General features: G+C 64.7%; 828 protein-coding genes, 15 tRNA genes, 2 other RNA genes, 9 pseudogenes and 5 riboswitches (1 of these 859 only partly in view). Of the genes and pseudogenes, 548 read left to right on the top strand and 306 right to left on the bottom strand.

The genetic code is table 11. The annotated features are described in order from the left end of the window. Window positions 1–146 precede the first annotated feature (146 nt). The 7 genes from infA (at window position 147) to FBY31_RS07410 (ending at window position 4,264) form a co-directional block, all read left to right on the top strand. On the top strand, window positions 147–368 hold the full coding sequence (gene infA, locus FBY31_RS07440; RefSeq protein ID WP_009358723.1) for a translation initiation factor IF-1: 222 nt from the start codon (window positions 147–149) through the stop codon (window positions 366–368). Window positions 369–438: 70 nt separating this feature from the next. Then, window positions 439–552, top strand: coding sequence for a 50S ribosomal protein L36 (gene rpmJ / locus FBY31_RS07435; protein ID WP_009358722.1), 114 nt, complete (start codon window positions 439–441; stop codon window positions 550–552). A 176-nt stretch (window positions 553–728) separates the two neighbouring features. Next, the gene (gene rpsM / locus FBY31_RS07430) at window positions 729–1,103 is read left to right on the top strand and encodes a 30S ribosomal protein S13 (protein ID WP_028275004.1); all 375 of its coding nucleotides are present in this window, start codon (window positions 729–731) and stop codon (window positions 1,101–1,103) included. A gap of 48 nt (window positions 1,104–1,151) precedes the next feature. Next, complete coding sequence (rpsK, locus tag FBY31_RS07425; protein ID WP_018769149.1) at window positions 1,152–1,553, top strand: 30S ribosomal protein S11; 402 nt, start codon at window positions 1,152–1,154, stop codon at window positions 1,551–1,553. A 129-nt stretch (window positions 1,554–1,682) separates the two neighbouring features. Next, entirely contained in the window at window positions 1,683–2,693 is a 1,011-nt protein-coding gene (locus FBY31_RS07420; RefSeq protein ID WP_013601812.1) for a DNA-directed RNA polymerase subunit alpha, read from the top strand. A gap of 72 nt (window positions 2,694–2,765) precedes the next feature. Beyond that, window positions 2,766–3,338 (top strand): 50S ribosomal protein L17, encoded by a 573-nt coding sequence (gene rplQ, locus FBY31_RS07415; protein WP_142038775.1) that lies wholly within the window; start codon window positions 2,766–2,768, stop codon window positions 3,336–3,338. Between the two features lie 32 nt (window positions 3,339–3,370). Next, on the top strand, window positions 3,371–4,264 hold the full coding sequence (locus tag FBY31_RS07410; RefSeq protein ID WP_200833330.1) for a tRNA pseudouridine synthase A: 894 nt from the start codon (window positions 3,371–3,373) through the stop codon (window positions 4,262–4,264). A 118-nt stretch (window positions 4,265–4,382) separates the two neighbouring features. Here FBY31_RS07410 and FBY31_RS07405 read toward each other — a convergent pair whose 3' ends face one another. Further along, on the bottom strand, window positions 4,383–6,050 hold the full coding sequence (locus FBY31_RS07405) for a sensor histidine kinase (protein ID WP_142038772.1): 1,668 nt from the start codon (window positions 6,048–6,050) through the stop codon (window positions 4,383–4,385). Window positions 6,051–6,294: 244 nt separating this feature from the next. Here FBY31_RS07405 and FBY31_RS07400 point away from each other — a divergent pair, with 244 nt between their 5' ends. Further along, on the top strand, window positions 6,295–7,086 hold the full coding sequence (locus FBY31_RS07400; RefSeq protein WP_142038769.1) for a response regulator transcription factor: 792 nt from the start codon (window positions 6,295–6,297) through the stop codon (window positions 7,084–7,086). A gap of 29 nt (window positions 7,087–7,115) precedes the next feature. Here the strand turns inward: FBY31_RS07400 and FBY31_RS07395 are convergent, their stop codons facing one another. From FBY31_RS07395 to FBY31_RS07305, 19 genes are all read right to left on the bottom strand, one after another. Continuing rightward, on the bottom strand, window positions 7,116–7,580 hold the full coding sequence (locus tag FBY31_RS07395; protein WP_142038766.1) for an Hpt domain-containing protein: 465 nt from the start codon (window positions 7,578–7,580) through the stop codon (window positions 7,116–7,118). Between the two features lie 87 nt (window positions 7,581–7,667). Next, window positions 7,668–8,552 (bottom strand): type II secretion system F family protein, encoded by an 885-nt coding sequence (locus FBY31_RS07390; protein ID WP_142038764.1) that lies wholly within the window; start codon window positions 8,550–8,552, stop codon window positions 7,668–7,670. Between the two features lie 7 nt (window positions 8,553–8,559). After that, entirely contained in the window at window positions 8,560–9,492 is a 933-nt protein-coding gene (locus FBY31_RS07385) for a type II secretion system F family protein (RefSeq protein ID WP_142038761.1), read from the bottom strand. Window positions 9,493–9,498: 6 nt separating this feature from the next. After that, complete coding sequence (locus tag FBY31_RS07380) at window positions 9,499–10,998, bottom strand: CpaF family protein (RefSeq protein ID WP_142038757.1); 1,500 nt, start codon at window positions 10,996–10,998, stop codon at window positions 9,499–9,501. Beyond that, complete coding sequence (locus FBY31_RS07375) at window positions 10,998–12,191, bottom strand: AAA family ATPase (protein WP_142038754.1); 1,194 nt, start codon at window positions 12,189–12,191, stop codon at window positions 10,998–11,000. The genes FBY31_RS07380 and FBY31_RS07375 overlap by 1 nt, the downstream gene beginning before the upstream one ends. Continuing rightward, on the bottom strand, window positions 12,188–12,946 hold the full coding sequence (gene cpaB, locus FBY31_RS07370; RefSeq protein ID WP_200833329.1) for a Flp pilus assembly protein CpaB: 759 nt from the start codon (window positions 12,944–12,946) through the stop codon (window positions 12,188–12,190). Before cpaB (FBY31_RS07370) ends, FBY31_RS07375 begins: the two co-directional genes overlap by 4 nt. A gap of 41 nt (window positions 12,947–12,987) precedes the next feature. Continuing rightward, window positions 12,988–14,028, bottom strand: coding sequence for a pilus assembly protein TadG-related protein (locus tag FBY31_RS07365; protein WP_142038749.1), 1,041 nt, complete (start codon window positions 14,026–14,028; stop codon window positions 12,988–12,990). After that, on the bottom strand, window positions 14,016–14,390 hold the full coding sequence (locus tag FBY31_RS07360; protein WP_142038746.1) for a TadE/TadG family type IV pilus assembly protein: 375 nt from the start codon (window positions 14,388–14,390) through the stop codon (window positions 14,016–14,018). The genes FBY31_RS07365 and FBY31_RS07360 overlap by 13 nt, the downstream gene beginning before the upstream one ends. A 141-nt stretch (window positions 14,391–14,531) precedes the next feature. Further along, window positions 14,532–14,723: a Flp family type IVb pilin gene (locus FBY31_RS07355; protein WP_142038743.1), complete on the bottom strand. Its 192-nt coding sequence runs from the start codon at window positions 14,721–14,723 to the stop codon at window positions 14,532–14,534. Between the two features lie 257 nt (window positions 14,724–14,980). Continuing rightward, window positions 14,981–15,859, bottom strand: coding sequence for a type II secretion system F family protein (locus FBY31_RS07350; protein ID WP_142038740.1), 879 nt, complete (start codon window positions 15,857–15,859; stop codon window positions 14,981–14,983). Window positions 15,860–15,868: 9 nt separating this feature from the next. Further along, complete coding sequence (locus FBY31_RS07345; RefSeq protein WP_142038737.1) at window positions 15,869–16,810, bottom strand: type II secretion system F family protein; 942 nt, start codon at window positions 16,808–16,810, stop codon at window positions 15,869–15,871. Window positions 16,811–16,812: 2 nt separating this feature from the next. Next, window positions 16,813–18,273, bottom strand: coding sequence for a CpaF family protein (locus FBY31_RS07340; RefSeq protein WP_142038733.1), 1,461 nt, complete (start codon window positions 18,271–18,273; stop codon window positions 16,813–16,815). Further along, entirely contained in the window at window positions 18,270–19,469 is a 1,200-nt protein-coding gene (locus tag FBY31_RS07335) for an AAA family ATPase (protein WP_142038730.1), read from the bottom strand. The genes FBY31_RS07340 and FBY31_RS07335 overlap by 4 nt, the downstream gene beginning before the upstream one ends. Continuing rightward, complete coding sequence (gene cpaB, locus FBY31_RS07330; protein ID WP_235012962.1) at window positions 19,469–20,077, bottom strand: Flp pilus assembly protein CpaB; 609 nt, start codon at window positions 20,075–20,077, stop codon at window positions 19,469–19,471. Before cpaB (FBY31_RS07330) ends, FBY31_RS07335 begins: the two co-directional genes overlap by 1 nt. A gap of 166 nt (window positions 20,078–20,243) precedes the next feature. Continuing rightward, the gene (locus tag FBY31_RS07325; RefSeq protein WP_142038725.1) at window positions 20,244–21,299 is read right to left on the bottom strand and encodes a TadE/TadG family type IV pilus assembly protein; all 1,056 of its coding nucleotides are present in this window, start codon (window positions 21,297–21,299) and stop codon (window positions 20,244–20,246) included. Continuing rightward, a complete protein-coding gene (locus FBY31_RS07320; protein ID WP_142038722.1) occupies window positions 21,287–21,694 on the bottom strand; it encodes a TadE/TadG family type IV pilus assembly protein in 408 nt (135 codons plus the stop codon). Before FBY31_RS07320 ends, FBY31_RS07325 begins: the two co-directional genes overlap by 13 nt. An 88-nt stretch (window positions 21,695–21,782) precedes the next feature. After that, the gene (locus tag FBY31_RS07315; protein WP_142038719.1) at window positions 21,783–21,977 is read right to left on the bottom strand and encodes a Flp family type IVb pilin; all 195 of its coding nucleotides are present in this window, start codon (window positions 21,975–21,977) and stop codon (window positions 21,783–21,785) included. Window positions 21,978–22,076: 99 nt separating this feature from the next. After that, window positions 22,077–22,271: a Flp family type IVb pilin gene (locus FBY31_RS07310; protein ID WP_235012961.1), complete on the bottom strand. Its 195-nt coding sequence runs from the start codon at window positions 22,269–22,271 to the stop codon at window positions 22,077–22,079. Window positions 22,272–22,548: 277 nt separating this feature from the next. Further along, on the bottom strand, window positions 22,549–23,232 hold the full coding sequence (locus FBY31_RS07305; RefSeq protein ID WP_235012960.1) for a prepilin peptidase: 684 nt from the start codon (window positions 23,230–23,232) through the stop codon (window positions 22,549–22,551). Between the two features lie 275 nt (window positions 23,233–23,507). On the opposite strand from FBY31_RS07305, the gene rplM reads away from it, so the two are divergent. Next, window positions 23,508–23,951 carry a 50S ribosomal protein L13 gene (rplM, locus tag FBY31_RS07300; protein WP_009358699.1) on the top strand — a complete coding sequence of 148 codons (444 nt, stop codon included), beginning with the start codon at window positions 23,508–23,510 and terminating at the stop codon, window positions 23,949–23,951. 38 nt (window positions 23,952–23,989) lie between these two features. Beyond that, entirely contained in the window at window positions 23,990–24,496 is a 507-nt protein-coding gene (rpsI, locus tag FBY31_RS07295) for a 30S ribosomal protein S9 (RefSeq protein WP_050684362.1), read from the top strand. Between the two features lie 199 nt (window positions 24,497–24,695). Here the strand turns inward: rpsI and FBY31_RS07290 are convergent, their stop codons facing one another. Further along, the gene (locus FBY31_RS07290; protein WP_142038713.1) at window positions 24,696–26,630 is read right to left on the bottom strand and encodes an ArnT family glycosyltransferase; all 1,935 of its coding nucleotides are present in this window, start codon (window positions 26,628–26,630) and stop codon (window positions 24,696–24,698) included. After that, a complete protein-coding gene (locus tag FBY31_RS07285) occupies window positions 26,627–27,865 on the bottom strand; it encodes a bifunctional glycosyltransferase family 2/GtrA family protein (protein WP_142038710.1) in 1,239 nt (412 codons plus the stop codon). Before FBY31_RS07285 ends, FBY31_RS07290 begins: the two co-directional genes overlap by 4 nt. 89 nt (window positions 27,866–27,954) lie before the next feature. On the opposite strand from FBY31_RS07285, the gene FBY31_RS07280 reads away from it, so the two are divergent. Next, complete coding sequence (locus FBY31_RS07280; protein WP_327436917.1) at window positions 27,955–29,895, top strand: DUF6541 family protein; 1,941 nt, start codon at window positions 27,955–27,957, stop codon at window positions 29,893–29,895. A 79-nt stretch (window positions 29,896–29,974) separates the two neighbouring features. Continuing rightward, entirely contained in the window at window positions 29,975–31,336 is a 1,362-nt protein-coding gene (glmM, locus tag FBY31_RS07275) for a phosphoglucosamine mutase (protein WP_142038705.1), read from the top strand. Window positions 31,337–31,402: 66 nt separating this feature from the next. On the opposite strand, the gene mscL is transcribed toward glmM, so the two are convergent. The 5 genes from mscL to coaA all read right to left on the bottom strand — a co-directional run bounded on the left by mscL (window position 31,403) and on the right by coaA (window position 36,639). Then, window positions 31,403–31,816: a large conductance mechanosensitive channel protein MscL gene (gene mscL / locus FBY31_RS07270; RefSeq protein WP_142038701.1), complete on the bottom strand. Its 414-nt coding sequence runs from the start codon at window positions 31,814–31,816 to the stop codon at window positions 31,403–31,405. A gap of 140 nt (window positions 31,817–31,956) precedes the next feature. Then, a complete protein-coding gene (locus tag FBY31_RS07265; RefSeq protein WP_235012959.1) occupies window positions 31,957–33,399 on the bottom strand; it encodes a phenylacetate--CoA ligase family protein in 1,443 nt (480 codons plus the stop codon). 148 nt (window positions 33,400–33,547) lie between these two features. Beyond that, the gene (locus FBY31_RS07260; RefSeq protein ID WP_142038698.1) at window positions 33,548–34,627 is read right to left on the bottom strand and encodes a hypothetical protein; all 1,080 of its coding nucleotides are present in this window, start codon (window positions 34,625–34,627) and stop codon (window positions 33,548–33,550) included. A 135-nt stretch (window positions 34,628–34,762) separates the two neighbouring features. Further along, on the bottom strand, window positions 34,763–35,638 hold the full coding sequence (locus FBY31_RS07255; protein WP_142038695.1) for a M15 family metallopeptidase: 876 nt from the start codon (window positions 35,636–35,638) through the stop codon (window positions 34,763–34,765). A gap of 5 nt (window positions 35,639–35,643) precedes the next feature. Continuing rightward, complete coding sequence (coaA, locus tag FBY31_RS07250) at window positions 35,644–36,639, bottom strand: type I pantothenate kinase (protein ID WP_200833328.1); 996 nt, start codon at window positions 36,637–36,639, stop codon at window positions 35,644–35,646. Between the two features lie 108 nt (window positions 36,640–36,747). Between coaA and glmS the strand changes: the two genes are divergently transcribed. From glmS to FBY31_RS07210, 8 genes are all read left to right on the top strand, one after another. Further along, window positions 36,748–38,634, top strand: coding sequence for a glutamine--fructose-6-phosphate transaminase (isomerizing) (gene glmS / locus FBY31_RS07245; RefSeq protein ID WP_142038689.1), 1,887 nt, complete (start codon window positions 36,748–36,750; stop codon window positions 38,632–38,634). Between the two features lie 139 nt (window positions 38,635–38,773). Further along, the gene (locus FBY31_RS07240) at window positions 38,774–39,121 is read left to right on the top strand and encodes a holo-ACP synthase (protein WP_013601780.1); all 348 of its coding nucleotides are present in this window, start codon (window positions 38,774–38,776) and stop codon (window positions 39,119–39,121) included. Between the two features lie 26 nt (window positions 39,122–39,147). Continuing rightward, window positions 39,148–40,743: an NAD(P)H-hydrate dehydratase gene (locus FBY31_RS07235; RefSeq protein ID WP_142038686.1), complete on the top strand. Its 1,596-nt coding sequence runs from the start codon at window positions 39,148–39,150 to the stop codon at window positions 40,741–40,743. A gap of 67 nt (window positions 40,744–40,810) precedes the next feature. Continuing rightward, window positions 40,811–43,066, top strand: a complete 2,256-nt coding sequence (gene glgX, locus FBY31_RS07230) for a glycogen debranching protein GlgX (protein ID WP_142038683.1) — start codon at window positions 40,811–40,813, stop codon at window positions 43,064–43,066. Next, window positions 43,063–45,390 (top strand): malto-oligosyltrehalose synthase, encoded by a 2,328-nt coding sequence (gene treY / locus FBY31_RS07225; protein WP_142038681.1) that lies wholly within the window; start codon window positions 43,063–43,065, stop codon window positions 45,388–45,390. The genes glgX and treY overlap by 4 nt, the downstream gene beginning before the upstream one ends. Further along, window positions 45,387–47,156 (top strand): malto-oligosyltrehalose trehalohydrolase, encoded by a 1,770-nt coding sequence (gene treZ, locus FBY31_RS07220; protein ID WP_142038678.1) that lies wholly within the window; start codon window positions 45,387–45,389, stop codon window positions 47,154–47,156. The genes treY and treZ overlap by 4 nt, the downstream gene beginning before the upstream one ends. A gap of 105 nt (window positions 47,157–47,261) precedes the next feature. After that, window positions 47,262–48,302: an L-glyceraldehyde 3-phosphate reductase gene (gene mgrA / locus FBY31_RS07215; protein WP_142038675.1), complete on the top strand. Its 1,041-nt coding sequence runs from the start codon at window positions 47,262–47,264 to the stop codon at window positions 48,300–48,302. A 163-nt stretch (window positions 48,303–48,465) separates the two neighbouring features. After that, the gene (locus FBY31_RS07210) at window positions 48,466–49,551 is read left to right on the top strand and encodes an inositol-3-phosphate synthase (protein ID WP_142038672.1); all 1,086 of its coding nucleotides are present in this window, start codon (window positions 48,466–48,468) and stop codon (window positions 49,549–49,551) included. Window positions 49,552–50,037: 486 nt separating this feature from the next. Here FBY31_RS07210 and FBY31_RS07205 read toward each other — a convergent pair whose 3' ends face one another. From FBY31_RS07205 to FBY31_RS07190, 4 genes are all read right to left on the bottom strand, one after another. Continuing rightward, window positions 50,038–50,991, bottom strand: a complete 954-nt coding sequence (locus FBY31_RS07205) for an endonuclease domain-containing protein (RefSeq protein ID WP_142038669.1) — start codon at window positions 50,989–50,991, stop codon at window positions 50,038–50,040. A gap of 216 nt (window positions 50,992–51,207) precedes the next feature. Next, window positions 51,208–52,884: a formate--tetrahydrofolate ligase gene (locus FBY31_RS07200; protein ID WP_142038666.1), complete on the bottom strand. Its 1,677-nt coding sequence runs from the start codon at window positions 52,882–52,884 to the stop codon at window positions 51,208–51,210. Between the two features lie 96 nt (window positions 52,885–52,980). Next, window positions 52,981–54,246 (bottom strand): D-inositol-3-phosphate glycosyltransferase, encoded by a 1,266-nt coding sequence (gene mshA, locus FBY31_RS07195; protein WP_142038662.1) that lies wholly within the window; start codon window positions 54,244–54,246, stop codon window positions 52,981–52,983. Between the two features lie 77 nt (window positions 54,247–54,323). Then, a complete protein-coding gene (locus tag FBY31_RS07190) occupies window positions 54,324–55,748 on the bottom strand; it encodes a family 4 glycosyl hydrolase (protein WP_142038661.1) in 1,425 nt (474 codons plus the stop codon). Between the two features lie 81 nt (window positions 55,749–55,829). Here FBY31_RS07190 and FBY31_RS07185 point away from each other — a divergent pair, with 81 nt between their 5' ends. The 9 genes from FBY31_RS07185 to FBY31_RS07145 all read left to right on the top strand — a co-directional run bounded on the left by FBY31_RS07185 (window position 55,830) and on the right by FBY31_RS07145 (window position 63,209). Further along, window positions 55,830–56,921, top strand: a complete 1,092-nt coding sequence (locus FBY31_RS07185) for a carbohydrate kinase family protein (RefSeq protein WP_142038658.1) — start codon at window positions 55,830–55,832, stop codon at window positions 56,919–56,921. A gap of 16 nt (window positions 56,922–56,937) precedes the next feature. Then, window positions 56,938–58,002, top strand: a complete 1,065-nt coding sequence (locus FBY31_RS07180) for a hypothetical protein (RefSeq protein ID WP_235012958.1) — start codon at window positions 56,938–56,940, stop codon at window positions 58,000–58,002. A gap of 84 nt (window positions 58,003–58,086) precedes the next feature. Further along, complete coding sequence (gene alr, locus FBY31_RS07175; RefSeq protein ID WP_142038651.1) at window positions 58,087–59,304, top strand: alanine racemase; 1,218 nt, start codon at window positions 58,087–58,089, stop codon at window positions 59,302–59,304. Then, window positions 59,301–59,948 carry a tRNA (adenosine(37)-N6)-threonylcarbamoyltransferase complex ATPase subunit type 1 TsaE gene (tsaE, locus tag FBY31_RS07170; protein ID WP_142038648.1) on the top strand — a complete coding sequence of 216 codons (648 nt, stop codon included), beginning with the start codon at window positions 59,301–59,303 and terminating at the stop codon, window positions 59,946–59,948. The genes alr and tsaE overlap by 4 nt, the downstream gene beginning before the upstream one ends. Then, window positions 59,948–60,619, top strand: coding sequence for a tRNA (adenosine(37)-N6)-threonylcarbamoyltransferase complex dimerization subunit type 1 TsaB (tsaB, locus tag FBY31_RS07165; protein ID WP_142038645.1), 672 nt, complete (start codon window positions 59,948–59,950; stop codon window positions 60,617–60,619). Before tsaE ends, tsaB begins: the two co-directional genes overlap by 1 nt. Before the next feature lie 44 nt (window positions 60,620–60,663). Further along, window positions 60,664–61,155, top strand: a complete 492-nt coding sequence (rimI, locus tag FBY31_RS07160) for a ribosomal protein S18-alanine N-acetyltransferase (RefSeq protein WP_142045149.1) — start codon at window positions 60,664–60,666, stop codon at window positions 61,153–61,155. After that, the gene (gene tsaD, locus FBY31_RS07155) at window positions 61,152–62,240 is read left to right on the top strand and encodes a tRNA (adenosine(37)-N6)-threonylcarbamoyltransferase complex transferase subunit TsaD (protein WP_142038643.1); all 1,089 of its coding nucleotides are present in this window, start codon (window positions 61,152–61,154) and stop codon (window positions 62,238–62,240) included. The genes rimI and tsaD overlap by 4 nt, the downstream gene beginning before the upstream one ends. Before the next feature lie 180 nt (window positions 62,241–62,420). After that, a complete protein-coding gene (locus tag FBY31_RS07150) occupies window positions 62,421–62,726 on the top strand; it encodes a cytoplasmic protein (RefSeq protein WP_235012957.1) in 306 nt (101 codons plus the stop codon). Between the two features lie 84 nt (window positions 62,727–62,810). After that, a complete protein-coding gene (locus FBY31_RS07145; protein WP_142038637.1) occupies window positions 62,811–63,209 on the top strand; it encodes an antibiotic biosynthesis monooxygenase family protein in 399 nt (132 codons plus the stop codon). Between the two features lie 33 nt (window positions 63,210–63,242). Here the strand turns inward: FBY31_RS07145 and FBY31_RS07140 are convergent, their stop codons facing one another. Continuing rightward, the gene (locus tag FBY31_RS07140; RefSeq protein WP_142038634.1) at window positions 63,243–64,394 is read right to left on the bottom strand and encodes a glutamate--cysteine ligase; all 1,152 of its coding nucleotides are present in this window, start codon (window positions 64,392–64,394) and stop codon (window positions 63,243–63,245) included. A gap of 385 nt (window positions 64,395–64,779) precedes the next feature. Between FBY31_RS07140 and FBY31_RS07130 the strand changes: the two genes are divergently transcribed. Both FBY31_RS07130 and FBY31_RS07125 read left to right on the top strand, forming a co-directional pair. Then, entirely contained in the window at window positions 64,780–66,225 is a 1,446-nt protein-coding gene (locus FBY31_RS07130; RefSeq protein WP_142038631.1) for a glycoside hydrolase family 3 N-terminal domain-containing protein, read from the top strand. Window positions 66,226–66,313: 88 nt separating this feature from the next. Next, window positions 66,314–67,132, top strand: coding sequence for a shikimate 5-dehydrogenase (locus tag FBY31_RS07125; RefSeq protein ID WP_268815629.1), 819 nt, complete (start codon window positions 66,314–66,316; stop codon window positions 67,130–67,132). Between the two features lie 26 nt (window positions 67,133–67,158). Here FBY31_RS07125 and FBY31_RS07120 read toward each other — a convergent pair whose 3' ends face one another. Then, on the bottom strand, window positions 67,159–68,388 hold the full coding sequence (locus FBY31_RS07120) for a class I SAM-dependent methyltransferase (protein ID WP_142038628.1): 1,230 nt from the start codon (window positions 68,386–68,388) through the stop codon (window positions 67,159–67,161). Window positions 68,389–68,444: 56 nt separating this feature from the next. Between FBY31_RS07120 and FBY31_RS07115 the strand changes: the two genes are divergently transcribed. After that, window positions 68,445–68,822, top strand: a complete 378-nt coding sequence (locus FBY31_RS07115; protein WP_142038625.1) for a hypothetical protein — start codon at window positions 68,445–68,447, stop codon at window positions 68,820–68,822. Here FBY31_RS07115 and FBY31_RS07110 read toward each other — a convergent pair. Beyond that, window positions 68,747–69,676 carry a DMT family transporter gene (locus FBY31_RS07110; protein ID WP_142038622.1) on the bottom strand — a complete coding sequence of 310 codons (930 nt, stop codon included), beginning with the start codon at window positions 69,674–69,676 and terminating at the stop codon, window positions 68,747–68,749. The two genes, FBY31_RS07115 and FBY31_RS07110, sit on opposite strands and share 76 nt — an antisense overlap. 224 nt (window positions 69,677–69,900) lie before the next feature. Here FBY31_RS07110 and groES point away from each other — a divergent pair, with 224 nt between their 5' ends. Continuing rightward, window positions 69,901–70,197, top strand: coding sequence for a co-chaperone GroES (gene groES / locus FBY31_RS07105; protein WP_050054380.1), 297 nt, complete (start codon window positions 69,901–69,903; stop codon window positions 70,195–70,197). Between the two features lie 77 nt (window positions 70,198–70,274). After that, complete coding sequence (groL, locus tag FBY31_RS07100) at window positions 70,275–71,882, top strand: chaperonin GroEL (protein ID WP_142038619.1); 1,608 nt, start codon at window positions 70,275–70,277, stop codon at window positions 71,880–71,882. Window positions 71,883–71,955: 73 nt separating this feature from the next. Here groL and FBY31_RS07095 read toward each other — a convergent pair whose 3' ends face one another. After that, window positions 71,956–72,558 carry a dihydrofolate reductase family protein gene (locus tag FBY31_RS07095; protein WP_142038617.1) on the bottom strand — a complete coding sequence of 201 codons (603 nt, stop codon included), beginning with the start codon at window positions 72,556–72,558 and terminating at the stop codon, window positions 71,956–71,958. Between the two features lie 59 nt (window positions 72,559–72,617). Between FBY31_RS07095 and FBY31_RS07090 the strand changes: the two genes are divergently transcribed. The 6 genes from FBY31_RS07090 (at window position 72,618) to guaB (ending at window position 81,280) form a co-directional block, all read left to right on the top strand. Continuing rightward, window positions 72,618–74,141 carry an ATP-dependent DNA ligase gene (locus tag FBY31_RS07090; RefSeq protein ID WP_142038614.1) on the top strand — a complete coding sequence of 508 codons (1,524 nt, stop codon included), beginning with the start codon at window positions 72,618–72,620 and terminating at the stop codon, window positions 74,139–74,141. A gap of 112 nt (window positions 74,142–74,253) precedes the next feature. Beyond that, on the top strand, window positions 74,254–75,888 hold the full coding sequence (locus tag FBY31_RS07085; protein ID WP_142038611.1) for a helix-turn-helix transcriptional regulator: 1,635 nt from the start codon (window positions 74,254–74,256) through the stop codon (window positions 75,886–75,888). A gap of 95 nt (window positions 75,889–75,983) precedes the next feature. Further along, window positions 75,984–76,331 (top strand): hypothetical protein, encoded by a 348-nt coding sequence (locus FBY31_RS07080; RefSeq protein ID WP_142038608.1) that lies wholly within the window; start codon window positions 75,984–75,986, stop codon window positions 76,329–76,331. Continuing rightward, a complete protein-coding gene (locus FBY31_RS07075) occupies window positions 76,328–77,434 on the top strand; it encodes a flavin-containing monooxygenase (RefSeq protein ID WP_142038605.1) in 1,107 nt (368 codons plus the stop codon). Before FBY31_RS07080 ends, FBY31_RS07075 begins: the two co-directional genes overlap by 4 nt. A gap of 9 nt (window positions 77,435–77,443) precedes the next feature. Further along, window positions 77,444–79,522 carry an acyltransferase family protein gene (locus FBY31_RS07070; protein ID WP_200833327.1) on the top strand — a complete coding sequence of 693 codons (2,079 nt, stop codon included), beginning with the start codon at window positions 77,444–77,446 and terminating at the stop codon, window positions 79,520–79,522. 246 nt (window positions 79,523–79,768) lie between these two features. Next, a complete protein-coding gene (guaB, locus tag FBY31_RS07065; RefSeq protein WP_142038602.1) occupies window positions 79,769–81,280 on the top strand; it encodes an IMP dehydrogenase in 1,512 nt (503 codons plus the stop codon). A gap of 66 nt (window positions 81,281–81,346) precedes the next feature. Here guaB and FBY31_RS07060 read toward each other — a convergent pair whose 3' ends face one another. From FBY31_RS07060 to FBY31_RS07045, 4 genes are all read right to left on the bottom strand, one after another. Then, complete coding sequence (locus FBY31_RS07060) at window positions 81,347–82,282, bottom strand: carbohydrate kinase family protein (RefSeq protein ID WP_142038599.1); 936 nt, start codon at window positions 82,280–82,282, stop codon at window positions 81,347–81,349. Between the two features lie 100 nt (window positions 82,283–82,382). Next, on the bottom strand, window positions 82,383–83,177 hold the full coding sequence (locus FBY31_RS07055) for an ATP-binding cassette domain-containing protein (RefSeq protein ID WP_142038596.1): 795 nt from the start codon (window positions 83,175–83,177) through the stop codon (window positions 82,383–82,385). Then, window positions 83,174–84,217, bottom strand: a complete 1,044-nt coding sequence (locus tag FBY31_RS07050; RefSeq protein WP_142038592.1) for an ABC transporter permease — start codon at window positions 84,215–84,217, stop codon at window positions 83,174–83,176. The genes FBY31_RS07055 and FBY31_RS07050 overlap by 4 nt, the downstream gene beginning before the upstream one ends. 24 nt (window positions 84,218–84,241) lie before the next feature. Beyond that, window positions 84,242–85,360 carry a substrate-binding domain-containing protein gene (locus FBY31_RS07045; protein ID WP_142038589.1) on the bottom strand — a complete coding sequence of 373 codons (1,119 nt, stop codon included), beginning with the start codon at window positions 85,358–85,360 and terminating at the stop codon, window positions 84,242–84,244. A gap of 163 nt (window positions 85,361–85,523) precedes the next feature. Here FBY31_RS07045 and FBY31_RS07040 point away from each other — a divergent pair, with 163 nt between their 5' ends. Beyond that, entirely contained in the window at window positions 85,524–86,522 is a 999-nt protein-coding gene (locus FBY31_RS07040; RefSeq protein ID WP_142038586.1) for a LacI family DNA-binding transcriptional regulator, read from the top strand. A gap of 24 nt (window positions 86,523–86,546) precedes the next feature. After that, on the top strand, window positions 86,547–86,840 hold the full coding sequence (locus FBY31_RS07035) for a putative quinol monooxygenase (RefSeq protein WP_142038584.1): 294 nt from the start codon (window positions 86,547–86,549) through the stop codon (window positions 86,838–86,840). Between the two features lie 67 nt (window positions 86,841–86,907). Here FBY31_RS07035 and FBY31_RS07030 read toward each other — a convergent pair whose 3' ends face one another. Further along, window positions 86,908–89,397 (bottom strand): GH32 C-terminal domain-containing protein, encoded by a 2,490-nt coding sequence (locus tag FBY31_RS07030; protein WP_235012956.1) that lies wholly within the window; start codon window positions 89,395–89,397, stop codon window positions 86,908–86,910. Window positions 89,398–89,914: 517 nt separating this feature from the next. Here FBY31_RS07030 and FBY31_RS07025 point away from each other — a divergent pair. From FBY31_RS07025 to FBY31_RS06985, 8 genes are all read left to right on the top strand, one after another. Beyond that, on the top strand, window positions 89,915–91,825 hold the full coding sequence (locus FBY31_RS07025; protein WP_142038578.1) for an ABC transporter ATP-binding protein: 1,911 nt from the start codon (window positions 89,915–89,917) through the stop codon (window positions 91,823–91,825). Window positions 91,826–92,047: 222 nt separating this feature from the next. Then, complete coding sequence (locus tag FBY31_RS07015) at window positions 92,048–93,184, top strand: GuaB3 family IMP dehydrogenase-related protein (RefSeq protein ID WP_142038574.1); 1,137 nt, start codon at window positions 92,048–92,050, stop codon at window positions 93,182–93,184. A 101-nt stretch (window positions 93,185–93,285) separates the two neighbouring features. Next, a complete protein-coding gene (locus FBY31_RS07010) occupies window positions 93,286–95,025 on the top strand; it encodes a glycerol-3-phosphate dehydrogenase/oxidase (RefSeq protein ID WP_142038571.1) in 1,740 nt (579 codons plus the stop codon). A gap of 39 nt (window positions 95,026–95,064) precedes the next feature. Next, window positions 95,065–95,553: a PTS sugar transporter subunit IIA gene (locus FBY31_RS07005; RefSeq protein WP_142038569.1), complete on the top strand. Its 489-nt coding sequence runs from the start codon at window positions 95,065–95,067 to the stop codon at window positions 95,551–95,553. Window positions 95,554–95,656: 103 nt separating this feature from the next. Beyond that, a complete protein-coding gene (locus FBY31_RS07000) occupies window positions 95,657–96,517 on the top strand; it encodes an SURF1 family protein (RefSeq protein ID WP_142038566.1) in 861 nt (286 codons plus the stop codon). Then, on the top strand, window positions 96,514–97,068 hold the full coding sequence (locus FBY31_RS06995) for a DUF3817 domain-containing protein (protein WP_235012955.1): 555 nt from the start codon (window positions 96,514–96,516) through the stop codon (window positions 97,066–97,068). The genes FBY31_RS07000 and FBY31_RS06995 overlap by 4 nt, the downstream gene beginning before the upstream one ends. Window positions 97,069–97,177: 109 nt before the next feature. Beyond that, entirely contained in the window at window positions 97,178–98,767 is a 1,590-nt protein-coding gene (gene guaA / locus FBY31_RS06990) for a glutamine-hydrolyzing GMP synthase (RefSeq protein ID WP_142038563.1), read from the top strand. Between the two features lie 129 nt (window positions 98,768–98,896). Continuing rightward, window positions 98,897–103,057, top strand: coding sequence for a DUF4011 domain-containing protein (locus tag FBY31_RS06985; RefSeq protein ID WP_142038560.1), 4,161 nt, complete (start codon window positions 98,897–98,899; stop codon window positions 103,055–103,057). Window positions 103,058–103,122: 65 nt separating this feature from the next. On the opposite strand, the gene cpaB (FBY31_RS06980) is transcribed toward FBY31_RS06985, so the two are convergent. The 3 genes from cpaB (FBY31_RS06980) to FBY31_RS06970 form a co-directional block, all read right to left on the bottom strand. After that, window positions 103,123–103,848 (bottom strand): Flp pilus assembly protein CpaB, encoded by a 726-nt coding sequence (gene cpaB / locus FBY31_RS06980; RefSeq protein ID WP_142038557.1) that lies wholly within the window; start codon window positions 103,846–103,848, stop codon window positions 103,123–103,125. A 100-nt stretch (window positions 103,849–103,948) separates the two neighbouring features. Next, window positions 103,949–104,227, bottom strand: coding sequence for an FmdB family zinc ribbon protein (locus tag FBY31_RS06975; protein ID WP_142038555.1), 279 nt, complete (start codon window positions 104,225–104,227; stop codon window positions 103,949–103,951). A gap of 123 nt (window positions 104,228–104,350) precedes the next feature. After that, window positions 104,351–104,968 carry a 5-formyltetrahydrofolate cyclo-ligase gene (locus FBY31_RS06970; protein WP_268815628.1) on the bottom strand — a complete coding sequence of 206 codons (618 nt, stop codon included), beginning with the start codon at window positions 104,966–104,968 and terminating at the stop codon, window positions 104,351–104,353. A 105-nt stretch (window positions 104,969–105,073) separates the two neighbouring features. Between FBY31_RS06970 and galU the strand changes: the two genes are divergently transcribed. The 4 genes from galU (at window position 105,074) to FBY31_RS06950 (ending at window position 107,796) form a co-directional block, all read left to right on the top strand. Next, window positions 105,074–105,979 (top strand): UTP--glucose-1-phosphate uridylyltransferase GalU, encoded by a 906-nt coding sequence (gene galU / locus FBY31_RS06965; RefSeq protein WP_142038552.1) that lies wholly within the window; start codon window positions 105,074–105,076, stop codon window positions 105,977–105,979. 4 nt (window positions 105,980–105,983) lie between these two features. Then, window positions 105,984–106,604 carry a GNAT family N-acetyltransferase gene (locus FBY31_RS06960; RefSeq protein ID WP_142038549.1) on the top strand — a complete coding sequence of 207 codons (621 nt, stop codon included), beginning with the start codon at window positions 105,984–105,986 and terminating at the stop codon, window positions 106,602–106,604. 81 nt (window positions 106,605–106,685) lie between these two features. Next, on the top strand, window positions 106,686–107,603 hold the full coding sequence (locus FBY31_RS06955; RefSeq protein WP_235012954.1) for a hypothetical protein: 918 nt from the start codon (window positions 106,686–106,688) through the stop codon (window positions 107,601–107,603). 120 nt (window positions 107,604–107,723) lie between these two features. Next, window positions 107,724–107,796: transfer RNA gene (locus FBY31_RS06950), tRNA-Ala, on the top strand. 22 nt (window positions 107,797–107,818) lie between these two features. Here FBY31_RS06950 and corA read toward each other — a convergent pair. Both corA and FBY31_RS06940 read right to left on the bottom strand, forming a co-directional pair. After that, window positions 107,819–108,814, bottom strand: a complete 996-nt coding sequence (gene corA / locus FBY31_RS06945; RefSeq protein ID WP_142038546.1) for a magnesium/cobalt transporter CorA — start codon at window positions 108,812–108,814, stop codon at window positions 107,819–107,821. Window positions 108,815–108,824: 10 nt separating this feature from the next. Then, a complete protein-coding gene (locus FBY31_RS06940; RefSeq protein ID WP_235012953.1) occupies window positions 108,825–109,373 on the bottom strand; it encodes an Lrp/AsnC family transcriptional regulator in 549 nt (182 codons plus the stop codon). A 153-nt stretch (window positions 109,374–109,526) separates the two neighbouring features. Here FBY31_RS06940 and FBY31_RS06935 point away from each other — a divergent pair, with 153 nt between their 5' ends. Further along, entirely contained in the window at window positions 109,527–110,789 is a 1,263-nt protein-coding gene (locus FBY31_RS06935) for an MFS transporter (RefSeq protein WP_142038544.1), read from the top strand. 15 nt (window positions 110,790–110,804) lie between these two features. Here FBY31_RS06935 and FBY31_RS06930 read toward each other — a convergent pair whose 3' ends face one another. Continuing rightward, window positions 110,805–111,308, bottom strand: a complete 504-nt coding sequence (locus FBY31_RS06930; protein ID WP_142038541.1) for an Lrp/AsnC family transcriptional regulator — start codon at window positions 111,306–111,308, stop codon at window positions 110,805–110,807. A 52-nt stretch (window positions 111,309–111,360) separates the two neighbouring features. Continuing rightward, window positions 111,361–112,614 (bottom strand): MFS transporter, encoded by a 1,254-nt coding sequence (locus FBY31_RS06925; protein ID WP_142038538.1) that lies wholly within the window; start codon window positions 112,612–112,614, stop codon window positions 111,361–111,363. 111 nt (window positions 112,615–112,725) lie between these two features. Between FBY31_RS06925 and FBY31_RS06920 the strand changes: the two genes are divergently transcribed. Further along, on the top strand, window positions 112,726–113,736 hold the full coding sequence (locus FBY31_RS06920) for a LysR family transcriptional regulator (protein WP_142038535.1): 1,011 nt from the start codon (window positions 112,726–112,728) through the stop codon (window positions 113,734–113,736). 25 nt (window positions 113,737–113,761) lie between these two features. Then, window positions 113,762–114,697, top strand: a complete 936-nt coding sequence (locus tag FBY31_RS06915; protein WP_235013190.1) for an N-acetylglucosamine kinase — start codon at window positions 113,762–113,764, stop codon at window positions 114,695–114,697. A 4-nt stretch (window positions 114,698–114,701) separates the two neighbouring features. Here the strand turns inward: FBY31_RS06915 and FBY31_RS06910 are convergent, their stop codons facing one another. Further along, the gene (locus FBY31_RS06910; RefSeq protein WP_142038533.1) at window positions 114,702–115,715 is read right to left on the bottom strand and encodes a pirin family protein; all 1,014 of its coding nucleotides are present in this window, start codon (window positions 115,713–115,715) and stop codon (window positions 114,702–114,704) included. Between the two features lie 250 nt (window positions 115,716–115,965). On the opposite strand from FBY31_RS06910, the gene FBY31_RS06905 reads away from it, so the two are divergent. From FBY31_RS06905 to FBY31_RS06880, 6 genes are all read left to right on the top strand, one after another. Further along, entirely contained in the window at window positions 115,966–117,063 is a 1,098-nt protein-coding gene (locus tag FBY31_RS06905; protein WP_142038530.1) for an ABC transporter ATP-binding protein, read from the top strand. Then, window positions 117,063–117,791 (top strand): ABC transporter permease, encoded by a 729-nt coding sequence (locus FBY31_RS06900; RefSeq protein ID WP_142038528.1) that lies wholly within the window; start codon window positions 117,063–117,065, stop codon window positions 117,789–117,791. The genes FBY31_RS06905 and FBY31_RS06900 overlap by 1 nt, the downstream gene beginning before the upstream one ends. Continuing rightward, window positions 117,788–118,534, top strand: a complete 747-nt coding sequence (locus FBY31_RS06895) for an ABC transporter permease (protein WP_142038525.1) — start codon at window positions 117,788–117,790, stop codon at window positions 118,532–118,534. Before FBY31_RS06900 ends, FBY31_RS06895 begins: the two co-directional genes overlap by 4 nt. Continuing rightward, window positions 118,531–119,493, top strand: a complete 963-nt coding sequence (locus tag FBY31_RS06890) for an ABC transporter substrate-binding protein (RefSeq protein WP_142038522.1) — start codon at window positions 118,531–118,533, stop codon at window positions 119,491–119,493. Before FBY31_RS06895 ends, FBY31_RS06890 begins: the two co-directional genes overlap by 4 nt. Before the next feature lie 186 nt (window positions 119,494–119,679). Next, complete coding sequence (locus tag FBY31_RS06885) at window positions 119,680–120,900, top strand: pyridoxal phosphate-dependent aminotransferase (RefSeq protein ID WP_142038520.1); 1,221 nt, start codon at window positions 119,680–119,682, stop codon at window positions 120,898–120,900. Window positions 120,901–120,951: 51 nt separating this feature from the next. Next, window positions 120,952–121,806 (top strand): polyphosphate kinase 2 family protein, encoded by an 855-nt coding sequence (locus FBY31_RS06880; RefSeq protein WP_142038518.1) that lies wholly within the window; start codon window positions 120,952–120,954, stop codon window positions 121,804–121,806. Between the two features lie 36 nt (window positions 121,807–121,842). On the opposite strand, the gene FBY31_RS06875 is transcribed toward FBY31_RS06880, so the two are convergent. Further along, window positions 121,843–122,061, bottom strand: coding sequence for an exodeoxyribonuclease VII small subunit (locus FBY31_RS06875; RefSeq protein WP_142038515.1), 219 nt, complete (start codon window positions 122,059–122,061; stop codon window positions 121,843–121,845). Continuing rightward, entirely contained in the window at window positions 122,054–123,412 is a 1,359-nt protein-coding gene (xseA, locus tag FBY31_RS06870; protein WP_142038512.1) for an exodeoxyribonuclease VII large subunit, read from the bottom strand. Before xseA ends, FBY31_RS06875 begins: the two co-directional genes overlap by 8 nt. 162 nt (window positions 123,413–123,574) lie before the next feature. On the opposite strand from xseA, the gene FBY31_RS06865 reads away from it, so the two are divergent. Both FBY31_RS06865 and FBY31_RS06860 read left to right on the top strand, forming a co-directional pair. After that, entirely contained in the window at window positions 123,575–124,426 is an 852-nt protein-coding gene (locus tag FBY31_RS06865) for a hypothetical protein (RefSeq protein WP_142038509.1), read from the top strand. 9 nt (window positions 124,427–124,435) lie between these two features. Continuing rightward, on the top strand, window positions 124,436–125,515 hold the full coding sequence (locus FBY31_RS06860) for a 4-hydroxy-3-methylbut-2-enyl diphosphate reductase (RefSeq protein ID WP_142038506.1): 1,080 nt from the start codon (window positions 124,436–124,438) through the stop codon (window positions 125,513–125,515). An 83-nt stretch (window positions 125,516–125,598) separates the two neighbouring features. On the opposite strand, the gene FBY31_RS06855 is transcribed toward FBY31_RS06860, so the two are convergent. Then, the gene (locus FBY31_RS06855) at window positions 125,599–126,825 is read right to left on the bottom strand and encodes a DNA recombination protein RmuC (protein WP_142038503.1); all 1,227 of its coding nucleotides are present in this window, start codon (window positions 126,823–126,825) and stop codon (window positions 125,599–125,601) included. A 102-nt stretch (window positions 126,826–126,927) separates the two neighbouring features. On the opposite strand from FBY31_RS06855, the gene ychF reads away from it, so the two are divergent. From ychF to FBY31_RS06825, 6 genes are all read left to right on the top strand, one after another. Next, complete coding sequence (gene ychF / locus FBY31_RS06850) at window positions 126,928–128,013, top strand: redox-regulated ATPase YchF (protein WP_142038502.1); 1,086 nt, start codon at window positions 126,928–126,930, stop codon at window positions 128,011–128,013. A gap of 147 nt (window positions 128,014–128,160) precedes the next feature. Next, complete coding sequence (locus FBY31_RS06845) at window positions 128,161–129,924, top strand: ABC transporter family substrate-binding protein (RefSeq protein ID WP_142038499.1); 1,764 nt, start codon at window positions 128,161–128,163, stop codon at window positions 129,922–129,924. Between the two features lie 278 nt (window positions 129,925–130,202). Continuing rightward, complete coding sequence (locus FBY31_RS06840; RefSeq protein ID WP_142038496.1) at window positions 130,203–131,888, top strand: peptide ABC transporter substrate-binding protein; 1,686 nt, start codon at window positions 130,203–130,205, stop codon at window positions 131,886–131,888. Window positions 131,889–132,014: 126 nt separating this feature from the next. After that, complete coding sequence (locus tag FBY31_RS06835) at window positions 132,015–132,944, top strand: ABC transporter permease (protein ID WP_142038494.1); 930 nt, start codon at window positions 132,015–132,017, stop codon at window positions 132,942–132,944. Then, on the top strand, window positions 132,934–133,878 hold the full coding sequence (locus FBY31_RS06830; RefSeq protein ID WP_142038491.1) for an ABC transporter permease: 945 nt from the start codon (window positions 132,934–132,936) through the stop codon (window positions 133,876–133,878). The genes FBY31_RS06835 and FBY31_RS06830 overlap by 11 nt, the downstream gene beginning before the upstream one ends. A gap of 11 nt (window positions 133,879–133,889) precedes the next feature. Beyond that, entirely contained in the window at window positions 133,890–135,596 is a 1,707-nt protein-coding gene (locus FBY31_RS06825) for a dipeptide ABC transporter ATP-binding protein (RefSeq protein WP_142038489.1), read from the top strand. A gap of 86 nt (window positions 135,597–135,682) precedes the next feature. Here FBY31_RS06825 and FBY31_RS06820 read toward each other — a convergent pair whose 3' ends face one another. Then, entirely contained in the window at window positions 135,683–136,549 is an 867-nt protein-coding gene (locus tag FBY31_RS06820) for an SGNH/GDSL hydrolase family protein (protein ID WP_142038485.1), read from the bottom strand. Between the two features lie 272 nt (window positions 136,550–136,821). Here FBY31_RS06820 and typA point away from each other — a divergent pair, with 272 nt between their 5' ends. Together typA and FBY31_RS06810 are read left to right on the top strand one after the other, a co-directional pair. Beyond that, window positions 136,822–138,750, top strand: a complete 1,929-nt coding sequence (typA, locus tag FBY31_RS06815) for a translational GTPase TypA (RefSeq protein WP_091415324.1) — start codon at window positions 136,822–136,824, stop codon at window positions 138,748–138,750. Between the two features lie 217 nt (window positions 138,751–138,967). Beyond that, window positions 138,968–139,777: a type IV toxin-antitoxin system AbiEi family antitoxin domain-containing protein gene (locus tag FBY31_RS06810; RefSeq protein WP_142038482.1), complete on the top strand. Its 810-nt coding sequence runs from the start codon at window positions 138,968–138,970 to the stop codon at window positions 139,775–139,777. A 48-nt stretch (window positions 139,778–139,825) separates the two neighbouring features. On the opposite strand, the gene FBY31_RS06805 is transcribed toward FBY31_RS06810, so the two are convergent. Continuing rightward, window positions 139,826–140,065, bottom strand: a complete 240-nt coding sequence (locus tag FBY31_RS06805; protein ID WP_142038479.1) for a putative acetyltransferase — start codon at window positions 140,063–140,065, stop codon at window positions 139,826–139,828. A 151-nt stretch (window positions 140,066–140,216) separates the two neighbouring features. Here FBY31_RS06805 and fdxA point away from each other — a divergent pair, with 151 nt between their 5' ends. The 3 genes from fdxA to FBY31_RS06790 all read left to right on the top strand — a co-directional run bounded on the left by fdxA (window position 140,217) and on the right by FBY31_RS06790 (window position 143,255). Beyond that, window positions 140,217–140,543 (top strand): ferredoxin, encoded by a 327-nt coding sequence (fdxA, locus tag FBY31_RS06800; RefSeq protein WP_009356972.1) that lies wholly within the window; start codon window positions 140,217–140,219, stop codon window positions 140,541–140,543. Between the two features lie 14 nt (window positions 140,544–140,557). Next, the gene (gene dapC, locus FBY31_RS06795; protein ID WP_142038478.1) at window positions 140,558–141,706 is read left to right on the top strand and encodes a succinyldiaminopimelate transaminase; all 1,149 of its coding nucleotides are present in this window, start codon (window positions 140,558–140,560) and stop codon (window positions 141,704–141,706) included. Window positions 141,707–141,968: 262 nt separating this feature from the next. After that, window positions 141,969–143,255, top strand: coding sequence for a citrate synthase (locus FBY31_RS06790; RefSeq protein WP_142038475.1), 1,287 nt, complete (start codon window positions 141,969–141,971; stop codon window positions 143,253–143,255). A 239-nt stretch (window positions 143,256–143,494) separates the two neighbouring features. Here the strand turns inward: FBY31_RS06790 and galE (FBY31_RS06785) are convergent, their stop codons facing one another. Beyond that, window positions 143,495–144,508: a UDP-glucose 4-epimerase GalE gene (gene galE / locus FBY31_RS06785; RefSeq protein ID WP_142038472.1), complete on the bottom strand. Its 1,014-nt coding sequence runs from the start codon at window positions 144,506–144,508 to the stop codon at window positions 143,495–143,497. 129 nt (window positions 144,509–144,637) lie between these two features. On the opposite strand from galE (FBY31_RS06785), the gene FBY31_RS06780 reads away from it, so the two are divergent. After that, window positions 144,638–145,276 carry a TetR/AcrR family transcriptional regulator gene (locus FBY31_RS06780; protein ID WP_142038470.1) on the top strand — a complete coding sequence of 213 codons (639 nt, stop codon included), beginning with the start codon at window positions 144,638–144,640 and terminating at the stop codon, window positions 145,274–145,276. 67 nt (window positions 145,277–145,343) lie between these two features. After that, the gene (locus FBY31_RS06775) at window positions 145,344–145,955 is read left to right on the top strand and encodes a hypothetical protein (protein ID WP_142038467.1); all 612 of its coding nucleotides are present in this window, start codon (window positions 145,344–145,346) and stop codon (window positions 145,953–145,955) included. Between the two features lie 34 nt (window positions 145,956–145,989). On the opposite strand, the gene FBY31_RS06770 is transcribed toward FBY31_RS06775, so the two are convergent. Both FBY31_RS06770 and dapD read right to left on the bottom strand, forming a co-directional pair. Then, a complete protein-coding gene (locus FBY31_RS06770) occupies window positions 145,990–146,847 on the bottom strand; it encodes a hypothetical protein (RefSeq protein WP_142038464.1) in 858 nt (285 codons plus the stop codon). A 7-nt stretch (window positions 146,848–146,854) separates the two neighbouring features. After that, window positions 146,855–147,883: a 2,3,4,5-tetrahydropyridine-2,6-dicarboxylate N-succinyltransferase gene (gene dapD / locus FBY31_RS06765; protein WP_142038461.1), complete on the bottom strand. Its 1,029-nt coding sequence runs from the start codon at window positions 147,881–147,883 to the stop codon at window positions 146,855–146,857. Window positions 147,884–147,933: 50 nt separating this feature from the next. Here dapD and dapE point away from each other — a divergent pair, with 50 nt between their 5' ends. Further along, complete coding sequence (dapE, locus tag FBY31_RS06760) at window positions 147,934–149,070, top strand: succinyl-diaminopimelate desuccinylase (protein ID WP_142038459.1); 1,137 nt, start codon at window positions 147,934–147,936, stop codon at window positions 149,068–149,070. 221 nt (window positions 149,071–149,291) lie between these two features. Beyond that, window positions 149,292–149,732 carry an SHOCT domain-containing protein gene (locus FBY31_RS06755; RefSeq protein ID WP_235012952.1) on the top strand — a complete coding sequence of 147 codons (441 nt, stop codon included), beginning with the start codon at window positions 149,292–149,294 and terminating at the stop codon, window positions 149,730–149,732. Window positions 149,733–149,850: 118 nt separating this feature from the next. On the opposite strand, the gene FBY31_RS06750 is transcribed toward FBY31_RS06755, so the two are convergent. The 6 genes and pseudogenes from FBY31_RS06750 to FBY31_RS06730 form a co-directional block, all read right to left on the bottom strand. Continuing rightward, window positions 149,851–150,192: a hypothetical protein gene (locus FBY31_RS06750; RefSeq protein WP_142038454.1), complete on the bottom strand. Its 342-nt coding sequence runs from the start codon at window positions 150,190–150,192 to the stop codon at window positions 149,851–149,853. A 678-nt stretch (window positions 150,193–150,870) separates the two neighbouring features. Then, a pseudogene (locus tag FBY31_RS23285) lies at window positions 150,871–151,194 on the bottom strand (transposase); the annotation flags it as partial. A gap of 382 nt (window positions 151,195–151,576) precedes the next feature. Next, window positions 151,577–152,416, bottom strand: a complete 840-nt coding sequence (locus FBY31_RS06745; RefSeq protein ID WP_142038451.1) for an amino acid ABC transporter permease — start codon at window positions 152,414–152,416, stop codon at window positions 151,577–151,579. After that, window positions 152,413–153,063 (bottom strand): amino acid ABC transporter permease, encoded by a 651-nt coding sequence (locus tag FBY31_RS06740; protein ID WP_142038449.1) that lies wholly within the window; start codon window positions 153,061–153,063, stop codon window positions 152,413–152,415. The genes FBY31_RS06745 and FBY31_RS06740 overlap by 4 nt, the downstream gene beginning before the upstream one ends. 85 nt (window positions 153,064–153,148) lie before the next feature. Continuing rightward, a complete protein-coding gene (locus tag FBY31_RS06735; RefSeq protein WP_142038447.1) occupies window positions 153,149–154,036 on the bottom strand; it encodes a glutamate ABC transporter substrate-binding protein in 888 nt (295 codons plus the stop codon). Between the two features lie 70 nt (window positions 154,037–154,106). Then, complete coding sequence (locus tag FBY31_RS06730; RefSeq protein WP_142038445.1) at window positions 154,107–154,862, bottom strand: amino acid ABC transporter ATP-binding protein; 756 nt, start codon at window positions 154,860–154,862, stop codon at window positions 154,107–154,109. 104 nt (window positions 154,863–154,966) lie between these two features. Between FBY31_RS06730 and FBY31_RS06725 the strand changes: the two genes are divergently transcribed. The 4 genes from FBY31_RS06725 (at window position 154,967) to FBY31_RS06710 (ending at window position 157,857) form a co-directional block, all read left to right on the top strand. Then, a complete protein-coding gene (locus FBY31_RS06725) occupies window positions 154,967–155,749 on the top strand; it encodes a TIGR00730 family Rossman fold protein (RefSeq protein WP_142038442.1) in 783 nt (260 codons plus the stop codon). Between the two features lie 31 nt (window positions 155,750–155,780). Continuing rightward, window positions 155,781–156,212, top strand: coding sequence for a DivIVA domain-containing protein (locus tag FBY31_RS06720; protein ID WP_200833325.1), 432 nt, complete (start codon window positions 155,781–155,783; stop codon window positions 156,210–156,212). Then, window positions 156,209–157,456, top strand: a complete 1,248-nt coding sequence (locus FBY31_RS06715) for a hypothetical protein (RefSeq protein WP_200833324.1) — start codon at window positions 156,209–156,211, stop codon at window positions 157,454–157,456. Before FBY31_RS06720 ends, FBY31_RS06715 begins: the two co-directional genes overlap by 4 nt. A gap of 233 nt (window positions 157,457–157,689) precedes the next feature. Next, complete coding sequence (locus tag FBY31_RS06710) at window positions 157,690–157,857, top strand: DUF3117 domain-containing protein (RefSeq protein ID WP_083435355.1); 168 nt, start codon at window positions 157,690–157,692, stop codon at window positions 157,855–157,857. A gap of 46 nt (window positions 157,858–157,903) precedes the next feature. On the opposite strand, the gene FBY31_RS06705 is transcribed toward FBY31_RS06710, so the two are convergent. After that, window positions 157,904–158,536: an O-methyltransferase gene (locus FBY31_RS06705; protein WP_142038436.1), complete on the bottom strand. Its 633-nt coding sequence runs from the start codon at window positions 158,534–158,536 to the stop codon at window positions 157,904–157,906. Window positions 158,537–158,766: 230 nt separating this feature from the next. Here FBY31_RS06705 and sigE point away from each other — a divergent pair, with 230 nt between their 5' ends. From sigE to FBY31_RS06690, 3 genes are all read left to right on the top strand, one after another. Beyond that, the gene (gene sigE / locus FBY31_RS06700; protein ID WP_142038433.1) at window positions 158,767–159,381 is read left to right on the top strand and encodes an RNA polymerase sigma factor SigE; all 615 of its coding nucleotides are present in this window, start codon (window positions 158,767–158,769) and stop codon (window positions 159,379–159,381) included. Between the two features lie 7 nt (window positions 159,382–159,388). Next, on the top strand, window positions 159,389–160,252 hold the full coding sequence (locus FBY31_RS06695; protein ID WP_235012951.1) for an anti-sigma factor: 864 nt from the start codon (window positions 159,389–159,391) through the stop codon (window positions 160,250–160,252). 69 nt (window positions 160,253–160,321) lie between these two features. Further along, on the top strand, window positions 160,322–160,735 hold the full coding sequence (locus FBY31_RS06690) for a Sec-independent protein translocase TatB (RefSeq protein WP_142038431.1): 414 nt from the start codon (window positions 160,322–160,324) through the stop codon (window positions 160,733–160,735). Window positions 160,736–160,766: 31 nt separating this feature from the next. Here FBY31_RS06690 and FBY31_RS06685 read toward each other — a convergent pair whose 3' ends face one another. From FBY31_RS06685 to FBY31_RS06675, 3 genes are read right to left on the bottom strand one after another with little or no spacing between them, the layout of a single operon-like run. After that, window positions 160,767–161,906 carry an Mrp/NBP35 family ATP-binding protein gene (locus FBY31_RS06685; RefSeq protein WP_142038428.1) on the bottom strand — a complete coding sequence of 380 codons (1,140 nt, stop codon included), beginning with the start codon at window positions 161,904–161,906 and terminating at the stop codon, window positions 160,767–160,769. After that, window positions 161,907–162,605 carry a DUF1003 domain-containing protein gene (locus FBY31_RS06680; protein ID WP_142038426.1) on the bottom strand — a complete coding sequence of 233 codons (699 nt, stop codon included), beginning with the start codon at window positions 162,603–162,605 and terminating at the stop codon, window positions 161,907–161,909. It abuts the gene before it with no gap. Further along, complete coding sequence (locus tag FBY31_RS06675; RefSeq protein ID WP_142038423.1) at window positions 162,589–163,872, bottom strand: magnesium transporter MgtE N-terminal domain-containing protein; 1,284 nt, start codon at window positions 163,870–163,872, stop codon at window positions 162,589–162,591. The genes FBY31_RS06680 and FBY31_RS06675 overlap by 17 nt, the downstream gene beginning before the upstream one ends. 77 nt (window positions 163,873–163,949) lie before the next feature. On the opposite strand from FBY31_RS06675, the gene FBY31_RS06670 reads away from it, so the two are divergent. Beyond that, on the top strand, window positions 163,950–164,918 hold the full coding sequence (locus FBY31_RS06670; protein ID WP_142038421.1) for a general stress protein: 969 nt from the start codon (window positions 163,950–163,952) through the stop codon (window positions 164,916–164,918). 70 nt (window positions 164,919–164,988) lie between these two features. On the opposite strand, the gene FBY31_RS06665 is transcribed toward FBY31_RS06670, so the two are convergent. Then, window positions 164,989–166,569 (bottom strand): aminopeptidase P family protein, encoded by a 1,581-nt coding sequence (locus FBY31_RS06665; RefSeq protein WP_142038418.1) that lies wholly within the window; start codon window positions 166,567–166,569, stop codon window positions 164,989–164,991. 80 nt (window positions 166,570–166,649) lie between these two features. On the opposite strand from FBY31_RS06665, the gene FBY31_RS06660 reads away from it, so the two are divergent. Beyond that, a complete protein-coding gene (locus FBY31_RS06660) occupies window positions 166,650–167,498 on the top strand; it encodes a PHP domain-containing protein (RefSeq protein WP_142038415.1) in 849 nt (282 codons plus the stop codon). A gap of 55 nt (window positions 167,499–167,553) precedes the next feature. Here FBY31_RS06660 and FBY31_RS06655 read toward each other — a convergent pair whose 3' ends face one another. From FBY31_RS06655 to thiE, 4 genes are all read right to left on the bottom strand, one after another. Continuing rightward, window positions 167,554–168,426 (bottom strand): DNA-methyltransferase, encoded by an 873-nt coding sequence (locus FBY31_RS06655; RefSeq protein WP_142038412.1) that lies wholly within the window; start codon window positions 168,424–168,426, stop codon window positions 167,554–167,556. An 8-nt stretch (window positions 168,427–168,434) separates the two neighbouring features. Then, window positions 168,435–170,126, bottom strand: a complete 1,692-nt coding sequence (locus FBY31_RS06650; RefSeq protein WP_142038409.1) for a DEAD/DEAH box helicase — start codon at window positions 170,124–170,126, stop codon at window positions 168,435–168,437. A 280-nt stretch (window positions 170,127–170,406) separates the two neighbouring features. After that, window positions 170,407–171,918, bottom strand: coding sequence for an RNB domain-containing ribonuclease (locus FBY31_RS06645; RefSeq protein WP_142038406.1), 1,512 nt, complete (start codon window positions 171,916–171,918; stop codon window positions 170,407–170,409). Between the two features lie 84 nt (window positions 171,919–172,002). After that, complete coding sequence (gene thiE / locus FBY31_RS06640) at window positions 172,003–172,740, bottom strand: thiamine phosphate synthase (protein WP_142038403.1); 738 nt, start codon at window positions 172,738–172,740, stop codon at window positions 172,003–172,005. A 27-nt stretch (window positions 172,741–172,767) separates the two neighbouring features. Beyond that, window positions 172,768–172,886, top strand: a riboswitch (TPP riboswitch). Here thiE and FBY31_RS06635 point away from each other — a divergent pair. The 4 genes from FBY31_RS06635 to FBY31_RS06620 all read left to right on the top strand — a co-directional run bounded on the left by FBY31_RS06635 (window position 172,879) and on the right by FBY31_RS06620 (window position 175,698). Next, complete coding sequence (locus FBY31_RS06635) at window positions 172,879–174,258, top strand: FAD-dependent oxidoreductase (protein WP_142038400.1); 1,380 nt, start codon at window positions 172,879–172,881, stop codon at window positions 174,256–174,258. Its footprint overlaps the riboswitch before it by 8 nt. Next, on the top strand, window positions 174,255–174,491 hold the full coding sequence (gene thiS / locus FBY31_RS06630) for a sulfur carrier protein ThiS (protein ID WP_142038397.1): 237 nt from the start codon (window positions 174,255–174,257) through the stop codon (window positions 174,489–174,491). The genes FBY31_RS06635 and thiS overlap by 4 nt, the downstream gene beginning before the upstream one ends. 3 nt (window positions 174,492–174,494) lie before the next feature. Continuing rightward, complete coding sequence (locus FBY31_RS06625) at window positions 174,495–175,304, top strand: thiazole synthase (RefSeq protein ID WP_142038394.1); 810 nt, start codon at window positions 174,495–174,497, stop codon at window positions 175,302–175,304. A gap of 55 nt (window positions 175,305–175,359) precedes the next feature. After that, window positions 175,360–175,698, top strand: a complete 339-nt coding sequence (locus FBY31_RS06620; protein ID WP_142038392.1) for a 4a-hydroxytetrahydrobiopterin dehydratase — start codon at window positions 175,360–175,362, stop codon at window positions 175,696–175,698. Window positions 175,699–175,759: 61 nt separating this feature from the next. On the opposite strand, the gene FBY31_RS06615 is transcribed toward FBY31_RS06620, so the two are convergent. Genes FBY31_RS06615 through FBY31_RS06605 form a run of 3 tightly spaced genes read right to left on the bottom strand, consistent with a single transcriptional unit; the run spans window position 175,760 to window position 177,045 of the window. Next, on the bottom strand, window positions 175,760–176,062 hold the full coding sequence (locus FBY31_RS06615; protein ID WP_142038389.1) for a hypothetical protein: 303 nt from the start codon (window positions 176,060–176,062) through the stop codon (window positions 175,760–175,762). A 41-nt stretch (window positions 176,063–176,103) separates the two neighbouring features. After that, window positions 176,104–176,328, bottom strand: a complete 225-nt coding sequence (locus tag FBY31_RS06610; RefSeq protein ID WP_142038386.1) for a DUF3107 domain-containing protein — start codon at window positions 176,326–176,328, stop codon at window positions 176,104–176,106. Between the two features lie 51 nt (window positions 176,329–176,379). Further along, complete coding sequence (locus tag FBY31_RS06605; protein WP_142038383.1) at window positions 176,380–177,045, bottom strand: TetR/AcrR family transcriptional regulator; 666 nt, start codon at window positions 177,043–177,045, stop codon at window positions 176,380–176,382. A gap of 84 nt (window positions 177,046–177,129) precedes the next feature. Here FBY31_RS06605 and moeB point away from each other — a divergent pair, with 84 nt between their 5' ends. Then, entirely contained in the window at window positions 177,130–178,329 is a 1,200-nt protein-coding gene (moeB, locus tag FBY31_RS06600; RefSeq protein WP_142038379.1) for a molybdopterin-synthase adenylyltransferase MoeB, read from the top strand. Window positions 178,330–178,536: 207 nt separating this feature from the next. Here the strand turns inward: moeB and FBY31_RS06595 are convergent, their stop codons facing one another. Beyond that, window positions 178,537–179,862 (bottom strand): glutamyl-tRNA reductase, encoded by a 1,326-nt coding sequence (locus tag FBY31_RS06595; RefSeq protein WP_142038377.1) that lies wholly within the window; start codon window positions 179,860–179,862, stop codon window positions 178,537–178,539. 157 nt (window positions 179,863–180,019) lie between these two features. Here FBY31_RS06595 and hemE point away from each other — a divergent pair, with 157 nt between their 5' ends. The 10 genes from hemE to hemL all read left to right on the top strand — a co-directional run bounded on the left by hemE (window position 180,020) and on the right by hemL (window position 191,204). Further along, window positions 180,020–181,114 carry a uroporphyrinogen decarboxylase gene (hemE, locus tag FBY31_RS06590; RefSeq protein ID WP_142038374.1) on the top strand — a complete coding sequence of 365 codons (1,095 nt, stop codon included), beginning with the start codon at window positions 180,020–180,022 and terminating at the stop codon, window positions 181,112–181,114. Window positions 181,115–181,117: 3 nt separating this feature from the next. Beyond that, complete coding sequence (gene hemG, locus FBY31_RS06585; RefSeq protein ID WP_142038371.1) at window positions 181,118–182,539, top strand: protoporphyrinogen oxidase; 1,422 nt, start codon at window positions 181,118–181,120, stop codon at window positions 182,537–182,539. 104 nt (window positions 182,540–182,643) lie between these two features. Beyond that, complete coding sequence (locus FBY31_RS06580; protein ID WP_142038368.1) at window positions 182,644–183,669, top strand: hypothetical protein; 1,026 nt, start codon at window positions 182,644–182,646, stop codon at window positions 183,667–183,669. 113 nt (window positions 183,670–183,782) lie between these two features. Further along, the gene (gene hemQ / locus FBY31_RS06575; RefSeq protein WP_142038366.1) at window positions 183,783–184,484 is read left to right on the top strand and encodes a hydrogen peroxide-dependent heme synthase; all 702 of its coding nucleotides are present in this window, start codon (window positions 183,783–183,785) and stop codon (window positions 184,482–184,484) included. Next, entirely contained in the window at window positions 184,481–185,773 is a 1,293-nt protein-coding gene (locus FBY31_RS06570; RefSeq protein WP_142038363.1) for a ferrochelatase, read from the top strand. The genes hemQ and FBY31_RS06570 overlap by 4 nt, the downstream gene beginning before the upstream one ends. Continuing rightward, window positions 185,770–186,768, top strand: coding sequence for a hydroxymethylbilane synthase (gene hemC / locus FBY31_RS06565; RefSeq protein WP_142038360.1), 999 nt, complete (start codon window positions 185,770–185,772; stop codon window positions 186,766–186,768). The genes FBY31_RS06570 and hemC overlap by 4 nt, the downstream gene beginning before the upstream one ends. Before the next feature lie 60 nt (window positions 186,769–186,828). Then, window positions 186,829–187,704 carry a uroporphyrinogen-III synthase gene (locus FBY31_RS06560; RefSeq protein WP_142038357.1) on the top strand — a complete coding sequence of 292 codons (876 nt, stop codon included), beginning with the start codon at window positions 186,829–186,831 and terminating at the stop codon, window positions 187,702–187,704. A gap of 83 nt (window positions 187,705–187,787) precedes the next feature. After that, entirely contained in the window at window positions 187,788–188,768 is a 981-nt protein-coding gene (gene hemB, locus FBY31_RS06555; RefSeq protein WP_142038355.1) for a porphobilinogen synthase, read from the top strand. Continuing rightward, window positions 188,768–189,859 (top strand): LLM class flavin-dependent oxidoreductase, encoded by a 1,092-nt coding sequence (locus FBY31_RS06550; protein WP_142038352.1) that lies wholly within the window; start codon window positions 188,768–188,770, stop codon window positions 189,857–189,859. The genes hemB and FBY31_RS06550 overlap by 1 nt, the downstream gene beginning before the upstream one ends. A 13-nt stretch (window positions 189,860–189,872) precedes the next feature. Further along, window positions 189,873–191,204, top strand: a complete 1,332-nt coding sequence (gene hemL, locus FBY31_RS06545; protein WP_142038349.1) for a glutamate-1-semialdehyde 2,1-aminomutase — start codon at window positions 189,873–189,875, stop codon at window positions 191,202–191,204. A 100-nt stretch (window positions 191,205–191,304) separates the two neighbouring features. On the opposite strand, the gene FBY31_RS06540 is transcribed toward hemL, so the two are convergent. From FBY31_RS06540 to FBY31_RS06525, 4 genes are all read right to left on the bottom strand, one after another. Continuing rightward, window positions 191,305–192,042 (bottom strand): amino acid ABC transporter ATP-binding protein, encoded by a 738-nt coding sequence (locus tag FBY31_RS06540; protein WP_142038346.1) that lies wholly within the window; start codon window positions 192,040–192,042, stop codon window positions 191,305–191,307. Next, window positions 192,039–192,803, bottom strand: coding sequence for an amino acid ABC transporter permease (locus FBY31_RS06535; RefSeq protein WP_142038344.1), 765 nt, complete (start codon window positions 192,801–192,803; stop codon window positions 192,039–192,041). The genes FBY31_RS06540 and FBY31_RS06535 overlap by 4 nt, the downstream gene beginning before the upstream one ends. A 16-nt stretch (window positions 192,804–192,819) precedes the next feature. Next, window positions 192,820–193,755, bottom strand: a complete 936-nt coding sequence (locus FBY31_RS06530) for a substrate-binding periplasmic protein (protein WP_142038341.1) — start codon at window positions 193,753–193,755, stop codon at window positions 192,820–192,822. 322 nt (window positions 193,756–194,077) lie between these two features. After that, the gene (locus tag FBY31_RS06525) at window positions 194,078–194,788 is read right to left on the bottom strand and encodes a 3'-5' exonuclease (protein ID WP_142038338.1); all 711 of its coding nucleotides are present in this window, start codon (window positions 194,786–194,788) and stop codon (window positions 194,078–194,080) included. Window positions 194,789–194,851: 63 nt separating this feature from the next. Here FBY31_RS06525 and FBY31_RS06520 point away from each other — a divergent pair, with 63 nt between their 5' ends. The 3 genes from FBY31_RS06520 to FBY31_RS06510 all read left to right on the top strand — a co-directional run bounded on the left by FBY31_RS06520 (window position 194,852) and on the right by FBY31_RS06510 (window position 202,178). Further along, a complete protein-coding gene (locus tag FBY31_RS06520) occupies window positions 194,852–195,268 on the top strand; it encodes an MGMT family protein (RefSeq protein ID WP_142038335.1) in 417 nt (138 codons plus the stop codon). A 104-nt stretch (window positions 195,269–195,372) separates the two neighbouring features. Continuing rightward, window positions 195,373–198,621: an ATP-dependent helicase gene (locus FBY31_RS06515; RefSeq protein WP_442858210.1), complete on the top strand. Its 3,249-nt coding sequence runs from the start codon at window positions 195,373–195,375 to the stop codon at window positions 198,619–198,621. Then, complete coding sequence (locus FBY31_RS06510) at window positions 198,618–202,178, top strand: ATP-dependent helicase (protein ID WP_142038328.1); 3,561 nt, start codon at window positions 198,618–198,620, stop codon at window positions 202,176–202,178. Before FBY31_RS06515 ends, FBY31_RS06510 begins: the two co-directional genes overlap by 4 nt. A 25-nt stretch (window positions 202,179–202,203) precedes the next feature. Here FBY31_RS06510 and FBY31_RS06505 read toward each other — a convergent pair whose 3' ends face one another. Further along, window positions 202,204–203,466, bottom strand: coding sequence for a macrolide 2'-phosphotransferase (locus tag FBY31_RS06505; protein WP_142038325.1), 1,263 nt, complete (start codon window positions 203,464–203,466; stop codon window positions 202,204–202,206). 143 nt (window positions 203,467–203,609) lie between these two features. Here FBY31_RS06505 and nudC point away from each other — a divergent pair, with 143 nt between their 5' ends. From nudC to FBY31_RS06480, 5 genes are all read left to right on the top strand, one after another. Then, window positions 203,610–204,632: an NAD(+) diphosphatase gene (gene nudC / locus FBY31_RS06500; protein ID WP_142038322.1), complete on the top strand. Its 1,023-nt coding sequence runs from the start codon at window positions 203,610–203,612 to the stop codon at window positions 204,630–204,632. A gap of 57 nt (window positions 204,633–204,689) precedes the next feature. Beyond that, window positions 204,690–206,822: an ATP-dependent DNA helicase UvrD2 gene (locus FBY31_RS06495; protein ID WP_142038319.1), complete on the top strand. Its 2,133-nt coding sequence runs from the start codon at window positions 204,690–204,692 to the stop codon at window positions 206,820–206,822. Then, window positions 206,819–207,460 carry a M48 family metallopeptidase gene (locus tag FBY31_RS23665; RefSeq protein WP_142038317.1) on the top strand — a complete coding sequence of 214 codons (642 nt, stop codon included), beginning with the start codon at window positions 206,819–206,821 and terminating at the stop codon, window positions 207,458–207,460. The genes FBY31_RS06495 and FBY31_RS23665 overlap by 4 nt, the downstream gene beginning before the upstream one ends. A 464-nt stretch (window positions 207,461–207,924) precedes the next feature. Then, window positions 207,925–209,286 (top strand): hemolysin family protein, encoded by a 1,362-nt coding sequence (locus tag FBY31_RS06485; protein WP_142038314.1) that lies wholly within the window; start codon window positions 207,925–207,927, stop codon window positions 209,284–209,286. Further along, the gene (locus tag FBY31_RS06480; protein ID WP_142038312.1) at window positions 209,279–210,319 is read left to right on the top strand and encodes a hemolysin family protein; all 1,041 of its coding nucleotides are present in this window, start codon (window positions 209,279–209,281) and stop codon (window positions 210,317–210,319) included. The genes FBY31_RS06485 and FBY31_RS06480 overlap by 8 nt, the downstream gene beginning before the upstream one ends. A gap of 73 nt (window positions 210,320–210,392) precedes the next feature. Here the strand turns inward: FBY31_RS06480 and FBY31_RS23270 are convergent. After that, window positions 210,393–210,533 (bottom strand): annotated as a pseudogene (locus FBY31_RS23270) (CsbD family protein); the annotation flags it as partial. A gap of 89 nt (window positions 210,534–210,622) precedes the next feature. Here FBY31_RS23270 and FBY31_RS06470 point away from each other — a divergent pair. From FBY31_RS06470 to FBY31_RS22800, 3 genes are read left to right on the top strand one after another with little or no spacing between them, the layout of a single operon-like run. Next, window positions 210,623–211,909 (top strand): MFS transporter, encoded by a 1,287-nt coding sequence (locus FBY31_RS06470; protein WP_142038308.1) that lies wholly within the window; start codon window positions 210,623–210,625, stop codon window positions 211,907–211,909. Continuing rightward, a complete protein-coding gene (locus FBY31_RS06465; RefSeq protein WP_142038305.1) occupies window positions 211,869–212,246 on the top strand; it encodes an ArsR/SmtB family transcription factor in 378 nt (125 codons plus the stop codon). The genes FBY31_RS06470 and FBY31_RS06465 overlap by 41 nt, the downstream gene beginning before the upstream one ends. Before the next feature lie 56 nt (window positions 212,247–212,302). Beyond that, complete coding sequence (locus FBY31_RS22800) at window positions 212,303–212,524, top strand: hypothetical protein (RefSeq protein ID WP_160142446.1); 222 nt, start codon at window positions 212,303–212,305, stop codon at window positions 212,522–212,524. 22 nt (window positions 212,525–212,546) lie between these two features. Here FBY31_RS22800 and FBY31_RS06455 read toward each other — a convergent pair whose 3' ends face one another. Then, on the bottom strand, window positions 212,547–214,013 hold the full coding sequence (locus FBY31_RS06455; protein WP_142038302.1) for a zinc-dependent metalloprotease: 1,467 nt from the start codon (window positions 214,011–214,013) through the stop codon (window positions 212,547–212,549). A 313-nt stretch (window positions 214,014–214,326) separates the two neighbouring features. Here FBY31_RS06455 and FBY31_RS06450 point away from each other — a divergent pair, with 313 nt between their 5' ends. The 5 genes from FBY31_RS06450 (at window position 214,327) to FBY31_RS06430 (ending at window position 220,290) form a co-directional block, all read left to right on the top strand. Beyond that, the gene (locus FBY31_RS06450) at window positions 214,327–215,355 is read left to right on the top strand and encodes a YlbL family protein (protein WP_142045128.1); all 1,029 of its coding nucleotides are present in this window, start codon (window positions 214,327–214,329) and stop codon (window positions 215,353–215,355) included. A gap of 150 nt (window positions 215,356–215,505) precedes the next feature. Then, a complete protein-coding gene (locus FBY31_RS06445) occupies window positions 215,506–218,484 on the top strand; it encodes a UPF0182 family membrane protein (protein ID WP_142045126.1) in 2,979 nt (992 codons plus the stop codon). A 133-nt stretch (window positions 218,485–218,617) separates the two neighbouring features. After that, a tRNA-Met gene (locus tag FBY31_RS06440) sits at window positions 218,618–218,691 on the top strand. A gap of 453 nt (window positions 218,692–219,144) precedes the next feature. Continuing rightward, a tRNA-Met gene (locus FBY31_RS06435) sits at window positions 219,145–219,218 on the top strand. Between the two features lie 139 nt (window positions 219,219–219,357). Beyond that, on the top strand, window positions 219,358–220,290 hold the full coding sequence (locus tag FBY31_RS06430; RefSeq protein ID WP_142038299.1) for a cytochrome b/b6 domain-containing protein: 933 nt from the start codon (window positions 219,358–219,360) through the stop codon (window positions 220,288–220,290). Window positions 220,291–220,334: 44 nt separating this feature from the next. Here FBY31_RS06430 and FBY31_RS06425 read toward each other — a convergent pair whose 3' ends face one another. The 3 genes from FBY31_RS06425 to FBY31_RS06415 form a co-directional block, all read right to left on the bottom strand. Next, window positions 220,335–221,765, bottom strand: a complete 1,431-nt coding sequence (locus tag FBY31_RS06425; protein WP_142038296.1) for a cryptochrome/photolyase family protein — start codon at window positions 221,763–221,765, stop codon at window positions 220,335–220,337. A gap of 111 nt (window positions 221,766–221,876) precedes the next feature. Further along, window positions 221,877–222,668 carry a PspA/IM30 family protein gene (locus FBY31_RS06420; protein ID WP_142038294.1) on the bottom strand — a complete coding sequence of 264 codons (792 nt, stop codon included), beginning with the start codon at window positions 222,666–222,668 and terminating at the stop codon, window positions 221,877–221,879. A 111-nt stretch (window positions 222,669–222,779) separates the two neighbouring features. Further along, window positions 222,780–224,831, bottom strand: a complete 2,052-nt coding sequence (locus FBY31_RS06415; RefSeq protein WP_142038291.1) for a TPM domain-containing protein — start codon at window positions 224,829–224,831, stop codon at window positions 222,780–222,782. Between the two features lie 285 nt (window positions 224,832–225,116). On the opposite strand from FBY31_RS06415, the gene FBY31_RS06410 reads away from it, so the two are divergent. The 4 genes from FBY31_RS06410 to FBY31_RS06395 all read left to right on the top strand — a co-directional run bounded on the left by FBY31_RS06410 (window position 225,117) and on the right by FBY31_RS06395 (window position 229,565). Further along, window positions 225,117–226,757, top strand: a complete 1,641-nt coding sequence (locus FBY31_RS06410) for a S1C family serine protease (RefSeq protein WP_142038288.1) — start codon at window positions 225,117–225,119, stop codon at window positions 226,755–226,757. A gap of 256 nt (window positions 226,758–227,013) precedes the next feature. Beyond that, a complete protein-coding gene (locus tag FBY31_RS06405; protein WP_142045124.1) occupies window positions 227,014–227,814 on the top strand; it encodes an electron transfer flavoprotein subunit beta/FixA family protein in 801 nt (266 codons plus the stop codon). A 14-nt stretch (window positions 227,815–227,828) separates the two neighbouring features. Then, window positions 227,829–228,782, top strand: coding sequence for an electron transfer flavoprotein subunit alpha/FixB family protein (locus tag FBY31_RS06400; protein WP_142038284.1), 954 nt, complete (start codon window positions 227,829–227,831; stop codon window positions 228,780–228,782). A 3-nt stretch (window positions 228,783–228,785) separates the two neighbouring features. Further along, window positions 228,786–229,565, top strand: coding sequence for a PIG-L deacetylase family protein (locus FBY31_RS06395; protein ID WP_142038280.1), 780 nt, complete (start codon window positions 228,786–228,788; stop codon window positions 229,563–229,565). Between the two features lie 93 nt (window positions 229,566–229,658). Here the strand turns inward: FBY31_RS06395 and FBY31_RS06390 are convergent, their stop codons facing one another. The 4 genes from FBY31_RS06390 to FBY31_RS06375 form a co-directional block, all read right to left on the bottom strand. Beyond that, window positions 229,659–230,549: an anti-sigma factor domain-containing protein gene (locus FBY31_RS06390; protein WP_142038277.1), complete on the bottom strand. Its 891-nt coding sequence runs from the start codon at window positions 230,547–230,549 to the stop codon at window positions 229,659–229,661. Window position 230,550: 1 nt separating this feature from the next. Beyond that, the gene (gene sigK / locus FBY31_RS06385; protein ID WP_142038274.1) at window positions 230,551–231,159 is read right to left on the bottom strand and encodes an ECF RNA polymerase sigma factor SigK; all 609 of its coding nucleotides are present in this window, start codon (window positions 231,157–231,159) and stop codon (window positions 230,551–230,553) included. Window positions 231,160–231,434: 275 nt separating this feature from the next. After that, on the bottom strand, window positions 231,435–231,902 hold the full coding sequence (locus FBY31_RS06380) for a tRNA (cytidine(34)-2'-O)-methyltransferase (protein WP_142038271.1): 468 nt from the start codon (window positions 231,900–231,902) through the stop codon (window positions 231,435–231,437). 21 nt (window positions 231,903–231,923) lie between these two features. Then, window positions 231,924–232,865, bottom strand: a complete 942-nt coding sequence (locus tag FBY31_RS06375; RefSeq protein ID WP_142038268.1) for a J domain-containing protein — start codon at window positions 232,863–232,865, stop codon at window positions 231,924–231,926. Between the two features lie 216 nt (window positions 232,866–233,081). Here FBY31_RS06375 and FBY31_RS06370 point away from each other — a divergent pair, with 216 nt between their 5' ends. After that, entirely contained in the window at window positions 233,082–233,780 is a 699-nt protein-coding gene (locus FBY31_RS06370; protein WP_142038265.1) for a hypothetical protein, read from the top strand. Here the strand turns inward: FBY31_RS06370 and FBY31_RS06365 are convergent. Then, window positions 233,777–234,196, bottom strand: coding sequence for a hypothetical protein (locus tag FBY31_RS06365; RefSeq protein ID WP_142038262.1), 420 nt, complete (start codon window positions 234,194–234,196; stop codon window positions 233,777–233,779). The genes FBY31_RS06370 and FBY31_RS06365 overlap by 4 nt on opposite strands. Before the next feature lie 88 nt (window positions 234,197–234,284). On the opposite strand from FBY31_RS06365, the gene FBY31_RS06360 reads away from it, so the two are divergent. The 9 genes from FBY31_RS06360 (at window position 234,285) to FBY31_RS06320 (ending at window position 244,847) form a co-directional block, all read left to right on the top strand. Further along, on the top strand, window positions 234,285–234,950 hold the full coding sequence (locus tag FBY31_RS06360) for a helix-turn-helix transcriptional regulator (protein ID WP_142038259.1): 666 nt from the start codon (window positions 234,285–234,287) through the stop codon (window positions 234,948–234,950). A gap of 31 nt (window positions 234,951–234,981) precedes the next feature. Beyond that, entirely contained in the window at window positions 234,982–236,211 is a 1,230-nt protein-coding gene (locus FBY31_RS06355) for a cysteine desulfurase family protein (protein WP_142038256.1), read from the top strand. A gap of 137 nt (window positions 236,212–236,348) precedes the next feature. Continuing rightward, window positions 236,349–237,476, top strand: coding sequence for a tRNA 2-thiouridine(34) synthase MnmA (mnmA, locus tag FBY31_RS06350; RefSeq protein WP_142045122.1), 1,128 nt, complete (start codon window positions 236,349–236,351; stop codon window positions 237,474–237,476). A 241-nt stretch (window positions 237,477–237,717) separates the two neighbouring features. Continuing rightward, entirely contained in the window at window positions 237,718–239,355 is a 1,638-nt protein-coding gene (locus tag FBY31_RS06345) for an ABC transporter substrate-binding protein (RefSeq protein WP_142038253.1), read from the top strand. A 95-nt stretch (window positions 239,356–239,450) separates the two neighbouring features. Then, complete coding sequence (locus FBY31_RS06340) at window positions 239,451–240,533, top strand: ABC transporter permease (RefSeq protein WP_142038250.1); 1,083 nt, start codon at window positions 239,451–239,453, stop codon at window positions 240,531–240,533. Further along, a complete protein-coding gene (locus FBY31_RS06335) occupies window positions 240,533–241,528 on the top strand; it encodes an ABC transporter permease (protein ID WP_142038248.1) in 996 nt (331 codons plus the stop codon). Before FBY31_RS06340 ends, FBY31_RS06335 begins: the two co-directional genes overlap by 1 nt. Further along, window positions 241,525–243,240: an ABC transporter ATP-binding protein gene (locus FBY31_RS06330; RefSeq protein ID WP_142038245.1), complete on the top strand. Its 1,716-nt coding sequence runs from the start codon at window positions 241,525–241,527 to the stop codon at window positions 243,238–243,240. Before FBY31_RS06335 ends, FBY31_RS06330 begins: the two co-directional genes overlap by 4 nt. A gap of 135 nt (window positions 243,241–243,375) precedes the next feature. Continuing rightward, on the top strand, window positions 243,376–243,783 hold the full coding sequence (locus tag FBY31_RS06325) for a chorismate mutase (protein WP_142038242.1): 408 nt from the start codon (window positions 243,376–243,378) through the stop codon (window positions 243,781–243,783). After that, the gene (locus FBY31_RS06320; RefSeq protein ID WP_142038239.1) at window positions 243,780–244,847 is read left to right on the top strand and encodes a hypothetical protein; all 1,068 of its coding nucleotides are present in this window, start codon (window positions 243,780–243,782) and stop codon (window positions 244,845–244,847) included. Before FBY31_RS06325 ends, FBY31_RS06320 begins: the two co-directional genes overlap by 4 nt. Window positions 244,848–244,851: 4 nt before the next feature. On the opposite strand, the gene FBY31_RS06315 is transcribed toward FBY31_RS06320, so the two are convergent. The 6 genes from FBY31_RS06315 to FBY31_RS06290 are packed head-to-tail and all read right to left on the bottom strand — an operon-like array spanning window position 244,852 to window position 251,075. Beyond that, a complete protein-coding gene (locus FBY31_RS06315) occupies window positions 244,852–245,565 on the bottom strand; it encodes a DUF4166 domain-containing protein (RefSeq protein ID WP_142038236.1) in 714 nt (237 codons plus the stop codon). A gap of 46 nt (window positions 245,566–245,611) precedes the next feature. After that, entirely contained in the window at window positions 245,612–246,904 is a 1,293-nt protein-coding gene (locus FBY31_RS06310) for a DUF58 domain-containing protein (protein WP_142038234.1), read from the bottom strand. Further along, complete coding sequence (locus tag FBY31_RS06305) at window positions 246,904–247,929, bottom strand: AAA family ATPase (RefSeq protein WP_142038231.1); 1,026 nt, start codon at window positions 247,927–247,929, stop codon at window positions 246,904–246,906. Before FBY31_RS06305 ends, FBY31_RS06310 begins: the two co-directional genes overlap by 1 nt. Continuing rightward, the gene (locus tag FBY31_RS06300) at window positions 247,926–249,125 is read right to left on the bottom strand and encodes a DUF4350 domain-containing protein (RefSeq protein ID WP_235012950.1); all 1,200 of its coding nucleotides are present in this window, start codon (window positions 249,123–249,125) and stop codon (window positions 247,926–247,928) included. Before FBY31_RS06300 ends, FBY31_RS06305 begins: the two co-directional genes overlap by 4 nt. Further along, on the bottom strand, window positions 249,122–249,769 hold the full coding sequence (locus tag FBY31_RS06295) for a DUF4129 domain-containing protein (protein ID WP_142038229.1): 648 nt from the start codon (window positions 249,767–249,769) through the stop codon (window positions 249,122–249,124). The genes FBY31_RS06300 and FBY31_RS06295 overlap by 4 nt, the downstream gene beginning before the upstream one ends. After that, window positions 249,759–251,075: a DUF7847 domain-containing protein gene (locus FBY31_RS06290; protein ID WP_235012949.1), complete on the bottom strand. Its 1,317-nt coding sequence runs from the start codon at window positions 251,073–251,075 to the stop codon at window positions 249,759–249,761. Before FBY31_RS06290 ends, FBY31_RS06295 begins: the two co-directional genes overlap by 11 nt. A 183-nt stretch (window positions 251,076–251,258) precedes the next feature. Here FBY31_RS06290 and mtrA point away from each other — a divergent pair, with 183 nt between their 5' ends. From mtrA to FBY31_RS06245, 9 genes are all read left to right on the top strand, one after another. Further along, on the top strand, window positions 251,259–251,933 hold the full coding sequence (mtrA, locus tag FBY31_RS06285) for an MtrAB system response regulator MtrA (protein WP_142038226.1): 675 nt from the start codon (window positions 251,259–251,261) through the stop codon (window positions 251,931–251,933). A 127-nt stretch (window positions 251,934–252,060) separates the two neighbouring features. Next, window positions 252,061–253,818, top strand: a complete 1,758-nt coding sequence (gene mtrB / locus FBY31_RS06280) for an MtrAB system histidine kinase MtrB (protein WP_235012948.1) — start codon at window positions 252,061–252,063, stop codon at window positions 253,816–253,818. Continuing rightward, on the top strand, window positions 253,815–255,533 hold the full coding sequence (locus FBY31_RS06275; RefSeq protein WP_142038223.1) for an LpqB family beta-propeller domain-containing protein: 1,719 nt from the start codon (window positions 253,815–253,817) through the stop codon (window positions 255,531–255,533). The genes mtrB and FBY31_RS06275 overlap by 4 nt, the downstream gene beginning before the upstream one ends. Before the next feature lie 82 nt (window positions 255,534–255,615). Further along, window positions 255,616–256,533 (top strand): ComF family protein, encoded by a 918-nt coding sequence (locus FBY31_RS06270; protein WP_235012947.1) that lies wholly within the window; start codon window positions 255,616–255,618, stop codon window positions 256,531–256,533. A gap of 144 nt (window positions 256,534–256,677) precedes the next feature. Then, window positions 256,678–257,403, top strand: coding sequence for a ribosome hibernation-promoting factor, HPF/YfiA family (gene hpf, locus FBY31_RS06265; protein WP_142038218.1), 726 nt, complete (start codon window positions 256,678–256,680; stop codon window positions 257,401–257,403). A gap of 32 nt (window positions 257,404–257,435) precedes the next feature. Further along, complete coding sequence (locus tag FBY31_RS06260; RefSeq protein WP_142038215.1) at window positions 257,436–258,647, top strand: winged helix-turn-helix domain-containing protein; 1,212 nt, start codon at window positions 257,436–257,438, stop codon at window positions 258,645–258,647. 99 nt (window positions 258,648–258,746) lie between these two features. Next, window positions 258,747–261,485 carry a preprotein translocase subunit SecA gene (gene secA, locus FBY31_RS06255; protein ID WP_142038213.1) on the top strand — a complete coding sequence of 913 codons (2,739 nt, stop codon included), beginning with the start codon at window positions 258,747–258,749 and terminating at the stop codon, window positions 261,483–261,485. Between the two features lie 429 nt (window positions 261,486–261,914). Further along, window positions 261,915–262,982 (top strand): medium chain dehydrogenase/reductase family protein, encoded by a 1,068-nt coding sequence (locus tag FBY31_RS06250; protein WP_142038210.1) that lies wholly within the window; start codon window positions 261,915–261,917, stop codon window positions 262,980–262,982. Beyond that, window positions 262,982–264,829, top strand: a complete 1,848-nt coding sequence (locus FBY31_RS06245) for a glycoside hydrolase family 15 protein (protein WP_142038208.1) — start codon at window positions 262,982–262,984, stop codon at window positions 264,827–264,829. Before FBY31_RS06250 ends, FBY31_RS06245 begins: the two co-directional genes overlap by 1 nt. Window positions 264,830–265,269: 440 nt before the next feature. On the opposite strand, the gene FBY31_RS22990 is transcribed toward FBY31_RS06245, so the two are convergent. Continuing rightward, window positions 265,270–265,761, bottom strand: a complete 492-nt coding sequence (locus FBY31_RS22990) for an Rv3235 family protein (RefSeq protein ID WP_200833322.1) — start codon at window positions 265,759–265,761, stop codon at window positions 265,270–265,272. A 49-nt stretch (window positions 265,762–265,810) separates the two neighbouring features. Next, window positions 265,811–266,641: a LysM peptidoglycan-binding domain-containing protein gene (locus FBY31_RS06235; RefSeq protein WP_142038205.1), complete on the bottom strand. Its 831-nt coding sequence runs from the start codon at window positions 266,639–266,641 to the stop codon at window positions 265,811–265,813. Window positions 266,642–266,785: 144 nt separating this feature from the next. Between FBY31_RS06235 and FBY31_RS06230 the strand changes: the two genes are divergently transcribed. Continuing rightward, window positions 266,786–267,352: a hypothetical protein gene (locus FBY31_RS06230; protein ID WP_142038202.1), complete on the top strand. Its 567-nt coding sequence runs from the start codon at window positions 266,786–266,788 to the stop codon at window positions 267,350–267,352. Between the two features lie 48 nt (window positions 267,353–267,400). Here the strand turns inward: FBY31_RS06230 and FBY31_RS06225 are convergent, their stop codons facing one another. Then, a complete protein-coding gene (locus FBY31_RS06225; protein ID WP_018768505.1) occupies window positions 267,401–267,616 on the bottom strand; it encodes a helix-turn-helix domain-containing protein in 216 nt (71 codons plus the stop codon). Window positions 267,617–267,773: 157 nt separating this feature from the next. Here FBY31_RS06225 and FBY31_RS06220 point away from each other — a divergent pair, with 157 nt between their 5' ends. Genes FBY31_RS06220 through FBY31_RS06205 form a run of 4 tightly spaced genes read left to right on the top strand, consistent with a single transcriptional unit; the run spans window position 267,774 to window position 276,127 of the window. Then, window positions 267,774–268,418 (top strand): hypothetical protein, encoded by a 645-nt coding sequence (locus FBY31_RS06220; protein ID WP_142038199.1) that lies wholly within the window; start codon window positions 267,774–267,776, stop codon window positions 268,416–268,418. Beyond that, entirely contained in the window at window positions 268,415–269,722 is a 1,308-nt protein-coding gene (locus FBY31_RS06215) for an AAA family ATPase (protein WP_142038197.1), read from the top strand. The genes FBY31_RS06220 and FBY31_RS06215 overlap by 4 nt, the downstream gene beginning before the upstream one ends. Window positions 269,723–269,778: 56 nt before the next feature. Beyond that, on the top strand, window positions 269,779–274,632 hold the full coding sequence (locus FBY31_RS06210) for an NAD-glutamate dehydrogenase (protein WP_142038194.1): 4,854 nt from the start codon (window positions 269,779–269,781) through the stop codon (window positions 274,630–274,632). Between the two features lie 28 nt (window positions 274,633–274,660). Then, entirely contained in the window at window positions 274,661–276,127 is a 1,467-nt protein-coding gene (locus tag FBY31_RS06205; protein WP_142038192.1) for a sensor histidine kinase, read from the top strand. Window positions 276,128–276,221: 94 nt separating this feature from the next. On the opposite strand, the gene FBY31_RS06200 is transcribed toward FBY31_RS06205, so the two are convergent. Further along, complete coding sequence (locus FBY31_RS06200; RefSeq protein WP_015937605.1) at window positions 276,222–276,470, bottom strand: WhiB family transcriptional regulator; 249 nt, start codon at window positions 276,468–276,470, stop codon at window positions 276,222–276,224. A 231-nt stretch (window positions 276,471–276,701) separates the two neighbouring features. On the opposite strand from FBY31_RS06200, the gene FBY31_RS06195 reads away from it, so the two are divergent. After that, complete coding sequence (locus tag FBY31_RS06195) at window positions 276,702–277,175, top strand: hypothetical protein (RefSeq protein WP_442858167.1); 474 nt, start codon at window positions 276,702–276,704, stop codon at window positions 277,173–277,175. Here the strand turns inward: FBY31_RS06195 and FBY31_RS06190 are convergent. Beyond that, window positions 277,159–281,274 (bottom strand): FtsK/SpoIIIE domain-containing protein, encoded by a 4,116-nt coding sequence (locus tag FBY31_RS06190; RefSeq protein ID WP_142038189.1) that lies wholly within the window; start codon window positions 281,272–281,274, stop codon window positions 277,159–277,161. The genes FBY31_RS06195 and FBY31_RS06190 overlap by 17 nt on opposite strands. A 157-nt stretch (window positions 281,275–281,431) precedes the next feature. Here FBY31_RS06190 and FBY31_RS06185 point away from each other — a divergent pair, with 157 nt between their 5' ends. The 6 genes from FBY31_RS06185 (at window position 281,432) to FBY31_RS06160 (ending at window position 287,497) form a co-directional block, all read left to right on the top strand. Further along, window positions 281,432–282,016 (top strand): acyltransferase, encoded by a 585-nt coding sequence (locus FBY31_RS06185; RefSeq protein WP_235012946.1) that lies wholly within the window; start codon window positions 281,432–281,434, stop codon window positions 282,014–282,016. Window positions 282,017–282,140: 124 nt separating this feature from the next. Continuing rightward, window positions 282,141–283,328 (top strand): UDP-galactopyranose mutase, encoded by a 1,188-nt coding sequence (glf, locus tag FBY31_RS06180; protein ID WP_142038184.1) that lies wholly within the window; start codon window positions 282,141–282,143, stop codon window positions 283,326–283,328. Next, window positions 283,325–284,191: an ABC transporter permease gene (locus FBY31_RS06175; RefSeq protein ID WP_142038181.1), complete on the top strand. Its 867-nt coding sequence runs from the start codon at window positions 283,325–283,327 to the stop codon at window positions 284,189–284,191. The genes glf and FBY31_RS06175 overlap by 4 nt, the downstream gene beginning before the upstream one ends. Next, entirely contained in the window at window positions 284,191–284,922 is a 732-nt protein-coding gene (locus FBY31_RS06170; protein WP_142038178.1) for an ABC transporter ATP-binding protein, read from the top strand. The genes FBY31_RS06175 and FBY31_RS06170 overlap by 1 nt, the downstream gene beginning before the upstream one ends. A gap of 41 nt (window positions 284,923–284,963) precedes the next feature. After that, window positions 284,964–286,598, top strand: a complete 1,635-nt coding sequence (locus tag FBY31_RS06165) for a glycosyltransferase (protein ID WP_142038176.1) — start codon at window positions 284,964–284,966, stop codon at window positions 286,596–286,598. Next, on the top strand, window positions 286,595–287,497 hold the full coding sequence (locus FBY31_RS06160; RefSeq protein ID WP_200833321.1) for a glycosyltransferase family 2 protein: 903 nt from the start codon (window positions 286,595–286,597) through the stop codon (window positions 287,495–287,497). Before FBY31_RS06165 ends, FBY31_RS06160 begins: the two co-directional genes overlap by 4 nt. Window positions 287,498–287,930: 433 nt before the next feature. Here the strand turns inward: FBY31_RS06160 and FBY31_RS06155 are convergent, their stop codons facing one another. The 3 genes from FBY31_RS06155 to rfbA all read right to left on the bottom strand — a co-directional run bounded on the left by FBY31_RS06155 (window position 287,931) and on the right by rfbA (window position 292,377). Then, complete coding sequence (locus FBY31_RS06155) at window positions 287,931–289,058, bottom strand: polysaccharide pyruvyl transferase family protein (RefSeq protein ID WP_142038171.1); 1,128 nt, start codon at window positions 289,056–289,058, stop codon at window positions 287,931–287,933. 454 nt (window positions 289,059–289,512) lie between these two features. Continuing rightward, window positions 289,513–291,486 (bottom strand): DUF6541 family protein, encoded by a 1,974-nt coding sequence (locus FBY31_RS06150; protein ID WP_142038168.1) that lies wholly within the window; start codon window positions 291,484–291,486, stop codon window positions 289,513–289,515. Between the two features lie 18 nt (window positions 291,487–291,504). Continuing rightward, a complete protein-coding gene (gene rfbA / locus FBY31_RS06145; RefSeq protein WP_142038165.1) occupies window positions 291,505–292,377 on the bottom strand; it encodes a glucose-1-phosphate thymidylyltransferase RfbA in 873 nt (290 codons plus the stop codon). 103 nt (window positions 292,378–292,480) lie between these two features. Here rfbA and rfbB point away from each other — a divergent pair, with 103 nt between their 5' ends. From rfbB to FBY31_RS06120, 5 genes are all read left to right on the top strand, one after another. Beyond that, complete coding sequence (gene rfbB / locus FBY31_RS06140; RefSeq protein ID WP_142038162.1) at window positions 292,481–293,479, top strand: dTDP-glucose 4,6-dehydratase; 999 nt, start codon at window positions 292,481–292,483, stop codon at window positions 293,477–293,479. A 3-nt stretch (window positions 293,480–293,482) separates the two neighbouring features. After that, window positions 293,483–294,889 (top strand): sugar nucleotide-binding protein, encoded by a 1,407-nt coding sequence (locus FBY31_RS06135; protein ID WP_142038160.1) that lies wholly within the window; start codon window positions 293,483–293,485, stop codon window positions 294,887–294,889. A gap of 118 nt (window positions 294,890–295,007) precedes the next feature. After that, on the top strand, window positions 295,008–295,673 hold the full coding sequence (locus tag FBY31_RS06130) for a glycosyltransferase family 2 protein (protein ID WP_235012945.1): 666 nt from the start codon (window positions 295,008–295,010) through the stop codon (window positions 295,671–295,673). A gap of 32 nt (window positions 295,674–295,705) precedes the next feature. Continuing rightward, window positions 295,706–296,053, top strand: coding sequence for a DUF2304 domain-containing protein (locus FBY31_RS06125; protein ID WP_142038157.1), 348 nt, complete (start codon window positions 295,706–295,708; stop codon window positions 296,051–296,053). 128 nt (window positions 296,054–296,181) lie between these two features. Beyond that, entirely contained in the window at window positions 296,182–297,321 is a 1,140-nt protein-coding gene (locus tag FBY31_RS06120) for an acyltransferase family protein (RefSeq protein ID WP_142038155.1), read from the top strand. A 104-nt stretch (window positions 297,322–297,425) separates the two neighbouring features. Here the strand turns inward: FBY31_RS06120 and FBY31_RS06115 are convergent, their stop codons facing one another. Then, entirely contained in the window at window positions 297,426–298,535 is a 1,110-nt protein-coding gene (locus tag FBY31_RS06115) for an NAD-dependent epimerase/dehydratase family protein (RefSeq protein ID WP_142038152.1), read from the bottom strand. Between the two features lie 61 nt (window positions 298,536–298,596). Next, on the bottom strand, window positions 298,597–299,484 hold the full coding sequence (locus tag FBY31_RS06110; protein ID WP_142038150.1) for a glycosyltransferase: 888 nt from the start codon (window positions 299,482–299,484) through the stop codon (window positions 298,597–298,599). A 69-nt stretch (window positions 299,485–299,553) separates the two neighbouring features. On the opposite strand from FBY31_RS06110, the gene FBY31_RS06105 reads away from it, so the two are divergent. Further along, entirely contained in the window at window positions 299,554–300,930 is a 1,377-nt protein-coding gene (locus tag FBY31_RS06105; RefSeq protein WP_142038147.1) for a hypothetical protein, read from the top strand. A gap of 123 nt (window positions 300,931–301,053) precedes the next feature. Here FBY31_RS06105 and FBY31_RS06100 read toward each other — a convergent pair whose 3' ends face one another. The 4 genes from FBY31_RS06100 to FBY31_RS06085 form a co-directional block, all read right to left on the bottom strand. Further along, window positions 301,054–303,378 (bottom strand): GH25 family lysozyme, encoded by a 2,325-nt coding sequence (locus tag FBY31_RS06100; protein WP_235012944.1) that lies wholly within the window; start codon window positions 303,376–303,378, stop codon window positions 301,054–301,056. A 540-nt stretch (window positions 303,379–303,918) separates the two neighbouring features. After that, window positions 303,919–304,923, bottom strand: a complete 1,005-nt coding sequence (locus FBY31_RS06095) for a GDP-mannose 4,6-dehydratase (protein WP_200833320.1) — start codon at window positions 304,921–304,923, stop codon at window positions 303,919–303,921. A gap of 17 nt (window positions 304,924–304,940) precedes the next feature. Beyond that, the gene (locus FBY31_RS06090) at window positions 304,941–305,924 is read right to left on the bottom strand and encodes a GDP-mannose 4,6-dehydratase (protein WP_142038142.1); all 984 of its coding nucleotides are present in this window, start codon (window positions 305,922–305,924) and stop codon (window positions 304,941–304,943) included. Window positions 305,925–306,009: 85 nt separating this feature from the next. Further along, a complete protein-coding gene (locus FBY31_RS06085) occupies window positions 306,010–307,161 on the bottom strand; it encodes a glycosyltransferase family 4 protein (RefSeq protein WP_142038139.1) in 1,152 nt (383 codons plus the stop codon). A gap of 89 nt (window positions 307,162–307,250) precedes the next feature. Here FBY31_RS06085 and galE (FBY31_RS06080) point away from each other — a divergent pair, with 89 nt between their 5' ends. Then, on the top strand, window positions 307,251–308,273 hold the full coding sequence (galE, locus tag FBY31_RS06080) for a UDP-glucose 4-epimerase GalE (RefSeq protein ID WP_142038137.1): 1,023 nt from the start codon (window positions 307,251–307,253) through the stop codon (window positions 308,271–308,273). On the opposite strand, the gene FBY31_RS06075 is transcribed toward galE (FBY31_RS06080), so the two are convergent. Beyond that, the gene (locus tag FBY31_RS06075; protein ID WP_235012943.1) at window positions 308,264–309,970 is read right to left on the bottom strand and encodes a hypothetical protein; all 1,707 of its coding nucleotides are present in this window, start codon (window positions 309,968–309,970) and stop codon (window positions 308,264–308,266) included. The two genes, galE (FBY31_RS06080) and FBY31_RS06075, sit on opposite strands and share 10 nt — an antisense overlap. A 684-nt stretch (window positions 309,971–310,654) precedes the next feature. Here FBY31_RS06075 and FBY31_RS06070 point away from each other — a divergent pair. The 11 genes from FBY31_RS06070 (at window position 310,655) to FBY31_RS06020 (ending at window position 319,412) form a co-directional block, all read left to right on the top strand. After that, window positions 310,655–311,878 (top strand): CpaF family protein, encoded by a 1,224-nt coding sequence (locus FBY31_RS06070; protein WP_142038131.1) that lies wholly within the window; start codon window positions 310,655–310,657, stop codon window positions 311,876–311,878. Then, window positions 311,878–312,732: a type II secretion system F family protein gene (locus tag FBY31_RS06065; protein ID WP_142045106.1), complete on the top strand. Its 855-nt coding sequence runs from the start codon at window positions 311,878–311,880 to the stop codon at window positions 312,730–312,732. Before FBY31_RS06070 ends, FBY31_RS06065 begins: the two co-directional genes overlap by 1 nt. Then, window positions 312,732–313,607: a type II secretion system F family protein gene (locus FBY31_RS06060; protein ID WP_142038128.1), complete on the top strand. Its 876-nt coding sequence runs from the start codon at window positions 312,732–312,734 to the stop codon at window positions 313,605–313,607. The genes FBY31_RS06065 and FBY31_RS06060 overlap by 1 nt, the downstream gene beginning before the upstream one ends. 16 nt (window positions 313,608–313,623) lie before the next feature. Beyond that, window positions 313,624–315,015, top strand: a complete 1,392-nt coding sequence (locus tag FBY31_RS06055; RefSeq protein ID WP_142038125.1) for a recombinase family protein — start codon at window positions 313,624–313,626, stop codon at window positions 315,013–315,015. A gap of 145 nt (window positions 315,016–315,160) precedes the next feature. Continuing rightward, a complete protein-coding gene (locus FBY31_RS06050; RefSeq protein ID WP_142038123.1) occupies window positions 315,161–315,364 on the top strand; it encodes a hypothetical protein in 204 nt (67 codons plus the stop codon). Between the two features lie 77 nt (window positions 315,365–315,441). After that, window positions 315,442–315,702 (top strand): hypothetical protein, encoded by a 261-nt coding sequence (locus FBY31_RS06045; protein ID WP_142038120.1) that lies wholly within the window; start codon window positions 315,442–315,444, stop codon window positions 315,700–315,702. A 2-nt stretch (window positions 315,703–315,704) separates the two neighbouring features. Beyond that, window positions 315,705–316,475 (top strand): hypothetical protein, encoded by a 771-nt coding sequence (locus FBY31_RS06040; protein WP_142038117.1) that lies wholly within the window; start codon window positions 315,705–315,707, stop codon window positions 316,473–316,475. Continuing rightward, on the top strand, window positions 316,466–316,678 hold the full coding sequence (locus tag FBY31_RS06035) for a hypothetical protein (RefSeq protein ID WP_142038115.1): 213 nt from the start codon (window positions 316,466–316,468) through the stop codon (window positions 316,676–316,678). The genes FBY31_RS06040 and FBY31_RS06035 overlap by 10 nt, the downstream gene beginning before the upstream one ends. Before the next feature lie 17 nt (window positions 316,679–316,695). Continuing rightward, entirely contained in the window at window positions 316,696–316,947 is a 252-nt protein-coding gene (locus tag FBY31_RS06030) for a hypothetical protein (RefSeq protein ID WP_142038112.1), read from the top strand. A gap of 834 nt (window positions 316,948–317,781) precedes the next feature. Further along, window positions 317,782–319,074 (top strand): phage major capsid protein, encoded by a 1,293-nt coding sequence (locus FBY31_RS06025; protein ID WP_160142444.1) that lies wholly within the window; start codon window positions 317,782–317,784, stop codon window positions 319,072–319,074. Beyond that, the gene (locus tag FBY31_RS06020) at window positions 319,074–319,412 is read left to right on the top strand and encodes a hypothetical protein (RefSeq protein WP_142038106.1); all 339 of its coding nucleotides are present in this window, start codon (window positions 319,074–319,076) and stop codon (window positions 319,410–319,412) included. The genes FBY31_RS06025 and FBY31_RS06020 overlap by 1 nt, the downstream gene beginning before the upstream one ends. A 183-nt stretch (window positions 319,413–319,595) precedes the next feature. On the opposite strand, the gene FBY31_RS06015 is transcribed toward FBY31_RS06020, so the two are convergent. After that, window positions 319,596–319,844, bottom strand: coding sequence for a hypothetical protein (locus FBY31_RS06015; RefSeq protein WP_142038104.1), 249 nt, complete (start codon window positions 319,842–319,844; stop codon window positions 319,596–319,598). 145 nt (window positions 319,845–319,989) lie between these two features. On the opposite strand from FBY31_RS06015, the gene FBY31_RS06010 reads away from it, so the two are divergent. Both FBY31_RS06010 and FBY31_RS06005 read left to right on the top strand, forming a co-directional pair. Then, the gene (locus tag FBY31_RS06010; protein WP_142038101.1) at window positions 319,990–321,225 is read left to right on the top strand and encodes a DNA cytosine methyltransferase; all 1,236 of its coding nucleotides are present in this window, start codon (window positions 319,990–319,992) and stop codon (window positions 321,223–321,225) included. Window positions 321,226–321,230: 5 nt separating this feature from the next. Beyond that, window positions 321,231–322,166, top strand: a complete 936-nt coding sequence (locus tag FBY31_RS06005) for a NotI family restriction endonuclease (protein WP_142038099.1) — start codon at window positions 321,231–321,233, stop codon at window positions 322,164–322,166. Window positions 322,167–322,170: 4 nt separating this feature from the next. Here the strand turns inward: FBY31_RS06005 and FBY31_RS22795 are convergent, their stop codons facing one another. Together FBY31_RS22795 and FBY31_RS06000 are read right to left on the bottom strand one after the other, a co-directional pair. After that, window positions 322,171–322,320 (bottom strand): hypothetical protein, encoded by a 150-nt coding sequence (locus FBY31_RS22795; protein WP_160142443.1) that lies wholly within the window; start codon window positions 322,318–322,320, stop codon window positions 322,171–322,173. Between the two features lie 64 nt (window positions 322,321–322,384). Further along, window positions 322,385–322,852 carry a hypothetical protein gene (locus tag FBY31_RS06000; RefSeq protein WP_142038096.1) on the bottom strand — a complete coding sequence of 156 codons (468 nt, stop codon included), beginning with the start codon at window positions 322,850–322,852 and terminating at the stop codon, window positions 322,385–322,387. 272 nt (window positions 322,853–323,124) lie between these two features. Between FBY31_RS06000 and FBY31_RS05995 the strand changes: the two genes are divergently transcribed. The 11 genes from FBY31_RS05995 to FBY31_RS05945 all read left to right on the top strand — a co-directional run bounded on the left by FBY31_RS05995 (window position 323,125) and on the right by FBY31_RS05945 (window position 331,556). Next, window positions 323,125–323,409 carry a hypothetical protein gene (locus FBY31_RS05995; protein WP_235013232.1) on the top strand — a complete coding sequence of 95 codons (285 nt, stop codon included), beginning with the start codon at window positions 323,125–323,127 and terminating at the stop codon, window positions 323,407–323,409. 3 nt (window positions 323,410–323,412) lie between these two features. Continuing rightward, window positions 323,413–323,877, top strand: coding sequence for a TadE family protein (locus FBY31_RS05990; RefSeq protein ID WP_142038093.1), 465 nt, complete (start codon window positions 323,413–323,415; stop codon window positions 323,875–323,877). Beyond that, on the top strand, window positions 323,858–324,370 hold the full coding sequence (locus FBY31_RS05985) for a hypothetical protein (RefSeq protein WP_142038091.1): 513 nt from the start codon (window positions 323,858–323,860) through the stop codon (window positions 324,368–324,370). The genes FBY31_RS05990 and FBY31_RS05985 overlap by 20 nt, the downstream gene beginning before the upstream one ends. Before the next feature lie 32 nt (window positions 324,371–324,402). Beyond that, window positions 324,403–324,813, top strand: a complete 411-nt coding sequence (locus tag FBY31_RS05980) for a pilus assembly protein TadG-related protein (protein ID WP_142045102.1) — start codon at window positions 324,403–324,405, stop codon at window positions 324,811–324,813. A 95-nt stretch (window positions 324,814–324,908) separates the two neighbouring features. Continuing rightward, window positions 324,909–326,024 (top strand): peptide chain release factor 2, encoded by a 1,116-nt coding sequence (gene prfB, locus FBY31_RS05975; RefSeq protein ID WP_142038089.1) that lies wholly within the window; start codon window positions 324,909–324,911, stop codon window positions 326,022–326,024. 182 nt (window positions 326,025–326,206) lie between these two features. Beyond that, window positions 326,207–326,986, top strand: a complete 780-nt coding sequence (ftsE, locus tag FBY31_RS05970) for a cell division ATP-binding protein FtsE (RefSeq protein ID WP_142038087.1) — start codon at window positions 326,207–326,209, stop codon at window positions 326,984–326,986. Next, window positions 326,983–327,897, top strand: coding sequence for a permease-like cell division protein FtsX (gene ftsX / locus FBY31_RS05965; protein WP_142038085.1), 915 nt, complete (start codon window positions 326,983–326,985; stop codon window positions 327,895–327,897). The genes ftsE and ftsX overlap by 4 nt, the downstream gene beginning before the upstream one ends. A gap of 26 nt (window positions 327,898–327,923) precedes the next feature. Beyond that, window positions 327,924–329,351: a M23 family metallopeptidase gene (locus FBY31_RS05960; protein WP_200833319.1), complete on the top strand. Its 1,428-nt coding sequence runs from the start codon at window positions 327,924–327,926 to the stop codon at window positions 329,349–329,351. An 84-nt stretch (window positions 329,352–329,435) separates the two neighbouring features. Beyond that, window positions 329,436–329,909 (top strand): SsrA-binding protein SmpB, encoded by a 474-nt coding sequence (smpB, locus tag FBY31_RS05955; protein ID WP_079597625.1) that lies wholly within the window; start codon window positions 329,436–329,438, stop codon window positions 329,907–329,909. Window positions 329,910–329,982: 73 nt separating this feature from the next. Further along, window positions 329,983–330,351: a transfer-messenger RNA gene (gene ssrA / locus FBY31_RS05950) on the top strand. Window positions 330,352–330,575: 224 nt separating this feature from the next. Next, window positions 330,576–331,556 (top strand): S1C family serine protease, encoded by a 981-nt coding sequence (locus FBY31_RS05945; protein WP_142038083.1) that lies wholly within the window; start codon window positions 330,576–330,578, stop codon window positions 331,554–331,556. Between the two features lie 3 nt (window positions 331,557–331,559). Here FBY31_RS05945 and FBY31_RS22985 read toward each other — a convergent pair whose 3' ends face one another. The 11 genes from FBY31_RS22985 to FBY31_RS05895 all read right to left on the bottom strand — a co-directional run bounded on the left by FBY31_RS22985 (window position 331,560) and on the right by FBY31_RS05895 (window position 340,277). Then, on the bottom strand, window positions 331,560–331,697 hold the full coding sequence (locus FBY31_RS22985; protein WP_200833318.1) for a hypothetical protein: 138 nt from the start codon (window positions 331,695–331,697) through the stop codon (window positions 331,560–331,562). Between the two features lie 81 nt (window positions 331,698–331,778). Then, window positions 331,779–332,147, bottom strand: a complete 369-nt coding sequence (locus FBY31_RS05940; protein ID WP_142038081.1) for a hypothetical protein — start codon at window positions 332,145–332,147, stop codon at window positions 331,779–331,781. Between the two features lie 39 nt (window positions 332,148–332,186). Then, window positions 332,187–332,624: a fluoride efflux transporter FluC gene (locus tag FBY31_RS05935; RefSeq protein ID WP_142038079.1), complete on the bottom strand. Its 438-nt coding sequence runs from the start codon at window positions 332,622–332,624 to the stop codon at window positions 332,187–332,189. Beyond that, complete coding sequence (locus FBY31_RS05930; RefSeq protein WP_142038078.1) at window positions 332,621–333,064, bottom strand: fluoride efflux transporter FluC; 444 nt, start codon at window positions 333,062–333,064, stop codon at window positions 332,621–332,623. The genes FBY31_RS05935 and FBY31_RS05930 overlap by 4 nt, the downstream gene beginning before the upstream one ends. After that, the gene (locus tag FBY31_RS05925; protein ID WP_142038076.1) at window positions 333,065–333,778 is read right to left on the bottom strand and encodes a metal-dependent transcriptional regulator; all 714 of its coding nucleotides are present in this window, start codon (window positions 333,776–333,778) and stop codon (window positions 333,065–333,067) included. It lies immediately after the preceding gene. Between the two features lie 30 nt (window positions 333,779–333,808). Then, window positions 333,809–334,567 (bottom strand): class I SAM-dependent methyltransferase, encoded by a 759-nt coding sequence (locus FBY31_RS05920; RefSeq protein WP_142038074.1) that lies wholly within the window; start codon window positions 334,565–334,567, stop codon window positions 333,809–333,811. 59 nt (window positions 334,568–334,626) lie between these two features. Further along, window positions 334,627–336,060, bottom strand: a complete 1,434-nt coding sequence (locus FBY31_RS05915) for an aminotransferase class V-fold PLP-dependent enzyme (protein ID WP_142038071.1) — start codon at window positions 336,058–336,060, stop codon at window positions 334,627–334,629. A 37-nt stretch (window positions 336,061–336,097) separates the two neighbouring features. After that, a riboswitch (SAM riboswitch) is annotated at window positions 336,098–336,211 on the bottom strand. 158 nt (window positions 336,212–336,369) lie between these two features. Continuing rightward, window positions 336,370–337,182, bottom strand: a complete 813-nt coding sequence (gene hisN / locus FBY31_RS05910; RefSeq protein WP_142038068.1) for a histidinol-phosphatase — start codon at window positions 337,180–337,182, stop codon at window positions 336,370–336,372. A 48-nt stretch (window positions 337,183–337,230) separates the two neighbouring features. After that, window positions 337,231–338,346 (bottom strand): ribosome small subunit-dependent GTPase A, encoded by a 1,116-nt coding sequence (gene rsgA, locus FBY31_RS05905; protein ID WP_142038064.1) that lies wholly within the window; start codon window positions 338,344–338,346, stop codon window positions 337,231–337,233. Further along, window positions 338,330–339,721, bottom strand: coding sequence for a 3-phosphoshikimate 1-carboxyvinyltransferase (gene aroA / locus FBY31_RS05900; RefSeq protein WP_142038062.1), 1,392 nt, complete (start codon window positions 339,719–339,721; stop codon window positions 338,330–338,332). The genes rsgA and aroA overlap by 17 nt, the downstream gene beginning before the upstream one ends. A 7-nt stretch (window positions 339,722–339,728) precedes the next feature. Next, window positions 339,729–340,277, bottom strand: coding sequence for a DoxX family protein (locus tag FBY31_RS05895; protein WP_142038058.1), 549 nt, complete (start codon window positions 340,275–340,277; stop codon window positions 339,729–339,731). Window positions 340,278–340,475: 198 nt separating this feature from the next. Here FBY31_RS05895 and FBY31_RS05890 point away from each other — a divergent pair, with 198 nt between their 5' ends. After that, complete coding sequence (locus FBY31_RS05890) at window positions 340,476–341,360, top strand: sigma-70 family RNA polymerase sigma factor (RefSeq protein WP_442858209.1); 885 nt, start codon at window positions 340,476–340,478, stop codon at window positions 341,358–341,360. Further along, window positions 341,357–341,617 carry a mycothiol system anti-sigma-R factor gene (gene rsrA / locus FBY31_RS05885; protein WP_142038052.1) on the top strand — a complete coding sequence of 87 codons (261 nt, stop codon included), beginning with the start codon at window positions 341,357–341,359 and terminating at the stop codon, window positions 341,615–341,617. Before FBY31_RS05890 ends, rsrA begins: the two co-directional genes overlap by 4 nt. A 156-nt stretch (window positions 341,618–341,773) precedes the next feature. On the opposite strand, the gene FBY31_RS23775 is transcribed toward rsrA, so the two are convergent. The 5 genes from FBY31_RS23775 to FBY31_RS05865 all read right to left on the bottom strand — a co-directional run bounded on the left by FBY31_RS23775 (window position 341,774) and on the right by FBY31_RS05865 (window position 348,113). After that, complete coding sequence (locus FBY31_RS23775; protein ID WP_369299106.1) at window positions 341,774–341,848, bottom strand: 50S ribosomal protein bL37; 75 nt, start codon at window positions 341,846–341,848, stop codon at window positions 341,774–341,776. 157 nt (window positions 341,849–342,005) lie between these two features. Then, window positions 342,006–342,620 (bottom strand): PadR family transcriptional regulator, encoded by a 615-nt coding sequence (locus FBY31_RS05880; protein ID WP_142038049.1) that lies wholly within the window; start codon window positions 342,618–342,620, stop codon window positions 342,006–342,008. Then, a complete protein-coding gene (locus tag FBY31_RS05875; RefSeq protein WP_142038046.1) occupies window positions 342,620–343,471 on the bottom strand; it encodes a DUF4097 family beta strand repeat-containing protein in 852 nt (283 codons plus the stop codon). The genes FBY31_RS05880 and FBY31_RS05875 overlap by 1 nt, the downstream gene beginning before the upstream one ends. Window positions 343,472–343,550: 79 nt before the next feature. Further along, window positions 343,551–344,150 (bottom strand): GDSL-type esterase/lipase family protein, encoded by a 600-nt coding sequence (locus FBY31_RS05870; protein WP_142038043.1) that lies wholly within the window; start codon window positions 344,148–344,150, stop codon window positions 343,551–343,553. A gap of 147 nt (window positions 344,151–344,297) precedes the next feature. Then, window positions 344,298–348,113, bottom strand: coding sequence for a multifunctional oxoglutarate decarboxylase/oxoglutarate dehydrogenase thiamine pyrophosphate-binding subunit/dihydrolipoyllysine-residue succinyltransferase subunit (locus FBY31_RS05865; protein ID WP_142038040.1), 3,816 nt, complete (start codon window positions 348,111–348,113; stop codon window positions 344,298–344,300). A gap of 550 nt (window positions 348,114–348,663) precedes the next feature. On the opposite strand from FBY31_RS05865, the gene FBY31_RS05860 reads away from it, so the two are divergent. From FBY31_RS05860 to FBY31_RS05840, 5 genes are all read left to right on the top strand, one after another. After that, complete coding sequence (locus FBY31_RS05860; protein ID WP_142038037.1) at window positions 348,664–350,046, top strand: hemolysin family protein; 1,383 nt, start codon at window positions 348,664–348,666, stop codon at window positions 350,044–350,046. Continuing rightward, window positions 350,043–351,113 carry a hemolysin family protein gene (locus tag FBY31_RS05855; protein WP_142038034.1) on the top strand — a complete coding sequence of 357 codons (1,071 nt, stop codon included), beginning with the start codon at window positions 350,043–350,045 and terminating at the stop codon, window positions 351,111–351,113. Before FBY31_RS05860 ends, FBY31_RS05855 begins: the two co-directional genes overlap by 4 nt. Before the next feature lie 143 nt (window positions 351,114–351,256). Beyond that, window positions 351,257–352,243 (top strand): metal ABC transporter solute-binding protein, Zn/Mn family, encoded by a 987-nt coding sequence (locus FBY31_RS05850; RefSeq protein WP_142038032.1) that lies wholly within the window; start codon window positions 351,257–351,259, stop codon window positions 352,241–352,243. After that, on the top strand, window positions 352,240–353,055 hold the full coding sequence (locus FBY31_RS05845) for a metal ABC transporter ATP-binding protein (protein ID WP_142038029.1): 816 nt from the start codon (window positions 352,240–352,242) through the stop codon (window positions 353,053–353,055). Before FBY31_RS05850 ends, FBY31_RS05845 begins: the two co-directional genes overlap by 4 nt. Next, window positions 353,055–353,930 carry a metal ABC transporter permease gene (locus tag FBY31_RS05840; protein ID WP_142038027.1) on the top strand — a complete coding sequence of 292 codons (876 nt, stop codon included), beginning with the start codon at window positions 353,055–353,057 and terminating at the stop codon, window positions 353,928–353,930. The genes FBY31_RS05845 and FBY31_RS05840 overlap by 1 nt, the downstream gene beginning before the upstream one ends. 66 nt (window positions 353,931–353,996) lie before the next feature. On the opposite strand, the gene FBY31_RS05835 is transcribed toward FBY31_RS05840, so the two are convergent. Further along, the gene (locus FBY31_RS05835; protein ID WP_142045098.1) at window positions 353,997–354,503 is read right to left on the bottom strand and encodes a Fur family transcriptional regulator; all 507 of its coding nucleotides are present in this window, start codon (window positions 354,501–354,503) and stop codon (window positions 353,997–353,999) included. Window positions 354,504–354,597: 94 nt separating this feature from the next. Here FBY31_RS05835 and FBY31_RS05830 point away from each other — a divergent pair, with 94 nt between their 5' ends. Beyond that, entirely contained in the window at window positions 354,598–355,254 is a 657-nt protein-coding gene (locus FBY31_RS05830) for an MBL fold metallo-hydrolase (protein WP_142038024.1), read from the top strand. Here the strand turns inward: FBY31_RS05830 and FBY31_RS05825 are convergent. After that, window positions 355,251–356,342: a PLP-dependent cysteine synthase family protein gene (locus FBY31_RS05825; RefSeq protein WP_142038019.1), complete on the bottom strand. Its 1,092-nt coding sequence runs from the start codon at window positions 356,340–356,342 to the stop codon at window positions 355,251–355,253. The genes FBY31_RS05830 and FBY31_RS05825 overlap by 4 nt on opposite strands. A gap of 72 nt (window positions 356,343–356,414) precedes the next feature. Here FBY31_RS05825 and FBY31_RS05820 point away from each other — a divergent pair. From FBY31_RS05820 to FBY31_RS05810, 3 genes and pseudogenes are all read left to right on the top strand, one after another. Beyond that, window positions 356,415–357,328 (top strand): annotated as a pseudogene (locus FBY31_RS05820) (sulfurtransferase). Window positions 357,329–357,337: 9 nt separating this feature from the next. After that, complete coding sequence (locus FBY31_RS05815) at window positions 357,338–358,495, top strand: NAD(P)-dependent alcohol dehydrogenase (RefSeq protein WP_142038017.1); 1,158 nt, start codon at window positions 357,338–357,340, stop codon at window positions 358,493–358,495. Further along, window positions 358,492–358,917, top strand: coding sequence for an HIT family protein (locus FBY31_RS05810; RefSeq protein WP_142038014.1), 426 nt, complete (start codon window positions 358,492–358,494; stop codon window positions 358,915–358,917). The genes FBY31_RS05815 and FBY31_RS05810 overlap by 4 nt, the downstream gene beginning before the upstream one ends. A gap of 22 nt (window positions 358,918–358,939) precedes the next feature. Here the strand turns inward: FBY31_RS05810 and hrpA are convergent, their stop codons facing one another. Then, a complete protein-coding gene (gene hrpA / locus FBY31_RS05805) occupies window positions 358,940–362,902 on the bottom strand; it encodes an ATP-dependent RNA helicase HrpA (protein WP_142038012.1) in 3,963 nt (1,320 codons plus the stop codon). A gap of 120 nt (window positions 362,903–363,022) precedes the next feature. Then, window positions 363,023–363,190 carry a hypothetical protein gene (locus tag FBY31_RS22980; protein ID WP_200833317.1) on the bottom strand — a complete coding sequence of 56 codons (168 nt, stop codon included), beginning with the start codon at window positions 363,188–363,190 and terminating at the stop codon, window positions 363,023–363,025. Window positions 363,191–363,271: 81 nt separating this feature from the next. Here FBY31_RS22980 and FBY31_RS05800 point away from each other — a divergent pair, with 81 nt between their 5' ends. After that, on the top strand, window positions 363,272–364,240 hold the full coding sequence (locus FBY31_RS05800) for a GlxA family transcriptional regulator (protein ID WP_142038008.1): 969 nt from the start codon (window positions 363,272–363,274) through the stop codon (window positions 364,238–364,240). Here FBY31_RS05800 and FBY31_RS05795 read toward each other — a convergent pair. The 3 genes from FBY31_RS05795 to FBY31_RS05780 form a co-directional block, all read right to left on the bottom strand. Continuing rightward, window positions 364,237–364,539 (bottom strand): protealysin inhibitor emfourin, encoded by a 303-nt coding sequence (locus tag FBY31_RS05795; RefSeq protein ID WP_142038005.1) that lies wholly within the window; start codon window positions 364,537–364,539, stop codon window positions 364,237–364,239. The genes FBY31_RS05800 and FBY31_RS05795 overlap by 4 nt on opposite strands. Before the next feature lie 58 nt (window positions 364,540–364,597). Next, a complete protein-coding gene (locus FBY31_RS05790) occupies window positions 364,598–365,641 on the bottom strand; it encodes a M4 family metallopeptidase (protein ID WP_142038002.1) in 1,044 nt (347 codons plus the stop codon). 653 nt (window positions 365,642–366,294) lie between these two features. Then, entirely contained in the window at window positions 366,295–366,543 is a 249-nt protein-coding gene (locus FBY31_RS05780) for an ATP-dependent DNA ligase (RefSeq protein WP_268815652.1), read from the bottom strand. 644 nt (window positions 366,544–367,187) lie between these two features. On the opposite strand from FBY31_RS05780, the gene FBY31_RS05775 reads away from it, so the two are divergent. Continuing rightward, window positions 367,188–368,114 (top strand): alpha/beta fold hydrolase, encoded by a 927-nt coding sequence (locus FBY31_RS05775; RefSeq protein WP_235012941.1) that lies wholly within the window; start codon window positions 367,188–367,190, stop codon window positions 368,112–368,114. Window positions 368,115–368,144: 30 nt separating this feature from the next. Continuing rightward, window positions 368,145–368,312, top strand: a complete 168-nt coding sequence (locus tag FBY31_RS22975; RefSeq protein ID WP_200833316.1) for a hypothetical protein — start codon at window positions 368,145–368,147, stop codon at window positions 368,310–368,312. Window positions 368,313–368,331: 19 nt separating this feature from the next. On the opposite strand, the gene FBY31_RS05765 is transcribed toward FBY31_RS22975, so the two are convergent. Continuing rightward, on the bottom strand, window positions 368,332–368,817 hold the full coding sequence (locus FBY31_RS05765) for a GntR family transcriptional regulator (protein WP_235013182.1): 486 nt from the start codon (window positions 368,815–368,817) through the stop codon (window positions 368,332–368,334). Between the two features lie 222 nt (window positions 368,818–369,039). After that, window positions 369,040–369,555: a cupin domain-containing protein gene (locus FBY31_RS05760; protein WP_142037995.1), complete on the bottom strand. Its 516-nt coding sequence runs from the start codon at window positions 369,553–369,555 to the stop codon at window positions 369,040–369,042. Between the two features lie 1,095 nt (window positions 369,556–370,650). On the opposite strand from FBY31_RS05760, the pseudogene FBY31_RS23770 reads away from it, so the two are divergent. Then, window positions 370,651–370,902: pseudogene (locus FBY31_RS23770) on the top strand (tyrosine-type recombinase/integrase); the annotation flags it as partial. A 288-nt stretch (window positions 370,903–371,190) separates the two neighbouring features. On the opposite strand, the gene FBY31_RS05750 reads toward FBY31_RS23770, so the two are convergent. Both FBY31_RS05750 and FBY31_RS05745 read right to left on the bottom strand, forming a co-directional pair. After that, window positions 371,191–372,147: an ATP-dependent DNA ligase gene (locus FBY31_RS05750; protein WP_235012940.1), complete on the bottom strand. Its 957-nt coding sequence runs from the start codon at window positions 372,145–372,147 to the stop codon at window positions 371,191–371,193. Between the two features lie 103 nt (window positions 372,148–372,250). Further along, complete coding sequence (locus tag FBY31_RS05745; RefSeq protein ID WP_442858166.1) at window positions 372,251–373,135, bottom strand: SGNH/GDSL hydrolase family protein; 885 nt, start codon at window positions 373,133–373,135, stop codon at window positions 372,251–372,253. A 294-nt stretch (window positions 373,136–373,429) separates the two neighbouring features. On the opposite strand from FBY31_RS05745, the pseudogene FBY31_RS23765 reads away from it, so the two are divergent. Beyond that, a pseudogene (locus FBY31_RS23765) lies at window positions 373,430–373,740 on the top strand (Hsp20/alpha crystallin family protein); the annotation flags it as partial. Window positions 373,741–374,618: 878 nt separating this feature from the next. Here the strand turns inward: FBY31_RS23765 and FBY31_RS23260 are convergent. The 3 genes from FBY31_RS23260 to FBY31_RS05725 all read right to left on the bottom strand — a co-directional run bounded on the left by FBY31_RS23260 (window position 374,619) and on the right by FBY31_RS05725 (window position 375,971). Continuing rightward, window positions 374,619–374,816 carry an Hsp20/alpha crystallin family protein gene (locus FBY31_RS23260; protein ID WP_235012939.1) on the bottom strand — a complete coding sequence of 66 codons (198 nt, stop codon included), beginning with the start codon at window positions 374,814–374,816 and terminating at the stop codon, window positions 374,619–374,621. Between the two features lie 229 nt (window positions 374,817–375,045). After that, a complete protein-coding gene (locus tag FBY31_RS05730; RefSeq protein ID WP_142037983.1) occupies window positions 375,046–375,315 on the bottom strand; it encodes a hypothetical protein in 270 nt (89 codons plus the stop codon). Window positions 375,316–375,362: 47 nt separating this feature from the next. Continuing rightward, window positions 375,363–375,971: an NADPH-dependent FMN reductase gene (locus FBY31_RS05725; protein WP_142037981.1), complete on the bottom strand. Its 609-nt coding sequence runs from the start codon at window positions 375,969–375,971 to the stop codon at window positions 375,363–375,365. A 183-nt stretch (window positions 375,972–376,154) separates the two neighbouring features. On the opposite strand from FBY31_RS05725, the gene FBY31_RS05720 reads away from it, so the two are divergent. Both FBY31_RS05720 and FBY31_RS05715 read left to right on the top strand, forming a co-directional pair. Next, a complete protein-coding gene (locus tag FBY31_RS05720; RefSeq protein ID WP_142037978.1) occupies window positions 376,155–376,454 on the top strand; it encodes a DUF4193 domain-containing protein in 300 nt (99 codons plus the stop codon). A 91-nt stretch (window positions 376,455–376,545) separates the two neighbouring features. Next, window positions 376,546–376,986: a hypothetical protein gene (locus FBY31_RS05715; protein ID WP_235012938.1), complete on the top strand. Its 441-nt coding sequence runs from the start codon at window positions 376,546–376,548 to the stop codon at window positions 376,984–376,986. A gap of 51 nt (window positions 376,987–377,037) precedes the next feature. On the opposite strand, the gene FBY31_RS05710 is transcribed toward FBY31_RS05715, so the two are convergent. The 4 genes and pseudogenes from FBY31_RS05710 to FBY31_RS05695 form a co-directional block, all read right to left on the bottom strand. Next, a tRNA-Arg gene (locus tag FBY31_RS05710) sits at window positions 377,038–377,110 on the bottom strand. A 127-nt stretch (window positions 377,111–377,237) separates the two neighbouring features. Then, window positions 377,238–378,782, bottom strand: coding sequence for a ferredoxin--NADP reductase (locus tag FBY31_RS05705; protein ID WP_142037975.1), 1,545 nt, complete (start codon window positions 378,780–378,782; stop codon window positions 377,238–377,240). Beyond that, on the bottom strand, window positions 378,779–379,651 hold the full coding sequence (locus FBY31_RS05700) for an FAD:protein FMN transferase (protein WP_142037972.1): 873 nt from the start codon (window positions 379,649–379,651) through the stop codon (window positions 378,779–378,781). The genes FBY31_RS05705 and FBY31_RS05700 overlap by 4 nt, the downstream gene beginning before the upstream one ends. 3 nt (window positions 379,652–379,654) lie before the next feature. Continuing rightward, window positions 379,655–380,127 (bottom strand): annotated as a pseudogene (locus FBY31_RS05695) (FMN-binding protein). A 175-nt stretch (window positions 380,128–380,302) separates the two neighbouring features. On the opposite strand from FBY31_RS05695, the gene argS reads away from it, so the two are divergent. The 26 genes from argS (at window position 380,303) to FBY31_RS05565 (ending at window position 409,502) form a co-directional block, all read left to right on the top strand. Further along, complete coding sequence (argS, locus tag FBY31_RS05690; RefSeq protein WP_142037969.1) at window positions 380,303–381,967, top strand: arginine--tRNA ligase; 1,665 nt, start codon at window positions 380,303–380,305, stop codon at window positions 381,965–381,967. Window positions 381,968–381,972: 5 nt separating this feature from the next. Then, window positions 381,973–383,448, top strand: coding sequence for a diaminopimelate decarboxylase (gene lysA / locus FBY31_RS05685; RefSeq protein WP_142037967.1), 1,476 nt, complete (start codon window positions 381,973–381,975; stop codon window positions 383,446–383,448). Next, window positions 383,449–384,765 carry a homoserine dehydrogenase gene (locus FBY31_RS05680; protein ID WP_142037964.1) on the top strand — a complete coding sequence of 439 codons (1,317 nt, stop codon included), beginning with the start codon at window positions 383,449–383,451 and terminating at the stop codon, window positions 384,763–384,765. After that, window positions 384,766–385,872, top strand: a complete 1,107-nt coding sequence (gene thrC / locus FBY31_RS05675; RefSeq protein WP_142037961.1) for a threonine synthase — start codon at window positions 384,766–384,768, stop codon at window positions 385,870–385,872. A gap of 2 nt (window positions 385,873–385,874) precedes the next feature. Next, window positions 385,875–386,849 (top strand): homoserine kinase, encoded by a 975-nt coding sequence (gene thrB, locus FBY31_RS05670; RefSeq protein ID WP_142037958.1) that lies wholly within the window; start codon window positions 385,875–385,877, stop codon window positions 386,847–386,849. A 298-nt stretch (window positions 386,850–387,147) separates the two neighbouring features. After that, window positions 387,148–389,361, top strand: a complete 2,214-nt coding sequence (gene rho / locus FBY31_RS05665) for a transcription termination factor Rho (protein WP_142037955.1) — start codon at window positions 387,148–387,150, stop codon at window positions 389,359–389,361. 206 nt (window positions 389,362–389,567) lie between these two features. Next, window positions 389,568–390,641, top strand: coding sequence for a peptide chain release factor 1 (gene prfA / locus FBY31_RS05660; protein WP_142037953.1), 1,074 nt, complete (start codon window positions 389,568–389,570; stop codon window positions 390,639–390,641). Between the two features lie 37 nt (window positions 390,642–390,678). Further along, window positions 390,679–391,566 (top strand): peptide chain release factor N(5)-glutamine methyltransferase, encoded by an 888-nt coding sequence (gene prmC, locus FBY31_RS05655; RefSeq protein WP_142037950.1) that lies wholly within the window; start codon window positions 390,679–390,681, stop codon window positions 391,564–391,566. Continuing rightward, the gene (locus FBY31_RS05650; RefSeq protein ID WP_142037947.1) at window positions 391,563–392,324 is read left to right on the top strand and encodes an L-threonylcarbamoyladenylate synthase; all 762 of its coding nucleotides are present in this window, start codon (window positions 391,563–391,565) and stop codon (window positions 392,322–392,324) included. The genes prmC and FBY31_RS05650 overlap by 4 nt, the downstream gene beginning before the upstream one ends. A 3-nt stretch (window positions 392,325–392,327) precedes the next feature. Continuing rightward, entirely contained in the window at window positions 392,328–393,239 is a 912-nt protein-coding gene (locus tag FBY31_RS05645) for a glycosyltransferase (protein WP_142037944.1), read from the top strand. Window positions 393,240–393,245: 6 nt separating this feature from the next. Continuing rightward, window positions 393,246–394,205, top strand: coding sequence for a glycosyltransferase (locus FBY31_RS05640; RefSeq protein ID WP_142037941.1), 960 nt, complete (start codon window positions 393,246–393,248; stop codon window positions 394,203–394,205). A 97-nt stretch (window positions 394,206–394,302) separates the two neighbouring features. Then, a complete protein-coding gene (locus FBY31_RS05635) occupies window positions 394,303–396,171 on the top strand; it encodes a polysaccharide biosynthesis protein (protein WP_142037939.1) in 1,869 nt (622 codons plus the stop codon). Continuing rightward, window positions 396,171–397,193, top strand: coding sequence for an MraY family glycosyltransferase (locus FBY31_RS05630; RefSeq protein WP_235012936.1), 1,023 nt, complete (start codon window positions 396,171–396,173; stop codon window positions 397,191–397,193). Before FBY31_RS05635 ends, FBY31_RS05630 begins: the two co-directional genes overlap by 1 nt. A gap of 95 nt (window positions 397,194–397,288) precedes the next feature. Continuing rightward, on the top strand, window positions 397,289–397,771 hold the full coding sequence (locus FBY31_RS05625; RefSeq protein ID WP_142037933.1) for a hypothetical protein: 483 nt from the start codon (window positions 397,289–397,291) through the stop codon (window positions 397,769–397,771). After that, window positions 397,764–398,102, top strand: coding sequence for an AtpZ/AtpI family protein (locus tag FBY31_RS05620; protein WP_142037929.1), 339 nt, complete (start codon window positions 397,764–397,766; stop codon window positions 398,100–398,102). The genes FBY31_RS05625 and FBY31_RS05620 overlap by 8 nt, the downstream gene beginning before the upstream one ends. Window positions 398,103–398,183: 81 nt before the next feature. After that, complete coding sequence (atpB, locus tag FBY31_RS05615) at window positions 398,184–398,984, top strand: F0F1 ATP synthase subunit A (protein ID WP_142037926.1); 801 nt, start codon at window positions 398,184–398,186, stop codon at window positions 398,982–398,984. Between the two features lie 80 nt (window positions 398,985–399,064). After that, window positions 399,065–399,268: an ATP synthase F0 subunit C gene (atpE, locus tag FBY31_RS05610; RefSeq protein WP_009356484.1), complete on the top strand. Its 204-nt coding sequence runs from the start codon at window positions 399,065–399,067 to the stop codon at window positions 399,266–399,268. Window positions 399,269–399,320: 52 nt separating this feature from the next. Further along, window positions 399,321–399,872: a F0F1 ATP synthase subunit B gene (locus FBY31_RS05605; protein WP_142037923.1), complete on the top strand. Its 552-nt coding sequence runs from the start codon at window positions 399,321–399,323 to the stop codon at window positions 399,870–399,872. After that, on the top strand, window positions 399,872–400,699 hold the full coding sequence (locus FBY31_RS05600) for a F0F1 ATP synthase subunit delta (protein WP_142037920.1): 828 nt from the start codon (window positions 399,872–399,874) through the stop codon (window positions 400,697–400,699). Before FBY31_RS05605 ends, FBY31_RS05600 begins: the two co-directional genes overlap by 1 nt. Window positions 400,700–400,780: 81 nt before the next feature. Further along, window positions 400,781–402,418 (top strand): F0F1 ATP synthase subunit alpha, encoded by a 1,638-nt coding sequence (gene atpA, locus FBY31_RS05595; RefSeq protein WP_142037917.1) that lies wholly within the window; start codon window positions 400,781–400,783, stop codon window positions 402,416–402,418. Window positions 402,419–402,491: 73 nt separating this feature from the next. Next, window positions 402,492–403,382, top strand: coding sequence for a F0F1 ATP synthase subunit gamma (locus FBY31_RS05590; RefSeq protein WP_142037914.1), 891 nt, complete (start codon window positions 402,492–402,494; stop codon window positions 403,380–403,382). A gap of 81 nt (window positions 403,383–403,463) precedes the next feature. After that, window positions 403,464–404,918: a F0F1 ATP synthase subunit beta gene (atpD, locus tag FBY31_RS05585; RefSeq protein ID WP_142037911.1), complete on the top strand. Its 1,455-nt coding sequence runs from the start codon at window positions 403,464–403,466 to the stop codon at window positions 404,916–404,918. Between the two features lies 1 nt (window position 404,919). Beyond that, the gene (locus FBY31_RS05580; protein WP_018760117.1) at window positions 404,920–405,204 is read left to right on the top strand and encodes a F0F1 ATP synthase subunit epsilon; all 285 of its coding nucleotides are present in this window, start codon (window positions 404,920–404,922) and stop codon (window positions 405,202–405,204) included. Window positions 405,205–405,214: 10 nt separating this feature from the next. Beyond that, window positions 405,215–405,646 carry a DUF2550 domain-containing protein gene (locus tag FBY31_RS05575; RefSeq protein ID WP_142037909.1) on the top strand — a complete coding sequence of 144 codons (432 nt, stop codon included), beginning with the start codon at window positions 405,215–405,217 and terminating at the stop codon, window positions 405,644–405,646. Between the two features lie 5 nt (window positions 405,647–405,651). Beyond that, window positions 405,652–406,962, top strand: coding sequence for an alpha/beta hydrolase (locus tag FBY31_RS05570; RefSeq protein ID WP_142037906.1), 1,311 nt, complete (start codon window positions 405,652–405,654; stop codon window positions 406,960–406,962). After that, a complete protein-coding gene (locus FBY31_RS05565; protein ID WP_142037902.1) occupies window positions 406,944–409,502 on the top strand; it encodes a bifunctional lysylphosphatidylglycerol flippase/synthetase MprF in 2,559 nt (852 codons plus the stop codon). Before FBY31_RS05570 ends, FBY31_RS05565 begins: the two co-directional genes overlap by 19 nt. Before the next feature lie 181 nt (window positions 409,503–409,683). Here FBY31_RS05565 and FBY31_RS05560 read toward each other — a convergent pair whose 3' ends face one another. Next, on the bottom strand, window positions 409,684–409,887 hold the full coding sequence (locus tag FBY31_RS05560; RefSeq protein WP_011692441.1) for a cold-shock protein: 204 nt from the start codon (window positions 409,885–409,887) through the stop codon (window positions 409,684–409,686). A 323-nt stretch (window positions 409,888–410,210) separates the two neighbouring features. After that, window positions 410,211–410,906, bottom strand: coding sequence for an endonuclease NucS (gene nucS, locus FBY31_RS05555; RefSeq protein ID WP_142037898.1), 696 nt, complete (start codon window positions 410,904–410,906; stop codon window positions 410,211–410,213). 149 nt (window positions 410,907–411,055) lie between these two features. Between nucS and FBY31_RS05550 the strand changes: the two genes are divergently transcribed. Further along, window positions 411,056–411,412 carry an ATP/GTP-binding protein gene (locus FBY31_RS05550; RefSeq protein WP_142037895.1) on the top strand — a complete coding sequence of 119 codons (357 nt, stop codon included), beginning with the start codon at window positions 411,056–411,058 and terminating at the stop codon, window positions 411,410–411,412. A gap of 44 nt (window positions 411,413–411,456) precedes the next feature. Continuing rightward, window positions 411,457–412,257, top strand: coding sequence for an alpha/beta hydrolase (locus FBY31_RS05545; protein ID WP_142037892.1), 801 nt, complete (start codon window positions 411,457–411,459; stop codon window positions 412,255–412,257). 67 nt (window positions 412,258–412,324) lie between these two features. Here the strand turns inward: FBY31_RS05545 and FBY31_RS05540 are convergent, their stop codons facing one another. Beyond that, window positions 412,325–413,635, bottom strand: a complete 1,311-nt coding sequence (locus FBY31_RS05540) for an AI-2E family transporter (protein WP_200833315.1) — start codon at window positions 413,633–413,635, stop codon at window positions 412,325–412,327. Between the two features lie 191 nt (window positions 413,636–413,826). Between FBY31_RS05540 and FBY31_RS05535 the strand changes: the two genes are divergently transcribed. The 8 genes from FBY31_RS05535 to FBY31_RS05500 all read left to right on the top strand — a co-directional run bounded on the left by FBY31_RS05535 (window position 413,827) and on the right by FBY31_RS05500 (window position 423,107). Next, window positions 413,827–415,527 (top strand): hypothetical protein, encoded by a 1,701-nt coding sequence (locus FBY31_RS05535; RefSeq protein ID WP_200833314.1) that lies wholly within the window; start codon window positions 413,827–413,829, stop codon window positions 415,525–415,527. A 53-nt stretch (window positions 415,528–415,580) separates the two neighbouring features. Next, window positions 415,581–416,564, top strand: a complete 984-nt coding sequence (locus FBY31_RS05530) for a tetratricopeptide repeat protein (RefSeq protein ID WP_142037889.1) — start codon at window positions 415,581–415,583, stop codon at window positions 416,562–416,564. Continuing rightward, the gene (locus tag FBY31_RS05525; protein WP_142037887.1) at window positions 416,564–417,661 is read left to right on the top strand and encodes an NADH:flavin oxidoreductase/NADH oxidase; all 1,098 of its coding nucleotides are present in this window, start codon (window positions 416,564–416,566) and stop codon (window positions 417,659–417,661) included. Before FBY31_RS05530 ends, FBY31_RS05525 begins: the two co-directional genes overlap by 1 nt. Window positions 417,662–417,711: 50 nt before the next feature. Beyond that, on the top strand, window positions 417,712–418,524 hold the full coding sequence (locus FBY31_RS05520) for an ABC transporter ATP-binding protein (RefSeq protein ID WP_142037884.1): 813 nt from the start codon (window positions 417,712–417,714) through the stop codon (window positions 418,522–418,524). Then, window positions 418,506–420,077, top strand: a complete 1,572-nt coding sequence (locus tag FBY31_RS05515; protein WP_142037882.1) for a transporter — start codon at window positions 418,506–418,508, stop codon at window positions 420,075–420,077. The genes FBY31_RS05520 and FBY31_RS05515 overlap by 19 nt, the downstream gene beginning before the upstream one ends. 21 nt (window positions 420,078–420,098) lie before the next feature. After that, window positions 420,099–420,881: a glucosamine-6-phosphate deaminase gene (gene nagB / locus FBY31_RS05510; protein WP_142037879.1), complete on the top strand. Its 783-nt coding sequence runs from the start codon at window positions 420,099–420,101 to the stop codon at window positions 420,879–420,881. A 118-nt stretch (window positions 420,882–420,999) separates the two neighbouring features. Beyond that, window positions 421,000–421,332 carry a DUF3039 domain-containing protein gene (locus FBY31_RS05505; protein WP_373427016.1) on the top strand — a complete coding sequence of 111 codons (333 nt, stop codon included), beginning with the start codon at window positions 421,000–421,002 and terminating at the stop codon, window positions 421,330–421,332. Further along, a complete protein-coding gene (locus tag FBY31_RS05500) occupies window positions 421,332–423,107 on the top strand; it encodes a DEAD/DEAH box helicase (protein ID WP_142037873.1) in 1,776 nt (591 codons plus the stop codon). Before FBY31_RS05505 ends, FBY31_RS05500 begins: the two co-directional genes overlap by 1 nt. Before the next feature lie 50 nt (window positions 423,108–423,157). On the opposite strand, the gene FBY31_RS05495 is transcribed toward FBY31_RS05500, so the two are convergent. Next, window positions 423,158–423,796: an isochorismatase family protein gene (locus tag FBY31_RS05495; RefSeq protein ID WP_142037870.1), complete on the bottom strand. Its 639-nt coding sequence runs from the start codon at window positions 423,794–423,796 to the stop codon at window positions 423,158–423,160. Further along, window positions 423,796–425,124, bottom strand: a complete 1,329-nt coding sequence (locus FBY31_RS05490; protein ID WP_142037867.1) for a nicotinate phosphoribosyltransferase — start codon at window positions 425,122–425,124, stop codon at window positions 423,796–423,798. Before FBY31_RS05490 ends, FBY31_RS05495 begins: the two co-directional genes overlap by 1 nt. 450 nt (window positions 425,125–425,574) lie before the next feature. Here FBY31_RS05490 and clpS point away from each other — a divergent pair, with 450 nt between their 5' ends. The 6 genes from clpS (at window position 425,575) to rdgB (ending at window position 429,892) form a co-directional block, all read left to right on the top strand. Next, the gene (gene clpS / locus FBY31_RS05485; RefSeq protein ID WP_142037864.1) at window positions 425,575–425,958 is read left to right on the top strand and encodes an ATP-dependent Clp protease adapter ClpS; all 384 of its coding nucleotides are present in this window, start codon (window positions 425,575–425,577) and stop codon (window positions 425,956–425,958) included. Beyond that, window positions 425,951–426,517 carry a DUF2017 domain-containing protein gene (locus tag FBY31_RS05480; protein WP_142037861.1) on the top strand — a complete coding sequence of 189 codons (567 nt, stop codon included), beginning with the start codon at window positions 425,951–425,953 and terminating at the stop codon, window positions 426,515–426,517. The genes clpS and FBY31_RS05480 overlap by 8 nt, the downstream gene beginning before the upstream one ends. Window positions 426,518–426,622: 105 nt before the next feature. Next, window positions 426,623–427,636, top strand: coding sequence for a glutamate racemase (murI, locus tag FBY31_RS05475; protein WP_442858165.1), 1,014 nt, complete (start codon window positions 426,623–426,625; stop codon window positions 427,634–427,636). Further along, on the top strand, window positions 427,633–428,430 hold the full coding sequence (locus FBY31_RS05470) for an MBL fold metallo-hydrolase (protein WP_142037858.1): 798 nt from the start codon (window positions 427,633–427,635) through the stop codon (window positions 428,428–428,430). Before murI ends, FBY31_RS05470 begins: the two co-directional genes overlap by 4 nt. 59 nt (window positions 428,431–428,489) lie before the next feature. Then, the gene (rph, locus tag FBY31_RS05465; RefSeq protein ID WP_142037855.1) at window positions 428,490–429,248 is read left to right on the top strand and encodes a ribonuclease PH; all 759 of its coding nucleotides are present in this window, start codon (window positions 428,490–428,492) and stop codon (window positions 429,246–429,248) included. Next, entirely contained in the window at window positions 429,245–429,892 is a 648-nt protein-coding gene (gene rdgB, locus FBY31_RS05460; protein ID WP_142037852.1) for an RdgB/HAM1 family non-canonical purine NTP pyrophosphatase, read from the top strand. The genes rph and rdgB overlap by 4 nt, the downstream gene beginning before the upstream one ends. Window positions 429,893–430,016: 124 nt before the next feature. Here the strand turns inward: rdgB and FBY31_RS05455 are convergent, their stop codons facing one another. After that, window positions 430,017–430,811 carry a VTT domain-containing protein gene (locus FBY31_RS05455; protein ID WP_142045086.1) on the bottom strand — a complete coding sequence of 265 codons (795 nt, stop codon included), beginning with the start codon at window positions 430,809–430,811 and terminating at the stop codon, window positions 430,017–430,019. A gap of 145 nt (window positions 430,812–430,956) precedes the next feature. Between FBY31_RS05455 and FBY31_RS05450 the strand changes: the two genes are divergently transcribed. Then, on the top strand, window positions 430,957–431,967 hold the full coding sequence (locus tag FBY31_RS05450; RefSeq protein ID WP_142037849.1) for an exonuclease domain-containing protein: 1,011 nt from the start codon (window positions 430,957–430,959) through the stop codon (window positions 431,965–431,967). A gap of 16 nt (window positions 431,968–431,983) precedes the next feature. Here FBY31_RS05450 and FBY31_RS05445 read toward each other — a convergent pair whose 3' ends face one another. Then, window positions 431,984–433,066, bottom strand: a complete 1,083-nt coding sequence (locus tag FBY31_RS05445) for an ADP-ribosylglycohydrolase family protein (protein WP_142037846.1) — start codon at window positions 433,064–433,066, stop codon at window positions 431,984–431,986. A gap of 174 nt (window positions 433,067–433,240) precedes the next feature. Here FBY31_RS05445 and FBY31_RS05440 point away from each other — a divergent pair, with 174 nt between their 5' ends. From FBY31_RS05440 to FBY31_RS05425, 4 genes are all read left to right on the top strand, one after another. After that, entirely contained in the window at window positions 433,241–434,134 is an 894-nt protein-coding gene (locus tag FBY31_RS05440) for an aquaporin (RefSeq protein ID WP_142037843.1), read from the top strand. A gap of 67 nt (window positions 434,135–434,201) precedes the next feature. Next, window positions 434,202–435,419, top strand: coding sequence for an exonuclease SbcCD subunit D (locus tag FBY31_RS05435; RefSeq protein ID WP_142037839.1), 1,218 nt, complete (start codon window positions 434,202–434,204; stop codon window positions 435,417–435,419). Then, complete coding sequence (locus FBY31_RS05430) at window positions 435,416–438,520, top strand: AAA family ATPase (RefSeq protein ID WP_142037836.1); 3,105 nt, start codon at window positions 435,416–435,418, stop codon at window positions 438,518–438,520. The genes FBY31_RS05435 and FBY31_RS05430 overlap by 4 nt, the downstream gene beginning before the upstream one ends. Before the next feature lie 144 nt (window positions 438,521–438,664). Further along, the gene (locus FBY31_RS05425; protein ID WP_442858164.1) at window positions 438,665–440,038 is read left to right on the top strand and encodes an MFS transporter; all 1,374 of its coding nucleotides are present in this window, start codon (window positions 438,665–438,667) and stop codon (window positions 440,036–440,038) included. A gap of 19 nt (window positions 440,039–440,057) precedes the next feature. On the opposite strand, the gene FBY31_RS05420 is transcribed toward FBY31_RS05425, so the two are convergent. Further along, the gene (locus tag FBY31_RS05420) at window positions 440,058–440,792 is read right to left on the bottom strand and encodes an IclR family transcriptional regulator (protein ID WP_142037833.1); all 735 of its coding nucleotides are present in this window, start codon (window positions 440,790–440,792) and stop codon (window positions 440,058–440,060) included. Window positions 440,793–441,037: 245 nt separating this feature from the next. Between FBY31_RS05420 and FBY31_RS05415 the strand changes: the two genes are divergently transcribed. After that, window positions 441,038–442,369, top strand: a complete 1,332-nt coding sequence (locus FBY31_RS05415; protein WP_142037830.1) for an MFS transporter — start codon at window positions 441,038–441,040, stop codon at window positions 442,367–442,369. A 266-nt stretch (window positions 442,370–442,635) separates the two neighbouring features. Here FBY31_RS05415 and FBY31_RS05410 read toward each other — a convergent pair whose 3' ends face one another. The 3 genes from FBY31_RS05410 to FBY31_RS05400 all read right to left on the bottom strand — a co-directional run bounded on the left by FBY31_RS05410 (window position 442,636) and on the right by FBY31_RS05400 (window position 445,675). Then, window positions 442,636–443,292 (bottom strand): phosphoribosyltransferase, encoded by a 657-nt coding sequence (locus FBY31_RS05410; RefSeq protein WP_142037826.1) that lies wholly within the window; start codon window positions 443,290–443,292, stop codon window positions 442,636–442,638. Window positions 443,293–443,399: 107 nt separating this feature from the next. Then, the gene (locus FBY31_RS05405) at window positions 443,400–444,227 is read right to left on the bottom strand and encodes an alpha/beta fold hydrolase (RefSeq protein WP_142037824.1); all 828 of its coding nucleotides are present in this window, start codon (window positions 444,225–444,227) and stop codon (window positions 443,400–443,402) included. Window positions 444,228–444,298: 71 nt separating this feature from the next. Beyond that, window positions 444,299–445,675 (bottom strand): amino acid permease, encoded by a 1,377-nt coding sequence (locus FBY31_RS05400; protein WP_142037821.1) that lies wholly within the window; start codon window positions 445,673–445,675, stop codon window positions 444,299–444,301. Window positions 445,676–445,941: 266 nt separating this feature from the next. On the opposite strand from FBY31_RS05400, the gene FBY31_RS05395 reads away from it, so the two are divergent. From FBY31_RS05395 to FBY31_RS05375, 5 genes are read left to right on the top strand one after another with little or no spacing between them, the layout of a single operon-like run. Next, entirely contained in the window at window positions 445,942–446,652 is a 711-nt protein-coding gene (locus tag FBY31_RS05395) for an NUDIX hydrolase (protein ID WP_142037818.1), read from the top strand. Then, a complete protein-coding gene (nadA, locus tag FBY31_RS05390) occupies window positions 446,649–447,953 on the top strand; it encodes a quinolinate synthase NadA (protein ID WP_142037815.1) in 1,305 nt (434 codons plus the stop codon). The genes FBY31_RS05395 and nadA overlap by 4 nt, the downstream gene beginning before the upstream one ends. Before the next feature lie 17 nt (window positions 447,954–447,970). Then, window positions 447,971–449,818, top strand: a complete 1,848-nt coding sequence (locus FBY31_RS05385; protein ID WP_142045082.1) for an L-aspartate oxidase — start codon at window positions 447,971–447,973, stop codon at window positions 449,816–449,818. A 7-nt stretch (window positions 449,819–449,825) separates the two neighbouring features. Beyond that, window positions 449,826–450,740: a carboxylating nicotinate-nucleotide diphosphorylase gene (nadC, locus tag FBY31_RS05380; protein ID WP_142045080.1), complete on the top strand. Its 915-nt coding sequence runs from the start codon at window positions 449,826–449,828 to the stop codon at window positions 450,738–450,740. A 4-nt stretch (window positions 450,741–450,744) separates the two neighbouring features. Then, window positions 450,745–451,899 (top strand): cysteine desulfurase family protein, encoded by a 1,155-nt coding sequence (locus FBY31_RS05375; RefSeq protein ID WP_142037812.1) that lies wholly within the window; start codon window positions 450,745–450,747, stop codon window positions 451,897–451,899. A 39-nt stretch (window positions 451,900–451,938) separates the two neighbouring features. Here FBY31_RS05375 and FBY31_RS05370 read toward each other — a convergent pair whose 3' ends face one another. The 3 genes from FBY31_RS05370 to FBY31_RS05360 are packed head-to-tail and all read right to left on the bottom strand — an operon-like array spanning window position 451,939 to window position 454,213. Further along, complete coding sequence (locus FBY31_RS05370; RefSeq protein WP_142037809.1) at window positions 451,939–452,628, bottom strand: VOC family protein; 690 nt, start codon at window positions 452,626–452,628, stop codon at window positions 451,939–451,941. A gap of 25 nt (window positions 452,629–452,653) precedes the next feature. Continuing rightward, entirely contained in the window at window positions 452,654–453,499 is an 846-nt protein-coding gene (locus tag FBY31_RS05365; protein WP_142037806.1) for a fumarylacetoacetate hydrolase family protein, read from the bottom strand. A gap of 54 nt (window positions 453,500–453,553) precedes the next feature. Further along, window positions 453,554–454,213 carry a DUF1684 domain-containing protein gene (locus FBY31_RS05360; RefSeq protein ID WP_142037803.1) on the bottom strand — a complete coding sequence of 220 codons (660 nt, stop codon included), beginning with the start codon at window positions 454,211–454,213 and terminating at the stop codon, window positions 453,554–453,556. A gap of 143 nt (window positions 454,214–454,356) precedes the next feature. Here FBY31_RS05360 and FBY31_RS05355 point away from each other — a divergent pair, with 143 nt between their 5' ends. Both FBY31_RS05355 and FBY31_RS05350 read left to right on the top strand, forming a co-directional pair. After that, window positions 454,357–455,163, top strand: a complete 807-nt coding sequence (locus FBY31_RS05355; RefSeq protein ID WP_142037800.1) for a hypothetical protein — start codon at window positions 454,357–454,359, stop codon at window positions 455,161–455,163. Between the two features lie 75 nt (window positions 455,164–455,238). Next, the gene (locus FBY31_RS05350) at window positions 455,239–456,045 is read left to right on the top strand and encodes a transglutaminase-like domain-containing protein (protein WP_142037797.1); all 807 of its coding nucleotides are present in this window, start codon (window positions 455,239–455,241) and stop codon (window positions 456,043–456,045) included. Window positions 456,046–456,073: 28 nt separating this feature from the next. Here the strand turns inward: FBY31_RS05350 and FBY31_RS05345 are convergent, their stop codons facing one another. From FBY31_RS05345 to bcp, 8 genes are all read right to left on the bottom strand, one after another. Next, the gene (locus FBY31_RS05345) at window positions 456,074–456,544 is read right to left on the bottom strand and encodes a MarR family winged helix-turn-helix transcriptional regulator (RefSeq protein WP_142037794.1); all 471 of its coding nucleotides are present in this window, start codon (window positions 456,542–456,544) and stop codon (window positions 456,074–456,076) included. Continuing rightward, the gene (locus FBY31_RS05340; protein ID WP_235012935.1) at window positions 456,544–457,698 is read right to left on the bottom strand and encodes an LLM class flavin-dependent oxidoreductase; all 1,155 of its coding nucleotides are present in this window, start codon (window positions 457,696–457,698) and stop codon (window positions 456,544–456,546) included. The genes FBY31_RS05345 and FBY31_RS05340 overlap by 1 nt, the downstream gene beginning before the upstream one ends. Window positions 457,699–457,813: 115 nt before the next feature. Then, window positions 457,814–461,032, bottom strand: coding sequence for an efflux RND transporter permease subunit (locus FBY31_RS05335; RefSeq protein ID WP_142037791.1), 3,219 nt, complete (start codon window positions 461,030–461,032; stop codon window positions 457,814–457,816). Window positions 461,033–461,102: 70 nt separating this feature from the next. Continuing rightward, a complete protein-coding gene (locus tag FBY31_RS05330) occupies window positions 461,103–462,605 on the bottom strand; it encodes a malate:quinone oxidoreductase (RefSeq protein ID WP_142037788.1) in 1,503 nt (500 codons plus the stop codon). Between the two features lie 79 nt (window positions 462,606–462,684). Further along, window positions 462,685–464,355: an ABC transporter substrate-binding protein gene (locus tag FBY31_RS05325; protein ID WP_235012934.1), complete on the bottom strand. Its 1,671-nt coding sequence runs from the start codon at window positions 464,353–464,355 to the stop codon at window positions 462,685–462,687. A 212-nt stretch (window positions 464,356–464,567) separates the two neighbouring features. Beyond that, on the bottom strand, window positions 464,568–465,242 hold the full coding sequence (locus FBY31_RS05320) for a fasciclin domain-containing protein (protein WP_142037783.1): 675 nt from the start codon (window positions 465,240–465,242) through the stop codon (window positions 464,568–464,570). A gap of 274 nt (window positions 465,243–465,516) precedes the next feature. Then, a tRNA-Leu gene (locus FBY31_RS05315) sits at window positions 465,517–465,598 on the bottom strand. 116 nt (window positions 465,599–465,714) lie between these two features. Beyond that, window positions 465,715–466,188, bottom strand: a complete 474-nt coding sequence (gene bcp / locus FBY31_RS05310) for a thioredoxin-dependent thiol peroxidase (protein ID WP_142037780.1) — start codon at window positions 466,186–466,188, stop codon at window positions 465,715–465,717. A gap of 96 nt (window positions 466,189–466,284) precedes the next feature. On the opposite strand from bcp, the gene FBY31_RS05305 reads away from it, so the two are divergent. Further along, entirely contained in the window at window positions 466,285–466,743 is a 459-nt protein-coding gene (locus tag FBY31_RS05305; protein WP_142045078.1) for a MarR family winged helix-turn-helix transcriptional regulator, read from the top strand. A 534-nt stretch (window positions 466,744–467,277) separates the two neighbouring features. Here the strand turns inward: FBY31_RS05305 and FBY31_RS05300 are convergent. The 3 genes from FBY31_RS05300 to FBY31_RS05290 form a co-directional block, all read right to left on the bottom strand. Further along, window positions 467,278–467,353: transfer RNA gene (locus FBY31_RS05300), tRNA-Lys, on the bottom strand. Window positions 467,354–467,468: 115 nt separating this feature from the next. Beyond that, on the bottom strand, window positions 467,469–468,464 hold the full coding sequence (locus FBY31_RS05295; protein WP_142037778.1) for a PQQ-dependent sugar dehydrogenase: 996 nt from the start codon (window positions 468,462–468,464) through the stop codon (window positions 467,469–467,471). A 106-nt stretch (window positions 468,465–468,570) separates the two neighbouring features. Further along, window positions 468,571–469,812, bottom strand: coding sequence for a sunset domain-containing protein (locus FBY31_RS05290; RefSeq protein WP_142037775.1), 1,242 nt, complete (start codon window positions 469,810–469,812; stop codon window positions 468,571–468,573). A gap of 326 nt (window positions 469,813–470,138) precedes the next feature. Between FBY31_RS05290 and ilvD the strand changes: the two genes are divergently transcribed. The 10 genes from ilvD to FBY31_RS05240 all read left to right on the top strand — a co-directional run bounded on the left by ilvD (window position 470,139) and on the right by FBY31_RS05240 (window position 485,323). Next, window positions 470,139–471,860, top strand: coding sequence for a dihydroxy-acid dehydratase (ilvD, locus tag FBY31_RS05285; RefSeq protein WP_142037772.1), 1,722 nt, complete (start codon window positions 470,139–470,141; stop codon window positions 471,858–471,860). A 403-nt stretch (window positions 471,861–472,263) separates the two neighbouring features. Further along, complete coding sequence (locus FBY31_RS05280; RefSeq protein WP_142037768.1) at window positions 472,264–474,171, top strand: acetolactate synthase large subunit; 1,908 nt, start codon at window positions 472,264–472,266, stop codon at window positions 474,169–474,171. A 2-nt stretch (window positions 474,172–474,173) separates the two neighbouring features. Continuing rightward, on the top strand, window positions 474,174–474,686 hold the full coding sequence (gene ilvN, locus FBY31_RS05275) for an acetolactate synthase small subunit (RefSeq protein ID WP_050054685.1): 513 nt from the start codon (window positions 474,174–474,176) through the stop codon (window positions 474,684–474,686). Window positions 474,687–474,777: 91 nt separating this feature from the next. Further along, window positions 474,778–475,803, top strand: a complete 1,026-nt coding sequence (gene ilvC, locus FBY31_RS05270) for a ketol-acid reductoisomerase (protein WP_142037765.1) — start codon at window positions 474,778–474,780, stop codon at window positions 475,801–475,803. A 125-nt stretch (window positions 475,804–475,928) separates the two neighbouring features. Then, window positions 475,929–477,518: a phosphoglycerate dehydrogenase gene (serA, locus tag FBY31_RS05265; protein WP_142037762.1), complete on the top strand. Its 1,590-nt coding sequence runs from the start codon at window positions 475,929–475,931 to the stop codon at window positions 477,516–477,518. Between the two features lie 211 nt (window positions 477,519–477,729). Then, the gene (locus tag FBY31_RS05260; RefSeq protein ID WP_142037759.1) at window positions 477,730–480,528 is read left to right on the top strand and encodes an ABC transporter permease; all 2,799 of its coding nucleotides are present in this window, start codon (window positions 477,730–477,732) and stop codon (window positions 480,526–480,528) included. Next, the gene (locus FBY31_RS05255; RefSeq protein ID WP_142037755.1) at window positions 480,525–481,280 is read left to right on the top strand and encodes an ABC transporter ATP-binding protein; all 756 of its coding nucleotides are present in this window, start codon (window positions 480,525–480,527) and stop codon (window positions 481,278–481,280) included. The genes FBY31_RS05260 and FBY31_RS05255 overlap by 4 nt, the downstream gene beginning before the upstream one ends. 33 nt (window positions 481,281–481,313) lie before the next feature. Beyond that, the gene (gene metG, locus FBY31_RS05250) at window positions 481,314–482,876 is read left to right on the top strand and encodes a methionine--tRNA ligase (protein ID WP_142037752.1); all 1,563 of its coding nucleotides are present in this window, start codon (window positions 481,314–481,316) and stop codon (window positions 482,874–482,876) included. A 179-nt stretch (window positions 482,877–483,055) separates the two neighbouring features. Continuing rightward, complete coding sequence (locus FBY31_RS05245) at window positions 483,056–484,108, top strand: 3-isopropylmalate dehydrogenase (protein WP_142037749.1); 1,053 nt, start codon at window positions 483,056–483,058, stop codon at window positions 484,106–484,108. Between the two features lie 102 nt (window positions 484,109–484,210). Next, entirely contained in the window at window positions 484,211–485,323 is a 1,113-nt protein-coding gene (locus FBY31_RS05240) for a branched-chain amino acid aminotransferase (protein WP_142037746.1), read from the top strand. Window positions 485,324–485,414: 91 nt separating this feature from the next. Here the strand turns inward: FBY31_RS05240 and FBY31_RS05235 are convergent, their stop codons facing one another. Next, a complete protein-coding gene (locus FBY31_RS05235; RefSeq protein ID WP_142037743.1) occupies window positions 485,415–486,023 on the bottom strand; it encodes a hypothetical protein in 609 nt (202 codons plus the stop codon). Between the two features lie 91 nt (window positions 486,024–486,114). Here FBY31_RS05235 and FBY31_RS05230 point away from each other — a divergent pair, with 91 nt between their 5' ends. The 8 genes from FBY31_RS05230 to FBY31_RS05195 all read left to right on the top strand — a co-directional run bounded on the left by FBY31_RS05230 (window position 486,115) and on the right by FBY31_RS05195 (window position 494,365). Beyond that, on the top strand, window positions 486,115–486,915 hold the full coding sequence (locus FBY31_RS05230; protein WP_142037740.1) for an MBL fold metallo-hydrolase: 801 nt from the start codon (window positions 486,115–486,117) through the stop codon (window positions 486,913–486,915). A gap of 42 nt (window positions 486,916–486,957) precedes the next feature. Beyond that, complete coding sequence (locus tag FBY31_RS05225) at window positions 486,958–487,734, top strand: fumarylacetoacetate hydrolase family protein (RefSeq protein WP_142037737.1); 777 nt, start codon at window positions 486,958–486,960, stop codon at window positions 487,732–487,734. A gap of 54 nt (window positions 487,735–487,788) precedes the next feature. Then, window positions 487,789–489,303 (top strand): glutamate--tRNA ligase, encoded by a 1,515-nt coding sequence (gene gltX, locus FBY31_RS05220; protein ID WP_142037734.1) that lies wholly within the window; start codon window positions 487,789–487,791, stop codon window positions 489,301–489,303. Further along, window positions 489,303–490,040: an HAD family hydrolase gene (locus tag FBY31_RS05215; protein ID WP_142037731.1), complete on the top strand. Its 738-nt coding sequence runs from the start codon at window positions 489,303–489,305 to the stop codon at window positions 490,038–490,040. The genes gltX and FBY31_RS05215 overlap by 1 nt, the downstream gene beginning before the upstream one ends. A 109-nt stretch (window positions 490,041–490,149) precedes the next feature. Continuing rightward, window positions 490,150–490,221: transfer RNA gene (locus FBY31_RS05210), tRNA-Gln, on the top strand. Window positions 490,222–490,360: 139 nt separating this feature from the next. Continuing rightward, window positions 490,361–490,436: transfer RNA gene (locus FBY31_RS05205), tRNA-Glu, on the top strand. Window positions 490,437–490,973: 537 nt separating this feature from the next. Continuing rightward, window positions 490,974–492,755, top strand: coding sequence for a dynamin family protein (locus FBY31_RS05200; protein WP_442858163.1), 1,782 nt, complete (start codon window positions 490,974–490,976; stop codon window positions 492,753–492,755). After that, window positions 492,752–494,365 (top strand): GTPase, encoded by a 1,614-nt coding sequence (locus FBY31_RS05195; protein ID WP_142037728.1) that lies wholly within the window; start codon window positions 492,752–492,754, stop codon window positions 494,363–494,365. Before FBY31_RS05200 ends, FBY31_RS05195 begins: the two co-directional genes overlap by 4 nt. Window positions 494,366–494,392: 27 nt before the next feature. Here the strand turns inward: FBY31_RS05195 and FBY31_RS05190 are convergent, their stop codons facing one another. Both FBY31_RS05190 and FBY31_RS05185 read right to left on the bottom strand, forming a co-directional pair. Then, window positions 494,393–494,944, bottom strand: coding sequence for a DUF1697 domain-containing protein (locus FBY31_RS05190; RefSeq protein ID WP_142037726.1), 552 nt, complete (start codon window positions 494,942–494,944; stop codon window positions 494,393–494,395). Window positions 494,945–495,018: 74 nt separating this feature from the next. Then, complete coding sequence (locus FBY31_RS05185; protein WP_066292257.1) at window positions 495,019–495,738, bottom strand: IclR family transcriptional regulator; 720 nt, start codon at window positions 495,736–495,738, stop codon at window positions 495,019–495,021. A 111-nt stretch (window positions 495,739–495,849) separates the two neighbouring features. Between FBY31_RS05185 and leuC the strand changes: the two genes are divergently transcribed. The 6 genes from leuC to FBY31_RS05155 all read left to right on the top strand — a co-directional run bounded on the left by leuC (window position 495,850) and on the right by FBY31_RS05155 (window position 502,382). Then, a complete protein-coding gene (gene leuC / locus FBY31_RS05180; protein ID WP_142037723.1) occupies window positions 495,850–497,316 on the top strand; it encodes a 3-isopropylmalate dehydratase large subunit in 1,467 nt (488 codons plus the stop codon). Between the two features lie 8 nt (window positions 497,317–497,324). After that, window positions 497,325–497,927: a 3-isopropylmalate dehydratase small subunit gene (gene leuD / locus FBY31_RS05175; RefSeq protein WP_142037720.1), complete on the top strand. Its 603-nt coding sequence runs from the start codon at window positions 497,325–497,327 to the stop codon at window positions 497,925–497,927. A gap of 149 nt (window positions 497,928–498,076) precedes the next feature. Continuing rightward, entirely contained in the window at window positions 498,077–499,402 is a 1,326-nt protein-coding gene (gene murA, locus FBY31_RS05170; RefSeq protein WP_142037717.1) for a UDP-N-acetylglucosamine 1-carboxyvinyltransferase, read from the top strand. Between the two features lie 10 nt (window positions 499,403–499,412). Next, window positions 499,413–500,189: a lysophospholipid acyltransferase family protein gene (locus tag FBY31_RS05165; RefSeq protein WP_142037715.1), complete on the top strand. Its 777-nt coding sequence runs from the start codon at window positions 499,413–499,415 to the stop codon at window positions 500,187–500,189. After that, on the top strand, window positions 500,179–501,231 hold the full coding sequence (locus FBY31_RS05160; protein WP_442858162.1) for an NAD(P)H-dependent glycerol-3-phosphate dehydrogenase: 1,053 nt from the start codon (window positions 500,179–500,181) through the stop codon (window positions 501,229–501,231). The genes FBY31_RS05165 and FBY31_RS05160 overlap by 11 nt, the downstream gene beginning before the upstream one ends. Before the next feature lie 2 nt (window positions 501,232–501,233). Continuing rightward, entirely contained in the window at window positions 501,234–502,382 is a 1,149-nt protein-coding gene (locus FBY31_RS05155; RefSeq protein ID WP_142037712.1) for a D-alanine--D-alanine ligase family protein, read from the top strand. Between the two features lie 82 nt (window positions 502,383–502,464). On the opposite strand, the gene FBY31_RS05150 is transcribed toward FBY31_RS05155, so the two are convergent. Next, window positions 502,465–502,968 carry a DUF3515 domain-containing protein gene (locus tag FBY31_RS05150; protein WP_142037709.1) on the bottom strand — a complete coding sequence of 168 codons (504 nt, stop codon included), beginning with the start codon at window positions 502,966–502,968 and terminating at the stop codon, window positions 502,465–502,467. A 92-nt stretch (window positions 502,969–503,060) separates the two neighbouring features. Between FBY31_RS05150 and thiL the strand changes: the two genes are divergently transcribed. The 4 genes from thiL to rsmD are packed head-to-tail and all read left to right on the top strand — an operon-like array spanning window position 503,061 to window position 508,078. Next, window positions 503,061–504,107 carry a thiamine-phosphate kinase gene (gene thiL / locus FBY31_RS05145; protein ID WP_142037706.1) on the top strand — a complete coding sequence of 349 codons (1,047 nt, stop codon included), beginning with the start codon at window positions 503,061–503,063 and terminating at the stop codon, window positions 504,105–504,107. Window positions 504,108–504,129: 22 nt separating this feature from the next. Then, complete coding sequence (locus FBY31_RS05140; RefSeq protein WP_142037703.1) at window positions 504,130–505,116, top strand: DAK2 domain-containing protein; 987 nt, start codon at window positions 504,130–504,132, stop codon at window positions 505,114–505,116. Next, on the top strand, window positions 505,106–507,370 hold the full coding sequence (locus FBY31_RS05135; RefSeq protein WP_142037702.1) for an ATP-dependent DNA helicase RecG: 2,265 nt from the start codon (window positions 505,106–505,108) through the stop codon (window positions 507,368–507,370). The genes FBY31_RS05140 and FBY31_RS05135 overlap by 11 nt, the downstream gene beginning before the upstream one ends. A gap of 45 nt (window positions 507,371–507,415) precedes the next feature. After that, window positions 507,416–508,078, top strand: coding sequence for a 16S rRNA (guanine(966)-N(2))-methyltransferase RsmD (gene rsmD / locus FBY31_RS05130; RefSeq protein ID WP_142037699.1), 663 nt, complete (start codon window positions 507,416–507,418; stop codon window positions 508,076–508,078). Between the two features lie 24 nt (window positions 508,079–508,102). On the opposite strand, the gene FBY31_RS05125 is transcribed toward rsmD, so the two are convergent. Together FBY31_RS05125 and FBY31_RS05120 are read right to left on the bottom strand one after the other, a co-directional pair. Beyond that, window positions 508,103–508,891, bottom strand: coding sequence for a spermidine synthase (locus tag FBY31_RS05125; protein WP_200833313.1), 789 nt, complete (start codon window positions 508,889–508,891; stop codon window positions 508,103–508,105). Next, window positions 508,891–510,120 (bottom strand): aminotransferase class I/II-fold pyridoxal phosphate-dependent enzyme, encoded by a 1,230-nt coding sequence (locus tag FBY31_RS05120; protein ID WP_235012933.1) that lies wholly within the window; start codon window positions 510,118–510,120, stop codon window positions 508,891–508,893. The genes FBY31_RS05125 and FBY31_RS05120 overlap by 1 nt, the downstream gene beginning before the upstream one ends. Before the next feature lie 43 nt (window positions 510,121–510,163). Between FBY31_RS05120 and coaD the strand changes: the two genes are divergently transcribed. The 8 genes from coaD to FBY31_RS05080 all read left to right on the top strand — a co-directional run bounded on the left by coaD (window position 510,164) and on the right by FBY31_RS05080 (window position 516,536). Further along, the gene (gene coaD, locus FBY31_RS05115; protein ID WP_142037694.1) at window positions 510,164–510,664 is read left to right on the top strand and encodes a pantetheine-phosphate adenylyltransferase; all 501 of its coding nucleotides are present in this window, start codon (window positions 510,164–510,166) and stop codon (window positions 510,662–510,664) included. A gap of 123 nt (window positions 510,665–510,787) precedes the next feature. Continuing rightward, window positions 510,788–511,312 carry a YceD family protein gene (locus FBY31_RS05110; protein ID WP_091415893.1) on the top strand — a complete coding sequence of 175 codons (525 nt, stop codon included), beginning with the start codon at window positions 510,788–510,790 and terminating at the stop codon, window positions 511,310–511,312. A 36-nt stretch (window positions 511,313–511,348) separates the two neighbouring features. Continuing rightward, window positions 511,349–511,552: a 50S ribosomal protein L32 gene (gene rpmF, locus FBY31_RS05105; RefSeq protein WP_009356569.1), complete on the top strand. Its 204-nt coding sequence runs from the start codon at window positions 511,349–511,351 to the stop codon at window positions 511,550–511,552. 21 nt (window positions 511,553–511,573) lie between these two features. After that, window positions 511,574–512,317 carry a ribonuclease III gene (gene rnc / locus FBY31_RS05100; protein ID WP_142037691.1) on the top strand — a complete coding sequence of 248 codons (744 nt, stop codon included), beginning with the start codon at window positions 511,574–511,576 and terminating at the stop codon, window positions 512,315–512,317. Window positions 512,318–512,322: 5 nt separating this feature from the next. Next, window positions 512,323–513,294 (top strand): bifunctional DNA-formamidopyrimidine glycosylase/DNA-(apurinic or apyrimidinic site) lyase, encoded by a 972-nt coding sequence (gene mutM / locus FBY31_RS05095; RefSeq protein WP_142037689.1) that lies wholly within the window; start codon window positions 512,323–512,325, stop codon window positions 513,292–513,294. A 171-nt stretch (window positions 513,295–513,465) separates the two neighbouring features. Further along, window positions 513,466–514,176 carry a hypothetical protein gene (locus FBY31_RS05090; protein ID WP_142037686.1) on the top strand — a complete coding sequence of 237 codons (711 nt, stop codon included), beginning with the start codon at window positions 513,466–513,468 and terminating at the stop codon, window positions 514,174–514,176. A gap of 3 nt (window positions 514,177–514,179) precedes the next feature. Next, complete coding sequence (locus FBY31_RS05085) at window positions 514,180–515,499, top strand: MFS transporter (protein WP_142037684.1); 1,320 nt, start codon at window positions 514,180–514,182, stop codon at window positions 515,497–515,499. Further along, entirely contained in the window at window positions 515,496–516,536 is a 1,041-nt protein-coding gene (locus FBY31_RS05080) for a hypothetical protein (protein ID WP_142037681.1), read from the top strand. Before FBY31_RS05085 ends, FBY31_RS05080 begins: the two co-directional genes overlap by 4 nt. Before the next feature lie 445 nt (window positions 516,537–516,981). Here FBY31_RS05080 and FBY31_RS05075 read toward each other — a convergent pair whose 3' ends face one another. Beyond that, window positions 516,982–522,525, bottom strand: a complete 5,544-nt coding sequence (locus FBY31_RS05075; RefSeq protein WP_160142442.1) for a DUF4082 domain-containing protein — start codon at window positions 522,523–522,525, stop codon at window positions 516,982–516,984. Window positions 522,526–522,922: 397 nt separating this feature from the next. Between FBY31_RS05075 and smc the strand changes: the two genes are divergently transcribed. Both smc and ftsY read left to right on the top strand, forming a co-directional pair. Continuing rightward, complete coding sequence (gene smc, locus FBY31_RS05070) at window positions 522,923–526,510, top strand: chromosome segregation protein SMC (protein WP_200833312.1); 3,588 nt, start codon at window positions 522,923–522,925, stop codon at window positions 526,508–526,510. 72 nt (window positions 526,511–526,582) lie between these two features. Beyond that, a complete protein-coding gene (gene ftsY / locus FBY31_RS05065) occupies window positions 526,583–527,791 on the top strand; it encodes a signal recognition particle-docking protein FtsY (RefSeq protein WP_142037678.1) in 1,209 nt (402 codons plus the stop codon). 14 nt (window positions 527,792–527,805) lie between these two features. On the opposite strand, the gene FBY31_RS05060 is transcribed toward ftsY, so the two are convergent. Next, entirely contained in the window at window positions 527,806–529,047 is a 1,242-nt protein-coding gene (locus FBY31_RS05060; RefSeq protein ID WP_142037675.1) for an MFS transporter, read from the bottom strand. Between the two features lie 225 nt (window positions 529,048–529,272). Between FBY31_RS05060 and FBY31_RS05055 the strand changes: the two genes are divergently transcribed. Together FBY31_RS05055 and FBY31_RS05050 are read left to right on the top strand one after the other, a co-directional pair. After that, a complete protein-coding gene (locus FBY31_RS05055; RefSeq protein ID WP_142037672.1) occupies window positions 529,273–530,628 on the top strand; it encodes an ammonium transporter in 1,356 nt (451 codons plus the stop codon). Next, entirely contained in the window at window positions 530,625–530,963 is a 339-nt protein-coding gene (locus tag FBY31_RS05050; RefSeq protein ID WP_015937412.1) for a P-II family nitrogen regulator, read from the top strand. Before FBY31_RS05055 ends, FBY31_RS05050 begins: the two co-directional genes overlap by 4 nt. Before the next feature lie 101 nt (window positions 530,964–531,064). On the opposite strand, the gene FBY31_RS05045 is transcribed toward FBY31_RS05050, so the two are convergent. Next, the gene (locus FBY31_RS05045) at window positions 531,065–532,468 is read right to left on the bottom strand and encodes a glucose-6-phosphate dehydrogenase (protein ID WP_142037670.1); all 1,404 of its coding nucleotides are present in this window, start codon (window positions 532,466–532,468) and stop codon (window positions 531,065–531,067) included. 83 nt (window positions 532,469–532,551) lie between these two features. Between FBY31_RS05045 and ffh the strand changes: the two genes are divergently transcribed. Together ffh and FBY31_RS05035 are read left to right on the top strand one after the other, a co-directional pair. Beyond that, complete coding sequence (ffh, locus tag FBY31_RS05040) at window positions 532,552–534,138, top strand: signal recognition particle protein (protein WP_142037667.1); 1,587 nt, start codon at window positions 532,552–532,554, stop codon at window positions 534,136–534,138. Window positions 534,139–534,236: 98 nt separating this feature from the next. Next, complete coding sequence (locus tag FBY31_RS05035; RefSeq protein ID WP_142037665.1) at window positions 534,237–534,971, top strand: alpha/beta fold hydrolase; 735 nt, start codon at window positions 534,237–534,239, stop codon at window positions 534,969–534,971. Here the strand turns inward: FBY31_RS05035 and thiC are convergent. After that, window positions 534,958–536,802 (bottom strand): phosphomethylpyrimidine synthase ThiC, encoded by a 1,845-nt coding sequence (gene thiC / locus FBY31_RS05030; RefSeq protein ID WP_142037662.1) that lies wholly within the window; start codon window positions 536,800–536,802, stop codon window positions 534,958–534,960. The two genes, FBY31_RS05035 and thiC, sit on opposite strands and share 14 nt — an antisense overlap. Further along, window positions 536,797–536,904: riboswitch (TPP riboswitch) on the bottom strand. (Overlaps the previous gene by 6 nt.) A 78-nt stretch (window positions 536,905–536,982) precedes the next feature. Here thiC and FBY31_RS05025 point away from each other — a divergent pair. The 17 genes from FBY31_RS05025 to FBY31_RS04945 all read left to right on the top strand — a co-directional run bounded on the left by FBY31_RS05025 (window position 536,983) and on the right by FBY31_RS04945 (window position 550,537). Beyond that, the gene (locus FBY31_RS05025; RefSeq protein WP_142037659.1) at window positions 536,983–538,065 is read left to right on the top strand and encodes an amidohydrolase family protein; all 1,083 of its coding nucleotides are present in this window, start codon (window positions 536,983–536,985) and stop codon (window positions 538,063–538,065) included. Window positions 538,066–538,167: 102 nt separating this feature from the next. Next, complete coding sequence (locus FBY31_RS05020) at window positions 538,168–539,043, top strand: VOC family protein (protein WP_142037656.1); 876 nt, start codon at window positions 538,168–538,170, stop codon at window positions 539,041–539,043. 113 nt (window positions 539,044–539,156) lie between these two features. After that, window positions 539,157–539,597 (top strand): hypothetical protein, encoded by a 441-nt coding sequence (locus FBY31_RS05015; RefSeq protein WP_200833438.1) that lies wholly within the window; start codon window positions 539,157–539,159, stop codon window positions 539,595–539,597. Window positions 539,598–539,801: 204 nt separating this feature from the next. Beyond that, complete coding sequence (gene rpsP / locus FBY31_RS05010; RefSeq protein ID WP_142037651.1) at window positions 539,802–540,218, top strand: 30S ribosomal protein S16; 417 nt, start codon at window positions 539,802–539,804, stop codon at window positions 540,216–540,218. A gap of 1 nt (window position 540,219) precedes the next feature. After that, a complete protein-coding gene (locus tag FBY31_RS05005; RefSeq protein ID WP_018759999.1) occupies window positions 540,220–540,462 on the top strand; it encodes an RNA-binding protein in 243 nt (80 codons plus the stop codon). Between the two features lie 109 nt (window positions 540,463–540,571). Continuing rightward, window positions 540,572–541,117 carry a ribosome maturation factor RimM gene (rimM, locus tag FBY31_RS05000; RefSeq protein ID WP_142037648.1) on the top strand — a complete coding sequence of 182 codons (546 nt, stop codon included), beginning with the start codon at window positions 540,572–540,574 and terminating at the stop codon, window positions 541,115–541,117. Continuing rightward, complete coding sequence (trmD, locus tag FBY31_RS04995; protein WP_142037645.1) at window positions 541,118–541,930, top strand: tRNA (guanosine(37)-N1)-methyltransferase TrmD; 813 nt, start codon at window positions 541,118–541,120, stop codon at window positions 541,928–541,930. A gap of 261 nt (window positions 541,931–542,191) precedes the next feature. After that, entirely contained in the window at window positions 542,192–542,551 is a 360-nt protein-coding gene (gene rplS, locus FBY31_RS04990) for a 50S ribosomal protein L19 (protein ID WP_050054723.1), read from the top strand. A gap of 83 nt (window positions 542,552–542,634) precedes the next feature. Continuing rightward, window positions 542,635–543,312, top strand: coding sequence for a signal peptidase I (gene lepB / locus FBY31_RS04985; RefSeq protein ID WP_142037643.1), 678 nt, complete (start codon window positions 542,635–542,637; stop codon window positions 543,310–543,312). Next, entirely contained in the window at window positions 543,313–544,137 is an 825-nt protein-coding gene (lepB, locus tag FBY31_RS04980) for a signal peptidase I (RefSeq protein ID WP_142037640.1), read from the top strand. It abuts the gene before it with no gap. A gap of 2 nt (window positions 544,138–544,139) precedes the next feature. Next, window positions 544,140–545,000 (top strand): ribonuclease HII, encoded by an 861-nt coding sequence (locus FBY31_RS04975; RefSeq protein ID WP_142037637.1) that lies wholly within the window; start codon window positions 544,140–544,142, stop codon window positions 544,998–545,000. A gap of 111 nt (window positions 545,001–545,111) precedes the next feature. Further along, window positions 545,112–545,438: a DUF2469 domain-containing protein gene (locus FBY31_RS04970; RefSeq protein WP_013601392.1), complete on the top strand. Its 327-nt coding sequence runs from the start codon at window positions 545,112–545,114 to the stop codon at window positions 545,436–545,438. A 122-nt stretch (window positions 545,439–545,560) separates the two neighbouring features. After that, on the top strand, window positions 545,561–545,917 hold the full coding sequence (locus FBY31_RS04965) for a YraN family protein (protein WP_142037635.1): 357 nt from the start codon (window positions 545,561–545,563) through the stop codon (window positions 545,915–545,917). Further along, the gene (locus tag FBY31_RS04960; protein WP_142037632.1) at window positions 545,918–547,465 is read left to right on the top strand and encodes a YifB family Mg chelatase-like AAA ATPase; all 1,548 of its coding nucleotides are present in this window, start codon (window positions 545,918–545,920) and stop codon (window positions 547,463–547,465) included. Further along, window positions 547,462–548,658, top strand: a complete 1,197-nt coding sequence (dprA, locus tag FBY31_RS04955; protein WP_142037629.1) for a DNA-processing protein DprA — start codon at window positions 547,462–547,464, stop codon at window positions 548,656–548,658. The genes FBY31_RS04960 and dprA overlap by 4 nt, the downstream gene beginning before the upstream one ends. A 192-nt stretch (window positions 548,659–548,850) precedes the next feature. Then, complete coding sequence (locus FBY31_RS04950) at window positions 548,851–549,777, top strand: tyrosine recombinase XerC (RefSeq protein WP_142037627.1); 927 nt, start codon at window positions 548,851–548,853, stop codon at window positions 549,775–549,777. A gap of 256 nt (window positions 549,778–550,033) precedes the next feature. Next, on the top strand, window positions 550,034–550,537 hold the full coding sequence (locus tag FBY31_RS04945) for a DUF3145 domain-containing protein (RefSeq protein WP_041652118.1): 504 nt from the start codon (window positions 550,034–550,036) through the stop codon (window positions 550,535–550,537). Window positions 550,538–550,693: 156 nt separating this feature from the next. On the opposite strand, the gene FBY31_RS04940 is transcribed toward FBY31_RS04945, so the two are convergent. From FBY31_RS04940 to aceE, 6 genes are all read right to left on the bottom strand, one after another. Further along, window positions 550,694–551,929 (bottom strand): beta-ketoacyl-[acyl-carrier-protein] synthase family protein, encoded by a 1,236-nt coding sequence (locus tag FBY31_RS04940; RefSeq protein WP_142037624.1) that lies wholly within the window; start codon window positions 551,927–551,929, stop codon window positions 550,694–550,696. Between the two features lie 173 nt (window positions 551,930–552,102). Beyond that, complete coding sequence (locus tag FBY31_RS04935; RefSeq protein WP_056335424.1) at window positions 552,103–552,348, bottom strand: acyl carrier protein; 246 nt, start codon at window positions 552,346–552,348, stop codon at window positions 552,103–552,105. Between the two features lie 82 nt (window positions 552,349–552,430). Then, entirely contained in the window at window positions 552,431–553,492 is a 1,062-nt protein-coding gene (locus FBY31_RS04930) for a beta-ketoacyl-ACP synthase III (RefSeq protein WP_142037621.1), read from the bottom strand. Beyond that, a complete protein-coding gene (locus FBY31_RS04925; RefSeq protein WP_142037619.1) occupies window positions 553,489–554,418 on the bottom strand; it encodes an ACP S-malonyltransferase in 930 nt (309 codons plus the stop codon). Before FBY31_RS04925 ends, FBY31_RS04930 begins: the two co-directional genes overlap by 4 nt. A gap of 88 nt (window positions 554,419–554,506) precedes the next feature. Next, window positions 554,507–555,751 (bottom strand): PucR family transcriptional regulator, encoded by a 1,245-nt coding sequence (locus FBY31_RS04920; RefSeq protein ID WP_142037617.1) that lies wholly within the window; start codon window positions 555,749–555,751, stop codon window positions 554,507–554,509. A gap of 157 nt (window positions 555,752–555,908) precedes the next feature. Next, window positions 555,909–558,650 carry a pyruvate dehydrogenase (acetyl-transferring), homodimeric type gene (gene aceE, locus FBY31_RS04915; RefSeq protein ID WP_142037615.1) on the bottom strand — a complete coding sequence of 914 codons (2,742 nt, stop codon included), beginning with the start codon at window positions 558,648–558,650 and terminating at the stop codon, window positions 555,909–555,911. A 424-nt stretch (window positions 558,651–559,074) separates the two neighbouring features. On the opposite strand from aceE, the gene FBY31_RS04910 reads away from it, so the two are divergent. From FBY31_RS04910 to FBY31_RS04880, 7 genes are all read left to right on the top strand, one after another. Then, window positions 559,075–559,494, top strand: coding sequence for a DUF3052 domain-containing protein (locus tag FBY31_RS04910; protein ID WP_142037613.1), 420 nt, complete (start codon window positions 559,075–559,077; stop codon window positions 559,492–559,494). After that, the gene (locus FBY31_RS04905; protein WP_142037610.1) at window positions 559,491–559,985 is read left to right on the top strand and encodes a peroxiredoxin; all 495 of its coding nucleotides are present in this window, start codon (window positions 559,491–559,493) and stop codon (window positions 559,983–559,985) included. The genes FBY31_RS04910 and FBY31_RS04905 overlap by 4 nt, the downstream gene beginning before the upstream one ends. Before the next feature lie 6 nt (window positions 559,986–559,991). After that, window positions 559,992–560,912, top strand: coding sequence for an NAD-dependent protein deacetylase (locus tag FBY31_RS04900; protein WP_142037607.1), 921 nt, complete (start codon window positions 559,992–559,994; stop codon window positions 560,910–560,912). 108 nt (window positions 560,913–561,020) lie between these two features. Further along, a tRNA-Val gene (locus FBY31_RS04895) sits at window positions 561,021–561,096 on the top strand. Window positions 561,097–561,195: 99 nt separating this feature from the next. Next, window positions 561,196–561,486, top strand: coding sequence for a hypothetical protein (locus tag FBY31_RS04890; RefSeq protein WP_200833311.1), 291 nt, complete (start codon window positions 561,196–561,198; stop codon window positions 561,484–561,486). 270 nt (window positions 561,487–561,756) lie between these two features. Then, window positions 561,757–562,554, top strand: a complete 798-nt coding sequence (locus FBY31_RS04885; RefSeq protein WP_142037604.1) for an IclR family transcriptional regulator — start codon at window positions 561,757–561,759, stop codon at window positions 562,552–562,554. 152 nt (window positions 562,555–562,706) lie between these two features. Further along, window positions 562,707–564,053: an MFS transporter gene (locus tag FBY31_RS04880; protein WP_142037601.1), complete on the top strand. Its 1,347-nt coding sequence runs from the start codon at window positions 562,707–562,709 to the stop codon at window positions 564,051–564,053. Between the two features lie 76 nt (window positions 564,054–564,129). Here FBY31_RS04880 and FBY31_RS04875 read toward each other — a convergent pair whose 3' ends face one another. Continuing rightward, window positions 564,130–565,194, bottom strand: a complete 1,065-nt coding sequence (locus FBY31_RS04875) for a D-2-hydroxyacid dehydrogenase (RefSeq protein WP_142037598.1) — start codon at window positions 565,192–565,194, stop codon at window positions 564,130–564,132. Window positions 565,195–565,257: 63 nt separating this feature from the next. Here FBY31_RS04875 and FBY31_RS04870 point away from each other — a divergent pair, with 63 nt between their 5' ends. The 3 genes from FBY31_RS04870 to FBY31_RS04860 are packed head-to-tail and all read left to right on the top strand — an operon-like array spanning window position 565,258 to window position 568,006. Next, entirely contained in the window at window positions 565,258–566,184 is a 927-nt protein-coding gene (locus FBY31_RS04870; protein WP_142037595.1) for an NAD(P)-dependent oxidoreductase, read from the top strand. Beyond that, window positions 566,181–566,951, top strand: a complete 771-nt coding sequence (locus tag FBY31_RS04865) for an SDR family oxidoreductase (protein WP_142037592.1) — start codon at window positions 566,181–566,183, stop codon at window positions 566,949–566,951. The genes FBY31_RS04870 and FBY31_RS04865 overlap by 4 nt, the downstream gene beginning before the upstream one ends. Next, window positions 566,951–568,006 (top strand): L-idonate 5-dehydrogenase, encoded by a 1,056-nt coding sequence (locus FBY31_RS04860; protein WP_200833310.1) that lies wholly within the window; start codon window positions 566,951–566,953, stop codon window positions 568,004–568,006. Before FBY31_RS04865 ends, FBY31_RS04860 begins: the two co-directional genes overlap by 1 nt. 12 nt (window positions 568,007–568,018) lie before the next feature. Here FBY31_RS04860 and FBY31_RS04855 read toward each other — a convergent pair whose 3' ends face one another. Further along, window positions 568,019–568,744 carry a FadR/GntR family transcriptional regulator gene (locus FBY31_RS04855; protein WP_142037590.1) on the bottom strand — a complete coding sequence of 242 codons (726 nt, stop codon included), beginning with the start codon at window positions 568,742–568,744 and terminating at the stop codon, window positions 568,019–568,021. A gap of 200 nt (window positions 568,745–568,944) precedes the next feature. On the opposite strand from FBY31_RS04855, the gene gndA reads away from it, so the two are divergent. Continuing rightward, window positions 568,945–570,381 carry an NADP-dependent phosphogluconate dehydrogenase gene (gndA, locus tag FBY31_RS04850; RefSeq protein WP_142037587.1) on the top strand — a complete coding sequence of 479 codons (1,437 nt, stop codon included), beginning with the start codon at window positions 568,945–568,947 and terminating at the stop codon, window positions 570,379–570,381. 112 nt (window positions 570,382–570,493) lie between these two features. On the opposite strand, the gene epsC is transcribed toward gndA, so the two are convergent. The 3 genes from epsC to msrA form a co-directional block, all read right to left on the bottom strand. Further along, window positions 570,494–571,078 (bottom strand): serine O-acetyltransferase EpsC, encoded by a 585-nt coding sequence (epsC, locus tag FBY31_RS04845; protein ID WP_142037583.1) that lies wholly within the window; start codon window positions 571,076–571,078, stop codon window positions 570,494–570,496. Window positions 571,079–571,118: 40 nt separating this feature from the next. After that, the gene (gene cysK / locus FBY31_RS04840) at window positions 571,119–572,054 is read right to left on the bottom strand and encodes a cysteine synthase A (RefSeq protein ID WP_142037580.1); all 936 of its coding nucleotides are present in this window, start codon (window positions 572,052–572,054) and stop codon (window positions 571,119–571,121) included. 65 nt (window positions 572,055–572,119) lie between these two features. Beyond that, window positions 572,120–572,644: a peptide-methionine (S)-S-oxide reductase MsrA gene (gene msrA, locus FBY31_RS04835; protein ID WP_142037578.1), complete on the bottom strand. Its 525-nt coding sequence runs from the start codon at window positions 572,642–572,644 to the stop codon at window positions 572,120–572,122. 101 nt (window positions 572,645–572,745) lie between these two features. On the opposite strand from msrA, the gene FBY31_RS04830 reads away from it, so the two are divergent. Together FBY31_RS04830 and FBY31_RS04825 are read left to right on the top strand one after the other, a co-directional pair. Next, window positions 572,746–573,684 (top strand): Nif3-like dinuclear metal center hexameric protein, encoded by a 939-nt coding sequence (locus FBY31_RS04830; protein ID WP_200833309.1) that lies wholly within the window; start codon window positions 572,746–572,748, stop codon window positions 573,682–573,684. Window positions 573,685–573,822: 138 nt separating this feature from the next. Next, the gene (locus tag FBY31_RS04825) at window positions 573,823–574,560 is read left to right on the top strand and encodes a zinc ribbon domain-containing protein (protein WP_142037575.1); all 738 of its coding nucleotides are present in this window, start codon (window positions 573,823–573,825) and stop codon (window positions 574,558–574,560) included. A 10-nt stretch (window positions 574,561–574,570) separates the two neighbouring features. Here FBY31_RS04825 and FBY31_RS04820 read toward each other — a convergent pair whose 3' ends face one another. Further along, on the bottom strand, window positions 574,571–575,335 hold the full coding sequence (locus FBY31_RS04820; protein ID WP_142037573.1) for a YaaA family protein: 765 nt from the start codon (window positions 575,333–575,335) through the stop codon (window positions 574,571–574,573). A 56-nt stretch (window positions 575,336–575,391) separates the two neighbouring features. Here FBY31_RS04820 and rnpB point away from each other — a divergent pair. The 5 genes from rnpB (at window position 575,392) to FBY31_RS04795 (ending at window position 579,304) form a co-directional block, all read left to right on the top strand. Further along, an RNA gene (gene rnpB / locus FBY31_RS04815) (RNase P RNA component class A) lies at window positions 575,392–575,783 on the top strand. Between the two features lie 46 nt (window positions 575,784–575,829). Further along, on the top strand, window positions 575,830–576,372 hold the full coding sequence (locus FBY31_RS04810) for a TspO/MBR family protein (protein WP_142037570.1): 543 nt from the start codon (window positions 575,830–575,832) through the stop codon (window positions 576,370–576,372). A gap of 255 nt (window positions 576,373–576,627) precedes the next feature. Then, a complete protein-coding gene (locus tag FBY31_RS04805; RefSeq protein WP_142037568.1) occupies window positions 576,628–578,106 on the top strand; it encodes a glyceraldehyde-3-phosphate dehydrogenase in 1,479 nt (492 codons plus the stop codon). Between the two features lie 78 nt (window positions 578,107–578,184). Next, on the top strand, window positions 578,185–578,394 hold the full coding sequence (locus tag FBY31_RS04800) for a hypothetical protein (protein WP_142037565.1): 210 nt from the start codon (window positions 578,185–578,187) through the stop codon (window positions 578,392–578,394). A gap of 112 nt (window positions 578,395–578,506) precedes the next feature. After that, window positions 578,507–579,304, top strand: a complete 798-nt coding sequence (locus FBY31_RS04795) for an HNH endonuclease family protein (RefSeq protein ID WP_142037562.1) — start codon at window positions 578,507–578,509, stop codon at window positions 579,302–579,304. An 80-nt stretch (window positions 579,305–579,384) separates the two neighbouring features. Here FBY31_RS04795 and def read toward each other — a convergent pair whose 3' ends face one another. The 3 genes from def to orn form a co-directional block, all read right to left on the bottom strand. Next, entirely contained in the window at window positions 579,385–579,957 is a 573-nt protein-coding gene (gene def, locus FBY31_RS04790; protein WP_142037559.1) for a peptide deformylase, read from the bottom strand. Between the two features lie 115 nt (window positions 579,958–580,072). Further along, a tRNA-His gene (locus FBY31_RS04785) sits at window positions 580,073–580,145 on the bottom strand. A 128-nt stretch (window positions 580,146–580,273) separates the two neighbouring features. Beyond that, window positions 580,274–580,903, bottom strand: coding sequence for an oligoribonuclease (orn, locus tag FBY31_RS04780; RefSeq protein ID WP_142037556.1), 630 nt, complete (start codon window positions 580,901–580,903; stop codon window positions 580,274–580,276). A 154-nt stretch (window positions 580,904–581,057) separates the two neighbouring features. Between orn and mptB the strand changes: the two genes are divergently transcribed. Then, window positions 581,058–582,614 (top strand): polyprenol phosphomannose-dependent alpha 1,6 mannosyltransferase MptB, encoded by a 1,557-nt coding sequence (gene mptB, locus FBY31_RS04775; protein WP_200833308.1) that lies wholly within the window; start codon window positions 581,058–581,060, stop codon window positions 582,612–582,614. Between the two features lie 32 nt (window positions 582,615–582,646). On the opposite strand, the gene FBY31_RS04770 is transcribed toward mptB, so the two are convergent. Beyond that, a complete protein-coding gene (locus FBY31_RS04770; RefSeq protein ID WP_442858208.1) occupies window positions 582,647–583,387 on the bottom strand; it encodes an alpha/beta hydrolase in 741 nt (246 codons plus the stop codon). After that, window positions 583,384–584,511, bottom strand: coding sequence for a LacI family DNA-binding transcriptional regulator (locus FBY31_RS04765; RefSeq protein WP_142037551.1), 1,128 nt, complete (start codon window positions 584,509–584,511; stop codon window positions 583,384–583,386). Before FBY31_RS04765 ends, FBY31_RS04770 begins: the two co-directional genes overlap by 4 nt. A gap of 172 nt (window positions 584,512–584,683) precedes the next feature. On the opposite strand from FBY31_RS04765, the gene FBY31_RS04760 reads away from it, so the two are divergent. Genes FBY31_RS04760 through FBY31_RS04750 form a run of 3 tightly spaced genes read left to right on the top strand, consistent with a single transcriptional unit; the run spans window position 584,684 to window position 587,921 of the window. Next, the gene (locus FBY31_RS04760; protein WP_142037548.1) at window positions 584,684–585,853 is read left to right on the top strand and encodes a Gfo/Idh/MocA family protein; all 1,170 of its coding nucleotides are present in this window, start codon (window positions 584,684–584,686) and stop codon (window positions 585,851–585,853) included. Beyond that, the gene (locus FBY31_RS04755) at window positions 585,853–587,067 is read left to right on the top strand and encodes a dihydrodipicolinate synthase family protein (protein WP_142037546.1); all 1,215 of its coding nucleotides are present in this window, start codon (window positions 585,853–585,855) and stop codon (window positions 587,065–587,067) included. Before FBY31_RS04760 ends, FBY31_RS04755 begins: the two co-directional genes overlap by 1 nt. Beyond that, window positions 587,064–587,921: a sugar phosphate isomerase/epimerase family protein gene (locus tag FBY31_RS04750; RefSeq protein WP_142037543.1), complete on the top strand. Its 858-nt coding sequence runs from the start codon at window positions 587,064–587,066 to the stop codon at window positions 587,919–587,921. The genes FBY31_RS04755 and FBY31_RS04750 overlap by 4 nt, the downstream gene beginning before the upstream one ends. A 127-nt stretch (window positions 587,922–588,048) precedes the next feature. Here the strand turns inward: FBY31_RS04750 and xylB are convergent, their stop codons facing one another. Continuing rightward, window positions 588,049–589,467, bottom strand: coding sequence for a xylulokinase (xylB, locus tag FBY31_RS04745; RefSeq protein WP_142037540.1), 1,419 nt, complete (start codon window positions 589,465–589,467; stop codon window positions 588,049–588,051). A 2-nt stretch (window positions 589,468–589,469) separates the two neighbouring features. Next, entirely contained in the window at window positions 589,470–590,657 is a 1,188-nt protein-coding gene (xylA, locus tag FBY31_RS04740; protein WP_142037537.1) for a xylose isomerase, read from the bottom strand. 135 nt (window positions 590,658–590,792) lie between these two features. Here xylA and FBY31_RS04735 point away from each other — a divergent pair, with 135 nt between their 5' ends. After that, the gene (locus FBY31_RS04735) at window positions 590,793–592,016 is read left to right on the top strand and encodes an ROK family protein (protein WP_142037534.1); all 1,224 of its coding nucleotides are present in this window, start codon (window positions 590,793–590,795) and stop codon (window positions 592,014–592,016) included. 128 nt (window positions 592,017–592,144) lie between these two features. On the opposite strand, the gene FBY31_RS04730 is transcribed toward FBY31_RS04735, so the two are convergent. Further along, window positions 592,145–592,217 (bottom strand) — tRNA-Arg (locus FBY31_RS04730). A 215-nt stretch (window positions 592,218–592,432) separates the two neighbouring features. Here FBY31_RS04730 and FBY31_RS04725 point away from each other — a divergent pair. The 3 genes from FBY31_RS04725 (at window position 592,433) to ettA (ending at window position 595,466) form a co-directional block, all read left to right on the top strand. Then, window positions 592,433–592,993, top strand: a complete 561-nt coding sequence (locus FBY31_RS04725) for a single-stranded DNA-binding protein (RefSeq protein WP_142037531.1) — start codon at window positions 592,433–592,435, stop codon at window positions 592,991–592,993. A gap of 141 nt (window positions 592,994–593,134) precedes the next feature. Continuing rightward, complete coding sequence (locus FBY31_RS04720) at window positions 593,135–593,731, top strand: DUF6993 domain-containing protein (RefSeq protein ID WP_142037529.1); 597 nt, start codon at window positions 593,135–593,137, stop codon at window positions 593,729–593,731. Between the two features lie 52 nt (window positions 593,732–593,783). Next, the gene (ettA, locus tag FBY31_RS04715) at window positions 593,784–595,466 is read left to right on the top strand and encodes an energy-dependent translational throttle protein EttA (protein WP_142037526.1); all 1,683 of its coding nucleotides are present in this window, start codon (window positions 593,784–593,786) and stop codon (window positions 595,464–595,466) included. Window positions 595,467–595,563: 97 nt separating this feature from the next. On the opposite strand, the gene FBY31_RS04710 is transcribed toward ettA, so the two are convergent. After that, complete coding sequence (locus FBY31_RS04710) at window positions 595,564–596,544, bottom strand: acyl-CoA thioesterase (protein WP_142037523.1); 981 nt, start codon at window positions 596,542–596,544, stop codon at window positions 595,564–595,566. A 63-nt stretch (window positions 596,545–596,607) separates the two neighbouring features. Here FBY31_RS04710 and FBY31_RS04705 point away from each other — a divergent pair, with 63 nt between their 5' ends. Continuing rightward, complete coding sequence (locus tag FBY31_RS04705) at window positions 596,608–597,267, top strand: hypothetical protein (protein WP_142037520.1); 660 nt, start codon at window positions 596,608–596,610, stop codon at window positions 597,265–597,267. 34 nt (window positions 597,268–597,301) lie between these two features. Here the strand turns inward: FBY31_RS04705 and FBY31_RS04700 are convergent, their stop codons facing one another. Together FBY31_RS04700 and FBY31_RS04695 are read right to left on the bottom strand one after the other, a co-directional pair. Further along, window positions 597,302–597,754, bottom strand: a complete 453-nt coding sequence (locus tag FBY31_RS04700) for a globin (RefSeq protein ID WP_142037518.1) — start codon at window positions 597,752–597,754, stop codon at window positions 597,302–597,304. Between the two features lie 2 nt (window positions 597,755–597,756). Further along, window positions 597,757–598,446, bottom strand: a complete 690-nt coding sequence (locus tag FBY31_RS04695) for a mechanosensitive ion channel family protein (protein ID WP_142037516.1) — start codon at window positions 598,444–598,446, stop codon at window positions 597,757–597,759. Window positions 598,447–598,563: 117 nt separating this feature from the next. Between FBY31_RS04695 and FBY31_RS04690 the strand changes: the two genes are divergently transcribed. Beyond that, window positions 598,564–599,583, top strand: coding sequence for an NAD-dependent epimerase/dehydratase family protein (locus FBY31_RS04690; RefSeq protein WP_142037513.1), 1,020 nt, complete (start codon window positions 598,564–598,566; stop codon window positions 599,581–599,583). On the opposite strand, the gene efeB is transcribed toward FBY31_RS04690, so the two are convergent. From efeB to pepN, 5 genes are all read right to left on the bottom strand, one after another. Next, window positions 599,576–600,928, bottom strand: a complete 1,353-nt coding sequence (gene efeB, locus FBY31_RS04685; protein ID WP_142037511.1) for an iron uptake transporter deferrochelatase/peroxidase subunit — start codon at window positions 600,926–600,928, stop codon at window positions 599,576–599,578. The two genes, FBY31_RS04690 and efeB, sit on opposite strands and share 8 nt — an antisense overlap. Continuing rightward, window positions 600,925–602,151 carry an iron uptake system protein EfeO gene (gene efeO / locus FBY31_RS04680; protein WP_142037508.1) on the bottom strand — a complete coding sequence of 409 codons (1,227 nt, stop codon included), beginning with the start codon at window positions 602,149–602,151 and terminating at the stop codon, window positions 600,925–600,927. The genes efeB and efeO overlap by 4 nt, the downstream gene beginning before the upstream one ends. Before the next feature lie 76 nt (window positions 602,152–602,227). After that, entirely contained in the window at window positions 602,228–603,076 is an 849-nt protein-coding gene (efeU, locus tag FBY31_RS04675) for an iron uptake transporter permease EfeU (RefSeq protein ID WP_142045058.1), read from the bottom strand. A gap of 133 nt (window positions 603,077–603,209) precedes the next feature. Continuing rightward, on the bottom strand, window positions 603,210–603,683 hold the full coding sequence (locus FBY31_RS04670; RefSeq protein WP_142037506.1) for an OsmC family protein: 474 nt from the start codon (window positions 603,681–603,683) through the stop codon (window positions 603,210–603,212). Beyond that, window positions 603,680–606,268, bottom strand: a complete 2,589-nt coding sequence (gene pepN, locus FBY31_RS04665) for an aminopeptidase N (protein WP_200833307.1) — start codon at window positions 606,266–606,268, stop codon at window positions 603,680–603,682. Before pepN ends, FBY31_RS04670 begins: the two co-directional genes overlap by 4 nt. A 158-nt stretch (window positions 606,269–606,426) precedes the next feature. On the opposite strand from pepN, the gene FBY31_RS04660 reads away from it, so the two are divergent. From FBY31_RS04660 to FBY31_RS04650, 3 genes are all read left to right on the top strand, one after another. Beyond that, the gene (locus FBY31_RS04660) at window positions 606,427–607,434 is read left to right on the top strand and encodes a hypothetical protein (protein ID WP_142037504.1); all 1,008 of its coding nucleotides are present in this window, start codon (window positions 606,427–606,429) and stop codon (window positions 607,432–607,434) included. Between the two features lie 134 nt (window positions 607,435–607,568). Continuing rightward, entirely contained in the window at window positions 607,569–608,063 is a 495-nt protein-coding gene (locus tag FBY31_RS04655) for a ribose-5-phosphate isomerase (RefSeq protein ID WP_142037501.1), read from the top strand. Further along, on the top strand, window positions 608,063–609,001 hold the full coding sequence (locus tag FBY31_RS04650) for an Fpg/Nei family DNA glycosylase (RefSeq protein WP_142037498.1): 939 nt from the start codon (window positions 608,063–608,065) through the stop codon (window positions 608,999–609,001). Before FBY31_RS04655 ends, FBY31_RS04650 begins: the two co-directional genes overlap by 1 nt. A gap of 378 nt (window positions 609,002–609,379) precedes the next feature. Here the strand turns inward: FBY31_RS04650 and FBY31_RS04645 are convergent. Continuing rightward, window positions 609,380–609,453 (bottom strand) — tRNA-Gly (locus tag FBY31_RS04645). Between the two features lie 150 nt (window positions 609,454–609,603). Between FBY31_RS04645 and FBY31_RS04640 the strand changes: the two genes are divergently transcribed. The 6 genes from FBY31_RS04640 (at window position 609,604) to FBY31_RS04615 (ending at window position 614,911) form a co-directional block, all read left to right on the top strand. Beyond that, a tRNA-Pro gene (locus FBY31_RS04640) sits at window positions 609,604–609,678 on the top strand. Window positions 609,679–609,759: 81 nt separating this feature from the next. Then, window positions 609,760–611,145, top strand: a complete 1,386-nt coding sequence (gene tig, locus FBY31_RS04635) for a trigger factor (protein WP_142037496.1) — start codon at window positions 609,760–609,762, stop codon at window positions 611,143–611,145. Window positions 611,146–611,427: 282 nt separating this feature from the next. Next, a complete protein-coding gene (locus FBY31_RS04630) occupies window positions 611,428–612,072 on the top strand; it encodes an ATP-dependent Clp protease proteolytic subunit (protein ID WP_142045054.1) in 645 nt (214 codons plus the stop codon). A 36-nt stretch (window positions 612,073–612,108) separates the two neighbouring features. Then, window positions 612,109–612,768, top strand: a complete 660-nt coding sequence (locus FBY31_RS04625; protein ID WP_079596337.1) for an ATP-dependent Clp protease proteolytic subunit — start codon at window positions 612,109–612,111, stop codon at window positions 612,766–612,768. Between the two features lie 175 nt (window positions 612,769–612,943). Continuing rightward, window positions 612,944–614,224 (top strand): ATP-dependent Clp protease ATP-binding subunit ClpX, encoded by a 1,281-nt coding sequence (gene clpX, locus FBY31_RS04620; RefSeq protein WP_142037494.1) that lies wholly within the window; start codon window positions 612,944–612,946, stop codon window positions 614,222–614,224. Between the two features lie 72 nt (window positions 614,225–614,296). Next, window positions 614,297–614,911: a mycothiol-dependent nitroreductase Rv2466c family protein gene (locus FBY31_RS04615; RefSeq protein ID WP_142037491.1), complete on the top strand. Its 615-nt coding sequence runs from the start codon at window positions 614,297–614,299 to the stop codon at window positions 614,909–614,911. Window positions 614,912–615,254: 343 nt separating this feature from the next. Here FBY31_RS04615 and valS read toward each other — a convergent pair whose 3' ends face one another. After that, window positions 615,255–617,876, bottom strand: a complete 2,622-nt coding sequence (valS, locus tag FBY31_RS04610) for a valine--tRNA ligase (protein WP_142037489.1) — start codon at window positions 617,874–617,876, stop codon at window positions 615,255–615,257. Window positions 617,877–617,994: 118 nt separating this feature from the next. Here valS and FBY31_RS04605 point away from each other — a divergent pair, with 118 nt between their 5' ends. Then, the gene (locus FBY31_RS04605; RefSeq protein WP_142037486.1) at window positions 617,995–618,753 is read left to right on the top strand and encodes an SDR family oxidoreductase; all 759 of its coding nucleotides are present in this window, start codon (window positions 617,995–617,997) and stop codon (window positions 618,751–618,753) included. On the opposite strand, the gene FBY31_RS04600 is transcribed toward FBY31_RS04605, so the two are convergent. Next, the gene (locus FBY31_RS04600; protein ID WP_142037483.1) at window positions 618,750–619,784 is read right to left on the bottom strand and encodes an endonuclease/exonuclease/phosphatase family protein; all 1,035 of its coding nucleotides are present in this window, start codon (window positions 619,782–619,784) and stop codon (window positions 618,750–618,752) included. The two genes, FBY31_RS04605 and FBY31_RS04600, sit on opposite strands and share 4 nt — an antisense overlap. Window positions 619,785–620,143: 359 nt before the next feature. On the opposite strand from FBY31_RS04600, the gene ileS reads away from it, so the two are divergent. From ileS to ndk, 4 genes are read left to right on the top strand one after another with little or no spacing between them, the layout of a single operon-like run. After that, a complete protein-coding gene (gene ileS, locus FBY31_RS04595) occupies window positions 620,144–623,479 on the top strand; it encodes an isoleucine--tRNA ligase (RefSeq protein WP_142037480.1) in 3,336 nt (1,111 codons plus the stop codon). 3 nt (window positions 623,480–623,482) lie between these two features. Continuing rightward, window positions 623,483–624,841, top strand: coding sequence for a bifunctional folylpolyglutamate synthase/dihydrofolate synthase (locus FBY31_RS04590; protein ID WP_142037477.1), 1,359 nt, complete (start codon window positions 623,483–623,485; stop codon window positions 624,839–624,841). A gap of 3 nt (window positions 624,842–624,844) precedes the next feature. After that, window positions 624,845–625,312, top strand: a complete 468-nt coding sequence (locus tag FBY31_RS04585) for a DUF4233 domain-containing protein (RefSeq protein WP_142037474.1) — start codon at window positions 624,845–624,847, stop codon at window positions 625,310–625,312. A gap of 53 nt (window positions 625,313–625,365) precedes the next feature. Then, entirely contained in the window at window positions 625,366–625,785 is a 420-nt protein-coding gene (ndk, locus tag FBY31_RS04580) for a nucleoside-diphosphate kinase (RefSeq protein ID WP_142037471.1), read from the top strand. Window positions 625,786–625,862: 77 nt separating this feature from the next. Here ndk and FBY31_RS04575 read toward each other — a convergent pair whose 3' ends face one another. Next, window positions 625,863–626,546, bottom strand: coding sequence for a vitamin K epoxide reductase family protein (locus FBY31_RS04575; protein ID WP_142037469.1), 684 nt, complete (start codon window positions 626,544–626,546; stop codon window positions 625,863–625,865). A 452-nt stretch (window positions 626,547–626,998) separates the two neighbouring features. Between FBY31_RS04575 and FBY31_RS04570 the strand changes: the two genes are divergently transcribed. The 13 genes from FBY31_RS04570 (at window position 626,999) to FBY31_RS04510 (ending at window position 640,643) form a co-directional block, all read left to right on the top strand. Further along, entirely contained in the window at window positions 626,999–630,406 is a 3,408-nt protein-coding gene (locus FBY31_RS04570; RefSeq protein WP_142037467.1) for an Rne/Rng family ribonuclease, read from the top strand. Window positions 630,407–630,584: 178 nt separating this feature from the next. Beyond that, window positions 630,585–630,682: riboswitch (TPP riboswitch) on the top strand. 7 nt (window positions 630,683–630,689) lie between these two features. Beyond that, window positions 630,690–632,222 carry a bifunctional hydroxymethylpyrimidine kinase/phosphomethylpyrimidine kinase gene (locus FBY31_RS04565; protein ID WP_142037464.1) on the top strand — a complete coding sequence of 511 codons (1,533 nt, stop codon included), beginning with the start codon at window positions 630,690–630,692 and terminating at the stop codon, window positions 632,220–632,222. Between the two features lie 263 nt (window positions 632,223–632,485). Next, complete coding sequence (gene rplU, locus FBY31_RS04560; protein WP_142045052.1) at window positions 632,486–632,794, top strand: 50S ribosomal protein L21; 309 nt, start codon at window positions 632,486–632,488, stop codon at window positions 632,792–632,794. A gap of 60 nt (window positions 632,795–632,854) precedes the next feature. Further along, window positions 632,855–633,118 carry a 50S ribosomal protein L27 gene (gene rpmA, locus FBY31_RS04555; RefSeq protein ID WP_009372867.1) on the top strand — a complete coding sequence of 88 codons (264 nt, stop codon included), beginning with the start codon at window positions 632,855–632,857 and terminating at the stop codon, window positions 633,116–633,118. 116 nt (window positions 633,119–633,234) lie between these two features. Next, window positions 633,235–634,824 (top strand): GTPase ObgE, encoded by a 1,590-nt coding sequence (gene obgE, locus FBY31_RS04550; protein ID WP_142037462.1) that lies wholly within the window; start codon window positions 633,235–633,237, stop codon window positions 634,822–634,824. Next, window positions 634,814–635,965, top strand: a complete 1,152-nt coding sequence (proB, locus tag FBY31_RS04545; protein ID WP_142037459.1) for a glutamate 5-kinase — start codon at window positions 634,814–634,816, stop codon at window positions 635,963–635,965. Before obgE ends, proB begins: the two co-directional genes overlap by 11 nt. A gap of 27 nt (window positions 635,966–635,992) precedes the next feature. Further along, window positions 635,993–637,375, top strand: coding sequence for a glutamate-5-semialdehyde dehydrogenase (locus FBY31_RS04540; RefSeq protein ID WP_142037453.1), 1,383 nt, complete (start codon window positions 635,993–635,995; stop codon window positions 637,373–637,375). A gap of 78 nt (window positions 637,376–637,453) precedes the next feature. Then, entirely contained in the window at window positions 637,454–637,687 is a 234-nt protein-coding gene (locus tag FBY31_RS04535) for a hypothetical protein (RefSeq protein WP_142037451.1), read from the top strand. Between the two features lie 13 nt (window positions 637,688–637,700). Next, window positions 637,701–638,357, top strand: a complete 657-nt coding sequence (nadD, locus tag FBY31_RS04530; RefSeq protein WP_268815625.1) for a nicotinate-nucleotide adenylyltransferase — start codon at window positions 637,701–637,703, stop codon at window positions 638,355–638,357. A gap of 7 nt (window positions 638,358–638,364) precedes the next feature. Further along, window positions 638,365–639,735 (top strand): hypothetical protein, encoded by a 1,371-nt coding sequence (locus tag FBY31_RS04525; protein WP_142037445.1) that lies wholly within the window; start codon window positions 638,365–638,367, stop codon window positions 639,733–639,735. Between the two features lie 47 nt (window positions 639,736–639,782). After that, window positions 639,783–640,184, top strand: a complete 402-nt coding sequence (rsfS, locus tag FBY31_RS04520) for a ribosome silencing factor (protein WP_142037441.1) — start codon at window positions 639,783–639,785, stop codon at window positions 640,182–640,184. Window positions 640,185–640,300: 116 nt separating this feature from the next. Beyond that, window positions 640,301–640,373: transfer RNA gene (locus FBY31_RS04515), tRNA-Ala, on the top strand. Window positions 640,374–640,570: 197 nt separating this feature from the next. Further along, window positions 640,571–640,643 (top strand) — tRNA-Ala (locus FBY31_RS04510). A 424-nt stretch (window positions 640,644–641,067) separates the two neighbouring features. Here FBY31_RS04510 and FBY31_RS04505 read toward each other — a convergent pair. The 3 genes from FBY31_RS04505 to FBY31_RS04495 all read right to left on the bottom strand — a co-directional run bounded on the left by FBY31_RS04505 (window position 641,068) and on the right by FBY31_RS04495 (window position 643,569). Then, entirely contained in the window at window positions 641,068–641,649 is a 582-nt protein-coding gene (locus tag FBY31_RS04505; RefSeq protein ID WP_142037439.1) for a dihydrofolate reductase family protein, read from the bottom strand. Window positions 641,650–641,714: 65 nt separating this feature from the next. After that, entirely contained in the window at window positions 641,715–642,026 is a 312-nt protein-coding gene (locus FBY31_RS04500; protein WP_200833306.1) for a helix-turn-helix domain-containing protein, read from the bottom strand. Window positions 642,027–642,222: 196 nt separating this feature from the next. Then, entirely contained in the window at window positions 642,223–643,569 is a 1,347-nt protein-coding gene (locus tag FBY31_RS04495; protein ID WP_142037436.1) for a class I SAM-dependent methyltransferase, read from the bottom strand. A 67-nt stretch (window positions 643,570–643,636) separates the two neighbouring features. Here FBY31_RS04495 and FBY31_RS04490 point away from each other — a divergent pair, with 67 nt between their 5' ends. The 6 genes from FBY31_RS04490 (at window position 643,637) to FBY31_RS04465 (ending at window position 650,554) form a co-directional block, all read left to right on the top strand. Further along, window positions 643,637–644,716 (top strand): FAD-dependent oxidoreductase, encoded by a 1,080-nt coding sequence (locus FBY31_RS04490; RefSeq protein WP_142037434.1) that lies wholly within the window; start codon window positions 643,637–643,639, stop codon window positions 644,714–644,716. A gap of 53 nt (window positions 644,717–644,769) precedes the next feature. Continuing rightward, window positions 644,770–645,921 (top strand): class I SAM-dependent methyltransferase, encoded by a 1,152-nt coding sequence (locus tag FBY31_RS04485; protein WP_235012930.1) that lies wholly within the window; start codon window positions 644,770–644,772, stop codon window positions 645,919–645,921. 206 nt (window positions 645,922–646,127) lie between these two features. Beyond that, a complete protein-coding gene (locus tag FBY31_RS04480) occupies window positions 646,128–647,330 on the top strand; it encodes an ROK family protein (RefSeq protein ID WP_142045048.1) in 1,203 nt (400 codons plus the stop codon). A gap of 108 nt (window positions 647,331–647,438) precedes the next feature. Further along, entirely contained in the window at window positions 647,439–648,791 is a 1,353-nt protein-coding gene (locus FBY31_RS04475) for an extracellular solute-binding protein (protein WP_142037431.1), read from the top strand. A gap of 15 nt (window positions 648,792–648,806) precedes the next feature. After that, entirely contained in the window at window positions 648,807–649,676 is an 870-nt protein-coding gene (locus FBY31_RS04470) for a carbohydrate ABC transporter permease (RefSeq protein ID WP_142037428.1), read from the top strand. Continuing rightward, window positions 649,673–650,554, top strand: a complete 882-nt coding sequence (locus FBY31_RS04465) for a carbohydrate ABC transporter permease (RefSeq protein ID WP_142037426.1) — start codon at window positions 649,673–649,675, stop codon at window positions 650,552–650,554. Before FBY31_RS04470 ends, FBY31_RS04465 begins: the two co-directional genes overlap by 4 nt. A 6-nt stretch (window positions 650,555–650,560) precedes the next feature. Here the strand turns inward: FBY31_RS04465 and FBY31_RS04460 are convergent, their stop codons facing one another. Next, on the bottom strand, window positions 650,561–650,764 hold the full coding sequence (locus tag FBY31_RS04460; RefSeq protein ID WP_104045183.1) for a hypothetical protein: 204 nt from the start codon (window positions 650,762–650,764) through the stop codon (window positions 650,561–650,563). A gap of 140 nt (window positions 650,765–650,904) precedes the next feature. On the opposite strand from FBY31_RS04460, the gene FBY31_RS04455 reads away from it, so the two are divergent. The 8 genes from FBY31_RS04455 (at window position 650,905) to metE (ending at window position 659,770) form a co-directional block, all read left to right on the top strand. Then, a complete protein-coding gene (locus FBY31_RS04455) occupies window positions 650,905–651,912 on the top strand; it encodes an AAA family ATPase (protein WP_142037423.1) in 1,008 nt (335 codons plus the stop codon). Window positions 651,913–651,919: 7 nt separating this feature from the next. After that, window positions 651,920–652,792, top strand: coding sequence for a DUF58 domain-containing protein (locus FBY31_RS04450; RefSeq protein ID WP_142037420.1), 873 nt, complete (start codon window positions 651,920–651,922; stop codon window positions 652,790–652,792). Next, window positions 652,782–653,249: a hypothetical protein gene (locus tag FBY31_RS04445; RefSeq protein WP_142037417.1), complete on the top strand. Its 468-nt coding sequence runs from the start codon at window positions 652,782–652,784 to the stop codon at window positions 653,247–653,249. The genes FBY31_RS04450 and FBY31_RS04445 overlap by 11 nt, the downstream gene beginning before the upstream one ends. After that, a complete protein-coding gene (locus FBY31_RS04440; protein ID WP_142037414.1) occupies window positions 653,240–654,274 on the top strand; it encodes a vWA domain-containing protein in 1,035 nt (344 codons plus the stop codon). The genes FBY31_RS04445 and FBY31_RS04440 overlap by 10 nt, the downstream gene beginning before the upstream one ends. Continuing rightward, window positions 654,271–655,320, top strand: coding sequence for a vWA domain-containing protein (locus FBY31_RS04435; protein ID WP_200833305.1), 1,050 nt, complete (start codon window positions 654,271–654,273; stop codon window positions 655,318–655,320). The genes FBY31_RS04440 and FBY31_RS04435 overlap by 4 nt, the downstream gene beginning before the upstream one ends. Continuing rightward, window positions 655,317–656,036 carry a hypothetical protein gene (locus tag FBY31_RS04430; RefSeq protein WP_142037409.1) on the top strand — a complete coding sequence of 240 codons (720 nt, stop codon included), beginning with the start codon at window positions 655,317–655,319 and terminating at the stop codon, window positions 656,034–656,036. The genes FBY31_RS04435 and FBY31_RS04430 overlap by 4 nt, the downstream gene beginning before the upstream one ends. Before the next feature lie 352 nt (window positions 656,037–656,388). Continuing rightward, window positions 656,389–657,354, top strand: coding sequence for a methylenetetrahydrofolate reductase (locus tag FBY31_RS04425; protein WP_142037406.1), 966 nt, complete (start codon window positions 656,389–656,391; stop codon window positions 657,352–657,354). 85 nt (window positions 657,355–657,439) lie between these two features. Continuing rightward, complete coding sequence (gene metE, locus FBY31_RS04420) at window positions 657,440–659,770, top strand: 5-methyltetrahydropteroyltriglutamate--homocysteine S-methyltransferase (protein ID WP_142037403.1); 2,331 nt, start codon at window positions 657,440–657,442, stop codon at window positions 659,768–659,770. Between the two features lie 112 nt (window positions 659,771–659,882). On the opposite strand, the gene FBY31_RS04415 is transcribed toward metE, so the two are convergent. Then, window positions 659,883–660,389, bottom strand: a complete 507-nt coding sequence (locus tag FBY31_RS04415) for a DUF2004 domain-containing protein (protein WP_142037400.1) — start codon at window positions 660,387–660,389, stop codon at window positions 659,883–659,885. A 45-nt stretch (window positions 660,390–660,434) separates the two neighbouring features. Then, window positions 660,435–661,352, bottom strand: a complete 918-nt coding sequence (locus tag FBY31_RS04410) for a LysR family transcriptional regulator (protein WP_142037398.1) — start codon at window positions 661,350–661,352, stop codon at window positions 660,435–660,437. Window positions 661,353–661,477: 125 nt separating this feature from the next. Between FBY31_RS04410 and FBY31_RS04405 the strand changes: the two genes are divergently transcribed. From FBY31_RS04405 to FBY31_RS04395, 3 genes are read left to right on the top strand one after another with little or no spacing between them, the layout of a single operon-like run. Continuing rightward, window positions 661,478–662,878: an NAD(P)/FAD-dependent oxidoreductase gene (locus FBY31_RS04405; RefSeq protein WP_142037395.1), complete on the top strand. Its 1,401-nt coding sequence runs from the start codon at window positions 661,478–661,480 to the stop codon at window positions 662,876–662,878. After that, window positions 662,875–663,600 carry a DUF1365 domain-containing protein gene (locus tag FBY31_RS04400; protein ID WP_142037393.1) on the top strand — a complete coding sequence of 242 codons (726 nt, stop codon included), beginning with the start codon at window positions 662,875–662,877 and terminating at the stop codon, window positions 663,598–663,600. The genes FBY31_RS04405 and FBY31_RS04400 overlap by 4 nt, the downstream gene beginning before the upstream one ends. Further along, window positions 663,597–664,988, top strand: a complete 1,392-nt coding sequence (locus tag FBY31_RS04395; protein WP_200833304.1) for a class I SAM-dependent methyltransferase — start codon at window positions 663,597–663,599, stop codon at window positions 664,986–664,988. Before FBY31_RS04400 ends, FBY31_RS04395 begins: the two co-directional genes overlap by 4 nt. Before the next feature lie 18 nt (window positions 664,989–665,006). On the opposite strand, the gene FBY31_RS04390 is transcribed toward FBY31_RS04395, so the two are convergent. After that, entirely contained in the window at window positions 665,007–665,561 is a 555-nt protein-coding gene (locus FBY31_RS04390; protein ID WP_142037390.1) for a TspO/MBR family protein, read from the bottom strand. Between the two features lie 63 nt (window positions 665,562–665,624). Then, on the bottom strand, window positions 665,625–666,554 hold the full coding sequence (locus tag FBY31_RS04385; RefSeq protein WP_142037387.1) for an NADP-dependent oxidoreductase: 930 nt from the start codon (window positions 666,552–666,554) through the stop codon (window positions 665,625–665,627). A gap of 384 nt (window positions 666,555–666,938) precedes the next feature. Here FBY31_RS04385 and nrdH point away from each other — a divergent pair, with 384 nt between their 5' ends. From nrdH to FBY31_RS04335, 10 genes are all read left to right on the top strand, one after another. Then, a complete protein-coding gene (gene nrdH, locus FBY31_RS04380) occupies window positions 666,939–667,184 on the top strand; it encodes a glutaredoxin-like protein NrdH (RefSeq protein WP_050054847.1) in 246 nt (81 codons plus the stop codon). Window positions 667,185–667,295: 111 nt separating this feature from the next. Then, window positions 667,296–667,748 carry a class Ib ribonucleoside-diphosphate reductase assembly flavoprotein NrdI gene (nrdI, locus tag FBY31_RS04375; RefSeq protein WP_142045044.1) on the top strand — a complete coding sequence of 151 codons (453 nt, stop codon included), beginning with the start codon at window positions 667,296–667,298 and terminating at the stop codon, window positions 667,746–667,748. A gap of 20 nt (window positions 667,749–667,768) precedes the next feature. Further along, on the top strand, window positions 667,769–669,889 hold the full coding sequence (gene nrdE / locus FBY31_RS04370) for a class 1b ribonucleoside-diphosphate reductase subunit alpha (RefSeq protein ID WP_142037384.1): 2,121 nt from the start codon (window positions 667,769–667,771) through the stop codon (window positions 669,887–669,889). A gap of 99 nt (window positions 669,890–669,988) precedes the next feature. Further along, window positions 669,989–670,963, top strand: coding sequence for a class 1b ribonucleoside-diphosphate reductase subunit beta (gene nrdF / locus FBY31_RS04365; protein ID WP_142037381.1), 975 nt, complete (start codon window positions 669,989–669,991; stop codon window positions 670,961–670,963). Window positions 670,964–671,526: 563 nt separating this feature from the next. After that, on the top strand, window positions 671,527–673,602 hold the full coding sequence (locus tag FBY31_RS04360; RefSeq protein WP_142037378.1) for a hypothetical protein: 2,076 nt from the start codon (window positions 671,527–671,529) through the stop codon (window positions 673,600–673,602). Between the two features lie 884 nt (window positions 673,603–674,486). After that, the gene (locus FBY31_RS04355) at window positions 674,487–675,239 is read left to right on the top strand and encodes a hypothetical protein (RefSeq protein ID WP_142037375.1); all 753 of its coding nucleotides are present in this window, start codon (window positions 674,487–674,489) and stop codon (window positions 675,237–675,239) included. A 939-nt stretch (window positions 675,240–676,178) separates the two neighbouring features. Next, a complete protein-coding gene (locus tag FBY31_RS04350) occupies window positions 676,179–677,570 on the top strand; it encodes a DUF262 domain-containing protein (protein ID WP_142037372.1) in 1,392 nt (463 codons plus the stop codon). Further along, window positions 677,570–679,534, top strand: a complete 1,965-nt coding sequence (locus FBY31_RS04345) for a DUF262 domain-containing protein (RefSeq protein WP_235013174.1) — start codon at window positions 677,570–677,572, stop codon at window positions 679,532–679,534. The genes FBY31_RS04350 and FBY31_RS04345 overlap by 1 nt, the downstream gene beginning before the upstream one ends. Window positions 679,535–679,832: 298 nt before the next feature. Further along, entirely contained in the window at window positions 679,833–680,081 is a 249-nt protein-coding gene (locus tag FBY31_RS04340; RefSeq protein ID WP_142037365.1) for a type II toxin-antitoxin system Phd/YefM family antitoxin, read from the top strand. Further along, window positions 680,078–680,338, top strand: coding sequence for a type II toxin-antitoxin system RelE family toxin (locus tag FBY31_RS04335; protein WP_142037362.1), 261 nt, complete (start codon window positions 680,078–680,080; stop codon window positions 680,336–680,338). Before FBY31_RS04340 ends, FBY31_RS04335 begins: the two co-directional genes overlap by 4 nt. 27 nt (window positions 680,339–680,365) lie before the next feature. Here FBY31_RS04335 and FBY31_RS04330 read toward each other — a convergent pair whose 3' ends face one another. After that, on the bottom strand, window positions 680,366–680,839 hold the full coding sequence (locus tag FBY31_RS04330; protein ID WP_142037360.1) for a hypothetical protein: 474 nt from the start codon (window positions 680,837–680,839) through the stop codon (window positions 680,366–680,368). Window positions 680,840–680,893: 54 nt separating this feature from the next. Continuing rightward, window positions 680,894–681,644 (bottom strand): annotated as a pseudogene (locus FBY31_RS23255) (DUF3387 domain-containing protein); the annotation flags it as partial. A 17-nt stretch (window positions 681,645–681,661) separates the two neighbouring features. Here FBY31_RS23255 and FBY31_RS23250 point away from each other — a divergent pair. Further along, window positions 681,662–681,853, top strand: coding sequence for a hypothetical protein (locus FBY31_RS23250; RefSeq protein ID WP_235012929.1), 192 nt, complete (start codon window positions 681,662–681,664; stop codon window positions 681,851–681,853). On the opposite strand, the gene FBY31_RS23245 is transcribed toward FBY31_RS23250, so the two are convergent. The 4 genes from FBY31_RS23245 to FBY31_RS04310 all read right to left on the bottom strand — a co-directional run bounded on the left by FBY31_RS23245 (window position 681,838) and on the right by FBY31_RS04310 (window position 685,326). Beyond that, window positions 681,838–682,089, bottom strand: coding sequence for a type I restriction endonuclease (locus tag FBY31_RS23245; protein ID WP_235012928.1), 252 nt, complete (start codon window positions 682,087–682,089; stop codon window positions 681,838–681,840). The two genes, FBY31_RS23250 and FBY31_RS23245, sit on opposite strands and share 16 nt — an antisense overlap. A gap of 397 nt (window positions 682,090–682,486) precedes the next feature. Further along, window positions 682,487–683,596: a PDDEXK nuclease domain-containing protein gene (locus FBY31_RS04320; RefSeq protein WP_142037357.1), complete on the bottom strand. Its 1,110-nt coding sequence runs from the start codon at window positions 683,594–683,596 to the stop codon at window positions 682,487–682,489. A gap of 72 nt (window positions 683,597–683,668) precedes the next feature. Further along, entirely contained in the window at window positions 683,669–684,073 is a 405-nt protein-coding gene (locus FBY31_RS23240) for a restriction endonuclease subunit S (RefSeq protein WP_235012926.1), read from the bottom strand. A gap of 761 nt (window positions 684,074–684,834) precedes the next feature. Beyond that, complete coding sequence (locus tag FBY31_RS04310; protein ID WP_142037354.1) at window positions 684,835–685,326, bottom strand: hypothetical protein; 492 nt, start codon at window positions 685,324–685,326, stop codon at window positions 684,835–684,837. A 208-nt stretch (window positions 685,327–685,534) separates the two neighbouring features. On the opposite strand from FBY31_RS04310, the gene FBY31_RS04305 reads away from it, so the two are divergent. After that, on the top strand, window positions 685,535–687,361 hold the full coding sequence (locus FBY31_RS04305; RefSeq protein ID WP_160142441.1) for a BTAD domain-containing putative transcriptional regulator: 1,827 nt from the start codon (window positions 685,535–685,537) through the stop codon (window positions 687,359–687,361). Between the two features lie 13 nt (window positions 687,362–687,374). Here FBY31_RS04305 and FBY31_RS04300 read toward each other — a convergent pair whose 3' ends face one another. The 6 genes from FBY31_RS04300 to FBY31_RS04275 all read right to left on the bottom strand — a co-directional run bounded on the left by FBY31_RS04300 (window position 687,375) and on the right by FBY31_RS04275 (window position 694,593). Next, window positions 687,375–688,334 carry a phosphotransferase gene (locus FBY31_RS04300; RefSeq protein ID WP_160142440.1) on the bottom strand — a complete coding sequence of 320 codons (960 nt, stop codon included), beginning with the start codon at window positions 688,332–688,334 and terminating at the stop codon, window positions 687,375–687,377. A gap of 759 nt (window positions 688,335–689,093) precedes the next feature. Continuing rightward, on the bottom strand, window positions 689,094–691,862 hold the full coding sequence (locus FBY31_RS04295) for a phytase (protein ID WP_142037345.1): 2,769 nt from the start codon (window positions 691,860–691,862) through the stop codon (window positions 689,094–689,096). A 272-nt stretch (window positions 691,863–692,134) separates the two neighbouring features. After that, window positions 692,135–692,902 (bottom strand): SCO1664 family protein, encoded by a 768-nt coding sequence (locus tag FBY31_RS04290; protein ID WP_142037342.1) that lies wholly within the window; start codon window positions 692,900–692,902, stop codon window positions 692,135–692,137. Then, window positions 692,902–693,450: a DUF3090 domain-containing protein gene (locus FBY31_RS04285; RefSeq protein WP_142037339.1), complete on the bottom strand. Its 549-nt coding sequence runs from the start codon at window positions 693,448–693,450 to the stop codon at window positions 692,902–692,904. The genes FBY31_RS04290 and FBY31_RS04285 overlap by 1 nt, the downstream gene beginning before the upstream one ends. A 24-nt stretch (window positions 693,451–693,474) precedes the next feature. Beyond that, window positions 693,475–694,167, bottom strand: coding sequence for an MSMEG_4193 family putative phosphomutase (locus tag FBY31_RS04280; RefSeq protein ID WP_142037336.1), 693 nt, complete (start codon window positions 694,165–694,167; stop codon window positions 693,475–693,477). A gap of 63 nt (window positions 694,168–694,230) precedes the next feature. Then, complete coding sequence (locus FBY31_RS04275; RefSeq protein WP_142037333.1) at window positions 694,231–694,593, bottom strand: UBP-type zinc finger domain-containing protein; 363 nt, start codon at window positions 694,591–694,593, stop codon at window positions 694,231–694,233. A 236-nt stretch (window positions 694,594–694,829) separates the two neighbouring features. Between FBY31_RS04275 and FBY31_RS04270 the strand changes: the two genes are divergently transcribed. The 3 genes from FBY31_RS04270 to FBY31_RS04260 all read left to right on the top strand — a co-directional run bounded on the left by FBY31_RS04270 (window position 694,830) and on the right by FBY31_RS04260 (window position 698,301). After that, window positions 694,830–696,581, top strand: coding sequence for an FAD-dependent oxidoreductase (locus FBY31_RS04270; protein ID WP_142037330.1), 1,752 nt, complete (start codon window positions 694,830–694,832; stop codon window positions 696,579–696,581). Beyond that, complete coding sequence (locus tag FBY31_RS04265; protein WP_142037327.1) at window positions 696,581–697,438, top strand: hypothetical protein; 858 nt, start codon at window positions 696,581–696,583, stop codon at window positions 697,436–697,438. Before FBY31_RS04270 ends, FBY31_RS04265 begins: the two co-directional genes overlap by 1 nt. A gap of 275 nt (window positions 697,439–697,713) precedes the next feature. Further along, the gene (locus FBY31_RS04260) at window positions 697,714–698,301 is read left to right on the top strand and encodes a PKD domain-containing protein (RefSeq protein ID WP_142037324.1); all 588 of its coding nucleotides are present in this window, start codon (window positions 697,714–697,716) and stop codon (window positions 698,299–698,301) included. On the opposite strand, the gene FBY31_RS04255 is transcribed toward FBY31_RS04260, so the two are convergent. Next, a complete protein-coding gene (locus FBY31_RS04255; RefSeq protein ID WP_142037321.1) occupies window positions 698,298–698,492 on the bottom strand; it encodes a hypothetical protein in 195 nt (64 codons plus the stop codon). The two genes, FBY31_RS04260 and FBY31_RS04255, sit on opposite strands and share 4 nt — an antisense overlap. Beyond that, window positions 698,489–699,019, bottom strand: a complete 531-nt coding sequence (locus tag FBY31_RS04250; RefSeq protein WP_142037319.1) for a hypothetical protein — start codon at window positions 699,017–699,019, stop codon at window positions 698,489–698,491. Before FBY31_RS04250 ends, FBY31_RS04255 begins: the two co-directional genes overlap by 4 nt. A 378-nt stretch (window positions 699,020–699,397) precedes the next feature. On the opposite strand from FBY31_RS04250, the gene FBY31_RS23235 reads away from it, so the two are divergent. From FBY31_RS23235 to FBY31_RS04235, 3 genes are all read left to right on the top strand, one after another. Next, on the top strand, window positions 699,398–699,961 hold the full coding sequence (locus FBY31_RS23235) for a TM2 domain-containing protein (RefSeq protein ID WP_142037316.1): 564 nt from the start codon (window positions 699,398–699,400) through the stop codon (window positions 699,959–699,961). A 45-nt stretch (window positions 699,962–700,006) separates the two neighbouring features. Then, window positions 700,007–700,378: a PH domain-containing protein gene (locus FBY31_RS04240; RefSeq protein WP_142037314.1), complete on the top strand. Its 372-nt coding sequence runs from the start codon at window positions 700,007–700,009 to the stop codon at window positions 700,376–700,378. 145 nt (window positions 700,379–700,523) lie between these two features. Next, entirely contained in the window at window positions 700,524–700,703 is a 180-nt protein-coding gene (locus tag FBY31_RS04235; RefSeq protein ID WP_142037311.1) for a hypothetical protein, read from the top strand. On the opposite strand, the gene FBY31_RS04230 is transcribed toward FBY31_RS04235, so the two are convergent. From FBY31_RS04230 to FBY31_RS04190, 9 genes are all read right to left on the bottom strand, one after another. Continuing rightward, window positions 700,700–702,565, bottom strand: a complete 1,866-nt coding sequence (locus FBY31_RS04230; RefSeq protein ID WP_142037308.1) for a vWA domain-containing protein — start codon at window positions 702,563–702,565, stop codon at window positions 700,700–700,702. The two genes, FBY31_RS04235 and FBY31_RS04230, sit on opposite strands and share 4 nt — an antisense overlap. 520 nt (window positions 702,566–703,085) lie before the next feature. Further along, window positions 703,086–704,630 carry a glycoside hydrolase family 32 protein gene (locus FBY31_RS04225; RefSeq protein ID WP_142037305.1) on the bottom strand — a complete coding sequence of 515 codons (1,545 nt, stop codon included), beginning with the start codon at window positions 704,628–704,630 and terminating at the stop codon, window positions 703,086–703,088. 6 nt (window positions 704,631–704,636) lie between these two features. After that, window positions 704,637–705,515 carry a carbohydrate ABC transporter permease gene (locus FBY31_RS04220; protein ID WP_142037303.1) on the bottom strand — a complete coding sequence of 293 codons (879 nt, stop codon included), beginning with the start codon at window positions 705,513–705,515 and terminating at the stop codon, window positions 704,637–704,639. 1 nt (window position 705,516) lies between these two features. After that, window positions 705,517–706,494, bottom strand: a complete 978-nt coding sequence (locus tag FBY31_RS04215; protein WP_142037300.1) for a carbohydrate ABC transporter permease — start codon at window positions 706,492–706,494, stop codon at window positions 705,517–705,519. Window positions 706,495–706,568: 74 nt separating this feature from the next. Continuing rightward, the gene (locus tag FBY31_RS04210; RefSeq protein ID WP_142037297.1) at window positions 706,569–707,861 is read right to left on the bottom strand and encodes an extracellular solute-binding protein; all 1,293 of its coding nucleotides are present in this window, start codon (window positions 707,859–707,861) and stop codon (window positions 706,569–706,571) included. A gap of 151 nt (window positions 707,862–708,012) precedes the next feature. Further along, window positions 708,013–709,035: a LacI family DNA-binding transcriptional regulator gene (locus FBY31_RS04205; RefSeq protein ID WP_142037294.1), complete on the bottom strand. Its 1,023-nt coding sequence runs from the start codon at window positions 709,033–709,035 to the stop codon at window positions 708,013–708,015. 114 nt (window positions 709,036–709,149) lie between these two features. Further along, window positions 709,150–709,680, bottom strand: coding sequence for a DUF2087 domain-containing protein (locus FBY31_RS04200; RefSeq protein WP_142037291.1), 531 nt, complete (start codon window positions 709,678–709,680; stop codon window positions 709,150–709,152). Between the two features lie 10 nt (window positions 709,681–709,690). Next, window positions 709,691–710,572 carry an HNH endonuclease gene (locus FBY31_RS04195; protein WP_142037288.1) on the bottom strand — a complete coding sequence of 294 codons (882 nt, stop codon included), beginning with the start codon at window positions 710,570–710,572 and terminating at the stop codon, window positions 709,691–709,693. A gap of 77 nt (window positions 710,573–710,649) precedes the next feature. Beyond that, complete coding sequence (locus tag FBY31_RS04190) at window positions 710,650–711,510, bottom strand: universal stress protein (protein WP_142037285.1); 861 nt, start codon at window positions 711,508–711,510, stop codon at window positions 710,650–710,652. A gap of 176 nt (window positions 711,511–711,686) precedes the next feature. Here FBY31_RS04190 and FBY31_RS04185 point away from each other — a divergent pair, with 176 nt between their 5' ends. The 5 genes from FBY31_RS04185 to FBY31_RS04165 all read left to right on the top strand — a co-directional run bounded on the left by FBY31_RS04185 (window position 711,687) and on the right by FBY31_RS04165 (window position 715,417). Continuing rightward, the gene (locus FBY31_RS04185; RefSeq protein WP_235012925.1) at window positions 711,687–711,905 is read left to right on the top strand and encodes a hypothetical protein; all 219 of its coding nucleotides are present in this window, start codon (window positions 711,687–711,689) and stop codon (window positions 711,903–711,905) included. A gap of 155 nt (window positions 711,906–712,060) precedes the next feature. Beyond that, on the top strand, window positions 712,061–712,492 hold the full coding sequence (locus tag FBY31_RS04180; RefSeq protein WP_142037282.1) for a hypothetical protein: 432 nt from the start codon (window positions 712,061–712,063) through the stop codon (window positions 712,490–712,492). Between the two features lie 158 nt (window positions 712,493–712,650). Then, the gene (locus FBY31_RS04175) at window positions 712,651–712,836 is read left to right on the top strand and encodes a hypothetical protein (RefSeq protein ID WP_142037279.1); all 186 of its coding nucleotides are present in this window, start codon (window positions 712,651–712,653) and stop codon (window positions 712,834–712,836) included. A gap of 69 nt (window positions 712,837–712,905) precedes the next feature. Beyond that, entirely contained in the window at window positions 712,906–713,904 is a 999-nt protein-coding gene (locus FBY31_RS04170; protein WP_142037276.1) for a ribonuclease Z, read from the top strand. Between the two features lie 37 nt (window positions 713,905–713,941). Further along, window positions 713,942–715,417, top strand: coding sequence for a protein adenylyltransferase SelO (locus FBY31_RS04165; RefSeq protein WP_142037273.1), 1,476 nt, complete (start codon window positions 713,942–713,944; stop codon window positions 715,415–715,417). Between the two features lie 117 nt (window positions 715,418–715,534). Here the strand turns inward: FBY31_RS04165 and FBY31_RS04160 are convergent, their stop codons facing one another. Then, window positions 715,535–716,395: a LysM peptidoglycan-binding domain-containing protein gene (locus FBY31_RS04160; protein ID WP_142037270.1), complete on the bottom strand. Its 861-nt coding sequence runs from the start codon at window positions 716,393–716,395 to the stop codon at window positions 715,535–715,537. Window positions 716,396–716,398: 3 nt separating this feature from the next. Next, window positions 716,399–716,571, bottom strand: a riboswitch (cyclic di-AMP (ydaO/yuaA leader). A 298-nt stretch (window positions 716,572–716,869) separates the two neighbouring features. Between FBY31_RS04160 and FBY31_RS04155 the strand changes: the two genes are divergently transcribed. From FBY31_RS04155 to FBY31_RS04135, 5 genes are all read left to right on the top strand, one after another. Further along, window positions 716,870–717,844 (top strand): dienelactone hydrolase family protein, encoded by a 975-nt coding sequence (locus FBY31_RS04155; protein ID WP_142037267.1) that lies wholly within the window; start codon window positions 716,870–716,872, stop codon window positions 717,842–717,844. 105 nt (window positions 717,845–717,949) lie between these two features. Continuing rightward, complete coding sequence (locus FBY31_RS04150; RefSeq protein ID WP_142037264.1) at window positions 717,950–719,293, top strand: lytic transglycosylase domain-containing protein; 1,344 nt, start codon at window positions 717,950–717,952, stop codon at window positions 719,291–719,293. Window positions 719,294–719,311: 18 nt separating this feature from the next. Then, window positions 719,312–719,671 (top strand): TraR/DksA family transcriptional regulator, encoded by a 360-nt coding sequence (locus FBY31_RS04145; RefSeq protein ID WP_142037261.1) that lies wholly within the window; start codon window positions 719,312–719,314, stop codon window positions 719,669–719,671. Continuing rightward, complete coding sequence (locus FBY31_RS04140; protein ID WP_142037258.1) at window positions 719,668–720,237, top strand: DNA alkylation repair protein; 570 nt, start codon at window positions 719,668–719,670, stop codon at window positions 720,235–720,237. Before FBY31_RS04145 ends, FBY31_RS04140 begins: the two co-directional genes overlap by 4 nt. After that, a complete protein-coding gene (locus FBY31_RS04135) occupies window positions 720,221–720,664 on the top strand; it encodes a DUF1810 domain-containing protein (protein WP_142037255.1) in 444 nt (147 codons plus the stop codon). Before FBY31_RS04140 ends, FBY31_RS04135 begins: the two co-directional genes overlap by 17 nt. 64 nt (window positions 720,665–720,728) lie before the next feature. Here the strand turns inward: FBY31_RS04135 and FBY31_RS04130 are convergent, their stop codons facing one another. Together FBY31_RS04130 and FBY31_RS04125 are read right to left on the bottom strand one after the other, a co-directional pair. Then, window positions 720,729–721,622 carry a glucose 1-dehydrogenase gene (locus FBY31_RS04130; protein ID WP_142037252.1) on the bottom strand — a complete coding sequence of 298 codons (894 nt, stop codon included), beginning with the start codon at window positions 721,620–721,622 and terminating at the stop codon, window positions 720,729–720,731. A 154-nt stretch (window positions 721,623–721,776) separates the two neighbouring features. Further along, the gene (locus FBY31_RS04125) at window positions 721,777–722,286 is read right to left on the bottom strand and encodes a metallophosphoesterase family protein (protein ID WP_200833303.1); all 510 of its coding nucleotides are present in this window, start codon (window positions 722,284–722,286) and stop codon (window positions 721,777–721,779) included. 84 nt (window positions 722,287–722,370) lie between these two features. Between FBY31_RS04125 and FBY31_RS04120 the strand changes: the two genes are divergently transcribed. The 4 genes from FBY31_RS04120 (at window position 722,371) to FBY31_RS04105 (ending at window position 726,028) form a co-directional block, all read left to right on the top strand. Continuing rightward, window positions 722,371–722,562 (top strand): DUF1918 domain-containing protein, encoded by a 192-nt coding sequence (locus FBY31_RS04120; protein ID WP_142037249.1) that lies wholly within the window; start codon window positions 722,371–722,373, stop codon window positions 722,560–722,562. A 305-nt stretch (window positions 722,563–722,867) separates the two neighbouring features. Next, window positions 722,868–723,776, top strand: coding sequence for an ABC transporter ATP-binding protein (locus tag FBY31_RS04115; protein ID WP_200833302.1), 909 nt, complete (start codon window positions 722,868–722,870; stop codon window positions 723,774–723,776). Then, on the top strand, window positions 723,776–725,395 hold the full coding sequence (locus FBY31_RS04110; RefSeq protein ID WP_142037246.1) for an ABC transporter permease: 1,620 nt from the start codon (window positions 723,776–723,778) through the stop codon (window positions 725,393–725,395). The genes FBY31_RS04115 and FBY31_RS04110 overlap by 1 nt, the downstream gene beginning before the upstream one ends. Before the next feature lie 123 nt (window positions 725,396–725,518). Continuing rightward, window positions 725,519–726,028: an NUDIX domain-containing protein gene (locus FBY31_RS04105; protein ID WP_142037243.1), complete on the top strand. Its 510-nt coding sequence runs from the start codon at window positions 725,519–725,521 to the stop codon at window positions 726,026–726,028. A gap of 36 nt (window positions 726,029–726,064) precedes the next feature. On the opposite strand, the gene FBY31_RS04100 is transcribed toward FBY31_RS04105, so the two are convergent. Further along, window positions 726,065–726,742 (bottom strand): endonuclease/exonuclease/phosphatase family protein, encoded by a 678-nt coding sequence (locus FBY31_RS04100; protein ID WP_142037240.1) that lies wholly within the window; start codon window positions 726,740–726,742, stop codon window positions 726,065–726,067. 167 nt (window positions 726,743–726,909) lie between these two features. Here FBY31_RS04100 and FBY31_RS04095 point away from each other — a divergent pair, with 167 nt between their 5' ends. From FBY31_RS04095 to FBY31_RS04085, 3 genes are all read left to right on the top strand, one after another. After that, window positions 726,910–727,713, top strand: coding sequence for a thioesterase family protein (locus tag FBY31_RS04095; RefSeq protein WP_142037237.1), 804 nt, complete (start codon window positions 726,910–726,912; stop codon window positions 727,711–727,713). Between the two features lie 71 nt (window positions 727,714–727,784). Beyond that, on the top strand, window positions 727,785–728,327 hold the full coding sequence (locus FBY31_RS04090) for a PadR family transcriptional regulator (RefSeq protein WP_142037234.1): 543 nt from the start codon (window positions 727,785–727,787) through the stop codon (window positions 728,325–728,327). 5 nt (window positions 728,328–728,332) lie between these two features. After that, window positions 728,333–730,060 (top strand): ABC1 kinase family protein, encoded by a 1,728-nt coding sequence (locus FBY31_RS04085; RefSeq protein ID WP_200833301.1) that lies wholly within the window; start codon window positions 728,333–728,335, stop codon window positions 730,058–730,060. 1 nt (window position 730,061) lies between these two features. Here the strand turns inward: FBY31_RS04085 and FBY31_RS04080 are convergent, their stop codons facing one another. Further along, on the bottom strand, window positions 730,062–730,454 hold the full coding sequence (locus FBY31_RS04080; RefSeq protein ID WP_142037231.1) for a DUF2177 family protein: 393 nt from the start codon (window positions 730,452–730,454) through the stop codon (window positions 730,062–730,064). Window positions 730,455–730,470: 16 nt separating this feature from the next. Here FBY31_RS04080 and FBY31_RS04075 point away from each other — a divergent pair, with 16 nt between their 5' ends. Then, window positions 730,471–731,217 carry a lipoate--protein ligase family protein gene (locus tag FBY31_RS04075; RefSeq protein WP_142045032.1) on the top strand — a complete coding sequence of 249 codons (747 nt, stop codon included), beginning with the start codon at window positions 730,471–730,473 and terminating at the stop codon, window positions 731,215–731,217. Between the two features lie 102 nt (window positions 731,218–731,319). Here the strand turns inward: FBY31_RS04075 and FBY31_RS04070 are convergent, their stop codons facing one another. After that, on the bottom strand, window positions 731,320–731,577 hold the full coding sequence (locus FBY31_RS04070) for a mycoredoxin (protein ID WP_142037228.1): 258 nt from the start codon (window positions 731,575–731,577) through the stop codon (window positions 731,320–731,322). A gap of 118 nt (window positions 731,578–731,695) precedes the next feature. Here FBY31_RS04070 and FBY31_RS04065 point away from each other — a divergent pair, with 118 nt between their 5' ends. Then, window positions 731,696–732,457, top strand: a complete 762-nt coding sequence (locus FBY31_RS04065) for an SOS response-associated peptidase (protein WP_142037225.1) — start codon at window positions 731,696–731,698, stop codon at window positions 732,455–732,457. A gap of 26 nt (window positions 732,458–732,483) precedes the next feature. Here FBY31_RS04065 and FBY31_RS04060 read toward each other — a convergent pair whose 3' ends face one another. After that, entirely contained in the window at window positions 732,484–732,906 is a 423-nt protein-coding gene (locus tag FBY31_RS04060) for a VOC family protein (RefSeq protein WP_142037222.1), read from the bottom strand. 19 nt (window positions 732,907–732,925) lie between these two features. Between FBY31_RS04060 and FBY31_RS04055 the strand changes: the two genes are divergently transcribed. Then, entirely contained in the window at window positions 732,926–733,246 is a 321-nt protein-coding gene (locus FBY31_RS04055; protein WP_142037219.1) for a chorismate mutase, read from the top strand. An 18-nt stretch (window positions 733,247–733,264) separates the two neighbouring features. Here FBY31_RS04055 and FBY31_RS04050 read toward each other — a convergent pair whose 3' ends face one another. After that, a complete protein-coding gene (locus FBY31_RS04050; protein WP_142037216.1) occupies window positions 733,265–733,654 on the bottom strand; it encodes a hypothetical protein in 390 nt (129 codons plus the stop codon). A gap of 143 nt (window positions 733,655–733,797) precedes the next feature. Further along, window positions 733,798–734,685: a hypothetical protein gene (locus tag FBY31_RS04045; RefSeq protein WP_142037213.1), complete on the bottom strand. Its 888-nt coding sequence runs from the start codon at window positions 734,683–734,685 to the stop codon at window positions 733,798–733,800. Between the two features lie 288 nt (window positions 734,686–734,973). On the opposite strand from FBY31_RS04045, the gene FBY31_RS04040 reads away from it, so the two are divergent. The 6 genes from FBY31_RS04040 to pdxS all read left to right on the top strand — a co-directional run bounded on the left by FBY31_RS04040 (window position 734,974) and on the right by pdxS (window position 743,214). Continuing rightward, window positions 734,974–735,312: a DUF6504 family protein gene (locus tag FBY31_RS04040; protein WP_142037211.1), complete on the top strand. Its 339-nt coding sequence runs from the start codon at window positions 734,974–734,976 to the stop codon at window positions 735,310–735,312. Next, window positions 735,309–738,797 (top strand): DNA polymerase III subunit alpha, encoded by a 3,489-nt coding sequence (locus tag FBY31_RS04035; protein ID WP_142037208.1) that lies wholly within the window; start codon window positions 735,309–735,311, stop codon window positions 738,795–738,797. The genes FBY31_RS04040 and FBY31_RS04035 overlap by 4 nt, the downstream gene beginning before the upstream one ends. A 116-nt stretch (window positions 738,798–738,913) precedes the next feature. Beyond that, window positions 738,914–740,923, top strand: a complete 2,010-nt coding sequence (gene thrS, locus FBY31_RS04030) for a threonine--tRNA ligase (RefSeq protein ID WP_142037205.1) — start codon at window positions 738,914–738,916, stop codon at window positions 740,921–740,923. 17 nt (window positions 740,924–740,940) lie between these two features. Next, window positions 740,941–741,528, top strand: coding sequence for an HIT family protein (locus tag FBY31_RS04025; protein WP_142037202.1), 588 nt, complete (start codon window positions 740,941–740,943; stop codon window positions 741,526–741,528). Further along, window positions 741,518–742,141 (top strand): phosphatidylinositol phosphate synthase, encoded by a 624-nt coding sequence (gene pgsA / locus FBY31_RS04020; RefSeq protein WP_142037199.1) that lies wholly within the window; start codon window positions 741,518–741,520, stop codon window positions 742,139–742,141. Before FBY31_RS04025 ends, pgsA begins: the two co-directional genes overlap by 11 nt. A 146-nt stretch (window positions 742,142–742,287) precedes the next feature. Continuing rightward, window positions 742,288–743,214, top strand: coding sequence for a pyridoxal 5'-phosphate synthase lyase subunit PdxS (pdxS, locus tag FBY31_RS04015; protein ID WP_050054898.1), 927 nt, complete (start codon window positions 742,288–742,290; stop codon window positions 743,212–743,214). A 280-nt stretch (window positions 743,215–743,494) separates the two neighbouring features. Here pdxS and FBY31_RS04010 read toward each other — a convergent pair whose 3' ends face one another. Then, on the bottom strand, window positions 743,495–745,507 hold the full coding sequence (locus FBY31_RS04010; RefSeq protein ID WP_142037196.1) for a M3 family metallopeptidase: 2,013 nt from the start codon (window positions 745,505–745,507) through the stop codon (window positions 743,495–743,497). An 84-nt stretch (window positions 745,508–745,591) separates the two neighbouring features. Between FBY31_RS04010 and FBY31_RS04005 the strand changes: the two genes are divergently transcribed. Next, entirely contained in the window at window positions 745,592–746,866 is a 1,275-nt protein-coding gene (locus FBY31_RS04005; protein ID WP_442858161.1) for a CapA family protein, read from the top strand. A 3-nt stretch (window positions 746,867–746,869) separates the two neighbouring features. After that, the gene (locus FBY31_RS04000; RefSeq protein WP_235012924.1) at window positions 746,870–748,240 is read left to right on the top strand and encodes a ferredoxin reductase family protein; all 1,371 of its coding nucleotides are present in this window, start codon (window positions 746,870–746,872) and stop codon (window positions 748,238–748,240) included. Between the two features lie 18 nt (window positions 748,241–748,258). Here the strand turns inward: FBY31_RS04000 and FBY31_RS03995 are convergent, their stop codons facing one another. Together FBY31_RS03995 and FBY31_RS03990 are read right to left on the bottom strand one after the other, a co-directional pair. After that, a complete protein-coding gene (locus FBY31_RS03995; protein ID WP_142037192.1) occupies window positions 748,259–749,020 on the bottom strand; it encodes a type 1 glutamine amidotransferase in 762 nt (253 codons plus the stop codon). Beyond that, on the bottom strand, window positions 749,017–750,309 hold the full coding sequence (locus FBY31_RS03990; RefSeq protein ID WP_142037189.1) for a Mur ligase family protein: 1,293 nt from the start codon (window positions 750,307–750,309) through the stop codon (window positions 749,017–749,019). Before FBY31_RS03990 ends, FBY31_RS03995 begins: the two co-directional genes overlap by 4 nt. 90 nt (window positions 750,310–750,399) lie before the next feature. Here FBY31_RS03990 and pdxT point away from each other — a divergent pair, with 90 nt between their 5' ends. From pdxT to FBY31_RS03945, 9 genes are all read left to right on the top strand, one after another. Beyond that, on the top strand, window positions 750,400–751,110 hold the full coding sequence (pdxT, locus tag FBY31_RS03985) for a pyridoxal 5'-phosphate synthase glutaminase subunit PdxT (RefSeq protein WP_142037185.1): 711 nt from the start codon (window positions 750,400–750,402) through the stop codon (window positions 751,108–751,110). A 3-nt stretch (window positions 751,111–751,113) separates the two neighbouring features. Further along, window positions 751,114–751,869: a YebC/PmpR family DNA-binding transcriptional regulator gene (locus FBY31_RS03980; RefSeq protein WP_142037182.1), complete on the top strand. Its 756-nt coding sequence runs from the start codon at window positions 751,114–751,116 to the stop codon at window positions 751,867–751,869. A 68-nt stretch (window positions 751,870–751,937) separates the two neighbouring features. Continuing rightward, complete coding sequence (ruvC, locus tag FBY31_RS03975; protein ID WP_142037179.1) at window positions 751,938–752,516, top strand: crossover junction endodeoxyribonuclease RuvC; 579 nt, start codon at window positions 751,938–751,940, stop codon at window positions 752,514–752,516. Between the two features lie 99 nt (window positions 752,517–752,615). Continuing rightward, the gene (gene ruvA / locus FBY31_RS03970) at window positions 752,616–753,260 is read left to right on the top strand and encodes a Holliday junction branch migration protein RuvA (protein WP_142037177.1); all 645 of its coding nucleotides are present in this window, start codon (window positions 752,616–752,618) and stop codon (window positions 753,258–753,260) included. Continuing rightward, window positions 753,253–754,341, top strand: coding sequence for a Holliday junction branch migration DNA helicase RuvB (gene ruvB / locus FBY31_RS03965; protein ID WP_142037174.1), 1,089 nt, complete (start codon window positions 753,253–753,255; stop codon window positions 754,339–754,341). The genes ruvA and ruvB overlap by 8 nt, the downstream gene beginning before the upstream one ends. Window positions 754,342–754,550: 209 nt before the next feature. Continuing rightward, window positions 754,551–754,976: a preprotein translocase subunit YajC gene (gene yajC, locus FBY31_RS03960; RefSeq protein ID WP_142037171.1), complete on the top strand. Its 426-nt coding sequence runs from the start codon at window positions 754,551–754,553 to the stop codon at window positions 754,974–754,976. Between the two features lie 102 nt (window positions 754,977–755,078). After that, window positions 755,079–756,839 (top strand): protein translocase subunit SecD, encoded by a 1,761-nt coding sequence (secD, locus tag FBY31_RS03955; protein ID WP_142037168.1) that lies wholly within the window; start codon window positions 755,079–755,081, stop codon window positions 756,837–756,839. Continuing rightward, complete coding sequence (secF, locus tag FBY31_RS03950) at window positions 756,839–757,855, top strand: protein translocase subunit SecF (protein WP_142037165.1); 1,017 nt, start codon at window positions 756,839–756,841, stop codon at window positions 757,853–757,855. Before secD ends, secF begins: the two co-directional genes overlap by 1 nt. 133 nt (window positions 757,856–757,988) lie before the next feature. Then, on the top strand, window positions 757,989–760,376 hold the full coding sequence (locus tag FBY31_RS03945; protein WP_142037162.1) for a RelA/SpoT family protein: 2,388 nt from the start codon (window positions 757,989–757,991) through the stop codon (window positions 760,374–760,376). Here FBY31_RS03945 and FBY31_RS03940 read toward each other — a convergent pair. The 3 genes from FBY31_RS03940 to FBY31_RS03930 form a co-directional block, all read right to left on the bottom strand. Continuing rightward, window positions 760,257–760,994, bottom strand: coding sequence for a type IV toxin-antitoxin system AbiEi family antitoxin (locus FBY31_RS03940; protein ID WP_142037159.1), 738 nt, complete (start codon window positions 760,992–760,994; stop codon window positions 760,257–760,259). The two genes, FBY31_RS03945 and FBY31_RS03940, sit on opposite strands and share 120 nt — an antisense overlap. 93 nt (window positions 760,995–761,087) lie before the next feature. Further along, a complete protein-coding gene (locus FBY31_RS03935) occupies window positions 761,088–762,674 on the bottom strand; it encodes a DUF349 domain-containing protein (protein WP_142037156.1) in 1,587 nt (528 codons plus the stop codon). A gap of 67 nt (window positions 762,675–762,741) precedes the next feature. Continuing rightward, window positions 762,742–763,548: a peptidylprolyl isomerase gene (locus FBY31_RS03930; protein WP_142037154.1), complete on the bottom strand. Its 807-nt coding sequence runs from the start codon at window positions 763,546–763,548 to the stop codon at window positions 762,742–762,744. Between the two features lie 227 nt (window positions 763,549–763,775). Here FBY31_RS03930 and hisS point away from each other — a divergent pair, with 227 nt between their 5' ends. Beyond that, entirely contained in the window at window positions 763,776–765,146 is a 1,371-nt protein-coding gene (gene hisS, locus FBY31_RS03925) for a histidine--tRNA ligase (protein ID WP_142037151.1), read from the top strand. Here hisS and FBY31_RS03920 read toward each other — a convergent pair. Then, window positions 765,143–766,507, bottom strand: coding sequence for an HNH endonuclease (locus FBY31_RS03920; RefSeq protein WP_235013170.1), 1,365 nt, complete (start codon window positions 766,505–766,507; stop codon window positions 765,143–765,145). The two genes, hisS and FBY31_RS03920, sit on opposite strands and share 4 nt — an antisense overlap. A gap of 89 nt (window positions 766,508–766,596) precedes the next feature. Then, window positions 766,597–767,835: an APC family permease gene (locus FBY31_RS03915; RefSeq protein ID WP_142037148.1), complete on the bottom strand. Its 1,239-nt coding sequence runs from the start codon at window positions 767,833–767,835 to the stop codon at window positions 766,597–766,599. A gap of 109 nt (window positions 767,836–767,944) precedes the next feature. On the opposite strand from FBY31_RS03915, the gene aspS reads away from it, so the two are divergent. The 6 genes from aspS to FBY31_RS03890 all read left to right on the top strand — a co-directional run bounded on the left by aspS (window position 767,945) and on the right by FBY31_RS03890 (window position 773,811). Beyond that, the gene (gene aspS / locus FBY31_RS03910; protein ID WP_142037145.1) at window positions 767,945–769,723 is read left to right on the top strand and encodes an aspartate--tRNA ligase; all 1,779 of its coding nucleotides are present in this window, start codon (window positions 767,945–767,947) and stop codon (window positions 769,721–769,723) included. A gap of 120 nt (window positions 769,724–769,843) precedes the next feature. After that, window positions 769,844–770,578: a GNAT family N-acetyltransferase gene (locus FBY31_RS03905; protein ID WP_142045025.1), complete on the top strand. Its 735-nt coding sequence runs from the start codon at window positions 769,844–769,846 to the stop codon at window positions 770,576–770,578. 233 nt (window positions 770,579–770,811) lie between these two features. Then, complete coding sequence (locus FBY31_RS03900; protein WP_142037143.1) at window positions 770,812–771,207, top strand: hypothetical protein; 396 nt, start codon at window positions 770,812–770,814, stop codon at window positions 771,205–771,207. Between the two features lie 17 nt (window positions 771,208–771,224). Next, complete coding sequence (locus tag FBY31_RS03895; protein ID WP_142037140.1) at window positions 771,225–771,887, top strand: hypothetical protein; 663 nt, start codon at window positions 771,225–771,227, stop codon at window positions 771,885–771,887. Between the two features lie 338 nt (window positions 771,888–772,225). Then, window positions 772,226–772,840 carry a hypothetical protein gene (locus FBY31_RS22790; RefSeq protein ID WP_160142439.1) on the top strand — a complete coding sequence of 205 codons (615 nt, stop codon included), beginning with the start codon at window positions 772,226–772,228 and terminating at the stop codon, window positions 772,838–772,840. 44 nt (window positions 772,841–772,884) lie between these two features. Next, window positions 772,885–773,811 carry an alpha/beta fold hydrolase gene (locus FBY31_RS03890; protein WP_160142438.1) on the top strand — a complete coding sequence of 309 codons (927 nt, stop codon included), beginning with the start codon at window positions 772,885–772,887 and terminating at the stop codon, window positions 773,809–773,811. A 163-nt stretch (window positions 773,812–773,974) separates the two neighbouring features. Here FBY31_RS03890 and FBY31_RS03885 read toward each other — a convergent pair whose 3' ends face one another. Beyond that, window positions 773,975–774,646, bottom strand: a complete 672-nt coding sequence (locus tag FBY31_RS03885) for an acVLRF1 family peptidyl-tRNA hydrolase (RefSeq protein ID WP_142037135.1) — start codon at window positions 774,644–774,646, stop codon at window positions 773,975–773,977. 71 nt (window positions 774,647–774,717) lie between these two features. Here FBY31_RS03885 and FBY31_RS03880 point away from each other — a divergent pair, with 71 nt between their 5' ends. From FBY31_RS03880 to FBY31_RS03775, 23 genes are all read left to right on the top strand, one after another. Further along, complete coding sequence (locus tag FBY31_RS03880; protein ID WP_142037133.1) at window positions 774,718–776,139, top strand: replication-associated recombination protein A; 1,422 nt, start codon at window positions 774,718–774,720, stop codon at window positions 776,137–776,139. A 170-nt stretch (window positions 776,140–776,309) separates the two neighbouring features. Beyond that, a complete protein-coding gene (gene rpsD / locus FBY31_RS03875; RefSeq protein WP_142037130.1) occupies window positions 776,310–776,936 on the top strand; it encodes a 30S ribosomal protein S4 in 627 nt (208 codons plus the stop codon). A 146-nt stretch (window positions 776,937–777,082) separates the two neighbouring features. Then, a complete protein-coding gene (locus FBY31_RS03870; protein ID WP_142037127.1) occupies window positions 777,083–777,457 on the top strand; it encodes a DUF948 domain-containing protein in 375 nt (124 codons plus the stop codon). Between the two features lie 17 nt (window positions 777,458–777,474). Then, window positions 777,475–777,717 carry a hypothetical protein gene (locus FBY31_RS03865; RefSeq protein ID WP_235012923.1) on the top strand — a complete coding sequence of 81 codons (243 nt, stop codon included), beginning with the start codon at window positions 777,475–777,477 and terminating at the stop codon, window positions 777,715–777,717. Window positions 777,718–777,849: 132 nt separating this feature from the next. Beyond that, window positions 777,850–780,528: an alanine--tRNA ligase gene (gene alaS / locus FBY31_RS03860; RefSeq protein WP_142037125.1), complete on the top strand. Its 2,679-nt coding sequence runs from the start codon at window positions 777,850–777,852 to the stop codon at window positions 780,526–780,528. Window positions 780,529–780,535: 7 nt separating this feature from the next. After that, window positions 780,536–781,135, top strand: coding sequence for a Holliday junction resolvase RuvX (gene ruvX, locus FBY31_RS03855; RefSeq protein WP_142037122.1), 600 nt, complete (start codon window positions 780,536–780,538; stop codon window positions 781,133–781,135). Further along, window positions 781,132–782,835, top strand: a complete 1,704-nt coding sequence (mltG, locus tag FBY31_RS03850; protein ID WP_142037119.1) for an endolytic transglycosylase MltG — start codon at window positions 781,132–781,134, stop codon at window positions 782,833–782,835. The genes ruvX and mltG overlap by 4 nt, the downstream gene beginning before the upstream one ends. Next, window positions 782,832–783,692: a shikimate dehydrogenase gene (locus FBY31_RS03845; protein ID WP_142037117.1), complete on the top strand. Its 861-nt coding sequence runs from the start codon at window positions 782,832–782,834 to the stop codon at window positions 783,690–783,692. The genes mltG and FBY31_RS03845 overlap by 4 nt, the downstream gene beginning before the upstream one ends. Window positions 783,693–783,718: 26 nt before the next feature. Next, on the top strand, window positions 783,719–784,918 hold the full coding sequence (gene aroC / locus FBY31_RS03840; RefSeq protein WP_142037114.1) for a chorismate synthase: 1,200 nt from the start codon (window positions 783,719–783,721) through the stop codon (window positions 784,916–784,918). Then, window positions 784,919–785,485, top strand: a complete 567-nt coding sequence (locus FBY31_RS03835; RefSeq protein WP_142037111.1) for a shikimate kinase — start codon at window positions 784,919–784,921, stop codon at window positions 785,483–785,485. Further along, on the top strand, window positions 785,482–786,573 hold the full coding sequence (gene aroB / locus FBY31_RS03830) for a 3-dehydroquinate synthase (RefSeq protein ID WP_142037108.1): 1,092 nt from the start codon (window positions 785,482–785,484) through the stop codon (window positions 786,571–786,573). Before FBY31_RS03835 ends, aroB begins: the two co-directional genes overlap by 4 nt. Further along, window positions 786,573–787,091 carry a tetratricopeptide repeat protein gene (locus FBY31_RS03825; protein WP_142037106.1) on the top strand — a complete coding sequence of 173 codons (519 nt, stop codon included), beginning with the start codon at window positions 786,573–786,575 and terminating at the stop codon, window positions 787,089–787,091. Before aroB ends, FBY31_RS03825 begins: the two co-directional genes overlap by 1 nt. 172 nt (window positions 787,092–787,263) lie before the next feature. After that, window positions 787,264–787,827, top strand: coding sequence for an elongation factor P (gene efp, locus FBY31_RS03820; RefSeq protein ID WP_142037103.1), 564 nt, complete (start codon window positions 787,264–787,266; stop codon window positions 787,825–787,827). Next, complete coding sequence (nusB, locus tag FBY31_RS03815) at window positions 787,827–788,237, top strand: transcription antitermination factor NusB (protein ID WP_142037100.1); 411 nt, start codon at window positions 787,827–787,829, stop codon at window positions 788,235–788,237. Before efp ends, nusB begins: the two co-directional genes overlap by 1 nt. A gap of 122 nt (window positions 788,238–788,359) precedes the next feature. Then, a complete protein-coding gene (locus FBY31_RS03810; protein ID WP_142037098.1) occupies window positions 788,360–789,088 on the top strand; it encodes a GntR family transcriptional regulator in 729 nt (242 codons plus the stop codon). A 97-nt stretch (window positions 789,089–789,185) separates the two neighbouring features. Next, window positions 789,186–790,190 carry a sugar phosphate isomerase/epimerase family protein gene (locus FBY31_RS03805; protein WP_142037095.1) on the top strand — a complete coding sequence of 335 codons (1,005 nt, stop codon included), beginning with the start codon at window positions 789,186–789,188 and terminating at the stop codon, window positions 790,188–790,190. Between the two features lie 58 nt (window positions 790,191–790,248). Beyond that, window positions 790,249–792,006, top strand: coding sequence for a dihydroxyacetone kinase subunit DhaL (gene dhaL / locus FBY31_RS03800; RefSeq protein ID WP_142037093.1), 1,758 nt, complete (start codon window positions 790,249–790,251; stop codon window positions 792,004–792,006). After that, on the top strand, window positions 792,003–792,485 hold the full coding sequence (locus tag FBY31_RS03795) for a ribose-5-phosphate isomerase (protein WP_142037090.1): 483 nt from the start codon (window positions 792,003–792,005) through the stop codon (window positions 792,483–792,485). Before dhaL ends, FBY31_RS03795 begins: the two co-directional genes overlap by 4 nt. 2 nt (window positions 792,486–792,487) lie before the next feature. Then, on the top strand, window positions 792,488–793,480 hold the full coding sequence (locus FBY31_RS03790; RefSeq protein WP_142037087.1) for a 3-hydroxyacyl-CoA dehydrogenase family protein: 993 nt from the start codon (window positions 792,488–792,490) through the stop codon (window positions 793,478–793,480). 28 nt (window positions 793,481–793,508) lie between these two features. Then, entirely contained in the window at window positions 793,509–794,276 is a 768-nt protein-coding gene (locus FBY31_RS03785; RefSeq protein WP_142037085.1) for an SDR family NAD(P)-dependent oxidoreductase, read from the top strand. A gap of 12 nt (window positions 794,277–794,288) precedes the next feature. Continuing rightward, on the top strand, window positions 794,289–794,459 hold the full coding sequence (locus FBY31_RS22785) for a hypothetical protein (RefSeq protein WP_160142437.1): 171 nt from the start codon (window positions 794,289–794,291) through the stop codon (window positions 794,457–794,459). A gap of 41 nt (window positions 794,460–794,500) precedes the next feature. Next, a complete protein-coding gene (locus FBY31_RS03780) occupies window positions 794,501–795,853 on the top strand; it encodes an MFS transporter (RefSeq protein ID WP_142037081.1) in 1,353 nt (450 codons plus the stop codon). Window positions 795,854–795,895: 42 nt separating this feature from the next. Then, on the top strand, window positions 795,896–796,702 hold the full coding sequence (locus FBY31_RS03775; protein ID WP_142037079.1) for a triose-phosphate isomerase family protein: 807 nt from the start codon (window positions 795,896–795,898) through the stop codon (window positions 796,700–796,702). Between the two features lie 25 nt (window positions 796,703–796,727). On the opposite strand, the gene FBY31_RS03770 is transcribed toward FBY31_RS03775, so the two are convergent. Beyond that, window positions 796,728–798,008 (bottom strand): PrsW family intramembrane metalloprotease, encoded by a 1,281-nt coding sequence (locus FBY31_RS03770; protein WP_142037075.1) that lies wholly within the window; start codon window positions 798,006–798,008, stop codon window positions 796,728–796,730. A gap of 180 nt (window positions 798,009–798,188) precedes the next feature. Between FBY31_RS03770 and pyrR the strand changes: the two genes are divergently transcribed. The 13 genes from pyrR to FBY31_RS03705 all read left to right on the top strand — a co-directional run bounded on the left by pyrR (window position 798,189) and on the right by FBY31_RS03705 (window position 813,350). Further along, window positions 798,189–798,776: a bifunctional pyr operon transcriptional regulator/uracil phosphoribosyltransferase PyrR gene (pyrR, locus tag FBY31_RS03765; RefSeq protein WP_142037073.1), complete on the top strand. Its 588-nt coding sequence runs from the start codon at window positions 798,189–798,191 to the stop codon at window positions 798,774–798,776. Further along, a complete protein-coding gene (locus tag FBY31_RS03760) occupies window positions 798,773–799,795 on the top strand; it encodes an aspartate carbamoyltransferase catalytic subunit (protein ID WP_142037070.1) in 1,023 nt (340 codons plus the stop codon). The genes pyrR and FBY31_RS03760 overlap by 4 nt, the downstream gene beginning before the upstream one ends. Continuing rightward, window positions 799,795–801,141: a dihydroorotase gene (locus FBY31_RS03755; RefSeq protein WP_142037068.1), complete on the top strand. Its 1,347-nt coding sequence runs from the start codon at window positions 799,795–799,797 to the stop codon at window positions 801,139–801,141. Before FBY31_RS03760 ends, FBY31_RS03755 begins: the two co-directional genes overlap by 1 nt. Next, entirely contained in the window at window positions 801,141–801,662 is a 522-nt protein-coding gene (locus FBY31_RS03750) for a PH-like domain-containing protein (protein WP_142037064.1), read from the top strand. The genes FBY31_RS03755 and FBY31_RS03750 overlap by 1 nt, the downstream gene beginning before the upstream one ends. After that, on the top strand, window positions 801,643–802,959 hold the full coding sequence (carA, locus tag FBY31_RS03745; protein WP_142037061.1) for a glutamine-hydrolyzing carbamoyl-phosphate synthase small subunit: 1,317 nt from the start codon (window positions 801,643–801,645) through the stop codon (window positions 802,957–802,959). Before FBY31_RS03750 ends, carA begins: the two co-directional genes overlap by 20 nt. Then, a complete protein-coding gene (gene carB / locus FBY31_RS03740; protein ID WP_142037059.1) occupies window positions 802,959–806,273 on the top strand; it encodes a carbamoyl-phosphate synthase large subunit in 3,315 nt (1,104 codons plus the stop codon). Before carA ends, carB begins: the two co-directional genes overlap by 1 nt. Beyond that, window positions 806,266–807,138 (top strand): orotidine-5'-phosphate decarboxylase, encoded by an 873-nt coding sequence (gene pyrF / locus FBY31_RS03735; protein ID WP_142037057.1) that lies wholly within the window; start codon window positions 806,266–806,268, stop codon window positions 807,136–807,138. Before carB ends, pyrF begins: the two co-directional genes overlap by 8 nt. Window positions 807,139–807,267: 129 nt before the next feature. Beyond that, window positions 807,268–807,585 carry an integration host factor, actinobacterial type gene (mihF, locus tag FBY31_RS03730; protein ID WP_200833299.1) on the top strand — a complete coding sequence of 106 codons (318 nt, stop codon included), beginning with the start codon at window positions 807,268–807,270 and terminating at the stop codon, window positions 807,583–807,585. Window positions 807,586–807,631: 46 nt separating this feature from the next. Further along, window positions 807,632–808,228: a guanylate kinase gene (gene gmk, locus FBY31_RS03725; protein WP_142037050.1), complete on the top strand. Its 597-nt coding sequence runs from the start codon at window positions 807,632–807,634 to the stop codon at window positions 808,226–808,228. 15 nt (window positions 808,229–808,243) lie between these two features. Then, window positions 808,244–808,504 carry a DNA-directed RNA polymerase subunit omega gene (rpoZ, locus tag FBY31_RS03720; RefSeq protein ID WP_003800778.1) on the top strand — a complete coding sequence of 87 codons (261 nt, stop codon included), beginning with the start codon at window positions 808,244–808,246 and terminating at the stop codon, window positions 808,502–808,504. Between the two features lie 34 nt (window positions 808,505–808,538). Continuing rightward, on the top strand, window positions 808,539–809,780 hold the full coding sequence (coaBC, locus tag FBY31_RS03715) for a bifunctional phosphopantothenoylcysteine decarboxylase/phosphopantothenate--cysteine ligase CoaBC (protein WP_142037048.1): 1,242 nt from the start codon (window positions 808,539–808,541) through the stop codon (window positions 809,778–809,780). A 76-nt stretch (window positions 809,781–809,856) separates the two neighbouring features. Continuing rightward, the gene (metK, locus tag FBY31_RS03710; RefSeq protein ID WP_142037046.1) at window positions 809,857–811,092 is read left to right on the top strand and encodes a methionine adenosyltransferase; all 1,236 of its coding nucleotides are present in this window, start codon (window positions 809,857–809,859) and stop codon (window positions 811,090–811,092) included. A gap of 155 nt (window positions 811,093–811,247) precedes the next feature. Further along, the gene (locus tag FBY31_RS03705; protein ID WP_235012922.1) at window positions 811,248–813,350 is read left to right on the top strand and encodes a primosomal protein N'; all 2,103 of its coding nucleotides are present in this window, start codon (window positions 811,248–811,250) and stop codon (window positions 813,348–813,350) included. A 33-nt stretch (window positions 813,351–813,383) separates the two neighbouring features. Here FBY31_RS03705 and FBY31_RS03700 read toward each other — a convergent pair whose 3' ends face one another. Genes FBY31_RS03700 through FBY31_RS03685 form a run of 4 tightly spaced genes read right to left on the bottom strand, consistent with a single transcriptional unit; the run spans window position 813,384 to window position 817,206 of the window. After that, window positions 813,384–814,460, bottom strand: coding sequence for a glycosyltransferase family 4 protein (locus FBY31_RS03700; protein WP_142037043.1), 1,077 nt, complete (start codon window positions 814,458–814,460; stop codon window positions 813,384–813,386). Further along, a complete protein-coding gene (locus tag FBY31_RS03695; protein WP_142037041.1) occupies window positions 814,457–815,386 on the bottom strand; it encodes an alpha/beta fold hydrolase in 930 nt (309 codons plus the stop codon). The genes FBY31_RS03700 and FBY31_RS03695 overlap by 4 nt, the downstream gene beginning before the upstream one ends. 7 nt (window positions 815,387–815,393) lie before the next feature. Further along, window positions 815,394–816,263: an aldo/keto reductase gene (locus tag FBY31_RS03690; protein WP_142037025.1), complete on the bottom strand. Its 870-nt coding sequence runs from the start codon at window positions 816,261–816,263 to the stop codon at window positions 815,394–815,396. Window positions 816,264–816,273: 10 nt separating this feature from the next. Next, window positions 816,274–817,206, bottom strand: coding sequence for a sugar-binding transcriptional regulator (locus FBY31_RS03685; protein WP_442858207.1), 933 nt, complete (start codon window positions 817,204–817,206; stop codon window positions 816,274–816,276). 166 nt (window positions 817,207–817,372) lie between these two features. Between FBY31_RS03685 and FBY31_RS03680 the strand changes: the two genes are divergently transcribed. The 3 genes from FBY31_RS03680 to glpK all read left to right on the top strand — a co-directional run bounded on the left by FBY31_RS03680 (window position 817,373) and on the right by glpK (window position 821,598). Continuing rightward, window positions 817,373–819,190 carry a glycerol-3-phosphate dehydrogenase/oxidase gene (locus tag FBY31_RS03680; protein WP_142037021.1) on the top strand — a complete coding sequence of 606 codons (1,818 nt, stop codon included), beginning with the start codon at window positions 817,373–817,375 and terminating at the stop codon, window positions 819,188–819,190. Window positions 819,191–819,280: 90 nt separating this feature from the next. Continuing rightward, the gene (locus FBY31_RS03675) at window positions 819,281–820,030 is read left to right on the top strand and encodes an MIP/aquaporin family protein (protein WP_142037017.1); all 750 of its coding nucleotides are present in this window, start codon (window positions 819,281–819,283) and stop codon (window positions 820,028–820,030) included. Between the two features lie 53 nt (window positions 820,031–820,083). Further along, entirely contained in the window at window positions 820,084–821,598 is a 1,515-nt protein-coding gene (glpK, locus tag FBY31_RS03670; RefSeq protein ID WP_142037014.1) for a glycerol kinase GlpK, read from the top strand. Window positions 821,599–821,821: 223 nt separating this feature from the next. Here the strand turns inward: glpK and FBY31_RS03660 are convergent, their stop codons facing one another. Then, on the bottom strand, window positions 821,822–824,122 hold the full coding sequence (locus FBY31_RS03660; RefSeq protein WP_142037008.1) for a PEP/pyruvate-binding domain-containing protein: 2,301 nt from the start codon (window positions 824,120–824,122) through the stop codon (window positions 821,822–821,824). Window positions 824,123–824,413: 291 nt separating this feature from the next. Between FBY31_RS03660 and leuS the strand changes: the two genes are divergently transcribed. The 5 genes and pseudogenes from leuS to FBY31_RS23225 all read left to right on the top strand — a co-directional run. Continuing rightward, a complete protein-coding gene (gene leuS, locus FBY31_RS03655) occupies window positions 824,414–826,939 on the top strand; it encodes a leucine--tRNA ligase (RefSeq protein WP_142037006.1) in 2,526 nt (841 codons plus the stop codon). 54 nt (window positions 826,940–826,993) lie between these two features. Next, a complete protein-coding gene (locus FBY31_RS03650; protein ID WP_142037003.1) occupies window positions 826,994–828,004 on the top strand; it encodes a DegV family protein in 1,011 nt (336 codons plus the stop codon). 69 nt (window positions 828,005–828,073) lie between these two features. Continuing rightward, window positions 828,074–828,994, top strand: coding sequence for a ComEA family DNA-binding protein (locus FBY31_RS03645; protein WP_142037000.1), 921 nt, complete (start codon window positions 828,074–828,076; stop codon window positions 828,992–828,994). Window positions 828,995–829,039: 45 nt separating this feature from the next. Next, window positions 829,040–830,827: pseudogene (locus tag FBY31_RS23660) on the top strand (ComEC/Rec2 family competence protein); the annotation flags it as partial. Window positions 830,828–831,071: 244 nt separating this feature from the next. After that, window positions 831,072–831,242 (top strand): annotated as a pseudogene (locus FBY31_RS23225) (DNA polymerase III subunit delta); the annotation flags it as partial. A 527-nt stretch (window positions 831,243–831,769) separates the two neighbouring features. Here FBY31_RS23225 and FBY31_RS03630 read toward each other — a convergent pair. Continuing rightward, entirely contained in the window at window positions 831,770–832,222 is a 453-nt protein-coding gene (locus FBY31_RS03630) for a hypothetical protein (protein WP_142036997.1), read from the bottom strand. An 871-nt stretch (window positions 832,223–833,093) separates the two neighbouring features. Here FBY31_RS03630 and FBY31_RS03625 point away from each other — a divergent pair. Continuing rightward, entirely contained in the window at window positions 833,094–833,777 is a 684-nt protein-coding gene (locus FBY31_RS03625; RefSeq protein ID WP_142036995.1) for a hypothetical protein, read from the top strand. A 120-nt stretch (window positions 833,778–833,897) separates the two neighbouring features. Here FBY31_RS03625 and FBY31_RS03620 read toward each other — a convergent pair whose 3' ends face one another. Beyond that, window positions 833,898–834,767, bottom strand: coding sequence for a hypothetical protein (locus tag FBY31_RS03620; protein ID WP_142036993.1), 870 nt, complete (start codon window positions 834,765–834,767; stop codon window positions 833,898–833,900). Between the two features lie 284 nt (window positions 834,768–835,051). Here FBY31_RS03620 and FBY31_RS03615 point away from each other — a divergent pair, with 284 nt between their 5' ends. Beyond that, window positions 835,052–835,543, top strand: a complete 492-nt coding sequence (locus FBY31_RS03615) for a DotU family type IV/VI secretion system protein (RefSeq protein ID WP_142036990.1) — start codon at window positions 835,052–835,054, stop codon at window positions 835,541–835,543. A 70-nt stretch (window positions 835,544–835,613) separates the two neighbouring features. Beyond that, window positions 835,614–836,084 carry a RidA family protein gene (locus FBY31_RS03610; RefSeq protein WP_142036987.1) on the top strand — a complete coding sequence of 157 codons (471 nt, stop codon included), beginning with the start codon at window positions 835,614–835,616 and terminating at the stop codon, window positions 836,082–836,084. 453 nt (window positions 836,085–836,537) lie between these two features. Here the strand turns inward: FBY31_RS03610 and FBY31_RS03605 are convergent, their stop codons facing one another. Further along, window positions 836,538–836,870, bottom strand: a complete 333-nt coding sequence (locus FBY31_RS03605; RefSeq protein ID WP_142036983.1) for a hypothetical protein — start codon at window positions 836,868–836,870, stop codon at window positions 836,538–836,540. A gap of 10 nt (window positions 836,871–836,880) precedes the next feature. Here FBY31_RS03605 and FBY31_RS03600 point away from each other — a divergent pair, with 10 nt between their 5' ends. The 6 genes from FBY31_RS03600 (at window position 836,881) to FBY31_RS03575 (ending at window position 843,696) form a co-directional block, all read left to right on the top strand. Next, window positions 836,881–837,240, top strand: coding sequence for a hypothetical protein (locus tag FBY31_RS03600; protein WP_142036980.1), 360 nt, complete (start codon window positions 836,881–836,883; stop codon window positions 837,238–837,240). 462 nt (window positions 837,241–837,702) lie between these two features. Then, complete coding sequence (locus FBY31_RS03595) at window positions 837,703–838,437, top strand: helix-turn-helix transcriptional regulator (RefSeq protein ID WP_142036978.1); 735 nt, start codon at window positions 837,703–837,705, stop codon at window positions 838,435–838,437. A 593-nt stretch (window positions 838,438–839,030) separates the two neighbouring features. Beyond that, window positions 839,031–840,431: a right-handed parallel beta-helix repeat-containing protein gene (locus FBY31_RS03590; protein ID WP_160142436.1), complete on the top strand. Its 1,401-nt coding sequence runs from the start codon at window positions 839,031–839,033 to the stop codon at window positions 840,429–840,431. Between the two features lie 846 nt (window positions 840,432–841,277). Further along, window positions 841,278–841,628, top strand: coding sequence for a hypothetical protein (locus FBY31_RS03585; protein ID WP_142036972.1), 351 nt, complete (start codon window positions 841,278–841,280; stop codon window positions 841,626–841,628). 250 nt (window positions 841,629–841,878) lie between these two features. Beyond that, entirely contained in the window at window positions 841,879–842,895 is a 1,017-nt protein-coding gene (gene holA, locus FBY31_RS03580; RefSeq protein WP_142036969.1) for a DNA polymerase III subunit delta, read from the top strand. 63 nt (window positions 842,896–842,958) lie between these two features. Then, a complete protein-coding gene (locus FBY31_RS03575; protein ID WP_142036966.1) occupies window positions 842,959–843,696 on the top strand; it encodes a VOC family protein in 738 nt (245 codons plus the stop codon). Between the two features lie 95 nt (window positions 843,697–843,791). On the opposite strand, the gene rpsT is transcribed toward FBY31_RS03575, so the two are convergent. Further along, the gene (gene rpsT, locus FBY31_RS03570; protein ID WP_011692086.1) at window positions 843,792–844,052 is read right to left on the bottom strand and encodes a 30S ribosomal protein S20; all 261 of its coding nucleotides are present in this window, start codon (window positions 844,050–844,052) and stop codon (window positions 843,792–843,794) included. Between the two features lie 171 nt (window positions 844,053–844,223). After that, a complete protein-coding gene (locus FBY31_RS03565; protein ID WP_142036964.1) occupies window positions 844,224–844,796 on the bottom strand; it encodes a type II toxin-antitoxin system PemK/MazF family toxin in 573 nt (190 codons plus the stop codon). 172 nt (window positions 844,797–844,968) lie between these two features. Between FBY31_RS03565 and lepA the strand changes: the two genes are divergently transcribed. Both lepA and hemW read left to right on the top strand, forming a co-directional pair. Further along, window positions 844,969–846,822 carry a translation elongation factor 4 gene (gene lepA / locus FBY31_RS03560; protein ID WP_200833298.1) on the top strand — a complete coding sequence of 618 codons (1,854 nt, stop codon included), beginning with the start codon at window positions 844,969–844,971 and terminating at the stop codon, window positions 846,820–846,822. Between the two features lie 36 nt (window positions 846,823–846,858). Further along, entirely contained in the window at window positions 846,859–848,088 is a 1,230-nt protein-coding gene (gene hemW / locus FBY31_RS03555; protein WP_142036961.1) for a radical SAM family heme chaperone HemW, read from the top strand. 249 nt (window positions 848,089–848,337) lie between these two features. Here the strand turns inward: hemW and FBY31_RS03550 are convergent, their stop codons facing one another. Together FBY31_RS03550 and FBY31_RS03545 are read right to left on the bottom strand one after the other, a co-directional pair. Continuing rightward, the gene (locus FBY31_RS03550) at window positions 848,338–848,757 is read right to left on the bottom strand and encodes a DUF4870 domain-containing protein (protein WP_142036958.1); all 420 of its coding nucleotides are present in this window, start codon (window positions 848,755–848,757) and stop codon (window positions 848,338–848,340) included. A 117-nt stretch (window positions 848,758–848,874) separates the two neighbouring features. Further along, window positions 848,875–849,729: a DUF3097 domain-containing protein gene (locus tag FBY31_RS03545; RefSeq protein WP_142036956.1), complete on the bottom strand. Its 855-nt coding sequence runs from the start codon at window positions 849,727–849,729 to the stop codon at window positions 848,875–848,877. Window positions 849,730–849,905: 176 nt separating this feature from the next. Between FBY31_RS03545 and hrcA the strand changes: the two genes are divergently transcribed. The 3 genes from hrcA (at window position 849,906) to FBY31_RS03530 (ending at window position 852,914) form a co-directional block, all read left to right on the top strand. Beyond that, a complete protein-coding gene (gene hrcA, locus FBY31_RS03540) occupies window positions 849,906–850,919 on the top strand; it encodes a heat-inducible transcriptional repressor HrcA (protein WP_142036952.1) in 1,014 nt (337 codons plus the stop codon). Window positions 850,920–851,001: 82 nt separating this feature from the next. After that, complete coding sequence (gene dnaJ, locus FBY31_RS03535) at window positions 851,002–852,129, top strand: molecular chaperone DnaJ (RefSeq protein WP_142036949.1); 1,128 nt, start codon at window positions 851,002–851,004, stop codon at window positions 852,127–852,129. A gap of 2 nt (window positions 852,130–852,131) precedes the next feature. Beyond that, entirely contained in the window at window positions 852,132–852,914 is a 783-nt protein-coding gene (locus tag FBY31_RS03530) for a 16S rRNA (uracil(1498)-N(3))-methyltransferase (RefSeq protein WP_142036946.1), read from the top strand. A 10-nt stretch (window positions 852,915–852,924) separates the two neighbouring features. Here FBY31_RS03530 and FBY31_RS03525 read toward each other — a convergent pair whose 3' ends face one another. After that, window positions 852,925–853,884 (bottom strand): GerMN domain-containing protein, encoded by a 960-nt coding sequence (locus FBY31_RS03525; RefSeq protein WP_235012920.1) that lies wholly within the window; start codon window positions 853,882–853,884, stop codon window positions 852,925–852,927. Between the two features lie 382 nt (window positions 853,885–854,266). Here FBY31_RS03525 and FBY31_RS03520 point away from each other — a divergent pair, with 382 nt between their 5' ends. The 5 genes from FBY31_RS03520 (at window position 854,267) to FBY31_RS03500 (ending at window position 859,760) form a co-directional block, all read left to right on the top strand. Further along, a complete protein-coding gene (locus FBY31_RS03520; RefSeq protein ID WP_142036943.1) occupies window positions 854,267–855,355 on the top strand; it encodes a PhoH family protein in 1,089 nt (362 codons plus the stop codon). Next, on the top strand, window positions 855,352–855,825 hold the full coding sequence (gene ybeY, locus FBY31_RS03515) for an rRNA maturation RNase YbeY (RefSeq protein ID WP_142036939.1): 474 nt from the start codon (window positions 855,352–855,354) through the stop codon (window positions 855,823–855,825). The genes FBY31_RS03520 and ybeY overlap by 4 nt, the downstream gene beginning before the upstream one ends. Continuing rightward, the gene (locus FBY31_RS03510; RefSeq protein ID WP_142036936.1) at window positions 855,822–857,153 is read left to right on the top strand and encodes a hemolysin family protein; all 1,332 of its coding nucleotides are present in this window, start codon (window positions 855,822–855,824) and stop codon (window positions 857,151–857,153) included. Before ybeY ends, FBY31_RS03510 begins: the two co-directional genes overlap by 4 nt. After that, window positions 857,137–858,096 (top strand): GTPase Era, encoded by a 960-nt coding sequence (gene era / locus FBY31_RS03505; protein WP_142036933.1) that lies wholly within the window; start codon window positions 857,137–857,139, stop codon window positions 858,094–858,096. Before FBY31_RS03510 ends, era begins: the two co-directional genes overlap by 17 nt. A gap of 215 nt (window positions 858,097–858,311) precedes the next feature. Next, complete coding sequence (locus FBY31_RS03500; RefSeq protein WP_142045015.1) at window positions 858,312–859,760, top strand: LCP family protein; 1,449 nt, start codon at window positions 858,312–858,314, stop codon at window positions 859,758–859,760. 77 nt (window positions 859,761–859,837) lie between these two features. Here the strand turns inward: FBY31_RS03500 and FBY31_RS03495 are convergent, their stop codons facing one another. Beyond that, a complete protein-coding gene (locus tag FBY31_RS03495) occupies window positions 859,838–861,790 on the bottom strand; it encodes a M13 family metallopeptidase (protein WP_142036931.1) in 1,953 nt (650 codons plus the stop codon). Window positions 861,791–862,041: 251 nt separating this feature from the next. Between FBY31_RS03495 and leuA the strand changes: the two genes are divergently transcribed. The 3 genes from leuA to FBY31_RS03480 all read left to right on the top strand — a co-directional run bounded on the left by leuA (window position 862,042) and on the right by FBY31_RS03480 (window position 865,489). After that, window positions 862,042–863,781, top strand: a complete 1,740-nt coding sequence (gene leuA, locus FBY31_RS03490; RefSeq protein WP_142036928.1) for a 2-isopropylmalate synthase — start codon at window positions 862,042–862,044, stop codon at window positions 863,779–863,781. 113 nt (window positions 863,782–863,894) lie between these two features. Then, window positions 863,895–864,647 (top strand): DNA repair protein RecO, encoded by a 753-nt coding sequence (gene recO, locus FBY31_RS03485; protein WP_142036925.1) that lies wholly within the window; start codon window positions 863,895–863,897, stop codon window positions 864,645–864,647. Between the two features lie 2 nt (window positions 864,648–864,649). Continuing rightward, window positions 864,650–865,489: an isoprenyl transferase gene (locus FBY31_RS03480; protein WP_142036922.1), complete on the top strand. Its 840-nt coding sequence runs from the start codon at window positions 864,650–864,652 to the stop codon at window positions 865,487–865,489. A 46-nt stretch (window positions 865,490–865,535) separates the two neighbouring features. On the opposite strand, the gene FBY31_RS03475 is transcribed toward FBY31_RS03480, so the two are convergent. Continuing rightward, window positions 865,536–866,549 (bottom strand): alpha/beta hydrolase, encoded by a 1,014-nt coding sequence (locus FBY31_RS03475; protein WP_142036920.1) that lies wholly within the window; start codon window positions 866,547–866,549, stop codon window positions 865,536–865,538. Between the two features lie 121 nt (window positions 866,550–866,670). Between FBY31_RS03475 and FBY31_RS03470 the strand changes: the two genes are divergently transcribed. After that, window positions 866,671–867,741, top strand: a complete 1,071-nt coding sequence (locus FBY31_RS03470; protein ID WP_142036917.1) for a quinone-dependent dihydroorotate dehydrogenase — start codon at window positions 866,671–866,673, stop codon at window positions 867,739–867,741. Window positions 867,742–867,847: 106 nt separating this feature from the next. Here FBY31_RS03470 and FBY31_RS03465 read toward each other — a convergent pair whose 3' ends face one another. After that, window positions 867,848–868,450 carry a DUF3043 domain-containing protein gene (locus tag FBY31_RS03465; protein ID WP_142036914.1) on the bottom strand — a complete coding sequence of 201 codons (603 nt, stop codon included), beginning with the start codon at window positions 868,448–868,450 and terminating at the stop codon, window positions 867,848–867,850. 91 nt (window positions 868,451–868,541) lie between these two features. Between FBY31_RS03465 and FBY31_RS03460 the strand changes: the two genes are divergently transcribed. The 5 genes from FBY31_RS03460 (at window position 868,542) to FBY31_RS03440 (ending at window position 873,743) form a co-directional block, all read left to right on the top strand. Further along, a complete protein-coding gene (locus FBY31_RS03460; protein WP_142036911.1) occupies window positions 868,542–869,984 on the top strand; it encodes a dipeptidase in 1,443 nt (480 codons plus the stop codon). A gap of 174 nt (window positions 869,985–870,158) precedes the next feature. Next, on the top strand, window positions 870,159–870,548 hold the full coding sequence (locus FBY31_RS03455) for a HesB/IscA family protein (protein ID WP_142036908.1): 390 nt from the start codon (window positions 870,159–870,161) through the stop codon (window positions 870,546–870,548). 186 nt (window positions 870,549–870,734) lie between these two features. After that, window positions 870,735–871,607, top strand: a complete 873-nt coding sequence (gene ctaC, locus FBY31_RS03450) for an aa3-type cytochrome oxidase subunit II (protein ID WP_142036906.1) — start codon at window positions 870,735–870,737, stop codon at window positions 871,605–871,607. 10 nt (window positions 871,608–871,617) lie between these two features. Continuing rightward, window positions 871,618–873,345, top strand: coding sequence for an aa3-type cytochrome oxidase subunit I (ctaD, locus tag FBY31_RS03445; protein WP_142036902.1), 1,728 nt, complete (start codon window positions 871,618–871,620; stop codon window positions 873,343–873,345). Further along, window positions 873,342–873,743: a cytochrome c oxidase subunit 4 gene (locus tag FBY31_RS03440; RefSeq protein WP_142036899.1), complete on the top strand. Its 402-nt coding sequence runs from the start codon at window positions 873,342–873,344 to the stop codon at window positions 873,741–873,743. The genes ctaD and FBY31_RS03440 overlap by 4 nt, the downstream gene beginning before the upstream one ends. A 128-nt stretch (window positions 873,744–873,871) precedes the next feature. On the opposite strand, the gene FBY31_RS03435 is transcribed toward FBY31_RS03440, so the two are convergent. Next, a complete protein-coding gene (locus FBY31_RS03435; RefSeq protein WP_142036896.1) occupies window positions 873,872–874,165 on the bottom strand; it encodes an HPr family phosphocarrier protein in 294 nt (97 codons plus the stop codon). Window positions 874,166–874,331: 166 nt separating this feature from the next. Here FBY31_RS03435 and FBY31_RS03430 point away from each other — a divergent pair, with 166 nt between their 5' ends. Next, entirely contained in the window at window positions 874,332–875,102 is a 771-nt protein-coding gene (locus FBY31_RS03430) for a GntR family transcriptional regulator (RefSeq protein ID WP_142036893.1), read from the top strand. Window positions 875,103–875,247: 145 nt separating this feature from the next. Here the strand turns inward: FBY31_RS03430 and qcrB are convergent, their stop codons facing one another. The 4 genes from qcrB to ctaE all read right to left on the bottom strand — a co-directional run bounded on the left by qcrB (window position 875,248) and on the right by ctaE (window position 879,584). After that, window positions 875,248–876,918 carry a cytochrome bc1 complex cytochrome b subunit gene (qcrB, locus tag FBY31_RS03425; protein ID WP_142036890.1) on the bottom strand — a complete coding sequence of 557 codons (1,671 nt, stop codon included), beginning with the start codon at window positions 876,916–876,918 and terminating at the stop codon, window positions 875,248–875,250. After that, complete coding sequence (gene qcrA / locus FBY31_RS03420) at window positions 876,896–877,969, bottom strand: cytochrome bc1 complex Rieske iron-sulfur subunit (RefSeq protein ID WP_142036887.1); 1,074 nt, start codon at window positions 877,967–877,969, stop codon at window positions 876,896–876,898. The genes qcrB and qcrA overlap by 23 nt, the downstream gene beginning before the upstream one ends. Window positions 877,970–878,070: 101 nt before the next feature. Then, entirely contained in the window at window positions 878,071–878,859 is a 789-nt protein-coding gene (gene qcrC, locus FBY31_RS03415) for a cytochrome bc1 complex diheme cytochrome c subunit (protein WP_142036884.1), read from the bottom strand. An 86-nt stretch (window positions 878,860–878,945) separates the two neighbouring features. Then, window positions 878,946–879,584, bottom strand: a complete 639-nt coding sequence (gene ctaE, locus FBY31_RS03410) for an aa3-type cytochrome oxidase subunit III (RefSeq protein WP_181762574.1) — start codon at window positions 879,582–879,584, stop codon at window positions 878,946–878,948. A gap of 148 nt (window positions 879,585–879,732) precedes the next feature. Here ctaE and trpD point away from each other — a divergent pair, with 148 nt between their 5' ends. After that, entirely contained in the window at window positions 879,733–880,791 is a 1,059-nt protein-coding gene (gene trpD, locus FBY31_RS03405; protein ID WP_142036881.1) for an anthranilate phosphoribosyltransferase, read from the top strand. A gap of 13 nt (window positions 880,792–880,804) precedes the next feature. Here trpD and FBY31_RS03400 read toward each other — a convergent pair whose 3' ends face one another. Continuing rightward, window positions 880,805–881,083, bottom strand: a complete 279-nt coding sequence (locus FBY31_RS03400) for an Lrp/AsnC family transcriptional regulator (RefSeq protein ID WP_050055227.1) — start codon at window positions 881,081–881,083, stop codon at window positions 880,805–880,807. A 109-nt stretch (window positions 881,084–881,192) separates the two neighbouring features. Further along, the gene (locus FBY31_RS03395; RefSeq protein WP_142036878.1) at window positions 881,193–881,594 is read right to left on the bottom strand and encodes a DUF3054 domain-containing protein; all 402 of its coding nucleotides are present in this window, start codon (window positions 881,592–881,594) and stop codon (window positions 881,193–881,195) included. A 153-nt stretch (window positions 881,595–881,747) separates the two neighbouring features. On the opposite strand from FBY31_RS03395, the gene FBY31_RS03390 reads away from it, so the two are divergent. Then, on the top strand, window positions 881,748–882,218 hold the full coding sequence (locus FBY31_RS03390; protein WP_142036876.1) for a VOC family protein: 471 nt from the start codon (window positions 881,748–881,750) through the stop codon (window positions 882,216–882,218). A gap of 126 nt (window positions 882,219–882,344) precedes the next feature. On the opposite strand, the gene FBY31_RS22780 is transcribed toward FBY31_RS03390, so the two are convergent. From FBY31_RS22780 to FBY31_RS23535, 3 genes are read right to left on the bottom strand one after another with little or no spacing between them, the layout of a single operon-like run. After that, a complete protein-coding gene (locus FBY31_RS22780; RefSeq protein WP_327436935.1) occupies window positions 882,345–882,722 on the bottom strand; it encodes a glycoside hydrolase family 95-like protein in 378 nt (125 codons plus the stop codon). Continuing rightward, window positions 882,647–883,141, bottom strand: a complete 495-nt coding sequence (locus tag FBY31_RS23760) for a glycoside hydrolase N-terminal domain-containing protein (protein ID WP_442858160.1) — start codon at window positions 883,139–883,141, stop codon at window positions 882,647–882,649. Before FBY31_RS23760 ends, FBY31_RS22780 begins: the two co-directional genes overlap by 76 nt. Further along, the gene (locus FBY31_RS23535) at window positions 883,026–883,295 is read right to left on the bottom strand and encodes a glycoside hydrolase N-terminal domain-containing protein (protein ID WP_142036873.1); all 270 of its coding nucleotides are present in this window, start codon (window positions 883,293–883,295) and stop codon (window positions 883,026–883,028) included. Before FBY31_RS23535 ends, FBY31_RS23760 begins: the two co-directional genes overlap by 116 nt. 623 nt (window positions 883,296–883,918) lie before the next feature. Between FBY31_RS23535 and FBY31_RS03375 the strand changes: the two genes are divergently transcribed. Next, on the top strand, window positions 883,919–884,221 hold the full coding sequence (locus tag FBY31_RS03375) for a DUF4193 domain-containing protein (protein WP_142045013.1): 303 nt from the start codon (window positions 883,919–883,921) through the stop codon (window positions 884,219–884,221). Window positions 884,222–884,703: 482 nt separating this feature from the next. Here FBY31_RS03375 and FBY31_RS03370 read toward each other — a convergent pair whose 3' ends face one another. Continuing rightward, a complete protein-coding gene (locus FBY31_RS03370) occupies window positions 884,704–885,960 on the bottom strand; it encodes an ROK family protein (protein ID WP_142036870.1) in 1,257 nt (418 codons plus the stop codon). Window positions 885,961–886,121: 161 nt separating this feature from the next. Here FBY31_RS03370 and pulA point away from each other — a divergent pair, with 161 nt between their 5' ends. The 8 genes from pulA (at window position 886,122) to FBY31_RS03330 (ending at window position 897,006) form a co-directional block, all read left to right on the top strand. Continuing rightward, the gene (gene pulA, locus FBY31_RS03365) at window positions 886,122–889,187 is read left to right on the top strand and encodes a pullulanase-type alpha-1,6-glucosidase (protein WP_142036867.1); all 3,066 of its coding nucleotides are present in this window, start codon (window positions 886,122–886,124) and stop codon (window positions 889,185–889,187) included. A 67-nt stretch (window positions 889,188–889,254) separates the two neighbouring features. Then, window positions 889,255–889,503, top strand: a complete 249-nt coding sequence (locus tag FBY31_RS03360; RefSeq protein WP_142036864.1) for a hypothetical protein — start codon at window positions 889,255–889,257, stop codon at window positions 889,501–889,503. 534 nt (window positions 889,504–890,037) lie between these two features. Further along, window positions 890,038–891,357 (top strand): extracellular solute-binding protein, encoded by a 1,320-nt coding sequence (locus FBY31_RS03355; protein WP_142036862.1) that lies wholly within the window; start codon window positions 890,038–890,040, stop codon window positions 891,355–891,357. Next, complete coding sequence (locus FBY31_RS03350; RefSeq protein WP_200833297.1) at window positions 891,354–892,295, top strand: carbohydrate ABC transporter permease; 942 nt, start codon at window positions 891,354–891,356, stop codon at window positions 892,293–892,295. Before FBY31_RS03355 ends, FBY31_RS03350 begins: the two co-directional genes overlap by 4 nt. Continuing rightward, window positions 892,292–893,188 carry a carbohydrate ABC transporter permease gene (locus FBY31_RS03345; protein WP_142036859.1) on the top strand — a complete coding sequence of 299 codons (897 nt, stop codon included), beginning with the start codon at window positions 892,292–892,294 and terminating at the stop codon, window positions 893,186–893,188. The genes FBY31_RS03350 and FBY31_RS03345 overlap by 4 nt, the downstream gene beginning before the upstream one ends. Before the next feature lie 170 nt (window positions 893,189–893,358). Beyond that, window positions 893,359–894,348 (top strand): ROK family protein, encoded by a 990-nt coding sequence (locus tag FBY31_RS03340; RefSeq protein WP_160142433.1) that lies wholly within the window; start codon window positions 893,359–893,361, stop codon window positions 894,346–894,348. A gap of 225 nt (window positions 894,349–894,573) precedes the next feature. Continuing rightward, entirely contained in the window at window positions 894,574–896,271 is a 1,698-nt protein-coding gene (locus FBY31_RS03335) for a glycoside hydrolase family 13 protein (protein WP_442858206.1), read from the top strand. Window positions 896,272–896,802: 531 nt separating this feature from the next. After that, on the top strand, window positions 896,803–897,006 hold the full coding sequence (locus tag FBY31_RS03330) for a cold-shock protein (RefSeq protein WP_142036849.1): 204 nt from the start codon (window positions 896,803–896,805) through the stop codon (window positions 897,004–897,006). A 954-nt stretch (window positions 897,007–897,960) separates the two neighbouring features. Here FBY31_RS03330 and FBY31_RS03320 read toward each other — a convergent pair. From FBY31_RS03320 to FBY31_RS03285, 8 genes are all read right to left on the bottom strand, one after another. Beyond that, on the bottom strand, window positions 897,961–898,257 hold the full coding sequence (locus FBY31_RS03320; protein WP_142036842.1) for a hypothetical protein: 297 nt from the start codon (window positions 898,255–898,257) through the stop codon (window positions 897,961–897,963). A gap of 95 nt (window positions 898,258–898,352) precedes the next feature. Next, the gene (locus tag FBY31_RS03315) at window positions 898,353–899,702 is read right to left on the bottom strand and encodes a glycoside hydrolase family 32 protein (protein ID WP_160142432.1); all 1,350 of its coding nucleotides are present in this window, start codon (window positions 899,700–899,702) and stop codon (window positions 898,353–898,355) included. Window positions 899,703–899,751: 49 nt separating this feature from the next. Continuing rightward, window positions 899,752–901,116 (bottom strand): glycoside hydrolase family 172 protein, encoded by a 1,365-nt coding sequence (locus FBY31_RS03310; protein ID WP_142036837.1) that lies wholly within the window; start codon window positions 901,114–901,116, stop codon window positions 899,752–899,754. Window positions 901,117–901,146: 30 nt separating this feature from the next. Further along, window positions 901,147–902,052, bottom strand: a complete 906-nt coding sequence (locus tag FBY31_RS03305) for a carbohydrate ABC transporter permease (RefSeq protein ID WP_142036834.1) — start codon at window positions 902,050–902,052, stop codon at window positions 901,147–901,149. Further along, window positions 902,045–903,001 carry a carbohydrate ABC transporter permease gene (locus FBY31_RS03300; RefSeq protein ID WP_142036832.1) on the bottom strand — a complete coding sequence of 319 codons (957 nt, stop codon included), beginning with the start codon at window positions 902,999–903,001 and terminating at the stop codon, window positions 902,045–902,047. Before FBY31_RS03300 ends, FBY31_RS03305 begins: the two co-directional genes overlap by 8 nt. Further along, entirely contained in the window at window positions 902,998–904,302 is a 1,305-nt protein-coding gene (locus FBY31_RS03295; RefSeq protein ID WP_142036829.1) for an ABC transporter substrate-binding protein, read from the bottom strand. The genes FBY31_RS03300 and FBY31_RS03295 overlap by 4 nt, the downstream gene beginning before the upstream one ends. Before the next feature lie 63 nt (window positions 904,303–904,365). Further along, window positions 904,366–905,409, bottom strand: a complete 1,044-nt coding sequence (locus tag FBY31_RS03290) for a LacI family DNA-binding transcriptional regulator (RefSeq protein WP_142036826.1) — start codon at window positions 905,407–905,409, stop codon at window positions 904,366–904,368. 187 nt (window positions 905,410–905,596) lie between these two features. Continuing rightward, complete coding sequence (locus FBY31_RS03285; RefSeq protein ID WP_235012919.1) at window positions 905,597–906,565, bottom strand: LacI family DNA-binding transcriptional regulator; 969 nt, start codon at window positions 906,563–906,565, stop codon at window positions 905,597–905,599. Between FBY31_RS03285 and FBY31_RS22960 the strand changes: the two genes are divergently transcribed. Then, window positions 906,558–906,953: a hypothetical protein gene (locus tag FBY31_RS22960; protein ID WP_200833480.1), complete on the top strand. Its 396-nt coding sequence runs from the start codon at window positions 906,558–906,560 to the stop codon at window positions 906,951–906,953. The genes FBY31_RS03285 and FBY31_RS22960 overlap by 8 nt on opposite strands. Window positions 906,954–907,077: 124 nt before the next feature. Here the strand turns inward: FBY31_RS22960 and FBY31_RS03280 are convergent, their stop codons facing one another. Further along, on the bottom strand, window positions 907,078–907,665 hold the full coding sequence (locus tag FBY31_RS03280; RefSeq protein ID WP_142036821.1) for a hypothetical protein: 588 nt from the start codon (window positions 907,663–907,665) through the stop codon (window positions 907,078–907,080). 514 nt (window positions 907,666–908,179) lie between these two features. Between FBY31_RS03280 and FBY31_RS03270 the strand changes: the two genes are divergently transcribed. Both FBY31_RS03270 and FBY31_RS22955 read left to right on the top strand, forming a co-directional pair. Continuing rightward, window positions 908,180–908,464, top strand: coding sequence for an FAD-dependent monooxygenase (locus FBY31_RS03270; RefSeq protein ID WP_200833296.1), 285 nt, complete (start codon window positions 908,180–908,182; stop codon window positions 908,462–908,464). Between the two features lie 14 nt (window positions 908,465–908,478). Continuing rightward, entirely contained in the window at window positions 908,479–908,676 is a 198-nt protein-coding gene (locus tag FBY31_RS22955) for a hypothetical protein (RefSeq protein WP_200833295.1), read from the top strand. Here FBY31_RS22955 and FBY31_RS03265 read toward each other — a convergent pair. Then, on the bottom strand, window positions 908,667–910,016 hold the full coding sequence (locus FBY31_RS03265; RefSeq protein WP_235012918.1) for a plasmid pRiA4b ORF-3 family protein: 1,350 nt from the start codon (window positions 910,014–910,016) through the stop codon (window positions 908,667–908,669). The genes FBY31_RS22955 and FBY31_RS03265 overlap by 10 nt on opposite strands. A gap of 326 nt (window positions 910,017–910,342) precedes the next feature. Here FBY31_RS03265 and FBY31_RS03260 point away from each other — a divergent pair, with 326 nt between their 5' ends. The 3 genes from FBY31_RS03260 to FBY31_RS03250 are packed head-to-tail and all read left to right on the top strand — an operon-like array spanning window position 910,343 to window position 913,396. Then, on the top strand, window positions 910,343–911,536 hold the full coding sequence (locus FBY31_RS03260; protein ID WP_142036818.1) for a type III polyketide synthase: 1,194 nt from the start codon (window positions 910,343–910,345) through the stop codon (window positions 911,534–911,536). A gap of 17 nt (window positions 911,537–911,553) precedes the next feature. Then, window positions 911,554–912,237, top strand: a complete 684-nt coding sequence (locus FBY31_RS03255) for a methyltransferase domain-containing protein (protein ID WP_142036816.1) — start codon at window positions 911,554–911,556, stop codon at window positions 912,235–912,237. A gap of 1 nt (window position 912,238) precedes the next feature. Then, the gene (locus tag FBY31_RS03250; protein ID WP_142036812.1) at window positions 912,239–913,396 is read left to right on the top strand and encodes an FAD-dependent oxidoreductase; all 1,158 of its coding nucleotides are present in this window, start codon (window positions 912,239–912,241) and stop codon (window positions 913,394–913,396) included. Window positions 913,397–913,439: 43 nt separating this feature from the next. On the opposite strand, the gene FBY31_RS03245 is transcribed toward FBY31_RS03250, so the two are convergent. Continuing rightward, window positions 913,440–913,898, bottom strand: coding sequence for a nuclear transport factor 2 family protein (locus tag FBY31_RS03245; RefSeq protein ID WP_142036810.1), 459 nt, complete (start codon window positions 913,896–913,898; stop codon window positions 913,440–913,442). A gap of 53 nt (window positions 913,899–913,951) precedes the next feature. Here FBY31_RS03245 and FBY31_RS03240 point away from each other — a divergent pair, with 53 nt between their 5' ends. The 5 genes from FBY31_RS03240 to FBY31_RS03220 all read left to right on the top strand — a co-directional run bounded on the left by FBY31_RS03240 (window position 913,952) and on the right by FBY31_RS03220 (window position 917,740). Beyond that, window positions 913,952–914,632 (top strand): peptide deformylase, encoded by a 681-nt coding sequence (locus FBY31_RS03240; RefSeq protein WP_142036807.1) that lies wholly within the window; start codon window positions 913,952–913,954, stop codon window positions 914,630–914,632. 71 nt (window positions 914,633–914,703) lie between these two features. After that, window positions 914,704–915,585 (top strand): putative RNA methyltransferase, encoded by an 882-nt coding sequence (locus tag FBY31_RS03235; protein ID WP_142036804.1) that lies wholly within the window; start codon window positions 914,704–914,706, stop codon window positions 915,583–915,585. 124 nt (window positions 915,586–915,709) lie between these two features. After that, complete coding sequence (locus FBY31_RS03230) at window positions 915,710–916,183, top strand: NfeD family protein (RefSeq protein WP_142036801.1); 474 nt, start codon at window positions 915,710–915,712, stop codon at window positions 916,181–916,183. 23 nt (window positions 916,184–916,206) lie between these two features. After that, complete coding sequence (locus tag FBY31_RS03225; RefSeq protein WP_142036798.1) at window positions 916,207–917,151, top strand: SPFH domain-containing protein; 945 nt, start codon at window positions 916,207–916,209, stop codon at window positions 917,149–917,151. A gap of 241 nt (window positions 917,152–917,392) precedes the next feature. After that, window positions 917,393–917,740 (top strand): RNA polymerase-binding protein RbpA, encoded by a 348-nt coding sequence (locus FBY31_RS03220; RefSeq protein ID WP_013600997.1) that lies wholly within the window; start codon window positions 917,393–917,395, stop codon window positions 917,738–917,740. An 85-nt stretch (window positions 917,741–917,825) separates the two neighbouring features. On the opposite strand, the gene FBY31_RS03215 is transcribed toward FBY31_RS03220, so the two are convergent. The 3 genes from FBY31_RS03215 to FBY31_RS03205 all read right to left on the bottom strand — a co-directional run. Further along, window positions 917,826–918,569, bottom strand: coding sequence for a polyprenol monophosphomannose synthase (locus FBY31_RS03215; RefSeq protein WP_142036796.1), 744 nt, complete (start codon window positions 918,567–918,569; stop codon window positions 917,826–917,828). Window positions 918,570–918,664: 95 nt separating this feature from the next. Then, on the bottom strand, window positions 918,665–920,326 hold the full coding sequence (locus FBY31_RS03210; RefSeq protein ID WP_142036793.1) for an amidohydrolase: 1,662 nt from the start codon (window positions 920,324–920,326) through the stop codon (window positions 918,665–918,667). A 53-nt stretch (window positions 920,327–920,379) separates the two neighbouring features. Beyond that, window positions 920,380–922,746, bottom strand: the 3' portion of a protein-coding gene (locus FBY31_RS03205; RefSeq protein ID WP_142036790.1) for a DEAD/DEAH box helicase. It continues 582 nt past the right edge of the window; the window shows 2,367 of its 2,949 coding nt (coding positions 583–2,949); the start codon falls outside the window, past its right edge — the gene reads right to left on this strand; its stop codon occupies window positions 920,380–920,382.

Raw genomic sequence — 922,746 nt, 5'->3', positions numbered from 1 at the left:
AGCGATACAGAGTAGTGTTGTTTGTTGGTTGTCTGGACTGCCACGCCCTTTTGGGGCCAGGAGCTGACAATCGATCCAACAAAAACGTTCGTGGTCATGCCCGGTGCAATCCGGCGGGACTGCGGCAACAACAGTTAGCGGAGGGTATGGCCAAGAAGGACGGGGTCATTGAGATCGAAGGCGTTGTGACCGAGGCGCTGCCTAACGCGATGTTTCGCGTTGAGCTCACCAACAAGCACATCGTACTGGCACACATCTCTGGAAAGATGCGCCAGCACTACATCAGGATTCTCCCTGAGGACCGCGTAGTGGTGGAGCTGAGCCCGTACGACCTCACCCGTGGTCGTATCGTCTACCGCTACAAGTAAATTGCTGGGCGGCTTCAGTGCAAGCTGAGCGCCGCTCCAGTTGACCAACTGTTACACGCAAAGGAATGCCATGAAGGTCAAGCCGAGCGTCAAGCAGATCTGCGAAAAGTGCAAAGTGATCCGCCGTAATGGCCGGGTCATGGTGATCTGCGAGAACCCGCGCCACAAGCAGCGCCAGGGCTAATTTCCTTCCCTGAAGGAAATCCTGGGTTGCTAACCCACGCAAGTAAATAAAGGCAGCACAAGCTGATCTGGGACGTATGGAGCCCGGACAGCTAACCCCCGGTCGGAGGCTGGGGCCGCACGGAACGTGCGGGTGTACTGCCTACGACCTCCGGTTTATCAAGGAGTACTGCCACTATGGCTCGTCTCGCTGGCGTAGACATTCCCCGCGAAAAGCGGCTGGAAATTGCGCTTACTTACATCTACGGCGTGGGCAAGACCCGTGCACACGAAACCCTGGCCGCCACTGGCATCAGCGCTGACGTTCGCGTCAAGGACCTGACTGATGCCCAGCTGGTTGAGCTGCGTGACTACATCGAAGGCAACTACAAGGTTGAGGGTGACCTTCGCCGCGAAGTAGCAGCCGATATCCGCCGCAAGGTTGAAATCGGCAGCTACGAAGGTATCCGCCATCGCAAGGGCCTGCCAGTACGCGGACAGCGTACGAAGACGAACGCGCGTACCCGCAAGGGCCCGAAGCGCACCGTTGCAGGCAAGAAGAAGGCCCGTTAAATCCCTCGGGATTAACCGGCTCCCCAATAACTTTCTGTAGGAGAAATAATGCCCCCGAAGACTCGTGGCGCGGTTCGCAAGCCGCGTAAGAAGGACAAAAAGAATATCGCGCTGGGCCAGGCGCACATCAAGAGCACGTTCAACAACACCATCGTGTCCATCACGGACCCGAACGGCGCTGTTATCTCTTGGGCTTCCTCAGGTGAGGTCGGCTTCAAGGGCTCGCGTAAGTCCACCCCGTTCGCCGCCCAGATGGCTGCCGAAGCTGCGGCAAAGCGTGCCCAGGAGCACGGCATGCGCAAGGTTGACGTTTTCGTCAAGGGACCGGGCTCAGGACGCGAAACCGCGATCCGTTCGCTGCAGGCCGCCGGCCTCGAGGTTGGCTCCATTCAGGACGTCACCCCCGCTGCCCACAACGGCTGCCGTCCGCCGAAGCGCCGCCGCGTCTAAGGCTTACCCGCCGATGAGCTTGCCCGGACCGTTGATGGTCCGGGCAAGCCCAGCGCGTTAAGTCTTCAGACCGAATTTCCACCACCTGTGTTGCGTCATATAGCGGATGCTCGCCGAAAGGAAACCTAAGTGCTCATTGCACAGCGCCCCACCCTCTCCGAAGAGGTAGTCTCCGAAAACCGTTCGCGTTTCATCATTGAACCGCTGGAACCGGGCTTCGGCTACACCCTCGGAAACTCCCTCCGCCGTACCCTGCTCTCCTCCATCCCCGGTGCTGCTGTAACCAGCATCCGGATCGATGGCGTGCTGCACGAGTTCACCACGGTTCCGGGTGTCAAGGAAGATGTCACTGAGATCATCCTGAACATCAAGAGCCTGTCGGTCTCCTCCGAGCACGATGAGCCGGTTGTTGCTTACCTGCGCAAGCAGGGCCCCGGAGTCGTCACCGCCGCGGACATCGCTCCGCCGGCCGGCGTCGAATTCCACAACCCGGATCTGCACATCGCCACGCTGAACTCGAAGGGCAAGTTCGAACTCGAACTGACCATCGAGCGCGGCCGCGGCTACGTTTCGGCCGCTCAGAACAAGTCCGGCGACGCAGAGATCGGCCGTATCCCGGTCGACTCCATCTACTCGCCGGTGCTGAAGGTTACTTTCCGCGTGGAAGCAACCCGTGTTGAGCAGCGCACCGACTTCGACAAGCTGATTGTCGACGTCGAGACCAAGCAGGCCATCGCCCCGCGCGATGCTGTTGCTTCCGCAGGCACCACCCTGGTGGAGCTCTTCGGTCTGGCACGTGAGCTGAACACCGCAGCTGAAGGTATCGAGATCGGCCCGTCGCCCACCGACGCTGCCCTGGCAGCCGACATGGCACTGCCGATCGAGGATCTGGACCTCACCGTCCGTTCCTACAACTGCCTCAAGCGTGAGGGCATCCACACTGTGGGTGAACTCGTTGCCCGCTCCGAGGCTGACCTGATGGACATCCGCAACTTCGGTGCCAAGTCCATTGACGAGGTCAAGGCAAAGCTGGTTGAACTGGGCCTGTCCCTCAAGGACTCGCCTCCCGGTTTTGACCTCGCAGCACGCGCCGCAGCAATCGAAGAGGACGACGCCGCCTTCGGCGACGACGAACTCTAAACCAGACCTTGGCCGGCGGGCAGGGCACCATGGTGTGCAGGCCCCACGGCTTCCATTTGAGGAGAAACAATTATGCCTACCCCCACTAAGGGTCCGCGCCTCGGAGGCGGCCCGGCTCACGAGCGCCTCATGCTCGCGAACCTGGCAGCATCCCTGTTCGAGCACAAGCGGATCACCACCACGGTGACCAAGGCCAAGCGCCTGAAGCCGTACGCAGAGCGCCTGGTGACCTTCGCCAAGCGCGGCGACCTCGCTTCCCGCCGCCGCGTTCTCGGCCTGATCAGCAACAAGGGCATCGTCCACGAGCTGTTCACCGACATCGCGCAGGCTGTTGAGAACCGCGACGGCGGCTACACCCGCATCACCAAGATCGGCAACCGCAAGGGCGACAACGCTCCCATGGCTGTCATCGAGCTCGTCCTTGAGCCCGTTTCCGCGAAGCAGGCCGTTGTAGCCGAGGCTACTGCTGCCGCCAAGCGCGATGCAGACAAGGCTGCTCCGGCTGCCGAGGAAGCTCCCGAGGCTGTGGTCGTTGAGACCGAAGCTGCTGAGGCTCCCGCTGCCCAAGAAGAGGCTGCAACCGAAGAGGCTCCGGCCGCTGAGGAAGCTGAAGCTCCGGTTGCCGAAGAGAAGGACGCGAAGTAATTCGCTGATTTTCTTCGCATAGACTTGAGTCTATGAACCACCAAAAACCCGCGGCCCCCGTATTGGGGGGCGGCGGGTTTTTGCGTGTCCGGCTGGATTTGTCGTACGACGGCGGCCCCTTCAGCGGGTGGGCATTGCAGCCGGGCAGGCGGACCGTCCAGGGTGCCCTGGAGGAAGCCCTGCACATGCTGCTCCGCCGCCTGGTCCGCGTCACGGTCGCCGGCCGGACCGACGCCGGCGTGCACGCGCGCGGCCAGGTGGTGCACCTGGACCTGACGGAAGCCGAGTGGCACGGACTGCCGCGCGGGCACGAACTGGATCCCGCCGTCGCCATGCAGCGCCGCCTCCGCGGCGCACTCAGCCGGATTCTCGGGGACCTAACCGGCGCAGTCGAGGTGCACCGGATCTCGCTGGCGCCGGAAGGTTTCGATGCCCGGTTCTCGGCGCTCTGGCGGCGCTACAGCTACCGCATTGCGGACGGGCCCGCGCTCTGGGATCCGCTGGGCCGGCACTCCACCCTGTGGCACAAAAATCCGCTGGACGTTTCCCTGCTCAACGAGGGTGCCTCGAAGCTGCTGGGGCTGCAGAACTTCCTGTCCTTCTGCAAGCCGCGGGAAGGTGCCACCACCATCCGGGAGCTGCAGCGCTTCGAGTTCGCGCGCGCGGAAGACGGCGTCATAGTAGCCACCGTGCAGGCTGACGCTTTCTGCCACAACATGGTGCGCGCGCTCATCGGCTCTGCCTTGTACGTGGGGGAGGGCCTAGAGGAGCCGGGCTGGCTGTATGAGCGGCTGCTGGCCCAAAAACGCGACGCCAAGTCAGTGCTGGCGGCCCCGCACCCGCTGGTGCTCGAGGAAGTGGCGTACCCGTCCGACGACGAGCTGCTGGCCCGCGCGGAACTCACCCGGGCGCTGCGGGAGTACTAATCCCCACCCGCACCCTAACCTCGCAGGTCCACACCGGCTCCCTGCCCTCGCAGGCTCGGGCCGGGTCCCTCGCCGGAGCGGCTCCACGGCCAGGGAACCCTGCGGGCGTGGGCCCAGCCTAAAATGCCGGCGGCGGGCCCTGGGCCGGAAGGGTCAGGGTGAAAGTGCTGCCTTGCCCCTCCCCGCTGGCGCACGTGATCTGCCCGCCGTGGCGCTCAACGATCGTCTTGGTGATGGACAGGCCCAGGCCGGCGCCCGCGATGGACGCGTCCCTGACGGACTCGGTCCGGAAGAAGCGCTTGAAGACGCTGTCCCTGTCCTCACTGCTGATGCCCATCCCGGTGTCTCTGACGCTGAGCTGCACCCACTCATTGGTGCTGCGGGCACTGATGCTGACGTTGCCGCCGTCGGGCGAATATTTGATGGCGTTCGATACCAGGTTGTCCAGCGCCTGGCCGATCCGGAGCGGGTCCGCGTAGGCCCAGAGGGGCGAGGGAACGTCCGCTGAAAGGTGGATGTGCGCCAGCTCGGCCTGGGCCTGGGCGGAGCCTATGCTGGTTTCCACCAGGCTCGCCAGGTCCGTCCGCTTGGGGTGGACATTGAGCGCTGCCGATGCCGAAGCCGACAGGTCAGCTACCAGGGCCAGCAAGCGCTCGGCGTTCCGCTCGACCACCAGGAGACGCTGGGCTACCTGCGGCGGTAAGGCGGCAACGTCGTCGAGCACCAGGTCCACGTTGCCGATGATGGAGTTCAGCGGCGTCTTGAACTCGTGGGTCACGTTGGAAACCAGCTCCTGGTTGGCCGCCAGCGCCTCCACCCAGCCCGTAACGTCGCTGTAGACAACGACGGCGCCTGTCAGCTGGCCGTCCTCACTCACCAGTGGGCGGGCGGCTGTGGTGACCGCCCGCTGGTCGGCTCCCTCCCCGGCCCACACCAGATAGTCGGCGAAGGACTCGCCGGCGATGGCCCGGCTGATGGGACGCTTCTCCGGCGGCAGCAGGGTCCGCCTGTCCTGGCCGAAGATCAGCTGGTGGCCCTGCCCGGGAACCGCGTCGTCGGCGTGGGTGGCCTGGCGGAAGTTCCGCTGCCGGCTGTTGGACACGAGGAAGCGGCCGGATCGGTCGACGGCGGCAATCCCGACGTCGGTGGCGTCCAGAACCGTCTCCAGCAGCTTTTCCCGCTCCCTGCTCTCGCGCAGCAGCTCGCGGAGTTCCCTGTCCTTCTCCGCCAGCTCACGCTGCTGCAGCCGGACGTGCACACTCGCGAACCTGATGGCGAGGGACACCGCGAGCGTCATGAGGGGAAAGAGGAACGTAGTGGTGATGTCCGAGGCCGTCAGGTTAGGGAAGCGTCCGGCAAGCGTGGGAACCATGATCACCATGGGGCCGAAGAAACTCAGCACCAGGCTGCTTCGGGTGAGCATTCCGGAAGCGGAAAGCCAGATGACCGGGAATACGGCGAGGACGGCCAGGCCCGGGAGCAGGGGGGCTGCGCCGTTCCGGAGCAGCCCGATGGCGACGAAGTCCAGGATGGGAATCAGCAGGTAGGGGCGGTGTGCAAGCCGCTCCCACGGGACCAACAGGCAACCGAGGAAGAGTGCACCGGAAAGGATAATTCCAGCCAGATACAGGGGGCTGTGCAGCAGGGTGGGCCAGGCAAAGGGCGTGGCAACGGCGAGGGCAGCCACGATAAGGGTCAGGGGCAGCTGGCACAGTGCCACCTGCGAACGCGGCCCAAGCCGCTGAAAGATCCTCGCGGGGCCGCGGGGAAATAGGCGGTCAGCCATGAATCCTGCCCTGGCCATGACCGGCCATTTCCGGCGCAGGTTCGTCCGAATTCCTATAGGGCACCCTGCACACATCCTCTCCGGCCCGTAATCCACATGTTCTGTCATAATAATTGACTTTTCAAATGCAATGTTGAAACAGATGTCATCGGCCCTGCTTCCTTGTAGCGTATAAAGGGTTGGAGCGGGAATGGCATTGGCGCTGGGCCAATGGGGGGCATAACCGACTGGCGCAGGGATATCAATGGACGATCTTGGTGTGGCTGTAGTTATTGAAGACGACGCCGATGTGCGCAACCTCCTTGAAGGAGTGTTGAGCCAGGCGGGCTTTGAGGTGCATACAGCGGTTGACGGGCGTGCCGGCGTGGAAGTGGTCCGCAGCAAGCAGGCCAATGTGGTGACGCTGGACATCGGGCTGCCGGATATCGACGGCCTGGAGGTGCTGCGGCGGATCCGCAACTTCAGTAACGCCTATGTTGTGATGCTCACCGGCCGGACAGAGGAGCCGGACCTGCTGTCCGCCCTTAACGCCGGCGCTGACGACTACATTGCCAAGCCGTTCCGGCCACGGGAGCTGCGGGCCCGCGTGGCGGCGATGATGCGCAGGCCGCGGCATGAGATCACTGGACATCAGCCTGCGCCGGCAGGGTGGGGATCGGCGCCCGCAGCGGCAGCCCGTCCCGACGACTCCGCGGTCCTGCAGCACAACGGCCTGGAACTGAACCACCGCACCCGCACCGTGGAAATCAAAGGGGAACCGCTGGGCCTTACGCGCAGCGAGTTTGACCTGCTCCACGTGCTCCTGCGCGGCGGCGGGGCAGTCTGTACGCGGCAAGACCTGGTGCGGGCGGTTCGCGGCGACTTCTACGACGAGGACACGTACATCAGCGAGGCCGACGAACGGGCTGTTGAGGTCCACATCGGCAACCTGCGGCGCAAGCTGAAGGAGGACACCATCTCGCCCCGCTGGCTGCAGACCGTGCGCGGCGTGGGTTACCGGCTGGCGCCCAGCAGGCAGGACGCCGAGCAGGGCTGACCACAGACTGTCTGGTCGCAGGTACCGGGTCAGCCGTTCTTGAGGATGTACGTGGACTGGAGTTCGGACACCGTCTGGCCGCCGTCCTGGGCAACCCGCTCCATCAGGACCTGGCCCTGGCCAAATTCACCCTGCCGAATCAGCGTCTCCAGCAGCTCTGCCAGTTTCGCCAGCCGTACCCCGCCAACCATGGCTGAACTGATTTTCAGGCTGATAGCCGCATCCAGGGCGGACTCGACGTCCTGGCTGCCCACCGCGGCCGCTAGCCGGGCGCAGCGCTGGTCCCACATCGCCGCATAATCGCGGGCAAACCGCTGGGCGAGGCCGGAGCCCGCCAGCTCGTCTTCCAGCTCCTCGAGCACGGCGGCGTCAACGAGCGGCAAGAGTCCTGCCGCTTCCTGTGAAAGTGCCGAAATGGCAGGTGCTGTGATCCCGGGCCGCGGTGGGTCCGCAGCTGCGCTCCTGTCGCTGGTGCCGGGATCTGGACTTTGCATTCTTCAAGGCTACTTCCTGGAATTCGATGATTGGCCTATTTCGGGTGATCCTGTGTAAACCTTGAGCGATCCTCCGCATTCTCTGTTCTATTGCCCGCTGAAGGTCACCACGGTGTTAATGACCGCCGGTCCCAGAATTGCGATGAACAGGACCGGAAAAATGAAGAACAACAGTGGGAACAGGATCATTACCGGAAGTTTCATGGCCTTTTCTTCAGCGCGCTGGCGGCGCTTCACTCGCATCACTTTCGCCTGGACCCTGAGCACGCGGCTGATCGCGATGCCGTACGTGTCCGCCTGGACTACGGCCTGAACAAAGCTGCGCAGCTCCGGAATATTGGTCCTCTCGGCCAGGGCGAGGTAGGACTCCCGGCGGCTGCGGCCCACCTGCATGTCCTGCAGGGTCCGCACCAGTTCCTCCGCCAGAGGCCCCTTTCCGTTGTCCCCGGCACGCGCCATCGCACCCTCAAAACCCAGGCCAGCCTCGACGGAGATCAGCATCTGGTCCAAGGTGTTGGCTAGTTCCAGCTGGATGACCTTCTGGCGCTCCAGCCCTTTGCTGTAGAGGAGGAGGTCCGGGATGAAGTAGCCCAGGAACAGCAGGAACAGCCCTGCCAGTTTCATCAGGGGAGTGCTGCCCACCGAACTTAGGTAGACGCCAGCGATAACGCCGGCCAGACCAATGGCGAGCTTCGAGCCCAACACCTTGCCCAGTGGCATGGATGTGGGCCTGCCCGCGAGGCCAAGCAGCCGGTCCAGGAACGCGACATAGGCCGGCGGGGTCAGCCGGCGGCCGGTGCCTTCGAGCAAGCCAGATTTGGCGGCGGGCGCGGCAGTGATCTGCGCGGCGCCGCGGGACAGGAGGTCGTTGACCGCCACTCGGCCTTGCTTGTCCACTGTGAGGACGGACCAGGCAAGACCGGCAACAGGGACGCAGACCAGCAGGACGGCGAGGAGGACTATCAGGTTCATGGCGTCCTCAGAACTTCAGGTCGATGATCTTGCGCATCCAGAGGGCGCCGATGGCCATGAGGACGAACGATGCACCGATCATTACCCAGCCCAGGGGGTGGGTGAACATCGAGTTCATGTAGTTCGGGCTCACGGATAGGAGCATGGCCACGATGCCGAACGGCATGGCGATGAGGATGTAGGCAGAGAACTTGCCCTCGGCCGCCAGCGCCTTGATATGTCCCTTGATCTCAGCACGCTCGCGGATGGTTTCGTTCACCTGGTCCAGAACGTCCGCCAGGTTGCCGCCCACTTCGCGGTTGATCTGGATGGCCTGGGAAATCCAGATAAAGTCCTCGTTCTTCATCCGCTCAGCGGTGTCGTTCAGGGCGGCCAGCAGGTCGCGGCCCAGACTGGTCTCAGTGATGACCCGCCGCATCTCCTCCGACGTCGGCTTTTGGGACTCGGCGGCGGCTGCATCGATGGCGCGGAGGATGCTGTGGCCGGCGCGAAGGCCGCCGGAGAGGAGCTGGAGGGTATCGCCGAGTTGGCCGTCGAAGGTAGCGCGGCGTTTTCCCGCCAGGAATCCCAGGACGAGCTTTCCCACGAAGGGTGCGAGCAGGGCCAGCAGGATTCCTACCAGTGGTCCTACAGTGACAACACCCACCAGCATGCCAATGCATGCCCCGATACCCACCAGCAGGAAGAATTCTGCCTGGCTCAGGCGCAGCCCTGCGTTTTCGAGTTCCGCCCGGGAGAAGAGGTTGATGTTCCGCCCGTGCAGGAGCCGTTCGAAGGACCGGACGCCGGAAAGCGCCAGGCGGGAGATCGACGACGGCGGCTCGGGTTCAAAGGGACGGCGGCGATCCAGCGGCACTTCCGGCGCGCCCGGCAAGATCACAGCGACGCCCAGCAGGCAGACGGAGGCGAGCAGGATAGCTGCTCCAATTGCAATGATCATGGGTCACTACCTTCCCGGAGGGGTCGAGCCGGCCGGAGGCTGCGGCCCGGCGAAGACGCTGGGGGAGACGTGGATGCCCAGGTCCTCGAACCGGTCGATGAACCGGGGCCGGATTCCGGTGGCTACGGGTTTGCCCAGGAAGCGCCCTTGGGCGTCCACGCCGGCGGAGTAGTCGAAGACGAACGCGTCCTGGAGGGTCACGATGTCCCCTTCCATGCCTTGGACTTCGGTGACATGCGTGATGCGGCGGGAACCGTCGCGGAGCCTGGAGATCTGGACGATGAGGTTGACGGCGGAGGCGATCTGCTCGCGGATGGCCCGCAGCGGCAGGTCCATGCCGGCCATCAGGACCAGCGTTTCGAGTCGGGCCACGGCGTCGCGGGGCGAGTTGGAGTGCACCGTTGACAGGGAGCCGTCGTGGCCGGTGTTCATGGCCTGGAGCATGTCCAGCGATTCCCCGCCACGGACCTCACCCACCACGATCCGGTCCGGGCGCATACGCAGTGAGTTCCGGAGCAGCTCGCGGATGGTCACTGCGCCCTTGCCTTCAGTGTTCGGCGGCCTGCTTTCGAGGCGGACCACGTGCTGCTGCTGGATCTGGAGTTCCACGGCGTCCTCGATGGTGACGATCCGTTCGTCGGCCGGGAGGAAGGACGACAGCACGTTCAGCAGCGTGGTCTTGCCGGTGCCCGTGCCGCCGGAGACTATGATGTTGAGCTTGGCCTTGACGCAGGCGTTGAGCAGCTCGGCCATCTCGGGCGTCAGCGTTCCGAAATCAATCAGGTTGCGGACCGTCAGGGGGACCTTGCTGAACTTTCGGATAGTCAGAGAGGAGCCGCCGACGGCCAGTGGCGGGATCACCGCGTTGACACGGGAGCCGTCCTCGAGGCGGGCGTCCACCAAAGGGGAGGACTCATCAATGCGGCGGCCCACCTTCGAGACGATGCGTTCGATGACCTTGCGCAGATGCTCTTCCGAGCTGAACCGGGACTCGGTCAGAGTCAGCTTGCCTTTGCGCTCCACATAGATCTGGTCCATCCGGTTGACCATGATTTCCGTGACGGCGGGATCGTCCAGCAGGCGCTGGAGGGGGCCGTAGCCCAGTACGTCATCCGCGACGTCGCGGACCAGGCGGGTGCGTTCCTCTGGGGTGAGGGGTACCTGTTCGGCGTCGATGATCCGGGTCAGTTCCTCCTTGGCGGTGGCCCGGAGCTCCTTCTCGGTGACGGCCGCGTCATTAAAGCGCGTCCCCATCTTCTCGAAAAGGGCGCTGGCCGCCCGGAGCTTCATGGCTGCGAAGACATCCACACTGGGTGCCTTGGGCACAGCGGGCCTCCCGGCGTCGTACGTGGGCGTTAGGGGAGTCTGCTGGGCAGGAAGGTGCCGCGCCTCGCCGTCTGGAGTGGGGGGCACGACGGCGGGGCGCGGCGGTTCGAGCACGGCAACGTTGCTGCCGGGCGGCTGGTTGCGGTCCTGGACAGCGCTGATCCGTTCGGAGAGCTTCATTAGATGACCACCCTTCGGTGAAGTTTGCGCTGGGCCTGGGCACGCCACGCCGGGTTGAACCTTTCCACCAGTTGGCGGAGGCTTTTGACGGCGGGGTCCTTCTTGGATTCCTGGAGGACGGGGATACCGCGGTTGGTGGAGAGTGCCACGGCGCGGGACCGGGGGACGCTGACGTCCACCGGCGCGCCGATGGTGGATTCGACATCGCGGACGTTGAGTCCGGCTTTGGCGTCGGCCATGTTCAGGACAACGTGCCGCGATTCGGGCATGATGTCGAGCTGGCGGAGCACCTCGAGGCCGGAGCGGAGGCCGCGCAGGCTGGGGATATCCATGGCGCTGACCCACACCACGTCGGTGCACTGCTCCATGGCGGCGAGGCCGATTTCGGGCATGCCGGGGGCGGTGTCCAGGACCACGTACTGGAATTCCTGGGAAAGTTGCTCAACCAGGCGGCTGATCTGTTCCGGAGTGATGTGGTCTGCGTCCACCGGGTTGGGCGGCGCGCAGAGGGCGTAGATGCCGGCTGGGTGCACGGTGAGGAACGCCTTCAGGACCAGGGAGTCCTGGCTGGCGGCGGGCGTGACGGCGTCGGTGACTGTGTGCTCCGGGTTGAGGTACAGGCCGGAGGCGACGTCGCCGAACTGCAGGTCAAGGTCGACGATCACCACGCTCATGGGCGCGATCTGGCCCAGTCCGATGGCGATGTTCGTGGCGAGGGTGGTTTTGCCGACGCCGCCCTTGGGCGAGAAGACGCCGATCACCAAGCCCTTGCCGCCGTTTTCGGAGTGTGTTTCCGGGCCGCGGTGCCGGGTGGCGAAGGACTGGCAGGCCCGCTCCAGCAGTACGCGGATTTCCGCTGCGTCCGCCTTCGGGCTGAGGATGTCCCGGATACCCGCCCGCATGAAGTGCAGGAGGAGGGCCGGATCCACGTCGCTGACGAGCACCAGGCTGAGCCCGGGGAGCTGGACGTCGAAGACCTTGGCGAACCTCAGCGCCTCTTCGTGGGGGACATCCGGTCCGATAATGAGGACTTCCGGCTGTTCCTGGTTGAGGAGCGCGAACAGTTCCTGCGGGCCGGCCGGGAGGATGTCCGAGCCGATGGTCTGGACGGATCCGCGAAGGCCGTTAGCGACGGCGGCGCGCAGCTTCTGGTCGAAGTCACCGTTGGGGGAGAGCAGGACGAAGCGGCTCACTTGTACACCACTTCCTTGCGTTCGACCTTCGCGCCGTTGTCCTGGGCGTTGAGGGGTTCCTTGGTGAGCCAGAGGCTGCCGTTGATTGAGGTGAAGATGATCTTGCCGGCGTCCACGTCGTTTACTGCGACGGTCAGCATGAGTGAACCCTCGGGGAGCGTGGTGTCCGCGGCGTTGGCTTCGCCTTCCGCGGGCTTCTCCGCGCTCGCGGGCTGGGGTGCCCTCTGGACGGCGGTGACCAGGACCTTGCGGAGGGTGAGTTGGGTGGTGGCGTCACTGGCCGCGGCCTTGTAGGCGCCGTTCTCGAAGTTGAGCGAAATGCCAACGTGGTCGCCCACGTTGATGCGGCCACCCGCCACGCGTTGTGGCTCCAGCTGGAAGGAAACTTCCTGAAGGCCTGCTGGTACCTCGACAGCGCCCTGGGCTTTGACGTCTGCCGGGGCGACAAGACGTTCGGCCAGGAGCTGTTCGCCGGGCACCAGGTCAACGGCGCTGACGGTTCCGGTTTTCCTGTCCAGGGTGCTGAGGGCGGTGTCTGATTTCCCGGCTGCCGGGATCTTCTCGACAACCAGTGAGGCCGCCATGTCGTTGACCGGTGTGCCGGCCGGGATGGCGGTCTTCACCACCAGGACCTCAACTGGTTCCGTTGTTGCCAGTGCCCGCTGGTCTGCGCCTTGGGCGTAGAAGACGATGAGGAGGGCTCCCACAATCGCCAAGGCGACCGCAGCCGTTCCGGCGAGCAGGCGAGACTTCACTTTGAACTCCTGAATGAGGGCTAAGTACGAGGTACTGGTTTTTAGAGGACCGGGCGGGCGATCGTGGCACCGTAAGCGTCCACCGGGCCAAGCGTGTAGCCGTCGGCGAGGGAAACATACTTGATGAAGCTGCCGATGATGCCGCGGCATTCACCCGTGCATTCCGTCGCTGTGGTGACGCCCGTCGTCGTAGACTTTTCGGCTTGATACTCATACGGTAAGCCTGTGCTGCCGCTGAATTTCCAGCCAGTGACTTCGAAAGCCGCGAAGGAGACCAGGCCGTACATGGCGCCCGAACCCGTTCCGGTGACCTTGTTGAAGACTGGCAGGAGGACAATGATTTTTCGTCCCGCAGTCATTTCGCTGGCCCAGCGGTTTAGCTCGGTTGAGCAGTTGCCCGGGGCGTTGTTGCCGGGGTCGCTGCCCCCTTCGCTCACCGCCAGGTCGATGGTCCCTCCGCACGCGCCGGGGTCCTGGACAAGCCAGCCATAACCACCCTCGACCGCTGCCCCGGACGGGCCGTAGTTGCAGTCGGTGTTGGCATTTTTGCCATGTTCCTGGAGGAGTTGGAGCGAGCCGCCGATGTTGTCCTTGACTTGACAGGCGGAGAATGCGAGTGGAAATGCGGTACGGCCGGCCTTAGGGCTTCCCCAGATGGCAGATGAGCGCGCGCCCACTTCTTTGGTTGGTATACCCAGGACGTCAGCGAAGAAAAGGGAGACTGAGTTCTCGACGCCTCCGGTCTCCTTGGCTGAGGTAGTGACGCTGACCTTCCGGGCGGTTTTGTCCAGCTCGGTGTTATACACCTTGCTCATGCCGTCCAGGGCGTTTTGATTGGCGAGGTTGGCGGCGAGTGCGGACGTCGTCGAGCATTCTGCGTCTGCGGCGTCCCGCGCGCACTTCTGCGCGATCGCGATAGCAGAGGCATCCGCGCCGTTTTGCAGCTGAGCGCGTTCCGAGTAGATCACCCCAACGTCTACGGCGATCGCGACGAAGCCAAGGAGGGTGACCAAAAGGATGGCGACGATGACTGAGATGGCACCATCTTCATTCGTTGCCGAGTCCGTGGTCAGCCGCCGCACAGCATGACCCCCTTGCCTGTCATGGGGAAGGGGCCAGCGATGCCAGTCATGGTGGGCAGGTTGTATTTGATGGTGAGGGTGACCTGGGTCCCCGTGCTGCACACGTTCGTGCTCAAGGTGATGTCGGAGTCTGAAATCGTTGTGCTGACTGATGCCGCAGCGTTCTTGGCTGCTGTCCTTGCAGCGATCGGGTCGTTGGCTATCACCATGACCCGAACTCCTTCTCGGCCCGCATTCGTGAGAGTGATTTGGGAGTTGTAGGCACGGCCAAATTCCATCGTTCCGAGGACCAGCAAGAGGAGCACAGGAAGCAGAATCGCGAACTCAACGGCTGCTGCCCCGCGCTCTGATGATTCCCTCATCCTCCGCTTCTCCTTCATGTCCTGCAGTGAGTTGCCCCGATTCGAAGGCCTGAAACTAAGCTGTGCGGTGCAGCTTTGAAACTGCACCGCACTTTATAGGTACTTACACCGCGAGGCGTTCCGCTCCAGCAGAGACGGTGGTTAGAGTGCAGTGTTGACGGAGGCGACAAAGCCATTGAGCTTACCGCCCAAAGTAGTGACTGCGACGATGATGACGACTGCGATAAGGCCAACCATGATCCCGTATTCAACAGCTGTGGCGCCCTTTTCGGCGGCGAGGCGGTTCTTAAGCGTGAAGCCGAGCGTCTGAAGGGTTGCGATGAGAGAAAGCATTTTGTACTCCTGAGCGAGTTGGATGGCTGGCCCTGCACCAGCGCTAATACGAAGTTAGCAACGACTTTGGCCGTTCGAGCCGATCTTGGAGAACCCTGCGTGAAGGCTTCCCGGAGTGTACTTTTCCCGCGCTTTTGCTTGGTTTTCCCTGCGTTAACACTGGGATTCGGGTATGCGCAGGCACACGAACGGACCCCCTCGGTTCTGGGTGCCGAGGGGGTCCGGGTCTTTGGGGGCACAGTGGCGCCGATGGGTGTTTAGGTAAAGGCCTCAACGATCTTGATGGCTGCCGGCCCGAGGAGAACGATGAACAGCACCGGGAAGATGCACAGCAGGAGCGGGAAGAGTACCTTCACGGGCAACTTCATCGCTTTTTCCTCGGCCCGTTGACGCCGCTTCACCCGGGCCTGTTTGGCTTGGGTCCGAAGAACTTTGGCAATGCCAATGCCGTACTTGTCTGCCTGAACCACTGCCCGGACGAAGCTTCGCAGGTCTTGAACAGACGAACGGTCAGCCAACGCCTGATAGGCCTCTTGTCGGGGGCGCCCTACTTGAATGTCCTGCAGAGTACGCATGAGTTCCTGTGCCAGGGCGCCGCCGCCGTAACCTCCGGCTCTGGCCATCGCAGCTTCAAACCCTAGCCCGGCCTCCACGGAGATGAGCAACTGGTCGAGGGTGTTCGGCAATTCAAGCTCAATTTCCTGCTGGCGTTTGATGCCCTTGTTGTAAATCAACAGGTCGGGGAGGAAGTAGAGGAGAACGGTCAAGAAGAGTCCCAGCGCGATCACTTGTGCTGACGGGGAATTTGCATACATCATCAGTCCCAGAACTGCGCCTGTCAGTGCGAGCAATGGTTTTGCGATGATCAGCCTGTCCAAGGGCAGTGATGCCGGTCGACCTGCGAGTGACAGCCAGCGGTCCAACTTTGCTTCATAACCAGTCGGAGTGAGGCGCCTCGACAGGTCCAGTAGCGCAGGCGGCCGTTGGATCGATAAGCCTCCCTCCTGTGTGAAGCCCTGGGTCAGGTTTGTTTGAACGGCAATTGCCGCTTTGCGGTCCGTCGTGGCCAGGGCCCAGACAAGGTAGGCGAGCGGGAAAACGATTAGTGTAATGAAAAGCCACGCTATAGGTGTCACGGGGTCCCCCTAGAACTTGATCTTCACGACGCGGCTCATCCAAAAGCCGCCTACGGTGAACATGGCCACAGCAGCGACGAGCATCAGCAAGCCGAGCGGTTTCTCCACGAACACATTGAGGTACCCGGGATTGATGAAGGCGAGGATGAAGGCGACGCCTACCGGCATGGCCATCAAGACGTAGGCCGACATCTTTCCTTCCGCGCTGAGGGATCTGATCTGACCCTTGATTTCGCTTCGCTCGCGTATGGTTCCTGCGACCTGCTCAAGTACTTCTGCTAGATCGCCGCCGACTTCGCGATTAATCTGGATTGCCTGGGAGATCCAGCGGAAATCCTCGCTGTCCATGCGTTCGGCGACGTCGTCAAAGGCCACCCGTGCGTCCTTGCCGATCCGAGTTTCGTTTACGATGCGCAGGAGCTCTTCAGAGGTGGGGGCATCTGCCTCCTGTGCGGCAGCTTCAACCGAGCGGAGAACACTATGCCCTACTCTCAGCCCGCCAATAAGCATCTGTATGGTGTCGGTCAGCTGTTCCTCAAACTTGGCACGGCGCTTGTCCCTGAGAATGATGAGGACGACCTTGGCAAGAAAAGGTGTTGCTGCCCCTACCAAAAGGCCTAGGAGCGGATGGGTGAGCAGGGCAGCAAAAGCTGCGACCAGGACGGAAGCTATAGCCACGCCAACAGTGAAATCCGCGGGCGCCAATTTCAGTCCGGCGTTGTAAAGCACTTCCCGGTTATAGGGGCCGCCGGACTCACCGATAACATTCTCGACCGCGTTGACGGCCGTCTGGGAGACCTTAGCGACGGCAGATTTGTCTTGCCGGAGGCCAAGCCGTCTCCGTTCCAAGGGAATGGAACCGAACCGCGGCTTGAAGACAACGAAAACCACCAAAACTATGGCGGACAGGCAGAGCGCCACCGCAAGCACGAACACCGTGGGGGAGTCCATGGCTACCGCCGTCCTGCAGGGACCACTCCGGCCCCGAAGACCGCGGGTGATACGGAAATGCCAAGTTCGGCGAACCGATCCAGAAAGCGGGGACGAATGCCGGTGGCTTCTGGCTTACCGAGGAAACGCCCTTGGGCATCCATGCCTGCTGCGTAATTGAAGAGGAAAGCATCCTGCAGGGTAACGATGTCGCCTTCCATGCCTTGGACTTCCGTCACATGGGTAACGCGCCGGCTTCCGTCGCGGAGGCGAGTCACCTGGATGATGAGGTCCACGGCCGATGAAACTTGTTCCCTAATCGCTCGGAGGGGAAGATCCATGCCGGCCATGAGCACCAGGGTTTCCAGGCGCGCCACTGCGTCTCTCGGTGAATTTGCATGCACAGTGGACAAGGAACCGTCATGTCCGGTATTCATTGCCTGCAGCATGTCAAGGGACTCGCCGCTTCGAACTTCCCCCACAATGATCCGGTCGGGCCTCATTCGGAGGGAGTTGCGGACAAGCTCCCGGATAGACACTGCACCCTTGCCTTCGATGTTCGGCGGCCGGCTTTCCAGGCGGACAACATGCTCTTGTTGAAGCTGCAGTTCGACAGCATCCTCAATGGTGACGATGCGGTCCTCGGGCGGAATGAACGAGGACAGGACATTGAGCAGCGTTGTCTTGCCGGTACCCGTGCCGCCCGAAACAATGATGTTCAAGCGGGCGCGAACGCAAGCGCTAAGCAACTCAGCCATCTCGGGAGTCAGTGAACCCCAATCAATCAGGTTTTGCACAGTCAGGGGCACATGACTAAATTTTCGAATGGTCAGCGATGGCCCGTTTACTGCGAGTGGCGGAATGATGGCATTGACCCTGGAACCATCCTCCAGGCGTGCATCCACCAGCGGCGAGGACTCGTCGATCCGGCGGCCCACCTTGGATACGATACGTTCGATGACTGTCCGTAGGTGGTCGTCGGAGCTGAATCGCGTCCCTGTCAACGTCAAGCGTCCGTTACGTTCGATGTATATCTGATCGAAGCGGTTGACCATGATTTCCGTGACTGATGGGTCCTCCAACAACCGCTGCAGGGGGCCATACCCCATCACCTCATCAGCGATTTCACGAATCAGCCTGCGCCGTTCTTCAGGAGACAGGGGAACCTGTTCCTGGTCAATGACTGTAGACAATTCCTCGACAGCAGAGGCGCGAAGAGCCTCTTCCGAAGAAGTAGTATCGCCGAACCGGGTGCCCATCCGTTCGAAGAGCGCTTGGGCGGCCCTTTGTTTCAGGTTTGCCAAAGCATCCACAGCTGGGGCCGTCCCGGCGGGCGCCGTCGCACCCGACTTCGACAAGAGCGATGGGGGCGACGTCGGTACCGGGACTTGCAAGTCAGGCGCAGGGGCCGGATTGGGGATATTTTGACCTGGTAGTCCGGCCGAAGTGCCGTTGGTCCTGGAAAGCCGGTCTGAGAGTTTCATGAGACAACCACCCGTCGGTGAAGCTTGGTCTGTGTGGACGCTTGCCATTGGGGATCAAAGCGGTCCACGAGCTTCTTCAGCCCTTTGGATGCAGAATCCCTGACGTTGCTTTGGAGGATGGGTACCCCCCGGTTAGTGGAGAAGGGAAGCGTCCTGGACCGTGGAACGACTGTATCCACGGGGACTCCGATTGTTGCTTCAACGTCCTGAACTGAAATTCCGCTCTTGCGATCGGCGAAATTCAAGACAGTATGCCGGCCCTGGGGAAGCAATTGGAGCTCCCGGAGCACTGCGAAGCACTTGTGCAGTCCACGAATACTGGGGACGTCCATGCCACAAACCCAGACGCCGTCCGTTGCCTGTTCCAGAGTCGCGAGAACATGTTCGCCCAGCCCCGGTGCTGTGTCGACGACTACATACTTGAACTCGCTCGCCAGCTGGTTGATGAGCCTGCTGACGTGTTCCCCAGTTATGGAATCAGATTCGGCTGGCGTCTTTGGCCCGCAAAGTGCATAAATGCCTGCGGGATGAACTGTGAGAAAGGCCTTCAGCACCATCGAGTCTTGGGAAGCTGCCCCGTGAACTGCCTCCGTTATCGAGTGCTCCGGCTCAAGCAGGAGCCCGGAGGCAACGTCTCCGAACTGCAGGTCAAGGTCCACTAACACGACGCTCATAGGCGCAACCTTCCCAAGACCGATTGCCAGGTTTGTCGCAACAGTGGTCTTGCCAACACCTCCTTTGGGTGACATGACGGCAATAACCCTTCCCCGATCCTGATGTCCCTCAGCCGCCGGAGCCATCCCCCGGCGGCGACTTGCAGAAGCTAAGCACGCCCGTTCCAGCAGCACTCGCAGCTCGCTTGAGCCAATTTCTGCTGTCACGACGTCCCGAATTCCGGCATGCATCGCACGTAACACCAATTCTGGATTGGGCTCCGAAATCAAGAGGAGGCTGATCTCGGGGTATTGCAGGTCGAAGACTGTAGCCAGCTTGAGAGCATCGTCAGGTGCGACTCCTGGACCAAGAATCAGAACTTCCGGCGGCGCACCGTTGAGCTGTCTGAAAACGTCGTCAGGTCCGCCCGCCAGCACTTCTGGCGACAACGTCTGCAGTTCCCCGTGGAGCGCCCCTGTGATGGCCTGGCGAATCCGCCCTTCGAAATCCCGGACAGCGGTTATGGCCACGAAACGGCTCATCAGTACAGCCCTCCATAGGTAGTTACCGGAGGCGTGGTCTTCACTGTGGAATCCGTCTGCTTGGCCAGCCATAGCTTTCCGAACTCTGCGGTGTAGACGAGTTTCGACGCATCGGCGTCGCTTCTCGCGAAGGTGATGAAAGCGGAGCCGTTAGGCATTTCAACTGCCGGCTCGGATGGACTCGAGCTTGCATTGTTCTTCGAATCGGATGGTGCTTTCTGCACTGCGGTGATGAGAACGTCGTGGAAAAGCAACCCTGTTTGCCCGTCCTCTTTCTCAAACGAAGAGTAAACCGTCACTGTGTCTCCTGCTTCAAGCCGGCCACCCAGGATGCGCTCGGGTGACAGCAGGAGCGTGACTTCCTCAAGGCCGTCCGGGACTGGAACGGTGCCAGGGGCAAGATCGCGGGGATCTACCAGGCGGGCCGCGAGCAGCTGCTCACCCGGTTCGAGGCCGACAGCGGTGACTTTGCCCTCCTGCTGGTCCAGGTTGGTGAGTGCACCCTCGGGAACTGCGGACTTGGGTATGGACTCGATGCGGATCTTGCTGGCCAGGTCAGACGACTTTGTTCCGGCGGGGACCTGTTCAGTGACTACGAGGACGTTCACGGGCTCAAGCCCTGCTTGGGCGCGAGCTGATGCGCCCTGTACGTAAACAAAGAGGAGAACGGCTCCAACTACTGCCAGCAGTAATGCAGCTAAGCCTCCCAGTAGGCGTGATTTCACTTCAATTGCTCCTTCATAGACATGACAAGCGGGACGTAGTCCTGCTTCGTTACTTCGTTAGGAACACCTCGATTGCCCCAAAGTTGGAGCCACCTCCGGTGGAAGTCCCGCCCTCGCCGAGAGAAACAAAGCGGGAAAAGTAGCCTTGGAGTCCCCTGCAATTTCCGCTGCAGTCCGGCGCGAGGTCGTCATCGACTTCGAGTGAGCCACCGAACCTGTACCCCGTAACTTGAAAGGCAGCGAAACCCACCAACGTGTACTGGGTATTTGAACCGCCATCCGTTGCCGAGTCGAAGAGCGGGACCAGGGCTGGTTGCTCCATGATGGTGGCCAGGATGGCATCGCATTCAGCGGCGGTGGGGAAGTGATTTCCAGGTTGGCCAACGACTGTAGAGTCAATATCGATTTCTGCTTCACAACCATCGGTTGTTTCCAACCATCCGAAGCCGCCTGGCTGGTAGCCATTCTGCGCGGAGCAGCCAGGATAATCGGGGGCGTTCTCGTCGTATCGCAGGAGGATGTGGGTAGACATGGGATCTCCCGTGAAATTACCCGTAGCGTCGAGATCTGCAAGTTGGGTCGTTGTGAGGTACTTCCGGAACACACATTCGCTTACCGTCCACGGCAAGGTAGATCCGGAGTTTGGGGGTCCCCATGAGGCCTCCGCAGCAGCTGTGATGCCAGTGGTTTCGATGCCGAGGGCCCTGGCAAAGAAGAGCGAAAATCGGTCGTTGCCGGAACCTGCTTCACGGGCGTTGGTCTCCACGCGGACCGTATTGGCGTTGGGCTGCGTAACGGAGAACACTCCGGTAGAGCTATCGTTGGCATTGGCGTCGGCCAAGCGGTTACGCGTGGCGGTCATCGCCGTGGTGCAGTTCAACCCTTTTGCACAATCGCCAGCAATGGCCAGGGCCGTCGCATCGGCCCCGTTTTGGATCTGAGCTTTCTCCGAATACATCGCTCCGACGTCCACTGCTATGGCTGCGCATCCAAGTACCGCAACCATGAGTACGGCCACGATGATGGCTGCTGCACCTTTTTCTGAGTGCGGCCTTTTGGTTGACGTTCTTGAGTTGAAACGAGCAAGTTTTCCTAACCGCCGCATCTCATAACCCCCACTCCTGTCATAGACAACGGAAAGATGCCGGCTGCGCCGAAGAAGCCAGCATTCAGAAAGCCCGTTAACGAGGGCAACGCCACCCTGGTCTGGACCCGAACATTGGAAGTTGACGTGCAACTGCTTGCGTTGTCGGTGACGGTGACGCTCAGTCCCGAGAGTGATGGCGCTGCTGCGAGGGTGGCTGCCTGGACGTCGAAACCAGGCTCGCCGTGGTGTATGGCAGCGTACCTGGCCCCTTCCCGCGCGGCTTGAGTGAGGGACACCTGGACATTGAGAGCCCTGCCGAACTCTATGATTCCCAGGAGGATCAGCAGCAGCAGCGGGAGGACTATGGCCATCTCGACCGCTACGGCGCCTCTTTCCTTCCGTTTTTTCTTCATGGCCTCTCCCAGAGTGTCCCATCGAAATTTAGTAAGTTTGTTAGCTGTGGCAGCGGCCGCATGAACCACTGCCACAGCTGTAGCAGCCCTAGAGAGAGGCTGAAACTGAAGTGAAAAGGCCCGCGATCTGGGGACCCAGGATGATGACAGCCGCCATAACCAAGACCGCAATAAAGGCGACCATGATGCCGTACTCGACCATGGTCGCGCCCCTCTCATTCGAGGTGACGCGTGCCCGGACGGTGTGGAAAACGGATGTGAGCGTAGCAATTAGAGCGTTCATTTTCGTTCCTTTCGAAAAGCAGAGTCTGGTGCCCTGGAGGAGGGAGTAGGAGGGCGATCAAGTGAGGCTGGTGCTCCCCCTCCTACCCCGGTTAGGAACCTAGAGCGAAGCTGACACCCGGGTGAAGAGGCCGGCAATCTGCGGGCCGAGGATGATGACGGCTGCCATCACGAGTACGGCGATGAACGCGACCATGATGCCGTATTCCACCATCGTGGCGCCCTTCTCTTCGCGGGTGAAGCGATCCTTGACGCCGGCGATGAAAGCAGTCATTGAGACCATGAGAGAAGTCATTGTAATTTCCTTTAATTCGGTGAAATGGATTATTTGATTTCAACGAATTTCCAGCTGCCCCCATAAATCCTTAGCGGCTGGACTTCGCTAAGAAGAGATTGTCATTCGCCCTCAAACGCAACAATGCGTAGTGGTACTCGACTTTTTCGCGGGCGCCAAAAGTACGTACTTGAAAGGTTGGGGAAGTACTCAGAAAGATGGGTGCGTACACCGCCCCACTACTTGGGCGGAGTGCGCAGCCGATCAGGGGCAGGGCTCAAAAGGCCGCAAGAAGACGCTAGAGGAGGAAGAGGGTGGCTGCCGCGGTAGCGCCCAGCATCGAGGGGCCGTGGGCCACCTCCGTCGCTTTATTCCGGCTCTTTCGGCCGAGAATAACGACTGTGGTTAGGCCGTTCAGGACGAACCCGAGGAGTCCCCCGAAGAGCAGTTGGCTCCAACCTAGGTACCCCAGATAAAGGCCGATAGGCGCAGCAAGCTTCACGTCACCCATTCCGAGGCCCCCTGGGGAAATTAGTCCCAAAATAAGGTACGCAAGAAACAAAATCACGGCTCCGAGCACTGCGCGCAGCAGGTTATCCGCCTGCTTATCAAATAGGCCGGGCATCAGAAATAGAACAAGGCCCCCTACGAGGAGGGCTAATACAAGGGGATTGGGCAGCAAATGCAGTGCGATGTCAATCCTGGCCAGTTGTATGCCTAGCACGCCCAGGAATATAAAAGCTGGCAAAGCAAAGCTCGTTCCCAATCGCAGGCCAAAGGCCGCGCAGACAAGGGCGGTAAGTGCCGCCGTCGTGATTCTGATGGGGAGGGCCGGCAGGGCACCCAGTCTGGGAACGCACTTGACGATAAGGACATCGGTGATGGGGCAGAGGATTAATCCCGCGAAGCCGGCGCCAAGGACCAAGAGCCATGCTGTCGAATCGTCACTTCCCATTCCAAGCACCGGGACCCCTGCCTCCATCAGGCCGGCAAGCGCTGAGTCGCCTCCGGCTACCCCATTTTGACCCTGAACACCTTAACGCGCTAATCTTGGTAGTCGTTGTGCGTGTCCTATTCCGATGGTGCGTGCCCGCTTGAGAATCCGGTTGCAGGATGACTACTCAACGTGCACATTCGGAACCTCAGGATGACTGGTTACATGGAGCCCTCACCTCTGTTCCGGTAGCGCGCAGACAGTAGGTGCACGAGCTAGTGACACCTAAACAAGAACGCCAGAACAAGAACGAGGCAAACACCGTGCGTACGTACACCCCGAAGCCCGGCGATATCAACCGCCAGTGGCACGTCATTGACGCCACAGACGTTGTCCTTGGTCGTCTTGCAAGCCAGACCGCAATCCTGCTGCGCGGCAAGCACAAGGCCACCTATGCATCCCACATGGACATGGGCGACTTCGTCATCATCATCAACGCTGAAAAGGTAGCCCTCACCGGCGCCAAGCTGGAGCAGAAGCGCGCATACCGCCACTCCGGCTACCCGGGCGGCCTGACCTCCGTCAACTACGCGGAACTGCTGGAATCCAACCCGGTCCGCGCCGTTGAAAAGGCCATCAAGGGAATGCTCCCCAAGAACTCCCTCGCTGCACAGCAGCTGGGCAAGCTGAAGGTGTACCGCGGTGCTGAGCACCCGCACGCCGCCCAGCAGCCCAAGACTTTCGAAATCACCCAGGTCGCCCAGTAGTCCTGGCCACCAAACAACTTATCTATACAAGGAGAACCGTGGCTCAGAACGAAGAGACCACCGAAGCCGTCGAGGCTGAGGAAACCCTGACCAGCTACACCTCTGAAAGCTCAGCTGCTGACGCCGCTGCGCCGAAGAAGGAGCGCCCGGCGCTGACCGTTGCCGGCGCAGCAGTTGGCCGCCGCAAGGAAGCCGTTGCACGCGTCCGCGTTGTGCCCGGTTCCGGCAAGTGGACCATCAACGGCCGCGCGCTGGACAACTACTTCCCGAACAAGCTGCACCAGCAGGACGTCAACGAGCCCTTCAAGATCCTTGATCTGGAAGGCGCCTACGACGTCATCGCCCGCATCCACGGCGGCGGCATCTCCGGCCAGGCCGGCGCACTACGCCTCGGCATCGCCCGTTCCCTGAACGAGATCGACGTCGAGAACAACCGCGCCACGCTGAAGAAGGCCGGTTACCTGTCTCGCGATGCCCGCGTCATCGAGCGTAAGAAGGCTGGTCTCAAGAAGGCCCGCAAGGCTCAGCAGTACTCCAAGCGCTAAATCCGCTTGCACAAAAGCCCGTCCCGCCATTGGCGGGGCGGGCTTTTTGTCTGTCACCCTGCGGCGGCCTCGGCGAAAGCTGGGGGCCGGAAGGCGCCCATGGAGCGCACCACCGCCGAGGAACGCCTCCAAATCTGTAACACTCCCTCATTGACTACGCGGAGCAGATGGAATCGCAGTGGGTGCGCTTCTGGCGGTTCTATGGTTGGTACGGGAGCAAGTCGTAGTACTGGGCGCTTTCGATCTGCTCCGCGGGAAAATTGGTTCTAACCCATTCGACGATTTTCGCTGACTCGCCACGGCCTTCCAGCGTCAACGGGGGCAGCGCCTGGATCACGAACGATGCCACCTTGCCCTCGTCCACCATTGCCTGGAACTCTTTCAACGTCGGAAAAGGATCTGTGCCGTCAAAACCGCCGATAGGCATCACGGATCGGCCGCTGTCGAGTTGGTAATTTGCTGCAGTCTCAGAACCCACCATCGCGGATGGCCACTCGACCGAAGCTGGAGTAGCACGAAGCCGTGCGGTCACCTCCTCCTCGGGGATGTCGCCGAACATCACCGCTGTGAAGCTTGGTGGCACGTCAGGTCCTACCTGCTTCCGATCAGGGTGGTCTGTCCGTATGCCTAGAATGCTGGGCCCAGCTACAACGCCTGCGCCTGCGTGCGGGCTCAGTACCGTGTTGACCGACCACACTGTCGGGCCTAGCAAGAGCGTCACCGCGAGAATTCCTGTGGAGATAGACCGCAGGATTTGCGTAGGCGGAGGAAGCAGCTGCAGGGCGATCACAATCGACCATAGGCCCAGTGCAACGAGAGGTCCTCCTGGGAAATCGGCAGTTGACCGAACCGCCGTTACGAAGCCTAGGACCATCGTCACGAGCAAAGTGCCGGCAAGTGCCAAACGGACGGGCCTGCGATGACGAAGCCGGTACATGTGAACCAGGGCGATCGCTGCAAGGCAGCACAGCGGCGGGACAAGCGTCAACGAGTAGTAAGGGTGGACGATGCCCGACATGAAAGCAAGCACTGTGGCCGAACAGACAAACCAGACTCCGCAAAGAAAGAGGAGCGCCCGGTACTGTGCAGTGCCGCTGCGATGCTTCAGGTGCCATATGGCAAGGAAGAGCCCTGCGATAGCGAGGGGGAGAAACCACCCGAATTGCCCTGAGAACTGTGGCTGAAGAAAGCGTTGGAATCCTGGATCAAGTTTCTCCACCAGGCTGGCTGCGCTCGGGGACATGGTTCGGCTGGCATCCTCGCCGGTAAGTCGATCCACTCCGTTGTAACCGAGCGTCAGCTCCACCGCGCTGTTGAAGCGGGAGCCTCCGACAAAGGGCCGGTTGGAAGGCGGCGTCATCTGCACCACGAGGAACCACCAACCGCCCGTAACAGCTGCTGCTAAGAGGGCAGCCAGGAGGTGAAGCAGTCGCTTACCGATCGGGGCACTGGCAAACATCAGGTAGGCGGCAGCGATGGCAGGCAGTAGCAGTGCTATTTGGAGCTGCTTCGTTAACAGCGCTGCACCGGTGAGCACGCCTGCCAGGATAAGCCAGCGGAGGCGGCCTCGGTGGATTGACTCCAACGCCGCATACGCAGCGCCTATCATCAGCAAGGTGAGCAGAGCATCCGGATTGTTGTAACGGAACATCACCGTCGCCACCGGGGTTACGGCAAGAGCTGTGGCCGCAAGGAAACCTGCGGCGGCGCCAACATAGGTCCGAACCATCCGGTACAGCAGATGCACGCTGGCTACGCCCATCAGCGCCTGGGGAACCAAGATGCTCCAAGGAGTGAGGCCAAAGGCCCAAACAGAGGCGGACATCACCCAAAGGCTGAGCGGAGGCTTGTCCACGCTAATGGCGTTTCCGGGGTCAGAAGACGAGAAGAAAAATGCCGTCCAATCCTGGGAGCCCGCCATCGCCGCAGCGGAGTAATAGGAATTTGCCCAGCCGTTGCGGTCCAAGCCCCACAGATACAACAGGCTTGTTAGGGCTAGGAGTACAAATAGGGCGAAGCGTTGTGTCCCCTGGCCGGCAAGCAGCCGACGCCGCTCTGCCGGGAGCCGTGACGCGGGTATTAGTTCTGCCGAAGCCTTGGGAATGTTCATCGGACCGTCGGTCGCTGCCTTCAAGCGACCCTAGCCAATTTGACGCTTGAGGATAGCGTTTGTGCAGCGCTCTCCGAATTGCGAACACGGAAGACCCAGATGCGCAGGAGCGCAAATCGCATGAGCGTCGCAAGAATATTGGCCCCGGTTAGTGTCACGAGCTCCATAGTAGATGAAGAGTCCGGAGTAATGGTGTGCAAAACCAAAAGTGAAGATGATGTGATCGACCAAGCCAATGCAAACACAACAAGGCCTTGGAATTGCTGTGTGAAGAGCTTTTCCGGGCCGTTAATACCGAAGGTAAAACGCCGGTTCGCAGCTGTGTTGCCGACAGCCGTCAAGAGTAGGGCAAAGAAGTTGGCTTGCTGAGCCCCGAAAGGCCCTTGAAACAGTAGGAACAGTAAGGCGAAGGCCATCGTTGATATGGCGCCGACTATACCGAACCGAATAACCTGGCCAAAGAAACTGGGCCGAGACTGGGTAACTATTGGCCGCCGCCCTAGCTCGGCGTAAATTGCTTGCACGGGAATCGAGCCCTTAACCAAGGACCCGGCGACACGAACCATTCCGCGGATGTCGTCGATGGCAGTCTGTCGGATATCCACCCTGCTGTCCGGGTCATCCACCCAATCCACGGGAATCTCATGAATTCGCAGGCCTGAGCGTTCTGCGATGATCAGTAGCTCTGTGTCAAAGAACCAGCCATTGTCCTCGACATGGGGAAGGAGCGTTCTGGCAACGTCTGCGCGAATGGCCTTGAACCCGCACTGCGCGTCGGAGAAACGGACCTGCATCGTGCGTTTCAGTAGGAAGTTGTACGAACGCGAAATAAACTCCCGCTTTGTGCCCCGGCTGACGCGGGAATTTTGACCGAGTCTCGTGCCGATGGAGATATCCGAGTGGCCGGACAACAGGGGTGCCACCAGTGGCGGAAGGGCCGCCAAATCAGTCGAGAGGTCTACATCCAAATATGCCAAGACTTCGGCTTTGGACGAGCTCCATGCATCACGAAGTGCATGCCCTCGCCCCTTGATGTCCAAACGCCGGTAGGCAACGTTAGGCATGGTCTCAGCGAGACGAGTGGCAATAAGGCGTGTGTTGTCCGTGCTGGCGTTGTCGGCGATAGTAATCTGCCACGTCGCCGGCATTTCCAGTTTCAAGTAATCGACGAGCTCTACGATGCTCTTTTCGAGTACTGATTCCTCATTGAAAACCGGTACAACAATTTCAAGCGCCAGGCCCCCGCGGCTAAGTTTCATGCTGTGTATGCTATAGACGCGTGCGGGCGACCCGCCAGCGTCGAGCGGGATCTTGGGCAATTACTGATGGAAAACTTGGGGAATCCTTGATGGAGTGGTTTTTTGCATTGCCAAGCCTTGCAGGCGCTGTCGCTGTGCTCATGGCGCCAGGGCTGCTTTTGGGATGGGTACTAGGCCTTCGGCACGTATGGTTAGTTTCGTTTGCACCAGTCCTGACTGCCTCACTTATTGCAGTGTCCACGCTCGCCTGCTGGTGGTTGAAAGTCCCGTGGAATATCGGCGCGTTCAGTGTCGCCTTGGTGTTGATAGCTGGGCTCCTCCTGGTCGTGGTCCGTTTGATGAGCAAGCGATGGCCGGCGTGCTTTGTTTGGAGGCCGGAGGGCCAAACTGCAGGCATCGGATATTGGATTGCTCTCTTGACGGCCGGGCTAATCTTGACATTGCGCTATGCCCAGATTGTCGAGCGCCCGGGGAACATCAATCAGGGCATTGATACGCCGTTCCATGTCAACTTCGTACAGCAAATCCTTGATTCCGGTGATGGCTCGCCTTTTTCCGTCCAAGGTATGACCGGGGAGTCGTCCGGGTTCTATCCTCAGATTTGGCATGCAATGGCAGCGTTGACCGCGCAGGTGACGTGGTTGCCCGTAGTCCCAGCTGCTAACGCCCTCAACTTCGCGATAGTTGCCGTCGCCTGGCCACTTGGCGTGCTTCTTTTTGTCTATGTGGTTGTTGGGCCGAAGCTTGTTGCCCTGCTGGGTGCTGCAGTTGCCAGCGCCGGATTCTTCGCCTTCCCGTTCACCGTGATGCAGAGCCAGAAGAGTGACTTTGGGCCGCTCTTTCCCTACATGCTGGTGGTGACTTTCTTGCCGCCGCTGATTTCGGTGTTGGCCGCGGTGTTGAAATTTGGCCGGGTGGCGCCGATGCCATGGCCGTTGGCCACAGTTACGCTGACGCTCGGGCTTCCCGGGCTTGTTTGCACCCACATGTCAGGCGTGGTGGCTCTCGTCGGACTTTCATCGTTCTTCGCAGCCATGGCTGCCGTACGCTCGTTCAGGGAACTCCGGCGACGACGGTCGGATCCCTTTGGATACCTTCAGTGGACGGCGCTTTGGATTAGCGTGTTCGCGGCTGGTCTCATGATTTGGGGTGTTGTCCGCCCTTGGACCACCACTTGGGATCCGATTGATACTCTGCCAGCCGCAGCAGCGAGTGTGCTTTTGGCGGCACCCACGCACGGCGAGATCGCGTGGGGACTCGCTGCATTGACCCTGGTTGGAACGGGGGTGCTAATTCAAAGCCCGACCGAACGCTGGTTTCTGGCGTCCTATGCGGGCGCAGTGGCACTGTATCTAGTGGCGGCCGTGGTTCCAATCCCAATTGTTCGCGAAATTATTATCGGGGCTTGGTATGGTGACCCGCCCCGGCTTGCTGCGCTTCTGCCGATGTTCTGGGCCATATTTGTGGGGGCAGCCGGAGTATGGATCTTCGAAGGTCTTGCCCGGTACCGCGTCAGATGGCTCCTTCCGGCCGGCATTGGGGCGTTAGCGGCATCTGTGATCATCTGGCCAACGAATTCAGAGACGACGCCTGGGCGGGAGCGAACTTATGCATCAAATGATGCCTCCCCCCTGCTAAGTCCGGACGAAGTCCGACTATTGAGCCGGATTAGTGCTCAGGTGCCGCCGGACGCAGTCATTGCCAATAACCCTTGGGATGGTAGTTCCACGGCCTATGCCATTGCCGATCGCCGCGTACTCTTTGCACACGCTTCCACTGGCTCCAACGCGGATCGGCTCTTGGCGGCGAAGGAGCTGAACCAAGCTAGCCCCGACTCTGACGTCTGCCAGGCTGCAAAAAGGGAGAATATTCAATTCCTCCTCGACTTTGGCGGTCACTATATTGATCCGAAACGTAAGGAAGTCAATGACTTCCCCGGTCTGGACGTTCCAGAACGCTCACCCGCTTTTGTTAAGGTTGACCAAGAAGGTGAAGCGGCATTATACAGGTTTGTCGGATGTGACGGATAGACCCTGTCCCAGAGCCCCCGCAACAACGTACTGGCCAGCAGTTTCAAGCCCGGCCAGACCCATCCCATACACTTGACCGGTGTCTAGATTATTTGGAACCGACGGTGTCCGGGGGCTGGCCAACGGCCTGCTGACAGCAGAGCTGGCCATGCAGTTGGCCCAGGCGGCCGCCGTCGTACTTGGCCATGACCGCAACTCCAACGGGTCCCGGCCGCGCGCCGTAGTGGCCCGGGACCCGCGCGCCAGCGGCGAGTTCATCGCCGCCGCGGTGGAGGCCGGCCTCTCCAGCTCCGGTATCGACGTGTACGACGCCGGCGTCCTCCCGACCCCAGCGGCGGCCTACCTTGTGGCTGACCTGGACGCGGACTTTGGCGTGATGATCTCCGCCTCGCACAACCCCGCGCCGGACAACGGCATCAAGTTCTTCGCCCGCGGCGGCCAGAAACTCCCCGATGAGGTGGAGGACGCCATCGAGGCACAGATGTCCAACGAGGCCGTCCGCCCGGTCGGCGCCGACGTCGGGCGCATCCAGCGCTTCTCCGACGCCGAGGACCGCTACATCGTCCACCTCCTCCAGACGCTGCCGCACACCCTCGAAGGCCTCACTGTCGTCCTCGACTGCGCCCACGGGGCCGCGAGCGGCTGCTCGCCCCAGGTGTTCAAGGATGCTGGCGCCAATGTCATTGTCATTGGTGCTGACCCTGACGGCCACAACATCAATGACGGCGTCGGCTCGACCCACCTGGGGCCCCTCAAGGAAGCGGTGGTCAAATACGGCGCAAATCTTGGAATTGCCCACGACGGCGACGCCGACCGCTGCCTCGCAGTGGACCACGAGGGCAACGAAGTGGACGGCGACCAGATCATGGCCATCCTCGCGGTCGCCCTGAAAGCATCAGGCAAGCTCAGGGACGACGTCCTGGTGGCCACCGTCATGAGCAACCTCGGGCTCAAGATCGCACTCCGCGAAGCCGGTATCAGCATCCGTGAAACCGCTGTGGGGGACCGCTACGTCCTCGAGGAGATGCGCGACGGCGGCTTCAACCTGGGCGGCGAACAGTCCGGCCACGTCATCTTCGCGGACCATGCCACCACCGGCGACGGGGTCCTCACCGGGCTGCAGCTTGCCGCCCAGATTGCCCTGACCGGTAAGACGCTCAAGGAACTCGCCTCCGTGATGACCAAGCTTCCCCAGGTGCTCATCAACGTCAAGGGTGTAGATCGCACCAAGGTGGGCAGCAACGAAGTCCTGGCCCAGGCCGTGGCTGCGGCGGAAGCTGCCTTGGGTGACACTGGCCGCGTCCTGCTCCGCCCGTCCGGCACCGAACCTGTGGTGCGCGTAATGGTGGAAGCCGCCGACGAAGAGACCGCCCAGTCCATTGCGGAACATCTCGCCCAGGTGGTCCGCGCAGAACTGGCACTGGAGCTGGTCAGCGAATAGATCCAGCCACCACCAAAAGCGGCCCGCCTCCATCAGGAGACGGGCCGCTGGTTTAGGTCGAAAGAGTCAGGGCGTGCGGCTCTTCAGCGCGTCGCGGATCTCCGTGAGCAGCGCGATCTGCGGGTCCTCCGCCGACTCCTTCTTCACGTCCTGGTTAATCCCCAGCCGGCGGTTCCGGCGCTCGATCATCAGGTTCATCGGCATCACCACCACGAAGTAGATGGCCGCCGAAATCAACAGGAAATTCACGATCGCGGTCAACAGGACACCGAACTCGATGACGTTGCCGCCGTGCTCGTCGAGTGGAAGCCTCGCGAAGCTGTCGAAGTTGGGGGAGCCCACAATCGCGGCAACGAAGGGCATCAGCACCTTGTTCACCAGCGCGGTGACTACAGCGCCGAAGGCCGTACCGATGACAACGGCCACAGCAAGGTCAACAACATTGCCCTTCATAATGAAGTTCTTGAATCCAGTCAGCATAGGAACCAAACTAGCGCAGATCCCATTACCGGACTTGCTAGGAACTGCTGATCAATGGAGACAACAGCATGAGCCCGGTGCCACAGAAGCGGCCAGCGGGTCGGTAGGCCGTATCGGCATGCCGTGTATCACCCGCCGTCTCAGGTAGCGGCTGCGGGATTCTTTTGCGCTCGGAAGGCCAGGTCCAAGGCCCAGTCTTGGGGAGCTGAGGGACCAAGCTGCCAAACGTACTCGTTTTTGAGCTTCGCGCCGTCAGATTTGAACGGGCCGGTGTGCAGCGGGTAGAACGCAATCGTGGGCAGGCTGGTGTCCGCCGATGTAAGGATTGCGTTGTTGAAATCGCCGTTCATGGCTCTCAGTTGCGCAAGGATGTAGTTTCTGTACGCGACCTGGTCCAAGGTGCGCTCATGGGTAGCTTTTGCGGTGAGCTGCAGCGCGATGTGCAGTTGCCGGTTTCCTTGCTCGTCTTCGAAACTGACGAGGCGGTGGTTTTCGACGGCTGCGAGAAGGCTCCGGTCGCTGCTAAGGACGTCGCGCAGGGCATCCGGTGCTACCACCGCGCCGTTGAAATCGACGGACAGGTCGCTCCTGCCGTAGTGGAAGAGCAGGGGGAGATCGAGGAACTGCTGACGAATCACATGGTCGAGCCCGAATTCCTTGAGTACAGCGTTGAGGTGGCGCACGCGCAGCACGTGCCCGCGGTCATGGATGTTGTACCGGATCCGCGGGTTGACGTTCTCTTTCCGCACGATCGTGACGATCAGTTCGCCATCCGCATTTGTTTCCAGGAGGTAGTCGTAGGGGTTGAACTGGAAGATCATCGGGAGCACGCCGTACTCGTCCTGCTTGGTGAGCCGCGCGGACAGTGCCGGATCCGCGGCGATGGCCTGACGGAGCGCCACTGTGTAGTCAGTCTCTATTGCAATGTTGATTTCCAGGTCGGAGGCCCCGTAGGAGCCGAAAGCGCTGTGGGCGTACTTTGTGATGTGCCCCCGCATGTTCTCGCTGATGCCCTCGCCGCCGAACGCCGCGACGATGTCGTAGTCTTCCCAATCGATGCGTTCATCTTCGAACAAAGCCTTCAGGAAGGGCGGGTAACTGAGGATGATGTAGGTGTAGTCCGTCCCAAATTCGAGCATCGTGGCGATGACCTTGTTACGGTCCGGCCCGATGGATTTGATCATGGTGACATCCGTGAGGGAAGTGCTGACGTTCATCCCCGTCGCCCATGCGCCAAGGGAGAAGCAGTTGAGCACAAACGGTTGCTTCTTGAGCGTCTCAGCAGTCCTCGAAAAACCAACCTGGAGCAACTGCCGGGTGGCGAGGCGTTCCTCCAGGCCTCGCACCCAGCTGGTGGGAACACCTGAGCTTCCGGACGATTCGTCCACTACGACCCCGTGGCGGGGAAGAACGCCGCCCACGCTGCGGGCAGGAATGGCCCAGCGCTTGATATAGCTGTCCTTGTCCATTTCCGGGAGCGCTGCGAACGCCTGCGTCAGCGTATTGCCACTGAGGGAGAGCTTTCCGGGTACCTCATGTTCGGCGAGGAACTCGCGATAGGCAGGCACTCGTTTAGCCGCCATTTCAAAGGTCCGCCACGCCCTCCACCGCCCGGCGGTCCATCGGAAAGGTTCGATCCCAGGCATGAGCAGTATCCGGTGCGTGGAAATCCTTGGGGTGAACAGGCCAACGAACCTGTCCATCAGAAAAACGAATGCGAATACGAACGTTTTATTCACGGAGGGGCTCCTGTAGTGATGTGTCCTCAGGCAATGGACTAAGCAGGGTCGAGGTGGCCGGGCGGCGGTGCGCGGCTGGAGGAGTGGCGCTGTATCCGAACCTGAAGAGCATCCAGGCCATTCTGCCCGCGGTTTCATTGATTCCCGCCGCCCGAACGAATTCGGCGTGAGAGGCCGGGTTGGTGATGACAGTGCCGAAGGGATGAAGACACACGCCTTTTTCAGAGAAGAATAGCCAGACCCGCATGAACGTACGCCCGGCTTCCAAGTAATCCGCCGGTTCGTCGAACGGGCCTTCGAGCCACCCGAGCTGCCGCACCCCGCGCATGGTGCGCAAGTAGATGGCTCTGATTAAGCCGCCGATTACGGGGAAGGACCACAAGCCGCGGTGCCGCATGGCGAAACGAAGCACGGGACCCGGCATGATCATGGTTTCTGCACTCAGACCGTCGGCCAGCGCGGCCGCTTCCTCCTTCGAGAACCGCAGCCAATGCATAATCTCGGCGTAGACGGCATCATTGCGCAAGTCGGAAAACAGGGTCTTCTGATTGATTTGCACAAGTAAAGAAACAATGCGGGCGTCGGTAGTCGAGCGGAATTTGTATCCTTGCGCGGCGGCGATTGCCGACGCCCCCGTGAGAATCTCATTGCCCACAATCCTGCTGTCATAAGGACGGCGGGAAGTCATTCTGGACCGGAAGGCCACGAACCGATGTTGAGCCGCGGACTGCAACTCGTCGTCCTCGGGGACGGGTTCCAATCGCACTGTCCCAATACGATGCAAGCGGTCTGCGGCAGCGAAATCCATTTCCGAATGTTCGAGGAATTCTATTGTCCTGTAGCCGCGGGCTGCCGCGACCACAGATAAGGACTCTAAGAAGACGCCTGCACAGACATGGCCAAAAGGGATACCAAACGATTCGGCAGGCAATCCGAGGTCAAGATCATAATAAACAACTGCCGCCGTGTCACTGATGGCCCTCAGCTTGATCGGCTGGGAGTTATGCGGTGAGGGATACCAGCGAACGTCCTCCACGAGGTCGAGCCAAAGGGCTCCGGCATCCATAACCATGTCGTCAATCTATGAGACGCAGCTATCAATAACCATGTAGGTGGCACAAATCCTTCGCAAGACTTGAGGAAGCAACGGCATACGAGCAGACGGAAATTAAGCGTGTCAGAATTTGCAGTCTAATTCGGCCGCTTGTCACAAATACCCCGGCGCCGCGTCGACCGCGAAGTACTCCTCCAGCGTGAAAATGCCGCGGCTCACCATGTCCGTGGCAGCCTCCACCCCGATGTACCGCAGGTGCCACGGCTCGTAGTAATACCCCGTGATGGGGTGGAACATCCACGGATACCGCACCACAAACCCGAACCGGTGCCCGTTCGCCTTGACCCACACGGCCGCGGGCTGGTCCGCGAAGCACGGCTGGAAGCTGCACGCGCCACCGCCGTCGGCGATATCGAACGCCCAGCCGGTCTGGTGCTCCGAGTAACCGGGCCGCGCGCTGGCCGTATCCGCGTCGGCCTGGCCCCGCGAGGCGACGTACCCGTTGTAGGTGGCCACCTGCGTCCCATAGGAGCGGTACCCGCTCGCCAGGACCATTGCCACCCCTTCCTGCGCCGCGGCCGCGAACATCGCCTCAGCGGCGGCCGCCGTCGTGCTGTTCAGCAGCGCGGACTCCCCGGACGCAGTCGTCGCGATGGCGGGCTGCACCAAATCAGCCGGCACGTAGTCCGCCGGAACCAGCGGCCGGTGCTTGTTGACTACCAGCCACGGGCTCGACGGATCAGTGAGGGAGAGCTGCCGCGGCAGGGCTAAGGAGGGCGACGGCGTGGGGGACGCCTCAGGAGGTGGGGGAGCCGCCGCGGTGCCCTCCGCCGTCGTGGTTGCCGGCGTGACGGAAGGCGACGGTGACGCAGCAGGGGAGGCCGACGACGGCGCCACCGGCTCGGGTGCCGCAGGCGTGCAGGCAGCCAGGACAGTGAGCCCTGCTCCTGCGGCGAGGAAGCGGGCGAAGCTGCGCCGGCTGGTCGCCGTCCCTGCGGCTCCGGCGGCAGGAGCGCAGTGGTAGCACACCTGTGCTAAACCTTCCGGAGCAGCATGCGGCGGATCGAGTGGTCTATCTCTTTGGTGAGCACCAGCTGGGCCCGGCCACGCGTGGGGAGGACGTTCTCCTCCAGGTTGGGCTCGTTGATCCGCTTCCAGATGTCGCGCGCGGTGCTCTCAGCCTCGTCATCGGACAGGCTCGCATACCGGTGGAAGTAGGACTCCGGCTGGGCGAAGGCCGTGCTGCGCAGCTTCCGGAACCTGTCCACGTACCACTCTTCGATGAAGGAGGTCTTGGCGTCCACATAGATGGAGAAGTCGAAGAAATCGCTCAGCGCCAGCCCCTGCTTGCCGTCATGCCGCGGCCGGGCCGGCGCCAGGACGTTCAGCCCTTCCACGATCAGCACGTCCGGCCGGCGGACCACCACTTCCTTGCCCGGAACGATGTCGTAGGTGACGTGCGAGTACCAGGGCGCCCGGACTTCCTCGGCGCCGCTCTTGATTTCGCTCACAAAACGCAGCAGAGCCCGGCGGTCATAGGACTCCGGGAAGCCCTTGCGCTCCAGCAGCTGCCGCCGCTTCAACTCCGCCAGCGGATACAGGAAACCGTCCGTGGTGATGAGTTCCACATTGGGTGTGCCGGGCCAGCGCCGCAGCATTTCGCGGAGCACGCGGGCGATGGTGGACTTGCCCACGGCCACAGATCCCGCCACGCCGATCACAAACGGTGTGCGCTGGGTCTGTTCGCCCAGGAAGGTGGTGGTGGCGGCGTGCAGCTGGCCGGCGGCCTCGACATACAAGTGCAGGAGCCTGGAAAGCGGAAGGTAGACCTCCCGGACTTCCTTGAGGTCCAGGGGGTCGCCAAGGCCGCGGAGACGGAAAATATCCTCCTCGTTAAGAGGCTGTTCCATCTCGTCAGCGAGCCGGGACCAGGTCTGCCGGTCCAGCTCAACGAACGGGGAGACACCTTCGCCGTTCGCCTCATTGCGTTGCACAGTCACGTTAGAGATTCTGCCCCGCGCCCGGCACATAGCGAAATGCGTGTGCGCTGGAGCACACCGGGAGACGCAACAGAAGCGGCCCCGTGCCCCGGCGTCCCGGTTTAGATCTGAAGCACCCCTGCCGATAGTCTTGAGGCTATGTGTGGAATCGTAGGATACGTGGGCCGTTCTGGTAACGGCGGAAGTCACAGTGCGCTGGACGTGGTCCTTGAAGGACTGCGCCGCCTGGAGTACCGGGGCTATGACTCCGCAGGGGTCGCTGTTGTGTCCCAGGGCTTGATTGAATCCCGGAAGAAGTCGGGCAAGCTGAGCAACCTGATTGCCGAGCTGGAAGCCCATCCGCTGCCGGAGGCGGCCACCGGGATCGGCCACACGCGCTGGGCCACCCATGGCGGGCCGACGGACCGGAACGCCCACCCGCACCTGGCCGACGACGGCAGGCTCGCCGTCATCCACAACGGCATCATCGAAAACTTTGCCGAACTCAAGCTTGAACTGCTGGACAAGGGCGTGAAGTTCCTGTCCGAGACGGACACCGAAGTGGCGGCGGCGCTGCTGGCGGACATTTTCCGGAACAAGCTCGGCGGCGATACGTCCAACGGCGGCCTGACCCGCGCCATGGAGCTTGCCTGCCAGCGCCTGGAAGGCGCCTTCACCCTGCTCGCTGTCCACGCGGAACAGCCCGACGTCGTGGTCGCCGCCCGCCGCAACTCACCCCTGGTGGTGGGCCTGGGCGAAGGGGAGAACTTCCTGGGCTCGGACGTGTCCGGGTTCATCGACTACACCCGCCGCGCCGTGGAGCTGGGCCAGGACCAGATCGTCACCATCACCGCGGACACGGTGGAGATCACCGACTTCTACGGCAACCCGGCTGAGGGCAAGGAATACCACGTGGACTGGGACCCGGCCTCGGCGGAGAAGGGCGGGTTCAGCTCGTTCATGGAGAAGGAAATCCATGACCAGCCCGACGCCGTGGCGCAGACCCTGCTGGGCCGTTCCGACGTCAACGGCAAACTGACCCTGGACGAGGTCCGGATCGACCCGCAGCTGCTGAAGCAGGTCAACAAGATCATCGTGCTCGCCTGCGGCACGGCGGCCTACGCCGGCACCGTGGCCAAGTACGCGATCGAGAACTGGTGCCGGATCCCCACCGAGGTGGAGCTCGCGCACGAGTTCCGCTACCGGGACCCGATCCTGGACGCGAACACCCTGGTGGTGTCCATCAGCCAGTCCGGCGAGACCATGGACACCCTGATGGCCGTCCGCTACGCCCGGGAACAGGGCGCGAAAACCATCTCCATCTGCAACACCAACGGCTCCACCATCCCGCGCGAGTCCGACGCCGTGCTCTACACGCACGCCGGACCGGAAATCGCGGTGGCCTCCACCAAGGCGTTCCTGGCCCAGATCACCGCCGCGTACCTGCTGGGCCTGTACCTGGCGCAGCTGCGCGGGAACATCTTCTCCGGCCAGATCAAGGACGTCCTCGCGGACCTGAATAAGATCCCCGCCAAAATCCAGAAGATCCTGGACAACGCAGGTCCCCTCCGCGAGCTCGCCCGCAGCATGGCCAACGAGAAGTCGGTGCTGTTCCTGGGCCGCCACGTCGGCTACCCGGTGGCCCTCGAGGGCGCTTTGAAGCTGAAGGAAATCGCGTACATCCATGCCGAGGGCTTCGCCGCGGGCGAGCTCAAGCACGGCCCCATCGCGCTGATCGATGAAGGCCAGCCGGTGTTCGTGGTGGTCCCGTCCCCCCGCGGCCGCGAATCGCTGCATGCCAAGGTGATCAGCAACATCCAGGAAGTCCGCGCCCGCGGCGCCCGCACCCTGGTCATCGCCGAGGAAGGCGACGAAGCCGTCAAGGCGTACGCCGAGCACGTCTTCTACGTCCCCGAAACGCCGGTCCTGCTCATGCCGCTGCTGACCACTGTCCCGCTGCAGATCTTCGCCGCGGAACTCGCCGCCGCCAAGGGCTACGACGTGGACCAGCCCCGCAACCTCGCCAAGAGCGTCACCGTGGAGTAACTGCTTGTCTTCGGACAGTTGAAACCCCGGGTTTAACTACCCGGGGTTTCCGTTTTTAACGTCTCCTGCGCTGCGCCTAACCTCTCCTGCGCTGCGCGGTGGTCAGGCCAGTAGCGCAGCGTCACCGTAGAGTAGTGCCATGATTGTTGGCATTGGCGTAGACGTTGTAGACATCGAGCGGTTCGGCCGCCAGCTTGAGCGCACCCCCGGCCTCCGGGACCGTTTGTTCGTTCCGGCCGAGCGCGAGCTGAACACCCGCTCCCTTGCTGCACGGTTCGCTGCGAAGGAAGCTGTGGCCAAGGTCCTCGGTGCGCCGGCCGGCATGAACTGGCAGGACTGCTGGATCGGGCTGGACCACAACGGCCCCACCGTCCAGGTCAAGGGCACCGTGCTGGCCGTCGCCGAGGCCAAGGGCGTCAAGCGCTGGCACCTCTCCATCAGCCACGACGGCGGCATCGCCACCGCCACGGTCCTGGCCGAAGGCTGAACCGGCGGGCCTTCGCCACTGACACCGTGATCAACGCCTACACCGGAACCCAGGTTCGGCACGCAGAGGAACCACTCCTCGCTGCCGGACTCGGCGATGTCCTCATGCAGCGCGCCGCACACGGACTGGCCGTCGCGGTCATCCGGGAGCTGAAGGCCCGCAGCCTTCGCATCTACGGCTCTTCCCTGATGGTGCTCACGGGCAAGGGCAACAACGGCGGGGACGGCCTTTATGCCGCCGCCTTCCTTGCCGCCCGGGGCATGCGTACGACGGCGATCCTCACCGCGGACTCCGCCCATCCCCAGGCTTTGGCTGCTTTCGAGCGGGCCGGCGGCCGCGTCCGGCACCTCAGTGACGCGGCACCCGGCGAGCTGGCTGCAGACACGGCGCGCGCCGACGTCGTCATTGATGCCGTGCTGGGAACGGGCGCGAAAGGCGGGCTGCGGGGGAGCGCCGCCAGTCTGGTCACCGGCATTGCGGACGCTTGGACCCGGCAAACGGACGCGGGCATTGTGGTCGCGTGCGACCTGCCCAGCGGCGTGGACGCCGATACCGGCGAGGTGTCCCTGCCAATACTTTCCGCGGACCTGACCGTCACGTTCGGAGCGGCCAAAACCGGGCTGCTGGCCGATCCCGGCGCCGATTATGCCGGCCGGGTGGAAGTGGTGCCCATCGGCATTGAGGAAAACTTCGAAACCCCGGAGCTGCGCCGGCTCGACGACGGTGACATCGCCGCCCTCCTCCCGCACCCTTCGCGGCGGGCACACAAGTATTCGCGGGGAGTCCTTGGTGTGGTGGCGGGCTCCGCCGACTATCCGGGCGCCGCCGTCCTCGCCTGCAGGGGAGCCTTGGCAGCAGGAGTGGGAATGGTCCGCTACTTGGGGCCGCCCGAGGTTGCGCATCTGGTGCGGCAATCCTGCCCGGAGGTCGTCTGCAGTACCGGCACCGTAGCCGAGAACCGGGTGCAGGCCTGGCTGGTGGGTTCGGGAATGGGCCCCGGTGACCACGAGCAGCTGCAGCGCGCCGGCGACGCCGTCGAGTCGGGCCTGCCGGTGGTGGCGGACGCCGGTGCGCTGCCCGCCCTTCCCGATGTCCTGGCCCCGCACGTGATCCTGACCCCGCACGCCGGCGAGCTCGCCGCGCTCCTGAAGAGGCTGGGCGGCGACGAGGACCGGGCGGCCGTGGAAGCGTGCACCCTTGCCGCCGTCCGCCGGGCAGCCGCATTGACTGGCGCCACCGTCCTGCTCAAGGGGGCCACGACGCTGGTGGCCGCGCCCGCCGGGGACGTGTTCGCCCAGGCGGACGGCACCCCATGGCTCGCCACCGCCGGCAGCGGTGATGTCCTGGCCGGCGTCATTGGTGCGCTGCTCGCCCAGGCCGATTCCGACGTCGGACGCTTCCGGAAGTTGGGCATAAAAGTGGAGGGGCGATGGGCGGTGATCGCCGCGCTGGGAGCGGCGCTGCATGGCCGGGCCGGGAGGGCGGCGTCGGACGCCTGCCTCGGCGGGCCGATCGCTGCTGGCGGAATCGCCGATTCCTTACCCCAGGTTTGGGGTAAAGTAAGCACGCTTAGTAACCCTGGGGCCGGGAAACGTAATAGTCACACCCAGCCGTTACGGTAGGCATTAGTTCGCACCGGCAGCAGTGGGTCCCATGGCCTGCTGTTGCCGAATCATAAAGAGGAGCATTATGGAAGTCTGGCCTGGATCGGCTTATCCCCTTGGCGCCACGTTCAACGGAACCGGCACCAACTTTGCCCTGTTCAGCGAACGTGCCGAAAAAGTTGAGCTCTGCCTCTTTGACGACGACGGCAAGGAAACCCGCATTCCGGTGGACGAGGTGGACGGGTACGTGTGGCACTGCTACATTCCGCAGGTCCAGCCCGGCCAGAAGTACGGCTACCGCGTCCACGGCCCCTATGATCCTGCTTCCGGCAACCGCTTCAACCCGAACAAGCTCCTGCTGGACCCCTACGCCAAGGCCGTCCACGGCCAGGTGGACTGGGACCCGTCGCTGTTCACGTACAACCTGGGTGAGCCGGAGTCCATCAACAACCAGGACTCCGCCAGCCACATGATGATGGGCGTGGTCATCAACCCGTTCTTCGACTGGGAAGGCGACCAGAACCTGCGGATTCCCTACCACCAGTCGGTCATCTATGAAGCCCACGTCAAGGGCCTCACCCAGCTGCACCCGGAGATCCCCGAGGAACAGCGCGGCACGTACGCCGGCGTGGCCCACCCGGCCGTCATCTCCCACCTGCAGAAGCTCGGCGTCACCGCCATCGAGCTGATGCCCGTGCACCAGTTCGTCAACGACGGCACCCTGCAGGACAAAGGCCTGAACAACTACTGGGGCTACAACACCATCGGCTTCTTCGCCCCGCAGAACACCTACAGCTCCACCGGCGACACCGGCCAGCAGGTCCAGGACTTCAAAGCCATGGTCCGTTCGCTGCACAAGGCCGGCATCGAGGTCATCCTGGATGTGGTGTACAACCACACCGCCGAAGGCAACCACCTGGGCCCCACCCTGTCCTTCAAGGGCATCGACAACGCCGCCTACTACCGGTTGATGGAGGGCGACGAGAAGCACTACATGGACTACACCGGCACCGGCAACTCCCTGAACGTCCGCCAGCCGCACTCCCTGCAGTTGCTGATGGACTCGCTGCGCTACTGGGTTTCAGAGATGCACGTGGACGGCTTCCGCTTCGACCTCGCCTCCACCCTGGCCCGTGAGTTCTACGATGTGGACAAGCTCTCCACCTTCTTCGAACTCATCCAGCAGGACCCCGTAGTCTCCCAGGTCAAGCTCATCGCGGAGCCCTGGGACGTTGGACCGGGCGGCTACCAGGTGGGCAACTTCCCGCCGCAGTGGACCGAATGGAACGGCAAGTACCGCGACACCGTCCGTGACTTCTGGCGCGGCGAACCTGCCACCCTGGGCGAGTTCGCGTCCCGCATTACCGGTTCCGCGGACCTCTACGAGCACTCCGGCCGCCGCCCCGTGGCCTCCATTAACTTCGTCACCGCGCACGACGGCTTCACCCTGGCGGACCTGGTGTCCTACAACGAGAAGCACAACGACGCGAACGGTGAGAACAACAACGACGGCGAATCCCACAACCGCTCGTGGAACTGCGGCGTGGAAGGCCCCTCAGACGACCCGAAGGTCCTCGGTCTGCGGGCCCGCCAGCAGCGGAACTTCATCGCCTCGCTGCTGCTGTCCCAGGGTGTGCCCATGCTCCTGCACGGCGACGAGCTGGGCCGCACCCAGCAGGGCAACAACAACGGGTACTGCCAGGACTCCGAGCTGACCTGGATCAACTGGGAGTCCATCGACCAGCCGCTGGTCGAGTTCACCTCCGCAGTGAACGCCCTGCGCGCCAAGCACCCGACGTTCCGCCGCAGCCGGTTCTTCGACGGCCGGCCCGTCCTGCGGGGCGAGGGCGAGCGGCTTCCGGACATCGTATGGCTGGACCCTGAGGGCGAAAACATGAAACCGGAGGCCTGGGAGGCCGGGTTCGGCCGGTCGGTGGGCGTGTTCCTGAACGGCGACGGCATCCAGGGTAAGGACAGCCGGGGCCGCAGGATTACCGACGTCAACTTCCTGCTGTACTTCAACGCGCACGACGACACGGTCAAGTTCACTCTGCCGTCAGACGAGTACGCCCCTGCCTGGGACGTCATCATCGACACCGCCGGGCAGAACGCGGACACCGAGCCCGTCAACGCCGGGCAGCCGCTGCCGGTGGAGGCCAAGTCCCTGGTGGTCCTGCGCGCCCACAGCGTTCCGGAAGTTGAGCCGGACCACTCTGTGGCTGCATCCCTTGCGGCGCTGACCCAGACCGCCAGCAGCGAAGCAGAGTCCATCAGTACGCCCCCGGTGGCCGAGCCCGGCAAGACGACGAAGGTGGGCTCGCGGAAGGCGCCGAAGAAATGAGGGTGCCCGCCTCCACCTACCGCCTCCAGATCCGCAGGAGCTTCACCCTGTTTGATGCTGCCGAAACGGTTCCGTACCTGAAATCGCTCGGGGCCGATTGGGTGTACCTCTCGCCCATCCTCACCGCGGAGCAGGGCTCGGACCACGGTTACGACGTGACCGACCCCTCCGCTGTGGACCCGGAGCGGGGCGGCCCCGAAGGGCTGCTGGCCTTGTCCAAGGCCGCCCGCGAACACGGCATGGGTGTCCTGGTGGACATCGTTCCCAACCACGTGGGCGTTGCCACTCCGGCACAGAACCCTTGGTGGTGGTCCCTCCTGAAGGAAGGGCAGGACTCACCGTACGCGGACGCTTTTGACGTCGAGTGGGACCTGGCCGGCGGGAAGATCCGCCTGCCGATGCTGGGTTCGGACGGGGACCTGGACAAGCTGGAGATCAAGGATGGCGAGCTCCGCTACTACGACCACCGCTTCCCGATCGCCGAAGGCACATATTCGAACGGCGATTCCCCGCTGGAGGTCCACGGCCGCCAGCACTACGAGCTGATCGGCTGGCGCCGCGCCGACGCCGAGCTGAACTACCGCCGCTTTTTCGCCGTCACAACGTTGGCGGGGATCCGGGTGGAAAATCCGCGCGTGTTCGAGGAAGCCCATGCCGAGGTGGGCCGCTGGACCCGCGAGGGGCTGGTGGACGGGCTGCGCGTGGACCACCCGGACGGCCTGGCCGATCCTGCAGGCTACCTGCGCTGGCTGAAGGACCTCAGCGGAGGGGCCTACATCCTGGTGGAAAAGATCCTGGAGCCGGGCGAAGTCCTGCCCCAGGACTTCGCCACGGAGGGCACCACCGGGTATGACGCCCTGGCGGACGTGGACCGGATTTTCGTTGATCCCGCCGGCCAGCAGGCGCTCGATGACCTGGACGCCAAGCTGAGGGGCTCCGCGGTTCCCGCTGACTATGCCGAGATGATCCGGGGCACCAAACGCATGATCGCGGACGGCATCCTCCGCTCCGAGATGCTGCGCCTGGCCCGTCTGGTACCGGAGTCCCACGGTTTGTCGGTGGAACAGGCGGCTGACGCCCTGGCGGAAATCATCGCCGCTTTCCCGGTCTACCGGAGCTACCTGCCCACCGGCGCGGAGATCCTTAAGGAAGCCTGCGAGTCCGCCGCGGCCTACCGGCCTGAGCTGGAGGTCGCCGTGGGGACGCTGCTGCCGCTGCTCCTGGACCCGGCCAATCCCATCGCGGTCCGGTTCCAGCAAACCTCGGGAATGGTGATGGCGAAGGGCGTGGAGGACACCGCCTTTTACCGCTACACCCGGCTGGGCACGCTGACGGAGGTGGGAGCTGAACCTACCGAATTTGCCGTTTCTCCTGAAGAGTTCCACCGCCGGATGATCCGGCGGCAGGAACAGCTTCCCCTGTCCATGACCACGTTGTCCACGCACGACACCAAGCGCAGCGAGGACGCCAGGGCCAGGATCTCGGTCATCGCCGAACTGCCTCAAGACTGGACGGCTGCCCTGAACCGGCTCCGCGAGCTGGCGCCGATTCCGGACGGCCCGTACGAAAACCTGCTGTGGCAGGCCATCGTCGGAGCGTGGCCGGCGAGCAGGGAACGGCTGCAGGGCTATGCCGAAAAGGCTGCCCGGGAAGCCGGCAACTCCACCAAGTGGACGGACCCCGACGAGGAGTTCGAGTCCCAGGTCAAGGCCGGCGTTGATGCAGCGTTCGACGACGCCCGCGTCTCCAAGGTGGTGGAGGACTTCGTTTCACGGATCAATTCCTATGCCGTGACCAACTCGGTGTCCGCCAAGCTGGTGCAGCTGACCATGCCCGGCGTCCCGGACGTGTACCAGGGCAGCGAGTTCTGGGAACGGTCCCTGACGGACCCGGACAACCGGCGTCCCGTGGACTTCGCGGCGCGCCAGGAGCAGTTGGCAAAGCTCGACGGCGGGACGTTGCCTGAGGCGGGAACGGAGGCCAGCAAGCTTCTGGTCACCTCCCGCGCACTCCGGCTCCGTCGCGACCGGCCCGAACTGTTCCAGGCCTACACCCCGGTCACCGCGTCCGGCGCTGCTGCAGGGCATCTGATCGCGTTCCACCGCGGCACGGAAGGGACTCCGGGCGCGCTGACGCTGGCCACCCGGCTGCCCGCCGGACTGGCGGCCGGCGGCGGCTGGCGGGACACCGCCGTCGAACTTTCCATGGCCATGCGTGACGAGCTCACCGGCACCGGGTACGGAGCCGGCATCGTTTCGGTGGCGGAGATCCTGGGTACCTACCCGGTGGCCTTGCTGGTACCGGTGGATGGAGAACAGGCATGACCCTCGTCAACAGCGGGCCCGGGCGTTTCGACGTCTGGGCCCCGGACGCGCATTCGGTGATCCTGCAGGCGAACGGACGGCAGTACCCGATGCTGAAGAAGGAAACGGCGCCCGGGCACGAGGGGTGGTGGACGGCTCCGGACGCTCCGGGGGAGGGCGAGGTGGACTACGGCTACCTGCTGGACGGGGACGGCCATCCGCTTCCGGATCCGCGCTCGCGGCGGCTGCCCACTGGCGTCCACGAGTTGTCCAGGACCTTTGACCCGGCCGCCCACAGCTGGCAGGACGCGGGCTGGAAGGGCAAGGACCTGCAGGGCTCGGTCATCTACGAACTGCACGTGGGTACGTTCACTCCCGAGGGGACGCTGGAGGCCGCCGCCGGAAAGCTGGACTACCTGGCGGACCTCGGCATCGACTTCGTGGAACTGCTGCCGGTCAACGGCTTCAACGGCACCCACAACTGGGGCTACGACGGCGTGCAGTGGTACGCGGTCCACGAGGGTTACGGCGGCCCGGCTGCCTACCAGCGGTTTGTGGACGCAGCCCACGCCGCCGGCCTCGGCGTCATCCAGGACGTGGTGTACAACCATCTCGGCCCCAGCGGCAACTACCTGCCGAAGTTCGGCCCGTACCTGAAGCAGGGGGACGCCAACACGTGGGGCGACTCCGTGAACCTGGACGGCCCCGGCTCGGACGTGGTGCGCGAGTACATCCTGGACAACCTCGCGCTGTGGCTCCGGGACTACCACGTGGACGGGCTCCGGCTGGATGCCGTGCACGCCCTGCGCGATGAGCGGGCCGTGCACATCCTGGAGGACTTCGGTGCCCTGGGTGATGCCATTTCGGCCGAAACCGGGCTGCCGAAAATCCTGATCGCCGAGTCGGACCTGAACAACCCGCGCCTGATCTACCCCCGCGACGCCAACGGCTACGGGCTGGACGGGCAGTGGAGTGACGACTTCCACCATGCGGTGCACGTGAATGTCAGCGGCGAGACCACCGGCTATTACGGGGACTTCCAGTCCCTCGCGGTGCTGGCAAAGGTCCTCAGGGACGGCTTCCTGCACGACGGCAGCTACTCCAGCTTCCGCGGCCGGCACCACGGCCGGCCCGTCAATCCTGCTTTGGCCCACCCCGCGGCGCTGGTGGTGTGCAACCAGAACCACGACCAGATCGGCAACCGGGCCACAGGGGACCGGCTCTCGCAGTCGCTGTCCTACGGGCAGCTGGCGGTTGCTGCGGTGATCACGCTGACGTCGCCTTTCACGCCGATGCTGTTTATGGGAGAGGAGTTCGCCGCGAGCACGCCGTGGCAGTTCTTCACCTCACATCCCGAACCGGAGCTGGGCGAGGCCACCGCGGAAGGCCGCATCAAGGAGTTCGAGCGCATGGGGTGGGATCCCGCCGTCGTGCCCGACCCCCAGGATCCGGAGACCTTCCGCCGGTCCAAGCTCAACTGGGACGAGGCAGCCAACGGGGACCACGCCCGGCTGCTGGACCTCTACCGGTCACTGACCGCGCTGCGGCGGGAGCATTCCGAGCTTGCCGGGCCTGGCTTCGGGGAGACGGACGTGGCGTTCGACGACGACGCACGCTGGCTGCGGTTCCGCCGGGGGAGCGTCGAGGTGCTGCTGAACTTCTCCGACGCCAAGCTGCGGCTGGACGACGTTTCCGGGAGGGTCCTGCTGGCCACCGATGAGGGGACCGGCCTTGATGGTAATGCCCTCGCCCTGGCGCCGTGGAGCGCGGCGATCCTCAAGTCCTGATTTACCGGGCTGCAAAAGTTACGCCGCGGGGAGCGATGTCAGCCGGCCGCGTAACTTTTCCGGCCATCATGTGTAGCGCCGGTCACAACTGGCAGGATGGAACGTATGACTTATTCCGCGGCGGAAAACCGCTACGAATCCATGCCCTACCGCCGCCTCGGACGCAGCGGCCTGAAACTCCCGGCGATCTCGCTGGGCCTTTGGCACAATTTCGGCGACGACAAGCGCTTCGACGAACAGCGCGCCATTCTGCGCCGCGCCTTCGACCTGGGCGTGAACCACTTCGACCTAGCCAACAACTACGGGCCCCCGGACGGCTCCGCCGAAACCAACTTCGGCCGCCACTTGCAGGAGGACTTCAAGCCCTACCGCGACGAACTGGTGATCTCCACGAAGGCCGGCTACTACATGTGGCCCGGCCCCTACGGGGAATGGGGCTCCCGCAAGTACCTGATCTCCAGCCTTGACCAGTCGCTGCAGCGGATGGGCCTGGACTACGTGGATATCTTCTACAGCCACAGGCCGGACCCGGAAACTCCGCTGGAAGAGACCATGGGCGCCCTCGATTATGCCGTGCGTTCGGGCAAAGCGCTCTATGCCGGTATCTCCTCCTACACCCCCGAACAGACCCTGGAGGCAGCCCGGATCCTCAAGGAACTCGGCACGCCGTTGCTGATCCACCAGCCCAGTTACTCCATGCTCAACCGCTGGACCGAGAACGGCAGCCCCAACCTGTACGAAGCACTGGACCAGGTGGGGGCGGGCTCCATCGCCTTCTCGCCACTGGCCCAGGGCATGCTCACCAACCGCTACCTGAACGGGATTCCGGCTGACTCCCGGGCCGCGAAGGCCCGGTTCCTGTCCGAGGATGCCATCACGGACGAGAAGCTGGAGCGGATCCGCGGCCTGCACGCCATCGCCGAGGGGCGCGGGCAGACGCTGGCGCAGATGGCCATCGCCTGGGTCCTGCGGGACCAGCCAACGGGATCGCCCGTGACCTCGGCATTGATTGGTGCGTCCAGCGTTTCGCAGTTGGAGGACAGCCTGTCCGCCATCAACAACCTCCAATTCACTGCCGACGAGTTGACTGCCATCGACGAGTTCGCCGTGGAATCGGACATCAACCTCTGGAAACAGCCGGTCTGATTTCCGCCCTGTCATTCCAAAAGGTGGGACGGGGGAACAAGCCCCCGTCCCACTCTGTTGGGTACTATGAAAAGGCGCCGTGCGGCGCCGAGCCTGCCGGCCGTCGTCGTACTTTCTTCGAAGCCGAAACCGGCCGGCTGACGTTTTGTCCTAAAGGAGTTCCGTGTCTTCACATCCGATTCGTGTCGCAATCGTCGGCGTAGGAAACTGCGCCGCTTCGCTGGTCCAGGGCGTCCAGTACTACAAGGATGCCGACCCCAAGGCCACGATTCCGGGCCTGATGCACGTTGAGTTCGGCCAGTATCACGTGGGTGACGTTCAGTTCGTTGCCGCGTTTGATGTGGACGGCAAGAAGGTCGGCGTTGACCTTGCCGACGCCATCCTGGCGAGCGAAAACAACACCATCAAGATCGCTGACGTGCCCCCCACCGGCGTCACCGTCCAGCGCGGCCACACCCTCGACGGCCTCGGCAAGTACTACCTCGAGACCATCGAACAGTCCACCCAAGAGCCGGTGGACGTGGTGCAGGCCCTCAAGGATGCTGCCGTTGACGTCATGGTCTGCTACCTGCCCGTCGGCTCCCAGGAAGCTGCCGAGTTCTACGCCCAGTGCGCCATCGACGCCGGCGTTGCGTTCGTCAACGCCCTGCCCGTGTTCATCGCCGGCACCAAGGAATGGGCGGACAAGTTCACCGCCGCAGGCGTGCCGATCGTGGGCGATGACATCAAGAGCCAGATCGGCGCAACCATCACGCACCGTGTGATGGCCAAGCTCTTCGAAGACCGCGGTGTCACCCTGGACCGCACGTACCAGCTGAATGTCGGCGGCAACATGGACTTCAAGAACATGCTGGAGCGCGACCGCCTGGAGTCCAAGAAGATCTCCAAGACCCAGGCCGTGACCTCCAACGTCGAGGCCGAACTGGCTGCCAAGGACGTCCACATCGGCCCGTCCGACTACGTCCAGTGGCTGGATGACCGCAAGTGGGCCTTTGTGCGCCTTGAGGGCCGTAACTTCGGTGACGCCCCTGTATCGCTCGAATACAAGCTGGAAGTCTGGGACTCACCCAACTCCGCCGGCGTGATCATCGACGCCATCCGCGCCGCCAAGATCGGGCTGGACCGCGGCATCGGCGGCCCGCTGCTGTCCGCGTCGAGCTACTTCATGAAGTCCCCGCCGGAGCAGTTCAATGACGACCTCGCCCGCGAAAAGGTGGAAGCCTTCATCCGCGGCGACCTCGAGCGCTAAGCGACGCCCTCCTGCCGTTCCCGACGCTCCCTCACCCGCCCGGGTGGGGGAGCATCGCGGCTTAACACGCGCCATCACCTTTCGCAGGTTTTCCGGGAACGCCCCATCACCTCCTGCACCTTTTCTGGAGACGCCCCATCACGTCCTGCGTCTTTTCCCGGAACGCCCCATCACGTCCTGCGTCTTTTCCCGGAACGGCCCATCACTTCCCTAGGGCGGGAGTACCCAGAGCCGGTGCATAGCGGCGGATGCTGTGGCTGGGGCGAGCGCAAGCCGTCGCAACAGCAGTTGGCTGTGCATGTGCATACCGACGGCTGCGATAAGGATAAGCTGGTCCGCGCTCTCGGTGCAGTTGTGGCTGCTGGAGATGCACGACGGCGTCGCCCGCCGGTGTGCCCATGTCGCCGCTACCGGCACTTGCCGTGTCCCGCTTAAGCACCACCGGTTGAACTGCCGCCAACAGCGCAAGACGTGGGATGCCATCTATCAAACAAAACCGGCTGCCTGCGGATAATCGGTCCACGCTGTGCGCAGGTAGCGCTTGATCAATTTAATGGCGCGTTCAAAGTCGTTAGCAGCGTCCTCTTTGGTGAAGACCATAACGGTCCAGCCAGCTGATTCGAAGGCCTTGTCCCGCCGTCGGTCGCTAAATTTTTGTGCATCAAGAAGGTGATGCCCGCCGTCGTATTGGATTGCGAGACGACGGTGACGGTAGCCAAGGTCGGCAGTAGGGGAGGCGGGGTCATCCGGCCTAAGCGATATCTGTAGGTCTGGCTCGGGTATGCTTCCGTCTGCCGCCATTGCTAGCCGGAGCATGGATTCGGGTGCCGAATCAGCCCCAACCCTCATCAGCTCGAGTGCCTCACGGGCGCGAACAATGCCTTGAAGGTTCGGGTGTCGCCCAACTAAGGCACGGAGCCCGTCCATTCTGTCGTATGGCTCCGATCTGCCTTCAAACTGTGCTCGAGGGATGCGGATGATCTGATCCCCCAGGCAGACCAAGTCAGTTAGCGACAGCCGGCGCGCCAAGTCGAGCCATGTTCGGGAACGTGTGCTGATCCGGATACCACCAACGCATTCAATCTCGTCCTCCCACGCGATGACGCTGTGTGCGATTACGCCTTTCCGGCGCACTTGGGGCAGCTGCTTGGGCTTGCTCAAATGCAGTTCGGTCGAGTCCGTTAGCCAGGCCGGCAGCAGTTGACAGTGCAGACGCGCTGCGGTGACGTGCGAAATCCAAGCTCCCGGTGACACTTCAGATAGCGCCCGTGCCGCGGCTTCCAGTTCAAAACTCCAGTCCGACGGGCGGTATACCTCCCTGCTGACATGGACTACATCACGTCCGCGGAGTCTGCTGGCCGATACGCCCAAACCCAGCGCCGAGGTGAATGTGAATGGGGCATTAGCCAACGGCTGGGGCAGATCAACGGGGTTGGGCATGTTGGCATTGTGGCCTAAAAGGCCGTACAGCTGCAGAAGTTATCCACAGCCAGGCGAGACCAGTGCGGGAGGTGATGGGGCGTTGGTGGGAAGGGTGCGGGAGGTGATGGGGCGTTGGTGGGAAGGGTGCGGGAGGTGATGGGGCGTTGGTGGGAAGGGTGCGGGAGGTGATGGGGCGTTGGTGGGAAGGGTGCGGGAGGTGATGGGGCGTGGGGGTTAGGTGAGGCCGACAGGGTTGCCGGCGTCGTCCACGTCCATTCGCATGGCGGCCGGGGCGGCGGGCAGGCCGGGCATGGTCATCACCGCTCCGGTCAGCGCCACGATGAACCCTGCACCGGTCTTGGGCAGGAGGTCCCGCACGTGGATGGTGAAACCCTTGGGTGCACCGAGGCGTGAGGCGTCGTCCGTGAACGAGTACTGGGTCTTGGCCATGCAGACCGGCAGCTGGGACCAGCCGTTCCGCTCGATATCGGCCAGCCGCTTCAGGGCCGGCACGGAAAACTCAACCCCGTCGGCACCATAGATTTCCTGCGCGATGGTCCGAATCTTCTCCTCCACTGGCAACTCCAGCGGGTACAGGTGGCGGAAGCTGTTCGGGCCAGCCACAACCCGGGCTACGAGGGCCGCGAGTTCATCACCGCCGTCGCCCCCGCCGCCGCGACCCCACACATCGGCGACGGCGGCCTGGACGCCCTCCGCCGCACACCACGCCAGCAGCCAGTCGAGTTCCTCCTTCGAGTCGGAGGAGAACCTGTTGATGGCCACCACCGGCGTCACGCCAAACTTCTCCACGTTCCGCACGTGCCGGCGCAGGTTTGCCACTCCGGCCTCCAAGGCCACCAGATCAGGAAGAGTGAGCTGGTCCTTCGCCACTCCGCCTTGCATTTTCAGGGCCCGCACGGTGGCCACCACCACCACCGCGGAAGGGGCCAGCCCGCCAAACCGCGCCTTGATGTCCATGAACTTCTCAGCGCCCAGGTCCGCCCCAAAACCGGCTTCCGTCACAACGATGTCCGCCAGCCGCCTGGCCGTCTGCGTGGCAATCAGCGAATTGCAGCCGTGGGCGATATTTGCGAAAGGACCGCCATGGACCAAAGCCGGCGTCCCGGCGATGGTCTGCACCAGGTTGGGTTTGATGGCTTCCTTCAGGAGCAGGGTCAATGCCCCCTGCACCCCGAGGTCGGCCACCGTGACAGGGGAGCGGTCAAACGTGTAGCCGAAGGTGATCCGCCCCAGGCGCCCGCGGAGGTCGGCCAGGTCCGTCGCGAGGCAGAAGACGGCCATGATCTCGGATGCCACCGTGATGTCGAACCCGTCCTCGCGGGGGACTCCCTGCGTCGGCCCGCCCAGGCCGATCACCACCTGACGCAAGGCCCGGTCGTTCATGTCCAGGACCCGTTTGAAGGTCATCCGCCGGGGATCGATGTTCAGCTCGTTGCCCTGGTAGATGTGGTTGTCCACCAAGGCCATCAGCGCATTGTTGGCCGACGTCACGGCATGGAAGTCGCCGGTGAAGTGCAGGTTGATTTCATCCATGGGCAGCACCTGCGAATATCCACCGCCCGTCGCTCCGCCCTTCATCCCGAGGACCGGGCCCAGCGACGGCTCCCGCAGGGCGATCATCACCCGGTGCCCGGCGCGTGCCAAGGAATCGCCGAGCCCCACCGTGGTAGTGGACTTTCCTTCACCAGCCGGGGTGGGGGACATGGCCGAGACCAGCACTACCTTGCCGTGCGGAGCGGGCGCAGTCAGCCTGGCCGGGTCAATCTTCGCCTTATACCGCCCGTACCGCTCCAGGGCATCCGGGTTGATTCCGGCGGCAGCGGCAATCTCGTCGATGGGCCGGATCCGGGCAGCCCTGGCTATCTCAAGATCAGTCGAAAGACCAGACATCTTTGTCCTTTCCTGCGCCGGCCTGCGCCGGACACCTGCCCCTGAGCTGGGACACCTGCCCCTAAGCTAACAGTTGCGCAGGGGCATGGCGCCGACTCAGGACGCTGGCAGGGCGGTGATCAGGCGGGGCCGCACAGAATTGTCGACGGCGGCATGGTAGCTTTCCAGCGTGATCGCAGCCGTGCGCTGCCACCCTGAGTTCTGGGCCCGGATGGCCGCTGCCCTGCCCATGTCTTCGCGGGTCACGGGGTCGTCGTACAAAGCCTCCAGCGCATCCGCCCAGTCGGCGGCGTGGTGCCCGTCCACCAGGAGCCCGGTCCTGCCATGGAAGATGGCCCGGGACAGCCCGCCCACCCGGGTGGCCACCACGGGCGTGCCGCAGGCCTGGGCTTCGAGCGCCACCAGCCCGAAGGACTCGCTGTAGGAGGGCATCACCACCACGTCCGCCGAACGGAACCAGCCGGCAAGCTCAGGTGCCTTCACCGGCGGAAGCTGCGTGACGACGTCGTCCATGCCAGCCTCCGCTACCAGGCGCCGCAGGTTGAATTCCTTGTTCCCGCTCAAGGAGCCCAGGATGGTGAGCCGGAGGTTGATGTCCGGGCGCCGGCTCCGCAGCAGCGCACCTGCCTTCACCAGGACCTGCGGCCCCTTGAGCCGCTGGATCCGGCCGGCGAAAACCAGGTGGAACGTGTCCGGGCTGATGCCCCGTTCAGTCCTTGACCGGGCCCGGAAGGCAGGAGTGAAGATGCTCAGGTCCACTCCGGGCGGCGCAATGTCGATCCGTTCGTACGTGGCCCCGTAATGTGACACCAGCTCGGCGGCTTCGGAACTGGTGTTGGCGATAAGCCGCGCGGCCCCGTCCACGATCCGGTGCTCACCCAGTTCGCGGCGCCGCGGCTCGGGCTGCTCACCGGACTCGAGCAGGAGATTCTTGACCTTGGCCATGGTGTGCATGGTGTGGACCAGCGGCACGCCCCACAGTTCGGAAAGCTCCAGGCCGGCGATCCCGGACACCCAGTAGTGCGAGTGGATGACGTCGTAATGCCCGTGCGGCTGCCGGCCCCGGATCAGCTCCATCTCCTCCACCATGTGGTGCAGGAGGCCGGGGAGTTCTTCCTTGGGGATCTTCCTCGGCGGCCCGGCCAGGACGTTGTGGACGCAGACACCGGGATCCGGGTGTTCGACGGCGGGCTGGTGGGCGGAGGTGGCCCGCGTGAAGATCTCCACTTCCACGCCTGCCTCGGCCAGCGCGGAGGCCAGTTCACGGATGTAGACGTTCATCCCGCCGGCGTCGCCGGAACCCGGCTGCTCCATGGGGGAGGTGTGGAGGGACAGTAACGCCACCCTGCGGACAGGCGCCACGGGACCTCCTTCCGGCCGCCGGCGCAGTTTAGCGCGCCGGATCAGTGCTGGGCATTCGATAAAACACTACTCCTGTGTCAACGTCCACCGCCGCGCCACATCTTCCCCAGGGTAGGAAACGCCTGCTCGTAACCTGCCAACAGGGCCGCGCCGAGTGCTTCGGATGCCACGAGCGGGTGCCGGGCGAAAGCCTGCAGCGCGGCATCCCGGTCATTGTCCGCTACCGCCCGCACCGTCAGCCGTTCCACTTCCTTCACCTGCTGCAGCAGGTGAAGCTGCTCCGCCGGGGGAGCCTGCTGGGGCAGCGGCAGCGCGCCGTCGGCGGTCACCGTGCAGGGAAGTTCGACGACGGCGTCCGGCGGCAGCCCCGGAATGGCCGCTGCAGGGGTGGCTGGCGCAGCAGCGGCTGGCTGGGAACCTGCCGGCGCCCCGGTGCCGCCTGAAGGCACGGTGTTGCGCGTATTAAGGATCAGCTGCGCCTCCCCGGTTCCCGCCAGGGCCCGCATGGCTGCCAGCGCCACCCGCTCGTATCCGCCCCCGGCGAGGTCGTCCTCGTTGCGCCGTTCGTCCTTCCCGCGGGCTTCGGCCAGGTAACCTTCCTCCCGGGAGCGGCGGGCTGCCTCCCACAACCCGAATGCCTCCGCACCCGCGGCAGCAAGCCGCGGATAAAGCTCCTGCTGCTGGCTGTGGATGCTCTCGCCGCGGGTCTGCGCCATGGTCCGCATGGCTTCCCGCGCCTTGTCCTGCTCGTAGTAGTAATACAGGTACTCATTGGGAAGGGCACGCAGCCTGGCAAGGAACGGCTGCGGGAACAACCTGCCCTCTTCAAAGGACTGAAGGGCGTGCGGGTCTGACAGCAGGCCCGGCAGCACGTCAGCCCCTTCGGACTCCAGCCGGTAGAGCCAGCCCAGATGGTTCAGCCCGTAGTAGCCCACGCCGTCGAGCCTTTGCTCGGGCAGGATCACGCCGGCTGCCCGGGCCGCCCGCTGCACCAGGCCGCCCGCGGAGTCGCAGATCCCGATGACGCGCCGGCGGAGCTCGGGCAGGAGCGCCTCGGTGACCATGCCCGCGGGGTTGGTGAAGTTGATGAGCCACGCCTCCGGGCAGTGTTCCTTCATGAGGCGCGCGAGGTCCATCATGTGCGGGATGGTCCGGAGGGCGTAGGAGATGCCGCCGGCCCCGGTGGTTTCCTGACCCAGGACGCCCAGGTCCCGCGCAACCCGTTCATCCGCCACCCGGCCGGCAGTGCCGCCGGGCCGGATGGCGGCAAACACCATCTGCGTATCCGTCAACGCCCTGGGGAGGTCAGTGGCAGGAAGGACCGGCACGCGAACGTCCGGGACAGGCATGCTCCGCAGGACCGCCGTCACCGCATCCAGGCGGGAGGGGTCCACGTCGTGCAGCACCAGTTCGGTGACCACGCCGGAGAAGGGGCCGGAGACGAGCGCCCGGTAGATCAACGGAACCCGGAAACCCCCGCCACCTACGATCAGAAGCCGCATAACCAGCAGTCTAGGCGTGGCTGTCCACAGTACCCATGGCGGCCCCTACCGCCGGTGCACCGCAGGGCGTAGTGTGCGGACATGGACGCGATCCCAGCACGCCCGTTCGATCCCCTGGCCGCAGTCCGGTCGCCCTCGGACGCCGGCTTCGACGTGCTGCTCGCCGGGACCGTGTTCCAGGACATCATCTTCACCGGTCTTCCCCATGGGCCCGAACCGGGCACGGAAATCTGGAGCGACGGCATGGGCAGCTGCCCGGGCGGCGTGGCGAACCAGGCGATCGCCGCGGCGCGGCTGGGCTTGCGCACAGGCCTGGCGGCGGCCTTCGGTGATGATGGCTACGGGGACTTCAACTGGAAAATCCTGGCCAGCCAGGAGCACGTGGACCTGAGCCTGTCGCGGAAGGTGCCGGGCTGGCACTCACCGGTCACCGTCTCGCTGTGCGTGGACAAGGACCGGTCGCTGGTCACCCATGGCCATGCCGCGCCCGTGACGTCCTCGGAGCTCATCGGCGATCCGCCTGCCGCGCTCGCCGGCATCGCCGAAGTGGGGCTGGAAGTGGAGCCGTGGGCCAAGGCGGCGTACCAGTCGGGGGTGAAGCTGTTCGGCGATGTCGGGTGGGATCCCAGCGGCGTGTGGGCGCCGGTCAGGCTGGAGAACCTGCAGTACTTCCACGCCTTCCTGCCCAACCAGCGCGAGGCCATGGCCTTCACGGGCAAGGACGATCCCTGGACTGCCCTGTACGCGCTGGCCGACCGTGTTCCGGTGGCCGTGGTGACGCTCGGGCCGCAGGGTGCCATGGCGGTGGATTCGGAAACGGGGGAGGAGGAGTGGGTGCCGTCCCTGCCCGTCAAGGCGTTTGACCCCACCGGCGCCGGAGACTGTTTCGACGCCGCCTTCATCGTTGGGAGCCTGGCCGGATGGCCGCTGGGGAACAGGCTGCGTTTCGCGAACCTCTGTGCCTCGCTGGCCGTGCAGGAAGTGGGGGGATCCCTTGCCGCCCCTGGCTGGGGCGACATCGCAGACTGGTGGAAACGTGCCAACGCCCGGCCGGAACGGCAGACCAGTCAGTGGTTGCGGCGCTTCGGCTTCCTCGCGGATGTCATCCAGGACGTCCCGCTCGCGGCCCAGCGCAGGGCAGCCGCCACCATCGCGCACCTCTCGGACGCGTGACGCGACGATGATTGACATGGCACGCGGCGACCTCAAGACGGGCCGGTTCCGCGATCTGGTGACGCAGCTGCTGGGTCTATGGCTGCTGCTGGCCGTCTTCCTGGACGGCTGGGCGCACCTGAACCTTCCCGGGCTGGAGACGTTTTTCACGCCGTGGCACGCTGCCCTCTACTCCGGCATGGCCGTGACGGCGCTGTGGACCGCTTGGGTGATCTGGAGGAACCGCGCTCCCGGGCAGCCGCTCTCGGAGGCCATCCCGGCCGGCTACCGGGGGACCATGGTGGGTGTCGCCCTTTTTGCCGTTGCCGGCGGCTTGGACCTGGTATGGCACGAAACCTTGGGGATCGAAATTTCCCTCGATGCCCTGGTCAGTCCGACCCACCTGTTGCTGGGGTTCAGCCTCTTGCTTATCCTGGGCACTGCAGTTCGGAGTGCACGCTCGGCCAGCCGGGCCGGCAGCTTTGAATGGACGACGGGGGAGCTTCTGGCCGTCGTCCTGATGACCGGGCTGGGTGCGTTCTTCCTCATCTACTGCTCCGCCTTCGTCCGGTCCGGGCCGACAGCCCTCTTCATCCCGATGCCGATCGGCAGCCCTGGCCGCTTACAGTCTGAGATGCCGGTGATCGTCACCCTGGCGAGTTACCTGCTGACCACCGCGCTGATCGTCGCTCCCTTCCTCTTTACGCTCTCCGCGGCCGGCCGCCCTGTCCGAGGGATAGTCACAATGCTGGTTGCAACCGTCGCCTGGCTGCCTGCGGTGATGATTGGTTTGCGTCCCACGACCATCGCAGGAGCTGCCGGCGCCACGGTGGCGGCAGTGTTGGCAGATGTCCTGCTTGCCTGGTTGCCGAAAGTCTGGCTGGGCCGGCCGTTGCCGGCAGTCACCGCCGGACTTGCGGCGCTGGTGTGGACCGGCCAGTTGGTGGCCTTCGGGCTGGTGGACGGGATCCGCTGGCCCATCTCGCTCTGGCTGGGGGCGGTGGTACTCAGCGCGGCGGCAGCAGCAGGGCTTGCCCTGCTCAGCACCTGGGGCCCGGCACGTTCCGGATCTGTCCCGCAGATTGGCGCCCCTGTGCGGTAGGCCGTTCCGCGGGTGGCCACTCCGGAGCCCGGCGCGGCCAGCCGTGATTATTTGGCCCGAAGCGCCAGCACTAGAATCACTAAGGTGACTTACCCCGCTACAACCGGTGATTTCGACGCTGCGCTCGCACAGGACCCCCGCGACGAAAGGTCCGCCGTCATCGACCTTGATGCCATCCGGCACAACGTCCGCCGGCTGGCCGCAGCAGCGTCCCCGGCGAAGGTGATGGCCGTGGTGAAGGCTGATGCTTACGGACATGGCGCGGTCCCGGTGGCCCGGGCGGCCCTTGAAGCGGGCGCAGCATGGCTGGGCGTCGCCCACATCTCCGAGGCCTTGGCTCTGCGGGCCGCCGGAATCGACGTGCCGCTGCTCGCCTGGCTGCACACCACGGAAAGCAACTTCGGCGCCGCGGTGGCGGCCGGCGTCGACATAGGATGCTCCGGCTGGGAGCTCGATCGCATTGTCGCGGCGGCCCGGGAACAGGAGCGCCCGGCCCGGATCCACCTGAAGGTTGACACCGGCCTTGGACGCAACGGCGCGACGCTTGATACCTGGGACCACTTGGTGGGCGAAGCGATGGAATACCAGGACCAGGGGCTGCTGCGCGTGGTGGGAATCTTCTCGCACCTCGCAGTCGCCGATGAGCCGGAACGCCCCGAGACCGATCAGCAGCTCGCCGCGTTCCGGGAAGTGCTGGCGGTTGCGGAGGACGCGGGGGTAGACCCCGAAGTCCGGCACCTGGCCAACACCCCGGCCACGCTGTCCCGTCCCGACACGCACTTTGACCTGGTCCGGGTGGGCCTGGGCATTTACGGACTGTCGCCCTTTGCCGGCCAGACCTCGGCCGAGCTGGGACTGCGGCCGGCAATGGAGCTGCGGACTGTGGTGTCCCAGTGCAAGGAGGTGCCGGACGGGCAGGGCGTGTCCTACGGCCTCCGGTACCACACGAGCGGCCCCAGCACCCTGGGCCTGATTCCGGTGGGCTATGCCGACGGGATTCCACGCGTCGCCACCGGCGGCCCGGTCCGGGTAGCCGGCAGGACCTACCCCGTGGTGGGGCGGATCGCGATGGACCAGATGGTAATCGACCTCGGCGATGTTGGCCCAGGAGGTGCAGGGCTGCTGGGCGCCGAAGCACAGCTGTTCGGCGACGGAGCGGACGGCGGCCCCACTGCTGATGACTGGGCACGCTCCGCCGGAACCATCAACTACGAGATTGTGACCCGGATCAGCCCGCGGGTTCCGCGCCGCTTCATCAACGAACAGCCCGCCGCCGGGCATGGTGGGGAGGGGGCCGCATGAGCTCGTCCAACCAGCCCGCGGAGAACAGTCCCGAGGCGCGGCCCAACTGGGAAAAGACGTTAACGGCGACGACGGCGGAACAGACGCATAACCTCGGCGTGCGCCTTGCGGGCGTCCTGGAAGCCGGGGACCTGCTGGTGCTTTCCGGCGAGCTGGGTGCGGGGAAAACGACCTTCACGCAGGGGCTGGGGGAGGGGCTGGGTGTGCGTTCCGGCGTCATTTCCCCTACCTTCGTCCTGGTCCGCATCCACCCCAACCTGCCGGACGGGCCCCGTCCCGGCGGACCGGACCTGGTGCATGTGGACGCGTACCGGCTGGGCTCGGCAGCCGAAATCGACGATATCGACCTTGAGAACACCCTTGATTCGTCCGTGACGGTGGTCGAATGGGGCCACGACCGGGTGGAGCACCTCAGCGAGAGCAGGCTGGAAATTGACCTGCACCGGGCTACTGGACTTCAGGCTATTGGAGTGGGTGCTGTCGGCGCGGATGGCAGTGCGGGTACCGGCAGAATGACAGGCGGCGAAATGCTTGATTTCGAAAATGGGGACACGGATGAGCCCCGGACCATCGTGATGCGCGGCTACGGCCCGCGCTGGCCGGCCGTCCCGGACCCGGTGGCCACCTTCGAAGGGAAACCCTGATGCTTATCCTCGCCATCGACACTTCCGCCGTGGCCAGCGCGGCGCTCGTCTCGGATGACGCACTGGAAGGCGTGGTGGCCAGCTTCTCCACCGAGGACACCCGCAGCCACGCGGAGGTTCTTGCTCCCGGGATTGAGAAAATGCTCCTTGAGGCCGGCGTGGGCGGAGCTGAGATCGATGCCCTGGTGGTCGGCGTCGGCCCGGGCCCGTTTACCGGGCTCCGGTCCGGAATCGCCACCGCGCGAACCCTGTCCTTCGTCTGGGGCAAGCCCCTGTACGGGCTGATGAGCCTGGACGCCGTGGCCCTGGAAGTCGCGGAATCCACCGCCGCCGCCCCGGAATTCCTGGTGGTGACGGACGCGCGGCGCAAAGAGGTCTACTGGGCCCGCTACAGCCTCACGGAAGGACAGCTTCCCGTATTGGAGGACGGCCCGCACGTCAGCTTCGCGGCGGACCTGCCGGATCTTCCCGCCTACGGTGCCGGGTCCGGGCTCTACGCAGACACCCTGAAAGCGGACCCGGAATTCGCCCGCGAACAGCCGGACGCCCTGTACCTGGGCCAGTTCGCGCTGGCCCGGCTCGCCGCAGGCGGTGAACTCCTGGACTCCACGCCTTTGTACCTGCGCGAATCCGACGCCCAGGTCCCCGGACCCAGGAAGAGGGCCCTGTGAGCACCGCCCCGGATATCAGTAACCACGGCGTCGCAGTGCGGGAGATGACCCCCGACGACGTCATCGCGGTCAGCGTCCTGGAGCAGCGGCTTTTCCCGGTGGATGCCTGGCCCCTGCACATGTTCTATGACGAGCTGGCCCAGCCGGAAACCCGCTGGTACCTCGTAGCTGAGGGCAGCGACGGCATTGTGGGCTATGCCGGGCTGATGTGCATCGAACCCATCGCGGACGTGCAGACTATCGCCGTCGTACCTGAATACGAAGGGCGCGGTATTGGCACCGCACTGCTGACCAGCCTGATCGAGGAGGCGCGCCGCAGGTACGCCGCCGATCTCCTCCTGGAGGTCCGGGCCGACAACCCGCGGGCCCAGCAGCTGTACCTGCGCTTCGGATTCGAACAGATCCACGTCCGCCCCCGCTATTACCGCGACGGCGTTGACGCCCTCATCATGCGGCTCCAGCTGACGGGCCCCGCCGGCCCGGAAGCGGAACAGGAAACAGGAAACCACCCATCACCGGAAGCAGGCCAGCCATGAACCGCCCGCAGCCCTTGGTGCTCGGCATCGAATCGTCCTGCGACGAAACCGGCGTGGGCATTGTCCGGGGGACCGCCCTCCTGACCAACACCGTCTCTTCCTCAATGGACGAGCATGTCCGGTTCGGCGGGGTCATCCCCGAAATCGCCTCACGCGCCCACCTCGATGCCTTCGTCCCCACCCTCGAGCAGGCGCTCTCGGACGCCGGTGTAACGCTTGACGAGGTGGATGCCATCGCCGTCACCTCGGGCCCCGGTCTGGCCGGCGCCCTCATGGTTGGTGTCTGTGCTGCCAAGGCACTCGCTGTGGCCACCGGAAAGCCGCTCTACGCCATCAACCATCTCGTCGCGCACGTGGGCGTGGGCCTGCTCGACGGCAAGGAAGGGCAAGCGCCCGAGCTGCCCCAAAACCTCGGCGCCCTGCTGGTCTCCGGCGGGCATACCGAAATCCTGAAGATCAACAGCATCACCGACGACGTGGTCCTCCTCGGCTCCACCATCGACGACGCAGCCGGCGAAGCGTACGACAAGGTGGCCCGCATCCTTGGCCTCGGCTACCCGGGCGGGCCCGCCATCGACAAGATGGCCCGTACCGGCAACCCCAAGTCCATCCGCTTCCCCCGCGGCCTCAGCCAGCCCAAGTACATGGGCACCGCCGATGAACCCGGCCCGCACCGTTACGACTGGTCCTTCAGCGGTCTCAAGACGGCGGTGGCCCGGTGCGTTGAGCAGTTTGAGGCGCGCGGCCAGGAAGTTCCGGTCGCGGACATTGCAGCCGCTTTCCAGGAAGCCGTGGTGGACATCATCTCCTCCAAGGCCGTGCTGGCGTGCCGGGAGCACGGGATCACGAATGTGCTGCTGGGCGGCGGTGTGGCGGCAAACTCGAGGCTCCGCGAGCTGACCGGACAGCGCTGCGCCTCCGCCGGGATCAGGCTGCACGTGCCACCGCTGGACCTTTGCACGGACAACGGCGCCATGGTGGCGGCACTGGGTGCGCAGCTGGTGATGGCCGGGGTGGCACCGAGCGGAACCGGGTTCGCCCCCGACTCGTCCATGCCGGTTACAGCGGTGTCCCTCCCCGCCTGAACCCCGCGCGGGGAGGAGGGGCAGCGGGGTGCCCCTATGTTTTTCGTCAAGCAGGCATTCCGTCCTGCCGGCATACAGCGTGGGTGTGGAACTCAGAAGCCTCTGGTCCTGATGCCTCTGCCGGCGTATATTCCGTCCATGGAAGAGGATCCCGTTGAGACGAACCCAGCGAATTATCGGGTGGCTTTTGAAAACGAACGTGTCCGCGTGCTTGAGTACAGCGACTCACCCGGACATACCACCACAGAGCACAGTCACCCCGACAGCGTGATGATTACGGTCAGTGCTTTCCGTCGCCGTATTTCTTCGAACGGAAAGTCCGTGGATGTGGAGCTGCCCGCCGGAGTCGCCCGGTGGTTGCCGGCCCAGCACCATTCCGGGGAAAACATCGGAGAAACAGACACGCATACGTTCTTTGTGGAGCTCAAGGAATCCCCGCGGGCTGCAGACGATGAAGCGGAGCAACTGGGACCAGTCGAGCCCTAGGAAATGCCCCCCCGCGCGCCCAATCCTCTCCCCCCCTGATTTCGGTCTCTCCGTGATCCCTTTGACGAGTAGAAGGAGCAGCTGATGAGTGCGACAGGCAATGACCTGCCTCTGCAGTCCGATGTACCGACTCTCGGACGCGAGGGTTTCGTCGGAAGGTTCTATACCTCCGGCCGCTGGTCAGTGAAACCGGGTCACGAGGAGGCATTCGCAAGGGCGTTCGCGGAATCGGGCGTAAAGGATGTGGATCCTCCAATTCGTGGGCTTCTTCAGCGTCCACGGCTACTTCGCGATCTCAGGCAGCCCGGGAGCTATCTCAGCTACGCCGTGTGGGAGAGTCGGGAAGCGATCGAGGAGTTCAGGTCCCGGCCGGATTTTCCGGCAATGATCGCGCGGATGAAAGAACATCTGGATGACATGCAAATTTCCACACTGGAACTGGTTCTCGGTGAGGAGCTGACGGACATGGGGCTGGATTCCTGACAACTACCTCATCGTTCGGCTGGAAGGCAACCGTCAGGCGGTGGGGCCGTTCCGCATCTGCTTGACGAGGTCCAGCACCACGGCCTGGAGGTCCCCGCCGTGCTCGGCGGCCACCCGGCGCTGGCGCTGGTATCCCGCACCACGGCGGATGATCTTTTCGACGTCGGCCAGCTCATCCGGGCAACCCAGCTTCGCGGCCACTGGCTCAAGCCGGTTCAGGGTTTCGAGCAGGTGGTCAGTGACCAGCTGCTCCTTGCCCGCCGCGTCCAGGATGATGATGGCATCCAGGCCGTAACGCGCGGCCCGCCACTTGTTCTCCTGTATATGCCAGGGCGGCATGGTGGGGATGGTCCCGCCGTTGTCCAGGGTGGTGGAGAACTCATCCACCAGGCACTGGGTCAGGGCCGCGATGGCGCCCACTTCCTCCAGGGTGGCCAGGCCGTCGCAGATGCGCATCTCGATAGTGCCCAGGTTCGGCACAGGCCGGATGTCCCAGCGGATTTCCGAGAGGGTATCAATCACCCCGGTGGTGAACATGTCCTGCACATAGGACTCGTATTCTTCCCAGGAGCGGAACTGGAAAGGCAGGCCGGCGGTGGGCAGCTGCTGGAACATCAGGGCGCGGTGTGATGCGTAGCCGGTGTCCTCCCCGCCCCAGAACGGGCTGGACGCAGAGAGTGCCTGGAAATGCGGGAAGTAGTTGACCAGCCCGTCCAGCACGGGAAGCGCCTTCTCGCGGCGGTCCAGCCCCACGTGCACGTGGACGCCGTAAATGACCATCTGGCGGCCCCACCACTGGGTGCGGTCGATGAGTTTGGCGTACCGGGCCTTGTCCGTGACGGGCTGCAGCTGGGGCGGGCTGAACGGATGGCTGCCGGCGCAGAAGAGTTCCACGCCCATGGGGTCAGTGATTTCACGGACCGCAGCGAGGGAGCGGCTGAGGTCCTCCTTGGCTTCGCCGGCGGTTTCGCAGATGCCGGTGACCAGCTCAACGGTGTTCAGCAGCAGTTCCTGCTTGATGTGCGGGTGCTCGTCATCCTCGTTCAGCTCAGGGTGCCGGGAGGCCACTCCGCGCAGCACCTGGTTGGCGACGGAGGCGAGTTCACCGGTTTGGCCGTCCACCAGCGCGAGCTCCCATTCCACACCGAGGGTCGATTGCCTCGATGCAGCGAAGTCGATCTTCACGCGTTTCCTCACTGTCCGGTTTGCCGCTGAGCACCCCGCTGACAGGCTGCTGCTGGCAGGCGCACGGATGGTTCAAGTCTAGTGCAGGGGTAGCATCGTATTGATGGCCCCGTTCCAACACCTGCGTGACAGTTTTCACAAATCCTTCCCCGTCCTGGCTGCAGCCTCCGCTGCGGTAGCACTCGCATCCTGCACCACCGCCCCGGCACCTGTCCCCGGACAGGCGCCGGCCACGACCGCCCCACGTTCCGCTTCACCGCGGACGACGCCGGCACCTGGCACTGATTCCCCGTCACCTTCTGCCACGGCGGACCCGGGCTCGCAGGCCTTGGGGTGGGGCCCGCAGCAGCGGGACCAGGACGCCGCTGCCGCGATGGTTGCCGTGATGTCGCCCGAACAGAAGGCCGGCCAGGTCCTCCTTCCCTTCTTTACCGGCACGGACCCCGCCGCCCATGCCGCCGTCGTCGAACGCCTGCACCTGGCCGGGTCCATCATCATGGGCGACAACGTCCCGCTTGACCCGCAGGGGAAGGTGGACCTCGCCGCCATGACCGCGATCAACCAGCGGCTCGCCCAGGCCACCAGGGCGGACGGCAGGCCGTGGCCCGGGATCATCGGCCTCGACCAGGAGGGCGGGATGGTGGCCCGTCTGGGGGCGCCGCTGACGGAATGGCCGGCGCCCATGAGCTACGGCGCTGCGGGCAGCGGCCCACTGGCACGGGAGGCGGGGCAGGGGCTGGCCGGTGAGCTGGTGCCGCTGGGCTTCAACACGGATTTCGCACCGGACGCCGACGTCACCATCGGCCCGAGGGATCCCACCATCGGCGCCCGCTCCATGTCCGGAGACCCGGGTGCAGCCGCAGGTTTGAGTGTGGCCTTCTCCCAGGGCATGCTGGCCGCGGGAGTGCTGCCCACTATCAAGCATTTCCCCGGGCACGGGTCCGTCACGGCTGATTCGCACCTGGATCTTCCCTCGCAGCCGGCCACCGTGGCCGAACTTCAAGCGCGCGACTGGAAGCCCTTCCAGGCCGCGATCGCCGCCGGAGCACCCATGGTGATGACCGGCCACATAGCCGTGCCTGCCCTGGAACCCGGGGTCCCGGCGTCGCTCTCCGCCCCCACTTACGCCGCACTGCGGGGACTCGGCTTCAAGGGCGTGGCAGTGACTGACGCCCTGAACATGGGAGCCGTGAACAAGCAGTACCCGGCAGGGTCCGCCGCCGTGAAGGCGCTGGCCGCGGGCGCCGACCTCCTGCTCATGCCCGCGGATGTCCAGCAGGCCCACGCTGCCATCGTTGGTGCCGTAGCCTCCGGTGCCCTCCCCGCCGCCCGGCTCGATGAAGCCGCCCTGCGGGTGGCAACCATGATGACCTGGCAGGGCCGGGCAGCAGCCGGGACCGGTGCGCCGCCAGGCACAGCGGCCGGGAGCGGGGCTGCGCTCTCCGCCAGGGTCTCGGCCGCGGCGGTAACTGTTCTATCCGGCCCCTGCAGCGGCCCACTCACGCCCGGCAGCGTGCAGGTGGCCGGAGGCAGCCCGGCGGACAGGGAACGGTTCGCCGCTGCTGCCGCCCGTGCCGGGCTCGCCGTCGGTTCCGGACCCGTGGTCAGCCTCTTGGGTTACGGCGGCCGCGCCGCCGCAGGGGACATCGCCGTCGCCCTCGACGCGCCATGGCCCCTGCACGATGCTGCCGCGCCCGTCAAGGTAGCCCTGTACGGCCGCACCCAGGCCGCTTTCGACGCCCTCGCTGCCGTCCTCGCCGGGCACGCGACGGCCCCCGGGAAGCTGCCTGCCGCCGTCGGAAGCTTCCCGGCCGGCACGGGGTGCCCCTAGCCCAACTGACTCCCACTTAACGTTGTCATTCGCGGACTTCAGTGCGTTGTCTGTCAGTCAGTCGGGCGGGAACGCGTTTAATGGTCAAGTGCCCATTCTGAATAAAGACATGACCCTCTGCATCTCGCTCTCGGCCCGGCCCAGCAACAACGGGACCCGGTTCCACAACCACCTGTACGAGCAGCTTGACCTGAACTGGATCTACAAGGCGTTCGCCCCCACCAACCTTGCGCAGGCCATCGCCGGGGTCCGCGGGCTGGGCATCCGCGGATGCGCCATCTCCATGCCGTACAAGGAGGACGTGATCGCCCTCGTGGACGAGATGGACCCCTCGGCCAAGGCCATCGACTCCGTCAACACCATCGTGAACACGGACGGGCATCTCAAGGCCTACAACACCGACTACACCGCAATCGAACAGCTCCTCGCGTCCAACAACGTCCCCACGAGCTATTCCGTGCTGGTCCAGGGGTCCGGCGGCATGGCCAAGGCAACGGTGGCCGCGCTCCGGGACGCCGGGTTCGCCGACGTCACGGTCCTCGCGCGGAACGAAACCGCCGGCCAGGCACTCGCCGAACAGTACGGGTTCCAGTGGCGTCCGGAATTCAACGGCGGAACGGCGGATCTGATTATCAATGTGACACCTATCGGTATGGCCGGCGGAACCGAATCGGACACCCTGGCCTTCCCGCAGGAGACCGTCGACGCAGCCAGGGTGGTCTTCGACGTGGTGGCCCTGCCCGCCGAGACGCCGCTGATCAAGGCAGCACGTGCCGCCGGAAAGCCTGTGATCACCGGAGCGGAAGTGGCCACCATCCAGGCGCTGGAGCAGTTTGTGCTCTACACCGGCGTACGGCCCACCCCTGAACAGGTGCGCGTGGCCGAGGAGTTCATGCGCGCCCAGTAGCGGCAGGTCCCGAGTGCTGCAGTGCCTTAGACCGGCTCCACCACGATGGCCACCCGGTCCTCCCCGATGCGGGTCAGGACCAGGGTGGCCGTTTTGCTGCCGGCCCTTTTCGCAGCTGCCTTTCCGGCGGGGAGCAGCTGCTTGCGCAGTTCCTCGGGCGTGACGGCGGTGCCGCGCTTCTTGATGTCCAGCACGCCGATGCCCTCCGCCTTCACCCAGGCCTTGAGCGCCTTGACGTTGTACGGCATCACTTCCAGGACTTTGTAGGCCCGCGCGAAGGGCGTGTCCACGAGTTGCGGGGCGCAGATGTAGGCAATGTGTTCGTCCACCAGGTGCCCGCCCAGCTGGTGCGCGACGTCGGCCACCAGCCCCGCGCGGATCACTGCACCGTCGGGCTCGTACAGGTAGCCCTCCACCGGACCCAGCGGGGCGGCAGGACCGGCGCCGAAGTCTTCGCCGCTGGTCAGTTCGGCTGCACCGCCGGCTCCCAGGACCAGGGCGGCCCTGCGGATTCCGGGCCTGCGCACGGCGTTGAACCACAGCGCAACTTCGGTCACGTCCCCGGCCACGGAAACCCATTGGGCTTCACAGCCGGCCGGTACGGAATCATGGGGCATGCCCGGCCCCATCTTGACCCCGACGGCGCGGCCGGACGCCGCGAGGGACTCAACAAAGGACAGCGGCGGTGAAAAGGCCTCGGGATCCCAGATGCGTTTGGTGCCGGACGTGGAGGTGACCCGGCGGGCAGGATCCAGCCAGACGCCGTCGATCCCCTCCAGCGGAACTGAGGTGGCGTCCGCATGGACCACCGTGGCGTTGGAGAACGGGATGAGGTTCACCGTGGCGCAGGCCGCCGTCGTCTCATCCATTTCCACGGCGGTGACGTTGATGTCCAGCGACGCCAGCGCCAGCGAGTCGGCGGCCAGGCCGCACCCCAGGTCCGCCACGTGGCGGATTCCTGCTTGGGCGAACCGCTGGGCGTGGCGGGCGGCAACGGTGAACCGGGTTGCCTGTTCCAGTCCGGCCTGGGTGAACAGCATGCTCCGGGCGAACTCGCCGAACTTCGCTTCGGCCTTGGTGCGGAGCCTGGACTGGGTCAGGACGGCGGAGACCAGTTCGGGGGAGTGCCCGGCCTTGCGCAGCGCCGAGTTGAGCTCAAAGGAGGTGTCCTCCCGGTACGGGCCCAGCGACGCCAGCAGGTCCCAGCCTTCGGGAGTGAGCAGTGGCGCGATCTGGTCCTGGGAAGCGTGAGGCATGCGTTCCAGCCTAGTGGAGGAGGTCCCGGGGGGGGGATGCGGATAGTGTTGAAACCATGGAAGAGAGCGCAGGCCCCCGGAAGTACGAAGAACCAGCCAAGGACAGGGGCCCGGCCAGGTTCGCCCGGACTGCACTGATTGCCGGCGCCCTGGTGGCGGTGGTATGCATCGGGCTCCTGGTGGTGATCTTCTTCCTGGATACGTTCAACGCCACCGTCTACTCCGTGGGCGGCAACGACATCTCAGGCGATACCCAGGAAGCGCAGGACATCCGCGGGCTGTACGACGGTGCCCGCGCCGGAAGCATTGCGGTGCTGGTGGCCGCACTGCTGGCCTCGGCAGCGGCAGGGGTGGTCCTTTACCGGGTGCGGAATTCCGCGGCGGGCGGGGGCGACGGCGGGGAGGACGTCGGCTTCGACGACCTCGGACGCTGAGGGCCGCCGGCACTGGTCAGCAGGACTCCCGAAATCACCAGGACGCCGCCTAAGACCTGCGGAAGGGTGATGGGCTGGCCCAGGGCGAGAGTGATGATCGCGGTGAACACGGCAATGAGGTTCAGGTAGTTGCCCGCATTGGCCGCAGTGGTGCGCTTCAGGGCAAGGTTCCAGAGCAGATAGGAACCCAGCGACGGAAACAGGGCAATAAAGGCAAGGGACCAGCCCTCCGACGCCGTGCGGGGCAGGCCGGCCCCGGTAATGAGGGCCAGCGGGCTGAGGACGACGGCGGCCAGCGCCACCTGGACCGCGGTGGACGTGATCGCGGGTACATCAACCGTGCGCCCGATGATGGTGTAGAGGCCCCATACGGTGATGGCCGCGAGGATCAGCAGCTCGCCCCTGTTGATGGAGAAGGTCAGCAGCCGGTGGATGTCGCCGCCTGTGAGGACCAGCAGGACGCCAACCAGGCCCAGTCCGATTCCCGCCCAGCCCAGCGGGCGCGGCCTGTCGTGCAGCAGGACCACGGCCAGCACCACAATCAGTGCAGGGTTGGCTGCCGTCACCAGCGAGGCGTTGAGGGCTGAGGTGTGGCCCAGTGCGCTGTACAGCAACAGTGTGTAGGCGCTCATGCCCAAGGAACTCAGGAGCAGCAGGACCGGCCAGCGGCGCAGGACGCTCCGCCAGTCCGGGCGCTCCACGGTGTGGGCGAGCACCAGCAGCGGCACCGCTGCCAGGGTCCACCGCCAGTAGGTCAGCTGCAGCGGCTGCATGGTTTCCATGGCGGCATGGCCGACGACGAAGTTTCCGGCCCAGAAGAGGGTGGCAAGGATGAGGTAGGCAGCGGCTCGCACCGGTCAAATGTACACATGGACGGTTCGCAGATGACGAAACGCTGGCACTCGCCTTGACCGAGTGCTAACCCTTACATAGAGTCTTCATTAGCACTCTCCCTAGGAGGGTGCTAACACATGAAGAGCTGCCAGCCAGGCTGCTGCCGGCACCGCGACGACGGTTTGCCAGCCACGGCGGGAAGCTTTCCAGTCCACGAATTTGCTGACGAAAAGGAGAGGTCCGAGTGTCGGTCTCTATTAAGCCTCTTGAGGATCGTATTGTTGTCCGCCCGCTCGAAGCCGAGCAGACCACGGCTTCCGGCCTGGTCATCCCGGACTCCGCGCAGGAGAAGCCCCAGGAAGGCGAAGTTGTTGCAGTAGGCCCCGGCCGCTTTGACGACAACGGCAACCGCGTCCCGCTCGACGTTGCCGAGGGCGACGTTGTTATCTACTCCAAGTACGGCGGAACCGAAGTCAAGCACAGCGGCACCGAATACCTCGTGCTGTCCGCCCGCGACGTCCTGGCGATCGTCGTAAAGTAACTCTTCGGATCCCCGTGCCGCTGGTCATGCCTTCTGCTGGTCAGCTGCGCGGGGTTCTGTCTTGAAAGGACTGAACCATGGCAAAGCAGCTTGCGTTTAACGACGCTGCCCGCCGGTCTCTTGAAGCCGGCATCGATAAGCTCGCCAACACCGTCAAGGTGACGCTGGGCCCGCGCGGCCGCAACGTCGTCCTGGACAAGAAGTGGGGTGCGCCCACCATCACGAACGACGGCGTCACCATCGCCCGCGAGGTTGAACTGGACGACCCGTACGAGAACCTTGGCGCCCAGTTGGCCAAGGAAGTTGCCACCAAGACCAACGATGTTGCCGGCGACGGCACCACCACCGCAACGGTCCTGGCCCAGGCCCTGGTCAAGGAAGGCCTGCGCAACGTAGCGGCAGGCGCCGCTCCCGGCGAGATCAAGCGCGGCATCGAGGTTTCCGTTGAAGCCGTCGCCGCCCGCCTGCTGGAGAACGCTCGTCCCGTCGAAGGACAGGTGGCCGCCGTTGCAGCCATCTCCGCCCAGAGCGAAGAGGTGGGCGAGCTCCTGGCTGAGGCCTTCGGCAAGGTCGGCAAGGATGGTGTGATCACCATCGAGGAATCCTCCACCACCCAGACCGAACTGGTCCTCACCGAGGGCATGCAGTTCGACAAGGGCTACCTGTCCCCGTACTTCATCACGGATGCGGACCGCCAGGAAGCCGTCCTCGAAGACGCCCTCATCCTGATCAACCAGGGCAAGATCTCCTCGCTGCAGGAGTTCCTGCCGCTGCTGGAGAAGGCCCTTCAGGCCGGCAAGCCGCTGTTCATCATTGCTGAAGACGTTGACGGCGAGGCACTGTCCACGCTGATCGTCAACCGCATCCGCGGCACCCTGAATGTCGTTGCCGTCAAGGCTCCGGGCTTCGGCGACCGCCGCAAGGCCATGCTGCAGGACATCGCCACCCTCACCGGTGCACAGGTTGTGTCCCCGGAGCTGGGCCTGAGCCTGGACACCGTTGGCCTCGAGGTGCTGGGTACCGCCCGCCGCATCACGGTTACCAAGGACAACACCACCATCGTTGACGGCGCCGGTTCGTCTGAGGACGTGGCAGCCCGCGTGGCGCAGCTGCGCGCAGAGCTGACCCGCACCGACTCCGACTGGGACAAGGAAAAGCTCCAGGAGCGCCTGGCCAAGCTGGCCGGTGGCATCGGCGTCATCAAGGTCGGTGCAGCCACCGAGGTTGAGCTGAAGGAAAAGAAGCACCGCATCGAGGACGCCGTGTCCTCCACCCGCGCTGCCCTCGAAGAAGGCATCGTGGCCGGTGGCGGCTCTGCCCTGATCCACGCCCTCAAGGCACTGGATGAGGACCCTGCCGTCAAGGCGCTCGAAGGCGACGCCGCCGCTGCTGTGGGCATCGTCCGCCGCGCGCTGGTCCAGCCGCTGCGCTGGATCGCCCAGAACGCCGGCTTCGACGGCTACGTCATCACGTCCAAGGTTGCCGACCTCGACACCAACCACGGCTTCAACGCCAAGTCGGGCGAGTACGAGGACCTGATCGCCGCCGGCGTGATCGACCCCGTCAAGGTCACCCGCGCAGCCCTCCGCAACGCAGCGTCCATCGCTGCCCTGGTTCTCACCACCGAGACCCTTGTAGCAGAGAAGCCTGCCGAGGAAGACGAGCACGCAGGCCACAGCCACTAGCCTGCAGTCCCCATAAAAACCGGTCCAGCATCCCGCTGGGCCGGTTTTTTGGTGTCCGGCGAAGGTTCCCGGGCTACGTGGCCGCCATGTCCCGTGTCTCAACATCGCCCGCGCGCTCGTACACCAGCGACACCGACCCCTTGGGAAAGCTGCGCGCGGGCTCGGCGAGGCGGAAGGCGGCGGGGATGGTCCCGGCGTCGAAGAGACGCTTGCCCTGCCCCAAGGTCACCGGATAGAGCCAGAGGTGGAGGCGGTCCAGCACGTTGGCCGCGAGCAGTGAACGGATGAGGACGCCGCTGCCGAACATGTGCACCTCGCCGTACTCTTCGCGGAGCCTTCCCGCAGCCGTGGCATCCGGCAGCACCTTGGTGCCCGCCCAGCCGGGAGCGGCCAGGCTATGGGACACGACGAACTTGGGCACCCGGTTGAGCGTGCCCCCGATCTCGTCGGACTGGTGGGGCCAGTAGGCGGCGAAGATGTCATAGGTTTTCCGGCCCAGAAGCAGGGCGTCAATCTTGGCGATCTCCTCGCCGATGGCCGCGCCGGCCTCGTCATCGGACACCGGCGCCTGCCAGCCGCCGAAGGTGAAGTTGCCCTCAGTGTCCTCTTCCCGGCCGCCGGGCGCCTGATACACGCCGTCCAGGGTAAGGAACAGGTTCGCAACGATGATTCCCACGGGTCCAGTGTGGGGCAGCCCCCGGGCCCTGTCCAGAGTCCTCGTGGCAGACTGATCCCATGCTGCTCGACGAGCTTGTGAAGACCGCGGATGCCGTGACGTCCACCCGCTCCCGGCTTGCGAAGGTGGAGGCACTGGCAGACCTGCTGCGCCGGCTGGAACCCGCCGAGATCGCGACGGCGCTGGGCTTGCTGGTTGCCAAGCCGCGCCAGGGCCGGGTAGGGATAGGCTGGCGCGGCATGTCAGCGGCGATGGGGGAGCCGGCTGTTGAGCCCAGTCTTACTGTGGCCGACCTCGACGCTGCTTTCGACCGGCTGCTCGGGGCTGCCGGCGCCGGATCCACCGCCGAGCGCGCCGCGACCCTCCGGACGCTCACCGCGGCAGCCACGGAACGAGAGCAGGCATTCATCGCCGGCGTGCTGCTTGGAGAATTGCGGACCGGTGCGCTGGAGGGTGTGCTGACGGACGCCGTGGCCCGCGCCGCAGACCGGCCCGTGGACGCCGTACGCCGCGCGGCCATGCTCTCCGGGGATCTGGGCGGAACCGCCCTGCTGGCGCTCACCGGCACGGCGGCCCAGCTGGACGCCGTCGGCCTCGTGGTGGGCCGTCCGGTGCAGCCCATGCTCGCCGCAACCGCAGCCAGCGTGCCCGCGGCGCTGGAGGTCACGGGGGAAGCGTCAGTGGAATACAAGCTCGACGGCGCACGCATCCAGGTGCACCGCGTCGGCGACGATGTCCGCATCTACACGCGCACCCTGGCTGAAGTAACCCATCGGCTGCCGGAGGTGGTGGACGTGGTGCGAGGGCTGCCGGTGCGCGATGTGATCCTCGACGGCGAGACCCTCGCCCTCGATGAGGACGGCGGGCCGCGGCCCTTCCAGGAGACCATGTCCCGCTTCGGCGCTGACGCGGCGCGCACCACCCTGCTGCACCCGTGGTTCTTCGACGTGCTGCACATCGACGGGCGCGACCTGCTGGACGAACCGCTGTCCACGCGCATCAGCGTGCTCGAACGCATCGCCCCCGGGCACCGGATTCCCGGGGAGGTCACGGCCGACGCTGCTGTTGCCGAGCGGGTGTCCCGCGATGCGCTCGCCGCCGGCCACGAGGGTGTGATGGTGAAGGCGGTGGGCTCCGCCTACGCTGCCGGCCGTCGCGGCTCCAACTGGATCAAGGTGAAGCCGGTGCTCACCTACGACCTGGTGGTGCTTGCCTGCGAGTGGGGGTCGGGACGGCGCACCGGGCTGCTCTCCAATCTGCACCTGGGCGCGCTTGATCCCACGGGCGAGTTCGGGAAACCCGGCGGTTACGTGATGGTGGGCAAAACTTTCAAAGGCCTCACGGACGCGCTGCTGCAATGGCAGACCGGGCGGTTCCAGGAGCTGGAGGTGCGGCGCACCGCGGGCACCGTCTGGGTGGAACCCGTCACCGTGGTGGAAATCGCGATTGACGGCGTGCAGCAGTCCCCGCGCTATCCGGGCGGAATCGCACTTCGCTTCGCGCGCGTCAAGCGCTACCGCGACGACAAAACGGCGGCGGAGGCGGACACCATTCAGACGCTGCGCGCGCTGCTGCGTTCGTAACCAGGCGCTTGTCTCACCCGTGCCGCGGGCGTACCGTGGCGCTTAAGTGCCGTTGCGTGCAGGGCGCGGCGACGGGGCCCGGCTGGGCGGGTGGTATCCGAAAGGAGGCCTGGTGTCAGCTGAGACGGGCATCGACCAGGGCAGGTCAGCATTCCGCGAAAACCGCTGGACCGAGGCCTATGAAAACTTCCGCGACGCCGACCAGCGGGGCGGGCTGCCTGCACCTGACCTGGAACGGCTCGCCACCGCCGAGATACTGACCGGCAATACGGCCGCAGGACTGGAAACCCTCACCCGCGCCCACGAAGAGTACCTGGTTGTCGGCGACATCGTTGGTGCCGTCCGCTGCGCCGGCTGGATGGGGATGCACCTGATGCATCTGCGGGAAACGTCCCGGGCCGGCGGCTGGTTCGCCCGCGGGCAAAGGCTCTCGGATGAGCTGGACGCGCCACACTCCGTCCAAGGGCTCCTGCTCGTGCCGGTGGCATTGGGCAAGCTCTACAGTGGCGACCCTGCCGGTGCCCTGCAGACCTTCGCCCAGGTTGCGGACATTGGCCAGAAATTCCAGGACAAAGACGTGTCGGCGCTGGCCCTCATCGGTATGGGCCAGGCGACACTTATGCTGGGGCGCAACGACGAGGGCCTTCGAATGTTCGACGAGGTTATGGTGGCCGTGACAGCGGGAGAACTGTCCGCGGTCCCGGCCGGAATTGCCTACTGTGCAGTCATTGGCAACTGCCACCTGGCCTTCGACCTGGAACGGGCCCTGGAATGGACGGCGGCGCTTGACCGCTGGTGCCGTACCCGCTCGGACATGGTGACGTTCAGCGGCCAGTGCCAGTCGCACCGGGCCGAGCTCTTTCGGCTGCATGGAGCCTGGGCCGAGGCGCTGGAGGCGGCGGCCATAGCTCAAGGCCGTTCCACCCAGGGCGATCCGCAGGCGCTTTACGGGGGCTACTACCAGCAGGGAGAAGTGCAACGGCTCAGGGGCGACCTGGACGCGGCCGCGGCTTCTTACCGGGAAGCGGCCCGAAGCGGCTACGAGCCACAGCCTGGCCTTGCGCTCCTCTCCCTGGCGCGCGGGGACGCGAAGCAGGCGCAGTCCATGATCCGCAGGGCCGCCGGCGTTGCGGACACAGCCACCCGCCGCCATCTGTTGCCTGCCCTGGTGGAGATCGAACTCGCCGCCTCAGATGTGGAAGCGGCACGGCGCGGCGCCGACGAGCTGGCAGCCTTCGCCCGGGAATGCCCCATGCCCATGGTCCGTGCGGTGGCCGGCCAGGCCGAGGGGGCCGTCCGGCTCGCCGAGGGTGATCCGGCGGGCGGCGCACCAGCCATCAGGCAGGCCTGGAAGCTGTGGCGCGAACTCGGTGTGCCGTATGAAGCCGCGCGCTGCCGGGTCTTGATCGGCTGTGCTTGCCGCGCTCTTGGCGACGAACCGTCAGCGCTCATGGACTTCGAGGCCGCACACGCGGAGTTGCTGGAACTGGGTGCAGCGCCCGCGGCAGCCTGGGCGGCGTCGCTCATGCGGGAAGGCGCAGATGGCGCCAGGGGACCGCTGTCCCCGAGGGAAACCGAAGTGCTTCGGCTCGTTGCCACCGGCAAGGGGAACCGCGCCATCGCCGCCGAACTCTATCTCAGTGAGAAGACCGTGGCCCGGCACATCAGCAATATCTTCCTGAAGCTGGGCCTGTCCTCCCGGGCCGCCGCCACCAGGTATGCCTTTGAGCACCGGATCGCGGGATAACGCCGGGACTGCGTAAAAATACCCATCAAGCCCTGAGTACAATTTGCATGATTTGGGCGACGCGGAGCAGCAGGCCCCGGCCATAGCCTCAAAGCATGAACCTTCCAGTCCTTGCCGGCACGCTTTCCACGGTGCTGTTTGCCGCAGGAATGCTGCCCATGCTGGCCAAAGCCGCCCGTACGCGGGACCTTGCCTCCTACAGCCTGGGGAACCTGGTCCTGAGCAATGTGGCCAACGCGGTGCACTCCGTTTATGTGTTCCACCTCCCGGCCGGACCCATCTGGGTCCTCCACCTCGCCTACGTCCTGGCCTCTGCCCTGATGCTTGCCTGGTGGCTGCGCTACAGGGAACCGGAAAGGCGCGTCGGAGCGGCCATGCCAGCGGGACAACAGGAAGGCTCAGCCGCAGGAATCCCTGCCAGTGAAATAGGAGCAAAGCCATGAACAACAGCAACGTGACCGGCATGCTGGACACGATGGTCATTGGAGGGGGACAGGCCGGCCTTGCCATCGGCTACCACCTCAAGGAGCAGGGTCGGAAGTTTGTCATCCTTGACGCGAACCCCCGGGTCGGGGACGCATGGCGGCAGCGGTGGGATTCGCTCCGCGTGTTTACCCCGGCCAAGTACAACGGCCTGCCCGGATTCCCGTTCCCCGCCGATCCGCTGTCCTTCCCCACCAAGGACGAGGTAGCCGATTATCTCGAAGGATATGCCGCCGCCTTGGACCTCCCGGTGTGCACCGGCGTCCGGGTGGAGCGTCTCTGGCAGGACGGGGAGCGCTACATCGCAGCCTCCAACGGCAACCGCTGGGAAGCCCGGAACGTGGTGGTGGCCAACGGAGCAGAGCGCCGGCCCAAAGTCCCGGCCTTCTCCGCCGATGTGTCACCGGCCATAGTCCATTTCCATTCCAGCGCCTACAAAAATCCGGGCCAGCTGCAGGACGGGCCTGTCCTGGTGGTGGGACTGGGGAACTCAGGCGCCGAAATCGCCCGTGAGGTCTGCCGCACCCACCCCACCTTCGTAGCCGCAAGGGCTCCCAGTGAAATCCCCGTGAAGCATGGCCGCACTGCAGCGCGCTTCTTCCTGCCGATCGTGCGGTTCGCCGGCCTGCACGTCCTCAGCCTTGGCACGCCCGTGGGCCGCAAGGCCGCACCGGCTCTCAAAGCTCAGGGTACCCCACTGATCCGGACCAAAGCCAAGGATCTCGCGGCTGCCGGCGTCCATTTCGTGCCGCGGGTTGCCGGTGTCGCCGATGGCCGGCCGGTCCTGGCTGACGGATCGCGGCCGGAGGTAGCAAACATCATCTGGTGTACCGGTTTCCGGGACGACTTCGACTGGATTGATCTTGGGTTGCTGGACGCCGGGGGAGGCCTGCAGCAGCACCGCGGCGTAGTACTGAACTCGCCGGGCCTGTTCTTGCTGGGACAGAATTTTATGTACTCCGTGGCATCGGCAACTTTCCCGGGGATCGTCCGCGACGCGCGGTACCTGGCAGGGAAAATACCCCAATTGGATAGAATCGATGTTTTGTCCATGCGCCAGTGAGGTCTATTTGTGTCGGTAGCGAGAACAGAGGCTGCAGCCAAACCCCTGCCCGGAGCCACAACCAAGGGCCGGAAGCCAACCTTCCGGCCCGAGGTGCAGGGGCTCCGGGCGCTCGCCGTGCTGATGGTGGTGGCCTACCATGTGTGGCTGGGCCGGGTATCCGGCGGAGTGGACATTTTCCTGCTGATCTCTGCCTTCCTGCTCACACTTTCGTTCGTCCGGAAAGCCGAAGCGGGGCGCCCGTTCGGACTCCTGGCGCACTGGCTGCACCTGTTCAAGCGGCTGTTGCCGGCCGCCGTCGTGGTGATCCTGGGCGTCCTTGCCGGAACGTGGCTGATCCTGCCGCAGAGCCGCTGGCCGCAGGTGCTGGACCAGGCCTGGGCGTCGCTGCTGTACAGCCAGAACTGGCTGCTCGCCGACACCGCCGTTGACTACTACGCCCAGGACCACGCCGGCGCCAGCCCCCTCCAGCACTTCTGGTCGCTCTCCATCCAAGGCCAGGTGTTCATCCTCTGGCCGGTGATCTTCGCCAGCGCTGCGGGGCTGCTGGCGCTGTTGCGCCGGGTTCCGGGCGGCGCCCGCGTGACCTACCGTGGACTGCTGGCGGTGGTCTTCGCCGCGGCGTTCGCCTTTTCGCTCGCCTACTCGGTGGAGCAGACGGCCAGCAACCAGGCGTATGCCTACTTCGATACCCGCGCCCGCCTGTGGGAGTTCGCGCTGGGGTCCCTGCTGGCCCTTGCGCTGCCCTACCTCAAACCGGGACGAGGGCTGCGGGTGGTGCTGGGCTGGGCGGGGCTGGCGGCCATGGTCTCCTGCGGACTGCTGCTGACCGTGGACCGTTCCTTCCCCGGATACGTGGCGCTCTGGCCCACGCTGGCCGGTGCGGCCATCATCACCGCCGGGCAAACCGGCAGCCGCTTCGGCGTGGACAGGTTCCTCAGCAGCAAACCGCTGGTGGCGCTGGGGGACAATTCCTACGCCCTGTACCTGTGGCACTGGCCTGTCCTGGTATTGGCGCTCGCCGCCACCGGGGTCGAGGCGCCCAACCTGGTCCAGGGCCTGGCAATCGTTGGAGCGTCCGTGGTCCTGGCCGTCCTCACCACCCGCTTCGTGGAAAAGCCGCTGCGGGACTGGCACTGGCCCAAGCTGCGGGCCCGGCGCACCGCCGTCGTGATTATTGCCTGCGGCGCCCTGCTGGCAGGTCCCGTGGCCGTCTGGCAGACCACGCTTACCGCAGAGGAAAGCGCGACGGCGGCGCAGCCGCGGGAGCTCACGCCCGGGGCGGCGGCGCTCAGTCCGGAGAACGCCGCGGTACCCGCTGCCGATGCCAGGATCATCCCGGGCCCCGCCGCGCTGGACAATGACTGGGCAGGCATCCAGGCTCCGTGCGTCGGCGCCAATGCCACCAGCAATCCCATCCTGGAGGGCTGCCGGCAGGCAGTCCCGGAAGGGGAAGTGACCAAGCGCATTGTGGTCCTGGGTGATTCGCACTCACAGCAGTACCTGGGCGCCCTCGCCCCCATCGCGGCCGCGCGCGGCTGGGAACTGGTGACGCTGCTGATGCCGGCCTGCCGCTTCGGCGCCGAATCGGAAACCCGGAATGCCGAATGCAACGCGTACAACCAGGCCAGCGCCGCCTACGTCCTGGAACACCGGCCGGAGGCGGTGTTCACCGTGGCATCGCTGACGCATGAGGAAGCGCCATTCGAGACCGAGGTGCCGGCGTACCTGGACGGCGTGCGGCCGTTCGCCGACGCGGGCATCGAGATTGTGGGGATCCGGGACAACCCGCGGTTCACCTTCAACATGCCCGAGTGCGTCCAGCGCAACGGCGCGGATGCCCACGAGTGCAGCGTTCCCCTGGCGGAATCCCTGGCGGACCCGTCCCCGCTGGAGGGCTACCGGGGCAAAGTCGAGGGGCTCCACCTGATGGACCTGAGCGACTTCATCTGCGCGCGCGGCATCTGCCCGGGGGTGGTGGGAAATGTGTACGTCTATAAGGACGACAACCATCTCACCCGGACCTACGTTGAGACCATGATCCCCATGTTTGAACAGCGCCTCCTCGCCGCGACAGGCTGGAGCTGACCGCGGGGAGCTGGTCGCGGGGCCCACGCCCGCCGGTGGGTGGGGGCCGTGCGGTTGCTCACATTGGGCGCATGGAATAGGGGGATCGGCGCCGAGGTTCTAATATTTACTCAACACTTTCTGACCTCCGGATTGCCGTATGACGCGGTGGTCTTCACAATCTTCTGCACAGGCCAGTCCCGTAATGACGGGCTGGTCATCGGCTGCAACCCCTACCCGCACGCAACCAAGGTAAGAGGCGCACTCATGACCGAGCCCGAACACAACCCCTTTGGCTTCATCGGCCTGACCTACGACGACGTCCTGCTCCTTCCAGGCCACACCGAGGTCATCCCCTCCGAAGCCGACACGTCCTCCCGGATTTCCAAGCGGATCACCGTGCAGACGCCCCTGCTCTCCGCCGCCATGGACACCGTGACCGAGTCCCGGATGGCCGTCGCCATGGCGCGCCAGGGCGGCCTGGGCGTGGTGCACCGCAACCTGTCCATCGCTGACCAGGCGGACCAGGTGGACCGCGTCAAGCGCAGCGAATCGGGTATGATCACCAACCCGCTGACCATCCGCCCCGAGGCCACACTGCGCGAACTGGACGACCTGTGCGCCCAGTACCGTGTGTCCGGCCTGCCGGTGGTTGACGAGGACAACCGCCTGCTGGGCATCGTCACCAACCGCGACACCCGCTTTGTCCCCGAGTCCGACTTCCCGCTGCGGCTTGTCAGCGACGTGATGACCAAGATGCCGCTGGTCACCGGGCACGTGGGCATCAGCCGTGAAGAGGCCTCGCACAAGCTGGCCACCAACAAGATCGAAAAACTGCCCCTGGTGGATGAGCAGGGCCGGCTGAAGGGCCTGATCACCACCAAGGACTTCACCAAGGCAGAGCAGTACCCGCTGGCCACCAAGGACGACGAGGGCAGGCTCCGCGTGGGCGCAGCCATCGGCTTCTTCGGGGACGGCTGGGAGCGCGCCATGGCACTGGTCGATGCCGGCGTCGACGCCCTGTTCGTGGACACCGCCAACGGCCACTCGCAGGGCGTACTGGACATGATCCGCCGCCTCAAGTCCGATCCCGTGGCGGCGCATGTGGACGTCATCGGCGGCCAGGCCGCCACCCGGGAAGGCGCCCAGGCCCTGATCGACGCCGGTGCCGACGGCATCAAGGTGGGCGTGGGGCCGGGTTCCATTTGCACTACGCGCGTGGTGGCCGGTGTGGGCGTCCCCCAGATCACCGCCATCTACGAATCCGCCAAGGCCGCCATCCCGGCCGGTGTGCCGCTGATCGCCGACGGCGGCCTGCAGTACTCGGGCGACATCGGCAAGGCCCTGGTTGCCGGCGCTGACACCGTGATGCTCGGCTCCCTCCTGGCCGGCTGCGACGAGTCCCCGGGTGAGCTGATCTTCGTCAACGGCAAACAGTTCAAGTCCTACCGCGGCATGGGATCCCTCGGTGCCATGCAGTCCCGCGGCAAGAACACCTCCTACTCCAAGGACCGCTACTTCCAGGCGGACGTCTCCGGCGACGACAAGCTGATCCCCGAAGGCATCGAAGGCCGTGTGGCCTACCGGGGTCCCTTGGCCTCCGTGGCGTACCAGCTCGTGGGCGGCCTGCGCCAGACCATGTTCTACACCGGTGCCCCCACCGTGGCCGAGCTGAAGGCCCGGGGCAAGTTCGTCCGGATCACCCCGGCCGGGCTGAAGGAATCACACCCCCACGACATCCAGATGACCGTCGAGGCGCCGAACTACGGATCACGCTGATCCTGACGGTTTGATGCTGCGGAGGAGGTGGGGAATTTCCCCACCTCCTCCCGCATTTTAAGCCCCCTATACGGCCGCTTGGAGTTCCGGCGAAAGCTCATAGAGGGTCGGGGGATTGGCCCCCGGCCGCCCGACCGTAATCGCGGCGGCCTTCGAGGCTGTCCTGCCCAAGGTTTCGAGGACGGAAGGCGCCAACCCATCGGTGCTCCGGCAGAGGAGCCCATAGATCAGGGCTGCCATGTAGGAATCGCCCGCCCCGATGGTGTCTGCCACTACGGTTCGAACGGAAGGAACCTGCACTCGAGTGGCCGGTGTTGCCAGCAGCGAACCGGCCGGGCCCATGGTGATCACGGCCAGGCCTGCACCGAGTTCCAGGATCCGCGAAGCGGCGTCCTCAAACTGCAGCCGCGGGTAAAGCCACTGGGCGTCCTCGTCGCTCAACTTGATGACGTCCGTCAGGGGAGCCAGGTCTTCGAAAATAGCGAGGGCCTCCGCGTGGCTGCCCAAGAGGGCGGGACGGATATTGGGGTCGTAAGAAACCAGGCATTCGCGGTGCGCCTGATCCAGGAGACCCCTGACGGAACTGGCTCCCGGCGCCAGGAAGCTGGCGATCGAGCCGGTGTGAAGCACCTTGGGGAAGTAGGCGGGGTGTACCGGCGGCAGCTCCCAGGAAACGTCGAATTCGTAGCTGGCGGAGCCATCAGTACCCAACGTGGCAGTGGCGGAAGCCGTCCGGCCTGCTGACTTTGACCCGGGCAGCAGCGCGACTCCGGCGCCGCCGAGGTGACGCTCGATCAGGGCGCCGCGTTCGTCGTCGCCAATTGAGGTCAGGAGACTGGTTCGTACGCCCAACCTTGCCAGGCCGTAGGCCACGTTGGCCGGAGAACCGCCGGGGTGCTCCACCCTGCCTTTGGAGGTGCTGACGACGTCGACAAGGGCTTCGCCAACCACGATGACATCGGGAGTGTCGGCGTTGGCGCCGGGGCCAGTGGCCTGGAGCATGTGAGCAAACTTTCGTGAAGCCGGGCGCGGACCTGCCGCCGGGGCAGGCGAACAGGTCCGCGAACCGGAAGGAGAATGGGGGGTAGCGGTTGAACGATGGTCAGGCTGTGGCCGCGCCGGTCATGATGGCCACCGCGTCCGTCATGCTGTGCGACTTCGGGGTGATGGTGGCAGCGCATTTGCCGAGGCGCTGGATGTGGATCCGGTCAGCGACGTCGAACACGTGCGGCATGTTGTGGCTGATCAGGATGACGGGAAGGCCACGGTCCCGGAGGTCCCGGACCAGCTGGAGGACCTGGTTGGACTCCCGCACGCCGAGCGCCGCCGTCGGCTCATCCAGCACTACCACCTTGGAACCGAACGCTGCTGCCCTGGCCACGGCCACGGCCTGGCGCTGGCCACCGGAAAGGTTCTCGACCGGGACGGTGACGTCCTGGAGCGTCGAAATTCCGAGGCGGGTGAGCTCCTCCTTCGCCTTGCGGCGCATGCCTTTGGTGTCCAGGACCCGGAACACCTTTCCGAGCGGTCCGGGCAGGCGTTCCTCCCGGCCGAGGAAGAGGTTGGACGCAACATCGAGGGCGGGCGACACGGCGAGGTTCTGGTAAACGGTCTCGATTCCATGGGCACGGGCGTCCTGCGGCCGCTTGAAGTGCACCTGTTTCCCGGAGAGGTGAAGCTCGCCGGAATCCGGCACTTCGGCGCCCGTGAGGCACTTGATCAGCGTGGACTTGCCTGCGCCGTTGTCACCGATGATGGCCAGCACTTCACCGGGGTAGAGGTCCAGGCTGACGCCGTCCAGGCCAACAACCTTGCCGAAGGTCTTGACGAGGTTGCGCGCCTTGAGGATCGGCTGCCGGGTTTTGGTGGCGGGGGATTCAAGCCCGGTGGAGGTCATGACTTCACCTTTCGGATCCACTGGTCGATGGAGACAGCGATGATGATGAGGACGCCGACGGCGAGGGTCTGGAACAGCACGTCCAGCCCGGCCAGGGAAAGCCCGTTGCGGAACACGCCCACGATCAGCGCTCCGAGGAGGGAGCCCCAGACTGAGCCGCGGCCGCCAAAGAGGCTGGTTCCGCCGATCACGACGGCGGTAATCGAGTCCAGGTTCAGGTCCACGCCCGCGTTGGGGCTTGCTGCGTTGGTGCGGCCGATCTGGATCCAGGCCCCCATCGCGAGGACGGCGCCCGCTGCAAGGTAAACGCTCATCAGGACGCGGTTCACGGGGATACCGGCCAGACGGGCGGCCTCCTTGTCATCGCCCACTGCGTAAACGTGCCGTCCCCAGGCGGTCTTGCCCAGGATGAAGGCAACGGCCACGTAGAGCAGGAGCATCATCACCACGCCGGTCGAGATGCGCACCGGGCCCACCGGGAAGGTGCTGCCCATCCAGGTGAGCAGGCCCGGCATGCTGGAGCCGCGGACAGTGGAACCGCCCGAGTACAGCAGCGTCAGCGCGATGAAGATGTTCAGGGTTCCCAGGGTCACGATGAACGGCGGGAGCCGGAACCTGGTCACCAGGAAGCCGTTGGCCGCACCCGCTGCCAGCCCGACGACGAGTCCCCCCAGAAGTGCGACCGGGCCGGGAAGGCCGTTGCTGACCGCCAGTTGCGCCACCACCATCGAGGACAGGATCATCACGGCGCCGACGGAGAGATCGATTCCTGCCGTCAGGATGATGAGGGTCTGCGCGATGGCCAGGGTCCCGACGACGGAAACCTGCTGGGTGATCAGGGAAAGGTTCTCGAACCGGAGGAAGCGGTCATTGAGGAGGCCGAACACCACCACTGCGACGAGCAGCACGATCGCCGGGCTCAGTGCCGGGTAGCGGTGCAGGACATTGCGGATCCGGCTCAGCGGGGTTTGGCGGTCAAGGAACTCTTCGGCCAGGTCCGGTCCGGTAACCGGCGGGCCTGCTGTCTGTTGCTTGGTCACGATTGCTCCTGTCACAGTCCGGACTTACTTGCCCCAGCAGATCTGGGTGGCGTCAGCGGTGGTCATGCTCTTGATGCCGTCAGCGGCCTTGTCCGTGACAAGCTCCACCCCGGTGTTGTAGAAGTCCAGCCCGGGGGAGTTCTCCGGCTTCTTGCCGGTCTTGGCGAGTTCCACGATGGCTTTGACGCCCAGTTCGGCCATCTTCACCGGGTACTGCTGGGCTGTGGCGCCGATGACGCCGGACTTGACGTTGTTGACACCGGCACAGCCGCCGTCAATCGAGACGATCAGCACGTCCTTTTCCTTGCCGGCTGACTTCAGTGCTTCATAGGCGCCGGCGGCTGCCGGCTCGTTGATGGTGTAGACAACGTTAATGTTCGGGTTCTTGGACAGCAGGGTCTCCATGCCGGTGCGGCCGCCGTCCTCGTTGCCTCCGGAGGCCTGGCTGCCCACGATCTCGTACTCGCCACCCTTGCCGGCGGTGTACTTGCCTGTTTTGGCTTCGTCACCGTTCTTCTTGGCGTCCGCGGTGTCGATGCCGAGTCCGGAGAGGAAACCCTGGTCGCGGTTGTAGTCCACGGACACGATCTTGTCGTCAAACAGGTCCAGGAGGGCGATGGTGGCCTTCTTGCCGGCAAGCTGCGTGCCAGTCCACTTGCCGATCAGCTCGCCGGCGGCGAAGTTGTCGGTGGCGAAGGTGATGTCGGCCGCGTCGGCCGGGTCCGGCGGAGTGTCCAGGGCGATGACGAACAGGCCGGCGTCCTTGGCCTTCTTCAGGGCATCGACGACGGACGGACCGTTAGGGGTGATGAGGATACCTTTGTCGCCCTTGGAGATTGCGTTTTCGATGGCCTGGATCTGGGTATCCTCATCGCCGTCGGCTTTGCCGGCCGCGAGCTTCAGGTCCACGCCGTCGGCCGCTGCCGCCTTCTTGGCGCCGTCCTGCATGGAAACAAAGAAGGGGTTGGACGTGGTTTTGACGATCAGCGAGACACCGATTTTATCGGCCGAACTGCCCTCGGTGGATCCGCCGGCAGAGGAACTGCCACCGCATGCCGACAAGCTGAGGGCGCCGAGAGTCAGGACGGCCCCCATTGCGAGCAGACGGGTGGCGGTGGTCCGCGGGGTCTTGGAACTCAACATTGAATCTCCTGTGGTAGGGCACTGACCGTGCCTGACAACGATGTCAAACAAGAGGTAATCAGCATCACACTGTAGAGTCAAGTAAGAACGGACCATGAAGAGCGAGGTTGTGACAACGATGTCAGATCGTTATCAAGTAGAGATGAATAAGGACCGGCCTACGATGCGCCACGTGGCAGCCTTGGCGGGAGTCGGCATCAAAACCGTTTCCCGGGTCATAAATGACGAGGCCGGGGTTTCCGAAGCCACCCGCCAGCGGGTCCTGGGAGCTTCCCGACAGTTGAACTACCAGCTGGACATGGCCGCGGGAAGCTTAAGGCGCGCCGGGCGGAAGACCTTGTCCATCGGCCTGCTCCTCCCCAGCGTCGCCAACCCGTTCAGCAGCGAAATCCATCGCGCGTTGGAGGACCCGCTCACCGCGAGGGGCATCGCCGTTTTCGCGGCAAGCATCGATGACGATCCGGAGAGGGAAAAGGCCCTGGTTGCCGCTTTCCTCGGGCGGCGGGTCGATGGCCTGGTGGTCACACCGATCGCACGGAGCCAGGCATACGTCATCCCGGAGCACTCACGCGACTTGCCGCTCGTCTTCATCGACCGTGAGCCGGTGGGGATCGACGCCGACGCCGTAGTGACGGACAACGCAGCCGGCTCCGCGCGTGCCGCAGCCCACCTGCTGAAACACGGACATACCAAGGTGGCCTACCTGGGCGACCGCCCGGATATCCAGACCGCCAGGGAGCGGCGGCGGGGATTCATGGAAGAACTTGCCCGGGCCGGTGTTGCCACGTCAAGTGTCCAGGTCCGCGAGGGCCTCCATGATGAGGAGCTGGCCCGCCGGGCCGCGCATGAGCTCTTTGACTCCGACAACCCGCCCACAGCCATCTTCTCCAGCCAGAACCTGGTGACGTTCGGCGTCATGAGGGCGCTCCGCGAACGCGGAGCCAGCCAGAAGGTGGCGCTGGTGGGCTTCGACGACTTCGCGCTCGCCGACATGATGGAACCCGGAATTACCGTCATCGCGCAGCATCCCGAGCGGATCGGGAAACTCGCCGCCGAGCGGTTGCTCGCCCGCATGGACGGCGACGACCGCGCTCCGCAGACTTACGTCATTCCCTCCGAACTGATCGTGCGTGGCTCGGGCGAGCTGCCGCCGTCGAACTGACCCTCCACCGAAAGAAGGAAATCCATGGCCAAAACCCTGTATGCCGAATTCACCGTTAAGCGCGGAAGCGAAGAGCGCGTCGCGGAGATGATGCGGGAACTGGCGGAGCACGTGCGCCGCGAACCGGGCAACGAACTTTTCCTTCCCTATACCCGGGAGTCCAACCCGCGTGAGTACTTTGTCTTCGAGGTGTACCGGGACGACGACGCCTTCCAGTCGCACATCACCGCTGAGTACGGAGCCACATTTAATGCCGAGCTCGCAGGACACATCGAAGGGGACGGTTCAGTCCTGACCTGGCTGCAACCGGTGGAATAGTCCCGCTGGAGGCTTCGGCAGGCTCGAATACCGGATACCGGTGGCTGAGCCTGCCGAAGCCTGCCTTCTAGCCCCGGGCCTTCCCTCCGGCGTTGAGCGCCTTGAGGGATTCCAGGAACATCGCCTGTTTCATTGGGGTGACAGTGAGTGACTTCAACTGCGCAACGCCGCCCTCGGCGAACAGCGCCACTTCCTTGGCTCCGTCTGGCGGAAAGACCTGGTCGGTGATGGTCCGCAGTCCGCCCTGGGCGAAGACCTCCAGCGAGGACCTGTCCACATAGATCCGGAGGGTTACATTTCCTTGTTCATCCACGTTGACCGGCGCCGAATCGACCGATGTAAACAGCGGGTGGAAGCCGGCGTTGCCTGAATTCCCGCGGTCGATATAGACCTCTTTCGCGGTGGCGTCATAGCCGATGACCGTGGACGATGTTCCGTTCCCGAGCACCGTGATCCCGGACTTCGACGCGCTGCCCGGAGCGAAGGTCACATCGATCCGCTGCACATCTCCCGACGCCGGGGACGGTAGGGCGTGGGTTCCCGGTGCGATGGCCCCGCCTGCGGTATTCCGGTAACTGGGCGCGGAGGCCAGTCCGTCCACCTGCTTCACTGCCTGCTGCCTCAGCCGGGGGCCTTCCGGCGTCTGCGTCAGCCCGATCTCGCGCGGCAGGGACATCGCGCTCCGCCACGGGAAAGTAGGGATGCTGTTGGCGTAGTCCCAGTTGTTCATCCAGCCGAGCATCACACGCTTATCCTCCGGCATGTTGCCGAACGAAACGGAGGCATAGTAGTCGCGGCCATAGTCCAGCCAGTCATAGCTGTTGATGCGCGGTCTGGCCGGCTGAGGGGCGGCCATAAACTCGTCCGCCAGGATGTGTCCCCAGCCGAAGCGGTTGTTGTCCACGATCCTGATCTTTGCCTGGCGGCCACGGAATTCGGCTACGTTCCAGGACGCCCAGTCCAGCACCTCGCTGTTTGCGCCCGTAGCTGTGCGCACAACCTTGCCATCCACCACCAGGTTCACGGTGGTTTCGTCCGAGCGGGGCACAGCGGCTTGATCGGTCAGCATGACGTGGTCAACGGTGAGATGCCCCCAGCCGCCGGTCGCCTGGTCCACAATTCGAAGCCGCGCCCGCTTGCCGGTGAATTCTGAGACGTCCCAGCCTTTCCAGTTGAGCGCTCCGGCGTCGTCCCCGTCGAGGGTGCGCACGACGTTCCCGTCCACCAGCAACTGGGCCTCCAGTACCTGCCCTGGCTCAGCGTCCCGGTGCCCGCCGCCCACCAGCATGCTGACAAAGTTCCGCGAAAGGGTGAATTCGGGGGAGGTCAGGGTGCCTTGCCGGTCGTCGCCCGGCGCGGCGCCGGTTTCGAAGGTGTTGATGCGCTTGGCGCCGATGTAATAGTCGCCTCCGGCGGTGGCAGGCTGGTACGACGGCGAGAGGTCGCCCGTTCCGGTCCAGCCGGCTTCTGCGAGCGTACTGCCGTCCGGGACCTCGAAGCCATTGAACAAGAGGTCTCCCGGCGGGGGCGTATTGTCCAGTTTGTCGGAGACCCGCGGATGCTGGCCTCCGCCCACGAGGAAGTTGATGTAGTCGCTGTCCACTGCGAACTCGGGCGAGGACATGGAACCCAGGGGCCAGTCGCCGTCGTTGAAGGAATTGACCAAGCCTGCGCCCACGAATCCGCTGACAAGGTTTTGGCCCGGCAGGCTTCCTGCTGCCGGAGCGCCGGCGAAGGGTCCGTTCTTCCAGTTGCCGGGTTCATTGCTCACGGTCCAGCCGTTGTACGTGCCGTCATTGAAGCCCGCGACGGGTGTGCCTGCGGGCAATGCGTCGCTGGGTTCCGTGGTCTCCGAGGTGAAGGTGGTGCCGTTGAAGGTGCCCACGAAGTACTGGCCCGCGGAGCCGCCCGCCACGCCGCCGGGATTGATGTTGACCACCATGACCCATTTGACGTTGTTCGGGTCTCCGTCAACGGCCAGCGGGAAGAGGTCGGGGCATTCCCAGAGTCCGCCCGTGGCGTTGGCCGGCCCGAATTCGCTCAGTGCCGTCCAGTCCTTGAGGTTGGTGGACTTGTAGAGCAGTACTTTGTGGTCCAAAGCCTCCACGGCTGCCATCACCCAATAGCCGCCGCCGTCGGGAGTGCTGTACCAAAAGACCTTTGGGTCGCGGAAGTTGGCGGAGTTCCGGTTGAGGACGGGATTGGCACTGTACTTGGTCCAGGTCCGTCCGTCGTCCAGGCTGTAGGCCAGTGACTGGGCCTGCAATCCGTGGTGCGGCGAAGCGTCCTTGTATGCGCTGGTGTAAATCGCAATCAGGGGCGGGTTCTCTGCAGTCCCGAGACCGGATGAGTTGTTCTCGTCCACCACAACGCTGCCCGAGAACACGTCTTCCTGGTCATCCGTGGCGATGGCCAGCGGCTGCTCCTGCCAGTGCACCAGGTCAGTGGAGGTGGCGTGTCCCCAGGACATGTTGCCCCAGGTGTTTCCGGACGGGTTGTGCTGGAAAAAAAGATGGTAGACCCCTTTGTGGTAAACCATTCCGTTGGGATCGTTCATCCAGTTCTTTGCAGGCGAGAAATGGTACGCGGGCCGATACGGCTCCTGGCCCGCGGTGCTGCCTGTGGTTGGGCCGGCGGGAAGATTTCCGTCGGACTTTCCTGCTATCGCCGCTCCGGCGCCGGCCAATGTTCCCGCCAGCATCAAGCCCGCCAGTGTCACGGCCGAAAGGACCTGCAGGTTTTGTCTCTGTTTTGTGTGCATGTTTCTGAAATCGCCCTTCGTCGCGCGTTCGGTTTGACAACGATGTCAATACGAGACGGAGCGTAAGTTAAGTCCAGGAGACAAGTCAACGAACTATCTTTCTGACTGGTCAATAGCCCGGCTGACTTCAACTGCTTCCGTCTGTTGTAGAACGTGTTTGGACACCGTTGTCACCGCTGCTTCACTTCCTCATAGCCATGCACTTCTTTACTGGAGGCATCCCGGCGGGCGGGCTGTTGCGAGTGGCATCACGGGCTACGGCGCTCCGGATCACGGGCTACGGCAAAGCAGCGGCGCGCCCTAGGCTTGAGGCATGCCCCCACCGCGTCACCCCGCTGAATTGAGCCGCAAAACGGACTCCCAGCGCAGGCTTGCCCTTCGCCCGTACGCCCGCGCAGTGGCCCAGGTACTGCGGGTCAGCTTCCGGGCCTCACCGGGCGCGGTGGTCATGAAGGTGCTCAGCTCCCTGATCTCGGCCGTGCTTCCGCTGGTAACCACCTACTTCGCCGCGCTCACCACCACGGCGCTGGCGGCTGCCTATGCCGGTGACGCCGGTGCAGGGCAGCTGGCAATTGTCTACGTCATCATCACCGCCGCGCTTGGCCTGTTCTGGGGTGCCTTCAACAGCGTGGACCGCTATATCCAGCAGCTGATGAGCTTCAAGGTGGGCGCCATCGTGGGCGACCAGATGTACGAGCGGTTCCTCGCCCTCGAGTTCTGGCGCTACGACGATAAAGAAACCGTTGACCTGTACGACCGCGCCAAGAGGTTCTCCGATTCATACGCCCGCGTCCTGGACCGGATCGCTGCCATCTTCACACAGCTCGTCTCCGTGGTCCTCGCCGTCGGTGCACTGCTGCTGGTCAGCTGGTGGATCGCCGTGATTGTCCTGGTGGCCATCGTGCCCAGCGTGTACCTGCAGTTCAGGCTGTCGAGGGAGCAGATCGCGCACTGGAACACACAGGTGGACTCCCGGCGGCAGCGCCGGATGATCGAACAAAACCTGCTCCGGCCACAGCACATTGCCGAGATGCGCCTGTACGGCGTCGTCGGCTACCTGATGGATCTTCGCTCCCGCCTCCGCGACGCTGACGAGCGCCGCCGTCTTGATTTCCAGCGCCGGTACATCCCCAAGCAGCTTGCCGCGGACGCCCTCCAGTACGGCGCGGAGGTTGTCTCGCTGATCTGGGTGGTGGGGCAGATCATCGCCCGCGCACAGCCGGTGGGGCAGTTCCTCTACGTGCAGCAGATTGTCAGCCGGGCGCTGTCCACGGCCAACAACCTGGTCTCCTCCCTCAGCTCCATCGACGAGGACCTGGCAAACCTCAAGGACTATGAGCTGTTTATGGCGCTGCCGGTGCACTCGGAGCATGCCCCGCCACTGCTGGAAGCGCCGAAAACCGTTGAGCTGAACGACATCCGCTTCACCTACACGGGCAGCGACATCGAGGTGATCCGCGGCATCAGTATGACCATCCGCGAAGGCCAACATATTGCCATCGTGGGGGAGAACGGCGCCGGGAAGTCCACGCTGATCCGGATCCTCGCGGGCCTCTACCGTCCGGATTCGGGGCAGGTAATGCTCGACGGCGTGGACCTCGCCGCCGTCGACGTCACGTCCTGGCACCGGCACCTGGCAGTGCTGAGCCAGGAGTTCCTCAAGTACGAGTTCGCCACTGCCGCCGAGAATATCTACTTTGGTGACGTTGACTCACCCCGGGACGATACGCGGATCAGGAGGGCCGCCGGCGATGCCGAGGCTTTGGACTTCATCAACAGACTTCCCAACGGCCTGGACAACCATGTCAGCAACTGGATGGAGGACCCCCGCGGCCGCAAAGGCAGCGGGCTGTCCGGCGGCCAGTGGCAGCGGCTGGCCATGGCTCGCAACTTCTACCGGGATGCTTCCTTTATGGTGATGGACGAACCAACGTCAGCCATCGATGCCCTTGCCGAACACCGCATCTTTACCCGCCTCTTCGCGGACCGGAGCAGCACCATCATCGCCATCAGCCACCGGCTCGCCACCATCGAGAAGGCGGACATCGTGTACATGCTCGAAGACGGGCAGATTGTGGAACAGGGCACGCACAGCGAACTGGTGGCGCTGCGGGGGCGCTACTTCAGGATGTTCGAGTCGCAGCTGGGCGTCCCCACCAGCCCCCTAACCTCGCACGCTCGGCCAGGGAACCCTGCTGGCGTGGGCCCTGCCGAAGGGGTGTAGCTTCCACCACCGTAGTGCGCACCCTGGCAAGGGTGGGCTGTGGCGGGACACTGCTGAAGCCGAAAGTCACCGGCGGCACGACGTCCCTCCTGCCACATTCCTACAACCACCCGCAGGCCGGAGGAGGTGCCTATTCCGGCAATATGACCGTCGAAAACCCACCGTGCGCCCATCACGTCACTCTAGACAAGGACAGCAGCCCGGCTGGGATAATCTAGAGCAGTGACTTACGAGATCGAGATTGGCCGTGGCAAGCGTGGGCGTCGTGCCTACTCCCTGGATGACATTGCAATTATCCCCAACCGTCGTACCCGCGACCCCAAGGACGTCTCCGTCTCGTGGCAGATCGATGCCTACCAGTTCGGCATGCCGGTCATCGCAGCCCCGATGGATTCCGCGATGTCCCCGGCAACAGCCATCGCCCTGGGCAAGCTCGGCGGCCTGGGTGTGCTGGACCTCGAAGGGCTCTGGACCCGGTACGAGGACCCGCAGCCCATCCTCGACGAGATCGGCGCGCTCGAAGACGAGGTCAACAGCCCCGCGGTGACGGGCCGGATGCAGGAGTTGTACAAGGCACCCATCCAGCCCGAACTGATCACGTCCCGCCTGGCTGAGATGCGCGCCGCCGGCGTCACGGTGGCCGGATCCCTCACCCCGCACCGCACCCAGGAGCACTACAAGACTGTCCTGGCTGCCGGCGTCGACATCTTTGTTATCCGCGGCACCACCGTGTCCGCCGAGCACGTGTCCAAGGACCACGAGCCGCTGAACCTCAAGCAGTTCATCTACGAGCTGGATGTTCCCGTTATCGTAGGCGGGGCAGCCGGGTACACCCCCGCCCTGCACCTCATGCGCACTGGCGCGGCCGGCGTCCTGGTGGGCTTCGGCGGCGGCGCCACCACCACTACCCGCCGCGCCCTGGGCATCCACTCGCCGATGGCATCAGCCATCTCCGACGTCGCCGCCGCCCGCCGCGACTACATGGATGAGTCAGGCGGGCGTTACGTCCACGTTATTGCCGACGGCGGCATGGGCAGCTCGGGCGATATCGTCAAGGCCATTGCCATGGGCGCCGACGCCGTCATGCTCGGCCATGCACTGGCGCGCGCTGAAGAGGCGCCCGGCAAGGGCTGGCACTGGGGCCAGGAAGCGCACCACCTCGAACTGCCGCGCGGCGACCGCGTCAACGTCGGTACGGTCGGACCCCTCGAAGAGGTCCTGTTCGGCCCCGGCCACCACACCAACGGAACGTCCAACCTTATCGGTGCGCTCCGCCGCTCCATGGCCACCACCGGCTACTCCGACCTGAAGGAATTCCAGCGCGTCGACGTCGTCGTTTCTCCGTACTCCGGGAACTGACGCGCGGGGCAGCAGGGCCAGCCCTTGCCTGCCCTGCCCAAGCGTGCCGCAACGAAGTAGTGTGGTTCCACGACCGGGACTAGCGGCACTGGAGGCGTTCGATGAAGAGTTTTCCTGATAACGGCGGAGCCTTGGGGCCTGCAGCCAGGAAGGCTGCCATTGAGCGGCTGAGGGCGACGGCGGACCCCGGCCAGGAGCTGGACATCCTCATTGTTGGTGGTGGCATCGTGGGCACTGGAGCTGCCCTGGATGCTGTCACCCGGGGATTGGACGTCGGCATCGTTGAAGCCAATGACTGGGCGGCCGGAACCTCCTCGCGGTCCTCCAAGCTCATCCACGGCGGCCTGCGGTACCTGGAAATGCTCGACTTCGCGCTCGTCAAAGAGGCGCTGCAGGAGCGTGGGTTGCTGCTCTCCGAACTCGCGCCCCACCTGGCCCGGCCAGTGCCCTTCCTGTATCCGCTGACGAAGCCCTTTCTCGAACGGCCCTACGTTGGCGCCGGAATCGCGTTGTACGACGCCATGTCCGTCTCCAGCGGCCACAGCAGGGGAGTGCCGTTCCACAAGCACCTCAGTAAACGGGGAACGCTGCGCGCGGCGCCAAGCCTGAAGGACGACGCCTTCGTGGGGTCCATTCGGTACTACGACGGCCAGGTGGATGATGCGAAATATTGCGCCAACCTCATCCGGACAGCCGCTTACTACGGTGCCCACGCGGTAAACCAGATGGCCGTGGTGGACTTCCTGCGCGAAGGCGAACGGGTAGTGGGCGCCAAGGTGGTCAACCATGAGGACGGGACGCAGTTCAACATCCGGGCCAAGCAGGTCATTAACGCCACCGGCGTCTGGACCGACGAAACCCAGGCCATGGTCACCGAGCGCGGCCAGCTGAAGGTCCGCGCATCCAAGGGGATCCACCTGGTGGTTCCCCGCGACCGTTTCCAGTCCACTGTGGGCCTGATCCTGCGGACTGAGAAGTCGGTGCTCTTTGTCATTCCCTGGGGCCGGCACTGGATCATCGGCACCACAGACACCGACTGGCACCTGGACAAAGCCCATCCCGCGGCGTCCAGCAAGGACATCGACTACATCCTGGAGCACGTCAACAAAGTCCTCAAGCGGCCACTGACCCGCGAAGACGTGGAAGGGGTCTATGCCGGCCTGCGCCCATTGCTTGCGGGGGAAAACGACTCCACGGCCAAGCTGTCACGCGAACATGTGGTGGCGCATCCTGTTCCCGGCCTGGTGGTGGTGGCCGGGGGCAAATGGACCACCTACCGGGTGATGGCCAAGGACGCGGTGGACGAGGCCACCCGGACCATGGACGAACGCGTCCCGCCGAGCTGCACGGAAACCATCCCGCTGCTGGGCGCGAGCGGCTTCAAGGCGGCCTGGAACCGGCGGAACCGCACAGCGGAGGAATCCGGCGTGCACGTGGCCCGGATAGAACATCTGCTCAACCGGTACGGCTCGCTGACCCCCGAAGTCCTGGCCATCATCAAGGAAAACCCGGCCCTCGCCGAACCGATCCCCGGAGCCGATGACTACCTGCAGGCTGAAGCCGTCTACGCCGCCAGCCACGAGGGCGCGCGCCACGTCAACGACGTCCTCACCCGCCGGACCCGGATTTCCATCGAGGCGTGGGACCGCGGTGTGTCAGCGGTTCCCGTAGTCGCTAAACTGATGGGTGACGTCCTTGGCTGGAGCGAGGCCCAACGCGAAAACGAGATCAGGCACTACATCGCACGGGTGGAGGCCGAGCGCCTGAGCCAGCAACAGCCGGACGACGAATCCGCAGACGCCGCCCGCCTGGGCGTGGAAGATATCGTGCCCTTGCGCTGAGGGGCCCGCGGCACCAGCTCCTCACTGAAGGGATACGCCTTGGCGGAACCACTTGACCGGTACGATGCCGACCTCACCACCCCCGACATGGTGATCCTTGAGCTGGAGGCAGCGGACAAGGCAGACGCCGCCACCCAGCTTGCGGAACGGCTTTTCGCCGCCGGCCGGGTCTCGGACCTGCCCGGGTTCCTTGCGCATGTCAACGCCCGGGAGCACCAGCTGGCCACCGGGCTTCCAGGCGGCATCGGCCTGCCCCATGCCCGCAGCGAATACGTGTCCCGCACCTCAATTGCCGTCGGCATTGCCAAGTATGGGCACGCATTGGACTTCGGTGCCGCCGACGGCCCGGCCACGGTGATCCTGCTGATCGCCACCCCTGCCAGCTCCTTCTCGGACCACCTCGAAGTCCTGGCCACCCTGGCACGTTCGCTGTCCAAGGAGTCCTTCCGCGAATCGCTCCGCCGTGCCTACGACGCCGAGGTTATCTCGGAGCTCATCAATTCCAGCCTGGTGTTTTTCGATCACTGACGACTGGCCCCGTGCCTGCTCCCTGCGGTGCGGGCAGGAGCCCATGGCCGTCCCGGCACTGGGCGTTTAGTTGTTCTACAGAGGGACGAAGTACGGTTAAGACGTGTGGAAAACAGCCCTCAAGCCCCGATGGATCGCAGGCTTTGTTTTTGCGATCGTGATCTCCGGGGTCTTCGTGCTGCTCAGCCAATGGCAGTTCGGACGCTCCACCCAGCCGGAAGTGCCGGTCAATCCGGCCACCGAGCAGGTACAGCCCCTCACCGAAACGCTTGAACCGGGGGACTTTTTCCCCGGGACCGACGCCGACCAGATGGTGAGTGCGCAGGGCAGCTACGATCCCGCAAAGCAGGTCCTGGTGCCGGGAAGGCTGCACGACGGCAAGACCGGCTACTGGGTGGTTTCCGCCTTCGCCGTCTCCGGAGCCCCGGCCCTCAGCGGCGTTGCCGCCTCTCCGCAGACGTGGATCCCGGTGGCCCGGGGATGGGTGGCCGATCCCGCTGATGCCGGCACCCCGCCGTCGGGCACTATTGAACTCACAGGGCGGCTCCTTCCGTCCGAGGCACCAGTGGCCGGTACCGCAGCGGCGCCCGGGCAGGCGACGGCGGTGTCGGTGGCGGAGCTCATCAACCACTGGGAAGTCAGCAGCTACCCCGGCTTCGTCGCTGCCACCGCAGAAGTGGCCGGCGGCGCTGACGTCAGCGCCGCGGCGGTGCAGGGAGATATCCTTCCCCTCCAGATCGGCCCGCAGCCGCCCGCCCAGAAAATCAACTGGCTCAACCTCTTCTACTCCCTTGAATGGGTTGTCTTCGCCGGCTTCGCCCTCTTCATCTGGTGGCGTCTGGTCAAGGACGACTACCACCGGGACCTCGAAGAAGCCCTCGACGACGCCGGGGACAGCCATCCACCCGCGGAACCAAACCAGCACCAGCACCCTGAACAGAACCAGCAAAAGGTACAGCCATGATTGATCCCAAACCGGCCAGCCCCGCCTCGGCCGCAGGCAGCAACACAGGCAGAAACGCAGGCAGCAACGCAGGCAGCAACACCAGCGGCAAGGCCGCCGGCAAGAAGCGCCGTTTCGGCGGCACCGAAGCGCAGATCCGGTCCGCCCTGAAGTTCTACAAGGTGATGGCCTACCTGACCGGCACCATGCTGCTGCTCCTCTGCGCCGAACTGATCGTCCGCTACGGGTTCGGGCAGTACCTCTTCGCCGGCGGCACCAACGCTGTCACAGGCCAGCCCTTCGGCTTCGGATTCGCCGGCGCAGAACCCCAGGGCGTGCTGGGCGGCGTCAATCTCTCCGTGGCCGTCCTCATTGTCCATGGCTGGATGTACGTGGTGTACCTGGTCTCCAACTTCCGGCTGTGGTCGCTGATGCGGTGGCCGTTCCTGAAGTTGATCCTGCTGGCACTGGGCGGCGTTATCCCGTTCCTGTCCTTCATTGTGGAGAAGAAGTTCCATGCCGAGGTGGAGGCCGAGCTCGCGGCCCATCCCCAGGCACCCCAGCGGTACTGATAGCCCGCTGCGGCGCTGCCGGTCCGGGCTTTCGCCCGGCGGGGAGTGCTGCGTCACAGCGCGGCTTCTCAAGGTGCGCCGGTGCAACGGCGCCAAGTAGGCTAGTACGGTGACTACTCCCACTGCATCCCAGACTTCCCAGAAGCCGGTGCTGGTTGTTGACTACGGTGCCCAGTACGCGCAGCTGATTGCCCGCCGCGTCCGGGAAGCAAATGTGTATTCGGAAGTGGTTCCGCATACCTACACCACCGAGCAGCTCCTGGCCAAGAACCCTGCCGCCATCATCCTTTCCGGTGGTCCCTCCAGCGTTTACGCTGACGGCGCTCCGAGCGTCGGTGCCGACCTGTTCGAAGCCGGTGTCCCCGTATTTGGCATCTGCTACGGCTTCCAGGCCATGGCCAACGCCCTGGGCGGCAAGGTGGACAAGACCGGGCTGCGGGAGTACGGCTCCACCCAGACCACCATCATCGGTGAAGGCCGCTCGGTCCTGGAGGGCATGCCCCAGCACCAGAACACCTGGATGAGCCACGGCGATTCCGTCCACGAGGCACCGGACGGTTTTGAAGTGCTGGCGACGACCGCGGGTGCTGAAGTGGCTGCCTTCGCCAACGAGGACAAGGGCCTTTTCGGCGTCCAATGGCACCCCGAGGTCAAGCACTCCGCCTACGGCCAGCAGGTCCTGGAAAACTTCCTCTTCAAGGGCGCCCGGCTGGAACCCAACTGGACCACCGGCAACATCCTCGAGGAGCAGGTGGAGCGCATCCGCCGGCAGATCGGCGATGCCAGGGTCATCTGCGGCCTCTCCGGCGGCGTGGACTCCGCCGTGGCCGCTGCCCTGGTCCAGCGTGCAGTGGGCGACCAGCTCACCTGTGTGTTCGTGGACCACGGGCTGCTGCGCGAAGGCGAAGCCGAGCAGGTGGAGCGCGACTTCGTTGCCGCCACCGGCGTCAACCTCTACGTGGCCAACGAGCAGGAACGCTTCCTCTCGGCCCTTGCCGGGGTCAGCGATCCCGAAACCAAGCGCAAGATCATCGGCCGTGAATTCATCCGGGCCTTCGAAGAAGCTGAACGGGCCATCATCGCCGAGGCTGTTGCGCATGGCGAAAAGATCAAGTTCCTGGTCCAGGGCACGCTGTACCCGGACGTCGTCGAATCCGGCGGCGGTGAAGGTGCCGCGAACATCAAGAGCCACCACAACGTGGGCGGGCTTCCCGAGGACCTGCAGTTCGAGCTCGTGGAGCCGCTGCGCGCCCTCTTCAAGGATGAGGTCCGTGCCGTCGGCGCCCAGCTGGGCCTGCCGCAGGAGATAGTTGGCCGCCAGCCCTTCCCTGGTCCCGGCCTGGGTATCCGCATCGTCGGTGAAGTCACCAAGGACCGCCTGGACCTGCTGCGCAAGGCGGACGCCATCGCACGCGCCGAACTGACCGATGCCGGATTGGACAACGAAGTCTGGCAGATGCCCGTGGTCCTGCTCGCCGACGTGCGCAGCGTGGGCGTCATGGGTGACGGCCGCACCTACGGCCACCCCATCGTGCTCCGTCCCGTCTCCTCCGAGGACGCCATGACGGCCGACTGGTCACGGCTGCCGTACGAACTCCTCGCCAGGATCTCGAACCGCATCACCAACGAGGTGGAAGGCGTGAACCGCGTGGTGCTCGATGTCACCAGCAAACCCCCGGGAACCATCGAGTGGGAATAGCAGCATGAGTGGCCGGCCTCCGGTTAAGGGGCCGGCCACTGCTGTTTCATCCGCGAAATCCTCCGCAATTTAGCCTGCCCCAGTGTTGCGGTCTCTCAGTCCGGCGCCGGAGCGGCTACGCTCGAATCTATGCCGGTATGGTCCAGGGCGTTAGGCGCAAGCGCAGAAAAGAAGGCAGTAGTGTCAGTTGGTCAAGGCCACCCGGAAGGCTCCGAGGAGCTCCGTAAATGGCTGTCCGGGCTTAAACCCGTCACCGGGGCGGACACGATGCTGCGCTTCACCAAGACGCCGGAAGGCTCCATCGACCTGACCCACGCCCACCCATCCGGCCTGGCCCAGCTGATGGCCGGGCGCCGGACCCGGCTCTCCACCCTGATCCGGGACCGCCAGCAGTACGTCGTGGCCGCCCGCGCCTCCCGGAACATCCGGTCCAAGATTTTTGAGCTTGCCAACGATCGCGGCATCGACGCCGGATACCTTTCGGCAGGCACGGTGGTATGGACGTCCGCCGTCGGCGGCAAACCGCAGCGCATCTCCGCGCCGGTGATGCTCACGGCGATTTCCCTCACCGTCCGTCCCGGCGAAGACGACTACGAACTGCAGCTGACCGAGCAGGCCCACATCAACCCCGCGCTGGTACGGCACCTGAAGAACATCCACGGCATTGTCTTCGACGTCAACGCCGTGACCCGGCTCGCCTATAGCACCGCCCGGTTCGATCCGCAGCCCGTCCTGGACCGGCTGGCGGCGCTGATCAGGCCCATCCACGGGGCCGAGGCCCAGCACAACCTGCTGGTGTCCACGTTCGCAGACCTCTCCGGAAACCTGGACGACCACTGGATCAACGACTCCAACCCCATCGTGTCCGCCCTTGCCACTGCGGCAGGCGGTGAAGTGGTGGACGTGGAGGAGCCGGACCCCTCGCGGTTCCCGCCGCTGGACAGCAGGCACCCCGGGGACGAGATGCTCCTTCTCGATGCCGACGTCGACCAGCAGTACGTTATCGACGCTGCCCGTGCCGGTGATTCCCTGGTGGTCAGCAGCCCTCCCGGGACGGGTCAGACCCAGACCGCCATCAACACCATCGGCGCCCTGGTGGACGCCGGAAAGACCGTCCTGGTTGTGGGCGACCGCCGCGCCAGCCTGAACGAAGTGTCCAGCCAGCTGGAAACCCTGGGCCTTGAGTCCATCCTGTTCCAGTTGTCCGGGAACGTTACTCCCCAACAGTTGAAGGGGCAGTTGCTCCGGTCCATTGTCCGGAACGAAAAATCCCTCGAACCGCAGCTGGGGAACCTGCACAACACCCTGACGGAGCACCGGCACGCCCTGATGGACCACGTGGCGTCGCTGCACAACGTCCGCCAGCGCTGGGGCTGCTCGCCCTACCAGGCCATGCAGTCACTGGCTGAGCTCACGTCGATCCACCCGGCGCCTGCCACCACAGTCCGGCTGAAGCGAAGCGTCCTGGACAGCATCAGGGACCGCGACGAGCTGGCTGGCCGGCTCCGGCGGGCAGCGGAGCTGGGAAGCTTCAGCAAGGCGTCCACCACCAGCCCCTGGCATGGAGCGCGGCTCCTTACCCGCAAGGAAACAGAAGAGGCGCAGGACCTGGTCCGGTCCGTTGAAAAGAGCCTGCCCGCCCTGCGTGAACGGATGAACGCCGTGGCCGAGCACGCCGAAATCCGCCTGGGTGAGTCCTTTGCCGAATGGGGTGAACAGCTCGAGCTCCTGATGGCTGTGCGGGGAAGCTTGGACAAGTTCACCCCGGATATCTTCGACAGGCCTGTCACCGACCTCATTTCAGCCACCGCGCCGTCAGCCTGGCGCCGGGAGCGCGGCATCGAGTTGACCGCCATGCAGCGGTCGCGGTTGCGCAGGGTGGCCAAGGAGTACGTCCGGCCAGGCGTCCATATTGCCGATCTCCACAGTTCCCTGGTCCTGGTGCAGGAACAGCGCGCGCTGTGGGCAGGCTACGCCACCACCCAGCGCCACCCCGCGGTTCCGTCCGGGCTCGCCGAAATCAGTGCCATGTACCGTGCCCTGGACCATGAGCTGGCCCAGCTGGGTGAAGCGCTCCGGCACACCGGGGCCGGTGGCGAACTGTCTGGCGTCCGGTACGAGGAGCTCATGGAGCGGCTCGAACGGCTGGTGGCGGACACCGATACCCTCAAGACCCTGCCTGAGCGCACCCTCCTGATCGAGAACATGCGCGAGCACGGGCTGGGCGAGCTCCTGGCCGACCTGGCGGAGCGCGAGGTGCCGGCCCATTCGGTGGCGGCAGAACTTGAACTGGCATGGTGGCAGTCGGCCCTCGAAGCCATGATCAGCGGCGACGACTACCTGGCCATGTCTGACGGTGACGCCCTGCGGCAGCTTGAGGCCGAATACCGGCTTGCGGATAACGCCCATATCGCCAGCGGCGCGGCACGCCTTCGCTGGGACCTGGCCGAACGGTGGCGGGCCGCCATCGCCGCCCACCCCCGGCAGGCCGACCTGCTGCGGAGCCTGCTCAAGGACGGCAGGGTGTCGCTCCCGGCGCTCACTGCGCAGGCACCCGACCTGATCGGCACCCTGGTACCCGTCTGGTCCGTCAGCCCCTACCTGATGACCGGCCTCCTGCCCGCGGAACAGCACTTCGACGCCGTGGTGATCCTGGATTCCGAGGCCACCTCGCTCCAGGCCGTGCTTCCGTCCATCGCCCGCGCCCGCCAGGTAATCGCATTTGGTGACGCCATGATCGCCAGCCCGCGGACCTTCACCGTGGGGGTGGAGCGGCTGGCGGCAGGGGAGACGGCCCACCAGCGGGTGGAAAGTGCTTTCAAGGCATTGTCCGCTGTGCTTCCCGTGTGGCGGCTCAACTTCGTCTACCGTGCCGTGGACGAGGACCTGGTCCTGCAGCTCAGCAAAAACTTCTACGACGGCGGCCTCCGCCGGCTGCCCGAGGGCCAGTCCGCTACTGGCCTGGACCGGGCGCTCCTGGTGGAGTACCTGCCGGACGGCACCGGACTTCCCAGTGCGGACCACGAAGGCGTGGAGTCGGTGGTGGCAGAGGTTAACCGCGTGGTGCAGCTGGTCTTCGAACACGCACGGACCCGTCCCCGCACGTCCCTGGCGGTGGTCACCGCCAGCCTCCGCCATGCTGCCCGGATCGGAGAATCAATCCGGCTGCAGCTGCCCAACCACCCGGGCCTGGCAGGATTCTTCGGCGCCGGTCCGGAGTCCTTCCGGGTGGTTGACCTGGAACGCGCCCAGGGCCTGGTGCGCGACCACGTCATCTTCTCTCCGGGCTTCGGCCGCACCCCCCACGGGCGTGCGCTGCACAACTTCGGTCCGCTCTCGGCAGAGGGAGGCAGGGAGAAGTTTGCGTTAGCCATGACCCGGGCACGCCGGTCCATGCACGTGCTCACCTGCTTCCGGCCCGAGGACCTGGACCACACCCGGCTGGCGCACGGCGCGGTGGACCTGTACTCGCTGCTGGACCGCGAGATCTCCGGCAACACGGACCTCGGAACTCCCGCGTCGCGCGCTGCCGCCAGCGAGCAGGCCCTGGGCGCCGACCCTTTGGTGGCTGACCTTGGGGACAGGCTGCGGGCACGCGGCGCCCGGGTATGGCACCAGTACGATGGTGCCATCGACGTTGTGGCCGCTGCCGATCCGCTGGGCACCGTGGGCCAGGAGGACGCAGACCTGCCGTGGCCGGTGGCCATCGAGTCCGACGGCACCGAACAATACCGGACCATGAGCGTGCGTGAACGGAGCCGGCTCCGCCCGCAGCTGCTGGAGCGGCTGGGCTGGCGGTACATGCCGTTGTGGACCATTGAGGTATTCACTGATCCGTCCGCTTGCGCCGACCGGATCGCCGGATACCTGGGCCTTGAGCGGGTTGTGCTGCCGGGCCGGGCGGCCACCTCACCCGGGTTCCTGGACGACGACGTGGATCAGGCTCTCAACGGCATCGACGCCCGAGAGCTGCGGTCCCGGCGTAATAACGGCCCGGACCAGTACGTGCCCGGCGGGGAACAGGGCCACCTGCAGGTAAAGCATCAGGAAAGCAAGGAGGCGGTCCCCGTGGCCACCGAAGACAAAAACAATGACTCCGGGCAGGGACCGTCCGTCCCGGCCCGCCCTGCGCCGGAGGACGGCCAGGACCAGAACCAGGACCAGGCCCAGGCCGACACTGCCGGCGTTCTGCCCACCAGGGCTGCCGAAGATGACCCCCGGCGCTGGGGCGACGTGGAAGACGACCACGATGCCTGGTTGAAGGAACAGAAGCCGCCGCACTGGGGCTGAGAGCCGGGCCGCGGCCCGGCATCCGCCGCAGCATGGTGTATGCACCACTGCTGCAGCACCTCGACTTATGGGCCCACCAGGACAAAGAAGAGTTTTCCCTGCGTTGAGGCGCCGGCCAGCCGCGCCGCCTGCTCCGCACTTGCCGCTACCACGATGAGTCCATCCGTTTCGGCAGTACCCAGCCACTGCCCGCTCTGGCCGCCCTTGCCGGAGGTCCAGAGTACGGGTACGCCTGTTGCCAGGACTTCTGACGGCGCCTGCTGGTCGAAGCCGTTGGCGGCCGTCAGCACCACGTTGACAAGCTGCCCGGGCGAGACGAGCTGGATGGATGACGGGTCCGCCATGCGGAGGGGCACCGCTGCTGAACCCGGAGGTGTGCCGGCCAGCAGCCCGGGACCGAGCAGCTGGGCGTCCGTGAGAAGCTGGCCCTTGCGCAGCGGAGCCGCCAACTGTTTCCCGGCCACTTGACTTTCCTGATCCAGGAAACCCGCAGCCATCATGTCCGGCGGAACCTGCACGCGCGCCAGGTCAGCCGGCCCCATTGCCGAGCCGGCCGGGAGGTCCTTCGCGGCAGCAATCGCGGTGACAGTGTAGGCGGGGGCGGGGGTGAGCTGATGGACGGTGATCGCGGCCGCCAGGCACAGCAGCAGGGCAACGGCCAGCCGGCGGTTCCGGCTCAGCCAGCCGGCAAGACGGGGCCCGGCGGGGCGGCGGCCGAAACCACGCGGGCGCCGGGCACCGCGCGGGTAGCGGGAAGAGCCCCCGCCGGGACGGAGCAGGTTTGCAGGCATGCGGCAACGCTACGGCCGGCGGGAATGCCGGCAACAGGCGCAAGGCGCCCTATGTGGACAAACCGGACGGCCGGCGTCGGGCGGTCCTGCTGAGCTGTTCCTAGCTGGCTGCGGCAGCCGGAGCGGAAGCGGCAGGTGCCGCAGCCGGAGTCGGCGTTGAGGACGCGGCGGGGGTGGTTGCCGAGACGGTGCTCCCCTTGGAGTCCCGGGAATCCGTGCGGTAGAAGCCGGATCCCTTGAAGACGACACCCACGCTGTTGAATTTCTTGCGCAGTGTCCCCTGGCACTCAGGGCACGAGGTCAAAGAGCTGTCCGAAAACGACTGGACGATGTCGAAGGCATGGCCGCAATCTTTGCAGGCGTACGCATACGTTGGCACTGGTGCTCCTCCTCTTGGGCAAAACGAGAGGTCCCGTGCTGCCCGGCCGGAGGGTCCGTCCGTTAGCAGTCGCAGGGCCTGAGTGCTAATTCTATCATCCCCGCAGGATCATCAGAGGAGGACTCAGCCGCCCGCAAGAGCCCGGAATCCTGACGGCGCCAGGATGGCCGGAACGGGACGGTCGAACTCCTCCTCAGGAATCTGCCCCGCGGGGAGCAGTTCCTCGTCGTAGATAACGGCGGCCAGCGGGATATTCTTCCCGGCCGTGGCCAGATGGCCCAGGAACTTGTCGTAGTAACCCCCGCCCTGCCCGATCCTGTTGCCTGTCACATCCACTGCCGTCGCGGGGATAAAGAGGGCGGCAGCGGTTGCTGCCACGTCCGGCCCGTGCCGCTCACCCCTGGGCTCGAGGATCGGAGCGAACCGGCTCTGCTCGAAGCCCGCGTCAGGGTCCCAGAAGACCCAGGCCAGTTCCCGCCCCGGCTCGCAGACGGGGAGCAGGACGCTGTGGCCGTTGTGATGGAGCCTGCTGATGAGCGGAAGCGTCGGAGGTTCCATGCCCACCCCGAAGTAGACGCAGGCTGTGGCCGGAGCGCCACCAGCCAGGGACTCCGCCCAGGCTGCGCCGTGACGTGCCAGGGCAGCGCCTGCCACCTCAAGCTGCTGCGGAGTCATCGCTGCCCGGCGTTGGCGGTGTTCCATACGGATTCTGTTCTTGACAGCCTTGGCGTCCTCCAGCACGTCTATTCCTCCATCACTCGCCAATCGGGCGGCTTTGCTGCTGCCGCGGGTCCGGCAGCCCTTCAATAATTACTGATTGCTTGACGCTGACGTTAGATTAGTCGGGTGACTACCAGTAACCCGAGAGTTCGCAAAGCCGTGATACCAGCAGCCGGACTCGGCACCAGGTTCCTGCCTGCCACCAAGGCCATGCCCAAGGAAATGCTTCCAGTGGTGGACAAGCCCGCCATCCAGTATGTGGTCGAGGAAGCCGTCCATGTGGGCCTCAACGACGTCCTGATGATCACCGGGCGGAACAAGCGGGCCCTGGAAGACCACTTCGACCGCGTTCCGTCGCTGGAGTCCACCCTCGAGGGCAAAGGGGATGCCGAAAAACTGGCGTCCGTCCAGGCGGCCAGCAACCTTGGCGACATCCACTACGTCCGCCAGGGTGACCCGAACGGCCTGGGCCATGCGGTGCTCCGCGCCAAGCAGCACGTCGGCAACGAAGCCTTCGCCGTCCTCCTGGGAGACGACCTCATTGATGCCCGGGACGAGCTGCTCAGCACGATGATCGACGTGCAGGCCAAAACGGGCGGCTCGGTCGTTGCCCTCATTGAGGTGGAGCCGTCGCAGATCAGCGCCTATGGCTCCGCCGACATCGAGGAGATCGACGGTGAGGGCTATGTCCGCATCAACAGGCTGGTCGAAAAGCCGGCCCCTGGGGAAGCGCCGTCCAACCTGGCAATCATTGGCCGGTATGTTCTCCATCCCGCCGTTTTCGATGTCCTGGAACGTACTGGTCCCGGCCGCGGCGGCGAAATCCAGCTCACCGATGCCCTGCAGGAACTCGCGTCCGGAGAGGGCGAGGGGAAGGGCGTTTACGGTGTGGTCTTCCGGGGACGCCGCTACGACACCGGGGACAAACTGAGCTACCTGAAGGCCTGTGTCCAGCTCGCGATTGACAGCGACGATCTTGGTCCCGGCCTCCGGGAGTGGCTGCCGGGCTTCACCGCCGGCCTGTCCAAGTAGTCCCGTGCGCCCCGGCCCTATCTGGCCCGTCACCTTGGAATGCGGCGACCTGGTCCTGAGGCCCATCCGGTACCGGGACAAAAAAGAGTGGACGGAAGTGCGGGCCCGCAACGGCGAATGGCTGGCGCCATGGGAAGCCTCGAACCCGGATCCGGCCGGCGGGCTGCCCGATTACCGCCAAATGGTCCGTTCCCTGAACGCCCAGGCCGCCCAGGCCACCGCACTTCCATTTGTGATTACCAAACGTGTGCCGGAAGTTCGGAATTCCGTGATCGTGGGCCAGCTGACCGTTTCGTCGATCGTCTGGGGTTCGGCCATGATGGCGACGCTGGGATACTGGGTTGACCAGGCGCGGGCGGGGCAGGGGATAGCCCCCACGGCCGTGGCGCTGGTGACGGACCACTGCTTCAGGACCTTGGGCCTGCACCGGATGGAAATCAACATCCGCCCTGAGAACGGGCCCAGCCTTCGGGTGGTGGAGAAGCTGGGATTCCGGGATGAGGGATACCGGCCACGCTACCTGCATATCAACGGCGGATGGGCTGACCACCGCTCGTTTGCACTGACCTCCGAGGAGGTTCCGGAGGGGTTGCTGAACCGATGGCTGGCTTCCCGGACGTCATAAATCCAATGATTTGCCAGGCGCGCCACGACACACCGTGGCTAATGCGGCTGCAGCCGTCGTGTTGCTCATACGGTTTTGAGTGTGGACTTCCCCCTTAGCAGCTCCGTGATCCTTGTGGTTGCCGTCGTGCTCTGGATTGTATGGGTTGCCCCCTACGTCCTCCGGAACCGCCGGCACCAGTTCCAGGCCGCCGGCGACTTCCTGGCAGACACACCTGCCGAGGATGTGCCGGACCCTCGAGCGGGGCTGGTCTTGAAGGTCGTCGCCCAGCAGGAGAAAGCCATGGACACCAGGAAGAGTACCGGATCCGCTGCGCCGTCAGGCAGCACAGCCGCAACGGGCCATTTCAAAATCCGGTACGGCCGCACGGCGCTTGCCCTGGCGGGACTGCTTTCGCTGCTGACCGCGTTCGTCTCTGCCGTGCTGCTGGCTTTCGGGCTGGGAAGTCCCGTGCTTCCGTTGGCCTGCGCCGCCCTGACCGTGGCGTCCGTGGTCCTGCTCCGCAGGCTCGCTGTCCGCGACCGCAAGGCCAAGGTGAACGCTGCATTCCGCTCCGCCATGGCCGCACCGGCAGCGAGGCCCGCAGCCGCCCAGGTTCCGCCGAAGCCCCAGGCTGCGCCCGCCCGTGCCGAAAGCCCCCTTTTTGATGCCGAGGCCGGCCGGCCGAAGATCAGGCCGCTGACGGCAATGGAACTTCGCGAGGCGGCACTCGCCGTTGCGGTGGCAGCCGGCGACACCAGTGCCGTGCAGGCCGCCCCGAGCACCACCTGGGAGCCCGTGGAGGTTCCCAAGCCCGTTTACGTGGAGGCGGCAAAGGCCGAACGTCCGGCGCCCGAGCCCCTTGAGCTGCCCGAGGCGCCCAAGGCCACGGGCAAGCCGTCCCTGAAGCAGGGCGCCGCCGGCGTCCCCGCCGCACCGGCCGCCGAGGCCCAGCAGTTGACCAAGGCGCAGAGCGCGCTCAGCAATCTCGACGACGTCCTGCAGCGCCGCCGCGCGTGACTCTTTGCTAAGGCGGCCGGGCGTTCCGGCCGCCTTTTGCGTGCCAGTTGGCATTGGGCGCGGAAAATTTGTAGCCTAGGGTCACCGGTGCCGCACAGCAACTGCAGGTCGGCTCGTTCCGGGGTTATAGCTCAGTTGGTAGAGCGCTTCGTTCGCATCGAAGAGGTCAGGGGTTCGAATCCCCTTAGCTCCACAGAATTCCTTTCGGTCAGCGCCTACAACCAGCCCTTCTTCTTGAAGATTGCGTACATGGCCGCGGCCGTGGCTGCCATCAAAACGATCGACAGCGGGTAGCCCAGGACCCAGTGAAGTTCCGGCATGTGGTCAAAGTTCATCCCGTAGACGCCGGCCACGAAGGATGGAGCGAAGAAGATGGCAGCCCAGGAGGAGATCTTCTTCACCTGTTCGTTCTGTTCTGCGCTGGCCTCGTTCTGCCGGTTGGCGGTGAGGGTGCCGTCCAGGGTCAGGGCGTTCTGCAGCAGGTCCCGGAAGGAGTCTGCCCGGGAGATGACACGCTCCACGTGGTCCTCCACGTCGCGCAGGCTGTGGCGGAGCTCGGTTTCCACATCGTATTTTTCGAACCCCCGCTTGAGCTGGTGCATCATATCCGGCAACGGGTGGATGGCGCGCTGGAACTGGATCACCTCGCGCGCAAGTTCATAGATACGCCGCGATACCGCGGTGTCCCCGCTGAACAGCTGGTCTTCAATCTCGTCAATGTCGTTCTCAAGCCCCGCCACCACAGGGCCATAGTCATCCACCACCCGGTCCAGCAAGGCATACAGGACGGCCTCGGGCCCGTGCCGCAGCAAATCCGGCCTGCTTTCCAGCCGCTGGCGTACCCGGGCCACACCCGCCGTCTCCGCATGCCGGACCGTGACCACAAAATTCCTGCCCGTGAAGACATGCAGTTCGCCGAACTCCACCGTTTCCGTGACGTCCAGGTACCGGGCAGGCCGAAGCACCGTAAACAGATTGTCCCCGTAACGCTCAAGCTTGGGCCGCTGATGGGCGGAAATGGCGTCCTCCACCGCCAGCGCGTGCAGCCCGAACTCGGTGGCCACCGCCGCCATTTCCGTGGACGTGGGACGGTAGAGGCCGATCCACGCCATTCCGCCGTGCTGCGCCAGCATTTCGAAGGTCTGTTCCAAGCTTTCAGGCTCAGCGTGCCGGACGCCGTTGACGTAAACGGCGTTGTCAATGATCGTCATTCCCGAAATCCTAGCCGTCCGCCTCTTCGCTGCCGGAGTGTGAGGGCTTGGCGCGCACGTGTTGGCCGGCCGTGGACGCCTTGGCCAGGCCGCTGATCAGGGGTTCTGTCCGGTAGGGGATATGCGTGTGCAGCGCCAGGACGGTTTCCGTCCGGATGACGCCCTTGATCCTCAGCACCTGGCGCAGGGCAGCCTGAAGGTTATGGGTATCGGTCGCCACCACCCGGCACCAGACATCGCCCCGCCCTGAAATTTCGTGCACTTCCAGGACCTGCGGAATCAGCCGCAGGGCGGCCACCACCCCGTCCAGCTCGCGGTGGGACACTTCGATGGTTACAAAGGCCACCACGTCGTACCCCACAGCCTCCAGGTCCACCTCCCGTCCGCCGGACCGCAGCACCCCCGCCCGGAGCAGGCGCCGGACCCGCGACTGGGCAGTGTTCCGGGCGACGCCGAGGGAATCGCTGAGCTCCCCGATCTGGATCCTCGGGTCGCGGATGAGTTCCAGCAGGATTTTCAGGTCGGTGGCGTCCAAGCTGTTCAGATGATCACTCTCCATCACTCGCGCATCAATATTTTGATGATCGTGCTCAATTCTGACAGCCATCGCCGTCCAATAGGGCGATCTTGCTCCACCCTAGAGCTATCCACTATCCATCCGCGCCAGGTTCCCACAAGGACCACCTGCCGCGGCAGCAGCAAAGGCGGCCCAATGACGGTCTTCAGCGAGCTCGGCATGCGTCCGGCGTCAGCCACCACGGCAGGGTGGGACGCGTCCACCACGGCACGCCTGGTGTTGGCCGGCGCCGTCATTTTCACGCTCCTGGTTGGCGCCAACCTGGCCACGCCCCTGTATCCCCTGCTGCAGGTGCAGCTGGGGCTGTCCCCGCTTGACGTGACGGCCGCCTTCACCACCTACGTCCTGGCACTGGTGGCCGTACTCATGCTGGCCGGTCATTGGTCGGACCATATCGGACGCAGGGCTGCCCTCATCCTGGCTGTTGTTGCAGGCCTTGCCGGCGGCTGGCTGTTCGCCGAAGCACACACCCTGGCCGCGCTGTGCGCAGCACGTGCGCTCCAGGGAGCTGCGGTTGCCCTTGCCACCGGCGCCAGCGCCGCGGCCCTGCGTGAGCTGCTTCCCGCACGCCCGGAGTGGGCCTCCCGCTTCACCCTGCTGGCGTCAGCCGGGGGAGTGGCCGCGGGCCCCGTCATCGGCGGGTTGCTGTCCCTTCTTCCCGGGGCCACCTCGGCGCCCTACTACGTCCATTCCGCAGTCCTCGCTGCGCTCCTGGTCCCGCTGTACCTGCTTCGGGCCCGCCCCGCCATCCAGCCGCCGGCAGGACCCAGCCCGCTGCAGCTGCTGGCACCGCGCCGTCCTTCCGTCACGCGGGAGGCACGCGGCGCATTCTGGCTCGCCTCCGGCGTCGGCTTCCTCAGTTTTGCGGTCTTCGGTTTCTGCCTCTCACTGGCTCCCAGCTACTTTGCCCGGATCCTTGCGGTCGAAAGCCGCCCCCTGATCGGCCTGCTCGCCTGCCTCACGCTGGCGGCATCGGCGCTGACGCAGCTGTCCACCGTTCGCGGCCGCTTCCTGGTGCCCGCCGGTCTGGCGGTCCTGGGCGTTTCCGTACTGCTGCTCGGCGCTGCAGGGGCCTGGAGCAGTGCGGTACTGCTGGTGGCTGCAAGCCTTGCCGCAGGCGTGGGCCAAGGACTGGCTTTCCGCACCGTTTTCAATGATGTGGCGGGCCGTGTGGAGCCCGCCCGGCAGGCCCAGACCATCAGCTCGCTGTACGTCATCACCTACCTGGGCAGCGCCGTGCCCGTGCTCGGGCTCGGCTGGGCCTCGAGTGTCTTCGGCCTGGAACAATCTGTTGCGGGCTTCGTGGTGCTTTGCGGTGTGGCGGCGTTCATCATGGCGGCCCTCACGCTGCGCCAGGCACTGCCAGGCCATGTGGTGCGGCAGCGGACCCAGGGCTAGCCGGGGCTGGCCGGACTACTCCGGGAGCGGCCCGTGGTTGCCTTGGATGTGTTCAAACACCAGCGTGGTTTCCGTATGGCCTACCACGGGGTCTGTGGCCAGGTTGTCCAGCACCCAGTCGCGCAGGTCCTCAGTGGTGGCGACCGCGATGTGCAGCAGGTAGTCCACCGAGCCTGACGTATGGAATGTGGACAGCACTGCCGGCAGGTGCGGAACGCGGGCTGTAAAACGGTCGATCTGGTCCCGGTCATGCGCCCGGAGCCGCACCGCAACGAGGGCCTGCACCGACCTGCCGATGGAGGAAAGGTTGAGCTTCGCCTCATAACCCTGCACGATGCCCCGCTCCGAGAGGGCCCGGGTCCGCATCAGCGCAGTAGAGGGCGCTATGCCCACCAGTTCCGCGAGCTGCTTGTTGGAGATCCTCGCGTCCGCCACCAAGGCCGCCAGCAGGCGCTCGTCAATGGCATCCAGGGGCTCCAGGTGCACTCCCGGCCTGGTGTTCCTGGCATTCGTGCTCACGGCGGCTCCTCACAATGTTCCTGCGTTTATCCTAGACGCCCCGCGGCGGCATTCAGGCGCCTGCTCCCTTGGGAAGTATTGCTTCCCTCGGATGGACGACGGCGACAGTCACCGCTGTGAGGCAGGCAAGGATCATGACGGCGGCGGCCAGGGCGTTCCAGCCAAAGGACTGAAAGAGCAGGCCTCCGGCCCAACCGATAATGCTTGACCCGAGGTAGTAGGCAAGGTTGTACAGTGAGGCCGCCTGGGCCCGGCCGGTGCTGGCAATGGCACCCGTCCACCCCGCACCGATGCTGTGCGCCGCAAAGAAGCCGCCCGTGAAAACCACCAGCCCCGCCAGGATCAGCGCCAGCGACGCGGTGAACGTGAGGGCGAGGCCCGCCGTCGAGAGGGCAAGCCCGGCAAGCAGTACGTTCCGGCGCCCGAAACGCATGGTCAGTCCTGCTGCCCAGCGGGACGTGAAGGTCCCGGACAGGTAGGCCAGGAACATGAGGCTGACCACCGTGGCGGGCAGCCCGAAGGGTTCACCGGAAAGCCGGAACCCCAGGTAGTTGTACACGGCCACAAAGCCGCCCATCATCAAAAAAGCCTGGACGTACAGCGCGAGCAGGCGGATATTGCGCACATGGCCGCCGAGGGTGCGGGCAGCGCCGCGCAGTCCTGCCTTGGCAGCCGTAAACCCCCGGGCCCGCGGCACAAGCACCAGGAAGGCGACGGCGGCGAGCGTTGCGAGGACGGATACGGCCAGGGCAGCGGCGCGCCATCCCCACAGTTCCCCGGCAGGGCCTGCCACCAGCCGTCCGGCAAGGCCGCCCAGCGTGGTGCCGGCAACGTAGCTTCCCGCAGCGAGTGCGGCGTGCGCCTTGGTCACCTCTTCGTTCAGGTAGGCAATGGCGATGGCCGGAATGCCGCCCAGGGCCATGCCTTCGAGGAGCCGCAGGCCCAGGAGCAAGGGAAAGCTGGTGGACAGGGGAACCAGCAGGCCCAGGACCGTGGCCACCGTGATGCCCCAGGCCATGGCCTTGACCCTGCCGATCCGGTCCGCCAGGAAGGACCAGGGGATAACCGTAACCGCCAGCCCGACAGTGGCCAGCGAGATGGTCAGTGCGGCCTCGGCAGCGGTGACGTTCAGGTCCGCGGCAAGGATCGGCAGGACAGCCTGGGTGGAATACAGCTGGGCAAAGGTTGCTACCCCGGCAAAGGCGAGGCCGAGGATGATCCGGCCGTACGCCCTGGAACCTTTCGCGTGTCCGTGCCAGCCGCCGTCGGAATCCTGGGGACGGGGGTGGGGGACACTGCGCTGCATCCGGCAAGCGTAGCCCCGGCCGGACTGAAGCCTCCAATGCATCTTTTGTGCAAGACTCATAGCAAATACGGAACAATTGGCCCTGCATGGACCGCAACCAGGAGGCCGCTGTTGGAGCCCGACCATAAGCAGCTGGTGCAGCTTCTTCCGCTCCTGCCGCTGCTGTCCGAGCTGGGCAGGACACAGCATGTCACCGAGACGGCCGAACTCCTCGGAGTACCCCAGTCGACGGTGAGCAGGGCGCTGTCGCGGGCCAGCGCCGTCGTCGGAACCGAACTGCTGGTCAGGGAGGGCAGGGGAGTCCGCCTCACTCCCGCTGCCCGCTCCCTGTTGCCCTACATCGAGCGGGCACTGGCGGAGTTCCAAGCTGGCCTGGACCTGGTCCGTAGCGAATCGGACGTGGTTCGCGGCAGGATCCCGGTGTCCTTCCAGCACACCTTCGGTGAGTCAACCCTGCCGCTCCTCATCAGCGCCTTCCGGAGCCGCCACCCCGGCGCCGTCTTCACACTGACCCAGGGAGCACGCGACACCTGCCTGGCCCAGCTCGCCGCCGGTGAATCCGACCTGGCACTGACCGCGCCCGTCGCCCCCGAAGGGCGGAACCTCGCCTCTGCCCTCCTCTACCGCGAGCCCCTGCGCCTGGTGGTCCATCACACCCACGCGCTCGCAGGGCGCAAGCTGGCCTCGGTGGCCGACATCCGTTCCGACCCGTTTGTGGCGCTCGGCCCCGGGTACGGGATGCGCTCACTCACCGATGCACTCTTCCGGGAAGCCGGATACCGGCCCCGGATCGCCTTCGAAAGCCAGGACACGCACACCGTCAGGGGCCTCGTCTCGGCAGGACTCGGAGTCAGTATCCTGCCTCCGGGCGGGGATGCTCCCGGACGGGACGTCAGCGGCGAAACAGGAAACCTGGGCTGGGTGGAGGTGCCCCTTGACTCGGCCCTGGCCTTCCGCGATGTGGGCCTGAGCTGGCGCCAAAGAAATCCCGACCTGGAGCCCCTGGGCGTCCGGCTGTTCCGCGAACTGGTCCTCACCCAAGGGCCGGAACTGCTGGCCGGGCTGGTGCAACGGCGGTCCCGGCTGCCCCGCACAGGCCACGAAAGTCCTCCGCGCTCCTGACCAGTAACCTTGTGACGTGACGAACATCGAAAAGCCCGATGCCCTGCCCGCCGATCCGCTGACCCCGCCACTCAGTGCGCCCCGCGGTGTGGTCATCGGCCTGGATATCGGCGGGACCAAGACGCACGGCATCCGGTTCGAGGACGGCATCCCGGTGGCGGATGAATCGGCGGGCAGTTCGAACGTGCAGAACGTCACCCGCGATGAGGCCGCACGCAACCTCGCCAGCTTGTTTGCGCGGATCGGCGGCGAAGGGGTCTCCCACGTCTACGCCGGGTCCGGCGGCATCGATACGGAAGAGGATGCGGCGGCCCTCGCTGCGCTGATTGAACCGCATGCCCCGGGTGCACAGATCACGGTGGTGCACGATTCGCGACTGCTGCTCGCTGCCGGCCATGCCAGCACGGGTGTGGCGGTGATTGCCGGCACCGGTTCAGCGGCCTGGGGCAGGAATGCCGACGGCGGCGAGGCCAGGGCAGGCGGCTGGGGTTACCTTCTGGGGGACGAAGGCAGCGGCTACTGGCTGGGGCGCGAGGCGGTGCGGCACAGCCTGCGGCGCATGAACCAGGGCCTTCCGGTTGACCAGCTCACTGCCGCCCTGCTGCAGTCCTGCGGGGTGGACCATCCGAACCGGCTGATCGCGCTGTTCCATTCCCCGGACACCGGCCGCCGCTTCTGGGCGCAGCAGGCCCGGCACGTGGTGGAAGCGGCAGCGGCGGGGCATCCGGCAAGCCAGGAATACCTGGAGCGGGCGGGCCAGGACCTGGCTGCGCTGGCCGTGCAGGTGCTGCAGCAGCTGGACATCCCGGGCCCGGTGATCCTGGGCGGCGGGCTGGGCATGAACGTGGCACCGCTGCAGGACGCTTTCCGCCGGTCTTTGGCGGAAGCCGGGGCCGACGTTCGCGTCCTGGACCAGGAACCGGTCTTCGGCGTGCTGGAGCTGCTGGCGGAAAAGGCCTGAAGACCTACACACCACGCTTACGCGGGGTAAGCCGGACGGCGGGCAGCGGCGGAGCGGGAATCCGGCCGGCCTCGGCGCCGGCATCGGGACCGTGCCCCGGGACCAGCCCGTACCGTGCCGCCGCGGCCTTCGCGCTGGACATGGCGGCCTGGGCTTCCCAGTCATCCCGTGCCTGCTCCACTTCCTCGTGCGTCCGGCCCACGAAATTCCACCACATCAGCAGCTCCTCCTGGAGGGGTTCGCCCCCGATCAGCAGGAACCGCGTGCCCGGCAACGCCTCAATCCGCAGTTCCCGGCGGCCGATGCCCAGGTAGCCCAGCGGCCCCGGGGGGATATCCTGCCCGTCCACCGCCAGGCCGCCGTCGAGCACCATGATGCCATGCTCAAAATGCTGATTCAGGGGGACCAGTGCAGCGCCCCCGCACGATATGTCTGCTCCCACAATGGGCGAGTACATCGTGGCCGGGGAGACGACCCCGCCCAGTTCGCCCACCATCACCGTGGCGGTAAAGCCGTCCCCGGCCCGCCGGGGAAGGTTGCGGTGCTGCTCGAACCCCGGCTGCCGGTGCCGTTGCCCATCCGGCAGTGCTACCCACAGTTGGAGCCCGCGCTGCAGCGGCAGGCCGCCGTCGGTCGGAAGCACGGCGAACTCGGAATGGGATACCCCGTGCCCGGCCGTCATGATGTTCAGTTCGCCGGGACGGACCACCACGTCGCTTCCCACGCTGTCCCGGTGGCGGATGGTGCCGGCCAGCGGCCAGGTCACCGTCTGGAGTCCGATATGCGGGTGCGGAAGCACTGACATGGCGGTACGGTCAGGGCCAAAGCTGTCCAGGAAGCACCAGGCCCCGATGGTGGGCAGCCCGCGCTGGGGCAGCGTCCGCCGCACGTTCATGGCCCGCACCCCGCCCAGCGGCACTTGACGTTCCGGCCACAACTGCAGGCAGGGGCCGGAACTCCCTTCCGGGCTTGCCGGCGGACAGACTTCCTGCTGGGGGGAGACTTCCAAGTTGGTCACCTCCCCACTGTAGGCCGGGTGGGCATCCTGCGGTACGCCTGCCGCGCAGCCGCGCCTCTGGGCCGTTTAACGCCGGCCCCATCCACTGGCACGGTAGCCCCGAATGATTACAGTAGGGATTCCTTTGCCGGAAACCGGGCGTGAAGCAGGTGTTGCCTGGACCGGTTTGGGCTACCGTAACTATCAGCGTGCTGTGACAATTTCGCGTTGATTTTTCGAAGCCGTCCAACAGAACAGGTAAGTCCACACCATGGACCAGGCCATGATCGAGTTTCAGAGCGTCACCAAGCAGTACCAGGGCGGGCAGCCGGCCGTGGACCACCTCACGATGTCCATCAGCAAGGGCGCCATCACCGTGTTTGTGGGGCCCTCCGGCTGCGGAAAAACCACCTCGCTGCGCATGATCAACCGGATGGTGGAGCCCACCTCGGGTGTCATCACCGTTGACGGCAAGGACGTCACCTCCGTGCCTGCACCCGAACTGCGCCGCTCCATGGGATACGTGATGCAGTCTTCCGGCCTCCTGCCGCACCGCTCGGTGCTGGACAACATCGCCACAGTGCCCAGGCTCAACGGGGTCCCGAAGTCCGAGGCACGCAAGCGCGCGGCGGAACTGCTCGACGTCGTCGGCCTGGCCAGTGCACTGGGCAAGCGCTACCCCTCGCAGCTCTCAGGCGGCCAGCAGCAGCGCGTGGGCGTGGCACGGGCCCTGGCCGCGGATCCGCGGGTCCTGCTCATGGACGAACCCTTCAGTGCAGTGGACCCGGTAGTCCGCGACGAACTGCAGCAGGAGCTGCTGCGGCTGCAGAAGGACCTGGCCAAGACCATCGTTTTTGTCACCCACGACATCGATGAGGCCACGGTCCTGGGCGACAGGGTGGCCGTCTTTGCTACCGGCGGAAAACTGGCGCAGTACGCCACCGCCGAGGAGATCCTGCGGGCTCCGGCGAATGATTTTGTGGCGTCCTTCGTGGGGCGGGACCGGGGCTTCCGCCACCTGGGATTCACAGCGTCCGACGGCGTCATGGTGCACCAGGCACCGACAATGGTCCGCGGAGCCAATGGTGCGTTTGAACCCGAACCCGGCTCAGGCTGGCAGCTTGTGGTGGATGACGCGGGACGTCCGCTCGGCTGGACCGGGCCGGGAAATGGCACGGGAATCATTCCCGGCGGGTCGCTCTTCCGGCCGGGGGAGAGCCTGCGGCGCGCACTGGACGCGGCCCTGTCCTCACCGTCGGGCCTGGGTGTTGCCGTGGACTCCGAAGGCAAAGTCCTCGGCGTCGTCAGGGGCGGTGAAGTCCTGGCGCTCATCGAAGAGGCGCGCCAGGTCAGGCAGGCTGCGCTCTGATGGACTGGTTCCTGGCCAACAGCGGCATGGTCCTGGAACGGGCCGGCCAGCATCTGGTGCTCGCCCTGGTGCCCATGGTCCTGGGGCTGGGGATCTCCATCCCGCTGGCGCAGCTGGCGCGCCGCCACCCGGTGCTCCGCTCGGTGGTCCTCACGGCCTCCTCGCTGCTCTACACCATTCCCTCGCTGGCACTTTTTATCATCCTGCCCACGATTCTCGGCACGCGGATCCTTGACCCACTCAATGTGGTGGTGGCCCTGACCATCTACGCGGTGGCCCTTCTTGTGCGCGCTGCCCTGGACGCCTTCGACTCGGTGGACAATGACGTCAGCGAGGCCGCCGTAGCCATGGGCTACAAACCCCTGGCCCGGTTCCTGCGCGTGGACCTCCCGCTGTCGCTGCCCGTGATGTTCGCCGGGCTCCGGGTGGTTTCGGTCAGCAACATCTCCCTGGTCAGCGTCGCGGCACTGCTGGGCGTCGGCAACCTGGGCATGCTCTTTACCGACGGGCTGCAGCGGGACTTTGTTACCGAAGTGGTGGTGGGCATCGTGGCCATCCTGGTCCTTGCCCTGCTGATGGACGCCATCCTGGTCATCCTCGAGCGGATCCTCACCCCGTGGGAACGGGCCGGTGAGCGGGGCAGCCTGCCGGGCATCTCCAGGACAGGAGACGCAACTGACGCGGCCCTGCGACTGGCCGAGCCAAAGACCGGAGGCGGAAACGCGTGAGCAACGTCTTCACCGATACTTTCGCCTGGCTGGCCGACCCCTCGAACTGGACCGGCAGCGCCGGCATTCCCGCTCGGCTGGCGGAACACCTCCAGTACACCGGCCTGGTGATGCTGATCGCTTCCGCCATCGCCATCCCCGCCGGCCTGTACGTGGGGCACACGGGCAGGGGCAGGGTGGCCGTGGTTGCCATCGCCGGTGCCCTGCGCGCCCTGCCCACCCTCGGCCTGCTGACGCTGTTTGTCCTGCTGGCCGGAATCGGACTGATGCCGCCCATCTGGGCCCTGGTCATCCTCACCGTGCCGCCCCTCCTGGCAGGCACCTACGCGGGGATCTCGAGCGTGGACCGCAACGTGGTGGATGCCGCCCGCGCCATGGGAATGACCGAACTGCAGGTCCTGTTCCGGGCCGAACTGCCTAACGCACTCACGGTGATGTTCGGCGGTTTCCGCACCGGCGTACTGCAGGTGATTGCCACAGTGTCAGTGGTGGCCTACATCAACCTGGGAGGCCTGGGACGCTACCTGTTCGACGGGCTCGTCCTCAGCGACTTCCCGCAGATGCTGGGAGGGTCGCTGCTCATCGCTGTGCTCGCCATCGCCGTCGACCTTGCCCTGTCCCTTTTCCAGAGGCTGTTCCTGACCCCAGGACCCTCGAAGCAGTCCCGCCGCGGCCAGCAGGCCGCGGTCGATCACACAGGCCCCGTCCTCGCGGAGGCTGTGGCACAAGGAGGTAAATCATGAAAGAAAGCCAACTGGAAGGCCTTGGCCGCCGGACATTCGGCGGCCTGGCCGCTGGACTTGGCCTGGCCGTGGTGCTCTCCGCCTGCGGTGGTTCCTCCGACCCGCTGAGCCAGACCCCGGCCAGCAGCGGTACCGCGTCCGGAGGAGCCACCTCGCTGGTGATTGGTTCAGCCGATTTCCCGGAAAGCCAGATCATCGCCGAACTTTACGCCGGTGTGTTGAGTGCCGCTGGTGTCACTGCAACCACCAAGCCGAACATCGGTTCCCGCGAGGTGTACTTCAAAGCGGTCCAGGACGGATCAGTGGACGTGGTACCGGACTACACCGGCAACCTGCTGCTGCACGTGGACAAGGAAGCAACCGAGATTTCGGCGGACGATATCGCCAAGGCCCTCCCGGACAAGCTGCCGGACGGCCTCGCCGTGCTGGACGCAGCCAAGGCCGAAAACAAGGACGCCATGGTAGTCACCAAGGCGACCGCCGAAAAATACCAGCTGAAGTCCATTGAGGACCTGGCGAAGGTCTGCAGTGAAATCGTGGTGGGCGCACCCGCCACCTTCGGTGAGCGCGCCTACGGCCTGCCCGGGCTGAAAAAGAACTACAACTGCGAGCCGAAGAAGCTCGAGCCCTTCAGCGACGGCGGCGGTCCGGTAACCCTCAAGGCCCTGCTCGAGGACCAGGTGCAGGTGGCGGACATCTACACCACCACGCCGTCCATCGCGGACAACGACCTCGTGGTTCTCGAGGACCCGAAGAACAACTTCATCGCCCAGCAGGTCATCCCGCTGTACAACAAGGCCAAGATGACGGACAAGGCGAAGGAAGCGCTCAACTCGGTGTCCAGGATCCTCACCACAGAGGACCTGATCAACCTCAACCGGGCCGTCAGCGGCAGCCAGAAACAGGGCGCCAAGGAAGCTGCTGCCGCCTGGCTCAAGGACAAGGGCATCGTTAAGTAGGAATTGCCGCTGCTTTGCCATTACGACGGCGGCTGCCGGATTTGGGGTTTCCTCGACTCCCTGTCCGGCAGCCGCCGTCGTGCTTCCATTAGCGGTGGCGCCTCCCGCGATGCCGCCCATTCCTGCACCGGCGTGTGTGGCTGATGTCTCAGCTGAAGTACATCCCCACTGTGGCATATTTGATGGATGGCAGAATTCAAGCAGTCCACGAAGCTTCATAACGTCCTTTATGACATCCGTGGACCGATTCTTCAGGCCGCCCAGCAGATGGAGGCGGAGGGCCACAGAATCCTCAAGCTGAACATCGGCAACCCGGCACCCTTCGGCTTCGAGGCGCCGGACGCCATTCTCGTGGACATGATCCGCCACCTCCCGCATGCCCAGGGCTACAGTGACTCCCGGGGTATCTTCTCTGCGCGCACCGCGGTCTCGCAGTACTACCAGACCCGCGGGATCCAGAATATCCACGTGGACGACATCTACCTGGGCAACGGTGTCAGCGAACTCATCACCATGTCCCTGATGGCGCTGCTCGACGACGGCGACGAAGTCCTTATCCCCACGCCGGACTACCCGTTGTGGACCGCATCCGTGGCGCTCGCCAGCGGCAAGCCGGTGCACTACCTCTGTGACGAGGAATCCGGTTGGCAGCCGGACCTTGAGGACATGGAAGCCAAGATCACCCCGCGCACCAAGGGGATCGTGGTCATCAACCCGAACAACCCCACCGGCGCCGTCTACCCCGAAGGGACCCTGCGAAAGATCGTGGCCCTCGCCGAGAAGCACGGCCTGGTGATCTTCGCCGACGAGATCTACGAAAAGATCCTTTACGAGGACGCCGTCCACGTGAACCTGGCCAAGCTCACCGGCGACCACGTTCTCTGCCTGACCTTCAGCGGTCTGTCCAAGGCTTACCGTGTATGCGGTTACCGTGCCGGCTGGATGGCCATTTCCGGCCCTAAGAAGGATGCGGCGGACTACCTTGAGGGCATCAGCCTCCTGGCAAACATGCGCCTGTGCGCCAACGTTCCCGCCCAGCACGCCATCCAGACGGCGCTCGGCGGCTACCAGAGCATCAACGATCTGATCCTGCCCGGCGGACGCCTGCTGGAACAGCGGAACAAGGCCTACGACATGCTGAACGCCATCCCCGGGGTGAGTACCCAGCAGGCACGGGGAGCGCTCTACCTCTTCCCCCGGCTCGACCCTGAGGTCTATCACATCAGGGACGACGAAAAGTTTGTCCTGGACCTGCTCAGGGAGCAGAAGATCCTGGTCTCACACGGCCGCGCCTTCAACTGGGTGCGCCCGGACCACTTCCGCATGGTCACGCTGCCCAACGTCAAGGACATCGAAGAGGCAGTGGGACGGATGGGGGACTTCCTAAGCAGGTATCAGGGGAACTAGCCTGTGGTCACGGGCGCTTCGGGCCCGTGACACTTCGCGGAAAGGATTCCCATGGCCGGCGTCGTCCAGTTCGAACAGCATCCCGCCGAAACTCTTCGGGCAGGGGAAGGATTTTCGTTGGCGGACGTCGATCCCGACTCCACTCCCGGCTTCACCGGCGGCAAGCAGGACGGCAAGGTGCTCCTGGCGGACCTGGACGACGAGCTGACCGAGCTGCAGGAGAAGCTGTTTGCCGAGTCCCGTTTCGGCGGCCGCAAGCGTGTCCTGCTGATCCTGCAGGCCATGGACACCGCGGGCAAGGGCGGCATCGTCAATCACGTGATGGCGGCGATGGACCCGCAGGGCGTGCAGTTCAAAGCGTTCAAAGCCCCCACGGAGGAGGAGAAGTCCTACGACTTCCTCTGGCGCATCGAGAAGGAAGTTCCGGCAGCCGGCATGGTGGGTGTATTTGACCGTTCCCACTACGAGGACGTCCTGATCCACCGCGTTCACGGCTGGGCCAGCCCGGATGAGATCAAGCGCCGCTACGTGGCCATCAATGAGTTCGAGGCCCGGCTCACGGATTCGGGGACAAAAGTAGTCAAAGTGATGCTCCACATCAGCGGGGAGGAACAGAAGGCCAGGCTGCTGGCCAGGCTGGACAACCCGGCCAAGCACTGGAAGTACAACCGCGGCGACCTCGACGAGCGGGCGTTCTGGCAGGACTACCTGGATGCCTACCAGGCTGCCATCGACGAAACGAACACCCCGGACGCACCTTGGCACGTGGTCCCTGCCAACAAGAAGTGGTACGCCAGGATCGCGGTTCAACAACTCCTGCTGGGAGCGATGTCCGGCCTGAACCTTAGCTGGCCAAAGGCCGAATTCGACGTCGCCACCGAGCGTGAATTGGTCGCCCGGTCCTGATGCTGCCAGGGGTTCGGCTCCTACAGTGCTTAACCCTTATAACGGCTGGTCGCGGGCGGCGGCCAGCCGCTTTCGGGCGCCTTCCAGCCATTCCTCGCACCGTGCGGCCAGCGCCTCGCCCCGTTCCCAGAGAGCAAGGGATTCCTCGAGGCTGGCGCCTCCTGCTTCCAGCCGGCCCACCACCGCAATGAGCTGTTCGCGGGCTTCCTCATAGCTCAGTCCTGCGACGTCGTTCGCTGGCGTTGGCTCAGTCATTGGGTTCTCCGGTTTCCGGTAGGTGCTGTTGAAGTGTTCCCGTGGACCCAGGTGTCCCGGTGGAGGTGGCGCCGAAGCGGCCTTCCGCCACGCGGACGGACAGGGGTGTTCCGGCCGGCGCCTCCGCCGGGCGGCGAACCACGGCGTGCCCCTCATTGCTGCGGCGCGCGGCCTCGGGAGCGGCGAGCTCGACGACGGCGTACCCCCGGTCGAGCGTTTTCTGCGGGGACAGCGCGCGGACCTGGGCTTTGAGGTGCTCCAGCTGGTCCGCGGCGCGGACCACTGTGGAGCTCACCGCTGCGGAGGACCTCCGGAGCAAACGTTCAATCTCCTCGGAGCGGACGGACACCATTCCCTCGGGCGCTGCCAGTACCGGCCGGGAGTGAAGGGACGCCAGACGGTCGGCTTCCCGGTCCACCAAGCGCTCCATGCACCGGCGCAGCTGTGCCCTGGCCTGGCGCACGCCTGCGAGTTCTTCGGAGACTTCCGGCACGATCCGTTTCGCTGCGTCCGTGGGGGTGGAAGCGCGAAGGTCGGCGACCTCATCGAGCAGGGGCCTGTCCGCCTCGTGGCCAATGGCACTGACAACGGGGGTGGCCGCAGCGGCGACGGCGCGGATCAGTTCCTCGCTGTTGAAGGGCAGCAGATCCTCAAGGGCACCTCCGCCACGGGCGATGACAATGACATCCACCTCGGGACGGGCGTCCAGTTCCCGCAGCGCGCGGACCACCTGGGACACCGCGGTATTGCCTTGGACGGCCACTTCCCGGATTTCAAACTCAACCGCCGGCCAGCGAAGGGCAGCGTTGCGGAGGATGTCCTTTTTTGCATCGGAGTCACGCCCGGTAATCAGGCCAATCCGGTGCGGCAGCAGGGGAAGGGGCTTCTTCCGGGAATCCGCGAAGAGCCCCTCGGCGGAGAGGGCCTGGCGCAGCCGCTCGATCCGGGCCAGGAGGTCACCCAGGCCCACCGGCCTGATATCCCTGACCAGCATGTTCAGGCGGCCGGTCTTGATCCAGAATTCTGGTTTCAGCAGGGCGACCACCCGGGACCCGCGTTCCAGCGGCAGGTTCTGGCGCTCCAGCACCTTGGTCCACACCGAGGCAGGAAGGGAAACCTCTGCATCAACATCACGCAAGGTGAGGTACGCATTGCTGCCGCGCCGGTTCAGTTCAATAACCTGCCCCTCGACCCAGGCCGACGGGGTCCGGTCGATGTGGGCCTTCAGTTTCTGTGACAGCAACTGGAGGGGCCAGGGGTTGTCCGGAGTGGTCTCGGCCGCCGTCGCGGGCAGCGTGGTGGGCGCTGCCAGTTGCTCACCAGGGGCCGGGAGCGACGCCTGTTCAGACATGCGGATTCCCTTGCGGGGCTGGAACTGCGGGCATGGGGTCCTTCGTCGGTTGTGCGGCGGTCATTCAACCATATCCATAAGCTCTACCATCAGGGACTGACAGTATCCGGCCAGCATCCCCGCCTAGGATGGGTTGACCGCCATCGACCCGAAGGATCTGCTGTGCGCACTTTTGTTTCCGCCTTCGCCACCCTCCTGGCGATACTGCTTGCCGCCGTGGCTGTTCCTGCCATCTGGCTGGACCGCAATATTGTCCAGGAGCAGGGCTTTGTGGAGCTGGCTTCCCCGCTGGGAACGGACTCCGAGTTCCAGCAGGGCCTCGCCGCGGCGGCGGTGGGAACAATCGATACCAGTGCTGTTCCCGGCTTCCTCGCCGACCTGGTCCGGCCGGCGCTCAAGGAGGCCGCCGCATCAATGACAGGCCTTTCCGGTTACCCGGCGGCCTGGGAGGAAACGCTGCGGCGAAGCCACCGCCTCAGTTTCACCGCACCGGAGGCAGAAGCGGGCGAAACGGCATCCGCCTCATCCCTGACCCTCGACGTCGCTCCGCTGGTTGCACTGGGGGCTGAAGAAATCTCGCGCACCACGCGGCTTCCCCTCGACCCGCCGGACCAGACGCTGATCAATGTGGGACAGCCCGAGCAGAAGGCATGGACTGAACGGCTGACCAGCTACTCACCTGCCGGCTACCTGCTGGCCGGGGGAGCGGCGGTGGCCTTGCTGCTGGCCGTCGTGGCAGCACGCCGCCGCTGGACCGTGCTGGTGGGCGCAGGAGTTGGTGCCCTCGTGCTGGCCGCGGTCTGGACGCTCGGCTCGCAGCTGGCCTCGGCCGCCGTGCTGGCCACGGACAGCGGAAACGAGGTGGCCAACATGTTCAGGAACGAGTTCGTTGCTGCAGGGGCTGCCGACTTCCAGGGCTGGATATTGGCCTCGGCCATCACGGGCGGAGTGCTGCTGCTGATGGGGGCTGTGGCCGGCCTCATACCGCGAAAGCGGGCGCGGGCAACCCGGTAGCATGGAGTCATGACCCCCTCAGCTGTTTCCCTTTCGATGCCCACCATTCCGCGTAGGCGCCGCTCTCCTGAGGAAGTAGCTGCTGCAGCCCCTGTATCCGGAACCAAGAAGGTGCTGCTGGCTGCTCCCCGCGGCTACTGCGCCGGCGTGGACCGGGCCGTCATCGCGGTCGAAAAGGCCCTGGAGCACTATGGCCCTCCGGTGTACGTGCGCAAGCAGATTGTGCACAACGTCCACGTGGTGAGCTCGTTGGAGGAAAAGGGCGCCATCTTCGTCGACGAAACGGACGAAGTGCCCGAAGGCGCCCTGGTGATCTTTTCAGCCCACGGCGTGTCGCCCGCCGTGGTCCAGTCCGCCGAAGACCGTGGCCTGCGCACCATCGATGCCACCTGCCCCCTGGTCACGAAGGTCCATAAAGAAGCCGTCAGGTTCGCCAAGGACGACTTCGACATCCTGCTGATCGGCCACGACGGCCACGAGGAAGTCGAAGGCACCGCAGGCGAGGCTCCGGAACACATCCAGATCATCAACGGCCCGCACGAAGTGGACAAGGTGCAGGTTCGGGACCCGGAGAAGGTTATCTGGCTTTCGCAGACAACCCTCAGTGTTGACGAAACCATGGAGACCGTCCGCCTGCTGAAGGACCGGTTCCCCACACTGCAGGATCCCCCCAGCGACGACATCTGCTATGCCACCACCAACCGCCAGGTGGCCATCAAAAAGATTTCTCCCCAGGCAGATCTGGTGATCGTGGTGGGCTCGGCCAACTCGTCCAACTCAGTGCGGCTGGTGGAGGTGGCCCTCGAATACGGGGCGAAGGCCTCCTACCGCGTCGATTTCGCCAACGAAGTTGATGAATCCTGGTTTGAGGGCGTGGCAACCGTGGGCGTGACCTCCGGGGCATCCGTGCCTGAAGTGCTGGTACAGGACGTGCTGCGGCTGCTGGCCGAATACGGCTACGGCAGCGTGGAGGAAGTGGTCACGGCCGAAGAGGACCTCCTCTTCTCATTGCCCAAGGAGCTCCGGGCAACGCTCAAGCAGGCCGGCGACGTCAGCCGCGCCCTGGGCGGACGCAAGCCCCGCAGCTAAAAGCCGAAGAAAAGCGGGCCTGGCAGCTGTTGCTGCCGGGCCCGCTCCTTTTCGCGCGCTCTTGGGGCTTTGCCAGGCCCTCTTTAAGCCGCCTCGTCCTCACTTTGGAGTTCCGGGGCGGCCACTGCCCGCGGCGTCACTTCCACCACCGGGGGTGTGACCAGGCCGGACTCCTCCAGGCTGTTCAGCTTGCGTGCGGTGGGGAGGACCCGGGCTTCCAGCGTGCCCACCATGGAGTTGTAGCGGTCCACGGAGGTCTTCAGCGATGACCCCAGTTTGCTGACGTTCTCGCCCAGCGTTCCCATCCGGTCGTACAGCTGCCGGGCGAGGTCGAACAGTTCGCGGGCACTGTCCGTCAGGACGTCCTGCCGCCACGTGAAGGCAACGGACTTCAGCACGGCAAGCAGGGTGCTGGGGGAGGCCAGGACCACGTTCCGGGACAGTGCATGGTCCAGGAGTTCGGCGTCGGCGGTCAGCGCTGCTGCAAGGATTGATTCCGCAGGGATGAAACAGATCACCAGCTCCGGCGAGTTGCCCGGGATATCCCAGTACTTCTTATTGCCCAGTGCGTCCACGTGAGCCCGCAGCGCCTTGGCATGCGCGGCCAGAAGGGTTTGCGGAGAACGTTGGCCGGTGCCGGGAACGGGACCGGACAGGCCAGTCCTGGGATCATGCGACCCCAGTTCCTGGGCTTCAAGGTAGGAGGACAGCGGGACCTTTGCGTCAACCACCAACTGCTTCTCGCCGGGGAGCTGTACCACCAGGTCGGGGCGCACGGACGACTCGCTGCCGGTGCTGTGGACCTGCTCGATGAAGTCCACGTGGCGCAGCATTCCGGCTGCTTCCACAACACGACGCAACTGGACCTCGCCCCACTGGCCGCGCGCACTGTTGGACCGCAGCGCGGACTCCAGGGCATGTGTGGACCGGATCAGCTGCTCGTCCGAGAGGCGGGCTTCCTGCAGTTGCTGGGCGAGCTGGCCGTACTGTTCCAGCCGGTCACGTTCCAGCAGTGCCACCTGTTGCTGCACTGCCGTCAGTTTCTCCGCCACCGGCGCAAGGGCACGGAGAACGCTGCCGTCCTGGGACCGCGATTCGCCCAGCTCCCGGTTCTGGGCCGCCAAAAGGCGCCGTTCGGCGTCGGCCGCTGCGAACTGTGCGCTGACCTCTGAAAGCCGCGACGAGACGGCGTCGAAGTCCTCCTCCACAGCCCGGCTGTTTTTCCGCAGCCCAAAATAAGTGGCCGCCGCGCCCGCCAGGGCGCCCAGCAACAGCATGAACAAAGCCAATATCAACGCGAAAGCATCCATGTGCCCACTGTCGCATGGGGCTGTGACATTTTGCCGAAGCGACATTTTCCGGCGGCGCCCGGCGAACCGGCATGATGCCCGCTGCGGGTAGAATCAATGCTCGTGGCTCTTACTATTGGCATCGTCGGACTGCCCAACGTCGGCAAATCAACTCTCTTCAACGCACTGACCCGCAACCAGGTGCTGGCAGCGAACTACCCGTTCGCCACCATTGAGCCCAACGTGGGCGTTGTCAGCCTGCCGGATCCGCGGCTCCAGCAGCTCGGCGAGCTCTTCGGCTCCCAGCGCGTCCTGCCCGCGGCCGTGTCCTTTGTGGACATCGCCGGCATCGTCAAGGGCGCCAGCGAGGGCGAAGGCCTCGGAAACCAGTTCCTGGCCAATATCCGGGAAGCCGAAGCCATCGCGCAGGTGGTTCGGGTCTTCGACGACCCCGACGTAATCCACGTTGACGGCAAGGTGGATCCGCGCTCGGACATGGAGACCATCAACACCGAACTGATCCTCGCGGACCTGCAGACCATCGAAAAAGCCGTCCCGCGCATCGAAAAAGAAGTCAAGATCAAGAAGCGCGAGGCCGCGGAGCTGAACGCCATCCTGGCCGCGCAGAAAGTGCTTGAGCGCGGCGACACCATCTTCTCGTCTATCAAGAGCGACAAGCTCGAGATGGAGCACCTCAAAGAGCTCAGCCTGCTGACGGCCAAGCCTTTCATTTACGTCTTCAATGCCGATGAAGGAATCCTCGGCAGCCCGGAGAAGCAGGAAGAGCTGCGTGCCCTCGTGGCCCCGGCCGACTGCATCTTCCTCGATGCCAAGCTCGAAGCCGACCTCGTGGAACTGGACGAGGAAGAAGCCCGCGAAATGCTGGAAATGAACGGCCAGGAAGAATCCGGGCTGGACCAGCTGGCGAGGGTTGGCTTCCATACACTGGGACTGCAGACCTACCTCACCGCCGGTCCCAAGGAAGCACGCGCCTGGACCATCCACCGCGGCGACACCGCTCCCCAGGCAGCCGGCGTCATCCACAGCGACTTCCAGCGCGGGTTCATCAAGGCGGAAGTGGTGTCTTTCAAGGACCTCATCGAAGCCGGTTCCATGGCCGAGGCCAAGTCGCGGGGCAAGGTCAGGATCGAAGGCAAGGAATACGTTATGGCCGACGGCGATGTGGTGGAATTCCGCTTCAACGTCTGACCGTTTCGTTATGGCAGATTGCGGGTAGATAAGCTACGTTCGCTTCAACTTCTGGTGGGTCGCCGGGGACCTTATCCTGACTACAGGAGCGTGCTCCCGGCCACTTCCGGCTGGGACCGCCCGTGCAGAGCAATACAAGGAGGCGGAATGCCGGTCAGGCGTCTGATGCAGTTCATCACCATGGCGGCAGCTGCTGCCCTGGTGCTTTCGGGCTGCTCAGGCGGTGGCGGCACCGCACCCGTTGTGGTGGGGGAGGCCAAGCGCGGCGGCAGCGTCACGGTTGCCGAAGTTAACGCGTTCTCCTCCTTCAATCCGTACAGCACCGACGGCAACACCGATATCAACTCCAAGATCGGCTCGATCACCCACTCGGGGTTCTACTATCTCGACGATGCGGCCAAAGTGGTGCGGAACGAAAAGTTCGGGCGCTTCGAGAAGGTCTCCGACGATCCCCTGAAGGTGAAGTACACCGTCAGCGAGGGCGTGAAATGGTCCGACGGCGAGGCGATCGACGCCGGTGACCTCCTGTTGAGCTGGGCCGCGGGTTCAGGCTACTTCAACGATGCCGATCCCGCGGCCGGAACGGGAACTACATACTTCTCCACCGCCTCTGACACCAGCGGCCTGGCGGGAACCGTCCTGCCCGAGCTCGGCGAGGACGGACGATCCATCACCCTGGAATACAGCGTGCCGTACGCGGACTGGGAGGTGGCGTTCGACGTCGGCCTGCCGGCCCACGTGGTGGCCGCAAAAAGCGGCCTGAATGATGAGGAAGACCTCGTCGACCTGATCAAGGATTCACCCCGCGGCGACGTCGGGAAGCCCGCGCTCAACACCGCACTGAAGCAGGTCAGTGACTTCTGGAACTCCGGGTTCGACACCAAATCGCTGCCGCAGGACCCCTCGGTCTACCTCTCCAGCGGGCCATATATCGTCAGGGACATCGTCCCCGAGTCGTCCATGAAGCTGGTCCGCAACCGGGACTACACGTGGGGGCAGGAGCCCTGGCTGGATGAGATCAGCGTCCGGTTCACCGGTGCTGTGCCTGCCGCTGTGGATGCCCTGCGGAACGGGCAGGCGGACATTATTTCGCCGCAGCCCTCGGCCGAAACGGACAGCCTCTTCGCCGGACTGGCCGAGCAGGGCAACACCGTGGACCGCTACAGCCAAACCGGTTATGACCACCTGGACCTCAACTTTTCCGGGCCCTTCGCCGATGACGACGTCCGGACGGCATTCCTCAAGGCAGTGCCGCGGCAGGCCATTGTCGACGCCGTCGTGGGCGGTCTGATGCCGGAAGCCAGACCCCTGAACTCGCACGTCTTTCTGCCCGGACAGCCCAAGTACGAGGACGCGGTGAAGAACAACGGCTCCGGGGATTATGCAGAGGTGGACATCGACGGCGCGATTGCGCTCCTCGGCGGCAAAACCCCCACTATCCGCATCCTGTACAACCGCGACAATCCCAACCGGGCCAAGGCTTTTGCCCTGATCCGGGACTCCGCAACGCTGGCCGGCTTCCAGGTGGTCGACGCCGGACAAGGCAATGCCGACTGGGCGAAGGCGCTGGGAAGCGGCGGTCACGACGCGGCGCTGCTCGGCTGGATCGGCACCGGGGTGGGCGTCAGCCGTGTTCCCCAGATCTTCCGCACCGGGGCGGGCAGCAACTTCAACGGATTCTCCGACGGCGACGCGGACAAGGCGATGGAACAACTCGCGGGCACCACTGATCTGGCCAAGCAGGACGAACTGCTGGCCGAAATCGACAAGCAGGTGTGGGAGAACGCGTACGGTCTTCCGCTGTACCAGACCGTCGGCACCACGGCGTACAGTGCGCGTGTTGCCGGCGTGAAACCAAGCCCGGGACCGCTTGGCGTGTGGTGGAACGTCTGGGACTGGCGGCTGGCCTAAGGCCCGGCCAACCGCTCGCGCCTCGCCGCCGGCGGCCTCACACTTTCAATTCGCCCAGAAGCCTACCGGCGAGTAGCATGTGACTTGCACAACTTCCGTTGACCGACTAAGCGTTCAGTTCGCCCCGGTCACGGTTTGGCAACGGCGGACCATTATCTGGACTTCGTGCAGTTAGGCTACTCGTATATGTAGGTTGCGTCACAGTTGATAGCTGAGTCTCTCCTGCGGGGAAGCACAAAGATTCCCCTCGTTTTCTCCCACAACTCATAGGAGGCGGAATGCGTTTTGCGCGCACTTCCAAAGCATTGGGCATCGTGGCCATCGCCGCGCTTGCCTTGACCGGCTGCGGCGCTGGAGGCGGCAGCAATGACGGTGCCAGTCAGTCAGCTGGCGACCCCAATAAGGTCATCACCGCTTACAACAGCGAACCCCAGAATCCACTTCTGCCCGCGAACACCAACGAAACGAATGGTGGCCGCGTTGTCGAGTTGCTTTTCGAAGGTCTTCGCAGTTACGACGCCGATGGCAAGCCGGTGAATGCTCTTGCCGAGTCCATTGAGTCCTCGGACGCCCAGAACTGGACCATCAAGATCAAACAGGGCCAGAAGTTCACGAACGGTGAAGCGATCACCGCCAAGACATTCGTCGATTCCTGGAACTTCGCCGCGAACTCCAAGAACCTGCAGAACAACGGTTTCTTCTTCGAATCCATCGCTGGCTACGAGGACGTCTCGGCAGTAACAACTGAAAAGTCAGCAGATGGCAAGACCACTACTACTCCGGCGCCGACCGCCGAAACCATGTCCGGCCTGGCGGCCACGGATGATTCCACCCTCACCGTAAAACTTGCCCAGCCCGAGGCTGATTGGTCGCTCCGCCTGGGCTACTCGGCCTTCTACCCGCTGCCCTCAGCCGCACTGGCAGATCCTAAAACCTACGGGGAGAACCCGGTAGGTAACGGACCGTACAAGTTCGAGAAGACGGGCGCCTGGGTCCATGACCAGTCCATTTCGCTGGTGAAGAACACCGACTACAACGGTCCCCGCGCCGCTAAGAACGGTGGCGTGACCTTCAAGTTCTACACTGATCCGGGCCCCGCGTACACGGATCTGCAGGCCGACAACCTGGACATCACCGACGTCCTTCCGTCCAACGCAACGAAGACCTACGTCACTGACTTCCCGGACCGCAACGCCAGTAAGCCTGTTGCCACGAACGGTACGCTCAACATCCCGCCGTACAACCCGAACTTCCAGGGCGAAGCCGGCAAGCTCCGCCGCCAGGCCCTGTCTTACGCCATTAACCGTGAAGAAATCACGAAGGTGGTCTTCAGCGGCACCCGTACCCCGGCCAAGGGCTTCGCTCCGCCTGTGATCGAGGGGTTCAAGGAAGACATTCCCGGCAGTGAAGTCCTCAAGTTTGACGCCGCGAAGGCCAAGGACCTGTGGACACAGGCTGAGAAGATCCAGCCGTACGACAACTCCAAGCCACTGCAGATCGCCTCCAATACCGATGGAGGACACAAGGAATGGATTGACGCCGTGGCCAACGGCTTCAAGAACAACCTCGGCATCCAGGCTGAGATCCAGCCCTTCGCCAAGTTCGCTGAAGTCCTGAACCTGCGCAAGTCCCAGTCCCTGCCCGGCCTCACGCGCGCCGGATGGCAGGGCGACTACCCGTCGCTGTACAACTTCCTTGGACCGGTGTGGGCAACAGGTGCCTCCTCCAACTACGAGAAGTACTCGAACCCCGAGTTCGACAAGCTCCTCAAGGAGGGTCTTGCTTCCAAGTCCACCGACGAGGCGAACGACAAGTTCAACCAGGCACAGGAGATCCTGTTCCAGGACCTTCCGGGCTTGCCGCTCTGGGACTATGCGAAGCCCATTGTGTGGAGCAACAACGTGCTGAAGGCCGAGACCGGCTGGAACGGCGCAGTCCTCTACTACAACATCACGGCCAAGTAGTCACTAGATCTAACTTGCCGATCCAGCACAGTGGGGGTCCGGTCACGGCCGGGCCCCCATTGGCTTGCAACGGCAGGAAGGCACCAATGAACCTGCTTCTTCTCTCCACGGAAGGCTGGTGATCCTGTGGTCCGGTTTATCCTGCGCCGTCTGCTCCAGGTAATCCCCGTTTTCCTCGGCACTACCCTCCTGGTCTATTACATGGTGTTCGCGTTGCCGGGCGACCCGATTGCTGCGCTCTTCGGCGACCGCCAGCCTCCGCAGGCCGTTATCGATACCCTGCGCAGCCAGTACCACCTCGACGAACCGTTTTGGGTCCAGTACGGGTTATTCCTTAAAAATCTCTTTACCTTCAATTTGGGAAACGATTTCACTGGTCAGCCCATTGCCGCTACCTTGGCCCGGGTCTTTCCAGTGACCGCTATGCTCGCTGTGGAAGCACTGGTCATTCAGGCCGTTTTCGGCGTGGCCTTCGGCGTTTTTGCCGGCCTCCGCCGCGGCGGTTGGTTCGACTCCACGGTGTTGGTAGCCTCCCTCGTTGTTATTGCTGTTCCGACTTTCGTTCTGGGGTTCGTCTTCCAACTCGTCTTCGGCGTCCAGTTGGGCTGGGCCAAACCGACCGTAGGCGCCAATGCAGACTGGGCCAATCTGTTATTGCCGGCAGTAGTGCTCGGCCTGGTTTCCTTTGCCTACGTGCTCCGCCTGACCCGCACCTCGGTCAGCGAGGGCATGAATGCCGACTTTGTAAGGACAGCCACCGCAAAAGGCCTCTCCCGCCCGCGCGTGGTGATTGCCCACATCCTCCGTAACTCGCTGATCCCGGTGGTGACCTACCTTGGCGCCAACCTCGGGGGCCTGATGGGCGGTGCCATCGTTACCGAAGGCATCTTCAACGTTCCAGGCGTGGGCAACAAGCTCTACCAGGCAGTCCTCCGCAGCGAAGGACCCACCATCGTCTCCATTGTCAGTGTGCTGGTGCTGGTGTTCGTGGTGGCCAACCTGCTTGTTGATCTCCTGTATGCCTGGCTTGACCCGAGGATCCGCTATGACCAGTAATAACAGCCACTTTGTGGCACCCATCGAGGAAACCCCGCTGTTGGCAACGGATGCGGTCAAGACCGACCAGGCGCCTCTCAGCCTGTGGGCAGACGCCTGGCGCAAGCTCCGCCGTCGTCCGCTGTTCATCATCTCGGCCGTGCTCATCCTGATGCTGGTCGTGGTGGCGTTGTTCCCCGGACTGTTCTCGTCGGTTCCGCCGAACGAGGGCTGCCAGCTGGGCAACTCCGAAGGCGCTCCCAGCGTCGGGCACCCCTTCGGCTTCACCTTCCAGGGCTGCGACATCTACTCGCGGGTCATCCACGGTACCCAGGCCTCGCTGTCGGTGGGACTGCTGTCCGTTCTGTGCGTGCTGGTCATCGGGGTGACCCTGGGCGCCCTCGCCGGCTACTACGGCGGTTGGATCGACGCCGTGCTGGCCCGGCTGGGCGACATCTTCTTCGCGCTGCCGCTGCTCCTCGGCGCGCTGGTCATCACCCAGCTGCCTGTGTTCCGTGAAAACAAGAGCGTGTGGACGGTGGTCTTTGTGATCTCGCTCCTGGCCTGGCCGCAAATGGCGCGTATCACCCGCGGCGCCGTGATCGAGGTGCGGAACGCAGACTTCGTGACGGCCGCCCGTGCCCTGGGTGTTTCGAAATTTGGGACGCTGGTGAAGCACGTGCTGCCGAATGCGCTGGCACCCGTGATTGTGCTTGCCACGCTGGAACTCGGTGTCTTCATTGTCGCCGAGGCAACGCTGTCCTTCCTGGGCATCGGGTTGCCGGAAGGTGTCATGTCGTGGGGCCACGACATTGCCGCAGCGCAGACTTCCATCCGCACCAACCCGCAAATAATGCTGTACCCGGCCGCGGCACTGTCCGTCACGGTGCTCAGTTTCATCATGCTGGGCGACGCCGTACGTGACGCCCTTGATCCGAAGAGCCGCCAGCGATGAGAGACAAAGAGATGACAACTCCGGAAATACGCATCACGGAGGCCGGCACCACGAAGGTCCGGCCGCTGCTGGAGATCCGCGACCTCGCCATCACCTTCCAGACCAGCGGCGGGGAAGTCCAGGCGGTCCGTGACGCACACCTGACCATCATGCCCGGCGAAACCGTGGCCATTGTGGGGGAGTCCGGCTCCGGCAAGTCCACCACGGCGCTGGCTGCGATAGGCCTCCTTCCATCCAACGGCCGTGTCTCCGGCGGGCAGATCCTGCTCGACGGCGAAGACATCGCGCATGCGCCCGAAAAGCGCATGATCGAGCTGCGCGGCAACACCATCGGGATGGTTCCGCAGGACCCGATGTCCAACCTGAACCCGGTGTGGAAGATCGGCTACCAGGTCCGGGAAACACTGCGTGCCAACGGCCAGCCCAGCGGTCCGGATGACGTTGCCAAGGTGCTGTCCGAGGCCGGTCTGCCGGACGCCCACCGGCGCGCCAAGCAGTATCCGCACGAGTTCTCCGGCGGTATGCGGCAACGCGCCCTGATCGCCATCGGGCTCTCCTGCCAGCCCCGGCTGCTGATCGCGGACGAGCCCACCTCCGCACTCGATGTCACGGTGCAGCGGCAGATCCTGGACCACCTGGATACCATGACCACCGAACTGGGAACGTCGGTGCTGCTCATCACCCACGACCTGGGACTCGCGGCTGAACGGGCCGACAAGGTAGTGGTGATGTACCAGGGCCGGGTGGTGGAGGCAGGGCCTTCCCTGGAACTGCTGCAAAACCCGCAGCACCCTTACACAAAGAGGCTCGTGGAGTCCGCACCGTCCCTGGCCAGCCGCAGGATCCAGGCCGCCAAGGAACAGGGCGTGGAAGCCGCGGACCTGCTGGCCCCGGCAGCCGAGCCGGCAGCGGCGGACAACGTCCTGCAGGTCCAGGACCTGCGGAAGGTGTACAAGTTCCGCCAGGGCCTGGGGAAGGCGTCGGACTTCGCAGCCGTTGACGGCGTCAGCTTCGACGTCCGGAGGGGAACCACGACGGCGATCGTGGGGGAGTCGGGATCCGGCAAGTCCACCGTGGCCAAGATGGTGCTCCAGCTGGAGAAGCCCACGGACGGCAGGATACTGTTCGACGGCGTCGACACCTCCGTCCTGAAGCCGTCGGATCTGTTCAAGTTCCGGCGCCGTGTGCAGCCCATCTTCCAGGATCCCTACGGTTCGCTGGATCCGATGTACAACATCTTCCGGACCATCGAGGAACCGTTGCGGGTCCACAAGATTGGCAACAAGGAGAGCCGGGAGAAGAAGGTCCGCGAACTGCTGGACCAGGTGGCGCTGCCGCAATCCGCCATGCAGCGGTACCCGAACGAGCTCTCGGGCGGCCAGCGGCAACGCGTCGCTATTGCCCGTGCCCTGGCCCTGGACCCGGAAGTCATCATCTGTGACGAGGCCGTGTCCGCCCTGGACGTGCTGGTGCAGGCGCAGGTGCTGAACCTGCTGGCAGACCTCCAATCCAACCTGGGGCTGACCTACCTCTTTATCACCCATGACCTTGCTGTGGTCCGGCAGATCGCCGACCACGTCTGCGTCATGGAGAAGGGGCGCCTGGTGGAGACCGGAACCACGGACGAGGTCTTCGAATCGCCCCGGCAGGACTACACGAAGGCGCTGCTCAACGCTATCCCGGGTGCCAAGCTGATGCTTCCGCCGGAAGTGGCTTAGCCGCCTTTATCCAATTAAACGGTTGGAGCCGGAGCCTGTTGGCTCCGGCTCCAACCGTATTAACGCTGCTTTAACGCTGCCGGCTGTCAGTCCTGAACGGAATCGGCGCCGCCGCCCGTCGCCAGCGCCGGCGGCTGGTCCGCCGTCGCCTTCCGTTCCAATCCCAGGTCACGGAGCCGGCGTTCGAGCAGGGTCCCCAGGGCGCGTCGGCCGTTGGGATTCATATGCACTGCGTCCGCCAGGTCCTTGGCCAGGCCATATCTGGTGAGCCAGTCACCCACGGAAACGAAGGGCAGGTTGTGGGCTGCTGCCACCGAGCCCAGCAGGGCATCAACCTCCGTGCGGCGGCCGCCCCCGTTGCCTTCGCCCCGGGCCAAAGTTCCAATCATTGCGATCCGTGTTCCCGGATAGCGGGCTTTGAGTTCAGCGATCAGGCTCCCGGCGTTTCCGGCAATCCGGCTGTCCGATGCCCCGCTTGCGGCGTCGTTGCCGCCGCCCTGGATGACGATGAGCGCCGGAGTGCCGGAAGGCAGGAGCCAGTCGCCGCGGCGGAGGGCGTCAATGTAGTTGCCCGTTTTGCCGTTGGCGGCCACGAACCCGGTGCCGCCTTTCCCGCAGTAGTACAACTTGTACCCCGCAGCCTCCAGGCCCTGGCGGGGCCACCCGTCTGACGGTTCTGACTGCGAATCGCCGATCAGGAGGACGGTCTTGCTGATCTCGGGAACCACTGCCTCAAGCCGCCCATTGGCTGGATTGAGGATGCGGGAACCTGCAACGCCAGGATTCACAGCGGCAGCGCCAGGTTGCGCGGCAGCGGCGGCAGCCTGCATTTGGGGAAAGGCGGAGGACTGGCGCAGTATCCCGCAGCCGGAGACAGCAATAAGGCTGGACACCGCGATCACGGCGGCGGCTCCGGATGCGGCAACGCGGGTCCGGGCCAAGGCTTTTCGCATGAGGTGTCTTTCGGGCTTGCATGAAGTGTCAGAGCAATCATGTGGCATGGATGCAGGATTGGCCAGTGATATTACTCACTAATTTTCACCTATGCCGTTGCCGTGCGGCGGCCGGCCAACCCGCTGTCCGCCCTAAAATTTAGGCCTATTAACGCCACTGACGCTAGAATAGAGGAAGCAGCCCTATGCAAAGGGCCTGATCCGTCGTGCGTTCCAGTTGGAAATGTCGCGATACAACAGCTGACTTTCACCACTGAATCGAGCCATTACGCATGTCTGAAACCACCACCAACACCGCGGTAGCCACTGCATCGCGCAGTGACCTGCGCAACGTCGCGATTGTGGCCCACGTTGACCACGGCAAGACCACCCTGGTCGACGCCATGCTCAAGCAGACCAACTCCTTTGCCGAGCACAACCACCTCGAGGACCGCGTGATGGACTCGGGTGACCTTGAGCGCGAAAAGGGCATCACCATCCTGGCCAAGAACACCACGGTGGCCTACAACGGTCCGTCTTCCAACGGCGAGACCATCACCATTAATGTCATCGACACCCCGGGCCACGCCGACTTCGGCGGCGAGGTGGAGCGCGGTCTGTCCATGGTTGACGGCGTCGTACTGCTCGTCGACGCTTCCGAGGGCCCGCTGCCGCAGACCCGCTTTGTGCTCCGCAAGGCCCTTGCCGCGCACCTGCCGGTGATCCTCCTGGTCAACAAGACCGACCGTCCCGACGCCCGCATCGATGAAGTGGTGCACGAGTCCATGGACCTGCTCCTGGGCCTGGCCTCCGACCTCGCGGACGAAGTTCCGGACCTGGACCTGGACAAGGTCCTTGAGGTTCCGGTTGTTTACGCCGCAGCCAAGGTTGGCCGCGCCTCCCTGGAGCAGCCGGCCAACGGCGCCGCGCCGGACAACGAGGACCTTGAGCCACTGTTCAAGACCATCATCGAGCACATCCCGGCTCCTACGTACAACCCCGAGGGCGTCCTGCAGGCCCACGTCACCAACCTGGACGCCTCCCCGTTCCTGGGCCGCCTCGCCCTGCTCCGCATCTACAACGGCACCCTCCGTAAGGGCCAGACCGTTGCATGGGCACGCGCCAACGGTGAGCTGAAGAACGTCAAGATCACCGAACTGCTGGCCACGAAGGCCCTGGACCGCGTCCCGGCCGAATCCGCCGGCCCCGGTGAGATCGTCGCTGTCGCGGGTATTGAGGAAATCACCATCGGTGAGACCCTGACCGATGCCGAGAACCCGCAGCCGCTGCCGCTGATCACCGTGGACGATCCCGCGATCTCCATGACCATCGGTATCAACACCTCGCCGCTGGCCGGCAAGGTCAAGGGTGCCAAGGTCACCGCCCGCCAGGTGAAGGACCGCCTGGACAAGGAACTGATCGGTAACGTCTCCATCAAGGTGCTCCCCACCGAGCGTCCGGACGCCTGGGAAGTCCAGGGCCGTGGCGAGCTCGCCCTGGCCATCCTCGTGGAGCAGATGCGCCGCGAAGGCTTTGAGCTGACCGTGGGCAAGCCGCAGGTTGTCACCAAGACCATCGACGGCAAGATCCACGAGCCGATGGAGCACATGACCATCGACGTCCCCGAGGAATACCTTGGCGCCGTGACCCAGCTGATGGCAGCCCGCAAGGGCCGCATGACCAACATGGCCAACCACGGAACCGGCTGGTGCCGGATGGAATTCATCGTTCCCGCCCGTGGCCTGATCGGCTTCCGCACCAAGTTCCTCACCGACACCCGTGGTGCCGGCATCGCGGCCTCCATCTCCGAGGGCTACGAGCCGTGGGCCGGTCCCATCGAGTACCGCACCAATGGCTCCATGGTTGCTGACCGCGCCGGCGTGGTGACCCCGTTCGCCATGATCAACCTGCAGGAACGCGGTTCCTTCTTCGTCAAGCCCACCTCCGAGGTGTACGAGGGCATGATCGTTGGCGAGAACTCCCGCGCCGACGACATGGACGTCAACATCACGAAGGAAAAGAAGCTCACCAACATGCGTGCCGCTTCCTCGGACACCTTCGAGAACCTGACCCCGCCGCGCGACTTGACCCTTGAAGAGTCGCTTGAGTTCGCCCGCGAAGACGAGTGCGTCGAGGTAACCCCGGAATCCATCCGCATCCGCAAGGTCATCCTGGACACCAACGAGCGTGCAAAAGCCAACCGCGCCCGCGCCAAGGCCTAGCATCACCGTAGTTTGAGAGAATGCCACCGGCACCGCGCCGGTGGCATTCTTCGTTAACCGGCGCTTGCCGCGTAACCGCGCTGTGCAGTGAAACCCGGGTTCGCTGCGCAGAGACTGTCCCTGCGCAACGAAAAGTGCCTTCACAGCGCCCTGCCGTTTTCCACATAGCCGCTTCCGTTGGCTGCGCCGGACGTGGCAGGGCGGGCACCATGCAGTCATGCGAACTGTCACCCAAGCACTGGCCGCAATGGGCGGAGTTGCCAGCACCAACTCTCTGAGGCAGGCCGGTGTTTCCCGCCGGACCCTTGAAGCCGGTGTCCGTGACGGCACCGTGCGCAGGGTGGCGCGTGGCGTGTATGCACTGCCCGACGCCGACCCGCTGCTCATGCACGCCTGCCGCCATTACGCGGTGCCCGGCTGCGTCACGGCCGCCTTGGCAGCGGGGCTGTGGGTAGTCAGGGAGCCCGACAAACCGCATCTTGCCGCACAGCATGGGAGGCCAGTCAGTGGCTGCGTTGTGCATCGAAGCAATGTTCCGTTGACGCATCTGGACATGGTGTGCCAGTCACTCCGTTGCCTGCCGCCGCTCGAGGGCCTGACCATCGCGGAATCTGCAGTCAAGAACGGGCTGGTTCAACTTCCGGCCCTGCGGGAACTATTTCCAGCCGCACGGGAAAAGGCGTTACGTGGACTGGTGGCCAAAATCCGGCCCCAATCCGGATCCATTATCGAAACGATGGCCCGCTACCTGCTGGAGGAGGCCGGGCTGACCGTCGAGCTCCAGGTCAAGATTCCCGGAATGGGCCACCTGGATCTTCTGGTGGACGGCCTGCTGGGCATTGAGGCAGACGGCTATACCCACCACAGCAGCAGGGAGGCGTACCGGGAGGACCGGCGGCGGTGGAACGTTACGGTTATCCGGGGTGTTCCCGTACTTCGTGTGACCTTTGAGATGCTGCTCGGCGAGCCCCAGGAATTCGTGCGGATGGTGCATCAGGCACTTGCCATGTACCGGGCTGCGCCGTGAAGCCCGGGTTCGTTGCGCAGTGGCGGTCCCTGCGCACCGAGAGCTGCCTTAGGCGCGCGGGCCGCGCCGCTCGGGCGCCGGCGGAACCTCCTTGGCTGCCACAACCCGCTCAAGGGGAATCACGACGTCGGCCTGCCGCGTGCGGACGGTGCAGGCACCGGCGTCGCACGCTAGCAAGTGCCCCAGCGCATCAGTGAGGCCGCCCTCGATGCGGTACCGCACCACCACCCGCGTTCCGGGGGCGGCAGTGGAGAGGAACCCGGCGGGGGTGGGGGCAGGTAGACTCACCACTTCATACTATGTGGCTTCACAGAAGGTGCCCGGCTAGGTTCGCGGTAGCGGGCTGGGAGATAATAGGCTCAGATGTCAAGAGTCCGGCCATGGTTGCCGGGCGCAAGAACCGGCGCGACGCCGGAACCAACGTGGAGAGGCCAGGGACGTGACGTACGTAATCGCGCAGCCGTGTGTAGATGTCAAGGACAAGGCATGTATTGAAGAATGCCCGGTCGACTGCATCTATGAAGGTGAGCGTTCGCTGTACATCCATCCGGACGAATGCGTCGACTGCGGAGCCTGCGAGCCGGTATGCCCGGTGGAGGCCATCTACTACGAGGACGACACCCCGGACGAATGGGCCGACTACTACAAGGCCAACGTGGAATTCTTCGACGACCTCGGCTCACCCGGCGGCGCGGCCAAGATCGGCAACACCGGCAAGGACCACCCGATGATCGCTGCACTGCCCCCGCAGAACCAAGACCACTGACGCAGGCAGGAACGGTGACCGCAGCAGTGAATACGTTCGGCCTTGACCTGCCCGACTACCCGTGGGAGGCCATGGCGCCGTATGTCGCGAAGGCCTCGGAGCACCCCGGGGGAGCCGTCAACCTGTCCATTGGTACCCCTGTGGATCCCACGCCCGCCCTGATCCAGGACGCCCTGAAGGCCGCCGCTGACGCCCCCGGATACCCCACGGTCCACGGCACACCCGCGCTGCGTCAGGCCATCGCCACATGGTTCGAACGCCGCCGCGGCGTGGCTGGACTGGATCCGCGCAACATCATGCCAACGGTCGGCTCGAAGGAACTGGTGGCCTGGCTGCCGCTGCTGTTGGGACTGAAGCCAGGGGACGTCGTCGTACGCCCCAAGGTTGCCTACCCGACGTACGATATCGGCGCCACCCTCGCGGGGGTCACCTCGGTGGCAACTGACAACCTGGACGAGCTCGACGAGGCCACCCGCGCCCGTGTCCGGCTGATCTGGGTCAACTCCCCGGGGAATCCCACCGGCAGCGTCCGGGGTGTCGAATCCCTGAAGGCGCTCGTTGAGCAGGCCCGCGAGGTGGGTGCCGTGGTGGCGTCCGACGAATGCTATGCAGAGCTGGGTTGGGGCAACTGGGACGTCCAGCGCGGCGGCCAGGCTGTCCCGAGCATCCTGGACCCCCGGGTGGCCGGCGGATCGCACCACGGCCTGCTCGCTGTGTACTCATTGAGCAAGCAGTCCAACGTGGCAGGGTACCGTGCCGCGTTTGTGGCCGGCGATCCGGACCTGATGCCCAACCTCGTCAACAGCCGCAAGCACGCGGGCATGATCGTTCCCTACCCGGTGCAGGAAGCCATGCGGGTGGCGCTGGGCGACGACGCGCATGTGGAGGCCCAGAAGGACCTGTACCGGGGACGCCGGGAGCGCCTGGTTCCGGCCTTGCTGGACTTCGGTCTGGAAATCAAAGAGTCCGACGCCGGCCTGTACCTTTGGTCGACGGCGGGGGAGAGTACCTGGGACACCGTGGCGCGGCTCGCGGAGCGCGGCATCGTGGTGGGCCCCGGCGTCTTTTACGGCGAGGCCGGTAACGGCTACGTCCGGGTTGCCCTCACGGGAACCGACGAAAGGATCGACGCCGCCGTTGCGCGGCTGGCATCGGCGCCGTAATCACCAGAGCACCACGGCCGGCACGGCGCCGTAACATTCCTGTGACTCCCGCCACATCCGCTCCCTTTTAGGGCATTTTGGAAGGTCTCGGATTAGTGGCACCCGCCAAGGAGCGGGTACTTTTTAAGTGACTATCAATGGTGGCTTTCTACAAGAAGGCAGCCCGGGTGTTGGAACCTGTGTTCTCAGGCTTCGTGCGCGGCTCACCTGATGTTGGATCAAGCTTTCGACAGAGGCCCAGACGCCTCATGAAGGGGACTCCATGACTGAGACCAACAATGCTGCGACCCTGCTCCATGCAGGAGGCGAGCTCAAGCTGCCGCGCATCCAGGTTGTTGAAGGAAACGAAGGCTACGACGTTTCCAAACTGCTGAAGCAGACGGGCGCAGTCACCTTTGACCCCGGCTTCATGAACACAGCAGCCACAACTTCGGCTATCACCTACATCGACGGCGATGCTGGCATCCTGCGCTACCGCGGGTATCCCATCGAACAGCTGGCACAGCACTCCAGCTTCCTTGAGGTGTCCTACCTGCTGATCTACGGCAACCTGCCCTCCCCCACCGAGCTGGACGAATTCGACCAGAAGATCCGCCGGCACACCCTGCTGCACGAGGAGCTCAAGGGCTTCTTCGGCGGCTTCCCGCGGGACGCGCACCCCATGCCCGTCCTGTCCTCGGCCGTCTCGGCACTGTCCACGTTCTACCAGGACTCGCTGGACCCGTTCAACGCCGAGCAGGTGGAAGTTTCCACTATCCGCCTCATGGCCAAGCTCCCGGTCATCGCCGCCTACGCCCACAAGAAGTCCATCGGCCAGCCCATGCTGTACCCGGACAACTCCCACAACCTCGTGGAGAACTTCCTGCGGCTCAGCTTCGGGCTTCCGGCTGAGCAGTACGAGGTTGACCCGGTCGTGGCGAAGGCGCTGGACCTGCTCCTGATCCTGCATGCGGACCACGAGCAGAACTGCTCCACGTCCACCGTGCGCCTGGTGGGCTCCTCCAACGCGAACCTGTTCGCGTCCGTCTCGGCAGGCATCAACGCCCTCTTCGGCCCGGCCCACGGCGGTGCCAACGAGGCCGTGCTGAAGATGCTCCGCCAGATCCAGGCCGACGGCACGAAGCCCGAGGACTACATGGAGAAGGTCAAGAACAAGGAAGACGGCGTCCGTCTCATGGGCTTCGGGCACCGCGTCTACAAGAACTACGATCCGCGCGCCAAGATCGTCAAGGCCACCGCGCACGAGATCCTCACCAAGCTCGGCGGCAACGACGAACTGCTGGACATCGCCATGCGCCTGGAGGAGAAGGCGCTCAACGATGATTACTTCATCCAGCGCAAGCTCTACCCGAACGTCGACTTCTACACCGGCCTCATCTACAAGGCCATGGGCTTCCCCGAGAAGATGTTCACCGTGCTCTTCGCCATCGGCCGCCTCCCCGGCTGGATTGCCCAGTGGCGTGAGATGATCAGCGACCCGAACACCAAGATCGGCCGCCCCCGCCAGCTCTACATCGGCGAACCCGAGCGGGACTACCCGGCCCGCTAATCCCCACCGGCTCCCAAACCTCGCAAGCTCGGTTCGGGTCCCTCGCCGGCGTGGCCCCAGGCTCGGGCTGAACAACGACGACGGCCGCTCACCTCAAGGAGGTGGGCGGCCGTTTCGTTTCCCGGAGATTGAGGCCGACTCTGTCCCGGTGATTGAGCGGGTCGAAATCGGTTTCGACGGGCTCAACCACCGGAGGACGGGCTCAACCACCGGAAGGCGGGCCTAAACCACGGAATGAGTCAGGAGCTGTAACCGTTGGGGTTGTTCTTCTGCCAGCGCCAGTGGTCTTCGCACATCTGGTCCACTGTCTTCGTGGTGGACCAGCTGAGGTCGGCGAGGGCTGAGGTGGCATCGGCCCAGAAGGCGGGCAGGTCGCCGGCGCGGCGGCCGGTGATTTCGTAGGGGATGGGTTTACCGACGGCCTTCTCAAAGGAGCGCAGGACTTCCAGGACCGAGGAGCCGGTGCCGGAGCCGAGGTTCCAGCGGAACACCCCGGTGCGGTCGGCGATGTGGTCCAGCGCGGCCACGTGGCCTTCGGCGAGGTCGGTGACGTGGATGTAGTCGCGCAGGCAGGTCCCGTCCGGGGTGTCGTAGTCGCCGCCGAAGACCATGAGCTTTTCCCGCCGGCCGACGGCGACCTGGGCGATGAAGGGGACGAGGTTGTTCGGGATCCCTTGGGGGTCTTCGCCGATCCGGCCCGAGGGGTGGGCGCCGACCGGATTGAAGTAGCGCAGCAGGGCGATGTGCCAGCGGGTGTCAGCGGCGCCGAGGTCGGAGAGGATGTCCTCGATCTGTTCCTTGGTGCGGCCGTAGGGATTGTTGGCCCCGATCTCCATCTTTTCCACGTAGGGGATGGGGTTGTGTTCGCCGTAGACGGTGGCGGAGGAGCTGAAGACGATGGAGCGGACGTTGTGCCGGTCCATGACGCGGATCAGGTTCAGGGTGCCGACGAGGTTGTTGTAGTAGTACATCAGCGGCTCGCGCACGGATTCGCCCACGGCCTTCAGGCCGGCGAAGTGGATCACGGCGTCGACGTCGTTTTCGGCGAAGACCTTGTCCACGGCGGCCTCGTCCACGAGGTCCACGTGGTGGAACTGTGCTGTTTTGCCGGTGAGTTCGGCCACCCGGCGGAGGGACTCCTCGCTGGAGTTGACCAGGTTGTCGATGACCAGCACGTCATGGCCGGCTTCCTGCAGGGACAAAACAGTGTGGGAACCGATGTACCCGGTACCCCCTGTAACCAGAATTTTCATGCTCCCAACGCTATCCCAACCGGTGCCGGTCCCGCCGATAAGCCCCGGATCCCGGGCAGGATGACGGGCCTTTACGGGCAGAACCGCGGACAGGCCTGCAATTGAGCACAGCTGTGCTAGATAAGAGGAGTGCCTAAATTCGTTCACGCCGGAGCCCGGCGCCGGGAAGTCGTGGAAGCAGTCTGGCGGATTATCGCCGTAGATGGATTGGAAAGGGCGTCCCTTCGGGAAGTGGCAGACGAGGCCGGGCTCGCCGTCGGCTCCGTCAGGCATTATTTCGCGGGCAGCGATGAACTGCTGGCTTTCTCCTTTGCAACGGCGATTGACAGCATCGTGGCCAGGCTGGAGAGCGCCCTGCCTGGAATGCAGGCCCATCCGCCCGCAAGTCCGGATGGACGCGACGCCGTTTTAACACTGCTGGGTGAACTGTTGCCGCTGGACGAACAGCGGGCTGTGGAGGCCTGCGTGTGGATGGCCTTCCGCAATGCCGCCAGGATCAGGCCCTTCCTTGTGGCGGAGGCGGACCGCAGCCACCGTGAGGTGGCAGCCGTTATCGGCCGGGTGATCACAGCGCTGGTACCCGCCGATGTTTCCGAGGAGGCGTTGGTGGTGGAGGCGGAGAGGCTTCTCGCCACCCTGGACGGCCTGTGCATGCATGCCCTGCTTCAGCCCGGCTGGATGACGGCCCGGATGTGCACCGATGTCCTTGAGCGGCACCTGGACGGGTTGGCGGTGAATTTCGTTACCGTCGGCAATGCGGGGGAATAGACTGGTAGCCGGGGGCGCAACACCGGATCACCAGACCCGGTAGGTGCGCGCCAGGGAAGGACCTCGGATGCAGCAAAAGACCGGTTCCGGGTGGCAGATCACCACCGACACGTCCGGACCGATGATGATCGCCCTGTATATGCGCGATGCCGCCGGACTCGACGGCGCGGGCCACCCCGCCCTTTCGCATGCAGCCCCCAAGGTCCATCCTGCCGACCATTCCCACCTCACTGCCGATGTGGGCGGTTTGAGCGTACTCAAGACCGAGTGGGAGGCGTGGTGGGAACAGCTGCTGAAGGCATACCCGCAGACGTCACCGGAACTTTCCCCGCCCGACTTTGAGGCATTCGGTAATTCGCCAGCCCTGCAGCGGGTACTCCAGGCGCACTTCGGCTCGGCTCTCACCTGGGCGCGGGAACGCAGGAGTGAGTACGCCGAGCTCGAAGCTGAACGGGCCGCCACCGGTGCGGACCAGCTGTTGGAGGACATGGTGGATGACCGGCTGATGGAGGTTGGACGCAACGCACGCGACTTCAAGCTGACCATCATCGAACTGCCGTTGAAAGAGCAGCGGGCCTGGTACTTGGAGCCGGACAAGATCATTATGAGCCGTCAGTTGATGAGCCAGCCGGAGCTGTTTCGCAGCTACGTCCAGCCCGTGGTGGAAATCCTCGTCTAGAAGAGAATGAGCAAGGAAAGACGCTAGGGGTGCCTCAGGCCCCTGTGCCTGCCGGTGACACCGTAATCCGTACCTGGCCATCCGGGGCGGCCGATTCCTGCCAGCCGTCCCGCTCGGTGCGGTTCCAGCTCCGCCCGGCGACCTCCACCTGCGTGACATCGAGGGTCTTGGCGTTGGCTACGGCCCATTGCGCCACCGACCAAGCCTGGCTGCCGCCGGCTTCCACCACCAGCGTCTGGTTGTCCACGGCCGAACCCGAGAGTCCGTAGGCCTGGGCAAGCTTGCCGGAAACGGCGGTGGGATCGCCGGCGGCACCTGCCGAGCGGAGGGTGCACTGAATGGCTTCGGGCGTCTGGCCGGACAGCCCGGAGGCAAAAAAGCGTCCCATCTGCTCGTGCTGGGCATAAGCGGCGGGAAACGCCGATCGTTGCACCCGCTGCGCCGCCGCCGTGATCTCAAGCGACTCGTAACCTGGGATCTTCACCAGTGCATCGTAAAAAGCGTTGGTGGCGTAAAAGGGGTCCATGATCTGCTCTGCCGTTCCCCAGCCCTGGGAAGGACGCTGCTGGAACAGCCCCCGCGAATCCGGGCCGGCCTGGTCGCCGTGCTCAATGTTGCGGAGCTTGGACTCCTGCATGGCGGTAGCCAAGGCTATGGTCGCGGCCCGGGGCGGGAGCCCGCGCTGGACCGCCACGGCAGTGATCAGGGAAGCGTAGACAGCCTGGTCGGGAGCCAGTTCGGCCGTCTCACCATTCACGACGGCGGTGCACCGTTCCGAAACAAGGGTCTCGGAACGTTGCACAAAAAACACCGCCGCATAGACGCCGCCGGCCACCAGGGCCAGCGTTAGCAGCAGCACCAGCAGACGGCGAAGGCCGCGTCTTCGTGCCATCGAAGGATCAGTTGGCGTGCAGGGCGTCATTCAGCTCCACGGTCTGGCCGGCGCGGGGGAGTACCTCCACGGCGCCCGTAGTGGAGTTGCGGCGGAACAGCAGGTTGGGGACACCGGAGAGTTCGGCGGCCTTGACGATCCTGGTGGTGTCCTCGCCCACCTCGTCCTTGGGACCGGGTATGCGCACGCGGGTGCCCGCCGTCACGTAGAGGCCGGCTTCGACAACGGAATCGTCGCCGATGCTGATGCCCACACCGGAGTTGGCGCCAAGCAGGACCCGCTCGCCGATGGTGATCTTTTCCTTGCCGCCGCCGGACAGGGTGCCCATAATCGAGGCGCCGCCGCCGACGTCGCTGCCGTCACCGGTCACCACGCCGGCGGAAATCCGGCCCTCAACCATGGAGGTGCCCAGGGTTCCGGCATTGAAGTTGACGAAGCCTTCGTGCATCACAGTGGTGCCTTCGGCGAGGTGCGCTCCCAGGCGGACGCGGTCGGCGTCGGCAATCCTGACGCCGGTGGGCACGACGTAGTCCACCATGCGGGGAAACTTGTCGATGCCGTAAACGGTAACGGCGCCACGGCGCCGCAGCCGGGCGCGGGTCAGTTCGAAGCCTTCCACGGCGGCAGGGCCGAAGTTGGTCCAGACGACGTTGGGCAGCTTGCCGAAGATGCCGTCGAGGTTGATGGTGTTCGGCCGGACCAGGCGGTGCGAGAGCAGGTGCAGGCGCAGGTAGGCGTCAGCGGTGTCGGCCGGGGCCTCATCGAGGTTGATCTGCACAAAGACCACCTTCTGTTCGGTGCCGCGGTCCTCGTCCGTGCCGGCTTCTGCGATGCGGGTGAGTGCCTCGTCCGCGTTCCCCACGGCGTGCAGGTTATCGGCAGCGACGCCCAGCACGGGTGCCGGGAACCAGACATCCAGGACGGTAGCATCGCCGCTGGCAGTGGCGATGGTGGCCACGCCAAAGCCGTAGGCGGAACGTTCTTCAGTGGAGGCAGTCTGGGTTTCGGGCACAGCGGAGGAAGCAGTCTCAGTCATTGCCCCAGTCTATCGACGGGCGGGGACCTGCTCCGAACTAGACTGGCTTCGTGACTGCCGAAACCGCCCCGGAACCTTCCACCCTTCCACTTGACCTCCGCCAGGATGTTGCGCTCCTGACCGCCGCGATCATGGACATCGACAGTGTGTCCGGCAATGAAACGGAACTGGCCGACGCCGTCGAGGCGGGCCTGCGCACCATCCCGGAACTGCGTATCGTGCGGGACGGGGATGCCATCATCGCCCGGACCGAGCTGGGCAATCCGGAACGCGTCATCCTGGCAGGACACCTGGACACCGTTCCGTTGCCCCTTGCTGAGGGGTCCCGGGGCACGGTGCCGTCCAGCTGGGAATCCGGTGTCCCCGGGGAGGGCGTCCTGTACGGCCGCGGCGCCACGGACATGAAGGGCGGCGTGGCCGTCCAGCTCGCGTTGGCTGCCACAATGTTCGACGGCGGTACCGCGCCGAAGCGGGACGTCACCTTTGTTTTTTACGACCACGAGGAAGTGGAAGCCGTGAAGAGCGGCCTGGGCCGGCTGGTCCGCAACCACGGTGATCTGCTGGGCGGGGATTTCGCCATCCTGCTCGAACCCACTGACGGCACTGTGGAAGGCGGGTGCAACGGGACCAGCAGGTTCGAAGCGACAACCGTGGGGGAGGCCGCCCACTCCGCCCGGGCCTGGATGGGCAGCAACGCCATCCACGCGGCGGCGCCGATCCTGGCCCGGCTGGCTGCTTATGAGCCGCTGACGGTCAATGTGGACGGCCTGGATTATCGCGAGAGCCTGAACGCGGTAAGAATCAACGGCGGCACTGCCGGCAATGTCATTCCGGACCGGTGCGTGGTGGAAATCAACTACCGGTTTGCCCCGGACAAGACCCCGGACCAGGCCGAAGCCGTGGTGCGGGAGCTCCTTGAGGGTTTTGACGTCGTCCGCACTGATGCCGCGGCCGGGGCACGGCCCGGGCTCCAGCACCCTGCCGCCGCTTCCTTTCTTGCCGCCGTGGGAGCCGAGCCGAAGCCCAAATACGGCTGGACCGACGTCGCGCGCTTCAGCGAGCTGGGGATCCCTGCGGTGAACTTCGGGCCGGGGGATGCCTTGCTGGCGCATAAAGACAACGAACACGTTCATGCCGACGCCATCCGCAAATGCCTGCAGGCGCTGCAGGCCTGGCTGGGAGGCTGATGGTGCAGGCATGTCCTTAAGAGGCATGGCCCCTCAAGCGGCATTTGGTCCTCTATAGTTGTCAAGCTGGCAAGCGAGCAGGCTTGACGGGTTGAGAGTTCTGTAGGTCCGTCGTGCGAGATCGTGCTTCACGCATCGACGGATTTCTTTTTTGTTCGTCCTTCCGAAGTGCCGCAGAACGTTGCAGTTGTGAACGCATGCCCCTGACCACGGTCCGCAGGATGTTCAAGAAGCGTTCGCAGGGCTATTCTCGGCAGATGAACGAACACTTGGTTTCGGCCGAGGCCGAGGGATACACATTTACGTTCGGCATTAGCCGAACGACGCTTCGGATAGCTGGGCTATGTGCAGCCGTTGCCGGGGCACTCCTTGCTGTCTTGATAAACGCCACGGAGCCGTTTCGCATCCCGTTGGGAATTGCCCTTGGAGTCCTCGCGATCACCCTGCTAATCACCTACGCCGTCACCAGCTCATCACGGGCGCATGAGCTGAATCCGGCGCCGGCTGAACCCACTAGAGAGCGCCGAGTGATCTTCAGCAAGATGGCGGGCAAGAAGTCCCTGGCGGCGGAACTTGCCCTCCTTGCAGAACTCCATAGAAGTGGCGCGCTTTCCGACGAGGAATTTAGCGCCGCCAAACGCCACATCCTTGGCGGCAGATAACCCAGGAGTGCGCGCTCCCGACTGAGGAGTTGCTGGTAGAGCGTTTCCTCAGTGGGACCGGCTTGCAGCCATGGCTTTTCGACGTCCGGGACAACAACCCGCGCCAAGCAAGCTCGAATCAGGGCTGCGGTATCAGGAAGTGCGCGACGACTGTCAGGACCAGGATTACAGGCACGGAGAAGACGACAATTCGGGACATACCGCCCAGCCAGCCGTTTGCCCGGGACCGCCGAAGCAGTACCCCGGCGATGACAGTTGCAAGCAGTGCGACGAGGATGCCTGCGCTGATGAACGATGCACGAACAGGCAACAAATGCGGAGGGCACATTGCCGGAAAACTGGCCGCGCATCCCCAACCAGGCAGGGCGGGCTGCGCTATCCAAAGAACGAGCAAGGCCAGAAGGATGATGCGAGCCGCAACTGCGGGAGAGCGCATGGCGCCGCGTGTCTGGATGGTCATTTTGCCAGACTTTCGATCAGCACTCCCGTTGCACGACGTCAAGAGAAAGGGCAACGAGGTGCAACCCTGAAGCCCTCGCGGGTTAAGCAGAGAAGACGAGCACCAGCGTCACCCTTTTCTCAAGAGGAAAGTGAATGGTCCTCAGATTGAAAGCAGAGGTTTCGCCTGAACCCCTGCCTTTGTGATCCGCGTAGGGGGACAATCACCAAATGGGACGTTCGAGAGCGATCCGGGGGTTAACTGCTGCATGCCTCCTTATCTTCTCCGTCACCGGCTGCGGAAATGCCGGCGAAAGTGGGCAGAGAGAAGATCGGCACGAGCCACCGCTGCAATCTGCAGGGCCTTCCCCCGACGCTAGTGAGGCCGCAAGCATAGCCGACGGAAGCGACTGTCGGGAGACAGCCCAGCTCCCAACCGATTCCCCAGAACCAGTTGCCACTTCCGCTGATTCTGCGACGGCATCAAGCTGCGGCACAAGATCCGTCCCGCTCACCGAAGAACAGATGCGGAACGCCACTCCTGTGCCGATGCCCCTTCAATCGCGCGCCCTCCGAGAAGAGAGGGGTCAACAGATTCTCAGGTCACTACGCCCAAAGAGGGAGAGCAGCGCGAATGGACACCTGAACGAATGCGAAGTGCCTCTCCAGAACCGGTCGAAAATATACCCTTCAACAATTGTCATCCTTGGCCAGCGAGCGGGTTTGACGCGTTGAATGTTCTGTAGAACCGTCGTGCGAGACAGCGCTTCACGCACCGGCGGATTTCCTTTTTTTGTTCGTCCTTCGGATTGGCGCTTCTCGGCGTATTTGATTGTTTCCGGGTCGAAGGCCATTCTGCTCATCGCTACCATGTGCAGGGCTTTGTTCAGGCTTCTGTCACCTCCCGGTTGAGCCTGTGTCTGGCCGTGTTGCCCGATAATGCCGGTATCGGGTTGACGCCCGCCAGTGAGGCAAAGCTGCCTCCGGAACGTAGAGGACCATCGTGAGACCATGCCGTAAGACACCTATGACATATGGATATGAATGCGCGACGACCGGCATGGTGTTTGGCATCTTCCTCTTTTACGGATGTGGTCAGGCCGCGTTCGGCCGGAACCAGTCCGGGAAGAGGTCACCTCGGAACAGCACTGATGAGCCATGTCCACATGGGCGGACAACCTTCTAATCAAGTTACCGGGTGGGCCGGGCAGGACCCCGCCGCCCGCTCCTCGCCAGACAGGTCAAACGGAAGGCACCGGGGCCAGCTCATTAATGAGTCACGACAGGGCGCGGAACGGCCAGGACCTACCCTGCCAGCTAGTCCCAAACCAGCCATGGCAATCCTCACAGCCCTTTAACCTGGATGGCCCGGACCTGCTGGTCCGGGCCATCATGCTGAGGAACGGTCAGGGAACCGGGGCCTCGGCCTTTTCGGGTTCGGCCTTGGCCACACCACCGGCTGCCTTCTTGGACCCTCGGCGCTCGATCCACACCGCGATGCGTGACACAAGGATGTTGATGGCGATGTAGATCGCCGCGGCCACAAAGAAGATGGGGAACAGGAACTGGGTGCCCAGGAAGTCCGCCATCACCTGCACGGCGCGCAGGAGTTCGCCGTACGCCACGATGTAGCCCAGCGAGGTGTCCTTGAGGAGCACCACCATCTGTGCCACGAGTGAGGGCATCATGCGCCGGATTGCCTGGGGCAGTTCGATCAGCATCCGGGACTTGAAGCTGGTCAGGCCAATGGCCAGGCCCGCTTCGCGCTGCCCCTTAGGCAGCGACTGGATGCCGGCGCGGATAATCTCGGCGAACACTGCCGAGTTGTACAGCACCAGGCCGGTCACGACGGCGACGAACGACGAGGTGCCAAAGCCCAGCAGGACGAACAGCATCATCAGGACCACGGGCATGCCGCGGAGGAACTCCAGCACCACCCGCGTGGGAACCCGGATGAACGCGGCATCAGAGATACGAAGGAGGCAGAGCGCCAGTCCCAGCGGGAAAGCGATGACCGCTGCCAGGGCTGCGGCGCTGAGGGTCGCGCCCAGGCCGTTGCCGAGGAGTGCCCACACGTCGCCGCGGGTGAAGATCTGCCACCGGCGGCCCTCGAAAATGCCCTGCTGGGCGAGGGTCATGACGATCCAGGCGAGCAGGCCCAGGATCAGCAGTGAACCGACCACTGAACCGATCAGGGAGATCCGGCGGGCCTTGGGGCCGGGAACGTCGTAGAGTACCGAGCTCATCGGGCAATCGCCACCTTTCGTTCCACCGTGCTGGCCAGGATGCCCAGCGGAACGGTGAGGAGCAGATAGAAGAAAGCAACGCCGAGCAGGACCGGGATGACGGCGTCACCGTTGGCGTTGGCCAGCTGCCGGCCGTAGCCGAACAGTTCGAGGACAAAGAACGCGCCGGCCACGGAGGAGTTCTTCACCAGGGCGATCAGGATGTTGATCAGCGGCGGGATCACCGTCCGCAGGGCCTGCGGGAGGATGATGAGGTTCAGGACCTGCCCGAAGTTCATGCCGATACTGCGGGCGGCTTCAGCCTGGCCCACGGGAACGCTGTTGACACCTGAGCGGACAGCTTCGGCGATGAACGCTGCGGTGTAGCTACTGAGGGCAATGATGGCGGCGATTTCGAACTGCTCGAATTTCACTCCGAGCCGGGGGAGCACAACTGCTGCGAAGAAAAAGGCGATGGTCAGCGGGGTGTTCCGGAGAACTTCCACGTAGACGGTGCTGAATCCGCGCAGTGCTGCCACCGGGGAAACCCTCGCTGCCGCAAGCAGGGTTCCGAGCACCAGCGCGATCACCCCGGAAACGACGGAAAGGAAAAGTGTGCGGAGAAAACCGTTCCAGTAAAGAGGCAGGTTTTCAAGAATGACGTCCATTGGATCCTTTGGCTGTGGGCGTGGACGGGGGTGAAGACCGTGGTTGCCGGGGCCTCAGTGCGGCCCCGGCAACCACTGGCGTTACTTAGTAACGGTCGATCTTGGGCAGCTCAGGGGCAGTCTTGATGACTGCACCTGCGGTTGCTTCCCAGGCCTTCTCGTAGGAGCCGTCCTTCTCGAATGCCTCCAGCTGGTCGTTGATCCAGTTGCGGAACTCGGTGTCGTCCTTCTTCAGGCCGATGCCGTAGGGCTCCTTGGTGAAGGTCTCGTCCGAGGCGAGCTTGAAGGCGTCCGGTTCCTTGTCCACGAAGCCGGCGAGGATCACGTTGTCCGTGGTGATGGCTTCAACCTGCTTGTTGCGCAGCGGCTCAAGGCAGGCGGAGTAGGTCTGGGCCGGGGCCAGTTCGGCTCCGTACTTCTCCACGATCGTGGCCGCAGGGGTTGAACCCGTGACCGAGCAGACCTTCTTGCCCTTAACGTCTTCGGGCTTCTTGATGGTGTCGTTGTCCTTAAGGACCATCAGCGCCTGGCCGGCCTCGTAGTAGGGTCCGGCGAAGCTGACCACCTGCTTGCGCTTGTCATTGATGGTGTAGGTGGCGATGACCAGGTCAACCTTGCCCTGCTCAATGAACGGTTCCCGGTTGGCGGAAACCGTTTCGGACCACTCGATCTTGTCTGCGGGGATGCCCAGCTTGGCGGCGACCAGCTTCCCGATTTCAACGTCGAACCCGACAGGCTTGCCGTCCAGGCCCACCTGGCCGAAGAGCGGCTGGTCATACTTGGTGCCGATCTTGATGGTGCCGGCGGAGGCGAGCTTTTCCATGGTGGTGCCCGCCGCGAACGTGGGCTTCTCAACCGGGCTGGGGTTGCTGGACGATCCGGCGTCGCCACCGCCGCAGGCGCTCAGGGACAAGGCCAGGGCAGCGGTAGCCGCCACGAAGAATGACTTCCGCCGGGTCAAAAATGCCTTCATGACATTCCTTTCATTGGTGGCCGCGGATCACGGCCTGGGTGCGAACTCAGAGTGTTTGTTCGGAGGTGCTTCAGTGGGTGAGGAGCTTGGAGAGGAAATCCTTGGCACGGTCGCTCTTGGGATTGGTAAAGAACTCCTCAGGAGTGGCGTCCTCAACGATCTGGCCGTCGGCCATAAAGACCACGCGGTCTGCGGCCTTGCGGGCGAAGCCCATCTCGTGGGTGACCACGATCATGGTCATGCCCTCTTTGGCGAGCTGGACCATAACGTCCAGGACCTCGTTGATCATTTCGGGGTCCAGCGCCGAGGTGGGTTCGTCGAACAGCATGACCTTGGGCTTCATGGCAAGGGCACGGGCAATGGCAACGCGCTGCTGCTGGCCGCCGGACAACTGTGCCGGCAGCTTCGGGGCCTGGTGTCCGACGCCCACGCGTTCGAGCAGCGCCATGGCGTCCTTGTCCGCTGTTGCCTTCGAAACATTCTTGACCTTGATGGGGCCGAGGGTGACGTTTTCGAGAATGGTTTTGTGTGCGAAGAGATTGAACGACTGGAAGACCATTCCGACGTCGGCACGGAGCTGCGCGAGTTCCTTGCCTTCCTCGGGAAGAACCTTTCCGTCGATGCTGATAGTGCCGCCTTCAATGGTTTCAAGACGGTTGATGGCGCGGCACAGGGTGGACTTACCGGAGCCCGAAGGCCCGATGACCACAACAACCTCGCCCTTGCGGACCTGCAGATTGATGTCCTTCAAAACGTGCAGCTGGCCGTAGTGCTTATTTACGGCGTTCAGGGAGACGAGGGTATCGCCGGGCACATGAGTAGTCATAGGAAGAATCTAGCGAACAACGGCAGGTTATGACGGGAATCACCGCAGGTTCCTGAGGATCGTGATTCAAGAGATACCTCGCGCCGGCGGGTTAGCCTAGGGGAATGAGTATCAGTGCAGATCCGGCCAAAAACATCCAGCCGCGCCGTAAGGGACCCCTTGAGCTTCGCCGCAAACAGGCGGCGGTGGAGATGTCCGATCAGCATCTGCTTGATACCAAAGGGCCCGGCCAGTTTGTGCATACTGATCCGTGGCGGGTCATGAGGATTCAAAGCGAGTTCGTGGAGGGCTTCGGGGCGCTTGCGGACCTGGGGCCCGCCGTGAGCGTCTTCGGTTCTGCCCGGACAAAGCCCGGCAGCCCCTATTACGAGATGGGCGTCGAGGTGGGCCGGAAGCTGGCCGAGGCCGGTGTCGCTGTCATTACCGGGGGCGGACCGGGTTCCATGGAAGCAGCCAACCGCGGCACGGTTGAAGGTAACGGGGTGTCCGTGGGACTGGGCATCGAACTGCCGTTTGAGCAGGGCCTGAACCAGTGGGTGGACCTGGGCATCAACTTCCGGTACTTCTTCGCGCGCAAGACCATGTTCGTTAAGTACGCCCAGGGATTCATCGTCCTGCCGGGCGGCCTGGGCACACTGGACGAACTCTTTGAAGCCATGGTCCTGGTGCAGACCCGCAAGGTGACCTCCTTCCCGATTGTCCTGCTTGGCGTGGACTTCTGGGGTCCGATGATCGAATGGATCAAGGGAACCTTGGTGGCTGAGGGCATGGTGTCGGCGAAGGACCTGGACCTGATCCAGGTGGTGGATAACCCCTCGGAAGCGGTGGACCGCGTGCTCCACGAAGCCATCACCCCTTCCCTGAATGGCGAACAGCGCCCGGAGTAGCCACGGCCGGCAGGTCTGGCACGATGGGGTGGTGAGTTTTTTTCTGGTCTTCCTCGCCGTATTGCTGATCGCCGCCGTCCTGTGGGCAAGCGTCGGGCGGCGCGCTGGCAAGCAGGGCGGCCGCCCGCTGCCGGCCCTGCTGGATGCCGGCCTGGAGGAGCCGCCGGCAAACTTGCCGCCGGTGCTGCTGCCCGCCCGTGCCGCACCCGAGGACGTGGACAGCGTCCGCTTTTCCCTGGGCCTCCGGGGCTACCGGATGGACCAGGTGGACCAGGTACTTGATGAGCTGCGGGATCAGCTTGCCGCCAGCCGGCATGAGGTGGAGACGCTGAAGGCCCGGCTGGTGGCCTTGGAACTTTCGACAGCTGCACTGGAGTCCGAACGGCAGCGGGCATTGCCGGGAGAAACCGAAGTACGTGAGCCCGGCACGGGGGAGCCGGCCACAGGGGAGGGACCGGCTTGAGTACTGCGATCCGGCGTGGGACAGGAGTTGCGGCATCAGTCCGCTCACTGGCGCTCCGTTCCCGCACGACCCTCCGGGGCTGGCCCTGGTGGCTGCAGGTAACCGCCATCTATGTCATGGCGAGGCTCGTCAGCGCCGGCATCTTTATGGCCGCGGCCCTGCATCAGGGTCCCAACCCCTGGTTCCCGGCAAAGCCTGACTACTGGAACTTCATCAACATCTGGGACGCGCGGTGGTACGCCAGGGTGATCGAGGGCGGCTACCCCAGCACGCTTCCCGTGGATGCTGCGGGCAACGTGCAGGAGAATACTTGGGCCTTTTATCCGTTGTTCCCGTCACTGGCAGGCGGGCTGGGCAGGCTCACCGGGTTGACTCCGGCTGCCTCGCTGACCATCATCGCAATGCTGTCCGGCCTTGGCGCCGCCCTCGTGGCTTACGCGCTGTTCCGGCACAAGGCGGCCCATGGGACCGCACTGTGGGGGGTGGCCTTTTTTGCCACGTTCCCTGTGTCCGCGGTGCTCCAGGTGCCCTATGGCGAGCCGCTGTCATTGCTGTTGCTTGCGGCGGCGCTGCTGCTCGTGGTCCGGCGGCAGTACTGGCGGGCCATCCCGGTGGTGGTGCTGCTGTGCCTTTCCCGGCCGGTGGGCGTTCCCTTCGCCGCTATGCTCAGCATCCTGTTGATCTTCCGTCTGGTGCAGCGCCTCCGCCGCAGTGAAGCGGGATTCCATACGACGCCCGGCCTCGTCGCCCTCACCGCCCTGGCGGCAGTAGCTGGCGCCTCGGCACTGGCCTGGCCCGCCGCGGCATGGGCAGTCACGGGCGATATGCAGGCCTATACCAAGACCGAAACCGTGTGGCGGGGCCACGACCTGGTTCCCTTCAAGCCGTGGTTCGATACCGGCGTCGCCCTCTTCGGCCCGGTGCTGGGCATCCTGGCGCCCTTCGTCTTTGTGGCTCTGTTCACTGCGATGCTGTACCTGCCCCCGGTGGTCCGTCTCGGCGTCGAACTCCGCCTGTGGTGCGCCTGCTACATGGGGTACCTGGTCATGTTCCTCCACCCGCAGACCAGTACCTTCCGCATGCTGCTGCCGCTTTTTCCACTGGCGCTGGGGGCCGCGCTGCTGTCCCGGTCCAAGGCTTACCGGGCGACGCTTGTGGTGATGTTCCTGCTGCTGCAGATCGTCTGGATCGTGTGGCTGTGGGCCTGGGCGCAACTGCCGGGCGGGGGAGATTATCCGCCCTAGGATTATGGACTTCCCTGCAGGTCAGAGTGCAAATTGTGCCCTGCCCCAAATGTCCATCGATTAGCTACGCGCGGGTAATTCCGCGATAATGGTAAGTAAGCAAGGACAAAAAGCATTCAGAATATGCGGGGCCCTGGCGGCGTCAATCCACTCCGTCATGGCAGCTTGATCTACATGCGGACACAGCCCGCCCGGGCTGATCAGTCCTGGGACAAAATGGAGGGGAATTCCTCATGGCGGCTATGAAACCACGCACCGGCGACGGCCCAATGGAAGTCACCAAGGAGGGCCGCAGCCTGATCATGCGCGTCCCGCTCGAAGGCGGCGGGCGCCTGGTGGTCGAACTGAATGCTGCCGAAGCGGCCAACCTTCGGGAATGCCTGGTCGGCGTCACCGAATAATCGTGCGGGACAGGGTCCGCAGCCCCGAAAGGCTGCGGAGCCTGTCTTATTTTTTGACCGCTACCAGCAGGCCGTCGCCGGTGGGAAGCATGGCCGAAGCCAGCCTCTCGTCGTCGCGGATGCTCTTTCCCACCTGGCGCAGGACCACCGTGGTGGCTTCCCGGCCGGCAGGGTTGGCTACCTTGTCCTTGTCCAGTGCGTCATTGATGATCAGCAGTCCGGCGGGCTTCAGGAGCCGGATGGCCTGCTCCACGTAGCCGGGAAGTCCGGGCTTGTCGGCGTCAATGAAAACGAGGTCGTAGGCGCCGTCTGTGAGCCGTGGCAGCACGTCGCCCGCCCGGCCGGAGATGGTGCGCGTCCGGTTGGCCGGGCTGCCCGCCTCCGAGAAAGCTTCGCGGGCGGCCTTGAGGTGTTCAACGTCCACGTCGATGGTGGTGAGGACGGCCTGCGGACCGAGGCCCCGGAGCAGGCAGACGCCCGAAACCCCGGCTCCGGTTCCGATTTCGACGGCGGTCTGGGCTTTGGAAGCCGCGGCCAGTACGGTGAGGACGGCGCCCACGCCGGGCCCGATGGGGGTCACGCCGAGTTCGAAGGAGCGCTCCCGGGCCCGAAGCATGACCTCATCCTCAGCGGGCAGATCTTCTGCATAGGACCAGCTGATGGACTTGTCGGCGCTCATGGATATTCGCTTTCTGGGCGGCAAGGGGGAGTATCCTCTACAGCCTACTGTGTCCGGCGCCGGCAACCGGGAAGGCGGGCTGTTGCGCCTACGGCTGAAGTTTTCCGTCGGTCAGGAAATTCCCAGCCAAGTTTGAAATGATTATTATCCGGTCATCCGAAGGGTGGTCGGCGCCGAATTAGAGATGTCAACAGTATCCGGGCGTTAGCATTCCATGAGGGGAGTGGACGATGTCATCATCAGTTGTGGCACCTGTCCCTGCAGCACATAATGCCGAGGCCGAGTGGGTCCGTCCCACTTGGGAAGAAGTGGTGACCAACCACTCCGCCAAGGTTTACCGGCTTGCCTACCGCCTGACGGGAAACAAGTTCGACGCCGAGGACCTCACCCAGGAGGTTTTCGTCCGCGTCTTCCGGTCGCTGGAAAACTTCAAGCCCGGAACGCTGGACGGTTGGCTGCACCGCATCACCACCAACCTTTTCCTGGACCAGGCGCGCCGCAAAACCCGCATCCGCTTCGATGCCCTTGCCGAGGATGCCGAGTCGAGGATCCCCGGCCGCGAACCCGGGCCGGAACAAAGCTTTGAGCTGAACAACCTGGACCTCGACGTCCAGGCGGCGCTTGAGGAACTCCCGCCGGACTTCCGTGCGGCTGTGGTTCTGTGCGACCTTGAAGGCTTGTCCTACGACGAAGTGGCAGAGGCCCTGGGCGTCAAGCTCGGTACGGTCCGCTCGCGGATCCACCGTGGCCGGACCATGCTTCGCGAGAAGCTGGCCCACCGCGACCCGCGTCCGCAACAGTCCAGGCCCAAGCTGTCGCTGCCGCGCATCGCCGGAATCCTCTGAACGGCGCATGAGGCCCCATTTTCCGCTCGGACGCAGGCATCAGCGCACTGCCAGCCACATCCGGTCGTGCCACGACTGCGCCTCAGCCATGCGCCGGGAACGCCAGTACCTGGAGCGGCTGCGCGAGGCCCCCATCCCGCCGGCGAGCGATGACCTGACCGCCCGGCTCCTCGCCAGGACCCAGGAGCTGGCAGCCCGGCCCACGCTTTCGGACCCCCACCGCCAAGCCGCCCGCCCGGCGGTCCGTATCTTGGCGATGTCTGCCGGCGGCACAGTGGCAGCGGCCGGGGTTCTTGCCGCCGGCGCCTTTGCCGTTGCCGGCGACCCTGCCCAGGCAGGTGGTCCGGCAGCGGCCGCCACCCTCGCCCACGTTTCCTCGCAGACGCCAGCCGACGGCAGGGCACTGAGCGCCGAACGTCTGTCTTCCCTGCGCTCCGAGGGCTGGGTATGTCCGGAACTTGAGGGGATGGGATTCCACCTCGAGTCTGCGAGGGCCCTGGTGCTTGACGGTGCGCCGGCCGTTGAGCTGAAGCTCTCCGACGGGACGCACTATGCCACCCTCACGGAACGCCATACTGCCGGGCCGGAAGCGGACCGGGCCGTTGCGGCTGGCGGGGAGTCGCTGCAAGTCCTCGCTTCCTCGCCCTGGTCTGCCGCCTACCGGCTGCCGGGCCGGATTTTCACCTACGAGTCCAACCTGCCGGCGGAACAAGCGGACGACGCCTTGCCCATCCTGCAGCGCCTCAGCGAGCACGCGGCGGAGGGTGTTTCCGCCGAAGTCGTGGACGAGGGGCCGGCGCGGGGCGGGGAGCCGGTGGCGACCAGGCTGCAACGCGGAGTCAACAAGATCGTGGCCCTTTTTATTCAGTAGTGCGGACAGTTTCCGCCGCCCACGGACGGGAATCGTCACCGGCAGCCCGGAGAGGGTAATCTTCCTAAAGTGTTTGGAATCAACGGCCCGGAGTTCTTTCTTCTGCTGATCATTGGCGTCCTCGTGATCGGCCCCCAGCGGCTGCCCGAATACACGCAGAAACTCGCCAACCTGGTCAAGGAAGTCCGCCGGATGGCCTCCGGTGCGCGCGAGCAGATCAAGGAAGAAGTGGGCATCGACATCGACGATGTCGACTGGAAGAAGTATGATCCCCGCCAGTACGATCCCCGGCGCATCATCAAGGAAGCGCTTCTGGACGACGACTCCAAGCCCGTCAGCGCCGGTGCGCCTGCTGCAGTTGCTGCCGTCTCCGGCGCCGCTGCCGTCGCCGGGGCTGACGCTGCGGCTCTACGACGGCCGGAGCGCTTGGTGCAGTCGCTTCCGCCCGGCGAAGCGGCACCCTACGATACGGAAGCTACCTAGCCGACCGGCCAGGGAATGCTGACCGGACAGGTCAGCGGGGCTGAAGCCCCAGCTTCATGCCGGCCAGCCCCCGAGGCTTGGCAGCCAGCCGGCCGGCAATCCCTGAAAGCGCCTCGGCAGCAGGCGTCCCGGCCTGACCCAGCACGATCGGCGTCCCGGTGTCGCCGCCCTCCCGGAGTTTGATATCCAGTGGGATCTGCCCCAGCAGCGGAACATCTTCGCCCACGGTGGCCGTGAGCCTCTCGGCGAGTACAGTCCCGCCGCCGCTTCCGAACAAATCCATCCTGCCGCCGTCGGGCAGCTCCAGGTAGGACATGTTCTCGATCACGCCGGCAACCTTCTGCCCCGTCTGGGTGGCGATGGCGCCGGCCCGCTCGGCGACGTCCGCCGCGGCGGCCTGCGGCGTAGTGACCACCAGGATCTCGGCCTTGGGCAGCAGCTGGGCCACGGAGATGGCAATGTCTCCGGTGCCGGGCGGCAGGTCCAGGAACAGGGCGTCCAGGTCGCCGAAGTACACATCGGTCAGGAACTGCTCCAGGGCGCGGTGCAGCATTGGCCCGCGCCAGGCCACCGGCTGGTTGCCGCTGACGAACATCCCGATGGAGATCACCTTCACGCCGTAGGCAACCGGCGGAAGGATCATGTCGTCCACCCGGGTGGGCGCCTGCGTGATCCCCATCAGCGCCGGAACGGAGAAGCCGTAAACGTCGGCGTCAACGATTCCTACGCGCAGCCCCTGCGCCGCCAGGGCGCAGGCAAGGTTGACGGTCACGGAGGATTTGCCCACGCCGCCCTTGCCGCTGGCCACGGCGTAGACCTTGGTCAGCGAGTCCGGCTGGTTGAACGGGATGCCCCGCTGTCCTCCTGCACCCCGGAGCAGTTCCTTGAGGGCATCACGCTGTTCCTGGGTCATCACCTTGAGATCAACGTCAACGGCGGTCACTCCGGGAACTGCCAGCAGCGCCCTGGTGGCGTCGGCAGTGATGGTGTCCCGCAGCGGGCAACCGGCGATGGTGAGCAGGACCGTAAGGGCCACCCTGCCGCCGTCGGAGAATTCCACTGACTCCACCATGCCCAGTTCGGTGATGGGACGGCGGAGTTCGGGATCGATGACTGTGGCGAGGGCGGCGTCGACCGCCCCGGGCAACGGGCTGGCGGTAGGTGCGCTCAATTAACGTTCCTGGGTTGAATGGCCGGGTTTGACCCGGGGGATCTGTTGGGTGCGGGGGTTCCGCTGCCGTTCGCGCTGTTCCTTGAGTTTTTCCCTGACCTTGTCGCGCGGGGACTCGTGTTGCCCCTGGCCGGTTGAATCATGGGTACGGAGCTCTTCCTGGGCTTCCAGCATGTCCTCCAGGAGCGAGCGCAGTTCGGCGCGGACGTAGTCCCTCGTTGCCACCTCACGGAGGGCGATCCGCAGCGACGCGAGTTCCCGCGTCAGGTACTCCGTATCGGACAGGTTGCGTTCGGCGCGCTGGCGGTCCTGCTGCAGCGACACGCGGTCGCGGTCGTCCTGGCGGTTTTGCGCGAGCAGCAGCAGGGGCGCCGCGTAGGACGCCTGCAGGGACAGCATCAGGGTCAGCAGGGTGAAGCCGAGATCGCGCGAGTCGAACTGCCATTCCAGCGGGGCCCAGGTGTTCCACGCAAGCCAGATGACGACGAACACCGTCATGTAAACCAGGAACTGCGGCGTGCCCATAAACCGGGCAAAGCCCTCAGTGGCATGGCCAAATGCGTCCGGGTCCGGGGAGAACTTGGGCAGGATCCGCTGGCGGCCGCTCAGCGGTGTATCGAGGCTGCCCACGGACGCCGTCTTGGAGGGTGGACGCTGTGCGGGGTTCTTCGGAGCACTGATGTCAGCCAATGCGGCCACCGAGCCTTCTTATCGGGGCTTCGCCATCGTGCGCGCGCCAGTCATCGGGCAACAGATGATCCAGAACGTCATCGACGGTCACCGCCCCCACAAGCCGGCCGGAGTCGTTGACCACCGGAAGGGAGTTCAGGTTGTAGGTAGCCAAGGTCCGTGCCACTTCACTGATATGCGCCTGGTCGGACAGGGGCTCCAGGTTCTTGTCCACGAGGTTGCCGAGCGACTCGAAGGGCGGGAAACGGAGGAGCTGCTGGATGTGGACCACGCCCAGGAACCGGCCGGTGGGCGTCTCCAGCGGCGGCCGGGCGATGAAGATGGAGGAGGCCAGTGCGGGGGAGAGCTCCTCGCGCCGCACGTGGGCGAGGGCCTCGGCAACCGTGGCCTCGGGCGGCAGGATTACCGGCACGGGCGTCATCAGGCCGCCGGCCGTGTCCTCGTCGTACTCCAGGAGGCGCCGGACGTCCTCTGCACCCTCGGGCTCCATCAGCTGGAGCAGCTCTTCGGCCTGGGCGGAGGGGAGTTCGCCCAGGAGGTCAGCGGCGTCGTCGGGGTCCATCTCCTCCAGCACATCGGCGGCGCGCTGGACGTCCAGGGCGGAGAGGATCTCCACCTGGTCATCCTCCGGAAGCTCCTGCAGGACGTCGGCCAGCCGTTCGTCCTGGAGCTCGCTGGCCACCTCGAAACGGCGTTTGTCGCTCATCTCCTGGAGTGCTTCGGCGAAGTCGGCAGGCTTGAGGTCCTCGTGGTTTGCCACGAACTGGGTGGCCGCCTGCGGCTCGGTTCGGGGGCCCTGCTGGGCGTCTGCCCAGTCGATGATGAGGGTTTCATTGCGGCGCAGCCGGCTCAGCGGCGAGAGGGAATGGCCCCGGCGGACAAAAAGCTTGCTGACGAACCAGTCGTGGGAGCGGCTCTGGTCCATGGCGATGTCCTCGATGGTGGCATCGCCGCTGCCGTCCCGGAGCGTGACGCGCCGGTCGAACATCTCCGCCACCACCAGCGTTTCGGCGCCGCGCTGTTCAAAGCGGCGCAGGTTGACCAGGCCGGTGCAGATGATCTGCGTCTGGTCGATGGAGGTAATCCGCGTCATGGGCACAAAGACGCGCTTCTTCCCGGGGACTTCCACCACGATGCCCACCACGTGCGGGGCTCCCTGGGTGCCGCGGGACAGCACAACAACATCGCGCAGCCGGCCCAGCCTGTCGCCCAGCGGGTCGAAGACGTCGAGTCCCAGCAGGCGCGCCACGAAGACGCGGGTAGGTGTTGTACTCACTCCTACAGGCTACCGAGTCTGCTCTCTTTTAGCTGAATTTACAGGCAGCACACATGCCGATGGGCAAGAATGGGACTATGGCAAACATATTTGGTGCTCCCAAGGCTGGCGGCCCCAACGGCATGGACGAAGCAAGGGCCGTTCCAACCGGCGACACCGTCGGCTCCTACACCTCTTACCTGGATGCCCAGAAGGCGGTGGACTACCTCGCCGACCAGCAGTTCCCCGTGCAGATGGTGTCCATCGTGGGCAACGAACTGAAGATGGTGGAGCGGGTAACGGGGCGCCTGAGCTACCCCCGGGTTGCCCTGTCCGGTGCGCTGAGCGGTATGTGGTTCGGCCTGTTCGTTGGCGTGTTGCTCTCCTTCTTCGCGCCGTCGCCGGGGTACTTCTCCATCCTGACGTCAGTGCTGATGGGTGCTGCGTTCTTTATGCTCTTTGGCATCGTCACCTACGCGATGCAGCGGGGAAAGCGCGACTTCACCTCCACCAGCCAGGTGGTGGCCACCAGTTATGACGTGATCGTCTCGCCCGAGGCCGCGCACGAGGCCCGCAGGCTCCTGCAGCAGCTGCCCATGACGCGCTCGGACGCTGCCGCCGGCAACGGCCCGTACCCGCAGCGGGATTACCAGAACCAGCCCTACCAGCAGCCGGGCCAGGGCCCTGCCCGGCCCTCCGGCTGGAACGATCCGTACGGCCAGTCGTCCGCTAACTCCGGGCAGGAAAACCCGGCCTACGGTGCGCCTGCCGAACAACAGCACGACGGTGGGGCGCCGCAGGCTTCCCCCGAGCCGCCGCGGGCGGTGCGTTACCCCGACCTGCCCGACGGGCGGCCCCAGTACGGCATCCGGCTTCCCCAGAACGGTCCTGACGCGAATGGCCAGGCCGCGCCGCAGCAGCCTGCCGCCCAGCATCCTGAAGGCCAGCGCCTCCACGGCCAGCACCTTGCCGGCCCGGCCGACGGCGGGGAGCAGGCCGGGCAGCGGCCTGTCGACGAGCAGCGGCCGGTCGATGAGCAGCGCCCGTCGGGCGATCCGCGGCAGTAGCCGTTCCCCCAGCACAAAAGCGGGGCCACCGGATGGTTTCCGGTGGCCCCGCTTTTGGTTTCTGCAGCTCCTAGTGGGTCCCCTCGGCTTCACGATAGATGCCGGCCATCCAGTTCTCCACGTCGTCAGCCTTGCGCGGAAGGGCGGCGCTCAGGTTGACCGGACCTTGCGTGGTCATCAGGATGTCGTCCTCGATCCGCACTCCGATGCCGCGGTACTCAACAGGGATCGCGAGGTCTTCTTCCTTGAAGTACAGGCCCGGTTCGATGGTGAACACCATTCCCTCGGTGAGGATGCCGTCCAGGTAGAGCTCCCGCTTGGCCTGGGCGCAGTCGTGGACGTCAAGGCCAAGGTGGTGGCTGGTACCGTGCGGCATCCACCGGCGGTGCTGCTGGCCCTCCGGGCTGATGGCCTCCTCCACGCTGACGGGCAGCAGTCCCCATTCGGCGAGCCGCTCCGCCAGGACAGTAGTGGCGGCGGTATGGATGTCACGGAACTTTGTGCCGGGCTGCGCGGCGGCAAACCCGGCGTCTGCGGCGTCCAGGACTGCTTCATAGACCTTGCGCTGGATGTCGCTGAAAACACCGGTGGCAGGCAGGGTGCGCGTGATGTCGGCGGTGTACAGCGAGTCGGCTTCCACGCCGGCGTCCACCAGCAGGAGTTCGCCGGCGTTGATCTTGCCCGTGTTGCGGGTCCAGTGCAGGACGGTGGCGTTGTTACCCGAGGCGGCGATGGTGTCGTAGCCCAGTTCGTTGCCTGCCTCGCGGGCGCGGGCGAAGAATGCGCCTTCCACCACCCGTTCGCCGCGGGCGTGCGTGAGGGCACGCGGGAGGGCCTTCACTACCTCTTCGAAACCTTCCACGGTGGCGGCGACGGCGAGCTCCATCTGCTCGATCTCCCACGGGTCCTTGAGCAGGCGCAGTTCGGAGAGGGCTTCGCTGAGCTTCTCGTCCAGGGCATCGAGGACGCCGAGGTCCAGATTGTCCGGATCCTTGGCGGTGTTGTACCGGGCGGTGTCCACCAGGGCGTCGATGTTCTCGTCCACCTTACGGACCAGGCGGATGGAGATGCCGCCGATCTCGGGTGCGCCAACATCCTTGGTGATGGCCGTTTCGAGCTGGTCGATGTGGGCCGTGGCCAGGCCCAGACGGGCCTCGAAGTGGGCCAGCGTGGGCCGCGCTCCGATCCAGAACTCGCCGGATCTCGAATCGGCATAGAACTGTTCGGTGTCGCGCCCGGCCAGCGGGCGGAAGTACAGCGTGGCACGGTGGTTCCCGCCGTCGTCGCCCTTTCCTTCCTCAACGGGCTCGAGGACCAGGACGGCGTCCGGCTCGTGGTCAAGGCCAAGCCCGGTGAGGTGGGCAAAGCCGGAGTGGGGGCGGAAACGGTAGTCGCAGTCGTTGGACCGGACTTTCAATGGTCCGGCCGGGATGACCAGGCGTTCGCCTTTGAACTGGCCGGAGATGGCCTTACGCCGGGCCGCTGCATGGTCTGCCACCTCGTCACGCGGCGGAAGGTCCTGGCCGGACGGCGCCCAGTTGCTGGCCATGAAGGCTTTGAAGGCGTCGGAACTGGGCCGCTGGGAGCGGTTGTTGACGCGCTCGTCCAAGGGCTGGGAAGCAGAATCGGGGGTGTTGTCGGCATCGTTCACGGCACCATCGTCTCACCAGCATGAAGCCTTGTGCGAATACCTGCATGAACAAGGGAGCCGGGGTCAACTAGGCTGGGCAGGTGAGGATTGACCTGCATGCCCACTCCAATGTTTCCGACGGCACGGAAAAACCTGCCGACGTGATGGCATCCGCTGCCCGTGCCGGGCTGGACGTCGTGGCGCTCACCGACCATGACTCCACTGCGGGCTGGGCGGAGGCCACGGCTGCTGCAGTGGAGCACGGCATTGCCTTGGTGCCCGGCATGGAGGTTTCGTGCCGGACGGAGCAGGGGATCAGCGTCCATCTCCTGAGTTATCTGCATGATCCCGAACATCCCGGGCTGCTGGAGGAAATTACCAAGGCCAAGGATGCCCGGCATACGCGTGCCGAGCGGATGGTCACGCTCTTGGCGGAGGACTATCCGCTGACGTGGGACGACGTCATCCACCATGTGGCGCCAGGTGCCACCCTGGGCCGCCCGCACATCGCCGACGCCCTGGTGGCCGCCGGCGTGGTGGAGGACCGTTCCGAGGCGTTTGCCTCCATCCTCACCTCCCGGTCCCGCTACTTCATCCAGCATTACGCGCCGGACCCGGCCCTCGCCGTCGAACTTGTGGTGGCTGCCGGCGGCGTCCCCGTGTTTGCCCACCCGGTGGCATCCTCACGCGGCCGGATAGTGGGCGAGCGTGTCTACCAGGAGATGATCGACGCCGGGCTGGCCGGCCTGGAGATCAACCACCGCGACAACCCGGAGGAAGGCCGCATATTCCTGCGCCGGCTCGCCGCGAAGCACGACCTGCTGATCACCGGATCCTCGGATTACCACGGGACAGGCAAACCGAACCTGCTCGGCGAAAACCTCACCACGCCTGAGGTCCTGGCCCGGATTGAGGAACTCGGAACCGGGACCCCGGTGGTCCGACCCTGACCCCCGCCCTTCTCAAGTGAGTAGCCTTTGTGCCCTGCAAGGGGCACAAAGGCTCTTAGTTGGGTGGGAAGGACGTGAACTCGGCGTGCGCACCCAGGCGCTTGGCCATGATGTCGATCGCGGGCTGGTTCTGGTCCACGCATACAAACTTCCGCCCGAGCTTCGCGGAGACGGCCCCCAGCGTTCCTGAACCGGCGAAGAAGTCCAGGCACCAGTCACCGGGCCGGCTTGAGGCAGCCACCACCCGGCGGACCAGGCCCTCCGGCTTCTGCGTGGGGTAGCCCGTTTTTTCCTTGCCGGTGGGCGAAACAATGGTATGCCACCAGACGTCCGTGGGCAGCTTGCCCAGTTCGCGTTTAGCGGGGGTGACCAAACCGGGTGCCATGTAGGGTTCCCGGTCCACCTCGGCACTGTCGAAGTGGTATTTTGCCGGGTTTTTGACATACACGAGGATATTGTCGTGCTTGGTGGGCCAGCGGTTCTTGGCCCGGGCGCCGTAGTCGTACGCCCAGATGATCTCGTTCAAAAAGCACTCGCGGCCGAAGATCGCATCCAGCATCACCTTGGCATAGTGCACCTCACGGTAGTCCAGGTGCAGGTACAGCGTCCCGTCCTCGGCCAGCAGGCGCCACGCCTCAACAAGCCGCGGCTCAAGGAACGACCAGTAATCGCTGAATGCATCGTCGTAGCGGTGCAGCGCGCCCTTGATCGTGTCGTAGGAGCGCCCCTTGAACCCGAAGCGGTCGCCGGTACCGTCAGCGTTGGCCACCATGGTGGTCTGCTGGCGCTGCTGGGGCCGGCCGGTATTGAACGGCGGATCCACGTAAATCAGTGTGAAGGCGCCGTCCGGCAGCGAGGGGAGGAACTCCGCGTTGTCCGCGTGAACCACCAGGCTGCTGCCGTCCGGCGCCCAGACGGTGTCAGTCATGAAGAGTATTAGGCCTCGCTGCTGCCAGGCTGTGCGGTATGCTCGCCGGCCACTACCTCACCGTTGCGGCGGCGGGTCCGCGTCCGCGGGCGCCGGGTACGCGAGGGCTGTTCCGTTTCAGTCGTGGCGGGGGTATCGCCGGCGGCGGCTCCGGGGGCGGCAGCGGAATCGGATGAACGACGGCGGCGCTCGCCTGTGCGGTTTGCGGAGTCACCGCTGCGGCCGCCGTCGCGCTTTCCGCCCCGGCTTTCGCGCCCCCGGCCGTCGCGGTCGCGGTCGCGGGAGGGACTCCCGTCGCGGCCGCTGCGGCTGTTCTTTTTGCCGGTTTCACCCAGGTCTTCAAGGACCTCGGCGTCAACCCCGGCGAGGGTGCGCTTGTCGCGCGGCAGCCGGCCCTTGGTGCCTGCGGGAATGTCGAGGTCCTCGTAGAGGTGCGGTGAGGAGGAGTACGTCTCGATGGGCTCCGGCACGCTCAGGCCCAGCGCCTTGTTGATCAGTCCCCAGCGCGGCATGTCGTCCCAGTCCACGAAGGTGACGGCAGTGCCCTTGTTGCCGGCGCGGCCGGTGCGGCCGACGCGGTGCAGGTAGATCTTCTCGTCTTCCACGCACTGGTAGTTGATGACGTGGGTGACATCCTCGACGTCGATGCCGCGGGCGGCGACGTCGGTTGCCACGAGGACGTCCACCTTGTTGTTGCGGAAAGCCCGAAGTGCCTGCTCGCGGGCGCCCTGGCCCAGATCGCCGTGGATGGCGGCGGCGGCGAACCCGCGGTCCACCAGCTCCTCGGCCACCTTGGCGGCGGTGCGCTTGGTTTTGGTGAAGATGATGGTGCGTCCGCGGCCCTTGGCCTGGAGGATGCGGGCCACCACCTCGATCTTGTCCATGCTGTGGGCGCGGTAGATCAGCTGGCGGATGTCGCGCTTCGTCAGGCCTTCATCCTCCGGGTCCGCGGCGCGGATGTGGGTGGGCTGCGTCATGTAGCGGCGGGCCATCGCGATGACCGGACCGGGCATGGTGGCGGAGAACAGCAGGGTCTGGCGCACCGCCGGCGTCGCGGCGATGAGGGTTTCGACGTCCGGCAGGAAGCCGAGGTCCAGCATCTCGTCCGCCTCATCCAGGATGACGATTTTGACGTTCTTCAAGCTCAGGTGCTTCTGCTTGAAGAGGTCGATGAGGCGGCCGGGGGTGCCCACCACAACCTCCACGCCCTTCTTCAGGGCTTCCACCTGGGGCTCATAGGCACGGCCGCCATAAATGGTGGCGATGCGCGCGTTCCGCTTGCGGGAAGCCGTTTGCAGATCATTGGCCACCTGCACCGCGAGTTCGCGGGTGGGAACAATGACCAGGGCCTGCGGCGCGCCGGGGACCGCGAGCTTTTCGTAGCCGGGATCGTCCTGGCCCACCACGCGCTGGAGGGCGGGGATGCCGAAACCGAGGGTCTTGCCGGTACCGGTCTTGGCCTGGCCGATGATGTCGTGGCCGGACAGGGCTACCGGCAGGGTCATGGCCTGGATGGGGAAGGGGTGGGTGATCCCGGCGTCGGCCAGGGATTCCACGATATCGGCGCGCACGTTGTAGTCCGCGAAGGATTTTTCCGCAATCTCGTGGGGCTTCTCGTCCGAGATGATGGTCTCTTCGGGCTCGATGGTTTCGGTGCCGGACTCGTCGGTCAGAAGCTGGTGGGTATGCAATTCACTCACTGGGGAGTTTCCTTATTCATTTGGGCAATGGCGCTGCCTGCTCAACGGGCCTGCCGCAAGGCGGTTCCGGAGCACGCTCGGGCGCGCACGCAATTCCAGTGGAAGCCGATCGCGGGCTATCTAAATGCTGGCACTGGGGACCAGCGGGTAAATCTCAAGATCGCGTAGGGGCGGGCTTGTTGGTTTCAAATCAAGGAAATCAACGACCGGGCATCCATTTCTACTTCTTCAGTCTAGCCGCAGGGAGCCGAAATACCGGCTTCCGGCGCCTTCCGGCCCTTCAGGGGGCAGATGGCACCAGCTCGAAATGGACTTCGCGTGTTGCGATATCCGAAGAGACCAGGCGCACCCGGACCTTGGTTCCGGGCTCCAGCTCACCGGCGCAGCGGGCCGTCACGGCGGGGTCCGGGATCTGGATGATCCCCGAACCGCCGTTCCCGTTGCCGTTCCCGTTCTTGCCGTTCCCGTTCTTCCCGTTGCCGTTCCCGTTTTTGCCGTTTTGCGGCTTCGACCCAGAAATAACGATCGCTTCGAACTCCTGGCCCACGTGGTTGACCAGCAGCGCAGCCTCCACCGTGTCCAGGGCCATCCGCTCCATCCGTGACGCCAACTGGTCCGATCCCGCCATGATCTCCGGCAAAGTTGGCAGGGCTTCCCGTGCCCAGCCCGGCACCTTCCCGCCGTTGCTCAAGGCCTCGCAGATGACCAGGACAAAGCGGTCCACCAGGCGGCGCAACGGCGCAGTGGTATGCGCGTAGGCGGCGCCGATGGCGGACTGGACGCCGTCTTCCGGCACTGATCCGTCAAAGGCCGTGTAGGCGGCGCCGCGGAACAGCATGCCGGCGGAGTGCATGATGGCCAGCTGGCGGGGATCCGTTGGGTCCAGGCTGCGCAGGTATTCCCCGTAACTGACTTCGCCGTCCCAGGGCTTGCCCAGGGCTTCAGTCTGCAGCCGGAAATGGTTCAGGGAGCGCTCATCCGGGGACGGCATGGTGCGCAGGATGCCGACCTTCCCCGTGAGCATGAGCCGGGCGGCCGCCATTCCGGTCATCAACGAGATCTGCGCGTTCCAGTCCTCCACGGGAAGCTGGGGAGCAGCGTCAATCCGGTAGCCGCCGTCCGGCAGCTGGACGATCTCCTGGTCGGGCATGTTCAGGCTGGCGCCGCCGCGGGCCCGCTCCAGCTCCACACGCTTGAGCCCCACCTCTCTAAGGAGCCGCAGCACCGGCGGGGCCGTGCCGTCGTCGAGTTGCGCCTGGGCGCCTTTGTAGCTGAGCTTGGCCCGGCTGCGGATACGCGCCCGCCTGACGGCAGCGGACCTGACCTCGGCGGCGTTGTCGAGGTGGAAATCCCAGACGAACGCAGAGCAGTCCTGGCCAGGAAGGAGGCTGCCGGCCTGTTCGCTGATGATTTCCGGATGCAGCGGGATCCGCCCGTCGGGGGCGTAGAACGTCTGCCCGCGGCGGCGTGTTTCCGCATCCAAAGGCCCGCCGGGGGTCACGAATGCGGGCACGTCCGCGATGGCGTAGAGCACGTGGTACCCGTCGGCGTCGGGCTCTATGAACAGTGCCTGGTCCAGGTCGGTGGAGGACGCGGGATCGATGGTGACGAACTCGACGGCAGTCAGGTCGTAGGCGGGGAGCTGCAGGGATTCCACGGCTGCTTTGGCGTCGGCCACGGCATCATCGGGGTAGGCCGCCGGCAGCTCCAGCTCGGCCCGCAGAGCACCGAGCGCCGCCTCTAGCGCGTTCTTGTGCTCGTGGACGTTGGGAGCCAGCCGATGGTGTGACACGAAAATCAGCCTAGCTCGAATTCCGGCGATAATGCAGGCACCCGGGCGGTGAGCGGCAAAGGGTAATGCGCCGCGTAACGAGGGTCAGGAACCGGGTGCATCCAAGGCGGCAAGGAGCGAAGCGGCGGCGGCTGCGGGGTCCTCGGCTTCGGTGATGGCCCGGACCACCACGATCCGGCGGGCGCCTGCTTCCACTACCTGCTCCACGTTGCCGTGGCCGATGCCGCCGATCGCAAACCAGGGGACACCGCCGTCGGACTGTCCTTCCTGCCCTGAGGCACGCGCAGCCCCGGCGGCGTACTTCACCAGCTCAAGCCCCACGGCGGCCCGCCCCGGTTTGGTGGGCGTTGCCCACACCGGGCCCACGCAGAAGTAGTCCAGCCCCGCCGGCCCGGCGGCCGCCGCGAGGGCCGCGTCCACTTGCCCGGGAGTGTGGCTTGACAGGCCGATGGCCGCGTTGCCGTTGAGCAGGGTCCGCGCGGCGGCCAGGGGGAGGTCCTTCTGGCCGACGTGGAATACCGGGGCCCCGGACAGCACTGCGATGTCGGCCCGGTCGTTGACGGCCCACAGCCGGCCGTGCCGCTCCGCCGTTTCCTTCAGGACGGCCAGCAGTTCCAACTCCTCGGCGGCCTCGATGGTTTTGTCCCGGAGCTGGATGATGTCCACGCCGCCGGCAAACGCCGCATCCACGAACTGTTCGAAATCGCCGCGGTCCTTCCGGGCGTCCGTGCAGAGGTACAGGCGCGCTGTGCTCAGACCGTTGCTGATCTTGGTGGTGCTCAGGACATCGGTGGCGGCGGCTGGAGTGTGGGACACATTCATGGGGGCAAGCCTAGTTCCTCTACACTTGCCTCGTACTGCGGGAGCCCGCGGCAGCTGTCACAAAGCGCCGGGCTGAGAGGGCGTCAGAGCCGACCGCTTGACCTGATCCGGCTAATACCGGCGTAGGGAAGGAGACACATGGGCGCACCATCGAACCCGGGCGCAATGGAACCGCTATCCGCGCCGCCCGTCGGCACCATCCGTGCCGATGTCGCCGTCATCGGCGGCGGAGTGATCGGCCATGGCATTGCCTGGGAGGCGCAACGCTCGGGACGTTCCGTAGTGGTCATCGATGACGCTCCGGGTTCCGGGGCCAGCTGGGCGGCCGCCGGGATGCTGGCCCCGGTCAGCGAGCTGCACTACCAGGAAGAGGACCTCCTCGAGCTGATGCTGGACGCGTCGGCCCGCTGGCCCGCCTTCGTGGCCGGCCTCCGCGAAGCGTCAGGGGCTGATCCGGGATACATCACGACGCCGACCCTTGCCGTGGGTGCCGACGCCGCCGACCGCCGTGCCCTGATGGACCTGCGCGCGGTGCAGCAGGCCAACGGACTCGCCGTGGAACCGCTCACTGTCCGCGAAGCCCGCAAACGGGAGCCCCTGCTTAGCCCGGCCATCGCCTGCGCGCTGGACACCCCGGCTGACCACCAGGTGGACCCGCGGCTGCTGGTGGACTGCCTGCGGCGCGCGCTCGCCGGCCACGGCGTGAACGGAACCAGGGACGAAGCTGCCCGCAGCGGAACCAGACAGGATGGCGCAGCAGCAGCCGGCGCCGTCGACGGTTACTCGGTGCCGGACAAAGCGGCTGCGCTGCTGTGGCAGGACGGCGCCGTTGCCGGCGTGCAGTTGGTCGGCGGGGGAACCGTGCTGGCCGGCGAAACGGTAGTGGCGAACGGGCTGCACGCGGCAGAACTGGGGTCCCTCCCGGCAGGCCTGCATCTTCCGTTGCGGCCCGTCTTCGGGGAGATCCTGCGGCTCGCAGTGCCCCCGCATCTGCGGCCGCTGGTGGTGTCCACCGTCCGGGGCCTGGTGCATGGCGTGCCGGTGTATATCGTTCCCCGCCGGGACGGCACGGTGGTCATCGGGGCAACCCAGCGCGAGGACGCGCCCTCCGCAACCGGTGCAGTTTCCGCCGGCGGCGTCTACCAGCTCCTCCGCGACGCGCAGGTGCTGGTTCCCGCCGTCGCCGAACTTGAACTGCTGGAGTGCACCGTCCGGGCCCGTCCCGGAACGCCGGACAACGCACCGCTGCTGGGCCGGATACCCGTTCGAGGCGGCGCGGGCCAGGCCGGCGGACACGTTCCGGGCCTTATCATCGCCACCGGGTTCTTCCGCCACGGGGTCCTCCTGACCCCGGCCGCAGCCGCCATCTGCAGGGACCTCATGGACGGCCGCGAGGACGCCCGCTGGGCGCCTTTCAGCCCTGCCCGCTTTTCCGGCGCCGCAACTGCCAGTGCCTCAGCTACCCGCGCCGCCAGCGGCGGCCTTAGCCACCAACCGCCCACAAAGGAAACAGTATGAATATCACCTTGAACGGAACCCGGCACCCGGTGCCGGACGGTGCTTCCATCACCCTGCTCGTCAGCCAGGTCACCGGCCGCCCCCTTGGTCCGGACGGCCAGGCCACGGACGGGCAGAAACTCGGCGTGGCCGTGGCACACAACGCCCAGGTAGTGCCGCGCAGCCAGTGGTTCGCCACTGCGCTCGCGGACGGCGACGAGGTTGAACTCGTCACGGCAGTGCAGGGAGGCTGACCCATGAGCGAAACCATCACCACCGCAGCCCCCTCCGTGCTGCAGGATCCGCTGGTCATTCACGGCGTGGAACTGGATTCCCGGCTCATTATGGGCACCGGCGGCGCGCCCAGCCTGGACGGCCTGGGCGCAGCGCTCCTTGCCTCCGGTACCTGCCTGACCACGGTGGCCATGCGCCGCTACTCTCCGGCGGAGACAGGCTCGCTGTTCCAGCTGCTCGTGGACCACGGCATCCGGGTGCTGCCCAACACGGCCGGCTGCTTCACGGCCCGGGACGCCGTGCTGACGGCTGAACTGGCACGTGAGGCGCTGGAAACGGACTGGGTGAAGCTGGAAGTCATCGCCGACGAACAGACCCTCCTGCCGGACGCCGTCGAACTGGTGGACGCCACCGAACAGCTCGTCAACAGGGGCTTCAAGGTGTTCGCGTACACCAACGATGATCCTGTCCTGGCCCTCCGGCTCGAGAACCTCGGGGCCACGGCCGTGATGCCGCTCGGGGCGCCCATCGGCACCGGGCTTGGCATCCTGAACCCGCACAACATCGAGCTGATTGTGTCCCGGGCCTCGGTCCCGGTTGTCCTGGACGCGGGAATCGGAACTGCCTCGGACGCGGCCCTGGCCATGGAATTGGGCTGCGACGCAGTACTGCTGGCAACGGCGGTGACCCGGGCGCAGAATCCTGCGGTGATGGGGGAGGCCTTCAAACACGCGGTGATCGCCGGTAGGCTGGCGAAAGCGGCCGGCAGGATACCGCGCCGCGAACATGCACTGGCGTCGTCGGCCATGGAAGGCCGGGCAGAATTCCTGTAGCCCGTCCGGAGCACCGGCGGCAGTCCAGCCAGCGTACGACCGAAGAGGAGCAGCCATGGCCGCCACAGACGTTCTTTCCCCCGAACGGCTCGAGGACGCCCTGGCCGTCCTGCCGCACTGGCGCCATCACGAGGGCGCCCTCGTGACGGTGTACAAAATGCCGACGTCCGCTGCCGCACTTGAGCTGATTGCCGCCGTCGGGCGCCTCGCCGAGGAACAAAACCACCACCCGGACCTCGACTGGCGGTACAACAGGGTATTCCTCCGCTACACATCGCATGACGCCGGGGGAGAGGTGACCGCCCGCGACGTCGGGGCGGCTGAGGCAGTGAGCGAAGCCGCCGCCGCGGTCCATGCCGTCGCAGAGCCGGCCAAGCACCCCGCCGGTGCTTAAACGCCCGTGGCCACCGCCCTGGGGCAGTGGCCACGGGATGTGCCTGATGGTGTTCTTCCGGCTAGAGCTTCAGCGCCGCCGTGAGCCGTTCCAGATCCCGTTTGGCACGGGTGCGGCCCAGGTAGACGACTGCCGCCACCGCCGCTGCTGATCCGAGCACCATGGGCAGGATCCACGGCATCCAGGTCAGCCCGGGAAGGTACCCGAAACCTGCGGCCATCAGGATGATCCAGCTCAACGCTCCCACAGCCACGGCAACTCCGGCCGGCACGCCAACACCGTATTTGGTGTGGCGTTTGTCGTTGGCCCAGACGATGAAACCTGCGGCGGCGGTCACCAGCACCACGATGGTCAACGAAAGCATGGCCCTCCTCTGAAATGCTCGCCTTAGTGGAAGGTCGGGGGCTAGAACTGGCCGAAACCTACGCGGCGGACTTCTTCGGCACCGATTTCCACGTACGCCAGTGCCTTGCCGGGAACAATGATGAGGCGTCCCTTGTCATCCTTCAGGCGCAGGTCGCCGCCGTTGCTGATGGCTTCCTGGACGACCTTGGCCACTGAGTCTGCGTCATCGTTTGACTCCAGCACAATTTCGCGGGCAACGTTCTGCACGCCGATCTTAATTTCCACAGGGGGCCTCCCAGCCAGTTCACGTTTCTCGGGTTATATCTTATTTGTAGTCTAGGACTCTTTGGGGAAGCGAGAGATTCCGCGCCAAGCTAAACGGTAGATGAGGTCACTCGCCACATCGAGGTCCAGGTTGCCGTCCGTTTCGAGCCAGTATCGGGCGCTGACCTGGGCCATGCCGGCAAGTCCGCGCCCCAGCAGCTCGGCCTCCAGGTGCGGAAGTTTGGTGTCCTCTGCGATGACGCGGGCAATGGCATCGGCAAATGTACGGTTGAAGGTTTCCAGCCGTGAGCTGACATCGGGATCATTGATGAGGTCCGACTCGAAAACCAGCCGGTGGGCCTGGTCATCGCTGGCAATGAACTGGAAATAGGCCCGCATGACGGCCTGCACCCGTTCGTCGTTGTCCGTGGTGGAGTTCAGTGCCCCGAGCATGAGGTCGGTCAGGGATGCCAGATGGCTTTCGAGCAGGGCCAGGTACAGCTCCCGCTTCGAAGGAAAGTGCTGGTACAGGACGGGCTTGCTGACGTGGGCAGTCTCGGCGATCTCATCCATGGCCGCGCCGTGGTAGCCGTTGGCCACAAAAACTTCCTGCGCTGCGGAAAGGAGTTGTGCGCGTCTCTCGTCCCTGGGAAGCCGGGCGGACCGTTGCCCGGCGGGGCGCGAGGCGGCTTGCGGTTCGCCTGCGGACGGGCGGCCGGCCCGTGCTTCATGGACCACAGTTGTCCTTCTTTCCCTTGCAGTTACCCCCACTCTACTTCGGGGTAATATGACCCGGCGGTATCCCGGGGCATACATTGAAGTATGGCTTCGACATCCACCGCAAATGTTTCAACAGTTTCACTGGCTCCGCTGGTTGAACCGGCAGGTGAGCTCACTCCCGCAGAGGTGGAACGCTACTCGCGGCATCTCATCATTCCCGAGATCGGCGCGCTGGGGCAGCGGAGGCTCAAGAACGCGAAGGTGCTGGTCATCGGCGCCGGCGGGCTGGGGTCGCCGGCGCTGCTTTACCTCGCTGCCGCGGGCGTGGGAACGCTGGGCATCATCGACGACGACGCCGTTGACCTGAGCAACCTGCAGCGCCAGGTCATCCACGGCGTGGCGGATGTGGGCCGGCCGAAGATCGAGTCGGCACGGGACGCCATCGCCGCCCTCAACCCCCTGGTGGACGTCCGGCTGCATAACGTCCGGCTCGATGCTGCCAACGCCCTGGAGCTGTTCGCCGGCTACGACCTGATCCTGGACGGCGCGGACAACTTCGCCACCCGCTACCTGGTGAACGACGCCGCAGCCATCCTGGGCAAGCCCTACGTCTGGGGTTCCATCTTCCGGTTCGACGGCCAGGTCAGTGTCTTCTGGGAAAAGCACGGTCCCACCTACCGCGACCTCTACCCTGAGGCGCCGCCCGCCGGCTCGGTGCCCTCATGCGGTGAGGGCGGCGTGTTCGGCATGCTCTGCGCCGCCGTGGGGTCGCTGATGGTGACGGAGGCCGTCAAGCTGATCACCGGCGTCGGGCGCTCACTGCTGGGCCGCGTGGCACTGTTTGACGCCCTGGGCGGAACCTGGCGCGAGATCCGCGTTTCGAAGGACCCCGCGGCGGCGCCCATAAGGGAGCTGACGGACTACGAGGCCTTCTGCGGCATCACCCCGGCGGCACCTTCGGACACCGAACACACCGTCACGGCAACCCAGCTGGCCACCATGCTCGCCTCCCGGAAGGCGGGGCTGAAAGACTTTGAGCTGGTGGATGTCCGGGAATCCGGTGAATACGACATCGTCCGGATCGACGGGGCAAAGCTGATCCCGCAGGGACGGATCCTTGCCGGCGAGGCATGGAATGAACTCCCGCAGGACAGGGACATTGTGTTCCTCTGCAAGGGCGGGACCCGTTCGGCGAACGTGCTGGCCGCGGCGCAGCAGGCAGGCTACCAGCGGGTCAGCCACCTCGACGGCGGGATCCTCGCCTGGGTGCGCGAGGTGGAACCCCACAAGCCCGTCTACTGACCGGTTGGCCCACTGCGACGCTCTCTCACTTGACGCGTGCTTTTGATTGACGCTCTCTCACTTGACGCACATTTTTGAAGGACGCTCTCTCACTTTCCTTAAGCAAGTGAGAGAGCGCCAGTGGAAAAGGCGCATTAGGTGAGAGAGCGTCGCCTAAAAGGGTGCAGTAAGTGAGAGAGCGTTGCCGGGCGGTGGGGCGGTGGGCGGTCAGGCCGTTTCGCGGCGGCTGTCGCTGTGGTCCACAGGGCACTCCGCCTGGGGGACCGCAGGCGCCGCCGGCTGCTCCACGGTGATGCCGTAGAGGGCCTCGAGGGCAGCCACGTACTCGTCCTGCTGGCCGTTCGCCGCCAGTTCGCGGGCACGGACCGTGGGGACGTGCAGCAGTTGCTTGACCATGCGGCGGAGTGCGAACTCGACTTCTTCCGCAGCAGCGGTGCAGCCGTGACGGGCACGGACTTTTTCCATCTCCACGTCCAGCACGTTCATCGTGTGCCGCCGCAGGGCAACAATCGCCGAGTCCACCGACCGGGCCTCCCGCTCCTGTTCGAAAGCCTTGGCAGCGCCGCTGACGATGCCGCTTGCCTGGACCAGGGATTCAGCTTGTTCCTGCGGTGCAGCGAGGCGCACGGACTCCAGGGTCAGCAGCTCTACGCCGTCCAACTCCCCGACGCCGGGGTCAAAATCATGGGTGAGGGCCAGGTCGATGGCGATCAGCGGCTGGGGCGAATCCGCGCGGACCGTCGCCAGTTCGTCGGCCTCAACGCGGGTGTCCGAACCGCTGCAGCCGATCATCACGTCCGCGGCAGCCACCGCCGGGCGGAGCGAGTCCGCGTCCAGGGCGGTGCCGCCGCGGGTGGCCACGAAGCCTTCGGCGCGGCCGGAGGAGGAGAAGACGGAGATATCGGTGCAGCCGCGTTCGCGCAGCAGCGCCATGGTGGCGCCGGCGTAGGCGCCGGTCCCGAAGACCACCACTTTCTTGGTGGACCAGTCAGGATTCTCGGAAAGATCAGTTGCCAGATCGAGGGCGACAGAAACGATGGACAGGCCCCTGGAGCCGAGGGCGGTCTGGGCGCCCACGTCCTTGGCCGTTTTGGATGCGGCCTGGAACAACCGGACGAGTCCCGAGCTGGCGGTGCCCTCGTGCTGCGCTGTGATGAGCGCGCGGCGTACCTGGCCTGCGATTTCGCGTTCGCCGACGACGGCCGAGTCCAGTCCGGCGCTGACGGCGAACAGGTGCTGGGTGACTTCCGGGCCGGTGCGGGTGCTGAAGGAGCGGGAGACGAGGGGCTCACCCAGTCCGCTGGCTTCGCTGATCCGGGCAACCAGGGCGGCCCGGGCAGCCTCGACATCGTCCGGGTGGGAGGCTTCGCCGTAGATTTCGTACCGGTTGCAGGTGGCAAGGACAACCGCACCCGTCACTGCCGGCGACTCCGAGAGGGCGGATGTGGCGATCCCGGAGGCACCGTTGCTCAAATGAGCAACGGTCTCAAGATCGATATCGGCGTGTGACGCCACCAATGAGAAAAGAACCACAACAGGTCAATCATAGCTTTTTCGTTCCTCGGTAGAACAACTGTCCGGCGCGGGAGGTGCCAGTTGGCCCTGTGATTCCTGCCACGGCAGGGGACGGGGCCCTGCCGTGGCAGCCTGCCGTTATCTTTTACTGCTGTTTTTGGGCACAATCGAAGGCATGACTTCCAGCCCTGCCATGTCCGCTGCCGGTGCCCTCGCTGCAGACCATCCCCTGGTGGACGGCCGCACCACAGACTCGCCACTGATTACGGCCTACCGGGGTGGAAAGCCGTCGCGGCGCCCCGTCTGGTTCATGCGGCAGGCCGGGCGCTCGCTTCCCGAGTACCTCAAGGTCCGCGAGGGCATCGCCATGCTGGACTCCTGCCTCCGGCCGGAACTCGCCTCGGAGATCACGCTCCAGCCCGTCCGCCGGCATGACGTGGATGCCGGCATCTTCTTTTCGGACATCGTTATTCCCCTGAAGCTGGCGGGGGTGGGCGTGGACATCGTCCCGGGCGTGGGACCGGTCCTGGACAAGCCCGTGCGGAGGGCGGCCGACGTTGCCGCCCTGCCGCAGCTGACCTGGGAAGCCCTGGAACCCATTCGCGAGGCTGTGCGCCTCACGGTCGCCGAACTCGGCGCAACACCCCTGATCGGCTTCGCCGGCGCCCCCTTCACCCTGGCGGCCTACATGGTGGAAGGCAAGCCGTCCCGCGACCACCTCGGCCCGCGGACCATGATGCATGCCGACCCCGAAACCTGGAGCGCGCTGGCCCGCTGGGCCGCCGATGCGTCCGGGATGTTCCTGCAGGCCCAGCTGGAGGCCGGCGCCTCGGCAGGGCAGCTCTTCGACTCGTGGGCAGGTTCCCTGGGCCTGGCCGACTACACCAGGTATGTGGCGCCGGCATCCGCCCGCGCCCTTGACCACGTGCGGCACCTGGGCGCGCCGCTTATCCACTTCGGCACCGGTACCTCCGAGCTCCTGGTGGCCATGCGTGATGTGGGCGTTGACGTGGTGGGTGTTGACTACCGCCTTCCGCTGGATGAAGCCAACCGCCGGCTGGGCGGCTCCGTTCCGCTCCAGGGCAACATCGACCCCGCCCTGCTGTCGGCCCCGTGGAAGATCCTCGAGGCCCACGTCCGCGAAGTCATCAAAGCCGGCGCAGCGGCACCGGGCCACGTCCTTAACCTCGGGCACGGCGTCCCTCCGGAAACCGACCCTGCCGTCCTGACCCGGGTTGTAGAGCTCATCCACTCCATCGCTCCGGAGTAAAACGTGGACACCAACCCGGCCGGAACAGTATCCGCCCTGGTGCTGGGCGGGGGGATCTCGGGACTCCTGTCCGCCCGGGAACTTGCCGCTGCCGGACACCGGGTCACCGTCCTGGAAGCGGGCACGGAATGGGGCGGCTGCGTAGGCAGCCACGTGGTGGCCGGCCTCACCCTGGACAGCGGTGCCGAATCCTTCGCCACCCGCTCCGACGCCGTCGCCGCCCTTGCCCGCGAACTGGGCCTTTCGGGCAGGATCGTCCAGCCCCGGCCAGGCGGCGCCTGGGTGCAGCTCCCGGAGGGCCCGCGCGAACTTCCCAAAACCGGTGTCCTGGGGATCCCGGCCAACCCCTGGGACCCCGAAGTGCGCCGCTCCCTGGGCCTGCTTGGCTCCCTGCGGGCATCGCTGGACAGGATCCTTCCGGCATCCGTAGGCGCGGCCGCGGACGTTGTCAGCGTAGCCGCGCTGGTCAAGGCCAGGATGGGCGGGCGGGTCCTCGGGCGGCTGGTGGAGCCGGTAGTAGGAGGCGTCCACTCAGCTGACCCCGCGCTTCTCGACGTCGACATGGTGGCGCCGGGACTCCGCGCAGGACTCCGCAAGCACGGCTCACTGGCCGCCGCCGTAGCCGCCCAACGGCGAAACGGCGCCGGACCCGCCAAGGCCGGCTCCGCCGTCGCCGGCCTGGAAGGCGGCATGCACACACTGGTGGGCGCACTGGTCAGCGAGCTTCGCGCCCGGGGCGTCACGCTCCTGTCCGGCACGCCTGCGTCGTCGGTGGCCCGTATCGCCGAGGGATGGCGGGTTGGCGCCGCCGGAGAAACGTACGACGCCGGCCTGCTGGTAGTTGCAGTGGATGGCCCGGCCGCCGTCGGGCTGCTGGAGGCAGCCGTGCCCGCGATCGCGGGCAAGAAGCCGGGCTCCGGGCCGGACGTGCAGCTTGTCACCCTGGTTCTGGACAAGCCCGCCCTGGACAGCCGCCCGCGCGGCACAGGCATCCTCGTGGCGCCGCAAACCCCCGGCATCCGGGCGAAGGCCCTGACCCACGCAACGGGCAAGTGGGACTGGCTCGCGGAAGCCGCAGGTCCAGGACGCCATGTCCTCCGGCTCTCCTACGGACGCGTTGATGGTGCCGGCAGCCAGCCTGCCGGCCCAGATACTGACGACGATCTCCTGGCCGCCTCGCTGATTGATGCCTCTGCACTGCTGGGCGCTGGCATCAGCCGGCAGGACGTTGTGGACTGGGACGTTGTCCGGTGGCCCGGATCCTTGCCGTTTGCCGCGGTCGGGCACCGTGCACGGGTGACCGCAATCCGGGAAGCCTGCAACGCGGCCGGGGGCCTGGCTCTGGTGGGCGGCTGGGTGGCCGGCAACGGGCTCGCCGCAGTGGTATCGGACACAAAGGAGCAGATCCGGAAGCTGGCTGGCTGAACGTCGTTGCTGGTCAACGCGGTGATGCAGCTGAGCCGGCCTTTTCAGGCTGCCACTCCAGACTTCACCGGCTTTCAATTCGCCTCGCAAAATAGTTAGTGTCGATGACTATGCTTCAAAACAAGTCCGAGCTTTCAATGTCCCGGACTGGTATCCATGGGGGAATCCGGCGTGGCGCTGCAGCCGCGGCAATCGGAGCGGTACTGGTTCTATCCACAGGCGTCCCGGCGTCCCAAGCCAAGGAAGGAACGGCAGACCCCGGCGACCCGGCGGCCCCGGCCGTTGACACCGCCTCCCTCCCGGTAGTGGCTCAGCTGGAGCGCCAGTCTGACCAGTCGCGCGAGGATTCGCCCGGCAAGAACACCGGCAAGAACGCCGGCAAGAACACCAACGCCGGCAGAAACGGTCGGGCAGGCGCCAGCCCCGCTCCCACTGCTTCCGCCTCCGTCTCTGCTTCCGTAGTCCCTTCAGCCCTTCTGCCGGCCATTGCCGCCACCCTGTCTCCCGGCTCCACGCCGGCGCCGGCAACCACGGCCACGCCATCACCTGTTCCGACGGCAGGCGCTCCGACTTCCAGCACTCCGACTTCCAGCACTCCGACGGCAACCCGCCCAGCCACGTCCGCTCCTGCGGGCTCCGCCCCGGCACCGTCCGAAACGTCTCCGGTTGCTGCCGGCTCCGCCCCGGCCCGGGCTTCCGCCCCGGCATCATCCGCGGCGGGAATCCCTGCTGCAGGAACTCCGGCCGCCGCTGCCCCCGGCATGCAACCCCCAGGCGTGCAGGAAGCGCCGGCGGGTCCGGCCGGCGCCACAGCCCCGCAATCCGGCCCCGCAGGATCCACGGCCGCGGACGGTCCGGGCATCGCCGCAGGCCAATCCGGAACCGAAACAAGCGCAGCGGCAGCATCCAGTGCGGCAGCAGCGCACGGACAGGCGGCCTCCATGCCGCTTTATTTCATGCCGCAGGCCGACCAGGGGTGGAGCCCTTCCTACAGCCGAGGCGCGCAAGCCAGCAGCGTCAAGCTGAATGCGCAGCCGGAGCCGAAGAGCGCCCTGGTATGGCTGGGCTCGGGGCTGGTGGGAGTAGCAGGGGCTGCGGGACTGGTCTTTTTCCGCTTGCGGAATCCCTAGGACCGGCCTCCGGGCTCCCGCAAAGCGGACGCGCGTGTGACTTTAAGCACTTCTACGCTCTGTAGAACTTGCTGGTTTCGACTTGGCGGGTACGAAGGGGCAAACTTGTAACCATGAGCCACACTTCTGCCGAATCTGTCACTAAAACCGAAGAATCAGCTGAGCAGTTTTTCACGCTTTGGACGGTCTTCAAGCGTTCTGAAACCCTCATCCGCAGCGCTGGTGCCGCCGCTGATTTCGAGGCCCTGCTGGAGCGGCTTGCGCAGGCCGGCGTGACACACCGCGGCAGCTACGACGTTTCAGCCATGCGGGCAGACGCTGACGTGATGGTGTGGCTCCACGGGCCGAAACCTGAAGCCCTGCAGCAGGCAATCCGGGACATCCGCCGCAGCACGCTCTTCGCCGGAACCGAGATTGTCTGGTCGGCCATGGGTGTGCACCGCGAGGCGGAGTTCGCCAAGAACCACACTCCTGCCTACTCCCGGGGCGTGGCACCGGCCGAGTGGCTCTGCGTCTACCCGTTTGTCCGCTCCTACGAGTGGTACATCCTGCCCGAGGCCGAGCGCGGCAAGATGCTCCGCGACCACGGGCTGCTGGGCCGTGACTTCCCGCAGGTCATCTCCAACACCGTTTCCTCCTTCGCCCTGGGGGACTGGGAATGGATCCTGGGCCTGGAGGCACCCGATCTGGTGGACCTGGTGGACCTCATGCGCCACTTGCGCGCCACCGAGGCACGCAACCACGTCCGCGAGGAAATCCCGTTCTACACCGGCCGCCGTATTTCCGCCGCAGAGGTCGCCGAGGTGCTGGCATGAGCCCGTTTGAAGCCCGGGACCCGGCCGACGTGACCGCCGTTAACCCCGTCACCGAGGCGGGGCGGATGGCGCCGAAGAACTACGACGCCGTGCTGCTGGCCTCCTTCGGCGGGCCCGAGGGCCAGGAGGACGTCATCCCGTTCCTCCGCAACGTCACCCGCGGCCGCGGCATCCCGGACGAGCGGCTCGAGGAAGTGTCACACCACTACCGGGCCAACGGCGGCATCAGCCCCATCAACCAGCAGAACCGTGAGCTCAAGGCAGCCCTCGAGGCCGGGTTGTCCGCCCGGGGCATCGACCTTCCCGTGCTGTGGGGCAACCGTAACTGGGCGCCGTACATCCCGCAGACCCTGCAAGACGCTTACGACGCCGGGCACCGCCGCCTCCTGATGGTTACCACCAGTGCCTACTCCTGTTACTCCAGCTGCCGCCAGTACCGCGAGGACATCGGCATGGCCCTGACGGAGACCGGTTTGGACGGCCGGCTTGAGGTGGACAAGGTGCGCCAGTACTTCGACCACCCCGGCTTCGTGGAACCCTTTATCGAAGGCACCGCCGCCGGCCTGGCCACCGTCCGCGAGCAGCTCTCCGCCGCCGGCGCCCCGGACGCGCCGGTCCAGATCCTGTTCGCCACGCACTCGATCCCCACCCGGGACGCCGAAGCGGCAGGCCGCTCAGAGGGCGAACCCCGCGAGTTCGAAGAGGGTTCCGCATACGTGGCCCAGCACCTCGCCACCGCTGCCGCCGTGATGCAGCGCGTCGAGGAGGAATCCGGCCTTACCGCTCCCTGGTCTTTGGTCTACCAGTCCCGCTCCGGTGCCCCGCACGTGCCGTGGCTGGAGCCGGACATCAACGACGCCATCGAGGAACTGGCCGGCCAGGGCGTGAAGGGCATTGTTATTGTGCCGCTCGGGTTCGTCAGCGACCACATGGAAGTGGTCTGGGACCTGGACACTGAAGCCCTGGAAACCTGCGCCAACCTCGGACTTGCCGCCACCCGGGTGCCCACCCCCGGCACGCACCGAAAGTTCGTCAACGGCCTCGTGGACCTGATTTCCGAGCGGACCGTGGCCAACAACATCAGCGACCGTCCCGCCGTGACCGCCCTGGGTCCCTGGTACGACGTTTGCCGGCCGGGGTGCTGCGCGAACTTCCGCGGTGAAAAGCCCACGATTGCCGGGGCGGACACCACGGTGGGCACGGGCCACGATCCCTACCCGGGCGAAGCAGCTGCCGGCCGGTCCGGCGCTGCCGCTTCCAATACTGCCGGGGGAGCGGCGCAGCAGTGACGGTCCGCATCGGAACCCGCGCCAGCAAGCTCGCGCTCACCCAGACACAGCAGACGGCGGACCAGCTCGCCGCCGTCGGAGGCTTCCCCGTGGAGCTCGTGCACATCAGGACCGACGGCGACGTCCTTACCGGTTCCTTGTCGCAGATGGGCGGCACGGGCGTCTTCGTCGCCGCCCTGCGCGATGCGCTGCTGCGCAGCGAGTGTGACGTCGCAGTCCACTCGCTCAAGGACCTGCCCACCGGCGCCGCAGTAGGGCTCAGCCTGGCTGCCACCCCGAGGCGGGTGGACGTCCGCGATGTACTGTGCGCCCGCGACGGGCTGAAGCTCGCCGACCTCCCGTCCGGCGCCACGGTAGGGACCGGTTCCCCACGCCGCGCCGCCCAGCTCCGCACCGCAAGGCCGGACCTGGAGATCGTGGACATCCGCGGGAACGTGGACACCAGGCTGGGCAGGGTACCGGGACTGCCGGGCAACGCCACGCACGAGGTTGTTGCCGGGAAGTCATGCGACCTCGATGCCGTGGTCCTGGCAGCGGCCGGACTGGAACGCATCGGGCGGCTGGACGCCGTCAGCGAGTTCCTCGAAACGGACGTGATGCTTCCCGCCGCCGGCCAGGGCTCGCTCGCCATTGAGTGCCGCACCGCGGATGCTCCGCCGCGGCCGGGCACAACAGAAGGCTCCAGGAAAGTCCTGGCCCAGGCACTCACCGCGCTGGACGATCCGGACACCCGGCTCGCTGTTACCGCCGAGCGGGCCCTGCTGGCCCGCCTCGAGGCCGGCTGCGCCGCGCCGGTGGGCGCGTACGCCTACCGCAAGGGCAGCATGCTCCACCTCGAAGCCGTGGTGTGCGCTGTGGACGGCACCGCTTCGGTCAGGGACAAGCGGGCAACCGACGGCTTGACGGAAGTGGGCGCCACCCTGTTGGGCATCGAACTTGCCGAGGTCCTCCTGGCCGCAGGTGCCGCCGACATCGCAGACCTGCAGGCTTCCTGATCCGGCCATGGGACTGCTTTCCCGCCCTGTCCTGAATCCCCTCCCAGGGGATGGTTGAGCATGCCGGCAAGCGCTGCCGCCAGCGGCAATGAGCGTGGCACCGGGCCATTGGATGGGGTCCGGGTCCTGATTACCCGGAGCCCGGAACGTTCGCTGCCTCTCGTGGGCGCCCTTACGGAAGCGGGGGCGCAGGCCCTGCTCCTGCCGCTGATCGACTTCGAACGCGCCGCCGACGAGCACTCACTGGACGTGGCCTGCGACGCGCTCGGCGCCGGGGCCTACGACTGGCTGGTCATCACCAGCGCCACCACAGTCCATGTGCTCCTCGCCAAGGCAACCGATCGCGGCCTCAACCTGCGGCAGTGGATCCCCGCCCGCACGCGGATCGCGGCTGTCGGGCCAGCCTCCCGGAAGCTCCTGGAAACCGCTAGCCTGCCGGTGGCCGTGACGCCCAAGGCCGAACAGTCAGCCGCGGGCCTCCTTGAGGTGTGGCCCGCCGGCGCCGGGAAAGTCCTGCTGCTGCAGGCAGACATTGCGCCGCCGCGCCTCGCTGAAGGGCTGACGGCGGCAGGTTGCCTCGTCACAGCGGTCACCGCGTACCGGACCGTGGACTACCCGGCGGCACCGGAGCGCAGGCTTGCCATCCCGGCGGCGGACGGGGGACCCGGCCACGCGCCGTCGTACTCCCTGCTGGCGCCGGAAGCAGCCGCCGCGGAAATCGCCGCCGGACTGATCCACGTGGTGGTGGCCGCTTCGCCCAGTGCTGTGAGGCGGATCGATGCGCTCTCGCCGCTGCACGGCTGCCGGCTGGTGGCGATTGGGCGGTCGACGGCGGAACAGGCCGCAGCCCTGGGCCTCGCCGTTGCAGCAATCGCCGCAGAGCCAACGCCCCAAGGGCTGGTAGCCGCCGTCGAAGCGGCCCTCGCCCCAGGGTGACGTGCTGTGGCGCCGCCATCGGATTGCGGGCGGGCGCCAGCGGGTACGAACCCATTCCAGAGACAACGTGAAGGACGTCGAACATGACATTTCCGAGCCAACGCCCCCGCCGCCTGCGCACCACTGCTGCCATGCGACGGCTGACCGCTGAAACCCGGCTGGCACCGGCCGAGCTGATCCTTCCCGCCTTCATCCGGGAAGGTTTGGCTGAGCCCAACCCGATCACATCGATGCCCGGCGTTGTCCAGCACACCCCTGACACTCTGAAACGGGCCGCGGCGGAAGCGGTTGAGCTGGGCCTCGGCGGCATCATGCTGTTCGGCATCCCCCAGGTCCGGGACGCGGAGGGGACGGCCTCCCTTGACCCCGAGGGAGTCCTGAATAAAGCCATCCGGGATGTCCGGGCAGAGGTTGGCGATGACCTGGTCATCATGAGCGACGTGTGCCTGGATGAGTTCACGGACCACGGGCACTGCGGGGTGCTGGACGCCGACGGCTACGTGGACAACGACCGCACTGTGGAGATCTATGCACGGATGGCGGTGGCACAGGCCGACGCCGGTGCCCACATGCTGGGCCCCTCCGGAATGATGGACGGCCAGGTCGCGGCCATTCGGGCAGCCCTGGACCAGGCGGGGCACACCAACACCTCGGTGGTTGCCTACGCCGCGAAGTACGCGTCGGCCTTCTACGGTCCGTTCCGTGAAGCCGTGGACTCGCAGCTCAAGGGCGACCGGCGGACATACCAGATGGACGCCGGCAACCGGACGGAAGCCCTCCGGGAGGTGGAGCTGGACCTTGCCGAGGGAGCGGACGTGGTGATGGTGAAGCCCGCCATGAGCTACCTGGACATCGTCGCGGATGTGGCCGCCATGAGCCCGGTCCCGGTGGCCGCCTATCAGATATCGGGGGAGTACGCGATGATCGAGGCCGCCGCCGCCAATGGCTGGATTGACCGCCGCGCCGCCATCACGGAATCAGTGCTGGGCATCCGCCGTGCCGGGGCGCATATGGTCCTGACCTACTGGGCCGCCGAGCTGGCCCGCTGGCTGAAGGAGTCCTGATGACTGAGGTGCCGCCGAATCCCACTGCGCCGGTGGGGCCGCAACGGATCCTGCTGGGTTTGAACACTTTCGGCGACGTTGGCGAGAACCCGGACGGCAGCCCGCAGCCGCATGCACGGGTGCTGCGCCAGTTGCTGGAGCAGGCGGAACTGGCGGACGCCGTCGGACTTCACGCCTTTGGTGTGGGGGAGCACCACCGCAAGGACTACGCGGTATCTGCGCCGGAGGTTTTCCTGGCCGCGGCCGCGGCCCGCACCACCAGGATCCGCCTTGGGTCCGCCGTCACCGTGCTGAGCTCTGACGATCCCATCCGGGTGTTCCAGCGCTTCTCCACGGTGGACGCCCTCTCCAACGGACGGGCCGAGGTGATGCTGGGGCGCGGCTCCTTCATCGAATCCTTCCCGCTGTTCGGGCTTGACCTTGCCGACTACGAGGTCCTGTTCGAAGAGAAGCTCGAGCTGTTCGACAAGGTGCGGGCACAGAAGCCCGTGCATTGGGAAGGCCGGACCCGGCCCGCCCTCGCCGGCCTGAGCGTGTACCCGCCCCTGGAACGCCACCTGCTGCCCACCTGGATCGGCGTGGGCGGAACCCCTGAATCAGTGCTCCGCTGCGCGCAGTACGGTTATCCGGTTATTTTCGCGATCATCGGCGGGCAGCCCCGCAGCTTCCGCCCGCTGCTGGACCTGTACCGGGAAGCCATGGGCAAGTACGGCCACCCCATGCAGCAGGTGGCCACGCATTCACCGGGCCACGTGGCTGATACCGACGAGCAGGCCCGGGAGGAACTCTTCCCGCACTGGCTGAAGCTGCGGAACAAGCTGGGAGCCGAGCGCGGCTGGGGACCTGCCGGACGGGGCGAATTTGACGCGCTGTGCGCCCCGGAGGGTGCCCTTTATGTCGGCTCGCCGGAAACGGTGGCGCAAAAAATCGTCCAGCTTAAGCAGAACCTCGGCGTGGACCGCTTCGACTTCAAGTACAGCAATGGCCCGCTGCCGCACTCGGCCATGATGCGCTCCATCGAGCTGCTGGGTACTGCGGTGGCGCCCCGGGTGGCGGAACTGCTGGCCGCAAATGACCGGCCGGCCAACTGAGAGAATAGGAACCATGACTTCCAGCAATCCTCGCAATGAGGCACTCTTCGACCGCGCCCGCCAGCTGATGCCGGGCGGGGTCAACTCCCCGGTCCGGGCCTTCGGGTCCGTGGGCGGAACGCCGCGCTTTATGGTTTCCGCCAAGGGCCCGTACCTGACGGACGCCGACGGCAAGGAATACGTGGACCTGGTCTGCTCCTGGGGTCCGGCGTTGCTCGGCCACGCGCACCCCGCTGTGCTGGAGGCCGTTCACGCCGCCGTGGACAGGGGCCTCTCCTTTGGGGCATCCACCCCGGACGAAGCCAACCTGGCGGAAATCGTCAAGGAACGCGTGCCGGCCGTCGAACGCCTCCGCATGGTCTCCACGGGCACCGAAGCCACCATGACCGCTGTCCGGCTGGCCCGCGGTTTCACCGGCCGCAACCTCATCATCAAGTTCGCCGGCTGCTACCACGGGCACTTGGACAGCCTTTTGGCGTCTGCAGGATCGGGCGTGGCGACGCTCGCCCTTCCCGGCTCCGCAGGCGTCACCGAGGCCACCACGGCCGAAACCCTGGTGCTTCCGTACAACGACCTGGCGGCCGTCAAGGAAGCCTTCGCCACCCACGGGCAGAATATCGCGGCGGTCATCACGGAGGCCGCCCCGGCCAACATGGGCGTGGTGACTCCGGAGGAAGGCTTCAACCTGGGCCTGTCCCGGATCACCCGCGAGCACGGCGCGCTGCTCATCGTGGACGAGGTCCTCACCGGCTTCCGCACGGGCTACTCCGGTTACTGGGGCCTCACCGGCGGTGCGCCGGACGCCGCAGAGCCGTGGACACCGGATCTGCTCACCTTCGGCAAGGTCATCGGCGGAGGAATGCCGACGGCGGCCCTCGGCGGACGTGCCGACGTTATGGATTACCTCGCCCCCACCGGTCCCGTGTACCAGGCCGGCACACTGTCCGGGAACCCCGTGGCGATGGCTGCCGGCGTGGCGACCCTGACCCATGCCACCCGGGACGTGTACTCGTTCATCGACGTCCGCTCGCTGGAGCTCTCCTCTGCAGTGTCCACCGCCCTGGACGCGTCCGGCGTGGACCACTCCATCCAGTTCGCCGGGAACCTGTTCTCGGTGGCCTTCGGAACCTCGGCACACGGTGTCCACAACTACGCTGACGCGCAGGGCCAGGAAGCCTTCCGCTACGCACCGTTCTTCCACTCCATGCTGGAATCCGGCGTCTACCTGCCGCCGTCGGTCTTCGAGGCTTGGTTCCTGTCCGCCGCGCACGACGACGCCGCCATGAACCGTATCTTCGACGCCCTTCCGGCGGCAGCCAAGGCGGCAGCAGCCGCTCAAGGCTAGAGACCGCGGCCAGTCCCGCCGTCGGCTGTTCATCTCCGCGACAAAAAGGAAATCCCCGGCTGCGGGCTGCAGCCGGGGATTTCCTTTTGTGTTTAAGGACTTAGAGGACGTCCGAGAGGAAGCCCTTGAGGCGCTCCGTTTCCGGGGCGCTGAAGATCTTCTCGGGCGGTCCCGATTCCACCACCACGCCGGCGTCCATAAACGTCACGGTGTCCGAGACGTTGCGGGAGAAGCCCATTTCGTGGGTCACCACCACCATGGTCATGCCGCCCTTTGCAAGGTCCGTCATCAGCGCCAGGACGCCCTTGACCAGCTCCGGGTCCAAGGCAGACGTGGCCTCGTCAAAGAACATCACTTCGGGCTTCATGGCCAGTGCACGGGCGATGGCAACACGCTGCTGCTGGCCGCCGGAGAGGTTGGCCGGACGGGCGTCCGCCTTGTGCTTCAGGCCCACGAGGTCCAGCTGCTCCAGGGCCTCGGCACGGGCCTGGTCCCTGGGCAGTTTGCGCAGTTTCTGCAGTGCCAGGGACACGTTGTCCACCACCGTTTTGTGCGGGAACAGGTTGAACTGCTGGAACACCATCCCGATGCGCTGCCTGAGCTCGTCCGGGTTGTCCTTCAGGACAGAGCGGCCATCGAGGAGGATGTCGCCCTGGTCCGGCTCGATCAGCCGGTTCATCACCCGAAGGAGCGTTGACTTACCGGAGCCGGACGGGCCGATCACAGAGGCTGTGGTGCCCTTCTCCACGTGCAGGTCTATGCCGCGGAGAACATGGTTGTGGCCGAACGAGAGGTGCAGGTTCTTGCCGGTCAGGGTTCCGGAAGCGAATTCCGTCATGCCTGTGCCCCCTTGCCGATAGGAGCTGCAAGCTCGTCCGGTTCCTTCTTTTCCGGCTTGCCGGTACGCAGCCGGTGGTCGATGAAGTTCACGAAGTGGGTGAGCGGGACGGTCAGGATCAGGTAGAGCACTCCGGCGGCCACCAGTGGTGAGAGGTTTCCCGTATTGGCCATGGCATCGTTGCCGATCCGGAAGATTTCCCGGTCGGAGGCAGCGAGGCCGAGCATAAACACCAGCGAGGAATCCTTTAACAGCGAGATGAACTGGTTCACCAGTGCGGGAAGGACCCGCCGGATGCCCTGCGGCACCACAACGAGGCGCATTGAACTGCCGTAGCTGAATCCCAGCGCCCGCGATGCCTCCAGCTGCCCCTTCTCCACGCTCTGGATGCCGGAGCGGAAGATCTCACCGATGTAGGCAGCCGCAATCAGCGTCAGGGCCAGGATGCCGAGCGGGTACGGGTTCCTGGATCCGGTGATTTCCCGGGCGATGGGGCTGAGCCCGATGCCGATGACCAGGATCACCAGGATGGCCGGGAGGCCGCGGAAAATATCGGTGTAGATGCGCGCCACCCAACGGGCGCCCGCGTTGCGCGAGATCCCCATCATTGCCAGCCCCAGTCCCAGGAGGGAGCCGAGGATGCCCGAGGCAACGGCCAATATCAGGGTGTTGGGCAAGCCCACCATAAGCAGGGCGGGAATGACTTTGGCCATTTCCTCCCAGTTGAAGAAGGTATCAGCCAACTGGTCCAAGAGATCCATGAACGTCCCGGCTCAATCAGCTCTGGGGAACCGTGGCGGCCTTGCTGCCCGGCTTCCAGTCGGTCGGCATCTCGCGGTCCGGGTACCATTCCTTGGTCAGCTTGGTCCAGGTTCCGTCTGCGATCACGGCGTCCAGCCCGGAGTTCAGCGCGTCGATCAGCGGCTGGTTGTCCTTGGCCACGGCGTAGGCGGTGAAGTTCTGCGTGTTGACGACGGATTCGACGATGGCGGTGCCGTCACCTTCCTTGACCTGGCCGGTTGCCTGCTGCGAGGGGGCCACCCAGGCGTCAACCTGGCCGTTGCGCACGTTGGCGTAGACGGTGGCGTAGTCCGGGAAGCGGATGGGCTCAAGCTTGAGGGTGTTGGTGACGTAGTCATCCTGGACTGTGCCCTGGACCACGCCGATGCGGAGATCGCCCTTCAGGTCGTCAAAGCCCTTAATGCCGCTGTCGGTCTTGGCGACAACGGCCATAAAGCCGAAGTCGTAGCCGTTGGTGAATCCGACGTTCTGGCGGCGGGCGTCCGTGGTGGAGATGGAGGAGGACCCGACGTCGAACTGCTTGGTCTGGACCTGGGAGAGCAGCGCGGAGAAGTCCGTGGCAACGAATTCGACCTCAAGGCCGAGCTTGCCGGCGATGGCGCGCAGCAGTTCGTTGTCGTAGCCGGTGAACTTGCCCGAGGGGTCAATGAAGATGTTCGGGGGGGCGTCCGAGAGGGTGCCCACCTCGAGCTTGCCTTCAGTGTTCAGCCCGAGCTTGGTCTTGTCGATCTTGTCGATCGGGGTGACGTCGGCAGTGGTGTACTTGTCCAGCGTCTGCTGGTCGCTGCCGGCCAGGGCGTCGGTGGGCGTTCCACTCGGCTCGGGAGATCCTGAGCCGCACGCTGCAAGGGAAACCGCCAGGGCGATTGCCACGGGAGCGGTAGTCAGCCACTTCATCGCTTTGATTTTCATCAGGTTGTCACTTTCATTGAGTCATAAGTCAACCGGGCCGCAAGGCTGCGCTGGTGGCGCCTGGCACCTGTCCGGTGCTGGTCAAGCAAGGCCGGGGCAGGGGTGACCGCAAAACTTTATTATCTCACTTTGCTGTTTCCAGCCCCCTCGCTGAACAAGAGAACTGCCACTGAGCTGTCTACCCGAACTATGTTCGGCAGTATCGCTTCATCGCTGTTCTCCAGCGCTTCGTGTTGTCGACTCAACGAATGAATCGGCCTAAAACTCAGCTCGCTTACTAAGCGATGTGACTGATATCTCCCGCAGGAACTGAGCGGGCCGGTTAGAAACCCCCGGTACTGGCGTCCTCTGGCGGAAGCACCGGCCAGTCGCCCTCAATAACGGCGGTGGGCTTGGTCTTGCGGAGGTAGCCCTGGAAGTCCGCGGCCTGGCTCACGGCCCAGTCCACCTGCAGCTGGTGGAGTTGGCTGGCCGGCATGCTGAGTTTGGGGAACTTCCCGGCCATGGCGTCCAGGACCCGCAAGGTAGCCAGGGCATCAGCGGCCGACGTGTGGGCATTGTCCAGGACCACACCGTACTCCTCGCACAAGGCCGTGAGGGTCCGCTTGCCCTTGCGGTAGCGGTCCACCTGCTTGTTCATGATGTAGGGGTCCAGGACCGGAAAGCGGGTGAGTTGCGGCACCCCGTAGCGGGCCGATTCGGCTGCGAGCACGGTGAAGTCGTAGCTGGCATTGAAGGCGATGACGGGAGTGCCGTCGTCGAACAGGCCCTGCAGCACGGCCGCAAGCTCTCGTGTCACCTCATGAGCAGGCCTGCCGTCACGCCTGGCCTGCTCAGTGGTGATGCCGTGCACATCACTGGCTTCGATGGGAATTTCAACCCCCGGATCCGCCAGCCACTCATGCTCGGTGATCACTGCACCTTTGTGGTCAACCACCGTGACGGATGCGGTGACGATCCGGGCCGCACGCGAGTTGCGGCCTGTGGTTTCGAGGTCGAAGGCTGCGCGGGGAAGGGTGTTCCAGGTGCTCATGGTTCAACGCTAACGGGGGCCACCGACAATTCCCGGGAGCGCCACTGCGGCTACATTGGATCAATGCGGATTGAGTATGTGGAGGCGGTACTGGCCATCGTGAGGCTGGTTCCGCCAGGGTCCGCAGTCTCGTACGGGGACGTTGCCGAACTCCTGGGATCAGGCGGTCCCAGGCAGGTGGGCTCGGTGATGAGCCACTATGGCAGCGGCGTTCCCTGGTGGCGGATCCTCAAAGCCAGCGGACATGCACCCCAAGGGCATGAACCGGAAACGCTCCGTCACTACCGGCAGGAAGGAACCGCCCTCCTGGGCGCCCATGAGGCCTACCTGCGGACGGGGGAGGGCTCCTGGCGCGTGGACCTTGCGGCCGCGCGGTGGGTGCCGGGTGATGGAGACTTTGAGCACATCGACACGATCGCGGCGGAGCTGGCGCGCGGCCTCCGGCAATTGTCGGTGGCTGATGATGGAATGTCGGCGTGACAGTAACAGTTCCTTTTACAGGTCCACGCGACGAGTACCGCGAGCCGGCAGATGCTGACGCCGAATTTGGCGCCTTGCCCGGAGCAGTGGACGACGACGGCACTTTGCCTCGTGAGGCAGGGCACCAGGGTGCGTCAGGCTTCGCGGGGCTCCGGTTGCTGCCGCCGCGGCACCTCCACGCCGACGCCCCGACACTGACGTCCGATCAGCAGGCAGCGGTCGACGTCGCGCGGGGATTCGGGCCTGTCCTGGTGCCGGGGGCGCCGGGAACGGGCAAAACCACCGTCCTCATCGAAGCTGCAGTCACGCGGGTCTTCCGGGATGGCGTGGATCCCGAAAGGATGCTGATCCTGGCACCCAGCCGGCTCGCAGCCGATGCACTGCGGGACCGGTTCACGGCCCGGCTGGACAGAAGCCTCAGCACCACGCCGGCCCGGACCTGGGCGTCCTACGCCTTTGATGTGATCCGGCGCGCCAAGGCTGAGGGTGTGCTGCCCCTTGCCAGGCCGCCCCGGCTTCTCTCCGGACCGGAGCAGGACCTCATCATCAAGGAACTCCTCGACGGCCACAGCCTGCCGGGACTGGAACTGCCCTGGCCTGACGATCTCGCCGGAGCCCTGGAGACGCGCGGCTTCCGCCACGAGGTGCGCCAACTCTTCGACCGGGTCATCGAATCGGGAATGACCGCCGGGGACCTTGCGGACCTCGGCCGGCAATGCCGCCGGCCGGATTGGACGGCAGCCGCCGCACTGTATGCGGAGTACCGTGACGTCCTGGACCTGCGGATGCCTGAGGCTTTTGACCCTGCCGGCATCATTACCGCCGCCCGCCAGATTTTCCAGGACGCCCCAGGGTTCCTTGCCGCCGAACGCGAGCGCCTGCAACTGATCGTGGTTGACGACGTCCAGGAAGCCAACCCCGCCGTCTTCGAACTCCTGGCGGACATAGCCCGCCGGAAAGACTGCTACGTGGCGTTCTCGCCGGACACGGTAGTCCAGGGGTTTCGGGGGGCGCGGCCGGACCTGGTGGCTGAACTTCCGAGGCTGCTCTCACCGGAGGCGCCTGTCATGGAACGCCCTTTAAGATACGCGCACCGCCACGCGCCGGAGCTCACGGAGGCGTGGTTGGGGGTTGCCGGCCGGATCTCGCAGCGGGCCGGAGGACAGTTGGCCAGGCAGCTCGAGCCGGTGGGGGACCAGCCGCAGGGAGCGGTGGAAGCCCACCTCGTGCCGTCCGCCGTCCACGAACTCCGGTACGTTGCCCAGCGGATCCTTGACCAGCACATCAACCACGGCCGGGACCTGGCCGAGATGGCAGTGATAGTGCGGAACGGGGCACAGGTCAGCGAACTGCAGCGGTATCTGTCCGGGCAGGGGATTCCTGTGCGGGTTCCAGTAGCGGAGTCGGCTGTCCGGGATGAAGTTGCTGTACGCCCCCTGCTGGACGCGTTTGCCGTTGCCCTTGATCCTGCCCTGTTGACCCCCGAGACGGCTGTATCCCTTCTGACCTCGCGGATCGGCGGCGCCACCTCCATCGAGCTGCGCCGGCTGCGGCAGTCGCTGAGGCGCGACGAGTTGCTGGGCGGAGGCGGGCGCGCCAGCGATACCTTGCTCGTCGAAGCCCTCCTGGAGCCGGGGGCGCTGGCCACACTCGGTCTGGAGGGCCGGGCCGCGCGTCGCACGGCAAGGATGATCCAGGCAGGGCGGAAGGCCGCCGTCGAACCTGGCGCCAACGCTGAGTCCGTGCTGTGGGCATTATGGAATTCCACCGGCCTCGCTGCTGCCTGGACAGAGACAGCCCTCGCCGGCGGACCGCACGGAGCCCGGGCCGACCGCGACCTTGATGCCATGATGGCGCTGTTCCACACAGCCGAGCGCTACGTCGACCAGATGCCCGGGGCCGGGCCGGAGCAGTTCCTGGAGTACCTGTTGAACCAGGAGCTCCCCATGGACACGCTGGCCGCCAGGGCCCAGATGGACGACGCCGTCGAACTGATGACTCCCGCCAGCGCAGCCGGCCGGGAATGGCCGGTGGTCCTGGTGGCCGGTCTCCAGGAAGGTGTCTGGCCCAATACCAGGCTCCGCGGTGAACTTCTGGGCAGCACCCTGTATGCCGATGCGGTTGAGCACGGAGTTGACTATGCGCTGCAGCGGGACCCGCTCAGCCGGCTCCGGGACATCCGCTATGACGAACTGCGCAGCTTCTCCACCGCGGTGTCACGGGCCCGCGAACTCCTGGTTTGCACCGCCGTCTCCTCGGAGGACGATCAGCCTTCCTCCTTCCTGGACTATGTGGCACCGCTGGATCCTGGCCAGGAAGGCAGGACTTTTACACCGGTGGAACGTCCCATGACCCTGCGCGCACTCGTGGCCGAACTCCGGCAGTACGCCCAGTTGGACGGAAAGCACGCGGCTGAGGCGGACGAAGCGGTGAAGGTCCTTGCCAGGCTCGCTGCTGCCGAGCCACCCGCGGCCGGGGCACATCCGGACAGCTGGTGGGCGCTTCCGCCGCTGACATCGTCCGCAGCCGTGGTTCCCCCGGGCGGAACGGTCTTTGTGTCGCCGTCGAAGGTGGAGACCGTCCAGAAATCACCGCTTGACTGGTTCGTCCAGGCAGCAGGCGGTGAGGCGGCCACCGATTTCGCCAGGAGCCTGGGCACACTGGTCCACGCGATCGCACAGGAGCTTCCGGATGCATCCGGGGCAGAGTACGTCGCCGAGCTGGTGCGCCGCTGGCCTGCCCTGGGTATGAAGGACAACTGGGAGGGCCGGCTGGACTACCAGCGCGCCGAGGCGATGGTGCGCAAGCTTGCCCAGTACGTGCTGGTCATGCGGAGCGAGGGCAGGAGCCTGCTGGGCGTGGAGCAGGACTTCGACGTCGCCCTCCCGGACGTGGCTGTTGATGATGGCCCTGCCCGCGCCGCCGTCCTTCGTGGCCAGGTGGACCGCTTGGAAATCGACCCCGAGGGCAGGCTCGTCATCGTTGACCTCAAAACAGGTAAGCGCCAGCCAGGTAAAGCGGAACTCTCTGCGCATCCGCAGCTTGGCGCGTACCAGGCCGCAGTCCTCGCAGGCGGCTTCACCACCGGGGAGGACAACACCCCCAATATCCCGGGCGGCGCTGTGCTCGCCCAGCTGGGGACTGGGGCCAAGAGTCCTGGCATCCAGCAGCAGGAACCACTTGATCCGAAGGAGAACTGGGCCATGGACATGGTCACGGAGGCAGCTGCCGTGATGGGCGGCAGCGCATTCGAGGCAAGGCATGACCCCTCCAAGGGGAGCCACGGCGGGCACGGCTGCCGGCTGCCTGAAGTGTGTCCATTGTGCGTGCGGGGAAGGCAGGTCACCGAATGAGTCTCGACCCAGGCGCGGGCGGGCCCGCTGTGCCAGAACCCCGGTTCACACCGGAGGAACTCTCCTGGCTGCTGGGCGAGAAGAACGTCCCCACCCCGGAACAGTCCGCCATCATCAGCTCACCGCTGACGCCCCGGCTGGTCATCGCGGGCGCAGGGTCGGGCAAAACAGCCACCATGGCTGACCGCGTGGCCTGGCTCGTCGCCAACGGCTGGGTCCGCCCGGAAGAAGTCCTGGGTGTGACGTTTACCCGGAAGGCTGCGGGCGAACTGGCGTCGCGGATACGGGCGAAGCTGGCTGCCCTGCAGCGGCTGGCCGGCCAGGACGGCGGTCGCCAGCTGTTCCCGGAGCAGCCGGTTGCCGGCGATTTCCTTGAACCCAAGGTGTCCACCTACCACTCCTTCGCCAGCGGAATAGTCTCCGACTACGGCCTGCGCCTCGGCGTGGAGCGGGATGTGGTCCTGCTGGGCGGCGCGCAGGCCTGGCAGCTGGCCAGCGAAGTGGTGGAAGCCTACGACGGCGAATACGCCCACTTCCGGGCCGCAAAGTCCACCCTGGTCAAGGCCGTTATCCAGTTGGCCGGGGAATGCGCGGAACATCTCCAGGAACCCGAGGACGTGGAAGCCTGGCTGATGGCGCGGCTTTCAGAGTTTGAGTCCCTGCCGTACATGGCGGACAAAAAGAAGAACCCTCCGCAGGCGGCGGCCGAGCTGGCCGGGATGCTGCGCACCCGGGCCAGCGTGGCAGACATGGTGGGCCGTTATGCAGCTGCGAAGCGGTCCCGGGGTGCCTTGGACTTCGGGGACCTGGTGGCGCTTGCTGCCAAGGTGGCGCAGGAAGTTCCCCTCGCCGCGCAGATGGAACGCCAACGCTACAAAGTGGTGCTGCTCGACGAATTCCAGGACACCTCCTACGCCCAGCTGGTGCTGTTCTCGCGGCTCTTTGGCGGCGGGCATGCCGTGACAGCGGTCGGGGACCCGAACCAGTCCATCTACGGGTTCCGGGGGGCGTCGGCCGGGCAGCTCTTCCACTTCGTCCGGGAATTTCCTGTCCGCACGGGTCCGGCAGACTCATCCGGGAACTGGGCTCCGGCACCTACGTCCTTCCTGACGACGGCCTGGCGGAACGGGCGGTCCATCCTGGCGGCGGCAAACGTCATGTCCGAGTCACTGGGGAGGGCAGCCGCCGGACGCGTGCCGGCCGGTGGGGGCGGAACTGCCGGTGGAGGCAGCGCCGCCAGTGGGGGCGGGGCTGCTGCGGCGGACGTGCCGCCATTGCGGCCCAGCCCGCACGCAGTGGACGGCAGTGTGGTTCTGGGGCGCTTCGGCTCTGACGCGGACGAAGCGGCCGCGCTGGCGGACGACGTCCTGAAGTACCGGGTGACCGACTTTGAACTGAAGCCGGACGGCACCCCCGTGCCTCCGGCCCTGGCTGTCCTTTGCCGGCGCCGCGCGCAAATGGAAACTGTCCGGCGCCAGTTCGAGGCGCGCGGTATCCCGTACGAAATCGTGGGGCTCGGCGGCCTCCTGGACACACCGGAGATTGTTGACCTCGTGGCCACCCTGCGTGTCCTTGCAGACCCCGGCCGGTCCGATTCTCTGATGCGGCTCCTGGCCGGTGCCCGCTGGCGCATTGGTCCGGCAGACCTGATGGCCCTGCGCGACTGGTCAAGCCACTTGGCGCGGCGGCGCGGACAAGCCGCGGACCGGCATGGTGACGAGCGGGTTGGCGAAGGGCGGCCGGTAGACGCGCAGCCGGACGAAGGCAATGAAACCGTGCTCGAGGGGGACCTCACGGACAGTGCCAGCCTGGTGGAAGCACTGGACTGGCTGCCCCGGGAGGGCTGGACGTCCGCCAACGGCCGGTCGCTCAGCGAGGCGGCCCGTGGCAGGCTTGCCCGGCTGTCAGCCGAGCTTCGGCAGCTCCGAAGTTACCTCGGTGATGACCTCACCACGCTGCTGGGGGAAGTGGAGCGGGCCATGCTCCTGGATATCGAGGTGGCGGCACGGCCGGGCATCAGCATCCACCAGGCCCGCCGCAACCTGGATGCCTTCCAGGACGCAGCCGCAGGCTTCCTGCGGACGTCCCAGCGTGTGGACATCCTCGCGTTCCTGGCCTGGCTGGAGGCTGCGGCCGCGGAGGAAAACGGGCTGGAAGCGCCCGCTGCAGACGTCAACCGGGAAGCCGTGCAGCTCCTCACAGTCCACGCATCCAAGGGTCTGGAATGGGACGTTATTTTTGTACCCGGGCTGAATGCGGGGGCCTTCCCCAGCGACCGGGACTCCCGCTGGAGCAGCGGGTCGGCGGCCCTGCCCTGGCCGCTCCGCGGTGACCGGGCCGACCTCCCGCAGTGGGACCTGGACCAGCCGGACCAGAAAGGCTGGCTGGACGCAGAGAAGGACTTCAAGGGCGCAGTCCAGGCCCACGGGGAATCGGAGGAACGCCGCCTCGCCTACGTCGCCTACACCCGGGCCAAGCACGTGCTGTGGGCGTCAAGCCCAGCGTGGGTCGGTTCCCGGACGGGACGTGCGGACATGTCGCCATTCCTTGCCGAGCTCGAGCCGCTGGCCAAAGCGGCGGACGGAAAGCCTCAGGCAGCCATAGTCCATCCGGCGTCGCAGGATGAGGCATCCCTTCCGGAGTCGAGCCCGCTTACCCTGGAAACCGAAGTTGCCAACTGGCCCTACGATCCCCTCGAGGGGCCGGTGGATCCGCGGACCGGTGACCGGCTCCGCCTGTCCGCCGGGCGGCGGGAGGCCATGGAGTCCGCCGCGGCCAAGGTGCTTGCCGAGCTGGAAAACCTGGGACAGGAGCCCCTTCCGGCCCTGGCGGGGGCAGGAGCGCCCGGCGGGGACCCGGCTGACGCCAAGCAGCTCAACGGGGTGGCCCGGGGATGGGCACGGGAAGCGGCGCTGCTGCTGCAACGCAGGTCCCGGAGGGCCGCCGGCCGCGATGTGCACCTTCCGGGCCATATCTCCGCGTCCACGCTGGTGGACCTGCGGGAGGACGCCACAGCAGTGCTTGGAAGGCTGCGCAGGCCCGTACCCCGGGAACCGGGCATGTCAGCACGGAAGGGAACCGCGTTCCACGCATGGGTGGAGGAATACTTCGGTGCCGCGGGAATGCTTGACCTCGATGAAGCTCCCGGTTCCGATGACCACATTGATGCCGCCTATGACCTGGACGCCATGGTGGCTACCTTCAAGGCGTCCCCGTGGTCCCACCGGTCGCCGGCATTCGTCGAAGTACCGGTGGAGACCCGCGTGGGGGATGTTGTGGTCCGTGGCCGCATTGACGCCGTCTTCCGCGATGCCGACGGCCGGTGGGACCTGGTGGACTGGAAGACCGGGCGCCGGCCCTCCGCCGCCGCGCTGAAAACGAAAGCCGTGCAGCTTGCCGTGTACCGGCTGGCGTGGGCGCGGCTGAAGGACGTCCCGCTGGAGGAGGTGCGGGCAGCTTTCTTTTACGTCGCGGACAACGAGGTGGTGCGCCCTCACGATCTTGGAACAGCGCAGGAGCTGGAGGGGATTGTGGGTGCTGCCCTTAGTCCTTCGTGACTGCCCTTAGTCCTTCCTGACTGCGCTAGTTCTTCTTGACGTCGATGATGGTGATGGCAGCGGTGGACGTGTCGTCCGGCCCTGCGAAGTCCCTGGCTTCGGTGCCTGGTTTGTCCTGGTCCCGGCCGCTATCCGTTTCAGCCTCGCCGTTTCCGGATGAGTCGCCACTCCCGGGGCCAGCCGCGGGCGCAGCCGGGATGGGGGTTACATGGACCGCCGGCTGGACCGGGGCGGGGACGGGCAGCGGCACGGGCACCGGCACCACCGTGACGGCCGGGACTGAACCCGTTGCGCCGGCGTCGGCCGCGCTGACCACATGCTCCGTGCCGGAAGTAACCGCTGCCGGCTGGGGTTCGACGCTGATCGGCTGCCCGCCGTGCTCTTCAATGTCCCGGGCAAGGGTGGCAAGCATTTCTTCCGCTTCGGAGACCATGCCGCTGTCATCCGAGGCGATTCCCTTCACCAGGTACTGGGCCAGGGCGAACTCGGCGGACAGTGCTGCGCGGCGCAGCAGGTGGTTGTCAGGAGTATCCCTGCGGCCGGCCGTGTAGGCGTCCAGTACCGCGTCCACAAAGTCCTGCTCATTGGAGGCGACGAGCCAGGCGAAATCGTCAGCCGGATCGCCAATCCTCAAGTCGGTCCAGCCCGTCACAGCAGTGACCCGCTGGCCCTCCACCAGGAGGTTGTCCTCGTGCAGGTCGCCGTGCACCACGCTGGGGTTGAAGCGCCACAGCGACACGTCTTCGAGGGCGTGTTCCCAGCGCAGCAGCAGGGCGGGCGGGATTTTTCCGGTGGTGGCCGCCTGATCCAGTTCATTGAGCCGGCGCTGCCGGAACTCGTTGGGTGTGTAACTGGGCAGGTCGGCGTTGCTGACCAGCGAACGGGGAAGGTCATGGATGGCGGCAAGGGCCACACCGATTTCGCGGGCCAGGACATCCGGGCCCGCCGTGAGCTCCTCGACGCTGCGGGTGCTTCCGGCCAGGTGCGAGTAGACAAACGTGCTCAGGGTCCCCAGCCGTACGCTGCCGGCCACGGTGGGCATCAGGAAGGGAAGCTCGGCGCGGATGGCCGGGGCGAAGGCCCGCAGCACGAGAAATTCCGTTTCCAGCCGGGCGCTGGCCTCGGCATGCCGGGGTGATCGGACGCGCCAGCGCTTGCCCTCGGAATCGAGCAGCAGCGCGGAGTCGAAGTCGGCGGGATCATCCGGGGCAGAGCTAACGGCCGTCGGGGTCAGTCCGGGGACTGCTGCGGTTGCAACGGCTGCCAGTTCAATCGGTTTTCTTCTCACTGTTCCACGGTAGATTGCGTGCAGTCCAAGACACCGGTCCAAGGACGGCGAGTCTTCAGATAGAGTTCAAATCAGCGGAGGCCAGGAAACCGGGAGCCCACTCCAAATATCAATTTGTCCGTCCCAGTCAGTACGGTGGACATATGAGCCACGCGGAGTCTGCAACACCCGTCCACCAGGGCAACGCTGCCCGGCTGCCGGCGAACCACCTGATGGACACGGTCCTCCCGGTGCCGCCCGCGCTGGTTGACCGCGGATCCGTGGCCCGGGCAAAGCCGGGAATGGTGGAGGAGCTCCTCGCCGGCATGGACACCATGGCCGTGGTGCTTTCCGGTCGGCAGGCCCTGATCCACGGTGGCGGACTGTACATGCCGAACGCCCGCGAACTCCACGGTGCACTCATCGCCGCACATGCAGTCCCCCAGTTGACGGTTTACCTGGGGTCCGCCCTGCCGGATTCAGACCTTCCTCCTGGAACCGAGTTGCTGCTGTTCGTCCTGCCGGAAGCAGTCGAGCCGGGAACGGCCGGAATTCCCCGGGACGCATTGTGGGCCGGGTTCCGCGATGTCGCTGCCGGGCTCACGCCCACGCATACAGCCCTCTTTGTCGAAGCCAGCGCCATCACCAACTGGCACGCCAGCCATACGCACTGCCCGCGCTGCGGATCGCCCACGGACATTGAAGCCGGGGGCTGGGTGCGGCGCTGCCCGGCGGATTCCTCTGAGCACTACCCGCGCACCGATCCCGCCATCATCGTCACCGTCGTAGGTCCGGACGGCCGCCTGCTCCTAGGCGGCGGCGGGCCGCGTGATGCAAAGAACTACTCCACCCTCGCCGGGTTTGTGGAACCGGGGGAGTCCCTGGAACAGGCCGTGGTCCGGGAAATTTACGAGGAAGTAGGGGTCAGGGTAACTGCCTGCCAGTACCTTGGCTCGCAGTCGTGGCCTTTCCCGGCCTCCCTTATGCTTGGATTTACCGCCGTCACCGAAGACGCCGTGGCAACGCCCGACGGCGTGGAGGTCACCAGGGCGCGCTGGTTCAGCCGGGAGGAACTCCAGGAAGCCGTGCTCACCGGCGAGATCACCATCTCCAGCCGGTTGTCGATCGCCCGTTCCCTGATAGAGCAGTGGTACGGCGGGCGGATTCAGGACGGGCCAGGCGCCTGAAGCTTTACATATCCATCAGACTCCAGCACGCGGTAGTCGAGACGAAAAAGCAGCAAAGTGACTACACAGAATTTTGACGGATCAGCATCCCTGGAGGACCGTATCCTCGGCGGCCTGGACGCCGAGCAGCGCGAGGTGGCCAGCACCCTCAACGGGCCGCTGTGCGTCCTTGCGGGCGCCGGCACCGGCAAGACCCGCGCCATCACCCACCGCATCGCCTACGGCGTTCACTCCGGCGTCTACACTCCACAACGACTGCTGGCCGTAACCTTCACGGCCCGCGCGGCTGCCGAAATGCGCAGCCGGTTGCGGGACCTCGGGGCAGGCAACGTCCAGGCCCGCACCTTCCACGCCGCGGCGCTGCGCCAGCTGCAGTTCTTCTGGCCGCAGGCCGTCGGTGGCACACTGCCCAACCTGCTGGACCACAAAGCGCAGATGATCGCCGAAGCTGCCCGGCGGCTGCGGTTGAGCACGGACAGGGCGTCGATCCGTGACCTCGCCTCCGAAATCGAATGGGCCAAAGTGTCCATGCTGACCCCTGCGAATTACCTCGAGAACGCACAGGACCGGGGAACGCCCGGCGGCTTCGACCTCACGGCCGTCGCGCGGGTTTTCCAGTCCTACGAAGACGTCAAGACGGACCGCAATGTCATCGACTTCGAGGACGTCCTGCTGATCACGGTGGGCATCCTGCAGGAGGACGAGAAGGTGGCCGCCACCGTCCGCGAGCAGTACCGGCACTTTGTGGTGGACGAGTACCAGGACGTCTCCCCGCTGCAGCAGCGGCTCCTTGAACTGTGGCTGGGCGGCCGGGACGAACTGTGCGTGGTGGGGGATGCCAGCCAGACCATCTACTCGTTCACCGGCGCCTCCCCGAAGCACCTGCTGGAATTCAAGGCCCGCTACCCGCAGGCCAACGTGGTGAAGCTGGTCAGGGACTACCGCTCCACGCCCCAGGTGGTGAAGCTCGCGAACGATCTCCTGGCCGGCAGGCGCAGCGGCGGTCCCGCAGCTGATGCCGCCTGGGCAGCGCCGCTGCAACTGGTGGCCCAGCGCCCTGCCGGGCCCGCTCCGCAGTTCACCGAGTGCTCCGACGACGAAGCGGAAGCCGCCACGGTGGCGCAGAAGATCAAGGCATTGCTCGACGCCGGCACCGCGGCCAGCGAGGTGGCGGTCCTCTTCCGTACCAACGGCCAGTCCGAAGCTTACGAACAGGCTCTTGCCTCCGCCGGTATCGGCTACCAGCTCCGCGGGGGAGAGCGCTTCTTTGCCCGCAAGGAGGTCCGCGACGCCATCCTCCAGCTGCGCGCAGCCACCCGGGCCGTCTCCGCGGAATCGCCGGAACCGCTCGGCCAGCTGGTGCGCGATATCGTGGCTTCCCTCGGTTACACCGACGCACCACCCCATAACGGCGGGGCGCTGCGCGAACGCTGGGAATCCCTGGCGGCGCTGGTGGCCCTTGCCGATGAACTCGTCCAGTCGCGCGGCCCGGAGTTTGGCCTCGTTGAATTCGTGAGCGAACTCCAGGAACGCTCGCTGGCCCAGCACGCACCCACCGTGCAGGGAGTCACCTTGGCGTCCCTGCACGCCGCTAAAGGCCTGGAGTGGGATGCGGTCTTCCTGGTGGGGCTCAGCGAAGGGTTGATGCCCATCTCCTTCGCAGACTCGCCAGAAGCCGTGGACGAGGAACGCCGGTTGCTGTACGTAGGCATCACCCGGGCCCGGGAACACCTCTCACTCTCCTGGTCCACGGCCCGGACCCCCGGCGGCCGGGCCAACCGCAAGCCCTCCAGGTTCCTGGACGGGCTGCGGCCGGACTCCGTGGCCGGCTCGAGCATGCGCGGAAAGGGGCCGGCGCCGCGGCGCAAGGCTGCTGCCCCGGCGGTCTGCAGGATCTGCGGGAGCATGCTGGGCACGGGAGCCGAACGCAAGGTGGGGCGGTGCAACGCCTGCCCGCCGAGCTACGAGGAACAGACGTTCGAGGCCCTCAGGACGTGGCGCCGTGAGACCGCCTTGTCCGCCGACGTTCCTGCCTTTGTGGTGTTCACCGATGCCACACTGACAGCGATTGCTGAGGCAAAGCCCTCCTCACTGGAGGAACTTGCGGCACTTGCGGGAGTGGGTCCCTCGAAGCTGGAACGTTACGGGGAAGACGTCCTCCGGGTCCTGCTGGAAAGCACGTCGCTGTGATCACCACGGCCGACGGCGCTCCCGTCGAGGTCCGGCGCTCCGCCCGCCGGACCCGGACCGTTGCCGCTTTTTGGGAGAACGGGACGGCCGTGGTGGCCATCCCGGCGCGGTTCACGGCCGCCCAGGAAAAGGAATGGGTGCAGCGGATGCTGGCCAAGCTGCACAAGCAGGGGGAACGGCGCGCACCTTCCGGCCGGAGGCGACCCGCCTCTGACACGGCCCTGGCCGCCCACGCCGCCCAACTGTCCGAACGGTACCTCGGCGGGCGGTCCGTTCCCGCGTCAGTGCGCTGGGTCAGCAACCAGAATTCGAGGTGGGGTTCGGCCACCCCGGCTGAAGGCACCATCCGTCTTTCGGACAAGCTCCGTCCGATGCCCCAGTGGGTGATCGACTACGTGCTGCTCCACGAGCTGGCCCACCTCCTGGTGGCAGGGCACAACGCTGCCTTCTGGAAGCTGCTCGAGGCCTACCCCGAGACTGCACGGGCCAAGGCCTTCCTCGAAGGTGTGTCCTTCGCCATGGCGCGCGGCCTCAAGGACAACGGAGCGCCGGATGTGCCGGGCGGCGTCAGGCCAGGGCAGGAACCCCGGCCCGACGAAAATTGGCCCGAAGAACTTTGGCCCGCCGACGCCGACTAGAGGGTGTGTCTCCTGCATGAGAGGCTGAATGGCTGCTGCGCGTTTGTAGGCTTGGGAGTCGATGTTCGGGAGACGACTGCCGCCTGAACCCGTGGCGCTTGCCGTGGGCGAGGTGCTCCGGGCCCGGGCCGGAGGCCCAGCAGCTCGCCCTTACCTCGGCTACCGAATAAGCCTATGGCCCCGGTCCAGTCAAGAATCGAAGTCCAGAACAACGGCATGACCAACGCAGCCCCGCCCGCCGGGGCCAGAACACCAAGACGCCGATCGCAGAAGCAGCAGTACACCGCCGCCATCGCAAGAAGGGCGGAGAGCAGCGCGCCGAAGTCCGCTGTGGGCGTACGCGGGTATCGGGTCGGTGTGGTTCGGTAGAATGGGAAGCACTATGGATGACCCTCCTTCACATATGCCCAGGCCCCTCCACCTTCTGACCGGTTCGCCGGCCGCCGCGGGAGAGGGGCGCCCGAATGTATGAATGGATCATGCTCGGCATCGGCCTTGTTCTCACGGTCGGTACCGGTTTCTTTGTTGCCTCCGAGTTCGCGCTGGTCAATCTGGACCGTAACGATCTTGAAGCCCGCCAGGCCGGCGGGGAAAAGCGCCTTACGCCCACGATCAAGGCGCTGAAAATCACCTCGACGCACCTTTCCGGCGCCCAGCTGGGAATTACGCTGACCACGCTGCTTACCGGTTACACGTTCGAGCCGGCGATCAGCTCCCTGCTCAGGGCCCCGCTGCAGGCCGCGGGCCTTCCCGAGTCCCTGGTGCCCGGTGTAGGCGCCGTCGTCGGCATTTTTACCGCGACGGTCTTCTCGATGGTGATCGGTGAGTTGGTGCCCAAGAACTTCGCCATGGCGCTACCGCTGGCGACGGCAAAAATAGTGGTCCCGTTCCAGACGGTCTTCACCACGGTGTTCAAACCCGTGATCCTGCTGTTCAACAACACAGCCAACCGCATCATCCGCTCGTTCGGCATTGAGCCGAAGGAAGAACTTTCCGGTGCCCGCAGTGCAGAGGAGCTCAGCTCGCTGGTGCGCCGGTCCGCCATGGAAGGTGTTCTCGATGCGGACCATGCGGTGCTGCTGCACCGGACCTTGCGTTTCTCGGAGCACTCCGCCGCGGACGTCATGACACCCCGGGTCCGGATGACCGCGGTGAACGCCAAGGACACTGCGGAGAATATCGTCTCCCTTGCCACGACCACCGGATTTTCCCGGTTCCCTGTCATCGGTGAGGACCGCGACGACGTGCTTGGTGTACTGCACGTCAAACAGGCTTTCGCCGTAGCACTGGAAAGCCGGACAACAGTCGCCGCTTCCGAGCTGATGATCGAGCCACTGCGGGTGCCCGAATCCATGGGCGTCGATTCACTGCTGGTCCTACTGCGCAAGCAGGGCCTGCAGGTCGCGATCGTGTCGGACGAGCACGGCGGAACCGCCGGCATCGTGACCCTTGAGGATCTCGTCGAAGAGATCGTCGGCGAGCTGGAGGACGAACATGACCGGGCCCGGACCGGCGTTGTCAGGACCGGACTCTCCATCACCTTTGATGCCTCCCTGCGGCCCGACGAGCTGCTGGACCGGACCGGAATCGCAGTCCCCGACGGCGAGGAATACGACACCCTGGCCGGCTTCGTCAGCGATCAACTCGACCGGATCCCGGAACTTGGCGATGAAGTCATCATCGAGGGTGGCACGCTCCGGGTGGAGCGGGTCCTGGGTACGCACGTGGAGAGGATCCGCTTCACCCCCGATGGTTTACAGGAAGCGCCCAAGAGTGCCCATGACCGCATCATCGATGACCTGACGCGGGAGCTGACCCATGAGTGAATATCTTCCCGGCATCATCTGGCTGGTGGTGCTCCTGGTGGTCAATGCGTTCTTCGTCGGCGCTGAATTCGCTGTCATTTCGGCCCGCCGTTCCCAGATTGAGCCCAAAGCCGAGGCTGGCAGCAAGGCTGCGAAGACCACCTTGTGGGCCATGGAGCATGCCACGCTGATGCTGGCCACCAGCCAGTTGGGTATTACCGTCTGCTCACTGGTGATCCTGAACGTCTCAGAACCAGCCATTCACCACCTGCTGGAAATCCCGCTGGGACTGACGTCCCTCTCGGCCGAGGTCATCGGGATCATCGCTTTCGCCACGGCACTGCTGCTGGTGACGTTCCTGCATGTGGTTCTCGGAGAGATGGTCCCCAAGAACATCTCCTTCTCGGTGCCCACGCGGGCCGCCCTGATCCTGGCCCCGCCGCTGGTGATGGTCGCGCGGATTTTCAAGCCCGTCATCTGGACTTTAAATTCCATTGCGAACTCCGTCCTGCGGCTTTTCCGGGTGGAACCCAAGGACGAGGCCACCAGTGCCTACACTTTGGATGAGGTGGCGAATATTGTGGAGCAGTCCACCCGCGACGGGATGCTCACGGATACCAGCGGAACCCTGACCGCGGCGTTCGAGTTCACCGCCAAGACAGTGGCCGATGTGGAGGTACCGATCTCCCAGATGGTGCTCCTGCCCGAAGCGGCGACTCCGGCTGAGATCCAGCGCGCCGTGGCGGAGCACGGGTACTCGCGTTACATCCTCACAGATGACGACGGCGACCCTACCGGTTATCTGCACCTCAAGGACGTTATGGACCTGACGACCCCGGAGAAGTTCACCCGGCCCGTGCCGGCCAAGCGGATCCGGCGCCTCGCCTCGGCATACAGCGGCGCCGATCTGGAGGACGCGCTGGCAACCATGCGCCGCACTGGTGCGCACGTGGCCAGGGTCTTCGATGCCCAGGGCAACACCACCGGGGTGCTCTTCCTGGAAGACATCATTGAAGAACTTGTCGGCGAAGTGCAGGACGCCACCAGCGCCTGACAGCCAGCAAGCAGGTAGAAGAAGGGCGCCGCTCCATCATGGAGCGGCGCCCTTCCTGGCCGGGCCGGTTCAATCGTTCTGTGAACGCGTCCTTGACCTTTTCTCCGGCCTGCTTCAGGTCGCTGTTGGCCTGGTCGTCCTGGCCCTCGGCCCGCAGGCTCTCATCCCCGCTGGCCTCGCCTGCGGCTTCTTTGCCCTTGCGGCCTCCTAGCCTGGCTCAACCCCCTTTCTGCAACACTTCCTTCAATTCGCCAGTAGAATGAGTGCATAGGCATGCACCTATGCACGTAAAGGGGTTGCTGGATGTTGTCGGTTCTGCAGAATGTCAGCTACCGGAGGCTTTTCGCCGCTCAGATTGTGGCGCTGATCGGCACCGGGCTGCTGACCGTTGCCTTGGGCCTTCTGGCCTATGACCTCGCCGGAAGTAATGCCGGCGCAGTGCTCGGCACCGCGTTGACGATCAAGATGCTGGCCTACGTCGGTCTGGCCCCGGTGATCAATGCCCTGGTGACGCGATGGCCGAAGAAGCGTGTCCTGATCGGCGCGGATCTGATCCGGGCGGCGATGGCCCTGAGTCTGCCGTTCATCACCGAGGTGTGGCAGATCTACGTGGTGATCTTCCTGCTGCAGTCTGCCTCCGCGACCTTCACCCCGGCGTTCCAGTCACTCATCCCGACCATCCTTCGGGAGGAACGGGACTACACCCGGGCGTTATCGCTGTCCCGGCTGGCGTATGACATGGAAGCGCTGGTCAGTCCCGCGGCCGCGGCGCTGCTGCTGACGGTGCTGAGCTACAACAAACTCTTCATCGGGACCGCCGCCGGGTTCCTGTTCTCTGCCCTGATGGTCGCCATCACAGTCCTGCCCCGGGTTCCGGTGCCCGCTGGGCCCCAGACTTCACTGTGGCACCGTACCACCCTCGGTGCCAGGATCTTTTGGCGGAACCGGCGGCTGCGGTCACTGCTGGCCCTGAACCTGGTGGTTGCCGCACCCACGGCGCTGGTGCTGGTCAACACGGTGGTGTACGTCCGGGACGTGCTGCACCGCCCGGACACCGACCTGGCCCTGGCTCTCGCGTGTTTCGGGGTGGGTTCGATGATCGTTGCGCTGTCCGCGCCCGGGGTGCTCGACCGATTGGGGGACCGCGCGGTGATGCTCACGGGCGCGGCACTCATCCCAGTCGTCCTCGCCGGCGCTGCCGCGCTGACCCTGCTCGGGGTTCCCGGAACCGGGTGGTGGCTGCTGCTGGGCTTGTGGTTCCTGCTCGGCGCGGCGAACTCCACGATCCTGACCCCGTCGTCCCGGCTGCTACGCGACGCCTCTACGGAGGAGACCCGCCCTTACGTTTTCACCACCCAGTTTTCGCTTTCCCACGCCTGCTATGTCCTCACCTACCCGCTGGCCGGGTGGCTGGGTGCCGCTGCCGGTTTGGGCTGGGCGGCGCTGGCGCTGACAATTATTGCGATGATAGGCAGTGCAGCAGCATTCCTGTCCTGGCCCCGACACGACCGAGCCGAGGCCATCGAAGAGGCAGGGAAGGAACAGAGCGTTGAGCAGTCAGCCGCACAGCGTACCCCGCGACGCACCTGAGAAACCGTCCCTGGTTCACCCGGTAACGCCAGGGCCGGAGCTTCTGGAATCAGCTGCCGGCACGCTGCGGATGCTCGCCGAACCGACCCGCCTGCACCTGCTGTGGCAGCTCGTGCAGGGCCCGCAGACCGTCACCGAGCTCACGGCAGGTGTTGGAGTGCCGCGGACGGTGGTCAGCCAGCACCTGGCCAAACTCCGTCTCAGCGGATTGGTGGACACGCGCAAAGACGGCCGCCACGTCATCTACTCCCTCCACGACGGGCACCTCGTGCGGCTCATCCGCGAAACCATTAACCACGCCGACCACCGCATCACCGGCGAACCCACCCACGATTAGACCTGCCCTGGGCAACAGGGGCAGCGAACCTGACCGCGGTGACCAGCTATTAAGCCGTGACCCTGATGAACGTGTCCGGCCTCGGGGTGCTCAACGACGTCACCATCACCCAGTCCTCCGCCGTCTGGGAACTCCATGAACTGGTCCCTGATCCTGGCCATTCCCGTCACCACCTCATCGCCGTGCTCGTGGTCAAAGCCGGCTGTTACAACAGAGTTGCCCTCTCGTATGGAGCTGCAGGGGTCCTTCACCGCGTCGTTGTAGGGCTACGCCAATAACGGAGACACACCCGAGGCCGGCTTAGCTTTTCGGCCCGCCGTCCTCGCCATTCTGGTCGTCCTGGCCCTGGTTGGCGCCGCCGTCAGCCTGGCCGCCGCCGGCCGTCCCGTCGTCGGGCTCTTCCGTGCCGGCCGACGGGGACTCGTCAAACCCGCCGCTCAGCAACTTCTGCAGGGCGTCGTCCACTTCGCTGTCACTGGCCTCGGCCAGCTTGCGGCGTCCGCTGAAACCCTTCGGATCGTCCAGGTCCTCCGCGGTGGGCAGGAGGTCGGGGTGCTGCCAGATCGCGTCGCGGCCTTCGATGCCGCGTTCTTCCTTCAAGGTGGCCCAGAGTGTTGCGGCGTCCCGCAGCCGGCGGGGACGAAGTTCCAGCCCCACCAAGGCGGCGAAGGCGTGCTCGGCCGGCCCGCCCGTTGCCCGCCGGCGCCGCACTGTTTCCCGCAGCGCGCCGGCGGAGGGCAGCAGCTTCTCGGTGGCCGCGGCCGTGAGCTCGTCCACCCAGCCCTCCACGAGGGCCAGCGCCGTCTCCAGCTTCTCCAGTGCCTGGTCCTGCGCAGGAGTCCGCTGCGGCATGAATACGCCCTGCGACAAGGCCTCCTGGATGCCCTCGGGATTGCTGGGGTCCAGGTCTCGGGCCAGTTCTTCAATGCGGGACGTGTCGATGTGGATGCCGCGGGCGTAGGCCTCGATGGCGCCCAGCAGGTGGCCGCGCAGCCACGGGACCTGCACGAAGAGCCTTGCGTGGGCAGCTTCCCTGACGGCGAGGAAGAGCCGGATATCGTTTTCAGGCAGGGACAGTCCTTCACCGAAGGCGGCGATGTTCAGGGGCAGCAGTGCCATTTCAAGGTCGGCCAGGGGCACGCCGATGTCGGTGGAGCTGACCACGTCCTGGGAGAGGGCGCCGATGGCCTGTCCGAGCTGCATGCCGAAGATGGCGCCGCCCATGTTCTGGAGCATGGACGAGGCCCCGCCCATCATCGACTTCATTTCTTCCGGCATCTGTTCGGTCATGGCCGAGGAGAGTGCGTTGGCGATGCTGTTCGCCACCGGCTCGGTGAGCCGCTTCCACGTGCCAAGCGTGGCCTCCACCCACTCTGCGCGGGACCACGCCCGGCCGATCAGGCCGGTGGCGGGAAGGTCCGTCACGGGATCGAGCCACAGTTCGGCGAGCCGAAGGGCTTCGTCCACTTCACGGGACTGCTGCGAGGTGACTGACGGATCGGCACTCGCCGCTGCAACCCGCCGCGCATTCTCGTGGGCAAGCTGCCAGTTCACTGGCCCTTCAGACGGTGCGCTCATCATGGCCTGCACCTGGGAGAACATCTGGGCCAGCAGATTCGGGTCGTTGGGAAGGCCGGCTGCCTTGGCCAGTTCGGCGGGGTCGAAATTCTCCATCCCCTTGCCGCCCATCAGGTTTTGCAGCATCTCGGTCAACGGGTCCTTGGGGGTGTCGTCGCCGTTGGACGGATTAAGTGGGTTGGAGGTCATGATCCCGCCGATCGTCGGTGTGACTGGTGCTCAACCTTCACGGTACCCCGGTGCCGGTCGGCTGTCTGCCGCACTGCGTTACCGTTCGCTGTCGGCAAAGAACTGGAGCTGCCGGTCACCGCGTAATGTTGGTGCAGTGACTACAACCCGTGGCGGCCACCCTTCAGAGGACCACGCCGCCGAGCTCCAGTCCGGCCCCTGGCCTGCGGAAACAGAAGAGCCCGAGGCTGGCAGCACGCCAGCCGGCCCACCGTCTTCCCCAGCGGAAGCGGGACCCATCGGACCCGACCGCCGAAAGCCCAAGCTCTCCGCCATGATGGTGGCCGGGGTGGCGGCGCTTGGCCTGGGAATCGCCGTGGGCACCCTGCCGGTGCCCTATGTTGTTGAATCGCCCGGCCCCACCTTCAACACCCTGGGCCAGAGCCAGGGAAGCCCGGTCATCAGCGTCACGGGCCGGGATACTTATCCCGCGGCGGGAAACCTTGACCTGACCACCGTCTATGTAGACGGCGGCCCCAATGGGCCGGTGAGTTTCCTGGGGGCTTTCTCTGCGTGGCTTGACAGTTCCAAAGCGGTGTATCCCGTGGAAATGATCTATCCCAAGGGGACCAGCAAGGAAGAGGCGCAGGAGCAGAGCTCGGTGGCCATGACCACCTCGCAGGAGAATGCGGTGGCGTCCGCCCTCAATGAGCTGGACATTTCCTTCGGGCAACAGCTGCAGGCCGCAGGCCTGTCCGACGGTTCCGCCGCGGCCGGAAAGATTGAACCGGGTGACATCCTCAAGACGGTCAACGGCAAGGAGATCACCTCCCTGGCCGTCATCCAGGAGGAACTGGCGGCAGGCAAGGGTGCGCCCGCCACCGTGGTGGTGGAACGGGCTGGCCGGGAAGTCAGCCAGTCCATTACGCCCAAGGACAACGGCGAAGGGCGTTTCATCCTGGGCGTGATGCTCAAATACCTGTTCACCTTCCCCTTTGACGTGAAGATCTCGCTGGACAAAGTGGGCGGGCCCAGCGCCGGGCTCATGTTCTCGCTCGGCATTATCGACACCGTCACCCCGGGCGACCTGACCGGCGGCAAGCACTTTGCCGGGACGGGAACCATTTCCCCGGACGGCACTGTCGGACCCATCGGCGGCATCGGGCAGAAGATGCAGGGGGCACGGGCCGGGGGAGCCACTGTGTTCCTTGCCCCCGCTGCCAACTGCGGGGAAGTGGTGGGCCATGTCCCGGCTGGCCTGCAGGTGGTCAAGGTTGAGAACCTCGCAGAGGCGAGGGACGCCGTCGAACTTGCCGGTTCCGGCCAGGACACGTCCGGCCTCCCGGCGTGCACAACCAACTAGACTGGGCAGGAACTAAGCTCTACCGCCACTCGTGGCAATTATGACGGCTAAACCAGCGTTTGACCGGTAAGGACGTCGCTCGCACGCACGCTTCGAATCATCTGACCGACCAGCTATGAGGTACCGAGTTTGTCCCGACCCGCCAGCACCATGTCCACAGGTAAACCCCCTTCAAGACGCGGCGCGCTGACGCCCACGCTGATCGTTGTTGCCCTGGTGGTTGTGGGCTTCATCTTCTTCGCAAACGTCTGGACCGATGTCCTCTGGTACCGCCAGCTCGGCTTCATCGAAGTGTTCGTCACCGAGAACCTGGCCAGGATCGGCATCTTCGTGACCGGATTCGCCGTGATGTTCCTGGCGGTCTTCTTCGCCATCCGCATCGCATACCAGTCCCGTCCGGTCTACGCACCGGACTCTGAAATCCGCGACAACCTCAACCGTTACCAGGCACAGCTGGAACCGGTCCGCCGCGTGGTGATGGTGGGCCTGCCTGTCCTTTTCGGACTGTTCGCCGGCAGCGCCGCCGCCAGCCAGTGGCAGAAGGTCCTCCTTTTCTTCAACCAGGAGCCCTTCGGCCAGCAGGACCCACAATTTAACCTGGATATCAGCTTCTACCTGATGACCCTGCCGTTCCTCGGTTTCGTCACCGGGTTCCTGATCAGCGTGGTGGTTATCGCCGGAATTGCCGGAATCCTCACCCACTATCTGTACGGCAGCATCAGGCTGATGGAGCGGGGCGTCTTCACCAGCCGTGCCGCCCAGATCCACATCGCCGTCACGGGCGCTGCCTTCCTGGTGCTCCTGGGCATCAACTTTTGGCTGGACCGTTACTCCGCGGTTCAGAGTAACGGCGGACGCTGGGCCGGCGCGCTCTACACGGACGTCAACGCCGTCATCCCCACCAAGGCCATCCTGGCGGTGGCAGCCGCGCTGGTTGCCATCCTCTTCATCGTGGCAGCGGTCATCGGCCGCTGGCGCCTGCCCGTCATCGGAACCGCGATGCTGGTCATCACGTCCATCCTGGCCGGCGGTGTCTACCCCTGGGTGATCCAGCAGTTCCAGGTCCGCCCGTCAGAAGAGACACTGGAAAAGCAATACATCCAGCGCAATATCGACAACACGCGCAAAGCCTATGGACTCGATGCCATCCAGGTGAGCCGCTATAACGCCACCAACACCGCCAGTACCGGTGCCCTCGCCCCGGATGCCCAGACCACGGCAAACATCCGCCTGCTCGACCCAAACCTGATTTCGGACGCATTCTCCCAGCTGGAACAGTACCGGCCGTACTACCAGTTCCCGGACGCCCTCAACGTGGACCGCTACAAAGTGGACGGCAAGATCCAGGACACAGTGATCGCTGTCCGTGAACTGAACCCCACCAACGTGGCCACCAATCAGCAGGGCTGGCTGAACCAGCACGTGGTGTACACCCACGGTTACGGCGTGGTGGCCGCCAAGGGCAACAAGTTCACCGTGGACGGCAAGCCGGACTTCCTGCAGTCAGGCATTCCGTCAACGGGCGTGCTGGGCGATGATTCGAAGTACCAGCCCCGGATCTACTTCGGCGAGTCCTCGCCCGAATACTCTATTGTGGGCGCACCGGACGGAGCCCCTGCCCGTGAGCAGGACAGGCCGTCCGGCCGAGAAGGGGAGGGGGAGACCCAGTACACCTTCGAAGGCAACGGCGGACCCAACGTTGGAACTTTCTTCAACCGGGTGCTGTACTCCATCAAGTTCCAGTCCTCGGACATGCTGCTCTCTGACGGCGTCAACGCCGAGTCCCAAATCCTGTACGACCGCAATCCGCGTGAGCGCGTGGAGAAAGTTGCCCCCTACCTGACGGTGGATGGCAATGCCTACCCGGCTGTGGTGGACGGGCGCGTGAAGTGGATCGTGGACGGCTACACCACCAGCCAGTACTACCCCTACTCGCAGCAGGAACAGCTTTCCAACGCCACCGAGGACACCCAGACCACCTCGGGACGTGCCGTGGCCCTGCCCAACAGCACGGTCAACTACATCCGGAACTCGGTCAAAGCCACGGTGGATGCGTACGACGGTTCGGTCACCCTCTACGCCTGGGATGACCAGGACCCGCTGCTGAAGTCCTGGCAGAAGGTGTTCCCCTCATCGCTGAAGCCGTTCTCGGAAATGTCCGGCGACGTGATGAGCCACGTCCGCTACCCGGAGGACCTGTTCAAGGTCCAGCGCCAGCTCCTGGGGCAGTACCACGTTACGGACCCCTCCAGCTTCTACAAGACCAATGACGCCTGGAGCGTGCCGGCGGATCCCACCGTGGACACGGATGTCAAGCAGCCGCCGTTCTACATGTCGCTGCAGATGCCGGACCAGGAGGAGCCTGCCTTCCAGCTGACGTCCTCGTACATTCCGCAGATCGTCAACGGAAACGCCCGCAACGTCCTTTATGGGTTCCTGGCTGCCGACTCGGACGCCGGCAACCAGGCTGGCGTGAAAGCCGACAGCTACGGCAAGCTGCGGCTGCTGCAGATCCCGCCGGAGATCCAGGTCCCCGGACCCGGCCAGGCCCAGAACAAGTTCAACTCTGATCCCACTGTGTCCCAGGCCCTCAACCTGCTCCGCCAGGGCGCCTCGGACGTGCTGAACGGCAACCTGCTGACGCTTCCTGTCGGCGGCGGCATCCTCTACGTCCAGCCGGTCTACCTCAAGTCCACCGGCGAGACGTCCTACCCCACGTTGCAGCGCGTCCTGGTGGCCTTCGGCGACAAGGTTGGTTTTGCCCCAACCCTGGACGAGGCCCTGAAGCAGCTCTTCGGAGGAGACTCCGGGGCCGCCGCCGGAGACTCGGACAACAACGGGCAGGCGCCGGCGGGCCCGGCTACACCTGCCACGCCGGCAGGAGCAGATGCGAAGGCTGAGCTGAAGGCGGCGCTGGACGAAGCGAACGCGGCGATGCAGGCCGGGCAGGCAGCACTGGCTGCCGGCGATTTCACGGCCTACGGTGAGGCGCAGAAGCGGATTGCAGCCGCCCTCAAGAAGGCGGTGGATGCAGAGGCGAAGATCCCGGTGATCGCGCCCGAGGCCACCCCGGCTCCGGCGTCGACGGCAACCCCGGAAACCACACCGTCGCCCTCGCCGAGCAGCTGATGCGCACTACATGATCACGACGGCGGCAGCCGGCATCCGTTCGTCCAGAGAGCGGATGCCGGGCCGGCGAGACGGAGATCACGCCCTCCCGATTTTGCCTGCTGTTCACCTCCCGGTAGAGTAGTTCTTGCGACGCGGGGTGGAGCAGTTCGGTAGCTCGCTGGGCTCATAACCCAGAGGTCACAGGTTCAAATCCTGTCCCCGCAACTGGAGAAAGGTCCGGATACTGGAAACAGTGTCCGGACCTTTTGTTTTAAGCTCCCGCCGCCGGTGATGCAATGCGCATGGAGTCGGGCAACGCTCCATCACCTTTCGCCTGGAATCGGGCAACGCTCCATCACCTTTCGCCTGGAATCGGGCAACGCTCCATCACGTTTCGCCTGGAATCGGGCAACGCTCCATCACGTTTCGCATGGAGTCGGGCAACGCTCCATCACTCTTGGGAATCTCCCGGAGGTACTCTCCCGCACGCTTCCGCCGGCCGCACCGCCGTCGAACTCCACCAGGAACTGATGGAGCGATGCCCTAAAACCTGCCGGAGCGATGCCCTAAACCTGCCGAGGTGTGGCGCGTTGCGGGGAAGGCGCCGGAGGTGGCGGGAAGCCCGAAACGGCGGGTGGAAAAACCTGCCGCCGAAATAGGGTAGTGTTGATTCTGCGACGCGGGGTGGAGCAGTTCGGTAGCTCGCTGGGCTCATAACCCAGAGGTCACAGGTTCAAATCCTGTCCCCGCAACTTATGTGAAGACCCCGACCGGCAGACAAGCCGGACGGGGTCTTCTTTTTTCCTTGAATGCCGGCAGTTCCTAGTATTCTCTTTCGCAGAGCCTCACAGATCGTGAGTACCACGTCATTCTCGAGAGGAATGTTGCTCGATGTCCACACCCACGAAGAAGCCTGGCGCCGCCGCGGGCAAGCGGTCCCGTCTCTATTGGGGTGTGCCCGCCGTCCTCGTGGCGCTGGTCCTGGTGGTGCTGATCGCCAAATGGCTGGTGGGGCTGCCCGCCGTCGCTTCCTTCGCAGCGGACTATCCGGGCCACTCTGAGCTTCCGGCTCAGGCACCGGAGGGGTTCCCGGCATGGTTGGCATGGCAGCACTTCCTGAATGCATTCTTCCTGCTGCTCATCATCCGGACCGGCTGGCAGGTGCGTACCACCACGCGTCCCAGCGGCCACTGGACCCGGAACAACAAGGGACTGATCAAAACCAAGAACCCGCCCACCAAGATCAGCCTTGAGCTCTGGTTCCACCTGACGCTGGATGCGCTGTGGATCCTGAACGGCCTGGTGTTCGCCGTCCTGCTGTTCGCCACCGGGCAGTGGATGCGGATCGTCCCCACCAGCTGGGACGTCTTCCCGAACGCCCTCTCGGCAGCCCTCCAGTACGCCTCTCTGGACTGGCCCACGGAGAACGGCTGGATCAACTACAACGCCCTCCAGCTCCTCACGTACTTCATCACGGTCTTCATCGCGGCTCCGCTGGCCTTCATTACCGGCCTGCGCATGTCCTCCGCCTGGCCCAAGAAGGCAGCCGGCCTCAACAAGGCATACCCCATTGAATGGGCCCGCGCCGTCCACTTCCCGGTAATGATCTACTTCGTGGCCTTCATTGTGGTGCACGTCTTCCTGGTCCTTGCCACCGGCGCCCTGCGCAACCTCAACCACATGTACGGCGTACGGGACGACGACGGCTGGTTCGGGTTCTGGGTGTTCCTCGCCTCGGTGGTGGTCATGGCAGCCGGCTGGTTCTTGGCCCGCCCCATCTTCCTGCGGCCGATTGCGTCCCTGATGGGCAAGGTCAGCCGCTAAAGACGGACACCGGCCCGCTTGCCAGCAAAGTGCAGGCGGACGGCTCAGTCCTTGAGCCTGGCATAAGCCTCCAGCGCCCGCTCCCGGGACTCGGGCAGCCCCACCAGCGGAAGCGGGTAGCCGGGCACCTCCCCGGCTTTCCACGGTTCGTGGATAGCCTTCCCGTCAAGGTCTGCGAGTTCCGGAACAAACCGCCGCAGGTATCGGCCCGCTGCATCGAACTTCTTGCTCTGCGTCACCGGGTTGAAGATCCGGTAGTAGGGGGAGGCGTCCGCTCCGGATCCGGCCACCCACTGCCAGTTGGCCGGGTTGCTGGCGGCATCCGCGTCAACGAGGGTGTCCCAGAACCACTTCTCGCCGATGCGCCAGTCCGCCAGGAGATTCTTGACCAGGAAGGACGCGGCCGCCATCCGCACCCGGTTGTGCATCCAGCCCGTCTGCCACAGCTGCCGCATGCCGGCATCGACGAACGGGTACCCGGTGCGGCCCTGCTGCCAGGCCCTCAGCTCGTTCCGGTTGAGCGACTGCCACTCGAACCGGTCAAACTCGGCGCGGTAGTTCCGGGTGGCCAGTTCAGGGTTGGCATACAGCAGGTGCCAGCAGAATTCCCGCCAGCCAAGCTCCGAACGGAAGATCCCGACGTCGGCCGGTACCTGGTGCGGGAAGTACCGCCGGATCTCCCGCCACACCCGGAAGGGACTGATCTCGCCGAAGCGCAAGTGCGGCGACAGCCGGCTGGTTCCCTCGACCCCCGGCACGTTGCGGCCGGTTCCGTAATCCTCGGCCGGCCCGTCCAGGAAGTCATCAAGGCGGTGCCTGGCGCCTTCCTCTCCCGGCTCCCACATTTCGGCCAGGCCGCCGCTCCAGTCGGGGGAGTGCGGGAGAAGATTCCAGCTGTCCAGGGCTTCCCCTGTTGGCAGCCATCCTCTCTGCGCGGTGGCGGGCGGTGGCAGCTGCCGGGGCGGTTCCAGGGGGTCGCGCACATCAGCCTTGGCAAGGCAGGCCCGCCAGAAGGGTGTAAAGACCTTGTAGGGGCCGCCTGCTCCGGTGCGGACCGTCCACGGCTCAAACAGGAGATTTGCCTGGTAGCTCAAAGCCTGGACGTCATTGTTGCCGGCCCACTCCTTGACAGCGGCATCCACCGTCCGCTCCGGCAGCCCGTAACGCCGGTTCCAGAAAAGATGCTTCGCGGCGGTTTCCGTTGCGAGGTCCTTGATGACATCAGCGGCCGGTCCGCGACGAAGGAGCAGGCGGGAGCCGTTCGCTCCCAGGGATTCTCCCAGCGCGGCAAGGGAATGATGCAGCCACCACCGGGTTGCTCCGCCCAGCGGCCGGACGCCTGCAGACTCTTCGTCCAGAACGTACACGACGGTCAGGGGCAGGCCAAGCGCTGCCGCCTCGGACAGCGCAGGGTTGTCGTCCAGGCGAAGGTCATCGCGCAGCCAGACGAGCGACGTTGCGTCGGAGGAAGCCATCCCCCCACGCTACACACCAGCGGCAGCAGAAAGGCCGGGGCGGCGGCCCCGGCCTTTCATGAGCGTCTTTAGTGCTCCGGGTGCTTCGAGTGCGGAAGCCCCCTGTGACTGTCAGAGCTTGTCGAAATCAGCTTCGCTCACGGTGGATTCAGCGTCTGCACTGCGGCCTGCGCCGATGGAAGGCTTTGCGGTCCCGCCTGATTTCAGGGCCGCGAGGCGTGCCTCGATCTCCACCTGCTCGCCGAGATCCTCCAGCTGGTTGAACTGCGCGTCCAGGCTCGACTCGGTAAGTTCCTGCTGCCCGCGGACCTTGGCCTCTTCGCGGCGGATCTTCTCTTCGAAGCGCCCCACCTCGCTGGTGGGGTCCATGATGTCGATGCTCTTGATGGCATCGTGGACCTGGGACTGTGCTGCAGCGGTCTTGGAGCGCGCAACCAGTTCGTTGCGCTTGCTGGTCAGCTGGTTCAGCTTGCCCTTCATTTGTTCCAGGCCGGTCTTCAGCTTGTCCACCACTTCACGCTGGGACGCGATGGCCGGTTCTGCGCCCTTGGCCTCATTCTCCGCAGAAATCTGGCGCTGCAGTGCCACCTTGGCCAGGTTGTCGAACTTCTCGGCGTCCGACACGTGGCCGCTTCCGCGGTATTCGTCGGCCTTCCGGGACGCGGCAAGGGCCTTGTTGCCCCAGTCGCGGGAGTTCTTGACGTCCTCGTTGTAATCGTCCTCGAGCATCCGGAGGTTGCCGATGGTCTGTGCAACGGCGGACTCCGCTTCGGCGATGTTGTTGGTGTAATCCCGGACCATCTGGTCCAGCATCTTCTGTGGATCCTCAGCATTGTCCAGCAGAGTGTTGATGTTCGCCTTTGCCAGCTGTGCGATACGGCCGAAAATGGACTGTTTAACCATGGTGTTACCTTTCGTCCTGCTCTTAGTGAGCATTGAAATCAGTGACAGTGCGTTGTTACATTTTCCGCTCGCCGGTCTGCGCCCTGACGGGCCGCGAGTTGTCTATCGGAACTAGAAATCTCCGCCGCCGCCGGAGTCTCCACCCCAGCCGCCGCCCATGTCTCCGCCGCCGAAGTCGCCGCCACCCCAGCCTCCGCCGTCACTGTGACCGCCGCCCCAGCCGCCGCCACCGCCGCCGTTGAGGATGGAGTTGATCAGGATGCCGCCCAGGATGGCGCCGCCGAGTCCGCCGCCGCCTCCTCCGCCGAACATTCCGCCCCGGCCGTAACCCTGGTTGGCGTAACCGTCGAAGTGGTCAACGTCGGCTTGGGCCAACTGGGCTGCCTGGGCAGCGAGGGCGTGCGCCTGCTGCGCGTAGGTCAGGGCCGTGACGGGGTCCGTGCGCGCGATGGACAGTGCGTAATCCAGGTTCCGCTGCGACTCCGCCAGGCGGGTGCGGGCCTCTGTTCCCACACCGCCGCGGCGTGCGGTGATGTAGTCGGAAGTGGCACTGATTTGGGCCTGGGCCGACATGATGGTCTGCTGCAGCGACGCCTGCGCCCGGCGGGCCTGCTCTTGCTGGTCCCGGATTCCGCTCAGGGCCTGGTCCAGCGACTGGTGGGCCGTTTCCACCCGCTGCAGGGTTGCAATGGGATCGATCTTCCCGCCCTGGATCTCTGACTTGACCTGGGTGAGCGCCGCTTCCACGCCAGCCACGGGGCCGGCGAGCTCGGGATGCGCGCCGGACTGGATCATGGCACGTGCCTGGGCAAGGTCCTGCGAGGTGTCCACCATTGCAGCATCAAGGCCGTTGCGAGCCTCGTCCAGGGCGGACGAAACTTTGGCGATCGCATCCAGGAGGACGTTCGTCTGGTGCAGGCTCTCTTCCGCGGCGCGGACAGCGACCGCGGCCAGGCTGCCTTCGCCCTCACCCAGCTTCTGCTCCGCGGTGGCGGTAGCGTTCTGGACGAAAGCCAGCCGCTCCTTTGCCTGCAGGATGTTGTCAGAGACCTGCGCCAGCGCACTCTCCGCGTACTTCGCCCGCAGCGCGGTGAGCGACTGTTCGGCGCTGACGATCTTGGCGTCTGCTTCATGGGCGCCTGCGTTAACGCGTGCCAGAGCCTGCGGCGCGTTCTTCTCCAGTTCGCGCAGCGAGTCGAAATCTGCCTTCTGCTCCTGGAGGGAGGCCAGTGCGGCATCCGAGCGGCGGATGATCTCGCCCAGCCAGGTGCGCTGCTGCTCCTCGGTATCAGGGATGTGGTCGTCCAGCTGCTGCTGCAGCTTGAACGATTCCGTCATGTGGGCCTTGGCTTCCTTCAGCGCCTTGGTGAAGTTGCCGACGGCGGAATCGCCGTACTGTGCCTGGGCGAACATCAGTTCCTGTTCGCTGGACTTGATGGCATCGTCCGCTTCGATGAGCAGCGAGCCGCTCTTACGCCGGAGCTCCTCCACACTAAGGGACGCCAGCGGATCCACCTGGCCCTGCGGGCCATAGCTTGCGCTGGACGACTGGGCTTCGACAGCCTTCTTCCGCCGGCTGCGGAAGTAGAGGTATGCACCCGCGCCGCCTGCAACGACTACACCGGTTCCGACCAGGACGGCGGCGCCGGCGCTCCCGTCGGAGGGGACGTTGCCGCTGCCACCGCCAGCTGCATCACCGATCGCGCCCGCAGCGTTGATGGCAGCCTGCGCATAGTTGTCATTCGCCAACTGTGGCCCGATGGCTTTGCTCTTGATGTTTTCGATTTGGGCGTTGGTGATCTTGCTGCCGCCCTTATTGAGGATGTATTGCCTGACACTGGGGTCCGTAGCAACCGCAAAGATTAGGGCATTGGGGCCGAGGTTAGCCTTTTGGGCTACAGCGTCGGTCCAGGCTTCACGATCGGCGGGGTTCTCAAATTTCTTGACGAAGACGACGTGCAGCACGGTGGCATGGTCCGTCCCCAGCTTCTTGATGGCTTCCTGCACCTCAGCCTTTTTTGAACCCAGGACACCGGCCGAATCCACGATTTTCGTTGTGGGATCCAGCGTGACCGGCGGCTCGGCCCAGGCCGCACCGGCGGGTACCGCCAGCAGCCCGGTAAGGCCGATCACGGCGAGGATACGTTTGAACTTTGACCGCATGTGCAACCCTTCAGCACGCCTGACACCGATTCGGGACGAACCGGTCGTCTCAGAATGCAGCAGCGCCCCCGCGCATGTGTGTAGCCGCAGGTCGCTGTGGCAATCATCTTGATTCTATGGTGCACCCCACAGCCCGTCCATTGAGCTGAATATGCCACCAGCGAAACGGCGCCACACCAAGGAAAACCACTCCAAAAAGGTAATCAGCAAGCTCTCAGCAAACATCCGAGTTTGATTCAGGGAGGAAGTCCATAGTTAAAGCAGAAGAGGATGAAAGGAAGTCCCATGACTGAGAACCAAACCCCCGGCGCCGCACCCGAGAACCGCGGTCCCGGCCGGGAGGATCCCTGGCAGCAGCAGTCCGCCCAGCCCGGGAACAATCCTGAGGTTCACGATGCGGATGACTCGGGAGCCTCGAACCCGGCGGCAGCCGCGGCCAGTGAAGCACCCGGACCACGTCAATACCCCACTGAACGGCTCGAGCCGGAGAACCCCACGCAGGAACTGCCCGGAGCACGCCCCGCGTACCCACAGCGCCACCCGAATCCCCAGCGCCAGCCGTTCTATGGACAGTCCGCTTCCGGTGAACAGGGCGGCGCCCCGGGAGGCCAGCCCGCGCAGGGCCACTATGGCTACTACGGCCCGGGCCAGCACAACGCCCAGTATGCAGCGGGCGGCGCCCCCGTGGGCCTGGCCCCGAATCCCAAGGACGCTCCGCGCAGGAAGGCATCATTCGGCGTCGGCACCCTGGTGGCCAGCATCCTCGCTGCCGGCCTGGTGGGCGGCGCAGTAGGCACCGTCGGCTCCGGCGAACTGTTCGATAATGCAGGCTCCACCGCCACCACCAGCAGCAACAGCCAGCCCGGTACGGTCATCGTCAATAACAAGGACAACGTCAACGCCATCACCGCCGCTGCCCTGAAAGCCTCGCCCAGCGTGGTGACCATCAGCGCTACGAGCGGCAGCTCCGGTGGCACCGGCTCCGGCATCGTCCTGGACGACCAGGGACACATCCTCACCAACACGCACGTGGTCACGCTGGATGGCCAGACAGCCAACGCCTCCCTCGAAATCCGCACCAGCGACGGAAAGGTGCTCTCCGCGAAGCTGGTGGGCACGGACCCGCTGTCCGATCTTGCAGTGATCAAAGTGGACAACACCTCCGGACTCACGCCTGCCACGCTTGGTGACTCCGGGAAGCTCAACGTAGGGGACACCGCAATTGCCATCGGTTCGCCGCTCGGCCTGACCGGTACCGTCACGGACGGTATCGTCTCCACGCTTAACAGGACCATCAGCGTCGCCTCCGCCGCGGCCCCTGATGAGGGCGATAACGCGGAGGGTGACGACGAGGGCGGATTCCAGTTCGCCCCGCCGGGCGGCGGCCAGAGCCAGCAGACGACCGGCAAGGGCGAAATTGCCATCAACGTGATCCAGACCGACGCCGCCATCAACCCGGGTAACTCCGGTGGCGCCCTGGTGAACAGCAGCGGCGAGATCATCGGCGTCAACGTGGCCATCGCTTCTGCCGGATCAGGCTCATCGTCTTCATCCAGCGGCAACATTGGTGTGGGCTTCAGCATCCCCATCAACCACGCCAAGCGGGTCGCCCAGGAAATCATCAACACCGGTAAGGCTTCACACGCCCAGCTCGGCGTCAGCGTCAAGAAGAAGACCGCCTCCAGTGCCGCCTCCGAATTTTCGGTGGGTGCGGAAGTAGCCACCGTGGAAGCAAACTCGGCGGCTGGGAAGGCAGGGATCAAGGTAGGCGACGTCATTACGAAATTCAACGACCTCGCCATCGGCGAACCGGAGCAGTTGACGGCCGCCGTCCGGGAACAATCCGCCGGTTCCAGCGTCAAGATCACCGTCCTGCGCAACGGCGCCGAACAAACCCTGGACGTCACGCTCGGCACCGCAAGCTAGCAGCCGCACGGCCACGCGGCAGAAACCTTAAGGAAGGTTCGACGGCGGCGCTCCCCACCCAAGGTGGGGGCGCCGCCGCCGTGGTACCTGCCGCCGTCGTAAAAGTGCTGCCACTGGCGTAATGCAAGAGGGCGGAGCCCGGCGTCGATATGGTTAGCTAGGAGCTACCCGTACGCCGGGCATCCCGCGGCCATGACCTCACCCGGCTGGCTGTCCACAAGCATGGAAGGCTGCTGTCGATACAGTGGAGAAGACATTGAAGATCATCGTCCTGGTCAAACATGTACCGGACGCACAGTTCGACCGTCACCTCAACGGGGAGCGCTACACGACCGACCGTGACGAAAGCATCCTGTCCGAGCTGGACGAATACGCCCTGGAGGCCGCACTGCAGCTGGCCGAGGCGCGGGGCGGCAGCAAGGCAGGCAACCAGGTCATCGCCCTGAGCATGGGACCCGCCGGTGCGGTCAACGCCGTGAAGAAGTCCCTGCAGATGGGTGCCACCGAGGGCGTACACCTGACGGATGATGCTTTGGCAGGCTCCGACGCCGCGGCTACATCCCTCGCGCTGGCTGCTGCTGTCCAGCGGCTGGGCCAGGACGGGCCGGTGGACCTGATCATCACCGGCATGGCCTCCACGGACGGCGAAACCTCCCTGGTGCCCGCGCAGCTGGCCGAGCGCCTTGGCCTTCCCCAGGTGACGTTCGCCTCCTCCCTGGACGTGGATGGCGGACGGCTTGTGGCGCGCCGGGATGCGGACACAACCTCGGAAACCGTGGAAGCCACCCTGCCCGCAGTGGTGTCCGTGACCGACCAGATCAATGAGCCCCGGTACCCCAACTTCAAGGGCATCATCGCCGCCAAGCGCAAGAGCATCACCACCTTGTCCCTCGCCGACATCGGACTCGACGCCGCCCAGGTGGGGCACTCCGGTTCCTGGACCACAGTGGCCAGCGCGGAGGAGCGGCCGCCGCGCACCGCCGGCACCATCATCACCGACGAAGGCGACGCCGGCATCAAGCTGGTTGACTTCCTGGCCGCCCAGAAGCTGCTCTAAGAGGGATCACCGACATGGCAAAAGTACTTGTTTTTATTGACAACCCCGGCACCGCGCTCAAGAAGAGCAGCCTCGAACTGCTGACCCTGGCCCGCTCCCTCGGCGAGAGCGTTGTAGCGCTCAACGGGGAACTGCACAGCAGCGTCTCCACCACGCTCGCTGAGTACGGTGTCAGCACGGTTCTCCGCCCCTCGTCGGAGGACCTGGACGACTACCTCGTGGCACCCAAGGCCGCGTACCTCGCGGCTGCCGCGCAAAGCACCGGGGCCACGATCGTCCTGCTGGACAACTCACCGGAGGGCAAAGAAATCGCCGCCCGGCTCGGCATCCGCCTCAGCGCCGGCGTTATCACCGACGTCGTGGGCGTGGATGCGGACGGGACTGCGCACAAGTCCGTCCTTGCCGGTTCCTACAACACAGCCTGCAAGGCCAGCACCCCCGTTTCGGTACTCACGGTCAAGGCCAACAATGTGGTCCCCGAGCCAGCCGCCGCAGCCGGCGCGGCGGAAACCGTGACTGTTGAAGTTCCGGCCGGCAGCACCGCTGCCGCCGCCCGGATCACGGCCCGCGAACAGAAGGTGGCCAGCGGCCGCCCGGACCTCACCGACGCCCGCATCGTGGTGGCCGGCGGCCGCGGCCTGGACGGCGACTTCGGCCCCGTGGAGGAGCTCGCCGACGCGCTCGGAGCAGCCGTGGGAGCATCGCGGGCAGCTACCGACGCCGGCTGGATCAGTCACGACGCCCAGGTGGGCCAGACGGGTAAGACCGTGTCCCCGCAGCTCTATATATCCGCAGGCATCTCCGGTGCCATCCAGCAAAAGGCCGGCATGCAGACCGCGCAGGTCATCGTGGCGGTGAACAAGGACGCCGAATCACCCGTCTTCGAGATTGCGGACTTCGGCATCGTCGGAGACCTCTTCGACGTCCTCCCGCAGGCCACGGCAGAGATCAAGAAGCGCAAAGGCTGATTATTGACTGCTTCAGCCAGCCAGGCACAGAGCCCGTTCAACCCGGCCACGCACCGGATTGGACGGGTGCTCTGTTTTGCGGCCCACCCGGACGACATCGATTTCGGCGCTGCCGGCACCATTGCCGCCTGGACGGCGGCCGGTGTCCAGGTCAGTTACTGCATCATGACCGACGGCGATGCGGGCGGCTTTGATGCCGTCCACCGGGCGAACATCATCACTATGCGCGACGCGGAGCAGCGCCGGGCTGCCGAGCTGGTGGGGGTCTCCGACATCCATTACCTCCATCAGCGTGACGGCTACCTGGAAGCCTCGCATGAGGTGATGCGCGGGGTGGTGAAGCTCATTCGTGAACTGCGTCCCGACGTCGTACTGGCCATGCATCCGGAACGGAACTGGCGGCGGATCCAGAAGAGCCATCCGGACCACCTGGCGGTGGGGGAGGCCGTGACACGGGCCGTCTACCCTGCGGTGGAAAACCCGTTCGCCTACCCGGAACTGGCCGAAGCCGGGCTGGCAGCGTACAAACTTCCCTGGCTCTGGCTTTACGCCGGGCCGGATGAGCGGGAAAACCACTTTGTTGATGTGACCGGGCATGTGGAGGCCAAGTTGAAGGCCATCCACGTCCATGTCAGCCAGCATCCGGACGTGGAGGCCATGGAAGCTGCAGTGCGCCAGGCTATGCACGTCAACGCGGAACGTGCCGGGCTACCGGCGGGACACAGCGCCGAAGCGTTCCATGTAGTGGCCGTCAACGGACCGGGAACTATCGCCGGTTTTTGAGCCGGTTGCCAACTGAGCCGGTTGCCAACAAGGGCCCCGCACCTTCCTTCCGGATGATCGCGGGGCGCCCCTTTGGTCGTTCGCAGTTCGCGTTTAGGCGTTCAGCGGAGCAGCGGCAACGGTGGGCAGCGTGGGTGACGTGGATCCGCCGACGGGCTCTACGGTGATCCCGAGCGCCGCGGCAGAGGCGATGCCCTCTACCACGGCAGGCTTGGACAGGGCTTCGGCGTCCATCAGGCCCTGGGAAACCGGTGCGGACCCGTCTTTCGGGATCAGCCACATCTGGTAGACCTTGCCTTCGGGCGGGGCAGGAACGCCGTTCATCTTCACGACGACGGCGTCCTCTGAGGAGGAAATCAGGACTGTGGCGGTGCCGCCACCGGCCACGTTCACCGAGGCCTGCCGAAGGTCTCCGGCCCGGACCACCTGATTCAGGGGGTCGTTCTGGTCCGCAATGTAGGATCCGACGCCGACGCCGCCCAAGGCGATCGCTGCTGCGGCCGCAATTCCCACGAGCCAGCGTCGGGTTCCGGCCGGACCCCGGCGTTCCTCCCGGCGCTGCCGGGCCTTGTCGAGTTCGTCGCCGGAGCCGTCCGGGCGCAGGCGCTGCTGTGCTGGCGGGGAGGTGGCTGCATCGGCGGAAGGATCCGCGGGGGCAGGCTCCGGCCCGTTACCTTGGGATGGCAACGCGGACGGCAACTGGGCCGTGATCCGGTCGAAAAGACCGGCCGGTGGCTCCTCCTCGACCGTGAATGTCCGGGTGAGCGTTTCCCTGGACTGGCGGACGCGTTCGAAGAACGAAACCCGTTCGGCGGCCGGTGCCGCTGAAATATACTCCTCGATGGCGAGGCGCTCCTGGTCCGTTACCGCGTCAAGGGCATACAGCTCGGCCAGGTCAATGGCGCGGCCGGAAGCGAGGTCTGCGGCGACGGTATCGCCGAATGCACCTGAGCGGCCCGCTCGTCCATTTTCCATTTCTGTCATGTCAACTCACCCCCAAACAGGTCTTCAAGCGGATCAGTCCGTCGCGGATGCGGGACTTTATGGTGGGAACCGCGGCGTTCAGCCGTTCGGCGACTTCCCGGTACGTGAGGCCGCCGTAGTAAGCCAGGCGGACGGATTCCTGTTGCGTCTCGGTCAGCGTTCCCAGGCACCGGACCACGGCCTCGGCTTCGAGCCTGCTGCCCACTTCGTCGGAGACTGCGTCGTGGTCGATGTCCTGGGTGCTGGCGCCGTAACGGGCTTCCCGATCCGTGGCTGACTGCGCAGACCTGACCCTATCCACGGCGCGCCGGTGGGAAATGGTCATCAGCCAGGAGAGCGGGCTGCCTGCGGCGGGATCGAACCGGGCCGCGTTTTGCCAGACCTGCAGGAAGACTTCCTGGGTGGTGTCCTCGCTGAGTTCGGCATCGATCAGGACCCTGCGCGCCATGCCATAAACCCGCCGGGACGTCAGCTGGTAAAACTCTGCAAACGCTGCCCGGTCACCCTGCGAAATCTGCCCAAGGAGGACGGCAAGCCGTCGGCTGAGTTCTGCCGGCGGATCTGTCACCGCGGCCGGAGCCTCGGAATGAGGCGCGTTGGGAGTATCCATCACTACCAAGCATAAGTCTCCAGGAGGTGAATCCTCAGCCGTGCCGCCGGGGGTGCCCCGGCTGGTCCTGGAGCCTGCCCGGAGAAGTGTCACCTGCCGCTCCTTGATCGCTAAGGGAATGTTCTCAGGAGGGATTCGGTACAGCCATCCGTGCGGATGGGGGCAGGGTAGAACAAATGTTTCGCCGGCATGTCGCCGCGCTGGTTCCGGCCTTCCTGCCCAGCCCGGTTGCTGGCCTGCCGCCTCCCGGCCTGCCGCCTCCCGGCTTGGCGGGCCTAGTTCCGGGCGCCGGCGAAACCTTGCTGGCGCCAGGCCTCGTAAACGGCGATGGAGGCGGCGTTGGCCAGGTTGAGCGAGCGCAGCGCCGGCAGCATGGGCAGCCGTACGGTTGCGGTGACGTGGGGATCCGTTTTCAGTTCCGCCGGCAGGCCCACGGATTCCCGCCCGAACATCAGCACGTCGCCGGGCTGGTAGGCAATGTCTGTGTAGCTGGCCGTCCCGTCCGACGTGAAGGCGTAAACACGCTCGGGCTGGAGATGCTGCCAGGCATCTTCGATGTTCCGGTGCACGGTGACGACGGCGAGGTCGTGGTAATCGAGCCCGGCCCGGCGGAGCTTCGCGTCGGAGAAGTCGAACCCAAGGGGCTCCACCAGGTGCAGTTCAGCGCCGGTGATGGCGGCCAGCCGGATGGCGTTGCCGGTATTGCCGGGAATTTCGGGTTCGTGGAAGAGGATGCGGAACACTATCCCATCCTAGTCAACCGTTCAGTGCATGCCGCGCAGCAACCGGGCCAGTACCGGCACGTTGACGGTGTTGGGGGCCGGCCCCGACGCCAGGAACTCCTTGATACCCCGCACCATCCCCGCGGCGTTGACGATCCGGACGGTCTCCAGTCCGCCGGAAGACCGGCGATGGTCGTCGATCACCGGCTCGTGCAGGTTGCCGTGCGGGCTCTGCACCACTGTCCAGCCCGTAACGTTCAATTCGGGGAAGATGTCCTGCATGGCGCGGACGATGTGCGCCAGCTGCGGCGGGGCAATGGAACGGCCTCCGTGGTTCAGGGTCCTGCCGTCCCATGCATAGGCACCCTTCGGCAGCAGCATCGAGCCGATGAGCGCCAGCCGGTATCCGGACAGCACCGCATGGTCAATGTGGCTGTTGTCCGCCGGTGACTGGAGTCCGTTGATCAGGCGCGCCGCCGGAATGGCCGGCAGTACCTGCCGGGTCAGGAGCTGGACTGTGCGCATCTCGCGCTGGATCCTTGCTTCGGCCCCGAAAATGCCGCGTTTCCGCGGCATGCCGTGCACCTGCTGGCTGGCCTGCGCCAACGGAATCAGGGGAACGCCGCCGTCCGCTCCGGAACTGTAAGGCGGAACGTAGACAGGCGGGTCACCGGCAGTGTTCCGGGTGCCGCCGGTCCTGTGCACGGTGGCCGAAGCCCTGCTGCCCGCCGGTGGTGCATCAAAGTGTGGTTCGGCATCGGGCTTGTCGGCGGTGCCTGCGGCGTAGGAGCGGTCGTACGCTTTCCTGCGCTGCGGGTCGATCAGGGTTTCATAGGCGCTGGTCACCCGGCGGAATGCGGCAGGATCCCCACCATGGTCGGGGTGGGCCAGGCGGGCGGCGCGCCGATAGGCCACCTTAATTTCCTTCTGGGTGGCGGTGACTGCCACGCGAAGCACCTGGTAATGGGAGTTGCTCTCGGTCAAGCACTCATCCTTTGTGTTGAAACGGCCGGTCCGCGGAGGGCACCCCTGTCCGGCCAGCTTATCGGCCCTTCATCTGACAACGTCCGTGCCGGCGTTCCGGGTTCCCGGCCGCGGCGGGGATCAGGCGGAGTTTAGACTCATGAAGGATGGCTGCGCGGCAGCGGGCAAAGAATGACAGGCAGGAACGGCAGGTCAAGGAACACAGTGGGGGCGGACATGGAAAGGTCGACGACGGCGGCACCGGCCCGCAGGGCCCGGCTGGGACGGTTGCCGCTGGCGGCAGCGGTTCTCGCCTCAGTGGTGACCGCTGGCTGCAGCGTTGGCGTTCCGGACCCCTCGGCGCCCCAACCTGTGGAAACCCCCTCAGTACTTGCCACCCCCACCATCACGCCGGGTCACGACGCTGAGGCCGTGGCGGCACAGGACCTGCCCTTCGCGTCCGGCGGCACCCTCGCCAGCGGTGTTCCCGTCGGCATCTCGGACGGGCTGAAGGATGCCCCCGGCTGGAAGATGGTCAAGGACAACGTGGCCGGCGAAAGCCAGTACCTCAAGGCCGACGGATGCCTCGTTGCCGCAAAGGTCCGGACCAACCAGGCAGTGCTGGCGCAGGGTGATGACCGCGAGTCGACGGTTGCCCTCTTTCAATACCTGGATTCCACCATTCTGCCTGAGTACCTGAAAGCGGCCACGCTGCGGTGGGGCGGTGACGAGTCCACTGCGGGCCACGCGGTGGAGGTGCTGGTCCTGGAAGAGGCGGCCGCGCCAGGGGGCAGGGCGACTACGGTGCTTGCCCGGCTCTTCGGCACGTCCGGATCATCAATCTACGTTTCTGTTTCGTGCCCGGATGCGTCCGCCCTGGCCGCGGCAAGGGCGGACGCTGTCCGGTTCCTGCCGGTCCTGCCTCCTTCGGCCTAAATCCCCGATGCCCGGGCACCCCGGTAGGCAAGCCTGTTGAGCGCCAGGGCGCCCACCAACAGCCCGAAGTCGCGCAGTGCCACGTCGAAGAAGGCTCCGAGCAACAAGAGGTTGACGATGATTCCGCACAGCCACGCTGCCACCAGGAGCGATCCGAACTTCGGCCGGACCGCCACCGCGATGCCTGCGACGATTTCCACCACGCCCACCACGTACATGAAGGTCTGGGCAGGCAAGGGCACCAGCGCCGTGGCCTGCGGCGCAAGGTAGATGGTCCAGTCCGCCAGGATATTCGTGAACTTGTCGAGCCCGAAGATGATGGGCGCGACTGTGAAGACGGTCCGCAGCAACAGGAAGGCCTGCCTGGCAGGCTCCGTGGTGGTGGTAGTGGCGCGCAGTGCTGATGTGGTTTTCACAACTGACTCCTTCTAAAAGTAGGTTCCTCTATTTTAGAAACGCGGAGGGTCTATAATCAATACATCTTGACTTTGGATTGGTGGAGCAATGGCCAGACTTCCCTGGGCGAACCGCATGGCGGCGCTCGCCTCCCTCGGCGATGAAAAGCGCCGCCAGCTGTTTGAACTCGTGGTCTCTTCGCCCGGCGCGGTGGGCCGTGACGACGTTGCGCAGCGCGCCGGAATTCCCCGCAGTACCGTTTCCTTCCACCTGGACCGCTTGGTGCAGGACGGCCTGCTGGCGGTCGAGTTCCACAAGCCGCCAGGGAAAACGGGCCCCGGTTCGGGGCGTCCAGCCAAGATGTACCGTCCTGTCGCCGGTGAAATCGGGGCCTCTGTGCCAGACCGGAACTACGACCTTGCCGGGGAACTGATGGCCGCCGCCATCGAAAAATCCACAGCCGCGGGGGAACCCATTGACGAAACGCTGCCCGCGGAGTCGTGGCGGTTGGGAAGGGCCATGGCGGAGGGGGCTGCAACCATCGAGGACTTCCTGCTCCAGACGGGGTACCGGCCCGAACCGGACGGCGATGGCGGTTTCCTCCTGCCAAACTGCCCTTTCCACCGCCTTTCGGACAAACATCCGGGGGTGGTGTGCACCATGAACGGGGCGTTCCTGCAGGGGGCGGCAGCCCGCTTGGACGCGTCCGGCGGCAGGGTGGTGCCCGCCGATGTGCCCGGCCATTGCTGCGCAAGGATCACGCCGCCCCACTGAACCAGGACGGCACGGCGGCTAGAATTACAGGGTGCCCGTTTACCTCGATCATGCTGCCACCACACCTCTTTCTCCGGAAGCCCTGGCTGCCTTGACGCGTGAACTTGCCCGCACCGGCAACCCCTCATCCCTGCACGGCTCCGGCCGCCGGGCCCGGCGGGCGGTGGAAGACGCCCGCGAGGCCATTGCTGCAGCGGCCGGTGCGCACCCCTCAGAAGTGATCTTTACGTCCGGCGGCACTGAATCGGACAACCTCGCGGTGAAGGGGCTGTACTGGTCCCGCGTGGGCGAAAAGCCGGCGCGGCGGCGCATCCTGTGTTCCGCCGTCGAACACCATGCAGTGATGGACACGGTGGAGTGGCTGGAGCGGCACGAAGGTGCTGACGTCACCTGGCTTCCGGTGGACCGTGATGGGGTAGTGGATCTGGCAGTCCTGGAAGCTGAACTTGCCCGTGACCCGGGCTCGATCGCGTTGGTCACCGTGATGTGGGCCAACAATGAAGTGGGGACCATTCAACCCATCCACCGCGTGGTGGAACTTTCGCACGCGGCTGGCGTTCCCGTCCACTCGGACGCTGTGCAGGCCTTCGGCTCCGTGCCGGTGGACTTCAAGGCGTCTGGACTGGACGCCATGTCCATCTCCGGGCACAAAATTGGCGGACCCGTGGGAGTGGGTGCCCTGCTGCTGGGGAGGTCAGTCAAACTCACCCCGGTCCAGCATGGCGGCGGGCAGGAGCGCGATGTCCGCTCCGGCACCCTGGACACCGCCTCGATCGCCGCTTTTGCTGCAGCCGCGGAGAGTGCAACTGCCAACCTTGCCACGGAATCTGCCCGGATCTCCGCCCTCCGCGACCGGCTGATCGACGGCGTCCGGGAGCGGGTGCCCGAAGCCGTCCTGCGGGGCGCACCCGGGAACGGCCGGCTCCCCGGCAACGCGCATTTCACCTTCCCCGGCTGCGAGGGGGACTCCCTGCTCTTCCTGCTGGACCTTGCAGGCGTGGAATCGTCCACGGGGTCAGCCTGTACCGCAGGTGTGCCCCGGCCCTCCCACGTGCTGCTTGCCATGGGGCTGGATGAGGAAACAGCGCGTGGCGCCCAGCGCTTCACGCTGGGGCACTCCTCGAGGGATGAGGACGTGGATGCGCTGCTGGCCGCCCTTCCGAGCGCGTATGCCAGGGCCCGTCAGGCTGGAATGGCCGGCCATGAGTCTTCCATCCAGACCGCCGGCACCGTGGCGCGGCAGGGTTTGGGCGGCCGCTGAGACTGTGCTTGCGGCAGGCCGTAGAATAGATAGGCGAAGATCGTTTCCGGGAACGTGAATGGATGCCCGGCAGCACTTTCAGCCAGCACTGGCTGCAATCGCCGGCCGGAGCCGGAACCACCCAACAGAAAGCCACCATGCGAGTTCTAGCAGCCATGAGCGGCGGCGTTGATTCCGCCGTTGCCGCCGCCCGCGCCGTCGAGGCGGGGCACGACGTCGTCGGCGTCCATTTGGCGCTGTCCCGCATGCCCGGCACCCTCCGCACGGGAAGCCGCGGCTGCTGCACCATCGAAGACTCCCGTGACGCCTGGCGCGCCTGCGACGTCCTGGGGATTCCTTACTATGTGTGGGACTTCTCCGAACGCTTCAAGGAAGACGTCGTCCAGGACTTCATCGACGAATACGCCGCCGGCCGCACGCCCAACCCATGCATGCGCTGCAACGAGCGGATCAAGTTCGCCGCATTGCTGGAAAAGGCCATCGCCCTGGGCTTCGATGCCGTCTGCACCGGGCATTATGCCAAGGTCATCGAGGACGCGGACGGCAACCGCGAACTCCACCGGGCCGCCGACTGGGCTAAGGACCAAAGCTACGTCCTGGGCGTCCTGACCCACGAGCAGCTCAAGCACTCCATGTTCCCGCTCGCTGACACGCCCTCCAAGGCAGAAGTTCGTGCCGAAGCTGAGCGGCGCGGCCTGTCCGTGGCCAACAAGCCCGACAGCCACGACATCTGCTTCATCCCGGATGGCGACACCGCAGGCTGGCTCGCGGAGAAAATCGACATGGCCACCGGCGACATCGTGGACGAAACCGGCGCGAAGGTGGGGGAGCACCCGGGCGCCAACGCTTTCACCGTGGGCCAGCGACGCGGGCTGAAGCTCGGCACGCCGGCTGCAGACGGGAAGCCGCGCTTCGTCCTGGAAATCCGGCCCAAGGAGAACAAGGTGGTAGTGGGTCCGGAGGCGCTCCTGGCCATCGACGAAATCCGGGGCATCAAGGTGTCCTGGGCGGGACTGCCCATCGCCGAAGTGGACACCGGCGAGGAGTTCGACTGCTACGCGCAGGTCCGTGCGCACGGCGACCCCGTTCCCGCGACGGCACGGATGGAACGCGGCGAACCGGACAACGGCCAGCTGGTGGTCACGCTGACCAGCCCGCTGCGCGGCGTCGCACCCGGGCAGACCGTTGTCCTCTACCAGGGCAGCAGGGTCCTGGGCCAGGCAACCATCGATGCCGCCCGCTCCCTGCAGCGCGCAGCGCTCTAGCTTTCTGAACGCCGTCCCGGTTTCCGCCGGGACGGCGTTTTTTTGTTGTCCTCCGGCCCCCTCCGGAGCAAAGTACAGGCTGTACTGCCGCAAGATAAATTTTGTGTCTCGACTCACAAAATCGGCCGTCCTGAGGGTGGACTCTCTGATTGAATCGAGGCATCAGCACAAACGGCTCCCGTCCCAGCAAATATCCACCAGCGGCGGGCACGCGCGTACTCATCGAACAGAAAGTTCACAGATGACGAAGAGCAATACAGCTTTGCGGAGCGCAATCGCGCTCGCAGGCGTTTCCGCCCTCGCACTGACGGCCTGCACGGGCCCGTCAGGCGGCGGCAGCAGCACAGAATCGGCGAATGGAAGCAGCAGCGTCATTGCGTACGGCACCACCGACAAGGTCACGGCCCTGGACCCTGCGGGCTCGTACGACAACGGTTCGTTCATGGTGATGAACCAGATCTACTCTTTCCTGATGAATTCCAAGCCTGGTGGCGCGGAACCTGTGCCCGACCTGGCCGAATCGGGCTCCTTTACTAAACCCACGGAGTTCACGGTCAAGATGAAGAGCGACCTCAAATGGGCCAACGGACACGTACTGGACTCCAAAGACGTCAAGTTCTCGTTCGACCGCCAGATCAAGATTGCTGATCCCAACGGCCCCGCATCACTGCTGACCAACATCGAGTCCATCGCCACGCCGGATCCCACCACAGTGGTATTCACGCTCAAGCAGGCCAATGATCAAACGTTCTCGCAGATCCTGCAGAGTCCCGCCGGGCCTATCGTGGACGACGAAGTCTTCCCGGCGGACAAACTCCTCAGTGACGAGGAAATTGTCAAGGCCAAGCCGTTCTACGGCCAGTACGTCATCGACTCCTACAACAAGAACACGCTGGTCAGCCTGACGGCTTGGCCCGATTACAAAGGTGTCCTGGGCAAGCCAGCCAACGGCGGGGCCACCATCAAGTACTACACGGACCAGACCAACATGAAGTTGGAGGTCAAGGGTGGGCAAATCGACGTAGCCAACCGCAGCCTCAGCGCCACAGATATCGATGACCTCAAAAAAGACTCCAACGTCAAGGTCAACATCGGCCCCGGTGGCGAGATGCGCTACATCGTCTTCAACTTCGACACGATGCCGTTCGGCGCGAAGACTCCCGAAGCAGATCCAAAAAAGGCGCTGGCAGTTCGTCAAGCCGTAGCAAACCTGGTGGACCGCCAGGCCATTTCTGACCAGGTATACAAGGGCACCTACCTGCCCATGTGGTCCAACGTTCCCTCCGGCTTCCTTGGTGCCAACGAGTCCTTCAAGCAGGCTTACGGGGACGGTACCGGCAAGCCCAGCCTGGACAAGGCCAAGACCGCCATGTCCGACGCCGGAATCACCAGCCCGGTTAACATCAAGCTGCAATACAACCCGGACCACTACGGCAAGTCCTCAGGTGACGAGTACGCCATGGTCAAGGACCAGTTGGAGAAGAGCGGCCTCTTCACAGTAGATCTGCAGTCCACGGAGTGGGTCACCTACAACGCCGCGTCGAAGAAGGACAGCTACCCCGTCTACCAGCTCGGCTGGTTCCCGGACTTCAGCGACCCGGACAACTACCTGACGCCGTTCTTCCCCAAGGGCGGTTACATCAACAACCACTACTCCAACCCGGACGTTGAAGCATTGATTGGCAAGCAGCTTGTCACCGCGGACAAGTCCGAGCGTGAGAAGACCATCCAGGACATCCAGAACCAGTTGGCCAAGGATATCTCCACCCTGCCGCTGCTTCAGGGCGCGCAGGTTGCCGTTTCAGGGACCAGGGTTAACGGCGTGGATTCCACGTTGGACGCATCCTTCAAGTTCCGGCTAGGCACCGTTTCCAAGTAATCACCCACACACCAGCATAGGAGGCGGGGCCCCAGCGGTCCTGCCTCCTAACTGTTGGCCCCAAACTCGTCGTTTTCATACCAAGCAGGGACAGCATGGCCACAATGATCGATGCGCCGCCGCCAACGGTTGCGCCCGCCAAATCAAAATCCGCGGGAGGTGGCCTTGGGAGATACATCCTGATCCGCTTCCTGCTCATTTTCCCGACGATCTTCATCCTCGTCACCCTGGTTTTCTTTCTCATGCGGATCACCGGTGATCCCATCACTGCAGCCCAGGGCGGACGCCTGCCGCAGGAGCAGATTGACGCGCTGATTCACCAGGCCGGATACGACCGGAACCTATTCATTCAGTACATCGAGTACCTCGGCAACATCGCCACGGGTAACTTTGGCAGGACCATTTCAGACGGGCGGCCCGTCATTGAGATGCTTGCTACTTTTGGCGCAGCCACGCTGGAATTGAGCATCAACGCCTTACTGGTGGCGCTGCTCGTGGGGATTCCACTTGGGATGTTCGCCGCCCACAAACGCGACAAGGTTCCGGACGCCTTCCTGCGCCTGTTCGCCATCCTCTGCTATGCCACCCCCGTCTTTTTTGCAGGTCTGCTGCTGAAGCTGGTTTTTTCTGTGGGCCTGGGCTGGTTCCCGGTTGCAGGCCGCGCTTCCACCACAACGGAACTGGCGATGGGCCGGCTGGCAGCACCCACTGGCATCTACTGGCTGGACGCCCTGCGGAGCAGTGATCTGGCGGCGTTTGGCGACATCGTCCATCACGCAGTCCTGCCCGCCGTCGCACTGGGTTTGCTGACAGCCGGCGTCTTCCTCCGCCTGGTCCGAACGAATGTGATCGGCACGCTGGGCAAGGATTATGTTGAGGCAGGCCGGTCCCGTGGAGTCAGCGAATACCGGCTTGTCACCAAGCACGCCTATAAACCGGCCCTGATCCCCATCATCACAGTCATGGGTTTGCAGATCGCCCTCATGCTCGGCGGTGCAGTGCTGACCGAGACCACTTTTGAGTGGAAAGGCCTCGGGTATCAACTGGCGCAGTACCTAACCGCACGGGACTTCGTGGCCGTCCAAGGCATCGTGATGCTGCTGGCTGTCATCGTGGCCGTCACCAATTTCGTGGTGGACATTGCCGCCGCCCTGATTGATCCGCGGGTGAGGTACTGATGAAGACGGAGGCCCTGCCCCATCCCAAGAAGCCGTTGCTTGACCGCCTTCCGGTCGCATCCCACATCCGCCAAAGTGTCGGCGTGCAGCGCACGATGCTCCTCATCGGCGTCGTGCTTTGCGTCATCTTTGTGGTGGCCGCAGTTTTTGCGCCGCTGCTGGCGCCCTTTGGATACTCCCAGATATCCGATGACGCAGGCTCATTCCCGGCCCAGGCCGAACCCGGTGGCAAGCATCCATGGGGCACAACTGTTGGCGGCTACGACGTCCTGTCCCGCGTTATTTGGGGATCGCAGACGGCCGCGGCGGTGCTTGTGGCTGCCGTGTTGATGTCCATCTTCCTCGGGGTATTTCTCGGACTTGTCAGCGGCTACGTCGGCGGCTGGCTGGACCGGGTTCTGGTGGTGATCGCAGACGCGATTTACGCTTTTCCGACCCTCCTTGTGGCGATCGTTATGTCAATTGCGATAAACAGGGGCCAGTCCGGATTCTGGGGCGGAATCATCGCCTGCGGGTTAGCGATCACGGCAGTGTTTGTCCCACAGTATTTCCGGGTGATTCGTGCTGAAACAATCCGGCTCAAGGCTGAGCCGTTCGTTGAGTCGGCTCAGGTTGTTGGCGCATCGAGTGCAAGGATCATCGGCCGGCATATATTGGCCAATGCCACCAGGACCCTGCCTCTGCTCTTCACGCTCAACGCCTCCGAGGCCATCCTCACCTTGGCAGGCCTGGGCTTCCTGGGCTTTGGCATCGAGCCAAGCTCCGCAGCCGAATGGGGGTTTGATCTGAACAAGGCACTTTCCGATGCATCCTCCGGTATCTGGTGGACTGGCGTGTTCCCCGGCTCAGCCATCGTGCTGACGGTGGTGGGGCTGACCCTGGTGGGCGAGAGCATCAACGACCTGAACGATCCGCGGCTCCGGGGCCGTAAACGCGCCGGCGGCAGCTCCCCGGTGGGTACCGCGGCCATCGCAGAGGAAGTGAGGAACTCATGACCGTCCATATCGATCCATCGGCGGGCCACGAGGCCGGCGCCGGCCATCCGGTCCTCGACATCGACCACCTCAAGGTCACTTTCGCCACCGACGCTGGTGATGTCCATGCCGTGAAGGATGTCAGCCTCGAAGTCAGGAAGGGCGAAGTGCTGGCGATTGTGGGGGAGTCGGGGTCTGGCAAAACGGTCACCGCCAAAACCATCCTGGGCCTGCTTCCCGAGACCGCCACCAGCTCGGGCACCGTGCTGATCAACGGGGCCAACGTGATCAGCGTCAGCGCCTCGCGCCTGCGCCAGATCCGCGGCCGCGACGTTGCCATGGTCTTCCAGGAACCGTCCACAGCACTGAACCCGGTGTTCACGGTGGGCTGGCAAATCGCCGAAGGCATCAGGGCCCACGCGGGCAGCGACGGCGGACGAAGGGTTTCCGCGAAGGAAGCGAAATCCCGCGCCATCGAAGCGCTGCGCAAAGTAGGCATCCCCGATCCCGAGCACCGCGTCAACTACTACCCCCACCAGTTCTCCGGGGGTCAGAAGCAACGGGTGGTCATCGCAGCGGCACTGGCACTGAACCCCGGCCTGATCGTGGCGGACGAACCTACCACGGCCCTGGATGTCACAGTCCAGGCCGAGATCCTCGAGTTGCTCCGGGACCTGCGCGACAAGTACGGCACGTCCATTGTGCTGATCACACACAACATGGGCGTGGTGGCAGACCTCGCCGACCGTGTGCTGGTGATGTACCAGGGCGACGTGGTTGAAGAAGCGCCGGCGCGGACGCTGTTTGCTGAACCCCGGCAGGACTACACACGGAAGCTCCTCGCCGCGGTGCCTCACCTGGGGCACAATTCTGCGTCCGCGGGACTGACCCGCCGGGCCCACCAGGAAGAGGAAGTACTGGTGGAAGCCAAAAACCTGACCATCGAGTACCCCGGCAGGCTGGGAACACCTGCATTCAAGGCCGTGGACGGGGTGAGTTTCACCCTGTCCCGGGGAGAGGTCTTCGGACTGGTGGGGGAATCCGGGTCCGGGAAGACCACCATCGGCCGGGCCATCGCCGGCCTGAACCGGACCACGGGCGGCAGCCTCCGGGTGCTGGGGTACGAAATGCGCAATTTGCGGGAGCGGACCTTCAAGCCGCTCCGGAAGGACATAGGCTTCGTTTTCCAGGACCCCGCCGCGTCCTTCAACCCGCAACTGACCATCGGGGAATGCATCGCCGAACCCATGGTGGTTCACACCAGGCCGAGCCCGGCGCAGGCGCGCAAACGCGTGGGTGAGCTGCTTGAGTCAGTCCAGCTGCCGGCGTCGTATGCGGGACGGTACCCGCACGAACTGTCCGGCGGGCAGCGCCAACGTGCCTCGTTGGCGCGGGCCCTGAGCCTTAATCCGCGGCTGCTGATAGCTGACGAGCCGACGTCGGCACTGGACGTTTCAGTGCAGGCGAAGGTTCTGGAGCTGTTCAGGGACATCCAGCAGGAGTTTGGCTTCGCCTGCCTGTTCATCAGCCACGACCTGGCGGTGGTGGACATCCTGTCCCAGTGGGTGGGCGTGCTGTACAAGGGCAAGCTGGTGGAACAGGGCATCGGCAGCCAGGTCATGGGAAACCCGCAGCACGACTACACGCGGCGGCTCATCGCATCCGTGCCGGTACCCGACCCGCAGGAACAGGCGAGGCGGCGGGAAGAAAACAGGGCACTGCTCGGTATTTGACGGGCCACTGTCCTCAGCCGGATCCGCTGACTCAACGCAGGCAGCGGACGCCGGGGCCAACGCCGGTGCCGGCGCAATGCCGGCACCGGCGCTTAACGGCCGGTTGATTCCTTCGGCTGCCCATAGACTTGAACCATGACGCAGCACAACCTTCACGCTCCTGACTCCGACGACTACGATCCCTCAGCCAGCTCCTTGGCCGGCCAGGTGGACAAGTCGGTGATGGCTGAACTGCTGTCCATCCGTTCCAGCATCGATAACATCGACGCCACGCTGGTCTACCTCCTGGCCGAGCGCTTCAAGGCAACCCAGAAAGTGGGGTTCCTCAAGGCCGCCCACCGCCTCCCGGCCGGCGACCCCGGCCGCGAGGCGGCACAGATTGCCAGGCTCCGGAGGCTCGCGGAAGACGCACACCTGGACCCCGCCTTCGCGGAGAAGTTCCTGAATTTCATCATCGGTGAGGTCATCCGGCATCACGAGGCGATTGCCGAAGACCACGAGGCCGCGGCGGGACAGCACCCCCAGGCATCAGCTCTCGCGTGACGGAGCAACGGCGCGACGCCGGTTCCAGGCCTGCGGAGGTTCCGGCACCGCCGCGGGAGGTAACTGCCACCGGCCTCGGCTCCTGGCCGGGGGAGGACCCTGTGGAAGCGACCAAAATAATCCGGGGTGAGCTGGGAAGCCCGCACCTTCCGTTCCTTGCCGAACTGCCGGACCGTGGCGTTGGTTCAGATGCCCTGGGACGTACAGCCACCTTGCTGGAAGAACTTTCCGTCGACGTCCAGCCTTACGGTTGGCGCCTTGTGGACCGGCCCGGCAAGGACTTCCGCCGCGCTGCCTCCGCCTTAGCCACCGACATCAACATCCTGGCCGATGTAGCCGGGGCCGAGGACAATCCCGCTGCCGGGATCAAAGTGCAGCTGGTGGGGCCGCTCAGCCTGGCGGCCGGCCTTCACCTGCACAACGGTGAGCGCGCCTTGATCGACTATGGTGCCCGGCGGGACCTCGCCGCCTCACTCGCTGCCGGTGTGGGCCGCTACCTCTCCCGGGTCGCGGCAGCCGTTCCCGGTGCCCGGCTCGTGGTCCAGGTTGATGAGCCCGATATTGCGGCGGTACTGGCCGGCACGATTCCCACCTCCAGCGGCTACCGCACTCTTCGGGCGGTCCCGCCCGCTGAGGCGCGGGAATCCTGGCGGGTGGTGGTCGACGCATTACGCGCTGCCGGTGCCGCGGAGATCGTGATCTCCGTTCCCGAGATCGAGGCCCCGTTCGAACAGATCCTGGCCGCCGGAGCGGACGGTATTGCCGTGCCGCTGAGAGGGTTGACCACCCGGCAGTGGGAGCAGTTGGCCGCGGCGGTGGAATCAGAAAAGTGCCTTTGGATCGGGGCCCTGGATGCGGCGGGGGACTCCCTGCCCAGGGTGGCGGACTGCGTGGAAGCGGTATGGCGTCCATGGCGGCAACTGGGCCTTCCCGCGAGCGCGCTCAGCACAGTTCGCGTCACGCCCTCTGTGGGGCTGGCCGGCGGGACCCCCGCTAAGGCCACCGCCGCCCTAGGCCGCCTCACCCAGCTGGCCGACGGACTGAACCAGGTGGCGCAGGGCTAGGGCGTCATACCCGGTTCTCCCAGCGGTCCGGCTGCGCGTACCGCGGCAGGAAGCTCTGCGCGGAGCTTCCACCGGTGTAGCGGCGCAGCCTGTAGTCAAAGCTGCCGGCGTAGACCAGGACCAGGCCGATCTGGGGCTGGATCACCTTGACCTGGATGCGGTGCTTGCCATTGCTTCCTTCGGCCGGGTCCCACCACTGCTCCGCATAGGCCTTCGCATCCAGGATGGCGGGAAGGGGAATGCGGAGGGGGCCAAGAAAAAGCCTCGAGGCTTCGGACACCCCGCGCAGCCGTCCCTCCGCTGTGACGCTCAGGTTCAGGTCCGTGACCAAGCGCCGGTACCGGCCGACATAGTCAACCAGCTGGGGTGCCCCGTTCCGGCGGGTCTCGCTGGTGGTGTCCTGGAAGATCCGCGTTCGTCCGGGAAACCGGATTTCGCGGCGGGCCGTCAGGCTGGAGCGGCCAAAGGGATCCTGATGTGCGTGGTTCTCAATCCGGAATGGGATGTTCTCGCCGTACTCCGGAAAGAACGCTTCCTCACCGGCGGTGAGCCGCAGCAGGGGACGCAGCCAGTCCTGCCGGCAGCCCACCACGTCGAAGGTCCCTTCGCCCACACCGTACTGGCCGGAGCCTGGCGAGAGCGCAAAGTACTCCTGCAGTTCGGGCTGCAACCGGACGTAGTCCGCCCCGAGGGCCTGCTGGTAAATGGGAATGTTCATAGAGGTACCTCCTCGTATTGGGGGCGGACAGCGGTTGGCTGGACTTTCACAATCTACCTGCCGCCTTGAGCCTGATGTACATGTCAGCCAGCCGGGGCGGCAGCTCCTGCGGCTCTGCGTCCACCACCTCCACACCGTGCTGGCGAAGCTCTGCCGTCACTGCTGCCCGCTGCAGGAGCGAGCGTTCGGCAGCGGCGGCCCGGAAGACACCGGAGGCATCGTCACGCTCCTGCAGCATCCGGCCGAGCTGGGGGTCCCGCACCGCTGCCACCACCACAACATGCTGACGGCTCAGTTGCGCTGCGGTGGGAATCAGGCCTTCCTCGGGTGCGCCGCCTTCCAGCGAAGTCAGCAGCACCACCAGGGACCGGTGCGCGGATACGGCGCGTACCTGCGCCGGGATCGCCTGCCAGTCCAGTTCGATGAGTTCGGCTTCCAGCGGTGCCATGGCCTGGACCAGTTGGCCGAGGAGATTCCCTTGACCCGCTGATCCGGCCCTGGCCCGGGTTCGCCGGTCGAAAGCGAGGAAATCGACCCTGTCCCCGCCCCGTTCGGCGAGGACACCCAAAAGTAGGGCGGCTTCCATCCCGGTGTCCAGCCGGGGCTCGTCACCGATCCTTGCCGCGGACGTCCGGGATGTATCGAGGAGCATGACAACCCGGCGGTCGCGTTCAGGCCGCCAGGTGCGGACCACCATCGCAGAGCGTCGGGCTGTTGCACGCCAGTCGATGGACCGGACGTCGTCGCCGCGGACGTAATCACGCAGGGAGTCGAACTCCGTGCCGGCACCCCTGATCTGCACGGCAGCCTTGCCGTCCAGTTCGCGCAGCTTCCGCAGCTTGGATGGCAGGTGCCGCCGGGAGTGGAAGGGAGGCAGGACCCGCAGCAGCCCGGGGCAGTCGATGGTCCGCTGGCGGGCCGCGAGCAGTAGCGGTCCGAAGCTGCGAATGGTGACGTGCGGGGCCTTGAGGTCTCCGCGCCGGACCGGCCGCAGGCGCACCGTGGCCCGCCGGCTTTCGCCGGCCGGAACGTCGAGTTCCTGTACCGGATTCCCTGCTCCGGCAGACGGCTGCCATGCATCCCGGAGGGTTCCGCGCAACCGCCGCCCGCCGTCGTTGGTGATGGTGAGCACGGACTCTGCGGTCCCATGCAAGGTCACATTGCCAGGCGCCCGGCGCACGATCCGGATCCGGCGCGGCGGGCTGGCCAGGACCAGGTCAACGGCTGCCAGAGCCGCCAGGCTGCCGGCCACGAGGAAGACTGTTCCCCAGCCGGGCAGCAGCAGGACCGGCAGCAGGCCCACCAGCACCAGCAGCACGAAACGTCCGGAGATGGCCATCAGCGAGGTACTGGAACGGAAGCCAGGATGCTGCCCAGCACGTCATCCACCCGGACCCCGTCCATCTGTGCTTCCGGCTGAAGCGTCACCCGGTGCCGCAGGCAGGGCAGTGCCAGGACCTTGACGTCGTCAGGGGTGACATAGCTCCTTCCCGACAGCCAGGCCCAGGAGCGGGACGTGTTCAACAGCGCCGTGGCACCTCGGGGCGAAACACCGAGTTGGAACGACGGTGCGGAACGGGTGGCCCGCACCAGGTCCACGATGTAGGCGATGATCTCGGGTTCCACTGCCACGGTGGCCACCGCCTGCCGGGCGCGCTCCAGATCGGCAGCGCCTGCCACGGCACGGACGCCGGCGGCCCCAAGGTCGCGGGGGTCAAAGCCTGCGGCGTGCCGCCGGATGACCTCGATCTCGTCGCGGCGTTCCGGCAGCGGCATGGTGAGCTTCAGCAGGAACCGGTCCAACTGTGCCTCCGGGAGCGGATAGGTTCCCTCGTACTCCACCGGGTTCTGGGTGGCGGCCACGAGAAACGGTGAGGGCAGCGGGCGGGAGGCACCGTCCACCGAGACCTGCCGCTCCTCCATGGCCTCAAGCAGTGATGCCTGCGTCTTGGGCGGCGTGCGGTTGATCTCGTCAGCCAGCAGGAGGTTGGTGAACACGGGCCCCTCGCGGAACGAGAATTCCGAGGTGTGCGAGTCGTAAACCAGGGATCCGGTGACGTCGCCCGGCATCAGGTCGGGAGTGAATTGCACCCTCTTGGTGTCAAGGCTCAGGGCGGCGGACAATGAGCGCACCAGCAGGGTCTTGGCCACACCGGGCACACCTTCCAGCAGTACATGCCCCTGCGACAGCAGGGCGATCAGCAGGCCCGTGACCGTGGCGTCCTGACCCACCACGGCCTTCGCCACCTCATGGCGCACGTCCAGGAGGGCTTGCCGGGCGGAATCATGTCCAGCCGAATCATGTCCAGCCGAATCATGCCCAGTGGAATCAAGGACCCGGGGGCCGCTGCCATGTTCGCTCATCGGCTACTGATCTCTTTCTCTAGGGTGTTCAGTTCCCGCGCCCAGGCCACCAGCCGTGCCTCGGTGCGCGGATGTTCTTCAAGGAGCTGCTTGATGTCGTGGGAAGGCCGGGCCAGGAACCGGGCCGCGGCTTCCGCAGCTTCGTCGGCGGTGGCGGCCGGACCAAGGCGGAGTTTCCTGGCCAGCCGCACCAGTGTCCCGGCGCGCAGGTTGTCCCGTGCCTGTTCGATGGCGTGCGCGTCCTGATACAGCCGCGCCCTTCCCTCCGCCGTTTCCACTGCCTTGACCACCACAGGCAGCGGCTCGAACACCAGCGGTCCATGCCGCCGGCCCCGCCATACGATGGCCGCCAGTGCCACCAGGGCAAGCCACGGCCCAATAAAGCGCGACCAGTCCGGTGCGAGCTCAGTGAGTGTTTGCGGGGAACCCGTGGTGTCCATGTCCTCAACGGACGGGAGGTACCAGACCAGGTCCGGCGAGCTGCCGAGCGTCCGGATCGCGAGTGCCGCGTTGCCCAGTTCGTCGAGCCTTTCGTTGCTGAGCACCGCGGTACTGCCCAGCACGGTGACGCGGCCATCGCCGCTGACGGCCAGCAGCCCGGCGGCCGAGCCGGCGGGCCGGTAACAGGACGTCCCGCCGTCGTACACGAAGCCCGACTCCCCGGTGACCTGGCCGGCCGCCACTGCATCCGGCAGGGAACAACCGGGCTCCAAAACCGGCGAAGATTCGGGCACCACACCTGCCTGCCTGATGCCGCTGTCCAGTGCGGCAAGAGCCTGCAGCCGGGGCGAAACCACCACGACCCGCCGGGCCATGTCTGCCAGCCCGCGCAGGCGGGCATCGTCGAGGAAACCGTTCTCGTCGTAGAGCAGGAGGGTGGGGGAGCCGCCGTCCTCCAAGGCAGCCATGGCTGCCTCATAGCTGGTGACGTCGGTGACCTTAACGCCGTGCCGGCCGAGGATCTCGCTGACCGCCCGTGCCCCCTCCGGCTCCGGGTTATGGACGGACAGGGGAACGCCGTCCCCCTTCGGAGCCAATTGCCCCCAGATGACCAGGCCCAACGCGGCGGCCACCAGTGCCGCCAGGGCAGTCATGCCGCGGTGCCGCCGAAGCCAGCGGAACGGATTCCTTTCTGCCGCAGTGTTGGTGTCTCCACTGTTTTCCCCTACTGCGGCTCCATGAAGCGCATTGGTCATGGCAGCACCGCGCTGTCCTGCACTGTGTCCTGCCGTAAGGGCTTCCCGGCCTCGAGAACGGTGTCGAGCCTCGTCATTGCCTCATAGTCACGGCTGCCGGCGGCCCAGTTTCCGTAGCGGACTGCGTCGAAGGTCCTGGCCGCATCGTGCAGCCGTGCTGCTTCCGCAGGAAAGGGCCGGGACAGGGCCAGGGCGGCTTCGTCGGCGGTCCGGCCCGGCTGGGGTTCCAGCACGATGCGGGCTTCCGCGGAACGGACCAGTGCGCGGAAGCGGTCGACGACGGCGTCCCCCCACTTCCCGGCCACGGCTGAAGCATCTGCGCGCTGCCGGTAGTCCGAGGCAGTGAGTTCACTGTCCGGTTCGAAGACTTCCTTGGCCTGCCGGGCTCCAGGGTTAAGGCGGGGCCGGGCCAGGATCACGGCCACGGCGATGACCAAGGCAATCACCATCCCAATGACCGGGCTTGGCACCGGTGCATCGGCTCCCGGCGGGCCGTCCAAGGACTGCAGCCAGTCCAGGAGACTTCGCCAGAGCGAGTCGAGCCAGCCAGGCCCAGCTTCCCGGTATTCGGATTTGGCCAGTTCCTCTGCGGCCCAGCGGCGGGCTTCCTCCGCCCCGGGCAGCACAGGCGGTTCAGCGGACATCCGGCCAAATCCCGGGCTGGCCGGTTCCGGGGACGCGTCCGGGCCCCGATGCAGCCATGCCGCGGCCCGGGATGCCCTCCGGATCCGCCCCGGTTTCCAGCTGGCGGAGCAGTGCGATGTCCAGGCCGTCCTTGCGCATCCGGAGATCCATGTAGATGAGGGCCATCACGGAGGTCTGGAAGGCGTAACCGACGGCCCCTACGAGGGCACCCACGATGGCAGTGGCCACCCCTACTGCAACCGCCACCATGATGTCCTGCTCACTGCCCGCGTGCGGTGACAGGAAACCGGAAAGGAACGTGGGCAGCAGGCTCACCGGGATCATGACCACCTGCCCGATGATTCCCACCATGATGCCCACCACCAGGGTGATACCGAAGATGCGCCACCAGTTGGCGCGGGTCAGCGACCACGAGCGGCGCAAGGCATCAAACGCCCCCAGCTCTTCGATGACGACGGCGGCGGGCGCCACCATCAGTTTGATATAGATCCAGGTCAGCAAGGCGACAACGGCGGGAATCATGGGGATGAGGATCAGGATGCCCGCACGTTCCATGGTGGAAATCACCGCGACGGCCAGGCCTGCGGGCAGGAGGAACGCGAGCAGGCCGGCCAGCATCATCAACGCCGCCAGGCGGACAAGCGTCCAGGCCCGGGAACGTGCCAGGATCCACATCTGCCGGAATCCCGTGGGACGGTTGAGGATGGAACGTGCCACCGGCACCACCATGGCTCCCTGGAGGACAGCCGAGATAAAGAGGGTCAGGATTCCAACCAGCAGGACGGCGGCCAGGAATCCCAGGCCGAGTGAGGCGAGGTCAGCCGGGCTGGCGCTCTCTGCCCAGGCTTCGATGGAGACCATCGAGGTTGCCGTCACGGCCGTGATCACAGCGCCAAGGATCGCAGCGAGTGACTGCGCGAGGACCGAGGCACCGAGCATCGCTTTGGCGTTCCGCCGGATGGTCTGGAAAGAGCCGTCCAGGATCTCACCGAACATCAGGGGGCGAAGCGGGACGATCCCCGGTTTAGGCGGCGCCACGTAGCGGGGCTGGCCGTAGGGGGAGCCCGGGTATGGACGCTGGGGTAAGTCCCAGTGCTGTTGCCGTTGCTGCTGCCCCCATTCTGGCGGCCCGCCCCAGACAGGTTGCTGGCCCCATTGAGGCTGCTGGCCCGGGTGAGGCTGCTGGCCCGGCTGGGGTTGCTGGCCCCATTGAGGCTGCTGGCCCCATTCGGGCTGCCTGCCTCGCTGAGGCTGCTGCCCGCCCGTACCCTGGGGCCGCTCCGCGCCCGGATCCTGTTCTGACACCTGTGTTCCTTCCCCCTGCACCAGTGCCTCTGCAGCCAGGCCGGGGCCGCGACAGAACGGTGGGCACCGGAACCTCCGGCAATGCTCCCAGCCTATAGTTCGGCGGGCATGGCTACCTAGCGTTCCGCCATGCCGCAACGTCCTGAACAGGACAAAGCCTGCCTGATAAGGGAATATATAACTATGAAGGCACGCATTCTGGTGGTAGACGATGACGAAGCGCTGGCCGAAATGATCGGAATTGTTCTTCGCAATGACGGCTTCGAACCAGTCTTCTGCGGTGATGGCGCCAAGGCGCTCGACGTTTTCCGTTCATCCAGGCCGGACCTTGTCCTGTTGGACCTTATGCTTCCCGGAGTGGATGGCATCGAGGTCTGCCGGCAGATCCGCGCTGAGTCGGACGTGCCCATCGTGATGCTGACGGCCAAGTCGGACACATCCGACGTCGTCCGCGGGCTTGAATCCGGCGCCGACGACTACGTGCCCAAGCCGTTCAAACCCGCCGAACTCGTGGCTCGCGTCCGCGCCCGGCTGCGTCCAGGGGACCAGAAGGCGCCCGAAACCCTTAAGATCGCCGACGTTACCATCGACGTCGCGGGTCACACGGTGAGCCGGGGCAACGAGCGGATTTCCCTGACGCCCCTGGAATTCGATCTCCTGGTGGCCCTTGCCCGTAAACCGTGGCAGGTGTTCACGCGTGAGCTGCTTCTTGAGCAGGTCTGGGGCTACCGCCACGCCGCCGACACGCGGCTCGTCAATGTCCATGTCCAGCGCCTCCGGTCCAAAATCGAGCAGGACCCGGAAGCTCCGGAAGTTGTCCTAACGGTGCGTGGTGTCGGCTACAAAGCAGGGGCCTGACCCCGCAGTTCCCCACGGGGGACCTGGAAACGAGCCCGCCACGGGAAGTCCTGCCGAACCCGCAGGGGCGCCCCGCCGGCCTGAACATCACAATGCTCCGGAACATACCGGTGCCCGCACTGCAGGCTTGCAGCGGCTTTCCTTCCTGGCCAGGATCTGGCAACGCCGTGCCCTGATTGTCAGCCTGCGCGTCGCCCGCCTGGTGTGGACCGGGTTCCGAAAATTCCTCCCGGCTCTCCGCTATATAGGGCGGGCGCTGCAGCAGCGGTGGCGCCGGTCGCTGCAGTTCCGCACGGTCCTTACCACCCTGCTCCTGGCCGTCACCTCCTTTGCCGTGGTGGGCGCCTATCTTTCGAACCAGATCGCCAACAACCTCTTCCAGGAGCGGCTGACCCAGGCGGAGTCCGAGACACGCTACAACGTCAAGCAGGTGCAGGACACCTTCGACGGCGCCCAGGTCACCGACCAGTCCAGCGTCATCACCCTGGTGTACGACACACTTAATGCCGTGGAGGGCCGCGGCTCCGTGATTCAGCGGAGATACGTCTTTGAGGCCATGCCTGAACAGACGAAGCCGCGGAACCGCTGGGTGGAATCACGGGCTTCAGACCAGCTCACTGTCAGCGTTATCCCGCCGGAACTGCGCAAGGCCGTCCAGGAATCCGGGAAGGACCAGTACTGGGCCTCAACCGTCATCCCGGTAGGCACCGAGGACCGTCCGGGTATCGCCGTCGGTAACAAGGTGACGTTCAACGGCACGGTTTACGAGCTGTACCTGATCTACGACCTCAACACCGCGCAGCAGACCCTCAACGAAATTCAAAGCGTCCTGTGGGCCGGCGGCGCGGTGCTGGTGCTGATGATCGGCGCCATCGCCTGGTACGTCACACACAATGTGGTCAGCCCGGTCAGCCACGCCGCGATGGTCTCCGAAAAACTCGCCTCCGGCCAGTTGCAGGAGCGGATGGTGGTCCGGGGTGAGGACGAGGTGGCACGCCTTGGTGCCTCCTTTAACCACATGGCAGCCAGCCTCCAGGAGCAGATCACCCAGCTGGCCACGCTGTCCCAGATGCAGCAGCGCTTCGTGTCCGACGTCTCGCATGAACTGAGGACACCGCTGACCACCGTCCGCATGGCCGCCGAAGTGCTGTACGACGCGCGGGATGATTTTGACCCCATCAACAAGCGTTCTGCAGAACTCCTGTATAACCAGGTGGAGCGGTTCCAGTCCCTTCTTTCGGACCTGCTGGAAATCTCCCGCTTCGACGCCGGCGTTGCCGTGCTCGACGCCGAGCCGGAAGACATTTTGCAGGTGGTGGCCCATGTGATCGAAGGCGCAGCGCCCGTCGCCGCCGAATACGGCTCCGAGATCATACTCCGCGCCCCCGCCGATGCCATCATCGCCGACATGGACGCCCGAAGGATCGACCGCATCCTGCGGAACCTCATACTCAACGCCGTGGAACACGGAGAAGGGAAGCCGGTGACGGTCACAGTGGCAGCCAGCCAGACCGCCGTCGGGATCGCCGTCCGGGACCACGGGATCGGCATGACTCCGGCCGAGGCAGCACGCGTCTTCGACAGATTCTGGCGGGCAGACCCTGCCCGCGCCCGCACCACCGGAGGCAGCGGCCTCGGGCTCTCCATTGCGATGGAGGACACCAAGCTCCACAACGGGTGGCTGCAGGCGTGGGGCAAAAAGGGCAGCGGTGCGAACTTCCGGCTGACGCTGCCCCTGCGCCAGGGGGAAGAGATCGACAAGTCGCCCGTACAGCTGGAACCGGAGGACATCACCATCCCTGGCGAAACAGATAACAGGAACATGCTGGTCCTTGAGGCCGGCACTCCACTTGCTCCGGCCTCAGGCTCGAAGGAGACCCCATGACGGGCCGCACCATGCCCCGGGCCAGGCTGGCGGCTTCATTGCTGGTGGTCCTGCTCGCCCTGCTGACCGGCTGCGCCCGGATTCCCACCGCCGGGCCGGTGGGCAAGAGCAGTGAGAGCAGCGCGGGGAACCTCAGTGCACCGGTATTCCTGCCGGCAGCGCCGCAGCCCGGCGCGTCACCGGAAACGATCATCGACTACTTCTACCGTGCCGGCAGCGGCTATGAGGACGACTACGCTGTCGCGCGCCAGTATTTGACGCAAGCTTCCTCCGTCTCGTGGAAGCCGGACCAGCGTGCCCTCGTTTACCGGGAAGCCAAGGTAGTCGCCGGCGAGGCCGAGAATGTCTACAACTACGAACTCGACGTCGCCTACACCGTCGATGCTGACGGGATAGCAACCCAGTCGCCGGAGGGGACCATCGAAAAAATCCCCGTCACTGTCACCAAAGTGGACGGGGAATGGCGGATTTCTGCCCTCCCGGACGGGACAGCCATCGCCGAAGAAACGTTTAAGGTGATCTACGGCGCGTACCCCATCTACTTCTACGACCCCACGTTTACGTACGCGGTCCCGGACGTGCGCTGGTTTATCAAGAACAAGACCGTAAAGGCGATGACCAGTGCGCTGCTCGCAGGGCCTGCGCCATACCTCCGCGGCGCCGTGGCCAGCGCCTTTCCCTCAGGCATCAAACTGGCCCGGGAATCGGTGCCAGTTGTCTCCGGGGCGGCGCAAGTGGACCTGACCGCCAAGGAACTGACTGAAACTTCCCCCGAAGACCGGCTGCGGATGCAGATGCAGCTGACATTGACCTTCCGCAGCCAGCCGGACGTAGTTAACGTTGAGCTGCGCGCCAACCAGGACCTGGTCCGCGTCGAGGACAACGGCTCGGTCCTGCCGCCGGTAGTGGACAGGAGCGTGCCGTCACACCAGATTGCGGTGAGCGGCAACGAGCTGGTCCGGTATGAGAACAACAGGATTTCGCCGCTGCCGGACATGCAGCCGGTGTCCTCGCTCACACCGCGGTTCCCCGCAGAATCGCCGGTATCGCAGACCGCAGCCTTCCTCAACGACAGCCGGACCACCCTGTACAGCATCAATCCCGGCCAACCTGCAAGGGCGCTGACCACACGAAGCGCCCTGACCCGCCCCTCCTTCGGCCTTAACGGCTGGCTGTGGTCAGCGGGACCGGGAGCCGCGGGGGGAACTGAAGTTGTTGCGTTCCGGCCCGCCGGCGTGGCGGAGGGGGCCACTGTACCCGCGGTCACGCTGACGCCGGCCTGGCTGGCAGGGCGGACGGTCAAGGACTTTCGGATCTCTCGTGAGGGAGTCCGCGCGCTGGTGATTTCCGAACAAAACGGCAAGACCCGTGTGCAGGTAACCGGCATCATCAGGGGCGTCGACGGGACGCCCCGCGAGCTCACACCACCCATTAGCCTGGCCATCGAAAGCGGGCCGGACCAGGGGGTGTGGGTCAGCGATACCACCGTTGCAGTGATGAAGGGGGGCGCGGGTTCGAACGTCACACCGGAGCTGCTCTCGCTTACGTCGGGTCAGCCGCAGCAGCTGGCCCCATGGCCGGGGCTCGTGGCCCTCAGCGCGGGCAACGGCCCGGAGGAAATCTACGCCCAGTCGGCGGAGGGGGTCTTCCAGCGGCTGGGCAACGGCTGGTCGCCGCAGATCAAGGGACCCCTCGACCCGTCGTTCCCCGGCTGAACCTGGACTTCTTTGTCGATCCTGTCCACATAGGCGTTTGATGGTGTGTCCCCAAGGGGCGGCCGGGCAGATGCTTGACCCCGTGAGCAACAGATTTAGGGCGCGGGCGCCAAGGATTGTCCGGGCCGATCCGGACCTCGTCCCGTCGCCGGAGCGGCCTGCCAGGCACCGGTCCGATCACCAGAACGCGTTACTCCGCCTGGCGGACCAGGCCGCGGGCGCAGCCGGGGATCTTCTCGCCCTGGCGGTTCCAGTGGATTGCGTGTGCTGCGGAGCAGAAGACCGGGCGCTATGCATTCCGTGCGGCCGCAACATCCGCCGGCTGACGCACAAGCCCTTCCGGGCCGAGCAAGGAGCTCCTGCCCTGATGGACGTCGGTGGGACGGTGTTGTTGCCGGTGGTGGCTGCCAGCGTCTACAGGGAGGAACTGGCACAGGCCCTCCTTTCTTTCAAACGGCACGGCCAACACCAGCTCGGGAACAGCCTGGGCCGGGCGCTCGCCGCTGCCGTCCGCGCAGCAACGGACGGCACGGAGGGGGTCTGCCTGGTCCCCGTGCCCACCAGCAACGCCGCGTTCCTGAAGCGTGGCTTCAGCCCCGTCCACCTGCTCTTGCGGACGGTGTCACGGCAGCTGCCGGAACTTCCCGTGGCGAACGTGCTGGAAAAGAGCAGAACCGGTGTTCTGCAGCTGCCCGGAGGCCAAAAAGGCTTGGACCGCGGCGGCCGTGCCCGGCGCGTGCGGGGGTCCATGCGTGTCCACCGGCGTGCGCGGAAAGGGCTGGCCGGACGCCGCTGCATCATTGTCGACGACGTCCTCACCACCGGCGCGACACTCTCGGAAGCGGCCCGGGCGCTGCACCTGGCAGGCGCCGTCGTGATCGGCGCGGTGGTCCTCGCCGCGACACGGCCACCGGACTCTGCAGGCTCCGGCCCCGCATCCGCTGAAGCCCGCGGAGAGGGGCATGACTTAGAAAAAAATAAACCAGGAAAGGATGAATAACGGATGGCTATGAACTAACGTCGGTGGTGGGTACCAAGAACAGAATGTACCTGTCGATGGCAGCTCGGAAAGGGGCTTGACTGTCAAACAGATCGGCCCAGCGAAGTGCTGCCGTCGTGTCACCGAAGTCATTTGGAGGGCACCATGGAGTTTATGATCAGCGGACGAAATCTGACAGTTTCAGACCGGTTCCGCGAATATGCCGGGGAGAAGATCTCGAAAATTGAGTCGCTGGGGGACAAGGTCCAGCGAGTCGATGCGAAAGTTTCAAAGGAGACCAACTCACGGCAAACCGGCGACCAGCTGACTGTCGAAGTGACAGTGCTGGGCAGGGGACCGGTGATCCGTGCCGAAGCAAGTGCCGCTGACAAGTTCGCTGCTTTCGACCTCGCATACAATAAGCTGCTCGAGCGCCTCCGCCGCGCCAAGGACCGCAAGAAGGTCCATCACGGACGCCACACACCAAAAGCTGTCCGCGAAGCCACCGCCGCGCTGGAACCAGCCAGCGCCCACGAACCGATTTATGTCGAGGCGAGCCATCGCGACGAAGTTGCCCCGGCCCCCGCAGAGAAGTCTCCCTATGACGTCGATAACGACATTCCGGCCGGCAATTCCCCGGTCCTGATCCGGCGCAAGGTCTTCCCGGCCGCCTCGCTTTCGCTCGACGATGCCGTGGACAACATGGAACTTGTCGGCCACGATTTCTACCTTTTCGTCGATAAGGCCACGAATACACCGTCTGTCGTATACCGGCGCCGCGGTTGGACCTACGGGGTTATCACCCTGGACCACGAATGCGAACCGGGCGAGACCTTGGTTGAAGAAAAAATTCTCGCGTACCGTTCTGACGACGCAGCAGCCAACGCCTAGGGTGGTAAACACCATCCACAGAGAGGACTGACGTGCCGACGCTGAGCCTGGACCAGGCCCGGCGGATCGCTTTGGCAGCACAAGGACTCAACAAAGGACGGCCCACCGGCCCCGTGACATCACGGACGGTGGGCCGGACCTTTGCCCGGCTCCAGCTTGTCCAGATCGATTCCGTCAACGTCCTCGCCCGCAGCCACTTCCTCCCTTTCTTCTCCCGGCTCGGCAACTACGACCGCAGCATCCTCCAGCGGATGTCAGCCAGCCACCCGCGGCGCATGGTGGAGTACTGGGCCCACGAAGCCAGCTACATCCGGCCCCAGCACTTCGCCGATCTCCGCCTGTGGCAGAAACGTTCCTGGGTTGGCGCCCACAGCATGGACCCCGCCCTGCGCGCCACCATCTCCGCCAGGATCATGGAAACGCTCGCGACGGCACGGCCTCTGACCGCCGCCCAGATTGCGGACAGGATCGGCCATGCCGAGGAAAAGCAGAACGCGAACTGGGGCTGGAACTGGAGCGCGGTCAAGCGGGTACTGGAGCACCTCTTCGAGGAGGGCCTTGTTTCGGCGGCTTCCAGGACCGAGCAGTTTGAGCGGCGGTATACGCTCACCACGCGGGTGCTTCCCGATCTGCACGTTGCGGAACCAGGTCAACGCGACCCCGTACCGGCCCTTCACCGGTTGATCGATGCTGCCGCGCAAGCCCACGGCATCGGCACCGTGCGGTGTTTCGCCGACTACTTCCGCACCCCCGTCAAGGCCGCGGCGGCATCAGTGCAGCATCTGGTGGAGTCCGGCAGGCTGGAGCCTGTCACTGTGGTGGGGTGGAACCGTGAACTGTTCCTGCACGCTGAGGCCAGGCTGCCACGGAGTGCGACAGGCCGGGCCCTGCTGAGCCCGTTCGACTCCCTGGTCTTTGAACGGCGCCGGCTTGAGGAACTGTTCGGCTTCCACTACCGGATCGAGATCTACACGCCGGAACACAAAAGGCGGTACGGATACTACGTCCTTCCCTTCCTCCTGCGCGACCGGATCGTGGCGCGGGTGGACCTGAAAGCTGACCGCGGAGGCGGGAAACTGCTTGCCAGGTCCGCCTTTGCCGAGCCTGGCGCCCCGCTGGACACCGCCGTCGAACTCGCCGCGGAGCTTCGGTTGATGGCCGACTGGCTGGGCCTGCCGGGCGTGGAAGTCTGCCCGCGGGGCGATCTCGCCGGGGAGCTCGCCCAGGCTGTGGGCCGCGGATAGGCCGTTCTCCGCTCTGAGGGAAAACAAGTAGCGGTCCGGTGTCTCTCCCGTAGACTAAAAACGCCAGAATTCGGCGGCAAAGACTGGGAGCATCTTCACGTGGCATCACTTATCGAAAAACTTCTCCGCACGGGTGACAAAAAAACCCTCCGGCAACTGCGGAACTATGCCGACTCCATCAATGCCTTGGAAGATTCGTTCAAGACCTTCACCGATGCCGAACTCCGCGAGGAAACGGACCGGCTGCGTGAACGCCACCAGGACGGCGAGAAGCTTGACGACCTGCTTCCGGAGGCCTTTGCCGCAGTCCGGGAAGCATCCTCACGCACCTTGGGCATGCGCCACTTCGATGTCCAGCTGATGGGTGGCGCCGCACTGCACCTGGGCAACATCGCGGAAATGAAGACCGGTGAAGGCAAGACGCTGGTGGCAACTGCTCCTGCCTACCTCAATGCGCTCACCGGCAACGGTGTCCACGTCGTCACGGTGAACGACTACCTGGCTGAATACCAGTCCGACCTCATGGGCCGCGTGTACCGTTTCCTTGGCCTTACCAGCGGCTGCATCCTTTCAAACCAGGATCCCTCCGTCCGGCGCCAGCAGTACGCCGCCGACATCACGTACGGCACCAACAATGAATTCGGTTTCGACTACCTCCGCGACAACATGGCGTGGGACAAAGCCGAACTGGTCCAGCGCGGGCACCACTTCGCCATTGTTGACGAAGTGGACTCCATCCTCATTGACGAGGCACGCACACCGCTGATCATTTCCGGGCCGGCCCAGGGCGACACCAACCGTTGGTACAGCGAATTCGCGAAGGTTGTCCTGCGGCTCCAGGTTGAAAAGGACTACGAGGTCGACGAGAAAAAGCGCACGGTCGGCGTCCTGGAAAGCGGCATCGAAAAGGTTGAGGACTACCTCGGGATCCAGAACCTGTACGAATCCGCCAACACGCCACTGATCGGGTTCCTCAACAACGCCATCAAGGCCAAGGAACTGTTCAAGCGGGACAAGGACTACGTCATCCTCGACGGCGAGGTCCTGATCGTTGACGAGCATACGGGACGTATCCTCGCCGGCCGGCGCTACAACGAGGGCATGCACCAGGCCATCGAGGCCAAAGAAGGCGTTGAGATCAAGGCCGAGAACCAGACCCTGGCCACGGTGACGCTGCAGAATTACTTCCGTATGTACAACAAGCTCTCCGGCATGACCGGTACTGCCGAGACCGAAGCAGCGGAATTTATGGGCACCTACAAGCTCGGAGTGGTGCCCATCCCCACCAACCGGGACATGCAGCGGATCGACCAGGCGGACCTCGTTTTCAAGAACGAGACCGTCAAGTTCGACGCCGTGGTCAAGGACATCGCCGAGCGGCACGAAAAAGGCCAGCCGGTGCTCGTGGGTACCACCAGTGTCGAGAAGAGCGAATACCTGTCCCGGCTCCTTGCCAAGGAAGGAATCCGCCACGAGGTCCTGAACGCGAAGAACCATGCGCGGGAAGCTGCCATCGTGGCCCAGGCAGGCCGCAAGGGCGCAGTCACTGTTGCCACCAACATGGCCGGCCGCGGTACCGATATCATGCTCGGCGGCAACGCCGAATTCACTGCCGTGGCCGAGTTGGCGAAGCGCGGCCTCGACCCGGAAGAGAACTCGGAGGAGTACGAGTCTGCCTGGCCTGGAGCCCTCGAAGCTGCAAAGCAGTCCGTCAAGGACGAACACGAGGAAGTACTGAACTTGGGCGGCCTGTACGTGCTGGGCACCGAACGGCACGAATCCCGCCGCATCGACAACCAGCTCCGCGGCCGTTCCGGCCGCCAGGGCGACCCGGGCGAGTCCAGGTTCTATCTTTCGCTTACCGACGACCTCATGCGCCTCTTCAACTCCGGCGCCGCGGAACGCTTGATGAACAGCTCCGTGCCGGACGATGTCGCACTGGAGTCCAAGCTTGTCTCGCGTGCGATCGCTTCGGCCCAGGGCCAGGTGGAGGGCCGCAACGCCGAGCAGCGTAAGAACGTCCTGAAGTACGACGACGTCCTCAACCGCCAGCGCGAGGCCATCTACAGTGACCGTCGGCGGATCCTCGAGGGCGACGACCTGCACGAAAAGGTGCAGTTCTTCGTGGAGGACAGCATCACCGCGCTCATCGACGCAGCGACGGCGGAAGGCAACGGCGACGACTGGGAGTTGCACCAGCTCTGGACCAACCTTAAAACGCTGTACCCGGTCAGTGTCACCCCGGAGGAGATCATCGAGGAAGCCGGCGGAAAGTCCAGGCTCACCGTGGAGATGCTGAAGGAAGAGTTGCTGTCCGACGCCCGTCTGGTCTACCAGGCCCGGGAAGAGACGATCGGCTCCGAGAGCATGCGCGAGCTGGAGCGCCGGGTAGTCCTGTCAGTCATCGGGCGTAAATGGCAGGAACACCTTTATGAGATGGATTACCTCAAGGAAGGCATCGGCCTGCGTGCCATGGCCCAGCGCGACCCACTCGTTGAGTACCAGCGTGAGGGCTTCGCCATGTTCCAGAGCATGATGGAAGCCATCCGCGAGGAAAGCGTAGGGTTCCTCTTCAACCTTGAAGTGGAAGTCACCCCTGCCCAGGATGTCGTTGTTGCGGACGCCCTGGGCGGGCACACGGAGCACGTTGAGCCCCAGGTGCGGGCTGCCGGCCTGGAAGCGCCGGCGCAGCCGGCCCAGCTGCAGTACACCGCCCCAAGCGAAAGCGGCGGAACGCAGACCAGGGTGGAGACGCGGCAGTCCGGCCGTTCCGGAAACCCGGCCAAGGCAGCAGCTCAAGATGCCGCGAAGCGTCCTGCAAAGAAGAAGAAGCGCTGACCGCACGCTGGGTAAGCTGGCGAAAGGATAAGGAACTGCTCCCCGAAAGTTGGACCGAAAATTCGGTCCTGACTTACGGGGAGCAGTTTCATGTTTAAGTGCTGCCGACGGGAATGCCGTCGGCGTCGGCATTCCATGGCGAGAAGTGGTTGAAGGGGTGAACGGCGTTCCGGATTTCGCTTCGGATCCGCCGGAAGCGAGCGTGAAGACGCAGAACCGGACCGCCATGGGTCGTTCGCGGAGGTAGGTCTGAAGCTGGGCGTGAGCGCCGGGGAGGTCGGCGTGGGCGTGCCGGCTGCGCCCCGCAGGACCGGTAGTGAGATTAGCACCTGAAGATGAGCACTGAGACTTCTCCAGTTCCCCGTCTCCTCCTCTTCACTGGGTAGAAAGACTCTATTTCAGCTAGCCGAGTTGCCTCAGGCTGACCCTATGAAGCGCGTCGTTGTCGAGCAATTCGGTGGCCCGGAGGTCATTAAAGTGGTGGAGGACCAGGAGCCTCAGCCTGCACCCGGCGAGGTCGCTGTCAGGGTGTTGGCCGCCGGTGTGTCTTTCACAGATTCGCTACTACGCGCCGGTACCTACTTCCATGTCCCAAAGCCGCCGTTTACCCCCGGTTATGAACTCGTGGGTGTCGTGGAGGAACTCGGCGCCGGCTGCTCCCGGCTCCATGTGGGGGACCGAGTTGCTGCATTGACAGTCTGGGGCGCCTATGCGGAACGCGTTTGTGTGCCTGAGGCAGAGGCAGTGGAGGTGCCCGAGGACCTCGACCCTGCAGAGGTTGTCTGCCTCGTCCTGCCCTACATGACTGCCTATCAGGCGCTCCACCGGGTGGCGAAAGCGCAGCGGGGTGAGACTGTACTGGTGCATGGAGCGGCCGGCAGAGTGGGTGTCGCCGTCCTTGAACTTGGCGCGGTGGCCGGACTCCAGCTTTACGGCACTGCCTCCGCCAAGGACCGCGCGACAGTCGAGAAGCTCGGCGCGGTAGCCATCGACTACCAGAGCGAGGACTTCCTGGCTCGCGTGCGTGCCCTCCCGGGAAGAGGAGTGGATGTGGTGCTGGACGGGATCGGGGGCCCGCTGTCGGTCCGCTCGTTCCGCGCGCTGCGTCCCGGCGGCAGACTTGTTGTGTTCGGTCATTACCAGACGCTGTCCCATGGGCGCAAGAGCCGGTGGGGGTGGTTCAAGTGGTATGTTGCGACGGCGGCCGTCGCCGTCCGGGGCCTGCTTTCGCCCCGCCGTCACGTCCTCGCCTACCGTGTTCAGAAAGTGCATGAGCCAGCCCCACCGCTGGCCGTGGGAGGAGGACCCCGGGTTCCGGAATGGTACCGGGAAGACTTCCGCGCACTGCTCGACCTGCTTCGCCGCGGGCAAATCCACCCGATTGTGGCCGGGCGCCTGCCGCTTACCGAGGCCCGGCACGCGCACGAGCTCCTTGAGCATTCGGCGGAGCAGGGCAAGCTGGTGCTGGTGCCGGAAGGCGCGCAGGGCACTGCCTGATGACCGACAACGCCGGTGGCGGTCACTCGGGGCGACCGCCCCGAGCCCGGTACCTGCCCATTGCGGAGCACGGCCTCATCGGTGACCTGCACTCCGCGGCTTTAATCGGTACGGACGGGACCGTCGATTGGTACTGCTGTCCCCGGTTTGATTCTCCCAGCGTCTTTGGCGCTATCTTGGACGCCGACAAGGGCGGACTGTTCCGCATCGCCCCTGAGCAAGGCGGCTGGACGTCCAAACAGCTCTACCTGCCGGACACCAACATTCTCATCACGCGCTTCCTGATGCCCGACGGCGTGGGGGAAGTCCAGGACTTCATGCCCCCGCCGCAAGCTGGCCGGGCGGCGCACCGGCATCAGATGATCCGCAGGATAGTCGCCGTGCGCGGGCACGTACGCTTCGTCGTCGAGGTGTCTCCCCGCTTCGACTATGGCCGTGCGGACCACGACGTCACGGTCACTGAGAACGGAGTTGTCTTCAGTTCTCCTGGCTTGTCGCTCGGGCTCTGGGCACCATGCCCGCTCGAGGTTGTCGGGCACCGTGACGTACGCGGCCGGATCGAGCTCCACGCGGGGGAGACGTCCACGTTCGTTCTCGAGCAGGTGGAACAGGGCGAAGGGCCGGCAGTGCATTCCGATGCCTGGGTCGCCGGCGAGTTTGATGCAACTGTGGCCTTCTGGCGGCAGTGGCTGAGCCGCTCAACCTACACTGGGCGGTGGCGGGAGATGGTGAATCGTTCGGCACTCACACTGAAACTGCTGACCTACGCACCGACCGGCGCCATGGTGGCTGCCCCCACCACGAGCCTGCCGGAGGTGGTGGGTGGCTCCCGCAACTGGGACTACCGCTACACCTGGATGCGCGATGCCGCGTTTTCCGTTTACGCGCTGCTCCGAATTGGATTTACGGACGAGGCAGTGGCCTTTATGCAATGGCTGGAAGGGCGCTTCCGGTATACGGAAGAGCGTGAATCAGGGCCTTTGCAGGTCCTGTACGGCATTGACGGGCGGGAGCACCTTGCAGAGGAAGAACTCCCGCACTGGGAGGGATACATGGCATCGGCTCCTGTCAGGATCGGCAACGGAGCGGCAACCCAGCTCCAGCTGGACATTTATGGCGAACTGATGGACTCCGTATACCTCTGCAACAAATACGGGCGGCCCCTTTATCACGACGGCTGGGTGCAACTGACCCGCAATCTCGAGTGGCTGATCGACCACTGGGACCAGCCTGACGAAGGGATCTGGGAGACGCGTGCCGGCCGCCAAAACTACACCTATTCGCGCTTGATGAGCTGGGTGGCCCTCGAACGTGCGATCCGCATCGCCCGCCAGCGCGGCCTGCCCGCGGACATCCAGCGATGGATGGGTGTCCGGGATACCATCTACGGGCAGATCATGGAGCGCGGCTGGAACCCTGCCCGCCGGGCTTTCGCCCAGCATTATGACTCGCAGGTTCTGGACGCGTCCCTGCTGCTCATGCCGCTGTGCAAGTTCCTTGCGCCCACCGACCCCCGCTGGATATCGACCCTCGACGCCATTACTGCGGAGCTCGTATCCGACAGCCTCGTCTACCGCTACAACGCCGAAGCATCTCCGGACGGGCTTGCGGGCAGGGAGGCGACCTTCTCGATGTGCTCCTTCTGGTGGGTGGAGGCGCAGGCACGGGCCGGCCGGCTCGACGAGGCCAGGTTTGCCTTTGAAAAGATGCTCACCTATGCAAACCACGTGGGGTTGTATGCGGAGGAAATCGGGCCGACAGGTGAACAGCTGGGCAACTTTCCCCAGGCCTTCACGCATCTGGCGCTGATAAGCGCCGCCTACAACCTGGACCGGAAACTCGGGTGATTCCCCACCACGGCTGGTGCTCATCAGGATCCCACTTACGTCGCACCGTCCCGGTCAGCAGTGGCCCGGGAGCGGGACAGGGCAAGTGCAGATGCCACCAGCCCACCGGAGGCGTGCCGTTCCACAAGGCTGACTCGAGCAGGTTGGCTATGTCCGGTTTCGCCGCTGCTCCTTCACGCCGGGCAGCGCCTCGCTTGCGCGGCTCCAAGCACTATCTGCGGGTAGGTGGTCCTCGCCCCGAGCTTCTCTGACAAGAGGCGCCGGCGCCACCGGGCAGAGCAGCTCGGCATCGGACAGCCCGGGTCTGTGCCCGGACCGCCCGTCCCGGGACACGCCGACAGCGCACATTAACGAGTCCAACTTTCGGGAACCAGTTCAAATTTCCGGGGCCTGCTCCAGTTTCACTGCGGTTCCGGTACCGCTCCCCGGATGCCGGTCCCTCAGCCAATGACAAGCTCAGTGACGCGCCATACCTGCTTGCTCCGCTCCAGCCGGACGGCCACAGCCCGGGCACGGACGTCGTCCACCACCACTGCGCTGGCCTCGTAAATCCCATCAGCCACCTCGCAAACGCGGACCGAGCGGACAGTGGAATTCCTGTGCAGCCGTGCCAGTGCGGGATTGTTCGTCCGGCCCACTTCCCGTCTAATCAGGCAGGCGCGGTGCTGCAGCGCCGACAGGCACCGCGGGTCGAGCCGGCGGGCCAGCTGGTGGACGGGGCGGATTCCCGCGAGCACCTCCATTGCTGCCTGGACCGTGCCCCGGGTGATGGCACGCACCTCGGACAGCTCATCAACGGGCCGCAATCCTCCAGGAGTTCCGGCTTGTGTTGGTGCTGAATCACCCGCAGGAGCCGGCACGACACGGCGGGGAGGGGGATTCTTCGCCCTGCCAGGTCGCTGGCCGGCCCTGATCGGTGTCACTGCAGTCATTGCTTTCCCCTTAATTAGCGGCCGGGAGACTTGGGAGCCCGGCCAGTAGTTATGCCGCGGACGGCGGCTGAAGAATTTGTCCCGGAAGCAACACATCGGGGTTCTGGCCGATGAGGGCACGGTTTGCCTCGAACCATCGGGGCCACTCCATGGCGATCTCAACATCAGTTGCTCCCGGCCCCTTGGCGGATGCGGCGATGTCCCACAACGTGTCCCCGGCGAGGACCGTCACGGACGCGGCTGCCGTTCCGCCGTCATTGGCGCTGCGCGCCGCAGGAGCCGCCAGAAACCCTGGGCTGACCACCGGGGCGGCCGGCTGCCAGCCCGGCTCGGGCATGGACGGGGGAGCTGCGTTGTCTTTCGGGGCTTCCTTAAGCGGTGGACGAGCCATCGCCGGGTCGGTGGCATATGCATGATCGGCGGGGCTGGGTGAGCCGGTTCCGTTTCCTGGATCCGCGGGGGCAGAGGAAACATGCTCTTGGCTGGGCGCCCACTCCGGTCCCGGACCGGCGGTCTCTGCCTGCGCGGCAGGCCCGGCCACGAGCTGGACTGAAAGGGCAGCAAGAACAAGCCGCTGCATAAATGCCGGCGACAACCTCCGGGTTAGTGCTGCGGCGCGAAGCTTGCCCATCCGGTCCAGAACTGTTGTGGCTCCGGCCAGAAGCAGGGACAGAAACCACCAACCCACCAGGACTGCTCCGCTGATGGCTGCGGCTGCTCCCAGCAGGTCCTCCGCGCGAAGTCCCTGGCGACGGGCCGAGGACTGCTGCCATTGCTCAAGTAACCCGGCACCGAGAACAAAGAGCAGTACACCAAGCAGCAGGATGGCCGCAGCGCTTATGGCATCCGTCCACGTATTTGCTCCAGCTTGCTTTGTCATCACGTTCCCAGTTATTTGATGTGGTTTGGTAGCATTTGATGCAACTGGACTCAGTTTGCACTCCTTTATCTTTCTTTGTCCAGACGTTGGAGAGAAAAAGTCCGGTGCGTTGACCCGGCGGTACTGGGGCCCTACGCTGGCCAAATGCGCTGGGATGCACTCTTCAATGACCTGGAAAGCCAATTCGCTGAGGGGGACCGGCTGGCCCTCAACGCGGAGGTCAATGAGCGGGCAAGGGCGGAGATGGTCGGCCTGGAGCTGGCGGACCGGCTGCGCGGCGTGCTGGGCTGCCGGCTTACCGTCTACCTGATGTCAGCAGAGTCGTTTACAGGCACGCTGATGCATGCCGGCGGAGATGCGCTGGTCCTGCACGAAGAACAGCACCAGATTCTCATTCCTTATGCAGCCGCAGCACGTTACGTGGGACTGGGCAGGCTCTCGGCCACCGAAACATCCCGGGTCCGCAAGCGATTGGGGCTTTCCCATGCTTTGCGCTGCATGGCCAGGGACCGGGCGGAACTGTCAGTCCTGGTCGGGAATGCTTCGGGATCTGTGCGGCTGGCAGGGGTCATTGACCGTGTCGGAAAGGACTATCTTGACCTCGCCGTCCTCAACCCGGGTGAGGTGCGGCGTAACCATCAGGTCAGTCAGGTTGCCACCATTCCCTTTACTGCCCTGGCAGCCATCCGGTCGCTCCGGACAGCCGGGTGAGCTTCAGTATGCTGCCGTCCCGGGCGGGAAATAAGCGCGGGGCAGGAGTCAGACTGACTTGGACCTGGACTCCTGGATCATCCGGCTTGCTTCGGCGTAGCGTTCCTCGATGTACTGCTCAAGCATCTTTTCCTCCACCCGCCACTGGCCCCTTCCGCCAACCTGGATAGCTTTGAGCTCGCCGCTGCGCACCAGGGCGTAAGCAGCCGGGGAATTGATCTGGAGCTGTTCCGCGACATCTGCAAGCGTAAGAAACCTGGGCATACGTCCATTTTGCCACCGCTGGATATGTTTTGCTGGCGTTATCCACAATTTGATCTTGTTTGAATTTATGACTTTTGTTCCTGGGCCCCTGCCGCAACAATGGGGAGTCGGGGCACATCGTGGAGTTCCCGAAGCACATTTGGGGGGAGAAAAGGTAATGGTTCCTGAGTCATCTGTCACGGCGGCCAGGCTGAAACAGCCTTCCTGGAAGGATCCCCGCCTGCTGGTTGGTGTCCTCCTGGTGCTGGCATCTGTGGCGGGCGTCATTTTCCTGGTGGACAGCGCGGACCGGACCACGGAGGTTTACGCCGCCAGGGACGGCATCGCGGTGGGCGAAAAGCTCACGTCCGGCAATGTAATCCGGGCCAAGGTCAGGCTCGGTGAGGTTGAGTCCCAGTACATCACAGCCGAGTCGGGGTTGCCGGAGGGCGTCGTCGCCGTGCAAAGGATCGGCAAGGACCAACTCGTTCCGCGGGCCAGCCTCGGCGCAGTGGACGAACTTGACCGCAAGCCGGTTGCCCTGACGATCGAAGAGACGCTGCCTGCCCAAGCGGTCCCGGGCGCCAGGGTAGACGTTTGGATCGCGCAGCCCGACGCGCGGAATGGATTCAGCGAACCGAAGCTTCTTCTCCCCGGCGCCGAGATAGCGGAGGTCGCCGAAGGTGCCGCTGCCCTCGGATCCTCCCGGACCACCGTCCTGATGGTGCTCGTCGAAGACGCCCAGATGCCCGCCCTGCTGGGTGCACAGGCCAACGAAGCGAAAATTTCCGTGGTTTGGAACCCAGGCGGCGGAACTCGATGAATATTCCCGTCATCACCGTCGGGCAGAGCCGCGAGGACCTGGTCGGCGGGCTGGAGCGCCTGCATGGACCGGTGACAGTAGTGCGGAGATGCGAAGAACTCACCGAACTGCTGGCAGCGTGCCAAAGCGGGCTGGCGCGGGCCGCGGTAGTGGCCGACGGCTCCGAGGATCTCACCGCCTCCCTTGTAGACCGGCTTGGGGCCGTGGGCGTGGCCGTCATCGCACTGACAGACTCGGTAGAGGAAGCTTCCAGACTGCGGGGGATAGGAGTGGCTTCAGCTTTGACCGGGGTGGAATCCGCGGTGCTCTCGGACAGGATCGCCGAGGCGGTGGCCCTCCTCGCCGGGGGCGTTCCCCCGGGAGCACCCCGCAGCTCCCCGGCCGATCCTGGCGCGGCCCTCACCCCCGTTGAAGCGGGCACGGGGAAGGGTCCCGAAGAGCCCGGGCCAGGGCGAATCATCGCTGTCTGGGGGCCGGCAGGATCGCCGGGCCGGACAACCCTTGCGGCCAATATCGCCGGTGAACTGGCCGCTCAAGGAAAAACGGTCCTCCTTGTGGACGCCGACAGTTATGGGGCGAGCATAGCGGCGGTGCTGGGTCTCATGGATGAGTCCGCCGGCCTCGCTCAAGCGTGCAGGCTCGCCGACCAGGGCCTGCTGGATACGGAGGCCTTGAAGAAAGTGGCCACTCCCGTTGCCACTAAACTGGGCTCCTTCCGTGTGCTCACCGGCATCACCCGTGCGGACCGCTGGACCGAACTCCGGGCATCGGCCCTTGCCTTGGTGCTTGAGCGTGCGAGGCAGATTGCCGAGGTTGTTGTGGTGGATACTGGCTTCTGCCTCGAAGCTGACGAGGAACTGAGTTTTGACACGATGGCTCCCCGGCGGAACGCGGCCACCCTGCGTTCCCTTGAGCTCGCCGACACCGTTTACGCCGTTGGCGCCGCGGATCCTGTCGGAGTGCCACGGCTGGTCCGCGGCCTTGCGGAGCTTGACGCTGCGGTGCCGCAGGCCGCGCCCGTCGTCGTGATAAATAAGGTGCGCTCCTCATCCGTGGGCCGGGCTCCTGAGCGGCAACTGCAGGACGCTTGGGCGCGCTATGGTCCTGCATGGGAAATCAAAGCCTTCCTGCCGGACGACGGAGCGGCGGCGGATGCGGCGCTGCTCGGAGGCTCACTGTTGCTGGAGGTCGCACCTGATTCTCGGCTTCGGCGGGCCATCGCCGAACTCGTTTGTGCACCCGCCCAGCAAAAGTCGAAAACCTCTGTATTTTCTTCCACAGCAAGGCGGAAACTAAAAGACTAGGCTCGCCGTAAGAGCTGCGACGATGCAGCGAATACTTGTGATGGAGGCGTTTGTCGATGTCGTCTGGATCCAGCGTGGAGGATCAGCCCCTTGCCATTGAAGGCCTGGAAGGCTTTCTCGGGGACTACTATGAGCACCTGGCCGAAGAGGACGCCCGGGCCTACCCCGCGGATGTGTTGACCGCGCGGGCGGTAGGACACCGGGGCGTTGCTTCCATCCGGAAACCCGGCCACGCGAATATCTCCATCCATGATGAGGAAGACAGCAGCGTGGTCTTCGTTGTCACCGACGACATGCCCTTCCTTGTCGATTCCGTCAACGCAGAACTGGTCCGCCAGCACGCGGCGATCAGGCTGGTGGTCCACCCTCTGTTCGTTGCCGCCCGCAACACGGAAACCGGCGAACTGGCGAAGGTCAACAAGGTCCCCTCCCATATCGGCATCTCCAGCGGTGACACCGCTGCCATGCCCAGCCTGTCGCACCTGATAGCCCAGGGTGAAAACGCGTCGTACATGGAGTCGTGGATCGCCGTCGAGATTAACCGCATCTCGGACAAAGCCAAAGACTCGCTCCTGGAAGGCCTGGGGCGGGTACTCAATGATGTCCGGGCGGCGGTGGAAGACTGGCCGAAGATGCGCCAAAAGGCGCTGGAGATCGCCGAGAACCTGGACAAGGTGGCCAACCCGGTGCAGATCGCCGAACTGCGCCAGGCGCAGGACCTCCTGCACTGGCTTGATGACGGCAATTTCACCTTCCTCGGCTATCGCGAATACGACCTGGTCAACGTGGACGGGGAAGACGTCCTGGAACTGCGTGAAGACAGCGGCCTGGGACTGCTGCGCGCTGCCGCGGACTCCCCGCACATCCAGCACCTGACTGACACCGGCAGGAAGAAAGCACGCGAAAAGCGTGCCCTTGTCATCACGAAAGCCAACTCGCGCTCCACCGTCCACCGGTCCGCGTACCTCGACTACATCGGGGTCAAGAGTTTCGACGCCGCAGGCAACGTCAACGGCGAGCAGCGCTTCATCGGCCTCTTCGCCACCAGCGCGTACACCGGCTCCGTCCGCAACATCCCCATCGTCCGGGAAAAAGTCGACGCCGTCCTGAACATCGCAGGCTTCCCGCCGGACTCGCACTCCGGTAAGGACCTCCTGGGCATCCTGGAAACCTACCCCAGGGATGAACTCTTCCAGATTGAGGTCCCGGATCTCGCCGCCACGGCCCTGGGCATCCAAAAACTGCAGGAACGCCGGCGCACGCGGCTTTTCCTGCGGCCCGACATCTACGGCCGCTTTATGTCCGCCGTTGTCTACCTTCCCAGGGACAGGTACACCACCAACGTCAGGCTCCGCATCGAGCAGGAACTGCGCGAAACCTTCCAGGCCGTGTCCATCGACTATGAGGCGCGGATGACAGAGTCTGCCCTCGCCAGGCTCTTCTTCCGCATCCGCCTGCCCAAGGGTGCCGACGTCAGCCATGTCAACACTGAGGAACTGGAAAAGCGGCTGGTGCTTGCCGCCCGTTCCTGGAGCGAAGGCATCGCCGAGGTCCTGCGCGACGGCCGGGATGTTGCCGAGGCCAAGGAGCTGGCAGCCGTCTGGTCGGAAGCATTCCCGGCGAGCTACCGGGTGGATTACGAGGTGGAGGACGCCCTCGAGGACATCGCCCGCTTCGAAAAATACGGCGCGGCCGCAGAGCGGACGGCAGGTGCAAAGCAGGAACGCCCCGGGGTCCACGTCTACCTCCCGGAAGGGGCGGGGGCGACACTGGAGGAGGATGCCCGGGTCAAGCTCTACATGCTGGAGCCGAAGAGCCTGAGCCAGATCCTTCCCTTCTTCCACAACCTTGGCCTGGAGGTGCTCGACGAGCGCCCGTTCGAGATCGAGACCGCGGACCGCCGGGACTTCTTCCTGTACGACCTCGGCTTGAAATACCCCTCGGGGGTGGATCCGCTGGCCACCAACCAGCTGCTTGCTGATTCCTTCGGTGCGGCGGTGACCGGTGCTGCAGAGTCCGACGCCTTTGACAGGCTGGTCCTCCGGGAGGGACTGCAGTGGCGGCAGATCACGGTGCTGCGCGCCTACGCCCGGTATATGCGCCAGATGGGCAACGCCAACTCCTTCGGGTTTATGGCGGACACGCTGCTCGGGAACCCTGACGTGACCAGGGGCCTCACCGCGCTTTTCGCCGCCCGCTTCGATCCTTCGCTGAGCGAAGACCAGCGGGTTGAGGCCCAGGCTTCCGTACGTGCAGAACTGGCAGAGGCCATTGAACAGGTTGCCACCCTGGACGCCGACCGGGTCCTGCGGACCTTTCTTAATCTGATCGAATCCACGCTCCGGACCAACTTCTACCAGTACAAGCCGCACCTGAGCTTCAAGCTGGATCCTGCACAGATCAAGGGGCTGCCCTTCCCGCGCCCCATGTTCGAGATCTGGGTCTACGCCCCCCGCGTCGAGGGTGTCCACCTCCGGTTCGGCAAGGTGGCCCGCGGCGGCCTGCGCTGGTCCGACCGGCGTGAGGATTTCCGCACCGAAGTCCTTGGCCTGGTGAAAGCTCAGACGGTGAAGAACGCCGTCATCGTGCCCACCGGGGCCAAGGGCGGTTTCTTCGCCAAGCAGCTCCCGGACCCAGCGGTGGACCGGTCCGCCTGGATGGCTGAAGGCATCGAAAGCTATAAGACGTTCATCCGCGGCCTGCTCGACCTCACTGACAACCTGCTCACGGAGGGCGACGGCGAGCGGCTCGTGCCGCCGTCGGACGTTGTAAGGCACGACGACGGCGATTCCTACCTCGTGGTGGCGGCCGACAAGGGAACCGCAACCTTCTCGGACATCGCGAACGGCCTGGCCGCGGAATACGGGTTCTGGCTCGGGGACGCCTTTGCGTCCGGCGGGTCGGTGGGCTACGACCACAAGGCCATGGGCATTACCGCCCGGGGCGCGTGGGAATCAGTGAAGCGCCACTTCAGCGAGCTGGACCTGGACACGCAGACGCAGCCTTTCAGCGTGGTGGGTGTGGGGGACATGTCCGGCGACGTGTTCGGCAACGGAATGCTCCTTTCCCGCCACATCCGGCTGATTGCCGCGTTCGACCACCGCCACATCTTCCTCGACCCCAACCCGGACGAGGAGACCTCATTCGTGGAGCGGCAGCGATTGTTCGAACTGCCCAGGTCTTCGTGGGACGACTACAACAAATCCCTGATCAGCGAAGGCGGCGGTGTGTTCCCCCGCCAGGCGAAGTCGATACCGGTGTCAGCCCAGGTGCGGGTGGCCTTGGGACTTCCCGCGGATACGACGGAACTCAGCCCGCCCGAACTTTTGCGCGCCATCCTGCTGGCGCCTGCCGACCTGCTGTACAACGGCGGCATCGGAACCTATGTCAAGGCGAGCACTGAGACCAACGCCTTGGTGGGGGACAAGGCCAATGATGCGATCCGCGTTGACGGCAAGGACCTGCGCGTCAAGGTGGTCGGCGAAGGCGGAAACCTCGGTATGACGCAGCGGGGCCGCATTGAGGCAGCGCTGCAGGGGGTCATCCTCAACACTGATGCCATCGACAACTCTGCCGGGGTTGACTGCTCGGACCACGAGGTCAACATCAAGATCTTCGTGGACCGGATGGTGGCTGCCGGGAAGCTGTCTGCGGAAGAGCGGGCCGGTTTCCTGGCGTCGATGACAGACGAGGTGGGGCGCCTGGTCCTGGAGGACAACATCGACCAGAACATCCTGCTGCTGAACGACCGTACCCGCGTGGCCGAGTGGAGCCCGAGCTACGAGCGGCTGATGGACTGGCTGGAGAAGAAAGCCGACCTGAACCGGGAGCTTGAGGCGCTGCCCACGACGGCGGAGCTGCAGGAGCGGCTGCAGCAGGGCCAGGGCCTGACCTCGCCGGAGCTGTCCGTGCTGGCCGCCTACGCCAAGATCGAACTGGCCTCGGCGCTTCGGGACAGCGACCTGGCTGAGGATCCCTGGTTCCGGAAGACACTGCGGGCCTACTTCCCGGAGGAACTGCGGGATCGCTTTGACGCGGAGCTGGACACCCATCCGCTGCGCCGCGAAATCATCGCCACGGTGGTGGCCAACGACATGATCAACCTTGGCGGTATCACCTTCGCCTTCCGGACCATGGAAGAAACATCGGCCTCCGAAGTTGCTGTGGCGAAAGCCTTCGTTGCCCTGCGCGAGGTTTACGAGCTCGACGCGATGGTCGAGGAGCTGAACAGCCTGCCGGCGTCGTTCCCCACCGAGCACTGGAGCACCGTCCACCTGGATATCCGCCGGCTGCTTGACCGGGCGGTCCGGTGGTTGCTGGGGCAGGGAAGCGTGTCCCGTCCGATTGCCGGCGTAGTGGAAGAATTCAAGCCCCTTCTGGACCCGATGCGTGCCCGCCTGCTGGACTACCTGCGCGGCGACGACCGGGACCGGGTTGCCGGGTGGCTTGAAAAGGGGCGCGAGTGGGAGCTTCCCGAAGGGCTCGCACTGCGGTGGGCGGAGCTGTTCGAGAGCTTTGTCCTGCTGGACATCGCGAAGATCGCCCGGGTGCGCAAGAACCCCGTGGAGGAGATCGCTGCGGTCTACTACACCGTTTTCAACCGCTTCCACGCGGACTCACTCCTGGAACGGATCAGCAGCCTGCCGCGGCAGGACCGGTGGCAGGCGCTGGCCCGTGCGGCCTTGCGCGATGACCTGTACTCCACAGTTTCGGACATAACGACGGCGGTGCTGGACGCCACCGCTGCTGCCGATTTACCGGAGGCGCGGCTCAAGGACTGGGAAGCGCAGAACGCGGAACAGTTGGGCCGGGCAAAGAGCATGTTCGATGAGGTCAATGCCCTCGAGGCCGATGATATGGCCTCACTATCGGTAGCATTGAGGCTCTTGAGGTCAATCGTCCGACGCTAGCCAGTGCTGCGTCGCAAATGGAGGTGCAGTGGCAATCTTTACGGACCCTATCAGGGAACACGCTGATTTCGGGCCGGGCGATGCTGAATGGCTGCACCTCCTGGTCGGGGACTGGCAGATGGTCGCGGACCTCGCGTTCGCCGACCTGGCGCTCTGGTTCCCCCACCCGGACCACGGGTATGTCGCGCTGGCGCATGTCCGGCCCTCCACCACGCATACGGTGTTTCATGGCGACTTCGTGGGGGATCCCATCCGCTCGGACCTCCAGCCGCTGGTGGACAAGGCCTGGAACAGCCGCTCCATTGAGCGCTCCAGCGAAACCAACTGGAACAGCGACATGGCGCTTCGGGTGGAGGCCGTTCCCATGGTGCGGAACGGGCGCACCCTGGCCATTGTCACCACACACATGGACCTTTCGAGTTCGCGCATGCCTTCCCGGCTTGAGCTGACGTACCGGCAGTGTGCCTACGACCTGCTGCGGATGGGCACCCTTGGCCTCTGGCCGGACTTCGCCTCGCCCACGGGTTCCCGCCGCGGCGCCCCCCGCGTGGGGGACGGGCTCATCAGGCTCGACGCCGAGGGCGTGGTGCAGTACGCGAGCCCCAACGGCGTTTCCGCTTTCCGGCGCCTCGGTGACGGGGAATCGTTGGAGGGGCGCTCGCTGGCCGAGGTCACGGCCAGCCTGCTGAAGGACCGCCGGATGGTGGACGAAACCTTGCCTCTGGTGGTCACCGGCCGGATGCCGTGGCGCAGCGAGATCGAGTCCCGGGGTGTGAGCCTGTCACTCCGGGCCATCCCGCTGCGTGATGAGCAGCAGCGCTTCGGCGCACTGGTCCTCTGCCGCGACGTGTCCGAACTCCGGCGGCGCGAGATGGAGCTCGTGACCAAGGATGCGACCATCCGCGAAATCCACCACCGGGTTAAGAACAACCTGCAGACCGTGGCCGCGCTGTTGCGTATGCAGTCCCGCCGGATGGTGAGCGATGAGGCGAAACAGGGGCTTGAACAGGCGATGCGCAGGGTGGCAACCATCGCACTCGTTCACGAAACCCTGTCCCAGGGCCTGACGCAGAGTGTGGACTTTGATGAGCTGATCGGCCGGCAGTTCCGGCTTTCGGCGGAAGTTGCGTCGCCATCGCAGCAGGTCAGGACCGAGCGTTCGGGCATGTTCGGTGAGCTGCCGAGTGATTTTGCCACCCCGCTGGCGCTGGTGATCAATGAACTCGTTACCAACGCTGTGGAACATGGCCTTGAGGGGCGGGCGGGTACTGTCTGGCTTCTGGCTGACCGCTCCGAAGGGGATGACGGCGAGGAGCTCACCGTGACCATTGCCGACGACGGTGTGGGCCTTCCTGACAAGCCCCACGTTGAGGGCCTTGGGCTGCAGATCGTCCGCACGCTGGTTACGAGTGAGCTGGGCGGGAGCATCCAGTGGCTCCCGCGCGAGGGTGGCGGCACCGCAGTCCAGATCCGGCTGAGCTTGGCGGCCAAGTAGCGGGAACAGCAGAAGGCCCTGGCGGCAACCCTTGCGGGTTGCGGCCAGGGCCTTCTTTAAGTTTCTTCAGCCAGCCGTTCAGTGCCTGGCGGAATCAGGAGGCCCGGCGGGCACGGGCTGCGCGGCGCTTCAGGGCGCGGCGCTCGTCCTCGCTCATGCCGCCCCATACGCCGGCATCCTGGCCCGACTCGAGAGCCCACTGCAGGCATGTGTCCACTACCGGACACCGGCGGCAGACGCTCTTGGCTTCCTCGATCTGCAGGAGTGCCGGGCCTGTGTTTCCAACGGGGAAAAACAGTTCCGGGTCCTTTTCGAGGCACGCTGCGCGGTTACGCCAATCCATGCTGATCAGTTGCTCCATTTCTGGGAAGTGCCCTTTGTGAAATTATTCACTAGTAGCTACAAAGGAAAGGGGCCCGGCAGGGCCCCGTTGGTCATCTGAATCAAGCCTGTCATGTTAACGCTGTGTAAACAAGGGGTAATAAGGCTTGAAATCGCCGGAACGCTGAGCGATGCATCACAGTGGCGGTAGTGGTCCTCACCACTGTTCGACTATGTCCGGTAGGGTGCCAGTGTGTCAAGACCTCCGGAAAACCCCGCAGACCCGCAGATTCCATCAGGGGAGCCCGTGCCGGAGCAGCCGGCCGGCGGGGCCCGTCCGCGCGCTGTGCTCGTGGTGGCGGTGATCGTGGCCGCCGAGGCGACTGCCCTGTTGTCGGCAGCCGCCTGGTACGGCTACCAGCTTGCGACCGGGAGCCCGGTTCTTTCGTTCTGGGGCGCCGTGTTCACGCTGGGACTGCTGCTGGCATGCTCGGCCTGGCTGTGCGCGGTTTCACTTTTTCTCTACCGGGGGTACCGGTGGACCAGGGCCGCCGCCCTGGTGGCGCAGCTGTTCGTCCTCACCATCGGCTTCCCTACACTGAGTGCCGGCCTCCCGCTGGCCGGGCTGGCCATGCTGGTTCCGGCCATCATCGCGATTGTGCTGCTGTTCCAGAACAAACTCATCACTTTCGCTTCCCGTACCGGGGGTTCTACGCCGGCCCTCTGACCGGTTCGTCTCCGTCCTGGACGGGCAAAGCCGCCCAGCCCACCTGCATGCTCGTTGCCGCGCCTTGGGAGATCAGTACCCCTCTACCAGGTGGTGGGTTGGCCTCCACTTCGAACCTGATTCCAAAGAGGTCACCATCGGGCAGTGAGCGCGGTGCCAGCAGCACTCCCGTGCCGGACGCGCGGGACTTCATGACCAGCGGCACGCGCTGCAGGAGCAACGGGCTGTAATTGGCTGTAACCACCACCGCGTAGCCCAACGCGTTCAACTCCGACAGGTGCTGCAGGGCTTCGGCGGGGAGAAGATCGGCATCGTCCACCAGCGCCACCGTCCCTCGGCACATGTCGCCCGCTGCCGCTGCCGCCAGCGACTGCTGCCAGAAGTCGCCGGGAGCGTCTTCGTCCTCGGAACAGAGCCATGGCCCGCCTGCCGGGTTCATTAACGGCAGCGCGCGCAGGAAGTTCGTTTTCCCGGAGGCCGGGCCGCCAAGGACTGTGAGCACGCCTCCGTCCTGAATACCAATAGACGCCGGCTCGAGCTCGTCACCGCCAACGCCAATCAGCAGGTGGCGGCTCTTGCTGCTGCTTGACCGGCTGGTGCCGCCTGCGGTTTTGGCCTCCCTTGGAGAGCCGGGGCGGTATGTTGCAGAGCTGGTTTCGGCAGGACCGAGCTTGGCCGCTGGCACCAGTGCCGGAAGTTGCTCGACGCGGAACGGACGTTTTGCCGGGGCCTTTTCTCCGGCTGGTCCGGGCTTTCGCAAGCTTCGAGGGTCCCGGCTGTACAGCTGGCAAGCAGCGGGGCGGCCGCCGGAGACGGGACCGAAGGCCACGGCGCGTCCCTGGAGTTCGGCCGTTGCCGGCATGCGGGGCCACGCTATCCGGCTGTCCGGATTCGATCCGGCCGGAAAGTAGAGCCGGTTCGGAAGCGAAGCGAACGTCCGGGAACTGACAAGTTCCCTGTCACCCGCAATCATCACCACGATGTCCGCCCGGCTGCCGTCGCGGACAAGATCCTGGAGGAGGTCTTCGGCCCAGGCTAAGGGCCCTGCCCGCAACGCGGATATCCATGATCCCCACCCGGATATGGCGAGTACCAAGGGGGTCTCGCCCGCCCTGCCAGCCTGGCTTAGCCGCCGGGCCATCTCCTGTTTCAGGCGCTGGAGTACGCGGACCGCCCGCCTCGGCTCATCTGGGCCCACATGCGCTCCGATGTGTCCTGAATTGGCCAATTCAACGAAATTGCCGCCTGCGTCCAGTAGGTAGCCGTGTGCCTCCACGGGGCTGAGGACCAGCCGTGCGACGGCGAGTTCAAGGGCCTCCAGGGCGCCGGAGGACGGGCCGCCGACCAGCGCCAGATGACTGTGCCTCGCGGGCTTCCAGACCAGGGGCACGATTTTTTGCTGTTCCGGCAGATCCATCAGGCCGAGTTCGATCAACCATTCGGTGCTTCCGCCGCTGCCTGACGGGACCAGCGACGTCTTGTTGTGGTGGGCTGGCAGGTTTGAAGGCAGGGGAGCCGCCACCGGTCGGCGAGGCGCCTCTCCCTGTTGGCTGCGCCACAGGTCCTGCACCATGGCGATCAAGGGGCGGGCAGCCTGGCAAGGTGTCTGCTGCCCGGCCGTCTGCTGCTCATCACCCTCACTGCCTGCACCCTCGGTTCCATCAAGTGAAAGGCAGTCCACGGCGAGTTGCACCCTAACAGCGTCCGCCTGGCCAGACTCGGCAGGAGCCGTCCCGATCGTGGCGGTCTGGAATTCCTGCGGAGCCTCTTTCCCCCGCGACAGGAAGGCCCGTCCCGGTGTGCCCACGCTGATGCCGGCTGCGTCTTTGGTGTTGATGATGTCGCTGGACTCCATGTCGGATTGCACCCTGAGGGCAATGCTGGAGGTGACATTGGCCCGGATGTCCGCCGTGACGGCTCCCTGCGGCCGCTGGGTGGCCATGACCAGGTGGATCCCCAGTGAACGGCCGATCGCCGCGATCCGCATCAGTTCGCGGAGTGCCTCCGGTGCATCATCAACGAGCATCCTGAATTCATCGATGACGATGACCAGATGGGGGAGCGGGAAGGTGCGGGAAGCCCCCGTGGAGCTGTATGCAGCGAGATCCGGCACCCCGGCGGCCGCCAGTGCTTCCTCGCGCAGCCTGATCTCGGCCCTGAGTGAGGCAAGGGTCCGCTCAAGCTCGTAGGTGGACAGGTCGGTCAGCAGGCCCACGCAATGGACCAGTTCCGTCAGGGGGCCGAGCCCGGACCCGCCCTTGAAATCAATCAAAAGGAAGTTCACCCGGTCGGGTGGATGGGTGAGGGCCAAAGCCAGGGTGAGGGTGCGGAGCAGTTCTGACTTGCCCGAGCCCGTGGTGCCCGCGACCAGCAGATGGGGGCCATCGGCGTTGAGGTCAAGGCTGCGCGGTCCGGTTGCGCTGATGCCCAGTGGAACGTGTAGCGCCGGGGTATTGGCGCTCGCATCCCACCGGGCGGCAATGCTCTCCGGAGAGAGCGGCAGCAGTTCCCGGAGCGAACAGGAGCGCGGGACAGTTTTGCGTCCCTTGTCCGGCGGATCAGGTTGCCCTGCAAGCTTTCGGCAGAAATTAGTGAAGACTGCCTCCGGGGCCAGATCCGGGACGAAGACTACGTCACCTGTCGGGCCTCGAAGGATGGATGTCCGCTCGGAAAGCTGTACCTCCCAGGTGCAGTCATTTCCGCCGCCAGCCGAGGGGAACTGAAGGACCTGCCAACCAAGCCCTGCCGCCGTAAGCGACGTCACGTCGTCGTCCTGTGCATTGGAAGCTCCCAGCACGATGAGGACACCCCGTTGATGGGCGGGTTCGAGCACTTCGGCCAGAATCCGGCGTGCCTCGTTGTGGGAAGCGGTGAGAGTGGTGCCCGGCAGGTACCGTGCGCACAGAGGAAGGCGATCCGCATCGCCCACTATGAGGATGCGGGTGGTGCGGGCCCTGGGGTAGCCGGCGAGCTGCATTACGAGGGAACGGACAAGGCCGTCAGCCACGGCTCCTGGCCCGCGGAACGTTGTCTTGGGAATGCCCGGATCCAAAGCTACGGGCACGGTCCCCGCGGACGGAACGCGGACGGACGAGGGCGTGGGCTCAACTGTCACGTTCGCCGCTTGTGGAGCCTCGCCGAGCCGCAACCAAACCCCGCCCCCTTCAGCGGAAGCGTCGCAGGCAACCGGCGTTTGGCCGCCTTGCTGCTGACGGGCGGCCAGCACGAGCCGTGCCAGCGAGGGCCCTGCCCGCTGTCGACGTTTCCGGTCTTCTGCCACGGCGGCAGCAACAGCGTTGGCAAGGTCACGGCGCTGACGGCGACCGGCAGCCAGGGGCACGAGGACGGATACCGCCGAGGCGGCCGAAAAGGCGAGGAACATCCACATACCCGTGACCACCGCAAGCCCTATCCCGATCAGCAACGGAAGGACCGCCGTCAGGATGAGCATGGCCCGGTTGCCTGTCTCCGTTCGGCCCGCGACGGTGAGAGGCTGCTGCGTCGACATCCCGGCCGGCGCGAGTGTACTTTCCGGCAGGTCCATCAGGACCAGTGACATCATTGTGTTCCCGCAGCGGATGACTGAGTCCGTGGAGATAACGGCATTTCGGACCCTCTCGCCGTCGACATGGATGCCGTTGGCGCTGTCCAGGTCAACGATCATGATGTCCGTTTCCGTGACATCGAGGCGTGCGTGTTCCCTGGAGAGCTCGGGGTCGGGGATCACTATCCGGCTACCACTGCGGCCAATGGTGTACGAACCCCGGCGTAACGGCACCACCGTCCCGGCGCCGACGCCGCTGTGGACCGCCAGGGCCAGGCGGGCATCGTCACTGAGCGCCCGTCGTCGGAGTTTTCTGGCCCCCGGCTGGGAGGCGCCATCCACGAGAACTGCCCCGTTAATTAGTGGCGCCGTACCTACGCTGAGAGATCTCAGATCCTTGCCGCTGGCGGACACGGCTCCGGTCCCGAACTGGCGCGCCAATTCGGTTTGGATGTCAGAGCCAGCGGTGCCTTCCGGAGCCTGGATAGTGAGTTCCAGGGGTGGTTCCTGCAGCCCGGATACCGGGCTGCGGACGAGGGTGCAATGGAATTTCATGGGTACAGATCCTCACGGCCTTTGAAACCCACGCTACTCAGCAGGTCGACCCAGCACCCGGTTGAGTTTCCGTATGTGGACAATCTGCGGCGCAGCTCGGTTAGGATCGCTTGAAACATCGATCGCAGACGCGGTCGCCGGCGATAAAGGAGCCCCTGTGAGCACAGTTGCAGTCACCGCTGATGTGTCTGAGGAATCTGTCGTAGGGGCAGGGACAAAAGTGTGGCATTTGGCACAGGTCCGGGAGTCCGCACGCGTGGGGGAGAACTGCGTCATCGGCCGCGGGGCTTACATAGGGCCCGGCGCCACGCTCGGCGACAACTGCAAGGTCCAAAACTACGCGCTCGTGTACGAGCCCGCGGTGTTGGAAGCGGGCGTATTTATTGGCCCTGCAGTCGTGCTGACCAATGACGTTTTTCCCCGTGCTGTGACTCCCGACGGCGCACTGAAGACAGAGGATGACTGGGACAAAGTCGGTGTAACCGTCCGCGAGGGCGCCGCCATCGGTGCCCGCGCCGTCTGTATCGCCCCGGTGACCATTGGGGCTTGGGCAACGGTCGCAGCAGGTGCTGTTGTCACTAAGGATGTGCCGGCCTTCGCCCTCGTTGCGGGCGTACCCGCCCGGCGTGTTGGTTGGGTTGGGAAGGCGGGCCACCCGCTGCAGCAGGAGGGCGGGGAGTGGGTGTGTCCCCGGACCGGGGTTCGGTACCTTGAGCAGGAGGGGGTCCTGGCCGAGGCGTAGCGTTAGACCTTACTGGTGGGCTGCGGCTGCCGCCTGATTCGACGTGCGCCACGGTGCCTCGGGTAGGCTAGAGCAGCAGACAATGCGCACCATTGCGCTGCCCGCATTCAAACCAGGAGATTTTGTGACCGCTGACCTTGTCATCGTAGGGTCCGGCTTTTTTGGCCTGACAATTGCAGAACAGGCCGCTACTGAGCTCGGCTTGAAGGTCGTTGTCATCGACCGCCGCCACCACGTCGGCGGCAATGCCTACAGCGAAAAGGAAGAGCAGACCGGTATTGAGATCCACCGGTACGGCGCCCACCTTTTCCACACATCCAACGAGCGGGTGTGGGAGTACGTCAACAGGTTCACCACCTTCACCAACTACGTGCACAAGGTTTACGGCGTGCACAAGGGCGAGGTTTATTCCCTGCCGATCAACCTGGCCACCATCAACCAGTTCTTCCGCGCCAACCTCACGCCGGGCCAAGCCAGGGACCTCATCCAGGAGCAGGCGGGCGAGCTCGCAGGAACTGATCCCCAGAACCTCAATGACAAGGGCATCCAGCTGATCGGCCGCCCCCTGTACGAGGCATTCATCAAGCACTACACCGGCAAGCAGTGGCAGACGGACCCCAAGGACTTGCCTGCCGGCATCATCTCGCGGCTTCCCGTGCGCTACAACTATGACAACCGCTATTTCAATGACAAGTACGAAGGCCTGCCCACCAACGGCTACACGGCCTGGATCGAAAAGATGGCCGAGCACCCCAACATCGAGGTGCGGCTGAACACCGACTTCTTCGACGAGTCGCATGAGTACAGCAAGAACAAAGTTGTCGGCAATATCCCGGTGGTCTACACAGGCCCCGTCGACCGCTACTTCGACTACGCCGAAGGGGACCTCTCCTGGCGCACCATTGACTTCGAGGAAGAGGTGCTGGACGTCGGAGACTTCCAGGGCACGTCCGTCGTGAATTACAACGACGACGACATCCCTTACACGCGCGTGATCGAACCACGCCATTTCCACCCAGAGCGTGACTACCAGACCGAGAAGACGGTCATCATGCGCGAGTTCTCGCGCTTTGCCGAGAAGGGCGACGAGCCCTACTACCCGGTCAACACCTCAGCGGACCGGGAACGGCTGCTCAAGTACCGCGATCTCGCTGCCGCCGAAAAAGACGTCCTGTTCGGCGGACGGCTCGGCACCTACAAGTACCTGGACATGCACATGGCCATCGGGGCCGCGCTGAGCATGTTCGACAACAAGATCCGGCCGCACTACGAAAGCGGCGCCCTGATTGAAAGCGGAGGAGTGGACGCTTGAGCGCTGCAACCCTGACGCCTCCTGACAAGGGCGGCGGACTCATTGACGTGCTTCGCCATCGGGAGCTCCTGCGGCTAATTGTGCGAAAAGAACTAAAGGTACGTTACCGTAGCTCCGTACTTGGACTGCTGTGGAGCTATGTCAAACCAGCTGTTCAATTTGTAGTTTTCTATTTTGCCCTGGGGGTTTTCCTCGGACTGAATAAACAACCGAACTTTGTGATCTACATGTTTTCCGGAATAATTCTTGTCAACTTCTTTTCTGAGGCTTTTGGGCAAGCGACGCGATCAATCGTTGCGAACGGAGCGTTGGTCAAGAAGATCTTTCTTCCGCGGGAGCTGTTTCCGGTAGCCTCCGTCTGGGTCGCCATCGTGCATTTCCTTCCCCAGTTGCTGATTCTTTTGACCGCCTGCCTGTTCTTCGGTTGGAGCCCGTCGGTGATACAGCTGATCGGCGCCGTGGGAGCGTTTGTCATCGTGACCATGCTCGGCCTCGGGCTGGGACTCTTCTTTTCTGCTGCCAACGTCATGTTTCGTGATTCCGAGAATATCGTCGATCTCATGCTGATGATGGCGACATGGCTTTCCCCAGTCCTTTACGCCTGGTACCTGGTCCGGGACACCTTGGGTGAGACGTTCTATTTCTTTTACCAGCTTAATCCCATGACTATTGCCGTGGAGCTATTTCATGCGGCCTTTTGGTTCCCCACGGATGCGGTACAGAAGGCCCGTGAGAGCGCTCCGCTGCCCGAGCACCTAATTTCGTTATGGTTGCCGGTCGGCCTACTTATTGCGGCGTTCTTCTTATTCTTGGGACAAACTGTATTCCGTCGCCTTGAGGGCAGATTTGCGCAGGAGCTGTAGTGGAAAATGAAGCAATCGTTGTTGAAAATGTGTCTAAACGATTCAACCTCCGCCATACCCGGTCCCTAAAAGAAACCGTTGTTTGGCTCTTCAAAGGCCGACGTGGGGATTTGTCCTCTACTTTCATGGCTTTGGACGGCGTTGATTTGACGGTTAGCGCCGGAGAGTCTGTAGCATTGCTCGGTTACAACGGATCGGGTAAATCAACCCTGTTGAAGCTGATATCGGGTGTCATGGGTTCGGATAGCGGGCGTGTCCGCACCCGAGGCAAAGTGGCTGGCTTGATCGAGGTCGGTGCGGGCTTCCACCCGGATCTCACTGGGCGCGAAAACGTGTACCTCAACGGCGTAATCCTTGGTATGACCGAACAAGAGACGACGGATCGTTTCGATGAAATCGTCGAGTTTTCTGAAATCGGCAAGTTTATTGATACCGAGGTCAAGTTTTACTCGTCTGGCATGTTCCTGCGCCTGGCGTTTTCTGTTGCCGTGCACACGCGGCCTGATGTATTCCTCATCGACGAAATTCTCTCGGTCGGTGACGAGCCTTTTCAGAAGAAGTGCCTCGCTCGTGTGCAGGAGCTGCGCTCGTCCGGCACCACCCTTGTTGTGGTCAGCCATGATTTGGACATGGTGAGCAAGGTGTGTGACCGGGGCGTGGTGTTGCGTCAAGGCCGTAAGGTAGCGGACGGTCCCATCGCAGATGCCGTCAGCCTGTTGCGTGAGAACTGATGGAATCAATAAAGGTGGAGTCTTTTACACCGGAAGGAAATATGAGTAGAGCCCGACTGCTTTTCGACATTGTCGATGACGGGGAAAGCGGCCTCGGTGGCGGCGCTGGACGCCTGACCGCACGTGAGCTTGGGTTGCTTACCGGTGCCCTGAATTTCCACTCCCTGGTTCATCCCGCTCGCGAATTTAAGGTCGTAGTACTTCGTGCACCGGAGGGTGAGTACCCGAGCCTGACGGATGAGGCCTGCCACCGCTTGGAATGGAAGGCTGACCGGGCTGCGATCTGCTCCCTGGCCGTGCGGAGCACCGTCGAAGCGGATGTCCCTCATGACCGTGGCATCATGCCGCTCGTTATTGACCTCGGCGGTGAGCGCTCAGAGGGTGGCACCAGCTTTTATGATCGCGCCGGGCTCAAAGGCAAAGTCTTCAAGCGCGTAAGGTTTGGCGCCCCGGTAGCCTTCGACGCGTTGCGGCAGGGTCTCACAGACTTTTACGAGGAGCGCATACTGCCAAAGCGTCGTCCACAGCGGATTGCGGCCTCTCAAGTCTCGTCGTCTCCCTCAGGGAACCGGCAGACAGGACGGCCGCCCGCGATTATCTTCGGCTTGCACTGGCTGGAAATGGGTGGGGCCGAGCGCTGGGCGTTGGAGGCTATTGCCTTGGCTAAAGAGGCCGGCTTTCTTCCTATCGTTCTGACTGACCGGGATTCGTGGCATCCGTGGATTGACCGGCCGGAACTAGATGGAGCACTCGTCCTGCCCCTAAGTTTTCCGTTGCCGCAGGGTGAGGATGCAGATCTGCTCCTCAGGCTGCTCTCAGAGTTCTCGGTGCGGGGTATCCATGTACACCACAACAACTGGCTGTACCACCGGCTGCCTTGGTTCAAGGCGTGGGATCCTTCGATTCAAATCGCCGACACTCTCCACATCCTGGAGTGGCGCACCGGCGGGTTTGTGGAAGTGTCAGTCAAGCTCTCCAACACAATCGATATACATCACGTCATCTCTCCCCAGCTCCGGGACTACTTGACGCTGCTTCGGGACATACCGAAGACCAGAGTAGCCTTGGCGCCGCTTTATGGCCTTTCCGATCAGTTGGAGTCGCATAGCGCCGCCTCGGCCAGTGAAAGTAGCCGGCCGTTCACGGTCGCGTTTATCGGAAGGCTTAGCCAGCAGAAGCGCCCCTACCTGTTCCTGCGCTATGCTGCAGCGCTAGTCAAGGCTGTCGGAACAGACGTGAGGTTCATCGTCCACGGCGACGGCGCACTGTTGGAGGAGACGGAAAGCTTGGTTGGCCGCTATGGCTTAACTGGCCGTGTTGAACTTCGCCAGCCACCGCGGGCAGTGGACGACACCCTGGCTGAGGCGGATCTTCTGGTCATTTCCTCCGACAATGAGGGTCTCACCTTGACAACATTCGAAGCCACAGCGATGAACGTCGCTGTTCTATCGTCCGACGTAGGCTCGCAAGCGTCCCTAGTGGCCGGCCAAGCGCTCCTTCCTCGCCAACCATTCGCCTTTATCAAGGAAGCGGTAAAGCTGACCCAGGCGGTGATGTCCTCGGAAGCGCTTCGGAGAGAAATCATCTCCGAGCAGCAGCAAAAGATCAACGCCTTGAAGCAACTCCCGGACGCCCGTGGATGGACCAAGGCGCTCTACGAAGGATGGAAAGCATGACCGATAAAGTCGCGGCCGTCGTTGTAACCTACAACAGGGTCGGCAAGCTTGGCAGGGTGCTGGATTCAATCTTGGCCCAGTCCCGGGGTGTGGACCTGCTGATTGTGGTGGATAACGCCAGCACCGATTCCACGCCGCAACTCTTGGCTGATTACCAGGATGACCCGCGGGTGGAAATCCTGCGTCTTGATACCAACAGCGGAGGAGCTGGTGGATTCGCAGCCGGCATGGAACGTGCCTACGAACGTGGTGCGGACTGGGTCTGGATCATGGATGACGACTGCTATACGGAGAAGACCGCTCTGGAGACGTTGCTGGCAGGGCATGCTGCTGCCGAAGTGGAGCTAGGCCGTCCCGTTCCGTACAGCTGCTCATTGGTCCGCTACACAGACGGGTCCATCTGTGAAATGAACAACCCCGGGACCGCTTGGGACTGGGGGCGCCTGATTGCCAAGGGCCAAAATACCGTGGTCATCACTAACTGTTCGTTCGTGTCCGTCTTGATTCCTCGCCGCTCCATTGCAAAATACGGATTGCCGCTGGTGGAGTACTTTATCTGGTTTGATGACATGGAATACACGCTGCGCATCAGTGCGGAAGGCCCGGGAGTCCAGGTTCTGGACAGTGTGGCAGTTCATGATATGCCAGACAACCGAGGCGTGAATTTTGGTGACGTGAACCCCGACAATGCCTGGAAATTCTTCTACGGCGCCCGCAATGAGTCATCGTATCGTTGGCACCACGACAACAAACTGGACTGGCTTCGTTTTGTCGTTAGTACGTACGTCTGGATGCGCCGTGGCCGGGTGGGGATACGCCTTCAGGTTGGAGTCGCAAAGAAGATTCTCGAAGGCTTAAAGTTCAACCCGTCACCGAAACAGGTACGGAGCGTCGCCTGATCCGGCATTCAAGATCTATGGGGGTCTGGGGCGAAAATTAGTGGGGTCGCGCCAGCTGTACTAATGGAAAGTGACCGGTATCGCGGCTGTTCGGCATATTCTCCATGGTCCCCTTGCTCCCCGCTGTATCCTCTCAGGAGCGATAGCCAGGCAGGATCCAAGTTTTTCCCGTTCTTTGACAGGCCAAGCGGCTGGAGGGTGCGGTTGGGTCATGGGGCGGGCAGGATGACGGGATGCCGCAGCAATTCCGCGCGCTGGCCTGTTTGTGGGTCATAGTCCTGTTCGGAGTTGAATGGCCAGGAACGTTTATTGTCGCCTGCCAGCGGGGCGACTTTCCTCCAATGACTTGAACTCACCTCCCGAACAGCTACTTAAGGGCCCATAGAAGCTGGTTCTGCACATCTGTTGGAGATTCGGCCGGATGATTGTTCAGCTACGGAACTGGGTACAGGGCGAGAGCTTCGCGCCTCTTCTGGTTCGCCAAGCGCAAGGATCGATTCTCGAAACTCGGCGCTTTTGTGGGGAGCGGCAGATCAGCTTGGTCCTCAGCTGATGCATAAACCCATCCGGTTCCAAGATCAAGAAGCGAACGGTGCTTGACGTCGTAATAGTCATCAAGGATGCCGATTGCAACGCCGCTGGCTCCAGCAGCGGCTGCGACGAGGTGCGGGTGAAACCGTGACGTGTACCAATGCTGACCAGGACGGACGGGGAGTCCCAGCCTCCAGATCTGGGTGAACGAGGCGAAGTTCTCCTCCGGAATAAGGCCTTCAAGGGCATCGAACATTATACGGTCTGATCCCGGAATGGCCTCCACGTAGCCCACGGAGAGACCGCTTGCCAAGGAATTTTCGACTACAACTCGCAGTTTGTCTCTGAGACGGGAGAACGTCCGTTCATCGGTCATGTCGCTCTGGATGCACAACATCACATCCTGGGCCCGCGACTGCGGCAAGTGTGCACTCCGGCGCAGCTCACGGAGCAGGCCCAGGAAAGCATCATCCAGTCCCGTTGCAAGGCCCAGGAACTTCGCACTGGCGTCATCGCGGACGCTGACTGCAGAAAAGTCCGCGAAGGAATTCGCTAACTGTTCGGCGTTCCGAGGCAGCGGCCAGAGACCGAGCCCAGAACCTAGGAGCCTGCAGCCGCTCAGTTTGCGGGCGGCTTTCATACCCGCAACGAGTCCAACATGGTCCGGCCAGACACCATTGACATATCCGCCGCCAAGAAGATGCATTGAGTCCGCTTGGCCCAACTCCATCAGCCCGATGTCGTATACATGTGAGCCGCCGCGGGCAACAACATTGCCGACATGCTCCCACACTCCTTGGGCCGACTGATCGGGAGCCTCTGCACACGCACGCCATAACGTATTCGTAGCGCGAAAGCCAGCATGAATTCGGGAAAAAAGGGCGCTTGCTGTAACCGGTTGCGGGCAGTCCAACCAGACGGTTGCGTCAGGCCGGACGCGGGCCAAAAACCTCAGCCATGCAGCCACGATCAGCTCATCGCCATAGTTTGGGTTACCACCAGAGGCAATGAGATACAGGTTCTCAGCCATCGGCCAAGGTTAACATTTCCTGGTCGTTCCGGCCCAGTTGGCGCGGCTCGTAAGCCAAGCTTCGCGTCGGCCACTAAACGTGATCGGTGCTGATTGTGGCAAAATTCGCCTTGCGCCAGGCTCTTCGCGGCGCAAAAGTTTTAAAAGTGGTCGGCGGGGGGCTTTGTCATCGATAGCGATGGGCGGGGTGGGGCTAAGAAACGCGACCGACTGAAATCCTGAGGAATCGGCGTCGGATGATGAATAACTTCGAGTTGATGGCAGTCGCGAAGCCAACTTTTCCGTAGAGTGCGGGTGCACAGCACGGTTTCAACTCCTGCAACCGGGGAACCTTTCGGAGATATCGCGCGTCGCTGGTTAACGTAGTTCGATGCCAGGGTCCGCCGGTCCTCATGGATTCGATCCGGATCTCCGCTCCGGCCTTTGTGTCATTGCTCCAAGTGGCTCTCGCTGCTTAACCGCAGGAGACGACTTTCAGTAGTTTGGCGTCCCCTTGGCTGTCAGCCACCTGCACTGATGGTGAAGGCTTGACATCCACCACGCCCCTAAACTCCTGGGCCCCCTCCGCGTTGGCGAGATAGGTGGATCCAAAGTCGAGGATGAAGTCAACATGTCGTGCTTTGGCGATGGAGCAAACGGTTGAACCTGGAAGGGCCTCACCGAGTTCCTCGTTGATCACTGCCAGTTCGGGGTCGTTGGCGGAAAACATATGGTAGGTGCTGACCTTTCGCCCCGTCAGCGCGTACGCCAAGGAGCCCCCGTTCCAAGGGTTTACAGCGATTGTGGCGTCCCCGGGAACGTTTTCGCCCAGGCGCTTGATCACGGCCAGCTCGTCGGAATCAACAATTGGCGAAGAGGAGTCGAGAACGTACGCCCGTGAAGCCTCCTCCGTAATTCCGCGCATGGTTCCGGTCTGTGTTGCTACCACTGCCGCCAGAATAAAGAGGGCAGCCAGCCCGGCGGCAGGTGCTGCCCGGAACCTGTAGCTCAGCGGCGCGCGCCACTGAGCGGCGACCTTAGCCACCGGGGTCTTTATCAGGTCCCAAAGGAATAAACTGCCAACGGTTGCAAGGACCACGGTAAAGATGGGAAGCAGGGCTGCAAGGCGGTAACTGTCCTGATACCACCCGCCTGTGAGCAGCATCCGCCAGAAGCCCTTGGGAGAGGAGGCCGTTGTTATGTAAAGAATCACTGGCACAAGCCAGCAAAGGACGATCCAGAAATCTTGGGTCTTCCGGAGAACCTGCCGAAGGCCGATGAGGGAGAGGACGGAGAGTGCCCAGGCGACCGGCCGGCCTATAGGGGCATTTAAAATGACTTCGCCCACAGCACCCGTCAAGCTAGTGAACGGCGCCCATCCGTCGTAGTCCACCAAGGGGCGCAACACGCGCCAAACCAGCGCAAACACAAGCAGCCCCACCAGGGTCGCTCCAAGGATGATCAGCCTGTAACGGATCGGCTGGCCGCGCTGAACGAGTAACGCGCGACCCGCGACCCACAGGCCGAGAGGGAGCGAGAACGCTGCAAGGGACAAAAGGCCGTTCGTCTGCGACAGGGCAAGCGCTGGGACAGCCACGATCAGGGCCATCCACAGCATGATCCTGTCTTCAGTGTGGTCGAACCCAACTCGGCATACTCCGATAACCATGGCCAGGGCCGCCGGCAGCAGGGCATAGGACAAGATGTTCGGGTACAGGGGGCCGAAGTCCATGATCGAGATGGGGAATGCGGTGAAGCCGGCGGCAAAAACACCTGTGAGTGCCAGCCCCACGGGTCGTGGGCCGACGATACGGTGCACCAGCAGGATCAGCGTGGCCGGCCAGACAACGGCGCCAATAGTAATGTTGAAGACATTCTCAGCAACAACCACGTCCGTAGCAGAGAGTTGGGCAACCAGGGCCGCGATGGAGTGCCACGCGGAGGGGTAGATCGCGCCGCCTCCCTCTCCTCCAGCCATCCCGCCCAAGGTCAGTGAGGATGCGTTGCCGGTCTCTATGATGTAGCGGATGGCGTTCAGGTGGAACACATTGTCGAAGCGCTGCGCGAAGTTTTCAGGGCTGCCGATAACTTGCTTAAGCCGCCGTGCGATCAGGATTCCGCCGACAGCAATGCCTGTGGCAGCACCGGCCCAGGCCAGGAACGGCGCCGGTTGGGTGACCGGAAACCCGGCCTTGAACACGAACCGCCGAAGTGCCCAAGCTGCTGTGCAGGCGCCTCCGGTCGTCAGCAGCAACGGCGTGAGGCCCCACCCGAGACCTACAGCGCCGGCTGCGATACCGGCCACCCCTATGATGCCGACGCTGAGCAGGGGCGCAAGGCAGAGCAGCGTCAGTCTCCGGGCGCCGATGAAGTAGGCGAGTGCTCCGCCGGGGCCGAATGTGATGAGGAAAGCGACAGCAAATGCGGGCAGGGCGTTCCACCAGGACATGTGGGGATCTACCTGTTCTTAGTTGTTTGCGCTGCGGAGTAGGTCCAGCAGATAGCTGCCGTAGCCGCTCTTGAGCAAGGGCTCCGCGCGCGTTCGCAATTCGTCGTCGCTCAGGAAACCCAGTCGCCAGGCAATTTCTTCAGGGGCGCCTATCTTGAGACCTTGCCGGTGCTCGACAGTTCGAATGAAGTTGGACGCATCGTTGAGTGAATCGAAGGTCCCTGTATCCAGCCAAGCCGTCCCGCGGGGCAAAATTTCAACTTTGAGTTGACCACGCTCAAGATACGTCCGGTTGACGTCTGTTATCTCAAGCTCTCCACGGGGAGAGGGCTCCAGGTTCTTGGCGATCTCAATGACCTCATTGTCATAGAAGTAGAGGCCGGGCACAGCGTAGTGGCTCCGGGGTTTCAGCGGCTTCTCCTCAAGGGAGACCGCAGTACCCTGCTCGTCGAACTCGACGACGCCATAAGCCGTGGGATCTGCTACCCAATAGCCAAATACGGCGCCCCCCTCGATGTCCTTAAACCGCCGCAACTGGGTCCCCATGCCTTGACCATAGAAAATGTTGTCACCCAGTACGAGCGCAACCGGTTCATTCCCTATGTGCTCTTGACCCAGAATGAACGCTTGAGCCAGGCCGTCGGGACTTGGCTGCTGTTTATAGGTGATGTTGACGCCGAACTGCCAGCCATCGCCCAGCAATCGCTCGAACTGTTCAGCGTCATGGGGGGTGGTGATAATGAGGATGTCTCTGATTCCGGCCAGGATCAGTGTCGAGAGCGGGTAGTAAATCATCGGCTTGTCGTAGACGGGTACGAGTTGCTTGCTAGAGCCAAGAGTAATTGGGTGCAGCCGCGAGCCCGTGCCGCCGGCCAGAATGATTCCACGCATAGGCTCTATCATTGCCTGCCCTAACCAGCACCAGCAAACTTGGTAGTTCTGACTGGTTATTCTCTCACCGAGGCGGCTCCCCGCAGCACGTTAGGCTATGTGAATGCAGAAACTCCTTGTCACTGGCGGTGCCGGCTTCATCGGTTCCAATTTTGTTCACTACGTTCTCGAAAACACTGACGATCACGTTACGGTCCTCGACAAGCTAACGTACGCGGGCAATCTGGAGTCGCTGCGGGACCTCCCGGAGGGGCGGTTCACCTTTGTTCAAGGGGACATAGCCGACGCCGGTCTGGTGGACGGACTCGTGGCCGACGTTGACGTCGTGGTGCACTACGCCGCCGAATCGCACAACGACAACTCCCTGCATGACCCACGCCCGTTCCTGGACACCAACATCATCGGCACGTTCACGCTGATCGAGGCCGCTCGGAAGCACAATAAGCGCTTCCACCACATCTCCACGGACGAGGTCTACGGCGACCTGGAGCTGGATGACCCGGAACGGTTCACCGAGCAGACGCCATATAACCCGTCCAGCCCGTACTCCTCGACCAAGGCTGGCTCGGATTTGCTGGTCCGTGCCTGGGTGCGGTCCTTCGGCCTGCAGGCCACCATCAGTAACTGCTCGAACAATTACGGCCCGTACCAGCATGTGGAGAAGTTCATTCCTCGGCAGATCACCAACGTCATTGACGGGATCCGTCCGAAGCTTTACGGCAAGGGTGAAAACGTCCGTGACTGGATCCACGCCAACGATCATTCCTCCGCGGTCCTGACGATCATCGCCAAGGGCAAGATCGGCGAAACCTACCTCATCGGCGCGGACGGCGAAAAGAACAACAAAGACGTCGTCGAGCTGATCCTCAAGCACATGGGCCAGGCCCCGGACGCGTACGACCACGTCGTGGACCGTCCCGGCCACGACCTGCGCTATGCGATCGACTCCACCAAGCTGCGCGATGAGCTGGGCTGGGAACCGCAATTCTCCAACTTCGATGCAGGCATCGAAGACACCATCGCCTGGTACCGGGACAACGAAGACTGGTGGCGGCCGCAAAAGGCGCAGACAGAAGCAAAGTACAAGGAACAGGGCCAGTAGAAGATGTCGATCGAGTTCTCCAAGAAGTTAGTGGCCCACGAAACGCCGATCCCGGGCGTCGTTCTTTACGATCTTCCGGTCCATGGAGATAACCGCGGCTGGTTCAAGGAAAATTGGCAACGCGAGAAAATGATTGCCCTTGGGCTCCCGGATTTCCGCCCGGTGCAGAACAACATCTCCTTTAATGAAAAGACGGGCACCACGCGAGGTATCCATGCGGAGCCTTGGGACAAGTTCATTTCTGTGGCGACCGGGAGAATATTCGGTGCTTGGGTGGACCTTCGCCAAGGTCCTTCCTTCGGTGCGGTCTTCACTGCGGTATTGGATCCCAGCCACGCCATATATATTCCCCGCGGTGTGGGCAACGCGTTCCAGACCCTGGAGGACAACACTGCCTACACATACCTGGTCAACGATCACTGGTCAGCGGACGCCCAGGACCAGTACACATTTTTGAACCTGGCGGATGAAACCGCGGGCATCGGATGGCCCATTCCACTTGAACAGGCAGAACTCTCGGACAAGGACAAGGCCCACCCAAGGTTGGCTAACGTACAGCCCATGCCACCGAAAAAGATCCTGGTCGTGGGTGCCGATGGTCAGCTGGGCAAGGCACTTCGTGAGCTGTACGACGGCGACACTTCCGTCGAATTCGCCGCCCGCAGCGAGTTTGACATCAGCGATGCCGCGGCGTATTCCCAGCGGAACTGGAAGAATTATTGGGCTGTGATCAACGCTGCTGCCTATACAGCCGTTGATGCGGCTGAAACGCCGGAAGGGCGCGCAGATGCGTGGCTTATCAATGTCACTGCGGCGGCGCATCTGGCGCGGGCAGCCGTAGAGCATGATCTCACCGTGGTCCACGTGTCATCTGACTATGTCTTCGACGGGACAAAGGACATCCACGACGAAGCAGAGGCGTTCTCACCCTTGGGCGTCTACGGGCAAACGAAAGCGGCCGGTGATGCCGTTGTCAGCGCAATTCCACGGCATTACATAGTACGAACCAGTTGGGTCATTGGGGAGGGTAACAATTTTGTCCGGACCATGGCCTCTCTTGCCGCGCGCGGAATTAAGCCTTCGGTGGTCAACGACCAAATCGGCCGGCTCAGCTTCACCACGGACATTGCTGATGGGATCGGCCACTTGCTGCGGACAGGCGCGCCGTACGGAACGTACAACCTCACCAATGAGGGAGCCCCGCAGTCCTGGGCCGACATTGCGGCGGATGTCTATGAGCTCGCTGGAGCGCACCGTGAGGACGTCACCGGAGTTTCCACTGAAGAGTATTTTCGCGGAAAGGCTGCAGCACCAAGACCATTGAACAGCGTCTTGGACTTGGCCAAAATCCAAGCGACAGGCTTCAAGCCCGCAAGCTCCATCAGTAGAATGGCTGAATACCTGAGGTAGCGTGCACGCATGGTTTTCGGTACCCGGGCCTTGCGGGGAGCGGAAACCTCTGCCCGGTCTGTGCCGGGAGGGTGCCCCGTGCCCAATCCCTGTCTTGCCATATGCGACAATTGAACCCGTGAGTCGCACCTGGATCGTAATTCCCATGTACAACGAGGCTACTGTCGTAGGCTCGGTCGTCGAGGGGCTGCGGAAGCAGTTTCCCTACGTAGTCTGCGTTGACGACGGCAGCACGGACGGATCGCAGGAGAGGGCCCGGGCCGCGGGTGCAGTAGTGGTTCAGCATCCAATAAACCTCGGGCAGGGTGCTGCCCTGCAGACGGGCATCGAGTTTGCCCTCCAGGATCCGGATCTGGACTGCGTTGTCACTTTCGACGCCGACGGGCAGCACAGGGTCGACGATGCCAAGGCAATGGTTGACCGGGTACGGGCGGGCGAAGCCGACATTATTCTCGGTTCCCGCTTCCTTGACGACCGCACGAAACTTTCACCGGCGAAGCGGCTTGTCCTCAAGACGGCGGCGATCCAATCGAGGTTGGCAACCGGCCTGGACCTGACTGACGCCCATAATGGGCTCCGCGCATTCAACCCCTATGTGGCGTCCAACATCCACCTGACCCAGAACCGAATGGCCCACGCCTCCGAGTTGGTCAATCAGTTGGCAAAACTCCAGCCGAAATACGCGGAGCACCCCGTGGAAATTATCTACACCGACTATTCCAAGGCCAAGGGACAATCGCTGTTGAACTCCGTCAACATCGTGGCCGAGTTGTTCTTTAAGTAGACCCTCTTCACACTCAAGCTCAAGGTGCCAGTTTGTTAATCATTGTTCAACTTGTTCTCGTCGTTGCCGTCATGGTGGTTTCGCTCGCCCTGATGCGTGGTGGATCCAACGCCAGGCATCTCGCCGTTCGACGCATGCTGCTGATGATCTTTGCGGTCGTCGCCGCGCTGTCGGTATTCTTCCCCGAAGCGCTGACCCGGGTGGCGCAATTCCTGGGCATCGGACGTGGCACAGACCTCGTTCTATACGGCGCAGTCGTTTCCCTGTTTGTCTTTATGGCCACGACGTACCAGCGTTTCCGACACGCCGAAAATGCTCTGACCAAGCTTTCGCGTCGCATCGCAATCGATGAGGCGCCAAAGCCGAACGAGCTCGTCTAGTGAGTAGAGCCGGGAGCCGTTCGAACCTGGCCGAGAGGCATGGATCACGCGCCGCCGGTCTGGGAGGCGCCGATCGTCCGGAACCAGCGCTCCGTTTCGGCAGGGTGCTGGACCCGCGCAACAACAGCATGAACATGATCCGTTTGGGTCTTGCCGCGCTGGTGCTCTTTGCCCACAGTTTTTACCTTGCCGGGGCAGGTGAGGGTCCGCACGTTCGTGGCGAAAACCTCGGCGGTTGGGCCGTTGCAGGCTTCTTCGCCCTGAGTGGTTTCCTGATCACCGGGAGCCGATTTACGAACGGCCTGGGAGAGTATCTGGTTCATCGTGTTGCCCGGATCTATCCGGCATTTCTAGCATGCCTGGCAGTGACGATCGCTGTTTTTGCTCCGCTTGGCTTCTTGCACCAGAACGGTACTCTCGCTGGTTACTGGACCACTGAGACCACTCCGCTCCGGTTCGTCTTCTCAAACCTGTTCCTAGAAATGAGGAACTACGATGTTGCCTTCACTCCTGCGACCGTTCCCTTTGCGGGCTCTTGGAACGGGTCGCTGTGGAGCCTTTATTATGAATTCCTCTGTTACCTGATTATTGCGGCTGTTGGGGGAGTGGCGTGGGTCCGGCGTTCACCGCTGCCACTGGTGCTGGCCTTTATTGCAAGCGTCCTTCTCTATGCCAACCTGCCGGTAACCATGCCGCTGCTTCAGGACACCAACTTCTCTTTGCTCGCGAAGCTGCTTCCATTCTTCCTCGGAGGTGCAGTCGTTCAGGCTTTGTCCAAGTGGGTCGGGTTGCACTGGTCCACCGGTGTCGGGTCGATCATCGGGACTGCCGTTTGCATTGCCGCCGTCCCCACCTGGGGTGGCCAGCTTGCCGCACCACTCATCGCTTACGGCCTGCTGTGGGTCTCTTCCGTCCTGCCTTCGCCCCGGTTGATCCGCGTCCATGATGTGTCTTACGGCTTCTACATCTACGCCTGGCCAATGCAACAGCTGTTGGCGCTCTACGGGGTCCATAACCGGGGCATGCTCGTCTACATCCTCACATCAGCGGCTGGCACGCTCGTACTCGCCATCGCGAGCTGGGTCCTGGTTGAACGGCCGGTCATGCGTGCAGTCCGCCGACGAAAGGCTGCACGCGTTTCCATAGCCGCCCCTGGTAAGCAGCCTGCTGTACCGGCGGCCCTCGAAACTGAGGACGCCAGCGGTGAGCAGTCAGACTCCGCAGAGGGGCAGAAGAAAGCAGCGGAGGCGCCGGCGGGCACAGGATAGCTATTCCGTGCCCGGGCTTGGATGAGGTCCTGGGGCGCGAAAAAACAGCGGGAGCGGTGTGCGTCTTTGACGCACACCGCTCCCGCTGCTTTTATAGAGCCTGACTAAAGGGTGGCCTCGGCAGGAAGACGGCTGTCGATCCATTCGGCAAGGCGTGTGATGCCGGCTTCCAGATCGTAGCGGGGCGCCCAGGGGAGCGCAGCTTTTGCCGGTTCCACGTCGGCCCAGGCATGCCGGACATCGCCCTGGCGGAACTGCCCCGTGACATGGGGTTCGGGGGCGCCGTAGTGCCGGCTGATGATTTCAGCCGCTGTGCGGATGGTTTGGAATTCACCGGACCCTATATCAAGGGCTCCATCGTGTGCCTTTTCAGCAACCGCTGCCGCGACAACCGCTGCCGCAACGTCATCGATCAAAACGAAGTCCCGGCGTACTTCACCATCCTCATACAGGGGGATTGATTTGCCCGCCTTTGCCATCCGGCAGAACAAGGACATGATCCCCGTGTACGGGTTAATGAGGGATTGGCCTGGCCCGTAAACATTCTGAAGCCTCAGAACAGCGGCTTCCACCCCGTACGATTTGGCCCAGGATACCAGGATGTTCTCCTGGGCGAGCTTCGTCGACCCGTAGACGCTGACGGGCGCCGGAGCAACAGCACCTGCCGACATGGCGACGGGTTGGGCATCAGGAAAGTCCCACTGGCCCCGCGAAAGTATTTCATTAGAACGCTGGCCGGGGTAGAACAGCTCGCCGCCAGCGTCCGTGCGCCAAGCACCTTCGCCGTACACTGCCCTGCTGCTGGTCAGAACGATGCGTCGCGGCAGCTTTCCGCTGCGGTTGAGGCCGTCCAGAAGTTGGGTGGTGCCGACGACGTTGACCAAAGCGTGGCGCGTTGACTCCTCCAGAGACTGGCCGGTCCCGGTCTCCGCCGCGAGGTGGATGACGACGTCGGGTGCAACAGCAGGGAGTACAGCGTCCCAGGTTTTTGCCTCGGTGATGTCTGCCACGACCAGTTCCACGGCGGGGTCGAGTTCCTCCGGCCGGGTCTGGCCGGCATGGATCTGCGGGTGCAGATTGTCCACGGCGACGACCCGCTCGAAGGCAGCAACCAGTGCAGGCGATATGGCGCACCCTATGAAACCGGCACCTCCTGTAACGAGGACGGTACCTCGCTTGGCTGCGGACGTGTTCGTTGACGTTGACTGGGTCACTGGTTGGGCCTTTCTGGGGCGGACATCTTCAGCGTCCAGTTTCTCACAGGACGGCTGTGCCTCAGGAGCCGACAGCGTGCCTGAGAGTTGCTTTGATTGCCCTCCGGTTTCGGGAGAACAGGGCGGCGGGCATAAGGGTGATGGCGTGAAGTCGGGACGTCCATCGAAGGCGGGCAGCAAAAGCAGCCCTATTCCATCCCTTGGCCCGGCAAAGATCTTCGGCGATCCGGGCGTACTCGCGGTCTCCGGCGAACCGGCTCCCGTCGGTCAGAGTGGCGGCGGAGGCGCTCTCCGAGTGGCGCCTGTAGGAAAATGCCAGCGTCGGAACATGGACGAGTGAAGCGCCCTGGAGCACCATATCCATCACCAACGCGAGATCCTGGACAATGGGGAGCCCATCCCGAAAACTGACCTGGCGAATGGCATCCGTCCGGAACGCGAGGGACGGCCAATACAGCCAGTTGCCTCCAAGCAGGCTTACGGCGAGTGGTTCCCCGGCCAGAACCGTCGCCGAACTGGTCTTGGGTCCTACGAATGTGCGTTTGACCGAATCGGCCAGTGACCTGACCAGACGACCCGTTTCATCAATGACCTGGACACCTGGCTGGATTACAGCAGCATCTGGAAAGTCGCGATGCGCTTTCAGAACGACATCGACGTAGTTGGGCAGCAGGACGTCGTCGCAGCCGAGGATGACCATCAGATCCTGAGTGGCCTGGCTGACGCAGCTCCGGTAGTTCTCGGTGATGCCCTTGTTGCTTTCGTTGCGTTTGTACGTGACGCGTTCATCGTCAATGCCCGCAAAGTACTCTGGGATTGAGGAGTCGGGATAGCAATCGTCGATGACCGTCAGGAGCCAGTCAGGGTTATCCTGAGCAAAGACACTGGCGACAGTTTCTTTGAGCAGGGCCGGATCGCCCCAGTACGGGACAAAGATATCGAGCGGCATTTTCCAACTTTCCAGAATCGTCGTAGCTCATTTGGAGCCCATGAAGGGTTGCCGGGAGCTTGGCTGCGATTGAGCGCCCGCCCGCCTCCAACACTAATATGTTGCCATGACCTCCCCAGTTATTCGGCAATTGAACCCTCTGGCCCCGATGGTCATCGGATGACGCGGGTCGAGGACGGTCCATCGCGCAAGTCGACGATAGCCAGACGCCAAGCAGCGTCAGTGGGCCTTGCTTCGATCGCCTCCGCTGCTGCTGGCTACCTCGTTATCTGGTTCGTGCCCAGGGTTCTGAATAAGGCGGACAACGCAGAATTCTTGGCTTTCTGGTCGGCACTTTTCCTGCTTTTCGGAATCCTGGGCGGACTTCAGACGGAAATCATCCGCCATGTCTCTGCCGGGGGTGTCGAACCTGGCCGCCGGCATGCACCTGCCAAAGACGACAAAACGTTGCCTCTTTTCGTCGTCGTCGCCGGAATTGCAGGATGCGTCGCATTGCTCCTGGTGCTGTCATCGATCCTGTGGGGTCCATCCGTCCTTGGGCCGAACTGGGTTGTGCTTGTGCTTGTCCTTGCCATCGCCTGCATGGCCTTTTCTGTCCATGCTGCCTTGGCAGGTGTGCTCAGTGGGCGTGCCCACTGGGGAAAATTCTCCACGCTCGTGGCATCCGAATCCTGTTTCCGGCTCGTTCTTGTGCTCGCCGTCGGATTGGTTGCCGGATCGACCATTGGATTCGCGGCCGCGGCCGCGGCGGGAGCCTTTGCCTGGGTTCTTGTTTCCGTGTTCAGTCCGCAGTTGCGCGCGGCCTTCAGGCATCCCCTGGACGTACCCGTGCGGGAGTTTGTCCGGAAGGTAGGCCACGCCAGCGTTTCCACGACAGCAAGCGCCACGCTTGTGGTTGGGTTCCCTATCCTCTACAGGATCACGACGCCGGCGGACATCTATCTGGCCTCGGCACCCCTGCTGCTTGCCATTCTTCTCACGCGGGCTCCGCTAATGGTGCCCTTGGGGACGTTTCAGAACGTTGCAATTGCCCACTTTGTCCGGCATAGGAGCCGCGGCCTGGCGGCCCTTCAGCCCATCGCACTCGCTGTTGGCGGCGTTGCCGTTGTCGGGGCCGCAGCGGCGTATTTTCTTGGTCCCTGGTTGATGCTGCTTCTATTTGGTGCCGAGTACCATGTCGCCCCTTGGGTGCTTGCAGGTTTGACCGTTGCCGCGGCGGTACTGGCGTTGCTCACGCTGACCGGCGGTATGTGCGTCGCCCTGAACAGGCACCACGTGTCGTCAACTGGCTGGGTGGTAGCGAGCGCTGTGTCCCTGCTGGTCCTTGTTTTGCCCCTGAATGCGGACGTGCGTGCCGTGGTGTCGCTGCTCGTCGGCCCTCTCATCGGCGTACTGATCCATACGCTCTCGCTGTCCCGGTCGCAAGCGGTAGCGGCTTCTTCCTAGCTGCAGGCTACGAGCGGCGGGCGGGAGCGGCCCGAGGAGTGTTCTTCGCCGCAAAAAGCGGGGCCCACCCGAAGAGGGTGGGCCCCGCAGTTTTCGAGCCAATTTAGGTGCGGCGTTGGCTGCCTAGTAGCGCCTGACCACGTAGCCAGCTGCAGCACTCCACGTGATCGAGCCGCCTTGGAAGTTCTGCCAACATTCGCTGGCACTGCAGGTTTCACTATTTGTGGGGAAGCCAAAGAATCCGTTCTGGGCGCCGTTGGAGCGCCACAGGCCCCCAATGCCGCTGTTGTACACCGCACCAATGCCAACTCCCGAAGCCCAGAATATCTGCCCGCCGGTGAACGACTGCGTGCATGAACTTAAACCGCATGTTTCGCTGTTGGTTGGGAAGCCCAGGCGTCCGGCTTCCGAACCTAGTGACTTCCACAAGGAGCCTATTCCGCCAGAAAACACAGCTGCAGCGCCGGTGGCTCCCGTCCACAAAACGTCGCCTCCCTGGAAGCTTTGCCGGCAGGAGGTCGCCGCACAAGTTTCATTGCTTACCGGAAAGCCGAGGCGGGCCTTTTGAGCGCCCTGAGCCGTCCAGAGAGCGCCAATAGCGCCGTCATAGACCGCCCACTGGCCAGTATTTGGAGTCCAATAAATAGTGCCGCCGCGGAATGTTTGCTGACATGTGCTTCCACTGCAGCTTTCATCGGACGCCGGATAACCGAGGCGTGCTTGCTGGCCGCCCATTTTGGCCCACATAGACCCGATGCCCGTTCCGTTGAGAACTCCAAATGCCGGCGCGCTGGTACCCGGTTCTTTGAGAATCGTGCCGCCGACGAAGTTCTGAAAACATTCAGCTTCCAGGCAGTATTGGGTGCCACCGGTTGGGGCTCCGTAGCGACCAAGCTCTGCTTGAAGTTCCTTCCACTTCTTGGAGATAGCCCCATTTCTGACAATTTGAGCACCCCAATGGGAATCCCAGAAAATTTCCCCGTTGACGAACGTCTGACGGCACGTTGACAACTGACATGCCTCTTGTGCCAGTGGTGCGCCCAAAGGGCCCGCTAGGCCTCCTTGCGCTTGCCACGTGGCTCCAATGCTCGTCCGCCACACAGGGATGGCACCTGTGGCCTGAGACCAAACCATAATGCCACCTTGAAAGCCCTGTGCGCACTGGGAATTAGTACAGTTCTGGTTTTCGATGGGATACCCAAGCCTGCTATTTTCAGCCCCCAAAGCCAGCCAGGCGTTGGCAACGTTCCCTGGAACGATCGCCCAGGGGCCGGATGCCGCGGTCCAAAGAATTCTTCCCCCTTGGAAAGTCTGGCTGCAGGCTGTTGTGGTGCAAGTTTCGTCCCCGAGTGGGAACCCTAGGATGCCCTTAGTTCCACCCATTGCCAGCCATCGGGCGCCGATGCCGCCATTGAACACCGGTATCGAAGGTGTGGAAGTGGACCAGTAGATGCTACCGCCCTGGAAATCCTGCCAGCACATGGTGACAGAACATGCTTCGTCGGAGGTCGGGTATCCCAGGCGACCGTCAACACCTCCCCAATCACGCCAAGTCCCGCCGATGGCACTGAAGTAAACAGCCTTCGCACCAGTCGCGCCGCTCCATATGATTTGGCCGCCGTTGTACTGGCGGTAGCAGCCACCGTTTCGAAGCCCGCAATAGAGGGGAAGCGTTTGTGCGCCGAGCCGACTACTGGTCCCACCCATGGCGTTATATTTGCTCAAGACCGGGTCGAATCCACTGGCAAGGGCTTGTAGTTCCGCGTAACTGCCGCTGAAAACATTAGAGTCGCCAGCGAATGGTCCTAAACTGCTGTATTGCCAAATGTCGTACTTGGTCCATCCTGCGGGCAGGGTACCCGGGTTGACCGTACGATAGGACGCAATGTGTAGTGGCTGATTCCGGAATGCGGGAGTGTTGCCCGTGCACTGCGTCCACCAGTCAGTGGTTGTATAAATTGCGGGGTACCGGCCAGTGAGTGTATATACGTTATTCGAAAAATCTGCGATCCAAAGAATCATATCGCTGGCGGACATGTTGTAGCAGGTATTACCCAGCCATGAATATGGGTTGTACTCGATGTCCAGAAGCGGCGGTAAAGTCCAGCCATCGCCGCTCCACGCACCGCCATTCCTTACGAAGTACGCGGCCTGAGCTGCTCCTGATGACACACTCGGTATGGCGAAGTGGTAAGCACCACGGATCATGCCAACATTTCGCGCTCCGCTATATTGACCGGAGAATTGGGGATTCAGGTATGTTGTGGCTTCTGATGCCTTAACGTAGGCAAAAAGGGCACCCATGTTTCTTTGTTGCTGCCAGTCAACCGAACCTTGATGGCTGCTGACGTCCAGCCCTTGGATCCCGGGCGGCATGTAGGTCGCCTCGGTGGAGAGCCCCTCTGCAGAAACGGATTGCCTGCTTAATTTCTCCAGGCCCTGTCCCATGTGAGCGCCGCCACCGCTCTGGGCCTCCTTGAGTCGGGTCAGGATATCCTCCTGCTGGGGGACCCCGGTGGCAGACGGTGCAGGGCTAACGCTAATTGGTTGGCTAGACGGCACCGAAACCGGGCCCGCCGCTACTGTTTCAACACCAGACGGTGCAATAACCGTCGGATCTCCCGCGGGGTCTGTGGGTGCTGCCGTTGGCGACGCTACTGCTGAGGATATGGTTTCCTGACCACTTTTCCCCTGTTCTTCGGCGCTAGCCAACGTTGCGGGAACGAGGAGGGACCCAACCAGCGATGCAGCGACGACGGCTGCTGCCAGCAGGCGCCGACCGGTAGGAGGGCTGGCACCTTGATGGGTGCGGGGAAATTTGGGGCTCATAACTTACTCCGGCCGGCGATACGCCACGCGTATGACAAATGGAAATGGTTCGTCATTTCCGACGCGGAGACACTAAAGCCGCCCCCCCACAGTCGTAGTGACCCGGCCAATGTAGCACCAATGTTACTAATGTAACTAGAGTGCCTTTTGTTGCAGATGTTAGGAGTGCGAGGAGCAGCCCCTTGCCAGCAGAGCCTGGTCGTTTCTCACCATCGCAGCCACCAGGGACTTAAAGTCCATGGATGGCCGCCATCCGAGCTCGGAGGATATCTTCGTGATGTCGCCCCTCATGTCGGCGGCGTCAGTGGGACGTGCCAAAGATTCGTCGAGCTCCACCACCGCGCGCCAGTTCTCAATGCCAACTGCCGCAAAAGCGGCTTCCACAAAGTCCTGAACCGAATGGGAAATTCCGGTGGCCACCACAAAATCGTCAGGGGCAGCAGCGTTAATGATCCTCTCCATGGCATCTACGAAGTCCGGCGCCCAGCCCCAGTCGCGCACGGCGTTGAGGTTGCCTAATGCGAGCTTGTCCATCTTGCCTGCTGCGATTGCGGCGGCCCCGGCGGTGATCTTGCGGGTCACGAATTTGGCCGGCCGGCGCATTGATTCGTGGTTGTAGAGAATTGCAGACGCGGCAAACAAGCCCCGTCCCCGGTAGACACCGACTGCATGATGGGCCAACGCCTTTGCAGCGCCGTATGGGGATACGGGCCTGATGGGCGTCATCTCGTTCTGGGGCGAAGACTTTGCTTCGCCGAACAGTTCCGCACTGGAAGCTTGAAGGAAACGCACTTCCTTCCCGGTTGCCTGCTGTAACTGCCACGTCGCCTCGAGCATGGAGACTACGGAGGCGCCGGAAACCAGGGCAGTTTCGTAGGGCTGCTGCCATGACTGGTATACCGAGCTGATGCCGCCCAGATTGAATACCAAGTCCGGCTTGATCGATTCCAGGACCGAGCTAAGCTCTTTCGGCTGCGATAGATCGCCGAGGTGATATTCGACTCCCTCCACGGCGGTCTCGCCCTCATTGTTATGGGGAGTAGCAGGCACATGGCGAACAAGGCCATGCACCTCCCAACCCCGAGACAAAAGGGACTCCGCCAGATAAGAACCGTCCTGCCCGGTTACGCCAGTGATGAAGGCGATGCCCGCGGCACCTGTCACAGCCTCACTCTGCGGACTCACCGCATCAGGGCCGACTGCTCGGCAATGTCGTTCTCCACCATCATCCGAACAAGTTCGTTGAAGGAAACCTTCGGCTTCCACCCGAGCTTTTCATGCGCCTTAGCGGCATTGCCGATCAAAAGATCAACTTCGGCAGGACGCATGAAACGCGGGTCTTGCCGAACATACTGGCGCCAATCATCCAGCCCTGCCGCGTCAAATGCCGCCTGGAGGAGTTCTTCAATGGAGTGGGTTTCGCCGGTGGAGATGACGTAATCATCAGCATCCGGCTGCTGGAGCATAAGCCACATTGCTTCCACGTAGTCCCCGGCGAAGCCCCAGTCGCGCTTGGCATCGAGGTTTCCAAGCACGATCTCATCTTGCAGGCCCAGCTTTATGCGTGCAACGGCAAGTGAGACCTTGCGGGTGACGAATTCCGGTCCGCGGCGCGGCGATTCATGGTTGAAGAGGATGCCACTTGAGGCGTGCATGCCGTAAGACTCACGGTAGTTGATCGTCATGTAGTGGCCGAACACCTTGGCGACCCCGTACGGCGACCTTGGCCAGAGAAGGGTCTCCTCTGTTTGGGGCACCTGCTGGACCTTGCCGAACATTTCGGATGAGGACGCCTGGTAAAAACGCACCTTGGAGATGTCGTCACCTGCGTACAGGCGCGTTGCCTCAAGCATGTTGAGGACACCCTTGCCAGTCACGTCGCTGGTCAGGGAGGCGTTCTCCCAGGAGTAGGCAACAAAGGAAATAGCCCCAAGGTTGTACACCTCGTCGGGCTGGGCGATGCCAAGCACGCGCACGAGCGAAGAGACGTCGGTCAAGTCTCCGGTCAGCAGCTTGACGTCAGGGACTGTCTGGCGGACCAAGTCGTGCTTGGGGTTGTTTTGTCCTCGAATGAGTCCAAAGACTTCGTAGCCCTTCGAAACAAGAAGCTCGGCGAGATACAGGCCGTCCTGGCCAGTGATTCCGGTGATTAGCGCACGGGGCATGGGAAAGGTCCTTAGGTATTGTTTGCTGGGCTAAAGCCACTATATAGGGCCGGGGGAATTGACCCGGGGGAAGTCGCCCGCGGGCTCAGGCGGTGGAGCTGTCCCCGGTACGCCGATCGAAGGCATAGCGGTAGGCCTGCTCATGAACATTGGCGCAGTGCTCCCAAGTGAACTTCTGCACCTGTCCCAATCCGAGTATTTGCAGTTCTTCGGTCTTGGCGATGGCGGTCCGAATTGCGGATGCAATGGCTTCAGGATCGTGCGGATCGAAGAGGACGGCTGCGTCGCCGACTATCTCGGGCAAGGAGCCGGCGGTGGAACTGGCGACAGGACATCCAGAGGCCATCGCTTCCAACGGAGGAAGCCCGAAGCCCTCATAGAGACTTGGAAAGACCATGCAGGCGGCGGTCCTATACAGTTCCCTGAGCTCGGCCAAGGGCACGAGGCCTCGAACTTCGACGTTGGCAGGAATGTCTGTCAGGGTATCGAGTGCTCCGCCCGTCAGGACGAGACGCAGCTCGGGGTTGGAATCAGCAAGCAGCTTCATGGCTTCGAAGAGTGTTGCGTGGTTCTTGTGTTTCCAGCCTCTTGCCGGGTACATGATGAAGTTGCCGCGCCGTCCCAAATTCGGTGTGAACTCTTCGGCATTGACCCCAAGGTGTGCCGTAAAGATTTTTTCGGGATCAATTCCCAAGTGATCGACTATGCTCGCCTTGGCAAAGTCACTGATGGTCACAATCGCATCTGCTTCACGGGCCGCTTTCTCGTAAAAAATCTTACGGTAAAACTTGTCCGCCGCACCGAAAAGCTCGGGGAGGTCAAGATGCTGCACGTCGAGCAGGGTCTGGACGAACGGCGTTTTCTTGGCTGGTTTGGGTAGCGGAACCGTGAATGGAACGTGGAAGACGTCCATCGGACGCATCGAGCCAAGAATTGACTTCCGCCTGATCATCCCTTTGGCCAATGTGGCCAATCGCTGAACGGTGGAAGCGCCGCCGTTGAGCCCGGGAATCACGATTTCGTCCGCTCCCTGTGAGAAACCCCGCGCTCCATCGTTGACGTAGCAGGTTGCCTTGACTGTGCTCGAAGCAGCGAATTGGCGCGTCAACTCGCGGGCGTAAGTCTCGCTGCCACCCATCCCGCCCGGGACGAGAGTGAGCATGGAAATGCCCACATTCAGTACCTTGTCGGACGAAGGTTGATGGCGGTGCGAGGCGCCGGATTGAGGGTTTGTCATGCTGAATATCCTATCGTCGGGGATCACCCGCCCCCTTGGACGTGACGGCGCTTGCAGCCAGGTTTGATGGCCGCCCTAGACTGTTGTGTATGAAGATATTGGTCACCGGCGGTGCCGGTTACATTGGATCGCACACGACGCTCTGCCTTCTTGAAGAGGGTCATGACGTCGTAGTCGTGGATAATCTGATGAACTCGAGCCCCGAATCCTTGCGCAGGGTCGAACAGTTGACGGGGAAGCTGGTTGACTTTCGGGAGCTTGACCTGCTGGATGCTGCCGCCGTCGACAATGTCTTCGCGGAGGGCGGCTTCGATGCCGTAATCCACTTTGCAGGCCTTAAGGCCGTAGGGGAATCGGTTGCAAAGCCCTTGATGTACTACAAGAACAATGTCGTGGGAACGCTTAACTTGCTGCAAAGCATGGAAGCATGGGGTGTACGCCGTCTGGTCTTCAGCTCGTCCGCTACCGTCTATGGGGCCTCGGAGGAGGTCCCGCTGATCGAGAAATCGCCGTTGGATGCCACCAATCCCTACGGCCGAACGAAAGAGCAGATCGAGGACATTCTGTCTGATCTGGGGGCTGCAGACTCTGAGTGGAGCATCGCACTGCTTCGCTACTTCAACCCGGTGGGGGCCCACAAGTCCGGTCTGATCGGTGAGGACCCGCAGGGTATCCCCAACAACCTGCTCCCCTTCGTGGCCCAGGTCGCAGTTGGCCGGCGCGACAAGGTGATGGTGTTCGGCAACGACTATCCCACGCCTGACGGTACCGGCGTCCGTGACTACATCCATGTCATGGACCTTGCTGCCGGTCACTTGGCCGCACTTACCTACGTGGCGGCGAAAAATGGTGTGTTCCGCTGGAACCTTGGGACTGGCCGCGGGTCATCAGTGTTGGAGGTCATAGAAGCCTTTGGGACGGCGGCGGGCCGGTCCATTCCCTATGAGTTTGGGGAGCGGAGGCCGGGAGATGCTGCAATCAGCTATGCCGATCCGTCGGCAGCCTTGGCCGATCTTGGCTGGTCGGCCCACCGGGACCTCCAGCAGATGTGCCAAGACCATTGGCGCTGGCAAGAAAACAATCCCGCGGGATACAGGAAAAATCAGTTGTAGCTGACGACGCGAGACAGCAAATTTTCGGACAAGCCGCTTGACTCAAGGAAGTTGCGTAGTTCCTTATCCAGGACGATGGATACGTCCCTGTCTTCCTCGAGGACGTTTTGGACCGCCAGCTTCAAGTTTCCGGTGTAGCCGCTGTACAGCGGCCGCAGCTCAGCGAGAACGCTGTTGGTGTTGTCTTTATGTGTTCCGGTCAGTGACAGAAACCATGTCGCCGTCAGCAGCGGGTCGACTTGATCATGACTGGTGACAAAGACCAGATCACCATGATGGGGGTTGTAAGACTGGGCCGCTTGGAACAGTTCGTCGGCCGACGGACCATTAGTTGATGTTTCGGTTGTAATCGCGGACATGCCCCTTTGATAGGGCGCCACCGGCTCCATGCCAAGCGGTTTGGTGTCAGGGACTGTAAGTCCGAAAACCTGTGTAGAGGCCACGGCTGTCAGGACAGACATAATGACAAGATGCCTCGGGTGGACGTACGGATGAGTCGAAAGCCATCGGTCGATAAGAGCCGTGACAGTCACGCACGCTACGACTGGCAGTAGCAATTCCAAAGCCAGGGCTAGCTTCAAGGAGTAATAGGTTACTTTGCCGAACGTGGCTACCTGGTACACGCCCAAGGGGATGACGACAACGAGCCCAACGAGCGGCACAAGGATCAGCCGCGCCGAAATATGCCGAGTCCCGCGCCCCGTGAAGAACTGTCTGAAGCTGCCATGCGCGAGCAGCAGAGACGAAGTGACCCCCACAAGGAGGGTGGCGATCTCCACCCCATGGGTAGAGCTTTCTATTTTTCCCAGAGCGGCCACAACGTCCTCGGTTCCAATTCGCGAGATTTGTTTTGCCGCCAGAAACAATCCTGTCATTGCAAGGACTACGGTGGCGAGATTAATTGCCCAATTGCCACTTGTAGTATGCCAACGCCTGCCAATCCACGGAACAATCGCTAAAAGGGCGGCAGGGAGGGCGAGAATCAGTAGCAAAGACCATGTCTGAGCTATTCCGATAACAGTGGACGCCGCAGCGGCAAAAATTATGGGCTTCGCAAGTGAATCTGCGAATGCTGAGATCACCATGAGAGCAGCGAGGAGAGCAACTCCCAAAAGGAAATTCTGAAAAGCAAAGAATGTCGCGTGGGAAGCCGTGCCGAAGGACCAAGCAGTGGCAACTAGTACCAGGAAGGGAGCGCTCACCAAGGGGCGTCGCCTGATCCAAGGTACACAAATGAGGCCAGCCGTCACGAGGACTGCTGATGCCACAGCCATTAGCGAACTCAGCCGGCTGTAGGCGATTAGTTCCTGGGACAGGGACCCGGGCTGCGGGCCAACCACAAGTTCAGACAGCGTGGCCACAACTGCGTGGAACCCTTGGGGGTACTCAACAAAGCTCCACACTCGTCCTTCCTCAGGAACGCCGGCCATTGGAATCACCGTCCCGTGGGCGCGAAGCATGTTGTACATATTGAAGTGTGAAGAGTTATCCCAGCTGGTGAGCAGTACACTCAGCGCTTCCTGTCCAGTGAACACGAAGAAATAGGGTGCCAGTGCAGTGGCGCCAATCAAAGCAGCGATTAGAAGGTAGTAGTCGGCCTTACTAAAAGAGGGCAGCAGTGATTTGAGAGCCCTTCCTCGATTGGCTGAGCCAATAACTCGTAGGGTAAGACCAGATCCAAGCATCGCGAGCAGCACGAAACCCCAACTGAAGAGGTCCCGAGGATCCGGTATCCACCAGAGTAAGGGAAAGGCGCCGAACAACGTCGCCCCGGCGATGACTATTCGCCAGGATAATTGCCGTGAGGTTGGGACCGCGAGAACCAAGAGCGCTGTCAACGCCAAAAGCCCCCAACCGCGGAGAACACCCTGATGTCCGAACCATAGGAGCGCTGACATTACAAGCAATCCGCTTATTAGGCCGAGCATTCTGCGCCGGGTTTGTGACGGAACTTCGGGCGCCGACCTCGGCACCCGACACTCCCGATACCGCCGGGCAACATGGGTCTGGGTCACTTAAACTCCGAGGGTTGAAGGCGGCGCGCATTGGCTTCGTTCCTTTGGACTGGCCCCTTGGCCCTTTTTCGACAGAGGCCAACGTCAGGGCACCGCCCTTACTTGGGGGCACCAGCACCACAACCATGATAGCTTCGCCCGCCACTTGCCCCGGAAGGTCCTCCGCCCAGCCCCGGCCGGAACAACGGCGAATTTGAATGGCAGCGAGTAACCGTCTGGCGGGCTTGCACTGCGCCGCGCTTCCTTGTACTCCATCAACAGTTGTCCACAGGAACCGAACAGGTACTTGGCAGCGTGTTGTACGCTCCCTAGGCTTTACCCAGTTGCACTGCCTCCGCCGGGGGCGGCAGTTGTATTGGGGAATAGATGGACGCGCTGGCAATTGTCGAGGACGAAGTCCGCGAGCTGATCCGACGTCGGGGGCTAGATCCGCTGCACCAGGCCGGGGAAGTGCGCCGCCTCGTTGAGGCAGCCGTAACCGATTACGACGAACGTGCCCTGATGGGGCCGCTTCCGCCAATCGGCCCCTTGGATGCCGCACGCAGGTTCCTCTTCGACGCGGTTGCCGGCTTCGGCGTGCTGCAACCGCTGCTGGACGATCCCACCATCGAAGAAGTGTGGATCAACGCGCCCAACGAAATCTACGTCGCAAGGAACGGCGAATCCGAGCTAACCTCCCTCAGCCTGACGGAGCAGCAGGTCCGGGATTTGGTGGAGCGGATGCTCAAGAGCTCAGGCCGCCGGCTGGACATGTCTTCGCCTTTTGTTGATGCTGCCCTGCCTGATGGGTCAAGGCTCCACGTAGTCATCCCGGACGTCACCCGCAGGCACTGGGCAGTCAACATCAGGAAGTTCGTGGTCAAAGCCAGCAGGCTTGAGCACCTGGTTGAGCTCGGCACCCTGACGCCCCAGTCCGCCCGATTCCTTGGCGCGGCCGTTTCGAGCGGGCTCAATATCCTCGTCTCAGGAGCCACCCAGGCTGGCAAAACAACAATGCTGAACTGCCTGGCCGCCAGCATCGGGAGCCGGGAAAGAGTCATCACGGTGGAGGAGATTTTCGAGTTGCAGTTTCCCCTGAGGGACGTCGTGGGCTTGCAGTGCCGCCAACCAAACCTTGAAGGCGAGGGTGAAATCCCACTGCGCCGGCTCGTAAAGGAAGCGCTCCGGATGCGCCCTGACCGATTGGTGGTGGGCGAAGTCCGGGAAGCTGAGAGCCTGGACATGTTAATTGCTTTGAATTCAGGGCTGCCAGGGATGTGTACTGTCCACGCGAACTCTGCCCATGACGCCGTCACGAAGATCTGCACGCTTCCACTGCTGGCAGGCGAGAACATATCCTCGGCTTTTGTTGTGCCCACCGTAGCGTCCTGCATTGACCTGGTGGTGCACTGCGGCCGCAGAGCGGATGGACGACGGGAAGTAACCGAAATCCTGTCCCTGGGCCGTCGTGTGGAAAACGGCATCATCGAATCGTCTCCGGTGTTCACCGTGGTGGAAGGCATGCTGCAACCACGCGCCAACTCCATGCCGGCGCAGGAAAAGTTCTCCCGGGCGGGATATGACGTCGCGGCGCTGCTGGATCCGCGATGATGTCGGCTCTCCTTGGAGTAACGGCTGGCGCCGGCTTCTTCCTGATCTGGTGGTCGTTTTGGGAGTCGCCGAAACGGGCAGTTGCTAAGGAAAAAACCAGTCGTCTCGCCGACCTCCTTGCCGGGGCCGGCGTCGAGAAAGTGTCCGCGGGCGGCCTGCTTGGCACCTGTATTGGCCTCGGGCTTTTCGTCGCCCTGGTGTTCTTCGCGGCCACCCGCTCCTGGCCGATCTCGTGTTGTTTCGGACTCTTCGGTGCCTGGCTGCCGATTACTGTCCTGCGCTGGAAGGCAAAGAGGAGGAGCTCGTTGCTGCGGACTCTCTGGCCGGACGTCGTTGACCACCTGCGTTCCGCGATCCGGGCCGGGTTGCCTCTTCCAGAAGCCCTCATCCAGCTGGGTGACAAGGGACCCGAAGAACTCCGGCACGTATTCCGTGATTTCGGTGCCGACTACCGGGCGGGCGGCCAGTTCGAAGCATCGCTCAACCAGCTCAAACACAGGCTCGCTGACCCGGTTGCAGACCGGATCGTCGAAGCCCTCCGCCTGACCAGGGAAGTGGGCGGCTCGGACCTTGGCAAGCTCCTTGGGACGCTGGCGGAGTTTCTGCGCGAAAATGCGCGTACGCGCAGCGAGCTGGAGGCACGGCAGTCCTGGACAATCAATGCCGCAAGGCTCGCCGTTGCCGCGCCGTGGATCGTCATGATGCTGTTAGCCACGAGACCGGAAGCGGTGCAGGCCTACAACACCCCGGTGGGGGCCGCCGTTCTGCTTGGCGGCCTGGTCGTCTCCCTGGTCTGCTACTCCATCATGCTTCGGATAGGTGCACTCCCACAGGACGAGAGGGTGCTCAGGTGATGGAAATTTCACCATCCGCGGTTTTGTGCGGGGTGCTGATGGGCATCGGACTGTGGCTCATCATTTTTCGTTCGCCCCTTATTCGTGCCGTCACGCTTTCCCAACGCATCGAGCCGCAGCTGAAAGCACAAAACCTCGAATCACGGTTGTTGCGCGCCGGGGAGCAAAATGTCACGCCGTTCGGTCCCTTGGAACGGATTCTTCGCCCCTTTCTACGCGACGGGCTGGCAGCCGTGGGCAGACTGAACCCCGTGTCCAAAGCTACGGCCAGAAGACTGGCGCAGGCGGGCATCAACAAATCCCCGGTCGATTTCAGGGCAGAACAACTCTTATGGGCAGCTGCAGGGTTCGGGGTCGCGATCGCCTTCATTATTCTTGGTGCCGCCTCCGGCAAGTTCAACCCGTTGCTGTCAGCAGCCGCAGTCCTCGGCAGCGCCGTCGGTGGCTTTATGTTCCGCGACTACTGGCTTGGCGTTCAGATCCAGCGCAGGGAATCAAGGATGATGGCAGAGTTCCCCAGCCTGGCCGAACTCATGGCGCTTGCAGTGAGTGCAGGGGAGAGCGCCACCGGCGCCCTGGACCGGGTCTGCCGCAGCGCCAAGGGTGAACTCACGAAGGAGTTCTCGAAGGTCCTTGCAGAAACGAGGGCGGGCAAACCCCTGGTCCAGGCCCTCCAGGAATTCTCTGCGCGGACAGACCTCGCGCCTCTCGTTCGGTTCGTGGACGGCATCGTGGTGGCTGTCGAGCGGGGCACACCTCTTGCTGACGTGCTCCGAGCACAGGCACAGGATGTACGGGATACGGCCAAGCGTGACCTGATGGAGTCAGCGGGAAAGAAAGAAATAGCCATGATGGTACCGCTCGTGCAGTCCTAGTAGTATTCTCAGAAGCATGAGCACCACCGCCGTATATGTGCGGCAGTCTGAGGACAAAACCGGTCACGAGGCCGCCGTGCAGCGCCAGGAGGCGGACTGCCGCCTGATGGCGCAAGCCAAAGGCTGGGACAGCCCGCAGCTCTACGCTGACAACTCCATCAGCGCCACCTCCGGCAAGGCCAGACCAGCCTTCGAAAAGCTCCTGCAAGACGTCGAGCGCGGATCTATCAGCGGCATCGTCGTTTGGCACTTGGACCGACTCACAAGGTCAATGAGGGATCTCTCGAAAATCATCGAAGCCGGACGGAAGTACCGGGTCAACATCGCATGCGTCCACGGTGTGTCCCTCGATCTGGGCGATCCCACTGGGGTGGCAGTGGCTCAGATTCTGACTGCCATTGCAGCTATGGAAACCGCGCACAAAGGCGACCGTCAAAAGGCCGCCAACAAGCAGCGTGCAGCCTCTGGAGAGGCCTTCTGGAGCCGCCGTCCGTTCGGCTACGACCGGACACCAGATGGCCGCGTCTTCACCGTGGAGCTGGAAGCGGAAGCGATCCGACAGGCAGCGAAAGCCATTCTGGACGGCGCAACGCTGAGCAGTGTTGCGAGGCAGTGGAACGCGGACGGGTTCACCACTACCACGAAGGAGCAGGGCAAGTGGGGAGTCACGCAGATCCGACGGGTCCTGATGAACCCTCGTTATGCCGGAAAGCGGATCTACAACGGCGAAGCCCAGGAAGCATCGGGCAAGTGGGAAGCCATTCTGGACGAGGACACGTCCCGGCGTCTTGAGGAAATGCTGACTGACCCTCGCCGTCGCACCGCCCCAGACGATCTGAACTCAAAGTACCTCCTTTCGGGAATCGCCGTTTGCGCAAAGTGCGGCAGCAAGATGTTCGCGGCTCCCGTCCCGTCAAAGGACAAGGGCATCAAGCGGATGGTTTACCGCTGCTTCGGCGGGTACTGTCTGCAGCGCGGTCTGGAGCAGGTGGATGACCTTGTGCAGCGCGTCATTATCGCCCGGCTCTCGCTTCCGGACGCGGCTCAACTTTTCACTGCCGGTGACAACACAACCGACTTGAGACGGAAAGCAACTGATCTGCGGGAACGGCGCGACGCTCTGGCATCCCTCCTGGCTGACGGGCTCTTGTCAGCAGCAGCCGTCCGGGAGGAATCAGGAAAGCTCACCCGAGCCTTGTCCCAGGTAGAAGACTCCATCAGCTCTGCCGAGAGTCTGAACCCGGCCAGTGCGCTCATCGGAGCGGACGATGTAGCAGCGGCTTGGTACGGCCTGCCGCTCGGAGTCCAGCGCCAGATCATCCGGTCGCTTCTGACAGTCACCTTGCTTCCGGCGGGAAAGGGCCGCGGTTTCGACCCGGAGCAAGTCCGCATTGAGTGGCGCATGTGAGTCAACCGGCCACACTGCCGTTCACAAACTGCGTCTGATTTCGGCCCGTTGCTTGGCGCAGTAGAAACCACCAGCTTAGATAGAAGTCATAAGAAGGCCTCCCGACAGCCTTAGGTACGACGTACTGAAGGAGTTTGTCGGGCAGATGTCAAAAGACATTTACAAGGCTCGGGCACAAGTGGCTTGCCGGGTACGCCATGGGCAGCCAACAGAAGAAGCCCGGCGTAATCTCGCCGCCGCCAAGCTGGAGCAGTACATCAGCAAGGTTGTTGCTGAAGCGCCTCCTCTCTCTAGCGATCAACTCGACCGCATTGCTGTGTTGCTTCGCCCAAAGGGCGGCACAGCATGAGCGGCACAGCTGGAAGTAATCGCCGCGTGCTGGCCCGTATCAAATGCCCCAGATGCCAGCGGCCAAACGTCTCTGTCATGCAGAACTACCGGACTTATGAACACCTGGACGCCGATGGTTCCGGTATGCCGTGCCTGGGCGCGCCCGCTGAGTTCGTGTTTACGGAGATGCTGCGGGAAGCGGCGCTGGACGTGCGGCCGGACAACAAGCAAGTGACGTTCGAGCTCACGGCTGACACTGACCCGGAACTGGCCCGGAAACAGCGGCAACGTGAAGCCGAAACCCGCACAATGCTCGCCTATCAGGAACGAGAGAGGCGGGGGGCGAAGCAACCATGAAGATGAGGCTGACTGACAATAACTTTCGCTTCTGGTGGCATCACCAACTGCTGACCTCGGATCTCCCTGATCGTGCAAAGCTCGTTGCCCTTTCTATTTGGGCTGGTATTGATACCGAGACAGGGATTTCCTCAACAGGCGGAGTCGAGTCCTTGATGGAGGACCACCGGATGGGGCGGCGCACTGTCAGCAACTGGCTAGACGTGCTCCGAACGAAGGGCTGGATAGTCATGAAATCCAGAGGTAACAGGCGCTTGGGGAAATGCTCGGAATACGTCCTCGCAGTGCCCAACTATTTGAAAGATCAAGTGCCAGAGAAGTGGCACATGAACGGGCAAGATCATGTGCCACTTTCAAGTGCTTCATGTGCCACTTCAGACATCATCATGTGCAGCGCAGGGCTGCACGCCTATAGATCTTTAAACCACAGCTCTAAAACTACAGAGAGTCATATGCGTGGAGAGTCTGTTGGTCTAGGTAATCAGTTCGCGGTTGAGGCTAAAGACAAACCAACTGCCTTGAACAAGAAGACAAAAGCTGTTTCGACGACACTCCCGGTTGATTTCAAGGTCACCGAAGAGATGAGGGACTGGGCGAGGAACGAGGCACTAGAGGCGCAGGTGGACTTAGAGACGGAAAAGTTCCGGGACTATCACCAAGCCAAGGGATCGAAGTTCGTGGACTGGGAAGCAGCGTGGCGCAACTGGATGCGCAACACGCTGAACTTCACGAAGCCAGCGAAGGCACCGGCAGGAGGTCAGCCGTGGTTCTGAATCCCGCAACCTCCCAGGTATCAGTCGCCGTCATGGGCCTCTCGAAAGACCAGTACATCCAGCTGTGCGACACGTACCGGGACAAAGCCCAGCAAGCGCACGACGAGGCGCGTGCTTGGAAGAACCGGGCATGCCTGGCTGAATCCCAACTGGCAGTGCTCCGCGCCGAGTACGAGCCGGCGAACCGTCAACACCAGAAGTAAGCGAAAGGACAAAAGCAATGGACATCCACGGACGTGACGACGAACGCAGGGCGCTCGCAATGGCACGGGCAATGATCAACAGGCAAGGAGCCGACTACTTCCGGCTCATGCCCAAAGACCCGGAAGCGATGGAGCGTCTCGCCACAGCGGCAGTGTCACTGATAGCGGGGATGGCCCAAGACCCCCGGCTCATGGGAGCTGAGGAAGAGCTGGACATCCGCATGACGGCCACGCTCCAGGTCGAAGCATGGGAGAGCGAACCCCAGTGACAGGCACCGGCACCCCAGACCTCGCCACAGCCTCACAGATGGGCAAACACCCACGGAGGACCTGCAAGACGCCCACAGGGGCAGAGAAGGCTCCAAGCGAAGCCCTTGGTTTTTGACATGTAGAGAGTCAGACCACCCCGCAGTGGATCGGGTTTTTTATATCGGAAATGTAAGCGTCGAGTAGGGCGCAGGGAAGGCGCTGGGATTGGCATGACGGAGCAGGTGGTGAAGCACGGCTACCGGGGTTGGAAGCAGGGTTGCCGGTGCGATGTCTGTGGGCGTGCTCAGGCTGATTCGATGGCCCGGTACCGGGAGGGGAAGCGTCAGCGGGAAGCGCCGTTGCCGGTGGCTGGGGGTGGGGCGTTGGAAGCTCTGACTCGTTGCAGGATTGAGGGTTTGGAGCCGCTGACTGCCTACGAGGACGTTCTGGCTTCGCTGGCGATGATGACGGCCCGTCTGGTTGACCACGTAGGGTCAACGGGGCAGCGCGAGCATCTGCTTCGCCGGTCGACGCGGGACCTCCTTTCGCTCATGCAGGAGCTGAGCGCGGCGCGATAAAGTTGCGGCAAGCGAGTTTCCACGGACCGCAACCGGGCAGGTCGAAAACCACCCGAGCGAAGTAAGTGTGGGAGTGAGCGGCACTAATCCGCGGCAGGGCGACCCCCACCGCATTGTTGGACCATACGGAGAAACCTCCGCCGCTGGCAGCGCGTAACGCACCAGCTTTAGCGCCACTGGGCGCGGCGTCGAGTGTAACCCCCGGGAAAACCACCATTCACTTTCCGCGCCTCTGGTGCGCGGTATCCCAGGAAGGCCATGGACGTGGCAACGAGAATGAAGCAGATGATTTGGGAGCAGCTCGACAAGCAGAGAGCTGAGGCCCGCAAGATCCTGGATCTGGCGGAGAGCGAGAACCGCGAACTCACCGCGGATGAGAGCAAGAGCTTCGACGAAGTGATGGCGAAGGTTGCTTCCGCTGAGGCGCAGCTCCGCCGTTCGGATGAGTTCGACGACCAGGTCAGGATTGCAGACTCCCGGCTCTTCGCTGGGGGAGAGCCGGCAGACAGCCGCACCGGGACGTTCGTCTATGAGGCGACAGGAGAAAGGGCGGCAGTTCGCCGGGACGAAAGCTTCCGGTCCCACCCGCTGGTCTCCGCTCACCGGGAGCCGAACGAGGACCACGCCGTCAACCAGTACGGGGATCTCGGCAACATGATCCGCGCTCTGTCCACCACCGGCGGCTCCGCGGTCGTTCCCACCATCTGGGCGGGACAGCTCATTGACCTGGCCCGGAACAAGTCTGCCGTGATGCAAGCCGGAGCGAGTATCGTTCCCATGGACGCCGGAGTCGTGAAGATCGGGCGGCTGTCCGGCGACCCGTCGGCGGCGTTCCGTGCTGAAGCCTCGGTCATCACGCCGAGCGATCCCACTTTCGACAACGTGACGCTGACCGCGACCACCATGAGCTCGTTGGTTATCGGCTCGCTGGAATGGTTCCAGGACGCGGACAACGCTGACCAGATCGTGAAGGACGCGATCAGCCAGGCAATGGCCCAGCGCCTGGATCTTGCTGCCCTTTACGGCGGCATCACGTCCGGCGCTGGCACTATCAACCTGCCCACCCCGCCGAACCCGCGCGGTGTCCTTGCCGCTCTGAACGCGGTCCTTCCCGCGAGCGTGCTCGGTGGCGTGGCTAACGGCACAGCGCAGACCGCCGGCTCGTATTTCGCTGAGGTGCTGGACACGATCTACCGTGTCCGGTACCTGAACGAGGAGCCCACGGCGCTGATCTGGAACGCGAAGCTGGCCCGGCAGTACGCCGGAGCCAACGATACGACCGGGCAGCCCCTGAGGCTCCCGGCGGACGTTGAAGGCCTTCCCAGGCTCATGACGAACCAGGTGCCGTCCTACACGCAGGGAACCATGACGAACCGCGCGTCGGATCTGTTCGTGGGCGACTGGAATCAGCTGCTCATCGGTCAGCGCCTGCCGATCACCATCCAGGTCCTCACGGAGAAGTACGCGGACACCGGGCAGATCGGCATCGTGGCTCACTGGAGGGGCGACGTACAGCCTGCCCGTCCGGCCGCGTTCGCTGTCTACCGCGGAATTCAAGGGGCGCTGTAATGAGCAAGAGCAGCAAGGAACTTGAAGACCAAGGACTGAACCGGGATGAGGCCGAAGCCGTGGCAGTGCCAGAGATCGGCGTCTCGGGCCTGACAACGGGCGGCGGTGCTGAGCGGATCTCACAGGGGTTCCTGCACACGGTCCACCCGGACACCGGGAATGACGTGGTGTTCGTGCCCGGGGAAGCTCTCCCGGACTGGGCCGTGAAGGTCCAGAACGAGGCCCAGGCCCAGCGCTTGAACTCCACTGCTGGCTCTGCGTCGGACGTAGCCGCTAACGGGAAGCGTGCCGTCAGCGCCACTCTGTCTGAGCAGGAGCCGCCTAAAGACCGGCGTTAACGTCACCGGTGCCGTCCAGGCTTTTCGCGCTTTTCACCAGACGGTTCCGGAACGATGGTGGGATGAGGTTGGTTCGTTGCCTTTCGCCCTTGACCCCGCCAGCGCCGAACGAGAAAGCCCACCCGCACAGCAGCGGGTGGGCTTTCTATTTGCTTATTTTTTGATTCGCTAGTGCCGTCATTACTAGGCTTTTTCGAGCCAGATCTCGCTGTCAGCCTTTACGGTCACCTCATAGTCCCCAATGCGAAGGATGGTGAGGAAGGTTGAACCGTTCTCGTTTACGTGGAGGTTGGTGTACTGGAATCCGCGGAGTTCACCAGCGACCACGTTGGTCCCCGTTTCGGACTCCACCTGAACCCAGCGCCCAAGTTCATCGGGCGTCAGCGATGACACCTTCCAGATGTCAGTCTTTTGGGCATCTAGGTTGAACATTTTCAATGTAGAAGTTCTCCGTTTCTTATTTTTCGGGACAGCCTGAGTAACGTGTTCAACCTAACAACCGGCAGGCATGCGCATTGAATCACACCCTCGGCAAGTCGTTCGGAGATCGTCGTGGGTCATCGCTAGAGTGGTCACCATGCCTCGCACGAACTCTCTTGTCACCACCACTGAGCACTTGACGATGCTCGACCTTTTCGCCGGCGCAGGAGGTCTTTCGGAGGGACTTCGAGAAGCAGGTTTCCGAAGCCTGTACGCAAATGAACTCGTCCCGCAGTATGCCGAGACGTTCCGCCGAAACCATCCAGATACCATCGTGGACAGCAATGACATCAGGGATGTCGACGCCAAGCTCGTTCGAGAACGTCTCGGGATTGCTCGGGGAGAGCTTGACCTGATGGCAGGCGGACCGCCGTGCCAAGGCTTCAGCATCAATGCTCCGAAGCGCAGCACTGATGATCGGAGAAACCACCTTTTTCGGGAGTACCTGCGTTTCGTCGAGGAATTTGAGCCCCGCGCGGTGCTGATCGAGAATGTTCCTGGGCTCGTCTCTTTCGAGAACGGAGCGACACTGGAAGCGATCATTGCTAGCCTCCGGGCCTTGGGTTATTCCGCTGATGTGCAGATTCTGTACGCCCCTCTCTTCGGTGTTCCCCAGACCCGTTGGCGGACCATCATTCTTGGCCTCCGCGACGGCGGTAACCCCCTTGAAGCCTTCCCTGAGCCCATACACACCGCACCTATGCGGGTGAATTTCACGTCCAAGTTTGCTGGCAAAAACATCGTCGCCATGCCTCGCTCACTTGAGCTGCCCTCCCACACAACAGTTCAGCAGGCTCTCGGTGATCTTCCTATTCTCCGGAACGGCGAAGAAGGCCCTGAAGTGAAGGGCTATCGGAGTGCTCCGCAGAATGACTATCAGAGGGTTCTGCGGGCCGGGTCCGAAGGTGTGACTAATCATGAGGCCGCCAGGCTCGGCAAGATCAACGTTGAACGATTGCGCCACATCCCGCCGGGCGGCAACTGGACGGACATCCCGTTTGATCTCCTTCCTGCCGGTATGAAGCAGGCGCGCCGGTCCGACCACACGAAGCGGTATGGTCGCGTTCACCCTGACGGTCTTGCGTCAACCATCCTCACAAAGTGCGACCCACACTGGGGTGCGTACTTCCACTATGACCAGGATCGAGCCTTCACAGTCCGGGAAGCGGCTCGCATCCAGTCGTTCCCCGACACCTACGTTTTCACAGGGTCACGTGTGGACCAGTACGAGCAGGTGGGAAATGCTGTGCCGCCGCTCCTTGCTGCCGCCGTAGGTCGGTCTGTCTCCAAAGTTCTCGGGGTCAGAGTCGATGAGCTGACTAGAGCGGTCTAAGGGGCATGTCGCACTTATTTGAGTTCTTCGGATACCCGGCTACTGATCACTCTCCCGAAGCTCTGCGCTCAGCTGAAACGAAAGACTGCCCCTTTCAAGCGGTGGGCTGCACGAAAAAGCTACTGGACGTGCCTACGGGCGCGTGCAGCCTCAAGCAGCCGTCGTTTTCCCAGCCGGTTATTATCTGTCCAACCAGGCTCTATGCAGACAATCACCAGGTGCTGCAGGACGTGGCAGACCGAGCGTTCTTTCCCGGTCTGCCTCTGATTCATGGCAGGCAGGCTGTGGCAGCAGCCCGGGCAAGCGACAAGAGAGTCGTTGCCGTCCTGGGGAAGGGGTCCGGAGGCGAGATGCGCCTCCCCCAGCGCTCCGGTGGAACGGGCTCCTACTGGGTGGACTGGATTCTGGCTTTGTTGCACCCTGACGGTTCGTTGGACCAGTTTGTGGCCGTGGAAGTGCAGACGGCGGACACGACAGGCAACTACCTGCCTAGCCGTCAAGCGATGCTGCTCCCCGGGCGACCGATCGTCCAAAGCACCGCAGGCGTGAACTGGGAAAACGTATGTAAGCGAATCATCACGCAACTCGTTTACAAGGGCCAGCTACTTCAGCGCGAAGAGACTTGCAAAAACGGTCTTTTCTTCATTTGTCCTGCTCCTGTTTTTGACCGAGTAATGAAAAGGCTCGGTGGAAGAGAAGGCCTGACCTCCGTTCACCTCCAGTCACACGCCATTACATTTATGGCTTACGACTACGTTTCACCGGAACACCGGCAGGACGGGACACCGATCCCACTAACTTTGCAAACCACGCACACTACGTCGGTCGCCAAGCTTCAGGAGCGATTCGGTAACGTCGAGCTGCCCGAACCCAACGTGTACCGCGATGCCATCCAAGCGGCCTTGTCCGGCGAGCCCAATCCGAACCGTGCCAGGCGATAACTATCTAAACCGGCCCCTCGTTCGGCGGATCCGCTGCATTAACCAACTCAGCCAGTTCTTCGCCGGAGAGTTCCCCTCCGAGCAGTTCCTCGACGGCTAGAACGATCTCGTACAACTCATCTCCTGATTTGCTCTTGTCCTTCGGCTTACTCATAGGCCAAGCGTACATACCATACGATGGCTGCGGAGTGAATGGTGCGAGCGTTGCACGCTTTGGTTCACGTCCCGTTTACAGTTGCCGAGCTCAGTGTCCGCGGCTTCGCAGCTAGATGCTTTGCTCGCTTTTCTGCAAGGAGGGTTTGCGACTCGCGGTAGGCATCCCGCAATTCGTTGACTTCCGAATGGGCGACTTCAAAAATGGTCCAATCAGGAACGGTGTCCTGCATCCGGAAACCGCAATTTGCAGCGGCCTCATCCAAGCGCTTGGTCACGGCACGGCACGCCCTCAGCATCTCAAGCTCAGCGACGACGACACCGCGCGTCTGCTCCTCTTTGGGCATCCCCATAATTGCGCAGAAGTTTTTATACACGCCGCGGAGCTCTTCCGAATCTGCATCGATTCGGGCGATCGTATGCGTTGTGGCGGCTAAGTGCATAGCACTCTTGCGGGCGCTTACGGCACTGTAGACCGACACCGCCGCAGCGACAACGGCAACTGCTAGGGACGTAATCAATGCTGGCTCCATACGGGCAAGCATTGCATAAACAACGGCTCCTGCTTGACCTCTAGAAAACACCACCGGAGTCTCCACATCAATGGGTTTCTGCGTCGCGGAAATACTAGGGCTGCACCACGGGGGTCCCGCTTGTCTTCGGTGTGCTGCCCTTGACCGTGGTCTTTGCCGTCTTTCCCGGTATCGCCGCGATCAACCTCGGTTTTTGAGGGCAAAGACCAAGTGGAAACAGAAAAACCAACGGTGGAATCAGAAGCGGGAATAGGACGGAAATGATGGAGAAAATGGGGATTCGCTGCATGGTGCTGTTCCTGTCACTCGTGGCAGCGCTGCTTCCAGGAGTGGGTGTCGGCAACGGCACGGGAGTTCGGGCGGACAGAAGCCAGGACTGGCGCACAATCGGCGGTGGTCTCAGGGGCGGAATGGACAACAATCCCGAGAGGGGCGACGTTCCTGGCTGGGTCATGATCACGCTCATGTCGGCAGTTCTGGTTGCAGCGCTGCTGGCGCTCGCCGGTCCCGCGCTGGAAGCCATGTTCAACCAGGCGATGGACAAGGTCGGAAGCTAAGCGATGACGCCGTCCACCCGCGGAGGGAACACGAACCGCGCTCTGGACAGCGGACAAAATCACCCAGCCCAGGGCGATGAAGCAGGTCAGGAAGCGGAGCACCTTGAAAGGGGCTCGGCCGTGGTGGACTTTGTCCTCGTGGGCAGCCTTCTGACTGTTTTTTTCCTCGCGATCATCCAGCTGGCCCTGGTCCTGCATGTAAGGAATACATTGATCGACGCGGCGGCGTCAGGGGCCCGATACGGAACACTCGCCGACCGTAATGCTGCTGATGCCGAGGATCGTACCCGCAGTTTGATCCAAACCGCCTTAAACGCGGGCTTCGCCGAACAGGTCAGCACCAGCGAGGCCACCTACCAGGGTCTGCGGACGCTGGAGGTAACTGTACGAGCGCCCATGCCTGTGATCGGACTCATCGGTCCCCGCGACATGCTGGAGGTAAAGGGACATGCAGCGTTGCAGCCCTGAGCCAGTGGCGGCTCGTTTTCGCGCCCGGCTCACGGAAACCCTGGGCCGGGAACCAATCTGCCCGCAGCCGGACGGCCACCACCACGAACGGGGGAGTGCCGTGGTTGAGTTCACCTTCCTGGCGCTGCTGCTGATGGTTCCGCTGGTGTACTTCATCATCACAGTGAGCCAGATTCAAGGCGGCTCCTTTGCCGTGGTTGGCGCGGCAGATCAGGCGGCCAAGGTCTACATAGCCCAGTCTGATGCAGCCACGGGGCAGGCTGCCGCTGAACAGGCGGTAGCGATCGCGCTGGCGGACTTCGGACATCCCGCCGAAGAGGCGCGCGTGGTTACAGCATGCAGTCCGGCAGATTGCCAGGCTGCCGGAAGCACCGTCACAGTGACGGTGAGCCTGACGGTGCCCCTTCCGTTCCTGCCTTTCAGCAATGACTTCCGGCTCAGCGCCAGCGAGGTGGAGGCGTCGTCCACTCAGCTCGTGGGCAGGTTCCGGTGAGAACACATCCCAGCGACGAAGACGGCCAGGTAATGGTGATGATCCTGGGCTACGTCGTGCTGGCCTTGCTGGTCACCACGGTCGTCATCGGCATTTCCTCGGTGTACCTCGAACATAAGCGCCTGCTTTCCCTGGCCGACGGTGCCTCCCTCGCTGCCGCTGACAGCTACACCTTGGGCGAAGTGGAAACGCAGGGCGGCAGCCCCTCAGCGGTCCTCAACCCTGCCCGGGTCAGGAACGTGGCAGCGGACTTCGTATCCAGGAGTCCGGCATCACGGCGCTTCGACGGGCTCGCCGTAACAGGGGCCACCGGCACACCTGACGGTTCCACCGCCGTCGTGGTGCTCACGGCTGCCGTGCACCCGCCGGTGGCGAACTTCCTGATGCCCGACGGGATAAGAATCGAGGCGACCTCGACGGCACGCTCCCGGCTCACCCGTTGACGGACCACCCGAGCGACGCCCAGCCAGCGCTCCCGCTCGAGGGGAGAGGCACCAGGGTCGGGCGCAACACCGGGATAGCGTAGGGTTAAACAACCATGGCCAATATTGATTTTTCCGCTGAAATCCGCGCCCTTCGCGCCACCTACGACTCGATCGAAAGAGTCTCCGACGTAGAGGCACTGAAGGAAGACATCGCCGAACTGAGCGAGCGGGCAGGCGAACCGGACCTCTGGGACGACCCCGCAGCGGCTCAAAAAATCACCTCCCGCCTTTCACACCGCCAGTCCGAACTGGAGCGCCTCAACAGGCTCGCCGCCAGGATCGATGACCTCGAAGTCCTGGTGGAGCTCGGACAGGATGAGGACGACGCCGATTCCATGGGGGAGGCGGCCGCCGAACTGGAGTCGGTCAAGAAGGCCCTGAAGGAACTGGAAGTCGTCACCCTGCTGTCCGGCGAGTACGACGAACGCGAGGCCGTGGTCTCCATCCGGGCAGGAGCCGGCGGCGTTGATGCCGCCGACTTCGCCGAGATGCTGCTCCGGATGTACCTCCGCTGGGCTGAGCGCCACGGTTACCCCACCACCGTCATGGATACTTCCTACGCCGAAGAAGCCGGCCTCAAATCGGCAACCTTCGAGGTCAAGGCACCCTACGCGTTTGGAACCCTCAGCGTTGAAGCCGGAACCCACCGGCTCGTCAGGATCAGCCCCTTCGACAACCAGGGCCGGCGCCAGACGTCCTTCGCCGCCGTCGAAGTCATCCCGCTCATTGAGCAGACGGACTCCATCGAAATCCCGGACAACGAAATCCGTGTGGATGTGTTCCGTTCCTCCGGGCCAGGCGGCCAGTCCGTCAACACCACTGACTCCGCTGTCCGCCTGACCCACATTCCCACCGGGACCGTGGTTTCCATGCAGAACGAAAAGTCGCAGTTGCAGAACCGCGCCGCCGCCATGCGCGTGCTGCAGTCCAGGCTCCTGCTCCTCAAGAAAGAGCAGGAGGACGCCGAAAAGAAGGCGTTCGCCGGAGACGTCAAAGCATCCTGGGGCGACCAGATGCGGTCCTACGTCCTCAACCCCTACCAGATGGTCAAGGACCTGCGGACCGAGCATGAGGTCGGCAACACGGCGGCAGTTTTCGACGGCGAAATCGACGACTTCATCGACGCCGGCATCCGGTGGCGCACGGACAACCGCAACGCCGAGAAGTAAGGCCCAGCAGCGCGGCCGGGAGCAGCATCCGGCGACACGCCCCTTGAAACCCGCCTGATTCACAGGATTCCCTGCGTATAGTCGAGGGGCCGGGGCCCTACTTCCCCCAAACGAAACCCGCGCACCGGCTGCAGAACTGGGCTGCATCAGAATCAGCTATGCCCTGCAGGGTACTTAGGGCCATGATCCGATTCGAAAATGTCACCAAGGTCTACGACCAGAAAGCCCGGCCTGCGCTGGACTCCGTCAACCTTGAGATTGACCGCGGCGAATTCGCCTTCCTCGTCGGCGCCTCAGGCTCCGGCAAGTCCACCTTCCTGCGGCTCGTGTTGAAGGAAGACCGCGCAACCTCCGGCGCCGTGTACGTTGCCGGCCAGAACGTTGCCAAGATCTCCAGCTGGCGCGTGCCGCGGCTCCGCCGAGGGATCGGCGTCGTTTTCCAGGACTTCCGGCTCCTGCCGCAGAAAAACGTCTTCGCCAACGTGGCCTTCGCCATGCAGGTCATCGGCAAGAGCCGCAGCGTCATCCGGGACACCGTTCCCGAGGTCCTGAAGACCGTGGGCCTGGAGGGCAAAGAGCACCGCATGCCGCACGAACTCTCCGGCGGTGAGCAGCAGCGCGTGGCCATCGCCCGCGCAGTGGTCAACAGGCCCGGAATCCTCCTCGCCGATGAGCCCACGGGAAACCTGGACCCCACCACCTCTATGGGCATCATGGGGGTCCTGGACAAGATCAACCAGAACGGCACCACCGTGGTGATGGCCACGCACGACGACGACATCGTCAACGAAATGCGCAAGCGCGTGGTGGAGCTCAAGAACGGCGTGGTCATCCGTGACGAAGCCAAGGCACTGTACACCTCGATGATTCCGGTAGTCGGCCAGTCGCGCAGGCTCAAGGATGCCAGTGGCCGGGACACCTCCGGAGACGGACAGCCGGGCGAAGGCGAGGGACAACGATGAGGCTCGCATTCATTCTCAGCGAGATCGGCAGCGGCCTCCGCCGCAACCTCTCCATGGTTGTCTCAGTCATCCTGGTCACCTTCGTCTCGCTCACTTTCGTGGGCGCTGCCGGAATGCTTCAGATGCAGATCAACCAGATGAAGGGCTACTGGTACGACAAAGTCCAGGTGGCCATCTTCCTGTGCAGTGAAGGGTCGACGGCGGCCGGTTGCGCCAGCGGGCCCGTCACCGCCGAGCAGCAGGAAAGCCTTAACTCCCTCCTTGAGTCCCCGGCAGTGGCCCAGTACATCAACGACTTCCAGCACGAGTCCAAAGAAGAGGCCTACAAGCACTTCAAGGACCAGTTCTCGAATTCGCCCATCGTGGACTCCGTGACACCGGACCAGTTGCCGGCATCCTTCCGCATCAACATGAAGGATCCGGAAAAGTACCAGATCATCAGTGAAACCTTCGCCTCGCAGCCTGGCGTGGAGACCGTCATTGACCAGCGCCAGCTCCTCGAACGGCTGTTCTCGGTCATGAACGGGGCCTCGCTGGTCGCGGTGAGTATCGCCGGCGTGATGATCGTTTGCGCCATCCTGCTGATCGCCACCACCATCCGGCTCTCCGCCTTCAGCCGCCGCCGCGAAACCGGAATCATGCGCCTGGTGGGCGCCTCAAAGACAGTGATCCAGCTGCCGTTCATCCTGGAGGGGGTCATCGCGGCAGTCATCGGCGCCGCACTCGCCTCCGCCACGCTGTGGGCCGTTGCGCACTTCTTCCTCGGCGAATACATGTCCCAGCAGTACCCGGACACTGCCTTCATCTCCTCCGGCCAGACGCTGATCCTGGCACCGGCATTGATAATCCTTGGCGGATCCTTGGCGGGAATTTCGTCTCTCTTGACCTTGCGCCGATACCTTCGCGTCTAGATATGCAAACCGAACAAGGAATGCCCATGAACGTAACGGACCAAACGACCCCGCGGCGCCGGCGCACCAGCCGGTGGAAGGCCCCCCAGCGCACCGGTCTCATGAGCGCTGTGCTCGCCGTCGTCCTCGCCGCCGGGCTCGCATCCTCCACTCCGGTAGCGTTCGCCGACGAGCTTGAAGACAAGCAGAAAGCCCTCGAAGCGGAAGCAGCCCGGGTCCAGCAGTCATTGGAATTCGTTGATTCCCGCATCGCCAAAGCTGCCAGCGACCTTGTCATCTACCAAGGCCAGCTGCCCGGCGCCCAGCAGGCGCTCCTGGAGGCCCAGGGCCGCGTTGCCGGGGCCGTCAAGGAAGTGGAGGCCCTCTCCGCCCGCGTGGACATGGCCCAGCAGAACAAGGCCAAAATCACGCAGCAGCTGGAAACGGACAAGCAAAAGATCGCCGACACCAAGAAGCTGATCGGGCAGATTGCCACCCAGGCCTACAAGTCCGGGGGAGTGCCCTCCAACCTGTCCCTGTTCTTCGGCTCGAACAACGGCGGAAGCCTGACCGAAACCATGGACCTGGCGGACCAGGCCATGCGCAGCCAGAACGCCGCCATGGACAAGCTGTCCCAGCAGAACGCCACCAACGTCAACTCCGAGGCACGCCTCCAGGCCGTTGAAGCCGAAATCAAGGACCTGAAGGCCAAGGCCGACGCTGCCCTGGAGCGGGAGAAGGCAGCCCGGGACGAAGCAGCTGCCAGAAAGGAGGAGGTGGACCGGCTGATCGCCGACACCGCCCGTCTTGACGCAGAACTGCAGGCAGCGAAGCCGGGCATCCAGTCCCAGTTGGCAAGCGTCCAGGCCAGCCAGAACGCCGTGGCAGCCGAAATCGAAGAACGCGACCGGAAGCTGCGCGAGGCCTGGGAAGCCGAGCAGCGCCGGCTGGCGGCAGAGGCCGCAGCTGCCGCGGCAGCCGCCGCGGCAGCGAGGAACCAGCCGCCGCCCCCGGTCCAGCCCTTTGTGCCGCCCGTTGGATCGCCGTCGGCCTTTGGACTCCGGCACCCTTTTGATGGCAGCGTTCCCATCACGTCCGGCTTCGGCTGGCGTGCAACGCCGCCCGGAACCATCGACTTCTACGGCCAGGGCGGCTACCTGCACACCGGAATCGACTTCGGTGCAGCCTGCGGCACGCCCGTCTACGCGGCGGCAGCGGGAGAGGTCTTCAGCTCCGGCTGGAACTCGGCCGACGGCGGAGGCTGGCGGGTAAAGATTTCCCACGGTCTGGTGCAGGGCAACACGCTGAATACGATTTACTATCACAACTCAAGCATCGTGGTGTCGAACGGCCAGCGGGTATCGCAGGGACAGCTGATCGCGTACTCCGGCAACACCGGCAATTCCACCGGCTGCCACGCCCACTTCGAAACCTGGTTGAACGGCAACGCCGTGGATCCGATGGGGCTGCTGTAGCGCTTGCAGGCCTGCCGTACACTGGTATGACTCCGCGCCGACTGGCCCGGAGGACATCCGATTCTTGAACTGAGGAGCTGTCCCTTGCCTAAAGAAAGTGGCCGTAAAGTGGTGGCCACCAACCGCAAGGCCCGGCACGACTACCACGTGCTGGACACCTACGAGGCTGGAATCGCGCTGATGGGAACCGAGGTCAAATCCCTGCGCGAAGGCCACGCCTCCATGGTGGACGGATTCTGCACCTTCTACAATGACGAGCTGTGGATGGAAGCCATCCACATCCCTGAGTACAACCAGGGCAGCTGGACCAACCACGCGGCACGGCGCCGCCGGAAGCTGCTGCTGCACCGTGAAGAGCTGAACAAGATTTCCCATAAAGTACGCGAGTCCGGCTACACCATCGTGCCGCTGCAGCTGTACTTCGTGGACGGGCGGGCCAAGGTGGAAATCGGTGTGGCCCGTGGTAAGCGCGAGTACGACAAGCGCCAGACCCTCCGTGAGCAGCAGGACAACCGGGAAGCCCAGCGGGAGATGCGGGAACGTAACCGCCGCCGCTAGGAATGATTTTCCGCCGTGGTGCGTTATGATTAGTAGTCCGGGGGGCCAGCCCTCCGGTTTGATAAAAGAATATGGGGATGATCGGTTTCGACGATGTTAGTCGCGACAGGTGAAGCGGGCCGAGGATGCAGAATTATCTCGTAAACGCTGTCTGCAAAAAAATAATCGCCAATTCAAAACGCGATGACTTTGCTCTTGCTGCCTAAGCAGTAAGACAGTCCGTCAGCCCGAGGTTGCTATTGCCCCGGAACCTGGCGTCATTTAGATAGCCACTGCTGCTTACCCCCGTCATCGGGGTGAGCGGGACTCTTTGATGACTGGGCCCGGATCAGCCAGCTGTTTGCAGCATGGCTGGGGCCGAGAAAATCCGACGCAAACTGCGCCCGGAGAAGCCCTGACAACACGACATCGGACGGGGGTTCAATTCCCCCCATCTCCACATTTTGAGTGTCGCAAGACATGCCAAAAGACCCGGACCCTGTGTCCGGGTCTTTTGGCTTTAACAGCACTGCGGCACGCGTCCACCGGGCCCGCAGCGGTCGTACGCTGTTGTTCACCGAAGGCGTACCCTGTACGGGAGTACCCACCGCCCCGCCGCGGTTACCCCAATAGGATCCGGCGCAGCACTGGACGCTGGAGCCAACAAAGGCAGCCCGGAGGTGTGCCATGGTCCCGGCCCGTGAGCCCAATGAAGAAGAGTACGACGACGTTGCGCTGGATTCGTATTCGAAGACAGTGATGCGCGTGGCTGAGGCAGTCACGCCCCACGTAGCTGCCATTGAGATGACCAGCAACCGGCGGAACGGCCGGTTCCGTGTGGGGGCGGGCTCCGCCGTGCTTTTCACCGAAGACGGCTATCTCCTGACGAATTCGCACGTGGTGGCAGGCACGCACCAGGGCCATGCCGCCTTCGCCGACGGCAGCCGGACCAACCTTGAACTCGTGGGCGTGGACCCGTTGTCCGACCTTGCGGTGGTCCGCGGCAGGGCACCCAAGGTGGCCCCCGCGCAGTTCGGCGACGCCGAGACACTGCGCGTCGGCCAGTTGGTCATCGCCGTCGGGAATCCCCTTGGACTGGCGGGGTCGGTGACTGCAGGCGTCGTCAGCGGCCTGGGCCGGGCCATTCCGGTGTGGTCGGGCGGCAACCGGCGGGTCATCGAGGACGTCATCCAGACGGACGCCGCGCTAAATCCGGGCAGCTCCGGCGGCGCCCTGGCCGATTCCCGTGGGCGGATCGTGGGAATAAACACTGCTGTGGCCGGCGCCGGGCTGGGACTGGCAGTACCCATCAACTCCACCACGCGCCGGATCATCTCGGCGCTGCTGAAGGACGGCCGCGTCAGGAGGGCTTACCTCGGCGTTGTCAGCACACCGATCAGGCTCAGTGCGAGCGCGGTGATCAGGACGGGGCAGCGCGACGCACTCAGGGTGGTGGAAGTGCTGGCCGGATCGCCTGCGGGCCGCGCCGGCCTGCTGGCGGGAGACATCATCCTGACAGCCGGAAGCCGTCCCGTCAGCAATGCTGAAAGCCTGCAGAAGCTGCTGTTCGCCGATGCGATTGGCCAGCCGCTGCGGGTCCGTGTGCTGAGGGACGGCCAGGAAATGGACCTTGTGGCCGTGCCGGAAGAAATGCCCGCAAACGGGTGACCGTTACCGGCGCTTCTTCAGGTGCGCTACCGGATCTTGAGCGCCTTCGACCGGGGTTTTCGCCTTCTTCTCGGCGCGTTTTTCCTTGATGGTTTTGACAGGCTTCTTGTTCAGTTGCTGATGTGGTGACTTGTCCGGCATGGCGTACTCCTTGCGACGTGGGGACAGCGATGTCCCACTTCGTAAATTACGCCTGATCCGCGCCGAATGTAATGCCTTGAATCAGTCCGGGGCTGCGACGTCGGCAATGCCCACAAAGCGGGTGCCGACGCCGTCGAACTCGCTCCTGATGAAGCCGTTCTGCGGTCGCGGAACCTCTTCCGGGGAGTGATGTTCACACACCACGTACGTAAACTCCGGCCACCACTTCTTCGGGCGTGCCGCTTCCTCATAACCACAGACGGCGCACTCCAAATGCACCCAGACCGGGCGCTTGCCGGTCCGGTTGGTGCGGGACTGGACCAGCCACGGCGGTGGGTTGTCCAGGATCTCACCCAGCTCGGCTTCGGTCATCCATTTTGGAAGGCCATGGCGCTGTGCCATTTCCATCGGTACATCCAGGGCAATGGCCACGTCACGTCTGCTAATCATCACCATCCACGATACGGGAGCACGCCAAATCGCCTGCCGCTAACCCTGGGTGGCCAGGGCAAGCCCCGCCGCAGCTGCGCCAAAACCAAGAACCAGGTTGGCAGCCACGTTCAGCGCCGCGGATCCGAACCGTGCTTCAGTGAGCAGGCGCACAGTGGCCGTGGTCCAGGAACTGAAGGTTGTGAGGGCGCCGGCGAGTCCGGTGGCAAGTGCAGCGTGCCACTCCGGGGCCAGCCCGAATTTGAGGGCCATGGCGTGGGCGGCGCCGATAACGAAGCACCCCAGGACGTTCACGGACAGCGTGGCCCAGGGCCAGTGCAGCCGCTCCCTGTGTCCGGTGCCGCGGATTCCGGAGCCACGGGCCTCCAGGCCGCGGGCAGAACGGATCGATGTGTGATGGGCGAACCAGCTGTCCACCGCAAAACGGAGCAGCGCACCGGCAACCCCAAACACGCCCACCAGCGCAGCCGCCGTCATGGACGCCCGCCAAACCGGCTGCCACTGCGCCCGTTCAACCGGTCCGCCACAACCTTCCCGGACCGCCATCCCGTACCGGCCGCGGCCAGCCCCAGCAGCAACGACAACACCAGGTAGGCGATCCACGCAAGGTGTCCACCTGCCCGCGCCAGCTGGTCCACCGCGAACACCACAGCGGAGAATGTCGTGAAGGATCCCAGGAGGCCGGGGCCCAGGCCCGCGCGAAGCCAGAACGCGGTCTGGGGCCGGGCGATCCACACCGTGGTCAGCAATGCCAGGACAAAGCTTCCACCCACGTTGATCCACAGGGTGGCCCACGGCACGGACCCCGGAAAATCCGGAAACGCCAGTCCCAACCCATACCGCAGTTCAGTACCGATCAGGGCCCCAACGGCAACAGCCAACCAGGCACGGGCGGCCGGTATGCCGGCAGGCTTCATTCAGCTGTCCCCGAGCAGGCAGCCCGGGTGGGGATGGTCGCTGTGCACCCACAGGGCGGAGGTGATCTCGTCGGCCAGGTCATAGTCCCTGGTCCTGCCCGAGTTCCGGATCCGCACCACCAGGGCTCCGCCGAACGGTTTGCGGCCCACCACCTCCACTTCGGCGTCGAGGTCGATTTCCTCTGCCGAAAGGTAGCGCAGCAGGTCCGGGTTTTCGTCGCTGATGCGGGTGATCCTGCCGGTGTGCCCCTGGTCCAGCTCACCCATCAGGTGGGCGCGGGGCATCAGGACTGTGCCTTCGGCTGTGGGGATCGGGTCACCGTGGGGATCGCGCTGCGGGTCGCCAAGCTTGGTGGCAACTCGTTCGATGAACGTGTCCGAGACGGCGTGCTCCAGGAGTTCGGCTTCGTCGTGGACCTCGTCCCAGCTGTAGCCCAGCTGCTGGACCAGGTAGGTCTCGATCAGGCGGTGGCGCCGCACCATGGACAGGGCCAGCCGAATGCCCTGGTCCGTCAGGGTGATGGCGCTGTAGGGCTGATGGTCCACCAGGCCCTGGTCCTTGAGCTTCCGGACCATCTCGGACACCGAGGAATTGGCCACCCCGAGGCGCTGGGCCAGCTGGGAGGACGTGATGGGCTTGTCCTGCCATTCGGTGAAGGAGTAGATGACCTTGACGTAGTCCTCGATGGAGGAGGAGGGCGCGCTGGTCTTCACAGCACCAAGCCTACCGGTTAACCGCCCCCGCTATGCTTTGGTGGCCCGCCAGGTAAGCGTGAGATAGGGCAGTTCCAGCTCTTCATCGAGGCTGTGGCCCAGGTGGTCGTGCAGATACCAGTCAAGGTTGGCCAGCACCTTTGCGCGGGTAGTTTCGCCGGCCCGCAGGTAGTAGCTCCGCGACTTCGTCAGTTCCACGAGATCGGTGGTGGTGACGCGGTCCTGCCAACGCGTCACGTGGCCCTCAAGGTCCCTGAACTCCGGCCCAACCTGCGGCCGGGAACCTGGCTTGTAAACGTCTCCGGCATGCATGATCCGGGAAAGCCGGTGAACCCAGGGAACCGAGGTGTCCAGCTGGTTCCAGACCAGGCCCAGCGTTCCGTGCGGACGCAGGACGCGCGCAAGTTCGGTGCTTGCCGCGGGGGCGTCACACCAGTGCCAGGCCTGGGCAACGCTCACGACGTCGAAGGCAGCCGCGGGCAGGCCGGTGTCCTCGGCGGTGGCCTGCACAGCCGTGGCCGCGGGATAGTGCGCGCGTAACTGTTCGAGCATGTCCGCAGAAGGGTCCACCGCGGTGACCGTCAGTCCCATACCAAGCAGGAGTTCGGTGAATTTGCCGGTGCCGGCACCGGCGTCCAGTGCATCGCGGGCCGCGGCGGGGACCAGCCAGCGTGCTGATTCTTCCGGATAGCCCGGGCGGACCCGCTGGTAGTGCCGGCCACCGTCCTGGAAGCTCTGGCCGAGCTCCCGGCGCCGTCCGTGATCAAGTCTGGGGCCACCCCGTACCACTTGTGGCCTCCTTCGCCTGATGCCCTTGGGTATCCTTTGAATCTACCCCAAGCGCCGCTTTAGTCGTCGAGACAGGGAGCGGCCCCGGCAGTTCCCGGAGTGTTGGGTGCCCAGTGCGGGTACGTCCGTGTGTCGTTTGCGGGAACCCAGCGCCCGGCGTCCACCACGTAGTCCCAGCCCAGCCCCTTGCTGCGCAGAGCCGCAATGCCGGCCAGGAGCCGTTCGGCGTCCTCCAGGCGGGAGCCGACGCCAAAGCTGGCACGGAGGGATCCGGAGGGCAGGCCCAGGCGCTTCAGGAGCGGGTGGGCGCAAAAGCGGCCGTCGCGCAGGCCCACGCCGTGCTCGGCGGACAGGTAGGCCGCCACCAGCCCGGCGTCGTAGCCCTCCACGGAGAAGTTGACCACTCCAATGGTGTCCGTATCCGGATTGGTGTCCTTGAAGATCTGGTGGACGGTCACACCGTCGATTTCCTGCAGGCCTTCCACCAGGAAGGAACGGATGGCGGATTCATGGGCGTGCCACTGATCCTGGTCCAGCCCGGCGATCACCTGTGTGGCGCGGGCCAGCGTGGCGGCGCCGAGGACGTTGGGTGAGCCGCCCTCATGGCGGGCCGGGCCGGTGGCCCAGCTGACGCCGTCGAGCCTTGCTTCCTTGACGGCGCCGCCGCCGGCAAGGTGCGGCGTTCCCGCGTCGAGCCAGTCCGTGCGGCCCACCAGCACGCCGGCACCGAAAGGTGCGTACAGCTTGTGGCCGGAGAAGGCGAGGTAGTCGACGTCGTCCGCTGCAATATCCACGCGGCGGTGCGGTGCAAGCTGGGCCGCGTCCACCACGATCCGTGCGCCGTGTTCGTGGGCCAGCGCGGCCAGGGAGCGGATGGGAAGGATCTCGCCGGTGACGTTCGACGCGCCGGTGACGGCGAGCAGGCTCACGCCGCCCTGCTTCAGCTCCGCCCGGATGGCTTCGATGGTGCCGGCGATGGTGTCGGCGGCAACGATGCTGCGGTGCGGGACGCCCTGCCACGGCAGCAGGTTGGCGTGGTGCTCGATGTCGAGGTAGAGGACGTCGCCGTCCGGGCGTCCGTCCGTTGCAGGCAGGCAGCCGGCCAGCAGGTTAAGCGAATCGGTGGTGTTCCGGGTGAAGATCACGGAGTCACCGGCGCGGCCGCCCACGAACTCACGGACAATGTTGCGCGCGTTTTCGTAGACTGAGGTGCTGATCTGGGACGCGTAGCCGGCGCCGCGGTGGACGCTGGCGTAGAACGGAAGGATCTCGTTCAGGTATGCCGAGACCACCGAGAGCGCAGGAGCCGAGGCGCCGTAGTCAAGGTTTGCGTAACGGACGTGGCCGCCGTGGATCAGCGGCGCCTGGATTTCGGCGCCGGTGACGGCAGCGAGCGGACGGCCGGCGGCGGCATGGCGGGCATCAAAAATGGTTCCAGGCGTGGCAGCAACAGAAGCAGCAGTGGCGTTGGGGGAGACGGTGGCAGTTGTCACAGAGACCTCACTTCGAAAAAGGACTCCCTCTGCCGGGAATCCGCGCTTGCCGCATCCGTTCCGGACCGGCCTGGTCGTCACCCGGGGCACCCCACCGCGGTTGGAGGGTTGCCGGCCAGCAAACCGGGGTTTAGCGCTGGCACTCGTGACCTGGTTAAGAGCGTAAGACATGGCGCAGGAAGGTTTGAAGCCGGCATGAATGTTAAGCGCTTTGTTACGCCGCGGCTGAAAAGGGCCTTTTTGCCGAACAAACGACGGCAGGTGCCTCCTTGTGGGGGCACCCGCCGCTGTTTGTTCGGTGGAACTGGTTTAAAGGAGGTCGTCCAGGTCCGGATTCAACCTGCGGAGCACCTCGGAGTGCAGGATGGAGTTGGTGGCCAGCGCATTGCCGCCAAAGGGCCCGTCCTCGCCTTCCAAGGACGTGAAGCGCCCTCCTGCTTCCACCACGATCGGCACCAGGGCAGCCATGTCATAAAGGTTCAGTTCAGGTTCGCAGGCGATGTCCACTGAGCCTTCGGCCACCATGCAGTAGGACCAGAAGTCGCCGTACGCCCGGGTCCGCCACACGTCCTCGGTGAGGCCCAGAAAGTTGTCAAGATTGCCGCGTTCCTTCCAGCCGCCCAGGCTGGAATAGGAAAGGGAGGCGTCGGAGAGCTTGGAGACGTTGGACACCCGCAGCCGCGTGGCCGCGGCGAGGGAACGGCCCATGTAGGCCCCCATGCCCTTGGCCGCCCACCAGCGCTTGCCCAGGGCGGGTGCACTGACCACACCCACCACCGGCTCGCCTTCGTCCACCAGCGCGATCAGGGTGGCCCAGACCGGGACGCCGCGGACAAAGTTCTTGGTGCCGTCGATGGGATCGATAATCCAGCGCCGCGACCCGTGGCCGGTACTGCCGAACTCCTCGCCCAGCACGGCGTCGCGCGGGCGGGAACGGGAAAGCTGGCCGCGAATGGCTTCTTCGGCAGCCTTGTCCGCGTCGGTAACCGGCGTCAGGTCAGGCTTGGTCTCCACCTGGAGGTCCAGGGCCTTGAAGCGGCCCATGGTCTGGTCATCCACCGAGTCGGCCAGGACATGGGCCAGGCGCAGGTCATCGTTGTAGCTTGAAGCGGGTTGGATCATGGTTCCAAACTACCGTCTGCGCGCGGTTCTGCTGGGAGATCGGCGTTGTCAGTTGACGCTGCCAAGCTCCTTGGTCTCCTGGGCCTCCATCCGGGGGTCGGTGCCGAGGAGCCGCCGCAGGGAGGCCAGCCGGGCTTCTCCGGTGGCTCCGGCATGCCCGCCGGACACCCAGGCGTCCAGGCCGCAGTTCACGGCGTTAGTGGTGTGCTTGCAGCCCCGCTCGCAGTCTTCAATGCCGGGGGAGAGGTCCGGGAAGGACCGCAGGATCCGGTCCGGGTCCACGTGGGCCAGGCCGAATGAGCGGATGCCGGGGGTGTCGATGATCCAGCTGCCTGCCGGTGCATCCGCAAGCCTCAGCGCCAGGGCGGACGACGACGTGTGGCGGCCCCGGCCCGTCACCGCGTTAACCCCGCCGGTGGCACGCTCGGCCCCGGTCAGCGCGTTCACCATGGTGGACTTGCCCACGCCCGAGTGCCCCAGCATCACCGTGACTTTTCCGCCCAGGTAGCCCCGAAGTTCCGCCACCGCTTCGCCGTCCAGGCGGGCCGACAGTCCGTCATCCGAGCGGGCGTCGATGCCCGAAGCGCTGGAATCCGCTGTCCGGCTGATGATCACGGGGAAGTCCAGGTGCTTGTAATTGGCCAACAGCTCCGCCGGATCCTTGACATCGGCCTTGGTGACCAGCAGGATGGGCTCGATCCCGGCGTCGTACGCAGCCACCAGGGCGCGGTCGATGAAGCCGGTGCGCGGTTCCGGGTTGGCGGCAGCCACCACAATCACCAGCTGGTCGGCGTTGGCCACCACCGCCCGTTCCACTGGATCGGTATCGTCGGCGCTGCGCCTGAGGAGGGTCTTGCGGTCCTGGATCTTTACCAGCCGGGCCAGGGTGTTCGGGTCCCCGGAAACGTCTCCCACGAGCGACACAAAATCACCGGCCACCACGGGGTTCCGGCGCAGCTCGCGTGCCCGGGCGGCAATGACAACGCGCTCGTTGCCGGAGTCTTCACCCACCACTGCCGTGTACCGGCCGCGGTCAACGGTGACGATCCGGCCGGTGACGGCGTCGTCGTGGCTTGGCCGGTCCTTCGTGCGGGGCCTGGAGCCTTTTTTGCTGGGCCGGATGCGGACATCCGACTCGTCCCAGGAGTCAGTGCTCCGCGCCACCGGTTGAACCTTCCGCCCCAGTACCGGTGGAGCCCGTCTGGGCCAGCATGTCCGCCCACAGCCGGGGAAAGTCCGGCATGGTCTTGGCGGTGGTGGCGATGTCCTCCACCTGGACCCCCTCCACAGCCAGGCCAAGGATGGCTCCGGCGGTGGCCATGCGGTGGTCCGCATAACTGTGCACAACGCCGGCGTGCAGCCTGGCAGGCCGGATCACCAGGCCGTCGCTGGTCTCCTCGGCGTCGCCGCCCAGGCGGTTGATCTCGGTGACAAGGGCTGCCAGCCGGTCCGTCTCGTGCCCGCGCAGGTGCGCGATTCCGGTGAGCCGGGAGGGGCCGGTGGCCAGGGCGCAGAGTGCGGCCACTGTGGGGGCCAGTTCGCTGGTGTCCGCGAAATCCGCGCCCTTGATTTCCGCTCCGCCGGTGACGGTGAGGACGCCGTCGCGCAGGCTGACGTCGGCCCCCATCTCGGCCAGGATGCTGCGCCAGAGATCCCCTACCTGCTGCGTCTGTTCCGGCCAGCCTGGAATCCGGACGGTTCCGCCGGAGGCCAGGGCCGCGGCCAGGAATGGCCCGGCGTTGGAGAGGTCCTGCTCGATCCGCTGATCGAAGGCTCGGATGGGCCCGGGAGCAACCACCCAGTGGTTCGGGACTGAATCGTCAACCACAACGCCGGCGCCCCGCAGGACGGCAACCGTCATATTGATGTGGTCCAGGCTTGGCACCGGTTTGCCGACATGCTCCAGGTGCAGCCCCTCGATAAACCTGGCACCCACCAACAGCAGAGCCGACACAAACTGCGACGAGGCGCTTGCGTCGATGACCAGGTGGCCGCCACGGACTTCGCCTGTGCCTTGCACCACGAACGGCAAGGACGACGGCGTGCTGCCATCTTCAGCGGATACAGCCACACCCAGCGCCTTCAGCGCCTCGATGATCGTCCCCATGGGGCGATTGCGGGCGTGCGGGTCGCCGTCGAACAGGCTGGCACCGTTACGCAGCGCGGCCAGCGGCGGCACGAACCGCATCACCGTGCCGGCGAGGCCGCAGTCGATCCTTGCAGCGGACGGTGCCGCGTCTGCCGGGATCGGGAGGACCTCAAGATCCGGCCCGAAGGCCCCGTTCCCCGGTACCTCGCTGATGGTGGCACCAAGCTGGCGGAGCGCCTCGATCATCAGCGCGGAGTCCCTGGAGTGCAGCGGTGCGCGCAGGCGCGACGGACCGTCGGCGAGTGCGGCGAGCACCAGGTACCGGTTGGTCAACGACTTCGAGCCCGGCACCGTGACCGTGGCATCCACCGGTCGGGAGGCGAAGGGGGCGGGCCAGTGGGGGAGGAATGTTCCGGAGTTGTCCCGGGCGGCAGCGGCTGGTGCGGTCATGTCCTGCTTATGCCCCCGTGGCCTGCTCGACGGCGCGGCGGACGGCCTTGTCGGCGTTGTGCAGCTTCTTGTTGGTGGTCTTCCGGGCGTCGGCGGCCAGGTGCGCGGCCCCCTTCCTCGCGTCGGCCGCCAGGTGTTCGGCGCGCCACGCGAGCCCCGGCCTGCCTGCCGTGTCCACGGAAGCAAGCAATGCGCCGCCGCTCAAGGACAGGTTCTTCAGCAGCTGGTTGCGGCGGTTTCCGCGGCCTTCCTTGCTGCTGATGTCAGCGCTGCGCCACTCGACGAACGTGTTGAGCAGGGAAATCACGGTCAGCACGGCAGCTGAAAGACGGGAGAACTTTCCCAGTCCGAACAGGACACCGGCGCCCACCTGTGTGCCGCCGATAATCCGGGCCAGTGTCTTCTCATCAGTCTGGAACGGCAACGCGGCCGTTGCCTTGCTCAGCAGGGGCGAGAGCTGTTGCGCGGTATCGTCGGCGTTTTTGAGCTTATCCATTCCGGCAAGAACGAAACTGGAAGCCAGCATGGGCCGTGCGAGTGTGCGGACAAAGGACATGGATTTCCTCCTGGGTGGACGAACCGCGTCTGATGCGGCGGAGTCCGTTCTAGTCTTGCACTTTTGGGGAATATTTGCCCGAAGCCGCAGGTTATCGAAACTGGGCCTGAAAAGCCGGCCCACAAGACAAAGCACCGGACAACAGAGCGGAGTTGGCCCTTGAGGCGGGTGTTGGACGGAATCGATGCAGCAGGCCCGGTGGCCATGGAGTCCTTGGGGACCGAACCCCCCGGGTATGGGTCGGCGCGTGCGCAGAGCCTGACAGTAGACTTGAAGGCAATGAGCACCTTGGATCCGGCCGTTTCGGCCATGTATGACGCTTCGCAGAACGAAGCCAAGAGCAGCGCTGATACCCGGCCTGAGCCGCCAGAGCCAACGGACGGCTCCGTGCCAACGGAAGGCTCCGTGCCAACGGAAGGCTCCGTGGAGCCGGCGGAAGCGGCTGAGGAAGCGGTCAACGTTTCCACGGAATCGGACGAGGAGCGCCGGGTCCGGTTTGAACGCGACGCCATGCAGTACGTCGATCAGCTGTACTCGGCGGCCATGCGGATGGCCCGGAACCCGGCGGACGCAGAGGACCTCGTCCAGGAGGCCTACACGAAGGCCTTTTCCGCGTTCCACCAGTACAAGCCGGGAACCAACCTCAAGGCGTGGCTGTACCGGATTCTGACGAACACCTATATAAACCTGTACCGCAAACGGCAGCGCGAACCGCTTCAGTCCAACTCGGACACCATCGAGGACTGGCAGTTGGCGCGTGCTGAGTCACATACCTCCAGCGGGCTGCGTTCCGCTGAGGCAGAGGCCCTGGATCACCTTCCGGATTCGGACGTCAAGCGCGCCCTTCAGGCCATCCCCGAAGAATTCCGTCTTGCGGTGTACTTTGCGGACGTTGAAGGGTTTGCGTACAAGGAAATTTCGGACATCATGAACACCCCCATCGGCACAGTGATGTCCCGGCTTCACCGCGGCCGGAGAATGCTGCGGGACATGCTCGGGGAATACGCCGCCGAGCGCGGATTCAAAACGGCCGCAGAGGCACCGGACGCGGCGGAAAGCAAACAACAGGAGAACAGGAAATGAGCGACTGCCAGGGATTGGGCGACTGCGACGATACCAGGATGCAACGCATCTACGAGTACCTCGACGGCGCGTTGACTCGTGACGACATCACGGAAATCAAGACGCACCTTGATGAGTGCCCGGAATGCACGGAGCAGTATGACCTTGAGTGCGTAATCCGCAACATGGTTAAGCGTTCCTGCACCGAAGCTGCTCCGGAGAACCTGAAGAACGCCATCCTGGACCGGATCCACTCGATCCGTCCAGTGGGCGCATAGGCGGTACCTTACTCACAGTGCACCGTCCCCAGTCCAAGGCAACGGGACACGGGACACGGGACAGCGGGAGCCTGCAGATAGGTCCACATACAAAGGACCCCGGAAGCCGAGTGGCTTCCGGGGTCCTTTGCTGTAACCGCTGTACCTGGCATGTGCCTAGGTGTTGGGGCGCTTCCCGTGGTTCGCGCCGCCACGCTTACGGTCACGACGCTTGCGTGCACGCTTGCTCATAGCTGGCCTCCTTACTGTTGGTACTCAAAAGAGCTGCCCTCAAGTCTCCCACATGATCTGACGCCCCGCGAACCGGCAACCCCTGCATGACCTGCGGTTCAGTGACCATCCGCCCCGGACCCAGTCCCGGACCATGCTCCCAAACCCGGCTCTGCAGCTAGTTCCGGAGCGAGTTGCGGATGGCGATACCGGCCTGCTCCAGCACTGTCCTGACCGTTTCCAGAACCACGGGACTCAGTGGCTGGTTGCCTGCCTGCAGCCGGAGTTCGGCACGGAGGTCATCCCTGAAGGCCTGGAGCATGAGCTCGGCTTCCTTGAGAGCGGCCTTGCCGTCCGCGGCCGGGCTGCCTTTGAGGGCTGTGAAAGCGGCGGACGCTGCGCCGGCCCGGGCAGCCTCTGCAGTGGCCGCAAGGTCGGCCCGAAGTCCCCGCATGTTGCTGCGGATGTCCTCCCGGAGGTTGTCTGCCAGCCGGCGCACGGAGGCGGAAATCTCTTTTTCTACGCCTGCCAGTTCCTCACGGCGCAGGTTGAGTTCTGCCAGGCCGGCAGGTGTGATGCGGTAGTTGGTGCGGCGGCCGGCGGCTTCGGTGGCTACCAGCCCCTCTTCCTCGAGTTTCCCCAGCCGCGGATAGATGGTGCCGGCACTGGGGGAATAGGTGCCACCGAACCGCTCCTTGAGGGCCTTAATGAGTTCGTAGCCGTGCTTGGGACCCGACTCGAGCAGGGCCAGCAGGTAAAGCCGCAGCGCGCCGTGGGCGAAGACAGCGGGCATCAGCGCCGTTCTTCCGCGGATCCTGGAATGGTTCCGTTCGCTTCCCCCGGCCGCGCACTGTGGACGATGGAGGTCTTGCCCGACACAGAGTTGGTCCTCACCAGCATGAGCCTGGCGTCAGGGCCGGCGATCGTCTCCACCTTGCCGCCCGCTACGTGGTACTGCTGGTTGCCGATAACTACGGCCCCGGTGGCGGACTTGGCGACGACATCCACTCCGACGTCATGGGGGATCCGGATAGTGAGGTCCCCTGAGACGGAATTCGCACCGAAATCCTGGGTGAAACCCAACAGGTCGAAATTCATGTCGCCGCTGACCGTGTTGGCGCGGATATGGGTGAAGTGGCCGGAGGCCGTGACCTGGCCGGAGACAGTCTTGGCGGTGAGGACCCCGCTGTGATGCCGGGCGCTGACCTCGCCGCTGACGGTCGTGACGAACAGTTCGCCATCGGTGCCATCAGCCATCACGGAACCGGAAACGGTGTTCAGGCGCGTACGGCCGGCCATCCCTGACACGAGGCCGTCACCGCTGACGGTGCCGGCCTCGACATCAACAGTGGCGGGCAGGGCAATGCTGATGACGGCATAGTTCTCGCTGTGGTGATTGACCGTTCCCATGAGGTTCTTGAACCAGCCCTGGGGCCCGTGAAGCTGGTGGCGGACCTCCAGCCGGCCGTCTTCCAGTGAAACGGCTACGGGATCGCCGTGCACCTCGGAAACCTCGATCCGGGTATAAGGCTGCTCATGGGCTACTACATCGAACCGGCCGCGGACCATGCCCAGTTTCAGTGCCGAGACGGACTCGACGTCCAGGGTCTGGGCGGCGGTGACAGTCCACTTCTGATCAGCCATGGTTCCTCCAAAGACGATATATCGTGTTTGACCAACCTACTCGCGGTATGGACGGACTTCAAGATATATCGCGAAGAACTTACTCCGGAACTGCCACCCGCAGCCACTGGAACCAGCCGCGGTGCAGCACCAGCCAGGCCATCAGGCCGTAACCGGCCTGCCCTGGGGTGCCCCCGTTTGCGGCAAGGTCCTGGCGCCACTGTTCGTGGTTCAGGAGAGGGGAGAAGGTATCCACGTAGAGGTGCTTGCGGCGGGTGGTGACGTCCGCGAAAGCGGTGTTCAACTCGTCCAGCCGCCTGTTCTGGACGGGGTCAAGGGTGGGCGGTGGTCCAACAACAAATACCTCCAGCCGGTTCTGCGAGGCAGAATCGAGAATGTTGGCCAGGTTGAGGCGGCTGCGTGCAGTGGAAAGCCCGAACTCGATATCGCGGCCCGAGAGCCCTATCACCAGGCGGTTCTCGGACTGGTCGCTGAAGCGCCGGCGGGTCTCGTCCAGCCAGCGTGCAGCCAGGCCTTCCGTACCTTCCTGCGGACAGGGGAGCGAATAGCTTTCCAGGACCATGCCGTCCTGCGGAGTGCGGGCCAGTACTCTGCCCAGCCAGCCGAGCGCCCGGGGGTCACCCAGTCCGGCCAGCAGTTCATCTCCTACAGCTGCGATGCGCAGCTTCCTGTCTTCCACACGTTCCTCTTTACTTCGGTGTTGACTGCCCGCCGCAACCCGCGACTTCTTCCTGGCTGCCCGGGCGGACGCTGTCCATCCCATTAAACAGAACTGCCCGGCCGGAGTCTGGTATTTCGACGTCCGGCCGGGCAGCCTTACTGGTTATTACCGTGCAAATGCCTGCTTCAGCAGCGCATCCTGCTCTGCGGCGTGGCGCTTCATGGAACCGGCAGCCGTGGAGGCCGACGCCGCGCGCGACACGAGACGGACCTTCCGGTCAAGCGCATCCGGAAGGTTCAGGCCGATAAACGGCCACGGCCCCTGGTTGGCCGGCTCATCCTGCGCCCAGACAACCTCGGCGTTCCGGTACTTGGCCAGTTCCGCAGCGATCTCCGCGTGGGGCAGGGGGTAAAGCTGCTCCACCCGGACGATTGCCGTCGTCTTGTCGCCGGTCTTCTGCCGCGTGGACAGGAGATCGTAGTAAAGGCGGCCGGAAACCAGCAGGACACGCTCGACGGCGTCTGCGGCCAGCTGCTCATGATCGGCGATCACAGGGCGGAAGCTGCCGGTGGTGAAGTCTTCCACGGACGAGGCAGCAGCCTTGAGGCGCAGCAGCTGCTTGGGCGTGAAGATAATCAGCGGCTTCCGCGGACGGCTGTACGCCTGGCGGCGCAGCAGGTGGAAGTGCGAGGCCGCCGTGGTGGGGTTGGCCACGATCATGTTCTCTTCGGCACACATCTGCAGGAACCGCTCAATCCTTGCGGAGGAGTGGTCCGGGCCCTGGCCCTCGTAGCCGTGCGGCAGCATCAGCACCAGCGAGGAGCGCTGGCCCCACTTCTGCTCGGCGGAGGAGATGAACTCGTCGATGATGGTCTGGGCACCGTTGACGAAGTCGCCGAACTGGGCTTCCCAAAGGACGAGGGCATCCGGGCGTTCCACGGAGTAGCCGTATTCGAAGCCCATGGCTGCGTATTCGGACAGCAGTGAATCGTAGATCCACAGCTTGGCCTGGTCATCGGAGAGGTTGCCCAGCGGCAGCCATTCCTTGCCGTTGGCGCGGTCGTGGAAGACGGCGTGGCGCTGCACGAACGTGCCGCGGCGCGAGTCCTGGCCGGCCAGGCGTACAGGGACGCCTTCCATGATGAGGGAGCCAAAGGCTGCGATCTCGCCAAAGCCCCAGTCGATGCCGCCTTCACGGGACATCTGCTCACGCTTCTCCAGCAGTTGCTTGAGCTTGGCGTGGATGGTGAAGCCCTCGGGCACCTCCAGGTGGGCCTTGCCGATCCGGGCCAGAGTGTCAGCGGAGACGGCCGTGGATACGGGCGCGTTGCTGTTGGAATCGGATTGCTGGGCGATGGGCCGCTCGATGTCCGATACTGCTGCCGAATCCGCGGTGATGATCGGAATCGGGGAGGTCTGGGCTGCATGGGTCTCAGCGAAGACGCGCTCCAGCCGCTCCTGGTAGTCGCGGAGCAGCTGTTCGGCTTCTTCCTCGGTGATGTCACCGCGGCCGATGAGCGACTCGGTGTAGAGCTTGCGCACCGAACGCTTGGCTTCGATCAGGTTGTACATCAGCGGCTGGGTCATCGAAGGGTCGTCGCCCTCGTTGTGCCCGCGGCGGCGGTAGCAGACCATGTCGATGACAACATCCTTGTGGAACCGCTGGCGGAACTCGTAGGCGAGCTGGCCAATGCGGACTACAGCTTCGGGGTCGTCGCCGTTCACGTGGAACACCGGTGCCTGGATCATCTTGGCAACGTCGGTGGAGTACGTGGACGAGCGCGACGAGGAGGGAGCCGTGGTGAAGCCCACCTGGTTGTTGACCACGACGTGGATGGTTCCACCGGTACGGTAGCCGCGCAGCTGGGACAGGTTCAGGGTTTCAGCAACCACACCCTGGCCGGCGAAAGCGGCGTCGCCGTGGACCACGATGGGGAGGACCGGGAAGGACTCGCCCTGGTCCAGGCGGTCCTGCTTGGCGCGGACGATGCCCTCAAGCACCGGGTCCACTGCTTCCAGGTGGGACGGGTTGGCCGCCAGGTAGACCTTGGTCTCCTTGCCGTTGTCCGAGGTGAACGTGCCCTCGGTACCCAAGTGGTACTTGACGTCGCCGGAACCCTGGACCGAGCGGGGATCCTGGGTGCCTTCGAACTCGCGGAACACCTGTGCGTAGGTCTTGCCCGCGATGTTGGTCAGCACGTTCAGGCGGCCGCGGTGCGCCATGCCGATGGCGACTTCGTCCAGGCCGTCATCAGCGGCGTCGGACATGATGGCATCCAGCAGCGGAATCAGGGACTCGCCGCCTTCAAGGGAGAAGCGCTTCTGGCCCACGAACTTGGTCTGCAGGAAGGTTTCGAAGGCCTCGGCGGCGTTCAGCTTGGAGACGATGCGCAGCTGCTCTTCACGGCTGGGCTTCGAGTACGGGTGCTCGAGCTGGTCCTGGAACCACTTGCGCTCGGCAGGCTCCTGGATGTGCATGTACTCGATGCCCGTGGTGCGGCAGTAGGCGTCGCGGAGGACACCCAGGATGTCGCGGAATTTGAGCATCTGCTTGCCGCCGAATCCGCCGGTGGGCCACTCGCGGTCCAGATCCCACAGCGTCAGGCCGTAGGTGAGGACGTCAAGGTCCGGGTGCTTGCGCTGGACGTATTCGAGCGGATCCGTATCCGCCATCAGGTGGCCGCGGACCCGGTAGGAGTGGATCAGCTGCTGGATCCGGGCCACCTTGTTGATCTCGTCGGCAGGGTCAACCTGCTTGTCCGCGCTCCAGCGTACGGGCTCGTACGGAATACGCAGGGACTCGAAGATTTCGTCGTAGAAGTTCTGCGCGCCGAGCAGCAGCTGGTGGACCAGCTTCAGGAACTCGCCGCTGCCGGCACCCTGGATCACGCGGTGATCGTAGGTGGAGGTCAGGGTCAGGACCTTGCTGATGGCGTTCTGGGCGATGATCTTCTCGCTGGCACCCTGGAATTCGGCAGGGTAGTCCAAGGCGCCGACGCCGATGATGGCCGCCTGGCCCTTGGAAAGACGGGGCACTGAGTGCACGGTGCCGATGCCGCCCGGGTTGGTCAGGGACACTGTGGTGCCCTGGTGGTCATCAGCGGTCAGCTTGCCGTTGCGGGCGCGCTTGATGAGGTCCTCGTAGGTGTGCCAGAACTCGGAGAAGTTAAGGGTTTCTGCCTTCTTGATGTTCGGGACCATCAGCAGGCGGGTTCCATCGGGCTTCGGCATGTCGATGGCGATGCCGAAGTTGACGTGTGCCGGCTGGACTGCAACGGGCTTGCCGTCCACTTCGTCGTAGTACACGTTCATGGAAGGGAACTGAGACAGGGCGCGGATGACGGCGTAGCCGATCAGGTGCGTGAAGGAGACCTTGCCGCCGCGGGCGCGGGCGAGGTTGGAGTTGATGACCACGCGGTTGTCGATCAGCAGCTTGGCGGGGATAGCCCGGACGCTGGTGGCGGTGGGCACCTCAAGGCTGGTGACCATGTTGGTGGCAATGGCCTTGGCCGGTCCGCGCAGGACCGACACGACGTCCTCTTCCGGAGCCGTGGGAGCCTTGACGTTCTTGGGCAGCTGTGCCGGGATGGGCTGCGAACCGGTGCCGGGTTCAGTCTTCTTCGCACCGTCGCGGGCCACAGTAGCGGGGGCTTTTTTGACGGGCGCCGGTGCCGGGGCGGCGGCAGGTGCCGCAGAGGCGGGCGGGGCCGACGGCAGGGCAGGGGCTGCAGCCGGCGGCGCTGCCGGTGCCGCAGGAGCCGCGTTCACGACCGGCATTTCCCTGGTTGCGGGGTGGATGGTGGCTTGCGCCGAATTTCCGTTGGAAGAAGAACTGCTGCCCGAGCCGAAGGATTCAAACAGCGGCCACCATTTGGCGTCAACAGTGTTCTTGTCCTTTTGGTACTGCTCGTACAGTTCGTCAACGAGCCACTCGTTTCCGCCAAATTCCTCTGGTAGACGGTGGCTAGGCTGCTCTGGCACTTGAAATACGCCTCTTCCATGAGTTTGATTTCTCTCCGGCCCACGGTGCCTCAGCACTACGTTTCAACCGGTCTCTGCGTCCTCTGAACCCAGACCATTGCCAGTCTAGTGAGCATCTTGTGGTAACTGCCAATAAGGGTGACCCAAATCATGATGAGACGCGAAATAGGCTGAATATGGCGGCCGCGGTAGCTGGCCCCGTGTCGGTTGCAGGTAACGGACCAGCCGGCCGGCCAGGCGTGGCCGGGGCCGTTGGCAGGGTCGCGGCGGCACCGTACTGCTCCTGTAGACTGAAATTCTTATGGACAGTAAATCTAGGTGCCGGCCTGGGGGCTGTCAGCGGGGCGTAAGCAGCGCCGCACAGTCCACCCGAAGAGCCGGCAAACCCCGAACACGCGCCCATCACCATTCGCTGGCAATGCCTGCAGGAGCTGCAAGGGAAACTGCGTCAGCCTCGGCTGACCACCCTCCGCCGGACCGGTATTCCTGGCATCGCCCCTTAGCTGTTTCGCCCTTCTCCTCCGTTGCCGCTGTCCAGGCGGGATGCTGAATGGAATGGCTCCTCCTCGCAGCGGGACTGCTGCTGATCGCCGGCACCGGCTTTTTTGTCGCCGTCGAATTTTCCCTTATTGCACTTGACCAGGCCACGGTCCAAAGAGCCATTGCCGACGGCGACGACCGCGCCATCCCTTTGCTCGCCTGCCTGAAGTCGCTCTCAACGCAGCTATCCAGCTGCCAGTTGGGCATTACGCTCACCACCTTGCTGACCGGTTACGTGATGGAGCCATCGGTGGGCCGGCTCCTGGAAGCCCCGTTGGCCGCCGTCGGACTTCCTGACGTTGTGGTGGCCACCGTCTCCCTGGTCCTGGCCATGGTGCTCGCCACCCTGCTCTCCATGCTCCTGGGCGAACTGGTGCCCAAGAACATGGCTATCGCGCTGTCCTTCCGCATTGGCCGCGCGGTGGCCAGGCCGCAGCTGGTCTTCACCGCCGTGTTCAAGCCCGCCATCGTGGTCCTCAACGGCTTCTCCAATAAGATCCTCAATGTTTTTGGACTGGAAGCGAAGGAAGAAATTTCCGGCGCCCGGACCCCTGCTGAACTCGCATCCCTGGTGCGGCGCTCTGCGGCGATGGGGACGCTGGACGTGGGTACGGCCAACTTCGTGGCCCGCACGCTGAATTTCTCCACCCGTACAGCGGCAGATGTCATGACGCCCCGCATCCGCGTGGAAACGATCGAGGCGGATCAGCCGGTGTCCGACATCCTCGCTGCCGCACGCCGCACCGGCTACTCACGGTTCCCCATTATTGGTGAATCGGCGGACGACATCAGGGGCCTGGTGCACGTCAAAAAAGCAGTAGCCGTGCCCTGGGACCGCCGGCAAAACCTCGAAGCCGGGGCCATCATGACCGAAGTCCTCCGTGTCCCGGAGACCATCCACCTTGATGCCCTGCTGGCAGAGCTGCGCGATGGCAACCTGCAGCTGGCAATTGTGCTGGACGAATATGGGGGAACCGCCGGCATCGCGACCCTTGAAGACCTCGTGGAGGAGATCGTGGGGGAGGTGGCGGACGAGCATGACAAGGTCCGCCCCGGCCTGCTGCAGAGCGCATCCGGCGACTGGTACTTCCCAGGCCTGCTCCGCCCGGATGAACTGTCCGAGCAGATTCCGGGCCTGACGGTCCCGGATGAGGCAGCATACGAAACAGTGGGCGGCTATGTCATGAGCAAGCTCGGCCGGATCGCTGCAGTAGGGGACACGGTGCCCGTGGAAGGCGGAACGCTGAGCGTCACCAGGATGGACGGCCGCCGGATCGACCGGATCTGTTTCCGCCCGGCCAAGCCGGAACCCGAAGCCGGAGACCATGCCGGCAGGACGAACAACGGCAGGACGAACAACGGCTGGACGAACAACGACAGGACCAAACGATGAGCGACTGGGCCGGAATGCTGTGGCTGGTGGTCCTCCTGTTCGGCAACGCGTTTTTTGTTGCCGCCGAGTTCGCCGTGATGTCGGCCCGCCGCAGCCAGATCGAGCCGCTGGCCGAGGCCGGCTCCAAGCGGGCACAGACCACCCTGCGGGCCATGGAGAATGTTTCGCTGATGCTCGCCTGTGCACAGCTGGGCATTACCGTTTGTTCGCTGCTGATCCTGCTAGTGGCAGAGCCGGCCATCCATCACCTGCTGGCTGTGCCGCTGGAGACACTGGGCCTGCCCATGGAGATCGCTGACGTCGCGGCGTTCGCCGTGGCGCTGATGCTGGTGACGTTCCTGCACGTGACCTTCGGTGAAATGGTGCCGAAGAACATCTCGGTGTCCGTGGCGGACAAGGCGGCGCTCTTCCTGGCCCCACCGCTGATGTTCATTGCCCGGCTGGTCAACCCGGTTATTTCCGTCCTTAACTGGTCGGCCAACCACATCCTCAAGCTGCTCCGTATTGAGCCCAAGGATGAGGTGAACTCCTCCTTCACGCTGGAGGAAGTGCAGTCCATCGTGCAGGAGTCCACCAGGCACGGCCTGGTGGATGACGAGGCGGGGCTGATCACCGGTGCTCTGGAATTTTCCGAGTACAGCGCGGCGGACATCATGGTTCCGCTCGAAAAGCTGGTCATGCTGAAGGCGGCCACCACCCCCGTGGAGTTCGAGAAGGCCGTGAGCCGCACCGGATTCTCCCGCTTCCCGATGCTCGACGATGACGACATGCTGTACGGCTACCTCCATGTGAAGGACGTCCTGCCCATCCCGGAGGTGGCCTACGAGCGGCCCATCGCCGAGAGCCGGATCCGGTCCCTGGCCAACCTGGCCCTGGACGACGAGATTGAAAAAGCGATGTCGGTGATGCAGCGTACAGGTTCGCACCTGGCGCGGGTCATCGGGCCCGACGGGAACACCAAGGGCGTCCTCTTCCTCGAAGACGTGATCGAGCAGCTGGTCGGCGAAATCCGGGACGCCACGCAGGCCAGGGGTGTCCGCCGCCTGGGACAGCCTAATGGCGCCTAGCAGCCGAGGGAAGAGTTGCAGCAGGAAGCCTTCCGGCCAGGCAGGCTCCCTGTCTCCCGCGTATACCTAAATAGGAATCATTCCTATTTAGGTATACGCTTAAGTGGTTCCTTCCGATCCCACAACCACTGAACGAGGTTTCCGTGCGCCGATCCGCCGCCCGAACATCCCTTGCCGCCCTTGCCGGTCTTAGCCTGCTGCTCAGCGCCTGCAGCCCTCAGCCCGAATCCTCTGCCGGCAATTCAGCTGATGGGATCAACGTGGTGGCCTCCACCAACGTCTACGGGGATATTGCAAAGACGGTAGGCGGCGACAAAGTCAGCGTGACTGCCATCATCAGCAAGACCAGCCAGGACCCGCACTCCTACGAGGCCACGGCCCAGGACCGGCTTGCTGTGTCCAAGGCGGACCTCGTGGTCGAAAATGGCGGGGGTTACGATGATTTTCTCCACACCCTGGTGGAGGACAGCAGCATTGACGCACACAACCTGCTGAACGCCGTCGAACTTTCCGGCCTGGCGCATCCCGAGGAGGAGGCTTCGGCCGAAGCGGCGCCGGCGGAGTCGGCAACAACGGATGAGCAGGCCCACGATCACGGTGGGTTCAACGAGCACGTCTGGTACAGCCTGGCCGCCATGGGCCGCGTGGCCGATAACCTTGCCGCCAGGCTAGGTGAGCTGGAACCTGGCTCAGCCGCCACTTTCACAGCCAATGCCGGTGCCTTCAAGGCCGAGCTCGACGAACTGGCCGGGAAGCTGGGTGCGCTGAAGAGGGAGGCGGCAGGGGATACGGTAGCCGTCACCGAGCCGGTGCCGCTGTACCTGCTGGCCGATGCGGGGCTGGAGAACGCTACCCCCGAGGACTACACTGCTGCGATTGAGGAAGGATCGGACGTTCCGCCGGCCGTACTCAAGGCCGCAACTGACCTGGTTGACTCAAAGTCCGTCCGGTTCCTTGCCTATAACGCGCAGACCGAAGGGCCGCAGACCGAAGCGCTGAAGAAGGCGGCCGGGACGGCAGGCGTCCCGGTGGTCGATTTCAGTGAAACCCTTCCTGAGGGCAAGACCTACCTGCAGTGGATGACGGACAATGTGAACAACGTCAGCAAAGTTCTGGAGACAAATAGTTGAAACCTGTGGTCAGCCTCGCCGGGGCGTCCCTCGCCTTTGGCCAGCGGACGCTGTGGGAGGATCTGGACCTGGAGATCAGGCCCGGCGAGTTCTTCGCCGTGCTCGGACCCAACGGAAGCGGCAAAACCAGCTTCCTCAAAGTCCTGTTGGGCCTCCAGGACCTGCACCGGGGCAAGGCCACGCTCGGCGGACACCCGGTTGAGCGCGGCAGCAGCCTGATCGGCTACATCCCGCAGCAGAAATCGTTCGCCCGCGACACGCCAATGCGCGCCCGGGACCTGGTGGGCTTGGGGGTCGACGGCCACCGGTGGGGACTTCGCCTGTCGTCGGCGAAGGCCAACCGCAGGATTGACGAGCTGCTTGAGCTGGTGGGAGCGGCAGACTACGCCAAGGTTCCGGTAGGCCAGCTCTCCGGCGGCGAGCAGCAGCGGCTCCGGGTAGCCCAGGCGCTGGCAACAGATCCAAAGGTCCTGCTCTGCGACGAGCCACTGCTTTCCCTGGACCTGCACCACCAGCAGGCTGTCAGCGCGCTCATCAACCAACAATGCCATGAGCGCAACAGCGCAGTGGTTTTTGTCACCCACGAGATCAACCCGGTCATCGACTATGTGGACCGGGTGCTGTACCTGGCCGGCGGGCGCTTCAAGGTGGGAACACCGCAGGAAGTGATGACTACGGAGGTCCTCTCCGACCTGTACGGCAGCCACGTTGAAGTCATCCACGCCAACGGACGCATTGTGGTGGTGGGTCTGCCGGACGCCACCACGCATCATCATGCGGAGGCCCACGCCCTTGCCGCAGAGGTGGCCTGATGGACGCCGACAGCATTATTGGCGCGATCTTCAGTTTCGAGAACTATGGCGAGCTGCTGGTCCTGGTGCAGAACTCCATCTGGGCAGGTGCCGTCCTGGGCCTGCTCGGCGGCCTGGTGGGGACGTTCGTGATGAAGCGTGACCTGGCGTTTGCGGTCCACGGCATTTCGGAACTGTCCTTCGCCGGTGCGGCCTTCGCCCTGCTGATTGGCGCAGACATCGTTTTCGGTTCACTGATCGGCTCAGTGGCTGCTGCGCTGCTGCTGGCCCTGATGGGAGTCAGGGCCAGGGATAAAAACTCGATCATCGGGGTGATCATGCCTTTCGGGCTGGGCCTCGGGATCCTGTTCCTGTCCTTGTATGAAGGCCGTGCCGCCAACAAGTTCGGCCTGCTGACCGGGCAGATCGTTTCGGTGGATACCGTCCAGCTTCAGGCGCTGGCCGGAGCGGCCGTGGTGGTGATGGTGGTCCTGGCGGCCATCTGGCGGCCACTGAACTTCGCCAGCGTGGATCCAGAACTGGCCGAGGCCCGCGGCGTTCCGGTCCGAACGCTGGGCATCGTCTTTATGGTCCTGCTGGGTATCAGTGTGGCCCTGTCCATCCAGGTGGTGGGCGCGCTCCTGGTGCTGGCGCTGCTCATTACACCGGCTGCGGCTGCCCTCCGGGTGACGTCGTCGCCGGTGGCCGTGGTGGTGCTCAGCGTGGCCTTTGCCATCACTGCGACTGTTGGCGGAATCCTGCTCGCGCTGGGCGGACGCATCCCCATCAGCCCCTACGTCACCACGTTGTCGTTCCTAATCTATGTGGTGTGCCGGATTATCGGTTCCGTCCGTGCTTCCCGGGGGATCAACGGGCGGGTGCTGCAGGCTCAGTGACCTGGAGTACCCCGCGAGGGGCGGGCCAGCACTGATGGGGCGGCCTGTGCAGGCGCGGGCTTTTTCCTAGAGGGTGCCGGCGGCCTTGCGTGCCGTGCACTCCGGGCAGAGTCCGAAGATTTCCACCGTGTGCGCCACCTCGGTGTACCCGTGTTCGCTTGCAGTCCGCGCCGCCCACGTTTCGACGGCCGGCGCTTCAACTTCCACCGCTTTGCCGCAGTTCCGGCACAGCAGGTGGTGATGGTGCCCCGTGACGGCACACCGGCGGTAAACCGCCTCGCCGTCGCCGTTGCGCAGCACGTCAACGAGCCCTTCGTCGGCAAGGGACTGGAGGATCCGGTATGTGGTGGCGAGGGAAACCGAGATTCCCTGGTTCTGCAGGATGCGGTAGAGCTCCTGCGTGCTGACGAAGTCATCCAGTTCGTCCAGCGCGGCACTGACTGCCAGCCGCTGTTTCGTGACCCGCTGCTCCTTGACTGCACCTGCGCCGGCTGTACCCGCCGCAGTCCCTGCGGCCCCGGAAGCCGGAGCCGAAGCGGGCTTGGTGGATTCAGCCTTGGTGCCGAACGGCATGGATGGACTCGCTTCCCTAAGGATGGTGGCAAAGATCCAGATTACCAGCCGGAGCTTCGTGGACACTGTCCGGACCGGACCCTAGGCTGGCGCTATGAAGCTGACGAAATACACCCACGCCTGCGTCCGCCTCGAGAAGGACAGCCGGGTCCTGGTGCTGGACCCCGGAACATTCTCTGAATCCGCGGAGGCTTTGACCGGTGCCGACGCCGTGCTGGTCACCCACGAACATGGGGACCATATCGACGTGCCGGCGGTCGTGAATGCACTGAAGGAAAACGGGAACCTGGCGGTCTTCGCCCCGTCGGGCGTCGCAGACAACCTGCGCAAGGAAGCTCCTGATGCCGCGGCCCGGATCAACACGGTGGACCCCGGCTCATCCTTCGATGCGGCTGGCTTCGATGTCCGCAGCTTCGGAGGCCAGCACGCCTTGATCCATCCGCAGATCCCGGTGGTGGCCAATATCGGCTATCTCCTGGACGGGAACGTCTACCACCCCGGTGATTCCTTTGTGATTCCAGACGGCATCAACGTGCAGACGCTGCTGGTTCCCCTTCATGCACCATGGAGCAAGGCCGCAGAGGTGGTGGACTTCGTGATCGGCGTGCGGGCGCCCCGCGCCTTCCAGATTCATGACGGCCTGCTCAATGACAACGGGCTGAAAATCGTCGAAGGGCATGTCAAGCGGCTCGGGGCCAAGTACGGCACCGAGTACCGGCACCTGGCCGCGGGGGAGTCGCTGGAAGTCTAAACCGGCTCCCCGTCCCAGGAACCAGTGTCAAAGAAGTGCCTGATCACTGCTTCATGAGGTGCCGGGTCCAGGCCCTGGGATGCCAGCCAGCGCGGGCTGTAGTAGTTGCCGGCGTAGCGCTCCCCGCCGTCACACATGAGCGAGACGATGCTGCCCCTGCGGCCGTCGGCGATCATCCGGGCGATCAGCTGCCACACTCCCCAGAGGTTGGTCCCCGTTGAGGGGCCGGCGTGCAGTCCGGCGAGCGTGCGGAGGTGGCGCATGGCAGCGACGGATGCGGCGTCCGGAACCTGGATCATGTGGTCGATGACCGACGGCACAAAGCTCGGCTCCATGCGGGGCCTGCCGATGCCCTCGATCCTCGAGGGCAGGCCGGTGGCGGGGCGGGAGGTGCTTCCTCGCCAGCCGGGGAAGAAGGCCGAGTTCTCCGGATCGACCACCAGTAAGCGGGTGGGGTGGCTGTGGTATCGGAGGTACCTGCCGATGGTGGCGCTGGTGCCACCTGTTCCCGCGCCCACCACGATCCAGTCCGGTACGGGATGCTCCTCCAGTTCGAGCTGGCCGAAGATGGACTCCGCGATGTTGTTGTTTCCGCGCCAGTCCGTGGCCCGTTCGGCATAGGTGAATTGGTCCATGTAGTGCCCGCCGCAAGCGGCGGCGACCTCTTCCGCCGTCGCATAGACCTCGGAGGCGTGGTCCACCAGGAGGCAGGAACCGCCGAACTGTTCAATCAGGTCAATCTTTTCCTGGCTGGTGGTGCGCGCCATGACCGCGATGAACGGCAGCCCCAGGAGCCGGGCAAAGTACGCTTCGGACACGGCGGTGCTGCCGCTGGACGCCTCAACGATGGTGGTGTCTTCCCTGATCCAGCCGTTAACCAGCCCGAACAGGAACAGCGAGCGCGCCAGCCGGTGCTTGAGGCTGCCGGTACGGTGCGTCGATTCATCCTTAAGGTAGAGCTGGACGCCCCAGTGTTCGGGCAGGGGTACGAAGTAGAGGTGGGTATCGGCGGAGCGGTTGTTTTCTGCCGTGATTTTCCGGATGGCTTCGTCCGCCCAGGCCCGGCCCGCGCTGCGCTCGATCTTCACCGCACCAGCCTACCTGCGCCTCCCGGGGCTCCCTTAGAGTGGGAGCGTTGGCCGCCTGACGAATGGAGCATTATGAAGCCACTGCTGGATGTTGCCGCGCTGGAGGAGCGCCGTGCCGGTGGCCTGCGGACGGTGCTGCTGGACGTGCGGTGGGCGCTGGGTGATCCGCACGGCCACGACCACTACCTGCAGGGGCATTTGCCCGGCGCGGTGTTTGTTGACCTTGCCACTGAACTTGCGGACCCCGCTGTGCCGGAGCGCGGAAGGCACCCGCTGCCGTCGCCGCTGAAGTTCCAGGACGCCGCCAGGCGCTGGGCATCAACGACGGTGATGTCGTGGTGGCATATGACGACAGTGCGAATATGGCCGCGGCGCGTGCATGGTGGATGCTGCGGAACGCCGGCATGGCCGACGTCTACCTGCTCGACGGCGGCCTTGCGGCTTGGCGCGCGGCAGGCCTGCCGCTCGAACAAGGTGCAGTCCGGCCCGCTCCCGGGGACGTGACACTGGCGGACGGGCAGATGCCGGCCCTGGACGCAGCCGCCGTGACCGCGTGGATGGAGAATGGACCCGTTCAGGCACATCCCCAGCCGGCCAGGGTCCTCCTCGATGCACGGGCCGGGGAGAGATACCGGGGCGAGCTAGAGCCTGTTGATCCGCGGGCAGGCCACATTCCCGGCGCGGTCAGCGCGCCCACCTCCGGGAACGTGGACAGCGATGGACGGTTCCTGCCTGCCGATGAGCTGCGCCGCCGCTTTGAAGCGCTGGGGATTACCGGCGACGTCGAGGTGGGTGTCTATTGCGGGTCCGGCGTCACGGCCGCGCATCAGGTGGCCGCGCTTGAACTGGCTGGATTCCGCGCCGCGCTGTATCCCGGGTCCTTCTCAGAGTGGTCCAGCAACCCGCTGCTGCCGGTGGTGACCGGACCAGGGCCCCTCGGCGGCGATGGGCCGGTTGAGTGGAAACAACACCGGGCGCAGGGGTAGCGTCACACTATGACTCCTGGACGTCCCGTGCCGCCGCCTCTTGCAAAACCTGTCACCCCCGTTAATACCGGATCCCAAGATTCCGACGGCGGTGTCCTGGCCGCCGCGTACGGCGCAACCTCCGCGGTGAGCGGCCTGGTTCCGCTCACCCTTGCGCGGCGGGCGCCCCAGGCCGCCGACGTCGAAATTGCCATTGAGTTTTGCGGGCTGTGCCATTCTGATGTCCATGCCGTGCGCGGTGAGTGGGGCGGCCAGTCCTATCCGCTGGTACCCGGCCACGAGATCGTCGGGACCGTAAGCCGCGTCGGGTCAGCCGTCACAGACTTCGCTCCCGGGCACCGGGTGGGGGTGGGATGCATTGTGGACTCCTGCCGGGAATGCGGAAGCTGCCTGGACGGCCTCGAACAGTACTGCGAAAACGGCATGACCGGAACGTACGGTGCCATAGACCGCCGGAACGGCGATTCGATCACGCAGGGCGGCTACTCCTCCACAGTGACCGTGGACCACCGCTACGTCCTTCGTGTGCCGGACTCCCTGGACCCGGCCGCCGTCGCGCCGCTGCTGTGCGCCGGTGTCACCACCTATTCGCCGCTGCGGCATTTCGACGTCGAAGAAGGCGACGTTGTGGGTGTGGTGGGACTCGGCGGCCTCGGCCATATGGCCGTCAAGCTTGCCAAAGCCATGGGAGCGAAAGTGGTGGTGTTCACCACGTCGGAGTCCAAGGTGCCGGCCGCCCTGGAACTTGGCGCGGATGAGGTTGTCCTCTCCCGGGACGAAGCGGCGATGGACGCGGCAAACCGCACCATCGACCTGATCATCGACACCGTGGCAGCACCCCATGACCTGAACCCGCTGTTCCGCACCCTGCGGGTTGACGGTGCGCTCTTCCAGCTGGGCCTGCCGTCTGAGGCAATGCCGCCCGTGAACCCGCGGGCGCTGATCCGGCGCCGGATCGCCTACGCCGGCTCGCTGATCGGCGGGATTGCGGAGACCCAGGAAATGCTGGACTTCTGCGCGGAGCACGGGGTGGTGGCGGACATCGAAGTGGTCCGCGCGGACCAGCTCAACGAGGCCTACGACCGGATGGTTACAGGCGATGTGAAATACCGGTTTGTGCTGGATACCAGCACCCTGCAGGCACCCGCCGAGGAGGCAGACGCATGAGCACGCTTTTCACCAGGATCCTGAACGGCGAAATCCCCGGCCGGTTTGTGTGGCGGGAAGACGATGTGTCCGCTTTCCTCACCACCGGCCCGCTGGCTGACGGCCACACCCTGGTGGTCCCCACCGAGGAAGTGGACCGGTGGACTGACGCTTCCCCGGAGACCCTGGCGAGGGTCATGGAGGTGGCCAGGCGGATCGGAGCCGTCCAGGTGGATGTCTTTGGGGCAGCGCGCGCCGGGCTGATCGTGGCCGGCTACGAGATCAACCATCTCCACGTGCACGTGTGGCCCTCGCGGAGCATGGCAGAATTCAACTTCGCGACCGCAGACCAGAACCCGGCCCCCGAGGTCCTGGACGCCAATGCCGAAAAACTGAGGCAGGGACTTCGGGATGCGGGGTACGGCCAGTTCGTCCCGGCGTAGGCCGTTCGCCCCGGCCACTCCTCTAGGCCGGGGCGAGCGCCTTGTTGAGCACGGCGCGGATCCGCTTTTCGGACACTGAATAGGCGGTGCCCAGTTCGACGGCGAAAAGGCTCACCCGGAGCTCTTCGATCATCCACCGGACCTGGGCAAGCTCGCCGCCGGCCCGCCGTCCCGGAAGCAGGGCGGACACCGCGTCGTCGTAGTCGTCCTCAAGCCGCTGCACCACCGCCATGCTCAAGGCGTCGCGCTGGACGTTGCCCGGAAGGCGCTCCAGCCGCTTTTCAATGGCGGCGAGGTACCTCGGGAGCTGGCTGAGCTGGGCGTAGCCGGTCCGTGCCACAAAGCCGGGGTACACCAACTGCTCCAGCTGGCTCTTGATGTCATTGAGCGCACTGATCAGAGCCAGGCTGGTGGTGCCCTTGAGCTGCTTTTCGATCCGCCGGGTGCTGGCGAGGATGCGTTCCACCACCGCCGTCACGCTGAATACGGTATCGATCAGCTCGGCCCGGACCACTTCGTAGAGCGCATCGAAGGATTTCCGGTCCCAGGGGAGCTCCGCCGGCGTGAGTTTGTCGATGGCGGCGAGGGCACAGTCGGCGATGAGGGCGGAAACCGAACCATGGGGGTTCTGGCTGAACGTCAGCTTCTCCGTGTTGCTCAGGTGCTCCAGCACGTAGCGGTCAGGAGCCGGAACCCGCAAGGCTAGCAGCCGGATCACGCCGCCGCGCATGGCGGCCTGCTGCTCGTCCGCCGTCTGGAAAACCCGGAGTGCCGCGGATTTCCCCTGGTCCACGAGAGCCGGATAACCCGTGACGGTGTGGCCGTTGACGATGTTGGTGACCTGGCGCTGGAGGGTCCCAAAGCTCCACTCCGTCAGGCCTTCCTGTTCCCGGAACCCGGCAGGGCCGGAGCTTGGCTGCACCTGGGCCGGAGCCTGTGCCCGGGAAGGCCCGCCGTCGGCCGTGCCCCTTGCTTGCGCCGCCTTGCTGCCCGGGGCGGTAGAGGCGGGCGTCGCGCCCAGGGATTCGGCAATGGCCCTCCGGGTGGCAGGGGCGAGCTCCTCCTGGAGGGCGCCGAGGTTTTTGCCTTCGCCGAGGACCTTGCCTTTGCTGTCCACTACCTTGAAAGTCACTCTGAGGTGCGGGGGCACAGCGTCCCAGTTCCACGCGCCGGGCGGGATGATGCTTCCGCGGATGCGGCGGAGGGCAAGTTCGAGGGACGGTTCCAGTTCATCGGAGGCCGGGTCGAAGTCTGACTCCAGCACGGCCACTGCCTGCCGTGCCACATCCGGGGCCGGCACGAAGTTCTTGCGGATCTGCTTGGGCAGGGACTTGATCAGGGCCGTCACCAGTTCCACGCGCTGCCCGGGAATGAGCCAGCGGAAGGCTTTGTCGTCCAGCTGGTTCAGGAAGAGGACGGGCACCTCAGCCGTCACGCCGTCGTTTGGGTTCGGAGGTGAGCCGGGGGCCACCGGATGGAACTCATAGGTCAGCGGAAGCTCAAAGCCCTTGTGGAGCCAGGTCTTCGGGTAGGCGGAGACATCCAGGTTGTCCGCGTCATCGCTGAGGAGGAGGGACTTGTCGTAATCCAGCAGGTCCGGGTTGTCCTGCCGGGCGTCCTTCCACCACTTATCGAAATGCCGCTCGGACACCACATCGGGGCCGATCCGCGCGTCGTAGAACTCGAAGAGCGTCTCGTCGTCCACCAGCAGGTCGCGGCGGCGCATCCTGGCTTCAAGTTCCTCCACCTCCTGCAGGAGGGCGCGGTTGCGGTGGAAAAACTTGTGGTGGGTCTTCCAGTCACCCTCCACCAGGGCATGCCGGATGAAGAGCTCCCTGGCGACGACGGGGTCCACCCTGCCGTAGTTGATCCTCCGCTGGGCGATGATGGGGACGCCGTAAAGGGTGACCTTCTCGTAGGCCATCACTGCACCCTGGCGGGTGGACCAGTGCGGTTCACTGTAGCTGCGCTTCACGAGGTCCGGAGCCACCTGCTCCGCCCAGATCGGATCGAATTTTGCGGCCACCCTCGCCCACAGCCGGCTGGTTTCCACCAGTTCCGCCGCCATCACGAACGTGGGTGACTTCTTGAACAGTGCCGAGCCGGGGAAGATCGCGAAACGCGTTCCCCGGGCCCCGGCATACTCGCGCTTGCGCTCGTCCAGGATGCCGATATGGCTCAGCAGCCCTGACAGCAGGCTGATGTGGACGCCGTCGTGGTTGCCCACGGGATCGGCCAGGCGCTTGTTGTCCAGGCTGATGCCCAGCGGCCGTGCCAGCTGCCGCAGCTGCGCAAACAGGTCCTGCCATTCCCGCACGCGAAGGTAGTTAATGAACTCGGCCCGGCACAGTCGGCGGAAGGCCGACGACGACAGCTCCTGCTGTTTTTCCTGCAGGTAGTTCCAGAGGTTGAGGAAGCCGGTGAAATCCGAGTTCTCGTCCTTGAAACGGTTGTGTTTTTCCGCCGCGAGCTGCTGTTTGTCCGTAGGACGCTCGCGGGGGTCCTGGATGGTGAGGGCCGCCGCCAGGATCATCACCTCCCGCACGCAGCCGCGTTTGCCGGCTTCCACGATCATGCGGCCCAGCCGCGGATCCACCGGCAGCTGGGCCAGCTTTTGCCCGACGGCGGTGAGGCCGCCGCCGCTTTTGGCCCCATCTGTGCCATTCTGCGCCCGGGCCGGCGCCAAGGCGCCGAGCTCGCGCAGCAGCGTGACGCCGTCGTTGATTGCCCTCGTCTCGGGCGGCTCCACGAAGGGGAAGTCCTCCACATCTTTAGGGCCACGAGCCACACCCATGGCGGTCATCTGCAGGATGACCGCGGCGAGGTTGGTGCGCAGGATTTCCGGATCGGTGAACTGGGGCCGCGACTCGAAATCTTCCTCCGAGTACAGCCGGATGGCGATGCCGTCGGAGACACGGCCGCAACGTCCCGACCGCTGGTTTGCTGAAGCCTGCGAGACGCGCTCAATGGGAAGCCGCTGGACCTTGGTGCGGTGCGAGTACCGGGAAATGCGCGCCGTGCCGGTGTCGATCACGTACTTGATGCCCGGCACGGTCAGCGATGTCTCGGCCACGTTGGTGGCGAGCACGATGCGCCGTTTGTTGCCCGGATGGAACACCTTGTGCTGTTCCTGCAGGCTCAGGCGCGCGAACAGGGGAAGCACTTCCGTCCCGGTGAGCCGCCGGTTGGACTGGATGCGTGCCTGCAGTGCGTCGGCCGCGTCGCGGATTTCGCGCTCGCCGGAAAAGAACACCAGGATGTCGCCTGGAGCTTCTGCCGCGAGTTCGTCCACGGCGTCACAGACGGCGTCGAGCGGGTCGCGGTCCTCCTCGAGTTCGTCGTCCGAGGCCTCCTCTTCGTCCTTGCCGGCCGGCGGCTGTGACAAAGGCCGGTACCGGATTTCCACCGGGTATGTCCGCCCGGAGACCTCGATGACGGGGGCGGGCTTTTCCGACGTGCCGAAGTGGTTTGCGAACCGCTCAGGATCGATGGTGGCGGAGGTGATGATCACCTTCAGGTCCGGGCGCTGTGGCAGGATCCGCTTGAGGTACCCGAGGATGAAGTCGATGTTGAGGCTGCGCTCGTGGGCCTCGTCGATGATGATGGCGTTGTACTTGCGGAGCAGCTTGTCGCGCTGGATTTCGGCCAGCAGGATGCCGTCGGTCATCAGCTTCACTTTGGTGGCGCGGCTGACCTCGCCGGTGAAGCGGACCTGGAAGCCGATTTCCTGGCCGATGTCTACGCCCAGTTCCTCCGCAATGCGCTCGGCTACCGTGCGGGCTGCGAGCCGACGCGGCTGGGTGTGGCCGATCAGGCCGTTTTCGCCCAGGCCCAGTTCAAGGCACATCTTGGGGATCTGGGTGGTCTTACCGGAACCGGTCTCGCCGGCGATGATGGTGACCTGGTTCGCGGCGATGGCTGCCATCAGGTCTTCGCGGCGCTCGGAAACCGGCAGCTCGGCAGGATAGGAGATGTGAAGTGTCATGGCTGCTGCAAGTCTACTGCGGGAGCCCGGGCTTCCCGTTTCGACCGCGCGCGGCTGTTCTACCCGCTATGGCGCTGGCGGGGCGCTGATTGGAAAAGCAGTGGTTGGAAAAGCAGGGGGTTAGAAAATGCGGAGCGTGTAGTTGGTGCTGGGAGGGTCCAGGGCGGACCAGGCTTCGTGGAATTCCGCCGGAGGTGTATGTCGCCGCCCGTCGCCCAGGAGCGCTGAAACGGTGGCAGCGAGGATAACGGGCAGGAGGACGATGAGGATGGTTGCGAGGGTTTCCATGCCTCCATGCTTCTCCTGCGAGCGACCAAGAAAAAGTGGCAGAAATGACCAAAAAGCTATAATTCCTGCCACAATGGAAGCGTGCTGAGATCAGTAGCAGTCATCGTGGTTCCCAACTTCTCCATGTTCGAATTCGGTACCGCCTGCGAGGTGTTCGGGATCGACAGGTCCGGCCGGGGCAGCGGCGTCCCCGCCTTTGACTTTCGCGTTTGTACCCCCAACCCCGGCACCGTTCCGCTCAAATCCGGCCTGTCCCTGAAGGTGGAGCTTGGCCTCGAGGCCACCGCCGACGCCGATCTGGTCATCATGGCGCCCTACGGCAGGGACGATGAGCTGCCGGAATCAGTCCTTGATGCGCTGGGCGCGGCCGATGCCAGGGGAGCCTGGGTCATGTCCATCTGCTCCGGAGCGTTCGCGCTTGCCCGGGCCGGCCTCCTGGACGGTCGGCGCTGCACCACCCACTGGCACTATTCGGGCCAGCTGGCTGCGCAGTATCCGCGTGTGCTGGTGGACGAGAACGTCCTCTATGTGCAGGACGGGAACATTATCTCGTCGGCCGGTACGGCCGCCGGCATTGACGCCTGCCTGCATTTGGTGCGCACCGAACTCGGCGCGCACGTGGCCGCCGCGATTGCCCGCGACATGGTGGTTCCTCCGCACCGCGATGGCGGCCAGGCGCAGTTCATCGACCGTCCCATGCCCACGTGCGGCTCAGCACCGATGGAGCAACTGCTTCGGTGGATGGTGGAGCACCTGGACCGTGAGCATACCGTCGGCGAGCTGGCGGCCCGGGTGCACATGTCCGCCAGGACCTTCGCCCGGAAGTTCAGGTCCGAAACCGGCGCAACACCGGCAGCCTGGCTTAACTCACAGCGGGTCCTTCGGGCGCAGGAACTGCTGGAGTCCACGGACCTGAATATCGACGAAATCGCGCGCGAGTCCGGCTTCGGCCATCCGGTGCTGCTGCGGCACCATTTCGCAAAAGTCCTGGATACCAGTCCCCAGTCCTACCGCCGGGCTTTCCGGGGCCAGCTGGCGGAAGTGGTTTAGCCCTTCGCCTCTTCAGCGGCGGCCCTGGTGCTGTCGACCAGTATGCGCCAGGGACCAGTGACCGCCTGCTCGGGAAGGGCGGCCCGGCGCTGGCCGGCGCGGATGGAGTAGATGAACCGGTCCGGCTGGGCTCCTGCGAATTCCGCTGCGGCAGCCCTCGGTGTCCGGGGTACGGCATCCCAGGGGCATGCTTCCACAATCGGCTGCCACTGGTTCCTCGCAGTCTCGGATTCAGCGTTGACAGTCCAAACCCGGGTCATCGCTGCGACGCCGCCGGTGCGCTCCACACTGATCTTCATGGCCTGGTTCCTGGTCGGTTGAGCCTGGTGGCCCGAGGTACGGCGGCCAGGCATCCCGTTAAAGCTTGACCTTCACAGTTTCCCACGCGTTCCGCACGGCGTCATGCTCTTTTGATCCAGAACCGAAAAGCTCGGTGGCAGCAGCTGCCGTGGCGCGCGCGAAGACGGTGAAGGTGGCGCCCATGGGCAATGAACCTCCGGTGAGCGTCTCATACCAGATCCGCCCGGGAGTGTCCCACGCGTTTCCGCCCAGCTGTTCCGCCAGAAGGTAAAAGGCCCGGTTGGGGATGCCTGAATTGATGTGGACGCCGCCGTTGTCAGCGCTTGTCTTGACGTAGGAGTCCATGGAGTCCGGCTGTGGATCCTTGCCCAGCACGTCGTCGTCGTACGCCGTTCCCGGGGCCTTCATGGAGCGCAGCGCCTGCCCCTGCACCTGTGACGTGAAAAGCTCCTCCCCGATCAGCCAGCTGGCTTCGGCAGTGGACTGGTTCTTGACATACTGCTCAACGAGGGCGCCAAACACGTCAGACATGGACTCGTTGAGCGCCCCGGCCTGGTTCCGGTACACCAGCCCGGCTGAATGCTGGGTGACGCCATGGGCCAGCTCGTGGCCGATGACACTGAGGGACCTGGTGAAGCGCTCAAAGACTTCGCCGTCGCCGTCACCAAAGACCATCTGGGTGCCGTCCCAGAAGGCGTTGTCGTACAGCTTGCCGAAGTGCACGGTGGCGTTCAAAGGCAATCCCCGGCCGTCGATGGAGTTCCTGCCGAAGACGTCTGCATAGAGCCGGTGTGTGTGGCCCAGGCCGTCATAGGCCTCGTCGGCCGCAGGATCTCCCGTGGCGGCCTCACCCTCCTTGCGGACAAGTTTGCCGGGAAGGATTTCTGAACCGCCGGCGTCGAAAACGGTGCGGTTTGAGGGTCCCGGTTTTGGCTGCCGCACTCCTGCCGGAATGTCCGGAATGGCCTGCGTGCGCGCTGCATGGACTGAGCGGACGTGCCCCAGCGCTTCCCTGGCAGCCCTCGCTGCCGCAGAAAACTCCGGCGCGTCCTGCCTGGCCAGGCGCCGCAACAGGTAGGGCGGAATGATGGAGCAGTACATGTGAGACCCCTTTGCTTCTGCTGGTGTGAACAGCCTACGAGGGGGCAGTGACATCAGGCAGGGATACGGCCCGCGGCGCGTCGGATGCGTACGTTAGGCCTTATCTGCACTAGGCGGCCGCCACTGGACGTGCATCGGAGGTCGATGTGGAAATGTGCTCAGGGTGAGGGCTCGCTGGAGCTGAGTGATCAGGCCTTTCGGTCCGCAATATGCAGCCTCTCAGGTGGAGCAACCTCGTGTGGGGACATTTCTGGCCTTGCCCTGATGAGGCGTAGCGCGTGACGGAAGGATTGCGCTGACCAAGCGGTGTCGGCGATGACTTCCACTACGACAGGTTCCACAAGTGTCAGGGCGACTGGTTCCTTGCCGCGGGTTGAACCTGTCCAAGGTGGTTCCCTTGACGGTGTCTGGCCATGGGTGAGTGGCGCGGGGTGGTGCCAGCCACTTGGCGAGGTCGCGGGCACTGGAGGTTTTGAGCGGTGCGGAGCGCCCACAATTCGGAGTTCACCGTGCGCTTATTTTTCAGCCATGCCCTGGCTTCCGGTTTATAGGGTTGGTCGCTGCCCTTGATGATCAGTCCCTCCAGCCGGTGAAGGGCAGTTCCTCAAACCAGCGGGCGGCGAGCTTGGGATCAGTGGTGGTGGGGGAGAGCGTTAGCGCGGCGGCATCCAGTTGGCTGCGAGTTCATCGGGGAGTGCCCTTCGGTCACGCAGCGGCAATTGCCGGGCGTCGTGTCCGGCTACGGCCAGTACATCGAAAGCGACATAGTTTGCCGGGGCTTCACTGATCAAGCCCGGCAGGGTCTTGCGGCCGGCACTGAGGCGTTGTTGCAGCGCGGAGAAGTTCAGTGGGCCTTCGGTCCAAATGACGGCTTCCCCATCGATGACGCATCCCGACGGAATCGCGGATGCGATCGCGGCAGCGAGTTCATATGCTCACCCGGTCGCGGTCCCAAAAAATTATGCGTAATTGCTCCGATTGGAGTAGGAGCCTCACAGCCCTATATTTTCTAAGACGTCTGCCAAAGAAGCTCTTCTGGTTCTCGAGCGAGCCTCGAAACTAGCGACATCCACCCCCGCACTATTCGGGGACGGGTCTGCCGACATGGCCGTCTGTCTGGCTCCTGGGCCACCCCAACAACCCGATCAGTGTGCAGGGAAGCGCGTGGATTACCAGCGCATAACACTACCTTTGCTGCTGCGCACGCAAACAAACAGGACTTTCAGCCCTATAGCTGGCCTCGCCGTGCTTGTCATCCTGTAGAGGTGTCGAGACGGGTCCTCAGATTGCGAGGCCGGACCGGCTTTGAACGTAGAAGTCAGAGTGCCACTGCGCTGGCAAGTTATCGACGAAGCAGTCGTTGCTGGCGAAGTGGCTGGATTTGAAAGGGGCGGCATGCCTGTAAACATCCGCGAGCTTCACATCGCCCAGACACTACATGTGGAAGCCGCGCGCCAAAGGGCAATGGCAGTACATCCTTCCAACTTCAAGCGGGCAGGGTCGCCGGAGAATGAACCCGGGATGCAAGCAGAGGTAAATTAGGTCCATGGAAGGCAACGCCGCCGCAATGCCTGAGCTCGACAACGTCACCCACCGGTGGATCGACGTCCGCGGGATAAGGATGCACATCGCCGAGGCCGGGAGCGGTGAACCCTTGATTCTCCTCCACGGCTTCCCCCAACATTGGTGGGAATGGCACGGCGTCATTCCGCTGGTGGCAGGGCACTACCGGGTGATCGCGCCTGACCAGCGGGGCTTCGGCTGGAGTGACGTTCCACGCCGCGGATATACCGCAGGATCCCTGGTAGCGGACATCGTTGAACTTATGGCGAAACTTGGCATCACCCGTGCTCGTTTCCTCACCCACGACTGGGGCTCCATCGTGGGGCAGCTCCTCGCCATGCAGCGGCCCGACCTGGTGGAGGCGCTGATCGTCACGGGCGCGCCCGACGTGCACATCAGGCCCAACGTCAAACTGGTGCCGGTTCTTCCCAAGCTCTGGCACGTCTTTGTGCTCGCCGTTCCGGTCGTCGGCGCCCGGATCCAGCGCAACAAGAAGATGATGCGGCACCTCTTCACGGCCTTCGAACCCGCCGGCGGAGTTTCCGGGAAGGACGTTGAGCTGTACAGCTCCTCCGCGGCCCGGCCTGAAACAGCACGCGCAGGGTCTGCCGTTTACCGCGGCACGATCCTCCCGGCATTCATGAAGATCATCTTCGACGTATACGGCAAACGTGCCTTCACCGTGCCCACCCTTGCCGTCATCGGAGCCAGGGAACCGTCCGCCACCCTGCAGCAGATGGGCCACCGACGCGGCCGGGGCGGCAACATCACCACCGAGATCGTCCCGGACGAGGGGCATTTCATCGTCGACCACCGGCCGGACCTCGTGGCCGGTAAGGCGCTCGAGTTCTTCGCCCACGCGGGCAGCCAAAAACCCGCCGAAGGCCAGCCGCCGGACGCGTTTGCGTGACTTATGACAGCGGTACGAGCAAACTTCTCCGTGACAACCACGACCGTACCCAGCTCGGGATCATCCTCATCGGCATGCCCGGCATCGACCAGCGTCATCGAATCAGCCGCCAGCACCCTCGTCATCGGCAACAACGACAAAGAGCGCCAACAAAACACCGCCACAAAGCTCCGAAGGCCACAACTCCACCCGGCCTAAAACCTGATTCTTAACACTTTTAGTGGCCCCGAGCGGATGTCGGTTTCTGGAGTCGTCTGCACCAATGCCAGAAGTTGGCTGCACTGGATGGGCGGTTCTTAGCGCGCGCCTCGTTAAAATCGGCTAGTTCTGATTCGAGTTGCTGGCTCAGGTTCCGTAGGCGTCGGATGTGTTCTTGGGATACGCGTGCGGGCTGGGTTGTGACTTGTGCGTCCAAGTCGAAGACCGTGTTGGGGCTGTGCCAGACGTTGAACCATTCGAGGCCTAAAGACGTGAGTTCGCAGGCGCTGGCCGTGTGCGGCGGCCTGCTCATCCAGACCACCCGCTGAACATGCCGGCGGAGGACTGGCGTTGCGGCTACTACGCTGCCGCGGCCGCGCTGCCGCCTGATCAGGCCGAGGTCGGCGAGACCGGACAGGGCTTGGCGTACGACGCCGCGGGAAAGGCCGAACTGCCTTTGCAGTTCCTCTTCGGTGGGCAGTGAGGAACCTGGTGAGAGCTGCAGATCTACGATCTGCCGGTGAAGGATGTCCCGAATTTGGCCATGGAGGGGACCGCCTTCTTCCCGGTTCAGTCGGCTGCTGCGTCCCGCCGGCTCCGCCCCTGTTTAGTTGGCGCGCGGCCAGGTGTAGTCGCCGGTGAGGTTGATGTGTTCCCACCCAGGGGTGAGAGGAACCGCAGGAGGTCCGGGTCCGTAGTGCCGCGGTCGGCACCGAGGATGTGCAGGTCAAGGAGTAAGCGGCGGCCCCATGATCTCGATGTTGTGGCGGGCGGCAATGCTGGCCAATACTTCGGCGTCGATGGGTGCGGGGTCCGGCAGTTCCCTCCGTGCTGCGGGCGCTCCCGCCTCGGCGGCGAAGGTTTCGAAGCCGGCGGGCACGGTGATCACCAGGCACCGGAATGACTCGTGCGGGCCCGCCAGAAACGTGTGGGTGGAACCTTGCGGAAGGAACACGAAATCGCCTCTTTGCACGGTGAAGCGCTCACCGTCGCTCTCGAAGAGAGCCGTGCCCGAAAGAATGTAGAAGGATTCATCCTCGACCAGATGCCGGTGCATCGGCGGTGCGTAGCCCGCCGGATGCAGAATCTCCATAACGGTCAGCCGCTGCTTTGTCTCGGGGCCGCCTGTCTTGACTGTGACCAGTGCGTTCGTGAACCACAGGGCAGTCCCCTCGCCGGCTCCGAGCCTGTACGCCCTGCCCTGTAAGCCGGTGGCCGCCGCCGTGTCGTCGGGCTTGTCCATGATGCCCCCTCGCCTGGATGTGCTTGCAATGCTACTCAGGATCCCGGTCCGATCAATGCCGCGAGTTGACCAATAGAGGATGGGCGCCCTCGGCTCGTGCGTCTCTTCTGGGCGGAAGTTATTGATAGCAACCCGAACCAGCAAGACCTCCGTCTCTCACCCGCCGTCGCCGCCCAGCGGCGGGAGCGGCTCACCATGACGCTGGAGGGACAGCCTCGGCGGGAGACCGCTTCTACGTACTTTGTTGTCCGCGCCCTCCACCGCGACGTTGCGGAGTGGTCCCACGAGGAACCTGAGCGGTGGGCCATTTGGGTGGCCCCCACTCCCATGCCCCGGACCGTGGTCCGAACGGTCTCGAAACAAGGCAAACAGGTCCAATTCCGGATGCAGCAGCGGACCCGCTCCCTGACGCCGATCCTTCCTGCCTTCATGCGCTCCGCTACCGCACTACGTGACCGCGGTCATCGCCTGTTGGAGCCAAGCTTAGCCACGGCCCACGGCGAGTCCTTCACGATCGACGGTGTGACTTACCGGCGGCACGACCCGCCGGTTCGGGTCATTGCAAACACCAGGGCACGTGTGTGGGCAGAAGTGGTTGCCGCGGAGAAAGGAGCCGCGTCCCCGGTCGCGGTTGGCAAGCGTGCAGACATCACCAGGGTGGAAGCGGACGGATTCTGGGGCTGGGCAGTCGCGTCGACCTTGAAGGAGGACCGGCATCAGAGTCGAAGAGCTGCAGGAGCTGACCCAGCTGTCCCTGCGTCACTACGTTGCCCCCACGACCAACACCATCGTGCCCCTGCTCCACATTGTTCCCTCGAAGACGGACCAGGAACGACTGATTCCGATGTCGCCGGAACTGGTCAAAATCCTCGTCGAAGTTCAGCGCCGTGCCCGAGGAACCTCACAGACGGTGCCGTTGTCTGTCCGGTACGACCCTTCCGAGAAGACCTTCGGTGAGGCCCTGCCGCATTTGTTCGCGCGATTAGTCAGGCCGACACAGAATTTGCTTTCCCACGCCTACATCCGGTGCATCCTTGACGCTATCGCCTTCAATGCTGGACTTTGTGATGCTGGCGCGCCGGTCATGTTCACCCCCACGACTTCCGTCGACTCTTCGCTACCGAACTGGTTGGTACTGGCCTGCCCCTGCATATCGTTTCCACCCTCCTCGGTCACCTGAACGTGGAATCAACGAGGGGGTACACGGCTGTCTTCCCAGTACACGTCATCCAAGCGCACCACGCCTTCATCGAACGACGCCGACAAACCCGCGCGGAGGACGAATTGCGTTCCGCATCGCAGAGGAGTGGAAGGAGTTTGAACAGCACTTCCTCCCGAGAAAAGTAGCGTTGGGCACCTGCCACCGCCCTTACGCCACCCCCTGCACCCACGAGCACGCCTGCTTGAAATGCCGTTTCCTCCAAATTGACCCCGCCCAGTCCGGACGCCTTGAGGACATGACCGCCAGCGCTGAGGACCGCCTGGACGAAGCCCGGCAGCACCAGTGCTTGGGCGAGGTCAGCGCACTCGAGGAAAGCCTCGTGCACCTTCGCTGCCGCCGAGACGAAATGCCCGCTCCACCTTCCAGGTCCCTTGGTTCCGGGCCTGAAGGGAATGCGAGTTCAATAGTCGTCGTCATCGAAGGCCAAGGTTTGCCGGAACCTCGACGTCGGCAGGGTTGAGCTCCGGACGGACTCTGCGGAACCGTAGCGGATGCCGGAATGATTGACCGGACCATGCAGCGTCGGCAAGGACTTCAACGACGACGGGATCGACGAGCGTCAGCTCGGTAGGGGATGCGTCACGGTTGAACCGGTCCAGTGTGGTCCCTTTCACCATGGCCGGCCAAGGGTGGGGTCCCGCAGCGGGCTGCAGCCAGCGGGCGAGCGTCCTGCTGTCCGCGGCTTTCAGGGGGGAGCTGCGACCAACGATTCGCAGCTCGCCGCCGATCGGCAGGCCCGCCACGATTTCGGTCGGCCGCTCGATGGGGCCGATAACGGCAGCACAGACGACGTCCACTTCCGAGACGTGCTTGGCCTTTAGCCACAGTCGTTTCCCACCCTCATAGGGCTGGCTGCTGCTCTTGGCTACAAGCCCTTCCATCCCTGCCCCGGGGAGTCCCTCAAACCACTGCCGGGCGAGGTCCCGTTCCGCCGTTTGAGGAGACAGAGATAGTGGGGGAACCCAAACCGTGGCCAGCTCTTCGAGCAGGGCCCGGCGGTCCGCCAGCGGCAGGTCCCTCGCGTCCTGCCCGGCCACCCCGAGGACATCGAAGCCGACAAAATTTGCGGGCCGTTCACGGACCATGGTCTGCAGTCCTTCCCTGCCAGCAGACAACCTCCGCTGCAAGGCCTCGAAATTCAACCTGCCCCCTGACCACACCACTGCCTCACCATCGACCACACAGCCAGGCGGAATCATGGCCGCTGCCGCCTCCACCAACTCCGGAAAATACCTGGTCAACTCCTTGCCCTGACGAGACCACAAGCCCACCCCGTTGCGGTCACGGAAAATCAGGATCCGATACCCGTCAAATTTCGGCTCGAAAAGCACCTGGCCCGGCAGTGCGGCAGGCGGGGGTATGCCTTTCACCGCCTTCGCCAACACCACCTCCAGCGGTGGGCAAAGCACCGGAGGTAGTATCTCATCCGACTGCGCCATGCCCTCAGAATAGGCCTGGTCGCAGTCATGGTGATTACCCCTTAGCGATGGACGGGTACGGCCCGGGCAGCTTCCCGCCGGTGAATACCTGGGCAGGCTCCGGCCGTTTCGCCCGGAGTTCCGCCGCTGGGTGCGGTCGGAGTTGCCTGAGTGCCCAAGGAACAAGGTAGTTCCTCGCCCAGAGGAGATCTCCGGCCTTTGCCTTATGCCACCTGCTCGCCGGGAGAGCCTTGGGTTCCAGTGGTTGGAGCGTGTGCTGGACGTTGAGGGTCTCCAACACCATCTTGGCCACGGCGTAATGTCCCAACGGCGAGAGGTGCAGCCGGTCTGGATCCCACATCCGCCGGTCCCTCAGCTGTCTCAAGGACCACAGGTCAGCAACAAACGCGTCGTAGCGGGTAGCGATCGCACGGACGTTTTCGTTGAAGATCGCCACTTTCGCCCGGTTACGGCCCAACACGGGAGTGGACGCCCAGTCAGGTCCGGTGAACAGCACCACGGCCGCGCCCGATTGGCTCAGCACGCCCACCCCGGCCTCAAGTTTGTGCGCGAGCTTGTCTGGATCACTGCCATGGAAAACCATGTCATTTCCTCCGGCCGACAGTGTAATCAGATCCGGGCCCAGGGCCAGGGCGGGGCCGATTTGCTGGCTCAGGATCTGTTCAAGGAGCAGGCCGCGGACGGCAAGGTTTGCATAGGCGAAGTCCCCGTTCCCCACGGCCAGTTCCTCGGCAACGCGGTCGGCCCAGCCGCGCAGCCCGCCGGGGCTCCCTGGCTCGGGATCCCCCACCCCCTCGGTGAACGAATCCCCGAGGGCCACATATCGGCTCCAAGGACGTCGGCGTCCTTCATCACCTATTCCGTCTCCGCCGGGCAGGACGACGGCGGGAACACGACGGCCCGGTATATCGGGCTTCACCGCGCTCACTTTTACAACCCCCTTTTGTGGATAGCTAACGTCTGTATGTGGATAACTTTTTTGGCTGACGTGATGTTCCCGGAATGAGGAACGTCATCCTGAAGCTGAAGAATTGCGGTGCCGCCGCAGTGAAGAATCCGAGCGCCGGTGGGACATGTACTTGGCGCCCCTGCGGTGAGGGCGTGGCGACGGTGAATATGTGAGCGGCTCCCCAACTCCGGCAGGACGTTTTTCTGCAGGAATGTGCGGTGATCTCTCCCGGCGACCCCTTGCGGGCTCTTGGTCCCGGTGCTATTCGTGGTGGCCGTTGACCTGCCTGGAGTGGAGGCCGAGTCGATCGATGTGAACGTTGAGCAGAACGTTCTGACCGTCCGTGCCGAGCGCAAGGACGCTGTTGGTGAAGGTGTTGAGTTGATCGCTTCCGAGCGGCCGCGTGGTGTCTTCAGCCGCCAGCTGATCCTGGACGAAGCGCTCGATACCGAGCATGTGAAAGCCGGCTACGACGGTGGCGTCCTGACCCGTCGCATCCCGGTGGCCGAGAAGGCGCAGCCCGGAAGATCGAAATCACGTCGGGAGCTCACGGGCAGCAGCAGATCAGCGCCTAACCGACCCGGACAGATGCCGAGGCCAAGGCTGCACAGGGCGGCTGATTACATCGCAAGACGCCACGGCGCCTTCAGCGCACAAGCACCATCAAGGCAAGGCATCCGTCCCCGAAAAGCGGTCCCCGCGACCCGGGGACCGCTTTCATGCCGCACCGCGAACCACAACAACACCTCGGGATTTTTTCCTGGACTTGGGCGGCGGTGCCTTCCGGTGCCAACAGAGCTTCCTTGTCCAACAGGCCATCTTGCCCTGAGGTGACGTGAATGGAGGACAATGACAACCCAGTACATGGACGACGGTTTCGCGCCCCATGTTGACCGTGGATTCGACACAGCAAAGGCACGTCTTGAACCGAGCAGACTGGGCACGGATCGGGACGGGGAGACTGGGAAGCACTCCCGAGCCATGGTCGAACACATCCTCGCCCTCGAATCCGAACGCGTTCCGGCCGTGACTGCTGAACTGTTCGCCGAGGCGATTGCCGTGGCGAATGCCGCTCCGGCAGGCCCAGGGAAGAGGACCGGTTACATCGCTGCGCGCCCGGGACTTCTGGGAAATCCTCGAGGATTTGATCGACAGCGTCCAGGGTCGATGTGGGCCCGCCACAACGGCTTCCTTCCAGGCATCCATCGCCATCGCAGCCGTTGTTTGCCTTGCCTGTTACCGCTGTTCGAGGTTGCACTGTCACCTGCCCGCCGGCGACGGACGCTTTAGGCCGTGGGGCCCGCCTGTTGCGGCTGAACCAGCAGCGGTGCCGGCACCGGATCCGGCAGATGTTCCTGCCCTGCTGACGGGTATTTTCCGGGCCGCCGTCCCGGAGTCTTCCGGGAGCGGGATGCGGACTTCGAGGATCCCGTCATCGTAGGTCGCACAGATGTCATTTTCGCTGACGGGCCCCGGCAGGGCTCACGGTGCGCGAGAACGTCCCGTACGGGAACTCGGAGCTGTAGCCCTCCTTGTCCTTGTGTTCGGACTTCTCCTCGTGCCGCACGTGGATCCGCAGGTCGATGCCGACCAGTTCGATGTCGACGTCCTTCTCAGGATCGATACCGGGGACTTCGGCCTTGACCACCATGGATCCGGCCCACGGTATTCCTCAACCCGGAGCCAGGAAGCCACATCCCCTTCCAAGAACCGGCGAACGGGTTCAGTGATGTCAGCGCCACTCAGCGCATAACGTTGGCCATTGGGGCCACCTCCTTCTCTGCTGCCCGGCCCTGCCGCAACCGCCGGCTTAGGCCGGATCACTTTTTGGACACCAATAAAAGTAAGCCCTCGCGATAAGGGCCTCGAAGGGGCCTGCCTTAGTGTTCCGTGGCAGGTCCGCCCGGCCCTGGCGGCCCCTCATGGAACAAGTGCTCGAAAGCCGAGTTATCTGCCGCCAGGGTGAGCAGGTCCAGGAGCTCACCCTCACACAGTCCCGAGGCCTCGCTCACCTCCGCCAAGGACGAGGCTCCGCTGGCGAGCAAAGCCGACGCCGATCCCCGCAATGCCGCATATGCGGCGTCCAGGGTTGCCTCGGCGGTCCCGATCACTGTTGCCAGAGCCCGCAGCTGGTCAAGTTCGGCACTCATCGCTGCTCCCTCCCGCACGCCTTCAGGAAACGTTGCCCATTCTCGATCTACTCGCTGCCCGGGCCGGCGAGAACATAGGAAGGCTTGTCCTCATCCTTGCCCGGGCGCAGGACCCTCAGCGCCCCGGCCAAGGCAATGACCTGATCAAGAAGGGTCTGCAGATTCTTCTCGGCGGCCTCTGAGGGCGTGAACGTCCGGAGGTTTTCAAACTCACTGGCCAGAGACAGGGCGACCTGGGCGCGGACGTCCGCCATTTGCAGCTCCCCGGCAATAGGCGGCAAATGCTCCACCGCCCGGGTACCGCCGGCGCTTCCGTAGCTGACGAACCCGGCGGCCTTGTTGTTCCACTCCTTATAGAGGTAGCCCAGGGCGTTCTTCGGCGCCCCGGGAACGGAATGGTTGTATTCGCCGGTGATGAAGATGTAGCCATCAAAAGCAGCGACTGCGTCCGACCAGGCCTTCGTGTGCCCGCGGCTGTATCTGCCCGTGGAGGGCGGCAGGGGCTCATCCAGCAGCGGCAGATTGAAGTCGGCGACGTCCAGGACCTCGAACGTCGCGTCCTCGCGCTCCGCTGCCCGTGCGTGCACCCAGTCGGCCGCAGCCCTTCCGAGCCGTCCCGGGCGGCTGTTCCCCAACACGATTGCTATGCGAATCATGGCGGAATACCTTTCCGGTGCCTTCTTTGGTCCGCCAAAATAAACAACCCGGAGGACGAAAAACCTTCCAGCCCGCGGCCCGTTTTTTCGGGTTTTCCGGCCGGGGAAGCGGCAGGGAATAAGGCGCCAGCGTGCCGGGTTTAGCAGTGATCCCTGATTGATTGGAAGTGAAGGAGAATCTGAGTGTCCGTTGACTACGATGCTCCACGGGCGACGGCCGAGGACGAGGGCACCGAGTCCCTCGAGGAGCTTAAGACAGAGGCTGCCACCCCTAAGGGGGCTGTCATCGACGTCGATGAGGCCGATCTCGCCGAGGCTTTCGAGCTGCCCGGCGCTGACCTTTCTGGCGAGGAACTGCTCGTCCAGGTCATCCCGGTCCAGTCCGACGAATTCACCTGCATGTCCTGTTTCCTTGTCCACCACCGCAGCCAGCTCGCCAAGGAAAGAGATGGGAAAAAGTACTGCACCGAATGCGAAGACTGAACCATCCCACCCGCTCCAGGGCGGTGGCCGCACCCGGGAACAAGCTCGCCGCCGACGTGGATCTTGACGCCGGCAGCCGCATCACCCCGGGATGACCGTCAGGAACGTGGTGATGCCCGCCGAGGAACGCAGGCGCACCGCCTACCACGAATCCGGGCACGCCCGTCTGGGAATGCTTGAGCCCGGCGCCGACCCTGTCCGGAAAATCTCCATCATCCCCCGCGGCCGTCCCCTGGGCGGCACCCTTTCCACACCCGACACAGACCGGTACGGGTACGACGAAAACTATCTCAAGGGCAGGATCGTCGGTGCACTGGGCGGCATGGCGGCCGAAGACCTCGTCTTCGGAGTCGTCACCACCGGCGCCGAAAGCGACCTGCAGACCAGCACCCACCTTGCCCGGATGATGGTCGGCCGATGGGGCATGTCAAAACGCATCGGGCCGGTCCAAGTCCTCCCCGAAGAAGGGGACCTGGGCGCATACGGGCCAATCTGCAAGACCGGGCTAACCCGGAAGACCCGCAAACTGTGAAAACGTAAAAACCCGCCGTTTCAGTGAACTGAAACGGCGGGTTTTTCTGTGTGCCCTCGATAGGATTCGAACCTACGACCTTCTGCTCCGGAGGCAGACGCTCTATCCCCTGAGCTACGAGGGCAATCCGGGGTTCCTGCCGTTGCTGGCGGGACGTCCTAGAGCTTAGCAGTAAGGTGGCCCGCAAGGGAAAATCGGCCATCCGCCCGCGGGTCCGCCGAGGCCGGCCCGGGCCGGCAGGGACTTGAATATCAGTACCCTGAGAACGAATCCACGTGGATGCGTCGCGTTCCCGCCTCCAGCGCCGCGCGCCGTAAGGAAGCGACGCTCGCCGGTGAACCCGAAATATACACATCGCGGTCAGCGACATCGGGAATCATGGTCTTGAGGGCGCCCCCGTCCAGCCGGGATCCGTCTGCCGGAAATGCGGTGATGTGCGGCGGCGGTTCCGATCCGTCCGCAATCCGGGCCATAACCCGGATGCCGGCGGCCTTCAGTTCGTCCGCGTACGCAACCTCTTCAGCAGTTCTGGCAAGCAGGAGGAGGACAGTGTCGCGGTCCCGCAGGCCGCCGGAAGAGAGATGCGAGAGGAACGGCGTGATGCCGATCCCGGCAGCGATCAGCAGCACAGGCTTCCTGGGATCGCGGGGGAGGACAAAGTCGCCGCCTACCGACGTGGCCGTCACCTCATCGCCCGGTTTCAAGGAAAGCAGGACCTTCTTGGCGGCGGAGACGGGCTCGGCGGTCCGTACACCGAACTTCACCACGCGCTCACCGGGGGAGCCGGTCAAACTGAACACCCGGCGTCGTCCTTTCCCGTCCGCCTTGCTGTGCGGCAAGTCCAGCTCCATGTACTGCCCTGGCAGGAAACGGACAGGGCGGGAGGGCTCGAAGGAGAACTCGGTGGTGGTGGACGTCAGAGCCCTCGACCCGGTGAACCTCAACCTCACGCTGCCCCTCTGGCTCGCCATAAAGGCGAGCAGATTGCCGAACAGCAGCGCGGCCTCGGGTGAATTGGCCAGGAAGCCGAAGTTGTAGGGGACGGCAAAGACCGCGCCCACTACAGCCGCCAACCCCAGCTGCTGCCACCTGCGCGGCGGCAGCGTCAGCGGCTCGGTGAGCATGAACCCCACAAAGAACAGCAGCGGCCGCTGGGCAAGAGCCTGCCACAAGGCCATTCCTGCGGACATACCGGCCTGGAGCAGTTCCTGGCTGATGACGGCTGTGGCCACCACAAGGAAGACGGCGGCCATCAGGAGCTTCCGGGTGCGGTACAGGACCAGGAGGACGCCGGGAACCAGCAGCCACAGCATGGCAGGGGTCGCCGCCCACCAGGTGGCAATGTTGAGTCCCGTGAGCCCGGCCGTGAAGGCGCCTGCAGCCGCTGGATTGAAGATATGGCGGCCGCGCCACGCCAGCGCATATTTCGACGCCGACGCCAGCACGCAGGCCAACGCCACGCCGGCCGTATCCATTGGCGCGAAGGAAGGCCAGAACAGGAAATACAGCAGCAGGCCGGTGATGAGCGAGGACTCCGAATGGGGCCGCACATGGAACAGTGCGGCCAGGGCCCTGTTCGAGGCGTACGTCAGGCCAAGGCACAGGGCCAGGTGCCCGAGCATTTCGGGGATGCCGAAAGTCAGCCAGCCGAGGGCATCGAGCAACAGGCTGTACGGGGCAAGGGCCGCGAGGACCAGGAGGATCAGCCGGTACATGGTGAACCGGCCCAGCGCGGTGTCCACGCGGCCGGCCACTGAGGGGACAGGGCCGGCTTTTAGCGTTTCAACAGGGCTCATGTGAACAGTGTCCCTTCAAAGTCGGCGGAGCGGGCCGCGCTGCCATCGGAAAAAACAGTCAGCCAGGAGAAATCGAATTCCTCCTGCAACTGGTCTCCGGGGACAAAGAAAAGGGCGGTGGCCAGGGCGTCGGCCAGCATCGCGGTGTCCGCCAGGGCCCAGGTGGCGACGGCGGTCCCGACCGGTTGCCCGGTGGTTCCGTCCAGCACGTGGTGCAGTCCGTCACCCCAGGCGCGGCGGTTGGAAGCAGAGGCACACAGGGCCTGCCCGGCCAAGGGCACGATTCCAATGGCCTGGGCCGGATTGTAGGGATGCTCCAAGGCCACCTCGGTGGGCAGCGGACCACACGCAAGCAGGTCGCCACTGGCATCAATGACGAACGCTTCCAGGCCCTGGGCAACCAGTTCCTCCGCGAGCAGGTCAACCAGCAGGCCTTTGCCCGCCGCCCCGATGTCCAGCACCACCGGAGCTGTGGTGGTGATGGTGGTGCCTGCCCACTCCAGGACGGCGTCCCAGGGTGGCGCCGCCAACGGGAAACCGGAGGGCTTAAGGGAGTAGCCGGCGTCATACCCCAGCCGTTCAAGGGAAGCACCGATCAGTGGGGTCATGGCGCCGTCAGTCATGCTGTACAGCGTCCGGTAAAGGACGCCAAGCCGCTCCGCCTCATCCGGAAACTCATAACGCCCCGGCCTGCGGGCGAGGGCGCTGACACGGGAATCGGAACGGAAACGGGACCAGTCTGCGTCGAAATGCTCCACCCGTTCCACCAGGCGCGCCCTGACCGGCCCGCTAAGCGGAACAGGCGTAGAGATCTCCCACTGCGTTCCGATCCCCTCGAACGCAAAGTCCTCCCAGTCCCCGTTTGGCACCGTCTACTGCGCCTCCTGCTTGATCTTTTCCACGGCCTGGTTGAACCCGCCGCTGGTCAGGGAGGAGCCGGCAACTTTGGAGACGTTGAGTCCGTCGATGCTCTTGCCCACAATTCGCGCCGCTATACCGCCGGCAAATTCCCCCTGGAACTTGCGGGTGTTCGGGTTGGAGGGATGCTGGGTGATGTTGACGCCGGTGACCGTGCCTCCGGCAAGGGTAAGCTCCACCCCCACCGTCTCCGTTCCGTTGGGGGAGACGTAGTTTCCGTCAGCACTGTATGTCCCGTCCTTGTACGTGGAACCGCCGGCCAGCGATGACGCCCCTGCTGATGGGGTGGCGGCAGAATTTTCCGCTGCGCTTCCCGCGGGGGCACCGGGTGTGCCTTCGGCGGCGGAGAGCGCGCAGCCGCCACAGTTCCAGCGAGGGACAGGCCGGCGATTCCGGCGAAAACACTCTTGCGGACTGACGGTCTCATCAAGGCTCTCATTTCGGTTAAGTGTCTGGTGGAAGTGCTTACAGTGGTGTCAACGACAAATCCCAGCGTATTGGTTCACCTTGCAACTGGCTTGTGTATTTTTCCCGGAGCGCCTATGGCGCAGGACACCCGTCCCAATTCTTTTGCTGTCACCGGCCCCCGGTAGGCTAGAGGGGTGACTCCCGAAGAACTCTCCCTCGCCATATCCGCCTGCCTGAAAGACGCCGTCGCCGCCGGCGAGATCGCCCTTTCAGCATCAGCAGTGCCTGACGAGGTACGCGTGGAGCGGCCCAAGAACCGCGACCACGGAGACTGGGCCACCAACATTGCCCTGCAGCTTGCCAAGCAGGCAGGCACCAATCCACGCGAGTTCGCCACTGTCCTGAGCGCGCACCTGAAGTCCATCGACGGCGTCTCCGCGGTGGATATCGCCGGGCCCGGTTTCCTGAACATCACCGTGGACGCTGCTACTGCCGGCGCCCTCGCCAAGGTGATTGTCGAGGCAGGAAAGCAGTACGGAACCAACACTGCGCTCGCCGGCCACACCGTGAACATGGAGTTCGTCTCCGCCAATCCCACCGGCCCCCTGCACATCGGGCACACCCGCTGGGCCGCGCTGGGCGATTCGATTGCCCGCGTGCTGCGTGCTTCCGGCGCCGACGTCACGGCGGAGTACTACATTAACGACGCCGGTTCCCAGATGAACACCTTTGCCAACTCCGTGTACTCCCGCCTGCACGGCCTGCCCGTGCCCGACGGCGGCTATCCTGGCCAGTACATCGCGGACCTCGGCCACGAAGTCCTCACCGAGCACCCGGACATCCGCGAACTCACCGAAGTGGCAGCCCTTCCGGTCATCCGCGCCGCTGCTTACAAAGCACAGATGAAGGACATTCAGTCCACGCTGGCGGATTTCGGCGTCGAGTTTGACGTGTTCTTCTCCGAGCAGGAACTGCACGACGCCGGCGCCATCGAAAGTGCCGTGGCGCGCCTTCGCGAACAGGGCCACGTGTTCGACGACGGCGGTGCGGTCTGGCTGCGGACCACGGACTTTGGTGACGACAAGGACCGGGTGATGATCCGCGCCAACGGCGAGCCCACCTACTTCGCCGCGGACGCCGCCTACTACCTCTCCAAGAAGGACCGCGGCTTCACCGAAAAGATCTACCTGCTCGGCGCCGACCATCACGGCTACATCAACCGGCTCAAGGCCATCGCTGCCTGCGCCGGGGACGATCCCGAGGTGAACATCGAGGTACTCATCGGCCAACTGGTGTCCGTGAACGGCGCCAAGCTGTCCAAGCGCGCCGGCAACATCATCGAGCTCAAGGACCTGATCGACTGGCTCGGCAAGGATGCCGTCCGCTACTCCCTGGCGCGGTTCCCCGCAGATTCCCCGCTGACGCTGGACCCGGAGCTGCTGAAGAAGCACAGCAACGAAAACCCGGTGTTCTACGTGCAGTACGCCCATGCCCGCTCCCGTGGTGCAGCCCGCAACGCCGTCGCTGCCGGGGTGGAACGCCGTGTGGACGGCAAAGACAGCTTCGACGCCTCGCTCCTGGAGCATGCCACCGAGAACGAGCTGCTCTCCTACCTGGGCAGCTACCCCTCCATCGTGGCCAAGGCCGCGGAACTGCGTGAACCGCACCGCGTGGCCCGCCACCTCGAAATCATCGCCGGCGCCTACCACCGCTGGTACGACGCCTGCCGCATTGCGCCCATGGGCGATGAAGCAGTGACGGACGTCAACCGCACCCGGCTGTGGCTCAACGACGCCACCAGCCAAGTGCTGGCGAACGGCCTTGACCTGCTTGGCGTTTCAGCACCGGAGCGGATGTGACGGCAATGTCTGTGCAGAACGGAAACACCGCGTCCCCGCTGGCGCCTGAATGGCTTGCGGTACCTGAGGACCTCAACGCACTGCACGAACCTATGTGGGCCAAGAGCGTTGCACGGAACGAGGACGGCGGCCTGGCCGTTGCCGGCGTTTCCGTCGCCGCCCTGAAAGAACAGTTCGGCACACCGCTGTTCGTGATGGATGAGGCGGATTTCCGTGCCCGGGCCCGCGCCTTCAAAGATTCGTTTGACGCTGCCTTCGCGGACATCTGCGGCGGCGTGGACGTTTACTACGCGGGGAAGTCCTTCCTGTGCACCGCAGTGGTGAAGTGGGTCGAGGAGGAAGGGCTCCGCCTGGACACCTCATCCGGCGGCGAACTGGCCGTCGCCGCACGTGCCGGAATCCCGGGGGAGCGGGTTGCACTGCACGGAAACAACAAATCCGACGGCGAGATTAACCGGGCCCTGGACATGAAACTGGGCCGCATTGTGGTGGACAGCCTTGCCGAGCTGGAACGCGTCGGGGCCATCGCCCAAGCGCGCGGTGACCAGGCAAAGGTCATGCTGCGGCTCACCCCCGGCGTCCATGCCCACACCCACGAGTTCATCGCCACCGCCCACGAGGACCAGAAGTTCGGCCTCTCCATGGCCGCGGACACCACCGGGCAGGCCGGCCTCTCGGCTGCGGAGGAGGCCGTCGCCGCTGCTGCAGCGCACCCCGGCATCGACCTGCTGGGACTGCACTGCCACATCGGCTCCCAGATCTTCGAGCCGGACGGCTTCGCGCTGGCCGCGGAGAAGCTGCTTCGCTTCCTTGCTGCCATGCAGGAAAAGTACGCGATTGTGATGCCGGAACTGGATCTGGGCGGCGGCTATGGCATCGCGTACACGCCGGTGGACACCCCGCGCCCCGCTGCGGAGATCGCGGAGGCGATGGCCGCCGTCGTGCGTTCCACCTGCGCGGAACTGGGCATCGATGCGCCCCGCATCTCCATTGAGCCGGGACGCGCCATCGTGGGCAGCACCACCTTCACCCTCTACGAGGTGGGGACGCTGAAGACCGTTCGCGTGGACGCTCCCGCCGCTTCAAATGCCAGTGACGGCGATAACAACGTTACGTACCCGCGCCGGTATGTTTCGGTGGATGGCGGCATGAGCGACAACGCCCGCCCGGTGCTCTACGACGCGGATTACTCAGCGATTCTGGCGTCCCGCACGTCTGCCGCGGCCCCGCAGCTGTCCCGCGTGGTGGGCAAACATTGCGAGAGCGGCGACATAGTTGTTAGAGATGTATATCTGCCCGAGGACGTGGCAGCCGGTGATCTGCTTGCTGTACCGGGAACCGGCGCCTACTGCTGGGCCCTCTCGAGCAACTACAACTATCTGGCCCGGCCGGGCGTTGTCGCGGTGCGCGACGGATCTTCCCGGCTGATTGTCCGCGGGGAAACCGAAGAAGATCTGCTCAACCGCGACATGGGAGTCTGAATGTCTGAATTGCGAACCCTGAAAGTGGCCCTGCTGGGCTGTGGCAACGTTGGGGCCCAGGTTGCGCGGATTCTCATTGAGGACGCCGACGCCCTTGCCGCCCGGACCGGTGCACACCTGCAGCTCAGTGGGATTGCGGTGCGCAACGTCAACGCAGCCCGGGACGTGGAACTGCCCCAGGAACTGTTCACCACTGACGCCGAGACCCTGGTCAAGGACGCAGACCTGGTGATCGAACTGATGGGCGGCATCGAACCTGCCCGGACGCTGATCCTTTCCGCGCTGCGCAACGGCGCCTGCGTGGTCACCGGAAACAAGGCCCTCCTTGCCCAGGATGGTCCCACCCTTTATGAAGAGGCTGACAAGGCCCACGTCCAGCTGTCCTATGAAGCTGCGGTGGCCGGGGCCATCCCCATCCTGCGCCCCATCCGCGACAGCCTGTCCGGCGACCGGATCACCCGCGTGCTGGGCATCGTCAACGGCACCACCAACTACATCCTGGACCAGATGGATTCCACCGGGGCCCAGTTTGCGGATGCCCTGGCCGAAGCCCAGCGCCTCGGTTATGCGGAAGCAGACCCCACCGCCGACATCGAGGGCCACGACGCCGCCGCGAAGGCAGCCATCCTCGCCTCCCTCTCGTTCCACACCCGGTTCGCCCTCGAGAACGTGCACTGCGAAGGCATCACCTCCGTGAGCGCCGCTGACATCGCCGCTGCGAAGGATGCCGGCTTTGTGATCAAGCTGCTGGCCATCGCCGAAAAGCTGGTTGACGCCGAGGGGAACGAGGGCGTGTCCGTGCGCGTGCACCCCACCCTCCTGCCGCGCGAACACCCGCTGGCCGCCGTCCACGGTGCCTTCAACGCCGTGTTCATCGAAGCCGAGAACGCCGGTGAGCTGATGTTCTACGGGCAGGGTGCCGGCGGAACCCCGACGGCGTCTGCCGTGCTGGGCGACCTCGTTTCGGCTGCCCGGCGCCTGGTCCTTGGTGGTCCGGGACGCACGGAGACCACCACAGGGCACGTGCCGGCACTGCCCATCGACGCCGCCATCACCAGCTACTACATCGGCCTCGACGTTGCGGACCAGCCCGGCGTCTTAGCCAGAATCGCCCAACTGTTTGCCGAGCACGGCGTTTCCATCGAAATCATGCGGCAGACCATCCACCGCGACGCCGAGTCCAATGTGGAGTCGGCCGAACTGCGGATCGTCACCCACCGCGCGTCAGAGGCTGCCCTCGCGGCCACCGTCGAGGCCGTGAAGGCCCTGGACGTCATCAATTCAGTTACATCCGTTCTGCGGGTAGAAGGAGTCTAAGTGGCTCACCAATGGCGCGGCGTCATCCGCGAATATGCTGACCGCCTGCCCGTGACGGAATCCACCAGGGTCATCACCCTGGGCGAGGGCGGCACCCCACTCGTGCGCGCGGCGAAGCTGTCGGAGCTTACCGGCTCGGAAGTGTACCTGAAGGTGGAGGGCATGAACCCCACCGGCTCGTTCAAGGACCGCGGCATGACCATGGCCATGACGGCGGCAGTAGCCTCCGGAGCCAAGGCCGTTGTCTGCGCTTCCACCGGCAACACCTCCGCCTCTGCTGCAGCTTACGCAACGGCGGCGGGCCTGAAGTGCGCCGTCCTGGTGCCTGAAGGCAAGATCTCCATGGGCAAGCTCAGCCAGGCCATCGCCCACGGTGCCACTTTGCTGCAGGTGGACGGCAACTTTGACAACTGCCTCGACATCGCCCGGAAACTGGGGGAGTCCTACCCGGTCTTCCTGGTCAACTCGGTGAACCCGGCGCGCATTCAGGGGCAGAAAACCGGCGCGTTCGAGATCGTGGACGCGCTGGGCGACGCCCCGGACATCCACGTCCTGCCCGTCGGCAACGCGGGCAACATCACCGCCTACTGGAAGGGCTACCAGGAGTACTCCGCTCCGTTCGAGTCCGACACCGCAGGCACGCTGCCGGCCGTCTCCACCAAAACCCCTGTTATGTGGGGCTTCCAGGCTGCAGGGGCTGCGCCCTTCGTTGCCGGCCACCCCATCACCGAGCCCGATACCATCGCCACGGCCATCCGGATCGGCAACCCCGCTTCCTGGGACGGCGCCATTGGTGCCCGTGACGAATCCGGCGGACTGATCGACGCCGTCACCGACGAGGAAATCCTCAACGCCCACCGCTGGCTGTCATCGCGTGAAGGCGTCTTTGTGGAGCCGGGTTCCGCGGCCGGCGTGGCGGGACTGCTGAAGAAGCACGCCGCCGGCGAGGTGCCGGCCGGCAAGACCATCGTCATCACGGTCACCGGCCACGGCCTCAAGGATCCCCAGTGGGCGCTGCGCACCGAGGACGGCAGCGACGTCCAGCCGGTCAAGGTCCCCAACGATGTTGTTACCGTTGCTGCCGAATTGGGACTGGAAGAAAAGTAGCCTTGGACACCACCTCGCAGGCCGCCGTGGATCTGCAGCTTATTGAAGCCGGACAGCGCGTCACAGTCCGCGTTCCTGCCACCACCGCCAACCTTGGTCCGGGCTACGACAGCCTGGGCCTTGCCCTGGCGCTGCATGACACGCTGATGGTGGAGAGCCTCGAATCAGAGGAGCTCCTGTTCGACCTCACTGGCGAGGGGGCTGAAACGCTGCCACGCGATGCCAGCCATCTGGTCATCAGGGCGATGGAGGCCGCTTTCGAACGGCTCGGCTTCCGGCACGGCGGCCTCAAGGTGACCGCGGAAAATGTTGTTCCCCACGGCCGCGGCCTGGGCTCCTCGGCGTCGGCCGTGGTGGCCGCCATTTCGGCGGCGAACGCCCTGGTGCCGGAGGCCAGCCGGCGGGGGAAGGATTGGATCCTCCAGCTGACCAGCGAGCTTGAGGGACACCCGGACAATGTGGCACCGGCCATTTTCGGCGGACTGGCGCTGTCGTGGCAGGACAGTGACCAGTACAGCAGCACTAGTGCCACTGTGTCCGGAACTGTTGTTCCTGTCGTCGCGGTTCCGGACTTCGAGCTGTCCACGGAAACCGCCCGGGCGCTTCTTCCGGCATCCGTGGGACACCACGCCGCTGCCATGAACGCCGGGCGCGCCGCCCTGTTGATTCACGCCCTGACCACCAAACCCGAATTCCTGCTCGCCGGTACCGAGGACTACCTCCACCAGAGTTACCGGGCAGAAGCCATGCGCCCCAGCGCTGCGCTGATCTCGGCACTCCGCGCAGCCGGGCATGCAGCAGTCGTTTCCGGTGCCGGGCCCACCGTGCTGGTCCTGGCTGAGGGTCAGGCTGAAGCCGGCGACGTCGTCACTTTCATCGAGGAGTTCGCCGCAGCGAACACGCCGGACACAGGATGGCGCGTACTGAAGCTGGCAGTGGACGTTGAAGGTGCTAAGGTGGAACTGCACCGGCGGTAATTTGACGCCTATCTGATCTGCTTATGCACTTAGTTGCAGCTTGGTCTCCTACTGCTCAATCTATTCCGGTGCCACCTGCTTGGTCTGTCGCAGGAATCTGCAGCCCTTAAACTGCCCCTGAACCGTCAGCCCAGAGTTCCACCTTGGCGGAGCGCAGAGTGAATCAGTATCCGGCCCTGCTGGCCGATATTCAACCGGCAAGGCCGAAAAATCCCGGCTGCAGATCTGAACTGCAGCCCAGATCAAATCATCGCGTCCAGCTCCTCGTCTGGACGCCGTCGAGGGGGAAGGATCCTTCGTGACCGAAACCACTGAGCTGTCGCCAGCTGTGGAACTATCTTCTGTTGCCGAATCGCCGGCAGCACCCGCCAAGAGCAGCGGCCTTGCCGGCCTGAAGCTCGCCCAGCTGCAGGCACTCGCCAGCCAGCTCGGTATCTCCGGTGGTTCCCGGATGCGCAAGGGGGACCTGGTTTCCGCCATCTCCGCCCACCGCGCCGGCACTCCCATGACCAAGGCCCCGGCCAAGACAGCCGCAAAGGCTGTGGACAGGGTGTCCGCACCGGCAGTTGCAGCCCCTGTTGATGCTGCTCCCGCAGTGTCCGCTCCGGCCGCGGCAGAAACCACGGAAGCCCCGGCCGAAGGCACGCGGACCCGCGGCCGCGGCCGCAGCCGCCGTGCCGTAAGTGACGGAGTCGTTGCCCAGGCAGCTGCTGAAACCGCTGCCGAAGCCCCTGCCGCTCCGGTTGAGGCTCCCGCCGCTGGGGAAGCTCCCGAAGCGGCTGAAGGCGCCGCCGAGCGCCGCCAGCCCCGCACCCGCAACCGCCGGCGTGGCGAAGCAGCCGCGGCAACGCCGCAGGCCGCTGAAACCGCTGAGGCACCGGCTGAGCAGGCCGATGCCGAGGAACGCACCGCAGAGCCGCGCAATGGTGAACAGCGCACTGCAGAGCCGCGCACCACTGAACCGCGCACCACTGAACCGCGCACCGCCGAACGCACTGAAGCCGAAGAAACCGGCCAGCGCACCGACCGCCGCGAAGGCGGGCGCGGCCGTGGCCGCGACACCCGTGAAGGCGGCGACAGCAGCCGGGACAACGCCGGCAGCCGCGAGGCGGGCCAGCGTGAAGGTGCCCGCCGCGATGACAACCGCGACAACCGCGACAGCGAAGACGCCGACGGCGGCAGCCGCCGCAACCGCCGCAACCGGCGCGACCGGAATGACCGCAATGACCGCTCGGGCGGCCAGGACCGGGACAGCAGCCCGCGCAACGACCGCTTCCGCGACCGCAACGACCGCCGGCGTGGACGCGCCCAGGGACCCGACGTCGACGACGTCGAGGTCACCGAGGACGACGTCCTGCTGCCCGTTGCAGGCATCCTCGACGTCCTGGAGAACTACGCGTTCATCCGCACCTCCGGCTACCTGCCCGGCCCGAACGACGTCTACGTCTCCCTGGCACAGGTCAAGAAGTACAACCTCCGCAAGGGCGACGCCGTTGTTGGCGCGATCCGCGCACCCCGCGATGGCGAGGACCGCAGCCAGCAGTCGAACCGCCAGAAGTTCAACGCCCTGGTCCGCGTCACCTCGGTCAACGGCAAGACCGCCGAGGAACTCAAGGACCGCGTCGAATTCGCCAAGCTGGTTCCGCTCTACCCGTCAGAGCGCCTGCGCCTCGAGACCGATCCCAAGAAGATCGGCCCCCGCGTCATCGACCTCGTTGCCCCCATCGGCAAGGGCCAGCGCGGCCTGATCGTGTCCCCGCCCAAGGCCGGCAAGACCCTCATCCTGCAGTCCATCGCCAACGCGATCACCACCAACAACCCTGAGGTCCACCTCATGATGGTGCTCGTTGACGAACGTCCCGAAGAAGTCACGGACATGCAGCGCACCGTCAAGGGTGAGGTCATTGCCTCCACCTTCGACCGTCCGGCCGACGACCACACCACTGTGGCCGAGCTCTCGATCGAACGCGCCAAGCGCCTCGTTGAAATGGGCATGGACGTGGTGGTCCTGCTGGATTCCATGACCCGGCTGGGCCGCGCCTACAACCTGGCAGCACCGGCCTCCGGCCGCATCCTGTCCGGTGGTGTGGATTCTGCAGCGCTGTACCCGCCCAAGCGCTTCTTCGGTGCAGCCCGCAACATCGAAAACGGCGGCTCGCTCACCATCCTGGCTACCGCCCTTGTGGAAACCGGCTCCAAGATGGACGAAGTCATCTTCGAAGAGTTCAAGGGCACCGGCAACATGGAGCTCCGCCTGTCCCGCCAGCTGGCAGACAAGCGCATCTTCCCGGCCGTGGACGTCAACGCGTCCGGCACCCGCCGCGAGGAGAACCTGCTCTCGCCCGAGGAAGTCAAGATCATGTGGAAGCTGCGCCGCGTCCTCTCCGGACTCGAAACCCAGCAGAGCCTTGAACTCCTGACCAACAAGATCCGGGAGACCCAGAGCAACGTTGAGTTCCTGATGCAGGTCCAGAAGACGACGCTTGGCGCGAAGTCGGATAACGACAAATAGCTTTATCCGGGGCGGGGCCGTCGCATATTTTTTGCCGGCCCCGCCCCTTCGCGTTGCTGCTGACATACTGCGTACGTCAGCAGCAACGCTCCGACAGGCCCGATGCCACTCCCTGGCCGGCAAAAAATATGCGACGACGGCCGTACGTCACCTGCCGCTGTGGGCGTCACTAGACTGTTTCCCAGCGCGTCGAAAGGTTTTGAAAAATGTTTGAGTCCGTACAGGGCCTGCTTGATGAGCATGATGCTATCCAGGCGCAGCTGGGGGATCCTGCTGTTTATGCTGATCAGCGGCTTGCCCGGAAGCTTGGGCGGCGTTCGGCTCAGCTCAATGGCATTGTGGAGGCTTATCACAAGTGGGAAGGCATCCGTGATGACCTTGCTGCTGCCAGGGAAATGGCGGACGAGGATCCCGAGTTCGCTGCCGAGGTGCCCGAACTGGAAGCTGCCCTGGAAACTGCTGCGGCGAAACTGCGCCGACTGCTCATCCCGCGCGATCCTGACGACGCCCGCAACGTGATCCTCGAGGTCAAGGGCGGCGAAGGCGGCGACGAAGCTGCCCTGTTCGCCGGCGACCTCCTGCGCATGTACACCCGGTACGCGGAATCGCGCGGCTGGAAGACTGAAATCATCTCCGCCACCGAGTCGGACCTTGGCGGCTACAAGGACGTCCAGGTGGCCGTGAAGGGCAGCTCGAATGATCCCGCCGAGGGCGTGTACGCCCGGCTGAAGTTCGAGGGCGGCGTGCACCGGGTGCAGCGGGTTCCCGTGACGGAATCCCAGGGCCGCATCCACACGTCTGCCGCCGGCGTGCTCGTTCTGCCTGAAGTGGACGAGCCTGAAGAGCTTGAGATCAACCAGAACGACCTCAAGATTGACGTTTACCGCTCCTCCGGCCCTGGCGGCCAGTCCGTGAACACCACCGACTCCGCTGTGCGCATCACCCACCTCCCCACGGGCATCGTGGTGGCCATGCAGAACGAAAAATCCCAGCTGCAGAACCGCGAGGCCGGCATGCGCGTGCTCCGCGCACGCATCCTGGCCCACCAGCAGGAGCAGATCGACGCCGAAAACTCGGCCCAGCGGAAGTCGCAAATCCGCACCATGGACCGCTCGGAGCGCATCCGCACCTACAACTACCCCGAAAATCGCATCGCGGACCACCGCACCGGCTACAAGGCGTACAACCTGGACCAGGTCATGAACGGCGACCTGGAACCGGTCATCCAGTCCGCGATCGAGATGGACGAACAGGCGCGCCTGGACGCCATCGGCGACTAGTCCGTCCGGCGGACATTCAGGACACGGAACCCAGGACATGACATTCGGGCCAGGCCAGTCGCTCGCTGATGCCGTCACCGAGGCCACAGCCATCCTGCGGGAGGCCGGTGTGCCGAGCCCGCGCGTGGACGCGGAGCTGCTTGCCGACCACCTGCTGAACGTGGGGCTGGGCCGGCTACGCGCCATGATGCTCGGTGATACGCCTGCACCTGTTGGCTACGAAGCCCTCGTGGCCGAGCGCGCCAGCAGGGTCCCGCTCCAGCACATCACCGGCGTGGCGCATTTCCGCTACCTCGAGCTGGCCGTGGGGCCCGGCGTGTTCATTCCCCGGCCGGAGACCGAATCCGTGGTCCAGCTGGTCATTGACCACGTCAAGGACATGGCCCACCCCCGGATCGTCGACCTGGGAACCGGGTCCGGCGCCATCGCGGGCTCCATCGCCCACGAAGTGCCCGGCGCCGAGGTGCACGCGGTGGAATTCAGCCCCTTCGCCCACGCGTGGGCGTCCAAAAACCTCGCACCCCTGGGCGTGCACCTCGTCCTGGGGGACCTGCGGAACGCACTGCAGGAACTGAACGGAACCTTCGACGTCGTGGTTTCCAACCCGCCGTACATCCCGGCGGAGGCCATCCCCAACGAGCCCGAGGTGGCCCTGCATGACCCGCCGGAAGCGCTGTACGGCGGGGGCGCGGACGGCATGGAACTTCCGACGGCGGCAGCCGCCTCGGCTGCCCGGCTGCTGGTACCCGGCGGCTACTTCGTGATGGAACACGCAGAGGTCCAGGCAGAGTGGATCGCGGCGATGCTGGGCAGGTCAGGATCCTGGACCAGGATCACCACCCACCGGGACCTCAACGGCAAGGAGCGCGCCACCAGCGCCGTGCTCCCGGACCAGACCATACGGAATGAAAGAATGGGCCAGTGACCACAACCTATAACTGCACCAGTGACGACGAGCGTGCCCGGGGCCTGGAGCATGCCCAGCGTGCTGTCAGTGAGAAGAAGTGCGTCGTGCTCCCCACCGACACGGTGTACGGGATCGGCGCCGACGCTTTTTCGCCGCAGGCCGTCACCATGCTGCTGGTATCGAAAGGGCGCAGCCGCACCATGCCTCCGCCCGTGCTGATTCCGCGCATCAACGCCCTCGACGGGCTCGCCACCGAGGTGTCGGCTGACGCCCGCAAGCTTGCCGAGGCATTCTGGCCCGGCGGATTGACGCTGATCCTTCATGCCCAGCCGTCGCTGGACTGGGACCTGGGCGAAACCAAGGGGACGGTGGCGCTGCGCATGCCCGCCGACGAAATCGCCCTCGAGCTGCTGACGCTGACCGGCCCGCTCGCCGTTTCCTCTGCCAACCGCACCGGCCAGGCACCGGGACAAACGGCCGCCGCAGCCCGCGAGCAGCTTGCAGAGTCCGTTGAGGTCTACCTTGAGGGCGGCTTCCGGCCGCGGGAAGGCGAGGCCGCCGTACCCTCCACCATCGTGGACGCCACCGGCCCCCTCCTGCGCGTGGTCCGCAACGGAGCGGTGAGCCTGGAACAGCTCCGGGAACAGGTTCCGGGTGTCCTGGGACTCGGCGAGATTCCCATGGCAGCGGAAGAACCAGCGGAGCCGGAGGCTCCAGCACCTACCGCTGCCGGCAGCAGTGCCGTCAGTACCACCGACAACAACACGGGGAACTGACATATGCAGCCCAAAGTCGCCGTCGCGGCCGTAACCTTTGACCGCCACGAGGAGCTTGCCCTGCTCCTGAAGGGCCTCGCCGCCCAGACCGCGCCGATCCATTCGATCGCCCTGGTGGACTCCGGCACTGAGCCGGCCACCGCCGTCGTCAATGCCGGGGGAGCGCAGAATATTAACTACCTGCGTTCCGAGGCCAATCTCGGCGGCGCGGGCGGCTTTGCGTACGCCATCCTGGCGGCCATGGCCAGCGGCGCCGAGTGGATCTGGATGATGGACGACGACGGCCACCCCGAAGATGCCAGCTGCCTGGCCGAGCTGCTCCGCACCGCCGAGGAGCACCAGCTGGACATCATCAGCCCATTGGTAGCCGCCACGGCAGACCCCAACCGGCTGTCCTTCAATTTCCGCATCAACGGGCTGCTGACCAACGACCGCTCACGGCTGGCGCCGATGGGATACTTGCCGGACATGGTGCACTTCTTCAACGGTGCGCTGATCCGGACCGAGGTTTTCTACCGGATCGGCATTCCGGATGTGAAGTTCTTCATCCGCGGCGACGAAGTCGACTTCCTGTCGCGCGTGAAAAAGGCCGGGCTGAAGTACGGCACCCTCGCCACAGTCGCGGTGCAGCACCCAGCCACCTGGACCGAGATGAAACCGGTGTTCGGCGGGTTCATCACCCCCGTCATCCCCGAGGGTGAGTTCAAGCGCTACTGCTACTTCCGCAACCGGGGCTACCTGACCCGCAAGTACCGGAACCTGCGCTGGTTCAGCGCGGACATCATCGGCTTCCCCTACTACTTCCTGAAGACCGGAGACCTCAAAGGCCTGGCGCACTGGTTCAGAGCCTATTCGACCGGCTTCCGCGGCAAGGGCTTCGGCTCACCTGCAGACCTTATGTCCGCCAACCGCTAGGCCGCCGTGGAGAACCTGTACGCCGTCGTCGTCACTTACAACCGGGCCGACTTCCTGCGCAACCTGCTCGATTCCTTCGGCCGGCTGGACACCGCACCCACGCGGATCCTGGTGCTGGACAACGCCAGCAGCGACCATACGCCGGACGTCGTCGCACAGGCCACCGCGGCCGGGCTGCCCATCCAGTACGAACGGCTGGACCGGAACGTCGGCGGTGCGGGCGGGTTCTCGCGCGGCGTGGAACTGGCGCTGGAATCCGGCGCCGAATGGCTGTGGCTGATGGACGACGACGTCGAAGTGCTTCCCGGCGCGGTGGAAGCCCTGGAGAAGTTCACGCCGGAATACTCCTGCATGATCGGCCGCCGGTACGACGCCAACGGTAAACCGTTTTTCTGGCAGCACCACTTTGTCGAGGCGCTGGGCATTTTCCTGCCCGTCTCCCGCGACGTGTTCCGGCATTCGGACGTCTTCCGGACCAACGTGGGAAACTTCGAAGGCATGCTCATCAACGCCTCCGTGGCCCGGAGCATCGGCCTGCCGGACCCGCGGTTCTTCATCACCTGGGACGACCTCATCTACGGTTGGCTTGCCGCGCAGGAAACGCCCGTGGTGTACGTGAACGCCTTTGTCATTAAGAAGGTCCGCGCCCAGCGGCAAGTGGACCTGGGACTGCGCCACCTCAATGATTCGTCCGACCTGAGCCGACGCTACGTGATGCGCAACCGGGGGCACGTGGCGCATTACCTGCGGGCCCACGGCAAATTCAACCCGGCCGGTTTCGCGGCGGGTACGGCACTGACCTTCCTGAAGGAACTTGTCCGGCTGGTCCTCGTTGAGCGGACCCTCAAAGGGGCCGCTGCGCTCTGGCGCGGATGGCGCGAATCGCGGACTATTCTTGCCGACGTCGGCTGGAAACCCATGCCGCCGCTGCCGGGGTATCCGGGCAGCGGAACCCGAAGCGATTAGTATCGTTCTAAGCCCCGACGCCGTCCGACAGTTGCGGCGGGGTATTTTGAAACAGGCGCCTGGCCGCCGTGGTAGTGGAAGTCGGTTGCATCTTTCGTTGAGTACACAATCAGAAACGCGCGCATCTGCCGCAGTACGGGACGAGAAGCCCGCCCTCTGGATCTGGATCCAGCTCTTCCTCGACTCGATGTCGTGGGTCGTGGCGATCGGCCTGGCGCTGCTGCTGCGCTACGAGATGGGCATCCGGGTTGAACAGCTCGCCGGAGCCAGCCTCATCGCCGCCATCGCCGTGGTGGCACAGATGCTGGCCGGCTACTCCCTTGCCCTGTACCGGGGCCGGTACCCCTTCGGCAGCTTCCAGGAGGCCAGGGCACTCGTTTTCGTCACCGTGATTGTGGCCGCCACCATCACGGTGAGCCTGCTGGTGCTTTACGCGGAGATCAACATCGGCCGCAGTGTGGGCCTGATCGCCTTCCCCTTTGCCTGCCTCTTTATGTGCGCTGCCCGCTACGCCAAACGGCTCTACGTCGAGGGCAAGACCCGGCCCGGGGACGGGGCACAAAACGCCCTGGTCTACGGCGCCGGATTCCTCGGCAACTCCCTGGTGACCCGGATGCTGCAGGACCCGGATTCCCCGTACTTTCCCGTGGGCCTGGTGGATGATGACCCCGCCAAGAAGCACCTGCGGCTCTCCGGCGTCCAGGTCCAGGGCCGCGGCGACGACCTGCCGGCGATTATCCGCCGCACCCGCGCCAAAGTGCTGGTCCTTGCGTTTGCCAACGTGGAGGCCGCCGTGGTCCGCCGCATCTCGGACGCTGTTGCCGGCCTGAACGTGCGAGTACTGGTGCTGCCCCCGTTGCGGGACATGCTGGGCACGGGCGCCCCCGCCGGTTTCTCCGACTTCCGCGACGTCGCGGTGGAGGACCTGATCGGCCGGCGGCCCGTGGACATCGAGGTTGACGAAATTGCCGGGTACATCAAAGGCAAGCGGGTGCTGGTCACCGGAGCCGGCGGTTCCATCGGCTCAGAGCTCTGCCGCCAGATCGTGCAATTCGACCCGGCGGAACTGATCATGCTGGACCACGACGAGACCGGCCTGCAACAGACCCAGATCTCCATCACCGGCCACGGCCTGCTGGCAGGCCGCGACACCGTGCTGGCGAACATCCGCGACGGCCAAGCCCTGCAGGACATCTTCGAGGACCGGCAGCCGGAAGTGGTGTTCCACGCTGCCGCACTTAAACACGCCCCGCTGCTGCAGCAGTATCCGGTGGAAGCCTGGAAAACGAACGTCTGCGGCACCCTGAACGTCCTGCGCGCAGCCCGGCGCGCCGGAGTCTCGCACTTCGTGAATATTTCCACCGACAAGGCGGCCAATCCCACCACCGCCCTCGGCCACTCCAAGCGGGTAGCCGAGAAACTGACCGCCTGGATGGCCGGCCAGACCGGCCGCAAGTACGTCTCCGTCCGGTTCGGCAACGTGATGGGCAGCCGCGGGTCGATGCTGCCGCTCTTCACCGAGCAGATCCGCGTCGGCGGTCCCGTCACGGTCACCGACCCCGACGTTACTCGTTTCTTTATGACCATCCCCGAAGCCTGCCAGCTGGTGATCCAGGCGGGTGCGATCGGTACCGGTGGAGACGTTTTGATCCTGGACATGGGCGAACCGGTGCGGATTCTGGACGTGGCCCAGCGGATGATTGCGATGTCGGGCAAGGACGTGGAAATCATCTACACCGGGCTGAGGCCGGGGGAGAAGCTGCACGAGGAACTGGTGGGCACCGGCGAACTGGACAAGCGCCCGCTGCACCCGAAGATTTCGCACACCAGGGCCATGGAGCAGGACCCGGACAAGCTTGACCTCAACGTCTGGCTGGCCCGCTGCGAAGCGGAACAAGGTGCCAGCATCGCTGCCATTCCCGATGACGAGGCCAACGACACCGGTGACATCCGGGTGGCGTCGTGATGCCGTTGCTCCTGGTGGCCGTCATCACGCTGGCGGCCAGCCTGCTGCTTCCCTTCGCCGTGAAGCCGCTGCTGGTCCGGATGGGCGTGGTTGACGTTCCGTCGGCCCGTTCATCGCACGTCGTAGTCACCATCCGCGGCATGGGTGTGGCCACGGCCCTGGCCACAGCCATTGGATACGCCGCAGCCGTGCTGCTGGGCGTCGTCACGGTGGACCGCTCCGTATCCGCCGTCGTGCTTGCGATTATTGCCGCCTGCGCCGCTGTGGGCTGGATCGAGGACCTGCGCGGCATGTCAATCCGCGGCCGCGCCGCCGCCCAGCTCGGCATCGGTGCGGCCGGCTCCGCGGTGCTCATCGTCCTCACGGGCCAGTCGTTCTGGTGGCTGCCCCTGGCAGCCGTGGCGGTTGCAGCCTACGTGAACATCTCCAACTTCATGGACGGTGTCAACGGCATCTCCGGCCTGCACGGGGTGACAGCCGGGGTGGCCTACGCCGTGGCCGGCATGCTGTCCGAACAGCCGTGGCTGACCGCCGGCGGTACCGTGCTGGCAATGTCCTTCCTCGGTTTCCTCCCCTGGAACCTGGGCCGCGGTTCAGTCTTCCTGGGCGACGTCGGCAGCTACTTGCTGGGTGCGTCGGTAGCCGCCCTCGCCGTGGCTGGCTTCCTCAGCGGCGTCTACGTCGAGTACGTCCTCTCACCGATCCTGGTCTACGCCGCGGACACCGGCTATACGCTGCTCCGCCGGATCAAGGCGGGGGAGCGGTGGTACGCGTCGCACCGGGAACATGTCTACCAACGGCTCACGGACGTGGGCTTCTCACACCTTCAGTCAGCCGCCACCGTCACAGTGTGCACGGCTGCCGTGATCATCCTCGGGTTTGTTGCCGCAACGGCCCAGCTCCCGATTGTTGCGCTGTGCGTCGCCGCAAGCGTGCTGGTGCTCGCTGTGTATCTGGCCAGCCCTGACCTGATCCGCCGCTACCGGCGCCCGTCCAAGGTCACGCGCCTGCCGGTGACCTGAGCGGTGTTCTATCTCGTGTAGAATTTGAGGGCAGCCATAGCTGCCCTCCACACTGCTACTGGCCACCTGCCTTTGGTGCCGACGATTGGGATCGAATGACCTCCAACGCCGAGTCCGGACCTGCGTCCGGCAACGGAAAAGTTGGCGCATCCGGCCCCACGCCGTCCCTTTGGCTGAACCTCCTCAAACGGAGCTCGCTGGCCGCGGCGGCCGGGCTGGTCCTGTGCGCCGTTCCTGCAGCAATCCTCGAAGGTCCGGGCGGCGTCCTGTCCAGTACCGCCGGCGGGTTGCTGGTGATGCTGTTCTTCGGCATCAGCCTCCTGGTGGGGCACTTTGTGGGACGCAACAACCCTTCCGGGGTCATCGGCATGTTCGTGGCCACCTACTTTGTCAAGGTGGTGGGCTTCGCCGCCGTCCTCTTCATGGTCGGTGCTCCGGCGTGGCTGCACGGCCGCTGGTTTGTCGCCGGCGCCGTGACCGCCGTCGTCCTGTGGCAAGCCGCTGAGATCCATGGTTTCAGCAAAGCCCGCCTGCAGATCTACAACGATCCAGAAACCAAGGAATCCCCCGATGCGTGATCCGAAGAAGCCCGGCAAGGCCCCCAGCGGCAGCCAGGCATCCGGCAGCTCTGCGCCGGGTGTATCCGGGGAAAACTCCGACGGCGGATACAACGCCGGAATGGCTGTCTTCAGCTACATCATTGGCGGGATCATCGTCTGGAGTTTGATAGGGTGGGGACTGGATTATATGTGGGGAACGCGCTGGATTGTGCTCGCAGGCGCTCTGCTTGGAGCCGTCGGAGGTTTTTACCTTTCCCACATGCATGGCCTGACCAGTTCTCGCAAAAACGCTGGGGAGCGCCATGCTGCCAGCGGGCCGTCCCAGGACGGCGACACTAATGCCAAATAATTTCACAGGGGGAACAGCAGGCCGTCAGGCTGCCGGTCCCCGCCCAACGCCCAATGATGGACACTGCAGAGAGGAAACGCGTTGATCGCGCTTGCGCTCCCGGCCCAAGATTCAGGAGAGTTTACTCCTCCTGGAATTAACGAAATGCATTTGCCGGCAATCCTGCCGTGGGGTGCCGCAGAAGGATTCTCCAAGCAGATGCTGCTGGTCCTCCTCTCTGTCGTCTTTATCGCCGCCTTCTTCGTGCTCGCCGCACGCAAGCAGCAGCTGGTACCCGGCAAGCTCCAGTTCGCCGGCGAGGCCGCCTACGGCTTCGTCCGCAACGGAATCGCCAAGGACATCATCGGCGGCAGGGACTTCATCAAGTACGTCCCGCTGCTGTTCAGCCTGTTCTTCTTCATCCTGGTGAACAACATCTACGGCGCCATCCCGTTGTTCCAGCTCCCCACGTTCTCGCACGTGGGCGGCGCCTATGTACTGGCTGGCCTTGTCTACTTCACCTGGATCACCATCGGCGTGAAGAAGAACGGACTCCGTTACTTCAAGCTGGCCACCGTGCCCTCGGGCGTTCCCTGGTTCATTCTTCCGATCGTGATCCCGATCGAGATCATCTCCAACTTCCTGGTCCGGCCCGTCACGCACAGCCTCCGTCTGTTCGCGACCATGCTCGCAGGACACCTCATCGTGATGATCGCCGGATCCGGCATCGAATACCTCATCATGCAGGAGAACGTCCTGCTCAAGGGAACCTCCGTCCTGGTTCTCGCCGGCGCCATCGCCATGTACATGCTTGAAGCCCTGATCATGGTTCTGCAGGCCTACGTATTCACGCTGCTGACCGCGATCTACATCGAAGGCGCGCTTCACGCCGACAGCCACTAGGCACCCTTAAGCTTCCCCTCGCGGGGATGATAGCAACCCAAACAACCTGCCACATGGGTGGCATCTTGAAAGGAAGAAAAATGGAAGGCAATCTCAACCTCGTAGGTTACGGTCTGTCCGCAATCGGTGGTGGTATCGGTGTTGGTCTCGTATTCGCTGCCTACATCAACGGCGTCGCCCGCCAGCCGGAAGCACAGCGTGTCCTGCAGCCGATCGCATTCCTCGGCCTTGCGCTGACCGAAGCCCTCGCCATCCTCGGCCTGGTCTTCGCCTTCGTTCTCTAGTCCTTAGAACGAAGCGAACTTACAGAACCGAGTAGAAAAGGACGGGTGAAATATGAATCAGCTGATCATCTCAGCCGCCACTGAGGGCGAAGTCAACCCCCTGGTTCCCAACCTCTGGGAAATGGGCGTTACCCTCGTGGGCTTCGCCATTCTCATGTTCATCGTGGTCAAGTTCGTTGTCCCGATGTTCGAGAAGACCTTCGCCGAGCGTGCCGAGGCTATCGAAGGCGGCATTGCAAAGGCTGAAAAGGCCCAGGCTGAGGCGTCTGCTGCACTCGAAGAGTACAAGCAGCAGCTGACCGACGCCCGCGCCGAAGCCAACCGCATCCGTGAGGAAGCCCGCGCCGAAGGTGCCCAGATCCTCGCGGATCTCAAGGAGAAGGCAGCTGCAGAGTCTGCCCGCATCACGGCCCAGGCCCATGCCCAGATCGAATCCGAGCGCCAGGCGGCTGTTGTGTCCCTGCGTTCGGAGGTAGGCACCCTGGCCACCACCCTTGCCGGCCGAATCGTCGGTGAAACACTGAATGACGACGAACGCGCAGCACGGGTAGTGGACCGCTTCCTGGCAGATCTGGAGACCCAGAGCGCAGGTGCAGCTAAGTAATGGCAGGCGTATCGAGCGAATCGCTGGCAACAGCCCTGGCCTCGCTGGAAGCAAAGCTTCCGACGGCGTCGCTGCAGCTGGCAAAGGAACTCTTCGGAATTCTGGGAATGGTGGACAGCTCGGCTGGCTTGCGCCGCGCCCTGACTGACCCGTCCCGCAACGGTGACGAAAAGTCGGCGCTGGTCAGGCAGCTGGTTGGCGGAAAAGTCTCCGCTGATGCTGCAGACATCGCGGGCGGACTGGCCAGCTCACGCTGGGCAAACGCCCGGGATATCGGCGATGCACTCGAGACTCTTGCCGCAACGGTGGTCATTTCCGTTGCTGAAAACAAGTCGGCCGTTTCTGCCTCCGGAATCTCTGGCCTGGAAGAGCTGGAGAACGATCTGTTCTCCTTCAACCAGGCCGTTGCCTCCCGCCACGAGGTACAACGTGCTCTGTCCGAACCACAGGCCAGCGCTGCAGCCAAGGCCACGCTGGCCGAGAGGCTGGTGCCCGGCGTGAGCGAGGAAGCAAAGGTCCTCATCTCGCAGGCAGTCACCCAGCCCCGCGGCATCAAGCCCACCCGGCTGGTGGAACGGTTCGCCGAGCTGGCGGCCAAGCGGCAGCAGCGCTGGATTGCAACGGTCAGCGTGACCCGTCCTCTGACAGCAACGCAGCTTGCACGCCTCCAGGCGGGCCTGAATGCGCTGTACGGGCGGGAACTGAAGGTCAACGTCAACGTTGACCCGGCACTCATTGGTGGCATCCGCGTCCAGGTCGGTGACGAAGTGCTCGATGCTTCGGTCATCACCCGCCTGGGCGAGCTGCAACGCCAGCTGGCCGGCTAGCCGGACAAGCACAACACAACTGATAGAAACCCCGGTCATCGTGGACAACGATGATCACAAACAGGAGAGCAGGGACTGCAGATGGCCGAATTGACCATCAACGCCGACGACGTCCGTAATGCGCTGAACGAGTTCGCGGCGTCCTACGAACCCGGAAACGCAGAGCGCGTAGAGGTCGGCCGCGTAACCACCGCTGGTGACGGCATCGCCCGTGTTGAGGGCCTTCCCTCGGTCATGGCGAACGAGCTGCTGCGCTTCGAGGACGGTACCCTGGGCCTGGCCCAGAACCTGGACGTCCGCGAAATCGGCGTTATTATCCTCGGCGACTTCACCGGCATCGAAGAAGGCCAGGAAGTCCACCGGACGGGACAGGTTCTGTCCGTTCCCGTCGGTGACGCCTTCCTCGGCCGCGTTGTCGACCCGCTGGGCGTGCCCATCGATGACCTCGGCGAGATCAAGGCCGAGACCACCCGCGCACTGGAGCTGCAGGCTCCCGGCGTGACCCAGCGCAAGTCGGTGCATGAGCCGATGCAGACCGGACTCAAGGCCATCGACGCCATGATTCCGATCGGCCGCGGCCAGCGCCAGCTGATCATTGGTGACCGCCAGACCGGCAAGTCCGCGATCGCGATCGACACCATCATCAACCAGAAGGCCAACTGGGCTTCGGGCGATGTGACCAAGCAGGTCCGCTGCATCTACGTGGCAATCGGCCAGAAGGCGTCAACCATTGCCGCCATCCGCCAGACCCTCGAGGACAACGGCGCGCTGGAGTACACCACCATCGTGGCGTCCCCCGCATCGGACCCCGCAGGCTTCAAGTACCTCGCACCGTACGCCGGTTCGGCCATCGGCCAGCACTGGATGTACGGCGGCAAGCACGTCCTCATCGTGTTTGATGACCTGTCCAAGCAGGCAGAGGCGTACCGTGCAGTGTCGCTGCTGCTCCGCCGCCCGCCGGGACGCGAAGCCTACCCGGGTGACGTCTTCTACCTGCACTCCCGCCTGCTGGAGCGTTGCGCGAAGCTCTCCGACGAGCTGGGCGCAGGTTCCATGACCGGTTTGCCGCTGATCGAAACGAAGGCCAACGACGTTTCGGCCTACATCCCCACCAACGTGATCTCCATCACCGACGGCCAGATCTTCCTCCAGTCGGACCTCTTCAACGCCAACCAGCGTCCCGCTGTTGACGTTGGTGTGTCGGTGTCCCGCGTAGGCGGTGCCGCACAGGTGAAGTCCATGAAGAAGGTTTCCGGCACGTTGAAGCTGGACCTGGCCCAGTACCGCGACATGCAGGCATTCGCCATGTTCGCCTCGGACCTGGACGCCGCTTCACGCCAGCAGCTCACCCGTGGTGCACGCCTGATGGAACTGCTCAAGCAGGGCCAGTACTCGCCGTTCCCGGTGGAGAACCAGGTTGTCTCCATCTGGGCAGGCACCAACGGCTACCTCGATGACGTGCCGGTTGAGGACATCAGCCGCTTCGAGTCGGAGTTCCTGGAGCACCTGTCCCACAAGTCCTCCATCCTCACCACGCTGGCGCAGACCAACGTGCTGGACGATGACACCGTTGCAGCTCTGAAGTCCGCCATCGTGGACTTCAAGAAGGGCTTTTTCGGCGAGGGTGACAACCACCTGGTAGGCGCCGGCCACGAGGAGCATGACGCTATCTCCGAGGGCGACGTAGACCAGGAAAAGATTGTCAAGCAGAAGCGCTAATTCCACTGACCGGGTGTGCCGGGCCGCAAAGGTCCGGCACACCCGGTTTAGGGAATGTTAGGAAAGGATAAGTATGGGAGCCCAGATTCGGGTCTACCGCCAGAAGATCAGCTCGACCACGTCGATGCGCAAGATCTTCAAGGCGATGGAACTGATCGCTACCTCGCGCATCGGCAAGGCCCGTGCGCGCGTAGCAGCTTCACTGCCTTACGCGAACGCGATCACGCGCGCCGTTTCTGCTGTCGCCAGCCAAAGCGAAATCGACCACCCGCTGACCACTGAGCCGGAGCAGATCCGCCGTGCCGCCGTCCTGGTAATCACCTCGGACCGCGGCCTGGCCGGATCCTACTCGGCAAGCGTGCTCAAGCAGGCGGAAGGTCTCAACGAGCTGCTCCACGCTGAAGGCAAGGAAGTCAAGACGTACCTCGTCGGACGCAAGGCGCAGGCCTACTTCGACTTCCGGAACCGCGAATACTCACGGGTCTGGACCGGAGGCACCGACGCACCGGAGTTCGCCACCGCCCGTGAAATCGGCGAGGCGCTGCTCACGGAATTCGCCACCGACTATGAAGAGGGCGGCGTGGACGAGATCCACGTGGTGTACACCCGCTTCAAGTCCATGGTTACCCAGGAGCCCACGGTCATCCGCCTGCTTCCGCTGGAAGTAGTGGAAGAGCAGGCAGCTTCTGAATCGGACCTGTTGCCGCTGTACGAGTTCGAGCCGGAAACCGAGCGTGTTCTTGACGCCCTGCTGCCGCGCTACATCGAGTCACGCATCTTCGCGGCCATGCTGCAGGCAGCAGCTTCCGAGCTTGCTGCACGCCAGCGGGCCATGAAGTCCGCAGGCGACAACGCCACGGACCTCATCAAGAAGTACACGCGTCTGCGCAACACGGCCCGCCAGGCTGAAATTACGCAGGAGCTTTCCGAGATCGTTGCCGGCGCCGACGCCCTCGCGTCCTAGCCTGCAGCACCCGGTTCCGCTGGACCTGCACCACCACAGATAAACTTAAATCCACGCCATCTACTGAGTGAAGTGAGAGAGATGACTGCCACTGCTACCGAACACGTAGCCGCAACGTCCGGTGCCACCGGCCGCATTGCGCGCGTAATCGGCCCGGTTGTCGACGTCGAATTCCCGGCTGACGCAATCCCGTCCATCTACAACGCACTCACCACCGAGATCACTCTCAACGGTGAGACCAAGACCATCACGTTCGAGACCGCCCTTCACTTGGGCGACAACCTCATTCGCGCCATCTCCCTGCAGGCTACCGACGGACTTGTCCGCGGCACCAACGTAGTGGACACCGGTGCGCCGATTTCCGTACCCGTCGGCGACGGCGTCAAGGGCCACATCTTCAACGTCCTGGGCCAGCCCCTGGACGTTGCCGAATCGGAACTGCAGATCAGCGAACGCTGGCCCATCCACCGCAAGGCACCGAACTTCGCTTCCCTCGAAGGCTCCACCGAGATGCTGGAAACCGGCATCAAGGTCATCGACCTCCTCACCCCCTACATCAAGGGTGGAAAGATCGGCCTGTTCGGCGGCGCCGGCGTGGGCAAGACCGTTCTGATCCAGGAAATGATCACCCGTGTTGCCCGCAACTTCGGTGGTACCTCGGTATTCGCCGGTGTGGGTGAGCGTACCCGCGAAGGTAACGACCTCTGGGTCGAAATGGAAGAGGCAGGCGTCCTCAAGGACACCGCCCTTGTGTTCGGCCAGATGGACGAGCCGCCGGGAACGCGTCTGCGCGTGGCCCTGTCCGCGCTGACCATGGCGGAGTACTTCCGCGATGTGCAGAACCAGGACGTGCTGCTCTTCATCGACAACATCTTCCGCTTCACCCAGGCAGGTTCCGAGGTTTCCACCCTCCTCGGCCGCATGCCTTCGGCTGTGGGCTACCAGCCCAACCTGGCTGACGAGATGGGCCTCCTGCAGGAGCGCATTACGTCCACCAAGGGCCACTCCATCACCTCGATGCAGGCCATCTACGTCCCCGCAGATGACTACACCGACCCGGCGCCGGCCACCACCTTCGCACACCTGGATGCGACCACGGAACTTTCCCGTGAAATCGCCTCCCGTGGCCTGTACCCGGCTGTTGACCCGCTGACGTCGACTTCCCGTATCCTGGACCCCCAGTACATCGGCAAGGACCACTACACCACGGCTGTCCGGGTGAAGCAGATCCTGCAGAAGAACAAGGAACTCCAGGACATCATCGCCATCCTTGGTGTTGACGAACTCTCCGAAGAGGACAAGATCGTCGTGTCGCGTGCACGCCGCATCCAGCAGTTCCTCTCGCAGAACACCTACACCGCCAAGCAGTTCACCGGCGTCGAGGGCTCCACGGTTTCCATCAAGGACACCGTGGAAGGCTTCACCGCCATCTGCGACGGCGAGCTGGACCACATCGCGGAGCAGGCGTTCTTCAACGTCGGCGGCCTCGATGACGTTGAGCGCCAGTGGGCCAAGATCCAGGAACAGACCAAGTAATATGGCTGAGCTTGAGGTTGAGATTGTCGCAGCGGACCACTTCGTGTGGTCCGGAGCGGCCAAGATGGTCAAGGCCCGCACCAGCGATGGTGAAATCGGAATCCTGCCCGGCCACTCGCCCCTGCTGGCGATCCTGGCCGAGGGTGAACTGGCTATCCAGCCGGTGTCCGGGGACCGTATTGCGGTAGATGTCGACGGCGGATTCTTCTCCGTGGACAACAACCGCGTGGTTATCGTCGCTGACAACGCCCAACTGGGCGGCTCGGCTACCGCTGGGATCCGCTAGCACCACCTTGATGGACGCACCGAGTCTTCCGTTCATCGCCATGGCAATCACGTTTGGATTGCTGGTATTTGCACTGTGCCTTTCGGGGGTGCGCCGCTTCAACCTGCGGCGCGCCCTCGGCACGGTGGACGCCTCCATTTGCATGGCTGGAAACAGCTGGCAGGTGGGGGTTTGTCGTTATCAGGACAACGACCTCGAGTGGTTCCGCCTGTTCTCGCTGAGTGTCCGGCCGAAGCACAAATTCAAGCGTCACTCACTGGAACTGCTGGGCCGCCGCAAGCCCACGGAGGCCGAGGCAGTGAAGGTCCAGCCCGACGTCGTCATCGTTGAACTCCGGTACGAGGGGCAGAACCTCCGCCTGGCCATGAAGTTCGACGCCTACGCCGGGTTGTCCTCCTGGCTGGAAGCCGGCCCGGTCATCGGCGTGGGCACCTGGCGCTAGCCAAAGTGGACTGGGTTTTTGACATCCGGCTGACCGACGGCCCCGTGTACTGGGCCTCCCTGGCCCTGGGTCTGGCCGGAGCCGCATACCTCCTCATCCCTCCCTCGCGCACCGGCGGGCGGCGCTGGTTCATCCAAGTGATTGCCGCCGCCGCCGCAGCCTTCGCCTTGGTGGCAACGGTCCACTGGGCGCTCATCAATCTCTTCTCTGTCTTCCCGGAAAACATCCCGGACACGGTCCTGCTCTGGATAGTGCCCGCAGTGGCTGCCTTGATCCTCCTGCTGCTCCGGCTGCCCCGAAGCAGTTGGCGCCGCCGCGCCACCGGCCTGGCCGCCGTACTGCTCGTCGCAGCCCTGTCCTCCGTACAGGTCAACGCCTACTTCGGGCTGAACCGTACCGTGAGCGATCTCCTCGGCACGGCCGTGGCCCGGATCCCCACGCTGGAACCGGCCCTGATGCGGCAACAGGGGGCGGCCGACGGCGTCCCGCTCCGGGGGTGGGCACCGCAGGGTGAGCTTCCGGCCGGGGGAGTCCTGCGCAAGGCTGCCATTCCCGGCACCGCCTCCGGTATGACCACCCGCGACGCCTACATCTATCTGCCGCCCGCGTACTTTGCCAAGAACCGACCGGCGCTTCCGGTGCTGGTCCTGGTGGCCGGCCAGCCCGGCGGGCCGCCGGACTGGCTCACCGGAGGCGCGCTGGACGGACATATGGACTCCTTCGCGGCAGCCCACGGTGGCCTGGCCCCGGTGGTGGTGATTCCTGATCCGAACGGCTCACAGTCTGCCAATACCATGTGCATGGACAGCCGGATAGCGCAGGCTGATACGTATCTTTCCCGCGATGTACCCGCCTGGATCAGTTCCACCCTTGCCGTGGACACCAACCACCGCCAGTGGGCCATTGGCGGATTCTCCTTCGGCGGCACCTGCGCACTCCAGATGGGAACCCGTCACCCGGACCTGTTCCCGTCCGTCCTGTCGTTTTCCGGGGAAGCCGAGCCGGCCCTGGCCAAGGAGCGGCAAAAGACCATCGATGCCGCCTTCCCCGGGGAGCCGGAGGAATTCGACCGGCAGACCCCCCTGGCCATCATGAAAGAACGGCGCTTTGAGACCAGCGGCGTGTACCTGACTGCCGGGCAGGACGACCCCGAATTCGTGGCCTACCTCAACACCCTCGCCGCCGCTGCCCGGGGCGCGGGTTTCGACGTCCGCGCCTACGAAGTGGAACACACCGGCCATTCCTGGGACACGTCCTCCAAGCGGATTGCCGATGCCCTGCAGTTCCTCTCCGACAGATGGGGACTCGGCCAGTGACGTCCGGACAGCAGATACGCACCGCATCCCTGGCCTGGACAACAGTGGTTCGGCCGGCTCGGGACCGGATCATCGCAGGGCTGAAGTCGATGCCGTTCTCTGTGGCGGTCCTCGCGGTGTTCCTGGCCGCCGGTGCCGTCACCGGCAGCTACCTTGCGGGGCCCCCGGAACAGTTGCTGGACGGGGCCGGAGTCAGCGGACCGGGCCTGCGTGCCGGCCACTGGTGGTCCCTCTTTACCAGCCTCTTCTTCGCCACCAACCCCCTCGCGTATATCTCCGCATCGCTGATGATCCTCGTGCTGCTGGGCCTGGCAGAGCGGAGGCTCGGGACAGCCGCCGCCGTGGCGCTTTTCCTCGGCGGCCAGTTCGGTGCCGTCACGCTCTTCCTGCTGATCACCCAATTGGCGGGCTATGTCGGCGACGGATGGCTCGACCGGATGGCCGATGACATCCTGATCGGGCCCTACCCGGCAGTGCTGGCGGCCGGCCTTGCCGCAGCCGGCCGACTGCCGGTTCTCTGGCAGCGGAGGCTGCGGACGGGCGTGCTCTCCATTTCGATCCTCCTGGTCCTGTACATCGGGCACGCCGAAACGGTGATCGGCCTGATCGGCGCCGTCCTGGGACTCCTGGCCGGCTGGTGGATCCAGGGAGATCAGGGCCAGCTGCACCGCCACCGTTCCACCGGGCGTGAATCCCGAAACCTCCTCGCCCTCACTGTTGCCGTCTTTGCGGTTGGACCGATCCTCACAGGCATCGCGCGGGCGCCCACCGGGCCGCTGGCGCTCCTGCGGGACGTGGTCCTGAACCCGATGCCCACCCTCAGCCAGCTGGCATTCAACTGCGGAACAACGGTGGAGGCATCCTGCCTGGAAGCCGGACGGGCAGGTTTTGCCGGTCCCTTCGGGCTGGCGCTTGCAGTGGTTCCGGTGGTCCTGTTGCTGATCTGCGCTGACGGAATGCGCCGCGGCCGCCGCCTCGCCTTGAACATCGCCATTGCCATCCAGCTCGCAGTGACCGCCCTGGCCGCCGTCTACCTGGCCCTGTTTGCCCTGGTTCCGTCCCGGCCGCACGGCACCTCCGCGCCGCCCATGGGCTCCGCTTTTGCCCACGTTCTTCCCCTGGTGTGCGTACCCCTGCTGTTGGCAGTGCTCCTGTGGCTTAACCGGCGGCAGTTCCGCGTCCAGACGGTACCAGCCGCCCGCCGGATGCTGGCACTCGTGGTGGGAGGTTCATGGCTGGTCCTGGCCGCTGCCTACGCCATCGCCTGGTTGTCGGCCGGGGGACTGATGCGCGACGGCGGCCTGCTGGGACTTTTTGCCGAGCTGGCCAGGCAATACGTCCCGGTGCCGATCCCGCAGCACTACCACCGGGTTTTTGCCGACCGGAACAGTGTGGAAGCCGTTCTCTTCGCCTACTCCGGCCCCGTGTTCTGGGTGATTGCCCTGGTGGCCGTATGGTGGATGCTCCTCGGCGGACATCACGGCAGCGATTCCGGGCGGCAGGACCGGATCACAGCGCGCAACCTGCTTCATCAGGGCGGCGGGCCGATCTCCTGGATGGCGCTGTGGGAACCCAACAGCTACTGGTTCAGTCCTGACGGACGCGGCGCTGTGGCTTTCCAACGGCATGGCAGCGTGGCACTGACACTGGGCGGGGCCTTCGGTCCGGCAGATGCCCAAGGGCACGTGACGGAGGGCTTCCTCGCCTACTGCAGCAGGCAGGCCCTGATCCCCGCGCTCTACTCCTGCGACGATACGGTCTGGCCGATGCTGCGGGAGCGCGGGTTTTCCCGGGTCCCCGTGGCCCAGGAGACGCGCCTGGCCATCCGCGAACTCGAGTTCAAGGGCAAGGAATGGCAGAATGTCCGCACCGCCCTGAACAGGGCCGGGAAGCTGGGGGTCGAAGCCGTCTGGGGAACCTACGCCTCCCTGCCGGCGGCACTTCGGTCAAAGCTGAGCGAAGTGTCCGAGGAATGGGCTGCCGGAAAAACGGTTCCGGAGATGGGCTTTACACTGGGCGGAATCGACGAGCTCGACGACCCGGAGGTGCTGTGCTGCCTCGCCGTGGATGGCAGCGGCACCGTCCACGGGGTGACCAGCTGGTTGCCGGTGTACGACGGCGGGCGGCTGGTCAGCAGGACGCTGGACGTTATGCGCCGGGGTGCCGACGGTTTTCCCGGCGTGATGGAATTCCTCATCGCCTCCGCGGTACTTGAGCTGCGCGGTTCCGTCGAGGTCATCTCCCTCTCAGGTTCTCCGCTGGCCAGCCTGCCCGGCTCCGGCGACGGTTCCGGCCGCGAGGACCAGGCGGATAACCTGGTCCGGATCCTCGACCTGGTGGGGCACGCCCTGGAACCGGTCTACGGGTTCCGTTCGCTGGCCGCATTCAAGTCACGGTTCAAACCCGAGTACCGTACCCTTTACCTGTATTACCAGGACGCGTTGTACCTGCCGGCCATTGGCCGGGCCTTGACAAGGGCCTACCTGCCCGGGCTTTCCCTCCCGCAGGGCGCCCGACTGGTCCGCAAACTGGTGAACTGAACTGCCTGATTAGCAACAATAAACCGGCTCTTCACGGTCCGTGGGGAAGTGGATTCCCGCCCATATAGCGTTCGCCTGTCCTGCTTGGAAAGGCATTGAATTAAACAACAATGGCCCCCGGCATAATTGCCGGGAACCATTGTTTCGCTGATGGCCGCATTAAGCGGCCACCCGGCGGGGACTAAACCAGCGTAACGCCCGTTGCCTGGGGACCCTTGGCGCCCTGGCCGATCTCGAACTGAACGCGCTGGTTCTCGTCGAGAGTCTTGAAGCCGCCGGTCTGGATCTCGGAGTAGTGAACGAAGACATCACCGTCGGAGTCATCCGGGGTAATGAAGCCGAAGCCCTTTTCAGCGTTGAACCACTTGACGGTTCCCTGTGCCATTTATTTCTCCTCATTGTGGAACTTTTTAAGAACGGCACACCTCGTGCCGGCCTTGGTCACTCCGCGAGAAGAATCCTGGATTGCCGTCCCGAAAAGGGGCCGGCGCTGCAGGAGCTTCGCGCTCGCAACATGTCTTGCGAGCATGAAAACACCTACACAAAGACTGAGATAAGAATTTCATGCCGGTACGCGAAGGTCAACGGTTTGGGCAACTAAACGAATAAATTTTGGGTTAAGAGCCGGTTAAATGTCCTTGTTGGAACGAATTCAGCGCCTCAGGAAGGGCAGCCTGCTGATTACCTGCCCCCTGGTTAAAGGCGGCGTCAGAAAAGCCTCGACTCAATGTCGTCCACACCGCGCATCGCGTCGTAGTCGAGGGTTATGCAGTCAATTCCGCGGTCCCTCGCCAGGACCTTTGCCTGCGGCTTGATCTGCTGGGCAGCGAAGATCCCGCGGACCGGCGCCAGCAGGGGATCGCGGTTCAGCAGTTCAAGGTAGCGTGTGAGCTGCTCCACGCCGTCAATGTCGCCGCGCCGCTTGAGTTCGATGGCCACTGTGGCGCCGTCCGCGTCCCTGGCCAAGATGTCCACCGGCCCGATCGCCGTGAAGTACTCACGGCGGATCAGGGAATAGCCTTCGCCCAGCGTTTCGATCTGCTCCGCCAGGAGCCGCTGCAGGTCCGCCTCCACGCCGTCCTTGATGAGGCCGGGGTCTACGCCCAGGTCATGCGATGACTCACTGAGTTTCTCGTGGAGGTTGATGATGAGGCGGTCATCTGTCTTGGCAGACTGCACGGTCCACTGCTCAACGACTCCCAGTTCAAGGTCCACGTCCTCGGGGGACGAGACGCGCAGGGTGGCCGGCGGGCTCATCCAGTTCAGCGGCTTGTAGGAGCCGCCGTCCGAATGGACCAGGACGGAGCCGTCGGCCTTGACCAGCAGGAGCCTGGTGGCAAGGGGAAGATGGGCTTTGAGCCGGCCAACGTAATCAACGGAGCATCGGGCTATGACAAGTCGCACGCCGTACAGACTACCGTCTAGCGCGGCGGGCGCTTGCCCGGGGGCTTCCTGCGGACGCGAGTGCGGACGGGAGCATGCCACGGCCGCAGGACCTGTCCGGAAGAAGGCAGAGGGAGCTGGCGATGCCCGGGCTGGGGCAGAATGGAAGCATGCCGCGTTCCAACCGACCCCGCCGTCCAGTGTCCGGAAAAGCCGGGGCGGCTTCCGGCCGGGCGGGCGGAAGAAAAGCGAACGGGGACGTTCCCGAACTGGACCTGGAACGGGCCCGGGCCGGCATCGCCCGGCGGGAAAGTGCGCCGGACGGCGAATGGATGGTCCGCACCATGACCGCCAAAAACGCCGAGAAGACCTACATCTGCCCGGAGTGCTCCACTGCCGTGGTGCCCGGGGTCGCGCATCTGGTGGTTTGGAAGGACGACCACCTCTTCGGGGCGGCAGCCGGCCTGGCGGAGCGGCGCCACTGGCACACCAACTGCTGGATGACCCGCAGTTACCGGTACCGTTAGGTCCCGCGGGCGGCAGGACTCCCGCTGTCGCTAAGCTGGCAGGCATGACTTTTGATCCGGCCTCGTACGAATACAGCCACTCCACCGGCCCCACTCCCATCCGTGCCTCCACTGTCCTGCCGGCCACCCGCGCCAACGTGGAGATGACGACGGCAGACGGGCATACCCTGGTGGGCGAACTGGCGCTTCCTGAGTCCGGACCGGTAAACGCCACCCTGATTACCCTGCATCCGCTGCCTACCCATGGCGGTTTTATGGATTCGCATGTTTACCGCAAGGCCTCCTACCGGCTGCCGGCCTTGGCCGGAATCGCGGTGCTCCGGTTCAACACGCGCGGCACGGAATCCCCTCGCGGCACGAGTACCGGAGCTTTTGAGGAGGGCATCGGGGAGCAGCATGACGTGGAGGCGGCCGTCCGCTTCGCCGTCGAACGCGGGTTGCCCAACCGGTGGCTGGTGGGCTGGTCCTTCGGTACCGAGCTTGCCCTGATGTATGGGGCTGTTGAACCCGTGGCGTCTGAGATCGAGGGCGCCATCCTGCTCTCGCCGCCGCTGCACCGGGCCAAGGACTCCCACCTCCAGCAGTGGGCGCAGTCCGGCAAGCCGCTCAAGGTGCTGGTGCCCGAGCACGATGACTACCTTCAGCCTGCGGAAGCAGCGCAGCGCTTCAGTCTGGTGCCGCAAGCCCGCGTGGTGGGAGTCAAGGGTGCCAAGCACCTGTGGGTGGGGGAGAAGTACGCCGGGCGGGTGCTGAACGAGATCGTCCATGAGGTCACGGGCGCGGGCTCCGTGGGAACCAGCCTTCCGCAGGAATGGGACGGGCCGGTGGCCAACGCGCCGGCCTAGTGCTCCAAGAGGTCCAGTGCCATAGCCGGCGCTGCTCTGGGCGCCGCGCTTTGGGAGCTCCAGTACCTCAGTGCTTGTCCTGCCGGACGATGTAGATTTCCTTGATCAGCAGCAAAATGGCGGCCGCGGTGGGAATAGCGATCAGGGCGCCCAGGACACCCAGCAGGCTGCCGCCTGCGATGACGGAGATGACGGCCACCGCTCCCGGTACGGCCACGGCCTTCTGCATGATGCGCGGCGAGATGAAGTACGCCTCGAACTGCAGGTAGGCGAAGTAGCAGATGCCGTAGACCGTGGCGGTCTGCCAGCCCACGGTGAGGGCAATGAGGACCACCACCACGCCGGCGATCATGGCCCCCACCAGCGGGATAAAGGCAAGCAGTGCCACCACAAACGCCAGCAGCAGGGCGAACGGGACCCCCACGACGGACATCACGATAAAGGCGAACGTGGCATTCAGGATGGCAACGCAGGCCTGTCCGATGACGTAGTTGCCCACTGATTTGGTGATTTCCTCGGACAATGCCTCCACCCGATGGCGGCGCGAGCGCGGAGCAAGCCGGTAGCCCCACTTCTTCATCGCCGGCAGCGCTGCCAGGAAGTACAGGCTGAGCACCAGGACAATCAGGGCCCCGAATAATCCGTTGGCTACCGTGGATCCGAATCCCACCACGCCGCCGGCGATTCCGCCCATGGCCTCGGGGTCGTTGACGAACTTGTTGACTTCTTCGGCGATCCGGTCGCGGACTCCGAACTGGTCATCCAGCGTACGGAACAGGTCCGAGTTCATAAAGTCCCGGACCCAGATGGGTGCCTGCTCCACGATCTCGGTGACCTGTTCCACGATGGTGGGGATCAGGGTGGCAAAAAAACCGACGACGGCAGCCACGAGCACGCTGACGGACACCAGGATGCCGGCCGGACGTGGAATCCTGCGGCTTTCCAGCCACCCGACCACCGGTTCAAGGCCCAGGGCAATGAAGAGCGCCGCGACGATCCACAGGAGCAGTTGCGTGGTGTGCGACCCGACCCAATAGACCAGCAGTGCGACCCCTACGCCGACAGTGCCCATAAAGCCCAGGTAGAGCGGATGCTGGGGGGACATGCGGGGGCCGGGGTCACCGAACTGGGGGCGGCTCACGCCGTCGGGATCCTCGGTGGACTCTTCGTGCTGTGAGTACTCCGGCGGCATTTCGAACCGGAGCCTTGGCTGGGCCCCGGGCAGCGGCTGCCGAAGGCGGCGGACTACCAGTCCGAGGGCAGCTGCTGCGGAACCTCTCCGGTGGGCTGCCGCGGCTACCGGCGGAACGGCTGCCGAAGGCTCCGGGCTTCGAGGATTCTCGGGTGCCGCGGAGGACTCGTCCGTCTTGTCAGTCACTGGTTTTGGGGGCCTGTTCCGTGCGTGGCACCGCGTCCGCGGTCCGGTGTGATGATCATCGCAAACACTATCAGCAGCCTTGTCAACACCCGCGGAAGGCTGCTGTCCGGGCGCCGCTGACGGTGCCGTGGCGCCGGCCGATCGGGGGCCGTGATAACAGAACGGTTACTATTGAAGCTAAACCCCCGCTGATGATAGGTGTTCCCTTGCGTTTAAAGACTGCAGCCGCACTTGTGCTGCTCGGCCTCCTGACACTGCTGGCCGGCATCGGCCAGAAAACCATCTGGGCCCCCTCCGAAACGTTCACGGCCTCTGCGCCCGCTGATGGGCAGGCGGCGCCGTTGACCGTCATAGACCAGAACCTGCGCACCCTGCACGGCGGAACCGTCAAGATCGATATCGAGGGTGACGGCAATTTCCTGCTCGCGGCAGGCCGTCCCGACGACGTGGACGCCTGGGTGGGGCAAACGGCGCACAACACCGTCACGGGGGTTTCGGAGGACGGAAAGTCCCTCCAGGTTGAACATGCCGACGGCGAGGCCACTGCGCCGAGCCCGGCCGGCTCCGATCTCTGGGTGTCCGCCGAGAATGCCAGCGGAGAACTGGAATACTCCTGGACGCCGCCGGCTGACGGCGACTGGACGCTCCTGCTGGCTTCGGACGGGACCCAGCCGGCCCCCTCCTCCATCTCCATGACGTTCCCGAACGATACCTCCACGCCCTGGGCCATCCCGCTGATGGTGCTGGGCTCCCTCCTGATCCTGGGCGGCATCGTCCTGGCCCTGCTCTCCGCCCCCAAGCGCAACGGTGAAGGCGATGGCAAGGGCAGCGGTTTTGCCCAGCGTGCCCGCGCCCGGTCCGAGGCCCGCTCGTCTTCGCCCCTGGGCATGGTTGCAGCGGGAGTGGCAACGGTGGTTGTGGCTGCCGGAGCCGGTACTGCGGCACATGCAGCGTCGCCCTCGCCCTCGTCGGATCCGGCGTCGGCGGCGTCAGCCGCCGGGCAGGCCGGCTCGCCGGTGCTGCTGGATGCCCAGTTCCGCCGCATCCTGGAGCAGGTCTCCAGCGTTGCGGACGCCGGTGATGCGGCAAAGGACGCCGCGAAGCTGGCCGAGCGGGTAGGGGGGACCGAGTTGGAAGTCCGGACGCAGAACTACAAGATCCGCTCCCAGGTGGGATCCTACGAGGCACGCATGCCCGTCCGGTCCACCAAGCTCCTCACCACGGTGGTCACGAAGGACCGCGAGTGGCCGCGGTCCGTGCTGGCCGTGACGCAGGGTGACGGCAACGTTGTGCCGCAGCTGCTGACCCTCGTCCAGGCGTCACCGCGCGAGAACTACAAGCTCGTGGAAACGAATCCTCTGCAGCCCGGGACGACCTTCCCCACCATCAACCGTGACGGGACGGAAACCATGGCTGCCGGTGACAAGACCGGGCTGCTCTACAGCGGTGAAGAAGCAATGTCCGGCCTGGCCGACAGGCTCACCAGCGCAGATTCCGCCTTCAAGGACAAGCTCGTGGAGGGTGAGTCCTCGCCGTACATCGCCGACACCCTGTCCTACCAGTCCGAGGTGGTCAAGGCCGGCGAGAACGGAAACTTCGCGTTCACGCACAAGGTGGTTCCGGAAAGCACTGTTGTGTTCCGTACTGCCGACGGCGGAGCCCTGGTCCTGGGCCGGATCAACTTCGGTTTCGAGGGAACTCCCAAGGCTGCCGGTGACAAGTTGACCATCGGCGACGACGCTGCGGCCTTGGCCGGCGGCAAGGAAACCACCACCGGAATGGTCCTCAGTTTCGCCGAATCCATGGCGGTGTACATCCCGCCGGCAGGCTCCACCGACCCCATGAAGCTCGTTGCCGCAACCCGCGGGCTGGTGGGAGCCAGCTTCAAGTAGTCCCCGTCTCTGCAGTATCCCCGGCAGCGGCCGGAGTGGCTAGAGTGGAAAGCATGAGTTCGCCAGCTTCCCGCCCAGTCCCTCCTGCCGCTGCCAGCCTGCTTAACCTGCGCGGCGCCGTCGACCTTTCCTCACTGAAGCAGCGCCCGGCCCCGTCTGGCCCGTCCGCCCCGCCGACCGGATCCGGCGGCGGACAGCCCGGCTCGGCTCCCGGCGCTCCGGAACTGAAGGTCAACGTCACTGAGGCCAATTTCCAGCAACTGGTGGAGCTCTCAGCCCAGGTGCCCGTGGTTTTTGCCCTCTGGGCTTCCTACTCGCCCGAGTCGGCCGGGATGCTGGACGTCCTTGAGCAGGTGGTGGACAGCTACGGCGGGCGGCTGGTCCTCGGTGCTGCCGATATCGAAGCGTTCCCGCAGCTGGCCCAGGCCTTCCAGGTGCAGGCTGTCCCCACCGCCGTTGCCGTGCTGAAGGGGCAGCCGGTCCCGCTGTTCCAGGGCGGTGCGGACGAACAGCAGGTACGCAGCCTCTTTGACGAACTGTTGAAAGTGGCGGCGGCAAATGGTGTGACGGGCAGCCTGGGCGGGGGAGCCGGCGCCGAGGCGGAGCCCCCGCCGCCGCCGCCGTTGCACCAGGCCGCCTTTGACGCCATCGAAGCAGGCGACTACGCGGCCGCGGCGGATGCCTACCGCCAGGCGCTGAACGACATGCCGTCCGACCACGAGGCTAAGGCCGGGCTGGCCCAGGTGGAGCTGATGCTGCGCCTCCAGCCGTTGACGGCCCAGGACAGCGAAGCCCTCCGCGCACGGGCAGCCGATGAACCGGACAACCTGGAGACCCAGCTTGCCGTTGCCGACCTCGACATTGCCGGTGGGCATGTGGAGGATGCGCTGAACCGGCTGGTCAGCTTCATCGGGAGGAACTTCGGACCGGAGCGGGAGACCGCCCGCGTGCGCCTGCTGGAGCTGTTCGAGGTGGTAGGGGCCTCAGACGAGCGCGTGGCCAAGGCACGGCAGGCCCTGGCCCGGGTGTTGTTCTAGTGTCCGCACTGTTTGAGCCGCTCAAGCTCCGTTCGCTGGAGCTCCAGCACCGCGGCTGGGTATCGCCCATGTGCCAGTACAGCTGCGATCCCGACGACGCGCCGGGAGTTCCGCACGACTGGCACCTGATGCACCTGGGCTCCTTCGCCGCCGGCGGCGCGGCGCTGATCCTCACCGAGGCGGCGGCTGTTAACGCCGAAGGCCGGATCAGTCCCCGGGACGCCGGCCTGTACAACGACGCCCAGGCGGAGGCCTGGCAGCGGATCACCTCCTTCGTGCACCGCTACGGGGCGGCGGACGCAAAAATCGGTGCCCAGCTGGCCCATGCCGGCCGGAAGGCCTCCACGTACTGGCCTTTCTCCGGCCAGCAGGGCAGTGTCCCGGAGTCCGGCGGCGGCTGGACCACCGTGGGACCGTCGCCGTCTGCTTTCGACGGCTATGCCTTGCCGTCTGAAATGACGGAGGAACAGATCAGGGGAGTCATCAACGACTTCGCCGCGGCTGCAGTCCGTGCCGTTGAAGCCGGGTTCGACACCTTGGAGATCCACGGGGCGCACGGCTACCTGCTGCACCAGTTCCAGAGCCCGCTGATCAATGCGCGGACTGACACTTGGGGCGGAGACGAAGAAAGCCGGAACAGGCTCATGCTTGCGGTGGTGGATGCGGTGCGGGATGTTATTCCTGATTCGATGCCCCTGCTGCTGAGGATCTCGGCGAGCGACTGGGCCGAAGGCGGAGTGGACCTGGCAGCCTCCGTGCGCCTGGCCCGGCAGGCGGCTGCCCATGGTGTGGACCTCGTCGACGTCTCCAGCGGCGGAGCCGTGGCCCATCAGCAGATCAAGGCCGGTCCCGGCTACCAGACGGGGTTCTCCGCCGCTGTCCGCAGCGAGGCCGGAGTGCCCACGGGTACTGTGGGCCTGCTGACCTCCGCCGGCCAGGCCGAGCACGCGGTCGCCACAGGGCAGGCCGACGGCGTTTTCATCGCCCGGGCTGCCTTGCGGGACCCGCACTGGTGGCTGCGCGCAGCGTTTGAATTGGGCCACGACATCAGGTGGGCGCCGCAGTACGAGCGCGCGGTACCGCGCCGGACTTTCTGATTGCCGTCAGGAGGACCCCGTGGCTGCGGGGTGAGGACTAGTCTGGCTTCATGACTGCCCAGCACCCTGATCCGGTCCAACACCCTGATCCGGTCCAGCCGGCCCGTCCCGTAGCAGCGCTATCCATCCGCGGGCTGGCCAAGCGCTTTGGCCGGAAGATCGCAGTGGACGGCATCAGCCTGGACGTGCCGGCCGGTTCCTTCTTCGGGATCGTGGGCCCGAATGGTGCCGGCAAGACCACCACGTTGTCGATGGCCACCGGGCTCCTGCGCCCTGACTTCGGCACGGCAGTTGTCCACGGGGTTGACGTCTGGTCCCGGCCGCTGGAGGCCAAGCGGTTGATGGGCATCCTGCCCGACGGCGTGCGGCTGTTCGACCGGCTTACTGGCGAGCAACTGGTCACGTACGCCGGACTGCTGCGTGGCATGGACAAGGACGTGGTGGCCAGCCGCGTGGGGGAACTGCTGGCAGCCCTGGACCTGGCCCAGGACGCGGGCACCCTGGTGGTGGACTACTCCGCCGGCATGACCAAAAAGATCGCCCTCGCCTCAGCGCTGATCCATGCGCCGCGGCTGCTGGTGCTGGACGAACCCTTCGAGGCGGTGGACCCGGTTTCTGCCGCCAATATCCGCTCCATCCTGGACGGCTACGTGGCCTCCGGCGGAACGGTGATCGTCTCGAGCCATGTCATGGACCTGGTGCAGCGCATGTGCGACCACGTTGCCGTGGTGGCGGCCGGCCGGCTGCTGGCAGCGGGGACCGTGGACGAGGTGCGCGCCGGAGCCTCCCTCGAGGACCGTTTCGTCCAGCTGGTAGGCGGCCGCAGCCACACGGAAGGGTTGGAATGGTTGCGCATCTTCTAAGGCTCAAACTGACCCTGTTGCGCAACGGCCTCCGCCGCAGCCCCTGGCAGTTGGTGGGCATGGCCTTCGCCGGGCTTTATGCGCTGGGCCTGGTGGCCATGCTGGTGTTGGTGCTGGTCCTGCTGCGCCGGGCAGACCACGAACTGGTCCAAACAGCCGTGGTGCTCGGCGGATCGGCGGCCATCCTGGGCTGGGGAATCATTCCGGTGGTCGCTTCGGCCACGGACATGACCCTCGATCCTGCACGCTTCACCACCTTCGCCATTCCCATGAAGCAAATGCTGGCAGGGCTGGCACTGGGCGGGCTGATCGGCATTCCCGGGCTGGCCACCACCCTGGTGGCACTGGCCACGGTGGTGACGTGGTCACGCGGCGTGCTGCCCTCGCTCGCAGCCCTCGTGGGAGCAGTGCTGGGGGTGTTGACCTGCATCGTGCTGTCGAAGGTGGTCACCACGGCAACTGCGAGGCTCGCCGCATCCCGGCGCTTCAAGGACGTCAGTGGCATCGCGTTTATGGTGCCCTTGGTCCTCCTGGGCCCGATCGTGGCGGGACTGAGCCGCGGAATCTCCGCCTCCGCCGGCTTCCTGCCGGAGTTCGCAGAGACGATGTCCTGGACTCCGCTGGGTGCTCCGTGGTCGATCGCGGGGGATGTCGACGCCGGCCGGCCGGGAGCGGCCGCCCTGAAGCTGCTCATGTCCGTTGCAGTCCTGGCCGGACTGGCCTGGTGCTGGAAACTGCTGCTGGAACGGGCCCTGGTAAACCCGCCCTACTCCGGCGCCAGCAAGCGCAAGGCCGGAAAGCTGGGCCTGTTCGGGCTCCTGCCCGCTGTTCCCGCCGGCGCCGTAATGGCCCGGTCCCTCACGTACTGGATCCGCGATCCCCGCTACTCCGGCTCACTCGTTGTGGTACCGCTGCTCCCCGTGCTGCTGGTGTTCCAAGGCGCCCGGACCGGCGACTTCAGCACCCTTGCCTTCCTGGCGCCCTTGACGGCGTTTATCCTGGCCTGGTCCATCTCCGCCGATGTCTCCTATGACAACACCGCCTTCGCGCTGCACCTGGCCAGCGGCGTCCGGGGCGTGGACGACCGGCTGGGCCGGGCACTCGCCTGCCTGGCCTTCGCCCTTCCGGTGGTCCTGGTGTTCGCCATAGGCTGCGCCGCATTCACCGCGGACTGGGCTTCCTTGCCCGGCCAGTTGGGATTGAGCCTGGGGATCCTCTTTACGGGGCTGGGTTTGTCCTCCGTGGTGTCGGCCCGCTACACAGTGGCCGTTCCGCTGCCTGGGGACAGTCCGTTCAAGAAGCCGCCCGGAAACGTGGGCCAGACCCTTGCGGTGCAGTTCGCCGGGATGGGAATTCTGTTTGTCCTGGTCCTGCCCGAGGCGGCGCTCCTGGTTGCCCAGCTGGCCACCGGAAACAGTCTTTTCGGCTGGCTGAACCTCGGTGCGGGGCTCCTGCTGGGGCTTGCGCTTTTTGTCACCGGTGTGCGGCTGGGCGGGAAATGGCTGGACGCCCGCGGGCCGGAGCTGCTGGCCCAGGTCACCGTCAACCGCTGAAAAGGCCCCGGAAGGAACAAGATGGAAATCGTTATCCTCAACGGCAGCAAACGGATCGGCAAGCTGGCAGCCGACGCCATCGAGGAGCTGCTCCGGCACAAACCGGACGCTGTCCTCGGCCTGGCCACCGGGTCCTCGCCGTTGCCCATCTATGATGAGCTGGCCGCCCGCCATGACCGGGGAGGCCTGGACTTCAGCCGGGCCCACGGCTTTGCCCTGGATGAGTACGTTGGCCTGCCCGCCGGCCACCGGGAGTCCTACCGTGAAGTGATCCGGCGCGAGTTCACCGACCGGGTGAACATCTCCCCGGAGCACGTCCACGGCCCGGACGGGACGGCGGCTGACATCCCCGCCGCCTGCCAGGCGTACGAGGAATCCATCGCTGCAGCGGGCGGCATCGATCTGCAACTCCTGGGCGTGGGCACCGACGGCCACATCGGTTTCAACGAGCCCGGATCCTCCTTCGCCTCCCGCACGCGGATCAAAAGCCTCATCGAACAGACACGCCGGGACAACGCACGGTTCTTCAACAGCCTCGCCGAGGTCCCGCACCACGTCCTCACCCAGGGGCTGGGCACCATCATGGAAGCCAGGCATGTGATCCTGGTGGCAACGGGGGCGCAAAAGGCGCGAGCAGTGCGGGAATTTGTTGAAGGGCCGGTGGCTGCCATCTGCCCGGCATCGGTGCTGCAGTTCCATCCCCACACCACCGTTTTGCTGGACGAAGCTGCCGCCTCGGCGTTGAAGCTGGCGGATTTTTACCGCCACACCTACGACAACAAACCTGCCTGGCAGGGCCTCTGACCGCCGCCACCGCGCCCGGCAACCAAGCGGGAAAGTACGACGGCGGCAGGTTCCGGGCGGCGCGGCAGCAGCCCCCGGCGTCGAACGTCCGGCCGCCGGAACGGCTAAGATGGATCGCATGACTAGCATGACGGACCCTCTCGAAAACGACCCGATGCGCGAGCTTTCCGGGGCTGGAACGTCCACAGCCACCATTGAGCGCGAGGAACTGCGCCAAGAGGTGGAGCCCGGGGACCGGGAGCGCTTTTCGCACTACGTGCGCAAGGAAAAAATCATGGAGTCCGCGCTGACCGGGGAGCCTGTCATCGCCCTGTGCGGCAAAGTCTGGACGCCCGGCCGGGATCCGCAGAAGTTCCCGGTGTGCCCCATGTGCAAAGAGGTCTATGACGGCCTCCGCCCGGGCAACGACGGCGGCAAGGGTCCCGGAGGGGACTCAGGCAACAACAAATAGTGACGGAGACGCTCTTTGGCGGCCCCACCCTGCCTCCGGCTTATCCGGAACGCGCAGCCTGGGGAACCGCCCCGAAACTCCGTGCCTGGCAACAGGAAGCCCTGGACCTCTACCTGAGGACAACTCCGCGGGACTTCCTGGCGGTGGCCACCCCCGGCGCCGGTAAGACCACGTTCGCGCTCCGTGTCGCATCCACGCTGATCGACTCCGGAACGGTGAACCGCGTGACCATCGTGGCGCCCACTGACCACCTGAAGCGCCAGTGGGCGGACGCGGCCGCCAAGGTTGGCATCGCCATCGACCCCAACTTCAAGAACTCCGACGGCCAGCACGGCCGAGGTTTCATCGGCGTCGCCGTCACCTATGCCCAGGTGGCCAGCAAGCCCCTGCTGCACCGGGCTAAGACTGAGGCCGCGCGGACCCTGGTGATCCTGGATGAGATCCACCATGGCGGTGAGGCACTTTCCTGGGGCGACGGCCTGCGCGAGGCGTTTGATCCTGCGGTGCGCCGGCTCTCGCTGACCGGAACGCCGTTCCGCTCAGACACCTCCCCGATTCCCTTCGTTGAGTACGCGGAGGACCGGGACGGCATCCGCCGCTCCAGGGCGGACTACACCTACGGCTACGGCAACGCCCTGCGGGACCACGTGGTCCGGCCGGTGATGTTTATGGCGTACTCCGGCCAGATGCGCTGGCGGACCAGCGCCGGCGAGGAAATGGCGGCGTCGCTCGGCGAGGCCGCGGTGACCAAGGACATCACGTCCCACGCATGGCGCACGGCATTGAACCCGGCAGGTGAATGGATTCCGGCGGTACTGGCCGGGGCTGACAAACGGCTGAGTGAAGTGCGCCGCACCGTCCCCGATGCCGGCGGCCTGGTGATCGCCACGGACCACGAGGACGCCCGCGCCTACGCCGGACAGTTGAAAAGGATCACGGGGGAGTCGCCCACCGTCATCCTGTCCGATGATGCCAAGGCCTCGAGCAAGATTGAGGAATTCACCGCCAGCGAGAAACGGTGGATGGTGGCCGTCCGCATGGTGTCTGAAGGCGTCGACGTTCCGCGCCTTTCTGTGGGGGTTTACGCCACCTCAACCTCAACCCCGCTGTTTTTCGCCCAGGCTGTGGGTCGCTTCGTGCGCGCACGCAAAAGGGGGGAGACGGCGTCGGTCTTCCTGCCCTCGGTTCCCCAGCTCATGGCGCTGGCGAACTCCATGGAGGCCGAACGGGACCACGCCCTGGACCGGCCGGAGAAGGAGGACGGGGACGGGCTGTTCAATCCCGAAGACTCGCTCATGGCCGAGGCCAACCGCGAGGACAAGGCCTCCGACAGCCTGACCAAGGGCAAGTTCGAGGCCCTGGACTCCCAGGCGTCGTTTGACCGTGTCCTGTTCGACGGCGGCGAGTTCGGGACCGGCGGCGAGGTGGGCTCCGAGGACGAACTGGACTTCCTGGGCATTCCCGGGCTGCTGGACGCCGAACAGGTGGGCACACTCCTGCGGCAGCGCCAGCATGAGCAGCTCAACCGCAAGAACCGGAAGGCTCCCGCGGCCGCTCCTGCGCCCGCGGTCCCGGACCACCGGCTGCTGATGGACCTCCGGAACGAACTGGCCAAGAACGTGGCGGCCTGGTCAGCCCGGACCGGCACGCCCCACGGGGTGGTGCATACCAAGCTGCGCACGGTGTGCGGCGGCCCGCCCGTTGCCCAGGCGAACGAGGAACAGCTGCAGTCCCGGCTGCGGAAGCTTCAGGACTGGTTCGTCGGCCGCAAGTAGCTGCCCCTGCAACCGGGGACAAAATGCTGCCCGGGCCCGTACAGGCCCGGTCAGGAAACGTCCACGCCGCCGAGTTCCAGCTCGGCGATTGTTTCCTCCAGGTCATCGGCAATTCCCGCTGTCAGGGAGCGGATGACCGTTACGGAGTAGCCTGCCTGCACGGCATCCAGCGAGGTGGCCTTGACGCAGTAGTCGGTGGCGATGCCTACCACCACCACCTCCTCGACGTCGTTGCTCTGCAGCCAGTCGTCCAAACCGATGGCGTCTTCGTCCGGCGTGAGCCGGTCCGCCTCGCCGGCACCAGGCAGCGCGCCGGGCTGCCGCTCCCCGGTGGGAACGGCGTCCTCAGGTGCCTGCAACCCCTCAAAGCCGGAATAAGCGGCAGCGAACTGCCCTTTCTGGAAATAGGCCTCGATGTACTCGGTGTCCAGGTCCGGGTGAAGCTCGGCTCCGCGGGTCCCGGCCACGCAGTGGGGCGGCCAGCTGTCAACGAAGTCGGGGGTATCGGAGAAGTGGCTGCCGGGATTGATGTGCCAGTCCTGGGTGGCCACGATGTGGTCGAACTCGTTGTGGTGCGCGTCCACGTATTCGCTGATGGCGCCGGCCACTTCCGCGCCGCCGGCGACGGCGAGGGAGCCGCCTTCACAGAAATCGTTCTGGACATCGACGATGATCAGGGCCCGGGACATCAGTTCTCCTCGTAACTGGTGGGAATGGCTGCTTCCCCGCGCTGGAGGCGGTTGACCACGGCGGGCAGTTCAGCCATGGTCTCGGCGTGGCGGCGGCGGGCACGGACCACGCCTTCATGGCCGGTCCAGCCCGGCATCAGTTCGCCGTTCTTCATGAACTGGTGCAGCAGCGGACGGTCGTTGCCGTCATCCTCCGGCCGGCGGCCCACGCCCACCACCTCGGAGGTGGCAATGCCCCGTTCGTCCAGCTTCCGCAGGGCGTACTTGCGGCCGCCCACACTGGCTTTGTTCTTGGCGGCCTTGGCCACGGAGACGAAGTTCCCGTCGTTGTCCGTGCGGCTGACCAGCTTGTAGACCATGCTGGCGGTGGGGGCCCCGGATCCTGTGACCAGCGACGTCCCTACGCCGTAGGAATCCACCGGCGCGGACTGCAGCGCGGCAATCGCAAATTCGTCAAGGTCCGAGGTGACCACGATCTTGGTGTTCTCGTTGCCCAGGTGGTCCAGGAGCTGGCGCACCCACTGGGCCTGCGCCACAAGGTCCCCGGAATCAAGCCGGACAGCGCCCAGGCGTGGGCCCGCCAAGTCCACGGCCGCACGTACGGCCTTTTCGACGTCGTACGTATCCACCAGGAGGGACGTGCCCTCGCCGAGGGACGCGATCTGTGCCTCGAAAGCGTCCCGCTCCGTGTCGTGCAGGAGCGTGAAGGAGTGGGCGGCGGTGCCCACTGTCTTGACCCCGTAGCGGATGCCGGCTTCAAGGTTGGACGTGCTGTCGAACCCGGCAATGATGGCTGCCCTCGCGGACGCGGTTGCCGCCTCCTCGTGAGTGCGCCGGGAACCCATCTCGATGCAGGGGCGGCCGCCGGCGGCGCTGACCATCCGCGAGGCGGCGGACGCGATGGCGCTGTCGTGGTTGAGGACCGAAAGCAGGTAGGTCTCCAGAATGCAGGCTTCGGCGAAGGTGGACTCGAGGATGAGGATGGGGGAGTACGGGAAATAGGCCTCGCCCTCCGGATAGCCCCAGATATCACCGGTAAAACGGTAGGACGCCAAGTACTCCAGCGTCTGCTCGTTCACCACCTTTGTGCGGGCCAGGAAATCCAGTTCCGCCGGCCCGAACCGGAAGTTCGCAATGCCCTCCAGCAGGCGGCCGGTCCCTGCCACAATGCCGTAGCGCCGGCCGTCCGGGAGCCGCCGGGCGAAGGCCTCGAAGACGGACTTGCGGTGCGCGGCGCCCGAATGGAGCGACGCCTGCAGCATGGTCAGCTCATAGTGGTCGGTGTAAAAGGACGTGCGGGGATGGTCCCAGCCGGCTGAGGTGCTCACGAAAGTCACTCTAGTCCCCACCGGCTCCCACGTCTCGCTTCGCTTCGCCGCGGGGCCCTCGCCGGCGTGGCCCCACCCACCGGCTCCCACGTCTCGCTTCGCTTCGCCGCGGGGCCCTCGCCGGCGTGGCCCCACCCACCGGCTCCCACGTCTCGCTTCGCTTCGCCGCGGGGCCCTCGCCGGCGTGGCCCCACCCACCGGCTCCCACGTCTCGCTTCGCTTCGCCGCGGGGCCCTCGCCGGCGTGGCCCCACCCACCGGCTCCCACGTCTCGCTTCGCTTCGCCGCGGGGCCCTCGCCGGCGTGGCCCCACCCACCGGCTCCCACGTCTCGCTTCGCTTCGCCGCGGGGCCCTCGCCGGCGTGGCCCCACCCACCGGCTCCCACGTCTCGCTTCGCTTCGCCGCGGGGCCCTCGCCGGCGTCGGCCCACCATCCCCATAGAATGGACAGATGACCTTAAGCGTTGCGCTCGGCCCTGATACGCAGGAGGGCACCCGGACCGGCACGGCGGAGTCCACCGACTTGCTGGCCGCACCGGACATCCCCTGGAACCTGGTGATCTGGAATGACCCCGTTAATCTCATGAGCTACGTCAGCTACGTGTTCCAAAGCTACTTCGGCTACTCGGAGACCAAAGCGAACAAGCTCATGATGGAGGTCCACAAAAAAGGCCGCTCGATCGTTGCCAACGGCAGCAAGGAACAGGTGGAGCGCCACGCGGTGGCCATGCACGGCTTCGGGCTGTGGGCCACGGTGGAGAAGGCCAGCGGCGGATCGGGCGGCAATTCGGGCAAGTCCGGCGGGTCCGGCCAGGGTAAGGGGAAGCGTGGCTAAGGCGTTCAAGTACGGGCTCAAAGGCATCACCGGCTACCTGGAGCCCGCCGAGCGGGAGCTGCTGCGCAGCCTCATCGACGATGTCATCTCCATGCTTCAGCCGGAGGAGCGAAAAGGCCAGGATCCGCTGGCCGCCATGATCGGCCTCGACATGGACGTTGCCGAGCCCGCGGACAGGGCAATGAAGCGGCTCCTTCCCAACGTCATGAAGAACGACGACGGCGCCTCCCTTGAGTTCCGCCAGCTCACCGAGCGGTCCTTGCGGGAGACGAAGATCGGAGCCCTCCGCGCCGCGGCGCTGGACCTGGACAAGGATGAGATCGTCCTGAGCCCGGAGGGAGCCCGGCACTGGTCGATGGCACTGAACGACGTCCGGCTGGTCCTGGCCGAACGCCTGGACATCCAGGACGAAGAGGACGCCGAGCACGTCCACCTCATGCAGGACTGGTCCCAGGCCGAGGATGTGGAGAGCTACCTGGCCCTGGTCTACAACTTCGCCACCTGGCTGCAGGAATCGCTGGTCCAGGCCATGCTCCAGTCGCTGGACACCCGCCGTTGAGCGGTGGCCGGGGCCTTCCATGTGAGCCGTGTGACAAATTAGACATGAGCCGCAGGCCACAAGATGATGGCTGAGGCTCCGGGGAAGACCTATCCTCGAATAATCATGACAACAGCCTCGAGCATGGACCCGTCAGCTGAAGCAACAGGGTCCGAAGCCAGCGACCTGCCGGCCGCCGCCGTGGAATCCCGGCCCATCGGTGTCTTCGATTCCGGGGTGGGCGGCCTTACGGTGGCGCGCTCCATCATCGACCAGCTCCCCAATGAGTCCATCCTCTATGTAGGGGATACCGCGCACGGGCCGTACGGTCCGCTGCCCATCGCCGAGGTCCGGGCGAACGCCCTGGGCGTAATGGACGAATTGGTGGACTCCGGCGTCAAGTTGCTCACCATAGCCTGCAACTCGGCGTCGGCCGCTGTGCTGCGCGACGCCCGGGAGAGGTATACGGCGAAGTACGGCATCCCGGTCATCGAGGTCATCCAGCCCGCGGTGCGGCGCGCCGTTGCCGCCACCCGCAGCGGAAGGGTGGGCGTGATCGGCACGTCCGCCACCGTGGGCTCGCGGGCCTACGAGGATACCTTTGCCGCCGCCCCGGACCTGGAAATCACCTCGGTGGCCTGCCCGGAATTCGTCAGCTACGTCGAGGCCGGAATCACCACCGGGCCGGCCCTGCTGGCCGTCGCGGAGGAGTACCTCGCCCCGCTCAAGGCCGCCGGCGTGGACACCGTGGTCCTGGGCTGCACCCACTACCCGCTGCTGACCGGCGTCATCTCCTACGTGATGGGAGCGGACGTCACCCTGGTGTCCAGCGCGGAGGAAACCGCCAAGGACGTGTACCGGGCCCTGGCCACCCAGGGCCTGCAGCGCACCGAAACCGCCCCGCCCGAACACCACTTCGTGGCAACCGGGGATGCCGGCCAGTTTGAGGCATTGGCCCGCAGGTTCCTCGGCCCCGAAGTCCTCTCTGTCCGGCACGTGGACCACGTAGCGGCCCAGTATCCCACCGGAAGCCTGGCGCGCATCACCCCGGAAATGATCGCGGCAGCGCAACGCGCCGGCGCCCGCCCGCGGATCTCCAACTTCGTGGGCAGTTCCGTCGCCGGGGGTCCGGGCCAGTGAAGCTCACCATCGTCGGCTGCACCGGGTCCTTTCCCGGGCCGGGTTCCCCGGCGTCCTGCTACCTCCTGACTGCCAACGACGGCGAGCGGACCTGGAAAGTGGTGATGGACCTGGGCAGCGGTGCACTGGGCGCCATCCAGCGGTACACCGACCTTGAGGACATCGACGCGATTTTCCTCACCCACCTGCACCCCGACCACTGCATGGACCTCTGCGGCCTGCACGTGGCCGTCCGGTGGAAGCCGGGCGGCTGGGGCAGGGGACGGATCCCGGTCTGGGGACCGGCCGCCACGGCTGACCGGATGGCCACCGCCTACGGCCTGGAACTGGACCCGGGCATGCGCGAGGAGTTCGACTTCACCAACTGGGCCGAGCGCGAGCCTGTGACTGTTGGTCCCTTCACCGTGACACCGTTTGCGGTAAACCATCCCATCGAGGAGTGCTACGCCCTCCGGGTGGAAGTGGTGGAGCCGGACAAGGGAGGCAACCGGATCGCCAAGACGCTGACGTACTCCGGTGACACGGACTCCTGCGCAGGGCTGGAGGAGGCCGCCAAGGACGCTGACCTGTTCCTCTGTGAAGCGGCGTTTGAAGAAGGCCGGGATGACGGCATCAAGGACGTCCATCTCACCGGCAAGCGGGCCGGCGAAGCCGCTGCGGCTGCCGGTGCCCGCCGGCTCCTGCTCACGCACATTCCAGTGTGGACGTCGCAGACAACCGTGATGGCGGAGGCCCGTCCGGTTTTTCCCGGTGATGTGGCCGTGGCCGTCGCCGGGGTACACTACACCATCTAGCGTCCCTGCGCACCCTTCCCCCGGACACCCGTACCTCCGGCAGTGGATAAGCTAAAGGCATGACTTCTGAAGCAACTGCAGTGCCCATTGTGCGCGCCGACGGCCGCGCCCCGGACCAGCTCCGGCCCATCAGCATCACCCGTGGATGGTCCAACCAGGCCGAGGGATCGGCCCTGATCGAGTTCGGCAACACCCGGGTCCTGTGCACCGCTTCCCTCACCGCGGGTGTGCCGCGCTGGCTCAAGGGGGAGGGCCGCGGCTGGGTCACGGCCGAGTACGCCATGCTGCCCCGTGCCACCAACACCCGGTCCGACCGCGAATCCGTCAAGGGCAAAATCGGCGGCCGCACGCACGAGATTTCCAGGCTTATCGGCCGCTCCCTGCGCTCCATCATCGACACCAAGGCCCTGGGCGAGAACACCATCGTGCTGGACTGCGACGTCCTGCAGGCCGACGGCGGAACCCGGACTGCAGCCATCACGGGCGCCTACGTAGCGCTTGCGGACTCCATCCGGTTCGCCCGCGACAACAAGCTGATCGCGAAGAACGCCCAGCCCCTGATTGACACCATCGCAGCGGTATCCGTTGGGATTATCGACGGCGTACCCATGCTGGACCTGCCCTACGTGGAGGACGTCCGGGCGGAAACCGACATGAACGTGGTGGTCACCGGCGCGGGCAAGTTCGTGGAGGTCCAGGGGACCGCCGAAGGTGCGCCCTTTGACCGCGCGGAACTGGACCAGCTCCTGGACCTGGCCCTGCTCGGCACCACCCAGCTTGCGGCCATCCAGCGCGAAACCCTGGCAGACACCCTGTGAACGCCGCGGCATCCCCGCGGCTGGTTCTTGCGACACACAACAAGGGCAAGCTCCGGGAGCTCCGTGAACTGCTCCGGGGGCAGGTGCCAGGGCTCGACGTCGACACGCAGGTGGTGGACGCTGCTGCGGCAGGTGCCCCCGACGTCGTCGAAACGGGCGTGACGTTCGCCGAGAATTCGTTGCTCAAGGCGCGGGCCGTCGCCGAAGCGACAGGCCTCGTGGCCATCGCCGATGATTCGGGGCTCGCCGTGGATGTGATGGGCGGAGCACCCGGCATTTTCTCGGCCCGGTGGGCCGGGAGCCACGGAAACGACGCCGCGAACCTGCGGCTGCTGCTCGACCAGCTCTCCGATGTCCCGGACGCCCACCGCGGCGCCGCTTTTGTCTGCGCGGCCGCACTGGCGGTCCCTGCGGCAAACGGGGCTTCCGGGCGCACGGTGGTGGAGTACGGGCAGCTGGAGGGCGTCCTCCTGCGTGAACCCCGGGGCGAGGGCGGGTTCGGCTACGACCCCGTGCTGCAGCCTGCGGGGGAGAACCGCAGTTGTGCTGAACTGTCCGCCGGCGAGAAGAACGCGATCAGCCACCGCGGCAAGGCGTTCCGGGCGCTCCTGCCGGCCATCGTCGAGGCCCTGCAGGACCGCTGAGCGGGCACCTGCGGGGGCCTCAACGGAACCTGCGGAAGCCTGCCTACACAGAAGGGTGCGCTCCTGGCCGAAGCCTGGAGCGCACCCTTCTTTTAGCCGCGGTCTTTTAGCAGCAGACCCGCTGCTACTCGGGCCGCGTTCCCTTGACGTGGCGGGGCGTCCGGTGCTCTTCCTCGGGCGCATGCTCCTCGATGAACTCGTCCACCGGATCGGTGCCGTAGGTCTTTGCCTGGCGCTTGGCGGACATGCCGCGGAGGACCTCCACGCCGATGGGCAGAACCGAGACCAGGACGATCGCGATGAAGATGATGTCCAGGTTGTCCCGGACCCAAGGGACCCGGTCGCCCAGCAGGTACCCCAGGAGCGTCACGCCGCCGCCCCAGAGGAAGGCACCGATGACGTTGTAAAGGAAGAACTTCTTTTTGCTCATCTGCGCAACTCCCACAATGACCGGGACAAACGTCCTGATGATCGGGACGAAGCGGGCAAGGATCAGGGCTTTGCCGCCGTGCTTTTCGAAGAAGGCGTGGGCATTCTCAACATTCTCGCGCTTGAAGAGGCGGGAATTGGGCTTGTTGAAGATTGCGGGGCCGGCTTTGGATCCGATGAGGTAACCGGTCTGGTTGCCCACGATGGCCGACACAACAATCAGCAGCGCGAGAAGCCACACGTTGAATTTGATGGTGTCCGTAGCTACCAGCAGGCCCGCGGTGAACAGCATCGAGTCGCCCGGCAGGAAGAAACCCACCAGCAGCCCGGTTTCCGCGAAGACGATGCCGCAAACAAGCAGGACCACCCAGGGTGCCAGGGCAGGATCAGCCAGGAAGACCTGGGGGTTCAGCCAGTCGGGCAGGAAGGAGGCCAACTGTGGCTGCACCGGTCCCGCGCCGCCCAGCATGGACACAGCGAAGTCGTTTATCACAGGAAAGTTCACTCCTCAAGGGTACTGGACGTGCCTCTTCCTCCCGGTGGCGGGGGAGGTCCGGGCCGGGACGGGGTGATATCCGTGACAGGGCCGCGCGGCTGGCATGGGAAGGAGTTGGTCCGGCGGTAAGGTGGGGCCCGTGGGTTTGGACTTTACGGCGATCGACTTCGAAACTGCCAACGGATTTCGGGGCTCACCCTGCTCGGTAGGCCTGACGAAAGTCCGGGGCGGCAAGGTTGTCGAGGAAGCATCATGGCTCATGCGCCCGCCGGCAAGCCACGACCACTTCGATTACCACAACGTCCGGATCCACGGCATCACTGCCGCCGACGTCGCGGGGATGCCCCGGTTTGGGGAGCTCTTCCCCGAGATCGGCGCGTTCATTGGCGGTGACGTCCTTGCGGCGCACAATGCCGCCTTTGATCTCGGCGTGATCCGCTCCGGACTGGAGGTGTCCGGGCTCCCCGGCCCGGCCTACGACTACGTCTGCACCGTGATGCTGTCCCGGCGCTGCTACTCGCTGGTGTCCAATTCCCTCCCCTTTGCCGCCGAAGAGGCCGGGGTTCCCCTGGTCAAGCACCACGACGCCGCCGAAGACGCCCGTGCCTGCGCCGGCATCCTGGTCGACATAGCCGGCCGCAACGGGGCCAACAGCATCGCCGAACTCTACCTGTCACTGGGGCTTGTGATGCCCCGCCAGGAAGCCTTCGACCCCGCACGGGACACGTTGTCGAAAGCCAGCCTCGCTGCCCTCTCCACTGCCGCAGGCAGTCGTGCAGGGCTGGTCCGGCCCTTCCAGGGCGGCTGGCCGGAAGAAGGAGCAAACCCCGAGCCCAATCCTCAGGCAGAGCCCGGCCACCCGCTCTACGGCCAAACAGTGGTTTTCACCGGCCAGCTTTCCATTGGCCGGCCCGAAGCGAAGCAGCGCTCTGCCGAATTCGGTGCCCGGCCGGAGAGCCGGGTCACGGCACGCACCACGGTCCTGGTGGTGGGGGACGGCTTTGTGGCCTCGGACCTCCGTTCCGGCAGGCTCACCGGCAAGGCCCGCCGGGTGCTGGAGCTCCACGGGCGGGGGCAGGCCATCGAGGTTCTTTCCGAGGGTGAGTTCCTGCAGATGGTGGGAAGTTTCGCCGGAGCCGTCAGCGCCTGACCCCAATCCTGTGACGTCAGCCTTCGCCGGTGGTAACCCCCACCAGCAGGTCTGCCATGCCGCGGATAACGTCAGGCCCTTCCAACGCCTCAAGCCATTGGGGAGGCAGGCAGGCTTCGCCGTAGAAGGCGCCGAGGATGTTCCCGGCAATGGAGCCGGTGGAATCACTGTCGCCGCTGTGGTTGACGGCCAGCGCCACAGCATCACGGAAGTGCCGGGCAGGTTCCGCTGTACCAGCATCCGGGAGCGTGGCCAGGACGGCGTAAAGCGCGACGGCGAGGGCTTCCTCAGCGACGCAGCCCTCGCCGAGTGCCTGGACCAGTTCCTCGGGCGTCACGATGCCCTTTCCGGCCAGCCGCAGGGCGGCCTGCAGCCGTTCCGGCAGCTCGGGCGCCACGCCATCGACGCCAGCCGTATGGGCCAGCACTCCGGCTGCCGCGTCGCGAAGCCCCTCGCCGGCCACCAGGCGGTGGATGAGGAGGCTGAACGCTCCCGCACTTTGGCGGGCTGACGGGTGGCCGTGCGTGAGCGAGGCGGCGTCGGCACTTAGCTTGTAGACGGCGTCGGGCGTGATGTGCGGGATGAGCCCGAACGGAGCTGAACGCGTCACCGTTCCGCAGCCCTTCGAATCAGCGTTCACGGGCCGGGATGAGGTGCCCATTTCCCCGGTGGCGAGTCCGGAGATGCAGGCCTTTCCGGGATGCCGCCGCTGGTGGAGCACCTGCTGGGAATCAATCCAGCGGGCCTGGGGGACCGGAGCCGCCGGCGGTGCTGTTTCCCCCTGGGTGGCAAACCAGCGCAGGTACGCGAGCCACAGGCAGGCGTTGACGTCCGCGCCCACGCCCGAGTTCGCCCACTCCAGGGCCTCCACCAGGCCGTCCACGGTGTAGAGCGTCATCTGGGTGTCATCGGAGAATTGGCTGGAACCGGGAAGGGGCTCGAATCCGGTGAGGCCGGCGGTGCCGTAGCGGCTGCGGATCTGCTCAATCGTGTCGAACTCAACCGCGTAGCCCAGGGAATCGCCCAGCGCGCCGCCCAGGAGGCAGCCTCGGATACGGGACTTAAGGGAGGGTGTGGAAGCGTCCGGCTCAATACTCATGGTTGCAAATTTACCGTGGCCGCCAAGGGCTGCCCGACGCCGCCGGGCGACAGCATGAGCATGCCCGGCAATGTTGCTGGCACCGCTGTCCAGCGAACGCACAGCCTGCACTGGAATAATGTCCGCCGGTGCCTGTCCGCACTTCCACGCCCCGCCTACCTCGAAGGTCACCCCATGAGCACCCCGCTCCCGGCCCGTTACGACGCATTTCAGTCATCCGAAACTGAAGCAGCCCAGCCACGGCTTCTGCCACGCCTGGTGGCCGAGGCGTTTGGCAGCTTCTTCCTGGCCCTTGCCGGGCTCGGCGTGCCGCTGTTCAGCATTCCGCAGTCCGGCCCGCTGCCTGCCGCGCTCGCTGCCGGGCTCGCCGTGACCGCGGCCATGCTTGCTTTCGGCCACGTTTCAGGCGGCCATTTCAACCCTGCCATCACGGCCGGGCACCTCGTGGCCGGCCGGATCCGGGCGGGAGCAGCCGCCGCCTATGCCGCAGCCCAGCTGGCCGGGGGACTGGTGGCCGCGCTGGCCCTGTACGGGATCCTGCGTACGCTGCCCGGGATCGCGGACAGCCGGACGGCGTTCGACACCGTCGCCGCAGGTTTCGCCGAACACTCCATCATCCAGGCGCCGCTGGCGGCCGTGCTGCTGCTGGAGATGATCGGCGCCGCGATCATCACCGCAGTCTTCCTGGGGACAGCCAGCCGGGACAGGAACGGCCGCTCCGCTGCGCCAGTTGCTGTTGGCCTGTCCTTCGCCGTGCTCCTGCAGCTGGGCCTGTCCGTGGGCAACCTGCCCTTCAACCCGGCCAGGGCCGTTGCCTCCGCCGTGTTCAGCTCCGGATGGGCTGTTGAGCAGCTCTGGGTTTTTGTCGCGGCTCCCCTGGTGGGCGCCGTTATCGCCGGGCTCGCATTCCGGAGCTTCGGCGCGGGCACCGCCGCGTCCGGGGAAGCCCAGGCAGCCGCCGATGATGAGCTGGGGGCGGCCGAGGCGACCGCGCCAAAACCGGCCGCCAAGGATTCAAATACCGAAGCCAGTGAAGCGCAGGAGTTCTTCGATGGCAGGCGTGGCTGACCCTGGCATGCCGCCGGCCGCTGCGGGGGATGCCGGAACTGTCAGTGGCAGCCGATAGCTTAGAAACATGAGGTTACTTCACACTTCGGACTGGCATTTGGGCCGGTCCTTCCACGGCGTCGGGATGCTGGATGCGCAGCGCGCCTTCGTCGACCAGCTGGTGGACGCAGTAGTCCGGCATGCCGTGGACGTTGTGCTCATTGCGGGCGACGTCTATGACCGCGCCCTCCCGGGCGTGGATGTGGTGCATCTCCTGGACGATGCCCTGGTCCGGCTGACATCGTCAGGAGCACAGGTGGTGTTGACCAGCGGAAACCACGACTCCGCCATCCGCCTGGGCTTCGCCTCGCGGCTGCTGGAGCGCGGCGGGGTGCACCTGCGGACCAGGCTGGACAATCTCGACCAGCCCCTGCTGCTGCCTGCCGGCGGAGCATCTGCGGGGGACGGGTTTGCCGGTTCGCATGGGGGTGCCCTTGCCGGCGGCGAGGCTGTGGTGGCCATTTACGGCATTCCCTGGCTGGAGCCACGGCTTGTGGCCGACCAGTTGGGCGTACAGACTGCCAGCCACTTCGAGGTGACCCGGGCGGCAACAGAGTTGATCCGGCAGGACATCGCACGGCGCTCGGCTTCGGCCACGGTGCATTCGGTGGTGCTGGCGCACACCTTTGCCAGCGGCGGGATCAGCTCGGACAGTGAACGTGACCTCAGTATCGGTGGTGTCGGGGCGGTTCCGCTGGATCTCTTTGACGGCTTTAGCTACACCGCCTTGGGCCACCTGCATGGGCGGCAGTGCCTGTCGCCCCAGGTCCGGTATTCCGGATCGCCGCTGGCATACTCCTTCTCCGAAGCGTCGCACCAGAAAGGGGCATGGCTCATCGACATCGATGCCGGCGGCGTGACAGCAGTGCAGGAAGTCCTGTGGGACGCCCCGCGCACTTTGGCGGTGCTCCGCGGGCCCTTGTCCCAACTGCTCGATTCAGCCGAATATTCGTGGGCCGAAACTGCCTACTGCCAGGTGACCCTGACCGACACCCAGCGTCCCGCCCGGGCGATGGACCAGCTCCGCACACGTTTTCCGGACACCCTGGTCCTCAACTTCGACCCCGAGGGCGGCCCTGCCGGTACCGCTTCCACCTACAGCAGCAGGCTGGCTGAAGCCCCGGATGACCTCGCCGTATGCTGCGGCTTCCTGGAACATGTCCGCAGCCGGGTTCCGGATGACGCCGAAAAGGAGGCGCTCACCGCCGCCCTGGAAATCGTCCGGCTGCAGGAGGCCTCGCTGTGAGGATCCACCGCCTCCGCATTTCCGGGTTCGGTCCCTTTGCCGGCACCGAGGAAATCGACTTCGACACCCTGAGCGCGCATGGCCTGTTCTTGCTGAACGGGCCCACCGGCGCGGGTAAAACCAGCGTGCTCGACGCCATCTGCTTTGCACTGTACGGTTCAGTGCCGGGAGCACGGCAGGACGGAAAGCGGCTCCGCAGCGACCACGCCGAACCCGGCCAGGAACCCGCAGTGAGCTGTGAATTCTCCGCCCAGGGCCGCCGTTTTGAGGTGACCCGGTCGCCCGCCTGGGAAAAGCCCAGCGCCAGGGGCAAAAACGGGTTTACCACCCAACAGGCCAAGACCCTCCTGCGTGAGCGTGTGGACGGGGCATGGGTTGAGAAGTCCGCGCGCAATGACGAGGCCGGCGCAGAGATACTCGCCCTGCTGGGGATGGACCGTGAGCAATTCACCCGGGTAGTGATGCTGCCGCAGGGTGATTTCGCCGCCTTCCTGCGCTCCAAGGCCACGGACCGGCTCGAGCTTCTGCAGAAACTCTTCGGCACCGAGCGGTTTGAAGCCGTGGAGCAGGAACTCTCGCGGCAGGCGCAGGCAGCAAAGGAGGAGGTAGCCGTCCTCAGCGGCCAACTGGAACTCCTGGCGGCGCGGGCGGAGTCAGAAGCAGGAACACTGTTGTTCAGGGAGACTGACCGGCCGGCCAGGGATACGCCAGCGGCCGATAATCCGGGGCCGGACACCATATCGTCCCGGCTCGAGTGGCTGAAGGAAGGTGCTGCCGAACGGAAGCACGAACTCTCGGAGCTGGCGCTGGCTGCGGAGTCGGCAAGCCAGGAACGGATTCGTGCCGTTGAAGTGGAGACTGCTCTCCGGGCCCGGCACCGCAGGCTGGAGGAGGCAACCACCAGGCAGGCCGCCGTGCAGGAAGCGTTGCCGCGGCTGGAGAACCTGGTCCTGCGGCTTGGCCGTCACCGCCAGGCGGAAGTTCTCGCCGGGCAGCTGCGCAGCGTGGACGCGGCGGCTGGCAAAGCGCGGCGGGCGGCTGACGCGATGGAATCAGCATTCACCCTGCTTCGCCTCGCTGCCGACGAAGATCCGGAACTCGGCCAGCTGGAGCTGGACTCCGCGCACCATGCCAGGCTGGACGCCGACGGACCGGCATTGGTCCCCGGCGCCGCGGATGAGTTGAACCGGCTCCGGTCCCTCTTGGCTGTTGTGGAGGCGAGGCTTCCGGACGAAGACCGGCTGAAGGCGTTCCGGTCAAAGCACCAGCAGTTAACGGCAAAACAGCAGGAACTCACAGCATCCAATTCCGCGCTGGACCGCCGCGTGGGGGATCTTCTCGGCGAACGGATGCGCCTCACCTCCGGCCTGGAAGCATTGGAAGGACGGGCCGGGGCAGCTGCCCTGCGCGCGAAGGAAGCAACTGCAGCCGGCGAACTGCTGGACGTGGTCCGGCGCTACGGTGCGGCTGTGGCGGCACGGGATGCCGCGAAGCTGGATCACGGCCATTCGCGCGAGAACCAGTTGGGGACCAAACAGCGCTGGCTCGATCTGCGGGAGCAGCGGCTGGCCAACGCGGCTGCCGAGCTGGCAGCCAAGCTGGTCGAGGGGGAAGAGTGCCCGGTTTGCGGCAGCGCCCGGCATCCCTCGCCGGCGGTAGGTGACGGGGGCGGTCCCGGACTTGAACAGGACGAGGAGGCAGCCCATCAGCTGTATGAGGCCGCCGAGGCTGAATTCGCTCGTGCCAGCCAGAGGCTGGCCGAGGCAAACCAACTGGTGGCGGTCCTGGCCGGCCAAGGTGGCGAGACTGCCATGGAAGAAGCCGTCGCCGGGGCTGAGGAAGCGCGCGGGGCCGCGGCCGACGCCGAACAGGCCGTCAGGGAACTCGCGGCCGCCCGTGCGCGGCTTGAAGCACTCGAAGCCGGCATCGCCATAGCCCAGGCGTCCCGGGCCACCGCTGAGGCCGAGCTCGCCACAGTAGTGTCCTCCCTTGCTGACCTGGCCGAACAGTCGTCGTCGCTTGACCAGGCATTGGCCGGCCTGCGGGCAGGGCACGGCAGCCTCGCCCAACGGTTGCGCGCCCTGGAAAACGCGGCGGCCATGCTGTCCAAAGCGGTCGAAGCCCAGGCTGCGCTTGTCACCGCAGGAGTTCAGGCTGCGGAAGCCCGGGAGCAGCTGGAGCTGGCGTTGCCGGAATCCGGGTTTACCTCTGCTGAGGAAGCCAGGGGACACTTGCTTCCCGGCAATGAAGCTGCTGCCCTCGAAGCGGAAATACGGTCCGTCCAGGACGAGGCTGCCCGGGTTGCCGAACTCTTCGCGTCGAATGAGGTGGTGCTCGCCCTGGAAGAAACGGCCGCAGGAATCAAACCCGACCACCGGCAGCTTCCGGCCCTGCAGGCTGATGCAGCCGCTGCCCTGCAGGAGGCACGCGACGCGGACTTGGCGGTGGGCCTGGCATCGCGCTGCCTTGAGTCGTTGACCACCATCGCTGCGAAGTATTCCGAACTTGCCGGCTCCGCCCGCGGCCCTGCAGAGCATGCCCGCATGCTCTCCGGTTTGGCGGACGCGGCAGCCGGCCGCGGTGACAATACGTATCGGATGAGCCTGAACAGCTACGTGCTCGCGGCGCGGCTGGAGCAGGTGGCCCTGGCCGCCTCGGAACGGCTCGTGGCCATGAGCGACGGCCGGTACCTCCTGCAGCACACCGACGCGAAAGCAGCACGCGGTGCGAAGTCCGGGCTGGGCCTGGAAGTGGTGGATCAATGGACCGGCCACCGCCGGGACACGTCCACGCTCTCCGGCGGCGAATCATTTATGGCGTCCCTGTCCCTGGCACTCGGACTGGCCGACGTGGTCCAGCAGGAGTCCGGCGGCGTGGAAATCGAAACGCTCTTTGTGGATGAGGGGTTCGGCAGTCTTGACGAGCAGTCCCTGGAACAAGTGATGGACGCCCTCGAAGGCCTGCGGGACGGCGGCAGGGTTGTGGGCCTGGTGAGCCACGTACCGGAGATGAAGCAGCGGATCGGTATGCAGCTCCAGGTGCTCAAAGGACGCAACGGCTCCACTCTGCGGATATCCGAGGCCCTGGACACTCCGGTCTGATCCGGCCGACAGGAGTGGATACAGCCATCGGCCAGGAGTGTCGCAGCCACGCACGGATAACGGGAACGGCCGATATACTTGGACGGTTACCGGGTTCGGCGCATCGGGAGGAGGGACGATGCGCATGAATGAACGAGCCCGAAATTGAAATCTTCGACCTCCCTTACTCCTGGCCAGCCTTCGTCGTCGCGGCAGGCCCCCGACCCCGGCGTACCGGATTCTTCCCCCGGCACCGGCCGTTCTTCCACCGGCCGGGAAAGCGTCTCCGGCAGCCGGTTCGCCAGGCTACCGCAACTTGCCGGCCGCAGTTTTATCCCGCTGGGTCTCCTCGCCCGCCTTCCCCTGGCCATGCTCACGGTGGGAACCCTGACCCTGGTTACCTCGAGCAGTGGTTCCTACGCACTCGGCGGTACGGCGGCAGGGGCAGTGGGCATCGGGTCTGCCCTGGGCGCCCCGGTGCTGGGGACCCTGGCGGACAGGCGCGGCCAGCGCCCCGTGCTGCTCGTCGCAGCTGCCCTCAACACAGCCGCGGTGGTGGCGTTAATCCTTGCAGCCGGTGTCCTGGCGACGGCGGGAAGTTTCGCTGCCGGAGTGCTGGCCGCCGCGTTCCTCTCAGGGGCAAGCTCCCCGCAGGTGGGACCGCTGGCGCGGGTGAGGTGGATGGCACTGACGTCGCAGGGGAGCGCACCAGGCAACAGTCGCGACCTGGACACCGCACTGTCGTACGAAAGCACTGCCGATGAAATCACCTTCGTGCTGGGCCCGGCGCTCGTGGGAATCCTGGCCAGCCTCTTGGCACCCTGGCTGCCGCTTGCACTGGCTGCAGCCATGACCATCACGCTGGTGCCGGCCTTCGCAGCGCACCGCACCCACCGGGCGGTCCCGGTGACCCGCCTCCCGGCAGTCCCGGCAGGACAACGCCCGGCTCCGCCGGTGGGACAAACAACAGCCAGGCGCAGGCTGCCCGCGTCCGTTGCCGTTCCGGTGGTGGCAATGGTCTGCATGGGCACGTTCTTCGGCTCCGCACAGGCGGCGTTAAGCTCCTTTTCCGCCCACTATGCCAGTTCCGAAATCGCCGGACTGCTGTATGCCGTGATGGGGCTCAGCTCCGCCGCGGCGGCCCTCTCGGTTGCCTACTGGCCGCAGCGTTTCAGCCTGTCCTGGCGCTGGGTCGCGTCTGCTGTGCTGATGGCAGCGCTGGCCGTGCTCCTGCTGGTGCCTGCGTCATTGGGCTCAATGGTGGTGGTGCTGCTGGTCCTGGGGATCCCGGTGGGACCGGTGATGGTCACCGTCTTTGCCGTAGGCGGGGTGGTGGCCCCGGCGGGACGGCTTGGAACCGTGATGACTGCGCTGGCCAGCGGAATCGTGGCCGGTACAGCAATTGGTTCAGCCGTTGGTGGCCGGCTGGCCCAGGACCACGGCTACGGCGCGGCATTCCTCGTCCCTGCCTGCGCGGCAGCCATACTTGCGCTCCTCGGTGCCGCGGCCGCCGTCGTAGTTCGACGCCGCCGCGCCTGAACCCTGCTGCCCGCCGCGCTCAGGCCAGCTGGCGTTCGATTCTGGCCGCACTTTCCACCAGTGCCTTGCCCACCGCAGAGGGGTCGTGGGCTGACCGGATATAAACGACGGCGAGCGCTGCCGGCCGCCCGCCCGGAACCCGCACCGGTGCCGCCAGCGACGAAACGCCGGCGATAACCTCATCGTGGCTGGCAGAGTATCCAGTACGGCGGGCTTCGGCAGCCTCGGGTCGGTACGGGATGCCTGTCTCAAGGCGGTCCCACTCGGCTTCCGTCAGGGCTGACTGGATGGCAATGCCGGGTGCTCCGGCATTGATGGGGTGGCGGGTGCCGGGATGCTGAGCCACGGTGGCTCCGGAGTGCCGAGGCTCTACGGTGACGAGGGTGATGCAGTCGTGGTGGTCCCACAGCGCCACGAATGCAGTCATATCCAAGGTGTTGGCCAGGTGTGTGAGTTCGGGAAGGGCGGCGCCCTGCAGGTTCCTCGAAACGCCGCGGGCCAGGACGGCCAGGCCGGGACCGGGCTGGACCCGTCCTGCGTCATCACGGACCAGCAGCGAGTGGTCCTCCAGCGTGCGCAGGATCCGGTAGGCAACCGACCGATGGACGCCCATTGCGTCGGCGAGTTCGGCAATGGTCAGGGGGCCTGGCGCTGCAGCAAGGATCTCCAAAGCGCGGATGCCCCGGGACAGCGTCTGGGAGGGCGAAGCCTGCGCGGATGCCCCTCCGGCAGGGGCTGCAGCGGTGGAAGTCATGCTGTCCATCCTAGGTTGCAGCGTCCGGATAGCGAAGCGTCAGTTCATTTATAGAACCAGCCCCAGCGCAGGAGCGCTCCGGACGCGGTAGAACTGCTGTGCCAAAAAAGTCCCGCGGGCAGCAAAGTCCCGCAATGCGTGTCCTGTCTCACATTTTCGTAGTACCCTACTAACTAACTGACCGTTCTGTCGGTAATCCTGAAGGCGTCCCGGCAGCCTTGCTGCCAATAAACAATGGAGTTTCGATGACCACACCTTCCAAAGTGGATACACTCTCCGGTCCCAGCACCCGCCGGGAGGAGCGCAAAGTCCTGGCCGGCACACTGGTCGGCACCACCATCGAGTGGTATGACTTCTTCATCTTTGCCCAGCTGACGGCAACGCTGCTGTCACCCCTGTTCCTGGCACCGCTGAACCAGTCCAACCCTGGCCTGGCGCAGATCCTCTCCTTCGCCCTGATCGGCATCAGCTTCCTGTTCCGGCCGCTGGGTGCCGTGGTGGCAGGCCACCTGGGTGACCGGCTGGGACGCAAGGCGATGCTCGTCTTCACCCTGGTGATGATGGGTGCCGCCACCGCCCTCATCGGCATGCTGCCCACCTACGCCCAGATCGGGGCCTGGGCGCCTGTCCTGCTGATCCTCCTCCGGATCGTCCAGGGCTTCTCCGCTGGCGGCGAGTGGGGCGGCGCGGCACTGATGGCCGTGGAGCACGCGCCCCTGAACAAGCGCGGCCTCTTCGGTGCCTACCCGCAGATCGGCGTGCCGGTGGGCATGATCCTGGCCACCGGCCTGCTTTTCTTCCTCAACACCAGCATGTCCAAGGAAGACTTCGCCGCCTGGGGCTGGCGGGTGCCGTTCCTGCTCTCCATCGTCCTCATCGTGGTGGGCTACCTGATCCGGCGTGCCGTCGCCGAAAGCCCGGTCTTCCAGGAGATGGCCTTGCGGAAGCAGGAAAGCAAGGCGCCCCTGGGTGTACTGGTCCGCAGCCACAAGAAGCCGGTGCTGTACTCCACCATGATTTTCATCGGCAACAATGCCGCCGGGTACCTGCTGATTGCCTTCTTTATCGCCTACGCAACCCGGACGCTGCAGATGCCCACGCCCCAGGTCCTCCTGGCCACCACGCTGGCATCCTTTGGCTGGCTGATCTTCACGCTGGTGGGCGGCTGGCTCTCTGACCGCATTGGCCGGGTCAAGACCTTCCTCACCGGCTACGCGATTGTCTTCGCCTGGATGATTCCCATGTTTGCCCTGATCGATACCAGGAACATTTTGCTCTACGGCCTGGCGCTGTTCGTCCTCACCATCGGCCTTGGGCTCTCCTACGGCCCCATGTCCGCCATGTATGCCGAGATGTTCCCGGCCAATGTCAGGTATTCCGGCATCTCCATCGGCTATGCATTCGGCGCCATCCTGGGCGGGGCCTTCGCCGCCACCATAGCCGAAACGCTGCTGCAGGCCACCAAGTGGACCGGATCCATCGGCATCTACATCATGGTGCTGTGCGTCATCTCGGCCGTCGGTGTGTTGCTGGCCAAGGAAACCAAGGGCCGGCCGCTGGGCGTCAGCCACCACTAATCCCCACCGTCCCCCTAACCTCGCTTCGCTTCGGCCAGGGAACCCTGACGGCGTGGGCCCACCCACCGTCCCCCTAACCTCGCTTCGCTTCGGCCAGGGAACCCTGACGGCGTGGGCCCACCCACCATTCCCCTAACCTCGCTTCGCTTCGGCCAGGGAACCCTGACGGCGTGGGCCCACCCAGTCAAGGAACACCGGCGACGTGGACCCACCCACCATTCCCTCGCTGACGACGGCGGGCCCGGACCTTCTTGGTCCCGCCGTCGTCAAGGGCTGCTCTGCTTCAGGAAGCTGATCGCGTCCTCGTCCGTCAGTTGTTCGAAGTGCCGGTAGAAACTGCCCACTGCACGGAATTTGCCCGGCAGGGCCAGGCACAGCACCGCGTCGCAGACCCGCTCCACGGATGCCTCCGCTTCAATGGAGCCTACGGGAGCGGCGGCCACCACCTTCTCCGCCCCACCCTCGCGGACGGCCTCGACGGCGGCCCTCATGGTGGCGCCGGTGGCCAGGCCGTCGTCGATCAGCAGGACGGTTTTGCCTGAAATTTCCTGGTCTGTCCCGGGGTAGAGGTTCACGCGGCGGAGCAGTTCATCATGTTCGCGCTGCTCCACCTGATGCAGGAGTTCGTCGCGGACGCCATGTTCCCGGACCCGGTCCAGCAGCGGTTTGTTGAGCAGGCGCACGATGCGCCCGCGGGCCCACGCCAACGCTCCATACGCTGTTTCCTCGTGTCCGGGGATGCCGAGTTTGCGTACCAGGACTGCACCGAGCGGAAGGTGCAGGGCTTTGGCTGCTGCCGCCGCCACGGGGATTCCGCCGCGGGCCAGGCCCAGGACAACGGTGCCGGGCCGCTCGCGGAACTGCGTCAGGACTGCAGCCAGCCGCTCGCCGGCCTCCGTGCGGTCTTCGAAACGCATATCCATGTGGCCCTCCCGGCTGTTCCAGCCCTCCCTTTCAGCCTACCGCCGGGGAACGGGCGGCAGGAGGGGGACGGGCAGACGGCCGGGAATTAATTCAACCGGAAGTCACTTCAGACGGCGAGGAAGGAGATGGCAGCCTGCTTGAAGGCGCGGCTGGTCACGGCGTTGGTGTGGTTCCGGCCCGGCAGCGTCAGCTGTTCGGCCATGCCACCGGCGCCCTTGGCCAGTTCGGCCAGTTGCGGCAGGCTGCGGGCGCGCTCGTCCTGGTCGCCGGCCACCAGGAGCATCGGCACGTGCGGGACCGCCTCGGCGGGGTCGTAGGGTTCGGCCTTGATGGCTTCCACCAGCGACAGCAGGGCGAAGATGTTGTTGCTGGGCAGCAGCAGCGCCATTTTGAGCAGCCGGGCCGTTGACTCGTCCGCAATGGGAGTTCCGTCGGCCAGGTAGTCCTGGGCGGCGGCGAGGTCAAAATCCGCCAGCGGGTCCGCCGTGTTCGGCCCGCCCAGGACAATCCGGTGCACCAGCTCGGGCTGGGTGGCGGCGAACTCCCAGGCGAGCCGGGAACCCAGCGAGTAACCCACAATGTCCAGCCCGCTGGCAGGGTCGCCGGCCTGCAGAGGCCGCACGCCGGCGTCGAACGCTACCTGCAGCAGGTCGGCGCGGATCCTGCTGGGGGAGTAGGAATCGCGGTCCTCCGGGGCACCGCTGCCGCCGTGCCCGGGCAGGTCGGCCACGATGACGCGGCGGCCGGCCGCAAGCAGCGCGGCCACCCAGCCGGTGTCCTCCCAGTTGAGTTTGCTGGACGATGAGAAGCCGTGCAGGAGCAGGACGGGCCGGAGGCCGGCGTCGACGGCAGGATCATGCACCGCCACATACAGTTGGGGGTCGGTGCCCTCCACGGTGTGCGAATGCTGCTCGCCGGTGTGCCTGCCGCTCATGGTGTCAGTCCTCATCAACTACGGCGCCCAGGCGGACCCGGCGCGTCGGAACCTCGTGCTTCGGGACTACTCTACCTGTGGCCGGTCCGGGTGCTGAGCCGGCCACCCACTGCGCAGGCCGCTGCGATCCCCGCGATCAGGCCGAAGGTGCTGAACAGCTGGGCGCGGCTGCTCCCGGCACTGAAGCCCACGGCGAAAATCAGGCCCAGCAGGATGAGCCCCACAACCGTCAGGGCCGGAAAGCCCTTCATCCTCAACGGCAGGGGAGTGCCGTCCCGGTCCGCCCGGCGCCGCAGGACCAGCTGGGAGACCAGTGCGCTGCCCCATACCACCAGGCAGGTGGAGCCCACCAGCTGGAACAGGGCGGGAAGGATCCGCTCCGGGAACAGCAGCTCCAGGACTGTGGCGACGAAACCGAAGGCGACGGACACGCCGACCGCCAGCATGGGCACGTTGGCGCGGCTCAAGCGGGTCAGGAAGCGGGGCGCCTCGCCGCGTTCCGCAAGGGAGTAGACCATCCGCGACGCGCCGTAAAGGTTGGCGTTCAGGGCGGAGAGAAGGGCGATGACGGCCACCAGGGTGATCGCCGTCGCGGCACCGGGGATGCGGGCGGCGTCCAGGACGCCGGCGAAGGGTGAGGCCAGGCCTTCCGACGTGGCCGGCAGGACGGCGGCAATCACCAAAACGGATCCGATATAGAAGACCAGGATGCGCCACACCACCGTCCGGACCGCTTTGCCCACGCTGCGTTCCGGGTCTTCGGTTTCTGGCGCCGCCACGGACACAATCTCTGTGCCGCCGAAGGCGAAGATGACCACAAAAAGGGCCGCCGCGATCCCGCCCAATCCCGCAGGGGCGAAGTCGGACGTCAGGTTCGCCAGCCCGGGTGATGCCACCTCCGGCAGCAATCCCAGCAGGAGGGCGGCGCCGATCACCAGGAACAGGACGATGGCCGCGACCTTCAGGATGGCGAACCAGAACTCGAACTCGCCGAAATTCCGGACGCCGGCCAGGTTGATGGCGGTGAACACGACCATAAAGATGAGCGCGAGCGCCCAGACCGGGACCACCGGCCACACGGTGAAGAGGAGCCCGGCCCCGCCCAGTGCCTCGGCGGCAATCACCACCACCAGCTGCAGCCACCAGAGCCAGCCGATGGTGGCGCCGGCCGTCTTGCCCAGGGCCCGTTCCGCGTACACGGAGAAGGCACCGCTGGTCGGGTTCGCGGCAGCCATTTCGCCCAGCGCCCACATCACCAGGATGATCAGGGTGCTGGCCACCAGGTAGGAGATCAGCACCGCAGGACCGGCCGTCTGTAGTCCTGCCCCGGACCCGAGGAAGAGCCCGGCGCCGATCGCGCTGCCCAGGCCCATCATGGTGAGCTGCCGGGGCTTCATGCTGTGGCCCAGGTGGCCTTGTTGACGGGTTTCGGTGGACGTCATTGTCATCTGCTGCTGAACCTTCTTGGGGTTTGAATGGGGGCTCCTCGTGGGACCATTTGAATTTACCGTCTCCCCGCCATGCCGCCTGCATTCCTGGACTGCCGGCACCAGGCTTCCTGCTTCCAAGCAGCAGGCTTCCGATGACCCCGCCCGGCGGGGGCGGAGAAACATTTGGCAATTGAGGGGCACTTGCCCGTAGAATCAGTTATGGTCAAAGTGACCATAACTAGGGAGGCTTCAGCGGGAGCCGAGCAGGCCGGAAGGCGGTGGGAATGTACTCGGCTTCAGCAAACGTCTCAGAGCGCCAGGCCGCACCGCCGTCGCTCGCCATCTCCACCGTCATCTTCGCGCTCCGGCCCAGTGAAAGCTCGGGCCGGCCCACGCTTTGGCTGCCCCTGGTCCGGCGGATCCGGGAACCGTACAAAGGCCTGTGGGCGCTGCCCGGGGGACCGCTGACCCATGCGGAATCCCTGCAGGACGCGGCATCGCGCAACCTGCGCGAGACCACCGGCCTCGCCCCGAGCTACCTGGAGCAGCTGTACGCCTTCGGCGGCCTGCACCGCTCACCTACGCAGCGCGTGGTTTCCATCGTCTATTGGGCCCTGGTGCAGCCAACGGAGGCCGCGCTCGCTGATGAGTCCGAGAACGTCAGGTGGTTCCGGGCGGACCGGCTGGGCGAACTGGCCTTTGATCACAACGCGATTGTGGATTACGCGCTCTGGCGGCTGCGGAACAAGCTGGCCTACGGATCTGTGGCCTATCACCTGCTGGGGGAGTACTTCACCCTGGCCCAGGTCCGGGAAGTCTACGAGGCTGTGCTGGACCGTCAACTGGACCCGGCGAACTTCCGGCGCCAGCTCAAATCCACCCCCGAGATAGAAGAAACCGGCGAATACCTCCAGGGCGGCAAACACCGCCCGCCCCGCCTCTACCGTTTCACCGGCCGGCCCGGCCTTGACCCAGACAACAGGAGCACACTATGAGCAGCGTCAACACAGCAATCCAGCTGATCACGCGCGAACAGGCCGAGAACGGCACGGCGGCGAAGGGCAGCACCTGCAGCCCCGCCCTGGCCAAAGGCCCATGGGACTACGACCTTGCCGAGGCGCTCGCCGGCGTTCCCGCCTACGGCCCCGGTGCCTCCAGCGCGGACGTAGCCCCCGCCGCAACGCCGCGCCAGGGGCAACTGCCGGAGGAGTACAAGCGCGCAAGCGACGCCGAGCTGGGCGAAAGGATCCTCGCCGCCAAGGCTGCGCTGGGCGACCGGGCCGTCATCCTGGGGCACTTTTACCAGCGCGATGAAGTCATCCAGTACGCGGACTTCGTGGGCGACTCCTTCCAGCTGGCCAACGCCGCGCTCACCCGGCCGGATACAGAGGCCATCGTGTTCTGCGGTGTCCACTTCATGGCCGAAACCGCTGACATCCTCTCCGCACCCGAGCAGGCCGTCATCCTGCCCAACCTGGCAGCCGGCTGCTCGATGGCGGACATGGCCGACGCCGACTCCGTGGCGGAGTGCTGGGAGCAGCTTGAGGAAATCTTCGGCACGGAGCCCGACGCCGAGGGGCGGGTTCCGGTCATTCCCGTCACCTATATGAATTCCTCCGCAGCCCTGAAGGCTTTCTGCGGCGAGCACGGCGGCATTGTCTGCACGTCCTCGAATGCGAAGACCGTCCTGGAGTGGGCGTTCGAGCGCGGCCAGCGGGTTCTGTTCTTCCCGGACCAGCACCTGGGGCGCAACACCGCCAAGGCACTGGGCGTGCCCCTGGAGCAGATGCCCATGTGGAATCCCCGCAAGGACCTTGGCGGCAACGACGAGCAGGCACTCCTGGATTCCCGGGTCATCCTGTGGCACGGATTCTGTTCAGTGCACAAGCGCTTTAACGTGGCGCAGATCGAGAAGGCCAGGGCCGACTTCCCCGGCGTCCAGGTGATCGTCCACCCGGAATGCCCCATGGAGGTGGTGGACGCGGCTGACTCGGCCGGCTCCACCGACTTCATCAAGAAGGCCATCGCGGCCGCCACCGGGCCCACCACGTTCGCCATCGGCACCGAGATCAACATGGTGAACCGGCTCGCTGCCGAATACCCGCAGCACACCATCTTCTGCCTGGACCCCGTGATTTGCCCCTGCTCCACCATGTACCGGATCCACCCGGGGTATCTTGCCTGGGTCCTCGAGGAGCTGGTTGCCGGGCGGATCGTCAACCGGATCACCGTGGCGGACTCCGTGCAGGACCACGCCCGCACCGCGCTCGAGCGCATGCTCGCCGCCAGGCCGTAATGAACCGGCACTCGGACATGCCCACCCAGGGGACGGGACCCACGACGCCGGGCAACGGCGGCGACACTGCGCGCCGGCGGCTGATCGTCGTCGGCAGCGGAATTGCCGGACTCTACGCCGCACTGCTGGCGGCGGATGCCGGCGCCGCCGTGGTGCTGTTGAGCAAAGGCCAGCTTCGCGCGAGCAACACCTGGTATGCCCAGGGCGGTATCTCCGCAGTGCTGGACGAGCCCGCTCCCGGGGACACAGTGGCGGCACACATCACCGACACACTCCAGGCCGGCGCGGGGCATTGCAGCGAAGCGGCGGTCCGGCTGATGTGCACCGAGGCCTCCCGGGAGATTGCCGGGCTGGAGCGGTTCGGCGTGCATTTTGATCCCGGGGCCGAGGACGGGCCGGCACTGGGGCTGGAAGCGGCGCATTCCGCCCCCCGCATCCTCCATGCGGGCGGCGACGCTACGGGTGCGAAGACCGCCGGGGCCCTGATCCGTGCGGTGCTTGCCCGGCAAGCGGCCGGTACCCTGACGATTCACACCGGCGCCCACGCCACCGCACTCCTGCAGGAACAAGGGACCGTGAACGGTGTTGAGTTCCTTCAGGACGGCCGCTCAGCCTGCGTTCACGGGGACGCTGTCCTGCTGGCCACTGGCGGAGCAGGCCAGTTGTTCGCCCAGACCACCAACCCCGCGGTGGCCACCGCCGACGGCCTTGCGCTCGCTGTCCGCGCCGGGGCGGCAGCGGCTGACCTGGAATTCTTCCAGTTCCACCCCACCTGCCTCGTTCCCGCCGCCAGCGCCGCGAACGCCGGCACAGCGGGCGGGCTGGACCAGGATCCGCTCCTCATCTCTGAAGCCGTCCGCGGTGAAGGAGCCCTCCTCGTCGATGGCAACGGCAAACGGTTCATGCGGGCCTACCACCCCGACGCGGAACTCGCCCCGCGCGACGTCGTGTCCCGCAGCATCGCCCTGCACCTGGCCAAGCTCGGCGACCCCAACGGCCACGTCTACCTCGACGCGCGGGGGATCGAGCGCAGCCAAGGCCCGGGCTTCCTGGCGAAGCGGTTCCCCACCCTCAGCCGGCGCACCCGCGACGCCGGTATCGACTGGACCCGCGAACTGGTCCCTGTTGCGCCGGCGGCCCACTACTGGATGGGCGGCGTAGCCACCGACCTCCATGGCCGGACCACGGTTCCCGGGCTATACGCCGTCGGCGAAGTTGCCTGCACCGGTGTCCAAGGTGCAAACCGGCTGGCCAGCAACTCCCTCCTCGAAGGACTCGTCTTCGGCCGGCGCGCTGTTGAAGACTTCCTGGCTGGTGACCTTGGTTGGGGGTCGCGTGAAGGCACCCCTCCGCATGCTAGCTCGGCCGCTGGCGGCCTCCCTTTGACGCATGCTTCCGGGGCACCTTCGCGCGACCGTATGCATGTCACCTTCCCTGCTGCTTTTGAAGGCGAGGCGGCCGAATTTACTGCTCCGGCCGGGAGCCTGCTGGCCAACTTCGGTGGGCAAGGGGATGGGGGTGGGGGGCGTGAAACTCCTTTCTCGCGGGAGGCACTGCGCCGGTTGATGACTGCCAAGGCCGGGGTGCTTCGCTCTGGGGAGCTGCTCCGGGAGGCGGCGGGGGCACTTGCTGATTGGGCCGCCGTCGATCGTCCCGACACTGTTGCCGCTGGCACAGACACCCGCCTGCATGAGGACCGGAACCTGTTGTTGGCTGCGCAGCTGCTGGTGGCTGCTGCACAACAGCGCACGGAGTCGCTGGGCGCCCACTACCGCAGCGATGACCCGGCCGATGCTGCCGGTATCGCTGCCGAATTCGAAGAATCTTCCCGAACCCGCCCGAAAGCGAGCCTCGTCCATGACTGAACTGACCATGACCGGCAATCCCGCAACTGAACCGGTTACCGGCGCCCCGCGGCTGGACCTGACGCTGCCCTCGGCTCCCGTGCGGGAAATCCTGGAGCGGGCGTTCGCCGAGGATGCTCCTGCCGGGGACATCACCTCCCAGCTGCTGATTCCCGCCGCCGCCCGCGCCACCGCAGTGCTGAACGCCCGCGTACCCGGGGTCTTCAGCGGCGCCACCGTGTTTCGGGACGCCATGCTGCTGGTGGACCCGGAAACCGACGTGGAGCTGCTGCTCGCCGACGGGGAAAAGTTCGACGCCGGCACGCACCTCGCGCGGGTCAGCGGACGCGCCCGGTCCGTGCTGCTCGCCGAACGGGTGGCCCTGAACCTCGTGCAGCGCATGTCCGCCATCGCCACGAGGACGGCAGAGTTTGTCCAGCTGACGGAGGGTACGTCCGCCCGGATCACGGACACCCGCAAGACGACGCCCGGGCTGCGGATCCTGGAGCGGTTCGCGGTGCGCTGCGGCGGCGGCGCCAACCACCGGTACAGCCTCTCCGACGCCGTACTGGCCAAGGACAACCACCTCGCCGTGATGACGGGAGGGGACCCGGCCAGGCTGACGGACCTGCTGGCGGCAGCCAGGGCACAGCTGGGACACACCACGCACTTCGAGGTGGAGGTGGACCGGATGGACCAGATCGAGCCCGTGCTGGCGGCCGGCGTGGACACCATCATGCTGGACAACTTCACCGTGGAGGAGCTGAGGGCCGGCGTGGCACTGGTTGCTGGCCGCGCCCGGGTTGAAGCCAGCGGGAACGTGAACCTCGGGACCGTGGCAGGGATCGCCGGCACCGGAGTGGACGTCATCTCCATCGGCGCCCTGACGCACACGGTGGCCGCCCTGGACCTCGGGCTGGATGTGGAACTGACGGTCGGGTGAACCCATGATCTTCCTTGACGCCGCCGCCACAACACCCGTCCGCCGTGAAGTGCTGGACGCCATGTGGCCCTACCTCACCGCAGAGTTCGGCAACCCCTCCAGCCACCACACCCTGGGCGAGGCCGCTGCCACCGCGCTCGCGGATGCACGCCGGTCCGTGGCCGCGGTGCTGGGCTGCCGGCCCGGCGAAGTGACCTTCACCGCGGGCGGAACCGAGGCGGACAACCTCGCCGTCAAGGGCATTGCCCTGGCCCGGCAGGCTGTGGACCCCCAGCTGAACCGGGTGGTGATCAGCGCCGTCGAACATCCCGCAGTGGAGGAATCGGCCAGGTACCTGGAGCGCTTCCACGGCTTCGCCGTTGACGTGGTGCCCGTTGACCGGACGGGACGCGTGACGCCGGAGGACTTCCGGGCCCTGCTGACGCCGGAAACTGCGGTGGCCAGTGTCATGTACGCCAACAACGAGGTGGGAACGGTCCAGCCCATTGCTGAACTGGCCGCCCTGGCACACGGACTGGGCATCCCGTTCCACACCGACGCCGTCCAGGCGGCCGGATGGCTGCCGTTGGACACCAAGGCGCTGGGTGTGGACGCGATGAGCATTTCGGGGCACAAGCTGGGGGCGCCCAAGGGGTGCGGTGTGCTGTTCGTCCGCGGCCGCACCAAACTCGAGCCGCTGATCCACGGCGGCGGGCAGGAACGCGGCCGCCGGTCAGGAACAGAGAACGTGGCCGGAGCCGTGGGCCTCGCCACCGCACTGACCCTGGCCCAGGCCCGCCAGGCGGAACAACGACGGCGGGTGGCGGGCCTGCGGGACGCGTTCATTGATGCTGTACTCACCGGTGTTCCGGGCGCGATCCTTACCGGGCATCCCACCGAGCGGCTGCCTTCAGTTGCGTCCTTCTGCTTCCCGGGAACCAGCGGCGAGTCGGTGCTCCTTGAGCTGGAACGCCAGGGTGTCGTCTGCTCCAGTGGTTCAGCCTGCGCGGCGGGCTCAGACGCGCCGTCGCCGGTGCTTACAGCACTGGGCATTGCGCCCGAGGTGGCACAGACGGCCGTCCGGTTCAGCTTTGACGCAGCGGTGACCGACGCGGATCTGGAAGCGGCCGCCGCAGCGGTGGAATCCGCCGTCGGACGCGTTCGGTCGCTGGGCGCCTAAGGCTGCCTCCGAAGAGGGAGCGCCCCCGCTCTGCCGGCTTCAGCGCGGTTCAGCCCCGAAGTGCCATGCATCGAGCACAACTCGGCCGCCCGGCGATTCCACCGTCGCGGTGAGCGGTGCGTTCTGCACTCCGTCGATCGGGCCCGCGTGAACGGCCGGAAGCTTCAGCACGTCGACGGCCCGGCTGGGAACGCCGCGCAGCACCAGGCTCCGCAGCGACACATCGCTGGGGGGCATGTTGGCACACGGATGTTGTCCTTCCCACTCGATCAGGCTGGGCAGGGCGCCTGCGCACTCAGTGCGGCCGTCGTCGCGGATGGTGATTCGCCACTTCAACAGTCCGTGAGGCGTGTCGCGCTGCGCTGCCCGCAACTCGCCGGGGTTGAGGGCAAAGCTGGCAAGGTCCCGGTGCAGCATCTCGATCCTGCACGTGCGCGCCACTGCGTGCACCAGCCGAGGGGATTCGCGGACAGCCGCGCGCACCTCGGGGTGGTCGAGCCCGAACCAGCGCGGCCGCCCCGGCGCCGGCGCGCCGGGATCGATCGCGATGACCTCGAGGTAGCAGTCGGGAAAGCTCTCGCTGCTGATCGCAATCACCCGGTTGTGGGTACCCATCAGCGGGTGCTTGCCACCACCGGAGGGCTCAACGCCGAACGTTGCCGCGCACCAGGCTGCGCCTTGCTCCAGCGAATCGGCGGCGATGACCAGGTGATCGATTCGGGCGTCCACAACTCAACCGTACCGCCCTGGCGGTTTATCCGGCGTGGCCCGACCAAGGGGAAGTCTTCACCGGGTTCACGAGCTCCCCGACGCCCTGCACCCGGCACGCCACGGTGTCACCCGGGCTCAAGGGTGCGCACTCTGCCGGAAAGCCCGTCAGCACCAGATCGCCCGGGTACAGGGTCATAAACGATGTCAGGTAAACGAGGACCTCATCAACCTTCCAGCCAAGGTCAGCGGTGCTGGCGGCCTGCAACGGGGTGCCATTGAGGACCACATCGACGGCGAGGTCGGCTTCGTCCAGGCCGGTGACAATCCACGGTCCCGCGGGCGTGAACGTGTCCTGGCTCTTGGCGCTGATCCAGAGTTCATCGGTCTTCTGCAGATCCCGGCACGTGACGTCGTTCCCAATGGTGAAACCCAGGACCGCGTCGCGGGCATTGGCAGGAGTCAGTCCCCGGACCTTGGTTCCGATTACCACGGCCAGCTCCGCTTCCGGGTCTACCCGCCGCATTCCGGGGGCCAGCTCAATCGCGTCGCCCGGCCCGATGACGCTGGTGGCCGCCTTATGGAACGCCTGGGGCGGCAGGTACCGCCCGGACTGGCCCGTGTTGTGCGCCATTCCCAGGACGTTGGCCGGCACGCTGGGAGCGAGGAAGCTGAAGGAGTCCTCCCGCACGCGGTCCCCGGGCTGCCACCCTTCCCGTGGGTAGCTGGAGGCGTTGGCCGGGGATCCCCAAAAGGGGCTTCCCGTGACCGTCCACGTGCCGCCTTCGGCACCTGCAAAAACTGCCGCGTCGCTGGCCACGAAGAACTGCTCCGCCGGATGGGCAGCGGATACCGGACGGACACGGGCAATGCGGCGGGGGAGTGCAGTCATGAGGGAATCCTACGGGCCGCTAACAGCTTTACGGACCGCTGACGCCGGATGTGGTCAGTAGAGCTCGCCCACCGGAATCTCCACGGCCAGGCGGTTGGACGGTCCCGGAAGGGGGCAGGCCCAGGCGTCGTTGTAGGCGCACGACGGATTGTAGGCAAAGTTGAAGTCCAGGATGAACATGGCGTCCGGGCCGGACCCCTGGACCCCGTGGAACGCGCCCTTGATGGTGTCCAGCAGATAGCGTCCGGCCCCGTAGCTGCCTCCGGGCACGCCAGCCGTGGCATCCCTGAACGGCACAAAAATACCGCCACCGTACCCCTGCAGCCTCCATACCGCGAGCTGTCCCACTTCCGGGAGGTCGAAGGTGCCCAGCCGGATGAAGCGGACTGCGCCGTCGGTGCCCGTCTCCACGCTGATTTCCCGGCCCGCACCCTCCTTGGTCAGCGGAACATGGAACCGGTAGATCGGATCATAGTCAGCCGTTTTGAGCCCGGAAAAGCGCGCCTGGTCTTCAGGGGTCAAAGCGGAGGCCGGATGCGTGGCAAACATCAGGTCGCGTTGGTGGCGCCAATAGGTGTGCGCCTCCGCCGGGCTTTCAGCTGAGATCTTTCGGACGTTGTGGTACAGCGCAAAAGTCCGCAGCCGCCAGTCAGCGATGTCGACGGCGGAGATGTCCGTCCGGCTTTCTTCGGCTGCGCCCCGATGCTCTTCCATAGCCACCAGCCTAGTCGCAAGGCGCAGGGATACCGCTCGACGGCGACACTCCGGTGGGCGCGCCGCTTCCGTTCGGGCCGGGGGCCAGCAGAAACGCCGCCAAGGTCAACGCCCCGCGGGGGCGGCGCGGCTAGGCTGGCTGCATGAAAGCCAAGGCGACAACGACTGTCCTGTCCGGAGCGCTGCTGGTGGTTGGCACCCTTCTTGCAGGGTGCGCGACGGCGGATTCCACTGCGCCAGGGTGGACAGCGCAGCCGGGCCCCGCCGGCACAGGCACCACCGCCCCGGCAGCCGCGGACTCCTCATCGGCAACCGCCTCGGACACTGCCACTCCCGCCGCCACCTCATCCGGCTCGCCGCAGGCAGTGGCAACAGCGTCCGCCTGGAAGACTTTTTCGGATCCAGGCAAGACCGTAAGCTTCGACCTCCCGCAGGACTGGATCGCGCAGTCCGTCGCGCCGGAGGAAGGCACCTTGCCCGGCGCCCTGAAGATTGAAGTGAAGAAGCCCGACGGTACCTTTATGGCAGCGCTGCGGACCGGGCTGCCGCCGTCGTCCGCTGAATGCACGGACGCCGCGAAGCGGCCCTACACAGTCATCAGCAGCGTTCCGGTGGAGCTTTCCGCGGCAGGCGGGGAGGGGACCATACCGCCGAGGGTGGTCTTCCGCGTGATCCAGGGGTACCGCTACTTTGGTTCCTACGGCATCACCAATCTGGTGGGCGGCGCGGATGGACAGGCCTGCGAGCTCCGCAACATTGTTCGTGGTCCGGCAGGAAAGGGTGACTACTCCTTCGGCGACCTGGTGGCCGTCAAAGCCTTTTCCCCCGACGAAAAAGTCGCTCCCGCCCAGGCTTTCGACACCCTTGGCGAGGCCGCCCGGTATACCGGCGAAAGCCCGGAGTTTGCCAACGTCCAGCGGATGCTAATGTCTCTGAAGATCAAAAACTAGTCCCGTTCCCGGCCACCATCATGCGCCGGGCCAGGCGGCGACTTCTCTTCCACCGCCTCCAACCCCGAAAGAGCCATGGAACGCAGTGTTTCCGCCCGACTGGTCTTCAAGACCGCAGCCAATACCAAGGTGGCCATGGCCATCGCAGTAGCGAAGAACAGCGGCTACTCCTCCTTCGCGGAGTCCCTGTCGGTGGTGGCGGGGGGAGAGCAGGTTCCGCTGACTGAGGTAGCCGACAACCACGGCGGCCGGTTCCACTACATGGAGTTCGCCGAGCCGGCGGAGGTGACAGTGGAGTATAGCGCCACAGTGGCCGGGAAAGCCGGGCGGGAGGAGGCGGAGCTCGCCGACCGGATCCGCTACGTCCGGCCCAGCCGCTATGCAGAGTCCGACCGGCTCCTGCCCACTGCTTATGCCGAGTTCGAAGGAGTCCAGGGCGGCGAGCTGCTGCACGCCGTCAGGAACTGGGTGAACGGGGAACTGCGCTACCTCAGCGGATCATCCCGGGGCACCGACGGTGCAGTGGAAACCCTGCTCAGCCGGCGCGGGGTGTGCCGGGATTTCGCGCACCTTGCCATTGCATTGCTCCGCTCCAAGGATATTCCCGCCAGGCTCGCCGCCGTCTACGCCCCCGGCCTTAACCCGATGGATTTCCACGCCGTGGCCGAGGCGTACGTGGAGGGTGCCTGGCACGTCATCGATCCCACGGGTCTGGCGCCGCGGGAATCGATGCTGCGTATTACTGCCGGCCGGGACTCGGCAGACACCGCCTTCCTCTCCACGGTGGGCGGCAGCCTGGTCCTCAACCAGCTTCAGGTCACGGCGGTGGTCAACGGCACCCTGCCGGTGGAGGATCCTGCACGGCTCATGGAGCTGGGCTGATCTCCGCTTGTTAGCGGATCCCGCCCGCTTACCGGGGCTGGCGGGGACCCAGCGAATTCCTCAGCTTTTCCGTGAGCCGTTGGAGTTCTTTTTGCTCTTCCGGTGTCAGGGCCGGCCCCATCAGGGTGGAGATGTCCCGGACATGCTCGCGCCCGATCTCCTTCTGCAGCTCCCGGCCCGCGTCGGTCAGCTGCAGCAGCACGCCCCGGCCGTCCTCCGGAGCCGGCATCCTGGCCACCAGTCCGCGCTTTTCGAGCCGCTCCACCAGCCGGCTGAGGCTGGACTGGCTCAGGAGGACGTTGTCGTTGAGCTCGTTGAGCCGCAGCCACCCGGTGGGACAACGAGAGAGTGTGAACAGGACGTCATACTCGTTCACCGCAAGCTTCCGGAAAGCCGGACCTGCCTGCAGCTTGCGCATCACAGCTACCTGCGCGCGGAACAGCGACTCCCAGGTCTCGGCCGCAAGCCGGACCGGCGATTCGGAATTATTGCCGCCCATCATGCCTCCACAGCGGACTTTTCCGCGTCCTGGCCCTGGGCGTCCTGGGCCCGCCCATCCTGTGCCTGCTCATCCTGGACGGGAAGCGCCGCGGCAACCCGGTTGGCGTGGGTGGGCGGGTCCGGAACATGGGCCGGCTTAAGGGCCGCGTACTCCTTACGCAGTACGGGCAGGACTTCCTCGCCGAACAGGTCCAGCTGTTCCAGTACGGTCTTCAGGGGCAGGCCGGCGTGGTCGATCAGGAACAGTTGCCGCTGGTAGTCGCCGAAGTACTCCCGGAACGTCAAAGTCTTTTCGATAACCTCCTGGGGGCTGCCGACGGTCAGGGGCGTCTGGGAGGTGAAGTCCTCCAGGGACGGACCGTGGCCGTAGACCGGGGCGTTGTCGAAGTAGGGACGGAACTCCTTGACGGCGTCCTGAGAGTTCTTCCGCATGAAGAACTGGCCGCCCAGGCCCACAATCGCCTGGTCTGCCTTGCCGTGGCCGTAGTGCTCGTAGCGCTCACGGTAGAGCCCGATCAGCTGCTGGTAGTGCTCCTTGGGCCAGAAGATGTTGTTGGCAAAGAAGCCGTCGCCGAAGTATGCGGCCACTTCGGCGATCTGCGGCGTCCGGATGGAGCCGTGCCATACAAAGGGGGCAACGCCGTCGAGCGGGCGCGGGGTGGACGTGAAGTTCTGGAGCGGGGTGCGGAACTTGCCGGACCAGTTCACTGTGTCCTCGTCCCACAGCTTGCGCAGCAGGCTGTAGTTCTCGATGGCGAGCTCCACGCCGTCCTGGATGTTCTTGCCGAACCACGGGTAGACGGGCGCGGTATTGCCGCGGCCCAGGACCAGGTCAACCCGGCCGTCGGCAAGGTGCTGGAGCATGGCGAAGTCTTCGGCAATCTTAACCGGATCATTCGTGGTGATCAGCGTAGTGGCCGTGGAAAGGATGATCCGTTCGGTCTGTGCTGCGATGTAGGCGAGGGTGGTGGTGGGGGAGGAGGAGAAGAAGGGCCGGTTGTGGTGCTCGCCGATGGCGTACACGTCCATGCCGATTTCCTCGACCTTCTTCGCGATGGCGACGGAGGCCTTGATCCGTTCGTTCTCGGAGGGGGTCCGGCCCGTGGTGGGGTCCGTGGTGATGTCGCTGACGCTGAAAACACCGATCTGCATGATGTGCCTTTCCGTTGCTTGGGCTTGCTGGCCTTGCTTCCAGTATAGGCCAATTTAGATGCATTTGCATCTATCGCCGGATACAACGCTGCCATGCAGAAAATATTCCGCAGTTTTACTCGGGACTTCCCGGTGCCGCGCGCCGTCCGCTGACCTTGGGCACCATGCCGGTGGTCCAGTCGCGGAACTCCTCGTCGACGTCGGCACCGGGGCCGAATTCCGGGCGCGCCTGCAGTTCCCGGAGCAGGGCCTTCCTCTCGCGGCGCCCCTCGACCAGGCGGTAGAGCACGGGGACCAGGACCAGGGTCAGGGCAGTCGACGAGACAAGGCCGCCGATGACCACCACGGCCAGGGGCTGCGAAATGAAGCCGCCGCCGCCCGTAAGGCCCAGCGCCATCGGGGTCAGGGCGAAGACCGTGGCCAGGGCGGTCATCAGGATGGGGCGGAGCCGCTGTCGCGCTCCGTGGGTGATGGCATCGGCCACGTTCATCCCCGGCCCGCCGTCCCGCGGCTGCCGGTACTGGTTAATGAGGTCGATCAGCACAATGGCATTGGTGACCACGATTCCCACCAGCATCAGCATGCCGATCAGTGACGGCAGGCCCAGGGGGACCCCGGTCAGCAGCAGCAGGGCCACGGCGCCGGTGGCCGCGAACGGCACCGAGACCAGTAGGATCAGGGGCTGGATGAGGGATTTGAACGTGGCCACCATAATCACATAGACAATGGCGATCGCCGCCAGCAGGGCAAGCCCGAGCTGCTGGAACGACTCCTGCTGCTGGGTGGTGGCACCGCCGATTTCGGCGGTGACCCCGGCTGGCAGCTGGACGTCCGCGAGGCGTTTCTGCACTTCCGCGTTGACGGCGCCGAGGTTGGATCCCGACGGCGTCACGGACACACGTGCGGTGCGCTGGCCGTTGCTGGCGGTGATGGACACCGGCACGTCCACCTGTTCCACCGCGGCGATGCTGCCGAGTGTGACAGGACCGCCGGCCGCGGGCAGCGGAATCCCGCGGACTGCGTCGATGCTGGTGAACCTGGTGCCCTTGCCGATCCGGACCGGGAAGTCATTGGTATCGATCCGCACGGTTCCGGCCGGGATGGGGCTGATGGTGGAGGCGAGGACTCCCGCCACCTGTTCCTCGTTGAGCCCTGCAGCGACGGCTTTGGCGCGGTCCACTTTCACCTGCACCACTGGCTGGCTGGCGGCCAGGTTGGTGGCCACTTCGCTGGTGCCGGGGACTCCGGTCATAGCCTCGACCATGGCGTCGCTGGCGGTCCGCAGGTCCGCGCTGGTGGCGGCCTTGATGGTGACGTCCACTGTGGAGGACGTTCCGAAGCCGCCCTGCTGGGTGCCCACGGAAACCTTCCCGGAATCAGGCACCTTTGCCAGTTCGTTCCGCACGGTCTCCTGCAGCTGCTCCTGGTCCGCCTTTTCATCGGTCACCACCGTGAAGGTGGAGTTGGAGGACCCGGTGGAGGTGATCGCGGCAAACCCGGCCTGCGCGTTCCCGGACGTTACCTGGATGTCCCGGACGCCGTCGATCCCGCGCAGGACCTCCTCGAGGCGGATGGCGGCGGCGCTCGTGTCCGCGAGGCTGGTGCCGGCAGGCAGCGCCTGCCGGACGGTCATGCTGTTCTGGCCTGAACTGCCCAGCAGGTTGGTGGCCAGCAGCGGCGCCATGGCCGCCGTCGCGCCCAGGACAAGGGCGGCGGCAACCAGGGTGATCACGGGATGCTTCTGGGTCTTGGTGAGGATGGGCAGGTACCCGCGCTGGAGCCTGCTGCGCTGTTCCGCTTCCTGGGCCTTGGCCCGCGCCTCGGCGGCATCCCGGAAGGCTGCCTCGCTGCCCGGCGTGAGGCCGGGATTGCGCAGGAACCAGAAGGCCAGCACCGGGACGATGGTCAGCGAGACCAGCAGCGACGCCAGCAGCGCCATGGTGACGGTGAGGGCAAACGGCCTGAACAGTTCACCCGCGAGTTCGCCCACGAAGGCAATCGGCAGGAAGACTGCCACGGTGGTCAGCGTGGAAGCGGTGATGGCGCCGGCTACTTCCCGGATGGCGGTCAGGATGGCGGTGACCTTGTCCTCGCCGTAGCTGAGGTGCCGCTTGATGTTTTCGATGACGACGATCGAGTCGTCCACCACCCGGCCGATGGCGATGGTGAGCGCGCCGAGGGTGAGGATGTTCAGCGAGTAGCCCGTGGCTGACAGGCCGATAAAGGTGATCAGGAGCGAGAGCGGGATGGAGACGGCCGTTACCAGCGTGGACCGGGCGGACATCAGGAAAACCAGGATCACCGCCACGGCGAAGCCCAGCCCCAGCAGTCCCTCCGTGGTGAGGTCCTTGATGGATTTTTCGATGAAGGGGGCCTGGTCGAAGACCGGCGTGAACTTGGCATTGGAGCCCAGTTCTGCCTCTAGCTCGGCCAAGGTGTCCCGCACCGCATGCGAGATGCCCACCGTGTCGCCTTCGGGTTTCTTGGTGACGGAGACGGCAAGGGTTTCCGCACCGTTGGTGCGGGTGATGGAGGTCCGTTCGTCATCCTGGACGGAGACGTCGGCCACGGTGCCGATGGTAGCGGCGTTTTTTGCCCCCGCGAGCGGCAGCGCCTTGACGGCATCCAGCGAGTCCACCGGGCTGCCGATCTGCAGGGACAGCGTCTTTCCCTGCTCCTCGAGGGTGCCCGCCGGGAGCAGTGCGCCGTTGTTGCTTAAGGCGTCCCGGATGGAGGTGATGGTGGCACCGGACGCAGCCATGGCATCGGCGCGGGGAAGGATCTCGATGTGCTGGGTGGCCCCGCCGGTCACGTCGGCGCCCCGGACGCCGTCGATCTTCTGCAGCCTGGGCACGCTCAGCCGCTGCAGGTCGGCGTTCAGCTCACTGAGTGACTTGTCCGAGGACACTGCGAGGAAAACGATGGGGAAGTCGCTGATGCTCCCGGCAATGGCCCGCGGCTGGACGTCTTCCGGGAGGGTCCGCTTGGCATTGGAGATGGCCCGGTCAATCTGGTTCCGCGCGCGGTCCAGGTTGGAACCGTACGTGAACACCATAGTGATCTGGGAGACGCCGTTGCGCGACGTGGAGGAGGTGGATTCCAGCCCCTCCACGCCGTTCAGCGCAGTCTCCAGCGGCCCGCTCACCTGCTTGTCCACCACCTCCGGCGAGGCGCCGGGCATGGCGGTCAGCACCGTGATTTGGGGAAACTCGATGGACGGGATGAGCTCCTGCTTCAGCGACGACATGGTGATAACGCCGAAAACGGAAGCGAAGACGGTGATCAGTGCGATCAGTGCCCGGTTTGCCAGTGAAAGTTGTGCCAGCCGGAACATCGCATGGTCTCCTGTGGGGTTGTGACTGACTGTTGCGGAGCAGGGCAGCCGGCTACCGACCCCGGCAGGGTCAGTGGGTGGCGGTAACGTTCTCCAGCTGGAGGGACCTCGCCGTTGCCCTTTCGAGCTCCGCGGCGAGCTCCGGGTTGTCATCAAGCTTGACGCCGTAGCCGGGCATCATGTCCTTGAGCCTGGACTGCCAGCCCTTGAAGTTCTTCGGGAAGGCCTTCCGGAGCAATTCGATCATGATGGGCACTGCAGTGGAGGCTCCCGGGGACGCACCCAGGAGTGCGCCGATGGAACCGTCACGGCCGGCAATGACTTCAGTGCCGAACTGAAGCACGCCGCCCTTCTGCGGGTCTTTCTTGATGATCTGTACACGCTGGCCGGCTGTAATGAGTTCCCAGTCGCCCGCTTTGGCTTCCGGGTAGTACTCGCGCAGCGCTTCCACCTTGTCGCCGTGCTTTTTGGCCACTTCCTTGATCAGGTACGCGGTGAGGTCCATGTTGTCCTTGGCAACGGCCAGCATGGGAATGATGTTGCCAGGCCGGATGGACAGCGGCAGGTCCAGATACGAGCCGTTCTTGAGGAAGTTGGTGGAGAAACCGGCGTACGGGCCGAAAAGCAGTGAACGCTTGCCGTTGACGTACCGGGTGTCCAGGTGGGGCACGGACATGGGCGGCGCACCCACGGACGCCTGGCCGTAAACCTTGGCGCTGTGCTGCGCCGCGAGGGTTTCGTCCGTGCAGCGGAAGAACTGCCCGGAGACGGGGAAGCCGCCGTAGCCCTTGCTTTCCGGAATGCCGGAAGCCTGGAGCAGGTGGAGGGCGCCGCCGCCGGCGCCCACAAAAACGAACTTGGCGTGGATCTTGCCGTGTTCGCCTGACTTGGGGTATTTGAGCGAAAGGTTCCAGCCGCCGTCGGAGGCCCTGGAGATCCCGGTGACATCGTGGCCGTAATTAATTTCGACGCCGTTGTTCCCCAGGTACGTGGCCAACTCACGTGTAAGTGCCCCGAAGTCCACGTCCGTGCCCTCGGCGGCGCGGGTGGCTGCGATCCGCTGCTTCGGATCCCGGCCCTTCACGATCAGGGGAGCCCACTTGCCGATCTGGCCGTGGTCCTCGGAGTACTCCATGCTGCGGAACAGCGGATGCGGCTTGAGGGCCTCATAGCGGGTCTTAAGGAACCTGGTGTTCTCCTCACCGATCACAAAGCTCATGTGCGGCACGGTGTTGATGAAGCGCTTGGGCGACCCGATCAGGTTCTGGTCCACAAGATGGGACCAGAACTGGCGCGAGAGCTGGAACTGCTCGTTGATGACCAAGGCCTTGGTGGGGTCCACCGAACCGTCTTTGGCTGCGGGGGAGTAGTTGAGTTCACAGAGGGCGGCGTGGCCCGTTCCGGCGTTGTTCCATGGATCCGAGCTTTCCAGCCCGGGCTCGTCCAGCCGCTCGAACATGGAGATGGTCCAGTCCGGCTCCAGCTGCTTGATGAATGCCCCCAAGGTGGCGCTCATGATGCCGCCGCCAATCAGGACGACGTCGGCATGTGGGGTCTTGGAAATGAAGGTCACGATCAGTCTCCGATTGCAGCGGCTCTGGCTGTCACAGAATATCCCCGCGCAGCCCTCCTACTGAAATTGGGCTGGCCCGTCAAGGCTTCAGTTGCACTTTGGTGAAAACTTCATTTAAGACAGGCGACGCCGGATAGCTCACCACCCGGTCTGAAAGGGCCAGCGCCGAGATGGGGAAAGCGACGGGGACTGCGGGAACAGTGGCCGCGATCTGGGCATTGATGGTGTGATATTGCTCATCCCGCTCCTGTCCCTCCGGCATCCCGCGTGCCCTGTTGATCTTGGAGAAGACCTGGGCATCCTGGTAGCCGAACTCGCCGTTCTTTTCGCCGAAAAGGGGGCCCACGAAATTGTCGGCGTCGGAGTAGGAACCGTTCCAGCCCAGCAGGTGGAGTGCGTGGTCCCCCGGGGACTGCACCTTTTGCAGATACCCCTCAGACCAGTCCACGGGGACGGGCTTGATGTTGAAGCCCACGGCGGTGAGCTGCCGGCTGACTTCGGCGTAGACCTTCTCAGGAGTGGGCAGATAGGGCCGGGTGACGTTCAGCGGGTAGTAGAACCGCAGCTCTTCGCCGGCATATGCGCCCTCTTTGAGGTATGCCCTGGCCTTGGCCGGATCGTGCCCCAGCGCGGGAGCGTCGTTGTTGAAGCCGCTGATCTTCGGAGGGACGAACTGGGTGGCCACGGCGGTGTTGTCGATGAAGAACTTGCGGATGAGGGTTTCTTTATCGATCGCCAGCTCGATGGCCTGGCGGACTTTCAGGTTCTGCAGGACCGGAATCTCCTGGTTGAGCCCTAAGTACATCACCGAGAACGGATCGCGCTGCACGATCTGCTTGCCGCGCTTCACCAGCTGGTCAAAGTTGCCCACGGTAACGGCGTCATAGCCGTCGATTTTTCCGTCCAGCAGGGCCTGGAGGCGGGCTTGGGGGTGGTTGTACGCCACGAAGTTGATGGTGCTGATCTGGCCGCGGTCTCCCCAGTACGCCCCGTTGCTGGCAAGGGTGATGCTGCCTTCATCCCAAGACCTCAGGGTGAAGGGACCGGTGCCCACCGGACTGGTGCCGAACGCGGACATCGCCTGGCCGCCGCGGCTTTGGTCCAGCACGTCGGCCTTCCCTGCGGCAAGCGCTGCAGGGGAGGCCATGGCGAAGGCGGGCAGGGTCAGCGCCTGCAGGAATGCGGTAAAGCGCTGGGTGAGGTCGATCCGCACGGTGTCGGCCGCCAGGGCGGTGCAGCTTTTGAAGATGGACAGCTCCGGCTGGTCCGAGTGCGCCTTGAACACGCCTTTGAACGAGCTGCCGGGAGCCTGCCGCCGCAGGTCTTCGGGGAATGCGAACCACCGGTTGAAGTTGGTGCACACCGCATCGGCGTTGAACGGGGTGCCGTCGTGGAATGTCACACCGCTGCGCAGCGTGAACGTGTAGGAGCGGCCTTCGTTGGATTCACTCCAATCAGTGGCCAGCAGCGGGGTGGGTTTCCCGGTGGTCTGGTCCACCCCCACCAGTCCCTCGAGGATCTGCCGGGTGATCCGCTGGGACTCCACGTCGCCGGACAGCGCCGGGTCCAGGCCCAGCGGCTGCACTGCCGTGCCGAAGTTGAAGGTTGCGGTGGGCTCCGCCGTCGTGCTGGGGGCAGGGGAAGCAGGCGACGGAGAGGGGGCCGGAACCCCGGTGCATGAGGTGACGCTCAACGCCAGGAAGGCGGCACCGGTCGTGAGGACCGTCCGCCGGGATGGACTGCTGGGCACTCGTTTATCACCTCGGGATCTTGCCGGCGCCGCCGGTTGCGGGCCGCGACCCATTCTAGTTGACCTCCTGGTGCGCTTTCCGTAAGGCCCGCAGGTGCGGCCGGGTACTGGCAGCTGCCGGTTAAACGGCCTGGGGCCCGTCCTTTCCGGAACGGGCCCCGCGCCTTGCCGCCAGGATTACTGTTGCAGCCTGGGTTGACTGTCAGCCTGGATTATTTGGGCATCAGGACTGAATCAATGAGGTAGACCGTTGCGTTTTTGGTCTGGACGCCTCCGCAGATCACGCTGGCGTCGTCCACCGTCAGGGCGTCACCGCTGCCCGTGACCGTGACGGAGCCACCCTGGACCGTGGCGTGGGTGCCCACGATCTTGTCAGGAGCGACCTGTCCGGGAACCACGTGGTAGGTCAGGATCTTGCTCAGGAGGGCATCATCAGTCTTCAGGGTCTCGATGGTGGCTGGATCGATCTTGGCAAAGGCGTCGTCCACCGGCGCGAAGACAGTGAATTCACCGCCGTTAAGGGTGTCCACCAGGTCCACCTTCGGGTTCAGCTTGCCGGAAACGGCAGCCGTGAGGGTGGTCAGAATGGGGTTGTTGGATGCTGCCACGGCTACAGGGTCCAGGGCCATGCCCTCGACGGAACCGGCGCCCGTGGGGACCTGCTCGGCGTAGGCGGCGCAGCCGGGGCCAACCAGGTTCGCAGCCGGATCCATGGTGGCGGCGGAGGAGCTGGTTGACGGGGACGGGGTCATGCTGGAGGCAGAGGGCGCAGCGGCCGGTGCGGAGGAGCTTGACGTGCTGGCCGAGCCGCCGCATGCGGTCAGGCTGAGCAGAGCTGCAGCTGCAACGCCTGCGACGCTGAAAGTGGTGCGCTTGATGGTCTGCATTTCGGTTCTCCTTGGGTTGAACATGTGGCCTGGCCGTGGACGGGATGTCCGCGGCGCTGTTTGTTTCTGGCTGGTGGGCACCTGCCCTTGGCTGGTGTCTCACTGGGGATTCGGCTGCTGCAGAAACATGGATGGGTCAACTTCAAGGCTTTTTTCAGCGCGCTCCGTTTCACGGGATTTTTCGGTGCCGGGGCCGCCTTTATGCGGCAGGGAAACAAAAAGATCCCCCGGCCTGTGAACTGGTCACTGAGGCTGGGGGATCTTTGACGTGCAGTGCGCAAGGGGGGACTTGAACCCCCACGCCCGAAGGCACAGGAACCTAAATCCTGCGTGTCTGCCAATTTCACCACTCGCGCTAGGCTGCCCGCGCCGGGTGTTCAAGCGCCTGAACCAGGGCCGGAAACGTACGACGGCGGATGCCAGTCTTTATTGTAGCGTCGTGCAGGCGTGACCTGCGTCAGCCATGGCCGGGTCAGGCGTCCAGCTTCAGGTCCCGGCGCAGCTTGGCCACATGGCCGGTGGCGCGGACGTTGTACTGGGCCAGTGCCACCTTTCCGTCGGGGTCCACCACAATGGTCGACCGGATCAGGCCCTCGTAGGTCTTGCCGTAGTTCTTCTTTTCTCCCCACGCGCCGTAAGCCTCTGCCACCGTATGGTCCTCGTCCGAGAGCAGCGGAAAAGTGAGGGTCTCTTTTGAAGCGAATGCGGCGAGCTTTTTCACCGGATCGGGGGAGATCCCCAGCACGTCGTAGCCGGCCGATTGCAGGGAGGCCAGGCTGTCCCGGAAGTCGCAGGCTTCCTTGGTGCAGCCGGGGGTTGAAGCGGCGGGGTAGAAGTACACGATGGTATGGCGGCCGGGGCGCGGTGCCAGGCTAACGTCCTTGCCGGAGGAATCCTGCAGGGTGAATTGCGGTGCGTCGTCACCTGTTACGAGTCTGTCAGCCAATGTTTTTCTCCTTGTTGCAGGCGGGACACACCAGCCTAGTAAGCAGCCCGGAGCAGTGCTAATCGGCACTTGGCTATACTTGCTGCTATGCCTGATATGGATCAATGGCCCACGGGGCGCCTCTTGTCCACTGCTGCGCGCCTCGTTGAACACTCCTGGAATGAAAAACTCGGCGCTATCGGCCTCACCCATGCCGGTGTTATTGCCATTGAGGTCCTCAATGTGCAGGGCCCCATGACGCAGGCCCAGCTTGCCCAATTCGTGCGCGTCCAGGCCCAGACCATGGGCAAAACCCTGAGCCGGCTGGAGGCCCACGGCCATATCGCGCGGGTCCGCAGCACCTCTGACCGCCGCAGCCACGTGGTGTCCCTCACCGAACGGGGCAAGGAAGCCGTCGCCGCCGCCGTCGAGATGGAACGTACGGTCCTGGCAGCGGCCACCATCGACCCCGACGTCCTGCGGCAGGAACTTAAGGCAGTTGTCCGGGAGCTTGCAAGCCAGTTCGGATCGTCCACTGCGGGAGAACTTCTCGACAACTCGTCCCTGACCCCATAAGGGGCGGCCGCCCCGCTTCAGCCGGCCTTGCCGGCGCCACGCGTGATCACAGCTTCAGCAGGCTGCGGTCACGCTTTATTTTTTCCTCATCAGTGGCCTGTGCAGGCAAGTGATGATGGCGTGTCCCTGGCTTTCGTACGCCTGCCGACTCTTTACCCGGCCAGCAACGCCCCATCACCTCCTGCAGCTTCCCGCGGGATGCGCCATCACCTTCCGTAGCTTCCCGGGGGACGCTCTATCAATCAATTCCGGTGGGGTTCGACGGCGGTGCTGCCGCGGGCAGTGTGCAGGAGGGTTTCTTTGGGAGACGCCAAAAGTGATGGAGCGTTCCTTCATTTGATGCAAAAGCTGATGGAGCGTTCCGAAATTCGTTGCAGCAGATGATGGCGGGATTCCGGTGGGATCCGTCGACGCATGGTCCTGACAAACCTTGCGTCGAGGCGTTGACCGGTTGCCACCTGAATCAGCCGTGGCTCCGGCAGAACAAAACAGCCCCCGGTTTGCGTTTCCGCAAGCCGGAGGCTGTTTTCCCAGTGGTGCACCCCCCGGGACTTGAACCCGGAACCCATTGATTAAGAGTCAATTGCTCTGCCAATTGAGCTAGAGGTGCATCTTTTGTTTCGATCGTTTGGGGCTTTTTGTTTCCCCGTTGATCTCCGCAACGACATGAAACTCTACACGAACTTTTGGTGCATGTGAAATCGACGGCGGCAGTAGGGCCCCGGTCAGCCCGGAGGGGGCAAAACCAGCACAAAATCGGGGTTTTCATTGTTTGTCAGCAGCCAAAAACCGCCCTCGGGGGTGCGGACCACGTCCCGGATCCGGCCATATTCCCGTGTGAAGTAGGCCACAGGTGTGCCGGCTTCCTCTCCGGCCAGGGGCACTGTCCACATCCGCTGGCCGCGCAGTGCGCCCAGGTACGCCGTTGAGCCTGCGATTTCCAGTCCGCTGGGTGAGGATTCGCTTGTTGCCGGCCAGACGACTTTTGCATCCCGGAACTCGGGGCGGTGGGGCGCGCCGGTGACCGCGGGCCACCCGTAGTTGCCGCCGGGCACGATCAGGTTCAGTTCGTCGTTGACGTCAGGCCCGAACTCGCTGGCCCACAACCGCCCCTCAGTGTCCCAGGCCAATCCTTGGACGTTCCTGTGTCCCAGGCTGTACACAGCGTTGCCGAACGGATTGCCCGGGGCCGGATCGCCGTCGGCTGTCAGCCGAAGAATCTTCCCGCCCAGCGCTTCGGGGTCCTGCGGCTGGTCCCTGCGCTGGGAATCGCCGGTCCCTGCATACAGCAGGCCGTCCGGTCCGAAACGGATCCTGCCGCCATTATGGGTGGAGGCTTTGGGGATCCCGGTGAAGATCACTTCCGGTTCTCCCAGGGAGAGTGTGCCGTCACTGGCCGCCGACAGGCGAAGGCGGGCAATCCTGTTGTCGGACTCGGAGGTGAAGTAGGCATAAAGGTAGCGGTCGGTTGCGAAGCCGGGGGACAGCGCAAGCCCCAGCAGGCCGCCTTCTCCTCCCGGAACCACGCCTGGAACTTCACCCAGTTCCCTGGCTTCGCCGGCACGGACTGCTTTGAGGAGGGCGGTCTCGCGCTCCGAGATCACCGCCGTTCCATCCGGCAGGAACACCGCGGCCCATGGGATTTCCAGCTGAAGATCCAGGCGTTGCGGCGTTCCCGGAGCCGCCGGTGTACTCAGTGAAGGGCTGCTTCCCGTGGGCATTCCGTCGGGGCCGCCTGTGCAGGAAGACAGGAATATGGCGAGACAGGCGGCGGCGGTTGCCCAGGCGGGCGCACCAGGGTGCGCCCGCTTTGCGGAACAAGCGAGGCTAAATCCGCCTGCGTCGCGGCGCCCTGAACCCGGCGGCCTCGGCATGGGCGGGTGATTCGAACCACACGTCGGCCCTGGTCTGGTCATACTCGGGGTGTCCCTCCTCGTAGTACACCATGGCGCCGGCGTCAGCCTTGACGGTGTAATCCGCCGGCCCGCTGCCGTCAGCGGCAGCCGACGCCGAGCCCATCCCGTCTGGCTGTTCCGCCGCCAGGTGGCCTGCTGGTTCCGTTCCTGCCGGTTCTGTGGCTGCAGGTTCCGTTCCTGCCGAAGCCACAGCCCCGGGCTGGTCCTGCTTACGGTCAGCGCCGGTTTCCACCAGCGCGGAGGATTGCGCCCGGTCCTGCGTTTCCGTTGCCCCGGCGTCACTGGGGAGGGCGATGCCTGCGGCGCCGGGAGAAGCCGTTGCGCGGGGCATTTCGCTGCGGCCTGCATCGGCCGCGGACGGCTGCGGGGCGGCGCCTGGTGTGTCTGCGTCCCCCCGCTCTTCCATTGCGGCGCTCTCGGCCCCGGGGAGGGTAGGGGCCTGGGGTGCGGTGTACTCGGTGTGGTGAACCGGCCGCGAGGTACCGGCAGCATCATCCGCGGTCGCGGAAGGCGCTGCGCCGGAGCCACTTTGCGCGGGAGGGAGAGGTGTCGTCGGCGCGGCCCCTTCCTGGCGGGCCGCTGCTTCCCGATGGGCCGCGCTTTGCCGGGGAGCCTCGCCTTCATGGGCGGGGGCTGCGCCTGAAGCCTCCGACCACTGGGTCTCCCATTCAGCCTGATCTTGGATCCGGCGTTCTTCCCGGTTGGCGCCCTGCATGCTGCCGGCGCCCTGCATGCTGCCGGCGCCCTGCATGCTGCCGGCGCCTTGCATGCTGCCGGGGCCTTCCGCGCTGCCGGCGGCGGCTGCGGTATGGACCGAGGACGATCCCGTACCGCTGTGGTGTGCCCCCGCAGCGGGGCCAGCATCGGCCCCGGCCGCTGTCCCGGTCCGCTCCTCTGCGGTGGTGGGCGCTGCCGGTTCTGCCGGGCGGCCGAATCCCGCCGCGCCGGCAATGCCAGTGGTGCCCGCAGCCTCGGCGGAAGCTGCGGCGCTGCCGCCGGAAAGAGCGCCGTCAGCCCGAGTACCTCCATCGGCGCGTGGCCTTTCTGCGTGCCCCGCGGCCGCCCGGGCATCAGAGGACTTTTTGGCGTTCAGCCGCCACCAGACGACACCCGCCAGCACAACGAGCAGAATGATCAAGAAGAAACCTTCCATGGCAATCCCTTCAGTCGGTTCGGTATGCTCCTTTGCCCGACGCTACGTCGGGTCCACATCCCTGTCCAGCACTTTGACCTGCCGGGACTCCCTTTTTCGCGGCCACTGCCTGGCCGGTCCCAGCCGGTGCAGCGAGGGCGGGATGCCCTCGGCCAGGCACACCGCAATGGAAGGTGACCCGAGGCACAACAGGCCAGGGGATGACCCGACGGCGTCTCATCATTCGAGATGCCAGTCCACCATCTGGCCAGAAGAATTCCCCGTTTTGCGCGTAACCTCCGCCAGCCTGTCGCGGCCCCGTTCCGTGGAGCCATAGACTTTCCCCTATGAGTGAGGACACCCTGATCGAAACCGGCAACAAGCCTGACATCAAGCCGCGCAGCCGAGTAGTAACTGACGGCATTCACGCTGCGCCCGCACGGGGCATGTTCCGCGCCGTCGGCATGGGCGATGACGACTTCGCCAAGCCCCAGGTCGGTGTCGCCAGCTCCTGGAACGAAATCACACCGTGCAACCTTTCCTTGAACCGGCTCGCCCAGGGCGCCAAGGAAGGTGTCCACGCCGGTGGCGGGTTCCCCATGCAGTTCGGCACCATCTCGGTTTCGGACGGTATCTCCATGGGCCACGAAGGCATGCACTTCTCCCTGGTTTCCCGCGAAGTCATTGCCGACTCCGTTGAAACCGTGATGCAGGCCGAGCGCATCGACGGTTCGGTCCTGCTGGCCGGCTGCGACAAGTCCCTCCCGGGCATGCTGATGGCCGCAGCCCGCCTGGACTTGTCCAGCGTTTTCCTCTACGCCGGCTCCATCATGCCCGGTTGGGTCAAGCTCGAGGACGGCTCCGAAAAGGAAGTTACTCTCATCGACGCCTTCGAAGCTGTTGGTGCCTGCGCCGCAGGCAAGATGAGCATGGAAGACCTGACCCGCATCGAAAAGGCGATCTGTCCAGGCGAAGGCGCCTGCGGCGGCATGTACACGGCCAATACCATGGCCTGCATTGGCGAGGCCCTCGGCATGTCCCTGCCCGGCTCTGCCGCCCCGCCTTCGGCAGACCGCCGTCGTGATGAATTTGCCCGCAAGTCCGGCGAAGCGGTGGTCAACCTGCTCCGCCAGGGCATCACCGCGCGCGACATCATGACCAAGAAGGCCTTCGAGAACGCCATCGCGGTCACCATGGCCTTCGGCGGCTCCACCAACGCCGTCCTGCACCTGCTGGCCATCGCCCGCGAGGCGGAAGTTGAGCTCACCCTTGACGACTTCAACCGCATCGGCGACAAGATCCCGCACCTGGGTGACCTCAAGCCCTTCGGCCGCTACGTTATGACCGACGTGGACAAGATCGGCGGCGTGCCGGTGATCATGAAGGCACTGCTCGACGCCGGCCTGCTGCACGGCGACTGCCTCACCGTTACGGGCAAGACCGTTGCGGAAAACCTCAAGGCCATCAACCCGCCGGACGTTGACGGCAAGATCCTGCGCGCCCTGGACAACCCGATCCACAAGACCGGCGGCATCACCATCCTGCACGGCACCATGGCCCCTGAGGGCGCAGTGGTGAAGAGCGCAGGCTTTGACGCCGACGTCTTTGAAGGCACAGCCCGCGTCTTCGAACGTGAACAGGGCGCCCTCGACGCGCTGGACAAGGGCCAGATCCACGCCGGCGACGTTGTGGTCATCCGGTACGAAGGCCCCAAGGGCGGGCCGGGCATGCGCGAAATGCTCGCCATTACCGGCGCCATCAAGGGTGCGGGCCTGGGCAAGGACGTCCTCCTCCTCACCGACGGCCGGTTCTCCGGCGGCACAACAGGCCTGTGTATCGGTCACGTTGCGCCGGAAGCGGTCGACGGCGGCCCCATCGCCTTCGTGAAGGACGGCGACCGGATCCGCGTGGACATCGCAGCCCGCAGCTTCGACCTCCTGGTGGACGAAACCGAGCTCGAAGCCCGCAAGGTGGGCTGGGAACCGCTGCCGGCCAGGTACACCAAGGGTGTCCTCGCCAAGTACGCCAAGCTGGTGCACAGCGCCAGCCAAGGCGCCTACACCGGCTGACGTAGGAGCCCAAGGCCACCGGCGGGAATGTTGCCCGCTTGAGGCGGCAGGGCCTAATAAGGAGACTCCGAGGGGCCCCGGACGGGCGGCGTCCGCGCCGCTCGTCTGGGGTAGGAGTCTTCCGCTTGCCGGGATAGGATCAAAAGGTGGACAGCGTCGTCCACATGGTGAGACTGGGGTCACCCTCGTTGACACCCTGTTCACCAGAGGGAAAACTGAACGCATGACTTTCGTTACCAGCTGCGCCGCTGCAGAAGCAGTCGTCGTCCTTACCAAGCGCGTGGCACACTAGCCCCGGTAACGAACCGTCACGCGCGAACCCCTCGAAGAGCCGCCAGGCTGAGGGGTTTTTTTATTTCCCGCAGTTTCCAAGAACCACAGATGATCCACAAGGAAGAGTCCGATGAGCAAAGGATCGCCGATCAGCCCCTCGCTGATGGCTACTAAGTCCGCTGGAGCCCCCAAGGCTCCGGAACGCGCCGACCGTACGGCTGAACCCGCCGTCGTCGTCGCCGACCTTGCTGCTGCCTCTCCTGTCCTCGGGCCGAACAACGTTGTACCCCCAACGGTGATGACCGGCTCGCAAGCTATTGTCCGCTCGCTCGAAGAACTCGGCGTCGACGATATTTTCGGTTTGCCCGGTGGCGCAATCCTGCCCACCTATGACCCCTTGATGGCCTCCAGCATGAATCACGTCCTGGTCCGTCACGAACAGGGAGCCGGCCACGCCGCGCAAGGCTACGCCATGGTGACCGGGCGGGTGGGCGTCTGCATCGCCACCTCAGGCCCCGGCGCCACCAACCTCGTTACGGCCATCATGGATGCCCACATGGACTCCGTGCCGCTGGTGGCCATCACCGGCCAGGTGTCCAGCGGCGTGATCGGCACTGACGCCTTCCAGGAAGCGGACATCGTGGGCATCACCATGCCCATCACCAAGCACTCCTTCCTGGTGACCGACCCCAACGACATCCCGCATGTCATGGCCGAGGCGTTCCACCTGGCCTCCACCGGCCGCCCGGGCCCGGTGCTGGTGGACGTGGCCAAGGACGCCCAGGTGGGCCAGATGACCTTCTCCTGGCCGCCCCGCGTGGACCTGCCCGGCTACCGTCCCGTCACCCGCGGGCACAACAAGCAGGTGCGTGAGGCTGCCAAGCTGATTGCCGCAGCCCGCAAACCCGTGCTCTACGTGGGCGGCGGCGTGGTCAAGGCCCATGCCTCTGCCGAGCTGCTGGCCCTCGCCGAAGCCACGGGCGCCCCGGTCGTCACCACGCTGATGGCAAAGGGCGCGTTCCCGGACTCCCATCCGCAGCATATGGGCATGCCCGGCATGCACGGCACTGTGTCAGCCGTGACCGCGCTGCAGCAGGCCGACCTCCTGATCACCCTGGGAGCCCGCTTCGATGACCGTGTCACCGGCGTACTGAAGACGTTCGCACCCAACGCCAAGGTCATCCACGCGGACATCGACCCCGCGGAGATCTCCAAGAACCGGACCGCCGATGTTCCCATCGTGGGATCCGTCAAGGAAATCATCCCCGAGCTCACTGAGGCCGTCCGTACCCAGTTCGAGGCCTCCGGCACGCCGGACCTCACCACCTGGTGGGCATTCCTTAACAACCTGAAGGAAACCTACCCGCTGGGCTGGACCGAGCCGGACGACGGACTCACCGCCCCGCAGAAAGTCATCGAGCGCATCGGTGCGCTGACGGGTCCGGAAGGCATCTACGTGGCGGGCGTGGGCCAGCACCAGATGTGGGCCGCGCAGTTCATCAAGTACGAGCGTCCGCACGCCTGGCTCAACTCGGGCGGAGCCGGCACCATGGGCTACGCCGTACCGGCTGCCATGGGCGCCAAGGTGGGGGAGCCGGACCGTGTGGTGTGGGCCATCGACGGTGACGGCTGCTTCCAGATGACCAACCAGGAACTGGCTACCTGCGCCATCAACAACATCCCCATCAAGGTTGCCGTCATCAACAACTCCTCGCTGGGAATGGTGCGCCAGTGGCAGACCCTCTTCTACGAGGGCCGCTACTCCAACACCGACCTCAACACCGGCCACGACACCGTCCGCATCCCGGACTTCGTCAAGCTGGGGGAGGCCTACGGCTGCGCCTCGTTCCGCTGCGAACGCGACGAGGACATCGACGCCACCATCCAGAAGGCGCTCGAAATCAATGACCGCCCTGTCGTCATCGACTTCGTGGTGAGCCCCAACTCCATGGTGTGGCCGATGGTGCCCGCCGGCGTAAGCAACGACCAGATCCAGGTTGCCCGCAACATGACCCCGGAATGGGAAGAAGAGGACTGATCATGAGCCGCCACACACTCTCCGTCCTGGTTGAAGACAAGCCGGGCGTCCTGACCCGCGTCGCCAGCCTCTTCGCCCGCCGGGCTTTCAACATCAACTCCCTGGCTGTCGGCCCCACCGAGGTTCCGGGCATCTCCCGGATGACGGTAGTGGTCGACGCCGATGGCGACCTCATCGAGCAGGTCACCAAGCAGCTCAATAAACTGATCAACGTCATCAAAATCGTTGAGCTGACTTCCGAATCTTCCGTACAGCGTGACCACATCCTGGTCAAAGTACGTGCGGATGCCGCAACTCGTCTGCAGGTGACCCAGGCCGCAGACCTGTTCCGTGCCTCAGTGGTCGACGTCTCCACCGACTCCGTCGTCATTGAAGCAACCGGCCACCCCGAAAAGCTCACGGCACTGCTCTCGGTGCTGGAGCCCTTCGGCATCCGCGAAATTGTGCAGTCCGGCACCCTGGCCGTTGGACGGGGATCCCGCTCCATGAGTGACAGGGCGTTGCGCTCCGCGTAGGAATCTGCCCGGGCCCGGCCCGGCAGAGCGCGACGCCCGTAACCGCACCACCACACATCTATCTACAATCCACTCAAGAGGAGTTACGCAAGTGACTGAAATGTTTTACGACGACGACGCTGACCTGTCGATCATCCAGGGCCGCAAGGTTGCCATTGTTGGCTACGGCTCCCAGGGTCACGCCCACGCGCTGAACCTGCGCGATTCCGGCGTCGAGGTTGTTATTGCCCTGAAGGACGGCTCCACGTCCGCCGCCAAGGCCGAGGACGCCGGTTTCACGGTCAAGAACGTCGCCGACGCCGCCGAGTGGGCCGACGTCATCATGATCCTGGCGCCGGACCAGCACCAGCGCTCGATCTACAACGACTCCATCAAGGACAAGCTGAAGCCCGGCAAGGCCCTTGCTTTCGCCCACGGCTTCAACATCCGCTTCGGCTACATCCAGGCACCGGAGGGCGTTGACGTCATCCTGGTCGCCCCGAAGGCACCCGGCCACACCGTGCGCCGCGAGTTCGAGGCCGGCCGCGGCATCCCGGACATCATCGCGGTGGAGCAGGACGCTTCCGGCTCCGCCTGGGAACTGGCCAAGTCCTACGCCAAGGCCATCGGCGGCACCCGCGCCGGCGTCATCAAGACCACCTTCACCGAAGAGACCGAAACCGACCTCTTCGGCGAGCAGGCAGTCCTCTGCGGCGGCGTGTCCCAGCTGGTCCAGTACGGCTTCGAAACCCTGACCGAAGCCGGCTACCAGCCGCAGATCGCCTACTTCGAGGTACTCCACGAGCTCAAGCTCATCGTGGACCTCATGTGGGAAGGCGGCATCGCCAAGCAGCGCTGGAGCGTTTCCGACACCGCTGAGTACGGCGACTACGTTTCCGGCCCCCGCGTCATCACCCCCGCGGTGAAGGAAAACATGCAGGCTGTCCTCGCCGACATCCAGTCCGGCGCCTTCGCCAAGCGCTTCATCGAGGACCAGGACAACGGCGGCGTGGAGTTCAAGGAACTGCGTGCCAAGGCCGAGCAGCACCCCATCGAGGCTGTCGGCCGCGAGCTCCGTTCACTGTTCTCCTGGCAGCAGCAGGACGTGGACTATGTTGAAGGTTCCGCCGCCCGCTAAGGCAGGCGTCAGGCGCCGCCGTAAAGGCAGCAGTGAGGCCGGGTTCACACTTAACAATGTGAGCCCGGCCTTTATGTCGGCCTAGACTTGTTCCATCCCCAGGACTGCAACGCAGAGGATCAGCCGTGTCAAAACCCGTAGTACTGCTCGCCGAAGAACTTTCCCCCGCCACCATTGAGGCCCTCGGCCCGGACTTCGAAATCCGCCAGACCGACGGCGCTGACCGCTCCCAGCTGCTCTCTGCCATCGGCGACGTTGACGCCATCCTGGTCCGTTCTGCTACCCAGGTGGACGCAGAAGCCATCGCCGCGGCGAAGAACCTCAAGGTCATCGCCCGCGCTGGTGTGGGCCTGGACAACGTGGACATCAAGGCCGCCACGCAGGCCGGCGTAATGGTGGTCAACGCCCCCACGTCCAACATCGTTTCCGCTGCCGAGCTCACCGTGGGACACATCCTGAGCCTGGCCCGGCACATCCCGCAGGCCAGCGCCGCGCTCAAGGACGGCGAGTGGAAGCGCTCCAAGTACACGGGCATCGAACTGTTCGAAAAGAAGATCGGCATTATCGGCCTCGGCCGCATCGGCGCCCTCGTGGCAGCCCGCCTGAAGGGCTTCGACACCAAGATCCTTGCCTACGATCCCTACATCACTTCCGCCCGGGCAGCTCAGCTCGGCGTGCAGCTGGTGACCCTGGACGAGCTCCTGGCCCAGTCCGACTTCATCACCATCCACATGCCCAAGACCCCCGAGACCGTGGGCATGCTCGGCGCGGATGCCTTCAAGAAGATGAAGAGCACCGCCTACGTTGTCAACGTTGCCCGTGGCGGCCTCGTGGATGAGGAAGCCCTCTTCGCTGCCCTTCAGGACGGTGAAATCGCCGGCGCCGGCGTGGACGTCTTTTCCAAGGAGCCCAGCACGGACCTGCCGTTCTTCAAGCTGGACAACGTGGTAGTCACGCCCCACCTCGGCGCATCCACCGACGAAGCCCAGGAAAAGGCGGGAGTGTCGGTGGCCAAGTCCGTACGCCTCGCCCTGGCTGGTGAGCTGGTTCCCGACGCCGTCAACGTCGCCGGCGGCGTCATCGCCCCGGACGTCCGCCCGGGCATCCCGCTGATCGAGAAGCTGGGCCGGATCTTCACCGCCCTCACCCACGACTCCCTGACACAGTTCGACGTGGAGGTGGCCGGCGAGATTTCCTCCCTGGACGTCAAGGTCCTGGAGCTGGCGGCACTGAAGGGCATCTTCGCCGACGTAGTGACCGAACAGGTCTCCTACGTCAACGCCCCGGTCATCGCCGAGCAGCGCGGCATCAACGTCCGCCTGATCACCACCCCGGAGACGGAGTCCTACCGCAACGTCCTGACCCTGCGCGGAGCACTCAGCGACGGCAGCCAGATCTCCGTGGCCGGCACCCTGACCGGACCCAAGCAGGTCGAGAAGCTGGTGGGCATTAACGGTTTCGAAGTTGAAATCCCCATCAGCGAGCACCTCGTTGTGGTCGCGTACACCGACCGTCCCGGCGTGATCGGCACCATCGGGCACATCCTGGGCATGAACAACATCAACATCGCCGGCATGCAGGTGGCACGCCACGACCAGGGCGGCCAGGTCCTCGCGCTGCTGACCATCGACAGCTCCGTGCCCCAGCAGGTCCTGGACGCCATCAAGGCCGGCATCGGCGCCGAGATGGTCCGGGAAGTGGACCTGGAGGACTAACCCAGGGGGAAACGCCCTAGCGTCGGCCTCCGCTCGGCGCGTCCGGGCGGGGCCACGTATAATTGGCCGGTCTGCTTACAATGGCTGGGTCCTGGTTCGGGACCATGCCGGCAGGCCGGCCAATACCTTTTGCACATCCGTCCGTAATCGTCCACGTCCGCCGCGCGCGGGCTACGAATGTGCGCACGCAATCCAGGTTTCAGGGAGTTCAATGAACGCCGTCCAGAGGTTCATCAGAAGCAGGGTGCTGCTGTTGACCGCGGCCATCCTGATCGCAGCCATGTGCTTGTCGGTCGTCGTCCAAAGTCAGTCGCAGGCGGCCCTCAGCCGGACCGTGAATGAAAATTCACGGGGCCTTTACGATGTCCTGGTCCAGGCCAAGGCGCCCTCGGGTGCGATGCTGCAGCCCGAGATCGCCAACGGCACCGGAGGCATCAGCTTCGAGCAGTTGGACGCCATCAGGAAGCTGTCCGGCACGTCCGTGGCAGCGCCCATCAGCCTGGTGTCCCGCGTGACGCAGAACCTTGAGGCCCCTCGGCTGGACGCCATGGATTACCTGGGCTACAACGCCGGGCTGGCAGGGACCGCGACGGCGGACCAGGCTGCAGGGGCCACCGCTCCGGCCCAGTGGCCCGCGGCTGAATCCGTGTTGAGCGATCAAGCGAAGAAGTACCGCCTCACGGCCAGCGCCGTGAGTTCCGACGGTGTTTCCGAGCAGGCGCTGTTCAAGTCCACTGCCGAAGGCACCCTGGGCAAAGCCAGGCTCGTCGAGCAGCAGGCCGCCGGGGGAAGCAGCATCCGCATCGCCGCCCCGGAAGGCGAAACGGGCATCAAGTTCCCGGCGCCGGCCGGCGGTTCCGAGCACAACCTCTTCAACGTGTCCGTGTCGCTGCCCCTCGCTCCGGAAGTGACGGAGTCAGTGGTGGCCGTCGATCCTGCCGCAGAACGTGCCTTGCTGGGATCTTCCGGGGACTTCCTTGCCCCGCTGGAAAAGGCTCCGCCTGCCGACGCCCGCAACGCCGGCGCCGTTGGACGGTACCTGGAAGGCCTTTTCACCAACGGCATCGGGCTGGACCAGTTGGCGGAAGGACCTGACTTCCTGGGTGTAAAGCTCAAGTACTGGGCACCGCTGATGACCCAGTACCAGCAGGCCAAGCGCACCGGCCAGCTCACCGCGGACTCCCAGGCCATACCCCTGGTGGTACGTTCCGGGACATCCCTGGACCTGAAGTACAACGTCAAGATCGAGGAAATTGACGACGCCGGCAAGGTGGTCAAGGACGTCGGAACAGTTTCCAGGTCCTTGGGCCAGGACTACCTGCCGTTCGTCTCGAAGGACCCGTTCGTCCTCTCCTGGCCCGGGTCCACGGACCACACGTCCCTCCTCGGCGCGACGGGCAACTTCAACCAGGGGCTCTACACACCCGCGCAGTGGAGCACGGACTTTGCTGCGGCCCCGCAGTACACCGACGGCAAAACGGCGGCCAACGGGGCAGTGGACAAGGCTGCCGTCCCCGGCGAATGGGTCACCGTAAACCGGCTGCCCGAAAAGAGCGCCAACGGCACTCCGGTGGACCAGACCCAGCGCGAACCCGTGGACGAGCGGTCCTACCGTGAAAACCTGGCGACCGGTGAGAAGAAGGTCTCCGCTCCGCTGGCCATGGTGTACGGAACCTTCGACCCCTCCGCGGTGGCGAAGGCGGCCGGTGACGTCAACAGGCTTCCGCTGGGCGGCTACGACCCCACCCCGTTCAGCCTGGTCAAGGACGCCGAGGGCAAGGACGTTCCGGCCGCAGAGCTCAAGCCTTCCCTGAGCGCCACCGGGCTTGCCAGCCAGTCTGCCGGCGCCATCACCGATTACTACGGCCTCGCGGCCGCCCGGGGCTACACGCAAAACGCGGCGGTGATCGATGCCGTCCGTGTCCGCGCCGACGCACCCGGAAGCTGGAAGGAGGCCCAGCCGGAGGTTGAAAAGCTGGCCGCCGAGATCCGGGACATGGGCCTGGAAGCCACCATCGTGGCCGGCTCCGCCCGTGAAGACGCCAGCATCTTCGTTCCCGGCTACTCTAAGGACGACGCCGGCAAGGAGTCGGCCCTGGGGACGGTCCGGCAGTCCTGGGTCCGGCAGAATGCGGCCGATGCGGTGACCGGGTCCCTCTCCGGCACCAACATCACGCTGCTCTTCCTCACGCTGTGCGGGGCCGCGCTCCTGACCGGCGCCTCCACCGTGAGCTACATCCGGAAACGCCGGTCCGAAGCCGGAACCCTCCGCGCGATGGGGTGGACCCAACGCCGGATCCGCAGCTGGGTCCTGGAGGAATTCGGGGTGGGCGCGGTCCTGCTTGCCGTGGCCGGCCTCGTCCTGAGCCTCGTCAGCTGGAGCCTCGCCACCGCCCTGGTGTCCGTTTCCGTCCTGGTGCTGTACGCCGCTGCGGCCTTCTTCGCCGCGCAGCAGTTGCGCCACCGCGATGTCATCGACCAGGAGCCGCAGCACGACGAAAGGCTCATTCCGGTGGACTCGCCGCTGACCTTCGCGAACCGGCAGCTTGGCACCAACAAGTTCAACACGCTGTCCCTTGCTGTTGCTGTTGGCGTCTTCGGCGCAGCCGTGGGCGGGCTTATCGCGCTGCTGATCGACATCCCGCGGGCGGCCGGCGCCAGCGCACTGAGCGGCCTCGCCGCCGCCAGCGTCGCCCTGCCGAGCATCCTCCTGGCGCTCTCCGGCGTGGTGGTGGGACTGGTGCTCACCCTGGTCACCGGGCGGTTTGAACTCAATGCCAAACGCCAGTACCTTGGCATCCTCGAAGCGATGGGCTGGAACCCGGACATGCTCCGCCAGGTCCGGTTGTTCGAGAATGCGCTGGTGGGAACCGTAGCCCTGCCGCTGGGCGTGCTGGGCGCCCTGGGCATCGGCCTGCTGCTGGCCCCCTACGCCGCCCTGTGGGCAGGCGTGGCCGGGCTCGTGGCTGTACTTTGCTGGATACCGATTGCAACGAAAGTAGTCCAATGACAAACCCGACGAATGTCCAGCGGAGCCGCCGGTCCGGCTCCGGCGACGTCCCCCTGCAGACGCGCGCCAACACCATCGTCAAGGCCGCCGACCACGAGACCCCGCTGGAACTGAGCGACATCACCATCCGTTACGGGGGCGGCAAAAGCGGGGCGGAAGCCGTCAGCGTGGTGGAAGGCTTCGACCTGACACTGCACGCGGGCGAGATGCACTGCGTCGCCGGCCGAAGCGGCTCGGGCAAGACCAGCATCCTGACAGTCAGCGCCGGACTGACCCTGCCGACGTCGGGCCGTGTCTTCTGGGAAGGCGACTCCCTGGAAAGCATGGGCGACGACGAAATCGCCGACCGCCGTCGCGCACTCATCGGGTACGTGGACCAGGGCGGTGCGCTGATCGACGGTATGAGCGCCCTGGAGAACGTGCTGTTGCCGGCGGTTCCCGACGGCGAAGTGGACCAGCGCCGGGACATGGCCAAGGACCTGCTGGACCTGGTGGGCCTGGGCCGCCGCATGCGGCACCGCCCCGCCCAGCTGTCGGGCGGCGAACGCCAGCGCGTCGCGATTGCCCGGGCACTGATCCTGGGCACCAGGGTCCTGGTGGTGGACGAACCCACGGCGAGCCTGGACCGCGCTTCCGCCAACCGCATCATCAGCATCCTGAAGGACACCACGTCCGATGGCATCGCAGTGCTGGTTGCCTCGCACGACCACGAACTCGTCCGGCTCAGCGATAGCCTGACTGAACTGATCTAGCCTGTCCCTCCGCACCGAAGGTAACGTCCTCCCGTGACTGCTTCAGAGAAAACGCCGTTCTACATCACCACGGCCATCACCTACCCCAACGGCGTACCCCACATCGGCCACGCCTACGAGTACATTGCCACCGACGCCATGGCGCGCTTCAAGCGGCTGGACGGCTATGACGTGATGTTCCTGACCGGCACGGATGAGCACGGGATGAAGATTGCCCAGACCGCGGAAAAGGAAGGCATCACCCCCAAGGAACTGGTGGACCGGAACGCGGAGGTCTACATGGCCGCCCATTCCGCCCTGGGCATCAGCTATGACCGCTTCATCCGCACCACGGACGAGGACCACTACGCCGCCTCGCAGGCCATCTGGAAGAAGATGGAAGCGAACGGCGATATCTACCTCTCCAAGTACGAGGGCTGGTACTCCGTCCGGGACGAGGCGTTCTACGGCGAGGACGACACCGTGGTCAAGGACGACGGCGTGCGCTACTCCAAGGAGACGGACACTGAGGTGACCTGGACGGCTGAGGAGAGCTACTTCTTCCGCCTCTCGGCCTATCAGGACAAGCTCCTTGCGCTCTACGAGGCGCAGCCTGAGTTCGGTGCCCCGCAATACCGTTTCAATGAAGTCATCAGCTTCGTGAAGCGCGGCCTGGAGGACCTGTCCATCAGCCGCACCACGTTCGACTGGGGCGTCCCGGTCCCGGGCAACGACAAGCACGTGATGTACGTCTGGGTGGACGCCCTGACCAACTACCTCACCGGGGTGGGCTACCCGGACGTCGACTCGGAGAAGTTCCGGAAGTTCTGGCCTGCCGATGTCCACATCATCGGCAAGGACATCTCCCGCTTCCACGCCATCTACTGGCCCGCCTTCCTGATGAGTGCCGGACTGGAGCTGCCCAAGCGGGTCATGATCCACGGATTCCTGCAGAACAACGGCGTGAAGATGTCCAAGTCGCTGGGCAACGTCGTGGCCCCGGCCGACTTCGTGGCACAGTACGGCCTGGACCAGGTGCGGTTCTTCTTCCTTCGGGAGGTGCCGTTCGGTGCTGACGGCAGCTACAACCACGAGGCGATCGTCGGCCGGATGAATGCCGACCTCGCCAACAACTTCGGAAACCTGGCCCAGCGTTCACTGTCCATGGTGGCCAAGAACTGCGAGGGCAGGGTGCCGGTCCCCGGCACGTTCACGGACGGGGACAACGCGATCCTTGCCCAGGCCGGCGGCCTCCTCGAAGCTGCACGGGCAGCCTTTGAAAAGCAGGAATTCAGCCGGGCCCTCGAAGTCATCTGGGGCGTGCTTGGAGACACCAACGCCTACTTTGCCGAGCAAGCCCCCTGGGTGCTGCGGAAGACCGACGTCGCACGCATGAACACTGTGCTGTACGTGACGCTGGAAGTCCTGCGCATCGTGGCCATCCTGGCCCAGCCGGTGATGCCAACGGCAACTGCCGCACTCCTGGACACCCTAGGCCAGCCTGAAGGGGAGTCCCGGCAGTTCTCCGCCATTGGCACGCCCATCGCGGCCGGGACCGAACTGCCGGCACCAACGCCGGTGTTCCCGAAGTACGAGGAACCCGCAGAAGAAGCCTGAACACCCCCAAACGCTCTCTCACTTTCCGCGCCTTTTTAGCAAACGCTCTCTCACCCCTGGCCTCAAGGTGAGAGAGCGTTTGCCGTTTCCCTGCATGAACTGAGAGAGGGTGCCGGAGGCACTGTTCGCATCATGAGACAGCTTGACCAGCATATGGATGACCTCGCTACGCTGAGAGCATGAGCGCATCCTCCATCGATCTTGCAGTTATCCCCGGCGACGGCATTGGCCCTGAGGTCATTGCGGAGGCACTGAAGGTGCTGGAGAAGGCCGTGGCCGCAGAGGGCGTAGAGCTTAAGCAAACGCACTACAAGCTCGGCGCGGAGCACTGGCTGGCCACCGGGGAAACCCTGCCGGACCACGTCCTGGCGGACCTCCGCACCCGGGACGCCATCCTGTTCGGCGCCGTGGGGGCGGCCCCCGGCGACACCCGTATTCCGTCAGGCATCATCGAACGCGAATTGCTGCTCAAGCTCCGCTTCAGCCTGGACCACTACGTCAACCTGCGGCCTTCACGGCTCTACGGAACGGTGGGGAGCCCGCTGGCCAATCCCGGCGTCATCGATTTCATTGTGGTGCGCGAAGGAACCGAAGGCCCCTACGTCGGCAACGGCGGCACCCTTCGCCCGGGCACTCCACACGAGGTGGCCACCGAGGTTTCGCTGAATACCGCCCACGGTGTGGAGCGGGTGGTACGGGATGCCTTCCGCCGCGCCAGCCTCCGTGAGCGCAAGCATGTCACCCTCGTCCACAAGCACAACGTCCTGGTCTTCGCAGGTCACCTGTGGAAGCGTACGGTCGAGGCCGTGGCCCAGGAGTTCCCGGAAGTCACCCACGACTACCTGCACGTGGACGCGGCCACGATCTTTATGGTCACCGACCCGTCCCGCTTCGACGTGATCGTCACAGACAACCTCTTCGGCGACATCCTCACCGACCTCGCCGCAGCCATCACCGGCGGCATCGGCCTGGCAGCTTCAGGGAACATCAACATGGACCGCACCGCGCCGTCCATGTTCGAGCCGGTCCACGGTTCGGCTCCGGACATCGCCGGACAGGGCAAGGCCGACCCCACCGCCGCCATCCTGTCGGCCGCACTCCTGCTGGAGCACCTCGGGTTCATCGCGGCGGCCCGCAGGATTGAAGCAGCAGTCGTTGCCGACGTCGAAAAGCGCGACGGCGGTGCGCGCAGCACCAGCGCGGTGGGCGACGCCATCGCCGCCGGTCTCTAGCCGCGCAGGGGCTGCCGGCAACGGGCGTAAGCTTGTCTCGAATCACCAAATGCCGCCTTGCCGTTCAACGCTGAATCCAAGGCGGCCGATCGTGGAGGAACCATGACTCAGACTGCCCACGGCGTCGAATTTACCCAGCAACTCTCGGCAAACCCGAAGTCTGCTGAAGAGCGTGCAGCCATCCTGGCGAACCCGGGATTCGGCAACTACTTCACCGACCACACCGCCATCGTCGACTACACCGTGGACGCGAACGGCAACGGCGGCTGGCACAATGCCCGGATTGAAGCGTACGGGCCGATCGTCCTCGATCCCTCCGCTGCGGTTTTCCACTACGGCCAGGAGATTTTCGAGGGGCTCAAGGCCTACCGCCACGCTGACGGATCCATCTGGACCTTCCGGCCCGAGGCCAACGCAGCGCGGCTGAACAAGTCCGCCCGCAGGCTTGCCCTGCCCGAGCTGCCGGCCGAGTACTTCCTTGGAGCCATCCGGGAACTGGTGGCAGCCGATAAGGAATGGGTACCCAGCGGCGACGGTGAGGCACTGTACCTGCGGCCGTTCATGATCGCCACCGAAGCCTTCCTGGGTGTCCGCGCAGCCCGGGAGGTCTCCTTCCGGGTGATCGCTTCACCGGCCGGCAACTACTTTGGCGGCGAGCTGAAGCCGGTATCCATCTGGATCTCCCGCGAGTACGCCCGCGCCGGCCGCGGCGGAACCGGCGATGCCAAGTGCGGCGGCAATTACGCTGCCTCCCTTATTGCCCAGCAGGAAGCCGAAGCCAACGGCTGCAAGCAGGTCCTCTTCCTGGACCACTTCAACGACGACGCGGTCGAAGAACTGGGCGGCATGAACGTGTTCTTCGTGATGAAGGACGGCTCACTGGTTACCCCCGCACTGACCGGCACCATCCTGGAGGGCGTTACCCGGATGTCCGTCATCCAGGTGGCCAAGGACATGGGCCGCGAAGTTGCCGAGCGGAAGATCACCCTTGAAGAGTGGCGCGACGGCGTTGCCTCCGGTGACATTGCAGAGGTCTTTGCCTGCGGCACGGCGGCAGTGATCACGCCCATTGGCGTTTTGAAGGACGCCACCGAATTCATCGGCTCCGAGGACGCCAAGGCCGGGGAGACCACCATGGCCATCCGGGAACAGCTGCTCGGCATCCAGACCGGCGCGGTCCCCGACACCCACGGCTGGCTCACCCGCCTGGCCTGACTGCGGCATTCGGCCACCACAACTACGACGGCGCCTGGCAGGTCTTCCTGCCAGGCGCCGTTTTGCCTGGCTTTCGTCGGCCCCGGGGGAGCTACCGCCGGGCAGCCTTCCTGGCCGCATTCTTCTGGGCCTTGCGGGAGACGGGCTTGAGGGCCTTCCTGGCCGCTTCCTCCTCCAGGGCACGCTGGCGCCGGGCATCAAGGAGGTCGTTCCACAGGGTGGTGGCGAAAACTCCGCCGTCCTGGGTGTACAACTCGTAGGGATACGAGGCAAACCCGGCCGGGGGAGCGCCGTCGGGAAGCTGTTCGCCGGAGGTCCGGGCCACGGCATCCGCTACCGCCCACGTTTCGGTCAGGTGGGGCACCAGGTTGGCTTCCACAAACGCGTTCGGGTCGGCGGATACGGCAGCCCTCTCAAGCAGGATCTCGAGCTGCTGCTCCAGGTGTTCGGCGGCTGCCGCTGCAACTGACGTCCCGTCATCGGTGGCCCTGGCCAGCACGGCTTCCTGTTCAGCCACTGCCTCCGCCCAGTCTTCTGTACGGCGGAATGCCTGCCAGGTGGGGAACCAGACCACGGCACCGGTGGCGTGGTTGTGGATGTGCCGGAGGCCAGTGCTCTTCTCAGTTCCTGCATGGTCGTTTCCGGCCGCGGCAGCACCGGCGAGGAGCTCTGACAAGGCGGGAGTTGGTGCGGTGCTCATGATGGCGGTGCTTTCGGTAGGGGGTGGTGATCTCTAAGCCACAACCCGCCCCAGGGTCCCGCTTATTCCGCCGGACTGCAAAGATGGGAACGTGACTTCAGCTTCCGGACCCATCCTCCAGCGCAGTTCAGCCTTGACGGAGTTCATCCTGGCCCCCAACCCCGGGCCGATGAGCCTGGACGGGACCAACTCCTACCTGGTGCGGGTGCCCGGTTCTCCCGGCGCCGTGGTGGTGGACCCGGGGCCTCTGGACGAGGCGCACCTCCAAGCCCTTGCCGACGCGGGGCCCGTGGACCTCATCCTCATCACCCACCGCCACGGCGACCACACTGCAGGTTCGGCCCGGCTGCACCAGCTGACCGGGGCTCCTGTCCGTGCCGCGGATCCTGTCCATTGCCACGGAACCGGCACGGCGCTGCTGGACGGCGAGGTACTGTCCGCCGCCGGGGTCGAGGTGAGGGTTGTGGCTACGCCTGGCCACACCTCCGATTCCGTGTGCTTCCACCTCCCCGCCGACGGCCCTTACGGTTCAATCCTGTCCGGGGATACCATCCTTGGCCGCGGCACCACGATGCTCGACTACCCGGACGGGATCCTCGCTGACTACCTCACCTCGCTGGATAGGCTGGAAGCCCTGGGGCCGGGGACCGTCCTTCCCGCCCACGGCCCGGTGCTGCCGTCCCTTGTGGACATCGCCCGGGCCTACCGCAGCCACCGTCTCGAACGGTTGGCGCAAATCCGCGCTGCCCTGGATGGGCTGGGCCGGGATGCGGCCGTGGGCGACGTGACGGACGCTGTCTATGCCGACGTCGACCCTTCCGTCAGGCGGGCTGCTGAAACTTCTGTTGCCGCGCAACTTGACTATCTGCGCGGCGGCGAAGTGCGGCAGTAGGGCCGCCCGGCGGCTGGTTGGCGAGACGGTAGGGTAGGAGCCATGCGTATTGCCAGGTTTGTCGTCGATTCTGATCCCCTCTACGGCGTTGTCGAAGGTGACACGGGCAGTGAGGTCGTCACTGTTATCCATGGAGACCCCTTCTTCAACGGGGTGGAGCGCACCTCCGTCCGCCACAAGCTGGAAGACGTCCGGCTGCTCGCGCCCATCATTCCCCGCAGCAAGGTGATCGGCGTCGGACGCAACTTCGTGGAGCACGCGCACGAACTCGGCAATGAGGTTCCCGCCCAGCCGCTCCTCTTCCTCAAGCCCAACACCGCCGTCGTGGGCCCGAACGATCCTGTGGTGCTGCCGGAGTTCTCCGAGGAAGTCTCCTTCGAAGCGGAACTGTGCGTGGTGATCGGCCGGATCTGCAAGGATGTGCCCGAGGAACGCGTTGATGACGTTATCTTCGGCTACACCTGCGGCAATGACCTCACCGCACGGGATGTCCAGAAGACGGACCTGCAGTGGACCCGCGCCAAGGGCTTTGACACCTCGGCGCCGCTGGGCCCTTGGATCGAGACCGAGTTGGACACCGAAGACCTGCAGATCCAAGGCAGGCTCAATGGCGAGGTGCGCCAGGACGGGAGCACCAGCCAGATGATCAGGGGCGTTAGGGAACTCGTCTCCGTGGTCTCGCAGGCCTTCACCTTGCTTCCCGGCGATGTGATCATGACCGGGACTCCGGCGGGGGTGGGCCTGGTCAACGCGGGGGACCGTTTCGAGGTCGAAATCGAGGGCATTGGGCGGCTTTCCAACCCGATCGTGCGCCGGTGATTGTTCTGCAGGGCAAAAGACAGGGGCTGGCCAGACGGTAAAGTTGGAGGCACTATGACTACTGCCTCTGCGCCCAACGCTGCCTCCATCCCGTCCGTCACCGCCGACACTCCGGTGCGCGTCCGGTTCTGCCCCTCACCTACGGGGACGCCCCATGTGGGCCTGATCCGTACTGCCTTGTTCAACTGGGCGCACGCCAAGCACACCAAGGGCACCTTCGTGTTCCGCATCGAGGACACGGACGCTGCCCGCGACTCGGAAGAGAGCTACCAGCAGCTGCTGGAGGCGTTGAAATGGCTGGGGATCACCTGGGAAGAGGGCGTGGAGGTCGGCGGACCGCACGAGCCGTACCGGCAGTCACAGCGCCTGGACTTCTACAAGGACGTCGTCGCCAAGCTCCTTGACGGCGGCTACGCCTACGAGTGCTACTCCTCCCCGGAGGAGGTAGAGGCACGCCACCGTGCCGCCGGCCGGGATCCCAAGCTGGGTTATGACAACTTCGATCGCGAGCTTACCGAAGAGCAGCTTGCGGCTTTCAAGGCCGAAGGCCGGCAGCCGGTGCTCCGTGTCCGGATGCCGGACGAGGACGTCACATTCACGGACCTGATCCGCGGTGAGATCACGTTCAAAGCCGGAAGCATCCCGGACTATGTCATTGTCCGTGCCGACGGTTCGCCGCTGTACACGCTGGTGAACCCGGTGGATGACGCACTGATGGGCATCACCCACGTGCTGCGCGGCGAGGACCTGCTGTCCTCCACGCCCCGGCAGGTGGTGTTGATCCGCTATCTCATGGAGATCGGCGTCGCCAATTACCTGCCGCTCTTTGGCCACCTCCCCTATGTGATGGGGGAGGGCAACAAGAAGCTTTCCAAGCGTGACCCGCAATCCAACCTCTTCCTGCTGCGGGACCGCGGCTTCATTCCAGAGGGCTTGCTGAACTACCTCTCCCTGCTGGGTTGGAGCCTTTCGGCCGATGAGGACATCTTCACCGTGGACCAGCTGATTGAAAGCTTCGACGTCCAGGACGTCCTTGCCAACCCGGCCCGGTTCGACATCAAGAAGGCAGAAGCCATCAACGGCACCCACATCCGGATGCTTGACCCCGAAGACTTCAGGGGACGGCTTGTGCCGTACCTGAGGACCGCCGGCCTCGTGGGCGAGCAGCTCACGGCACGGCAGGAGGAAATCCTTGCCGAAGCGGCACCCCTCATCCAGGAGCGCATCGCCTTGCTGGGCGAAGCGCCGGAGATGCTCGGGTTCCTTTTCAAGCCTGATGACGCGATCGATATTGCCGCGGATGCGCGCAAGGGGTTGCCGGAGAACCTGACGGAGGTCCTGGACGCCGCCATCGCTGCGCTCGAACCTGTGGAGGACTGGAGCCCGGACACCATCCAGGCCGCCCTGAAGCAGGCTTTGGTCGAGGACCTGGGCCTCAAGCCCCGCCTTGCTTTCGGGCCGGTGCGCACGGCCGTTTCCGGACGCCGCATCTCGCCTCCGTTGTTCGAGTCCATGGTGATCCTCGGCAAGGAGTCCTCCCTCCGCCGGCTCAAGACTTTCCGCGGCTGATGACAGCTCCCAGCCAGGCAGAGGGCACCGTCCTGGAAACACCCTTCGGCGCAGTCCGCGGGGTGCTGTTCGACATCGACGACACCCTGGTTGACCTGGAGTACTCCATGACCACCGCCCTGCGGGAGGTCAGCGAACACCTCCTGCCCGGCCTCGACCAGGCCGGGTGGGAACGGTTCGGCCGAATCTTCACGCACGAGACCACCCACTACTACGACCGGTACCTGGGCGGAGAGCTCACGTTCAACGAACAGCGCCTGCTCCGCGGCCGCGCCGCGCTGGGACATTTCGGGGTTGAACTGGCTGAAGGAGAGCAATCGCACCAGTGGCTCAACGCGTACATGGAAAAACAGCCCGCCTACGTGAAACCCTTTCCGGACGTGATGCCGTTGCTGGACAGGCTGGACCGGGCAGGCATCCCCTATGGTGCGGTCAGCAACAACGTCCATGATTACCAGCGCGCCAAGCTGGACGGGGCAGGACTTGAACGCGTCCGCCGCCTCGTGGGAACCGACACCCTGGGGGTGGCGAAACCGGATCCGGCCATTTACCTCGAAGGGGTCCGGTTGCTGGGCACGGACCCTGCCGAGACGTTGTATGTCGGCGACAACCGCCTGCTCGATGCCGAGGGCTCGACGGCGGCCGGCCTCGTTGGTGTCTGGCTTAACCGGGCGGGGGAGACCGTGCCGGACTTTGAGGGCAGCATGGTGGCATCCCTGGGTGAACTGGTCAGCTAGGTCACACCGGGCCGATTTGTGCGAGCCGAAAGTCTCGGGTAGAGTAATTTCTCGTGCTGAGGCGCACGGAGCAGGGATGAAGCCCTGAAAACCGGCCCGAAAGTGCCATTGGGATATGGTGTAATTGGCAACACTACGGTTTCTGGTACCGTCATTCTAGGTTCGAGTCCTGGTATCCCAGCTCTGTTGAAAGCCCGCTTGCGGGCAGGGAAACAGACGGTTTCAGCCGGTCCGCCGATTTGAAACCAAAGTGAAGTGTGTGAAAGAATCACTGAGCTTGACCAGCGGAAACGCTGGTACGAAGTACAGAAAAAGTACACGGCCCCATCGTATAGCGGCCTAGTACGCCGCCCTCTCACGGCGGTAACGCGGGTTCGAATCCCGCTGGGGTCACCAACGAAAAGGTCCCGGGCAGACGCCCGGGGCCTTTTCTTTTGCGCTCTCAAATCCCGCTCCGGCGGGGAAGCCGCCATCACCTCCCGCAACAGATCCGGCGACGCTCTATCACCTCCCGCATCAAATCGGGTAACGCTCTATCAGTTCCCGCAACAGATCCGGCGACGCTCTATCACCTCCCGCATCAAATCGGGCGACGCTCTATCACCTCCCGCAACAGATCCGGCGACGCTCCATCACGTCCTGCAACAGATCCGGGAAGGCACAATCAGTCTGGGGAATCTGCCTGAGGAAACCTAGGGCACATTGCCGTGGCAGCACCGCCGTCGAACTTGACCAGCAATTGCCGGAGCGATGCCCTAAAAGCTGCAGGAGGTGATGGGGCGTTGGAGGGAAAGCTGCAGGAGGTGATGGGGCGTTGGATCTGCCGATTGATCCCGGACGCTTCGCCCATGAAACCGTTGGCTGCGAATATTTTGGAACCGCACGGGCGGGCAGGAACGGGACCAAGGCGCCCTGAACTGGCATGATGATCCTGTGACCTCCCGGGACGAGCAGGACTTACCACAGGATGCAGGGCCAGCGCCGCGGGCGATGGCGGCTGTGGCGCTGTTGGAGCAGGTGCGTGGTGATCTGGCCGCTGCGGCGCTGCCGCTGGCCTTGCCCGGGACGGAACAGGCCCGGCGTGATGCTGCCAGCGCCGTGGCCCAGCTCGATGACTACATCCTCCCGCGGTACCGGAGCCTTGACGCCCCGCTGCTGGCCGTCGTCGGAGGCTCCACCGGGGCGGGCAAGTCAACGCTCGTCAACGCCCTGGTGGGCCACCCGGTGACCCGGTCCGGAGCCATCCGCCCCACCACAAGGCAGCCGATCCTCCTGCATCATCCGGCAGAGGCGGCCTGGTTCGAGGGCCAGCGCGTCCTGCCCACCCTCAGCAGGATCCGCGGATACGTCACCAGCAGCCCGGTCCCGGCCGCAAGCGCCGGGCCCATCCCGGACCCCGGCGCAATGTCCTCCCTTGTCCTCGTAGCCGACCCCGCACTGCCCGAGGGAATCGCACTCCTCGATGCCCCCGACGTCGACTCCATCTCCGACGACAACCGGAAGCTTGCGGGCCAGCTCCTCGCCGCTGCCGATCTGTGGATTTTCGTCACCACCGCCAACCGCTATGCCGACGCCGTTCCCTGGAAACTGCTCCTGGACGCGGCCGGCCGGGACATCATGGTGGCCGTGGTGCTGGACCGGGTGCCGGCGGGGGCGGAAGTTGAGGTCAGCGAGGATCTGCGTGGCCTCCTGGACCGCGAAGGCCTGGGTGCTGCCCAGCTGTTCATCATTCCGGAAACGACACTTGACGCTCTGGGCATGCTCCCTGCCGGCACAGTCCTCCCGCTGCGCACCTGGCTTGGAGATCTTGCCGCCGATTCCGCCGGCCGTTCTGAGATCGCCCGCCGCACCCTGAACGGGACCGTCAGGGCCCTGGCCGGCCGCGTTGCCGCAGTGGCCCAGGCGGCGCGGGAACAGCAGCAGGCGGCAGGCAATCTCGAAGCCGCTGCCGTTTCGGCCTACAATGCTGCGGCCAACCGCATCCTTGACGCCACCAGGGACGGCTCGCTCCTGCGTGGCGAGGTGCTGGCCCGCTGGCAGGACTTTGTGGGCACCGGTGAGTTTTTCCGGACCCTGGAACAGAATGTTGGCCGCTTCCGCGACCGGGTGGGCGCCTTCTTCCGCGGTGAACCGCCACCCGCCATCCGGGTGGAAGCAGCCATCGAGACCGGCCTTCAGGCCGTGATCGTGCACGAAGCCGCAAATGCCGCCGAGGACACGGACCAGCGCTGGCGGACCGACCCCGCCGGACGCCATCTGTTGGGTACGGACGACCTTTCCGGGACAACTCCGGGCTTCGAGGACCGGGCGGCCGCCGAAATCAGGGCCTGGCAGGAAGCCTTGATGGAACTGATCCGCACCGAGGGGCAGGGAAAGCGGACCCATGCCCGCTGGCTGTCCTTCGGGATCAACGGGCTGGGCGCGGCCCTGATGATCGTAGTGTTCTCGATGACTGCCGGACTGACCGGTCTCGAAGTCGGGGTGGCGGGTGGAACCGCGGTTGTGGGCCAGCGGCTGCTGGAGGCGGTTTTCGGCGAGGAGGCTGTCCGGCGGATGGCCGAAAAAGCGCGGGAGGACCTGCACATCCGGTGCCAGCGTCTGCTGCAGGACGAACAGCAGAAATTCCTGTCCCGGCTTCCGGTAAGCGATGACGGTACCGCCCAGTCCCTCGCCGCGCACCCGCATGCGCTGGCCCGGCTGGCGGGCACTGCATGAGTCGCCACAGCGACACCCGCGACTCGTCGCGGCTGGACCGCCGGCTCTCCGCCCTCAACGACGCCCGGGAGCTGGGCGAAGGGGTCCTCCCCGATGAGTCGCTCCAGGAAGTGTTCGGCGTGCTGGAGCGTGCCAGCACCCGGCGGTCGCTGTCCGCTGACCATACGGTGGTGGGGTTCTTCGGCGCCACCGGCAGCGGAAAGTCTTCCCTGTTCAACGCCGTGAGCGGAGCGGAAATCGCGACGGCGGCGGCGCGGCGTCCGACCACATCGGAGCCTTTGGCGGGGGTGTGGGGAGCGGAGGGCAGCGAACCGCTGCTGGACTGGCTGGAGGTCCGGAACCGCCACCATGCGGCAGCCGTGGAGGGCTTCGCCGACGAGGACACCGGCTTGATCCTGTTGGACCTGCCGGACTTTGATTCCACCCGGGCAGCGAACCGTGAAGTGGTCCAGCGGATGGTGGGGCTCGTCGACGTCCTGGTGTGGGTCCTTGATCCCCAAAAGTACGCCGACGCGGCTGTCCACAACGACTTCTTGTCCCGCCTGGCCTCGCACGGCGCCGTCACCCTGGTGGTCCTTAACCAGGTGGACCGCCTTCCCGCCCAGGACGTGCAGCCCGTACTGGAGTCGCTGCGGGCCATCCTTGCCCGCGACGGCCTCGCCAAGGTCCAGGTTCTCGCGGCGTCCGCACTCACCGGGACAGGCGTGGACAAGGTCCGGGACAGCATCCGGAGCGTTGCGGGGAAGCGCAAAGCCCAGTCGCAGCGGCTCGCTGCCGACATCACCCGGGCTTCAACCGAATTGGGCGCAGTGTCCGGTGGCGGCGAGGCGGCCGGGGTCCGGTCCGGTACAACGGCGCGCCTTGCCGACGAGTTGGCGGTTGCGGCGAATGTGCCGGCTGTGGTCCGGGCAGTGGGCCAGTCCTACCGGCTTGAATCAGTGAAGCGGACAGGCTGGCCTGTCACGCGGTGGCTTTCCCGGTTCCGGCCCGACCCTTTGCGGCGGCTGAACTTGCGCCGCACCGCACCGTCGGAGTTGAACCGCACCTCGCTGCCGCCGGCCGGAGCCCCGGAACGCGCCCGGACTGATGCAGCGGTGCGGGAATTTGCCGACGCCGCCAGTGCGGGCGCTCCTGGTCCCTGGCGGGCAGCGATCCGGGGTGCCGCCAGGGAGGGCAGGGAGCGACTGCCGGATGCACTTGACCAGGCCGTCGCCGGAACAGACCTTGCCGCCAACCGTAAATCGTGGTGGTGGGGCTTGTTCAACGTGGTGCAATGGCTGGCCCTGCTCACAGTACTGGGAGGCCTGGGCTGGCTCGGTGTGCTCGCTGCGCTGGGCTACTTCCAGCTGCCCGTACCGGAGGTGCCCAGGGTGGAGGGCTGGCCGGTCCCGACACTGATGATCGCCGTCGGGGTGGTGTTGGGAATCTTCCTTGCGATAACCGGACGCTTCATTGCCGCGGCCGCCGCCAACGCCCGGGCAGCGCGTGCGCGGAAACGGCTGAACGCAGCGGTGGCAGCCGTGGCCCAGGAACTCGTAGTGGAACCCGTGGAGGTTGAAGTCAGCCGGCTTGCGGCCTTCAATGCGGCGCTGAAGACGGCGGCCGGGTAGAAGCAAGGGTCGCACCGGACCGGCTAGTCAGCCGCCGGCGGCCTCAAGGTCCGCGGCGGCGTCCCTGACTTTGATGAGGGTGCGCAGGTTTCGTGTGGTGGTGGAGGCCTTGAACCTGTTCTTGGCCGTGATCTTGCTGAACGGGCTGTCCAGCGTTCCGCCGGCAGGTGCCAGCCAGGCCAGCGCCTCCGGGCCCAGCCTCTTTTGCTCCCCGCCCTCCAGCGCGGCTCCGGCTGCTTCGAGTTCGTCCAGCATGCCAACATCTGAGGAGAGCGTGATGTAGGTGTGGGTGCTCTTATCGTCATCCGGGTAGGGGCAGGCAGCCACCAGCTCGGCCACCCGGGCTGCATCCAGGACCACCACCCAGGCATCGTAGCCGAAGGTGTCCCGGAGGCATTTCTCGCACTCCCGCTTCACGGCGGCGGCGTCCAGGTTGCTGGTCAACACCACGTTTCCGCTGGCAAGCAGGGTCCGGGCGTCCGGGAATCCGACTGACTTGAGCGCCTCCCGGAGCTCTGCCATCTTGATGTTGATGCCGCCCACGTTGATGCCGCGGAGAAACACTGAGTAGCTGCCCATGGCGAAAATCCTAGCGCCCGCTGCACCGGCCCAGGGCGTCAGCCGGTGTTCCTGCCGTTAGCAGGTCCCCTGCATCAGTCGTTGTTCTTGCGCAGCGCCTCGGTGAGGATGCGGCCGGCGTTGCAGACCACTTCCGCATGCAACCGCCCCGGCTGCCGGGTAAGCCGTTCAATGGGACCGGAAATTGAAACCGCCGCAATCACGCGGCCGGACGGTCCGCGCACCGGTGCTGACACGGAGGCGACCCCCGGCTCGCGTTCGCCGAGGCTCTGGCCCCAGCCCCGCCGTCGTACTCCTGCCAGGACCGTCGGTGTGAAGCGGGCCGACTGCAGCCCTTCGAGCAGGCGGTCGTGGTCCTCCCAGGCAAGCAGCACCTGGGCGGCTGACCCTGCCTTCATGGACAGCTGCGTGCCTACCGGAATAGTGTCGCGCAGGCCGATAGGGCGCTCGGCGGAGGCTACGCAGACGCGCCAGTCGCCCTGGCGGCGGAAGATCTGTGCGCTCTCGCCGGTGGCATCGCGCAGCTGCATCAGCACCGGTCCCGCGGATGCGATCAAACGGTCCTCGCCTGCAGCCGAGGCGAGTTCAACGAGTCGGCTTCCCAGGACGAAACGGCCCTGGATGTCGCGGCTGACCAGCCGGTGATGCACCAGGGCCAGGGCAAGGCGATGGACCGTGGGCCGGGCCAGTCCGGTTGCCGCCACCAGCTGCGCCAGCGTGGTGGGACCGGCCTCGAGCGCATCAAGCACATGCGCCGCTTTATCAATGACACCGACTCCACTAGAATTGTCCATGTAATGATATTGCCGTCTCAATATCTGAGATGCAAATCTTTCGGCTGGCGCAGTGTGAAGCCGTACTGGTTCAGTGGATCCATCAGTCAACAGCAGTGAAGGGAGATGGCCATGGCAAAGACATTGGCCGAGAAAGTCTGGGACGCGCACGTGGTGCGCAAAGGCGAGGGCGATGGAGCCAACGCCCAGCCCGACCTTCTCTTCATCGACCTCCACCTTGTCCACGAGGTCACGTCCCCGCAGGCGTTCGAAGGCCTGCGCCTGGCCGGCCGCAAGCTGCGCCGCCCGGACCTGACCATCGCCACGGAGGACCACAACACTCCCACGCTGGACATCGACAAGCCTATCGCCGATCTGACCAGCCGCACGCAGATCCAGACGCTGCGCAACAACTGCGCCGAGTTCGGTGTCCGGCTGCATTCCCTCGGGGACGCGGAGCAGGGCATCGTCCACGTGGTGGGCCCGCAGCTGGGCCTGACCCAGCCGGGCATGACAGTGGTGTGCGGCGACTCGCATACCTCCACCCATGGAGCCTTCGGGGCGCTGGCCATGGGCATTGGAACGTCCGAGGTGGAACATGTGATGGCCACCCAGACGCTGTCCCTGAAGCCGTTCAAGACCATGGCCATCAACGTCGAAGGTACGCTCCGTCCGGGCGTCACGGCCAAGGACATCATCCTGGCCGTCATCGCCAGGATCGGCACGGGCGGTGGCCAGGGTTACGTCCTGGAATACCGCGGCTCCGCCATCCGGGCCCTGTCCATGGACGCCCGCATGACCATCTGCAACATGTCGATCGAGGCCGGTGCCCGCGCTGGAATGATAGCGCCGGATGAGACCACCTACGAATACATGTTGGGCCGGCCCCACGCGCCCCAGGGCGCCGACTGGGACGCCGCCGTGGAGTACTGGAACACCCTGCGTACCGACGACGACGCCACCTTTGACGTGCAGGTTGACCTGGATGCCGACACCCTGGAGCCGTTCGTCACCTGGGGCACCAACCCCGGCCAGGGCGTCTCCCTGTCCGAATCCGTGCCCTCTCCGGAGGACTTCGGCGACGAGAACGCCAAGGCTGCCGCCGAGCGCGCCCTGCAGTACATGGGCCTTGAGGCCGGCACGCCGATGAAGGACATCCGCGTGGACACCGTCTTCCTGGGCTCCTGCACCAACTCCAGGATGGAAGACCTCCGTGCCGCTGCGGACATCATCCGCGGCCGCCAAAAGGACCCCAACATCCGGATGCTGGTGGTCCCGGGCTCGGCGCGTGTCCGCCTGGAGGCCGAAGCTGAGGGCCTGGACAAGGTCTTCAAGGACTTCGGGGCGGAATGGCGTTTTGCCGGCTGCTCCATGTGCCTGGGCATGAATCCGGACCAGCTGGAGGTGGGGGAGCGCTGCGCGTCCACCTCGAACCGCAACTTCGAAGGGCGCCAGGGCAAGGGCGGCCGGACCCACCTGGTGTCCCCGGTGGTGGCCGCAGCCACTGCCATCCGCGGCACCCTGAGTTCGCCGTCGGACCTTGATCCCGAGCCGGTGGTTGAGCCTGCCCGAACCCCCATCCGTACCGACGCAGCCTAGGACCCGCCATGGAAAAGTTCACCACCCACACCGGAACCGGCGTCCCGCTGCGCCAGAGCAACGTGGACACGGACCAGATCATCCCCGCCGTCTACCTCAAGCGCATCACCCGCACAGGCTTCGAGGACGCCCTGTTTTCGGCGTGGCGCAAGGACCCCTCCTTCATCCTGAACCAGGAACCGTTCAACACCGGTTCCGTCCTGGTGGCAGGTCCCGACTTCGGCACCGGCTCCTCCCGTGAACACGCAGTGTGGGCGCTGAAGGACTACGGCTTCAAAGCAGTCCTGTCGTCCCGGTTCGCCGACATTTTCCGCGGCAACTCCGGCAAGCAGGGCCTGCTGGCGGCCCAGGTGGCGCAGGACGACATCGAACTGATCTGGAAAGAGCTCGAAAACGCTCCCGGCACCCAGGTCACCGTGGACCTCGTGTCCAAAACGGTGGTGTGCGGCAACATCGTGGCACCCTTCGACATCGACGACTACACCCGCTGGCGCCTGCTCGAAGGCCTGGACGATATCGGGCTCACCCTCCAGCACGAGGCGGACATCACTGCCTTCGAGGCCACGCGCCCTGCCTTCCTGCCGAAAACCCTGCCGGCACGCCTTTCCTGAGCGGGCGGAAGTACCTCTGACTGCGCGACGGCGCTCCGCCACGCCCTGCCGCCGTCGCCCGCGTATTTCGGTTCGGTAACGCGACCTCCTATGCTTGGTTGGAGCCTTTGCAAGTTTTTTGGGGCTAGTTATCGTGAGGAAACCGGTATATGAGTAGTGTTCTGACAATCCGCGGCGGCGTCCCGCTGACAGGCCGCGTCACCGTGCGGGGAGCGAAAAACCTCGTTCCCAAGGCGATGGTGGCAGCGTTGCTGGGCAACGAACCGTCCGTGTTGCGGAACGTGCCGGAGATCAAGGATGTGGAGGTAGTCACCTCCCTCCTGCAGCTCCACGGCGTGACTGTGGTCAAGGATCCCGTCAACGGGGATCTCACTTTGGACCCGAAAGCAGCCAAGACTGCGCCCAGCACCGCGATTGATGCCCACGCCGGCGACTCCCGGATTCCCATCCTGCTCTGCGGCCCCCTGATCCACGCCATCGGCGAAGCATTCATTCCCGACCTCGGCGGCTGCAAGATCGGCGACCGTCCCATCGACTACCACCTTGATGTGCTGCGCCAGTTCGGTGCCGTGGTGGAGAAGCGGCCCGGCGGCATTCACATTTCCGCTCCCAAGGGCCTGCACGGCGCGAAGATTTCCCTGCCCTACCCGTCCGTGGGGGCCACGGAGCAGGTGCTTCTCAGCGCCACCCGCGCCGAGGGCATCACAGAACTCTCCGGAGCCGCCACCGAGCCGGAGATCATCGACCTGATCGCCGTGCTGCAGAAGATGGGCGCCATCATCAGCGTCCAGACGGACCGCACCATCCGCATCGAAGGCGTGCGCGACCTTGGCGGCTACAACCACCGGGCGCTCTCGGACCGGAACGAATCGGCATCGTGGGCATCTGCGGCGCTGGTTACCAAGGGTGACATCTACGTTGAAGGCGCTTCCCAGCGGGACATGATGACGTTCCTGAACACCTACCGCAAGGTGGGCGGCGGCATGGACATCGGCGAGGACGGCATCCGCTTCTACCACCGGGGCGGGAAGCTCAACCCCCTGGTCCTGGAAACGGATGTGCACCCCGGTTTTATGACCGACTGGCAGCAGCCGCTGGTGGTGGCGCTGACCCAGGCCGAAGGTGTCTCAATCGTCCATGAGACGGTGTACGAGAACCGCTTCGGCTTCACCGACGCACTGATCCGCATGGGCGCCAGCATCCAGGTGCACCGTGAATGCCTGGGCAGCGTGCCGTGCCGGTTCGGCCAGCGGAACTTCCTGCATTCCGCAGTGATCTCCGGGCCCACCCAGCTCAAGGGAACGGACATCGACGTGCCGGACCTTCGTGGCGGGTTCAGCCACCTGATCGCGGCCCTCGCTGCGACGGGAACCTCCCGGGTCACGGGAATCGACATCATCAACCGGGGCTACGAGCGCTTCACCGAAAAGCTGGCCGGACTGGGCGCCGACTTCGACATCACCCCCACGAAGTAGCGGTACGGACGTGAAAGAGTCTGCGAAAAGCAGGGCCACCTTCATATTCATCGCCGGCGTTGCCCGCCCGTTGTTGAACCTCATGATGGACAAAAAGTGGGAGGGAACGGAAAAGCTTCCCGCCGGCGGATTTATTGCCGCCCCCAACCACTGCACGGAAATTGATCCGCTCGTGGTGGGCCACATGCTGTACAACCAGAAGCGTATCCCGCACTTCCTGGCGAAGGCCGGCCTGTTCAAGGTGCCCGCCCTGGGTTGGCTGCTGCGCGCCACCAAGCAGGTTCCGGTGGAGCGTTCGACGGCGGGGGCGAACCGCTCGCTGCAGGTCGCGCAGGAGATTGTTGCCGAGGGCGGCGCCATCATCATCTATCCGGAGGGCACGCTGACGCGTGACCCGGACCTGTGGCCCATGAAGGGCCACACCGGCGCGGCGCGCCTGGCCCTTGAGGGCGGCATTCCCGTGGTTCCGATCGCACACTGGGGCGCGCACGAGGTGTTCCCGCGTTACGGCAAGCGGTTCCACATCTTCCCGCGCAAGCAGTCCCGAGTTGTGGTGGGTGATCCCGTGGACCTCAGCGCCTTCTCCGGCCGTCCCCTGGACAAAGCCACGCTGACCGCGGCCACCGATGCCATCATGGACGCCATCACCGGCCTCGTGGCGGAGCTCAGGGGAGAGCAGCCTCCGGCGGTGCGTTGGGATCCGGCCAAGCAGCAGCAGGCAAAGCCGGGGCGCTTCGTGGACCGCGGGCAGCAGCAAGCCGGCGAACGGATGCCCGGTGATTCCTGAGGGGGAACGCGGCGGATCCGCCCGTTCCGTTGCCGTGCTCGGTGCCGGCTCCTGGGGGACCACGTTTGCGAAGATCCTGGCCGATGCCGCCACCGCGGCCGGTGAGCCGCGTGCCATCCGGCTCTGGGGGCGCCGCAGTGAGGTCGTGGAGGAAATCAACACCGTCCATCAAAACAGCCAATACCTGAAGGACATCGCCCTCCCGGAAAGCATTACGGCCTCCACCGAGGTCCGCCATGTGCTGGACGGGGCGGACCTGGTGGTCCTGGCCGTGCCGGCGCAGTCCCTGCGTCCGCAGTTGCGCGGCTGGAAGGACATGATCGCCCCCGGTGCCATGGTGGTCTCACTGATGAAGGGCCTGGAACTGGGCACCGACGCCCGGATGAGCGAGGTCATCAGCGAGGAACTTGGCGTTCCCGCCGAGCGCATCGCCGTCGTTTCCGGTCCCAACCTGGCGATGGAGATCGCCCGCGAGGAGCCCACGGCTTCTGTGGTTGCATGCACTGATTCCGCTGCGGCCGGCTGGATTGCCCGCAGCTGCACTGCACCTTATTTCCGGCCCTACACCACGGCGGACATCGTGGGGGTGGAAATCGGCGGCATTGTGAAGAACGTCATTGCGCTGGCAGTGGGCATCTGTGAGGGCCGGCAAATGGGGGACAACACCAAGGCATCAGTTATCACCCGCGGCCTCGCCGAGACGTCCCGCCTGGCGCTGGCGCTTGGCGGCGAAGCGAAAACCATGGCCGGCCTGGCGGGCCTGGGCGACTTGGTGGCCACCTGCTCTTCGCCCCTTTCAAGGAACCATACCGCCGGCCGGCTGCTGGGCCAGGGCCTGACGCTGGAGGAAGTGGGCCAAAAGATGACCCAAACCGCCGAAGGCATTAAGTCCGGCCAGGCTGTGCACGAACTGGCAGCAAAACGGGGCGTCGAAATGCCCATCACGGCCGCCGTCGTCGCCGTGCTGGCAGGCAAGCTGTCCGTTGACCAACTGGGGCCTGTCCTGCTGGCCCGGGAACTGAAACCTGAAGGCGATTACTGACCATGTCCCACCACGAAGTGACCGCAGCAGAGCCGGCCGGCGGGGCAAAGCCCCGGGTGGCAGTACTTTTCGGCGGACGCTCCAGCGAGCATGCCGTGAGCTGTGTTACCGCTGCCGGCGTCCTTGGTGCCATTAACAAGGACAAGTATGAGGTGATCCCGATCGGGATCGCCAAGACCGGGCAGTGGGTCCTTGCCCCCGCCGACACCGCACAGTGGTCCCTTGCAGCATCCTCGCTTCCCGAGGTGGTCCCGTCGCAGAAAACAGTGACGCTGGCCCAGATCGGCGGCGAACAGCAGCTGATCGTGACTTCCCCGAACGAGGTCCCCCAGGAGCTTGGAGCCGTGGACGTGGTGTTCCCGCTGCTGCACGGCCCTTTCGGTGAGGACGGCACCATCCAGGGGCTCCTGGAACTCTCAGACACCCGGTACGTCGGTGCGGGTGTCCTGGCCTCCGCTGTGGGCATGGACAAGCACTTCATGAAGGTGGTTTTTGAAGCTGCCGGCCTTCAGGTGGGCCCCTACATCGCGGTGACCGACAGGCAGTGGCGCAAAGATGCGGAGTCCGTGCGGAAACAGGTGGACCTGCTCGGCTTCCCCGTCTTCGTCAAGCCTGCGAGGGCGGGATCTTCGATGGGTATTTCGAAGGTGGACTCTATGGATGAGCTGGATGCCGCCATTGAGGAAGCACGGCGGCACGACCTCAAACTCGTCATTGAAGCGGGAATTGTTGGCCGTGAGATTGAATGTGCGGTGCTTGAAGGCAGGGGCACTGATGCTCCCCGGAGCTCCATGCCCGGCGAGATCTCCGTGGCCGGCGGCACCCACGAGTTCTACGACTTCACCGCAAAGTACGTCGAGGACGACGCCGCAGCGCTCAGCTGCCCCGCAGACCTGCCCGAGGAAGCGATCGCCAGGGTGCGTGAACTTTCGGCGGCTGCCTTTGACGCGGTGGGTGCAGAGGGCTTGAGCAGGGTCGATTTCTTCTACACACCCGACGGCCGGCTGATCATCAATGAGATCAACACCATGCCGGGCTTCACCCCCAAGAGCATGTACCCGCAGATGTGGGCCGCCTCCGGCCTGGGCTACGCAGACCTGATCGACGAACTCATCTACCTGGCACTGAATCGGAAGACGGGCCTCCGCTGACCCTTTTTCCGGGAGCCGGTGGTTGAGCTCGCCTGCTCCGGTGGTTGAGCTCGCCTGCTCCGGTGGTTGAGCTCGTCGAAACCTATTGGCTCTCCGGGAGCTTCTGCAGTTCCTCCTGGCCCACGCAGTTCCTGCCGGCCGGGACCTCTGCCGCGGCAACGGCAAGGTCGGCAAGAACCGTGGCGGAGCTGATCTTGTCCGGGTCCATCAAGATCTCCGTGGCGGGCTCCCGGCCATAGGTGGTGAGCGTCCAGACAGGGTCGCCTTCTTTGATGACCCAGTCGATCCCGTTGACGGTAACGCACCGGTCGGTGGTGGGTCCCGGCACGTTCACGCCGCAACGCAGGACCACCAGTGAGGGATCGCCCCAGGCGGCAGTGGCCTGGCTGTTCGTCTTGCGCAGCGCGGAGGCCCCGATGGCTTCGGGGAGCGCGACCATCATGGGAGCACACGCCGGGTTGGCCGCATCCTTGGCAGCCGGCACGTCCACCACCGGCGAACAGGCGGCCAGGGGGAGGGCCGCAAAAGCCCCGATCAGTGCTGTCCTGGCAGCGCGGGCGGTCAGGGAAGCGTGGGGGCGGTGCATACTCCAAGCCTATCGCCGCAGCCGCCCGGGCCAGGACACGATGGCGGATGTGCCGGCAGCCAATGTCCGCCGGTCCGCTGTAGCGTAGTGGCGTGCCAGAGAACCGTTTGACCGTCCACGCGCAGCCCACCGCCGTCGGTGCCCTCTCCGAAGCCGAATTGCTGGCACGGATATTCCCCCGCCTTTCGATGGAAGGATCCCACTCCCAGGCCACGCTGCTGGGGCCGGGGGATGACGCCGCCGTGGTGGCGGCGCCGGACGGGAAGACCGTCATCAGCATCGACACCCAGGTCCAGGACCAGGATTTCCGTCTCGAATGGCCCAATGGCTACCGGACCACCGGGTTCGACGTCGGCTGGAAGGCCGCGGCGCAGAATCTGAGCGATATCAATGCCATGGGGGCCACCGCCACGTCCCTCGTCGTGAGCCTCACCCTTCCGCCCCGGACGCCGGTCAGCTGGGTGGAGGACCTTGCGGATGGGTTGACGGCCGGGATCAGGAACCTTGGAGCCACCAGGTGTTCGGTGGCGGGAGGCGACCTGGGCCGCGGCCGGGAAATTTCGGTCACCGTTGCCGTACTCGGCACCCTGGACGGCGGCCGCGCCGTGCTGCGGTCCGGGGCGGAGCCGGGGGACGTTCTTGCGTTGGCGGGTACAGCCGGACACGCTGCCGCAGGGCTGGCCCTCCTTGAGTCCACCGTCAACGTCAATGCTCTGGGCGAAACCGAGCGCGCCTTCCTGGACCTGCAGTGCAGGCCGCGGCCACCGCTGGATGCAGGACCCGCAGCCAGGGCCGCCGGTGCCACTGCCATGCTGGACATCTCGGACGGACTGCTGCGGGATGCGTTGCGGCTGGCAACAGCGAGCAGTATCGCCCTCGATCTGGATCCGGCGCAACTGCAGGTGCTGGGGGAAGTGTTGCGGCCCGCCTCGGAGTTGCTGGGAACGGATCCCGCGGGATGGGTGCTCAACGGCGGGGAGGACCACGGCCTGATTGCCACATTCCCTGCTGATGTTCAGCTGCCTCCGGGATTTGCTGCGATAGGCTCAGTACAAGCATTGGGAAGCAACGAAAGCCCGAGCGTCAAGATTGCGGGCCGGTCCGCGGATGCCGGGGGATGGGATCACTTTGCACACTAAGGTCGCCGCCAACGCGCAAGCGATGAAGAGGTGGTTGGGCAAGGCTGAGACCGTCATTGGGAACCATAGCGACCGCCTCAACGCCATCAATATCTTCCCGGTAGCAGACGGAGACACAGGTACCAACCTGTACCTGACCGTCCGGGCGGCCGCCCGGTCTGCTGCTGCAGCTCAAGACCAGCCCGCGCAGCTGGATGTCGGCGTCGTCCTGGCCGCCGCCGGCCAGGCTGCAATGGAGGAGGCCCGCGGAAACTCGGGGACTCTTTTCTCGGTGTTCCTGTGTGCTGCGGCTGAACCCCTGGCGGGACACACCCGGCTCACGTCCACCCTGCTCGCCGCAGCGCTCAACCGGGCCCAGATCAGGGCATGGTCAGCCCTCAGCGACCCCGTTCCGGGAACCATGCTTTCGGTCATGGAGGCCGCAGCCCGGGCCGCGGCCGCGGTGGACGCCGGGCAGAACGGTGATGACAGCAACCACGCCCTGGGCCTGGCCCTGGATGCCGCTGTTGAAGGTGCCCTGGCTGCAGTGATCCGCACCGAGGACCAGTTGGACGTCCTGGCCACGGCACGGGTCGTGGACGCCGGCGGAGTTGGAATGCTCCTGATCCTGGATTGCCTCCGTTCCGCCGTCCTGGGTGAGGAACTCCAAAGCGAGCTGCTGGACGGCCTGCACGGCTATGACGTATCCGATCCACACATCCACACGGCCCTGCCGGACGATGACGGCGTCGAAGTCATGTGCACTATCAACCTTTCGCCCCTCCACGCAGCAACCCTCCGCCAGCAGCTCGACGAAATCGGCGAATCTGTCATCATGAGCCAGGTGGGCGGCAACGAAGACGCGGACGGGAACTACCGCTGGCGGGTGCATGTGCACGTTCCGGAGCCGGAACCGGCTGTCAGCATCATCCGGGGCCTGGGGGAGCCATCCCAACTCAGTATCAGCGAGCTCGCGCTGCCGCGCGAACCCCACACCGATGCAGTGAACTCCAGTGGGCATGACCGCTGAACTGGACCTCGCGCTGGAACGGCGGATCGGAAAGCGTTCGGCAGCCGTCATTGAGAAGCATCTTGGCATCACCACAGTGGACGGGCTGCTGAACTACTTCCCGCGCCGCTACATGAACCGCGGCGAGCTGACACCCATCAGCGAGCTCCCCCTCGACGAGGAAGTCACGCTCATCGCCAGGGTGCTGTCCAGCAGCACCCGGAACATGCAGGCGCGGCGCGGGACCATCACCGACGTCATAGTGTCCGACGACGACGGGCGGCAGGGGCTTCGGCTGGTAGGCGGAACGGATTACCGCGGTAAAGCGCCCGGCACCCTCAAGATCAGCTTCTTCAACGGGTACAAGGCAAAAACCGACCTCCTGCAGGGACGCCGGGCCCTGTTCTCCGGAAAAGTGACCAAGTTCAAGGGACAACTCGGACTCACCAACCCGGACTTCCAGCTCCTGGATGACGACCCTTTCAGCGAGGGCAGCCAAGACCCGGAAAAACTCGCCGCCATGCCCATTCCGGTGTATCCGGCCACGTCCAAACTGCCCAGCTGGAAGATCCAGAAGGCCGTCCAAACGCTGCTGCAGACGCTGGACCTGGACGCCTTGCCCGATCCGGTCCCGCCCGCCGTCGTAAGCCGCGAAAAATTCCTGCCGCTGGCCGAGGCCTACCGCCTCATCCACGAGCCCGAATCCGCTGACGACTGGCGGCGGGCGCGGGACCGGCTCCGTTACCACGAAGCCCTGGTGTTGCAGTCCGCCCTCGCCCGCCGCCGGGCGCAGCTGGCCGCGGAGGAAGCCACGGCACGGCGGCAGGTTCCTGACGGACTGCTTGCCGCCTTTGACGCGGATCTCCCCTTCACCCTCACGGCGGGGCAGGCCGCTATCGGAAAGACCCTGGCGGCCGAACTTGCCCGCGACTCGCCCATGAACCGGCTGCTGCAGGGCGAAGTGGGTTCGGGTAAGACCATCGTGGCGCTGCGGGCCATGCTGCAGGTGGTGGACGCCGGGGGACAGGCCGCACTGCTGGCGCCCACCGAAGTCCTCGCCGCCCAGCACTATGAGTCGATCCGCCGTTCCCTGGGACCGCTCTCCAAAGAGGGCCTGCTGGGCGGGCTGGATGCTGCCTCGGTCCAGGTCACGCTGCTCACGGGTTCCATGCCCGCTGCTGCCCGGAAGCAGGCCATGCTCGATGCCGCTTCGGGGACGGCTGGCATCATCATCGGCACCCATGCCCTGCTCAGCGGCAATGTCAGCTTCTACGATCTTGGCCTGATCGTGGTGGACGAGCAGCACCGCTTCGGTGTGGAACAACGGGATGCCCTGCGGGCCAAGGCGCGGAAGCCGCCCCACCTGCTGGTCATGACCGCCACACCCATCCCGCGCACTGTTGCCATGACCGTGTTCGGGGACCTTGAGACATCGGTGCTGGACGAACTGCCCGCAGGCCGGGCCCCTATCAGCACCCACCTGGTGGGCCTCGCCGAAAACCCTGCCTGGGCCGGGCGCATCTGGTCCCGTTCCCGCGAGGAAATCGATAACGGGCACCAGGTGTATGTTGTTTGCCCCAAGATCGGTACCGACGACGACGGCGACTTCAGCCCGGAGGAAGCGGACCTGGCCGAGGGCCCTGAGGGGGAAAACGGGCGGGAACTGGCGTCCGTGACCGCCGTCGTCGAACATCTCCTGGCCGAGCCGGCACTTTCCGGTGTTCCCCTGGCCCCGCTCCACGGGCGGCAGCCGCCCGACGTGAAAGCCGCCACCATGGCCGGCTTCGTGGACAACCAGGTCAGGCTGCTCGTCTCCACTACCGTCATTGAGGTGGGCGTTGACGTCCCCAACGCCACCCTTATGGTCATCCTCGACGCCGACAGGTTCGGCATCTCGCAGCTGCACCAGCTGCGTGGCCGGGTGGGCAGGGGCGGGCTGCCTGGAACCTGCCTGCTGGTCACCGCCCTGGAGCCCGGCCATCCCAGCCGGAAGCGCCTGGAGGCGGTGGCCGCCACCACGGACGGTTTCGAGCTTTCCCAAGAGGACCTCAAACTGCGCCGCGAGGGCGACATCCTGGGTGCCTCCCAGTCCGGCGGCCGTTCCACCCTGAGGCTGCTGCGTGTGCTCGAGCACGAGGCCGTCATCAGCCGGGCCAGGGACGATGCCCAGCAGATCGTGTCACAGGACCCGTCACTGGCTGCACACCAGGAACTGGCCGAAGCAATCGACAAGTACCTCAACCCCGAAAAGGAGGCGTTCCTTGAACGCGGTTAGCATGGTGGGACCCGAAATGCGCGGCGGCGGAAGCACGGCCGTCCGGTGAGCCGGATCATCGCAGGAGCAGCTGGCGGCACACCCCTGCAGGCTGTCCCGGGCTCGCTGACCAGGCCCACCACGGACCGGGTCAAGGAAGCGCTCTTCTCGCGGCTTGATGCCTTTGACGCCATCACCGGTGCCAGGGTGCTGGACCTCTACGCCGGCTCAGGATCCCTCGGGGTGGAGAGCGGCAGCAGGGGAGCCCAAACCGTCGACCTCGTGGAGTCCGAGGCGAAAGCCAGTGCTGTCTGCCAGCGCAACGCGGACCTCATCAACGGGGTCCTGGGCCGCAAAGCCGTGACGGTACACCGGTCCAAGGTGGAACCTTTCCTGGAGCGCGCCGCAGCCGCCGAAGCCTGGGACCTCGTGTTCCTGGACCCGCCCTATCCGCTGGAGGAAGTCGCGTTGTCCGCAGTGCTCGAAAAACTGGCCGCTCACTTGGCGCCGGCGGCAGTAGTGGTGGTGGAGAGGTCCTCCCGGTCACCGGAACCGGCGTGGCCGGGCGGGCTTGCGCGGTTCGCGGAGAAAAAGTACGGCGAAACCCGGCTGTGGTTCGCTGAGCCCTTTGTGCCGGACGCCATTGACGCAGACGCCCTTGAGGCGGAAGGCCTGGATGCGGACGCGAGTGACCCGGATTCCATTGAGGCGGACGGCAGCGGCAGGTAGGAAACCTGCCCGGGCCGGCCGTGCTTACACGCCGAGGGCGTCCAGGTCCACTCCTGCCAAAACCCTGGCCGGATGCGGCCCGCGGGCGGCCAATTCTTCGGTCCAGCCGGCGGGCCAGGGAGTTTGGGTGCCGGCCAGGATGATGTTTCCGGGATAGCGGCCCTCAAACATGCCTGCTTCAGCAAAAGCGGCGACGTCACCCATGGCACGGCGCATTGCAGCCACCTGGCTCCGGACCAGGGTGAGGCCTGGCTCGTCTCCCACGTTGATGATCAGGAGCCCTCGTGGCGCAAGCCGTTCCCGCAGCTCACTGTAGAACTCGGTGCAGGCAAGGTGGGCCGGCGCAACGGGTCCGGAGAAGATGTCCAATATGACCACGTCAAAGCGGAGGCCCGGATCAACGTCGGTCAGCGCATCCCTGGCATCTCCGATGACGGTGTGCAGGTTGGTCCCCTCGGGGAGGGGCAGCTGCCGCAGGACGAAATCGAGCAGTTCACGTTCCAGCTCCACCGCGTACTGGTTCGACCCCGGCCTGGTCGCCTCGATGTAGCGCGCCAGTGTCAGGGCGCCCGCTCCCAGGTGCAGCGCCGTGACGGGGGTTCCTGCCGGGGCCGCAAGGTCCACCAGATGCCCGATCCGCCTCAGGTACTCGTAGAAGATCTCCTCCGGCCGCGCCAGGTTCACGTGGGACTGTTCCGCGCCACCGATGCTGAGCACGTAACTGCCCTCCGTGAAGGTGTCCGGCTCGATGGATGCGTGCTGTCCGCTGGTGCGAAGGAACCGGGCCGCCCCTCCCTCGCTGCCTGCCTGCATCAGACCAGCCCGCCAAGGGTGGCCAGCCGGGCTGCAGCCTCCTCCAGGACCTCTGTCTTTTTGCAGAACGCGAAGCGGAGCAGGCTTCGTGTCCTCTCCGCCCCTTCCGGGTGGCAGAAAACCGGGACTGGAATTGCGGCAACGCCCACCAGGCCCGGAAGCCTGCGGGCCAGGTCCACGGAATCATGGATTCCCAGCGGCGCGGTATCGACGTTGACGAAGTACGTACCCTGCGGGGAGTAGACATCGAATCCCGCGGCCCGCAGCCCTTCGCTCAGGATGTCCCGCTTGCGCTTCAGGGTAGCGGCAACGCCATCGTAGAAGGCGTCCGGCAGGCCGAGTCCGGTGGCAATGGCTGACTGGAACGGAGTGCCCGAACTGTAGGTGAGGAACTGCTTGACCGTGCGCACGGCGGACACAAGCTCCTCCGGGCCTGTCACCCAGCCGATCTTCCAGCCGGTCAGCGAAAACGTCTTGCCGGCAGAGGAGATGGTGATGGTACGCTCGCCGGCTCCGGGCAGGGAGGCCACCGGAACGTGGCGGGCGCCAAAAGTGAGGTGTTCATAAACTTCATCAGTGATGATGAGGCAGCCATGTTTCCTGGCCAGGTCAACGACGCGCTGCAGGACGCTCTGCGGAAATACCGCACCCGTGGGGTTATGCGGGTTGTTCAGCAGCACCGCCCGGGTCCTCTCGCTGAAGGCCGCTTCCAGGGCGGACAGGTCCGGCATGAAATCCGGGGCCAGCAGCGGAGCCGTTACGTGGGTGGCGCCGGAGAGCCCGATTACGGCGCCGTAGGAATCGTAGAACGGCTCGAAGGTCAGGACCTCATCGCCTGGACCAGTAAAGGCCAGCAGGGCGGCGGCGATGCCTTCGGTGGCGCCGGTGGTAATGATGACCTCGGTCTGCGGGTCAGGGGAGAGGCCGTAAAACCTTTCCTGATGGGCAGTGACCGCTTGGCGCAGCTCCAGGATTCCCTTGCCGGGCGCGTACTGGTTCGCGCCGCCGGCGATGGCGGCGCGCGCAGCGTCCCTGATCTCCAGCGGTCCGTCCTCATCCGGAAAACCCTGGCCCAGGTTGATGGCACCGGTCTGCGAGGCGAGGGTAGTCATCTCCTCGAAGATGGTGACGCCCAGCCCGCCATCCGGTCCGAGGAGGTTGGCTCCGAGTGCGGTCCGTTGCCAGGGGGCAGGGGCCATGGGGGCGGAATGTTCCCGTGGAGGATGCATCCAGTCATGGTATCCCGGCCTTTCCATGGGGTAGGTTCGGAGCATGAGACGAGCTGTCTGCCCCGGATCCTTCGACCCCATCCACAACGGCCATCTCGAGGTTATTGCACGGGCGGCCAGCCTGTTTGATGAAGTCATTGTGGCGGTGTCCACCAACCCGGGTAAGAAGTACAGGTTCACGCTGGGAGAGCGCCTGGACATGGCCCGCGAAACGCTGGCGTCGCTTAAGGGCATAGTGGTGGAACCGGTGGGCGACGGGCTCCTCGCGGAGTATTGCCGGCAGCGGGGTGTGTCAGCGATCGTGAAGGGCCTTAGGTCGTCCTCTGACTTCGACTACGAGCTGCCCATGGCCACGATGAACCGCCAGTTGAGCGGTGTGGAAACGGTCTTCCTGCCGGCCGAGGCCCACTACATCCACCTGTCCTCCACCTTGATCAAGGAAGTCGCGGGCCTGGGCGGCAGCGTTTCCGACTACGTCCCGAGGTCGGTGCACCGCAGGATGCTGGCGGGCGGGTCGTCGGCCGATGAGCAGCCAAGAGGGTAGGCTGGTCAGGTACTTCGGCGGTCCCCGCTGGCTGGTTTGAGTCCCCGCGGCTCTTCAGGCTAAGATGGTACGTCGGTCATATGTTCAACAGGAGTTCTCATTAAAAGAGATGCTGGTTCGCCCCTGGCGTTCGACGTCAAGGACCTCGGACGCAGTCCGGGAAGCATGCGGACACTGAAGGAACATGTACCCGCACCGGGTGATCTTGGTGTGGCGCTCATTGGTGTTCAGGAAGGCTCGGATATCGAGCTGGATCTGAGGCTTGAGGCCGTACACGAAGGAATTCTGGTATCTGGAACTGCACTTGCCGAAGTAACGGGTGAATGCGGCCGATGCCTGGATCCCCTTGCGTATGACCTTGAGGTCAATGTGCAAGAACTTTTCTTCTATGAGGGCGTACAGCTTTCGGACGAAGAAGATGATGAAGAGCAACGTCGAGTCGAGCACGATGTAATCGATCTTGAACCGGTGTTGCGGGACGCGGTTGTCACCAATCTGCCGTTCCAGCCGGTGTGCCGGGAAGACTGCCAGGGCCTTTGCTCCGAATGCGGAGTACGCCTGGAAGACGAGCCGGGGCACCACCACGAGGTCTTGGATCCTCGCTGGGCTGCCCTAGCTGATATGGCTAAGCCTGACCGGCAAAATTGATTTGTACGTGTTTGTCTAGAGAGAAATGAGTTAGCCGTGGCTGTTCCCAAGCGGAAAATGTCTCGCTCGAATACCCGCGCCCGCCGCTCGCAGTGGAAGGCGACCGCCCCCCACCTGGTGAAGACCGTGGAGAACGGCCAGGTCACCTACAGCCTGCCGCACCAGGCGAAGGTCGTCACCGACTCGGCCGGCACTGCGCTGTTCCTTGAGTACAAGGGCCGCAAGGTCGCGGACGTCTAATCGGCCCCTCAGGCTGACATGATGTCTTCAACTGAAGAGCTTTTGAAGCGTCTCGGTGTCTCTATTGACGCCGGGACGCTTCGTCTTGCGCTCACACACCGTTCCTACGCCTACGAAAACGGCGGCATCCCCACCAATGAGCGGCTGGAATTCCTGGGTGACTCCATCCTGGGGTTCTCCGTGACGGACGCCCTCTACCGGGACAACCCGAACCTCCCCGAAGGCGATCTTGCCAAGCGCCGCTCGGCCGTGGTCAGCACCCGGGCCCTTGCCGGCATCGGGCGCAGCCTCGGCATTGGCGAATACATCTACCTTGGGCAGGGCGAAAAACTCACCGAGGGTAAGAACAAGGCGTCCATCCTTGCGGACACCATGGAGGCCCTGATCGGTGCCACCTACGTGTCCAACGACATCGAGACGGCCCGCCAGCTCGTGATGCGGCTGATCGGGCCCCTGCTGAAAGACGCCGGTGCCCTGGGTGCCGGGACCGACTGGAAAACCAGCATTCAGGAACTCGCGGCCAGCCGCCAGCTCGGAACCATCCACTATGCGGTGGAAGGCTCCGGCCCCGACCACGCACGGGTTTTTACAGCAGTCCTGCACATCGGCGGCACGGCCTACGGCCAGGGAACCGGCCACTCCAAAAAGGAAGCGGAGCAGGAAGCTGCCGCTGACGCCTGGCGGGCTCTTTCCGGCAGCGCGGCTTCAAAGGCTGCGCCTTCCGCCACCGGAGGTAAATCCGCCGGCAACGTAGCCGCCAAGTAGGGGTTGTGCCCGAACTTCCCGAGGTTGAGGTGGTCCGCCGCGGCCTGGTGAGCTGGGTCCGCGGCCGGACCATCGAGGGTGTGGACGTCCTTGACGAACGCTCAATCCGCCGCCATGCGCTGGGTGCCCGTGATTTCGTCGGCAACCTCGAGGGGGCAACCGTCGCCGACGTCGTGCGGCGGGGCAAGTTCCTCTGGATGCCGCTGCTGGATGCATCCGCCGGCACCCGGGATCCACACCCTTCCGGGAACCATCGTCCCGCCGTGGCACTCATGGCCCACCTCGGGATGAGCGGCCAACTGCTCATGCAGGACGGAAGCGTCCCCGATGAGAAGCACCTCAAAGTACGGTTGCGTTTGAGTTCCAGCGACGGCATGCCCGAGCAATTGCGGTTCGTGGACCAGCGGATCTTCGGCGGGCTGTTCGTCACCTCGCTGGTACCAACAGATGACGGCGGCCCCGGCGGACTCGCTGAATCACCCCTTCCACTCATTGCAGAGGAAGCGGCCCACATCGCCCGGGATCCCTTGGACCCCGCCTTCTCGTTTGATCTTTTCTACCGCCGCCTGCGCAAACGCAAAACGGGGCTAAAACGGGCGTTGCTGGACCAGGGCCTGGTATCCGGCATCGGCAACATCTACGCCGACGAAGCACTGTGGCGTGCCCGCCTCCACTTCGCCCGGCCCACAGACACCCTCCGCCGGGCCGAAGCGGAAAGGGTAGTCGGCAGCGCCCGTGACGTTATGGTCGATGCCCTGGCCGCCGGCGGAACAAGCTTCGACTCCCTCTACGTGAACGTCAACGGCGCCTCCGGGTACTTCGACCGGTCCCTTAACGCCTACGGCCGGGAGGGCCAGCCGTGCCACCGGTGTGCCTCTGCGGGAATCCACGCCCTGATCCGCCGTGACCAGTTCATGAACCGTTCCTCGCACACCTGCCCGGTGTGCCAGCCGCGTCCCCGCAACGGCCGCTGGTAAGGACCCACCGGAAGCCTGCGGAATCCGCTGCCCAGACGGCGGGAAAGGTGTGGAAATCCACCTATCCTGCGTCCACAGGCGATGTCAGACTGTGGCCATGGACGTCCCAGGAACTGGTTTCGCCGATGCCGTGGTGCGGCAAACCGGCCCGCGCGGCAGGCCGGTACAGCCGTGCTGGTAAAACGGCTGGTCCTGGCTGGTGCCGGCGCAGCCATCATCCTCAGCGGTACGGCCATGATTTTTGACAACCTGGCACACGAGCAGCCGGCCACCGGGGCCGGGACTGCTGCTTCTCCCGGCCAAGGTCCCGTGGCGGACGGCCTTGCTCCTGCGGGAACGGGCGGTACCAGTGCACCGCCGCAAGGTGGACCTGGGACCGCAGAATCCGGTGGTAACGCCAGCTTCCCGGAGGCCGACGGTGCCGGCGGATCAGGAGGCCAAGGCCGCCTGGAAGTCCTGCCGCCAGCCAGTGCCTCACCAACCGGCCTCCCAGTGCCCTCACCGGCTGCAGCTTTGGTCAGTGCGCCGCTGCCGGCCCCGGCATCGGCGCAGGGAAAAACAGTAGAGGGTTTCCCGTCGCAGGTTCTTTCGTTTCCTGACGGGACGGTCATCGTCTTCACAGGTGTCAGTTCAAGCGGGGACACGCTCCAAGCCACCGCCGAGGGCATCGTTGAGCTTGCGCCCGAAAAGGTAACGGGGCACTTCCAACAGGTCCTCCAGTCGGCGGGCTTCCGCTCCGAAGAAGCGCCCGCAGCAGTCGGGCAGCAAGGACTTCGACTCACCCGTGGAAACGATTCTGTATCCGTTACTCTTTCCGTGACTGGCACCGGAAGCACGCGCTTCTCGCTGTTGGGCAATTTCCACACCGAACCGGGGCGGTAGTCCATGTACATATCCATGTCGGACCGCCATGGCGGCAAGGAAAAAGCGCTGGAACCAGCCATGGAGGGGGCAGATCTCCCGGCTGCGCGCTTCAGGCTTTCGCCCGTTATCCTCTGGCTGGGCATAGTGAGCATGGCTACGGACATCTCGTCGGAGTCAGTTGCCGCCGTCCTGCCGCTTTACATCACCGGCTTCCTGGGGCTTTCCGTGATCGCCTTCGGAATCATCGACGGAATAAACCAAGGTGCTAGTGCCCTGGTACGGATCGCGGCCGGTTGGGCCTCGGACAGAGTTGGCAGGCCCAAGCGAGTAGCCCTGGCCGGGTACGGCTTGTCGCTGATCGCCCGTGTCGGATTCCTCTTCGCCGGCGGATTCTGGTCGATGGCGGCGGCCGTCACCGGTGACCGGATCGGCAAGGGCATCAGGACCGCTCCACGTGATGCGCTGATCTCGACGGCGGCGCAGCCGGAGTACCTGGCCCGGCATTTCGGCGTGCACAGGATGCTGGACAACATTGGAGCGGCAGCAGGACCCCTCATCGCTTTTCTGATCCTGATGCTGATACCCAACGGATACGGCACCGTCTTCGTGGTGTCCCTCGCGTTTGCAGCGATCGGCGTGGCAGCACTGGCCCTGGTAGTGCCGGACCTGGGGACGGGACGGAAGGCGCGCCGGCCCGGCGTGAAACGAACCGGCGGCAGCCAGGCAGCCCCGGGGCGGGGTGCCCGCCTTCCACTGCGTTGGCAGTTGTTCAGGGAACCCGGGCTGGGCCGGTTGCTGATCGCATCAGCGTTGCTTGGCCTGCTCACCGTCGGCGACGGATTCATCTACCTCGTCCTGCAGGACAGGGATGACTTTGCGGTGCAATGGTTTCCCCTGCTGTACGTTGGCACCAATATCGTTTTCCTGCTGCTGGCCATCCCCATGGGCAGGCTTGCCGACCGCTACGGCAAGGGAAGGGTTTTCCTGGCCGGCCATGTGGCACTCCTGGCGTGCTACCTCTGCGCAGCGGCACCAGTGAGCGGCCTTGGGCCGACAATGCTCTGCCTTGCCCTGCTGGGAGCCTTCTATGCTGCAACCGATGGTGTCCTGGCAGCCTTTGCAAGCCAGCTGAGCCCACCAGGCATGCTGGCCACAGGCATTGGCACGGTGCAGACCGTGGTGGCGCTCAGCCGGGTAGCGGCATCCACCCTCTTCGGAGTTTGCTGGTTTGCCCTCGGGCCGGCAGCAGCCATGGTGGTGGTGGGGAGTCTCCTGGCGGTTGTCCTCCCGGCCTCGTACTTCATCTTGCGGAAAGCACAACGGCAGGAAGCGGTGGTATGACCGAAGGCACCAAGAGTTCCGGCGGCCGGCTCCGCTGGGTGGTTCTTTTGATGGTGACGTGCCTCATCCTGGCGGGAGCGGGCTCTTACGCCCTGTCCGCCTTCCAACGCCTGCAGGACAGCCGCGCCGCGCCGCCCGCCGTCGACGTTGCTGCAGAAAGCACGGAATTGCCGAAAGGTTCCTACGTCCTTTTCCGCAATACCGCAGCGGGGCAGGGTTACGGCATGGCAGCAACCGTTCCCGCTGCAGACCCCTCAGGCCCCAGGAGCATTGGCGGCGCAGCATGCGACAGGGTGTACGCGACCGGGATAAACGTGGTCTGCCTCAGCACCAACCGGGGCTTGGTGACGAGCTTCGAAGCCTCGATTTACGGAGCCGGTTGGCAGAGGCTTCAGGCCTGGGCCCTTCCGGGGATCCCCAGCAGGACCCGTGCCAGCGGCGCCGGCCTGGTCGCTACTACTGTTTTTGTCACCGGCCACTCCTACGCGGGGACGGGATTTTCCACTGAAACGGCCATCAGGGGCCTGGATGGCGCTGTCAAGGCCGGGAATCTGGAGGAATTTGCATTGCTGGTAAATGGCCAGCAGATTACGGGCTCAGAAAGAAACATCTGGGGCGTCACTTTTGTCCCCGGTCAGCCTGACGCCTTCTTCGCCACAGCAGCAGCTTCCGGGCGCCATTGGCTGGTTCGCGGCAGCATTGCCGGTCGCACCTTGACTGCAGTCCACGATGGGGTGGAATGCCCCTCCATATCGCCTGACGGGACCCGCGTCGCCTTTAAGAAAGGCATGGGCTCAGGCATCACCCCTTACTGGAAGGCAGCAGTCCTTGATCTGGCGAGTGGCAAGGAGACAGTCCTTGGCGAAAGCCGAAGCATTGATGACCAGATCGAATGGCTTAATGACAGCTTTCTCCTCTACGGATTGCCGAGGGAGGGCGAAGCAGGGGACTCGGATGTCTGGCGAATTCCTGCTGATGGCGGAGCTGGCCCGCGGCTGTATATCGAACACGCGTGGTCACCATCCGTGGTGCGATAAACGCCACGTCCCCGGAGTAAAGAGAAGCGATACCGCCTGAGTATTAGTTCCTACCGAAGTTGTACGCGCCGAACGGCGGGTTCTGAAGCCGCGTTTCACCCGCCGCCGCGTCCCAACCGGATTGCCGCCCGGCTGCATCTGGCACCCTCTAGCGCGGGGAAGGTTGATGGCCAAGGTACCGGATCCCGAGGCTTGCCTCCCTGGACGAAGGACACCGGGGCTGCCCATCCGCAAGCCGTGGATGACCAGTCCCGCTGGGCTCCTCCGAGATCCTCGGCGACGAAACGAAGAAAAACTGACCGAGTTGAAAGTTTCATGGAGCCAGAAGAGCAATCCCGGCCAATTTGAACCTGGAATGCTCTTCTGGCTGAAATACTCCGCCCGCCCAACCTGGGCCACGTGTTCCCCGTACTGGCTGATGCGGGTCGCTCTTGCATATGGATACTTATGAAGCGGGCGAGAAGACAACATCCACGAAGTAGTTGGTGGCATTGTCGGTACGGTTGGGAACCGCGGTTCCGGAACCGTAACGGAACAGCCCGTTCCTGGCCGCCGGAGCTGTGAGATAGCCGCTTGTCCACGCCCGCGTGAAGAACGCAGAAGTGAAGGAATATCGGCCCACCGGAGCGTTGTACGAAACCACGTAATCTGTCGCTTCAGTCAGGCGGACGGGAGGCGATAGGACTGCCGTCTGCCAGCCGGTGGCAGTCTCGTTGCTAAAGGCAACCCGGGCCAGGCGGCTACCGGCGGAGTTCCAAAGCGAACCGTAGTGGATGCCGGTGTTGAGCGGACCCTTGTAAAAACGGATTCCGGTAACCCAACCGGTCCGTGAGGTCCTGAACGTTGCGCCCAGCTCGATGGCCCTGGTTTCGCTGGAGGCGGCAACTGTTGGAGTGAGGGTAGCGAAAAGAGTCTGGTCAGGAGGGTTCGTTGTGGTGAACAACCAACTCGTGGCTGGCAAGGCTGCCCCATCGGTGGAACTGACATTGACGGCCCGAGCCGTTACTTGTGTGTTGGCTGGGAGCAGATCGCTGGGTGTAAAGGTGATAGTCCTGCCATCGGTCGAGAGTGCTGACGCTCCGGAAATGGTGGCCCCGGCCACCACCAGTTCCAGGGCTGCTCCGGGCTTTGCGCTTGAGGAGAGCGTCAATGTGGGTTTCACATCCCGCGGTACATTGGTCGCATTCTGGACTGGCGACTGGGCTGTCACGGTAAATGATGCTGAGGACGGGGACGTCCCCCCGTAGACGACGTCCACAAAGTAGCTGGTAGTGGAGCCGTTGACCGGGAAAACAGAGCCATTAGCGAAGGCGCCGGATCCTTCTGTGGTGCGTAGTGGTCCGCTGGTGAAGCCGGTGTTGAAGCCGCCTGGTGTTGCTGAGTAGGTGCCGGTGGGGGTGGTGTAGGCGGCGATGTATTCGGTGTTGGCGGTGATGGGGACGGGTTGGCTGAAGTTCATTGTCTGCCAGCCGGCGGTGGTTTCGTTGGTGAAGGTGATGGTGGCCAGTTGTTGGCCGCCGGCGGTGAAGAGGGTACCGGTGTGGGTTCCGGTGTTGCCGGCTGCTTTGTAGAAGCGGAGGCCGGTGATGGTGCCGTCGGCGGCGCTGGCGAAGCGGACGCCGAGGGTGAGTGGGGTGCCGTCTTTGATTTCCATGGTGGTGGGGGTGACGGTGTCCTGGTAGAGGGTGCAGGGGCAGGTTCCTTCGGTGCGTGGTGCGGGCACTGTGGTGAAGGTCCAGGTGTTGCCTGCGCTGAGTTGCTGTCCTGTGGTGGAGGTTGCGCTCAGGGTTGCCGTGTAGGTGGTGGAGGTGGCCAGGGCGGCGGCGGGTGTGAAGGTGGCCTTGCCTGTGGCCGTGTCGTAGGCGGAGGTGCCGTTCACGGGTGTAGTGCCGGGGCCGGTGAGGGTGAGTTTGACCGTTGATGCGGTGGCGGGTTTGGACAGGACCACGGACACCGGGCTGTCCAGTGCGACACTGGACGAGCCGGCCAGCGGCGACTGGTTAACCCCCGCGAAGGGCGGATCAGCCTGCTGGAACACAAGGTCCACGAGATAGCTGGAACTCGATGATGAGCCCGGGAAGGCACCCGAATAGGTGAAGGCGCCGGATCCTTCTGTGGTGCGTAGTGGTCCGCTGGTGAAGCCGGTGTTGAAGCCGCCTGGTGTTGATGAGTAGGTGCCGGTGGGGGTGGTGTAGGCGGCGATGTATTCGGTGTTGGCGGTGATGGGGACGGGTTGGCTGAAGTTCATTGTCTGCCAGCCGGCGGTGGTTTCGTTGGTGAAGGTGATGGTGGCCAGTTGTTGGCCGCCGGCGGTGAAGAGGGTACCGGTGTGGGTTCCGGTGTTGCCGGCTGCTTTGTAGAAGCGGAGGCCGGTGATGGTGCCGTCGGCGGCGCTGGCGAAGCGGACGCCGAGGGTGAGTGGGGTGCCGTCTTTGATTTCCATGGTGGTGGGGGTGACGGTGTCCTGGTAGAGGGTGCAGGGGCAGGTTCCTTCGGTGCGTGGTGCGGGCACTGTGGTGAAGGTCCAGGTGTTGCCTGCGCTGAGTTGCTGTCCTGTGGTGGAGGTTGCGCTCAGGGTTGCCGTGTAGGTGGTGGAGGTGGCCAGGGCGGCGGCGGGTGTGAAGGTGGCCTTGCCTGTGGCCGTGTCGTAGGCGGAGGTGCCGTTCACGGGTGTAGTGCCGGGGCCGGTGAGGGTGAGTTTGACCGTTGATGCGGTGGCGGGTTTGGACAGGACCACGGACACCGGGCTGTCCAGTGCGACACTGGACGAGCCGGCCAGCGGCGACTGGTTAACCCCCGTGAAGGGCGGGTCGGGGTATTGCACAACCACGTCAACGAGGTAGCTGGCGGACGACCGGGACCCGGGGAAGTCGGTGGAGTAGGAGTAGGCTCCCGCATCGGACGCCGCCCGCAGGTTGCCAACGCTCAGGCCGGAACCGAACCCGTTCACTGTTGCGGAGTACGCGCCCGTTGTCGACTTGTATGCCACAACGTACTCGGTGTTCGCACTCATCGCCACCGGCTGGTTGAAGTACGCCGTCTGCCAGCCCGAAGTGCTTTCATTGGCGAAGGTAACGGTGGCGAGTTGCTCGCCGGCTGCGCTGAAGAGGGAGCCCGTGTGGGTTCCGGTGTTGCCGGCTGACTTGTAGAACCTGACACCGGTAACTGTCCCGCCGGCAGTGCTGGAGAACCTTAGGCCGAGCGTCAGCGGGACGCCGTCGCGGATCTCCTGGATGCCGGGAGTTGCCGCATCGTCATAGAAACTGCAGGGGCAGGTTCCGGGCAGTGGTGGGGAAACGACGGTGGTGAAGGACCAGGTCCCCCCTGCTGTCAGGGACCCTCCGCTCGATGCCGTGGCGCTGAGCGCGACCGTGAACTTCGTGGCCAAAGCCAGCGGGGCACTGGGCGTGAAGGTGGCTTTGCGGACCACGGAATCATAGGCTGTGGTGCCGGCAACAGTTGTTCCGTCGGCGGCTTTGAGGGTGAGGCTGACAGTCGAGGCCGTCACAGGCTTTGAGAAGACCGCACCCACTGTAGTGGCTTGGGGGACGCTCGAGGAGCCGTCCAGCGGCCATTGCCCGCCTGCTGTCAGCGGCGTGTTATCGACGGTGTCAAACACGGCATCCACGAAGTAGTTGCCGTTGCCGTAGCTGTTGGTGGGGAACGAATCAGCCGAACCGTACACACCTGCCGGCTCACTCCCGAATCCGCCGGCGACGGTCAGCGGGGGCTCGGAAAAGCCGAAGCTTGCCCACTGGTAGTCCTTGATGGCGTAATGCCCGTTGGGCGCCTTGTAGGAGACGGTGTATTTGGTGCCGGCTGTTACGGCAACTGGCTGTGAGAAGAGCACCTTCTGCCAGCCTGAGGTGGTCTCCGCGCTGAATGTCGCCGTTGCCAGCCGCTGGCCGGCGGCATTCCAGAGTGAACCCGTGTGCGTTCCGGTGTTGGCACTGCTTTTGTAGAACCTGACACCGGTGATGAAGCCATCCACAGTGGGGGTGATTTTCAGGCCCAGCTCATAGGCGCCCCCGTCCTGGGAATCCGGGACTGGCGGCACCTGCTGGCCAAAGACGGTGTATGGGCCGGGCACTTGAAGGTTGCGGGTGACGGTGGCTCCGATGTTGGCGCTGTCGTCAATTGCGCGGACCTGGAAGGTGGACGCCGTCAGTCCCTTTTGCATGTAGGTGTAGGTCCAGTTCTGCTTTCCCTGCGCGGGATGCCAGGATTTGCCGCCGTCCGTAGAGACTTCGACGCCGGACACAACACCGCCGGAGTCCGTCGCGGTCCCTGAGGCGGTGACACTGGTGCCGTGCGCGATGCCTGCGCCCTCTGCCGGCGAACTGACCGTGACTGACGGTCCAGCCACATCAGTGCTGGCGGCCGCTGCTGCCAGGGCCGGGTCCCTTGTTCCCGGCTGTGCGCCCATATCTGCAAGCAGGTTGATTTGTGCCTGCTGGATGCGCGGGTCCGCTCCTGCGCCCTCGCCGTCGTGTTCCTGGTCAAGGCCCCACGTCCATTGGACGGTGCCGGCACCGAACACGAGCGCTCCACTGGCCGCACGGTAAAGCGTCAGGTTATGGGTGGTCGTTCCCGGCTGGACAGTGTTGCCAAAATCCTGGAGGTACTGAACTGTTGGCCCCGTTGTGGTGGACAGCCGGATCAGCCCCGCGGGACGGAACCCGTTGTCCAGGTCTTCATCGGATTCGTAACCGACTGTGTGCGGTGCCAAAGCAGCGGATGCTCCGGTTGCGAGGGATGCAAGGGAAGTGCCCCGCCACAGCCGGGTTTTGCCTTCAGCGGCACTGACTGTGATGGGAAGGTCGGTGTAGTTCGACATGTAAATCGTCCCGGTCAAGGCATTCTCGGGCAGTCCGCCACCGTTCGCCGGTGCTGCATAGCGCGGGTCACGCCAGGTGCCGGTCCATTCCGTGCTCGGGTCGATTTTTCCGTTGGCCCAGGTTTCCTTGTAGGACGTGATGGTGCGGTGCGCGGCTCCATCCACCGGAGACGGCTCGTAGCGGGTGCGCCAATATACTTCATTGCCGGAGAGGAACTGCAGGTTCACTCCGGCGTCGCGGGCAGCTTCAACGTTGGTTCGCTGCGCGCCGGACCAGTATTCGTCGTGGCCCACAGACAGGAAGACTTTGTGGTTGCGCAGCAGCGCTCCGCTGCGGTCAGTATCGAGTCCACTGATGTAGCTGACGTCGTAGCCGTTCTTCTCCAGGAAACGGACCAGGGGGTACTCGTTGCTGAAGTAGAAGTCCCTGCCTTCCGAATCACCGCGTGTGGCGAACGGCCGGTTGTAGCTGATTTTGTAGGCACGGCCATTAACAGCGCCCTGGTAGAAGTCGGCTCCGCCGTACGTGTTGTACGCCTGCCACGTGGTATCCGAGGTCTGGAAGACGATATTCGAACGGCTGCCGTCGTTGCGGACTATGAAGGTGATGTGGCTTTGGCCGCCGGTGTCCGGGCGGGTGAGCAACGCGACGTAGACTCCGGAAACAGCGTCCGCGGGCACCTGCCAGGTGGCCGAGACCGCCCAGGTGCCGCAGTCATACAGCTCGGTGGTGTTATCGGACAGGCATTGGGGCTGTGACTGGCGCAGGGCCGACGGGGTAACGTCTGCGATTTTGCGGGCACCCAGGCCCTGGTACCAGCCGGTCCGGTAGATCCGGATGGAGTAATTGGCCGCGTTGGTATCAATCTTGAAGCGCACAGCCTGCCCGGCGTTGGTGCTCATCTCCGTGGCGAAGCCCTGAATGGAATCATCACCGGCTTTTTCGATGTCCCACTCTGAAGCAGGGCTGCCGGGCTTGGAGTTCTCACACGCCACCGCGTTGATCAAAGGAGCGCAGGGGTCGGCCGCTGCCGCCCTGGTCAGGAGGACCGGCAACCCCACTGGAAGCAGGGCCGCCACCAGTGCAATGACGAGCGGGAGGACAACCCGCTGGAGGGCTGTCAGTGGTCGCACGGCGGGGGATGCGGGCATGTGAACTCCTGGATTGAGTGCGCTATCGCGAAGCCGGTCCAAGGCGGAATCGACTCGAACCTGTGCCGCTCCCCCCAGGGGCAGCCAAACCAAGATATTCAGTTGTCCTGCGGCCGATCGTGGATGCTGCCCATCCATACTGTCTGCACCAGCGTGGATCAAGCCTGGAGGAACCGGTCCGGAAGACCCGTGTGAGACCACCAAGCCAAGCAGCGTCTAGCAACCTGTAGCTGCGACTCTAGGCTGGGCAAAAATGGGCGGCAAGGCAATTGGCGCCGCGGCGGCCAAACCCGCAGAAGTGTGTGGAAGCCCGCACATCCACCGCCTTCGACACGTGACGCAGTAGATTTGGTGCAGCGAAGCACTCGCCCACGCCATCCAGGAGATCCGAAAAGCCTTGCACCTCAAAAGCCTGACCGTCCGGGGGTTCAAGTCCTTTGCGTCCGCCACCACCTTCGAGTTCGAACCCGGCGTCACCGCAGTCGTAGGCCCTAACGGCTCAGGCAAGTCCAATGTGGTGGATGCCCTGGCCTGGGTCATGGGGGAACAGGGTGCCAAGACGCTCCGCGGCGGCAAGATGGAGGACGTCATCTTCGCCGGAACCTCGGGCCGGCCGCCGCTGGGACGCGCCCACGTCTCGCTGACCATCGACAACACCGATGGTGCCTTGCCCATCGAGTACAGCGAGGTCACCATCTCGCGGACGCTCTTCCGCGCCGGCGGGTCCGAATATGCGATTAACGGTGCAAGCTGCCGCCTGCTGGACATCCAGGAACTGCTGTCCGACTCCGGCCTGGGCCGCGAAATGCACGTCATCGTGGGCCAGGGCCAGCTGGACAGGGTCCTGCACGCCACCCCCGAGGACCGCCGCGGCTTCATCGAGGAGGCAGCCGGCATCCTCAAACACCGCCGCCGCAAGGAGCGGACGGTGCGCAAGCTGGAGGCCATGCAGGCCAACCTTCAGCGGCTCACTGACCTCACGGGGGAAATCAGGCGCCAGCTCACCCCTTTGGGCAAACAGGCTGAGGTTGCCCGCAGGGCCCAGCGCGTCCAGTTCGACGTCCGCGACGCGCGGGCCAGGCTTTTGGCCGATGACCTGGTCCAGCTGCAGCAGGCCCTGGAACAGGACGTGGCAGACGAAGCCGCGCTGAAGACCCGGCGCGCCGCCGTCGAACAGGAGCTTGAGGCCGGCCGCCGGCAGCAGGCCGCCCTGGAGCAGCTTGCCGCGGAGGCAACGCCAAAACTGAACGCCGCACGGGACACCTGGTACCGGCTCACCGCTTCGCGCGAACGGCTCCGCTCCCTCGGATCGCTTGCCCGGGACCGCAGCCGCCTGCTCGGTTCCACCGAGCCCGCCCCCGCCGGCCGGGACCCTGAACAGCTGGAGCGCCAGGCCGCGCGGGTCCGGGAGGAGCTCACCGAACTCGAACGCCACATCCTGAACAGGCGGAGCGCCCTGGAGGCGGCCAGCACAGCAAAGACGGAAGCCGAAGCCGCAGCGCTTGCCGAAGACAAACGGCTGACAGCAGTGCTGCGGGCCGCCGCCGACCGGCGTGAAGGACTGGCCCGGCTGGCCGGGCAGGTTGCCGCTGCACGATCACGGGTGGAATCCGCACAGGCTGAGCTGGGCCGGCTGCGGGAATCGCAGGCCGCCGGGCTGGAGCGCCGTGCCCGCGCGCAATCCGAGTTCACAGCGCTCGAAAACCAAGTGGCAGGCGTGGAGGAGGGCGAGGAATCCCTTGATGCTGACTATGAGGCCGCCAGCGACGCCTTGGACGCGGTGCGGCAGGAAATCTCTGATCTGAACGCTGCGGTCAGCGAGGGAATCCGGAAGCGTGACGCCCTGGCGGCGCGCCTTGACGCCCTGAAACTTGGCCTCACCAGAAAAGACGGTGCCGGGCATGTCCTGCAGGCAGGCGTGGCAGGAGTGCTGGGAAGCCTCGCCGCCGAACTCACCGTGGAACCGGGCTTCGAAACCGCAATAGCTGCGGCACTGGGGGAGGCCTCGGAAGCCGTGCTGGTCCGCGACGAAGAGGCAGCGGCAGCCGCGGTTCAGGTCCTTAAGGATGACGACGGCGGGCGTGCGTCGCTCCTGCTGGCCTCCCCGGATGCCGCCTCCGGAGCCGAGACCGGCGCCCTGCCGTCCCTTCCGCAGGGAGCCGCATGGGCTGCCGGACTTGTCAGGGACGCCGGCCGCTCCGCCGCCGCGGTGCGGCACCTGCTGGCGGGCATCGCGGTCGTCCCCGACATCGAGTCTGCCGCCGCCGTGGTGTCGGCCCATCCAGTGATCACCGCGGTGACCCGGGCGGGCGATATCTTTACTGCTGTTTCGGCCACTGGCGGGTCCGCCAAGGCGCCGTCGCTTTTCGAAGTCCAGGCTGCAGTAGACGACGCCGAAGGCCAACTTTCAGAAGTCACCGCTGGGCTTGAACGGAGCAGGTTCGCCCTCGCCGGCGCCGAGGCCCGGCACTCCGAGGCGCAGGAACGGACGGACGCCGCCCTGGACCGGCTGCATGAATCAGATGCGAGGCTGGCTGCTGTTTCCGAACGGCTGGGACACCTCAATTCCGTCCTCCGCAGCGCGGTCGGTGAAAGCGACAGGCTGGCGGGGTCGCTGGCACGGGCCGAACAAAACGTCGCGGCGGAGGAGGAATCGCTCGCCGGCGTAGCCGCGCGGCTGGCTGCCGCCCAGGAAGCGCCCCTGGAGCAGGAGCCCTCCACTGAACACAGGGATGGCCTTGCCGCCGCGGCGGCAACTGCCCGTGCCGCCGAGGTGGAGGCCCGGCTGTCGCTGCGCAGCGGCGAAGAACAACTGGCCGCCACGCAAAACCGGATTGCGTCACTGGAGCGTGCGGCGGCAACCGAGCGCCGCGCACGCCAGGAAGCCGCGGAACGTGCCCGGCGCCGCCGCGCCCAGGCGAAACGTGCCGCGGCAGTCGCTGCCGCCGTCGAACTGGCCCTGCGGTACATGGATGTGTCCGTGGACCTCGCACGGCACGAACGCGACCTTGCGGAGGAGAACCGGGAACAGCGGGACCGGGAACTGCTGCACCTCCGGGCAGCCAATGACACGTTCGCGCGGGAACTGGCCGAGCTAACGGACAATGTGCACCGGGATGAGCTGGCCCGCGCACAGCAACTGGCCCGGATCGAGGCACTCGTAAGCCGCTCCATTGATGAACTCGGAATCACGCCGGACGCCCTGGTGGCTGACTACGGGCCGGACGTGCCCGTTCCGGTCCCGGCCGAAGAAAGCGCCGACAAATGGGCGGCCCTGCGCGCCCCGGTGGACGCCGGCGGATCGGAAATCATCGAGGGAAAGCCGTACGTCCGCGAGGAGCAGGAGAAACGGCTCCGGAAAGCCGAACGCGACCTCGCCAGCCTGGGCCGCGTCAACCCCCTGGCACTGGAGGAATTCGCCGCGCTCGAGGAGCGCCACCAGTTCCTCAGCACGCAACTGGAGGACCTGAAAGCCAGCCGCAAGGACCTGCTGGACATCATCAAGGAAGTGGACGACCGCGTCCAGAGGGTCTTCACCGAAGCCTTCGAGGACACGCAGGCGCAGTTCATCAGGGTTTTTGCCCGGCTTTTCCCCGGCGGCGAGGGAAGGCTGGTCCTGACGGATCCGGCGGACATGCTGACCACCGGCATTGACGTGGAGGCCCGTCCTGCGGGCAAGAAGATCAAACGCCTGTCACTGCTGTCCGGCGGTGAGCGCTCGCTGACCGCAGTCGCCCTGCTCGTGGCCATCTTTAAGGCGCGCCCGTCGCCCTTCTACGTCATGGACGAGGTGGAGGCTGCGTTGGATGACACAAACCTCGGCCGCCTGATCACCATCTTTGAGGAGCTCCGGGAGTCCAGTCAGCTCATTGTCATCACCCACCAGAAGCGGACCATGGAAGTGGCGGACGCACTCTATGGCGTGACCATGCGGGGCGACGGCGTATCCACCGTGATCAGCCAGCGCTTGGGAGCAGAGGTCTAGGCGCGGACCGCGGTGAACCTGGCGTGCGCCAGGCGTCAATCACGCGTCATGCGTGTGTGAGAAGCTAGGGGAGTGAATGACATCCTCCCCATAATTTTGTCCATTGTTGCTGCCTTGGCGGTTATTGGCGGGCTGATTCCGGTCCTGCTCAAGACGCGGAAAAACATCAAACAGTACCCGGGTACCCGGGATGCCAACGATCCCGTACTGCCCCGCGGCGGCAGCACGGCGGTCGAGGACAGGCCGGCCACCACCACGGATGGCACTGCTGCCGACAGCGTTGACCTGACGGAGCTGGACACCACCACCGTCCCGGACGATGCGGCGGGCCTGGAAGTCATTCCGGTGGAGACGCCGCTGCCTGTGGCAGGCCGGCTCATGCGCCTTCGCGAGCGGCTGGTCCGCTCCAACAACATCATGGGCAAGGGACTGCTGGCGCTGCTGTCCAGCGACAAGATCGACGAAAGCGTCTGGGACGAGGTGGAGGAAACCCTCCTCCTGGCGGACCTTGGCACCGAACCCACCATGCAGCTCGTTGACGCCCTGCGTGAGCGCGTCAAGGTGCTGGGCACCCGGACCCCCGAGCAGGTCAAAGTGCTGCTCCGGGAGGAACTCATCAAGCTCGTTGATCCCACCATGGACCGCACCCTCAACGTTCAGCGCCATGACGACAAGCCTGCCGTGATGATGGTGGTCGGCGTGAACGGCGTCGGCAAGACCACCACGGTTGGCAAGCTTGCCCGCGTGCTGGTGGCAGAGGACAAGGACGTCCTCCTGGGCGCCGCTGACACGTTCCGCGCCGCGGCCGCCGAGCAGCTGGCGACCTGGGGCCAGCGTGTGGGCGTTCCCACCGTCAAATCGGACATCGACGGCGCCGACCCCGCCTCGGTTGCCTACGAAGCAGTCAAGGCCGGCATCGACCAGGAGGTCGACGTGGTCATGATCGACACCGCCGGCCGGCTACAGAACAAGGTGGGGCTCATGGACGAGCTCGGGAAGGTTAAGCGCGTGGTCGAAAAGCTGGCCGAGGTGGACGAGGTCCTCCTGGTGCTCGACGCCACCACCGGCCAGAACGGGCTGAACCAGGCGCGGGTGTTCGCCGAAGTGGTCAACATCACCGGCATCGTCCTCACCAAGCTGGACGGTACGGCCAAGGGCGGCATCGTCGTCGCCATCCAGAGGTCCCTTGGCGTTCCGGTCAAGCTCATCGGACTGGGTGAAGGCGCTGACGACCTCGCACCCTTTGAGGCCGAAGCGTTTGTGGACGCCCTGCTGAACTAGTCCGGCCGGGACCCTCAGGCCTTGGCGGGCTTGAGGGTCTCCCTGGTACCGAGCCACGTGCCTGCTGCAAGCAGCATGATGCCGCCCGTAACCCCGAAAGCCCAGCCATAACCCAAACGGTCCGCCAGCACACCGGCCAGGACAGGCCCAACGATCGCTCCGACGTCGGACGTCATCTGATAGACAGCGAGCACCTTTCCGCCGGAGCGCTCAGAGCCAATAACATCGGCGACGGCGGCCTGCTGGGCGGGCCCGAAGAGCCCGGAGCCGACGCCGGCCAGCGCGGAGGCGGCCAGGAACCACGCGAGCTGGTCCGCGAAGCCGATGGCTGCAGTGGCGGTGCCCGCCACCAGCAATCCCGCGATCATCATGGGCCTGCGCCCCATGCTGTCCGCCAGGCGGCCGGAGAAGGTCAGCGCCACGGCGTTGCCTGCGGCGAAAACAGCCAACGCCAGCCCCGCCGCCTCGGGTCCCGCTCCGAAGACCGCTGCGGCCAGCAGCGGAACAGTGGCCATCCGGACACCGAACGTCGCCCAGCCGTTGGCGAAACTGGATGTCAACGCGGCCCGGTAAGCCCCTGTTCCCAGCGCCTCCCCGAACTTCATCTCCGGCGCCCGCTGGTGTGCCTCAGCCGACCCCCGGCGCTGGTGGCTTAGCTGCGTCTGCACCACCAGCGCGGCAACAACCAGCGCCGCGGCGTACGCCAGGAACGGTACCCGCAGGCCGAGCCCTGCCAGCAGCCCGCCCACGATCGGACCGCACACATTGCCCACCAGGAACGCCGAAGCGTATGCACCCGAAACCCGTCCCCGGCTCTGCGGCGGAGCCAGCCGTACCACCAGGGCCATCGACGCCACAGTGAACATCACGGAGCCGGCGCCGCCGAGCCCCCGGAAGAGCAGCAACTGCCAGTAGTCCTGGGCGAAGGCGCAGGCCGCGGTCGAAGCGGCCACGATCAGGAGCCCAGCCACATAAACGGGCCGTTCCCCCAGCTTGCCGATCAGGCTTCCGCCGGCAGGGGCAAACACCAGTCGCATGAACGCGAAGATGGCAACAATCACCGACGCCTCGGTGTTGCCCACCCCGAAAGTGGTGGCGAACTGCGGCAATACGGGCGCAACAAGCCCGAATCCAAGCGCAATCAGGAACGCCGCGACCAGCATCACCTTGATGTCGCGCGGAAGCCGGTCGCGATGCGGCCGGAGTCGGGCCAAAATCCTTGAAGTGGCGCCGCTTCCGGGGCGTGCTGGCGTCATGGTGGGCAAATCCTTGCAGTCGGGCGGTCGGGTGGCGGCGGGAATGGGGAAACACAACCGTAACAAGCGCGATATGCACCATTTACTTCCTAGAGGTTGTTGTAACAGCCCGGCAATCTAAATCCTCCGCGGGCGAAACACGCCGACGACAAACTCTTTACAGGACGCAAAAAGGCGTTGGCAGGCGGACGAGTCCGCAAGATTCGATGAGAGAGGACGTGCACCATGGAACTTACCGCAGGTCACGTTTGGATCATGGTGGCGGCAGCCCTTGTGCTGTTCATGACACCAGGTCTGGCATTTTTCTACGGCGGCATGACCCGTGCCAAGGCCGCGCTGAACATGATGATGATGAGCTTCATCTCCATCGGCGTGGTAGGCGTTGTCTGGGTTCTCTGGGGTGCATCCATGAGCTCCGGCGAAGGTTTCCTGCAGATTGTAGGCAACCCCTTCGCCACCTTCGGCCTGGAGGGGATCGACACCCCTGACGGATTGATCAAGGTTGGCTACGCGGCCACCTTCGCCATCATCACCGTCGCACTGATAAGCGGCGCCATCGCCGACCGCGCCAAGTTCGGCGCCTGGACCGTGTTCGTCCCCGTCTGGGTCACGCTGGTTTACTGCCCGCTGGCCTACATGGTGTGGGGCGGCGGACTGTTCGGCCCCGAGGGCGCAGTGGGCCAGGCACTTGGACCCGCCATCGACTTCGCCGGCGGCACCGTGGTCCACATCAACGCAGGCGTCGCGGCCCTGGTGCTGGTCCTGATCATCGGCAATCGCAAGGGCTTCGGCAAGGACCCGAACCACCGCCCGCACAACATCCCGTTTGTGATGCTCGGCGCAGCCATCCTCTGGTTCGGCTGGTTCGGCTTCAACGGTGGCGCCGCCACCACTGCTGAGCAGGGCGGCCTCATCTGGATCAACACCCTCGCAGCCCCCGCAGCAGCCATGCTCGGCTGGCTTGTCACCGAACGTATCCGTGACGGCCACCCCACGTCGCTGGGCGCAGCCTCCGGCGTTGTTGCCGGCCTCGTGGCGATCACCCCGGCCTGTGCCAATGTCAGCCCCGTCGGTGCCCTCGGCCTCGGCGTGGTAGCCGGTGTAGCGTCGGCCCTTGCCGTGGGACTGAAGTTCCGCTGGGGATTCGATGACTCGCTGGACGTCGTCGGCGTCCACCTTGTCTCAGGCATCATCGGCACCGTTGCCCTGGGCTTCATCGCACTGCCCACCGACGGCGTGGGCGGCGGCCTGTTCTACGGCGGCGGAGCGACCCAGTTGTGGGCGCAGCTCGCAGCGGCCGGAATCGCCATTGCCTACTCGGCCATCCTGACGGCCATCATTGCCCTGGCCATCCACAAGACCATGGGCTTCAGGGTCTCGCAGGAACAGGAAACGGTGGGTGTGGACCTCAGCCTGCACGCCGAGACCGCCTACGAGTTCGGGGTGAGCGGACACGGCGGAAGCTTCCAGCCGCTGCACGACATGATCACTGGCAAGAGCCAGCAGGACGGCGCGCAGGCTGCCGAAGCCGCAGCGCCGAAGAAAGAATCAGCAACAGGTAAGGAAAGCGTGGGGGCATGAAACTGATCACCGCAATCGTCAGGCCGGAAAAGCTCGAAGCCATCCGGGAAGGACTGGAAGCCTACGGCGTACAGGGCCTGACGGTCAGCGCGGCCAGCGGCTATGGCCGGCAGCGCGGCTACACCGAGGTCTACCGCGGAGCCGAGTACAACGTGGATCTGCTGCCGAAGATCCGGGTGGAAGTCCTGGCCACGGATGAGCAGGCCGATGACATCCTGGACGTCATCATCGCCAGTTCGAACACCGGCCGGGCCGGCGACGGCAAGGTCTGGACCATGGACGTCTTCGAAGCAGTCCGGGTCCGCACCGGGGAACGCGGAGTCGCCGCGATCTAGGCGGCCGCAGCGCGAAAGGGCAGGCCAACCGGGCAGCCGGGAAGAGCGGGCAGGAAACCGAAAGGTTCCTGCCCGCTCTTCTGTTTGGCCTGTAGTGCGCGCTACTTCGCCCGCGCGGTAGTGGACCATCCCGCCGGGCCGGCCGAGCCGGCGTCGTACTCCTCCATCGGGACGCTGTCCTGCTGCCATGCCTTCAGCACCGGCTCAAGGATCCGCCAGCAGTCTTCGGCCGTGTCGCCCCGGACGGAGAGCAGCGGATCACCGGCGAGCACACCCTCAAGCACTTCGCCATAGGGCAGGAGTTCGGAGGCGCTCAGTTCCGCTTCGAGGGAGATCCGGGACAGGCTGAGGATTTCGCCCGGACCGTTTACGTCGACGTCGAACTCGAGGGTGTCCGGCCCGAAGCCGATCCGAAGCTGGTTTGGCGAATCCACCCCGGTAAAGCCCCGGGGGAGGTGGGGGACCGGCCGGAACGTCACCACGGCTTCCTTGCGCTTCACCCCCATCGCCTTTCCGGAGCGGAGAATAAACGGGACGTCCTTCCAGCGCCAGTTGTCGATTCGTACCTGGATCTGGGCGAGCGTTTCGGTTTCGCGTGACGCGTCCACGCCCTCCTCCCGGATGTAGTCCGGGACTTCCTTTCCTGCCACGGTGCCGGCCGTGTAACGCGCCCTGTGCGTGGTCTCCGTGAAGGGTGCGCCGACGCTGGCCGCGCGCAGGACCGTCGAAATGGCGTCGCGCAGGTCCCGTTCAATGATGCTCGACGGCGGCTCCATGGCCATCAGGGCCATAATCTGCAGGAGGTGGCTCTGGATCATGTCGCGCAGTGCGCCTGCGCCGTCGTAATAGCGTGCCCGGCCCTCAAGGGCGAGGTCTTCGTCGAAAATGATCTCCACTTTTTCCACGTGATGCCGGTTCCAGACCGGCTCCAGGAAGTTGTTGGCGAACCGCAGGCCCAGGATGTTCAGCACCGTGGCCTTGCCCAGGAAGTGGTCCACCCGGTGGATGTGGTCCTCCGGGACCAGGCGAACCAGGGTCTGGTTCAGCGCACGGGCGGATTCCTCGCTGGAACCGAAGGGCTTTTCCATAACCAGCCGGGTGCCAGCCGGAACCTGCTCCGGCCGGAGGGTTTCGCAGGCCAGTTGGCTGATACGCGGCGGCAACGCGAAATAGACGGCCGTGGGACCCTCCAGGGTGGCCAGCAGCGAGGCCAGGGCGCCGCTGGCGGTGACATCCAGCTGGTGGTAGACGGTTTCCTTTTCCAGGTCCGCCAAGGCGCTTCGTCCCGCGGGGTCAGCCGACTCCGCCGCCCCCGCGAAGGACTGATGCACCCTGTCCCGCCATTGCTCCGGCGTCCAGGGATCCGAGCCTGCCCCGACGAGCCGCAACCCGCCCGCCCGGCCGTTGGCCGCAAGGCGTGCGAGGCCCGGCAGGAGCAGCCTGCCGGTGAGGTCACCGGAAGCGCCGAGGATGAGCAGGGTTTTTACCGTTGTTTGGCTCGTCATTTCGCCAGCATGCCACCTTGCGGGCCGGCTTGGTACCCTAGATAGTCGAGTCACGATCATCCACTGAAAGAAGTGCACGGCACGTGTTCAATTCACTCTCTGACCGGTTGACAGCAACCTTCAAGAATCTCCGCGGCAAAGGCCGCCTCACTGAGGCAGACGTTGATGCCACCGTGCGGGAGATCCGCCGTGCCCTCCTGGACGCGGACGTTGCCGTTCCTGTAGTCCGTGAATTCACCAGCCGCGTGCGCGAACGCGCCTTGGGCGCCGAGGTTTCGGGGGCACTGAACCCGAGCCAGCAGATCGTCAAGATCGTCAACGAGGAACTCGTGGAGATCCTGGGCGGCGAAACCCGCCGGATCCGCCTCGCCAAGAACGGCCCCACCATCATCATGCTGGCGGGCCTCCAGGGTGCCGGTAAAACCACCCTCGCCGGCAAGCTGTCCAAGTGGCTGAAGTCCCAGGGCCACAGCCCCATGCTGGTGGCCTGTGACCTGCAGCGCCCCAACGCTGTGACCCAGCTCCAGGTGGTGGGCGAGCGGGCCAAAGTACCGGTCTTCGCGCCCCACCCGGGGGCCACGTCCTCCGAACTGGAGCATCCCGCCGGGGACCCGGTGGAGGTTGCCCGCGCCGGTGTTGAGGAAGCCCGCCAGAAGCTCCACGACGTCGTCATCGTGGACACCGCCGGCCGACTCGGCGTCGATGTGGACATGATGGAGCAGGCACGCCAGATCCGCCGCGCCATCGTGCCCAATGAAGTCCTGTTCGTTATTGACTCGATGATTGGCCAGGACGCGGTGAACACCGCGCTCGCCTTCGACGAGGGCGTCAACTTCACCGGCATCGTGCTGTCAAAGCTCGACGGCGACGCCCGCGGCGGTGCCGCCCTCTCGGTCGCGTCGGTCACCGGCAAGCCCGTGATGTTTGCGTCCACCGGCGAAGGCCTGGACGATTTCGAACTCTTCCACCCGGACCGGATGGCCTCCCGCATCCTCGACATGGGTGACGTCCTGACGCTCATCGAGCAGGCCGAGAAATCCTGGGACAAGGACGAAGCTGCCAGGATGGCGAAGAAATTCGCCGACCAGGAGGACTTCACCCTTGAGGACTTCCTTGCCCAGATGCAGCAGATCCGCAACATGGGCTCCATGAAGAAAATGCTCATGATGATGCCCGGCGCGCAGAACATCCGCCAGCAGCTCGAGCAGTTCGACGAGCGGGAAATTGACCGCGTCGAAGCCATCGTCCGGTCCATGACGCCGCATGAGCGCCTTGCACCGAAGATCATCAACGGTTCACGCCGCGCCCGCATCGCCCGTGGTTCCGGCGTGCACGTTTCCGAGGTGAACGGCCTGCTGGAGCGTTTTGCGCAGGCCCAGAAGATGATGAAGAAGATGGCCCAGGGCGGGATGCCCGGCATGCCCGGAATGCCGGGTATGCCCGGGGCCGGCGGCGGCGCACGGAAGAACGCGAAGAACGCCGCCCCCAAGAAGAAGGCCAAGTCCGGTAACCCGGCCAAGGCTGCCCAGGAGCGTAAGGACGCCGAGGCCCGCCGCGCGAATGCAGCCAAGGCGCTTCCCACCGGTGCCGCTTTCGGCCAGCAGGGGGGCGACTTCGATCCCTCGCAGCTGAACCTGCCCAAGGGCTTCGACAAGTTCCTCGGAAAGTAACAGTCCAACTCAGTAGCGCCAGGTGTCGTTTTGACCGCTGAAAACGACACCTGGCGCTACTGACTTAACATGTCGGTGCCGTGGAATAGGGTTGGGTCATGTTCAAGCAGAGGGTAGTGTTCGTGCACGGCGCCGGCAGCTTCGGCTCCGCGGCCTGGCCGCGCCAGCACGGGATGGCACTGTCCTACGACGCACTGTTCCTCCGCCGCCACGGCTATGACCCCGTGGCCGAGCCCGTTGAGTCCTCCTTCGAGGAGGACGCGAGGATTGTGCTGCGGTCACTGGCCGATGACGGCAGGGGCGCCGCCGGCGGGCATGTTGTGGCACATTCCCAAGGTGCTGTTGCAGCCATGATGGCCGCCGTTGAACGTCCCGACCTGGTCTTTTCCCTGACGCTGGTGGAGCCGGCCTGCCTGTCGCTTACCGCCGAACTGCCGGCCACCGCGGCCCACATCGGCCTCATGCAGCCCCTGTTCGACGCCCGGCGCCAGATGAGCGACCAGGATTTCCAGCGGGAGTTCGTCCGGCGCGTCTATGCCACGGATCTTCAGCAACCGGCCACGGCCGAGGAGAAGCGCTCCGCCAGGCGGCTCCGGCTGCAGGCGCCGGCCTGGGAGGCCCCGCTGCACATTGTTCCCGGCGTGCCCACCCTGGTCCTCACCGGGGGATGGGAGCCGCTGTACGAGGAGATTGCGGGGTACCTGCGGGAGACCGGCGCCCTGCACCGCACAGCGGCGGGAGGGCACCGGCCCCATGACTCCCCGGAGGGGGACCGCATCATCCGATCCTTCATCCGGGACGTGAGCAGGGTGCAGGCGGCTAGGGCGTCCTGACGCCCTGGCCCCCGGCGGGGACGCTCAGCTCCGGCAGGTAGACCTTGCCGCCGGCGGCCAGGAATTCCTCGCTCTTTCCGCGCATTCCCGCCGCAGCTTCAGCCAGTGCCGCCTGCGAAGCGGCGGAACCGTATTCGTCCCGGATATCCTGGCTGATCCGCATGGAGCAGAACTTGGGACCGCACATGGAGCAGAAATGGGCTGTCTTGGCCGGTTCGGCAGGCAGTGTCTCGTCATGGAAGGCCTCGGCCGTCACCGGGTCCAGGGACAACGCAAACTGGTCGCGCCAGCGGAACTCGAACCGCGCCTTGGACAGGGCGTCATCGCGTTCGTGCGCACCGGGGTGGCCCTTGGCGAGGTCGGCTGCGTGGGCTGCGATCTTGTACGTGATCACCCCGGTTTTGACATCGTCCTTGTTGGGCAGGCCCAGGTGTTCCTTCGGGGTGACGTAGCACAGCATGGCCGTGCCGTAGCGGGCGATTTCGGTGGCACCGATGGCCGACGTGATGTGGTCATAGCCGGGCGCCACATCGGTGACCAGCGGCCCCAGCGTGTAGAACGGGGCGCCCTTGCACAGCTCCTGCTGGCGTTCGACGTTCTCCCTCACCAGGTGGAACGGAACATGGCCGGGGCCCTCCACCATCACCTGCACGTCGTATTCCCACGCGCGCTGCGTCAGCTCGGCCAGCGTATCCAGTTCGGCGAACTGCGCCGCATCGTTGGCGTCCGCCGTCGCTCCCGGCCGCAGCCCGTCACCCAAGGAAAACGCGACGTCGTACCTGGCAAAGATTTCGCAGAGCTCGTCAAAGTGCGTGTAGAGGAAGTTCTCCTGGTGGTGCGCCAGGCACCAGCCGGCCATGATGGAACCACCACGGGAGACGATCCCGGTCACCCGGTTGGCGGTCAGGGGAACGTAACGGAGCAGGACACCGGCGTGGATGGTCATGTAGTCCACGCCCTGTTCGCACTGCTCAATAACGGTGTCGCGGAAAATCTCCCAGGTGAGCGCGTTCGCTTCGCCGTTGACCTTCTCGAGGGCCTGGTAGATGGGGACGGTTCCGATCGGAACCGGAGAGTTGCGGATGATCCATTCCCTCGTGGTGTGGATGTCGTCGCCGGTGGACAGGTCCATCACGGTATCCGCGCCCCACTGGGTGGCCCACTGCAGCTTGTCTACTTCCTCGGCAATCGAACTGGTGACCGCCGAGTTGCCGATGTTCGCGTTGATTTTCACTAGGAATGCCTTGCCGATGATCATCGGCTCGGACTCGGGATGGTTGATGTTGTTGGGAATGATGGCCCGGCCGGCTTCTACTTCACTGCGGACCAATTCGACGTCGCAGTTTTCCCGCAACGCCACAAACCGCATCTCCGGGGTAATAACACCCTGCCGTGCGTAGTGCATCTGGGTCACGGTCTTACCGTCGACGGCGCGGCGGGGCACCGGCCGCGCGCCCTTCCACTCCGCGCTGGCCGCCCCGCGGCGGACAGCCGAGCGGCCGTCGTCGAGCAGATTCCGCCCGCGGCCGCCGTAGGTTTCCGTGTCGCCGCGGGCGTCGATCCACTCCGAGCGGAACGGGGTGAGGCCGCGGACGGGATCACTGCCCGGCCCGGCGGTGCGGTAGACCCGGAAAGGGCCGTTGGGCTGCCCATTCGGTGAATCCGCCAGCGCTATTTCCGTGACCGGCACCCGGATTCCGGCCGCCCCGTCCTGGACAAACGCCAGGGAATGGGATTTCAGCGACTGCGTGACAGGAGGCTGGTCCTGGCCGTCCGCCGCCGTGCCGGACTGATTTTGGGCAGGGTTAAGCTGTGCATTTGATGTACTCAAGGAATACTCACTTCCTTCGCCGGCATTACCCGGACAGGTTCAACGGTCGCAGGCTGCGTCAGCCCGATCTCAGCCCCTGCAAGGGCACCCGTGTGGTCAGGAACGAAGCTACCACAGCCTTCGGGAAGGGCCCCGTCACATTGCCGGTGCTAGCCTGACTGGCGAGGAAGAGGAGCGCGGATGCCGCAGATTATCGAATTCAGCGGCCCGGTGCTGACCGGGCCCCATAGTGAGCGGCGGGGCCTGTGGTCCGTTGACGGGCTGTTGACGTTCACGCGGCCGGAGCACAGGCCGAACCGCGTGCTGGACGGCTGGGTCCTGCCGGGCTTCGTGGATGCCCATTGCCACATCGGCCTGGGCCCCGGCGGCCCCGTGGATGCCGAGGTTGCCGAGGGGCAGGCGCGGGCTGACCTGGCGGCCGGCACGCTGCTGGTCCGGGACGCGGGTTCCCCGGCAGACACCCGCTGGATGCAGGGCGGCCGGGATTTCCCGATGCTGCTCCGTGCCGGCAGGCATGTTGCCAGGACCCGCCGGTACCTCCGGGGCTTCGCGGAGGAAGTGGAACCCGACGGGCTGGTCGAAGCCGTCCGGAAGCAGGCGCGCGACGGCGACGGCTGGGTCAAGCTCGTGGGGGACTGGATAGACCGCGGCGCCGGTGACCTGGCGCCGTCGTTTCCCGCCGCCGTCGTCAGGGACGCCGTCCAGGCGGTGCACGACGAAGGCGCCCGGATCACCGCGCACTGCTTTGCTGAAGAAACGCTGGACCAGATGCTGGACGCGGATATCGACTGCATAGAACATGCCACCGGACTGCTGCCCCGGCACCTTCCGCGGTTCGCTGAGCAGGGTGTTCCCATTGTGCCCACCCTCATCAACATCGCCACTTTTCCGGACATCGCGGCGCAGGCGGAGCACAAGTTCCCCCGGTACGCGGCCCATATGCGTGCACTGTGGGAACGCCGTGCGGAGCGGGTGGCGGAGGCGTTCGAGGCCGGGGCGACGATCTACGCCGGTACTGACGCGGGCAGCGTCATCCGGCACGGAAGGATCGGGGACGAAATCCTGGCTCTCCACCACGCCGGACTTCCCGTCACCGCCGCCCTCGACGCGGCGTGTTGGGGCGCGCGGGAGTGGCTGGGCGCCGAAGCGCTCGACGAAGGTGCCCGGGCCGACGTCGTACTGTGCAGGGAAGATCCGCGGCAGGTTCCCGAAACGGTGCAGCAGTTGGCCCACGTGGTGCTGGGAGGGCGCATCATGCGCTGAGGCACAAAGTCACGAAAGCCACTTGGAATAAATTGAAGCTTCAAGTAATTTTAATAGTGACAGGCCCACCAACCCGACGGGCCACAGCACCGGGAGTTTTCAATGACTGCAGAAGCCGCCACCCAGGATCTTCTTCCTGCCGACCTCACCATGGGCACCGTGATGCTCAAGGTGGGCGACATGAAGGTCATGACCGACTACTACCAGCGTGCCCTTGGCCTTGAGGTTGTTGCTGAACAGGACGGCGGGCTTTACCTCGGCCGGCTCAAGAAGCCGCTGGTCCACCTTGCACCCGCCCCCGGACTGAACCTCCCGGGCAGGGGAGAGGCGGGGCTCTTCCACACGGCCCTGCTTTTTGAGAACCAGGCCGACCTCGCCGCCACCATCGCCACTGCCGCGCAGTTCGAGCCCCGCTCCTTCACAGGCAGCGCCGACCACCTCGTCAGCGAGGCCTTCTACTTCAATGATCCCGAAGGCAACGGGATTGAGCTCTACTGGGACCGCCCAAGGAGCAACTGGTCATGGAACGGTACGGACGTGGTGATGGACAGCCTGGCCCTGCCGCCGCAGCGCTACCTGGAGCAGCACCTCACCGAGGAGTCCCTCGAGCGCCAGCGCGGAACCGTGGCGGGAGTGGGCCATGTCCACCTCCAGGTGGGCGACGTCCAGCGGGCCCGCGATTTCTACGTAGACATCCTCGGGTTCGAAAAAACCGCGGGCTGGCACGGGCAGGCACTCTTTGTCTCGGCCGGGCGCTACCACCACCACATGGCCATGAACGTCTGGAACAGCCGCGGCGCCGGTCCCCGCAAGGATACGTTGGGCCTTGGCGAGGTGCTTATCGAGGTTCCGGCCGGGGATGACGTCGGGGCGCTGGCTGACCGGCTGAAGGTCGCCGGGGTGCCCGCCCACCACACCGGTGCGGAACTGCGGTTTGAGGATCCCTGGCGCAACAGCATCCGGGTCGCGGTCCGCTAAGGCTGCCGATGCCCGGACAGCCGGGGCCCGTGTACTAGGCTGAAACCGAACGGCGGGGTGGCGGATTCTGCCTCCTGATGTGCCGGACCGTCGACGGAATGAGGGTAATTCCCATGGGCTTCACCGAGATCTTTGTCGCTGACCATGCGGGCGCGCTGAAGCGCGCCGGGGTGCTGGATCAGGGCAGCAGCGCTCCAGCCGGCCAGGCGGTCAGGATCGAGGGAATCAGCGACTTTGAGGTCGAACAACTGGGGGACCTTGCCGGTACAGCCGTACACGCCGGCGGCGCCGACTACGAGCTGACCATGGTGGATGTGGCGAGCGATTCGCTGCTGGCCGTTCCGCCGGCCATGGTCCGTGCCCTGGCGGACCTGATCTCCTATGAAACCGAGGGGGAAGGCAACGTCCTGGACGACGTTGCCGAGCAGTGGGCCGCCCAGGACGACATGCCGTTCGATGCAGCGCGGGCGCGGACCTATGTGCAGCAGCTGGCCGAACTTGCGGCCGCCGTCGATGATTCGGAGCGCACAGGCCTGTACGTCTGGTCCGCCTGACCTGGCTCCCGCTTCCTGCGGATGGTGCCGGATGCGTGTCAAGTCGAAATCCGGGCGCTCATCTGGCACAATAAACAGGTACTCGATCTGCGTGGCCCCTCTCTCCGCGTCCGGATCCTGTCCTTCGAGCCCGCAAGTACGGCCCGCCCCACGGGTGCAGAACGTCGGGTTCACCCCCTTTCTGAAACAGGAGTGACCACAAAAGTGGCCGTAAAGATTCGCCTTAAGCGCTTTGGCAAAATGCGCGCACCGTACTACCGCATCGTCGTCGCAGACTCACGCACCAAGCGTGACGGCCGCGCCATCGAGGAAATCGGCAAGTACCACCCCACCGAAGAGCCCTCATACATCGAGGTCAACTCTGAGCGTGCCCAGTACTGGCTCTCCGTTGGCGCCCAGCCGTCGGAGCAGGTTGCCGCGATCCTCAAGATCACCGGTGACTGGCAGAAGTTCAAGGGCCTCCCGGGCCAGGAAGGCACCCTGAAGACCAAGACTCAGAAGGAAGCCTTCGTTGCCCCGGAGAAGGGTTCCGTGATCATCCCGGAAGCCATCACCAAGAAGGCATCCAAGTCTGACGCAGCCGAGGCACCGGCCGAAGCAGAGACCACCGAGGCTGAGTAAATTGCTGGCAGAAGCGCTGGAACACCTGGTCCGGGGAATCGTCGATTCCCCGGATGACGTCAAGGTCAGCTCGAAGAACAACCGCCGCGGGGACACCCTCGAGGTGCGGGTTCATCAGGACGACCTCGGACGGGTGATCGGCCGCCAGGGCCGCACGGCACGCGCACTGCGCACCGTTGTGGCTGCCCTGGCCGGCGGCGAACCGGTAAGGGTCGACGTCGTCGACACAGACCGCCGCCGCTGAGCGCTCGGCAACATCAGCTTTGCTCCGGCCCCTCCACCCCTGGTGGAGGGGCCGGAGTGCTTTCACCGGAACACCCCAGACGAACAGACACATCGGAACAGAGGAACACATGCAGCTTCAGGTGGCACGAATCGGCAAACCCCACGGCATCCGGGGGGAAGTAACGGTCCAGGTCCTGACCGACGCCCCTGAAGACAGGTTTGTGCCGGGCACGGAATTCGTGGTGGAACCGGCCTCGGCCGGCCCGCTGACCGTTATCAGCGCCCGCTGGAACAAGGACATCCTCCTGCTCGGCTTTGAGGAAATTGAAACCCGCAATGAAGCGGAAGCCCTGCGCGGCGCCAAGCTCTTCATCGAGACCGAAGAACTGGATGAGGACGACGACGAAGGCTGGTACGAGCACGAACTGGTGGGACTCGAGGCCCGCGTGGGTTCCCGGGTGGTGGGCAAGGTTGCCGCGCTCAACACCATGCCGGTCCAGGACCTGCTGGTAGTCACCACCCCCAACGGCGAGGAAGTGCTCATTCCTTTCGTTGAGCAGATCGTGCCCGAGGTCAACATCGAGGAAGGGTTCGTCCTCCTTACCCCGCCGGACGGCCTGTTCGAGCTCAACTCGGACCAGGATGCCGGCGCCGATCCGGAAAGCAAGGCTTAAATGCGGATCGACGTCGTCAGTATCTTCCCCGAGTACCTGGCGCCGCTGGAACTCTCCCTGATCGGCAAGGCCCGCCAGGACGGGCTGCTGGACCTGCACGTCCACGACCTCCGCGCCTTCACTACCGACAGGCACCGGACTGTGGATGACACCCCTTATGGCGGCGGCGCGGGGATGGTGATGAAGGCTGAGCCCTGGGCGCAGGCCCTGTCATCGATCGCCGAGGGGCGCCCCGAAGGGGCAGGCAAACCGGTCCTGATCGTCCCCTCGCCGGCGGGGGAGCGGTTCACCCAGGCCCTCGCGTACGAATTGGCCGAACAGGAACACCTCGCGTTTGCCTGCGGACGCTACGAGGGCATCGATGAGCGGGTCATCGAATGGGCCCGGGAACATTTCACCGTCCGGCCTGTCAGCCTTGGCGATTACGTCCTGAACGGCGGCGAGGTGGCGGTCCTGGCCATGGTGGAGGCCATCGGCAGGCTCCTGCCCGGCGTGGTGGGCAATCCCGAGTCGCTGGTGGAGGAGTCCCACTCCGACGGGCTGCTGGAGTACCCCGTCTACACCAAACCGTCCGCCTGGCGGGAGCGGGAAGTGCCGGCAGTCCTGCTCAGCGGAAACCACGGCAAGATCGCCCAGTGGCGCCGGCACGAACAGTTCCGCCGGACGGCCGAACGCCGCCCGGACCTGCTCGAAACGTTCGACGCCGGAAAGCTGCCCCGTGCCGACCGCACCGCGCTGCAGGACCTGGGGTACGACGTCGTCGACGGCCGCCTGCGGCGCCGCCCTGCCCAACCGGACGAACAGCAGGACTGACCGGCCCGCAGCCCCGCCGCCCTCTCGCTTCCGGGATTGGCTGTCCGCCGCGGACTGTGGCAAAATTAGTCTTTGTGTCTGCTGGGTCCGCACCTGCCACAGGGGGAGCGCAACCAACAGCTTAGACAACCGGCCACCTCAATCAGTGAAGTGGCCGGACCACTAAACTTTCGGCAGCAATCTCCGGTGCGCCAACAGCGTCCGGGCTTGACTTCCGTGACCCAAAGTGAATGACCTGTGGCGTTTACCAGGAGTGCAATCATGCATATTCTCGATTCCGTAGATGCAGCCTCGCTGCGCACCGATGTTCCGGCGTTCCGCGCCGGTGACACCCTCAAGGTTCACGTGAACATCATTGAAGGCAAGAACACCCGTGTCCAGGTATTCCAGGGCTTCGTCCTGGGCCGCCAGGGCGAGGGCGTCCGCGAGACCTTCACCGTCCGCAAGGTGTCCTTCGGTGTCGGCGTGGAGCGTACCTTCCCGGTGCACTCCCCGATCATCGAAAAGATCGAGGTCGTTACCAAGGGTGACGTCCGGCGCGCCAAGCTGTACTACATGCGCGCACTGCGCGGTAAGGCTGCGAAGATCAAGGAAAAGCGCGACTTCAGCACCGCCAAGTAAGTCCCACCGGACCTACCCAGGCAGGGCCGCAGCCGTACCCGGCCAGCGCCGGAGCCATGCACCAGCGCCCAGGATACGGACTTATGGACCAGACAAAACGCCAGCCCCCCAAAACGGGCTGGCGTTTTGTGTTCCTTGCCTTTGTGCTGGCCCTTGCGATCAGCGGGCTGGTCCGCTCACTCTGGCTCGACGTCTACTACATTCCGTCCGAGTCCATGGAACCGCTCCTTGAGGGCGGGGACCGCATCCTCGTCTCGCGCACCGATTTCAAGGCCGGGCCTGTCCGGCGCGGGGATATCGTGGTTTTTGACGGCCGAGGCACTTTCGCACCGCTCAACAGCGGCAAGGGCGCGCTGGTGGATACGGCCGCGGGCATCACCCAATGGCTTGGCCTCACCGGCAGCGACACCACCTATGTAAAGCGCGTCATCGGCCTGCCGGGGGACACTGTTCTCTGCTGCGATGCCGGCGGGAAAATCACCGTCAACGGGCAACCGCTGGACGAGCCCTACGTCTTTCCCGGGGACCAACCCAGCACCCGGAAGTTCAGCGCAGAGGTGCCGGACGGGCGGTTGTGGCTGCTGGGCGACCACCGGTCCGTTTCTGCCGACTCCCGGAGCCTGCTTGGTGCTCCAGGTGGAGGCATGGTGCCGCTGGACAGGGTGATTGGCAGGCCGGTCCGGATCGTCTGGCCGCTTGATAGATTTGCTGAAGTACCCCGGCCGCCAGCGGCAGGGCCGAGAACAGAGAACGGACAGTAGATGCCCGAGAACTACCCGCGGACCCCCGAGCCGCGTCCGGACGGCGCTCCGGATTCCACGGCCAGTGCTGCCCGGGAAGCAGCTGCCGGTCCCGAAGCACCTTCTCCCGCCGGGGGCAGCCGGGCCGCAGCCAGGGCCGCCAATGAAAAAACCGGCGGCGGCCAGGTGCTCGCCTGGCTGAAGGAAATAGCCACCGTGGTGGTCATCGCCGTCGTGCTCTCCTTCCTGATCAAAACCTTTCTGTTCCGGGCCTTCTTCATCCCCTCCGAATCCATGGTCAACACCCTTGACGTCGACGACCGGATCTTCGTTAACCTCCTGGTGCCTGAACCTTTCTCACTGAGCCGCGGGGACGTTGTGGTTTTCCGCGACACCAAAGGCTGGCTGCCGGCCATGCCGGAAAAGACCGATGGACCGTTCACCTGGGTGCAGGACGGCCTCACTTTTGTTGGCCTCCTGCCGGACAACTCCGAGCAACACCTGGTCAAGCGGGTCATCGGGCTGCCGGGGGACCATGTGGTCTGCTGTGATGCCGGCGGTAAACTGACGGTTAACGGGACCGCCATCGACGAGAAGTACATCAATTCCGCCGAAGTCCCCCAGGTCCGCAATTTCGATGTCACTGTCCCCGAAGGCAAGGTGTGGGTGATGGGCGATAACCGGAACCACTCCGCCGACTCCCGCGCGCACATGGAAGCCGACGGCGGGTTCATCGACGTCGCAGACCTTGAAGGCAAGGCCGCTGTCATCGCCTGGCCGCTGAACCGGATCACAACCCTGGACAACTACCCGGACGTCTTCCGGAATGTGCCGGCGGCGCCCTGACCATGTCCCCGGTAGTTAAGGCCGGTCCCGTAAAGGGCGATCCCGTAAAGGCCGGTCCCGTAAAGGCCGGGGCGGCAACGGGGCGTGGCGGCTCCACCAAGGTGCCCCGTCCCGCCAAGGCTCCCACCCTGCGGCACGAACGGACGTTCAAGGAACGGGGGGTGCGCCTCGTCGCCGGCGTGGACGAAGTGGGCCGGGGCGCCCTTGCCGGGCCCGTCAGCGTCGGCATCGCCGTCGTGGACCTGGAGCGCCAGCGGCCGCTGGCCGGCGTTCGGGACAGCAAACTCCTCAGCCCGGCCGAACGGGAACGGCTTGACCCGCTGGTCCGGCGGTGGAGCGTGGCATCCGCGGTGGGGCACGCGTCGGCGCAGGAGATCGATTCCCATGGCATCATCGCTGCGCTGCGACTGGCCGGAACCCGTGCGTGGCAGGAAATTCTCGCGGCGGGCGTGACACCGGACATGGTGCTCCTGGACGGCAGCCATAACTGGCTGTCCCCCGCAGGGCAGGCGTCCCTCTTTGACGAGCCGGTGCTTGAGGCCGTTTGCGACGCCCCGGTGCACACCAAGATCAAGGCGGACATGCAGTGCCTGAGCGTGGCGGCGGCGAGCGTGATTGCAAAGGTGGAGCGGGACCGGATGATGCGGGAACTGCATGCCGAGTACCCGGACTTCGGCTGGGACATCAACAAGGGTTACGCCACCGTGCTGCACCGGAACGTTCTCCGGGTGGCAGGGCCAACCCCTTACCACCGGGTGAGCTGGCGACTGCTCGGCGGGGAGTTGCTGGACGGCGGGCAGGACAACGGCCTGGACGGGGACGTCGGGGACGACGGCGACGAGGCTGCTGCCACCGAAGACTGAGTCCGGGCACCCGCAAAGGGTTGTGGCATCGAAGAATCAGTCGGCGGCGAGGACTGCTTCCCGGGCACAGCACGGGCGCCAGCGGCGCCGTACATGGTGCAAGATGGAACCATGAGTGCTGAGGATCTTGAAAACTATGAAACCGACATGGAGCTGCAGCTCTATCGTGAGTACCGCGACGTCGTCGGACTGTTCAGCTACGTTGTCGAGACCGAGCGGCGCTTCTACCTGGCCAACCACGTGGACCTCCAGGCCCGCAGCGCCGACGGCGAAGTCTACTTCGACCTGACGCTCCAGGACGCCTGGGTGTGGGACGTTTACCGCTCGGCGCGGTTCGTCAAAAGTGTCCGGGTCCTCACGTTCAAGGACGTCAACGTGGAAGAGCTTCCGCGCAACGAGGAACTTGCGCTGCCCAAGGACGTGGACCTCGGCCAGTAGTCCCTGAGAGCCGCCGGCGACTTGTCCTGCACATTCGTCCGCCGGCGCTGACTTGTACACATACGGGATGAACTCCCTTACCTTCGCAACCGCGCCCGCGCAGGCTGGTTGCGGAGGTAAAAATGAAATCAAAAGACCTGTTGGGCCGCCGCGGTGAGGACCTTGCCGCCGGCTATCTCGAGTCCCTCGGCATGCTGGTGGTCGAGCGCAACTGGCGCTGCACCGAGGGTGAAATCGACATCGTGGCCCTGGATGGCGATGCCCTGGTCATTGCGGAAGTAAAAACCCGCCGGTCCCTCGATTACGGACATCCGTTTGAGGCGGTAGGCCCGGAGAAGCTCGCCCGCCTGCACCGACTCGGTTCCGCATGGTGCCGCGACCGGGAGCTGCGGATGCCCCTGCGGCGGGTGGATGTCATCGCCGTGGTGGACGACGGCGGCGGCGAACCTTTGGTGGAGCACCTCAAGGGGGTGGGGTGAATGGCCCTCGGCAGAACCTACTCCATCGCGCTGGTGGGGTTGAACGGCTACATCGTGGAGGTCGAGGCCGACATCGGCCAAACCCTGCCGGCTTTTATACTCCTAGGGCTGCCGGACGCCTCGTTGAATGAGGCCAAGGAGCGTATCCGCTCCGCAGCCAAGAATTCCGGGATACCGCTGAGCCGCCGGAAGATCACCGCCAACCTCATTCCGGCCTCGCTGCCTAAACGGGGCTCGGGTTTCGACCTGGCGGTCACCATGGCGGTGCTCCGGGCAGCAAATGACATCAAGCCAACCGGGAAAACAGTCTTCATCGCGGAGCTCGGGCTTGACGGCAGGCTGCGCCCGGTCCGCGGCATCCTGCCCGCTGTGATGGCGGCCGTTCAGGCAGGCTATCCGGACATCGTGGTGGCCCACGCCAATCTGGCCGAGGCTGCCCTGGTGCCCGGCGCCAAGGTCAGTGGATACCGCACCCTCGCCCGCCTGGCCCTCGATTTTGGTGCTGACCCGCAGGAGCTTGCCTTGGACTTTGACCCGGAGGATCCGGACCTTCCCGCCGATGAGCAGGAGGAAGACGGGACCTGCCCGGACATGGTTGATGTTTCCGGCCAGGGTGATGCACGGCGGGCCCTCGAAGTGGCAGCAGCCGGCGCGCACCATCTGCTTCTGATGGGTCCGCCCGGTGCAGGAAAGACCATGCTGGCCGAACGTCTTCCCGGGCTGTTACCGGACCTTGCCGACCACGAGGCCATGGAGGTTACAGCCATCCATTCGCTCTGCGGCCTGCCGTCCTCCTCAGCCCAGCAGCTGCTGCGCCGGCCGCCCTTTGAAAACCCGCACCACTCGGCCACCGCCGCCGCAATCATTGGCGGTGGCTCAGGCCTGCCCAGGCCGGGGGCTGCCTCCCGTGCCCACCGGGGCGTTCTATTCCTGGATGAGGCCCCCGAGTATGAGCGCCGCGTGCTGGACGCGCTGCGCCAGCCCCTGGAGAGCGGCGAGCTGGTGATTCACCGCTCCGCCGGAACTGCTGCCTATCCTGCCCGCTTCCAGCTGGTCCTTGCAGCCAACCCCTGCCCCTGCGGCAAGGCCTCCGGGAAGGGGCTGGACTGCACGTGTACCCCGATGATGCGGCGGCGGTACCTGGCCAGGATGTCCGGCCCGCTCCTGGACCGCGTGGATATCCAGCTCCAGGTTGACAGGGTCTCCTTGGCCGAGTTCGGGCAGGGAGGTGCCGAGGAGGACACTGCGTCCGTTGCCGCTCGGGTCCGCGACGCGCGCGGGCGGCAGCTTGAACGGCTGCAGCCCTTCGGACTGGAAACAAACTCGCAGGTGCCCGGCCGTCTACTGCGGGGAGAACTCCGGCTTCCGCCGGCATCTACCCGCATCCTCGACCATTCGCTCGAGCGCGGCGTCCTCACTGCCCGCGGCTACGACCGGGTTCTTCGTTTGGCCTGGACCATGGCGGACCTCGGGCACCGGGAGCGGCCGGACAGCAACGATATCGGACAGGCCCTGGGGCTGCGGCAGGCAGCGGCGGTGGCCGCATGAAGGGGACGGAAGTGGACACAGAAAGGCTGTCCCGCGCCGCGCTTGCGCGGCTCATGGAGCCCCAGGATGCTGCCGGCCTGGCACTGGTGCAAGTCTGCGGCGCAGTTGATGCCCTGCGGATTGCCACCGGCCAGGTTGCTGCCGGCGCCGAGCTGGAGCGCGAAATCACCTCGCTCCTGGCGGACAGCGGGTCCGCCAGCTGGTCCGGGATGACCGCATCCTTGAAACGCTGGCAGCCCCGAATTCCAGATTTGGCGCCGGAGCGGGACCTCGCCACCATGGCGCGCCTCGGCGGCAGGCTGATCATCCCGTCGGACGAATTGTGGCCCGTCCAGCTCGCCGACTTGGGGATCCAGGAACCCATCTGCCTGTGGTGGCGCGGACAGGAGCAGCCCCTTCCCGGGGCGGACAAGTGCATCGCGCTCGTCGGGTCGCGGGACAGCACCAGCTATGGTGCATCCGTAACAGGGGACATCGCCTATTCTTTGGCGCAACGCGGCCTGACAGTTGTATCGGGCGGCGCGTATGGCATCGATGCACACGCCCATCGCGCCGCGCTTGCCGGCGCCTCGGCAGCAGTGCCCACTATCGCCGTGATGGCCGGCGGTGTTGACCGCTTCTACCCGTCCGGGAACGAAGACCTGCTCCGTGCTGTGTGCAACCAGGGGGCCGTGATTGCGGAAGTTCCTCCGGGCTCGGCGCCTACCCGTTACCGTTTCCTGCAACGGAACAGACTCATCGCCGCCATGTCGGCGGTGACGGTCGTTGTGGAAGCGCGGTGGCGGTCAGGAGCATTGAACACCGCCCACCACGCCGAGTCGCTGGGCCGGGCAGTAGGTGCCGTCCCCGGTTCGGTCCACAGCGCGAATTCGGCCGGTTGCCACCGTCTGCTTCGGGACGGCGGGGCCGTTTGCGTGACCGATGCAGCCGAAGTTGCCGAGCTGGCAGGGCCAAGCGGGGCCGGTCTTCCCGAACCCCGCCAGACCGGAGCCGAAGTCCAGGACGGGCTCACGCTGGAAGACCTGATCCTCCTGGATGCGCTGCCACTGCGGACCACCACGTCGGTCGAGAAGCTGTGCTCCGTGGCGGGTCTCGGTCAAGAGTCAGTACGGGCAGGCCTTGGCCGGCTGGGGCTGCTCGGACTGGCGGTATCGGAGCGGGGCGGCTGGAAGCGAGGGAAGACATCGACCTGACCGGGGACGAACCGCGCTGCACCGGCAACCAACAAGCCGGACTGGCAACCAACAAGCCGGACTGGCAACCAACAAGCGGGCCGTCAACCGGCCAGCCGGACCGGCAACCGGACTGTCCAGCGGGTCAGGCAGGAGCGTTGAGAGACCGTGTCAGGAACCGGGGTCGGCGGCAGCACCTGAGACAGTAGGAGGGTGGAGAACCAGGAATTGCCCCCGGAGCTAAACCAGGCGCTGGGCGCCTTCGTGAAGTACCTGTCGGGGGAACGGGCCATGTCCCCGCATACCATGCGTGCCTACGAGGGCGACCTGCGCGGCCTGTTGTCCCATGCAGCCTTCGAGGGCGCAACCAGGCTGGCGGACCTGGAACTCGGTACCCTTCGGCGGTGGTTGGGGGTGCAGAGCCAGGCGGGTGTGGCGCGTGCCACGCTGGCCCGCCGGTCTGCCACTGCCCGTGCATTCACGGCGTGGGCACTGAGGGAAGAGCATATCCCAGCGGATCCTGCCCTGAGGCTCAAGGCACCGAAACGTGAGCAATCCCTGCCCGGCGTGCTGCAGTCCCAGCAGCTGACCCGGCTGCTGGCCAGGCTGGAGGAAGTTGCGGCGGAAGGTGAACCATTGCCCGTACGGGACAGGGCGATTGTCGAACTGCTCTATGCCACTGGCGTCCGCGTCGGGGAGCTCACGGGACTCGACATCGATGACCTGGACCCGGACCGGCGTACCCTGCGGGTCATCGGCAAAGGCAACAAGGAACGCACTGTCCCTTACGGCGTCCCCGCGGCGCTGGCACTGGACGACTGGCTCCGGCGGGGCAGGCCGAAGCTCGCCAGGGATAACAGCGGTCCTGCTCTCTTCCTGGGCGCCCGGGGAGGCCGGATGGACCAGCGGCGGGTCCGGGCGCTCGTTAATACTCTGTTGGCGGCCTTGGGTGACACTTCGGCCTCAGGTCCGCACGCCCTCCGGCACTCGGCAGCCACCCACTTGTTGGACGGCGGCGCTGATCTGCGGGCGGTGCAGGAGATCCTGGGGCACAGCAGCCTGGCCACCACCCAGATCTACACCCACGTCTCGGTGGACCGGCTGCGCAAGAGCTACCAGCAGGCACACCCCAGGGCCTGACCCCGGGCTGCGCGAATCAGCTGAGGGAATCGCACTGGCGTAATTACTCGGCGTACGGCACAATAAGAGTCACGTCCGGCAACTTTCAAGTCCCGCTTGAAGCTCCATCGCTTCCAGCAGACCAGCAAGTCCGGACATTGCTTAATCTGAACAACTGAATATCGAGGCAGGAAGCAGGCCCCGCAGTACAGGGCACGGCAGTTCCATCCAGGCAGAGGTCGTTGGGGAAGACGTACCTAGAGCTATGGAGGATGGAATGTCTGTTGCAATGACCCGCGGTGTGCTGTTTGTTCACTCAGCCCCTACTGCTTTGTGCCCGCATGTGGAGTGGGCCATCGGCTCCGTCGTTGACAAGCGGACGGATCTTGAGTGGACCCCTCAGCCTGCCGCGCCCGGAATGTTCCGGGCCGAGCTGTCCTGGACCGGTGCCCCCGGGACGGGATCAAAGCTTGCCTCGTCTCTGCGCGGCTGGGCCCACCTCCGCTACGAGGTCACCGAGGAGCCGAGCCAGGGTGTTGATGGCGGCCGCTGGTCGCACACACCCGAGTTGGGCATCTTCCACGCGGTTACCGACGTTCACGGCAACATCATGGTTTCCGAAGACAGGATCCGCTACGCCTACGAATCCGGCGCCGGTGATCCCGCAGCGGTCTACCACGAGCTTTCCCTGGCGCTCGGTGAGGCCTGGGATGAGGAACTCGAACCCTTCCGGCACGCTGCCGAGGGCGCGCCGGTCCGCTGGCTGCACCAGGTGGGCTAATTGCCAAAGGCAACTGTCGCCGTCGTCCGCGGCCACGCCCGGCGGACAGCGACGCAGCTCCGTACACAACGCAATCTCCATAGCAACAGCAAAGGCCCCGCCGGTTGGCGGGGCCTTTGGTGTTTGCAGCGGCGCGGACGAAAGTCCGGACGGTTGTTAGATGCTGCGGACCGCTACCACGGCGTTGTGTCCGCCGAAGCCGAAGGAGTTGCTCAGCGCCACGATGTTGCCGGCAGGCAGATCCCTGGCGGAGGTGACCACGTCGAGCGGGATCTCCGGGTCCTGGTTCTCAAGGTTGATCGTCACAGGCGCCTTGCGCTCGTAGACGGCCAGCACGGTGAGCACCGCCTCAACTGCACCGGACGCACCCAGCAGGTGGCCCATCTGTGACTTGGTGGCCGAAACTGCCACGTTGTCGATGTGCGATCCAAGAGCGGCGCGGAGGGCGGTGTACTCCGGCTTGTCACCCACGGGGGTGGAAGTGGCGTGGGCGTTGACGTGGACCACGTCTTCGGCCTGGATCCGGCCGTCAAACATGGCTGCCTTCAGCGCGCGGGTTGCACCAAGGCCTTGAGGGTCCGGTGCGGTGATGTGGTATGCGTCGGCCGTAACGGAGGTTCCGGCGAGTTCACCGTAGATCCGGGCTCCGCGGGCCAGGGCGTGTTCCTCGGCTTCGAGGACCAGGGCGCCTGCGCCTTCACCCATCACGAACCCGTCGCGGCCCATGTCGTACGGACGGGACGCGCCTTGCGGGTCGTCGTTGCGGCGGGACAGGGCCTGCATCGAAGCGAACGCTGCCAGGGGCATGGGGTGGATGGCTGCTTCAGCACCGCCGCACATCACCACGTCCGCCTTGCCCGAGCGGATCAGGTCCAGGCCCAGGTGCATGGCCTCGGTGCCGGAGGCGCAGGCGGAAACGGGGGTGTGGGCGCCGGCGCGTGCGCCGAGGTCCAGGCTGACGGCCGCCGCAACGCCGTTGGGCATCAGCATCGGTACGGTCATGGGGAGGACGCGGCGGGGGCCTTTTTCCTTCAGCGTGTCCCAGGCGTCCAGCAGGGTCCAGACCCCGCCGATGCCGGTAGCGAAGGCCACGGCGAGCCGGTCCTTGTCGAATTCTGTGATGCCGGAGTCGGCCCAGGCTTCACGGGCAGCAATAACGCCGAACTGGGTGGAGGGGTCCATCCGCTTTGCCTCAACGCGGCTCAGGACGTCCAGGGCGGGGGTGCTGCAGCGGGCCGCGAAGTGGACGGGAAGTTCGTACTTCGCTACCCAGTCGTCCTCGAGGGTGCGGGCACCGGAGACCCCCTTGAGCGCGTTGTTCCACATCGTGGGTACATCGCCGCCGATGGGCGTGGTGGCACCCAGACCGGTTATGACTACTTTGCGTGTCATGGGATCACTCTCTGTCGGTGGGGATTCCGCCTCCGGATCTGCCGGAGGTTCCCGCGTGTTGGTGGTCGGCACCGCTGGTACAGCGCAAGGTGCCGGAAAAATGCGGCGGGCTGCCGGTCCGGTCGTCCGGACCGGCAGCCCTGCCAAGCCGTAGGTACGGCGGGAGCCTGTGGCTAGGCCTGTGCTCCGGAGATGAAGCTGACGGCGTCGCCGACGGTCTTGAGGTTCTTGACCTCTTCGTCCGGAATGCGCACGCCGAACTTCTCTTCGGCGTTGACCACGATGGTCATCATGGAGATGGAGTCGATATCCAGGTCCTCGGTGAAGGACTTGTCCAGCTCCACGGCCTCGGGGGCCAGGCCGGTTTCTTCGTTGACGATTTCAGCCAGGCCGGCCAGGATCTCTTCGTTGCTAGCCATGTGATGGCTCCTTTTCTTGTTATTGCCGGCAGGGACTGCCGGAAATGGTTCAGGACGCGGTTGCGGCCTGTGGGGGGCGCTTCTAGGGAAGGACTACTACCTGGGCACCGAAGACCAGCCCGGCGCCGAAACCGATCTGCAGGGCCAGCCCGCCACTCAGTTCCGGCTTCTCCGCCAGGAGGCGGTGGGTAGCCAGCGGGATGGACGCCGCAGAGGTGTTCCCTGCATCGGCGATGTCCCGTGCCACTGTAACCGTCTCGGGCAGCTTCAGCTTCTTCACCATCTCATCGATGATGCGCATGTTGGCCTGGTGCGGGATAAACGCCACCAGGTCCTCAGCCTCTACACCGGCCGCCTCAAGGGCCTGCTGGGCCACCTTTGCCATCTCCCAGACAGCCCAACGGAATACCGTCTGGCCATCCTGGCGCAGCGTGGGGTAGAGCTCCTGGGCCTCTTCAAGCAAGGCAAGGTCGCCGGTGGAGTCGGACTGCCGGGCAGCCATGCCAAGGTCGCGGACGTCCAGCATGGACCGGGTCATGCCGATGGCGTCCCATTTGCTGCCGTCCGAGCCCCACACAGAAGGCGCGATGCCGGGAGTCTCGGAGGGGCCGATGACGACGGCGCCTGCACCGTCCCCGAGCAGGAAGGAGATGGTGCGTTCCCGGTTGTCAATGACGTCGGACAGCTTCTCGGCGCCGACCACCAGCACGTACTTCGCGGCTCCCGAACGGACCAGCGCGTCACCCTGGGCAATGCCGTAGCAGTAGCCGGCGCAGGCGGCCGAGATGTCAAAGGCGGGTGCAGGGGTGGCACCGAGGCGGTCCGCCAGGCTGGCGGCGGCCGACGGCGTCGCATACGGATGGGTGACCGTGGAGACAATGACGGCGCCCAGGTCCGAGCCTTGGATCCCGGCCTTTTCCATCGCTTCGCGGGCAGCGCCCTCGGCCATGTCGATGACGCTGACGTCAGCGGATGCGCGGTGCCGGGTCACGATTCCCGTGCGCTGGCGGATCCATTCGTCCGAGGAGTCAATCCACTGGCAAACGTCTTCGTTCGTGACGATCACGTCAGGACGGTAGGCGCCAAGCCCCAGGATCCGGGTGTGCTCCTGGATGGGAGCTTGCTTCAGCGTGGGAACGCTCATGCGTTGCCCTCCAGTTCTGCGAAAAGTGCCAGGGCGGCGGAAAGATCGTCGGGGGTCTTGACCGCAACTGTCTTGACGCCCGGCATGCCCCGCTTGGCCAGCCCGGCGAGGGTGCCGGCGGGAGCCAGTTCGATGACGCCGGTGACACCGCGCTGGACAAGAGCCTCCATGCAGAGGTCCCAGCGGACCGGGCGCGACACCTGGGCGATCAGGCTTTCGACGGCGGCACCGCCGTCGGTGACCTCTCCGCCGTCGTAATTCGACAGGAGGGGCACCTTCGGGGCCTGCGGCTTCAGCTGCGGCTCCAGCGCCTTGAGTGTGCTGACGGCCGGAGACATGTGGCTGGTGTGGAAGGCGCCGGCAACCTTCAGCGGAATGACGCGTGCCTTGGCTGGCGGGTTGTCCGCGAGGGCCTTGAGCTGTTCGAAGGTTCCGGCAGCAACCGTCTGGCCTGCGCCGTTGACGTTTGCGGGGGTGGCGCCTGCGGCTTCGATCGAGGCCAGGACCTCTGCCGGGTCCCCGCCCACCACGGCGCTCATGCCGGTGGGCGTCACGGACGCGGCGGCGGCCATGCTGTTGGCACGCTCGCGGACGAAGGTCATGGCTTCCTGCTCGGTGAGGACGCCGGCAAGGGCCGATGCCGTGATTTCACCCACGGAGTGTCCGGCCAGGATCACCGGCAGGGAGCTCAGCTCGACGTCAAAAAGGGACGTGGCGGCGACGAGGCCGGCCGCTACGATCAGGGGCTGCGCCACGGCAGTGTCCTTGATGGTTTCTTCGTCCGAGGTGGTCCCGTGCGCGATCAGGTCAATGCCTGCGATGTCGCTCAGGGCGGCCAGCTGGCCTGCCACCGGGGGCAGTTCCAGCCAGGGGGCCAGAAAACCCGGGGTTTGCGAGCCCTGTCCAGGGCAGACTATTGCAAGCACGTAACCAGCTTTCCAAATTACTGTGTGATCGAGCGGTGTTTGTCCGCACCAAGCTCATGGAGTCAGATTGTAGGAAGTCTACAACGACTCAGGGCTGGTTCCGCGACGGATGGCGCTCCGCGGCGGCTTTGGGCGGGGCCGAAAGACGGCCAACCACGAGAGCCGCCTGGAGGACAAACGCCTCCCGCGGCAGGAGCGGATCCCAGCCGGTGACGTCACAAACCCGCTTCAGGCGGTACCTGACCGTGTTGGCATGGACGAAGAGTTCCCGGGCCGTTGCCTCCAGTGAATGGCCCAGTTCCAGGTAGGTTCCGAGGGTTTCCACCAGTCCGTTGGACGCTGCCAGCAGCGGCCGGTAAATGTTTTTGACCAGGGAGCGGCGGGCAGCGTCGTCACCGGAGATCACCCGCTCGGGAAGGAGGTCATCGGCGGCCACCGGCCGAGGGGCGGAAGGCCAGGCGCGTGCAGCAGTCAGCCCGGCGAAAGCGGACTGGGCGGAGCCGCTCGCCTCCAGCAGGGAACCGGCTTCCGGACCGTAGACTACGGGTCCGGGGGCAAACATGTCGCTGAGCTTCACATAGGCGGTTTCCCGGTCATGCACGCCGCCCAGGATCAGGATCAACCGGTCGCCCTGGATCCCGACCAGCGCGTCCTCCGCGTAGCGGCCTGCCATCCGCCGGAGTTCGCTCACGTAGCTGGCGCTTGGCTCTGAGGGGGAATTACCCACCATCACGGTGAACCGTTCCTGGGCTTTCCAGCCCAACGCGGCGATCCTGGAGCGCAGGGCGTCAGTATTTTCACCGCGCAGGATCGCATCCACGATCAGGGCTTCCAGCCGCGTGTCCCATGAGCCCCTGGACTCGGCGGCCCGTGCGTAAACATCGGCGGCGGCGAAAGCCACCTCGCGGGAGTAGCGGAGCACCGCCTCGCGGAGCGATGGCTGGTCAGCTTCAGGCGCAATCACCGGAACCTGGTCTTCCACCACCTCCACCACGATCCGGATCAGCTGCAGGGCCTTCTGCAGGCTGATCGACCGGGTCAATTCCGTGGGGGCCGTGCCAAAGACGTCCGTGAGGATCCACGAGGGCGAACTCGGGCGCTCGTACCAGGTCACAAATGCCGCAATGCCGTTTTGGGCGACCATTCCCAAGGCGGAGCGCTCATCCGAGCTGAGCCGGCTGTACCAGGGCAGGGATTTTTCCAGCTCCCGCATAGTGGTGGTGGAAAGCTGGCCCACGTTGGCGCGCAGTTTCTTCAGCGTTTCGGACTTCTCCGGAGTGACGCCGGGCAGGGACTGTTTGCGGCTCGCGGACGGTGTGGCTGGTGCTGGCATTCTTTGAGCATACGGCCCCTGCCCTGCAAGCTCCATTTGTGCGAAGGCTACAATCCGGGTAGTTGTGCGTCACAGCCGGGCCACAGCAGAACGGACGACGGCGGCCCCCGCCTTTCGGTGGGAGCCGCCGTCGCGCTTACTGGCTTTCCGCCGGAGGCTAGGCCTCGCCGCCGGCGTTGCCGGTGGAACCGGCATTCACGTTGTGCAGCCTGTACTTGTCGATCGCCTTGGCCGGAGCCTGGGGATCAACCTCCCCACGGCGGGCCAGCATCTCCAGCGACCGCACCACAATGGAGTGGATATCGATCTTGAAGAAGCGGCGGGCTGCGGCGCGGGTGTCGGAGAAGCCGAAGCCATCGGCGCCGAGGGTGGCGAATTCGTTGGGGACGAACTGGCGGATCTGGTCAGGGACTGCCTTCATGTAGTCGGACACGGCGACGACGGGGCCGGTGGCGCCTTCGAGTTGTTGGGTGACGAACGGGACGCGGGCGGGCTGGCCGGGGTTGAGGAAGGCTTCCTCTTCGGCGGCGAGGCCGTCGCGGCGCAGTTCGTTCCAGGAGGTCACGGACCAGACGTCCGCGGAGACACCCCAGTCGTCGGCGAGGAGCTGCTGTGCTTCCAGGGCCCAGGGCACGGACACGCCCGAGGCGAGGATCTGGGTCCGGGGACCGTCGATCTTTGCCGGGTTGAGCAGGTAGATGCCCTTGATGACGCCTTCGACGTCCAGGTTCTCGGGTTCGGCGGGCTGGGTGATCGGCTCGTTGTACACGGTGAGGTAGTACATCAGGTTCCGGTCGGTGGACTCTGGCCCGTACATGCGTTCGAGGCCGTCGCGGATGATGTGGCCCATTTCGTAGCCGTAGGCGGGGTCGTAGGTGACCACGGCGGGGTTGGTGGAGGCCAGGAGCGGGGAGTGGCCGTCGGCGTGCTGGAGGCCTTCGCCGGTGAGGGTGGTCCGGCCTGCGGTGGCGCCGATGATGAAGCCGCGGGTCATTTGGTCTGCTGCTGCCCAGAAGGCGTCGCCGGTGCGCTGGAAGCCGAACATGGAGTAGAACACGTAGACCGGGACCAGGGGCACGCCGTGGGTGGCGTAGGCGGTGCCGGCGGCGGTGAAGGCTGCCACGGCGCCGGCTTCGTTGATGCCGGGGTGGATCAGCTGCCCGGCGGGGGATTCCTTGTAGGCCAGGACCAGGTCACGGTCCACCGAGAGGTAGTTCTGGCCCTTGGGGTTGTAGATCTTCGCGGTGGGGAAGAACGCGTCCATGCCGAAGGTGCGTGCCTCGTCCGGGATGATCGGGGCAATGTGCTTGCCGAACTCCTTGTCCCGCATCAGGTCCTTGAGCAACCTGACGAACGCCATGGTGGTGGCGGCCTGCTGCTTGCCCGAACCCCGCTTGGCCACCTCGTAGGACTTCGCATCCGGCAGGGTGATCTGGGCGTGCTTGCTGCGGCGCTCGGGTACCGACCCGCCCAGGGCTGCCCGGCGCTCCAGCATGTACTGGATCTCGGGTGCATCGTTGCCGGGGTGGTAGTACGGCGGCTGGTACGGGTCTTTTTCGAGCTGCTCATCCGTAACCGGAATCCGCAGGTGGTCGCGGAATTTCTTCAGGTCATCGAGGGTGAGTTTTTTCATCTGGTGGGTCGCGTTGCGGCCCTCGAAGTGGGGCCCGAGTCCGTAGCCCTTGACGGTTTTGGCGAGGATGACGGTGGGTTTGCCCTTGAATTCGGTGGCGGCCTTGTACGCGGCATAAACCTTGCGGTAGTCGTGGCCGCCGCGTTTGAGGTTCCAGATCTGGTCATCGGTGAGGTCCGCGACGAGGTCCTTGGTGGCCGGGTCCTTGCCGAAGAAGTGTTCGCGGACGAACCCGCCGGATTCGGCCTTGTAGGTCTGGTAGTCCCCGTCGGGGGTTTCGTTCATGATCTTCACCAGCGACCCGTCGGTGTCGCGGGTGAGCAGGTCATCCCATTCCCGGCCCCAGACGACCTTGATCACGTTCCAGCCCGCGCCGCGGAAGAACGCTTCGAGTTCCTGCATGATCTTGCCGTTGCCGCGCACCGGCCCGTCCAGGCGCTGGAGGTTGCAGTTGATCACGAAGTTCAGGTTGTCCAGGTTCTCGTTCGCGGCGAGCTGGAGCAGGCCGCGGGATTCGGGCTCGTCCATTTCCCCGTCACCCAGGAACGCCCAGACCTGCTGGTCGGAGGTGTCTTTCAGGCCCCGGTTGTGCAGGTACCGGTTGGACTGGGCCTGATAGATCGCGTTCATCGGCCCGATGCCCATGGACACGGTGGGGAATTCCCAGAACTGCGGCATCAGCCGCGGGTGCGGGTAGGAGGACAGGGCATGGCCCTCGCGGGACTTTTCCTGCCGGAACCCGTCCAGGTCCTCCTCGGAGAGCCGGCCTTCCATAAACGCCCGGGCGTACATGCCGGGGGAGGCGTGGCCCTGGAAGAACACCTGGTCCCCGCCGCCGGGGGCATCCTTGCCGCGGAAGAAGTGGTTGAACCCGACCTCGTACAGGGTCGCAGCACCGGCGTAGGTGGAAATGTGCCCGCCGACGCCGATGTTCGGCCGCTGGGACCGGTGGACCATCACCGCGGCGTTCCACCGCATGTACGCCCGGTACCGGCGCTCGTATTCCTCGTTGCCCGGGAACTCTGCTTCCTGGTCCACCGGGATCGTGTTCACATAATCGGTGGTGGTCACCATCGGCACGCCCACGCTCTGCGCACCCGCGCGCTGCAGCAGGCTCCGCATGATGTATTGGGCACGCTCGGTGCCCTGTTCCCTGATCAGCGAATCCAGGGACTCAACCCACTCGGCGGTCTCTTCCGGATCACGATCAGGCAGCTGGTTAGTCAACCCGCTGAGGATATGGGAGGTATCTTCTCCTGCAGCCACGTCCAACCTCTCTTTGCGCGCATTGAGGCGCACTCAGGCCGGACGGGGTGACCGTCCGGCGTATATACGCCGTGTGCGACGTATCGGTTACAACAGCCCGGTCATGTGTGCCGGGCAGGGTCCTAGCATTCCTACGTCTGCATTGGAGTTTCAGGGTTGTTGCCCCGCAGGCATAGTTGTCACCTGCCACTCTAACTCTCACCCCAGCACGATGCGTAGCCGGGGCTTGGGCGGCTCTGTTGTATTTCGCCGTCATACTGGTTGTGTGACAAAAAGCCGCTGCGCGGGGGCTTGACCGTCCGGGGTGTGACGCAGAATACGCCTATCCCGGGGGCGGCAGCTTGAAGCGCAGGCACAAAGGGTGTTGGCTGGGAGTAATGGAAATCACTATGCGCACTGCATGTATGAGGCATTGGAGGAACACGTGAGCGAGGCCGACGCCGCCACTTCGGTAAATGTGGCGGAAAAATTGGGTTTCAAGAACGGGGATCTGATTCAGGAGTTCGGTTACGACGACGACGTCGATTTCGACTTGCGTGACGATGTTGAAGATCTCACGGGTTCCGAGTTGCTGGACGAGGACGACCACGAAGTGGCGGATGCCGTCATCTTCTGGTGGCGCCACGGCGACGGGGACCTCGTGGACAGCCTGATGGATTCGCTGACCACCCTCAGCGAAAACGGCGTTGTCTGGGTCCTGACTCCGAAATCCGGCAGGGCCGGCTACGTTTCACCGGCTGACATCCAGGAGGCCGCCCCTACGGCGGGCCTGCACGTGACAACCTCGGCCGGCGTCTCCAAGGACTGGAGTGCAGCCCGCCTGGTGATGAGGAAAAACAAGTGACGGCAGCGCTTGACGCTGCTACTACAGCTGTACCCGCGGTCGGCTGGCCGGCGCCTGACTTTGAACTCGCCAACCAGTTCGGCGAACCGGTCCGGCTGTCTTCCTTTCGCGGCCAGAACGTAGTCCTGGTGTTCTACCCGTTCGCCTTCTCGGGCATCTGCACCGGGGAACTGTGCGAGATACGGGACAACCTGGCGATGTTCGGGGATGCAAATGCCGCGGTCCTGGCTGTGTCCGTGGACAGCAAGTTCAGCCTGCGCGCTTATGCCGCCCAGGAAGGGTACACCTTCGACCTGCTGGCAGATTTCTGGCCTCACGGTGGAGTGGCAAGCGCCTACGGCGTCTTTGACGCGGACAGCGGCATGGCCAAGCGCGGCACCTTCATCATTGATGCCGGCGGTCATGTCCGCTACTCAGTGGTGAACCCGCGTGGCCAGGCCCGTGACCTCCAGGAATACCGCAGTGCATTGGCCGGCCTGGGACAGGCCTGACAGGGCATGGAACAGCGGCGTGCGGGGGTAGGCCTGACGGGCTTCGCCAGCATGCCGCGGGTGGCTGCAGCGGCTCCTTCTGATGGGGAGCGTGGGATCCTGCTTCGGATCCGGGACGTCGTGGCTGGCAGGCGGTTTGCACTGCTCACCGGTGCCGGACTCAGCACGGACTCGGGAATCCCGGACTACCGCGGGCCGGGTTCGCCGCCGCGTTCGCCCATGACCTACCAGGAGTTCGTCAAGGACGCGGCCAACCGTCAACGCTATTGGGCCCGGAACCATATCGGCTGGTCCCATCTGCGGCACGCCGATCCGAACCAGGGCCACTATGCGGCAGCCGAGCTCGAGCGCCGGGGCCACCTTACCGGGTTGATCACCCAGAACGTTGATCGGCTCCACCAAGACGCAGGCAGTGTCAACGTGGTGGACCTGCATGGCAGGTATGACCAGGTAGTGTGCCTGGCGTGCCGCCGCATATATTCCAGGCGCCTCCTGGCGGGTCTGCTGGAGGAGCTGAACCCGGAGTTCCTGTCCCGGGCGCAGGAATCAGGCCTGGTGGAGATGGCGCCGGACGCGGATGCCACAGTTGAGGACCAGGCGCTGATCAGCAGTTTTGTTGTTGCCGTCTGCCCTGCCTGCGGCGGAACGCTCAAGCCCGACTTCGTGTACTTCGGTGAGAACGTGCCCAAGGACCGGGTTGAACGGTCGTACCGGATGGTTGACGAGGCGGATGCCCTGGTGGCCGCCGGATCGTCCCTGACGGTGATGAGCGGGCTGCGCTTCGTCCGGCATGCCGCCAAGGACGGAAAACCGGTCATCATCATCAACCGCGGTGCCACCCGCGGTGATGACAAGGCCAGCATCAAGCTGGAGGCCGGCGTCAGTGAATCCCTGGCTTGGCTTGCTGCCGAGCTTCCGCCCCTTTAGCAGCGGCCTGCGTCCACCCTTCTCGCACCGATTCGCGTTTCGAGGCCTGGGTCGGGTAGAGTCTATGTTCGTTGGTTGCGGCGCTGAAGCGCCGGATTCAGCATTCCTGGGTCTTTAGCTCAGCTGGTAGAGCGCCACGTTTACACCGTGGATGTCATCGGTTCGATCCCGGTAGGACCCACCAGGAAACCCTGTTGTTTTCGCCTCGCGGCGGAAACAGCAGGGTTTTTTTCGTTTCAATGGAACACCAGAAAATGTCGGTGCCCGGCCTTAGGTTTCAGGGATGGAACATGTGATGGTGCGGACGGGAATCAATGGAATGCCGACGGCGGTCATCAGCAACGGCAGGGAATGGGCCGTGGGTGCCGAACCGGTGCGCTGGTTTGAGCGGGTCAACTGGTGGGACATTAATCGGAGGATGCCCAAAGGCCTTAGCCGCGTGGACGTGGAGGTCCTGCAAGTCCAGGTGAGGCTGGGTGGCAACAGTGCCTCGGCCCTGACCACCCTGCTGCTGGAACGGGATGGACTCGGCGGTGGATGGCGGCTGCGGGAAGCGGTGGCGGACGCCGCGTGAGGGCCGTCCACGCCGGTTGGCGGGCCTGCCGGGGAAAGTCCGGGCATTGGAAAACCCTCCACCGCGACTATTGGGGGATGCCGCGGTGGAGGGCCTGAGATGAATATACCGTGAACTGCCGGAAACATGAAGCTCTCCGGAAAGCGTGTCGGAGACGTGCCGGGAAGCTCGCGGAAGTCCGCCGATACCAGCCGTAGCTGAGCCATATGATGGTTGGTGTTCAGCTGAATGAACAGCATGACTGGCGCAGGCACCTATCTAAGGAGAATCATGGCCGATTCCCGCACCCCCCGATCCTCTGACGGTCTCGGGAGCGCCTCGCCCGCGCCAGCCGTCACCCGTGCCGCCGCAGTGCTGGACGCCCTCGCTGCCTCGGCAACCGGAAGGCTGACGCTCAGTGACCTCGCCCGCGAGCTGGGCATTCCCAAGTCCTCCACCTCCAATCTGCTCCTCGCGCTGGAAGAAGCCCGCCTTATCAGCAGGCAGGGGGCGGAGTTCACCCTGGGCCGCAAGCTCGTGGAACTCGGTGCGGCATACCTGAGCCGGCTGGACGAGGTGCAGGAGTTCTACCGGTACTGCGAGCAGGCCCCCACCCTTTCGCATGAAACAGTGCGGATCGCAATGCTCGACGGAACCAACGTCATCTATCTGGCCCGTTACGAAGGGCATCCTGCAGTCCGGCTGACCTCCAATATTGGAGACAAGATGCCCGTTTCCCTCTGTGCGGTGGGGAAAGCCCTCATTGCCCGGCTGCATGACCACGACGTCGAAGACATGTTCCCCGACGATGCCGAACTGCCTGTTATGACGCCCAAGTCACTCCGGACCGGGGCTGAGCTCAAGGCCCAACTGCGCACCATCCGCGACCAGGGCTACGCCTTCGAGGACGAAGAGTCCACCACGGGCGTAGTGTGCCTCGCGGTCTCAGTTCCCACCCGGGGTGCGCACGGTCCAAGCCTGGGACTTTCAGTAACGGCTTTGAAAGCCACCTATACGGAGGAGCAGGGTTCCCGGATGGTCAAGGAACTCCATGAGCTGGCACGTTCGCTGGGCAGCCCCATGGGCTGAGAGCCGGCCGCTGACCAAATAGAAAATAAGAGCTTTTGCGGCTTGTCGACCGTTCACCTTGCTGTACTCTGTTCAATATAGTGACCGCACAGCACGTGCCGTTGCTGACCCACCAGGCCAACGGGGGCCTGGAGAGCGATGAGGGAGTTCTTGTGACAACTCGTACTAAGGCACCGCAGGCCGAGGACGGCGCCATCGTCGACTCGGACCAACTGCGAAGGGCAACTCTTGCCAGCTCCGTAGGCTCCGCGTTGGAGTATTACGACTTCTACATTTACGGCCTCGCCTCGGCGCTGATCTTCGGGCCGCTGTTCTTTGCTCCGCTGGGTGAAAGCGGCGCTGTCATCGCCTCCTTTGCAACCTACGGCGTCGGCTTTGCCGCCCGGCCCTTTGGTGGCATCGTCTTCGGCTACATCGGGGACCGGTTCGGCCGCAAGATGGTCCTGATCCTCACCATCGGCCTGATGGGCATGGCCAGCTTCGCCATCGGCCTGCTGCCCACGTTCGAACAGGCGGGAATGCTGGGTGCGGTCCTCCTGGTGGCTCTGCGCATCATCCAGGGCCTTGGGGCCGGGGCTGAGCAGGCCGGCGCCACCACCTTGATTTCGGAAGTTGCGCCGCGCCGCCGTCGTGGTTTCTTCGCCTCCCTGCCGTTCGTCGGCATCCAGTTGGGTACCCTCCTGGGGGCGGGTACCTTTGCGCTGATGGCGCTGGCGGACAAGACCGTCCTGCAGGGCTGGCTCTGGCGGGTACCGTTCCTGGCGAGCTTCATCCTGATCGTGATCGCCGTCTTCATCCGCCTCCGGCTGAAGGAGACCCCGGTCTTCCAAGAACTCGAGAAGCACAAGGCCGTGGTGAAGAACCCGGTGGGCCAGATCTGGAAGCACTCCAAGAAGAATGTCCTGGTGGGCATAGGGCTGCGCATGGGCGAAAACGGCAACTCCTCCATCTACTCAGCGCTTCTGGTTTCCTTCATCAGCATGCCCGCAGGCGTCTTCGCCGGCGACAAGTTCATCGGCCCCACCGGCCTGCTGATCGCTGCCGCCTTCGCAGCAGTCATGGTTGTCACCTTCGGCGCCCTGTCTGACCGTTTCGGCCGCGTCCCGGTATACAGGTATGGCGCACTGTTCCAAGCGGCCATTGCCCTTCCCGCCTTCTACCTGGTGACCCTTGGCAACGTCACGCTGGTGTGGGTGGTCATGGTGGTCGGCATCGCCCTGGGAGTGCAGTCCATGCTGGGGCCGCAGTGCGCACTGCTGCCGGAACTGTTCGGATCCCAGCACCGGTTCACCGGCGTGGCTCTGAGCCGCGAACTCTCAGCGGTCCTGGCCGGAGGTTTCGCCCCGATGATCGGCGTCGCGCTCCTGGCTGCCACCAACCACTCCTGGCTGGTCCCCGCCATCTACTCACTGGTTCTGGCGTCGATCTCCTTCGTCACCACCTTCTTCACTCCTGAAACCAGGGGGAGGGACCTGGTGCTGGTAGAAGACGCCAGCTAGGACCGGCTGCCGCGCGAAAGGGCGGCTTCCCCTGACCGGGAAGCCGCCCTTTCATGTGTCCGATCAGGCTGCAGTTTTAGTAAAAGTGCACAGTATCCACGAGGTGGGGCAACTCCCCGCCGCCCAGGAAAAGGCGGAGGTTGCTGCAGAACCGTTCGGTGATCAGCCGGTTCTCGGCAGCGCTGAGGGCGGACGTATGCGGTGACACCAGGACCTTGGGGTGATGCCACAGCGGGCTGTTCCGGGGGAGCGGTTCCACTGCGAAGACGTCAAGGCAGGCGTAGGAAACCTGCCCGTTGTCCAGGGCCTCAAGCAGCGCTTCCTCATCCACCACGGTTCCCCTGCCGACGTTAACGAAGACCGTGCCGGGCTTCATGGCCGCGAAGACCTCCCGATTGAAGAGCTTTTCCGTGTACGGCGTGCCGGGCAGTGTGTTCACCACAGCGTCAGCGCCGGCAAGGAGGGCCGGGAGGCCGTGGTTATCCGATACCTCCTCGATCCCATCCAGCGGTTCCACGCTCCGCTTGGTGCCGCTGACCTTCATGCCCAGCGCCCGAGCCAGGCGTGCAGTCTCAAGGCCGATTTCGCCAAGGCCTGCTACAACCAGCCTGGACCCGCTCACCAGGCGGGTAGGGGTCCGAAGCTCAGGCCAGACCTTGGCTTCCTGGTCCTGCACCAGCTCGGCCGTGCGCTTGAAGCCGTTCAGGATTCCCATGGTGGCGAACTCAGCCAGCGGCAGGGCGTGGACCCCCGCGGAGGTTGTCACCTTGAACTTCTGCAGCGTCTCCTGGTCCAGCCCGGAGGCTTTTACTGCGCCGCCGGCTCCCGCGGCCATCGCATGAACCCATTGGAGATGCGCATTTCCGGCTGCAACCCGGGCAAGCCCCGCCGGGCTCTCGTTGGGCAAACCGTACAGGATCTGGGCCCTGTTGAGCATTGCCCAATAGCGTTCCTCCTGGTCAGGGGAGCGCTGGAAACCGGGATCCCCGGCGTGGTCTGCCGGGAACCGCTCCGGGGGCAGAAGCTCCGGCTCATAAAGAACGGTGATGGATGGGTCAACGGCGCGGATGCGTTCCACGAGCTCAGCTTCGAGCGGGACGGCAATGGCCACAATGGTCTGGGACGTCATGGTGTTCATCATACTGAATAGGGGCTAGGATATTGAACGCTTCTCTTGATGAACACGACGATGTAAGGCTGGCAAATGCAGGATAGAAGGGCGGGCTTCGTGGGCCTGGGGCTGATGGGCCTGCCCATGGCGGCCAACGCCGTCAACAAGGGATGGCAGGTCACAGGCTGGAACAGGTCGCCGGGCCCGGTCCTTGAGCTGCAAAAGCTCGGCGGCGCGCGGGCGGAGCAGATTGCAGATATGCGCGACCTCCCGGCCATCATCTTCATGCTGCCGGACCTGGCCCATATCGAGGAGGCGGCCGCCGGGTTGCTTTCCAGCTGGGAAGCCAAGCCGCCGGCACCCGGCACCATCGTCCTGGTGATGAGCAGCGTCTCGCCCACAGGAGTGAAGGAATTCGGCCGGCGCATCGCGGCGCTGAGTCTTGGCAATGCGCAGGTAGTAGACGCTCCGGTCAGCGGAGGAACCCAGGGCGCTATGGACGGGACCCTCGCCATCATGGCCGGCGGGGACGGAGACGCCTTCCTGCGTGCCGGGCCACTGCTGCGCTCCATGGGCACCACCGTGCGGCATTTGGGCCCACTGGGGGCAGGGTCCCTTGCCAAGGCCTGCAACCAGCTTGTGGTAGGAACCACGACGGCGGCGCTCGCCGAAGCCGCCGAGCTCGCCGAGCGCTCCGGGCTGGACCCGGCTGAGCTCTTCAAAGTGCTGCGGGGAGGCCTTGCCGGCAGCCGGGTGCTCGACATCGTGGGCCCCCGGCTGGCCAGCAAGGATTACACTGCCACCGGGCCCGCAAAATTCATGCACAAGGACCTCTCCTTTGTCCTGGAAGCAGCCCGCGTTTCCGGAACGGCAGTTCCCATGGCGGAAGCCGGCGTCGAACTTTATGCAGAACTGAAGCGCCAGGGCCTCGGCGACCAGGACCTCGCCGTGGTGCGCCAGGCGATCTTCCAACTCAGCCATACAGCCGCGCAAGCGGCGGAAGGAACAGTACATCCATGAGTTCTCTTTTTGACCTGACCGGCCGGGTTGCGTTGGTGACGGGTTCGAGCCGGGGTATCGGCAACGCGCTGGCCCGGGCGTTGGCCGACGCGGGGGCAACAGTGGTGTTGAACGGTATCAATGGCGGGCGGCTGAAGGAGGCCGCGGCCGCGATGGCCGCGGACTTCGCGCCCGGCCGGGTGCACAGTGTCGCGTTTGACGTGACGAGCGACGCCGAGGCGGCGCGCGGGGTCGCCTGGGTGGAAGAGAACGTGGGCCCGCTGGAGATCCTGGTGAACAATGCGGGTATCCAGCACCGGGTGCCGATGCTGGACCTGGACGTGAAGGACTGGGAGCGGGTGATCTCCACGGACCTGACCAGCGCGTTCCTGGTGGGCCGGGAGGCGGCCCGGTTCATGATTCCGCGCGGGCACGGGAAGATCATCAACATCTGCTCGGTGCAGACGGACCTCGCCCGGCCCACGATCGCGCCCTACGTTGCGGCGAAGGGCGGGCTGCGGAACCTGACGCGCGCCATGACGGCGGAGTGGGCGGCGTCCGGGCTGCAAATCAACGGGATCGCGCCGGGGTATATCCATACCGAGATGACGCAGAACCTGGTGGACGATGAGCAGTTCAATTCCTGGATCCTGGGGCGGACGCCGGCGAACCGGTGGGGGACGGTGCAGGACCTGGCCGGGCCTGCGGTGTGGCTGGCCTCCAGCGGGTCTGACTTCGTGAACGGGCAGACGATTTTTATTGATGGCGGAATGACGGTGGTGGTCTGATGACACTGGATACGGCACTCCCCATTTCCGGCCCGGCGGTGGTGGCCCATGCGGCCGGGGACCTGCGGATCGACGAACTGCCCCTTGCCGCACCGGCTTCGGATGAGGCTGTGATCGAGGTGCGCTATGGCGGGATCTGCGGTTCGGACCTGCATTACTGGCTCCACGGTGCCGCCGGCGAATCCATCCTGAAGGCGCCGCTGGTCCTGGGGCATGAGATTTCCGGGACCGTGGTCCGTGCGGCCGCTGATGGAACCGGCCCTGCAGCCGGCACCCCGGTGGCGGTCCACCCGGCCACACCAGGTCCTGGCGCTGCCCGGTACCCTGCGGACCGGCCCAACCTGTCCCCGGGCTGCACCTACCTGGGCAGCGCGGCCCGGTTCCCGCACAAGGACGGTGCGTTCAGCCGGTACGTCAACCTGCCCACCCGGATGCTCCGGACACTGCCGGACACCATTGACCTTCGCACCGCCGCCCTGATCGAGCCCGCTTCCGTGGCGTGGCACGCGGTGGCGAGGGCCGGGGACGTGGCCGGCAAGTCCGCGCTGGTGATCGGCAGCGGCCCCATCGGTGCCCTTGCCGTCGCCGTGCTGAAGCGGGCCGGCGCACGCCGGATCACCGCCGTCGACATGCATGCCAAGCCGCTGGAAATCGCCCAGGCCGTGGGAGCGGACCAGGTGATCACCGCCGGCGATGCTGCGGCGATCGCCGCGGTGGAGGCCGACGTCGTGATTGAATCCTCCGGCAACCACCACGGATTGGCCTCTGCCATCCAGGGCGCGACCCGCGGCGGCACTGTGGTGATGGTGGGGCTGCTGCCCACCGGACCGCAGCCGGTGCTGATCTCCCTTGCCATCACCCGGGAACTCGAGCTCAAGGGTTCGTTCCGGTTCAACGACGAGATCGACGCCGTCATCGCCGCCCTCGCCGACAGCTCACTCCACATCGAGCCCGTCATCACGCACGAATACCCTGTTGGGGAGGCACTCCAGGCGTTCGCCGTGGCCCGGAACTCCGCAGAATCCGGAAAAGTACTCCTGAGCTTCACGTCCTGACTGGCATTGGCGTCAGCGGCGGACCGGGATAAATACCCGCGGCTGCTGCGTCCACGTATCCGACATCTGGGACATGGTCCGGCGCATGATCCGGTCCGACGCGTCCCGTGCCGCTCTGCCGTCGCCCCGGGAAATAGCCTCTGCGACGTCCACGTGCCATTGAAGGGCGGCCTCGTGGGGATGGTCCGGCATCAGGCCGTGGACGGTGCGTCCCGTCAGGGTCTCAGCAACTTGTCCCATCAGGTTGGCGAACATCTCATTGCCGGAACCGGAGAGCAACAGGGAATGGAACTGGATATCCAACTCCAGGAAGCGTGGCACCTCACCGTTGTGCCCTGCGTCGCGCATTGCATAGGCCACATCCACCAGCTCTAGGCGGAGCGGGGCCGGCGCGTTCTGTGCCGCGAGTTCGGCTGCAGCGGGTTCGACGGCGGCACGCAGCTCTGCCAGTGAGCGCAGCTGTGCTCCGCGGGCGTCGCTGGCCAGGCGCCACCGGATGACCTGCGGGTCGAAAGGGTTCCAGCGGCTGGGCGGCAGCACCCGGATGCCCACCCGTTTGGTGGTTTCCACCAGGCCGAGGGACTGCAGGACGCGGACTGCTTCACGGATGACCGACCGCGAAACCTTCAGTTCGTCCTCCAATTGCTCCGCCAGCATCACGTGGCCAACGGGCAGGTTGCCCGAGACAATGCGGGTGCCAAGATTCTCGATGGCACGGTGGTGCAGGCTGGTGGTCATGGTTCTAAGCCTAGTGGGACCACATACCCGGAATGCCTTTTGTGCTGGACGGGCAGTGACACAAAAGGTTCCAATAGGTGGGCGTTACTTTTCTGTGACCGCCCGAATATATATGCTTTATTCAGACCCTCGGTCTGCAACCGTGCTTCCGCGCAAGGGAGCCGTTGCACATCCATCGCACATACGAAATTGGAGTTTTGATGTCTGCACACATCGGTGTCACCGGCCTTGCGGTGATGGGTGCCAACCTGGCCCGCAACCTCGCGCGGAACGGCTTCACGGTCGCACTGCACAACAGGTCCGTGGAGAAAACCGACGCGCTGCTCGAACGGTACGGCTCCGAAGGTGACTTCGTCCGCACCGAAACCCTGCAGGAACTGGTCGACTCGCTGGAGAAGCCGCGCCGCGTGCTGATCATGGTCAAAGCAGGCAAGCCCGTTGACTCCGTCATCGAACAGCTGGAGCCGCTGCTGGAAGCCGGCGACATCATCATCGATGCCGGCAACTCCCACTATGAGGACACCCGCCGCCGGGAAGCGGCGCTGGCCAAGAAGGACCTGCACTTCGTGGGCGTTGGCGTATCCGGCGGCGAAGAAGGCGCCCTGAACGGCCCCTCCATCATGCCCGGCGGTTCCAAGGAGTCCTACAAGGCACTCGGCCCGCTGCTGGAAAAGATCTCCGCCAAGGTGGACGGCGAACCGTGCTGCGCATGGGTGGGAACCGACGGCGCCGGCCACTTCGTGAAGATGGTCCACAACGGCATCGAATACGCCGACATGCAGGTCATCGGCGAAGCCTTCGACCTGCTGCGCTCCGGTGCTGGCATCGAGCCGGCCGAGCAGTCCAAGATCTTCACCGAGTGGAACCAGGGCGAGCTTTCCTCCTTCCTGATCGAAATCTCGGCAGAGGTCCTGGGCCACGTTGACGCCAAGACGGGCAAGCCGTTCGTCGACGTCGTGGTGGACGCCGCCGGCCAGAAGGGCACCGGCCGCTGGACGGTCATCTCCGCACTGGAACTGGGCTCCCCGGTCTCCGGCATCGCCGAATCCGTGTTCGCCCGGGCGCTTTCTTCCCAGGCAGGCCAGCGCAAGCTGGGCCAGGAGCTTCTGGCCGGCAACGAGGCTTCGGTGGAAATCCCGGAGACCTTCGTCGAGGACGTCCGGCAGGCACTCTACGCCTCCAAGCTGGTTTCCTACGCCCAGGGCCTGGACATGCTGACGTCCGCGGCCAAGGAATACGGCTGGGACCTGAAGCTGGACGAGATCGCTTCGCTGTGGCGGGCCGGCTGCATCATCCGCGCCGAGCTGCTCAAGGACATCACCAAGGCCTACGCCGCAGACGAGAAGCCCGCCAACCTGCTGTTCGCGCCGGCCTTCACCGCGGCCATCGCCGAAGCCGTTCCGGCCTGGCGCCGCGTGGTGGCCACCGCTGTGCAGCTGGGTATCCCGGTGCCGGTGTTCTCCTCGTCGCTGGCCTACTATGACGGCCTGCGGCGCAAGCGCGTGGCTGCCGCCCTGATCCAGGGCCAGCGTGACCTTTTCGGCGCCCACACCTACGGCCGTGTTGACGCCGAGGGAACTTTCCACACCCTTTGGGGCGAGGACAAGTCCGAGATCGAGGCAGTGGACACGCACTAACGTCACTCCGCGGCAAGCGAACGGCCGGCGGTTCCCGGATCACTCCGGGAACCGCCGGCCGTTGGCTTATCTGCTGTGCCGGGCCAGGCAGCGGTGAAGCCGCCGCGAACTGTCAGATCCGGTATTCGATGTCGTATTCAGCCGGGTCCACCGCGGGCTTGGTTTCCCGCTGGGCGTCCCGGTGGCGCCATTTGGCGGGCACGCCCGTAACGATTGATTCCGGTGGTGCATCCTTGACCACCACGGCATTGGCGCCCACGGCACTGTCGCGGCCGATGGTGATGGGGCCGAGGATTTTGGCACCGGCGCCGATAGTCACCCGGTCCTCGATAGTGGGATGGCGTTTGATCCGCGCCAGCGAGCGTCCACCGAGGGTGACGCCGTGGTAGATCATCACGTCTTCGCCGATCTCGGCCGTCTCACCGATGACCACACCCATGCCGTGGTCGATGAAGAACCTGCGGCCGATCGTGGCACCCGGATGGATTTCGATGCCGGTCCAGGACCGGCCGAGCTGGGAGAGCAGCCGTGCCGGAAACCGCAGGCTTGGTGTCTGCCACAGCCTGTGGGTCAGACGGTGGATCCAGATGGCATGCAGGCCGGAGTAGGCGAAAAAGTTCTCAAAAGAACCTCGCGCCGCCGGGTCGTGGGACCGGGCGGCGTCGAGGTCTTCCTTCAGTCTTGCGAAAAAGCCCACAAAGTTCTTTCTACAGGAAACGGTCGGAGGGTGGTTCTAATCAGCCGCGGATGTCGTCATAGAGCACCGTGGAGATGTAACGCTCGCCGAAGTCGCAGACCACGGCCACGATCAGCTTGCCCGCGTTCTCGGGGCGCTTCGCCAGTTCGAGGGCGCCCCACACGATGGCGCCGGAGGAGATGCCGCCCAGGATGCCTTCCTTGACGCCCAGTTCCCGGGCTACGCGGACAGAGTCCTCAAGGGTGGCGTCCAGGACTTCGTCGTAGACGTTGGTGTCCAGGATTTCGGGGACGAAGTTGGCGCCGATGCCCTGGATCTTGTGCGGGCCGGGTGCGCCGCCGTTGAGGATGGCGGAGTCCTTGGGCTCGATGGCGACGATCTGCACGCCGGGCTTGCGTTCCTTCAGGACCTGGCCGACGCCGGTGACAGTGCCGCCGGTGCCGATACCTGCGACGAAGATGTCCACCTTGCCGTCGGTATCGGTCCAGATTTCCTCGGCCGTGGTGGTGCGGTGGATCTCCGGGTTGGCCTCGTTGGCGAACTGCTGCGCCCAGATGGAGTTCTCGGTGTTGGCCACAATTTCCTGGGCCTTCTCAACGGCGCCGCGCATGCCCTCCGAACCCGGGGTCAGCACAATCTCGGCTCCAAAGGCGCGCAGCATGACCCGGCGCTCGGTGGACATGGTCTCCGGCATGGTCAGGATGACCTTGTAGCCGCGGGCAGCGCCCACCATGGCCAGGGCGATGCCCGTGTTGCCGGAGGTGCCTTCCACGATGGTTCCGCCAGGCTTCAGGGCACCGGACTTCTCCGCCGCGTCCACGATGGCCACGCCGATGCGGTCCTTCACGCTGTTGGCCGGGTTGTAGAACTCGAGCTTGACGGCAACCGTTGCATCCAGCCCCTCGCTGAGCCGGTTGAGCTTAACGAGCGGCGTACCGCCCACCAGCTGGGTCACATCGTCATAAATCCGTGCCATGTAGATACGCCTATCTCGTCAGGGGTGAATACTGAGGTCAGCCTAACGAGGCCACGTAACACCCGCTAAGCGTTAAGCCATGCAGAGTAATATTTCCTGGCCTTTGCGAGCTTGGGGTTGATGATCACCTGGCAGTACCCCTGCTCCGGGTGCTTGGCGTAATAGTCCTGGTGGAATTCCTCGGCGATATAAAACCGGGGGAGGCGGCTGACTTCAGTGACGATGGGATTCGCCCACAAGGCCTGGTTCCGTTCGATGGCTTCCTCGAACAGGATCTTCTCCTCGGTGGTTTCGTAAAACATGGACGAGCGGTACTGCGTCCCCACGTCGTAGCCCTGGCGGTTGAGGGTTGTGGGGTCATGCAGGGCGAAGAACATGTCCAGGATGACCTCCGCCGGGATGATGTCCTCGTCGAACGCCACCGCCACCACCTCGGCATGTCCGGTGGTGCCATTGCAGACCGAGTAGTAGTCCGGGTTCGGATCGTGGCCCCCGGTGTAGCCGGATACTACGGAGCTGACGCCCTTGGTCTTCTGGTAGACGGCGTCGAGGCACCAGAAGCAGCCTCCGCCTAAAACAAAAGTTTTCATGACCTCTTCAATGGTTCGCGGCACCGGATGATTCCCCGGCCATCCCGCAGCGACGCATCAAAGGCGCTGCCCGGCCGGCGCGATGGGGTAAAACTAAGACTATGGAACCTGTGGACACCGACGTTACCGGCCAGGAGAAACACGACGGCGAAAATCACGACGGCGGCGCCCCTTCCGGCGAGGAGGCGGCGGCTGAGCAGCCCCAGGCTCCCACGCTGGGCGAGCTGCTCCTGGCGGTGGAGGAACTGTGGCCGGAGTCCCTGGCAGAGAACTGGGACGAGGTGGGGCTGGTGGCAGGGCACCCCTCGGCGCCGGTCACGCGCGTCATGTTTGCCGTGGATCCCACACTCGAGGTCATTGACGAGGCTGTGGCATGGGGTGCCGAGCTCCTGATCACCCACCATCCGCTGCTCTTGAAGGGTGTCACCACAGTGGCCGCCACCACTCCCAAGGGTCGCGCCGTCCACCGGCTCATCGAGTCCGGCACCGCCCTGCTGACTGTTCATACGAACGGTGATTCCGCCGTCGGAGGTGTCTCCGATGTCCTCGCGGACGCCCTGGGCCTGCAGGACGTCGCCCCGCTCACTCTTGCTGCGAACGGTCTGCCGGAAGAAGGGATCGGCCGCGTGGGGGACCTGGCTGATGCCATGACCCTGGGTGATTTCGCAGCCCGCGTCTTCGGCATCCTGCCCTCGGTGGCCGGGGGAGTGCGCGTGTCGGGGGACAAGGACGGCCTGGTGCGGCGGATTGCCGTGTGCGGCGGTGCCGGGGACTCCCTGTTCAACGAGGTGCGCGCCAGCAACGCAGACGTCTACGTCACTGCGGACCTGCGCCACCACCCTGCCTCCGAGGCCCGGGAAGCTGCATTGAACGGCCGGCCCTACCTGGTGGACGTCTCGCATTTCGCCAGCGAGTGGCTGTGGCTGCCCGCCGCAGCAGCGGCACTGGGCAACGTCCTCGCTGACCAAGGCCATGATGTGGAAATCCGGGTCAGCACCACCAACAGCGATCCCTGGGACTTCATCCTGACTCCGGGCTAAGCCTGGGATGCGAAGATCCATTGCCGGGCCCACACCGGTGGGGACGCAGCGCGGCAGGGGAGCAGGCCAGGCGCTAGAGTCTAGGGAGCGCCGGTACGGCGCCCGGCTCCGGCCGGCAGGGAGCAAGCGGAGGTAACAGTGGCGAAGGCAGCACCGGCGGAACAGTTGAAGTTGCTTGAGCTGCAGGGGCTGGACGCCAGGCTGAAGTCACTGGCAAACCGCCGCCGCTCGCTGGAGAACGATCCCAGGATCAAGGACCTCGAAGCTGCTCTTTCCATCGCAAACGGCGAACTGGGCGCCGCCAAAGTGGCCGTGCACGACGCCGAGGCCGAACTGAAGCGCGCCGAGGCGGACGTGGAGCAGGTTGCCTCCCGGATCGAACGGGACGAGGCGCGGCTGAACAGCGGCACCGGCCTGTCCAAGGACCTCGTCGCCCTCCAGAAGGACATTGCCTCCCTTAACAAACGCCGCTCAGACCTGGAGGACGTGGAGCTCGAGGTCATGGAACGGCTCGACTCGCTCCGGGCCAGGCAGGCAAAGCAGCAGGGGATCGTGGATGACATCCAGGGATCCTTCGGCAGCATCCGGGCCGAGCTGGACGCAGCCCTGGCCGAAGTGGAGGCGGAAGCCAGCGGGCTCCGCACCCAGCGTGCAGAATTCGCCGCCGCCCTCGACGCAGGGATGCTGGCCGTGTACGAAAAAACCTTGGCGAAGCGTGGAGTGGGTGCAGCCCGGCTTTTTCACGGCACCTCCGAGGCCTCCGGAATGAGACTGAGCCCTGGCGACCTCGCCGAGATCAAGGCTGCGCCAGCCGACGACATCGTGTTTTGCCCGGACTCCGGTGCCATCCTGGTCCGCTCGGAGGAGTGGGCCTAGGGCAGGGAAATCAGCCCGGCAGGATGATGTTCAGCGCGTGGGCTTTCCGCGCCGAACCCGCCACGATTTCGGCCTCCCACTTCTCGCGGGCGGCCTTCAGGAGGTCCGGCGCCGTCGCCGGATCCTTGCCCCGCCGCGCCAGCAGGTGCCGGGCCAGCTCGCCCCGTGTGTGCTTTGCAAAGTGGCTCACCACCTTCCGGGAGCCGTTGACCTCGGTAAAAACATTGACCGTGACGGTTTGCGCCGCCGGAGGAGCCCATGCTGCGGCGTAGGTACTCGACCGGCAGTCCACCAGCAGGTGCCCGGCGACGGACTCCGCCAGCGCATCAGAGAGCTGCGGCTTCCAGAATGAGGCGAGGCGGCCGACGTCGGGCAGGGCAGTGCCCATGGACAGCCGGTAGGCGGGCACACTGTCGCCGAAGCGGATGGCGCCCCACAGTGCCGAAATGACCAGCACCGATTCATCCGCCTTCCGCCGCTGCGCCGCGGTGAGTGTCTTGTAGCCCAGTGCGTCGTACAGCACGCCTGAATAGATGTGGTGGGCCGGAGCCGCCGGTTCCGCGTGGAGCCGGGTGTTGCGCTCGACGTCGTCCTTCAGTGACGCTCCGACGCCCAGCAAGGCGAGGGCATCCTCGTGCGCGCTCACCGTACCGAGCGAGTCCAGCACCTTGGCCCGGTAGGTGTTCAGCTGCGGAAAGCTGAGGGAAGGCCAGTCGACGGCGGATCCGCGGACCGCGGGTGTCTTGCCTTCGGAAGGGGGAAGCAGAATCAGCACCGTCCGATCCTACCGGCGCACGGAAAGTAACCCGTCGCCGGTAGACTGGAGCCGGATGGGTTGACCAGGCGGCCGCGCGTCACGAAAGTGGCTCGAGGAACGTCCGGGCTCCACAGAGCAGGGTGGTGGGTAACGCCCACTCGGGGTAACCCGCAGGCCAGTGCCACAGAAAACAGACCGCCTGGGTCGCGCCGGTTTGAAAGCGGCACGAAACAGGTAAGGGTGAAACGGTGGTGTAAGAGACCACCAGCTTCCCGGGTGACCGGGAAGGCTAGGTAAACCCCACCCGGAGCAAGGCCAGACAGGGCACGTTCGAGGGCTGCTCGCCCGAGTGTCCGGGTAGGCCGCTGGAGGGCGCCGGCAACGGCGCTCGTAGATGGATGGCCGCTACTCCCGCACCGGCAACGGGGCGGGAGCACAGAACCCGGCGTATCGGTCAACCCATCCACACCAAACCGGTTTGACCTTGAAAGCGGTGTTGGGGATGCTGGACCGTGCCCTCTAATACTGATGGACCATCCGGGCCGGGAACCGCAGCGCGGCCGGTTCCTTCCGGGGGCAGGCAAGTAGTTGCCCTGGCCGGGTTCCTGGCACTTTCCTACGCCGTGTGCGTGCTCGCGTCCGTCCCGATCATCCTCCACTCGAACGGCTGGTTTGCCGCTTCAACCAAGGCGCCGTGGATGCCTGCCGGGTGGATGTTCCGGACGGTGTGGATCGGACTGTACGCCTGCATCGGACTGTCCGCATGGCTGGTGTGGCGCAGGCGGGTACTGAGAGGCCGTGTCCTGCGGTACTACCGGCTGCAGCTGCTGCTTAACCTGGTGTGGCCGTTCACGTTCTTTGCCCTATACCCCCTGTTCGGTTCCGGTGCCCTGTGGCTTGCCTTCGCCGTCATCTGCGCACTGGCAGGTGTCCTGGCACTGTTGATTCTGGAAGCCGGCCCCGTCCACACCTGGGCGGGCATGCTGGTGCTGCCCTACTTTTCGTGGGTGCTGTTCTCCGCAAGCCTCAACCTCTATTCGGCCCTCCACAACTAAGGCGGTCACACTGCAGGATCCTGTGTGAGTGATTTCACGCCGCTGGAGGCAACCCGGGGCAGTCTGCCAAATTAGAATGGATACCGGACGCAGGAGTTCTTCCGCCGGAGTTGCGTTCGCAGCCGGCGGTTTTCTTTTGCATACACTCCAGGCGCCCGGGAAAAATCCCCGCAGGTGCCGGCGCCCCTGGACACCATCAGGTGGCCGACACCCGTGTACGAGGACGTACGCGGCTGAACCGAGGAAGGTATTTCTGTGAGCCAGACGTCAGATTCTTGTCTTGATACGTGGATGGGCCGCGAGGCCCTCGCCGAGGCCATGATTCCGGTGATCGGCCGGCTGTACCGCGACAACAACGTGGTCACCAGCATTCACGGCCGGAGCCTGATCAACAAGTCCACCATGAACATCCTCAAGGCGCACCGCTTCGCGCGCAGAATGAGCAAGGATGAACTGCTGCTGGAGGAAACCGCTCCGCTCCTGAACACCCTGGCGGGGCTGGAGCTCGGTGCAGCAGCGATCGACATCGCGCGGCTGAACCAGAAGTTCAAGGAAGAGGGCGGCGACGCCACCCTCGAGGAGTTCCTCCGTGAAGAGCTTGCCGAGATCGTGGGCAAGCGTGGCGGCGACGACCGCACCAGCACCGATGTTGTTCTCTACGGCTTCGGCCGCATCGGCCGGCTCCTGGCCCGCCTCCTGATCGAAAAGGCAGGCGGCGGCCACGGCCTGCGGCTGCGCGCCATCGTTGTCCGCAGGGGCTCCGACAACGACCTCTCCAAGCGCGCCAGCCTGCTTCGCCGCGACTCGGTCCACGGCTCCTTTGAGGGCACCATCCGGGTTGACGAGGTAGCCAACACCATCACCGCCAACGGTGTTCAGGTGCAGGTCATCTACTCGGACAACCCCGCCACCATCGACTACACCGCCTACGGCATCAACAATGCCCTGGTCGTGGACAACACCGGCCGCTGGCGTGACGCCGAAGGCCTGTCCCAGCACCTGCAGAGCAAGGGCGTGGCACGGGTGCTGCTGACCGCCCCGGGCAAGGGCGAACTGAAGAACATCGTCCACGGCATCAACCACCGCACTATCGAGGACTCGGACCAGATCGTGTCCGCGGCGTCCTGCACTACGAACGCCATCACTCCGGTCCTGAAGGCCATCAACGACAAGTTCGGCGTGATTCATGGCCATGTCGAGACGGTCCACTCCTTCACCAACGACCAGAACCTGATTGACAACTTCCACAAGGGTGACCGCCGTGGCCGCTCGGCAGCCCTGAACATGGTGATCACCGAGACCGGAGCTGCCAAGGCCGTGGCCAAGGCCCTGCCCGAACTGCTGGGCAAGCTCACCGGCAGCTCCATCCGCGTCCCCACCCCGGACGTTTCCCTGGCCATCCTGAACCTGAGCCTGGAAAACGGGACCACCAAGGACGAGGTCAACGAATACCTGCGGGAGATGTCGCTTCACTCGGACCTGCGCAAGCAGATCGACTACATCGACTCGCCCGAGGTGGTATCGACCGACTTCGTCGGCTCCCGGCGTGCGGGCATCGTGGACGGACTGGCCACGATCTCCAACGAGAAGAACCTGGTGCTCTACGTCTGGTACGACAACGAGTTCGGTTACAGCTGCCAGGTGGTCCGCGTCATGGAGGAGATGGCCGGTGTCAACCCGCCGTCCTTCCCTGCCAAGGAAACGGCCTCAGCCCTGGCGGCAATCTCCGTCTGATCCACCCGGCCGGCCGCTCGTCCGGATTTCCCGGCTGATTCGCTGGAATCAGCCGGGAAACGGGACCACACTTGTGCCATGGAAAAAGATTCGACGCTTCAGCACGAAACCACCCTGGAACACGCCCTGGACGTGGCCAAAGCGAACCACAAAGAAGCCGTCCGGCTGCTGGAAGGCGCCCGGGCCGGGCACGCAACCGGCGACGTCGGCGAGGAGCGGGTGCGGCAGCTTGAGGCACTCCTGGCCATCGCCGAGGAGGACCTCCGGCGGGTGATGCGCGAGCAGTAGTCCTCCGATGTGACCTTTCACTCGCCCTCCACAGTGTGGATATCTGCAAGGATGGCGGGTGGATGTCCTAGGCTCTTCTGGTGCATGACGATACCGGACGGGCTGAAGCCCCATGACTGTGAGCTGGTCCGCCTACCGGCGTGCCCGCCGTCGTTCCCGTCAGGCGTGGGCAGTCCTCGCCCTGGCTGCGGTCTCGGCCCTCGCGGCCCTGTTCTGGTTCTTCACCGCGGGCCAATTCGCCGTTACAGGGCCGGCCGTCTCCGGGCCCACGGAAGTTCCCGTATTTGATTCTGCCTGGATGAAACCTGTGGTGCCGGTTCATCCAGTGCCCGAAGGCAGTGCACTCTCCGCGCTGGATGGCCTTGACGTCAAAGGACGCGCCGCCAAGGACTCGTATGATCGCGAAGCTTTTGGCCCGGCCTGGCAGGACGTTGACCGGAACGGCTGCGATACCCGCAACGACATCCTGCGGCGGGACCTGGCCGGCGTGCTATTTGTTGAGGGCTCGAAGTGCCGCGTGGCAGCAGGCTCCTTCCAGGAGCCCTATACAGGGCAGTCCGTGGACTTCCGCCGCGGCTCCGACAGCAGCCGGGCGGTCCAGATTGACCATGTGGTCGCCCTGGGAGACGCCTGGCAAAAGGGCGCCCAGAGGCTGACCGCTGCGCAGCGTCAGAGCCTCGCCAATGATCCGTTGAACCTCATCGCCGCCGACGGCCCGGCGAACCAGCAGAAAAGCGCCGGCGACGCCGCGACCTGGCTGCCGAAAAACACATCGATCCATTGCCACTACGTGGCGCGCCAAATTTCCGTCAAGACAGCCTACGGCCTCTGGGTTACGGACGCGGAAAAGGAAGCTATGAAGCGCGTCCTGGGATCCTGCCCAGACCAGCCGACTGTGTCAGCCCGCTAAGCCCCAGGCGGCGCAAAGCCACCTGCCTGACCGAATGCCCTGGCGGGGCAAAGGTGGCCAGCGGCGTCCCGCCGTCGTTCCTAATGTCCGAAGGGGTCCGGGTCCACGCCCGGCATCCACGTCAGCCCGGGAACTCCCCAACCGCTCTTTTTGGCCTGCTTCAGCGCTTTCCGCGCATAGCGGTCCATGAGGCGGTTGACGTAGAGCTTCCCGTCAAGGTGGTCGTACTCGTGCTGGATGATCCGGGCGAACCAGCCCGTGGCCTCAAACCTCACCGGCTGGCCGAAGCCGTCAAAACCCTCCACGCGCGCCCACTCGGCCCGCTTCAGTGGATACACCCCGCCGGGAAAGGACAGGCAGCCCTCTTCCTCCTCGTCAGGATCGGGGACGGCGCCGGAGATCTTCGACAACGTGAGGACAGGGTTCACCAGCACGCCGGTGGGGGGAGCGCCGTCGTCATTGGCGTACTTGTAGACGAAGATCCTCTTGCCGACCCCCACCTGCGGGGCAGCAAGGCCCACGCCGTTGGCGGCGTCGTTTGTTTCGAACATGTCCGCAATCAGGGTCCGCAACCCGTCGTCGAAGTTTTCAACTTCGGCTGCCCTTCGATGCAGTACGGGCTCTCCCCAAATGGTGATTGGCAGAACGGTCATCTCGCGGGTCCTCCGGCGGTATCCAGTGCAGAAGCAATTGATGCAAAACAAAGGAGGCCGCACCGGATATCCGGTGCGGCCTCCTTGCTGGACGGCGGCAATACCATCCTGTGAGGGTGAGCTACGGGGGTTGAACCCGCGACCTCCTGGACCACAACCAGGCGCTCTGCCAACTGAGCTAAGCCCACCATGCGCCGTGCAGATCTACCGGCTAACCGGCTCTCTGGAAGGCAACTCAAATAGCTTACCTGCTCTTCAGGGGTGCTTCGTCCACTTTTGCCGATTTCACCGAAATTTCCGGCGAACGTGGCGCAGATTACGCTTCCGGCTGCTGCCCGTCCGCGGAACCGGTGATGCGCCTGGCGATCTGCTGGGCCGTGGCGCTGTCCGGGCCCGGAGACGGCACGAAGACCGCTTCCCGGTAGTAGCGCAGTTCATCAATGGAATCCTGGATGTCGCCCAGGGCCCGGTGGCCGCCCTTTTTCGCCGGCGACTGGAAGTACGCCCTGGCGAACCAACGGCGGGAGAGTTCCTTGATGGTGCTGACATCGATCACGCGGTAGTGGAGGTGCTCCACCACGGCCGGCATGTCGCGGGACAGGAAGACGCGGTCCGTTCCTACCGAGTTGCCGCCCAAGGGGGCCTTGCGGGGATCCGGCACCCACTTTGAGATGTACTCCATCACTGCAGCCTCAGCCTCCGCCATGGTGGTGCCGTGGGGGAGTTCCTTGAGCAGGCCGGATTTGGTGTGCATGTCCCGGACGAAGTCGTTCATTTGGGCCAGGGCGGCGTCGTCCGGTTTGATCACGACGTCCACGCCGTCGCCGAGGATGTTAAGTTCGGAGTCGGTGACCAGGGCGGCAACCTCGATCAAGGCATCGTTCTTGATGTCCAGGCCGGTCATTTCGCAGTCGATCCAGACGATTCGTTCGTTAGATATAGGCACCGGTCCAGCCTACCGTTACACCTCCCGGGCGCCCGCCGGTGCTAGGATTTCGGGTACGCGGCGGGACAACTTGCTGTCGTTGTAACCCGCCTGTGCCGGCCATGCAGCCCGCCGGGCAGAATCGCGCAAACGCAAGAGATTGGACGATCCTGAGATGACGGCGCCTGTGCCTGCAGCGGGGGAACTGGTTGCCGCGGACACCTCTGCAGCAGACCTGGCCGAGGTCGACAATCCCCGTACGCCGCTCCTGGCCGGATTCGTGGGCTCGATGTTTATGCTGATCGGGTCACTGGGCGTGGGCTGGCTGGCCCCTGTTTCCGAGCTCCGCAGGTTGCCGCTGTTCATCTGGATGCGGGCCGAAGCGGCGGGCGTTGCACTCTCCATCATTCTGCTGGCGGTAGGCGGGATGCTTCTGGTCCGCGCCTGGCTGCGGCTGGGCCAGCGCATCCGGGTGTGGGGAGACCAGGCCCGCCAGGCGACCCTGATGGCAGTTGTGGCCTGGGGGCTGCCCATGATGTTCAGCGTCCCGCTGTTCAGCCGTGACGTCTACGCCTACATCGGGCAGGGCCGCCTGATGGTGGAGGGGTTCAACCCGTACGAGAACGGCATTTCGGCGCTGTCCAACTACTTCCAGCTGGGCGCGGACAAAATGTGGACCGAGGCCCCGGTTCCCTACGGCCAGCTGTTCCTGTGGATCGAGCAGTTTGTGGTGTGGTCCACCAACGTCCAGCCTGAGGCAAGCGTGATGCTGTTCCGGCTGGTCGCCGTGGCAGGCGTGCTCCTGTGCGTGATCTATGTGCCCAAACTCGCTGAGCTGCACGGCGTGAACCCCAACCGGGCGCTTTGGCTGACGGCCGCCAATCCACTGTTCCTGACGAACTTCATCGGCAGTGTCCACAACGATGCCCTCATGATCGGGCTGGCCCTTGCCGGCCTCTACTACTCGGCCACCCACCGGGTGGTCCGCGGCATCGTCCTGGTGACACTGTCCATCGCCGTCAAGCCCATCACCATCGTTTTCCTGCCATTCATCGGGCTCTTGTGGGCAGGGAAAAATGCGGGCTGGCTTCGGAAGTTTGCCTTCTGGGGCCTGACAGCAGGATTGAGCCTCGGGATCCTGGCACTGATGAGCCTCGTCAACGGTTTCGGCTTCGGCTGGATCAACGGACTTTCCGCCCCGGGCAGCATCTACATCTGGTATGCCCCGGTGGGGCTGATCGGCCTGGTGGTCGCCTCGCTGGCCAATGCCTTCGGGCTGGACGGGTTGGTCCTCGCCGGTTGGGTGTTCGACGCCGGGAAGTTGCTGGCCGTGGGCATCGTAGCCTGGCAGATTTTCCGGGGTGAGCACGACCGCCTGATCAGGCGGCTCACCCTTGCGTTTGCGGCGATCGTTGTCCTGGCACCCATGATCCAGTCCTGGTATGTGGTGTGGCTTATTCCATTATTCGCCGTGACGGGGATCCGGAACGACTGGCAGGTCAAGGCCCTCTACTTTGTGGTCTCGTTCTTTATGATCTACGCCATTTCCGACCAGCTGGAAGTCTTCCCCTACCTACAGACCGCGGACCTTGGGCTGGCACTTGCCCTGGCACGTGTTGCCGCTGCCCTCACCGGCCTGCTGTTCGGCCTCTACCTCATCTTCTGGGACCCCCGGACCCGGAGCCTCTTCCGGAAGAGCGGCGATCCGGTGCTCGAGCGGCCGGTCATCTAGGCAGGTCCTGCCGCGAGCGGGAAGTGCCCGGGCTACGGCTCCGTCCAGCCTGCGCGGTCCAGCCAGCCGGAGCAGAGCGCGGGCCACTGGTCCGCTCCGGGTTGCCCGTCCGCCAGGCCCAGCCCGTGGCGGCCTTCGGGAAAGACATGCAGTTCGGCGGGTACGCCGGCATTGAGCAGGGCCGCGGTGTAGCCCAGGCTGTGGCTGACCGGCACGGCAGCATCGTCCGCCGTGTGCCAGACAAACGCGGGCGGCGTTTCAGCAGTGACCTGCCGCTCCGCGGACAGTTCCGCAAGGAGGTCCGCCGACGGCGACTCGCCCAGGAGGTTGTCCACGGAACCCTGGTGCACGGCATGGGTATACGACACCACCGGGTAGCACAGCACCGTCAGGTCCGGGACTGCCTCCGGAACGTCGAGTTCCGCGCTGCCGGTCGCCACTGCAGTGGACAGCGCCGCCGCTAGGTGTCCGCCGGCGGAAAACCCGAGTACGCCTACACGCCTGGGATCGACCGCCAGTCCGTGGGCACCACTGCGGATCCGGAGCATTGCCTGCTTCGCATCCTCGAGCGGTGCCGGATGCCGGTCCGGGGCAACCCGGTAGCGCAGCACGAAACCGTGAATACCCAGCCCTGCCAGCCATTCGGCAACGGGCTCGGCCTCATGGTCTGCCTGGCGGCCGTAGCCGCCACCGGGGAGGACCAGGACGGCGGGCCGGTCTCCGGAACCGCCCGTGCGGGACGGCACTGCCGTCAGTTGCAGCGCCACCGTCAGGCGGCCATTTCTGTGCTGCGCCGAAGCGTGACTTCGCCGGTGATGGGCCGCCCTGCGTCGTGCAGTTCCTCAACGGAACCCGCACTGTCCATATCGGCAGCGTCCGCACCAGCGCCGGCTGCGCCGGGAGCCGTGGCGCGGGTGGCCAGGCGTCCGATCTCTTCCAGCGGCAGGCGCACCGTGGAAAGTGCGGGACGGAAATCCCGGAGTGTTTCGATGTCGTCAAAACCGGCGATGGTGGCATCGCGCGGGATCCGGAGCCCCTGCGAACGAAGGGCGGCCGCGGCACCGATGGCCATCACGTCATTGACGGCAAAGATGCACAGCTTGCTGCCGGCAGCTCCATCCGTGGCCTCTGACCGGCGGGCCTTGATCATGTCAGAAAGCTTGAGACCGGCCTCGTACCCGCCGGCACGGTTGAAGGCAGTGCGCAGGACTTCCGCCGGTTTGCGCCCGGCGGCTGCCAGGCCTTCCTGGAAGCCTCGGATCCGGTCGTCGGAGGTGAAGAGTCCCTCCGGTCCGCCAATGATGACAAAGTCGCCGTCCCGGCCGGAGGCGAGCTGGCCCGCCAGCGCCGCTGCCAGTTCCTGGTTGGGCACGGCCACCACGTGGTAGCCCGCCGGTGCCGTTGCACCCACCACCGGATGGCCCACCACAGCTACCCGTCCGCCATTGCGGCAGTACCTGTCCAGTTCTGCGGCCAGTTCGGCGTTGCCTTCCTGGTTTTCCGGCTGCGAGGAGCGGGAGCCGGCGATGACGATTGAATCCGCACGGCGGGCTGCGAAAGCCGCAACTGCTTCCTTTTCCTCTGCCGGGGCTCCGCCTGTGGTTGCAAGCAGCACCATCCTGCGCTGCTCGCGGGCTGCCTCCTGCACGCCGCGGGCGATGGCGGCGAAGTAGGGGTCCGCGATGTCATGGACGATCAGGCCGATCAGTCCCGAGCTTGACTTCGCCAGCCCCTGGGCCTGTGCGTTGGGGATGTATCCGAGCGAGTCCGCGGCCTGGCGGACCCGGTCCGCAATGTCCTGCCCGGGCTTGCGCGCGGAGCCGTTGAGGACCCGGCTGGCGGTGGCGGGGGATACCCCGGCCAGCCGCGCCACCTCGGTAAGGGTACTTGCAGCCACAGCGTCTCCTGATCGGCTTTGTAGGGTCATGAAGCGTGATCACATTATGGCAGTTTTAATGCCCTGCTGGAAAGCGCTTGCCAACAGGTCCGGCGGCGTGCATCATTGAGGTAGCGGGAACGCGCTTTCCCTGACCAGCTTGAGTAAACTGCTCACTCACCGTGGAGGACTTATGGGCTTCGAAACAAAAACAATCCGCATCGCCATGAACGGCATCACCGGCCGGATGGGCTACCGCCAGCACCTGCTGCGCTCCATCCTCCCCATCCGGGACGCCGGCGGCTTCACCCTGGAAGACGGCACCCGCATCCAGGTGGAGCCCATCCTGGTGGGCCGCAACGAAGCCAAAATCCGCGAACTGGCCGAAAAGCACAAGGTCTCCGAGTGGAGCACCGACCTTTATGCCGTGATCAACGATCCCACCGTTGACATCGTCTTTGATGCCTCCATGACCAGCCTCCGGGCAGCCACCCTGAAAAAGGCCATGCTTGCCGGCAAGCACATCTTCACTGAGAAGCCCACGGCCGAAACCCTCGAAGAAGCCATCGACCTGGCCCGCATCGGCAAGGAATCCGGCGTCACCGCAGGCGTCGTCCACGACAAGCTCTACCTGCCCGGCCTGGTCAAGCTCCGCCGCCTGGTGGATGAAGGCTTCTTTGGCCGCATCCTTTCCATCCGCGGCGAATTCGGCTACTGGGTCTTCGAAGGCGATGTCCAGGCTGCGCAGCGCCCGTCCTGGAACTACCGCAAGGAAGACGGCGGCGGAATGACCACGGACATGTTCTGCCACTGGAACTACGTCCTTGAGGGCATCATCGGCAAGGTCAAGAGCGTTAACGCCAAGACCGCCACCCACATCCCCGCCCGCTGGGACGAAGCAGGCAAGGAATACAAGGCCACGGCCGATGACGCCTCCTATGGCATCTTCGAACTCGAAACCCCTGCCGGCGAGGAAGTCATCGGCCAGATCAACTCCTCCTGGGCTGTCCGCGTTTACCGTGACGAGCTGGTGGAGTTCCAGATCGATGGCACTCACGGCTCCGCCGTCGCAGGCCTGAACAAGTGCGTTGCCCAGCAGCGCGCCCACACCCCCAAGCCGGTCTGGAACCCGGACCTGCCCGTCACGGAATCCTTCCGTGACCAGTGGCAGGAAGTCCCGGCCAACGCTGAGCTGGACAACGGCTTCAAGCTGCAGTGGGAGGAGTTCCTCCGCGATGTCGTCGCCGGCCGGGAGCACCGCTTCGGCCTGTTGTCCGCTGCCCGCGGCGTCCAGCTCGCCGAGCTCGGCCTGCAGTCCAACGACGAGCGCCGCACCATCGACATCCCGGAGATCACCCTCTAATGACCTCACTCATCCTTCCCTCGCACGACGGCGGCACCCGGGAATACCGGCTTCAGGGCGGCACGTCGTGGGCCCGTCCCACCGCCCCGCTCACAGCGCGCCGCGCCTATGCCGCAGCCCACGTGATCCCCGAGGTGCTCGCGGACAACACCCCCGGCGCGCCCGCCCGGCTCGACTGGGAAGCCACCATGGCCTACCGCCATGAGCTGTGGTCCTACGGCCTCGGTGTCGCCGATGCCATGGACACTGCCCAGCGCGGTATGGGCCTTGACTGGGCAGCCACCCAGCAGCTCATCAAGCGCACCGGAGTGGAGGCCGCTTCAGTGGTTTCGGCCGGCAGCGCGGCCACGGCCGGCAAGTCGGTCCGCGACCTCGTGTCCTGCGGGGCGGGCACGGACCAGCTGGACATCGAGTCCCTGCCTGCCGGCGAAGCCGGACTCAAGGCCGTCCTCGAGGCATACCGCGAGCAGATAGCCGTCATCACCGAGGCCGGACCCAAGGTCATCATTATGGCCTCGCGCGCCCTGGCCAAGGTTGCCAGCGGGCCGGAAGACTACCTGAAGGTGTACTCCGCGCTGCTGCAGGAGGTGGACCAACCCGTGATCCTCCACTGGCTGGGCACCATGTTCGATCCCGCCCTCGCCGGGTATTGGGGTTCGGATGACGTCGCAGCGGCCACGGAGACCTTCCTTGGCCTCATCAAGGACAACGCCGCCAAGGTGGACGGCGTCAAAGTCTCGCTGCTCGACGCCAGCCATGAAGTGGCCCTGCGCGCTGCCCTGCCCGAAAGCGTCCGGCTCTACACCGGCGACGACTTCAACTACCCGGAACTGATCGACGGCGACGGCAGCCACCACTCGGACGCGCTGCTGGGCATCTTTGCGGCCATCTACCCCGCCGCTTCGGTGGCCCTGCAGAACTACGACGCCGGCAACACCGCCAGGGCCCGCGAAATCCTGGACTCCACCCGCGAACTGGGCAAGCACATCTTCAGCGCCCCCACGTTCTACTACAAGACCGGGATCGCTTTTATGTCCTGGCTCAACGGCAAGCAGCAGGGCTTCCAGATGGTGGGCGGCCTGCACTCCGGCCGTTCGGTGTGCCACTTGGCTAAGACCTTCGAACTGGCGGACCAGGCCGGACTGTTGCGTGATCCCGCACTGGCTGCCTTCCGGATGTCCGACTACTTGCGCATCAACGGGGTGGGGGTATGACAATCATTTCAGGGACGTCCGCTTTCTCGCGCCTCTCCATCAACAGCGCCACCACCAAAAAATGGACCCTCGCCCAGGTCGTCGACGGCTGCGTCAACGCCGGCATCCCCTCAATCGGGCCATGGCGGGACCGCGTGGAGGAAGCCGGCCTGGACAAGGCAGCGCGCCTGATCAAGGACGCCGGCTTGCGTGTTTCCTCCCTGTGCCGCGGCGGGTTCCTCACCGCTGCGGACCCGGAGGGGCAGGCTGCTGCCCTGGCGGACAACCGGGCCGCCATCCTCGAGGCCGTTGCCCTGGATACCAGGGAACTGTTCCTGGTGGTGGGCGGCCTGGCGCCGGGGGAGAAGGACGTGGTGGCGGCCCGCCGGCGCGTCGCGGACCGCCTCGCCGACCTGGTTCCCTTCGCCGCCGAACACGGCGTCCGCCTGGTCCTGGAACCGCTGCACCCGATGTACGCCGCGGACCGTGCCCTGATCTCCACCCTGGGGCAGGCGCTCGACCTCGCAGCGCCCTTCGACGCCTCAACGGTGGGCGTCGCCGTCGACACGTTCCATGTCTGGTGGGATCCCGAGCTGAAGGCGCAGATCGAGCGCGCGGGACGGGAAAACCGGATCGCCTCCTACCAGGTGTGCGACTTCAACATGCCCATCGCCGCAGATCCGCTGCTGTCCCGCGGGTACATGGGCGACGGCGTAGTGGACTTCGCCACCATCGGCACCTGGGTGCGCGACGCAGGCTACGCCGGTGACATCGAGGTGGAAATCTTCAATCAGGACATCTGGGACACGGACGGCAACACCGTCCTGGCCACAGTCAAGGAGCGCTACGCGGAGCTTGTCCTCCCGTTCGCCTGACCTGATTCAGACCGCGGGCTCCTGGCACGCTTTCCCAACACGGCGGCCAGGAGCCTGCGCCCCACGTGAAAGGACCCGGACCGCGCACGCGGTCCGGGTCCTTTCGTCTGCAGAATGTATGCAGATGCTAGGCATACATGGCGGCGAACCGGCGATAACGTGCCAGCACACCGCCGTCGTCCTTCCCGGCAGGAATATCGACGGCGTCCAGCGACCACTGCGGAAATTGGCCGGTGAGTGCCGCCGCGGCCTGGCGGGCTGCGCCGTCGGCCACGTATTCACCGGGCCGGGGCACGGTGACCTTGATTCCTAACAGCTGGGCCGCTGCCGACTGAACGGCGGCGGACTGCGCCCCGCCGCCCACCAGGATGATCCGCCTCGCCTCCACGCCCTGTTCCTGCAGGGCGGCCAGCCCGTCCGCCAGCGAGCAGACCACGCCCTCGACGGCGGCACGCGCCAGGTTCGCGGGCGTGTAATTGGCGCGGGTGATGCCATGCAGGGACCCGGTGGCGTCCGGCAGGTTCGGTGTGCGTTCGCCGTCGAAATAGGGCACGAGGGTAAGGCCCCCCGCGCCGGGCTCGGCGGACAGCGCCAGCTCACTGAACTCGGCGAGACTGACGTCCAGCAGGGCGGCGGTGGCGTCAAAAACGCGGGTGGCGTTGAGGGTGCACACGAGCGGCAGGTAATTTCCGGACGCATCGGCGAACCCTGCCACCAGGCCCGACTGATCGGCTGCCGGCGTATTGGAGACGGCAAAGACCGTTCCGGAGGTGCCGAGGGACATCACCACATCCCCGACGCCGGCACCCACACCCAGCGCCGCCGCAGCGTTGTCCCCGGCACCGGCCGCCAGGAGGACGGCGTCCGGGGTCTTGCCGGCAACGTCCAGCGGGCCCAATACCTCGGGCAGCAGCGGAACATGCCCCAGCGAGGACTCCAGGACCCCGGGCAGGTAGGTGCCTGCCGCCGCGGAATAATAGCCTGTCCCGGAGGCGTCCGAACGGTCGGTGGCCAGGGCCTCGAGGTTACCCGGGCTGCTCCCTGGGCCGTGGCCCATCAGCCGCCACGTCAGCCAGTCATGCGGCAGGCAGACTGCCGCAACCTTCGCCGCGTTCTCCGGTTCATTGGCGGCCAGCCAGTGCAGCTTGGTCAGCGTCAGCGACGCCACGGGGACGGTGCCGGTGGCCCCGGCCCAGTAGCGGGCACCGGCGGCAGCGTCGCCGTCGCCCGCGGTCCTGATGAGGTCCTCGGCGGCGCCGGCGCTTCGCGTGTCATTCCACAGCAGTGCGGGCCGGATGACCTGGCCATCGCTGTCCAGGCAGACCATGCCGTGCTGCTGTCCGCCCACGGAGACCGCTGCCACGTCGGACAGCCCGCCCGCCTGCTGTATCGCTTCCTGCAGCGCGTCCCACCAGTGGTCCGGGTGGATTTCCGAACCGTCCGGATGGCTGGCCCTGCCCTGGCGGATAAGAGCTCCTGTGTCCGCGTCGCGGATCACTACTTTGCAGGACTGGGTGGAGCTGTCGATGCCTGCTACCAGCGCCATGGTCAGCGGGCGTTGAGGAGGTGTTCGATGGCGAGCTGGTTGAGGCGGACGAACGCGAAGGAGCGCTCGGCGGCCTTGTCGGCGTCGAAGTTCTCGAACGCGGTGGTGTCTGTGAGCAGGTCAGCGGTGCTTTCGCCGGCGGCGAGGGTGGGTTCGCCGAGTTCGCCGACGCCTGAGGCGGTGAGGGCGGCCTGGACTTCGGGGTCGGCGCGGAAGGCCAGGGCGCGTTCCTTGAGCAGCAGGTAGGTGGCCATGTTGGCTTTGGCGGATTCCCAGACGCCGTCGTAGCCGTCGGTGCGGGAGGGCTTGTAGTCGAAGTGGCGCGGGCCTTCGTAGCGGGGGCCGCCGTTGGGGAAGCCGTTTTCGAGCAGGTCCACGGTGAAGAACGCGCTGGTCAGGTCGCCGTGGCCGAAGACGAGGTCCTGGTCGTATTTGATGCCGCGCTGGCCGTTGAGGTCGATGTGGAAGAGCTTGCCGGACCAGAGGGCCTGGGCGATGCCGTGGGTGAAGTTCAGCCCGGCCATCTGCTCGTGCCCGGTTTCGGGGTTCAGGCCCACGATGTCGCCGTGTTCGAGCTGGGCGATGAAGGCCAGGCCGTGGCCGACGGTGGGCAGGAAGATGTCACCCCGGGGTTCGTTGGGCTTGGGCTCCAGGGCGATGCGCAGGTTGTAGCCCTTGTCCTTGATGTAGGCCGCGGCGGTGTCCACGCCTTCCTTCATCCGGTCCAGCGCGGCGGCGAGGTCTTTGGACCCGTCGTATTCGGAGCCTTCGCGGCCGCCCCACATCACGAACGTCTCGGCGCCGAACTCGGCGGCGGAGTCGATGTTGCGCAGCACCTTGGACAGGGCGAAGCGGCGGATGGAGCGGTCGTTGGAGGTGAAGCCGCCGTCCTTGAAGACCGGGTGGCTGAACAGGTTGGTGGTCACCATGGGGACCTTCAGGCCGGTCTCGGCCAGGGCTGCCTTGAAGTTCTTCAGGATCAGCTCCCGCTCCGAGGCGGTGGCATCGAACGGGACCAGGTCGTTGTCATGGAACGTGATGCCGTACGCGCCGAGCTCAGCGAGGCGGTGCACGGCTTCCACCGGATCCAGGGCTGCACGGGTGGCGACACCGAACGGGTCAGCGCCGGTCCAGCCAACAGTCCAAAGACCAAAAGTGAACTTGTCAGCGGGGGTGGGGGAAAGAGTCATGATGCGTCCTTGCAGTCGGTGTACGCCCGAGTTTTGGGCGAGTTAGTTTATCGCTTGAACTATATAAGCGTGACTAGGCTAGGGTCAATAGCGACGGGCATTTCAGGAGGCCCGGTTTATCCGGGGAGGCCGGCCATGACCTACACTGCAGCAGCACCTGCGCTGTCCGACGCAGGGACGCCCGGAAACATGGGCGACGTGCGCAGGAGCAACCTCGCCCTGGTGCTGGGGAGGGTTGCACAGTCCCCGCCAGGGTCCCATCTGACACGGGCGCAGATTGCGGCGTCTACGGGGCTGACCAAAGCTTCCGTATCGAGCATCGTCCTGGACCTTCTCGACGCCGGCATCTTGCGGGAAATAGGACTCAACCCCCAGGGGGAACGCGGCCGGCCGGGAGTGGGGCTGGCGCTGAACCCCGCCCGCGGCGTTATAGGCATGGAAATTAACGTGGACTACATCGCCGCGGGCGTGACAGACCTTTCCGGGGCGGTTGTGGCCCAGGAGATCCGTGAGCGGGATAACCGCGACAGTGAAAGTGCCCCGGTCATGGCCGCCCTCGCTGCCCTGGCCACTGAGGTGCGGATGGCGGCCATGGGAAAGGGGGTGGAGGTCCTCGGGGGAGGACTTGCGGTTCCCGGACTTGTGGATGCCGGCAACTCCACTGTCATTGCCGCCCCCAACCTCGGCTGGCTGGACATCAAACTCGACCTGGGCCCTCTGCTTCCCGGCCTGCCGTTGGGTGTCACGCTCTTCAATGAGGCCAACGCGGCCGCCCTTGCTGAACTGGCCCGCGGGCCCGCCGAGAGGCATGACTTCCTCTACCTGTCAGGCGAGGTGGGTGTAGGTGGCGGGCTGGTCATTGGATCGGAGCTCTTTACCGGTCCGGAAGGCCATGCCGGAGAAGTGGGGCATATTGTGGTGGACCCCGAGGGCAGCCGCTGTTCATGTGGCGGAACGGGCTGTTTGGAGACCATCGCCGGGCAGGACGCCATCTTCGCTGCTGCGGGCATCGCGGGCAAGGTGAGGTCGGAGAGCATGTCCGCGCTGGTGGCCGCGCTCGCCGACGAAAAGCCGGATGCGTTGCGCGCCGTTGAGCGCGCAGGAAGGTCGCTCGGGGTGGCGGTGGCATCCACGGCCCGGGTGGTAAATATCGGGGCAGTGGTGCTCGGCGGACACTTCGCTGTCCTGGAACGGTGGCTCCGGCCGTCGCTGGTCGAAAGCCTGGCCAGGTACGCACCCGGAAAGATACTGCCGGAGCACATCACCACCGCGGCCGTCGGCGAGGGCGGGGCGCTGCTGGGTGCCGCCGGAAGCGTGGTCCGTTCGCTGGTGGAAGCGCCGCACCGGCTGCAGCCCTGAAAGTACGCACCGACCCGTTGCGCTATCACTTAGCGCTGCTCTGCCGCTCTTTTGGCGACTGTAAGTGACAGGGCATCGGCGAAAAAAGGGCCAACGCCCCGGTTCGAACCGGGGCGTTGGCCCTTATGTGCCCCAGGAGGGAATCGAACCCCCGACCGGCGGATTAGAAGGCCGCTGCTCTATCCCCTGAGCTACTGAGGCATTGGCTTACGGAGCTGAATTCCGGCGCCTCAAAAAGTTTACATTGCCTCGGGTCCGGGCGCCGTCATTGTTGTGCGTTGCACCCACTGATCCTCCACAGGCAGCCGCGGGCGCGCGTTTTGCACATAGGCGAACTCCTGCCTCCCCGGCAGATTGGGCCAGCGCCATGCTGGTCTTGCCTGCTAGGGCAGAACCATCGAAGACAGGACGTAGCCATGAACGACACCATAACCATCAGGGGCTTTGTTGCCACCGACATCACAAGCGGCACAACACCGGGGGGAGTGGCCACCGCCTCTTTCCGGATCGCTTCCAACTCGCGTCGGCGTGACAAGGACGGCCAGTGGGTGGATGGCCACACCAACTGGTTCCTGGTCCAGGGCTACCGCCACCTGGCCGGCAACATGGGCTGCAGCATCCGGAAAGGCCAGCCCGTCATCGTGGTGGGCACGCTGCGGATCCGCAGCTGGGAGAGGGACGGCAGGGTTTATTACTCCCACACCATTGATGCTGATGCCGTAGGGCATGACCTCACCTGGGGTACGGCCAACTTCACCCGGTCCTCCAAGAAGCCGCTCCTCTCGCTCGTGGAGCAGGAGCCTCCCTTCGAGGCTGGCCACCAGTCCGGGGCGGAAGGACCTTTCGACGAACCCGAGGACAGTGACGAGGACACCGCTGACGGCGGAGATCCGGCTGCCGCCTACGTCGAGGACACCAACGGTGACCTGCTCGCCCTCGACCTGGAAACGGGGGAGCTCGCCGACTCCCGAGTTTGAGGATGCCCTTGTCAACCCCCCTCGGCTCCCTGGGTTCCTTGGCGGGCAGGGCCGCAGCACCCCCCGGCTGCACCCCTGTCCGCCAAGGTCATGAAGCCCAGGACGGAAGGCTGGCCCGTGGAGGCGTGGCAGAATGGCACCATGCGGCTTACCCCTGACCACCGGCAGAAAACCACGGCCGGCGGATTTTGGGCCACCCCTTCAGCAGCATGGGATGCCGCCGCACTGCGGGTGGTTGCCTTGCTGGCCGCGGGCGTCCTGGTGGCCGGCCTGTCGGGTTGCGTCAGCGGTGTACCGGCAGAAGCCCCCTCTGGTTCCGACGGGCAGGAAACTGCTGCTACCACCACGGCGGCTGCGTCCGACGCAGGTCCTGAAGCGGCGGTGACCGCCACTGCCGGCAGTTTGGCTGATACCGCCGGCGAGGCGGCGGCTGCCGCAAAGGAAGCCGCTGCCACCGAAACGGTCAAAAAGACACTGAGCGATGCGTTGGGTCGCCTGGCTGCGAACTCACCCAAACCGGCTACGGCCCAAGTCACTGACACCCTCACCGGGGCGGGGATTGAACCGGCAGCGTTGCAGGTATCGCAAAGCCGTACCCCCACCGGCCTTGAAGCGGATGCCATCGAAGCGGCAGTGCTCGAAGGAAAGGACTGCGTCATCGGCCAGGTCCGGGACGGCGCAGTCACGGTAACGGTCCTGCCTGTACTGGCCAGCGGCAAGTGCTTTGTAGGCTCCTGACCCTGCTGCACCGAATGTGAGATATGCCCGCCGACCCACTAGATTTGGAACCATGGCGGAATTTATCTACACAATGACCAAGGCCCGAAAAGCCGTTGGCGAAAAACTCATTCTTGACGACGTAAGCATGTCCTTCTTTCCCGGCGCCAAGATCGGTGTTGTGGGCCCGAACGGTGCCGGTAAGTCCACCATCCTGAAGATCATGGCCGGACTGGACACCCCCTCCAACGGTGAGGCCCGGCTCAGCCCCGGCTACACCGTGGGAATCCTGCTGCAGGAACCACCCCTGAACGAAGAAAAAACCGTCCTGGGCAACGTCCAGGAAGGCGTGGGGGAGATCCACGGCAAGATCCAGCGCTTCAACGAAATTTCCGAGGAAATGGCCAGCCCCGATGCTGACTACGACACCCTCCTCGAGGAAATGGGGCACCTGCAGGAAGCCATCGACGCCGCTGACGCGTGGGACCTGGACTCCCAGCTGGAGCAGGCCATGGACGCGCTCCGCTGCCCGCCGGCGGACGCCGACGTCACCAACCTCTCCGGTGGTGAGCGCCGCCGCGTTGCCCTGTGCAAGCTGCTCCTGCAGAAGCCGGACCTGCTGCTCCTGGACGAGCCCACCAACCACCTGGACGCAGAAAGCGTGCTCTGGCTCGAACAGCACCTCTCGTCCTACGCCGGCGCAGTCCTGGCCGTCACCCACGACCGGTACTTCCTGGACCATGTTGCCGAGTGGATCGCCGAAGTGGACCGCGGCCACCTCTACCCCTACGAGGGCAACTACTCCACCTACCTCGAGAAGAAGCGCGCCCGCCTGGAGATCCAGGGCAAGAAGGACGCCAAGCAGGCCAAGCGGCTCTCCGAGGAACTCGAGTGGGTGCGGTCCAACGCCAAGGGCCGCCAGACCAAGTCCAAGGCCCGCCTGGCACGCTATGAGGAGATGGCTGCCGAGGCGGACCGGACCCGCAAGCTGGACTTCGAGGAAATCCAGATCCCGCCGGGACCCCGCCTGGGTGGCCTGGTGCTGGAGGCCAAGAACCTGCAGAAGGGCTTCGAGGACAGGACCCTCATCGACGGACTGTCCTTCAGCCTGCCCCGCAACGGCATCGTAGGCGTGATCGGGCCCAACGGCGTCGGCAAAACCACGCTGTTCAAGACTATCGTGGGACTGGAGCCGCTCGACGGCGGAGACCTGAAGATCGGCGACTCGGTCAAGATCTCCTACGCTGACCAGAGCCGCGGCGGGATTGACCCCAACAAGACCCTGTGGGAAGTTGTCTCGGACGGCCTGGACTTCATCCAGGTGGGCCACGTCGAAATGCCGTCCCGCGCCTACGTTGCCGCCTTCGGCTTCAAGGGCCCGGACCAGCAGAAGAAGGCCGGCGTGCTCTCCGGCGGTGAGCGCAACCGCCTGAACCTCGCCTTGACCCTCAAGCAGGGCGGAAACCTGCTCCTCCTCGACGAACCCACCAACGACCTCGACGTCGAAACCCTCAGCAGCCTCGAAAACGCGCTGCTGGAGTTCCCGGGCTGCGCCGTGGTGGTCTCGCACGACCGCTGGTTCCTCGACCGGGTGGCCACCCACATCCTCGCCTACGAAGGTGACGAGGAGAACCCCTCCAAGTGGTACTGGTTCGAGGGCAACTTCGAATCCTACGAGGAGAACAAGGTGGAGCGGCTGGGACCGGATGCGGCCAAACCGCACCGCGTCACGCACCGCCGCCTCACCCGCGACTAGTAAGCCGCGGCAAAGCGAAAAACAACAGGCCGGCACCCCTTAGGTGCCGGCCTGTTGCCGTTCCATCAACAGTGGTAGGCAGCAACAGTGCCCCAAGCTACTCCTTCGAGGCCTTGCGGATCTGGTGCTCCATCACCTTGGACTGGAAGGCCCCCACCACCTTGTTCTTCAGGTCAGTGGGCACACGGACCATCCCTTCCTGCGCCACTGACGCCACATGCTGCCCTGCCTGGTTGAAAATCTTGCCGGTCGCCAGCCCGCGTGCACCCTGGGCGCTGGGTGATTCCTGCACGTACAGCAGCCATTCGTCCACCCGTGCCGGCCGGTGCCACCACATGGCGTGGTCGAGGCTTGCTACGTTCATCCCCGGGGTGATCCAGCTGAGCCCATGCCGGCGCAGGATGGACTCAAGCAGGGTGTAGTCGCTCGCGTACGCCAGCGCGGCGCGGTGCAGGTTGGGGTTGTCAGGCATGGGGCCAAAGGTCTTCATCCATACGGCGTTCCGCGCTTCCCTCGCGCCCTTCGCCGAAACATACAGCGGTGGATCAACGTGCCGGATGTCGAAGGGCCGTTCATAGGCCCAGTGCCGTGCCACCGGATGATCGAACTTGCCCAGCAGGTCAGCGGTGCTGGGCAGCGATTCCGGGTCAGGAATGCCGCTGGGCATCACGGATTCGTGCTCAATACCTTCGTCCTCGCCCTGGAATGAGGCAATCATCGACAGGATGGGCACGCCTTCCTGGTAAGCATGCACGCGCCGGGCCGAGAAAGACCTGCCGTCCCGGAGGCGCTGCACCCCGAAGGTGATGGGCTTGTTCGCGTCCCCGGGGCGCAGGAAGTAACCGTGCATCGAATGCACAAAACGGTCGGGGGCTACGGTCCTGATGGAGGCGATGAGTGACTGTGCCAGTACCTGTCCGCCGAAAACCCGGTGATGCGGCTGCTGCTGGGACGGGCCCAGGAAGATGTCCTCATCCGTCCGGGCCCCCTCGAGCTCACCAAGGTCAAGAAGGTTGATGAGCGATAAGGTGGGGTCTCCGCTGGGGAGCGCCAGGAGTCCGGCGTCGGCTTCAGTCATGGTTTGACTCTAGACGGCACCCCGGCACTGCTCAACACAGGTCCAGCCGGTAGTGTTCTTGGTGTGTCTGATCTCCTCACCTCGTCCTTCCGTTTTACCGATCCCCGCGACCTCGCTGATTTGAAGACCTTCGCAACGCGGGCAAAAGCAATCGACGACGGCGCCATCCGCCTTCAGGCGGCAGGTTCCGTTCTCGCCGCGTACGTCTGCGTGCTGCGGCCGAGGGTGCTGGGTGAATCGACCCCCACCATCCTTGGGCTGCGGACCATGGCATTGGCCGAGCCGTCCGGCACGGACGTCATCGTTCCCCTGGCCGCAGTGCTGGACCGTCTTGCCAGGGCGGGGGAGGAGGACGTCGAGCTGCCGGTTCCGCCGTCCACCGTCACCGAATCCTGGACCGGGGTGGGCGCCCCCAGGGGCGGGTGGGAGCTGATGGGTTCGCGAAGCGACGCAGCCCTGCGCGAGGCCGCTGAGGCAGGCATCTCGGAAGTGGCCGGAATTGTGCCGGACAAACCCGGCGCGCTGATCGTCAACAACGCCAGGGCCGCCGTCTGGGGCAGGGAACTTGATGAAACCGGACTACCGGCAGGGGCGGCCTTCGCGGCGTTGGCCCTTGGGTTCCTCGGCGACGGCGACCAGAAGCTCTACCGCGCAGGGCGCTGGTTCCGGCTGACCGGTCCACGCGGGCATGTCCTCGCCCGGACCGGAAGCGGGCTGCTCTAGCAGCAAGCGCTGCCGCCAACAGGCCGCACCACCATCACTGGCTGCCCGGGCTGTTCACCATGGACAGGGCGGCACGCTCCATGTAGTCCCAGAGGGTTCCTTCATACAGCGGCGGCAGCTCCAGTGCGTCCACAGCCGCGCGCATATGAAACAGCCAGCGGTCCTTGGCTTCGGGTGTCACTTCGAACGGCATGTGCCGCATGCGCAGCCGGGGGTGGCCGCGCTCTTCCCCGTACGTGGTGGGACCGCCCCAGTATTGTTCCAGGAACATCAGGAACCGGCGCTTGGCCGCTGCCAGGTCCTCTTCGGGGTACATGGGCCGCAGCAGCGGGTCTGTGGCCACGCCGTCGTAAAAGACATCGATCAGCTTGACGAACGTTTCGTGGCCGCCCACGGCGTCATAAAAGTTGTCCGTGTAGCCGGGCTGGCTGAACGGATCGTTCTGCATCAGCTGGCGTGGGCGCTGGGGTTCGATGGGGATTGTCATCGCTACTCTCCGGCTTTCTGGTCAGTCTTTTTGGTTTCGGCGGCGCCGTGGTCGCTGCCCTGGTCCGTGGTCCCGTTGTCTGACTCGTGCAAGGGCACGTAGTTGCCCTGGGACCTGTTGCCGACGCGGAGGATCTCGCCGTTGCGGAGGTACCAGATGGCGCCGTCATCGGAGCGTACCCGGGTGATGCGCAGGCCCATGGACTCCACTACGCCAACAACCTCGCTGGTCTCGATCACGTCGCCGATGCCGTACTGGTCTTCAATGGTAATAAAAATCCCCGCCAGGAAGTCGCGGATCAGCTGCTGGGCACCAAAACCGATGGCCACACCCAGGATGCCCACGCTGGTGAGGAGGGGTGCGATGTTGATGTCCAAATTCTGCAGGACGTACATGCTGGTGATAACCACCACCAGCACACCCACGATGCTGTTCAGCAGTGAGCCGATGGTTTCCGCGCGCTGCACCCGCCGTTCATGGTCCAGGGCCCGCAGCGCCGGCGCCGCCCATTTGAAGGTCGGCCGCTTGAAAAAATTGCTGCCCGCCGCCACACGGCTGGTGATGCGGGAGATAACAAAAGTGGCAACCAGCCAGACGGCAACGCCCACGCCGAGGCTGATCACGATGCCGGTGATGCTGATGCCGTCCGGCTCGGTAGTGGCGGAAGGAAGGACCGACAACATGCTGACCATAAGGGGGGAATACTCCTGGGATTTCCCGGCGGCGCCGGAATACGGATGCCGCGCACCGGTTAAGCCCGGCGCGGAAGGCTATGTTCTCCTTCAACCTTATCGCCGTAGCGTGGCTGCATGCGCATTCTCGTCCTCGGCGGAACCGCCTTCCTGTCCGCAGAAATCGCCCGCCAGGCCGTAGCCGCCGGGCATGATGTGACGTGCCTCGCCCGGGGCTCAGCGGCCCAACCGCCGCAGGGAGCGGTCTGGCTGAAGGCTGACCGCTCGATGGGCGTGAAAGCTTATGCGGCAGCCGCCGGAGACTGGGACGAGGTCGTTGACGTCGCCCGCGATCCGGCGCCCGCGTCGGAGGCGCTGCAAGCCCTAGCACATCGGGCGGCGCACTGGACGTTCGTCTCCAGTTGCTCCGTCTACGCCGATGCATCCGTTCCCGGCGCGGGGGAGGGCGCCGCCCTCCTTCCCGCGCTGGCCCCCGGCACTCCTTCGACGGCCGACAACTACGGCGGGTCGAAAGCCGCCATCGAGGAGGCAACGCTCCGGGCCGCGGACGGCAAAGCCCATCTCTGCCGGGCCGGCCTGATTGGCGGTCCGGGCGACGGAACGGATCGCTACGGCTACTGGCCGGCACGTTTTGCCAGGTCCGGGAAGCCTGTCCTTGTGCCCTCGATCGCCAGCGACCCGACCCAGGTGATCGACGTCCGGGACCTCGCCGCCTGGATCCTGCTGGCAGCCGGGCAGCGAGTTACCGGTGCCCTGAACGCCTTGGGGGACCAGGTGCCGTTCGGGCGGTACATCCATGCCTCCCGGGAGGCGGCGGGCCACACCGGCGACGTCGTGCCCGCACCGGCGGACTGGCTGGCGGAACAGGACGTGGGCTACTGGGCCGGCCCGGATTCCCTGCCGCTCTGGCTCCCGCCGGGGCATGAGGGGTTTATGGCGCGGAGCAACAGTGCGGCCGTGGAGGCTGGCCTGCGGCTCCGGCCCTGGCAGGAAACGCTGGCGGACACGTTGGCCGACGAACGGGAACGTGGGCTGGACCGGCCCCGGAAGGCCGGGCTGTCACCGGAAACGGAGGAGCGCCTGATCAACAGCCTTGGCCCGCGGCCGGCTTCCGTGGCAGGCGGAGCATTCAGCTGAAGAGCCCTTCGCCGATGAAGCCGCCGGGCTGGACGCCCGGTGGCACGGCGTAAAGACCGGATCCGGTGTGCTTGAGGTATTCGACCGCCAGGACGTCCTCACGGGCCATGCGCATTTGCATCGGGACATAGTGCGTCCTCGCATCCGTGACGAAGGCAATGAAGAACAGGCCGCCGTCGAGATGGCCCAGTCCGTCCGAACCGTCCGTGTAGTTGTAACCTCGGCGGAGCATCTTGACCCCGTCGTTCTGGTTCGCGTGCGCCAGCCGTACATGCGAATCAAGGGGTATCAGCGGCTCGCCGCCTTTGCCGGCAAGGTTGAAGTCCGGTTCCGTAAACTCCTCGCCGCCGGACAGCGGAGCACCCTGGTTCTTGGTCCGGCCGATCAGGTTTTCCTGCTCGCGCAGGGAGGTCCGGTCCCAGATCTCGATGTGCATCCGGATCCGCCGGGCCACAAGGTAACTGCCGCCGGCCATCCAGGCTTCCCCGGGCCGGGTGCCGGCCGTGGCCCAGACATGCTGGTCCAGGAGTGCGGTGTCCTCGGCTTTGATGTTGCTGGTCCCGTCCTTGAAGCCGAACAGGTTGCGGGGAGTTTCCTGGGACCGGGACGTCGAGGAGGTCCGGCCGAACCCGAGCTGGGACCAGCGGACCCGGACTTTGCCGAAGCCTATGCGGGCAAGGTTCCGGATCGCGTGCACGGCAACCTGCGGATCGTCGGCGCATGCCTGGACCACGATGTCCCCGCCGGAACGTGTTGCCTCAAGATCGTCACCGGGAAAATGGGGAAGATCAATCAGCGCATCCGGCCGGCGTCCGGCCAGCCCGAACCGCGCCTGGCCGTCTTTTTCGAACAACCCGGCACCGAAGCCGATGGTCAGTGTCAACCGGCCCGCATCCAGTCCGGCGGCTTCACCCGTGTCCTGTGGCGGCGCATCATAGGGACCGTCAAAGGCGCCGGTGCTTCCAGCCGGCTGACCCTGGGTCATGGCCTCGGCGGCCGCGGTCCAGTCTTTGAGCAGCTTGATGAGGTCCGCGCGCTTTTCGGTGGTGACATCGAAAGCAGCAATATGGAGGCGGTCCTGCGCCGGTGTGACGATGCCGGCCTGCCGGGCACCATGGAAAGGGACGATTCCCGGGGCAGGATTACCGGAGGCGGCTGCCGCTGTAAGGGCATCCTGGCTCAGGAGGCCTGCAGCGAGGCCAGCCGCAGCGCCGGCGCCGCCCACCCCAGCCAGCGACAGCAGGCTTCGGCGGGACAGGCCAGGCCTGCCGCTGCCGTCATTTCCGGCGTCCGCGTTGGTCCCGCCGTCAGCTCCGCCACTGCCGCCGAAGGGGCACGGGCTCACAGGACTGCAGCCGCTGTCAGCTGGGAGAGGGGTTCACCCAGCGAGTCCACCAGGGCGGCGAGCTCCTGCACCTGTTCCTGGTTAAGTTCGTTGTAGTACACGAACCCGTCGCCCTTGGCGTAAGCCTTCAACCCGGTCTGGAGGGCAGTGAACTTTTCCTCCAGGGAGGCCGAAAGCTCAGGGTCCTTCTGCTCAAGGGCAGGTTTGAGGCTTTCAAAGGCGATGCGGGCGCCGTCCACGTTGGCCTGGAAGTCCCACAGGTCCGTGTGGGACCAGATCTCCTCTTCGCCGGTCACCTTGCCGGTGGCAACCTCGTCCAGCAATTCCTTGGCCCCGTTGCCAAGGTTGTCCGCGGAGAGTTCAACCTCGCGGGTGCGCTGGGCGAGGTCTTCCGTGTCCGCGACGAGCTGGGCGGAAAGGGCCGCACGCTCCTCCGCGCTCAATGCGGTGTAATCGGCTGGCGGGAACAGGTCCTTCTCGGCACGGTGCCAGCCGGTCCATTCCTGGCCGGGCTCCAGGTCAGCTTCCCTGGCGTCAAGCTTCGGGTCGAGGTCCCCGAAGGATTCCGCGACGGGTTCGATCCGCTCCCAGTGCATCCTGGTGGCGGCGTAGAGATCGCGGGCGGTACCGGCATCACCGTCGGCGTAGGCAGCGGCGAAGTCCCTGGTGCCGGCCAGCAGCTGCTCAGTCTGGTCCTTAACGTAGGCGGCGTACTGCTGGACGCCGGCGTCCAGCAGCTTTTGGAAGTCGGCGTCCACGGCGGCTTTGGTTCCGGAGTCGGTCACCTGGAAGGCCGCCCGGATGCCTTCGCCGGTCATCCCGGGCTTGCACGCAGTGGTGTATGCACCGGGTTCGGCCGTCACCACCAGGTTGCGGGTCAGGCCCGGCCCGATGTTCTCCACCTCACCGAGGATCCGCAGCCCGTCTTCGGCAAGCAGGTAGAACTCCGTCACCTGCGGGCCTTCATTCTTAACGGTGAATGTCAGGTTGCCACTGGGCGCGCTGGCTGAGGCAATTGTGCACGCGCTGTCCGTGCTGACCACTTGGATGGGGCCGCCGGTGGCTTCGGCCTTGGCGTTGTCGGTGCATCCCGCCAGGGCGAGGGGCAGGGCGGAGGCAGCTGCGATGATGGCCAGGCCCCTGCGTCCTCGTGGGGATCGGGAGGTTTCAGCGGGCTGGGCAGCGGCCGGGCGGGTTGCGGACAGCGGGAAGTGCGAAGGCATGGGGAATCCTAGGGGGAGTCGGGGGGTGCAGGGGTTGGGGGCGGCTAAAGCGGCGGGTCCGTAAAACGGTGCTGCCTCAGGACGAAGCCATGGCGTTTTCCCGCGGGGAACGGACGGGCGAGGGAGCGGCCAGGTTGACGCGGAGGTAGAAGAACAGGATAGGGACGACATAGAGGAGCCACGCCGATGCCTCCAGCCAGGTGGTGGCAGGCGAGAAGTTCAAGGTTCCCTTCAAGAGGGTTCCGTACCAGGAGGACGGCGGCACCGCGGTGGAAACGTCGAAGGCGACGATGTGCAGGCCGGGAAGAATGCCCGCCTCCTGGAGGTCGTGGACGCCGTAGGCGAGGACGCCCCCGGCAATGATGACCAGCGCCGCCCCGGTCCAGATGAAAAAGCGGGCGAGGTTTACCTTGACGACGCCCCGGTGCAAGAGGTAGCCGAGTCCGGCGGCGACTCCCAGGCCCAGCAGCGCGCCAACCAGGGGAGTGGTTGTTTCCCCGGATGATTGCGCGGCAGCCCACAGGAAAAGCGCTGTTTCCAGCCCTTCGCGTCCCACGGCGAGGGCGGCAACGGCCACGAGGCCCCAGCCGGCACCGTCAGCTACCCGGTCCACCCGGGACTTCAACTCGCCGCCCAACGTTTTTGCCGTGCGGGCCATCCAGAACACCATCCAGGTGACCAGGCCCACCGCGATGATTGACAGCCCTCCGCCAATGGCCTCCTGGGCTTCGAACGTCAGGCCCCGGGGTCCGAAGGTGAGCAGGGCGCCGAAAGCAACCGAGACGGCGACGGCCACCGCCACCCCGGCCCAGAGCCGGGGAAGGAGGGCGCGGCGTCCGGTCTTGACCAGGTAGGCCATCAAAAGCACCACGATCAACGTGGCCTCAAGGCCTTCGCGGAGGCCGATCAGGAAGTTTGCGGTCATGCTCAAGGACGCTCTCTCTAGGGGTAGCCGGGTTAGGCTCACCTAAGCGAGAACAGTACAAGGCGCTGTGCCATTACGCAAAGAATCCATGCGCTAATTCACCGATGATTACTCCAGTGACTTTCCGGCCTGGTCAGCCCACCATCGTCTCGGGCGCGTGTTCCACCGGGAAGTTCACGCTGCGGGCAATGAAGCAGACCCGGTTCGCCTCATGGTGCAGCCCGCCGGCAAGCTCCACCTGGCTCCCGTCCGCAACCGTCACGCGCGGGCGCAGCGTGACGGACTCGAACTGGCCGCTGCCGTCCCGGTTCAAGCGCATCAGCCCGGAGGCGTCATCGCGGTAGTCAGTCACCACCACACCGTGCTTCACCGCTACATGCAGGTAGGACAGCATGTGGCACTGGGCCAGGGCGGCCAGGAGCAGCTGTTCCGGGTTATAGCGCTCGCGGTCCCCATGGAAGGTGGGATCCGCCGAGCCCTTGAGGACCGGCAGGCCGGGAATGAGCACGTCGTGGTCCCGGGAGTAGCCGCGGTAGGACGACGTCCCCTCGCCCAGGTTGCCGGTCCACTGGACGGCCAAGGCATAGCGGTGCTCGCCCAGGCTCATAACGCAGGAACTGCTTCGCCGGGAAGGACGTCAGCCGCGCGGGCGCGCAAGGCCCGGGCAACGCCGTCGCGGTTTTCCAGCATGAGCCGCCGCAGCGCCGCGCTTTCGGGCGGAAGCGACGCCAGGAAGCCATCCGTCCTGTCCACGATGGCCTGGGTGGTCAGCAGGGAGGGATAGAGGCCGACGACGATCTGCTGGGCAAGTGCGTGCGTCCGGGTCTCCATGATCCCCGGCACCGCCTGGAAATACTTCTCGGCATACGGTTCCAGCAGGGACCGGTCCAGGACCCGCATGAAGCCGGTGACCGCCGAGCCCTGAAGTGCGTTGGACAGCTCGCCCTTCACCACGATCGATTCCCAGGCCGCAGCCTTGGCCTCCGGAGTGGGGATGGCCGCCTTGGCCTGTGCAGCAGCATTCTGTCCGCTCGAGGTGTTGTCCCGCTCAAGCTCCGCGTCGATGCCGTCCTGGCCCAGCCGGCCGCCTGCAACGAGCGACGTGATCAGCTCCCACCGCAGGTCCTGGTCAACAGCCAGTCCCTCCAGCACGAGGGAGCCGTCGAGGAGACCCGCAACCTGATCAAGCTGCGTTTCGCTGCTGGCCAGCAACGCAAAGGACTTCACGAACTGCAGTTGGGCATCCGAGCCGCCCGGCACCTGGGACGCCAGCTCCCACAGCTTGTCCGCGGCAGCCACTGCCGTCGCCTGCCGGTGTTCCCCGGCCACATAAAAATTCAGGGTGGTGGCCAGCTGCCGGAGCTGGACCAGGATCACCGAGGAATCCGTCTCGGCCGCCACGTTGGCAAGGATCAGCTCCACGTACCGCCGCGCCGGGGTCTCGCCGTCGCGGGCCGCATCCCAGGCGGAGTTCCACACCAACGTCCGCGGCAGGCTCTGGCTGAAGTCCTTCAGGTGCGCGGTTGCAGTGGCCAGCGACTCTTCGTCCAGCCTCACCTTGGCGTAGGCAAGGTCGTCATCGTTGACCAGGATCAGGTCCGGCCGGGCCAGCCCCGCCAGCGCGGGCACTTCGGTGCGTTCGCCGTCGACATCCAGTTCCTCGCGGTGCACCCGCTCAAGCTTGCCGTCGCCGTTCAGGTTGTAGAACCCCACCGCCAGCCGGTGCGGACGGATGGTGGGCCACTCTGCGACGGCGGACTGCACAATGGCGAAGGCCGTGAGATTACCTTCGCCGTCCACCTCCAGTTCGGGCTTGAGCGTGTTGACGCCGGCCGTCTCAAGCCATTGCCGTCCCCATTCGTCCAGGTCGCGGCCGCTGGCTTTCTCCAGCTCCACCAGGAGGTCCTGCAGCTCGGTATTCTGCCAGGAATGCTTGGCAAAGTACTCCCGCACGCCGGCCATAAACTGCTCCGGCCCCACCCACGCCACCAGCTGGCGGAGGACCGAGGCGCCCTTCGCGTAGGTGATGCCGTCAAAGTTCACCTCCACATCCTGGAGATCGTTGATCTCGGCGAAAATCGGATGGGTTGTGGGCAGCTGGTCCTGGCGGTATGCCCAGGACTTCTCCACGGAGGCGAAGGTGGTCCAGGCGCTGGTGAACGACGTCGCCTCAACCGCCGCGAGGTGCGACATGTACTCGGCGAAGGACTCGTTGAGCCAGAGATCGTTCCACCAGCGCATGGTCACCAGGTCGCCGAACCACATGTGGGCGAGCTCGTGGAGCACGGTGATGGCGCGGCGTTCAATCTGGGCGCCGGTGACCTTGCTGCGGAAGACGTAGCCCTCGAGGATGGTGACGGCCCCGGCATTTTCCATGGCGCCGGCGTTGAACTCAGGCACGAACAGCTGGTCGTATTTCTCGAACGGGTAGGGGCAACTGAACTGTGCCTCAAAAAATGCGAAGCCCTGCCGGGTCAGCTCAAAAATGTTCTCCGCGTCCAGGTACTGCATCAGCGATTTCCGGGCAAAGACGCCCAGCGGGATCACCCGCCCGTCCGAGCTTGCCACCTCGCTGCGCACCGACTGGTACGGGCCGGCGATCAGGGCGGTGACATAGGAGGACAACCGCGGCGTGGGGGAGAAGGACCAGACAGACCGGGCACCGCCATCCTCGCCTGGCGTGGTCTCCACCGGCGCGGGAGTGGGGGAATTGGAGATGAGGTCCCAGTGTGAGGGGGCCGTGACAGTGAAGGCGAAGGTGGCCTTCAGGTCCGGCTGTTCGAAGACGGCGAACATCCGGCGCGAATCAGGAACTTCGAACTGCGTGTACAGGTAGACCTCGTTGTCCACCGGGTCCACGAAGCGGTGCAGGCCCTCGCCGGTGTTCATGTACGGGGCGTCCGCCACGATGGTGAGCTCGTTGTGTTCTGCGAGCTGCGGCAGCTGGATCCGCACGCCGTCGGATACGGCGGCCGGGTCAAGGGTGCGGCCGTTCAGCGTGACGCTGTGAACGGCGGAGGTGACGGCGTCAATGAAGGAGGAGGATCCGGGCGTGGCGTTGAACTTTACCGTGGTGGTGCTGCCGAAGACCTTCCCGCCGCGGGTCAGGTCCAGGCTGACATCGTAGGACTCGACGGTGATCAGTTCGGCGCGCCCGCTGGCTTCAGCGCGCGTCAGATTCAAACCTGGCAAAGTGGGGCCTTTCGGAAGATTGGCTGCTGCCTGCTGGGGTGCCCAGCGGGCATTTGATCATTCTTGCATTCCTTCACCGCATGACAAGTAGCGCGGCTCACCGTGGGTACTGAGACAAGTGGACAGTCAGCGGCCGGCGGCGGGAGTAGCGTTTAGTTATGGGCAAGTTCATGGAGTCGGTGGACACGAAGGCCCTGCGTTTCGTGGCAGGGTTCCCGGTGGTGGTCGGAGCCGCTTTCGTGCTCTGCGCTTTTTTGCTTCGGCCGGACCTTCCCGAGCCGCTCGCCGTTCGGTGGACGGACGACGGCGGCGCTGCCTTTGCGCCCTTCGCTGCCTACGTCACGGTGGGCGCCCTGATGATTGTGGCCGCTGGCTGGCTGGTTCTCTCCCAGGCGCTGCCGGTGAGGAGGCCGGTGCTGATGCGCCGGATCATGATGGGCGCGGGACTGTTCCTGTGCCTCTTCGTTGCCACCGCACTGGCTGCCGGACTCGTTGGCCAGACCGGCCTGGCCGACGCCCGCGAGTCCCGGGTGGACCGTACGGTCCTTGCGCTCGGAAGCGGAGCCGCCCTGTCCCTCGGCGTGATTATCGCCTTCGTCTACAAGGCGGACCAGCAGTGGTCCCCCGACGACGACCGGGCCCTCCAACTCGCAATCGCCAGGGAGTTGGATCCTGACCTGTCACGGGACAGTATCCGGCTCTGGGTCCATGCCCGCAGTTCGGTTTTTGTTATGATCGGTATTGTCTCGCTGTTTCCGTCCGCGCTGATTGCCGCCGCCGTGCCCTGGCTCGGAATATTGCTTGTGGTCCTGGCCGTCGTTGGCGCCGCATTCCTGTGTGCCCGGATCAAGGCGGACCGGCGCGGCCTCAAAGTCCTGCTGGCCGGTGTCGTGCCCGTGATGGACGTCCCCGCCGGGGCCATTTCGGCGGCCAGCGCAGCGGATGTCCGCGCCGCCGACTACGGCGGCTGGGGCTACCGGCACCACAGCGGAACTGCCGCCATGCTTGTCAGCAGCGGCCCCGCCGTCGTCGTCAAAAAGACCGACGGGCAACGGCTTGCGGTAAGCGGCGGGAGCCAGGACTCGGCCGCGCGGCTGGCGGAGGTCCTCACCAGGGTCGCGGCAAGGGCCCGGGGCGGCGGAGAATCCGCGAACGGGCCAGCTTGATCCTGGTTTCGCCCGGCAGCGGCCACCAGGAAGTCCATGGCTTTTCCGAGTCCTAGTATCCTTGTCCGTGTTGTCCTGCCCCCGGCCTGCACCGTCCGTGCCGGCCGCCAGCGCCCACCGAACGGATTCTGCTCGTGACTTCTTCCCCTGCTTTCCCGCGCGTCCACATCGCCACCGACCACGCAGGCATGGAACTCAGTGCCCACCTTGTCAGCCACCTGACCGCCAAGGGGTATGAAGTGGTGGACCATGGTCCCAAGGTGTACGACGCCCAGGATGACTACCCGTCGTTCTGCATCAACGCGGCGCTGGCGGTGGTTGCGGACCAGAGTGCCGGCGTCCACGCCCTGGGTATCGTGTTGGGCGGATCCGGCAACGGTGAACAGATTGCCGCCAACAAAGTGAAGGGCGTCAGGGCAGCCCTGGCCTGGAACCGCTCTACCGCCACGCTGGCGCGTGAGCACAACGACGCCAACGTGGTGGCCGTGGGCGGCCGCCAGCACACCGTGGAGGAAGCGACGGAGCTGATCGAAGCCTTCCTGTCCGAGCCGTTCAGCAACGACGAGCGGCACGTGCGCAGGATCGGCAAAATCGCTGCCTACGAAACCACCGGCGAGGTCATCGAGTAGTGCCGGAAGGGCATACACTCCGGCGCCTGGCACGGCAGTTCGGGGACGTCTTTGGCGGGCAGCCGCTTGCAGTTTCCAGCCCCCAGGGCCGGTTCACCGGGGGAGCGGCGCTCCTGGACGGGCACGTCCTTGTCGCCGCGGATGCCCACGGCAAGCATTTGTTCCTGCACTTTGACCACTCGCTGGTGCTGCACGTCCACTTGGGCCTCTACGGGGCCTGGAGCTTCGGCGGGGACAGCACTTTCGCGGGGTCCTCCAGCATCGGCGCGCCGCGGCGGGTGGGGGAGCAGGAGAGTTTCGGCGACCGCGACGGCGGCCGTCCGTACGATGGTCCACCTGCGCCCGTGGGGGCAGTACGCGTCCGGCTCGTGGGCACGAACGGCTGGGCGGACCTGCGCGGAGCAACCACCTGCGAAACCATCACCGCCGCCGAGGCCGAAGCCGTGCTTGGCCGGCTGGGGCCGGACCCGCTGCGCAACCGCCGGGGTGACGCCGGCCGTTTTACCACCAACCTGCAAAGCCGCACGGCCCCGTTGGCCGCACTGCTGATGGACCAGAAAGTCATCGCCGGCGTGGGAAACGTGTACCGCGCCGAAGTCCTTTTCCGGCGGCGGCTGGACCCATGGCTGCCGGGCAACGAAGTGCCGGACACCGAGGCACGCAAGCTCTGGCGCGACGTCGTCTCCGTCATGAGCGACGGCGTCGCGGACGGGCGGATCATCACCACCACGCCGAGGTACTGGACGGGCAACGGCAAGGCGGCCGGGGATGCCGCTGCGCTGAAGACCGACTCTTTCCCGGCCAGGGAAAACGCCCATTTCGTCTATAAACGCAACGGGCTGCCCTGCCGCGTCTGCCGGACCACGGTGCTGATCGCCGAACTGTTGGCCCGCAAACTCTACTGGTGCCCGCACTGCCAGCAGGCTCCGGCGTCGTAAAAGCGCCGGTGGCTTAGGGGGAAACTGAAAGCGGGGCGCACCTCCCACGCCCCATCACGTCCTGCAGCTTTTCCCGGGATGCCCCATCACGTCCTGCAGTTTTTTCCGGGACGCCCCATCAGCTCCTGCAGCTTTTAGGGCATCGCTCTATCAGTTCCTGGGGGTTTCGATGGCGGTGCGGCCGCGGGCAGTGTGCAGGAGGGTTTCCCCGGGGAGAGCCATAAGTGATGGAGCGTTCCCCGCTTTGATGCAAAAGGTGATGGAGCGTCCTGCGACGTGTTGCAGAAGATGACGGGGTTTCACTCTGTCCTGTAACCCGTAACTCACGGCGTCCTGCAGCTTAAAACAAAAGGCCCCTCCGAGGAGGGGCCTTTGCAATGGAGGGGACGACGGGAATCGAACCCGCGTAATCAGTTTGGAAGACTGAGGCTTTACCATTAAGCTACGTCCCCGAAGGAAGTCCAACTGTAAGTGCCGCAGGCACTGATCGGTGGGTACTTCGGGCTGGCTGTTCAAGCCGGATATAACTAAACCTAATCCAGGGGCTACGTGTCAAATGTGCAAAGACGGCGCCTGGCACCGTAGACTTGCCTGTGCACTTACGGGGTGTAGCTCAGCTTGGCTAGAGCGCCTGCTTTGGGAGCAGGAAGTCGCAGGTTCAAATCCTGTCACCCCGACTCTGCGGCCCGGACCTCTCGGCCTGGACAAAACATTGCGTTTGCAGAAACCCATCCCACAAACCCAGGAGTACTTAGACCGTGAAGAGCGCTGTCGAGAACCTCACCCCCACGCGGGTCAAGCTCAATGTTGAGGTCCCCTTTGAGGAATTGAAGCCCAGCATCGACTCGGCCTACAAGACCGTTGCTTCGCAGATCCAGGTCCCTGGTTTCCGTAAGGGCAAGGTCCCCGCAAAGCTCATCGACCAGCGCGTCGGCCGTGGCTACGTCCTGGAGACGGCCATCAACGAAGGCCTTAACGGCTGGTACCAGGCTGCCGTCCAGGAATCCGGCATCCGTCCCCTGAGCCGTCCCGAGGTTGAGATTACCGAGGTTCCGGACCCTTCCGCCACGGATGGCGGCCTGAAGTTCGCCGCCGAGGTTGACGTCCGCCCCGAGATCGAGCTCCCCGACTACGCCGGCATCCAGGTTGAGGTCGCCGCGGCACAGTCCTCCGACGAGGACGTCGACAAGGCCCTGGACGAACTCCGTGGCCGGTTCGGCACGCTGAAGCCGGTGGACCGTCCCGCTGCTGAGGACGACTTCCTCACCATCGACATCACCGCCACCATCGACGGCGAAGAGGTTGACTCCGCTGCCGGCTTGTCCTACCAGGTCGGGACCGGCACCATGCTCGAAGGGCTCGACGAAGCTGTCACCGGCTTGAGCGCCGACGAAGACGCCATCTTCAACACCACCCTTGTGGGTGGCGACCACGCCGGGGAAGAAGCCCAGGTCAAGGTTGTGGTCAAGGCCGTCAAGGAGCGCGAACTCCCCGAGGCCGATGACGACTTCGCCCAGCTCGCTTCCGAGTTCGACACCCTCGCCGAGCTCCGGGAGGACCTCGCCAAGCAGGCCGCCGGCTCCAAGGTTGTTGAGCAGGGCGTCGAGGCCCGCGACAAGGTCCTGGACAAGCTTGTTGAGCTGGTAGAGGTCCCGGTCCCGGACTCCGTCGTTGAAGAGCAGCTCGAAGCCCACTTCAAGGAGGGCAACGGCCACGGTGAAGGCGAGCACGACACCGAGGAGCACCGTGAAGAGGTCCGTGCCAACACCGCCCGCGCCTTCCAGAACGAGATCATCCTCGACGCCATCGCGGAGAAGGAAGAGGTCAACGTCAGCCAGAACGAGCTGATCGACTACATCGTCTCCACCGCCAGCCAGTACGGCATGGACCCCAACCAGTTCGCCCAGATCATTGATCAGAGCGGCCAGGTCCCCATGATGGTGTCCGAGGTCCGCCGCCGCAAGGCCCTGGCTGTTGTCCTGGGCCAGGCCACGGTGACCGACTCTGAGGGCAACACGGTTGACCTCAGCGATTTCGTCCGTCCCGGCGGCGAAGAGGAAGCTCCCGCCGCAGAGGCAGGGGAAGCCGTGACTGAAGCACCCGAGGCTGCCGCCGAGGAAGACAAGGCAGAGGCCAAGGCCTAGCCACGTCGCAAGGCAGATTTAGAACGGCCCCCGGATCCAAGGATCCGGGGGCCGTTTGCTTAGCATCGGCAGGTCCAACAGCAGGTCCAACAGCAAGTCCAACCCCATGTCCCTCCGGGGGCCCGCCGGGCGCCTGCCGATCGTGCGCCGTCAGCGAACAGCCCACGGCGTGCGACCAAAACGTCGGTGAAACCGGTTAGTGTCCAAGTAGAGATTTTCAGTGATGTCACCGTCACCAGTGAGAGGTAAGTACACATGTCACAGCACGCAGAGGCCCCCCGGATGGCGACTGTCGATCCTGCAGCCCAGGACAACTACATCTACAACCGCCTCCTCAAGGAGCGGATCATCTGGCTGGGCTCAGAGGTGCGTGACGAGAACGCCAACGCCATCTGCTCGCAGCTGCTGCTCCTGTCGGCCGAGAACCCGGAAAAGGACATCTACCTTTACATCAACTCACCGGGCGGTTCGGTCACCGCGGGTATGGCCATCTACGACACCATGCAGTTCATCCCGAACGACGTCGTCACCGTCGCCACCGGCCTCGCCGCCTCGATGGGGCAGTTCCTGCTCTCCTCCGGCACCAAGGGCAAGCGCTACGCCACCCCGAACGCACGCGTCCTGATGCACCAGCCCTCCGGCGGCATCGGCGGCACCGCATCGGACATCAAGATCCAGGCCGAACTCATCCTGCACATGAAGAAGGTTATGGCCGAGCTGACGGCCGACCAGACCGGCCAGAGCGTTGAGACCATCCTGAAGGACAACGACCGTGACAAGTGGTTCACGGCCACCGAGGCCCTTGCATACGGGTTCTTCGACAAGATCGCCGCCCACGCCGGCTCGGTTGCCGGCGGCGGCGGAACCTCGAACAGCAACGGCGCATCGTCCAACGGCGCCTCGGGCGAGACCCCCTCCGCGAACTAGACCGGCACAAGAACACTCAGATCAGGAGCAATAAAAATGAACTACAACTTCGGGTGGTCTGCCGGTAATCTTCCGTCCAGCCGCTACGTCCTGCCCCAGTTCGAGGAGCGCACGCCCTACGGCTTCAAGCGCCAGGACCCGTACACCAAGCTTTTCGAGGACCGCATCATCTTCCTCGGTGTCCAGGTGGACGACGCTTCCGCGGACGACATCATGGCGCAGTTGCTGGTCCTGGAATCCACGGACCCGGACCGCGACATCACCCTGTACATCAACTCCCCGGGTGGTTCCTTCACTGCCATGACGGCGATCTACGACACCATGCAGTACATCCGCCCGGAGATCCAGACGGTCTGCCTCGGGCAGGCGGCCAGCGCCGCCGCTGTCCTGCTGGCGGCCGGGACGCCCGGCAAGCGCCTGGCGCTGCCGAACGCGCGTGTCCTGATCCACCAGCCGGCGCTCTCCGGCGGCCAGGGCGGCCAGGCCTCCGACCTGGAGATCCAGGCCGCGGAGGTCATGCGCATGCGGTCGTGGCTCGAGGACACCTTGGCGCACCACTCGGGACGGACGTCCGAGCAGGTCAACAACGACATCGAGCGCGACAAGATCCTGACCGCGGACGAAGCCCAGGCGTACGGCCTGATCGACCAGGTCCTGGATTCACGCAAGATCAAACCGCAGGCAATCACCCGGTAGCGGTAAAGTAAAGCGCCGGTGGCGCCAATCATTTGGCTCCACCGGCCTTTTCCTTCCACCCTCGGAAGCGAATGTGACCTAGAGTGGATGTTGTCACAACCGGCCCACGCAGGCTGGTGGAGATTCCAGCAACGGTGCAAGGCTGCCTGGCAGCAAGATACTAAGGGGTTCACATATGGCTCGGATTGGCGAGAGCACGGATCTGCTGAAGTGCTCTTTCTGCGGAAAGAGCCAGAAGCAGGTGCGCAAGCTCATTGCCGGGCCCGGTGTCTACATCTGTGATGAGTGCATTGAGCTTTGCAACGAAATCATCGAAGAGGAACTTGCCGAAGTTGCCGATCTGGGCAGCTTTGAACTGCCCAAGCCGCGGGAGATCTTCGACTTCCTGCAGGAGTACGTCATTGGCCAGGAGCCTGCCAAGCGCTCCCTCGCCGTCGCCGTCTACAACCATTACAAGCGCATCCAGGCCGGCCACGCGCCCAAATCTGGAAGCCTGGCTGAGGGCGGCCACCATGACGACGTCGAGATCGCCAAGTCCAACATCCTCCTGATCGGTCCCACCGGTTGCGGAAAGACCTACCTGGCCCAGACGCTGGCCCGACGCCTGAACGTTCCGTTCGCGGTGGCCGATGCAACCGCACTGACCGAGGCCGGTTATGTGGGTGAGGATGTTGAGAACATCCTGCTCAAGCTCATTCAGGCCGCGGACTACGACGTCAAAAAGGCCGAGCAGGGCATCATCTACATTGACGAGATCGACAAGATTTCCCGCAAGAGCGAAAATCCCTCCATCACCCGTGACGTCTCCGGCGAAGGCGTCCAGCAGGCGCTCCTGAAGATCCTGGAAGGCACCGTTGCCTCCGTTCCGCCGCAGGGCGGCCGGAAGCACCCCCACCAGGAATTCATCCAGATCGACACCACCAACGTCCTGTTTATCGTGGCCGGTGCGTTCGCCGGCCTCGAGGAGATCATCGGCTCCAGGTCCGGCCGCAAGGGGATCGGCTTCGGCGCACCCCTCAACGAGGCCAGCAAGAAGATCGATTCCTACGGCGAAGTAATGCCGGAGGACCTGCTGAAATTCGGGCTGATCCCGGAGTTCATCGGCCGGCTCCCCGTGATCACCACAGTGTCCAACCTGGACCGGGACGCGTTGATCCAGATCCTGTCCACGCCCAAGAACGCCCTGGTCAAGCAGTACCAGAAGATGTTCCAGATCGACGGCGTGGAACTGGTCTTCGATGACACCGCCCTGGACGCCATCGCGGAGCAGGCGTTGGAACGCGGCACGGGGGCACGAGGCCTGCGGGCCATCATGGAGGAAGTACTGCTCCCGGTGATGTTCGATCTCCCCAGCCGCGAAGACGTGGCCAGCGTGGTGATCACCGAGGACGTGGTCCTTCGAGGCGCGGAACCCACTATGATCCCGCACGTCACCAAGCGGCGTAAGTCTGCCTGAACACCTTCCGCACTACACCCGTCAGATGCGGCTGCCGCCTGCGCAGCCGCCCGCACCTGAAGGAAGAACCCTATGACTGAGACTGCACGGAACAAGGCCGATTTCTGGTTTGATCCGCTGTGCCCGTTCGCCTGGATCACCTCGCGCTGGATCGGCGAAGTGGAGGACGTCCGCGACATCGAAACGGTGTGGCACGTGATGAGCCTTGCCGTCCTCAATGAGGGCCGCGACCTGGAGCCCGCCTACCGCGAGTCCATGGACAACGCCTGGGGCATGGTGCGGGTGATCATCGCGGCACAGACGGAACACGGCCAGGAATCGGTCAAGGCCCTCTATGACGCCATGGGCACCCTGATCCATGAGCGCGGCGAGAAAGACCGGGCCCTGGTCATCAGCAAGGCCCTGGCTGAATGCGGCCTCCCCGCCTCGCTGGCGGAAGCGGCCACCACCGACGCCTTCGATGAGCAGCTGCGCGCCAGCCACGAGGAAGGCATCTCCCTGGTGGGCCAGGATGTGGGAACGCCGGTAGTGGCCTTCAACGGAACAGCCTTCTTTGGCCCTGTCCTTACCCGGATTCCCCGCGGTGAAGAGGCGGGCAAGCTGTGGGACGCCACCACGGCTCTTGCCTCCTACCCGCACTTCTTCGAGCTGAAGCGCAGCCGCACCGAACGCCCCGAATTCAGCTGAGGCTGGGCTGCCAACTGTCCCGGCGGGATGCAAAGAGAGCCCCGGTATAACTACTCGCTTGTAGTTCCGCCGGGGCTCTTGCGCTTCCGAACCGGCAGGACAATGATGGTTCTTACCCCCTTCGAAAGAAGAGGGACGCAGGAACCGAAGATTCAGTGACATGTATCTGACGCAGCCATCGGCAAAGCCGGATACAAGCTACCAGTGACGAGGTAGGAAGACCTGAAATTTCCCAGGATCTTGCCAGACCATCAAGGACGTCACCAGATGGCCGAAAGTCGAAGCCCCACCAACGGCAAAACGCTGATGGGGCTTCCCCTTTGCCCTGGAACAGGCGCTGCGCTCAGGCCTGTGCAGGCTCCTCGGTAGCGGCCAGGGCCACATCGCTCACGCTCAGTTCGCCGTCACCCACCACAAGGGTTATCCCGCGGGCATTCGACGCAGCCTTCAGGTCGGCAAGCCCGGCCTTCAGCTGCGTGGTCAGGGCCTCCGAAGCCGTGATGGTCGCGGACAGGACCTCTGTACGCTGCTTGACCTTGGCCTCGGACTTCGCCTTGCGGACGCCGCTCAGGGCAACACCCACCGTGGCCAGCATAGTGGTGTCGCCGCCCGGGATGTCCAGCGGTGCGGGCCACTGGGCGCGGTGGACGGAACCGTTCCGCCACCATCCCCAGACCTCTTCGGTGGCGAAGGGCAGGAACGGCGCGAACAGCCGCAGCAGGGTGTCCAGGGTGGTGGCCAGTGCTGCAAGCACGGACGCCTGTTCGGCTTCGCCGGCGGCGCCGTAGGCCCGGTCCTTGATGAGCTCCACGTAGTCGTCCGTGAACTGCCAGAAGAAGGTCTCCGTGATCTGCAGTGCGCGGGCGTAATCGTAGTTGTCGAACGCCTTGGTGGACTGCGCCACAACGTCGGCGAGCTGGGCGAGGACGGCCCGGTCCAACGGGTTGGACAGCACCGAGAGGTCACCGGAAAGCACTGATGCTTCGGTGGCGCCGAGGTTCAGCACGAACTTCGAGGCGTTCAGCAGCTTGATGGCCAGGCGCCGGCCGATCTTCATCTGGGCTATTTCGTAGGCAGTGTCCGCCCCGAGTTTGGCGGACGCGGCCCAGTAGCGGACGGCATCGGAGCCGTGTTCCTCCAGCACGTCGGTGGGTACCACCACGTTTCCCTTGGACTTGGACATCTTCTTGCGGTCCGGGTCCAGGATCCAGCCGGAGATGGCGGCGTGCTTCCACGGCGCGCTGTTTTCCAGGGCATCGGCGCGGACCACCGAGGAGAAGAGCCAGGTCCGGATGATGTCGTGGCCTTGGGGTCGGACGTCAAACGGGAACACCTTGGCGAACAGTTCCTCGTCACGCTTCCAGCCGCCCACGATTTTGGGCGTCAGGGAGGACGTGGCCCAGGTGTCGAGGATGTCGGCGTCCCCGGTGAATCCGCCGGGGACGCCGCGCTGTGCCTCGTCGAAGCCCGGAGCGGCATCGGCGGCCGGGTCAACGGGGAGCTGCTCGTCGGAGGGCACAATGGGGGAGTCGTAGTCCGGGTTGCCGTCGGCATCCAGCGGGTACCACACGGGGATGGGCACACCGAAGAAGCGCTGGCGGGACACCAGCCAGTCGCCGTTCAGGCCGGAGATCCAGTTTTCGTAACGCGAGCGCATGAAGGCCGGGTGGAAGTCGATCTCATGCCCGCGTGCGATGAGCCGCTCGCGGCGGTCCTCGTCCCGGCCGCCGTTGCGGATGTACCACTGGCGGGAGGTGACGACCTCGAGGGGCTTGTCGCCTTTTTCGTAGAAGTTCACGGGGTGCATGATCTTCTTCGGTTCGCCCTCGAGCAGGTCCGCCGCCGTGAGGAGCTTTACCACTTCTTCCTTGGCGCTGAAGACAGTTTTGCCGGCAATGGCGGCGAAGGCCTCACGGCCGATGTCGGTGGTGATCCACTCGGGGGTCTCGCTGACGATCCGGCCGTCGCGGCCTACGATCGCGCGGGTGGGGAGCTGCAGTTCACGCCACCAAGTGACGTCCGTCAGGTCGCCGAAGGTACACACCATGGCGATGCCGGATCCCTTGTCGGCTTTGGCGAGCGGGTGCGCCTTGACTTCAACTTCGACGCCGAAAACGGGGGACGTGACCTTCTTGCCGAACAGCGGCTGGTACCGTTCGTCGTCGGGATTCGCCACCAGCGCGGCGCAGGCCGCCAGCAGTTCGGGACGGGTGGTCTCGATGTGGATCTTCTCCCCGTCCTCCGTGAAGAACGGGTAGCGGTAGTACGCGCCGGGCACCTCGCGGTCCTCAAGCTCGGCCTGGGCCACCGCCGTGCGGAACGTGACATCCCACAGGGTGGGTGCCTCGGCCATGTAGGCGTCGCCTGCGGCCAGGTTGGCCAGGAACGCGCGCTGCGAGACGGCCCTCGAGTTGTCGTCGATGGTCCGGTACGTCAGTTCCCAGTCCACGGACAGGCCCAGCGTCTGGAAAAGGTTTTCGAAGACCTTCTCGTCCTCGACGGCCAGCTCTTCACACAGCCCGATGAAGTTCCGGCGGGAAACCACATCGAAGTCCCGCTGGTTCTTGGCAGGCTGTGCCGGGGGACGGTAGTCCGGGTTGTACGGGATGGCAGGATCGCAGCGCACGCCGTAGTAGTTCTGCACCCGGCGTTCGGTGGGCAGCCCGTTGTCGTCCCAGCCCATGGGGTAGAAGACGTTCTTGCCGATCATGCGCTGGTACCGGGCCAGCACATCGGTCTGCGTGTAGGAGAACATGTGTCCCACATGCAGCGATCCGGAGGCGGTGGGCGGGGGAGTGTCGATCGAGTAGACCTGCTCCCGGGTGGTGTCCCGGTTGAACTTGTAGGTCCCCTCGGCAAGCCAGCGCTGCGTCAGGGCAGCTTCGAGGCCTTCGAGGGCCGGCTTGTCCGGAACGTTGATGGGGGCGGTGTTGGGCGTGTCTGTACCCTGTTTGTCTTCAGCCATCTGCCAATTGTTTCATGGCCGCGAACGTCCCCCGGCCCAACTGCAGGTCCGCAGCCGCCCGTTTCACCCGGCGAAACACGCTCGGTGATCTCCGGGCAGCTGAGGTTAGGGTGGTCCCATGACTTCGGACGTGCAGAAAAAGGCAGCTTTGGTGACCGGCGCGAGCAGCGGAATCGGTGAGGCGACAGTCCGCGCCCTGGCAGCGGAAGGCTGGACGGTCTTCGCCGTGGCCCGCCGCGCGGAGCGGCTCGCCGCCCTGGAAGCCGAGACCGGCGCCGTCGCAATTACTGCCGATATTTCCGCGGACGACGACGTGTCCCGGCTCCTTGCCCGGGTGACGGAAGCTGGGGGTATAGACACGCTGATCAACATCGCCGGCGGCGCCCGGGGCGCCGATACCGTGGGCGAGGCCAGCACCGAGGACTGGGAGTGGATGTACCGGGTCAACGTGCTGGGCACCATGAAGCTCATCCGGGCGTTCCTGCCCATGCTCCGCGCCAACGGCGAAGGGACCGTCCTGAACCTGACCTCCACGGCCGGCCTGGCTGCCTACGAAGGCGGGGGCGGCTACAACGCTGCCAAGTTCGCCCAGCATGCGATGACGGGGGCGCTGCGGCTGGAGGAAGCGGAAAACAACCTCCGGGTCATCGAAGTGGCCCCCGGGCTGGTCTACACGGAGGAATTCGCACTGAACCGGCTCGGTGACCCGCAGGCCGCACAAAAGGTGTACCAGGGAGTGGATAAGCCGCTCACCGCCGCAGACGTGGCAGACGTGGTCAGGTACGCCGTAACTGCCCCCCACCACGTCAATCTGGACCAGATCGTGATCCGGCCGGTGGCGCAGGCCGCCAATCACAAACTGATCCGCAAGGGCTAGCCTGCCGGGATGGCCAAGGTGGCCAGCACCGCTGCGTGGTCCGTGCCCGGCACCCGATGGACTGAGTAGTCGGCGCCCCGGACGTCCTGGCTCGTGACCAGATGGTCCAGTGTTATGCCGGGAAGGTGGTAGCCGCCCATAGGCCAGGTGGGGATCAACCTGTTCCCGAGGGAGGCCGCCACGTCCACCAGTTTGCGTCCTTCTCCGGTCCCCGCCAGCAGCGCCCGGAATTCGTGGTGGTCGAGCGTGGCGTTGAAGTCGCCGGCCAGCAGCAGCGGCCCGGATCCGGTGCCGGTCCGGGCCAAGGCGGCAAGGTCGCTCCGCCAGCGGACCAGGCCGTCACCCACCGGAGCCAGGCAATGCACAGCCACCACCCGCAGGGCCGCCCCATTTCCGGCACCCAAGTCCAGATCCACAACCGGCATGCTGAACCCAGTGCCACGTATAGCGCCGGCATCGCGCAACTGGAAGGAGGAATACACGGCTGCGCCCCCGGCGCCATCGCGTGGATGCGATACATGGTGGGGGAGCAGGGACAAGAGCCCCGCCGCGGCGAGCCTGTCCCCCAAAGCCGCGGTGTATTCTTCGAGGGCCAGCAGCTCTATCCCCTGCTCCCGGACCAGCTTGACGATGTCGTCCGCTTCTGCCCCGCCCAGCTCCGCATTAAGGCTCATTGCCCTTAGCTGAACCTTCTGCCCACCGGGGTGCGCCGCCGCGGGGCTGGCGGTTACCGGGAGGAGCCACGCAACGTGCACCGCGAGCAGCGCCGCAGTCAGCAGTTGCAGCGGCCTGCTGCGCGCCGGCAGGGCCAGCAGGAAGGCGGCAGTGGCCGGAACCGTGAACCAAGGTACGAAGGACAGCAGCTGCACGGCCTGGACCGGCCAGTCGGCGGATGTGGCACGAAGGAAGGATGTTGCCGCCGCGGGTGCCGCCGCCCCGGCAGCCAACCAGCGAAAGGCCAGGGCCGTACGGGTTGCGCGTTTGCGGGGTTTTTCACCGCCAACCCCGCGCCGGCCGCAGGCAGCAATCATGGCTCCGATTCTAGGCACCGTTGGCCGGTGATGGCAGTACTGAATGGAAAACGTTGGCCGGTGAATAGTAGACTTGAAACCGGCTATGACCCGGCTATCACCGGTGAGCTTCCGGAAGAACACGCCAGCCCCGTCACAACGGCGGGCAGCGTCAGTAGAACCGGACGGGTAAGCCCGTCACAGCAGTCAATGAGCGGCCGGAGCAGGGCGGTTCCCCAGGGAGCCGGCAGCGCCGGTAAGTGAGGTGGTACCGCGGTGGGCGTGGCGTCCGGGAGGACAAAACGGCAGCCGTCCTCGCATCCTGAACGGAACGAAGGCGCAAGCCGGCAGTTCGCCAAGCTCAACCCAGGATGTCGAGAATGACGTATTACCCCAAGGCCTCAGCCTCCGCCAGTGGCACCTCTTCCAGCCACAGCACAGGCGTGTCCGCTTCCGTGAAGTTCCCGGAAATCGAAGAGCGCATCCTTAAGTACTGGGACCAGGACGGCACCTTCCAGGCCAGCATCGACCAGCGCAGCCCGGACGCCCCCGGCGGTGAACCCGGCAGCAACGAATTCGTTTTCTACGACGGCCCGCCGTTCGCCAACGGCCTGCCGCACTACGGCCACCTTTTGACCGGGTACGCCAAGGACCTCGTGGGCCGGTACCAGACCCAGCGCGGCAAGCGCGTGGAGCGCCGCTTCGGCTGGGACACCCACGGCCTGCCGGCAGAGCTGGAAGCCATGAAGCAGCTCGGCATGACGGACAAGACGCAGATCGAGGCCATGGGCATCGACAAGTTCAACGACGCCTGCCGCGCCTCCGTGATGAAGTACGCCGACGAATGGCGCAGCTACGTCACCCGCCAGGCACGCTGGGTGGACTTCGACAACGACTACAAGACCCTCAACGTCGAATACATGGAGTCCGTCCTCTGGGCCTTCAAGCAGCTCCATGAAAAGGGCCTGACCTACAACGGCTACCGCGTCCTGCCCTACTGCTGGAAAGACGAAACGCCGCTGTCCAACCATGAGCTGCGCATGGACGACGACGTCTACAAGAACCGCCAGGACCAGACCGTCACGGTGACGTTCCCCCTCCTCGCCGGCGAGTCCGAACTCTCCCGGCAGTTGGCCGGCGTCCAGGCCCTCGCCTGGACCACCACGCCCTGGACCCTGCCCACCAACGCCGCGCTCGCCGTCGGGCCTTCCATCACCTACGCCGTGCTGCCGGTTGGCCCGAACGGCATCAAGGCTGCCTCCGCGGACGCGCCGGTCAGCGGCAGTTTCCTGCTCGCAGCCGACCTGCTGGCGAGCTACGCCAAGGACCTCGGGTACGACGACTTCAAGGCAGCGCAGGCCGCCGTAGTTTCCACGCACACGGGTGCTGAGCTGGACGGCCTTGGCTACCAGCCGCTGTGGCAGGACTTCAGCGACAACGAAAAATACGGGATGGAAAATGCCTGGCGGATCCTGGTGGCCGACTACGTCACCACCACCGACGGCACCGGCATCGTCCACCAGGCTCCGGCCTATGGCGAGGACGACCAGAAAGTCTGTGAAGAAGCAGGCATCCCGGTGATCCTCTCCGTTGACGAGGGTGCCAAATTCCTCCCGCTGTTCAAGCACGGCGACCTCCACGACATCGTGGGCCTGCAGGTCTTCGAGGCCAACAAGCCCATCACCCAGGTGCTGCGCGCCCAGGGCCGACTGGTCCGGCAGGCCAGCTATGAGCACAGCTACCCGCACTGCTGGCGCTGCCGCAACCCGCTGATCTACCGCGCCGTGTCCTCCTGGTACGTGGAGGTCACCAAGTTCAAGGACCGGATGTCCGAACTGAACCAGGAGATCAACTGGATCCCGGGCAATGTCAAGGACGGCCAGTTCGGCAAGTGGCTGGAAAACGCCCGCGACTGGTCCATCAGCCGCAACCGGTACTGGGGCAGCCCCATCCCCGTGTGGCAGTCCACCGACCCCGAGTACCCCCGCACGGACGTGTACGGCTCACTCGCCGAGATCGAAGCTGATTTCGGCCGCCTGCCCCTGGACAAAGACGGCCAGGTTGACCTGCACCGCCCCTTCATCGACGAACTGACCAGGCCAAACCCGGACGATCCCCGCACCCCCGAAGAAGGCCAGTCGGTGATGCGCCGAGTGGAGGACGTGCTGGACGTCTGGTTCGACTCCGGTTCCATGCCCTACGGCCAAGTGCACTACCCTTTCCAGAACGAGTCCTGGTTCGACACCCACAACCCCGCGGACTTCATCGTGGAGTACATCGGCCAGACGCGCGGCTGGTTCTACATGCTGCACATCCTCTCCACCGCACTGTTTGACCGGCCGGCGTTCCGGAACGTCATCAGCCACGGCATCGTGCTGGGCTCCGATGGGCAGAAGATGTCCAAGAGCCTGCGCAACTACCCGGACGTTTCAGAGGTGCTGGACCGTGACGGCTCAGACGCCATGCGCTGGTTCCTGATGTCCAGCCCCATCCTCCGCGGCGGCAACCTGGTGGTCACCGAGCAGGGAATCCGCGACGGCGTCCGCCAGGTCATCCTGCCGCTGTGGAACGTGTACAGCTTCTTCACGCTCTACACCAATGCCGCCAACGGCGGTTCGGGGTATGACGCCAGGCTGCGCTACGACGGTTACGCCGACACGCTGGACCAGTACCTGCTGGCCAACACCGGCGAGCTGGTCCGGAACATGACGGAGCAGCTGGATACCTACGACATCTCCGGTGCCTGTGACGAACTGCGCAGCTACCTTGACATGCTCACCAACTGGTACGTCCGCCGGAGCCGGCAGCGGTTCTTTGACGAGGACCACGACGCTTTCGACGCACTGTTCACCGCGCTGGAAACCGTCACCCGGGTGGCGGCCTCCCTCCTGCCCCTGGTTTCCGAGGAAATCTGGCGCGGCCTCACCGGTGGCCGCTCCGTGCACCTGGCTGACTGGCCCGATGCGGGCCTGTTCCCGGCGAACCCGGACCTGGTCCAGGCCATGGACAAGGTGCAGCAGATCTGCTCCACCGGTTCCTCGCTGCGCAAGGCAGCAAACCTGCGCGTCCGCCTGCCGCTGCAGGAACTGACCGTGGTGGCACCTGGTGCCGATGCGCTGGCTGGCTTTGCCGCCGTCGTCGCGGATGAACTCAACCTCCGCTCGGTCCGCCTCCTGGACGCCGCCACGGCCTCCCCGGAGGAGTTCGGGATCCAGCAGAAGCTCGTGGTCAATGCCCGGGCTGCAGGTCCGCGGCTGGGCAAGAACGTCCAGGCTGCCATCAAGGGCTCCAAGTCCGGTGACTGGTCGGTCCAGACAATCGATGGCGTCGACGGCGTCGTTGTTTCGGGCGGGCTCCAGCTGGAACCCCAGGAGTACACGCTGGAGACGGTGGTAGCAGAGTCCGACGGCGGTTCTGCTTCCGTCGCAGTCCTCCCCGGGGGCGGTTTTGTGGTCCTCAACACTGAGGTCACCCCCGAGTTGGAGGCTGAAGGCCTGGCCCGGGACATGGTCCGCTCCATCCAGCAGGCACGCAAGGATGCCGGACTGAATGTCAGCGACCGGATCAGGACTTCCGTGACTGCCGGGCAGAACGTCGTCGACGCCCTGCTGGCCAACGCGGAACTGGTGAAGGGCGAGACCCTTACCGTGGACCTCGCGGCAGAACCCTCGGACCTCGCCGAGCCGGCTGTCACCGTCGAAAAAGTAGAGGCCTAATCCATGACTGACGAATTTTCCGTAGAAAGCGTCTACGCCGAACTGCTGGGCCGGGCGCCGGAGAACAAGATGGAGCCGCGGTTGGCCCCGCTGTTCCGGGCCATGGACGTGCTGGGAGAGCCCAACAAGGCGTACCCGATCATCCACGTGACCGGGACCAACGGCAAGACCTCCACTGCGCGCATGATCGAATCGGTTTTGCGGGCCCACGGCCTCAGCACCGGGCGGTACACCAGCCCGCACCTGTCCAAGGTCACAGAACGGATCAGCATCGACGGGCAGCCCGTACCGGATGAAACCTTCGTCCGGATCTGGGACGAGATCCGTCCCTACCTGCAGATTGTGGACTCGGAACTGGAGGCTGAGGGGCAGCCCCGCCTCACCTACTTCGAATGCCTCACCATCCTGGGCTTCGCCATCTTCGCCGACCAGCCCGTGAACGTGGCGGTCATCGAGGTAGGACTCGGCGGCATCACGGATGCCACGAACGTGGGGGACGGGCAGGTTTCGGTGGTCACGCCCATTTCGCTGGATCACACGGACCTGCTGGGCGACACCACCGAAGACATTGCCCACGAAAAGGCCGGGATCATCAAGCCCGGCGGTTACCTCATCAGCGCCGCCCAGCCCCTTGACGCGGCGCAGGTCCTGCTCGACAAAGCCAAGGACGTTGGCGTTCCCTTCAAATTCGAGGGCGTGGAGTTCGGCGTCGAGTCCCGGACCGTGGCCGTGGGCGGACAGATGGTCACCATCCAGGGCATCGCCGGCCGCTACCCCGACCTCCTGGTGCCGCTGCACGGAGCCCACCAGGCACAGAACGCCGCCGTAGCGGTGGCAGCCCTGGAAGCCTTCTTCGGCGGTGAAAAGGAACTCGGCTTCGACGTGCTGCAGGAAGGATTTGCCGCCGTCACCTCCCCGGGCCGTCTCGAAGTGGTCCGCACGGCACCGACCATTGTGGTGGACGCCGCCCACAACCCCGACGGCGTCAAGGTGTCGGCAGCCGCCCTTCAGGAAGCGTTCACCTTCACCAGGCTGGTGCCGGTGGTGGGAATCCTCAAGGAAAAAGACGCCGAGGAAATCCTTCGCCAGCTCAAGGAATCCTTCGGCGGCGTGGCAGAGGAGTACTGCTTCACCCAGTCGAATTCGCCGCGGGCCGTCCCGGCCGCCGAACTGGCCGAGCTGGCCATTGACCTTGGCTTCGGTGAGGACAATGTGCACGTAGAGGAAAAGCTCGACGACGCCCTGGAGTGGGCTGTCGAACGGGCCGAAGCCAACGACGACCTTTCCGGCGGCGTGCTGGTGACCGGCTCCATCACCCTGGTGGCCGAAGCGCGGATCCTGCTCGGAAAGACGGAGGCGTAGGCCGTGGCCAAGCTGACCAAGGCCCAGCGCGAGTGGCGGCCGGGCATGCCCAAGAAGCGCCGCTCCACCAAGGTCATGTTCGCCTCCACCGTGCTGCTGCTGGAAGCTTTCGTGATGTTTTTCGCCACCCTGGCGGTGTTCGGGCTGCGCCGCGGGGAATTTCCGCCGGCGCTGATCCTGGGCGTGGGTATCGGCCTGAGCGTGGTGATGATCGTGGCGTGCGCCTTCCTCACCAAGGCCTGGGGTGTTGGACTCGGCTGGATCCTGCAGCTCGTTCTGATCCTCACCGGCATCTTCGAGCCGGCCATGTTCCTGGTGGGAGCACTGTTCGCCCTGGCGTGGTGGTACGGGATCCGCACGGGCATCCGGCTGGACCGTGAAGCCGGCCAGCGGGCCCGCGAACAGGCCGAATGGGAAGCAGCCCATCCGGACCAGGCCGCCGGGCCCGGCCAGCAGCCCCAGTCCCCGTAAACAAAGTCCCCGTAGACTTGTCCCCGAAACCCCACCAACGCATTGGAGCAGTTGTGACTACTGAGCGCACCCTCGTCCTGATCAAGCCCGACGGCGTCGCCCGCAACCTTACCGGCGCCATCCTGGCCCGGATCGAAGCCAAAGGCTACGCCTTGGCTGAATTGAAGAAGGTGGACGCCACGCGCGAACTGCTGGAGCAGCACTACGAGGAGCACGTGGGCAAGCCCTTCTACGAGCCCCTGGTGGAATTCATGCTCTCAGGCCCTGTGGTGGCAGCGATCTTCGAAGGCGATCGCGTCATCGAAGGCTTCCGTTCGCTGGCCGGCACCACCGACCCCACCACGGCAGCCCCCGGCACTATCCGCGGCGACTTCGGCCGCGACTGGGGCCTGAAGGTCCAGCAGAACCTGGTGCACGGCTCCGACTCCACCTATTCTGCCGAGCGTGAGATCAAGATCTGGTTCGAGGGCTGACGGTCCAAGGAAAAAACGCAGCGGCCCCCGGTTCCACGGAACCGGGGGCCGCTGCGTTTGCGCGGAAGCGCCGAAGGCTAGAAACCGGAGGTTCCCGCGAAAACCTGGATGAAGGCAAAGAAGATGGTGGCGATCACGGCCACGTAGAGCAGAGCGGTGATGATCCAGCCGGAGTCACCCAGGACGCGGGCAGCGTTTGCCGGCACCGGGATGACGCCGGCAGTGATGTTCCGGATGGTCATCCAGACGAAGAGTGGAATCATGGCTGCCCACACGATCATGCAGAACGGGCAAAGGATGTGGATCGAGTACAGGGCCTGGGACCAGAGCCACACCACGAACGCGAATCCAAGGGTGACGCCTGCCTGCAGCCCCAGCCAGTACCAGCGGGCGAAGGTTGCCCCGGCGAGCAGCGCCATGCCCACGGTGATGATGATGGCAAAAGCGACGATTCCGATGAACATGTTGGGGAAGCCGAACAGGGAGCTCTGCCACGTCTGCATCACTTGCCCACACGAGATCCACGGGTTCACATCGCATACGGTGGTGTGGTTCGGATCCTTGAGGACCTCGAGTTTTTCCAGGACCAGGGTTCCGGAGGCGAGCCAGCCGATGGCGCCCGTGATCACCAGCAGCCAGCCGAAGGGCCGGCTCCGGGTCATGGGAGGAACGGTTCCTGCTGTCCTGGCAGCCGGACCGCTGTCCTGGTTCAGGCTCCGTTCCGGCGCAGGCCTGCCGCTGAGGGGGGAGATGCTGGGCATTGGTATGGCGTCCTTTTCATCCGGTGCTCCTTGCCCTGATTGTAACGCCGGACGCTGGAAGGGCCGTCCAGGGATGCCGGGCCGGGCTAACGGCCCCGCCCGGCTTCCGCCGGGATTTACCTTGGGTATGAGAGAATGAACGTGGCTGGAAGCCGAACCACATTCGGACTCCGGTCCGGTGGCTTGTTCCAAGACCGCCAGTGATGAGCAGGGCAGGCATCGGTTCCACCGAGGCAGTCTCCCGCGACTCCATTGGGCGGCACCTGGTTGTGGCACGTAGAACAACGGGTTTTTAGAACATCCTGCCGGCCCCCACGGGCTGCCGCACCCCACTGCCGGTGCGAACCTGGGGGTATCCACTTGACTTCTGTCAACGCCTGCGGGTTTTGACAATATGTGCCCCAATGGGTGCCGGATGTGGCGGTACGTCAGGGGCAGGAGTGTTGCCACATATGGATAATGAACAAGTTTCAGCCGTTAACGAGGATGCACCGGTCACGGAGGCCGGGGCCGCGCCAAAGAAAGCCGCCAGGACCCGGCGCAAAGCGGAACCCAAGGCCGATGGCGCCCTGATCCCCGTGCCCGACGCCGAGGAAGCAGGCGCTCCCGAGGCCACGGCTCCCGCCCGCCGCTCGCGCTCCCGCAAAAAGGTGGACGTCGCTGAGCCGCTGCCGGCATTTGCAGGGGAAGCAGCCCCGGAAACTGCCGGCGCTCCCGGGCTTCCGGCTGTGGAAGCCACCGCGCAGGTTGAGCCCGATGCGAAGCCGGTCCGCCGCCGCCGCGTGGCTACCCGTAAGACCTCGGCGCCAAGTGGAGCCGAAGCCGCCACCGCGGCAGCAACCGAACCGGCAGCTGCAGAACCGGTGGCTGCAGAAGCAGCGCCGGCGGATGCCGTCGCAGCAGCCCCCGTCCCGTCTGCCAACGAGGCCGGCGAGGCCCCAGTAGAACAGGTGCCGGTAGAAGAGGCCGCGGTAGCAGAGGCTGCAGCAGAACAGGCTGGAGCCGGAGAAGCGGCAGCCGCAGAAGCGCCCGCAGAGCAGGCTCCCCAGGCACAGCCGTCCGCAGAGGCTTCCGTTGAAGCAGCATCCAGGGAGCAGGCGCCCGCCGCCCCAGCCAGCCCCTTTGGTTCCCTGTTCCTGGAACCCGCTTCCCCCACCTCCGTGCTGTTCCAGGCCCCGGACCTGAGCACCGTAGTGCGCCCGGCACCCGCCGCCGCCGCGGAAGCAGTCGAGGACGAAGCCGATGACAGCGACACCGATGACGCCAACGGCCGCCGCAGGCGCCGGGGCCGCGGCCGCCGTAACCGCAACCGTCCCGGCGAGGGTGAAGGCGCTGAGCTTGAAGGCAGCGAGGAGGCCGACGCCGATGCCTCCGAGGACGGCGATGAGGAGGCTGCAGGGCAGCTGGAGGAAGGCGTCACGTCCCGCCGTCGCCGCCGCCGCCGCCGGGGTGACCAGGACCTTGAGCTGACGGGCGGCGGGGAAGACGACCCGCCCAACACCGTCACCCGGGTCCGGGCGCCGCGCGCCGTCAGCGAACCCGCCGTCAGCAACCGGGTCACCAGCGTCAAGGGATCCACCCGCCTGGAGGCGAAGAAGCAGCGCCGGCGCGAGTCGCGGGACACCGGCCGCCGCCGCACAGTCATCACCGAAGCGGAGTTCCTGGCCCGCCGCGAATCCGTGGACCGGCAGATGATCGTGCGCCAGCGCGACGACAGGATCCAGATCGCCGTCCTCGAAGACGGGGTCCTGGCCGAACATTTTGTGTCCAAGACGCAGCAGGACTCCCTGATCGGCAACGTTTACCTGGGCAAGGTCCAGAATGTGCTGCCGTCCATGGAAGCTGCCTTCGTGGACATCGGACGCGGCCGCAACGCCGTCCTGTACGCCGGTGAAGTGAACTGGGAAGCCGTTAACCTCGAAGGCAAGCAGCGCCGGATCGAAAACGCGCTGAAGTCGGGCGATACCGTCCTGGTCCAGGTGACCAAGGACCCCGTGGGCCACAAGGGCGCCCGCCTGACCAGCCAGATCTCCCTGCCCGGCCGCTACCTGGTGTACGTACCCGGCGGTTCCATGACCGGCATCTCCCGCAAGCTGCCCGACGTTGAACGCAACCGCCTCAAGCGCATCCTGAAGGACCGCCTTCCGGAGCAGGCCGGCGTTATTGTGCGTACCGCTGCGGAGGGTGCGTCCGAGGAAGAGCTGACGCACGACATCAACCGGCTGCGCGCCCAGTGGGAGGGCATCGAGAGCCAGTCGAAGTCCACCAAGATCCTTGCCCCGGAGCTGCTCTACGGCGAACCGGACCTCACCATCAAGGTGGTCCGCGACGTCTTCAACGAGGACTTTTCCAAGCTGATCGTCTCCGGCGAGGAAGCCTGGGACACCATCGAGGCGTATGTCACCTATGTGGCTCCGGACCTCGTGGGACGGCTCGAGAAGTGGACCAAGGACCAGGACATCTTTACCGCCTGGCGCATCGACGAGCAGATCCACAAGGCGCTGGAGCGGAAGGTCTTCCTTCCCTCCGGCGGTTCGCTGGTGATCGACCGCACCGAAGCCATGACCGTGGTGGACGTCAACACCGGCAAGTTCACCGGCAGCGGCGGCAACCTTGAAGAGACGGTAACGAAGAACAACCTCGAGGCTGCGGAGGAAGTGGTGCGCCAGCTCCGGCTCCGCGACATCGGCGGCATCATCGTCATCGACTTCATTGACATGGTCCTCGAATCCAACCGTGACCTTGTGCTGCGACGCCTCGTGGAGTGCCTGGGACGCGACCGCACCAAGCACCAGGTCGCGGAGGTTACCTCGCTTGGCCTGGTCCAGATGACGCGCAAGCGGATGGGTACCGGGCTGCTCGAAGTGTTCGGCGAGCAGTGCGAGGCGTGCGCGGGCCGCGGCGTCGTCACCCATGACGACCCCGTGGAGCACCGCCGGGCCAACATCGTGGCCGCCGAGCACCACGTTCAGCGCTCGGACAGCAGGCCCGAAGCCCGCAGCGAAGGCCACCGCCCCGACAGCCTGCGCCCGGATAACAACCAGTCCGCCGCCCGCCCGGACCGCAAGAGGCGCCGGGGCCGCAACGGCCAGGCGCCTGAAACAGCGCCCGCCGCCGCGGTCCAGATCCACACCGTCCACCCCGAACCCTCGGATGCGGAGCGGCACGCCAAGGCGGAAGCTACCAGGCTTGCCCTGGCCAACATCGCCGCCGCGGCGCACGCAGCGCACCTGCACGACGACGAAGTGGCGGCAGCCAGGCAGCAGGCTGCGGAGAAGCCTGATGCCACGCAGGTAGTCGAAAAGCGCGACGCCGATGCCCGTCCGGCCGCCGTGCTCACCTTCGGCGGCGAGAAGGTCGCGTTGCCGTTCGTTGAACACGCGGACGAGCAGCAGCCGCGGCCGGCCCTCACCCTGGACAGGCTCGCAGAAGCCTTCGCCCACCTCGGCCAGCCTGAAGCGGACACGGAAGCGCAGGCGGCGCAGGCAGAACCTGAGCTGAAGCCCCAGGCCGAGCAGGTGTCGCCGGTGTCCGAGCCCGCTCAGCAGCGCGTTGAAGCACCAGAGAAGGACTACAGCGACCACACGCTGGAGCAGCCGCGGCAGCGGCGGCCCCGGCGCCACCGCAGCGCCAGCCGTGCCCAGGGTGCTGCCAACGAAACCGCCGTGCAGCAGCACGAGAGCGTGGCTGTGGCCAGCACGGGCCATTCCCACCAGGCAAAAGCGCCCGAACCTGCCAGCGCCGGAAACCCGGCGGCTGCAAACACAGACGCTGCAGACACAGGCGCGGGCACGCCAGCTGCGAAGTCAGCGGACGCGCCCATCATCCTGGGCGTAGGGGTTCCGGCCTCGGAGCTCTAAAGGGGCCGAGAAACCCCGTCTTCAGCAGGTCATGCCCGGCCGGCCACCAACAGTGGCCGGCCGGGCATTCCTGTACCCGCGCTCAAACCGTTCCGGCGGCCGGCACAAGGAAAAAGCCCGGCTCCGCCGGTCGCAATGTGTCACCTGCTGCCTGCATCCGCCAAAAAAGCTAGGCTGGGAAACCGACACGGGGTGCCGCGCAGAGAGCCGGCTGAGATCCACACCCGTTGAACCTGTCCGGCTAGCACCGGCGAAGGGATGTCTCTTGTCTGCGACTCTTGCAATGCCCACTGCCACCCCGTCACCCGCCCCGGTAACATTCCATGCGCCCCCCGCGGCAGGGCGGCCTGTACCCCGGGTGCTTTCCATTGCCGGCTCCGATCCATCCGGCGGTGCCGGCATCCAGGCCGACCTCAAAAGCATCGCGGCATTCGGCGGCTACGGAATGGCCGCCATCACGGCCCTCACTGCCCAGAACACCCACGGCGTCCGGTCCGTGCACGTGCCGCCTGCCGACTTCCTGGCCGCGCAGCTGGACGCCATCAGCGACGACATCGGCATCGATGCCGTCAAGATCGGAATGCTCGGCAGCGCCGAGGTGATCGAGGCGGTGGGGGACTGGCTCCGGAAGGTTCGCCCCGCCGTCGTGGTCCTGGACCCGGTGATGGTTGCCACCAGCGGAGACCGGCTGCTGAAGGAGTCCGCCGAAGCCGCCCTGCACGCTCTCCTGCCGCTGGCCCACCTCATCACCCCCAACCTGGTTGAGCTCGCCATCCTTGTTGGCGGCGAAGTCCAGGGGAGCTGGGCCGGAGCCCTGGAGCAGGGCCGCGCGCTTTCCGCCGCTACCGGGGCTACCGTGCTGGTTAAAGGCGGACACCTGGACGGCAACGAGTGCCCGGACGCCCTGGTCAACACCGCGGGCGTGCTGTCCGCGGAAGTGGTGACGTTGCAGGGGGAGCGGGTGGCGACCCGCAACAGCCACGGCACGGGATGTTCGCTGTCCTCCGCGATGGCCACTGCACAGGCGCGGCTGGGTGACTGGGAGGCGTCGCTGCGCGAAGTGAAGCCCTGGCTGGCCGGGGCACTTGAAGCGTCCGGAACGCTGGAGGTGGGAAGCGGCAACGGCCCGGTCCACCACTTCCACCACCTGCAGCCGCTTCCGTCCGAAGGGAGCTTCGCCGCACAACTCTGGACCGAGGCCCGGCAGGACCTGGACGATATCCACGCGCTGGACTTCATCCGCGGCCTGGCTTCCGGCAGCCTGCAGGAGAAGGAGTTCGGGTATTACCTTGCGCAGGACGCCATCTACCTCAACGGCTATTCCCGCGTGCTGGCACGGGCGAGTGCCTTGGCGCCAACGGAGGCAGAACAGCTCTTTTGGGCCGGCTCAGCCAGGCAGTGCCTGGAGGTCGAGTCTGAACTGCACCGCTCCTGGCTGAGTACCCGCTCCGTCCAGCCTCAGCTCGGCCCGGTAACAAAGTCCTACGTTGACCACCTGACCGCCGCATCGGCGTCGGGCAGTTATGCTGTCCTGGCGGCCGCCGTCCTGCCCTGCTTCTGGCTCTACGCAGAGGTAGGCGCCACGCTGCACGCCCAGTTCCTCGCCGCCGGCGAACCCGCCGGACACCCGTACGCGGCCTGGCTGCGCACATATGCCGACGAAGACTTCGCGGCTGCCACCCGCCAAGCCATCGCCATCGTGGATGAGGCGGGGCGCAAGGCCTCGGCCGCGGACCGGCAGGCCATGATCACCGCATTCAAGCAGTCCTGCCGCCTCGAAGTGGACTTCTTCGACGCGCCGCGACTGTACTCCTGAACTGCTGCCCGCGGCCGGACCGGTACTATGGTGGGGCAGGGTGCGGACGCCGGACCTGAGCTGTGGTACCTATCACAGCAACCCGCCGGGAACCAGCCTCATTTGCGGCCGAAGACAGAATTAGCGTATTCTGGATCTTCGGTGCTTACGCCAACACTTGGGTTATGACCCCACGGCGTTGAGGCACAGCGAGAAACCAGGCTTTTGATAGTCGGTTCCGCACGCAAATTTAGTTATAAACGTCGAGAGAAGTGAGTTCCCAAGTGGTGTACGCGATTGTCCGCGCAGGCGGCCGGCAAGAGAAGGTTTCCGTCGGAGACTTCGTTACCCTGAACCGCGTCGCCGGTGGGGCTGGCAGCACCATTCAGCTGCCCGCGCTGCTCCTGGTTGACGGTGACAAGGTCACCTCTGCCGCTGCTGACCTGGCCAAGGTAACTGTTACGGCTGAGATCCTGAACGACCTCCGTGGTCCGAAGATTGTCATCCAGAAGTTCAAGAACAAGACCGGTTACAAGAAGCGCCAGGGTCACCGTCAGGAACTGACCAAGGTCAAGATCACCGGTATCCAGTAACCTTCGTTACTGTTCAGGTTTTTCAGCAGATTCCCCAGAATTTAGAGGCAGGCATTTCAGATGGCACATAAAAAGGGCGCGAGCTCCACTCGCAACGGTCGTGATTCCAACGCTCAGTACCTCGGCGTCAAGCGCTTCGGCGGCCAGGTAGTTTCCGCAGGCGAAATCATCGTCCGCCAGCGCGGCACCCACTTCCACCCGGGCGCCGGCGTTGGCCGTGGCGGCGACGACACCCTGTTCGCACTGACCCCGGGAGCCGTTGAATTCGGTACCCGCCGCGGTCGTCGCGTCGTCAACATCGTTGCTGCTGCAGCTGCAGAGTAACAAACAGTTCTGAAGCGGTGGAGCGGGCCAGTTGGTCCGCTCCACTGTTCTTTTAACCGCATTACAATCTTCTTGGCGCCCCGCGGCGTCCAGGAAACAGCATTGAGGAGATCCACGTGGCCAGCTTTGTAGACCGGGTAGTACTGCACGTATCCGGCGGTAACGGCGGCAACGGGTGCGTCTCCGTCCACCGTGAGAAGTTCAAGCCGCTGGGCGGTCCCGACGGCGGCGACGGCGGCAATGGCGGCGACGTTATCCTGCGCGTGGATCACCAGACCACCACCCTCCTCGACTACCACCACGCACCCCACCGCCACGCCACCAATGGAGGTCCGGGCATGGGCGACTGGCGCGGCGGCAAGAACGGCGAGACGCTCATCCTCCCCGTCCCCGACGGCACGGTTGTTAAGTCCAAGGACGGCACGGTGCTCGCGGACCTGGTGGGCGAAGGCGCCCAGTACGTGGCGGCGGCCGGCGGAATCGGAGGCCTGGGCAACGCTGCGCTCTCGTCCCAGAAGCGGCGCGCCCCAGGTTTCGCCCTGCTCGGTATCGAAGGCGAATCCAGCGACATCGTGCTGGAGCTCAAGTCCATCGCGGACATCGCCCTGGTGGGTTTCCCCTCCGCCGGCAAGTCCAGCCTCATCGCTGCCATGTCGGCGGCACGGCCCAAAATCGCCGACTATCCGTTCACCACGCTGGTTCCCAACCTGGGCGTCGTCCAGGCAGGGGATGTCCGCTTCACCATCGCGGACGTTCCGGGCCTCATTGAGGGCGCCAGCGAGGGCAAGGGCCTCGGCCACCACTTCCTGCGCCACGTGGAGCGCTGCGCCGCGCTGGTCCACGTCCTGGACTGCGGCACCCTTGAATCGGACCGCGACCCCCTCTCGGACCTGGCCGTCATTGAGGCCGAGCTCGAAAAGTACGCGGTGGACATGAGCTATGCCGGCCAGGACGGCGACGTGGTTCCGCTGAACCACCGCCCCCGCCTGGTGGCTTTGAACAAGGTGGACCTGCCTGACGGCAAGGACATGGCCGATTTCGTTCGTCCGGAGCTTGAATCCCGCGGCTACCAGGTGTTTGAAGTGTCAGCCACCAGCCACGAGGGCCTGCGCCAGCTGGGCTTTGCCATGGCCGGGATCGTCAAGGCCGCGCGCGATGCCGTGGCCGCCGCCCCGCCCAAGGTCCAGCCGGCCGTACTGCGGCCGCGTGCTGTCAATGAGTCCGGCTTCAAGATCCGCCGTGAGGAGAAGGGCCTCGAGCCGCTGTTCCGCATCCTCGGGGAAAAGCCGGAGCGCTGGGTCAAGCAGACAGACTTCACCAACGAGGAAGCCATCGGCTACCTCGCAGACCGCCTGGCCAAGCTGGGCGTGGAGACCGAACTGTTCAAGCAGGGTGCAAAGCCCGGCGACACCGTAGTGATCGGCGGGGATGACGGCGTGGTCTTCGACTGGGAGCCCACCATGATGGCCGGTGCGGAGCTCCTGGCGTCGCCGCGCGGCACTGACGTCCGTTTCGCCGATATCGGCGACCGCCCCACCCGCGGCCAGAAGCGCGAAGAGCAGCAGGAACGCAGGGACGCCAAGGCCGCCGCACGGGCCGAACTTGAGGCAGAACGCAAGGCCGGCATCTGGACCGAGTCCGTGAGCAGCCGGCGGGTCGCCAAGCCACTCAAGGAGAGTGGACTGGACGCAGACAATGAGTTCTAGGGCGGCAGCCGCGGCGCCGCTTCCCCGGTGCGTGAACAGGAGCGTGCTCGCCAACGCGGGCCGGATCGTGGTCAAGGTCGGTTCGTCGTCGCTGACCAGCATCAAGGGCGGCATCTCCGAGGAGTCATTGACTGCTCTCGCTGACGCCCTCGCAGCCAAGCGCAATACAGGTACGGAGATCATCCTCGTGTCCTCCGGCGCCATCGCAGCCGGCCTGGCACCCCTGGGCCTGGCCAAGCGCCCCCGCGACCTCGCCACCCAGCAGGCTGCGGCCAGCGTGGGGCAGGGCCTGCTCATGGCCCGCTACACCCAGGCCTTCGGAGCGCACGGTGTGACCGTCAGCCAAGTGCTGCTCACGGCCGAGGACCTGATGCGGCGCAGCCAGCACACCAACGCCTTCCGGGCCCTGGACCGGCTGCTGAACCTCGGCGTGGTTCCGGTCGTCAACGAAAACGACACCGTGGCCACGCACGAAATCCGCTTCGGGGACAACGACCGGCTCGCCGCCCTGGTGGCCCACTTGGTACGGGCCGACGCGCTGGTGCTGCTGTCCGACGTCGACTCCCTGTACGACGGACCGCCGGCCCTTGGCGCAAGAAGGATCCCGCTCGTTGAAGGCCCCCACGACCTCGAAGGCGTGTCCATCGGCAAGGCCGGCAAAGCCGGCGTGGGGACCGGCGGCATGCAGACCAAAGTCGAGGCAGCCACCATGGCCGCCGGCTCCGGAATCCACGCCCTGCTCACTTCAACGCCCAACGCTGCCGCAGCCCTCAACGGTGAGGACGTGGGGACCTGGTTCACCGTTAATGGAGCCCGCAAGCCCGTCCGCCTGTTGTGGCTGGCGCACGTGGCATCCGTGCAGGGCCGCCTTGTCCTGGACGACGGCGCGGTCAAGGCAGTGCGGCACCACCGCACCTCGCTGCTGCCGGCCGGAATCTCCGCAGTGCACGGCGACTTCGAGGCGGGCGACGCCGTCGAGATCGCCAGTGCCGACGGCACGGTGGTGGCACGGGGCCTCGTCAATTATTCGTCTGCTGAACTGCCGCAGATGCTTGGGCGCTCCACCCGGGACCTGGGCGAGGCCCTCGGCAGCGGCTACGACCGTGAAGTCGTTCACGTAGATGACCTGGTGCTGGTTTGAGCTCCGGGCTCGCCTAAACTTGGAAACATGACTGAGGCCCTGATCCACAAGACTGCTGAAAACTCCGGAGACACCGCTGCTGCTTCCACAGTGCAGCCGGCCGACTCATCTGCAGCAAAGGTTCCGGCCGAGGCTCCGGTATCCGGCAGCGGTGATGTCGAAGCTGCGGTCCACGCCATAGCGGACCGTTCCCGTCATGCCGCGCGCCGGATGGCCATGGCAAACCGTGCCTGGAAGGACCGCGCCCTTCGGGCGGTGGGGGCGGCACTGCAGGCAAACACGGCAGGCATTCTCGCTGCCAACGCCAAAGATGTCGCGGCAGGCAAAGCCAACGGTACTTCAGCAGCCATGCTGGACCGGCTCACGCTCACCGATGCCCGGATCGCCGGGCTTGTCGCTGCCCTGGAGAATCTGGCCAACCTTCCTGATCCCGTAGGCAACGTGGTCCGCGGGCAGACTCTGCCCAACGGGCTTCGCCTGCGGCAGGTCAACGTACCCATGGGCGTGGTTGCCGCCATCTATGAGGCACGGCCCAACGTCACGGTGGATATTGCAGGACTTGCCCTCAAGAGCGGCAACGCGGTGATCCTGCGCGGCGGCAGCGCAGCCGAGTCCACCAATGAAGTCCTGGTCCGCGTACTGCGTGAGGCACTGGAATCGGTCGGCCTGCCTGCTGATGCCGTGCAGACCGTGGACCGGTACGGGCGCGCCGGTGCCAACGTCCTTATGCGCGCACGCGGCCGGGTGGACGTGCTCATTCCCCGCGGCGGCCGTGACCTCATCCAGACAGTGGTCACCAATTCCGCCGTCCCGGTCATCGAGACAGGGGAGGGGAACGTGCACATCTTCATTGACGAATCCGCCAGCGAAGACATGGCAGTGGAGATCCTCCTGAATGCCAAGACGCAGCGTCCCAGCGTGTGCAACACCGTGGAGACCCTGCTGGTCCACTCCGGCTCCACCGTGCTGCCCGCCGTCGCCGCGGCCCTCAGCAAGGCAGGCGTCCGGCTGCACGTCGACGAGCGCATCCGCGCTGCCCTTCCCGCCTCGATCGAGTCGGAACCGGCCACCGACGAGGACTGGGGCACCGAGTACATGGACCTCGACCTTGCCGTTGCCATGGTGGACAGCCTCGACGAAGCCGTGCAGCACATCCGCACCTGGACCACGGGGCACACCGAAGCGATCCTCACCAACAACCTGTCCAACGCCGAGCGATTTATCGGCGAAGTGGACTCCGCCGCGGTGATCGTCAACGCTTCCACCCGGTTCACCGACGGCGGGGAACTGGGCCTTGGCGCGGAGGTGGGCATCTCCACCCAGAAGCTGCATGCCCGCGGCCCCATGGGCCTGACCGAGCTCACCACCACCAAGTGGATCGTGCAGGGCGAGGGCCAGGTCCGCGGGTAGCAACGCGGTAACATAGACCAGAAGTCAGAAACGGCGGAGCTTTCCGCTGCCACAATCCTTTGAGTACTAGGGGAGAACATGCTGTTCCAGCAGATTGCCACAACCGTCGCCGAGGGCGGAGAACATGAACAGCTCGCGCCGCTGTGGGTTGAGCCGTGGGTTTTCGGCGTCAGCATTTTCGCCATCCTGGTGGTGCTGATGTTCATCACCCTCTCCTACAACAACCTGGGCAACCGCCACTCTGCTACTGAGGAGCACGCGGATCCGCACCGCCAGCACCCGAACAAGCACGATCACGGGCAGGGCCACTAACATTTCCCGCGCTTTGCACCGGAACGGTGCCAATGGCAGGCTGCGGCTGGGCGTGATGGGCGGGACGTTTGATCCCATCCATCACGGCCACCTCGTGGCAGCCAGTGAAGTGGCTGCGGAGTTCGACCTGGATGAGGTTGTTTTCGTTCCTACCGGGCAGCCATGGCAGAAGTCCCACAAGCAGGTCACCGAGGCGGAGCACCGGTACCTGATGACCGTCATCGCCACCGCCTCCAACCCTCGGTTCACTGTCAGCAGGGTTGACGTGGACCGTCCCGGGACCACCTACACCATCGACACCCTGCGTGACCTGCGCGCCCAGCGCCCGGACGCGGACCTGTTCTTTATCACCGGAGCAGACGCCATGGCGCAGATCCTGTCCTGGAAGGACATTGACGAACTGTGGTCCCTGGCCCATTTCGTTGGCGTGACCAGGCCGGGGCACGTGCTGGACGGCATGGGCCGGACGGATGTCAGCCTGCTGGAGGTACCGGCGATGGCCATCTCCTCCACGGACTGCCGTTCCCGCGTGGCCGCGAACAATCCTGTCTGGTACCTCGTTCCTGACGGGGTGGTGCAGTACATTGCCAAGTACGGCCTTTACTTGGAGGATCCGGCAGGCGGGAAAGCTCCAACCTCCGAAGCAAGCGAACCAGCCAGCACTGAATGAGTTCTCAATGAGTCAGGAACAGCCCCCCATCCGCAGCCGCCGGGAACTCCGGAAGGCCAGGGAAGGACAAGAGACATCCGTGTCCACAGGTACGGATGAGCTTTCTCCTGCCGCAAAACGGCCTGCCCCCGGTGCCCCAGGGGCAACTTCCCAGGCATCCGAACAGACACTCACCCAGCGTTCCTCGCAGATCCGTGCCCGGGACCGGGCCGCACTGCGGACCATCAAGGAGCTGGAAGAAAAAGAGGGTCAGCTGGCAGGCGGCGGTGCGCCCACACGGCGCCAACTCCGCCTGCAGCAGCTCAAGGAGCAGGCACTTACCGCCGCTACCCCGATCGTGGCCCCCGCCGCGTCAGCCGATCCAGTGGTGAACGAGCCCGGAAGCCGTTCCGGCAAGGAAAACTCCCCGGCCGTCCGGGACCCCAAGGTTGCCAGCAATCCAGTTGCGGCTTCGCGGACTTCCACGGCTCCCGAGGGGATGACCGTTGAACAAGCGTTGGCGGCCAGGACCCTGATCGTCGAGCAGGCCAAGAACCAGATCGCCAAGATGCAGCACATCGCGTCCCTGGATCCGGAAGCGGTGGACCCGCAGGTCCTGGCGGAGCAGATTGCGCTGGCAGAACGTGCCGCCGTGATGAACCGCCGGGCCATGGCCAGGCAGAAGCTGGCCGAACAGACCGGCGTCCCCGTAGCGGGCCAGGAACCTTCACCCGGCCACGAACCGGTACTTGCCCCGGAGCCTGTCCCGGGAAAAAATACTGCCGCGGGCAGGAAACCTGTACCCGGCCAGAAACCTGCCGCGGGCCAGAAACCTGCGCCGGGCCAGCAGAAGTCTTCCCGGCAGGTACCAAATGCAGCGGCTCCTTCGGAGCAGCGGCCAGCCCCCTCGGCTGCCAGCAACCTTGCCATGGTCACCCCGCTGGAATTCGTCCAGGTGCCCGGGGTGGACCGGCCGGTGATGAAGCCGCCGGCAACGTCCCATGTTCCGGTCACAACCCGCCCCGGTACCAAGGTTCCTCCTGTGGCCGGCACCAAGAAGCGCCGACCTGCCGGCGGTGCCCGGCCAGCGCCGTCCGATGGCGGAACCGGCCGTTCGCAGGTCATTGCCCGTGCCGAAGCCGCTGCCAGGGCGGCAGGCCGCCCAAAGCCTGCGGTGCTTCCACCGGCAGCGGTGGCCAACGTTGACTCCGAGGACGCGTTTGAACACCTGCCGCGCATCCCTGCACGGTCCGCCCATGGACTCGATCCCCTGGACGCGGCCACAGCAGGTCTCGCCCGCGCCAACCGCAACCGGATCCTCCAGTTCTGCATCCTGGCTTTCGGGATCCTGGCCCTCATCTCGGGCATCGTCCTGATCATCAGCGGCCTGTCCCATTGACCGGCCCGGCCGCCGGCACCCACGCTTTTAAACCAACAAGGAGTCCCGTGACTGCATCAGAAGCATCCATCATTACAGCCCGCGCCGCCGCCAAAGCGGCCGCTGACAAGATTGCCCAGGACATCGTGGCCCTGGACGTGAGCGAACGCCTCGCCCTGGCCGACGTTTTCCTCATTGCTTCCGCCCCCAGTGAGCGGCAGGTCAACGCCATCGTCGACGGCATCGAGGAAGAACTCGCCAAGCAGGATCTGCGGCCGGTGCGCCGCGAAGGCCGTTCCGGCGGCCGCTGGGTCCTGCTGGACTACTCGGACATCGTCATCCACGTCCAGCACGAAGAAGACCGTGTCTTCTACGCACTCGAGCGCCTCTGGAAGGACTGCCCGGTGGTGGACCTGCAGCTGGGCGACGACACCTCGGCGAAGGCTGCTGCAGCCTCCGACGCGGAATAACAACAGGGGAACCACGCGGAATATGCCCGATTTGGAATTTTCGGAATTGCTGTTCTAAGATATTTGAGTTGCTCCGGGGAAACCCGGGAGAAAAGCTCGCAGAGCAGCAATAATTCGGGGCTGTGGCGCAGCTGGTAGCGCACCTGCATGGCATGCAGGGGGTCAGGGGTTCGAGTCCCCTCAGCTCCACCGATAATCCGCCGGAATCCATATGATTCCGGCGGATTTTTGTTTTTCGCCTGTGTTGCTGCCTCCCATCCCAAGCCTTAGGACAATGGGATGGTGGCCTCTGGAGCCAGGTCGAATCGCCCCGATTGGCGCACCGAGCGAAAGTGCATTAAGCTGATCAGGTTGCTTCGGCGGGACACCGCAAGGCAGCAAAGTCCGGGGCTGTGGCGCAGCTGGTAGCGCACCTGCATGGCATGCAGGGGGTCAGGGGTTCGAGTCCCCTCAGCTCCACCGGACATCCTCCAGCGAAGAGGAACCAAAAAGGAACCATCCCGCGGGATGGTTCCTTTTTTGGTTATTGCTGCGGCAGCTGTCCCCTTAAGAGCACCAGAGCAAAACCCGCCATCACCTGATGCATCACATCGGTGGACGCTCCATCACTTTTCGGGCTCTGCCGACCGCGAGGTCGGGCTGCTCACCGTCCGCGTCGGGTCGGGGTCGGGCGCCGATGGGCTGCACGTCCGCGGGCCTTGTTGACGCGTGCGACCAGCAACCGGGCAGGATGCTCAACGGGCTCTTAACAGTTGAGGGTGTAATCGCTGGTTGGATGTTGGCTGGCGCATGGGTCCCGGGGCAGCGATGAGCAACCGCAGCCGGAGGCCCGATCTTGTGTCACCGTTCGCAGTGGACTTCTTCGGTTACCCGCTCAGATCGGTCAAGGGCGCACCCGATAGCGCAGGTGAAGCACCCGGTTCCCCTGAATCACCACGTCGGGATCCTCCAACAGGTGCTGGGCGTGGACCGACCCGAAGTAGCGCTTGCCGGACCCGAACACGACGGGTACGACGTCCATGCGCACCTCGTCGACCACGCCCGCGGCAAGCACCTGGCCACCGACGTCACCAGCGGCGACCTCGACGATGCGGTCGCCCGCAAGCTCTTGCGCCTTGGCCATGGCTGCCTCGACGCCGTCGACGAAGTGAAACGGCGCCTCGGGGTCCCAGCCCTCGGGCTTCGGCCGGTGCGTCACGACGACCACGTGGTCGATCCCGCTAGGAGGCTTCCCGTCCCAGCCGTCCGCCATGTCGAAGACGTGGCGGCCGACGAGTGTGACCCCGATCTGGCCCCAGTACGGCCGGGTGTAGTCGTAGGACGTCTGCGACACCTTCAACTCGCCGCTCTCGTCCAACGGGACGTCACCGTTGGACAACCAGTCGAACAGCGGTCCGGGCTGGTCGTGCTCGTCCGCGATGAAGCCGTCCACCGACACCGAGCTGTACATGACCACCTTGCCCACGGGGCTCTCCTCTGCTTTGGGTGCCCCCACACTAGCGTGTCGTGAGCTGTTGCTCTAGTAAGAAATCAATCGGTAAGCAGCGGCCAGCCGCCCAGCGCGTGGCTGGGATGTTCGTGCAGGAACCGCCGCCGGACTTCGACGTACCGGGTCGGGGTGAGCCTTGTGAACGCCCGGAACTCGTGGCCGAAGTGGGCCTGGTCGAAGTAGCCTGCGCCACCGGCGAGGTTGCCCCAGTCGCCCGGCCCGGTGGTGTTGATCGCGAACACGGTGGCGGCGAAGCGGTAGGTGTGGGCCAGCCGCTTCGGCGTGACGCCGATGAGCTCCTTGAACCGCCGTGCCAGATGAGTGCTGCTGACACGGGCGGCGGACTGTCCCACCCCCCACCTCACATAGGAAGAGCCACGTTTCGCATCTCCAGCGGAAACCCTCCTGAACGCTGCCCGCGGCGGCACCGGCGTCGAACTTCAGCAGGAACTGATAGAGCAATGCCCAAAAAGCTGCAGGAGGTGATGGCGCGTTCGGGGGAAGGCTGCAGGAGGTGACGGCGCGTTCCGGGAACGGGCCCACCGGCTCTTACAGCCATGCCGTGCGGCGCAGCGGCGGCGGGTCTCCACCCGGCCGCTGGACCAGGACCTGGTTCACTCCTGTCAGCCCGTTTTCGAACCCCAAAGCACTGGACGCCATATACAGCCGCCACACGCGGGCGCGGCCCAGGCTGGTCAGCTTCACGGCCTCGTCCCAGTGTTCTTCCAGCCTGCTGACCCATGCCCGGAGGGTAAGCGCGTAGTGTCGGCGCAGTGCCTCCACATCCAGGATCTCGAATCCCGCGGACTCCAGGGCGATGGCCATGTCGCCAAGGCTGACCATTTCGCCGTCGGGAAAAACGTATCGGGGGATAAAGGAATCCGGGTCGGGGTCGGTGGGGCCGGCGTTCCACGAAATGGCATGGTTCAGCAGCCGGCCGCCGGGACGCAGCAGCTTGAACAGTGCGGCCGCGTACCGGGGCATCTCCGCCCGGCCCACATGCTCTGACATCCCGATGGAGCTGATGGCATCAAAGGGCCCGTCCTGAATATCCCGGTAATCCTGCACGCGGATGTCCACGCTCTCCGTGAGGCCGGCGTCCGCTGCGCGCTTGCGTGCCAGGATGGCCTGCTCACTGGACAGCGTCACGCCCACCACACTGACGCCGTAGTTGCCGGCGGCATGCAGGGCGAAGCTGCCCCAGCCGCAGCCGACGTCCAACACCCGCATGCCCGGTTTGAGCCCCAGCTTGCGGCACACGAGATCCAGTTTGGCTTCCTGTGCGGCGTCCAAGTCACCGGCCAGGCGGGCACCCGCCGGCTCCTGTTCTTCCGCCGGCTCCGGCGGCCCTGCTTCCGGCAACGCTGCTTCAGGCCATACAGCGCAGGAATACACCATGGACGGACCCAGCACCAGCGAATAAAAGTCGTTGCCCACGTCGTAGTGGTGGGAGATGGCAGCCGAATCACGGCGCCGCGAGTGGACGCGGCCCTTCCTTGCGACTCGCGCTTCCTCGGGCGGGGGAGCAGGGTTCGGGCCAAGCGCTCCCAGCCTTACCGCCGTCCTGAACAGCGTCCAAAGCTCACCCGCTGTGAGCGGCTTGAACGGCCCGGGTTCGGCAAACTTGCCGGCTGAGCTCAGGGCCGTGAAGGCAGCGAAGATGTCCCCGGGAGAATCGATGTCACCCGAGACGTACGCACGGCTGAGGCCGAGCTGGCCGGGAGACCACAGGATCCGCCGCAAAGCCCGGCGTGAACGGAATTCCAGGACAGGCGCCCCGTCCGGTCCCGCCTCGGAACCGTCCCACGCCCGCAGCCTGAGCGGGATTTCCTCGGTGCCCAGCACAATCGCCAGCGCCTTCGCGAGCCGATCTGCATTCCCGTTTCTGATGGCCATGGCGGTCCTCCCTTTGTCCTTGGGCCAACCCTAAGGGAGGGACACACCGCACGACTATCATGGGTGGGTGAATTCTCCCCGTGCCGACGTTGTTGTTATTGGCGCGGGCCAGGCGGGGCTTTCGGCCGCGTACCACCTCCAGCGCCGCGGACTGGATTTCACAGTGCTCGACGCCGAGGAAGGGCCGGGCGGTGCGTGGCGGCACCGGTGGAAGAGCCTCCGGATGGCTACGGTCAACGGCATCAGCGATCTTCCCGGCATTGCCAAGCCCGCCGTGGACCCCAGGGAGCCCAGTTCGGAGTTCCTCACCCGCTATTTCCGCGATTATGAGGAAGAACTGGACCTGTCGGTCCGGCGCCCGGTCAAGGTACGGTCCGTCAGCCGCGAAGATGAGGACCCTGCAGGAAGGCTGCTGGTCAGCACGTCCAGCGGGGAATGGAGCGCCGCCGCGGTGATCAATGCCACCGGCACCTGGACCCGGCCGTTCTGGCCGATCTATCCCGGACAGAACACGTTCCGGGGCAGGCAACTGCACGTGGCCGATTACGTTTCGGCCGAAGAATTTGTGGGCAAACACGTCATTGTGGTCGGGGGCGGGATATCCGCCGTCGGCCTCCTGGACGAAATTTCCCTCGTCACCACCACCAGCTGGTTCACGCGGCGGGAGCCGGTGTGGCGGGACGCCGAGTTTGATGCGAAGGCCGGGCACGACGCCGTGGCACTGGTGGAGGGGCGGGTGCGCCAAGGCCTGGCGCCGCAAAATGTTGTGTCCGTGACGGGCCTGATCTGGACGCCTTCACTCCGGGCGGCGGCAGCACGGGGTGCCCTCAACCGGCAGCCCATGTTCACGTCCATCGAACCCGACGGCGTCTGGCTGGCGGACGGCGGCCACCTGGCAGCAGACGTCATTTTGTGGGCCACCGGTTTTCGGGCGGAACTTGAACACCTCGCCCCGCTGCACCTTCGCGGCCCGGGCGGGGGCATCGTGATGGACGGAACGCAGGTGGCCGGCGAGCCGCGCGTCCACCTGGTGGGCTACGGCCCGTCGTCGTCCACCATCGGCGCTAACCGCGCCGGACGCGCCGCTGTGGCCGCAATCTTGAAACTGCCCGGGATCCGCCCGGCCGGAACGGTAAATTGGGGCTGACCGTCTGGAGCCCGGACGGAGTTTCGCAAACAGGAGAAGGCGGCAGGAACCAGGTGGCAGTAAAGAGTCTTGAGGACGTCCTCCCGATGCTCCGGCGGCGGCCGGACGTGGAAGCACCCAACCTGCAGGCCTGGGATGCAACGGACCGCCTGCTGCTGGACACCGCGGCCGAACGGATGCTGCCGGGAAGCAGCTTGACGGTCATTGGTGACCGCTACGGCGCCCTGACCCTTGGCGCGCTGGCGGTGCTCAGTCCCGGGACGCTGAGGGTGCACCAGGACCTCATCACCGGTGAGCAGGCGCTGCGCCTGAACGCTGCCGAGGTGCTTGGCGCTAATGCCGCGGAAGCCGGCTTCACCCAGTTTCCCCTCGGCCCGGAACTGCTCGAGGGCGCGGGTATGGTCCTGCTGCAACTGCCCAAGACCCTTGCGGAGCTGGACCAGATCGCGGCGGCGGTGGCGCGGCACGCCGCGCCGGACGTGGTGCTCCTGGCCGGCGGCCGGGTGAAGCACATGTCCCTGGGGATGAACGCGGTCCTGGAACGCCACTTCAGCTCCGTCACACCCCAGCTCGCCAGGCAGAAATCGCGCGTGATCGTGGCCGCTGGTCCGCGCGGGAACGACCGGCCGGAGCGCTTTCCCGTCGTCGAACACCTCGCCGAAATCGATCTCAACGTTGCTGCCCACGGGGCCGTGTTCGCCGGCCCGCGGCTGGACATCGGCACCCGGTTCCTGCTGACGTTCCTGCCCTCCATGCGCACCGCACAGCACGCCGTGGACCTTGGCTGCGGCACCGGCATCCTTGCCGCCATGTATGCCCGGCAGCACCCAGGCTCAACTGTCACTGCCACCGACCAGTCAGCCGCAGCGGTGGCCTCCGCACTGGCAACGGCCGCCGCCAACGGACTGGCCGGGCAGGTCCGCGTCCTGCAGGACGATGCCATGGCCACGCTGGCGGACGGCAGCGCAGACCTGATCCTCTTGAATCCGCCGTTCCACGTGGGTGCCGGTGTCCATGCCGGAGCGGGCCTGAAGCTCATCGAAGCAGCAGGCCGGGTACTGGCCCCCCGCGGTGAACTGTGGACCGTGTTCAACCGGCACCTGGCCTACCTCCCGGCCCTCGAACGCCACGTCGGCCCCACTGTCGTGAAGGGCCAGAATCCCAAATTCACGGTGACCCTGAGCACCCGCCGCGGGCCGCTCTGACCCTTGCGGCGGCAGCGAACCGCCCCACGTCACCGCCCCGCCCGCCCGCCGCAGAAGGCGCCGCCGCGCCGTCGGCCGTTCCTATGGGTCTGTGCCGGTACGTAACGTACGATTCAGACATCAGTATGTTTGTGCCGAAGACGAAGGGGACGTTCGTGACTGAGATCCGTCAATCCTCACCGAGGCGCGGCACGAACCTGCCCCGGATGGGCGACTTCAACCTGACGGTGATCCTCGACGCCGTCCGCCGGGCCTCCGGCGGCCTGAGCAGGGTGGAACTGGCACAGATCGTGGGGCTCTCGCCGCAGACCATCTCGAACATTTCCCGACGCCTCCTGGACCAGAACCTCATAGTCGAGGCCGGCAAGGAAGGCAGCGGCCCCGGCAAGCCCCGCACCATCCTCCGCCTTAATCCTCGCGGGATGTTCGCCGTCGGCGTCCACCTGGACCCCGCCGTGACGACATTCGTGGTCCTGGACCTGGTGGGCGCGGTGGTGCAGCACTCCCGCATCAAGACACCCGGCGGCAACGATCCCTCGGCGGTTATTTCCACCATTGCCGCCGAGATCGCCCAACTGGTGGAAGACTCCGGGGTGGACAGGGACAGGATCGCAGGCCTTGGCGTGGCGGCCCCGGGCCCCATCGACCTGGACAACGGCACAGTGGTTGACCCGCCGCTCCTTCCCGGCTGGGACCGGGTGGAACTGCGCAACGCGCTGTCCGAGGCCACCGGATACTCCGTCCTGATGGACAAGGACGTCACCAGCGCGGCTGTGGCGGAAACCTGGGCTGGCGGTCCGAGCGGAGCTGGCAGCTTCATTTTTATGTACATGGGCACCGGCATCGGCTGCGGGATCGTGCTCAACGACGAGGTGGTGCGGGGCACATCAGGCAATGCAGGCGAGATCGGACACATCGTGGTGGATCCGGACGGCCCGCCGTGCGACTGCGGCCTGCGCGGCTGCGTCAAATCCTCCTGCATCCCGCAGGTCCTGGTGGCCGAGGCCGAGGCCGCCGGCATCCTGGATGGCTCCCGGTCCGGCAACAGCGGCGCCGAGGTACAGCAAAGTTTCGCCCGGCTGTGCGAACTCGCGGACGCCGGTGACGAACAGGCGCTGGCCATTATCGACAAGTCCGCGGTACTGGTGGCCCGCGCGGTGTCGGTGGTCACCAATGCCCTTGACGTTGAACGGGTGGTTTTCGGCGGGCCGTTCTGGAGTGGCCTGGCCGAACGCTACCTCGAGAAAGTGCCGCCGCTGCTGGACGCCAACAGCGCTGCGCGGCTGATCCATCCCATCGAGGTGGTGGGCACCGGGGTGGGCGAGGACGTGGGCGCCATTGGCGCGGCCTCCCTGGTCCTGGAACACACCCTGGCACCGCGTGCCCAGAGGCTGCTCCTGGAAAGCTGAGGGAGTCCTCCCCTTGTCGGGGGCGGGACATCCATCTAGCATTTGCGTATTGCCGCGGCTGGGGCCCGCTGACAACGGGGTCCGCAGCCTTCGATCGAATGGAGCACCATGCGTCGCCCGGCCCTGAAGAGTATGTCCCTGATCGCTTCCGCACTGTTCATCCTCACGGCGTGCACCCCGGCGTCTCCCGAGGACAGCTCCAAGACCCTGAAAGTGGTCTATCAGAAGACCGATTCCTTCACCGCGCTGGAGACGATGTTCCAGGCTGCCAAGCAGGAGTTTGAGGCGGCCAACCAGGGAGTCACCGTTGAGCTGCAGCCCATCCAGGGCAACGACGACGACTACGGCACCAAGCTGGCCCTTGCCCTGAGATCGCCGTCCACAGCGCCGGACATCTTCTACGAGGACACCTTCAAAGTCCGCTCCGACGTCGACGCCGGCTACCTGCTGAAGCTGGACAGCCACCTGGAGGGCTGGGCGGACTGGGAAAAGTTCGACGACGGTGCCAAGGCAGCAGGGCGCGCGGACGACGGCGGAACGTACGCAGTGCCGCTGGGCACCGACACCCGGGCCATCTGGTACAACAAAAAGGTCTTCGAAGCCGCCGGGATCAGTCTCCCCTGGGAGCCGCGGAACTGGCAGGACATCCTGGATACGGCCCGGAAGATCAAGGCGGACAATCCATCGGTGATCCCCTTCAACATGTACGCCGGAAAGGGCACCGGCGAAGGAACCGTGATGCAGGGTTTCTATGAGCTCCTCTACGGCACCGGATCCACCCTCTACGACGAGGAGTCAAAAAAGTGGGTGGTGGGTTCTGCAGGTTTCAAGGATTCGCTGGGCTTCCTCGAAACCCTCTATGACGAGGGACTGGCAGTGACGCCTGCCGAGGCGCTGGATGCGAACGTCTGGAAAAAGGTTTTCGGCGAGTGGTTCCCCACCGGAAAACTGGGTGCCACCGTGGAGGGTTCCTACGCGCCGTCGTTCTGGCAGGAGGGCGGCAGCTACGAATGGCCCGGCTACGCGCAGGACATGGCCGTTGCCGCGTTCCCCACGCAGGACGGCGGCAGCCCCGGTGCCGTGAGCATGTCCGGAGGCTGGACGCTTGCCATCGGAGCCGGGACAAAGGAGCCGGACCTCGCCTTCAAATTCCTCAACTCGGCACTGAACCGGGACAATTCCCTGAAGTTCACGCTCGAAAGTTCCCAGATCGCGGTCAGAAGCGACGTCGCGGAGGACTCCGGCTACCAGGCAGCCAACCCGTTCGTGAAGGACGTCTCGGGACTCGTCTCGGTCACCCGCTACCGCCCGGCCACATCCGACTACCCGCGCATCTCAGCGGCCGTCCAGGAGGCAACGGAGGCGGTGATCACCGGCGCCAAGTCGCCGGAACAGGCGGCAGCGGATTATGACGCAGCCGTGGTGGAGATCGTGGGCGGCGACAAGACCGTCCGGAAGTAAGCGGTGCCGGCCCGAATGGGGGAACGTGGGCTGCTGCGCTACCTGCCCGTCCTGCCTGCCCTCCTGCTGCTGCTTGTTTTCCTTGCAGGTCCCGTGTTCTGGGCTTTTCAGGCGTCCTTCACCAATACCGGGCTAACGGGCAGGAACGCCCGCAACCCGGAGTGGGTGGGGCTGGAAAACTACCAGCGGCTGCTGCTGGACCCGGTATTTCCCCTCTCGTTGGGGCTGACCGTGTTGTTCGTGGCGGGCTCTGCTGTCCTGGGCCAGAACCTGCTGGGGCTGGCCCTCGCCGTGTTGATGCGGCGCGCGCGCCGGGCTGTGTCTTCGCTGGTGGGCACCGCAGTGGTGGCGGCCTGGGTGCTTCCCGAGATAGTGGCGGCCTTTGCCGCGTACGCCTACTTCAGCAGGGACGGGACGCTGAACCAGTTGCTGGGCGGCCTGGGGATGACCCAGCCGGACTGGCTTTATTCCTGGCCGATGGCGGCGGTGGTACTGGCAAACGTCTGGCGGGGCACGGCCTTTTCCATGCTGGTGTACCGCGCGGCCCTGAACGATATCCCGGTTGAAGTGGCCGAAGCGGCCCAGATGGACGGTGCGGGCGGCTGGCAGCGGCTGGCCTTCATCACGCTGCCCATGATCCGCGGGAGCATCGCCACCAACCTGATGCTCATTACGCTGCAGACGCTCGCCGTTTTCACCCTGGTCTGGGTGATGACGGCAGGCGGACCGGCCAACGCCAGCACCACCCTCCCGGTCCTGGCCTACCAGGAGGCCTTCAAGTTCGGTGACATCGGGTACGGGACCGCGGTGGCTTCGGTGCTGCTCCTGATCGGAGCGGTGTTCGGTGTTGGCTACATCCGGCTGCTGAGGGAGGGGAAGCGTTGACGGCACCGGCAAGGGCGTCCAGGGCGGCGCCCTCCGAGGGGGCCGCCGGTCCGGGCAGGCCGGGGCACCGCCGCAGCGGTCCTGCCGACGTGGCGCTGCTGGTCCTGTGCGCCTGTTTTGTGCTGCCGCTGCTCTGGCTCGTCCTGGCCTCCTTCGACGCCGAGGCAGGCCACGAAACAAGGGTTCCAGGCGCCGTCACCCTCGACAATTTCGCCGCCGTGATGACACCCGCGCTGCTGCTGCAGCCGCTGTGGAACAGCCTGCTCCTCTCGGCCGGGACGGCTGCTGTCACGCTTGTGGCGGCCGTGTTCGCCGCGTACCCGCTGTCCCGCTACCGGTCCCGGTTCAACACACCGTTTATGTACGCTGTGCTCCTCGGCACGTGCCTTCCCATCACGGCCATCATGGTGCCGGTCTACGGACTCTTCGTCCAGCTGGAACTGCTGGATTCGATGCCGGCCACCGTCCTGTTTATGGCCGCCACCGCCCTGCCCATGGCGATCTGGATGACGAGGAACTTTATGGACGCCGTGCCGGTGTCCCTGGAGGAAGCGGCGTGGGTGGACGGCGCGTCCAGGATGGCGGCGCTGCGCACCATCGTCCTGCCGCTGATGCGCCAGGGGCTCGGTGTCGTGTTCATTTTTGTGTTCATCCAGGCCTGGGGAAACTTTTTCGTCCCGTTCGTGCTGCTCCTGTCCGAGGCGAAGCAGCCGGCGGCGGTGTCCATCTTCAGCTTCTTTGGACAGCACGGGGCAGTTGCCTACGGCCAGCTGGCCGCGTTCTCCATCCTGTACTCCCTGCCGGTGCTGGCCCTGTATGCCATCGTGGCCAAGGGGGCCGGCAGCTCATTCGCCTTGTCGGGCGCGGTCAGGGGCTGAGGCCTCCTAGTCGATATCCTCGAGGACAACACCGTACGGGATGCTGTCGTCCAGGTGTGCCTGGTGGCCGGTGGAGCCGGGGTTGTAAACAACCCGGACTCCGTGGAGCTTGTCCGCGGCTGACTGCTGCAGGACAGGCTTGACGGTGCTGATGAACATCTCGCTTTTGTCGGCGAGAAACTCCTTGTAACTGGCTGGAAGCTCGCTCATGTCAAAAGGATAGACCTGAGGAGCCGCGGTGGGGAGGGGTGCCCATTGCCGGAACCGGCGGGCCGGGCTTGGATAGGATGGCGAACGGGGTGCGGTCCGGCCGGAACGCCTGCCCAACACAGCTACCAGGGGGAATTGCAGTGCTTCAGACCAGCTCTTCGGCAAGGATCGAACCGGCGGAGCTGGCACGGGCGCAGCAGGTTGCGGCCAACATTTCCAGGAGCTTCGACGCGAAGATGGTGGGACAGTCCCGGCTGCGGGAATCGCTGCTGGTGGGCCTGCTCACCGGCGGCCATATCCTGCTGGAGAGCGTTCCTGGCCTGGCCAAAACAACGGCTGCCCATACGGTCGCCGAAGCCATCAGCGCCGAGTTCCGCCGGATCCAGTGCACCCCGGACCTGCTGCCCAGCGACATTGTAGGGACGCAGATCTACGATGCCGCCAAGGGAACCTTCGTCACGCAGTTGGGCCCGGTCCACGCCAACATCGTGCTCCTGGACGAGATCAACCGCTCCAGCGCCAAGACCCAGAGCGCCATGCTGGAGGCGATGCAGGAACGGCAGACGTCCATTGGCGGCCAGGAGTACCGGCTGCCGTCCCCGTTCCTGGTCCTGGCCACCCAGAACCCCATTGAGCAGGAGGGCACCTATCAGCTCCCGGAAGCCCAGATGGACCGCTTTATGCTCAAGGACGTCCTCGACTATCCCTCGCCGGCAGAGGAGGCCGAGATCATCCGCCGGATTGACACCGGGGTTTTCACCGACGGGCAGAAACCGGCGGCTGCGGCGTCCCTGGACGCGGTGGCCCGGGTCCAGGACGTGGTGAAGCGGATCTACATTGATCCTTCGGTGATCAATTACATCGTGGGGCTGGCCTACGTCACCCGGAACGCGCAGCAGTACATCGACCCGCGGCTTGCCGGCTTTATCGAGTTCGGTGCCAGTCCGCGGGCCAGCATCGCCTTCAGCCAGGCAGCCCGCGCAGTGGCCCTGCTGCAGGGCCGGGACCATGTGATCCCGGAGGATGTGAAGTCGCTCGCCCACCGGGTCCTGCGGCACCGCCTCATCCTGAATTTTGAGGCCGTGGCTGAACAGGTGCCGGTGGAAACGGTGATTGACGCCGTGGTCGCCGCAGTCCAGACACCCTGAGGCCGGGATGACCAGCCTCCTCCACCGGGTGAAGTCGAAGGTGGCCATCTTCGCGCACCGCAAGGTCCAGGGCATGCTCGACGGCGAATACGGTTCCGTGTTCCGCGGACGCAGCCTGGACTTTGATGACCTCCGCGCCTATGTGCCGGGCGACGAGGTCCGCGACATCGACTGGAAGGCGACGGCGCGCCACGGCTCGCCGCTGATCAGGAGGTACGTGGCCGTCCGGCGGCAGACAGTCCTGCTCATCACGGACACCGGGCGCAATATGGTGGCCGAAGCAGCGGGCGGCGAGACCAAAAAGGATATTGCCATCATGGCGCTGGGGATGGTGGGGTACCTGGCCCACCGCCACGGCGACGTGGTGGGCCTGGTGTGTGGTGATGCCCGCGGGACCAGATCGCTTCCGGCCAAAGGCGGCGAGGCGCACCTGGAACGGCTTCTGCGCCATGTGGATGCCAATGCCACTGTGGATTCCGCTGCCAGCCGGCTTGAGGACCAGCTTGATCATGTGGCCCGCACCGTGAAGGGCAGGTTCCTGCTGTTCGTCGTGGCGGACGAGATAGCGGCCACCCCTTCGCTGGCCCGGTTGCTCCGCCGGCTTCGGGCGCAGCACGAGATCCTCTGGCTCACTGTCCGCGATGCGGAACTGGCCACGGCAGGGGATTGGTACAGCGTGCACGATTCCACGCCACTGATAGGGCACCTGGCCGGGTCTCCGGGAGTAGCCACAGCGTATGCCCGGTCCGTGAAGGACAGGGACGCCGGCCGGCAGGACATGCTGCGCCAGGCAGGAATCACGGAGGGCTCGGTTGCCGGCAGCCAGGACGTGGTGACCGAACTGTTCGCACTCCTGGAAAGGCACCGGCGTGCAGGCTGACCCCGAATTTCTTGGACCGCTGCAATACAGCCCGCTGTGGACGTGGGCAGGCGCGATTCTGTTGCTGCTGGTGGCTGCCTGGTACACGTTTGTCTTTGCCAGCACCAGGCGCCCCCGGCCGGGGTCCGCTTCCTTCCCGGCACCGCTCACCGACCTGCCCGCACTCCAGTCGGCCTACCTCCAGCGGATCGATGACGTGGAGCAGGAGGCAGCCGCCGGGAACATCAGCGCCCGTGCGGCCCATCAGGAGATCAGCCTCCTGTTCCGCCGCTTCGTCCGCGACGCCACCGGGGTGGACGCGCCGAGGATGACGCATGCCGACCTCACGAGGCACCCCCTGCCCAGGGCCGCGGAGGCTGTTGGCGCGCTGTACCCCGGCGAGTTCGGGTCCGAACCGCTGCCCGCCGTCGCAGCCTCTGCCGCCACGGCACGCGAGGCGGTGCGCTCATGGAGCTGATGTTCTGGTGGCTGGTTCCCTTGGGTGCCGTCGGGGCCGGCCTCGCGGCATGGGCGGCACTGCGTCCGGACAGGAATGCCAACGCACGACGCCGGCCGGCAGCCCACGCGGAAAGGCTTACCTCGCTGCCTGAGTACCAGGCAGCGCTGCGTCGGCACCGCCGCTGGCTGGCAGTAGCAGCAAGCGCCTGCGGCGCCTTGCTGGCGTCAACGCTGCTGGCCGCAGCGCGGCCGGTGGACCTTGGCACCATCCGGCCGGAGCAGCACAACCGCGACATTGTCCTCTGCCTGGATGCATCCGGATCCATGAGCAGCGCAGACGCGGAGGTGGTGGAGGTGTTCGCCCGGCTGGCCCAAGACTTCAAGGGTGAACGGATCGGCCTCACCATCTTTGACAGCACAGCCATCCAGGTCTTCCCCCTCACGGACGACTATGGGTACGCCCGGGAACAGTTGAAGCTGGCACGCGACGCCTTCAACGGGAAACCCGGCACGTCCGGCTTCCTCGACGGCACCTGGAGCGGGCGCGGCTCATCGTTGATCGGGGACGGCCTGGCCTCCTGCGTCACCAGCTTCCCGCCGGGTCGGGATCAGGAAGGCAGCGACCAAGGAAGCGCGGCGGACCAGGCAGGCCGTCAGCCACAGCGCTCGCGGTCGGTGGTCCTTGCCACGGACAACTTTGTGTCCGGAGATCCAATTTTGACGCTCCCGGAGGCTGCCGGAATGGCGAAGGAGCGGGGCGTGCGTGTTTATGCCCTGAATCCTGGAGACCTGGATTACGGCAGCGATGCCGGCCAGCCCGGGGCGCAACTGAGGGCAGCCGCCGAGCTGGGCGGCGGAGCCTACTACGCCCTGGACAGCGCGGAGGCGGTGCCCGGGATTGTGCGTGCGGTGCAGGAAACGGAAGCATCCGCCCTCCAGGGCGCGCGGCGCGCTGTGGTCACCGAGCGGCCTGACCTGCCGCTTGCCTTCGCGTTGTTATCCGGACTTGTCCTTGCTGTGGCGTCGTGGCGGCTCCGGCCATGACGCTGCAGCCGATCCTGCCGTGGTGGCTCCTCCTGCCCGTCATCGCCGCCGCACTGGTGTTCCTGGGCCGGCGGATGATTCTCGGCCGGCGAAGGCCGGCCGGCCGGACGGAGGTCCGCCGCAGCGTGCTGGTGCTGCTCCTCTTGGCGGCAGCACTCCGGCCCGGGCTGCCGGGCGGCTCCGCCCAGGCGGCCACCGCGGACCTCAACGTTTTCTTTGTGGTGGACACCACCAGCAGCATGGTGGCCGAGGACTACGGACAAGGCGCCCCACGGCTTGACGGCGTCCGCCAGGACATCATGGCGGTCGCCCAGGAACTGCCCGGTGCACGTTTTTCCGTCATCACCTTCGACACCGAAGCGCACGTCCGGATGCCCCTGACCACCGACACCTCCGCACTGGAAACCATCACTTCCATCCTCCAGCCGCAAGTCACCGCCTATGCCAGGGGCAGCAGCATCACCGCTGCCCGCGAGGTGCTGGCTGAACGCCTGGCCGCCGCCAAAGACAGTCATCCGGGCCGGCCCCGGCTGATCTTCTACCTGGGTGACGGCGAGCAAACCAGCGGGAAGGAACCAGCGCCCCTGAAGCTTGACGACGGATTGGTGGCCGGGGGAGCGGTGCTGGGCTACGGAACCGCCGGCGGTGGACGCATGAAGGAGAACACCGGGCTGGAGTCCGACGGCGATGCCCCCTACATCCAGGACACCAGCGGGGGTTCCGCGAGGGATGCAATGTCCGTCATTGATGAGGGCAGGCTCCGGGAGATTGCGGGCCAACTCGGCCTGCCCTATGTGCACCGGTCTGCGGGGGACGCCGTCCCTGCCATGCTGCAGCAGGCGCGCCCCGGCGCACTGGATCGCACAGCAGAAGACGGTACCCTCGGGGGCAGAACCGAGTTCTACTGGCTCCTCGCCGCCGGTGCCTTCGTTCTCGGCCTGGCCGAGATCCTGACGATCATTCGGCAGTTGCGTCAACTGCGGCCCGCCGCCGGCGGGTCACAGCGGGAGGCACGCGACAACCAGGCAAAGGAGATGGTGCGATGAGGCGCCGCCTGCTGGTGTGGTCGGCCTTGCCCGCCTTGCTGGTGCTGTGCCTTGCGGCCAAGCTGCTCAGCCTGGACCCACTTGCGGGGCACGCCGCCAGGGCCTTCGACGCGAAGGATGCCGCCGCCGTCGAGTTCGCGGCAGACGCGCTGCAGGCCGGGAACATCGTGGAGCCGCACAAGGCTCCCTTCGCCGTCGGGGACGCGCAGGCGCTCACCGGCAACTTTGCCGCTGCCCGGCTGCGCTTCGAGGAAGCCCTGGAACTTGTCCCGGGCGGCTCCGCTGGCTTACAGGATGCGTGCATCATCCGGCTTAACCTGGTCCTGGCCATTGAGCGGCTCGGCGACGCCAAGCTCCGTTCGGAGGATCCTGCGTCTGCTGCTGCCCTGTTTACCGAAGCGCTGGAGGCCGCCGGCGCGGCTCCGGGCGGTTGCTTTTCCGAGCGCCCCGCTGCTGCAGCCGGCGGGAAGCTGAGCGAGGCTGAAGGGCGCCTGAACGGGAAACTCGCGGCGGCCACGGGTTCCGCCGGGGAACAGGCAGACGCGGCGGAGGAGAATGTACCGGCGGAGCCCGAAGCCGATTCCCCGAGCCTGAACCAGTTGGAACAGTTGGAGGAAAGTGGACGGGAGTCCCAGCGCGAGCGTAACAATGGCCGGGAACGGGCGGACTACCTTGAGGACACCGGAGCCGCTCCCGGTCCTGAGCGTCCCTGGTGACTTGGGGTGTTGGGCAACTTTAAGGGGCCGGGCAGCGAAGATTATTGCGCTGTGTGGCGAAACAAGGCGTAAGACTGCGTCTTAATTCGGGGCGCAACTTGAATGCTCCTCCAGGCGCTCCTAGAGTTCTATACAAGTTACCGCGGTAACGTGTCAGCGATCCTCCGTTGCGGAGGGTGTGGGTGCCCCCATGTGGGCCTGACATTTGCTCACGGACAACTTCATTTCAGGCGTAACAGTCGCGGCTGCGTCCTTGTGGAGTTCTTTCGTGTTCCCCAAACTCAATTCATTGCCGGCTTCCCGTCCATTTCCTGGCAGGGGAGCCTCCAATGGCCCAAAGCCAAGGATGCAAATGTCGCCACCCAGCCTTATTGACACACACCCGAACCTCTCCGACGCCGCCCCGGTGGCGCTGTCCTATGAGCTGTTCCCGCCCCGTTCGCCGGCAGCTGCGGAAACGCTCTGGACCACCATCCGCGAACTGGAAACCACGGAGCCCGACTACGTCTCCGTCACCTATGGTGCCAGCGGCTCCAACCGGGACACCGCCGTCGAACTCATCAACCGGCTCCTGCTCGAAACCACCCTCCGGCCGCTGGCCCACCTGACCTGCGTTGGCAACACGCCCCAGGAACTGGCGGGGATCATCGGTGAACTGCTGGACACCGGTGTGCGCGGCATCCTGGCGCTGCGGGGCGATCTTCCCAAGGACGGCGGCGAACCTGTTTCCGGGGCCCTCCGGTACGCCCAGGACCTGATCGAACTCATCCGCCGGGTGGAGCAGCGCCGTTCGGCGCTGCTGTGCGCGGGCAAGATTGCGGTTGGCGTGGCGGCGTACCCCACCCGTCATCCCGAATCGCCGAGCGAGGAGCACGATGTCGAGGTGCTGCTCGCCAAGCAGCGGTCCGGCGCGGACTTCGCCATCACGCAGGTGTTTTTCCACAGCGGGCAATACGCGGATCTCCTCGCCAGGGCACGCCGTGCCGGGGTCACCATCCCCATCATTCCCGGCGTTATGCCGCTCACCAGCCTCCGCCGGCTCAACCGGCTGGGCGAACTGGCGGGAGTGGAGCCCGCTCCCGAACTGATGGAACGCCTGGCCGGCGCGGACAACGACATCGAACGCCTCCATATCGGCGTCGATGCCACCGTGGACCTGGCCAACGCAGCCCTTGATGCCGGCGCGCCCGGTATCCACCTCTACACCTTCAACGAGCACCAGAGCGCGCTGGAGGTGCTGGACAAGCTGGCACTTCCGCGGCACTCCCGTTCAGGCATCCGGCGCGATGCCCTCGTCCGGCGCCAGCTCGCCAGCTGAACATTCCGCCAAACACGCGCGCAGCTATAGACCCCGGCTTTAGAGCCCCCACTTTCAGACCCAGCTCCTATCAGAGGAATTTGCCATGTCTAAAAACAACACGCCATTCCCGTCCGCCTCACTCCTGGGCTACCCCCGCATCGGCCGCCGGCGCGAGCTTAAGAAGGCCGTCGAGGCCTACTGGGCCGGCAAGATCGACGCCGCCGCACTGGACGCAGCCGCGAGGGACATCCAGCTCACCATCGCCAAGCGCCTGCAGGAGCTCGGCCTGACCGAAGCCGCTGCCGTGCCTGGCACCTTCTCCTACTACGACCAGGTCCTGGACACCACCGCGCACCTCGGCGCAGTACCGGCCCGCTTCGGCCAGCTCCTCAACGCGGAGGGACAGCTCGACGTCGACGGCTACTTCACGCTGGCCCGCGGCAACAAGGAACAGCAGCCGCTGGAAATGACCAAGTGGTTCGACACCAACTACCACTACCTGGTGCCGGAAATCGGCCCGGAGACCGAGTTCACCCTCGCGTCCACCGCCAAGGTCGACGAGTTCGCCTTCGCCCTGGCCAACGGCATCGAGACCCGCCCCTACCTCGTTGGCCCGGTCACCTACCTGCTGCTCTCCAAGGCCTCCGACGACGCCCCCGCCGGCTTCGCCCCGCTGTCCCGCCTCGAGGACATCCTGCCCGTCTACGTCCAGCTCCTCGAGAAGCTCGCCGCCGCCGGAGCCAGCTGGGTCCAGCTCGACGAGCCGGCACTTGTGGTTGACCAGGACACCCCGGCCGCCGAAATCGAAGCAGCCGTTGCCCGCGCCTATGAGGTCCTTACCGCTGCGGCAAGCCGCCCGCAGATCCTCGTCTCCACCCCGTACGGCTCGCTCGACGCCCAGCTCGGCACCCTCGCCGCCACCAACATCGACGCCCTGCACATCGACGTCTTCAAGGGCGCCGTTCCGTCCCCAGCCGCCCTGGCGGGCCTGGGCAACAAAACCCTGGTTGCCGGCGTCGTGGACGGCCACAACATCTGGCGCAACGACCTCGCCGCTTCCGCTGCGAAGCTGGACGCATCGAAGGCAGCCGCCGGCAAGCTCGCGGTCTCCACCTCCACCTCCACCCAGCACGTTCCGCACGACGTTGCCGAGGAGACGCAGCTTTCCGAGCAGCTCCGCAGCTGGCTCGCGTTCTCGGACCAGAAGGCCGTTGAGGTCACCACCCTCGCGTCCTACCTGGCCGATCCTGCTGCCGCCAAGGCTGCCATCGAGGAAGCAACAGCAGTGATCGCCTCACGCGCCACCGCAGAAGGCGTCCGCCGTTCAGACGTCCGGGCCCGCACCGAAGCCCTGACCGCCGCCGACTTCTCCCGTTCCGAGTACTCTGTCCGCGAAGCTGCCCAGGAAGAGGCGCTGCACCTCCCGCCGCTGCCCACCACCACCATCGGTTCCTTCCCGCAGACCTCGGAGATCCGTTCGGCCCGCGCCCGCAACAACAAGGGCGATCTCACCAACGAGCAGTACGAAAAGCTCATGAAGGACGAGATCAAGCGCGTTGTGGACCTGCAGGAAGAGCTGGGCTACGACGTCCTGGTCCACGGCGAGCCCGAGCGCAACGACATGGTGCAGTACTTCGCCGAGAACCTCGAAGGCTTCGACGTCACCGACCACGGCTGGGTCCAGTCTTATGGTTCGCGCTGCACGCGTCCGTCCATCCTGTGGGGCGACGTGACGCGCAGCGCTCCCATCACGGTGGAGTGGGCCAGGTACGCGCAGTCGCTGACCAGCAAGCCGATGAAGGGCATGCTCACCGGTCCGGTCACCATCCTGGCTTGGTCTTTCGTCCGCGACGACCAGCCGCTGGGCGAGACCGCCAACCAGGTTGGCCTGGCCCTGCGCGACGAGATCGCCGACCTCGAAGCCGCCGGCATCAAGGTCATCCAGGTTGACGAGCCCGCGCTGCGCGAACTCCTCCCGCTGCGCAAGGCCGATCACGCCGACTACCTGAAGTGGTCCGTGGACTCCTTCCGCCTGGCCACCGCCGGTGCTGCCGACGCAACCCAGATCCACACCCACCTCTGCTACTCCGAGTTCGGTGTGATCATCGACGCCATCGATGGCCTGGACGCCGACGTGACCTCCATCGAGGCTGCCCGGTCCCGCATGGAGGTTGTGCACGACCTCGAGTCCCATGGCTTCGGCCGCGGCGTTGGTCCGGGTGTCTACGACATCCACTCGCCGCGCGTTCCCGGCACCGGGGAAGTCACTGAACTGCTCAGCACCGCCGTGAAGCACGTTCCGTCCCGCCAGCTCTGGGTCAACCCGGACTGCGGCCTCAAGACCCGCGGTTACACCGAGACCGAGGAATCACTGCGGAACCTGGTCGAGGCCACCAAGGCCGTCCGCGCCGGCCTGCTGGAAGCTGCCAAGTAAAACAACGGCAAGGGTTTCGACAGGCTCAACCACCGGTGGTTGAGCCTGTCGAAACCAGGAACGGTGGTTGAGCGTCTGCTCAGCCACCGTTTTGGTTTAAATGAATCCCGCGTCAGGACTCCCAGACGATCTCGTCGTCCACCACGCCGTCCTCGTCGGCCGAGGCCACCAGGACTTCATCGGTGAAATGCTCGCCCAGGGTGAAGTCCAGGACGAAGTAGCGCTCGGGCTGGCCGGGATAGATGCCAACGTGGCCGAGCTTGAGTGCTTTGAGGAACACTTCGTTGGTGAGTTGACTGCGGTGCTCCACACCAAAAACTTTATGCAGGTGCTCATCCTTGAGCGCATTGCAGTGGAAATGCAGGTATTCCTGCGGGCTGGTGCCTTCCTGGTCCAGCTCCTCCGCAATCATGTCCCGCACCTCGTCCACCAGTTCAGGCAGGAACCGCAAACGGTAATCCACCTTGCGCAGTGCTGCCTCGTCGAAGTGGTCGTGCGCGGTGATGTTCAGGTCGAGTTCCAGCGGATGGCCCCGCAGCTCATGCTTGACGGCGATGTTGTGGTCCCCGCCGTGATTGAGCTCGATCTCTCCAAAGTGCTGGCTCGCTACCTTGTTCATAGTTTCAACATAGTCCCGAACAGCGGTGCATTCCAGCGTTCAGGCCTAATTCACCGCCCTGCGCATCCCGGCGAAGGTTTCGGCCAGCAGGTCGACGAACAGCTGTACCCGGGCAGTTTTCCTGTCGTTGATGAGCAGCGCGAAAACGTTGCGGGCCAGCCGGATTTCCGGGACATCCAGCACCACCACGCCGGCGGGCTTGTTCCGCAGCGCAAGCTCGGGGACCAGTGCTGCGCCCAGCCCGGCCGCCGCCATTTCCAGGCTTGCATGGAAGTCGTCACTGTGGGCCACTACCCGGGGGTGCAGGTTGCAGCCGGCAAAAAGCCGTTCGATGACCATGGCGTCGCTGGTGCCCGGGTGGTGCATGATCCAGGGCATTTCGGACAGGTGGTCGGCTGCCACTTTTGCGTCGGCCCGGAACCCCCAGCCAGCGGGCAGCACCACGCGGAAGTCGTCGTCGCCGATCCATTGCCTGTTGATCGTGTTGGGCCAAGCGAAGCCGGTCTGGCCTACCTGGAAAACCACTGCCAGGTCCAGGTCCCCACCGGTGCGCAGCCCCTGGATGGTCTGGCCGGGTTCAGCGACGGAGACCTTCAGGTCGATCCCCAGGTTCTTCCACGTCGGATTCTTCAGAATTCGCGGCAGGACAAAGGTGGCGAGGCTGGGGAAGATTCCCAGGCGCAGTTCCTGGTGGGCCGAATCCTGGGTTTTGGAGGCGGCGGCCATCAGCGCCTCGATGTCCGTGAGCACCTTCGCGGCGTGCCGGGTCATCACGACGGCGGCTTCCGTGGGCACCACGCTGCGTGCCGAGCGCTGGAAGAGGACCACGCCGGTGTCACGTTCCAGCGCGGACATCTGTTGGGAGACTGCCGAGGCGGTGTAGCCAAGCGTTGCCGCGGCGGCCGCGAACGAGCCCAGCCGCGTGACCTCCAGGAGGGTCTTCAGGTGTACCGGATTTACCACCAGCCCACAGTACTCTGCCGTCTCCTGGCGAAGAAGCGTCAACGCATACCCATCCGTTGCCCCGGGCGCTGCGAATTGCCCCCTGTATACCCATCACTGGCAAATGTTCAGCAGAGGAGCATAAATTGTCACCTGACCCAGCAGTAAGCGGCGGCGGACGACGGCGGGTGGCCGTCATCGGCAGCGGCGTCGCGGGCCTCACGGCCGCCTATGTCCTCAACCGGCAGGACGACGTGACCCTTTTCGAGGCGGATTCGCGGCTGGGCGGGCACGCCCACACCCATGACATGCCGCAACCGGACGGCTCGGTGCTGGGTGTGGACACCGGCTTCATCGTCCATAACGAGCGGACCTACCCGACGCTGCTGCGGCTTTTTGCCGAGCTGGGGGTGGAAACGCAGGCCTCCGAAATGAGCATGTCCATCCGCTGCGACGGCTGCGGCCTGGAATACGCCGGCGCCCGCGACGGTGCCCGCGGAATCATCGCCCGCCCCTCCAGCCTGCTGCGGGGCCGCTATCTCCTGATGCTGCTGGAGGTCACCCGCTTCTACCGGAAAGCCCGCGCACTGCTGAACATGGCCCCCGTTTCCGCGGCCAGCCCGGACGGGGCAGTTCCCGAGGTGACCCTGGGTGAGTTCCTTCAGCGTGAAAACTTCAGCCCCTACTTCGTCTCCCACTTTATGACCCCTGTGGTGAGCGCCGTCTGGTCCTGCGACCCCACCACGGCCTTGGCCTACCCCGCCCGCTACCTCTTCACGTTCCTTGGCCACCACGGATTGCTGGACGTTAAGGGTTCTCCGCAGTGGCGGACGGTGACCGGCGGCTCCGCACGGTACGTGGAGAAGCTGGCGGCCACCCTGCCGGATGTCCGGCTCAACACCCCTGTCATCGGCATCCGCCGGAACGTACTGGGGATCGAACTGGTGACGGAAGCGGGCGTGGAGGATTTCGAGGCCGTTGTCATTGCCACCCATCCGGCCCAGGCGCTCGGATTCCTGGCCGATGCCACGCCGGATGAAAAGGAGGCACTCGGCGGGATGCCGTATTCCGTCAACCACACCGTGTTCCACCGCGATCCTGCCGTCCTGCCCACCGCTGACAACGCCAAGGCATCCTGGAACTACCGGCTTCCGTCCTGTGAAGCCCGTCCGGACAAGGTCCTGGTCAGCTACGACCTGACCCGCCTGCAGCGGTTGAGCCCTGTGGACGGCAAGCGCTACCTGGTGAGCCTGGGGGAGTCCGGACTCATCTCCGATGACGCAGTGCTGGAGCGGATGGTCTACGAGCACCCCCAGTACACACCGGAATCGGTGCGGGCCCAGCAGGCAATCGCCGCACTCAGCGACTCCCGTATCGCCTATGCGGGTGCCTACCTGGGCTGGGGGTTCCATGAAGATGGCGCACTTTCGGGCGTCCGTGCCGCCGAGAAGCTTGGCCGGCAATGGGCTCCCGTCCTGCCCATTGACGGGCCCGGCTTATCCGAGGACGGAGAGCGGGAGCTTGCCGCCGCCGCGGATCCTTCATGAGTGCCACCATTTACCGCACCTCGATTTCCCACGTGCGGCACACCCCCTTGAAGAACTCGTTCACGTACCGCAGCTACAGCTGGTTCCTCGACGTTGATGAGCTCCCGCGGCTCCCGTTCCTGCTGCGGCCATTGGCCGTGTTCCGGGCCGGGGACCATCTGGGCGATCCGGACGCAACCATCCGCAGCAACGTGGAGCGGTACCTGCGCACGCAGGGGATAGAGCCCGACGGCGGCCCTATCCACATGCTGACCAGCGCCAGGGTCTTCGGTTATGTTTTCAATCCGCTCACTTTGTTCTGGTGCCACCGGGCGGACGGCGGACTGGGGTCCGTGGTTGCCGAAGTCCACAACACTTACGGCGAGCGGCACTGCTACCTCCTCAGGACGGACCCGTCCGGGCGTGCCTCCGTTCCCAAGGCGTTCTACGTTTCACCCTTCAACGACGTGGACGGGCAATACCGGATGAAGCTGCCTGCACCGGGGGAGCGGCTGGCCGTGTCCATCGTCCTGGAGCGCGAAGGCCACCGGCCGTTCATCGCGACCGTGGACGGCAAGCGGCGGCCCGCCACCCTGCGGAACATCCTGGCTGCGGCGTTCACAGTTCCGGCCGCGCCGCTGCTGGTGTCCGCCCTCATCCGGATACAGGGCATTACCCTCTGGGCAAGGCGCCTGCCCGTCATCGCCCGGCCACACCACCCCTCACAGGAGGCAGTTCAATGACACTGATTGATCACAACGAAACGGCTGCAGCTCCTGTCAGGGAACACAACGCTGGAGGCAAGGTTTCGGACCACGCCCCACCGCACTATGCCGCAGCCTGGACGGCGACGGGAGTGCCGGCGTCGCCCGCCACCATCGACGCCGACGTATGGCCGGAAGTTGCGCAGCCGCCGTCGGGCGCCAAAGCTGTTGTGGCAGGCAAGGCCGCAGGCCTCCTCTTCAAGGGGGCCGTAAAGCGACTGCCCCTGCGCGTTGAGTACCCGGACGGCATAGTCCTGGGCAACGGCGGGCCTGACGCCCCGGTGATGGTGATGGTCCGGCCCCAGGCGTTCGAAGCCCGGATCGGTGACAACGGCCTGATCGGGCTGGGGGAGTCCTTCATGGCGGGGGACTGGGAAGCGAGCAACCTGGCCGGCGTCCTCGAAGTATTTGCCGCCTCGGTGGACACGCTGATCCCCGCGCCGCTGCAGAAACTGCGGGCCCTGTACCTGCCGCGCACGCCCCGGCAGGAAAGGAACGCCGAGGCGAACACGCGGAGCAACATCTCGCGGCACTACGACCTCTCCAACAGCCTGTTCTCGAACTTTCTCGACTCCACGATGAGCTACTCGTCGGCCCTGTTTCCGGCTGAGGCAGGACAGCTGGGGTCCGTGGGGTGGGAGGCGCTGGCGGCGGCGCAGCGGGCAAAAATCGACAGGCTGCTGGACAAGGCCGGTGTGGGTGAAGGCACCCGGCTGCTGGAAATCGGCACCGGCTGGGGTGAGCTGGCACTGAGGGCAGCAGCGCGCGGGGCGACTGTCTACAGTGTCACCCTCTCCAGCGAGCAGCAGGCACTCGCGCAGGAGCGGATCGCTGCGGCGGGTTACGCCGACCGGGTGACGGTGGCGCTCCAGGACTATCGCGCGGTGGAAGGCGAGTACGACGCTGTGGTGTCCGTAGAGATGGTCGAGGCCGTCGGCTACGAATACTGGCCCATCTACTTCCAGACCATCGACCGTGTCCTGGCGCCCGGCGGGAAGGTGGCCATCCAGGCGATCACCATGCCACACGGCCGGATGCTGGCCACCCGGAACGCCTACACCTGGGTGCACAAGTACATCTTCCCCGGCGGCTTCCTGCCCTCCGTCCGGGCCATCGAGAGCGTCACCCAGCAGCACACCACGTTGCGCGTGCGCGAGCGGACGGGCATGGGGGACCACTACGCGGCCACCCTGCGGCTGTGGGAGGAACGGTTCCTTGCGCGCTCGCAGGCGGTGGGGGAGCTGGGCTTTGATGCGGTGTTCCAGCGGATGTGGCTGTTCTACCTCTGCTACTCCCGGGCCGGCTTCCAGTCGGGCTACCTGGATGTGCAGCAGGTGGTGCTGGACCGCCGGGAGGTCCAGCTCTAGGATTCCGGGGCCGGCAAATTACTGTCGGCGGTTGCCTTTTCCGGGATTGATCCCAGCAATCGCCGTGGACAAAGCGGTGGCGAAACCGCACCAGGCGGCGTACGGGGCGAGGGAGACGCCGGCGCCGGGGCTCAGGCGGTGCGTTCGCCGCACCAGGTCGGCACTGCTTACCGCGAGCAGGGCCGCCTCCGCCGCGGCGAGCCACGGGCGGCGGGAACGCCAGAAGAGCCAGCTCCACGTTGCATTGAGGACGAGGTTTGCGGCCAGCGCGCCTCGATAGGAGCGGACTTCCCGGCTGTGGTTCCTGGTGCCCGTGGCCGCACCGTCCGTAGCCGCTTTGTCAGTAGCTGCCGCTTTGTCCAGCGCAGCGGCACTGTCCAGGGCCACGGCGGAACTCACTGCGAGGTCCGCGTAAAGTGCCGTCCACACGACGGGAAAGGCAATCGCGGGCGGCTGCCAGTCCGGCTTGCGAAGCCGCCGGTACCAGCCGCTGTCCGGATCCGTCGCCGCCGAGCCGGCTGCTGCGGTGGCAACGGTCGCAGCCGCAGTGCACGCCAGTGTCATCGGTTTCATCGCTGATCCTCTTTCCGTTAGCGGTCAAGGGTGGGTTGCTGCAACAAACTGCCTGCCGATGGACTACAAGGTCACGATGAACTTTCCGAGCACGTGGCCTTGCTCGCTTTTCGCGTGCGCGGCCGCGACATTGTCCAAGGAAAAGGTTTCCGCGACCGGCAGCCGGAAGTTTCCCTGCTCGAACAGCGCCGCCGCTTCGGCGCGTGCTTCCGGCGCACGGTCCGGGCCCACGCCGCCGGAAAACCGCGCACCATACTCGGAGGCCCGGTTGTCGGCTATCGTAATTACCTTCCCCGCACTGCCCGTGAGCTCAATAAGCTCCGGCAGGACCCCGAAGCCCACCGCGTCGAAAGCGACATCAACGCCGTTCGGGGCAAGCTCCCGCACACGATCGACCAAGCCGGCGCCATACGTCGTTGGGATCGCACCAAGGGCGCGCAGATACTGGTGATGCCCTTCACTGGCGGTGCCGATCACGGTGGCTTCGCTGGCGAGGGCGAATTGGACGGCGGCCAGGCCCACGCCGCCTGCGGCCCCATTGATGAGAAGAGTCTGACCGGATTCCAGGGGCAACACGTTCAGCGCCCGGCGTGCCGCTTCGGTCGACATCGGGTACCCGGCAGCCTCCTCGAACGAGAGACTCTCCGGCTTCTTCACCCACTCAGCGAGCACCGCATATTGGGCCGCCGCCGCCGTCCAGGTGCCTGCGGGATTTATGGGGATGCTGCCGAAAACCTCGTCTCCGACAGCGGTCCCCTTCACGCCGTCGCCGACCTCGTCAACGATGCCGGAGGCATCAAGCCCTACCCCCGTAGGTAACTCGACCCGCATGAAGGCTGCCAGTGCCCCACGTCGGAACTGCCAGTCGAAGGCATTCACGCCGGCCGCTCGAACGGCCACGCGGATCTGACCCGGCCCGGCGTGCGGTTCCTCCACGTCGACGACCTTGAGGACTTCCGGCCCTCCGTACTCGGCAAATTGAACAGCCTTCATGGCCTTCCCGTCTGAGGTTCCGGCATGATTGGTGTTCTCATGATGCCAACGACAATGGGGCGGTACAAGGAGTAGCTGGCTTCCAGCGTGAGTCCTAAGAGTGCGGCCATAGGGAACCTGCTGGCGACACGCCGTCTTTTCCACGACACGCTGGGCGTTAATTGTGGCTAAGTACTCCACAGCATGTGGATTCCGTCCGCAAAAACAGCGGGATTCCGGACATTTTGAAGGCGCCTCCCTGTGGATTAAAGGTGCATTAAATGACATACTTGTAATACATCATCTTGGGGTTCCAAAGAGGCGTCTGCACTAGATGTAGTATCTAGATACAGCTTGGGCGGGAACACCGGACGAGCAAGTTTTCCAGAAAAGGGGACAGGAACCATGACCGTAACGGTTTACACTAAGCCTGCTTGTGTTCAGTGCAACGCCACCTACCGGGCTCTCGACAAAAAGGGCATCGCGTACCAGAGCGTTGACATCTCCCAGGACGCCGAAGCCCTCGAGCGCTTGAAGGCACTGGGTTACATGCAGGCCCCCGTTGTGGTCACGGACCAGGACCACTGGTCAGGCTTCCGCCCGGACAAGATCGAGGAACTGGCGCTCTCCGCTGTTTCCTCCGTGGCCTAAGGGGTCACACTTTTTCCTGCCGGCAACCGTCAAGCAGCTGAGGTGACTCCCGTGGCAGCACCAGCAGCACAGGAATCCCGCACTTCCCAGGACGTTCACGCGGCTCAGCGCGTGGACCCAGGGACGCCGGTTCCTGCGGTTGTCACCGGCAGTCAACTTATCTATTTTTCCTCGGCATCCGAGAACACCAGCCGCTTCGTCTTGAAGCTTGGCCGTGAGGTGGCCCGGATTCCGCTGCTCCCGAAGGATGCACCCCTCCTTGCCACCCGGCCGTTTGTGCTGGTGGTGCCAACGTATGGCGGCACCGGGGGAGAGGGGTCCGTTCCGAAGCAGGTCATCCGGTTCCTGAACAACCCGCAGAACAGGCAGCTGATCCGCGGAGTCATCGGAGCCGGCAACACAAACTTCGGGGACAACTACTGCATGGCGGGGGACATCATCGCCGCCAAGTGCGGAGTACCGCACCTCTACCGCTTCGAATTAATGGGCACGCCGGACGACGTGACCCGTGTCAACAATGGATTGGACATGTTTTGGACACGACTGTCGCAGACACAGAAGTAACCAGGGCCCAGAAGCCTGAGATGCCCGCCGCCTACAAGGGCCTTGGGTATCACGAGCTGAATGCGATGCTGAACCTGTATGGTCCCAGCGGCGAGATCCAGTTCGAGGCGGACCGGGAGGCCGCCCACCAGTACTTCCTGCAGCACGTGAACAACAACACCGTGTTCTTCCATGACCTGGAGGAGAAGCTCGAGTACCTGGTCAAGAACGACTACTACGAGCGCGAAACCCTCGACCAGTACACGATGAACTTCATCCGTGACCTGTTCAACCGCGCGTACAAAAAGAAGTTCCGCTTCGAGACTTTCCTGGGCGCTTTCAAGTTCTACACCTCGTACACACTGAAGACGTTTGACGGCAAGCGTTTCCTGGAGCGCTACGAGGACCGGGTCTGCATGGTGGCCCTGCACCTGGCCCGCGGCAACGAGCAGCTCGCCCTGCAGATGGTGGACGAGATCATCGAGGGCCGCTTCCAGCCGGCCACCCCCACGTTCCTGAACGCCGGCAAGAAGCAGCGCGGCGAACTGGTTTCCTGCTTCCTGCTGCGCATCGAAGACAATATGGAGTCGATCGGCCGCTCCATCAACTCCGCGCTGCAGCTCTCCAAGCGCGGCGGCGGTGTGGCGTTCGCCCTGACCAACATCCGCGAAGTCGGCGCGCCGATCAAGCAGATCGAGAACCAGTCCTCCGGCGTGATCCCCGTGATGAAGCTCCTCGAAGACAGCTTCTCCTACGCCAACCAGCTTGGTGCCCGCCAAGGTGCCGGTGCCGTGTACCTGCACGCCCACCACCCGGACATCTACCGCTTCCTGGACACCAAGCGCGAGAACGCGGACGAGAAGATCCGCATCAAGACCCTCTCCCTTGGCGTTGTCATCCCGGACATCACGTTCGAGCTGGCCAAGAGGGACGAGGACATGTACCTGTTCTCGCCGTACGACGTGGAACGCGTCTACGGCATGCCGTTCTCCGACGTCTCGGTCACCGAAAAGTACTACGAGATGGTGGACGATTCCCGGATCAAGAAGACCAAGATCAAGGCGCGCGAGTTCTTCCAGACCCTTGCCGAGATCCAGTTCGAGTCCGGCTACCCGTACATCATGTTCGAGGACACCGTGAACCGGGCAAACCCGATTGACGGCAAGATCATCATGTCCAACCTGTGCTCGGAGATCCTCCAGGTTTCCCAGCCCACCACGTACAACGATGACTTGTCTTACGCGGACACCGGCAAGGACATTTCCTGCAACCTGGGCTCGCTGAACATTGCCAAGGCCATGGACTCGCCTGACTTTGGCCTGACAGTTGAGACAGCCATCCGGTCCCTCTCGGCAGTCTCGGACATGTCCAACATCACCTCGGTGCCGTCCATCGCCAAGGGCAACGACCAGAGCCACGCCATCGGCCTGGGCCAGATGAACCTGCACGGCTACCTGGCCCGCGAGCGGGTCCACTACGGTTCCGAAGAAGGCCTGGACTTCACCAACATCTACTTCTACTCCGTGGTGTACCACGCTGTCCGTGCGTCCAACCTGCTGGCCATCGAGACCGGCCAGACCTTCGGCGGCTTCGAGAAGTCCAAGTACGCTTCCGGCGAGTTCTTCGACAAGTACACGGAGCAGGAATGGGTTCCGCAGACTGAGAAGGTTGCGGAGCTCTTCAAGAATGTGCACATCCCCACGCAGGCTGACTGGCTGGCGCTGAAGGCTTCCGTTATGGAGCACGGCATCTACAACCAGAACCTGCAGGCTGTGCCGCCCACGGGATCCATCTCCTACATCAACAACTCCACCTCCTCGATCCACCCCGTGGCGTCCAAGATTGAGATCCGCAAGGAAGGCAAGCTGGGGCGCGTGTATTACCCGGCGCCGTACCTGACCAACGACAACCTGGAGTACTACCAGGACGCGTACGAGATCGGCTACGAGAAGGTCATCGACACCTACGCGGCCGCCACGCAGCACGTGGACCAGGGCCTGTCCCTGACGCTGTTCTTCAAGGACACCGCCACTACACGCGACATCAACAAGGCCCAGATCTACGCCTGGAAAAAGGGCATCAAGACCATCTACTACATCCGTCTCCGCCAGCTCGCGCTGGAAGGGACTGAGGTGGAGGGCTGCGTCAGCTGCGCACTTTAGTTGAATCTTCAACTGAAATGTAGAAGTACGACGGCGGGTGCCCGCCCGCCGTCGTACGCTTTAACTTAGAGAAAACCACCCAACTTTTGAGGGGATGACATGACCGAGAAGGTCAAGCTGCTTAGCCACGTTGAGGCCATCAACTGGAACCGGATCCAAGACGACAAGGACGTCGAGGTCTGGAACCGTCTGGTCAACAATTTCTGGCTGCCGGAGAAGGTTCCGCTGTCGAATGACGTCCAGTCCTGGAACACACTCACGCACGACGAGCAGCAGCTCACCATGCGCGTGTTCACCGGTCTGACCCTGCTGGACACCATCCAGGGCACGGTCGGCGCTGTCTCCCTGATCCCGGATGCGCTGACTCCGCATGAAGAAGCCGTGTACACCAACATCGCCTTCATGGAGTCCGTGCACGCCAAGAGCTACTCCTCCATTTTCTCCACGCTGGCCTCCACCAAGGAGATCGACGAGGCGTTCCGTTGGTCCACCGAGAACGCGAACCTTCAGAAGAAGGCGCAGATCGTCATGGATTACTACCAGGGCGATGATCCCCTGAAGCGCAAGGTGGCCTCTACGCTGCTGGAGAGCTTCCTGTTCTACTCGGGCTTCTACCTGCCCATGTACTGGTCCTCGCGTGCCAAGCTGACGAACACGGCTGACCTGATCCGCCTGATCATCCGCGACGAGGCCGTGCACGGCTACTACATCGGCTACAAGTTCCAGAAGGGCTTGGAAGGCCTGTCCGAGGAGCGCAAGCAGGAGATCAAGGACTACACGTTCGAGCTGCTCTTCGAGCTGTACGAGAACGAAGTCCAGTACACGCATGACCTCTATGACTCCGTCGGCCTGGCCGAGGACGTCAAGAAGTTCCTGCACTACAACGCCAACAAGGCCCTCATGAACCTGGGCTACGAGGCGATGTTCCCGGCTTCGGTCACCGACGTGAACCCGGCCATCCTCTCGGCCCTGTCACCGAACGCCGACGAGAACCATGACTTCTTTTCGGGTTCCGGTTCCTCCTACGTCATCGGCAAGGCCGTCAACACCGAAGACGAGGACTGGGACTTCTAGTCTCGACTTCTGACCCCTGCCGCGATTGTGAGGTTCCACGGAACCTGGCCAATTCCCAAGTTAGATGTCCACGTTTCACACTACTTGGCCAGCTGTTCATACAGTTGGCCAAGTAGGTGATTGTAGAAAAACGACCCAGTTGGTCTTTAGACAACTAATTGATCCTTGGACAAGATGATTGGTCCTTTGCGCCGTGATGTTAGAACGTGAGTCGCCAAGATAGGTAGCTGGCACACGGGACAAGTTACCTGCCATCTGTGAAGCGCACGCTGATTGGCGTTAAGACCCGTTTGGCGAAACCCAAAGCGATCGCGGACTGCCACTCGACTTGGTCGTTGACATGCCGACTACGCCTGTTTGTACAGGCGCAGGACCGGAGTGTGATGTCGGTGGCTGGCCAGCGATTGGGTAGATGATGACTTCGAGCGCCGCAAAGCCTTCAACCGCCGAGTGCACCAATATGAGCGATGTTGACCCTTGTCCCAACTACAGTGCCCCTGCACGGAGATGTGTGCGGGAGAACCATATATCCGAATTGTGAGACTCGATTAGTTGGGGGAAGTATGAACGCGAGCCAGTCCTCGCTCATAGGCTTTGCTGTCTTGAGGGCAAATTATGACGCACAGGCGCCAAGCTATGTCGACAACTTTCGTAGTTTTGCCTTGGACATCCTCTGCCAGCATCAGTCTGGAATAACTTGCGCAAGTCTGGCTCAGATTCTTAGGTCTCGGTTCGGTCTGACTACACCAGATCTGGTTGTGGAGAAGATCCTCAAGCGTGCAGTTCGCGATGGCGACGCATCCCGAGTTGGGAAGATGTACAGGATCACGGACAAAGGCCAAAAAACTGCACCCGGCGTCACCGCGTCCATCGCCCGCTACGAACGCCAGCAGAACGAGCTCGTAACAAAGTACACGGAATTCATCAGCGAAAGGTACGCAGAACATAGCAGGGACTTGAACATTGATCCGGCGGGGGAGCTTGCCAGATACCTCGAGTACCACGCAGTACCGCTACTTTCTCAATCCCTTACGGGACGTAAGGCCGCTGGGGAGGCTGGAAGCCGGGCCTCAGAATACGTCATCTCAAAGTTCATTGCGCATCTGGCGGACGTCGATCAGACGGGTTTCGGCTACGTTGAGGACGCTGTCAAGGGTGCGATACTCGCTTCCGTAGTAACCCTGGATACTTCGACGTTTGCCCAGTCCCTGAAGGGCCTTTCGATTTATCTGGACACTCCGGTGCTCATCAATGCGCTCGGATTTTCTGGTGAGGCGCAGCTGCAGGCGACCCTTCAGATGATCAAGCTCGCCCAAGCTCTCGGTGCGTCCACTTATTGTTTCGATCACTCCTTGAAAGAGCTCGACGGTGTACTGGCTAGCGCAGAGGGAGTAGTCCGCGCCGGTGGACGCAGACGTGAAGGTCTTCGTCCTATTGACCTGCATTTTCAGGAATCACGTACTTCGCCGTCTGACATCGCTCTCGCCCGCGATCGTGTTCCCGCCGCCCTCGTCGAACTCCAGATCGAGCGCCGACCTAAGCCAGATGGATACAAGGAATACGGGCTGGACGAGGGGCGTTTGGAGGACCTAATTCAGAATCACGTCCGTTATCGATCGGACGGGACGAGAAGGTATGACGTAGACAGCCTGTCGGCTATTCATCGTCTTCGTCGAGGCAGCTCCCCTAGACAATTTGAAAAGTGTGGCTACATCCTGATCACCGATAACGATGGTCTCGTACGTGCCGTTGAGAAATTGGACCAAGAGAATCACGAGTGGCCGCTGGCAATGACGGACGGTGCCCTTGCCGCCGTTCTGTGGGTTCGGAGCCCAACGGTGGGAGCGGATCTCCCACGAAAGCAGATCCTGGCTACCGCATACGCTGGCATGCAGCCGGATAGCCATCTTTGGGCGAGATACCTCGAAGAGGTAGCCAAACTGGAATCGCGCGGCGTCGTGAACGCTGATGACGCCGTAATTCTTCGGGCTACAACAGTCGGCCGCACAGCCCTGATGGAGGAGACACTCGGCGACGAGCAATATTTGTCGGCAGATTCCGCGGTCGAAGTCCTCGGGCGCATCAAGAAGGACATTGAGCATCCATTGCTGCAAAGAATGGATCAAGTCGGCAAATCGCAGGAGGACCTGGCCCGGTCCGCGGACATGGTGGCGAAATCGTGGCTGGACCAATCAGACGTGCTGGATAAAACCACCGCGCAACGAGATGCGGCTCAACGGCAAGTGGAAGCCACTCGGGCTGAACTACTAAAACGAAACCAGGAGTCGTCAGAACGTGACGCCGTGCTTCGTGCGGGGGCGCAAGCTACGGCTAGGGGGGTTATCAGCACATTGTTTCTCCTCCTTCTCGTTCCCTCGGCCGCAATCGCGATTCTGAAGTTTCTAAATCCTCCATGGATGACCCAGGCGCCGAACTGGTTTGGCGTTGTCGCTGCCGTTTTTGGCGTTTTTCTTGTGAGCGTCGCAACAGCACGGCATTTTGCCAAAGGCACGGTGCGGGAGTGGTTGGCGCCTTTGGAGGGTCGATTGAGCACTTGGATCGAACGTCGCCGTCGTAGGCTGGCTGGCCTTCCCATCGTGCTGCAACAGGAAAAAGCCGAAGGTATTACTACACCGTGATGGTTGGGGGCATTGGATGGTAGGGCACAGTCGGAAGCGGAGCTTTCGGATGCTTGCCGCTTCCGGCTGTGTACTGACACGCGGCTCGTGGCCTCTACCGGCCTGACCGCCGGGGAATGACTCTGAAGGCCGACCGTGCCTCTCAAGTTTCGGGCAACCCAGCCGCCCTATCCTACTGTGGCTCTGGACGTTGCGTCGGTCACTCGCTATGCCACACATCGTCTTCATGTTGCTTTTTTGCGCCTACGGCTCTATCTGCCCTACTTCAACCTTGGACGTCGTCGTTTTCCACCACTGGCACCTGAGCTCCGAGAAACTCACCGCCAAGGTGCCGAAATGGGAGCGCCGGATCTTGGTCTACTCCAAGACGTCCGCCATCGTGTCCTGATCAGATAGTCGCCAGACCCTGATTGTTCGTCTTCCGTTTCTAGCGGATCAACTGTGCCGAGGAATGGGATTTAGTGCGAAACATTGCTGCATAAGAGGTCGTAGGGTTGGCCGCGATGATAATCTTCGGCCATCATTGCACAGGAAAATGGGGGAATACCGTGAAAAGATTGCACTTCTCTCTAGGCATTATTGGACTCGCTACCGTCTCAGGACTGACCCTCGGTGGGTGTGGATCCCCGACACCTCAAGCAGCGACCCCATCATCTTCATCCGTCGCCCCCGTAGCGAGCACCCCGCCGCGGAATCCATCTGAAGCACCCTCGCCGTCAAAGACAACTCCTCGCGGCATCATCGTCCTTACGGGCCAGACATCGGAGAGCTTCGGTCCAACCGGTGACTTCATCGGAACGACCATCTCGCAAATCGACCCAGACACCGGCATCACTCGTGTAGTCGCAGATTTCTCTAAAGCGAGTGGGCGAATTGAGGAAATCGTGAAGATGAATTCCGGAGGCGCCGTTATCCGGCGTGCTCTTTTTTCGCCTGACTTCCAACTGGCTGTCGCTGTTCGTAAAGCGGCAGACAAAACCACTCACGTAGGCTGGGTGGATACCCAAGGAACGTTCACAGATGTATCGGCCAGCGTGACAGACAGCGGCGCAGATTTTTCGTCAACTGTTACCCACGACACCCCAATGTTCGGCGCGGACGGGTCGTTCTACTTCGCCGCCCGCGTGCCGGAGGGCATGAGCACCAAAGCGCCGCCAACAATCATGAAAACCACCATCAAAGATCCAACGACGGTAACGGAATACAAGAAGCTGGCCGGCGTCAACTATTTCGTAAACACCGATGGCATGGCCGTCGGCGTCTGCGCTGGGTGCAAAACGTTCCTTGAAAACGGCAGTCCTGGTCTTGGAAGCTCAAGTGTGCAGGATTGGATAAACAATACGGAGTATGTTTCGGTCGGTATCAGCAGAACGATGATTTACCGCTCCGAGGCTAAGCCCCTGGAATTAGATAACAGTGGGGGGCCTGGCACCCCGCTGATACCTGAGACGAATCGCAAGGTATCGTCGCCCGTAGTAAGCCCCGACGGCGGCAACGTGGCATTCCTGTCCAGTAACTCCGGCGGAACTGTCGACCTCTTTATTGTTCCAGCCAGCGGCGGTAGTCCCAAGAAAGTGGGAATCTCATCCGAGCTGGGGCCTCTAGTCGAAAAGAACGTACTGCTGGCCTGGAGGTAGCCGTCTGCGACGAGTTCACTCTCGCGGGCCAGGTCGCACTTCTTTCGGAGCGGGCATCGGTCGCAATGGCCGACAGCGATCGATCCACCTCGGCCAAGCAATTAGCCGTCATTACAGGGCTTGCGGCCGTTAAGGAGTCAGCTGTCGCCCTTGCCAATCTGGTGAGCACCCAACCCCATTCAGGGGCAAGCCTGGTCCTAAAGTCGCGTCAGACTTCTGATTTGCTTACATCAAATATTTCCTACATTTCTAGACGTCTAGATATGCGAAGTGACGACCTTCAGAAGGCATACGGGTATCAGGTCAAAAACGAGGCCGAAGCCGCTGCCCGGGAGGCCGCGTGGGATGCAGCTGCGCCCCAGCGGGAGGCGGATCGGCGAGCATACGAAGCCGCAATGAGGGACTATAACTCCGGATCCGGCCCGTCCGGAAGTGACGCATATACAGGCCCGCGCTGCTACGCACCAGGCGGCAAGACCTATCGGCCGTGCTAGACCCGACCCATACCTGGCACAGTCGAACAGGCAGATTCGACTGTGTCACCCGCCGGAAGCCGACGAACGGCCATGCGGGCCTGCCATCGCGCGTTGTCCGCAGCTGTCCTTTAGTTTCCGTCCCATTCCGGAACGCGCGCGTCCGTTCCGGTAGGCCGGGTCACGGGCCCCTTCAGCTGCTTCACGCCGACGCTCCGAGAGCCAGGGGGCCAGGCAACGTTCATCCCTGTTCTCCGCGCGGCCACGGGGGAGCCGGCCCTGGGCTGAGATCCAAGGGGTGGTCTGCTCCAGATCCTATTGTTCCAAGAGTGCCAACGTATTCGTTGTCTTCCCATAGGACACACTCTGTAGATCGTCACGCGAAGCACTGTGTAGGGCAGCTAGTCACTTAGAGTCTCAATGACGGGCTGCTGGTAGGTTGCCCAATTTGCGAGAGGGGTGTCGTGTGGCTATTGATCGCGAGAAGGGCGTCAGAGTTGTCACCGTTGGTGAGCTGTTAGATGAAGGACTGACGATCCCGTCCTATCAAAGGCCCTACAGCTGGGAGCCTGCCACTGCGCTCCAACTTTTCGACGACATCCGAAATGCATTTAGGCCAGAGAACGTTGCGCCGAACGCCTCACCAGATGCGGAGCAGGCTCCAGAGCCTTCGTATGTGCTCGGCGCCGTCATCCTCCACCGGGACAACGAGGATGTCCAAACCCATGTCGTCGACGGCCAGCAGCGTCTCTTGACGCTCACCATGCTGTTAGATCTACTCGACGAAGCGAGCGAGTTCCCCACCGAAGTCCTGCCGATAGAGCACGAGGACCAGGCCGCGCCCGTAGTTCGGGTCCGTACGGAGCTGGCCCGTCGGGTTAGACACATGGAGGAGCCGATTCATGCATTCGCTGACTTCGTCCGCAACAACTGCGAGATCATCCGTGTGGAGACGGACGACACCGACGAAGCTTTCCGGGTCTTCGACTCGCAGAACTATCGGGGCAAACCCCTGCTGCCACACGATTTGCTGAAGGCATACCATCTGCGCGAGATGAGCGACGAGTCTGACGCTATGCGAGAAGCCCTCGTCGAAGGTTGGCAGAATGTCCCCGATGCAGAGCTCGACCGGCTCTTCTCAACGTACCTTTGGCGTATCAAGCGGTGGACGCGTGGACTTTCCGCACCAACTTTCTCAACGCGATACATCGACTCCTTCAAGGGCTTGACACCCAAATCGGCAAGCACGCCCGCCGCGCGCTACCACCTCGCTGCTCAAACCGCCGTGCCTATGCTCGCGGCCTGGGTTGAGCGCTCCGATGAAGCGAACCGGATGACCAACCGAACGCGCTTCCAAATCGACGCACCCGTGGTCGCAGGACGGTCCTTCTTCGAGATGGTTGCGTTCATGTTGGCAGAATTACGAAGACTCCGCGAAGAGGGCTTCGATGAACAGGACGGGAACGAGGGCAAGGAAAAGTCTTGGGGCCACTTCGCCTCCACGGACGACGACTTTCGCGAGCTCCCATCGCGAGCAAGGTATCGATACGTTTCCGAGCTTTATCTGGCAGCACTGCTCTACTACACAAACAAATTCGGCGACGTCGACATTCGCGAGGCAAAGAGCCGGTTGTTCACGTGGGCCTATACCCTCCGGACGAGCTACCAGCGGCTTCAGCTAGTCACCGTGAACAACCACGCCAGTTCTTTAGACCACAATGCATCGGCTTTCGTTCTTCTTCGGAGTGCTGAGACCTCAACCGAACTTCGGCGGTTACGCCTCGAGGTCAAAGGACGAGACGACATCCCAAAGCATGAGCAGGATTTGATGCGCCTCTTGGATAGGTTGGCCGGTTGATGATCGAAAAATTAGCAGCGAATTTGTTTACGGTCGGCGAGCTCTTTGATGAGGTGAAAACGCACTACGAAATTCCAATTTATCAGCGCAGCTACGCCTGGGGCGTTGAGCAGATCGAGCAACTCATTGATGACGTGTGGGCGGCAGCACAGGCGGAAGCTGACGATTACTTCTTAGGTAATTTGATAGTGGCCCGGAAGCCTCCCGGCCTCAGGAGGGATGGCGTGACCTTCGAGGTCGTTGATGGTCAGCAACGACTGACAACCCTGTTGATGCTATTGACGCACCTCGGAGTCGCACCGAAGGCGCAACTCACGTATCAATCTCGGAGGAACGCGACCCAAGCGCTGACGCGCCTCATGACTTCGGACGATGACGAAGGTGCCGGCATCCAGCTGGGATTTCAGGTGATCAAGTCGCGCATGGCGAAGTTCAGGACCCCCGAAGAACGAGACACTTTTCAGAGATTCCTAGAGGATAACGTGCAGCTCGTGCGAGCGATTCTCCCTGTACAGACCGACTTGAATAAGTACTTCGAGATCATGAACACCCGTGGCCAGCAGCTGGAGCAGGTCGACATTATCAAGGCGCGACTAATGAGTTACCTGCGCAACGAGGCGGGGGAGGTCGAGGACGATAGGGCTTGCCTCGCGTGGGTCTGGGACGCCTGCGCTGAGATGAACTCGTACATCCAAATGGCGCTGACTCCAAACAACACCGACTTGCGAGACGAAATATTTAGCCCGAGATGGGACCGCCTTACGGTTTCGACATTCGATGACCTGGTCCTCAAAAGTCCGCAGGTTCACGCCCGGAGCGGCGTGAGCCGGAGTGCGGGCGTGAGCATGGGCGAAGCGCTCCGGCTCTACGCCAGAACCCCTGCGGAGCCAACCGAGGAAGACTCCGAAAGTCGCCGGTTCGAGTCGCCCATCAAGTTCCCAACTCTGCTCCTTCACGCGCTAAAAGTTCTGAGGGAGACGGACGGCGAGGACGACGTCGATGGCCACCTCGACGACGGCAAGTTGATCAAGCTTTTCGAAAGCGATTTCAAACCTCTCTCCGAGACTCAGCGGTCGGACCGGGTCAAGGGGTTCATCGAGGTTCTCCTGCGATGCAAGTTCGTGCTCGACAATTACGTTCTCAAGCGTGAGTTCACGGCAACCAACGCTGACGACGGCGCCTGGTCTCTTAAACGCCTGACCCGGGGAGAGTCAGCCTCTCAACGAGGCAAACGCACTACGGTCAATGCGCGCTTTCCGAACGCCTTCTCGCCCGACAGAGCGGAGAGGGAAGACACCCCCGTTGACGATGCGACACGCGACGTGCTGCTGCTCCAATCAATGTTCCGAGTCACCTACACCTCCCCGCGGACAATGCAGTGGATCACGAGAATCCTACGCGAACCGATCATCGGCCTGACGCAGCAGGACGCTGCTCAATCGATCCTCGCCGTCTTAAGGACACACGCGCGCCAGAAGGTGCAGCAAGCATTCTTTGTCGGGTCCCAGCCAGCCGGGTTCAATATTGAGCGAATCGTGTTCACCTACCTTGACTACCTCTTGGCAACGGAGGGTGCCGGTCCCGCCTCCCCGGCCGACCCCAACTTCACTTTCGTGTACCGGAACTCCGTGGAGCACTTCTTCCCTCAGTACGCAAATCGAGACGATAACGGCTGGGACCTGGTGACGCCTGATGATAAGGAGCTCCACATGTTCGGAAACCTCGCGCTAGTGAGTGTCAGCACGAACTCCAAATTCAGCAACAACTTGCCCCCGTACAAGGCGAACAAGACAGAGATCGTCAAGCAGAGCACCAAACTTCAACTCATGTCGGACATGGTCAAGAGCGGAACCACATGGGACAAGACGGCAATTCGCCGTCACGACCGGGCAATGGTGAACGTGCTCCGCGAGGATCTACGAGAGGCTGGCTACGATGTTGACATCCACTTTGCGGGTCCTTGACGCGGGAGTTCGAGCCGATTGACTCGGTTCGGATCTCGCAGTCGCAGGAGGCTCCATGACAGCGGCGGCACGGAGTCCTGTACCTCCGAGCTGCCAGGTTGTGACCCCACATCACCTCTTGATTTCGCCAACTAGGTTAGTCGGCCGACACCGGTAAGCAGCTGAACAAAACCGCGGAAGCACCGTGGTTCACGTCTGGCGCTTTCCGCCAAGTAACCCTAGGTCTCACACTCGCTCGTTTCGCATGATGGTGGTGGAGCAGATGTACATCTGGTGCCAGCGGATGTACATTTGTTTCATGTCGACCATCAATATCACTGACGCGCGATCACACTTGCCAGAGCTCATCGAAAAGGCCGAGTCGGAGCCGGTATTCATTGAGCGTCGCGGACATCGGGCAGCAGTTCTAGTATCGCCAGAGCGATATGAGCAGATGCTTGATGCTTTGGAAGAAGTCGAGGACATTGCGGCATTCGATGCAGCAATGGCGGAAGAAGGCGAGAACATTCCCTGGGTACAAGTGAAGGCGGATCTGGGCTGGGCATGAGTCCCTACCGGATTGAGCTAAGACCTGCGGCCATCCGCGCACTTAAGAAAATTCATCCCGAGGACAAAGAACGCGTTCAAGGTGCTATCGCGCTCCTCGGCCAAGACCCACGGCCGCCCAAAGCAATTGCCTTGAGCGGCCGCCCAGGTTATCGGGTCCGTGTGGGTAACTATCGGATCATCTACACCATCCAGGACGACGTGCTCTTGGTAGTAGTCGTCAACCTAGGACATCGTCGGGACATTTACCAGAAGTGAGGTCCGCCGACCTGTAGACAATCATCGCTACGCGGTAGCTCGGCGGTTGATGCCTGCGCGCTCGGCCCCACGGATAATCAATTCGCCGGCCATTCCGATGCCCAGCAGCATCAAAAGATTCCCGTTCCGGGCGGAACTTGCAGCAATGTAGGTGTTCTGCGCAGCTGTGACAGCGGCAATGTCGTTGGCATACCAGCCGTTGACAACTGTCTGCTGCGGGGCGCCCTTGGTCTCACCGTTGTTCATGGTGTTCTTTAGATCGGCCGCGCTAAGCTCAGACTTCCAATCGGACGGGCTGCTGCCACTCTGCAAGCCGGGGTTATTAGCCGACCAAGTGATGATCAGCAGCAAAGCCAGCACCGAGCCCAGGATGATCCGGACGCCGTTGGCTGACCGGAGCTTCGCTAACTTCAGCCGCTTAGGCTTGGGTGCTGGTGCATGGTTTGGTGTCGGCGGTACTTCCGGCATGATGCCAGCATCGGGTGTTTCGTAAGTAGCCATGTCCCCATTTTTCGTAGTGTTGTTGCAACCGCCTGTTGGCGGAAATTCCCTGGGCTACGCCTGCGCCTCGGCAAACCGAGGCGCCATTGACTCCATCTGTTCCATGACCAGTTTGATTGCCTCGGGCTGCTTGTCCGGCGGGTAGCCGAACGGGTAGCCGAACCGGACCAGGAGTCGCTTGATCGAGGATCGCAGCTTTGCCCGGACGTCATCGCGGACTGTCCAGTCAGTCCGTACATCCCGCCGCATCACCGAGACGAGCTCACGCGCAATATCAGCCAGGACGCCCTCGCCCTGGACCTCCACAGCCGACTCGTTCTGGGCCACGGCATCATAGAAAGCCAGCTCATCTGAGTTCAGCGGGGGAGTGAACTGCTCCCCGCGCTTGCCTTCTGCCGCCCCTTCCCGGGCCAGCTCTACGAGCTCCGCAATAACCTCGGCCGATGTCAGTTGCTGGTTCGTGTACTTCTTCATCAGCTCGTTTACCCGCTCAGAAAACGCCCGCTGCCGGATCACGTTGTTCCGAGTGGAAGATGTCGACTCCTCAGCAATCAGCTTCCGTAGCGCTTCTATTGCGAACTGCGGGGTTCCGGGCCTTTTGCGTCTTCGCAATGAACTCCGGCGTCAGGTCTTCCAGAGACGGCTTCGGCATCCCTGCGGCGTCGTCGATGTCCAGCACTTCACCTGACGAAGTCGCCGACGCAATCAGATTCCCCAGCAGCCGCTGGATCTCCTCCGGCACCGGTTCGCCGCTGGCCTGCCGGTCGACAGCATCCATCTTGGCCATGAATACGCGGATCTCTTCGTCACGGCGTAGTACTGGTGGGGCTTGGCGATGCGTTTGGCCAGCCCGCCCGAGCCCTGGTCGAAGGCTGTGAAGTTGCGCGTCAGCTGCAGGAAGCGTTCCTGGTTGTAGAGGCCGTCCAGCGCAGTGTCCAGCGCGGTGAGGGCATCGCCTTCGACCATGTAGCCCTGGGGGACCGGTACGCCGTCGTCGTCTACATCCCAGGGTGAGAAGTGGTTAAAGGGGGTGAAGGGTGTTCCGTACTTGGCCTGGATTCCGTCGGTGGTGAGCGTGAAGACCAGAAGCGGAACGCCGTGGGGAATTCGCGGAGGTAGGTCTGGAGCTGGGCATGGGCGCCGGGGAGGTCGGCGTGGGCGCTGCCGGCTTTCTTGAGTTCAATGATGCTGACGGGCATGCCGTTGCAGTAGAGCACGACGTCGAAGCGCCGTTTGTAGTCGCCCTGCATCAGGGTGACCTGGCTGAGCAGCCGGATGGTCGGGTTGGCTTCGTTGCCTTCTGAGTCGATAGTCGATATAGGTCAGCCGGTAGCCGTCGACGAGGCAGTTGTGGATGCGGTGGTTCTCGGCCATCGCGTCATTCGACTGGGTGATGCGATTTCCGCCAGAGCCTGCTGCAGGTAGGTTGACGGCGAGCCCGTCGTTCTGGTCGGGTGCCTGCTACTGGGCAGGGACTGTCGGGTTAAGGCGCCGCAGGGCTTCGAGCAGCCGGGGCCGGATGAGCAGCTCGCCCCCATGAGTCGCGTTCCCCGGAGCCGGGCGCGATGGCTTGACCCTCCAACGGCTTCCAGTCCAACTCGCCGAGCTGCTCCTTCGCGGCCCCCTCCCAATCGGCTTCCGAAAAGGCTACTGCTGGTGCTGACACGGTGATTCCCCCTGGTTGACCGGATCTTCTGATGATAAGTCCTGTGAAAGTTCGGCTTCGAGTTCGCTGATACTTGGAAGCGTGGAGATGAACTCCTCCGGCATGGACTTCACGATCTCCGACTCCCACTCGGCTATGCCGATGGGTTTGGCGAAGCCACGCAGCGAATACTCGGCCACGACATTGTTTTTGGTCTTGCAGAGGAGCAGGCCTATGGTCGGCTGGTCCTGTGCGTGCGCCAGGAGATCGTCGACGGCGGACATGTACATGTTGATTTGGCCAAGGTACTCCGGCTTGAAGGCAGTGGCCTTTAGCTCGACCACCACGAAGCAGCGCAGCTTGAAGTTGTAGAACAGCAGGTCCACGAAGAACTCGTCATCGCCAATGGTCAAGCGCACTTGCCGGCCCACGAAGGCGAATCCCTGGCCGAGTTCCAAGAGGAACTTTTCGACGTGCACGATCAGTTGCCCCTCGAGCTCACGCTCATCCCGCTTGCCCGTCATGGACACGAAGTCAAAGACGTAAGGGTCATTGAATGATTGCTGGGCAAGGTCCGAGTCCGACGGCGGCAGGGTCCTTTTGAAGTTGTTGATCGCCTTGCCGGAACGTTCCTGGAGCTTCGTCTCGATCTGATGGGCGAGTACGTTCCGTGACCAGCCGTTCTCGATCGCGGCAGTTGCGTACCAGAGACGGGCTTCCCGCCCGCTGAGCTTCTCCAGCAAGGCGATCTGGTGGTACCAGGGCAATGTTGCAAGCGGAGCTTGCAACATTGGGAAGTCCGGCCATGCCTCAGCAAACGCCTTCATATAGCGGAGGTTTCGAGGCGAGAAACCCCTGGCCTCAGGAAATGACGAGCGAAGGTCCGCTGACAGCCGCGTAACTACTCTGCTTCCCCAGCCTTCCTCGGACTCGCGCTTCATCAGTTCGTTGCCGACGGCCCAGTAGGACACCAGCATCTCGTGGCTGGCCGCCGATACTGCCCTGGAACGCCCTGAATAGACTTCGCCGGATACAGAAGCCAGCAACTCCGGGTACCAGTCCGGCATGCTGGACGCTGCGGGCGTTGATTCGAATGACGCTGGTGTGGACATGTCGATCGGTTCCCTTCGTGGCGATCATTTCACCCTGAACCTATCTGCTGGGTCTGACAGTGCTGAACGGCTTCAGACTGCCGCCGCCACCATTGCTTCCGCCTCCTTGACCCGGAGCTTGCCAGACATGAGCTGGGGGAGAAGGGCGTCGCGGGTTGCGGAGAGGGTTTGGTTCTCGACGAGCAATGACTGGCGCTCCTTGCAGAGCTCCATGCCAAGGGCGCACTCTCCGACGAGGAATTCAGCGCCGCCAAGCTGCGCACCCTTGGAGACTGATATCCAGAACAGCACGAAGTGAGTCCCGTCGTCCTCCTTGACCTCGACGTAGCTTGGCCCGAAAAGGGCAACGGCGGACTCGCAGATGGCTGTCGCTGTCTTGGCCGCCTCGCTGCCGTCGGCGCCGCGCGGGTCAACAACACTGGTGTCGATGCTGATCCTGCCCGGCTCCGGTTCCGTCGCAGACTTGATTTGACCCACCCATGGCGCATTGGGTTCTTGAAGTCCGCCGTCTTGTCTGCCTCGGCCGAGGAGACGGGGATTGATTCGGGGGCTGCCGCTGTCTGGCTGGCCGTCATTGGGGCAGGTTCAGCGGCTGTGGGTGCTGTCGGGGAAGTGGATGACGAGCATCCGGCGAGCAACAGGGCGGCCATTGCCGTGGCGAGGGCTGAAAGAGTCTTGTTCAAGTTGGTCCAATGTCCGAAGGCGCGCGAGGGCGGCGCGCCCCCAGCCACGATGCGACAACAGGGGCTGGTGCACCACCGGCTCTTACCGCGCACATAGCCCTCACACTAGTGAGGAACCGGGTAAACGGCGACCGATTGGCTGCCCTTTTCCTCGCCGCGGCGGGTGGTGTCTGGTGCTGTGTGCCCGGCTCCTAAGGCACCCTGCGTCAAAGGCCCGGACCACGACAGGTTCGGGGCCTCGGAATGCCAATATGGATCCGCTCCCCGTCCAATTCCGCCCTAACACGTCGTGGGTGGTGATCGACGCCTCCCTGCAGGAGGTCCCGAACTGCGGACTGCCTCCGGGCCAGTCCCCAGAGGGCTCCGGGAAGGATGAGCAGATCCGGGCCGGCACGACAGCGGCGATGAGCTGCACGAGCGAGGGCTGTTTCGCACCGAGTTCAGCGGCAGCATACTCCGCGACCACTACGATCTGGCAGCCGTGCCAAACGATGCTGGCGACAGCGGTGCCTACCGCCGTCGTCAGCATCCTTTTGCGCTGGGGGACCGATAATGTCAGCCGAGTTCGGCGCAGATGTCCCTCTGTGTGCCGGACACCTGTTCGATAGGTTCCGTCAGTGTGTAGTCATCACTGGTGGCAGTGAACTTCACCAGTCCGGTGTAGAGGATAGTGGACGGGCCACCGGCATCAGTATCGAACAACAGGAACAGGTTTGCGCCGGAGAGGCCGAAATCAATCGTTCCCGTTTCGGTGTTCTCAGCGGTCCTCGTTACGGATCCCTTGGTGTCGAACGTGACAGTCTCGCCGGTTTCGTAGTTGCCTACCGTCAAGGTTGTGCCGCGTCCTGCAACGATCGTGTAGATAATGCCGTCCTTCACACGCGTTGTTCGCACGGCTTGGTTTCCGCCGGTCGAGCTGATGGTGACATCGAAGTTTTCGCAGGCGGGATAGTGCAGGACTCGTTCGGCTGCTGAGGCTGAGGGCGGAACGGTTATTGCCGCTGCGAGTAGGGCCGTGGGCAGTAGACCGCGCCAAACTTTAGTCATGGGAAGTTCCTCCATTTGCTGAAGTGGTGCAATGATGAATGGCGCCCCAGGAGTCCGAAGGAGACCTTTCGCCAATAATCGGGCATGTGCCCTGTGTACGCAGTATCAGCGCAGCGTTCGCGGCTCGGATGGATTTACGAGGCCCGGCGTTTTCAGTTTGGCTTTCAAGCGTGTGACGCACCGTGTGAGCGCGGAGGTACAATGGCGCATGGCCGAAGCGTGGATTCGGCTGCTCGGAAACCCTGAAATTATTCGGGCTGGGGAGAAGCAGGTTCAACCGCGCGGCCGAAAAGTATGGGCGCTGCTTGCATATTTAGCTCTTGGACCAGGCAAGACAACGAGGCAAGAAATCGCGTCCCTCCTCTTTCCCGATGCTGAGGATCCGCTGGGAGCGCTTCGATGGACTTTGTCTGAGGTGCGGCGTGCGCTGGGCCCAGATGTCGGTTTGAAAGGTAACCCCCTCACGATCCTGTTGCCACCACACTGGCACTTCGACGTGGAGCGGCTCCTGGATCCGCCAGCCTCCGTCGTTCTGGACCCTTTAGCATTCCAGGGTGACCTGCTGGATGGCATGTCGTTTCCTGAATGCCGTGCTTTTGATGCATGGCTCTCGGTGGAACGTCAGAGGATAGGACTGACCGCCCAGAATCTTGTCTACGAACATGCTCTGGGCGCGCTGGTGGCCGGCTTCCCGCAGACAGCTGCCCTGCTGGCGACGAAAGTTGCTGCTGGAGACCCCTTCAACCCGAACTTCCAGTCACTGTTGATCAGGGCCCTTGTGGCTTCCGGGAATCACGATGGGGCCCGGAAGCAGTTCCAGCTGTGTGCCGAGGTTTTCAAGCGGGAATTGGGCATTGGGTTGCCGGAGGAGATCAGGAAAGCCTTGGTGCCTGAAAAGCTCATTACCGGTCCGGTTGTTCCTGCCACCGCCGCTACAGTACGCGCCTATCTCGACGCTGCCCGCGCCTCCCGCGACGCCAACGCCGTGGACGCGGCCATTGCTCAACTGAGAGCAGCCAGCGAACTGGCAGAACGGACAGGACGACGCGAACTTCATGCAGAATGTCTTGTTGCGCTTGCAGCCGGCTTGATTCACTCGGCAGGTGCCAGAGGTTCGGAGGTGGATGCGCTGCTGCATCGAGCACTTGCACTGCTCCCCGCAGATGAAGGTTCCTCGCCCGTGGCCGCCTCGGCCTGCCTCGCCCTCGGATGGCTGACGGCGCTGCGCGGACTGCCGGAGAGCGCCCTCCGTTGGTTGGAAAAGGCCGAGCGTTGTGCCGAAGGCCTGCCCGGACAACAAGCCGGAATTTTGTCCGCGCGGGGAGTGACGGAATTGGATTTGGCACGCTATGGGCATGCGTATGACAACTTGGACAACGCCAGTCAATTGGCGGCGATTGCCGGTGACGTACGCCAGCGGGCTTTTGCCCTTGCCCACAGCGGGCGGGGATACCTGCTGCAAGGTGAACTGGGTCGGGCCGCCGAGGACCTTGAGGCAGCACTGGAGGCTGTTGAGACTGAGCATTGGATGGCGTTTGCCCCCTTCGTGGAGGCCTTGCTGGGTGAAGTGTTCCTGTCCCAACGGAGACCCAAGGAAGCGGGGGATTTGATTGATCATGCAAGGGTGCTGGCAGATCTCTCCCGCAACAACGCCTGGATAGTAGTTGCGGCAACCGCTCAGGCTAAGCTGAATGCTTTCCGGGGCGAAGCGGGAGTTGCACAGCAAATCGTGCATCAGGCTTTGAGCTTGACCCCTCGGTGGGAGTGGTCTCGGGGCAGGCTTATGGATGCAGGTTGCGAGGTTGCCTTGGCAGAGTGGTCTCTGGAGGCAAAACGGCAAGCTTCCCGGCTCTCGTTGCTGGCGGGACGGAGTGGAATGCGCGAGTTAGTGGTCCGAGCACACTCGCATAGAGGTGTGCTGGGGGATGCCGCAGCCGCTGAGGCGATTCCTGTCCTGGTGCAAGGCATCCAGAATCCCGCCCTGAAGTCGCATCTGGTCGCAAGGAAACAGCTCCCGGTTGGAAGTGGCGAGTAACAACAACGGCGGGTCAGGTGGCCACGCTATCACCCAGTGCAATCAAATGTCCGTTCATTGCTTCCCATCTGGCAAAGAGCTCTGCCAAAGGTCGGTCATGCTGTTGCTGTTCGCGTTCATGCAGGCTGGGTTCCATCAGGAGCGGAAGCACAAGCCGAACTGCGCCAACGGGAAGCCTCAGTGATGCTGCCAGCGAATATGCGGCCCACACTTGCTCGGGGTTTGCGCGGTAACCGGCGTCCCGGAGGCCTGCAAGATAGCCTTGGAAAACCGTCGACTCCAGCTCCCCAATGTCACCCACTTGAACGTCCCCGTACGCGATCGTGGCGCTAACCAGCGCCGCCAGTTCCTCCCCCAGGGCGGCCATGCCGACAAAGGCCCAATCAATCAGGAGCGTCTGATCGCCTGCGTCGTGCGGCCTGGAAATCATGTTCCGCCGGTGGACGTCCAGGTGGCAGAGAGTCTGGGGGAAACCCTCGAGCAGGTTGAGCCTCCGATCCCGCTCAGACCACAGATGCAGGACCGCATCGGCATCCGAGTAGACCGGCTGGATAATGGGGTCGTCCCTCAGCTCCTGAAGCCGGGCAATGGACGGCCCGGCCTCCTCCAGCCACCCCCTCAGCCAGCGACGGCTAAGCCAAGGCTCCGAAGATCCCGCGCGTGTTTGCGCGAAGTCCCCGTTGAACCTCCCCAAGTGGTACGCCGCCAACTGATAGCGGGACAAGGGCCAGTCGCCGTCATCGGCAACGTCTTCCAGCCATAACCACGTCGAGCCGTCCGGTCGACGCACCCTGCCCAGGCAACGGGGCATGGCAACACCCTCGGCCTCCCGTAGTACTGCGGACCCATAGGCATGGTACTCGCGCTGGGCGAAGTTCCACCTGTCGGATTCCTGGGGCGAAGCGGCCGCGAGTACCTTCAGGATGATGCTCCAGGCATTGTCACCCTCCTGGTCTTGCGCGTTACCGCTCACACGAAAAACCCCGGCCGATTCGCCCCCTCCGTGGAGAAGCGGAGTTACTGTCAGCGCGTCTGGATTGTTACTCGATGCCACGAGCCCTGGAAGCACGCCAGCCAACATCACCGTGTCGATAAGGCTTACTGGTATGGCTTCACTCAAAGCAGAACCATCCGGGGAATCGGCAGATCAGGACCATCGGAGAACCGGCGAAAGAGCTCCAGTGTACTTCCCATAATTCTGAACTTGGGAATCAGGAGCTGCAATACGGGGGCACGAAATCCTGTGTGGGTGACTCGACTCCGGAGTTGGCTCGTATCGACGCCGGCGGCCATGCTGTGCTCCCGTGACGGCTGGCTGCGAGGGCGGCGAGGTCGCTGATGAGCCGCTGCACCTGTGTTCGCGGCCCCCTGCAGGGGGAAGCCTGCTGCACCGCAAGCGGTTCAACCAAGGGTTTGATGGGCGGGGCTGGCACAGGAGCCTGAGCGGCTCGTGCGTCCTCGGCAAGCGGGATACTTCTCGTGCTCATACGTCCCCCAGACGTAGTCGTTGTTGCCTTGGAAACCCTCTAGGAAGCCAGGAGGAAGCGGGGGAAGCCATTCGGTCAATCCTCGGGATCTCTTGTGTCGATCTTGAGCTGTTACGTACGCAGAACACGGTGCGGCATGGCGGCCGAGCATTCGCCACGGCAGCACCGTGTCGGCCGAGTGACCCGTAGAGGGGACAACTGTTCGGCGCGCAGAGTGAAGCTGGTCCAGCTGCAATTACCTACGGTTACTGCAGTTGGAGCACCAGCTTTGGTGGGGTCGTAGTCTCTCTGGAGCCGAAGTCGGCCCCGTCGCTGCTGGTGGCGTTGATGCCAAGCGACAGCATGCCGCCAAGCTCGCCCTGCAGGGCCGACGCAGTCAGTGGCACTTCATAATTGGTGTTCGCCGTGACCGGTCCGAGACTGCCCAGCACGCTGCTGCCCAGGGCCCGCCTTGTGCTGTACGTGAGGCCGCTCTCTGTCCACGTGTCGTCCGCTACCAACCGGACATTCTGCGTGCCTATTGAGCCGCTGGTTGTCGCCCGCAGTTGGAGCTTCGCGCTTACGATCGTCTTTCCTGCGAGTGCCGACAAATCAAATTTCAGGTAGGCATTATCCACCGGGCTGTTGTCCACTGCGAGCTTCAGTGCCGTCCCGTAATTCGTCGTCGTCGCCGCGCTCGAAACATAGGCGTCCGCTGTCGCCGTCAACGTCAACGTCACCGTCTCCGAGGGCGTGGTAGCCGCGGCTGTAGTGAAAGTCCACGTCTTAGCGATGAGTGTGTTGCCGGCGGAGTCTTTCGCTCCGCTGACCCTCGCGGTGTACTGCGTAGCGGGTTTGAGATTGGACGTTGGATCCAATGTGGCGGTGTTGTTGTTGAGGTTGACGACGGCATCCACAGGAGTGGTTGAAGTTCCTTCGGCCAGCGTGAACGTCGTCCTGTTGACCGTCGTCGAGTCCATGGCCTCCGAAAACGTAGCCGTGACATTTCCGGTGACTGCTGCGTCTGGTGCATTCTCTGCCGGCGTCACTGAGGTCACCGTGGGTGCGGTGGTATCCCCGGATGGCGTCCCGGTGCCCGATCCTAACTGGAGCACCAGCTTTGGCGGGGTCGTAGTCTCTCTGGAGCCGAAGTCGGCCCCGTCGCTGCTGGTGGTGTTGATGCCCAGCGACAGGATGCCGCCAAGCTCGCCCTGCAGAGCTGACGCAGTCAGTGGCACTTCATAATTGGTGTTCGATGTGACCGGTCCGAGACTGCCCAGCACACTGCTGGCCAGGGCCGGCCTCGTGCTGTACGTAAGGCCGCTCTCAGTCCACGTATCGTCCGTAACCAACCTGACGTTCTGCGTACCCGTCGAGCCGCTGGTGGTCGCCCGCAGCTGGAGCTTCGCGCTTACGATCGTCTTTCCTGCGAGTGCCGACAAATCAAACTTCAGGTAGGCATTCTCCACCGGGCTGTTGTCCACTGAGAGCTTCGGCGCTGTCCCGTAGTTCGTCGTCGTCCCGCTGGAAACATAGGCGTCCGCTGTCGCCGTCAAGGTCTCCGTTTGAGGCGCGGAGGTGTCGATTACCCAGGTTCGCTCCGCAGGAGTCGGGTCGGAGTTGCCAGCCGCGTCGGTCGCTCGCACCGCGAAGACGTGTGAGCCAACTGCGAGATCAGCATAATTCTTCGGCGACGTACATCCCTCGAAGGCACCTCCATCCAAGGCACACTCGAAAGTCCCAGGCTCCGTCGCAGTGAAGGTGAACTCAGCCGAAGTGCTGCTACTGGTCCCTGATGGACCACCTGTAATCGAGGTATTGGGCTGTGCGGTATCCGGTCCGGGGTCTCCTCCACCACCCGCTGCTCCTATTTTACGCGGGTCGTAGGCCGCATCGACGAGCAGTGCCGGCGCGTAGGCGGCTGCGATGGACTGCCACGGTACGAGCTTGAAATTCTGATTCCCTGTGTCGTTGGAGGTGTCCTGTGTGATGAAGAAGCCTTGGGGGAAGGGGCCGCCGACGCCAAAGTTGGTGACATCTATCCCGTCCATGCCGGTGACAGCATCGATACCGTTCCCGGCCGGGATGGCGAACGCTCCCAGCGGCCGGTTGTCGTCACGCGTGTAGGCGTGGAATTGATTGGAGCCCTGGCTCGCGGCCAGCAGGTAACCGGCCCCACCGCTGCCGTAGTAGATGCTGATGCCCTTGATGTCCTGGACAATGTCACCGCCGTTCTCGACCGTGCTGACGACTTTCGTCCCCGCGGTCGAGTCCCCGGGCTCGGCGCCGTAACGCCAGATTCCGCCGATGTCCTCCTGCGCAATGTAGAGTCGCTTCATCTCATCATCGGCAACCAGGCCCTCGGTGTGGGCCGGACCGCTCACCGTCCAGCTTCGCACGAGCCGGCCGGTAACCGATCCGGAGGAGCCGTCGAGCTCCCACTGCTCCACTTTGCCGATATCAGTGACATAAGCGAAGTACTTACCGGTGGTTGGGGAGTGGTAAAAGGAGAACCCGCGGGGCGTTTTGATGCTGGCAGTGGGCAGGAAGCTGCCGACTTTCGTCAGGGAGCGGTCCGACTCGTTGACCTTGTAGAAGTCCAGGCTTCGTTCTCGGTTCGAGACACCAACCAAGCCGACACGGCTGCTGCCGAGGGGGAAGTTGTAGCGGACATCAACATTGTTCATGCGTCCGTCCGGATAATAGAACAGTTCCTTGCCCGACAGGTCGTAAACGACAAGGCCGTGTCCACTGGTGCTCTTGTCCGTGCCGATGATGGTGCTCTTCGACGGGTCGGTGGGATGGATCCAGATGGCCGCGTCGTCCGCGGCATCCCCTGATCCGTGCATAGGAGCTGTTTCGACCGTTGCGTGTACCTGCGTTACGGCCGCATGCGCTTGCGGGGCCACCAGTATATTGAGGCCTGTAAGGGCGGCAGCTAAAACCGCGACTAGCAGGAACTGGAGCAGCGCGGCAGCGTGGCGCAAGGATCCGCCAGCCGCCTGCGTGTGTCGAACACTGACAGTGCGTGTCATGGATTTCCTATCCGTTGGCCGGAGCGCTGCACGAAGGCACCGTAGGAGGCTGACGAGCAGATGCGTGCACCGACCGGAGTGAAGTCGTGGTGGGAATACCCTCGCTCACCGAGCTTGAAAAAAGCTTGGGGGTAGGGGCGGGATCAGCGCTCTCACGGCGATAGCCTTGGGATGCGGCAGCCGCGTGCCGAGATCCGCTAGAACCTTGGTAACCGCCCGGCGAGCCGCCAATCGGAGCCTTTACGCGCGATCACACTTGCCAGAGTAATTCCTTAGAACAGCGGCCAGGGCACCGAGGGCATCTCACCGCTTGGAGCCGGGAACCGCCCTGCCAAACGCAACCGGGCGCAGCGCGCGGCGAGCGAGGCGACTTCTTCGGCGCTAAGCAAGTTCGCCAGGTTTCGGCCCAGCTCACCATGGAGTCCTGCGCTGACACGGTCGATGCCGTCGCGTTCCTCGGCGGTCAGAGCGTCTCCCAGCCACCCCCACAGCACTGTGCGCAGCTTGTGGTCGCGGTGAAAGGTGAGCCCATGATCCACACCGTGCCGGTGTCCGTCTGACATGGCAAGGATGTGATCGCCCTTGCGGTCGGCGTTGTTCACGACGACGTCGAACACCGCCATGCGTCTGAGCTCTGGAGAGTCTTCGTGTATGAGGGCGACCATCCGCCCCTTCTCGTCCTGCCCCTCAAGGACGTGTTTCCAACCGATCTTCGGTACGTCGTCCGCCGCGACGAGGTCCACCGCGTTCCGGTCGGGGTCAGTCTCCTGCCACAGCTGCACCATTCCTTGACCTAGAGGTCCATCGCGCAGCCAGGTGCGCGGCACCACGTTCCAGCCGAGGACCTCAGAAACCAGGTAGGCGGCGACCTCCCGGTGGGCAAGGAAGCCGTCGGGAAAATCCCACAGCGGTTTCTCCCCGGCTATCGGCTTATAAACAACGGTGGTGCTGCCGATGGTGCCCAAAAATGTGGCATTCGACGCCGTCGTGATCCGCCCGGTGAGCGTCAGCCCGGCAGTCAGCAGGTCGGGGGCCGGCATCAGACCTCGGGCAGGGTGCAGACGTGCCCGTCGGCGTCTACGGGATAACCGCAGAGCGGGCATGCGGGACGCCCGGCGCCCACCACCTCCCGGGTCCGCTTGGCGAATGCGCGGGCGGTGCCGACCGGCATCCGCAACAACAGCATTTCGGGCACATCAGCGCCGTCCTCATCAGGCAACTCGTCGTCGCTATCGACATCGGTGATCGGGTATGCCTCTATCACCACCTGCGCCGTCGTCGGGTCCCACCCTAAGGTCATGGCCCCGGTTCGAAACTGCTCCGTAACTGCCTCGAGCTGGTCATTGTCGACGAGTTCGATGGGAGTACCCGTGGGAACGCTGAAGGGGTTGCCCTCGACGGTGATGAGCTGATCGAGGATTTCGTCAATCTTTTCGGCGAGCTGGGCCGACTGCTGCTTCTCCATGGCGATACTTACGATCTGAGTTCCTGCCCGCACCTGCAGGTAGAACGTGCGGGCTCCCGGAACGCCGACGGTGCCGATGACAACCCGGTCAGGCCAAGCAAACTCATGAACACGTGTGGGCATGAAAGTATTTTAGGCACATGAGGTTTACTGCGCCGTTTGCCCTGCGCCGCCGCCCACCGGCGCATCGCCAGAGTTGATACCGTTCGACAGCCACGACAGATCCCCGGCGTCGGTGTTCGTCGCATAGACGCTGGGCCGAACAGCACCATAGTGGACGATCGATACGGAGGCAGGGCCCACGTTAATGCGCTGGAACAGGTCGAGGTGCATACCGAGCGCGTCGGCGAGGATTGATTTGATGATGTCACCGTGGCTCACTGCCACCCACACGGCTCCTGGTCCGTACTCGGCTTCGAAAGCTGCATCGTGGCGCCGAATTCCTGCCACCGCCCGGGCCTGCATCGCGGCCATGGATTCACCGCCGGGAAAAACGACGGCGGACGGCTGCGACTGCACAGCAGCCCACAGGTCTTCGGTCGCGAGATCACTGAGCATGCGGCCCTGCCACTGGCCGTAATCGCACTCTATGAGATCGGGATCGGCCGGCACGTGAGGATTACCAGCCTGGCGATCGAGGATGAGCTGGGCGGTTTGCTGACAACGCTCGAGGGGGCTCGATACCACCCCAGCCAAGGGCACCACCGCGAGCCGGTCTCCGGTCAATGCTGCCTGCTCGCGCCCGATCTGGTCCAAACTGACCCCAGCCGCCCGACCCGCCAGCAGTCCAGCGGCATTAGCTGTGGTGCGGCCGTGCCGCACGAGGATAACTGTCGCCATCCATCCAGCCTAACCAGCATCCTTCGCCGAATCCCGCCGGCGCGGTTGATTCTGGCTCCGCGGTCACCGGTGCAGGTGTTCCCGCCAGTCTGCCGGTACCTTGTCTGCCGGTGCAGGTGCCGGCTGCTCCAAGGGTCTGGACTGTGGATCCGGAAGCCGCGGGCCGCGGAAGAACTTCTTCGTGGTGTGCTCGTAGAACCAGTTCTCGCCAGGTTCAAAGGACCTCATGACGGGGTGGCCGACGGTGCTCGCGTGGGCGCTGGCATGCTGTGAGGGTGATGAATCGCAGCATCCGATGTGGCCGCATTGGGCGCAGCGGCGAAGATGCAGCCACCATCCCGGGCCGTCACCGCTGAGGCACTCCAGACACCCCGTTCCACTGGGTGTGGCGGTGAGGCTGATTCCTGGAATAGGGCGATCCTCCATCGGGTCCTCCATTTCCATCGCTCCGGTTCTGCTCCAGTTATCCCGCTTGCCCGCCGTCGGGAGCTATTTTTGCAGAATCTCCGCGCCCTTGGAATGACAGCATCGAGGCGACAACCGGGGCCCGATACAACTCCCGCCGAAGGACCTTTCCGGAGGCAACAGGGCTCCTTGTCCCCAATGCCCTGCCGCGAGTATCGTGAGCGCCACCGAACGATTGTCCCGGAAAGACGGCAGCCATGGATGACTCGGTTCCGATCTTGCTGATTGCCACCACCGACCCGACCTCCCGGCGAGTTCTGGGCGAAGAGTTACGCCGGCGGTACGGTGCCGACTACGAGGTGGTGACCTGCGCCGACCATGCCCACGGGCGGGCGGTGCTTGAGGGGCTGCGGCGCTGGAATCGCCAAGTCGCCCTTATACTCGGGTGCTACGGACCGGATGACCGCGGTGGGCTCGACTTCCTGCGGCGTGCCTATGGCTTTCACCCGGCCGCCAAGCGTGGAGTTGTGGTGACATGGGGTGACTTCGCCAGCGCCCCCACTGTCTTCCGGGCGATCGGGCAGGGGTATGCCGAATTGGTGATCATACGTCCCGAACGGTTGCGCGACGAAGAATTCCATGGGGCGATTACCGACGCCCTCGACGACTGGCACCTGGCCCAGGGGGTCGGGTTCGAGGCGGTCCGGCTCATCGGGGAGGTCGGCGACGAAAGGACGCACACGTTGCGCGACTCCCTGAGCCGAAACCACATCCCTGTAGGATTCCACCCTGCCGGGTCCGAGACAGCGGAACGGACCCTGGAGAGCATAAACCTGCGCGACCCCGTGCTGCCGGTCCTGGTGCTGGAGTTCACTGCTCCGCCCATTGTCCTCGAGAACCCCAGTGACCTGGAGATCGCCGAAGCGATGGGGGTGACGCGACCGCCACCGGCGGACAAGATCTTCGACGTGGTGGTCGTGGGAGCGGGTCCCTCCGGTCTCGCAACCGCCGTTTACGCCTCCTCCGAGGGCCTTTCCACCATGGTGGTGGAGGGAGAGGCTGTGGGAGGCCAGGCGGGCACCAGCTCCTTGATCCGCAACTACCCTGGCTTCCCCCGCGGTGTGAGCGGCGCCCACCTGGCCTACCGGTCATTCCACCAGGCCTGGACTTTGGGGACAGACTTCTTGTTCCTGCGGAAGGTGCAGGGGCTCCGCGTGGACGGAGCGCTGTACGCTGTGTCGATTTCCGACGGCAGTGTGGTGCGGTGCCGCACAGTCGTGGTGGCCACCGGCGTGGACTACCGTCGCCTCGGCATACCCCAGCTCGAGCATCTGGTGGGCAGAGGCGTCTTCTACGGGGCAACAGTCTCCGAGGCGCCGTCGATGGCCGGAAAGCACGTCTGCGTCGTGGGTGGCGGCAACTCGGCCGGACAGGCGGTTCTGCACCTTGCGAAGTACGCGAAGAAGGTGACGCTGCTGGTGCGCGGATCCACCCTGTCGGCCAGCATGTCGGAGTACCTCATCTCCCAACTGGAAGCCACCCGGAACGTCGCGATCCGCTATCGCACCATGCTCGTGGGGGCACGCGATCAGGACGGCTTCCTTGCCGCCGTCAAGGTCGCCGCATCCGGTGCCGAGGGTGCAGTCCCGAGCGAGGAGATCGAAGCGGGCGGCTTATTCGTGCTGATCGGTTCGGTGCCGCGGACCTCCTGGCTGCCCGACACCGTAGAGCGTGACCCGGCCGGTTTTCTGCGCACGGGCTCCAGCCGCGATGTCAGCGCCGCCGGGTCCGTCAGGCCGGACACGCGGCCATTGGCGCTGGAAACCAGCATGCCCGGCATTTTCGCGATCGGCGACGTGCGGGCGGGTTCGATCAAAAGAGTGGCTACCGCAGTGGGGGACGGCGCCACCGTGGTCTCGATGCTGCACACCTACCTGGCCGAGAACCCCCTGACTGTTTCACCCCATACCCCAGCTGAGGCAGCCGTACCCGAGGAGCTGCCCGGGTGATGTCCGCTTCAACTGGGGCCACGCCCTTGATTGCGCCGATGCGGTGGCTGCTCTACGTCGCTGCATTCCTCGTGTTTCTGGCCGGGCTCGTGCTGTTCGTGTTTCCGCTCCGGACTGATGAATTCTTCGCGTGGACAGTCAATCCGCCCATGACCGCGGTCTTCCTTGGGGCGGCATACTGGTCAAGTGCCGGCCTGGAGGTGACGGGTGCCCGCTCGGCGAGTTGGGATTCAGCGAGGCTGGCAGTCTGGCCCGTGTGCATCTTCACGACATTGACCCTCGGAGTCACCCTGCTTCATATCGATCGCTTCCACCTGTCTTCAAACGCTGCCCCCACTGCCCAGACAGCCACCTGGGCGTGGCTGGCAATCTATGCCTTGGTGCCCGTGGCGATGCTCGTCATCAGCAGGATGCAGGTCCGGTCGCTGACTCCCGCGCCAGAGTCCGTGACGGCGGGACGGCCAGTGCTGCCCCCTGCGCTCCGGCTGCTCCTGGCAGGAATCGCCGGCGTATTGCTGTTCTACGGCGTGGCGCTCCTGGCAGTACCCACGCTCGCCGCGGCGTGGTGGCCGTGGACACTGTCCGAACTGACCGCGAGGGCCATCGGAGCGTGGCTGGTCGGTCTCGGGTGGGCGGCCGCACAGGGTCAGTTCAGCCGCGACCTCCGCACCGTCCGCCCCGTGGCCCTGACCTCCGTTGCCTTCGTCATTCTGCAGGCGCTTGCCCTGCTGCGCTATGGCAGCGCCCTGGCATGGCCGGGCGCACCGGCGATCGGCTTCGTAACCGTACTACTTGCTATTGGAGTTGCGGGCGGATGGGCACTCGCATTATCCCGTTCGCCGGTAGCCCGGGTCTAAGGCCGCAAAACGTCTTTCCGCAATCTTGTGTCTGCCCCTGTATCGGAAACCTCGTTTGTCTGTGCATGCTTTTCGTGACGCAAAGATCGACGGGGGAGATCATGAAAAGAAGCGCCGCTGGATTGTCTGCCGCAGGCTTGGTGCTCGTTCTGGCTACCGGATGCGCGCAAGGGCAGGGCGTTCTGTCCGCTCCCGTAAGTACGGAGATTCCTTCCCCGTCAGCGACTGCCAGCCAGCCCAGCCGCACACCTTCCGGCCAGGACACCGGTTCTCCCATGCAGGTCACCATCATCCCGCTGGGCAAGAACAACGGTGTTGAGGCAAGGCTGCCGATCAACGGCTATTTCGCGCGCCCAGGCATGGAGATCACCTTTGATGCTTCGTCATCCATTGGCGCGGTGGACAAGTACGAGTGGGACCTGGACGGCAACGGTACCTACGATATGTCGACCAACGGGCCGGTCCTCAAGCACACTTATGTGAACGAGTTCGAGGGAGAGATGATCCTGCGGGTCTCGAATATGGTCGGAAGCACCAATGTCCTCAAGACTCCGGTTCACGTCAGCACGATCTGGGCGCATCAGCCGCTGGCGCCGCCACGGAATGTTCAGGTCGAGGTGCTGTCCACGGTCGAGGGAGTCAGCGAGATAAGGGTGACGTGGGAGTCGGACGACCCAGCTGCCGAGTCCTGGGCTGTGGCCATTAACGGGTTCCCGGCAGGCCGCGTTGAAAAGTCCGCCCGATCCGCAAACGTCACTGACATCCAGCGTGAAGAGGACGTCCTTGTGGAGGTTCTTGGGCTGACGTCGGACATGGCCCTCGGTCTCCGCGCCGGAACAACGCTACCGGCTTCGATACCCTAGATTGGTTCCTTCGCCAGCGCCTTCGTCTTGGCCGGTGTTTCGCGGCCGAGGCGCTCGTCCAGCGTCACTCGCAGTCTGGCGGCCGCCACTTGAACCCGGTGCTCGGCTGGGGTGGCATTCTTCTTGACCGGCTTGGCAGGTGTGTTCCGGGGAGTATGAACAAACCGATGTTCAGACGACGCTGCGCTCATGGTCCAACCTCCTTGGCCTTGTCTTTATCCGTCGTTCCATTCTCGCTCAAGTTGTCAACGGCGTCCACGAACGGCCCTTCCTGGTCAGAGTCGCCTACGTTCGCAAGGTCGTCCCCGTTCTCATCACCCGAGACGCTTTTCCAGGCGATGTCGAATAACTCGAGCTCCTCATCCCGCGCAAGCTCGCTGCGGGCGAGAACTTCAAGTGTTGCTAGTCCCAAGGCCTTCGTTCCTTCGTCGCCGTCCAATGCCCGGTCCAGCGCCCATTGGGTCCGCCGCCACCATTCCGCCCGGCTGTCCGCTGCAGTTTTCTGCCTCAGGGCCTGGGCATCCGCTTCCCTTTTCTGGTCCAGCGCAGTTTTGTCGGCCGCGGTGCGCTGCTTAAGCGTGCGCCAGTTGATGTAGAAGGCCAGCAGTGCCGCGGTGAGAACGGCCAATGGTCCCAGCCCGGCAAGGATCACCCACCACTCGGCCGGCCCCGAGTGGACTATTACGTCAAGCGTGCTGGGGGAGGGGGCAGGAGTCACTCGACCAGCATAGGCGCCGGAAAGGGCGCCAACAGCTGAGACGCCCCGGCCTTACTCGTCCGGCCTTTGTTCCAACTCACCCAAGCAGGCGACGACGGCGGTCGCTTGGGCGATGCCCAGCCACAGTTGGCTCCGGCCAGTGCCTGCCCGGGGACGAAAGGGCCGGTGGCCCAAGGATCCGGTGAAGCGTGCAGGGAGACCCGGGGGACAGCGGGCTGCCGTGATCGGAATTGAAAGACTTCCGAAATAACACCGCAATTGTCAGGCCTATGGGTCAGAATAACTACGGCACATGGATTTCTTGGGGGAAAGCCGTCTTTCGATGGAGTTGCTGCCCTGAAGCCCTGGGCTCCATCGTCACCATTCGAAAGGCACATAATGACTCAACCCCCATTCAACCACTCTCCATCACCTGCGGAAGAGGGGCTGCCCGGGCAAACGCAGCAGCCGGCATCGGAGGCGGGCGGGCCGGTGTCGGATCCTCCAACAGCAGCGCCCGCCCCCGCAGCGCCAGCCCGGTCATTCCAGCCGCCCCAGCAGCAGGCACCCATGCAGTACCCGCAGCAGCAGTATCCGGACTACCAGCCCGTGGCACCCGTGCATCAGGCTCCGCCGCAGCCGTACGGGACCCCGCCTCAGCCGTACGGTCAGTACCCCCACATGTCGCAGCAGCCTCCGATGCCCAATGCTGCCTACGGCTACCCTCAGCCCAAATCCAAGATCGCTGCCGGACTTCTGGGCATCTTCCTTGGCGGGCTGGGAATCCACCGCTTCTACCTGGGGTACACCGCCATTGGCGTCATCCAGCTTGTCCTAACGGTGTTCCTGGGTATCTTCACCTTCGGGCTGGTGGGCCTCTGGGGCGTCATCGAAGGCATCATGATCATCGCCGGCGTCAATTACTTCCGTCAGGACGCCAAGGGAATTCCGCTTCGAGACTAGTTTCGCTGGTGACAACTGCAACAACAAACATGGGGAGCAAGAGCATTGACTGACATCATTCATGACAGGCCGGAACAGTTGGAACAGATCCGGGCGGGGCTGCTGCAGGGCGAAACCGTCTACGCGGTCTACGACTGCATCGGTGTGGGCACCGGCTTCGTTGGCATTACCAACATGCGCGTCATCTTGCAGGACAAGAGCTTCGTGGGCAACAAACTTGCCGTCACGTCGGTGCCGTACAAGAACATCCGATCCGTCTCGATGCTGTCCAACAAGTCGATGCTCGGGCGATTTGCGTCTTCATCGAGCATTGGCATAGACACGGGCGGCAGCATCAAGGAAGCCGATTTCCGTGGTGATGACAAGGCCAGGCATGCCCACGACCTGATCCTTTGGAACGTACTCCAACCCAGGTAGGAACGTCCCACGGGGCGGTCGGACCAACCGGCCGCCCTCCGAGGTGTCCTGGCCGGAACCCCACGGAGCCTCGTAGCTGGGACGGCGCCGTTGGAATCAGTAGCGCCGTTCCAGCAACAAGTTTTCCGGCAGTGCGATCGCCGCCGTGCAGCTATCCGTCCTGCTGGCGGCGGCCACCGCCGAACCGCCGTTGGTGGAACGCGTTTTAGCTGCCCCTGATCATGCCCCGGAAGCCGAAAAGACCATGGCAGAACTATTGACCAAGATTGCCGATGAAACGGAGGCGCCGAAGACCGCGGCCGTCGGAAACCTGGGTCCTGCCTAGAAACTCGTCACCAGTTCGCCGAGCACCTCTTCGAGCCTGTTCGGATCGGTGGCGTCGTAGTAGTGCGCCCCGCTGGCCCTGGCGATTTCCAGCAGAGTGGGGACGTCGGCGTCGGGCCCGTAAGCGAGCGTGAAGACGAGCACCGGGGTCGAGTGGTTCTGATGGCTCAACTGCTCGGAGAGCCCGCCCAGGTCTCCCGGGTGGCGGGTATCGTTTTTGCCGTCGCTCAAAAGCACGATGGTGTTAATGAAGGTGTCTTTGTAGTCCTTGGCTTGATCGCCCGCGAAGCGGCTGACCGCCTCGAACAGGGGCGTGGCCTCCACGGCCTGGAGCTCGTTGAGTTTGGCGATGAGGTCCTCTTTATTGGTCTTGAACGGGGCTACCGCGCTCACAATGCCCGGCTGCAGGGGGCCGTCGCCCACGTGGGAGAAAGCGGCCAGCCCAATCTCATCGTCACCCGTGAAATGGTCCAGTGCCTTGACTACTGCATCCTTAGCCCGTTGCAGCTTGGTCACCCCGGGTTCCTGCACCATGGACTCCGAGACATCCAGCAGGAACAAGGCCCTGGCCCGCTTGCGGACCTCGGGGAAGCTGTCCTGCATGGCAACAAGTGCCTCCACCTTGGGCAGTGGCAGCGGCTGGAGCGTCTCAGCGTACCGTCCGGTTTCCGCCACCCCAGCATCCAGCTTGCCCTGGACGGAACGGTACCCCGATGCCTGGACCACGTGTTGGCCCTGTTCCGTCACTGCGAACGCGAGAAAATCCCGGGCCGCCAGGCGCTGTTGGCTCGCCACCCAGTCCCCGTCAAGGATTACTGCCGGGTTGTCCGCCACATGCACGCCGTCGTGGGGGTAGATGGCGTTGAGGGGCTCCTTGGGCGCGGGACCGGATTTCTTCGTTTTTCCGTCCTCGCTGACCACCCCGCGGTTGTAGTCCCAAACAGATTTTTCATCCACGATCACGGCGGAGAGGAATTCCGAGACGTTCCCCGCGTTGTCAGCCTCCCTGGCATGCCAGAGGAAATGCTCGGGGGTGGCCATGTAATGGCTGGTGCCCAGTTCCACGGCGCGCACTTTCTCCACCAGGGACGGTGCAGCCAGGTCCATGTCGTCCAGACCGGCCGGGCTGCCGCCGGCGGCACCGTAGGAAGCAGCAAGGGCCAGCAAGCCCGACGTCGAGACGAGCGGACTGGCCTTGCCGAACTTGAATTTCCCCCAGTCGCCATGGCCGAGACGCTCCCAGACGTCCTGCTCCCCGGCCATCTTGAAGACCTCGGACCACGACGGCGGATTGTTGTCCCAGCCGAGAGCGTGGGTCATCGTCTCCGGCATCGCCACGACGATCGCGCTGCGGGCGAGGCTGATTTCTTCCTGCGGGACAGGGCCGCCGGCGCCTTCCCTGGCGATTCGTAACCACGCGGAGGAGTCCGGCAGCCAGATGGAGGGCCTGTCGCCTGCCGGAACATCGGGGAATCGCGCAGCAACCTTGCGGACAGCGACTCCCGATTTTTCCTGGGTCACAATTGGTGTCACGCATTTGCCGTCCACGCTGCGGGCTCTCGCCGTGTACCCGGCCGTCAGGGCCCGGACCATCTCGGCGTTTTCCAGCGAGGTGAGGATGTTCAAGGGGATGCAGGGAGCGGCCCCGGCGACGGCGGCAGGAGAGTCCTGCGCCAAAGGTTCGGCTGCTGAAGGTGTGCCGCCACCCCCCGCTGAAGTCCCGCCCTCGCCTGATTCCCCGGGGAAGATCACCGCTCGCAGCAGGAACCCGCCGCCAACAATAAGAAGTGCCACGGTGGCCGCCGCGGCCACCCAGATCCAGCGCGGATAGCTCACGTCGGATGCTGCGTGTCGGCGGCCCATGCTCGTTTCCTTTGAAATCCGCCGGGTTTCCCCGGTGTAAATGCAAATTATGAAACTGGCCCGCGGCAGTCACACCGCGGGTGCGCCTAGCCCCCCGCCCGGATGCCCCCGCAACTGGATACGCATTTTGAGGATAACCCCGGCGGCGGGATGTGAGGAAGCCTTCACCCGCGGACCCTCCAGGCGCTTAGTCTGCGCCCGTCTGAGGACGTCCGGTCCGTGGCCCGGCGGGTGCGGCGCCAGGGCCTGTGGCCGTGGCGGCCGTTCAGCGAATCAGGAGGGGCCGCCGAAGCTACCAGCGACGAACCATGCCTGCGGCGCCGCAGCCGGAGGAGTACGAATACCGTCAATCCCAGCCAGGCGAAAGCCGCACCGAAAATCAGCAACACTGCCGGGATCGTATCCATGCTCAAGTGTAGGTGCGGGTCCGGACGGACAGCCCTACCCGTTTCCGGGTGTGCCGACTACTTAGGTACCCCGCATAGGGGGGTGAATACCTGCCCGGGCCCGCGCGACTTTCTCAGCCGACGACGGCGAGCGCCGCGAGGTGCGCGCCGTCACCTTCAGCAAAGACCGCCAGCGCCGTGCTCGCCTCAGCGGGGAACACAAGGTCCGTGATGGTGGCGAGGCCGTCTTGGGCGAAGACTTCCACGGAGCAGCGGTCAAGGTAGAGCCGGAGCCGGAGGCGTCCTTCCCTCAGCGGCACTGCCACGGTTTCAACAGAGGGGAAGGTCTCGTGGAAACCCACGTTCCCCGACTCCCGACGGTCCAGGCGAAGCGTGCCCTCCGCGGCATCGTAGGTGAGGAGCGTCCGTTCGGCGCCGTCGGCCTTAAGCACCAGCCCGACGCTGGCTGCCGTACCCGGCTCGAACTCGACATCGACCCGCGCCACTGCTGCCGTGACAGGGAGTTCCAGTGTGCCGTGCGCTAACGGCTGCGGTCCGAGCTGGAAGCTCGGGGAGGCGGGTCCCGAAAACGGGTCGACAGCCTCCTGCCGAAGCACCACCTGCCCGTCCACCCGGCCCAGGGAGACTTCCCGGGGCAACGACATGGCACTCCGCCAGCCCGCGGTGGGAGTGGAACCGGCATAGTCCCAGTTGTTCATCCAGCCGATCATGATCCGGCGGCCGTCCGGCACGTTGCTGAACGAAACGGCGGCATAGTAGTCGCGGCCCCAGTCCAGCCAGCGGTAGTCCCGCATCCGCAGGTCATCCCTTTGGAGGCCCTCGGTAACAGTCGACTCGGACCGGAACTCCACGCCGTCGAACGCTCCCAGGAAGTACTGCCCGGCTGAGCCGCCGGCGACGCCTCCGGGATTGATGTTCACGATCAGGACCCACTTCCGGTCCTCCGGATCGCCGTCCACGGACAGCTCGAACAGATCGGGACATTCCCACACTCCGCCGGTGGCGTTGGCGGGCCCGAAGGTGCTCAGGTGCTCCCAGGCTTTCAGGTCGGCGGACTTGTACAGCACTACCTGGCGCTGCACTGCCTCGACGGCGGCCATCACCCAGTAACTGCCGGCGGCGCCGTCGTACCAAAACACTTTAGGGTCGCGAAAGTCCGCGGACGCGCGGTCCAGGACGGGATTGCCCTGGTGCTTCGTCCAGGTCAGGCCCTCGTCGAGGCTGTAGGCGAGCGACTGCGCCTGCCGGCCGGCCAGCGGCGAGGCGTCACTGTAGGCGCTGGTGTAGATGGCCACCAGCGGGGAAGTGTCCGCAGTGCCGAAGCCGCTGGTGTTGTGCTCGTCGTATACGGCCGAGCCCGAGAAGATGGCTTCGTGTTCGTCGCAGGCGATGGCCACCGGCTGTTCCTCCCAATGGAGCAGGTCCCGGGAGGTGGCGTGGCCCCAGGACATGTTGCCCCAGTCCGTTCCGAAGGGGTTGTGCTGGTAGAAGAGGTGGTAGGTGCCGTTGAGGTACACCAGGCCATTGGGGTCGTTGAGCCAGTTGCGTTCGGCCGTGTAGTGCCATTCAGGGCGGAAGCGGTCCGTTACGGGAATGGTCAAGGCAGCCGGTGCCGCGACCGCGGCGGGCGCGGCAGCCGCCGTCGAAATCGAATTCATGTGTGGTTAGCCCTTCACGCCGCTGGAGGCGATGCTGTTGACGAAAGAACGCTGGAAGGCGATGAAGAGCACCACCACGGGCACGGTGATCAGGGACGCGTAGGCCATCACCTCGCCCCAGGAGACGTTCAGTTGGAAGAAGTACTGGATGCCGATCATCACAGGCCGCAGCTCCTCGGACTGGACCACCATGAGCGGCCAGAGGTAGGAGTTCCAGGCGGGCAGGAAGGTCAGGATCGCCACGGTGGCGGTGGCAGGGCCGGAGAGCGGCATGACCACCCGGCGGTAGATCTTGAACCAGCCGGCTCCGTCGATGCGTGCTGCCTCATCCAGTTCCTTGGGGATGGACTCGAAGTACTGGTGGAACAGGTAGATGGAGAAGGCATTGGCGATGAACGGAATGATCTGGACCTGGTAGGTGTCCAGCCAGCCCTTGGAGAACTCAAGGCTGAAACCGTTCAGTTCGAAGTAGGGGAGCTGGTTGACCCACCACACCAGGGGGAGGGCGAGGGTCTGGAAAGGCACAATCAGCGTGGCCAGGATCGCGGTGAACACAATCTTTTTGCCGCGGATCTGCATCCGGGACAGGGCGAAGGCGCAGAGGCTGTTGACGAAGATGCCCAGGACGACGGTGACGGCGGAGACGCCCACCGAGTTGAGTAGGAAGCGCGCAGCGGGGACGCGGTCGAAAACGGCCGTGTAGTTGTCGAAGGAGATGTTGCCTACCGGCAGGAAAGCGGCCAGGGAGGACATGTCGCCGAAGATCTGCTGGTCCGGCTTCAGCGAGGACACCAGCATAAAGACGATGGGGAACGCGGCGACGACGGCGAAGAGGATGCGCACCAGCATGGTGCCGGCGGTTTTCAGGAGCAGTTGGTTTTTCATGTCAGTCTTTCTCCCGCGTGAGGTAGCGCTGCACCGCGGAGACGATCAGCACGAGGACGAAGAACACCAGTGAGATGGCGGAGGCGTAGGAGGTTTCCTGCTGCCGGTAGCCGGACTGGACCGCCTCGTAAATGATGGTGGTGGTCGAGTCCATGGGCCCGCCCTGGGTCATCACGCTGATCTGGTCGAAGAGGCCAAGGGCCTGGATGGTGATGGTGACGAGGACCAGGCTCCGGGCGTGGAAGAGGCCCGGCCAGGTGACATAGCGGAATTGCTGCCACCGGCTGGTGCCGTCCAGTTGGGATGCCTCATACAGTTCCCCCGAGATGCCCTGCAGCCCGGCAAGCCAGATGATCATGTGGAAACCGGCCGCCTGCCAGATGGACAGGATGATGATGGCCGGCATCGCCGTATTGGGGTCACCGAGCCAGTCCGGGCCGTCGATCAGGCCGAAGCTGACGGCGGACAGGATCTCGTTGATCAGGCCGTCCTTGCGGTACATAAACAGCCACAACAGCGAGACCACCACCATGGAGGTCACCACGGGCAGGAAGTAGACCGTGCGGAAGAAGTTCACGCCACGGAACTTCTTGTTGATCAGCAGCGCCATCACCAGGGCAAGGCCGGACTGGACCGGGACGATGACCACGGTGAAGTAGGCGACGTTGAGCAGGGCACGGTAGAACGTGGGGTCCGAGAAGAGCCGGGCGAAGTTCTCCACGCCTACGAATTCGACCGGACGCGGCGAGATGAGCCGCGCGTTGGTGAAGGCCAGGCCGAAGCCGAGGATGGCCGGGATGAAGATGAAGGCCAGCAGCAGCAGCGCCGCCGGGGCCATCATGCCCCAGCCGCTGAACTGCTCGCGGCGGAAGCCGGGCCGGCGGTGTGCCCTGCGGGCCTTGTCTTTCGCGTTCGACGGCGGCGGGGCGGCTTCCGCGGTGGCAGGATGTGGGCGGGTGGGAAGGGGAACAGTTGCCATGAGGAGTCTTTCGTAGATCGGGCTGCCGGCGGGCCGTCACGCGGTTGCTTGCGGCGGCCCTCCGGCGGCGCCGGCTAGTTTTTGTAGCCGCCGTTGGACTTGATGTTGGCGTCGATCGCCTTCACGGCGTTATCCAGCGTGGACTTGGCGTCGGCCCCGTTGAGGATGTCCTGCACGGCCTTGCCGTACTCAGTGGCGATGAACGGGTAGGCAGGGGTTTCCGGCCGCATCACGGCGTACTTGCGGGAGAAGTCCATAAAGATCCGGTTGGCGCCGCCTTCGGCGAAGGCCGGAATCTGCGCGGCTGCCTCTTCGCTGGCGGGAATGGCGCCGGTAACCTTGGCCACGGCGGCGATGTTTTCCGGCTTCAGTGAGTAGGAGAGGTAGTCCATGGCTGCCTCGGAGTCACCGCAGCCGCTGGTCACACCCCACTGCCAGGAGGCGCCGCCGATTTTTGGACCCTCGCCGAGGTCAACGGGAGGCATGACCACGAGGTCGTCCCCGAGGGCAGCCTTGGCCTTATCCCCGGCCCAGGAGCCGGTGTAGACGATGGCGCTCTTGTTGTTCAGGAAGTCCTGGGTGGAATCCTTGCCGCTCTTTTTGGCCATAAAGCCCTGGTCCGCCAGGCCGCGGAACCAGTTGGCCCACTGCACCGCCTTGTCGCCGTTCAGTTCGCCATCGGCGCTCTGGAAGCCCTCTCTGTTGACCAGGTCCCCGCCGAAGGACTGGAGGAAGGGGGAGTAGGCGTACGGAAGCCATTCACCGGTACCGGCAGTGCCCAGGTCCAGTGGGTGCTCCCACTTGCCGAGGGCCTTCAGTTTGGCGAGGGCGTCCTGGAACTCTTCCTTGGTCCAGGGCTGTTCGATGGTGGCAACCCGGACCCCCGCGGCTTTCAGGTCCGAGGCGCGCGCCATCATGGCGAGGGCTACGTCGTAGTACCCCACGGCGTAGGGCTTCCCATCCCATTGAGCCACCGTGCTGGGGAGGTGCTTGGAAAGGTCGGTGCCCACTTCGAGGGGCTTCAGGTAGCCGGCCCAGGCCCAGTTGGGTACGTTTGGGCCGTCAATGTCCACAATGCAGGGGAGGTTGCCTGCCGCGGCTGCGGAGACCACCGAGTCGTTGTACGAGTCCTGGGGGAAGGCCTGGACCTTGACCTTCACTTTGTCCTGGCTGCCGTTGTAGGAGTCAACGATCTTTTGCACTGCGCCCAGCTCTTCCGGGTTGCCGGCGTTATGCGTCCACAGGGCAATCTCGCCGGATCCTTCAGTGGAAGAGGAGGCGCTGCCCTTGCCGCAGCCGGCGAGGGTGGCGGTGAGGGCGACGGCGGCTATGCTGGTCGCCAGGACCTTGGTGAGCTTGGTGTTCATGGGTCAGTCTTTCTGCTTGGAATGGTGGAGCGATTGACGAAGGTCCTGCTGGGAACGCGGCCGCTGCAACGGCTGCGTTCCCGTTCTTTTAAGGGACGTGCGTAGTGGTTTGGGCTTTATTGGTCGCGGTTGCCGGCCGCGGCCCTGCTAGTCAGTCTTTGGGTGGCGCGACGGAATCCCGCTCAACAAGCGGGCAGGCTACCTTTTCGTGAACCCTGGTCGCGTCGGGATTTTCGAGCTCGTGAAGGAGTTTCAGGACAGCCCACCGGCCCATCTCGTAGTGGGGGAGTGCCATCGTGGACAGGCCCGGCCAGAGGCCGTCGGCGATGAGCTCGAGGTTGTCCACCCCGACAATCGAAATGTCGGCCGGGATCTTCAGGCCGAGATGGTCGGCCGCCTGGTAAGCGCCCATGGCCATTTGGTCGTTGAAGCAGAAAACCGCGGTGGGCCGTTCTGCGGTAGCCAGCAGCTTCAGTGCCGCTTCCCGTCCGCCGGCCGTGCTTGGATTGCTGGTAACCAGGGAAGCCGCGGGCAACTGCAGGCCGTGGCGGGCCAGCCCTGCCCGGAAGCCTTCCAGGCGTCCGTGCGCGGCGGGGATGTCGTCCTCATTGTTGATCATGGCGATGCGCCGGTGGCCTGCCCGGACAAGGAGTTCGGCGGCGGACTCACCGGCGCCGAACTCATCCGGCACCACTGAGGACAGCCCCGGGTTGTCCGTGGTGGCGTCCAGCACGATGGTGGGCATTGATTGCAGCTCCGCAGGAACGGACACCTGCTGGTTGTACATCCGGGCGTAGATGACGCCGTCCACTTGGTGCTGCTGCAGTGCCCGGATTTCCTGCCGCTCAAGTTCGTTGTCGAGGCCGGAGTTGACCACTATCAGCAGATGCCCGTGTTCGGAGGCCGCGTCCTGGGCGCCCTGGATCATGGCACCGGCGAAAGGCGTGGTGGTGATCTCGTCGCTGACCAGGCCGATAATCTGGGAGCGCTGGTTGCGCAGTCCGCTTGCGAGCCTGTTCGGCGCGTAGCCGAGGTCGCCGGCCACGGCTTTGATGTGCTCAACGGTCCCGGCGTTAACCCGGGAGCTGTGCGCTTCGCTCAGGGCATGCGACACTGTGGTCACTGAGACGCCCGCGGCTTTCGCTACGTCCCGGATGTTCACCTTTGTCGCCATTGACTGCGTTCCTTTGCAAAACGTTTTGTATGTTGCTTGGATCACTATATGCAAAACGTTTTGCTACCGTCAAGAGGCAGCCGCACAATCGGCGCTCGATCAACGGGCAAGCGCTCAGCCTGGTGTTTCTTCCGGCCGGGAATAGGAGGAGCCTGAGGCTGTACGTTCCAGCAGGCCAAAATCGACCAGGTAGCGGCGCAGCAAGACAACATCATCGGTATAGCTGAGGAGCCGTTCGTTGACCTGTCTCTCGGTCAGGCGCTCGCCTGGTTTGATTGCCTCGCTGGCAATCCGGGCCAGGAGCACCCGCCGTTCGGCCATGTTGGCTGGATATCTCTCGATCTTCCCCAGCCGCATGTAGCGGTCCAGTCCGGTCCGGGCCTGGCGCCGCGGCTGCTGGGCAAGAAGGTCCCGGAAGATCGCTTCAGGGGCCACCAGCCCACCGGAAGCATTCTGTTCCAGGAGCCCCGAGTCAATCAACGCGGCGATGGCGCGGTTGCGCCGCTGATCCTTCAAGCCGGCAAGCACTTCCGGCAGCCGCGCGCCCAGGACAACTTGGGAGTATGCGGTCCGGGCGTCGCTGTTGGCGAGCGCAGCCAGCACCCGCCGCCAGTGCGGACCGCCATACCTCGTTCCCTTGGCCACGCTGTTTGCCTTAGCCCGGGTCCCTCAGGCTTTGCGGCCCCTCAAGGATCCGCCGCGCATCATCCTGGGCCTCGAGGGCAGCCTCGCTGACCACCTCGCCCCGCATGTGTCCGGCCGCGGAGATCATGTTCCGCAATTCCGAAACTGTCCGCGGCGATGCCACCCCGAGATGTGCCATCGCGTGGCAGTTCGGGCAGAGCGGCACAAGGTCAGCCACGGGGTCCAGTATGTACCCGCTCCGAAGCATTGCCGGCGGCACTACATGGTGCACCTCGATAAAACCAGTTCCGGCGTCGCCATAGGAAGCCTCGAAGGAGAAACCGCAGGCGGCGCAGGAGGTCCCGTGGAATGCCAGGCATACCCGGCGCGCGTCAGCGTCCCGCTCGTAACGGTTCACCTCAATCCTGGTGACAGCATCCGGCGGGCAGGCTCCCGGAACCAACCCAGCGTGACCGGCAGCCGCAGGCCCCTGCTCCCGCCACAGCCTCCGAAGGTCAGGCTCCGCTGAAGGTGGAACGGCAACCGGGCCCGCTGTTGCATCGTCCCAAAGTATCCCGGGAACGGCCGCGCTGAGGATGCCGGGACGTACCTGCTCGCCGAGGGGGAGCAGCACGTCGAACGCGATGACATGCCCGTCCCTGGCGTCGACGTCCTCAAGTCCCATGGACCCAACCGGAGGGAACACCACCGCCCCGTGGCCAATCAGGCCGCTCCCTGCCTCACTGCTGCCCCGCAGCAGGAGCCAAACCTCTGTCTCCGGCAAGATGTTCCGGCGGTGGCCAAGGTTCCACCGTTCCAGGACCCGGCCGGACTCCGCCACCTGGTCGACGGCGGCACGGTAGTCCCAGCGACTCCCTTCCTTTGGGTTCCACCCCAGAATTACTGCAGCCACCACTCACCATCCAGCCCGCGCCGTGTATCGGTTCAGCCTACGTGCTGGGGACTTGAGGTTGCCAGGGCAGCAGGTTGTCATCGGCTGGTGGAACCGTGGCGGGAAACAAGCACAGGCCCATGCGCATGGTGCAGGACGGCATGGGCGGTAGACCCGATCGTTTCCTTGACCAGTCCACGGCCCTTGCTGCCCACCACCAGCATCGCAGCGTCCCGGGAGGCCTCGAGAAGGGCATGGGGGACCGAAGAATCGGTCAGGAGCATTCCTTCAACCTGCACGGCAGGCGCATGAACGCGGGCAGATTCGACGGCGGCCCGCACGACCTCCCCGGCGGCAGCCGCGGCCTCCGCGTTATCACCGAAACGCCTGTACCCGGCAGGGATGTGCCGTACATGGACTACGACGAGGCTCGCGCGGGCTGCCGACGCCATGGTGCACGCATCCCTCAAAGGGGCGGGCGAACCCGATTCATCGACCGCCACTACCACTGGACCGTCCGGATGAAGATCAGAACGGATGACGGCAACCGGGCAGGAGGCGGTGGCCGCCAGCTCCAGGCTGACGGAACCGACTACCAGGCCCAGGAACCCGCCCAGCCCCCGGCTCCCCACAACAAGCATCTCCTGCCGCGCGGCTATCTGGACGAGGTGCTGGGCCGGGAGCCCGTGCAGCAGGGTGCATTCAACCTGCAGCCCGGGTGCTGAAGCCTTCGCCTGCTCAAGGCCTTCTTCGAGGACGGACTCGGCGGACCGTTCCAGGCCGCTCTCACTGACACCCGGAACAGGGCCAAGGTGCCTGGTCAAAAGCGGCCAGATGGAACAGTGCACCACATGCAGCACCAGACCCCGACGGCGTGCGTGCTGTGCTGCCCACCGGACCGCTACCGCAGCCTCCGCGGAACCGTCATAACCGGCCACGATGGCCCTTGACTCCTGCATGATTCATTTGTACGCCTCAACTGGCTGATCTTCAGCTCCTGTTGCGGCGGTTGTCCCAGCACCTGGCTTCTTCCTCCGCCGCGGCAGGGAGAGTACGCTGAAACAACCGTTAGGAAGTAAGCGGCCACCTTGTCAGGCTGGGTGCTGATCCCCCAGCATTCCCGGAGGGATGCCTTGTGGCACTGGACGCTGCAGCGGTTCTGGCGTTCATCGGCGGCTATATAGCGGCCGCAGTTGGAGTCTTTCTTCTTTATTCACCGGTCATTCTCCTCATGATCGGCCTGTTGTTGACCGCGGGCCTGCTGCAACTGCTGGCCTGGCCCTTTATTGTCCTGGTCCGCAAACTGCGCCGGAAGCCCGAACGCCCGCAAGACAATTCGTGGCTCCTGCACTGAACCGTGCGGCACCTGCGCGAGCCCAGCTGTGGCATGGCGGGGTCGCCGGGAGCGGCCTGCCTGCAGTTTGTCGGGGCCCGCCGGGTTCACACCGCACCCCATTCGTCAGTATGCTTACTATTGTTGGGAAAGCCGGTCACGAGAAAGGCAGCATCATGACGGAACAGAACTTGCCTGACGACGAGCTTGAGGTTGTCGAGGAAAACGACGTGCTCCTGGACGAAACGCCCGGCGCGGCTTCTTCCCTGGAGCTTGACCCCGTCACCAGCGGCGAGCCTGACAGCTACCCCGGAGCTGCGGAGAACAATCCGGACCGCTGGCAGGAGGATCCGCTGCTCCAGGACGAGGTCTCCGGGGAGGAAGAGGATTTCCTGAGCGACCAAACGCTGCGTGATGACGTGAAGGGCACCCGCGACGGCGCCGGCAACGAACAGGTGCCGGCGGCCACGCCGACCCTTGGTGAAGCGGTGGCGGACGTGGACTTCGGCGAAGAACCGACCGGCCTGGAAGCCGACGCCAGCGATGACCAGGAAAACTTTGGCGGGTCCCCGCTCAGTGAGTTCGAGCCCGACGACCTCGAGCGCTAGAACCAGGCAGCGTGAGCAGCACTGGAAGCCCGGTTCGCTGGAAGCCAGGTGCTTCACGAATAGGGGCCCCGGCCTCTGGCCGCGAGCCGAAGCCGGGCTAATATAATAAGCAGACTGATGAATGTCAGTTGGCAGGATCACGATTGAAGGAGTTTCACATGAACTTGGGAAGCATGATCAGGAACGCCGCTGGACGAGTTTCAGGCAGGAACGGCACCGGCGGGACAGTCCGGGGACGTGGAATGAACACTGCGGGCCGGGCGCGGAACGCCTCCGGCGCCATGGGCGCAAGGCCGGGCGGCGGCGTGGCCAACCGAATCATGGGAATGTTCAGGCGGCACTGAGCCATCAGGGCGAATCAGGAAGCAGGTCCCGGACATTTCCGGAACCTGCTTTTTGGTCCCGCCAATACCATGCGTGAACTCGCAGTCCTGGGCACGGCTTCCCAGGTTCCCACCCGGACCCGCAACCATAATGGCTATCTGCTGCGCTGGGACGGTGAAGGGCTGCTCTTCGATCCCGGCGAGGGAACGCAGCGCCAGATGATCCACGCCGGCGTCTCAGCCACCCAGATCACCCGCATCTGCCTCACCCACGTTCACGGCGACCACTGCTTCGGCCTGCCGGGGGTGCTGTCCCGCATGGCGCTGGACGGCGTGGCGCATCCGGTCCATCTCCACTACCCCGCGTCAGGCGAGGACGTGGTCCGCGCCCTCGTGTCCATCAGCTCGCCCGGCATAGACCTGAGGCTTCACCCCCATGGCGGTAGTGGAATGGTGGCCGAAGGGCTGGAGGTCCGGCCGCTGAAGCACCGCATTGAAACCTACGGCTACCGGCTGACAGAAGCGGATAGCCGCACCTTGCTGCCGGAGCGCCTGGCAGCAGCGGGCATCCGGGGCCCCGACGTCGGGCGGCTGCAGCGCGACGGTAGCGTGGCAGGCGTCCGCCTCGACGATGTGAGCATTCCCCGGCGCGGCCAGCGCTTCGCCTTTGTGATGGACACGGCGCCCTGCGAGGGGGCAGAAGGCCTGGCGGACGGCGTCGACCTCCTCGTCGCGGAATCCACCTTCAGCGACGACGACGCCGGACTAGCGGGCCAGTACCGCCACCTCACGGCAGGGCAGGCAGGTGACCTGGCTGGCGGCGCCGGCGCCAACACCCTCGTGCTGACGCACTTTTCGTCAAGGTACGTGGACGTCACCCCGCTGGCGGCCCAGGCCAGCGCACGTGCCGCACAAGTAAGGGTGGTAGCGGCACATGACCTGCAGCGGGTGCCTCTTCCGGAGCGCCGCCGCTGGCAGGACCCCGTGGTGCAGGACCCCGTGCCGCAGGGCGGGAACGGCCGCGGAATTATTGCCAAACCCGACCAAGGGGTGGAGAGTGAATTTGAGGGCGGTTCATCACATGGCTAACCGAGCGGAAAACAAACCACGAGGGAAGGCTTGAGCAATGACAGCTGCTGCTGAATCAACCGTCACCTTTGACGGGCGGTTTGCCCGGGAACTTTCGGAGCTTGCTGTTCCCTGGCAGGCAGAGGAAGCCCCGGACCCCAAGCTCCTTGTCCTCAATGAAGAATTGGCGGGCGAACTCGGGCTGGATCCGGAATACCTCCAGTCGCCGGAGGGGGTCCGGCTCCTCCTGGGGAACCACATTCCGGCGGGGGCGACGCCGGTGGCCCAGGCCTATGCCGGCCACCAGTTTGGCGGTTACTCCCCCCTCCTCGGCGACGGCCGCGCGCTTCTTCTTGGCGAGGTGACGGACGTACACGGGCGCCTGCGCGACATCCACCTCAAAGGGTCCGGCCGCACGCCCTTCGCCCGCGCAGGCGACGGACGTGCCGTCGTCGGGCCCATGCTGCGGGAGTACGTGGTGAGTGAGGCGATGAACGCACTGGGCATCCCCACCACGAGGTCCCTGGCTGTTACGGCCACCGGCCGCCCGGTCCGCCGCGATACCATGCTTCCTGGAGCAGTCCTGGCAAGGGTGGCCAGCAGCCATCTGCGGGTTGGAAGCTTCCAGTACGCTCGGGCCACCGAGAACATGGACCTCCTGCGGCGCCTCGCCGATCACGCCATTACACGGCACCACCCCGCCGCTGCCCTGGCCGAGAATCGCTACCTCGCCCTCTTTGAGGCCGTGGTAGCCGCCCAGGCGTCGCTGGTGGCCCGGTGGATGCTGGTGGGCTTCGTCCATGGCGTCATGAACACAGACAACATCACCATCTCCGGCGAAACCATCGACTACGGCCCCTGCGCGTTTATGGACGCCTTCAACCCGGCGGCCGTCTACAGCTCCATCGACGTCGGCGGCCGCTACGCCTACGCCAACCAGCCGGTGGTGGCCGAATGGAACCTCGCCCGCCTTGCCGAGGCAATGCTGCCGCTCATCAACGAAGACCAGGAACAGGCCGTAGCCCCCGCAGTGGAAGCCCTGGGCGCGTTCCGCCGCCAGTACAGTGACGCCTGGTTCGCCGGCATGAAAACCAAACTGGGCCTGAAGGAGAGTGCCGCCGGGAGCCCGGAGGCAGAAGAAGCATCGCAGGTGGTGGACGGCGTGATCGCCATACTCAAGGACGGGCCCGTGGACTACACCTCGTTCTTCCGGAATCTCGGCCACGCGGCGCGGGGAAACCAGCGGCCCGCCCGAGGCATGGTCCTGGACCTCGCGGCTTTCGACGCCTGGGCCGAACGGTGGCAGGCCCTGCAACCCGACGCCGGCCTGATGGACCAGGTCAACCCCGCCTACATTCCGCGCAACCACCTGGTGGAGGAGGCGCTCGCCGCAGCAACTGACGGCGACCTCGATCCATTTAACCGGCTCGTGGACGTTGTCCGTGCCCCATACCAGGAGCGCCCGGGGCTGGAGCGCTATGCCGAGGGAGCGCCGGAGGACTTCGGCAGTTACCAGACCTTCTGCGGCACCTGAGCTGACGGGACGTGCACAGCCGGCACCCGGCGGACGGGGTTGCAGCGAGCGCCAACAACGAAACAGGGGCGGCAGGCGGGGATAATCCCGCCTGCCGCCCCTGTCCGGGTGGTGTGGCTACGCTACGTGGACGAAGGAAGCGCCCCCGAGCCAGCTGATGGAGTGGACCTCGGTCTTGTAACCGTCCACGCCGCCGCTGACAACCTGGCCGTTGCCGGCGTACACGCCGACGTGGCCGGCGGTGATCACCAGGTCACCGGCAGCGGGGGTGCCCACAACGGAGCCGTACTGGAAGAACTGGCCGGGAGCCAGGTCGCCAACACTCTTACCCACCGAGCGCAGGGCCTTCTCCACCATGGCGGTGCAGTCCTGCTGGACGCCCACCTGGCCGTAGGCCGACGCCAGGATGGCAGCGCCCGCGCCCGAACCGGTGGCAGCTGCCGGAGCTGAAGCGTAGGACACGTTCACTCCAGTGTTGGCCGGAGCCGGGGCAGCGGCTGCCTGAACGGGTGCAGGAGCGGCGGCCGGAGCAGGAGCGGCGACGGGTGCCGGAGCAGCGGCCGGAGCAGCTGCAACATACCCGGCGCCCGGGATCTGAATCTGGTCGCCGGGGTAGATGATCGCGGAGATCGCCAGGGCGTTGGCCGACAGAACGTCATTGAGGCTGACGCCGTAGGCAGCCGAGATGGCACCCAAGGTGTCACCCGAAACCACAGTGTGCACGTTGGCGGCAGCTGCTGCGGGAGCAGCGACGGCAGCGGCGGGCGCAGTGTAAGCCTGGGTGTTAGTGGTCTCGGTGGTGTCCGGTCCGGTTACGCCTGCGTGGGCCGGGGCGCCCACACCGAAGGCAATGCCGGAAGCTGCTGCTACGGCGAGCGCCGGGCGGCCAAGCGACTTGGCTGATACAGCCAAGCCCTGGAGCGCGATTGAGCGGGCCGGAGTCGCGCGGTGACGGGCGGTGGTGGAATTTTTTGACACGGTTGATCGCCTCTCCCATGCCTGCGGGGTGAGCTGTCGGGTTCGGGTTGGAGATACCCGGCCGGGAGCGGCTCCGAACGGAACGGAGGGCGCTATCGACTTGACCCCAAGGCCTCTGAGGAGGCCGCGGAAATGTGGTTCCCCCGTCCCTGCCAGCTGGAAAGCGATTGAATCCCGGATCAGTGGCAGGGCTCGGCATACTGATGGGAATGTCCCGGTCTGGGAGGGACACCTGAAGACCATAGCCCGCACCGGGACCGATTGTCACGTTTGGGTAACATACGAGCGGCTTCTCTCGTATTTAGCAAATGATTGGATTCTTCCTACACCGGGCCTTGACCTCAGGAGATAGAAACGCCGTACGCCGCCAGGTGTTGTTTGTCACAAAGTAATAAAGCTCCGCCGGAATGGGGTGGCTGAATCTTGTCCGCGAGGGCAGAGGGTAGGAGGATGAGCGCACTCAGAGGAGGCCCCGTGACTCAGCTCGGCAAGTATGAGAAGTATCTGATCGAAGAATTCTTTGACGACTACCGCGCCGGGACTTTAAGCCACCGGACGTTCACCCGGCGGGTGGCCTTCATTACCGGCAGTATGGCGGCTGCCGCGGCCGCGATGCTGCTGGTCGGCTGCACGCCCAGTGAGATGCCCCGCAGCACCGACCCGATTCCCGCGCCCGAGGCCTCTGCGTCGACTGCCTCCGGAACGGCCGGTTCCGGTGCGGTGCCCGGGGCGAAAAGCCCGCTCTCCGTACCTGAGGGTGCTGCTGGAATGACGACGGCGACCGTCCAGTTTCCGTCCGGCGGAACCTCTGTCAGCGCCTACTTGGCCCGCCCGGAGTCGACCGGGCCCCGTCCTGCAGTGCTGATCTGCCACGAGAACCGTGGCCTGACACCCCACATCCAGGACGTGGCGCGACGCTTCGCGAAAGAGGGCTACGTGGCCCTTGCCCTGGACCTGCTGAGCCGGGAAGGCGGAACCGCCGGCATGGACCGCGATGCTGTTCCCGGCGCCCTCACCACGGCCGGGGCCCAGCGGCACATCGCCGACTTTGGAGCGGCACTGGAGTACCTCCGGGGCCAGGACTTCGTGGAGGGTGAACGAATTGCCATGACCGGTTACTGTTTCGGTGGCGGCATCACCTGGCAGGCAGCCACAGAGCTGGACGGGCTGAAGGCGACCTCGGCTTTTTATGGGCCCGCCCCTGACCTGGGCAAGGTGCCGGGGATCAAGCCTGCGGTCTTCGGTGTATATGCAGAGCTGGATCAACGCATCACGGGTGCCATGCCGGCGCTCAAGGATGCGCTCGCTGCCACCGACGTTGTCCATCAGCTCACTGTCTACCCCGGTGTGGGCCACGCGTTCCACAATGACACCGGTGACCAGTACAACGAGGCCCAGGCCACAGCCGCCTGGAAAGACACCCTCGCCTGGTTCAGCCAGCACCTCTGAAGTGCACCGTCCTGCCCGCCGGGAGGAAGCGGGAGGTCTCCGCTGCATAACGATGTCAGGACGCTGGCCTTCAACCAGAGGTTGAAGCCGGTAAACTTCCGGACTATGTCTCGGTTCGTTACAAAAGCCCGGTCCCTCCTGCCGGCGGCGCTTCTGGTGGCCCTGACCGCAATACTGGGGCTGGCACCGGCGGGCGCAGCGGAAAGCGACCCGACCGGCGATTACCCCTCCTGGGAGGATGTGCAGGAAGCAAAGCAGACCGAGGCTGGCAAGGCCGCTGAAATCAGCAGGATTGACGGCCTTTTGGGTGACCTGCAGGCCCAGTCCGAGTCCTTGGGTACAGCCGCCGTCCAGTCGGCAGCCGACTATGCTGTCACAGACTCTGCGCTGCAGAGTGCCAGCGCAAGAGTGGAGGCCCTCACCGCCCAGGTCTCACAGGCCAACGCCGATCTGTCCCGGCACCGGAAGGAACTTGGTGCCCTCGCGGCCCAGTCCTACAAAACCGGCGGCACCACCATGGGATTCTTCGTTGCCCTGGATGCGATCCAGGCCAACAGCATTCAGGGGCTCAACGTGGTGCAAATCGTCGGGGACAAAACGGCGGGGCTGGTCACAAAGGCCGAAGCCGGTGGCCGGATCGCATCCTCGTTGGCTGCCCAGGAAAGTGCTGCCAGAGCCGAACGTGAGCGGCTGTCCCTTGAAGCCAAGGCCAAGCTCGACGCCGCCCGGTCCGCGCAGGAGGCGATGGCGCGCCAGGTGGCGGAAAGCCGGCAGCGCAGCGAGGAGTTGACAGCCCAACTGGCCTCCCTCAAGGGCACGACGGCGGAAGTTGAGGGAGCCTACCGGCAGGGCCAGGCGGCACTTGCCGCTTATGAGGCAGCGCAGGCCGCCAAGCGCGCCGCAGCCGAAGAGCAGGCCCGGCAGCAGGCCGAAGCGGCAGCCAGGGCAGCCGCAGCGGCTGCCGTCCGACCGCCCGCTCCGCCCGTCCCCGCACCGGCAAATCGCGTACCCGACGACCCCGCACCCGGCAATCCGGCACCTAACAACCCGGCGCCGGCAAATCCTGCCCCCGCACCCGCCTTGCCCGTGGCACCCAGCCCGCCGCCCGTCGTCGTGCCCTCCGTTCCCGGCGGCGCCGTCAATGACCCGGCAGGCGCCAAAAGCTACGCCTCGGGCAGGCTGGGCTCGTACGGCTGGGGCCAGGACCAGTTCCTCTGCCTCGCCCAGCTCTGGACCAAGGAATCAAACTGGCTGACTACCGCCACGAACCCCTACTCCGGCGCCTATGGAATAGCCCAGGCACTTCCGCCCGGAAAATACTCCAGCGCCGGCAGTGACTGGCTCACCAGTTACCGGACCCAGATCGAATGGGGCCTGGGCTACATCCGCGGCCGCTACGGCTCTCCGTGCGGGGCCTGGAACCACTCGGCGGCCAACAACTGGTACTGACCCCGCTAGGCTTTTCCCATGCCTGACTTCGAACGGTTCCGGATCCTGCTCGAGGAGGAGCGGGCGCGGAAAGCGGCGTTGCTTCCGGCCCTCCGCGCCGACATCGCCTCGGCAAACTCCGCCCGCCAGGATTCGAACGTGGATGACGAACACGATCCGGAAGGCTCCACCATCGCCTTCGAACTGTCGCAGGCCTCGGCACTCCTGCAGCAAAGCAGCGCCGGACTGGACCAGGTGGAGGCGGCCCTCGCCAGGATCGCCGACGGCACCTACGGGACCTGCGCCGTCTGCGGGGAAGCTATCGCTGACGGCCGGCTGGAGGCGCGCCCCTGGACGCCGTTTTGCATCCGTCATGCGTCGGCAGGCCGGATCCGATGAGCAGCAGCGTCGATATTGTTGCAGCCGCTGCCGGGTTTGTTGACCGCACCCTGCAGAATGAGGGTGCCTGGTTCCGGGCGGACGACGTCGAGGGCCGGCTGGGCGGCGCGCTCACCTCCTACGGATCCTCCATCGGCGCCGTCCGGGGAACCATCCGTGATGCCCTGCGGAAGTACAAGGACCTCGATCACGACGCCGTGGTGCAGTTGGCCTCGGCGCTGTGGGGACAGCCGCGGCCTGGCTCCCGCGCGGTCTACGAGCGCCGGCTCGCCGCCATCGTGCTGCTGCAAACCAAGGCGGCGCTGCTGCGCCATTCGGACCTGACGCGGATCGAAAGCTTCCTCCGGTCCGCCGGAACCCGGGAGCTGGCTGACCCGCTGCTGGCCGACGTGGTGGCCCCATTCCTTGCGCGGCTCAATGGCCGCGACCGGCAGCGGGCCAACATTGTCCTTGCCCGGTGGCGGACAGACCCGGATACGCAGTTACGCAACGCAGCCGCTTTCCTCGAGCAGCAATCCACACCCGAAGCCCCACCACAAGGAGACACCCGTGAACGATCGCTATGACCTGGAACGCTTTGTTGCCGCGCAGGACAACGGCGGGATTTTTGACCAGGCGCTGGCCGAACTGCAATTGGGCAGCAAGTCCGGTCACTGGATGTGGTTCATTTTTCCGCAGCTCGCGGGCCTGGGCCACAGCGAGACATCCCGCCGCTACGCCATTAGCTCCCTCGAAGAAGCCAGGGAGTACCTGGACCACCCGGTATTGGGTCCGCGGCTGCTCGAGTGCGCCCAAGTCCTCACCGCCCATCCAGACCGCACCGCGGGGGACATTTTTGGCGGCGTCGACGCCCGGAAGCTGCACTCGTCCATGACGCTGTTCACGCGCGCAGCCCCGGGGGAAACCGTCTTCAAGACGGTCCTGGCGCGGTTCTTCGACGGCCAGCCCGACCCCGCCACCGACGATCTGCTCGCCGGCCGGGACGAAGACTAGCGCCGACGGCGGTGCCCCGCTCATCCAGCGCAAGGCACCGCCGTCGGCCGTCCTTTGTCCGGCGCTACGGGGTGGGGCTTCCGCCGTTAACGTTCAGGGTTTCCCCCAGGACATAACTGGACTCCGGCGAGGCCAGGAAAACGTAGGCCGGGGCGAGTTCGGCGGGCTGGCCCGCCCGGCCCAGGGGCGTGGACTGGCCGAACTCCGGCAGTTGCTCCTTTGGTTGGCCACTGCTGACCTGCAGCGGCGTCCAGATGGGCCCGGGCGCAACTGCGTTCACGCGGATGCCCTTGGGCGCGAGCTGCTGGGCCAGGCCCTTGGTGAAGTTGTTGATGCTCGCCTTGGTGGTGGCGTAGTCCAGCAGCGTGGGGGACGGGTTGTACGCCTGGATTGAGGTGGTGTTGATGATGGTGGAACCGGCCGGCATGTGTGGAACCGCGGCCTTGGTGACCCGGAACATTGCGTAGACGTTCGTCTTTTGGGTGTGGTCGAACTGTTCGTCCGTGATCTGGCTGATGTCCTCCTGCGCCACCTGCTTTCCGGCGTTGTTGACCAGGATGTCCACTCCGCCCAGCACGGCCACGGCAGTGTCCACCAAGTCCTGGCAGGCGGCGGGGTCCTTCAGGTCGCCGGGAACCTTGACGGCCTTTCGGCCGGCGGCTTCGATGATGCCGGCGATGCGGGCTGCGTCCTCTTCTTCCTCGGGCAGGTAGGAAAGGACGACGTCGGCCCCCTCGCGGGCGAAAGCAATGGCGGTGGCCGCGCCGATCCCGGAATCGGCCCCTGTGACGATCGCCTTCCGGCCCTCCAAGCGGCCCGTGCCACGGTAGGTTTCCTCGCCGAGATCGGCCTTCGGGGCCAGCTCCGCATCCAGGCCTGGCTCGGGCTGGTGCTGCTCCGGCGGCGAGATCTTTTCGTAGGCGGTGACGGGATTACGGAAGGTGTACTGGTCAGTCATGGTGGTCCTCCTGGCGGGTAGGGGTGGAACACTAAAAGCTAAGTATGCTTACCGTTCCAGCCTAGGCAATCAGGCGGGCACTGCCAACCCGGATTCGGTTTCGATCAGTGCGGATCTGGTTCAGCTTTCGCCGCCGCTCAGTCTTTGGCGGCGTCTACTTGTCCCGGTGGACTTCTACCAGCCGGACCTCCCTCAGGACGCCGGCGTCCGCCACGGCCGTCATGTAGGTGCAGGCAGGCTGGCGGCGCCGGTCGGTAGGGGAGCCGGGGTTCAGCAGCCGCAGTCCCCGGGGGGAGACCGAGTCCCACGGGATGTGGCTGTGCCCGAAAACCAGCACGTCGGCAGCAGGGTAGAGCTGCTCGCACCGCGCCTCCCGGCCTTTGGCCTGACCGGTTTCGTGAACCATCGCAAACCGGACGTCGTCCAGCGTGACTGCTGCTGTTTCCGGCAGCCGGGCCCGCAGGTCGGGGCCGTCGTTGTTTCCGTAGACGCCCACCAGGGAGCGGCTGCGCTGCTCGAGCAGGTCCAGCAGATCGGCCGTCACCCAGTCCCCGGCGTGGAAGACCGCATCGGCGTTTTCGACGGCGGCCCACACCTGCGCAGGCAGTGCTTTGGCGCGCTTGGGGACGTGGGTATCGGCGAGCAGCAAAATGTTCAGCGGCATGGTGGAATCCTGCCATGCCGGCTTTGTCCCCGCCCCTTTCCGGTCCGCGCCGGGAGTCGTAACCTAGGGCTGGAGGTGATTGCCATGGAGGCAACACAAGGCGACCGGATCATCGTGCATGGCAGGAACGTCGGGTCCACTGACCGGCATGGCGTGATTCTTGAGGTCCGCGGCCAGGGTGGAGCGCCGCCCTACCTTGTCCGCTTTGACGACGGGCACGAAACCATCATGTACCCCGGCGGTGATTTCGCCGTCGAGCACGGCAACGGGCACTAGGGCGGGTTTGGAGCCCGGACTGCAGGGGAGTTGAGGCGTCCAGCGCACGCCTGGCGCAGTTCCGGCTCAGCTGGCGTTCACGACGGCCGGTCAGGGTTCTGCATGGCCATGCCCCTACGCGGTGGCTCCCTGTTGCCTCCTGCCAATACCTCGCGTGAAGGGGCTCTTCCCTCGCAGGTCGGAGCGGACGTAGGCTGTGCATTGGAGAGCCGGGAAGCCTGGTCGGCCCGCGGGAGGTTGTGCCCGCGGAACGCCGTGGCAGCCGCCTCGGTGGTTGTTGCTGGACCGAGGGAACGGGACCCGCCATGACTTCACCATCAGATCTGATCATTGACGCCGCACAGCTCGGAAAGAATTTCGGCAGGACGCGTGCCTTGGACGGACTTGACCTGCGCGTGTGTCCCGGCGAGGTCCATGGGTTCCTCGGCCCCAACGGCGCCGGTAAATCAACAACCTTGCGGGTGCTCCTCGGGCTCATCCGCCCGTCATCGGGTACGGCGCGCGTGTTCGGGTTGGATCCGTGGCAGGACCCGGTCCGCGCCCACCGGGAAGTTGCTTATGTTCCCGGGGATGTGAGCTTGTGGCCGAACCTGTCCGGCGGCGAGGTCATAGACCTGCTCACCGGTCTGCGCGGCGGACCCGATGAGCGGCTTCGCCGGAACCTGATCGACGAGTTTGAGTTGGATCCGCGGCGCAAAGCGCGGACGTATTCCAAAGGCAACCGTCAGAAGGTGGCACTGATCGCAGCGTTCGCCCGCCCGGCGCGGCTGTATCTGCTCGATGAGCCCAGTGCAGGCCTGGACCCGGTGATGGATTCGGTCTTCCGCCGGCAGGTTCAGCGCGTCAGCGCAGACGGTGCCACAGTGCTGCTCTCCAGCCACATCCTTAGCGAAGTCGAACAGCTCTGCGGCAGGGTAACGATCATCCGTTCCGGCCGGGCCGTGGAATCGGGAACCTTGACGGAGCTGCGTCATCTGAAACTCACCCATTTCAGGGTCGAGGCCGCTGATGCTGCCCTGCTGTCCGCCCTGCCGGGGGTACAGGGCACCACAACCGCCCGGGGCGTTGTCGAGTTTGACGTGGACCCCGCGGACCTGGCACCGGTACTGGAAGCCGTAGCGGCCGCCGGGATTCGTGGATTGACTGTGTCGCCGCCGTCGCTGGAGTCTTTGTTCTTGAGCCATTACAGTGACGCCACCAGCGAGGTGCGCTGATGTCCGGCCTCATGGGCCTGGTCCTTGCCCAGGCACGACGGGAACGCGTGCTGCTGCCCGTCTGGATCCTGGGCATCGCCTTTCTGGGGTACGCCGTGGCCAATGCGGTGGCCACCGAATTCGCGGCCGAGGCAGCGCGTGTGGCGATCATTAATGTGGCCGCCGTGAGCCCGGCGTTCCTGTTCGTCCGCGGCCTCCCGGACGGAACCGGCGTTGGAGCGGTGGTGTTCTTCCAGGGCTACGCTTTTACGGCTGTTCTCGCCGGACTGATGAGCACGTTCCTGGTCATCCGTCATACACGCAGCGATGAGGAGCTCGGACGAGCGGAACTGGTTGGCTCGGCCCCCGTGCCTCGTGCTGCGCCCCTGGCAGCAACCCTGATTCTGGGCGGCGCTGCTAATTTTGTGCTGGCCCTGGGTGTGGCTGCCGGTTTCGCTGCTGCCGGGCTGCCCGGGGGCGGCGCGCTGATGGCGGGAGCTGCCGTCGGTGCCGTCGGGGCTTTTTTCGTCGCCATCGCAGCCGCCGTGGCGCAGGTGATGCCGTCGGGGCGGGCGGCCAACGGTGCAGCCGCCGGCCTGGTCGGGGCCGCATATTTTGTGCGTGGCATCGGCGACGCCTTTGGTACGCCGAACTCCGATCTGAGCCAGGTCACCAGCGGGTGGGTTTCGCTGCTCTCGCCTCTTGGGTGGGGCCAACGCTCGCGTCCGTTCTCGGTCGCAGATCCCGTGCCTTTGCTGGCACTGGTTGCCGGCGCCGCCGTGCTGGCGGTAGCCGTAGTGATGCTCAGGAGCCGTAGGGATCTTGGCGAGAGTCTTTTGCCTGAACGTGCGGGCCGGGAGCGTGCGGTCGCCGGCGGTGCCTCGTTCCTGGGCTTGGCGTGGCGCCAACAGCGGCCCATCCTGTTGGGCTGGTGCGTTGCTGCAGGTCTGCTGGGAGGGATCGCCGGAGGGCTCGGACCCGTCGTCAGCGGTGTGATTGGCGGCAATGACTCACTGCGGGAGCTGATCAGTCGGCTTGTCCCGGGCGGCCGGGCGGAGACCGCCGATCTGTTCACCGCCGCCTTGTTGGGTATCGCCGGTGTCCTGGCGGCGGCCGCCGGTATCCAGGCGGTACTGCGGCTCCGCGCAGAGGAAGTCGAAGGCCGGGCCGAAATCCTCCTGGCCACGCCCCGCTCCCGGACACGGTGGCTTGGCGCGAACCTGGTCCTGGCAGCGGCGTCGGTGGCGGTGGTGGCCGTCGTCGCCGGGACCGCAGCCTCCATCGGCCTTGCCCTCTCCGGCGTGGAGTACGACCCGCCCGGCCTGCTGATCGGGGCTGCGATGGCGCACGTCCCGGCCGCCGCCGTGTTCGTCACCTCAACGGCGGTCCTTTTCGCAGCGGTGCCCAGGTTGAGTATTCCGCTGGCGTGGGGCATGCTGGCTGGCGGGCTGGTCCTGGGTCAATTCGGTGAACTGCTCCGCCTGCCTGCCTGGCTGCAGGACCTCAGCCCATTCCGGCACTCCGCCGCGATGCCGGTCGAACCGTTCGACCCCGCAGGTGCCCTGGCCCTGACCACCATTGCCCTCTTCGGCGCCGGGATCGCCGCCCAGCTGCTCCGGCGCCGCGGCCTTACCCCCTGACCCGGAGCAGCCGGCCAGGCCCGCGCGGAACGTTCCTCTGCGGACATTGCCCGGCGTCACGGTTACAGTCATGGGCCTCCCGGCTGTGTGCACCCCGCATGGCACACCTGTCAGACTGGAGCGATGGATCACTCACTCGCCTCCGCCGCGTCCTCCACTCCGCCCGTCCGCACGGGTCCACGCGATCCGGGTGACGCCTGGGTTGAGGGGGACCGCGGCCGGTTCTGGGGCCGGTTTGGTGCGGCCGGTGTCCTCGCTTACGATCCCGCCAAGGGTGTGCTGCTGCAGCACCGGGCCGTCTGGAGCCATAACGGCGGGACCTGGGGCCTGCCCGGCGGGGCGCTGCATGAGGGCGAGGACGCCGTGGCGGGCGCGTTGCGCGAAGCCTGGGAAGAGGCCGCCGTGCCGTCCGGAAACGTCGAGGTACTTTTCACCTCCGTGCAGGACGTGGGCTACTGGTCCTACACCACTGTGGTGGTGCTGGTGACGGAGCCGTTCGAGCCCGTGATCAGCGACCCCGAGAGCATTGAATTGCTGTGGACAGCGCCGGCGGACGTGGAAAAGAAGGAACTGCACCCGGGTTTCGCGGCTGCCTGGCCCGACCTGCGGGAACGGATTGGCACCTCGGCGTAGCTTTCGTTTTACGCGCAGGTTCCGATCCAGTCCGGCTCAGTAGTCCGGGCCGTATTCCGCGTGCACCAGGATTGGCAGGTGGTCGGAGTTGCCGCGGGGCAGCGTCTCAACACTCGCAATGTCCAGGCCCAGTGACGTGGCGAAGTCGAAGTGGCCCTTGAAGACCTTGTAGCGGGTATAGGTCCGCCGGTTGCTGAGGGAGAGTGCGTAGCCCGAGTTCTTCATGTGGATGTGCAGGTTCTTGGTGAAGAACGGGTAGTTGAAGTCGCCCACCATCAGCGTCATGAGGCCTTGGCCCATGCTGAGCAGCTCCGCGTGGGCGGCGTGGATCTGCTTGCGGCGCAGGGAGTTTGAGGCCGTGAGGGGCGCCGCATGGAAGGAGCCGATCACCAGTTCATGCTGCGTCTCGTTGTCCACCACCCGCGTCCCGATGAGCCGCTCGTGGGCCGGAGCCAGGACCCTGTCGTGCATCGACTTCTTGAGTGCGAAGGACTGGGTGTCCAGCGCCGTGAAACGGCTGGTGCGGTAGTAGATGGCCAGCCCAAGCCGGTTTCCCTTGGTGGCGTCCGCAAGGTGGAGCGGGCCCAGGGTCTCGGGGAGGTCGCTGGCGTCCACCTCCTGGAGGCAGAGCGCATCAATGTCGTGGTTCCTTGCCAGGGCAAGGAGTTCACCGCTCGCTTTGTGCTTGCGGAGGTTGTAACTGATGACGCGCATGGAACACCTCTTCCGAGGGTTGCTGACAGGACCGTTCAAGAGTCTAGTCCGATGACAGCCCGCCAGGCTCAACATTTCGCCGCGTCCTCAAACAACCCATGCCGGTTGCCTGCCGGCGCAGCGATAGAGTTAGTGCGAATTCACTGAAATTTCCGGGAGGGCCACCGTTGACCGCTGATCTGCCTGAACTGGCCGAGGGAAACCATTACTACCAGTCCCTGGGTGACGGACGCTTCCGTTCCACGATCCATGCCCAGGGTGCCTGGAACGTCCACGAGCAGCACATGGCGCCCGCGTCGGGCCTGATGGCGGACTGCCTGGAGCGGCACCAGCCGCGGACAGGGTTGCGCCTGGCAAGGTTGAGCTACGAGATCCTGGGCTTGATTCCCGGCGGTGAATTCCACATCGAAACCACCACACTGCGGCCGGGCAAAACCATCGAACTGCTGCAGGCGGAACTGATTGCCGGCGGCCGGACGGCCATCCGGGCCACGGCCTGGCGGATGATCACCAGTGATACTTCCCTCGTGGCGGCCGTTGAGGACACTGCTATTCCCGGCCCGGACGAATGCAAGCCCTACGACGGCGCATCCGTATGGCCCGGCGGTTACATCCGCTCCCTTGAAATGCGCGTGGCGGAAGGGCACCGGCCCGGGGCCGGCAAAGTATGGCTGCGCACAGACCACCCCCTCACGGACAGGGCAGACAGCGGCGACCTCGCCCGCCTGATGGGGCTCGTGGACACCGCCAACGGCATCGCCGCGCGGGTGCCGCCGGGCAAGGACAGCTACGCCTTTCCCAACCTTGACCTCCAGATCCACATGTACCGCCGCCCCGAAGGGGAGTGGCTGGGGCTGGACAATGCAGTCTCCTTTGGCCGGGACGGGATTGGCCTTACCTCGACAGTCCTGCACGATCTGCAGGGCCCTTTCGGGCGCGCAGAACAGATCCTGACGCTCCGCAAAAGCTGACCCTGCAAGCCGTCACGGATGTATCGTTAAGTGTCGTTGTATATCGTTGGCGATTTACAGAGGAGACCAGTGTGCGTGATTCCTACCCGGCAGGCGGCTTCGGCGGAAACAGTATCGATGGCATCTGGCAGGCCGTCGAGGAGCTCCGTTCACGGTTCGAGAAGCGTGGGGGAACGCGCGCCGGCAAGGGCGAAGTGCGGGCGGCCGTGCTGGCCCTGCTCGGGGAGCGTCCCATGCATGGCTACCAGATCATTCGTGAGATCGAGGAGCGCAGCGGCGGCAGCTGGAAACCGAGCGCCGGCTCCGTCTACCCCACCCTGCAGCTCCTGGCCGACGAGGGGGTCATCAGCGCAGAGGAGTCCAATGGCCGCAAGATCTACTCACTGACCGAAGCGGGCCGTGAGGAGGTTTCAGACGGGCGCGGGTCCGCGCCGTGGGGCGTTGCAGGCCCGGCAGCCGGCGCCGGTTTTGGCTCCCTGCCCAAGGCCGGAATTGAGCTGGCGCAGGCTGCAGCGCAGGTTGGCCGCACGGGCTCACCTGACCAGGTGCAGCAGGCCGTGACGGTACTCGAAGAGGCCCGCCGCCGGATTTACGCCATCCTCGCCCAAGGCTGACCCGGGTGGCTTCAGTCCGCCTCCGCCGGGCAGATCAGGTGACCGGTTCCGGAGACGCCGGCGCCGGAAACATCCGTGCCCGGTACCGCCGCATCCTCCGCTTCGCGGCCTGGAACCTCGCGGTGACCTGGTGGTTCGAGCTGCTCCTCCCGCGGATCGGGTTTGCGTTCGTGGCCGAACGGACGCGCCCTGCCCGGATGCAGCGCTTTGCCCGGCGCTTCCACGTGCTCGCCGTGGACCTGGGCGGCCTGATGATCAAGGTGGGCCAGTTCCTCTCGTCCAGGCTTGACGTACTTCCCCCGGAAATCACCACCGAGCTTGCGGGCCTGCAGGATGAGGTGCCCCCGGTCCCGTTTCAGGCCATCCGGGTCCTTGCGGAGAAGGAACTGGGGGTTCCGCTCGAGCGTGCTTTCGCCTGGGTGGAGGAGACCACCATCGCCGCAGCCTCGCTGGGGCAGGCGCACCGTGCACGGCTCCTTCCGGCTGATGCTGCCGAAACCGGGTTGAAGGATGTGGTGCTCAAGGTGCAGCGTCCGGGCATCGACGCAATTGTCGACGTCGACCTCGCGGCGTTGCGCAAGGTGGGCGGCTGGCTGAGCCATTTCCGCGTGATCTCCAACCGCGCCGACATCCCTGCCCTGGTAACGGAATTCGCCCAGACCAGCTTCGAAGAAATCGACTACCTGCACGAGGCTGCCAACTCCGAGCGTTTCGCCGTTGAGTTCGCCGACGACGGCCGGGTGGCAGTGCCCCGCGTCGCCTGGGAGCGGTGCACCCGCCGCGTGCTGACCCTCGAGGACGTCACGGCGATCAAAATCACGGACGTTGAAGCGCTCAGGGCGGCAGGTATCGATCCGGCCCTGGTGGCGCCGTTGTTTGCGTCCGTGATGTTCGACCAACTGTTTACCAACGGCTTTTTCCATGCCGACCCGCACCCCGGCAATATCTTCGTCACCTCGGCTCCTGCCGGCGTCGGGGAACACCCATGGAAACTGACGTTCATCGACTTCGGCATGATGGGTGAAGTTCCCGCCTCGACGCGCAGCGGCCTGCGCAAGCTCCTGATCGCCGCCGCCGCGCGCGATGGCAAAGGACTGGTGGCGGCTATCCGCGATGTGGGCGTCCTGATGCCGTCGGCGGACGTTCCCGGGCTTGAGCGGGCCATGACCCAGCTGTTTGGCCGCTTCGGCGGCATGGGTTTCGCCGAGCTCCGCGAGGTGGATCCGCGCGAGTTCCGTGACTTCGCGGTGGAATTCGGCGACGTGGTCCGCTCCCTGCCGTTCCAGCTGCCCGAGAACTTCCTGCTGATCATCCGTGCGATGTCGCTGACCTCGGGGGTGTGCAGTTCCCTGGACCCCCGGTTCAATCTGTGGGACTCGGTGGAACCCTACGCCGCACAGCTGCTCCGGAACGAACGCGGCAACATCGTGCAGGACGCGGCGCAGCAGGCGCTTGAGGCAGCGGGACTTGCGCTCCGCCTGCCCAAGCGCCTGGACGGCCTCATCACCCGCATGGAGGAAGGCAACCTCACCGTTGCCATCCCGCGGCTTGAGCGGCAGGTTGCCAGGCTCCACCGCTCGGCGCGGCCTACGGCGTCCGCCCTGGTATTCGGCGCACTGTTGATTGCCGGGGCTGTGGTGCGTGCTGACGACTCGGCGCTGGGCAGCTCGCTCATGCTCGCGTCCTTAGTCCCGCTGCTGCACGGCCTGTGGGTGGGGCGGCGCGGCCTTTAGGTCAGCCCCGTCCCTGGAAGACGAGCCACCCCACGAGCGTGGAAAGCCCGGTCAGTGCGGCGCCCCAGAGCATGTCCACCACAATCAGCTGCAGCGGCCACACTTTGAGGGTGGCGGCGTTGGTCAGGTCGTAGGTGGCATAAGCGAACGCGCCCAGCGCGGCCCCGTAGCCCAACGCTGTGAGCGAGCTGCCGCCGTCGAGCGCGGGGCGGAGGGCAAAAAACACAATCCCGGCGATGTAAATGAGGTAGAAGGCCACGGCGTAACCTAAGTTTGGCCTGTCCGCCAGCAACTCGCCGATATGGCTCCGGTAAAACGGATTCATCAGCTTGAGCCAGATGGCATCAATCACTGCGAATGCGGCCGCAACAACAAGGAATTGCAAGATGACCATAGGGGAGCTTAGCAACATGCATCATGCCGATCCGGGAACCCGCACGCTGACAGTGGTGCGGCAGGAGGTTTCGCTCGGCGCCGGGCGGGACCTGGAATTTGGCCTGGAGCTCCTGGCCAAGGCAAGGACCGGCGGGATCGGCCCCACGCTTCGCCTGTACCGGCCGGCCCCCACCGTGGCGTTCGGCCAGCGGGACACCCGGCTGCCGGGCTTTGAAGCAGCAGAGCAGGCCTGCCGCGACAACGGCTTTGAGCCGCTGGTCCGCCGCGCGGGCGGCCGGGCCGCCGCCTACCATCAGGGGACCCTGGTGGTGGACCACATCGAACCGGACGCGGACGCGATCGCCGGATCAAAAAGCCGGTTCGGGTACTTCGGCGGGCTGTTCGCCGAAGCCCTGCGCGGTGTTGGGGTGCACGCAGCGGTCGGGGAGATCCCCGGCGAGTACTGCCCCGGGGAATTCAGCGTGCACGGCAACGAACAGGGCGGATCCCGCCGGGTCAAGCTCGTAGGCACCGCCCAGCGCGTAGTGGCCGGCGGCTGGCTGTTCAGTTCCGTCATCGTGGTGGAAAACTCCGCGCCCATCCGCAAGGTCCTCACCGACACCTATGCTGCCCTCGGCCTGGACTGGGACCCCGCCACGGCCGGGGCAGTGAACGACCTTGTACCCGGCGTGGACGTCGCAGCGGTGGAGGAGGCCCTGCTGGCAACGTACGCCGGCCACGCCACCCTCGGGACTGCACCCTTCAGCAGCCTGGGGGCATAAGCGAGAAAAACGGGACCAACACCAGGTTGGTCCCGTTTTTTGCCTGCCAGCCGTTTTGGCTGAGTGGCCGTGGCTGAAGTGCCGTTTTGGGTGGCTTGCCGCCTAAGCTGCGAGGCGGGTCTTGACCTCGGCAGCGGACGGGTTGGTGGCAGCGGTGCCGTCCGGGAAGAGCACGGTGGGCACTGTGCGGTTGCCGCCGTTAAGCTGCTCCACGAGTTCGGCGGTGCCTTCCACGTCCTCGATGTTGATCTCGTTGTAGCCGATGCCCTGCGCGTCCAGCTGCTTCTTCAACCGGTTGCAGTAGCCGCACCACGTGGTCGAAAACATGGTAATGGTGCCGGATTCGGGAGTGAAGTCCATAAGTTCTCCTATGAGTGGTCCAGGGGTTCCTTCCTTTCAACGGTAGCGTGCAGGCCGGTATTCCCCGGCCCTCCGCCCTTCACATGACAGCTCATGCGGGCGGTGGCATGCTGGAGCCATGTGTGGACGTTATGTGATGGCACGTGCTGTGGGGGACCTCCTGGCCGAGTTCGACGCCGGGCTCGAGGAGGAGGCGGACGTCCCGCCGTCCTGGAATGTTGCGCCAACGGATGACGTACCCATCGTCCTGGAGCGGCTGATTGATGACGAAAAGGCGCCCAGGCAGGTGCGCCAGCTTCACGTGGCGCGGTGGGGACTGGTGCCTTCCTGGGCCAAGGACCCCGGCATCGGTTCGCGGATGATCAACGCCCGGAGCGAATCGGTGCTGGAAAAACCGGCCTTCCGCAAGGCAGTGCAGTCACGCCGGTGCGCCGTCCCGGCGGACGGCTACTACGAATGGAAACAGGGGCCAGGGAAATCGAAGCAGCCCTACTATGTGCACCCGGGGGAGGGCCACGGCCTGGTTTTTGCGGGGCTCTATGAATGGTGGAAGGACCCGGCCTGGCCGGCTGGGGAGCCGGGCGGCTGGATGCTTTCCACGTCCATCCTGACAACCGACACGCCGCCGCCCGGGACCGAAGACAGTGTCTTCGGCAAGCTGACGGCGCTGCACGACCGGGTTCCGCTGCCGATGGACAAGTCCACCATGGAAGCGTGGCTGGACCCGCAGGCCGACGACGCGGCCGCCCTGGTGGACCTGGTCCGGTCCGGGGTCAAGGACGTGGCGTCGGACTGGCATGTCGATTCAGTGGGCAAGGACGTGGGCAATGTGCGCAACAACGGGCCGGAGCTGATCCGGCCGGTGGAGGCCCTTTTCTAGAAGTCCACGCCCGGGCGGGACGCGACCTAAACGGTGACCGTGCCGCCGTCGTCCACTGTCCAGGTGGGGTTGTAGGCCACCTCCCAGCGGAAGCCGTCCGGGTCCGCGAAGTAGCCGCTGTACCCGCCCCAGGGCTGGGTGATGGGTTCGGCAATGATCTCGGCGCCGGCCGCGGCGGCCTCCGCCATGACCCTGTCCACGTCCTCGGTGCCCGGAAGGTTGTGGCTGAGCGTGATGCGGGGGACAGGACCGGGAGCGCTGACACCGGCATCGGCCTGCATTTGGCGGACATCCCAGAGGGACAGCACCAGGCCATGGTTCACCTGGATAAACACCACATCCCCCGGAACCTCGCGGTGGACCGGCCAGCCAAGGCCGTCAACGTAGAACGCGCGGGACGCCGGCACGCTGCGGACGCCTAGTGAAATGAAGTCGACTCTGGGCTGCATGGTTCGATACTGTCAGAGGATGGCGACAATACAAGGAAACGATAGAGATGCTTTGGCCGACAAGGAACAGCTCGCTGCCGTCCGGATCGCCGTTGATGAGGTGGATGACCAGATTGTCACCCTGATCGCGCGCCGCGAGCGGCTGATCCGGATCGCCGGAACCCTGAAGGGTGACGACGCCGAGGTCCGTGCCCCGGGCCGCGTGGAGCGGATTATCGAACACGTCCGTTCCGCAGCCGAGAAGAAGGACATCGACCCGGACATCGTCGAGTCCACCTACCGGGCCATGATCTCCGGTTTCATTGAACTCGAACTCCGGGTCCACAAAGAAAACAGCTGAGCCGCGCCGGCCCAGCTGTTACAGGTTCTCCTCGACGGGAACACCGGACTGGAATTCCCGGCCGTCAGCCTCGCTGAAGCCGGTCATTACGTGCCCCTGGTCCAGGCCGTAAATGGCGGTGCGCGGAAACTGCCCGGTGATCCTGCTCTCCGAGTGGGTTACCCCGGCAAGGTCATAGTTTTCTTCCAGTCCTTGTTCCCGGTTGAACGAGTAGAACGCAATGGCCTCCCCGTTCATGAATTCAATGCACAGCCGCCGTTGCGTTGAATAATCCGGAGTGGCGCCCACCAGCCCCACTACATATGCGCCCGACCCCGGAATGGCTCCGTCGATATCGAACGTTGCCACCAAGGTGGAGTCCTGGGCCTGAATCGTTGCCTGCTTGAGGAGTGCGTCATCGGTACTCATGGCACAATCCTGCTCCCTGCCGTTCGGTCCGTCCACCCCCGGTTGCGGAAAGCTCAGTTTGGAAAGCGCAGGAAGCCGGAGGGACTTCCGTGTCCCTCCGGCTTCCTGCACATCATTGATGGGCGCAGTGGTTCAGAGGCCCGCTAGCCGCAAGTGACGTCCACGAAATAGGTGTGGTCGCCTTCAGTGTGGTCGGCAACCGTCACGCTGACCTGTGCCCAGCCCCGGTTTCCGTTGACTGCCTTGCCTGCAGGAGGCTGAACGGAAACAATGGTGCAGCCCGGCTGGCTGTTGACGCGGATACCATGGGTTCCCTGTTCGGCTGCCTCAAAGTGCGCCTCGTGGAAGGCCAGTACTGCTGGGTTCCATTCGGAGTACTTGATGTTGCCGGCGCCGTTGGTGTCCGTCCAGTGCGCGGCATAGCCGTCCATGGCCACGCCGTTCTTCCAGAAGCGCACATCAATTTCGACAATCAGGTCGTTGCGGACCTTGAAGTTGTCGGTCTTGCTGTAGCGGGGAACGAAGCAGTTCTTATTGCCCGGTGCAGTACAGTCCAGCAGGTTGGTGGGGGACACCCACACCTTGTAGACGCCGCCGTTGTTGGGGGTGTCGTTGTAGGGGAAGAGCTGGACGGTGATGCCCTTGTCTTCACCGTCGGTTCCGGTGGCGTGGGCACAGCCTCCTGAAGGAGCTACGTCTGTGATGACGCCACTGGCATCAACCGTGAACTGCCGGCACGCCACCGGGTCGGTCGAGAGCAGAGTCTTCCCGGAGGGGTCTGTCACTTGGTAGGAGTAGGTTCCCGCCGGAAGACCCGCGGCATCGTCGGGGGCGTTGATGCCGGGACCGCCGTTGAGATAAACGTCCTCCTTGGAGTCGTAGATGTTGAGGTTGACGGGCACACCGCTGCCATCGGTGGTGAAGATGGCTCCTGATAGAGGGGTGTTTGTGGGCGCAGCAGTGGCAGGGCTTCCGAGCATCGCCATCGAAGCGAGAAGGATGCTGCCTGGGATAACAAGCTTTTTGTACATTGTTTTACCTCGGATCTCTGAGTCCCAATGAACTCTGACGCGCAGTCAGCGCGGATCCCAAAGCAAGAGGCGCGCTGTGAAAGACCCGGTTAAGGGCCTATCGTCGGCTGCACCTCAGATGGCTGAAAGCTTAGGATCCTGCTTGCCTGTGCCGCAATGGGTTTCAGCCCCAAACCTGTTCTGCAAGCTGCCCCTAACCCCCCTTCTATGCTTTGGCTGCGGCCCGGCGTAGACTGGTACTGTTCGAACAGATATTCGAATAAGGTCTTTTTTACCGGGAGGCGCCCCTTGGGTATGTTCAGCGAATCCGTTGACGTCTCCTGCGCCCCTGACGGCCACCCGGTGGCTGTTGTTTGGGCGGGTCGTGCCTATTCTGTGTGTGCCGAACCCGTCCGCTGGTACGAACGCCGCCAGTGGTGGGCCGAAGAAACCCGCGCACCGCTGGGAAGCGGCCCCGGGCTGGTGGACCACGAAATCTGGCGGGTCCAGGTGCAGCGTTCAGCCCCGGGCTCCGGCGGATTCAAGGAACAGGAAGAGACGCTCACCCTTGACCTCACCCGTCACATCCGCAGCGGCCGCTGGCGGCTCCTGCGGATCCATGACGCCCTGCGCCCCAGAACAGCATGAGCTTCACGCACCTCCACGTCTCCACCGCATTCAGCGCCCACTACGGAGTTTCCTGGCCCGAGGAACTGGCGCAGGCCGCTGCTGCTGACGGCGCAAGCGCGCTCGGCTGCACGGACCGGGACGGCCTGTACGGCACCATCAAGCACCTCAAAGCGTGCATGGGTTCCGGCATTGACCCCATCGTAGGGGTGGACCTTGCGGTCTATGACGACGACGCCGATCACCGCACCCAGCTGGCAGGCCGGGTGGTGGTGCTGGCCCGCGGCCACAACAACGGGGCCGGCTACCGCGCGCTGTGCCGGTTGGTGTCCGACGCCCACGCCCGCACCTCGGGTAAAGCCGGTGGAGCTGTGCCCGTAGCCGTGACCAGGGCTGAACTTGCCTCCCGCGCCCTGGATCCCCACACCCTGAAACCCGTGCTGATGGTCCTGATCGGGCCGGATTCCGACGTCGGACGTGCCATGGGCGGGCGGCGTTACCTACGGCCGCGCACCCTTTTCAAGCAGTGGCTGGATGCCATGCCGGCAGGAACTGTTGTGGCCGAGGCCGTTTCCCAACTCAGCGCCCCGGGAAAACCGTTGAGCACGGCGCATGCCGTCCGGATGCTCAAACTCGCGGAGGAACACAACGTCCCCGCAATCCTCAGCAATGCGGTCCGGTACTGCGCGGAGGACGGCGCCGCAACCGCAGACGTACTGGATTCTGCACGGACCCTGAAATCCCTTCCGGAACTGGCCCAGGAACCACTGCTGCAACCCAACGGCCAGGGCTGGCTGAAATCCTCACACCAGATGCTGCAGCTGGGTAAGGAAATCATTTCCGCAGCAGGCTATGGTGCCGAAGACCTTAACAGGCTGATGGCACAAACAGAGGCGCTCGCCGATGCTTGCAGGATTGACCCCGTCACGGACATGGGCTGGAAGCAGCCGGTGGTGCCGGAAGCTGCGGTCATCGGGATCAGCCAGGATCCGCACTTGGAACTGGTGCAGCGCTGCCGCGCCGGGATCGGCAGGAGGTTCCCTGGAATCGCCGGGAACAGCGAAAAGGAAATGCTCCACCGGCTCGACCATGAGCTGGGCATCATCCAGAACCTGGGGTTTTCCTCCTACTTCCTCACCGTCGCGGAGGTTTCGCGCATGATCCAGGAGATGGGGGTGCGGGCGGCCGCCCGAGGCTCCGGAGCCTCCAGCCTGGTCAACTACCTCATTGACGTCAGCCAGGTAAACCCGCTGCAGCACGACCTCATCTTCGAACGCTTCCTTTCCCGGGACCGGGCCACCTTGCCGGATATCGATATCGACGTCGAAAGTGCCGAGCGGCATAACGTGTACCACCGGATTTTTGAGCGCTTTGGTTCAGAACGCGTCACGCTCATGAGCATGCAGAACGGCTACCGGGCCCGGGGTGCGGTGCGCGACGCCGGCCTTGCCCTGGGGATGGATGACGGCGACGTGGGGGACATCGCCAAGCAGCTGTGGCGGTTCTCAGCCTCCAAGTTCCGTGAGGCGCTGCAGGAGAAGCCCGAGCTAAGGGAATTTGCCGGCCGGGTGGAACAGCGGGATTCCCACGGCAACCAGCAACTGGACCTGCTGGTGGACCTGACCGAACGCCTGGACCGTTTGCCGCGGCACATCTCCATGCATCCGTGCGGCGTGATCCTGGGTGACGCCACCTTGCTGGACCGTACCCCTGTACAGCCCAGCGGCCTGGGACTGCCCATGAGCCAGTTCGATAAGCACGACATGGATCCCATGGGCATGCTCAAGCTCGATGTCCTGGGCGTGAGGATGCAAAGTGCCATGGCATTTGCCGTTCGGGAGATCATCCGCATCCATCCCTCCAAAAAGGATGTGGTGGCAGCGGGCGGCCATGCCGCCGGGCCCGACGGCTCGGGGCCGGACTTCATTGCTGAGAACGGGCACATCGACCTCAACGCCATTCCCCTGGACGATGAGCCCACTTTTGAACTCATCCGGAGCACCCATACCCTGGGCTGCTTCCAGATCGAGTCTCCCGGGCAGCGTGAACTGATCGGCAAGATGGCGCCCCGGGAGTTTAATGACCTCATCATCGATATCTCGCTTTTCCGTCCGGGGCCCATGAAGTCGGACATGGTGCGGCCCTTCCTGGAACACCGCCATGGGTTTGCCCCGGAGGTCTACCCCCACCCGCTCCTGAAGCCGGTGCTCCAGGAAACCCACGGGGTGACGGTTTTCCACGAGCAAATCCTGAGGACATTCGACGTGATGACCGGGTGCGGGCTTGCTAAGGCCGATGAATTCCGGCGGGCCCTCAGCAACGAGGTTGGGGAATCCCAGGTGGAGGAGTATTTCCGCAGGCAGGCAAAGATTAAGGGCTTTTCCCCCGACGTCGTTGACAAGGTATGGGGAACCCTGAAGTCCTTTGCCAGCTTTGGGTTCTGCAAAGCCCATGGTGCTGCCTTCGCCGTGCCTACCTACCAGTCAGCCTGGCTGAAGGCGCACCACCCTGAAGCTTTCCTGGCCGGCCTGTGGGAGCACGATCCGGGCATGTATCCCAAGCGGCTCCTGGTGGCGGAGGCCAGGCGGCTGGGGATCCCCATCCTTCCCCTGGACATCAACCTCAGCAAAGGGGAGTACCAGGTGGAGCGGATCCGGCAGGGCCCGGATGCCGGGAAGCTCGGGATCCGGCTGAGCCTGAACGGGATCTACGGGTTGTCCGCCACCGAGCTGAAAAGGACTGTTGCCGGCCAGCCGTACGACTCCCTCGCAGACCTCCGGGCGCGCTCGCGGCTGAGCAAGCCAAGCATCAAACGCCTGGCCCAGCTGGGTGCTTTTGATTCCCTCCACCGTGAGGCGGGCGGAATGGCCAACCGGGCAGACCTGGTCCAGCACCTGACACGGCTGCAAAATGCAGGCAGCGGACGGAAAGGCGTCGAAGTGCTTGAGGGGCAGCTGTCCCTCCCCCTGGGCGATGTAGAGCTGCGCAACGTCAAACCTGGGCTGCCCGCGCCTACCCTCGTCGAGAATGTCCGGGCTGAGCTGGACCTGATGGCCATTGACGTCAGCAGCCACCTGATGGAGAGCCACCGTCCCACGCTGGACAGGCTTGGTGTGACTACGGCGGACAAGCTCCTGGGCCTGCGCAACGGGACCGAGGTCCTGGTGGCCGGGGTGCGGGTAGCCACCCAGACGCCCCCCATGCGCGGAGGCAGGAGGGTGGTGTTCATCAGCATTGATGACGGCACCGGCTGCATCGATTCGGTCTTCTTCCATGAGGCCCAGGAAAATGCCGGCCTTCTCCTGTTCGGAACCCGGCTCCTGCTCATCCGCGGCACCACCAGACGGACAGGCCCCCGGGGAATCAGCCTCAGCGCAAGCATGGCCTGGGACCTCAGCCGCACCGAAAGCCTGCCGTTCCCAACTCCGGCCGACCAGGACGGTGACGGCCCGCATCCCCTTGACGGGATCAGCAGGAGCCTGGCGATTACTGGTTTTAGCGGTTGAGTCTGCCGTGTGCCGCTTTGGTCGGCCCTTCGCGGAACCGATAGCATTGACGGTGGCTGGCTGTGGTCCCCGTATGCCACAAGCTATGAAGCCTTAACTTTGAATAGGAGACACCCGTGTCAGATGCCCAGCAGATCACCCTTCTCGTCGATGGCGAAGAGACCAAGGTGACTACCGGGACAACCGGTGCGGAACTCTTCTTTGAGCGCCGTGATGTTGTTGTAGCCCGCGTCAATGGCGAGCTGAAGGACTTGGACCAGGAACTGCCGGAAGGCGCCGCGGTTGAGGGTGTCACCATCGATTCCCCGGACGGGCTGAACGTGCTCCGCCACTCCACGGCCCACGTGATGGCCCAGGCGGTCCAGCAGCTGCGCCCCGACGCCAAGCTGGGCATCGGCCCGTACATCACCGACGGCTTCTACTTTGACTTTGATGTCTCCGAGCCCTTCACTCCCGAGGACCTCAAAACCCTCGAAAAGATGATGCTCAAGATCGTCAACCAGAACCAGAAGTTCGTCCGCCGCGTCGTCTCCGAGGACGAGGCCCGCGAAGCGATGAAGAACGAGCCCTACAAGATTGAACTGCTGGGCAAGAAGAATGATGCTGCCGAAGCCGGCGAGGGCGTCAACGTCGAGGTGGGCGCCGGCGATATCACCATCTACGACAACGTTGAGCGCAAGGAAGGGACCACCGTCTGGTGCGATCTCTGCCGCGGCCCGCACCTGCCCAACACCAAGATGATCTCCAACGCCTTCGCGCTCACCCGCTCGTCCTCGGCCTACTGGCTGGGAAACCAGAAGAACCAGCAGCTGCAGCGGATCTACGGTACGGCCTGGCCCACCAAGGAGGCTCTCAAGGCGTACCAGGAACGCATCGCGGAGGCCGAGCGCCGCGACCACCGCAAGCTCGGCTCTGAACTGGACCTGTTCTCCTTCCCGGACGAACTCGGCTCAGGCCTTCCCGTCTTCCATCCCAAGGGCGGCATCATCCGCAAGGAGATGGAGGACTACTCGAGGCAGCGCCACGTCGAGGCAGGCTACGAGTTCGTGTACACGCCGCACATCACCAAGGGCCACCTCTACGAAGTCTCCGGCCACCTTGACTGGTACAAGGACGGCATGTTCCCGGCGATGCACGTGGATGCCGAGCTCAACGAGGACGGCACCGTACGCAAGCCCGGCCAGGACTACTACCTGAAGCCGATGAACTGCCCCATGCACAACCTCATCTTCCGGTCCCGCGGGCGCTCATACCGCGAGCTGCCGCTGCGGCTGTTCGAATTCGGGTCGGTTTACCGGTACGAGAAGTCCGGCGTCGTGCACGGCCTCACCCGTGTGCGCGGCATGACACAGGACGACGCCCACATCTACTGCACCCGCGAGCAGATGAAGGACGAACTCACCAAGACCCTGAACTTCGTCCTGGACCTGCTCAAGGACTACGGGCTCAACGACTTCTACCTGGAACTGTCCACCAAGGACCCGGAAAAGTACGTCGGTGACGACGCCGCCTGGGATGAAGCCACCAGGACCCTCGCGGAAGTGGCGCAGGAATCCGGGCTGGAACTCGTGCCCGATCCCGGGGGAGCTGCCTTCTACGGTCCCAAGATCTCCGTCCAGGCGAAGGACGCGCTGGGCCGCACCTGGCAGATGTCCACCATCCAGCTGGATTTCAACCTGCCTGAACGCTTCGAACTGGAATTCCAGGCCGCCGATGGCACGAGGCAGCGTCCGGTGATGATCCACCGTGCGCTCTTCGGGTCGGTGGAGCGGTTCATGGGTGTGCTCACCGAGCACTATGCCGGAGCCTTCCCGGCGTGGCTCGCACCTGTCCAGGTGGTGGGCATCCCTGTGGCGGAGACGTTCAACGAGTACATGTTCGACGTCGTCGATCAGCTTAAGGCGGCAGGTATCCGTGCCGAGGTGGATACGTCCTCGGACCGGTTCCCCAAGAAGATCCGCACTGCCAGCAAAGACAAGATCCCGTTTGTCCTGATCGCCGGCGGTGATGATGCCGAGGCTGGTGCTGTCTCGTTCCGCTTCCGGGACGGAAGCCAGGACAACGGCGTGCCCGTGGCCGAGGCAATCAAGCGGATCACTGAGGCCGTCCGGAACCGGACCAGCTAGCGGAAACGGAACAGGCCGTGCAGGAGAACACAGGCGCAGGATATCCAGGGGATGCCGGCGTTACCGACGACTTTGACCTCGCCGGTGTCCCGGACGCTTTCCAGCGCCTGTGGACTCCGCACCGCATGGCCTATATCAAGGGCGGCCAGCACCAGTTCAAGAACGAAAACGATTGCCCGTTCTGCGTTGGCCCCGGACGTACCGATGAGGAAGCACTCATCGTCCACCGGGGAAGGACCTGCTATGTGGTGCTGAACCTGTTTCCGTACAACCCGGGGCATCTTTTGGTTTGCCCGTACCGCCACATCCCCGACTACACAGACCTGACCTTGGAGGAGACGGCGGAGTTCGCCGAGCTCACCCAGACCGCCATGCGGGTCCTGCGGAAAGTGTCCAATCCGGGCGGTTTCAACCTGGGGATGAACCAGGGCGTGGTGGGCGGAGCCGGCATCGCCGCGCACCTGCACCAGCACATCGTTCCCCGGTGGGGCGGCGACGGGAACTTCTTCCCCATCATCGCCCAGACCAAGGCGATTACCCAGACCCTTAATGAGGTCCGCCAGCAGGTCGCCGACGCCTGGCCCGGGGAGACGGATGCTGAATAAGCACGCGCGCGGGTTCTTCACAGCGCTGTTCACCCCGCTCGCCCGTTGGCTTCTCCGGATGGGCGTTTCACCCGACGCCGTCACGATCATCGGCACGGCCGGGGTGGTGGTGGGGGCCCTCGTCTTCTATCCGCTGGGGCAGCTCTGGTGGGGAACACTGTTCATTACCGCGTTCATCTTCTCCGACGTGCTCGATGGCATCATGGCCAGGATGCAGGCGGTGGGCGGCCGGTGGGGCAACTTCCTCGACTCCACCCTGGACCGGATCGCCGACGGCGCCCTGTTCGCGGGACTCGCCGTGTGGTTCTTCACGGGCGGGGCCAACGTCCCCATCGCGATGGCGGCCACCGTTTGTCTCGTCCTGGGCATGGTGGTTTCCTATGCCAGGGCCAAAGCTGAGTCACTGGGCTTCACCGCCAACGTGGGCATCGCCGAACGCGCGGAACGCCTGGTTTCGGTTCTGGTGGTCACCGGATTTACCGGCCTTGGGCTCCCGGGCGTGGTGTTGCTGGTAACGCTCGCGCTGCTCGCCCTCGCCAGTTTCATCACGGTGGTCCAGCGCGTAATCTCCGTACGCCGCCAGGCGTTTGCGGAGCCCACGCCGGCTGATTAACACGAATTCAGCCGGTCGGCCGCGGTGAGACTAGTATTAGGACTGCCCGGTCAATGGATCCGGCAACCCGGTGTGTGTAAACACGGCATCTGACGTGCCGCCCTGCACGCCCGGCGAAGGTCATCTATCTACCCATAGGGGTTTTTGTGTCTACACCTGATGTAAGCAACGAGGCCGGTTCGTCCGCGAACAGCGTCACGGGCAGCAGCCGCGTGAAGCGGGGCATGGCTGAGATGCTCAAGGGCGGCGTCATCATGGACGTCGTCAACGTCGAACAGGCCCGCATCGCCGAAGACGCCGGTGCTGTCGCTGTGATGGCGCTGGAACGCGTTCCGGCAGATATCCGCGCCCAGGGCGGCGTGTCCCGGATGTCCGATCCGGACATGATCGACCAGATCATCGACGCGGTGTCTATTCCTGTTATGGCCAAGGCGCGCATCGGCCACTTCGTCGAGGCCCAGATCCTGCAGTCACTTGGCGTGGACTACATTGACGAGTCCGAGGTCCTGACCCCGGCCGACTACGTCAACCACATCGACAAGTGGAACTTCAAGGTTCCCTTCGTCTGCGGTGCCACCAACCTCGGTGAGGCGCTGCGCCGCATCAATGAGGGCGCTGCGATGATCCGCTCCAAGGGCGAGGCCGGTACCGGTGACGTCTCGAACGCCACCGGCCACATGCGCCAGATCCGTTCCGAGATCGCCAAGCTCGCCGCACTGCCTGAGGACGAGCTGTACGTTGCCGCGAAGGAACTGCAGGCACCGTACGAACTGGTGAAGGAAGTTGCCGCCGCCGGCAAGCTTCCGGTGGTGCTGTTCACCGCCGGTGGCATCGCCACCCCGGCCGATGCCGCCATGATGATGCAGCTCGGCGCTGACGGTGTCTTCGTCGGCTCCGGCATCTTCAAGTCCGGCAACCCCGCCCAGCGCGCCGCCGCCGTCGTGAAGGCCACCACCTTCTTTGACGACCCCGACGTAATCGCGAAGGCTTCCCGCGGCCTGGGCGAAGCCATGGTGGGCATCAACGTCGACGAGATCCCCCAGCCGCACCGCTTGGCCGAGCGCGGTTGGTAATTTCTCTGGTTTGTGCCTGGCGACGCTGATCCTCTGCGCGCTATTCCCCGCGCTCTCCTGGCAGCTTTTGTAGCTGGCCGGGGCGCGGGGGCCCTTTTACGCGCGCTGCCGGATCACCCCCCGCCTGTCGCCTTTGATCCTGACATACGACGCCGGCCCGTCACCTCTCTTGGTGGCGGGCCGGCGTCGTTGTTGGTTGAGCTTGTCGAAACCCCGTCGATTGCTCCGTAACTGCCCTTTTGCGCTTCCAAAAGGGCCACTTCGGAGCAATCGATCGGGGTTATTCCAGGCCGCGGCGTTTTAGGAGGGGCTCTAGTTTGGCTTCACGGCCTCGGAGGGTGCGGAAGGACTCCAGGGGGTCGCGGCTGTTTCCGCGGGACAGGAGCTCCTGGCGGAACCGTTCGCCGTTGGCCCGGGTCATGCCGCCGTTCCCGGTGAACCAGTCCACCGTTTCGGCGTCCAGAACCTCACTCCAGATGTAGGAGTAGTAGCCTGCCGCGTAGCCTGCCCCGGCGAAAACGTGCTGGAAGTACCCTGTGCGGTAGCGCGGCGGAATCAGGGCGTGGGCGATCCCGGCGGCCGCGAGGGCTTTATCCTCGAAAGCCGCGGCATCCTCAGGCACCTCCCCGGGTCCCAGAACATGCCAGGCCAGGTCCAGCAGGGCCGCTGCCAAGTACTCGGTGGTGGCGAAGCCCTCACCCCACAGCTGCGATTCGTTGAGTTTGTCCACGATGTCACGGGGGAGCGGCTCCCCGGTTTTGTAGTGCTTCGCGTAGTTGGCAAGCACCTCCGGCCACATGATCCACATCTCGTTAACCTGGGATGGGTACTCCACAAAGTCGCGGGGGACAGCGGTGCCGGAAAACCTCGGATAAGTCACATTGGAGAACAACCCGTGCAGGGCATGGCCGAACTCATGGAACGTGGTCCGCAGTTCATCGAGGGTCAGCAGCGTGGGTTCGCCCGCCGGCGGCTTGGAGATGTTCAGGTTGTTGATGACTACGGGCGCGGTTCCCAGCAGCTCCGATTGTTCCACCAGCGAATTCATCCAGGCACCTCCGCGCTTGGATTCGCGCGTGTAGTAGTCGCCCAGAAACAGGCCCAAAGCACTGCCATCCTCGTTCCGGACCTCCCAGGCGCGCACATCCGGGTGGTAGCCGGCCAGGTCCGTCCGCTCGTGGAAGGTGATGCCGTAAAGGGAAGTTGCGGCGAAGAAGACACCATCAGTGAGGACCCGGTCCAGCTCGAAGAACGGGCGGAGTGCCTGCTCGTCAACTTCGTATTTTTCCCGCCGGACCTTCCCGGAGTAATAGGCCCAGTCCCAGGCCTCCAAGGGGTGGCCTGCTGCCTCCACAAGGGCTGCGGCCTCGCGGTCGGCGTTGCGGACAGCGGCGGGTGCCATGCGGTTCAGCATCGCCTGGACCGACTCGAAATCGGGTGCGGTTTGGCGGTCAACCACCAGTTCGGCGTAATTGGCAAAGCCCAGCAGGGCTGCCTTTTCGGCGCGCAGGGCCGCCATGGACCTGGCGATCTCCAGGACGTCGAGGTTGCCGCCGCTGCTGCCGCGGGCCACCGCGGCCTCAAAGAGACGACGGCGGATGTCCCGGTTCTCGAGGACGGCGAGGGCGGGTTGGTTGGTGGGCTGGATCAGCGTCAGGAGGAACTTCCCGTCGTGCCCGGCGGCGCGGGCCGCTTCTTCGGCGCGGGCCACGTCCTCCGCAGGCATTCCGGCCAGGTCCGCCGGGTCATCAAGCAGGAGGGCTGCCGACTTCATCCCTTCCTTGACCCGCTGGCCGAACTCGGTGCCCAACCGCGAGAGTTCCGCGTTGATCTCCCTGAGCCGCTCCTGGCCGCCCTTGTCCAGCTGGATACCGGACTGCCGGAATTCCTTCAAGTACTCTTCCACCAGGCGTTCCGACTCCGGATCGAGGCCGGATGTGTCGATGGCAGCGAAGCGTTCGTAAAGAACCCGGTTCAGGAAAACCTCATCCTGATGGGCGGAAAAGCGCGGGGACAGTTCCGTTTCAAGATCCCGGACGTCATCCGTTGCATCGGCGGACACCAGGGTAAAGAAGGCGGCAGAGGTCCTCTGCAGCAATTGGCCGGACCGCTCCATAGCCACAGCCGTGTTGTCGAAGGTGGCGGGGTCCGGGTTCTCCACAATGGCCTGGATTTCGGCCAGGTGCTCCGCGAATCCAGCCTCGGCGGCCTCGGCGTAGTGCGAAAGCTGGATTTCCGCGAAGGGAGGCAGGCGGAACGGAAGCGGGCTGGGACGAAGCAGGGGGTTTGTCATGACGCAAATCTTCCACACGGGCCACGCCTTCTCAACGACCCCAAATGTTCGCGGCGGACGGGGACAGTACCTACAATGACCGCTATGGGGATAAGTTGGGGCGGTGCCGCTGCTGCGCGTGCAGGCGCCAGCATCTGCGCGTTGTTCGCGGTTGCCGGGCTGGCCGGTTGCGGCTTGGTGGCCGAGCAGAACGGGCAGACCCCACGGCCTGCGGTTTCCAGCTCGCAGGTTCCGGGTTCAGGCGCGTCAGCCCTCACCACCGCTCCTGCTACCAGCCCCACGCCGACGCCCACTCCCACCCCCGGCAAGGGCCCGGCCTGCCCGGTGTTGCGGTGCACGTCGGTTCTGGTCACCGGCGACATGCTGGTCCACACCCAGCTCTGGCAGCAGGCGCAGCTGGATGCGGCTGCAGCGGGCAAGCCCGGCTTCGATTTTGTGCCACTGCTGGAAGGACAGCGCCGGTACATCAACAACAGCGACCTTGCCGTCTGCCACCAGGAAACGCCGGTGGCCGGTCCCGAGGGTCCCTTCTCAGCGTATCCGTCATTCAACGTTCCGCCCCAGATCATCCCCGGCGCCAAGAATGTGGGTTACCAGGCATGCACCACGGGCAGCAACCACACCATCGACCGCGGCACGGACGGACTGCTGCGCACCCTTGATGCGCTGGATGACGCCGGCCTCAAACACACAGGTTCCTACCGGACCGAAAATGAGTCCCGGGGGATCCTCATCCTGGAGACGCCCGCCGCGAAAGTGGCAATCATTGAGGCTGCGTACGGGCTCAACGGACTGGTCCCCGACCACCCGTGGCAGGTGGACATGCTGGACGCCCCGGCCATGATCGCCAAGGCGGTGAAGGCCCGGGAGCTCGGCGCGGACATCGTCCTGGGTGCGATGCATGCAGGTGAGGAGTACGCCAGTGAACCGAACGCACAGCAGCAGGAGGTTGCGCATGCCCTGGTGGACAGCGGGCAGTTCAACCTGGTCTACGGGCACCACACCCATTCGGTGCTGCCCATCGAAAACTACAAAGGTACCTGGATTGTGTACGGCCTCGGCAACGGCATCACCGAACTGTCACCCTGGTACGTGGTCAACAATGAGGGCCTGCTGGTCAGGGTGCAGTTTGGCCAGGACGCCGCCGGAAAATGGTCTGCCACCGACCTTGGCTGGGCACCATCGGTGATTGTCCGCGATCCCTACCGCTGGTGTTCGCTAGCCGCCGATGCCCCGCAGGGGCCGTGCGCGGGCCCGGAAGCGGACGCCGCCACGAGGCTGCGGACCGCCACGGTGGTGGAATCCCGTGGAGCGGCAGCAGCCGGCGCCCACGAACTCCTGATCAGCAAGGAGCCCTGAAACGTGTCCGGCATCCAGCCGGCCAACCCGCACAGGCGCGCGGCAATCTTCGGGGTGCCCGTCCGGCTGATGGGTCCGTTGGCCATCGGCTTCCTCGCTGTCGGGTACGGGGTGCTCTGGTTGCTGGTACGCCCGCCGGGCGAGCCGATGGCGGGCCACCTCGGCCAGCTGTTCGGCGGCGAATCCATCCTGCTCATGTCCATCGCGCTGGTGCTGATCAGTACTCTCCCGCACGTCGAGGCGCTTTTTGGCGGCATCGATTACGCAGCAATCTGGCACCGCCGGGTCGCCATCGCGGGGACGGTCCTTTTGGTGCCCCACGTGGAGCTGGCAGCCAATCCGCACGCCACCAGCCTGGGTAAGGCACTGGCGGTTCCGGCAGCCGTGGGCCTGTCCGCGCTCATTGTCTGGGCCATCCTGCCGCGTTGGCGAACGATGCTGCCCGCGGCGCTTCACGACGTCGTACTGCGAACGCGGGACACAAGGGCGGTGCGGCTGGTCGCGCGGATCCTCGGGGGTTATGAACGGTGGCGCGGCTTTCACCGGCTGACGGGCCTGTTTGTGGCTGCCGGCTTCCTGCACGGGCTGCTGGACGCCACGGCCTTCGAAGCTACCCCGGTGCTCCGCTGGAGCTATGTGGCCATCGGCGGTACCGGGCTGGCGTTCTATGGCTACCGGGAACTGCTGGCACGCCATTTCCTGCCGTATCACGACTACCAGGTGGACCACATCAGGACCGTGGAGCCCGGCCTGGTCGATGTACACCTGAAGCCGTTGGGGAAGCCCCTGGACTTCAGGCCGGGACAGTTCGCGATGATCTACCTCGAAACAAAGGATGGCTGGCAGCGGCATCCGTTCTCGATTTCGGGAGCGCGGGGCGGCCAAGGCATCCGGATCACCGTGAAGGCGCTGGGAGACCATACGACCAAGCTTCCGGACGTCGTCCAGCCTGGCATGCCCGCAGTGGTCAGCGGGCCCTACGGCAGGTTTGACCGCCGGGCGGGAACGTCCCGCCAGGTGTGGATCGCCGGTGGTGTGGGCATCACGCCATTCCTGAGCTGGCTTCGGTCCCTCGACGGGGAGCTCACGGAAACTGTCGACTTTTTTGTCACCTCAGCCGGCCGTTCGCCCTTTGCCGAGGAGATCGGATTGATCGCGAAAGACCACCCGCGGCTGACCGTCCATCTGGTCGACACCAGCACCGGTGGCCGATTGACTCCGCAACGGGTACTGGACGCTGTGAAGGCCGATCCGCGGGAGCTCTCCGTTTTCATGGGCGGTCCGGACACCATGCTGCGCCAATTCAGGAAGGGCTTCCGTGCCGCAGGCGTCCGCCGGGCCAACATCCACCGCGAGTATTTCAACTGGCGCTGAACGGGTGACGCACTGCCCTCAGCGCGGCCGGCGTGCTGCGTGTTCCCTGGCCAGCTCCGCGAAATGGTCATCCGGGTGGCCCGGCTCGAACGTCCCGAACTTCCGCTCCGCAGCCGTCCGGATCAGGAAATCCGCGATCGCCGGGTTCTTCGGCAACAGCGATCCGTGCAGGTAGCTCGCCACGATGTTGCGGTACCGGGCGCCTTCCTGGCCGTCGCTGCTGTTGTTTCCGGTGCCCTTGGGAACGGTGCCGAGGGGCCGCACTCCGCTGCCGAGCCTGGTCTGGCCGCTGTGGTTCTCGTAGCCGAGGACTTCGCCGAACTCGGGCGTGGCCACCTTGACGTTGCCGATGAGGCGTTCGTCGGTTCCGTGGGTTTCCACGTCCAGGACGCCGATGCCGGGGATGACCGCCCCGGTGCGCGTCTTGAAGAAGTGTCCGAAAAGCTGGTAGAGCCCGCAGATGACCAGCATCGGGGCGCCGTCCTCGGCGAGGTCCTTCAGGATTGCCGCCCGCGACTGCAGGTCGTCCTGGATGACCAGCTGTCCGCTGTCCTGGCCGCCGCCGCCCAGAATGATGTCCACGTCATCGGGGAATGGATCTCCCACGTTGTATTCGAGCAGTTCCGGGGTGTACCCGTGCCAGCGGAGCCGCTGCTGCAGAACCAGGGCGTTGCCCCAGTCGCCGTAAATGTTCATGTCCCGCGGATACAGCTGCACCACGCGGATGGTGCCCTTGCTCTCGGAGCTTTCCCTAGCGGGATTCGCGCCTGACTGGCTCAAGAGACAACCTCCACGGTGGTGATTTTGGACAGCTCGCGGCGGATCGCCAGCATGGCGGTGTAGGTGCAAAAAATGCGCTTGGGTTTGCCGTGGGCCTCCCTGATGAAGGCGGCCAGGGCCGGCGCGATGTCGGTCTCCACGGCCGCGATCGGGACGTCGTCGTACTGCAGGCGCAACGCCATGTCGTAGGCACGCGATCCGGTGACCTGGTCCACTCCGCCCTCGCGCAGCGAGTCGAATTCCACGTCCCACAGCCAGGACATGTCGCGGCCGTCGGCGTAGTTGTCGTTGATGGCGATCATGGTGGCGTAGCCGCCGGCGGGAAAGGACTTCAGCCCCAGCCGGAAGCCGCTCGGGTTCTTCACCAGGACGAGGTCCAACGGCTGCCCGTCCACGGTGAGGCTCTCGCCGCGGCCAAATGCCGGTTGAACCTGGGAGAGTGCCTCCAGCAGGGTGGCATGGTTCGCGGCGGCCGCGCCCCCGCCACAAATGCTGCGCGCAAGCGTCAGCGCCGCCGCCGCATTAAAGATGTTGTACACGCCGCGCAGCTTCATGCCGGTGGTGACAGTGCCGCCGTCGTACTCGAATACAGCGCTGTCCGCGCCGACCTTGCGGAGTACGACGTCGGCAGCGGGCTTCTCCGGAAGTCCCCCGGGGGCAGGACTTCCGGGAGCGGCGCGCATGTCGTCGTCGTTGGGGAAAGTTCCCAGCAGCGAATCGTCCAGGCCGAAGTACTTGACCTCCTGGCCCGTCAGCGTTGCGGCGATCCGGGCGACGCGTGGATCCTCGCGGTTCAGCACCACCGTTTCCGTGGTTTTCGCTGCGATGTGCTGGAGCAGCTGGGCTGTTTTGTCGATCTCGCCGAAACGGTCCAACTGGTCGCGGAGGACGTTCAGGAGGAGGCAGTAGCGCGGGGGCACACTGTTGACGAAATGAACGGCGTGGGCCTCGTCCAGTTCCAGGACCGCAACGTCGGCGTCGAGCCGGCCGCGCCAGTCCACTTCGCCGAGCAGGGCCGCTGCCACGCCGCGGGTGAAGTTGCTGCCGGTGCGGTTGGTGAAGACCTTCAGCCCCTGGCTCTCCAGCAGCTCCACCACCATTTTCGTGGTGGTTGTCTTGCCGTTGGTGCCGCTGACGACGGCGACGCCGTGGGGGAGGGTGGTGAGGGTCCGCCGCATGAAGCCGGGATCAATTTTTTCGACCACCAGCCCTGGAAAGGCAGACCCGCCGCCCCGGAGCCGGGAGGCCCGGCGGACCAGCTTGCCGAGCGGAACGCTGAAGGAGAACATGGTTCGAATATATCCCAGCAACGGTATACAGCTGCCGCCGGGGACGGCCTTGCGGCCGGCCGGAAAGCGACGGCGCCGTATGCTGGATGGATGACAAATTCGCTTTCAGCTGCTTCGGCGCGCGCAGGTTCCGGTCTGAGGATCGGCGTGCTGGCGCTCCAGGGTGACTTCCGTGAACACCTCCGGGCCGTCGAAGCAACCGGCGCGGAGGCGGTGGGAATCCGCCGCCCGAAGGAGTTGGACGGCCTGGATGGCCTCGTCATTCCCGGCGGTGAATCCACCGCCATCGATAAGCTCGCGCGCGCTTTCGACCTGGCCGGGCCGCTGAAGGAGCGCATCGCTGAAGGGCTGCCGGTTTACGGTTCCTGCGCCGGCATGATCCTGCTGGCCTCTGACATCGCCGATCCAGCCACGGACCTTTCCGGAGCTCCGCAGCAGACGTTCGGCGGGCTGGACATCACCGTGCGCCGCAACGCGTTCGGCCGGCAGCGCGAGTCATTCGAGACGGACCTGGACTTCAAGGGACTGGACTTCAGCGCCACGGAATCCGGGGTTCCCCCCGTCCACGCCGTCTTCATCCGCGGACCCTGGGTGGAGCGCGTAGGACCGGATGTTGAGATCCTGGCCCAGGTGGAACCGGCGGATCCGGAGCACGCGTCCCACGCAGTTCCGCTGCCGGGGACGGCTAGAATTGTTGCAGTGCGTTCCGGCCACCTGCTGGCCACCTCCTTCCACCCGGAAGTGACTGGGGAGAAACGCGTACACGAACTTTTTATCCGCATGATCAGAGGAGAAGCGTAAAGCATGTCAGGCCACTCCAAATGGGCGACGACTAAGCACAAGAAGGCCATCCTCGATAGCCGCCGTGCAAAATCGTTCGCCAAACTGATCAAGAACATCGAAGTCGCTGCCCGTATGGGGGGCCCGGACCTCTCCGGCAACCCGGGCCTGGAACTCGCTGTCACCAAGGCGAAGAAAACTTCCGTTCCGGCTGACAACATTGACCGCGCCATCAAGCGTGGCGCCGGCCTGACCGGCGAAGTGGTGGACTACACCGAGATCATGTACGAATGCCGCGGCCCGCAGGGTTCGGCGCTGCTCATCGAGTGCCTGACGGACAACAAGAACCGCGCAGCCTCGGAAGTCCGCCTGGCCATCTCCCGCAACGGCGGCACCATCGCCGATCCCGGTTCGGTCAGCTACCTCTTCAGCCGCAAGGGCGTGGTATCCCTGCCCAAGAAGGAGCTCACGGAGGATGACGTCCTGATGGCTGTCCTCGACGCCGGTGCCGAGGAAGTCAAGGACAACGGCGATTCATTCGAAATCCACTCGGATCCGAAGGACCTGCAGGCTGTCCGCGATGCACTCAAGGATGCAGGGATCGAGTACGACACGGACGAGGCCGAGTTCGTCCCGTCCATGGAAGTGCCCCTGGACCTGGAAGCCGCCAAGAAGTTCATGAAGCTGGTTGACGCCTTGGAAGACCTCGACGACGTCCAGAACGTCTACAGCAACGCCGACCTCAGTGACGAAGTCCAGGCTGCCCTGGAATCCGAGTGACATCCGGCGGTGCCTGCTGAACCCTCGACTCCTGCTGTTCTCCGGCTTGCTGCGGGAACCGGACGCCCGTGACGCTGCGCGTACTGGGGGTTGACCCCGGACTGACCCGTTGCGGCATCGGCGTAGTGGACGTGGAGCGGAACAGGCGCGCCACCATGGTGGCCGTAGGGGTCGTGGGAACCTCGCCAGGGGAAACCCTGGACCAGCGGCTCCTGGTGATCGCCCTGGCCATCGACGAATGGCTGGACCGCTACGAACCCCAGGTCCTCGCCGTCGAACGCGTCTTTTCCCAGCTCAACGTCAGCACCGTGATGGGGGTTGCCCAGGCGTCCGGCGTGGTGATTGCCGCCGCAGCGCGCCGCGGAATCCCCGTGGCCCTGCACACGCCGTCGGAAGTCAAAGCAGCGGTAACGGGCAGCGGCTCCTCCAACAAGGACGCGGTGACCAAGCTCGTCACCAAGATCCTCCGGCTGGATGCACCGCCGCGCCCGGCCGACGCGGCGGACGCCCTGGCGCTGGCTATTACCCATGCCTGGCGGGCAGGCAGCGGGGCGGCTGTTGCCACCACCGGGCCCGGCAGTTCGTCGCTGACGCCGGCGCAACGGGCATGGGCCGAAGCCGAAGCGAAGGTGCGGCGTGCCCGTTGATTGTCCTGGCTGCTTGCTAGGGTATTCGTAGATATGTTCGGATAGCCGGTCCTGCCCTCTTTCCAGGTGGCAGCCCGGCAGTACACCAGGAGCCCGGCCTTGATCAGTTTCCTTCGCGGAACCGTCGCGCACGTAGGCCTGTCCACGGCCGTAATCGACCTCAACGGTGCGGGGATGAGTGTTAACGCCACGCCCCAGACCCTCAGCAGGCTCCGTGCCGGAGAGGAGGGCCAGCTCTTCACGTCCCTGATCGTGCGTGAGGATTCCCTAACGCTATTTGGCTTCGCGTCCGACGACGAACGGGAAGTTTTCGACATCCTGCTCAGTGTCAGCGGGGTTGGCCCCAGGCTGGCACTTGCGGTTCTTGCCGTGCATGATCCGGAGGCCATCCGGGTGGCGGCACACACCGGCGACAGCAAAACCTTCACAAAAGTGCCCGGCATCGGTCCCAAGGTGGCCGGCCGGATCGTCCTGGAGCTCGCCGGAAAACTGGTGCCGCACGGCACTGCCGGTTCAGCGAATACACCTACCGCCGCGGAAGCCGCCTGGAAGCCCCAGGTGGTGGCCGCGCTGGCAAGCCTCGGCTGGTCCGCAAAAGACGCCTCCTCGAGCATCGACAAGGCCTTGGCCGACGATCCCGAGGTATCTTTCCGCGGGAACGTGCCTGAGATCCTGCGCACCACCCTCCGCTGGCTGGGCCAGGACGGGGCACGGGCCGGCAACCGCGTAGGCAGCCGTGGTTGAACAGTCGCTGGTGGCCGCGGGGGAGGAGCCGGAAGAGCGGGCCATCGAAGCCGCCCTCCGGCCCAAGAACCTCGACGACTTTGTTGGCCAGCACCGGGTGCGGAAGCAACTGTCGCTGGTGCTGCAGGCGTCCCGCATGCGCGGCCGGAGCGCCGACCACGTACTGTTCTCGGGCCCGCCCGGGCTCGGCAAGACAACACTGGCCATGATTGTGGCCTCCGAGATGAACGCGCCGCTGCGGATCAGCAGCGGCCCCGCCATCCAGCACGCCGGCGACCTCGCTGCCATCCTTTCCTCCCTGTCCGAGGGCGAGGTCCTGTTCCTGGACGAAATCCACCGGATGTCCCGGCCGGCTGAAGAAATGCTCTACATGGCCATGGAGGACTTCCGGGTGGACATCGTGGTGGGCAAGGGCGCCGGGGCGACGGCCATCCCGCTCGAACTCCCTCCTTTCACTCTCGTCGGCGCCACCACCCGTGCCGGCCTGTTGCCGGGACCGCTGCGCGACCGGTTTGGCTTTACCGGGCACCTGGAGTTCTATTCAGTGGCCGAGCTTGAGCTTGTCCTGCGGCGCTCCGCCGGGCTGCTGGACCTGAAGGTCAACTCCGCCGGATTCAGCGAGATCGCCGGCCGTTCCCGGGGCACTCCCCGTATCGCCAACAGGCTGCTGCGGCGCGTCCGTGACTGGGCTTTGGTGCATGGCATCGAACAGATTGATGCGCGGGCAGCGTCCGCAGCCCTGGACATGTATGAAGTGGATAAGAAGGGCCTCGACCGGCTGGACCGGTCAGTCCTCGAAGCGCTGATCACCAAGTTCGGCGGCGGCCCCGTGGGCCTGTCCACCCTGGCCATCGCAGTCGGTGAGGAAACGGAGACGGTGGAGACGGTGGCCGAACCCTTCCTGGTGCGCGAGGGGCTGCTGGGACGCACGCCGCGGGGCAGGATCGCCATGGCTCCGGCCTGGACCCACCTCGGCTACGCCGTCCCGTCCGGAGTGTTCGGGCAGGAGCCGCTGGACCTTTTCGATACCGCGGGAGACGGCGCCGACGGCACCGAAGACTGGGCCCCGGAAAGCCAATAGCAGGCTCCCTTCAGCTTTTCCCTTTAGACTGGTATGACGCTCGGCACGTTCGGGTCTTTGTTTCGTGGGCGGCACACGCCGCCCGCGTCGCTGGGGAAGGAACCCGTCAGGCCTCTGCCTGCCTGATAGTTCTGCCCCGGCCGGAGCGAAGCCGATGTTGCTGGAAAATCAGCTAGGCAATTTAAAGGACGGAATTCCCCTTGGATCCAATGTCAATTCTCCTGTTCGTCATGCTCGGCGTGTTCATCTTCATGATGTTCCGCCGCAACAAGAAGACGCAGCAGCAGCAGGCGGAACTCCAGTCGAAGTTCGGCCCGGGCGTCGATGTCATGACCAGTTTCGGCCTCTTCGGGCGGATCGTGGACATCGACGAGGCGGAAAACAAAGTCACCCTGGAACTTTCCCCCGGCAACCTGGCCACTGTGCACCGGCAGGCTGTCACCAAGGTCATGGAGCCGGCCGCTGCGCCGGAAGTTACTTCCCCCGCAGTGCCTGACGATGCTTCGTCACTCACCGGACAAGAACACGCGGCACAGGAACACGCAGCACAGGAAACTGGAACTCCGGCCCAGCAGGCCGAGACGCCGGACGAGACCCTGAAGCGCCTCAATGATGAGGGCAAGAAGGACAACTAGTCCCCTTTAGCGCTGTTCAACACCTCGACGGCTGTGGAACGCCGCCGGTGCCGGCATCACCAGGCCCCGGCGGTTCCTCCGTGAATAAGAGAAAGATCAACAATGGCACGAACTGGCCTTAAGAAACCAGGCCTCAGGGTCCTGGTCTGGCTCGGCGTAATCATCGTCGCGCTGACCGCTGTCCTGGCCGGCGGCACCATGGCCGGGAAGGCAAGCTGGGCGCCGAAGCTGGCCCTGGACCTCGAAGGCGGCACCCAGATGATCCTGGCGCCCAAGGTTGAGGGCGGTTCGGACATCAATGAAGAACAGCTCAACCAGGCTGTGGCGATCATCCGCCAGCGCGTGGACGGTTCCGGTGTTGCCGAAGCCGAGATCAGCACCCAGTCGGGGCGCAATGTGGTGGTCAGCCTTCCGGGCACCCCCTCAAGCCAGACGCGCGACCTGATCCAAGCCTCCGCCGACATGAACTTCCGCCCGGTCCTGCTCAACGGGGCAGGCGCTGCCGTCCCTGAGGAGGGGCGGGCACCGGAAGACCAGTTGCCCAAGCCGACGGCGGAACCCGCCAACAGCAGCGACACCAACTGGATCACGCCGGAAATCTACCGCCAGTTCGAAGCCCTTGACTGCGACAACCCGTCCCAGGACGAGCAGGAACGCTCGGACCCGGCCAAGCCGCTGGTCACCTGTGAACCTGCATCCGGGACCAACCCCGCGATCAAGTACATCCTGGGTCCCGTGGAGGTCAAGGGAAGCAACATCGTCACCTCCTCCTTCCAGCTCCAGCAGGGTGCACAGGGTGCCGTCACGAACGAGTGGGCAGTCAACATCCAGTTCGACGACGAAGGCACGGCCAAATTCAAAGAGGTCACCGAGCGCCTGAACCAGTTCTATGTGGCTGGCGGCGGGGAATCGGGCAATGACCCCAAGGCACAGTTCGCCATCGTTCTCGATGACCAGGTCATCTCCGCTCCGCGTTCGCTGGCCGTTATCACCGATGGCCGCCCGCAGATCACCGGCGGCTTTACGGAGCAGACCGCGAAGGCGTTGTCTGACCAGCTCCGGTTCGGCGCCCTGCCCATCAGCTTCGAAATTCAGAGCGAACAGCAGATTTCCGCCACCCTCGGCGGTGAGCAGCTGCGCATGGGCCTGCTCGCGGGCCTGATCGGCCTGCTGCTGGTGGTGGTCTACTCGCTGTTCCAGTACCGGGCCCTCGGTTTTGTAACCATCGCCTCGCTGGTGGTGGCCGGCATCCTGACCTACCTGGCCATCGCCATCCTGGGCTGGACGGAAAACTACCGGCTGTCCCTGGCCGGCGTGGCCGGCATCATCGTGGCCATCGGCCAGACGGCAGACTCGTTTATCGTCTACTTCGAACGCATCCGCGATGAGCTCCGTGAGGGACGCGGGCTGGTGTCCGCCGTCGAGAACGGCTGGAAGCGTGCCAAGCGGACCGTCCTGGCCTCCAAGGCAGTCAACCTGCTGGCGGCCCTGGTCCTGTACTTCGTGGCCGTCGGCAACGTGCGCGGCTTCGCCTTCACCCTGGGCCTGACCGCCATCGCCGACCTCATCGTGGTATTTATGTTCACCCACCCCACGCTGCAACTATTGGCCCGCACCCGCTTCTTCGGTGAAGGACACCGGTTCTCCGGCCTCGACCCCAAGCGGCTCGGCGCCGTTCCGCTGTACCGCGGTGCCGGCCGCCTCCGGACGCCTGAGGAACGGCCGGCCATCGCTGTCCGTACCAAGAATGCAGGCGCCGCAGCCGAGGCGGAACGCCGGATGACCATTGCCGAACGCCGACTGGCGCAGAAGCAGGAGCAGCTGGCAGGTTCATCGAAGTCTGCAGCGAAGGAGAACAAGTAATGCCAAGCTTCGCGACTTTCGGTAACGAGCTCTACACCGGCAAGCGCTCCTACAACTTTGTAGGAGCCAAGAAGATCTGGTTCATCATTGCAGCGGTGGCCGTTGCCCTGTCGATTCTCATCCCGGTTGCAAAGGGCGGCTTCAACCTCGGCATCGAGTTCCGCGGCGGGTCCGAGTTCACGGTCTCGAACGTCCAGACCACGGACGCCGCTCTGGGCGAGAAGGCCGTGACGGACGTGGTGACCGGAAGCGTCCCCCGGGTCGCCAACGTGGCCGGGACAACCATGCGGATCCAGACCGACAAACTCACGGACGATGAGACTCTTCGCATCAAGGAGGGCCTGACAACAGCGTACGGAGTCACGGACAACGAAGTGACCTCGACGTTTGTCGGACCCACGTGGGGCGCTGATGTCACCAAGCAGGCACTGATCGGCCTGGTGGTTTTTGTGCTCCTTGCCGCGGTGCTGATGGCTCTGTACTTCCGCACCTGGAAGATGTCACTCTCCGCCATCGCCGGCATGGCGGTGACCATGTTCGTGACAGCCGGGGTGTACGCCCTCAGCGACTTCGAAGTCACCCCGTCGGCCATCATCGGGTTCCTGACCGTCCTGAGCTACTCCCTCTATGACACGGTGGTGGTGTTCGACAAGATCCGTGAGAACACGGCTGACCTCGACGCGTCAACGCGACGCACCTTCGCGGAGGAAGTCAACCTTGCCGTGAACCAGACCCTGGTGCGCTCGATCAACACCATGATGGTTGCCATCCTCCCGGTGGGCGCCATTCTGTTCATCGGCGCCGGCCTCTTGGGGGCGGGAACACTGCGCGACCTCTCGCTCGCGCTGTTCGTCGGCATCCTGATCGGTACTGCGGCCACGATTTTCGTAGCCGCTCCCATGTATGCCTGGCTGCGCCAGAATGAGCCGGACCTCGTCAAGCAGGCCAAGCGGGTGGAGCAGCGGCGTGCCGCTGCGGTCCGGTCCACTGCTCCGGTGGAGCCGGCACAGGCTTAGCGCGTTGTGTAGGGGCCGGGCAGCGTCAGAATCCTGACGCTGCCCGGCCCCTACTGGTTTTAAGCGCCGGTTATAAAAGTCAGTGCGCTGAGGAATAGACTGGGGTAATTAAACGGTCATGAGGGGTGCTTCATTGGAAGAACGTTCTGCGTCGCTGCCGACGGCACAAGGAGATCAGGGTCCGGCCGGTGTGCAGACCGGCGCGGCCGCTTCTGCGCGCGCAGGTTCATTGGTACCCGTGGACTCCGGTTCCCGCCCCACTTTTCCAGGCCGACGGGAACGCACCAGATCCCGGCTTGCCCGCTTGACAGGCCGCGGTACCGCAAACTATTCACCTATCCTTGAGCCTTTGCTGAGGACGGTCCGGGCCAACAATCCCAAAGAGGATTTCGACCTCATCCAGCGCGCGTTCGACGTGGCAGAGCAAAGCCACCGCGGGCAGAAACGCAAGAGCGGTGATCCGTATATCACCCACCCGGTGGCGGTGGCCACCATCCTCGCCGAGTTGGGACTCAGCGGGACCACCCTGGCAGCCGCACTCCTGCATGACACGGTGGAGGACACCCCGTACACACTCGCCGACCTGAAGCGCGACTTCGGGCCCGAAGTGGCGATGCTCGTGGACGGGGTCACCAAGCTGGACAAGGTCAGCTTCGGCGAGGCCGCGCAGTCCGAGACAGTCCGCAAGATGGTCGTGGCCATGGCCAAGGACATCCGGGTGCTGATGATCAAACTCGCCGACCGGCTCCACAACGCCCGCACCTGGCGTTTCGTCTCCGCCGAATCCTCCGCCCGCAAAGCGCGTGAAACCCTGGAAATCTTTGCCCCGCTGGCGCACCGGCTGGGCATGAACACCATCAAGTGGGAACTGGAAGATCTGTCCTTCGCGGCGCTGTACCCCAAGGTGTACGAAGAGATCGTCCGCATGGTGGGGGACCGGACCCCCGAGCGGGAGAAGAGCCTGAGCGTCATCCGCGACCAGATCACCGAAGATCTCCGCACCGCCAAAATCAAGGCAACCATCACCGGCCGTCCCAAGCACTACTACTCCATCTACCAGAAGATGGTGGTCCGCGACAAGGACTTCGACGACATCAACGACCTGATGGGGGTCCGTGTCCTGGTGGACTCCGTGCGGGACTGTTACGCCGCCCTCGGCACCATGCACTCGCGCTGGAATCCGCTGCCCGGCAGGTTCAAGGACTACATCGCGATGCCCAAGTTCAACATGTACCAGTCGCTGCACACCACCGTGATCGGTCCCGGCGGCAAGCCGGTGGAAATCCAGATCCGCACCCACGAAATGCACCGCCGCGCCGAGTACGGTGTGGCCGCGCACTGGAAGTACAAGGACCAGCCCAACCGCACCGCAGTGGGCCCTGGCAGCCCGCGCGACGGCGACATGGGCTGGTTGCGCTCCCTGGTGGACTGGCAGCAGGAAACGTCGGATCCGGGTGAGTTCCTCGATTCCCTGCGGTTCGAGATCAATGCGCGCGAAGTGTTTGTCTTCACCCCAAAGGGTGAGGTCATGGCCCTGCCTGCCGGTTCCACTCCGGTGGACTTCGCCTACGCCGTCCACACCGAAGTGGGACACCGGACTATCGGCGCCCGGGTCAACGGAAAGCTGGTTCCGCTCAACAGCGAGTTGAACCACGGCGACTGGGTGGAGATCTTCACCTCCAAGGCCGAAGGAGCAGGGCCCAGCCAGGACTGGCAGCACTTTGTCAAGAGCGCCCGGGCACGCAACAAGATCCGCCAGTGGTTCAGCAAGGAACGCCGTGAAGAGGCGATCGACCGCGGCAAGGAACTCCTCACCCGTGCCATGCGGAAGCAGAACCTTCCCCTGCAGCGCCTGATGACGCATGAGGCGCTGGCCGCAGTTGCTGAGGAATTTAAGTACGTCGACATCTCCGGCCTTTATGCCGGCGTGGGTGATGGGCACACCTCCGCCCAGGCGGTCATGGAGAAGCTCGTCGAGAGCCTCGGCGGCAACGAGAGCGCCGATGACGACATCACCGAAGTCAGCATTCCCACCCAGGTCACGAAGGCACGCTTCTCCGATTCCGGCGTTGTGGTCCGTGGCGTCGGCGACGTCTGGGTGAAGCTGGCGCGCTGCTGCACTCCTGTTCCGCCTGATCCCATTCTCGGGTTTGTGACCAGGGGCTCGGGCGTATCCGTGCACCGGACGGACTGCACCAACATCTCCGACTTGAAGGACCAGCCGGACCGGATCGTTGATGTGGACTGGGCGCCTACGCAGTCCAGTGTGTTCCTCGTGGAAATCCAGGTTGAAGCGCTGGACCGGAAGTCGCTGCTGTCTGACGTTACGCGTGTGCTGTCCGAGAACCACGTAAACATCCTGGCTGCCAGCGTCCATACCTCCAGTGACCGGGTTGCCATCTCAAAGTTCGCCTTCGAGATGGGCGACCCCAAGTACCTGCACCACGTCCTGAGTGCTGTCCGCCGGATCGACGGCGTTTTTGACGTTTACCGCACCACGGGGAATAAGCGCCGGAGCTAACTGCGCAAGCTTTCCCAGTGCTGCCCTCTTGTGGGGTACCCGGGGACTCGCTTCGATGGCGAGAACCAGCAACCGCAGGCGTACATCGTTCTGCGGGCGGGCCAGCAAACTTTCCAGGGTGGGGATGGCCTTTTCTGCGTCTACATGAAGGGCGACGTCGAGCGCAGTGCGCAGGGGACTGGAGACCATCAAGCCGCCCAGGCTGACGACGTCGAAGGGCCCGAGCTTTACCTCGTGCAAAGTACAGCCCCTGGTGTTCCGGAGACTGGAGACACGGCGCTTGGCATCCACCAGCAGCGCCAGCCGGTCCGGCTCGCCCGCACAGCCATAGATCCACGCCGCCGTCATGCGCCCGGCCACTACCCGTTGGCGGACCGCTGCAGGAACTGCCCCTGCTGCCGCCCGTGCCCGGAGTTGCGGGGTGGCATGGGTTCCGGGCAGCGCATAGCCGTGCTGATGGAACCGTGTCAGCAGGCCATCGGCGGCCAGCGACTGAAGCTCCGGGAAGGCAAAGGGCATGCCCGGGGCATAAAGCTCAGGGAAACGCGGTACTGATTCTGCGCCGGAGGAGGAATCCACGCCGTGGGTGGCGGCGGGAGGAGCCGTTGGTGTCGCCATCCACCAATCCTGCCCCGCCACCGTTAACAGGCACAGGCCCGGTTCCGGTTATGTGGATAACCGGAACCGGGCCTGTGCCTGTCGGTAAAAGGCCTAGGCCAGTTCGCTGGCCGACCGCTGGATCTGGTCCAGCCAGGCCTGCCGTGCTTCCAGGGCTTCCTGGGCAGCCTTGATCCGGCGCTGGTCGCCGGACTTCTCAGCCTTGGCAAGGTCTTCCTGAAGCCCGGCGATGGCGGACTCCAGCTGCGAAAGGGCGCTGTTGGTGCGTGCCTTCCGCTCAGGGTTGGACCGCTGCCACTGCTCTTCCTCGGCGTGGCGGACCGCATCTTCCACCTTGCGCAGCCCGGCCTCGACGCGTCCCATGTCCGCCCTCGGCACCTTGCCCGCCTCTTCCCAGCGGTCCCGGATGGACTGCAGGGCCTTCTTGGCAGCTGCCAGGTCCTTCACCGGGAGAATGGCGTTGGCTTCGGTCAGGAGGGCTTCTTTGACCGTGAGGTTCGCGGCGTATTCATGGTCAATCTCATCATTTGCCGCCTGGCGCGCCGTGAAGAAGGCATCCTGGGCGGCACGGAACCGGGCCCAGAGGGCGTCGTCGTCCTTGCGGCTGGCCCGCGGTGAGGCCTTCCACTGGTCCATCAGGCGCCGGTATTCTCCAGCTGCGAAGCCCCAGTCGGTGGAGGTTGACAGCGCTTCGGCGTCGGCGATCAGCTTTTCCTTGGTGGACTTGGCAGCAGAGTTGTTGCTGTCCAACTGTGAGAAGTAGGCGCGGCGGTGGCGGTCGAAAACAGTGCGGGCGGCACGGAACCGCTTCCACAGGGCGTCCTCGTTGCTCCGGCCCAGGCGGACTCCGCTCTTCTGGGCCGCCTTCCAGGTCTCGAACAGTTCGTTCATCCGGGCGCTGGAAGTCTTCCACTGCGTCTGGGCGGGATCCTGTCCGGAAATCTGTTCGGCCTCGGCCACAATGGCCTCGCGCGCAGCGAGCTCGGAGGCGCGGACGGCGTCGTGCTCAGCCTTCTCCGCCTGCTCGAGTTCAGCGATCTGCGTGGACAACTTATCGAGGCGCGCCTCTGCTGAGCGGAGGTCCCCCACCATGTTGCGCTCGGCGAGCTGCTCGCGCAGGTGGGTGACAGTCTTTTGCATGTCGGTGCTGGGGGCCTTGGAACTGACGCGCTGTTCGAGCAGCACAATCTGGGCCACCACGTCGTCATATTTCCGCGCGAAGTAGGCCAGGGCCTCGTCGTTGCTGACTCCCGGGTACTGGCCCACGGGATGCTCAGCGCCGTCGATGTTCAAAAAGACGTGTCCGTCGCCCTCAACGCGGCCCCATTTGGACGCTTCTGCCAGCGACGTTGCGGGCGCTGCGGGGACGGGTGCTGCGGCGGGTGCGGCGGCTGGTTTCGGCCGGGAAGCAAAGGCGGCCGGGGAGGGCGCCGGGCGGGGTGCCGGTGCCGGAGCCTTGTTTTCCGGGGCACTTTCCTCGGGGGCTTCTGCTGCCGGGGTGCTGGCCTCTTCGGATGTTTCCTCGGGGGCTTCTGCTGCCGAGGTGCCGGCTGTTTGGGAGGTTTCCACGGGAGCTTCCGCTGCCGGGGTGCTGGTTGCTTCAGCTGCTTCCTCGGGGGCGGGCGCCGCCGTCTCGGTCAGGTCTGTTGCTGTTTCGTCGGATTTCTGACTGTCTGTCACCGCTAAAAGTCTTTCGCTTGGAGGAAAATACTCAGGTCCTGCACCGCAGCCTATGAGGCCGGGCTTCCTACTTCAGAGAAAACGAGTCTATCGTGACTGGTTCCACAGGTGTGCCGTCTGTGTCGCTGCTGCCCGGTGTAATCCCGGCTGCAGCTATATTCGATACCACATCAAGGCCGGAAGTCACCCTCCCCACCACGGTGTAGCCACCGGCGCTGTCTGCCGTAATGACAGTGTCCTTGTAGACGACGAAGAACTGCTTTCCGTTCCCAAAGGCGTTGTTGCCGGTTCGGGCCACGGCGATGGTTCCGGCCGGATAAGTATTATCGGCGGGTGTGTTCTCCAGGGGGCCCCATGTGTAGCCGGGATCGCCCTGCCCTTCGGGACCGGAGGCGCCGCATTGCAGCAGCCCGAACGTCTCACCCGTGGTGAGACGGTGGCAGGCCTTGGCATTGAAATAGCCTTCGTCGCTGAGCGACTTAAAAACAGCGGCGGCCTGTGGCGCTTTTGTGCCGTCCAGTTCCACGGCCAGCGGGCTGCCGTTCAGTACCAGCTCGCCGCTGAAGGTCTTGCCGGCGGCCGTTTCGGCAGCAGGGATGTTGGGGCCGTTGGTCGCCTGCGCGGACGGGCTTTCGGACGCGGAAGGACTGGACAGCCCGGCCTCGGCGGCAGCAAACTCCTCCTCGTTGGGGTTGCCCGCGAAGGCCGTCAATTGGAGGACGACGGCGAGCACCACGGCGGCAGTTCCGGCGCCGGCGGCGATCAGGTTGTCGCGCTTGCGCCGCTTCTCCTGGTCCCGGCGCAGCTCGCGCTTGGCTTCCATCTGCTGGATGCGCCGCTTTGCTTCGCGGGCGCTTCGTGGACTGGCCGCCAAGGGTCCTCCTTATTGTCGGGCTGCTGCATTGCGTGGCGCGGGGCCCCGGGAGCAGGTGTCTGACCGCCGAGCCCTGCGGTTCCCCTGCATTAGAGATGCTGGCGGATGACGCATAAACTGACTGCCGCACATAGTTTATGCATGACTGGCTGGACTGCCGCCGTTCCAGGCCCGTTTCGGGCCGCGGGCAAGTCCCAGGCACTCTTATCAAGAGGAGAAAATCCACCATGGCACGCACCGCCTCCCTGTCCGGATTCCCCGAGTGGCTTCCCGAGGAACGGTTGGTGGAGCTGCATGTGTTGGATACGCTGCGCCGGGTATTTGAGCTGCACGGTTTCGCTTCCATTGAGACGCGGGCGGTCGAAACGGTGGGGCAACTGCTGCGCAAGGGTGAAATTGACAAGGAAGTGTACGGTCTCAGCCGGCTCCAGGAGGACGAGAGCGAGAATCCTGTCAAGGGCGGCAAAGCGGATCCGCACGCGCTTGCACTCCACTTTGACCTGACCGTTCCGTTCGCCCGTTACGTGGTGGAGAACGCCGGCTACCTCGCCTTCCCGTTCCGCCGCTACCAGATCCAGAAGGTCTGGCGCGGCGAGCGTCCGCAGGAAGGCCGCGCCCGTGAATTCACGCAGGCGGATATCGACGTGGTGGGGGACGGTGAACTGCCCTTCCGCTACGACGTCGAAATCGCGCTGGTCATCGCAGAGGCCCTGAACGCCCTTCCCATCCCGGACTTCCGCCTGCGGGTCAACAACCGCAAACTCGCCGAGGGCTTCTACCGGGGCATTGGGCTGGAGGATACGGCCGGCGTGCTGCGCAGCATCGACAAACTCGAAAAAATCGGTCCCGTGAAGGTTGCCGAGTTGCTAATGGCGGAACTGGGTGCAACGGACCAGCAGGCGCAGAAGGCCCTGGAGCTGGCGGGAATCCGAACTGAGGACACCTCCTTCGTGGAACAGGTGCGCGCCTTGGGAGTCAGCAATGAGCTGCTCGAGGAAGGCCTGAGCGAGCTGGAACAGGTCATCGACGCCGCTGTTCAACGTGCTCCCGGCAAGGTTTTGGCCGACCTCAGCATCGCCCGCGGCCTGGACTACTACACCGGCACCGTGGTGGAGACGGTCCTGGTGGGTCACGAGCAGCTCGGCTCCATCTGTTCCGGTGGCCGCTACGACGCGCTGGCCTCGAAGGGCAACCGGAAGTTCCCGGGTGTGGGTCTTTCGATCGGCGTCACCCGGCTGGTCTCCCGCATCCTCAGCCAGGAATTGGCCAAAGCCTCCCGCTCGGTCCCAACCGCTGTGCTTGTTGCCCTGACTCACGACGAGAGTTGGAGTGCCGCCCAGGACGTGGCCGCCCAGCTGCGCAGCCGCGGAATCCCCACGGAAGTGGCAGCCAAGGCGGACAAGTTCGGCAAACAGATCAAATTCGCCGACCGCCGCGGCATCCCCTTCGTCTGGTTCACGGACGACGACGGCACTCACCAGGTCAAGGACCTCCGCACCGGCGACCAGGTGGTGGCATTCCCGGAGACCTGGACCCCGCCGGTAGAGGATCTGACCGTACAGGTGTCCTCGACAGCTCCGGTGGCATCCGCGGTTTAGAGCCGCGGGTGCTCACGGCGACGGCGGCGCGGCCTAGCCTCTGCAGACGCTGCCAGGCCGGCCACTGGCGTTCGGACTGGCGGGCTTGAAGTCACGGACCACCCCGGCAAAGGTGGCGCGGTTGAGCGGTAGGTGTGGCCGGTGGGTGTCCGGGTTTCCACGGAGTGCCGCTGGCCTGGACGGGTAAGTGTCCGGGTTGTCCAGCCGGGGTTTTCTTTGGTGTGGTTGCAGGCTTCGCAGAGGCCTTGGCCGTTGGTGCTGGTGGTTGGGCCGTTGTTGTGCCAGGGGATGATGTGGTCGTGGTGGCGGATGGGCGCGTCGCAGTAGGGGGTGCGGCAGGTGTGGTCCCGTACCTGGATGAAGCGTCGGAGCCCGGGCGGGAAGAGCCTCGCCTTGGAGTCCATCGCGAGGAGTTCGCCATTGGTTGGTGCGGTGTAGAGCCGGCGGACCCAGACGTTGAACCTGGTGGTGTCCGCATTGCCCGCAACTCCAGAACCGTGTGCTCCTGTGTCCGGATCTTTTGGTCCAGGTGTTCCGGTGGCTGCGGCTCCGGATCCTTCACCAGCCAGCAGTTCTCCTGTGACTGCTTTCCTGGCCCATTGGCCGGGGACGATGCCGTAGCCGGTGAGGCGGGCGGGTTCGCTGTCGCCTTGGAAGAGGGTGCGGTCGGTCATGACGAGCTGGAGGTCGATGCCGGTGTAGCCGCCGGGGGTGCCGGTGATGCGTTCGATCAGTTCGTCGGCCATGATGGCGCCCTTGGACCGTTCGTCGCCGGATGATTTCAGGGTGTCGGCGTGGCGGGTGAGGGCTGCGTAGGCGGCGACGCCCTGCGCGACCGGGACCAGTGCGGTCAGGTAGGCCATGGTGTCCGGTGCCGGGCGGAGGCTGACGGTACGCTCCGCCATGGCCTGGGAAGCCCGCCGTGCGAAGGATTGGGGGTCGCGCCGGTATGCGGCGGCCCGGACGGCGGCGGTGATGGTGCGGTCCCCGGCGCCGGCGAGGGTGCCGGTGTCCGCGGCGATTTCCTCGTCCACGGCGGCCCGGTCCTGGGCGGACAGGCAGGCGGTTTCCTTCACGATCAGGGTGGCGCACCACTCGTTCAGCTGCCCGCTCTGAAGCGCTGCGAGGGTGTGGGGCATTTCGACCACCAGGGCTTTGGCCAGACCCAGGAGCCTGGCGCCGCGTGCCGGGGACTCGCGCCGGGCCAGGGCGATTTCGGCTCCCACCCCGGCGCCGGGTTCATCGGCGGGCACACCCGCGGCGGCCTGCTCCTGACGTGTTGCCAAGTCGCAGGCCACGGCGATCCGGGCCTGCTTGGCAGCTGTATGTGGATAACCCACCCCAGCGCCCCAGACAGGCAGTACTGCAGCGACAAGTCGCCCAACCGCTGTCGTCCGTAAAAGCCTGAACCAAGCAGCAGGGTCTGTCCCTCGGGCGGCGCCCGTCGGTGTTATTGGCGGAACCGCAGCACCAGCCAGCGCCCCGCCACCCCTGCGGCCAGGACCGCCGTCATGGTCACTACGGAGGCAACCGGAAGAGTGAAGGCCAGCAGCAGGCAGCCCAGGAAGCCTACGGCGTTCAGCCACTTGGGCGCGTACCCCGGGTGCACCTTCAAGGTGTAGGCGGAGGCGTTCGCCACCGCATAGTAGACGAGCACGCCGAAGCTGGAAAAGCCCACTACCGTCATGACGTTCGTGGTGAGCAGGAGCAGGATAATGACGGCGGCCACAGCCAGCTCCGCAACGTACGGCACCGTGTGCTTGCCGCCGATCCTGGCCAGCGGGCGGGGAAGGTCGCGCTCCCGCGCCATTGCGAGGGTGGTGCGGCCCACGCCGGTGATGAGGGCGAGGAGCGCACCCAGGCACGCCGCCGCCGCGCCTGCCTGCACTGCCGGGCCACCGGCCGCCAACTGCGACTGCAGCACGGCTTCCAGCAGAGGAGTTTGCGTGGCCGCAAGCTGTCCACCCGGAAGGTGGTTGAGGAGCAGCAAGGCCAGCGCCAGGTAAATGGCAAAGGCCGAAGCCAGCGCGCCAAGGATGGCCCGCGGGATGGAACGGGAAGGATTTTTCACTTCCTCGCCAAGGGTGGCGATCCGGGCGTAGCCGGCGAAGGCGAAAAACAGCAGGCCAGCGGCAGGCAGGACGCCCCCAAGCCCGTCCCGGTCATTTGTGTCTGCCGCGGAAGGGTGCGGCCCAACTATCGCGGCCACAGCAACGAACACCAGGGTGGCCAGCACCATACACAGCAGGATCCGGGTCAACAGGGCCGTGCGGGTGATTCCCAGCAGGTTCACCACGGTCAACGCCACAACAGCAGCAACGGCCACCGGGACCGCGTAACTCCCGGCCACATAGCTTCCAAATGTCAGCGCCATCGCCGCGCAGGAGGCAGTTTTTCCCGTGATGAATCCCCAACCCGCGAGGAATCCCGGCCACTCACCCAGCTGCTCGCGGCCATAAACGTAGGTTCCGCCGCTGGTGGGATATTTTGCAGCGAGAGCCGCGGAGGCCACCGCGTTGCAGTACGCCACCGCCCCCGCGAGGACCACCGAAACCACCAGCAGATTTCCAGCCAGCGCGGCGGCAGGCGCGAACACAACGAAGACACCTGCGCCGAGCATGGAACCGAGGCCGATTGTGGTGGCGTCGAAGGTGCCAAGCTTGCGTTGCAGCTCCTGGTGTGCGCTCATGCGGTGACTGTCCTTGGGTAGCGGGTAAACTCGAACGGGATCGTTCCCCGATCGATCCTATTTAACTTCCTGTATGACTTCCCGCTGTTACCCCGCAGAAAGGCGTGCTGTGCTGCGCACACATGACCTCGGATCCCTTCGTTCCGAGCACATTGGACAAACCGTAACCCTCGCTGGCTGGGTGGGCCGCCGTCGTGATCACGGTGGTGTGGCTTTCGTGGATCTGCGCGATGCTTCCGGCGTGGCACAGGTGGTGGTCCGCGAGGAAGAAGTGTTCCACGGCCTGCGCAACGAGTATGTCCTGCAGATCACCGGCACCGTCTCCAAGCGGCCGGAGGGCAATGAGAACCCTGCGCTGGCCACCGGCGAGATCGAAGTCATGGCGGACAAGGTGGTCATCCTCAACACCTCTGAGCCGCTTCCGTTCCAGATCGATGAGCACGTTGAAGTGGGCGAGGAAGCACGCCTGAAGCACCGCTACCTGGACCTGCGCAGGCCCGGCCCCGCCCGTAACCTCCGGTTGCGCTCGGAGGCAAACCGCGTGGCCCGTGAGCTGCTGCACCAGGATGGCTTCGTGGAGGTTGAAACCCCTACGCTGACGCGTTCGACGCCGGAAGGTGCCCGGGACTTCGTGGTCCCCGCCCGCCTGGCGCCGGGTTCCTGGTACGCCCTGCCGCAGTCCCCGCAGCTTTTCAAGCAGCTCCTGCAGGTGGGCGGCTTTGAGAAGTACTACCAGATCGCACGCTGCTACCGCGATGAGGACTTCCGCGCGGACCGCCAACCGGAATTCACCCAGCTCGACATCGAAGCCAGTTTCGTGGACCAGGACGACATCATTGCCCTCGGCGAGAACATCGTCAAGGCACTGTGGAAGTTGATCGACGTCGAGATTCCTACCCCCATCCAGCGGATCACCTACGCGGACGCTATGGCACGGTACGGCTCGGACAAGCCCGACCTCCGCTTCGGCGTGGAGCTGACCGAGCTCACCGGGTTCTTCAAGGACACCAACTTCGGTGTATTCAAGGCTCCGTACGTCGGCGCCGTGGTGATGCCCGGCGGCGCCTCCCAGCCGCGCCGCACCTTGGACGGCTGGCAGGAGTTCGCCAAGCAGCGCGGCCACAAGGGCCTGGCGTATGTCCTGTTCAAGGAAGACGGCGAACTGGCGGGCCCTGTCGCCAAGAACCTCACGGACACGGAGCGTGCTGGACTGGCGGATGCCGTCGGCGCGAAGCCGGGCGACTGCATCTTCTTCGCGGCAGGCGAGAAGTCCGCAGCCCGGGCCCTGCTGGGTGCTGCCCGCGTCGAAATCGGCCACCGCACCGGCCTGATCGACCCCAGTGCCTGGGCCTTCTGCTGGGTAGTGGACGCGCCGATGTTCGAACCGGCCGCCACAGCGGTTGCGTCAGGTGACGTGGCCGTGGGCGCCGGCAAGTGGACGGCCGTGCACCACGCATTCACCTCGCCCAAGCCCGAGTTCCTGGACACGTTCGACCAGGACCCGGAGTCTGCCCTGTCCTACGCCTACGACATCGTCTGCAACGGCAATGAAATTGGCGGCGGTTCCATCCGTATCCACGAGCGCGATGTCCAGGAACGGGTCTTCGAACTGATGGGCCTCGACCGGGAAGATGCCCAGACGAAGTTTGGCTTCCTGCTGGAAGGCTTCAAGTACGGCGCCCCTCCGCACGGCGGGATCGCGTTCGGCTGGGACCGCGTGGTGGCACTGCTGGCTGGTGTCGAATCCATCCGCGACGTTATCGCCTTCCCCAAGACCGGCAACGGTTACGATCCCCTGACGGCGGCCCCGGCCCCCATCACGCCGCAGCAGCGCAAGGAAGCCGGCGTGGACTTCAAGCCGGAAGCCAAGCCGGCAGAAGGCAAGTAAAGCAGCAATCCGTTTGGCCTGAAGGCTCTCCTGCAAGGGAGGGCCTTCAGGCTTAACTACAGAGGAGGACCTGTGGCCCCCGTCCATTTGGGTCAGCAAGCCTGCGGCTATGAGCCGCTGATGGATGCTGCGTGGCCTTCCCTGGAGCGCCACGACACGGGGGAGTGGGTCCTCCGCGCTGCCGCCGGTGTCACCCAGCGTGCCAACTCGGTGTGGCCGCGGAGCACTGCTGAGGTGCCCGTGGACGCGCTGCGCGAGGCGATGCAGTGGTACCGGCAGCGGCGGTTGCCCCTGATCTTCCAGGTCACGGATACGGCTGCCAACTCCGGCCTCAACGACTTCCTCGACGAACAGGGCTTCACCCGCCAGTCGGAGACTGTGATCATGGGGCGTGGAGCCGAAGCGGCCGGGAACACATGTGTGGACTCCGGCGTCGAGCTTGCAGCAGAGCCCTCGGCAGAATGGCTGAGGCTCTGGTGGAGCGTCGACGGCCGGGGTGGCGGGGAGGCCCTCGCCACTGCCCGCAGAATCCTGGCAGGCTGCCCCTCCTTGTACGCCCTGGTGAGGGACGACGACGGCGTCCCCGCCGCCGTCGGACGCCTCGCCATGGTAGAGGGGACCGGCGGGATCTACTGCATGGCCGCGGCTGCATCACACCGCCGGCGCGGTTACGCTTCAATAGTGCTCGAGGCGCTGCTCTCCGAAGGCGCCACCCGCGGCCTTGAAAGCTTTTGGTTGCTGGTCACGGCGGCCAATCATGCCGCCCAGCAGCTGTACAGCGGGGCAGGATTCACGGAGTCCGGCCGTTATCTCTACCGCCAGCAGCGGCCCCGACGGGCGCTGACGGGCTGCTGACACCCTCCTGAGTGCCACCGGCAGGGTCAGGATGCAGGCTGGGGCAACGGCCACGTCCCTGACAAAGTGCAAAACCCCTAGTTTTCGGAAGCAACGCAGCGAATAAGAGTCAAAGACCGGGCCCGGAGTGGCCTGTTTGTCCTGAGGTTGCGGGTCATTTGACCCTAGGCCAGCTCGCGGGAGCCTGCAAGGCTGAGGCCATTAACCACGCGTTTGGCACGGAAGGCTTGACTATGTTCACTCTTCGCACCCTCGGCGGTATCGCGCTGCTGATGGCCGGAAGCAGCTGGCTCTGGCTTACTCCCGCTTTTGCTACTCGCGGCCAGGACACCACCGGGGCCTTGTGGAACACCACTATGGTTCTTTCCCTGGTAACCATCCTTGGTTTCTGCGTCGCGACCTGGGGATTGTTCGCCCGATGGAGTTGGTGGGAATACGCTGCACTCGTCTCCGCGGCGCTGGGGCTTCTTGCCCTCGTGCCGTACTGGTTTGCCGCTGTAGGCGCCGGCGAGACAATCGGGACGACCGCATGGAATGCTTTCGTGCACGTGATGATGGTCGGTCTCGTGGCGGTGCTGCTGCTCGTGCCGCCGTTGGAGCGGTGGGTCGGCCAGCAGGTCATGGGCTGAGGGATGAGTTGGATGACATGACCATATCCAGCCACCCAGAGTCCAGCGTGGACTCGGCCACCAGCGGCCATCAGTCGTCCAGGGCGGCGCTTATGCTCGGATTCTGGGCGGCGATCGCTACTGCGATCACTTACATCACTTTCGACGTCGGCTTTCTCGCAGACCCGATCATGGTTTCCCCTTGGGACGTTTGGATCCCTATAGGGGCCTCAACTCTCATCGCGCCCGCCTTCTTACTGCTGACCGTGAGCATCCACTATTCCACTCCGGCAGAGGTACGGGTCTGGACACACGGTGCGATGCTCTTCGCGACCGTCTACGCCGCGCTAGCGGAGTTGGTTTACTTTACCTGGCTGTTCGTTGTGCAGCCGCGAGTAATGAATGGCACCCAGGGGGAGGTCGAGCTCCTGATCTTCCAGCCGGGCAGTTTCCTGCAGATGGTTGACGCGGCGGCGTATACATCAATGGGGGTCGCGGCTATGTTGACGGCTGCTGCCTTTACGGGCCGGAAGGGTAGGTGGCCCCGTTGGTTTGCTATCGCCAACGGTCCTGCTGCCGTCCTCGTATTGGTCTCCTACATCACCAACCAGTTCCTATTCGGCCTGCCCGCCGGGTTGTTGATGCCCGCGTACGCGATTAGCGCGGCGCTGTGGTTCCACCGGTCCTCAGGAAGGACCTGATTGCCTCCTCAAACGCGAGAAGGAGCAACTGCGCTTTAGTGGTCTACAGCTCGCCTGATTGGGCAGCCACACCCGTGGACCGAGGCGCCCGCAGACGTTGCCGAGAGCTCCCGCGGGACCTTTGCCTCTGCCGTTCATCCCGCGAATGCTGTGTGCTGGAGCTACACGGCAGTGGCGGCCAGCACGCTTCCCGCCGTGAAATGCAAGCTGGCCACGGGAGGGCTGAGCGCATGAGGCTCGATGACTTACTGCGTCAGCAGAGAAATGGTTTAACGGCGGTCAGGCCGGACGGCTCGGCGGCATCGTGCAGGAGAACTGCGTACCCAGCGTACTCGGCCATGGGCCCTTGGCCTGCACGGGCGTTCGCCGTCCTCATATGGTTTCTCGATGCGGGCCGATTCCTCGACGCGGTGGTCGGAGTAGAACTTGACCTTGTCAACCTACTCATTGGCGTTCTGATCCCGCTCTCCTTTGTCGTAACCCTGGCCTGTCTGCATGAAGCAATACCGCCCGCACGGCGGCTTTGGACCCGGCTGGGGCTGGTGTCCGCCGGCATGTGGGCAACGGTCAGCATGTCTGCCTACCTCCGGCAACTGACAGTGGTGCGGTTGGCAGAAGAGCAGAGTCATTTGGGCGAGGTCTCGCTGATCGGTTTCGGTGAGCTTGACAGGACGTCCGCAGGTTGGAGCCTGAACGTCTCCGGATGGGGCGTCTTCCTTACCCTTGCCCTGTTCTTTGTCTCACCCGCGGTTGTCGGCAACGGGCGAGCGCGACTTGGACGTTGGGCGTTGCGGCTGAGCGGGGTTTCAATGCGGCTCCTCGCGGTGGGTTTCGCCGCCGGCTCCGAACCGGTCCAGCTCCTGGGGGCAGGGTTTGGCTGGTTTCTGGGTCTCCCGGTCTCCGGCCTTGTGCTTGCTTCGATCCTCAGCTCCGCCCGAACGGGGACGCCGTGAAGCAGTGGTCAACGCCGGCGAGGCGTGCCGGGGCAGTGGCGGCCATGGCAAGTGTGGCAATCGCACTCCTGACGCGGCGGCTGGTCAGCCGAAGGCAGGGTGAGCTCTCCGGATTCCGCAGCCCTGATTCTGAGCGCCTTTACCTGCAGGCCTACCAGAAGGTGTTGGCACAGTGGCCGGTTCCGTACGAGGAAATCACCATCCCAACACCGTTCGGGAACACCCAGGTAGTTGCCAGCGGTGACCGCGACGCGCCGCCCCTGGTCCTGCTGCACGCCACCGGGACCAGCTCAACCGGGTGGTTGCTGAACACCGGCCCGCTGAGCAGCAGCTACCGTGTCTTTGCCATCGACATCATGACTGAAGCGGGGAAATCCAAGCAGACGAGACTGCTTAGCGACCGCGGAGACTGCGTGCAATGGCTCTCTTCCGTCCTCGACGGGCTCGGACTCGAGCGCACGCGCTTGGCCGGCTGGTCCTTCGGTGGGTGGATAGCACTCGCGTTCACCATCGACGAGCCGCAGCGGGTGGAAAAAACGGTGCTCCTGGCTCCATTCGGTTCTCTTGCTCCGTACGCCCCGGCGGTGCTCGTCTTCCTCAAGATCGGACCGTACCTACCGATGGGTCCTCCCGGGAGCCTTGCCTTGCGGATGATGTCCCCCGGCTACCAGTTTGACGATAACTTTGCGCGGCAGTTCATCCTCGGCGGCCGGTACTTCAAAGCCGCTGACCCGCGCGTCAGCGTCTTCCCCAAGCCGTTCACCGACGAGGAACTCCGCACCATCCGCACCCCGGTCCTGTTGCTCGTGGGCGGCCGGGAGTCCACCTTCGACCCTCACCGCGCCATCAGCCAGGCACAGCGTTGCATTCCAGTTGTGCAAGCACAACTTATTCCTGGTATCGGTCACATGATCGCCATGGAAGCCGCCGAGGTGGTCAACGACAGGGTGCTCCAGTTCCTCCGCTCTTGACCTCCCGCGTGGAGGCGGAACTTCCCGGCGTCTGAAGTATGCTCCCATCAGCGACCCGCCAGCCGCGTTACCAACCTCTCAGGTTGATACACCTAGGCAGTAACGAGGGCACGGCGCCCCGGCATCAAGGCGTGGTTGTGGATAACAATGACGGGCTGCTGACTCAAGAAGCGTCGGTGACCTGGATCCTCACAGCGCACGCATCCGCGGCGGCTTTCCGCAGCACTGCGGCCTTGGGATCCGGGACGTCAAGGTAGGCCAGTCGGGGGAGCCCAGCGTAGCGGGCAAGGGCCGGGTGGTCGAGCACAAAGCCAGCTAATGCCCTGTCCCCGCCGGGAACCACGTATTCAAATGACCCGCCGGAGAACACCCGCAGCGCCTGTTCTGCAACAGTTTCCACCAGCGCGTCCGCCTGGTTGGACCGGCGCCGCGCGAACCGCTGCTGCGACTGGCCGCCGGCGGCCGTCCGGGACTGCACATAAGTGGAACCCACCTTCGAAGCCATAGTTGTTCCCTCAGCCACCACGGCCACGCCATACCCTCCCCGCCGCACCAAAAGAAGGCCCAGTCTGCGCGGCTGGGACGCGAGCGAGGCCAGCCGCTCCAGTCCGTCCGCGCCGCGGCCCGGCCGGCCGTCCACCGGCCAGGGGGCCTGAAGGAGCGCTTCGGCGCCGTCGGACGCCACGAGGTGCAGGCCGTCGTCGTCATCCCTCACTTGGAACCCGCCGTGCGCCGCGCCGAACCTCTCCGCCCACCCAGGAAGGCGGGCGCCCGGAACATAAGCCGTACGGACGGAGGGCGTGCGCTGTGCTCCGGCGGCGGTACGTGCGGGCATGCGGCATCCTTCGTTGAGCGGCGGCGGCGGCTTCGGCGGGAAAGCCGAACGACTGGAAGTAGCCTATCTATGTGGATGATCTCTTCGGGCATGGGCCCGGTAATGACGACGACGGCGACGACGTTGCGCCGGCCGCCGGCCGCACTGCCGGGGGAGGGGGCAACGCCTCCCCCCGCGGCCCGCTCGCCGTCCGGATGCGTCCGCGCACCCTTGACGAGGTAGTGGGCCAGCAGCATCTCCTCGGCCAGGGTTCGCCCCTGCGCCAACTGGCTGCCGGGGCCGGAGCGGACACGTCCGGCCCCGCCGGGCCCACCTCGCTCATCCTTTGGGGCCCGCCGGGTACCGGCAAGACGACCCTCGCGCACGTGATTGCCCGCGGGCCGGGGAGGAAGTTCGTGGAACTCTCCGCGATTACCGCCGGCGTGAAGGACGTGAGGCGCGTCATGGACGAGGCGCTCACCGCCCGGGACCTCTACAAAACGACCACTGTCCTGTTCCTGGACGAAATCCACCGCTTCAACAAGGCCCAGCAGGATGCCCTGCTTCCGGGCGTGGAAAACCGCTGGGTGGTTCTGGTTGCGGCCACCACGGAGAACCCGTCGTTCTCCGTGGTCTCACCGCTGCTGTCCCGTTCGCTCCTGCTGACGCTCCGGCCGCTGACAGATGCGGATATTGAAGCTCTGCTGGAGCGCGCCGTGGGCGATCCCCGCGGCCTGAACGGGAAGGTGCACCTCAGCGAGGAAGCACTCGACCACCTGGTCAGGCTTTCGGGCGGTGATGCGCGCCGTGCCCTGACCGCTTTGGAAGCGGCGGCCGGCGTGGCGTTCGGAGATGCGGACGATGCCGCAGACGGCCCCGTCGCTGTCGACCTGAAGCACACCGAACGCGCCCTGGACGTCGCCGCTGTACGCTACGACCGCGCCGGTGACCAGCACTACGACGTCATCAGTGCCTTCATCAAGTCCATCCGCGGGTCCGATGTGGACGCGGCCCTCCACTACCTGGCCCGGATGCTTGAAGCGGGCGAGGACCCCCGCTTCGTCGCGCGCAGGATCATGATCTCAGCCGCCGAGGACGTGGGGATGGCCGATCCCACCGCCCTGCAAACCGCAGTGGCGGCAGCGCAGGCGGTGCAGCTGATCGGGATGCCCGAGGGGCGCATCATCCTGGCCGAGGCCGTGGTGCACCTGGCCACGGCGCCGAAATCCAACGCCGCGTACATGGGCATTAACAAAGCCACCGCCGATGTCCGGGCAGGCCTGGGCAACGGCATCCCCGCGCACCTCAGGGACGCGCATTACCCGGGCTCCAAACAGCTGGGCCACGGCCTTGGATACAAGTACGCCCACGACGCTCCGCACGGGGTGGCCGCCCAGCAGTACCCGCCGGACGACCTGGTGGGGAGGGACTACTACCAGCCCACCGCCAACGGCGCGGAACGGGACATCGCTGTGCGGCTGGAGCGGCTGCGCAAGATTGTCCGGGGCAAGTGACCACCATGGTAGGATGGATGTTTGTCTGGCAAGGCGCGGACCCACAATCTCCCCAATTTACGTTGAGAAGGTTATGCCCTGCGCCCAGTAGCAAAAGGCAGCGGTTGGCCGATGCTCTCCATCGTGGAGGCCAGTAACACTGACACACCGCAGATATTGGAAGGACACAAGTGGCTAACAACACTCGTGCTCGCCGTCAGGCCCGCCTCTCGCGGTCCCTCGGCATCGCTCTGACCCCCAAGGCCGCCAAGTACATGGAGCGCCGCCCGTACGGCCCCGGTGAGCATGGCCGTGCCCGCAAGAAGCAGGACTCCGACTACGCCGTACGTCTGCGCGAAAAGCAGCGCCTGCGCGCACAGTACGGCATCCGCGAAGCACAGATGACCCGTGCCTTCGAAGAGGCCCGCCGCACCAAGGGCCTGACCGGTGAAAACCTCATCGAACTGCTCGAAATGCGTCTTGACGCCCTGGTCCTGCGTGCCGGCTTCGCCCGCACCATCGCCCAGGCCCGCCAGCTGGTTGTGCACCGCCACATCCTGGTTGACGGCATCCGCGTTGACCGCCCGTCGTTCCGCGTCGGGGAGGGCCAGCTGGTCCACGTCCACAGCCGCAGCGAAACCATGGTTCCGCTCCAGGTTGCAGCAGCCGGCGCCCACCGCGATGTCCTGCCCGCCGTTCCGGCATACCTGGATGTCAAGCTGGAAGCCCTCCAGGCACGCCTGGTCCGCCGTCCCAAGCGCTCCGAGGTCCCGGTGACCTGTGAAGAGCAGCTGGTCGTCGAATTCTACGCACGCTAAATTCCAGCAGCGTATCCAAAGAAGCCCGTGGCAAGCGCCGCGGGCTTCTTTGTATGTAAGGTACTTGGGGGACATCTGCGGCAATGCGCTTCACAATGCATCCGCCGGGTGGAACGAACCACAGAATTTCGAGGAGATGAACGTCTATGTCTGGTGGCGATATTGCCGGCCTGATCGCTGCCGGAGTGTTTGCGCTCCTGGTGCTGCTGCTTGCCGTGCCCATCCTGAAGCTGGGCAAGGTCCTGGACGAGGTTCGCACGTCCATCAGGTCCCTGAGTGACGGCGCCACGCCGCTGATGGACGAGGTCACGGCCACCGTGTCCACAACCAACCAGCAGCTGAAAAAGGTGGACGGCATCTCCTCCAACGTCTCCGACGCGTCGGCGAACCTGTCGGCACTGTCCTCGCTGGTTGCCGCCACCGTCGGCTCGCCGCTCATCAAAGTTGCAGCCTTCAGCTACGGCGTCCGCACCGCGCTGGCCGACCGCAAGAAACCCGCTGCCGGCCGCCGCAGCCGCTGAACTCCGGAGAACCTAAAATGAAACGACTTGTCTGGATGGGAATCGGCGTGGCGATCGGAGTCATCGCCTTCCGCAAAGCTACCGAAGTGCAGGCCAGCATGCAGTCCACGCTCGGCCCCCAGGGCCTCAACCGGGCTGTAGGCCGGCTGGCCGACGGGGTCTACGACTTCACGGACGCCATCCGGGACGGAATGCGCGAACGCGAAACAGATCTCCGCGCCGCCCTCGGGCTGGAGTCCGGAGAACTGGTCCGCCGCTGACCCGGCAACCGACCGGGCAGCGGCACGGCCGCAGTATATGAGAACCAACCGGCAGCAACCGTGCCCACGGGACTGCCAAGCGAACGAACTTCCGCGCATCCGCGTGGACCAAGAAGGGTAAGTAAACAGCTCATGAAGTCGCAGGAGATCACAAAGCGCTGGGTGGACTTTTTTGTCAGCAAGGGCCACACAGCGGTTCCCTCCGCATCGCTGGTCTCCAGCGACCCCTCGCTGCTGTTCACGGTTGCCGGCATGGTTCCGTTCATTCCTTACCTCACCGCACGTGAAGAACCGCCCTACTCCCGCGCCACCAGCGTGCAGAAGTGCATCCGCACCGGTGACATCGAGGAAGTGGGCAAGACCGCACGGCACGGCACGTTCTTCCAGATGTGCGGAAACTTCTCCTTTGGCGACTACTTCAAGGAAGACGCCATCAAGTTCGCCTGGGAACTGCTGACCAAGAGCGTGGACGACGGCGGGTACGGCCTTGCGCCTGAGCGGCTGTGGGTGACGGTCTATGAAGAGGACGACGAAGCCAAGGAACTCTGGCTGAAGAACACCGGCGTTCCGGCCGGGCGCATCCAGAAAATGGGCAAGTCGGACAACTACTGGCACACCGGCCAGCCCGGGCCTGCCGGTCCCTGCTCCGAGATCTACTACGACCGCGGCCCCGCCTATGGCATCGAGGGCGGCCCGCTGGCGGACGAGACCCGGTACATCGAAATCTGGAACCTGGTGTTTATGCAGTACCAGATCGAGAATGTCCGTTCGAAGGAAGACTTCGATGTGGTGGGCGAGCTGCCCAAGCGCAACATCGATACCGGCCTGGGCATGGAGCGCCTGGCCATGATCCTGCAGGGCGTCGAGAACATGTACGAGACGGACCAGGTCCGTCCCGTCATTGACAAGGCGGCCGCGCTCTCCGGCAAGGAATACACGTCCGCCGAGACTGCCGATGATCCCCACCACACCGACGACGTGCGCATGCGCGTGGTGGCCGACCACATCCGCTCTGCCCTGATGCTGATTTCCGACGGCGTCACGCCCTCCAACGAGGGCCGCGGCTACGTCCTGCGCCGGCTCATCCGCCGTGCCGTGCGTTCCATGCGCCTCCTCGGCGTGGAGCAGGCCTGCCTGCCTGACCTGCTGCCCGCCTCCCGGGATGCCATGAAGGGCGTCTACCCCGTGGTGGAGACCGACTTCGCCCGGATCAGCCGGATTGCCTACGCCGAAGAGAAGGCGTTCCTGCGCACCATCGCCTCCGGCACCGCACGCCTTGAGGACGCCGTCAGGGAATCCAAGGCCGCCAACAAGCCATTGTCCGGCGCCGATGCTTTCACCCTGCACGACACCTACGGGTTCCCGATCGACCTCACGCTGGAAATGGCTGAGGAAGCCGGGCTCAAGGTGGATGAGCCTGCCTTCCGCAGCCTCATGCAGGAGCAGCGCCAGCGCGCCCAGGCCGACGCCAAGGGCAAGAAGGGCGGCCACGCCGACGTCACTGCGTTCCAGGAGCTGCTCGGCCAGGGCGAGACGGTCTTCACCGGGTACACGGAGCTCGACGGCGAATCGCGCGTCCGCGGCATCCTCACCGGAGGGCGGCCGGTACAGCAGGCCTCCACGGGTGACGAGATCGAGCTGGTACTCGCCGAAACCCCGTTCTACGCCGAAGCCGGTGGCCAAGCGGCCGATACCGGGCTCATCACGGGTAACGGTTTCGTCGTCGAGGTCCTCGATGTCCAGCGCCCGCTGAAGGGCCTGAGCGTGCACAAGGCGATTGTCCGGGAAGGCGAGATCGGCGCCGACTCACTGGTCCGGGCCGCCGTCGACCGGGAACGCCGCCATGCCGCAGAACAGGCGCACACCGGCACCCACATCGTGCACGCGGCGCTGCACCAGATCCTCGGGCCGGAAGCCACCCAGCGCGGGTCCTTCAACAAGGCCGGCTACCTGCGCTTCGACTTTGCCTGGGGCGAAGGGCTGAGCACAGCCACCCGTTCCGAAATCGAAGAAGTCTCCAACCTCGCCATCCGCAACAACTACTCCGTGGAAACGAAGGTGATGGGACTTGCCGAGGCGAAGGCCCTGGGTGCCATGGCCCTCTTCGGCGAGAACTACGGCAGCGAAGTGCGTGTCGTGGAGATCGACGGCGCGTGGTCCCGTGAGCTTTGCGGCGGTACGCACGTAGCCAAAACTTCACTGATCGGCAGCCTTTCGCTCCTAGGCGAACAGTCCGTTGGCTCCGGAAACCGCCGCGTGGAGGCTTTCGTTGGCATGGACGCTTTCCGCCACCTTGCGGCCGAGCGTGCCCTCGTGACGGAACTGACGGAGATGCTCAAGGTTCCGTCCGGCCAGCTGGCCGACAGGATCGCTGCCACCCTGGCCAAGCTCAAGGCCACGGAGAAGGAGCTGGATCGCCTCCGCAAGGAACAGCTGGCAGCTTCGGCGGCCCAGCTGGTCAACAGCGCCGAGGATGCTGCGGGCGTCAGTGTCATCGCGCACGACGCCGGTCAGGTCAGCGGCGCCGACGACCTCCGCGGCCTCGCGCTTGACCTCCGGAACCGCCTGGGCTCGGCTGCGGCCACCGTCGCTGTGGCCGGTGTTGCCAACGGCCGCCCGATGATCCTGGTAGCCACGAACGAGGCCGCGCGGGACGCCGGGGTCAAGGCAGGTGCCCTGGTCCGGCTCGCCGCAGGCATCCTCGGCGGCGGTGGCGGCGGCAAGGACGACGTCGCGCAGGGTGGCGGAACCGACGCAGCAAAGGTAGCCCCTGCCCTGGCCGCCGTTGTGGACGCCATCGCGCGGCGATAAGGCACCCATGACCAATCCAACAGTTGCCGGCGGCAGCCCCCAGGGCGTCAAACTGGGGATCGACGTCGGCACCGTCCGGGTAGGGGTGGCCGTCTGCGACCGTGACTCGATCCTGGCCACGCCGTACAAGACGCTGGACCGGAACCCGAAGAAAAACTCGGATATCCGGGTCATCGCCAACCTGGTGCAGGAACTTGGTGCAGTGCAGGTCATCGTTGGCCTGCCCCGAACCATGAAGGGTGAAGAGCACGCCTCTGCGAGGATGGCCACGGAGTACGCCGGGTTGTTGGCAGCAGAGCTGGCAGCGCGGGCTGTGGCCGTCCCGGTGAACCTGGTGGATGAGCGCCTGAGCAGCGTAACGGCGCACCGGAACCTCCATGAAGCTGGCATGAGCAGCAGGAACCACCGTAAAGTAGTTGATCAGGTCGCGGCGGCAGGCATCCTCCAGCACGCCCTCGACATGCAAAAAGCCAGGGGAACGGATGTCGGCCGGCGCGTAACCACGCCCTCCCCTTCCGTGGATCCGGGGGTCAACGAGGCGGATGAGTCTGTCCGCGTCGCCCCGGAGGTCACGGACCGATCTTCAGATAATGGAAGGCAACAGTGAGCCCTGCCAACATTGACGACGCTTCCGGCCCCTTGGACGCCGGGGAAGCGAGGCCGCTGACCCGCAAGGAAATCCGGGCGCGTGAGAAGACCTCAAACACCGGACTCCAGGGCGCCGTGCCCGAGCAGGCGTACGAAACAGGACACGACGTGCCGCCCGTGCCTGCCGGACCACCGGCCGCGGCAGCGACTCCTGCTCCTCAAGTCCCCGAAGCGCAGCCCGTTCCGGCCGCTCCGGAAGCACCGCCGTCCATCCAGGCTGTCCACCAGGATGAGCGGCAGCCCGAGGCGAATTCCCCTGCCCGGCCCGCTGAGGCCTACGTGCAGCACGGCACCGCCCACCCGTCGGATGCGCCCGCTACCCGGATTCCTGAGGCGATCCCGCACGAGGACGCCCGCGGCGTTTATGAGCCAGCCCTGGCCGGGCACCGGCACGCAGGGGACATGCACTACGACGGCGACGTCCACTATGCAGAGGGGCACACCTACCACGACGGCGTGCACCATGACGAGTCCGTTCATCATGACGGGCACTATGGCCAGGGGCACTACGAGGATGCGCACTATGACGACGGCCACCACGACGACGGGCACCACGGGTTCCTGCCCGGCGCTGCGGCCGCAACAGTAGTGGCCAAGCCGTCCAAAAAGGTCCGCCGCCGCCGCCGGCTGCTGGCGCTGTTCCTGAGTCTTGCCGTTTTTGTCACCGCAGTCGCCGTCGGCGCGCAGTTCCTGAAGCCGCTGCTGGGCAATGACAAGCCCAGCGATTTCCCGGGCCCGGGAACGGGTGAGGTCGTTGTGACCGTCGAGAACGGCGAAGGCACGCGTGCCGTGGCCAGCACCCTGGAAAGCCAACGCGTGGTCGCAAACGCTGATACCTTCCTGCAGGCGTTCACCGCATCCGGGGGGACTCTGGCCCCGGGCGATTACACCTTCAAGACGGAGATGAAGAACAGCGACGCCGTGAACGTGCTGCTGGGCAAGGACAAAACGAAGGTTATCTACTTTGCCCTCAGTGCCGGGCTGCGCATTGGCGAATCCCTGCAGGCCATCTCGGAAGGATCCGGAGTCTCCATCCAGGATCTGAAGGCCCTGAGCGACCAGCCGGCCCTTTTCGGCTTGCCCGCCAACGCCAAGAACCTGGAAGGCTTCCTGGCGCCCGGGGAGCACCGCTACCCGCTCGGCACCTCCGCGAAGGACATCCTTCAGTCGCTGGTGAAAACCACCGTCGACGAGCTTGTCTCGCAGGGCATCACCGATCCGGCCAAGCAGTATGAAGCCGTTACCGTCGCCAGCATCGTCCAGGCAGAGGGCGGCCAGGCAGATTACGGCGACGTGGCCGGTGCCATCTACAACCGGCTCAAGCCCAATGACCAGACCGGCGGGTTCCTGCAGGTGGACTCGGCCGTGACCTACGGCCTGGGCACCAGGAGCTTCAACTTCACGGACGAACAGCGCCAGGACGCGTCGAACCCGTACAACACCTATGCGAATCCGGGCCTGCCCCCCGGCCCCATCGGTTCCCCGGGCAAGACAGCCATCGATGCTGCCGCCAAGCCGAAAGCCAACGATTTCCTGTACTGGGTGACAATCAACCTGGACACCAAGGAGACGAAGTTCTCCCGCACCCTGGCGGAGCACAACGGTTACGTTGAGCAGTACAACGCCTGGTGCACGGCAAACGTCGGCCGCTGCACATGAGCCTCCGGGCAGCCGTCCTGGGCCACCCGATCAGCCACTCCAAATCGCCGGCGCTGCACCACGCGGCGTACAGCAGGCTGGGCATCGGCATCAGCTACACGGCCATCGACGTCACCGAGGAACTGTTGCCCTCGTTGATGCGCCAGGTCCGGGACCAGCCGGGCTGGCGCGGCCTGTCCGTCACCATGCCCTTGAAGGCGGCCATGGTGGGCGAAGTGGATGAGGTCCGCGGCGTGGCCCGGACCCTGGGCGTTGTTAACACTGTGTCCTTTGAGCAGCACGGAAGCGGGTTCCGGACGATCGGCTCCAATACAGACGTAGCCGGAATCGTGAACGCGGTCCGGCACGCAGGCGCCCGCACACCGTCAGCGCCGGTTGTCCTCGGCGGGGGCGGAACGGCGGCGGCCGCCGTGGCGGCCCTGAAGGAACTGGGCGCCGCTTCGGCCCGCCTCTTCATGCGCGATCCATCACGGGCCGCCGATGTCCGTAACGCTGCGGACAGCCTCGGCTTCGCCCTGGACGTGCAGCCCATGACGGAGGCCGTGGCACCCACTGCTGCTGCCGACGTCGTCATTTCCACCCTGCCGCCGCGCGCCGCGGACGGGCTGGCCGCCGAAATCGCCGCCCTGAAGACCTCCACGCCCGGTGTTTTACTGGATGTGGCGTACGATCCCTGGCCCAGCCTGATCGGGTCCGTCTGGCACGCGGGCGGCGGCGCCGTAGTGCCCGGGCTTGAAATGTTGCTGTACCAGGCCGTGGAACAGGTGCGCCTGTTCAGCCGGCTCGAAGAGGAAGTTAACGCATCCGTCATAGATGTGATGTGTGACGCAGTCGGCCTTCCCCGACGGGCGTTGTGACCGCCATACGTGGCAGGATGGAAAATATGTTGCGTTGGTTGACTGCCGGTGAATCCCATGGTCCGGCTCTGATGGGAATTATTGAAGGCGTCCCCGCCGGTGTGGAAATCACCAGCGGGGATATCGCCGATTCACTGGCCCGCCGGCGCCTGGGCTACGGACGCGGGGCGCGCATGAAGTTCGAACAGGACGTCGTGACCATCCTGGGCGGCGTGCGGCACGGCATCACCCAGGGCGGTCCCGTGGCCATCCAGGTGGGCAACACCGAATGGCCCAAGTGGGAGCAGATCATGGCTTCCGATCCCGTTGACCCTGAAGTGCTCGCCGACCAGGCGCGCAACGCGCCCCTGACGCGCCCCCGCCCCGGCCATGCCGACTTCACCGGGATGCAGAAATACGGCTTCGATGAGGCCCGCCCCGTCCTCGAACGCGCCAGCGCCCGCGAAACCGCCACGCGCGTGGCCCTGGGCACTGTTGCTGCCCGGTTCCTGAAGCACCTCGGGATCGAACTCGTCAGCCACACCGTGTCCATCGCCACTGTCACGGTTCCGGAGGGCCGCCCGCTGCCGGTGCCCGCCGATGTGCTGGCCCTGGACGCCGACCCGCTGCGCTGCTTCGACCGGGAAACCTCCGACGCCATGGTGGCCGAGGTGGACGCCGCCCACAAGGAAGGCGAAACCCTGGGCGGCGTTGTTGAAGTCCTCGCCTACGGACTCCCGCCGGGACTGGGCAGCTATGTCCACTGGGACCGTCGGCTTGATGGCAGGCTCGCCGCAGCCCTGATGGGGATCCAGGCGATCAAGGGCGTGGAAGTCGGTGACGGATTCCTCACCGCCGCGCGCCGCGGTTCCGCCGCCCACGACGAGATCGTCAAGGACTCCGACGGCCGGATCATCCGCACCAGCAACCGGGCCGGCGGCATTGAGGGCGGCATGAGCATCGGTGATGTGCTCCGCGTCCGCGCGGCCATGAAGCCGATCGCCACGGTGCCCCGGGCCCTGAAGACCATCGACATCAGCACCGGCGAAGCGGCCAAGGCACACCACCAGCGCTCCGACGTTTGTGCCGTACCGGCGGCCGGCGTTGTGGCTGAAGCCATGGTGGCACTGGTCCTGGCCGAAGCCGTCAGCGAAAAGTTCGGCGGCGACTCCGTGGCGGAAACCGCACGCAACATCAAGGGTTACCTGGACAACATTCCGGCGTCCCTGGACTCGATCGGCCAGTAAGTGCCCCACCGCAACAAAACCCTGTCCGTGGGCCGGCCGGTGGTTCTCATCGGGCCCATGGCAGTCGGCAAGTCCGCCATCGGACACCAGCTTGCCCAGCAGCTTGGTGCCCCGTTCGTGGACACCGACGCCGTCATCGTGGCCGCCCACGGATCCATCGCAGACATCTTCGCCGGCCGTGGCGAGCATGCCTTCCGCGAGATTGAGGCGCGGACAGTCGCCGACGTCGTCGAAGCAGCAGAAGGCACCACCACGGTCATCTCCCTCGGCGGCGGGGCGGTGCTCGACTCCGGCACGCAGCAGCTGCTTGCCCGATGCACCGTGGTTTACCTCGAGTGCGACGCTGACACCGTTGCCGGGCGCATCGCCCGCAACTCCGGGCGGCCGCTGCTCGCGGGGGACGCAATGGGCCGCTGGACAGCCATGTTCGCCACCCGCAAGCCGGTTTACGAGCGGCTGGCAGATATCACCCTGGACGTGCGCCACGGCTCGGTTTCCGAGCTGGGGCGCCGACTGGAAGCAGCACTGCGGGACTACGCAGCTGCCAAACAGGAAGTTGAAAAGTGAGCGCCGAATCAACAGTCATCAAGGTCACCGGCGAATCCGCCGCCAACAACTACGATGTGGTGGTGGGGCGGGGGCTGCTCGGAGACCTTCCCGGCCTGCTCGGTGAGCGGGTCCGGCGGGTCCTGGTCATCCATCCCCGCGCCCTCCGGCTCACCGGCGACACCGTCCGTGATGAGCTTGCGGCGGCAGGTTTTACCTCTCTGACAGCGGAGATTCCCGACGCCGAAGAAGGCAAGCACATCCAGGTGGCCGCCTTCTGCTGGCAGGTCCTGGGGCAGAACGACTTTACGCGCTCCGACGCGATTGTGGCCGTCGGGGGAGGCGCCGTCACGGACCTTGCCGGGTTCGTTGCCGCCACTTGGCTCCGCGGCGTCAAGGTCATCCACATGCCTACCAGCCTGCTTGGCATGGTGGATGCCTCCGTGGGCGGGAAAACCGGCATCAACACTGCCGAAGGCAAGAACCTGGTGGGCGCATTCCACCCGCCGGCCGCCGTCCTGGCAGACCTGGATACCCTGAACACCTTGCCCAGGAACGAGATCATCTCGGGAATGGCGGAAGTCATCAAGTGCGGCTTCATCGCCGATCCCGCCATCCTCGACCTTGTGGAGAAGGACCCCGAGGCTGTGGTGGACCCGCAGTCGGAAGCCCTCCGCGAGCTCATCGAGCGGGCCATCGCCGTGAAGGCGAAGGTGGTCTCCGAGGACCTGAAGGAGTCCGGCCTGCGCGAGATCCTGAACTACGGCCACACGCTGGGGCACGCCATCGAACTGGTGGAGCGCTACTCCTGGCGCCACGGGGCCGCTGTCTCCGTGGGCATGATGTTCGCCGCCGAGCTCGCCCGCAGCGTGGGGCGGCTCAATGATGCCGACGCCGACCGGCACCGCAGCATCCTGGACGGACTGGGGCTTCCGGTCACCTACCGGAAGGACCGTTGGCAGGGCCTGCTCGACGGCATGCGGCGGGACAAGAAGTCCCGCGGCGACCTGTTGCGCTTCGTGGTCCTCGACGGAGTGGCCAAGCCGGGGATCCTTGATGTCCCGGATACGTCGCTGCTCTTCGCCGCCTACCAGGAAATTGCTTCCTGATGCAGGGCGACATGGCAGGCACCACAGACTGGCCGGAAGCCGGGTTCCCGGGGATCCGCATCAACCCCGAATCCCTGCTGCCGGAAATCGTCAACGAGGACGCCTGCCGGGAGGCTCTGGCGGTCTCCACTGATCCGGCTGACCACATCTTTGTCCTGCTGGTGGAAGGGCACGGCGCTGAAGCTGCCGAACTGCTGGCCGAAGCCCGCTTCAAGGATCCCGAATCCTTCAGGCTTCGGGCATTCGAAGCCGAAGTGCTGCGTGTGTCCAACCGCCTGGACCGGGCCGTGGAGTTGTTCCGGCAGCTGCTCGCCGAAGTGCAGGGGACACCGCGTGAGGCGCTGGTCCTGCAGTTCCTGGGCAAGACCCAATACACGGCCGGCCAGACGTCGGCAGCCGTTGAATCCTTCGCCCGCGCCCTGGATCTGCGGGTGGCCGAGTCGGCGGATGCCGCTTTGATTTACTCCTCCACGGTGGCGCTCCAGCGCGCCCGGGACGTGCTGGACCTGGCCTGCTGACGCCGTTCGGCGGGCACCCTACCTTGGGCACCCCCGATTTACCGGTAGAATGGTATTTGAATTTTTTCGAACCCCGGATTTTTGACAAATACGCGCTGGCACGCCGCCTGGCCTGCCTGCCCGGCATACAGCGTCTGAGAACGCGACCAGACAGAGAAACCAGAGGATACCAGTGGCAACCACTAACGACATCAAGAACGGAACGGTCCTGAAGCTTGAGGGCCAGCTCTGGAACATTATCGAATTCCAGCACGTCAAGCCCGGCAAGGGTGGCGCCTTCGTGCGCACCAAGATGCGCAACGTGATGTCCGGGAAGGTCGTGGACAAGACGTTCAACGCCGGGCTCAAGATCGAAACCGCCACCGTGGACCGCCGCGACTACCAGTACCTGTACCAGGACGGCGCGGACTTCGTGTTCATGGACACCTCCGACTACGACCAGATCACGGTCTCCGGTGCGACCGTTGGCGACGCCACCAACTTCATGCTCGAGAACCAGATGGTCAACATCGCCATCCACGAAGGCAACCCGCTCTACATCGAACTGCCGCCGAGCGTCGTCCTCGAAATCACCTACACGGAGCCGGGCCTGCAGGGTGACCGCTCCTCCGCCGGCACCAAGCCCGCAACCCTGGAAACCGGCTACGAGATCCAGGTTCCGCTGTTCATCGAGAACAACACCAAGGTCAAGGTGGACACCCGCGACGGCAGCTACCTCGGCCGGGTCAGCGAGTAGTGAGCGCCCGCGGTAAAGCCCGTAACAGGGCCCTGGATGTTCTTTTCGAAGCCGAGCAGCGCTCGGTTTCGGCTTTCGACGTGCTCCGGGCGCGCCGGGAGAAGACGGACCAAATCATCAACCCGTACACCCTGGAAATCGTGGAAGGCGTCCTGTCCCAGCAGGCCGCTATCGACGAATTCCTCGAAACGTACTCGCAGGGCTGGACCCTTGAGCGGATGCCGTCGGTTGACCGCATCATTCTGCGGATCGGCACCTGGGAGCTCCTTTACAACGACGACGTCCCGGACGGTGTGGCGGTGAGCGAAGCGGTGGCGCTGGCCAAGACCCTCTCCACCGACGAGTCGCCGCAGTTCATCAACGGCCTGCTCGGCCGGTTGCAGCAGCTGAAGCCTTCCCTGCTGGCATAGTCCCAGGACGCGACATCAAGGAGCCCCGGCCGGGTCAACCAGGCCGGGGCTCCTTTGTGTCATCACCTTTTGCCACATCACCTGCCGGGTGCGGATCCGGGGCAACCCTATAGGATTCAACTATGCAGAAAGCCTTCGACAGCACCGACGCCACGCCACTGGAGCAGGCCGGTTCCCGCCGTTCCGGCCGCGCAGTGAACCGCCAGGTGCTGGCCGACCACGTTTACACCGAGCTCTTGGCCTCCCTCATGGACGGCCGGCTGGCGCCGGGGTCCGCGGTGAGCATCGACGGCACTGCACGGGATCTCGACGTTTCGCCCACGCCCGTCCGCGAAGCGCTTGCGCGGCTGGAGCACACCGGAATGGTCCGCCGGGTGGCGCTGAAAGGCTACCGGGTGGCCCCGGTCTTCACCCGGGAAGATTTTGCCGAACTGATGGAGGCACGGCTGGCCATCGAGCCGGTCAATGCCCGGCTTGCCTGCGAACGCATGGACCAGGGGGGCCTGGCGGAGTTGAAGAAGGCCGTTGAGGACCTGAAGTCCGCTCCGCGGGGACCGGCCTTCGCGGAGTTCAAGGACTATCTGGAGGCAGACGAGCGGTTCCACCAGCTCATTGCGCAGCAGACCGGAAACCAGTTCATGGAGGCCGCGTATTCGGCTCTGGGCGGCCAAATCCAGCGGTTCCGGCTTTTCGGGGGAGTGGGCATCACGGACGCCGAGTGCGCCATAGCCGAGCATGAAGCTGTTCTGGATGCTATTTCCGCCGGTCATCCCGGGAAAGCAGAAGCGGCCATGGCGGCACACATTCAACACGTCCGCTCCAGGGCGATCGCTGCCGCTCCGGAAAGCTAAACCACACTAAGAACCCTCCTGCATCAGGCGTGATCTTGACAACATTTGCTGGATAGTAAATCCTATAGGAAAGACGATCTAGGAAACGAGCAAGCACTTGAGCTATACAGCAGGTAACTGGCCCATCACGGCAGCGTTGCTGCAGTTCCCCTCCATGGACGCATCAGGAGTACATGTCAATGAGGCCGATGCTTCCCTCTGGGCAGAAGTCCTGACGGAGGTCAAGGAGGCAGGCTTCGCGAACGCAGACCTCACTGACAGCTGGGTCCGCCCTGGCGACCTGGGCAGGGAACGACTTGCCGAGTTCAAGCAGACAGCCGAAGAGGTGGGCATCGGCCTGCCGGTCATCTCCGCAATCCGCCGCAGCGTCATCGAGGAAGGCAACTGGGAAGCCAACCTTGCCTACAGCCACCGCACCATCGACGCCGCTGCGGAACTGGGCTGTGAGGTTGTGTCATTCGGGCTCCACCAGGCCATCACGGCCGAGCAGCAAAAGCAGCTCTGGTTCTGGACGGTTGAAGGCTACAAGGATCCGGCCGGGGACAAGGAAGCGTGGGATCATGCAGTCTCCCGCCTGCGCGAGCTGGGCCGGCACGCCGCCGAGGTGGGCGTCCTCCTGTCGCTCGAGATGTACGAGGACACCTACCTTGGCTCCGCGGATTCGTCTGTGCGGCTCGTGCAGGACATCGGGCTGGCAAACGTTGGACTTAATCCCGATCTCGGTAACCTGATCCGGCTCCACCGGCCCATCGAGGACTGGCGTGAGATGGTGGCGAAGACCCTGCCCTACTCCAACTACTGGCACATGAAGAACTACATCCGGGACGAGGACGTGGCCCGCGACATGTATGTCACCATGCCGGCCCCGATGGAAAGCGGCCTCATCAACTACCGTGAGGCGTTCAAACTTGCCCTGTCCGTTGGCTTCCAGGGCATCCTCTGCACGGAGCACTACGGCGGTGACGGCCTCAGCGTGACAGCCAGCAACCAGGAATACCTGCGCCGCCATGTGCTCCCCAAGACGGACGGCTACGCGCTCGGCAAGAGCCAGGTGGCCCAGGGGCGGCAGCAGCCCACCGCCGTTGAGCTCACCAGTGTGTGATTGAAACCGGTGATCGAGCCCGGATACGAAATTACCAACAAGGATTCAACGAGGAACCATGACTCAGATTTTTGACAACCCCGCTGACTTCGCGGATGAGGCACTGGACGGCTTCGTGGCGGCCAACCGCGGGTACGTGGTCCGGGTCGACGGCGGCGTGGTCCGCTCCACTGAGATGCCGGCCGGCCAGGTTGCCCTGGTGGTCGGGGGCGGCTCCGGACACTATCCCGCGTTCGCAGGCCTCGTTGGCCCCGGCCTCGCCGCCGGGTCCGCCTGCGGCAACATGTTCGCCTCGCCCGCGGCCGGACAGGTGTACCGCGTGGCCAAGGCAGCCAGCGCCGGTGGCGGGGTGCTGCTCAGCTACGGCAACTACGCCGGCGATGTCCTGCATTTTGGCCAGGCCCAGCTCCGGCTCAACGCGGAGGGCATCGAGACGCGGACGGTCACCGTGACCGATGACATTGCCAGCGCACCCATCGACCAGCTTGAGAAGCGCCGCGGCATCGCCGGGGACCTGACGGTCTTCAAGGTCGCGGGCGCTGCGGCCGAAGCCGGCCTGAACCTTGACGACGTCGAGCGGCTGGCCATCAAGGCCAACCACCGCACGCGCTCACTTGGCGTGGCGTTTGACGGCTGCACGCTTCCCGGCGCGAGTGATCCGCTGTTCCATGTCCCGTCCGGCCAGATGTCGCTGGGCCTGGGGATCCACGGCGAGCCCGGAATCTCTGAGCACCCCATGCCCACGGCCTCGGAGCTCGCCGAACTCCTGGTCTCGAAGCTGCTCAACGACAAACCGGAAGATGCCGGCGGCCGCGTGGTGGCAATCGTCAACGGCCTGGGGACAGTCAAGTACGACGAGTTGTTCCTGCTGTTCGGCAAGATCGAACAGCTCCTCACCGCCGCCGGCCTGACTGTAGTTGAACCGGAGTGCGGCGAGCTGGTCACCAGCCTGGACATGTCCGGCCTCTCCCTCACCCTGCTGTGGCTGGACGACGAACTGGAGCGCTATTGGGCAGCCCCGGCCGACACCCCGGCCTTCCGCAAGGGGAGCATGTCAGCCCGCGCACCCCGCGCCAAGGCGGAGATGGACGACGCCGGAACGGCCGAGGTGGAACAGCCCGCCCCTGCTGCGGCAGAACTTGGCCGGCAGGCAGCGGCGGTCCTCGCCCAGGTGCGGGACGTCGTCGTCGAGCATGAAAAGGAACTCGGCAAGCTGGATGCGATCGCAGGCGACGGCGACCACGGAATCGGCATGCGGCGCGGCGTGGAGGCCGCAGCCGCGGCAGCCGAAGCTGCGTCCGGTTCATCGGTCGCCCGCATCCTGGCTGCTGCGGGGGAGGCCTGGAGCGAACGCGCAGGCGGTACATCGGGCGCGCTGTGGGGCTCTGCGGTTATCGCAGCCGGCCACGCGCTTGGCAACAAGGAAATCTACGGCGCCTCCGACGCCGCCGCCGCAGTCAACGCCTTCGCCGGAGCAATCACCGACCTGGGCAAGGCCGACGCCGGGGACAAGACCATGGTGGACGCCCTCCTTCCGTTCCGGGACGCATTCCTGGCAGAGCTCGACGGCGGCGCTCCCGTCGATAAGGCATTGGCGGCAGCCGCTGCGGCAGCTGAGTCCGCGGCAGCGCGGACGGCCGGGCTGCGGCCGCTGAAGGGCAGGGCACGTCCGCTGGCGGAAAAGAGCCTCGGCCACCCGGATCCCGGTGCTGTTTCCTTCGGACTGATCGCCGCCCGGATCTCGCACTACATCGATTCACAACTGACCGTCGATTCAGACCTGGCCGCAGCGGCCGGAAACGGAGTCCCAGCATGACCACGAACCAACTGTGGCGCATTGTCATCGGCAACGATGAAGCCGGCGTCGAATACAAGGAGGCGCTGAAGGCGCTGCTGCAGGCAGACGCCCGTGTAGCGTCCGTAGTGGACGTGGGCGTCAGTGCGAACGACACGACAGCGTACCCGCATGTCGCCGTCGACGCCGCCCGGAAAGTGGCCGAGGGCGAGGCGGACCGTGCCCTGCTGATCTGCGGCACCGGGCTGGGCGTAGCGATCGCCGCCAACAAGGTCCCGGGCATCCGTGCTGTGACCGCCCACGACGGATACTCCGTCGAACGGTCCGTCCTGAGCAACAACGCCCAGGTCCTCACCATGGGCCAGCGCGTCATCGGCCTTGAACTGGCCAAGAAACTGGTAGGCGAATGGCTCGACTACCGTTTCGACGAGACCTCAGCCTCCGCCGCCAAGGTGGACGCCATCTGCTCCTACGAACCCGATTACACAAAGGCAGTCTGAACATGAGCGAAACAGCACACACACCCACCACAGCGGACACAAACGGCGGCCGGAAGATCGCCGTCGTCGGGTCCGGCTACATGGGCGGCGGGATCGCCCAGGTCCTGGCCCTCGGCGGGGCACGCGTGGCACTCGCGGACGTGTCGGCCGAGGTGGCCCAAAGCAACTATGAACGCCTCCTCGCAGAATCGGACCAGTTCGTGGCCGACGGCCTGTTCCCGGAGGGTTCCACCGAAATCCTGAAGCAGAACCTCTGGGCTGCCAAGGACATCGAGGAGGCCGTGGCGGACGCGGATTTCATCGAAGAAGCCGTCCCCGAAGTCATCGCCATCAAGCACCAGACCCTGGCCCGCATCAGCGCCGCCGCCAGCCCGGACGCCATCATCGGCTCCAACACCTCCACCATCTCCATCGCCGAACTGTCCGGGCCAGTCACCAACCCGGAGCGGTTCCTCGGCGTGCACTTCTCCAACCCGTCGCCGTTCATCCCGGGCGTGGAAATCATTCCGCACGCCGGCACTTCGGCGAGTACGGTCGGCGCGGTCCGTGAGCTGGTCCACGCGTCCGGCAAGCAGACTGCGGTAGTCAAGGACGTCACCGGCTTCGTGCTCAACCGCCTGCAGTACGCGCTGTTCCACGAAGCTGCGCAGCTCGTGGAGCAGGGCATTGCCACGGCGGACGATGTGGACACCCTGGTCCGCACTACCTTCGGCTTCCGGCTGCCCTTCTTCGGCCCGTTCGCGATTGCGGACATGGCCGGGCTGGACGTGTACAACTTCTGCTACAAGTCCCTGCAGACCGACTTCCCCGTGCGGTTTGCCACCCCGAAGATCCTCAGCGACCTGGTGGAAGCCGGAAAACTTGGCACCAAGACCGGAGCGGGTTTCCTCAACGTCCCGGCGGAGCGCACACCCGAGCTGATCGCGTACCGCAACAAGGCCTACGTCGCCATGCAGAAGCTGCTTGAAGACCTCGGCCCCGCGCCCATCAGCTAACACATTCCGTCTTTCCCCAGGAGCAACCATGAGCAGTTTTCCCGCACAACGCACGGCCATCATCACCGGAGCAGTCTCCGAGCGCGGCATCGGCCGGGCCACCGCGAACTACCTTGCCGCCCAAGGCTGGAACATCGGCATCATTGACCTCGATGACGCCCTGTGCAAGGCCGCGGCCAAGGAATTGTCGTCCCAATACGGCGTCCAGGCCCACGGTGTGGGTGCCAACGTGGCAGACGAAGCATCGGTCCGCTTCGCCGTTGACTCGATCGAGGCGGAGCTGCCCCAGATCGTGGCCCTTGCCAACGTTGCCGGTGTCAGTTCCCCCGTTCCTTACCTGGAGCTGGACGGGGCCGAATGGGACCGGGTTCTCAACATCAACCTCAATGGCGTCCATTACGCCACGCGCCGGGTGGCCGAGTCCATGGTGAAGAACCGGATCGGCCGGATCGTCAACATCTCCTCGGTTTCTGCCCAGCGTGGCGGCGGCACCTACTCCAAGACGCCTTACTCTGTGGCAAAGGCCGGCGTGATCGGACTGACCCGCTCCACCGCCCGCGAACTGGGGGAGTACGACATCACCGTCAACGCCATTTCCCCCGGCCCGATCGACACGGACATCATGGGCGGCACCCTGAGCCAGGAACGCAAGGACGAACTGACGAAGGACCTGGTGGTCAACCGGGTCGGGTCCACGCGTGACATCGCCGCAGCCATCGCCTTCCTCATCAGCGAGGACGCCGGATACATCTCCGGCCAGACGCTGAATGTGGACGGCGGGCTCTACATGCATTAAGGAAGGTCGGCCTTGGCACATAACAGCAAACGACTGGCACGGCTTTCACCGGTACGGCCTTCATCAGCAGCAACACCCCGAACCACCGGGCTTGGTTCCTGGACCCGGGCGCGCACCATCTACCTCGCCGCGGGCATCCTTGCCTGCATCGCGGGGGTCGTGATGATCGTGGTCTCCGGCTAGAACCCCAAGCACGTCTTCAAAGTACTCAAAGAGGAGTTTTGATGTCCCTATCCGCAACATCCACCAAGGAGCTCCTGGACTCGCCGGTCCTGAAATCGGCGATTTCCAAGGCGTCCTTCCGCCTTATGCCCATGCTGGTGATCCTGTATGTGGTCGCCTTCCTGGACCGCACCAACGTCGGCTTCGCCGAAGCCGCCCTGGGCGTGGACAAGGGCATCACCGCCGGTGCCTATGCCTTGGGCGCCGGGATCTTCTTCATCGGCTACGCCCTGTTCGAAATCCCCAGCAACCTGCTCCTGACGAAGTTCGGGGCGAAGGTGTGGCTGGCCCGGATCGCCATCACCTGGGGCATCGTGTCCGCCTGCTTCGCGTTCGTCCAGGGCGAGGCGTCCTTCATCATCCTGCGTTTCCTGCTGGGTGTGACCGAAGCCGGCCTGTTCCCGGGCGTCATCATGTTCCTGGCCGCCTGGTTCCCCAACAAAGTCCGGGTGAAGATGTTCGCCATCTTCTACCTGGCCCAGCCGTTCTCGCAGATGATGGGCGCACCGCTGTCCGGCTGGCTGATCAACATCGGTGACCAGGTGCCCGGAGTCCAGGGCTGGCAGGTCATGTTCTTCGTCGAAGGCATGCTCGCAGTCCTGGCGGGCGTCGCGGCGTACTTCTTCCTGATCAACAGCCCCCAGGACGCCAAGTTCCTGGACGCCGCTGAAAAGAAAGCACTGCTGGATGTCATGGATCTGGAAGACACCGTCAAGGAAGAAACAGGGCCGCGCGGCGTGCTTGCAGCCATGAAGAACGGCAAGGTCTGGTACTTCACCATCATCTACTTCTGCCTGCAGATCGCCGTTTACGGAGTCACCTTCTACCTGCCGCAGCAGGTGGCCCAGCTGACAGGCCAAAAGGTGGGTCTCGCCGTCGGCCTGATGGCAGCCATCCCGTGGTTCTTTGGCATCTTCGCCTGCTACCTCATCGGCAAGGCCGCAAACACCCTGGTCCGCCGCCGGATCTGGGGGAACGGGCTGTTTATCTCCACCGGCCTATGCATCTTCGGCTCCGCGTGGGCCGGCACAAACCACCTCCCGGCGCTTGGCATCATCTTCATCACGTTGGCCGTTTGCAGTTTCCTCTCCATCGGGCCCATCGCGTGGTCCTACCCCACAGCGTTCCTCACGGGCACGGCCGCAGCCGCCGGCATCGGCCTGATCAACTCCCTCGGAAACCTCGGCGGCTTTGTTGCGCCAATCCTGCGCACCAGCGTCAACGGGATCGCGGCCGACTCCACCGGCTCCGCGGGCGTCTTTGCCCTGGGTGTGCTTCCGTTCCTGGCCGCCGCCATGATGTACGCCACCAAGCGGTTCCGCAACAAGGCGGACGATCTGCTCGATACCAAATGAGTCCCAGCCGTGCCTGAACGCGCCTCCGGAAAGGAACCGGCCATGACCAACACCTTGTACATCGGGGTCAGCACCAAGATGTACCTGGGTTACCGGGAATCCATGGAATGGCTCGCGCAGGCCCGGCACGAAGTGGACACCCGTCCGGCCCTTGCGGCCGGACGGGTGGTCCCGTTTGTGATTCCCGCTTTCCCAGTGCTTCCCGCTGCCGGCACAATACTCGCAGGATCGCCGGTGCGCCTCGGCGCCCAAAACTGTGGTTGGGCTGACGGTCCCTGGACAGGGGAGGTATCGCCTTCCCTCCTGGCGGAACTGGGAGTTGCCCTGGTGGAGATCGGGCACGCCGAACGGCGGCGGCATTTCGGCGAAGACAGCGAAGTGATCGCGCGCAAGGTCCAGGCAGCCGACGCAGCAGGGATCACGGCCCTGCTGTGCGTTGGTGAGGAAACCCGCGGGGACATGGCAGAAGCGGGACCAGCGGCGGCGGCCGAGTTCGTCCACCAGCAAATCAACGACGCCGTAGGCGGGGACTGGAAGTTGGCATCCCGGCTCCTCATCGCCTACGAGCCCGTATGGGCCATTGGGGCAGCAGAACCCGCCGGCGCCGAATACGTTTCGGCTGTAATCCATTCACTCCGCGCCCTTCTCGGCGCCCATGAAGCGGAGGCGGGTGCAGCCCTGCGGAGCCTGCCGATTATTTATGGCGGCTCGGCAAAACCAGGGCTCCTGCCCACGCTGGACGGCGTCTCGGGGCTCTTCCTGGGCAGGTTTGCCCACGATGCCGCCAACTTCGGGAAAGTGCTGGATGAGGCACTTTTGCTGTCAACGGAGAGCGCGGGCCGTCGTTAGCCGTGTCCGGGGCGGGGCCGGGAGTTCAACGCGCGACGGCGGCCCTCAGGGCCAGGATGTGCTGCAGCTGCTGCCGCTCCTCAGCCTGGTGCAGTTGCACGTCGCGGCCGCTGAGGATGCGCTGCCGCGTGTTGGCAAGGTGCGTCGCGGCCCTCAGGAATTCCTTCATCTGCCGCTTCCTGCCATAGCTGCCCGCCCAGTTAAGTGCAGTGCGGCGGCCGCCGAACGTGGCGAGGAGCTCCACTTCGGCAGGCGTGAACCAGCCGGCGGCGGAGTATTCAAGCAGGCGCTGGCGGGTGAGCCGTTTCTCTGCGACGCGCAGGAGGATGATGCCGCCCACAGCAAGGAAGAAGATGGGAACCTGGACCAGGATGTAGTCCACCAGGAAGCCCTGGCCCATGCTGTTCCAGCGGTTGTGGAGGAACATGGCCGGAAGCAGCCCCACAAAGAAAGCGGCTACCGAAGCGCCCGCGTGCCACCGCCGCGCCGCGAAGCCCATGATGAGCCCGGTGGTGCCGGTGAAGATCGCGTGGGCGAAGGGGGACATGACGCCCCGGAGGAAAAACACCTGGGCGAAATCACTGGCCGGGTTTGCCGATTCGGCGATGGCCCTGCCGAAGTACAGGATGTTCTCGGTGAAGGCGAAGCCGCCGGCAACAGTAAAGGCGAAAACCACCCCGTCAACAGGCCCGTCGAAATGCCGCCTGGCCAGCAACAGCAGGAGCAGCAGCCCCAGGGATTTGGCGAACTCCTCCACGATCGGGGCCTGGACTGTGGCCATGAAGGTCTGCAGGTCCGCTTCATCGGACAACTGGAAGCCCAGGACAAAAAACGGCTGGATCAGCAGGGTGACTGCGATGGATACGGCTGCGCCCCAGGTGAAGGCGAAGTACAGCAGGCGCTTCGGCTCGGGTTCCCATTTGTCGATGACATGGACCGCCAGGAGGACCACCGAGAGGGGAATGAGCGAAGCCAGGAAACCTACCAGGAACCCCGCCGCACCCGTGTTCGACAACAGGAACGGCACCACCAGGAACAGGCTAAGGAAGGCCAGGGCACTGCCGCCGATGGTCAACGCAACAAGGCTCCCGCTCCGGGCCCGGCCGGCCCGGACCACAGTGCCTTGAACCTCCCGCGGCACGAAGGTATTCACGGGATGGCCCTGGTGCCCAGGGGCGGAGCGGTAGTTGCCCGGCTGCACCTGGCCCATCCAGCTCGGGTTGGCGTCACGGGGGAGCGGTGTGCCCCCGCCCGGGAAGGGATCTTCGGGCGGTCCGGACGCAGGGTAGCGGGGATGCATCGACATATCCGAAAGCCTAGGTGGCTCCCGCCGCACCTCCAAGGATCCTGCCCCTCGAGCGGCGGGAAGTGTGACCATCACCGCGTCCTTCCCGCACGGGTGCCGCCATGCCCGTATGGTAATTTTGAAACGCACATGATCCTTTTTTAATTCCGTCCTGTGAGGCGGGGAAAGGGGAGACGAGCGTTGACTTCTGTCACCAGCGCACCGGTTCCAGCCAGGGTGGTCCTCAGCCAGGCGGACATTGACCGGGCCCTCACTCGTATCGCCCATGAGATCCTCGAGGCCAACAAAGGTTCCCAGGACCTCGTCCTGCTCGGCATTCCACGCCGCGGTTATCCGCTGGCCGCCCGGCTCGCCGGGAAGATCGCCGCAGCCGATCCCACCGTGGACGCCGGGGCCATCGTCGGCCAGCTCGACGTCACCATGTTCCGTGACGACCTGTCCCACCAGGGCACGCGCCCGCCGTACCCCACCAAGCTGCCCCGTACGGGCATCGACAACAAAGTGGTGGTCCTCATCGACGACGTCCTGTACTCGGGCCGCACCATCCGCGCCGCCTTGGACGCCCTCGTTGACCTGGGCCGGCCCCGCATCGTACGCCTCGCCGTGCTCATTGACCGGGGCCACCGCGAGCTCCCCATCCGGGCAGACCATGTGGGCAAAAACCTGCCGACCTCCTCAACCGAGAAAGTCCGTGTCCGGCTCGAGGAAACGGACACCGCCCCCGGCGGCACCCCCGTCAACGAAGTAGTCATCGAGGGCCGCTCGTGAAGCATCTCCTTTCCACCGAAGACCTCAGCCTGGCCAACGCCATCCGCATCCTCGACACCGCCGAGGAAATGGCTGCCGTGGGCGACCGTGAGGTCAAGAAACTGCCCGCCCTGCGCGGCCGCACTGTGGTGAACCTCTTCTTCGAGGACTCCACCCGCACCCGCATCTCCTTCGAAGCCGCCGCCAAGCGGTTGTCCGCGGATGTCATCAACTTCGCCGCGAAGGGCTCTTCGGTCTCCAAGGGGGAGTCCCTCAAGGACACTGCCCAGACGCTGTCCGCGATGGGCGCGGACGCTGTTGTCATCCGCCACTGGGCCTCCGGGGCACCGCACCGGCTGGCCGCGACGGATTGGATCGATGCCGCGGTCATCAACGCCGGTGACGGCACCCATGAACACCCCACCCAGGCGCTGCTTGATGCGTTCACCATGCGCCGCCACTGGACCCGCCTGGCCGGCACCGGATCCGAAGGCGCAGACCTTAAGGGAATGCGGGTGGCCATCGCCGGGGACGTCCTGCACTCCCGGGTGGCACGCTCCAACGTCTGGCTCCTGCGCACCCTCGGTGCCGAGGTCACCCTGGTGGCGCCGCCCACCCTGCTGCCCATCGGCGTCGAAAAGTGGCCCTGCACGGTGAGCTACGACATGGACGAAACCCTCCAGCAGGGCGTTGACGCCGTAATGATGCTCCGCGTGCAGGGCGAACGCATGAACGCCTCCTTCTTTCCCAGCACCCGGGAATACTCGCGGCGCTGGGGCTTCGATGACAACAGGCTGCGCGCGCTGGACACCCTGGGCATGAAGGACACCATCATCATGCACCCCGGGCCCATGAACCGGGGCCTGGAAATTTCCGCTGCCGCCGCCGATTCCCCCCGCTCCACCGTCCTGGCCCAGGTCCGCAACGGCGTGTCCGTGCGGATGGCCGCCCTTTACCTGCTGCTCTCCGGGGACACCCGCGAACCAGCCGCCCCCGCCCTGGCCTATGCCGGCACCCATTCCACCAAGGAGAGCAACTGATGGCAGTCAACACCGGAACCTATCTGATCCGCGGCGCCTCACTCCTGGGCGGCGAGCCGGCGGACCTGCTGATCCGCGACGGCGTCATCGCCGAAACCGGAACAGGGCTTACCGCTGAAGGTAGGGCCACAGGGGCCACCGTTATCGAAGCCGCCGGCCTGGTGGCGCTGCCCGGCATGGTGGATGTCCACACACACCTCCGCGAGCCCGGCCGCGAGGACGCCGAAACCGTTGAGACCGGTACCCGGGCCGCCGCCCTCGGCGGGTACACCGCCGTCCACGCCATGGCCAACAGCACTCCCGTGGCGGACACCGCCGGCGTGGTGGAGCAGGTGTACAGCCTGGGCCAGGCGGCCGGCTGGGTGGACGTGCGGCCCGTAGGCGCCGTCACCGTGGGCCTGGCCGGCGAACAGCTCGCCGAACTCGGCGCCATGGCTGATTCCCGCGCCAGAGTCCGGATGTTCTCCGACGACGGCATCTGCGTGCACGATCCCGTCCTCATGCGCCGTGCACTGGAGTACGTCAAGGCCTTCGACGGCGTGGTGGCCCAGCACGCGCAGGAACCGCGCCTCACCGCCGGAGCCCAAATGAACGAGGGCGAAGTGTCGGCCGTGCTGGGGCTCACCGGCTGGCCTGCCGTCGCTGAGGAAAGCATCATCGCGCGCGACGTGCTGCTCGCCCAGCACGTTGGTTCCCGGCTCCACGTCTGCCACGTTTCGACGGCAGGGTCGGTGGAGATCATCCGCTGGGCCAAGCAGCGCGGCATCAACGTCACGGCCGAGGTCACCCCGCACCACCTGCTGCTGACCGATGACCTGGTCCGCAGCTACGACCCCGTGTACAAGGTGAACCCGCCGCTGCGCACCGACGCCGATGTCCAGGCCCTGCGCGCCGGCCTCGCTGACGGAACCATCGACGTGGTCGGCACGGACCATGCACCGCACCCCAGCGAGCACAAGGAATGCGAGTGGGCCCAGGCCGCCATGGGCATGACCGGCCTGGAAACAGCACTGTCCGTAGTGCAGCACACCATGATCGAGACCGGCCTGATGACCTGGGCTGACTTTGCCCGGGTGACCTCCACAGCTGCCGCGAAGATCGGCCGCCTCGAGGACCAAGGCCGGCCGCTGGAAGCAGGGGAGCCCGCCAACATCATCCTGGTGGACCCCGCCGCGCGCTGGACGGTGGAGCCCGCCAAGATGGCCACCATGGGACGGAACTCCCCGTTCAAGGGCATGGAGTTGCCCGGCAAGGTGGTTGCCACGTTCTTCAAGGGCCACCCCACCGTGCTGAACGGCGTCCTCAACACCCCTTACCCGCACGCGGCGTCCGTGGGCGCTGCCTGATGGACAGCCAGCTGCTCTCGCTGATCATCACGCTGGCCCTCATCGCCATAGCCTTTGCCCTCATCGGCCTGGGCTGGCGGAACCGCCTTCGACGCCAGGCCGACGTCGAACAGCTGCCGCGGGTGCCGGAGGCGCCGGGGGAGCCGGTCAGCAGCGCCGAGGGGCAGTACGTCGCGTCCACCACCGGCGGCGACTGGCTGGACCGGATCGCCGTGCACGGGCTGGGGATCCGGACCAACGCCACGCTGGAGGTCTACCCGCACGGTGTCCTCTATGACCGGGCCGGAGCGCAGACGCTGTACATTCCTGCGGCATCCCTCACCGGGGTGCGGCTGGACAATGGCATGGCGGGCAAGTTCGTGGAGAAGGACGGCCTTCTTGTGCTGGCATGGGTGCACGGCAGCCACGAGCTCGACACCGGCTTCCGGACCCGCCGCGCAGAGGACAGAAACGTGCTTTTCGCAGCACTTCAGGAATTGATTTCTTCGGCCCCCGCGGCTGATGCCAATAGTGGAAAGTAAGACAGTGACTACAAACACCGCAGTATCCGCCCCAGTTTCCGCTCCTGTATCAGCTCCCGCTGCGCTGGTGCTCGAAGACGGCCGCATCTTCCGCGGAAGCAGCTACGGCGCCACCGGAACCGCCCTGGGCGAGGCCGTCTTCGCTACGGGCATGACCGGCTACCAGGAAACCATCACGGATCCTTCCTACGCCCGCCAGCTGGTGGTGCAGACCGCACCGCACATCGGCAACACCGGCGTGAACAATGAAGACGCCGAGTCCCGCCGGATCTGGGTGGCCGGCTACATCGTCCGTGACGCCGCCCGGCGTCCGTCCAACTGGCGCTCGGAGCGTTCCCTGGACGAGGAACTCGTGGCGCAGGGGATCGTGGGCATCCAGGGTGTGGACACCCGCGCCATCACCCGCCACCTGCGCGAGCACAAGACCATGCGTGCCGGCATCTTCTCCGGTGAAGCCGCCCGGGCCTCGGACAAGGAACTGCTCGACGCCGTACTGGCCAGCGCCCCGATGGAAGGCGCCAGGCTTGCCGAGGAAGTCAGCGTGGACGAGGCGTACGTGGTGGAACCGAAGGACCACGGCTGGGACGGGGAACCCCGGTTCAGCATCGCCGCCGTCGACCTCGGCATCAAGGCCATGACGCCCGTCCGGTTCGCCGAGCGCGGCGTCCGCGTCCACGTACTCCCCGCCACCGCCACCCTCGACGACGTCAAAGCCGTCAACCCGGATGGTTTCTTTATGTCCAACGGCCCCGGCGACCCCGCCACCGCCGACGCCCAGGTCAAGCTGCTCCGCTCCGTCCTGGACGAAAAACTGCCCTACTTCGGCATCTGCTTCGGGAACCAGATCCTGGGCCGCGCGCTGGGCTTCGGCACCTACAAGCTGCGCTACGGCCACCGCGGCATCAACCAGCCGGTGATGGACCGCCGCACGGGCAAGGTGGAGATCACCTCCCAGAACCATGGCTTCGCCGTGGACGCGCCGCTCGACGGCGCCACCCAGGCCCCGGAGTCGCGTTACGGGCGCGTCGAGGTCAGCCACGTCAGCCTGAACGACGACGTCGTGGAAGGCCTCGCCTGCCTGGACATCCCCGCCTTCTCCGTGCAGTACCACCCCGAGGCAGCGGCCGGCCCCCACGACGCCGCGTACCTGTTCGACCGCTTCATCGACCTGATGGAGGGCACCCGGGACGGCAGGACCGCCAACCTGTCCAAGGACCCCGTGGACTCTGCCCACCCTGCGCAAGCGGACCACACAGGCGAACACAAAAACGACAACAAGACTGAGGACAAGAAGTAATGCCGAAACGTACAGATCTCAAGAGCGTCCTCGTCATTGGTTCCGGCCCGATCGTCATCGGCCAGGCCGCCGAATTCGACTACTCCGGCACGCAGGCGCTGCGCGTCCTCAAAGAGGAGGGCCTGCGGGTCATCCTCGTCAACTCCAACCCGGCCACCATCATGACCGACCCGGAGTTCGCCGACGCCACGTACGTCGAGCCCATCACCCCCGAGGTGGTGGAGAAGATCATCGCCAAGGAACGCCCGGACGCCGTGCTGCCTACCCTGGGCGGCCAGACGGCCCTGAACACGGCCATCGCACTGGACAAGAACGGTGTCCTCGAGAAGTACAACGTGGAGCTCATCGGCGCCAACATCGCCGCGATCGAACTCGGCGAAGACCGCGAGAAGTTCAAGGGCGTGGTGGAACGCTGTGGTGCCGAGTCCGCCCGCAGCCACATCATCCACACCATGGACGAGGCGCTGACGGCCGCCGAGGACCTCGGCTACCCCATGGTGGTCCGGCCGTCCTTCACCATGGGCGGTCTGGGCTCGGGCCTTGCCTACAACGAGGACGACCTTCGCCGCATCGTGGGCCAGGGCCTGCAGTACAGCCCCACCAGCGAGGTGCTGCTCGAAGAGAGCATCCTTGGCTGGAAGGAATACGAGCTCGAGATGATGCGGGATAAGAACGACAACGTCGTGGTGGTCTGCTCCATCGAGAACTTCGACCCCGTAGGCGTCCACACCGGCGACTCCATCACGGTGGCGCCGGCCCTCACCCTCACCGACCGCGAATACCAGCGGCTGCGCGATATCTCCATCGCAGTGATCCGTGAAGTGGGCGTGGACACCGGCGGCTGCAACATCCAGTTCGCCATCGACCCCGCCACCGGGCGCGTGGTGGTCATCGAGATGAACCCGCGCGTGTCCCGCTCTTCAGCGCTGGCATCCAAGGCCACCGGCTTCGCCATCGCCAAGATCGCCACCAAGCTCTCCCTGGGCTACACGCTGGACGAAATCCCCAACGACATCACCCAGAAGACCCCCGCATCCTTCGAACCCACCCTGGACTACGTTGTGGTCAAGGTGCCGCGCTTTGCCTTCGAGAAGTTCCCGGCAGCGGACAACACCCTCACCACCACCATGAAGTCGGTGGGCGAGGCCATGGCCATGGGCCGCAACTTCACCGAGGCCCTGCAGAAGGCGCTGCGGTCGCTGGAGCAGAAGGGCTCGCAGCTGGACTTCAGCTCCGTCCCCGAATGGGAAGTTGCCGAGCTCATCGAAAAGGCAAAGCGCCCGACGACGGAGCGGCTGCACCAGGTCCAGCGCGCCCTCCTGGGCGGCGCCAGCGTGGAGGACCTCTTCGAGGCCACCAAGATCGACCCATGGTTCCTGGACCAGCTCCAGCTGCTCAACGAGATCTCCCGCGAGATCCGCCAGGCCGGGGCGCTCACGGCTGACATGCTCAAGCGCGCCAAGCGCCACGGCTTCTCGGACGAGCAGATCGGCACCCTCACCCACAACTCTGAGGCCGTGGTCCGCGGTGTCCGCCAGGCACTGGGCATCCGCCCCGTCTACAAGACCGTGGACACCTGCGCCGCCGAATTCGCCGCGTACACGCCGTACCATTACTCGGCCTATGACGAGGAGGACGAGGTTGCGCTGCACTCCAAGCCGTCCATCCTGATCCTCGGCTCCGGCCCCAACCGGATCGGCCAGGGCATCGAGTTCGACTACTCCTGCGTCCATGCCTCCATGGCACTGCGGAAGGCCGGCTACGAGACCGTGATGGTGAACTGCAACCCGGAGACCGTGTCCACGGACTACGACGTCTCCACCCGCCTGTACTTCGAGCCGCTGACGCTCGAGGACGTGCTGGAGGTCATCGCGGCCGAGGAACGCACCGGCGGTGTGATGGGCGTCTTCGTCCAGCTCGGCGGCCAGACCCCGCTCAAGCTCGCCCAGCAGCTCGCCGACGCCGGAGTGCCCATCCTGGGCACGTCCCCGGAAGCCATCGACCTGGCCGAGCACCGCGGATTGTTCTCCCGTGTGTTGGACAAGGCCGGCCTGGTTTCTCCGAAGAACGGCACGGCCGTCTCCTTCGAGGACGCCAAGAAGATCGCCGACGAGATCGGCTACCCGGTCCTGGTCCGCCCGTCCTACGTGCTGGGCGGCCGCGGCATGGAGATCGTCTACGACGAGCCCAACCTGTCCCGCTACATCGCCAACGCCACGGAAATCACCCCGGACCACCCGGTGCTGATCGACCGGTTCCTGGAGGACGCCGTCGAAATCGACGTCGACGCCCTCTTCGACGGTACGGACATGTACTTGGGTGGCATCATGGAGCACATCGAGGAAGCCGGCATCCACTCGGGCGACTCCGCCTGCGTCCTGCCGCCCATCACCCTGGGCACCAATGTCCTGGAGCGGGTGCGTACCGCAACCCGTGCCATCGCCGAAGGCGTAGGTGTCCGCGGCCTGATCAACATCCAGTTCGCCCTGGCCTCCGACGTCCTGTACGTGCTCGAAGCCAACCCCCGCGCGTCCCGGACGGTGCCGTTCGTGTCCAAGGCCACCGGCGTGCAGATGGCCAAGGCCGCCGCCCTGATCGGCACCGGCGTGACCATCGGACAACTCCGCAGCGCCTACAAGATGCTGCCCGAAACCGGCGACGGCTCCACCCTGCCCCTGGACGCCCCGGTGTCCGTCAAGGAAGCAGTCCTGCCGTTCAGCCGCTTCCGTACCCTTGAGGGCAAGGTGGTTGACTCCCTGCTCGGACCGGAAATGCGCTCCACCGGCGAGGTCATGGGCATCGACAAGCACTTCGATACCGCGTTCGCCAAGAGCCAGGCAGCAGCCAACAACGCGCTGCCCACCGAAGGGAAGATCTTTGTCTCCGTGGCCAACCGCGACAAGCGTTCTGTGATCATGGGCGTCAAGCGGCTTTCCGACCTCGGCTTCGAGATCGTCTCCACCGGCGGCACCGCGGACGTCCTGCGCCGCAACGGCATCCAGGCCACTCCGGTGCGCAAGGTGGCGGAAGGAAGCAGCGCGGAGGGCGAGGGCACCATCGCGGACCTCGTTATTGCCGGCGAGATCGACATGGTCTTCAACACGCCCTCCGGCGGCGAGGCCCGCAGCGACGGCTACGAGCTGCGCGCCGCCGCCACGTCCATCGGCATTCCCTGCATCACTACGGTGGCCGAATTCAACGCAGCGGTCCAGGCGATCGAGGCCATGCGGACGTACGAATGGTCGGTCACCAGCCTGCAGGAGCACGCCGCTGCCCTGGCCGAGTCACAGAAGGCGGCCCTGCAGCATGCCTGAGCAGGTGCCAGCGACCGCTGAAGTGCAGGGCCGGGAGTCCTTTGGCTCCCGGCTCGGCGCGGCGATGGCCGCGCGCGGCCCGTTGTGCGTGGGCATTGACCCGCACCCGTCCCTGCTGGCCGGCTGGGGGCTGAAGGACGACGTCGACGGCCTCCGCTCGTTTTCCCTGACAGTCCTGGACGCGGTCGCTTCCCTCGCTGCCGCCGTCAAGCCGCAGGTGGCGTTGTACGAGCGCCACGGGTCCGCCGGGATGGCTGTACTGGAGGAGGTCCTTGCCATCGCCCGGGATGAGTCCGTGCTGACCATTGCCGACGCAAAGCGCGGCGACATCGGATCCACGATGGCTGCCTATGCTGACGCGTGGCTCCGGGACGGTTCCCCGCTGGCCGCCGACTCGGTGACCCTGAGCCCCTACCTGGGTTTTGAATCGCTGCGCCCCGCGCTGGACCTCGCGGCTGAAACCGGGCGGGGGGTTTTTGTCCTCGCACTGACATCCAACCCCGAAGGGCCGTCAGTCCAGCATGTCGGGGGAGCAGATTCGGTGGCACGCCGCATCGCCCTGGCTGCCGGCGGGGAGAACCGCCGTTACCCGGGGGACCTGGGCTCTGTGGGACTGGTGGTCGGTGCCACGGTCGGCTCCGCCCTGGTGGACCTGGACATGGACCTCGCCGCCATGCGCGGACCCATCCTGGCACCGGGCCTCGGCGCACAGGGGGCCACCCCGGCCCATCTCCGCGCCACCTTCGGCAACGCCTATGCGCAGGTGCTCGGAACTTCCAGCCGGGAGATCCTCTCCGCCGGCCCCAAGCGGGAGGCACTGCGGGACGCCGCCCGGCGGACGCTCGACGGGTTGCGGGGCGAATAAGATACTGCCGATGAATCGCTGGCCGTTTCGCCCGGATGCATTGATTCGAGCAGCACCAAAGGGTAGTTTCAGGATACGTCCAAGGGCGGCCGCCCTTGGACGTATCCGCCGAAATCGGGGGTGTCACCCATGGTGCTGCGACCCTTATCCGCGTCCGAGCGTACTGATGCCCTGAACAAGGCGGCAGCAGCCAGGGCAACCCGGGCGGCGGCCAAGGAAAGCCTGAAGAACGGCGAGAGGTCCGCGGCACAGATCATCAGCTCGGCGTTGGAAGATGAAGCCATGGCGCGGATGAAGGTTTCGGAGTTGCTGGAGGCTTTGCCAGGTATCGGTAAAGTCCGTGCTGCCGCCATCATGAAGCAGCTCGGTATTGCGGCTTCCCGCAGGCTCCGGGGCCTCGGCGTCCACCAGCGCCGGGCGCTGGTAGATTTTATAGACGAGAACTAGGGCTGGCCCCCGGCCGCCTTCCCCGAACTCCGGCCTAAAGGAATACGTGAGCAAAAAACCTGGACTGACAGTCCTCGCAGGTCCGACGGCTGTTGGCAAAGGCACCGTGTCCACCTTCATCCGGGACAACTACCCGGAGGTCTGGCTGTCTGTATCAGCCACCACCCGGGCACCCCGGCCGGGTGAAATCGACGGCGTGCACTACTTCTTCAAATCCAAGGAGGAGTTTGAGCGCCTGGTCGCCGGAGGCGAGCTCCTGGAGTGGGCAGTGGTCCACGGGGAGAATACGTACGGCACCCTGAAAAGCACCGTGAACAAGGCCATCGCCGAAGGACGCTCGGTGCTGCTGGAGATCGACCTGCAGGGAGCCCGCCAGGTGAAGGCTGCCGTTCCGGACGCACAGTTCGTCTTCCTGGCTCCGCCCAGCTGGGACGAAATGGTACGCCGGCTTGTGGGCCGCGGCACTGAAACACCTGAGGAACAGCAGCGCCGGCTGGAAACCGCTAAACTGGAGCTTGCTGCTGAACCGGAGTTCGATCATACCGTCATCAATGACGACGTTCGCCGGGCGGCGGACGAGCTTGTTTCACTCATGGGGCTGACCCCGCATCCGCACGGAGCGCGGGAAGCGTCAGCCCGCTAGGAATTTGGAGAATTCGTGTCCACGAACCTTGAAGGCATCATCAACCCGCCGATCGACTCGCTGCTCGAAGCAGCCGATTCCAAGTACGGCCTGGTGATCTTCGGTGCCAAGCGTGCTCGTCAGATCAACGCCTACTACGCCCAGCTGCACGAGGGCCTCTTCGAGTACGTCGGCCCGCTGGTTGACACCAAGCTGAATGAAAAGTCGCTTTCGATCGCCCTGCGCGAGATCAACGAAGGCAAGCTGGTTTCCACGCCGATCGAAGCCGCGGAGTAATTCTGCCGCCTGACGTGCTGTTGACGGAGGTCACGTGCGCATAGTCCTCGGAGTCGGGGGAGGGATTGCCGCCTACAAGGTGGCATCGCTCCTCCGGCTTTTTACTGAAGCCGGCCATCACGTCACAGTGATCCCCACGGAGGCGGCCACCCGCTTCGTGGGAACTGCCACCTGGGAGGCGTTGTCCGGGAACCCGGTCAGCAACAGTGTTTTCGACGACGTCCACCAGGTCAACCACGTCCGCCTGGGCCATGAAGCGGACCTGGTGGTCATCGCCCCGGCCACAGCCGACCTCCTGGCCAAAGCAGCCACCGGCCAAGCCGGCGACCTCCTCACCAACACCCTGCTGATGGCCCACGGTCCGGTGCTGTTCGCCCCTGCCATGCACACAGAAATGTGGCAGCACCCGGCCACCCGCGCCAACGTCGAAACCCTGCGCCGCCGCGGCGCAGCAGTCCTTGAGCCCGCCACCGGCCGGCTGACGGGATCCGACTCCGGACCGGGCAGGCTGCCCGAACCCGAAGTGATTTTCGACGCCGCCATGGCCCTGGTCCAGGGGCAGTCGGACTACCAGTTGCCGCTGGCCGGCCGGACCGTCACCATCAGCGCCGGCGGAACCCGCGAACCCCTGGATCCCGTCCGGTTCCTCGGCAACCGGTCCTCCGGCAAGCAGGGCGTTGCGCTGGCCGTCGCTGCACGGAATGCCGGGGCAACAGTCCGGCTGCTCGCGGCCCACATGGAAGTTCCCCCGCCGGCCGGGGTGGAAGTGGTGCATGTGGAGACCGCCCTGCAGCTGCGGGAGGCCGCGCTGGCAGCCGCTGCCGATTCCGACGTTGTTATTATGTCCGCTGCGGTGGCCGACTTCCGCCCGGCAGAGGTCTCACACACCAAAATCAAGAAGCGCGACGATACCGCCGATCCTGTCATCACGCTGGTCCGCAACCCGGACATCCTGCATGAACTTGTGGAGCGCCGGAACATCTCCGGATCCGGGGAGGGGCAGCAGCTGATCGTCGGATTCGCCGCGGAAACCGGGGACAGCCACGGCGATGTCCGCGCGTACGCCGAAGCTAAGCTCCAGCGCAAAGGCTGCGACCTGCTGGTAGTCAACCACGTGGGCGCTGACAAGGTTTTCGGCCAGGACACCAATTCCGTTGTCATCCTGTCCCGTTCCGGTGCCGAGCCACAGGAGGCGGCCGGAACCAAGACGGAAGTTTCGGCCGCCATCATCAGCCGGATCGGCTTCGAACTGAACCACGTTTCGCCCCGCGCCTGAGTGTTCCAGGCCACGTCCGCTTAGTACGAGGACTTCTCCTGCGGGGCCTACGGATTCCAACCAGTAAGGTAGTTGAGTGACTTTACCGCTGCACCTTCCCCAGTCCCACGCGGCCACGCCCTCCGCGCTCCGGCTCTTCACCTCCGAGTCGGTCACCGAGGGCCATCCGGACAAGATCTGCGACCAGATCAGTGACGCCATTCTTGACGCCCTGCTGGACAAGGACCCGGAATCCCGCGTTGCCGTGGAGACCATGGCCACGACAGGCCTGGTCCACGTGGCCGGCGAGGTCACCACCGACGCCTACGTCGAAATCCCGCAAATTGTCCGCGAGACCATCCTGGGCATCGGCTACGACTCCTCGGCCAACGGCTTCGACGGTGCCCGCTGCGGTGTTTCCGTGTCCATCGGCCAGCAGTCCAACGACATCGCCGGGGGAGTCTTCAACTCCCTTGAAGCCCGTGAGGGACGCCAGGAGGACGACTACGACCTCCAGGGCGCCGGCGACCAGGGCCTGATGTTCGGCTACGCCAGCGACGAGACTCCGTCCTACATGCCCACGCCCATCTGGCTCGCACACCGCCTCTCGGAGCGGCTCACCGAAGTTCGCAAGTCAGGCCAGCTGCCCTACCTGCGCCCGGACGGCAAAACCCAGGTGACTGTGGGCTATGACAAGGACCTTCCCGTCTCTGTCGAAACTGTTGTGATCTCCAGCCAGCACGCTGAGGGTGCAAGCCTGGAACAGCTCCGTGCGGATCTGGCCTCCATTGTCATCGAACCCGTCCTGGCCGGGGCCAACCTGGACATTTCCCGTGCGGCGAACATCCTGAACCCGGCCGGTGAATTCGTGATCGGCGGGCCCGTGGGCGATGCCGGCCTCACCGGCCGGAAGATCATCGTAGACACCTACGGCGGCATGGCCCGCCACGGCGGCGGTGCCTTCTCCGGCAAGGATCCGTCCAAGGTGGACCGGTCCGCTGCCTACGCCATGCGGTGGGTTGCCAAAAACGTGGTGGCAGCAGGACTGGCCAAGCGTGCGGAGATCCAGATTGCTTACGCCATCGGCCAGGCCCGCCCCGTGGGAACCTACGTTGAAACCTTCGGCACCGAAACGGTGGATCCCGCACGCATCAGCGCCGCCATCGCGGAGATTTTCGACCTTCGGCCCCGCGCCATCATCGACGCCCTGGACCTGAAGCGGCCCATTTACGCCAAGACTGCCGCACACGGACACTTCGGCCGAGACGATCCGGACTTCACCTGGGAGCGCCTGGACCGCGTGGATGACCTGAAGGCATTCTTCAACGCCTAGGGAAACCCGGGTCCTGTGCCGGCGGGTGATGCCGCAGGCAGGAATGTCAGTGCCTGCGGGTGTACTGGCTCTGTCCACCCAGGCGATGCTGAACGGAGGTAGCCGCAGTGGTTGCTGATGATTCGGCACAACCGTTACTGGATCTGCCTTCAGGCGTGCAGCCATCCCTGCTGCAGGGCTTCCCGGACCGGAAACACCAGGCCGGCCCGCAGTTGGCAGACCACCTGCCAGTGGCCCGTGTGCTCGTGGAGTCCTCCCTGCCCCACCTGGACCGGCCCTTTGATTACGGCGTCCCGGCCACTCTCGACGGGGAGGCCCAGCCTGGGGTCAGGGTCAAGGTCAAATTCAACGGCCAGGATTTGAGCGGCTTCATTATGGAGCGGGTGGCAGAGTCCGACGCCGGCCACATGCTCCTGCCGCTGGCAAAGGTTGTCTCCCCGGTTCCTGTCCTGACGCCGGAAATCCGCGACCTCGCCACCGCCGTCGCTGCCCGCTACGCCGGAACGCTGAGCGATGTCCTCCGTGTCGCAGTCCCGCCCCGGGTGGCCCGGCTGGAGAAAACTTTCCCTGGTCTCCCCGAACCAGCGGCCAAGCAGGAACCAGCGGCTGAGGAGGCGGCGGCCGGCCAGCCAATGAACACTGGCGCGGACGTTACCGGGCATGGCGCCTGGGCTGAGTACCGCAACGGTCCGGCATTCCTCCGCCACCTGGCCGACGGCGGGGCGCCACGGGCGGCAGTCAATCCGCTTCGGGGCTCCGGCCCCGCAGGCTGGACCCAACTGGTGGCCCAAGCAGTGGCCGCTGTCTTCTCTTCGGGCCGGGGTGCCTTGGTGGTGGTGCCGGATAACCGCGACCTGGCCCGGCTTGAGGAGGCGCTCACGAGCGTGCTGCCGGAGCAGGCCGTAGCCCGCCTGACGGCAGAGGACGGACCCACTCCGCGCTACCAGAACTTCCTGCGCCTCCTTGCCGGCACAGCACGTGTGGCGATTGGCACGAGGTCGGCTGCCTACGCCCCGGTCAGGCACCTGGGGCTCGTTGTTTGCTGGGACGACGGCGACGACCTCCACATCGAGCAGCGCGCGCCCTATGCCCATGCCCGCGAGGTCCTGCTCCTGCGCGCCGAACAGGCAGGGGCGGCATGCCTCCTGGCTGGCCACACCCGGAGTACCGAAGTCCAGCGGCTGGTGGAGACGGGCTGGGTGCTTCCCGTCGAGGCCGATCGGAGCGTGGTCCGCCGCGCGGTCCCGCGGGTGGTGAACACTGCTGACAGCTTCGAGCAGGTTCGGGATCCGCTCGCCCGGATTGCCCGGCTGCCCGGTGCTGCCTGGCGTGCTGCCAAGGAAGGACTCGAGCGCGGGCCCGTCCTGGTCCAAGTGGCACGTGCAGGGTATGTGCCCTCACTGGTGTGCGAAACCTGCCGTGAACCGGCCAGGTGCGGAACCTGCCAAGGGCCGCTGGCGCTGGCCAGCGGCAGTTCCGCGGTTCCGCAGTGCCGCTGGTGCTCCACCCCGGCACTCAATTGGGGCTGCTCCCATTGCGGCGGCCGGAGGCTCCGCAAGGGTGCTACCGGAGTGATGCGAACGGCCGAGGAACTGGGGCGCGGTTTTCCGGGAAAAACGGTGATCACGTCCTCGGGCGACCAAGTCAAAGCCACTGTAGGCACGGGTGCATCATTGGTAGTAGCCACCGTAGGTGCAGAACCCGTGGCCGAGGGCGGCTATGCGGCGGCGCTGCTCCTGGACGGCGACTCGTTGCTGCGGCGGGAAAACCTGCGGGCCGGCGAGGACACAGTGCGCCGGTGGTTCAACGCCGCTGCCCTGGTGCGGCCGGCCTCCGAGGACGGACTCGTCGTCATCACGGCATCCGAGACGTCCGCCGTGGGTGCCCTGCTGCGGTGGGACCCTGCCGGTTACGCCCGGCGGGAGCTGTCTTTGCGGGTGGAACTGCAGTTGCCGCCCGCGGTGCGGATTGCGTCGGTCACCGGCCCCCGGGCCGCCGTCGAACACTTTACGGCCGCAGTGGCAGCCCAACTGGAACCGGCCGGGATCAGCCTGCGCAGCGCGGGGCCGGCCCCGGTAGTCCTTAACGGACCGCCCTCAGGGCGCCGGGTCGAAGAGGATGTCCGGACCCTCCTGTTTTTCCCGTACGCCCAGGCAGCGGCCGTAACCCGGGTCCTGCGCGCAACCCGGGCTGCGACCGCCGCAAAGCGGAGCGCGGAGCCCGTCCAGCTTCGCCTTGACGGCGTGGACGTACTCTAGCTTGCGCCACAGTTGAATCCTGTCGCGGCCCCGTTAGCTCCGGCGCCGGGCGATGATGTCGTGTGCCACGTCCACCAGTTGGCGGGCCGATTCGTCCCAGGTGAACTCGCGGGCACGGGCCAGGGAGCGCCGCGAGGCTTCCTCCCACCGTTCCCGGTCCTTGAGCTTCGTCACAGCAGCGGCGAACTGTTCGGGCGAGGCCGGATCAACGTAGCTGGCGCAATCACCGCCCACTTCCCGGAAAATGGGGATGTCACTGGCAATGACGGGGGTGCCCAGCGCCATGGCTTCAACGAGCGGCAGGCCGTAACCTTCGGCCCGGGAGAGGCTCACCAGCGCCGTCGCCGTTTTCAGGAAGGTTGCGTACTCCTCGTCCGTGACCCCGTTGTGGAACACCACATGGGCTCCGGGCGGGACGAGCTTTTCCAGCTCTGCGCGGCGCTGAGGAGTGATCCTGCTCAGCAGGTGAAGCGTGTAGCCGGGGAGCGAAGCCATCCCCGCCACCATGGTTTCCACATTCTTGTAGGGCATAAAGGACCCCATGTAGACGAGTGAAGGTTCGGCGCCGGCCTCCGGTGTCCGCGGTTCTGCGGCTGGCTGGGGAGCGTTGCCGATGATCCTTACGGGCCGCCGCGTCAGCCGGTACTTGGCCATCAGCGCCTCCGTTGTCCTGCTGACGGTTGCCACCGCGTCCGCCCGGTTGAGGAGGAGCCGCTGCGGCCAGAAAGCCTTGTGGTACAGCCGCCACAGCAGGCGGACCGGGGCGGGCAGGAATCCTGGCGGCGCAGTGTGCTCGTAATAGATGAGGTCGTGCAGCGTCAGGACCAGTCCGTATTTCCGGCCCCAGCTGCCCATTGTCTGCATAGGGCAGACCACCACGTCTGCGCCCAACCGGTTCACTTTGCGCGCAACAAACAGTTCCATGGGGGAGAGGGGACTGTTGATCAGCGTATATGGAACATCGGGCAGCAGGGCGAGCTGCCGGAGGTCCGAAACCAGCATGGAAACATCTGCGATCTTCGCGGTGGCCTCGATCAGGCTCGTTCCATAGCGGCTGATGCCGTCATGGTGGTCGGTCCTGGTGAAACGGGCATCAATGACTATCTTCACGCGGGATGGTCCTTCAGGAAGCTGCGGATATATCGGGCGGCGGGCTCCGGCGTCTCGTAGTGGATCAGATGGCCAACGCCCGGAATGACCTTGAGTTCGCCGTCGGGCAGCAGCTCGAGAAGCCGGTGCTGGTCGGGCAGGTTGGCGATTTCGTCCTTTTCGCCGGCAACCAGCAGCACCGGAAGGCGCAACCGGCCGGCCACCTCGGCCACGTGGCTGCTGACGGAGGCTGTGAACGATTCGAGGAGGCTGTCCCTGCTGGCGAATGCGCTGAAGTACGCGTGGTGCTGGCCGTGGATAAAGCGCCGCAGCTCCCGGTCGGTTGTCTTGGCCATGGTCTCGCTCATCACACGGACAATCAACGGGCTTCGCAGGAGTGCCTGCCCCAACGGGCCGGGAAGCCGGGCGGCAAGTTTGTAGTACAGCACCGCCAGCCTGGTCATGATGCCTTTGGGACCTTCGAGGGCCGGCGCGGCAATGGGATTGATAAGGATCAGGGGATGCACGGCGGCGGGTTGGGCGGCCACGAAGTGCGCGGCGAGGATGGACCCGAAAGAGTGCCCCAGGAGAACCGTGTCCGGTCCCAGGCCCAGGGTACTCATGAAGTCCGTGATGAACGCCCCGTAGCCGGGCACCGTGTGGCCGCCGGATCGGAACGCCTCTGAGCTGCCGAAACCCGGCAGGTCCGGCATGATGATGCGCATTTCGGGAAGCCGGTCGGCCACGCGCAGCAGTCCGTGATGGTCGCCGCGGAACCCGTGGATCACCAGGATGGTCCTTGTTTCCGGTGTTTCCTGGACAGGTTCATAGGTCCAGAAGGCCACCTTCCCGCCGGCGAGCTGCAGGGAAGAGGCATGGGTGCGTCCGGGCAGGTCAGGGCTGAAGAAGGAGGGCGCGGGCGGCTGCCCCGAATGGGTTGTTTTCATGCAGGTCCTAATTGACGTTGTCCGGATGGGAGCCGGTGCGCTCGCCCCGGTCGAGGCCCGCGAGCGCATCCATATCCCGGGCCGAAAGCTCAAAGTGGAAGACGTCCAGGTTCTCCCGGATCCGTGCCTCGGAGCTGGCTTTGGGGATGGCGATGTTCCCGAGCTGTACGTGCCAGCGGAGGATGACCTGGGCAGGCGTCCTGCCGTGTTCGGCGGCGCACGCCTGGATGACGGGGTCGGCAAGCACGCGTCCGCGGCCCAGGGGGCTCCACGCTTCGGTCCGGATGCCCAGGTCATCGTGAATCTTGCGGAGCTCATGCTGCTGAAGCCAGGGGTGCAGCTCGATCTGGTTGACGGCCGGTGTTACTTCGGCTGTCTGCAGCAGCCGGTCAAGATGCGCAGGCTGGAAGTTGCTGACACCAATGGCCCGGACCTTTCCCTCCCGGTAGAGCGTCTCAAGGGCCCGGTAAGTTTCCTGGAACAGTCCGCGCCGGGGGCAGGGCCAGTGGATGAGGTACATGTCCACGTAGTCCAGGCCGAGGTTGACCATCGAGTCATCGAATGCCCGGAGGGTCGCGTCGTAGCCGTGGTGGTCGTTCCACACCTTCGTGGTGACGAAAAGGTCTTCCCTGGCGGGTGCCGGGAAGAGTTCCCCAGAGCCGCCGCTGCCTGCCGGACTACCGAGCTGGGAGCTGATGCCGCGGGCAACACCCGACTCGTTGCCGTACATGGCCGCGGTATCAAAATGCCGGTAGCCGGCATCGAGGGCCATGGCCACGAGTCCGGCTGCGTCCGACGGCGGCACCTTGTACAGGCCAAAGCCCAGCTGGTCGATCAGCACACCGTTGTTCAGGCTGAGCCGGGGTGAGGTCCTCATAACCTTGACTCTACCTATTCGAACCCGTGATGCCTTCCAGGCCCACCAGGCGGCGCGCGGTGGCCTCGTCGAGGATCAGGTCTGTCGCCAGGCCGGCCGCAAGGGCGCCTTTGAGGCCGTTGATTTTGGAGACCCCTGAAACTACGCAGATCCTGCGACGGACCTGCCGGAGTTCTGACAGGGCCGGTCCGGTGGACCGCTCGTTCAGGACGATGCCGTCCGATGAACCGTCGCTGCGGAAGAAAACGGTGGCCACGTCGCCCACCACGTCGGAATTAGCCAGGATGCTGAGGTCGTTCTCGTCCAGGTAACCGCCGGCGTAGACATGGCTCGGGTAGTCGGCGTCCACTGAGCCGACACCAAAGATCGCGATGCTCATCTTGGACTGAAGTACGAGGATCCGCTGCACGCTGCGTTCATTCCACATCGCGGTCTTGGTGGCGGCGTGGTCAAAGAAGGCGGGAACCGGGAACTGTTCCACCCGTGCTCCGTAGGCGTTGCCGAAGCGGCGCATGATGTCGCTCGCGTAGGTGATGCCTGTTGTGTGCATGTTGCCGGCGCCATTCAGCTGCACAATTACACTGTCGTGCGTAATTTTCCTGGTCAGGTGCCGGCTGACGGCGCTGAGCGTGGAGCCCCAGGCCACGCCGATAATCGCGTTGGAATCCACCAGGGGCCCGATGGTTCGCGCCGCCTGCATGGCCACGCGGTCCAGGGTTTCGGCCTCGTTGAGGGTTTCCACCACCGGAACAACGTGGACGTCAACCCCGTACCGGCGGCGGATCAGGCCTTCCAGCTCCGGGGCGGTGTCCAGCGGGTTGCGGATCTGGACTTGGACCAGGCCCGAGTCCCGGGCCGAGGACAACAACCGTGAAACCGTTGACCGCGAGGTCCGGAGTTCGCGGGCAATAGCGTCCATCGTAAGGTCCTGCAGGTAATACATCTGTGCAGCCCGAAGGGCTTCAGCATGCCGGGAAGGGTCCACGCGAACTCCGCTCTGCACGTTTGTGCATAGTGCTTGACTCCATTTTCCATTACTCCAAACAATAGATGAGAACGGCGGCGCACCTGAAGGTGGCCGCGCCACACAAAGCCCCAAGGGAGTCGTTTTGGGACCCAAGGATTCACCTGCCCATCCAGCCGCGCCGAAGCCCGTCCGTGAACGCGCATCAGTACACAACTTGAGGCGGCGCCCCCACGCAAAGGTGCTGGTGGTCGGCGGCGGAATCAACGGCGTCGGAACCTTCCGGGACCTCGCCCTGCAGGGAGTGGACGTGGCACTCGTTGAGCGGGGGGACTACTGCCAGGGAGCCAGCGGAGCGTCCTCGCACATGATCCATGGCGGCATCAGGTACCTCGAAAACGGCGAGTTCAGGCTGGTCCGGGAATCGGTAGTGGAGCGCAACCGGCTGCTTCGGATCGCCCCGCACTACGTCAAGCCGCTGCAGACCACCATCCCCATTTTCAGCACCTTCTCCGGTATCCTCGCCGCTCCGCTGCGGTTCCTTACCCACAAACAGCAGGGCAAGCCCAAGGAACGCGGCGCCTTCCTCATCAAGCTTGGCCTCAGCCTCTACGACTCCTTCTCACGCAACGGAGGAGCCGTGCCGCGGCACCGGTTCACGGGCCGCAAACGCGCCCTGGCTGAACTGCCCGGCCTGCGCCCGGACATCAAATACGCGGCCACGTATTTCGACGCCTCCGTCCACAACCCGGAGCGGCTCACCCTCGACGTCCTGCAGGACGGCGAAAAAGCAGGGCAGGTGCCCGGCGCCGCCAATACCCAGGGCAGCACCGCCCGGGCCAGCAACTACCTTTCGCTGAAATCCATGACCGGCCAGCCCAACCGCGGCACTGGCAAAGGCAGCACGGTGCGGCTGCGTGATGAGCTGACCGGTGAGGAGTTCGACTTCACCGCGGATGTCATCGTTAACACCACGGGCGCCTGGGTGGATCTCACCAATGAGGCGATGGGAACCGCCTCCGCCTTTATGGGCGGCACCAAGGGTTCGCACGTTGTGCTGGACCACCCAGGGCTGCTTGACGCCTGCCGCGGACGTGAGATTTTCTTCGAACACACGGACGGGCGGATCGTCCTCATTTATCCCATGGGAGACCGCGTCCTCGTAGGGACCACCGACGTGGACGCGGAGATGGGCCAGGACGCCGTCTGCACCGACGAGGAAATCGACTACTTCTTCGAACTGATCGGCCACGTGTTCCCGGACATCCCCGTCAGCCGTGACCAGATCGTTTACACTTTCTCTGGCGTCCGGCCTCTGCCCCGGCACGATGCGACCCACCCCGGTTTCGTTTCCCGGGACTACCGGATTGAGCGCCGCGGACCGGGCAGCGCCGCATCCGGTCCGGGCGCCGTCGTGCTCAGCCTGGTGGGCGGCAAATGGACCACCTTCCGCGCCCTGGCCGAGCACCTGACCAACGACGTCCTCGCCGAGCTCGGCGTGCAGCGCAAGGTGTCCACGGCGCAACTACCCATCGGTGGCGGCGCAGGCTTCCCGGCCGACGAGGCCGGGGTCCAGAAGTGGATCAAGCAGCACATGGCTCCAGGCCGGGACGCGGACCGGACCGCCGGTTTGCTGACCCGCTACGGGACGCGGGCGGAGGCCGTGATGGCCTACCTGGATGCCGGACCTGACCACGTGTTGCACTCCACCCGGGAACTGAGCGTGCGCGAACTTGAGTTCATGGCAGTCCACGAACAAGTGGGACACCTTGTAGATGTCCTTATCCGCCGGACGTCCCTGGCCTTCCGGGGCCTCGTCACAGGCGAACTGCTCAACGAGGTGGCAGAGGTTCTCGCTGTGCCACTGGCCTGGGACGCCACGGCGCGTGCCGCAGAAATCCGGCACGCGCAGGAAGTCCTGCAGCGGTTCCACCGCGTAGAGATCAACAGCCTGGTCGCCTAGGCCCGGCTGGCGGCCGGGGCGCTAACCTGCCCCGGCAAACAGTCCTTCAACCCGCGAAGGACTGACAACAGAAAATAAGGAGAGTCAAAGATGTCTCTTGGAATTGTTTTCCTTTCCGAAGTATTCGGAACGGCGATGCTCACCCTGCTGGGTTGCGGCGTTGTGGCCAACGTCGCCCTGCGGGGCACGAAAGGCAACAGCGGCGGGTTCCTGATGGTTACTTGGGGATGGGGTATCGCTGTCTTCGCGGGTGTCTATGTGGCCGCGAAGTCGGGATCACACCTGAACCCCGCCGTGACGCTTGGTTTCCTGGCTAAGGGAAATAAGGAATATGCGCCGGACGTTCCCGTTGATTTCGCGTCCACGCTGACCTATCTCGGTGGGGAAATGCTGGGTGCGTTCCTTGGTGCCGTCGTCTGCTGGCTCGCCTACAAGCAGCATTTCGACGCCGAAGAGGAAGCCGCCAGCAAGCTTGCAGTTTTCTCCACCGGCCCTGCGATCCGTACTAGTTCCTGGAACCTGGTGACCGAGATCATCGGCACCTTTGTCCTGGTGTTCGTCATCCTCGCCTTCGGCGGAACCCCGTCCGGCCTCGGGCCGCTCGCTGTGGCCCTCCTCGTCGTCGGCATCGGCGTCTCCCTGGGCGGCCCCACCGGCTACGCCATCAACCCCGCCCGTGACCTCGGCCCGCGCATCGCCCACGCCCTGCTCCCCATCAAGGGCAAGGGCTCCAGCGACTGGGGCTACTCATGGATCCCGGTTGTGGGCCCGCTCGTCGGCGGCGCCCTGGGCGGACTCGTCGCCCGGCTGCTTCCAATCATCGCCTCAGCAGCTGCCTGACCACTTAGTCCAGCCATCGACCCAAAAGTACCGTTAAAGACAAGGACGTCATCATGAACCAGTACGTAATCGCCATTGACCAGGGCACCACCAGCACGCGCGCCATCATCTTCGACCACAGCGGCGCCATCGTCTCCTCCGGGCAGATGGAGCATGAACAGATCTTCCCGAAGGCCGGGTGGGTGGAGCACAAGCCCGCCGAAATCTGGAACAACACCCGCGAGGTCATCGCCTCCGCCCTCTCCAAGGCGAACCTGACACGGCACGATATCGCCGCCGTCGGAATCACCAACCAGCGTGAAACCGCCGTGGTGTGGGACAAAACCACCGGCCAGGCCGTCTACAACGCCATTGTCTGGCAGGACACCCGCACCCAGGACATCGTGGATGAGCTGGCCAGGGACGGCGGAGCGGACCGCTTCAAGGACAAGGTGGGCCTGCCGCTTGCCACCTACTTTTCGGGCACCAAGATCAAATGGATCCTGGACAATGTTGACGGCGCGCGTGAGAAAGCCGAAGCAGGGAACCTCGTGTTCGGCAACACCGACGCCTGGGTCCTCTGGAACCTCACCGGCGGCGTGGACGGCGGCGTCCATGTCACCGACGTGACCAATGCGTCGCGCACCCTGTTTATGGACCTGGACACGCTGCAGTGGGACGACGAAATCCTGGGCATCTTCGGCGTTCCGCGGAGCATGATGCCGGACATCAAGTCCTCCTCCGAGGTCTACGGCACCGTCCACACCTCCCAGCTTCTCCGCGAGGTGCCGGTTGCGGGAATCCTTGGGGACCAGCAGGCAGCCACCTTCGGCCAGGCCGCCTTCGAGACCGGTGAAGCCAAGAACACGTACGGGACGGGTTGCTTCCTGATCTTCAACACGGGCGAGGAGATCATCCACTCGAAGAACGGGCTGCTGACCACGGTGGGCTACAAGCTCGGCGACGCCGCGCCGCACTACGCCCTGGAGGGCTCCATCGCCGTCACCGGCTCACTGATCCAGTGGCTGCGCGACAACCTGGGCATGATCAGCAGCGCACCCGAAGTTGAGACTCTCGCGGCGTCCGTGAAGGACAACGGCGGCGTCTACATCGTCCCGGCCTTCTCCGGACTCTTCGCGCCGTACTGGCGTTCGGATGCCCGCGGTGCCATCGTTGGCCTCACGCGGTTCGTCAACAAGAGCCACATCGCCCGGGCGGCGCTGGAAGCCACCGCCTTCCAGACCCGCGAGGTGCTTGACGCGGTCAACGCGGACTCCGGTGTTCCGCTCACGGAGTTGAAGGTCGACGGCGGCATGGTGGCCAACGACGCCCTGATGCAGTTCCAGGCGGACATCCTTGGCGTCCCGGTGATCAGGCCGAAAGTGGTTGAAACCACTGCCCTCGGTGCCGCCTACGCGGCCGGACTCGCCGTCGGCTTCTGGAAGGACCTGGGCGAGTGCTCAGCCAACTGGTCCGAGGACAAGCGCTGGGAACCCCAGATGGACCAGGCCGAACAAGACCGCCAGATGCGGCTCTGGAAGAAGGCAGTGACCAAGTCCATGGACTGGGTTGACGAGGACGTGCACTAGTCCCGCACCGGTGACGTAGCCCCCTGCTCACCTTCGCGAGGGAGGCGGGATCCAAAAGCGGGGAAGGCGGCCCCTCGCCCGGGTGTGGTGAGCACCCGTGGGGGGCCCACAGCTGCGAGGGCCCCGACACGAGCTTGCGAGTGTGGGGAGCAGCTGGGGACGGGCGGGGCAGGGGCCGCCTTCCTCGCGCGTCCGGCCACCCTCTAGTTCCGGCTGCGGGACCTCACCCCTCGTGGGTTTCGACCGTTCCTGCGTTGCCGTCTACTGTTACCAGTTGCCCTGTGCGGAGGATTTGGGTGGCGTTGCCGGTTCCCACCACTGCGGGGATGCCGTACTCGCGGGCGACGAGGGAGGCGTGGGCGGCGAGGTTGCCCGTGTCCGTGACCACGGCCACCGCGGACGCGAACAGCGGGGTCCACGCCGGTGCCGTTGCCTTGGCCACGAGCACCTCGCCCGGCTGGAAGTTCGAAAAATCGGCTGGACCGTCCACCATTCGTACGCGTCCACGGGCGCGGCCAGGACTGGCCGGGTGGCCACGAAGGGAACCTGCCGGCGTGTCGCGTGTACTGCGTGCGGCATCCGCCAGACGGTCAAAGGCGTTGCCCAGGATGGGAAGTGTGCCGAGCGTGAGCGGCGCATCGAGCTTCCGCTGCCGCAGCCAGTCCTGGCGGCGCCGGGAGACCGCAGCATCCTGCGGCGGCGCACCGCTACGAAGATCGGCCCGGGTCAGGAAGTAGACGTCATTCGGGTTTCCGATGACACCTGACTCCTGCAGGAGAATTCCCATCCGCGCGGCGCACCGGCGCAGGAGCGGCCAGCCCAGGGTGAAGTCGCGCGCTTGGTCCTCCCGCAGCAACGCGTAGTGCTGTGCGACGGCAAGGAGCGTGTCGAAACGGCGCAGGTGACGTGTGCCCCGCAGCACTTTACGGCAGGCGGCCTCCGCTGCATGGCGCCGTTCCATTGCCGTTGCTGCGGCAACCGGTACCCGCTCCCCGCGGCCCACTCCAACCCGCTCACCTTGACCCTGCTGTTCTTCGCCCGCCGTCGGGTGGTACCAGTCCAGGCTGTAGACGGCGTGCGGTACCTGTGCCGGTGGCTGCGGCAGGAGGCCACCGAGCAGCACCTGGTAACCTTCGGCTTCCGGCGTTTCCCGCTGCCGTTCCGCCAGAGCAGCGGCCAGGTGCCTGCGCCAGAACCTGGCCAGCGCCGCCTCCATCTTCCAGGCGGCACCACCTGCCGCGGAGAAGTACCAGAGGTATTCGCCTGCTGACCGGGCTACCTGCTCAACCAGGGAGATGAGTTCCGGCAGGTTGGCCGTTCCGACGTCGATCCCCTCTGCGGCTGCCAGCCTCCTGTAGCCACGGAGGCACACACTCCGCCATTCGTGCTCCAGGCCGCGAAGCACGGCACGGTCGGCTCCGGCCGGATCCACCATGGGCCGGAACACGGAATTGAAGATATAGGGCAGCGGGCGCAGGCTGCCGCCGAACAAAAGATGGGGGAGTGCCATCGGGCCAGGCGGAGCAATGTAATACCAGCCGTTGACCGCCGCATGTCCCATAGGGATGCTGATGCCGGCGGAACGGGTGACCGCCTGGTGGTACCCGGCGTCGATAACCGGCACGATCCATTCCATGAACAGCGGCGTTACAGGTTCGGGCAACCATTCGCCCAGCCGGAAGTTCCGGAGCCAGACGCCTTTCCCCGGCGGCTCCCAGGTGACCGGTTCCGGAACTGCCGTCATGGGCCGTGCCTGGAGGATATGGACGTGCCCGGAGGCGTCCAGTGCCCACTCGACATCCTGAGGCGTCCCAAAATGAGTGGCAACGTTCCGGGAGGCGTCGGCCACCGCCGTCGCGCTTTCCTTCGTCAGGACCGCTTCGGCACCGCGCCGCCGGCTGACCAGTCCGCCGCGCGCAATCCACTCCTCGCCGCTTTCCGACCCTCCCACGAGGTTCTCCCCAAGCCCCACGACGGCGGAAACCACCGTTTCGTCGCGGGCGCCGGTCAGGGGGTTGGCTGTGAACGCCACGCCGGCTGCTGCCGCCTCCACCATCTGCTGAACCAGGACTGCCATCCGGCCGCTGCCCGGCATCCTCCCGGCGTCAATATTTTCGATGGACTCCTGGTATGCCCGAACCCGGTCGGCCTTCGCGGACTCGAAGCAGCGGTCCACGGCCGAAGCAAGCCCATCGGCGTCCACGCCCAGGTAGCTCTCGTACATCCCGGCGTAGGAAGCACCCGGAAGATCTTCGGCGGCTGCGGAGGAGCGCACCGCATATGGGCCGGGGCCGGCGGCAAGGGCGGCCGTCTGCAGGCGCAACGCCCAGTCGACGCGCACGCAGCCGTCCAACATCGCTGCGCGGGTGACAACGAAGCCTGGCGGAACGGGGAAGCCTGCCGCGAGCAGGGCTGACAGTGCCGCCGCCTTACCCCCCGCTGCTTCCCGGTCCAGTGCAGGGGGCCCGCCGAGCGGAGGAAAGGGCAGGTCATGACCTGCGTCATTACCCGTATCGTCACTCATGGAGTCACCTGCCGGATCAGGGGCCGGGCGGCCTGGCTAAAGTCTAGTTAAGTCCGCGTGGCCCGGTACAGGCCTGGAGCCCAGCCGGGCCGCGGTTTGCGCTAAAGTGGTGTCATGCGTGCGATCCTTCTGCTTAGTTAGCCGCCCGGCGTCCGAAACAACGGATAACCGTGCGGCAGCCCCTCCCTGGCGAGGGGCTTTTGTGTGTCCGGGCGTCTTTCCCGGCCGTCAGCAGGAGGATCAGGCCGTTATGGCAGCACAGATGCCGTAACAGAACAGAAGAGGGCAGCAGTGGGCGTTCAGCCGGAGACAGAGACCGGAACAGCAGCAGTGTCGGCGGAGGTGCCTGAGGAGGGCACCTACAGCTTTGCCGCCATGGAGGCCAAGTGGCCGCAGGTGTGGGAGGACCTCAAGGTTTTCACGCCTGTCGACGACGGGTCCCGGGAGCGGCGCTATGTGCTGGACATGTTCCCCTACCCGTCCGGCGACCTGCACATGGGCCACGCGGAAGCCTTCGCGATGGGCGACGTGGTGGCCCGCTACCTGCGTCAGCAGGGGTACGATGTCCTCCACCCGATCGGCTGGGATTCCTTTGGCCTGCCGGCCGAGAACGCCGCGATCAAGCGCAATGCGCACCCCAGCGAGTGGACCTACGCCAACATCGATACGCAGGCCGCGTCCTTCAAGCGCTACGCCATCTCCGCTGACTGGTCCCGCCGGCTGCATACCTCGGACCCGGGGTACTACCGCTGGACCCAGTGGCTGTTTAAGCGCTTCTATGAGCGCGGACTGGCGTACCGGAAGGACTCACCGGTCAACTGGTGCCCCAAGGACCAGACCGTGCTGGCCAACGAGCAGGTAGTCAACGGCGCCTGCGAGCGCTGCGGCACCACCGTCACCAAGAAGTCCCTCAACCAGTGGTACTTCAAGATCACCGAATACGCCGACCGCCTGCTCGATGACATGGACGAACTGCGAGGCCACTGGCCCGAGCGCGTCCTCGCCATGCAGAAGAACTGGATCGGACGCTCCGAGGGAGCGCACGTCAACTTCGTGATCGAGGCCGACGGCGGCAAGCCCGCCAAAGAGGTCACTGTCTTCACCACGCGTCCGGACACCCTGTATGGCGCAACGTTCTTTGTGGTGGCCGCGGACGCGCCGCTCGCCGTCGAGCTCGTCACAGAGGAGCACGCCGCAGCCCTGGACGAATACCGCGAGCAGGTCAAGGCGCTCACGGAGATCGAACGGCAGTCCACAGAACGGGAGAAGACCGGCGTCTTCACCGGCCGGTACGCCATCAACCCCTTGAACGGGGAGAAATTGCCTGTCTGGGCAGCGGACTACGTCCTGGCTGACTACGGCACCGGCGCCATCATGGCCGTGCCCGCCCATGACCAGCGCGACCTGGACTTCGCCCGCAAGTTCGACCTGCCCGTTCGGGCTGTCCTGGACACAGGCGAGGAAGACCCTGCGGTGTCCGGCACCGCCACGGCAGGGGAGGGGACGCTGATCAACTCCGGAGACCTGGACGGGCTGCCCAAGGCCGAGGCCATCCCCGCCGCGATTGCCATCCTGGAACGCCAGGGCACCGGTGAGAAGTTTGTGAACTTCCGCCTGCGTGACTGGCTGCTGAGCCGCCAGCGCTTCTGGGGAACCCCCATTCCGATCATCCACTGCCCGTCCTGCGGCGAGGTTCCGGTTCCTGACGAGCAACTGCCCGTCACGCTGCCATCGGACCTGCGCGGCGAGGACCTGTCGCCGAAGGGCACCTCGCCCCTGGCGGCTGCCGAAGCGTGGGTCAACGTGGAATGCCCGTCCTGCCATGGCCCGGCCAAGCGGGACACCGACACCATGGACACCTTCGTCGACTCATCGTGGTACTTCCTGCGTTTCGTCTCGCCGGATTACACGGAGGGTCCGTTCGACCCCGACAAGATCAACGACTGGATGCCCGTGGGCCAGTACGTGGGCGGCGTTGAGCACGCCATCCTGCACCTGCTGTACGCCCGGTTCTTCACCAAGGTCATCCACGACCTCGGCATGATCAACGCCGACGAGCCCTTCAGCGCCCTTCTTAACCAGGGCCAGGTACTCAACGGCGGCAAAGCTATGAGCAAGTCCCTGGGCAATGGCGTGGACCTCGGCGAGCAGCTGGACAAGTTTGGCGTGGACGCCGTCCGGCTCACCATGATCTTCGCGTCCCCGCCCGAGGACGACGTCGACTGGGCCGATGTTTCACCCTCCGGCTCGGCAAAGTTCCTGGCCCGCGCCTGGCGCCTCGCCCAGGACGTATCGGGCGCGCCCGGCGTCGACGTCACCACCGGTGACCGCGCGCTGCGGTCCGTGACGCACCGGACCATCGCCGACGCAGCGGAACTGCTGGACGCCAACAAGTTCAACGTGGTGGTGGCCAAGCTGATGGAGCTGGTCAATGCCACCCGCAAGGCCATCGACTCCGGTGCAGGCGGTGCCGACCCGGCAGTGCGGGAGGCAACGGAGGCTGTTGCGGTAATCCTGAGCCTCTTCGCCCCCTACACGGCCGAGGACATGTGGAACGTCCTGGGACATCCGGCATCGGTGGCCAACGCCGGGTGGCCGGCCCACGACGCTTCCCTCCTGGTCCAGGACACCGTCACCGCCGTTGTGCAGGTCCAGGGCAAGGTGCGGGACAGGCTTGAGGTCTCCCCAGAGGTCTCCGAGGACCAGCTGCGGGAACTGGCGCTGGCCTCGGACAACGTCCAGCGGGCCCTTGACGGCCGTGGCATCCGCACCGTCATCGTCCGCGCCCCTAAACTGGTCAACATCGTCCCGGCCTAGCCGGACCAGGCCGCCGGAGACCTCCGGCGGCCTGTTTGACCTCCAGGAGGCACCTTGCCCAACCGCGACCCAGCAGCTTGGCCGTGGATCCGCGCCCGCCTGGCCGCAATGCGCGCCAAGCAGGACGCCGCCAGGCGGGACAGTGCAGCTACCCCGCCGGTCGCCGTCGTACGTACTGCCGTGGTCACCGATTCCGCAGCCGCCTTGCCGGCTGACTGGACGGCAGGGCTCAGCGGCGACGGGCGCCTGACCGTGATCCCCATGCCTGTGATGGTGGGCGATGAGATCTACGGCGAGGGCGAGGACGACATCTCGGAGACTATCGCCCTGGCCTTGGCCAGCGGGACTTCCGTGAGGACGTCCCGGCCCTCGCCCGGGCAGTTTGAGCAGGCCTATCTCGCCGCCCAGCGCCGGGGCTATGAGGCCGTTGTCTCCGTCCATATTTCCGGTGGCCTGTCCGGGACGGCGGACGCCGCGCGCCTTGCGGCAGCCCGGGTGGGCATTCACGTGGAAGTGGTCGACTCCGCAACTGTGGGCATGGCCCTCGGGATGGCGGTGCAGGAAAGTGTGCGCACCGCGGCGGAAGGCGCCGAGGCAGGGGTAGTGGCCGCTGTGGCGGCGGCCCAGGCAGCCAGTACCAAGGTCTATTTCTACGTTCCCAGTCTGGAGCAGCTCCGGCGTGGCGGGCGGATCGGGGCCGCAGCTTCGCTGTGGGGAACCATGCTGGCCATCAAACCCATCCTGGCGGTCGACGACGGCAAGATCGTACCGTTGGAAAAGGTCCGGTCCGCTGCCAAGGCAGTAGCCCGGCTGGAGGAGATCGTGGCCGCTGACGCTTCGTCCCGAACGGACGGAGTGCGGCTTGCCGTCCACCATTTCGGAAACCCGGTGGAGGCGGAGAGCCTTGCTGCACGGCTGGCAGTGGCGCTGCCGCGCTGTCCTCCTGCCCAGATCAGCTCACTTCCCGCCGTGCTCGCGGCGCATGCGGGGCTTGGCGTTCTTGCCGTCATCGTCGGGGCCAGCAGCAGTGTGGGTGGGAGTACCATCGGTGGCCACGCCGGGTAGCGGCCTTGTTTCCACATAGCCGGTTCCTGCCCTGTTGCCGGGGTGCCGCCTGTCCCTAGCGTGGGGTGTATGTCACGCCGGGATGCTGGAGCAGGTCAGCAGGCGCGCCACGCCAGGAACCGGCTGGAGGCCACCGTGGGCAGCAACCCCCGCGGGCTCCTCCTCGGGGAGGACGGGCAGCCTGCCTTCGAATACCGGGGTGCGCATGATCCGGCAGGCGGAAACCCAAGTGGTGTCACTGCCGCCGATGCAATGGAGGCCACGGCTCTGTCCGATGTGGGCCCGGCGATCCGCTGGCGCCTCGGCCTGCGGCTGGCCGTGCTCCTGGGGATCTTCGCTGTCGCTGCCGGTGCCTGGTTCTGGTGGCAGGCGGCCTCCGGGCGGCCCGAGATCCTTCCCCTGAGCGGCGTGAGCCCGGAAACCACAGCCGCGGCTGGTGAGGACAGCGGATCGGGTGAGGACAACGGAGGCGGGAGCCGGGCTGGTCCGCCGTCTGGAACACCGTCCGGAACGCAGGAAAGCGCCTCGGCCGGCAACGTGGTGGTCCACGTTGCCGGTGCGGTTTTGCGGCCGGGGGTAGTGCAGTTGCCGGCAGGGAGCCGGGTGCACGACGCAATTGCCGCAGCAGGAGGAGGAAGTCCCGGCTCCGACCCGGACCGCCTTAACCTGGCCGCCGTGGTGGAGGACGGGCAAAAGATCCATGTTCCGCGGCAGGGCGAGCCGCTGCCGGGCAATGCCATTGAATCAGGAGCGCCGGAGGCGGGTGCTTCTCCGGACGGGGGTGGGGGGACGCCAGGTTCGAAGGTCAACTTGAATACGGCCGGGGTGGAGGAACTGGATGGCTTACCGAAGGTGGGCCCCGTCCTGGCACAGCGCATCGTGGACTGGCGCAAGGAACACGGACCATTCAAGGCGGTGGAGGAATTGGATGCCATTGACGGCGTCGGCCCAAAAATGCTTGAAGCTCTGCTCCCGCTGGTAACCATATGAGGCGAAGGAGAAATGCGATGAGGACGTCCGTGGCCAGGCGCCGACATGGGTAGCCGGACACACGGGACAGGCACCAGCCCGTGGAGCCGGTATGTAGAGTCAGCCGTCCGAGGGTATGCGGCTCCGGCGGAGGGGGCGCGACGCCCAGGAACAGGGGAGGGCCCGGACGTCGCCGAGGGGGCTGGGGCACAGGAGCGCACCGCGGCGAGGGGTCGGGGCCTCCGGACGCCGTCCGGCCGCCGGGGCCTCAACGAAGCCCTGCGCAACTACTGGGCCACGCAGTCCGCCCGCTTTACCGCCGGCAACACAAAAGCGGCCCAGGAAGCAGATTCGGGCGGAGACGAAGCACCCCGCCGGCGCACCGACGTTCGGCTGGCCCTGCCTGCGGCTTGCGTCTGGGGTGCTGCCGTCGCCGGGCTCTGGCTGCATCCCATGGCACTGGCCGGCCTCTGCTGCGTATTGCTGGTGCTTGCGGCGGTACTGCTGCGGCGGGCGTGGAAAGCCCGCAGGCTGTCAGTAACCGGAAGCCGGCGTAAACCTGCACGGCGGAGCTTCCTGACCACCATGGCGGTGGCGCTGCTGCTGGCAGCCACCGCGGCAGCACACTCGGCAGTCGCGTCCACCCAGCGCCACGAAGGCCCGCTGGCAGCCGCGATCTCGTCAGGCAAGTCAGTGGTGGCCGTGGTGGAGGTGGCAGGAGCGCCGCGTGCCTTGAACCCGCCGAACCAGGCGGGCACGCCTGCACGCTGGTCGGTAGCTGTTTGGACCCGGGACGTCAGCACAGGAGGTGTCCTGCTGCGCACCCGGGCGCAACTGCTGGTGACGGGCGGCGGCGCCTGGGGAACAGTGGTGCCGGGACAGCTTGTGCGTGCCGCCGGGAAACTCCGGCCAGCAGATCCGGGGAGGGAGGAAGCCGGCATGTTGACTGCATCGTCGGGACCAGGAAAAGCCACCGGTTCGCCCGTCCTGCAGGAGTCGGCCAAGGAACTGCGGGAGCGGTTTGTGGCCGCTGTGGCGTTCCTCGCCCCGGATCCGCGGGGCCTGCTTCCGGGGATGGTCACCGGGGACACCAGCGCCTTGGACGAGGGGCTGGAGACTGCAATGAAAAGTGTGGGCATGACCCATCTGACCGCTGTCAGCGGGGCCAACTGCAGCCTGGTGCTCGGCGCACTCCTGCTGGCCTGCCGGCGGTTCCACCTGCCCCGGGTGCCTGCGGCAGCACTCGCCGTGGCGGGCCTTGGTCTGTTTGTCCTGCTCGTGGGTCCGGACGCGAGCGTCCTGCGGGCAGCCCTGATGGGAGCCGTGGCAGTGGCGTCACTGGCCGGTGGGCGGACCGGACGGGGGTTGAGCTTCCTGTGCCTCGCCGTGATCGGCCTGCTGCTGGCGGACCCGGGGCTGGGGTCGAGTTTCGGGTTCCTCCTGTCCGTCCTGGCGACGCTGGGGATTATCGTCCTTGGCCGGCGAATCGTCGATTGGACACCGAGGTTTGTTCCGCGCTGGGCAGCGGCGGCTGTTGCTGTACCCTTGTCCGCTCAACTGCTGTGCGGACCGGTGACGGTGGTGCTTCAACCACAGTTTTCCACCTACTCCCTGCTGGCCAATGTCATGGCATCGCCCCTCGTGGCACCGGTGACGCTGCTGGGAACCGCTGCCGTTCCCCTGGTGGTACTGGTCCCGTGGGCAGCAACCGTACTGATCGCGGTGGCAGGCACCTTCAGCGCAGGAGTTGCAGCAACGGCGAGATTTGCGGCGCAGCTTCCCGGCGCGGTCCTGCCATGGCCCGAAGGTGTGGCCGGGGTGCTGACCATGCTGTTCCTGTCCCTGCTGACGTTCGGGGCTGTTTGGGCAGCGGCCCGCCCGCACCGGCTCCTCCGCCCAGTCATGGCTGCCCACCTGCACACCGTGGCCTTGATCGGACTGCTGGAAGGATACGCCGCCCGGACACTGCGGCAACTTCACACGGACACGCGGCCCGTGCGCGGACCGCGATTCCGGCAGGGACGCAATGCCGGCCTGGACCGGGCCGCGGGACATGGCAGGCTGGCTTACTCCACCAAAATTTCCGGAAGCAAACCCGGACGCGCTGACCTACCTTGGACACCCGGAGCCGGATGCCGTCCTGGTGCTGTGCCAGGGCGGGGGAGCCCGGGGCACGAAACTGCTCGAGGCTATCAAAAAGGGCGGCCGGCCCGTAGTGGACTGCCAGCCCCTGAAAAAGGACGCGGATAAGGTGGCCATCGTGGCGGCCGGTGATTTCGACGGGGAGCTGGGGGTCAATGACCTCTCTCGCGATCTGTCCGGCAGGGTCATGGTGGTGAATGGCTAATACAGCTTCTTCGTCGCGGTTGAAACGCGAGGCCCTATCCCCGTGTTACACCATGGGGGGATGAGCTGCTGGCTGGAAAGCAGCGTGAGCTAAAGCTTTGTTGAAACTTGTGTGGCTCTTTACCCACGGGGCGGCATGAGACGGCTGATCCAGGAGCGCCGTGGAGCCGCACCAGCGGGCCGCGAACTGACGACGGAGCCGCCCCACCCGTCGTAGTCGCCGCCAAACCGATGGAAGACGGTCAGCATCTCTTCGGTGAACCATCGACCGTGCCGGCGTCGATGGGGCTGACTTTGCAGGCTTCGAGGAGGACGTATCCCTCGTCGTCAGTGATGCGCGTCTTGTACCCCAAGAGAGCACCTCCTTCGTCGTCAACGCTCACCAGCGGCTCGCTTCAGGCGTGGTCGTCAAATACAACTCGAAGTTCGACGCCGGTTTTGTGGTCGGCACTAACCGGCATTAGGGCCAGAGCCGGTGGTCGGTCCCTCACTGTTGACGCCGACCGACCATCCTCTCGCGAAGAAAGCGATGGCGATTTCATTGACTTCGCGGACACTCTTCCCGGGGTGGGTCAGTCGGATCCACTCGTAGTCCCACTCCTGCATGTCCCGTATGCGGCGGACCTGCTTATTCGCGCGCATCTGGTCCGCAAGATCGTCGCCGCCTGGAACCGGGCGGCGCGGGGTCATGACGGGCTGCGGCTTGGGCGTGGACACCTTGTTTGGATGGGGCGGGGCATTTGCGACGCGGACGAGTGCCACAGTCATCGCAACCACACCAAGAGCAATAAGAAGAACCCACCAGTATTGGATGATGAGGCCGATGACGACGAGGGCGAGGATGGGGGCACACCCGATGGCGTCGGCGCCCCCGCCACGTGAGCGACGTCGTTTTGCTGCCATATTGCAGTATCCCACCTTTGTGCCGACAGGCAGAGGGAACAAATGCGCCTAAATTTACGGATCCTTGTGAGACAGGTGGCTTGCTACTTTGCCAGGTCAGGGTCCCAGCCATCCTGGGGGCCACGCGTATCCAAGGGCTCTATCAGCTGGTCAAAACCGCTCTCACCAATGGCTTCTGCTTTTCCACGCAGCGGCAGCTTCCTTGGATGGCATCTCCATGTCCGGTGCCGGGTCATCTCCAGAGTCAGGATTCATAGGAGCTCTTTCGTCATCATTCCGGCGGACGGGGATTCCTAACTTGTCGGCGATCTGATCGTCCAGCCACAAATAGCTGGAAAGGCCCCAGTCGCCGCAACGTTCCACTGGTCCAGGAAGGCGCTGGCCCTTGTCATCGAGGTACTCGCCGGTCCATCTACGGAAACAGTATTGTTCGAGCAGGGCGCTTCTCCAGCGAGATCTGATCATAGATCTGGATCAGATTACGAGCCGGGCATTGGTGCCCTTTCCACAGGAAGGTCTGCGAAAGTCACTCGCCCAAACAAGAACTGGTTGTCTGTAAGTCGCAGGGCAAAAATGTCACCCGGAGATGGTTTCCCACGGCTGGGCTTCAAAACCCTTATATTCGTTGCGCTCATCATTACCCATCTTGCCTTAGCTAAGTTCGGGGCAATGAGAGGACAGATGTGCGGAAGCGGGTGTGGGCTTGATGCTGCCCGCGAGAAGGCTTCCTGTAACGGTACTCTGTTGGGTTTGCCCGTGATCGCACCTGTTTTGTTGAAAGCGAGCGGACTCGGGTGGGGAGCGGGCTTCTGCGACCGGCACCTGTGGACTCTTGGTCAGGCAGTACCTACACTTAGCCATGCCCATGCCCATGACCGGCCGAGCCGTCTCTGCCGCGGTGCTGCTCGTCATTGGGGCAGGACTGGCCCTGCTGGCTGTGCTGGTCCACTACGAATTCATGAGAATATACGGCGATGTCAGCGGTACCGCGTTCGAAGGGCTGACTTGGGGATTGACGGCCGGTCCCTCCGGATTGGCGCTCGGTCTGGTCGCAGGGGTTGCCGTGATCGGCTTCATGCTCTCGACACGACGGTGGATGCGGCTGACGGCCGTGGCCATCCCGGTCCTCATGCTGATCGGGATGTTCGCTGTCACGCCCTCGGCACTGGGGCAGAAGCTTGAGGTGCAGTTCGAGTCGAGCCCGCAATGCGTGATCGAGGGCATGGATGAGCCCATGGCCAGCGCAGATCGTGAGTCCCAGCAGGCGTTCGATTCCATCAGTCACATCGGCAGTTTCAGCGGTGGCGGCGTCAGTGGTGTCGGCGGGTGTGAACGCAGGTTTGTGCTCTCTGGAGACGTCGATGTGTTGCAGCACTATCGTGCAGCGCTGCCAGCGGCGGGCTGGAAAGTGGTCGAGGACGACGGGCGCCGCTTGCGGGCCCAGCGTGACGGCCTGGCGTTCGAGGTGAGGCCCTGCCCCGGAGGCGGTGTCATCTGGGCCGGAAGCGACGACGACCTCGCAAACGGAATACTGATGGGCTGTGACCAGCATTGAAATTTGTGGACAGGACCTCTGAAAACCACAGAATAAGGCATTTGCCTCGCGTGTCGACGCCCTCATCGGTTATCGGTGCGTGGTCATGCTCTTCCTGCTCATCACAACACCGCTTCACTTTCAGTCCCGAATCTTGTCCTCAAGATAGTTGCTGACCCATTCCTGGAGCCGGTTGGTGCTCCAGGACGGGGTGGCGACCAGGAGGACCTCACGGTCCTCCCTAACGACGCGGGTGATGCCTTCTTCCTGGTTGAGTGCTTTGACCATGCGACCGACTACCCGGTTGTGCTCATGGCCGATGTCCTCCCGCAACGACACCTCAAGCTCCCGGCCGCGGAGCGCGTCATCACCGAGGTCTTCGACCTCCAAGAGAGGTTCCTCCTCGGCCATCTCCTCGTCGGCCGTGCTGTCGCCCAGGTTCAGCTGCTCGATGAGCCTGCGGGCGTACCTGGCAATTTTGTCGTCCGGTGTCTCACGCGACCCGCGAATGCTTGCGTGCGCCTCGGCCGACGGTAGGTCGGGAAGGAAATTGTGGATGTCCCCCTTACCGCTGACCAGGCAGGGGTGGTTGTTGTACACGTATCGCTTGACGCGGTGGCGGGCAATCTCCCACCGTGCCTCGGGCGCGCGCTCCTGCACCACTGCCCCGAGGTAGGACACGAGCCCGTCCAGCAGGAACAGCGATTCCAGGGACAGGGTCTTCTCTTGCTCGTACATGTACCGCTCCCAGGACGGCCACACGTCCCGTGGGACGGATCCAGGAGCCGTGGCGCCGGGGACGTCAGGGCCGGCGAGGTGGGACAAGATCCACTGCCAGAGAGGAACCAGGCTGTTGATCGTACCGTCGAGCATTGCGTCCGCGTCCTGCCCGTCGGCTGCCAAGGCCTCCCGCAACCGCGCCAAGGCTGGCTGACGCTCCTCCAGATATTCCTGGAAGGCGGCCTCAGACTGGGCCTTGCTCATGTTGATGTAGTTGTTATAGCGACTCACGGCATCCCCCTTTACGGCACAGCATATAGACCTGTTGAGCAGTCAGGGGCTGAACTGGCAATTGCAGCCAGGAGCGAGCACCCCGGCTTCACGAAACGCGTAGCTGCGGGCTCTCACAGTCCCCAGGTTTCGTAAGTGGCACTCTTGGCGGGGCTGGTGGCTGTGATCGCCTGAACCATTGGCAGAACCGGTTGAAGGTCCCGGGCGTCACGGTTCAAAAGACCCTGTCTTCGCAGTCCCGGGCGCCCTAGTCTGTCGTTATCCATTTCATCAAGGAGGCATCCATGCGCACAGCAGAACCAATGACTGAAACCGAGCGGATCCACCCTCTCGCCGAAAACCTCCTGGGTCAGCTGGCAAGGGGCAGGGAATGGGCCACACCCGGGGTCCAGGCTGCGCTCCAGAGAGCGGTGGCCGGCCTGGATACAGGCATCGAGACCGCCTCCCCGCGCCTCCAGGCGCTATTGCGCCGGTTAGCCGATGAACTTGCCGGTGGTGTAGAGACACTGACTCCACGGGTTCAGGAACAGCTGAAGCGCGTCGGTCCCCAGGCCTCAGCCCGCGGCAGGAAACCCGTTCCCGTCCAGACACAGCAGCCGGCATTCAGGGTCTGGTGGTGGATCGCCGGAATCGTGGCCCTGGCAGCCGGCGCAGCGGTATGGCGCTCCATGCAGGCATCCAACCAGGAACCAGCACCATCAGTAAGCAGCCAGGAACAGGAAGCCGGCCGCACGGATCCCAACGTCGACCCCGACCTGACCACGGGCCACATGTAGGAGTGCGTGCTGGGAGGGGGCGGGAGGAGCATCAGGTGAAGGGCTGTCTTCGAACCATCATGGTGACCAAATGACGCCAGAGCAGAAGCTCGCCGGGGCCGGACTGACGTTGCCGCCCCCACACCCAGTGGTTGGAACCTTTGCCTTGGTCGTTCAGCGTGGGGAAGTCCTCTATGTTTCCGGGCACGGGGCGTTTGAGGACGGCGAGCCGATCCATCGTGGCAAGCTGGGCGCGGGCCTTACTACAGCGGACGGAAAGGAAGCCGCGCGGGCAGTCATGCTGGCCCTGCTCGGCACTGTGCGTGACCATATCGGCGGACTGGACCGAGTCAACCGTGTCCTGAAGGCTCTCATTTTTGTGAACAGTACGCCCGAGTTCACCGAACACCATCTTGTTGCCAACGGCGCCACCGAAGTGCTGGCTATCGCGTTCGGCAAGGACCGGCTGCCAGCCCGATCGGCCATCGGTGTCGGTTCCCTTCCGCTTGGCTTCGCGGTGGAGCTCGAGGCGATTGTTGAAATCGCCGCTGCGGCCCCTTGAGCGCTTTGCGCACCCACTCATCGCATTCCAAATGTCGACTGAGGTAATAGGCGAGACATGACCACAAACCGGCCGGAATCTGGCCATCACCGCACGAGATCCGGCCCACATTTGGCCCACCAATGGGCTGAAGCTGGTCAAGATGAGCCGTCTTTGGACCGCCCAAAACAGCAGTGAGCGACAACGGGCCAAGTGTGCAGAACCCGACCAGCGACAGGCAGATAGCCCGCGTCCGGGCACCGACGCTGTTTCGCTATGTTGGCCTCCGATTTTGCCGTTTCGGATGCTAGCTGTCATCCAGCGCCTGCCCCTGATCGTGAAGCACCACTGACAGTGGACATGTGGGCATTGGAGCTGGCGTAGCCAAGTCCAGATGGCGCGAATGGGATCCTTCCAAGGCCTTGACCTGCATGAGCAGCGCTCGGATCGGCACGGCCAGCTTCTGTAGGAATTCTAGTATCCGATGAAGACTGCGCTCACGTATCCGACGCCTTTGAGGATGTTGGGATCGCCGGTGTAGACCGCCAGAAGAGTGAACTGCAGTCCGTACCCAGGAATGGATTCCGCTGGCACGCCGGCGAAGTCAACATCGATGTAGTAGGGGTACACATTGTGGATGATGGTGACGATGGCGGGGTTGGGCCCGTCAGTGCAGGTGAGGCACTTACCATACAGGCCCTCAGGGCTAACTTCAGCTGGTTCCAGCAGGATACGTGAGCCAGGTGCGTACGCCCCGCTTCTTAACTCAGGGATTGTGGTCGGGCAATAGTATTCGCTTTCGTACACGAAAGGTTCGATGTCCGAAGTGCAGGTGGGCGGATCGGTCGTCGGGGCTGCTGTGGTTGTTTCCGTAACGATGGGCGTGGGGCTGGAGGTAGTTGCCGTAATGGTGGGCGTGGGGCTGGAGGTGGACGTTTCCGTAACGGTGGGCGTGGGGCTGGGCGAGGGCGACTTCTTCAATTGCCCCGGACCGGTCGCGGACGGTGGACTGCTCAGGGCGCCAGAAGCAAATACTGTGGTGGCGACCATCCCCGCGAATACGAAGATAACGGCGAGGGCCGCGCTTGGTGCACGTCTCCGGGGCGGCTTTGTGGGCCGAGTCCCAGGTGATTCATCTGGATACATTTCTGCTCCCCATGTTGAGAGTGACGGGTAAGGTTGCGCGGGTGGCGGCCGGTGGAGGCGAGTATCACGGCAGCGCGGGGGCGGCTTTGGCCGAGGTGGTGACGGGAGTAAGTAGGAACGCCGTCAGTGCGGTAGAGAACGGTATTGCCGTTCTTTTCATGATGGGACTTTCTACTAAGGCCTGTTCTCGGGCTCCTCAGCGTCCGTGGGAATCTGCTGCATGAAGCGTTGGGCCTTGAAGGTCGGTGTCCCTATCCGCGCCTCAAGATCATCCTCCGCAAGCCTGGTGCGGGCGCCAGTGGATACCCGCTTTGGGTTATAGGAAAATTGTCCTGCCTGCTCATAAGCCCGTGAATACGCACTTGTACGTATTGCCTTCCACTTCTAACCTTTCAGTTAAAAGCTCGGGCGGAGAACTCGACGCCGGGCACCGGAATGGAAGCCCGGGGCCCGCACAGACCAGTATGGCGGCGTCCCCAGGCAGGAGCGCATCATGGACACTACAGCCGACTTCGCAGCCCAGCTGAGTGCCCTTTCCAGCCGAGACGAATACCTTGCCGCGGCCGGAGAGCTCCTTTTCAGTCTCTTTCCATCGGAGCTGATAGGGCGTAGCTTCCTGGACGCCCGAACTGGAGCCGGCGAGATCTTCGCCTATCCAACGCGGCCTCTGGAGGGAATACCTGGGACGGCAGTGGAAACGGCTGGTGACAACTACATATTCCTTAGCTTTGCCCAAGATCCGACGCCCTCTATCTGGAAGCCCCGGAGGCTCAGCGACCTCGCAACCGATCTTGAGCTGCGGCAGACCCGCACGTATCAGGAGACCTACAGCCCTCTTGGCATTGACCGTCAGATTGCACTTCTGGTCTCGCGGCCGACGCTGATGAGCTCGTCTATATGGGCATTCTGCCGATTGCGTCTGGACTTTACTGACAAAGAAGTGGAATTGTCAGCCAAACTGCAGCCAATGCTCCGCCTCCTTGAGGCGGCCTATGGCGGTCAGGGCGACAGGATGCAGATGAACCGTGCCGAGGAATATTCCTTGACTGCCCGTGAGCAAGAGATCCTGGAACTCGTAGGAAAAGGGCTTACCGGGCTTGCCATCGGCCACCTCCTCGGAATCAGCCCTCGCACAGTCACGAAACACCTCGAGCACGCGTACGCCAAGCTTGGGGTCAGTAACCGTATCGACGCACTGAACCGGCTCCGGGAGCGCGTTGCCAGTTGACTCGCGGATCGGCGCAGGATGATGCATTGGTAGCAGCGCTGCGCAGCGGCAATGTCACAGCGGGCAAGGTCACAGGCGCCGAAGCGACCATCATGCGACCGCCGGGACAGCACCATGAGGGCGTGTGCTGGCCGCCATGAAAAGTGCCCGCTGAATGGGCCACAGGGACTGCCGCGTATGGCCAGGAGTTCTGCCCCACCCGGCATCGAGTTCTACGGGCCGAGCCATAGCTCAAAGGTTCGGCGGGTGGCAGTCAATACGTACAAGTGCGTATTCACTGAGGTGTGGGCCCGCAGGACGATTTAACTGGGACTTTGAGCATGCGTCCGCTGCCCGCGCCGCAGAGAGTCTCATCGCCAATATAGAGGAGCCACAGTAGAAGGAATCGGCAGCAGGATTTTTATCAGTAGATGAGAACGTCGGCGCCGGCGCAGCGCTGCGTCCGCCCCTCCGCCACTTCCGGCCACAGCTTGCGAGACGCCTGCTTTTATTGCATGCCCCTCCATCGCCTGTCCCCTGATTATGTGGCCTGCATTGCTCCTCCGATTGAGGGCGACCGGAGCTACTCAAAGATGTATTAGGGAAATATGACCATGAAAAGAACCGCATTATTGTGCTGCGCTGCGCTGTGGGCAGCAGGGGTCTCACCCGCCGCGACCGCGGCTGAACCGACGACCTGGGTTGTTGATGACGATAAGATTCAGTGCCCAGTGGCACACTTCACATCCATCCAGGCCGCGGTCAGTGACGGGCAGGTGAACAACGGAGACACCGTCGAAGTCTGCCCGGGCACCTATAAGGAAAGCGTCGTGGTCACCAAAGAGATCACCGTCCACGGTGTGGGTGACCCGGTGAAGAACCTGGACTGCTTCAATGACATCACCGATGCGGAATTCGCAGCTCTTGTGGACCCCACCAAGTTCGCCATCCTCCAGCCGCCGCAAACAGACACTCCGGTGAAGGACTCCCTGCTCAGCTTGCAGGTCAGCAACATCACGTTGTCAGGCCTGGTCGTTCAAGGACAAATACAGGGCGAGCCCACTAAGGTTGATAACCCTGAAAGGCAACCCGGTGGCAAAGTCGATGTGTACGAAGCTGCCATTGAAACCACAAGCGTTCACTCCGGGTACCGCATCAGCGACAACGTCATTTGGAACAACACCGTCGGCATTGAGTTTGGCTCAGCTGGCGTCAGCGTTGGCAGCATATCGACAGTTCAAGACAACTGCTTCAGGGCAAGCTTCGCTGCGGTGGCCAACCAGCGGCTGGCGTTGAACAATGCGGTGATCGCCGACAACAAGTCCTTCCGCAACACTGGCCCAGCAAACAATGGCGTAGCATACGAACTCGGCTTCGTACTTGGTCGTGCGACAAACGTCGAAGTGCGTGACAACACCTCGGAGGCCGATGCAAATTTCGTGCTTCTTGAGAACACGGAAAACGTGCTCATCGATTCCAACGACATTATCGGGGCAGGCACAAGGGGCATCGTCGTCCGTGCCGCGAACGCCAAACTCAAAGTGACCGACAACGCAGTCAGCAATGTCGGTGCCGGCGTCTCCTTCCTGGGCGCCGCCCAGGTTGCCGCCGCTAAGGTCACGCTAGGCGCGATCATCGAAGGCAATACTCTCACCGGGAACGTAATTGGTATCGCATTCCAGACTGGGACAGGCGCCGTGGGCACAGTGATCAGGGACAACGACGCCAGCGGCAACACGCAGGCCGGCATCAGGCTCCGGTCCGGCACCACGGGGAACGTGATCGAGAACAACACCGTCAACGACAATCACCCACCAAAAGAACCTGGGGTTGATCCGACGACTGGTGTTGGCATCCTGATGGAATCCGGGGCTGCGGGCAACACAATCACTGGCAACTCGATGTCAGGCAACGGACTCTGGGACGCCCAAGACCAGACGCCCCCGCAGAACACCTGGACAAACAACATCTGCGGGAAGTCCCTACCCCGGGAGATCTGCGCCCCCGCACCCTAAGAGGTCATTCAGCGTCAACGTGATCATCGTCAAGTGCTGTGGCATGTGCCGTGGCCGGAACCTACAAGCAGATGACACCTGAAACGAATGAGGGTGCAGCTTCACGGGCTGCACCCTCCCATCATTGACGCGCTATTCCATGCAAGAGTGACCGCGGAACGGTCCGGCGCAGCGGTCTTGATCCCGGCAGTGAACCCGGCGCCTTGGCCTTTGAGCCAGTCAGGCGTAGCCTTCCCCGACCGACCCGGAACAAAGTCCAGCAACCGAGCATGCACCATCCCGTGAGCGTCGCGGATGTGGTTTACGAGCGCCCCGTGACCATGCCGGATCCGGCGGGCCAATGTGATCAGACATCCTGTCGACGCCGAGGGCGTTCACGCCGGAGAATCGGTTGCAGTAACGGACCTGATATGGATGCCGTCGGCACCGAGCAGAGTATCGGCGCACGTGCACCCACGGCCCCTGGAACAAGACATAGAGATATTCATGTCAGGGTCTTTCGGGTATTAATTTGCCTGGTCGCTGCCAATTCAAGGAGGCCCTGACTTCCTTCCGGCCGCACCACGCCGACCGGGAACGGTGGAAGCCGTGCTGCGTGGTCTCAGCCGGCACTAACCATGCTCATCTGCGAAGAATTACGTCGCACAAATCAGTGCCGGTGAAGGCGCACTCCTGACCCACCCTGATCTCAGCTATCCCTGGTGCCAACTGCAGCCCGTTCTTGGCGCGCTGCTGCTGGGCGCGCGGACCCTGCGCCTGCCCAGGGTACCGTCAGCTGCGCTGGCAGGCCTTGCGCTGTTTGTCCTGCTTGTGGGCCCGGATTCCAGCGTCCTCCGGGCACCCCTCATGGGCGTCGTGGCCGTGGCGTCGCTGGCGGGAGGCCGGGCCGGGCTGAGCTTCCTGTGCCTGGCCCTTTTGGCCTGCTGCTGGCGGATCCGCGCTTGGATCCAGCTTCGGATTTTTGTGATGCTGCAGCCGCAGTTTTCGACGTACTCCCTGTTGGCCAACGTCCTGGCGTCACCCCTTGTGGCGCCCGTGACCCTGCGGGGAACGGCGGCCGTGCCCCTGGTGGTACTGGTTCCATCCGCCGGAACCGTATTGATCGCATTGTCCGGCACCTTCAGCGCCGGAGTCGCGGCTACGGCGAGGTTTACGGCGCAACTCTCCCATGACCGGAGGAGATACCGGGACTGCTGACCAGGCTGTTCCTGTCCGTGGTGACGATCGGCGCTGCCTGGGCGGCGGCCCGCCCGCACCGCTTGGTACGCCTTGTCATGACCGCTCACCGCCGCACTATCGCTGTGATCGCAGTGCTGGAGGCATACACGGACAGCAGGCGCCCGACCCAGCGCCGCCACCGGCTGGACACCGGCGCTGCCGGCTTGGACCGGGCCGCGGGACATGGCAGGCTGGGATACTCCACCAGAATTTCCGGAAGGAAGCCCCGATGGCTGCTGTGCAGAAGCGTGCAACCCGTTCGCCGGCGTCGAACGGCCCCACCTGGCGGGACGTAACCCCCGCCGGAGTCGTTCTGGTGGGCGGGCCTGAAGAGTACCTGGGCATCAGGGCGATGGACCGTGTCCGCGCCCAGGTCCGCGCAGCTTCCCCTGATGTCGAAGTCAGTCGCATTAATGCCTCTTCCTACGAGGCCGGCACCTTGCTGATGCAGGTCAGCCCATCCCTCTTTGGTGAAAGCAAGCTCATCGAGGTGGAGGCCGTTGAAGCAATGAACGACGCTTTTTTGGCGGACGCGTTGGCCTACCTCGGCCACCCGGAGCCAGATGCCGTCCTGGTGCTGCGCCACGGCGGGGGAGCCCGGGGCAAGAAACTGCTCGACGCGGTCAAAAAGGGCGGCTGGCCCGTAGTGGACTGCCAGCCCTTGAAAAAGGACGCGGATAAGGTGGCTTTCGTGGCGGCCGAGTTCAAGGCCGGGGGGCGTCGGATCGAACCGGACGCTGTGCAGGCCTTGGTGAACGCCGTCGGAGCAAGTCTTTCCGAACTGGCCGCAGCCTGCAGCCAGCTCATCTCCGACGCCGGCACCACCGTGACCACTGACATCGTGGACCGCTACTACGGCGGCCGGATCGAGGCCACGGCCTTCAAGGTGGCAGATGCCGCCATGGCAGGAAACGGCCCCCTGGCGCTGTCCACCCTGCGGCATGCACTGGCGACGGGAGCAGATCCCGTTCCGCTGGTCGCCGCGCTGGCGGCCAAGCTTCGGACCGTGGCGCGCGTTGCCGGCGCTTCCGGCTCGTCCGCACAGATTGCGGCAGAACTCGGGATGCAGCCATGGCTGGTTGAACAGGCACAGCGCGATGTCCGGCGCTGGACGCCGGAAGGACTGGTGCGCTCCATCCAGGCCACCGCCGAGGCTGACGCCCAGGTCAAAGGACTGGCCCGGGACCCCGTTTATGCGGTGGAACACGCGGTGAGAATCATCGCGATGTCCGTTCAGGGAAGGTAGCCCGGCCGAACCCCGGACAGCACCCCCGCATCCGGGACTGTACTTCGGTATAGGGTCGGCGGTATGGCGTTGCGACTTGTTCAAGTGAATTTCAAGGCCGGCGATGACTCGGCGCTCGGCCGGTTTTGGGCGGAGGCGCTCGGCTGGGACATGTCCAGCGAAGGGCCCGGCGTGACCAATGTGGAACCCTTGGACTTTGCCTGGCCGGACCCCGTGGCGGTCTGCGTCGATGTGGTGACCGTCCCGGACCCCGAGACGGTGAGGTACCGCGCGCACCTCGACCTGAACTCCACCTCTATGGCCCATCATGCGGAACTCGTGGCGCACCTGCTGCAGCTCGGGGCGACGCCCGCTGACGTTGGCCAGGGTGATGTGCCATGGAGGGTTCTGGCCGATCCGGAGGGCAACCTGTTCCGTGTGCTGGAGCCCCGATCAATCTATTGGGACACCGGGCCGATCGCGGCGGTGGTGGTCAGCTGCATCGATCCGCGGGCCATGGCCCGATTCTGGGGCGGGGCGACGGACTGGACCGTGCACGAGGTGACCGACGGTTCTGCGCGGCTCCGGTCCGCCACGGGGGTGGGGCCGTACCTTGAGTTCCATCGCGTGTCCGAAGTGAAGACCGAGTTGGGCCGTGCCCATCTGGACCTGATGCCGTACCCCGCTGATGATCAGTCAGCGGAGGTGGACCGGTTGCGGGCCTTGGGCGCCACCGACGTCGACCTCGGCCAGGGCGATGTGCCCTGGGTGTGTCTCGCCGACCCGGAAGGCAACGATTTCTGCGTCCTCACGCCGGGATGACTCAGACAGGCCGTTGGGTTAAGACGATGTTAAAGATGTGTGGCCGGCACCTATCGGTACCGGCCACAACCATCAGTTCAAGCGAACTGGAAACCTTACAGTGCGTTGACCTTCTTGGAGATCGCCGACTTGCGGTTCGCTGCATTGTTCTTGTGCAGGACACCCTTGCTAACAGCCTTGTCCAGCTTGCGGCTGGCAGCAACCAGGGCAGCAGCAGCTGCATCCTTGTCCGTGGACTCAACGGCGGTGTTGACGGCGCGGATGGCCGTCTTCAGCTCGGACTTGACTGCGTTGTTGCGCAGGCGTGCCTTCTCGTTGGTGAGGATGCGCTTCTTCTGGGACTTGATATTCGCCACGTGTGAACTCTCTTTTTAATGCGGAAATGGTCTAGAGGGCTTTCAGATTGGCCATTGACTGAGCGGCGTGGGGATACCTATGGCGGCCAACCATCAGTGGCCGTCGACCTGCACGGACACACAGCTATAAAGAATAGCAGGTCAGGCGCGGGGCTGGCCATTTGGGCGGCGCTAGCTCCAGCCGTGTCGCCACCGGAGTCCTGCTGCCACCGTTTCAAAGCGCTCACGGTCCAGCACGGAGCCTTCCCGACGGATGCTGTCCGGCCGCAACTGCAGGATGCGGTCCAGCCGGGCCTCACTCGGCCGGCCCTGCCGGTCCCAGGCTCCAACGCCCAGGTCCAGATAGTCCCTGGAGACTGCCGACGCCGGCACACGGTCTTTGCTGGTGAGCATCAGCCCCAGCAGGTAGCCGCCGTTGCGGCCCACCACAAGCACCGGCCGGTCCTTGCCGCGGGTGGAGTCCTCCTCGTAGGGGACCCACGCCCACACCACCTCACCCGGATCCGGTTCACCGTCCGGCTGCGGAGCATAACGGAGGCTAAAGCGGCCGCGGTAATCGCCAGGGTACTGGGTGTCCTGGTATGAACCGGCCGGGGGTTGTCCGCCCTGATCCTTGGCGGGGATGGAAGGCCCTCGGGCAGGGCGGCCGGTTTGCGGCACGGCGCCGGCACCCTTGCCGGTCGCCCGCAATATGCGCAGGCCGGCTTTGACGGCGTTAGCCAGGGAATAAAGGTTGATTGCCATTCGGCAACCCTATCCCCGGACATCCTCCCCGGTGGCGGAAGGTTGAGGGCCAAGAAATGCGGTGACAGCGGCCCGGACGTGGGACACTGGAGGTTCCAAGATGTGCGGCTGACCGCAGGAGCCTTCGTTGTGCTCCGCGGAACCGCGTGAATGCCAACAGTAAGGACCCTGCGTGTCTCCCATGGCCCGCACCGCCCCGGTGCCCGCCGCGACAGATCCGGCCATTATTCGGAACTTCTGCATCATCGCGCACATTGACCACGGCAAGTCCACTCTGGCCGACCGCATGCTGCAGTTCACCGGCGTCGTTCAATCCCGCGACATGAAGGCCCAATACCTGGACCGCATGGACATCGAACGTGAGCGCGGCATCACCATCAAGTCCCAGGCTGTCCGCATGCCCTGGGAACTCGACGGCACCAGTTACGCACTGAACATGATTGACACTCCCGGCCACGTCGACTTTACCTACGAGGTCTCCCGGTCCCTGGCGGCCTGCGAGGGTGCAATTCTCCTGGTCGACGCAGCACAGGGCATCGAGGCCCAGACGCTCGCCAACCTGTACCTGGCGATGGAAAACAACCTCACCATCATCCCGGTCTTGAACAAGATTGACCTCCCGGCGGCCCAGCCCGAGAAGTACGCCGCGGAACTGGCGAGCCTGATCGGCGGGGACCCGGAGGACGTACTGCGGGTCTCGGGGAAGACCGGAATGGGCGTTGAAGCCCTGCTGGACAAGATCGTCCGCGACCTGCCGGCCCCGAAGGGTGATGCAAATGCCCCCGCCCGCGCCATGATCTTCGACTCTGTCTACGACACCTACCGCGGCGTGGTCACCTATGTCCGCGTGGTCGACGGCATGCTGCACCCCCGCGAACGCATCCAGATGATGTCCACCCGGGCAACCCATGAACTCCTCGAGATCGGTGTGAGCTCCCCGGAGCCCACCCCGTCCAAGGGCCTGGGCGTCGGCGAAGTGGGCTACCTCATCACCGGGGTAAAGGACGTCCGCCTGTCCAAGGTCGGCGATACCGTCACCAACCTCGCCAAGCCGGCCGCTGATTCGCTCCCCGGCTACGCAGATGCCAAGCCAATGGTCTTCTCCGGCCTGTATCCGTTGGACGGCACCGACTACCCGGTGCTGCGCGATGCACTGGAGAAGCTGATGCTCAACGATGCCGCGCTGGTATACGAGCCGGAAACGTCCGCCGCACTTGGTTTCGGCTTCCGTGTGGGCTTCCTCGGACTGCTCCACCTGGAAATCACCCGCGAGCGGCTCGAACGCGAATACAACCTGGACCTGATCTCCACCGCCCCCAACGTGGAGTACGAGGTCACGCTGGAGGACAAAAAGGTGGTCCACGTGACCAACCCCAGCGAGTACCCCTCAGGCAAGATCTCCGAGGTCCGCGAGCCGATGGTCTCCGCCACCATCCTGGCCCCGAACGAATTCGTCGGGGCCATCATGGAGCTGTGCCAGAGCCGCCGCGGCGTGATGGGCGGCATGGACTACCTGTCCGAGGACCGGGTGGAAATCCGCTACCGCCTGCCCCTGGCCGAGATCGTGTTCGACTTCTTCGACATTCTGAAGTCCAAGACCCGAGGCTACGGCTCGCTGGACTGGAAGGCCGACGGCGACCAGGTGGCCGACCTCGTGAAGGTGGACATCATGCTCCAGGGTGAGCAGGTGGATGCATTCTCCGCCATCACCCACCGCGACAAGGCGTACTCCTACGGCGTCATGATGACCACCAAGCTGCGCGAGCTTATTCCACGCCAGCAGTTCGAGGTGCCCATCCAGGCCGCCATCGGCTCCAGGATCATCGCCCGGGAAAGCATCCGCGCCATCCGCAAGGATGTCCTGGCCAAGTGCTACGGCGGTGACATCTCCCGAAAGCGCAAACTGCTGGAGAAGCAGAAGGAAGGCAAGAAGCGCATGAAGATGGTGGGCCGCGTCGAGGTCCCCCAGGAAGCCTTCATCGCCGCGCTCACCACCGACGAATCCAAGGACAAGGCCAAGAAGTAGTGATCACAGCGGCCGGCAACACCGGAGGCCCCTGCAATGCCTAGCACTCTTCCCCTCGGCGACCCCGCGCCGTCGGACGGTCTGCTGCCCGCCCAGGCAGTGCACGGTTCGGCGGACCGGGCGTTCGGGCTGTATGTGCACATCCCGTTCTGCGCTGTGCGCTGCGGGTACTGCGATTTCAACACCTATACGGCCACGGAACTGGGCGACGGCGCCTCCCAGGATGCCTACGCCGGCACCGCTGCATCCGAAGTGACGATGGCGGCGAAGGTTCTCTCGGCGTCGGGCCTTCCTCCGCGGAAGCTGAGCACGGTGTTCTTCGGCGGGGGCACGCCCACGCTGCTTCCCGCGGACGACCTTGCCCTGATCCTCCGCAGGGCCATCGACCAGTGGGGAATTAACGACGGCGCTGAGGTCACCACGGAAGCGAACCCGGACTCGGTCACGCCGGAATCCCTCGCGGTCCTGAAGGAAGCAGGATTTACCCGTGTCTCCTTTGGCATGCAGTCCGCCGTCCCGCATGTCCTCAAGGTCCTGGACCGTACGCACACCCCAAGCCGGGTTCCACAGGTGGTCCGCTGGGCACGGGAAGCGGGACTGGCCGTGAGCCTGGACCTGATTTACGGAACGCCGGGGGAGTCCCTCGCCGACTGGCGCCATTCCCTGGAAACCGCCCTGTCCTACGAGCCCGACCACATCAGCGCCTATGCCCTGATTGTCGAGGACGGCACCAAGCTCGCGGCCCAGATCCGCCGTGGCGAGGTTCCCGGCATTGATGACGATGACCACGCCGACAAGTATGAGCTTGCCGATCAGTTGATCACCGAAGCCGGCCTGGGCTGGTACGAGGTCAGCAACTGGGCCCGCACACCGGAGCAGGCCTGCCGCCACAACCTCGCCTACTGGCGCGGCGATGACTGGTGGGGGATCGGCCCCGGTGCGCACTCCCATGTGGGCGGAGTCCGCTGGTGGAACGTCAAACACCCCACAGCCTATGCAGGCCGCCTGGCCCAGGGCCTCTCGCCTGCTGCCGGCCGGGAAACGCTGGACCCGGAGACCCGGAATGTGGAGCGGGTGATGCTTGAGGCACGGCTGCAGTCCGGGCTCGCAGTGTCCACGCTCGGTGCAGACGGCAGGCACGAGGTGGCCGGCCTGATCGCGGACGGCCTGGTGGAGCCCGCGGCAGCATTCCGGGGGCGGCTTGTCCTCACCCTCAAAGGCAGGCTGCTGGCTGATGCCGTGGTGCGCCGGGTCCTTCCGGCCTGACCGTCCAACCCCTATTGCCGTGAAACCAGGGGACCCGGCGCGGGAGGGTGACGTGCGGCGTCCAGGCGGCGGGCCTGGCGTTGGCGCACACCCCTGTGCGGCACTCATGCAGGCCTGCATGAAGTTCCAGCAGGGCCGCGAGGCGAGACTTGGCAGCCCGGCGCCGGCAAGCCTGGCCCAATCTGTTCGAGTCAGGCAATGCAGGGATTCGTCGAAGATTAACTCGATGCTGCGCATGCCGCCTTTGTGCTACTTGATCCAGCGGAGGTTGTACTGGTACCGGTGCGGCTGGCCACGGTTCACATGGATGCCGGCGGCCACGGAGAAGCAGGTCAGCGCAATCCAGATCAGTGTGGCGATCACGGCGAAGATGTTGCCCACCACAGGCACAAACACCAGGATGTTGGCCACCACGGCGGCGATGGTAGGAGGCAGGCTGAAGTTCAGCGCCTCCTTGGACTCCTGGGCGGTGAAGGGGCCCCGGTCGCGGAAGATCAGGTAGATCAGGAGTGCAGGAACGCAGCCCAGGATCCCGCCGAAGTGCGAGAGCGTGGCCCACTGCCTGTCTTCGCTGGCCGTCAGGGGCAGCGCATTCGCCGGGACGCCATGGTACTCCGAACGGCCCTGGCCGCCCTGGCTGTCCCTGTGATCACGTGCGTTTTCTGCCACAGTCTGTTCCTTCGAAAGTGCAATGGTGCTGACTAAGAATGCCGGTTTCTGCTGCGGCGCTGCCATCTGCAGATACCGCAGTACCAAGAATACTTGGTGCGGGCGTCCGTGGCCGCCCTAGGGGACGGTGAGGAAATCGATCACTTCCTCCACCCTGCCCAGGAGCGACGCCTCCAGGTCCGCGTAAGTGCGCACGGCGCCCAGCAGTTTCTGCCAGCCCAGCCCGATGTCTTCCTTCGTGGCGTGCGGCCAGCCGAACGCTTTGAGGATGCCGGTCTTCCAGTCCTGCCCGCGGGGCACTTCAGGCCACTTCCCGATGCCCAGGACGGCCGGACGGATCGCCTGCCAGACGTCAACATAGGGGTGGCCGACAATGAGGACGTTGCCGGCAGCGCCGGGGGAGGCCATCACGGCGTCGGCAATGCGCGACTCCTTGGAGTCGGGCACCAGATGGTCCACCAGCACTCCGAGGCGCCGCCCGGGACCGGGCTTGAAATCGGCAACGGCCGCCGCGAGGTCATCAATGCCGTGCAGGGGTTCGACGACGATGCCCTCCACCCGGAGGTCGTCACCCCACACCTTCTCCACCAGTTCGGCGTCGTGCTTTCCCTCCACCCAGATGCGGCTCGCCTTGGCCACCTGTGCCCGTTGCCCAGCCACCCGGACCGAACCTGAGGCTGTCCTCCCGGCGGCCGGGCCACTGCCCCGGGCCTGCTTGGGAGCGGGCGGCATAAGCCGGATTGCCTGGCCTTCCAGGAGGAAACCAAAGCCCAGCCGGAAGGACCGGGACTTGCCCCTGCGGTCCTCCAGCGCCACCACATGCATGCCGCCCGATTTTTCCACCCGGGTCACTGCGCCCACCCAGCCGGACTGGACCTCCTCCAGCACCATTCCCCGCTCCACCGGCACTTCAGGCAGTTGCGTCCGGGCGGGCGCGGTCAGGTCCTGGGCTCCCCAGTTCTGGTATTGCATCCGAATAACTCCGCTTCGTGCTGGATCCTGGCCCGGAATTTCGCCCGGAGCGGTACCAATGCTAACAACGGGGCGAGTCATAATAGACTGTTAGCACTTAGGCATGTCGAGTGCTAACCCCTGTGAGGTACGGTGCGGGCGGAACGGCTGCCCTGATCCCTGGATGGAGGTGGAGAGTGAGCGAGCCGCGGAAGCTGGAAGTACTGCGGGCCATCGTGGAGGACTACGTCCACTCCCGCGAGCCCGTCGGGTCCAAGGCCCTGGTGGAACGGCACCATCTTGGTGTCTCCAGCGCCACCATTCGCAACGACATGGCCGCGCTCGAGGACGAAGGGCTGATCACGGCTCCCCACACCAGCGCAGGCCGTATTCCCACGGACAAGGGCTACCGGCTCTTCGTGGACCAGATTTCCGCGGTGAAGCCGCTGTCCCAGGCCGAACGGCGGGCCATCCAGTCCCTGCTGGAAGGCGCCGACGATCTCGACGACGTCCTGGACCGCACGGTCAGGCTGCTGTCCCAACTGACAAACCAGGTGGCAGTCGTCCAGTACCCGCACGTCAACCGCGCAGTGGTCCGGCACATCGAATTTGTCCTCCTTGCACCACGGAAGGTGCTGGTGGTGCTGATCGCCAACAGCGGCAAGGTGGAGCAGCGGGTCATTGACGTGGGGCAGGACCTGGGCGACGACGTCCTCGCCACGCTGCGCGCCCGTTTCCTGGGATCCCTCGGCGGAACGGCACTGGCCCAGCTGGCGCAGTCGCTGCCGGCCGTGGTATCCGGCGTCGCTCCCGCACAGCGGCAGGCGGCACAGGCGTTGGCGCATGGATTGGAAGCCCTGGCCCACAGCAGCCGGGAGGACCGCATGGTAATGGCCGGGACAGCAAACCTTGCCCGGTCCAATGTCGATTTTCCGCTCAGCATCGGCCCTGTGCTGGAAGCGCTCGAGGAACAGGTGGTGATGCTGCGGCTCCTGAGCGAGATGGCACAGGACCACCGCGGGGTGGCCGTCAGCATCGGCCGCGAGAACCCCTACGACGGACTGGCGGAGGCCTCGGTAGTCGCCACGGGGTATGGGCCGGACAGCGCCGCGAAGATCGGCGTGCTGGGACCCACAAGGATGGACTATCCCACCACAATGGCAGCGGTCAGGGCCGTTGCCCGGTACCTGTCACGCATTTTGGGACCCTGACCGCACGGTCCAGGCGCCCCGGTACGAACAGTAGTGCCGGCAGCACAACTGCAGGCAGAACAACAAGGAAGAGATACGAACTTTGAGCAGCCACTACGAAGTCCTTGGAGTCTCACCGGACGCTACCGGAGAAGAGATTAAGAAGGCCTACCGCAAGCTGGCCCGCACCCTTCACCCGGACGTTAATCCCGGTGAGGACGTTGCAGACCGGTTCAAGGCCGTGACCCACGCCTACGAAGTTCTCTCTGATCCCCAGAAGCGCCGGGTGTATGACACCACCGGCAACGAGAACGGCACGGACAACGGCTTCGGCGGCGGGGCCTACGCGGGCCAGGGCTTCGCGTTCCAGGACATCTTCGATACGTTCTTCGGTGCCGGCGGTTCCTCCGGCCCCGCATCGCGTGTCCGCCGCGGCCAGGACGCACTCATCAGCGTCCGGATCGAACTACGCGACGCCGTGTTCGGCGTCAACAAGAAGCTTGAAGTGGATACGGCAGTGGTCTGCCCCACCTGCGAAGGCTCGTGCTGCCGGCCCGGCACGCATCCGGAGCGGTGCGACATCTGCGGCGGCAGCGGCCAGGTCCAGCGCGCGGTCCGGTCCATCCTGGGCCAGGTCATGACGGCCGCCCCGTGCGGCACCTGCGAAGGTTTCGGCACCGTCATCAAGGACCCCTGCAACGAGTGCAGCGGACAGGGCCGCATCCGCAGCCGGCGTTCGCTCACCATTAAGGTTCCCGCAGGCGTCGCCACCGGCACCCGCATCCAGCTCTCCGGCCAGGGCGAGGCCGGTCCTGCCGGCGGCCCCGCCGGTGACTTGTACGTTGAAATCCGCGTCAACAACGACGCCACCTATGTCCGGGAAGGCGACGACCTGCACGCCACCCTGAATATTCCCATGACGGCAGCTGCACTGGGAACCGACGTCACGCTGGAAACCTTTGACGGGCCCCAGGACATCGATGTGAAGGCAGGAACCCAGTCCGGCGAAATCATCACCTTGCGCGGGCTGGGGGTGACCCACCTGCGCGGTTACGGCCGCGGCGACCTGAAGGTCCATCTGCAGGTGGAGACTCCGGCGAAGCTGGACCCGGCGCAGGAGGACCTCCTCCGTCAGCTCGCCAAGCTGCGCGGCGAGCAGATCACGGAGGGCAAGCTTGCTGCCAGCGGCGGCATGTTCGCCAAGCTCCGGGACCGGTTCGGTAACCTGTAGCGGTGAGCAACCCCGTCTTTTTCACGGCGTCCGGGTCCTTGGACCAGATGGCTCCCGAAGGGCGTTTTCTCCTCGAGGGACCTGAGGCCCGGCACGCGGTGACCGTCAAGAGGCTGGCTCCGGGAGAGCCCGTGGATATCGTTGACGGCGCCGGCACCCGGATGAGCGGAAAAGTTCTCGCCGCCTCCTCCGCCGGGCTCGAGGTCGAATGCACGTCCCTTGTGGTTGAGGCCCGGCCAGGCGTCAGGCTGGTGCTGGTCCAGGCCCTGGCCAAGGGAGACCGGGATGAGCTGGCCATCGAAACCGCTACCGAACTGGGGATCGACGCCGTCATCCCGTGGCAGTCCGAACGGTCCATCGTGCGCTGGAAGGGGGACCGGGCGGCCAAGGCCCACGCAAAGTGGCAGTCCGTTGTTACCGCGGCGGCGAAGCAGGCCCGGCGCGCCTGGATCCCGGAGGTGCGTCCCGCCGTCGATACTGCCGGTCTAGCCGCCGCTGTGGAGGCGGCCGACCTGGCGGTCATTCTGCACGAGGACGCCGTGCGTCCCCTGCGGGTGGTGCTGGAAGCGTGGTTCTCAACTGATGCTGTGGAAGGGCCGCGGGAAGTGCTCCTGATCGTCGGCCCCGAAGGAGGCATCAGCCAGCGCGAGGTGACAAGGTTGTGCGGCCAAGGAGCCGTGACTGCCCTGCTGGGACACCATGTCCTGCGCTCATCCACGGCGGGCCCCGCCGCCGTCGTCCTCGCCAGCGACATGCTGGGGCGCTGGGCGGAGCCGGCAGTCTGAACAGCCGCGGCTAGCGTACTTTGAATCCCCGGGTGTCTTCGCTGCCGCCCTGCTGGCCATCGGAGTCGGGGGTTTGCACCACGCGGAGTTCGTAGTCCCCGGCGGGCAGGGTCAGGGCAAGCGTAAACACTCCGGCCTGCGCAGGGCCAGCTGCAGCGGTTGTTTCGCCGGTCAGGAACGGGGTCTTGTTTCCGTTCTCCTCGGAGCGCAGGATCTGCCAGCGGAGCTTGCTGCCGGGGGCCGTGCTCCGCCCGGTGATCTTGACGCTGCCATCAGCCACCTCAACGTCTTCCTGGGGGTCGATGATCCACACCGGAGCCACGAGCCCTGCCGTGCGGGCCATCAGGGAACCCAGCTGCACGTGGTTGAACGCCACGTAGTCGGTGTGACCGTCCACCAGTATGCGTACGCGGATCTGCTGCCCGGAGTCGATGAGCCCGGAGCTGGCCGCCGCCGCGGTGGCCGTATACACCAGCTGCTGGATGGCCCTGGCCGCCATGTCGGCGTCCAGGTTGCTGTTGAAGGCATCCTCCGACACATCAACGGTGATGACGTCCTTGCCGGAAATCGACGTTGCCAGCTGCTTTGGGTTCTGCCACGGGGTGAAGAAGTCCGGGTCCAGGGGCTTTTCGGACATCATGGCGCGCAGGGCCCGCGTCACGGGATTTTCCTGCTCCGGAACATCCCTGAACTCGCGGTAGAGGAAGACATTGCCGTTGCTGCGGCCGATCCAGTAGACCGGTGCTTTGTTGGAGGACTGCGTGGTCTCCAGCGGCGCGCTGGTGGACGGTGCACCGGAAACGCCGCCCGTGGCGGCGGGACTTGAGGCAAGTGCGCCGGTGGGAACCGGGCCCGGTTCGGCAATGCAGCCGGTCAGGACAGGTACCGCGACCAGGAGCCCGGCAAGAACCATTGAACGGGCGACATTCAATCCTCTTCCGGCCCGGCGGGGCTCTGCGGTTTCCGGCAACGTGATTGCCTGTCCTTTCCTGGTTGGTAGGCCGATCCCCGGTCAGCCGTGGTGCTTCCTTGGCACCCTGGATTTCCAGCATGGCACAGCCCCGGCGGGCAAAAGCCGCCGGATGCGCCCAACGGCGCAACTGCAACGGGAACGATATGAGGCCGATATGAAGTTGATACCTAATGACGGCGGACCGGCCGGAACTGCCGGATCCGGTGTTCGCTGTCAGCTTCGGGTGCCGGGCCTTGGCATCAGCCCTCGGTATCGGGCCGGTGCTGCCTGCTGGCGTAAGATGGTAGGTACCGCTGAGACGCGACGGGGATGCCGCCGCAGATCAGCCAGCAGCTAGTCTTTCGAGATCGAGGGGATCACGGGCCCGCGGGCCAACACCATGACTGAATCAGCTAACGGAAAGCGCAGGCTTGTCACCGGCGAGAGCACAGCGGGAGAGTTTCCCCATACACTCCCTGGCGTCCGCACCGAAGTAGTCCTCTTCGACAACTCCGACCAGATGGTTCAGTCCCTCGGCAGCCATGATGAAGCCTTGCGGTTCATCGAAGAACAATTCCCTGACGTGAACTTTCACGTCCGCGGAAACGAGCTTTCCATCAGCGGACCGGCCACGGACGTGCCGCGGATCATGCGGCTCCTCCACGAGGTCCGGGGACTTGTGGCACGCGGCACGGTCATCAGCCCGGCAGTACTGCAGCAACTCGTGGCCCTGCTCCGCAGCCAGTCCATGCAGAACCCGGTGGACGTGCTGACCCACGACATCCTGTCCAGCCGCGGCAAAACGATCCGGCCGAAGACGCTGAACCAGAAGAACTACGTTGATGCCATCGATGCCAACACCGTGATCTTCGGGATCGGTCCAGCCGGTACGGGAAAGACCTACCTTGCCATGGCCAAGGCCGTCCAGGCCCTGCAGCAGAAAGAGGTCAGCCGCATCATCCTGACCCGGCCGGCGGTCGAAGCAGGGGAGCGGCTTGGTTTCCTGCCCGGCACCTTGAGCGACAAAATCGATCCGTACCTGCGCCCGCTGTACGACGCCCTGCACGACATGATGGACCCGGAGTCCATTCCGCGGCTCATGGCAGCAGGAACCATCGAAGTGGCGCCGCTCGCCTATATGCGCGGCCGCACCCTTAATGACGCCTTCATCATCCTCGACGAGGCGCAGAACACCACGCCCGAGCAGATGAAGATGTTCCTCACCAGGCTGGGATTCGGGTCCAGGATGGTGGTTACGGGCGACGTCACCCAGGTGGACCTGCCCTTCGGCACTCGGTCCGGGCTGCGGATCGTCGAGGAAATCCTGCAGGGCATAGAGGGCGTGAACTTTTCCGTCCTGGACGCCGCGGACGTGGTCCGGCACCGGCTGGTGGGCGACATCGTTAATGCCTACAGCATCTGGGACGACGTCCAGCGGAACAGGGTCAAGCATTCGGCAGGCCGGGAAAAACGGGGGGAACACGCGTGAGCATCGAGGTGAACAACGAGTCCGGGCTCCAGGTGGATGAATCGGAACTTGTTGCCTTGTCCAGGTACATCTTTGAGCAGCTGTACATTCATCCGCAGGCCGAACTGTCCATCCTCCTCGTGGACGAGCCGGCCATGGAGAAGCTCCACATCGAGCTGATGGACGAGCCCGGCGCCACCGACGTCCTGTCAGTGCCCATGGACGAACTGACCCCGGGCACTCCTGACCGGCCCACACCCCAAGGCATGCTCGGGGATATCGCCGTATGCCCGCAGGTGGCCAAGGTCCAGGCGAAGAACGCCGGCCACTCGCTGCAGGACGAGATGCTGCTGCTGACCACGCACGGCATCCTGCACCTGCTGGGTTATGACCACGCCGAGCCTGAGGAGAAGGCCGAGATGTTCGGGCTCCAGCGCGAACTCCTTTCCGGCTTCACCGGCAAAGAAGCGCCCGCCGAGACTACCCAGTGACCCCTTTGCTCCTCGTCGCGATGGCCCTGGCTTTCCTCGGTATCGCGGCAGTACTGACCGCGGCTGAGGCCGCCTTCAATTTCCTCCCGCGCCACGACGCCGAGGAAGCACTCCTGAAGAGCCGCGGCACCGCCATGCGGCGGATCCTGGCCCAGCCCGTCGCCCATATCCGGGCCCTGCGGTTCTGGCGCATCTGGTTCGAGATGGCCTCCGCGGTTGCCGTCGCCGTCCTGCTCTACAGCCTGCTGGACAACATCTGGTTAGCAGGACTGGCTGCCACAGGCATCATGGCCCTGCTGGGGTTCGTTATTGTCGGTGTTTCGCCGCGCCAGCTCGGCAGGCTCCACTCAGCTGCCGTGGTGCGCTTCACCGCGCCGATGATCCGCTTCCTCACCTGGGTCCTGGGACCCATCCCGGGCTGGCTCGTGGCCTTGGGAAGCGCAGCTGCCCCCGGCGCACCCAGCGGCGATGAGGCTTTCTTCAGTGAGCAGGAATTCCGCGAACTGGTGGACCGGGCCAGCGAATCCGACATGATCGAGGACACCGAGGCTGAGATGATCCAGTCCGTCTTCGACTTCGGCGACACCCTGGTCCGGGCCGTCATGGTGCCCCGGACAGACATCCTCAGCATCGAAGCCGGCTCCAGCCTCCGCCGGGCCATGTCGCTCTTCCTCCGTTCGGGATATTCCAGGATTCCCGTCATCGGCGAAGATACGGACCACATCCTGGGCATCGTGTACCTCAAGGACGTAGCGGCAGTCCTCCACGAGCTGGCACCCGGCGAGGAACCGCCCCTGGTGGATTCCCTGGTCCGGGAAGTCCGGTACGTCCCCGAGTCGAAGCCGGTCAGCGACCTGCTGCGGGAGCTGCAAAAAGAATCCACGCACGTGGCCATCGTGATCGATGAGTACGGCGGCACCGCCGGCCTCGTCACCCTTGAGGACCTGATTGAGGAAATTGTGGGCGAAATCGTGGACGAGTACGACACCGAAAGTGCCGAGGCTGTGGAGCTTGGGGATGGCTCCTACCGCGTCAGCGCCCGGATGAGCATCGATGACCTCGGCGAGCTTTTTGACATCGAGCTCGACGACGACGAAGTGGACACCGTGGGCGGCCTGCTCGCCAAAGCGCTGGGCCGCGTGCCCATCGTCGGCAGCCACGTGGAAGTGGACGGGGTGTCGCTGCGGGCCGACAGGCTCGAAGGACGCCGTAACCGCGTCAGCCACATCATTGCGGCGCCCGTTCCAAAAGTAGACACTGACCTTGAAGACCTCTTCCAAGAGGCGGAAGCAACCCAGCAGGGAGTTCCACGTGAGCAAGAAAAATAAGGCCGTCGGCGAAGAGGATTTCGGTGGCTTCCATGCAGGGTTTTCGGTCCTGGTGGGCCGTCCCAACGCCGGCAAGTCCACGCTGACCAACGCGCTGGTGGGCAAGAAAGTGGCCATCACTTCCGCCAAGCCGCAAACCACCCGCCACACCATCCGCGGAATTGTCCACCGGGAGGACGCGCAGTTGATCCTGGTGGACACACCGGGCCTGCACCGTCCCCGCACCCTGCTTGGCAAGCGCCTGAACGACCTTGTGGCGGACACCTTGGCGGAGGTGGACGCCATCGGCTTCTGCCTGCCCGCGAACGAAAAGATCGGCCCGGGCGACAGGTACATCGCGGCCCAGCTCGCGGCCGTTGGCCGCAAGCCCATTATCGCCATCGTCACCAAAGCGGACCTGGTCGACAGGCAGGCCCTCACCGAGCAGCTCCTGGCAGTCGCCGCGCTCGGGCGCGAAGTGCTGGGGGAGGAAGGCTGGAAGGATATCGTTCCAGTGTCCGCCAGCGACGGCTTCCAGGTGGAAACGGTCGCCGACGTGCTGATCAGCCACATGCCGCCGTCGCCCCCGCTGTACCCGGACGGGGAGCTGACCGACGAACCGGAGGCCGTAATGGTAGCCGAGCTCATCCGGGAAGCGGCGCTGGAAGGCGTCCGCGACGAACTGCCGCATTCCCTCGCTGTAGTGGTGGAAGAGATCGTCCCCCGGGAGGACCGCCCGGACGACAATCCCCTCCTGGACGTCCGGGTGAACCTCTATGTGGAGCGCCCGTCGCAGAAGGCCATCATCATTGGCAAGGGCGGCAGCCGGCTGCGCGAAGTAGGCACCAATGCACGCAAGGGAATCGAAGCGCTCCTGGGAACGCGCGTCTACCTCGACCTGCATGTAAAGGTCGCCAAGGACTGGCAGCGGGACCCGAAGCAGCTGGTCAAGCTGGGCTTCTGAGCCCTGCAACCGGTGCCGGCCCTGGCCGCCCGGCAATTTCCCAGACTGGACCACTAAAATGGACCGGATTCAGAATCTAGAGGAAGGTTCCTTACGTGGGGCGAGGCCGCGAAAAGCGCGAAAACGGAGCTGACGTGTCAGCCGGGGGACCGAGGTCCAGGCACGCGGAAGTTGGCACCGTTGGAGCCGCGCGCCACCTGGGGCCCGAACGGGGGATGCCGGTGTGGTTGAAGATCGTCACCGGCATCCTGTCGCTGGCGATGATCGGCGCCCTTGCGTTCGCCGGATTCTGGTTCGTCCGGCTGCAAAGCAACATCTCCAAGGCGCCGCTGAATGCGGGCGGCGGAAATACGGACGCTGCGGTGAACGACTCGACGGGGCGGATGCAGATCCTGATCCTGGGTTCGGACACCCGTGACGGCCTGAACGGCGGCTACGGTACCTCGGATGATTCGAACGGCTACGGCAAGTCCGACGTCATGATGCTGATGGACATTTCCGAGGACAACAAGCGCGTCAGCGTGATCAGCTTTCCGCGCGACCTGCTGGTCGACATCCCGGAGTGCAAGGACGAGAAGACCAACGAGACCTATGCGGCCCGCAGGGGTGTGATGATCAATGAGGCCATGGGCGAGGCGGGTATCGGCTGCGCCGTGGACACCGTTAACAAGTTGACCGGCTTGAAAGTGGACCACTTCATGATGGCGGACTTCAACGCGGTGAAGGAACTTTCCAACGCCGTGGGAGGCGTGGACGTCTGCATCAGTGACCCCGTATACGATCCCGATTCGCGGCTGCGGCTGCCCGGGGGAACCTCCGCGGTGCAAGGTGAGATGGCCCTGGCCTTCCTCCGCACCCGCCATGCATTTGCCGACGGCGGTGACCTGGGACGCATCAAGGCCCAGCAGGGATTCCTTTCCTCGCTCACCCGGAAAATCAAGGACGAAGGCACGCTGTCCGATCCCGGCAAGATGCTGAAGATCGCCGACGTTGTGACCCAGAACCTGACCGTGGACGAGGGCCTGGCTTCAGTGCCCACGCTGCTGACCATCGGCAACCGGCTTAAAGACATCGATATCAGCAAAGTCGCGTTCGTGGCGGTTCCCACCACGCCGGCGCTCGTGGATCCCAACAGGCTGCAGATCGCCGAACCGGCCGGTTCCCAGCTGTTCTCCGCCCTGCAACAAGACATCGACCTGACCGACCCGACGGCGCCCACCACAGCCGCACCCAGCGAGACGCCCACAGCAGCCCCGACGGAGACGGCCGCCCCGCTCCCGGCCTATGACAAGGCGCTCCAGCCCGTCACCGTGGCCAACGGAACCGGCCTTCCCGGCCGGTCGCAGGAGATCGTGCAGGCCTTGATCGCCGGCGGTTTCACCCAGACCGGACGGTTCGAAGCAGTCGCGGTGGCCCAGTCCGTGGTCTACTACGGGACGGGCTTCGAGGACGTAGCTGCCGACGTCGCCGCGCAGCTGGGGATACCCGCAGCCCAAATCCTGCCCGCACCGGCCGTATCCGGCGTCCAGGTGTACCTCGGCACCGACTTCACCTCCGGCACCACCTACGGCGCGGACGTTGCGCTGCCGGAGAATATCGTCAACCAGACAGCCGGGGACACACTCTGCCAGCAGGCCAACCCGATGCTTATCGTCAACAACTAGCAGGGACTGGGCCCAGGCCTGGAAATACCAGCACTAAAAATCGGGGCCCGCGATAGCAGGCCCCGATTTTTTGGCTGCTACCAGATGCTGACGCGCTCCCCGGGAGCCATCCACATGCCGTCCTGCTCAGTGACGCTGAAGGCTTCCTGGAAGGCGTCGAGGTTCTTGGCAATGGCGTTGGTACGGAATTCATTGGGGGAGTGCGGGTCCGTTGCCAGCCGGCGGATCGCTTCCTCGCCCCGGATCACCTGACGCCAGCCGGCGGCCCAGGAAGCAAAAAAGCGCTGGTGGCCGGTGAGGCCGTCCAGGACCTCGGGTTCCTTGCCGTCGAGGCTGATCAGGTAGGCCTTGTAGGCGATGGCCAGGCCGGCAAGGTCGCCGATGTTTTCGCCGAGGGTAAGCCGGCCGTTGACGTTATGTCCGGGCGCGGCATAGGGGGAAAGCGCATCGTACTGCGCCACCAGTTTCGCCGTGAGCTGTTCAAAGGCCTTCCGGTCCTCGTCAGTCCACCAGTTCCGCAGGGCGCCGCCGCCGTCGAACTGGGACCCTTGGTCGTCGAAGCCGTGGCCTATTTCGTGTCCGATGACCGCCCCGATTCCGCCGTAGTTCACGGCATCGTCGGCGTCGGCGGTGAAGAACGGCGGCTGCAGGATCGCCGCCGGGAAGACAATCTCGTTCATCATCGGATGGTAATAGGCGTTGACGGTCTGCGGGGTCATCAGCCACTTGTTGCGGTCCACGGGCTTGCCTACCTCGTCCAGGTGCCGGTCGACGTCGGCATTATGGGCGCGCTCCACATTGCCCAGGAGGTCAGCGGGGTCGATCTCCACAGCGGAGTAATCAATCCACTTCTCCGGGTAGCCGATCTTCGCCCGGAACCCCTCCAGTTTCCGCAGCGCCTCGGCTTTGGTGGCCTCACCCATCCAGCCCACCGCGGTGATGCTCTGCCGGTAGGCCTCAATGAGGTTGGCAACGAGCGTTTGCATGCGTGCCTTGTGGGTTTCCGGGAAATGCCGGGCCACGTAGATCTGTCCCACGGCTTCGCCGAGGGCACCCTCCACCACACCCACACCGCGTTTCCAGCGGTCCTTGTTCCGCGGCGTGCCGCTGATGGTGGTGCCGTAGAACGCAAAATTGGCGTCGACGAAGGCCGAGGACAGGTAGGGCGCGGCGGCACTGACCACCCGCATGGCGAGCCATTCCTGCCAATGAGCAAGAGGCTCGGACTCGACAAGGGCCGCCGCTCCGTCGAAGAACGGCGGGGTGCTCACCACGATCTCCTGCCGTTTGGCCTCGTCGATACCGGCGGCTGCGAACCACCTGGAGAGCAGCGGGAACATGGCGGACGCCTCGTCCGCCGTCTTCAGGTTGTAAGTCTTTTGCGGGTCCCGCAGCGTGACGTTGTCCCAGTGGTGGCCGGCGAGTTTGGTTTCCAGCGCCACTACCCGCCCGGCGGCGGCCCCCGCTTCCCTAACACCTGCCAGTTCGAACAGGGTCTTTACATGTGCCTCGTACGCGGTCACCATTGGCGCGAACTTTTCTTCCCGGTAGTAGGACTCGTCGGGCAGTCCGAGGCCGCCCTGGCCCACATACAGGAGGACCCGGTCGGGATTGCCGGCGTCCGGCGCCGGGTAGATGTAGAAGAGCCCGCCGACATCGGCGCGGAACAACCGGCCCGCCAGGGAGACCAGGTCTGCCACGGAGGTGGTGGCAAACACCTCCGCGAGCCGCTGGCGGATCGGTTCCATGCCCCTGGCTTCAACGGCAGCTTCGTCCATGAAGCTGTTGTAGAGGTCCCCGACCTTCTGCTCGATGCCGCTGGCAGCCGCGCCCTTCGCTGCCGCCTCCTCGATGATGTCGCGGACAGCGATTTCTGAGCCGTCGCGGAGCGCCGTGAAAGTCCCTTCGAGGGGCCGGTCATCGGGAATCTCGGTGGCCTTCAGCCACGCCCCGTTCACGTGCTGGTAGAGGTCATCCTGCGGCCGGACGGTGTTATCAAAGGTGGACAGGTCGATCCCCGAAATGGGCACGGAAGCTCCTTTTGATGAAGAGCCGCGGCCAGCGGAGTACCGGGCGGCGTCTGCATGATGGACGTAACGGACGGTAGTGCCCTTTCATCTTACGCACCCGTGCTACTCTCAAATTGTGCGTGCAGAGCTTCTTCTTCTTAGCTGCCGCGGCGAGGCCTCAGACGCGATCTAGCGCAAGGCCCACCCTCGCTGCGGAGTTTGTGTTGCCCGGCCACCTTTCAAGAAGAACCACAGAAAAGGCCCCGAAAGTAATGCGAAACGCACAAAAGCCCTCCGGAATGCCCGCCCACCGCTACACGCCGTTCCAGGACCAGATCAAAGTTGAGCTGCCGGACCGCACCTGGCCGGACAAGATCATCACCAAGGCCCCGCGCTGGTGTGCAGTGGACCTGCGGGACGGCAACCAGGCCCTGATCGATCCGATGAGCCCGGCCCGCAAGATGAAGATGTTCGACCTGCTGGTCCGGATGGGCTACAAGGAGATCGAGGTCGGCTTCCCCTCCGCTTCCCAGACAGACTTCGACTTTGTCCGCCAGCTCATCGAGGGCAACCACATCCCGGACGATGTCACCATCCAGGTCCTGACACAGGCGCGCGAGCACCTGATCGAACGGACCTATGAGTCCCTGGTGGGCGCCAAGCAGGCCATCGTCCACCTCTACAACTCCACCTCAGTGCTGCAGCGCCGCGTGGTGTTCAACCAGGATGAGGACGGAATCCTGGATATCGCCCTCCAGGGTGCACGGCTGTGCAAGAAGTACGAAGAAACACTCGTGGACACGCACGTGACCTACGAGTACTCGCCGGAATCCTTCACCGGTACAGAGCTGGAATACGCCGTGCGCGTGTGCAACGCCGTCGCCGATGTTTTTGAAGCCTCCGCGGACCGCCAGGTCATCATCAACCTGCCCGCCACCGTAGAAATGGCCACCCCCAACGTCTACGCGGATTCCATCGAATGGATGAGCCGCCACCTGCACCCGCGGGAGGGCATCATCCTCAGCCTGCACCCGCACAACGACCGCGGAACGGGCGTTGCCGCCGCGGAACTGGGCTACATGGCCGGCGCCGACCGGATCGAAGGCTGCCTGTTCGGCAACGGCGAGCGGACCGGGAACGTGGACCTGGTCACCCTGGGCCTGAACCTTTTCGTCCAGGGCATCGATCCCATGATCGACTTCTCCAACATCGACGACGTCCGCCGGACGGTGGAGTACTGCAACCAGCTGCCTGTCCCGGAGCGTTCCCCCTACGGCGGCGACCTCGTCTTCACCGCGTTCTCGGGATCCCACCAGGACGCGATCAAGAAGGGCTTCGAGGCCTTGGAGCGGGACGCGGCCGCCGCCGGCAAGGACGTTTCCGACTTCACCTGGCAGGTCCCGTACCTGCCCGTGGACCCCAAGGACCTGGGCCGCAGCTACGAGGCCGTCATCAGGGTCAACTCGCAGTCCGGCAAGGGCGGCGTTGCCTACCTGCTCAAGAACGAGCACAGCCTCGACCTGCCGCGCCGCGCCCAGATCGAATTTTCCGGTGTGATCCAGAAGCGCACGGATACTGTGGGCGGGGAAGTCAGCGGGGCCCAGCTGTGGCAGGTCTTCCAGGACGAGTACCTGCCGTCCGGGAAAACCGACGGGCAGTGGGGACGTTACTCCCTGGGCGGGGTCAAGACGGAAACCGATGACGACGGCGGCATGACGCTCCACGCCTCCCTCACCGTGGACGGCGTGCAGGTGCAGCGTACGGGCACCGGAAACGGTCCTATCGCCGCGCTACTGAGCATCCTGCGGGAAGACGGCGTGGACGTCCGGGTGCTGGACTACAGTGAGCACGCCCTTTCCGAGGGTGGCAATGCGATGGCCGCCGCCTACGTGGAATGCGCCGTGGGTGAGCGGGTGCTCTGGGGTGTGGGCGTTGACGCCAACACCAGCATGTCGTCACTCAAGGCCGTTATTTCAGCGGTCAACCGCGCCATCCGGGACGTCCGGGCCTGATGCGCACCGTTGTGCCGCCGGGAGGGCCCGGGCGGCACAACGGCGCGGCCGCTCCGGTTCCGGCTCCCTCGCACCGGGCGAGGCGTGACCGCAAAGAAATGGGAAGATAAGGCGTGGTCCAACACTCTTTCGCCTCCCGGGCGTACCGGGACGACGCCGTCGTCCTCCGTACCCACAAACTGGGTGAAGCGGACCGCATCATCACGCTCCTGACCAAGCACCACGGCCAGGTCCGGGCTGTCGCCAAGGGCGTCCGGCGGACCAGCAGCCGGTTCGGTGCCCGCCTTGAGCCCTTTATGGTGGCGGACCTGCAGCTTGTGTCCGGGAAGACCTTGGACATCGTCACCCAGGCAGTGGCCAAAGGGGCCTACGGCGGAAGCATCGCCGCGGACTACGGCCGGTACACCGTTGCCGCCGCTATGACGGAAACGGCCGAGAAACTCACCGACGTTGACGGCGAGTCGGGAACCGCGCAGTACAACCTGCTGGTCGGGGCGCTTGCTTCGCTTAGCCGGGACGAACACGCCGCGGGGCTGATCCTGGACTCCTACCTGCTGCGGGCACTCGCCACCGGGGGCTGGGCTCCGAGCTTCACGGATTGTGCCCGCTGCGGACTGCCCGGCCCGCACAACGCCTTCTCCGCGCCCCTTGGCGGGATGGTGTGCGCCGGGTGCAGGCCGCCGGGCTCGCCGGCGCCGGCGGCGGAAACAGTGAGGTTGCTGGCCGCGCTGCTGACCGGGGACTGGGCAACGGCGGACGCCTCGCTGCCCGTGCACCGCAAGGAAGCCGGCGGCCTGGTGGCCGCTTACCTGCAATGGCATCTTGAACGCGTACTGAAGTCCCTCAAACATGTGGAGCGCAGCTGACAGTGGCCTTGGGAAAAAAGAAGAACACATCCCCTCAGCGGACGCACCCCGTGGCCGCCCCCTACCCGCACCCCTCGGGGGCTGTGGCGCCGTCCATTCCAGCGGAGTTCATTCCACGCCACGTGGCTATCGTGATGGACGGAAATGGCCGCTGGGCCAACCAGCGTGGATTGCCGAGGATCGAAGGGCATAAAGCCGGGGAGCCCGCACTCCTGGACGTTATGGCCGGGGCCATCGAGCTCGGTATTGAGTATGTCAGCGTCTACGCCTTTTCCACCGAAAACTGGCGGCGTTCCCCGGAGGAAGTGCGCTTCCTCATGGGATTTAACAAGGATGTGCTGCGCAGGCAGCGGAACCAGCTCGACGAATGGGGTGTACGGGTCCGCTGGTCCGGCCGCCGGCCGCGGCTTTGGGGCTCGGTGATCCGCGAACTCGAAGAGGCCGAGCAGTTCACCGCCGGCAACAGCACCTGTACGTTGACCATGTGCGTTAATTACGGCGGCCGCGCGGAGATCACCGATGCGGTCTCGGCCATCGCCGCCGACGTGGCAGCGGGCAGGCTGAAGCCCGGCGCCATCACTGAGCGGACCATCCAGAAATACCTGGACGAACCGGACCTTCCGGACGTCGACCTTTTCCTGCGCAGCTCGGGGGAGCAGCGGCTGTCCAACTTCCTGCTCTGGCAGTCCGCTTACGCCGAGTTCGTGTTTATGGACACGCTGTGGCCCGACGTCGACCGACGGACCCTGTGGGCTGCAGTGGAAGAGTACGCCCGGCGGGACCGCCGGTACGGAGGCGCCGTTGATGCCGCCAAGCCCTCAGACGTGGATTCCACCCGGTAGACCTGTCAGGCCTGTCCGGAATAACTTCCCTTCCGCCGGGTTCCCGTTAGGCGGGCCCGGCATACCCCCGAAGCCAGCGCGCCAGCCTTGCATAGGCGTCGGCGCGGACGTTGGCCGGGGAGAGAAACACATCGTGCAGGGCTCCGTCGATCCTTTCAACCGTCACAGTGCGGCCCAGGGTGAGGGCCCGTGCGGCAATAACGTTGACGTCAAGTACCGCATCCGTCCGCCGCATTTCTTCTGACCAGAAGAGTCCGTTGGCGCTTCCGCGGGACAGCAGCACCAGGACGGGAACTTCGATATTGAGGCCGCGGGCTACCTTCCCGTGGCCGGCGAGCACCGCGCTGAGCCAACCCGCCCGGACGGGAAACGCCATCGGCGGGCGGTACTGGTCATCAAGGGCCCATTCGCCGTCCGCCGCGCTGCTGATGGTGCGCCAGTAGAAACCGCGCGGCGGCAGCCGCAGCACCGCCTCCGGCCGGAAACGCGCCACCGGCCCCACCATGCCGGATGCTGCCCGACGCACCAGGGCGCTCCCATGCATTTCCAGCCACGGGCTGTTGAGGATGAGCTGCGAGACGGCCCCGGGGTGCCGGCTTGCCCACAGAACCGCAATCAGCCCGCCCGTCGAATGCCCCATCAGGGTCAGCGGCAGGGCAGCGCCTTCCTGGCTGATAAGCCGGGACGCCGTCTCAATTTCGGCGTCATAATCGGCCAGGTCGGACACATAGCCGCCCGGCGACCCCGGGCGTAGGCTCCGCCCGTGGTTGTGCATATCCAGGGCGTAAAACTCGTAACCAGCGGAGGACCAGAAACGCGCCAGGTCAACGTTGAAGAAATAGTCACTCCAGCCGTGCAGGAAAAGCACAGCCCTGCGTGGCTTCGGGAAGCGCACGGGTTCCCCGCCGGACTCCTGCTGGCCTGGTTCCTGCTGGCCTGGTTCCTTCAGGACGGGCCGGAACCGGACCAGGGTGGCGGTCCTTTCCACGCCGTCGTGTCCGGCGGCCGAAAAGGTATGGGACTCGAACTCGTCGCCCAGGATGTCCCGCTGCCATGCCATGGCTTTATGCTAATCCGACTGCCCGTCGGCGCGGCTGGCCAGGTCCGGATCCGCGGTAGCCCAGCCCTTGTGGCGGAGGTTCGTTTTGGTGTGGCGCCGCCAAGGCGGAAAACTGGAAGGCATGCGCATTTATCCCACCTTCTTCAAGCTGGCCTTTTCATGGATGGACGCCGAGCGCGCCCACACAATCGGGTTCAAGGGCATCAGGCTTGCGCACCGCTCCGGCGCAGGAAAAATCCTGGCAAAACTGACAGCGCCGGCACCATCGCTGCAGACAACGGCGTTTGGCATCACTTTTCCGTCACCCTTCGGGCTTGCCGCCGGCTTCGACAAGGAAGGCCATGGCATTGAAGCCCTCACGGAACTCGGCTTCGGCCACGTCGAGGTGGGAACCATCACCGGGCAGGCCCAGCCCGGCAACGAAAAGCCGCGCCTGTTCCGCCTGGTTGAGGACCGCGCTGTCATCAACCGGATGGGATTCAATAACGACGGCGCCACCACCGTGGCCCCGCGGCTGGCGGCTGCGCGTGCCGCGCTTCAGCGCAGGCACCCTTCGGTGCGCCCCGTCATCGGCGTCAACATCGGCAAGACCAAAGCGGTGGAACTGGGGGATGCCGTGGAAGACTACCTGGCCAGTGCGCGCAGCCTCGCACCCGCCGCGGATTACCTGGTGGTCAACGTCAGTTCGCCCAACACGCCTGGGCTCCGGCTCCTGCAGGATGTGGAAAGCCTCCGCCCGCTGCTCACCGCCGTGGGCGGAGAAGCAGACCGTGCAGCAGGCCGCCACGTTCCGTTGCTGGTGAAGATCGCCCCTGACCTGAGCGACGAGGATATCGACGACGTCGCCCGCCTTGCGCTGGACCTGAAGCTGGACGGCATCATCGCCACCAACACCACCATTGCCCGCACCGGGCTGGCTTCCCCCGCGGAACAGGTGGAAAGATGCGGGGCAGGCGGGCTTTCCGGCGCACCGCTGAAACAACGCTCCCTCGAAGTGCTTCGGCGGCTCAAAAAGGTCACGGGCGATTCCCTGGCCCTGGTGGCAGTTGGCGGCGTGGAGACTGCCCAGGATGTCCAGGACAGGCTCGACGCCGGAGCAACCCTGGTGCAGGGGTACACGGCCTTCCTCTATGAAGGACCGTTCTGGGCCGCCCGTATCAACCGCCAGCTGGCGAAGAACCGCCGCGCCTGAGCTGCCGGTTTAATTCGTACCGATTCAATGCTTAAGCAGATAACCCCGGCGGTCATCCCGCCGGGGTTATCTCTTGTCTTAGGCAGCTTGAGTCCTGCGGGCCGCGTCAGGCCGGGTACTGCCCGCGCTTAACCTGGGGTTTGGGCAGGCGCAGCTTGCGGAACTGCAGGGAGCGCATGGAGCCGTACCAGACGGTTCCCCGCTCCACCTCGCCGAATTTCGCGGCCAGCCGCTTGCGGAGCTGGCGGGAAAGGATGAACACATCCACGAAAACGGCCAGGAACATCACCCAGAACCCGCCCAGGACATAAATCATCATGTCGCTTGATGCCGGCACCACGAGTGAAACGAGCACAAAGACCAGCGCACCGAACATCAGGTATTCGCCGAGGCTGAACCGGGCGTCCACGTAGTCGCGGGCAAAGCGCTTCTGCGGGCCTTTGTCCCGCAGCGGCAGGAACTTCTCGTCGCCGGTGTCCAGCGCCTGGCGCATCTTGAGCCGCTGGTCCTGCACAGCCTGGCGCTCGGCAGCCTTCGAGGCTTTCCGGTCCTCCGGCACCAGCGGGCGCCTGCGGGCCGCTTCCTGCGCCTTGCGCGTCGGGGTGGGGGCTCCCTTGCCGGCTACGCCGGCCTGCCCCGCCGCAGCATCCGAGGCCTGCTGGTCTATTGATTCCTGCGCCGAGGGCGCTTCCTTTTTACGTCCGAACACCTGAACAGAATACCCTGCGGGACGGCCCCGGTTTCCTGTCCCCGGACATGCCTGCGGTGACGGCCAATGTGACGAGGGTAATGTTTTTTCCATGACTTCACCCTCACAGGCAACCCCGGACAGTATTGCCGGAGCCCGACCCGCCGGCTCCGGCGCAGGCCCAGGCAGGGAAGACCTCCGGGCCGCCATAGACCGCACCTTCGAGCAGACCCTTGCCCGCCTCAAGGAACTCGTCGCGATTCCCGGTATCGCCTGGCCCAGCTTTGACAGGTCGCCCCTGGAACGCAGTGCAGAAGCCGTGGCGGTGCTGCTGCGGGATTCGGGTCTCGAGGACGTCCGGATCCTGGGCTGTGACAAGCCGGACGGCACCCCCGGCGGTCCCGCCGTCGTCGCCCGCCGTCCCGCCTTTGAAGGCAAGCCGACCATCCTGCTGTACGCGCACCATGATGTCCAGCCCGCAGGCGACGAGTCGTTGTGGGACACGGAGCCGTTCACCGCAGTCGAGAAGGACGGGCGGCTCTACGGCCGCGGCGCCGCGGACGACAAAGCCGGCATCATGGCCCACATCGCCGCCTACGCTGCTGTCGCTGAAGTCCTCGGGGCCGGGCTTGGCCTGGGAGTTACCTTCTTCATCGAAGGTGAAGAGGAAGCCGGCTCTCCCACCTTCCGGCCTTTCCTGGAGGCAAACCGGGAACTGCTCCGTGCCGACGTCATCGTCGTCGCCGATTCCAGCAACTGGAAGGTGGGTGTTCCCGCCCTGACAACGAGCCTCCGGGGGCTTGTGGACGGGACCATCGAAGTCCAGGTCCTGGAGCACGCCGTGCACTCAGGGATGTTTGGTGGCCCGGTGCTGGATGCCCCCACGCTGCTCGCGCGCCTGATCGCCACCCTCCATGACGACGACGGCAACGTCGCCATCGCGGGGCTCGTCGCCTCCGATACCACCTCAGTGGATTTCCCCGAGGCCGATTACCGGGCCGATGCCTCAGTGCTCGACGGTGTCCGCCTGGCCGGCACGGGCAGTATCGCGTCGCGGCTCTGGACCAAGCCCGCGCTGTCAATCATCGGTTTTGACGCACCGGCCGTGGATGTGGCATCCAATACGCTGCTGCCCAAGGCGCGGGCCAAGTTCAGCCTGCGGTTGGCACCCGGGCAGGCGCCCGAAGAAGCGATGGAGGCAGTCCGCAAGCACGTTGAGGCCAACGCTCCGTTCGGTGCGAAGGTCACCTTCACGCCGGGGGAGAGCGGCAACCCGTTCCAGACGGACACTTCCTCAGCGGCTGCAGCCATAGCGATGTGGGCGTTGGGAGAGGCGTGGGGCGTGCCGGCAGTGGAGACAGGAATCGGCGGTTCCATTCCGTTCATCGCCGACCTCACGGAGCTATACCCGGAAGTCCAGATCCTGGTGACCGGTGTGGAGGACCCGGACTCGCGCGCACACAGCGCCAACGAGTCCCTGCATCTTGGTGACTTCCGGAAAGCCATCCTCGCCGAAGCGCTGCTGCTGGCCCGGTTAAACAGCGGCGGGCTCTAGCAATCAGCGCTCGAGGACAGGCTCCGCGGGAACAAGAGCGGCTCTCCCATGGTTACGTCAGGAGTTAGAGCTACAGGTGCGCCCCGCGTAGCATGTAGCTATAGCCCATACCGTATCCGTAGGGGCAGGCACCGTTAGCGCGGGGCCGCCAGACCGTCCTAAGAAGGTAGGCCAATGAGCACCGCAACCAATGAGAACAGCACCGAGACCACCAGCGCTGCCACTGATGAGCTGCCCGTCCACGAGGTCAACCTGACCGACGTCGCCGCAGGCAAGGTCCGCAGCCTCCTTGAGCAGGAAGGCCGCACGGACCTCCGCCTCCGCGTCGCCGTGCAGCCAGGCGGCTGCTCAGGGCTCATCTACCAGCTCTACTTCGACGAGCGACTCCTTGAGGGAGATGCCGTCCGCGACTACGACGGCGTTGAAGTAGTGGTGGACAAGATGAGCGTTCCGTACCTCAGTGGCGCCAGCATCGACTTCGAAGACACCATTTCGAAGCAGGGCTTCACCATCGACAACCCGAACGCCGGTGGCTCCTGCGCCTGTGGAGATTCGTTCCACTAGGACCGGTTGATTCGCCTGGTGCCGGCGCCGTGGCTCCCGCAGTCAACAACTGCAGGAGCCACGGCGCCGACATGTGGGCGAAACGCCCGGGGGAGCGGTAAGCTCTACACCGAGTAGTAAAACTTTTAGTGTGCCCGCGGCGCCGATGGCTGCCCGGACAACAGCAACAAGTAGGAAGGGCCGTCTGTGAGTTCGCAGAACCGAACCGGCAGCCGACGCAAAACGATCACCACGATCACAAGCTTGGCAATTGCCGGCGCGTTGGTTTTGACCGGATGTTCGCCAGAGGTAGAGAAGGGGTGGCTGCCCACAGAACGTGGCACCACCAGCAACAGCGACCGCATCATGGACCTCTGGGTCAACTCATGGATTGCCGCCCTTGCTGTGGGCATCATTACCTGGGGCTTGATCGTCTGGTGCCTTGTCGCCTACCGGCGCCGTAAAGGCACCGTCGGGTTCCCGCGGCAGACCAGCTTCAACCTCCCCCTGGAAGTCTTCTACCTGACCATTCCGCTGTTTATGGTCCTGGTGTTCTTCTACTTCACCGACCGTGACCAGCAGGCCATTGATGACCGGTCGCAGCCCGCCGACGTCGTTGTCGACGTCCGCGGCAAGCAGTGGGCCTGGGACTTCAACTACAAGTCCGGCGACGTCATCGAAGAAGACGTCCACGAGGCTGGCGTCCAGGCGCACCTCACCGGCAACACGATCGACAAGGAACAGCTTCCAACGCTGTACCTGCCCGTCAACAAGTCCGTTGACCTTGAGCTCAACTCCCGCGACGTGATCCACTCCTTCTGGGTTCCCGCCTTCCTGCAGAAGCGCGACATGATCCCGGGCAAGACCAACTACATCCGGTTCACCCCCACTGCAGAGGGCACGTACGACGGCAAGTGCGCCGAACTTTGCGGCGAGTACCACTCCGAAATGCTGTTCCGCGTCAAGGTGGTGTCGGAAGCTGAATTCCAGGCACACATGGAAGAGCTCAAGGCAGCCGGCAACACAGGCCTCCTCGGTGTGGAATACGACCGCAACCCGAACCTGAACGAAATTAAGTAAGGGGAGCGACGTGGCTACGTACACTCAATCCGCACCCACCGGAGTTCTCACAGCTCCCGTGGTTCCCAAATCCAAGGGGCGCATCGTCGTCAACTGGATCACCTCCACAGACCACAAGACCATCGGGTACATGTACCTGATCGCCTCGTTTGTCTTCTTCTGCCTCGGTGGCGTCATGGCGCTGCTGATCCGCGCCGAGCTGTTCGAACCCGGCATGCAGATCCTGCAGACCAAGGAGCAGTACAACCAGCTGTTCACCATGCACGGCACCGTGATGCTCCTGATGTTCGCCACCCCGCTGTTCGCAGGTTTCGCGAATGTCATCATGCCGCTGCAGATCGGTGCCCCCGACGTCGCGTTCCCCCGCCTGAATGCCCTGGCGTTCTGGTTCTTCCTCTTCGGCTCCACCATTGCGGTGTCCGGCTTCATCACCCCGCAGGGTGCTGCATCCTTCGGCTGGTTTGCCTACGCACCGCTCTCCAACACCACCTTCAGCCCCGGCATCGGTGGTGACCTGTGGGTGTTCGGCCTGGCGCTGTCCGGTTTCGGCACCATCCTCGGTGCAGTCAACTTCATCACCACCATCATCTGCATGCGCGCTCCGGGCATGACCATGTGGCGGATGCCCATCTTCACCTGGAACACCCTGGTCACCGCCATCCTGGTGCTCATGGCCTTCCCGCCGCTGGCCGCCGCGCTGTTCGCCCTGGGTGCCGACCGCCGCTTCGGTGCCCACATCTTCGACCCCGAAAACGGCGGTGCCGTCCTGTGGCAGCACCTGTTCTGGTTCTTCGGCCACCCGGAGGTCTACATCATCGCGCTGCCGTTCTTCGGCATCGTCTCGGAGATCTTCCCGGTCTTCAGCCGGAAGCCGATCTTCGGCTACAAGGGCCTGGTATACGCGACCATCGCGATTGCTGCCCTGTCCGTGACCGTGTGGGCCCACCACATGTACGTCACCGGCGCGGTGCTGCTGCCGTTCTTCGCGTTCATGACCATGCTCATCGCAGTGCCCACCGGCGTGAAGTTCTTCAACTGGATCGGCACCATGTGGCGCGGCTCGCTGACGTTCGAGACGCCCATGCTGTGGAGCATCGGCTTCCTGATCACGTTCCTCTTCGGCGGCCTCACCGGCATCATCCTGGCCTCCCCGCCGCTGGACTTCCACGTCTCCGACTCTTACTTCGTGGTGGCGCACTTCCACTACGTGGTGTTCGGCACCGTGGTGTTCGCGATGTTCGCAGGGTTTTACTTCTGGTGGCCCAAGTGGACCGGCAAGATGCTCAACGAGCGCCTCGGCAAGATCCACTTCTGGCTCCTGTTCCTCGGCTTCCACGGCACCTTCCTCATCCAGCACTGGCTGGGTGTCGAGGGTATGCCGCGCCGCTATGCGGACTACCTGGTGGAGGACAACTTCACCTGGATGAACCAGTTCTCCACCGTGGCCTCATTTGTCCTGGGTGCGTCGCTGATTCCGTTCTTCTGGAACGTCTACATCACCTGGCGCAGCGCCGAGAGGGTGCAGGTTGATGACCCGTGGGGCTTCGGTGCCTCGCTCGAGTGGGCCACGTCCTGCCCGCCCCCGCGGCACAACTTCACCTCGCTGCCCCGGATCCGTTCGGAGCGTCCCGCCCTTGACCTGCACCACCCCGAGCTTCGACAGGTCCACACCGTCGAGTCGCCGGCTCCCGCAGCCCAGACGCTCGGTAACGCCGACCAGAAGGACACTGCACAGTGAAAATTGAGTCATGGATCTTTGGTTCCGGAGTCTTCTTCTTCGTACCTGTCTCGATGGTGTACGGGTTCCTCACTGGTTGGGGTGAGTGGGTCGGTATCCTGGGGATCCTCCTGGTCGGTGGCCTCGCCGGCATGATCGGCGGCTACCTCGGCTTCACCGGCAAGCGTGTTGGAATGCGCCCGGAGGACCGCAGTGACGCCGAGATCCACGAGGGTGCCGGCGAACAGGGCCATTTCAGCCCCTGGAGCTGGTGGCCGCTGGTTCTGGGCATCTCCTGTGCTACAGGGTTCCTGGGTCTGGCAGTAGGCTTCTGGATTGTCTTTATCGCAGCAGGCCTGGCCGTTGTGGCACTCGTCGGCTGGGTTTACGAGTACAGCCGCGGCGACCACGCCCACTAGGCATCAAGCAGTAAACAACGATGGCGGGCCTCACCTGAAAAGGTGAGGCCCGCCGTCGTTGTTGTATCACTTGCGTGGCGTTGCAGCAGTGCCCGCGGACGCCGCAGGACGTGCCACTGCCAGAGCCGTTATCCGGCGCCCTGTGACTCCAGCAGCATGCCCAGGGTGCGGAGGGTTTCCTTAGCCTTTTCCCGGCTCAGCGGGCCTTGCAGGGCCGAATCCGCAATCGCCAGTTCCACTTCGCAACCATGATGGAAGTCGGCGGTCATGACCTGCAGCAGCGAACTGGCGTCAACGTCCCTGGTTCCCGCCTTGGTGATGGTCACTGGAAGCCCGGTTTCCGTGACTGCCCGGACAAATACCGCGGCCGGGCGCGCGTGCAGCCCGATCGAGGCTGTGACCACGGCCTTTTGTGTTGGCAACGGGACTCCTTCTGTATGACGGCCCCCTCCGTCGGTTATCGAATTTTTCCTGTCCAATATAGCGGCACTCCTTCCTGCCCAACGAAATGCTCCCGTGCTGTGGCGCGCAGTGGTCTAGACCCGTCCTAAAATGGCTAGGTGAACCTTATCCAAAGCGCAGTGTGCCGTGGCCGGTAACGCTGCAGCCATCCTGGGGGAAATCGACCGGACCAGCGGGACGGCCATCTACGTCCAGCTGCGGGAAATCCTCCGGACCTACATCGCCGAGTCGTGCCGGCCGGGATCGGCGCTGCCCTCGGAACGTGACCTGGCGGAGCGGTTCGGCCTCGCCAGGATGACCGTGCGGCAGGCAATCGACGCCTTGGTGGGCGAAGAAGTAATTGAGCGGGTAGTGGGGCTGGGGACTTTTGTGCGCAGGCCAAAGCTGGACCTGCAGGTCAAGCTGACCTCGTACAGCGAAGAGATGCAGCGCCGCGGGATGGTCCCGGCCGCGAAGGTCCTGAGCTTCGAACAGATCGGTGCCAGTGCTTTCCTTGCCCGTGAGCTCCAGTTGGACGAAGGGACACCGCTGGTGCGGTTCCGGCGCCTGCTGCTGGCTGATGGTGAGCCCATGAGCGTTGACGAGAACTTTATTCCGGCCCACCGTGTCCCGGGGCTGCTGGATGGAGAGCCGCCTACCTCGCTGTACAACGTCCTCAGTGAGCAGTACGGCCTGGTGATGGAGTGGGGGGAGGACATGATCGAAGCTACTGCTGCCTCACCCTCCACGGCCCGGCTGCTGAATGTCGAGGTAGGTGCTCCCTTGCTGAAAATCCAGCGCCACGCGTTCGTGTCCCGGACCATGGTGGACTATTCCGTGTCCTACTACAGGGCCGACCGGTACAAGCTGTGGGTTCCGCTGCAGCGCCCGGGCGCACGCCGGTCCCGAACCCACTGAAGGCACCGCACGCAGGGAGCTACTCCGCAACGCGGGGGAGGTGCTGTGCCTGGGAATGCAGGCGCTGGCGCGCATCAGGCAGCCGAACACAGAGAAGGCCCGGTCCTTGCGGACCGGGCCTTCTCTGTGTGGGAAGCGACTGGGCCTAGTGGCTCAGGCTCTTGGCTTCCTCGGGTGCTTCAACTGCCGCATGGCCGTGGCCGTGCGCGGCCTCCAGCTCCGCCGGGGTTGCCGGCGCCACCCGGTCCTCGAAGAACCAGCGGGAGAGGAAGGCACGGCGCTTCTCCTTGCGGGTCACCACGCCGTGTTCGTTGGGTACGGCGGGGAGGACCTCAGGCGACTCAAAGCCCACGAGCTTGTAGCGCTTGTACTCGTCCAGTGGTGCGTGCACCTCGATGAACTCTCCGTGCGGGAGGCGGACGATACGCCCGGTCTCGCGGCCGTGGAGGGCGATCTCGCGGTCCTTGCGCTGAAGGGCCAGGGCCACACGCTTGGTGACGATGAACGCAATGATCGGTCCGATGAAGAACAGGGTGCGCAGCCAGTACGTGACGTCGTTCAGCGACACACCGAAGTGCGTAGCGATGAGGTCGGAGCCGGCAGCAGCCCACATCACGCAGTACCAGACAAAACCTGCCATGCCGATCGCGGTGCGGGTCGGCGCGTTGCGGGGACGGTCCAGTACGTGGTGCTCGCGGTCGTCCTTGGTAATCCACCGCTCGATCCACGGGTACATGAACATGACCGTGAACAGAATGCCGGCCGGCACAAGGGCCGGCAGCAGGACGTTGAAACTGAAGACGTAACCGAACCAGTCCTGCTCTACCTGCCAGTTTCCCAATGTACCGGGCATCAGGCGCAGCGCGCCGTCGACGAAACCGATGTACCAGTCAGGCTGGGTACCGGCCGAAACGGGGGAGGGGTCGTAGGGGCCATAGTTCCAGATCGGGTTGATCGTGAAGAAGCCTGCCATCAGTGCCAGCACACCGAAGACGATGAAGAAGAAGCCACCGGCCTTCGCAGCGTAGACAGGACCCAGCGGGTAACCGACCACGTTGTTGTCGTTGCGGCCCGGGCCGGGGTACTGGGTGTGCTTGTGCACGACCACCATGAAGAGGTGCAGGACAATCATCAACAGGATCAGCGCCGGCACCAGCAGGATGTGCAGCATGTACAGGCGGCCGATGATGGCAGTGCCCGGGAACTCTCCGCCGAAGAGGAAGAACGAGATGTACGTGCCGACGACGGGGATGGACTTGATCACGCCGTCGATAATGCGCAGGCCGTTGCCGGAGAGCAGGTCGTCGGGGAGCGAGTAGCCGGTGAAGCCCGCGGCCATGGCGAGGATCAGGAGGACGCTGCCGACAACCCAGTTCATTTCGCGGGGCCTGCGGAAGGCTCCTGTAAAGAAGACCCTCAGCATGTGCACGGCGATGGAAGCCACGAACAGCAGTGCCGCCCAGTGGTGGACCTGGCGCATGAACAGTCCGCCGCGGACGTCGAAGGAGATGTCCAGGGATGAGCTGTAGGCGACTGACATCTCGACGCCCGAGAGGGGCACGTAGGAACCGTCGTAGTGCGTCTCCGCCATGGACGGATCGAAGAAGAATGTCAGGAAGGTGCCGGAAAGCAGCAGGATGACAAAGGAGTACAGTGCCACTTCACCGAACATGAAGGACCAGTGGTCCGGAAAGACCTTGCGGCCGAATTCGCGGAGGATTCCAGAACCGCCAACACGTGAGTCGACAAAGTCGGTAAACCGGCCTGTCTTGGTTTTGGCGACGAAAGCGGGCTCAGCTGTTGATGCTGCGCTCATGCATATCACGCTCCCAGTAACTTGGTCCTACAGGTTCTTCGAAGTCGCTGGTGGCGACCAGGTAGCCCTCGTCATCAACTGCGATGGGCAGCTGCGGGAGCGGCCGGCTGGCCGGGCCGAAAATCACCTTGCACTCTTGCGTGAGGTCAAAGGTGGACTGATGGCACGGGCACAGCAGATGGTGCGTCTGCTGCTCGTAGAGAGCAACGGGGCAACCGACGTGGGTGCAGATCTTGGAGTAGGCAACGATGCCGTTGTAACCCCAGTTCTCGCGGCCGGCGGAGGGGTTCAGCGATGCGGGATCCAGGCGCATGAGCAGCACAACGGCCTTGGCCTTCTCGTTGAGCTTGCCCTCGTGAAGTTCATTCAGGCCTTCCGGGATGACGTGGAAGGCTGAACCGATGGTGACGTCGGAGGCCTTGATGGGCGTTCCGTCAGGGTCGCGGGCGAGGCGCTTGAGCTTGCCGTCCGTGGGTGCCCACATGGTGTGGGCCAGCTTGTCGTCCGGGCGCGGTCCGAGGTCGCCGAAGATGGCAACCGCCGGCAGCGGCGCAAGAGCAACAGCACCGAGCAACGTGTTCCGGATCAGCGGACGGCGCTTGATGCCCGTCTCTTCCACGATGTCATCGACGATGCGGACTGCAGCCTGGCGGTCTTCTTCGTAGCGGATGGCGTGGCGCTCTTCGGAGACTTCGTGGTCCGGCATCAGGGCCTTGGCCCAGTGCACAATGCCGGTACCGATGCCGAGCATCGCGAACGCTGTTCCAATACCCAGGAGCATGTTCTGGAGCCGGATTTTTTCAATAGTTGATTCTCCGGCCCCCAGATCAATGGCAAAGTACGCCACCAGGAAGATCAGGGTTCCAACAACAGAGATGCCAAATAGTAAGGCGACCTGCCGTTCTGCCCGCTTTGCGGCCTTCGGGTCCGTGTCAGCCAGGCGCAAACGGTGTGGAGGAATTCCAGGGTCCTGGAACTTCTCCACCTCATTCTGACCAGCCGTAGCTACGGTGCCCGAGCGGTTCGGACTGCCGTCACTATGGTTGCCCATAATTCGCCTCATCCTTCTCTCGTCCCGGCGGGTGCCGGGTTAGTTTCTAATATCAAGCTGCTGACGAATCAGCAGAAGTTGCGGAGTGGTTTCCGGACGTCCTAGGACGTCCGGGAGGTCAGCCAGATGGTGAAGGCGATGATGACGCCAAGGCCTGCGACCCAGACAAAAAGGCCTTCTGCAACAGGACCCAGTGAGCCCAGTTCAGCGCCGCCGGGGGAGCCGCTGGTTTCGATCTGCTTCAGGAAGGTGATGATGTCCCGCTTGCCTTCAGGGGTGATGTTGGAGTCGCTGAAGACGGGCATGTTCTGCGGACCGGTGGCCATGGCCTCGTAGATGTGCTTACCGGAAACGCCTTCGAGGGCCGGTGCGAACTTGCCGCGGGTCAAAGCGCCGCCGGCAGCAGCAGCGTTATGGCACATGGCGCAGTTGGTGCGGAAGAGTTCGCCGCCAGCGGCAGCATCGCCTTTTTCGTCGAGCAGTCCTTCTTCAGGCAGTGCCGGGCCGGCGCCCAGGGACGCGACGTAGGCTGCAAGCTGGTGGGTCTGTTCGTCGTTGAACTGCACAGGCTTCTTCAGCGCCTGGGGGCCGTTCATCTGCATGGGCATGCGGCCCGTTCCAACCTGGAAATCAACAGCTGCAGCGCCGACGCCCACGAGGGACGGGCCGCTCTGGGAACCGCTGCCACCCATGCCGTGGCAGGTGGCGCAGTTGGCGGCGAAGAGCTTTCCGCCTTCCTCGATGTCACTTGTGCTGGACTTGGTGGTGGAAGCCTTGGCCTCGTTGACGGTGGTGGCCACTGCGTACAGCCCGCCAGTGATGAGGAGTCCCATCAGTAGCAGGGCAATTGCTGCCAGTGGGTGTCGCCGCTTTTGCGAGAGTGCCTTCACGTGGTGGTTCCTTTATTCGATCCTGGGCGGGCTCCGGGAGCCGCTACCTGAAATTCTGCCTCTTGTAGAAAAAGAATCAAAGCTGGCTACTTGAGGACGTAGATGACCAGGAAGAGGCCGATCCAGACGACGTCCACAAAGTGCCAGTAGTACGAGGTGACGATCGCAGATGTTGCTTCGAAGTGCCCGAACTTCTTCGCGGCAAAGGACCGGCCCATGATCAGGAGGAAGGCAACCAGTCCGCCGATCACGTGGAGGCCGTGGAACCCGGTGGTCATGTAGAAGGCCGAACCGTAGGCGTTGGAAGAGAGCGAGACGTGCTCGGAAACCAGCATCGCGTATTCAGTGGCCTGGCCGGCGACGAAGAATGCACCCATCAGGAACGTGAGGGTGAACCACTCGTTCATTCCCCAGCGGGCGAACTGGAAGGCGCCCCCTGTTTTGCGCGGCTGCAGCCGCTCGGCGGCGAAGACGCCCATCTGGCAAGTAAAGGAACTGGCCACAAGGACGATCGTGTTGACGAGCGCAAAGGGGAAGTTGAGCTTGGCTGTCTCTTCGGCCCACATCTCGCCGCTCGTGGAGCGCAGCGTGAAGTACATGGCAAAGAGACCGGCGAAGAACATCAACTCGCTGGAGAGCCACACAACGGTTCCAACGGAAACCATATTGGGGCGGTTCAGCGTGGGGTGCGCCGGGGTACTGGGGGCATGGGTCGCAGATGTCACATAGACATTATGTCTGTAAAACTCCGTGCTGCCCAACGCAAACCGGCTTTTCGGGGGACTTTTTCTACAAAGACGCGAAATCGGCCGGAAAACTTCCCCTGCCCGTTCATATTGGTCAGTCCCTGCCTTCCCTCGGTAGCATCAGCAGGTGACTTCACAGGCATCTGCAGCATTGGCAGGCAACACCTGGCCGCGGCTGATTTCGGCACTGATCAACGGCAAGGACCTCACGGCGGACAGCACCGCGTGGGCCATGGACACCATCATGTCCGGGGAAGCGACGCCGGCCCAGATCGCCGGATTCCTGGTTGCCCTCAGCGCCAAGGGCGAAACCGTGGAGGAGCTGTCCGGCCTTGTGGATGCGATGCTTGCGCACGCCAACCCGGTATCAATCTCCGGAGAAAAGCTGGACATTGTTGGTACAGGTGGTGACCAACTCAACACCGTGAACATCTCCACCATGGCGGCGCTGGTCGCTGCCGGGGCCGGCGCGAAGGTGGTGAAGCACGGCAACCGCGCGGCGTCGTCGTCGTCCGGATCCGCTGACGTGCTGGAGGCCCTTGGAGTCCGGCTGGACCTGTCCATCGAACAGGTGGCACGCAACGCGGAGGAGGCAGGAATCACCTTCTGCTTCGCCCAGGTATTCCATCCGTCCTTTCGGCATACGGCCGTGCCGCGGAAGGAACTGGCCATACCTACGGCCTTCAACTTCCTGGGCCCGCTGACCAACCCTGCAAGGGTGCAGGCTTCGGCAGTCGGCGTCGCCAACGCCAGGATGGCGCCGCTCGTGGCAGGCGTCCTTGCACAGCGGGGGAGCCGGGGCCTGGTGTTCCGCGGCAATGACGGTTTGGACGAACTCACCACCACGGGGCCCTCGACCGTGTGGGAGATCCGCAACGGCACCGTAGTGGAGCAGTCTTTCTCCCCGGAGGACCTCGGCATCAAGCGGGCCACCGTGGAGCAGCTTCGCGGCGGAGACGCCCAGGCCAACGCCGCCGTGGTCCGCGAAGTCCTCGCGGGCAAGGAAGGCGCTGCGAGGGACGCCGTCCTCCTCAACGCCGCCGCCGGCCTGGTTGCTTTTGACCTGGGCGCGGAAGGCCCATTGGTCGAGCGGATGCGGGCCGCCTATGCGCGCGCGGCTGAATCCATCGGGTCGGGCGCTGCCGCGGCGGTCCTGGAAAAATGGGTGTCGCTGACCCGTCCCTGAGGGGTCTGCTCTACTACTCGAAACCGAGGGCGAACGCTGCGTCCAGGTCATGCTGGGAGTAAGCCCGGAACGCAATATGCGTCGTGGTGTGGACCACTGCAGGCACCTTGGAGAGCCGGTCTGCGATGACGTCGGCAAGGTCCTCGTGCCGCCGCACCCGGGCGACGGCGATCAGGTCCCATTCGCCCGTCACTGAGTAGACCTCGCTGATGCCCTCGATCGCTGAGATTTCCTCGGCGGTTTCAGGAATGCGGGCAGCGTCGGTCTTGATCAGAACGAATGCGGTGATCACGTTTAATCCTTTCGGATCTGTTGCGCCGTAGCAGGGCCCGGCAAGCTTCTCGGTGCTGCCAGCCTATTACATCCGGCCCTGGAGCCGGCGGGACCTTCCGCGGCGCGCGTCAGGTCTTGCGGAGCCGCCGCGCACCTGCCCACGCCAGCCGCCAGCCCACCAGCAACAGCCCCAGGCTGAGCAAGGCAACGATAATGAACGGCAGCACTACGGTCTGGTTTGTGAGCAGCCGGAGCACCATGCCGCCGGCCAGCGCCCCGAGCCAGACGGAGAGTCCGGTCCGGCGCACGGAGAGCGGGTTCCGCCATCCCTTGGAGGCCACCCAGCCAAGGGCTGCCCCGGCCAGGAACGGCCACGCTGTCAGGAACACGCCGGCCACCACATCTCCCCGTTGGTGGGCCTCCCGGCCCACTGCGGCGAACACCAGGATCAAGGCGGCGTCCGTGATCGCTGCGGCTGCAATCCGACGGCTGGAAGCGGCCTGCACGGGCCGCTGAAGTGGAGGGGTCATGATTTCGAGCCTAGCAATTCGCGGCTGCACCGTTGAGGGCAACACGGTAGGGCTTGTCAGCCAGCTGCCGGCACCGCCGGAACCCTGACGGCAGGTGGGAGCATTGTGCCCTTCGGGTACCGCCACTAGGCTCAAGCCGGAAGGGAGCAACCTATGCCACGCACCATCGGAACCTGCCTCTGGTTCGAGAACGAAGCGGAACAGGCCGCCGCGTTCTACACCTCGGTTTTCGACGACTCCAGGATCTTGAACGTCTCACGTTTCGAAGGTGCGCCGGGGCCGGAAGCGCAGGCCGTCGCCGTCGAATTCGAGCTCGAAGGCCGTGCCTTCACTGCGCTCAACGGCGCTCGGGGTGCCATTTTCACCGAAGCAGTTTCGTTCGTGGTCGACTGCGAGGACCAGGTTGCGGTGGATCGCTACTGGGCGGCTTTGACCGACGGCGGCAGCGAAAGCCAGTGCGGCTGGCTCAAGGACCGCTTCGGCGTGTCCTGGCAGATCGTTCCGTCGGTGCTCAACTCACTTATTGCCGGGTCCGATCCGCTGGGTTCCCAGCGGGCGATGCAGGCGATGCTTGGAATGCGGAAGCTGGACATCGCGGAGCTGCAGAAGGCCTACGACGGCTGACGTGTACCTTGAGGCACCGGCGGCCGCGGGGCAGGGGGATCCCTGTGCCGGCCGGAACGGCAGGTAGCATCAGTCCCGATGAACAAACCGCTGTGGATCTGCTGCCTGGTGGGCGCCGCCGTCGGATTAGCCGTGGGGCTCGCTGCCTTTGACAGCCCCTTCATCGGCTTCGCCTTGGGTCTGGGCGTCGGCGCAGTGGTGGGCGCCGGCATTGGGCAGCGGCACTAGGCTGGCGGGGAAGCCGTTCCCGGCGGGAACCAGCCGGGTCAGGTAGCCCGGCCGCAACTCTACTGAACCGGTCCAGTTTCCGATGCGCTCCTGATGTATGCCTTCGGCTGCGCTGTTCCGCGGCGCGAGGGAAAGTTCGACGACGTTGCCATGCTCCCAGCGAAGGCCAACGGTGACTCCGGGGCCGGCCGCCAGTCCACTCACCCTTCCTGAGGCCAGCTCCGCCGGCAACGCCGGCAGTATTCGGAGCCCCTTTGTGTCGCTTTGTACGAGCATTTCAGCCACCGCCCCAGTGAACCCGAGGTTGGCATCGATCTGGAAGGGCGGGTGGACCGCGGGCAGATGCAGCTTGGTTCCGAGGTGCAGTGCGCCTGGCGCAGGGGAGTCTGGAGGCGGAGGATGACGTCGGTGGGGGATTCGGAGCGGAGGCGGTGCACCAGGACCTCGTCCGGGGCGCTGACGAACGTCTTCTGCCGGATGCCGTTGCCCGGGGCCGCATGCAGGCTTCTGTGTGACGCCGTTCCAAGCGACAGGCCGCGTTCCGCCAGGCCGCCGGATCCCGGGATTTCCTCAGCACGTTCACAAACGGAAGGTATGCCTGCGAGTACCGGGCCTGCCCTGGTCAATGGCTGCCCGCGCGCGGGCAAGGGCTGCGGCGGCAGTTCCGGCGTCCAGCCTTCCGCGCCGGTGCTCACGCGGGCTTCCTGACCACGCAGTGCTGTCGTTGATTTGCAGCCGGACCCGGGTATGGCCGGCCAGCACCATGGCGCAGAGGCGGCCGTTGCCCAGGGGAAGACCCTGCAGCCACTCCCGGGCCGGTGAGGTGTAGTACAGGTCGTCGGCCGTCATGACAGGGGCCGGGACCGGTGGCGCCAGATGCCTTTTGAACTGAGGTGGCTGCACTCACAAGTCGATATCATCGCGAGCACTTTACCGGGGCCGGAGGCTAACGCCCCTGCGGAACGGCGTCGTGCTGACTTAGGCGCCGGGACGAACGTCGGCACCGTCTCTCAGGAAGAAGGCGTGGGCGAGGTGAGTTTGGCTGTGATGGCCTGGAGTTGGGCCAGAACGGTTTTCACGTTTGCTCGTTCGAGGGTCTCGGGGCGGGCGAGGCAGTCGATGTGGCCGCGGCGGCCGAGCAGTGCCACCGCTTGGCAAAGCAGGAATCACAACCGCTGCGCTCAAGGCTCAGGGCAGCGGTCCCGGAGAAGGGAAATGCACGGCTCTGAATGAGCCTGCCCACAGGGCGGGGGCCAACGACTGGCCACGATTGCAGGTTTCGATCAATGCCAAACCAACCATTTCACGCTGCGGCTTAACCGCCGCCCGGAGTAACAGCTGCGGGTGCAGCAGCCTGCCTTGGCAGCGCCGGTCCATCCGGCTCAGCCACGGGAATAATGGCCCATTGGTGTGCGTTGCAGTCTCGTCAGAAAAGAACATCAGACAAAACGTCAGAAATGAGAATCACCCAAGTGGCAACTGATTACGACGAAGTTCGTTCCGACGTCAAGGAATCCCAGGACCGCTCCCTGGAGGCATTGCAGTCTGCGAACGCTCCGGATGCCCGCAGCGTCGTCACCGAACTGGATGAAGCCGATGCCCTCGATAACGGGTTGACCCCCGGGGGAGAGATTGTCTCCGAAGAGCTCATCGTCCAGGTCATTCCCCAAGCGGCGGATGAGTTCACCTGCTATTCCTGTTTCCTGGTCAGGCACCGGTCCCAACTGGCCCGCGAGAGCAACGGCCGTTCCTACTGCATCGAGTGCGAAGGCTAAGCAAACGTCCCCTTCGACCTGAGCCCCGGGCGGTCAAAGACCCTGCTTTCATGAACGCCGCCAAGAATCTCCACGAGGCGAAGCTTTTGGCAGAAGGTGGCTTCCAGTAAGCCCGTTGCCTTTTCGCGGCTTCTGTCAGATTGGAATCTGGGATCCTTCCCCAAAGGAGTAGGGGAACCCCTATTGGACCCTAATCTGACGGTGTTCGAGCCGTCACTGGACGTCAGGTTGGGGGTACTTCAAACCTGATCGGACTCCGTGCAAGAGGGTTGCCCATCAGCCCTAAATGACCGCTTCTAAAGCGAGGGTGTGATTCAAACGATTTCGATCGGGCTCTTGACCAGGGACGAGTCATGGAACTATTGCCAGCTGGGAGAAGCAGGACATTTAGTCCTCGATCTGGAGATTTGCTTGACGGGACTGGAGCGTCTCGGAGTGAGCCTATTCCGTATGGAGTGGACTTTGGCCCTTATGGGCAAGGTTCATGTTCCCTTATCTGCCCGGCTCGCCCCGCGTAACTCCAGGTCAAGGCTGTTTTTCTCGACGTAGTCCAGTGCGCTCCTTGTGGCTCCGACAGCAACTATCGAATCTCCCAGCGGAGAAACGGCGATCCGTGGTGGGGTCGCCGTAAATTCTGCAAGTAGCCCTGCGATGGGTTCGACCAGCACTGCGGCGGACTTTGCCACAGCGCCGCCGATGACGACTAGTTCCGGGTTAAAGATGGTGGCTACAGCTCCGATGACCCTGGCCATCCTGTCGGCGAGCCGGTCCATGATGTTGACGGCCACATCGTCCCCATCTGCTGCTGCGGCGAAAACATGCTCGGCCTCGATGCCCTCCTGCGCATGCTTTCGGAGGGAGGTCTTTGCTTTGCCGGCGAGAGCTTCGGTGGCCCAGGTCTTCGCCATGAGAGCGATGCCGAAGGTATCACCGACTCCCTGGACGTGCTTCAAGAACGCCAACTCGCCGGCGCCGCCCTGGCTGCCATGGAGGAGCCGCCCGCCGTCGATCACTCCCGAACCGAAGCGTTCGCTGGAGAGGATAACCACGACGTCGTCCACTCCGGCCGATGCGCCGCGCCAACGTTCACCCAAGGCGGCAAGGTTTGCATCGTTTTCCAGTAGCACCTTCCAGCCGTGGAGTTCCTGGAAGGTGGCTCTGAGGTCTACGTCAAATAGCTCCCAGAAGCGTTGGGTGGCCAATACTTCGCCGTTTCGGTCAACGGGTGCTGCTATTCCGATGCTCACAGCAAGCACCTTGTTCGCAGAAGCACCAGCATTTTGAAGGGCCTCCATCGCCGTCCGATCGATGAAGGCAAGACGTTCCTTGGAAGTCATCTGCTCCCCCGGGATGCGATCCTCGGCCCTGATCTGGACGCCGGGGAATGGCAGGCTGGACCTTCCCACAGTTTCCCCCCGAAGATTTGACACTACGGCAGTGGCCTTGGCGATTCCCACGTCCACGCCCATGACGTAACCGGCACTTTCATTGAGCTCGAACCTACGGCCCGGCCGCCCTTTCTGGTACTGGCCAAAAGCCCGCTGGTTCTCCAGTTCCCTGATCCAGCCCCGTTCCATCAGTTCCTCGCACACCGACAGGGCAGTGGCCCGCGCGAGTCCAGTGGCCTGCATGACTTCGGTGACCGTCACAGCAGGCGAAGCCCGGATGTAGTCCAGAACAGCACTGGCACTTGCTCTGCGCAGCAGCTGGGGCCCGGGTGTTGAGATCACAGAAGACACAGGTATTGACCTCTCCTTGAGTTAACTTCCATAATACTTGAACGACTAAATTTTAGTCTCAAATTTTATGCTCAGCTCCTCCTTTGGAGCATTGCCGTATTTCCTACGGTTTCTCTTACTCACATCTTCCGGGCGCCCGTGGGCCTGGTCAGGAGTCAACGATGATCCAATATGTCTCAAGCGGCCACAGCCGAAAAGCGCTGATAACGGCTGCCATCGGCACCAGTATTTCCGCTGCACTCGCCGGTCCGGCCTTACCTGCATTTGCGGCGCATACGGAGTTGCCCAGCTCCGTGACCCTTGTGGGGTCGCTTCAGGATGAACTGGGCTGTGCAGGGGAATGGCAGCCGCCATGCCCTGCTACTCGGCTTCAGCCCGTCTCCGGCGCTGAAGGTCTTTACAGGGCCACCTTCGACATCCCGGCAGGTAGTTATGAAGTCAAGGCTGCCTTGAACGATTCGTGGGCAGAGAACTACGGTGCGGACGGAGTTGCCGGCGGGGCGAATATCCTGGTCAAGGCACCGGGAGGTCCGGTCACGTTTACCTACGACCACAGCACGCACCGTTTAAGTGACGATTTGCCTGAGTCCGTGGGTGGTCCCTCTGCGGGGCATTGGCTCACGACGGACACGATCGCGTGGAGGGGGCTTGACCCGGCCCGAGCGGCTTCCTTCCAGCTCTACGCTGCCGGCAACGGCGGCCTGACAGTCTCTGACGGGAAGGTACTCGGCGGAACAGCCAGGCCGCTGACCCTCAAGGCCGGCGGACTTGACGGCGCGCTGGCCGGGAAATATCCACACCTGGCCGGGTCTACAGTCCTGAAACTGTCCGCGGAGGCGGCACGGGAAGCGCGGGAACTTCTCAAGGGCCAGCTGATTCTGGCAGCCCATGATGCGGCAGGCAACACCGTCGCAACGACCGGTGTTCAGATCCCAGGCGTCCTGGACGAGGTATATGCTTCTGCTGCAAAGCAGGACCTCGGACTGCGCTGGAAGGGCGATCGGCCGGAGCTTTCCCTGTGGGCGCCCACCGCACGCAACGTAACACTGCATATCTATAACGACGGATCCGGTGGTAAGCCCAAAGCCAGCATCCCTACGAAGAACGGCCAGGACGGCGTGTGGTCTGTCCTGGGCGACAAGGGCTGGGAGGGTGACTACTATCTCTTCGAAGTGGAAGTTTTCGTTCCAGAGACGGGCAAAGTCGAGAAGAACTTTGTCACCGATCCTTACAGTGTGGGTTTGTCAGCGAATTCCGAGCGCAGTCTGCTCGTGAACCTGTCCGACCCGGCCCTGGCTCCCGCCGGCTGGGAGAAAATTGCCAAACCGGTCGTCGAAAAACCCGAGGACCTCTCCATCTACGAACTGCACGTGCGCGACTTCTCAATAGCAGACAAGACCGTCCCGTCCTCGGACCGTGGAACCTACAAGGCCTTCACCCACCAAGGCAGTGACGGCATGCGCCACATTCAGGAAATGACCAAGTCCGGCCTCAACGCCGTTCATCTCCTCCCGGTGAACGACATCGCCACCATAGAAGAACACCGCGGACTGCACCAGGAACCGCAATGTGATCTGCCGGCCCTTCCCCCGGACGGCGAAGAACAGCAGGCCTGCGTAGGCGCCATTGCTGCCAAGGACGGGTTCAACTGGGGCTACGATCCCCTGCACTACACAACCCCCGAGGGGTCATACTCGACCAACCCCGATGGCGCCCTCAGGACCCTCGAATTCCGCCAAATGGTCGCAGGGCTAAACACGGCAGGGGCCCGCGTGATCCAGGATGTGGTCTACAACCACACCTCCGGCGCCGGACAGAACTCCACTCACAACCTGGACCGCATCGTCCCGGGCTACTACCACAGGCTCAACCCAACCACCGGCGCCTTGGAGACTTCGACCTGCTGCGCCAACACTGCAACGGAAAACACCATGATGGGAAAACTCATGGTCGATTCCCTCGTCACGCTGGCCAAGACATATAAACTGGACGGCTTCCGCTTCGACCTGATGGGACACCACACCAAGCAGAACCTCCTCGATGCCAGGGCAGCGCTGGACAAGCTGACACTTCAGAGGGACGGAGTGGACGGCAAGAACATCTACCTCTACGGGGAAGGCTGGGAATTCGGGGAAGTAGCTAACGACGCACGCTTCGTGCAGGCCACCCAGCAGAACATGGCCGGCACAGGAATCGGCACCTTCAGCGACCGTCTCCGCGATGCCGTCCGCGGAGGCACCCCCTTTGACGAAGACCCGGGTGTCCAAGGCTTCGCCTCCGGGCTCTTTACCGACCCGAACCTGTCCCCGGCCAACGGTAGCCCCGAGGAACAACGCGCCACGCTCCTGCTCGCCCAGGACCAACTCAAAGTCGGCCTCACCGGAAACCTCAAGGACTACTCATTCATCGACCGAACCGGAGTCACCGTCAAGGGATCGGACGTCGACTATAGGGGCAATCCCGCTGGCTACACCGCCGACCCCTCTGAAGTCATCACCTATGTGGACGCGCACGACAATGAAACCCTCTTCGACGCACTGACGCTGAAGCTTCCCCAGGGGACCCCCATGGAGGATCGCATCAGGATGAACACCCTCGCCCTGAGCACCACGGCCTTCGGCCAAGGCGTATCGTTCTGGCATGCAGGCACAGAAAACCTGCGCAGCAAGTCACTGGACCGAAACAGTTACGACTCCGGCGACTGGTACAACGTGCTGGATCACACCGGCACCACAAACGGCTTTGCCCGGGGTCTACCGCCAGAGCGGGACAACAGGGACAAATACCCCTACATGAAAACCCTGCTCGCAGACCCGGCCCTAAACCCACAACCGGCACATATCGCCGCTTCCCGTGAGCGCGCCAAAGAGCTCCTCGAAATCCGCAAGAGCTCCCCCCTGTTCCACCTCGGGGACGCCAAACTCATCCAGCAAAAACTCTCCTTCCCCTCAGCCGGCCCTGACCAGGCTCCCGGGGTTGTGGTCATGCGCCTGGACGACACCGTGGGCTCCGACATGGACAAGGACCTCAAGGGCATGATCGTTGTTTTCAACGCATCCGACGAAGCGACCGTTCAGACCGTTCCGGGCACGGCAGGCCTGCAGCACAGCCTTCATCCCGTCCAGGCCAATGGCTCCGACCCCCTCGTGAAAACTGCCGTGAATGATCCTTCCAGCGGTTCATTCACAGTCCCGGCCCGCACAGTAGCGGTTTTCCAAGCCAAGTAAGCCCCCAGGGGCCGGCTGGCACGGCTCCGCCGGCCCCTGAACCTTAAAAGCGTGAAAGTACACACCCATGCAACAGGTCATTCACCTCTCTTCCCAAACCAGCCCGGAAAGAGACATTCGGCTCAATGCAGCAATCGACAGCGCCATGAGCATCGCGACAAAGGATCGCGCCGGGGGGATCCTGATTACCAGGCACGCCCCTGCGCACTTCACCGTTGCCATCACCCCCGAAGTCCCCTACGGGCAGGTAAGAGAAATCGACCTTATGACTGCACTCGAGCAACGCCGTTTGTCCCGCCCGGAACAGAAGGAGTAACGACAACTCCTCCAAACCGGGGACGGATGGTGGAACAGGCGTTGGAAACCGGCAGCCCGCCCGCACCCGGACATAAACACCCCCACCACCCAGCAGCCGCCAGTCGCACCCTTGTGCCCGACCTCCGACAGCGATTCCTTCCCTCAAAACTCCCCGGCCGCTGCAGCAACCGGGAATACAGCCGGCGGCTAGGACGAGGGAGTCCCGTCCCTGACGGAATAACGGTATGCAGACCCTTTGGTCTGTGACTCCAAGGTTCAGATGCGAGTCGGCATTCATACCCACTGGCAACCCGTACGCATTAGTTGACCTGCCGGCTGTCTTCCACATGCCCCTGTCCCGAATCGGTACGGGGGACTTCCAGGCAGTGTGTTCTCGAGTGCAACTTCACTTGAAAAGTCATGTAGCCCCACCGCCTTGACCGTGTGATCTAACACACTTCATAATTTATACGGGTTATAAATTTAATTCTTGTATCAATTGGTTTTCCGGCATGCCACCCTAGGCCGCCATCTACTCAAAGGAATGACATCGATGTCTAACTCTCTCTTCTCACGTACTGTGGACCGGCGGGCTGTGCTGCGCAGCGGCATGCTGGGTGCGCTGGGGTTGGCGGCCGCTCCGGCCGTGGCAGCCTGCGGCGGCGGTTCCGGCACCAGCGCCGGGGGCAACGTTTCCTGGGCAGCATGGGCCAACCCTGGCGAGGACGAACGCTACAAGCAGTTCGCGACCGAGCTCGGCAAGAAAATTGACGCCAAAGTCAGCTTCCAGGCCGTCGTCGGCGACTACCAGGCCAAGCTGCTCTCACAGCTCGCAGGCGGCTCCGCTCCCGATGCGTTCTACGTGGGGGATGCCGACATGGCCAAAATGATTGAAGCAAAGCAGATTACAGACCTCAGCGACTACCTCAAGGGCGGTACGTCCCCGGTCACGCTGGAGGACTTCCCGGAGGATCTCTACCAGTGGTGCAAGCCCGCAGACGGCAGCGCGGGGATTTTCGGCATTCCGGTGGACTGCAATCCCTCGGTGTTCTGGTTCAACAAGGACGTTCTCTCCGCGGCAGGCGTTTCCCAGGATCCTGCCCAGCTTTTCGAGGCCGGCACTTGGACGCCGGACGCGCTGGAGGATCTGCTGGGCAAGGTGCGTGCCTCCGGCAAGAAGGGCTTGATCCTGTCCAACTGGTGGTTCAACTGGTGCTCCGCCACCACCATGTTCGGAGGTCAACTGACCGACGAGTCCGGCAAGCTCGTTCTTGCCGATGACCCCAAGTCCCAGGAGGGACTGGAATGGCTGCTTGAGCAGTTCAAGTCCGGCAACATCACCTATGCCGGCTCCCTGCCCAAGGGCCAAAGCGGAGACGCCCTTTTCCTGGCCGGACAACTTGCATTGAACAACGTCGGCCGCTGGGCGCTGCCAACGCTCAAGGATGTCAAGTTCGGTTATGACATCGCCCCTGTCCCCTCACCCTCGGGCAAGGACATTCTTCCGGCACCCGTCGCTACTGCGGCTATAGCCCTCAACGCAAAGGCCAAGAACCCCGACAAGGCACTCCGGCTGATCGGCAACTACGTCAGCCGTGACGGGCAGAAATTCCGGCTCTCCGGTGGCGGCAACGCCGTGCCGTCGATCAAGGGCCTGGACGAGGTGGCCACTGAAGGCGGCGTTCCGGCTCACGGCAAGTGGTTCAACGATGTCGTGGCCAAGGGCTACGCCATCCCCCGCGCGTTCGTCGGCAATCCGAAAACCGCTACCGAACTGCCCCTCCTGGTCGACAAGCTGTTTAAAGATCCCTCTACTACGACTGCGGCGTCGTTCAGCTCCGCCGTTACCCAGCTGGTGGAGTCAACGAAGTGAGCACGCTGACCGCCACCCCTGCACCGGCACGGTCGACCGAACCACCTCGACGCGGCCCGTCCCGGCGCAGGCGCAAGGACACAATCGCCGCGCTGGTCTTCCTGTCGCCGCAACTCGTGGGGCTGGCAGCCTTCATGGTCGGACCGCTGGTCTTTGCCCTGGTATTGGCGTTCAGTGACTGGGATGGCTTCGGCGCGGCGACGTTTGCCGGGTTCGGGAACTTCACTGACGTACTGTCCAACCCACGGATCCAGCGCTCGGCCTTGAATACCCTGTGGTTCACGGTGCTGCAGGTGCCCGGCTTGATGATCTCAAGTTTCATCTTTGCCCTGCTGATGCAGAAGGCGGGCAAGATGACATCGGTCTACCGGCTTTGCTTCGTAGCACCGGTGGTGACCTCTTCCGTGGCGGTTGCTGCGATCTGGTTGTGGCTGTTCAACCCTGAAATCAGCCCGGTCAGCAGCGCGTTGCGCAGCATCGGCATCCAGGCCCCGGACTGGCTGCAGGACCCCAATTTCATCATTCCGGCCTTCGCTATTGTGGCAATCTGGCAGGGCCTGGGCTACCAGCTGGTGATGTTCATGGCCGGACTGCAGAGCATCGGCTCTTCCTACCTGGAAGCGGCCGAGCTGGACGGCTGCAGCGGGTGGCAGAAGCTTGTGCACGTCACTATTCCGCTGCTGTCTCCCACCATCCTGTTTCTCTCGATCACCTCGATCATCGGCTCCTTTCAGATCTTCGACTACATCTATGTCTTCATGGACAGCAATGCTCCTGAAGCTGCCCGCACCATCGTGTACGAAGTCGTCCAGATCGCCTTCCGCGAATTCAATTTCGGCCAGGCCTCGGCCCTGGCATTCCTGCTCCTGCTGTCCCTGCTCGGTGTGACCGCCCTGCAGCTGGCGGCTCAGAAGAGATGGGTCCACTACGCAGAATGAGCACTCCCACCACTACCCGAAATAACCACCGGAGCATGCCCGAGGCATCGGAGCGCCGGGGGTTGAACCCCCAGCGTCTTGCGGGCCGAACCATTCTCCACGCTGCCCTGGCTGCCTGCGCAGTCCTGATGGCCCTGCCATTCCTGTGGATGCTGCTGTCCTCGTTCAAACCGGTGACCGAGATCTTCGCGCACCCCCCGGCCTTGTTCCCGCTCGAATGGACCACAGAGGGTTATGAAAAAGCCTTCACAGGTGCCGACTTCGTCCGCGGATTCTGGAACAGCACCTACATTGCAGTAACCGTCACCGCGATCTCCCTGCTCACCTCATCCATGGCCGCCTACGCCTTCGCCAGAATCGAATTCCGCGGAAGCAAGCCCCTGTTCATGGTGTTCCTCGCCACGATGATGGTTCCGGCCCAGCTGACCATCATCCCGCTCTACATCATCATGGGCTGGTTCGGCTGGATAGACACCCACGCCGCACTCATCGTGCCCGCCGCACTCTTCAACGCTTTCGGCGTGTTCCTCATGCGACAGTACGTCAAGGGCATCCCGAAAGAGCTGGAGGAAGCCGCCGAACTGGACGGTGCCAGCCGTTTCCGGATCTTCACCACCATGATCCTGCCGCTGCTGCGCACCCCCCTCACCGCGCTCGGAATCTTCACCTTCCTGGGCCAGTGGAACAACTTCTTCGGGCCGCTGATCTTCCTCAACAGCGACGCGAACTTCACGCTCCCGCTGCTGGTGAACCAGTTCAAAGGCCAGTACGGCGCTGACTGGACCGCCCTCATGGCTGCCACGACCCTGGCTGCAGGGCCATTGCTGGTCCTGTTCGGAGTCGCCCAACGCCGGATCGTCGACGGGATCGCCCTCTCCGGATCCAAGTCCTAATAACTTCATCGGCCTACGCTGCCCTTGAAGTCGAAACCAAATATCCAGCACCCATCACCAAAGCGAGACAACGTGACTGCCCACGATATTGACCGATTCTTCCCCAGGCCAACCGAAATTTGGGCATGCTCCGGGGCCCCCGGCTTGGCCATTATTCAGAAGGTCCAACGATGACACGTTCTCTAGGGATCGATATAGGCGGCACGAAGATTGCCAGTGCAGTCCTTGACCATGACGGCACTGTCATGGATGTCGAGACAACTCCAACCGCCCGCGGTGGGGACTTGATCCTTGAGCAGATCGCCGCAATCGTCGACGGTTTCGCGGGGAAGTACGACCTGCCAGGTATCGGTATCGCCGTTCCTGGGGACGTCAACCCAATCACAGGCATCATCAGATCCGCCCCGAACATCGGATGGACTGATCTGGATATTGTCGAGCACGTGCGGGCACTCCTGCCGGCAGAGGCTGCGGTCCGGGTGGACAACGACGCGAACGCGGCCGCGTGGGCGGAATACCGGTTTGGCGGACATCCCCGCACGGACTCGTTCGCGATGATCACCGTGGGTACCGGCCTGGGGGGTGGGTTCGTTATCAATGGGCGTCTCCTGCGCGGGGCGACCGGCGCAGCAGGTGAGATCGGCCACTTAGCACTGGTTCCCGGCGGTGACAGCTGTCCCTGCGGATCACGTGGCTGCTGGGAACGATACGCCAGCGGCAGCGCTCTCCAGCGGGCATCGGTCGCCGCCGGTTGGGACAACCCCACCGCGGGCCAGGACGTCCTGTCGGCCGCGGGAACTCATCCTGCTGCCCACCAAGTCGTTGAAGGTGTGGCCCGCGACCTCACACGGGGCATACTCCTTCTTTCCTCCGCCTTGGACCCTTCCCTGGTGATCCTCGGCGGAGGACTTGGAAGTGACCGACGCTTCCTGGCGATCGCACAAGAAGCACTGGCAGGTGCTGAAGTGACCCCGCCACGTTCCCGCCCCCAACTCAGGACCGCCGTTCTGGGCCCCCTCGCCGGGGCGATCGGGGCCGCCGATCTTTCCCTGGAACCGGCTGATCAAAAGACAGAACCAGAAGCTTCAAGAACAGGGACGAACTCAGCGGACAAGGTCCACCTCAGCGGCATCATCCCGCAGGTCCCGAATTACGCATAAAACCACGCCCGTCGCGTTGTGACCCCTGCTGCTTGCTTTCACAAATTTTGGCGCGGAGCAGCAAGCGCCGGCGGAAACCGGATGCAGCAGACCGCCAGAACACTGGGTAAAGCTGTCCCGGCATGCCCGCCATCACACGCAATCCGTAAGTTCAATTCAGATTCCAAATGAAGGAGTAGCGTGAGCACCATCGTCACTGAGGCAGACAGAACCGAGGCCGAGCGCATGGCCGATCCGAACTGGTGGCGCCAGGCCGCGGTCTATCAGATCTACCCCCGCAGCTTCGCCGATTCGAACGGCGACGGCATCGGCGACATCAAAGGCATCACCGCAAAGGTCCCCTACCTGAAGTCATTGGGAATTGACGCTGTCTGGCTGAGTCCCTTCTACCCCTCCGCATTGGCAGACGGCGGCTACGACGTGGATGACTACCGCGACGTGGACCCGAAACTGGGCACGCTCGAAGACTTCGACGAGATGGTGGCTGCCCTGCACGCCGCAGGCATCAAGCTGATCGCCGACATTGTGCCCAACCACTCATCTGACCGGCACGAATGGTTCAAGGAAGCACTCGCCTCCCCGAAGGGCTCCGCTGCCCGCGACCGCTACATCTTCCGTGACGGCAAGGGCAAAAACGGCGAGCTGCCGCCGTCGGACTGGGACTCGGTGTTCGGCGGACCGGTCTGGGAACGCATCACCGAACCGGACGGCACCGGTCAGTGGTACATGCACATCTTCGCCAAGGAGCAGCCGGACTTCAACTGGGACAACCCCGAGGTCCGCGAAGACTTCCTGAAAACCCTGCGTTTCTGGTCCGACCGCGGCGTGGACGGCTTCCGCATAGACGTCGCCCACGGCATGGCAAAGGACCTCTCTGAGCCGTTGCCGTTGAAGGCGGAGCTGGAAGCCAAAGCCGGCCCTGACGGGTTCAACGATGGTTCACACCCCTTCTGGGACCGCGACGAGGTCCACGAGGTCTACGCCGAATGGCGCAAACTCTTCAACGAGTACAACCCGCCACGCACAGCCGTCGCAGAAGCATGGGTCCACGAAACGCGCCGCGCCCGCTACGCCAGCCCCGAAGGGCTGGGCCAGGCCTTCAACTTCGACCTCCTTCAGACCGACTTCGAGGCGCCGCAGTTCAAGAAAATCATCACGGACAACCTCATCGCAGCAAAGGAAACCGGGGCATCCTCCACCTGGGTGTTCTCCAACCACGACGTCGTCCGCCACGCCACCCGCTACGGTCTACCCAAGGGCAACGCCACAGCAGCCCAGGGAACCAACGCCGCCCAGGACGTCACGGCGAACGAGCCCAAGGGCCAGGACGGCAAAGCCTGGCTGCTCGCGGGCGGACCGGCCGAGGAACTCGACGTGGAGCTTGGACTGCGCCGCGCCCGCGCCGCATCCCTGCTGATGTTCGCCCTCCCCGGTTCGGCCTACCTGTACCAGGGCGAGGAACTTGGCCTGCAGGAAGTCGCGGAAATTCCAGACTCGGAGCGGCAAGACCCTGCATTCTTCCGCAACAAGGGCGTGGAAATCGGCCGCGACGGCTGCCGCGTGCCCCTGCCGTGGACGGTGGAAGGTACCTCCTTCGGCTTCTGCGACGGCGGCGCACACCTGCCCCAGCCGGAGTGGTTCAGCAAGTACGCCGTAGAGGCACAGAACGGCATGGAAGACTCAACCCTGGAGCTCTACCGCACCGCCCTGCGGCTGCGCCGTGAGCTCCAGTCCGACGAAGACCTCGAATGGATCGAGACCGGCAACCCGGACGTCTTGCACTTCCGCCGCCCCGGCGGCTGGCAGTCCATAACCAACTTCGGGTACACCCCCATCGACCTTCCGACAGGCACCGTGCTCGTCAGCAGCGCACCCATAGAGGACGGCAATCTGGCGGCCAACACCACCGTTTGGCTGCGTTGATGCACGTAAAGTCCTGCCGTGCCAATACCTAAGAGCGAGGTCCCGGACTACTGAGCACCGACAGTAGTCGGAGAAGAGGCTTGGGGCCCTGCCGAAGCAGGGCCCCGGGCCCAGCCTGGCATGAACAGGGTGGGACCCTCGCCATCATCGGTACCGGACATCCGAAACCAGCACACCGTTAGCGGGGCCGAGCTATTCACTCACACCGCCAGCGAAAACGCACCCACTCCCCGCTCATTTGGAAGGGCGGATAATGGACCTTCCGTCAACGTGCCTCGACCGGACAAGCCCATGATTGTGATCGGAGGTGACACACTCCAAGGTTGGGATCGCGGTTGGACACGTCTCGATCCCAGAGGCTCGCGCGGAGCTGGTCGACTACCGTGGACAGTGGGGCAGACCGCTTCATCCAGGTTCCGCTTTTGACCAATCTGTTGCCCGCATCGGCACTGACACATAGGCTCAACATGTGAGTGGCGGGGACGGCAATCCGACAAGCGGATCCGGCCCGCGACCGTGAAGGAAAAAAGCATGGCAACAGGTACGGTCAAATGGTTCAACGCCGAAAAGGGCTTCGGATTCATCGCCCCCGACGACGGAAGCGCTGACGTGTTCGCACACTTTTCAGCAATCGCATCCAGCGGTTACCGCTCCCTGGACGAAAACCAGAAGGTTCAGTTCGACATCACCCAGGGCCCTAAGGGTCCGCAGGCGGAGAACATCCAGCCGCTCTAAAGTGGTTCTCGGGAAGCTGGCCGGCTGCAAGCCGGCCAGCTTTTCTGTTTTAACCCCGGCACCCCTTTGCCGTACGCATAGTGGCATGACCACAACGAAGGGCCCGCCAGCCAAAAGGCAACTGTTCTGAATGTCCAACAATTCAGCAGCAGCAGCAGCAGCGGGTCTGGGCATCCATAGCCGACGCATCCAGAACCAGTGTCCGAGCTCCGTGACTTCGGACTCCTTGCCTGCTTCAGCGGAATAGGACAGGCTGCATGACCCTTGTTCTAACTGGGGCGTCGACGACCGGTTGCCCTCCGCGAAAGGACCTCCTTGCCCATTACCTTTATCCCGTTCACCATGCGCGCTACGGTCCGCGAAGACCACAAGCCTTCCTTCCGCACAGACATAGAACGTCTCACCTCCGGCCATCGTGGTTGGGCCCCCCTTGACGTCGTGAAGTCCAACGACACTCACGCTCTGCTGCGGGGGGCGGTTCCGAAAAGCGTTCACACCGCCAGCGACGCGACCCTTGCCCAGTACCTTAAGGACCGCCTTGTCACCGACAAAGACATCCACTTGGATCTAACGGTCAGTATCCAGAGGTAGCAGACGCGCCAACGTAAGCCCCGGACTGTACGTCCGGGGCTTTTCCGTATGCTCGAGGCCCTCCAGAGCAGGGCACTTAAACTTGTGCGCGCCGCCATCGCCCATACATGAGGCAGCCACCAGTACTCCAACATGCAAGAACACCCGGGAGGCCACTTCAGGTGTTGAGAGCCCCGGGTACGGCCAGCCGCCATCTTCGTCGCTGAGCTTCACCAATGTCGCGCGAAGCGCGCCGTGGCCTCGAAGGTTTGCAGTGCCTGGTGGTGGTTGCCGATGACGTCGGAGCGGATGTTGGGTCGTAGGTGATCAGGCGGCACCTGCCGGAAAGAACTGCAGCAGGGCCCGGACGTGGGTGGCGCCAGGTTAGACGAAGGTGGCGAGGGATCCCGTGTGCAGCACTTTGGGTACGAACGCGGGTGTGGCCCGTGGCAGCGTCCACTCGATGTCAAAGGTGTATTGGGCTGAGCCGGAGCTGTCCAGGGACGCCGTGGCCGTGGAGGTCCGGTCCAGGCGCACCGCACCCGGCAGCAGCTGGACCCCGGCTGAGGCCAGGTGCTGCCGGATTGCTTCGCCCCGCTGGTCTGCGCCGAAGATGGTCAGCAGCCCGGGGTTGGCCCAAGGCGGCCGAGGCCGAAGGCAACGTTCAGGCCCGATCCGCAAAATCGATGGGTCCGTCCGCCGTGCTGATCACGTCGACCAGGGATTCCCGATGACGACAACGTCCGGGTTCGGACGCTGGGAAGCAGAGGTGATGGTCATGGCTGTCCTGCCAAGGCAGCCTTCCGGCCGCTGCCCGCGCTGCTTGCTGGCGGCCGTTGGATCGTGAACAGCTGCTGGGCGGAAGCGTTGGCAACGCTCAGTGTCACAGGTGAGTCCACGATGGGCAGTGGAACCGCCATGATGCCTTGCCGGCCGGAAATCTCCACCACGCCGGCGTCGATAATGACCCGCACTTCGCTTCCCGCATCGACAGGGAAAAGCGCATCAGCGAAGTCTGGGTTACCGGCTGCGGTCACTGCGAGGCTGTCCCCATCATGGCGGAGGGTTACCAAAGCCTCGTCCAGGGTGGCCAGGCTGATGACCGTCCCGGCGCCGACGGTGCAGCGCAGGTCCGCGCCGTTGCTGAGCTCTGCCTCGAAGAGGTTGCCGTCCACCTGCTCCAGCTGGACGGGCTGCGAGTAGGCGGCAAGGTCGGTGTGCGGGGTGGCCACCAGGGTGTCGCCGTCGAGGGTCAGTGTGTGGGGGATGCTCAGGGCGCTGGCCCATTGTCCTTTGGGGCTGATCACGCCGCGGACCCAGAAGATCAGCGAGGGGGCGCCGTCTTTGTCCGTGAAGAAGGAGGGGGCGTAGTAGCTCTTGCCGTAGCTGAGCTGGCCCCAGGATCGGGCGGCGAACTTGCCGTCGGCGTAAGTGCCGACGCCGTAGGCGACGTAGTGCAGCACGTCGTCTTCCCAGATGGAGGTGACCAAGATATGGGAGCCGTCGATTTCGAACAGCTGGGGGCACTCCCACATGGTGCCGGTCCAGACGGGGTCTGTTTCGGTTCCGCTGCGCTGGGCGGCGATGCCGTCCAGGGTCCACTCGGAAAGGTCGGGGGAGCTGTAGGAGACCGCGGCGGCGGTGCCGCCCGTCAGGCCGGCGCCAACAAACATGCGCCACTGTTCGCCGTCCCGAAAGACGAACGGGTCCCGGTAGGCCGCGACGCTCGGGTCGGGCGCGGTCATCAGCTTTTCGCCCTTGGTCCAGCTGTTCCAGTTCTCGTCATCGGGGGTGGCTGCCCGGACGGTCCCGATACCGATGTCCGGCTCGGTGACAGAGGTGTAGAACATGGTCGCGGCACCATCGGCGCCGGTGGCGATGGAACCGGACCAGACGCCGTCGTCCCCTTCGCCGGGGGCAACCGCGATGCCCTGCTCGCTCCAAGCGATCATGTCCGGGGAGGTGGCATGGCCCCAGTGGCAGTTGGAGGCCCACGTCGTTCGGCCGGGGACGTACTGGTAGAAGAGGTGGTACTGGCCGTCCTTCCAGGTCACACCGAGGGGATCGTTAATCCATCCTTCGCATGCGGTGAAGTGGAAGGCGGGCCGTAGTTCGTGCGCGTTCATGCTGGTCCTTTTGTGATGACTTATCGAGGCGGCGGAGTTACTGGCCGGGTTAGGGGACCGGGACGCTGTTCGCGGCCAGAAACCGCTGGCGGACTTCACGTGCCTGCGTCGCGTTAGCCTTCTCCCATTCGTCGATCTCTGCCTTGCGTTCGTTCCGAACGGCATCGCGTGCCTCCGTGAATTTCTTCATCCGCTCGGCGGAGGCGTCGCGGGCAGCCTGCTGGGCCGGTGTGAGATTGGGCAGCGGGATCTCTTCCACCTGGTCGCGGGGCCGCAGCGGCAGGCGGTCCTCCACGGCATCGATGTCCAGGCTGGGGGAGGGGAGGGTCTGGTACCAGTAGGCGGTGGAGGACCAGTCATCGGAGAGGTGGTTGGCGTGGCCATGCTCGAAGGTGACCTTGATGCGTGTCTGGAACCGGATGGGATCGGTCATGTGGAAGCGGTAGCTGTGGTGGAAGCCGGGCACGTTTTCCTCGTGGACCATGGTGCCGTTCATAAGGAAGGCGTTGTGCTGCATGCCCCAGGCATGGCCGAAGTAGTCTTCCATCCCGGTGCCGTGGAGGCTGGGCGGCCAGGTGTCGTCGTCGATGAAGATCATGTCGTCGCCCTCGCCCCACCAGGAGCCCTGGAAGTGGCGGACGGCGAGGTTGCAGCCTACGTAGTGGCCCTGGCCTTCGGTCTCCAGCACCACGTAGTTGTCCTCGCCGGTGAGGTTGGGGATGGCCACCTCGATGCTGTTGGTCTGCAGGTCAGGGCCCCAGCCGGCGTTCGGCTTCTGCCGGCGCCAGTGGGCGTGGAAGTAGGCGGTGTCTTCGGGCAGGGCCTCTGTGTAGAGCTCGTAGTCGATGTAGAAGTACTGCAGGTAGGGGATGTCGTTCTGGTTTTCGACGATGATCCGGGCCCGGGAGTTGAAAGGCATTTCGAAGTAGCTGTTGAAGGCCGCGCTGCCGCCGAAGGTGTTTAGTTCCGGTTCCTTGGCGGAGACCGAGAGCGGCAGGGAGTCGTAGGAACCGGAGAGCGAGTTCATCAGACCGAAGAAGTCACCCAGGGGTGCGATGACGCTTGGGGTTTCCTGGTCGTCCCAGTACATTTTGAGGACGATTTTTCGGTAGTAGTCCGGGTCAACGACCTCCCAGCTGACGCCGAGGGCGTTGTGGATTTCGAGCATGGGCACGCCTACCAGTTCGGGGGAGATCTGGCCCGGGCCCGGCTGGATCCGGCAGGACTGGGTCATCCAGATGTGGGTGATGGCGCCGGGGCCCTCGATATCTGCCAGGACCCGTTCTTCGCCGGGCATGATGATCCAGTTGTCGCGGTTGCGGCCGGTCTGGTCCCAGCTGGAGGCGCGGGCGGTGCGGGCGGTGGAGAGCTTGGTCAGGCTTGAGAGCAGGCCGGAGCGCGTGGATGTTGCCATGGTGGATGTACCTTTCAAGGAGTTGGGGGGTTAGCCCTTGACGGCTGACTGGGTGAGGCTGGCGATGATCCAGCGCTGGGCCACAAGGAAGACGATCAGTGCCGGGGCGATGGCGATGGTGGTGGCTGCCATCACCTGGGCCACGTTGCCGGCGCCGTAGGGGCCAAGCATCAGGACCAGGCCCAGCGGGAGGGTGGCGGTGTCGGTGCTGTTGAGGAAGATGGACGGGGCGAAGTAGGCGTTCCAGCTGCCGAGGAACGTGATGACTCCGAGGGTGCTGACGGCGTTTTTGGCCAGTGGCAGTGCGATCAGCCGGTAGGTTTGCCAGGCAGTTGCTCCGTCCATGCGGGCGGCGTCGATGATTTCCTGCGGCAGGCCCAGGAAGAACTGGCGCAGGAGGAATACTCCCAGGGCTCCGGTGATGCCGGGCAGGATCAGGCTGAGCGGGTTGTCCAGCAGGCCAAAGGTCCGCATCAGGAGGAACAACGGAATGATGGTCACCTGTGCCGGCACCATCAGCGAGGACAGCAGTCCGACGAAGATCGAGTTACGACCCGGGAATTCCAGCTTGGCGAAGGCGTAACCGGCCATGGGTGCGGTGATGATCATGCCAATGCTGACCGCGATGGCGATGACGGCGCTGTTAAGCATGTTCCGCAGGATGGGTACCGGCCCGCTGACCGCCGCGGCGTAGTTGGACCAGTCCCACTCGGTGGGCAGCCACTGCGGCGGCAGATCATAGGCCTGGCTGGCGTCCCGGAGTGAGGTCGTGAACATCCACAGGAAGGGGGCGATCATTCCGATGGCTCCGAGGATCAGGAGCGAGACGGAAATGCTCTTTCCGACGCCGGGGAGGGGCCGCCGTCGCAAATTTGTTCGTGCGTCAGGTGTTCCGGCTTCTGGCCTGGACAGGAAGACCGCGTTGTAGTTACTCATTGTTCACCCAGGACTTCCTTAGGCGGAACTGCACCATGGTTACCAGCATGATGATCAGGAACAGGGTCACCGCGATGGCTGAGGCGTAGCCCATGTCGAACTTGTTGAAGGCCACTTCGGCGATGTACATCACCACGCTGCGGCTGGCATCGCCGGGGCCGCCGCGGGTGAGCACAATGATCGATTCATAGATCTGGAACGCGCCGATGATGGTGATGGTGATGTTGAAGAACGTCGCCTGGCTGATCATCGGCAGGATGATGCGGCGGAAAATCTGCCACTCGTTGGCGCCGTCCATCCGGGCGGCCTCCACCATGTCCTTGGGGACTTCCTGCAGGGCCGCCACGAAGATCAGCATGGCGAAGCCGACGTTCCGCCAGGTATCCACGATGATCACCGAGAGCCTGGAGAACTCCGAGCTGTTGAGCCAGTCGATCCGCTCCCCGCCCAGTGCGGTGAGGTAGTAATTCAGGATCCCCGTGTCTTTTTGGAAGAGTGCCTGCCAGATGATGGACACGTACACCAGCGCCACCAGGTACGGGAAGAAGTAGGCGGAGCGGAACACGTAGGTGAGTGCCCGGGGGAGCCGCTGGTTGATGAGCACTGCGAACAGGAGCGCAAACCCGTTGATCAGGACCACGGCAGCCACGACGTACAGGACGGTGTTGCCGTAGGTGGTGGCCAGGCGCTCGTCCCGGAACATCCGGGCGTAGTTGTCGAAGCCGATGAATTTGGGTGCGGTGAGGATGTTGTACTTGGTGAGGCTCAGGTACAAGGCCGCGATGAGCGGGCCGAGGACGAAGACCAGGAAGCCGATGATCGTGGGTGCCGTGAAAAGGTAGCCGGTGAGGGCTTCCCGACGGCGGGTGGCGCTTTGGCGGCCGGGCCGCCCCCCGTGACCCGGAAGGGCCACGGGCGGCAGCGTGCTTTTGGAGGCAGTCAAGGTCACTGCTGCAACGCCTCCTCAACATCCTTCTGGGCCTTCTGAAGGGAAGAACCGATGTCCTGGCCGGACATGATCTCGTCCATTGCGCGCATGAACGCCGGATCCAGCACATTGTAGGCGCGGGGCGCCGCCACCGGCTTGGCGTAGGAGAGGGAGTTGTAGAACTCTTCACCGTGCTCAGGGGAGGCCAGGAATTCCGGTGATGAAGCGGCGGTCTTTGTGGACGGAACGGCGGCGCCGGCGTCGGCCCACTGCTTCTGGGTCTGCTGGTCGGTGAGCATCTTGATGAACTCCCAGGACAGTTCCTTGTTCTTCGAGGCCTTGGAGACGGCGAAGGCGCCGGCGCCGAAAACAGTGGACTTCGTGGCCTGCTGCGGCCAGGGGAGGATGTCGTAGTCGGCGAAGCCGGCCTTTTCGAAACCGCCGGTGACGAAGTGTCCGGCACCAGTCATGGCCGCCTTACCGGCGGGAAACAGCTGGTAGGGGTCCGAGCCCTTCGGCTGCGGCGCCACACCATGCTCGGTGACGAGGTCCCGGACCCAGCCCACGGTTTCCTTGACCTTTTCGTCGGTCAGCTGGGCCGTTTTGAGGTCCTCACTCATCATGGACGTGCCATTGGAGTAAAGCCACGGGGTGATGCCGAAGGAGTAATACGGCATGGCGAACCCGTACACCTTGTCCGGCCCGGAACCGGTGGTCAGCTTCTTGGAGATCTCCAGGAACTCGTCCCAGGTCCAGTCATCGCCGGGCCGCTCGATGCCGGCCGCATCGAACATCTTGGTGTTGTAGTAGATCACCATGGTGTTGAACGTGTTGGGCATCAGGTAGGTCGAGCCCTCCTTACTGAACCCCTCCAGCAATTTCGGGTCGATGTCCTCCCGCAGGGACTTGGCCTCAGGATCGTTCTTCAGAAAGCCGTCCAGGGGAGCGAAAAGCTCATTGGTCAGGCCAAGTTCCACACCCTCGGTAGCGATGTTAATGACGTCCGGCGCCTGCCCGGCGGCTGCCTGGGTCACCAGCTTATTGACGTATTCGGTCCAAGTGGTGATGGGGGTGAAGTTGTTGTTCACCGTCACGTTCGGATACTTCTCCTTGAAGCGCTCGGCCACGCTGTCGTACACGGCTTTGTCTCCAGGATCTCCCCAGTTGGAGACGGAGATGGTGGCGGTGACGTCCTTGGCTGGGGCGGAGTAGGGGCCGTCCGCTGCGGGTGTTGCCGTGTCCGTGGAGCTCCCGCATGCGGTCAGGGCCAGCAGGGCGGCAGTTGCCGCCGCGGCGAGGGTGGTGCGGACTGTTTTTCTCATGTGATGCTCCTTTGCCTGCTGCACCCGGAGAAGGTGCGCTGATGGGATGCGATGGCTGGTTGCCTAGCTGACGGGATGTGATGTCGAGGTATTTAAGGGGAAGCTACTGGTGGAGCGGCGGAATTCGATGTCGGAGTCGAGTCGAAGGATTTTGGTTGGAGCGGAAGGGTTCTCCAGGCGTCGCAGAAGTAGACTCACGGCGCTTTCACCGAGCTGGAAAGCCGGTTGGCGGACCGTAGTGATCTGGGGTTGAAACAGGTCCGAGTACGTAAACCCGTCGAAGGTTGCGAACGCCATCGTTTCGGGCACCCGCAGGCCTTCGTGCTGCACCGCCCGCAAGGCACCAGCCGCCAGCAGCGTGCTGCAGGCGAGGACCGCCGTCGGACGTTCCTGGTTCGGACCGGAGGTGCGCAGCGCTGCCCGGACACTGTCAAAGGTGGCCGCCGCTGTTACGGTTCCTTCGCAGAGCAAGGCGGCGGGGACCTCAAAGCCTCGCTCCTCCATGGCGGCGCGGAAACCGTCATAGCGTTCGCGGAGGGACGAGACCCGCAGGTCCCCTGAGACCAGAAGGATCCGTTCATGACCCTGGGCGGTGAGGTGTTCAACCAGGGCCGCCATCGCGGAGGTGTTGTTGACGCCTACTTGGTCCACGTCCAGGCCCGCGAGCCGGTCCAAGAGGACCAGCGGCTTTTTGTGCGCACGGATACGCTCCAGCAAGCCGGCCGCCGAACCGGCAGCCCGGGCAATGATGAGGCCATCAACCCGGCGGTCCAGAAGTGTCTCCACTGCCGCGCGTTCCCTGGCGGGATCTTCCGCCGAGTTTGCCAGCAGCAGGGACAGGCCGTTCTGTGCGGCGGCTTCTTCCACCCCGTGCACCATGTCCGCGAAGGCCGGCTCCCCGGCGTCCGAAACCACCAGGCCGACGGAGTCAGTCCTGGCCCGGCGCATCGAGCGGGCCAGCACATCGCGCCGATATCCGGTGGCCTGCACCGCACTCATCACCCGCTCTTTGGTCTCCGGTTCCACGTGCCGCGTTTCGTTGAGCACGTGCGACACAGTGGACGTCGAAACGCCTGCAAGTGATGCGACATCGACGATGGTTGCCACTGCGACTCCTTCTAGCGAAACGATTGCGCGAACGTTTCGATAGTAGAGACAAACGTTTCGATGTGCAATAGGTCACAAAGTTGTCTTCCGGTTCTTCAAAGACCGGAGGAGGAAAAACGGAAGTGACTATTCCGGTGTTGCCAATGGCCTTGCCAACAACAGATGGCGATGGCGCAGGCCAGGGGAGCTAGGAGCGTGGTCCTGCGGAGGAGGAGGCGCGGTATTCGATGGTGGGTGCCAGTCTTACAGTGGTCGGCTGAACAGATTTGTCGGCGATCCTCTTGGCCAGCAGCTTGGCTGCTGTTGCGCCGACTTGGAAGGCGGGTTGGCGGACGGTGGTGAGCTGGGGCTCAAACAGGTCTGCATAGGCGAAGCCGTCGAAAGTGGCGAAGGCGATGTCTTCTGGCATCCGCAAGGCCCGCTGCTGGATGTGGCGAAGTGCTGCCGCGGCCAGCACAGTACTGCAGGCTATGGCGGCGGTAGGGGGCTGCGCTGCCGACAGCGCCTTCGAGATTCCGGTGTCGGTTTCCTCGGGCTCCCCGGCGATAACGGTCAGCTGGTCCGTCACCGGGATGCCTGCCCTCGCCATCGCCTCCTGGAAGGCGTCGTGCCGTTCCCGGAGAGTGGCAACCCTTGTATCCCCGGCAATCAACAGAATCCGCTGATGCCCCTGGGACGCCAAGTGCTCCACCAGTTCCTTGATGGGCGCACGGTTTTCCACCCCCACTTGGTCGAACGGGTCATCGGATAGCCGGTCCATCAGCACTAGCGGAGTGTCCTGGTCGGCGAAGTCCGTCAAGGCCTCCGGGCCGGAGCCCGCGGCGCGGGCCAGGATGAGGCCGTCCACCCTGCGCTCCAGGAGGGCCTGGACGGCGCGAGCCTCACGTTCCGGGTCCTCCGCGGAATTGGCCAGCAGCAGGGTGATTCCCTGGTTGGCGGCAGTTTCTTCCACACCGCGGATCATCTCCGCGAAGGCCGGCTCGCCGCCGTCGGAAACGATCAGTCCGATGCTGTCCGTCCGGGACCGGCGCATAGCCCGGGCCAGGGCATCCTGGCGATAGGAGGTTTCCTCGATGGCCTTCAGTACTCTTTGACGCGTCTCATCGTTGACGTGCCGGGTGCCGTTCAGGACGTGTGAGACTGTCGAGATGGACACGCCGGCAAGTTTGGCCACTTTTACCATCGTCGTCATCGTCGCCGCCTTTGGAGAATCGTTTACGCGAACGTTTCGCACAACCTCCGACAGTTTACAGATTGAGGGCTGCCGGCATATTGACAGCACTGGCTCATACCGCGTTTACTCCTACAAACGTTTGCGTAAACGTTTTGCCTGCTTCACCTCACTCAAGGAGGAGTGCTCTATGGAAGCATCAAAAAAGGTCGCCGGTCCCGGAACTTTAGTCCGTGTTCTCGCCCTGGCGGCAATGGCTCAAGGCTACTTGTCCATACCGATGGAACTAGCGGAACCTGCAACCGGCCCGCAGCAGCTGGAAACCCAATTGCCCCTGGTCCCGGCACCCTCGACAACCCTCGGCGTTCCTTAGACAGAGACGCCAGCCCAAAGGCACAAACAGTGTGGTCTGCGACAATCTACTGGCACCCCTGCGTATCGAGTTGGTGCGTATTCTCCTCCGCACAGGCGCTCATTCTGGGTGTCGCTGCGATTCGTCAGCGTCCGGCCGCGCCTTGCTCGAGTGCTCGAAGAGCTGCGGGAAGCGCGTAGACACTGTTGATGAAGCCGAGCTGAATGTTGAGATCGGGCCGAAGCGTCCCTTGCTCAAGGCCCCAGACTTTCGTCCCCTTGCGTCGTATCCAGCCGGTCGTCCGGTTGACCCAGCGTTCATAATCCGCCGATATTGCTGCCATTGCGTCGGCCTGCGATCCGAGCTGGCTAACGCCTATGACTTCACTGCCGATTTCGGCGGGGACCCAGAGAAGCACCGGGGAGGCATTCGAGTCCACCAGGGCCTCGTCGTGGGCAGGGTGTAACCGGCCCCAATTGAGCTTGTTGAAGAAGCCAGCTTTCGTCGGCTGATCCAGCGCCCCGTCTCCCGGACGGATCGGCACCGGTGGGCCGAGGTCCTGATTGACTACCATTACCTGGGGGCTGGCGAGCGCGCCCCCGCGAGTGAGGGCATCCAGGGGATTTCGAACAACTGGCCACGGATGCAAGGTGACTTTGTCCGGTTCTCCCAGGTAGTCGAGCAGCGTCGCTTGGTCCTCAAGGGTCGCAAAGTAGAAAGCGGCAGTCACCATGCCTGGAAGTCTGGCACGAGCTCGCGTACTGGTGTCCTATTCACGTGCGCTCACTGGCATAACGCGTCCACGCTTCGCCTGCGGCATCGGTGTGGGGGGAGCGACCTGGTAGCTGTAGCCGAGTGCGTCGGCGACCAGTGGTGGCGGCGTGACGGAGAGGTGCTCGTCCAGTGCGCGAAGATGAAGAAGGTCCGGATGGCTTTTCTGGTGGTCGGCCCGGTCGTGAGCCAGGTGTCCACGTCCTGCTGGGAGCAGGTGGCCCACGCAGCCATGGCTGGGAACATCGACTGAAGCAGGAAAAACCCCTGAACGCCACGGGCGCAAGGCGCCTCCAGCGCGGGCCGCAGAACTCCGCGGGAGAGGGCCTGAATGATTCATTCATGAGATAGCAGAGTTACTACTGGTAACGGTGATTATTCGATCTGGAACTATTCGGTCTCCCCGTGCGCCGCTACTGCCCGCGCCCGCTGGTGAAAGATTCTCCTAGCCGTGATCACTGGGCTACCCTGTGCAGATGTCAGTTCCTTCCGCCCTGATCGCAGGCGCGAGCATCGCGGGCCCGGCTCTGGCGTATTGGCTTAACCGCTCCGGCTGGCGCACGACGGTGGTGGAGCGGGCGCCGGCTTTGCGCACGGGCGGGCAGAATGTTGACCTCAAGGGAGCAGGGCTGCAGGTCATCCGCCGGATGGGGCTTGAGGAACGGGTCCGAGCCGTGCAGCCCGGCGAGTTGGGCGTGGAGTTCATCGGCTCGCGCGGCCAGGTGCTTGCCCGTTTTCCCGCGGCGACCCGAGCGGTATGAGCGTGACCGCCGAGGTGGAGATCTTGAGGGGTGACCTCGCCGAACTCCTTGTCGCGGCCACCTCCGACAGCACCGGATACCGCTTCGGAGACCGGATCACCGCGCTCAGGCAGGAAGGCGACGTCGTTCTGGCCAGCTTTGAGCACGCCCCCGCCAACGGGGCGTGGGTCCCCGCGGGGTCGGTGATTGCTGGTGTGAGTGGTTATGAATGAAGCGCTGCGCGGGCGAAGGCTTGCCCTGGCGCCTTGACGGTGTTTGCTTTGAGCCCGAAGCGGTCGTTGAAGATGCCGAGGTTCAGCAGGACCTCGTGGGCATCGACGAGGAGTGCTTGGACGGTGTTCGGTTCCAGTTCGGCTCCGGTGCGGGTGCTCCAGCCGAGTGCTCCGAGGCCGAAGGCGACGGCTTCAAGGTAGTGGGCCCAGCTGGTTCGTTTCCCTGCCGCGACTTCGAGCAGGAGTAACAGCGTCGCGTCGCGCTCGGAGTCATGGCGGTGCCGGTGGGCGATGGATCGTGCGAGGAAGAGCCACAGGCCTTTGGGATCATCGAGCAGCCGTTTGGCGGCGGATGTGAGGACGAGTTTGCCTTTGATTTTGCGGATCAGGCCGAGTCGTTGAGCGCTTTCGCGCAGCTGAAGGACGGGCAGGGTCTGGTCCTCGCGGTTGGCTTTGCCGATCCAGTCCTTGGCCCAGCCGAGCTCGGTCATTGCCTCGCGGACCACGGTCGGCGGTAGCCAGCCGGCAGCGGTGAGGGATAGACCGTCAGGCCCGATGCGGCGGGTGAGCCAGAGATAGGGGGCGGTCATCGTCTCGGCGACGTCTGCTTCGACCGTTGCGGGGCCGTCGAGGCCGGCGGCGTGCAGGTATGAACGGAATTCGCGTCGCAGGCCGGGAGGCATCCGGTTCGTGAGTTCCTGGGTCAGTGACTCGCTTCCGGGGCCATGTTCGTTGGCAGAGGGAGCAGGGAACAGCAGGTCGAGCTCGTTGTTCACGGTATTAATGTCCAGTTGTTCCGGGTCGAATTCCTGCCATGGCCCGGCTGTCAAGGCGACCCATGCCTTCAGGTCTTTGTGGTCTTCGTGGCCGGGGTCCGCGAGGGCGTCGAGGAGGTCATGGTAGCCACCGATGCCGCCGGAATCTTCCAGCGGCGCCCGCCTCGCCCCGTCCAGGAGCCGTGCCCTTGGGGTGTTGGCCGGGGCGGGGAGGCTTCCGGTGAGTTCGAGGCGGTGGATCCAGCCGTCTCCGAAATCGTATTCGTAGAACAGGGGACCGGACTCCGGGGTTAAGATCTGGCCCAGGGTCCAGTCCGTCTCCGGGAGGTCATCGTCAGAGTCTTCCATCAGGTCCAGGGGGACCCAGCGCCGCGGTTCGCGCACGATTCCGTTGACGGCACGCAGACGGACATAGGGATCGATGTCCGTGAAGGAATGCAGGTGTGAATCCCGCCAGCCAACGGCCGTTTGCAGGATCTCATGCACCCTGTCCATGGTTAGGGAAGGGTCGATCTCAAGGAGCCGCCAGATGGCTGGCTCGCTGCCCGCGATGGAGACTTTCATCCGCAGCAACATCGCACCGGAATCTGGATCTGGATTTCGTATCGTCACAGCACTATCCTGCCAGCCCCAGTGTTTGGGCGAGGCCACTGTCAACTGCTGATTGCGCCAACCGTCCCGCTGTATCAAAGTCCGTCGAATTCGCATCAGATGCGATTCCCCGAGTGCAGCTTGACATAATGTGGATTATCGGCGCTTTACCAGGAATCGCGAAAGGGGCCTGTCGGTGATCCGGGCACCGTGACTTGGACCAGCGCAAAGGCAGGCTCCAGCACACAAATCCGCAGGTCAGCATTGTCATATACCGGCTGCTCGTTAAGAATGAGTCAATGACGGTCTATGTGCGATCACTTGAAACTGCTGTCCCGAAAACGATGCTGATCCAGACGCAAGCCCGTGACGTGTTTGCGGCCCAGCCAGGTCTGACCCGGCTTGGTTCACGGCTGGTCAGCACCTGTTTTGACTCGGCCGCCATCGACACCCGTTTCACCGCCGTTGAAGAACTCACCAACGATTTGCGCTCCGACAGCCCGCAGTTCTACGATCCCGGGACCGGCCTGCTGCTGAATCCCAGCACAAAGGTCCGCAACGAGATTTTCGGCCGCGAGGCCACCAAGCTCTTTGTGGAAGCCGCGCGCGCTGCAGTCGCTGCCGCCCCTGAGCTCGATTTACTTGACATAACTCATCTCATCACGGTTTCGTGCACCGGGTTCTTCAACCCCGGCCCGGACTACAAGATCGTCCGGGAGCTCGGCCTGGATCCGGCGGTCCAGCGCTACCACCTCGGATTTATGGGCTGCTACGCGGCATTTCCCGCGCTCCGGGCAGCGAAACTGTTCTGCGAAGCGGACCCGAACGCGGTTGTCCTCGTGGTCTGCGCCGAGCTGTGCTCCCTGCACGTGCGCACCTCCAACGACCCTGACACCATTATGGGTTCGGCCCTGTTCGCCGATGGTGCCGCGGCCGCCGTCGTCACAGCCCGGAGCGGCTCGGAGGCACAGTCCCTGCTCCGGCTGGACCACTTCGAAACCGTCCTCACACCGGTTGGCGAGGACGCCATGGCCTGGAACATCGGCGACCACGGGTTTGAAATGGTCCTGGGGAATTACGTGCCGCACATCATCGATGACCACATCGTGGGCGCCCTTCAGCCCCTGCTGGCGAAGGACCCGGAACTGGCGGCGCTCCCCTACACGTCCATCCGCCACTGGGCCATCCACCCGGGCGGCCGCAGCATCCTGGACAAAGTCCAGTCCCGGCTCGGCCTCACTGACGAGCAGCTGGTCCCTGCCCGGGAGACGCTGCGCAATTACGGCAACATGAGCAGCTCGACGGTGCTGTTTGTGCTCAAGCACATCCTGGACCAGGCGCCCGAGGACGGCGGCGAACGGATCTGCTCCATGGCGTTCGGGCCCGGACTCACGGTGGAGACGGGGCTGTTCACCAAGCTGCGGCAGGCGTCTGCCGCAGCGCAGCCGAGCCAGGTGCCCGAGCATGCGGCGGCGACAGTTCCGGTTTCCTGAACCTCGTGGACCTACTGATGCGGCACCGGGCCGTCGGCGCCGTGGAACTGATGGACCGGCCGGACTGCGATGCCCGCCTCCTGGACAACACCTACCGCCAGTTCGGACTGGTCAACCGCGTGTTTTCCGGCTGGCGGAAGCTGTACGTGCGGGAACTTCGTCCGACGCTGGCGAAAAACCCGGCTCCCGCCACGCTGCTGGACATAGGCTCCGGCGGCGGGGACCTGGCGTACCGGCTCGCCGCATGGGCCCGCCGTGACGGGCTGGCCCTGAGGATCACCGGCATAGACCCGGACGCCCGCGCCGCCGCCTTCGCCCGTGGACGTCCGCCCCTGCCCGGGGTTGAATTCCGCCAGGCACACAGCGCGGACCTGGTCCGGGAAGGAAGCAGCTTCGACTTCGTCATCTCAAACCACGTGCTCCACCATCTTTCGGCCGGTGAACTCCAACAGCTCCTTTCCGACTCCGCGGCCCTGGCCAGCCGGAAGGTCCTCCACAACGACCTGCGTCGCAGCCGTGCCGCCTACGCCCTCTTCTCTGCTGCCGCACTGCCTTTCCGGCATTCTTACATCCGCGTTGACGGCCTGACGTCCATCCGCAGGAGTTACAGCCCCGCAGAATTATCGGCAGTCGCTCCGCCGGGCTGGACAGTGGAACCTGCCGCGGCGTTCCACCAGCTTCTCGCCCTGCGCAGGAGCTGACGTGGCAACGGACGTCCTGATCATTGGCGGGGGTCCGGTGGGCTTGTACCTTGCCGCTTTACTGCTCCAGGACGGCGTGAGCGTCAGGGTGCTGGAACAGCGGCCAACAAGGAACCTGCACTCACGCGCCATCGGCATCCATCCACCCGCACTTGAGGCGTTGGACAAGGTTCAGATTGCCGATTCCGCGATCCGGGACGGCGTTCGGATCCGGGACGGGATGGCGGTCAGCGGCGGGAGGACGGTAGGCACCATGTCCTTTGGCGGAATCTCCGATACATTCCCGTTCGTGCTGGCACTGCCGCAGTTCCGGACAGAGCAGCTCCTGGAGGACCGTGTCTGCCAGCTCGACCGCCATGCAATCATCCGCGATGTGCGCGCCACCCAGGTCACGGACGACGGCGGACGGGTCACCGTCGTCGGGGAGGCCGGCGGGGAGGCCGAGGGCCGGGAGGTGGAGTTTGCCGCGTCCCTTGTGGTGGCAGCCGACGGCGCGCGGTCCCGGGTGCGCAACCTTCTGGGCGTGCCCGTGAACACCAGGAACTACCCTGACCATTACCTCATGGGCGACTTCCAGGACCCAGGGCCCTACGGCGAAAGGGCCGTCCTGTTCCTTGAGCCGGGCGGAATCGTTGAGTCCTTCCCCCTGCCGGGCGGTGTCCGGCGGTGGGTGGTGCGGCTGGGCCGGCCCGCGGGCGGTGCCGGGTCGGCCCGGCTGGCAGAGCTGGTGCGGGAACGGACCGGGATCCTTCCGGATCCGGATACCAGCACCATGGTGAGCGCTTTCAGCGTTCGGTCCGTCCTCACCGGCCAGATGGCGGCCGGACGGGTTGTCCTGATCGGGGATGCAGCCCACGAGATCAGCCCCATCGGCGGCCAGGGCATGAACCTCGGCTGGCTGGATGCCCAGGCCCTCTCCCCCCTCATCCGCGCGGCGTTGGCAGGCGGCGATAGACACCAGACCGACCGGCAGTTCAAGGAATTCGACGCCAACCGGCGGCAAGCTGCAATGCTGGCCAGGCGGCAGTCCGAAATCAACATGATGCTGGGACGCCCGCTGCCAAGGCCCCTGCTGACGCTGCGAAACCTGGGAATCAGCGCCGCGGCTGCCACCCCGGCAGTCAACCGCTGGGTGGCCCGGCGCTTCACCATGCAGTAAGCGGTGTGCAGTAACTGGTGCGCCGCCAGTTCGTCCGCAGTACCTACCGGTAGTAGCAGTCGTAACTGTCCTGGCTGAAGATTAACCCCTCGCGCACTTCAAACACCGACGATGTTCTGGCCCGGATCACTTCGCCCCGGTCCCAGTACCGGAGGTCCATCCGCAGCGTCGCAGACCAGTCGGCTTCGACAGCCACCCGGCCGCCCTCACAGGTGGTCCGCCGGATGACAAATGACTGGTCCGAGACCACATCTGAACTTTGGTCCGCTCCCGCCAGGACTTCGGGCAGGCTTCGGGTGGAGCCCTCGGGCGCCAGGAGGTGCGGGGCCTCCACCAGGACAAAGGAGTCCGCGAGGAAAGGCCTGATGCCGGCCGCTCCCCCGCCCGCTTCGAGGACGCGGATAAACCCCAGGACGCAATCCAGTGGTGAGGCAGCCAGTGCCGGGGTGTGCGTTGCCGAGGTGTCCAGTGCCGGGTCGGGCAGGGAGGAAGGGTCAGGCATGACATAGACACTAGCCGAGCGTGCGGGCGCCGCCCTGCCGTTAGGCTTTGCCCATGAGCCAGAGCACGCCCGGAACAGACCTCACTGCCGAACAGATCCGCGAAACCGTGGAGCGGATCGTCGCCGCCGGGACCCTTCCGCCCATCGTGCAGGCAGGCCACCCCGCGCTCCGCCAGCGCGCGGCAGCGTTTGACGGGCAGCTGTCCGCCGAGCTGCTCACCCGGTTGATCAACCTCATGCGCGAGGTGATGCACGAGGCACCCGGCGTGGGCCTCGCAGCACCCCAACTGGGGATACCGCTGCAGCTGGCTGTCCTGGAGGATCAGTTCGACGTCGATCCCGAGGCCGCTTCCCTGCGGCACCGCAGCCCGCTGGAGTTCCTTGCCGTGGTGAACCCCCGCTATGCGCCGCTGGGCCCCGGGCTTGTTTCGTTCTATGAGGGCTGTCTGTCCCTCAATGGCCTGCAGGCAGTGGTTGCCCGCCACGAAGCAGTCCTCCTCGAATTCCAGACTCCGGACGGACTGTCCACCCGGCGGGAGTTTTCCGGCTGGCAGGCCCGCATTGTCCAGCATGAGACGGACCACCTCAATGGTGTGCTGTACGTGGACAAGGCCCAGCTGCGGTCGCTGAGCAGCAACGCCGAATACGCGGCGCACTGGGCGGAAGCAGGCATCCGCAAGGCGCAGCAGGGGCTGGGTTTCGACGCCGGCCCCGCGGGCATCAGTGGCACCTGACCTTCCCGTGCCGGACACCGCTAAAGAACACCGCTAAGAGCACCGGACAGCACACCCATAGGATGGTTCCCATGCCCTCCACCACCGACCTTCCGCTGCTGTGCCCGGTGTGCTCGAATCCGCTGGACCTTCTGGGGACGGCCTCGGGCCAGGACCGCCTCACCTGCCCTTCCGGCCATAGCTTCGATGCGGCCAGGCAGGGATATTTCAACCTGCTGGTGGGTAAGGGGACGGCCTTCGAGGCCGACTCGTCCGCCATGGTCCAGGCCCGCTCCGACTTTCTGGGGGACGGCCATTACCGGCCCCTTGCCGACGCGGTGGCAGCCGCCGTCGTACCTTTCCTCCCGGCAGGCCGCGCCGCCGTGCTGGACTCGGGAACGGGAACCGGGCACTACCTTCGGGTTCTGCTCGATGCTGCGGCAGCCCAGGACCGGAAGGTGGCTGCCCTTGGCCTGGACATCTCAAAGTTCGCCCTCCGCCGTGCCGCGCGCCTCAATCCGGAGGCTGTGAACCTGGTCTGTGATATCTGGCAGCCCTTACCGCTGGCGGACGACTCGGTGGACGCCGTCACCGTCATCTTTGCGCCCCGCAACGCCCCGGAGTTTGCCCGGGTGCTGCGGCCGTCCGGGCGGCTGGTGGTGGTCACGCCCCGGAGCGGGCATCTGGCCTCCCTTGCTGCGGTCACCGGAATGCTCGGCATCGAGGAGGGCAAGGAGGCGCGGCTGGCCGAAGTGATGGGTGGGTATTTCGACGCCGAAACGGCCTCCGCCGTCGACATCCCCTTGAAACTGACCCGCGCGGAGGCAGCAGGCCTGGCCTTTATGGGACCGGCAGGACACCACCTGGACCGCGATGCCGTTTCTGCGCGCCTTGAGGGACTGCCCGAGCCGATCATCACGGAAGCGAAGTTCCAGGTGCTGGTCTTCCGCCCCAGGAAACGTGCCGCCACGTAACGAGTTGGCTACTATCCGCAGGCTGCCTGCATGAGCGGCCCACAGCTGACAGGGCAGCACTAAGATTGAAGGACAGTTACTGGCGGGTGCGCGTCCGCGGCTCCCCGTAGCAAAGGGGGAGAACTTGTTCGAATGGCTGGGGGAAAACTGGTGGGCCCTGTGGCTCACGGCTTTCCTGGCGTTTGCAGTGATCGAGATGATCACACTTGACCTGTTCTTTATCATGCTCGGTGGGGGAACCTTGGCCGCGCTGGTGGCCGACTTCGCGGGCGCAGACCTTTGGCTGCAGATCCTGGTCTTCTGCGTCGTGTCACTGCTGATGATCGCCTTCGTCCGGCCCGTGGCCCTCGCCCACCTCAAGCTAGGCCCGTCCGACCAGCGGACCAACGTGGACCGGCTGATCGGTGAACACGCCCTGGTGATGGAACCTGTGTCGTCTGACGGCGGGCTGGTCAAAATCGGCGGTGACATCTGGACTGCCCGTTGTGCCGGCGGCGTCCTTCCCGCCGGGCAACGAGTTGTGGTTTCCGCCATCGACGGGGCAACGGCAGTGGTGTCCGCCCCGCCCGAAGCTGCGGGCCAGCCTGAAACAGCCTGATCAATTGGGGAACAAGGAGATGTATGGATAACGCCGGAGGAACTGCATTGGCTATTGTGCTGGTAGTCCTGATCGTGTTTGTGATTATTGTTCTGGTCCGTTCTGTGCGGATCATTCCGCAAGCGCGCGCCGGCGTCGTGGAACGGCTGGGCAAGTACCAGCGGACGCTAAACCCGGGACTTACCATCCTGATTCCGTTTGTGGACCGGCTCCTGCCGCTGCTGGACCTCCGCGAACAGGTGGTGTCATTCCCTCCGCAGCCGGTCATCACCGAGGACAACCTGGTGGTCTCCATCGACACCGTGGTCTACTTCCAGGTCACCGATCCACGGGCTGCCACCTACGAAATCGCCAACTACATCCAGGCAGTGGAGCAGCTGACCACCACCACCCTGCGCAACGTGGTGGGCGGCCTGAACCTCGAAGAGGCACTCACCTCCCGGGACCAGATCAACGGCCAGCTGCGCGGTGTACTGGATGAGGCAACGGGCCGCTGGGGCATCCGCGTTTCCCGCGTGGAGCTCAAGGCCATCGACCCGCCGCACTCCATCCAGGACTCAATGGAAAAGCAGATGCGCGCGGAGCGGGACCGGCGTGCCGCCATCCTGACGGCCGAAGGCACCAAGCAGTCGGCCATCCTGACCGCCGAGGGCCAGCGGCAGGCGTCCATCCTGGCAGCGGAAGGCGATGCCAAGGCAGCCATCCTGCGTGCTGACGGTGAAGCGCAGGCCATCCAGAAGGTCTTTGACGCCATCCACAAAGGCAACCCGGACCAGAAACTGCTGGCCTACCAATACCTGCAGACCCTTCCCAAGCTGGCGGAAGGCTCCTCCAACAAACTGTGGATCATCCCCAGCGAAGTTGGCGAAGCCCTCAAAGGCATCGGTAATGCCCTGGGCGGAACCACCACTGAGACCGGCGTTGCCGGACTGTTCGATGAGGTGGGAGCCAAGCCCTCCGAGCCCTGATCCGGTGCCCGGCCACGCCGATGGAGGGATCCGCAGCAGCTGCGGATCCCTTCATTTTGGCTGACGTGGCATGGCACGCGTATAATTGGGTATTTGTCTGGCAGGAGTAGATCCGCCGGAACAACCAAGCTTCGCAATGCGTTGAATCTAAAGATGCAGCACAGTGCACAGAATAGTCCGGAGGCGCTTGCGCCACGGCTAGCGCGGGTTCTACACCGCGAACCGACCAGAGGGAGAAATCATGAGCGATCGCAGCCTGCGGGGCATGCGCCTTGGCGCGCAGAGCATGGAGACCGAGTCCGGAGTCGAGCCGGCTCCGCGCCAGCGCGTCGAGTACCGGTGCGAAGACGGCGAGCAGGTCTTTGTCACCTTCTCCTCCGAAGCGGAGATTCCTCCGGTGTGGGTTTCCAAGACCGGCAAGGAAGCGCTCCTGGTTGACGGCGAACGCCCGGACACCAGCAACGATAAGGCAGTCCGCACTCACTGGGACATGCTGCTGGAACGCCGCTCCCTGCCGGAACTGGAGCAGATCCTCGAAGATCGCCTCACCATCCTGCGTGAACGCCGCGGAGAACGCCGCTCCGCGTAACACACCCTGAATACGGAAATGGGCCGTCCCGCACAGTATGCGGGACGGCCCATTTGGGTTAAGGACACCTGCTTTTAGTACAGGACTATTGCCGGGCTGGCACCTTCTTGCGGGTGAGGGTGTTCCAGCGTGCCTGGAGTCCCCATCTCGTAACGTTGACCATTGCCTCCACCACGATGTTGCCGCTCATTTTTGAGGCGCCGAGCTCGCGCTCCACGAAGGTGATGGGGCGTTCCTCGATCCGCAGCCCCATCCGGGACACCCGCCAGGCGAGGTCCACCTGGAAGCCGTAGCCCACGGAGTCCACCTCGTCCAGGTTCAGCTTTTCGAGCGTGGTCCTGCGGAAGGCACGGTAGCCGCCGGTGACGTCCTTGATCTTCAGGCCCAGCATCAGCCGGGCATAGGTGCTGCCCACCCGTGAGATGGCCTGCCGGTAAAGCGGCCAGTTCACCACGCTGCCGCCCGGGACCCAGCGCGAACCCATGGCAAGGTCGGCACCCTGGTCAATGGCTTCAAGGAGCTGGGGAAGCTGTTCGGGCTGGTGGGAACCGTCTGCGTCCATCTCCACCAGCACTTCGTAGCCGGCGTCCAGGCCCCACTTGAAGCCGGCGATGTAGGCGGCGCCGAGGCCTTCCTTGCCCTTGCGGTGCAGGACGTGGACCTGGGAATCCTTGGCGGCGATCCCGTCGGCGAGCTGGCCGGTGCCGTCAGGGCTGTTGTCATCCACTACCAGCACGTCCGAGGCCGGCACCGCTGCACGGAGCCGCTGCAACGTTATGGGCAGCGATTCCAGCTCGTTGTAGGTAGGGATGATCGTAAGGACGCGCACAGAAAGCCTTCCTGGGGGGAGCAGTCGGTGCACCCGCTGGCCAGCGAAACCGCCGGCGGGCGCAGCTACCCATTATAGAGCGCCGGGCAACGGGGTCAGGAACGCAAGGCAGGACTCGCGAACAGCTCCAGGCCATCCCGCACGGTCTGCAGGCATACCGGGTCCGTACCGGTGTCCAGTGCAGGCAGCAGGGGTGTCCGCGCCCTCGGGTCGGTGCTCCAGGATTGGACCCGGCCGTCGGCCACCTGGACCATCAGTTCCTCAACCTCCCAGACGGCGAAGCTGGCCGGAGCGCCGGGCACCAGCTGCCCCGCCATGGGGTTGGAATACCGGGCCGCCCGCCATCCTGCCCGGGTGTGTCCCAGGAACGCTGCGCGCGCCGAGATCCGTTCAGCCTCATTGTGGTGCTCCAGGCACGCCCGGACGCTTGACCAGGGCCGCAGCGGCGTCACAGGGCTGTCACTGCCGAAGCAGACAGGAACTCCGGCCGAGTACAGGCTCGCAAAGGGGTTCATGGCTTTGCTCCGCTCCCCCAGCCGCTTCTCGTAGAGGCCGCCGGCACCACCCCAGGCAGCATCAAATCCAGGCTGGGCACTGACGGTGACGGAGTAACGGGAAAGGGTTTCCACCGCCGCGGCGTCCACCATTTCCACATGTTCAAAACGGTGGCCGGCAGCCCTGATCCGCTGCTCCCCCACCTCGGCAGCCGCAAGTTCCAAAGCCTGCAGGGCGGCGTCCAGCCCGGCATCGCCAATGACATGGAAGCCGCCCTGGATGCCGGCGAGCGAACAGGCGGCCAGATGGGCGGCAGCCTCTTCCACGCCAAGGTACAGGCTGCCGGTTTCATCCGCAGCGTCGCTGTAGCCGGACCTCAGGGCTGCCGTCCGCGAGCCGATGGAGCCGTCAATGTTGAGGTCCCCCGCCAGGCCTCGGATCCCTGGGCCAAGCCGGCCAAGGATGCTGCGGGCATGTTCTTCGGATGACGCCAGTTCACCCCAGTACGGCAGTACTTCAGGCCTTGGATTGCCCCCTCCGGTGCGGTTGTTCCAGGTTTGCGCCAGGCGGAGGTCGTCGGGCCCGCCGATCTGCGGAGCGCCCATCTCCACCAGCGCCACGTAGCCGTGGGATGCGGCTTCGGCCAGGGCACGCTCCTGGTGGCGGCGGAGCACCTCTTCGGGGAGCCGGCGTGTTGCCTGCCGGGCAGCTGCATGGGCCGAGCGGCTGACCCGCGCACCGCCGTCGTAACCCTCAACGCCGCGAAGCGCGGCACTGCCGGCCAGCGACGACGAAACCAGGGCGGAGTGCACGTCAGCCCGGGAGAGATAGACAGCCCGGCCGCCGGAAGCCCGTTCCAGTTCCTCCGCGCTCGGCAGGGCCGGGTCAGCCCAGGTGGTTTCGTCCCAGCCGTGACCGAGCACGGGGCCGCCGCCGGGGGCTGCGGCCACCGCGTCCAGAAGTTCCTTGGCCGAGGAAACGCCCTGCAGCGCCAGGGAATCCAGGGCAATGCCGGTTTCCGTCAGGTGGGTGTGGGAGTCAACAAAGCCCGGCGCGACCAGGGCGCCGCGGAGGTCGATGATCTCCATGGAGCTGTCAGCGATGGATGAAGCCGCCTGCTCCGACCCCACCCAGGCCACCGTGTCACCGTCCACCAGCATGGCGGTGGCAAAGGGGTCTGCTGCTGTGTAGACGGAGCCGTTGCGGTAGAGCACGGGACTGGTGGCGGGGTGGGATTGGGGCAGTGGTTGATTGCTGGGCATGGGAAGGCAGACTCCTGGAGATCGTGCGGCCGGCGGGCGGCCGGCAGGGAATGTCAGAGGACGGAGGAATAGGCCACGACGCCGCGGCGGATCAGTGAGATGGCATCCGAGCACAGGCGCGCCAGGCGGGGATCGAGGCCGGGAATTTTCGCGAGCTGGTCCAGCAGGTCAATCACCTGCTTCACCCAGCGGACAAAGTCCCCGGCGGCAAGATCGGTGCCGCTCAGGACGTCCTGCAGGTGCCGGCCGCGGGCCCACTTGTAGAGCGGCCACATGAGGCCCAGTTCCGGTTCGCCCGTCAGGGGCAGTTTGTTGTCCTCTTCCACGTCCTCCAGTGCCGACCATTCCCGGACCACGATGTCCACTGAGGTCTCCAGGGAGATGCTGGGCATCCGTGGGCGGAATCCCCGATCCTCGCGCTTGGCCTGGTAGACCAGGATGCTGGCAAGCGCAGCGACTTCCGCGGCATCCAGGTCATCAAAGGCGCCCAGCCGCAGGGACTGGGAGATCAGCAGGTCCTTTTCTCCGTAGATCCGGCGCAGCCGCTGGCCGTCGGGGCTGATGTGCAACTGGCCGTCACCCGCGGGCTCGAGGTAACCGTAGGAGGACAAGACGTCACAGACGCGGTCAAATGTCTTGGCGATGGTGTTGGTGCGGCCCTGGATCTGCCGGACCAGCCCATCGGTTTCGCGCCGGAGCTTCCACCAGCGTTCAGACCAGCGGGCATGGTCTTCCCGTTCGCTGCACCCGTGGCAAGGGTGGGCGCGGAGGGCATTGCGGAGGCCTGCGATGCGCTTTTCCTGGTTGGGCAGGGCAGTTGCAAGCCCGAAATCGTTGTTGCGGTTGTTGCCCGGGGCAGGGGGACGGTTCTCGCGCAGCGCGTTCCGTGCCGAGGACGCCAGGTCCCGCCGTGACTTGGGGACTTTCGCATTGAAAGACTTGGGAATGCGGATGCGCGTAACCGGGGTGATGGGTCCTTCCAGGTCATCGTTCCCGATCCGCCGCAGCTGGTTGTCAAGCGTCAGCACAGCAGGGCGGGGCTCCCGGCTGCTGTGGTCCGAACTGAGCACAACGGCCGGTCCGGGCGCCCTTCCGCCAGGGACATTGACTACGTCACCGGGAAGCAAACGGGCCAGCGAATCATCGTTGAGCGACTTCCGGGCGCGTGACTTGGTCCGCGAGGTCATATTCTCGGCGTCGGACAATTCACGGCGCAACCGGGCGTATTCCGTGAAGTCCCCGAGGTGGCAGGTCATCGACTTGGCGTACCCGGCCAGCGATTCCTCCCTGCTGCGGACCTGCTTTGCCAGGCCCACCACGGAACGGTCCGCCTGGAACTGGGCAAAGGAGGATTCCAGGATTTCGCGGGCCCTGGCCCGGCCGAACTGGGCCAGGAGGTTGATGCTCATGTTGTAGGTGGGCCGGAAGCTGGAGTTCAGCGGGTACGTGCGCCGGGACGCGAGGCCCGCAACCGCCGTCGGGTCCGTACCCGGCTGCCAGAGCACCACGGCGTGGCCTTCGACGTCGATGCCTCGCCGGCCGGCGCGGCCGGTCAGCTGGGTATACTCCCCCGCGGTGATGTCCACGTGGGCTTCACCGTTGAACTTGTCCAGCTTCTCCAGCACCACCGAACGGGCCGGCATGTTGACGCCCAGGGCCAGGGTTTCGGTGGCGAAGACAGCCTTGGCGAGCCCGTCCGCAAAGAGTTTTTCCACCACTTCCTTGAAAGTGGGCAGCATGCCGGCGTGGTGGGCGGCGAAACCCCGCAGCAGCCCGTCACGCCAAGTCCAGAAACCCAGGACGTCCAGGTCGTCCGGCGGAATGTCCTGGCCGGCCTCGTCGACGCGCTGGGCGATGATCCGCTGCTCTTTCTCAGTGGTAAGCCACAGGCCTGAGCCGACGCATTGGGCGACGGCGGCGTCACACCCGGCCCGGGAAAAGATGAACGTGATGGCGGGCAGGAGGTCCATCCTGTCGAGGCTGGCGATCACCTGGGGCCGGCTGGCCGGACGCACGCCCCGTTCGTCGCCGCCGCGGCCGGGCCGGTCGTTGCCGCGCCGGCCCCGCTGTCCCCGGCCCCCGGGGCCACCGGGAGCAGACCTCGCGCGGAAACTCTGCATGCTTTCGCTTCTCGCCACAGTCAGGAGGTCCGGATTCACATCAAACCCGCGCCCCTTGGCGTTGTCTTTCCTGCCGTCCCTGGCCGCCGGTTCCCCGGGCTCGGTGTCGACGGGTGGAGCGATCTCATCGAAAGTGGTTTCCCCTGCAAAGAGGTCCATGATCTGCCGGCCGACCATAACGTGCTGCCACAGCGGCACCGGCCGGTGCTCGGAAACAATGATGTCCGTGTCGCCACGGACCGTATCCAGCCACGCGCCGAACTCCTCGGCATTGGAGACGGTGGCGCTGAGTGAGGCCAC

The sequence above is a fragment of the Arthrobacter sp. SLBN-100 genome (assembly GCF_006715305.1).
In the GTDB taxonomy this organism is placed as follows: domain Bacteria; phylum Actinomycetota; class Actinomycetes; order Actinomycetales; family Micrococcaceae; genus Arthrobacter.
Note: the sequence above shows the minus strand (reverse complement) of the source record. Positions and strands in the feature narration are given on the sequence as shown.

What these genes read in the sequence shown, in the direction of transcription:
- infA (WP_009358723.1), top strand. Translation starts at nt 147, where the DNA reads ATGGCCAAGAAGGACGGGGTCATTGAGATCGAAGGCGTTGTGACCGAG.
- rpmJ (WP_009358722.1), top strand. Translation starts at nt 439, where the DNA reads ATGAAGGTCAAGCCGAGCGTCAAGCAGATCTGCGAAAAGTGCAAAGTG.
- rpsM (WP_028275004.1), top strand. Translation starts at nt 729, where the DNA reads ATGGCTCGTCTCGCTGGCGTAGACATTCCCCGCGAAAAGCGGCTGGAA.
- rpsK (WP_018769149.1), top strand. Translation starts at nt 1,152, where the DNA reads ATGCCCCCGAAGACTCGTGGCGCGGTTCGCAAGCCGCGTAAGAAGGAC.
- rplQ (WP_142038775.1), top strand. Translation starts at nt 2,766, where the DNA reads ATGCCTACCCCCACTAAGGGTCCGCGCCTCGGAGGCGGCCCGGCTCAC.
- FBY31_RS07410 (WP_200833330.1), top strand. Translation starts at nt 3,371, where the DNA reads ATGAACCACCAAAAACCCGCGGCCCCCGTATTGGGGGGCGGCGGGTTT.
- FBY31_RS07405 (WP_142038772.1), bottom strand. Translation starts at nt 6,050, where the DNA reads ATGGCTGACCGCCTATTTCCCCGCGGCCCCGCGAGGATCTTTCAGCGG.
- FBY31_RS07400 (WP_142038769.1), top strand. Translation starts at nt 6,295, where the DNA reads ATGGACGATCTTGGTGTGGCTGTAGTTATTGAAGACGACGCCGATGTG.
- FBY31_RS07395 (WP_142038766.1), bottom strand. Translation starts at nt 7,580, where the DNA reads ATGCAAAGTCCAGATCCCGGCACCAGCGACAGGAGCGCAGCTGCGGAC.
- FBY31_RS07390 (WP_142038764.1), bottom strand. Translation starts at nt 8,552, where the DNA reads ATGAACCTGATAGTCCTCCTCGCCGTCCTGCTGGTCTGCGTCCCTGTT.
- FBY31_RS07385 (WP_142038761.1), bottom strand. Translation starts at nt 9,492, where the DNA reads ATGATCATTGCAATTGGAGCAGCTATCCTGCTCGCCTCCGTCTGCCTG.
- FBY31_RS07380 (WP_142038757.1), bottom strand. Translation starts at nt 10,998, where the DNA reads ATGAAGCTCTCCGAACGGATCAGCGCTGTCCAGGACCGCAACCAGCCG.
- FBY31_RS07360 (WP_142038746.1), bottom strand. Translation starts at nt 14,390, where the DNA reads ATGAGGGAATCATCAGAGCGCGGGGCAGCAGCCGTTGAGTTCGCGATT.
- FBY31_RS07355 (WP_142038743.1), bottom strand. Translation starts at nt 14,723, where the DNA reads ATGCTTTCTCTCATCGCAACCCTTCAGACGCTCGGCTTCACGCTTAAG.
- FBY31_RS07345 (WP_142038737.1), bottom strand. Translation starts at nt 16,810, where the DNA reads ATGGACTCCCCCACGGTGTTCGTGCTTGCGGTGGCGCTCTGCCTGTCC.
- FBY31_RS07340 (WP_142038733.1), bottom strand. Translation starts at nt 18,273, where the DNA reads ATGAAACTCTCAGACCGGCTTTCCAGGACCAACGGCACTTCGGCCGGA.
- FBY31_RS07335 (WP_142038730.1), bottom strand. Translation starts at nt 19,469, where the DNA reads ATGAGCCGTTTCGTGGCCATAACCGCTGTCCGGGATTTCGAAGGGCGG.
- FBY31_RS07325 (WP_142038725.1), bottom strand. Translation starts at nt 21,299, where the DNA reads ATGCGGCGGTTAGGAAAACTTGCTCGTTTCAACTCAAGAACGTCAACC.
- FBY31_RS07320 (WP_142038722.1), bottom strand. Translation starts at nt 21,694, where the DNA reads ATGAAGAAAAAACGGAAGGAAAGAGGCGCCGTAGCGGTCGAGATGGCC.
- FBY31_RS07315 (WP_142038719.1), bottom strand. Translation starts at nt 21,977, where the DNA reads ATGAACGCTCTAATTGCTACGCTCACATCCGTTTTCCACACCGTCCGG.
- FBY31_RS07310 (WP_235012961.1), bottom strand. Translation starts at nt 22,271, where the DNA reads ATGACTTCTCTCATGGTCTCAATGACTGCTTTCATCGCCGGCGTCAAG.
- FBY31_RS07305 (WP_235012960.1), bottom strand. Translation starts at nt 23,232, where the DNA reads ATGGAGGCAGGGGTCCCGGTGCTTGGAATGGGAAGTGACGATTCGACA.
- FBY31_RS07285 (WP_142038710.1), bottom strand. Translation starts at nt 27,865, where the DNA reads ATGAAACTTAGCCGCGGGGGCCTGGCGCTTGAAATTGTTGTACCGGTT.
- FBY31_RS07280 (WP_327436917.1), top strand. Translation starts at nt 27,955, where the DNA reads ATGGAGTGGTTTTTTGCATTGCCAAGCCTTGCAGGCGCTGTCGCTGTG.
- mscL (WP_142038701.1), bottom strand. Translation starts at nt 31,816, where the DNA reads ATGCTGACTGGATTCAAGAACTTCATTATGAAGGGCAATGTTGTTGAC.
- FBY31_RS07265 (WP_235012959.1), bottom strand. Translation starts at nt 33,399, where the DNA reads ATGGCGGCTAAACGAGTGCCTGCCTATCGCGAGTTCCTCGCCGAACAT.
- FBY31_RS07260 (WP_142038698.1), bottom strand. Translation starts at nt 34,627, where the DNA reads ATGGTTATGGATGCCGGAGCCCTTTGGCTCGACCTCGTGGAGGACGTT.
- coaA (WP_200833328.1), bottom strand. Translation starts at nt 36,639, where the DNA reads ATGTGCCGGGCGCGGGGCAGAATCTCTAACGTGACTGTGCAACGCAAT.
- glmS (WP_142038689.1), top strand. Translation starts at nt 36,748, where the DNA reads ATGTGTGGAATCGTAGGATACGTGGGCCGTTCTGGTAACGGCGGAAGT.
- FBY31_RS07240 (WP_013601780.1), top strand. Translation starts at nt 38,774, where the DNA reads ATGATTGTTGGCATTGGCGTAGACGTTGTAGACATCGAGCGGTTCGGC.
- glgX (WP_142038683.1), top strand. Translation starts at nt 40,811, where the DNA reads ATGGAAGTCTGGCCTGGATCGGCTTATCCCCTTGGCGCCACGTTCAAC.
- treY (WP_142038681.1), top strand. Translation starts at nt 43,063, where the DNA reads ATGAGGGTGCCCGCCTCCACCTACCGCCTCCAGATCCGCAGGAGCTTC.
- treZ (WP_142038678.1), top strand. Translation starts at nt 45,387, where the DNA reads ATGACCCTCGTCAACAGCGGGCCCGGGCGTTTCGACGTCTGGGCCCCG.
- mgrA (WP_142038675.1), top strand. Translation starts at nt 47,262, where the DNA reads ATGACTTATTCCGCGGCGGAAAACCGCTACGAATCCATGCCCTACCGC.
- FBY31_RS07205 (WP_142038669.1), bottom strand. Translation starts at nt 50,991, where the DNA reads ATGCCCAACCCCGTTGATCTGCCCCAGCCGTTGGCTAATGCCCCATTC.
- FBY31_RS07200 (WP_142038666.1), bottom strand. Translation starts at nt 52,884, where the DNA reads ATGTCTGGTCTTTCGACTGATCTTGAGATAGCCAGGGCTGCCCGGATC.
- FBY31_RS07190 (WP_142038661.1), bottom strand. Translation starts at nt 55,748, where the DNA reads ATGCGGCTTCTGATCGTAGGTGGCGGGGGTTTCCGGGTTCCGTTGATC.
- FBY31_RS07185 (WP_142038658.1), top strand. Translation starts at nt 55,830, where the DNA reads ATGGACGCGATCCCAGCACGCCCGTTCGATCCCCTGGCCGCAGTCCGG.
- FBY31_RS07180 (WP_235012958.1), top strand. Translation starts at nt 56,938, where the DNA reads ATGGCACGCGGCGACCTCAAGACGGGCCGGTTCCGCGATCTGGTGACG.
- tsaE (WP_142038648.1), top strand. Translation starts at nt 59,301, where the DNA reads ATGAGCTCGTCCAACCAGCCCGCGGAGAACAGTCCCGAGGCGCGGCCC.
- tsaB (WP_142038645.1), top strand. Translation starts at nt 59,948, where the DNA reads ATGCTTATCCTCGCCATCGACACTTCCGCCGTGGCCAGCGCGGCGCTC.
- rimI (WP_142045149.1), top strand. Translation starts at nt 60,664, where the DNA reads ATGACCCCCGACGACGTCATCGCGGTCAGCGTCCTGGAGCAGCGGCTT.
- tsaD (WP_142038643.1), top strand. Translation starts at nt 61,152, where the DNA reads ATGAACCGCCCGCAGCCCTTGGTGCTCGGCATCGAATCGTCCTGCGAC.
- FBY31_RS07145 (WP_142038637.1), top strand. Translation starts at nt 62,811, where the DNA reads ATGAGTGCGACAGGCAATGACCTGCCTCTGCAGTCCGATGTACCGACT.
- FBY31_RS07130 (WP_142038631.1), top strand. Translation starts at nt 64,780, where the DNA reads ATGTCGCCCGAACAGAAGGCCGGCCAGGTCCTCCTTCCCTTCTTTACC.
- FBY31_RS07120 (WP_142038628.1), bottom strand. Translation starts at nt 68,388, where the DNA reads ATGCCTCACGCTTCCCAGGACCAGATCGCGCCACTGCTCACTCCCGAA.
- FBY31_RS07115 (WP_142038625.1), top strand. Translation starts at nt 68,445, where the DNA reads ATGGAAGAGAGCGCAGGCCCCCGGAAGTACGAAGAACCAGCCAAGGAC.
- groL (WP_142038619.1), top strand. Translation starts at nt 70,275, where the DNA reads ATGGCAAAGCAGCTTGCGTTTAACGACGCTGCCCGCCGGTCTCTTGAA.
- FBY31_RS07090 (WP_142038614.1), top strand. Translation starts at nt 72,618, where the DNA reads ATGCTGCTCGACGAGCTTGTGAAGACCGCGGATGCCGTGACGTCCACC.
- FBY31_RS07080 (WP_142038608.1), top strand. Translation starts at nt 75,984, where the DNA reads ATGAACCTTCCAGTCCTTGCCGGCACGCTTTCCACGGTGCTGTTTGCC.
- FBY31_RS07075 (WP_142038605.1), top strand. Translation starts at nt 76,328, where the DNA reads ATGAACAACAGCAACGTGACCGGCATGCTGGACACGATGGTCATTGGA.
- guaB (WP_142038602.1), top strand. Translation starts at nt 79,769, where the DNA reads ATGACCGAGCCCGAACACAACCCCTTTGGCTTCATCGGCCTGACCTAC.
- FBY31_RS07060 (WP_142038599.1), bottom strand. Translation starts at nt 82,282, where the DNA reads ATGCTCCAGGCCACTGGCCCCGGCGCCAACGCCGACACTCCCGATGTC.
- FBY31_RS07055 (WP_142038596.1), bottom strand. Translation starts at nt 83,177, where the DNA reads ATGACCTCCACCGGGCTTGAATCCCCCGCCACCAAAACCCGGCAGCCG.
- FBY31_RS07045 (WP_142038589.1), bottom strand. Translation starts at nt 85,360, where the DNA reads ATGTTGAGTTCCAAGACCCCGCGGACCACCGCCACCCGTCTGCTCGCA.
- FBY31_RS07040 (WP_142038586.1), top strand. Translation starts at nt 85,524, where the DNA reads ATGCGCCACGTGGCAGCCTTGGCGGGAGTCGGCATCAAAACCGTTTCC.
- FBY31_RS07035 (WP_142038584.1), top strand. Translation starts at nt 86,547, where the DNA reads ATGGCCAAAACCCTGTATGCCGAATTCACCGTTAAGCGCGGAAGCGAA.
- FBY31_RS07030 (WP_235012956.1), bottom strand. Translation starts at nt 89,397, where the DNA reads ATGAACGATCCCAACGGAATGGTTTACCACAAAGGGGTCTACCATCTT.
- FBY31_RS07025 (WP_142038578.1), top strand. Translation starts at nt 89,915, where the DNA reads ATGCCCCCACCGCGTCACCCCGCTGAATTGAGCCGCAAAACGGACTCC.
- FBY31_RS07010 (WP_142038571.1), top strand. Translation starts at nt 93,286, where the DNA reads ATGAAGAGTTTTCCTGATAACGGCGGAGCCTTGGGGCCTGCAGCCAGG.
- FBY31_RS06995 (WP_235012955.1), top strand. Translation starts at nt 96,514, where the DNA reads ATGATTGATCCCAAACCGGCCAGCCCCGCCTCGGCCGCAGGCAGCAAC.
- FBY31_RS06985 (WP_142038560.1), top strand. Translation starts at nt 98,897, where the DNA reads ATGCCGGTATGGTCCAGGGCGTTAGGCGCAAGCGCAGAAAAGAAGGCA.
- cpaB (WP_142038557.1), bottom strand. Translation starts at nt 103,848, where the DNA reads ATGCCTGCAAACCTGCTCCGTCCCGGCGGGGGCTCTTCCCGCTACCCG.
- corA (WP_142038546.1), bottom strand. Translation starts at nt 108,814, where the DNA reads ATGACGATCATTGACAACGCCGTTTACGTCAACGGCGTCCGGCACGCT.
- FBY31_RS06940 (WP_235012953.1), bottom strand. Translation starts at nt 109,373, where the DNA reads ATGGAGAGTGATCATCTGAACAGCTTGGACGCCACCGACCTGAAAATC.
- FBY31_RS06935 (WP_142038544.1), top strand. Translation starts at nt 109,527, where the DNA reads ATGACGGTCTTCAGCGAGCTCGGCATGCGTCCGGCGTCAGCCACCACG.
- FBY31_RS06925 (WP_142038538.1), bottom strand. Translation starts at nt 112,614, where the DNA reads ATGCAGCGCAGTGTCCCCCACCCCCGTCCCCAGGATTCCGACGGCGGC.
- FBY31_RS06905 (WP_142038530.1), top strand. Translation starts at nt 115,966, where the DNA reads ATGGACCAGGCCATGATCGAGTTTCAGAGCGTCACCAAGCAGTACCAG.
- FBY31_RS06900 (WP_142038528.1), top strand. Translation starts at nt 117,063, where the DNA reads ATGGACTGGTTCCTGGCCAACAGCGGCATGGTCCTGGAACGGGCCGGC.
- FBY31_RS06890 (WP_142038522.1), top strand. Translation starts at nt 118,531, where the DNA reads ATGAAAGAAAGCCAACTGGAAGGCCTTGGCCGCCGGACATTCGGCGGC.
- FBY31_RS06885 (WP_142038520.1), top strand. Translation starts at nt 119,680, where the DNA reads ATGGCAGAATTCAAGCAGTCCACGAAGCTTCATAACGTCCTTTATGAC.
- FBY31_RS06880 (WP_142038518.1), top strand. Translation starts at nt 120,952, where the DNA reads ATGGCCGGCGTCGTCCAGTTCGAACAGCATCCCGCCGAAACTCTTCGG.
- FBY31_RS06875 (WP_142038515.1), bottom strand. Translation starts at nt 122,061, where the DNA reads ATGACTGAGCCAACGCCAGCGAACGACGTCGCAGGACTGAGCTATGAG.
- xseA (WP_142038512.1), bottom strand. Translation starts at nt 123,412, where the DNA reads ATGTCTGAACAGGCGTCGCTCCCGGCCCCTGGTGAGCAACTGGCAGCG.
- FBY31_RS06860 (WP_142038506.1), top strand. Translation starts at nt 124,436, where the DNA reads ATGACCCCCTCAGCTGTTTCCCTTTCGATGCCCACCATTCCGCGTAGG.
- FBY31_RS06855 (WP_142038503.1), bottom strand. Translation starts at nt 126,825, where the DNA reads ATGGATGCTTTCGCGTTGATATTGGCTTTGTTCATGCTGTTGCTGGGC.
- FBY31_RS06845 (WP_142038499.1), top strand. Translation starts at nt 128,161, where the DNA reads ATGCCGGTCAGGCGTCTGATGCAGTTCATCACCATGGCGGCAGCTGCT.
- FBY31_RS06840 (WP_142038496.1), top strand. Translation starts at nt 130,203, where the DNA reads ATGCGTTTTGCGCGCACTTCCAAAGCATTGGGCATCGTGGCCATCGCC.
- FBY31_RS06830 (WP_142038491.1), top strand. Translation starts at nt 132,934, where the DNA reads ATGACCAGTAATAACAGCCACTTTGTGGCACCCATCGAGGAAACCCCG.
- FBY31_RS06825 (WP_142038489.1), top strand. Translation starts at nt 133,890, where the DNA reads ATGACAACTCCGGAAATACGCATCACGGAGGCCGGCACCACGAAGGTC.
- FBY31_RS06820 (WP_142038485.1), bottom strand. Translation starts at nt 136,549, where the DNA reads ATGCGAAAAGCCTTGGCCCGGACCCGCGTTGCCGCATCCGGAGCCGCC.
- typA (WP_091415324.1), top strand. Translation starts at nt 136,822, where the DNA reads ATGTCTGAAACCACCACCAACACCGCGGTAGCCACTGCATCGCGCAGT.
- FBY31_RS06810 (WP_142038482.1), top strand. Translation starts at nt 138,968, where the DNA reads ATGCGAACTGTCACCCAAGCACTGGCCGCAATGGGCGGAGTTGCCAGC.
- FBY31_RS06790 (WP_142038475.1), top strand. Translation starts at nt 141,969, where the DNA reads ATGACTGAGACCAACAATGCTGCGACCCTGCTCCATGCAGGAGGCGAG.
- galE (WP_142038472.1), bottom strand. Translation starts at nt 144,508, where the DNA reads ATGAAAATTCTGGTTACAGGGGGTACCGGGTACATCGGTTCCCACACT.
- FBY31_RS06775 (WP_142038467.1), top strand. Translation starts at nt 145,344, where the DNA reads ATGCAGCAAAAGACCGGTTCCGGGTGGCAGATCACCACCGACACGTCC.
- FBY31_RS06770 (WP_142038464.1), bottom strand. Translation starts at nt 146,847, where the DNA reads ATGGCACGAAGACGCGGCCTTCGCCGTCTGCTGGTGCTGCTGCTAACG.
- dapD (WP_142038461.1), bottom strand. Translation starts at nt 147,883, where the DNA reads ATGACTGAGACTGCTTCCTCCGCTGTGCCCGAAACCCAGACTGCCTCC.
- FBY31_RS06755 (WP_235012952.1), top strand. Translation starts at nt 149,292, where the DNA reads ATGTTCAAGAAGCGTTCGCAGGGCTATTCTCGGCAGATGAACGAACAC.
- FBY31_RS06750 (WP_142038454.1), bottom strand. Translation starts at nt 150,192, where the DNA reads ATGACCATCCAGACACGCGGCGCCATGCGCTCTCCCGCAGTTGCGGCT.
- FBY31_RS06745 (WP_142038451.1), bottom strand. Translation starts at nt 152,416, where the DNA reads ATGAGCTCGGTACTCTACGACGTTCCCGGCCCCAAGGCCCGCCGGATC.
- FBY31_RS06740 (WP_142038449.1), bottom strand. Translation starts at nt 153,063, where the DNA reads ATGGACGTCATTCTTGAAAACCTGCCTCTTTACTGGAACGGTTTTCTC.
- FBY31_RS06735 (WP_142038447.1), bottom strand. Translation starts at nt 154,036, where the DNA reads ATGAAGGCATTTTTGACCCGGCGGAAGTCATTCTTCGTGGCGGCTACC.
- FBY31_RS06730 (WP_142038445.1), bottom strand. Translation starts at nt 154,862, where the DNA reads ATGACTACTCATGTGCCCGGCGATACCCTCGTCTCCCTGAACGCCGTA.
- FBY31_RS06725 (WP_142038442.1), top strand. Translation starts at nt 154,967, where the DNA reads ATGAGTATCAGTGCAGATCCGGCCAAAAACATCCAGCCGCGCCGTAAG.
- FBY31_RS06710 (WP_083435355.1), top strand. Translation starts at nt 157,690, where the DNA reads ATGGCGGCTATGAAACCACGCACCGGCGACGGCCCAATGGAAGTCACC.
- FBY31_RS06705 (WP_142038436.1), bottom strand. Translation starts at nt 158,536, where the DNA reads ATGAGCGCCGACAAGTCCATCAGCTGGTCCTATGCAGAAGATCTGCCC.
- sigE (WP_142038433.1), top strand. Translation starts at nt 158,767, where the DNA reads ATGTCATCATCAGTTGTGGCACCTGTCCCTGCAGCACATAATGCCGAG.
- FBY31_RS06695 (WP_235012951.1), top strand. Translation starts at nt 159,389, where the DNA reads ATGAGGCCCCATTTTCCGCTCGGACGCAGGCATCAGCGCACTGCCAGC.
- FBY31_RS06670 (WP_142038421.1), top strand. Translation starts at nt 163,950, where the DNA reads ATGGCAAACATATTTGGTGCTCCCAAGGCTGGCGGCCCCAACGGCATG.
- FBY31_RS06655 (WP_142038412.1), bottom strand. Translation starts at nt 168,426, where the DNA reads ATGACTGACACCGTCTGGGCGCCGGACGGCAGCAGCCTGGTGGTTCAC.
- thiE (WP_142038403.1), bottom strand. Translation starts at nt 172,740, where the DNA reads ATGAATGTGTCCCACACTCCAGCCGCCGCCACCGATGTCCTGAGCACC.
- FBY31_RS06635 (WP_142038400.1), top strand. Translation starts at nt 172,879, where the DNA reads ATGGGCGCACCATCGAACCCGGGCGCAATGGAACCGCTATCCGCGCCG.
- thiS (WP_142038397.1), top strand. Translation starts at nt 174,255, where the DNA reads ATGAATATCACCTTGAACGGAACCCGGCACCCGGTGCCGGACGGTGCT.
- FBY31_RS06625 (WP_142038394.1), top strand. Translation starts at nt 174,495, where the DNA reads ATGAGCGAAACCATCACCACCGCAGCCCCCTCCGTGCTGCAGGATCCG.
- FBY31_RS06620 (WP_142038392.1), top strand. Translation starts at nt 175,360, where the DNA reads ATGGCCGCCACAGACGTTCTTTCCCCCGAACGGCTCGAGGACGCCCTG.
- FBY31_RS06615 (WP_142038389.1), bottom strand. Translation starts at nt 176,062, where the DNA reads ATGCTTTCGTTGACCATCGTGGTGCTGGTGACCGCCGCCGCAGGTTTC.
- moeB (WP_142038379.1), top strand. Translation starts at nt 177,130, where the DNA reads ATGGCTTCGACATCCACCGCAAATGTTTCAACAGTTTCACTGGCTCCG.
- hemE (WP_142038374.1), top strand. Translation starts at nt 180,020, where the DNA reads ATGACTTCCAGCCCTGCCATGTCCGCTGCCGGTGCCCTCGCTGCAGAC.
- FBY31_RS06580 (WP_142038368.1), top strand. Translation starts at nt 182,644, where the DNA reads ATGACTATGCTTCAAAACAAGTCCGAGCTTTCAATGTCCCGGACTGGT.
- hemQ (WP_142038366.1), top strand. Translation starts at nt 183,783, where the DNA reads ATGAGCCACACTTCTGCCGAATCTGTCACTAAAACCGAAGAATCAGCT.
- FBY31_RS06570 (WP_142038363.1), top strand. Translation starts at nt 184,481, where the DNA reads ATGAGCCCGTTTGAAGCCCGGGACCCGGCCGACGTGACCGCCGTTAAC.
- FBY31_RS06560 (WP_142038357.1), top strand. Translation starts at nt 186,829, where the DNA reads ATGCCGGCAAGCGCTGCCGCCAGCGGCAATGAGCGTGGCACCGGGCCA.
- hemB (WP_142038355.1), top strand. Translation starts at nt 187,788, where the DNA reads ATGACATTTCCGAGCCAACGCCCCCGCCGCCTGCGCACCACTGCTGCC.
- FBY31_RS06550 (WP_142038352.1), top strand. Translation starts at nt 188,768, where the DNA reads ATGACTGAGGTGCCGCCGAATCCCACTGCGCCGGTGGGGCCGCAACGG.
- hemL (WP_142038349.1), top strand. Translation starts at nt 189,873, where the DNA reads ATGACTTCCAGCAATCCTCGCAATGAGGCACTCTTCGACCGCGCCCGC.
- FBY31_RS06540 (WP_142038346.1), bottom strand. Translation starts at nt 192,042, where the DNA reads ATGACGGAATTCGCTTCCGGAACCCTGACCGGCAAGAACCTGCACCTC.
- FBY31_RS06535 (WP_142038344.1), bottom strand. Translation starts at nt 192,803, where the DNA reads ATGGATCTCTTGGACCAGTTGGCTGATACCTTCTTCAACTGGGAGGAA.
- FBY31_RS06530 (WP_142038341.1), bottom strand. Translation starts at nt 193,755, where the DNA reads ATGAAAATCAAAGCGATGAAGTGGCTGACTACCGCTCCCGTGGCAATC.
- FBY31_RS06525 (WP_142038338.1), bottom strand. Translation starts at nt 194,788, where the DNA reads ATGAGCACCTGGAACACCCTTCCCCGCGCAGCCTTCGACCTCGAAACC.
- FBY31_RS06520 (WP_142038335.1), top strand. Translation starts at nt 194,852, where the DNA reads ATGCGGATTGAGTATGTGGAGGCGGTACTGGCCATCGTGAGGCTGGTT.
- FBY31_RS06510 (WP_142038328.1), top strand. Translation starts at nt 198,618, where the DNA reads ATGAGTCTCGACCCAGGCGCGGGCGGGCCCGCTGTGCCAGAACCCCGG.
- nudC (WP_142038322.1), top strand. Translation starts at nt 203,610, where the DNA reads ATGAGCCACGCGGAGTCTGCAACACCCGTCCACCAGGGCAACGCTGCC.
- FBY31_RS06485 (WP_142038314.1), top strand. Translation starts at nt 207,925, where the DNA reads ATGTATGAATGGATCATGCTCGGCATCGGCCTTGTTCTCACGGTCGGT.
- FBY31_RS06480 (WP_142038312.1), top strand. Translation starts at nt 209,279, where the DNA reads ATGAGTGAATATCTTCCCGGCATCATCTGGCTGGTGGTGCTCCTGGTG.
- FBY31_RS06470 (WP_142038308.1), top strand. Translation starts at nt 210,623, where the DNA reads ATGTTGTCGGTTCTGCAGAATGTCAGCTACCGGAGGCTTTTCGCCGCT.
- FBY31_RS06455 (WP_142038302.1), bottom strand. Translation starts at nt 214,013, where the DNA reads ATGACCTCCAACCCACTTAATCCGTCCAACGGCGACGACACCCCCAAG.
- FBY31_RS06450 (WP_142045128.1), top strand. Translation starts at nt 214,327, where the DNA reads ATGATGGTGGCCGGGGTGGCGGCGCTTGGCCTGGGAATCGCCGTGGGC.
- FBY31_RS06445 (WP_142045126.1), top strand. Translation starts at nt 215,506, where the DNA reads ATGTCCACAGGTAAACCCCCTTCAAGACGCGGCGCGCTGACGCCCACG.
- FBY31_RS06430 (WP_142038299.1), top strand. Translation starts at nt 219,358, where the DNA reads ATGTCCACACCCACGAAGAAGCCTGGCGCCGCCGCGGGCAAGCGGTCC.
- FBY31_RS06425 (WP_142038296.1), bottom strand. Translation starts at nt 221,765, where the DNA reads ATGGCTTCCTCCGACGCAACGTCGCTCGTCTGGCTGCGCGATGACCTT.
- FBY31_RS06420 (WP_142038294.1), bottom strand. Translation starts at nt 222,668, where the DNA reads ATGGTTAAACAGTCCATTTTCGGCCGTATCGCACAGCTGGCAAAGGCG.
- FBY31_RS06415 (WP_142038291.1), bottom strand. Translation starts at nt 224,831, where the DNA reads ATGCGGTCAAAGTTCAAACGTATCCTCGCCGTGATCGGCCTTACCGGG.
- FBY31_RS06410 (WP_142038288.1), top strand. Translation starts at nt 225,117, where the DNA reads ATGACTGAGAACCAAACCCCCGGCGCCGCACCCGAGAACCGCGGTCCC.
- FBY31_RS06400 (WP_142038284.1), top strand. Translation starts at nt 227,829, where the DNA reads ATGGCAAAAGTACTTGTTTTTATTGACAACCCCGGCACCGCGCTCAAG.
- FBY31_RS06390 (WP_142038277.1), bottom strand. Translation starts at nt 230,549, where the DNA reads ATGACAGAAATGGAAAATGGACGAGCGGGCCGCTCAGGTGCATTCGGC.
- sigK (WP_142038274.1), bottom strand. Translation starts at nt 231,159, where the DNA reads ATGGATACTCCCAACGCGCCTCATTCCGAGGCTCCGGCCGCGGTGACA.
- FBY31_RS06370 (WP_142038265.1), top strand. Translation starts at nt 233,082, where the DNA reads ATGGAAAGGTCGACGACGGCGGCACCGGCCCGCAGGGCCCGGCTGGGA.
- FBY31_RS06360 (WP_142038259.1), top strand. Translation starts at nt 234,285, where the DNA reads ATGGCCAGACTTCCCTGGGCGAACCGCATGGCGGCGCTCGCCTCCCTC.
- mnmA (WP_142045122.1), top strand. Translation starts at nt 236,349, where the DNA reads ATGCGAGTTCTAGCAGCCATGAGCGGCGGCGTTGATTCCGCCGTTGCC.
- FBY31_RS06345 (WP_142038253.1), top strand. Translation starts at nt 237,718, where the DNA reads ATGACGAAGAGCAATACAGCTTTGCGGAGCGCAATCGCGCTCGCAGGC.
- FBY31_RS06340 (WP_142038250.1), top strand. Translation starts at nt 239,451, where the DNA reads ATGGCCACAATGATCGATGCGCCGCCGCCAACGGTTGCGCCCGCCAAA.
- FBY31_RS06335 (WP_142038248.1), top strand. Translation starts at nt 240,533, where the DNA reads ATGAAGACGGAGGCCCTGCCCCATCCCAAGAAGCCGTTGCTTGACCGC.
- FBY31_RS06330 (WP_142038245.1), top strand. Translation starts at nt 241,525, where the DNA reads ATGACCGTCCATATCGATCCATCGGCGGGCCACGAGGCCGGCGCCGGC.
- FBY31_RS06325 (WP_142038242.1), top strand. Translation starts at nt 243,376, where the DNA reads ATGACGCAGCACAACCTTCACGCTCCTGACTCCGACGACTACGATCCC.
- FBY31_RS06315 (WP_142038236.1), bottom strand. Translation starts at nt 245,565, where the DNA reads ATGAACATTCCCATTTACCAGCAGGCCCTCGGGGCGGACTACGTCCGG.
- FBY31_RS06310 (WP_142038234.1), bottom strand. Translation starts at nt 246,904, where the DNA reads ATGGCCATCTCCGGACGTTTCGTGCTGCTGGTGCTGGTGGGCCTGCTG.
- FBY31_RS06305 (WP_142038231.1), bottom strand. Translation starts at nt 247,929, where the DNA reads ATGAGCGAACATGGCAGCGGCCCCCGGGTCCTTGATTCCACTGGGCAT.
- FBY31_RS06300 (WP_235012950.1), bottom strand. Translation starts at nt 249,125, where the DNA reads ATGACCAATGCGCTTCATGGAGCCGCAGTAGGGGAAAACAGTGGAGAC.
- FBY31_RS06295 (WP_142038229.1), bottom strand. Translation starts at nt 249,769, where the DNA reads ATGTCCGCTGAACCGCCTGTGCTGCCCGGGGCGGAGGAAGCCCGCCGC.
- mtrA (WP_142038226.1), top strand. Translation starts at nt 251,259, where the DNA reads ATGAAGGCACGCATTCTGGTGGTAGACGATGACGAAGCGCTGGCCGAA.
- FBY31_RS06275 (WP_142038223.1), top strand. Translation starts at nt 253,815, where the DNA reads ATGACGGGCCGCACCATGCCCCGGGCCAGGCTGGCGGCTTCATTGCTG.
- hpf (WP_142038218.1), top strand. Translation starts at nt 256,678, where the DNA reads ATGGAGTTTATGATCAGCGGACGAAATCTGACAGTTTCAGACCGGTTC.
- FBY31_RS06250 (WP_142038210.1), top strand. Translation starts at nt 261,915, where the DNA reads ATGAAGCGCGTCGTTGTCGAGCAATTCGGTGGCCCGGAGGTCATTAAA.
- FBY31_RS06245 (WP_142038208.1), top strand. Translation starts at nt 262,982, where the DNA reads ATGACCGACAACGCCGGTGGCGGTCACTCGGGGCGACCGCCCCGAGCC.
- FBY31_RS22990 (WP_200833322.1), bottom strand. Translation starts at nt 265,761, where the DNA reads ATGACTGCAGTGACACCGATCAGGGCCGGCCAGCGACCTGGCAGGGCG.
- FBY31_RS06235 (WP_142038205.1), bottom strand. Translation starts at nt 266,641, where the DNA reads ATGACAAAGCAAGCTGGAGCAAATACGTGGACGGATGCCATAAGCGCT.
- FBY31_RS06230 (WP_142038202.1), top strand. Translation starts at nt 266,786, where the DNA reads ATGCGCTGGGATGCACTCTTCAATGACCTGGAAAGCCAATTCGCTGAG.
- FBY31_RS06225 (WP_018768505.1), bottom strand. Translation starts at nt 267,616, where the DNA reads ATGCCCAGGTTTCTTACGCTTGCAGATGTCGCGGAACAGCTCCAGATC.
- FBY31_RS06220 (WP_142038199.1), top strand. Translation starts at nt 267,774, where the DNA reads ATGGTTCCTGAGTCATCTGTCACGGCGGCCAGGCTGAAACAGCCTTCC.
- FBY31_RS06215 (WP_142038197.1), top strand. Translation starts at nt 268,415, where the DNA reads ATGAATATTCCCGTCATCACCGTCGGGCAGAGCCGCGAGGACCTGGTC.
- FBY31_RS06210 (WP_142038194.1), top strand. Translation starts at nt 269,779, where the DNA reads ATGTCGTCTGGATCCAGCGTGGAGGATCAGCCCCTTGCCATTGAAGGC.
- FBY31_RS06200 (WP_015937605.1), bottom strand. Translation starts at nt 276,470, where the DNA reads ATGGATTGGCGTAACCGCGCAGCGTGCCTCGAAAAGGACCCGGAACTG.
- FBY31_RS06190 (WP_142038189.1), bottom strand. Translation starts at nt 281,274, where the DNA reads ATGAAATTCCATTGCACCCTCGTCCGCAGCCCGGTATCCGGGCTGCAG.
- FBY31_RS06165 (WP_142038176.1), top strand. Translation starts at nt 284,964, where the DNA reads ATGAGTAGAGCCCGACTGCTTTTCGACATTGTCGATGACGGGGAAAGC.
- FBY31_RS06160 (WP_200833321.1), top strand. Translation starts at nt 286,595, where the DNA reads ATGACCGATAAAGTCGCGGCCGTCGTTGTAACCTACAACAGGGTCGGC.
- FBY31_RS06155 (WP_142038171.1), bottom strand. Translation starts at nt 289,058, where the DNA reads ATGGCTGAGAACCTGTATCTCATTGCCTCTGGTGGTAACCCAAACTAT.
- FBY31_RS06150 (WP_142038168.1), bottom strand. Translation starts at nt 291,486, where the DNA reads ATGTCCTGGTGGAACGCCCTGCCCGCATTTGCTGTCGCTTTCCTCATC.
- rfbA (WP_142038165.1), bottom strand. Translation starts at nt 292,377, where the DNA reads ATGCGTGGAATCATTCTGGCCGGCGGCACGGGCTCGCGGCTGCACCCA.
- rfbB (WP_142038162.1), top strand. Translation starts at nt 292,481, where the DNA reads ATGCAGAAACTCCTTGTCACTGGCGGTGCCGGCTTCATCGGTTCCAAT.
- FBY31_RS06135 (WP_142038160.1), top strand. Translation starts at nt 293,483, where the DNA reads ATGTCGATCGAGTTCTCCAAGAAGTTAGTGGCCCACGAAACGCCGATC.
- FBY31_RS06120 (WP_142038155.1), top strand. Translation starts at nt 296,182, where the DNA reads ATGAACATGATCCGTTTGGGTCTTGCCGCGCTGGTGCTCTTTGCCCAC.
- FBY31_RS06110 (WP_142038150.1), bottom strand. Translation starts at nt 299,484, where the DNA reads ATGCCGCTCGATATCTTTGTCCCGTACTGGGGCGATCCGGCCCTGCTC.
- FBY31_RS06100 (WP_235012944.1), bottom strand. Translation starts at nt 303,378, where the DNA reads ATGGGACAGGGCCTGGAGAAATTAAGCAGGCAATCCGTTTCTGCAGAG.
- FBY31_RS06090 (WP_142038142.1), bottom strand. Translation starts at nt 305,924, where the DNA reads ATGCCCCGTGCGCTAATCACCGGAATCACTGGCCAGGACGGCCTGTAT.
- FBY31_RS06085 (WP_142038139.1), bottom strand. Translation starts at nt 307,161, where the DNA reads ATGACAAACCCTCAATCCGGCGCCTCGCACCGCCATCAACCTTCGTCC.
- galE (WP_142038137.1), top strand. Translation starts at nt 307,251, where the DNA reads ATGAAGATATTGGTCACCGGCGGTGCCGGTTACATTGGATCGCACACG.
- FBY31_RS06070 (WP_142038131.1), top strand. Translation starts at nt 310,655, where the DNA reads ATGGACGCGCTGGCAATTGTCGAGGACGAAGTCCGCGAGCTGATCCGA.
- FBY31_RS06065 (WP_142045106.1), top strand. Translation starts at nt 311,878, where the DNA reads ATGTCGGCTCTCCTTGGAGTAACGGCTGGCGCCGGCTTCTTCCTGATC.
- FBY31_RS06060 (WP_142038128.1), top strand. Translation starts at nt 312,732, where the DNA reads ATGGAAATTTCACCATCCGCGGTTTTGTGCGGGGTGCTGATGGGCATC.
- FBY31_RS06055 (WP_142038125.1), top strand. Translation starts at nt 313,624, where the DNA reads ATGAGCACCACCGCCGTATATGTGCGGCAGTCTGAGGACAAAACCGGT.
- FBY31_RS06050 (WP_142038123.1), top strand. Translation starts at nt 315,161, where the DNA reads ATGTCAAAAGACATTTACAAGGCTCGGGCACAAGTGGCTTGCCGGGTA.
- FBY31_RS06045 (WP_142038120.1), top strand. Translation starts at nt 315,442, where the DNA reads ATGCAGAACTACCGGACTTATGAACACCTGGACGCCGATGGTTCCGGT.
- FBY31_RS06040 (WP_142038117.1), top strand. Translation starts at nt 315,705, where the DNA reads ATGAGGCTGACTGACAATAACTTTCGCTTCTGGTGGCATCACCAACTG.
- FBY31_RS06030 (WP_142038112.1), top strand. Translation starts at nt 316,696, where the DNA reads ATGGACATCCACGGACGTGACGACGAACGCAGGGCGCTCGCAATGGCA.
- FBY31_RS06025 (WP_160142444.1), top strand. Translation starts at nt 317,782, where the DNA reads ATGAAGCAGATGATTTGGGAGCAGCTCGACAAGCAGAGAGCTGAGGCC.
- FBY31_RS06020 (WP_142038106.1), top strand. Translation starts at nt 319,074, where the DNA reads ATGAGCAAGAGCAGCAAGGAACTTGAAGACCAAGGACTGAACCGGGAT.
- FBY31_RS06015 (WP_142038104.1), bottom strand. Translation starts at nt 319,844, where the DNA reads ATGTTCAACCTAGATGCCCAAAAGACTGACATCTGGAAGGTGTCATCG.
- FBY31_RS06010 (WP_142038101.1), top strand. Translation starts at nt 319,990, where the DNA reads ATGCCTCGCACGAACTCTCTTGTCACCACCACTGAGCACTTGACGATG.
- FBY31_RS06005 (WP_142038099.1), top strand. Translation starts at nt 321,231, where the DNA reads ATGTCGCACTTATTTGAGTTCTTCGGATACCCGGCTACTGATCACTCT.
- FBY31_RS22795 (WP_160142443.1), bottom strand. Translation starts at nt 322,320, where the DNA reads ATGAGTAAGCCGAAGGACAAGAGCAAATCAGGAGATGAGTTGTACGAG.
- FBY31_RS06000 (WP_142038096.1), bottom strand. Translation starts at nt 322,852, where the DNA reads ATGGAGCCAGCATTGATTACGTCCCTAGCAGTTGCCGTTGTCGCTGCG.
- FBY31_RS05995 (WP_235013232.1), top strand. Translation starts at nt 323,125, where the DNA reads ATGGGGATTCGCTGCATGGTGCTGTTCCTGTCACTCGTGGCAGCGCTG.
- FBY31_RS05990 (WP_142038093.1), top strand. Translation starts at nt 323,413, where the DNA reads ATGACGCCGTCCACCCGCGGAGGGAACACGAACCGCGCTCTGGACAGC.
- FBY31_RS05985 (WP_142038091.1), top strand. Translation starts at nt 323,858, where the DNA reads ATGCAGCGTTGCAGCCCTGAGCCAGTGGCGGCTCGTTTTCGCGCCCGG.
- FBY31_RS05980 (WP_142045102.1), top strand. Translation starts at nt 324,403, where the DNA reads ATGGTGATGATCCTGGGCTACGTCGTGCTGGCCTTGCTGGTCACCACG.
- prfB (WP_142038089.1), top strand. Translation starts at nt 324,909, where the DNA reads ATGGCCAATATTGATTTTTCCGCTGAAATCCGCGCCCTTCGCGCCACC.
- ftsE (WP_142038087.1), top strand. Translation starts at nt 326,207, where the DNA reads ATGATCCGATTCGAAAATGTCACCAAGGTCTACGACCAGAAAGCCCGG.
- ftsX (WP_142038085.1), top strand. Translation starts at nt 326,983, where the DNA reads ATGAGGCTCGCATTCATTCTCAGCGAGATCGGCAGCGGCCTCCGCCGC.
- FBY31_RS05960 (WP_200833319.1), top strand. Translation starts at nt 327,924, where the DNA reads ATGAACGTAACGGACCAAACGACCCCGCGGCGCCGGCGCACCAGCCGG.
- FBY31_RS05945 (WP_142038083.1), top strand. Translation starts at nt 330,576, where the DNA reads ATGGTCCCGGCCCGTGAGCCCAATGAAGAAGAGTACGACGACGTTGCG.
- FBY31_RS22985 (WP_200833318.1), bottom strand. Translation starts at nt 331,697, where the DNA reads ATGCCGGACAAGTCACCACATCAGCAACTGAACAAGAAGCCTGTCAAA.
- FBY31_RS05940 (WP_142038081.1), bottom strand. Translation starts at nt 332,147, where the DNA reads ATGATTAGCAGACGTGACGTGGCCATTGCCCTGGATGTACCGATGGAA.
- FBY31_RS05935 (WP_142038079.1), bottom strand. Translation starts at nt 332,624, where the DNA reads ATGACGGCGGCTGCGCTGGTGGGCGTGTTTGGGGTTGCCGGTGCGCTG.
- FBY31_RS05930 (WP_142038078.1), bottom strand. Translation starts at nt 333,064, where the DNA reads ATGAAGCCTGCCGGCATACCGGCCGCCCGTGCCTGGTTGGCTGTTGCC.
- hisN (WP_142038068.1), bottom strand. Translation starts at nt 337,182, where the DNA reads ATGATCCAACCCGCTTCAAGCTACAACGATGACCTGCGCCTGGCCCAT.
- aroA (WP_142038062.1), bottom strand. Translation starts at nt 339,721, where the DNA reads ATGACCGCACCAGCCGCTGCCGCCCGGGACAACTCCGGAACATTCCTC.
- FBY31_RS05895 (WP_142038058.1), bottom strand. Translation starts at nt 340,277, where the DNA reads ATGTCCTTTGTCCGCACACTCGCACGGCCCATGCTGGCTTCCAGTTTC.
- rsrA (WP_142038052.1), top strand. Translation starts at nt 341,357, where the DNA reads ATGAGCGACTGCCAGGGATTGGGCGACTGCGACGATACCAGGATGCAA.
- FBY31_RS05880 (WP_142038049.1), bottom strand. Translation starts at nt 342,620, where the DNA reads ATGCCCGCTGTCTTCGCCCACGGCGCGCTGCGGCTTTACCTGCTGGCC.
- FBY31_RS05875 (WP_142038046.1), bottom strand. Translation starts at nt 343,471, where the DNA reads ATGGCTGATCAGAAGTGGACTGTCACCGCCGCCCAGACCCTGGACGTC.
- FBY31_RS05860 (WP_142038037.1), top strand. Translation starts at nt 348,664, where the DNA reads ATGGAATGGCTCCTCCTCGCAGCGGGACTGCTGCTGATCGCCGGCACC.
- FBY31_RS05855 (WP_142038034.1), top strand. Translation starts at nt 350,043, where the DNA reads ATGAGCGACTGGGCCGGAATGCTGTGGCTGGTGGTCCTCCTGTTCGGC.
- FBY31_RS05840 (WP_142038027.1), top strand. Translation starts at nt 353,055, where the DNA reads ATGGACGCCGACAGCATTATTGGCGCGATCTTCAGTTTCGAGAACTAT.
- FBY31_RS05835 (WP_142045098.1), bottom strand. Translation starts at nt 354,503, where the DNA reads ATGCCGTTCGGCACCAAGGCTGAATCCACCAAGCCCGCTTCGGCTCCG.
- FBY31_RS05830 (WP_142038024.1), top strand. Translation starts at nt 354,598, where the DNA reads ATGAAGCTGACGAAATACACCCACGCCTGCGTCCGCCTCGAGAAGGAC.
- FBY31_RS05815 (WP_142038017.1), top strand. Translation starts at nt 357,338, where the DNA reads ATGACTCCTGGACGTCCCGTGCCGCCGCCTCTTGCAAAACCTGTCACC.
- FBY31_RS05810 (WP_142038014.1), top strand. Translation starts at nt 358,492, where the DNA reads ATGAGCACGCTTTTCACCAGGATCCTGAACGGCGAAATCCCCGGCCGG.
- hrpA (WP_142038012.1), bottom strand. Translation starts at nt 362,902, where the DNA reads ATGACACTTCACATCTCCTATCCTGCCGAGCTGCCGGTTTCCGAGCGC.
- FBY31_RS22980 (WP_200833317.1), bottom strand. Translation starts at nt 363,190, where the DNA reads ATGGAAACCCTCGCAACCATCCTCATCGTCCTCCTGCCCGTTATCCTC.
- FBY31_RS05795 (WP_142038005.1), bottom strand. Translation starts at nt 364,539, where the DNA reads ATGAAGATCAGTGTGGAGCGCACCGGCGGCGTCGCAGCGATGACCCGG.
- FBY31_RS05790 (WP_142038002.1), bottom strand. Translation starts at nt 365,641, where the DNA reads ATGTACTGCTCCATCATTCCGCCCTACCTGTTGCGGCGCCTGGCCAGG.
- FBY31_RS05775 (WP_235012941.1), top strand. Translation starts at nt 367,188, where the DNA reads ATGGAAGGCAACGCCGCCGCAATGCCTGAGCTCGACAACGTCACCCAC.
- FBY31_RS05760 (WP_142037995.1), bottom strand. Translation starts at nt 369,555, where the DNA reads ATGGACAAGCCCGACGACACGGCGGCGGCCACCGGCTTACAGGGCAGG.
- FBY31_RS23260 (WP_235012939.1), bottom strand. Translation starts at nt 374,816, where the DNA reads ATGGTGGTCAAGGCCGAAGTCCCCGGTATCGATCCTGAGAAGGACGTC.
- FBY31_RS05730 (WP_142037983.1), bottom strand. Translation starts at nt 375,315, where the DNA reads ATGAGTGCCGAACTTGACCAGCTGCGGGCTCTGGCAACAGTGATCGGG.
- FBY31_RS05725 (WP_142037981.1), bottom strand. Translation starts at nt 375,971, where the DNA reads ATGATTCGCATAGCAATCGTGTTGGGGAACAGCCGCCCGGGACGGCTC.
- FBY31_RS05715 (WP_235012938.1), top strand. Translation starts at nt 376,546, where the DNA reads ATGACCGTCAGGAACGTGGTGATGCCCGCCGAGGAACGCAGGCGCACC.
- FBY31_RS05705 (WP_142037975.1), bottom strand. Translation starts at nt 378,782, where the DNA reads ATGAGCCCTGTTGAAACGCTAAAAGCCGGCCCTGTCCCCTCAGTGGCC.
- lysA (WP_142037967.1), top strand. Translation starts at nt 381,973, where the DNA reads ATGTCTGTGCAGAACGGAAACACCGCGTCCCCGCTGGCGCCTGAATGG.
- FBY31_RS05680 (WP_142037964.1), top strand. Translation starts at nt 383,449, where the DNA reads ATGTCTGAATTGCGAACCCTGAAAGTGGCCCTGCTGGGCTGTGGCAAC.
- prfA (WP_142037953.1), top strand. Translation starts at nt 389,568, where the DNA reads ATGTTTGAGTCCGTACAGGGCCTGCTTGATGAGCATGATGCTATCCAG.
- prmC (WP_142037950.1), top strand. Translation starts at nt 390,679, where the DNA reads ATGACATTCGGGCCAGGCCAGTCGCTCGCTGATGCCGTCACCGAGGCC.
- FBY31_RS05645 (WP_142037944.1), top strand. Translation starts at nt 392,328, where the DNA reads ATGCAGCCCAAAGTCGCCGTCGCGGCCGTAACCTTTGACCGCCACGAG.
- FBY31_RS05630 (WP_235012936.1), top strand. Translation starts at nt 396,171, where the DNA reads ATGCCGTTGCTCCTGGTGGCCGTCATCACGCTGGCGGCCAGCCTGCTG.
- FBY31_RS05625 (WP_142037933.1), top strand. Translation starts at nt 397,289, where the DNA reads ATGACCTCCAACGCCGAGTCCGGACCTGCGTCCGGCAACGGAAAAGTT.
- FBY31_RS05620 (WP_142037929.1), top strand. Translation starts at nt 397,764, where the DNA reads ATGCGTGATCCGAAGAAGCCCGGCAAGGCCCCCAGCGGCAGCCAGGCA.
- atpE (WP_009356484.1), top strand. Translation starts at nt 399,065, where the DNA reads ATGGAAGGCAATCTCAACCTCGTAGGTTACGGTCTGTCCGCAATCGGT.
- FBY31_RS05605 (WP_142037923.1), top strand. Translation starts at nt 399,321, where the DNA reads ATGAATCAGCTGATCATCTCAGCCGCCACTGAGGGCGAAGTCAACCCC.
- FBY31_RS05600 (WP_142037920.1), top strand. Translation starts at nt 399,872, where the DNA reads ATGGCAGGCGTATCGAGCGAATCGCTGGCAACAGCCCTGGCCTCGCTG.
- atpA (WP_142037917.1), top strand. Translation starts at nt 400,781, where the DNA reads ATGGCCGAATTGACCATCAACGCCGACGACGTCCGTAATGCGCTGAAC.
- FBY31_RS05590 (WP_142037914.1), top strand. Translation starts at nt 402,492, where the DNA reads ATGGGAGCCCAGATTCGGGTCTACCGCCAGAAGATCAGCTCGACCACG.
- atpD (WP_142037911.1), top strand. Translation starts at nt 403,464, where the DNA reads ATGACTGCCACTGCTACCGAACACGTAGCCGCAACGTCCGGTGCCACC.
- FBY31_RS05580 (WP_018760117.1), top strand. Translation starts at nt 404,920, where the DNA reads ATGGCTGAGCTTGAGGTTGAGATTGTCGCAGCGGACCACTTCGTGTGG.
- FBY31_RS05575 (WP_142037909.1), top strand. Translation starts at nt 405,215, where the DNA reads ATGGACGCACCGAGTCTTCCGTTCATCGCCATGGCAATCACGTTTGGA.
- FBY31_RS05565 (WP_142037902.1), top strand. Translation starts at nt 406,944, where the DNA reads ATGGGGACTCGGCCAGTGACGTCCGGACAGCAGATACGCACCGCATCC.
- FBY31_RS05560 (WP_011692441.1), bottom strand. Translation starts at nt 409,887, where the DNA reads ATGGCACAGGGAACCGTCAAGTGGTTCAACGCTGAAAAGGGCTTCGGC.
- FBY31_RS05550 (WP_142037895.1), top strand. Translation starts at nt 411,056, where the DNA reads ATGCCGCGTTCCAACCGACCCCGCCGTCCAGTGTCCGGAAAAGCCGGG.
- FBY31_RS05545 (WP_142037892.1), top strand. Translation starts at nt 411,457, where the DNA reads ATGACTTTTGATCCGGCCTCGTACGAATACAGCCACTCCACCGGCCCC.
- FBY31_RS05535 (WP_200833314.1), top strand. Translation starts at nt 413,827, where the DNA reads ATGATAGGTGTTCCCTTGCGTTTAAAGACTGCAGCCGCACTTGTGCTG.
- FBY31_RS05530 (WP_142037889.1), top strand. Translation starts at nt 415,581, where the DNA reads ATGAGTTCGCCAGCTTCCCGCCCAGTCCCTCCTGCCGCTGCCAGCCTG.
- FBY31_RS05520 (WP_142037884.1), top strand. Translation starts at nt 417,712, where the DNA reads ATGACTGCCCAGCACCCTGATCCGGTCCAACACCCTGATCCGGTCCAG.
- FBY31_RS05515 (WP_142037882.1), top strand. Translation starts at nt 418,506, where the DNA reads ATGGTTGCGCATCTTCTAAGGCTCAAACTGACCCTGTTGCGCAACGGC.
- nagB (WP_142037879.1), top strand. Translation starts at nt 420,099, where the DNA reads ATGGAAATCGTTATCCTCAACGGCAGCAAACGGATCGGCAAGCTGGCA.
- FBY31_RS05505 (WP_373427016.1), top strand. Translation starts at nt 421,000, where the DNA reads ATGACTAGCATGACGGACCCTCTCGAAAACGACCCGATGCGCGAGCTT.
- FBY31_RS05495 (WP_142037870.1), bottom strand. Translation starts at nt 423,796, where the DNA reads ATGTCCCGGGCCCTGATCATCGTCGATGTCCAGAACGATTTCTGTGAA.
- clpS (WP_142037864.1), top strand. Translation starts at nt 425,575, where the DNA reads ATGACCTTAAGCGTTGCGCTCGGCCCTGATACGCAGGAGGGCACCCGG.
- murI (WP_442858165.1), top strand. Translation starts at nt 426,623, where the DNA reads ATGACAACAGCCTCGAGCATGGACCCGTCAGCTGAAGCAACAGGGTCC.
- rph (WP_142037855.1), top strand. Translation starts at nt 428,490, where the DNA reads ATGACTTCTGAAGCAACTGCAGTGCCCATTGTGCGCGCCGACGGCCGC.
- FBY31_RS05445 (WP_142037846.1), bottom strand. Translation starts at nt 433,066, where the DNA reads ATGAGTATTGAGCCGGACGCTTCCACACCCTCCCTTAAGTCCCGTATC.
- FBY31_RS05440 (WP_142037843.1), top strand. Translation starts at nt 433,241, where the DNA reads ATGAGCACCCCGCTCCCGGCCCGTTACGACGCATTTCAGTCATCCGAA.
- FBY31_RS05435 (WP_142037839.1), top strand. Translation starts at nt 434,202, where the DNA reads ATGAGGTTACTTCACACTTCGGACTGGCATTTGGGCCGGTCCTTCCAC.
- FBY31_RS05420 (WP_142037833.1), bottom strand. Translation starts at nt 440,792, where the DNA reads ATGACTTCCACCGCTGCAGCCCCTGCCGGAGGGGCATCCGCGCAGGCT.
- FBY31_RS05415 (WP_142037830.1), top strand. Translation starts at nt 441,038, where the DNA reads ATGACCACACCTTCCAAAGTGGATACACTCTCCGGTCCCAGCACCCGC.
- FBY31_RS05410 (WP_142037826.1), bottom strand. Translation starts at nt 443,292, where the DNA reads ATGGATATGCGTTTCGAAGACCGCACGGAGGCCGGCGAGCGGCTGGCT.
- FBY31_RS05405 (WP_142037824.1), bottom strand. Translation starts at nt 444,227, where the DNA reads ATGAGCGGCAGGCACACCGGCGAGCAGCATTCGCACACCGTGGAGGGC.
- FBY31_RS05400 (WP_142037821.1), bottom strand. Translation starts at nt 445,675, where the DNA reads ATGACAATGACGTCCACCGAAACCCGTCAACAAGGCCACCTGGGCCAC.
- FBY31_RS05395 (WP_142037818.1), top strand. Translation starts at nt 445,942, where the DNA reads ATGTACTCGGCTTCAGCAAACGTCTCAGAGCGCCAGGCCGCACCGCCG.
- nadA (WP_142037815.1), top strand. Translation starts at nt 446,649, where the DNA reads ATGAGCAGCGTCAACACAGCAATCCAGCTGATCACGCGCGAACAGGCC.
- FBY31_RS05385 (WP_142045082.1), top strand. Translation starts at nt 447,971, where the DNA reads ATGCCCACCCAGGGGACGGGACCCACGACGCCGGGCAACGGCGGCGAC.
- nadC (WP_142045080.1), top strand. Translation starts at nt 449,826, where the DNA reads ATGACCGGCAATCCCGCAACTGAACCGGTTACCGGCGCCCCGCGGCTG.
- FBY31_RS05375 (WP_142037812.1), top strand. Translation starts at nt 450,745, where the DNA reads ATGATCTTCCTTGACGCCGCCGCCACAACACCCGTCCGCCGTGAAGTG.
- FBY31_RS05365 (WP_142037806.1), bottom strand. Translation starts at nt 453,499, where the DNA reads ATGACTGCACTCCCCCGCCGCATTGCCCGTGTCCGTCCGGTATCCGCT.
- FBY31_RS05360 (WP_142037803.1), bottom strand. Translation starts at nt 454,213, where the DNA reads ATGGAAGAGCATCGGGGCGCAGCCGAAGAAAGCCGGACGGACATCTCC.
- FBY31_RS05355 (WP_142037800.1), top strand. Translation starts at nt 454,357, where the DNA reads ATGAAAGCCAAGGCGACAACGACTGTCCTGTCCGGAGCGCTGCTGGTG.
- FBY31_RS05350 (WP_142037797.1), top strand. Translation starts at nt 455,239, where the DNA reads ATGGAACGCAGTGTTTCCGCCCGACTGGTCTTCAAGACCGCAGCCAAT.
- FBY31_RS05345 (WP_142037794.1), bottom strand. Translation starts at nt 456,544, where the DNA reads ATGGGCGGCAATAATTCCGAATCGCCGGTCCGGCTTGCGGCCGAGACC.
- FBY31_RS05340 (WP_235012935.1), bottom strand. Translation starts at nt 457,698, where the DNA reads ATGCAGATCGGTGTTTTCAGCGTCAGCGACATCACCACGGACCCCACC.
- FBY31_RS05335 (WP_142037791.1), bottom strand. Translation starts at nt 461,032, where the DNA reads ATGTTCCGGCTGGCACAACTTTCACTGGCAAACCGGGCACTGATCGCA.
- FBY31_RS05320 (WP_142037783.1), bottom strand. Translation starts at nt 465,242, where the DNA reads ATGCAGACCATCAAGCGCACCACTTTCAGCGTCGCAGGCGTTGCAGCT.
- FBY31_RS05305 (WP_142045078.1), top strand. Translation starts at nt 466,285, where the DNA reads ATGGATCAATGGCCCACGGGGCGCCTCTTGTCCACTGCTGCGCGCCTC.
- FBY31_RS05295 (WP_142037778.1), bottom strand. Translation starts at nt 468,464, where the DNA reads ATGCCCACGGGAAGCAGCCCTTCACTGAGTACACCGGCGGCTCCGGGA.
- FBY31_RS05290 (WP_142037775.1), bottom strand. Translation starts at nt 469,812, where the DNA reads ATGGAAGGTTTCTTCTTGATCATTCTGCTCGTTGTGCTGGCGGGTGTC.
- ilvD (WP_142037772.1), top strand. Translation starts at nt 470,139, where the DNA reads ATGAGTGAGGACACCCTGATCGAAACCGGCAACAAGCCTGACATCAAG.
- FBY31_RS05280 (WP_142037768.1), top strand. Translation starts at nt 472,264, where the DNA reads ATGAGCAAAGGATCGCCGATCAGCCCCTCGCTGATGGCTACTAAGTCC.
- ilvN (WP_050054685.1), top strand. Translation starts at nt 474,174, where the DNA reads ATGAGCCGCCACACACTCTCCGTCCTGGTTGAAGACAAGCCGGGCGTC.
- FBY31_RS05260 (WP_142037759.1), top strand. Translation starts at nt 477,730, where the DNA reads ATGAACGCCGTCCAGAGGTTCATCAGAAGCAGGGTGCTGCTGTTGACC.
- FBY31_RS05255 (WP_142037755.1), top strand. Translation starts at nt 480,525, where the DNA reads ATGACAAACCCGACGAATGTCCAGCGGAGCCGCCGGTCCGGCTCCGGC.
- FBY31_RS05245 (WP_142037749.1), top strand. Translation starts at nt 483,056, where the DNA reads ATGAGCGCATCCTCCATCGATCTTGCAGTTATCCCCGGCGACGGCATT.
- FBY31_RS05240 (WP_142037746.1), top strand. Translation starts at nt 484,211, where the DNA reads ATGACTCAGACTGCCCACGGCGTCGAATTTACCCAGCAACTCTCGGCA.
- FBY31_RS05235 (WP_142037743.1), bottom strand. Translation starts at nt 486,023, where the DNA reads ATGAGCACCGCACCAACTCCCGCCTTGTCAGAGCTCCTCGCCGGTGCT.
- FBY31_RS05225 (WP_142037737.1), top strand. Translation starts at nt 486,958, where the DNA reads ATGCGTATTGCCAGGTTTGTCGTCGATTCTGATCCCCTCTACGGCGTT.
- gltX (WP_142037734.1), top strand. Translation starts at nt 487,789, where the DNA reads ATGACTACTGCCTCTGCGCCCAACGCTGCCTCCATCCCGTCCGTCACC.
- FBY31_RS05215 (WP_142037731.1), top strand. Translation starts at nt 489,303, where the DNA reads ATGACAGCTCCCAGCCAGGCAGAGGGCACCGTCCTGGAAACACCCTTC.
- FBY31_RS05195 (WP_142037728.1), top strand. Translation starts at nt 492,752, where the DNA reads ATGAGTCGCCACAGCGACACCCGCGACTCGTCGCGGCTGGACCGCCGG.
- FBY31_RS05190 (WP_142037726.1), bottom strand. Translation starts at nt 494,944, where the DNA reads ATGGGCAGCTACTCAGTGTTTCTCCGCGGCATCAACGTGGGCGGCATC.
- FBY31_RS05185 (WP_066292257.1), bottom strand. Translation starts at nt 495,738, where the DNA reads ATGGACAATTCTAGTGGAGTCGGTGTCATTGATAAAGCGGCGCATGTG.
- leuC (WP_142037723.1), top strand. Translation starts at nt 495,850, where the DNA reads ATGGCAAAGACATTGGCCGAGAAAGTCTGGGACGCGCACGTGGTGCGC.
- leuD (WP_142037720.1), top strand. Translation starts at nt 497,325, where the DNA reads ATGGAAAAGTTCACCACCCACACCGGAACCGGCGTCCCGCTGCGCCAG.
- murA (WP_142037717.1), top strand. Translation starts at nt 498,077, where the DNA reads ATGAGTAGTGTTCTGACAATCCGCGGCGGCGTCCCGCTGACAGGCCGC.
- FBY31_RS05155 (WP_142037712.1), top strand. Translation starts at nt 501,234, where the DNA reads ATGTCCCACCACGAAGTGACCGCAGCAGAGCCGGCCGGCGGGGCAAAG.
- FBY31_RS05150 (WP_142037709.1), bottom strand. Translation starts at nt 502,968, where the DNA reads ATGCACCGCCCCCACGCTTCCCTGACCGCCCGCGCTGCCAGGACAGCA.
- FBY31_RS05140 (WP_142037703.1), top strand. Translation starts at nt 504,130, where the DNA reads ATGAAGAGGTGGTTGGGCAAGGCTGAGACCGTCATTGGGAACCATAGC.
- FBY31_RS05135 (WP_142037702.1), top strand. Translation starts at nt 505,106, where the DNA reads ATGACCGCTGAACTGGACCTCGCGCTGGAACGGCGGATCGGAAAGCGT.
- FBY31_RS05125 (WP_200833313.1), bottom strand. Translation starts at nt 508,891, where the DNA reads ATGCAGGCAGGCAGCGAGGGAGGGGCGGCCCGGTTCCTTCGCACCAGC.
- FBY31_RS05120 (WP_235012933.1), bottom strand. Translation starts at nt 510,120, where the DNA reads ATGCATCCTCCACGGGAACATTCCGCCCCCATGGCCCCTGCCCCCTGG.
- coaD (WP_142037694.1), top strand. Translation starts at nt 510,164, where the DNA reads ATGAGACGAGCTGTCTGCCCCGGATCCTTCGACCCCATCCACAACGGC.
- rnc (WP_142037691.1), top strand. Translation starts at nt 511,574, where the DNA reads ATGTCTTCAACTGAAGAGCTTTTGAAGCGTCTCGGTGTCTCTATTGAC.
- FBY31_RS05085 (WP_142037684.1), top strand. Translation starts at nt 514,180, where the DNA reads ATGTACATATCCATGTCGGACCGCCATGGCGGCAAGGAAAAAGCGCTG.
- FBY31_RS05080 (WP_142037681.1), top strand. Translation starts at nt 515,496, where the DNA reads ATGACCGAAGGCACCAAGAGTTCCGGCGGCCGGCTCCGCTGGGTGGTT.
- FBY31_RS05075 (WP_160142442.1), bottom strand. Translation starts at nt 522,525, where the DNA reads ATGCCCGCATCCCCCGCCGTGCGACCACTGACAGCCCTCCAGCGGGTT.
- FBY31_RS05060 (WP_142037675.1), bottom strand. Translation starts at nt 529,047, where the DNA reads ATGACGCCAGCACGCCCCGGAAGCGGCGCCACTTCAAGGATTTTGGCC.
- FBY31_RS05055 (WP_142037672.1), top strand. Translation starts at nt 529,273, where the DNA reads ATGGAACTTACCGCAGGTCACGTTTGGATCATGGTGGCGGCAGCCCTT.
- FBY31_RS05050 (WP_015937412.1), top strand. Translation starts at nt 530,625, where the DNA reads ATGAAACTGATCACCGCAATCGTCAGGCCGGAAAAGCTCGAAGCCATC.
- FBY31_RS05045 (WP_142037670.1), bottom strand. Translation starts at nt 532,468, where the DNA reads ATGACGAGCCAAACAACGGTAAAAACCCTGCTCATCCTCGGCGCTTCC.
- FBY31_RS05035 (WP_142037665.1), top strand. Translation starts at nt 534,237, where the DNA reads ATGTTCAAGCAGAGGGTAGTGTTCGTGCACGGCGCCGGCAGCTTCGGC.
- FBY31_RS05025 (WP_142037659.1), top strand. Translation starts at nt 536,983, where the DNA reads ATGCCGCAGATTATCGAATTCAGCGGCCCGGTGCTGACCGGGCCCCAT.
- FBY31_RS05020 (WP_142037656.1), top strand. Translation starts at nt 538,168, where the DNA reads ATGACTGCAGAAGCCGCCACCCAGGATCTTCTTCCTGCCGACCTCACC.
- FBY31_RS05015 (WP_200833438.1), top strand. Translation starts at nt 539,157, where the DNA reads ATGGGCTTCACCGAGATCTTTGTCGCTGACCATGCGGGCGCGCTGAAG.
- rimM (WP_142037648.1), top strand. Translation starts at nt 540,572, where the DNA reads ATGCAGCTTCAGGTGGCACGAATCGGCAAACCCCACGGCATCCGGGGG.
- trmD (WP_142037645.1), top strand. Translation starts at nt 541,118, where the DNA reads ATGCGGATCGACGTCGTCAGTATCTTCCCCGAGTACCTGGCGCCGCTG.
- rplS (WP_050054723.1), top strand. Translation starts at nt 542,192, where the DNA reads ATGCATATTCTCGATTCCGTAGATGCAGCCTCGCTGCGCACCGATGTT.
- lepB (WP_142037643.1), top strand. Translation starts at nt 542,635, where the DNA reads ATGGACCAGACAAAACGCCAGCCCCCCAAAACGGGCTGGCGTTTTGTG.
- lepB (WP_142037640.1), top strand. Translation starts at nt 543,313, where the DNA reads ATGCCCGAGAACTACCCGCGGACCCCCGAGCCGCGTCCGGACGGCGCT.
- FBY31_RS04975 (WP_142037637.1), top strand. Translation starts at nt 544,140, where the DNA reads ATGTCCCCGGTAGTTAAGGCCGGTCCCGTAAAGGGCGATCCCGTAAAG.
- FBY31_RS04970 (WP_013601392.1), top strand. Translation starts at nt 545,112, where the DNA reads ATGAGTGCTGAGGATCTTGAAAACTATGAAACCGACATGGAGCTGCAG.
- FBY31_RS04965 (WP_142037635.1), top strand. Translation starts at nt 545,561, where the DNA reads ATGAAATCAAAAGACCTGTTGGGCCGCCGCGGTGAGGACCTTGCCGCC.
- FBY31_RS04960 (WP_142037632.1), top strand. Translation starts at nt 545,918, where the DNA reads ATGGCCCTCGGCAGAACCTACTCCATCGCGCTGGTGGGGTTGAACGGC.
- dprA (WP_142037629.1), top strand. Translation starts at nt 547,462, where the DNA reads ATGAAGGGGACGGAAGTGGACACAGAAAGGCTGTCCCGCGCCGCGCTT.
- FBY31_RS04945 (WP_041652118.1), top strand. Translation starts at nt 550,034, where the DNA reads ATGTCTGTTGCAATGACCCGCGGTGTGCTGTTTGTTCACTCAGCCCCT.
- FBY31_RS04940 (WP_142037624.1), bottom strand. Translation starts at nt 551,929, where the DNA reads ATGACACGCAAAGTAGTCATAACCGGTCTGGGTGCCACCACGCCCATC.
- FBY31_RS04935 (WP_056335424.1), bottom strand. Translation starts at nt 552,348, where the DNA reads ATGGCTAGCAACGAAGAGATCCTGGCCGGCCTGGCTGAAATCGTCAAC.
- FBY31_RS04930 (WP_142037621.1), bottom strand. Translation starts at nt 553,492, where the DNA reads ATGAGCGTTCCCACGCTGAAGCAAGCTCCCATCCAGGAGCACACCCGG.
- FBY31_RS04920 (WP_142037617.1), bottom strand. Translation starts at nt 555,751, where the DNA reads ATGCCAGCACCAGCCACACCGTCCGCGAGCCGCAAACAGTCCCTGCCC.
- FBY31_RS04900 (WP_142037607.1), top strand. Translation starts at nt 559,992, where the DNA reads ATGGAACAGCGGCGTGCGGGGGTAGGCCTGACGGGCTTCGCCAGCATG.
- FBY31_RS04890 (WP_200833311.1), top strand. Translation starts at nt 561,196, where the DNA reads ATGGAACATGTGATGGTGCGGACGGGAATCAATGGAATGCCGACGGCG.
- FBY31_RS04885 (WP_142037604.1), top strand. Translation starts at nt 561,757, where the DNA reads ATGGCCGATTCCCGCACCCCCCGATCCTCTGACGGTCTCGGGAGCGCC.
- FBY31_RS04875 (WP_142037598.1), bottom strand. Translation starts at nt 565,194, where the DNA reads ATGATGAACACCATGACGTCCCAGACCATTGTGGCCATTGCCGTCCCG.
- FBY31_RS04870 (WP_142037595.1), top strand. Translation starts at nt 565,258, where the DNA reads ATGCAGGATAGAAGGGCGGGCTTCGTGGGCCTGGGGCTGATGGGCCTG.
- FBY31_RS04865 (WP_142037592.1), top strand. Translation starts at nt 566,181, where the DNA reads ATGAGTTCTCTTTTTGACCTGACCGGCCGGGTTGCGTTGGTGACGGGT.
- FBY31_RS04860 (WP_200833310.1), top strand. Translation starts at nt 566,951, where the DNA reads ATGACACTGGATACGGCACTCCCCATTTCCGGCCCGGCGGTGGTGGCC.
- FBY31_RS04855 (WP_142037590.1), bottom strand. Translation starts at nt 568,744, where the DNA reads ATGACCACCAGCCTGCACCACCGTGCCATCGAGAATCTTGGCACCCGC.
- gndA (WP_142037587.1), top strand. Translation starts at nt 568,945, where the DNA reads ATGTCTGCACACATCGGTGTCACCGGCCTTGCGGTGATGGGTGCCAAC.
- cysK (WP_142037580.1), bottom strand. Translation starts at nt 572,054, where the DNA reads ATGGCACGGATTTATGACGATGTGACCCAGCTGGTGGGCGGTACGCCG.
- msrA (WP_142037578.1), bottom strand. Translation starts at nt 572,644, where the DNA reads ATGAAAACTTTTGTTTTAGGCGGAGGCTGCTTCTGGTGCCTCGACGCC.
- FBY31_RS04830 (WP_200833309.1), top strand. Translation starts at nt 572,746, where the DNA reads ATGGAACCTGTGGACACCGACGTTACCGGCCAGGAGAAACACGACGGC.
- FBY31_RS04800 (WP_142037565.1), top strand. Translation starts at nt 578,185, where the DNA reads ATGGAAAAAGATTCGACGCTTCAGCACGAAACCACCCTGGAACACGCC.
- FBY31_RS04795 (WP_142037562.1), top strand. Translation starts at nt 578,507, where the DNA reads ATGACTGTGAGCTGGTCCGCCTACCGGCGTGCCCGCCGTCGTTCCCGT.
- def (WP_142037559.1), bottom strand. Translation starts at nt 579,957, where the DNA reads ATGACCGTTCTGCCAATCACCATTTGGGGAGAGCCCGTACTGCATCGA.
- mptB (WP_200833308.1), top strand. Translation starts at nt 581,058, where the DNA reads ATGACGGCGCCTGTGCCTGCAGCGGGGGAACTGGTTGCCGCGGACACC.
- FBY31_RS04760 (WP_142037548.1), top strand. Translation starts at nt 584,684, where the DNA reads ATGGGCTTCGAAACAAAAACAATCCGCATCGCCATGAACGGCATCACC.
- FBY31_RS04755 (WP_142037546.1), top strand. Translation starts at nt 585,853, where the DNA reads ATGACCTCACTCATCCTTCCCTCGCACGACGGCGGCACCCGGGAATAC.
- FBY31_RS04750 (WP_142037543.1), top strand. Translation starts at nt 587,064, where the DNA reads ATGACAATCATTTCAGGGACGTCCGCTTTCTCGCGCCTCTCCATCAAC.
- xylB (WP_142037540.1), bottom strand. Translation starts at nt 589,467, where the DNA reads ATGGCGCTGGTAGCAGGCATCGACAGCTCCACCCAGTCCTGCAAAGTA.
- xylA (WP_142037537.1), bottom strand. Translation starts at nt 590,657, where the DNA reads ATGACTCTTTCCCCCACCCCCGCTGACAAGTTCACTTTTGGTCTTTGG.
- FBY31_RS04735 (WP_142037534.1), top strand. Translation starts at nt 590,793, where the DNA reads ATGACCTACACTGCAGCAGCACCTGCGCTGTCCGACGCAGGGACGCCC.
- FBY31_RS04725 (WP_142037531.1), top strand. Translation starts at nt 592,433, where the DNA reads ATGAACGACACCATAACCATCAGGGGCTTTGTTGCCACCGACATCACA.
- FBY31_RS04720 (WP_142037529.1), top strand. Translation starts at nt 593,135, where the DNA reads ATGCGGCTTACCCCTGACCACCGGCAGAAAACCACGGCCGGCGGATTT.
- ettA (WP_142037526.1), top strand. Translation starts at nt 593,784, where the DNA reads ATGGCGGAATTTATCTACACAATGACCAAGGCCCGAAAAGCCGTTGGC.
- FBY31_RS04710 (WP_142037523.1), bottom strand. Translation starts at nt 596,544, where the DNA reads ATGACTGAAGCCGACGCCGGACTCCTGGCGCTCCCCAGCGGAGACCCC.
- FBY31_RS04700 (WP_142037518.1), bottom strand. Translation starts at nt 597,754, where the DNA reads ATGACAATCCCCATCGAACCCCAGCGCCCACGCCAGCTGATGCAGAAC.
- FBY31_RS04695 (WP_142037516.1), bottom strand. Translation starts at nt 598,446, where the DNA reads ATGGTCAGCATGTTGTCGGTCCTTCCTTCCGCCACTACCGAGCCGGAC.
- FBY31_RS04690 (WP_142037513.1), top strand. Translation starts at nt 598,564, where the DNA reads ATGCGCATTCTCGTCCTCGGCGGAACCGCCTTCCTGTCCGCAGAAATC.
- efeO (WP_142037508.1), bottom strand. Translation starts at nt 602,151, where the DNA reads ATGCCTTCGCACTTCCCGCTGTCCGCAACCCGCCCGGCCGCTGCCCAG.
- efeU (WP_142045058.1), bottom strand. Translation starts at nt 603,076, where the DNA reads ATGACCGCAAACTTCCTGATCGGCCTCCGCGAAGGCCTTGAGGCCACG.
- FBY31_RS04670 (WP_142037506.1), bottom strand. Translation starts at nt 603,683, where the DNA reads ATGAGCCTGGGCGAGCACCGCTATGCCTTGGCCGTCCAGTGGACCGGC.
- FBY31_RS04660 (WP_142037504.1), top strand. Translation starts at nt 606,427, where the DNA reads ATGGGCAAGTTCATGGAGTCGGTGGACACGAAGGCCCTGCGTTTCGTG.
- FBY31_RS04630 (WP_142045054.1), top strand. Translation starts at nt 611,428, where the DNA reads ATGGCGACTGTCGATCCTGCAGCCCAGGACAACTACATCTACAACCGC.
- FBY31_RS04625 (WP_079596337.1), top strand. Translation starts at nt 612,109, where the DNA reads ATGAACTACAACTTCGGGTGGTCTGCCGGTAATCTTCCGTCCAGCCGC.
- clpX (WP_142037494.1), top strand. Translation starts at nt 612,944, where the DNA reads ATGGCTCGGATTGGCGAGAGCACGGATCTGCTGAAGTGCTCTTTCTGC.
- FBY31_RS04615 (WP_142037491.1), top strand. Translation starts at nt 614,297, where the DNA reads ATGACTGAGACTGCACGGAACAAGGCCGATTTCTGGTTTGATCCGCTG.
- valS (WP_142037489.1), bottom strand. Translation starts at nt 617,876, where the DNA reads ATGGCTGAAGACAAACAGGGTACAGACACGCCCAACACCGCCCCCATC.
- FBY31_RS04605 (WP_142037486.1), top strand. Translation starts at nt 617,995, where the DNA reads ATGACTTCGGACGTGCAGAAAAAGGCAGCTTTGGTGACCGGCGCGAGC.
- FBY31_RS04600 (WP_142037483.1), bottom strand. Translation starts at nt 619,784, where the DNA reads ATGATTGCTGCCTGCGGCCGGCGCGGGGTTGGCGGTGAAAAACCCCGC.
- ileS (WP_142037480.1), top strand. Translation starts at nt 620,144, where the DNA reads ATGACGTATTACCCCAAGGCCTCAGCCTCCGCCAGTGGCACCTCTTCC.
- FBY31_RS04590 (WP_142037477.1), top strand. Translation starts at nt 623,483, where the DNA reads ATGACTGACGAATTTTCCGTAGAAAGCGTCTACGCCGAACTGCTGGGC.
- FBY31_RS04575 (WP_142037469.1), bottom strand. Translation starts at nt 626,546, where the DNA reads ATGCCCAGCATCTCCCCCCTCAGCGGCAGGCCTGCGCCGGAACGGAGC.
- FBY31_RS04570 (WP_142037467.1), top strand. Translation starts at nt 626,999, where the DNA reads ATGGATAATGAACAAGTTTCAGCCGTTAACGAGGATGCACCGGTCACG.
- FBY31_RS04565 (WP_142037464.1), top strand. Translation starts at nt 630,690, where the DNA reads ATGCCCACTGCCACCCCGTCACCCGCCCCGGTAACATTCCATGCGCCC.
- rpmA (WP_009372867.1), top strand. Translation starts at nt 632,855, where the DNA reads ATGGCACATAAAAAGGGCGCGAGCTCCACTCGCAACGGTCGTGATTCC.
- proB (WP_142037459.1), top strand. Translation starts at nt 634,814, where the DNA reads ATGAGTTCTAGGGCGGCAGCCGCGGCGCCGCTTCCCCGGTGCGTGAAC.
- FBY31_RS04540 (WP_142037453.1), top strand. Translation starts at nt 635,993, where the DNA reads ATGACTGAGGCCCTGATCCACAAGACTGCTGAAAACTCCGGAGACACC.
- FBY31_RS04535 (WP_142037451.1), top strand. Translation starts at nt 637,454, where the DNA reads ATGCTGTTCCAGCAGATTGCCACAACCGTCGCCGAGGGCGGAGAACAT.
- FBY31_RS04525 (WP_142037445.1), top strand. Translation starts at nt 638,365, where the DNA reads ATGAGTCAGGAACAGCCCCCCATCCGCAGCCGCCGGGAACTCCGGAAG.
- FBY31_RS04495 (WP_142037436.1), bottom strand. Translation starts at nt 643,569, where the DNA reads ATGGCCATCAGAAACGGGAATGCAGATCGGCTCGCGAAGGCGCTGGCG.
- FBY31_RS04480 (WP_142045048.1), top strand. Translation starts at nt 646,128, where the DNA reads ATGGGCGACTTCAACCTGACGGTGATCCTCGACGCCGTCCGCCGGGCC.
- FBY31_RS04475 (WP_142037431.1), top strand. Translation starts at nt 647,439, where the DNA reads ATGCGTCGCCCGGCCCTGAAGAGTATGTCCCTGATCGCTTCCGCACTG.
- FBY31_RS04470 (WP_142037428.1), top strand. Translation starts at nt 648,807, where the DNA reads ATGGGGGAACGTGGGCTGCTGCGCTACCTGCCCGTCCTGCCTGCCCTC.
- FBY31_RS04460 (WP_104045183.1), bottom strand. Translation starts at nt 650,764, where the DNA reads ATGAGCGAGCTTCCAGCCAGTTACAAGGAGTTTCTCGCCGACAAAAGC.
- FBY31_RS04450 (WP_142037420.1), top strand. Translation starts at nt 651,920, where the DNA reads ATGACCAGCCTCCTCCACCGGGTGAAGTCGAAGGTGGCCATCTTCGCG.
- FBY31_RS04440 (WP_142037414.1), top strand. Translation starts at nt 653,240, where the DNA reads ATGGAGCTGATGTTCTGGTGGCTGGTTCCCTTGGGTGCCGTCGGGGCC.
- FBY31_RS04435 (WP_200833305.1), top strand. Translation starts at nt 654,271, where the DNA reads ATGACGCTGCAGCCGATCCTGCCGTGGTGGCTCCTCCTGCCCGTCATC.
- FBY31_RS04430 (WP_142037409.1), top strand. Translation starts at nt 655,317, where the DNA reads ATGAGGCGCCGCCTGCTGGTGTGGTCGGCCTTGCCCGCCTTGCTGGTG.
- FBY31_RS04425 (WP_142037406.1), top strand. Translation starts at nt 656,389, where the DNA reads ATGTCGCCACCCAGCCTTATTGACACACACCCGAACCTCTCCGACGCC.
- metE (WP_142037403.1), top strand. Translation starts at nt 657,440, where the DNA reads ATGTCTAAAAACAACACGCCATTCCCGTCCGCCTCACTCCTGGGCTAC.
- FBY31_RS04415 (WP_142037400.1), bottom strand. Translation starts at nt 660,389, where the DNA reads ATGAACAAGGTAGCGAGCCAGCACTTTGGAGAGATCGAGCTCAATCAC.
- FBY31_RS04400 (WP_142037393.1), top strand. Translation starts at nt 662,875, where the DNA reads ATGAGTGCCACCATTTACCGCACCTCGATTTCCCACGTGCGGCACACC.
- FBY31_RS04395 (WP_200833304.1), top strand. Translation starts at nt 663,597, where the DNA reads ATGACACTGATTGATCACAACGAAACGGCTGCAGCTCCTGTCAGGGAA.
- FBY31_RS04390 (WP_142037390.1), bottom strand. Translation starts at nt 665,561, where the DNA reads ATGAAACCGATGACACTGGCGTGCACTGCGGCTGCGACCGTTGCCACC.
- FBY31_RS04385 (WP_142037387.1), bottom strand. Translation starts at nt 666,554, where the DNA reads ATGAAGGCTGTTCAATTTGCCGAGTACGGAGGGCCGGAAGTCCTCAAG.
- nrdH (WP_050054847.1), top strand. Translation starts at nt 666,939, where the DNA reads ATGACCGTAACGGTTTACACTAAGCCTGCTTGTGTTCAGTGCAACGCC.
- nrdE (WP_142037384.1), top strand. Translation starts at nt 667,769, where the DNA reads ATGCCCGCCGCCTACAAGGGCCTTGGGTATCACGAGCTGAATGCGATG.
- nrdF (WP_142037381.1), top strand. Translation starts at nt 669,989, where the DNA reads ATGACCGAGAAGGTCAAGCTGCTTAGCCACGTTGAGGCCATCAACTGG.
- FBY31_RS04360 (WP_142037378.1), top strand. Translation starts at nt 671,527, where the DNA reads ATGAACGCGAGCCAGTCCTCGCTCATAGGCTTTGCTGTCTTGAGGGCA.
- FBY31_RS04345 (WP_235013174.1), top strand. Translation starts at nt 677,570, where the DNA reads ATGATCGAAAAATTAGCAGCGAATTTGTTTACGGTCGGCGAGCTCTTT.
- FBY31_RS04340 (WP_142037365.1), top strand. Translation starts at nt 679,833, where the DNA reads ATGTCGACCATCAATATCACTGACGCGCGATCACACTTGCCAGAGCTC.
- FBY31_RS04335 (WP_142037362.1), top strand. Translation starts at nt 680,078, where the DNA reads ATGAGTCCCTACCGGATTGAGCTAAGACCTGCGGCCATCCGCGCACTT.
- FBY31_RS04330 (WP_142037360.1), bottom strand. Translation starts at nt 680,839, where the DNA reads ATGGCTACTTACGAAACACCCGATGCTGGCATCATGCCGGAAGTACCG.
- FBY31_RS23245 (WP_235012928.1), bottom strand. Translation starts at nt 682,089, where the DNA reads ATGCAGGGCGACTACAAACGGCGCTTCGACGTCGTGCTCTACTGCAAC.
- FBY31_RS04320 (WP_142037357.1), bottom strand. Translation starts at nt 683,596, where the DNA reads ATGTCCACACCAGCGTCATTCGAATCAACGCCCGCAGCGTCCAGCATG.
- FBY31_RS04310 (WP_142037354.1), bottom strand. Translation starts at nt 685,326, where the DNA reads ATGACTAAAGTTTGGCGCGGTCTACTGCCCACGGCCCTACTCGCAGCG.
- FBY31_RS04305 (WP_160142441.1), top strand. Translation starts at nt 685,535, where the DNA reads ATGGCCGAAGCGTGGATTCGGCTGCTCGGAAACCCTGAAATTATTCGG.
- FBY31_RS04295 (WP_142037345.1), bottom strand. Translation starts at nt 691,862, where the DNA reads ATGACACGCACTGTCAGTGTTCGACACACGCAGGCGGCTGGCGGATCC.
- FBY31_RS04290 (WP_142037342.1), bottom strand. Translation starts at nt 692,902, where the DNA reads ATGCCGGCCCCCGACCTGCTGACTGCCGGGCTGACGCTCACCGGGCGG.
- FBY31_RS04285 (WP_142037339.1), bottom strand. Translation starts at nt 693,450, where the DNA reads ATGCCCACACGTGTTCATGAGTTTGCTTGGCCTGACCGGGTTGTCATC.
- FBY31_RS04280 (WP_142037336.1), bottom strand. Translation starts at nt 694,167, where the DNA reads ATGGCGACAGTTATCCTCGTGCGGCACGGCCGCACCACAGCTAATGCC.
- FBY31_RS04275 (WP_142037333.1), bottom strand. Translation starts at nt 694,593, where the DNA reads ATGGAGGATCGCCCTATTCCAGGAATCAGCCTCACCGCCACACCCAGT.
- FBY31_RS04270 (WP_142037330.1), top strand. Translation starts at nt 694,830, where the DNA reads ATGGATGACTCGGTTCCGATCTTGCTGATTGCCACCACCGACCCGACC.
- FBY31_RS04265 (WP_142037327.1), top strand. Translation starts at nt 696,581, where the DNA reads ATGTCCGCTTCAACTGGGGCCACGCCCTTGATTGCGCCGATGCGGTGG.
- FBY31_RS04260 (WP_142037324.1), top strand. Translation starts at nt 697,714, where the DNA reads ATGCAGGTCACCATCATCCCGCTGGGCAAGAACAACGGTGTTGAGGCA.
- FBY31_RS04255 (WP_142037321.1), bottom strand. Translation starts at nt 698,492, where the DNA reads ATGAGCGCAGCGTCGTCTGAACATCGGTTTGTTCATACTCCCCGGAAC.
- FBY31_RS23235 (WP_142037316.1), top strand. Translation starts at nt 699,398, where the DNA reads ATGACTCAACCCCCATTCAACCACTCTCCATCACCTGCGGAAGAGGGG.
- FBY31_RS04230 (WP_142037308.1), bottom strand. Translation starts at nt 702,565, where the DNA reads ATGGGCCGCCGACACGCAGCATCCGACGTGAGCTATCCGCGCTGGATC.
- FBY31_RS04225 (WP_142037305.1), bottom strand. Translation starts at nt 704,630, where the DNA reads ATGAATTCGATTTCGACGGCGGCTGCCGCGCCCGCCGCGGTCGCGGCA.
- FBY31_RS04220 (WP_142037303.1), bottom strand. Translation starts at nt 705,515, where the DNA reads ATGAAAAACCAACTGCTCCTGAAAACCGCCGGCACCATGCTGGTGCGC.
- FBY31_RS04215 (WP_142037300.1), bottom strand. Translation starts at nt 706,494, where the DNA reads ATGGCAACTGTTCCCCTTCCCACCCGCCCACATCCTGCCACCGCGGAA.
- FBY31_RS04210 (WP_142037297.1), bottom strand. Translation starts at nt 707,861, where the DNA reads ATGAACACCAAGCTCACCAAGGTCCTGGCGACCAGCATAGCCGCCGTC.
- FBY31_RS04205 (WP_142037294.1), bottom strand. Translation starts at nt 709,035, where the DNA reads ATGGCGACAAAGGTGAACATCCGGGACGTAGCGAAAGCCGCGGGCGTC.
- FBY31_RS04190 (WP_142037285.1), bottom strand. Translation starts at nt 711,510, where the DNA reads ATGCAGGAGTCAAGGGCCATCGTGGCCGGTTATGACGGTTCCGCGGAG.
- FBY31_RS04180 (WP_142037282.1), top strand. Translation starts at nt 712,061, where the DNA reads ATGACGGAACAGAACTTGCCTGACGACGAGCTTGAGGTTGTCGAGGAA.
- FBY31_RS04175 (WP_142037279.1), top strand. Translation starts at nt 712,651, where the DNA reads ATGAACTTGGGAAGCATGATCAGGAACGCCGCTGGACGAGTTTCAGGC.
- FBY31_RS04170 (WP_142037276.1), top strand. Translation starts at nt 712,906, where the DNA reads ATGCGTGAACTCGCAGTCCTGGGCACGGCTTCCCAGGTTCCCACCCGG.
- FBY31_RS04165 (WP_142037273.1), top strand. Translation starts at nt 713,942, where the DNA reads ATGACAGCTGCTGCTGAATCAACCGTCACCTTTGACGGGCGGTTTGCC.
- FBY31_RS04150 (WP_142037264.1), top strand. Translation starts at nt 717,950, where the DNA reads ATGTCTCGGTTCGTTACAAAAGCCCGGTCCCTCCTGCCGGCGGCGCTT.
- FBY31_RS04145 (WP_142037261.1), top strand. Translation starts at nt 719,312, where the DNA reads ATGCCTGACTTCGAACGGTTCCGGATCCTGCTCGAGGAGGAGCGGGCG.
- FBY31_RS04140 (WP_142037258.1), top strand. Translation starts at nt 719,668, where the DNA reads ATGAGCAGCAGCGTCGATATTGTTGCAGCCGCTGCCGGGTTTGTTGAC.
- FBY31_RS04130 (WP_142037252.1), bottom strand. Translation starts at nt 721,622, where the DNA reads ATGACTGACCAGTACACCTTCCGTAATCCCGTCACCGCCTACGAAAAG.
- FBY31_RS04125 (WP_200833303.1), bottom strand. Translation starts at nt 722,286, where the DNA reads ATGCCGCTGAACATTTTGCTGCTCGCCGATACCCACGTCCCCAAGCGC.
- FBY31_RS04120 (WP_142037249.1), top strand. Translation starts at nt 722,371, where the DNA reads ATGGAGGCAACACAAGGCGACCGGATCATCGTGCATGGCAGGAACGTC.
- FBY31_RS04115 (WP_200833302.1), top strand. Translation starts at nt 722,868, where the DNA reads ATGACTTCACCATCAGATCTGATCATTGACGCCGCACAGCTCGGAAAG.
- FBY31_RS04110 (WP_142037246.1), top strand. Translation starts at nt 723,776, where the DNA reads ATGTCCGGCCTCATGGGCCTGGTCCTTGCCCAGGCACGACGGGAACGC.
- FBY31_RS04105 (WP_142037243.1), top strand. Translation starts at nt 725,519, where the DNA reads ATGGATCACTCACTCGCCTCCGCCGCGTCCTCCACTCCGCCCGTCCGC.
- FBY31_RS04100 (WP_142037240.1), bottom strand. Translation starts at nt 726,742, where the DNA reads ATGCGCGTCATCAGTTACAACCTCCGCAAGCACAAAGCGAGCGGTGAA.
- FBY31_RS04080 (WP_142037231.1), bottom strand. Translation starts at nt 730,454, where the DNA reads ATGGTCATCTTGCAATTCCTTGTTGTTGCGGCCGCATTCGCAGTGATT.
- FBY31_RS04075 (WP_142045032.1), top strand. Translation starts at nt 730,471, where the DNA reads ATGCATCATGCCGATCCGGGAACCCGCACGCTGACAGTGGTGCGGCAG.
- FBY31_RS04070 (WP_142037228.1), bottom strand. Translation starts at nt 731,577, where the DNA reads ATGGACTTCACTCCCGAATCCGGCACCATTACCATGTTTTCGACCACG.
- FBY31_RS04065 (WP_142037225.1), top strand. Translation starts at nt 731,696, where the DNA reads ATGTGTGGACGTTATGTGATGGCACGTGCTGTGGGGGACCTCCTGGCC.
- FBY31_RS04060 (WP_142037222.1), bottom strand. Translation starts at nt 732,906, where the DNA reads ATGCAGCCCAGAGTCGACTTCATTTCACTAGGCGTCCGCAGCGTGCCG.
- FBY31_RS04055 (WP_142037219.1), top strand. Translation starts at nt 732,926, where the DNA reads ATGGCGACAATACAAGGAAACGATAGAGATGCTTTGGCCGACAAGGAA.
- FBY31_RS04050 (WP_142037216.1), bottom strand. Translation starts at nt 733,654, where the DNA reads ATGAGTACCGATGACGCACTCCTCAAGCAGGCAACGATTCAGGCCCAG.
- FBY31_RS04045 (WP_142037213.1), bottom strand. Translation starts at nt 734,685, where the DNA reads ATGTACAAAAAGCTTGTTATCCCAGGCAGCATCCTTCTCGCTTCGATG.
- FBY31_RS04035 (WP_142037208.1), top strand. Translation starts at nt 735,309, where the DNA reads ATGAGCTTCACGCACCTCCACGTCTCCACCGCATTCAGCGCCCACTAC.
- pgsA (WP_142037199.1), top strand. Translation starts at nt 741,518, where the DNA reads ATGCTGAATAAGCACGCGCGCGGGTTCTTCACAGCGCTGTTCACCCCG.
- FBY31_RS04010 (WP_142037196.1), bottom strand. Translation starts at nt 745,507, where the DNA reads ATGACAAACCCCCTGCTTCGTCCCAGCCCGCTTCCGTTCCGCCTGCCT.
- FBY31_RS04005 (WP_442858161.1), top strand. Translation starts at nt 745,592, where the DNA reads ATGGGGATAAGTTGGGGCGGTGCCGCTGCTGCGCGTGCAGGCGCCAGC.
- FBY31_RS03990 (WP_142037189.1), bottom strand. Translation starts at nt 750,309, where the DNA reads ATGTTCTCCTTCAGCGTTCCGCTCGGCAAGCTGGTCCGCCGGGCCTCC.
- pdxT (WP_142037185.1), top strand. Translation starts at nt 750,400, where the DNA reads ATGACAAATTCGCTTTCAGCTGCTTCGGCGCGCGCAGGTTCCGGTCTG.
- FBY31_RS03980 (WP_142037182.1), top strand. Translation starts at nt 751,114, where the DNA reads ATGTCAGGCCACTCCAAATGGGCGACGACTAAGCACAAGAAGGCCATC.
- yajC (WP_142037171.1), top strand. Translation starts at nt 754,551, where the DNA reads ATGTCAATTCTCCTGTTCGTCATGCTCGGCGTGTTCATCTTCATGATG.
- secD (WP_142037168.1), top strand. Translation starts at nt 755,079, where the DNA reads ATGGCACGAACTGGCCTTAAGAAACCAGGCCTCAGGGTCCTGGTCTGG.
- secF (WP_142037165.1), top strand. Translation starts at nt 756,839, where the DNA reads ATGCCAAGCTTCGCGACTTTCGGTAACGAGCTCTACACCGGCAAGCGC.
- FBY31_RS03940 (WP_142037159.1), bottom strand. Translation starts at nt 760,994, where the DNA reads ATGGCGACACCAACGGCTCCTCCCGCCGCCACCCACGGCGTGGATTCC.
- hisS (WP_142037151.1), top strand. Translation starts at nt 763,776, where the DNA reads ATGGCACGCACCGCCTCCCTGTCCGGATTCCCCGAGTGGCTTCCCGAG.
- FBY31_RS03915 (WP_142037148.1), bottom strand. Translation starts at nt 767,835, where the DNA reads ATGAGCGCACACCAGGAGCTGCAACGCAAGCTTGGCACCTTCGACGCC.
- FBY31_RS03905 (WP_142045025.1), top strand. Translation starts at nt 769,844, where the DNA reads ATGGATGCTGCGTGGCCTTCCCTGGAGCGCCACGACACGGGGGAGTGG.
- FBY31_RS03900 (WP_142037143.1), top strand. Translation starts at nt 770,812, where the DNA reads ATGTTCACTCTTCGCACCCTCGGCGGTATCGCGCTGCTGATGGCCGGA.
- FBY31_RS03895 (WP_142037140.1), top strand. Translation starts at nt 771,225, where the DNA reads ATGACCATATCCAGCCACCCAGAGTCCAGCGTGGACTCGGCCACCAGC.
- FBY31_RS22790 (WP_160142439.1), top strand. Translation starts at nt 772,226, where the DNA reads ATGGGCCCTTGGCCTGCACGGGCGTTCGCCGTCCTCATATGGTTTCTC.
- FBY31_RS03890 (WP_160142438.1), top strand. Translation starts at nt 772,885, where the DNA reads ATGGCAAGTGTGGCAATCGCACTCCTGACGCGGCGGCTGGTCAGCCGA.
- FBY31_RS03885 (WP_142037135.1), bottom strand. Translation starts at nt 774,646, where the DNA reads ATGCCCGCACGTACCGCCGCCGGAGCACAGCGCACGCCCTCCGTCCGT.
- FBY31_RS03870 (WP_142037127.1), top strand. Translation starts at nt 777,083, where the DNA reads ATGTCTGGTGGCGATATTGCCGGCCTGATCGCTGCCGGAGTGTTTGCG.
- FBY31_RS03865 (WP_235012923.1), top strand. Translation starts at nt 777,475, where the DNA reads ATGAAACGACTTGTCTGGATGGGAATCGGCGTGGCGATCGGAGTCATC.
- alaS (WP_142037125.1), top strand. Translation starts at nt 777,850, where the DNA reads ATGAAGTCGCAGGAGATCACAAAGCGCTGGGTGGACTTTTTTGTCAGC.
- ruvX (WP_142037122.1), top strand. Translation starts at nt 780,536, where the DNA reads ATGACCAATCCAACAGTTGCCGGCGGCAGCCCCCAGGGCGTCAAACTG.
- FBY31_RS03845 (WP_142037117.1), top strand. Translation starts at nt 782,832, where the DNA reads ATGAGCCTCCGGGCAGCCGTCCTGGGCCACCCGATCAGCCACTCCAAA.
- aroC (WP_142037114.1), top strand. Translation starts at nt 783,719, where the DNA reads ATGTTGCGTTGGTTGACTGCCGGTGAATCCCATGGTCCGGCTCTGATG.
- FBY31_RS03825 (WP_142037106.1), top strand. Translation starts at nt 786,573, where the DNA reads ATGCAGGGCGACATGGCAGGCACCACAGACTGGCCGGAAGCCGGGTTC.
- FBY31_RS03810 (WP_142037098.1), top strand. Translation starts at nt 788,360, where the DNA reads ATGCAGAAAGCCTTCGACAGCACCGACGCCACGCCACTGGAGCAGGCC.
- dhaL (WP_142037093.1), top strand. Translation starts at nt 790,249, where the DNA reads ATGACTCAGATTTTTGACAACCCCGCTGACTTCGCGGATGAGGCACTG.
- FBY31_RS03795 (WP_142037090.1), top strand. Translation starts at nt 792,003, where the DNA reads ATGACCACGAACCAACTGTGGCGCATTGTCATCGGCAACGATGAAGCC.
- FBY31_RS03790 (WP_142037087.1), top strand. Translation starts at nt 792,488, where the DNA reads ATGAGCGAAACAGCACACACACCCACCACAGCGGACACAAACGGCGGC.
- FBY31_RS03785 (WP_142037085.1), top strand. Translation starts at nt 793,509, where the DNA reads ATGAGCAGTTTTCCCGCACAACGCACGGCCATCATCACCGGAGCAGTC.
- FBY31_RS03780 (WP_142037081.1), top strand. Translation starts at nt 794,501, where the DNA reads ATGTCCCTATCCGCAACATCCACCAAGGAGCTCCTGGACTCGCCGGTC.
- FBY31_RS03775 (WP_142037079.1), top strand. Translation starts at nt 795,896, where the DNA reads ATGACCAACACCTTGTACATCGGGGTCAGCACCAAGATGTACCTGGGT.
- FBY31_RS03770 (WP_142037075.1), bottom strand. Translation starts at nt 798,008, where the DNA reads ATGTCGATGCATCCCCGCTACCCTGCGTCCGGACCGCCCGAAGATCCC.
- FBY31_RS03755 (WP_142037068.1), top strand. Translation starts at nt 799,795, where the DNA reads ATGGCAGTCAACACCGGAACCTATCTGATCCGCGGCGCCTCACTCCTG.
- FBY31_RS03750 (WP_142037064.1), top strand. Translation starts at nt 801,141, where the DNA reads ATGGACAGCCAGCTGCTCTCGCTGATCATCACGCTGGCCCTCATCGCC.
- carA (WP_142037061.1), top strand. Translation starts at nt 801,643, where the DNA reads ATGCCAATAGTGGAAAGTAAGACAGTGACTACAAACACCGCAGTATCC.
- carB (WP_142037059.1), top strand. Translation starts at nt 802,959, where the DNA reads ATGCCGAAACGTACAGATCTCAAGAGCGTCCTCGTCATTGGTTCCGGC.
- pyrF (WP_142037057.1), top strand. Translation starts at nt 806,266, where the DNA reads ATGCCTGAGCAGGTGCCAGCGACCGCTGAAGTGCAGGGCCGGGAGTCC.
- mihF (WP_200833299.1), top strand. Translation starts at nt 807,268, where the DNA reads ATGGTGCTGCGACCCTTATCCGCGTCCGAGCGTACTGATGCCCTGAAC.
- FBY31_RS03695 (WP_142037041.1), bottom strand. Translation starts at nt 815,386, where the DNA reads ATGAAAACAACCCATTCGGGGCAGCCGCCCGCGCCCTCCTTCTTCAGC.
- FBY31_RS03690 (WP_142037025.1), bottom strand. Translation starts at nt 816,263, where the DNA reads ATGAGGACCTCACCCCGGCTCAGCCTGAACAACGGTGTGCTGATCGAC.
- FBY31_RS03685 (WP_442858207.1), bottom strand. Translation starts at nt 817,206, where the DNA reads ATGTATTACCTGCAGGACCTTACGATGGACGCTATTGCCCGCGAACTC.
- FBY31_RS03675 (WP_142037017.1), top strand. Translation starts at nt 819,281, where the DNA reads ATGTCTCTTGGAATTGTTTTCCTTTCCGAAGTATTCGGAACGGCGATG.
- glpK (WP_142037014.1), top strand. Translation starts at nt 820,084, where the DNA reads ATGAACCAGTACGTAATCGCCATTGACCAGGGCACCACCAGCACGCGC.
- FBY31_RS03660 (WP_142037008.1), bottom strand. Translation starts at nt 824,122, where the DNA reads ATGAGTGACGATACGGGTAATGACGCAGGTCATGACCTGCCCTTTCCT.
- FBY31_RS03645 (WP_142037000.1), top strand. Translation starts at nt 828,074, where the DNA reads ATGTCACGCCGGGATGCTGGAGCAGGTCAGCAGGCGCGCCACGCCAGG.
- FBY31_RS03630 (WP_142036997.1), bottom strand. Translation starts at nt 832,222, where the DNA reads ATGGCAGCAAAACGACGTCGCTCACGTGGCGGGGGCGCCGACGCCATC.
- FBY31_RS03625 (WP_142036995.1), top strand. Translation starts at nt 833,094, where the DNA reads ATGACCGGCCGAGCCGTCTCTGCCGCGGTGCTGCTCGTCATTGGGGCA.
- FBY31_RS03615 (WP_142036990.1), top strand. Translation starts at nt 835,052, where the DNA reads ATGCGCACAGCAGAACCAATGACTGAAACCGAGCGGATCCACCCTCTC.
- FBY31_RS03610 (WP_142036987.1), top strand. Translation starts at nt 835,614, where the DNA reads ATGACGCCAGAGCAGAAGCTCGCCGGGGCCGGACTGACGTTGCCGCCC.
- FBY31_RS03600 (WP_142036980.1), top strand. Translation starts at nt 836,881, where the DNA reads ATGTCCGAAGTGCAGGTGGGCGGATCGGTCGTCGGGGCTGCTGTGGTT.
- FBY31_RS03595 (WP_142036978.1), top strand. Translation starts at nt 837,703, where the DNA reads ATGGACACTACAGCCGACTTCGCAGCCCAGCTGAGTGCCCTTTCCAGC.
- FBY31_RS03590 (WP_160142436.1), top strand. Translation starts at nt 839,031, where the DNA reads ATGAAAAGAACCGCATTATTGTGCTGCGCTGCGCTGTGGGCAGCAGGG.
- FBY31_RS03585 (WP_142036972.1), top strand. Translation starts at nt 841,278, where the DNA reads ATGGGCGTCGTGGCCGTGGCGTCGCTGGCGGGAGGCCGGGCCGGGCTG.
- holA (WP_142036969.1), top strand. Translation starts at nt 841,879, where the DNA reads ATGGCTGCTGTGCAGAAGCGTGCAACCCGTTCGCCGGCGTCGAACGGC.
- FBY31_RS03575 (WP_142036966.1), top strand. Translation starts at nt 842,959, where the DNA reads ATGGCGTTGCGACTTGTTCAAGTGAATTTCAAGGCCGGCGATGACTCG.
- FBY31_RS03565 (WP_142036964.1), bottom strand. Translation starts at nt 844,796, where the DNA reads ATGGCAATCAACCTTTATTCCCTGGCTAACGCCGTCAAAGCCGGCCTG.
- hemW (WP_142036961.1), top strand. Translation starts at nt 846,859, where the DNA reads ATGCCTAGCACTCTTCCCCTCGGCGACCCCGCGCCGTCGGACGGTCTG.
- FBY31_RS03545 (WP_142036956.1), bottom strand. Translation starts at nt 849,729, where the DNA reads ATGCAATACCAGAACTGGGGAGCCCAGGACCTGACCGCGCCCGCCCGG.
- FBY31_RS03520 (WP_142036943.1), top strand. Translation starts at nt 854,267, where the DNA reads ATGACTGAATCAGCTAACGGAAAGCGCAGGCTTGTCACCGGCGAGAGC.
- FBY31_RS03500 (WP_142045015.1), top strand. Translation starts at nt 858,312, where the DNA reads ATGCCGGTGTGGTTGAAGATCGTCACCGGCATCCTGTCGCTGGCGATG.
- leuA (WP_142036928.1), top strand. Translation starts at nt 862,042, where the DNA reads ATGCGAAACGCACAAAAGCCCTCCGGAATGCCCGCCCACCGCTACACG.
- FBY31_RS03475 (WP_142036920.1), bottom strand. Translation starts at nt 866,549, where the DNA reads ATGGCATGGCAGCGGGACATCCTGGGCGACGAGTTCGAGTCCCATACC.
- FBY31_RS03470 (WP_142036917.1), top strand. Translation starts at nt 866,671, where the DNA reads ATGCGCATTTATCCCACCTTCTTCAAGCTGGCCTTTTCATGGATGGAC.
- FBY31_RS03460 (WP_142036911.1), top strand. Translation starts at nt 868,542, where the DNA reads ATGACTTCACCCTCACAGGCAACCCCGGACAGTATTGCCGGAGCCCGA.
- FBY31_RS03455 (WP_142036908.1), top strand. Translation starts at nt 870,159, where the DNA reads ATGAGCACCGCAACCAATGAGAACAGCACCGAGACCACCAGCGCTGCC.
- qcrB (WP_142036890.1), bottom strand. Translation starts at nt 876,918, where the DNA reads ATGAGCGCAGCATCAACAGCTGAGCCCGCTTTCGTCGCCAAAACCAAG.
- qcrA (WP_142036887.1), bottom strand. Translation starts at nt 877,969, where the DNA reads ATGGGCAACCATAGTGACGGCAGTCCGAACCGCTCGGGCACCGTAGCT.
- FBY31_RS03395 (WP_142036878.1), bottom strand. Translation starts at nt 881,594, where the DNA reads ATGACCCCTCCACTTCAGCGGCCCGTGCAGGCCGCTTCCAGCCGTCGG.
- FBY31_RS03390 (WP_142036876.1), top strand. Translation starts at nt 881,748, where the DNA reads ATGCCACGCACCATCGGAACCTGCCTCTGGTTCGAGAACGAAGCGGAA.
- FBY31_RS22780 (WP_327436935.1), bottom strand. Translation starts at nt 882,722, where the DNA reads ATGCTCGTACAAAGCGACACAAAGGGGCTCCGAATACTGCCGGCGTTG.
- FBY31_RS23535 (WP_142036873.1), bottom strand. Translation starts at nt 883,295, where the DNA reads ATGACGGCCGACGACCTGTACTACACCTCACCGGCCCGGGAGTGGCTG.
- pulA (WP_142036867.1), top strand. Translation starts at nt 886,122, where the DNA reads ATGATCCAATATGTCTCAAGCGGCCACAGCCGAAAAGCGCTGATAACG.
- FBY31_RS03360 (WP_142036864.1), top strand. Translation starts at nt 889,255, where the DNA reads ATGCAACAGGTCATTCACCTCTCTTCCCAAACCAGCCCGGAAAGAGAC.
- FBY31_RS03355 (WP_142036862.1), top strand. Translation starts at nt 890,038, where the DNA reads ATGTCTAACTCTCTCTTCTCACGTACTGTGGACCGGCGGGCTGTGCTG.
- FBY31_RS03345 (WP_142036859.1), top strand. Translation starts at nt 892,292, where the DNA reads ATGAGCACTCCCACCACTACCCGAAATAACCACCGGAGCATGCCCGAG.
- FBY31_RS03340 (WP_160142433.1), top strand. Translation starts at nt 893,359, where the DNA reads ATGACACGTTCTCTAGGGATCGATATAGGCGGCACGAAGATTGCCAGT.
- FBY31_RS03335 (WP_442858206.1), top strand. Translation starts at nt 894,574, where the DNA reads ATGGCCGATCCGAACTGGTGGCGCCAGGCCGCGGTCTATCAGATCTAC.
- FBY31_RS03330 (WP_142036849.1), top strand. Translation starts at nt 896,803, where the DNA reads ATGGCAACAGGTACGGTCAAATGGTTCAACGCCGAAAAGGGCTTCGGA.
- FBY31_RS03315 (WP_160142432.1), bottom strand. Translation starts at nt 899,702, where the DNA reads ATGAACGCGCACGAACTACGGCCCGCCTTCCACTTCACCGCATGCGAA.
- FBY31_RS03310 (WP_142036837.1), bottom strand. Translation starts at nt 901,116, where the DNA reads ATGGCAACATCCACGCGCTCCGGCCTGCTCTCAAGCCTGACCAAGCTC.
- FBY31_RS03305 (WP_142036834.1), bottom strand. Translation starts at nt 902,052, where the DNA reads ATGAGTAACTACAACGCGGTCTTCCTGTCCAGGCCAGAAGCCGGAACA.
- FBY31_RS03295 (WP_142036829.1), bottom strand. Translation starts at nt 904,302, where the DNA reads ATGAGAAAAACAGTCCGCACCACCCTCGCCGCGGCGGCAACTGCCGCC.
- FBY31_RS22960 (WP_200833480.1), top strand. Translation starts at nt 906,558, where the DNA reads ATGGACACGCCGGCAAGTTTGGCCACTTTTACCATCGTCGTCATCGTC.
- FBY31_RS03280 (WP_142036821.1), bottom strand. Translation starts at nt 907,665, where the DNA reads ATGGTGACTGCCGCTTTCTACTTTGCGACCCTTGAGGACCAAGCGACG.
- FBY31_RS03270 (WP_200833296.1), top strand. Translation starts at nt 908,180, where the DNA reads ATGTCAGTTCCTTCCGCCCTGATCGCAGGCGCGAGCATCGCGGGCCCG.
- FBY31_RS03265 (WP_235012918.1), bottom strand. Translation starts at nt 910,016, where the DNA reads ATGAAAGTCTCCATCGCGGGCAGCGAGCCAGCCATCTGGCGGCTCCTT.
- FBY31_RS03260 (WP_142036818.1), top strand. Translation starts at nt 910,343, where the DNA reads ATGACGGTCTATGTGCGATCACTTGAAACTGCTGTCCCGAAAACGATG.
- FBY31_RS03255 (WP_142036816.1), top strand. Translation starts at nt 911,554, where the DNA reads ATGCGGCACCGGGCCGTCGGCGCCGTGGAACTGATGGACCGGCCGGAC.
- FBY31_RS03245 (WP_142036810.1), bottom strand. Translation starts at nt 913,898, where the DNA reads ATGCCTGACCCTTCCTCCCTGCCCGACCCGGCACTGGACACCTCGGCA.
- FBY31_RS03240 (WP_142036807.1), top strand. Translation starts at nt 913,952, where the DNA reads ATGAGCCAGAGCACGCCCGGAACAGACCTCACTGCCGAACAGATCCGC.
- FBY31_RS03235 (WP_142036804.1), top strand. Translation starts at nt 914,704, where the DNA reads ATGCCCTCCACCACCGACCTTCCGCTGCTGTGCCCGGTGTGCTCGAAT.
- FBY31_RS03225 (WP_142036798.1), top strand. Translation starts at nt 916,207, where the DNA reads ATGGATAACGCCGGAGGAACTGCATTGGCTATTGTGCTGGTAGTCCTG.
- FBY31_RS03220 (WP_013600997.1), top strand. Translation starts at nt 917,393, where the DNA reads ATGAGCGATCGCAGCCTGCGGGGCATGCGCCTTGGCGCGCAGAGCATG.
- FBY31_RS03210 (WP_142036793.1), bottom strand. Translation starts at nt 920,326, where the DNA reads ATGCCCAGCAATCAACCACTGCCCCAATCCCACCCCGCCACCAGTCCC.